An 842119-nucleotide genomic window follows, 5' to 3' on the forward strand; every position below is an offset into this window, starting at 1 on the left:
ACCAGCGCGAGATTGGCGTTGGTGCTGTTGATTTCAGTCTGCAGCGTAGCGGCCGATGCGCTGATCGCGCTTTCGATGCCTGCCCACAGGCCGGTGGCCGCGCCGCTGCCGTTGGTGGGGTGGCCGAGGGCGGCGGTGATCTGCCCGGCGACCGAGTTAGCGCCTGCGCCGTTCAGCACATTGATCGCGGCCATCAGGCCCGCGATGGAATTAAGCGTCGGAGTCCCGCCATGGGTGCTGGAATCGTCGATGACCAGCGCGAGATTGGCGTTGGTGCTGTTGATTTCAGTCTGCAGCGTAGCGGCCGATGCGCTGATCGCGCTTTCGATGCCTGCCCACAGGCCGGTGGCGGGGCCGCTGCCGTTGGTGGGGTGGCCGAGGGCGGCGGTGATCTGCCCTGCGACCGAATTGGCGCCCGCTCCGTTCAGCACGTTGATCGCGGCCATCAGGCCCGCGATGGAATTGAGTGTGGGCGTGCCGCCATGGGTGCTGGAATCATCGATGACCAGCGCAAGGTTGGCGTTCGTCCCGTTGATCTGCGTTTGCAGACCCGCCGTCGCCGTGCTGATCGCGCTTTCGATCGCGGCCCACAGGCCGGTGGCCGCGCCGCTGCCGTTGGTCGGGTGGCCGATGGCGGCGCTGATTTGGGAGGCGACGCTGCTCTGGCCCACCAGCGTTTGCAGGGCGGCGACCGCGCTGTTCAGCGCGTCGATCTGGGCGCTGAGCGAGGCGATGTCCTGATAGGTGGCGTTGGCGTAATTGGCGCCCTGCAGCGTGGCGATATCGTGCTGGAGCGTGGTCTGCAGCGCCGTAACGGTGGCGCTCAGGCTGTCATGGGCGGCCTGCAGCGCAGTGATCGCGGCGGCATTGTTGCTGTTGCCGGTCTGCAGCGCCGACACGGCGGTCTGCAGCGCGCCGATATTGGTCAAAATCCCGGCGATCTGCGTGGCCTGCGCGGCAATATTGCCGGTGTTGGCGGCAATCTGGGTCGCCTGGGTGTTCACCTGCGCGGTCAGCGCGGTCATCGCCGAGGACAGATTGCCCACCAGCGTCTGGAGCGAATCCAGATTATGCGCCGTAATGGCGTTGAGATCGAGCTGCTGCTGGTTCACCTGCGTCTGCAGCGCGGCGAGCGCAGCCTGAATGCCGGTGATCGAGGCGGTGGTTGCCGTGCCGCCATGGGCCGAGGCGTCATTGATCAGCAGGGCAATGGCCGAAGTGTTGCCGCTCACCGCCGTCTGCAGCGCGCTGATCGCGCCGCTGATCTGGGGGATCGAGGGGTAATTCAGCGCCGAAATCAGATTGGCCGCGGTGCTGTTGCTGATGACGGTGTTGTTGCTGCCATATTCGACGGTCACCGTGGTGCCCATCAGGAACAGATTGCCCGGACTTTGCAGGAAGGTGATGAGGTCGTTGATCTGGCTCTGCGTGTCGAGATGGATCGTCAGTTGCCCCAGACCCGACAGGCTGACCAGCGAGGACAGCGCCTCGAACTGGGCCAGCGTGAGGACCACGCCCGAGTTGATCTGGATATTGACGATTCCGGTCAGATTGACGCCCGACAGGTCAAGCGTGCCGTTGCGCACCTCGATCTGGTTAAAGCCCTGTACGCTGCTGGCCGAGGAAAGCACCACGCGATCCTGCGCCGAGGCGAAATCGAGGATCAGCAGGTTGGGCTGGCCCGGATTGGCGGCGGGCGAAACATTGGTGATCAGCGTCAGCGGATAGGTATCGACCGCGCCGGGGGTCTTGTCGGCGACGGTGACATCGACCGGGCTGCCGTTGGGATTGCCGGTGATGGTCAGCGATGTGGCGTTGGGCGCGTTGATTGTGATCGGCACATTGCCGTCAATGGCGTTGACCTGCACCGCGACATTGGTGGCGCTGGTGTTGACCACGCCCGAGCTGGACGAGACCAGCTGCAGGTTCTGCGAAGCCGTGGCGGTATTACCCGCCGCATCGGTGGCGGTCACGCCCACCGCGTTGATGCCATTGGCGTTGAGCGCCAGCGTGCCGCTGGTCGGCGTGGCGGTGGCGGTATTGACCGACCATGCGCCGCCGGTGGCCGTGGTGCGATAGGTGGCGCCCGCGATGGTGACGACCACCGTGTCGCCCGTTTCGGCCGTGCCCGAGAGCACCGGTGCGCCGCCTACCAGGATGGGCTGGCTGGTGATGCCAACGGCGGTCACAGTGTCGAGCGTATAGGACAGGGTGCCCGCCGAACCGGCATTGCCCGCCGCATCCGTGGCGACCGCCGAAACACTGACCGCGCCATCGCCAAGGGTGGCCATATCGCCCGAGGACAGGGTGACGGTCTGGGCGCTGCCCGTGCCGGTCACGGATTTGGTCACCGTGTGGCTGCCATTGGTGAAGGTCAGCGCGACCGTGCTGCCGTTTTCCGCCGTGACGCTGACCGAACCGTTGCTGGTCACGCGGTCGGTGGCCGAGGCGCCGGTGTCGGTGGAGAGCGCCAGCGTGGGTGCGGCGGGCCCGGTGGTGTCCAGCGTGAAGCTGTTGGTGGCCGCGCTGCTGGACAGACCATTGGCCTTGGCCACGGCGCTGACCGAAATCGCGCCATCGCCCAGCGTGGTCAGATCCGCCGAAGTCAGCACCACGGCAACCGCCGAACCGGTGCCGGTTACAGTCTTGGTCAGCGTATGCGTGCCATTGGTGAAGGTGACGTCGATGGTCGTGCCCGAAGCGGCATTGACGGTGACAACGCCGCTGGCCTGGGTGGCTTCGGCGGCATTGGCGCCATTGGTGCCCACGCCATTGCCCAGCGTGACGATCGGGGCGGTGGGCGGCGTGGCCGGTGCGGCCGCCGATCCGCCGCCGCCGGCCAGCGCCCCGGCGAGGCCGCCCGCCGCGCCAAGGCCCAGCAGGAGCAGCAGTGTGCCCGACAGGCCATGATGGCGGTCATCGGAATTGTCGCTTCCGCCCGCGCCTTGCGCGTCGGCTTCGGCATTGCCCCAATCTGCGGCGGCCCATGCGCCTTCGCCCGGATTCGCATTGTCAAAGGCGGTGTTGATAGCGCTCAGATCCAGCGGCCCCTTGCTGTCCAGCCCGTCGATCGCCTCGCCCGCGATTCGCAGCTGGATGGCGTCATCGCCCTGATTGTAATCGAGGATCAGCTTGCCGTGGGCAAACTCGGCCTTGGCCGGGCGCAGGGCATTGTGGTTCTGGGAATCGACCACTTCGACATGCGCGCCGGCGGGCAGCGTGATGTCGTTCATTCCCTTTCGCAGCTTCTTTGTGACGTGGCGTCCAGTTTCATGCGAGGCGATACGCAGGACGACGGTCATGTGTGGATCCTTATAAAAATGATGATGCAAAGAGTGCGAAAGGCGTCGAAATCGCGGTATATTGTCGGGTCGGTAATGATCGGATTAAAACTTGCAACTCGTACAAACACATAGCGATTTGCGAGTTAAGTATTCCAACCTATTCTCTCCCTTTAATGCCATTATGGCACGGTCTTGGTTTCTTTATTTTAATCGCCGACCTCGTAGTAATACAGAAATTACTATTTGGTGGATAAGCGGCAATAAGGCACTGCCTGCGCCTCCGCCCGCCCGGCGCCGGGCAAGGGGAAAATGTAAGCCATTGGCCCATCTTGGAGATTTTGCGCAGTGGGGCATGTTTGGCGCGCAGCAGGCGGGCGTGCGGCCGGTGGTTGGGGAAAGAGAGTTTGAGGCGAACCGAGTGCGATTTCGGCATTGCGGACCGGATCACGCAGGTTTTGCGCCTGTTGCGGCCGGAGGATCAGCCCTGTTGAAAACCCCGCCGCAAAGCGATGAACCGAGTCCGATTGATCGAGTGATGAAGCGGTGGGCCGTTTTATGGCGGAGGTGGCCACCGGCTGTGCCTGCCTTCCATCCGCTCATGCCCATTAGGGCGGATGTGTACAGCGCGGACAAGAGAAGCAGAGCCTGCCCCCGAATTGCCGGACGCGATAGGCTGCCGCTCTGTCCGATAGCGGCATGGCGGCGCATCCCACGCTGGTCGCCAATGCCTGCGACCGGTTCGAGCGGATGCATTCGAGAGCCTGCATACGAGGCACCGGGCCGTTCCCATGGAGCTTTAGCCTTGTAGGCAGGGACGAACGGGGTCTTTTATCGCAAGGGGCAGATAGGCGCCGGGAGCGCGCATTAGAACTCCGACGCCGCCGCGACAGTTGCCATACTGCCCGGCGGAGCCTGTGCGGTTACGGAACGGGCGCGGGGCCTGCCTGCCTTTCCAGAATCGCAGCCTTTTTTATCCCTGTACGATTTGCCTTAGGTTCAAAAAGGTGAATTTTATAGGCCCGATCGGCGCAATGCTGCGTTTGCGAAGGAATAAATGTTTTTATAATTCAATGCATTAAATTCAATCTTGCACCCCTTCACGGCAAATGGCGAAGGCGGAATTTATGGGTAGTCGACCTAGGTGAAAATTAACCAAATCTGACGTAATCGCCGGTTATATCGCAGGGTATAAGTCGTTCCGATGCGTCGGTGCGAACCGGATGGGGATCGCCTGCAGTTTACTGTGGGTGGGTTTGAATATTTTTTGGGGACAGTGGGCGACAATTCCATACAGTGATTGAGGCTGCCGGGCGGCATGCGCTTCCGTATTTGCGCAGTGCTTTGCCTGCCGGGCCAGTCTGTGGTTCTGACAACAAGGTTTTCCTTGGTGCGCGCCGGCTTGTGTCGGCGTGACTGGTTTTGTTGTGCCCTGTTCGTTTTGTTTTCTTATGAACAGGTGGATAGTGATGAAACAGCGTCGTGGATGGTTGCTCTCAAGCTCGATTCTGGCTCTTGGTGCCATGGCTTCGCTTCCGGCCACGGCTTTGGCCCAGAGCGCCCCGGTCAATGTCACCAACGGCAGCGGCGGCTCGGGCTTTGTCGTTTCGGGCGACACCTCGCTTCAGGCGGCCAACCCCACGAAGGTGGTCGGTTCGAACGTCTCGGTGGGCTCGAACAGCAGCCAGACGGTTTTCACCAACTATGCCACTGCGGGCGGCAATGGTTCGGGCGGCGGCGCGGGCCTTGGCGGTGTGTTCTTCGTGGACAATGGCGCCACGCTCACGCTCAACAACGTCAGCTTTGCCAATAACACGGTGACGGGCGGGCAGGGCGGCGGCATCGCCACCTCCTCGGTCGCTCCCATCGCCTTCACCGTCACGGGCGTCACGGCCGACGCCAGCGCGGCCCAGATCTATCGCCCCTCGCTGTCCAACGGTTCGAGCAGCCTGATTACCTATAACAACGGTCAGTACTACCTGACCGGCGTGGTCGCCACCGGCGACAACCAGTTGATCACCCAGGGCGCGGGCGTTGCCGTGGCCGGGCAGAACAATGGCGCCAGCGTGGCCGGGACCGTCGGCTCGACCATTTCCAGCATCACCAATGTGGGCGTCGATGCCAATGGCAATGCGCTCAACCTGATCACCTTTGCCGATGCGATTGCGCTGCCCACCTCGGATCTGGTCACCGGCACTGTGACCTTGGCCAGCACCACGGTGACGCTGGGCAATTCGGTCAATGTCTCGATGCTCCAGCGCGGCCAGAAGGTCTTCCTGTCCGACGGCACCACGGCCACCATCGCATCGATCACCTATGATTCGACCGATCCCAGCAACCCGGTCATCACCGGCTTCACGCTGGATCACGCGGTGGCCAATGTCACCGTCACCGCCGTTTCGGTGACCGAAGTGAACGTGGCGCGCTTTGCCACCGCCACCACCAGCACCTTGTCGAACACGATCACCCCGATCGCGGGCATGACCGGCTTCAAGGTGGGCATGGTCATCACCGGCAATGGCGTTCCGGCCAATACGGTCGTCACGGCGGTCAATGCCAATACCGGCGCGATCACCCTGTCGAATCAGGTCGATCTGAGCCAGGTCTATTCCTTCAAGGGAACCTTCAGCCCGCTGATCTCGAACACGGGCGGCAATGCGGTGGTTCAGGTCAATTCGCTCACCGGCCTTGCCGTGGGCGAAACGGTTTCGGGCACTGGCATTCCCAACGGGACGGTGATCACCGCGATCAACACCACCACCAATCAGATCACGCTGAGCAATGTCATCGCCTCGAACGGTGTGTCGGCGATCAATGCCAGCAAGGAAATCATGACCTTCAACCCGGTGCTGGCGGTCAACCAGACCGGCGGCAGCACGGGCACCGTGACGGTGGGCACCACCACCGGCCTGATGGTCGGCCATCTGCTGGTGGGCAGCAATGTGCCCGCCAATGCGGTCATCACCTCGATCAACACCGCCAACAACACCGTTTCCTACCGTATCGACGCCGCGGCGGGCAATCTCAACACCGGCGGCTCGATGAACAATCTGGCCTATATCGGTACCGTGGGCGGCAATGGCAGCGGCGGCGCGGATGGCAGCGCCTTCTCCGCGATCTTCGTCGATGGCGAAGGTTCGCCGGGCAATAACGGGCGCAATGCCTCGAACGGCGCCAATGCGCCGGGCGGACGCGGCGGCGTGGGCGGCAGCGGCAGCGCGGGCGTTCCCTTCAATGCCCAGCAGACGCTGGCGGTTGCCAATGATGCCCTCACTCTGGGCTTTGACATTTCCGAAGCGGCGGCGGCGCTGGCCCAGTTCACCCCCAATTTCGCCGAATCGGCAATCAAGGTGGCGCGCGCGGCGGTCGATGGCGTGACGCTGGCCGATGACATTCTGGCGCTGGTGACGTGGAACATCGCGCTGGCCAACGGCACGGTGGCCCATGGCGGCGCGGGCGGCCAGGGCGGCAATGGCGGCGCCGGTTCGACCTTCTATGGCGGCGGCGCTGGCGGCCAGGGCGGTTCGGGCGGCGCGGGCGCGCTTTCCCAGACCGACGGCGGCGCGGGCGGCGCGGGCGGTGCGGGCGGCGCGGGCGGCTTTGGCGCGGGCGGCGGTTCGGGCGGCCTTGGCGGCGCGGGAGGCTCGGGCGGCCAGAGCATCGCGGGCGCGGACGGCACGGGCGGCACGGCCGGTTTCGGCGGCGGCGTCGGTTCGACGGGCACGTCGGGCGGCGGCGGCGGCTCGGGCTTTGGCGGCGCGATCTTTGTGCGCAGCGGCGGCACGCTGGTGCTGCAGGGCAACGGCATTTTCCAGAACAACGCGGCCATCGCCGGGTCGAGCAACAATGGCGGCGCGGCAGGGCAAGCGGCGGGCGCGGACATGTTCATCATGACCGGCAGCAATGTGACCCTTCAGCCGGGCACGGGCAACACGATCACTTTCTACGATTCCATCGCGGATGACAGCGCATCGAGCATCGGCACGGCCTCGATCGCGGCGGGCAGCGGCGCGTCGCTCAAGATCGTGGGCGGCGGCACGGTGCAGTTCCTTGGCGCCAACACCTATTCGGGCACGACCGAGATTTCGGGCGCCACGCTCGAAGCGCAGGACGGCACCGGCATCAATGCCATGAGCCACATCCTGTTCGACGGTTCAGGCACGATCGGCGCGGGCCTTTCGACCAGCTCGGCCGGTGTGCTCCTCTCGGGCGGCACCTTCAGCCGCGCGGTGGGCAGCCAGCCCAACAACGTCTCTTGGGCAGGCAGCGGCGGCTTTGCGGCCACCTCGGGCGGGCTGACCGTCAATCTGGGCTCGATCAACGGTGGCGTCGGCCCCGCGCTCACCTGGAATTCGGGCGGTTTTGTCACCACGGGCAGCACGCTGGTGTTCGGCTCGGACGCGGTTGACGCCACCGGCTCGGTCAATTTCCTCAATGCGATCAACCTGAGCGGCCTTAACGGCAAGATCGCCGTGCTCCACAACAGCGGCGCCGCCACCAACGGCAGCACCAGCTTTGATGCGGTGATGCAGGGCGCGATCTCCGGCGGCACGCTGACGGTGAATGACGCCGCCAATGGCTATGCTGGCTCGCTGCTGCTGTCGGCGCAGAACAACCTGAGCGGCATTACCGTCAATGCGGGTCAGGTTTCGACCACCAATGGCACGACCAGCGGGCGCCTGATGAACGCCGTTTCGGGCGGTTCGGTGCAGGTCAACGGGGGCAGCCTCGTGCTGGGCGGCGCCGAGGCGCTGACCACGGTCAATGTCGCGGCGGGCGGCCTGCTGGTGGCCGCTGGCGCCACCACGGCGACCGCTATCAATAACGCGGGCACCACCACTTTCGGCAACACGCTGTCGGCCAACTCGATCACCAATTCGGGCGGGCTCTCGCTGCTGGGCTCGACCACGCTTACGGGCGGCGTGACCAACCAGTCGACCGGTACGCTGTGGCAACTGGCCAATGTCTCGGCGGCCAGCGCCGCCAACAATGCGAGCGGCATCTGGGATCTTTCGGGCAATCTGACCACCACCGGGACGGTCACCAATGACGGCCTGCTCAATGTGGTGGGCACGCTGTCGGGCGACATGTTGAGCGAGACGGCGGCCACGCGCACGATCAACACCTCCGGCTTTGGCGGCGCCTCGAGCGGCAATGTCAATCTGGGCGGCCTTTACAACACGGCCAACACGCTGGTCATCAACCAGTCGGGCACCTCGACCTACAGCGGCATTTTCTCGGGCGCGGGCGGCTTGACCAAGACCGGCGCGGGCCTGCTCAATCTGGCGGGGGCAAATACCTTCACCGGCCCGCTGGCCATCAACGGCGGCACGATCAACACCACCGCAGGCGGCACCTTTGCCGATACGCTGGACGTGACGGTGGGCGCGGCAGGCACCTATGTGGTCGGCACGAATGACACGATCCATTCGCTGAGCAACAGCGGCACCACCACGGTGAATGCCGGTCTCAATCTTGCCACGCTGACCAACAATGCCACCGGCAATGCCACGGTCAACGGCTCGCTGACCAGCTCGGGCGATGTGTCGAATGCAGGTACGCTGGGTTTTGCGTCGGGCTCGACCGGCTCGATCGGCGGCGCGCTGAACAACACGGGTGCGCTGACTTCGGCCGGGCAACTGACCGTTTCGGGCCTGTTCACCAATGCGCTGGGCGCAAACGCCACGCTGGGTTCGGCGGGCTGGACCCTGCTTGACAGCCTGACCAACAACGGCACGCTGACCGCCTCGTCTCCGTTGACCGTGACCCATGCCGTGACCAACAATGGCACGGGCACGCTGACCCTCAACGCCGGGTCGCAGGGCCAGTTCGGCAGCCTGACCAATGCGGGCACGGTCAATGTCAACGACTCGCTCAACGTGTCGGGCGCCTATACCCAGAATGCGGGCACGCTGACCGTCGCCGGCGGCAAGACGCTCACCACGGGCAGCTTCTCGGGCGCGGGCGGCACCGTCACGCTGAACGGCACGGGCAATGTCTTCACCATCAACCAGTCGGCCGACGGCACCTATGCGGGCGTGGTGACCGGCACGGGCGGCGTTTACAAGCAGGGCGCGGCCACGCTGACTCTGGCGGGCGCTGCGAACAGCTTTACGCCGGGCCAGCTGATCGTTCATGAGGGCGGCGTGACCGTTCAGAACGCGGGCATTCTGGGCGGCGCTCTGCCGGTGCGCACCGATGCGGCGGGAACGCTCACGCTGCTGGGCGACCAGTCGATCCTGGGCTTGCTCAACAATGGCACGACCAACCTTGTCGCCGATCTGACCACCAGCAGCACGGTGATCAACAACGGCCTGCTCAATGTGATCGGCACGGTTTCGGGCAATCCGGCCGTGGAAACGGCAGCCACGCGCACGATCAACACGGCAGGATTTAGCGGCGCCTCGACCGGCAATGTCAATCTGGGCGGCCTTCAGGGCGCGGCCAACACGCTGGTCATCAACCAGTCGGGCTATTCGCTCTATGCGGGCGTCTTCTCGGGCGCCGGCGCTCTCACCAAGACCGGCAACGGCGGGCTCAGCCTTGCCGGGGCCAGCACCTTTGCGGGGCCGCTCACGGTCAATGCGGGTTGGATCGACACCTCGGCGGGCGGCACTTTTGCCGACACGCTCGACGCCACGGTCGCGGCCAATGCGGGCCTCTATCTGGGCACGAATGACACGATCCACTCGGTCAACAACAGCGGCTATACCTATGTCGGCGCCACCATCGGTCTGACCACGCTGAACACGACCTCGACCGGCTATACGCAGGTCTATAACACCCTCAACGCATCGGGCGACGTCAGCAACGCAGGCACGACCCGCTTCAGCACCGGCTCGGTGGAGAACCTTGCGGGCAACCTCGTCAACACCGGCGATCTGCGCTCGCGCGGCACGCTGAGCGTGGCGGGCCTGTTCACCAATGACACCACCGGCACCGCCACGCTGGGTTCGGGCATCTATGCCAACAACGGCACCAGCCAGTTCGGCGCGATGCTCAACAATGGGCTGATCGACGCCTATACGCCGCTGACCGTGACCGGCAATGCCACCAACAGCGCCACCGGCACGCTCAACCTGCATCTGGGCTCGGCGCCCGCGTTCGGCAGCCTGAACAATTCGGGCACGATCAACGTTTCGGACAATCTGTCCGTCTCGGGCGCCTATGTGCAGGATGCCGGTACGCTCTCGCTGGCCGATCATCTGGTGATGAACACGGGCAGCTTCTCGGGCGCGGGCGGCTCGGTCTTGCTGGGCGACAGCACGGGCTGGGCCATCAACCAGACCACCGACGGCACCTATTACGGCGCCATCGGCTCGCTCAGCGGCAATGCCTCGACCGCCAGCATCTTTAAGTATGGCGCGGCGGCCCTGACGCTGAACGGCGGCCAGGGCAGCGTGATGGCCTCGCTTCTTGAAGTGGCCAACGGCTCGCTCAACGTTGCCAGCGCCAATGCGCTGAGCAGCAACATGGCGCTTTACGTCAATCCCCAGCAGAACGGCGCGGCGCCCGTGCTCAACCTGCTGACCAATCAGGGGATCACCTCGCTCTACACCAACGTGGGCGGCGTAACCAATCTGTCGGCGGATCTCTCCACCAGCGCCTATACGCAGGTCGATGGTCGCCTCAATGTGCTGGCGGACGGCAGCGGCGCCACCACGCGCACCATCAACACGCCCTATCTGCTGGGCGCGACGAGCGGTGTGGTCAATCTGGGCAGCAATGCCACGCTCAACCTCAACCAGTCGGGCAATTCGCTCTATCAGGGCATTTTCACCGGCGGCGGGGCGCTGACCAAGACCGGCAACGGCACGCTGCTGCTGAGCGGGGCCAGCACCTTCACGGGGCCGCTGACCATCAATGGCGGCACCGTCGATACCACGCCGGGCGCCACCTTTGCCGACAGTCTGGATGTGACCGTGGGCGCGGCGGGCACGTTGATTGCGGGCACGAACGACACGATCCATTCGTTGAGCAACAGCGGCACGACCACGGTCAACGCCGCCCTGTCGCTCGCCTCGCTGACCAACAATGCCGGGGGCACCACCAGCATCAACGGCGCGTTGACCAGCACCGGCGATGTGTCGAACGCAGGCACCCTCACTTTCGCTCAGGGCACCACCGGCACGATCGGCGGCGCGCTGAACAACACCGGTACGCTGACTTCACAAGGTGTGCTGCAGGTGGCGGGTCTGTTCACCAACGGGGCCTCGGCAACCGCCAATCTGGGCACCACGGGCGGCAGCAGCTTTGGCAGCCTGAGCAATGCGGGGATGCTCAACGTCAACTCCGTCCTGCTGGTCACCGGGGCTGCGGCCAACAGCGCGGGCGGCACGGTCAACCTCAATGCCGGGACGCTCTCGGAACTGGGCAGCCTGAACAATGCGGGCACTTTCACCGCCTCGTCCTCGCTGCTGGTTGACCACAATGTCACCAACAGCGGCACGCTGACGCTGAATGCGGGCAACACCTATCAGTTCGACAGCCTGACCAACAGCGGCGCAATTGCCGCCAAGGCCGACCTCTATGTGGCCAATGCCTATACCCAGAATGCGGGCAGCCTGGTCACCAGCAACAATGCCACGCTGACCACCGGCTCGCTCTCGGGCGCGGGCGGCACGATCACGCTCAACGGCACCAGCACCTTCAACATCAACCAGACCGCCAACGGCACCTATTCGGGCGTCATCAACGGCACGGGCACGGTGCAGAAATACGGCACCGGCGTTCTCACGCTGAACGGCGGAGTCGACAGCTTTGCTCCCAGCGCGCTCTCGATCCACTTTGGCGGCGTGACGGTGGCCACGGCCGACCTGCTCGATCATGCGCTCAATGTGCAGATCGACACGCCCGGCACGCTGACCCTGCAGGCCAACCAGACGATCCACAATCTGACCGGCAGCGGCGTGCTGAACATCGGCACCAACCTGCTGACGCTGGCCAATGGCGGTTCGTTCAGCGGCGCGGTGCAGGGCACGGGCAATGTGGCGGTGTCGAGCGGCACCTTCAACCTGAGCGGCCAGAGCAGCTCCACCTCTGGCACGTTCAGCACCAACACCGGAACCACGCTCAACATCACCCAGACCGGCAGCATCGTTGCCCCGACGGTGACGCTGGCCAATTCGACGGTGAACCTGTCGGGTGCCATCACCGGCACCACGGTCAATGTCGCAGGCACGCTGCTGCACATGGGCAATGGCATCGATCTGGGCCAGAGCGGTGCGACCTCGGGTCTGGTGACTTCCGCCAACACCTATGTCATCAACAGCGGCTCGATCACCGGTAACGGCTCGATCACCGGCAACACCTTCGTGGGCGGCACCACGGCGGGCACGATCGCGCCGGGCAACTCGCCGGGCGTGCTCACCTTCGGCAACCTGAATTTCGGCAACAATTCCAGCGCCGTGATGCAGATCGACGGCAATGCCGGGGCGGGCGCCACCGACGGGTATGACCAGATCATCGTGACCGGCAACCTTGCGCTGTCGGGCTCCTCGGTGCTCAATCTCACCAAGTCGCTGCCCGCGAACAACTATGCCATTGCGCTGGGCTCGGGCATCCAGATCTTCAAGGTCGCGCCGGGCAAGACCTCGGGCTTCTTCGGCTCGGTGGTCACGTCCAACTTTGCCCAGCCGGTGGCGCTCAACCTGTCGAACGGCACGGTCTATGGTCTGGGCAGCTATACGCCCGCCAGCTTCACGGCCGCGGTTGCCACGAGCGACAACCAGAAGGCGATCCTGAGCACGATGCTGGTCAATTCGACCGGCGGCACGCCGCAATATTACGGCGGCAATCTGCTGGGCGCGCTGACCTCGGCTCTGGCCGCAGGCGGGGCGAACACCGCCAGCGTCTTCCAGCGCTGGTCGCCGCAGGGCTATGGCTCGATCCTCGATCAGATGCAATTGGCTTCGCTGGACGGTCTGGCCGAGGTCGGGGGCTATCAGAAGCTGAACCCCGGCCACATCCGGGCCACCGGCTCGATCGAGCGCAGCGGCATGGACGGCGTCAAGGTTGCGGGCGACACCTGGAACAAGCATCGCGGCATGGCCTACAACATCGGCTTCTCGGGCGATCTCAAGTTTGCCCAGCTCAATGTGACCTACAGCCACACCAACGGAAACTACTCGAACGACTATCTGACGGGTTCGATGCCGGGCGACCAGTTCGCCGCGGGCTTCTCGGCTCCGTTGACCCGCGATCAGGCGCTGCGTCTGTTCGGTCGCTTTGCCTATGGCACCTATTCGGCGCACGGCAAGCGCGTCATGCTGACCGGCGTGGCCGATTATACGGCCAATGGTGCCAGCACGACGACCTATGGCGGCGGGCTTGAATATCTCAAGAGCCATGGCGCGCTCACGCTCGACCTGACTGCGGAATATATGGGCATGACGCAGAAGACCAAGGCCTTCACCGAAAGCAGCGTCACGGCCAGCCCGCTCGACCTGTTCACCATCGGTGCGATGAACCGCAACCAGCAACTGGGCCGTCTGCGCGCCAAGTTCGACTATGGCTTCTCCAAAGTGGTGGGCGGCTATGTCGATCTGGGCTACACCCATGCCTTCGGCAAGGGGCAGACCCTGGTCGGCGCAACGCAGGTTGCCGATCCGATCGCCTTCTCGCTCAAGGGCAGCGGCCTGGCCGCCGATCGTATTCAGGCCAGCGCCGGTCTGCGCTTCACGATCAGCCAGTCGGTGCAGATCAACGCCGACGGCGGCGTGGGCAACAATGGGCTGTTCCGCTTTGGCGGCGGGGCGCGCATCGTCTTCTGATCGCGCTTCGGGTCTTTCTGACAAGAGCAAGGGGTTGGCTTTCGGGCCGGCCCCTTTTTCTTTGTGCGGAAGGGGGCTTTCGGGCCGGGCGCCTTGCCCTGATCCCTGAGAGGCACACTGGCTATGATGAGAACCACCGACGATCAGGTCGGCGCGGGCGGGAATCCTGCGGACTTCCGCTTGTTCATCAACAGGTTGCCGGAGGCGGGGCCTGATCCCTGAGCACCTTTCCTTCGGCGATTACCTGTGACCGATCCACCATAGGGCCGGGTCATCCTTGCCACAGTTGGGCGGGCTTTCGTCCGGGATCGTCTGCTTATGGTGTCTGCATTCTTGACAGCCCCATACGTATGACCTTATTTATAAGATAAATGAGATTCCAAAACGATTAACGCCAGGCCTTAAGGGAGGGTATTCGTGATTCGCAAAACATATGGCGCCGCAATGGTGAGCGCTCTGGCATTGGCTGTGGCCGCAAGCCCGGTTTGGGCGGCCGATGAGGCCCCGGCGCCGCAGGATATTGTCGTTACCGGCCTGCGCGCCTCGCTGCGCGACGCCATCTCGGCCAAGCGCGCCTCGGCCGTCGTGACCGAGACGATTTCCTCCAAGGATATCGGCGTCTTGCCCGATGTGACCATCGCCGATGCGCTGGCCCGCCTGCCGGGCGTGACGGCCACGCGCGACCGCGGCAATGCCAGCCAGGCTTCGGTGCGTGGCCTCGGCCCCCGTCTGGTGCTGGGTCTGGTCAACGGGCGCGAAGTGGCTTCCTCCGAGCCGGACCGCAATGTCCGCTGGGAAATCTATCCTTCCGAAGCCGTGTCGGGCGTGACCGTTTATAAATCGCAGGGCGCCGATCTGATCGCGGGCGGTGTGGCCGCCACGATCGACATCCGCACGATCCGCCCGCTCGATTATGTCGGGCCGCACTTCATCATGCGCGCCGGGGCCCAGATGAACGATCCCGGCTTCCGCATTCCCAATTATGACAATGTGGGCACGCGCGGCAGTGTGCAATATATCACGCGCCTGACCGACACGCTGGGCCTCTCGCTGGGCGGGACCTATCAGAAACAGAAGAACGGCTATTCCTCGTTCCAGGGCTGGGGCTATAACAATGCCGACGCCGGCAACAGCCCGCCCACCTATAACGGCCAGTCCGTCAACGCCCCGTGGGGCGCGCAGGCCGAGGTCAAGGCGCTGATCGAGGAGCGCTGGAGCACCAGCGCGGGCCTGCAGTGGAAGCCGGACGATCACTGGGACGTGAACGCCGATTTCCTCTATTCCAATGTGAAGATCAACGAGAACCAGTTCCAGCAATGGCATGGCGGCTGGGGCGATTGGGGCGGCACCTTGCCCGATGACACCTATGGCGCGGGCCAGTTCACTCTGGCGGGCAACGATATCGTTGGCGCCACGGTGGGCAATTACAAGACCACCGTCACCAATGTGATCGCCAAATATACCGAGGACAAGAACCTGCTGGCGACGGGCCTGAATGCCCGTTACCGCGCCGATGATGTCACGGTGAAGTTTGACGCTTCCTATTCGCAGGCGCGCCGCAACAACGCATGGGCCGCGCAGGAATGGAACGTCTGGCCCCAGAGCGTGACCTTCAACACCGCCGCAGGCGTCGTCCCTTCGATCTCGACGGCCACCGATGTGACCGCCGCCTCGGCCCAGTCCTATGCGGGCACAGGCCTGACCGGGCCGCAAAGGCTGGTCGATGCGCTGGGCGCCATGGCGCTGGATTTCAATTACAAACTGCATGGCGGCATCGTCACCGCGCTCAATGCCGGTCTGCGCTATTCCAACCGCATCAAGAGCTTCAACTCGCTGACCGGCGGCACGGTTAATCTGACAACCACGCCCAATTTCTCGTCTTTCAATATCACTGGCGGCGGCTTCAGCTTCCCCAACATGCTCTATGCCAATTATGACGCGATTTCCTCGCTCAACCTGAACACCGCGACGCAGGACAAGACCCAGTACTGGCGCGTGCGCGAGGATGATTTCGAGGCCTATGCGATGGCCGAACTGGCGGGTAGTCTGGGCGCTGTGCCTTATTACGGCAATCTGGGCGTGCGCATGGTCGATGTGTCGACCGGATCGAGCGCCTATCAGGGCGTGACATCGTGGAACGGCAGCGCCAATGTCACGACCTACAATCCGGTCTATGCGCCCAACCATTATTTCCGCGTGCTGCCCAGCCTCAACCTCAATTTCGACCTGAACGATCACCTCAAGCTGCGCGCGGGTGTGGCGCGGGTGCTCAGCCGCCCGCCGCTCGACGAATTGCGCGCCAGTCAGAACCTGTCCTACTATCCGCCCTCCTACCTTTCGGGAAGCGCGGGCAATCCCAACCTCAAGCCCTTCATGGCGACGCAGGGTGATCTCAGCCTTGAATATTACTTCCACAAGGATGCGGTGATCGCGCTGGCGGGCTATTACAAGGATGTCGACAGCAATGTCGGCTATACCCAATATCCGGCCAATGTCGGGGGCACGACCTATACGATCACCGGCCCTGCCAATGGCAAGGGCGGCTATCTTGCGGGCACAGAGCTGTCGGTCTCCACCCCCTTCTGGTTTGTGCCGGGCCTGTCGAACTTCGGGGTCTATGCCAATGCCGCGCTGGTGGATTCGAACCTGAAGGAAATGACGCCCACCTATAATCCGTTGCCCGCCGTGGGCATGGCCAAATTTACCAGCCAGTTCGACCTGTGGTATTCGGGCCATGGCGTGGATGCGCGCATCGGCATCAAGCATCACAGCCCCCAGACTGTGATCTTCGGTTGGGACGCCTCGAAGCTGACGCGGATGGAAAGCGAGACGATTGTGGGCGCCAGCGTGTCCTATGCGATCACCAAGGCGATCTCCCTGCGCGTTCAGGCCAACAACCTGACCAATCAGGCCGCGCGCTTCTATTACGCCAACGATCCCAATCAGATCGCCCGTTATGAAAAGTATGGCCCCAGCTATCTGGCCGATGTGACCGTCAAGTTCTGATGGAAAGGGCCTCCGGGGGACCATCCTTCTCCCGGCGGCCCTTCCGCCCTCTCTCACAGCAAAAGGGCCGCGAGGATTAATCCCTCGCGGCCCTTTTCGGTTGCGCCGGTTTTGGCTTATTTCCGCGTCATTTCCATAAAGCGCATGACGGGCAGCGCCTCATGCCGCTTAATGTCGAACCATGCGGCATTTTCCCAATCCGATCCCACGCCCCAGCGCGTCTTGCATCCGGTCGAAACCCGGTCGGGCGCCCAATAGACCACGCCATTGCCGCCATTGGCCACCACCAGTTTCGTCAGGTCCTCCATATAGCGGGCCTGCCCCTCGCGGGTGACGGGATATTCGGGCAGGGCCGAATCCGAACCCAGCAGGTTGGGCGTGGTGTCGCCATAGTCATTGGTAAAGGGATAGGCCGTTTCCACCACCCAGACATCGGCGCCATAGCGCTTGTGGGCGGCATCGATCACCTTGCCCAGGCCCGCGAGGTTGTATTTCGACCATTTGGAATAATAGCTGATGCCGATGATGTCATAATCCATCACGCCTGCCGCCGTCGCATCGTCGAACCAGCCGATGACATTTTCCGGCTGGGCTATATGCGGCATGACTTTCATCGGATGGGCATGGGCCTTGGCCGCCTCGCGCACGGCGGCAACGCCTGCGTTGATCAATCGCGCATTGCGTTCCCAGTTGATTTTGCCGTCCTTGGTGCCGCCCAGCATTTCCGGGTTTGTTTCATTGCCCACCTGAACAAAGGCGGGCAATTGCCCCTCGGCGGCCAGACGGTCGAGGATTTCGCGCGTGTAATTATGCAGCGCCTTGACCTGATCGTCGGTGGAAAGTTTGGCCCATGCGGCGGGCGCGATCTGCTTTTCACCATCGGCCCAATCGTCGGAATAATGGAAATCGAGCAGCACCTCCAGGCCTGCCGCATGGGCGCGGCGGATCGTCTTGAGCGCATCCTCATAGGTGCTGTATCTGGTCCAGCCCGGCGCGTTCCAGATGCGCACGCGCATGATATTGCCGCCATGCGCCTTCATCAGCGCAAAGGGATCGACGGGCTTGCCGCCCTCGCGAAAGACCGCGCCGCAATCCTCCATTTCATTGGTGAAGGACAGATCGGCGCCCAGATAGAGTTTGGGCGCGGCCGGTGTCGCGGCCGAAGCCAGCAGCGCGGCGGCAAGAAGTCCAAGGGCCATGGGTTTTGCTCTTTCAGATCGTATGCGCAAACAGGTCGAGGCGGGCCGGGGCCAGCCCTTCGCCCTGCGCGGTCAGGGTTATTTGTCCGGCGCTCCTGTCCGCCTGAACCAGAACCTGCGCCAGCCCGTTGAAGGTGCGGCGCTCGAGGCTGTGGTCGGGCGTGGTGTCGGTGGGATCGCCATTGCCGGTGCCCAGCACGCGCCCCGGCCCCGAAAGGGCAAAGCGGATGGGAACGGCGGCGGTGGGCACGGGACGGCCCGCCCGGTCGAACACTTCGGCGCGGATGATGGCCATATCGGCACCATCGGCGCGCAAACGCGCCGCATTGGCCGACAGGCGAAGCGTGGACGGAGCGCCCGCCGTCACGCGCCTGTCGCGCGCGGTGATCCGCCCCTGCGCGTCATAGCCCACCGCCTCCAGCACGCCCGGCGCATAAGGAACCGACCATGTCAGATGGCCATTGCGCGGCATCTCCCTGCGCCCAAACCCGCGCCCGTTCAGCCGCAATTCCACCTGCGCGCAATTGCCATGCGCCCATACCTCGATGGGCTGGCCTTCGCGCCCGGCCCAGTTCCAGTGGGGCAACAGATGGACCTGCGGCAATTCGGGCCGCCACCATGCGCGATAATAATAGTAATTGTCCTTGGGAAAGCCGCAGATGTCGGCCACCCCGAAATAGGAGGAAACCGATGGCCATGCCGCATAGGGCGTGGGCTCGCCGCGATAGTCAAAGCCGGTCCAGATGAAGCCGCCCGCAATGCCGGGGTCCCTGGCCACGATGCTCCACCACGCCTCGCCGGTGCTGGCCCACCATGGCGCCTCGGTGTCATAGGCGCGCACGATATGGCGCGCGGCATCATTGGCATATTCGCCGCGCGTGGCGACAGTGCTGGCGGTTTCCGTGCCGATCACCGGCGTGTCGGGATATTTGGCCTTGAAACCGGCGATCTTGTCGGTGCGATAGTTGAAACCCACCACATCGACCGCGCGCGCCGCGCCATCCTCGTACCAGCCATTGTCCATGGCCTGCGTGGTCTGGCGCGTGGGGTCCAGTTCCTTGCAGCGCGCAGCCAGTTTTGCCGAGATATTGCGCCCGCGCGGGGCGCCCTGATGCCCTTCCTCATTGCCCACCGACCACAGGATGATCGAGGGATGGTTGCGGCTGGAAAGGATCATCCGGTCCAGCTCGTCCATCGCCTCGGGGCTGGTGTTGTTGAGGCGGGTTTCCGCGATCATCATCATCCCCATCTCGTCGCACAGGTCGAGCAGGGCCTGTGAGGGCGGATTATGCGCGCTGCGCCAGGCATTGGCGCCCATCTCCTGCATCTGCGCCACGCGCCAGCGGTGCAGCGCATCGGGGATCGCCGTGCCCACGCCCGCGTGATCCTGATGGTTGCATACGCCCAGCAATTTGACCGGCGTACCATTGAGGAAGAACCCCTGATGCCCGTCAAAACGCAAGCTCCGCACGCCAAAGCGTGTTTCGACCCGGTCCACCACTTCGCCGCCCACGATCACTTCGCTGATCAGGCGATAGAGCGCGGGGTCCTTCACCGACCACAGCCGCGCGCGGGGGATGGTGATTGAGCGGTTTACCACTGCCTTGCCGGCAACAGCGACGGCAGGACCATCTCCCGCCGCCGCCACGCCGCCATCGGGGGCCATCACCCGGTGGCGAAGCTGAACTGCCGTCTGCGCGCCCAGATTGACCAGATCGGTGGAAACCGAGACAATGGCGCCTTGCCCGCGCGGCTCGGCCCGCACGCAGATGCCCCACTGCGGGATATGCTGCGCCGCGGCCGAAACCAGCCGGACATGGCGATAGATGCCCGCGCCCTCGTAAAACCAGCCTTCGCCAAGGCTGGCATCGACGCGGATGACCAGCAGATTGGGCTTGTCGTCATAATTGAGGTAGTCGGCGATATCGACACGGAACGGGGCATAGCCGCCCGCATTCTCATGCGCGATATAGCCGTTGACGATCACCACCGCATTGCGAAACACCCCGTCAAATTCCAGCCAGACCGCGCGGCCCTTGTCCTGCGCGCCCACAGGCAGGGTGCGGCGATACCAGCCCACGCTGTTCTGCGGAAAATCGCGGCCGATGGCGCGGAAACCATGGCCCGCGATGAAATCCTCGCGCCCCTTTTCCATCGTGGCGGGCGGGGCATAGGGCAGCGCGCTGGCCCAGTCATGCGGCACGCGCACCGCTTCCCAGCCGCTGTCGTCGAAATCGGGTTTGACCGTTTCGGCCACATCAAAGCCTGGCTTGGCATAGGTGCGCCCCCAATTGCCGAAACCGAAATCGCGCGCCGGATCGGCGGCATGGCCAAGGTGAAAGCGCCAGCCATCGTCGAGCACCACTTCGCGGCGTGGCGATGGGGTGGGGGTGGGCGGGGGCGTCTGGACGGCGGCCTTGGCCAGCGCCTGATCGGCGCAGGCAAGGCCCGAGGCCGCCGCCAGCGAGGCGGCAAGGACACGGCGGCGGTCTAGCGGGGGAAAAGAGCTGGTCATGGCGTCAGAACTCGAAAGGGGGGAGAGAATGGTGGCTGCCCAGCATCATCGCATCGGCCACCAGCGTCAGGGGCCGGGCATCGACATCGCTCTGCCCCGCATCGATCAGCCGGGCAAAGCGGGCATAGAGCCGCGGATATTCGGCATCGGGCGCCACCTCCTGCGCCTTGCCGTCAATGGTCATCCGCTGGCCGCCCTGCGTCAGTTGCAGCAGGCCCGCGTCCGTGTCGACGGCAATATCCCATTGCGGCGCGCCAGGGTGCAGGATCGACAGGTCGCAGGCCACCTCGGCCCCGGCATGGCGCATGGTCAGGCGGGCGGTCATCGGCGCCTGACGGTTGGCGGGGATGCCCAGATCCGCGCTTTCCAGCGCCAGCGGTTGCGGCAGGATATGCGTCAGAATCGAAAAGGCGTTGATCGCTGTGTCGAACACGCCAAAGCCGCCCGCCGCCAGCAGCCAGTCCTGACCCGGATGCCAGACGCGCACATCCTCACGCCAGTTGAGGCGGACGGCCTTGATCTGTCGCGCGGCCAGCCATGCGGCGGCGGCATCGACAGCGGCGCTTTCGCGGCTGTGCCATGTGGCCAGCATGGTGCGGCCCGCGCTCGCCCGGACCAGTGCATCGACCTGCGAGAGACCGGCGGCGGGCGGCTTTTCCAGCATCACATGCAGCCCGGCCTCCAGCACGCGCTGCGCCAGCCCCGCGCGCACCGAGGGCGGCGTGCACAGCACGACAGCATCCAGCGCGAGCCGCGCATCGAGCAGCGCATCAAGCGTGGGATAGGAGGCAATGCCCTCCAGAGCGCCCTGCGGATCGGCCGTGGCGGTCAGGGCAAAGCGTGGATTTTCGGCAATGGCGGGCAGATGCTGATCGCGGGCGATTTTGCCCAGCCCAACCAAACCCAATCGAATCAGGGAATTACTCATGAATGCATCCTCGCGCTTTACTTTTGTATGATATATATGCTTATAGACGTCAACAGCAAGCTGGCGCGGCGCGGGAATCGCATGGGGCCACCAGACACGCTGCCAGACACAAGGAGACTGAAACGCGATGTCCGATGCCCAAAAGCCAACGCTGCGTAGCCGCGCATGGTTCGACAATCCGGCCTCGCCCGACATGACCGCGCTCTATCTTGAACGCTATCTCAACTATGGCCTCTCGATGGAGGAACTGCAGTCCAACCGCCCGATCATCGGCATTGCCCAGACCGGCAGCGACCTTTCGCCCTGCAACCGCCATCATATCGTGCTGGCCGAGCGCGTGCGCGACGGCATCCGTGAGGCGGGCGGCATTCCCATCGAATTCCCCTGCCACCCCATTCAGGAAACCGGCAAGCGGCCCACTGCCGGGCTTGATCGCAATCTGGCCTATCTCAGCCTGGTCGAAACGCTGTTCGGCTATCCGCTTGACGGCGTTGTGCTGACCATCGGCTGCGACAAGACGACGCCTGCCTGTCTGATGGCGGCGGCAACGGTCAATATTCCCGCGATTGCCCTGTCGGTCGGCCCGATGCTGAACGGCAATTTCAAGGGCGAGCGCACCGGCAGCGGCACCATCGTGTGGAAGGCGCGCCAGATGCTGGCGGCGGGCGAGATCGACTATAAGGGCTTCATCAAGCTGGTGGCCTCCAGCGCGCCTAGCACGGGCTTTTGCAACACGATGGGCACGGCCACCACGATGAACAGCCTGACCGAGGCGCTGGGCATGAGCCTGCCGGGCAACGCGGCCATCCCCGCGCCCCACCGCGACCGCGCGGAAAGCGCTTATCACACCGGCCGCCAGATCGTGGAAATGGTGCGCGCCGACCGCAAGCCTTCGGACATTCTCACCCGTTCAGCCTTCCTCAACGCCATCCGCGTCAATTCGGCCATCGGCGGCAGCACCAATGCGCCGATCCACCTGAACGCCATCGCGCGCCATGTCGGCGTCGAACTTTCGCTGGCCGATTGGGAAAGCCATGGAGCCGACATTCCGCTGCTGGTCAATCTGCAGCCGGCGGGCGAATATCTGGGCGAGGACTATTACCGTGCGGGCGGCGTTCCGGCGGTGATGGGCGAACTCTATCGCGCGGGCCTGCTCGATGGCGAAGCGTTGACGGTCAATGGTTGCACCGTGGCGCAGAATATTGCCGAGGCGGTGATCGAGGATGAGGATGTGATCCGTCCGCTCTCCGCGCCTTTGAAGCCTGCGGCGGGACTGACCGTGCTGTCGGGCAATCTGTTTGACGCGGCGGTGATGAAAAAGAGCGTGATTTCCGATGCTTTTCGCGCGCGCTATCTGGCCGACCCGGATGATCTGGAGGCGTTCGAGGGCAATGTCGTGGTGTTCGACGGGCCGGAGGATTATCATGCGCGCATCGACGATCTCGCCCTTGGCATCACCGACCGCTCGATTCTGGTGATCCGCGGCGCCGGGCCGGTGGGCTATCCGGGCGGGGCCGAGGTGGTCAACATGCGTCCGCCCGCCGCCCTCATCCGCGCCGGGATCGACGCTTTGCCCTGCATCGGCGATGGGCGCCAGTCGGGCACCAGCGGCAGCCCTTCGATCCTGAACGCCAGCCCCGAGGCGGCGGCGGGCGGCGGTCTGGCGCTGCTGCGCACGGGCGATATTGTCCGCATCGACCTGAAGACCCGCAGCGTGAATGTGCTGGTGAGCGACGAGGAACTGGATCGACGCCGCGCTGAAAACGCGAAAAATCCCTTTTCCGGCCCGGAAAGCCAGACGCCTTGGCACGAAATAGCCCGGCGCGAGACGGGGCAATTCGCGGGCGGCGCGGTGATCGAAAGCGCGGTCAAATATCAGCGCATTGCCCAGACCAAGGGCCTGCCCCGCGATAGTCACTAAGGGGGGCACCATGGGCGACTGGACCATTATCGAACGGGCGCGGCGCGACATTCTGGGCGAGGGAATCACCTATGTTGCCCGCGAGGATGCGCTCTACTGGGTGGATATCATTGGCCAGCGGGTGAACCGTTATGGCCTGGGCGATGGGCAATATCGCGAATGGGCGATGCCCGAAATGACGGGCTGGCTGATCGAGCGCAGCGCGGGCGGGGGCGGGGGCTTTGTTGCCGGGCTGAAATCGGGATTTCACCATCTCAGCCTCGATCCCTTCGCGCTTGAACCCATCGCCGCGCCCGAGCCGGATCTGCCCTTCAACCGCATGAATGATGCCTGCGCCGATGCCCATGGGCGCATCTGGGCGGGTACGATGAGTATGGATGGCAGTCGGGCCGAGGGCGGTCTCTACCGGCTCGATCCGGACCTGTCATGGCATCGCATGGACGCGCCCTACGCAATCGCCAATGGCCCGGCGATCAGCCCGGATGGCGCCACGCTTTACCATACCGACAGCGCGAAGGGGCTGGTCTACCGCTTTGCCCTGCATGACGACGGCAGCCTTGGTCCGCGCGAGATTTTTCTTGAATTTCCCGATGCATGGGGCTCGCCCGACGGCATGACGGTGGACGCGCAGGGCGGGATCTGGATCGCCCACTGGGGCGCGGGCTGCGTCAGCCGGTTTGATCCCGACGGCGGGCGCGAGCGCTGGATCGACCTGCCCGCCAGCCAGATCACGCGGCCCTGTTTTGCCGGGGCCGACTACAGCCGCCTGTTCCTGACCAGCGCCGCCGATGGGGTGGACGAGGAACTGGCCGGATCGGTGTTCGAGGTGGAGGCGGGCGTGTTCGGCCTGCCGCCCCGCATGTTCGGCGCCTAGGCGATGCGCCTAATGCGCCGCATGGCTGTGCCGGGCGATCAGGTCCATGACATCGCCGATGATCGCGCGCATGGCGTCCTGGGCCGCGCGCGGATCGCGGGCCATGATCGCATCGCGCACCGCGCCATGCGCGGCCAGATCGGCCGTGCGCCCGACAATGCGGTTGGTCAGCCGGATCGAGGTGCGCAGGGCCGTGGCGACCACATCGCGGAACTGGGCGAAGAAGGGATTGCCGCTGGCACGCAGGATGGCCAGATGGAACGCGATGTCGGCGTCGAGCACATCGTCCTCGCCCATTTCGGCGGCCTCCATCCGCGCAAACCCGGCTTCGATCAGCGCGCGCCCCTTGTCATCGGCCGAACCGGCGGCCAGCGCGGCGGCGGCCGGTTCGATGGCCGCGCGCAACTGGTTGAATTGCGAAAGCAGCTCGACCGAGAATTTGCGTTCGAGCAGCCAGCGCAGCACATCGGCGTCAAACAGGTTCCAGCTCGCCACCGGCTGAATGCTGGTGCCCTGTCTTGGCCTTGCGGTCAGCAAGCCCTTGGCCGTCAGCATTTTGACCGCCTCACGCGTGACCGATCGGCTGACGCCGTGCTGGCTCGAAAGCTCGGCTTCTGTGGGAAAGGGGCGGTTTTCAAAGGCGCCCGTCACGATCTGGCGCCCCAGCAGATCGAGCAGCCCGTAGGTCAGATTGCGCCCAAGGCCGGAGATATCGTCATTGTCGGTCATCGTCTGGCCCCCTCTAGCATGTGTTTTTATCATATAAATAGACATAATCGTCCTTTGGCAAGGGATTCGAGAGGAAACACCATCCCATGACGCTCTCAACCATCGATACGGCCATGGTGGTGGCCTATGCGATCTTCATCTTTGGCCTTGCCCAATGGGTCAGCCGCCGCAAGGGCGATGCGCAGGAGGATAGCGCGGGCTATTTCCTGGCCAGTCGCGCGCTGCCGTGGTGGGCCATCGGCGCCTCGTTGATCGCGGCCAATATTTCGGCCGAACAGATCGTGGGCATGGCAGGCTCGGGCTATGCGATCGGCCTTGCGATCTCCTCCTATGAATGGATGGCCGCGCTCACGCTGCTGATTGTCGGCAAATTCTTCCTGCCGGTGTTCCTCAAGAACAACATCACCACCATGCCGGAATTTCTCGAGGCCCGTTTCGGCCCGACAATCCGTACGGTGATGGCGGTGTTCTGGCTGGTGCTCTATGTGTTTGTGAACCTGACCTCGATTCTGTGGCTGGGCTCCATCGCGGTGCGTCAGGTGGCGGGCGTGGATCAGGATGTCGCGCTGGCGGTGCTGGGTGTCTTTGCGCTGGCCTATCAGATCCGGGGCGGACTGAAAGCGGTGGCGCTGACCGATATTGTGCAGGTGGCGCTGCTGGTGATGGGCGGCCTGATCGTTTCGGGCATTGCGCTGGGCCAATTGGGCGAAGGGGCAGGCGCGCTCCATGGCTTTGAGCGGCTGGTGCGCGCGGTGCCCGATCATTTCCATATGATCCTTTCGCCCGACAGCCCGCATTACAAGGACCTGCCCGGCCTTGGGGTGCTGATTGGGGGCCTGTGGATCGCCAACCTGTCTTATTGGGGGTTCAACCAATATATCATCCAGCGCACGCTGGCCGCCAAATCGCTCGGCGAGGCGCAGCGGGGCATTGTGTTCGCCGCTTTTCTCAAGCTGTTGATGCCGGTAATCATTGTGCTGCCGGGGATCGCCGCAGTGCTGCTGGCGCCCGATCTGATCAAGCCCGACCAGGCCTATCCGGCGATGATGCATCTTTTGCCCAACGGCTTGCTGGGGCTGGTTTTTGCCGCGCTGACGGCGGCGATCATCGCGTCCACGGCCAGCAAGATCAACTCCATCGCCACGATCTTCACGCTCGACCTCTATGCCCGCAAGATCGCGCCGGGCGCCGGCGAGGTGCAACTGGTCCGCGTGGGCCGCATCACCGCCTGCGTGGCCACGGTCATCGGCATTGTCGCGGCGCGGCCCCTGCTGGGCGGCATGGATCAGGCGTTTCAATATATTCAGGAATTCTCCGGCTTTGTGACGCCGGGCATCACGGTGATCTTCCTGACCGGCCTGTTCTGGCCCCGCGCTACCGAGGCGGGCGCTCTGGCGGGCGCGTTGGCCAGTGTGGTGCTCTCTGCGCTGTTCCGCTTTGGCGGGGTGACGGCTCTGACGGAAATTCCCTTCATGCATCGCATGGCCATGGTGTTTTTCGCCTCGCTGGCCCTGACGGTGGTGGTTTCGCTGCTGGGTAAAGCACCGGTGCGGGAGGGCAAGGGCATCATGGAAGGCGTTTCCTTTGCCACTTCGCGCGGTTTTGTCATCGCTTCGGCGCTGGTCAGCGCGATCCTTGTGGCGCTTTATACGGTGTGGTGGTGATATGACGGGTGACATGATCGCGGTGGATTGGGGCACGACCAACCGCCGCGCCTATCTGATCGATGCGGCGGGACAGGTGCTGCATACCGAGCGCGACGGCATGGGCCTGCTGGCCGTGCCGCCGGGGGGCTTTGCCGACCAGATTGCCGCGATCCGTGCGAAAATGGGCGATCTGCCGGTGCTTTTGGCGGGCATGGTGGGGTCGGCGCGGGGCTGGGTCAATGTGCCTTACCTGTCCTGTCCGGCGGGGCTGGAGGATCTGGGCGGGGCGCTGCACTGGGTCGAGCCGGGGCGGACGGCCATTGTGCCGGGCCTGTGCGATCCGGCGGGCGATGTGATGCGCGGCGAGGAGGTGCAGTTGCTGGGTGCGGCGGCGGCGGGACTGGCGCCGGGCGACGCGCTGTTGTGTCAGCCCGGCACCCATTGCAAATGGGCGCGCATGGCGGGCGGGCGCGTGGCCTCTTTCGCCACGGCCATGACCGGCGAGATCTTTGCCCTGCTGAAAAACCATAGCCTGCTGGCCGATTTTCTGGGCGGCGATGTGGATGATGATGAAGCCTTCCGCGCCGGGGTGCGCGATGGGCTGAACGGCCGCCTGACCACGCGCCTGTTTCGCGTGCGCGCCGCCGCCCTGCTGGGCCATCGCCGCGTCGAGGACAGCGCGGCCTATACATCGGGCCTGATGATCGGCCATGATGTGGGCGGCGAGGCCCTGCGCGAGGGCGATCCGGTCCATATCCTTGCCGACCCTCATCTGGGCCGGTTATATGCCGCTGCCGTGCATATTGCCGGAGGCCAGCCCATTCTGATCGACAGTCACGCGGCCTTTGTGGCCGGTATCTTCCGCCTGTGGAAAGCGAGCCAAGTATGATGACGCCTCTTGAACAACTGAACGCCGCCCTTGCCATTTGCCCGCTGGTGGCGATCCTGCGCGGAGTGCGCCCCGATGAGGTCGAGGCCGTTGGCGATGCGATCATCGAGGCGGGCTTTTCCATGATCGAGGTGCCGCTCAATTCGCCCGATCCGCTGGCCTCGATCGCGCTGCTGGCAAAGCGTTACGGGCCGGACGTGCTGGTCGGGGCGGGGACGGTGCTGACCACAGCGGATGTCGCCAATGTCAAGGCGGCGGGGGGCACTCTCATCATCTCGCCCAACGTGAACACCGATGTGATCCGCGCCAGCGTGGCGGAGGGCATGATCTCGCTGCCCGGCTTTTATACGCCCACCGAGGCTTTTGCCGCGTTGGAGGCAGGCGCCACGGGGCTCAAGCTGTTCCCCGCGGAAGGGGCCAGTCCCGCCTATATGAAAGCCCAGCGCGCGGTTCTGCCCAAGGATCTGCCCTTGCTGGCCGTGGGTGGGGTGACGCCGGAAAACCTGTCGCAATGGGTGGCCGCCGGTGCGCAGGGGGCGGGGCTTGGCTCGGCGCTCTACAAGGCTGGCCTCTCGGCGGCGCAGGTGGGCGAGCGGGCGCGGGCCTTTGTCGCGGCGGCGCGGGGGTAAGCACGTCGAGGCCATTTGTCGTCTGGTGTTAACATGGCGCGGGCAGTAAGGCGCCTCTTGCCCGCGCAACAGGACACCAGCCCGATGAACACCCCCAACCCGGCCCAGATCGCCGCCCTGTTCGATGTCGACCTGATCGGCCTGATCACCAGTTTCATCTGCCTGCTCACCGCCTTTGTGCTGGGCACGCTGATCGGGCTGGAGCTGCAATGGCGCCAGCGCACGGCGGGCCTGCGCACCAATGTGCTGGTGGCGGTGGGGGCGGCGGCCTTTGCCGATCTGGGCTTGCGCGTGGCAGGCGTCGACGGCGGGGTCCGGGTGATCTCCTATGTCGTCTCAGGGATAGGCTTTCTGGGCGCGGGCGTGATCATGAAGGAGGGCACCCATGTGCGCGGCCTCAACACGGCGGCCACGCTCTGGGCCAGCGCGGCGGTGGGCAGCTTTGCCGGGGCGCGCAAACCGGCCGAGGCGGTGCTGGTGGCGATCTTCGTCTTGGCGGGCAACACGCTGCTGCGCCCGCTGGTTGATGCGGTCAACCGCCGCCCGATGGATCCGGGCGAGACCGAGGCGCTTTATCGTGTCCATGTGGTCTGCCACTCGGGGGGCGTGTCGCAGGCGCGCGATCTGTTGTTCGAGGAACTGGAAACCCACCACTATCCCATCCGCGAGATGGAAACGCTGGCCGACAGCGAGGTGCATGTCGAACTGGCCGCGATATTGGTGCCCACCACGGCCAATCCGGTCGATCTGGACGCGATCACCGCCCATATCGCCCGCCATGAGGGCATCATCAGCGCGACCTGGACCGTCAGCGCCACCAACTGATGTGGCCTTTGGCGGCGGGGCGGCCTAGGATGCACCCATGCCTTTTGCTCTCCCCACCCGCAATCGCCTCGCTCTGGCCCAGACCGTGCGCGTCATGGCCGCCTGCCTTGCCACCTACGGGCTGACCGGACTGCTCGGGCTGAAGCAGGGCTATTGGGCGATTTTCACCGTGCTGATCGTCATGCAGGGCTCGCTGGGCGCGACGGCGACGGCGGCCTTCGACCGGCTGCTTGCGACGATTGCCGGGGCGGTGCTGGGCGGGGCGGTGGTGATGGTCACGCCGCGCGATCCTGTGGCGGTGGGGGCCTCGCTGATCGTCATGTCGGGGGTGCTGACCTTTGCCGCCGTGCGCCAGCCCCGGCTGCGCGGTGCGGCGCTGACCTCGGCCATCGTGCTGTTGACGCGCTCGCCCGATATTCCCGTGGGGATCTTCGTCATTGATCGGATCATCGAGATCACGCTGGGCGGGGCGATCGGCGTGATGGCAAGCCGGTTCATCCTGCCGGTGCGTTCACGCGGGGCGATGATCGCGCGTTTTTGCGAGATCCTGACCACGATGGCGCAATTGCTGAACGCGCAGGCCGATGCGGTGGCGCGGGGCGAGGCGCTGGTGTCGGCCGAGGCCAACATCGCCTTGCGCCAGTCGCTGGTGGCGACCGAGGCGGTTTTGAACGACGCGCGGCGCGAAAGGGCGATGGGGCTGGTGCGTGAGGATGTGTCCGACGGCATCCCGCGCACGCTCTGGCGCATCCGCAACGGCATTGCCCAGATCAGCCAGATTCTGCGCACGCCTTTTCCGCCCACCGCGATGGCGATTGTCGGCCCGGCGGTGGAGGGGATGCTGCGCGCTCATGCGCAATCGGCGCAGGATGCGGCATCGGCCCTGTCGGATGGCGCCGCGCCGGTGCAAGATTCCGAGGCGTCCGAGGCTTTTGAGCGGGCCTTTGTCACGCTGCAGCATTCGGACGAGGCGCGGGCGATTCCGTTTGATGAAATGGGGCGGGTGTTCGGCATGGCCTTTACCCTGCGGCGGATGCAGCAGGATTTCCACGATCTGGGCGAGCGGATCGCGGAGTGCCGATAGTATCTGGGTTGGCTGAAGCCCTGATGGACAAATTTCGCTTGGGGGTGGGCAAAGAGGAATAGCTGGCGCGTCGGTCATACTCTACTTTATAAATAGACATTATCCCCATGCGCGGAGTCCATCATGTCCTCCCATCCTGAATTTCCTTTGGTGCTGACTGTGCCGGGCCTGGGCAATTCCGGCCCCGACCATTGGCAGACCCGCTGGGAAGCGATCCATCCGCATTGCCGACGGGTAGAGCTGGGCCTGTGGGATCGGCCCCATCGCAATACATGGATCAATCAGCTCAACCTGGCCCTGCGCCGCGCGCCGGGTCCGGTCCTGCTGGCCGCGCACAGCCTGGGCTGTCATGCGGTGACGGCCTGGGCCGCGATGGAGCCGGATGCGGCCTCGCTGGTGGCGGGGGCCTTGCTGGTCGCGCCGCCGGAGGTCGATTTCTTCCCTCTGGATCCCCGTGTCAGCGCCTTTTCGCCAACGGCTTCCGGGCCTCTGCCCTTTCCCTCGCTGCTGCTGGCCAGTCGCAATGATCCCTATTGCGGGCAACCGGCGGCGCGGGTTCTGGCGCGCATGTGGGGGGCGCGGTTCCTCGATGCGGGCGCGCTGGGGCATATCAATGCCGAAAGCGGGCTTGGCGATTGGGAGGAGGGCTGGCGGCTGTTGGCGCAATTGGTCGATGGCGGCGCAGGGCCGGAAACAGGCGTGCAGGCGGGGGCGCCTGCACGCTGAAGTCCTATTTTGCGCAGGCGGGATCGGGTTTGCCCGCCCATTCCACCGCCTGCGTCAGCATCCGGCGGTAATTGGCATCGGCAAAGCTGGAGGGCGGATGGCCGATGGCGGAATAAAAGGCGCGGCCCCGGCCCACGCAATGTTTCCACGCGATGGGATGGTCGGCTCCCATCCGCAGATTGGCGGGCGGATCATAGCTTGCCTCGTCCAGTGTCGCCAGCACGCGCACGTCCTTCAGGCGGGGATTGGCGCGGAAGGAATACCATTCGTCGGTCATCGTGAATTGCGCCGGAATGCCGCGCGTCACCGGATCCTGCCCTTCGATATGCAGCGTTGCCGGGCGGAATTGCGGATTGGCCGGATGGCCGAGGAATGCCGCGCCCACCAGATGGTCGGTGTACCAGTCCCAGAACGTGGCCGGATCGCCCGCCGCGCCATGCACGCCGACAAAGCCCCCGCCATGCTCTATCCAGTCCTTGAGCGCGCGGCGCTGGGTCAGGGTCAGCGCATCGCCGCTGATATTGTTCCACACGACGAGGTCATAGCGGGCCAGCACCTCGGGCTGGATCGCGCCGCCCTTGTCGGTCACCTGCATCGACCAGCCGTTTTCCTGCGCCAGCCCCTGCAGCGCCTCACGCGCGGCGCCCACCGATTTGGCGTCGAGGAAGCCGTTGATCTTTTCAAACACCAGCACATGCAGCCCCTTGCCCGAGGGGCGCGGGTCGGCGGGCTCGTTGTCATAGCGCGCGCACCGGGCCAACTGGTCGGCGCGCGTGACAGGCAATTTATGCAACCGCGCGTCCAGCCTGGCCAGCAGGGCAGGGTCCTTGGGAGGCCCGGCCTGACCGCTGGAAAGCACGCCGCGCAGGGTGACGATGGCGCTGAAGGTGGGGGCCTTGGTGCCGGTCAGAAAGGGGGTGAGTCCGGTAAAGCTCTCGCCCAGTTCGGCCGCCGCGGCTGCCTTGGCCTCCGGATTGATCAGCACATCGATAAGAGGACTGTCGATTGAATAGGGCGCGCGGGCCATCGGGCAATCAGTAACGGCATTGGCGGTGACGGCATCGGCCGCCAAGGCGGGCGTCGTCAGCGCGGGTAGGGCGAAACCCGCGCCAACCACCCCGATCAGCAGCTTTGCCATTCTTATCATGCTCATATTCGGGCCCTCTCATTATGGCTTTGGCCTCATCATGCTCTGATTGCGCTACCATTGCCACAGGAGATTGCACGGCCCCGGCCGACGGGCCGCCATGCATGAAAAAGAAACATTGGAAGAGCGCCCCGCCCCGCTGGACATTGCCGGGGATAGGGCGATATAGCGCTCGCCAATTCCCGATTGGCAGGAGCATAAGAGATCATGCTGTTGCGCAAGCATTAAGACCGCCGGACACCAAGCTTTCATGCCCACTATCAGCCTGATTATCCCTGCCTTCAACGAAGAAGATTATCTGCCCGCATGCCTTGATGCGGTCATGCGGAATGTGGCGGGCAAGGCGTTCGAGATCATCGTCGTCGACAATAACAGCACCGATGGCACGAAACAGGTGGTCGAACGTTATCCGGGCGTGACCTATGTGTTCGAGGCGGAAAAGGGCATCACCCGCGCCCGCCAATGCGGTTTCAAGGCGGCAAAGGGCGATATTCTGGCCTATGTCGATGCCGATACGCTGCCGCCAGCGGGCTGGGTCGAACAGATCATCGAACAGTTCGACAAGGACCCCAAGCTGGCCTGCCTGTCCGGCCCCTACAGCTTTTATGATGTCAGCGGGTTGCGCAACGCGATCTCGAACGCTTGGTTCGTGGCCGCGCGTCCGCTTTACAATTTCACCGGCTATATGCTGGTGGGCGGCAATTTCGCCATCCGGCGCGAGGCGCTGACCAAAATGGGCGGATTTGACGCCACGATCGAATTTTACGGCGAGGACGTGGACATCGCCAAGCGCGCCAAGAAGCAGGGCAAGGTCCTCTTCTCGCCCCGCTTTGTCATGCCCACCTCGGGCCGCCGCATGGCGCGTCAGGGTTTTGCCAAAACCGCCGCGATCTATTTCATCAATTATTTCTCGATCGCCTTTCGCGGCAAGCCCGCCACAAAGAGCTATCTGGACATTCGCTGAGGCGATAGTCCATCCCCCGGAATGCTGACCGCCGCCCCTGCCGGTGGGCGGCCCTTTATGATGACAGGAAATCCCGTGACCAAGGCAATCAAACTGACGCTGACCGAGGACGAGGCCGAAATCATCGTCGATGCACTGGAAGCCGACATGGAAGGCTATCTGGAATCGGCCAAGGAAGCGCGCGGCAATGCCAACCGCGAAGACGTCAAGACCTTCAGCGAGGCGGCCGAGCGCATCGGCGCGCTGATCAACAAGGTCCGCGCGCTGCTGGATTGAGCGTGATGCGGGCCCCTGCGCCATGCGGGGGCCAATTCCATGAAAAGGACCGGCGCCCGCGATGAACCGCGCAGGCAAGACTGACGCGCCCGATGGCACCGCGCTGGCCGCGCTGTGCATGGCGGGGGCGCAGGTGTCGGTCAATGTCGGCGCGGCGCTCGGCAAGACGCTGTTTGTCAGCGTCGGCCCCGAGGGCGTGGCGGCGTTGCGCACCTCGATTGCGGCCATCCTGCTGCTGGCGATTGCCCGGCCATGGCGAGCCATGCCTGCGCGCAGGCACATGGGCTGGCTGGTGGTCTATGGGCTGACGCTGGGCAGCATGAACCTGCTTATCTATGCTGCTTTTGCCCGAATCCCTATCGGTGTTGCGGTGGCCATCGAGATTTGCGGGCCGCTGGGTCTGGTACTGGCCACCAGTCGCTCGCTGCGTGATTTCCTTTGGTTGGGGCTGGCGATCGGCGGCTTGCTGCTGCTGGCGCCATGGCCGGGTGCCGGGGGGCGGCTCGATCCTGCGGGCATCGGTTTTGCGCTGGCCGCCGCGCTGGCATGGGCGCTCTACATCCTGTTCGGCAAGCGCGCCGCGCAGGTGAAGGGCACGACGGCGGTGGCGCTGGGCATGACGATCGCCTGCTGCGTGACGTTGCCCTTTGGCCTGTCGGCGGCGGGCGGCCGCCTGCTTGATCCTTCGGTGCTGGGGCTGGGGATCGGGGTGGCGCTGCTCTCCAGCGCCTTGCCTTATGTGCTGGAAATGAAGGCGCTGGGTCATTTGAGCGCGCGGGTCTTTGGCGTTTTGACCAGTGCGGCCCCTGCTGTTGCGGCTCTGGTCGGTTTCCTCATTCTGGGCGAGCGGTTGACCCTTGCCCAATGGCTGGCCATCGCGCTGATGATCGCGGCCAGCGCGGGGGGATCGCTGACGGGCCGGCGCACCTGATTTCCTTGGGGAAACAGACATTTTCTCAGGGGGAACGGGCAAGGCGCCGTCACCGGAATTTTTCGGAACTATCCGCCTGTCGGATAAACCTCGCTTGCAGGGCGGGGGCGATGTCCGCAATCTGAACCCATGACGGATCGCAATCAACCTCTCACCGCGCGCCAGGAACTGGCGCGTCACTGGCCCATTGTGCTGGCCGCCGCGCTGGGCGTGGGTTTTGGCACGATGGGCATCGGCTTTTATTCGCTGGGCCTGTTTGTCAAACCGCTTCAGGCCGAATTCGGCTGGAGCCGGGCGGCGGTTTCGGGCGCGGCCACGTTTCAGCAATTGGGCATTTTCCTCTCCGCCCCGCTGGTCGGGCGGCTGGCGGACCGGATCGGGCTGCGGCCGCTGGCGGTCGCCTCCTATGTCGCCATGCCGCTGGCGCTGGTGGCGCTTTCGATGGCGGGGCCTTCGGTGTGGGGCTGGTATGGGCTGTGGCTGCTGGTCTCGCTGGCCGGATGCGGGACGACCCCTGCGGCATGGGCGCGGATGGTGTCGATGCGTTTCGATGCGGCGCGTGGGCTGGCGCTGGGGTTGATGCTGGTGGGCACGGGGCTGGCCGCCGCGCTGGTGCCTGCGCTGCTGGGGCCGATCTTTGCCCATGATGGCTGGCGCACGGCCACGCTGGTGATGGCCGGGGCCGCCGCGCTGGTGGGCATCCCGCTGGGCCTGATGCAAAGCCGCGAAGCGCCCGCGCCTGCCGCGCGCGAGAAGGACGGCCACTTTGCCAACCGCGAAGGCGGACATTTTGCCAACCGCGAAGGCGGACATTTTGCCAACCGCGAAGGCGGACACTTTGAACGCAATCGGCCCGTATTCATGCTGCTGGCCATCGCCTTTCTGGTGGGGGTGATTGTGGCGGGGCTGATCATCCATCTGGTGCCTATGCTGGTCGATCGGGGGATGGATGCGGCGTTGGCGGCGAAAATGGCGGCCAGCATCGGCCTTGCCGTGATTGCGGCGCGGGTAATCGTGGGTTGGCTGTTTGACCGGTTCCATGCGCCCTATGTGGCGGCGGTGTTTCTGGCCATGCCGGTGGGGTCGTGCGTGCTGTTGGGGCTGGGCGGGCCGGTGCTGCCTGCCGCGCTGATGCTGGGGCTGGCGGCGGGGGCCGAGGTCGATATGCTGGCCTTTTTCACCAGCCGCTATGCCGCGATGAAGAATTACGGCGCGACCTATGGCGTGATCCTTGGCACGTTCAGCCTTGGCGCGGCGCTGGGGCCGATGATGGTGGGGGCCAGTGTGGACGCGACGGGCGGCTATGGCGCGGCTCTGGCCGGATCGGGGCTGGGACTGGGGCTGGTCGTGGTGTTGATCGCCTGCCTTGGGCCTTATCGCGCTCAGGAATAATCCGGCTCTCTCCGCCTGTCGGATGCCGCTTTTGCGCTGACGCAATGGGGCGGGCGCCGCGCTGCCCCAGTCTGGGCTCCTGTTTCAAGGGAGGAGCCCATGCTGGAGCGCGAACATATCGAATTTGTCCAGGCCCAGATGCTGCCATGGCTGCGCATCGGCCACGGCCTTGCGCGGCCCGATGCCGAGATCAAACTGCTCAGCCGCGATGAGGGCGACGGGGCCTGCTCGGTCCTGCTGCGCTTTCCGCCGGGCTGGAGCAGGGAAGGGCCGGAACATCTGTTGGCCGATGAGGAATTCTATGTCCTCGAAGGCCAGATCGAGCTGAACGGACAGAATTACGCGCAGGACACCTATGCCTTCCTGCCCGCAGGATGGACGCGCAACACCACCTCGACGCGGACGGGCTGTGTGCTGATCGCCTTTTACAGCGCCGATCCCAAACTGATGCCCCATGCGGGCGATGGCCGTGCCGAACAATCGGCTCGCGCGGTGCCCTGGCTGGATGTGGCGGCCATGCCATGGGACATGACCCTCAATGATCCCAAGCTCAAACATCTGGGCATCAGCCGCAAGGACCTGCGCCGCGATCCCGAAACCGGCGAGCGCACCTTCCTCTCGCTGATCCTGCCGCAGGCGATCCCACAGGGCAACAAAGGGCCGCAGGAGATGCATCCGGTGGTCGAGGAAAGCTATCTTATCGCCGGATCGCTGACCGGGCCGCAGGGGACGATGTATCCCGGCGCCTATTTCTGGCGCCCGCCTCATATCGCCCATGGCCCCTATGGCGCTCGTTGGGGCAGCGTTTGCCTGATGCGCTTTGTGGGCGGCGCCCATGTCAACATCTGGACCGAGGCGGAGGCGGGCTTTGATTTTGCCGCGCCCTATCGGCCGGACCTGCCGCCGCGTCTGGCGCATCTGGCCGCCATGCCTTTCACCCCGCCCGCGCCTTATTGATCAAACCGGCGATATTTGCCCAGCAGCAGAAAGCTGGCGGCGCAAATCACCAGCGCCACGGAAGAAGCCGAAAGGATCGCATGGAAATTGCCGGTGGTGTCATGGTTATGGCCAAACACCATCGGCGAGAACCCGGCCCCGGCCGCGAAGCAGACATAGAGCAGCCCATAGATCGCGCCATAGCGCCGCAGCCCGAAATAGCGCGCCACAAAGAAGGCCACCATATCGTATTCGATCCCCAGCGCGAAACCCAGCGTGAAGGTGGCAAGGCGTGCATGGCCGACATCGAGCAGCCCGCTGCCCACATACCACAGGCTGAACGCGGGCAGCGAGAGGATGACAAAGCCCACCAGCGGCGCCCAGATGCGATCCAGCAGCCAGCCCCCCACCAGCCGCCCGATGATGGCCGCCAGCCCGATCAGCGGGGTCACGGTCAGCGCCTGTTCGGGCGAGAGGCCGCCGTCTTTCAGGATCAGTTCCAGATTGGGCACAGGCCCGCCCATGGCAAATGAGGTGGGAACCAGCGCCGCCGCAATCAGCCAGAAGCGCCAGTCGCGCAGCGCCTCGGGCGTGGTCATGCCGGGGCGTTCGACCGGGGCGTGATGGCCGTCGGGGGTACTGCGCTCCTCCTCGCGAAAGAGGAAAAAGGCGGCGGGAAAGGCGATCAGCACAGGCAGCAGCCCCACCGCCACAAAACCCATCCGCCAGCCATAGGCCGCCAGCACCGCGCCCAGAAAGGGCTTGCCGAAAATGCCGAACAGGCCGGTGCCCGTCATGGCCAGCCCCAGCGCCAGCCCCTTGGCCCGGTCAAACCCGCGATTGACCGCGCGGGTAAAAGTGATCGGCAAAGTGGCCGCGCCCACAAGGCCGATGGCCAGCCATGTCAGATAGAATTGCACCAATGACCCGGTGAGCAGCGAGAGCGAGACAAAGCCCAACCCCCACAAGGGGATCGCCACCAGGATGATTCGCCGCGCCCCGATCCTTTCGGCCCATGCGCCATAGGACGGCCCGGCCCACAGCGACATCAGCGTGATGATCGACATCGAGGCCATGATCTGGCCCACCGACCATCCGAATTCGCGCACCAGATAGGGCGCGAACAGGCCCATCGAATAGGTTGGCACCGCCGCCATGCCCAGACCTATGCCCAGCGTGGAGGCCAGAATGACGCCCCACCCGCGCGAGAATTCCTCGCGGGCGGTAAGGGGGTGTTGGGGCATGTCGCTCATAGGGCCTCGGTGCTTGTGGGTCAGGGAGCGATTTGGCGCAGCAGCGCGGCCCGGCGGCAACGATGGGGCGCCCCGCACTCCGCTGTGCGGATAATCCACGCCGGGGCCAAGGCTTTGGCGCGGCCCATGGGCAGTCTGCCCGCCGACCAAGCAGGAGGAATTGATGCGCCGCGCCTATGCCGACGGGCCTTTTGGCCAGATCCATTACCAATATGCATCGGGCAATCTGGCCGGGGGCGCCCGCCCGCTGGTGCTCCTGCATCAGGCGATCATGGCGAGCGGGCAGTTCGACCATGTGTTTGCCCCGCTGATCGCGCATGGTTTTGCGCCGATCGCTATCGACATGCCGGGCTTTGGCCTGTCGGATGCGCCCCCGGCCGCGCCCGCCATTGCCGATTATGCGCGCTGCGTGGTCCCGGTGCTGGACGCGCTGGGCGTCGGCCGGGCGGCGGTGGCGGGGCATCACACCGGGGCGCTGGTGGGTACCGAATTTGCCCTTGCCGCGCCCGACAGGATCGAGGCCTTGGTGATCCACGGGCCGATGATCCTGCCCGACGAGGAGCGCAAGGCGTTCACGGACGATATTTGCGCGCGCGAAATCGCCTTTGCCGCGCGGGCCGAGGGCGCGCATTTTGTGGAGGTGGCGCGGATCCGTGAAAGGCTGTCACAGGGGCGGATCGCGCCCGACCGCATCACCGACTATGTGGTCCAGGCGATGCAGGCCTATCGCATGGGGGCCTATGCCTATGGCCATGGCGCGGCCTTTGCCTATGACCATACCGCTCCGCTGCAAAGGCTGGCGCTGCCGGTGCTGATCCTGTCGAACACGGGGGATATGACCCATCCATGGGCGCAGGCCGCCCGCGCCCTGCGCCCCGATTTCGCCTATGCCGAGATTGCGGGCGGCGGCATCGACATTTGCGATGAAGATCCGCAGGGCTGGGCCGATGCCATTGCCGTTTTCCTGAAATCGCTATGATCAAAAGCGGGCGGATCGCCTATCGCGACGCGGCGGGGCGGGAGACGGGGTATGAAACCTTTGATCTCATCGCCGCGCAGGGCCGCCGTCTGCTGCGCGCGCTTTGCGTGATGAAGGACATCGGCCTGATCCGCGAAGTCTCGATCGGCATGGGCGATGATTTTCGCCCGCATGACGGGCAATGTCGTATCTGGCAGGGCGGGGCCGAAAGCCTGATGCGTTTTGCCATCGGGCCGGATCAGGCGGTTTGCGGGGGCCACGTTCTGCCCTTGGGCGCCCCCTTGCCCTATCTGGGCCTGCATCCGCTTTCGGGCGATGCGCTGATTATCCATCAGCGCGGGACGGATGCTCCCGGCGAATATCGCCCCATCGCCGCCATCACCAATTCCATCTCGCCCAATGGTGAGGAGGATCTGCATATGCAGGCGATGGAGATCGCGGTCGCCTATATAGGGCCGGGCGAGATCGACGTGGCGGCGGGGCGCTTCGCGGCCTGGCATTACCGGCTGCGCTGGCGCAATGACTGGCCGCCGGCGGATCTGTGGGTGCGCGCGGGCGATGGCTTGTTCCTGATGATGCGCTGGGCCATGGTTCCGGCATGGTACGAATTGACCGATTGGTGCGATGGCCCGGCCCCCTGTCCGCAGAGCGGATAAGTCTGGGGCGGGGCGCGCCATGGCCCCCGCTTGCGCAAGAATGCGGATGGGCGGGTCGGAGCAATCCGGCCACCCCCTTGATCCCCCAGAGCCACAGGACTGCCTGCAATGACATCCCCCGCCATGACCCTTCAGGCTGATCTTCACGACAAGGTGCCCACCGGCGTCGTGCTGCGCTATGGCATCGGCCAATTGGGCGCGCAGGTGTTTCGCGATACGCCCGCCGTGCTGCTGCCTTTGTTCATGACCACGATGCTGGGTGTTCCGGCGTGGCTGGCGGGGCTGGTGGTGCTGGGGCCGAAATTGTGGCTCATCCTGTGCGATCCCTTGGTGGGTGCATGGTCGGATCGGGTCAAGGCGCTTTATGGCCGCACGCCTTTCCTGATCGGCGGGGCGCTGGGTACGGCGGCCTCGTTTGTCGCGCTGTTCGCCGCGACCAGCTTTTCCAGCCCTTATTGGGCTGCGGCGACGGTCTGCGCGCTGTTCTTCGTCGGGTCGACGGCCTTCAGCATCTATTCGGTGCCCTATCTGGCGATTGCCGCCGAATTGTCGGGCGATCCGCATCAGCGCAACCGGATCATGGTGCTGCGCATGTTTTTCGCCACGTTCGGCGTGCTGATCGGGGTGGGCGTGGCCCAGCCGATCATCGAGCATTTCGGCGGCGGCGCGGCGGGCTGGCACATGATGAGCTATGTGCTGGGCGCGATCTGTCTGGTTTCCATGCTGACCACGGCCAGCGGGCTGCGCCGGGTGCCTCTCATCATGGCGGGCGATGTGCCGGGCAATCTGTGGCAGCAACTGGCGCTGGTGCGTCAGAACAAGCCCTTTCTCGTGCTGCTCGCCACCAGTTTTGTCTCGAATGTGGGTCAGGCGGCTTCCTATACGGTCATCGGCTTTGTGTTCCTTTATGCGCTGGAGGCGATCTGGCTGATCCCGATCTTCATCCTGTGCATGTCGGCGGCCAGCCTCGCCGCCCAGCCGCTCTGGCTCTGGCTGCCGCGCCGGATCGGCAAGCCGCGGGCCTATGTGACGGCGGCGCTGGTCTGGGTCGCGGTGACGGTGACATGGCTGTGGGCCGGGCCTGCCGATGATGTGGTGCTGCATCTGGGCGCGCAGGCGCTGGGCACGCAGCATGTGCTGGTATTGGCCCGCGCGGTGGTGATCGGCATGGTCAATGGCGGGTTCATCCTGCTGGCGCTTTCGATGATGACCGATACGGTCGATTATCAGCGCCGGTTGATGGGCGTGGCCAATGAGGGCGTGTTTGCCGGGCTGTTTTCCGCCTTTGAAAAGCTGGCTTTTGCGATGGGGCCGGTGATTGCCGGGCTGGTGATGAGCGCCTTTGGCTTCGTTTCCTCGACCGGCGGCGCGGCGAGCCAGACTCCCCATGCGATCACCGGGATCATCCTGCTCTACAGCGTGATTCCCGCCGTGATGCAGGGCCTCGCACTGCTGGTGTTCAGCCGCTATCGCCTGCCTGAAATTGGCGGATAAGTCCTTGTCCGGCCGTGGCATTTCACCACGATGGCTCGCGTGTCCGCAGGGCGGCCAAAATCTGCCCGCCCTGCGGAGAAAGCCCGGTCCGGCGATGGCCCGCTCGGCCCGCTGCCGCAAAATTTCCCCGCATAGGCATGGGATCAACCATGCCAGGGGAGTGAAGCGAGTATGAGGAATTTTCACCGGTTTTACGCGGGCGCGGCGCTGCTGGCGCTGGGCATCGGCGGCGCGGCGCAGGCGCAGCAGGTGCCCGCAACCACCGACAATGCCGACATCACCGTGACCGCCACCCGCACCGCCTCGACGGTGCAAAAGGTCGCCGTGGCGGTGACGGCGCTGGGCGCGGACACGATCGTCAAGCAGGGCATCACCAACGTCAAGGACATCAGCCAGATTGCCCCCAATGTTCAGATCCGCACCGTTTCGGGCGGCTCGGCGGGGATCACGCCCTATATCCGCGGCGGCGGGGTGACGGACGGCGCGAATGTGACGTCCGAACCCGAAGTCGGCATCTATATCGACGATGTCTATCAACCGCGCGCGGCGGCTTCCTTCATCGACCTGCTGGATATCGAACGGATCGAGGTGCTGCGCGGGCCGCAAGGTACGCTTTATGGCCGCAATTCCAGCGCGGGCGCGCTCAAGATCGTCAGCCGCACACCGGGCGCCACGCCGGGGCTGAAGCTGGAATTCGGCACGGGCAGCTGGGACGGGCGCAGCATCAAACTGGTGGGCAACACGCCGCTGTCGTCCGATGGCGCATGGCGCGCGGGGATCTCGGCGCTCTATCGCGGCCAGGACGGCGGGCGTCAGTACAATGCCACGCTGGGCAAGAAGGTGGGCGCGGAGAATTATTACGGCGTAAAGGGCGATCTGGCCTATGTCGGCGCGGGCCTGACCGCTCGCCTGTCGGGCTATTATTCTACGCTGGATGGCGACGGGCTTTACCCTTCCGCGCTTTCGCCCACCTATGCGGGCAATGACTATCTGGCGGTCGCGCCGACAAGCGGCAGCTATCAGACTGTCCTCAGCCCGTCGAAGAGCTTTACCAAGGTGGTGCAATATGGCGCCAATCTCAACATCGAGGCCGATGTGGGCAGCGCCAAGCTGACCTCGATCACCGGCTGGAGCCATCTGCGCGACAATTGGGCGCAGGATTTTTCGGGCGGCGTGCCATGGTCGGCGCTGGGCGTGTCGCTCTCGGGTTATACCTCGCTGTTCGACCGCACCTCCTCGCTGCATGACACCTCCTTCAGCCAGGAATTGCAGCTTAACGGCGATGTGCTGGGCGGCAAGGTCAGCTATGTCGGCGGGCTCTATTTCTTCCGCGAAACGGGCGCGCAGACGCTGCTCTCCAGCATCTTCTTCACGCCCTCGACCACGGTCTTCAACATCGAGACCAATTCCTATGCCGCCTTTGGCCAGATCGGCATCCATTTCACGCCCGAGCTGACGCTCTCGCTGGGCGGGCGCTATACGCAGGATGACAAAATCCTCAATGCCGTGATCAGCGGCGCCTCCGTCAACCGCAAGGACAGTTGGGGCACGTTCCTGCCCAAGGCGGCGCTGGAATATCAGATTACGCCGCGCGTGATGGCCTATGCCAGCTTCTCCGAAGGGTTTAAGGCGGGAGGCTATAACGGCCTGGCCAGCGATGCGGTGGCGCTCAATTCGCCCTTTGCGCCGCAAAAGATGAAGGCCTACGAGCTGGGCCTGAAAACCGAGTTTCTTGACCGCAAGGGCAAGCTCAACATCTCGGCCTTCTTCAACGATTATTCCAGCCTGCAGCAGCAGGGCGTGACCGGCACCGGCGCCTTCATCACCCAGAATTACGCCGCCGATCACAAGGGCGTGGAGGCTGAATTCTCGCTTCGGCCGATCACTGGCCTGACGCTCTGGGCTAATGGCACGTATAATGACGGCAAGTACAAGGCGTCGGCCGCCACGGTTGCGGGCGTTGCCTCCTATGTCGGCAATGCGATGACCAATGTGTTCAAATATCAGGCTTCCTTCGGCGCGGACGCCGCTGTTCCAGCCCATGGCGGCGAAGTGACCATGGGCATCAACACCACGGCTCGTTCGGATTATTATTCGACGCCCGACAATCTCTACATCGGCCATGTGCCCTCGACCACGATCGCCAATGCCTATCTCGGCTTTGGCAAGGACAACTGGTCGCTGCGCGCCAATGTGAAGAACCTGACCAACCAGATCGTGTGGACCACCGGCTTCGGCTTCTCGGTGGTGCGCCCGCGTTACATGAGCGATCCGCGCACATGGCAGCTGACATTCACCTATAAGATGTAAAATACGGGCGGGCGGGGCCATCGGGTGCCGCCCGCCGCGCGCAATGGAGAAAGAGGGATGAAGGTTTCGCGTTTCATGGGTCTGGCCGTCATGGCTATGGGTCTGGCAACGGCGGGCGCCGCGCAGGCGCAGGGCGCCGATCCGGCGGTGCGGGGCAAGCTGTTGTTTCTGCAATGCGGGGCATGTCATGCGGTGGTGCCGGGCGCCCCGGCCAAGGTGGGGCCGAACCTGTCGGGCGTGTTCGGGCGCAAGGCAGGCGCGGCGGCCGGTTTCAAATATTCGCCTGCGCTGGCCAAGGCCGGTCTGACCTGGGATGAGGGCAATCTGGACAAGTGGCTGACCTCGCCCGCCAAGCTGGTGCCGGGTACGATCATGCTGTTCCCCGGTCTGCCCAAGCCGGAGGATCGCAAGGCGGTGATCGCCTATCTCAAGACGTTGAAGTGAGCGGGGAAATGAGCAGGGAAGTGAGCGGCGCGTCGCTTTCCCGCCGCGCCCTGATCGCGTCGGGAGCGGCGCTTGGGATGGGGGCTGCGATGCCCGCGCTGGCCGCATCGGTGTCCACTGTGTTCGAGATCGAGGCGGCGGGCGGGCGCAAGGTATCCATCACGCAATGGCGCCCGGCCCATCCGGTGGGCACGATCCTCTTCAGCCATGGGGCGGCTTCCTCGCCGCGCTTTTACGAGGCGATGATCGGCCCGATGGTCGCGGCGGGTTGGCATGTGCTGGCCCCGCTGCATGTGGATTCGCGCGAGCATCCCGATACGGCCAAATTCACCGGGCTGGCCAGTTGGCGCGCGCGGCTGGAGGATCTTGCGGCCCTTACCGCCCATATCGGGCATCGGCCCTATGTGGCGGTGGGCCATTCCTATGGCGGGCTGACGGCTCTGGTGCTGGGCGGGGCGCAGAGTGTTGCGCCGCAGGGTTGGAGCGGCCCGCAGAGCGACGGCAAGGCCAAGGCCGTCATCGCCTTTTCTCCGCCCGCCGCGATTCCCGTGCTCATCACGCGCGAGGGCTATGGCAAGCTGTCCGTGCCCGCGCTGGTGCAGACCGGCACGCTCGATCTGGTGCCGGGGATGACGGCTGCCGATCCCGATGGATGGAAGGTGCATCTTGACGCCTATGAGGCCGCCGTGCCGGGGGGGCATCGCTATGGCCTGGTCCTGTCGGATGTCAGTCATTATTTCGGCGGGCTGATCTGCGATTATGCGCAGAAGGGGCCGCCTGCGGTGCAGGGGCTGAGGGATGCGAACCGGATCGCGGGCCTGTTCCTCGGCGCCTATGGGCGGGGGGATGCGAAGGCGCTTGCCGCGCTGGACCGGGCTGTCTCGCCCGATCTGCAGGTGCGCCTGATGAAAAAATAAGCGCCGCAGGTTTGGGCCTGCGACGCTGCATTTCATACCCAAGGAAAAGGGTGCGAGAGCCAAACTCCTCGCACCCTTTTTCTTACTGCTCGGCAATTTCCTCAATCACCTTGGCAAACCCGACCTCGGTTTCGGCATCGCGGGCTTCCTGTGCGTCCTTGCGGGCCAGATAGAACAGGCGGCCGAGGAAATCCTGACGCCGCGCCTCGCGCTCTTCCAGCGCTTCCTGATCCAGCACCAGCGCCTCGATTCCCGCGGCAAGGTCGATCCCCTGCGCCTTGGCCGCGCGTTCGGCGCTGTCCAGCCGGTCGCGCAGGGTCGAGATCTCGCTGGCCAGCACCATGATCATCGACATGGCTGTGTCCAGCCCGTCGGTGTCATAGAATTGCGGGCGCTTGCCCTTGGCGTCGCGGATGACGTGGGGGCGTTCGGTTGTTTCGGTCATCGTCAATCCTCTCAGGCAGCCAGAGCGGCCACGTCGGCCTTGCGGGCGATCAGCACTTCCCAGCCGCCGCCGGGGGCAAATTCGCCGGCGGTAAATTCGCGCTCCGCCACGTCCTCGGCGGCCTGCTGGCTGTAGCCGTCGGCGGCGGCGGCAAATTCCATCACGGCCATCGGCGCGGTGTCGAATTTGACGGCGGCGCGCTCGAAGCCGACCTTTTCGGCCAGGGCGATCTGGTCCATGTCGCGCATCGCGCCCCAGAAGGGCTCGTTATTGTACCAGGTCTCGTTGTCGAGGATGAACTGGGTGAACGGGTCCATCAGGTCAAACGGCGGCAGGTCGGCATGGATCATCATCCCGCCCGGCGCCAGCACGCGGTGCGCCTCGGCAAACACGCGGGGCATGGCCTTGCCGCTGGTTTCATGCAGCAGGATATGGCTGACCACGAGGTCGAAATAGCCGTCCTCGAAAGTGGTTTCTTCCGCATTCATCGCGGCGAAATTGACCTCCAGCCCCATCCCGGCGGCGCGGGCATGGGCATAACGCACGCAGGGCACGCCCACATCGATGCCCCAGACCTCTGCCTCGGGGAAATATTCCTTATAGGGCAGGGTCGAATGGCCCACTGTGCAGCCCATATCCAGAATGCGGCGCGGTTTGAAATCGGGCGCATGGCGGCGCAGGTAATTGCAAACGCTGCGGCCCATGTCGTCATTGTCCGGGCCGGTATAGCCCATCGCATAGAGGAACACGCCCCGGTCATAGAGCGCGCCCACCGAGACGTCATCCTTGGCCACTTCGCTGCAATAGCCGCCCGGCATGCAGTGGATGTCGAAAGCCGTGACATAACGCGGCGGCACGAAACCTTCGGGGATGCGCAGTTCCGCCTTGGTCCCGGCCGACAATTCGCGCGCCCGTTCGATCAGTTCGGGCAACTGGCGGTCGACCGAGACATTGACCGATTCCCACAGCAATTCCTGCGCGATGCGGTTGGTGGCGGCATAATGCTGAAAATACGCGTCTTTTACCATGCCGTTGCGAATGTCGCGGCGGTTCTGCGGCTTGCGGCCATGCTCTTTTTCAAAGGCCTGCGAAACGCGCGTGTTGTAAACCGGCGTCAGGCCGGGGAGCAGGGTGCTCTGGACAAAGCCCTTGAGGCTCTTGGCAAATTCCTGCCGCGCGGCTTCATCGGCCGTCGCGGTGGGGAGCATCTTGTGGCTCGCTTGCTGAAACGTGTTGAGCATCTCGACTCCATCGGGAAGGTGACACCGGGGGATTGTTGATCTGTGACCAGAAATGGGTGGTTGCGGGCCGGATGGCAAGGCGGAGCGCCATGCGCTATCCGTCTGGTGGACAGCGTCAGCCTGCCGCCGTGTGGCGGGCGCGGGAATACGGAAAACTGCGCCCAAGATTATCCCCCGCTTGGGCGTATCAGGAGTCGGATGAAGATGGATGAGATGAAGGTAAGTCGGCGCGGCGCGCTGGGCATCGCGGGGGCTGCGGCGGGCGCCGCGCTGGTTCCCGCGGCGGCCGAGGCGGCAGCGAAGAAAGCGGCCCCCAAGGGCAAGCCGCCGATCGATTTCGTGACCAAGATCGACTTCAAGGACCCTAAGTGGACCCGCGACACCTATGCCCGTTTGGATGGCGATGTGGCGCCGGGCAAGGAGAAGGTGGGCTGGCTGCGCGGCAAGATCTTTGGCGTGCGTGACAACGAACCGGTACGCGCTCTGATGAACGTCGAGGGCTTTTCGGTGGTGCGCATCAATCGCCTGCCCGATGGTTCGTGGCGCCGCCTGCTGCGCGAAATCGTGTTCTATCGCGATCTGGCCACCAACAAGATCCTGACCGAATGGGACAATCCCTATACCGGCGAGCGGGTGAAGGTTGTGCCGATCGCCAACGATCCGTTCAATTTCACCATCGCCGACACCGTGCCTGAATTCCCCAGCTATGGCGGCATTCAGACGATGAAGCGCGAACCCAAGCCCTTCCTGCAGGATTGGCAGTTTGCCCCCGATGGCAAGATGGTGCTGAACACCGGCGTCGACATGATTTATCCCAACGCCTTGCAGCCCGACAAGTGGCCGCGTGAAAGCTCGGGTGTCATGAATCGCGTGTCGGAACAGTTCATCTATGTCTGCGACCGCGCCGATGTGGAAAACCCCAACGTCACCCACATTCCGCACACCGGTTCGTGGAGCCGCGTAACCCCCTGGCTGCCCTGGATGCTCATGGGTCAAGCGCCGGGCCATATGAATTATTTCACCCATTTCTCGACCAGCCCCAAGGGCATTGCCGGTCTGCCCGCCGATCTGGTGGCGGCCGCGCGGGCGATGGGTGAAAAGTGGCTGCACGCGCCCGAAACGGATTACGGCCCGTCACTTTCCAGCCTCGAGAATTATGCCCGCGAGCAGAAGCCCGCGCCGGTTCCCGCCGGTTGGGCTCCGCCCCAGCCGCCCGCGCCGCGCAATCCCTTTGCGAAGTAAGGGATAAACAAAAAGGGGGCGGGAAGGATCAACCTTCCCGCCCCCTTTTTGTCAGGCGTATCAAACGCCCTTTATCAAAAACCTAGCGCGCCGGGGTTCATCACGCCCTTGGGGTCAAGCTGATCTTTCAGCGCGCGCACCAGCACCGAGGCCTGCGGCGTCAGGCGCGAGACATAGGGATAAGCGCGGCCGATCTGGAAATGGCCCGCGCCGTAATCCTGCATCAGCGCGACAATCGCTTCCTTCAGCTCATTGGCATAGGCCTTGGCCTCCGGGTTGGCCGGATAGTCCTTCAGCCCCGCGATCCATTCCTTGCCCAGCGTTTCGAGATGATAGGGCGTGCGCGCATCGGGCCAGTAGAGCGCGATCTCATAAAGGAACCCGGCCGAATTGACCGGCGAGGCCATCGTGCCGGTCCAGATGCCCAGCCGGTCCATATCCGCCTTGCGCGCGGCCAGCATGGCCTTGAACGTGCTGTGAAACGGCACGGTTTTTTCGTGGGCCAGCACGCCATGGATCGGCACCCAGCGTTCGCCATTGGGGCCAAGGATATTGCCCAGCGGCGCAAAAGGCATGGTGCGCACAAAGGCCGGGATCGTATTGGCGATCTCGCGCCCGTCATCGCCGATGATGCGGCGCAGACGCTCGGCCCGATGCGCCGCATCGGCAGGGTCAAAGCCCTCAACGATGAAATGGCACATATACTGGCCCGAACGCATCGGGTCCTCGCCCGCCAGCGCCATTTTCAGCACCTGCGTCAGACCCTTGAGCTTGTTGGGCGCCTTGCTCAGCACGCTCCATGCGATCTGCATCCGCGCGCCCATGCTTTGCTGGCGCCCGATCTGGCCCTGCGAGAGAGCAAGGTCGATCATGAAATGACTGTCGTCGATCCGGGCGATCTGGGCGCGGCGCACGGCGGCGTGATAGGCTTCGAAACTGTCAAAGGCAAAGGACAGCGCCTCGGCATGGGGCAGGGCGGCGATCAGCGGCAGGCGGATGCGCGCCTTGACCCCCAGCGTGCCGCAATCGCCGGTGAACAGGCCGGTGATGTCGGGGCCATAAAACCGCATCGATTCGGCCGCATTGGTGGTCAGCAGCTCGCCATTGGCCAGCACCACATCCAGCCCCAGCACGCTTTGCGCCGAAATGCCGTGGGCGGCGGTGCCGTGGCTGACGCTGTTCTGGCTGACCGATCCGCCGACAGTGGCGGCGATGCCCGAAAACGGCCCCCAGAAGGGCGTGCGCAGGCCCCGCGCATCCAGCGCCTCTTTCAGCGCGGCCCAGGTCACGCCCGCCTCGACGGTGACGATGGCGTTGCGCTCGTCAATCTCCATCGCGGTCAGAGCGCCGGTGTCAATCAGCACATGGCCGCCCGCCGGAAACAGATAGCCATCGGTATAGGAGGCCCCGCCCCCGCGCGGCACAATCGCCACGCCCGCCTCGGCGCAAAGGCGCACGGCGGTCTGCAGCGCCGCCACGCTGGCCGGGCGAAGGATGCACAAAGGCGCGCCGCCGGTGCGGTAAACGTCATTGGAGACATAGGCGAGGCGGTCGGCATCATCCACCATCGCCCCGGCGCCCAGAGCCTGAACCAGCCGCGCCTTCAGCGTGTCATCCTGCATTGTTGCGCTCATCGGTTCGGGCCTTTCATCTGTCGGGGGCATATTCAGCCTCTATCGCTGGCGCAAGCAAGGGGGCCGGGCGAGGCATGGGGGTGATTTATCCGGCCTGCGGGCAAATCGGGCGAGGGGCAGTGGGAAGGACGTCATCACAGGCATCCTCCCGCCAAAGCCGCAGATCATATGCGGCGGGAGAAAGAGTCGCCCATGGGAGTATCCGCCATAACCGGCTGGAACCGTATCGCCCGCGCCCTGCATTGGGGCACGGCGCTGGCCGTGCTGGTCGAGGTGCCGGCCGGTTTCATCATGAGCTGGACCTATGCCGCCCGCGATCCGGGGGGCAAGGCCAGCCATGTTCTTTCCAGCCAGATCCACCATACGCTGGGCATGATCGTGCTGATGGCGGTGGTGTTTCGCATTGTGTGGCGCCTGACCCATGACAGGCCGCCGCCGCCCGCCACGTCCAGCCGCTTCGAGGTCCTGCTGGCCGCCGCGGTGCAGGGACTGCTCTATCTGCTGCTGCTGGCGCTGCCGCTTTCGGGCTGGGCGGCGCTTTCCTCGATGGCGGCGGGGGCGGGCTATCCGGCGCCCGAGATGTGGTTCTTTGGCACGGATGGATTTGGCCCGGACGGGTTCATCCCGCATATCGTGCCGCCGGTGGCGTGGAATGCGCCGGTCCTGTTCAAATATGGCTTCTTTGCCCGGATGCATGTCTGGGGCCTGTGGCTGGGCGGGGGTTTGCTGGCGCTGCATATTGCCGGTGCGCTCAAACAGCATTTCATCGCGCGCAGCGATGTCCTGATCCGTATGTGGCGGGGGCAGGCATGAGCGAGATCATCACCCTGATTCCGCAACCCGCCACGGCCGAGGCGCTGGCCCCCTTTGGCGCGATCATCGGCGCGGCCAGCGGGGCCAAGAGCGTGGCGGTGGATTTCTACAAGGGCGCGGTGCGGATGAGCTATCCCGCCCCCTTTGAATGCGACCATCCGGTTGAGATCACCCTTGCCGACATGGACCCGCGCCCCGGCGAGGTGCGCTATATGGAGCGCCATGCCCAGCATACGCAGGCTTTCATCCCGCTGGGCGGCAAGCCTTTCGTGGCGGTGATGGCTCCGCCCTGCGAGGGCGACCTGCCCGATCTTTCGGCCGTGCGCGCCTTCTATTTCGACGGCAGCGCAGGCTTTGCCATGCATCGCGGCACATGGCATGAATTCCCCTTCGCCGTGCTGCCCGATACGCAGATCGCCGTCTTGCTTTCCAGCCAGACGGGGTATGATCTCAAGGCCAAGGATGAAGTGACCGAGGAGGCCCATGGGCCCGACCTCGACAAGAAGGACATTCGCGCCCGCACCGGGCGCCTGTTTCGATTCAGTTTGGAGCAAGATCTTGGTTGAACGCAAAAATCTGGACCGGACGGCCCGTTCCAAAGGCAGCCAGCCCGTGGTGCTGGAAAGCGCGACTCAGGATGCGCTGGCGGGCATGGTGCTGGCGCTGCTGGGCGAGGTGATGGTGCTGAAGGACCGGCTCGACGCCAATGAGCGGCTGCTTAAAGCCGCCGGGCTGCATGGGCCGGAGGATATTGACGCCTATCATCCCGATGCCGAGGCGCGCGCCTGTCGCGGCGCCTATAAGCAAAAGGCCTATGAGCGTGTTCTGGGCGTGGCCCGCGACCGGCTGCTGCCCGAGGCGCTGGCCGATCAGAACGCCTATGAAAACGAACTGGCGCGTGTCGCCGCCGACGCTAACTGAGGAGGTTCCCCCCATGGCCACTCTTGCTGAATCCGCCCGCCCCAATTCCACCCATTACGGCCATGCCGTGATGCCCCAGGCCACCCATGACGAACAGGCGCTGGAGGATCACTTCCTGGCCATGCGCATGTGGACCAACCAGAAGATGGACCCGCTCGACCGGCGCCTGCTGGACGAGGTGATCGTGCCCGAAGTGACGGCCAGAACCGGCAAGGCCCCCACCCGCAGCACCGAGGTGCGCAATGCGCTGGAAAACCATCCGCTGCACCAATATTGGCTGACGCTCTCGCTGTTCTATCAGGACCGCATCTGGCAGGCGCTCGATGGCGCGATTGACCGGCAATATGATGAACTGGCGGGCAAGGTGGCCGAGCAGGCGGCTAATCCTAAGGGCTCGTTGCGGCTGAACCCCGATCTGGTCATGCCGCGCTATATCAGTTCGATCGACCATCACCGCATGGCGGGCGGCTATATCACCGACACGTCGGATGCCGATTTCCGCGCGGGCGCTCTTTATGACCGCTTTGCCTCGACCTATTTGCGCAATCTGAACGGCGGGTGGAAGAATGACGGGCGCGGCCATACGCTGGCCAGCCATGTTCAGGGCTTCTTCCCCGATTTCAAGCCCAAGCGGATCCTCGATCTGGGCTGCGCGGTGGGCCATTCGACCGTCGCCATCGCCCAGGCCTTTCCCGATGCCGAGGTCTATGCGCTGGACGTGGGCGCACCGATGCTGCGCTATGGCCATGCCCGCGCCGAAAGCATGGGCGTGGCCATCCATTTCAGCCAGCAGGACGCCGAACATACCGATTTCAAGGACGGCTGTTTCGATCTCGTCTGCTCCTCGGCCCTGCTGCATGAAACCTCGGCCAAGGGGATGCGCCAGATCTTCAAGGAGAGCCACCGTCTGCTGCGTTCGGGCGGGATCATGTGCCATGTCGATGTGCCGCCGCGCCACGAACATCTGAGCCTGTGGGACCAGATGCGCTGCGATTTTGAATCGCATTACAACAACGAACCCTTCATGACCTCGCTGGCCCGCACGGACTGGATGAAAGTGGCCACCGATGCCGGTTTTGCGGCGGACAAGGTGGCGGTCGGCTATCGCAAGGGCAGCTATTTCCTCAATCCGAACACCGAGGACTTCTTTACCGAGGGCCACCCCGAAGGGCGCACCCTGATGGGCAGCTGGTATGCCTGCGCGGCGGTGAAGGACTGATCCTGTCCGCCAGTCGGCTAGAGTTTCGAGCGCAAGACCGGCCGCCATTTTGCCCTGCATGATCCGGGCATGATGGCGGCCGTTTTGGTGGGTAAAGGGTCTGGAATGCGTAAAGCGATTGTTGGGATGTTGCTTGCTGTTGCGGTGACGGGGCCGGTCAGGGCGCAGGATGGGGCGGCGGCCGTGGCCGCCAAGGCTCCGCCCGCTCCTGATTACGCCATGCGCGCCAATTGGTCGGTGTTCGCCTCCAGAGGCTGGGCCTCGCCCCTGCCTGAGGGTGCGGCCAAACCGGCCCGCGCGCCAAAGGTTGCGGTCTTTTTCCTTCACCCCACCACGCTGCGCAGCGAGACGGGCGAGTTGAACCAGAACACGGCCGACGCCAAGGCCAGCCACTGGACCGATGAAAGCAGCATCGCTCGACAGGCCAGCGTCTTTGCCGCCTGTTGCGATGTCTATGCCCCGCGCTATCGCGCCGCCACCTATAACAGCTTCGCCAGCGGTCCGGTGCGCGAGGCGGCCTTTGCCTTGGCCTTTGGCGATGTCGAGCGTGCCTTTGACGCATTCCTCAAACAGATCGGCGACCGTCCCTTCATCATCGCGGGCCATTCGCAAGGGGCCTTCCATTCCGCCACCCTGCTGGAGCGACGGATCGACGGCGCGGCGCTGCAAAAGCGGCTGGTGGCGGCCTATATCATCGGCATCAATCTGGCGCAGGGCGATTTCGGCAAACGGTTCAAAAGCGTGACGCCCTGCGCTGCGCCGGACCAGACCGGATGCGTGGTGCAATGGAACGCCTATCTCGATGGTGCGGCCGATGTGGCGAAAATGGCGGGCTACTCGCAATCGACCTATGTGCAGAAATATGGCGATGATGCGGGCAAGGTTACGCTTTGCGTCAATCCATTGACCTTTGATGCAAAGCTGAAGGAGGCGCCATCGGCGGCGGCCAAGGGCGCGGTGCCGGGCAGCCCCGGTTTCGGGCCTTTGCAACCGCTGAAAGCGGGGGCGGTTTCGGCGCGTTGCGATTTCGGCCTGCTGCTCGTCCGGCCCGACAAGGCGCTGGGGCTGGAGCCGCTGGCAGGCGGCGTTATGCATTATCATGATCTGGGCCTGTTCTGGGCCGATACCAGCGCCAATGCCGTGCTGCGCGCCCGCGCCTATCTGGCAGGTGGCAAGTGAGGGTGTGGCGCTGGGCGGGGGCTGCGCTGATCGCGGCGGTTTTGGGGGCCGGGGCCTATGTGGGCGCGGCACGGGCCGGATGGCTGCGCCCGGATGAGGGCGAGATGCGCGCGCGCTATGCCACGCCTGCCTCGCGCTTTATCACCGTGGACGGACAGGCGCTGCATGTGGTGGATGAAGGCCCCGGCCGAGCCGATGCGCCGGTGGTCATGCTGGTGCATGGTTCCTTTGCCTCGGTGCATATGTGGGATGATTGGGCGGCGGGGTTGAAGGGCCGCTATCGCGTGATCCGTTTCGACCGCCCCGGCATGGGCCTTTCCGGGCCGCAGCCGCAGGGTCTGTACAATGGCGATGCCGAGGCGGCGTTGATCGCGGCGCTGGCCGCGCAGATGAAACTGCCGCCTTTCGTGCTGGTGGGCACCAGCAGCGCGGGCGAGGGCGTGGCCCATTATGCTGCGCAGCATCCGCAGGCGCTGCGCGGTCTGGTGCTGGCCAATATCGCCGCCGGGCCGCTGAAACCGGCGCCGCATTTCACGCCATGGTTCAAGGCGGTGCTGGCCTTTGACGGTCTGTTGGGCGGTCATCACATACCGGCGATGTGGGGCGGGATCCTGCGGATGAATTATGCCGATCCGGCCCGTGTGACGCCCGAACTGGCGCGCGAATGGACCGAACTGAACAATCGCGCACAGGGCTGGCCGCGTCATTTCGGCAAGGCGCCGCCCTTTGCGGGCACGCCCGCCGATCTGGCCGCGATCACCACGCCCACGCTGGTGCTGTGGTCGGATCGCGATCCCGAGGTGCCTTTGGCCAAAGATGGGCGCCAAACGCTGGAAAGGCTGGGGGCAAAGGACAAGGTGCTGTCTGTCGTTAAGGATTGCGGCCATATGATGCCGCTGGAATGTCCGCAGGCGTCATTGGCGCCTGTGCAGGCCTTTTTGGGCCGGATTTCCCACTAAACCGCGTCGTCAATTACGGATTCCTGCGAATTTCGCGCCGCCCGCGCCGTGCCTAGCACGCTTTTGTGACTGTTTGGTCGAGCCTCTGCATCCGACAGGCGAATAGGCCGCATTTCCTGCGCCACGCGGGGCAGGGGCAAGGCACTCTCTCTTCAGCCGAAAGGGATAAGCGGAATCGGCCAGATAGGGGAGTTCAAGTCAAACGGCTCGTTTTGGGGCCGGGGTGTTTTACGCGAAGCGTAATTCGCCACATTCCCTGCTGGATGGATCGCGCCAATTGGCGCCGCGTGAACAACAGGCGGATAGAATTTCATAAGAACAGATAGCAGCGGGAACTAGAACAAATTCTGGATCGGTTTTTGCCGACATAACAATTATCCAGTGAGGGAAAAATGGAAACTCGCTTTTTGAAAGCCTCTGTGGCGACAACGACCTCGGCTCTTGCGATTTTTGTGGCACTTGGGGTTGCCACTCCTGCGCTGGCCGCTGAACCGGCCGCTGCCGCGCCCGTCGAGGATGCAGGCACCATCACCGTCACCGCGCGTAAACGCAGCGAAGACATTCTCAAGGTTCCCGTGACAGTCACCGCGCTGACGGCTGAAACGCTGGCGCAAAAGGGTGTTGTCTCGATGAGCGGGCTGGCCCAGTCGACGCCGGGCATCAACATCAACGACAACTCTTCGGGCCACGCCGACCGCTCGTTCCAGCAGATCGTGATCCGCGGCTTCACGCCCTCGACCACGCTGGCCACCACCACCTCGATGTTCATCGACGGCGTGGCGGTTGCCTCGCCCTCGGCGATCATGTCGGTTTCCGATCCCAAGCAGGTCGAAGTCGTCAAGGGTCCGCAGAGCGCCTATTACGGCCGCAACACCTTCGCCGGCGCGATCAACATTTCCACCAAGGATCCCACCTCGGAATGGCACGGCAACCTGCTTGGCATGGTGGGCACGCGCGACAATTACCGTCTGCAGGGCGCGATCGAAGGGCCGATCTTCGGTGATGTCCTGACCTTCCGCATCACCGGCGACCGTTGGGCCAAGAGCGGTTCGTGGAACAATGCGGCCCCCGGCGGCGGCACGCTGGGCGACCAGAAGAGCACGATCGGCACCGCCACGCTGCTGTTCAAGCCTGCGCATAACTTCTCGATCAAGCTGTTCGGCCTGATGAGCGAAGACCGCGACGGCGCCCCGGCGCAGGCCCGCCTCTATGCCTATGACATCAAGTCGAGCTCGGGCGCCGTTATCGCGCCCAGCCAGTCGAACTGCTCGTTCCAAGGCAACAGCCGCGGTGTGGCCGGTCAGGGCACCGCCGTCACCAATGCCTATATCTGCGGTGTTACGCCCAAGCTGGCCTATCCGGTTTCGGCCAATGTGGCCAATACCGATGCGATCCGTTCGTGGCTGTCCAGCCCGACCAACCGTATCGTCAGCCCCAGCGAGGGCGTCGATGGTTATGGCCTGCGCCGCATCAGTCACCACGCTCATGCCAATGCCGAATGGGTGATCAACCCCAACATCACCGCCGCCGTGCTGGCCGGTTACAACCGCGAAGTGTGGTCGACGCTGATTGATCTGGATGGCCTGGACACCAGCAGCATCGCCTATCCGGCCAACCCCAAGGGCTATTGGGATTTCCCCTATCTGATCGAACGCAAGACCAATGACTGGTCGATGGAAGGCCGCGTCAATTACAAGTTCGGCCGCCTGCGCGGTGTGGCGGGTGTTTCCTACCTCAAGGCGCAGCAGTTCCAGGGCGGCGGCGGCGGCTTCACCGCTCTTACCTCCGCGCTGCTGTCTCCGGGCGGCAAGGCGGAAAGCCGCACCACGGGCCTGTTCTTCGGGGCGACCTATGACTTCACCGACAAATTGTCGGCCAGCGTTGAAGGCCGTTACCAGATCGACTGGCTGGGCGCGTTTACCCGTCCCTCGGGTCAGACGCTTCAGGCCGGTTATCTGCCCGCGGGTACCTACGCGGGCGGCAGCCTGCTGGCCTCGGCCAAGTATAACAATTTCACCCCGCGTGCGATCATCAACTATCAGTTCAACCCCAGCTTCATGGCTTATGCCTCGTGGGCCAAGGGTGTGAACCCGGCGCAGTTCAACACCGCCATTTTGTCCACCAGCACGGCCATCCAGAATGCAGCGATTGCCGCCGGCGGCGAACTGTCGATCAAGCCGGAAAAGATCACCAACTATGAAGTGGGTGTGAAGGGCAAGGTGCTGAACGGCGCGCTGCGCTACACCGCCGCAGCCTATTACGCCCAGTGGCGCGATCAGATCAACGCGATCTCGATCATCGTGAACGACCCCACCTCGGCCACCGGCACGAGCTTCCAGAACGTGTCGGCCAATACCGGCAATGTCGATCTTTATGGTATCGAGGGTGATTTCTCGTTCAAGGTCAATGACCTGATCACGCTGGACGGTGCAGGCGCGATCAACGCTTCGGACATCAAGCAGTTCCGCAGCACCACCGTCAGCCAGTTGACCGGCATTTTCGACTTCTCCGGCAAGGAGATGAAGAACACGTCGAAATATTCGGCCAACCTGGGCGCGCTGCTGCATGGCGACCTGCCCTCGGTTGATGACGGCAAGTGGTTTGCCCGTCTCGATTGGAGCTACAAGTCGGGCCAGTGGTCGAACGAGGCCAATATCCTGCGCACGCCTGATCGCCATATCTTCAACCTGCGCGGCGGTGTGTCGAAGGGCAATGTCGCGGTTGAGGCTTTCGTCAACAACCTGTTCAACAACCACACCTACACCTCGATCGGCGACAACTATGCCATCGACAACACGCTGGCCCACTTCGGCTTCTATTCTGCGGCTGTGATGGGTCTTCCCGAACTGCGTACCGTCGGTGTGCAGGTCAAGGTCAAGATGTAATGGCCCGACGGGGCGGCGGCGCAATCCGCAGCCCCGGACGGACGGACGGTTTCAGGCTGGCTCTGCGCAGGCGGGGCCAGCCTTTTTTGCCAGAGGAGAGCGGCATATGACAGCCTATATCTGGGCCACGGTAAAAAGCGGCGAGCCGGAGGCATTCATCGCCTATGCGCGCGCGGCGGCGCAGGTCGCGGCGGATTTTGGCGGGGAATATCTGGTGCGCGGCCTGATCGAGCAGGTGTTTGAGGGCGAATGCGAGGATGCGGGCCGAGCGGTGCTGATCCGCTTTCCCGATGCCGATGCCGCGCGGGCCTATATGAACAGCGAGGGCTACAAGGCCGCCAAGGCCCTGCGCGAGGGCGCGGGCGGTTCGGTCAATTCGCGCCTTGTGGTGGCGTCATGACGGGCGTGTCGCGGCGTGGCGTACTGGGCGGAGCGGGCCTGATGCTGGCCGCGCCTGCGCTGGCGGCGGTGCGGGGGCTGGATCTGGCCGCGCCTGCGGACCGGCTCATGGCCTTCGTCAAAATGCGCGGCAGTCTGGATGACCGGCTGATCGCTAGCTGGGTTTCGGCCCGCTACTACGGCATAACCGGGGATGAGATGCGGCCGCTGTTCAATGTGCGCTCGGCGGTCTTTGCGCGCTATCGTCCCGCCGCCGACGGCGGCTATGAGGCCATCAATGCCGAAATCGCCTGGTTCACCGATCCCGACACGGGCGCGGTGCTGACCCAATGGCGCAATCCCTATACGGGGCGCGATGTGAAAGTGCCGATGGGGGGTTATGCACCATCCAAGGTGTTCATCCGCCCCGATCTGGGCTTTGCGCTGGCCAAACCGGTGCCGGGGCTGGAGATCGAGCACGAGGTGCTGCCCTTCGAGGTGCGCGGCGATGATCTCTATATCACCGAGCGTTCGCGCACCTCGATGCGCTTTGCCCCCGGTGCCAAACCTTTCCGCTATTCGGAGAGCAACACGTTCCATGCCCGGCTGTCGGACGTGCTGTCCGGCGCCCCCCATGTGCCCAGCGATGTGAGCTTCACCAATGTGTGCAGTTGGCGTCCGTGGATGGAGATGGGCGACACACCGGGCCATATGTCGGCCATCGGCATCGGCAAGCAGGGCGCGGCGATGGACAGCATCCCGGCGGAATGGCAGGCCGCGACCCGCCAGTTCCGCCCGGAGGTGCTGAAAGACCCCGCAGCTTTGCTCACGCCCCTATGGAACGCGCCCTAATCAGACACCCAGCAGGGCGGCGGTCTCGTCGCCCTGCTTTGCCGCGCGGCGCATGGCGACGCGGCCCATGTTGAACAGGCCCGCAGCCAGCACCACCGCAGGCCCCGCCACCAGCGCAATCGCCCAGCCCACCTTGGCCGGATCATGCAGCACCGCGCCATTGACGCTGGCCACCAGCAGCGGCCCGCTGGCCGCGCCCAGCAAGGTGTTGAGCACCAGCGTCAGCGCGATCGAGGTGCCCCGCATCCGCGCCGGAACAATCGCCTGCAAGGTGGCGAACATCAGCGTGCCGCACACCGCATAGATCGCATTGCCCGTGGCCACGACAAAGGCCGCCGTCCGCGCATCGCCCGCCAGCACCGCCAGCGTCGAGGGCAGCGCCAGCAGCGGCATGAAGGAGAGCAGGCGGAAGCGCAGCATGGGCTTGCCCGCCTTCATCGAGCGATCCAGCAGCCACCCGCCCACCAGCGGCCCCGTGGCCGAGAACAGCATCGAGAGCGGCCCCAGCCAGGCGCCCACAAATTGTGGCGAAACGCCAAAGCCGCGCATCAGCATCGTGGGTTGCCATGCCGCGCCGCCATAGGCCGCGATAAAGCACACCCCAAAGCCCAGATAGAGCGGCGCCAGCACCGCGCGGTTGCGCCAGAACCATGCCACGCTCTCGCCGATGCCGGGATGGGCGGCCAAGGGCGATTGCCCGCGCCGCGCCGGTTCGCGCGTGGTGAGCATACCCAGCACGACGATGAGGCCCAGCGAGCCGGAAATGACGAAAACCGTCCGCCATGGGGCAAGACCGGCCAGCACCGGCCATGTTGCAAAGGCCCCCTTGGCCGCCGCGCTCAGTACGATGCCGGTGAAGGCAATGCCCAGCCCCTGCGCCAGCGACTGGCCCATCATATAGATGCTGATCGGGCGGCCGCGTTTGTCGGGCGGAAAGAGGTCGGAAATCAGCGAGATCGCGCAAGGCCCCAGCGCCGCCTCGCCAAGGCCCACCAGCAGGCGGGCGGCAAACAATTGCCCGAACCCCGCCGCCAGCCCGCTGCCGATGGTGGCCAGCGACCAGAGCGCGATGCCCCCGGTCAACAGGTTGCGGCGCGACACGCGGTCGGCCGCAACCCCCATCGGCATGCCCATAAAGGCATAGAACAGGCCGAAGGCCAGCCCCTGCAGCAATCCGATCGCGCCATCGCCGATGCCCAGGTCATGGCGCACCGGATCGACCACCATGTTCAGGATCGCCCGGTCGATGACCGAACAGATCCCGGCAAGGAACAGCAGCGCGACCATCCACCATGCGGTGGCGGCGCGGGGCCAGCTTTCGGCCGGGGCCCGCATCAGAGCAGACCGCAGGCGCGGGCGCGCGTCTTGATGTAATCGCCCAGCCAGTCGAGGTTGCGGAAGCGCAAAGTGCCGCGTCCGACCGCCGTGCTGGAATGGGCCATGCCCGCCACCAGACGCAGCGCCTTGCCCATCAGGAAGAGTTCCTTGTTGGCGATTTCCTCGGCGGTGAAAGGGCGGACCGACTGATAGCCGTCCTCAAACGCCGTGCCATAGCTTTCCGAAAAGCCGTAGAACAGATTGCCCCAGACGAAGTTCTGCACGTCCTGCATCAGGAAATCCTCGCCCGCCGCGTCGAAATCGAGCAGCGTGATCGTGCCCGCATCATCGACATGGACGTTGGAGGGGTGGAAATCGCGGTGGCACACGCCCAGCGGCACACCGGCGGCGGCCAGTTCATCGAGGCGCTTGTCCATATTGGCGGCAATGATCGGATAATCGCGCAGGTCGTCCGGGCGATCATACACAAAGTCGATCAGCGCGGGCATGCAGATGTTGTAATCCTTGGCCGTGTCGGTGGTGAACTTGTGATCCTTGCCCGCCCATTCATAGCCCAGCAGATGCATGTTGGCGAAAGCCGCGCCGATGCGGAACGAGGTTTCCTCGCTCAGCATATCGCCGAATTTGCGCCCCGGCGCCCAGTCATACATGGCAATCGCGCGCGCGCCCTCGGGCGTGGCGGCCTTCCAGTAGAGCGTACCGTCATGCTGGGGCACGGCGACGCTGGCGGGGAAGGACTTGTCCTTCAGGAAGGCCAGGAAATCGAGTTCATAGGCAACATCATCGACATCGCGGTATGTCTTGCGCCACACGCGCAGCGCATATTTCGTCTGCTCGTCCTGAACCAGATAGACATCGTTCATGCCGCGATAGAGCAGCCACACGTCCAGCTTGCCCACCACCGGATAGCGCGCCTTGACCTCGCGCGCGATAAAGTCGGGGTGCAACACCGAATGCGAAATATCAGCAATCGGCAGGCCGGATTCAACCAAGGAAGAGACGTAATTCACGGGCAAGCACCTCTGGAGCAATGTCGAAAATATCGCGATCCAATTGGGGCAGATCGCGGATGGAAATATCCGGTATCAGCGCCGCCGCCGCCAGCGCAGGCTCGCGCAGGGCTTCATGCGGTTGCAGCAAAAGTACCGGACAGGTGATCTGGCCAAGGCGAGCATAGTCATAGGACCATACGCCGCGATAGGCCCAAGTGAAGCGGTCGAGGATAAAGGCCTTGTCCGCAAAATGACGGATCGCGCGGGGCAGCGACTGGCGCGGATCGCGCGCCTTGACGACATAGGCCCACAGGCGCGTCAGCAGGTCGAGGATGACCGCGCCATCCTCGTCGGGCGTTGGGAATTCCTCGGCCTCGCGCAATTTGGCGGCGCGGATGTCGGCCGGATACATGGGAATGCCGGTCAGGCCCATCCGCCGCACCTGCCCCGGCAAGGCCAGCGCCAGCTCCACCGCCAGCAGCGATCCGGTGTGATAGCCGTAAAGGTCAATCGGCCCATCCACCCCTAGCGCGGCCAGACCATCGGCAAAGGCGGCGGCATAACCGGCCATGCCGGGAGGGGCGGGCGGCGCATCGCTCATGCCATGGCCGGGCGTGTCAAAGGCGATCACGCGGCGGTCCTGCGCCATGGCGGCGATCAGCGGTTCATATTCCCAGCCCGAGGACGGGTTCTGATGCAGCATCACCAGCGGCGGATGCGCGCCATCAACGCCCGCCTGCCGGTAATGCAGTTGGCCATAGCGGCAGGTGGTATAGGCGCGCGACAGGGTCATGATCGGATCGGGGGTGTCCGTATAATTATCGCATCAACATGATCCCGCGCGGATTACGCAACAGGGAGTCACGGCGGACTCTCCGCAGGGCGGAGATTTGGGCTATCGGCGCGTGGCATTGCGGCCGGTCGCGCCATCCTGATGGCTTGCCGCAACAGGAGAATGGCAGATGGAGAACCCGCTGGGTTTGGCATTGGTGGGATGCGGGCGGATTTCTGGCGCACATCTGGGCGCGGTCGGGCAACTGGCGGACCGGGTCCGTCTGGTGGCGGCGGTGGACCGCGATCCGGCCGCCGCGCAGGCTGCGGCCCGCCCCTTTGGCGCTGTGGCCAGTGATGATCTGGCGCAGGTGCTGGCCATGCCCGAGGTTGAGGCGGTGCTGATCGCCAGCCCCAATGACCTGCATGCCGAACAGGCGATGGCGGCCATTGCGGCGGGCAAGCATGTGCTGGTGGAAAAGCCGCTGGCGCCAACGGGCGAGGAAGCCCTTGCGCTGGCGCAGGCCGCAGCGGACAAGGGCGTGGTGCTGGCCGCCGGCCATACCTATCGTCAGGGCCCCGCGTTCCATTATCTGCTCGACCACTGGCAGGATTTTGGCAAGCTGATGGCGGTGGAGGTCACCTCCTGCGTCCGCTGGAACGGCCCGCAGGCGCCATGGTGGGCCACGCGCAAGCCCGAGGAAGGGCTGATCCTCTCGCTCTTTGCGCCCCATTCGCTCGATTTCGTGCAGATGTGCATGGGGGCGGATGATCCGGTCCGGGTCCATGCCGAGGCCGCCCGCTGGCAGACCGGATGGCAGGGCGAGGATCAGGCGATGATCCTGCTCGCCTATCCGGGGAGGCGCATGGCCAGCGTCCATATCAGCTATAACCAGCCCAGCATCATTGACCGCAAGGTTTTGCATTTCAGCAAGGGCGTGGTGGAAATCGAGGACGGTGAATTCCTGCGCTTCAACCGCGAATTGCTGGTGGAGCCTGCGCCCGGCGTGGTGCGCGATGCCCGCGTGATGGGCGGGCGCGATCTGGGCCATTATTTCCGCATCCAGATGGAGGAATTCGTCGCCGCCGCGCGCGGCCGCCCGCATCGCAGCGTCAGCGGCTTTGACGCGGCGCGCACCATCGCGCTCATCGACCGCATTCTGGCCGATGCGCGGCGCAATGGGGCCGATGCCATTGATCCGCCGCCCCCGCCCGAACTGGCGCTGGACATCACCGCGCAGGTTAAGGCCGATGCCTTCAGCGATCGCAGGGAGGGTTAAGATGCGCGATGCCCTATCTCGATGGATGCGCGGCGCGGCCATGATGGCGATGGCTGCGGCGGTGATGGGCGCGGCTCCGCCCCCGTCAACGCCCAAGCCGGAACTGGGCCCGGACGGTACGCCGATCATCCGGGCCGCGCCTGCGCCGTCCTTTCCCTCGCTGCGCCCCGGATCTGCCTTTGCCGATGGGGCCGACCTGCCCGAAATGGTGGTCGTGCCCGCCGGGCGCTTCATGATGGGCACCACGCCCAAGGACAACCGCTCGGTGGGCGTATGGCCGATGTTCGATGCGATGGAGGGGCCGGTGCATCCCGTCACCATCGCGCGGCCCTTTGCCGTGGGGCGCTATGCCGTCACCTTCGCTCAATGGGATGCCTGCGTGACCGACGGCGGTTGCGGCGCCTATCGACCGGCGGATGAAGGCTGGGGGCGCGGGCGGCGGCCGGTCATCAACGTGAATTACGACGATGCGTTGGCCTATGTCGCCTGGCTTCGCCGCAAAACCGGCCAGCCCTATCGCCTGCTGTCCGAGGCGGAATGGGAATATGCCGCGCGCGCGGGCACGGTGACGCCCTTTTATTTCGGCACGCGCATCACCCACGAGGATGCCAATTACGGCAATTTCTATGACCGCACGACGCCGGTGGGATCCTATCCGCCCAACCGGTTCGGCCTATATGATATGGCGGGCAACACTGCGCAATGGGTGGCCGATTGCCATCACCCCGATTTCAAGGGGGCGCCCGGCGATGGATCGGCGTGGATCGCGGGCGGCGATTGCACCAAGCGCAATGTGCGCGGCGGTGGGTGGAGCCTGCTCGACTGGACCTTGCATGTGGCCCAGCGCATCGGTGATCCCCCGCAACAGCGCAACAACCATCTGGGCTTTCGCGTGGCGCGCGATTTGCCGTGATTGACGGGGGCCTAGCGCCCCCCCGCCACGTCCAGCGTGGTGCCGGTGATATAGCTGGCCTCGTCGCCGGCCAGGAACAGGATGGCGTCGGCCACCTCGCGCGCGGTGCCCAGCCGGTGCAGCGGCACCATCCGGCTGGGGGCATATTCAAGGCCCTGTTCGTCCATCGCGCGCAAGTATGGTCCGGCCAGTTCGGTATCGATGGGGCCGGGGGCCACAGCGTTGATCGTGATCCCGCTGTCGCCCAATTCGATGGCCAGCGCGCGGACAAAGCCGATCACCCCGGCCTTGGCGGTCGAATAGGGAGCGGCGCCGGTATAGAAGGCGTTCCACACCGTTCCGTTGCGCGCGCCTGAGGACAGACACACGATCCGCCCATAGCCGCGCGCCGTCATGCCCGGCACAGCGGCGCGGGTGCACAGGAACATGCTGCGCAGGGAGAGCGCCATCGTGTGTTCCCAATCATCAAGCGAAAGATCGGCAATCCGCCCCGAACGCCCGCCGCCCACATTGTTGACCAGAATGTCGAGCGGGCGCCATGCCAGCGCAGCAGCGAACAGATCGGCTACCTGAGCCTCATCGGTGACATCGCAGGGGATGATCCGATGCGGCGCCTCGCCCAGCAGGGCGGCGGTTTCGCGTAACCGTTCCTCGTCGCGGTCGGCAAGGATGAGTGCCGCGCCCTCTTCGGCAAGGCGCAGCGCGGCGGCGCGGCCGATGCCAAGACCCGCGCCGGTGATAAGGGCGGTTCTGCCGCCCAGTCGTGATTGGCTCATGGCGTGCAGGCTATGGAACGTGCGGCCCTATGGGCGCGCTTTGCGCGGTCTATCCGATGGGCGGAATTGTGGGAAACGGTCATTGCGGAGCGGGCAGGGCGCGGCGCAGCCTTGGTCCATGATCGCACTGGACAATGGTTTCGAGGAAGTGGTGGCCATCGTGGCCGATGCCGGGGCAAGCGCGGCAAGGCTCTGCGCGGCCACGGGGTTTGTGCCTGTGGCACAGGGGCCGGTCGATGACGGGGCCATGGTGCTGATGGGCCTGACGGGCGCGGCGCGGGAGGTGCTGATCGGGCATCCCGGCGTGGCGCGCGGTCGCATCCGGTTGATCCAGATCGACGGCCCGGTGGCGGACCTTAACCGCGAGGGCGGGCAGGCGTGGGATCCGGGCGGGATTTTTGACATCAATCTGCGCGCCCTGCCCGATATCGAGGCTTTGCAGCGGGCGCTGGTGGCGCAGGGTTTTGTCGCCCATGCGCCGATTACCGATTGGGATTTCGGTCCGCTGGCCGTGCGCGAGGTGGTGAGCAGCGATGCCGACGGCCTGTGCGTCGCGCTGATGGAGCGGGTGCGGCCCCCGCTTCAGGGCTATGACGGCGTGTCCGGCCCGGCCAGTTTCGTGTTCAATTCAACCCAGGTCGTGCCTGATTTCGAGGCGGCGCGGCATCTCTATCGCGATTGCTTCGGATGGTTGCCGGTGCAGGAAACGCAAGGCATGGCGGCGCAGGACAGCGGGGCCAACTGCATGGGCCTGCCCGAGGGGATCGCCGCGCAGATCCCGATGCGGATCGGCATCTATCACCCCGAAGGGCGGATGGAGGGTTCGGTCGAGATCATCGAATATGGCGTGCGCGGCCATGATTTCTCGGACCGCGAACCGCCCCTGCGCGGCTGGACCTCGCTGCGCTTTCCGGTGACGGATCTGGAGGAATTCATCGAGCGGGCGGCGCAGGGCGGGTGCCGGATCATCGGTCCGGTGGCGGCGCAATGGGCGCCCCACCCGGCCGGAATGGCCGCCGCCGCGATCACCCCATGGGGCGCGCGGCTGGAGGCTTTTCAATCGGGGGTCAAAGACCGCTGAGATAGGCGATGGCTTCGGCCTCGTTGATGACATCGGCGTACTTGGCGTTCATGTCGAACAGGTTGGCATCATGCGGGCCGGAATGCCGGTCGCCGCAGCCGTCCGCGATGACGGCGGTCTTGAACCCGTGGCTCATTGCATCGACGCAGGAGGCGCGCACGCAGCCGCTGGTCGAAAGGCCGGTGAGCAGAACGCTGTCCACGCCCATCGCCGTCAGCGTGCTGGCCAGCGAGGTGCCGAAAAAGGCGCTGGGATATTGCTTGGGGATGACCAGTTCGTCCTCAAAAGGTTCGAGCCCCGGACCCCATGCCGCCATCGGATGGCCCTTGACGAAATAGCGCAAGGGGGCGGCTTTCTCGAAAAAGCGCCCGCCGTCCACGCCGCTGGCATGATATTGCACGCAGGTCAGGATCACCGGAACCCCGGCCTTGCGGGCGACCTCGCGCACGCGCAGCGCGCTTTCGATGGCGTCAAACACGGGCTGGCCGCAATAGAGGTCACAGTCCGGTTCGAAATAGGCGCGGCAAAAGTCGATCATCACCAGCGCGGGCTTTTTCCCGAAGCCCACGCGGGTGTTATAGGCGCGCTTGTAGTTTTCGAGCAGATCGTCGCTCATGATGCATCATCCTCGGCATAGAGCCACGGCGCGCTGGCCTTTTGGCGTGTTTCAAATTCGGCGATCGCGCCGGAATATTGGTGCAGCAGGACGGCAGTCTCGTCCCAGCCGTTGAGCAGGGCCAGCTTGCGTTCGGGTGCGATGTCAAAGGCAAAGGCGCGGTTGCCCACGGTCAGGCTCTGCGTCTCCAGATCGACGGCGAAACTCTGCTCGGTCTGGGCCGCTACCATCAGTTCGGCCACCGTGTCGGCGGGCAGGGTGATGGGCAGGATGCCGTTGCGCTGGCAATTGGAATGAAAGATCTCGCCAAAGCCCGCCGCGATGATGCAGCGCACGCCAAGCCCCGCAATCGCCCAGACCGCCTGTTCGCGGCTGGAGCCCGATCCGAAATTGGCCCCCGCGACGATGAAAGGCGCGGCGTTGAAGGGCGCGCGGTTGAGCACGTAGTCGGGGATTTCCGCGCCATCGGCATCAAACCGGCGATCATGAAACGCATAGCGGCCCAACCCCGCCTTGGCGGTGATCAGCAGAAAGCGCGCGGGGAAGATGATATCGGTGTCGATATTTTCTTCGGGCATCGGCGCGGCCTTGCCCGACAGGGTGGTGAAAGGCTGGCTCATGCCGCAAACTCCCTTATATCGGCGATATGGCCCGCGATGGCGGCGGCGGCGGCCATGGCCGGGCTCATCAGATGGGTGCGCCCGCCCGGACCCTGACGGCCCTCGAAATTGCGGTTGCTGGTGCTGGCGCAGCGTTCGCCCGGCTTGAGGCGGTCATCGTTCATCGCCACGCACATTGAGCAGCCCGCCAGCCGCCATTCAAAGCCCGCCTCGATCAGGATGCGGTCCAGCCCCTCGGCCTCGGCGGCGGCGCGGGTGGCCGCAGAGCCCGGCACGACGATGGCCTTGATGCCCGGCGCCACCTTGCGGCCCTTGGCCACGGCGGCGGCGGCGCGGATATCTTCGATCCGGCCGTTGGTGCACGATCCGATGAAGGCATGGGTGATGGCAATGTCGGTCAGGCTCTGGCCAGGCGTCAGGCCCATATAGGCCAGCGCCTTTTCCGCCTGTCGCCGCTCGGGCCCTTCGGCCAATTGCGCGGGATCGGGCAGGGCAGCATCGACGGGCAGCGTCTGGTCCGGGGTCGTGCCCCAGCTCACCTGCGGCACCAGCGAGGCCACATCGACCTCGATCACGCGGTCATAGACGGCATCGGGATCGCTGGCCAGATCGCGCCATGCGGCCGCGGCCTGATCCCACAGCGCGCCTTTGGGTGCCAGACGGCGGCCCTTGAGGAAGGCAAAGGTCACATCATCGGGCGCCACCAGACCCACGCGGCTGCCCGCCTCGATCATCATGTTGCACAAGGTCATGCGCTCGGCCATGCTCATGGCGCGCACGGCCGGGCCGGTAAATTCCACCGCATGGCCGGCCGCGCCATCCGCGCCGATCCGGGCGATGATGGCCAACGCAATGTCCTTGGCAAAGACCAGCGGATGGCGCGTGCCGCTCAGCTCGATCCGCATCGTCCTGGCCCGCTTCTGACGCAGGCATTGCGCGGCCATCACCGTGCCCTGTTCCGATGCGCCAATGCCAAAGGCCAGCGCGCCAAAGGCGCCATGCGTGGTCGTGTGGCTGTCGCCGCAGACGATGGTGGTGCCGGGCAGGGTGAAGCCGCTTTCCGGGCCGATCACATGGACGATGCCCTGTTCGGCTCCGTCGAGATCCGCATAGGGCACGGCAAAATCGCGGACATTGGTTTCCAGCTCGGCAATCTGGGATGCGGCCTGCGCGTCCTCGATCGTGCCATGGCGGATGCCGTCGGCGCGCGGGCTTCGCGTGGGCACGGCATGGTCGGCCACGGCGATATGCGTTTGCGGGCGGCGCAATTGGCGGCCCGCCTCGCGCATGGCGACAAAGGCCTGCGGGCTGGACACCTCATGCAGGATCTGGCGGTCGATATAGAGCAGCGTCTCGCCGCCGGGCAATTCGGCCACGGCATGGGCGTTCCACAGCTTTTCATAAAGCGTGTAGGCGGTCATGGATGAAAACTCAAAGTTTGGGGGTGCCAGCCTCGACATAGGCGGCGATCAGTTGGGCAAAGCGGTCGCCCACCTCAAGCGGGGGATAATGGCCGACATCGGGCATCAGCACGCGGCTGATCGTGGCGTTGGAAAGATATCGCGCGATATGGTTGGCTGCGATTTCCGGCAAGAGCGGATCGGCCGCGCCCCAGATCAGGAACGTGGGCGCCTTGACCTTGGCCATTTCGACCGTGGCCTGCTTGCCATCACCAATGCGCGCGACCAGCGCGATAGGGTATTTTTCCGGCGTGCGGCGGTTGAAATCGTAATATTCATCGCGGGTTTTCTTGCTGATCCGCTTGGCGTCGCCCGCGAAAAAGCCCAGATAATCGTCCCAGTAGGGGCGGTCGTTATAGCCACCATTGGCCTTGGCGCGGGCGATTCCGTCAACGAAGCTCTTGGGCATCACCAGATGGCTCGTATCGACCGGATCGCTGGGTGTGTTCGACAGGATCAGCCGCTCGACCAGTTCGGGGCGTTTGGCGGCCAGATACATGCCCATCGTGCCGCCGCTCGACACGCCGACGAAGGTGACCTTTTTCACATGCAGCGCATCGAGCAGCCCTTCGGCAATCTCGACCGGCTGGACATTCTGGGCAACCTCATCGGAAATCCGGCCCGACAGGCCATAGCCTGGAATGTCGAAACGGATGATGCGATAGCGCGATTTCAGCCGCGCGGTGACCACATCCCATGTGCGCAGCGTCGAAACCGAGCCATGGACCATATAGAGGACGGGCGCATTGCGCGGGCCTTCATCCTTGTAATGGACCTCGACGCCCTTGATCGTCATGAAGCGACTGGCCGGATCGCGGTATTTGGCGCGCAATTGTTCGACCGAGAGATAGGGATGGGCCGCCACCGCCGCAGGAGCAGGGGCGCTCTGCGCATGGGCGAGCGGCGAAACCATAGCGGCCGCCAGCATTGAGCCGACCAACAGAACCGGGCGCAGGCACTTCATCGCTTTCTCCACCATTTATAACAGCCGCGCGCCTTATCAGCGCGCGCAGGCTTTGCCACAAGGCGGCAGATACCCGACGGCACAGGCCCCCCTTTTGCATGGGCTATGATGATGGCAATCCGCGAGGATTTCCGAAACGGAAAGTGCGCTATCCGACAGGTGGTGACGGGCCGGGGGTGGATCGACAGGGCGGTGGCCAGAGTGTGCATTGCGGGCAGGCAGTTCTTGGAGTTTGAAGATGGGCGTTGACCGGCGCGGATTTACCTTTGGCCTTGGCATGGCGGGCCTGATGGCGGCCTCGCCCGCGATGGCGCGCGCGGCGGCCAAGGCGGCCAAGCCCGCAGCCCCGCGCGGCACCGATGTGATCGTGCTGGGCGCGGGGATTTCCGGCCTGAACACGGCATGGCTGCTCGAACAGCAGGGGCTGAAAGTCACCGTGCTGGAGGGCCGCCAACGCGTGGGCGGGCGGATCATGACGCTGATGGATCAGCCCGGCTATCCCGAAATGGGCTTTAATTCCATGGCCGAAGGCTATGGGCGCGGCATTGACGCGGCGGCGCGTGCGGGCGTGGCGCTGGAGGAAGTGGGTGCGCGCTATCGCATCGGCGGGGCGCCGGGGCTGTATATCAACGGCAAGCTCTTGAGCCGCGAGGAATGGGCCAGGCATCCGGGCAACCCTTTCCCCGATGCGATGAAGACTTTCATGCCTGCCGAACTGGTCAATGTTCTGATCGCCAAGAACACGCGGCTCAAAGACTGGAGCCAGTGGGCGGATGCGGCCAATGCCCCGCTCGATATCTCGCTTTACGAATGGCTCAAGGCGCAGGGCCTGTCGGATCAGGCGATCCATCTGGCCAATGACGTTTCGCCCTACTACGGCACCAACGCCTATGACGTTTCGGCGCTGATGCTGGAATATAACGACGGCTTTGTGAAGGCGCAGATCGCGGCGGGGATCAAGTCGCTGGCGGTCAAGGGCGGCAATCTCAACCTGCCCATCGCCATGGCCAAGATGCTTAAAGGTGACCTGTTGCTGGGCAAGGAAGTGGTGGCGATCGAGACCACCGCGACCAATGCCACCGTCACCTGCGCCGATGGTTCGGTGCATACGGCGGCAAGGGTGATCTCCTCGCTGCCTTTCTCGACCCTGCGCCATGTGCATGTGATGCCGGGCCTTTCGGGGGGGCAGGCGCGGGCCGTGGCCACCATGCCCTATCAGCCTTTGTCGATTGCTTTCCTGACCGCCACCGCGCCGTTCTGGGAAGAGGATAAGCAGGCGCCCGGCATGTGGACCGACGGCGTGACCGGCGTGGTGACGCCCCAGCGTTTCGGCGCGACGCCTGAGGAAATCACCGGCTTTACCGTGCAGGCGCGCGGGGCGATGGCCCATTATTGGGACGCGATGGGCAAGGACGCCGCGATGGCCACGATCATCGCCGGGATCGAGGCGATCCGCCCCTCGACCAAGGGCAAATTGCGCGGCGCGGCCTATTTCAGCTGGATCGGCGAACGGTTCAACCAGGGCGACTGGGCCTATTTCAGCCCCGGACAGGTGGCGGGCGTGATGGGTGAGATCGGCAAGCCGGCCGGCCGCCTGCATTTCTGCGGCGAGCATACCGCGACCGGCGCGCGCGGATTGGAAGGCGCGCTGGAATCCTCCGAACGCGTCGCGCTGGAGGTCTTGTCGGCCTGATGCGCATTTGTTCGCATTGCGGAGACTCGGTGCTTGCCGATGGGCGCGGAGGCTCAATAATGTTTGTGTCGCACCATATTTTGCCAAGCGAGTAACGTCTCATGGACTATGATTACATTCCCCTTCCCGCCCGCCAGCCTCTGAAGTGGCCGAATGGCGCGCGGGTGGCGCTGATCCTGACCTTCAACCTTGAGACGTGGGATCTGACCAAGGACAGCGACAAGCCCTATTACGCGGGCGGCCCGGCGATCCTGCCGGATTCGCTGCCTGCCAACACGCCCGACTTTCCCAATTTCACCTGGCGCGAATATGGTCAGCGGGTTGGCATCTGGCGTCTCTATGATCTGTTCGACGAACTGGGCGTCAAGGCGAGCTGCACCACCAATGCCGTGACGTTTGAGCGGCGCAAGGCGATGACCGATGCTTGCCTTGAGCGCGGTTGGGAATTGCTGACGCACAATTGGGAGCAGGGCGAATTGCTGACCTCCTTTGCGCATCAGCCGGAAAAGGAGCGCGACATCATCCTGCGTTCTTTGGACCAGTTCGAGAAATACACCGGCCGCAAGTCGAAGGGTTGGCTGTCGTCCTCGCTGCGCGGCACGATGCAGACGGCCGATATTCTGGCCGAATATGGCTGCAAATTCTACTGCGACATCATGAATGACGATCAGCCCTATCTGCTGAAGACGCCGCATGGTCCGATCGTCTCAGTGCCATATTCTAACGAAATCAACGATTTCACCTTCATTACGCGCAAGAATTTTACCACCGACCAGTTCCGCGACGCGCTGATCGAGGAACTCGACGTGCTTTATGCTGAGGGCGCCAAGACCGGGCGGATCATGAATGTGGGCCTCCACCCGCACGTCTCGGGCCGCGCCCATCGCGTCCGCGCGCTGCGCGAATTTATCGAACATGCCAAGAGCCTGCCCGGCGTATGGTGGGCAACCCGCGAGGAAATCGCGGAGTGGTATCTGGAGAACCATGAATCGCACATCCCCGGCCAGCTTGAAGGCGGTGCAAAGTGAGCAAGCCGCAGACCATTCTGATTGTTGGCGGCGGCGTGGCGGGCATGACCGCCTCGGCCGCGCTGGCCCAGCAGGGTTTCAAGGTGACGCTGCTCGAATCCGCGCCCCAATTCGGCGAAATCGGCGCGGGTCTGACGCTGACGCCTAACGCGATGAAGGGGCTGGATTTCATCGGCATCTGCGAGGAAGCCGCCGCCGTTGCCGTCGAACCCACCCGCCAGCGCATCCAGCACTGGCAGGACGGGCGCACGCTGGTGGCGTTTGACCGTTCGACCCAGCGTGAGAAATATGGCGCGCCCTATATCACCGTTCACCGCGCCGATCTGCATGGCGTGATGACCCGTGCGGCGGAGCGCGCCGGGGTGGAGATGATCGCCGGGGCTGCTGTCGTGTCCAGCGAGGGAACCACCGTGACGCTGGCCGATGGGCGGCAATTCAGCGCCGATGTGCTGGTCGGTGCCGATGGCGTGAAAAGCGTCATCCGTCAGCGCTTTGGCGACGATGCCCCGCATTTCACCGGCCATGTCGCATGGCGCTGCCTTGTGCCGGTGACGCCGGAAATTCAGGATCTTTCCGACTTCCCCGGCATCATCATCGGCCCCGGTGCGATGATGAACCGCTATAATGTGCGCGGTTCGAAGGTGATGAATTTCGTCTTCTTCGCCCGGCAGGAGGGCTGGAATCAGGAAGGCTGGACCACGCCTGCCGATCCGGATGAATTGCAGGCGATCTATGGCCATTGGTGCGAGGATGCGCAGCGTCTGCTGAAGGCCGCAATTGCCCAGCCGCTGTTCAAATGGGCGATCAACGCGCGCAAGCCGATGCCGAGCTGGGTGCTGGACGGCAATGTCACGCTGATCGGCGATGCGGCCCATGCGATGACGCCGTTCCTCGGCCATGGCGCGGCTTGCGGGATCGAGGATGCGGTGGTGCTGGCCCGCGCGCTGGCCGCCTCGGATTCCGCTGCCGAGGGCCTTGCCCGCTATGAGAAGGCGCGCCACGAACGCGCGACCTTCATCCAGCAGGAATCGAATGCCAATGCCGACCGGATGCAGGGGCAGAACACCGATTTCTTCGGCCTTGAAGGCATGAAGGACGAGGAATCGCTCGGCCTGTTTCTTTATGACCCGCGCACGGTGGAAGTATGAACGTGTTGCCCTTTGATGGCCACGCCATCGCCCCCGAAACCGCCGCCTTTCTGGGCCAGCAGCATCGGTTGCTGATCGACGGCGCATGGGTTGACGGCAGCGGTGAACATATTACCCGCGACCCGGCCACCGGCCTTGAACTGGCCCGCTTCGCCACCGGCGGCGCGGCCGAGGTGGACGCCGCCGTGGCCGCCGCCCGCCGCGCCTTTCATGGCGCATGGGGGCGGATGACGGTTTCGGACCGCACCGCAATCCTGTTCCGCCTTGCCCGGATCATGGAGGCCAATGCGCAGCTTTTGACTGAGCTGGACATTGTCGACAATGGCATGCCCGGTTTCATCGCCGGGCTGACCACGGCGAATTGCGTCGAAATGGTCGATTATTACGCGGGCGCGGTGATGCGGATCGAGGGCACCACCACCGCCCCGCCGCGCCATATTGCCGCCGAGACCGAGGCGCTGACCTATACGCTGCGCGAGCCGGTGGGCGTGGCGGGGTTGATCGTGCCGTGGAATGTGCCGCTTTCCACGGCCATCCTGAAGCTGGCGCCTGCGCTGGCGGCGGGCTGCACCGTGGTGATGAAGCCCAGCGAGGAAACCCCGCTCTCGGTGCTGGCGCTGGGGCAGATGATTCTGGATGCCGGGTTCCCGGCGGGCGTGGTCAATATCGTCAATGGTTTTGGCGGGGATTGCGGCGCGGCGCTGGCCGAGCATCCGGGCGTGGACAAGATCAGCTTCACCGGATCGACCGTGACCGGCAAGAAGATCGTGCAGGCCGCCTTGGGCAACCTCAAAAAGGTCAGTCTTGAACTGGGCGGCAAATCGCCGGTGGTGGTGATGCCGGACGCCGATCTGGCGCTGGCTGTCCCTGGGGTGGCGCTGGCGACCTTCTTTCTTCAGGGCCAGAACTGCATGGCGGGCACGCGCATCTTTGCGCATGAGGCGATCCATGACGCGCTGGTCGAGGGCGTGGCGGCCTTTGCGGCGGGCATGAAGCTGGGCCACGGGCTGGACCCGGCCACGATGCAGGGGCCGATGATCTCGGACGCGCATAGCGCCAAGGTGATGGGTTACATCGAGGCGGGCAAGGCGGCGGGGGCCACGCTGGTCTGCGGCGGGGACAAGCTGGACCGCCCCGGCAATTTCATTCCGCCGACGATCTTTGCCGATTGTCGGCCCGATATGTCGATCGTGCGCGATGAGATCTTTGGCCCGGTGATGGCGGTGCAGAAATTCGCCACCACCGATCTGGACGAGATTGCCGAGCTTGCCAATGACACGCCCTTCGGCCTGTCGGGCAGCGTGTGGACGCGCGATCTGTCGACCGCGCATCGCATGGTCAAGCGGATCCGCGCGGGCCATGTCTCGATCAATTGCCACGGCGCGGTGGGCACCAACATCCCGTTCGGCGGCTTTGGCCAGTCGGGATGGGGCCGCGAATTTGGCCGGGAAGGGCTGGACGCCTATCTCGAAACCAAGGCCGTAACAGCCCGGCTGTAACACGAAAGGGGCGGGGAAATTCCCGCCCCTTTTTTTATGCGCTGCCTACGGGTGCGCCATTCGACAGATCGTGGCTGATCGCCGCAGCAGTGGCCTTCAGATCATCGAGATAGCGTTCGAGCGCGGTCGAAAGCTTCATCGCGGCCACGAAAAAGGCCAGCGTGATCGCCGCCTCGAAATGGCCGTTGCGGAACACCGGCACCGCGATGGACGAGGTCTTGCCCGGCGTCAGATTGTGGTGATTGCGCCCCTGCACCGCATAGCCGTCGGCGCGGATGCGTTCGACATCAAGGCCAACCTCAGCGGTCGCCAGATAGTTGAGGTCGATATCCTGCGACACGCGCATGAAGCGCAGGATCATCTCGCGATCCTCGTCATCGGCAAAGGCCATCGACACCTTGCCCGAGGCGCTGTCCAGAATGGGCAGCGTAAAGCCGGGATAGTAGTGCTCGAAAGTCAGCGAGGAATTGGCATGGGTGGAATCGCGCAGCATCATGTCGCGCCCCACCCGGATCGCCACCGACACCGGCCAGCCCACCCGCCGCGTCAGCGCCACGATATGCGGCCGCGCGATACGCACCAGTTCATCGTCATGCTGAAAACCGGTGGCCAGCGTCTGGACCAGCGCGGTGGCGCGGTAACGCTTGCGCGCCGGCTCCTGCTCGATCAGGCCCTCATACAGCAGCGTCTGCACGATGCGGCAGGCGGTGGGATAGGGGACCTGGCTCGCCTTCGCGATTTCCATCATCGAAAGCGAGCCGTGACGATTGATGGCTTTCAGCGCGGCGATTGACCGCGTGATCGACCGAATGGGAACACCCTTTTCCATGACCGTTTCTCCCGTGAAACTCTATTGTCGTGAGAGTGTCAGGAGATTGTCATTTTTCCGAAAAGGACGCCAGTTTATCCGACAGGCGGATACGCATTCTGGCGTATATCCATTTAGCCGCCGGGAATGACCACCTGCCGGATGGCTGCGCCGCTGGCCAATTTGTCCATCAAAGCGTTGATTTCCGACAGCGGGCTGATCGAGGTGAGCAGCTTTTCCACCGGCAGGCGACCTGCGCGCCACAAGGCGATGTAGCGCGGAATATCGCGCGAAGGGATCGAGGAACCCATGTAGCTGCCCATTAATGTCTTGCCGTCGGCGACCAACGAAAGCGCGTTGATCGACAGCGACTCGGACGGATTGGGCAGGCCGACTGTCACGATCCGCCCCCCACGCCGCGCCGCCTGATAGGCCGTCGCCAGCACGGCGGCCTTGCCCACGGTTTCGACGACCACATCGGCGCCGCGCGCGGCTTCTTCCTCACCCGGGGCAAAGGCGCCCGCCGCGCCCAGTTCGAGCGCCAGCGCGCGCTTTTCCGCGCTAGGGTCGACCGCATAGACCGGCTGCGCACCGCTGGCCAAGGCGCCGAGCAGGGCGGCAAGGCCCACCCCGCCAAGGCCATAGATCAGCACGCTTTCGCCGGGGCGGACGGCGGCGGTGTTCATCACCGCGCCAACCCCCGTCAACACCGCGCAGCCGAACAGCGCGGCGGTTTCGGCCGGAATGTCGGCGTCCACCTTCACCACGCTGCGCCGGTCGACCACGGCGTGGCTGGCAAAGGCCGAGACGCCGAGGTGATGATGGACATGCGCGCCATCACACGACAGGCGATGCCCGCCGCGCATCAATTCGCCGCGCCCATTGGCCGCCGCGCCATTCGGGCAGAGGTAGCCCTCGCCCGATTGGCACGCGACGCATTGGCCGCAGGAGGGCAGGAACACCAGCACCACCCGGTCGCCCACGGCAATGTCGCGTTCGGCCGGATCGCCGATGGCCAGCACCGTCGCCGCCGCCTCATGCCCCAGCGCCATCGGCATCGGGCGGGGGCGATCCCCGTTGATGACCGACAGGTCCGAATGGCACAGGCCCGCCGCATCAATCCGCACCAGCAATTCGCCGGGCAAAGGATCGGCCAGTTCCACCGATTTCACATCCAGTGGCCTGTTCGCGCCATAAGGGGCGGGGTTGTTGCCGCTCTGGGTCAGCACGGCGGCGGTGATGGTCTGGCTCATGGTCTTACTTTGCCCACTTCTTTTCAAAATCCCAGACTTCGTTGAACCCGATCAGGCCGCAGAATTCCTTGAAGTTGAAAATGCCTTCGGGCTCGCCAATGCCGTGATCCTTCAGGTCGCGCAGGCACTTTTCCATGGCCGTGGCCGCCACCAGCGAGGTCAGCGAGGGATAGATGGCGTAGGCATAGCCGATCTCTTCCAGAACGCTGGCGTTGGGGATGGGGGTCGAGCCGCCATTGGCCATATTGGCCATCACCGGCTTTTCAAACAGCGAGCAGGCCTTGGCCATTTCCTCTTCGCTTTCCAGCGCTTCGGGGAAGATGACATGGGCGCCGGCCTTGTCATAGGCTTCCATGCGGCGCATCAGGGCGTCGAAACCTTCGCTCTGGCGCGCGTCGCTACGGGCGATGATGAGGAAGTCCTCGCTCTCGCGTGCGGCGACGGCGACCTTGATCTTGTCGACCATATCCTCGACCGGGATGCAGCGGCGGAAGGGCGTGTGGCCGCACTTCTTGGGGAATTCCTGATCTTCAAGCTGGATGCAGGTGACGCCCGCCGCCTCATAGCCCTTGACCGTGTGATGCACATTGAGCAGCCCGCCATAGCCGGTGTCGCCATCGGCAATCACCGCGCTGTTGCTGGTGCGCACCAGCGTGGTCATGCGGTTGAGCATTTCGGTATAGGTGGCGATGCCTGCGTCGGGCAGGCCCCATGCGCTGGCCGTCAGCCAGTAGCCGGTGCCATAGACGATGTCGAAGCCCACCTTGTTGGCGATGGCCGCCGTGATCATGTCCTGAATGCCGGGCACGACAAAGAATTTGCCGCTTTCCAGCTTTTGGCGAAGGATGGGATTGGCCATGATGTTCTTCCTGCGATTGTTGCGGCCCCGAAAGCGGACGCCTTCGGGGCCGGATAGGTTTTAGGCGACGGTGGCCCATTTGGGCGCCTGCGGCGCGGGCAGGCCGGTTTCGGCCAGGCAATTGGCGCGCAGCGTTTCGAGGTCCGGGCCAAAGTTGAAGGTTTCGATGGGGCCGCGCTCGGCGCGCATTTTGGCGCGCAGAGCCTCGGTGGCGGCGGCATCCACCGCACCATCGACCAGCACCACGCCATAACGCAGCGCGCCCTTCTCGGTCACCAGCCCCTGCGCCAGTTCCTTGGCGAGCAGCGCGGGATCGCGCTCCAGCGGGTCACCCCAGCCGCCGCCGCCCCAGGTGATGAAGTGCAGGCGATCGCCCGCCTCGACCGGATAATCCTCCAGCTTGTTGCCGACGACGATCTCGGTGCCGTCCTTCTTGACCAGAACCTTGCGCGCGCGAGCGCCCGGTTCGCCGCCGTTCACGCCCCATGGCGGCACGAACCAGCGGTCGTCATGGATGGCGATCACGCCGTCCTCGAGGAAGCGATAGACCATGTCGATGCCGTTGCCGCCGCGATGCAGACCTGCGCCGCCCGAATCCGCCACCGTTTCATACCGTTCGATGATCAGCGGGAAGTAGCGTTCGAGAAACTCATTGGGCACGTTGGTGAAGCCGGGGAAGAGCGAATGCCCGTCGGGCCCGTCGCCCATCGGGCGGCCCGGAATGCCGCCAAAGCCGATCTGGAACAATTGGAACCACTTGCCCGCCTTGTCCGTGCCCGCATAGAAGAGGTGAGGCGACGACGAGAAGCCCGCAGCATTGAGGAATTCCGGCGTCTTTTGCCCCAGCAGACCGCCAAGGATGTCGAACAGGCGGCCCAGCACGTGGGTGCGGCCCGACAGCGCGGCGGGGAACTTGGGCTTGAGCAACGATCCTTCGGGGATGCGCACGTCAATGAGGTCATAATAACCGTCGTTGAACAGGATCTGCGGATCGAAGACCATGATCATGTAGATGCCGAAGAACATGCGCATCATGTTCTCGTTGAGCAGCATGTTGATCGAGGCCTGGGACTGGGGATCGGTGCCGTCAAAGTCCAGCACGACCCTGGTGCCATTCGGGCCGTTTTCGCGCCACATCGTGCATTTGATCTTGTAAGGGCCAAAGCCCATACCATCGTCGCAGATGTAGTCCTCGAAGCTGACCTTTTCCTCGCCGATCGAGGTTTCAATGAGGTGCTTCATCGCGCGGTAATTGCGATCCAGCAGCAGGTCGGTGGCCGAGGTGAACATGTCGTCGCCAAAGCGCTCAGCCATTTCCACCACGCGGGCGGCGGCCACGCGGCACGAGGCGATCAGCGCGTTGAGGTCCGCCTTGCACCAGTCGGCCGTGCGGCTCTGATGCATGACCAGCTTGATCAGGTCTTCGTTATAGACGCCCTTCTTCCAGATCTTGACGGGCGGGATGCGTACGCCTTCCTGAAAGATCGACGTGGCGTGGATCGGCATCGACCCGGGCACCATGCCGCCGATGTCGCTCTGATGGCCGAACATCGAGGTATAGGCGATCAGGCGCCCGTCCTTGAACACGGGCAGCAGCACCAGCCAGTCGTTGCAGTGCGAGATCGCCCCGCCCACCGAATAGGGGTCAGACAGGAAGATCAGGTCGCCGTCCTCAACCGTGCCGTCATAGCCTTCGAGGAAGGGGCCGATGTACGAACCGAACTGGCCCACGATCATGCGGCCCTGATAGTCGGCGATCAGCGGGAAGGCGTCGCCCTGTTCGCGGATGCCGGGCGACATGGCGGTGCGCACCAGCGTGGCGTCCATTTCGATGCGGGCGTTGCGCAGGGCGTTTTCGATGATGTCCAGCGTGACCGGATCTACGGCCACGGTGGCAAAAGGCGTTTCATTGGCCTGAATGATCTGTGCGGGCATGGGTCTTGCCTCCTTCTCAGGCTTGCTTGATGAGGTCGGGGTTGATGAGGATGTTGCCGACGTGATCGACGGTGCCGTTGCAGCCCGCCTCGATCAGCGTGGTGGAGTCCATTTCGACGACGATGGCCGGGCCGGGGATGACATCGCCCGATTGCAGCAGCGCGCGGTCATAGATCGCGGCGGGCATCATTGCGCCATCGGCCCAGAGTTCATGGTCGCGGATCTTGGCGCGGTCCAGATTGCCGTCGGACTTGGGCAATTCGGGCGCGGGCAGATCGAGCGCAGGCCCCATGGCCACCGCGCGCAGGTTCACCAGTTCATGGGCCGAATCCATGTTGAAGGTGAAGAGACGCAGATGCTCGGCGTCGAAACGGTCGGTGACGGCCTTCAGGCCATCGCGGCGCAGCGTTTCCGGGTCGATCGAGAGCGGCACTTCAAAGGCCTGCCCTTCATAGCGCACGTCCAGTTCGAACAGGCTGGTGATGTCGGCCTCGTTGATCCCTTCGGCCAGCAGTTCGGCGCGGGTCTGGCGGGCCATGTCGTCGAGCACGGCGATGACGTCCTCCTCGGCGGTGTCGGCCACGCGCTTGGAGAAGCTGCGCGCCGTTTCCGTGCGCATCCGCGTGGTGGCATCGCCCAGAGCGCAAAGCACGCCCGGCGAAACCGGCGAGACCGCAGGCCACGAACCCATCAGTCGCGCCACGGCGTTGACATGGAGCGGACCCGCCCCGCCAAAGCCCATCAGCGCGAAATCACGCGGGTCATAGCCCTGCTGCACCGAGATCATGCGCAGCGCGCCAAACATGTTCTCGTTGACGATATCGATGATGCCGCGCGCGGCCTCCATCAACCCGATGCCCAGCGCGTCGGCAATGGTCTGCACCGCCTTTTTCGCGCCCTCGCGGTCCAACTGGAACGTGCCGCCCAGCAGGTTTTCGGGCAGATAGCCCAGCACCACATTGGCGTCGGTCACGGTCGGCAGCGTGCCGCCCTTCTGATAGGCTACCGGACCCGGCACCGCGCCCGCCGATTGCGGGCCGACACGCAGGGCTTTGGTCAGTTCCGGCACATAGGCGATCGAGCCGCCGCCCGCGCCCACGGTCTTGACGTCCAGCGCCGAGGCGCGGACCTTCAAATGGCCCACTTCGGTGTCGCGCTGGCGGCGGGCCTCAAGCCCTTCGATCAGCGCCACGTCGGTGCTGGTGCCGCCCACGTCGAGCGTCAGAATATTCCTGATGCCTGAATTCTTGCCGACCCAGATCGCGCCGGTGACGCCGCCCGCCGGACCCGACATCAGCAGCGAAACGGGATGCTCTTCCGACTTTTCCGAAGACATCAACCCGCCATCCGAACGCAGCAGCGAAAGCGAACCGGCCATGCCCGCCCCGCGCAGCTTGTCGCGCAGGTTGCGGACATAGCGGCGCATCACCGGGCGTACGCTGGCATTGGCAACGGTGGTCAGCGTGCGCTCATATTCCTGCATTTCGGGCAGGACTTCGTGGGAAAGCGAGACGGGCACATCGGGCATGATCTCTGCGGCCAGTTCGCCCACGCGCTTTTCATGCGCGCCGTTGAGATAGGCGTTGACGAGGGAAACCGTCAGCGCCTGAACGCCCGCATCGCGCAATTGCGTCAGCGCCGCGCGGATTTCGGCATCGTCAATCGGGCTGATTTCCTTGCCGTCGGCATCCATGCGCCCGGCGATTTCCAGCGTATCCTGCAGCGCGGCCAGCGGCTCGGGCTTGGGCCATACGATCCATCCCGCCAGACCGCCCGGCACAAAGGACCGCGCGATCTGCATCACCTGGCGATAGCCCTGCGTGGTGATCAGGCCCACCCGCGCGCCCTTGCCTTCCAGCACGGCATTGGTGGCAACCGTCGTGCCGTGCAGGAAGAATTCCACATCCGAAGGGCTGATCCCGGCCTTTTCGCAAATCGCGCTCACGCCGTTCAGGATGCCTTCCGAACTGTCATGCGGCGTCGAAGGCGTCTTGTGGCGCCAGAATTTGCCGCTGGTCTGGTCGAAAAGCAGGAGGTCGGTGAAGGTCCCTCCAACGTCTACACCCAATCGGTAGGTCATATTTTCCCCGGCTTCCTTTGGTTTCATGTGCCGGCGGCTGTTGGCCTGGGGCCTTGGCCTGCCGGTTCCAGATGCTCTAAGGCTGTGACGTGATCGTCAGCGCCAATGGGGTGAAGGCGTAACGCAATCGCCGCGCTTGGCCCGGCTTTGGGCGCGGACTATCCGCCAAGCGAATTTTTGCCCTCGCGCAGTGGTCATTCCCCCGGCCCATGGGCAGGTTCACAGCCAAGGCGGACGCGCCAATCATGGAGAAAGTACCGATGGCCCTTGATCTGAACACGCTGCGCAGCGATTCGCGCGAATTTCTGGCCCGGCGCGGTGCGGGCGAGGGCCTGTTTATCGCAGGGCGCTGGCGCAAGGCCGAAGGTGGGCGCACGCTGCCCACGCTCGACCCCGCCACCGGCGCGCGGACCGCCGAGATTGCCGCGGCCGGCACCGGTGATGTCGAGGCCGCCGTCGAGGCCGCCCGCGCGGCCCTGCCGCTCTGGCGCGCCACGGTGCCGGTTGAGCGCGCGCGCATCCTCTGGAAGATCGCCGATCTGATCGAGGCGCATATTGACGAGCTGGCCGAGCTGGAAACGCTCGATCAGGGCAAGCCGCTCTATGTCGGGCGCTGGGCCGAAATTCCGGGCGCGGTCAATCAGTTCCGCTTCTTTGCCGGACAGGCGATGACCATCGAGGGCAATACGATCGAAAGCTCGATCAATTATCAGCCCGCCGGAAAGCAGATGCGGTCCTGGACCTTGCGCGAGGCGGTGGGCGTGGTGGCGGCCATCGTGCCGTGGAATTCGCCGCTGGTGCTGACCGCGATGAAGCTGGCCCCGGCGCTGGCGGCGGGCTGCACCATCGTGCTGAAACCTGCCGAGGACACCAGCCTGACCGCGCTGCGTCTGGCCGAACTGATGGCGGAGGCGGGCGTGCCTGCGGGCGTGCTGAACGTGGTGACCGGGCTGGGCAGCGAGACGGGCGCGGCGCTGGCCAATCATCCGGGCGTGGACAAGGTGGCCTTTACCGGCTCCACCGCCACGGGCCGGGCGATTCTGGATGCGGCCAAGACCAATTTCAAGCGCGTGACGCTGGAACTGGGCGGCAAGTCGCCCTCGATCGTGATGCCCGATGCTGATCTTGATCTGGCGATTCCGGGCGTGGCCAATGCGATCTTCTTCAATGCAGGGCAAGTCTGCATCGCGGGCAGCCGCCTCTATGTCCACCGCTCCATCCACGATCAGGTGGTCGAAGGCGTGGCCAATTATGCGCGGAGCATCAAGCTGGGCCACGGCCTATTGCCCGACACCCAGATGGGCCCGGTGGTTTCGGCCCGCCATGCCGAGCGCGTCGAAGGTTTCCTGACGCGGGCCAAGGCGCAGGGCGCGACCATGCTGGCGGGCGGCGAACGCACCGGCGAGGCGGGCACCTTCATCACCCCGACCGTGGTGGTGGACGTAAAGCCCGATTTCGAAATCGTGCGCGAGGAGGTTTTCGGTCCGGTTCTGGTGGCGCAGCCCTATGACGACATTGAGGAAGTGGTCGCGGCGGCCAATGCCAGCGAATATGGCCTTGCCGCCAGCGTCTGGACCGAAAGCCTGAGCCACGCCCACCGCATGAGCAGCGACATTCGCGCCGGGACGGTGTGGATCAATTGCCACGCGATGTATGACGCCTCGCTGGCCATCGGCGGGGTCAAGGCATCGGGCTGGGGCCGCGATTCGGGGCGGCAGGCGATGGACAATTATCTGGAATGGAAGACTGTCTGCGCGGTCGTGTGACGGGGGCGTATGAGATGATCTGCCCGATGGGCGGATAGGCGGGGGCGGGGCGTTGTGAAGTGGCCCCGCCGCGCCAGCTTTCCCTTTCCAGTCGAAAGGGAGACAATCCATGCGGGGCCGAAAAGCCAAACCGTTCAGCCGCCTGTTACCTATCCTGCTGTGCGCCGGGGCCGCGATGGCCGCCCCCGCCATGGCCCAGAACGCCTCCTGTCAAAAGCCGTGGTTCACCCCGCAGGCCCCGCCGGTGCAATCCTTCGAGGTGCTGCCCGATGGCCGCGTGACTTTCCGGCTTTGCGCCCCGCTGGCCCATGAAGTGCTGGCCACCAGTTCGGATGCGGGCGAGGTGATCCCCATGGGCTTTCCGGTGGGCACGCCGCAAGGGCTGACCCTGACCCGCGATGACACCGGATTGTGGAGCGGGACGACCGCCAAGCCCTTCAAACCCGGCCCTTATCGCTATGCCTTCCGCGTCGATGGGGTCCGCACCGCCGATCCCTATGCGCAGGCTTTTTCGCGCACCCGCTATGGCATAGAAGCAGTGCTTGAAGTGCCCGGCAGCCGGTTTCAGGCATGGGACGCGAGCCTGCCCCATGGCGCGGTGGCCAGCGTGGATTACTGGTCGGCTTCGCTGAAAAGCCGCCGGCGGGCGCATGTCTATACCCCTCCCGGCTATGAAAAGGGCGGCAATCAGCGCTATCCGGTGCTCTATCTGGTCCATGGCGCGGGCGACAATGATGAGAGCTGGACCGGGATCGGCCATGCGAACCAGATCCTCGACCGGATGATCGCAGAGGGCAAGGTCAAGCCGATGATCGTGGTCATGCCCGATGGCCATACGCCCGATGCGGCCCGCGCGATTGATTTCCACGCCCATGATTTTGGCGATGATCTGACCCGCGACCTGATCCCCCTGATCGACCGGACATATCGCACCGTGGCCACCGCCGATGCGCGGGCCATGGCGGGCCTGTCGATGGGCGGTTCGCACACGATCCGTGAAGGGCTGACGCGCCCCGGCACTTTCCACTGGATCGGCATCTTCTCAATGGGCGTGGGCATCGGCAGCCAGACCGGCGTCGATCCCAAGCGGATCGAGGAATTCGCCACGGAGAACGCCGCCGCGCTCAAACAGGCGGGGCGCGATATGCATCTGGTCTATTTCGCAATGGGCAAGGAGGATTTCCTTTATGCCTCGGTCAAGCCCACCCGCGAGGTATTCGACCGTTTCGGCATTGCCCATGTCTATCATGAGAGCGAGGGCGGGCACACCTGGATGAACTGGCGCGATTATCTGGCCGATTTCGCGCCCCGCCTGTTCAAATAGGCCTGTTCAAATAGGCCTTCAGGCCGCCGCGCCCTTGCGCGCGGCGGCCATCTTGCCCTCGTCCAGATCATAGAGATAGAGAAACACCCCGTTTACCACGAACATGGCCGCCGGGATCACCGCATAGCCCATGGTCAGCGCCAGAATCGCGCTGGGCGGCTGCGTCACCAGCTTGCCGCCCATGGTCGGGATATAATGGGCCGCGCGCAAAAACACGCCCAGCACCGCCACGCCCAGCGCGAAACTGGCCTTTTCCAGCACGGCGGCGGTGGAGGAAAGCAGGCCCTCGCGCCCCATGCCGGTGATCGCGCGGTCATAGACCATCGTGTCGCCCAGCATCGAGATCGACATCAGGATCAGCGCCCCCGAACCAAAGCCCGAAGTGATGCCGCGCACAATCAACTCACCGTTGCCCGGCGCATGGGGCGCGGCCAGCCAGCTCAGGGCCGTGGCGCAGAAGATGAAGACGCCGATGAGATAGGTGCCCCGCTTGCCGATCTTCTTGCCGCTCCACACCCAGAGCGGCATGGAAAGCGCCGTGACGATATTCTGCACCGAGGTCAGCAGGATCTGTCCGCCATAGCCCACGCCCAGCACATTGAGCAGGAAGAGCAGCCCGCAGGAGCCGATGCTGGCAAAGGCGAGGAACTGAAACACTTTGGCGCCCAGCAAGAGCATATAGGGCCGGTTGCGCGTCATCAGCGCGATCTGGCGGGGCAGGGAAAGGGGCGGCGGGGCATCCGCATGGGCCTCCTCGGCATGGGTGGCCGGAACCGAGAGCACCGTGGCCGTCATCGCGCCAAAGATCACCAGCGCCATCACCAGCCCCATCGTGGCATAGGCCGGACCGCCCGCGCCGCCCGCCTTGATGATCGCCGCCGTGCCCGCTGTCGCCAGCATTTGCCCGATGGACACAAACACCGTGCGGAAGGAAAGCAGGCGGGTCCGCTCGGCAAAGCCTTCGGTCAATTCGGCGGGCAGCGCCATATAGGGCACGGCAAAGAGCGAATAGGCGGTGGAATAGATCACCTGCGCCGCGATCATATAGGCGATCAGCGCGCCTTGCCCCAGCGCGGGCGGGGCAAACAGCATCAGGAACGAGGCCGCCGACAGGATCGCACCCGCCAGCATGAACGGGCGGCGGCGGCCCCATTTGCTGCGGCTCTTGTCGCTCATCGAACCGATGATCATATCGACCACCGCATCATAGAGCTTGGCCCCCATCATCAGATAGCCCGCGATTTCGGGCGATTGGCCCAGCACCGTGGTCATGAAGGCGGGATAATAGGCCGTGACCGCATTGAGCATGATCGACACGCCCACCGTGCCGATGCCAAAGCCGAGGCAGGTCTTCATGGGAAGGCGCGCGTTCATGCCTCTTCTCCTTTCAGGAAGGCGAGGATCGCGGCGGCCTTGGCCGCATCTCCGGGGGGCAGGGCCGCTGCGCGCCCATCAGACAGGATCTCCAGCGCGCGCGCCACCGAGGCATTGAGCAGCGCCAGTTCGGTTTCCGGCTTGAGCAGGAGCGTTGGCGCGGCGACCAAGGCCATCCGGTCAAAGGCGCGATATTCAAAGGCCGCGATATAGGGCAATGAATAGGTGTCCCATGACTTGAGCACGTCCAGCGTGATGCGGTGCAGGATCTCAGGCGGCGGCATGGGCACGGACAGACGGTGTCCTGCGTCCTGCATGAAATGGGGAAAGAACAGCGCCTGATCGCGGCAGAAGTTGAAGGCCCAGATCAGATGGCGGCCATAGGCGTCGGGTTCGACGCGCGGCGCGTAATTCTCGATCACGGCTGCGCGCAATTCGTCGTCATATTCGGTGATGCCGTCCAGCACCAGCCGCCGTACCCGATCGCCATGCGCCGCCGCCATTTCGCAGGCGATGCGCGCGCCGGTGTGGGTGCCGTAAACATCAACCTTGTCGATGCCCAGCGCGTCCAGCATCCGCACCATCGAGCCTGCGAAATAGGCGATATCGGGATGGTCGGGCGCGGGGGCGGCGCTGTCGCCATTGCCCAGCGTGTCGGGCGCCAGAATCGGCCCCTCATGCCCCGCCGCGCGCAACGCCTGCATCAAAGGCTGGCTGAACCATCCCGAGGCGGGCGAGGCATGGAGCAGCAGCAGCGGCGTGCCGCTTCCCTCCATCCGGCGCAGGTGGATCTGTCCTTCATCGATGGTGACGAAGGCTCTGGTGATAATGGGGTGGGTTATGACGGGGGGATCGATCAGGCTCATGGACAGCGAAGCTAACCCGGCGTGGCGCGCGCACTTGTCGCATCCTGACCTTATCCAGCAGGCGGATAGAAGCCTTTTGTCGGGGGGCGCAAGCGGCCCCGGCATGGTCAATTCGCCTTCATGTTACACAGCAACGCCTCCGATGATGCCCTGCTGGACGGATTGAACGCCGCCGGGCCGATCCATCTGGCCGAAGCCTATGCCGTGATGGAGCGGTGGGGGCTGGATGCGTTGGTCTGCGCCCAGCCGGTCAATGTGTTTCACGCGCTGGGCCATTGGCCCCAGATCGCGCGGACCCGGATCGGCCAGCCCGCAGGAACCTTCGCCATCCTTTCGCGGCGGCAGATCGACAGGCCGGTGCTGGTCACCAGCCGTTTCCTGCATTTCTATACCTATGCCGACGGGCGCGGCCCGGTTGAGGCCTTCCTCTATGACGATCTGAGCGATGGCGAGGATCTGGGGCAGAATGGCGATTTTCCGCTTTGCCCGGATCGGGGACTCGCGCCGCTCTCCGCGATGGAGCTGCACCGCTTTGCCATCAGCGCGGCGGCCTTGCGGCACCGGGCGGCCTATCGCCATGCGGGCGGGGCGCTGGTGGCGGCGCTGCGCGAGATGGGCGCGTGGGGTGGGCGGATCGGCTGGGATGATCCCTTGATCGCGGGCGTTCTGGCGCGCCATGGGCATGAGGGGCCAAGCATTGCGGCGGACAATGCCATGCGCGAGATCCGCCTGATCAAATCGCCGTTGGAAATCGCGCTGATGCGCCGCGCCGCCCGCGCCAATGTCGAGGCATTGCAGGCTGTTGCGCAGGGTGTGCGGGCCGGGGCCTCCTACCGCGATCTCCACGCCGTGTTTCGCGCCGAGGCGGCCGCGCGGGGCAATACGGCGGTGTTCCTCAATGTCGACCGCTCCTCGTCCGAAACCAGCCCGCATCGCATTGCCGATGGGCAGGCGCTGTTCCTCGATGCGGTCAGCCATTTTCAGAATTATCACGGCGATTTCGCGCGCACGGTCTTTGTGGGCGAACCCACGCGCGCGGCGGCCCGCGCGGCCGATGCCGCCGCCTTTGCCTGGCAGGCCGTGCGCGAGGAGATCAGGCCCGGCCTGCGCTTTTCCGACATCGTGCGGATTGGACAGGATGCGCTCAAACGCGGCGAATTTGATGTTCAGGTCGGCTTTGGCCCGCATTCCTGTGGCCTCGCCCATACGGACGAGCCGGGCGAGGATGCGGGCGGCTTCTGGCGCAAGCCGGATATCGAACTGCGCCCCGGCATGGTGATTTCGGTTGATTGCCCGGTGCTCGATTCGGGCCTTGGCGGCTCGGCCCATTGCGAAGATCTCGTTCTCATCACGGCCGATGGCTGTGAAACCATCCATTCCTCTCCTCCAGCGGTGATTGTCGTATGACCAGAAGCTTTATCCTTTCCGCCGGCATTGGCGATCCGGCGCTGGCCGATCCGGCCATGGCCGCGCAATTCGTGACCGCCGCCGAGGCGGCGGGCGTCGATCTGCTGATGCTGGGCCGCCATGACAGCCTGCCCTTTGATCCGCAGGTGATTGCCGCATGGGCCGCGCCGCGCGTGTCGCGGCTGGGGCTGGTGCCGCTGGTTTCCAGCCGGATCGCGCATCCCTTTCACGTGGCGCGCGCGCTTTCGGCGGTCGATTACCTTTCGGGCGGGCTGCTCGGCTGGTGCCCGGTGGCGCAGGGGGGCAGCGCGGCGCAACTGGCCGATCTGGTGCGGGCGACGCGCGCCCTCTGGGATGGCTGGGATGATGATTGCCTGATCATCGACAAGGCAAGCGGGCGCTATCTGGATACGACCAAGGTGCGGCCGAGCAACTATGTCGGCACCCATTATGCGGTGCGCGGCCCGGTCAATGCGATGCGCCCGAAACAGGGGCATCCCGTGCTGGTCTGCGATGCGGCCTCGCCCTTTGCGGTGCCCGGCCTTGATGTGGTGATTGCCGCCGAGGGGCAGGCTTTCCCAGCCGCCGCGCGCCGCCTGCTGCGGGTCGATGCGGGCGCGGACCTTGCCGCCATGGCTGCAAGGTTCGAGGCGGGTGAGATCGACGGCCTGCATATCGACCTGACCAATCCTGCCGCCGAACTGGCCCGCATCGGCAAGGCTCTGGCCCCGCTGACCCAGGGGCGCCCTTCGGCAGGCACTTTGCGCGAGAGGCTGGGCCTCCCCCTGTCTTTGCGCAACATTCATGAGGAGATTGCCTGATGCCCCGTCCGATCCATCTCTGGGCCTTTCTTCAGGGCATCGGCCATTATCCCAGCGGTTGGCGCCATCCCGGCGCCGAGCCGGAGGGCGTTTTCACCATGGATTATTACGCCCGTGTCGGGCGTCTTGTGGAAAAGGGCCGGTTTGACGCCATTGTCTTTGGCGACCAGTTGCAGTCGCGCGGGGTGCGCGGGCGCACGCCCGAACATCTGGCCATGCCGACGCTCGACCCGATGGCGCTGCTCACGGCCATCGCCTCGGTTACGCAGCATGTCGGGCTGGTGAACACGCTCTCCACCACCTATTGGTCGCCCGAAGGTCTGGCCGAGCGTTTCGCCACGATGGACCGGATGAGCGGCGGGCGCGCCGGGTGGAACATCGTCACCACCGCGCATCCCGACACCGCGCCCAATTTCGGCGATGAGGAGCTGCCCGAAAAGTCGCAGCGCTATAAGATGGCGGCGCAGACCGTGGCGCAGGCGCAGGCGATCTGGCGCGAGCGCAACGCCGCGCTGGGGCCTTCGCCTCAGGCGCGCCCGGTTTTCGTTCAGGCCGGGCAATCGGGCGACGGGCGCGACTTTGCCGCCAGCATCGCCGAGGCGATCTTCTGTTCGGCCCCGACCATCGAGGAAGGCATCGCCTTTCGCAATGACATGCGCGCCCGCGTGGCGGCGGCGGGGCGCGATCCCGATGCGGTGCGGATCATGCCGGGCCTGTCCTTCATTCTGGCCGAAACCGAGGCCGCCGCGATTGCCAAGGATCAGGCCATCCTCGATCTGGCTGACGAGGCGCTGTGCATCGAATATCTCTCGGAATCGCTCAATTGCGATCTGACCGGGTTTGATCCGGCCGGGCCGATCCCGGTCGATCACATTTTGAGCCAGACCTGTTTCCCCAAGGCCGACATCGGCCGCGCGCTGGAAAAGCCCGCTGCAATTGGCCTGCCTTTGGGCAAATTCGCCTCGGGCTATGTGCGCACACCGCGCGGGCATAATGTGTTTCGCGGCACGGCCTCGCAACTGGCTAATATGATGATCCAGTGGGTCGAGGCGGGGGCCTGCGACGGTTTCACGCTGCAACCGGCCTATATGCCGGGCGAACTGGAAATCTTTGTCGAGGAAGTGGTGCCGATTCTGCAGGCGGCGGGCGCGCTGCGCACCGAATATCCGGGCAGCACGCTGCGTGAAACGATGGGTCTGCCGCGCTGGCCTGCGGATATGGCGGCGTGATCGGGGGGCTGGCGGCGCTGATGCTGATGGCGGGCGCCGCGCCCGCCGTCGAAACGCCCAATGTCCATACCGACCGCGCCGCCGTTGTCGCGCGCTGGGCCAAGGCGCCCTCGCGCTTCGTCACGGTCGATGGCGTGCCCATCCATGTGCGAGAGGAAGGGCGCAAGGGCGCGCCGGTGGTGGTCCTGCTGCATGGCTCGATTGTGAACCTGCATGAATGGGATCTGGTCGTGCCCTTGCTGGCGCGCGATTATCGCGTGGTGCGCTTTGACTGGCCGCCTTATGGCCTGTCGGGGCCGGATCCCAAGGGCGTTTACACGACCCCGCGCGCCGCCGAACTGATGGACGGGCTGATGCGGGCGCTGGGCCATGACCGTTTCGCGCTGGTCTCCACCAGCAATGGGGCCAATGTCGCGCTGGAATATAACCGGGCCTATCCGGGGCACGCCACGGCGATGGCCTTTTCCATCCTCCCGCTCGAACGGCCCAGCCAGACGCGCAAGATCGGCGCGCGGATGATGGAGTTGATTAACGAGCAGAAGGCCAGAACGCCGCAATGGCGTAGCCATGCCTTTTTCCGCGAGGTGTTGAAGGACACCACCCCGCCCGGTTTCGAACCGAAGGACTGGATGGTGGACAGCATTTTCGATGCCGACAATCTGCCCGGCGCTTACGTCAATCAAGCCGCGCTGCTGGCCGCCAATGTCGAATTGTTCAAGACCGATATCGTCAAGCGCGAAACCGAGGCCGTCACCGTGCCGGTGCTGCTGCAATGGTGCACCTATGACACGGTGATCAGCCAGAGCGCGGCGCAATCCAAGGGGCGTTTTCCCAATGCGCGGGTGGATTATATCGAATATCCCACGCTTGGGCATTTCCCCATGTGGGAAAACCCCAAGCTGTTCACCCGCGATCTGAAGGCTTTTCTGGACCGCCAGCGCAAACCGGCGGCCCCTCGCAGGAATTAGCGTTTGATCGCCTGGATCAAAAGGTTGGGCAGATAGGCATTATCCCATTCCGCCTGTGTTGATGAGGGCGCAGGCGGGGTGGCGCCGATGCGCAGCACGATCAGGTCATATTTGGGCGAGATATAGACCACCTGATTGGAATTGCCGTCGAACAGGTAAAGCTCGGGGTCGAGATAAGGCTCGCTGTGCAGCACTTGCGGTCCCAGCGTGCCGGGTGCGCCAAACCCGCGCCTTTGGTGATAGGGCTCGCCGATCCACAGGCCCAAACCGAAATTGGGATTCTGCGGCGTGCCCTTGCGCATTTGCGCCGTATAGCCTTTGGGCAACAGGCGTTTGCCGCCCCATACGCCATCGGCATGGATCAGCATGGCCATGCGCAGATAAGTCTCGGCGGGCAGATAGGTGCAGCAGCCCGAATGGGCCAGGCCCCCTTCGCGGTCGACCCAGATGGTGCCCCCCGGCGCGCCGATTTTCGCCAGCACCTCAGCCCCGACAAATTCACCATAGCGCCGCCCGGTGGCCCGCTCGATCACCAGCGCCACCATGTCGGACGGGGCATTGGCATAGGCATAGCGCGTACCCGGCTCGGCGATCATCGGGTAATGGTTGATGATCTCGCGCCCATGGTCGGTGGACAGATAGGCGGTGTTGAGCGGATGCGCCGGATCAGGGCTGAACCCCTGATCCAGCATCCCCGAACGCATATCGAGCAAATGACGCACCAGAATGCGGCCCTTCTGCGTGCCCTTCAATTCGGGAATGATCTCGGACAACGGCTGGTCCAGCCCCTTGATCCGCCCCAGCGCGATGGCGCGGCCCACGGCCAGCGCGGTGATCGGCTTGGACAAAGATTTGGACAGCATCGGCACCTGCGCATCCATGCCCGGCCCATACCAACTGTGGACCAGCGCGCCCTTGTGCCAGACCAGAAAGGCACTTGACCGCATCGCGGCGGCATAGGCATCGCCCTTGGCCAGAGCGGCGGGGTCAATGGCGGCATCGGCGCGCGCCGTCATCACTCGCCATACCTTGGCCCCGGACAGTTTTTCCATCGGCGCATAGGGAAAATTGCCGGGATCTTTCAGGAATTGCGCGAATCGCTGCTGATAGACCGCCTTGTCCCCGGCAACCTCGCCCGCAACGCTCTGGGCCATTACCCCGGCGGCCGGCAGCGCGGCCAGAAATGCGGCAATGGTGGCCGTTACGAGTGTCTTTGCCCTTTGCATGTCAACAATTCCCCGCATTCCTGATGGTCTCGAAGTTTTTGCAATCTGCCCATTGGGGCGGTGCATGCCTGTGCAGAGCGCGCCAATCCCCACTGTGCGGATAATTCCACCACATGCCGCATCACCGGGGGGCCAAGCGTCCATATCCCGTGCAAGTCCGAGGTTTGGAGTGCATGAGCTATGACAGGGGTAGAACGGTGCCAGGTGGGGATTGTGGGTGCAGGCCCCGTTGGCACAGTAATGGCCACCCTGCTGGCCAAGGCCGGCTATGACGTGGTGGTTTTCGAGGCGGGACTCGATTGCGCGCAGGATCTGCGCGCGTCCACGTTCCACCCTTCGACGCTGGAAATGCTGGATGATATCGGCATCACGCAATTGCTGCTCGATCGCGGGCTGAAGGCGCCGGTCTATCATTGGCGCGACCGCGCCTCGGGCGAGGTGGTCGATTTCGACCTGTCCGAAATCGCGGATGTCACACGCTATCCCTATCGCATTCAATGCGAGCAATATCACCTCTCGCGCGGGCTGGCCGAAGGGTTGGACCAATATTCCAATGCCAAGGTGCTGTTCGGCCATCGCCTGCTGACGCTGGAGCAGGACGATACCGGCGTGAACCTGTGCGTCGAAACGATGACCGATATCGTGCGCTATCGCTGCGATTATCTGATCGGGGCGGACGGGGCCAATTCGGTGGTGCGCAAATGGCTGGGCATCGAATTCGACGGTTTCACCTATCCCGAACGTTTCCTCACCTTGTCCACCAAGCTGGAGCTGGCCGATTATCTGCCCAATCTGGCCTATGTGAACTATGTGTCGGATCCGTCGGAATGGCTGGTGCTGCTGCGCGTGCCTTCGGTGTGGCGCGTGCTGGTGCCGACCGATGCTTCGCTGGGCGACGATTATCTGAAGTCCGACGAGATCAAGGACGGTATTTTCCAGCGCCTGCTGGGCACCGACCTGCATGTCGAGACCGGCCACCGCACGCTCTATCGCGTGCATCAGCGCGTAGCCAAGAGCTTTGGCAACGGGCGCGTCTATCTGGCCGGGGATGCGGCACATCTCAACAATCCGCTGGGCGGGTTCGGCATGAATTCGGGCGTGCATGACGCTTTCAACCTGTTTGAAAAGCTTGATCCGGTGCTCAAGGGCACCAAGACCAACCAGAGCCTTGCGCTCTATGATCGCCAGCGCCGCACGGTAACGCACAGCTTTACCCAGCAGCAGACGATCGAAAACATGGCCTTTATCAAGGGCGGCGCCGATGAAGCGCACAAGCGCCGCCGCCAGGCGATGCTCGACCTGAAAGCCGATGACGACAAGCGCCGCGCCTATCTGATGCGACAGGCGATGTATGAAAGCCTCTCGCAGGCCGCCGCGGTCGAGTGAATTTTCGGGCGGGGCGGTCAAACGTCCCGCCCTTCTTCCATCCAATCTGGGCACGGTCCCCCGTCCTGCCTGTAACAAGGAGTATATTCGCATGGGTGACGTTCTGGGCTGGCGCAAGCTGATGGGGGTGATCGCGCCTTCGACCAACACCACGGTGCAGCCCGATATGGAGCGGATGCGCCCGGTGGGCGTGACCAACCATTTCAGCCGGATCTATGTCGAGGACCCGCTGGCGCTGTCCAACGAGGATTTCCTGGTCGGCACACAGGCGATTTCGGACGCCACCCATGATGCGGTGCGCTCGGTCATGACGGCCAAGGTCGATTATCTCGTACTGGGCATGTCGGCGGTGACGTTTTACGGCGGCGTTGAAGGCAGCCGCAAGTGGAAGGCCGATGTCGAAGCCGTCGCGGGCGTGGGCGCCAGCACGGGGGCCGAATCGGTGGCCGCCGCGCTCAAAGCCTATGGCGGAGTCAAGACCGTCAGCTTCGTTTCGCCCTATTACCCGGTGGCCAACACCCAAGTGCGCCGTTTCCTTGAGGAATCAGGCTTTGAGGTAAAGCGCGACAAGCCGCTTGAATGCAAGCGCTGGACCGACATCGCCAAGGTGACGCCGGACGATTTGCGCCCGGTGCTGGACTATCTGGACGGCGATGATGTCGACGCCATTGTTCAGGTCGGCACCAATCTTTCGATGGTCGATCTGGCCGTGGAATATGAGCAGAAGCTCTCCAAGCCGGTGATCGCCATCAACACGGCCACCTATTGGCATGGCCTGCGCGCCTGCGGGATTGAGGACAAGATCGAGGGCGTTGGCCGGTTGCTGGCCGAGTTTTAACCGAAATGCGCGCCCGCCTGACCGACAGGCGGGCGTATCGCGGGGGATGCCTACCCGCGCGCGCCCCGCCCATGCGATGCATCAGCCACAGCAGGACGTCGGCGCCATCAACCGCCCGACGACAGGGCCGCGCATGATCGCAGCGCCGGTCCCAACTCAGGGAGAAAACCGTGATACAGGAAGTTCTCGTACTGCGCTGGGTACACATCATCTGCATGGTCTATTGGCTGGGCGGCGAATGGGGTGTGTTTCAGACCAGCTATAATATCCTCAACCGCAATCTTTCGATGGAAGAGCGCAAGCGGCACATGGAAACCGCCTATCGCATCGACATTCTGGCGCGCACCGGCATCATCACGCTGCTGCCGCTTGGTCTGCATATGGGCAATATCTATGGGCTTCAGCCCTATGGCGGCAATTTCCTGACCTTCATGTGGATCTTTGTCGCTGGCTGGCTGGCGCTGTGCTGGGGCGCGTTCATCAAGCGCGAGACCGATATCGGCATCCGTCTGACCAAGATCGACGAATCGGTGCGCTATATCCTGATCCCCACGATTTTCTTCGTCGGCATTTCCTCGCTGCTGGGCCATGGTCCGTTCGAGGCGGGCGAGGGCCAGCGCTGGTACGCCACCAAGTTCACGCTTTACGGCTTCACGCTGTGCATCGGGCTGGGTCTGCGCTGGATCATGCGCCGCTGGACCACCGCGTTCCGCATTCTGGCCCAAGGCCCCAACCCCAAGATCGAGGCCGTGCTGGAGCGCGACTTCTTCCTCGGGCGCTGCATGGCCTATGTCTATTGGATCACGATTGCCAGCATCTGTTTCCTCGGCACGGTCAAGCCGATCTGAGGACGCCTTCTCAAAGGGGCACAGGAGCGCGGCGGGCCAAAACCCGCCGCGTTTTTTATGCGCGCATAAAAAGACCCCGGCGCCTTCTTTCAAAAGCGCCGGGGCCAAGTGCGGGTTCGTGTAGACGGATCAGTTGCGATAGGTGGTGGCCGCGCGGGTCAGCACGCCCATCGGATCGGCCGCCATCGCCGGATCGGCCTTGGCCACCATCGCGCGCCAGTCTTCGGGCATATCGGCATAGCGGGCCACTTTCATCCCCGCGCTGCGCAGCGTCTGGGTGCCCAAGCCTGCGGGCATTTTCCACCAGCGCGCATAATCGGTGACATCCGTGCCATAGGCGGTCGCGCTGACAAAGGCGCGCTTGGGATCAAGGGCCTCAGCAGCAGGGCTGCAAATCATGCTCATATCGTTGAGCACGCGATCGTTTTGCCCGGCCGTTTCCGCGCGGGCGCGGCTGTGGGTCTGGAAACAGACGGTGTCACCAATACGGAAGAAAAGCTCGGGCACGTGCTCGACCGAGAACTTCGACCCACCAATGGTCGGGGGCAATTGCAGGACGTTATCCGCGTTATAGACGACCTTGGTCGGGCCGACGGGAGCGAACGGCACATCGACCATCGTACCGGTGATCGGATTAAGCAGCTTTTCCGCGCGCACGCCCGAATCCAGTGCGGTGCGGAAGGCCAGCTCATACTGGCTGATCACCAGCCCGCCATCGGCGGTGGGACGCACGTCCATCAGCGCGCCAAAGATCATGTCGCACATCGGGATCAGATTGGCGCCCTGCTGGGCATAATTGCGCCCGCGAAACCACCAGAACACCGGCCCCGCATCGGTGCGCATCCGCATCCGCCGGGTGATGGCGATGCGGGCGGCGGCATCGGTGGGGATGCCCTCTTCGCGGGCGATCGGGGCCGCCGCCGCCATTTCGGGCATGGCCATGGCCGCGCCCAACATCATGCCCCCCGCCATCAGCATTCGACGGCTCAGCAGCAGGCTTTCATCGCAATTATCGCTCATTGCTTTCCCCCCAACTGTCGTGATTACAGGGCGCCAACCGCCCCGGACCCGATCAGTTGTTCAATTTTTTCATCATCATAGCCCAACGCCCCCAGAACCTCGCGCGCGTCGCGCCCCGGCAGAGGCAGATGGTTTTCGGCCCCTGTCCGTCGCCCCGCCATCTCCAGCGGGACGGTCGGCAATTTCGTCTCGCGCCCATCGTCAAGGAACACCGTCTCCAGCCCGCCTGCGGCCAACTGGGGGTCCTCGAACAATTCCTCGGGCTTACTGACCGGGGCGAAGGGGATGCCGGTGCCTTCGAGCCGCGCGATGATTTCGGCGCGGGTAAACCCGGCGACCTTCTCGCGTACGATGGGCAGGATACGGTCGCGGGCCAGCACGCGCTGGTTGTTGGCGCGGATGCTCTCATCGGCCCACAATTCGTCAAAGCCGAGCAGCGCGCAGAATTTTTCCCACAGGCTGTCGGAGACCACGCCGATGAACACCGGCAGGTCCTGCGTTTCAAACACGTCATAGATTGCCCATGCCGAAATGCGCGCGGGCATCGGCGCGGCGGGCTTTCCGGTCACGGCAAACTGCGCCATATGCTGGCCCACCAGATAGGCGGTGGTTTCAAACAGGCTGGCCACGACCTTTTGGCCCAGCCCGGTGCGATGGCGCTCCTCCAGCGCGGCAAGGATGCCGATCACGCCGAACATCGCGCCCGTCACGTCGATCACGCTTGACCCGGCGCGCAAGGGGCGCCCCGGAGGCCCGGTCATATAGGCAAGGCCCCCCATCATCTGCGCCACTTCATCGAGCGCGGTGCGGTTTTCATAGGGGCCGGGCAAAAAGCCCTTCTCGCTGCAATAGATGAGGCGCGGATTGGCATCCGCCATCGCCTCATAGGACAGGCCCATGCGGTCGAGCGCGCCGGGGCGGAAATTCTCGACCAGAATATCGGCGCCCAGCACCAGATCGCGCGCGACGGCCACGCCCTCGGCGCTTTTCAGGTCAAGGCAGATCGACTGCTTGCCGCGATTATACATCGGGAAATAGCCCGAGCCGGAACCGAGCAGTCGCCGCGTGGCATCGCCGCCGATAGGCTCGATGCGGATGACCTCGGCGCCAAGGCTGGCCAGGATATGGCCCACCGCCGGACCCATCACCATATGGGTGAACTCGATCACGCGGATGCCCGCCAGAGGTGTGGGGTTCTGGCTCATTGGGCGATCCTTTCCTGATAATCCATCATCACGCCCGCATCGGGGGTGAAACCATACAGTGGCTCTTCCGGCAGGGCCTCGGCCAGAATGGCGCGCACTTTCAACAGCTTTTCCAGATCGATGCCGGTTTTGTAGCCCATCGCGTTGAGCATCAGCACCAGATCCTCGGTGACCAGATTGCCCGAGGCCCCCGGCGCATAGGGACAGCCGCCAAGGCCACCCAGCGAGGCATCCAATGTGGTGATCCCTTCATCCAGCCCTGCCAGCGCATTGGCCAGCCCCAGCCCGCGCGTATTGTGCAGGTGGAGCGTGGTCAGCGCTTCGCCCACCTCGGCGCGCACGGCGCGCACCAGGCGGCGAACCTGCGCCGGATCGGCATAGCCGGTGGTGTCGGACAGGCTCAGCTCCTTGGCCCCGGCCTCGATGCTGGCCGCCGCCAGACGAACCACGGTGGCCTGCGGCACGGCGCCCTCGATGGTGCAGCCAAAGGCGGTGGAAAGGCCCACCGCGAAATGGACACCCGCTTCGGCCGCGATCCGGCCCATCGCGCGGATTTCCTCGATCATCTGCGCGTGGTCCTTGCGGACATTGCGGATCGAATGGGTCTCGCTCATCGAAAAGGGGGCGGAAAAGCCATGCACACCCGCCTCGACCGCGCGCGCCGCGCCCTTGGCATTGGGCACCAGCGCGACGACGTTCAGGCCCGGAATGCCGCGCGCAAAGCGCACCAGTTCGGCGGTGTCGGCCATTTGCGGCAAGAGGCTGGGGGGCACGAAACTGCCCACCTCGATCTCGGGCACGCCGCAGGCGGCCTCGGACGCGATCCACGCCTTTTTGGCCTCCAGCGGCATGACGGGCTTGATCGATTGCAACCCGTCGCGCGGGCCGACTTCGGAGATGGTGATGAAAGTCATAGATAGATCCACGGGCGCGCCACGCGGTCGGCATCGGTCCATGCGGCGATGGCGGGGCGCGATTTCAGAGTGAGGTCGATGGCGTCCAGCCCTTCAAGGAGCATGTCCCGGGCCTCGGCCTCGATGGGGAAAGAATAGGTTTGCTTCCCGCAGGTCAGCGTCTGGGCGGCAAGGTCGATATGGACCTCGCGCCCGGCGATGCTTTCCACCACATCACCCGGCAGGACCAGCGGGAGCAGCCCGTTGCGGATGCAATTGGCGGCAAAAATCGGCGCAAAACCGGGCGCAATGATGCAGCGCACGCCATATTCGGCCAGCGCCCAGACGGCATGTTCCCGGCTGGACCCGCAGCCGAAATTAGCGCCCCCCGCGATAATCCGCGCGCCCGCATATTCGGGCCGGTTCAGCACGAAATCGGGATTGGGCACGCGCCCCTCGACATAGCGCCATCCCGCAAACAGGCCCTCGGCCAGACCGGTGCGTCCGGTCGATTTCATCTCGCGGCTGGGGATGATCGCGTCGGTATCGACATTGTCGAACATCAGCGGCGCGGCGATGGCAGACAGGGTGGTAAAGGGGGTCATGCCTGCACCTCCAGATCACGCGGATCGGCAATCGCGCCCGCGATCGCGCTGGCCACGACGACTTCGGGGCTGGCGATATGGGTGCGGATGCCGGGGCCCTGGCGGCTTTCGAAATTGCGGTTGGTGCTGCTGATGCTGCGGCTGCCTGCGGGAAAGCTCTCGCCGCCGGCAAAGAAGCAGAGCGAGCAGCCGCTCATCCGCCATTCGAAACCGGCGGCCTCGAAGATCTTGTCCAGCCCTTCGGCCTCGGCGGCGCGTTTGACCGCGCTGCTGCCCGGCACGACCAGAGCTTTTTGGATCGAGGGGGCGATATGGCGCCCTTTCGCCAAGGCTGCGGCCCGGCGCAGGTCGGACAGGCGCGCATTGGTGCAGGAGCCGAGGAAGGCCACATCAATCGGCGTGCCCATGATTGGCGCGCCGGGGGCGAGGCCGATATAGTCATGCGCGCGGGCAGGACCGCTGGGCACCACGCCGTCGATGGGGATCGCATGTTCGGGGCTGGTGCCCCATGTGATCATCGGGGCAATCGCGGAGGCGTCGATCACGATGGTGCGGTCGAACTCCGCGCCTTCGTCGGAATGCAGGCCCGCCCAATAAGGCGCATCAAACGCGGCGGGCGCATAGCGGCGGCCCGTCAGATAGGCATAGGTCTTTTCATCGGGCGCGATGATCGCGGCCATGGCGGCAAATTCGGTGGCCATGTTGCACAGGGTCATGCGCGCCTCGATGTCGAGCGCGAGCACCGCAGAGCCTGCAAATTCGACCACATGGCCCGCGCCGCCGCCTGCGCCATGCGCCGCGATCAGCGCCAGCGCCATATCCTTGGCCGTCACGCCGGGGCGCAGCGCGCCGTCAAAGCGCACCAGCATCGTTTTGGGCCGGGGCAGGCGCAGCACGCCGGTCGCCATCGCATGTTCGGCCTCCGACGATCCGATGCCCCATGCCAGCGCGCCCAGCGCCCCCTGCGTGCAGGTGTGGCTGTCGGGCGCGACAAGCGTGCAGCCGGGCAGCACGATGCCCAGTTCGGGCGAGATGACATGGGTGATGCCCTGATCCGGGTCGGTCACATCGAACAGGGTGATGCCTGCCGCCATCGCCGCCGCGCGGGTTTCGGTGATGAAGGCCTGTCCGCCCTGCATCAAGGTCTGGTCGCCGCGGCCGGGGCGGGTGTCGACAATATGGTCCATCACCGCAAAGACGCGGGCCGGATCAACCACCGGCCGCCCCGCCGCCGCCATGCTCTTGAGCGCCGAGGCCCCGGTGCGTTCATGCAAAAACACCCGGTCTATCGCCACCAGATCCGAACCGGCAGGCGTGGTGGCGGTGACATGCGCGTCCCAGATCTTGTCGGCTAGAGTTCGCGCCATCACGCGCCGCCCCCCAAATCGACGATGACCTTGCCGCTCGACGCGCCCGAGAGCAGGCGTTCGACCGCATCGTAAATGCCTTCAAGGCCGGTAAAGCGCGGCGTGTCGAAATGGACCTTCACCTTGCCCTCGGCATAAAGGGCGAAGAGTTTCTCGCGCGCCTCGGGCCAATGCGGGGTCAGCAGGCCGTTCATGAAGCCGCGCACCGAGGCGCCCTTGTAATAGATGGCATTGGCGATGCGCGGGCCGCTGATGATCTCGGGAACGCCGTTCAGGTCCGCCGCCGCGCCGCCCACCACCAGCCGCCCGTGATTGGCCAGATTGGCGAGGAACGCATCGAAGATCGTCCCCGACACCGTATCGACCGCCACGTCGATGGCATTGCGATATTCGGCATTCAGCACGGCGTCGACATCCTCGGCGCGATAGTCGATCACCCGCGCCGCGCCCAGCGAGCGCACGAAAGCGGCCTTTTGCGCGCCGCCGCAGACCGCCACGACATGGCATCCGCGCGCGGCCGCGATCTGGACGAGGAAATGGCCCAGACCCCCCGCCGCCGCCGAGATCGCCACCGTTTCGCCCGGCCGCAATTGCCCGATGACGTCGAGCGCGACCATCGCCGAAACCCCGGTGCTGCACAGCGCCAGCCAGTCGGGATCGGCCGAGGGCACCTTGAGGAAATTGGCGGCGGGGGCGATATTGGCCTCGCGGTATCCGCCGGTAAAGCGCGTGGTGACCACGGCATCGCCCGGCGCGAAATCCGCCACGCCCGCGCCCACCGCCTCGACCACGCCCAGTGCCTCGACCCCGGTATAGGTCGGCAGGGCGATCTTGACGTAATCGACGGCATCGCGCGCAATCTGCGTGTCGAAAATGCCGTTGATCCCGCAATAAAGGTTGCGCACGCGCAATTCCCCCGGCGCGGGATCGCTCAGAGGCAGTTCACGTATCACGCAACCCTCGCGGAACGAGGGCGCGATGGTTTCAAGCCGGATTGCGCGGTAGGTGTTCAAGCCGGAGGTGTTCACGCGGGAAACCCCAGACAGCCGGGATTCAATTGCCCCTTGGGATCGACCACCGATTTGACCGCATCCAGCACGCGCAGGAAGGCTTCATCGCGGCTCTCGCGGTATTTGTACGAACGCCCGATCTGGAAATGGGCGCAGCCATAGCTCTCGGCGATCCGCTTCACCTTCTCGCGCGCGGCGGCGACCACGGCGCTCGCCTCGGGCGCATCGCCCAATTGCTTGAGGCGCGCCAGATGGGCCGGTTCGACCATGCTTTCATGCACCGGGCGATAGCCCTGCGGCCAGAAGAAGACCGGTTCCATGCAGATGGCATTGTTGTGCAGCGTGGAGAAGAGGAAGCCGGTGTGGATGCCCAGCCGGTCGAATTCGCCCGCCATCTCGTCGAAATAGGCCTTGATGTCGGCAAACATCCTGGGCGCGTTCGACAGTGAGACCTGACCATGGACCGGGATCCAGCTTTCGCCTTCCGGCCCCAGGATCGAGTTGGGCGGCGGGAAAGGCATGGCCCGGATCACCTTGGCAATCGTGTTGGCGATTTCGACACCGTCATATTGCGCGGCAATCGCGCGCGCTGTGGCGATATCGGCGGCCACGGCCTCCTTGCAGCGGCCCTCGGCGGTGATGTGGAGGGGATATTCCTCCTCCTCGATAAAGCTGCGCCCGGCGGTGGCGATTTTCAGGCCCGCCTTGAGCGCGCCAAACACCGACTTTTCCTTGGCCATCACCGCGCCCAGCGCTTTGACGTCGTTGGTCATGCCCATGCGGCGCATGCGCACCTTGGTCAGGCCCGGATCAAAGCCGCAGGTTTCCGAGGCAATTCCGGCGCGCGCCATTTCGGCCAGCGCCTCCAGCATGATCGGCCCGGTCTTGAAACTGAAGCTGACCGAATCCTCAAATTGCGGGCGGCGCATCAGGCGGAAAGTGACCTCGGCCTTGATGCCCAGCGTTCCGGCATCGCCCATGAACAGGCCCGCCAGATCGGGGCCATAGTGGCGATAGAAAGGCGTTTCGCCATCCGGCCCGCGCGCGCCCGTTTTCAGCACCGACCCATCGGCCAGCACCATCGTGATCGCGATCACGCTCTCGGTCGAGGTGCCATATTGGCCACAGCCGAACATGGCATTATGGTTCGACAGGCCGCCGCCGATGGTCGAATATATCCCGCTCATCGGCCCCCAGAACGGCAGGCGCAGGCCCAAAGGCTGCAGCGCATCGTCGATGGCCTTCCACGAGATGCCCGCCTCGACGGTGATCGTCATGTCCTCTTCGCGGATCGACAGGATGCGGTTCATCCGCAAGGTGTCGATCGAAATCGTCATGCCCGTCGCCGGGATATAGCCGCTGGTATAGCTCATGCCCGCGCCGCGCGGGGCAAGGTCGACGCCCGCCTCGACCGCGGCCTTGACCACGGCGGCCAGCTCGGCGGTATTGCCCGGCGCGACGATCAGCATCACCGTATGGTCCGATGCGCTCCAGATGTCCTCGCTGAACAGGCGGCGGCTCGCTTCATCCTCGCGCAGATTGGCTTCGCCCACGATGGACGCAAGGCGCGAACGCAGATCGGCGGGGCAGGGGGCGGAAATTGTTGCGGTTTCCTGAGACATGATGGCCTTTCGGATCGAATGGGTTTTAAAATAGGCAAAGTGGTCGGGCGGCGGGGGGCAGGCGGGGGATCTATCCTCCTGTCGGATGAAGCGATCAGGCCACCAGGGCCGCCGCCGACAGGCCCGCGAGCCGCCCCAGCGTGACCGCCGTGCACAGCCCCATCGCGGGCAGATAGCCCCAATGGGCGGGCCCCGAGACGCTGCGCGCCGCACCGCCCCCGGCAAACAGATTGGGCAATGGTGAACCATCCTCGCGCAGCACGCGGGCCGCGCCGTCGATCTGGAGCCCGCCCTGCGTGTGATAGATCGCGCCCACCACCTTGAAGGCGCTAAGCGCGCCCTGCGGCGGGACGGCATCGCTCCAGCATCGACCCATGATGTCGGGGCGACCCTGCGCCTTGGCCTGCGCGGCCTCGGCCAGAGCGGCAGCCAGCGCCTCGGCAGGCACGCCGATGGATTGCGCCAGAGAGGCCGCATCCGCGCCGCGCCGCGCGGCATTCAGCCCGGTCAGCGTTTTCATTTCTGGCGTGTAGGCCTGCGCCGCCTCGATGCGCTCATCCAGCACCACCCAGCACGGGCCGCCTTGCGCCATCACCGGATGCACCATCCCGGCAATGTCCTCGCTCTCGTCGCAGAACCGTTCGCCCTGCGCGTTCACGATGATCCCGCCATCGACAATCACGCCGGGCACCACCGAAATCCCCTGCGGGTCGGTCAGCATGGCATAGCCCTGATAGGCCCCCATATCGCCCAACGCGGCACCCAGTTTTTGCCCCAGCAGGACGGCGGTGCCGTCGCTGCCTTCATGGCCATTGTTGCGGGCATCGGCCATCGAGGGGATATATTGCGCCAGCAGATCGTGGTTCGCCGCATAGCCCCCGCTGGCCAGGATGAGGCTTTCGCAGCCCACCTGCTCCACCGAACCATCCGGGCGGCGCAGGCTGACGCCCAGCACGCGGCCTGCATCATCGGCATGGATCTCCACCAGCTGCGCACCCAGCATCACCATCACGCCCTCATCCTCAAGGCGCTGGTGCAGCAGGTCCACCATGTCCTGCCCGTCATGGCCGTGCCAGCCATGCATGCGATAGGTGGACAGACCATAGGAGGGACGGAAACCCATATCGAGCTCCCACGGCATCGACAGCCGCTCGCCCATCCAGTCGAGCGTGGGGCCGGAATGGTCGGCAATCGCGCGGGCGATGACCGGATCGGTCTCCCCGCGCGTCTTGGCGATGATGTCTTCGTAATAGGCGTCGGCGCTGTCGCTGATGCCCTTGGCGGCCTGCGCGCGCGTGCCCGCCGCGCAGATCAGGCCCATCGACATGCCGGTCGTGCCCATCGGCCGCTCGTCGGCCTCGACCAGCAGCACCTCGGCCCCGGCATCGCGGGCGGAGAGCGCCGCGATGCAACCGCAGGCGCCCCCTCCAACCACCAGAACGGGAATGGAAAATTCGAATTCCATCAATCCGCGTCCCGCACCATGTCATCGGCCATTTCGCCGCTGGCCACATCATCGGACAGGGCGGCGGCCTCGTTCTCCTGCTGGATGATGCGCAGGATGCGGGCGATATATTCCTGATTCCACATCTGGCGCTCGGCGCTGGCCGAGGCATCGGGGGCAAAGGCGTCGATCTCGCCCTCCACCAGCACGCCCTTGGCCTTCAGCAGGCGCTCCAGCGTATCGGCGCGCTGATGCGCCACGGCCAGTTCCTGCGCGAGGCTCATGGTGATGGCCAGCACGCGCTCGACCTGGGGCTCAAGGAAATAGGGGCGCTTGCCGGCGGGCTTGGCACCGGCTTCGTTCAAGGCGTCGTTAAAGCTCATGCCACGGCTCCGATCACATGCCACGCGGCCTTGCGGCCATAATCCTCGGTGTTGTCCTCGGCCGCGTCGGGGAAAATTTCGCGGTCCACCACGCCATAGACGCCGCCATGGATGATCTTGGCCCGGTCAAACCCGGCGCGCTCCATTTCCGCGTCCAGATCCATCTCGTGCATCCGGCTCCAGAAGGGCTCGTTGTTATAAAACGCGTCCCAGTCGCGCATGGCCTGTTCGAACAGGGGCATGTCGGGGGCATATTGCGGCTGTTCGACATGCAGCACGATGCCGCCGGGCCGCAGCAGGCGGTGGCTTTCGGCAAAGATGTTGCGCAGCGCGCGCGTCGACAATTCGTGCAGGAACATGGTCGTCTGCACCCAGTCGAAACTGCCGTCCTCGAAAATGCCGGTCAGATCCTCGGCGCTGGCCTGAACGAAGCGGACATTGTTGATGCCCAGCGATTTCGCCCGCGCCAGACCATAGCGCAGCACCGGCGCGCCCAGATCGACAATCGTCAGTTCCGCATCGGGGAACGCCTGCGCCAGAGGCAGGCTGGAATGGCCCACCGTACCGCCGAATTCCAAAATCTTCTTCGGCGCGAAATCAGGCAGGTTCTTCTTCACCCATTGCACCACGGCATGGCCGCCGCCATCGGAATATTTGCCCAGCAGACCGCCCGTGGTGACAAAACCGGCATGGTCGTAATTGGCGCCATTGGTGAAATCGTCGGGTGCATATTCGCGGTGATAGCTGCCCGGCATGCAATGGTGATCGACCGCGGAAACATAGCGCGGGATCTCCAGCGCGGGGTTCAGCACCAGCCGGTCATCGCCCTCGATCAACGCCTTGCCGCGCGCGTTCAAGTCCTCGCGCTGGCGGATCACGGTCCAGCGGCCTGCCTGCTGGCGCTGCTCCATCGTCATGCGGCGCAGGGCCGACCATGTGCAGAACGCAGGGTCCTCGAGCATCGCCTTGCGCGCCTCGTGGCGGGTGGCGATGGGGCGGCCATGGGCGGCGGCGAAGGCGGGCGCGACCCGCGCGTCATAGGCGGCCTTGACGCCGGGCACGACGCGCGCGGCCAGATGGCGGTTCATCTGGGCCAGAAAATTGATCCGCTCGATCTCGTCATGGCTGGTTTGCGGAAAGACGCCATGGCGGCCGATCACCCGGTAATCGGGCGGGCCATCATAGGATGCGGCTGGGCTGTTCGGGCGCTTGGTTTCGGCCACGGGGCTTGTCCTTGATAGTGTTTGCCGGGATGGGGGATTGCCTGTCGCGGGGTGCAAACTAGCCCGGCGCGACGCTTCATCCGAAAACCACCCCGGACCTGACCGACAGGCGGTCAGACAGGCCCGCGCCCCTGCATCGCGCGCCCATTCCGGCTCAATTTCTCCACCACACCCAGATGCGGAGAAGTGAGATGCGGATTTTCGCCCTGTTCAACCTGAAGCCCGGCGTGGACGAGGCGGTCTATACCGAATGGGCCAGGACGGTTGACCTGCCTACGGCCAATGGGCTGCCCTCGATTGACTCGTTCCGCCTGTTCAAGACCACCGGCCTGCTGGGCAGCGACGCGAAGCTGCCCTACAGCCATATCGAAGTGCTCGACATTGCCGACATGGATCAGTTCGGCCGCGATGTGGCCACCGAGGCGATGCAGGCCGTGGCCGCGGCGTTTCAGGGCATGGTGGACGTGACCTTCATCACCACGGAAGAGATCGTCGCATGAGCAGGCGTTTTGCGGGCAAGGTGGCGGTGGTCACCGGTTCGGGCCGCCGGGGCGGTCTGGGCGAAGCGATTGCGCGGCGGTTGAGCGAGGAGGGGGCGATCCTCGTCATCTCCGACATCGGCACCAGCCGCGATGCGGCCACGCCCGAAGGCATGATCGGCGGCACGGATGAGATGAAGGCCATCGCCGCGGGCCTGCCGTCGCCCGCCAGCACCTGCGTCTGCGATGTGCGCGATCCCGACAGCGTTCGCGCGCTGGCCGACCATGCCGTGGCCGCGCATGGCGGGCTGGATATCTGGGTCAACAATGCGGGCATCGGCTATATCATGAAGCCGCTGGCTGAAGTCTCGCCGCAGGACTGGCGCGCGGTGATCGACGTCAACCTGACCGGCGCATGGTTTGGCCTGCAGGCCGCCGCCGAGGTCATGGTGCGCCAAGGGCGCGGCGGACGCATCATCAACATCGCCAGCCAGGCTGCCAAATCGGGCTTTCCCCATGCGCAGGCCTATACCGCCTCCAAGCATGGGCTGGTGGGCCTGACCCGTTCGGCCGCCATCGAACTGGGCGAGCATGGAATTACCGTCAACAATGTCTGCCCCAACCATGTGACCACCGGGCTTGGCGCCTGGCAGAACGAGCATTTTGCCGAATTGCAGGGCATCAGCGTCGAGGAATACCTGAAGCGCATGGCCGCGCGCATTCCGCTGGGCCGCCCGGGTCTGCCGGGCGATACGGCGGGCGCGGTGGCTTTCCTGTGCAGCGATGACGGCGCCTATATCACCGGCGAGAGCATGAACGTCTCGGGCGGCGAGGAGCCGCATTGATGGCCCAAAATCCCGCCGAAACCCTTGTCGATCATGCGCTGAACCTGCGCTGGGCCAATGTGCCGGATGCCGCGCGCGAAAGGGCGCTGGCTTTCCTGTATGACACGCTGGCGGTGGGCGTGGCGGGGGTGGGCGCGGCTCATGCCGATGCGGTGCTGACCATGGCGCAGGGCTGGGGCGCGGGGCGCGTGGCGGGCGTGCTGGGGCGGCCCGGCCTGCGCCTGCCTGCGGCTTCGGCGGCCTTTGTGAATGCCTATCAGATCCACGGGCAGGAATTCGACTGCGTCCATGAACCCGCCGTGCTGCATCCGATGGCCACGCTGCTGGCCGCGCTGCTGGCCGAGGCGGCGCGGGGCAAACCGGTCAGCGGCCAGCAATTCCTGACCGCGATGGTGGCCGGTGTGGATGTTTCGGTCACGCTGGGTCTTGCCGCGCCCGGCGCGCTCAAATTCTTTCGCCCGGCAACGGCGGGGATCTTTGGCTGCGTGGCCGGGATCGCCGCCATGCGGGGTATGGGGCGCGAGATGGCGCTCGATGCCTTTGGCCATGCCCTCGCGCTCGTCTCGGGCACGATGCAGGCGCATCTGGAGGGCAAGCCCGCGCTGCCGGTGCAGGTGGCCGCCGCCGCGCGTAATGCGCTGTTGGCAGTCGATCTGGCGCGGGGCGGGATGCCGGGGGTGCGCGATCCCTTGACCGGGCCTTTTGGCTATTTCCCGCTGCTCGAAGTGCGCGAGGAACTGGATGCGGCCATCGCGCTGCTGGCGCAGGGCCACCGGATTGCCGAGGTAAGCTGGAAGCCTTTCCCCACCGGCCGCGCGGGCCATGGCGGGATCGTGGCGGTCCAGCGACTGATGGCGCGCGGGCTGATCGCGGACAATCTGACGGCGCTGGAATATCGCGCGCCGCCGCTGATCCATCGCCTTGTGGGCCGTCCGGCCAAGCCGGGGATGGAGGTGGCCTATGCGCGCCTGTGCCTGCCCTATCTGGCGGCCAGTGTGCTCGTACGCGGGGGCATCGGGCTGGGCGATTTCACGCGTGAGGCGCTGGATGATCCGGCGGTGCTGGCCATGGCGCGGCGGATTGCCGTGGTGGCCGATGACAATCCCGATGCGGCGGCCTTTGTGCCCGCCCGCGCCATGGCGATCCTGAGCAATGGCACGCAGATGATCGAGGATGTTGCGGCCCAGCTCGGCTCGCCCGCATGGCCTTTATCGGCCCTTGAACAACAGGCCAAGGCGCAGGCCTGCCTGGATTTTGCCGGTCTTGGCGCGCAGGCTGCGCCGCTGGCCGATGCCATTGCCGGGTTCGCGGCCGCGCCCGATGCGCTGGCGGCAATCCGCGCCACGGGAGTGATGGGATGACCTTGCTGAAATGTGCCACGCATGTTGTGGCCGATCTGGATGATGCGGTGGCGCGCTATGGCGCATGGATGGATTATGCCGTGGTGGAAAGCGGCGTGGTGGATGACGGGCTGGCTGCGTTGTGGATGGCGCCCGGCGGCGCAGGACGGCGCTATGCGCTGATGCAGCCTGCCTCGGGCGCGCAGACTTTCCTGCGCTTTGTCGAGGGCGATGTGGTGGCGGATTATACCCCCATCCGTTCCTATGGCTGGGCCGCGATTGAGCTTTGCGTTACCGATGTCGAAGCGGTGAATGCGCGGATGATGGCCTCTCCTTTCGAGATCATCGGCCCGCCCCGGCCTCTGGACGGTTTCGCCATCGTCAAACCGATGCAGGTGAAGGGCGCGGACAAGGAAGTGGTCTATCTGACCCAGATCCTTGCGCCCGGCGCCGAACATGGCCTGCCCGCGCCGCAATCGCTGGTGGACCGGCCCTTTATCATGGTGCTGGCCTGCCCCGATTTGCGCGCGGCGATGGATTGGGCGCGCGATGTGCTGGGGCTGGAGGTGATCGATCCGGTGGCGATCCGTTATTCGATGATCGCCAAGAGCTTTGACCTGCCCGAGGGTCAAAAGACCGAGATTTCGACCGGACGCTGGGGCGATCACGTCTTTCTGGAATTCGACCAATATCCGCAAGGCGCATGTCCGCGCCCTCGTATCGAGGGCCAATTGCCGCCTGGCGTTGCCATCACCACGATGGAGCATCCCGATTTCGCGCGCCTTGCGCCCCACTGGGCCGTGCCGCCCGCCGTGCGCGAGGGCGCACTCTATCAGGGCCGCCGCACCGGCATGTTGCTGACGCCCGAAGGCGCGCTGCTTGAGGTGATCGAGGCGTGATCATTCGCCGCGCCTTTGCCGATCTGGCCCATGGCCAGATGCATTATCGCCATGCGGGCGAGGGGGCCTTTGCGGGCGGGGTTGACGCTTTGCTGGTGCTCCATCCCTCGCCTGTGTCCTCGCGGCAAATGGTGCGGATGGTCGAGGGGCTGGCCCCGCTGGGCCGCGTGATCGCACCCGATACGGCCGGTTGCGGCGACAGCGATCCCCTGCCGCAGGACGCGCCCGCCATCACCGACTATGCCGCCGCCCTGCGTGATCTGATGGATGCGCTCGGGCTCGGGCGCGTGCTGGTTTACGGGATGCATACCGGGGCGGCGATTGCGGCGGAGCTGGCCATTCTGGCTCCCGATCGCGTGGCGGGCGTGGTGATCGACGGCCTGTCCGATTTCCATGGGGAGGGGCTGGAGGAAGTCCTCACCCATTACGCGCCGCCTTTTCCGGCTGATCTCGACGGGGCCGGTCTTGCCCGCCTGTTTCAGTTTTGCCGCGACCAGTTCCTGTTCTTCCCATGGTATGCGCGCAGCGGGGCCGCCCGCCGCGATACCGGCCTGCCGCCGCCCGATGATCTCTACGGCTGGGTGGGCGAGGTGTTGAAGGCGCGCGGTTCCTATGCCCGCGCCTATCACGCCGCCTTTCGCTGGCGCGGGCGTGAAAGGCTGCCGCTGGTGGCCTGTCCGATGGCGATCACCTGCGGGGCCAATGACCCGCTCTATGCCGCAACCGATAGCGTGGCGCGCGATGCGGAGATGGGCCTGCGCCCGCTGCCCCGGTTTGATGCGCCAGATTATGCCGCCGCGCGCCGCGATCTGATCCTGTCGCTGGTCCCGCCCGATTCCGGGGCCTGATTCCGGGCCAGCCTGACATTCACGGAGAAACCCTCATGCAGCAACATCGCACCATCACCGGCAAGATCCTCTACACCTCGCGCAAGCCGGGGCGTGAGGGCGAGGAGCGGGGGCGCGAATTTTTCACCTGGACCCATCACAGCGACGGCAAGAAAACCCTGCGCGCGCGCTGCGAGATCGACGAACCGGCCCCCACCGTTCACCGCGATATCACCTACAGTATGGACGAAAATGACATGCCGATGGACTGTTTCGTCCGGCTGGTGATCGGCGACAAGTTCATGGGTTCGGGCTGGTTCCGCTTCACGCCCGATACGGTCGAATGCGAAAGCTATGGTCCCAGCATCGGCCGCCTGTCGCAGCGTATGCCGATCGAGGGAGAGTTCGACGGTTTCGGCACGCATCCCATTGTGGCCGATGCCTATATCACCCGCAAGATCGACCGCGCCACCACCGAGCCGCGCAATTTCCGCTGCTTCCTGCCTTCGCCCGACCATCGCGGGGCCACGCCCCCGGTGATCGCCGAAAGCGTGATGCGGCTGGGCTATCTGGGGCAGGAAACGATCACCGTTCCGGCCGGAACCTTTGATTGCCACAAGTATGAATTTACCGATCCGCATGGCGCGATGGTCTCTGGCGGCCAGCCCCATCCGCCCTATGAACTGTGGGTCACGGCCGATGAGGATGCGATCTTTGTTCAGGGCGGCGTGGGCGGCTATATGCAGACCTGGTACGAACTGGTCGAGCTGTCACGCTGATGGGCGCGCCGTTGGACAGCAGCCCGGTCGACAGCGCCAAGGGCTGGAGCGTCGTTCTGGCCGGGATGGTGGGCATTGCGCTGGGGCTCAGCCCGGTGCCTTTCTACACCATCGGCATGTTCGCGCCCGAACTGGCGCGGGCCTATGGCTGGAGCTTTACCCAGCTCATGACCTGTCTGACGGTGCAGACTACGGTGGTGGTGCTGTCGGGGCCGCTGTCGGGCTTTGCGCTCGACCGGTTCGGGGCGCGGGTGGTGGCGCTCTGGTCGGTGCCGCTGTTTGCGCTGTCCTTCATGAGCCTGGCGCTGAACAATGGTTCGCTGCCTTTGTTCTATGCGCAATGGGCGATCATGGGGCTGGTCGGGGCGGGCACGCTCAACGCCACATGGACGCGGCTGGCCAATGCGTGGTTTTTTCGGCATCGCGGGCTGGCCATCGGGCTGGTCAGCGCGGGGACGGGGATCACCGGCTTTGCGATCAAGCCCTTTGCGGCATGGCTGATCGGCTATTATGGCTGGCGGATGGGCTTTGCGGTGATCGGGGCGCTGCCGCTGGTGGTGGCGTGGCCTCTGGTCTTTGCGCTGTTTCGCGCGCCGCCGGGAGATGCCCTGCGCAGGCCGGACAGGGTTGGGGCCGAACCCACGGTATGGGCGGTGATGGGCACACGGCCGTTCTGGCTGATGGCGGCGGCGTTTCTGTTGCTGCCCTTTGCCTTGACCGCGCCGATCCCCAATCTGGAAAATATCCTCAAAACGCAGGGTTTCACTCTGCCGCAGATCGGCGCGGTGGCCTCGGCCTTCGGGTTGGCGGTGGTGGCCGGGCGCGTGGGCGGAGGCTGGGTGCTCGACCGGGTCTGGGCGCCGGGGGCGGCGTTTGGCGTGCTGCTGCTGCCGATGGCGGGCAACTGGCTGCTGGCCGGGCATGGGCTTTCGCCGGGCATGGCCACGCTGGCGATCATCGGCATGGGGCTGGGGTCGGGGTTTGAATTCGACCTGCTGGCCTATCTGGTTGCGCGCTATTTCGGGGCGCGGCACTATGGCGCGATCTATGGCTTTTTCTATGTGATGATCGCGATTGGCGCCGGGATCGGCCCTGTGGCCTATGGGCGGGTGTTTGACATGACCGGCGCCTATGGAGCGGCGCTGATGGGCGGGATCGGGTGCCTTGTGCTGGCGGCGGTGCTGCTGCTCGCGCTTGGCCCCTATCCGCAGGAGAAGGCGGGCGATTAGGCCCGCCTTCGCGCTGCTTTACTGCGAAATGCGGATCAGGATCTTGCCGACATGGCCGCCTGATTTGAGGCGGGCATAGGCCGCCGGGGCCTCGTCAAAGGCAAAGGTGCTGTCGATCACGGGCTGGATATTCTGCTGCTCGATGGTGCGGACCAGGCGAGCCAGCATCGCGCGGCTGCCCTCGGCAATGCCCTTCAGGACAAGGTTCTTGTAGATCACCAGGCCGACATTGATCGCCGGGGCGCCCTCGCGCGGGGCCACGCTGATAAAGCTGATGCGCGCATTGGCCGCAGCGGCAAGGATCGATTTGGCATGGGTGTCATAGCCGCCGGTTTCGACGATAATTTCCGCGCCCGCGCCGCCTGTGGCCTTCATCACTTCGGCTTCCCAATCGGGATTTGTGCGATAGTTGATGGTGATATCCGCGCCCAGCTTGCGCGCCAGTTCGAGCTTTTCATCGCTGGAACTGGTGATGATGACCCGCGCGCCATGCGCCTTGGCGATTTGCAGCGCCCAGATCGCCACGCCCCCGGTGCCCAGCGCCAGCACGGTATCGCTGGCCTTTATCTGGCCGACTTCAACGACCGCATGCCATGCCGTCAGGGCCGAGGAGGCGAGCGGGGCGACCTGTTCATCGGACAGGCTTTCTGGCACCTTGACCAGCGCGGCGGCTGGAACGCGGATATATTCGGCCAGCCAGCCATCATGGGTGATGCCGTAATCGGTGCCGAAATGCGAAAGCGCAAAGGCCCCGTCGATCCAGTTGACGAAATGGGCAAAGACCGCCCGGTCGCCCAAGGCCAGACCGGAAACGCCTTCGCCCAGCTCGACCACTTCGCCTACGCCTTCGGAGGCGGGGATGCGGTTTTCCGCCTTCTTCGCGCCATACCGGCCTTCGAGCACCTGAATGTCGCGATTGTTGAGCGCAACAAGGCGGGTTTTCAGCAATACCTCGCCAAAGCCCGGCTTGGGTATTTCGCGGGTCACGGGGTGCAGGCTGTCCAGCCCGGTCTGCGGGCCGATTTCATAGGCTTTCATGTCGAATTATCCCTGGTTTGCCGCAAAGGCATCGAAAATGTCGCCGCCGCGCGCGAACCATGTGTCGGGGCGGGCGGCCAGATCGACCAACAGCCCTTCGAACGCATCCATCCGATAGGGCAGGCCGATGATATAGGGCGTGAGATGGAGCGGCAGCATCCGCCCGCCGCCCTGCGCCTGCGCCTCGGCGCTCAGCCAGTCATGCGCGTCGAGCACCTGCTGCGCATAGGAATCGACCGACTGCTGCTGAACATTGATGATCTGGCGGTCGGACAATTCGTGGTTGAGCGGGATGTTGACGAGCCCGTTGTTGAAGGCAAAGGGCATTTCGTCATTCACCCAATCGACGCAGTAATCGACGCCCGCTTCCTTCAGCAGATCAAGCGTGGCGAAACTTTGCGAACGGGCGATGGAATGCCATCCGCGCGGGCGCTGGCCGGTGGCAGCTTCCAGCGTGGCAAGGCTCTGGGCGATCAGCGCGCGCTCCTGCTCCACCGGCAGAGTGGAGGCGATGGTGCCGTTCATGTCGGTGCTGTGGGCGATGATTTCGTGGCCCGCGTCCACAATATCCGCGATGATCTGGGGATAGCGGGTGGCGATCGCGGCATTGACCGCGACGCTGACCCGCGCGCCCACTTTCGCAAAGGCATCGAGCAGGCGGTAAAAGCCCACCCGCGTGCCATATTCGCGCGAGGTGTAGTGGCGATAGTCGGGATAGGCGGTCTGCATATGGCCCGGCGCGCGGAAGGGCGTGTCGGAGGGGGTAATCGGAAACCATTCAAGGCTGACCGTGAACCACACCGCCACCCGCTGCCCGCCCGGCCATGCCAGAGGCGCGCGCTTGGGCAGGGGCGCGTAAGGGTAAAGCGCGTGGTCATAGCCCAATCCGCGCTTGCCATATTCCAGATAGGTCGGGTCGAGGCTCATCGGGCGTCCTCCTGAACGGCGTACCACGCATCGGCAATATCGCCCGCCCGCGTGATCCACGCGCGGTCATCTGCTGCAATATGGCGCAACACTTCCTCAAACGGCCCGATGCGATGGGGCTGGCCGATCAGATAGGAATGGAGCGGGATGCACATCACGGTGCCGCTTTCCTCCGCCGCCAGTCGCTCATATTGCCGGATCAAGGTCTGGGCATATTCGCGCGGGCTCATATTGTAGATGAAGAAGCCGTAGTGGTCGTTGACCTCAAGGCTGTAGGGCATCGAGATCAGGCGGCCTTTTGATACTTTGACCGGAAAGGGCTGATCGTCGTGATAAAGGTCGCAGGTGTAATCCATGCCGTACTCGGCAATCAGATCCAGCGTGCGCGGCGTATGCGTCAGCGCGGGCGCCAGCCAGCCCCGGATCGCTTGCCCTGTGGCCTCGCGCACGGTGCGGATCGAATCCTCGATGATCGCGCGCTCTTGGCGCTCGTCCATGCCATAGGAATAGCGCGTGTTGTAAATGCCGTGGGAAAAGAACTCCCACCCGCGCGCATTGGCATCGGCCACCACATCGGGGTGATGCTGGCACAGTGCCACCGACAGGCTGACCGAGCCGGGAAAGCCATGCTTGCTCATCACATCGGCCATGCGCCAATGGCCCACGCGGTTGGCATGGTCGCGGTGGCTGTATCCCACGACATCGGGGTGCGGCTTGGCCCATGATTTGCGATGCGGATTGGCTGGCGGGTCGATCTCGTAATATTCCAGATTGGGCGAGATCCACACCGCCACCTTCTTGCCGCCCGGCCAGGCGAAAGGCTTGCGACCGCGATAGCGCTGAAACTCGTAGAGTTCGGGATCGGGGCTGCCTTCACGCATCGGGGCGGCCCTCCAGCCAGTCGATCACGCTCTGCACCGGTTCGACATCAGCATATTTGAGCTGAAGATCGGTCAGATTGGCGAAGTGATAGGACTCATGCTTGTCCGCGCAGGTCTCGATGGGAACGATGGTGCGATAACCGCGCGATAGCGAATCCACCGCGCCTGCACGAACGCAGCCCGAGGTGGAGCCTCCGGTGATCACCACCGTATCGACCTTGTGCCACACCAGCAGACTTTGCAGCGGCGTTTCAAAGAAAGGCGAGGGCATGCGTTTGGTATAGACCGTATCGCCCGGCGCAATCTCGCAGCGATCGTCAAAGGCGTGGCGGTCGCTGTCATACTTGATGTTTTGCAGGCTGTCGGGCGTGTTGGTCCGCGTACCCCAGACGCCCGCATCGCTGGCATCCTCGGCATAGGCCACATGGGTCCAGATCACCGGCATGCCCTTTTGGCGGGCCAGCGCCGAGATCGTGTTTACATATTCGATCTGGCGCGGATCGGTTTCATAGGCGGTTTTGTAGCGGTCGATGCGGGTGTAGGCATTCTGGAAATCGACATTCACGATGGCCAGCTTTTCGCCAAAGCCGAATTTGGAGCGGGCCGGATTGGCCATCACCTCTTCGAAGATCTGGCGGGCGGTCTTGCCGTCGCTCACCATTTTCGTGCCGATTATGTCCATGGAGGGCCTCTTGCTGGAATTGGGATTGCGCCGCAGGCTGGCCCCTTGTGGGCGGTTTTGGCCACTGCTGCCCCGATTTTGTCCGCCCACCGGAAAAAGCGGCCAAGCCGCCTTGTCCGGCCGGGGATGGGCGGCGCACCTGTCGGCGGGCAAGTGGCGCAGGGAGAACGGGGCGTGACGAGAAAACGCAGGTTTATGGCCGGTCTGCTGGCGCTGGGTCTGGCCGCGGGGATGGCGCCCGCGCGGGCCGCCGCCACCTTTATGCGCGCGGCGGCCCTGGCTTCGGCATGAAGGGAACAGGCACGAGCGCCGATCATTGGATCGAGGAATTCGACTGGTGGATGCAGCAGGTGCTGGCCGACAAGACTGAGAAGAGGACGAAATGATGGATCTGAGACTGGCCGAGCCTGCGCTGCTGCGCGATGCGGCTTTTGTGGGGGGCGTTTGGGCGCGGGGGGCGGCAAGTATTGCCGTGACCAATCCGGCCGATGGCGCGCTGATCGGCCATGTGCCCGATCTGGGCGAGGCCGAGACGCTGAGCGCGGTGGAAGCCGCTGTGCCCGCGCAGGCCGCATGGGCGCGCGTGACGGGCAAGGGGCGCGGGGCGGTGCTGCGCCGCTGGGGTGAACTGATGATGGAGCATCAGGAAGACCTGGCCCGCATCATGACCGCCGAACAGGGCAAGCCATTGGCCGAGGCACGCGGCGAGGTGGCCTATGCCGCCAGTTTCCTCGAATGGTTTGCCGACGAGGCGCGGCGCATCACCGGCGACGTGCTGACCCCGCATCAGGCCGACCGCCGCATCCTTGTCCGCAAGGAGCCGGTGGGCATCGTGGCCGCCGTGACGCCGTGGAATTTCCCGCTGGCGATGATCACGCGCAAGGCCGGCCCTGCGCTGGCGGCGGGCTGTGCGATCATCATCAAGCCATCGGAATTGACGCCCCTTTCGGCGCTGGCGCTGGCCTATCTGGGTGAGCAGGCGGGGGTTCCGGCAGGTGTGCTCTCGGTCATCACCGGGCAGGCCGCGCCCATCGGCAATGTGCTGACCGGCGACAAAAGGATCGCCAAATTCACCTTCACCGGATCGACCGGCGTGGGCAAGAAGCTGGCCGCGCGCTGCATGGAAACGGTCAAGCGTGTGAGCCTCGAACTGGGCGGCAATGCGCCGTTTATCGTGTTTGATGATGCCGATCTGGACGCCGCGGTCGAAGGCGCGATTGCCAGCAAGTTTCGCAATGCCGGGCAGACCTGCGTCTGCGCCAATCGCCTCATCGTGCAATCGGGCATTTACGATGCCTTTGCCGAGGCGCTGGCCGCGCGCGTGGCGGGATTGAAGGTCGGGCCGGGGCTTGCCGGACCCTCGGATCAGGGGCCGCTGATCGACGCGCGCGCCGTGGACAAGGCCAAGGCCCATGTCGCCGATGCCGTGGCGCGCGGGGGGCAGGTGCTGACCGGGGGGGCGCCCTTGCCGGGCGAGGGCACCTTCTTTGCCCCCACCGTCATCACCGGGGTTCCGGCCGATGCCTTGCTCTGCCGCGAGGAAACTTTCGGTCCGGTGGCGGGTCTGGTGCGGTTTGAAACCGAGGAAGAGGCCATCGCCATCGCCAATGACACCGATGCGGGTCTGGCCTCCTATCTCTTCACCCGCGATTACGAGCGCGTGTGGCGCGTGCCCGAGGCGCTGCGCTATGGCATGGTGGGGGTCAACACCGGCCTGATTTCCACCGAGGTCGCGCCCTTTGGCGGGGTCAAGGAATCAGGTATGGGCCGCGAAGGATCGCATTACGGCATGGACGATTATCTGAATTTGAAGATGGTCTGTCTGGCCGTGGCGGGCTGACGGGTTGCTGCCCCGGCGCGCGCCGGGGCAGCCCTGTGTTCAGGCCCAGAGGTCGGGCTCATCCCCCATTCGCGCATGGGCGGGGCGGGGAATGCCCAGATTGTCGCGCAGGGTCGCGCCCTGATAGTCGGTGCGGAACAGGCCGCGCTTTTGCAGGATCGGCACCACCTGATCGACGAAATCCTCAAGGCCCCCCGGCAGGTAATTGGGCGAGAGCGAGAAACCATCGGCGGCGCCCGCGCGGAACCAGTCCTCCATCATGTCGGCCACCTGTTCGGGCGTGCCCGCCAGTGAGAAACTCGCCCGGCTGACCGTTGCGCGCTTGGCCAATTGGCCCAGCGTCAGATCCTCGGCCCGCGCCATGCGGACCAGTTCCTGCTGCACCCATTGCCCGCCATTGGTCAGCGGAATGTCGGGCATTTTATCATCGGGGCCATAATCGGACAGGTCGAACCCGATCTGCATCTGCAGCGTGGCCCATGCCAAAGCATCAGGGATCAGGTTGAGCAATTCCTCCTGCGCCGCGCGCGCCTCGGCCTCGGTCGAGCGGATCAGCAATTGCACCGAGGGCAGCACCGCCATATGCGCCGGATTGCGGCCAAAGGCGGCGGCGCGCGCCTTCATGTCATCATAAAAGGCGATGGCCTTGTCCTTGCTGCTTTGCGCGGTAAAGACCAGATCGGCGGTGCGGGCCGAGAGCGCGCGCCCCGGCCCCGATCCGCCCGCCTGCACGATGACGGGATGGCCCTGCGGCGGGCGGCCGACATTGAGCGGCCCGGCCACGTTGAAAAACCGCCCCTTGTGGTTCAATTGCCGCAATTTGGCCGGATCGAAGTAGCGCCCCGCCGCCTTGTTGCGCAAAACGGCATCGTCCTCCCAACTGTCCCACAGGGACTTGACCACATCGACGAATTCCTCCGCGCGTTCATAGCGCAGATCGTGGTCCATCAGCCTGTCATGGCCGAAATTGCGCGCCTCGCTGTTGCCCGCGCTGGTCACCACGTTCCAGCCAGCGCGGCCCTTGGTGATATGGTCCAAGGACGCCATCCGGCGCGCCACGGCATAGGGTTCGTTATAGGTGGTCGATACCGTGCCGATCAGGCCGATGTCGCTGGTCACCATCGCCAGCGCCGCCAGCAGGGTGGTCGGCTCCAGCTTGCCCGCGTAATCGGTGGCGGCATAGGCGTCGCGCCCCTTGATACAGGGCAGGCCCTGCTGATCGCCGGAGAAATAGCAATGCAGCTTGCCTCGCTCGGCGGTTTTGGCAAGGCGGACGTAATGGTCGATGTCATGCTGATCCGCATCGGCGCCATAGCGCCATCCGCCTGGATGCGCGCCGCTGTTGTGAATAAAGGTGGCCAGCACCATCTGGCGGCTGTTCATGGGTTTTCGTCCTTTTGAGCAGAAGTGATCGCCGCGCGCCAGGCGGCGGCAAAGCAAAGCGAGGAAAGCAGCAGAAAGGGCAGGCCCACGCGCATAAAGGCCAGGCCAAGGTCGCCCGATGATCCACCTGCCCCACCACCCGCCAGCGCCATGACCCAAGGTCCGCCCGCGCCCGCGATGACCGCGCTGCACAGGCCCAGCATAGCCATGCCAAAGCCGCGCATCGTGTTGGGCAGTATGTCCTGAAGCGTGGTGTTCATCGCGACATTGATCATCGGCATGGCGATGCCGATCGTCCCCAGCATGGCCAGTGAGAGGCGGTAATCGGGCGCGAAACCGGCAAAGGCGGCGGGCAGGCCCAGCAAAGGCAGCGCGCAGAGCAGCGGAATGCGCCCCGCCCGGCCGCCCGACAGGCGCGAATCCGCCAGCAACCCGCTGATCAGATAGCCCGATACCCCCGTCACCAGCAGCATCAGCCCCAGCGCCCCGCTGAAAGCGGTGATCGGCAGGCCATAATGGCGGGTGAGGAAAGGCGCGGTCCACATGGTGATGCCCAGCAGCGCGACATAGAACAGGCAGAAGCCCAGATAGAGCGGCACGACCAGCGCCCGCCTTGCCCACAGATCGCCCAGCTTGGCGGCCATATGCGCGCTGTCGGCCTCACGCGCGGCGGCGTGGCGCACCGGCTCACGCGCGGTCAGCAGCAGGAGCGAGACCACAGGCCCGCCCAGACCGCACAGGACAAAACACGTCCGCCATGCCTCCAGCGCCCCGATATGGGGCAGGGTGATGGCGATGCCATGGCGCAGGATCATGCCCGGAATGACCGAGGACAGGCCCGAGCCGATGCTGGCCCCGATGAAATAGACCGCCATCGCCCGCCCGCGCCGAGCCGGGGCAAACAGATCCGCGATCAGCGAGAGCGCGGCAGGCGCAATCGCCGCCTCTCCCAATCCCACCACCATGCGCGCGGCAAAGAAGCCGGCGAAGCTGGGCGCAAGGCCGCAGGCGATGGTCGCCACGCTCCAAAGCGCGATGGCGCCCGCCACCAGCCGCCGCCGGTCGCGGTGGTCAACCAGCCAGCCCAGCCCAAGTCCCAGCACCGCCGAAAGCAGGCTGTAGGCCATGCCCATCAACAGACCCATCTGCGCATCGCCAATGGCGAAACTCTTGCGGATCGGTTCGGCCAGCACGCCGACAATCGCGCGGTCTATGCTGTAGAGATTGGCGCCCAGAAACAAGAGCAGCATGGGCCAGATCACCTGTCGCGCCGGGGGATATTCGCGCATGGGTCGCTTCACTCCATCGGCACAGTGCGGCCGTCGATACAGGCCAGCAAGCGGCCGTCGGGGTTGTTGAGGATCTCGACCGCGCCATCCTTGAGGTAGATGATATCCTCGAAATGGAATTTGCCGATATCCGGCCCGATCCATGGCAGATCGCAGGAGATCACCATGCCATCGACCAGTTCGAATGTGTGCATGCCCCCATTGGGATGGGGGTGGTCAGTATGTTCCAGCCCGACCGAATGCAGGCCGCAGCCGCGAAATTCAGGATTGCCCGCCGCCTGGATGCAGCCGGTAACGGCCTTTTCGACATCGGTGGAAAGCGCGCCCGCGCGGAAATGGGGCAAGGCCGCCCGCCAGCCAAGCCGCGTCGCGTTGAACACGCGCAATTGCTCCGCATTGGGCATGCCGATGACAGCGGTGCGGCCAATGTCACTGGTATAATGGGCAAATTCGCAGGTGGCGTCGAAGGTGATGGTATCGCCGGGCAGCAGCGGCGCGGTTTTATCCAGTCGGCCAAAGCCGGGGCGATAGGGGGTGATGAGCAGAAACACCGGCCTCGCCCCGCTCAAGGCGGCGGCGGACCAGAACACGCGCTCGGCCTCGGCGCATGTGGCGCCCGCCGCGATCGCCTCGGCGCTGATCTGCAGGGCCAGTTCGGTCTTGCGACTGGCCGCGCGCATATGGCCCATTTCCTCGGGCGTCTTGACCATGCGAATGTCGCGCAGGAAATCGCGCGCGCCCACCGCCTCGATCGCCCCATCCAGCATTTCGGCCACATCCAGCCCCAGCCCGCGATCCTCAAAGGCGATGCGCGAGCCGCGGTCCAATCCGATCTCGCGCAGGTAATCGGCCACCGCCTCCGGGTGGTTCTGGGGCAATCCCTCGCTGGTCAGCGCGCCCTGCGTGCCGCCCGCGCCAATGCCGGGTTTGCGGGCATAGCCGCGCACGATCCGCATCCATGTGCCGCCGCGCTGCTGGGGCTGGCCTGTATCGACCTCGACGGTCAACACGGCGGCTTCCTTGCCATGGTCGCGCGGCAGCAGGGCCAGCGCCAGATCGCCAAAGCCCCAACTGGCATCCGTGGCCCAGCTTGACAGGTAATAGGTGTTGATCGGGGTGGAGGCGACGATGGCGTCAAGACGATCACGGTCCATCAAGGCATCGGCGCGGGGGCGGTTGAGCAGCATGGGAAACCTTTAATGGGCGCGGCGCAGCAGGCGGCCGGGCAGCGCGCCGGTGGGCTTGTCTTCGCGGTGGGTGATGATGCCGGACAGGATCGTGGCGGTATAGCCCCGCGCCTCCTGCGTCAGGCGGCGGCCCCCTGCGGGCAGGTCGAAAGAGGCGCGCGGCGGGTAAAGATGCAGCCGGTCATGGTCGATGACATTGATGTCGGCCTTCATGCCGGGCGCCAGAACGCCGCGATCCGTCAGGCCCATCACGCCCGCCGTATGGCCGGTCATGCGATGCACGACATGGGGGATGGAAAGCCTCTCGCCCACCCGGTCGCGCGCCCAATAGGTGAGCAGATAGGTCTGCATCGAGCCGTCGCAGATCGCCCCGCAATGCGCGCCGCCGTCGCCAAGGCCCAGCACGGTGTCATCCCGCGTCAGCATGTCGCGCACCACATCCAGGTTGAACCGAGTGAAATTGCGCGCAGGGAAATAGAGGATCGCCTGGCCCTCTTCCTCAAGCAGCAGATCATAGGCAAGTTCCGGCAAGGACACCCCGCGCGCGGCGGCCAGATTGTCGAGGCGGCGGCTTTCGGGCGGGGAATAGTCCGGCTCTGCGCCCATCGGATAGCACAGGTGGATATAGCGCATGAAGGCGGGATATTTCGCCGGGTCCAGCCGCCCGCCATATTCGGACAGGATTGCCGCGCGCGTGTGCGGATCACGCATCGCCGCCACCCGCTGGGCCAAGGGCAGAGCATCAATCGCATCATAGCTGGGGCAACCGCGAAACGGATGCAGCGTCAGTTGCAGGCCCATCAGCACGCCCACCGGACGGCCCACGACTTGCCCCAGCATATCGGCTCCTGCCGCGCGCGCGTTGGCGCAGGCCTCGGCGATTTCCAGCCAGCGGTCGGGCGCCTCGTCATATTGCAGCAGGGGGAAGGTGACGGTGTGGCCCGATTCCTGCGCGATGCGTTGCAAGAGGCGGAACTCGCTGGAAAAGCCATTGGCCGTGTCGAACTCGGATGCCGACATGAACAGCGCTTTGCCATGCGGGCGCATGGCCAGCGCGATGGTCATCAGCTCATCCTCGCTGGCGGTGGTGACGGGCAATTGCTCGCCGCCCGCCGTGCGATGGCCGATCACGCGGGTGGTGGAAAAGCCGAAGGCGCCCGCCGCCATGCCCTCGGCCACAAGGGCTGCCATACGCTGCATATCGCGGGTGGTGGCCGGTTCGCGCTTGATCGCCCGCTGGCCCATCACCCAGACGCGGATCGGGATATGCGGCACGGCAACGCCGAAATCGGCATCCATCCGCCGCTGTTCCAGCGCGTTCAGGAAATCGGGAAAGGTCGTCCAGTTCCACGGCAGCCCTTCGGTCATGACAATGCCGGGGATGTCCTCGACGCCTTCCATCACATCGATCATCTGCTCGCGCATTTCGGGCTTGCAGGGGGCAAAGCCCACCCCGCAATTGCCCATCAGCAGGCTGGTCACGCCATGGTTGGTGGAGGGCGAGAAATGGCTGTCCCACGTGACCTGCGCGTCATAATGGGTGTGGATGTCGACAAAACCGGGGGTGACGAGTTGCCCGCGCGCGTCGATTTCCTCCGCCCCCGATCCGGCGATCTGCCCGATGGCGGCGATGCGGCCATCGGCAATGGCCAGATCCGCGTCGTAAAGATCGCCCCCCGTGCCATCGGCCAGCGTGCCGCCCCGGATCACCAGATCATAATCGGCCATCTCACGCATCTCCCTTGGCGGGCCAGATTTCGGGCTGAACATGGGCATATTCGCCCGTTTCATACCCATTGGCGGGCCGCGCCAGCCCCAGCCGGTCGCGCAGCGTTGTGCCCTCATATTCCTTGCGGAACAGGCCGCGCCGCTGCAATTCGGGCACGACGCCCTCGACGAAAGCCTCCAGCCCCGCAGGCAGATAGGCGGGCGTAATCACAAAGCCATCCGCCGCCCTGCTCTCATACCAATGCTGCAATTCGTCCGCGATGTCGGCGGCGGTGCCTGCGATGGAGCGGCTGGTGCGCCCCGCCGCCACGCGCCGCGCCAATTCGGCAATCGAGAGATTCTCGCGCCGCGCAAGGCCGACCACCTGCTCCCATGTCGATTGTGACATCGTGCTTTGCGGCACATCGGGCAGGGGGCCATCGGGATCATGGCCCGAGAGATCAAAATTGCCCAGCAGCCCTTCCAGCTTGCCGATGGCGACGGGTGTGGGGATCAGCGCGTCCAGCTCGCGCTGGATGGCCTGCGCTTCCTCACGCGTGGGGGCAACAATGGGCGTGATCGCGGCCATGATCTTCAGGCTTTCCGGCGCGCGCCCGATTTCGGCCAGCAGATCATGCATTTCGGCCCGAAAGGCGCGGGCCGTGTCGGGGCTGGGGTGGGATGTGAAGATCACCTCGGCATGGCGTGCGGCAAAGCGTTTGCCCGTGTCCGAGGCTCCGGCCTGCACTAGAACGGGGTGTCCCTGCGGCCCGCGCGGCACGTTGAGCGGCCCGGCCACGGCGAAATGCTCGCCGCGATAATCGACCCCATGCAGGCGCGCAGGATCGACATAGCGCCCGCTCGCCTTGTCAGCCACCATCGCGCCATCTTCCCAACTGTCCCACAGGCGCTTGGCGGCCTGCACAAACTCCTCGGCGCGTTCATAGCGCTCGGTATGGCCGTAATGGGCGGCGCGGCCGAAATTATGCGCCTCATTCTCCATGGTCGAGGCCACCATGTTCCAGCCGATGCGCCCGCCCGAAATATGGTCCATGCTGCTCAGGCGGCGGGCCAGTTCATAGGGCTGGCTGTAACTGGTCGAGGCAGTGCAGATGAAGCCGATCCGGCTGGTGGTGGCGCAGAGATGGGCGATGATGCTGGCCGGGTCCAGCTTGGGCGTTTCCAGACAGGCGAAGGTCTCGGCGCTCTTGGCGGGCGGATATCCCACCGAATCGGCGATGAACACCGCATCGAACAGGCCCCTTTCCGCCGCCGCCGCGCATTGCCGGAAATAGGCGATATCGGTCAGCGCATGGCTTTGCGCATCGGGGTGGCGCCACCCGGCGATATGGCCGCCGGTCTGCATCAGGAAAGCAAGAAGTTTCATAGGGAGTGATTATGTTGTGCATTTTTGTGCATGCGATAAATCCCCATGAAATGTCCGACTATCGGAATTTTTCAGCGCGACGCCTTGATAAGATGTGCAAGAAATTGTGCAAGTGAGTGAATGGCGTATCGCCTGATCTCCTGCCGGATGGAGTGCAGGGGAAAAGGCGATGCGGCGTGCAAGGGCTGCACATGGGTGCATCTGCCATGCGCGCGGTTGGAAAGGGCGGATTCTATGCCGGATAAAAGAGTGCTGATCACCGGGGCGGGCGGCGCTCTGGGCATGGCCACGATGGCGCGCTTGACCGCGCAGGGCTGGCGGGTGGCGCCGGTGGCGGGGCGTCATGGCGCGCCCGATGCGCCCGGTTGGTTCGGCCCGGTCGATCTGGCCGATCGCGATGCCGCCGCGCAGGTGGTGGCACAGGCGGCGCGCGCGCTGGGCGGGCTGGACGGCGTGGTGCATCTGGCCGGGGGCTTTGCCATGCAGCGCCTGCTGGAATGCACGCCGCAGGACTGGCGCGCGATGCAGGCGGGCAATGTCGAAAGCCTGATCGCGGTGGTGCAGGCCGCCGTGCCGCATATGGCCGAGGGCGGGGCGATTGTCGCGGTGGGCGGCATGGCGGCGGCGCGCGCGGGGGCGGGGATGGCGGCCTATGCCTCGGCCAAATCCGCCGTTTTGCGCGTGGTCGAGGCGCTTGGCGTCGAACTGGCCCCGCGTGGCATTCGCGCCAATGCGGTGCTGCCGGGCGTAATCGACACGCCCGCCAACCGTCGCGACATGCCCCGCGCCGATCCGGCCAGATGGACCCATCCCAACGCGATTGCCGATGTCATCGCCTTTCTGCTCAGCCCGCAATCGCGCGCGATCAATGGCGCGGGCGTTCCGGTCAACAATCCCGCCGGATCTGCGGCATGAAGCCTTGGCGCGCGTGGAGCGCGGTGCTGATCCTGTGCATCGCGCAGGTGGTTTCGACGGTGGATCGCGGGATGCTGGCGCTGGTGGTCGATCCGGTGCGGCGCGATCTGGCGATTGGCGAGGTGGATATTGCCCTGTTGCAAGGCTTTGCCTTTGCGGTCTTTTATGTTTCGGTGGGGCTGCCGCTCGGCTATGTCGCGGATCGGGTCAACCGGCGGCGTCTGCTGTTCGGCGGCATTCTGGTGTGGAGCGCGGGCACCATCGCCTGCGGTTTGGCGCAGACATTTGCGCAGATGTTCCTCGCCCGGCTGGTGATCGGCGTGGGCGAGGCGGTGCTGGGCCCCTGCGCGGTGGGCATGATCGGCGAGATGTTTGCCCCCGACCGGCGCGGGCGGCCCATGGCGCTCTATGTGCTGGGCAGCATGGTGGCCTATGGCCTTGGTTCGATGGCCGCCGGCGCGGTGCTTCAGGCAGGCGCGGCGGGCGGTTTTGCCGGATGGCCTGGGATCGCGGATCTGGCGCCGTGGCGGATCGCCTTTGTGCTGATGGGGCTGGCGGGGCTGCCGGTGGCGCTGCTGCTGCTTTCCATTGCCCAGACGCGGCGCGCGAATAGCGCGCAGCCGCTCAGCCTGCCCTTTGCCGACATGGCGGCGCGGCGCGGGGTGCTGCTGCCGCTCTATGGCGCGGTGGCGCTGTTTGCGATGGGAGCGGCGGCGGCCTCGGGCTGGGGCGCGGCTTTGCTGAGCCGGGCCTATCATTATACCCCCGCCGATGTGGGCAAGCAATTGGGCGTGGCGCAGTTGGTCTGTTCGCTGATCGGGGCGGGATTGGCGGCGGTGATCGTCGACCGGGTGGCGCGCCGGGGCGGTACGGTCGCCAAGCTGCGGATGAGCGCTCTGCTGGCGCTGCTGACCATCCCGGCCTGCATGGGCTTTGTCAGCCAGAGCGGCGCGGGCGCCTTGGCGATCACCGCCACGGTCATGGCGACGAGCGCGATCTATGGCACGACGATGCTCTCCATTCTGGCCGAGGCGGTGCCGGTGGAGGCGCGCGGGCTGGCGGTTGCGCTTTATGCCTTTGTGATGACGATGATCGGCGGCTCGCTGGGGCCGTTGGCCGTGGCGACGCTGACCGAGCGGGTGTTTGCCGATCCGGCCCGTGTGGGCTGGTCGATGGCGCTGGTGGGCGGGGTTGCCCTGTCCCTTTCGGCCTTGCTGGCGGCGGTGGCCGCGCGGGCGCAGGAGAAATTGGATGCTTGTTGAAAAAGCCTATGCGCCCAGCCGTTTCGGCCAGTTGCATTACCGGATTGTTTGCCCGGATGGACCGGTGACACAGCCGCCCTTGCTGGTGCTGCATCAAACGCCCAGCAATTCCTATGAATGGATGCCGATCCTGCCGCTGCTGGCGCGGGGGCGGGTGGTGATTGCGCCCGACACGCCCGGTTATGGCATGAGCGATGCGCCGCCCGAGCCTGCCTCGATCCCCGATTTTGCGGGGGTGATGGTCGATCTGATCGACCATCTGGCCGCGCGCGGAGAGATCGCGGGCGGGAATTTTGATGTGATGGGCGCGCATACCGGCTCGATCATCGCGACCGAACTGGCGGTCCGCCTGCCTGATCGTGTGCGGCGCTTGGTGCTGTTCGGTCTGGCCGCCTATCCCGAGCATGAGCGCGAGCGGCGACTGGCGCTGCTTTTGGAGAAATTCCCGCGTCCCGGCGCTGATCTTGCCCATGTCGAACAGCTCTGGGCGATCTTTGGCGAGTTGGGCGATGCGCGCATGACCAGCGAACAGCGCCATATGGCGATGGCGGAATGTCTGCGGCTGGGTGCGCGGATGCCGTGGGGCTATATTGGCGTCTATCGCTATGATTTCCTTGGGGCGCTGGCGCGGGTGGAGCAACAGGCGCTGGTCATCAACGCGCAGGATGATCTCTGGGAGGTGACGCAGCAGGTGGCCCCGGTGCTGCGCCATGGGCGGCTGTGGCCTTTGCCGGGGCGGGCGCATGGGTTTCTGGCCTTTGACGCGGCCGAAATTGCGCCCGATATCCTCGGCTTTCTCAACTGATCGCAGCGGCCTCCTGCCTCAACCTTGCCTCGGTTGGCGCGTCAAAGGCGATGCCGATCACCGCGCAGGGCTGCTCCAGCGGATAGGAGCGATGGCCGCGCCCCACCGTGTCCAGCATGACCAGCATATCACCGGGGCGCAGCACGCGCCGCGCCCCATCGCCCGCCTCGATCGCCCATGATCCGCGCAGCACGATCGACAGGCCCGCCATGGCCGAATTGTGCCACTCGCCATAGCCCTCGCCGGTCCCTTGCGTGATGCCCCATCCGGTGGCGCCCGAGATGCCTTCCCAAAGACCGGCCTGTGTTTTGCGGCAGAGCGCCAGCGGCAGGTCGAGCAGGCGCGATCCGCCGTCGGCTGTGGGCATGATCGCGACGGCCTGATAGGCGCTCATCGAAACCACAGCCTGTCGCGCTCGCTGCTGTCGATTGCGGGGCATAGCGCCTTGGGCATCTGCACCGAGGCCATGAACGAACCCTGCGGCCCGGCGCGCGAGATATGGCCCTTGCCGCTGCAATCCTCGGCCATGGCGATGTCGCCATGGCGCAATTCGTGGAATGATCCGTCCTCCATCCCGATCAGCATCGTGCCGAAAATCGGGATCAACAGGGTCGGCTGGTTGGCGACATGAAAGCTGAAACCGGCGTTGGGCGCGGTGCCGCCGATGGAGACGCGCTCGGCCTCGCGGCGCAGGAACAGCGCGATTTCGCCCATGGCGGGGGCGTTGACGGGCAGGCTCTCGATCCGGCTCTTGCCGTCCGGTGCGGTGTAGAGGTGGAAGGCGCGGGCAAACCACGGGATCGGCCCTGTGCCATGGAAATCGAGGGGGAAGGGCGGCGGGCTTGGCGCCGGGGCCTGCGCGGCGAGCGGGGCGGCAAGGGGAGTGGCCATTCCGGCCAGAATCAGATGGCGCATCAGGGCGCGGCGCGGGGGGCTGGGTGGCGGGCTGAGCGGGGTGCTGGGCGGTGAATTATCGGGCATGCGGGCATCCTTTCTTGCAAGAGGAATGCATTGATGTGCATCATCCTTGCGGTTCCAAGATGCGGGTCGGACCCATCCGACAGGCGGATTTATGGCCGAGAAATGACGGAAATAGCGCGCTTCATGACCGGGCGATCCGCCGCTATGCCCATCGTCTTGGGCGATTTTGCACAGATCCGGCGCACTGATCCATCATCCGACAGGCGAATAGGCCCCACATCGTGCATCGGGAAAACGGATGGTGGTGCAAGTTTTGCCCATCCAAGGCGCAGGCATGTGCACATTCGTTCATGATGCCCACCTGCGCCGGGATGCCAACGGGCGAGCATAACGCCCGGCCAAACAGCACCAATGCCGGGGCGAAACGCAGGACCGCCCCACACAATTTTCCGGGATGAAAGCTGCCGCCCTGCATAGGGTGGCTTGAAATGAGGGGTTATCACCATGATGCGTTACCCACGACCGATCCGTTCTCTCTCCATCTACCATCTGGCCGCCTCCGCGCTGGCGATGGGCGCCACACTGGCCGCCGCAGGCCCGGCCCGGGCTGCTGAACCGGCCGCCGCCGATGCCGCCAATGATCTGGGCGCCATCACCGTGACCGCGCGCAAGCGGTCCGAGGATATTCTGAAAGTTCCCGTCACCGTGACGGCCCTGACCGCTGCGGCACTGGAACAGCGCGGCATCGTTTCGATCACCGATTTGGCCAGTTCGACGCCGGGGGTCAATGTCAACAACAACTCGTCGGGCCATGCCGACCGTTCGTTCCAGCAGATCGTGCTGCGCGGCTTCACACCCTCGACCACGCTGGCCACGACCACCTCGATGTTCATCGACGGCGTGCCGGTGTCCTCGCCTTCGCAGGTGACCTCGGTGTCCGATCCGGCGCAGGTTGATGTGGTGAAAGGTCCGCAAAGCGCCTATTACGGCCGCAACACCTTTGCCGGCGCGATCAACGTAACCACCAAGGAGCCGAAGGGCGAATGGGCGGGCTCAATGACCGGCATGGTCGGCACCCGCGCCAATTACCGGCTGCAAGGTACGGTCGAAGGGCCGATTATCGGCGACATGCTGACCTTTCGGGTGACGGGCGAACGGTTTTCCAAGAACGGTTCGTGGCGCAATGCCTATGACGGCAGCACGCTGGGCGACCAGAAGACCACCACCGGCACCGCGCTGATCGTGTTCAAGCCGAGCCCCAAGCTGACCATGAAACTGTTCGGCATGATGAGCGAGGACCGCGATGGCGCGCCTGCCCAGACGCGCCTCTATGGCTATGACATCAAGACGGCTTCCGGCGCGCTGGTGGCGGCCAATCAGTCCAACTGCACGCTCAATGGCAATTCGCGCGGGGTGCAGGGTTTTGGCAGCACGGTGTCCAACGCCTATATCTGCGGCACGGTGCCGGGCCTGATCAATCCGATCTCGGCCAATACGGTCAACACCGACGCCATCAAGCAGTTCCTCGCGCTGACCTCGAACCGGGTCATTCCGACCAGCGACAGCGTCGATGGCTATGGCCTGCTGCGCAAGAGCCAGCACGCGCATACGGCGGTCAATTACAAGATTTCCAGCGACCTGACCGCCGATTTCCTGGCCGGGTATAACCGCGAGGTCTGGTCGACGCTGATCGATCTGGACGGGTTCGATTCCTCCGGTTTCCCCTCGACGACCAATCCCAAGGGATATTACGATTTTCCCTATCTGGTCGAACGCCGCAACATGGACTGGTCGATGGAAGGGCGCCTGGCCTATAATCACGGTCCGCTGCGCGCGGTGGCCGGGGTCAGCTATCTGAAGGCCGACACATGGTCGGGCGGCGGCGGCGGCACGGGCGCGTTGACGGCATCGCTGCTGGTGCCGGGCGGCAAGAGCGAGAATCGCACCACGGGCATGTTCTTCGGCCTGACCTATGATGTCCTGCCCAACCTCTCGGCCAGCATCGAGGGGCGCTATCAGATTGATACTTTGGGCGCCTATGCGCGTTCGGGCGGTCAGACCATCGCGTCGAGCGCCTTTATCCCGGCGGGCACCTATGCGGGCAATGCGTTGCTGGTGCAGCAGACCTACAAGAATTTCACCCCGCGCGCGATCGTCAACTGGCAGATCAATCCGCGCACCATGGTCTATGCTTCATGGGCCAAGGGCGTGAATCCGGCGCAGTTCAACACCACCATTCTGGCCCAGTCCGCCTCGGTTCAGGCCGCTGCTCTGGCCGCGGGGGGGCAATTGACCATCGCGCCAGAAAAGATCACCAATTACGAAATCGGCATGAAGGGCAAGGCGCTGGACGGTCGCCTGCGCTATACGGCGGCGGCCTATTATGCCCAGTGGCGCAATCAGATCAACGCGATCACCATCGTGGCCGCCGATCCCACCACCTCCACTGGCTTCACCTTCATCAACACCTCGGCCAATTCGGGTTCGGTCGATCTTTACGGTGTCGAGCTGGACACCAACTGGAAGGTCAGCGACCTGTTGAGCATCGAAGCCAGCGGTGCGATGAACGGAAGCGATATCAAATACTTCCGCAGCACGACCATCAGCCAGTTGACCGGCATCTATGACTTTTCCGGCAAGGAAATGAAATATACGTCGAAATATTCGGCCAATATCGGCGTCATTCTGGGCGGTGACCTGAAGAATGTGGCCGATGGCAAGTGGTTCACCCGTCTCGACTGGAATTTCAAGTCGGGCATGTGGTCGAACGAGGCCAATATCGCCAAGACGCCGGACGCGCATAAGTTCAATCTGCACGCGGGCGTGTCCAAGGGACGGGTGGCTGTCGATGTTTTCGTCAACAACCTGCTCAACGACAAGACCTACAACTCGCTCACCGACAATTATGTGCTGGACCCCAGCTTTGCCCATTCGGCCTATTTCTCGGCCCTTTTGGTGGGTCTGCCGGATCTGCGCACCTTCGGGCTTCAGGTGAAGGTCAAGATGTAAACCTGTTCGGGGCGGGCCTTCGGGTTCGCCCCATTCCAGAGGAGGGCTTATGCCTGCCTATATTGTCGCCACGGTCCGCGTGCATGATCGGGAAAAATTCGCCGAATATCTGAAGGCTGTGGCAGGCGTTGCCGAGACATTCGGCGGCGAATATGTGCTGCGCGGCAAGGTGGCCGAGGTGCTCGAAGGCGATGTCGATCCTGCCGAACTGGTGGTGGTCCTGCGTTTTGCCGATGCGGAGCGCGCCCGCGCTTATGTCAATTCCCCGCAATATCTGGCGGGCAAGGCGCATCGCATCAACGGCGGCGGCGTGGTGGAATCGCGCCTCATCGCCTAATCGGCATATTGCGGGATGGCGGCGGGGTTGTTGGCAAAACTCAGCCCCAGCGTCGTCTCGCGCTCGATCACATCGCAGGCCAGCCAGATGCGCGGCGGCGGCGCCACATTCGGCCCCAGCCGCCCCGCCATGGTCGACACCGCCGTCTGCACCAACGAGAGCAGCGGCAGGTGGATCGAGGAGGTGGCATGGGAAAGCCAGCGCGATTGCGACGTGTCGCCAAAGCCGACCACCGAGACATCCTCGGGCACGCGCAGGCCGAATTCCTTGCGCGCCACATCGACAATGCCCACCGCCAGATAGTCCGAGGCGGCAAAGATCGCGTCGGGCCGATCCTCGCCTGCAAACAGGACGCGCGCGGCAGTGATGCCGTTTTCATAGGTCCAGCCCGTATCCACCCAGCGACACGGCGCGCTGCCGCCCGTTTCCATGGCATGGGCAAAGGCCTGCAATTCGGTCAGGCGGCGCGGATTGGCGGCAATCGCGGCGGGGCGGCTGCGCCCTTCCTTTTGCATCAACTGTGCAATGCTGCGCCCGATTTCCGGCCCGTCGATCCACACCAGAGCGGCGCCTTCGACCACATCCTGCCGATCGAGCACCACCAGCGAAATGCTGGCCGCGACGACCTTTTTGCGCACCGCCGCGCCCGGCACGGCCGAGAGCACGATGATGCCGTCAACCTGTTCATCGACCATGTCCGACACGGTCACGTCCAGCAACGCCAGATCGCTGACAATCCGCCACACCACCTCGAAGCCGCGCTGGCGCAATTCGTCCTCGAACATCGCGTACATATGGCAAAAATAGGGCGAAAACAGGTTGGCCATGATCACGGCGGCGCGCTTGGGGCGGCCGTGATTCTGCTGGCTGCTGGCCGATTGCAGGCGATAGCCCAGCGCCTGCGCGGCGGCCAGTACCTTGGCGCGGGTCTGGGGGGCGACGCTGGCTCCCGGCGTAAAGGTGCGCGACACCGCCGAGCGCGAAACCTGCGCCATGCGCGCCACATCGTCGGCGCTGACCTTGCGCCCGATGGCCTTGGGGGCGGTGGTTCGGACGGCGGGTTTGGAGGGGCCTTTGGGCTTCATGCGATCGGTTGCTGGTCCGTGAAGGGGTGAAGGTCTGTGCATCAGGCTTACGAGTGTTGCACGAATTGTCAAACCCGGCGGCGGTGATGCCCTGCGGCCGATCAGCCTTGCGCGGCTTCGGCCCGCAATTTGGCAGGCGCGCGCGGAGTGTCCGCCTGTCGGACAGGGGTAGGAAGGTGGCAGAATTGCACAAATTATCGCAATATTGTGCATCATGAATTGAACGGAATTGCGCAAAATTCACAATTCGCGCCCTACCTTTGCGGCAAAGGGCGCCAAGGAACCGGGCAAAGACGGCAAAAGGGCCGCCGCGCCTGCAACGACCCTCACTGGCCCGGGCCGCGTTGGCCCGGGTTCTTTTTGCTTGCGTTATACCGCGTCCAGAAAACGCGCCAGCAAGGGCGCGGTGGCCTGCGGATTGTCCTGAATCACCCATGCGCCGCTCTCGGGCACCACCACCGTTTCGCCCCGGCGCAGCACCGCCTCGGCAAAGGGGCGGAAACGCTGATAGGCCTTGTCGAACTGACCATAGACCAGCAGGGTGGGGCATTCGACCCGGCGCAGCGCTGCCTTCAGATCGGTCACGCCCACGCCGCGCTCGCTCGGCTGCAGCCAGAGATCGGCGGCCTGACGGCTCTGGATCCCCTCGCCGTTGATCGCATCGGCATGGACCATGCCAAAAGTGTTCACCAGCAATTCCGGCCCTGTGGGCATCGGATGGCCGCCCGCATCAAAGATCGGCTTCAATTTCACATCCACCGCCTGGCGCACTTCCTCCAGCGTTTTGCGCCCGCCCAGCGCGCTGGAAATCACCCCCAGTCGCCGTACGCGGTCAGGACTGGCCGCCGCCATGACCACGCCAAGGCAGCCCCCCAGCGAGGTGCCCATCACATCGACCACCGGGATCTCCATCTCGTCCAGCGCGCCAAACAGCATGGCCGCCGTCTCGCCCAACGTGTGGATATAGGGCGGCGGCCCCTCCATCCGCGATGCGCCATGGCCGGGGAGATCAAAGGCGATCACCTGACGCCCCTGCGCAAGGGCCGGGGCGACCTGCCGCCAGTCGGCCAGCCATCCGCCCAGCTTGTGGAGCAGGATGACGGGCGGAACTCCGGCCCGCGCTTCGCCCAAAATGGCGTAATGCAGCACGCCCCCGCCGCGCCGGATCTCGCCCTGTCGCGTCCATGGTCCGGCGGGGGGAACAATCGGCCCCGGTCCCTTCGGCGCAGCCCCCCTTGGCGCTGCGGCGGCCCCGCCTGCCATCATTGCGGCGCCCATTCCGATCATCTTGGCCATATCGCGGCGGTTCATCATCGCATTGCTCCTTATGCGCCCAAGCGCAGATCATCACGGCGCCACAGGATCGGCAAGACATCCTGCGCCCCATCGACCAATTCGCCCTCGGGCATCGCCTCCACGCCGGGGATCGCCGCCTTGTAGGGCGCATTGCGCCAGCGCACGTCATGCCCGAACAGGCGCACCGCCAATCCGGTGCGGGCCAGAGCGGGGCTGTCATTACCCTTGGAAAAATGGGGTGTATGCGGATGGAAGATCACCGCATCGCCCGGCTCCATATCAAAAGTCACAAAGCGGAAGGCGAAATCGGGATTGTCGCGCTCGGTCTCGAAATTAGGGCACAGGCCATCGGCCTGATCGGGGCGAAAGCCAAAGGTCAAACCCTTCTCCACGCAATGCCGGTGCCACCCGGCGACATATTCGATCCGGCCGTTTTCCTTGTTCACCGGGGTAAAGGCTGTCCAGATATTGGGCGCCATTTCTCCGCTGACCGGCCATGCCGTTTCGTCGCAATGCCATGGCATGATCGAGAGGCTGAGCGGGGGCTTCGAAAACAGATGATCGTGATACATGCGGATATGATCCGCCCCGATCACCCGGCCGGTGGCCTCGGCAATCGGGCTGTCCATCACAAAGGCTCGGAAATCGGGATCATTGCGCCACAGATAGCAGACCGAGAGCATCGCCCCGTTCGACGGCCCCAGCGTGCCGTAGCGCCCCGGATCGGCGGCAACGCGGGCAATGGCCGCCTGCATCCGCGCGATCCAATCCGCATCCAGCAATCCGCGCAGCACCACCACGCCGTCGCGCGCATAGGTGTCGATATGGTCCTGGGTAATCGCATAGGGCTTGGTCATCGAACGGCTCCTTGATTGGCGGCATCATGGGCCAGCGCGGCGGCGCGCAGGCGGGGGAAGAGTTTTTCGCCATATTCGGCCACGTCCTGATCGGGGCGGAAACCGCGGATCAGAAAGCGCGTGATGCCCATGGCGTAATAATCCATCAGCGCGGCGCAGACCTGATCGGGCGTGCCGACCAGCGCGGCCTGATTGCCAAAGCGCCCCTGCGCCAGATGGGTCACGCCCAGCCAGAGGCAGCGGTCATGGCGATGGGCGCTATCGGCGCTGGAAAGGATGGCATCGCCCGCATGGCTGGCCTTGGCGAAATTGCTGGGGCCTTGGGGCGCGGGCAGGCGCGCCATCATCGCGCGGAAATCGCGCAGGACGGCATCGGCCTTTTCCCATGCCTGCGCCTCGGTATCGCCAAGGATCACCAGCACGGTCATCATGAAGCCTATCGGGCGGCCATGGGCGGCGTCCAGCACGCGGTCGCGATGGCCCGCGATATGGGCCAACGTGTCGCCGCTCATGGCAAAGAGATCGGCGTGGCGGCCGCAGGCGGCGATGGACTCAGGCGATGTTCCGGCCCAACTGATGGGAATCGCGCCGGGCTTTACCGGGCTGAAGGCTTGATTGAAGCGATAGAAGCGCCCTTCGTGGTCGATGGGCACGGGGCTTTCCCAGATCCGGCGCATAATGCCGACATATTCATCGGCGCGGGCATAGCGGTCGGGCTTGGCGGTGAAATCGCCGTCGGCCTCCAGCTCCTTGTCGCTGGGTCCGGCGATGATGTGGACGGCCATGCGACCGGGCGCCAACCTGTCGATCGTGGTCAGTATCCGCGCCGCCATGGTGGGGGCGATGAAGCCGGGCCGGTGGGCCAGCAGGACTTTCAATCGCTGCGTCCCGGCCAGAACATGGGTCGCGATGGCGTGGCTGTCGGGCATCAGGGCATTGTTGGCGATCAGCACCCGGTCATAGCCTGCCGCTTCCTGCGCTCTGGCGCTTTCCAGCAGGGCGGCGGGGTCGAACTGGTCAGGCGGCGCGTGGTGGAGCGGTGTGCCCCGGTTATGGGAAACAAGGCCGGTGATTTCGACAGGCATGGATTGTCCTCTCAGGGCTTGGGCACGGGTTGAGGATTGTGTTGAATGTTCAGATGGTTGGCCACGCAATCGCTTGGCGCCACGCCATCGGGGCAGGAAGATGCGCGCGGTTTCAATGGCTCTTCGCGGGGCAGTCGGATGGTCATGGCCATCACCGGCGCGGTGCCGATGGCGCGGCTGGTATGGCCGCGCCCCGTAGTGTCGGCGGCCAGAACGATGTCGCCCGCGTGCAATTGCCGGATCGCGCCATCGCCAAGGCCCACCTCCAGCGTGCCGCTCAGCACCACCAGCAGGCGCGGGCTGGAGACCCGATGCCAGTCGATGAAGGTGCCGGGAGGGCTGACCCCGATTTCCGTGTCGGTGGTATTCAGACGCGCGTTGACCAGCAGCGGATCGGTGCCGGGCGCGCGGGGCAGGGTGATGGTGGAAAGATACGAGACACCGCCCGCATCGGCGGTGATCTGGGGAATGGTGATGCCCGATCCCTGCGCGCGGGCGGGCGAGGGGGCGGTGCCGATCACCATCACCATGGCCAGCGCGCCGATCGCCATGGTCGCGGGCAGACCCTCGCGCGGCACTCCGGCCATTTCATCGCCCGATGGTCGGCGCAGGAAAAGACAGGCCAAGATCGCGGCCAGCGCAGGCAGGATCGACATGGACAGGACGATGCCCAGCACCACGCCCGCGCCTTGGGCGCTGCCCGCATCGCGGGCCGAAACGAAGCCCGCATGGCTCATGATAGTGCTGAAAATAAACGTGCCAAAGGCGGCGGTGGCCTTTTCGACCATGACGAAAACCCCGGCCAGCGCGCCCTCGCTGTCGGCCATGGCGGGATGGGCGCGGGCGTGGTCCATCGTGTCGGTCAGCACGGTGTAGAGGCCGAAGAACAGGCCGCCGAAACACAGGCCCTCGGCTCCGCCCAGCATCAGCACCCATGGCATGGGATGGCCCGCGGGCACCAGATACCACAGCAGCATCGCGCAGGTTTGCGCGCCTGCGGCCATCATCAGCGCGCGGCGGCGGCCAAACCGGCCCGCAATCCGCACCCATCCGGGCTGGCTGACCATCATGCCCAGCGTCTGGAGCAGGAAGATCGAGGCGAGGCTCTTGTCCGAGGCATGCAGGACGTGGCGCGTATAATAGGGCAGCGCCGCGCCATGCAGCGTCAGCCCGGCAAACATCGTCACTTTAAAGGCAATCAGGCGGCAGAAAGGTCGATTGGCGCGTATCGCGGACAGGCCCTGTCGCCAGCTCAGGCGCTTTCTTTCGGGCGCGGCCTCCTCGCCCTCCAGCCCGTCGATCAGCAGGAAAGTGCCGATCCCGCCCGCCGCCACCAGCGCGGCCAGCACCAGCGCCAGCAACCCATGCGCCGCCCTGTCTCCCCCGAGCGCGGCCAGCATCCATGGCGCGGCCGATGTTGCCGCCAATCCGCCGAAGGAGGAGCCGTAGACGCTGAAAGTCATCAGGCGCGAACGTTGATGGAAATCCTGCGTGATCTGGCGCCCGATGGCCAGATAGGGGATGCGATAGAGCGTATAGGCGGTCGAAAAGACCAGCAGCGAGGCGCCCGACCAGAGCTGAAGCCCCGCGCCTTCCAACCCGCGCGGCACATTGAACAGCATCACCAGCGAGAGCGCCGCCAGCAGCCCGCCGCCCGCCAGATGGGGGCGATAGCGGCCCCAGCGCGTGCTGGTGGCGTCGCACAGCAGGCCGACCAGCGGATCGATGGCGGCATCATAGATCTTGGAGAGCACCACCAGCAGCCCGGCCGCGCCCATCGCCATGCCCAGCGAATCGGTCATGAAGCGCAGGTGGAGCAGCCCGACCGCCCCCACCAGCGCCGCCGAGGTGAAGGAGCCGAGGCCCCAGCCGATCAAGGCTTTGCGTTGCATGATAATTCCCCGGCATGGTGTGGTGGCGCCGGTGCGCCGCCTTATGTGCAATATGAATGCAAACATTGGCGGCGATTTTGCACAAAGAGCATCCTATCCGCGTGGCGGATTAAACCGGTGTGCCCACCCCCAGCACGCAGGCGATCAGCACCAGTACCCAGATGCATTGTACCGTGGGCCGCGTCTGGCCCAACACCTTGCGGATGGCGGCGTCGCTCTGGGGTGTGGCCCCCTGCGCCTTCATGGCGGCAATGGCGGGAAACAGCGGCACAAGTTGAAAGCGCACGATCACGCCCGTGGTCACACAGGCCGCCAGCACCAGCAGTTTGCAGGCGATGAAGAAGGGCATGGCCAGATGACCGGTCAATCCCGCCACACCCGATCCGGCCAGCAGCGCGATCATCGCATAGCGGATCTTGATGTCGATGCCGCGCGCCAAGGCCCCGCGCGGGCCATGGATCAGATGCACCGCCCAGGCCAGCGTCAGCCAGATCAGGCCGAACACCCAAAGTCCCGCCAGCGCCCATGGCGCGATGGCCAGCCAGCCCTTGGCCGCCGCCAGCGACAGGCCGGTCGGCAGCGTCAGGATCAGCACCGTGCGCGGGGCCATATCGATCCCGTTCATGATTTTCAGCGCCAGCAGGCGTTCGCCTACCGGCCTTTTTTCGTCCATCATAAAGCCCGCGCTGTAGAATGTGCCCAGATCCCCGCCCAGCCAATAAATCGGCACCAGCAGATGGAGCAGGGTGAGCAAGGCAAGCGACCAGTTCATGCAGATCTCCGAAATGGGCGGCGGGGGCGATCAACGGATTTCGTGCAAAACCCCGCCGCAATGTGCATGGCCATGCAATGCCGCCGATCCGCAGGGCAGCGCTTCAGCGTGGTTTTGGCCGTGTGTCGGTTAAATCCGACGCTGATGGCCGTAGTATTGCCGGTTGTGATGCAATAATTTGCAAGCAACGCTGCCCAATGCGCGGAGAGGCTCAGCCGCCGCGAAAGGCCTTACAGGAAGAATGGTGGAAAAGAGCATGTTCGACAGACGCGACTTTCTGATGAATGCCGGGTTGATCGGCGCCGGGGCAATGCTGCCGGCGGCGGGTCTGGCCAAGGGCGTGCTGGCGGCGGAAAAGGCCGATGTGGTGATCATCGGCGGCGGCCTTTCGGGGCTCAATTCGGCGCTGATGCTGGGCGATCTGGGGTTCAAGGTCGTGGTGCTGGAGGCCGGCGCGATGGTCGGCGGGCGGGTGAAAACGCTCGACACCAGCGAGGGCAAGCTGGATGTGGGCGCCAGCCAGATCGGGCGCGGCTATGCGCGGATCATCGATGCCTGCATGAAATTCGGGCTGAAACTGACGCCGGAGGACCGCGACCTGCTGCCCTTTGGCTTCCGTTACAAGGACCAGTGGATCGACCTGAAAACCTGGGCCGACAATCCGCTTAACAAGACCGTGGGCGAGGAGCGCAAGATTTCGCCGATGCTGATGGGTCAGGCGGTGACGAGCAAGTGGAACCCGTGCAAGGAATTGTCGGACTGGCTCGATCCGGCGCTGGCCTCGCAGGATATTTCGCTGCGGCAATTGATGGTGCAGAAGGGCTATTCGCCCGCCGCCATCGAATTGGCCTCCTATTCGGCGCCCGGCATCGGCATCGATGAAACCTCGATGCTGCGCATGTGGCAGGAGGAGACGCGCGGGGCGGCGGACCGGCGCATCGGCGGGCGCGAGCATGAACAGCGTGATCATCCCTTTGGCGAAACCAACGATCACAATGCCATCGACGGGCTTTCCTCGATCAACAATATCGTGGGCGGCACCCAGCAATTGCCCTTCGCCATGGCGGCCAAACTGGGCGATGTGGTGCGCTTGAACAAACGCGTTGGCCGGATCGCGATGAGCGACAAGGGCGCGACCGTGACCTGCATCGACGGCACCGCCTATCAGGCGCGCTTTGTGATCTCCAGTCTGCCTTTCTCGATGCTGCGCGATGTGGAGATCACCGGCGGCCCCAATCCGATCGCGCGTGATGCCATTGCCCATATGCCCTATGCCAACACCGCGCGACTCTATCTCAGCGTGGAAAAGCCTTTCTGGAAGGCGGACGGCCTGCCCGCCAGTTTCTCGACCGACGGGCCGATCGGCATGTTCTGGGGCATCGACAACCACACCGGCGAGGGCAAGCATCGCGCGATGGTGGTGATGGTGGGCAAGGTGGCGCAGGCTATTTCGCAGCGCGCCGATGCCGTGCCTTTCGTCCTGTCCGAACTGGAACGGCTGCGCCCCGCGTCCAAGGGGCTGCTCAAGGTGGTGGCCTATAAGGACTGGCTGCGCGATCCCTTGCAAAAGGGCTGCGGCTTCAGTCTGGCGCCCGGACAGGTCAACGCCTTTGGCCGCGATTTCATCAAGCCGTGGCAGGTGCTCCATTTCTGCGGCGAGCATACGCGGCGCAGCGATTACGGCATGGAAAGCGCGATGGAAAGCTCCGAACGCGTGGTGCTGGAGGTGGCCGAAAGGGCTGGCTGACCGGCTCTATCCGCTCGCCGGACAATGGTGACAACAGCGACTGCCCCGCGCCCGGCGCAGGGCAGTCTTTGCCCCCAAGAGCGCCGCGCAGGCGCAAAGGCATTGGGGAGACAATCATGACATATCGATGGTTTCTGGCCGGATTGGCGCTGGCTGTTTCCCCGCCTGCCATGGCCGCGCCGAAGGCGATCCGCGATTGCAAGGATGCATGTCCGGCGATGGTGGTGGTCCCGGCGGGCCATTTCATCATGGGCGCCGATGCGGGCGAGGCCGACCGGCCCGAAGGCGCGCCCCATCCCGTCACCATCGCCTACGCCTTTGCGCTGGCCACGCGCGAGGTGACCAATGGCGATTATGCCGCCTTTGTCGCGGCCACCGGCTATGCCTCCTCGCGCGGGTGCCGCAGCCTTATCCGCGCCACGGGCAAGGTCGAGGCGATCCCCGATGCCGATTTCCGCCATCCGGGCGAGGGCGCAGGCGATGGTGCGCCCGACCGTCCGGTGGTCTGCGTGTCATGGCGCGATGCCAAGGCCTATACCGCATGGTTGAGCCAAAAGACCGGCAAGCCCTATCGCCTGCCCAGCGAGGCGGAATGGGAATATGCCGCGCGCGCAGGCACGAGCGAGGAATTCCCGTGGGCAGGCGGCGCGGCCAAGGCCTGCGTCCATGCCAATGTGCTGGACGGCGATGGGATGGCCGATGGCGCGCTGGCGGTGTTTGGCGGGGCGGGGGGCATGGCGGCGGCTGTGCCTTGCCGCGATGGTTTTGCCGGGGCGGCGCCGGTGGGGTCCTATCCGCCTAATGCCTTTGGCCTGTACGATATGATCGGCAATGTCTGGGAATGGACGCAGGATTGCTATGTCGCGCCCTATCCCGCCGAGACCCCGCGCGATGGCCGCGCCTATGAGGTTTCGGGCGCCTGTCCGCGCCGCGCGGTGCGGGGCGGGAGCTGGATTTCGGCGGCTTTCCGCAACCGGGTGACATGGCGCGGGCGCGATCCGGAGGATCAGGTGAGCTGGATTTTTGGTTTCCGCGTCGCGCGCGATCTGGTGGACGGCAAATGAGCCGCGTGCTCAATCTCAGCCGCCGCGAAATGCTGCATGGGCTGGGCGCGGGTGTGCTGGCGCTGGGCTTTGGCTTTCCCGCGCGGGCGCAGGGCGTGGCGGGCTTTGGCGCGATGATCGCGATTGCGCCCGATGGCGCGGTGCATTTCACCTGCCCCTCGTCCGAAATGGGGCAGGGGACGCAGGAGACTCTGGCCCGCCTCGTGGCCGAGGAGCTGGATTGCGACTGGGCGCGGATGCAGGTGCTGCTGCCATGGGCCGACCGGGCCTTCATCAACCCCGGCATGGGCAAGCAGATGACGGCCAACAGCGCAACCACGGTGGGCTATTTCCTGCCCTTGCGCCGGGCCGGGGCGGCGGCGCGCGCGATGCTGATACAGGCTGGCGCGGCGCGCTGGGGTGTGGCGGTGGACCAGATTTCGACGCAGGCGGGCGAGGTGGTTCATGCGGCCAGCGGGCGGCGGCTGACCTATGGCGCGCTGGCGGCGGAGGCGGCGCGTCTGCCGGTGCCGGGCGATGTGGCTCTGAAATCCCCTGCCGATTTCCGCCTGATCGGGGGCAAAAGCCCGCGCAAGGATCTGCTGCCCAAGGTGACGGGCCGGGCCGAGTTCGGCGTCGATGTGATGCGCCCCGATATGCTGGTGGGCGCGCTGGCGCTGGCCCCGCATCCGCGTGCAAAGGTCGAGGCGGCCAATCTGGCGCAGGTGAAGGCCATGCCGGGCGTCGTGGCGGTGGTGCCGGTCGATGGCGGCTATGCGGTGCTGGCCCCGCGTTTCTGGACCGCGAAAAAGGCGGCGGAGGCGTTGAAACTGACCGTCCTTTCCTCGCCCGCGGCGGGGGTGGATGACAAGGCGATTGATGCCGCGCTGACCCGCGCCTTTGCGGAAAAGGCGCCGCTACCTTTTCCCGATTTTGATTTTTCCACCATGCGGCCGCGTGCGGGCGGGGGCGACAAGGCCGCCGTTCTCGCCGCCATCGCCGCCGCCCCGCGCCGGGTGGAGGCCGACTATGACGTGCCCTATCTGGCCCATGCCGCGATGGAGCCGTTGAATTGCAGCGCGATTCTGGCCGATGGACAATTGACCCTGCGCGGGCCGATGCAATCGCCAGAGGACGTGCGCGCGCTGGCGGCCAAAATGGCGGGCTTGCCGCTCGACAAGGTGCGGGTGGAGGTGACGTTTCTGGGCGGCGGGTTTGGCCGCAAATGGGCGACCGATTTCCCGATCCCCGCGATGCAGGCCGCGATGGCCGTGCCGGGGCGCTGGGTCAAACTGATCTGGACGCGGGAAAATGATCTGGCGATGGACCAGTTCCGCCCGGCCTATCGCGTGAAGAGCGTGGCCGGGATCGGCGCGGATGGGGCCTTGGTCGCGGTCCACAGCCGGATCGCGGGGCAATCGATCAACACCTATCACGGACGTCGCGGTTTTCCCGGCATGGCCGATCCCACGGCGGCGGGGCTGCTGATCTATGGCTGCTATGCCGCGCCGATGAAGCTGATGGAGTTTCACGAGGCCGATCTGGCGATCCCGGTCGGCTTCTGGCGGTCCGTCACGATGAGCCAGAACACGTTCTTTGCCGAAAGCTTCATCGACGAAGTGGCGCGGGCGGCGGGCCGCGATCCCTATGCCTATCGCCGTGATCTGCTTGCCGGTGAGCCGCGCATCCAGCGCGCGCTGGACAAGGCCGCCGCGATGATCGGTTGGGATCGGCCCAAGGCGAAGGGCGTGGGGCGCGGCATCGCGTTCACCTATAATGAGGGCCATGTCTGCGCGCAGGCGGTCGAGGTGCGGGTGAGCGCCGACAAGGGCAAGCGCAAGCTGGCGATCCGGCGGATCGTGGCGGCGTTTGATTGCGGGGTGATGGTCGATCCGGCGGGGGTGGAAAGCCAGATCAGCGGCGGCATCATCTTTGGCCTTCAGGCCGCGCTGTGGGGCGGGGTCTCCTTTGCCGACGGGCGGCCCCAGATCAGCAATTTCAACGATGTGCGCCTGCCGGGCCTTGCCGATGTGCCGCCCATCGAGGTCGCGCTGATCCCCAGCGGGGCCAAACCGGGCAATGCGGGCGAGGCAGGGACGCCGCCGATTGCCCCGGCCCTTGCCAATGCCATAGCGGACGCGGGCGCGGGCCGGGTGCGCCGCCTGCCTCTGTCGCTTCGTTTTGAACTGGAAAAAGCATGATCACGATCACGGTCAATGGACAGGAACGCAAGTTCGAGGCCGACGAGGAAACGCCCCTGCTCTGGGCCCTGCGCGAGGATCTGGGGCTGACGGGCACCAAATTCGGCTGCGGGGCGGGGCTGTGCGGCGCCTGCACCGTGCATGTCGATGGCGAGCCGATGCGCGCCTGCCAGATCCCGGTGAACATGGCGCAGGGGCGCAGCATCACCACCATTGAGGGGCTGACCCCGGCGCAGGGCATTCATGCGGTGCAGGCGGCATGGGTGGCGGCCCAGGTGCCGCAATGCGGTTATTGCCAGCCCGGCATGATCATGGCGGTGGCCGGACTGCTCAAATCCAATCCGCGCCCGGATGCCGCCGCTGTCCGTGCCGGGGTGACGAACCTGTGCCGCTGCGGCACCTATCCCCGGATCGTGGCCGCCATTGCGCAGCTCAGCTCAGGCTGATCCTGCGCCCCTGCTCGGCGCTGGCCATGCCTGCTTCCAGCACTTCCATCACGGCGATCGCCTGTTCGGCCGGGACGGGGTTTTCGCCCTTGCCGTGCAGCGCATCGGCCAGAGCCTGCCAGAACAGGCGATAGTCGCCGCGTTCATTGGGCACGGGGGCGGATCGCGACGGATCGGCGCCATCGGTGAAAGATCCGATGGCCGGGTCCAGCCCCCAATCCGGCCCGCCCGGCGCGGCGCCGCCCAAAATGGCCGGTTCCTGCGGGTCGATGCCCGGTTTGATCCAACTGCCCCCGGTCCCATGCACGGCAAAGCGCAAGGCATGGTCGGCGGCCAGTTTGCTGGAGCGCAGGACCGCGCGGCGGCCGGGATAATGCAGAACCACATGAAACCAGTCGGGCGCGGGCGCACCGGGGCGCAGCGCGGCCAGATCGGCGGTGACGGCATCGGGGCGGCCAAACAGGCACAGCGCCTGATCGACCAGATGCGGCCCCAGGTCGAGCCATGATCCGCCCGCGCGCGCCTCTTTCCACACCGCCGCGGGAACTGGACGCCAGCGGTCGAAATGGCTTTCGAAATGGACGATCTCGCCCAGACGCCCTTCGCCGATCAGCCGACGCAGGGTGAGGAAATCGGCGTCCCAGCGGCGGTTCTGAAAGGCGGTCAGCATCTTGCCGCTGATCCGGGCGGTATGGGCCATGGCGCGGGCATCGGCGGCGGTGGTGGCAAAGGGCTTGTCCACCACGACATGCTTGCTCGCCCGCAGCGCGGCGATGGCGTGCTGGGCGTGATAGTCATCGGGGCTGGCGACAATGACCAGATCCACATCGGGCCGCGCCAGCAGGGCGTCGACATCGGGCACGACCGTCATGCCCGGCAGGCCCGCATGGACCTTGGCCGGATCGCGCGAGACCACGGCGCGCAACGCCAGCCCCGGCGTCAGCGCGACAAAGGGGGCATGGAACACGCGCCCGGCAAGGCCATAGCCGATCAGGCCGACGCCAATTTCGCGCATCATTCATGCTCCTTTCGCTGTATCCTCTGCCCGGCCTCTAATCGCTTTGCCCGCCCGTGCCCAGAGCGTTGTGAGCCCGCATCGCCATCGGCCAAAGGGCGTTCGGGCACCGCTATTCCAGCCCCAATTGCCCGCGATCCACCAGCGAGGCGGCCAGTTCCGCGCGCGAGGCCGAGACGCGATATTCGGCATCGACCTGGCGCAGGCGGGCATCGGCGGCGGCTTCCTCGCGCAGGTTGACCAACAGGAAATCGCTGGCGCCAAGGCTGAAGCGCCGCCTTTCGGCCTCGGCCATGCGGGCGGCAAGGCCTGCCTCATCATGGGCCAGATGCGCCAGCTTGTCGGACCCTGTCACCTGCGTTTTCAGATTGGCGATCTCGACCGACAATTGCTGTTCCAGCAGGCGGCGGCGCTGGACCAGCGCGTCGGTCTCGGCGGCGGCTTCGGCGATCTTGCCGCGCGCCTGCCGCTGTTCCAGCGGCATGGTGAAGCGCAGGCCGACAATGGCTTCTGCCGGGCGGCGAACATAGCCCATGGGGCCGCCATCGCCGATATCCTTCGACCCTTCGACGCGCAGGTCGAGCCGGGGGCGCAGTTCATTCCGGGCCATCGCGCTGCGGGCCGAAGCCTGCGCCAGCCTCGTCATCAGCATCTGCATATCGGGCCGCGCCTTGATCGCTTCCTCCTCGCTCTGACCCAGCGGCGGGGCAAGGCGGGGCAGGGCGGCGGGCAAATCCTCGGCCCCGGGTACGATGGGCTGGCCCTCTTCGTTGCGCCAGAACAGCGAGAGCGCGTTGGCCTGTATCGCCAGATCCTGTTGAGCGCGCACCAGCAGGGATTGGCGGCGCACGATATTCTGCTGATTTTCCACCACCAGCATGGCCTGACGCGCGCCCGCTTTCACTTGCTTTTCAATCGAGGCCTGCCGCGCGGAGGCCAGTTCGAGCAGGTCCTGATAGATGCGCAGGCGCTGTCCGGCCGCCACCCATTGCTGATAGGCCTCGATGGCTCGCCTCTGCACGCCGACCGCCACCATCTCGCGCTCCATCTCGGCCAGATCGGTGTCCAGCCCGGCGATCTGCATCCGCCCCCGCCGCTCGTCAATCAGCCGGTCGCGCAGCAGCGAGAAGACCGCGCCCACCTTCACCTCGCCCAGCGAATTGGTGACGGATTTGCCGTCATAGGAGGGAAACGGCCCCATCGAGAGGCGATAGCCCGCGTAATAATTGCCGCCGTTGGATGTCAGCGGGCGGGTGGCCTTGGCCTCGGCGGCGGCATTGTCATAATAGCCCAGCGCCCGCCATTGCACATCGCCATCGAACACCAGATCATACAGGCCCTGCGTCGAGAGCAGCCGCGCATCGGCCTGTTTCTGGCGCGCCACGGCCTCAAGGATCTGCGGCGCATGGGCGGCCGAGGAGGCCAGCACCTGTTTCAGCGTCAATTCCGCCGCCCCGGCCGCGGGCGCCGCCAAAGCCAGCGCCATGCCCATAAAAGCGCGGATCACTTGCCCTCCTCCTCATAGGAATCCTTGGCCTTGGATTTGCTCTTGGCCTTGTCGCCCTTGTCGGACAGCGCCTTGCCCAGACCCTTGCGCGGGCCGGGATTTTCGGGCGGCGTCATTTCCAGCGGGAAGTCATTGAGCTGACGCCACAATTCATAGCCGACGCTGACCGTGTTCATCTGGATCCAGCCTCGCACCTTCGATCCCAGCCGGACGAAATTGCTGTCCGGCCAAGCCCGCGCGCCCGGCATCGGTTCGACCAGCACACGGAACAGGCCATTGTCCAGCGCCGAAGGGTCGATCGAACGCACCCGCCCGTCAAACATGCCCTGCGCCACCGAGGGCCAGCCGCTGAACTGGATCGCGGGCCAGCCTTCGAAATTCAGCCGCACCCGCTGGCCGCGCCGCACCATGGCGACATCGCGCCCGTCGATCTGCAATTCGACCACGCGCCGGGAATTTTCAGGCGCCAGAGTGGCCAGCCAGTCGCCCGCGCTGACCAGAGCCGCGCCTACGCTGGTGTTGATCGCCTGAATGCGCCCGTCGCGCGGGGCGCGCACCACCTGTGCCGACTGACGATTGAGGGCGATGTCCACCCGGCTCAGCTTGGCCTTGGCCTCGGCCAGTTTGGCGGCATGTTCGGCCACCTTGATCTGGGTGTTTTCATAATCGCGCCGCGCCGCCAAACCGTCGGCATAGAGCGAACGGGTGCGTTCCACATCCAGCTTGGCCACGGCCATGGCCTGAGCGACGGAATCGATCTGGGCCAGAACCTGCGCGCGCTCGGCACCCATGCGGGTCAGGACATCGGGGTCATTGTCGACGATGCGCGCGATGGGTGCGCCTGCCTTCACCTCCTGCCCGTCATTCACATACCATTGCTCCACCCGGCCCGGCACAAGCGCTGTGACCTGCTGCACCCGGTCATGCGGGTCGAGCGCGGTCACGCTGCCCCGGCCCGGCGCGGTCTGCACCCATGGCACCAGCAGCAGGAAGGCGACAATGGCGGGGATGGACAGGGCGATCATCCATGCCACCACCCGCATCACGCGCGGCGGGCGCATGGCGCTCAGCGTGGCGAAACGCTCGAACCGGCTCATGCCCGCGCCTCCGCGCCAAGACCGGAGGCCCTTTGGGCAACAGGGCGTATGTCATCCCATTGCCCGCCCCGGATCTGTTCGCGATTGCCCAGCCACAGCCAGCCGTCGCGCCGCAGCCCTTCGGGCCGCCCGGTGAATTGCAAAACGCTGGTTTCCGTCTGGCGCAGATGATCCAGCACGCGGTCCAGCCGGTCGGGGGGCAGCAGGTCATAGAGGGGCGAGAGCACCAGCACCTTGGGCCGCGCCAAAAGCGCGCCCGCCAGTTTGAGCCCCATCGTCTCGCCCACCGCCAGCGGCCAGCCCAGCGGCGAGAGCATCGTGTCCATCCCTTGCGGCAATTGCCCCACACGGTCGGCCAGCCCGACCAGATCAAGCGCGGCCATGATCGCCTCATGGCGATCCCCGCTGGCCAATGAGAGATAGTCGCGCAGGGAAAGATCGACGATTGTGGGGCGATCAAGCACCACCACATCGGAGCGCAGGCGCAGCATGTCATAGGTGCCGATATCGGCACCGCCCACGGTGATCAGGCCGCGTGTGGGCGTGTCCAGACGCTTGAGCAGGACCGAGACGGCGCGGTCCACCCCCGGCGCGGCCAGAATGGCGAGCTGCTCGCCGCTGGCCACGGTGAAGTTCAGGTGATGATCGCCCAATTCGACATGGCGAAAGGCAATCGCGCCATTGGGCAGCGCAGGCGCATCGACCTTGGGCGGGCTTTCCTGCGGCACATCCCAGAACAGCGAGAGTTCCTCCAGCCCGCCGACCAGATCATAGAAAGTTTCCAGATAATTGCCCATCTGCGCAATGCCATAGAACACGCCCGACAGGATCAGCTCGGCGGCCACCAACTGGCCGATGGAAAGCTCGCCCGCGATGATCAGCATCCCGCCCATCGTCAACAGACCCGCGCTGGCGCAGGCATAGAGCAGCAGCAGGCAGATGGTCTGGGTAAAGGTATAGCGGAAATGGGCGCGATGCTTGGCCACGTAATCGGCGGTCAGGGCTTCGGACTGGTCGATGGCGAAATGCATGTGGCGGCTGGATTTGTAAAAGCCGTTCGATCCGCCCACGCCGTCCAGCCAATGGGCGGCGGCATGTTTGGAATGGCTGACGGCAATGGCCGTGGTGAAGGCCCCGCGCGCCCAGACCATCAGGATCAGCGCGATCAGCGTGACCAGCAGCACATTGAAGGCCAGAAAGAAGGGATGGTAAAAACTGGTGACGACCAGACCCACCACGCCTTGCAGCACGATGGCGAAGCCGCCCACCAGCAGGCTGGTCAGCGCCTTTTGCACGGTGGCCATGTCAAAGAAGCGGTTGAAGAGATCGCCGTGGCGCGCGTCATGAAAGAAGGGATTGCGGGCATGAACCGCGCGCAGCGTGATTTCCGCCATCATCCGCGCGAAAAACCGCCGCTCGAACAGCGCCATGACATGCACGCGCAGCGCGCTGAGCAGTCCAGCCAGCAGCAGCAGGCCAAACAGAATGGCCGAGAGCGTGAAGAGCGGCGCGGGCAGCGCGATATTGGCCACCGCATTGATCAGCAATTGCACCGAAATGGGCGTGGCCAGCGAGAGCAGGGAAATGGCGGCCCCATAAAGCAGCGCCATACGCAAATAAGGTCCATCCGGGCCCAGAATCAGCGCAATCCACCGCGCCACCTGTCTCATCCCCACATTCTGTTTGGCCATGCTTACCCCGTTTACTGCACCTGCGAAGGAAATAGCGGGGCGGCATGGCACTTCAAGATCAGGAAAATGGGGAAACAAAATAGAACATTTCAGCAATAAGGGCGATGACCAAGAAAAAGGCCAAAACCATCGGATCTATTGGGAAAATCTCAGCATCGGTTCGCCTGTGCGGGGGTTGGATAGTGTTACATTTTCTATCGCCTGAAACCGCCAATTGTCATTCCGCCGGGAAAGGACGGCCAGGATCAGCGTGTCGACACAATGCGGTCCCGCCGGGTGAGCTTCGCCGGTGGTGAGCCGGCTCCAGAAATGGACGATGGCGGTGTTGGCATCGATCAGGGCGGCGTCGATCAATTCGTTCTCGAGAGCGGAATCGCGATAGATTGTTTCGTGAAGGGGCTGATGCATGGCGATGATCGCATCGATGCCGCGCACATAATGGGCAAACCTGTTCACGAAGGTGGCTTCATCGTGAAACAGGGCGGCAAAATCCCCCATATCATGCGCATTCCACGCTGCCTGAAAGGCTGCCGGGGCATCTTCGGGCCGAATCATCTGCGGGTTCCTTCGTCTGACGGGCGACCCGCATGGAATAGACGCCGCGCGGGCCTTGGCCAAACATCCCTGTTCAGCGCTTGGGTTTGCCCGATCCTATGTCGGGCATGGAGGTCAGATGGCCCTTGTTTCCTGCCCCGACATTGCGCGCGCCCACATCCCTGTCGGCGGTGCGTTCGCCGGGGGCGGGCTTTTGCGCGCCCACCGCGCCTGTTCCGCCCGCTTCCAGACCGGGATTGTCCCGCTGCTCGGTCAGGGTGGAGGGGGCGGGCGGGGTCTTGCCCATCTGGTCGCCTTGCTTGTCCTTGCGAATGTTCTGCGTCATCGGGGGCTCCTTTTCCCGGCTCGTCATCACCTTGAAAGGGATGGCGGGGGCAAAGGATGCACAGGATCGCCGCGCCGGGACAAAATAGGCGGAACTCTACGAGCGCTCACCCCTTCCGTGAGATGGGGTGCCGACACCCCGGCAAAAGGATATGAGCCATGACTTCGCAAAACCGCAAAGGCCCCCTTGGGGATGTGATACCAAGCAAGGCCGCCCCCGATCGGGAAACCAGCGGCGGCCAGAAGCCGGAAAAGGTCGAGGATCGCCCCAATGTCGGCCAGGTTTCGCCCGAGGACTATCCCGAGGCGGATCGCGGCAGAATCAAACCCTGAGCGCCTTTTGTCACCGGCCCGGAAGGCGCCGGTTCAGCGGGAATTGGGCTTTGGATCGCGATGTTCGGCCACGCGCAGGGCGATCTTGCTCAGCGCTTCGTTGAGCAGGTCGCGCTCCGCCTCCGTGATGTCCTGAAGGATGGCCGCGAAATAGTCGCCGCGCATCTTGCGGGCGCGTTCGAACAGCGCCTGCCCCTCGGGCAGGACCGAAATGATCTGGCGTTTGCGATTGTGCTCGTTGCTGTTGCGCTCGATCAGCCCGGCCTCGATCAGGCGTTTGACCGCGCGGCTGACCTCGGCCCGGTCTGAGTCGAAGGCCGCGCCTATGTCGGCCGCGCTGGCCGGACCCGCCGAGCAGATGAAGGCCAGCACCCGCCATTCGGCCAGAGTGAGCGCGAAATTTTCCTGCAATTGCTGCATCGTGGCGCGATCCATCATGCGGGCAAGCAGCAGCAGGCGATGCGGCAAACGGGTGCCGCCAAACAGATCCCAGGTCCGAGGCAAAGTCATCTGTTGATCGCTGCCAAAGCGGGCGGACAAATGCAACGGGAATCATGTTGACTAATCAACATGTGCGGCGCATGACATGGGCATGACCCAAATCCATCCTTTTTTGCCCCGGCTGGAACATGCCTTCACCATCTCGATCGACCTGTCGCGGCCTTACTGGATCACTCCTGGGGCGCGGGGCGATACGCGCGCGGCGATTTTCGCGGCGCAGGGCGTGATCGAGGGGCCTCGTCTGCAGGGGCGAGTGGTGCCCATGTCGGGCGGGGACTATCCGCTTTCTCGCCCCAACGGCGTGATCGACTTTGATGCGCGCTATTTGCTGGAAGCCGAGGATGGGGCGATCATCTATCTGGAAAACCGGGGCTTTCGTTGGGCGCGTAGCCCCGAAATCGCCGAAAAAATGCGCCGCAACGAGCCCGTTGGCTTTGAGGATTACTATATGCGCGTAACCCCGCGTTTCGATGCGCCCGCCGGGCCGCATGAATGGCTCAGCCAGCATGTCTTTGTGGGCGTTGCTGAAAAAGTGCCCAATGCCAACCGCATCCATTATTTCGTGGTGATGTGAGATGGCGGGCGGGGGTTTGGCGCCGTCCTATCCGGTGCGGATGCGCCCCGGTGTTGACCCGTACAGCGCCACGCACAAGCCGCCTTTGCCGCCCACCAATTTTGCCCGATGGAACGAGCGCGGGCTGACCATCGAGCGCAACCATCGCATTCGCCTGCGCGACGGGGTGGAGATCTTTGCCGACATCTATCGGCCCGAAGGCGCGCAGCAGGGTGTGCCGATCCTGCTGGCATGGGGGCCTTACGGCAAACATGCGCTGACCAATCGCGTGTTCTGGCCGCGATCCGGGGTGGACCCGGATTGGCTGTCCGATCTTACCGCTTTCGAGGCGCCCGATCCTGTGTTCTGGGCCGGGCATGGCGTGGGCGTGGCGGTGGTCGATCCGCGTGGGGCTTGGCTTTCGGGCGGGGATTTCCATCATAACGGCGCGCAGGAGGCGCTGGACTGCGCCGATACCATCGAGTGGCTGGCCGGTTTGCCATGGTGCAACGGGCGGGTGGGGATGACGGGCGTGTCTTATCTGGCCGCGATCCAGTATCTGGTCGCGCCCCTGCATCCGCCCGCGCTGGCCGCGATCAATCCATGGGAAGGCTTTTCCGACTGGTATCGCGAATTTGCCTACCATGGCGGCATTCCCGAAACCGGCTTCCTGCCGCGCGCCTCGGACAATATCCGTTTCTCGCTGGGGCGGACCGAGGATACGCTGGAAAATGTCCGCGCCCATCCGCTGATCGACGATTACTGGCTGTCCAAATCCTATGATCTGGTCGCGATCACCCAGCCCGCCTATGTCGTGGCCAGTTGGTCGGATCAGGGGCTGCATCTGCGCGGCACGATCGAGGCGTGGCGCCAAATGCGCAGCCCGCAAAAGTGGCTGGACATCCATGGTCAGAAGAAGTGGGCGCATTACTATTGCCCCGAAAGCCGCGCCCGGCAGATCGCCTTTTTCGAGCATTTCCTGTTTGATCGCCCTACCGCTGTGGCCGCATGGCCCCCGGTGCGGATCGAGATCCGCGAGCAACATGGGGTCCAGCACGAGCGGGCCGAGCGGGAATGGCCGCCCGCGCGCACGGCCTATCGTGAACTCTTTCTCGATCCGGCGCGGGGCGCCTTGTGCGATGACGCGCCCCCACCATCCAGCCTGCGGCAGGACGCCGCCCACGGCGAGGCCCATTTCACGATTCGTTTTGACCGCCCTACAGAAATCACCGGCCATGCTGCCCTCCGCCTCTGGGTGGAGGCCGAGGGCAGTGATGATGCCGACCTGTTCATTGCGCTGCAGAAGCTGGATGCCGCAGGGCAGGAGGTGGGCTTCACCTTCTACGCCTTTTATGAAAACGGCCCCATCGCGCTGGGCTGGCAAAGGGCCAGCCATCGCGAATTGGACGAGGCGCTTTCCACGCCCGAACGCCCCGTGCATTGCCACCGCTGCGAGGAAAGGCTGAAGCCGGGCGAAATAATTCCGGTCGAGATCGAACTGTGGCCCTTCTCGGTCCGCTTTGAAGCGGGTGAGAGCCTGCGGCTGGTGATTTCCGGCCACGACATTTATCGGCCCGAACCGGGTGTCATGCTGCCTTTCCCCCAGCATCAGGATACGCGCAATGCGGGCCATCACGTCTTTTACGGCGGCGGGGCCATGGCCTCGCGGCTGATCCTGCCCTTCCTTCCCGCATCGGAGCATCCATGACTTTGCAGCCTACCCTTGCCGATTGCCGCCTTGAGCATGTGTTCGACATCGAGGTGCTGTTTGGGGCGGATCGCACGCTGTTTGGTCCTTTGCCCGGCGGCGGGCATCAGGGTTATACGCCTGCCATCGGCGGCACAATCACCGGGCCGCGCCTGACGGGCAGCGTTGTGCCCCATTCGGGCGCCGATTATGCAACAGCGCGTGAGGATGGCACGATCGAGCTGCGCGCCCATTACCTGCTGCGCGCCGATGACGGCACGATGATCTATATCCAGAACCAGGGTTATCTGGTCCGCCCGCGCCCGGGTGAGGACCAGCCTTCCTATTTCAAGCTGACGCCCTATTTCCGCGTGCCCGTCGGGCCGCATGACTGGCTCAACCGCACGGTGATCGTGGGCGGCGGAGAGCGGCGGTCCGACCCGGACCGCACGCTCTTTCGCTATTACGCCCTCGTCTGAGCGATCCGGCGCAACCCCGGCGCGGCGGCCAGAAAACACAGCGCCGCCGCAAAGAACACCAGCACCGCCAACGACAGCGCGCTTTGCAGCCCCTGCGCCGACGCCTGCCGACAGGCGGCGGCCACGGCCTTGCCGGCGCCATGGGCGGGCATGCCTGCCGGGCAATCCACGCCATATTGCCCGGCATAAGCGGCCCGTGCCGCCCGGTCGGAAACAAAACCGACAAAGACCGGCCCCAGACCCGAACCGATCAGCGTATAGAGCAGCGTGTAGAGCGCCACGCCGCTGGCGCGCATGCGCGTGGGCAGGAGGTTCTGGATCATGCCTGTGGTCGGCCCGTAAAACAGCAGGAGGAACGCGCCCGCCGCCAGCAGCAGCGCAAAGGCCGCGCCCAGCGAGGCGGCATGAAAGGCCAGCCAGTAGATCGGCGGCGCCAGCGTCAGCCCGAAGGCCGCGCCCCATGCGGGCCAGCGCGCATCGCGCCGGGCCAGCCAGTCGGTGCCGAAACTGCCCACGATCAGGCCGAAGGTGATGGCAAGGCCCGAAATCAGGCCGAAATTGGCCGCCGCCTCGCGCACGCCCAGATGGTGAGTGCGCGCCAGAAACACCGCCAGAAATTGCGAGATCGAGGTCATGCCAAAGCCCGCCAGACTGCCCCCCGCGATCACGCAGAGCAGGGTGGGATTGCCCGCCACCTCGCGCAGGAATTCGCCGACCGGGGGCGCCTTGCCGCCCTTGGTGCCGGCGTCATAGCGCCCCCGCTCCGGCTCGGGCGCCAGCAGCAGAAGCAGGCCCGCCACCACAAAGCCGGGCAGGGCAAAGAGCAGAAAGGCCGTGCGCCAATGCCAGAGCAAGGCAATATGCCCGGCCAGCATCGCGCCGAGCAGCGTGCCGATGGGCGTGCCCAGCATCACCAGCGCAAAGGTGGAGGCGCGCTTTTCACGCGGGGCGATATCGGCCACCAGCGAGGCGGTGGGGGGCACAAAGCCGGCCTCGCCCATACCCACGCCAAGGCGGCTGGCGGCCAGCGCGGCAAAGCTGCCCGCCATGCCGGTGGCCGCCGTGGCCAGCGACCAGATGATGGTGCAGGAGGCAATGATCCGCTTGCGCGAGAACCGCTCGGCCAGCAGGCCGATCGGCAATCCGGCCAGCGCATAGAGCGCGGCAAAGACCAGCCCCTGCAACAGGCCCAATTGCAGATCGGTGAGCAGAAGATCGGCCTTGATGGTCTGGGCCAAGGCGGAAAACACCGCCCGGTCGGCGAAATTGAGCGTGCAGGTGAGCAGCAGCAGCACCAGCAGGACCCGGCGGCGCGGGGCCGCGGGCGCGCTCATGCCGGTTCTCCCGCCGCGCGATGGCGGCGCGACAGGGTGACGGCCTCGATCCTGCGGAACAGGCCATCCTGCATTTGATAGAGAGCCATGCTTTCAATGGCATAGGTATCGCCTGCCTGCATTGTCCGGCCGGAGAGCTCGACACCGTCGCGCCTTGCTGTGAACACCGAGGCCAGCGCGGCGGCAATGGCGCCATCCCCGCCCAGAGCGGCGCGCAGCGTCATCATCCGATGGAAGTCCTCCCGCGCCTTGCGATAATAGGCCACAATCGCCTCCGCGCCGCGCAGGATGATGCCGGTTCCATTGCGCAACTCGACATCGGGCGCGTAGAATCGGCCATAGGCGGCCTCATCGCCCCGGTTGAAGGCGGCTAAATAGTTCTCCATGATGGCATGTGGCTGCATGGCGATCTGCTCTCCCATCGTATTCTTGTCGAACCATCTTTGACCGCTTAAGTTGATAGATCAACATAATTCTCGGAGGCATGATGCGCGAGGTTCCATCCGGCGGTGCAGACAGGCTGGCATATCTGCTCAAACTGGTGGCCCATGGGCCGGACCGCTTCAGCCTGGGCGATCTGGCCGCGCGCGCGCGCCTGCCCGCCAGCACGGTCCACCGTCTGTTGCAGGTTATGGTGAGGGCGGGCCTCGTCGAACGCGGGGCGCATCAGACCTATCGGCCGGGCCGTGAATTCTATGCGATGGCCTCGCAACTGGTGGCGCGTTTCGATGTCATCCGCTCCGCCCGGCCTTTGCTCGAAGGGCTGGTCGAGCGCTGGCACGAGACAGCGGTGCTGTGCACCTATAACCCTACCGACCGCCGCGCGACCATTGCCGATGTGGTCATGACGCCGCATCCGCTGCGCTTTGCGGTGGAAAGGGGTGGCGAGATTCTCCTGCCCTGGGGCTCGCTGGGGCGGGCGATTCTGGCTTTCCTTTCCGGCGGAGAGATGGAGGCGATTATCCGCGAAACGCGCTTTGGCCCCTTGACCGGGCGCCCGCGCGATCCGCGCAGCGAGCTCGAAAAAGGCCTGCGCGAGGTGCGCGAAGAGGGCGTTTCGCGCTTTTACGACCCCGATATCGAGATCGCGGGCATTGCCGCCCCGGTGTTCGGCGCCGAAGGGCTGGTGCTGGGCTGTATCGGCGTGACCATGCCGTCCAAACGCTATCTGCTCCATGCCGAGGATGATCTGGTGCTGGCCGTGCGCGAGGCGGGGCAGAACCTGAGCGCGGCCGCATCGATGGGGCAGGGCGGGGCGGACCAAGAATTCCAAAATACGGAATAGTGGTTCTGCAAGATGGAAGATGCTTGAAAGTTGATTGCTCAACATTATCGTCACTCCCCGTAACCCGGCGCAAAAAAAAGCCGGGAAAAATGGGAGAGGGCAATGAACTACCGCAAGGGGAAGGTGCTCGTTTACGCTTCGTCGGCTGCTCTGGCCATGGCGCTGTTTGGCGGCGAGGCCCATGCCAAAGAGCAGGCCGCCAAGAACAATGCGCCTGAAATCGTCGTTACCGCGCAATTCCGCAGCCAGAAGCTGCAGGATGTGCCGATCGCCATCACCGCCGTCAACTCGGCCATGCTGGAGCAGCGCGGCGCCACCAATATCGCCGACATCGGGTCCAGCGCGCCCAACGTGACGCTGCGCCCTGCGGCGGCCAGTTTCGGCCCTTCGGTCGTTGCCTATATCCGCGGCGTGGGCCAGCGCGACACCAATTTCGCGCTGGAGCCGGGGGTCGGCCTCTATATTGACGATGTCTATCTGCCCACGATGCATGGCTCGCTGCTCAATCTGGTCGATCTGGACCGGGTGGAGATCCTGCGCGGGCCGCAGGGCACGCTGGCGGGGCAGAATTCGATCGGCGGGGCGATCAAGCTCTATTCCAAAAAGCCCGACAGCAACCCGGACGCCTATCTCTCGGCCACCTATGGCGCCTATAATCGCGTCGAAATCCGGGGCGGTTCCAATTTCACCATCGCGCCGGACAAGCTCTATATGCGCCTGACCGGGGTGGGCGTGCACAAGGACGGCTATGTCACCCGCTATGACTATGCCTGCACCCATCCGGGCAGCACCGTGCCCAGTTCGGTCACCGGATCGAGCTGCAAACTGGGCACCGAAGGGGGCAAGGATTATGTCGCGGGCCGCGCGGCCTTTCGCTGGACGCCGACCAGTTTCCTGACCGCCGACATTGCCGTGGACATCACCCGCGACAACAGCGAGCCTACGCCATCGACCCTGCTCTATGTGGGCCGCAATGCCAATCCGGGCTCGACCCTGACCGGCATCGCCAGCCCGCCTGCGGCCGCCTATGTGCTCAACGGCAATGTCTATGGCAATGCTACCGGATCGCCCTTCATCAGCTATTCGCCCTTTGGCGCCTATGCGCAGGACACGTTCAGCCGCAGCCCTTATATTAATTACGAGAATTACACCGACACCGCCCCGCGCGACGGTTCGGCCCCCTGGCAGGCCCCGCTCAAGGCTGCGCTCAACACATGGGGCATTTCGGGCACGCTCAGCGCCACGCTGACGCCCAATCTGAAGCTGACCTCGATCACCGCCTATCGCCAGTTCGACGGCACCTATTCCACCGGCGACGGTTCGCCGCTCAACCCCTCGCTTCAGGCGAACAACATCTACAACAAGCAGTTCAGCGAGGAATTGCGCCTGTCGGCCAAATTCGGCGATCTGGCCAATCTGACGGTGGGCGGCTTCTATTTCTACAAGCGCAGCCGGTATCAGGCGCGGATCGAGCTGACCACGCTCAACTTCATCGAGGACGATTCGATCCCCGCCACCACCAAGGCGGTCTTTGCCAATGCCGATATCAGCCCGATCAGGAACCTGACCGTGATCGGCGGCATCCGTTATACGGATCAGTCCAAGACCTTCTATTATGGCCGTTTTGGTGTGCCGGGATCATCGACGGGTGGTGCTGTGCCGCCTTCGCTGGCGGCGCTCAACGGGCTGGTCGGGGGTTTCAACGGCGGCCGGTTCGACTATCGCGCGGCGCTGCAATATCGCTTCAACGATGATGTGATGGGCTATGCCCAGTTCTCCACCGGCTTTCGCGGCGGCGGCATCAACCCTCGCCCCTTCTTTCCGGCGCAGGCTTTGCCGCACAGCCCGGAAAAGCTCAACGCCTATGAAGTGGGCCTGAAAACCGACCTGTTCGACCGCCGCCTGCGGATGAATTTCTCCGGTTTCATCAACAAATACACCGATATTCTGGTGACGGTTGCCAGTTGCCCGCTGCCCGGCGTTCCGGCCGCGCCCTGTTCGTTGCCGCTCAATGCGGGCAATGCCACGATCAAGGGGCTGGAGGCCGAAATGCGGCTGCAACCCGTGCCCGGCCTGACGCTGGAAGCTTCGCTCGCCTATCTCGATTTCAAATATGACTCCGTCAGCGCCGCCGCCGTCACCTCCGGCATCGGCACCGAGGACAAGGGCCAGTATATCTCGCCATGGCAATGGAGCTTTGCCGTGCAATATGACTGGAGCCTTGGCAGCATGGGGACCATCACCCCGCGCGTCGATGTCAACCATATCGACAGCTTCAACCGCAACGCCAACAATGTCGACGCCGCCACCGGGGGCCAGGACATTTTTGGCCAGGTGCCGGGCTATACGCTGGTCAACGCCCGCATCGCCTATCAGACGGCGGGCAAGGAATGGGAACTGGCCGTCGAAGGGCGCAACCTGACCGACAAGCTCTATTACACCGATATTTTCGACAATCGCGGATCGACCAATTCGATCCAGGGCACGCCTGCCGAACCGCGCACATGGGCGGTGACGGTCAAGCGCCGCTTCTGAAAATCGGGGCGCCCCGGTGGCGCCCCACCATCCAATGCCACCGTCCCTTTATCCCATTTTGCGGGAGGTTTTCTCATGGCCACTTCCTTTTCCAGTCCAACGGCATCTGGCGCGGCCTCCGGCGTGCCCATTGTCGCCGGGCTGCCCATGCCCGAATTTCGCCATATCACGGTTGAACCGATCAGCGGCGCCTGCGGCTGCGAGATCGGCGGGGTCGATCTGCGCCAGCCCCTGCGGCCCGAGGTGCTCGACGAGATCATGCTGGCCTTTCAGCATTTCCTCGTCATCGTCTTTCGCGATCAGGACCTGACGCCTGAGCAGCACAAGGCTTTCTCGCGCCATTTCGGCGAACTGACCGAATTGCCCCAGGCGCCCACCTATAATGGCGACAATCTGATGCAGGAGGTGCGCCGCGAGGCGTGGGAGCCGGTCAATGTCGTGCCCAGCTTTGAGCATTTCCACACTGACAGCCCCTTTTTGCCCCAACCGCCCAAATGCATTGTGATGCGCGCGCTCGATTGTCCGCAGTGGGGCGGCGATACCGCCTTTTCCAACGCCTATCTGGTCTATGAACATCTCTCGGACGGGATGAAGGCGCTGCTCGATGGGCTTCAGGTGCTCTATTCGGCCAAGGATGTGTGGAGCAAGAACGAGAAACTGCCCCCGGAAAAGCGGCTGCGCCTGCGCGAGAGTCATGGGTTTACCGAGGACCAACTGGAAAACATCCAGCCTGCGGTGCGCGTCCACCCCGAAACCGGCCGCCGCGCGCTTTTCGCCACCACCGCCTATTTCCGCCATTTCGTGGGGTGGAGCGAGGAGGAGAGCCGCGCCCTGCTCAACTATCTGCAAAGCCTTGCCCAGCATCTGCATTACCATTGCCGCGTCAAATGGCGCAAAGACACGCTGATCGTGTGGGACAACCGCTTTACGCTTCATCGCGGCGTGCATGATTTCAAGCATGAGCGGCGCCATCTGATCCGCACCACCGTGATCGGCGAGCGGCCCATGGGCATTGCTGATCTGGCCGCGCCGGCAGGGGAAGGGGCATGAAGGTTGGCGCCGCGATTGCGCGTATCCTGAAGATCGAGGGCGTCGATGTCCTCTTCGGCTATCCGCGCAATGCGGTGCTGGAGGCCGCCGCCAAGGAGGATATTCGCACCATCATCGTGCGGCAGGAACGCACCGGGCTGCATATGGCCGATGCCTATTCGCGCATGACGCGGGGGGCCAAGATGGGCGTCTTTGCCATGCAGCACGGGCCGGGCACGGAAAACGCCTATGGCGGCGTGGCGCAGGCTTTTTCCGAAAGTGTGCCGGTGCTGGTGCTGCCGCAAGGCTATGCGCGGGCGCTGGCCCATGTGCCCGACAATTACAACGCCTGCCGATCCATGCGCGACATTACCAAGACCGCCGAGCCGATCCTGCGCGCGCAGGATACGCCCGCCATCCTGCGCCGCGCCTTTACCGCGCTGCGCAACGGGCGGCGGCGGCCCGCTCTGGTGGAAATGCCGTGGGATGTGCTGGCCGAGGATGTAGGCGAGGCGCTGGATTATGCGCCGGTGGTTTCCACCCGCTATGGCCCCGATCCCGCGCAGGTGGCCGCCGTTGCGAAAAGGCTGGTGGCAGCGCCCCGCCTGGTGATCCACGCCGGGCAGGGGGTGCATTGGGCCAATGCTTACGGCGAATTGCGCGAACTGGCCGAACTGCTGGCCGCGCCCGTTTCCACCAGCCTTGAGGGCAAGAGCGCCTTTGACGAGACGCATCCCCTTGCGCTGGGTTCGGGCGGGGCGGCGATACCGGGGCAATTGCGCCATTTCCTCGACCATGCCGATCTGATCTTCGGCATCGGTTGCAGCTTTGCCCAGACCGCCTTTGGCGTCGCCATGCCCGGCCATGTGCCGATCATCCATGCAACGCTCGACCCGGCCGACATCAACAAGGGCGTGCCTTGCGAGGCCGCACTGATCGGGGATGCGCAACTGACGCTGGCCATGCTGGTCGAGGCGGTGCGCGCGCTGCTGCCCGCCCCGCGCGACATGGCCCCTGTGGCCGAGGAAATCGCCAAATTGGAGCAGGCCTGGCTGGCCCAATGGCTGCCTTTGCTGGAAAGTGATGATGCGCCGATCAGCCCCTATCGCGTCTTGTGGGAATTGCAGCGCACGGTGGATGTGGCGGGTACGATCATCACCCATGACGCCGGATCGCCCCGCGATCAGCTTACGCCTTTCTGGAAATCGATCACCCCGCTCAGCTATATCGGTTGGGGCAAATCCACCCAGCTTGGCTATGGGCTGGGGCTGGCGATGGGGGCAAAACTGGCCTGCCCGGACCGGCTGTGCATCAATGTCTGGGGCGATGCGGCGATTGGTTTCACCGGCATGGATTTTGAAACCGCCGTGCGCGAACGCCTGCCTATCCTCTCGATCCTGCTTAACAATTCGGCCATGGCGATCGAGCTCGACCAGATGCCGGTGGCCACCGAGCGCTATCACGCCACCGCCATCTCCGGCCATTATGCCGATTTTGCGCGGGCGCTGGGCGGCTATGGCGAAAGGATCACCGACCCCGCGCAGATCGGCGATGCCATCCGGCGAGGGATCGCCGCCACGCAGGCGGGCCAGCCCGCGTTGCTGGAATTCATGACCGCCAAGGAAACAAGAGCTTCGCGGCTGTGACAGAGCTTCTGTCCCCGCAGGCGGAGCGCCCGCCCATCCGACCATTGACCACCGGGGAGGTGCAGGCTTTGCTGGATGGGCGGGAGGAGGCTCTGGCCGATCTGCGCGATGATATGACCGCCAATTTTGCGCGCGGTCCGGGGGCGATTATGCTGCGCGGGCCGGACTCTGCCGCGTTTGGCGAGGCGCGCTTTGCCTCGGTCCTTGCGCGGATCGGCAGCTGGCTGGGCACGCCCGCGATCCAGTCTCCGCAGGGCGAGATGGTGGCCCGTGTGGAGCGCCGGGGCGATGATCCGGCCGCGCGCGGAACCCATTCCGACCTTGAACTGCGGCCCCATACCGATCTGCATGATATTCTGGCGCTGGGCTGTTTTCGCAGCGCATCGGCGGGCGGGGAAAGTCTGCTGCTGTCGGCCCGCGATCTTTATGACGCGATGCTGGATGAGGCGCCGCAGCATCTTCCCGCCTTGGCCAAGGGTTATCCTTGGGGCACCAACCCGGCTCTGGCCTCGCGGCACAGGCTTCGCCCCCGCCTGCCGATCCTGTTCATGCCCCAGGGCGGACGCGGGGCGCAGGTGGCCTTCAACGGCTATTTTCTGCGTCAGGCGGCCCATGAACGGGGCGAGGATCTGCCGCCCGCTCTGGCCGCCGCGATCGAGCGTATGGAGGCGGTCGCCGGTCGGCTGGCCGCACGCGGCCTGTTTGACCTGATGCCGGGCGACATGCTGTTCTGGCATAACTGGAGCTGGCTGCATGGTCGCATGCCCTTTGCCGACCGGGCCGGACATACCCGCCTGCTCTTCCGCCTGTGGATACGCTCCGCGCTGGCCCCGCGCGCCGATCCGGGCCTGCTTGAACTGGGGCTGCGCATGGATGAAGATCACCGACTGACGGCTCAAATGGGGAGAGAGAAGCCATGAGCGAAGCCATTGCTCAGGATAAAGAGGCAGGCTGGCCGTGGAAAGCGAGCTGGCCGCTGGCGCTGCTGACGCTGATCGCGGTGTTCAACTATCTCGACCGGGCCTTGCTCGGGCTGGCGCTGCCGCTGGTCAAGCGCGAATTCGGCGCGTCCGATACGGTGCTGGGGCTGGTGACGGGCGTGGCCTTTGTTCTGCTCTATTCGGTGCTGGGCGTGCCGATCGCCTGGCTGGCGGATCGCTATAACCGGCGCAACATCATCACCTTCGGCCTGGCCTTCTGGAGCCTGATGACCGCGCTGACCGGCTTTGTCGGTTCGGTCTGGCAATTGGCGATGGCGCGTTTTCTGATGGGCGCGGGCGAGGCCTGCGCGATGCCGCCGTCCAATTCGATCATCGCCGATCTGGTCCCGCCCCGCCGTCGTCCGCTGGCCATGGCCATATTCGGCACGGCCAATTCGCTGGCCTTCATCATCTTCTTTCCCATCGCCGGGTGGGTGGCCCAGCATTATGGCTGGCGGGCGATGTTTCTGGCCATGGGGGCGCCCGGTCTGATGGTGGCCTTGCTCTTCATCGCCACGGTGCGCGAACCTGCGCGGCAGAGCCATGGGGGCGATGCGGCCCGTCCGCGCGGCGGAGAGATGACGGGCGGGGCGATGACAGGCGGCGCGATCCTTGGCGATGTGGCGGACCTGTTCCGCAACCGCTGGTTTGGCTGGGTGTTTCTGGGCGTGACGCTGATGGGGGCCAATGTCTGGGCGGCGGGGGCGTGGACGCCCACTTTCTTTGCCCGCGTGCATCATATGGGCCTTGCCGAGGTGGCCGGGACGGTGGGACCGGTGCGCGGCTTTGTCGGTGCGGCGGGTGTGCTGGCGGGGGGATTCCTGATTGATCGGCTGCCCGCTCATCGCGACAGTTGGCGTATGGCCATTCCCGCCATCGCCTGCATTCTGGCCGGGCCCGCCGAGGCGCTGTTCCTGCTGGGCGATGCGCGCGCCCTCTGGCTTTCCGGCTTTGTCGCCACCAGTTTTCTTTCGCTGATCCATCAGGGGCCGATCTATGCCGCGACGATGAATGTCGTCCGGCCGGGCCAGCGCGCGCTGGCGATTTCGGTGATCCTGTTCGGGGCCAGCTTTCTGGGCAATGTCGTGGGGCCTAGCGCTGTCGGCCTGCTCAATGACAGGCTGGCGGCGGAATATGGCCCTCTGGCGGTGCGCTATTCGATGCTCATCATCGCGGTCACGCCGGTTCTGGCGGGCCTGTGTTTCCTGCGCGCCGCCTTTCTGCCGTCAGAGGCCGCCCGGCCCCGCGCCATGCCCTATCCCAGCCGCCAATAGGTCGCATAGCGTTCATGCGCGATGCGGTAATAGGGGATCAGGCGCAGGGGCTGCTGCCGGGTTGACGCAATCGTGAACTCCAGCGGCCCGGCGCCGGGGCTGATCCTGCGCGGCAGGGTCTCTGCAGGGCCGCTGATGGCGGGCGCCGCAAAGGCGGTGTCATTATATTCGCCATACTTCCTTTCGTTGACAATGATATCGGCGCCGGGAGCAAGCCCCTCGCCCCCCAAAGCCCCTGCCAGCACCAGCGGACCATAGGTAAAGGCCACGATATCGGGCGCGGTGGGCGCGCTCTGTGTCCCATGCTCCATGATCAGGCGCAGTTCGACCTCATCGCCATCGCGCCACGTGCGGGCTATTTCGACATAGCGGCCCGGCGTGGCCGAGAGCGCCACCTGTTTGCCATTGACCAGCACGGCGGCGGTTCGGCTCCAGCCGGGATGGCGCAAGTTGAGGGTCAGGTCTGCGGGGCGCGTCAGTTTCCAGCGCAGATGGGTCACCGAACTTTCGGGGAAATTCGTGGTCTGAACCAGTTGCGCATCCTGCTCGCGCCAATGCAGGGCGGATGGGATGAACAGGTTGACGTAAAGCGTGCGGCCATCGTGGAAATAGATGGAATCGCGATATTTGACATGGTTCTCCATGCCTGTGCCCGTACAGCACCAGAAGGAATCCTCCGGGCTGTGGTATAGTTTCATATAGCCCGGCCGGGCGCCCTGAAAATAGGTGACCATGCCGCTGTCGGGGTCTTGCGAGGCAAGGATGCCGTTATAGAGCGTGCGCTCGTAGAAATCGGCATAATCGACCGAGGGATCGTTCAGGAACAAGGCCCGTGTCAGCTTGAGCATATTATGCTGGCCGCAGGTTTCCGACCCCTTGGCGGAAAAGACATGTTTGTCGAATTGGGCCATCGGAAAGAAATGCTCATTATCGCCATGGCCGCCGGTGGCAAAGGAGCGGTTATTGACCACTGTTTTCCAGAAAAATTGGGCGGCATCGCGATAGGTTTCATCGCCGGTTGCCTCGTAAACTCTTTCAAAGCCGACGATTTTGGGGATCTGCGTATTGGCGTGCAGCCCGTCGAGCTGATCGTGCCCGGCGGCCAGCGGGGTCAGGATCGCCTTGTGCGAAAAGCGCCGGGCCAGCAGGCGATAATCCTCTTTGCCGGTCATGAAATAGAGATCGGCCAAAACCTCGTTCATGCCGCCATGTTCGGTATCGAGCATCGCCTCGAACTGCGCATCGGACAAGGGGCGCGTCGCGATCACCGCCCAGTCGGCCAGACGGATCAGCACATCGCGCGAAAGGGTGCTGTCGGCCAGCAGCGCGGCGTCGCGCAATCCGGCAAAGACCTTGTGCAGCGTGTACCACGGAACGCCGGTGATCTTTTCCCCGCGCAGATGCGCCGCGACCAGCCCGGCCCCTTCCGGAAAGGCGCAGACGAGGCCCGTGCCGGATGCTTTCTGGCATTCGGCCAGTTCGGCGGCGATATGGTCCACCCTTTGCCGGAAACGGACATCGCGGGTGGAGCGCCATGCCAGCGAACAGGCGGACAGATAATGGCCCAGCGTATGGCCCTGACAATGGATGTCCTGCCACATCGGCTCGGATTCCCATCCGCCATAGGCGGGCGCCTTGGGCGGCAATCCGGCATTGACGCGGAAATTGTGGAGCATCCGGTCGGGCTGGAGCCTCAGGAGATAGGCCTCGGTCATCCTCTGGGCATGCAGAAAGGGGCTTTCGCCCAGTTCGACATCGGCCAGATCAAAGGGGCGCAGCCGGGCCTTGCCGAATGCGGGCAGGGCAGATTTGGTCACCGCGCCCGCCCCCGTTGGCAGGAGGCCGAGGGCAATGGCCGATGTGGCGGCCGAGGTCAGTATCTCTCGCCGGGAATGTCCGGTGCAGCAGGTCGGATAGGTCAAGGCTCTCCCCCTTGTTTCTTGATTATGCAAAGTTAGCGTTATCCTATCAGGGAAAATCCATGGCTCCAAGGCCCTGATTGCCAATGGGCGCCAAGCCTGAAAATGATTGCTTTCTCTCTTGCTGTTCGCCGGGGACCTTATTAAGATAGCGTTATCAAAAAATGGTGGAACGGATGTCTGATACGCCCGCGGCTTGCCGGAAGGCCGGTTTTTGCCGAAGTTTGGCGGGACAGTGGTGAGTGGTGCTGATGGTGGCTGTTTCCGCCCGACCTCGCCCCGGCAGCCTTTCCTCCCTGACGGAGATGATGCGATGAATTTGGCGAGCTATGGGCGGCTGACTGTGATCCTTGGGGCGGCGCTGACGGGCGGCGCGGCGCAGGCGGCCTCGCTCGACCTGTCGCCGGTGTGGGGCGATCATGGCGTGATCCAACGCGAGGCCCCGGTTGTGGTCGGAGGCACCGCCATGCCGGGCGCGACGGTCAAGGCATCGCTCGGCGCCGCGCAGGCGCAGGCCCGCGCCGACAGGACCGGCCATTTCGCCCTGACCTTTCCCGCGCGTGAGGCATCGGAGATGCCGGTCGATCTGACGGTGGAGGCGGGCGGCGAAAGGATCGTTCGCCACGATCTGCTGGTGGGCGATGTCTGGCTGTGTTCGGGCCAATCGAACATGGAATTTCCCGTGGCGCGGGCGCTGAACGGCGGTTTCGAGGCTGCCATGTCCAGTGATCCGCAATTGCGCCTGCTGACCATTCCGCAGGCCATTTCCTTTTCCCCGCAGGAGGCCTTTGCCCGGCCAGTGGTTTGGCAATCTGCCGCGCGTGAGAGCGTCACGAGCTTTTCGGCGGCCTGTTATTTCATGCTGCACGATCTGCGCAAGGCGTTGAAGATTCCCATGGGGGCGATCCATTCCAGTTGGGGCGGTTCGCAAATCCGCCCATGGCTCAGCCCGGAGGCCGGGCTGGCGCTTTACGGCAGCGCGGAGATGGCCTCCATCAAGCGCTTTGAGAACGATCCGCTGGCCGCCGTCACCGCCTTTTCGCCGCGCTGGGAGGCATGGTATCGCGCCGCCACCGGAGGCGGCCAGCCATGGCTGCAGCCCGACACGCTGAGCTGGCAGCCGGTGCCCTCGATCCAGGGCTGGCTGGCATGGGAAGGCACACCGCTGGCTGCCAAGCCGCTGGGTACGGTCTGGCTGCGCCGTCAGGTGACGCTGAGCCGCGAGCAGGCCGCTGCCGGGGCCGTGCTGGCGCTGGGCGTGCTGGATGACATGGATGTGACCTATGTGAACGGGCGCGTTGTTGGCAACAGTTTCGGCTGGGATTATCAGCGCGAATATCGCCTGCCGCCCGCCTATCTGCACGAAGGCGTCAACGAGATCATGGTGGCCGTGACCAACACCTATGGCAATGGCGGCTTTGCCAGCAGCGCGGACAAGCTGGCGCTGCGTATCGCGGGCGGGGAAACCATGCCGCTGGGCGATGGCTGGCGCTTCAGTATTTCGGGCGCGGGGGCCAATCCGCCGCGCACCCCATGGGATGCCAACGCGGGCATCGGCGTGATGCACAACCGGATGATCGCCCCGCTTGGCGCCTTCGCGCTGAAAGGGGCGGTGTGGTATCAGGGGGAAAGCGATGTCGATACGCCCGGCTATGCTGATCGCCTGAAGGCGTTGATCGCGGGATGGCGGCGGCAATTTGGCGCGAAACTGGCGGTCGAGATCGTGCAATTGGCCGATTACGGCCCGGTGCATACCGCACCCGGCGCATCCACATGGGCCGCTCTGCGCGATGACCAGCGCCGCGTGGCTGCTGGCGATCCGCAGGCCGCTCTGGTCAGCGCCATCGACATTGGCGAGCGCACCGATATTCACCCCGCCAACAAGCCCTTGCTGGGCAAGCGCCTGGCTTTGGCCGCGCGCGGGGTGGCGATGCCCATGCCCTTGGAGGCCTGGCGCGAGGCGGGCGGCGTGCGCATCCGCTTTTCCGGCATCGAGGGCGGGTTGCAGGCATGGAGCGCGCCCGGCCCGATTGGTTTTGAACTGTGCGATGGTGCAGGGCAATGCCGCTATGCCGCCGCGCGGGTCGATGGCGACAGCGTGGTGCTGACCGATGATGGCAAGCCGGTGGCGCAGGTGCGCTATGCCTGGGCCGACAGTCCGGTGGTCAACCTGTTTGACGCGCGCCAGATCCCTGTGCCGGGCTTTGCCCTGCCTGTTGCGCCGTAAAGGGCGCGTCAGGCGGGGGGAGGGCCATCGGATTCGCGCTGGATAAACGTATAGTCCAGCGAGACATGGCGCGGCTTGCGCGGTTGTTTCTGGCGTTCCAGCCGTATGTCCTGCACCAGCAGGTCGATGGCGTTTTCGGCCATTTCGCGGATAGGCTGGCGGATGGTGGTCAGCTCGGGCCAGATGGTGGAGGCCAGCGCCGTATCGTCAAAGCCGCAGACGGTGAGATCGCCCGGCACATCCAGCCTCATGCGATGGGCCGCCGCCACGCAACCGGCGGCCATATCGTCGTTCGAGGCAAAGATCGCAGTGGGCCTCTCCTTCATTGCCAGCAGCTTGGCCGCCGCGTCCATGCCCGAACGATAGGTGAATTCCCCTTGCTGGATCAGCGCTTCATCCACCGGCACCCCGGCATTGAGCATACTGTCGCGGAAACCGGCCAGACGCAGCGCGCTGACCGATTGCGCCGGATTGCCGATGATAAAGCCGATGCGCCTATGGCCCAGCGCCAGAATATATTTCGTCATGTCCAGCGCGGCCTGATAATCGTCGATCATCACCGCGCCGTGATGGGCGGCGGCCTGGCCGGGGCCGATCAGCATGGCATGGGCCCGCAGCCGCCGCAGCAGCGCCAGCAGTTCGGCATCATCGCTGAGCGGCGGAGGCAGGATGAAACCGTCAATGCCGCTGGCGGTCAGCTTGTTGATCAGCCTTTCCTTGTCCTCGCCCACATCGCAGCGTTCGATCACCAGATGCGCGTCGAGGCGGCTGGCCGCGTCCATTCCCCCGATCAGCAATTCGGTCAGATAGGCCGCCGAAGGGTTCACATAAAGCAGCGCGAGCCGGATCTGCGATACACCGGCCAGACTGCGCGCGGCCTTGTTGGGCGCATAATCCAGTTCCTTGATCGCGGCCTCGACGGCCACCCGCGTGTCCTCGCGCACGCCGCTGCTGCCGTTGATGACGCGGCTGACGGTCATCGGCGAACATTGGGCCAGACGGGCAACGTCATTGACAGTGGGGCGGCCAGACTGGCGGCGGCGCAGGCGAGGTTCTTTCATGGCGTCCTTATCCTTTCGGGATATTTGGCGCGAGCCCTCGCGCAATGCAACATGAGATGCGCGACCGACGCGATTGGGGCTTGCGCAGGCGGACGGTTTTGTTAAAGTTAGCGCTATCAATAGTCGGACGAAACGACGCAGGCCGACATCGGCAAATACTGAGAGGCATAGCTGCGCAGCAGCATGGGCAGATGAGCATGGCGTTTTGCGAAAGAGAGCGATCCTTGATCGCATGATGCTTTGTCGGCCTGTGCCTATTGGGCGCCGAGCCAAACAATCAAAAGTCCTTTTGGGGAGAATGCTTGTGGAAAAGACCATGATGCGCGCCGCTTTGCGCTCAGCCTTTCTGGCCGGGGCGGGCGCGGCCCTGATGGCAGGGGGCCCGGCCATGGCGGGCGCGCCGGTGGAGGTGACCGTGGAGGCCGCCAAGCCGGGCGATGTGATCGACCGCAATATTTTCGGCCAGTTTGCCGAACATCTCGGTTCGGGCATCTATGGCGGCATCTGGGTGGGCAAGGATTCGCCCATTCCCAATGTGCGCGGGATCCGCTCCGACGTGGTGGCCGCGCTCAAGGCGATCAAGGTGCCCAACGTGCGCTGGCCCGGTGGTTGCTTTGCCGACGAATACCACTGGCGCGACGGGATCGGCGCGGCCGACAAGCGCCGGGTTCAGGTCAATACCAATTGGGGCAGCGTGCCCGAATCCAATGCCTTTGGCACGCATGAATTCATGGATTTTGCCGAGCAGATCGGCGCCGACCCCTATGTTTCGGTCAATCTCGGATCGGGCAGCCCCGCCGAGGCTTCGGCCTGGGTGGAATATATGACCGCCGAAAAGGACACCACGCTGGCTAAGGAGCGCGCCGCCAATGGCCATGCTGCGCCGTGGAAAGTGCCGTTGCTGGGCATCGGCAATGAAAACTGGGGCTGCGGCGGGGCCATGTCGGCCGACCACTATGTCGAGGAGATGAAGCGATTCACCAACTTCATCCGCAATTTCAACCCGGCCCAGCGCGAGAAAGACAAGATGAAGCGCATCGCCGTGGGCTGGGATGGCGGCAAGCTGGATTATACCGAACAGGTGATGAAGGCGTGGAAGGACCACGTTTATAGCTGGGACATCGAGGGCATCTCGCTGCACAGCTACACCATCGGCGGGGCATGGCCGCCGCATCGGGTGGCCACGGGTTTCGGGCTGGATGATTATGCCGCCGTCATCAAGGACACGCTGCGGATGGATCAGTTGATCAATACGCAGACCGCCATCATGGACAAATATGATCCGGCCAAGAAAGTGTTTCTGGCCGTGGACGAATGGGGCGCGTGGCTGACGCCCACGCCGGGCACCAATCCCGGTTTCCTGATGCAGCAGAACAGTTTGCGCGACGGCATTCTGGCCGCGATCAATCTCAATATCTTTGCCCGCCATGCCGACCGGGTAAAGGTGGCCAATATCGCCCAGATGATCAATGTGCTTCAGGCGATGATCTTCACCGATGGCGCCAAGATGGTGCTGACGCCTACCTATCACGTCTATCGCATGTATGTGCCGTTTCAGGATGCGCGCTTTGTGCCGGTGAAATTTGCCGCGGGCGAATATGTGCGCGGCGCGGTTTCCATGCCGAAACTGGACGCGATGGCGGCGCGCGATGCGCAGGGGCATCTCTGGCTCTCGCTGGTCAATATCGATCCCGAAGCGCCCGCCAGTATTCATTTGTCCGGCTATAAGTCGGCCACCGGCGATGTCCTGACCGCGCCCAAGGTGGACAGTGTGAACACGTTCGACGCGCCCGCTGTCGTCGCGCCCAAGCCGGTTTCGGTGAAAGGCAAGGCGGGCGGTCTGACGCTGGATCTGCCCGCGCGTTCGGTGACGGTGGTGCGGCTGGATTGAGGACGGAAAAGGCGTGGATCTGGGGTCCACGCCTGCGGCGGCTGCGCTTCCCTCACCTGTGGCCGCCGCAATAACAGGAAAGGCCCGATGCGTGATCCGCGCATCGGGCCTTTTTCGGGTTGGGCGAAAGGATCAGCGGTCGAGCGCCGCCGCCCCCCATGTTACCGTTACATTCTGCAGATCGCCGCGATCTCCCCGCGCCACCAGCTCGATGATGCGCGCGCCTTCGACCGGCGCGTTCAGCGCCACCGGTTGATCGCCGCGTTTCATCCAGCCGCTGCGCGCCACGCTGCGGCCATCGGCAAAGACTTCGAACCGGACACGCGCATCGGGCGACAGGGCGGAATCGTCGATGCCGACTCTGGCGGCAAAGTTGCGATAGCCGGCATTGCGCACCTCCAGCCGCGAATTGGCCAAAGCGCCGATCCCGCTGGAGAAATTGACCCCGCCGATGCGCAGGCTCATGCCATAGGGCGTGGCATCGGCCCGCGCGCCGCCCCATCCGCCATAGATCGGATGTTCGCCATCGCCGCGCGTGTTGCGCCATGGCAGCAGGCCGCGATGCACCATCGGGTCGGCCATCGGTTCGACAATGCCGTCCACCGCCGGGTTCACACTGCCCGGCATTTCAGAGAGATAGAGGCCGCCTGGATGCGCCCTCGCGCCCGCAACGCGGAACACCAGCGTTTGATGCGCGGCCAGATGGAGGTTGACCTCCTTGGTGAAACGGCTCTGCGCCCCGGTCCACAGGTCGGTCAGGTCGATCCCGCTGTCCTCGCGCAATTTGAGATGGGCGGCGGTGAGTTTGACGTCAATCGGCCCGCCTGTGCGATTGAGCAGTGCCACCGCCTTGCCGCCATCGGCCAGTGTTTTCACGAAAATCTGCGCGGTGTCGCCGTCATAGGCCAGCACCGCCTGATTGCCGCCCGCATCCTGATTGAGCGCGATCAGCGCGTTGTTGCCCAGAATGGACAACAGTTCGGGGGTGGCCTTGCGCATGTCATAGCCGATGATCAGCGGCGCGTTGAGCATCGCCCAGAGCGCCATATGCGAGCGGGCCTCCTGAACATGCGCAGTGTCGAATTCGCCCGTGCCGACATAGAGCATGTCGGGATCGTTCCAACTGTTGGGATGGGCGTAAAGCTCGCGCCGGGACGCGGAATCGAGATTGTGCAGCATCCGCTCCCAATTGGGCGAGATGTCCTCGCTGGTGCGCGACATATTGCCCAGTTCCTTGGCCCAACTGCGCACATCGGCCGCGCCCCACAGACAGATGGAGAGCACATAATCATTGGCAGGCCGCGTGCGCGCCAGCGCCAGACCCACCCGCCGATACAGATCGCGCACGGCCGGAATGTCGGTGCGCGAAAGGTTTTCATAATCCACCAGCGGCCCCAACGCGCGATATTGGCCCGAGGAAACCAGTTTGTTTTCCGGTGACATGGCGCGGATGCCGCATCCGTCGATCTTGATGAGATCAAAGCCCCATTCGCCCATCATCAGGCCGATGTCCTGATCGATATGATCGTAAAGGCCCACTTCGCGCTCGGCCACATTGCCCTCGGGCTGGCCCTTGAAATCGGCGGTATAGGCCTGACCGCAGGAATTGCGGCCAATGTCGGAATAGATGCCCGCCTTCAGTCCCATTCCATGCAGCCGGTCGGTCAGCGGGCGAAAACTGGTGTTGCCATCGCCCGTCTGCGCCGAGGGAAAGGCGGCGGTGCGGATCAGCAGGCGCCCGTCGTTCTGCCGCCGTTTCAGCCACCAGCCATCGTCAATATCGACATAGCGATAGCCCTTGGCGGCCAGCCCGGTATCGACCAGCGCCTTGGCCGCCGCCATCAGCTTTTCCTCGTCAATATCGCTGTTGAAGGCGTTCCAACTGTTCCAGCCCATCGGGGGCAGGGGGGCCTGACCGCGCGCGGTGACGCTCCATTGCCCGGTTGGCGTCAAAGGGTCGGGCGCAGCATGCAGTTCGGTTGTGATCAGGCCGGTTGCCGCAAAGCTGGCGGCCAGCAGCAGGCCCGTTCTGAGGGCGCGGCTCACGGGCGTTTTCCGGACACGAGATGTTGGCTGAAGAAGGGCACGACCTGCTCCTGAAACCGGAAGGCGACGCGGTTGGTGTGATCGCCTTCATAGATGGTGAAACTGTTGGCGATGCCATAGCTGTCCAGCACATCATGCAGCCGGGCGGTGTCGGCCTTCAGACCGTCCTTGTCGCCCACATCCATCGCGATGGCGCTATAGCGGCGTAATTGACCTATATATTGATCCACAAAGGACAGCGGCGCATTGGCCGCCCATTTGGCCAACACATCCTCACGCGGTTTGTAGTCGCCCGAAGGACCGGCCGCCATGGGCAGGTCGAGATAGAGCGGCGGGTTCTTGGGATTGGGCGACCAAGCGGCTGCGGCGGCCAATGTGCCGCGCTGGGCCCAGGGCAGGGATGCGGAGTCCGACGGGCCTTTCATCGCCGCATAGGCCTGCATCGCCTCGGGCGTGACGCCGAACAGCCCGCGCGCCGAAAGACAGCAGGGGCTCATCAGATAAAGCGCGCCAAACACATCGGCATGTTTCATCCCGATCCTGCTGGCGCCATAGCCGCCCATCGAATGACCGATCAGGCCGCGGCTCTCACGCCGGGCGATGGTGCGGTAATGCGCGTCGATATAGGCGACCAGATCGCGCGAGATGAAGGTTTCGAAATCGCCCGTGGTGGCCGAACTGGAATACATCGAGCCATTATGCGCGGTCTTGCTGTCGGGAAAGACGAAAATCATTTCCTGCGCGCCCTGCGCATAGGCGTTTTCGATGACCTGGGGCACATGGATCTCGCCAGTCCATTGGCGCGCGCCGATGGAATAGCCATGCAGCGCATAGACCACCGGATAGCGCCGGTTTCTGTCGCGGCCATAGCTGGGCGGCAGTACGACCAGCACTTCGCGGTCGGCGCTGTCGCCTTCCAGCGCATGTTCGAGCGCGGCGCCGTGGACCGTGATGGTCTGCACGGTGGTGGCAGGGGCGCCGGCGATGGCCGCCGGGGCGGCGGTATTGACCTGTGCCTGCACGGGCGCCGTCATCAGCGCGAGCGTGCACAGCAGGGCGGAGCGTTTCATGGGCTTCTCCCAATTTGTCTGTTTAGTATTTCCGTGCCCCGCCCGACGTTATCCCATAGGAATAATGAGAATAAAGGCGAGGGTGGTGCGAATCATCGCGGTATTGGCATCGGCAAAGGCGAATACGGATGATTTATAATCAGACTAAATAACGGCGCGCTTCTGTCAAGCGGATGCTTACTGTCCGCGCAGCGCGCGCATGATCATCGCCCGGATCTGGCCATAGCCGCCCCCGGCCAGATCGCGCAGCACGCCCCGTTTTTCCTCCGGCAAATGGGCCAGCGGATGGCCATTGGGCCGAAACACGAAATGGTCGAAATAGGCGCGAAAGGCCTCCCGGTCCGCCTGCGGCCTTTCGCCCAGCGTTATCATGGCAAACAGCATGGCCAGCATCGGCGCATCCGGCCCTATGGCAAAGGCATCCCACCAGAAATTGGCCATGATGTTGAAAGGCGCGGTGGCCTCGACCTGGTGCCACCATAATTTGGGCAGATAAAGCGCATCGCCCGGCTCCAGATCGACCACCCGTTTGCGCGATTCGGCGCGGGCAAAGCGGGGATAGCGTTCGGGGTGATCGCGATCGCCGGCCGCCATGCTGACCGGTTGGCCCGCCAGCGTGAAATCAATCGGTCCGACATAGAGATCGCCGATCGCGTCGGGCGGATAAAGCGTGAACCGGCGCCTCCCCGCCAGCACGCAGGCAAAATTTTCATAAGCATCATAATGACATGCGACATACGAGGCATTGCCGATCCAAAGCCGCATGGCCACGCCCTGCGGCACCAGTGCGGGCTGATGCTGGGCGACCATGCCGGGCAAATAGGCCGGGGCCACGAGCGAGCCCAGATAGGCCGAGGGCAGGGCCGGATCGGCCACACGGTCCAGCATGCGCTGCAAGGCTTCGCCGATGCCCATCTCGACTCGCTCGAAATTGAACCCGTCGAGGCCGTCGCGATAGAAATAGCGCCCATCGATGGCCGGATCGCCCAGCATCACCTGCGGCCGCTTTCCGCTGTCATGGCGGCGCAGATAGTCGCAGGCGGCCAGGTCGGAAATTTGCGCCGCCCGCCCCAGCGGCCAGTCCTGCGCATAGCCGCGAATCACCACCGGCTCTCCGGCCATCGCCACCGTTTCGCGAAACCGCGCGGGGTCGGACAGGGCGGGATCCTGGGCGGACCATTCGCGCAGGCCTTGGGTCATGGTCAGGCGCCGACCAGTCGTTCGTTGCGGCGGCGCGCCAGCACGGCCACCTGTTGCAGCGAGCCGCGAATGGTCAAGGCGGCCTGCAGCCAGCCCTTGCGGAATAGTCCGAGGATATCTTCATCCGCCAGCGCATTGAGAGCATCGCCGCTGATCGTATAGAGCCCTTCAAGCGACACCTTGGCCCCATCGTCGAAATTGAGCGTGATATCGACCGGTTCGATGACGCGCAGCCGCAGCATTTCCTCGATAAAGGCTTGCGTCGGCGGGGTATGCTGCACCATCACGCCCACCGCGCGCTGGATCAGGCGCATCTCGTCGCTGGGGTTGCCGTCGGCGTCGAACAGCGGGATCGTGCCGCCCGGCGCAAAGCGGGGGTCTGCCAAATCCACCACAATATCAGTACCATCGGCAAAAAAGCCCTGACGCTGGATATTGCAGGGCAGAAACGCGGCATTGGCTTCATTGGCGCCTTCGACCAGCACTTCCCCCGCGGCAAAGCCAAACAGGGCGCCCAGTCCGAACCGGCCGGTTTCAGGGCTTTTGGCAAAGAAGAGCGGACAGCATGAGGCCGCTTTTTCTGCTTCAATCAGTGTGATCTGGACAAAATGAGGGTGGATTCCCGCCATTGGATGAATACGCAGATCGCGATGCGCCACACTGTTGAGCGCTTCCAGTTTTTCCGCCAATTTCCTCTCCCTTCGTTTACGCTAACTATGCGGGAAAGCGGTGCAAGCGGGCAAGCAGACTTTGCAGTTACGCCCATTTTGCTCGCTTTATGTGTGTATAATTCGCAACACCATTCAGCCTCGACGATTACCCAGACTAATTGGGCTTGATAGCGCTACCTAACTTCGCTAGAGGCAGAGTGCAAGGTGACGATACAGCACCGGCTGGAGAGTGAATTGCCAGGCAAGCAGGCCGTGTCGAACGGCTGTGCCCATGATTCAGCAGGAATCCGCAGACAATCCGGCAAGAAGGTCGGCGGGAAAAGCGCAGGTGTCATCGCCCCGGGCGGGGGAGCCGCCAGAACAGACTTCAAGGGGAGAGGATATGGCAAAAACATTAGTTTCAAAGTGGTTGATCGCCGGCGGAATGGGTGCGCTGGTGGTTGCCATGGCCGGGCCGGCCTATGCGGCCGAGCCCAACGCGGCGCCCAATGCGTCGGATCCCGAAATTATCGTTACCGGTATTCGCGGCTCGCTTCAGCGCAATATGGATATCAAACGCGCCGCATCGGGCGTGGTGGACGCGATTTCGGCCGAAGATATCGGTAAATTCCCCGATTCGAACGTGGCGGATTCGCTCCAGCGCCTGCCCGGCATCTCGATCCAGCGCACCGGCCAGCGCGGTGAAGCCAACGGCGTGACCGTGCGCGGCTTTGGCGGCGACTTCAACGATACCCAGTTCGACGGGCGCCACCTGTCCACCGCATCGGGCAACCGCGCGGTCGATTTCACCACCATCGGCTCTGATTTCGTCAGCCGCATGAGCGTGTACAAGACGCCCGACGTGACGCTGGGCTCCAGCGCCATTGGCGCTACGCTTGATGTCAATCTGCCCAAGCCCTTTGACCGCAAGGGTTTCCAGATGGCGGCCAAGGCGGCGGGCACCGTGCAGGACCGCAACGGCAAGGTTGTGCCCTCGGGCGGCTTGTTGCTGAGCAACACCTTTGCCGATGATACGGTGGGCCTGCTCGGCTATGTGACCTATCGCCGGGCGGACACGACCTCCAACCAGGTCTTTATCCCCGGCTGGATCGGCAAGCAGTTCAACACGTGCCAGGTCAATGCCGCCTGTACTGACGCGCAGCTTTCCAATGCGGCCAACTGGAACAAGGTGGGCTGGTTCCCGCAGCAGATCGGCGCCAATCAGGTGACCACGGAAGATGCGCGCATCGATGGCCGCATCGCCTTCCAGTGGCAGGCCAATGACAAGCTGCTGCTGACCCTTGACGACAATTTTAGCCGTCAGGTCCTCCATCAACAAAGCTATGGCTATGGCGCGTGGTTCAATGGCGACGATCTGCGCAATGTGAAGTTTGATTCCAACGGCACCGTGACCGATTTCAATCAGTTCGGCACGCCGATGGACTTCAACGCGGGCATCCAGCGGACGATCAACCAGACCAACATGTTCGGCGCCAACCTGAAGTGGGAAGCGACCGACAATCTGAAGTTCGATTTTGACGCCGCCCTGTCGCGCTCGGTGCTGAACCCGGGCAACAACGGCTATAATGACAACATGGACATCGGTTATGGCGGCAGCAATGTCGATCCGAACGGGTCCTTCGTGTCCACGCCGTGCACCAATGGCGTCTGCACCCGCTATTCGACCATTCTGGGCGCCAACACCGGCGCGACCATGCTGGGCAACAGCGCCAACTATCTGCCCAGCATCCATGATGTCGGCCCGGCCGGCAATGCGGCGGCCTTCACCAACCAGGCCGTTATCGGCAACCACGTGATCGTGCGCGGCGCCAACTATTACACCGATCTGGTCAAGCAGTTCAAAGCCGCGGGCCGGTGGGAACAGGAAAACCTGAAGATCGACTTTGGCGTCCGCTATTCGGAAGACAAGTTCCATCAGGAAAGCCAGAACACCTTCGTCAACGGCACCTTTGCCCGCTATGCCGGTTATGGCGCGCCCTCGGGCCGCACCGGTTCGATCGCCCCGCTGCCCGCCAGCATTTATCAGGGCATCATCAGCACTTCGGGCTTCATGCCCGGCTATTCGGGCAATGTGGCCCCCGCGCTCATCAAGTATGACCCCTATGCGGTCTATAAGCTGCTTGATCCCACGGGCGTGGGCACGGCGCCCGCCTTTGACCCCAGCACCGTGCTGGGCGTGAAGGAGCAGACCTATGCCGGTTGGCTCAAGGTGGCGATGGATGCCGATCTGGCGGGCATGCCGTTCCACTTCTCGGCGGGTCTGCGCGATGAATTCACTCATCTTGAGGCTTCGGCCATCGGCACGCTGCCGGTCAACCTGATTACGGTAACGACCGACCCGACGCTGATCACGGTGGGTTCGTACACGCCGCAGCAGGCGATCATCAAGACCACCAACTACAACTACCTCCTGCCCAGCTTTGATGCCAAGCTGGAGGTGACCTCCAAGCTGACGCTGCGCGCGGACGCTTCGCGCACGCTCACGCGCCCCGCGCTCAGCTATCTCAAGCCGAACATCACGCTGGGCACGATGCGCAAGGGCAGCCTTGCCGCCTCGGGCGGCAATGCCAGCCTCAAGCCCTATCTGTCGGATAACTTCGACGTTGCGGCCGAGTATTACTACAAGAAGAACTCGTACTTTGCGGTCAACGGCTTCCTCAAGTATATCTCGAACTTCATCGTCGGCGGTGTCAGCACCCAGTCGATCAATGGCGTGACCGATCCCTTCACCGGCCAGGTCGCCCAGTTCCAGGTCAACGGCAAGATCAACGGGCCGGACGGCGTGGTCAAGGGCGTGGAAATCGCCTGGCAGCACGTGTTTGGCGATACCGGCTTCGGCTTCAATGCCAATGCCACGCTGGTCAAGACCAATCGCAATTTCGATACATCCGACATTTCGGGTGCTGCCTTTGCGATCACCGGCCTTGCCAATTCGGCCAACTTTGTCGGTTTCTATGACAAGCACGGCCTTCAGGCCCGCGTTGCCGTCAACTGGCGCGACAGCTATCTGCTGACGCTGGGCCAGACGCAGGGCGGCACCTTTGGCGCGGAACCTGTCAATGTGAACCAGCAGGTCCAGGTCGATGCCAGCGCCAGCTATGACATCACCAAGCAGGTGACGGTCTTTGTCGAGGGCACCAACCTCAACAATTCGACCTACAGCACCTATGGCCGCTGGTCGAACCAGCCGCTTGATACGTGGTCCTATGGTCGTCGGTTTGTTTTCGGCGCCCGCTTCCACTATTAATCGGACATAAGGCGGGGGCGGCGCCGGGATCTCCGGCGCCGCCCACCATCATGACAAGCATCGGAGCAGGGGAATGGTTCACGCGGTGCGCAATGTGGTGATCGTGGGCGGCGGCACGGCCGGTTGGCTGACCGCCGCGATCATCGCTGCCCGGCATCAGGGGCGTATGCCCAGGGATTTCACCGTGACGCTGGTGGAATCGCCCGATGTCCCGATCATCGGCGTGGGCGAGGGCACATGGCCGACCATGCGCCAGACCCTGAAAAAGGTCGGTGTTTCGGAAACCGATTTCTTCCGCGAATGCGATGCCGCCTTCAAACAGGGTGCGCTTTTCGCCAAATGGACCACCGGCGCGCCGGATGACGCCTATTACCACCCGCTCGTCCTGCCCCAGCGCTTTGGTCAGATGAATCTGGTGCCGCACTGGCTGGCCGCGGAGAGCAACGAGAGCTTTTGCGATGCGGTCTGTCCGCAGGGGCAGGTGTGCGATCACGGCCTTGCGCCCAAGACCGTCAGCACAGCCGAATATGAAGCGCTGACCAATTACGCCTATCATCTGGACGCGGGCAAATTCGCCCCCTTCATGCAGCGGCACTGCACGGAAAAGCTGGGCGTGCGCTATGTGCCCGCCGATGTCCATGATGTGATCCAGCATGAAAACGGCGACATCAAATCCATCGTGACGATGCAGGCGGGCGAGATCGAGGGCGATCTTTTCATCGACTGCACCGGCACGCATGGCCTGTTGCTGGATCGCACGCTGGGTGTGGGTTTCCGCGATTGCAGCCATATCCTGTTCTGCGACACGGCGCTGGCGGTGCAGGTGCCCTATCCCGCGCCCGACACGCCCATTGCCACCCACACGATTTCCACCGCCCAATCGGCGGGCTGGATCTGGGATATCGGCTTGCCCACGCGGCGCGGGGTGGGCCATGTTTTTTCCAGCCGCCATATCAGCGATGATGAGGCCGAGGCCGAATTGCGCGCTTATCTGGGGCCGCAGGGCAAGGATCTGCCCGCGCGCAAGATCAGGATCCGCGCGGGCCACCGCGAGACCTTCTGGAAGCGCAATTGCGTGGCCGTGGGCATGGCGGCGGGTTTCCTTGAGCCGCTGGAGGCTTCGGCCATCATGCTGATCGAGCTTTCGGCCAAGCTGATCGCCGAACAGATGCCCGCCAACCGCGAGGTGATGGACATTGTGGCCGATAGGTTCAATGAAAAGACCCATTACCGCTGGGGCCGGATCATCGATTTCCTGAAACTGCATTATGTGTTGAGCCGGCGGCGCGACACTGCTTTCTGGCGCGACAATATGGATCCGGCCGGCATCCCCCAGCGGTTGCAGGATCTGCTGCACCTCTGGCGTTATCAGCCGCCATGGTTCCATGATGAGTTTGACCGGGTGGACGAGGTGTTCCCGCCCGCCTCCTATCAATATGTGCTCTATGGCATGGGTTTCCGCAGCGAGGTCGAGCGCGACCATCTGCGCCCCGAAGCGCAGGAGGCGCAGCGCGCGCTGCGCGAAAACCGCGAGATGACGCAGAAGCTGATCTCGCGCCTGCCGCGCCATCGCGATCTGATTGAAAAGATAGCCCAATATGGACTTCAGCCGGTGTGATCGCCCGGGCGCCATGTCGGCGCCCCGCCATTCGATCACACCTCAGGGGAGAATTGTGTGTCCCATTTTCTGAATGCTTCGCGCGTGCCCGTTTCGCGCGCCACTCTTGCCGCCGCCCTGCTGCTGGCGCTGCCGCAGACGTCTTTGGCCCAGAGCGCGAGTCCGGTGGCGCAGGCCGACAAGATGGCCGCCGATCTGGTGGGCAAGCTGACCACCGAGGAAAAGGTGGCGCAGCTTGTCAATGTCGCCCCCGCGATCCCGCGCCTGAATATCCCGGCCTATAACTGGTGGACGGAAAGCCTGCATGGCGCGATCGGCGCGGTGCCCACCACCAATTTCCCCGAGCCCGTAGGCCTTGCCGCCACGTTCAACACGCCGCTCATCCATGACGTGGCCCGCACCATCAGCGTCGAGGTGCGCGCATTGCACACGCTGGGCCGCGTAACGGGCCATCTGGGCAAGATCGGCACCGGGCTGGATACCTGGTCGCCCAACATCAACATCTATCGCGATCCGCGCTGGGGCCGGGGCCAGGAGACCTATGGCGAGGACCCGTTCCTGACCGCGCATATGGGCGTCGCCTTTGTCACCGGCATGCAGGGCGACAATCCCGACCTGCCCGATGTGGTGGCCACGCCCAAGCATTTTGCCGTGCATTCCGGCCCGGAATCAACGCGCCACGCAGCCAATGTCTTTGTCTCGCGCCACGATCTTGAGGACACCTATCTGCCCGCCTTCCGCGCCGCTATTGTCGAGGGCAAGGCGGGCTCGATCATGTGCGCCTATAACCGCATCGACGGCCAGCCCGCCTGCGCCAGCAATGATCTTTTGAAGGATCACTTGCGCGCGGCATGGGGTTTCAAGGGCTATGTCGTCTCCGACTGCGATGCGGTGGTCGATATTGCCGACCATCACAAATATGCCACCGATCCGGCCGCAGGCGTGGCGGCGGCTTTCCGCACGGGCGTCGACAATGAATGCCACACCGGCACGATCGGCGAAGCCAAGGGGCTGGGTGATCGGTATATGGCCGCGCTCAAGCGGGGCTTGCTGACCGATGCCGATCTCGACCGCGCCTTGGTCCGGCTGTTCTCGGCCCGCTATCGCAATGGCGACCTGCCCGGCCTTGCCGCGCGCCAGCTCTCGATGGTGCCCGTCAACGCCATCGGCACGCCGCAGAATGGCGCGCTGGCGCTGAAGACGGCGACGCAGAGCATGGTGCTGCTCAAGAATGACGGGCTGCTGCCGCTGCGGCCCAATTCGAAGATCGTCGTGGTCGGGCCGCTGGCCGATGCCACGCGCGTGCTGCGCGGCAACTATTCCTCGGCGGCCAGCGCCCCGCCGGTCTCGGTGCTCGACGGCCTCCATCGCGCCTTTCCCAAGGCGACCATCGTCCATGTGCCTTTCTCGTCCTCGATCACCGATGGCGATCTGGTGCCCGATGGCCATTTCGTCACGCCCGATGGCAAGCCCGGCCTGCGCGCGGCCTATTACAACGCGATTGACCCCAACGCCCCGCGCGGCGAGCGTAAATTCGCCGCCAAGCCGGTGGTGACCCGCACCGAGACCAACCTTTCAACCAAGGCTTTGGAACTGAAGCAGGTGGCCGACACCTACAAGGTGGTATGGGACGGCTATTTCGTCGCGCCGGACACCGGCACCTACCGCCTTGCCGTGACGGCGGTGAAGGGCGCCATCGAGATCGACGGCAAGCCGATGGTCAAATCCGACCGCTACTCGCTCTGGGGCGAGCGGCCCGAATTTGTCGATGTCGATCTGAAAAAGGGCCAGCGTTACAAGATGCATTTCGACATGGAGGGCGGCGGCGCGGCTTCGCCCGGCATGTTCTGGAAACGGATTTCGCATGACACCTATGGCGAAATGGCGCGCGCGGTGAAGGATGCCGATGTCGTGCTGGCCGTGGTGGGGCTGACCGCCGAGCTGGAAGGCGAGGAAATGCCGATCAAGATCGAGGGCTTTGACGGGGGCGACAAGACCTCGCTCGAACTGCCTGCCGATCAGCGCGAATTGCTGGCCAAGGCGAAGGCTTCGGGCAAGCCGCTGGCCGTGGTGACGATGAACGGCAGCCCGATCAATCTGGGCTGGGCCAAGGACAATGCCAATGCCATTCTCGAGGCCTGGTATCCGGGCCAGTCGGGCGGGCTGGCGGTGGCCGATGTGCTGTCGGGCGCGGCCAATCCGGCGGGGCGTCTGCCTTTGACCTTCTATCGCGATGTCAAGGATCTGCCGCCCTTTGACGATTATTCGATGCAGGGCCGCACCTATCGCTATTTCACGGGCACCCCGGTCTATGGCTTCGGCTACGGGCTCAGCTATACCAGCTTTGCCTATTCCGCGCCCCAGATCGCGCCGGTGGAGGGCGACGCCGCCAAGGGCATCCGCGTGACCGCGCAGGTGCGCAACACCGGCGCGCGCGATGGCGACGAGGTGGTGCAGCTTTATCTCAAGGTTCCGCAATTGCCCGGCGCGCCGCGCATCGCCCTGCGCGGGTTCCAGCGCGTGTCGTTGAAGGCCGGCGAAAGCCGCCAGATCACGCTCGACCTCTCGCCCCGCGATTTGTCGGCGGTGACGGCCGACGGGCGGCGCCAGGTGTTTGCCGGGCATTACCAGCTCACCCTTGGCGGCGGCCAGCCCGACAGCGGCCTGCCCGGCGTTGCGGGCGAGTTCGATGTGGCCAAATCCGCCGATCTTCCGCTCTGATCCCCCCGCTCAATCCCCCAGCGACCCAGGGGGACGACTGAAGGGCCGGCAGCACCATGCTGCCGGCCTCCTTTTTCAGGCAGGCGTCAGATGAGAGCCTTTGAGCCGCAGCACCCGCCCCGGCGTCAGCCGGATCCCGCGCGACACTTCGCCCAGCCGAATCGTGCAGTCCTGCGCCCGTGCGCTGGTCAGGATCGCCTCGGCCAGCATCCCCTGCCGCCAGACCAGATCCACCCGCACCCCGCCGCGCGCGACGAGCCCCCTGACCGCGCCCTCGCGCCAGGCCGAGGGCAGGGCGGGCAGCAGATGGATCATCCCTTCGCGGCTGTTGATCAGCATTTCGGCCATGGCCGCACAGCCGCCGAAATTGCCGTCGATCTGAAACGGTGGGTGGGCGTCGAACAGGTTGGGATAGGTCCGCCCACGGCCCAGCAGAAAGCGCAGGATACGATGCGCCCGCTCGCCGTCGCCCAGCCGGGCCCAGAGCGCGATGCGCCATGCCGTGGCCCAGCCGGTCGATTCATCCCCGCGCTTTTCCAGCGAGACACGGGCTGCGCGGGCCAGATCGGGCGTCGTGTCGGGCGCAATCTGCTGGCTGGGATAAAGCGCATAGAGATGCGAGACATGGCGATGGTTGGGTTCGGGGGCGGCATCGTCCCAATCCTCCAGCCATTCCTGCAATTGCCCGCTTTTGCCGATGCGGTCCGGCGCCAGCGCGGCGCGGGCCTTGGCCAGTTGCGCGGCGAAATCGGCATCCTTGCCCAGTTCCCCTGCCGCCATGGCCGTGCGCGCAAACAGATCGCGCAGGATCTGGCGGTCCATGGCCGGTCCGGCGCAGACCGAGGCGCCAAAGGGATGCTGGTTTTCCGGCGAGATCGAGGGCGATGTCACCAACCCTTGGGCCGAGGGCTGCAACGTGTCGAGAAAGAACAGGCAGGCCCCGTGCAGCAGCGGATAGATCGCTTCCAGATAGGCCCGGTCCCGCCCGTAATCCCAGCGATCCCACAGCATGTTGCACAGCCATGCGCCGCCCATCGGCCACAGGCCCCATGCCGCGCCGTCGATGGGTGCGGTCGCGCGCCACAGGTCGGTATTGTGATGGGCCACCCAGCCGCGCGCGCCATACATGCGCCGCGCCGTTTCCTGGCCGGTTTGCGCCAGTTCCCGCGTCAGGCGCAGCAAAGGCTCGAAACATTCGGCCAGACCCACCGGATCGGCGGGCCAGTAATTCATCTGGGTGTTGATATTGATCGTATATTTCGATCCCCACGGCGGGTTGGTCTTGTCGTTCCATATGCCCTGCAGATTGGCCGGTTGGCATCCGGGGCGCGAGGAGCAGATCAGCAGATAGCGTGCATAATGGAAATAGAGCGCGGCCAGCGCGGGGTCGTCCTCGCTCTCATTGGCCGCGATGCGCTGGTCGGTGGGGAGAGCCGCGCTCTTGCCCCGCGTCAGTTGCAGCGAGGCGCTGCGATAGAGGCGGCGATGCTGGGCCAGATGGCGTTGACGCAGGGCGGCAAAGGGCAGGGCCGATGCGGCGGCCATCTGATGCGCGGTGATAGCCTGGGGATTGCCCGATACGTCTTTGGGCCCGCGATAGCTGGTGGCCATGGCCACCAGCAGGATGACCTCGCGGGCGGGATCGACATGAAGGGCATCGCCCTGCGCCCGCCATGTGCCGCCCGGAGCGATGACGCGAAGGCGGGCGGCAAAGCGCAGCGCGCCGGGAATGCCCTCGGCCGCTCCGCCTTGGCCGGAGAGCAGGATGCTGTCGCCTTGCGCCTCGACCTTGGCCACCTGCGGGCTTTGCAGACGGAGCGTGATCGGGGGCAGCAGGCCGTCCTTGGCAGAGAGGCGCAGGGCGATGACCTGATCGGCGGGCGAGGCGAAGACCTCGCGCTGGACAGCGACGCCGCCTGCGGCAAAGCGGGTGGTGGCGATGGCGGCGTCAAGGTCGAGTTCGCGGCGATAGGCATCAGCCGGGCCGTCAAAGGGCATGTCGATCAACAGGTCGCCCAGCGTCTGATAGGCCATCTGGTGCAGCGGGCGGCCCAACATCGCGGCATTGGCCAGCGCCTGCGCGGCGGCATAATCGCCTTTCGCGATCAGCGCGCGCACCTGCGGCACGGCTTCGGCGGCCTGTGGGTTGATCGGATCATAGGGGCCGCCGCTCCACAGCGTATCTTCGTTGAGCTGCAGGCGTTCCTGCCGCGTTCCGCCAAAGACCATGGCGCCGATACGGCCATTGCCGACCGGCAACGCCTCCGTCCAGACCCTGGCCGGATCGGTATACCACAGGCGGTGCTCTTCGGGGATGGGCGCGGGCGCAGCTTTGCGGGGCAGGGCGCTCATGGCGGGCTGGCTCAGCAACGAAGCGCTGGCGGCCAGATATTCGCGGCGGCTGAAGGTCATCCTCGGGTCCTGTTGTTGTAATAAGTCAGATTATATAGCGCCGATCCGGAATGCCATCCAGCGCAAATTGATCGAATAAATACATATAAAAACATAATATTATGGGATAAATGAAATTTTATCGGCTCTTGTTGAGATTCGATATAGTATGATTATAAGTTGGGCAAAAGAGCCATGGAGAGTATGCGATGAATTGGAAACATTGGGCCGGATCGGCCATGGTGGCGGCAACTCTGTCGGGCGCGGCGCAGGCCGCCACGGCCCGGCGCGAGGATGGCGGCAGGCTGGCCGACGGGCGCGCGGTCGAGGCGGTCACGCTGGCCAATGGTCATGGGGTTTCGGCGCGTATTCTGGCCTATGGCGCCGCATTGCAGAAATTCATGGCGCCCGACCGTCATGGCAAATCGGCGGATATCGTCATCGGCCTGCCCGACGCCGGGGCCTATGAGGCGCGCCAGTCCTTTTTCGGCGTGACGGTGGGCCGCTATGCCAACCGGATCGCGGGCGGCAAATTCACGCTGGACGGGCAGACCTACCAACTCCCGCTCAATGACAGGGTGAACAGCCTGCACGGCGGCGGCAAGGGGTTCGACCGGCAATTGTGGAAAGTGGAAAGCGTGACGTCGGGCAAGGTCGCCTCGGTGGTGCTGCGCCACATCAGCCCCGATGGCGACAGCGGCTATCCCGGCACGCTGGATGTGACGGTCACCTATTCGCTGGATGAAACGGGCAATCTGACCATCGCCTTTGCCGCCAAAACCGACAAGCCGACCATTGTGAACATGACCAATCACGCCCTGTTCAATCTGGCGGGCGAGGGCGGGGCGCGTGATGCCATGGACGAGGTGCTGACCATCCCGGCAGCCCGTTACACGCCGGTCAATGCCGCCTTGATCCCCACCGGCGAATTGCGCGCCGTAGCGGGCACACCGTTTGATTTCCGCAAGGGGCGCGTGGTGGGCCAATCCCTGCGCGACGGGCATGACGAGCAATTGGCGATCGCGCGCGGCTACGACCACAATTTTGCCATCGACGCAGGGCTGACCAAGACGCCCAAGCTGCTCGCGCGTCTGGCCGACCGGACTTCGGGCCGGGTACTGGAAGTGCTTTCCACCGAGCCGGGCGTGCAATTCTATACCGGCAATTTCATCGACGGCACGATGCTGGGCAAGAACCGCCACATCTATCGCATGGGCGACGGCATCGCGCTGGAGCCGCAGAAATTCCCCGATACGCCCAATCAGCCCGCCTTTGGTTCGACGCGCATCGATGCGCAGCACCCCTATGCCCACACGATGGTCTATCGCGTATCGGTGGCGAAATGAACGACAGATGGCGGTGCCGGGCGGGTGCCGCCATCTCAACCTATGGCGAAAGACCGATGTCCTCCAGCGCCAGTTCGATCAGCCGCACCATGGCGGCGCGTGCCGCCGCCGGATCGGCATCGGCAATCGCATCGAAGAGCACGCGATGGTCGGGCACAGGGTCGCGCGGCAATTTGCGCTTGCGCTGCTTGTAGATCGTGGTCCAGCGCACCGCCGCGCCAATCGAACTGGCCAGCGAGATCAGCGAGGCATTGCGCGTGGCGCTCAGCAAGGTGCTGTGAAAGCTCTGGTCGGCGGCCTGTCCGGCCGCAGTGGCCAGACCGTGGCGCGCCATTTCCTCCAGCGCATGGCCCATTTGCGCCAGTTGCTGACCATTGCGGCGCCGGGCGGCCAGTTCGGCGGCGGCCGGTTCGATCACCATGCGCAATTCGAACAGATCGTCGATAAAGCTTTGCGTCGGCTCGCCTTCAAAGGTCCAGGCCAGCACATCGGGGTCCAGCATATGCCAGCGCGAGGGATCGGTGATGCGCGTGCCCGTCTTGGGCTTGCTTTCGACCAGCCCCTTGGCGGCCAGAATGCGGATCGCCTCGCGATAGGCGGTGCGCGAGATGTTGTTTTTCTGGGCAAAATCCACTTCGCTGGACAGGACATGGCCGGGCGGATAATGGCCGGTGACAATGGCAATGCCCAGATCGCGGGCAATGGAGCCATGAATCCGCAGCGATTTATCCACCCGTTCCGTTGCCTGATACTCCTGCACTGGCTTTTGCTTCACCGCCAAGGTCCCTCCCGCAGGGCGCAGCCTATGGCGGTTTTCGCGCCTTTGTCCAGTCGCGCCCCATTTGGCGTCAGGTCAGGAGGAGGCGGCGCACCGCGCCTTCGGGGTCGTTTTCCATCCGGCATCGGGTGTCAAACACCATGGTCTGGCAATGCACCGGATCGCTGGGTCCCCATGCCAGCCCCGGCTGATCGGGCTTGCCGGTATGGGCAAAGGCGGCCCATGCCCCGGCCATTTTGCGGGCGATGGCCTGGGCCTCGGGCGTGTTGCCGGTGGCCTGATCGCAGATTTTGGTGTTGTCGAAGCAAAAGGCCAGTTCGGCGGTATGCCATGCGCCCGGAATGCCGTCGAGGATCGGCGTCTGCCATTGGAACAGATATTGATAGGCCGGCGCCCCGCCCGCATCATGGCGCAGCTTGACCATGCGGTTCACATTGTTGCGCCCCGACAGGCCGCCCACCCCATAGGAGAGGGTGCGTATCGCCTTTTCCGGATGCGCCTTTTTCATTGCCGCGATCAACGCATCGGCCTTGGCCCCGCCCAGCGCCTCGGCCAGTTGCGCGCGCCATTCGGGCTCGCTGGGGTTGCGGCCCAGGCTGGTGCCTTCCTCGCTGACATTGCCGATAATGACGGGGATGTCGCGCGCGGCGGGCGGGGCCACATCGTGAAACGACCGGCAGGTGATATTGCGCATATCCATTGTCGGCGCCCAACCCACGCGCGGGGTCGGGCTGGCGCTGCCCCCCGGTTGGAGGACGGAGGGACGCATCGGCCCATTGATCTGCGTCGCAACGCTATTTCCCGCCTCGAACAGCCTTTGCCATTCCATCTTCTGCAGGGCCGCCATGTCTCCCTGCGCCACGCCCAGTTCGCGCAAAACCTGACGCGAGAAATCGCGCGACTGCTCGGCGGACGGGATATTGCCCCCGCCGCCCGATTGCACGATGGCGCGGTGAAACAGCCCCTTGGCCGCAGGCATGCCCATCAGTGTGGTCACTTTCGATCCGCCGCCAGACTGGCCATAGATCGTCACCCGGTCCGGGTCGCCGCCAAAGGCGCGGATATTGTCGCGCACCCATTCCAGCGCAAAGACCAGATCGAGCATGCTGACATTGACGGAATCGGCATAAGCCTCGCCGCCAAATTCGGCCAGATCGAGGAAGCCCAGCACATTGAGCCGGTGGTTGACCGACACCTGCACCACATCATGATGCCGCGCCATCTGCGCCCCATCATGCGAGGCCAGTTCATAGGAGGAGCCGAAGGAAAATCCCCCGCCGTGCAGATAGACCATTACCGGTTTCGACCCCGACAGCGATCCGGTCCAGATGTTGAGCTTGAGCATGTCCTCGCCCAGGAAGCCGTCGGTCCATTGCTGGATGAACGTATGCTCGATGGCGCGGAAACTGTGCAGCGTCTGCGGGCAATTGGCGCCATAGGCAAGGGCGGGATATTCCCCTTCCCATGCCTTGGGCGGCTGGGGCCGCAGCCAGCGGTTGGCCCCGGCGGTGGTGTCGCCATAGGGCACGCCCTTGAAGGTGAACACGCCGTCGCTGACATAGCCGCGCACCTTGCCATAGCGGGTGGGAACAATGGCGGAATGCGGGGTGGAACAATCGCTTGTGTGAACGGCGGGGGCTTTAGCCGCCGGTTTGGCCCCCGGTTTGGCCAGAGCCGGCGAGGCGGCAAGGCTGATCCCAATCCCGGCTGCGGCGAGCGCGCCGCGCCGGTCCGTGATGATGCTGTCTGATGCGGTTTTGGTCATGACATCCTCTCTGGTCGGGCTCTCTGGTCGGGCCATTCTGTCTCGCGGCCTCTTGCGGATTTCAGGGCAGGCGGAAGGTCCAGCGCGCCGCATCGCTCTCGGGCGAAAATCGCACCAGACGGGCAGTGCTGCGCCCCACGGCGGCCAGCGCCAGCGGCGCACGCGGATCGGGCGTGTTTCGCGGAATGATGCGATAGGTGCCGTCGGAAAGCTGGTCGATGCGCCAGAGCTGTTCGGGCGCGCCGGTGAAAGCGGGCACGGTGACGACCTCTCCCGCAGGCGTCGCGGCAAGCGCGCGCTCGGTCCCGGCAATCGTTATCTTCACATAGGGCGCGCCCATATAGCCGCCCGCGCCGGGGGCCGGGCTGATGGTCCAATGCTGATGCGGGCGGACCATGTAATCGCCCATATCCACCGCGATTTGGCCCTTGGGCCAGACCTTGCTGTTTTCCTCCAGCGTCTGGTCGGGCAGCGGCTTGTCCGGCCCGTCGGCGGGGTTGCGGAACCAGCTTTTGCGGAAATCGAAGGGCAGGCGCACCTCGTCCACCGCCAGTTCCAGCGCGCCGCCGCGTTCGGACTGGATCTCATAAGTGCCGGGGCGCAGGTTTTCCTGACCCACCGGCCAGCCATTCCTCCAGGTCAGCGGCAGGATGGCCAGCACGCTGCGCCCTGAACGGTCCATGTCGGCTTCCCAATGGAAGGAGAATTTCTCCACCCCGTCGCCCAGATCGACCAGACCGAAATGGCCCGCGCCAAGGCCCCGCCCATGCGCCCCCCACACCAGCTTGCCCCCGCCCTTCAGCATGGGCACGCCGAAATTGTCGACATAGGGACCCAGCGGATTGCGCGAGCGGCCCACGCGGATGTTATAGGTCGAATTCGGCCCGTCGCAGCAGGTGCCCTGCGTGCCCAGCAGATAATACCAGCCGTCGCGATGCATCAGCGCGGTGGCTTCAAGATCGATGGCAATGTCCACCGGCTGGTTGCCCGCGACGCGCTGGCCGGTGGCGGGGTCGAGTTCGACCATGCGGATATAGCCGAAATAGGTGCCGTAGCTGAGCCAGAGATGGCCGTCGGCATAGAGGAAGGCCGGGTCGATGGCATCGCACGGTTCCTTGCCGTCGCTGGAGGCGACGATGCCCACGTCGTGATAGGCAAAATCGGGCGATTTGGGATCGAGCGATTTGGTCCACATCACTTTGACGTTGCTGGCATGGCCGCCGTTCATGCCGCCGCCGCCCACGGCATAGGCGACGTAATAGCGGTCCCCGATTTTGATCGTGTCGGGCGCAACGCCGCCGCCGGGGCGCACGCCGCCCTTGTGCCATGTCCAGCCATCGGCCGACACCAGCCCGCCTTCGCCCGTGCCGAAGGTGTAATACTGGCCGTCCGAAAAGGCGATGGTCGAAGGGTCGTGGATAAAGGGTTCGCCCTCAAGCTGGGCCTTGGCGCCGCCTGCGGCCAAGGCGGCAAGGCAGAGCGCGGGGATCAGGTGTTTCTTCATGACGATCATTCCGTGAGAAAAGGGGGCGATCAGCGGTTGAAGCTTCAGCGCGTCGTGATACGCAGATCAGTGATCGGGCGACCCGCATCATCAACAAAGCGGGCGCAGAAATCGCTGAGCCCCGGCCCGTTGATGATCGCGCCGCGCAGGATATTGCGCCCTTTATGCAGGGTGATGCGCGGCGATACGGCATCATCCATCACCATCCGCCGGTCGCCGAACAGAGCGGTGGTTTCCGCGCCGTTCAGCCACCACATTGAGGCCGAATTCGACCCTACCGCCAGATGCGCGTCGGCGATCTCGCGGTCGCTTTCGATGATGGTGGTGACCCAGAAGATCACGCCGTAGGTCGGTTTGCCCAGCCCCTGGGCCAGATAGAACAGTTTGGCGTCAAACAGGCCGGCATCCAGCGCATGCCATTGCAGGCTTTGCCCATCCACGCGCACCGTTTGCCCATCGCGGGGGAAGGCGGTCGCGCCGCCGGGCAGGGCGGCCTTGGCAAAGGCGTCGCGGACATAGGCGCTGGTAAAGCCCTGATTGCTGCGGTTGGGCTTGGCAATCGGCTCCAGCACCAGCCAGCGGCGCAGGAAACCGTCCTGATCGGGGCTGACCGAGGGGGTGGTGACGGGTGCGAAATAGGGGGCAAGCGAGGCTGCATCCGGGGCGGCGCAGGCGCAGAGCGGGGCAAGCAGCAGCGAGGCCGCAAATGCGGCGGCGCAGGATATTCGTTTCATGGCAATCCTCTGGGAAAGGCTCTTTTATTGGTCTGATTAAATGCCAGAGAATCGATGTTTGCGCTATCATTTTATGCGTTCAAAAGTGGAATTCTGATGGCTATTGAAAGATTGTGGCTTGAAATATGGGATATTCAGTCGCGATAGGCGACAGTCCAGAGTATTTAAATAGTCTGATGATATCTGAGTGGATCGTCCGGATCATGGTCGGGGGAAAGGAAGCGGCAGGCCCCCTTTCCCCCGGAGATGACAAACAGCCCGATCAGAAGCGGTTGATCAGGTTTTCCAGCCATTCCTGCCGCCCGGAAACAGGTTGGGGCGCCAGATTGTTCACCACGGCCATATCGGCAATCGAGGCCAGGTCACCCCCCTTGATATTCTTGCCCAGATCGCTGCTCCAACCGGCATAGCGTTCATCGCGGAAGGCATCGAGGCGGCCGTCCCTGATGATCGCCTCGGCGCGCAGCAGCGAGCGGGCGATGACATCCACCCCGCCGACATGGCCATGCAGCAGGTCCGCCGCATCCACCGACTGGCGGCGCACCTTGGCGTCGAAATTGAAGCCGCCGGTGGTGAAGCCGCCCGCACGCTCGATCTCGATACAGGCCAGTGTCAGTTCCTCGACCGAATTGGGGAACTGGTCCGTGTCCCAGCCGTTCTGCGGATCGCCGCGATTGGCGTCGATCGAGCCAAGAATGCCCAGCGCGCCCGCCATGGCGATTTCATGCTCGAACGTGTGACCTGAAAGCGTGGCGTGGTTGGCCTCGATATTGACCTTCACCTCGCCTTCAAGACCAAAGCGCTTGAGGAAGCCGTACACGGTCTGGGTGTCGAAATCATACTGGTGCTTGGTCGGCTCATGCGGCTTGGGCTCGATCAGGATCGTGCCGGTGAAGCCGATCTTGTGCTTGTGTTCGACCACCAATTGCAGGAAGCGGCCGAAATTCTCCTGCTCCACCGCCAGATTGGTGTTGAGGATCGTGTCATAGCCTTCGCGCCCGCCCCACAGCACGTAATTCGCCCCGCCCAGGCGATGGGTGGCTTCCAGCGCATCGCGGACCTGGCTGGCGGCCCAGGCATAGACTTCGGGGCGCGGGGAAGTGGCGGCGCCCGCCAGATAGCGCGGGTGGCTGAACAGATTGGCCGTGCCCCACAGCAGCTTGCGGCCATGCTTGGCCTGAAGTTCCTCCAGATGGTCGACGGCCAGAGCGAAGCTCTTGCGGAAATCCCCGATGCTTTCGGCGGGCGCCATCACGTCGACATCGTGGAAGCAGTAAAACGGCAGGTCGAGCTTTTCGACAAAGGCGAGTGCGGCTTCACGCTTGGCGCGGGCGGCGGCCTCATCCTGCGGACCCTGCAACCATGGGCGATTGAACGTGCCCGCGCCGAACACATCGCTGCCCGGCCAGCAGAACGTGTGCCAGAAACAGACCGCAAAGCGCAGATAGTCTTCCATCCGCTTGCCAAAGACCATGCGGTCCTTGTCATACCAACGGTAGGCCAGATCGCTGGCGGCATCGGGGCCTTCATAGCGGACCGTGTCAAATTCGGCGAAATAGGCGGCAGACATCAAAATCTCTCCTGAAGTTGGCGCAGCGCCCATGTGGCGCGCTGAAAGCTTTCGCGTTGTGGGGCAAGGCGGGCGGCCAGATCGAGGTCCGGCTCGATGGTGGCACGGATCGGGGGGCGGGTGCAGATGGCGGCCGGATCGCCGCCCATTCCCAGTTGGGCCAGACGCGCCGCGCCCAGCGCCGGGCCGACTTCGCCGCCTTCGAGATAGAGCAGGCGCACGCCCAGCACACTGGCCAGAATATGGCCCCAATAGAGCGAGCGCGAACCGCCGCCGATCACGGCCAGTTCCTCGATATGCGTGCCCGCCTCGCGCAGGGCGTCGATGCCGTCGGCATGGGCAAAAGCCACGCCCTCCAGCACGGCGGCGGCAAGGCGGGCGGTGGTGGTCTCATGGCTCAGCCCGACAAAGCCCGCGCGCAGATACGGGTCATTATGCGGCGTGCGTTCGCCGGAAAGATAGGGCAGGAACAGTTCCGGCCCTGCGCATGGCCCCGCGCTTTCGGCCAGGGCGAAGAATTCCGCCGGGCCGGGCACCTGACAGGCCGATGCCGCCCAATCGATGCAGGAGGCGGCCGAAAGATGCACACTCATCTGATGCCACACGCCGGGCAGGGCATGGCAAAATGCATGAACCGCGCGCGCCGGATTGGGGCGGAACGCATCGCCCGCCACAAAGATCACGCCCGATGTGCCCAGCGAGAGCATGCCTTGCCCTTCGCCCGTCACGCCCACGCCCAGGGCGCCTGCGGCATTGTCGCCCGCGCCCGCCACCACGGGCACGGCCTCCATGCCCCATTGCGCGGCCACTTCGGCGCGAAGGTGGCCGGTGATCTGCGGCCCTTCATACAGGCGGGGCATATGGTCGAGCGTCAGCCCGGTGGCGCCCAGCATCGCCTCGGACCATGCGCGGCGAGCGACATCGACCCACAGCGTTCCTGCCGCATCCGACATGTCGCTGGCCTTTTCGCCGGTCAGGGCAAGGCGGACATAATCCTTGGGCAGCAGCACCGTTTTGGTGGCGGCAAACACTTCCGGCTCATGATCGCGGACCCAGAGCAGCTTGGGCGCGGTAAAGCCGGGCATGGCGATATTGCCGGTGATCGCGCGGCTTTGCGGCTCGGCGGCCTCCAGCGCGGCGCATTGCGCATGGCTGCGCCCATCGTTCCACAGGATCGCGGGGCGCAAGGGGCGGTCATCCGCGCCCAGCAGGGTGGCGCCATGCATTTGCCCTGCAAGGCCGATGGCCGCCACCGCCCGGCGCAGGTCCGCGTCCAGACCCAGCACGGCGCGATGGGTTGCATCCACCCAGTCATCGGGCGTTTGCTCCGACCACAATTCCTGCGGCCGGGAAACCGAGAGCGCCGCGCTGCATTGCGAAAGGACGCGCCCGTCGCTGGCGGTCACCACGGCCTTAACGCCGCTGGTGCCGATATCTATGCCCATAAACATGGGATCAGCGCGCCTGCAGCGGATCGATGGTCTGGATCGTGCCATCGGGGTTGAAGGTCAGCTCCGTCACTTTCACATTGCGCAGGTGGTTTTTGTTCGAAAGCTGGGTGTCGGCATAGAACAGCCACCATTTGCCATCGGCCTGAAGGATCGAATGATGGGTGGTCCAGCCCTGAACCGGCTTCAGGATATGGCCGGTATATTTGAACGGGCCATAAGGGTTGTCGCCGATCGCATAGTTCAGGAAATGCGTGTCGCCGGTCGAATAGGTATAGTAATATTTGCCGCCGCGCTTGAACATCCATGATGCTTCAAAGAAGCGCCGCTCATGGTCGCCGGTCAGGACCGGCTTGCCGTTTTCGTCCAGGATCACCGCATCGCGCGGCTTTTCGGCAAAGCTTTTCATGTCTGCATTCAGGCGCGCTACCTTGCCCGACAGGGCGGGCTGGTCATTCCGGCCAAGGTCGGTGTCCGAACCGTTGGGGTCGAACTTGCCGCCGGCCCAGCGCTGAAGCTGGCCGCCCCAGATGCCGCCGAAATACATATAGCTCTTGCCGTCAGTGTCGGTGAAAACGGCAGGGTCCATCGAATAGCTGCCCGCAATCGGCTTGGGCTCGGCCTTGAACGGCCCCATCGGGCTTTTTGATGTGGCCACGCCGATGCGGAACGTGCCAAGGCCGTTCTTGTCCTTGGCCTTGTCGCGCGCGGGGAAGTAGAGATAGTAGGTGCCGTTCTTATAGGCCGCATCGGGCGCCCACATCTGCTGGCTGGCCCAGGGCACATTCTTTACGTCCAGCGCCACCGGGCCGATCGTTACCTTGCCGCCGATATGGTCCATGCGCAGCACGCGATAGTCGCGCATCGCATATTGGTTGCCCAGATCATCGTCGGGAATGGGCGTGGGAATGTCATGCGAGGGATAGACATAGATCTTGCCGCCAAAGACATGGGCCGAAGGATCGGCGGTATAGATGCTGGTCACCAGCGGCTGGTCGCGAAAGGCGGCGGCCGGGGCGGTGGCCTCGCCAAAGGCGTGGGCAGGCAGAAGCGCGGCCAGCACGGCAGCAGCGCCAAGGGTGGAGATCTTTCCCTTCACGTTCGACATCCTCATTTGCTGTGGCCCTCTTGAGGCGGGCCATCACGATGAATCTTTGATAGCGCTATCGCTCGGTCTCATCAATCGCAAATCGCCATTCGACGCAGACTAATTTGCGGGGAGAGGCGGTGGACTGCGCGATTTTCCTTTGATAAATGATAGCGCAAACATTGGAGAGAGCCATGCCCGGAAAGTCCAGATTGCTGTTTTGCCTTGGTCTGTTGGCCGCCGGCGCCCCGGCATGGGCGCAAAATGCGCCCGATGCCCTGACCTTGGGCGGGAAAGGCTATTACGAGGCGGCGGGGGTCAATGTGCTGGCCTTTTCCAATTGGTATGACGGGCTGTTTGCCGATTCCAAGATCAGCGGCATCGAGATCATCCAGCAGGGCCTGCGCAATGCCACCAACGGCGATGTGCGCCTGTCGGCAACGCCCGGCCAGTGGGACCCGATCGGCGCCATGGTCACGCGCAAGGTGGACCGCGCGGCGGGCGTGATCGAAACGCGCCTGCGCTATGCCGATTACGATTGGGCCTATACGATCCGCGCGCAGCAGCAGGGCGACGGCGTGGTGGTCAGCATCCTGCTCGACCGTCCGGTTCCCGATGCTCTGGTGGGCAAGGCCGGGTTCAATCTGGAATTCCTGCCCTCGGCCTATTTCCACCATGCCTTTATGGCCGATGGTGTGGCGGGCAGTTTTCCGCTGCATCCCGTCGGCGCCATGGTGCGCACCGACCAACGCAATGCCGCCAGCGGGCGCAGCGAAGGGCCGGGGGCCGAGCCCCTGCCTATGGCCGGTGGGCATGATTTTGTCCTTGCGCCCGAAGATCCGGCGCGGCGGGTGAGGATCACGGGCGATGCGCCCATCATGCTCTATGACGGCCGCAATCAGGCGCAGAACGGCTGGTTCGTGCTGCGCTCGCTGCTGCCTGCGGGCAAGAGCGGGGCGGTGCTGACATGGACCATCCGGCCCCAGACCAGCCCCGGATGGCTGCGCCGCCCGGTGATTGCCCATTCGCAATTGGGCTATGCGCCTGCGGCCTCCAAACTGGCCACGGTGGAATTGGATGCCAATGACAAACGCCGCCTGCCGCTGCGCCTGCTGCGTATTGGCGCGGATGGCGCACCAACCACCGTTCGGTCCGAGCAGCCGCGCGAATGGGGCGATTATCTGCGCTATCACTATCTGCAGATGGACTTCAGCGATGTGAAGCAGCCGGGCCTTTATCAACTCGAATATGGCGATGTGCGCACCGCGCCTTTCCGTATTGCCGATGATGTCTATGCCGATGCCTGGCATGCCACCAATGATGTCTATTTCCCGGTGGCGATGGATCACGTCTCGGTGAACGAGGCCTATCGCGTGTGGCATGGCGATTCCCACCGCGATGATGCGCGGCAGGCCCCCGTCAATCACGAGCATATCGACCTTTACCGACAGGGGCCGACCACCGACACGCCTTTTCAGCCGGGCCAGCCCATTCCGGGTCTGAATGTGGGCGGATGGTTCGATGCGGGCGATTTCGACATCCGCACCCAGTCGCAATATCAGGTGGTGCGCTCGCTGGCCGCCGCGCGCGAGCGTTTCGGGCTGGATCGCGATACGGTCAGCGTGGACGAGACGCGGCGCCATGTCGAGATCCATGTGCCCGACGGCATGCCCGATGTGGTGCAGCAGGTGGCCCATGGCACGCTGCAATTGCTGGCCCAGTTCGATGCGGTGGGCCATGCGATCCACGGCATTGTCGAGCCCGATGTGGCGCAATACACGCATCTGGGCGATGCGGTGAACAAGACCGATGGTCTGCCCTATGATCCGGCCCTCAAACCCGGCGAAATCCGCGACGGGCGCAGCGGAACGCCCGATGACCGCTGGGCGTTTACCAGCAAGGTTTCGGCGCTCAACTATGGTTCGATTGCCGCGCTGGCGGCGGCCGGCAGGGTGCTCAAGGGGCAGGATGATGCGCTATCGGCCAAGGCTTTGGCCACGGCCCAGCGCGTCTGGCAGGAGGAGCAGTCCCACGCGCCCGATCTCTTCTCGCATGGCAACACCACGGGCGGCCCGCTGGATTGGGAAAAATTTGCCGCCGCGGTCGAATTGCTCAAGACCACGCGCGCGAAAGCCTATGCCGATGCCGTGATGGAACTGTGGCCCAAGGTGGCCAAGGCCTTTTCCCCCAATGCGCAGACGGCGGTGGCGGCGCTGCCCTATATGCCCGCAGCCTATCGACGGGCGATGATCCCTGCCGTGCGCCAATGGAAAGAGGAGAGCGACCGCATCGCCCGCGCCAATCCCTTTGGTGTGCCGATCACCACCGGGGGATGGGCCGGGTCCAGCACGGTCATGGCCTATGCGCTGGTGGCCGATGCGCTGCATGGAGCTTTTCCCGAAATCGTCGGGCGCGATGCGGTCTGGCGGGGCGTGGCCTTCATCACCGGCCATCATCCCGGCTCGGACATCTCCTTCGTTTCGGGCGTAGGCACGGTGTCCAAGGAGGTGGCCTATGGCAACAACCGGGCCGACTTTTCCTATATCGCGGGGGGCGTGGTGCCGGGCGTGCTGATCATCAAGCCTGACTTTCCCGAAAACCACGAGGATTGGCCGTTTTTCTGGGGAGAGAATGAATATGTCGTGCCCGAAGGGGCGGCGTGGATCGAACTGGTCAATGCCGCCGACCGCCTGCGCGCGAAGGAATAGGATGGGGCGCTCAAGATGGCTTTCAAAAAGGCTGAACCTTACTTAAAGGATCCTGTCAGATAGCGGGTAGAAAGGGTTGGCATGGCAAGGTCTGATCGCTCCGGTGCAGGCGCCACGATCATTGACGTTGCCCGCCTTGCCGGTGTTTCGGCGATGACGGTTTCGCGTGTCATCAATGGCCGGGAAGGGGTGCGGCCCGAAACGCGCGAGGCGGTGGAAAAGGCGATCCGGGAATTGTCCTATACGCCCAATGTCGCCGCGCGCAGTCTGGTCACCTCGACCGAGCTGCAAGTGGGGGTGATCTATTCCAACCCCAGCGCCGCCTTCATGAGCGAGTTTCTGACCGGTATTTTCGAGGAGGCGTCCATTCGCGGCGCCCGCCTCTCGCTGCTCAAGGGCGAGGCGGGCAAGGCCCCGGGGCCTGAGGCGCTCGAACAATTCGCTGCGGCGGGGCTTTCGGGCTTTATCCTTGCCCCGCCGCTGGGCGAATCGCGCAGGATTCTCTCGGTGCTCGAACCGTTGGGGCGGCCCATTGCGGCGGTGGGGGCCTACAAGATTTCGGATGCGCTCTGTGTTCGGATCGACAATCACCGCGCCGCCTATGAAATGACGCGCCACCTGCTCGATCTGGGCCACCGCCGGCTGGGCTTTATTCTGGGCAACCCCGATCAGGCCGCCAGTGCCGAGCGCATGGCCGGATTCTATGCCGCCGTGCGCGAAATCGGCGGGGTCGATGTGCGGGTGGCGCAGGGTGATTTCAGCTATACTTCGGGCCTTGCCGCAGGGGAACTGCTGCTCGACGCGCCATCGCCGCCCACGGCCATATTCGCCAGCAATGACGATATGGCCGCCGCTGTGGTGTCGGTGGCGCATCGCCGCCAGATTGATGTTCCCGGCGCGCTGACGGTGGTGGGCTTTGACGATACGGCCGCCGCCGTCACCCTGTGGCCGACCTTGACCACGGTGCATCAGCCGCTGCGCCGTCTGGCCGCCGAGGCGCTGGCCTATGTGGCGCAGGAGGCCGGCCCGGCCCTGCTCCGGCCGGGCGCGGTCAGCGACTGTGTGCTCGATCATTCCATCGTCTATCGTGATTCCACCGCGCGCATTTCGGTGGCGGAGCCGGACTGATCGGGCGCGTCATCCTGTGCCTCATAGCGGAACCAGGCGAAATCGGCATGACGCCCCGCGCCCGAGAGATCCTGACACGCCATGGCGACAAAGGCACCGGTGAAATTGGGATAGCCGGGCAGCGAGACCTCATCGGAAAGCACGCTGACATCCAGCTTTTGCGGCGCCCATTCCCATGTCTCCGCCCCTTTGGCCCGCCAGCCAAAGCGCAGCCATTGGTGGTCCACTTCGGCGCATAATTCGATCGGCCCTGCGGGCAACTCGGCCGCGACCAGAACATCATGAGCGCCCATGCCGGGAATGGCCGACATGATCCGCAATTCGCGTGCGCCCGTATCGCGGGTCAGATGGAGATAATGGAATTTCGTGCTGTTGTAATAGCATACCAGTCCGGCATTCTGCTGGAAATGGGCGGGATCGAAATCGATGCAGGTCGTGGCCGTAAAGCGGAAATGCTGAAAGCGGCGTGCGACAAGCGCCTGCTCGAAATGGCTCTTGATCGATTCCCGGCCATACAGCCGCAGCCAGTTCGGACGCGCATCGAGGCTCCACAAGCGCCCGCTGTCGGGGCTGCGCAGCCATTGCAGATCGTCGGGCAGGGGGCCGGGCGCGAATTGGCCATTCCATGGCTGTTCCGGCCAGGGACATGACGGTAGGGGGGGGAGCGGCGGATTGGGGTCCGGCTGCGCGCCGGGCGTCAGGCTGCGCAGCCAGCCATCCTCGCCCCAGCGCATCGGCTGGATTGCTGTTTCGCGCCCCAGCGGACAACGCGCCAGTCCGGGCAGCGGCCGTCCGCAGAGATAGGCCAGCCATGGGCTGCCATCCTCCAGTTCGACCAGATCGCCATGGCCCGCTCGGGTGATCGCGCCTTCCTGCCGCCCCGCCGCCGTCAGCACCGCGCCGTCGGGGTGGGTTTCATAAGGCCCGCCGATCGAGCGGCTGCGCGCCATGACCACCGCGTGGTTCCATCCCGTGCCGCCCTCGGCCACCAGCAGGTGATACCAGCCATCGCGTTTGTAGAGATGCGGCCCCTCGGTAAAGCCGCGCTCTGTGCCGCGATAGATCAGCCGCCGCTCGCCCTTCAGGCGCAGGGTTTCCTTGTCCACTTCCTGCAGCACGATGCCGCCGAAACGGCCCCGGTCGGGCCGGTGGTCCCACAGCATGTTGAGCAGCCAGCAGCGTCCGTCATCGTCATGGAACAGCGCCGGATCAAAGCCGCTGCTGTTGAGATGGACCGGATCGGACCATGGCCCATCGATGCTGGGCGCGACGACCAGATAATTGTGAAAATCGCGCATCGAGGCACCATGCGCCCCGTTCACCGTGGTCAGCCCGTAGCGCTTCACATCGGTATAGACCAGCCAGAAGCGCCCGTCGGCATAGGTCAGATCAGGCGCCCATACGCCGCAGGAATCGGGATTGCCGCGCATGTCGAGCTGGCTGGCGCGGGAAAGCGGGCGGCTGGCCAGGCGCCAGTGGACCAGATCGCGGCTGTGGTGGATTTGAACGCCGGGAAACCATTCGAAGGTGGAGGTGGCGATATAGAAATCCTGATCCACGCGCAGGATGGACGGATCGGGGTTGAAACCGCGCAAAATGGGATTGGCGAAACTGTTCATGATGGCTTGCGTACCAAGGTCCAGAGCAGCCCGGCGCCAATCAGATCGAGGCAGCCAAGCAGCACGAAAAACGGGGAATAGCCGAGCCGGTCAACCAGACTGCCCAGCAGGAGCGAAAAGATCAGCACACCCAGATTGGCCGACAGACCGGCAAAACCGGCCACCGTGCCAACCTCGTTGCGGGGAAAGAGGTCAGAGGCCATGGTGATGATGGTGACCGACAGCGTCTGATGCGCGAAACCGGCAAGGCACAGCAGCGCCACGGCCGCATAGGGATTGGCGACAAGGCCGACAAAACCGATGCCCGTCATCATCAGCGCGCCCAGCGTAAAGGTGAGGCGGCGCGCATCAATCAGGGTTATGCCGCGCCGCTGCAACTGGCCGGCCACCGCCGGGCCGAAAAGACAGCCCAGATCTGCCGCCAGAAAGGGCAACCAGCCGAACAGCGCCAGATGGGCCATGTCAAACCCGCGCTCGCGCGCCAGATAAAGCGGCAGCCACAGCGAGAGCATACCCCACACCGGGTCGGCCAGCAGACGGGGCAGAGCGATGCCCCACAGATTGCGGCGCGTCAGAAGAACGCGAATGGGGGCGGACGGTGCGTCGGATTGCAGATGCTCTTCCTGCCCCTCGGCAATGGTGGCGCGTTCCTGCGCGCTGACGCCGCGATGGCAGGCAAGCGGCGCATACCAGCGCAGCCAGAGCAGCGACCATACCAGCCCCAGCGCCCCCGCCACCGCGAAGGCGAGACGCCAGCTCCCCGCATAGACCGCCCAGGCCACCAGCGGAGGCGCCAGCACCGCGCCGAGTGAGGCGCCGATATTGTAGATGCCGCCCGCAAGGCCGCGTTCGCGCGCGGGAAACCATTCGGCCACCAGCTTTTGCCCGGCAGGCTGGGCGGAACCTTCGGCAAAGCCCAGAACGAGACGCAGCGCGGCAAAACTGAACCAGCCGCGCGCCAGCATATGGCCCAGCGTGATGACCGACCAGCCGATGGCAAACAGCGCAAAGCCCAGTTTCAGCCCCAGCCGGTCCAGCACAAAGCCCGCGATCGGTTGCAGCATGACGCCCAATTGCATGGCGCCGGTGATCCATCCGTATTGGGCATTGGATATGCCCTGCTGCGCCAGCACGACAGGGGCGGCCACGCCCATGACCGAACGCGCGAGATAGTTGATGATCATCGCGCCCACAAACAGGGCGAGCACCAGCCAGCGCGTTTTGCGCCATGCCGATTGGCGGGGCGGGGCGGGAATCACGGCCTTCACCGCCCGGTTGTCGATGGAGGGGGCAAGTCGATTGATAACGTAAACATAAAATTCCTCAATTCCCCTCGCTTCCGCCTTTTATCCGGCGATATCGCTTTCCCTTATCGAGAGATTTTTCCAAAATACAACGCAAAATTCGCCCGGTTGACAGCCATAAATTTGCGCGGTACGAATGATGTTAACGTTAACTAGCTCAGAGTGTCAAGAGAGGGTGGAATATCCATCCTCGCGGCGCCGCGCAAAAACGTTCGTCCAATATCCATCAGCAAAAAATAAATGACTTGGAGGGGTACATGAGCCTGAAAAGAGCGAAGCGTCACAATACACTCTTGTGCGGCACGGCCTTGCGCATGGCCGCGCTGACCATCGGCCTGTCGCCGGTTGCGGCCTTGGCCCAACAGCAGGCGGCTCCGGCTGCGTCTGCTGATTCGGCGCCCGAGGCGGCCAAAGGCGACCGCGAGATCATCGTCACCGGCACCCGCATCACCGCCAGCGGTTTCAAGGCGCCCACGCCCACCACGATCCTCGATGCCGCCAGTCTGAACGCCAATGCCCAGCCCAATGTCTTTACCACCATTGCGCAATTGCCCTCGCTTCAGGGCTCGACCGGCACGCAGGTCAACACGTTCAGCACCTCGAGCGGTCAGCAAGGGCTCAGTTCCTTCTCGCTGCGCGGCGTAGGCGCCATCCGTACGCTGACCCTGCTGGACGGACAGCGCGTGGTGGGCGCCAATGTCACCGGCGTTCCCGATATCAGCCTGTTTCCGCAATTGCTGATCCAGCGTGTCGATGTGGTCAATGGCGGCGCATCGGCCTCCTATGGTTCGGATGCGGTCGGCGGGGTGGTCAATTTCATCACCGACGCGCATTTCAAGGGCCTGAAGGGCAATGTGCTGGGCGGCATCACCACCTATGGCGATGATGCGCAATATCAGGTGCAACTGGCCGGAGGCACCAGCTTCCTGCAGGACCGCCTGCATGTGGTCGGCAGCGTGGAATACAGCAACGAGGCCGGCATCGGCGGCGGTGATTTCGGCATCGGGTTGGCCAATGGCCGCAACTGGTTTGCCCAGACGACGCAGATCAACCGGGGCGTGCTGAATGACGGATCGCCGCAATATATCGTGCGCGATCTGGCCCAATCGATCTCTTTCACCAAATATGGCCTGATCACGGCGGGGCCGCTGCAGGGTATCGCCTTTGACGCGCGCGGCAATCCGTTCCAGTTCCAATACGGTTCGGGCGGTGTGCCTCAGCATGACAAGGCGGGCACGGTGGCGGGCTGCTATCCTGGCTACTGTCTGGGCGGCGATCTTTCGGGCAATGTCGATACGGGCCGTTCGCTGCAATCCAGCATCGAGCGCCTGAACACCTATGGCCGGGTGGGCTTTGAACTCGACAATCGCAACGAGATCTATTTCACCGTCAATATTGGCAAGGTGAACACCCATAACCAGCCGGTCAACGGGATGAACAAGCCGGGCCTGACCATCCAGTGCGCCAACCCCTTTGTGCCCGCCCTGGTGCAAAATGCCTGCACCAATGCCGGGATCACCAGCTTCGCCTTCGGCACCAGCAATGCCGCGTTGGGCAATTCGCAGGTCTATACCGAGCGGCGCCAGTACCGTTTCGTGCTGGGCGGCAAGGGGACCTTTACGCTGGCGGGCAAGGACTGGAAATACGACATCTATGGCGAGCACGGCACCAATTACAGCGATGTCGATGTGCGCAACATTCTGCTCACCCAGCGCTTCAATCAGGCGATTGACGCGATCACGCTCAATGGCGCGATTGTCTGCCGCGATCCGGTGGCGCGGGCCAATGGGTGCCAACCGCTCAACATTCTGGGCGGACAGCCCTCGGCGGCGGCTCTGGCCTATGTCGTGCCGCAATATGGCCCCTATCAGCGCACCCGTCAGACGCAGGACGTGGCCAGCATCAGCTTCTCCGGCTCGCCGGTGGAACTGTGGGCCGGGCCGCTTTCCATCGCCTTTGGCGGCGAATTCCGCCATGAATTCTATCGCGTGGTGGCCGACCCCTATGGCGCGGGCTTTGCCAATACGCCCGGCGGGGGCAATTATCCGACCGACCCCGTTCTGATCGCCGGAGGCAACAACTGGTATGCGGGCAATTACAAGAATGGCGGAGGGGCCTACAGCGTCAAGGAAGGCTTTTTCGAGGCCAATCTGCCGGTCATCAACTCCGACGCCATGGGCCATGCCAATTTGAACGGCGCGGTGCGCGTCACCAATTACAGCACATCGGGCACAGTCACGGCGTGGAAAGTGGGCGGCACATGGGATCTGCCCATTGATGGCCTGCGGCTGCGCGGGGTGACATCGCGCGATGTGCGCGCCCCTAACCTGTCGGAAATGTTTGCCGCGCCCGTCACCACCACGCTGCCCAATTTCTTCGACCCCTTCCACAATACGACCACGCTGGTGATCCAGAGCGTGGTGGGCAATCCCAACCTGAAGCCGGAAATCGCGCGCAACACCACCTTTGGCGTGGCTTTGGCCAATCCGTCATGGATGCCGGGGCTCAACATCTCGTTCGACTATTACAAGCTCAAGCTCAACGGCGTCATTTCCTCGATCAGCGCCAATGACATGGTGCAATATTGCTATCAGAACGTGCTGCCCCAGACCTGCAACTCCTTCAACCTGAACAATCCGGCGGGCGGCAATTACATCAATGTCCAGCCCTTCAACCTGGCCTCGATCCGCACCGAGGGCTTTGACATCGAGGCCAGCTATCGCTGGCGCAATCCGCTGGGCCTGCCGGGCAATTTCACGCTGCGCGCGCTGGCCACTCATGTGATCAATTATATCACCGACACCGGCCTGCCGGGCACCATCCCCATCGACAGCGCCGGGTCCAATCTGGGCAACACGCCGCATTGGAAATGGCTGGCGGTGCAGAGCTATGACAATGAGAAATTCTCGCTGATGGTGCAGGAACGCTGGTTCAGCGACGGTACCTTTGCCAACAATTACGTGGTGTGCAGCCCCGGCAGCTGCCCTGTTTCGACCGCCAACAACCCAACCATCGACCAGAATTTCATGGCCGGGGCCTTCTATCTGGATCTGGGCGGATCGGTGAATATCACCAAGGCGATCACCGCCTATTTCAAGGTGGACAATGTGACCGACCATTCGCCCGCGCGCAATTACATCTTCAACAATCCCGCGCTCTATGACCAGATCGGGCGGGTGTTCCGCGCGGGCGTGCGTTTCAAATACTGACGATCCGATATCCGGCCTGCCCCTCCTCCCTTCGGGCCGGATCACGCGGCGGGCGAAGCCGGTTTTCGCCCGCCCAAAGGCGCCATGGCGTAAAGGTTTGCCGTCCTTTGCGTCATGGCGTCCTTTGGGGCTTCATGGATTGCCCGGAGCATAGGGAAAGGTCAGCGCCTTGTACCAGTCCAGATCATGCGCGGGCGGCGCGCTGCCCGCGGGCAGGGGCAGGTGGTTGAGCGATTGCCAATAGGCGATCGATGCATCGCGCCACAATTGCGCGTCGCGGCGCTGGATGGTCAGAAACACGCGAGTCTTTTCAAAACGTTCCGCGTCGATTGCGGGTTTCAGCGCCTGCCATTGGGCCTGCATGGTTTCCACCCCGGCGACGCCCCGATCATAATGGCGCACCAGATCATCCCACAGCGTGGCCCCATCCTTCATGCGATAGGTCCATGGCAGATGATGAAACCAGAGCAGATCCTTGTCATTGGTGGTTTCGGGCCGGGCCAGTCGGGTCGCGATGGCGGGGGCATATTGCGCGATGGCGTTGCTGCCGTTGGCGGTGCGGTCGAAGCCGATGCCCTGCGCGTCGGCGCGGTTGTAATAGGCCGGGTTCCATTCCGGACGGCTGAGCGTGTTCACCCACGGGCCGGGGCCGTAATGGCCATAGACGCTCATCTGATGGGCAAGGCCCAGCGGGGTCATGTAATCCACCGCCGCTTCGCGTGAGGGCATCATGATCGCGGTGACGGCATCCACCACCTTGGGCGCGGGCGAGAAGGTCTGCGCCGCCCATTCGCGCGCGATGGTTTCGGGCGCAAGATCGGGGTTCCACGCCAGACGGCCAAAGGCATACCAGTCCGCCTGATTGAAGATCGAGCCTGACCAGTCGCGGTTCGCGCCGATATTGGCCACGCCCGCAATACCCGTCAGCCGGTGTCCGTCCAGCGAGCCATCCACCACATGCGCCACGGTGGAGCCTTTGCCCTGCGCCAGCGTATCGGCCTGCAAGGCTTCGGAAAACAGCGGGCCGAGATAGGTCAGATGCGTCGATTGGCCCAGATATTCCTTGGTGATCTGGAACTCCATCATCAGATTGGTGCGCGGCATGGCGCCAAACAGCGGATGGAACGGTTCGCGCGGCTGGAAATCGATGGCGCCGTTCTTGACCTGCACCAGCACGTTGTCGGCAAACTGGCCGTCCAACGGCTTGAAATCATTATAGGCCTGTTTGGCGCGATCCTCCGGATTGTCATGGGCATAGACAAAGGCGCGCCACATCACCACCCCGCCATGGGGCCGCAGCGCATCGGCCAGCATATTGGCCCCCTGCGCATGGGTGCGGTGGTAATCGGCGGGGCCAGGCTGCCCTTCGCTGTTGGCCTTGACCAGAAAGCCGCCGAAATCGGGAATGGCGCGATAGATTTCATCAGCCTTGGCCCGCCACCATGCGGCCACCGCCGGATCAAGCGGATCGGCCGTCTTCAGCCCGCCCAGTTCGATGGGCGCGGACCAGCGCGCCGAGAGATAAACCTTGATCCCCCATGGCCGGAACACATCGGCCAGCGCCGCCGCCTTGGCAATATAGGGCGCGGTCAGGCTGTCGGCTTTAGCGTTAACATTGTTGAGCACCGCACCATTGATGCCGACCGAGGCATTGGCCCGCGCATAGTCGGTATAGATCGGATCGCGCCAATCGGGCAGGCGCCACCAGTCCCAGATCGATGCCCCGGCATAGCCGCGCTCGACCGTGCCATCCAGATTGTCCCAATGATCGAGCACGCGCAGGGCAATCCGGGGCGAGGAAACCACATCCAGCCGGGCCAGATCCGCCCCGCTGTGAGCAAGTCGCAAGTAATGAAACACGCCATAGAGCAGGCCCAGATCGGTTTTGGCCGCTATCTGCGTGTCGATATGGCCGTTCACCTTGCGGCTGGTGAGGGCAAAACCCTCGGCGCCCAGGCGGTCATAGCGGGCGGGCCATGAACCGTCGGCGGGCGTCGTCAGGCGGATCGGACCTTGATCGGCCCGCGGCGCAAGGCCGCGCTTCAACTCGGCAATGGCCAGTTTGAGCTGCGGCCTGTCTTGTGCATCGGGCGCGGCAATTGTGATTGCGCGGTCGGACGCGCTGATTGCCGGGGGATAGCGCAGCCAAAGCTGATGGCCGTCTTCGGCGTGGACGATGGTGGGCAGAGCCATGGCCGACAGCATCATGGCGGACAGGGCGGTGCTCAGGCCGAGGGTCATACGAGGGATCATGAAAGAGCCTGCATGTTTGAACAAGAAAGATGAGCAAAATAGCGCCGCATGGCCTTGGCCATGCTGTCAGGCTTTGCTCTCCCTGCCGATAGATAGCGCTATCATGACGAGCTTGCCAGCATCTTCTTTTCCCCGTTTGGATCGGGTCCCGCAAGGGCCGAAGACAACAAGGCCCGCCACAGGCTGATGAAAACGCTATGTCTTCATCGTCCGGTGGCGGGCCATGGGGTTCCTTTCAACCGCCTTGGGCGGGACGATCAGAAGCGTTTGGTCACCGTGACGGACCATTCGCGCGGGCGGCCAGGCATTCCGGAAACCGAACCTTGACCAATGGTCTGGTCAAACAGGGTAAGCAGATAATATTTGTCGAACAGATTGGTCACGGCCAGCGAAACGTCGAAATCCCTCTCGGTGTTGCGCCAGGTCAGCCGGGCATTGGAAATCGTGTAGCCCGCCACAAAGGCCGTGGGATCATTGCGCGCCGCAGTGTAGAAACCGGACTGATAGGCAATGTCGAAGCGCGGTGTGATGCTGTTGTGCTCGTTGATGCCGAATTCGTATTGCGCGCCGACGCTCCATTTCCACTTGCTGGTAAAGGGGGTGACATCGGTTAGCCGCACGCCGCTGACACCGGCCGCCGCCGGGGCGATGCGCGTATATTGGAAATCGATATAGCTGAGCGTGCCGTCAATCAGCAGACCCTTGACCGGGCGCAGCGTGGTTTCGAACTCGATGCCTTTCACATTGGCGTCGCCCGCATTGGCCGTCATCGCGCAGGGGGCAAGCGCATTGCCCGGCGTGAATTGCGGGCAGGAGGTAAGGACGAGCTGGATATCCTTGTATTTATTGTAATAGGCTGAAATATTGGTGCGCAATTTCCGGTCAAACCAGTCCGCCTTCAGGCCCAGTTCCCATGCTTCCAACTGTTCCGGGCCGAAGGGCTGGACCTGCGAGGGGAAGAAGGGGCGCGGGTTGATCCCTCCGCCCTTGTAGCCGGTGGAGAACTGGGCATAGGTCATCAGATCCCGCGTCCAGGCATATTGCAGGTTCGCACGATAGTCCCAGCGATCAATCTTGTACGACCCGACCGAACCGTCGAGCGAGCCTACGCGGGGCTGGCCTGTCGAACCATCGGCAAAACGCCGCGAGAATTTGTAGTCCTTCTCCTCATGCGTGTTGCGGATACCCGCATTCAGCGTCAGCCCCTTGAGGATCTCGAAAGAGGCATTGGCAAAACCGGCCAGCGAGGATGCCGGCACCTCATCGCCAAGGCTGGCGAACTGGAGGTTCGAGTAACGGATGTCCAGGACATTGGCCAGAACGGTCTTCATGTCGCTGTAATAGCCGCCGACCGTGTAATTGAGGCGGCCGTCCAGCCCTGTGCCGTTCAGGCGCAGTTCCTGGCTGAAGAAATGAGCCTTGTAATTGTTTTCCGAGAAATTGACCGGCAGCGGCGAAAGATCGGCGTCCGAGGCATAGCGCGACTGGAACGAGCGATAGCCGGTGATCGAAGTCAGCTTGAGCTGGCGGCTCAGCGTCACATCGATATGGCCCGAAACGCCATAGCCCGAATAGCGCGATGTCAGCGGGCGCGTGGTTTCGTTGGGCATCAGCGGAGAAGTCGTTGCGGGTTGCACGCCGGTGGCGTAATTGCAGTAGGGTCCGCAGATGAAGCGGCTGTCATAGGCCACATTGGTATAGGGCCCGCGGATGAAACCGGTGGCGGGATTATTCGCACTCAAAAGAACAGCGGGCGACTGGGCGCGATCATCGGTGACGTAATCGGCCGAGATCATCGCATCGACCGGTCCGCGCTCATAGCGCAACTGGGCGCGCACCGCCTGATAGTTCACATCGCCCTGTTTGCCCACCACGCAATCGCCCGCCGGGCGCAGGGCGGGAATGCCGCCGACGGTGGGATTGTTGGCCGAACCTTGCGGATTGGCGCAGCCAAAGTCGATCACATTGACATAGCCGCCCTGGGTTTTCGACGCGGCGGCAAGGCGGAAAGACAGGCCATCGGCAATGCCCAGATCGATGCTGGCGCGCAGATCCTGCCTGTTGCGGCTGCCATAGGCGCCCTGCACAAGGCCGGTGTTGGTGCCGCGCGGGCGCTTGGAATAGAGCTTGAGCGCGCCGCCGATCGAATTGCGTCCCGCCAGAGTGCCCTGCGGGCCGCGCAAAACCTCGACCCGATCCAGATCGAGCAGGTCAAACAGCGCGCCTGTCAACGAAGGATAATAGACATCGTCAATATAAAGCCCCACGCCGGGTTCGACCGCAGGGCTGGGGTCACTCTGGCCCACGCCGCGGATCGAGGCCGCCATGGAGGGGCCGAAATTGGCGTTGTTGGGCTGAAGATTGAGACCGGGCGCTTGCGCTGCGATTTCCTGCACATTGGTCTGGCTGCGCGCCTGCATCATTTCGGCGGAAACGGCGGTGATGGCGATGGGCGTATCCTGCAGGTTCTGGGCGCGGAACTGGGCCGTCACGACGATTTCCTCGGCGGTAGCGGGTTTCGCCTCCTTGGCTTCTTCGGCCTGGGCCGTCGAAACCGCGCCAAGAGCCAGCGCCAGCCCGGTCGTGGCGAGCAGATGGCGGCTGCTGAACTTTTTCATGATCTCTCCCTTTCTTTTTATCGTCGCCCAAGGGTCTGCAACCTCTTGCGAAGGCGCCCGGACAAGCGTCAGGCTGGCGATTCCCGCGAATGATCTACCGGCCCGTCATCGGCATTTCATGGATGGGTGTGCACGGACCGCTCTGATTGCGCCCGCTTGTTTCGCGCCTTGGTTACAGGCCCGGTTTCAGGCCCGGCGGTGCCTTGCGGCAAAGACCAGATGGCACCCCGCCCAGATGTAGCAGCCGCCGAAACAGGCGATGGCAAAGCGCACTCCCATGGCCCCGGCATGGGCGCAGGCCCCGGCCAGAGGCCCCGTCACGACGCCTGAACAGGCTTGGGCAAAATCGGCCGAGCCAAAGGTCCAAGCTGCGAAACGATCGCTGATAAATCCGGCCACCGGGGGACCAAAACCTTGCCCGGCCAGATACATGATCGTCAGAAAAATGGCCGAGCCCGTGGCCCTGCTGCGCGAATCAAGCAACCCGTGCAAGGCCGCGATCGCAGGGCCCATGGCCAGATAGAAAAATGTCGAACCCAGCAGCATCAGCCCAAAGGCCACCGGCAGGCTGGATTGAAACAGGCCGATAATGAAAATCGGCGCTCCGATCATTGCCCCCATTCCGGGCAGCGCCACCAGATAGCGCGGATCGCGCCGCGCGGCCCATTCGCTGCCATATCCGCCCAGCAAGGTGCCCAGCGCCGAGGCCGCCCCGCTGAGCACACCGAAGGCCATCCCGGTTTGGCCCATGTCCAGCGCGAAATTGCGGGCGAAATAGGACGGCATGAAGGTGTTGATGCCAAAGGCGCCCAGGCTGATGATCGACACGCCCAGCAGGATGTGGCGCAAACAGCGGTCCGTCAGCAACACCCGCAGCACGGCGCCGGCAGGCCTGTGTCCTTCGCCATCGGCATCGTGATCGGCGCGGCGCGGTTCGCGCATCATCAACAGCGCGGCCAGTGCCACAAGGGCGCCCATCGCCCCGGTAACGTAAAAGGTCGCGCGCCAGCCATGGCTGGCCGCCACCGCGCCGCCGATCGCCGATCCGGCAAAGGCCGCGACCGGCACGCCCAGCATGAAAAGCGAAATGGCCGAGGCCCGCTTTTCAGGCGGATACATGTCGGAAATCATTGAATGAGGCGGCGCCTCGGTGCCCGCGCTGCCGCCCGCCATGCCGATGCGCGCCAGCACCATATGCAGGAAGCTGGCGCTGACCCCGCAGGCCATTGTGAAAAGAGACCCGACCAGCAGCGAGCAGGCCGCGACCCATTTGCGCGAATAGCGCTCGGCAAGCCGGGCCAGCGGCAGCGAGGCGGCCACATTGATCACGGCAAAGGCCGTGCCGCCCAAGAGGCCGATCTGGAAATCGCTGATGCGGAAATCGGCCTTGATCTGTTCGGCCACCAGCGCGATCACGATACGGTCGATAAACCCAAAACCATAGATCGCCGTCAGCAGGAACAGCGTGGTGCGGCGGGCGGCGGGGGTCATTCCTGTTTCTCCGAATTGATGGGCGGCGGCGGATCAGGTGTGAAGCGGGGCGCCGCGATAGTCGCGCGGCGAACGCCCAAAGCGCGCCTTGAAGGACCGGCTGAAATGCTGGGAATCGTTGAAACCCCAGGCGAAGGCGATCTCGGTGATCGAGCGTTTGGCCTGCGCCGGATCCAGCAGTTCGCGGCGGCAATGTTCCAGCCGCCTTTGCCAGATGATGCGGCTCAGCGTCTCGCCCTCGGCGGAAAACAGCTTGTGCAGCGTGCGCTTGGCATAGCCCAGTTCGACGGCGATGCGCCCGACATCGAGTTCCGGATCGGTCAGATTGCGTTCGATGAAATCGATCACCGCCGCCCGGCGGGCGTGGGGACTGCTGTGCGAATGACAGACCGGATCGGCATGCCATGCCACATTGATAAGCCCTGACAGCGCATGGGCCAGCAAGCCCCGGTCGCGGCGCCCCATGCCCGCCGTGGCGCGGATCGTATGGTGCAAACTGTTGTGCAGCACGCTGGCCGCGCCTTCAAGAAAGCTGCGCGGGCCGGCCAGATGCTGGCCCAGCCCTTCGCCCTGATGGATCAGGCGGCGGGGCAGGGCGATGGCAAGCTGGTTGGTCTGGCCCTGGGAGGCCATGCGAAAAGGCAGGGTCTTGTCCAATGCGCACCATTGGCCCGCAATCAGGCGGGCATGCCGCCCGGCCTGATGGACATCGCACGAGCCGGTTTCGACAAACAGCAGCTTGATCGCATCCTCGCCGCTTTCGCCATGGCGCCGCGATTCGTGATTTGCCAGCGTGTGTTCCCCGATGGAAACCGCGCAGATACGAAGCTCTCCCAAATCGCAGCCGCGAATGGATGCCTCGCGGTCGTCGCCCAGCACGACATCGTTGGCGCGGGTAATATCGCGCCATTGCATCGTGCGTTCCTTGCGGTTGGCCGCGCGCGTCGCGAAGTTGAGATAGTCTCTCGACATCCTGCTCTCCCAATCATCCTCTGGCGCCGCGTTTTCACGGCTGCTCGAAAACCGCTATAATCACGTTTTGGAAAAATAGAAACACTCGTTAATGTATCATTGGCATACATTTTTTGAATCGCGTTCCGTTGCTATTCCCTGTGCTCTCTCGCACGGCACGATGCGCGTCAGAACAAGCCTTTAGCTCCTTGCCTGCGCTAGCTGGCACCGATGCTTCCGCAGCAAGGGTGGAAAAAGATGCTGTCCGAGAGGATGAGAGAAATTCAGGGCCGCATTTTCATCGGCGGCGAATGGCGCGAAAGCGCGCAGGGTCGTGACCTGCCCGTGGTCGATCCGGCCAGCGGACAGGAATTCGCCCGCATCGCGGCGGCCGGCGCCGATGATATGGCCCTGGCCGTGGATGCGGCCGTCGGCGCGATGGCCAAGGCTCGCCATGGCGGATGGAGCCCCGCCGACCGCCAGAACGCCTTGCTCCGGCTGGCCGATGCCATTGCCGCCCGTTCCGAGGAATTCGCCCGGATCGAAATGCATGATACCGGCAAGCCGATCAGCAATATCCGCCATCTGGATGTTCCGCAATCGGCGGCGGGCTTGCGCTATTTCGCGGGCTGGGCGGCCCATCTGACGGGGGAGACGATGAACCTGTCGGTGCCCGGAAACTGGCATGCCGCCACCCTGCGCGAGCCGGTGGGCGTGGCGGGGCAGATCATCCCCTGGAACTATCCGCTGATGGGGGCGGCGATGAAGATCGGCCCGGCGATTGCCGCCGGTTGTGCGGTCGTGCTGAAACCGGCCGAACAAACCAGTCTCTCGGCGCTCCTGCTGGCGGACCTGCTGGCCGATTGCGGCTTTCCGGCGGGCATGGTCAATATCGTTACGGGCACAGGGGCCGAGGCGGGCGCGGCGCTGGTGCGTCATGAGGGCGTGGCCAAGATTGCCTTTACCGGATCGACCGCCACCGGCCGCGAGATTCTGCGTGTGGCCGGCCCGATGATGAAACGGGTGACGGTGGAGCTGGGCGGCAAATCGCCCGTGGTGGTGATGCCCGATGCCGATCTGGACAAGGCCGCGGCGGCCATCTCAATGGGTATCTTCTTCAATTCGGGCCAGACCTGTTCGGCCGGATCGCGGCTCTTGGTCCATGCCGATGTGGCGCGCGATCTGGTGCCCCGCGTGGCGCAGATCGCAGCAGGCATGAGGATAGGCGCGCCCGATGATCCGGCCACGCAACTGGGGCCGGTGATTTCGCAGGCCCAGTGCGATCGGATCATGGGATTTGTCACCCGCGCCCGCGCCGATGGCGCGCGGATCGTGACGGGAGGAGAGCGCCGGGGGCAGGCGGGCTATTTCATCGCCCCCACCGTGCTGGACGATGTGCAGGCCGCGATGGAAATCGCGCGCGAGGAGGTGTTCGGCCCGGTGCTGGCGGTGCAGACTTTCGACACGCTCGATCTGGACGAGATTGCGGCGCTGGCCAATGCTGGCACCTATGGCCTTGCCGCCTATGTCTGGACCAGCAGCATGAGCAGCGCCTTTGGCCTTGTCCGGCGGATCAGGGCGGGGACGGTCCGGGTCAATACGGCAGGCGGCAATGATTTCTGCATGCCTGCGGGCGGGGTCAAGCAATCGGGCAACGGCCGCGAGAACGGCCGCGCCGGGGTCGAGGCCTATACAGAACTCAAGGCGATGACGATCGCGGTCTGATACGGGGAATGCGTGATGAGCCAAGATGAAGATATGCCGACCCCGTCGCTGGACCCTGCCTTTGAACTGGAGGTGGATCATGGCGCTGAATGGGGCATAGGCGATCTGGCCACGGGGGGGCAAAGATGGGTGCGCCAGCTTGCCTCGGGCCGCCTGTCCGGCCGGGGGCTGGCCGCAGGGCTGGAAACCGGCACCGAAACCTGGCTGAGCCGCCGCGACGGGGTGAGCGTGGTGGAAATGGCGTTGGTGATCCAGACCGCGCATGGCGGGCCGATCAGGATGACCGGCACCGGCGTTTCCGGTCTGAACAGGCTGGGCGCGTTGCGGCTGAACGTGGTGTTCGAGGTGGCCGAAGGATCGCCCCATGACTGGCTGGCAACCCGCGTGTTCATCGCGGAAAGACGCGATGGCGAAACGCACCTGTCCATCTTCGAGGTTTTGTGAAAGGCCGATGATGAAGCTCGAATTCGCGCTGGAAATGCGCATCTCGCTGGGCGAGCGCATGCATATCAAGGTGGCAGAGGATTATACGCGCGGGGCGGTGCTGATCCGGAGCGGAACGTTCAGCGGACCGGGCCTGTCGGGCCAGATCGTGCCGATGAGCGGGGGCGATTTCCCGATGGTGCGCGCCGATGGCGGCGGGCGGTTTGAATCGCAATATCTGCTGCGCACCGATGATGGCGCGGTGATCCTGAAACGCAGCACCGGCCTGCGCCATGCCCCGCCCGATGTGGTGGCGCGGCTGCTGGCGGGCGAACCGGTCGATCCCCGCAGCTATTACATGCGCATGACCCCCCGCTTCGAGGCGCCCGAGGGGCCTTATGACTGGCTCAACCGTTCGATTTTTGTCGGGGCCGGGCGGCGCAATCCCACCGGCTCGGTGTTCCGGTTCTGGAAGGTTGTGTGATGCAGGCGCAGGAGGAATTCGACTATATCATTGTCGGCGCCGGATCGGCCGGTTGTGTGCTGGCCAATCGTCTGAGCGCAAGCGGCAAACATCGCGTATTGCTGCTGGAGGCGGGCGGCGATGGGCGGCGGCTCGATGTGGCGCTGCCGCTGGCGGTGTCCAGGCTCTGGCCCAATCCGGACATCACCTGGGGCTTTATGTCCGAGCCGGAGGCTGAGTTGAAAGGCCGCCGCCTGCCCGTGGCGCGCGGCAGGATGCTGGGGGGCACATCTTCGATCAACGGCATGATGGCCATTCGCGGCCATGCCAGCGATTATGACCACTGGCGGGCGCAGGGATTGCCCGGATGGGGATGGGATGACGTCCTGCCCTATTTCCGCAAGTTGGAAAGCCATTGGCGCGGCAGTTCCGACCTGCATGGCGGCGACGGGCCGGTCAGTGTGATGCCCCATCCGTCGCCCAGCCCGCTTTTCCCGCTGGCGCAGCAGGCGGCGGTCAGCCTGGGCTTTCCTTTGACCGATGATTTCAACGGCCCGCGCACCGATGGTTTCGGCATGCCCGATTTCACCATCACCGCGCAATCGCGGCGGGCCAGCGCCGCTCAGGCCTATCTCTTCCCGGCGATGCGCCGAGGCAATCTGGCCGTGATGACCGGCGCCGAGGTCCGGCGCATCGTCATCGAGCAGGGCGAGGCCCGAGGTGTTGCCTATCGCAGCGACGGACAGGACCGGGTGGCCATGGCCCGCGCCGAGGTTGTACTGTGCGGCGGGGCGATCAATTCGCCGCAATTGCTGATGGCATCGGGGATTGGTCCGGGGGCTGACCTCAAGGCGTTGGGCATTGCCGTTGCGCAGGACCGGGCCGAGGTCGGCGCCAATCTTCAGGACCATCCCGGCGCGGCGATGGAGTTTGAACTGGACCCGGCGTGGGCCTTTGAACGCGAAGTGCGGTTTGACCGGGTGGCGCGTTCGTTCCTGCGCTGGCTGACCACGGGCAAGGGCATCATGGGGGCGCCCCCGCTGGCCATTTCGGCCAATGTGGCAACCCGGCCGTCCAGCCCCGAGATCGACCTGCATTTCCTGCTGATCCCGCTGGCGATGGAAACGCGGGTCTGGTTTCCCGGCTTTGCCGCCCCCCATGGGGCGCGGATAGGGGCGCTCTGGTCGCTCAATTATCCCAAGAGCCGGGGCCGCCTGTCGCTGGCCAGTGCCGATCCGGCGGTGGCGCCGTTGATCCGTTTCAATCTGCTGTCGGATGAACGCGATCGCGCCGCGATGATCCATGGCTATCGCGTGCTTCGCGAACTGGTCCGCCAGCCAGCGCTGGCCGGGGTGACGGGGGCGATGACGCGCCCGGCGCTTGAGCCGGAAAGCGATGAGGCCATTCTTGATCATGTGCGCGAAACGGCCATGACCGCCTATCATCCATCGGGAACGTGCCGCATGGGCGGCGATGACGGGGCGGTGCTGGATGGTCGGTTGCGTGTGCGCGGCATTGGGCGCCTGCGCGTGGCGGACGCCTCGGTCTTTCCGCTGCTGCCGGGCGGCAACACCAATCTGCCGGTGATGATGGTGGCCGAAAAATGCGCCGACATGGTGTTGGGGGGATAGGCGATATCCCCCTAGAGCCGCTTCTCGTTCGGGTCGATCCGGCGCATCTCGGCGCTGCGCAGGGCAGGATCCCAATGTTCGACGATCAACCCGTCGGCAAGGCGGAATGTGTCGAACCAGCTGGTGTAATAAACGTCGCCATCCTTGGGGCTTTCCTTGCGTACAAAGACGAAGGTGACCATGTCGCGTTCGGCGATGATCGAGACGAGCGGCAATTGCAAAACCTGTTCGATGGGCCGTTCCGGGCGGGAATTGCGGATGAACTCTTCCAGTGCGGCAGCGCCGCTGGCGGCGTTGGGATTGTGCTGAATGTAATCCTTCGCGATGAAATCGCGCACTCTGGCGGCATGGCCCGCCTGAAGCACGGTGCGATACATTTCATAGCAAAAGCGTTTGTTGCTTTCGAGCGCGGGATCGGGGCTGCGCAGCAGGGCTTCGTGATCGGTGGCAATCACCGGCGGGGTTTCGCCCTCGGCCACGGCGGCGGCCGGTTGCAGGCCGGCGGGCCATTGGAATCGGTCGGTCATCGGCATTTCCTTTCATGCGCTTTTTCCGGTGCCAGACCATGATGCGGGCGTGCCGTCTTGACTTGTCGCGCCGCCAACAGCTTATGAGTGTCCGATGGCGAAAGAATGCGCAATGAACAACGAAACCGTGTCTGCGGAGCCGCAGGATGGCCGCGATCCCTTTGATGATACGCTCCATCGGGTCTTGCGGCTGGCCAACCATCTTAATGCGCCTTTTGCCACCTATCTTGCGCATGGCTATGACATTTCGATCAATGAATTCCGCCTGCTGATGCTGATCGGGCGCCACCCGCGCTGTGCCAGCCATGAATTGGCCGAGATCACCGGGGTGAACCCGATGAGCATCTCACGCGCGGTGGCCGCCTTGCAAAAGCATGGGCGCGTGACGGCCGCGCGCGATCCGGCCAACAAGAAGCGCAAGCCCCTGGTGCTGACGCCCGAGGGCGAGAGGCTGTATCATGCCATGCGTCCGCAGGTGGACAAGGTTGCCACCTATCTTGTCTCGCGCCTTGGCGCCGAGGAAGTCGAAACGCTCAACCGCTATCTCGATGTGCTGGTCGATACGCTGCAGGCCACTGATGAGGAGGGACAGTCGCTCTTCCTGAGCTTTACCCGCCCGGAATAGAACAGGTTAAAAGGCACCCGCAAACAAGACATGCGCGTTCTGGAGGAGTCTGCCGGTCGGGCTGCTTGACAAGACTATCCCGCAAAATGCTAACGATCGTTAGAAATAAAGCGGGAGAGTTTTTGCAATGCAGGGCGACATGCCGGATCTTGTCGTGGTCGGTGGCGGTTCGGCGGGCGCCGCGCTGACCGGGCGCCTGTGCGCGGCCGGGGTCAAGGTGGTGCTGGTGGAAGCGGGCGGCAGCGACAGAAAGCTGCGCTCGCGCGTGCCTGCGCTCACCAGCGCCTTGGTGCAGAACCCCCGCTTCGACTGGTGCTTCGATGTGGAGCCCGACCCGTCACGCGGGGGGCGGCGCGATGTCTGGCCCGCCGGAAAGATGCTGGGCGGCGGCAGCGCCATCAACGGCATGATGTTCATCCGGGGCCACCGCTGGGATTATGACCGATGGGCCGAGTTGGGCGCCGCAGGTTGGGATTACGCATCGGTGCTGCCCTACTTTCGCCGGATGGAGCGCAATGAGCGCGGCGCCGATGCATGGCGCGGCGGGCAGGGCCCGCAATCGGTGGCCGAAAGCCGCGCGCGTTATGATGTCGTCGAACGCTGGATCGAGGCTGCGCAAAATGCGGGTGTGCCCCGATCGGCGGATCTGAACGGCGCTCTGGCCGAAGGCGTCGATCATGTGCAGGTTTCGCAGCGCGACGGGCTGCGCTGTTCCAGCGCGAGGGCCTATCTGGAGGGTCTGCCCGCCCATCAGGCGCCGCAATTGCTGCTGGACGCACAGGTCCTGCGGGTGCTGGTGGAAAACGGCCGCGCCGTCGGGATCGAGTTTCAGCGCGAGGGCCGCCGCCGGATATTGCGCAGCAGGCACGGCGTGGCGATCTGCGCAGGCGCGCTCAATACGCCCAGGCTGCTTATGCTCAGCGGGATTGGCGACGGTGCGGCTCTTGCCGATCTGGGCCTGCCCGTGGTGGCCGATCTGCCGGGGGTAGGGGCCAATCTTCAGGACCATGTCGGCGTCCATATCGTCAATGATGTGGCCGCCCACACGCTCAACGCCGATGCGCGCGGGTGGCGCGGGGCCTGGCAGGTGCTGCAGATGATGCTGGCGCGCAAGGGCGCGCTGACCACCGCCATCGGCCATGCCCAGGCCTTTGTCAGCAGCCGCCCAGGCCCGGCGCCTAATCTGCAATTGTCGTTTTCCGCCTTCGCCTTCGATCTGGACGGACGGGGAAGGTTGGCGCTGCGTCGCAACAATTCGGTATCCACCATGGTGGGATTGATGCGCCCGGATCAAAGGGGAACGGTCAGGCTGCGCTCGCCCGATCCGCTGGCGCCGCCCATTATTACCTATCACCAGCTTGGCTGCGCCGATGATGTCGAACAATTGATCGAAGGCATCGAACTGGGTCGCCGCATCCTGTCAAGCGCGCCTATGGCCGGTCTGGTCACCGCAGAATTGCGCCCCGGCCCGGCCGCAGTCGAACGCGAAGCTTTGCGCGATTATGTGCGCGCCGCCTCGACCCCGATGTATCACCCCTGCGGCACCGCCCGTATGGGCCATGCCGCCGACCGCCGCGCCGTGCTGGACGAAAATCTTCGCGTCCGGGGCCTGGGCGGCCTGTGGGTGGCCGATGCCTCGGTCATGCCGACCCTGCCTGCGGGCAACACCAATGCCACCGCCATCATGATCGGCGACAAGGGCGCCGACCATGTGCTGGCCGCCATGGCCGCCGGCTGACATCCATACCCCTACGGAAGGAGGAAAACATGCTTCCCCATAATATCAGGATTGCCCATCCCGACAGGATTTTCATTGGCGGCTCATGGGTCGCCTCGACCGGCGACCTCATGCTCGACATCGTTTCGCCCGACAGCGAGGAGATTGTGGCGCAGGTGGTCGATGGCACCAAGGCCGATATGGACCGCGCCGTGGCCGCCGCGCGCAAGGCATTCGATGAAGGGCCATGGCCGACGATGCCGCCCGCACAGCGCGGCGCGATGCTGCGCCGGATGGGCGAGGAACTGGAAAAGCGCCACCCCGAATTGGCCGCCGCATGGACATGGCAGGTGGGCGGACTGGCCAGCTTTGCGCCGATCATGACCGGCGGTTCCACTGCGCAATTGATGGCCATCGCGGGCTATGCCGACACCTTTCCCTTTGTCGAACAGCGCAAGGGAACGCAGGTGGACACGGTGGTCATCGCCCATGAACCGGCGGGCGTTTGCGCGGCCATTGCGCCGTGGAACGCGCCTTATGGCATCCTTGCCTCCAAAACCGCCTATGCGCTGGTGGCCGGTTGCACCGTCATCATGAAACCCGCGCCGGAAACGCCGCTTGAAGCCTATATCATGGCCGAGGCGGCGGAGGCGGCCGGACTGCCTGCGGGCGTGGTCAACATGGTGGCCGCGGGCCGAGAGGCCTCCGACCATCTGGTCTGCAATCCCGGCGTCGACAAGGTGACCTTCACCGGATCGACCGGCGCGGGCAAGCGCATCGGCGAGGTTTGCGCCGGCCGCATTGCCCGTTGCACGCTGGAACTGGGCGGGAAATCGGCGGCCATTGTCCGCGACGATTTCCCGATCGAGGCGGCCGCAGCCATTTTGGGCAATACGATCAGCGTCATGAGCGGACAGGTCTGCGCCATGCTGAGCCGTGCGATTGTCCCGCGCCATCGCCATGACGAACTGGCCGATGCCATTGCCAGGGTGATGCAGGGCATCCGCGTGGGCCACAGCCATGATATGGAAACCCAGATGGGGCCGCTGGCCATGCAGCGCCAGTTGCACCGGGTGGAGGAATATATCGCCCTTGGCCGCCAAAGCGCCGATCTGGTCACGGGCGGATCGCGGCCCTCGCATCTCAACAAGGGCTATTTCCTTGAGCCCACGCTGTTTGCCAATGTCGACAATGCCAGCCGCATCGCGCAGGAGGAGATCTTCGGCCCGGTGCTCTGCCTGATCCCGGCCGACAGCGAGGAACACGCCATCGCCATCGCCAATGACAGCCATTACGGCCTCAATGGCTCCGTGCTGACCCAGGATGCCGAGGCGGCCTATCGCATCGCCCGCCGGATCCGCAGCGGCGGGGTGGGCCAGAACGGAATGCGCATGGAGTTTGGCCAGCCCTTTGGCGGTTTCAAGCAATCGGGCATCGGCCGCGAGGGCGGCCCCGAGGCGCTGGGCGCTTTTCTGGAAACCAAGACGATCCTGCTGGACGCGGCGCCGGCCGTTTTGTGATGAGGCGCTGAAGGAAGACAAAAAGAACCCCGCCGATCATAGGGTCGGCGGGGTTTCAATCGGACTGGCGGCTCGGGGGCTTACCGGCCGCCTTGTCCTTACTTGCTGTCGATGCGGACCGATTTCACCTCGCAATCGCACAGGCGCGGGCCCTTGCGGTCATCGATGGCAGGGCGCCCGATGATGGCATCGCCGGTCACGATCTTGATGACGCGCGGGATCGGCGCGGCGGCGGCCTGTCGGCCGTCCACCAGCAGGGCAATCTGCTGCCCCTTGTCCAGCGGCGAGATGCGCACCGTGATTTCATGATTGCCCGGACCCAGAGCCTCGGCGGCGCGCAGCACACGGCGTTCCCGTTCACGGCCCGAAGGATCATAGGTGAAGACCGGCACGCCCTGATCCAGCGCCAGCCCATAACCGGCAAAGCGCGAACCCTGAACCAGAATCGGCCCGCTGTCCTTGCCGCCTCTGGTCGCGATGCTGGCCACGGTGGTCCAATTGGCGCTGAGTTCGGGGAAGGTCACCGCCGGATAGCGCGTGTCGCCCGGATAGAAGACATGCGAGGTGCCCCCGGTCAGGCCCGCCGGGCGGTATTTCTGGCTGATCCTGGTGAAGAAATCGGAGGACAGCGGATAGACGTTGAACCTTTTGGCCGCCCCGTCGAAATCGGCCTTCAATTCGGCCAGCTTGGCCGGATATTTCGCGGCCACATTCTCGGTCTGCGACGGATCCTTGTTCAGGTCATAGAGTTCCCAGTTCAACGTGTTGGGGTTGGTCTTGTTCGCCCCCCACGGATCCCACGGGACATCGGTGCTCGCCATCCAGCCGTCCTTGTAATAGGCGCGGCTGCCCAGCATCTCGAAATATTGCTCGCGGTGCCGGCCGGGGGCCTTGGGCTGATCGAACGTATAGGCCATCGAACTGCCGTCCAGCGGCAATTGCGGCACGCCGTCCACCTCGGCGGGGGGCTGAATGCCGATGGCCTCGTAGATGGTTGGGGCGATATCGATGACATGGCCGAACTGCGTGCGCATCCCGCCCTTGTCCTTGATCCGCGCGGGCCATGAAATGACCATGCCGTTGCGTGTGCCGCCCAGATGCGAGGCCACCGTCTTGCCCCATGGATAGGGGGTGTTGGTGGCATAGGCCCAGCCGACAGGATAATTGCCGAAACTGTCCTCGGTGCCCAGCTTGTCGATCTGTTTGACGAGATTTTCGGCCGTTTCATGAATTCCGGCAAAAGCCGAATAGGCATTGATCGATCCATCCATGTTGTGCAGCGCGCCGCCATTGTCGCCTTGGATGAAGACGATCATCGTATTGTCCAATTGCCCCGTTTCGCGCAGCCGCTCGAGGATGCGGCCAAACTGGAAATCGAAATAGGCTAGTTGCGCGGCGGCAATTTCCATCATCCGCGCATAGAGCCGCTTTTGATCGGCGCTGAGCGTGCTCCATGCGGGCACATCGCGCAGCGGCGGGGCCAGTTTGGCATTGGCGGGGATCACGCCCATCGCCTTCTGGCGGGCAAAGATCAGGCGGCGCGCCTCGTCCCAGCCCATGTCGAACTGGCCCTTGAACTTGTCTACCCATTCCTTGGGCGCCTGTTGGGGGCCGTGCATCGCACCTGTGGCCAGATACATGAAAAAGGGCTTGTCGCTTTGCTGACCATGGGTGGATGAGAGCCATTCCAGCGCATGGTTGGTCATATCCTTGTCGAACCAGTAATTCTCGTCCCTTGGATCGCGGCGTATCGAATTGCGGTTTTCGATCAGCGTGGGATTGACCTGATCCACACCTGCGCCGTTGAAGCCGTAGAAATAGTCAAAACCCATGCCGTTGGGCCACCGGGCATAGGGGCCATTGGGGCCGGTTTCCCAGTCGGGCGTATTATGGTTCTTGCCATACCACGAGGTGACATAGCCGTTGTCCTGCAGGATCCGCCCCATCGTGGCGGCGGTGGCCGGGATCACCGAAGTGTAGCCGGGCGCGTCTACCGAAACATTCGAGATCGAACCATTGCCCACCGTATGGTGGTTGCGCCCCGTCAGCAGCGAGGCGCGGGTGGAGGAGCACATGGCGGTGGTATGAAATTGCGTGTATTTCAGGCCATTGGCGGCAACGGCATCCAGATTGGGCGTGGGGATCAGCCCGCCGAACGTGCTTGAGGCGCCAAAGCCGACATCATCGGTCATCACCAGAAGCACATTGGGCGCATTGGCAGGCGCGCGCTTGGGGCTGGGATAATAGCGCCAATTGCCATGGGCATCGGCCACGGGGATCTGCTCTTGCTGTGCCATTGCCTGGGGCGCGGCGAGCGGCAGGCCGCCCGCCAGCGCGAGGGCCACCCCCGCCTTGCAGGCATGGCCCATGATGCGGCGCAAACGCTGCCGCATGCGAATATTCCTGTCGCCTGACATCCAATTCTCCCATTGTCCTTGTTCTTTGCCTTGCCCGGATCGCAGCAAGGGCGTTGCAAAGCAACGGATCATGAGGCTATAAGTTATAGCAGAAAGGCTATAATTGATGCGCTTCACCTTCCGCCAGCTTGAGATCTTTGTCGAAGTGGCCAAGGATGAGAACTTCCGCCTTTCCGCCGACCGGCTGGGCATCAGCCAGCCCACGATCAGCAACCACATCCGGGCTTTGGAAGAACGCGCCGGGGGCAAGCTGTTTGACCGGCGGCGCGGGTCTGCCGCCCGTCTGCTGCCGCTGGGCCGCGAATTGCTGGTCGAGGCGCGCAAATTGCTGAACAGCGCCGACAAGGTGGCGCGGGCAGGGCAGAACAGCGGCCCGCCGATACAGACGTTGAAGGTCGCCGCGGGCGATTTCATCCTCGATTATGTGCTGAGACCCGCGCTCAAGGATTATCACCGCCTGGAAGGCGTGCCCGACATTGAATTGATCGCGGCCACGCCGGGGCGGACCATGACAGCCATGCTGGATGAAGGCATGGCCGATATCTGCTTTTTCACCGGCGCGGCGCCCGATGAGCCGGGGATGCGGGCGGAACGGCTCTGTGCGGTATCCGTCGGACTCTATGCCTCGCCCGCTCTGGCGCAGACTGTGGCCGCCGCCGAGCGGCTGGATGATGCGCCGTTCATTCTGGCCGCGCAGAATTCGCCCACGGACCGCTGGTTCATGACGGTTCTGGGCGGGCTGGGCATTGCCCCGCGCCATGTTGCGGCGCGATCACAATATCCCGATGTCATCCTCGAACTGGTCTGCGCGGGCAAGGGCATCGGCCTGCTGTTCGATGACATGGCCAGGCCGCGCGCGGCGGCAGGGCAATTGCTGCGCCTGCCGCTGCGTGTGCCATCCAGCCACCGCTATATGGTCTTTGCCCGAAACTTCACCGATCCGGGCGTTCTGCGGTCCATTGCCTTTCTGCGCAAGACCGTCAGAACGCTCGGCGGCTGATCCCTGCGCGTCAGTCGAGCGCCAGTTCGACCGCGTTGATGATATGGGCCTGCGTGTATTCATGCAGCCCCGCCTGACCCAGTTCGGCGCCAAGGCCGGATTTCTTCGATCCGCGGAAGGGCAGCGTGGCGTCGATGGCCAGATGCTGGTTCACCCAGACCGTGCCCGCATCGACGCGGCGGGCAATGTCCATCGCGGCCTGCGTGTCGCGGCTCCACACCGTGCCTGCAAGGCCATATTCGGAATCGTTGGCGCGGGCGACCACATCGTCCACTTCGGAGAATTTGAGCACGGGCAGCACCGGCCCGAACTGTTCCTCGCGCACCAGCGGCGCATCATCGGGCAGATCGGCAATGATCGTGGGCGGAATGAAATAGCCCGGACGGTCGGGCAACTGGCCGCCCGCCAGCACCCGGCCCTGCGCCACGGCATCCTCCAGCAGGCCCTTGACCTTTTCATACTGCATGCGGTTCTGCACCGGGCCGATGGTCACGCCCTGCTTGCTGCCGTCATCCACCACGGCGGCTTCGGCCAGCTTGGCGATCGAGGCGCAGAATTCCTCATAGATCGATTCATGGACATAGGCCCGCTTGATCGCCACGCAGATCTGGCCCGCGTTCATCATCGCGCCCTGAAACACCTTGGCGGCGGCCACATCGGGCGGCACATCGCCCATCACGATGGCCGCGTCATTGCCGCCCAGCTCGAGCGTCACGCGCTTGATGCCATCGGCGGCCGAAGCCATCACCTTGCTGCCGGTGCCAGTCGATCCGGTAAAGGCGATCTTGGCGATATCGGGATGCGAGGTCAGCGCGCCGCCCAGCTCGTTCTGGTCGCAGATCACGTTGAACACACCGGCGGGCAGGATTTCGGCGGCCAGTTCGGCAAAGAGCAGCGTGGTCAGCGGCGTGGTGGGCGCGGGCTTGGCCACCATGCAATTGCCTGTGACCAGACAGGGGCCCAGCTTGTTCATCAGCAGGATGACCGGGAAATTCCAGGGCGTGATCGCCGCCACCACGCCCAGCGGGGTGCGATGCTCGATCACGGTGTTGCCGCCATCCTGACGCATGATCTTTTCGGGCGCGCGCATTTCGGCAAAGGCACGCAGGACAAAGGTCGAGCCGATGATCTCATATTCGGCCTGATGCAGCGGCTTGCCCTGTTCGGCGGTCAACAGGCGGGCGAATTCGTCCTTGCGCTCCATCAGCGCATCGGCAAGCCGCAGGACATAGGCCGCACGATCCTCATAGCTGCGCGCCGACCACGCCGGAAAGGCCGCCTTGGCCGCGGCGATCGCCTGATCGAGCTGGGCGCGGTCGGCCTTGGGGCAGGCGGCAACCACTTCCTCGCTGGCGGGGTTGAGCACATCGAAACTGGTGGCGCCCTCGACCTGTCGGCCGTTGATCAGAAGCTTGAAGGTTTTGTCCATGAGGTCTCTCCATTGCCCGCTTTTTGATTCCGCCTTTTGCGCGGGACGATTGTGCGGTTGATGGGGTTTATGTATGCTAAGGATACAATCTCTGCAATGGTTGATCTGGTCCAAATCATAATGCGAGGGGGGAGGAGAGGGGAGACAGGATGCAGGATCTTGAGAAATCATTCGGCTATCAGCTCCGCCTGCTGCATCTGGAGGCCGATCGCCGCGCCCGTCAGGCGCTGGACGCCTTTGGCATGACGCCCGCGCGTGTCACGGCGCTGCTGGTGATTGCCGCGCATACGGGGTGCACGCAAACGGCGCTGGGCGAAGCGCTCTCGATCAACCGGGCCAGCGCCATGAAGATGGTCAATGCGCTGGAAACATTGGGCTTGGTCTCGCGCGAGCCTGCCGCCGATCCGCGCGCCCATGCCCTGACCTTGACGGCGGCCGGGGGGAAAGCGCTGGATGCCATGCTTGACGCGTTGCGCAAGGCCGATGAGGAGATGCTGGCCCCGCTCAGCCCCGAGGCGCGGCAGGATCTGCTTGCGACGATTCGCCTGCTGGCGGTTCAGGCAGGCAGGGGGGCGGGCTGATTTTCCTCCCGCCGATGGCCGAAATGCGCAATGGCCAGAACCCACAGCAGGCACAGGCCCAGCCCCAGCATTGTGCCGGTCAGAAACGAGCCGACGCCGCTGTCCACGGCGAGCAGCCATCCCCCGGCCAAAGGCCCGGCAATCGCCCCGATGCGGGTCACCGCGATCGACACTCCGATATAGCTGGAAAGCAGGCGCTGCGGATAGAAGATCACCCCGAAAAGCGTGATGGCCACATGCGCGCCTGATACGCCCATGCCCAGAGCCAGAACCGTGGCCGCCCATACCGGCGCCGAAAGACCCGGCACAAACATGATGCCCAAGGTCATCAGCGCCAGCCCATAGCCGCAGAGAAAAGCGCGAACCGGCCGGTTCTTGTCGATCAGATAGGCAAAGACAAACCCGCCAAAAATGCCGCCCAACTGGAACAGCCCGCTCATTCGCGCCGCCGCATCCAGCGAAACCCCCGCACGCGGCAGCAGCGTGGGCAGCCAGTTGATGAGCAGGTAGAGCAGGAAAGTGTTGGCGGTGCCCAGTCCGATCAGCAGCACGGTTTTGAACAGATGTTCCCGCGAAAGCAATTCGCGCAGCGGCAGACCCGCCCCGCCTTGCTGCGCCTGTTCGGCCGTCTGACCATTGGTGGCGGGCAGCAGCAGGCGCAAGGCCAGACTGCAAAACACTGTCAGCGCGGCCACCGCCAGAAACAGCGCCTGCCAATGGCCGATCCGCACCAGCGGGGCCATCAGGAAACCGGCGAGCACCCCGCCCACGGGAATGGCCGTATTGACCGCCGCCAGAATGCGCGACCGCCCGGCCACCGGCGCGATCTGCACCACGCAGGCCGTGACATTGGGCAGGCAGGCGCCCAGCCCGAGGCCGGTCATGAACCGCCAGAAAATCAGAACCCCCATTGAGCCCGAAAAGGCCGTGGCCCCGCTTGCCAGCGCCGCCACCAGACCTGCGATCCATATCATCCGCCGCCGCCCGACCTTTTCGCCCAGCGGCGCCAGCGCCACCGCCGCCAGCCCCACGCCGATCACGATGGCCGACAGGCTGAGCGCGAAGGCGGACGCAGGCATCCCCCAGGCCGCGCTGATACGCGGCACGGCCAGTGGCATGGAGGCCAGATCAAGCCCTTCGATCAGCATGAAAAGGGCGCAGAATATCAGCGTGACGAGGATGCGCCCGGTTAAGGGCGGCGTTTGGCTTTGTGCGGCGGTCATATTGTCTCTCCCGCCCGCAGACTAGGGCCTGGACGGCAAGGAGACAACGGGGCGCCCCCACGAGAGATCGAGGCACTATGTGATCGTGTTTTCACTATCACATAGTGCTGATTTTTTCCCTATCCACCCCGTTCAATTGCGCACAGACTGGCATGAAAGAATAAGCCCCGGCGGGGCCAAATGATGGAGAGACTGGCTGTGTCCCTGAAAGCTGCGCTTGCATTGCCCCTGCTGGGCTTGCTGGCGGCCTATGCGCCCGCGCAAGGGGGCAACAAGATGTCGGGCGCGCAGGCGGAATGGCCGCTGGCGGGCGGCGGCCCCATGGCCCAGCGTTTCAGCCCGCTCTCCGCCATCACCCCGGCCAATGCCGCGCAGCTTGGCCTGGCCTGGTCGCTCGATCTGGAAACAAGGGCCGGGCAGGAGGCAACCCCGGTTTTCGTCGGCGGCATCCTCTATACGGTCAGTGCCTATGACATTGTGCGCGCCATCGATGCCCGCAATGGCAAGGTCCTGTGGACTTTCGACCCCGGGGTAATGGAGGCGGCGGCGCGATCCTGCTGCGGCCCGGTCTCGCGCGGGGTGGCGGTTCAGGATGGACGGGTCTATCTGGGGGTGCTGGACGGCCGGTTGATCGCGCTGGACGCCAAAAGCGGCAAACGCCTGTGGCAGGTGGACACACTGGACCACAACGGCCCTCCGGCGGTCAATTACACCATCACCGGCACGCCGCGCGTGGTCAAGGGCATGGTGATCATCGGCAATGGCGGTGCGGAATTTGGCGCGCGCGGCTTCATCACGGCCTATGACGCTGCGACAGGCCGCAAGAAATGGCGTTTCTACACTGTTCCGGGGCGGCCGGGCCAGAGCGACGGCGAGATCTCCGATGCTCCGCTGGCCCGCGTGGCCGACACATGGCATGGGCGATGGTGGCAATGGGGCGGCGGCGGCACGGTGTGGGACGCCATCGAATATGATCCCGAACTCGACCTGCTCTACATCGGGACCGGCAATGGCAGCCCGACCAACCACGGATTGCGCAGCGACGGACAGGGCGACAATCTGTTCCTGTCCTCGATTGTCGCGCTGCGGCCCGACAATGGCGCCTATGTCTGGCATTATCAGGAAACACCGGGGGAGGCATGGGACTACACCGCGACCCAGCCGATCATCATGGCAGACCTGAAGCTGGACGGGCGCCTGCGCAAAGTGTTGATGCAGGCGCCCAAGAACGGCTTTTTCTACATGCTGGACCGGGCGACGGGCGAACTGCTCTCGGCCCATCCCTTTGCGAAAACCAATTGGGCCAGCCATGTCGACATGGACACCGGACGGCCGGTCGAAAATCCCGATGCGCGCTATTACAAAACGGGCAAGAGCTTTCTGCAATGGCCCAGTTCGGGCGGGGCGCATAATTGGCAGCCGATGGCCTTCAGCCCGCAGACGGGGCTGGTCTATCTGCCGGTGATGGAAATGGCGATCCCCTTTGCCCCTGGCGGGGCGGACCATATGGTGCCGGGCGTTTATAACACCGGCACCGCGATGCAGGGCGGCGCCAGTTTCTCACGCGGGCAATTGGCCGCCATGGCCAGGGACAATCGCGGCTATCTGGTGGCGTGGGATCCGGTGGCGGGCAAGGCCTCGTGGAAAGTGCCCTTGGCCGCGCCTTTCAACGGCGGCGTGCTGGCCACGGCGGGCGGCCTGGTGTTTCAGGGCAACGGCAGCCGCCAGTTTGCCGCCTATGACGCGCGAAGCGGCCGCCGCCTGTGGTCCTATGCCGCCCAGACCGGCATTGTCGCCGCGCCGATGACCTATGCGGTGGGCGGGGTGCAATATGTCGCGGTCATGGCGGGTTGGGGCGGGGCATGGCCCATGCTGGGCGGGCAATTGGCCGAGCAGCCGGTCAATGGCGTGGGGCCAAACCGCCTGCTGGTGTTCCGCCTAGGCGGCAAGAGCCGCCTGCCCGCCCCGGAAAAGGCGTCGCGTTCGCCGCTCTCGCCCCCGCCCGCGACGTTCAGCCTTGCACAAATCACGCTGGGCGACCGGCTCTATGGCGAAAACTGCCTGCGTTGCCACGGGATTGCGGCGGTCAGCGCCAGCATGGTGCCCGATCTGCGCCATTCCGGGGCGATCGGCGATGCCGATGTGCTGAAGCAGGTGGTGCTGGAAGGAGCGCTGCGTTCGCGCGGGATGCCCTCCTTCGCAGGCGTTCTGTCCGCCGCCGATGCCGAGGCCATCCGCGCCTATCTGATCCACCGCGCCAATGCCGACAGGAATGCCGAGCGGCAGGCGCAGAAATAACCCTTTTCATCAGCAAGGAATTCCGACCGTGACCATCGAAGAGCAACTCGACGACCTGCGCCAGCGCCTTGCGCGCGCCGAAGCCCGCGCCGACCGCGCGCAGGACTGGATCGATGTCCAGAATCTTCAGCGCACCTATGGCTATTATGTTGACAAGTTTCAGTGGGATCAGGTGGCCGACCTGTTTGCCCGCGACGCCACGCTGGAAATCAACGCACGCGGCAAGTTCTTCGGGCAGGATCGCATCCGGGAGTATATGCTTCACTTTGGTCCGCCGCAGGAAGGCATGTTGATGAACCATATCCAGCTTCAGCCGGTGATCCATGTGGCGCCCGACGGCATGAGCGCACAGGGCCGGTTCCGCGCGCTGATGCAGGTGGGCCAGTTGGGCCGCGAGGCGCTGTGGGGCGATGCCATTTATGAAAACACCTATATCAAGGAGGACGGCGTGTGGAAGATTGCTTCCCTGCGCGCCTATCAGGTGTTCTACACGCCCTTCGACAAGGGCTGGGGCAAGGAGGTGATGCCCCTGGCCACCGATTTCGCCGATTTCCCGCCCGATGAATTCACCCAGGCCTATCCGATCTTTCCCGAAATCTTTGTTCCGCCCTATCATTACGCCAATCCGGTCAGCGGCCGGAAATGAAAATATAGAGAGAAAAGTCGGCCATGGTGACCTTGCGGCAGATTCACATCTTCACCGAAGTTGTCCGCCATGGCAGCTTTCGCGCCTGCGCCGGCCAGACCGGCCTTTCCCAGGCGGTGGTGAGCAATCATATCCGCGAACTGGAAGCCGGGCTGGGGGTCACCCTGTTCGAGCGCCGCGCCGGGCAGGCCACCGTGTTGACCACGCAGGGCCGCCATGCCTTCGACCGGCTTTCCGCGATCCTCTCGGATCTGGCCGATCTGCGACAGGAACTGGCCGGAGAGACGGCGCGGCGCACCATCCGCTTTTCCACCTTCAGCTATATCGTGCTGCGGTTTCAGGACGCGATCGAACGTTTCCAGCAAGACCATGCGCATGTCGATCTGCGCTTTCTGCTGGATCCGCTCGATAATCAGACCTTGGCGATGCAGGTGCGGCGGGGGGATATCGACATGGCCGCCTTCTTCACGCTGGACCCTCAGGAAGTGCCCGACAGCAAGCCTGCGGGCGAGGCGCGTCTGGCGGTCTATATCGGCCGCGATCATCCGCTGGCGGCGCGCAGACAGGTGTCGGGAGCCGAATTGTCCGAGCATCCCGCCATCGTGCTGGCGCGCGCCAATGCCCAGCGCGGGCTTTGCGATCAGGCGCTGGAGGTGATCGGCGCGCGGGCGGAAAAGATATTGATGGAGACCGATGCCCTGCCGTTGCTGTTCAACAATGTGCGGCGCGGGCTGGCGTGGGTATGCCTGTTTGAAGACACGGTGGATGAGGCGGCGCAGGGCCTGGTCAAGCTGGACCTGCTTTGTCCCATTCCACCTATCGGCATCCGCGTGCTGACCCGGCCATCGGCGCGCCATGATCGCAATATCCTGGCCTTGTGCGAAAGCATCCTCTGATCCGGAGCGGGTCTGGCGGCCAAAGTCGTTCTGCGCCACCCGGTTGAGGCATGTCCCGATCAGCCCTTCGATCCTGCGACAGGCCATCGACGTTCCGAAAAATCGCTCGCGGCTCCATTTGGCTTGCCATGCATTACACCGATGCACCCTGAATTCTGCCGCATCGCGAGGAATGACAAAACACCATGACAGCGCCCATGGGCATGACGGCCGGATCCGGCCTTTTCCGTCTGCGTTATCTGGCCGTCGTGCTGGGCCTGCTGGTTTTGGCCGGTCTTGTCGGACTGGCGGCTTTCCCTTGGGGAGTGCTGAAAGGCACGGTCGAACGCCGCCTGAGCCAAAGCATCGGCCGCACGGTCAGCATCGGTGCGATGGAGCGGCTCGACACTATGTCGTTTCATCCGCGCATCCGCCTGCGCGCGGTGCGGATTCCCCAACCGGCATGGGTGGAGCCCCATTTGGCCGATCTGGCGCAAATTGCCCAAGTGGATCTGTCCTTTTCGGTTTGGGCGCTGCTGGCCGGGCGCGCAACGGTTGAGCGGGTCGAAATGCGGGGCGCCAATCTGCAATTCTATCGCACGGCGCAGGGCCGCAAGAACTGGAGTCAGGACGAGAGCGGGGAGCGGAGCGGTTCGGGCGGGCATTTGCTGATGCTGCGCGTGGCCGACAGCCGCCTGCGCTATCTTGACAGAAAGCGGGATCGCTCGCTGGATGTGGCGGTGGTCTCCGATAGCACGGGGCTCAGGATCGATGGCGGCGGGCTGATCCTTGGCCATCGCGTGCGCATCACCGGGCGGGGAGCCGCCATTGCCGAGTGGCGGGCCGCGGCTCCATGGCCTTTCAGCGTTGCCATCGAGGGCCCTGCGGTGGGTTTCGCGCTGGAGGGCACCATGCCCTCGCCGCTGGATCTGGGCCATCTTCAGGGCCGCGCGCGCGCCCATGCCGAGGATCTGAGGCTGCTGGACGCGATCATCGAGGCCGGTTTGCCCGGCACACAACCCGTCAGACTGGCCGCCGGCATCCGGCGCAGCATTCCCGACTGGACGATCGATGACCTGCGCGGCACGATCGGCCGATCAGACATTGCGGGCCACGCCACCATCGTCAAACGCGATGGCCGCAGCCGGATCACGGGCGCGCTGCGGTCCGATCATTTCGACTTTGACGATCTCTCCTCGAACGAAGGAAAAAGGCGCGCGGCGGCGATCAAGGCGCGTTTGGGCCCCCGCATCCTGCCCGGATCGGCCATAGATCTCACCCATGTGCGCCGCACCGATGGGGCGCTCGATCTGCGGGTGGATCACCTCCTCTGGTCCGGCCAGAGCCCGTTTCGCAGCATGACCGCCCATCTGTCGCTGGAGCGCAGCCGACTGGAGATCAGCGCGCTGCGCGTGGGCATGACGCATGGCAGCATGGAGGGCACCATGCGGATCGACCAGACCGACACAGGCAGGCCCGACCCCAGGCTCGACCTGCGCCTGACCTTGCGCGGCGCGCGGCTGCTGGACTTTTTCCCCCGCGCACAGATCGACGGCAGCCTGATCGGGCGTCTGGCGGTCACCGGTTATGGCCATACGCTGGCCGATGCCTTTGGCGCGGGCGGTGGCGTGCTCGCGCTTGTCGGGCGCGACGGGCAGATTCCCGCGCGCACCGCCGCCTTGCTGGGGCAGGATGTCGGGCGCGGCCTGACCATGGGCAAGGATGAGACGGACAATCTGCGCTGTGTGGTGGCGCGGCTCGAGATCAAAGGCGGCATGGCCCGGCCCGCGCCGGTCCTCATCGATTCCTCGCGCGCGCAGACACAGGTCCGGGGCACCATCGATCTGCGCAATGAAAGGCTGATGCTGACGCTCAAAGGCGCGCCGAAAAAGCCCTCGCTGCTGCGTCTGCCGGGTCAGGTGATCCTTGGCGGCACGGTCAAGGCGCCCGATATTGATGTGCCGCCAAGGACCAAAACGGTGGGCGGGGTGATCAACATGCTGGCCTCGGCCATTGCCGGTCGTCAGGAGCCGTTGGCCCGGGATGCCGATTGCAACGCGCTGGAACGTCAGGTCATGCGTTAGGCGTATCGGGCCAATGACTGACGCGCGGCTTGCGTAATTACAGCATATTGGCGCACACTCGCGGTCTGTGGGATTGTTTGAAGGGCCCGGTCAATGCCTCAAAGCGCCATTGCCTCCCCGCCGCCCGCCAAGGCGGCGACTTCCTCCGTCAGCGGCCTGACGCAGGCGCAGGCGGACGCCTTGCTCGAACGCGACGGGCCCAATGAATTGCCGCGCGCAGGGCGTCGGACGCCGTGGCGGATTGCATGGGAAGTGCTGCGCGAGCCCATGCTGGCGATGCTGCTGGCGGCGGGCCTCATCTATCTTGCTCTGGGCGACAGGACAGAGGCAATTATCCTGCTGTTATTCGCGCTGCTTTCCATTGCCATCACCATCATTCAGGAATCCCGCACGGAAAATGTGCTTGAGGCTCTGCGCGACCTTTCCGCGCCGCGCGCGCTGGTGATCCGCGACGGGCGGACAACCCGGATCGCCGGGCGCGACGTTGTCGCAGGCGACATACTTGTCCTCGAACAGGGGGACAGGATGGCGGCAGACGCCGGTCTGCTGGAAGCGCGCGAGTTGGAGGCCGACGAAGCCCTGCTTACCGGCGAATCCGTGGCTGTGCGCAAGCGGGCGATCCGGCCCGATGACCGCTATGATGCCGAACCTGGCGGTGATGATCTGCCGCTGGTCTTTTCCGGCTCGATCATCACGCGGGGCCGGGGGGTGGCGCGGGCGACGGCAACCGGGCCGCGCAGCCGGATCGGCCAGATCGGTCAATCGCTGGCCACGCTGGAAACCGAAGCGCCGCGCCTGCAGCAGGAAACCTCGCGGGTCGTCACGCTGTGCGCCATCGGCGGGCTGGCCATCGCGGCGCTGGTCGTGCTGCTCTATGGCCTGTTGCGCGGGTCATGGCTTGATGCGCTGCTGGCCGGGATCGCCACGGCCATGTCGCTCTTGCCGGAGGAATTTCCGGTGGTGCTGACGATCTTTCTGGCCATGGGCGCCTGGCGCATCGCGCAGGTGGGCGTGCTGACCCGGCGCACCTCGGCCATTGAAACGATGGGCGCGGCCACGGTCCTGTGCACGGACAAGACCGGCACTTTGACGCAGAACCGGATGAGCGTGGCCGAACTGTGGTTTCCGGGCGGCGCGCCATGGCCCCTTGCGGAGCAAAGCGAGGATCCCCGCACGTCGGCCCTTTTGAATATCGCTGCTCTGGCCAGCGCGCCGGTGCCGGTGGATCCGATGGAGGTGGCCTTTCACGCGGCTGCGGACGAGGCGGGGGGCGGCATAGGCAACGGCATGGCGCTGGTTCGCGCCCATGGGCTGACGCCGGAACTGCTGGCCATGGCGAATGTCTGGCGCGATGGCGATGATCCGTCGCTCGTCGTTGCGGCAAAGGGCGCCCCGGAGGCCATCGGCCGTCTTTGCGGTCTTGGCGCGCAGGATCTGGCGGGGTTGGAAGCCGCGGCGCAGGCCATGGCCGAACGGGGGATGCGCGTGCTGGCCGTCGCCATGGCCAGGATCGGGGGTAACGATCCGGCTATGGCGATTGCCGATTATCCTTTTGCGCTGCTGGGTCTGGCCGGGCTGGCCGATCCGCTGCGGGAGAGCGTTCCGGCGGCGGTGGCGCAGTGCCGCAAGGCCGGGATCCGCGTGGTGATGATTACCGGCGACCATGCCGCAACCGCCCGGTCCATCGCCATGCAGGCGGGAATTGGCGATGGAAAGATCATGCTGGGCACCGAGATTGCGAGGCTGAGCGACGAGGCATTGATGGCGTGCGTGCCCGATGTTCTGGTGTTTGCCCGCACCATGCCGGATCAGAAGCTGCGCATCGTCAATGCGCTCAAATCCGCAGGCGAAGTGGTGGCCATGACCGGCGACGGGGTCAATGATGCCCCCGCCCTCAAGGCCGCCCATATCGGCATCGCCATGGGCAAGAGGGGAACCGATGTCGCCCGCGAGGCCGCCTCCATCGTGCTGGTGGAGGATGATTTCGGCGCGATTGTCGAGGCGATCCGCGTCGGGCGGCGCATCTATGACAATATCCGCAAGGCGCTGGCCTTCATCTTTGGTGTCCATGTGCCCATCGCGGGTCTTGCCATTTTGCCGCTCCTGTTCGGCTTGCCGATCATTCTGGCGCCGCTTCAGATCGCTCTTCTCGAAATGGTGATCGATCCGGTCTGCGCACTGGTTTTCGAGGCCGAGCGCGAGGAAAGCCGGACCATGGAGCGTCCGCCGCGCCCGACCGATGAGCGTCTGTTCTCCCTGCCGCTGGTGCGCAGGGCCGTTTTGCAGGGCCTGCTGGCGCTTGGCGCTGTGGGCGGCATTGCGCTGGGCGCGGACCATTATGGACTGGCGCCGGATCGGGCGCGGACCTTGTCCTTCTTCGCGCTGCTGTCGGCGATTCTGGCGCTGATCTTTGCCAATCGCTCGTTCAGCGCGCAGCTCAGCCACGCCCTTTTGCGGCACAATATCACGTTCCGCTTTGTGCTGGCCTTTATCGCCATCGGTGCGGCGCTGATCCTGACACTTGCGCCGATCCAGCATATTCTCCGCTTTGCCCCTTTGCACGCGCCCGATTTCGCGGCTGTTGCCCTTTGTGGTTTCGGCCTGCTGATTGCCTATGAGTTTGAGAAGCGGTTGGGGCGATCATGATGCATTATCCGGGCAGGGCGAATGCCTGCCCGGAGCATTTACGAACAATTACCTAGCTTGGCGTGGGTCCGCATCTGGCATCATCCTCGAATACAGTTTGGGGGCGGAAGAGTCGGGCGCGATGTGTCATTTCAACCATCCGATGCAAAAGGCCGGGCAAAGGGATGGTCGCCTGCTGATCGTCGAGGCGCTGGGCAAATCCTGTGACGGCCGGACTGTGTTGCGCAATCTGACGCTGAGCGTGGATACGGGCGAAATCGTGGGGCTGCTCGGGCGCGACGGCGCCGGAAAGACGGTGTGTTTCAACCTGATCATGGGGCTGATGAAGGCCGATTCCGGGCGGATCATGCTGGGCGGGGCCGATGTCACGGGCTGGACGGCGGATCGGCGGGGGCGCCTTGGTCTCAATTGCCTGCCGCAGGAGCCTTCGATCTTTTCCGGCATGACGGTTGAGCAGAATATCGGATCGGTGCTGGAATTTCGCGAACCGGACCGGGCCGCCCAGGCGGCGCGGCTTGAGCTGATATTGCGGGAGTTTCAACTGGAACATCTGCGCAAACTGGCCGCCCTCCAGCTTTCGGGCGGAGAGCGGCGGCGCTGTGAAATTGCCCGCGCGATGGCCTCCGATCCGGCGATCATGCTGCTTGACGAACCCTTTGCGGGCATTGATCCGCTGGCGATCATCGAGATCAAGCGGGCCATACAATTGCTGAAGGTTCAGGGCGTGGGCATACTTATCAGCGACCATAATCTCAAAGACATGCTTGAACTGGTCGAGCGGACGTATGTCCTCCACGAGGGACGGCTGATCTTCTCCGGCTCTCCCGCGCAGATGCTGTCGGATGCCGAGGTCTGTCGGTTGTATCTGGGCACCGAGGCCGAGCAATTGCGCCGCCTGCTGCCCAACATCCGCGCCGTGGCGGCGTGAGGCTGGCCTTATTGATTGGCAACGACTTTACTGGTTGGCGGGGGGAAAGGGGCGCCGGGTAAAATCGATGAAGGCGCGCAGCGGCGGCGGCACCTGTCGGCGGCCGGAGTAATAGAGCATCGGCCCGGAAAAGGGCGGACTCCAGTCCTCGAGCAGGGTCACCAGCGCGCCGCTGTCCAGATGGGGGCGGAGCCAGTCCTCGAACAGGGCTATGATGCCAAGGCCCGCCAGCGCCGTTTCGATCAACAGATCACAGGCCAGTCCGGGCTGGATGAGCAGTCGGGTGGGCGGATCGACGCGCACCACTTCGCTCGCTTTCTCAAACTCCCAGATCGCCAGCGCGCCGCTCGAAAAACGCAGGCCAAGGCAATCATGATCCAGCAGGTCGCGCGGATGGGCCGGGCGACCGCGCGCGGCAAGGTAGGCCGGGGCGGCGACCGTCAGAATACGCTGAACCCGCGGCCCGATCGGCACCGCAATCATGTCCTGTTCCAGCCGTTCCTCATAGCGGATCCCGGCATCGGCCCGCGATGCGAGGATGTCGACAAAGCTGTCCTCGACGGTCACTTCGACACGGATATGGGGATGGGCCTGCAAAAAGGGCGCGAGGATGCCGGGCAGCACCGTCCGCGCGACATTGGCGGGCACATTGAGGCGCAGCGTCCCTGCCGGTTGGTCGGTCTGCGCTTGAGCCCCTTCCAGCGCCGCGCCGATTTCGGCCAGCGCGGGCGAAAGACGCTCATACAACCGCGCCCCGGCCTCGGTCAGGGAGATGCTGCGCGTGCTGCGATGGAGCAGGCGCAGGCCCAGCCGGGTTTCCAGCCTGCGCAGGGCCTCGCTGAGCCCGGAGGGGGAAACGCCCGAAAGGCGCGCCGCCTCGCGAAAGCCACCGGCGCGGGCCACCGCGACAAAGGCGGACAGGTCATCGAGATCCATGGGCATTGTGCGAAATTCCGTACGGCCTGTTTGGAATAGGGTGGCTTATCGATCATCGCCGCAAAGTCCATAAGCTTGCGACAGCTTGAGGAGATTTGTCATGAACATTGCAGCCAAAGCCGGAACCTTCTCAATGGGCGACCGGATCGTAAACAGGATGGGCTATGGCGCGATGCAGCTAGCCGGTCCGGGCGTGTTTGGCCCCCCGCGCGATCGCGGAGAAGCGATTGCTGTGCTGCGCGCGGCGGTCGAGGCCGGCGTCAACCATATCGACACCAGCGACTTTTACGGCCCGCATATCACCAACCAGATCCTGCGCGAGGCGCTCCATCCCTATGCGGCCGACCTTGTGATCGCCACCAAAGTGGGGGCTATGCGGGGCCAGGACGGCTCGTGGCTGCCCGCGCAGAGCCCCGCAGAGCTGACGGCGGCGGTGCATGACAATCTGCGCAATCTGGGGCTGGAGCGGCTCGATGTGGTCAATCTGCGCCTGATGGGCGATGTTCATGCGCCCAGCGAAGGGCCCTTGGAAGAGCAGTTCTCCACGCTGGCCGCCTTGCGCGAACAGGGCCTCATCGCGCATCTGGGGCTCAGCAATGCCACGCCCGCACAGGTGGCGCAGGCGCAGGCCATCGCGCCGGTTGTATGCCTGCAAAACCACTTCAACCTTGTCCATCGCGGCGATGACCGGCTTATTGACGAGCTGGCGGCGCAGGGCATCGCCTATGTTCCCTTCTTTCCGTTGGGAGGGTTCAGCCCGATCCAGTCCGAGGCGCTGTCCATGATCGCGGCCGAAGTCGGCGCGAGCGCGATGCAGGTGGCGCTGGCCTGGCTGCTGGCCCGCTCGCCCAATCTGCTGCTCATTCCGGGCACGTCGCGCCGCGCGCATCTTCACCAAAATCTGGCGGTGGCCGAAATGGTTCTTCCCGCCGCCATCCGGGCGCGTCTGGACGATCTCAGCGGCCCGATTGGATGATGCGCGGCACGATCTGCATCAGCTTGTCAACCGGCACGGCAAAGCCGATCCCGGCCGAAGCGCCCGATGGGCTGTAGATCATCGTGTTCATGCCGATCAGGCGCCCGCTCGAATCCAGCAGCGGGCCGCCTGAATTGCCCGGATTGATCGCCGCATCGGTCTGGATCAGATGCTCGACCGCGCCGCCCTGTTCATCGGGCAATGTCCGGTCCAGCGCGGAGACGATGCCCGTGGTCAGCGTCCAGTCGAGACCGAAGGGATTGCCGATGGCGAAGACCCGCTGTCCCACTTTAAGGTCGTTGCTGGTGCCGACGGGGATGGGCGGCGGGGCCTTGAAGCTCACGCCGATCTTCAACACGGCAATGTCGTTTTCCGGGCTGGCCCCCACGAGGGCGGCCCGGAATTTGCGGCCATCGGCAAGGCGGATGGTGGCCTCGGACGCCCCGCGGATGACGTGATAATTGGTCACGACATGGCCCGCGCCGTCCCAGATCATGCCCGACCCGGTGCCCTGCGGCACGGAAAACACATTGCGGGTCCAGACATCCTCCACCCATTGCCTTGTGGCGATGGAAACGACAGAGCCGCGCGACTGTTCGAACAGGGCGATGGTCGATTTCTCGTCGGCGACCAGATCGCCGCGCGGGGTGATGGCGCGCCGCCCTGTGCTGTCGGCCGAGCTGTCGGCTCCGGTGTTCAGCCCATGCCACAGAAGCATGAGCGCGGCGATGCAACCGCTCAGAAACAGCCAGCGCAGAACAAATCCAAGGTTACGGTTCGGGGGGCGGTGGGGCGTGATATTCGACATGGCCGCGAAATGGGCATGACCATGCGGATTTTTCAAGCCACATGAACAACAAGCCTATTGCAGCGTGATGATCCCCCCTTTGGGATGCCACACGCGCGGCCCCAGTAGCCGGTCATGCACGAACCGGACCGAGTGCAGCACGGCCTCGATATCGCGCCGCCATGCGTCGAGAAACCGGCGCAACTCGGGGAAATGGGGCGCCTCATCATAAAATTGCCAGACGAAAATCTGGAGCAGCGAGGGATAGTCGGGCATGAAATAGCTGATTTCCGCGGTGGAGAGCCCATAGCCTTGCAGTTGCCTTGCAAACTCGTCATGTCCGCTCATATCCCTATCTCCTATGCTGATCTGGTCATCCCTGTTGGTTTGGCTGGGTGGGTTCAGGATTTGTAATTCCGGGTCCGCTGTCAAGCCGAAAATGGCGCGGGAAATCGGGTTAAGCTCATTGTTTATATAGAAATTCTGGCACTCTCATCGGCCAGGTGCCAGAACCGGATCGATGGCTGCAAAGCCCGGTTCCGAAAGGTCTGGAACATTCCGCGATTTCATCAAGGATGTTTTTTGCCATCTCGGGCGAGCGCTTGCGTGGAATGCCCACCTATGGTCCCGGAGGCGACGTCTGGGCCAGATCGACCGGATAGATCACCGCTTCCTTCATTTTGTCGCCATCGAAATTGGTATAGGCGACATAGGATTCCAGAATTGTCCTGAGCTGCCGCAAGCCCTGGAATTCATGCTTGGCGACAATAATGCCCTGTCCATCATCCTCGACTTCGATCATCGCCTCGGCGCCCTGCCGGTCGACACGCAGGATACTGCTGCCATCCTGTTTCCCATACTGGATCGCATTGTCGAGCAGATTGGCCTCTATTTCGGCCAGAGACAGGGGATTGACCGGGGCAAAGACCGCAACCTTGCCATCGAGATGGTTTCCAATTCCCCCCTTCATCGCCTGTGGGGGCCAAATCCCGCGCGGTTTTCAGCAAGATCGGACCAATCAGCATCCGCCGCTCCAGCGTCACCGTTTCGGAAACCGCGCTGGCCGAGGTGCGCGGCAGTGGAAACAGGCGCAGGCGCGTCGCTGGCCTGACGATGGGGCGGGCCCGGTCTTTCAGCGCGTATAGCGCCGGATCCGGGCCCGCCGCAATATGCGGTCCTCCAGCGAGTAATAGAGCCAGATGTCCTCCCCGCTGACCACGCAGGACGCGGCAAAGGCAATGTCGGTGTCGGCCCGGTCGCGGGCGGGGGGCGGCACCAGCAGGGGCTCCATTCCGCGCGCCGTCACCCGGCTGAAATCGGGCGCAAAGTTGATCCAGCCGATACGCCAGCGCGCGTCCATCGTCGCGCCATTATAGAACATCACCGGGTCGCACCCCGGCATTTCCACGATCGGCCCGGTCGAAAGATGCCAGTTGTCCCAGGCGCTGTCGCGGATGGAGAAAGGATCATCCACCACACTCCACGGCCCTTCCGTCCCCGGCCCCACGGCCATCCCGATGCGTGAGGCATTGTCCTTGGCATATTCATAGAACAGGCGAAACTGGCCATCGCTGCCCTGAGCCAGCGTCGCCTCCTTGATGTTGCCTTCGCCCGGCGGGGCCTTGAGCATCACGCGCTGCCATGTAAGGTCAATGAGGTCCTTGCCCTTGGCCAGCAGCAGCGCGCCTTGCGAACGGGAGGCGTCCACCCCGGTGTAATAGATGAGATAGTTGCTATCCGCCTGCACCAGCGTGGGGTCCTCGCAGCCCCCCGCATCATCCTCCATGCTGCCGGGTGAGAGGGTCGGCGTCTGCGCCATCTGAAAACACAGGCCATCCTGCGAGGAGCCTGACCAGATCACACCGGTCGGGTCCTGCGGGCCAAGCGGGCGGGGCAGTACCCGCACCAGCAGCCGATAAAGATCGCCCTCCTGCCAGACAAAGGGGCTCATCAGATCGTAATGGGCAAGGCGTCCCTCCGGCCCGGCAATATCGAGCGTAACGTCCTGCAGTTCCTCCACCACATAGGCCGCCATCGCCTCAGGCCCCCAGCGCCACGGTGAGCGAGAGCGCGCCGTCAATGGTGACGGTTGCCCCGGTGATATAGTCGGCGGCGGGCGAGAGCAGAAAGAGGATCAGATTGGCCACATCCTCGGGCGTGCCGGCGCGGCCCCATGGAATGGCCGCCTCTTTCGCCTTCAACTCGGCGGGATGGTCCATCGCGCTCTGGTTCATGGGCGTAAGGATCATGCCGGGGGCCACGCCGTTGACCGCAATATGCCGGGGCGCCAGTTCCAGCGCCAGCGTTGCCGTCAGTTGCGCAAGGCCGCCCTTGGCCACATCATAATCCACGCCGCCCGGCCGCGGCGCGCGCTCGTGGATCGAGGAAATGTTGACGATGCGGCCCGCCCGTTCCAGCCTTGTCAGCACGCGGACAAAGCGGCGGCAGGTGAGAAAGGGGCCATAGAGATCGGCCTTCAGCAAATGATCGAACTGGGCCAGCGCCATATCGCGCAGCAGGATGCCCGACATGTTCAGGCCCGCCGCATTGACCAGCAGGTCAACCACGCCCAGTTCCCGCTCCGCCGCGTCAAACAGCGCTTCGACATCCTCTTCCTTGCCGACATCGGTGCGGACCGCCAAAGCCCGCCCGCCCTCCGCGACAATCTGCGCTGCCACCGCATCCGCAGCCGTCTGATCGCGCAGATAGGTGAAGGCGACCGGAACGCCCGCCCGCGCCAGTTTGAGCGCCGCCATTCGGCCGATGCCGGATTCGCCGCCGGTGACGATGGCGATGGAATGGTCGGGAAACGGGATCTGGAAATCGGGCATGCCTGCGAAACGCCCGGCTGGGTAGATGGTGCCATGGGGCGGGCTTTGCGGCGGGAAATAATAATTCCGCTAAACTGCGTTAGCCTGTCCTGCTCTGCAAGGAACGGCGGTCCTCTTCCGCCATTTCCTGCTGCAAGCGCATCCGCCTTCAGGACGAGGAATGCCCCATGCTCATGCGTAACAAGCGCCCGCACCATGCCTTGCGCCCTGGCGAAGGCGGCCCCGCGCCGACATTCCGGTTGGCGAAAACCAGGCCGAACTATGAGAGGTCAATGCCGTGACGGACAAGGTGAAAACCCCTATCTCGATGCGAACCTATGGTCTGGCCGCTCTGGGTCTGGCCGGTCTTGCCTATCTGGTCGGCAGGCGCGGGCGGCCGGACAGTGATGGGCCGCCCTCGGCCCGCGACATTCACGTCACGCCCGAACCTCTGCCTTCCTATGGCCACTGATCGGCCCGATCTCCCGTGAGGCGGAGTCTCCTGTGAGGCGGAGCGCTAACCGCTCCGCCCCGGCGGATGTCATCAAGGCTTGCGGGTAATGGTCGGCAGATGGTCGATGGGCTGGAGGGTGATGTTGCGGAAATAGGTTTCCGCGCCTTCCGATTGCAACTGGATGCGCCCGGCCGTCAGCGGGATCACCTTGCCGGTCTTTTCATCCTTGTCGGTCAGCTCGGAAGCGGCCATCACCGGCACCCCATTGACCACATGGATCGACTTGTCGCCGTAAACATAGAGGTCGAGCGTGTTCCATTCGCCCAGCGGCTTTTCGGCATCGGTGCCCGCATCCACATTGTAGGCGGGGAACTGTACCGGCGCCAGCCTGCCCCCCGGCATATAGCGGCGGCCGGGATAGATAATGGCGGGATCATGGGCCACCTCCACCTTGGCCCCCACGCGCCAGTCCACCGTGGTGAAGGAATGCGTGCCCTTGGCATCGCCCACCGTCAGCAACATGCCCACCGAATGGGGCACGATCTCGAATTCCACGCCGGACATCCATGTGCCGAAGAACGCGCCATAGTTGCCATGCGAATGATAAACCACGCCATTGTTGCGCGGCATGGGCATCCAATGGCCAGGGCCCCATTTGAACTGAAGGTGCAGATGGTAATTGCGATAGGGCTGCTTGGTGATCAGGCCGCCGAACAGCTTGCCGCTGGAATAGATCGCCGGGGCGCCATCCTCCTTCACGACCTTGAAGATGCCATAGGTATCATGGTTGAGGCCGATGGGCTCGCTGCTGGGCGTGCCATAGGTCGTGGCGGGCACGGTATAGCCCAGCCAACTGTCCCAGCCCGACAGATCGCGCCCGTTGAACAAGGGAACGGCCTTACCGGCCTTGGGCAGGTTGGTCAGCGTCAGGTGGAGGGGCCGATAGGCCGGATCAGCGGCAATCGCGGCCTTCTCTTCGGGGGTGGAACCATCGGGTGGGCCTTGCCGGGCATCGGCGGCGGCAAGAGGGGAGGTGAGCAGGGCGCAGGCCAGCAGCGTTTTGCGAAGAAGCATGGAATATCTCCGGTTGTGCGAAGGGAGGGGCGATTACGAGGCTGTGGCGTCGATCGGCGTCAGAGGTGGCTCGGTATGCGGCCGGGCATCGGCCGGATCGAAAGGCGATGGCGTCAGCGCGATCAGATCGGCATCGGCCACCGGGTCAATCAGGTCCGGGCGACGGCACCGGGTCTGCATGGCGATGGATTGGCCGCTGCGGGCCGATTGCGCGATGGCTTCCATCACTTCTACCGCGTGGACGATGAAGTCGGGCGCGGTGCGGTGTTGGCGGCCATGGCGCAGCGCAAGGGCCAAATCCGTCAGGCCCACGCCGCGATAATCGGCCACGGGTTGCCCTGCGTGGTCCAGACGGTTGGGCTGGGAAAAGGGCAGATCATGGCCGGGCAGGGCGGTGCGCCCTTCGCCGGGGCGCAGCAGCGATGGATCGCCGCTGAAAAAGATCGGGTCGGCCAGCGACAGGATGCCCTGCGCGCCATAGAGTTCGCCCGGCCGCTGGATCGGCGCCACCACATCGAGCGACATGGTCAGATTGACAAAGCCGGTCTCAAATTCCAGCGTCGCATTGAAGGTGGTGTCGACCTCGACGGCAAAGGAGGTTCCCTGCAACCGCCCGCGCCGGATGGTGCGCTGCGCCTGTCCGCTGCCCGATGCGGCAAACACACGGCGCACCGGCCCCAGCAGATGCAGCCACATCGTGATATAGTAGGGGCCGACATCGAAGGGCGGCTCGCCGCCGGGTTGATAGAAGGCGGCCGGGTTGGGATGGAAATGTTCGAGCCCCGGCAGGCCCAGCAGCGATGTGCCGAACACCGGGCGGCCAATCGCCCCGCCATCCAGCGCATGGCGGGCGGCCTGATGCGCGCCGCCGTAAAATGTGTCGGGCGCCGATCCGATCAGCACGCCGCGCGCCTCGGCCCGTTCGGCCAGCGTCTCGGCCATTTTGCGCGAGAGGGCGAAGGGCTTTTCGGAATAGACGTGTTTGCCCGCCTCGATGGCCGCGCGGTTGATCTCTTCATGCGCGCGGCCGGGCGTCAGGTTCACGACCATTTCGATGGCATCGTCGGCCAGCAGTTCCGCCACGCTTGACCCGGTTGCGCCATAGGGCGCGGCAATGGCTTGGGCCTTGTCGCGGCTGCGCGTGGCGATCCTGTGCAGTGTGAAGGCGAATGAGCGCGTGATGGCGCCAAGATACACCTGGCTTATATCGCCCGCGCCGATCACGCCGATGCGGACCGGATCAATAGCCATGTCTGTCTCCCGAATTTTCTAATTAAACGTTGTTTAGATTATGCGGGCGCGCTGTCAACGGCGAAGTTGCGGGACCTGTGTCCGCAGGCTGCACCGGCCATTGCGGCGGGCCGTCAAATCTGGCTGGCCCCGCTCCGTTTTGGTGCTAGGGGGAGGCATCTTTTGGCATGGAAAGCGTCATGACGGAAAAGAAGCCCTATCACCGTGAAAACCTCAAACGCGATCTGTTTGAGGCGGGGCGGGATTTCGTGCAGAAGCACGGCCATCATGACCTTTCCATGCGCACCCTGGCGCAACTGGTGGGGGTGTCGCCCGGCGCCTCCTATCATCATTTCGCAGACCGGCGCGCGATCCTGCTGGCCGTGGCCATCGACGGTTTCGAGAGGCTGCTGCAGGCCCCCGCCGGGAAAGAAAACGAGGTGCTTTCCCCCACCGAAACCATCAAGGCGGGGGCCTCCCATTTTGTCCGCTTCGCGCTGGCAAATCCCCATCTGATCGAACTGATGTATGAAAGCGAGCTGACGCGGCCGCAAATCGATCCCGCATTGCATCACTATCAGGAAATCAGCCACGCCAGAGGGGTGGCCGTTATCCGGCAATTCCTGCCCGATATCAGCGACAAGGAAGCCGATCTGCGCAACATCACCTTGTGGACTTCCATCTATGGCCTGGTATCGATGATCAACAAGGGCATCATCAGGCCGTTCGAGAATGGCAAGGCCACCATTGATGACATTTCCGATTGGGTGCTCGAACGCGCCGCGCGCAGCACGATCGGCGATTGAGCCTGTTGCGTTACGTGGCTGCCCTCACTGGGCATAGGGCCATGCGGCGCGGGTGAAGACCCCGCCATCGACCCACAGCGTCTGTCCGGCGGCGAAGCGCGCGCCCACCGGATATGGCCCGATGCCGGTGCTGCCCCCGGTCAGGATGGCAAGGGGCCCTGAAACAGGCCCTGAAACATGCTGAGTCACAGGCTCATCCCTCCATCAATCACCAGATTGCTGCCGGTCATGAAGCGTGCTTCGTCACTGGCCAGCAGCACGGCGGTGGCGGCGATCTCTTCGGCCTGACCCATGCGCCCCATCGGTTGCCGCGCGATGAAGGCGGCCCTTGCGGCCTCGGCATCGCCCGTGGCCGCGAAGCGCTGGCGCAGGGAAGGGGTTTCGACCGTGCCGGGGCTGATCGCATTGCAGCGGATGCCCCGGTCGATGAAGTCGCGCGCCACCGACATGGTCAGGCCGATCACCGCCGCCTTGCTGGTGCCATAGGCGAAGCGGTTGGGGGCCGCCATCACGCTGGAGACAACCGAGGCGACATTGACGATCGAGCCATCGCCGCGCGCCAGCATCGCGGGCAGGAAAGCGCGGATCATCAACGCCATCGAACGCACATTGACGCTCATGCTGCGGTCGAAATCTTCCATCGCGCCATCCAGAATGGTGCCATGGGCCACCAGTCCCACGCAATTGACCAGCACGCCCACATCGCCCAGCGCGGCCGCCGCCCCGGCCACGGCGGCTTCGTCCGTCACGTTCAGCACCAGCGTTTCAATCCGCGGCCCGGCTGGCGGAGCGCTGTCGAAACGCAGGTCTGCGGCGATCACGCGGGCGCCTTCGGCGGCAAAGCGCTCCACAATGGCGCGGCCGATCCCCTGCGCCCCGCCGGTGACCAGACAGGTCTTGCCCCTCAGTCGCCCCTCCATGGCCATCAGACCCCGTCATTCCATGCGCGCACGGTGTGGCGCTGGCTGCCCAGTTTCTCGATGCCCAATTCCACCACATCGCCTTCCTTCAGGAACACCGGCGGCTTCATGCCCATGCCCACGCCCGGCGGTGTACCGGTGGTGATGAGGTCGCCGGGCAACAGGACCATGAACTGGCTGACATAGCTGACGATGGTGGCGCAATCGAAGATCATGGTGCGGGTGTTGCCGGTCTGCATGCGCTGACCATTCACATCGAGCCACATGGCAAGGTTCTGGACATCACCCACCTCGTCCCGCGTGACCAGCCAGGGGCCTATGGGGCCAAAGGTGTCGCAGCCCTTGCCCTTGTCCCATGTGCCTGCGCGCTCAAGCTGAAAGCTGCGTTCGGACAGGTCGTCGCACACCACATAGCCCGCCACATGGTCCAGCGCCTTGTCCTTGTCGACATAGGCGGTGCGGGCGCCGATCACGATGCCCAGTTCGACTTCCCAGTCCATCTTGTCCGACCCGCGAGGGCGGCGGACATCATCGTTGGGCCCCTGGATGCAGGAGACGCCCTTGGTGAACATGATCGGTTCGGGCGGGATGGCCATGCCTGCCTCCTCGGCATGGTCGGAATAGTTGAGGCCGATGGCGATGAATTGCCGTGTGCCGGTAAACGGCGCGCCCATGCGCATAGGGCCTTCGACAAGGGGAAGGATGCCTGTGTCGATCGTCCGCAATGCGGCCAGTCGGTCGGTGCCAAGCCAGTCCGGCGTGATGTCGGCCAGATGGCCCGACAGGTCGCGCAGGTTTCCCTGCGCATCAATCAGGCCCGGCTTTTCCGCGCCTACCGCCCCAAAACGCACCAGTTTCATAAACTTCTCCGAATGTCATGTGTGTGGCGATGGTTTTGCCTGCTCACGGTGACCTGCAGGTTCGTGGTGTAGACCGCAGATAGTCGGGGGCAGGCATCGGCCAGTTTGCCGGGCTTTCAAAGGGTGAGGGATCTGCGCCCCGGCGTGGGGGAGATCCGGCTGCGATCCGTGTGAGGCCCTTTCGGACACAGGGGCGGATCGGCAAGGAAGCGGTGGGCCGGATTCATAGTCTCTCCCCATGCGGCGCTGGCCGCTTTCTTTTAACTAAACGATGTTTAAGTGATCGCCCGGCGGGCAGGCAAGCGATTTTTTGCCCTGCATGGATGCTGCGAAATCCACCTTGACGGGCTGCGGCCGGGAAACTAAACATCGTTTACATGTAGGGCGCCGGTCCGTTCCGGATAGCTGCCTTGATTGGCGTTGCCCGATTGGCCAGCCCCTCATCTCGCACGGTCATTCCGTCGAATTCCTGCGGCTGCCCGGATCTGTTTGGAGAATTGGTAGGGATATGGCCTACGAAATTTCAGTCAATCTTGAGTATGCCTTTCAAGATGCCGGTGAGAGCATTGAACAGAGAATTGACGCGGCCGCCGCTGCCGGGTTCCGTTATGTTGAATTGTTCCTGTTGAAGGGCCGTGATCTTCCCGCCATCCGCGAGGCGCTGGAGCGCAATGCGGTAAAGCTTGTCAGCACAGTCGCGGATTATGCGACCCAACTGGTTGATCCGCAAACGCATGAGGACTTTTGCGCCATCTTTCGCAAGGCGGCTCAGGACGCGCTTTTTTTGGGCTGCTCCAATGTGGTGGTGACATCCGGGCGGGCGGTTCCCTGGCTGACGCGGCCGGTGCAGCTACGCATCTTTGCCGATGCCTTGACGCGGCTGCTCCCGATTGCCGAGGAACTGGGCGTCACGATCTATCTGGAATCGGCCAATACACGCCATGACCATCCCGGCGTGCTGTGTTCAACGACGCAGGACAGCGTCTGTGTGGTGGAGATGCTCTCCTCGCCGCATGTCAGGCTGATCTACGATCTCTATCATTCCGTTGTGGAGGGTGAAGATCCGGCCGAAGTGATGCCGCGCGTCATGCATCTTACGGACCATGTTCAGATCGGCGATGTGCCGGGCCGTGGCGAGCCGGGCTCGGGAACCATCGATTGGCCCGCCCAGCTCGCCTTGTTGAAGGCGTTGGGCTACAAGGGGCTGATCGGGCTTGAGCTGAAGCCCACGCGAGCCCCCACTGCCGATGCGCTGTCCTATATTCAGCAGCTTTGCGCCGTCGCCTGAAGCGCATAGGCACGCGGAACGAAAACATCGCGCCCGCGTGTGGCGGGCATCCACTTGCCCATCCCATGACAGATTGGTGAAAGCGAATATCGTGTAGAAGGGCCGAACGGATATTCGGGAGAGCCAGTTTGAAAAATCCAGGGAAGGCCATCATCGTGGCCGGGCTGTCGCTGTTGGCCGCCATGCCGATGACGGCGCGCGCCGCCGACGAGGAAATTCAGGTCTATATCGACGATATGGGCGCGCCCGGCTCTTTCGGTCTGGATGTGCACAACAATTATGTTTTCAGCGGCAGAAGCACGCGGATGGACGACCCGCTGGCGCAGGACAGCCTGCACCGGTTTCGCGTCACGCCCGAATTCTCCTATGGCATTTCCGATAATCTGGAGGCGGGCCTCTACCTGCCGCTCGGTTCGGTTGACCGCGATGGCCATGTCAGCGTCGATGGGGTCAAAGCCCGCCTGAAATATATCGCCCATCCATCGGGCAATCCCGACGTCTGGTATGGCGTCAATTTCGAACTGGGGCGTGTCGGGCGGGTCTATGACGTCAACCCATGGAATGCCGAGTTGAAGGGCATGATCGGAACGCGGCGCGGGCGCTGGCTGCTGGCGGGCAATGTGAATGTCGATTTCGTGGTTTCCGGCCCGCAACCCTCGCCCGCCACGGTCGAGATCGCGACCAAGATCGCCTATTCCCTCACTTCCAAAGTCTCGCTCGGGGTGGAAGGATACAATGGCATCGGCACATTCCGCCAGCCATTCCAGATGGGCCAGAGCGACCAGACCGTGATGGGCGCGCTCGATGTGCAATTGGGTGAATGGGATCTCAATCTGGGCGTTGGCGAGGGATTTGGCACCAACCCCGACCATCTGATCGTCAAGGCCATCGTAGGTGTGCCGATCGACCGCCTGTTCCACCACGCCCACCGTTGATCAAGGCACCGCTGATCAAGGCCCCGCCAGCGTCCTTTGCCAGCGTTTGATAAGCAAATCATGCGTCAGCCGGTCCTGCCCCGCCAGCAGCGGCGGCCCCACTTCAATGGCCAGAGTGGGGCGCCCTGCCGTGTCCAGCCCGGCAGGCGGCGCCACATCGGCGCGCACCGGCGCCATGCCCATGGCCTTGATCTGCTGCTGACCGCGCGGGCTGAGCAGATAGTCCAGAAACAGCCGCGCGCCATTGGGATGGGCCGCTGCCTTGGGGATCATCACGATGCGCGACATGATCAGCGTGTAATCCGAGGGAAGAATGACCCCGATGTCGGGATCATGCAGCGATTCTTCGAGCGCATAGGAGCCGATGATATTATAGCCCACCAGCGCATGGCCCGCGGCCACATCGCGCAGGATTTCCTCGGCCGTTGCAAAGCCGCGCAGGTGATTGGCACCCATGGCGCGTATCAATTGCCAGACGGCGGGCGATGCCTGACGGTCCTGTGTGAAATAGAGATAGCCGACCGCCGAGCGGGTGACGTCATAGCTGGCGATGCGGCCGTCGAGCCGGGCCGGTTTGGCCTCCAGCATTTCGGTCAACTGGGCATGATTGCGCGGCGCCTGCGCATCGGGCAGCAGGCGGCGGTTGTAGATCATGACGATGGGTTCGGCGGTGATGCCCCATGCCTCATCCTTCCAGTTTGCCCAATCGGGCACGGCAGGCTTTTCGGGCGAAGTGTAGCGCGCCGAATAGCCGTCATTGACCAGTTTGATCTGGAGATCCATGGCCGAGGACCAGAGGATGTCGGCGCTTTGCTGATGATGGTCGGCGGCGGCGTGGAATTGGCGGTCAAGCTCCTGCGCCGGCAGTTCCTTGTAGGTCAGCCGGACAAGCGGATACATCGAGCGGAAATCTGCCAGCAGCCGCGCCGCCTTGTCATGATCGACCGAGGACCAGACAACAACCCCGCCTTCCTTTTCGGCGGCGGCAACAATCGCGCCATAGCTGTCGGGATAGCCGGGAGGAACAGGCTCGGCCGAGCGCGGCGAACATCCGCCCACCAGCGCCAAAGCCGCAAGCGCACAGATCCACACCCTGCATGGTGCCGATGGATGTCGTGGCGCGCCCCGCCCGTTCATGTCGATGGTCCTCTGGCCCATGATTGTTCTTTGGTCTGGCGCCTTTCTTGGGGCATAGAAGGGGCCAGCGTCAATGAAGGGAGAACATAATGACGCGCATTCTGCTGGTTGAGGATGATGAAGCCCTGAGCCGCGGCCTTGGCGCCACGCTGCGCAGCATCGGCTATGCGGTGGATGTGGCGCGCGATGGCGAAACGGCGCTGCTTTGCGCGCGCGATGAGCCATATACGCTGATCACGCTGGATCTGGGCCTGCCCGATATGTCGGGACTGGCTGTGCTGGAACAGTTGCGGCGCGAGGGCAACCGCACGCCCGTGCTGATCCTGAGCGCGCGCGATGCGATCGAGGATCGCGTGAAGGGGCTGGATCTGGGCGCGGATGACTATCTGCTCAAACCCTTCGACCCCAGCGAATTGACCGCGCGCATCCGCGCCCTGCTGCGCCGCAGTCAAGGCGTGGCCAGTTCGGTGGTCCGGATCGGCGCGCTGACGGTGGATCATACCAGCACCCGCGTCATGCTGGGCGAAACCGATATTCCGCTGCGTCGGCGCGAATGGGCGGTGCTCGAACGGCTGGTCGCCCATGTCGGCAAGGTCGTGTCCAAGGACCGGCTGACCGCCGAGGTGTTTGGCTATGACGAACCGGTCGCCACCAATGCGGTCGAGGTCTATGTGGGGCGCCTGCGCCGCAAATTTGAACCCGATGGCCCGGAAATCCGCACTATTCGCGGGTTGGGCTACATGCTTGTGGCGCGATGATCCGTTTGGGCCTGCATCATGCCGAAAAGTCGCTGACCCGGCGGTTTCTGGGCGGGATTGTGGCGCCCATGGCGGTGCTGGCGCTGTTGCTGGCGGTGGGGGGGACATGGGTCATCAAGGCGGCGGTCGAAACGGTCAATGACCGTATCCTGAGCGCGGCGGCCCACGCCATTGCCGAATCTCTGGGCGTGGAAAACGGCCAGATCACACTGGACCTCTCGCCCGCCATTTTCGGGATGCTGGAGGACAATGCCCGCGACAATGTCTATTACAGCGTCCGGCGCGGCGCCGAGGTCGTCACCGGCTATACCGGCCTGCCCGAGATTGCGCCCCATGGCGTGCCGGACAAGCAGGTGGTTTTTGGCCAGGGCGTCTATCGCGGCATGCCGGTGCGCATCATCGCAGAGGGCCACCGTCTGCCCCATATTGCCGATCCGGTGGTGGTGGTGGTGGCCGAAACGCTGGGCGCCCGCGAACATGTTACGCAGCGTCTGCAGCGCGGTCTTGTCATGCTCGAAGTTATTCTGGTTGGCTGCGCGGCGGTGCTGTTGCCCATGGTGGTGCGCTGGGGGATGAAGCCCATTGTGGCGCTGGGGCGCGAGATGGACAATCGCGCGACGCTGGACATGACCCCTTTGCCGGTCAGTGATCTGCCGCAGGAAATGCGCGATCTGGGGCGCGCCTTCAACCGGATGCTCGAAAGGCTGGACGCATCGTTTCAGAACATGCGCCGCTTTACCGCCGATGCCTCGCATCAGATGCGCACGCCGCTGTCCATTTTGCGCACGCATATCGCACTGCTGCGCGATGGCGATGCCAACGCGCCCGATACGCGCCGCTCGATCGAGGATATTGCCGATGCGGGCGAGCGGCTCGAACGGCTGCTGGTGCAATTGCTGGCGCTGGCGCGCGCGGACAATGCCCAATCGGTCCCCATCGCCCGCGAGGCGGTAGGCATCAACCGGCTGGTGGCCGATATTTTTGCGCAACTGGCCCCGCGCGCGGTGAATGCCGATATGGATCTCGATTTTCTCGGCGCCGATGGCGATCCGCAGGTCATGACCAATCCCGTTCTGGCGGGTGAATTGCTGGCCAATCTGATCGACAATGCCATACGTTACAATCGCCCGCGCGGCGCCATCACCGTTTCGGTCGAGCCCGATCACGAGTTGGTCTGGGTCTCGATCGAGGATCAGGGGCCGGGCATTCCCGAGGCCGACCGGGCCAAGGTCTTTACCCGTTTTGCCCGTCTGGACCGCGACGCTGACAAGCCGGGCAGCGGGCTGGGCCTGCCGATTGCGGCCCGGCTTTCGGCCGTGCTGGATGCTCGAATCGCGCTGGATTCGGGCCGGGGTGGCGTGGGCTTGCGCGCCAGAATCGGCTTTCCACCCGCTTGACAGGGTGATGTCAGCAATTTGCGCTAGGGTGGCCACAAGATAGCCGGTCCGTCCAAGGGCCGCTTGTGGCGAATGGCGCATTTGTGTTCCCCCCGTTTTCCGAACGCTTCTGCGCCTTTCCATCACGCCTGTGTGGAGAGATTGAATGACCAACGCCATGCCGCAAGTTCTGGAGCCACCCAGCCTGCCTGATGGAAAGGCGGCGCAGGGGGGGGGGCTGCGCGAATTGTGGTGGCGGGCCATGGATTGGCGGATCGGCATCGTCCCGGTTCCGGTCGGCTTGATGCTGCTGGGCTGCGTGGCGGCCTTTGTCGCCTTGGGCAAGGTACCCACCGACATTACCATGATGATCCCGGTTCTGGCGGCGGGGGGCTTTGCCTGCGCCGAAATCGGCAGGCGCCTGCCGCTGCTGCGCCGTGTCGGGGCGGCGGCCATTCTGGCCACTTTCGTGCCCTCGCTGCTGGTGCGTCTGGGGGTTTTGCCCGCTTCCCTGACCGGCGCGATAACCACCTTCACCGATCAGAGCAACTTTCTCTATCTCTTCATCGGCTCGATCATTGTGGGCAGTATTCTGGGCATGGATCGGGTGATGCTGATCCGGGGTTTTCTCAAGATTCTCGCGCCTATTCTGGCCGGATCACTGGCCGCTTTTGCCGTGGGCACGATGACCGGCACGATGCTGGGGCTGGGCCTGCGGCATACGATCTTCATGGTGGTTTTCCCGGTGCTGGCGGGCGGCGTGGGCGAGGGCGCGATCCCGCTGTCCATCGGCTATTCGGCCTTTTCCAGCCATCCGCAGGGCGAATATCTGGCTGAAATCCTGCCCGCCGTGATGTTTGGCAGCCTGACGGCGATCGTGCTGGCGGGCGGACTGAACCTGATCGGCAAGCGTCGGCCCCATCTGACGGGGCGCGGCATTCTGCAACCGGGCGCGCATGATATGGGCGAGGCGGGCAAGCCGCTTCCGGTGGCCGATTTGCAGGGGATCGGCGGGGCGCTGGTGCTGGCAATGACGCTCTATCTGGTGGGCGAGCTGATTCAGGATGTCACGCGCTTTCCCGGCCCGGTCACGATGCTTGGCCTCGCGGTGCTGATCAAGCTGCTGCGTTTGGCCACGCCCATGATGGAGGCCGCCGCCTATCGCAATTACCAGTTCTTTGCCCAGATCGTCACCTATCCGCTGCTGTTTGCCATTGGCGTTGCCAAAACGCCCTGGGACAAACTGGTCAGCGCCTTCAACCTGCCCACGATCACCACCATTGTCGTCACGGTCGTGACGCTGACGGCGACCGGATTTTTCACCGGGCGCATGGTCGGCCTGTTTCCCGTCGAGGCCGGGATCATCACCGCCTGTCGCGCCAGTCAGGGCGGTACGGGCGATGTGGCGATCCTTTCGGCCTGCGACCGGATGGTGCTGATGCCCTTTGCCCAGGTGGCCACCAGAATTGGCGGCGCGCTGACGGTGACCGTGGCGCTTGCGCTGTTTGTGTGGTGGCATGTTTGATGAGCGCAGTTAAAGATATTTTATGCAGCGCCCTGATTGACAGGACCATGTCAGCAAAAATGCATATACTTTGCTCATAGTCCGGCAAATGACTGAAAAAGCTATTTGAAACAAAAGTCATGCCGGGAATGAAACCGACCGGGGCAGCGCAGGCGGGGTGCGCTCAAAAGAGTCGGTTCCTATAAAAACAAGCAAAAATTTATGGAGGGGAATTATGAAATCAGCACTTCGCGGCTTGCTTCTGGGCGCATCCCTGTTGCCCGTGACAGCATTTCTCATGCCGTCTGCGGCCATGGCTCAGACCGCGCCCGACAGCGGCAAGCCGACCGCCCCGGAAATCATCGTCACCGGCCGTTTCATCGCCAGCGGCGCGGCCAGCGCGACCAAGCAGAATGTCTCGACGCTGGAAACGCCTTTTTCGGTCTCGGCCTACACCGGCGATTTCATGAAGGCCGTTCAGACCACGCAGGTCGCTGATCTCTATCGCTATATGACCGGTCTGCAAAAGGCGGGTTCGACCGGCTATGACATCACCCTGCGCGGATTTTCCACCACGGCCAATGACCGCAACACGGTGATGGTCGACGGCCTGCCCGGCCTGTCGGTGCGTTTTGGCTCGCCGCCCACGGTGGGCACCGAACATGTCGAGGTGGTCAAGGGTGCGGCCTCGCTGCTCTATGGCTCGGTGCAGCCGGGCGGCTTTGTCAACATGATCACCAAGAAGCCCTCGGCCATCGCCTCCACCGAAATTTCGGCGCGCGGCACGGTGGGCGGTTCCTCGCGGGCCTCGCGGGTGCAGGGCGGCGATTTGGCGCTTGACAGCACCGGCGCGCTGAGCGGCGATGGTGCCTTGCTCTATCGCTTTGTGGCGCAGGGCAGCACCGACAATTATTTCCGCGACCGCCAGTATGAGCGCGGCCTCTATCTGGCGCCCAGCCTGACATGGCATATCGGCGCTTCCTCATCGCTGATGCTTCAGGTCGAATATCGCAAGGTCAAGACCAGCTATGCCAATGTCTATCTGCTGGCCCCCTCGCTGGCGGGCGGGACCAGTGTGGGCTGGCTGGCGCCGTATAACACCAATTACAGCTCGCCCACCGACAATCTGCGCGAGGAAGGGCTGACGGAATCGCTCACTTTTACCCATAATTTCGGTCAGGCGGTGAAATGGACTGTGGCGCTGCGCAATGTGGACCATATCGACACGGCCAGCGCCTTTGACGTCACCGGCTATAACAAGAAGGACACCACCTTCTCGACGCTGGACCTGCGGGCGCGCGGCCAGCACAATTACCGCAGCTATGCCTTTGCCGACACCTATCTGACGATCAAGGGCGATACCGGGCCGATCAATCACCGCCTGATCGTGGGCGCCAGTATCGGCAAGGAGGTGGATGATTTCACCCGCCTGCAATATTGCCAGATCAATTCGCCCGACAAGCCCAATGCCGATGCGACCTGCAACCCGACGAGCGCGCAATATACGATCTCGGTCCAGCACCCCGATTTTTCGGGTATCCCGCCGCTGTCCTATTTCGGCGCCGGCGCGCTCAGCCCCAAGAACCGCAGCCGCAGCTATGGCATCAATGTGGACAAGGGGGCCTATATTTCGGACCTCATCACCTGGCTGCCCCAGTTGAAAACCACGCTGGGCCTGCGTTATGCCACGGCCAATCAGACGCAATATGCCAACCTGCTCCAGGCCCCGCCGGTTCCGGGCGACACGCAGGTCAGCAATTCGGCCGTTCTGCCGCAGGCCGGTCTGATCTATCAGCCGACGAAGCATCTCTCGTTCTATGCCAGCTACAGCACCTCCTTCTCGCCGGTGCCGGGCGGGACGCAGGACGTGAACGGCAATTTCAACTTCAAGCCCACCCGCGGCACCGGCTATGAAGTGGGCGCCAAGACCGAACTGGGCCATGGCCTGTTGACGGCCACACTGGCCTTGTTCCGCATCGACCAGACCAACATCATCGTGCCTTCGACATCGACGGCCTGCTCGACCGGTTCGTGTTCGCAACAGATCGGCGCGGCCCGTTCGCGCGGCATCGAGCTGGAATTCACCGCAAGGCCGCTGCCGGGCTGGTCGCTGATCGGGGGCTGGGCGCATACGCTGGCTCGGGTGACGCAGAACAATGATCCTGCCAGCGGCCCGATCCCTGGCGGCGCCATGCCCAATGCGCCCGAAGACGCGGTGCATCTGTGGTCGCGCTATGATTTCAGCGCGGGCGCGCTCAAGAATCTGGGGCTGGGTATCGGCTATTCCTATACCGGCGCGCGCATCGCCTATACGCCCACGGCCGCCTTGCCCACGCCCTTTACCGTGCCGTCCTATACGGTGGTCGATCTGGGCGTCTATTACACGTTCAATGAGCATCTGCAGGGCACGCTCAAGGTCAACAACCTGTTCGATCAATATTATTACGCCAGCGGCAATGTCGTTTCGGGCATGGTCAATGTCATTCCCGGCACGCCGCGCACGATCATGGCCAATCTGAGCTTCAAGCTCTGAATGCGCCGCAACATTCGGGAGAATTGGCTGTGAAACTGACACGACGCACATGGATCCCCGTGCACCGCTGGAGCGGTTTGACGCTGGGCCTGATTCTGATCTTTTCCGCCTTTACCGGGCTGGGGCTTGCCTTTCGCACCCAGTTGGAAGGGATGGTCTATCCCGGCATGGGCGCGGGGCAGAATTGCGCAGCCCCGGTCGCGCTCAGCCGGATGGCGCAGACCGCCCAACAGGCCCATCCCCAGTCCAAGGTCGATTACCTGCGCGTGAAGCTGGGCAGCGGCCTGCCCACGGCGGTCCGCTTCTTTGACAAGGAAACCTATTATTTCAACGCCTGCAACGGCTCGATCGTGGCGCAGCAAAGCCGATATGACGGCTTTTTCGGCTTCACCGAATGGCTGCACAAGGGCGCATGGATCAAGGAGATCGGCGGCATCATCATGGGCATCGGCGCGCTGACCTGCGTGTTGATGCTGGCGGGGCTGGGCATCTATCTGTGGTGGCCGCGCGGGCCGCGCACGTTCAAACAGGCGCTGACCATCGACAATCGCGCCAAGGGCAAGGCCTATACGCTGGGCCTGCACCGCACGGTGGGCGCATGGGCGGTGGCGCCGCTGTTCCTCAGCGCGATCACCGGCATTCCGATCGCCTTTGAGCCCTTGCAGAAAGCGATGATCGGCAAGGAGCATGTCCGCCTGCCCGGCGCCCCGAAAACGGCCGCGCCCAAAATGGCGGCGGGCGAGGGCAAGGCGAAATGGATTCCGGCCAGCGATGCGGTGATTGACGCCACATGGGCCGGGATCATGGCCAAGACCCATCAGCCCAGCGAAGTGCTGTTCCATGTGGCCCACAAACCGGGCGAACCGCTGGAAATCTACGCGATCGACGGCAATGCCCCCCATGCGCAGGCCCGCAGCATGATCTATGCCGACCCTGCCGACGGCGCGATCATCAAGACCCGCCCCTATGACAGCGCCGCCTTCACCTATCGGCTCTATTACTGGATGCTGGCGCTGCACAACGGGCTGGTGGGCGGATTGCCGGGCCAGATCATCCTGTTCCTTGGCTGCGCCGGGGCGGTGTTCATGGGCGTGACCGGCGTGATGTCCTATTTGCAAACCCCGGCCAAGAAGGCTCGCAAACCCGCTGTCGCCCGGTCCGAGCGGATGGCCTGAACGGGAGGTGCAGGGGGCTTGCGTCCGATCTTTGGCGCAACCCCCACCTTCGCTTGGCTTTTTCCGCTCACCGGCTATGACGATGCCATGGATATGTTTGCAGCCCTGCGCGCCTTCGTGGCTGTGGTGGAGGAGGGCGGTTTTGCGCCCGCTGCGCGGCGGGCCGGACAGGCGCCGTCCTCCTTCACCCGCCATGTCGATGCGCTGGAATCCTCTCTCGGGGTCAGCCTGCTCAACCGCTCCACGCGCAATGTCTCGCTGACCGCGGCAGGGGAGAGCTATTACCCGCGCGCCACCCGCCTGCTGGCCGAACTGGACGAGGCCAACAGCCGCATCCGCGAGCGAGAAGGCCCGCCGCGCGGCCGTTTGCGGGTCAGCCTGCCGGCCTCCTTTGCCCGGATGCACATCACGCCCTTTCTGCCGCGCTTCATGGCGGAATATCCGCTGATCGAGCTGGATCTGGTGATGAGCGATGCTTTGGTCAATCTGGTGGAGCAGCGGATCGACGTTGCGGTGCGGCTGGGCGCGCTGGATTCCTCCAGCCTGATCGCGCGGCGATTGGCGCCCCACCGCCGCATCGTCTGCGCCAGCCCGGCCTATCTGGCGCAGCATGGCGCTCCCGCCGCGCCGCAGGATATCGGCACCCATGCCTGCCTGACATTCGCCTTTGCCGATGGCGAAAGGCTCTGGCGGTTCAGTCAGGGCCAGCGCGCCGAACAGGTCCGGGTCAAAGGCCCGCTGCGCGCCAATCAGGCCGAGGCCCTGAAAGAGGCCGCGCTGGCCGGTTTCGGGCTGGTCATGCTGCCCACATGGCTGGTGGGCGAAGAGATTGCGCAAGGCATGTTGCAGCCGGTGCTGACAGACTGGCAGGCGGATATCAGTCGACCGGGCGCGACCGCTCTGCCCGATGGCGGCATCCACGCCCTTTATCTGCCCGATCGCAAGGAATCGCCCAAGGTTCGCGCCTTCGTCGATTTTCTGGCCGAACGCTTTGGTGCGCCGCCCTATTGGGACCGGGCGCTTTGATCTTTGCGTCCTGTGCAAAGATGTTCGCCGAAATGGCCTGATTATCAAAGTCTGCGAACAGGTGCACATCACAGGCACCAACCCCGGACGCGACCCCAACGGCCCCGTCCCAACGGAAAGCCCTGTTGATGAACGATCTGCTCTTTACCCCCACCCGTATTGGCGCGCTCGATCTGCCCAGCCGGATCGTCATGGCGCCGCTCACCCGCTCGCGCGCGGCGCCGGGCAATGTGCCTTCGCCGTTGGCCATTGACTATTACCGCCAGCGCGCCTCGGCCGCGCTGATTATCACCGAAGGCACCCAGATTTCCCAGCAGGGCCAGGGCTATGCCTGGACCCCCGGCATTCACACGCCCGCCCAGATCGAAGGCTGGGCCAAGGTGGCCGAGGCCGTGCATCAGGAGGGCGGGCGCATCGTGATGCAGCTTTGGCATGTCGGACGCATATCGCATGGCGTGTTTCAGCCGGGCGGGGCGCGCCCTGTTGCCCCCACGATCATGCCGGTGCCGGCCAAGGCCTTCATTCCCGGCCCGGACGGCAAGGGTACTTTCGTCGATGTGCCCGAACCGCAGGAATTGAGCATCGCGGGCATTCAGATGATCATCGCCGATTATGTTCAGGCCGCCCGCAACGCGATGGCCGCCGGGCTGGATGGCGTGGAACTGCACGCGGCCAACGGCTATCTGCTCGACCAGTTCCTCAACAGCGCGAGCAACTGGCGCACCGACCGCTATGGCGGCTCGCCGGAAAACCGGGCAAGGCTGCTGCTCGAAGTGGTCGATGCGGTTTCCGCCGCCATCGGCAGCGAGCGGGTAGGGGTGCGTCTGGCGCCCATGGGCAAAGCTTTCGGCATGGACGAGGCCAATCCCGAGGCGCTGTTTCAGCATGTGGTCGGCGAACTGGATCAGCGCCATCTTGCCTATCTCCATCTGGTGGAGCCGGTGGTGAACGGGCGCGAAATTGCCGCCGAGCCCGATCCGCGCGCGCAGGCCCTGATGCGGGACATCCGCGCTCGTTTTTCAGGCCCGATCATTCTGGCGGGCGGCTATACAAGGTGGAACGCGGAAAAGGCGCTTTCCGATGGGCGCGGCGATCTGATCGCCTTTGGCCGCTCGTTTATTGCCAATCCCGACCTTCCCGCGCGGTTGCTGGCCGATGCCCCGCTTAACGAGGCCGACCCGGCAACCTTTTATGGCGGCGACGCCCGTGGCTACACCGATTATCCCACTTTGGCCGAACTGGCCGCACAAGAGGTGGTGTCATGACCGCCACGCCCCCTCGGGCCATGCCTCCCGGCCTGACCTTCAGCATGGCCGCCGCCACGGGTCTGGCCGTGGCCAACATCTACTATAATCAGCCGATGCTGGGCCTGATCCAGCGCGCCCTGCCGGGGGCCGCCGCCGGTTTTGTGCCCACGGTGACGCAGCTTGGCTATGCTCTGGGCCTGTTTCTGCTGGTGCCGCTTGGCGATCTGCTGGAGCGCAGGCGGTTGATCGTGGGTCAGTTCGTGGTCCTTTCGGTGGCGCTGGGCCTTGCGGCTCTCGCCCCGACGGGGGCGGCGCTGTTGCTGGGGTCGCTGCTGGTGGGGGCCTTTGCCACGGTGGCGCAGCAGATTGTGCCGATGGCCGCCCATGTGGCCCCGCCCGCCCAGCGCGGCGCTGTGATCGGCAAGGTGATGGCCGGGCTGCTGCTGGGCATTTTGCTCAGCCGCACGCTGGCCGGTTTTGTGGCGCAGCAATCCGGGTGGCGCAGCATGTTCTGGCTGGGCGTGCCTTTGGCCCTGTTTGCCGCCGGGCTGTCGCGGGTCAAATTGCCTGTGTCCCAGCCGGACCGGGGCCTCTCCTATCCCGGTCTGATCGCCTCCTTGTGGCATCTTTGGCGTGACCTGCCGGTCCTGCGTCGCGCAACGCTCACCCAGGGGCTGCTTTTCGCCGCCTTCAGCGCCTTTTGGAGCACGCTGGCCTTGCAGGTTCAGCAGATGGGCTATGGTCCGTCGGTGGCGGGGCTGTTCGGTATCGTGGGCGCCGCAGGGGTGCTGGCCGCGCCTCTGGCGGGCCACTTGGCCGACAGGCGCGGGCCGGGTGCGGCCATTGTTGCGGGTACTTTGCTGACCATCGTCGGACTGGCGATCGCCGGTCTGCCCCTTGGCATCGCCGGATTGGCGCTGGGCTGCATCGTGCTCGACCTTGCCGTGCAGGGGGCGCTGATTTCTCACCAACATATCATCTATGCGCTCCGGCCAGATGCCCGCGCCCGGCTCAACACACTGTTCATGGGCGGCATGTTTCTGGGCGGTGCCGGGGGATCGGCTCTGGCCATCACCGCATGGCAGATGATGGCGTGGCAGGCCGTTTGTCTGCTGGGCAGCGCCCTGGCCGCCGTGGCCTTCTTTCTCCATATGGTGGCTTCAAGGCGTTCCCCCGCTGGCGCGCGCCTGTCCCGCTAAAGGCGGCCGGGGGGAGACCCGGCCACGCCTGAAGGCATATATGGAATGATCACCGCTTTTCGAATTGGGGCATGACATAATAGGGCGGTGTTTCGCGCCCGTCCCGTTCGATCGGCGGCACGCCGGTGGTCGAGATGTAATGGCCCATCAGATTGTCGGCCATGGCGTTGCGGACCTTGGCCAGTTTGGGATCATCGATCAGGTTGCGCAGTTCAAGCGGGTCGCGCTTGCGGTCATAGAGTTCGTACTGCCCGCCCGGACGCGCCACGAATTTGTGGGTCTGGGTGGTTACGGCGGCGGCGCGACGGACGGTGGCGGGCTGGCCCACCTGCAGGTCGTGCTTGGCGGTATAGAGATTGGCGGGCCCTTCCATCGCCGGTTCAAAGGCCTGCGGCTCGAACGTGTCATAGCCCGCCTCGGTATAGGCGGCGCGGGTGGGGTCGCCCGCCGCGCCCATGATCTGGGGCATCAGGCTGCGGGCGAAATGGGTATGCCGGGCCTGCACATGGCCTGCTTCCAGCATCGTGGCCATCACGTCATAGAGTTCGACCATTTCGGGCACCACATGGCCCTGCGCTCCGCCGGGCATGCGGATCATCAACGGGACATGGGTCAGATTGCCCTCCAGTCCGCCCGGCCATTTTTCGACCATGCCGTAATCGCCCGCATAATCGCCATGATCCGAGGCGGCGATGACCATCGTGTCCTTTGCCCGTCCGGTGCGCTCCATCGCCTCCATCAATTGGCCGAACAGCCAGTCGGCATAGCTGACCTGACCATAATAGGTGGCGCGGATCTGGCGGAAATCGGCATCGGTGGCCTGATCGAGGTGATAGGCCTTGCGCACCGCCTCATGAAACATCGGCTTTTGGGCCAATCCGGGCGGGGCCAGCGGCGGCAGGCTTTCCGGCTTGTAGAGATCGTGGAAGCCCTGTGGCGCCAGATAGGGCGGATGCGGCTGATTGAGGGCGATGAACAGGCAGAAGGGTTTGTCCTGCTCGCCCCGCTCAAGGATGCGGATCGCCTGCTGGATCAGCAGATAGTCCGAAGTGGCCTTGGGATCGACCTTGGCGTTGATCAGCATCAGGTTGGGCTTGCCCATATCGAAGGCAGGACCACGCCCTCCCGCACGCGCCCATGTGTTCACCTCGCCATGCCATTCGGTCAGGCTGAGCGGAAAGCTCTCGGGCGCCAGCGCGTCATTCTTGCCCAGCCAGAACGTGTCATAGCCGCTATCCTTGAGATAGCGGAACAGATTGGGTTCGTCGCGGCGCAGGAAGTAATAGAGGCTGCGATGGCCGGTGTTCGACACCGGCAGGCCCGTCAGCAGGCTGCACCGTGACGCGCCGCATACCGGATGCTGGACATGGCAATCGGCAAAGCGCGTGCCCTGCCGGGCAAAGGCATCCAGATTGGGCGTTTTGCACACAGGATTGCCATAGGAGCCCAGCGCGTCGGCGCGGCATTCATCCATGAAGAACAGGATCATGTTGGGCCGCCGCGCGCCGTCCCTTGGCGCGGCCAGCGCCGGGCCGAACATCGCCCCGGCCAGCCCCCCGGCCACGCCGCCCAGCACATCCCTGCGCCCCAGATGGATGGATTTGCGTATTGGGTCAGACATGACTTTCTCCTCAATCCCTGAGAGCGCCGCCGGTTGGCCGGGGCTGGTTTTCCTTGCGAAAGAATTCGAACTTTGCGCGGTCGGGCCATGGCGCGGGCTTTGCCGAGGCGCCAAGTTGCAGCAGAATCGGCGAGGCCGCCACATAGGGCCGCCAGTGCAGGGCGGGCGTATCGGGATTGCCGGTCCGGGCAAAGGCAATCAGCGATTGCGTCATCGCCTTGCTGAAGGCGACATCATCGGCCGTCCATGCGCGGGTCTTGCGATAGAGGTTGAAGCTTTCCAGTGTGCCCAGCCAGAAGGGAACCTCGGACGTGTGATAGGCCCCCGCCGTGGCCGGATCGAGGTCGGGAAAAGCGGCCCCGGCCGCATAGGTGTGGGGGCGGGCGAATTCATAGGAATAGACCCGAGCATGGCCATGGGCGGTCATGGCATCGGCCCACAGGCCCATCGAGGAGGCCATCGTGCTGTCGCGGTCGGCGGCGCGGGCAGAATCGCGCGCTTCGCCATCATTTCCGGCCGGATAGAGCGCCAGGAACTCTGCCGCGCGGGCTCCGTATCGCGCCTCGACCTTGGCGCGATAATCGGCCAGATCGCGCACCGGGCCCAGCCCGCCAAAGGATTCATCATGGGTAAAGCCGATCAGGGCGGGCACGTCATGATGCGCGCCGCGGGCCAATGTCTGCTCGATGCTCTGGGGCAGGACATAGCCATCCTGCGAAGGCCCGATCTTGGGCCCGTCGGGCGTGCGGGGAACCACGATCCTGTCGGCGGGCATCGCGCGCAATTCGGCAAGGCTCTTGGCGCGCAGGACCGATTGCAGCTTTACCCCCTCGCGCTCCGCCTCGGCCAGCGGCGGGGTGGCGCTGGGGCCGCCTGCAATGGCACCGCTCATGCCCACCACCCGGTGAAACAGATGCGCGGTCAGCAGACTGGCCTGAAGCGCCTGCACCGACATCGAGCCTGCCGATTGGCCCATGATCGTGACATTGGACGGGTCGCCGCCGAAGCGGGCGATGTTGCGCGCCACCCATTTCAGCGCCGCGATCTGGTCCATAAAGGCATAATTGCCCGAGGTCCGGTGCGGCGATTCAGCCGAGAGTTCGGGATGGGCCATGAAGCCCAGCGCCCCCAGCCGATAGTTGAAACTGACGAAAACAGCGCCCTGACGGGCCACCGCCTCGCCGCCATAGATCGGCATGGCCGAGGAGCCGATATAAAAGCCGCCGCCGTGGATATAGACGATCACCGGCGCCTTTTGCAGTCCGGGCCGGGTCCAGACGTTGAGATAGAGGCAATCCTCGCTGGTGATTTCGGCGCCGGAATATTGGTTCGCCCGCAGGTTGCGCTGGGGCTGCATGCATTGCGGCGCGTGGCGGTCGGCGTGATAGATGCCCTGCCAGGCGGCCACCGGCTGGGGATCTTTCCAGCGCAGATCGCGCACCGGCGGGGCGGCATAGGGGATGCCCAGAAAGGCCTGCACACCCGAGGCCAGATGGACCCCCTCGACCCGGCCGCCCTCGGTCATGGCCGCAGGCGGGGGGACGGAGGCGGCAGAAGCGGCGGAAACCGGGGCAAGCAGCAAACAGGCAAGAGCAAGCCGGAACGTCATGGCGGTGGCACCTTTGACCAGAATGGAAGCATAGGCCGTTGGCGCCAGCCCCGCCCCCCAGCGGTGCCGGCGCCTGCCGGGCGAAATGGCCGCCCGGCCCGAGATCAGAACCGGAAGCGCACGCCGCCCTTGTAGGTGCGCCCCATCAGGTCATAGTAGGCGCTGCCGTTGGCGGGCAGCGGCGGGTCCTTGTCCAGCAGGTTGGCCACGTTGAAATAGACCATATAGCGGCCATCCGGGCCAAAGCTGTAGCGCAGGCCAAGGTCGACATAGGCCACCGCCGGGATGTTGTTGTTGCTGATGCTGGTGCTCAGCGCGGGGTTGTATCCGGCCTGATCGGGCCCGAACAGGCCATTGTTCTGGTGCGAGGGCGAGACGTAGCGGATATTGCCGTTGATGCCAAAACCGCCCACTTCGTAATCCAGCGTGGTGTTGACCAGCCATTTGGGCAGGCCCGCCGGACCGCCAAAGGCCGCCCCCGTTTGCCCCGCGCGGTCGATGCCGTTGGGGAAGAGGGTGGAAATATCGGTCGAGGACCAGAACGACATGACATGCGTTGCCAGCATGTTGACCGTCAGGCGGCCCTTCAGCCCGAATTCCTCCATGGGCTGGCGATAGGTGGCCTGGAAATCCAGACCCTTGGTGCGAAACACCGCCACATTGGCTGTCACGCCCTGCACGCCCGTCATCTGCCCGGCCACGGGGTCATTGTTGGCAAAGCTGATGAGCGAGCACCACGAATTGCCGGTATAGGACCCGCCGATGAAGCAGTTGTTGACCACGCCCTGCGTGCTGGTCGAGGTGATCGCGCCTTCGATGCGGATGTTGTAGTAATCCGCCGACAGGTTGAGCTTGTGGAAGAACGAGGGCCGCCAGGTCACACCCACGGTCTGGGTGGTGGAGGTTTCGGGTTTCAGATTGGGATTGCCGCCCACGATGAAACCGGCATTGTTGGTGGGCCGCGCCACGCCGCTGCGCGGATCGGTGGGCAGGGGCAGAGACTGGGTCTGGGGCGTGTAAAGCTCGATCAGGTTGGGCGCGCGGATATCGCGCGAACGCGTCGCGCGGAACATCAGCCCGTCCACCACTTCCCAGGTCAGGCCCGCCTTCCATGTCGTCACGCTGCCCGATGTGCTGTAATCGGTGATGCGGGCCGCGCCGTTGAACTCGATCTTTTTGGCAAAGGGCATGTCGCGCGCCAGCGGCACGATGGTTTCGACATAGGCTTCCTTCACGTTCTGGCTGACCGTGGGCAGCGACGAACCGGTGCCCGAGAGCCACCCGGAAGCCTGCGAAAGCGCATCGGTCACCAGACGCACCGATTCCTTGCGATATTCCGCGCCCACGCCCACCGAAACCGGCCCGGCCCAGGTCGAGAAAGGCTCGCCCTGAAGATTGGCGGCAACGTCATGCAACACGGTCTTGCCCGAACCGGTGGCGGTGCCAAGGATATAGCCTGCCGCCGCCGCAGAGACGTTCGGGCTGCCCAGAATATTGATCGGCGCGCATCCCGCCGCCACCGCCGCCGCGTTGCGGCAAACGATCTGGCCGCCCACATTGACCGCATCCAGCGCATTGCGGAAATTGGCACTGTTGAACGTGTTGGCGATGGTGACATGCGATGTGTTCTGGCCGAACAGATAGGACACGTCCCATTTCCAGTTCGTTCCAAACCGGCCCTTCAGCCCGGTCTGCACGCGTACCAGTTCATTCTGGATGGTGCGGACGCTGGGGCCGAAACCCTGGCCCGAATAGCCGATCGACAGGCCGCCTGCCGGGACCAGCGCCAGTTGCGCCGGTGTCAGCGCCTGCGCCAGATAGGCATTGTCCTTTGCAATGGTCAGCCCCGGCCCCGCGCCCGCGCCATCGCGACGGATGATGAGAATGCCGGTCGTCTTCACATTGGAATAGAGCGGCTCGACATAGGCCGTCAGATTGTCGTTCACATCGAACGAAACCTTGCCCATTGCGTTGTAGCGCGTCTGGGCCGGGCGCAATTGCTGGGTGTTCAGGTTGTTGATGCCCGCGGCCGCATTGGCGGCAAGGCTGCTGGGGGTGAAGAAATCGAGGCTGGCGGTCATGTTGCTCAGGCCGCGATTGAAGGTCGTGGTGGTGACCCCGCCATTGGCGCCCGGCACAAAGGCCAGCCCCTGCAGAGCGCCCGGCGTCAGGATCAGGCCACCGCTGGTGGCGGTGCCGAAATAATTGCCATAGGGGGCAAGGATCGTATTGGGCGTGCCGGTCGGGCGGTTGGTGATGGTGGCGTTGTTCCACGCATCGCGGCCCCATGCGCGGGCGGTGTTATAGGCCGCCGTGCCGCCATCGTCATTATATTCGCCGCCCACCACGATATGACCCCGGCCATCGGCGAATTTCGCGCCATAAGCCAGCGTGGCGAACTTGTTTTTGGCATCGCCATAGCGGGTTTCGCCATATTGGGCCGAACCCTTGAGGCCGACAAAGCGGTCATCGATCTGGAAATTGATGACGCCCGCGATCGCGTCCGAACCATAAGCCGCCGAAGCGCCGCCCGTCACCACATCGGAATTCTTGATGAGGACGGTGGGGATGGTGTTAAGGTCTGTCGTGCCCGCCGTGGTGGTGACACCGGGCACCATGGTTTGCGGCATGCGCCCGCGATCCAGCAGGACCAGCGTGCGGATCGGGCCCAGACCGCGCAGGTCCGCCAGAAACGCGCCCGTATTGCCCAGGCCGCCCGCATTGGGCGAAACCGCCGCGCGGAAGGCGGGCACGGCGTTCAGCGCGTCGCCGATATTGACGGTCGCGCGCTGCTGGATAAACTCCTGCCCGATCACGGTGGTGGGCGTGGGGGCGGTATAACCGTCGCGGGCAATGCGCGTGGCGGTTACCACGATGTCGGATGCGGAGGGCGTGTTGTCCTGTCCGGCTGTTCCAGACGCGGGCGCGGTTTGCGCCAAGGCAGCCACAGGCAGGGAAACCGCAGCGGCTCCGATCAGCCAGGCAAGGCGCCGGGCCGAAGCCCGTTGCGCCATGGTGCGCGCCGGCAAGCGGGATGAAAGCTCGTGATAGCTCATTTCAAGTCCTCCCATGCTGGCTTCTCCAAAAGCCATTTATTGGTTTGACCTGTTTTTAGCTTTCTGGTTTGATTGACGATAACGCTAATTCTTTGTGTATGATGATCGATAAAAGTGATGGATGGGTCGGCCCCGGTTCGAGGTGAATCGCGAGATTATTAATTAAGCATATGTTTTTAAATGATAAATATATGATTCGGGCGGGAGCGGGCAGCGGACGATTCATATTTTTAACGCTGATGACCGATGAAGATGAGAAGGGGGAAATCGACAGGATGGCGATCTTTGTCTATCCAATTTCCCCTTATTGCTCAGCCATGCACGATTGAACGCCGGGTGTTCGCCTTGCTTTTGCAGGCGGCGCAATCCGGAGATAAAACAAAGCGGCCGGAAAGGAATGGATCCTATCCGATCAAGGCGGCAGAGGGCAAACCATGCGACTAGACCAATTTGACCTGAATCTCCTGATCGCCTTCGATGTGCTGCTTCGCGAACGCAGCGTCACAAAAGCGGCCAACAGCCTGCATATGACGCAGTCGGCCATGAGCGCGGCGCTCAAACGGCTGAGGGAATCCTTCAACGACGATATTCTGGTGCAGCATGGCAAGAAAATGATACCCACCGCGCGCGCCATCGCACTGGCCCCGGAAATCAGTGCGACCATTCAAAGCCTGCGCAACCTGATTGCATCCGCCACCGGGTTTGACCCTGCCGTCTCGGCCCGCCGTTTCCGTATTGCGGCATCCGATTATATCACGACCGTGCTGATCACCCCGCTGTTGACGAGATTGCAGCAGAGCGCCCCGTTGATCGAATTCGAACTGCTGTTGCCCGGCCTTCATTCCAGCCGCGCGATGGACGATGGAGAACTTGATCTGCTGCTCACGCCGCAGCAATTTCTGGCCCCGGATCACCCCAGCGATTTCCTGTTCAGCGAGCGCCATGTGGTGGTGGGATGCCAAAGCAATCCGGTCCTGCAAAAGCCGCTGACGCTGGAGGCTTTTGAGGGGTGCGGCCATGTCGCCGTGGAAATTCAGGGCCATCCTGTCTTTATCGAGGCGGCCGTCAAGGCAGCCGGTGAATGTCGGAAGATCGAGGTGGTGGCCTCATCTTTCCTTCAGGTGCCGTGGCTGCTGCGAGGCACGAACCGGTTGGCGCTGGTCCACGAACGCCTGGCCGTGCTGCTTGAAGGTCCCTTTTCGCTCGCCATTGCGGATTGCCCGATCAATCTGCCCGCCATGAACGAAATGATGCAGTATCATTCGGCCAGAGCGGGCGATCACGGCCTGCTCTGGCTGCGCGAGCGTCTGCGCGAGGCGGCGCGCGACAGTATTCCTTTGCGGCCCTCTCATCCCGCAACAGCATGAGAGGACTCACCCTCTCTTAGATCAGCCGCGCCAGCCATTTTGGGGCCAGCACACTCCATTGCCCCGCAGACCCATTGGCCGGGCCGATGCCGAAACCGTGCTTTCCTTCGGCAAACAGGTGCATTTCGGGCGCATGGCCTGCCTTGGTCAGAGCATCGGCCATCATCAGGCTGTTCTGATAAGGCACCGCGTCATCATCGAGCGCATGGACCAGAAACACCGGCGGCGTCTGGGCCGTAACATGCGGAACGGGCGAGCGGCGCGCAATCAGCGCCGCATCGGGTGCCGGGCCAAGCAGCGTCTGCGCCGACCAGACATGGGTATAGGGCGCCACCATGCTGATCACCGGATAGACCAGGATCACGGCATGGGGCCGCGCCTCCAGCCTGTCGATCGCGTCGACCGGCGGGGCCAGTTTTTCATCAAATCCGGTCAACAGCGAGGCGGCCAGATGGCCCCCGGCGGAAAAGCCGATGACGGCGATGTTCGGGTCTGAAACTCCATCCTGCGCCGAGCGTGAACGGATCATCCGCATCGCGCGCTGGGCATCCATCAGCGGCACGTCGGCGCGATCGGCCCAGCCTTCGCCGGGCAGGCGATAGACCAGAACATAGACATGGTAGCCCGCCGCATTGAACACGCGGGCTACATCGACGCCTTCATTGCGGATCGAGACGAAATTATACGCCCCGCCCGGAATCACCAGCAGGGCCTTGCCATTGGGCTGGGGCGAGCGAAACAGGCGCAATTCCGGTTCGGCAATATTGCTCAGAAAAGTTTGCGGCCAGTCGGCGCGGCGTTCGCGGGGGGCAAAACCTTTGCCCGGAACGCCCGCTGGCCACAAAGGCACGCGCTGCGCCTCGATCCATGGACGGGGCAGGGGGCCGCCGCCTTCGGGGATCAGCAAAGGTGCGGCGGCTTGGGCGGGCTTGGTCATGACGGCTCCGGCAAGGGCGGCAAATCCGGCCTGAATTGTGCGGCGTCGGTTCCAGAACAGGGGGCTTTCCTTTCGTCACACATCGGGGCGCGGCAAGAGGCCGCCGACCGAACATGGTCGAGCGGCCCCCAATTGCCAAGATGGTTTCAGTATTTGAAGCCGATCCGCACGCCATAGGTGCGCGGCGGGGCATAGCTGGCCGTGGTCGAACTCCACACCGGGACCACGGTGGTGGCGATGCGGCGATCCTCCACATTGTTCATGAACAGGTTGATATAGGCATGGCCGCTCGGCTCGTCATAGCGCAGGTTGAGATCGGTTTTGGTATAGCCCGCTATGCGACCCTGCACGGCATTGTCGCTGCTGGCAAAGGTTTTGGACTGGGCATAGAAATCGACCGACGGCGTGATCTTGCCGCCCGATGCCAGATCAAACGCGTGGGCATAGCTGAAGCGGGCGGAAAATTGCGGCGCATTGGTCAAACGCTTGCCCGAATAATCCGCCGAGGCCGAGGGGATCGCCGCATAGCCAAGGATCGGTGCAAAGATGTTGTACATCGTATCGGCCGAATGCAGATTGTCCGAGGCGCCGGGGAAGCTGCGATATTCGGCCACCATATAGGCCACATAGCCCGAGAACGTGTCATTGCGGGTGGGGCGATACGAGGTTTCCAGATCGACGCCGCGAATGCGCGCCTTGGCCGCATTGGTGGTGACGGCAATCGGCCCCTGCACCGGATCGACCACGATGGAGGAAACCTGAAGGTTCCGGTAATCCATCTGATAGCCGGTCAGCCCGATGAACAGACGATCACCCAGCAATTTGGCGCGCAGGCCCGCTTCATAATTGGTGACGGTTTCGGGCGCATATTGGCGGTAGGCGACCGGATTGCCGCTGGATTGCAGACCCCCGCCACGATAGCCCGTCGACACCGTGGCATAGGCCAGAATGCCCGGCGTCAGGTCGTAATCGAGGCCCGCCTTCCAGCTCACCTTGCTGAAACTGGCGGCGGCGCGGCCCCGATCATCGGTATAGGCGATGGCAAAGCCGCCGGGGCATGAGAAGGCGTTGATATTGGCCCGCGTGACCGTGGCGCCAGGGCAGACCAATTGCTGTTCGCGGCCATTCACATCATCCCATGTGGCGCGCACGCCCGCCGTGGCGCGCAGGCGGCCGGTCAGCGAGAAGGTGCCTTGCCCGAACAGGGCGCGCGATTCGCTGCCCTCGCCGGAATAGGTGTTGACCACGTCCACGGCGTTGATCGTGCCGATCTGATTGCCGGTGCTGGCCACCAGCGGGCCGAAGATGTTGTAGACGGATGCGAAAGGCGCGGGCGCGGTGTTGCCCGCATGCAGCAGACGCTGGCCCGAGGGGATTTCGTCCTGATAGATATAGGCGCCCGCCACCAGCTTGACCGGCCCGCGCTGGAAATTGACATCCAGTTCGTGCGACCAGCTATTGGTCTTGTGGTTGATATATTCCTGCGAAAACACGCCAGAGGCCGCCGCCACGCCATTGTTCACCAGCGAGGAGTAACCCGCCAACCAGGTCAGGCTCAGGCTGTCGGTCGCCTGCCACATCAGCTTGGAGCGCACATCATAGCTTTTGACATTGATACGGTTGTTGCGGACCTGATCCAGCCCCGGGTTGATCGTGTCAAAGCTGGTGGGGATGATCGTGACCGGGCCGAACGTGCCGGTGGTCAGATTGGCCTGCGGATAGTAATTGTAATTGCGCAGATAGACGGCGGGCACCGTGCCGTTGTTTTCGGCATAGGAGCCCGACACGCGCCATGTCAGGCGGGGGGTGATGGCCCATTTGGCGGTCAGTCGCACGCCGCCCAGATCGGTCTGGTCAAAACGCGCGGTGCCCAGTTGCGGGCCATAGCCGTCATTGATCTGGCGGAAGGCGGCGATGCGCAGGCCGAACGTATCGCTGACCGGCAGGTCGATGGCGGCCTGGGCGCGGATCTCGTTGAAGCGGCCATATTGCAGGCTGGCGCTGCCGCCCAGATGCTTGCCCGGATCGGCGGTGTTGATGTTGACCACGCCCGCCGTGGCGTTGCGGCCATAAACGGTGCCCTGCGGCCCGCGCAGCACCTCGACCGAGCCGATGTCGAACATGGCCAGACCCAGCGCCACCGAGGAGGGATTGTAGATCCCGTCAAACTGGGTCGCGACGGTCGAATAGCCGGAAAAGCCGTTGTTGCTGCCGATGCCGCGGATGGCAAAGCCGTTCTGGCTGAGCTGCAGCGAAGGCACGGTGGAGACCAGCCGGTCCGCGCTGGTGATCGATTGGCGGTCGAGCGCGGCCTGAGAAACCACGCTGACGGCGATCGGCGCCTTGGAGATCTTTTCGCTGCTCTTTTGCGCCGTCACCACGATTTCGGTGGTGAGCTGGTCATTGGCGGCGGCCGCATCCTGCGCAAGGGCAGGGGTGGCCAAAGGAAATAGTGCGGCGCTGGCAAGCAAGATGGCGGAATATTTCATGGCGTCCTCCCGGGATCATACCTGTGTTTTTCCGGCGCCGGGGGCGGCGCCACTCTCCTTACGGCTGCTGCAACGAGTCGCTGCTATTGCACAACCGATTGCGCATCTGTTACAATCGATAGCATTCGTTGCCTAGAGGGAATTTTCTGCGGATGATTCCAGTGCTTGGTCGCGGAAATATCGGTCTAAATAACTGATAGTATGCATCTATTTTTGATCCGCCGTTGTGGGGGAGGGATTTTTATGAACAAACGTTTGCAACATGTGGCTGATTCGCCTCACCCCTTGGCCTTTTGCTGGACCGCCGCCCATATGTCCGCGCTGCGTCCGAACGGCGCCAACACCATCCCCGGCTTTACCCGCGAGGAATGTGCGTCGCGCCTTCCCGGCCTGGATATTTGGGACATGTGGCCCGTCGAAAATCTGGAGGGCGATGCACACACCTTTGCGCAAGGCTGGCTCTGGCTGGCGCTCGCCGCGCCGGCTTTGCCCGACCCAGAGGACCGCCATGCCATCGCCCGCATCCATCTTTTGCTGCAGATGATCGACGGCTCCGGCTGGGTCGATTGCGGCCCGGCCTTTCCCGATGGCCACACGCCGGGCAGCCGCGAGTGGTCGGGCAGCGCGCTTTATGATGCAGCGGACCGGCGCGTCCTGTGCTGGTTCACCGCCGCCGGGCGCCGCGACGAGACAATACCCACGTTCGAGCAGCGCCTGTTCCTGACGGAAGGCGTCCTCCATTGGCTCGGCGATAGGCCCGTCATTGAAAACTGGACCCGGCCCGAAGAAGCCGTCGCCGCCGATGGCGATATCTATCTGCGGGTCCGGGGCAGCGAGGGTGGTGCTGGCACAATCAAGGCTTTCCGCGACCCCTGCTATTTTCAGGACCCCCGCAGCGGGGAGCATTTCCTCTTCTTCACCGCGTCAAAAGCCGCCTCAGCATCGCAGTGGAATGGGGTGATCGGCGTGGCGCATTCGCTTGCCGGACCGCATGGGCCGTGGCGCCTTCTGCCCCCGGTGGTGGATGGCGATGGGCTGAACAACGAGCTGGAGCGGCCGCATATGCGCTATATCGGCGGCCTGTATTACCTGTTCTGGTCCACCCAGCGCAAAGTCTTTGCCGCAGATGGGCCGCAGGGGCCGACGGGCCTCTATGGCGTGGTGGGCGAAGGTCCGCTGGGGCCGTTTCACCCGATCAATGGCGACACCCTGGTGGCGGGCAACCCGGAGGAAACCCCCTGGCAGGCCTATAGCTGGTGGGTTTTGGGCGACGGGCGTGTCACCAGCTTTGCCGACTTGCCCGGCATTGCGCCGGATGCCGCGCCTGCCGATGCATCGGGCCGCCGCCGTGCCTTTGGCGGCAGCCCCGCGCCGTGGTTCACGCTGCGTCTAGCGGGCGATACCAGCCGGATTCAGGTCGATTCACGCTGAATGAGCTGCGGGTCGATCAGCACGCTGCCGGTCGGCTCGCCCGCCATGCGTTTGAGCAGGAGATCGACCATTACCCGCGCGCCATGGCGCAATTGCTGGTCAATCGTGGTCAGCGGCGGCGAAACCAGCTCGCCCAGCGGCAGGCCGTCATAGCCGATCACTTTCACTTCATCCGGGACACGAAGGCCCATCGTGCCCAGCGCGCGGATCACGCTGATCGCCGTAACATCCGAGGCCGCCACAATGCCATCGGGCATGACCGGCAGCCCACGCAGCAGGCCCAGCGCATCGTCATAGGCCGCCGCCGGTTCACAATGCGATGGCATGACCTGCAATTCCTCGCCCCGCCCGGCAATCGCCAGCGCCTGACGCACGCCATCCAGCCTTGCGCCGAATTCCGGCCCCTCGACCGGGCCCAGATAGGCGATGCGTCGGCATCCCCGCTCCATCAAATGGCGTACGGCCAGCATCCCGCCGGCACGATTGTCCGACCCCACCGAGCAGTGATGCTGACCTGACACCTGGCCGCCCCACACCACCATCGGATGATAGGCCAGCGAGGTGGCTTCGATCACCGCCAGCTGGTTGGACTGGCCGATGATCAGCACGCCATCGACCCGGCCCGAGCGCGCATAATTCTCGATCCAGCGCTCATCCGAAGGGATCACGCGCGAAAGCAGCAGGTCATAGCCCTGATCGGCCAGCGCATCGGCCAGATAGCCGCTCATCGTGTTGAAAAAAGGGTCGGACAGATGCTGGAGATCATCATGGCCCAGCGGCACCAGCATGCCCACCGTGCTGGTCTTGCGCATCCGCATGTTGCGCGCCAGCAGATTGGGCTGATAGCCCAGCTTTTGCGCCAGCGTGATGATCCGCTCGCGCGTTTTAGGGCTGACCCGGCCCGAACCGGAAAGCGCGCGTGACACTGTGCCCGCCGATACCCCCGCCAGCTCGGCCAGTTGCTTGATATTGGTCGGGCTGTTCAATCCATCGGCTCCCTGTTCATCATCGTCGTTCTATCGCCGCGCCCCATTGGGGCAAGCAAAACCGGGATCAAAGCCCGAATGCGCGCCGATAGGCGGCCGAGCGCGCGGCCAGCACTTGCCGCGATACCCATGCGCCGGGCATCACCTTGTCAAACCCGTGGAATGCGCCGGGCAGTACCAGCAGTTCGGCGGGCACGCCGCTGGCTGTCAGGCGCTGGGCATAGGCGATGTCCTCGCGGGCGAAGAGGTCGATCGAGCCCACTGCGATAAAGGCGGGCGGCAGGCCGGCCAGACTGGCGGCGCGGGCGGGCACGGCGCGGTGGGGCACATGCGCCTGACCCGGCCTTTGCCCCAAAAAGGCGCGCCAGCCATAGCGGTTGGCATCCCCATCCCACCCGATACAGCCCAGCCCCGGCGCGGGATTCCATGTCGATCCGGTCCGGTCGTCCAGCATCGGATAGATCAGGCATTGGAACGCCACCGGCACCTCGCCGCGATCACGCGCGGTCCGGGCCAACAGCGCGGCATGGCCGCCGCCCGCGCTTTCGCCCGCCACCGCGATCCGCGCCCGGTCCACGCCCAACGCGGCGGCCTGACGATACAGCCAGAGCAGGCCCGCATAGGTCTGCTCCATCGAAACCGACCATGGCGCTTCGGGCGCGAGGGAATATTCGACCGAGACGATGACGCAATCGAGTTCACGCGCGAGATCGATCAGCCCGCCGATTTCCAGCAAAGCCGAGCCCGTGATGAAGCCGCCGCCATGCGTGTGCAAGATAGCGGGGCGCGCCGCGCCGTCGGGCTTTTCATTCAGGACATAAAGTTTCACCTCACCCAGTCCCTTGCCTACAGGCGCCATGACGGTGCGGACCGGCACGGCGGGATGATCGGGCATTTGCGCCTTGGCAATGGCGGCGCGCAGCATGGGCAATTTGGACGGGCCCATCGGATAAAAGCCGCTGGTCATGGCGATGATCTGTTTGGCTGCCTCGCGCAGTTCCGGATCGACAAAGGGGAGGCCCGCAGCCGCGCCCGTTTCCTTGGCGCTCAGCGATCCGCCCGGCAGCATGGCGGCCCCGGCGCATGTCATCCAGCGCAGGGCGGTCCGCCGGTCCGGGGCGAAAATGTTCTTGTCCATCTCAGTCATCCTTGGAATGCACAAACGTTTGCCTTACCATAGCTGACAATCACAACTGATGGGAGACTCTATCGTGCCTGTTCTGAAAATCGCCGCTTTGGCCCTGTCGCTGGCGCCGGTGGCTGTGGCGGCGCAAAGCGCGCCGCCCGCGCCGCAACTGGAATTCATGTTCGAGGCCGAGGTGTTGCTCGCCGCGCGTGTCGAGGTCGGCGGCACCGCCTTTGGTCAGCGCGGCTATATCCCTATCATCGGCGGCACATTTTCCGGCCCCGCCATCAAGGGCAAGGTGGTGCCCGGCGGATGGGACTGGCAATTGCAGACCTCGGCGGGATGCAGCAGCCTGCATGCCGATTATTTCCTGCAGACCGATGATGGCGTGATGTTCAACGTGGTCAACCATGGCCAGTTCTGCCTTGAAAAGGGCCAGCCTTTCACGCCCGCCTTCACCCAGCCCCGCTTCGAGGCGCCGATGGGGCGCTATGGCTGGCTCAACCATGGCGCCTGGATCAGCCGGTTGGAAGGGGGCAAGGATCCTACGCATCCCTCGGTGGTGATCCGTTTCTATCGGGCGCGCTGATCCTCAACTGCAGACAAAGCTTTCCGCCTTTTCCGGGTCGCCATGGCCGCGATAGCGGGCGATCTTGGGAAAGGCGCAAAGCGGTCGCTCACGCCCCGGAAAGGGCGACGCAGGGCCAGCGCGGGCGATGATCCTTTCGGGCGCGTGTTGTTGCTCAACCCATGCGACCATGGCGTCAAAGGCCGCATATTGATCGGTGGCGGGGCCGCCGGTGCAATGGTTCATGCCCGGCACGACGAAAAAGCGCGTATTGGCCCGCGCCGCATCGCCGCCCCGCGCCAGCATCGCGCGATACCAGTCCAGCGTGTCGGCGATGGAGAAGACCGGGTCCGACCCGCCATGCAGCACCATCAGCCGCCCGCCATGGCCCAGAAAGCCCGAAAGGTCGGTCGAGCGGGCCGAAATATCCTCCCATCCTGATGTCGCGAAATCGCCGCCGCGCGCCAGAATGCCCTGTTCGGCCCGGTCCAGATCGAGCGCCATCTGAAAGGCCAGACCACCCTCGGCGCCCGGCGCCAAAGCCTGCGGCGGCACCGAGAAGATCGAGGCCAGCGCGCCCGCCCCCATCAGCATGTTGAGCGAGGGAACGCGCCCGTCCGCCGTCCCCAATTGCCAGATGCGCCAGTCCGCAGCGCCCCATCCGGCATCCCAGGGGAAGCCGGGATAGATGCTTTGTCCCCGGCTGTTGCGCGGGCCGCTGTTGACGCGCTGCAGGGCGGTGATCTGCTCGCCGGTCAGGCAGGTGTCGGTCTTGGCGCCCTTGCACCGGATGGCGTTGAAGGCGGGCAGGACCCGCGCCGAAGTGCATTGGCCCACGGCCAGAATCATGCCGTCGGCCAGCCCGTCCAGCCGGTCGCAGGCGCGCAGCAAGGCCCGCCGCGCAAGGGCAAAATCGGCATCGGAAAAGCCCTGCGCGATATTGAGCGGGGTGAGCGGGCCATGGCCATTGACGGCCGAGAAGCTGAAGCTCTTGGTGTTCCACGCCTCGCCGATCGCAGCGCGGGGCAGGGACAGGCCCGGCGCCGTCACCACCACGCCGTCAAACAGGGTGGGGTATCGCTGCACCAGCGCCAACCCTTCCTGACCGCCTTTGGAGCAGCCGACGAAATAGCTGCGGCGGGGCGCTTTACCATAGCGGGCGGCGATCACCTTGCGCGCAGCCAGCACCGATTTTTGCAGTGAGGCATGGCCGTAATTGGTGCGGGCCAAGGGGTCGAAGCCAAAGGCCAAGGTGCCGCCGCGTTTGGGGTCGAAATTGGCCTTGTTATCGTGGCCCGAATCCTGCGACAGCACCGCATAGCCCCGCGCCAGCGCCGGAGGCGAGATGCCCATGGCCCCCACCGCATCGCCCAGATCACCGTCGCTGCCGCCGCCGCCCTGAAAGAAAAAGCCGCCGTTCCATGCCTCTGGCAGGCGCAGGTGAAAGCGGATGGCATAGTTCTGACCATCGCGGCCCACGCGCTGTTCGGTATGGCCGATCACTTCGCAATGGGCGGGCAGAATCGGAGCGGGGGGCGTGGTCATGCCGGGCGGTACGAGCGCGGCAGGGCCGGGGCCGGCGGGATGGGCCTGCGCCGTTTCGATCACAAGATCGGGCAGGGCACCCTGCTCCAGTCCTTTGCACAATTGCTCGGCCCCGGTCGATGCCCTGGCCGAGGGGGCGCCCAAGACAAGGAGGGGCAGGATCGGGGCGAGAGACCGGAGGCGGATGTTGCGTTTCGGGGGCGATTTCATGCGGCGCAGGCTATCATGCGCAAAGGATTGCGCAAGGTCATTTTTGTATAGGCGCGCTGCCGTTCAGGCGTTTGGGGCCGGACCGCTCAATTTCTGCGCCGCCTTGGTGAAAAAACCGCGCAGGGCCTCGGCATGGTCGTGTGCCAATTGCGGGGAAAGGTAGAGCCTTGTCTGCCACACGCCCAGTTTCTGCACCTCTTCCAGAATGCCCGAGGGATCGAGCGAAGTCACGATGCTCGAGAGCACAACCAAAGCGCCCACGCCCTCGCTGGCCATGCGGATGGCCACGTCGTGAAAGGGATAATGGCCTGCGATGCGGAAGTGGACCCCGGCATGGCGCAAGTAGCGGATCTGCGATGCGGCATCAGGCTGATCGCTGTTGGGCAGGATCAGGTCGATCGGCTGTGCCGGGTTGGCCCTGATCCGCGCGGCAATCGCGGCGCAGGCATAGATGCCCATGTCGGTTTGTGCCAGCACCTGCGATTGCGGTAATTCCTCTGCTGAACTCACATTCAGCAGGGCGCCCTGAACCTTGCCGGCCACAATCGCCTGTTTGAGCCATTTGCGCGTTTTGGGCATCACCAGATTGAGGTTGATATCGGGATGCAGACGCAGAAATTCGGGCAGCGCCGGACGCAAGGCGTCCTCCAGCAGATGCGGCCCGGTGTGGATCGTGATGCAGGTGGGCTGGGCGGGCGAGGGCGCCAGCCTTTGCCCCAGCGCCAGTCCTTGCCGGACGAACTGGATGGCCGCATCGCGAAATTCCTCGCCTTCGGGCAGCAACTGGATGGCCGCGCCCCGGCGGCGGCGGAACAGGGGGCCGCCCAATTGCTCCTCCAGCAGGCAGATCTGGTGGCTGATTGCGGCTTCGGAAATGCCCAGCGCTTCGGAGGCGCGGCGGAAGCCTTCCGCTTCGCAGACCTTCAGGAATATCTCGATCTGGCGGATGGTGAAGCGGAACATGCAGGCAGGATAACCGATAAGTCCAGCCTTGTCACTTATGACAAGGCCAGCCCCCTTTGCATGGGTGCGCCCGCCTTCCCTAGGCTGGCCATCAATCACCGACGGCAAGTTCGGGATCAGGGGAGAGGAACATGTCGAAATTTGCTGGAATGCGCTATGTCCTGTTGGCATCGGGGGCGCTGTTGCTGGCCCAGGGCGCGATGGCGCAGGAGGCCAAAAAGCCCGACACCGGGGTTGCTGAAATTGTCGTCACGGCGCAATTCCAGTCGCAGAAATTGCAGGACACTCCGCTGGCCATCACGGCCATCAATGCCTCCGGGCTGGAGGCGCGTTCGATCAACCAGATTGCCGATATCAGCAACAGCGCGCCCGGCGTCCTGCTCAAACCATCGGCCGCCGCCTTTGGCCCGGCGGTTACGGTCTTCGTGCGCGGCCTGGGGCAGAGCGACAGCAGCATCGCCATGGAACCGGGCGTGGGCATGTATGTCGATGATGTCTATTACGGTTCGCTGTTCGGCGCCAATTTCGACCTGCTCGATCTGGAGCGGGTGGAGATTCTGCGCGGGCCGCAAGGAACGCTGGCGGGCAAGAATTCCATCGGCGGGGCGGTCAAACTCTACAGCCGCAAGCCCGACGGGCGCGGCGCGAATTACCTTGAGGCCAGCTATGGTTCGCGCAATCTGCTCAGCTTTCGCGGCGGGGGCGATTTCACCATCGTGCCGGACAAGCTCTATGCCCGCGCCTCGGGCGTCTATACGCGGCAGGACGGTTATGTGACGCGGCTCGATTATGGCTGCCTCCATCCGTCATCGGGGGTTCCGGCGGCGGGCATTTCCGGCAATTGCGTGCTGGGCCATGAAGGAGGCAAGAATTACGGGGGTGGGCGGCTTGCCCTGCGCTACACGCCCAATCCGCAATGGACGGTCGATCTGTCGGCCACGGTGATCAAGGACAATTCCGAGGTCGCGCCCACGGTCCTGCTGGCCGCGAACAGCACTTCGGCGGCCTATTTTGCGCCGTTTGATCCCGCGCTCTTTGTCGTGCCCACCGGGGCCAATTACAATTACGCCACCTATGCCACGCCTGCCTTCACCGACCCGGCCATCTATAATGGCAAGGTAGGTGCGGGCAGCCATCCCGCGATCAGCGTGCCGAGCCATAATGACCTGCTGCAAAGCACGTTCAACGGCACGATCACATGGCGGCCGGGCGAGAACCTGACGCTGACCTCGATCACCGGCTACAGCCGCACCAATGTCAGCTATGGCATTGACGGCGATGCCAGCCCGATCACCACCCAGACCGCGCTGTATCAGGCCCGCAGCCGCCAATTCAGCCAGGAATTGCGCCTCAATGGTCGGGCACTGGGCACTTTGCTCGACTGGACCGTGGGCGGCTATTATTACCGGGCGGACAATAATTTTGCCGGGTCGAACATCCTTTATCCCGGCAAGCCGTTCGAAAACCTCAACGCGCCCGACGATGACGCGATTTCCACCAACAAGAGCGTGTTTGGTCAGGCGATCCTGCATCCGCTTTCGGGCCTGAACCTGACGGGCGGTATCCGGTATACCGACGACACCAAGGACTACACCTATCGCCGTTACAACCCGTTCCTGCCCGGTGTGCCCACCTTTACCGCTGCGGGCGTGCTGACCGGGGTGCAGAGCCATTATCAGGCGAACAAGGTCGATTACCGGGTCAATCTGGACTATCGCTGGAATGATCAGTTGATGACCTATGCGCAGGTATCGACCGGATTTCGCGGCGGCGGCACCAATCCCCGGCCTTTCGTGCCCGAACAGGCGGTGCCTTTCTATCCCGAAACGATTACCGCTTATGAGATTGGTTTTAAAAGCGATCTATGGTCGCGGCGGGTGCGGGTGAATGGCTCGCTGTTCCTCAATGATTATTCGAACATCATCTTCACCAACACCGCGCCCACGGCCAACAGCGCGCTCAACGCCACGCCCACCAATGTCGGCTCCGCGCGTTACAAGGGCGCCGAACTGGAGGTGACCGCGCGGCCCGTGGGCGGGATGCTGATCGACGCCAGCGTCAGCTATCTGCATTTTCAACTGACCTCGATCAGCGCGGCGGGCGTGGTCATTCAGGGCGTGACGCTGGCCAATGCCGCGCCCTTTGCCCCGGCATGGAAGGCGGCGCTTGGCGCGCAATATGGGGTGGAAACCAGGATCGGCACTTTCACCCCGCGCGTGGATTACAGCTATCAATCGTCCTATTTCACCACAATTGCCAATAATCCCGAAGGGCAGGTGGGCGCCTATGGCGTCACCAATGCGCGGTTGACCTTCGATTCCCCGAACAAGGACTGGCGCCTGTCGCTGGCCGTGCGCAACCTGTTCGACACGACCTATTACAACAACAAATTCTTCAATCTGGGCATGACCCTTGCCCAGCCTGCGCCGCCGCGTGAAGTGTCCGTGACGCTGCGCCGCAATTTCTGATCATTCGCTCAAGGACAAATGCCATGGCTTCTTTATCGCGACGTTCGCTTATTGCCCGGTCAACGGCTCTGATCGGGGCGGGTCTGGTGCCCGAACTTGCCAGAGCAGCGACGGACAAGGGGCAACGCCGACCCAATATCCTGTTCATTCTGGCCGATGATATGGGTTTCGCGGATCTCAGTTGCTATGGTCGGCGCGATTATGCCACGCCCGCGCTCGATGCTCTGGCGGCCGGGGGACTGCGCTTTACTCAGGCCTATGCCAATTCGGCGGTCTGTTCGGCCACGCGCACGGCGCTGATCACCGGGCGCTATCAGAACCGGCTGCCCGTCGGGCTTGAGGAGCCGCTGGGCCAGCGTCCGGTCGGCCTGCCGCCCAGCCACCCCACGCTGCCCTCGCTGCTGCGCAAGGCGGGCTATGGCACGATGCTGATCGGCAAATGGCATCTGGGGGCGCTGCCCGATTATGGGCCGCAGCAAAGCGGGTATGATCATTTCTGGGGCTTTCGCGGCGGCGGTCTGGACTATTTCACCCACAAGGCTTTCGGCAAGGCGGACCTGTGGGATGATGCGCGCCAGATCGACCAGCAGGGCTATCTGACCGACCTGCTGGGCGCCAAGGCGCGCGAGGTGATCACGGACCATGCGCGGCAGGACAAACCCTTCTTCCTATCGCTGCATTTCAACGCGCCGCATTGGCCTTGGGAAGGGCCAGAGGATGTGGCCGAAGCGCGCCGTTTGGACGAAAGCGGCAAGCCCATGGCCATGTTCCATTTCGACGGGGGCAGTGCGAAGATCTATGCGCAGATGGTCACGCGGATGGATTACCAGATCGGCCTGATCCTCAAACGCCTTGAGGAACTGGGCATGGCCGAGAACACGATCGTGGTCTTTACCAGCGACAATGGCGGCGAGCGCTTTTCCGACACCGGCCCGTTCACCGGGCGCAAGACCGAACTGCTCGAAGGAGGGCTGCGCGTGCCTGCTATCATCCGCTGGCCCGGCGTGACCAAAGCGGGCAGCGTGAGCGAGCAGACCATCATGACGATGGACTGGTTGCCCACCTTGCTGGCCGCCGCCGGGACCACACCCGATCCGGCCTTTCCCTCTGATGGCGAAAACCTGCTGCCCGTTCTGCGCCGCCCGGATCAGGCGCATGAGCGCAGTTTTTCGTGGCGCTATCTCAACCTCAATCAGGAGGCCTGTCGCAAGGGCGACTGGAAATATTTGAAAATCCTGAACAACACTTTCCTGTTCAACGTGATCGATGATCCGCAGGAGCGGGCGAACCTGAAGGACCGGATGCCGGAAAAATTCCGCGAAATGCAGGCCGAGTGGCAGAAGTGGAACGCCCAGATGCTCCCCCTCGATTATGACGCAGGGACCAGCGGTTTTACCGGCGCGCAATTGCCCGATCATTTCGGCATAGAAAAGGCTCAGACATTCGTGCGGCCCAAGTGAGGCGCGGCGCGCGCTCTCGGGCGCCAGGCTGAGCCGGAGGGGGCGCCGGTTCCCTCATTGCAGGAGCCACATCGGGGGCAAGGGCAAAAATTTTTTGCCCCGGATGATTTTGACCGCAACTTTTTGCTGAGCGCCGACGAAACCGTTTGTGAGGGGCAAGGGAAAGCCCATCCCCTTCAACCGATTTCGTATTGGAGCAGAGCAGATGAAATTCCGTAAGAACCTTGCCGTTTCGCTGGCGCTCGGGCTGCTGGCCGTCTCGCTTCCGACCCCGGGCTTTGCCGCCCTGCCGCAGGGCGCCGCCGCGCCCAATTTCACGCTGGATGCGGCAAAGGGCGGAAAGACGTTCAATTTCACGCTCAACCAATCTTTGCGCAAGGGGCCGGTCGTCCTCTATTTCTTCCCGGCGGCCTTTACGCCCGGCTGTACGGTCGAAGCGCATCTCTTTGCCGAAGCCACCGACACATTCCGCAAGATGGGCGCCACGGTCGTGGGCGTGACGGCGGGCAATGTTGAGCGCGTGGCCGAATTTTCCAAGGTGGAATGCCGCGATAAATTTGCCGTGGCCGCCGATCCGGGCGCCAAGATCGCCGCTGAATACAAGACCACGATGACGTTCAAGGACCGCCTTCTGTCGGAACGCACCTCCTTTGTGATCGCGCCCGACGGCAAGATCCTGCTGAGCTATACCGACGGCAATCCGCAGGCCCATATCGAAAAGACCATGGCCGCCGTGCGCGAATGGAAAGCCAAGCACGGCTGATCGCTGATCGGGTCCCCCTCTGTCGTTACGAGGCTTTTGATGCTTGTTGCCATTCTCTCCGCCTTTTTGGGCGGGCTGATCCTCAATTGCATGCCCTGCGTCTTTCCGATCATCTCGTTAAAGGCGTTCGGCCTCGTGCGGCAGGGGGGCGATCCGGCCCTGCTGCGCCGCGAAGGTCTGGCTTTCATGGCCGGTTCTGTGCTGGCGATGTTGGCGCTGGCGGGCGTGCTGCTGGCGCTGCGGGCCGGGGGCGAGGCGGTGGGCTGGGGGTTCCAGCTGCAATCGCCGATGATTGTCGCGCTGTTGGCGCTGGTGATGATCGGTTCGGCGCTCAATCTGATGGGCCTGTTTGAAATCGGCCTTGGCCTGCAGCGGGCCGGGCAAAGCGTCAGCGGGCGCGAGGGCCTGGCCGGGGCTGCCCTGACGGGCGCGCTGGCGGTGGTGGTGGCCACGCCTTGCGCGGGGCCGTTCATGGCCGGGGCGCTGGGCTTTGCCCTGGTTCAGCCTCCGATCGTGGGCCTTGCGATCTTTGCCGCGCTGGCGGTGGGTGTGGCCGCGCCGTTTACCGCGCTGTGCTTTTCGCCCGCGCTGGCCCGGCGTTTGCCGCGTCCGGGGCCGTGGATGGCCACGCTCAAACATGCGCTGGCTTTTCCGATGCTGGCCGCCGCCGCCTGGCTGGTCTGGGTGCTCGATGCCCAGACGGCCTCGGCAGGCCTGCCCTTCATTCTGGGCTGCGCGCTGCTGCTGGCATTCAGCGCGTGGATCTATGGCCTGGCCCAGCGCCGCGCCATGTCGGGCAAACCGGCACGCACTCTGACGCTGACGGCGCTTACGGGGCTGGCGGTGATTGGCGGGGCCTTTGCCATGCCGGGAGCCGCGTTTGAAACACAGGCGCGCAAACCGGCCGTTACGCCCGCCTGCGATGATCGCCCGATCCGCTGGTCGCCCCAACAGGTCGCGCTTCAGACCGCCGCAGGCAGGCCGGTTTTCGTCGATTTTTCGGCCGCATGGTGCCTGACCTGCAAGGTCAATGAAAAGGCCGTGCTTTCGACGCCCGCCTTCAAGGAAGCGATGGCGCGGACCGATACAGCCTTTATGATTGCCGACTCCACCAATTATGATGCGGGAATCGAAAAAGCGATGAGCGATCTTGGCCGAACGGGTCTGCCGCTTTACCTCGTCTATCCGGCGGGCGGGGGCAAACCAGTGATCCTGCCTCAGGTACTGACCAAGGATCTGGCGATCAAGGCGCTGGAAGCCGCCGCGCGCGCAAAGGGCTGATCCTATGCCTTACCTAAGGATGTGATAGGCCCAGCGTGCCCGGCGACCTTCCCCCCGAAAGCGAGTGGCCCGCATGGATGCGGCGGGCGCAGGACGGCGACCATGGGGCCTATCGCATGGTACTGCGCGCGATTTTGCCTGCCATCCGCCGCATCGCCGCGCGCCGCATTTTCGATGAGGATCTGGTGGAGGACGCGGTGCAGGACACGTTGATGACGATCCATCGCCTGCGCCACACCTATGACCCGGCGCGGCCGCTGATGCCATGGGTGGGGGCGATCGCCGTGTCGCGCGCGATAGATGTCCTGCGCCGGTCGGGCCGGACGCGGCGGTTTGAGATCATGGATGACGAAGCGATGGATGCCGCCGCCGACCATGCCTCTGCCGATCCGGGCGAGGCATGGGGCAATGAACGCGAAGTGGCCCGTTTGCTGGGCCGTTTGCCGCAAAGGCAAAGGATGATGGTGGAAATGGTCAAGCTGAAAGAGATGAGTCTGGATGATGCGGCGGGCGCAAGCCGGATGTCCGTTTCGGCGGTCAAATCCCTGCTCCACCGCGCCCTTGCCCGGCTGCGCGAGGATGGAAATGCCTGATATGCGCGATTCTGAAGCCCTGATTGAGGCGCTGACCCACGACCTGCGGCCCGTTGCCCGGGTGGCGCCGGTGTGGCGGCGGGTGATGGTTTGGGCGCCGGTGGCGCTGGGGCTGGGCTTTCTGGCCACGCGCATGCTGCATCGTTTCGCCACCGACTGGTCATCCGCCCATGCGGTGATTTCGGTGGCCAATGTGGCTTTGTCGCTGACGCTGGGGCTGGCGATCTTCGCCGCTTCCCTCTCGATCAGCGTGGCCGACGGGCGGGTCCGGGGCAGGGGCTGGATCGTGGGCGGATTGGCCGCATGGCTGGTGCTGGCCATGGTCAGCATGGCCCTGTCGCCCCGGCTGATCAGTTTTCAAAGAGGCGTGGGCAGTTACTGCTTCACCTTTGTGCTGACCGCGGGCGCGCCGATGATCCTTGTTGCCATTGCCGCCCTGCGGCGCACCCGATCCCTGAATCCCGGGCGGTCCTTGACCGTGGCGGGGGCGGGGATTGCCTTCATGGCCTTTGGCCTGCTGGGTTTTTGTCATCCGGCGGAAATGTCGATGACGGATTTTGTCGCCCATCTGCTGGCGGCTTTGGTTTTGGGAGGGATTACGGTTCTGGCGGGCCGCCCGTTGATCCGGGCCTGAAAAACGGGCGCCCGTTGCCGCTATCCTGACGCCTGTTCGGCCAATTCGCGGCCCAGCATCCGCGCAAGGATGCGCCTTGCCCGGATCGCGCCTTCGTCAAAGGGCAGGATGGCCGGTTTATGCGCCATGAGATCATTGGATCGCATCCGGCTGCGCACGGCCGCGATCATCGGCTCATCCTCAAATTCAAAGGCGTTTTGCGTGCCTTGGTGCAGCATGGCCGAAACCTGCTCGCTGTCTTTGGCGCTGTTCCTGCCCGCCGCCCAGAAATAGCGCGTGGCATTCTCGCCCTGCGGGACCAGCAGATGCATGACCACCAGTTGCGGATCATTCCCAGCTGCGCTTTCCCCGCGTCCCATGCTGGTTTTCAGCGAGAGGCGGGCGGGCGCCTGCCAGACAATATCGGCCACCATATTCGCCCGCTCCGGGGTGTCGGGCCACAGCAATTGGAACAGGCCCGTCACCGGCTCGTCCCTGATCGTATAGACCGAGCGAACCTCATCGCCCATCTGTTCGCAGCGATAATGCGTGCGGGCCGCATTGCCCGGCGAGGCGAGGAAGGGATGGAGAAACTCAACATGGGTCAGGTCGAGCAGATTGTCCGTAACCAGCTCGTAATGGACCCGCACATCAAGCTGTCCATGGACCCATGTCAGGCCGGGATCGTCGAAAAGCGGCAGGTCGGGCAGGGGGTGACTTTCCTCGCCCCCTTCTGCGCCCATCCAGATCCATAGCATGCCATAGCGCTCGGCCACCGGAAAGGCGCGGACGCGTAGCGCCGAAACGGTGGCGCCATGGCCATGCGGATTGTGGACGCATCGCCCCGCCCCATCGAATTCCAGCCCGTGATAGCCGCAGACGATACGGCCATTGCGCGACTTGCCCCGGCTTAAAGGGGCAAAGCGGTGGGGGCAGGCATCATGAAGCGCCTTGGGCTGCCCGCCTTCGCCGCGGAAAAGGACGATGAACTGATCCAGCATGGTCAGTTCCATCGGCGCATCGCCCAGATCGGCGGACCATGCGGCCGGATACCATGCGTTGCGCAGGAATGTCATGCTTTCCTCTCCCGATTGGCCCGTCGCCGGGCGATTATGGCATCAAGGCTCCACGCGCCGCCCCCGGCCAGCGCCAGATAAAGGAACACAAAGCAGAACAGGATGGCCAGATCCCCCTGATTGACCACCGGCATCCAGCCATCCTTCATGGCCAATCCGGCGGGGAAATGGATCATCCAGTAGGCGACCGCCATCTCCCCGCTCAAAACAAAGGCGACGGGGCGCGTGGCAAGGCCCAGCACGATGGCCAGACCGCCGAAAAATTCAAGACAACCCGCCAGCCCGGCAAGGCTGAAGATCACCAGCGGGCCGGGGTGATGTACACTGGCGGGCCACAGGAACAGCTTTTGCACCCCATGCTGCATGAAGATCAGACCGGAGACGATGCGCAGCAGGCCAAGGCCGATCCGGACCGGCGGGTTCATATCACCACTCCGTGATAAAGGGGCCATAGGTGGGGCTGCGCCCGCCCGTTTCCTCGGCCACAATGCGGTTGGTCTGGCGGCCCAGACCGGTGATCTCGCTTTCCATCACATCGCCCGGTTTCAGCCATGCATTGCCCCACATCGCCCCATTGCCCGGCGGCGAACCGGTGATCAGCAGATCGCCCGGAACCAGTCGGATGCGTTCGGAGGCATAGGACAGGATCTGTTCGGGCTGAAAGATCATGTCGGAAATCGGCCAGTCCTGACGGATCTCGCCATTCACCTTCAGGCGGATCTGGACCTTGTTGCGGTCGACAAATTCCTTGGGCACGGCAAAGGGGCCGAAGGGTTTGAAATTGGGCTGATGCTTGCTGACCCAATCATACATGAAGCGGACATCGGCGCGGCGGAACTCGTCCACGGTGCCTATGTCATTGACCATGACATAGGCCGCGATCAGATCGCCCGCCTCGTCCGGGCGGATATAGCGGCCCGTCCGCCCGACGATGGCGCCGAATTCGAGCTCCCAGTCGGGATGCTGCCCGATCAGCGGCAAAGGCACATCCTCATTGGCGCCGCAGAGCGAGGAATGCAGGCCGGTCCAGAAATAGGGCATGCCTTCGCGCGCGCGCCGGTCGATTTCGCCCAGGTTACGCTCAAAGAACGCCTCGTCGCTCTCGCCCGCGATGCGCTTGTCCTGATTGAACTTGTTGAAGGTCATCATCTCGGCGACATGCTGGCGGTAATTGGACCCGGCGCACAGCAGGTTGGGATGGGCCAGCACCGGCAGGATGGTGAGCGCCCGATAGTCATGGGCATGGCGATCCTGACGCGCGGCCACATCATTGGCCAGGTTGGAGGCGCGCGTCCAATCCTCGAAGACGGCATGGGTGTCGCGGTATTCCTCGGCCAGACTGTACACCCCGCCGCCGGGCACCACCACGCCGGGGAAGGCCGCGCCATCGCCATCGCGGAACGTGCCGATGCCAAAGGAGCCGGCCACCAGCCCGGTGATATCGTCAATGCCCTCAGGCTCGGGCGCTGCGGGAAGGGGTTTGAGAAAGCTGTGGTCTGTCATGGTATGACCTCGCGTAAGGGGTTGGAAAGGTTGATGTTCAGGAAAAATAGCGGTCGGGCGGGTCCGAGCTCCACACATCCATTTCGACGTCATGGACATCGTGAATGCGGCTGCCGTCGGATTTGCGCAGGCGGTCGGTGTCGGTGAAGGTTTCGAAGCGGTTGCGGTCCGGGTCGCGCCAGACATCGAAAACATGGCTGCCGTGGGGATGGCGTCCGACGCCCCAGACCAGATCATAGCCGCGCGATTCCAGATAGCGGTGCGACATGAACTGGGCTTCGAAATCCTGCGCTTCAAAGCTGATGTGGTGGCAGTCGGTGCGCCCATCCATGCTCTGCATCAGCGCGATGCAATGGTGATCGACCAATTCCTCGCCATGGTCGAGGCGCAGGAAGCCGATGATCTGGACATGGGGCAGGCCCGGCACGTGATAGATATCACTGGGGATCAGGCCCAGCACGTCCCTGTACCACGGCAGGCTGGCGAGGAAATTGGGGACGAACAGGCCGATATGGCCCAGCCGGAACAGTTTGGCCGGGGCCATCGGGCGTTTGGGTTCAAAGCGCCCCTCGCGCGGATAGGCGAGCGGTGAGTTGATCTGCCACGCGGGATAGGCGGGCAGGGCCTGTTTCGCGCCGACGCCATGGACCAGATCCACGCGAAAACCGTTGGGATCGCTCAGCGTCACGCAGCGCCCACCGCCCGGCAGATCAAGTTCGGCGATGCCTTGCGCGCCCTGCGCCGCGATGGCCTCCTCCAGATCGGCCGGGCTGGCCACTTCAAAGGCCAATCCGATGAATTTGGGCTCCTCGGCGCGATAGGCGACATAGGCAAAGGCGTCGCCGCCCTGCGTGGCCATGACCAGACGCTCGGCCGTATGCTCGACGGTGATCAGGCCGAAGTCCTGCGCGAATTGTTCGGTTTGCGCCAGATCGCGCACATGGAATGTAACATGGTGCAGCTTGCGCAGCATCACGGCCTCTCTCCCCGGTTCCTGTTTCGCGGCGCTGCCAGACTGCGCCTGCGGTGTCCCCGCATTCATCGGCCAGTGGGCAGAAAGCGTCCAATCGAATATTGGAGTTGTTTGGTATAACTAAGGCTGATACAAAGCCCCATGCGATTTGACGGGCTTGACCTTAACCTGCTGGTGGCTTTCGAAGCCTTGATTGAGGAGCGCAATGTTTCGGCGGCGGCGCGGCGGCTGAATCTGACGCAACCGGCTGTCACCGGCGCGCTCAACCGGTTGAGGGATTATTTCCGCGACGATCTGCTGGTGCTGCATGGGCGCAAGATGCAGCCCACCCCCAAGGCCGAGGACCTGTCGGGCCCGGTGCGCCGCGCCCTGCTGCAAATCCGGGGCGAGATCACGCGGGCGGGCGATTTCACCCCGGCCACGTCCAGCCGCCATTTCCGCATCATCGCTTCGGATTATGCCTATACGATCGGGCTGGCCGATCTGTTCGTGCGCGCCTCGGCGCTGGCGCCCAAGGTGACGTTTGAGGTGATCCCGCCCAGCAGTCAGGCCTCGGAACGGCTGGAGCGGGCCGAAGTGGATGTGGCGATCACCGTGCATCCCTATGTGAACGCCAAATATCCCTCGATGGAATTATGGCGCGACAGCGACGTCATCATCAGCTGGCGCGATGCGGGCTATACGACCATCACCGAGGATATATTCTTCGAGGTGGGCCACGCCGTTTCCACCTTTGGCCCTGATCGCCGCCCATCGGTAACCGACGAATATATCGCGAAAATGGACCGTGAACGCCGAGTCGAGGTCTTGTTGCCCAGTTTTGGCGATCTGTGTCGCGGTGTTGTGGGCACGCGGCGACTGGCGACCATGCACCGCCGCTATGCCGAATATTTCGCGCGGGTCTATCCCATCGCCATTCACGAAACGTGGCAACCCTTCCCGGAGATCATCCAAATCGCGCAATGGCACAAGGTGCGCGACAGCGATCCGGGCCTGCATTGGATCCTGCGCCTGTTGAGCGAAATTCAGGCATAAGGAAGAGGGGGAAGGGCATCGCCTTCCCCCGCCGTATCATCAGAATTTATAGGACACGCGGCCACCAAAAGTGCGCGGTGGGCGCAGGGTGGTGGCGTAGAAGCTGGTCCCGGGCGTCGGGAAAGCCTGAGAGAGCAGCGTCTTGTCAAAAATATTGTTCATATACAGGCCCAGCGACAGGCCCGAAGAGCGCAGGCGGAAATTGATCTGTGCATCGGCCAGCCAATAGGCGCCCTGTGTTTCGACCGGCGCGAATTCCATGCCGATCACCGTGGTGGTCTGGTAATGCGCCTTGGCATTCAGCGTGAATTCGCCAAAAGACACCGGAATATGCTGTTCCAGCCCCAAATTGAGCGTCCATTCCGGGGCATTGACGGGCCGCCTGCCGCTGCAATCAATGATATAGGCGCCCGAACCGGCAAAGCTCGCCGTGGGGCATGAGGTGCCGTTAAACACTCCGCCGTTCGAATTGGGGCTTTGAAAGGTGAACTGGTCATAGCTGGCGTCGAGATATTGCAGGTCGGCCGACAGGGTGGTCTGTGCCGTGGCGGCAAAGCGCGCCTCCAGTTCGAAGCCCTGAAACGTTGCGCGGCCCACATTTTCGGTCACGAAGGTCGGCACGCCCGCCACGGTCAGCAGGTGGCTGATCTGTTGATTGCGGTATTTCCAGCGAAAGAGTTCAAGGTTCAACTGGACCCGATTACCCCAGAAACGGTTCTTCGAACCCAGCGTGACGGCCTGAAGCGTCTCGGGATCGAAGGAACCGCCCGCGCCGTTCGGGCTGTAATAGAAGCCGCCAGCCTTGAACCCGGTCTCAAACGAGGCATAGACCAGATTGCGCGGCGTAATGTCCCAGTCCGCGCCCGCGCGCCATGTGAATTTGCCAAAGCTTCGGGCCTGATTGTTGGTAAAGACGGTGGCCGACTGGATGACATTGGGGGCATTGACCACATCGGGCAGCCCGCCATAGGGCGCCGCCCCCAGCGTGGGAACCAGCACCGAGGGGAAGGCGCCCAGGGCGGCCGGTGTCGGGCCATAGGGCAGCGAGGGCGCGGTGGGGCAGGATGCGGCCGTGCAGATGCGCGTCAGCGACACACGGCTGCCGGTAAAATCCTTGTCTTCCCATGTCTGCCTGCCGCCGATGGTCAGCCGGATGTCGGGCGTCACGGCATAGGTCAACCGTCCGAACAGCGCCTTGCTGGTGGTGTTGAGCAGCATATCCTTGTCATATTGCGCGTTCCAGTTGGACGCATAATCGCCATAGGGGCCATAGGTGTGATCGTGATAATAGAAGGCGCCCAGCAGCGCGCGCAGCGGCTTTGACTCGGGCGTGGCAAAGCGCGCCTCCACGCTGGTCTGGGCGTTGCGTTCGACCGCGTTGACCTGAAAGCCCGGCGTGAAACTGTTATAATTCAAATGGCCTTCGCGATAGGACGGCAGAATGGTCAGCGTGCCAAAGTCGCTGACCCATTCAGCCGATCCCGCGATCCCGAAAAAATTATTGCGCAAATAGGGCTGGAAGCCAGACGGGAAGGGCTGAAACGGTCGGCCCAGCAGGCCCGCGCGCTGGCTGGTGTAAAAAGCCTGTCCCTGGGGCGAGAAGATGCCGATGCGGCTGTCAGGCGATATGGTTGCCGCCGTGGCAACGCCTTGCGGGGCCAGCAGCGGGGTCATGCCCACGCCCCGTCCGCCCTGATCGAAATAGTCGGCGATCAGATTGAGGTGGACCGCGCTGCTCGGTTCAAAGCGCAAGGATCCGCGCAGGCCGACATCGTCCTGATCGTCGGTGCCGTCATTCATATAGCCGTCGTGCTTGACGCGCATGGCCGCGATCCGCGCGGCTGCCCTTTCGCCGATCGGGACATTGAGGGCGGCGTCCAATCGCAGCGCCGCGTAATTGCCGACATCCACCCCGGCAAAACCGCCCCAAGCCCCCAGTTGCGGCTTTTGCGGCAAGACATTGATCGCACCCCCGGTGGCGTTGCGACCATAAAGCGTGCCTTGCGGCCCTTTGACCACCTCGACCCGTTCGAGGTCATAGAAAAAGCCCGACGTGGCCGAAGGACGGCCAAGATAGACGCCCGCGAAGTTGAACGCGATGGCGGAATCGGAAAAGGCATTGCCGTTGAAATTGCCCACCCCGCGAAGATAGAACAGGTTATAAGGCCCCGCCGCAGGCGCCACCTGCAACGAAGGAACCACATTGCCCAGCGCCGTGGGCTGGGTGATGCCGGTGTTTCTCAATTCATCGCCGCCGATGGCCGAAACGGCAATGGCGGCCTTTTGCAGGCTCTCGCTGCGCCGCTGGGCGGTGACGACAATGTCCTGAATGGCCGGCCCGCTGTCGGTCTCCGCCGCGCGGGCCAGATCGGGCATGACCAGCGCCAGCAGGCTGGACGCGATGAAATAGGCTGATTTCATGTCTCTCTCCCCATTTTGGTTTTTGCTCTTGTGGCAGGCGATGAAATCATGCGATCCGACCATTCGTCCAATCATCAGTTGGGCAATCAGAAATCATTTTTATTGATAGTTTGACGCAGGCTCATTCCCGCCCGCATGAGTCGCATAGGGGGCTCAGACCCAGCAATTGCGCCGCATTCAGTCCCAGCAGGCGGGCCTTGACCGGATCGGGCAAATGCGCGTGAAAACCCACCGGATCGGGCTCGCCCATGTCGAAGGGGTAATCCGTGCCCAGACACAATTTGTCAGCGCCATGGGTGCGCACCAGCGCGTCGAGCTGATCCCGGTCGAACACCAGCGTGTCGAGCCAGACCTGGCGCAGATAGGAGGACGGCTCACGCGTGATGAACCGGCGGCAATCATCGCGCGCGCGATAGGCATGATCCATCCGCCCCCAATAGGCGGGCAGATAGCCGCCTCCATGGGCCACGCATAATTTCAGCCGCGAATGCTGTTCCAGCACACCGCCGAAAATCAGATGGCTGAGCGCGATGGAGGATTCGAGCGGATTGCCGATGATATTGTCGAGATAATGTTCGGCCAGACGCGCGCCATGGGTAAAGCCCAGCGGGTGCAGAAACAGCAGCACGCCCAGTTCCTCGGCCGCCGCGAAGAAGGGCCGGAACGCATCCTCGGCCAACTCGCGCCCCGCCACATTGGTGCCGATCTCGATCCCGCGCAGCCCCAGATCACCCACACAGCGGCGCATCTCCCGCACCGCCATCTCGACATTCTGCAGCGGCACCGTGCCCATGCCCACCAGCCGGTCGGGATGCTGCGCCACCGCTGCCGCGATCCCGTCATTGACCATCCGTGCGGCATCGCGGCCCAGTTCATCGGGAGCGAAATAGTAATATTGGCCGGGCGAGGGACTGATGGCCTGCACATCGACGCCAAGCCGGTCCATATCGGCCAGCCTTTCGTCAATGCCGTTCAATTTGCGCCCAATGGCGGCGAAAAGCTTGGCATTGGTGGCCATCGAGGCCGCAGACATGAAGGCCAGCGGATTGGGCGGATTTTCGACCTCGGCGCGGATCAGCGCTTCGGCGGCGGCAATGTTCATGTGGCAATGCAGGTCCACCACCAGATGCCTGCCCCGCTGCGCCACAGGGATCGGCGCGCGCTCAGGCCCGCAGGCGCAGAGGTGATCGCCGCTCATGCCTCGGCCTCCAGCATGGCGGCGATGCGGCGGCGGACCTTGACCGCGGGGCCATCGGATTTGACCAGCAACTCGCGCTGGATCTGCGATGCGGCATCGACATGGGGTTCGACGGCCTCGATCGCGTCAATGTCCTGCTGGCGGATCTTCTTGTCCGATTCCAGTTGGAAGGCATCGAGCACCTCGTCATCAAGGCGGAAATTGCGATTGGCAAAGCCGAAATAATGCGAACTCGTTGCCGTTTCCGGAGTGATGCCATGCAGGATATGCAGGTGGCCCAGTGCGGATGGCACATGATCTTGCCCCGGCACGCTGGTGAACAGCGGCATATTGGTGCGGATCAGTTCGGGGCCATAGAAATCGGTGATGGATTCCCAGTCGGCCAGCCCTTCGTACCTATGATCGGCGCCCCATAACAGATCGTGGAATCCGCCCCATGGCAGTTTGCCGCTGCGGATCAGGCGATAGCTGCGCTCGCGCTCTTCCTCACGCATGGGCATGGCCTTCATCGCCTCGCCCCCCGCGATATGGTGGTGCAGATAGGGCAGGTGGGTAAGGTCCATCAGATTGTCGATCAGCAATTGTGCCCGCGCCCGGATGGTGAAATGGTTGGGCGAACTGTAGCGCCACCCCTCGACCCCCAGCCCGAAATCGGCATAGGGCGGAATCAGATCCGGGTCGCACCGATCCGCATCCCCCATCCAGATCCAGCAGAGCGGGCCGCGTTCCTCGACCCGATAAGTGGGCTGGCAAAAGCCCGCGCCCGTGCCCTGTGAAGGGATGGCGCTGCATTTGCCATCGGCCTCAAACACAAAGCCGTGATAGCCGCAGACCAGCGCATCGCCCTCCACCCGGCCCTTGGCCAGCGGGAAATAGCGGTGCGGACACAGACCATACATGGCCACCGCCTCGCCCGCCTGCGTGCGATAGAAGGCCAGCGGCTTGCCGAGGATGGTGCGGCCAAAGGGTGTGCGCGTGATTTCTTCGGAAAAAGCCGCGATATACCAGCGGTTCATCACAAAGGGCTGCGCCTTGCCAAACGGGTACATGCCTCTTCCTTTTTGTGGTTTTATGGGATTTTCGTCAGTTTAGCGGCGGGGCTTTTGAAATTAAAATCAATCTTGGATGATGAAGATATCACCATAATCTATGGAGTGGCCGCGCCCGCGCCATTGACCGGGCATGTCATCGCGTGACGGATCTCGCCTTGACGCCAAAATCGGAGTAGCTTGACCCTTAAGCGGGCCGGAGAGCACCGTGACGGGCAGAGAGGAGCGGCAGCCGCCGGTGGATGACAACCAACTCATCGCCACGATGTATGGCGCGGTCGGCGAGGAATTGCGCTGGACCGCCGTTCTTGATGCGATAAAAATGCGGCTGGGCGTGGCCAGCGCCGTGTTTCAGAGCCTGGTTGCCGATAAGGACGACCTTGTCCCCTTCCTTTGTCGGCGCGACACATGGTCGACGCAGGAGGCCGAACGCCACGATGCCTGGGCCAATTCGCCGCTCAACCCTCGCTTTCGCCGCGATACCGAACCGCAGGGGCAGGACGAGATCGAGAGCGACCAGCGCAGCCTTGCCTTCACCGCCGCCGACCGAGAGGCGTTACGTCTCGGTCTGGCCACCTGCGGTCTGGGGCCGGGGTTCTGGCTGGGGTGCAAGACCGCGCCGGGCGAACATACGACGATGATTTTTCATCGCCATGTCGGCGACGGGCGCGACATGACCGAGGCCGACCTGTATTTTCTGCAACAACTCCTGCCCCATTTCCAGCAGGTTTCGCTCCTGCTTGCCAAAACGGCCGGATATGACGCCCGTCTCGCCATGACCGAGGCTTTCATGGATTCTACCAGCCTTGCGCTGGTGGCCTGTGACCGGGATCTGGGCCTGCAATGGATGAATGCCGCCGCCGAAAGGCTGATCGACACATTGCCGCAGATCGCGCGCTCGGCCGGAAAGTTGCGCCTTCGCGCGATGGAGGCCGACCAGATGGTCCGGGAAACCATCCGGGGGCAGAAAGGGGATACCTGCCGCCTTGTAGGGGATGAGCCTGCGCAAGTGCTGCATCTGCGCGTGCTGCGCCGTGATGCTGTCGACCGCCGCCGTCCGGGCAACAACCTCGCGCTTGTTGCGCTCTGCTCGCCCGGCACGGCGCCCAGCATCAATGCGGCCGAGGTGGCCGATCTGTTCGGGCTGACCATGGCCGAGGCGATGCTGACCGCGCATCTGGTGGGCGGCATGACGGTCAAGGATTTCGCCGCCCATCGCGGCATTGCCGAGGGCACGGCAAGGATGCAGCTCAAAAGCGCGCTGGCCAAGACCGGGGTTGGTCGTCAGGCTGATCTGGTCCGGCAGGTCTGCCAGTCGCTCGCGCGGCTCTAGGGCGGCCGGGGCGGCCGAGGCGGAATGCAGCCGCCCCGACCGCTCCCATCAGAAGGTCACGTTCAGCTTGACACCAAACTCACGCGGCGCGCCATAGAACTCGTTCGAGTTCAGTTGCCCGGTGATATATTGCTTGTTCGTCAGGTTCGTGCCCCAAGCCTCGACCTTCAGCCTGTCGTTGAGCTTGAGCGTGACAATCGCGGAAAGCAGCCCGCGCGCATTGAGCCGGTCCGACAGCGGCGAATAGCCGATATAGGTGAATTGCTCACCCACATAGGCATAGTTCACCCGCGGCGTCAGCGTCACCTCGCCGCCCAGCGACAGTTCATATTCGATGCCGCCCCCCCACGTCAGGCGCGGCGCATAGAGGTTGGGGCCGCCGCCCGTGGTCTGGATAAAGGGGCGATAGTCAAAGCAGAGCGGGGGCGAGGAGGGCTGACCGGCCGGGCATTGCGGGCCGAGATTGGCCCCGCCCAGTTGCCGCGTATTGACGAAGGTCACGCTGGCCAGATGCGAATCCACAAAGGCAACATTGGCGTCAAAGCCCAAGCCGCCAAAGCGCCCCTGCACCTGCGCCTCGACGCCCTTGATCTTGACGGTGGAGATGTTCTCCACGCCAGAAAAGCCGGTGCTGGGTTCGACCACGTTGAACTGGAAATTGGAGTATTGGTTGTAGAAAGCGCTGAGCTGGGTGCGGATGCGGTTGTGCAGGAAGGCCGATTTCCAGCCCGCCTCATAGCTGATCACGCGTTCGGGGTCGAAATTGGACGTAGGCGAATTGAAGCCGCCCGGCTTGTAGCCGCGCGCGACCAGCGCATAGAGGAGGTTGTCGCGATCCATTTTCCAGTTGAGCGCGAATTTGCCGGTTGCCAGCGAATCCTTATGCTCGCCCGCCAGCGAGGCCACGGCAAGGCCGCCCGTCGGAAAGCCCGGAATGCCGCGCCCGATCGTGACATCGCCATAGCCGGTCGCCTTATAGGTCGAATAGCGCGCGCCCAATTGCGCCTCAAGGCCCGGAACGATCTCGTAATTGCCTTGCGCGAACAGGCCGGTGGTCGTGCGCTGGTTGCCGCCGATGATGTCGGTGGGAAAGCCGCCTTGGTCCTGAAGGATGCGGATGCGGATGTCGTTGCGCTGGAAATAGCCGCCCAGAATCCAGTCGAACCGCCCCGCCGTGGGCGAGATGATGTTGATTTCCTGCGTATAGACCTTTTCGCCCGCGAAATAGTTTTCCGCCACGCCGCCCGGCCCGGCCGAAGCATCGACATCGTTGAGCGCATTGATCCGCTTGTTCTGATAACCCGTGACCGAGCGCAGCACGATCCCGTTGGCCAATTCCTGTTTCAGCTCAAGGCTGGCCTGAAAGGCGCGTTCGCGGTTGGCAACGGGTGTATCGAAGCTGAGTGTGCGGATATCGCCCACGCGGTAGGCATCAAAGGGCGTGCCAAGGATCGGGCGATAGGCATAGCCGCCTGTGTTGCGATCATTGAAGGACACTTTGGCGATGGCCTGAAACGATCCGGGCTTCCACATGGCGGTCAGGCGGCCGCCGCCTTCCTGCAGCTTGCCCGCGTCCGTGGGCACCGGGCCGACGCTGGTGTAATAGCTGCGGTGGCTGCGATAGAAACCGGCCGCGCGCAGCCCGAATGTGTCGGAAACAGGCAGGTTTACCGCGCCTTCGGACTGGAACGAATTGTAATTGCCGACGCCCACCGTCGCATAGCCGCCCAGCCCCTTGTTGAGCTGCGGGTTCTGCGTGTTGATGAAGATCGCCCCGCCGGTGGAATTCGACCCCACCAGCGTCCCCTGCGGCCCGCGCAGCACTTCGACGCTGGCCAGATCGTAAAAGCTGTTCCCTTGCACGATCGGCGGCTGGAACAGGCCATCGACATAGGTGGCGACACCGGCCGTCACGCTGGGCGAATTGCTGGCAAGGCCGATGCCGCGAATGTTGATCGACTGGGTAATGCCGCCATCGGAGATCGAAAGGGCCGGGCTGGCATTTTGCAGATCGGACAGGTTGGTCACCGCCTTGGCGGCCAGCGAGCCGGAATCGAAGGCTGTTGCCGAGACGGCCAGATCCTGCAGCTTTTCCTTGCGCCGCTGGGCCGTGACGATGATGTCGCCAACGCCTTGACTGGCGCCCTCGGTTGCGGGGGCTGCTTGCTGCGCCAGACCGGCATCCGGTTGGAAAGCAAGGGCGAGCGCAAGAGCGCCCCCCAGCATAGAGTGAAGTTTCATATTTCCCTCCCTTTGTTTTATGTTGTTAGGATTGGGGCTTCCACGCCGAGGCGGCGGCCAGAAATGCCAGCGTCTCCTGGCTCACTTCGCCGTCCTGCGGCGGGAAATAGCTCAGCTTGACCACGACGGTCCGGCTTGCCGGATCGATGTAGACATATTGTCCCTGCAGCCCGATGGCCGAATAGGCGGGCGAATTGGCCATGGTCCACCATTGATAGCCATAGCCGCCTTCAGGGCCGTCTTCCGGTCCGGCGGGGGCTTGCGCCGCCTTGACCCAATCGGCGCCGACCACGCGCTTGCCGTTAATCACGCCCTCGTCGAGCATCATCTGGCCAAAGCGTGCCCAGTCGCGCAAGGTGGCGTTGAAACCGGCGCCGCTGAACTCGCGCCCGGTGCCCGGTTCGCCATCCATGATGTAGAACCCGTCCGCCTCGGTGCCCAGCGGTTCCCACAGCTTGCGCGCGGTGTAGGCCGCCACCGATCCGCCGCTGACCCTCTCGATCATCCAGCCCAGAACGGCGGTGTCGATGGTCTTATAGGCAAAGACCTCGCCCGGCTTGGACTTGCGCTTGATCGTGCGGGCCACATCGGCAAAACGCGCGACATTCTTGACCAGCGCGTTGATATGGTTGCTGGCCGCGATGCCGGGGTTGGCAAAATCATAGCGCTCTTCATAATCGACGCCCGAGCGCATCTGGAGGATCTGGCGGATGGTCACGCCATCATAGCCGCCGCCCTTCAATTCGGGCAGATAGCGGGTGATCGGATCATCGAGCGAGGCGATCAGGCCGTCCGCCAGCGCCGCTCCGACCAGCGTCGAGGTGATCGACTTGGTCATCGACCAGCCCATGAAGCGCGTGCGCTCGTTCGATCCGTTGCGATAGATCTCGGTGACGATCCGCCCGTCCTTCATGATGAGCAGCGCGTTGGTATAGGTCCGCTCCAGCGCCTGCTGGGCGGTCCAGGTCTTGCCCGCGAAGGAATAGGTGAAATCCATCGGCCGCTCGACCTTGGGCAGGGGCGAGGGCGCCCCCGAATGGCCGACAAGGCGCGTGGTGAACAGTTGATCCATGTTGCGGAAGGCGAAAGAGTTCACATCCGCATCGTTCATGTGCCAACGCATGACCTGCGTGGCCACCGGCACGTCGGAGCGGACCTCTCCCTTCAATTGGGCCGGAAGTTGCTGCTGGGCGCAGACCGTCGTCGGCCCCGCCAGCAAACCAGCCATCGCGCCCACGGCTAGACGAAATGCAAAAGTCATGTTGATCCATCTCCCTGCGACCCGGCTTTCATGAGCCGCCGCTGAGCCCATATTGGCGCGCGCTGGGGAGGGGCGCATGAACCATTTGGTATATGCCATATCAATTTTTATGGATGGCGGATGCGGGCGCGATGATGGCGCAGCGCTTTTATGCTTGCTTGCCCGGCCTCGCTCCGCCGGGCGCCCCCTGAAAGCTTATGCGCTCTCAGGGGGCTCCTCGATCAACCTTCCTTCTGCGTCACAAGGACCGACCGGTCCGCTTCACCGGCGCTCAGCAGATCCTGACCCTTCTGGCTGAGCAACATGCCGATCAGCGCGGCCAGCGGCCCGCCGCCGGTCCCTTCGCCATGGTCCTGGCCCGTGTTGATCTGGATCCGCGGCACGATGTCCACGCCCGATTTCTCCAGCGCCTCGGCCAGTCGCTCGACGATCTGGCGGGTCAACTGGTTATGCGCGCCGCCTGAGGCTTCGGCCTGCCGCGCGATGGTTTCGGCGGTGGCAAGGCCGGTCTTGGTGATGCGTTCGGCGTCGGCTGCGGCCAGAGCGATCATCTTGGCCGCCTCGCCCTCGCCGATCAGGCGGACGCGGTCGGACTCGGCCTTGGCCTGCATACGGGTCTGCTCGGCCTGCTGCGTGGCCTGACGCAGGGCCGCCTTGCCCTCGTTCTCCTTCACGATGATCGAGAGTTCGGACTGGGTGATCGCCGTCTGCTGGTTGGCCTTGGCCTCGGCCTCGCGCAGGGCCTTTTCGCTTTCGGCGGCAATGCGCTGCTTTTCATAGGTCGCCACGCGCTCCTCGGCCACCTGCCGCTCGCGCAATTGCTGCAGCACCTTCTCGATCTGGTCATTGCCCCGGCCCGCGCGCGGCGTGCCGATCAGCACCTCCTGAAGCTCAAGGTTATAGGCGCCGAACTTGGTGCGCATTTCCTCGCCCGCCTGCTGCTGAATGTCGCTGCGTTCCTGAAGCAGCTCGATCAGCGTCTTCTTCTGGGCGATATTCTTGAAATAGGCTGACACCATCGGGTCCAGCGTCTGTTCGACCAGCTTCTTGATGTCGCCGAAACGCTGCACCACCAGCGGCGCCTTGCGATAGTCGATATGCACGACGACCGAGAGCGGCAGCGTGGGTTCAAAGGCATCGCGCGTGATCAGCGAGACTTCGGACAGGTTCTCGTCGAACTTGTGCTGGCCGACGGTGTCCTCTTCCCATTTCAGGATGAAATTGGTGGTGGGCACGATCAGGATCTTGCCCGCATAGGTGTTGAACGCATATTTGCCGGGCAGCAAAGGCTCGCTCCACACGCCGCGCGATCCGCGCGCGACCAGCTCGCCATGGCGGTAATCCTCGCCCGATGTGTCGCCCGTGTCATTGCCGGTATAGCTGATGACGACGCCTACATGGCCGACCTCGATCACCGTCTTGGCCACCATTTCGACCGTGGCGAACAGGCGGTTGATGTAATAGCTGCCCTCGACCAGAACCTGAAGCTGTCGCCCGCGACGGCCACCCGCCGCGATGAACTTTTCCGGGTCCTGAAAGCTGTTGTGGAAATGGGCCGCTTCGCTCTGCTGCGTGCCCACCTCGGGCGCGATGATATGATCCGCGTTCAGCGCCGGGCCGTCATGCACGGTCACAATGCCGATCTGGTCGGAACTGTCCTTGATGACCACGGCTTCGAAGCCGCCTCGCCCGGCGATGACGGTCTGCATCTGGCCAAACAATTCGCCGTCATTGACGTTGAGCATCAGGCCATAGATCTGATCGCGGGTGATGATGACGAATTGCGCGGTGTTGATGGCATAGGTGCCCTCGCGCAGGATGGTGCGTTGGGGGCCTTTCTGGCCGTCCTTCGAAAGGAACGCGCGCACGTCAAGAAAATCGGCCGTGGCGGCATTGCTGGCCAAAGTCTGCGTCGGGGCCAGCGGCGCGCCGTCGCGGGCAAAGACATAGCCGATCTGGCCCTGCGGAATGGTCACCAGCGACTGGCTGTGGACGCGATATTGAAAGGGAAAGAAGAAGTGGTAGCCGCCGCGCAATACTTCGGGTTGAAAACCGGCCTCTTCGCGCAGGGCTATCAGGCCATCATTGATCGAACCGGCGCCGCTCCACAGTTTTTCAACAATGGCGACACGGTTATTGCCGACATAGCGCACACAACGCGAGGCGGCAAAGAGTGCAAGAACAAACACAAAAAGCCCGGCGCCAGCGCCGAGCACGATCATATTCTGCATGGAGGGTGACATCCTGTGGTGTCTTTTTAAGAAGCCGCGCAGTTGCGGCCGCCGCCGTATTTACGCCCAAACAGAATGCTGCGCTAGCGAAATCGGAACGTGATAAAGTATCCTTCAGTCGAATTTTTCACCATACTTGAGTTCGACATAATTGGCCAAAGTACGCGCCTTGTCATGAGCGAGGATCCCGGATTCCCTTGATCGGGCCTCCAGCGCCTGTTTCAGTGTGGTCAGCGCCGCGGCGGTCTGGCGGCGCAGGGGCGCCTGCGCCCCATCGGCCCGGTCGATCGCGGCGCCTGATGCGTCGAGCAGACGTTTCAGATCCTGAACCACTTCGCGGGTCTGCGAGTCGTGGTGGTCGAGCTGCATGGCGGCGATCTGTTCGAGCAGCGCCTCGACATCGCCGTCAAAGCGGCCCCGCGCCCCGGCAAGGCTTTGGCTCAGGTCCGACCTGCTCTTGGCGGCCGGATCGCTCGCCTCACCGTGGGTGTCGGCGCGTGCGCCGCCGATGCGGTCGCTCATCGCGGCCAGAGCGATCAGCGCCATGCAGGCCCCGCCATAGATGACCAGAAACGCCCCGCCCAGCCCGAGCGCATGGGGCAGCCATCCCGCCCATGTCTCCGGCGCATGGCCCATGGCCGCATCGGCAATCAGCAAGAGCAGGTAAGCGGGGGCCAGAAAATGAATCGCCATACCGGCCATGAAGCGGCTGCGCGAAATGCGCTTCACTTTGCCGGTGGCAGGCATCGGAGCAGGGGCCATGCGCGTTCTTTCAGAATTGCACGAGGCCCAAGTTGCCGATTGCCGGAAATTTATACAAGCATGGCGAGCATGAAGCCCACCGCTTAGTGCCCGGGGCAGCAACCCCCTATCGGCTTCAGCGGTCGCCCCATAATGCCCGCTCCTTTCCGTCGGGATCGTTGAGCAGCGCGGGCGATCTGTTGAGGTCCATCGTGGCCCGCTGATCCGGCTTGTAGGTGGGCCACGCGGGTAGGCCATGGGCCGCAGGCGCACCTCCCGCCACGAAATGCACCATGGCGCCATGCAGGGCGTCAGCCAATGGCTGATCAACGGCGGAAAGGCCAAAGAGGTTGGCGATGCCCTTTGTCTGCAGATGGTTGAAGGTGAAAGGCACGTCGAGCACATGGGGCGAGAGGCCCTTGAAAGGCCCGCCCGGCGCCGGATAGGTCAGGCGATAGCGCCAGACCGGGGCGCCGTTGCGGGCATGGGCCTCGGCCATGCGCAGGCAAGGCATCCCATATTCCTCGGCCGTCAGCAGCCGCCAATGGCGTTCGGCCTCCGACAGATCGGGGAAGGCCTGTGCATAGGCATGGTCGAGGGCGGCCATCCGCTCCATGCTTTCATTCGCCACCGACTGCGAGGACAGCGGCCCGCCGGCTGTTCCGGCGGGCAGGAACAGGCGGCTTTCATCGGCGTTGCTGCCGATCAGCATGGGGACGCGGGGCGCTTTGCCCGCGCGGATGCGGTCGAGCGGGACCATGGGCAGCGCGGCGCCATCGACCATCGGGCGAAAGGGGAAATTGCGCGGCCATGCCGCTTTCGCCGCCCCCTGCGCGGTCAGGATCTGATCGACGCTCGCGCCGAGCAGGCGATCGGCCCCGCCCAGCTTTTCCGCAAAGAGGCGTGCAAATTCCTGGGTTTGCCCCTTGGTATGGACGGTTTGCCCGCCTCCGCTGAATACCGCCGCACGGGCATAGAGACCATCGGCCGCGGGCATGCCGATCAGCGTGCCGACATTTTTGCCGCCCGCTGATTCTCCGGCAATTGTGATGCGGCGCGGGTCGCCGCCAAAGGCGGCTATATTGGCCCGTACCCAACGCAGCGCCAGAATAAGATCGCGCACCCCATGGTTGGCGCTGCCCTCATAATCGGGGCCGAGCAGGCCGCCCAATTCCATGAAGCCGAGAGCGCCCAGCCGGTAATTGGCGGTGACGCAGACAACACCATCAGCGGCAAACCTGTCGCCCGCAATCAGGGGTTCGCCGCTCCATCCGGTCTCATTGGCGCCGCCGTGGATATAGAACAGCACCGGATGAGGCCCCGATGTGGCGGGCGCCCAGATGTTGAGATGGAGGCAATCCTCGCCCATGCGGCCCGCAAAGGGGGCCATGCCCGGCAATTGCGGGGCCACGGCGGCGGGGCCAGTGGCATCCAGAACGCCCGGCCAGTTGCGGGCCTCAAGGGCGGGACGAAAGCGGGCGGCGCGGCCATAGGGGATGCCGGTAAAGACACGGATGCCGTCCTCCATGCGGCCGAGCACCATGCCGTGCCCCGTGGCGAGGGTCAGTTTGGCGGCACCGGCGGCCTGCAATCGGCCCGCCACAGGGACGGCGGCCAGCAGGCCCAGCATTGCCCTTCGGTCAAGCGCATAGACCATATCCGATTTCCTTTCCTCTGCCCGATGATTCTCTGATTTTGTATACACAAAGGTTCTTTTGGGTTGAAAGATTGGAAGGGATCAAGGATAAATCTCCGAGGATCGGAATCTTTGTGCGCAAAATGGTTGGAAAATCGATTTCCTGCATACATTGCAGCGATTCCGGTTTGACAGCGCTGTAAACCTGAAATACCTCTCCGCAAAGGAGGCGCTGAACTGCATGCGTTGATCGAGGTTTCGGCCTTGATTGCATACATTAAGGCAGGCGGCGGGGGATGAGTAACTTCTGAACAGGGATATCCAGGCCGGCCTGGCGATGCGCCGGTGGGCATGGCGATATCCTCTTTTAATGCATTGAAAACAAAAAATATTGGGAGACGGATTATGAAAACCAAACTCGCCATGTCGATTCCGCTCGCCAGCCTGATGCTGGGTCTGTCGGGCTTGGCCCATGCCGCCACTGCGCCCGCCAAAGGCGATCAGAGCGCAGGCGTGGTCGACATCGTGGTGACCGCGCAAAAGCGCAGCGAGCGCCTGCAGGACGTGCCCGTCGCGGTCAGTTCGGTGAGCGGCGAAGTGCTCAAGGCCGCCAATCTGAGCAATATCACCGACATCCGCTTTCTTGCTCCCAGCGTCCAGTTTGCCGAATCGAACAGCGTGCGCGGCGAAGGTTTCGCCATTCGCGGCGTGGGCACTTTCGCCTTTGCCGATGGCACCGAACAGAGCGTGAGCGTGGTGGTTGACGGCGTGGTGCTGGGCCGTCCGGGCATGGGCACGGGCGATCTGGCCGATATTGCGCAGGTCGATATTCTGCGCGGGCCGCAGGGCATGTTGTTCGGCAAGGGCGGTTCGGCGGGCGTGGTGTCGATCACCACCAAGAACCCGGTCCAGAAATTTGAAGCCAGCGCCCGCGCTTCCTATGGCACGGACAATGAGACCAAGCTGGAAGCGATGGTCAACCTGCCGGTCAATGACAAGCTGGCCTGGCGCGTGAACGGCTATTTCAACCACCGCGACGGCTTTATCCAGAACGTGTATACCGGCAAGACGCTGGGCGGCCAGTCCGAGGGCGGTTTCCGCACCAAGCTGCTCTACAAGCCGAGCGATGATCTCTCGGTCCTGCTGGCACTGGATTGGGGACAGCACAATTCGGATTGCTGCCAATCGGTGATTGTCGGCACGACGGGCGCCTCGCCGACCAATTATGTGGTCCAGCGCATGAACGCCTATAACATCGTGCCCAGCCTCGACAACCGCAAGACCAATGTCGGCGGGCCGGTCTATCTCAACATGGTGCAATGGGGCGGTTCGGCGGAAATCAACAAATCGATCGGCGATTACACGCTGACCTCGATCACGGCCTTCCGCCGCTGGATCATCCATGACAACACCGACACCGGCTTTACCGACACGCCTTTCTTCCCGATCAACGGCGCCGATGAGGCCCAGCAGCAATTGACGCAGGAATTGCGCTTCGCCTCGCCCAAGCGGGGGTTGGTCGATTATGTGGTGGGCCTCTATTACTTCAACCAGAACCTGAAGGCGGCCTATCCGCAGCAGGGCCAGCTTGGCCTGCCCGCATCGAGCGCGATTTACAGCCGCAAGGCCCAGCCCGATATTCAAACGCTCAATTATGCGCTGTTTGGTCAGGGCAACATCAATCTGACCGGCAATTGGAAAGTGATCGTGGGCGGGCGCTATACCCATGACGATCTGACCATGATCAACTACAATCGCACGCTGGTCAGCCCGACCGACAATCCTTTCCCCGGCGCAGCCCCGCTGGCCTTTGACCAGACCAATTATCCCAGCAACCGCAAGGCCGACAATTTCAGCTACAAGCTGGGCACCGAATACAAGATCACGCCCGATGTGATGGCCTATGCCACCTATTCGCGCGGCTATAAGGGGCCGGGCATCGGTCTGGTCAGCGGCTATGCGCTGGGGCAGCCGCTGTTTTCGAACCCGGAAATTCCCACCAACTATGAAATCGGCCTGAAGAGCTCGTGGTTCAACCGCAAGCTGGTGTTCAACATCGACGCCTTCCATACCGACATTCAGGATTTCCAGACCCAGGTGGCCACGCCCTTCATCTTCAACGGCACCAATCTGGCCATTCTCCAGATCGCCAATGCGGGCAAGGTGCGCACCCAGGGCGTGGAAATGGACTTTACCGCCCGCCCGACCCAGCGCCTGACCATCGGCGGCAACATGGCCTTTATCGACGCCATCTTTGCCTATTTCCCCAATGGCACCTGCAACTATTCCGCCCAGCCCGGATGCTTTGTCAGCACCACCATTCCGGGTACATCGACCACCGTTCCGGCCACCAGCTTCATGAACAACACCGGACGCACATTGCCCAACAGCCCGAAGTTCACCTTCTCGGTCAATGCCAGCTATGATGTCCCCGTCAGCGCCTCCATGACCGGCTTTATCAGGGCCAATTACAACTATCGCAGCTCGGTCAATTTCAGCGCCAATGGCGATCCGCTGACGGCCCAGCGCGGTTATGGCATTGCCGGGGGGCAGATCGGCATCCGCGACGCCGACGGGCGGTGGAGCGCGGCGGTCTTTGCCCGCAACCTGTTCAACACCAAATTTGTCACCGCGATCAGCAACAATGGCAGCTATCAGACCGCATGGCTGACCTCGCAGGGGATGCGCACGGTGGGCGTGACCGTGGACGCCAAGTTCTAAGGTCCAAACAAGATCAGGCCCCCCGGATCGGGATCCGGGGGGCCTGATTGCTCCATCAGAAGCGCATCGAAGCGCGCACTCCAAAGGTGCGGGGCGGGCGCAATTGATTATAAAGCACGCCATTCTTGACCGGGCTCTGGAAGCTGGCGGCAAAGATGGTGGTGTTTTCAAGATTATTGACGAAGGCCGTGAGCGAGTAGCGACCGCCCGCCGGTTCGAACTGCAACCTTGCGTTGCTGGCCATATAGGCGCCCTGTCGTCCACCGGCCAGATAGTCGATCGAGACATAGCTGGCGCTCTGCACCCGCGTGTCCGCGCCCAGCGTGATGTTGGCCCCGCTTTTCAGCGCGAACTTGTGTTCATAGGCCAGATTGACCGTCCAGTCCGGCGCATTGACCACCGGGCGGCCGGAACAGTCCACGCTGAAAATGGCCGCGCCCGCCGTGGCGGCAAGGCGCGAGGTGGGCGTGACCGCACAGCCCACCGCCGGTGTGGCGCCCGATGAGGAATAGGCAAGATAGCCAAAGCTCTTGTAGCGAGCATGGAGCCACTGGATGTCGGCGGTGAACAGGTCATCGCTGGTAGGCTTGAACAGCACCTCGGCCTCGATGCCATAGAGCTTGGCCGCGCCCGCATTTTCGGTCAGGAACACCGGCGCATAGATCGCCCCGCCCGGCGTGGAGGCCACCTGCACCGGACCCAGATGCGACACCTGCTGGTTGCGGTAATCCCACCAGAAGGCCTCGACATTCAACTGCAGCCGGTTGTCGAGAAAGCGGTTCTTGGACCCGATCGTATAGGCGGTGAGATTTTCCGGCGCGGAATAATTCTGGCCCGCAGCGGCATAGAGCGCCCCCGACTTGAAACCTGTCGCCACCGAAGCATAGAGCAAGCTGCGCGGCGCGACATCATATTCCACGCCAGCCTTCCACGTCGCCTTGCGGAAATGCACGTCGGATGTGGCGACGGCCGGGATATTGGCGAAGATCGGCGTGAAATTGCCGGTGGCCGGGCTGACAAAGCCGACAAAGGGCATGGTGGTGAAATTGGTCAACTGCTGCTTGTGGTCGTCGGTATAGCGCAGGCCGCCCGTTACCCGGAAGGAGGGCGCGACGGTCACGGTCGCCTGACCAAAGGCGGCAAGGCTCCTGGTATCGAGCAGGGAGTTGATCTGCAGCCCGTTGCTGCCCTGATCATAGCGCTGCCGGGCATCGACATGTTCGTCGAACCAATAGACGCCCGCCACCCAGTTGACCGGGCCGGAGCGGTTGGCAAGCCGCGCCTCAACTGAACCCTGACGCGATTTCTCGATGTCGCGGATCAGGAAGGCGGAGGCATAGGATTGGAAATCGAGATCGGTCTTGCGCCATGCCGGGATCACCGTCAGCGTGGCAAAGCCCAGATCGGCATTGGCGGTCAGCGCCGCGCCATAATAATTGTTGTTCTGAAAACCATCGCTTTTGGCGATGATCTGCGGAACCGGGGCGGTGGGGCTTTGCGCCAGATAGGCGGCCACCACCGCCGGATCGCTGGCGCCAAGGCGGCCATTGCCGATCAGGGGCATGATCGTGCCGCCCGAACCCTTGCCCCCCACATGGCCGTAATCCAGCATCAGCGTGGCGTTGATCCCGGCGCGGTTGTCGAACTTCAACTGGCCGCGCAGGGCGCCGGTGTTCTCGTCATCATAGCCATCGCTCATATAGCCGTCATGGCGGGCATATTGGCCCGAAAGGCGCGCGGCCCATTGTTCGCCCAGCGGCAGGTTGATCGCGGCGGAGGTTTTGAACGCATTGTAATTGCCATATTCGGCATTCACAAAACCGCTCGTTTCGCCCAGCTTGGGCTTGGCCGTGATGACATTGAGCGCGCCGCCGCTGGCATTGCGGCCATAGAGCGTGCCCTGCGGGCCTTTGAGCGCCTCGATCCGTTCGAGATCATAGAACAGCGCGGCCGGGGCGGCCGGGCGCGACAGGTAAATGCCGTCAAGGTTGAAGGCCACGCCCTGTTCGGCAAAGGCATTGGCGCCGAAACTGCCGATGCCGCGCATATAAATCTGTGTGAAGGAGGCCGCCGGGGCCACCTGCAGCGCGGGCACCAGACGCGAAAGGTCGGTGGCCTGCGTCACCGATTGCTTGACCAGCGTGTCACCACCCACGGCGCTGACGGCCAGAGCTGCCTTCTGCAGGTTTTCCTCACGCCGCTGGGCGGTCACGACAATGTCCTGCAAACCGGCGCTCTGGCCCTCATCCGGCGCCGGATTTTGGCCCTGCGCCAGCGCGGGACCGGCAATCAAGGCAGAGGCCATCAGCATATATTTCAGGTGCATAACCTGTCTCCCCATGTGTTTTATGTGAAGAGAGGATGGCAAAGGCTTTTGTATAAAGGAAATATTTTGTATTTATCGAATGGATAACGAAAGCAAATCAACCGATGCGATTCAAGGGTCTCGATCTCAACCTGCTTCAGGTCCTCGACATGCTGATCGATCAGCGCAGCGTCACCCGCGCGGCCCAATTGCTGCATGTCAGCCAGCCCGCGATCAGCGCCGCGCTGGCACGGCTGCGGCTGCATTTCGAAGATCCGCTGCTGGTGCAGCATGGCAAGCGGATGATCCCGACGGCCTTTGCCCTGCGGCTGCAACCGGGCGTCAAATCGGTGCTGGGCGATCTGGAAGCGCTGGTCAACACGCCCGCCCATTTCGATCCGGCCACTTCCACGCGCCGGTTTCGGGTGATGGCCTCGGATTTCATTTTGGTCGCGGTGCTGGGCGATTTGTTGCCGCAAATCGAGCAGGAGGCGCCCGATGTGCGCCTGGACATCGTTTCGCCCCATGACAATGCGATTGCCATGCTGGAGGGCGGCGATGTCGACCTGCTGATCACCCCGCGCGATTATGTCAGCGACCGCCACCCTGCGGTCAATTTCTTTCAGGAGCGGCATGTGGTGGCCGGTTGGGCTGAAAACCCGTTGGTCCAGCGTGCGCCCGGTCTGGAGGATCTGCAGGCCGCGCGGTTCATATCGGTGCTGATCGGGCGCTCCGTCACTTCGTCCTTTGCCAATCACCAGCTTGCGCTTCAGGGCGTCACCATCAAAAACGCGCTGACGACCACCACTTTTGGCGTGGTGCCCCAATTGCTGGTGGGGACAGGGCGACTGGCGATCCTGCATGAATCGCTGGCGCGCAAGGCTGCCCAGCATCTGCCCATCCGTTACTGGCCGCTGCCCGTGGCCATTCCCGACATGCATGAGGCGATCCAATGCCATCGCGCGCGGGCCAATGATCCCGCGATGGTCTGGCTGATCGACCGCCTGACGCAATGGTCGGCCGCCGTGATGGCGGAAAGGATGCCCGCTCTGCCGGCAGATATTGCAGTGTCTCCGGGCGCATGATTGTTAGATCGCAGGATGAGCGAAAGGGTGCTTCGCCTCGCGCGGAACGATCAGGCATCCTTGCGCCGAGCCAATCTCGCGCTGCTTTCAATGTGTCGTTCGCATCAGGAACACGACATAACCAAGAAACGCCCGCTCCCGAGCCAAATCGGTTGGCGGATTCCATGCGCCGCCTTGCACCAGCGCAACGCGGAACGGGATCGGAAATCCGCGCATCTTGCGGAAATAGGCCTCGTAACCGGGAATGGTCTGGCGGCCCTGATAGGTCTGGATCACAACCTCGTCGATCACCGAACGCAGAGCGCGCAATTCCTGCGGATCGCCATGCGCGCTCCAGTCCATAAGACCGGTTATTGACAGGCGCCATTGCGCGGGCAACCGTGCGCGCAGATTGGTCAGAAACTGACGATAGCGGCCGATCCCATGGGTGGCTGCATCAAAGTCCACCTGAAGCCCGACCACATTGTTGCCTGCCACGCGCCAGCGGTCGAGGTCGGCAATCAAAGCCGCTTCGACACTTTCATTCCAATCCAGCCGCTCCACCCGTACCACAAGCCATAGCGGCGTGGGAGAGAGCTTCGGGACCCCCGGGCGGAGCCGCAGGAACCGGGGAGGTCCGCCGCGCCGCACCTCGCCGTCGAGCAGATACAGCAATTTCGGCCGGAGATCGGCCGATGGGCTCACCCCCGGCCACAGATAGAACGAAGCATAATGGCGCGGATCGACCGTCTGCCCTGATGCGGGCGGCGGCGGGGCCTGGTGGCACCCCGCCAACAGCATCGACACCATCAGGGCAAGGGCGCGCCTCACCAGTAGTAACGCAGCGTCTTGGCCCATGGGCTGTCGGGATAGCGTCGCTTCAGTTCGAGGAACCACGCCTGCCGCTGCGATTTGGCGACCGATGCCTTGTTCATCGCGTCCGCGCTCAGGAACACGCCCGCGCATTCATTGTAGCCGCCCGGCGCATAGCACATCACCGACCGATAGAGCGCATAGGCGCGCTCGTCCGGGGTGGCCTGCGGATCGGCCAGGATGGCGGCATAGATCGCATCGCGGCGCAGCGGCGCGCCCGGAAATCGATCAGGCGCATTGCCCAAAGTCTCAGGGCCGACAGAGATGCCCCATACCATCCTCGCGGTGCTGAGAGGCGCGAAAGTATCGAACCCGTTGAGGCGCCAGAAATCGCCCAGACACAGCCGGGCGGGCCGATCGAGCGGCGAGCGGGCCAGCGTCGCCCCAGTTTGAGCCAGCGGCGGGCAGGCAAAGCCATCGGACCATTTGCCATGGGCGAACAGCCCGACCGCGACCGGATTCTCGCCTGCGAAATCGTAGAGTGTCCCCGGCGGCGCCCCCGTGGGAACCAAGGCCACATCACGCACGAAATCGGCATAGGCACCGCGCGACAGGCTCTTATAGAGCAGGATGAAACGGGCGATGTCGCGCTCGTGCTCCGGCCGGCCGGTGTTGGCGGCCTCGGCGCGCAGGATCGACGGCGGTGCGATGGTCTGGAGCAGGATCTCGCGCGTCATCTGGTCCTCAATCGGCGATCCGGGCGCGAATATCAGGTCCAGCCGGTCCTGACGCTGCCAGTGGACTGCAAGGCCCAATTCGGCAAAGGGACGCTGATAGAGCGGCCGGCCCGCCGCGATCAGCCCGGCCCAGAAACCCGCCTCACCCGCATCGCGGCTGTCGGCCAGCGCCATGCCGCGCAGGACCTGTCGGCTGAAGGCCAGCGGAGTTGCGCCGGGCGTATGCGTGTCTGCGGGAATGGCGGCCAGAATGCTGGCGGAAGGTTCGCCCGAATAATAGGCATGTGTCGCCTGAAGGAAAGCAAACAGGTCGGGGCGGCCGCCGAATACGGCTTTCTGGGCTGCAAGTTCATTGGCGCTGAGCGGCAGCTTGGCGGGCCCGGCTGGATCTGTCGATGGCGCGGTCTCGCTGTATGAACGGGCCTTGCGCATCTGTCGCATGTCGGTGACGGCCAGCAGCAGCGGCATGTCGCCCGCCCGGCGAATGACGTCATCGGCCTTGCCTTCGGCCAGCAGCTTGCCGTCAATTTCCTCGGCAAGATCGGCGGCCGCTTCGCTGTCCGGGGGCGTGGTGGCGGCCAGATGCTCATATGAGTGGGCCAGTTCCGCCATATCGCCCCGCAGCCACAGCACCCGCCGTGTCAGGCCCTGCGCGGAGGCGGTATAACGGCCATGCGGCCATGCCTTGAGATAAGCGGCAATGGCGCGTCCAGCCTCCACGGCGGCGGCGACATCGACTTTACCGCCATCGAAATTGCCATATTGGTCGGTTGCCCCCGCCACCGCATGTTGAAGGGCAATGCGGATCGGCATGTAGACAGAGGTTTCGGCCACCCACGGATCCCGAGCCCGCGTCAATGTGGTAAAACCATCGCGCGCGGCCTGCCAGTCGGCGGCATGGAAAGCCGCAGCTGCCTTGAGATAGGCGAGATATTCTCTGCCTTGCGCACTGTTCACCGTCACCGCCCAGTCCACGGGGCCGCAGCCGACCTTGGTACGCAGAGCCAGCAGGGTGCTCCTTTCGCTGACCGGCACGGCGGCATTGGCCGCCAGCGCCGCTGCGAATTCCGCCTGCCCCGGGGCCGCGCAAGCCGGGTCGCCTCTTGCCGATGTATCATCCGTCGGCTGCGGATGGGGCCAAAGGGCGGCGCGCATGGATGACCATGTCAGGAAACTGTGGCCGAGCTGCTCCGTGGCCCAATCCGGTTCGGGATAGGCCGCGCCCGTGTCGCCCACCGGATGCAGGCTGCGCATCAGCCAGAGCAGGTTGATCCGGGTGTCGTTGCCCGGCGCGATGGCCGGACGACCGACCTCGTCATACTCCGGCGCCGCCAGACGCCAGACCGGGTAACTGGTGACATCCGCGCAGGCCCATGCGAGACCGGCAAAACCGAGCAACGCTGCGCCCGTCATCGCCGCATGGAAGGCCTTTCGAGAGGATAAGGGACCGGTTTTCCTGACCTTTCGGAAAAACACCATGCTTCGCCCCCTGCCGTTCATGATGGGACAGTAGCGGCCAAGGGACATGCTGACAATGCATCGGACCGGGCAATTTCCGGCATGGCGCAGCGCCGGATCACACGCCGTGGATGGGGCGAACAGCAAGCCCGGCAATCGGCTGCTTTCTTCCATCGCTGTTCTGATGGTATGGAAAGCCTATGCCTCGTAGTCGCTATCATCACTTCGCCTGGTATCACGGCACGGAACTGTTCGAAGCCGCCTTCAGCAACCAGACATTTGCCCGCCACGCGCATGAGGGTTTTGCCATCGGCGCGATTGTCGATGGCGCAGGGGGCTATGTCTGCCGGGGAGAGAGCATGGTGCTCCCGACCGGATCGCTTTCGCTGATGAACCCCCAGGAGCCGCATACCGGCCATGCCGCCGCAGGTCAGGTGCGATACAGTATGCTTTATGCCGACGAAGACGCCGTAAGGGCGATACTGGGGCTGCGGGTGCTGAGGGGTTTTCCAGAGATAGCCACGCCTGACCGCGACCTGAAGGTGTCACGGGCCTTGGCGCGGTTGACCAACTGCCTCCGTGTGCCGGGCGCTCCGGACTACCGACTGGTTGTCGAGGAGGCGGTCCATGACGTTTTGGCGCTGACTTTCGCCCATTATGCCCGGGCCGAACTGCGCCAGCCCGGCCGAGAACCTGTCGCCATTCAAAGAATGATGGACCGCATCCGATCCGGAGTCGAAACCGGCGAGGCCCTGACGCTGGCTGACCTTGCCGTCGACACCGGCTGGACCCCGTCCTATCTTATCCGCGCAACCGTGCGGGCTACAGGCATGACGCCGCACGGCCATGTGCTGCGCGCGCGCGTCGATTTTGCCCGGCATCTGCTGCTGGCGGGGATCCCTTCGGCGCAAGCGGCGCTTGCCGCTGGTTTCAGCGATCAGGCGCATATGATCCGCCACTTCCGCCGCTATCTGGGCGTCACGCCGGGCGCGCTGATCCGCCACTGAGCAGGTCGATTTCGTTCAATCCCTGCGTTCCTTTTGCTGCGAGCAAGGCGGCGAAAGGAACTGTCCCCATGTCTTCATGCCCCGCCCCCGATCACCCCGCCAACCGATCGGGAAGGTCCTGATGCTGCCGCCTGTCGAAACGCTGTTGGCAATGAGCAGCTTTGCGCTGGCAGGCTCGGCAACACCGGGGCCTGTCAATGTCATCGGCGCCATGACGGGTACGCGGTACGGCACCGTCCGGGCTCTCCCTTTCGTGACCGGCGCGACGGTCAGCTTCCTCGGGCTGCTGTTGATCTGCGGCACGGGCATGCTGGCGCAGGCCGGATCGATCCTGACGGTTGCGCGGCCGATGACGCTGCTCGGCTCGGCCTATCTGCTATGGATGGCATGGGGGCTGGCGCGCAGCGACGGCGCGATCGGAGCGGCGCGGGCGCGCTCCATTCCGGGCTTCTGGTCCGGCGTGATGGTGCAGGGGCTCAATCCCAAGGCATGGCTGGTCGTGCTCTCGGCCCTCTCCACCTTCATTCTGCCGCTCAGAGATCCGCGCGGAGGGTTGATGGCTTTCGTGATCCTGTCTGGCGTGATCTGCTGGCCATCGCTGGCGCTCTGGGCCTGGGGAGGTTCGCGCGTCCCCCAGGGATCGATGCGCCTGTTCAATCGCACCATGGCCTTGGCCCTGCTCATCTCCGTCGGCTATATCCTATGGCATGGGTTGTGATGAACCGCCGGCGCGCCGCCCCGTTTGGCTCGGGCTGTGGCGCCCAGCCTCTGATCGCACCGGCCTCGGGGGATAGTGTTTACAGCAGCGCCGCTCTCTTCATCGCCAATTGGGCAATCATATCGCCCAGCAGATAGGTTGCCCTGTCCCGCGTCCATGCCTGGCCCGATTGCATGTCATATTCGACCGGCAAGGATATGCCGCTGATCGCTGCCGCTCTCAGGCCGACGGATTGCGACATCAGGATACAGCGTTTGACGTGATCGCGATGGCCGACAATGCCCACGCGGCCCAATGCCTGGGCACCGCCCGCAAGGCGCAGGACGGCTTTGGCGACGCCTTCGGTGCTCAGATAGATGATTTTTCCATCCGGGCCTCGCTCCGGGTAAATCGGAATGACGCGCTCCATGTGAAAGGTCTCTTGCAGGATCGTCGCGATTTCCCATTGCGCGTAAACCGGCACGTCCTTGATCGCGCGAATTTCACCTACGGCTTGGGCAAGTCGGGCGTTGATCGGGCCGGGCACCGATCCGTCCGGCCCTGGACTTTGGCCCTTGGCGCCGGTTTCCGGAATGCGGTTGCCGAAGCTGTAGGCGATGAGCGCGTCGGCATCCCCTGCGGGCATTTGGGGATAGGTCCAAAGCATCGTCGCCTCGAACACAAGCGGCGCCAGCTTTCGTGCCACGCTTTCGCTGCCCAGTTCCTGGGCCATGTGCGTGACCATCAGCTCTTCCAGACCTGCTTTCGGGCCGACACCGGCCAGCGCCTCGGCGGTGGTGGCTGTGGCGCCTATGATGGCCGCCGTCGCGCCTTTGATGAGAGTACGGCGTGTCGTCATGGTTCCATCCCCGAAATTGGCAAAATCCTGATCATGGCGCCGAAAGACCCGGAGCCGGATCACGGCGCGCCGGCCAGACGATAGGCGCCGCTTGTGCCGCGGCCCGATCCTTCCTCCCTGTCACCTCCACGGGCAGGCCGCCGCAGCGGTTGCCGGTCCGCATCGTGTTGCACAGGCTGGCCGCATGTCCGGGCAGACCGACGCTGAAGCCGCCGGAAAAGCGCGGATCGGCCCAGAGATAGTCGGTGGAAACCACCTGCGCGCCGGAATGCAGGGCTGTGTCGCGATGGGCGGTGTCATTGTTGCGGGCCTGCCATGTGCCTTCGTCGGCGCGGGTGCGCACCAGAAAACCGGCCTTCACATCGCGGGCGATGCGCTCTGCGTCCTCCACCGGGCGGTTCAGGGTCAGATAGGCGGCGGCGGGCGATTGCTCGTCGGTGTTGATAAACATCACGCGCCCTTCCAGCGACGAGCGATGCCCGCGATAGAGGGCCACCTTCTCGGGCGTTTCGTCCAGCGCGAAAAGGATGCGCCCGCGCGCCGCGCCCAGCCGGGGCCAGTTGTTGTGCAGGACCGCCTCGCGCAAGGTGGGATAATGGCCCTGCACATCGTCAGGCGTCAGCAATTGCGCGGCGGGCAGGACCGCGCGCACTTCGGCGTCCAGCGCGTCGAAGGCTGCCTCGTCGAAGGAAAGCAGCGGTGTGCGCCCCGGTGCTGTCCTGCCGTCCTTGGCGTTGATGAGGACAGTGATGGGGGCATGGCGGGGATGCGCGCGCGACCAGTCGCGCAAGAGGCCAAGACAGTCCTTGAACGTGATGCAGCTGGAGCGGAAATCGACATCGGGCACATGCTGCACCTTGAAGCCGGGCTGCTGCATGGCCTGCACCCAGCCCGGATCCAGCGCCGTTTGTGTCCGCGCGGCGATTTGAGGATGGGCATAGCGGCCACCCTGCGGATCATAGACCACATCGATCTCGATCTCGCGCGCGCCGAAATCGAGCTGGGCGGCAAGGGACTTGTGGGCATAGTCCAGTTCCTGCGCCGCCTTGGGATCAACACCGGCGATCAGCCGGTAATCGGCGGGAGGAATGGCGCGTTTGTAGCTGTTGTGCGTCCCCACCGTCAGCAGATCGTTGACCCGCAGATTGGTATCCATCCAGCGCTCTGCGCAGCCGCGCCCGGCATGGGCCACGTCCGGCGAGTCCAGACGGCAGGCGCCGGGGCGGGCTGCCGCCGCCGGGGCCGCAGCGGCCGCCACCATGGCCAAGGCCATGGCGACGCCGCCGCGCAAAAATTTGCCTTTCATCGCAAGGGCGCCTTTCAGAACTTGACCTGGGCAAAGGCGCCGACCGTGCGATAGGCATCGGGCGAGGTGTAATGCAGCAGGCCCAGCGCGCCATAGATCTGCCATCCGGTCGAGAAATACTGGTTGAACAGGTTGCGGGCATAGATGCCCAGTTCCACCTTGTCATTGGCGCGGGCCAGTGTGATCCGCCCGTTCACCAGACCATAGCCCGGCACATAGGAATAACTGGCATTGGGCGTTTTGGTGCCGTCGGGATTGGTGACGGCGGGCGCGGTGATATTGCCCAGCATCGCGCCGGTCACAGTCTGCAGATCGGAACGATAGACATATTCCACATGCGCCTTGATGTCGAATTTGTCATTGATCGGCGCGTTGTAATCGGCGGCGATCGTCGACATCCAGCGCGGCGCGTTGGTCAGGCGCGTGCCGGTGTAATTGGCATTGGCGCCGGCCACATAATCGGTGAATTTGGCATCGGTATAGGTCAGGGCGCCCGACAGCGACAGGCTGTGCGTAGGCTTGACCGCCACCTGCGCCTCAAAGCCCCGGCTGCGCAGGCCCGGCGCATTGCCGATGGCCGAAGCCAGAATGAACCCGCCCACGCCCGTTGAAACCGGGGTCAGGATCGTTGCCTGGAAATTGGTGTATTTCGAGGAGAAGACATCGAAATTGACGCGCAGGCGGTGGTTGAAGAATTCCCCTTTTTCGCCGATTTCCCAGCTCTTTACCGATTCCGGATTATAGGGGTCATACTTGTTGCCGACAAAGGCCACGCCGCCCGGCTTGTAGCCGGTCGAATAGGTGGCATAGAACATCACATTCCGGTTGAGCTGGAAGGTGGGCGCGATGCGATAGGTGAAGCGCTGCGAGGATTTCACACCATAGCGGAAATCGGCCGTCGGCGCCGTGCCGGTGGCGATGAAATTGACCGGGCTGCCCAGAATCGCCACCGGGTCGAAATTGGGATAGCTGATCGCCTGGTCGTTGCGGTCATAGTTATAGCGCCCGCCCAGCGTCAGGCTGAGCCGCGAGGTGGGGTTGAACTTGACCTGACCAAAGGCGGCCAGCGTTTCGTTATGCGCGTTGAACTGCACCGCATTGCCCAGCAACTTACCGGTCACGGGATCATTGGCGCCGGTATTGGCGTAAAGCGTGCTGATCATCTGGCCGTTGACGATCAGCGGACTGGTGCCCAGCGGCCCCCATTGCACCTGCGTCTGGTTGGCGTGCAGGCGGTTGTAAAAGCCGCCGATCAGATATTCGACAAAACCGCCGGTGGGTGAGGCCAGATGCACTTCCTCGCTGAATTTGTCGGTCTTCAACCGGCCCGAATTGTACGAAATATAGGAATAGACGTCATTGGGCAGCAGGTCGGCGGGCGTATCATTGCCATAGGCGGTTTCGCGATAGGCGGTGATCGAGGTCAGCGTATGATCGCCCAGTTTGTAGGCGACATGCAGCGAGCCGCCCTGATTGGTGGTGCTGATCGAGCCGAGAAAGCCATCGGCCGTATCGACATTGCGCGGCCCCGGCGTCACGCCCAGCGCGATTTGCGCGGCGGTGACGGCGGCAGTGGGGGCAAAGCTGGTGCCCGCCGGACCGCCCACGGCGGTGCGCACGGATGTGTCGAAGTGATGAGTATATTCGCCCGCCAGAATGACTTCCAGATCCGGCGCAGGTTGCCACAGCAATTTGCCGCGCACGCCGAATTCATCGACACGCCCCAAATTGCGGTTGAGCGTGACATAGCGCCCCTTGCCGTCCTGTCCGACATCGAAAGCGCTGATGCGCAGCGCGGCTTTCTGGCCCAGCGGAATGTTGATCGTGCCGTTGATCGTGCGGTCATTGCGCTCGCCATAGCTGGCATAGACCTTGCCCGAAAAATCGTTCAGCTTGGGCTTGACGGTGGTGATGGCAATCACGCCCGAGGTGGAGTTCTTGCCGAACAGCGTGCCCTGCGGCCCCATCAGCACATCGACGCGCTCGATATCGACAAGGCCGGTGATGCCCAGATCGCGCTGGGCGTCCATCACCACATCATCGACCACCACATTGACCGATTTGGCATTTGAAAAGTCAAACGAGGTCGAACCCACGCCGCGGATCTGGAACGCCGCGCCCTGCGTCGGATCATAGGTCAGTCCTGGCGTGGTGTATTGCAGATCGGTCAGCGACTGATAACCGCTGCTCTGCAAGGCGTCCCCGCTCAGCGAGATGATCGAGATGGGAACATTCTGCATCTTTTCCTGGCGCCGCTCGGCCGTAACGAGGATCTGATCGAGCGCGGGCGCGGCACCGGCAGCAGGGGCATCGGCCGCGCGGGCCGCGACGGGAACGACGGTCATGGCCGTGGCGGCAAGCAGCAAGGCAGGCGTGAGAGAAGCCGGGCGGCGGAAACTGGTCATGATTCGAAACCCCAAGTTGCGTTGGGGGGCGATTAGACGCTGGAGATGACAATTAAGAGACGATTGTTCAGCTTAAAAAACAGATTTTACCTTTTTAAGAATACGAGTGTTCAGCTCAATGGACGGCGTGGCCTCGCTCGTTTCGACACAGAGCGCCCGGCGTAGCAGGAAAGTGCAGCCGATGGCCGCCACCAGAATGACAGCTGCCAGCGCGCCGGTCAGCCAGGCGAAGCCAAGCCCCCTGTCGCCCATCGCCGCCATCGCGTGAAACAACAGGGCTGTGCCGATCATCGCGCCAAGATTGAAGGGCAGATGAAAACCGGCATAGAAAGCGGCCGCGGGAGCATCGCCGCCGCGCTGCCGATCCCGATCCAGCCTTTGCCCCAACAACACGCGCAGCAGCATGAAATCCACTGCCATCGTGGCCCCTGTGCCGCAGGACCAAAGGATCAAAGGCAGGATTTGCCCCGGCGGCAGCCATGGCAGAACAAGTGCCAGCCCGAGATTGAGCACAAACACAACTATCAGCATACGCAGCGGGGCGACGGCGCGAAGCAGGCCCGGCGCGATGCCAGTTCCGATCATCGCCGCCAGCGCCTGCGCCAGAATGCCCGGCGTGCCCCATTCGGCCAAATCGAGGCGCTGGCGGGCGATGAAGAGAAAGCTGCTGCCGATAACGGCCATATGCGCGCCCACCAGCAGGAACAGCGCGGCCAGCCAACAGTCTGCCGCAGAAGCCATAAGGACGCGAAACGGTTTGAGCGCGCTCCCCCAATCCGGTCTGGAGGGCACCATGGTCGGCCTCTCCTTCACACGCCAGATCAGCCAGCCATGGACCAGAGGCGATCCGGCCAGCGTCAGCCAGAGGAGGACATGGAAATCGTCCATGCCATGATGATCGTGGCGGCTCCACAGCAGCGCGGCGGCAAACAGGATGGAGCCCGCCATACCCGCCTGCGCGCGGGCGCCGAAAATCCGTCCGCGCGCCGGTACGCCGCTGGACCGTTCCAGCGCCCATGCACCATGGGCGAGGTTGGAAAGGACCCAGCCGCTGGCCCAAGGCAGGAGGCCGAGCAACCAGCCAAGGACCGTGCGATTTTGCGGCATGAGCCAAAGTATCAGGCCGCCGACACCTTGCAGCGCCATGCCTGTCATCACCCAGAAGCTGCGCCGCCGATGGGGATCGGGGGCCAGATCGCAAACCATCCCGAAGAGCACCTCGACAACAATGCCCCAGCCGCCCACAATGGTCAGGATCAGCCCGGCTTTGGCCACATTCAGCCCCGCCGCTCCCACCAGAAGCACCGGCAGATAGGTTTTGCGCGCCAGTTCATAACCGGAGAAGACGAAACTGGGCAGCGACAGCGCCAGCATTTCGGCATGGTCAGCGACCCGGCTGGAGGCCTGATCCTCCTGCATCACAGGCATGAGGCCCTCTCAGCGGCATACCTCGGCCAGACGGGTAAAGGCCGCATGAAGAACCTCATCCTCATCAAGCCCGCGCGCCATGGCCACCATGCGCATACCGAACAGGGCCACGGAAACCACCTGAGACGTGGTGCGATCCGCAATCCGCCCATGGGGCAGGCCCATGTCCCACAGCACCGAGGTGACGATATTTTCGCCGCGACGGCGCCGCATGTCGAGCGCATGAGGCCCCAGTCCGGGATGCCGGGCGGCGGCGATGGCAATGATCGAGGTTGCCCTGACCAGATCGCGGGAGGAGGCGTAATTGGCATGAAAGGGATGCGGCCGACCAAAGTTTTCGGCCAGATTGTGCCGGAAATTCGTGACAACCGCATGAAGGGCGGCCACCATCAGTTCATCGCGCGTGCCAAAATGATAGACCACGGTGGAGGCGGGCGTTCCGGCTGCCGCTGCGGCGGATCGATGGGTCAGCGCTTCCAGCCCGCAGGTGACGATCAGCCGCCCGGCCTGTGCCGCAATCAGACCCCTCTTGCTGCGGTCGGGCGTATCGGGATAGGTTTGATCGGGTTCAAGCGCGGCGATCCACTGCTCCAGATGGCGGCCTTTTCCAATATCCTCGTCGGGATCGGGATAGATGCCGCCGGTGAAACGGTGCAGGCACAGGGCGCGCAACATGCGATAGGCCGGATTGGCATGGGCAAACAGCGAAAAACCGCCCTCGTCAAGGATATAGCCCAGCGCCGCATCGGCCTGACGCGGATCGCCAAACAGCACGTCGGCCCAGAACAGCCCCACCGCGTCCAGCCATGCGCCCAGAGCGGGGGGGCACTCTGCCCGTCGCCCGGCATCCTGCACCATATCAATCAGCAGGCAGGCGAGGGCGCGATGCCCGACTACCCAGTCGTCAAGCATGGTTTCGGCCAGCACGGCGCGCAGGCCGGGTCCTACCGGCGCCATCGCCTCAAGACGCCTCAGCCAGCTTTCGCGAAACAGGCGGTCCTGCTCCATCGCATGGTCGATGACCTGCGTCAGCAACTGCTCTTTCGACCCCATGGTCTGGGTCAGGGCATTCAGGCTCATACCGACCTTTTCGGCCAGCGGGCGCAGGGTCAATTCGGCAAGGCCATGAGAAGCGATCAGTTCCAGCGCCGAGGCGATGACGGATTGCGCGCCATGTGTTTCATCGACAGAAGTCATCAGCGTCCCGGGCGTTTGCAGGAATGTTTCCTCTAGTGGGAGCCTGTGGATTTGTCACCGGGCATGATGCCCGCTACATCGCGCTTTCCTGCGCTGTGGCCAAAGGCGAACGCACTGGCCACGCCGTATCCGGCGTCGGAAAAGGGGGATGGAACAATGAGCCGCAAACGGATCTTCGTCAGTCTGGCCGTCACTACATGGGCCAATGTCCTTTCCGGGACAGCCGTTCATGCCGCTGCGCCGCCCGACGAAAGCCCCGCCGGTGTCTGCGCGGGGCTGGCGGGCATGTCGATCCCCGCTTCGAAAATCGGACTGCCGACCACGGGTGCGGTGGTCAGCACCGCGCAGCTTGTTCTGCCGGACTCATCGAACCCCAATGGCGAATTCTGCGAGGTGAGGGGCTTCATTCTGCCCGCGTCCCCGGATGCGCCCAAGATGGAGTTTGAGGTCAACCTCCCAACCGCCTGGAACCGCAAAGCCGTCCAGTTCGGCGGCGGCGGTTTCGACGGTGTGCTGGTCACGGGCCTGGGCCATGCGGCGCTGCAGCCGGATTCGGTCCGCAATCCTCTGGCGCAAGGGTATGTTACTCTGGGCAGCGACGGCGGACACAAGGGAACAGCCGGTTTTGACGGCAGTTTTGCCCTCAATGACGAAGCCTTGCTGAATTTCGGCCGGCAATCGGTCAAAAAAGCCCATGATGCGGCCATGGCCATCATCACCGCGCGATACGGCCGCGCCCCCAAGCGCTTCTACTTCATCGGCGCGTCGCAAGGCGGCCACGAGGCGCTTGATGCCGCAGCGCGTTATCCCGCCGATTATGACGGCGTGGTGGCTAATTATCCGGCCTATAATGTGACCATGCTGCACCTGGGATCATGGAATGTCGGCATGGCTCTCTATGAAAATGGCGGAGCAGGATGGCTGAACCCTGCCAAAACCAAGCTGCTTACCGATGCTGTCTATGCCGCTTGCGACAGTCTTGATGGGGCCAAAGACGGGATCATCAGCAATGTGAAGGGCTGCAACAAGCGGTTCAGCATCGCCACCGTTCGGGCCACTTTGCGCTGCGCCGATGGCAAAGACACTGGGGATGCATGCCTTTCGGACGCTCAGATTGCGGCGGTGGAGAAGATTACCTCCCCGTTCCGCCCCGGCTTCCCGATTGCCGGTTCCGAGGTGTTTGCGCGCTGGGCGCTGCTGGAAGGTGCCCTGTTCCACGGGCCTTCGATGCTGGGCTCGCGGCCCGTTCCCGCCAATCCCCCGACTGCGGCCGATCCGCTGCTCTACAACGCCGGTTCGGGCACCATAAAATATGTGATTACACGTCAGCCGGGGTTCGACCCGCTCACCTTCAGGCCCGATGAGTGGAAAGCGCGTGTGCAACAGTCGGGACAGATCATGGACGTGACCGATGTCGACCTGACGCCATTTCGGCGCAAGGGCGGCAAGATCATTTTGACCCATGGCACCATTGATGACTTCATCACCCCGCACAACAGCGAGGCCTATTATGAGCGACAGCTCGCTCGCCATGGCAAGGCCAATCTTCCATCCTTCATGCGCTTCTATGTGATTCCCGGCTTTGGTCACGGATTTGGCCTGTTCAGCGCCCGGTTTGATGGGCTCGCCGCGATTGACCGCTGGGTGGAAACGGGCCGCGCGCCGGAACGGCCGATTGCGGTTGATGCCAACAAGGACCAGCATCGTACGCGGCCCATGTGCGAATTTGGCTCCTGGCCGCGCTATCGCGGAACCGGTTCGGTGGACAGCGCCGCCAGCTTCACTTGCGTGAAGAATTAGTGGAACTTTCCAGGCGTCTCGTCGGTGATTTCCGGCTAATCCATGGCGCGGCCTTCCAAGGCGGCGCCATGGTGCCGCTCAATCGACCAGGGCCGCCTTCACAGCCTGGGCCAGCACGCCGCTGTCCACTGCCTGCACCGAAAGATCAGAGGGCTCAAAGGGCTTGAGCATCAGTTTGGAACGCAGCATGGCATAGCCATAGATCGCCGACCAGAAGGCCATCACCCGCACAGAAATCTCCACCGGCGCATGGGCGGGCAAAGCGGCCTGCATCACATTGAGCAAGGTGCGATAAGCGCGATCCTGACAGGCGAGCAGCGCGGGATCGATCTCGGGCGAGGTCAATTCGCTTTCGTACATCAGCTCGACAAGGCGGGGCTGGCGCGCAGCAAAATCCAGAAAGGCCTCACCCAGCGCCAGCAGTTGATCGGCCACCGGGGCGGGACTGTCGGCGATGGCGCTCGCGTCTGTGTTGAGTTCTGCGAAACCTTCGATGGCCACGGCCAGCAACAAGGCCCGCCGGTCGGCAAAATGGTAATAGGGCGCGGCCGTGCTGACCCCCACCTGCTGGGCCAGAGAGCGCAGCGACAAGGACAGGTGGCCATGTTCGGCCACGTGCGCCCGCGCAGCGGCCAGCAGATCGCGACGCAGGTCTTCCTTGTGATATGTTTTCGCCTTGGCCACTGCGCGCTCCTGTTACCGGCCTTTCCCTACCAAGACTGGCGCTGGCTGCAAGGCCTGAGGAAGCGCTCTTGCCATCTATTTTAGCATCGCTTAGATAGCTCAATCTTAGCAATGCTAGATTCGATGCCAACGGCATGTGAGGAGAGAGAAGATGGCACAATCGAAAGGGCGCATCGCGATTGTCGGTGCGGGGCCGGGCGGCATGGCCGCCGCGCTGGCCTGCCTGCGGCTGGGCTTTGAGGTCACGCTGTTTGAACGCGCAGGCGAGATCAAGGCGGCGGGCAACATCCTGAACCTGTGGCCCCCGCCGCAAAAGGTGCTCAAGCTGATCGGCGTTGATACCGAGGATCTGGGCGCGCCATGCCACACCTATTTCGAAAGCCGCACGGGCAAACGCCGCGCCGATGTCCTGCTGCCGCCTGAAGTCGAGGCGGAATATGGCGGCGGCTTCATCGGCCTGTTGCGCTGGGGCCTCTATCAGCGGATGATCGACGCCATTCCGCCCGAGGTGCTCAAGCTGGGCCATGAACTGGTCAGGATCGACGATTACGGCGCGGGCGTGCGCCTGACCTTTGCCAATGGCGCGACCCATGAGGCCGATGTGCTGATCGGCGCGGATGGCATCAACTCCTTCGTGCGCGGCCATCTGTGGGGGGGAAAGCCGATCCGGCATCAGCGCCTGCATCTGGTGGGCGGCTATCTGTTTCTGGATCAGGAACCCGAGGGCGTCGGCATCATCGCCCATAATCGCACCACGCAGGTCAGCTACACGCCGATCCGTCATGAGGGCAAATGGGGCTATGAATGGTGGGTGCTGGAGGCCTGCGATCCGGCGGCCCCGGCGCCCGGCGACCTGATCGGTTTCTGCAAGGCGCGGGTGGAGGGATTTTCCAAGACGGTGCGCGATCTGATCGATGCCACGCCGGTCGAGCATATGCAGCGCTGGGAAATCCGCGACCGTCCGCCGCTGAAGCAATGGTCCAAGGGGCGCATCACGCTGGTGGGCGATGCCGCGCATCCTACCTCTCCCTATGCCGCCTATGGCGCGGGCATGTCGATCGAGGATGGCTATTTCCTCGCCCGCGAACTGGCTGCGGTTGATATGGCCGATACGGCAGCGGTGCGGGCTGCGCTGCTTTGCTTTGAACAGCGGCGCATTCCCCATACGATACAGGTGACGCAAGGCGCCTATTACACCGGCAAGATCTTTCATCACTGCCCGGCGTTCCTGCGCCCGATCCGCGACTGGATTTTCGACCACACGCCCTTTCTGCAAAAGATGGTGGGCGATGAAATGCCCAAACACATCCTCTCGCAATTGGCCGAGATCGAGGATGGCCAACCCTATATTCCCACCCACAAACGAAAGGCTGCGGCATGAGCGGCTTCCAATATGGCGTATCGCTCTACAGCTATACCGATGACATCGGCACGGTGATGGGGCTGGATGAGGCGCTCGAACATGTGGCCGACACCGGCGCCACCGGCATCGAGATCCTGAGCGAGAGCCACATTCCCGCCTATCCCCGGCCCGACACGGCATGGATAGACCACTGGTTCGCCCGGTTGGAGAGGCTTAAGCTGGTTCCCACCAATATGGCGTGCTGGGTCGATACCAGCATCACCCTCAACCATAACCGTACCGAGGAGGAAGGAGCAGCCCAACTGGCGCAGGATCTGCGTCTGGCCCATCTGCTCGGCTTCCGCTTCATCCGCCCCAAGTTCGGGGTGATAGACGAGGAACTGACCCCGCATCCGATCTGGCGGGGGGCGGTGGAGCGTGTGCTGGATCTGGCCGATGAACTGGACATCACCATCATCCCCGAAATCCACGCGCCCACCCCGATCCGCCATCCAGTGACCGAAGCCTATGTCGATTTCATCCAGAAGACCGGCACCCGGCACTTCGGCCTGCTGATCGACACCGGCATCTTTCAGGACCGCCCGCTGCCCTATTGGCCGGGGGAAACGCCGGAAATCCGCAAGGCCGCGCTCAGCTTTCTCGACGGTATCAAGGTGCCGGTCGAACATCTGGCCGAGGTGATCGACTATGTGCCCTTCATCCAGGCCAAGTTTCACCACATCGACGAGAAGCTGCACGATCACCATATCCCGTGGGATCGGATCGTGCCGATGCTCAAGAAGCTGAATTACAACGGCTATCTCTCCAGCGAGTATGAAGGCGTGCGCGACCCATGGGTGGCCATTGAGCAGGTGCGCCGCCAGCATTGCCTTATCCGCCGCCTCGAACGCGAAACGGAGCTTTCCCATGCCTGAGCGCAGCATCATCCAGTCCAGCGGCTTTGCCAATACCGAGGCAGGCTTTACCCTGCGGCTGCGCCAGCCCAACTATCGCGGCCTGCGCCTCAGCCTGATCGAGGGGATCGACATCACCGTCGATGGCCAAACCTATCCGGCCGAGGCCAACAGCATCCTGCTGCGCGGCGAGGTTTATTCCCATGCCGCCATGGCCGAGGCGACCGAGACGTGGTGGAATGTGGGCGAAACCATAGCGGTGCAGGTGGCAAAGCCGGACGGTCTGTCGGCGGGAGTGCATGAAGTAGGCTGCACCCTGCGGCTGCGGCATCCCTATTTCCCGCCGCAGTTCCAGCCCGCCTTTGTGCGCGAAACCCGCCACATCACCATCATCCAACCATAACATACCAAAAGGGAGGGGCCGCGATGGCCACCGCATTTACCAAGCCGGCGCCTGTTGCGGGACCGGCGCAGGGGGTTCTCGTCATTCTGGCGGGGTTTCTGCCCATTCTGGCCATCGTTGCCCTTACCCCCGCCGTGCCCAATATGGTGGGGCATTTCGCAGGCTTGGCCGGTGCTACCACGCTGGTGCCCTTGGGCGTGACCGCGCCGGGGCTGATGATCGCGCTGTTCTCGCCCGTGATGGGCTGGCTCGCGGATCGTTATGGCAGGCGCGTCCTGCTGATCTGGGCGACATTCATCTATGGCTTTGTCGGCGTGGCGCCCTATTTTCTGGAAAGCTTGGCCGCGATCTTTGCCACCCGCCTTGCGCTTGGCCTGTGCGAGGCGGCGATCCTGACGATCACCAACACGCTGATTGCCGATTATTACCCCGAAGCGGGCCGCCGCAACTGGCTGATGGCGCAGGCCGCCTTTGGCCCGATCTTCGGCGTAACGGTGCTGATCGGATCGGGCCAGTTGGCGGCGTTTGACTGGCACCTGCCGTTCCTGATCTATGCGGTGGCGCTGCCGATTGCCGGGGCCATGGCGATCTGGCTGTTCGAACCGGCGCACGCACGGATCAGCAGCACTGCCAGCAGCGAAACCTTCCCCACTCGTCACATTGCGGTTTGCGGCGGCGTGACGCTGTTCGGGGCCTCGCTCTATTACGTTTATATCGTTCAGATCGGGCTGGCCTTTGAGGGCATCGGCCTCCACGCGGCGGACAAGGTCGGCATGCTGGTCGGCCTTGCCAATATCGGCGTGTTTCTGGGTGGGTTGGCGTTCAAACCTTTGTCCATCCGGCTTGGCGTTGCGGGACAGATCGCCGCGTTCCTCGGCTTTATGGGGGCGGGAATGCTGGGCATCGGTTTTGCCGCCGATATCGCCACGATGACGGGTTTTGCCATGATCGAACAATTCGGCGCGGGCATCCTGATTCCGGCGCTGGTGCTGTGGGCGATGCAGGGCGTCGCGCCCCAGCATCGCGGGCGCGCCATGGGCATCTGGAGCGCCTGCTTCTTCCTCGGTCAGTTCACCAGCCCGCTGGCGGTCTCCCTCGTGCGGCTGAGCGGGGCCGGCATCGGCGGCGCCTTTGCCTGGTTGGGAGGGCTGGCGGTCATCTGCGCCGGTGTCGCGGTTTTGCGGGCAAGGTAGCAATGGCCGAAAAGGGGCGATCATGCCTCCTGAATCGGCGACGCCCCGCCGACCCCGAGTTTTTCAAGAAACAATTCGGCCGCCCGCGAAAGATAGCCATTGCTGCGCCGATAGATGCAGAAATGGCGCGGCAAAGTCAGGGCGGGAATGTTGAGCGCCACCAGGGAATCGGCCGCGATCTGGTCGCGGACCACCGGCCATGGCAGCCAGCCCAGCAGTCCGGTGGTTTGCAGCAGGGCGATCTGGGCGGCGATGGAATTGGTTTCAATCGCGATTTCCGGCATGGCGGCGCCCGCTTGGGCGATCAGGCCGTCAAAATAATGGCGCGGCGTCCGGCCCTTGTTGAGCATGACCCAGCGCTGTTGCAGGACATCGGCAAGCTGCGGTTTTTCCGGTAGCAGGCGGGCTGTGGCGCGGTTGCAGCAGACGGTGAAATGATCGCCCTCGCCGCAAGGCCCAAGCGGCCTGATGCCTTCGTAGACCAGACCTTCGCTGCCGATCATCAGGTCGATCCGGCGCTCGGCAAGTGCTTCGGTCAGTTCGCCATCGGCTGCTTCGAACACTTCGACGCTGACTTGCGGGGCCGCGATCAGAAGCGCGCTGATCGCCTCGGCCACCGTGGCATAGATGGCCGAGGCGATCGCTCCAACGCGCACGCGGCTGCCCCGCAAGCCGTCGAGTTCGACCAGCGCCTCGCGGGCCTGCTGCATGTCGAAGGTCAGTTGCCTTGCAAAACGGAGCAGGATGTCGCCCGCGATGGTGGGCGTCATGCCCTTGCTGTGCCGTTCGAACAACTGGCGGCCCAGGCGCAGTTCCATGTCATGGATCATCCGGCTCAGCGCGGGTTGGCTCATATTGACCTGATCGGCGGCGCGGCCAAGGCTGCCGCTGTCGGCAATCGCCACGATGGCGCGCAGGCGCTGTTCATCGAAAGTCATGCGGATTTAGTATGCCTTCCATCCATAATTGCAATGGATGATATGGACCGGTCCTCTTATCGTCGCGCCAAAGAGACGGTGAAGGGCAGGGAAGGATACCGGCTATGGCCACAGTCAGGGATGTCACCACGGATCTGCTGCGCAAACTGGGCATGACCCATGTTTTCGGTAATCCCGGTTCGACCGAATTGCCGATGTTCCGCGATTTTCCAGCCGATTTCCGTTATATACTCGGGCTTCAGGAATCGGTGGCGGTGGCCATGGCCGATGGCCATGCGCAGGCCACGCGCAATGCCGCGCTGGTCAATCTGCACAGTTCGGCCGGGACCGGCCATGCGCTGGGCAATCTGTTCACCGCGTTCAAAAATCAGGCTCCGCTGGTGGTGACCGCAGGCCAGCAGGCGCGTTCGATCCTGCCGTTCGAGCCTTTTCTTTTTGCTGAAAGACCCTGTGAATTTCCCCGGCCCTTTGTGAAATGGTCCTGCGAACCGGCCCGCGCCGCCGATGTGCCGCGCGCGATCCTGCGCGGATACCGGATTGCCATGACCCCGCCTTGCGGGCCGGTGTTCATCTCGGTGCCGGTGGATGACTGGGATCAACCATGCGACCCGCTCGATTTCGGCACCCTTGCCGCCGGCAATCCCGGCGATCCGGGCGAATTGGTGCAATTGGCCCAAGCGCTGACGAAAGCGCATGCCCCGGCGCTGGTGCTGGGCGCGGGATGCGCGCGGCAACAGGCGTGGCGCGCGGCCATCGATCTGGCCGAGGCGCAGGGTATGGCGGCCTATGTCGCCCCCTTTGCCAGCCGGAATGTGTTTCCCGAAGACCATCGCCTGTTCCGGGGCTTTCTGGCGGCCTCGCGGGAATCCATTGTCGAGACGCTGCGACAGCACGATCTGGTGATCGCGGTGGGCGGACCGCTCAACCTCTATCACACCGAAGGCGATGGCCCGCATCTGCCGCAAGGCACCAGCGTCTGGCTGATCGCCGAGGACCCCAATCTGCTGTCATTCGCGCCGTCGGACCGGGCCATTCTGGCCGATCCGCGCCTTGCGCTGGAAACGGTGGGGCGGCTGGTCGCGCCGCCCGCATCGCGCGCCGGTGTCCTGCCGCGTCCTCCGGCGCCGCTTGTTGCGCGGGACGGTCCCGGTTTGAATGATGCCTGCGTGATGGAGGCGATTGCCCGCCTGCGCCCCGCCGGATCGGTCGTGGTCGAGGAGGCGCCCTCCAGTCGGCCGGTCATGCAGCGCCATCTGCCCATGCTCGAACCGGACACATTCTACACCACGGCGGGCGGCGGGCTCGGCTATGCCCTGCCGGCCTCGGTCGGCATCGCGCTGGCGCGCAAGGAAGACAAGGTGATCGCGCTGCTGGGCGATGGTTCGGCGATGTATGCGATCCAGGGCCTGTTTGCGGCCGCGCGTGAGGAAACGCCTGTCAGTTTCCTCATCCTCAACAACCGGTCCTATGCCGCGCTGCGACAGTTTGGCAGCCATTTCGGATTGGAACGGGTCGAAGGCACGGATCTGGAAGGGCTGGATTTTTGCGCCCTTGCCCAAGGGCACGGGGTGGCCGCAAGGCGCGCGGCGACCTCGGCCGAGCTTGACGAGGCCTTGCAGTGGTCCTTTACCTGTCCCTTGCCCACTCTTGTCGAAACCATGGTGGCGTGATGCAGAGCGACGCGACGGGCCATCAGCGCTTCCGCCTTGCCGCCCTGATCGACGACAGACCGGAGGAGGGCATATTCCGCGTCAACCGCGCGCTGTTTCGTGATGCGGCGCTGTTCGATCTGGAAATGCGATATGTCTTTGAAGGGGGGTGGGTGTTTGTCGGCATGGCGACGCAAGCCGAAAACCCGCATGACTTTTTCACCGCCAACATCGGCCGGGTGCCGGTCATCGTCAGCCGCGACGGCGAAGGCCAGTTGCATTGTTTCATCAATGCCTGTCCGCATAAGGGCGTGCGGCTGGTCCAGCGTCAGTGCGGACAGGCGCGGCGCCATGTCTGCCCCTATCACAGCTGGACCTTTGACAGCGCGGGGGCCAATCGCGGCATCAAATGGGAAAAGCGCGGCTGTTATGGTCAAGGTTTCGCGGGTGAGGACCACAATCTGGCCCGTGTGGCGCGCTTTGGCGAATATCGCAGTTTTCTCTTTGCCAGCCTGAATGCGGACGTACCCTCGCTCGACGATCATTTGGGCGAGGCGCGCAAGCTGATTGATCTGGTGGTCGACAAGAGCCCGGAAGGGGTGGAACTCGTGCCGGGCCGCGTGCGCTTCACCTATGCTGCCAATTGGAAGATGCAGCTTGAGAACTGCTCGGACCAGTATCATTTCACCTCGACCCATCCCAGCTATATCCGCATCCTGAGCGAACGCGCGCTTGAAGAAACCTCGCAGGTGGTGACCGCCAGTCTGAGCAATGCCGATTTCTGGAAGGAGGATGCCGACGGCGTGACCGGCGGCACCTATTCGTTCGAGCATGGCCATGTGCTTAACTGGGGGCTGATGGGCGTCAGCGCAGCTTTGCCCGAGTATGAAAGGGCCGATGCGCTGGCTGAAGAGCTGGGCGTGGCCCGGCGCAACTGGATTTTCAACATGCGCAACCTGACCCTGTTTCCCAATCTCCAGATCGCCGAAAACGCCTCCAGCCAGTTGCGGATGATCCGGCCTATCGCGCCCGATCTGACCGAAATGCAGACATGGTGCATCGCCCCGCGCGGCGAGAGCGCCCGCGCGCGGGCGCTGCGGATCCGGCAATATGAGGACTTCTTCAATCCCACCGGCATGGCAACGCCTGATGATACGGTATGCTATGAAGAGGCCCAGACCGGTATGGCGCAGCAGGCCAACGGGTGGCTGCAAGGCCATGCGCGCGGGCTGGCCGCGAGTGTGGAAGGCGGCAATGACTTTTCCGACGCCTTGGACATGAAGCCTGCCCGCAGCGTTCTGGCCGACGCGCAATTGTGCGATGAAAGCCTGTTCCGCACCTACTATCGCGCCTGGGCACAGCGCATGGCGGCCGTGCTGTCATGAGCGGGCAGGCGGCCGAATTTGCCGAACTTCTCGCACGTGAGGCTTTGCTGCTGGATCGCGGCGCGTTTCAGGAATGGTTGGAGCTTTATACCCCCGATTGCCTGTTCTGGATGCCCGCATGGCGCGATGACGGTACACAGACCGATGATCCGGATCGTGAGCTTTCGCTGATCTATTATCGGGGCCGCCGCAACCTGGAGGACCGGATCAGGCGCGTGCAATCGGGCCTGTCGGTGGCCTCGTCGGTCATGCCGCGCGTCTCGCATATGATCGGCAATGTGCTGGTGGAGGAGGCGGATGCGGCAAGGGCGCGCATCGCCTCGGTGTTCAACGTCCATGTTCATGACGTGCGCACCGGTCGCGCCCATGTGTTCTTTGGGCGTTACGAGCATGAGTTCGTCCGCATCGAGGGGCGCTGGATGATTGCGGGCAAGATTATCCGCCTGATGAATGACACCATTCCCACCCTGCTCGATATTTACAGTATCTGAGGACGCCGACATGACTTCATTTCCCGATATGGTGGCGATCATTGGCGCCGGCGCCATGGGATGCCTGTTTGCCGCGCGCATGGCCGAGGCGGGCGCGCAGGTGACCCTTGTCGATGTCGACAAGGCGCGCATCGACGCCATTGCGCGCGATGGCATTCGCCTGACCGATGATCGCGGGACGCGCGACATTCGCGTGGACGCCGCTTTGGCAGGCGCGATCCCGGAGGCGCCGCAACTCGTCCTGCTGTTTACCAAGAGCTATCACAGCGCCGCGGCCATTGCCTCGATCCGTCACTGGCAGGCGCAAGGGCCGTTGGTGATGAGTTTGCAGAACGGGATCGGCAATGCGGAAAAGCTGGCCGATATGTTCGGCGCGGACAGGGTGCTTCAGGGGACGGCGCATATTCCCGCCGACCTTTCGCCGCCCAACGGGGTGGCCACCCATGGCTTTGGCCATATCCATTTCGGGGGCTTTACCGCCAAGGCCCACCGCGCGGGCCCGGATGTGCGCGATTTGCTGGAGCGCGCCGGTTTCGATGCCGTGCTGAGTGACGATGTGGAACGGGCGGTGTGGGAAAAGGTGGCTTTCAACGCCGCGCTCAACGCCACCTCGATGATCTGTCGGGCCACCAATGGCCAGATCAATACCCCGGCGGGCCGCCGTATCGCCCAAGGCGTGGTGCAGGAAACTGTCGCGGTTGCGCAGGCGCGCGGCCTGAGCTTGGATGCACAGAGCATTATCGGCACGGTCCATGCCGCGTTGGTCGAGCATGGCCATCACAAGCCCTCCATGCTGCAGGACCGCGAACATGGCCGGATGACCGAGATCGAGGCCATCAACGGCGCCATCGTGCGTGAAGGGGAAAGGCTAGGCATTGCAACGCCTGTTTGCGCGACGCTGGCCGATCTGGTGCGGGTGATCGAGGGGGTGGAGCATACGAGTTGCTGAATGATCGGGCGGGCGCCGCCGGCCTCGACATGATTGAGGATGACATGACGGCCGCAGACTTTGTCGGAAAGGACATGGCGGGCTTTATGGCATGAATTCGTTCCGCAAGATCACGGTGCCGCGCGTGCTCCTCTATCTTTGGGCGCGCGCGACATCATTGGCCCGAAGTAGTCGATAGGCCGCAAAACCCAGCACCAGCACCCCGCCGATCAACGCGGACCACAGCGCGATGATGCGCGGCGCAAACCCTTTGCGGCCATCGCCGGGGGCCACATCGATTTCGACAATCCGCCCATCGTCCTTCACCCGCGCCTGCGGGAAGGGCTCCGGCCGCGTGGCCAGTTCGGCCATGTCGAAAAAGGCGGGTGGGGCCTTTGCCTGCCCCACGGCCAGGCGATAGGGGGCCGCGCCATTCAAGGCGGCCAGCACTTCGACCGGAGCCAATTGCAGATCTAGCCTGGGCGCCTGCGAAAATCCGGCGCTGCGAGCATCCGCTTCGATCGTGAATTCGCGCGGCCCGACATCGCCCCATTCCAGAGATGCGCCCTTTTCCCCCTGCTTCACACTGCCCAAAGCGAGCGGCGTCCATGGCTGGTCTGGCGATGCACGGCCCAGCAGGCGGATCGGCACCACGCCATCCCGGCCAGTCATCGTGACCGTCAGGGCCGACGGCACCGCCCCTTCGGGCAGGGTCAAAAGCACATGATGCGGATCTTTCATCACCGCGCCCTTGGTGGCCACGGTGATGCGATGCGGCGCGGGCGTGGGCGAGGTGACAAGGTTTGCTCCGGTCACCATCGTGGCCGACGCGCCGCTCCATCTCACCCGCAGATAGCGCCCGCCCAGCACAGCGCCGCCCAGATCGATCCTGTCCGGCCCCAGCAGGCGCTTGCCCTGATCGGGCCGAAACAGCACCTTCTGCGTCAGGCTCTGCCAATGGCTGAGGTCGCTGCCCACGTCGAGCGAGACCGTCACCGGGTTTTGCACGGGCACGTCGGCTTCGAGCGTGATCGACATTGCCGGTTGGTCCAATTGGCGTGTGTCGAGCAGAACAGCGTGTTCCGATGCGGCGGGGGAGGGTTCATCGGTCTTGATGCTGACGGCCTGCGCTGCGCGATCCACCCGAACGGAAACGGAGGGGCCATGATGCGCGAGTGAGGGTGAACCAAACGGGATCGCCTTGACCCGGACGGCCGAAAATTCGCCGGGGCTCATCGGCAGCAAGGCCAGAGACAGCGTCCTGCCCTGCGCGTCGAACAGGCGAATGTCGCCCTTGTCCGCCCGCCGGATTGCCACCAGCGCGGCCGGAGGCAGCGCGACACGCTGAATTGGCTCCGCACCGGTCTCCACCGGCAGGGTCAGCGCAAAATCTTGCGGACCCAGCGGTTTGCCCTCATCCGCCCGGTCGCAAGAGACCAGCAGCAGGAGTGTCAGGGCGGCAAGGCGCCTCATGCGTCCAACCCCGCGCGATCATCCGCGCGCGGCGGCAGCGGCACGAAATAACCGATCAACAGCATCAGCAGGCCCACCCCGATAAAGGCGACGATGCGCGCCACGCCTTCGACCTTGGACATATCGACGATCACCAGTTTGACAACGACCACCCCCAACAGGACCGCGCCGGTCAGCCACGGCAAGCGCTGGCGCCGCCGATGGGCAAACAGCATCAGGCCCATCGCGACCAGCGTCCAGAGCAGTGAGCAGCCCGACTGGACAATCTGGCTCTCGATCAATTCCTCGCTGCTCCACCCCACGCCCAGATAATGGTGAGCGGTGCGCAGCCATAGGGTATTGACGATGGCAAAGGCCAGAACGGCACCTGCGCCCATCCCCGTTTCGCCGATTATCCATCCGGCGCCGTCGGGCCGGGGCTGGGCGCCGCACAGCATTTGGCGCCACAGGCCCAGCGTAGCCAGAGCCAGCAGGGCCGTCAAATCCACCGGATTGAGCAGCGGCACATAGGGCAGGGGATCGGTGACGCCTTCGGCCATCAGTGTGGTGGCCAGCGCCCCGCCATAGACCAGCACGGCCAGCACCCGCGCCCCATGCCACCAATAGGCCCGCGCGGCCGGATCGAGCGGCCAGCCAAGCCCGGTCATATCGGCGCGCGATGCCGCCTTGCCCGCCCAGCGCGTGAGCGCGAAAAGCATGGCGGTGGCGCTGATGAGAAACACCACGCCCGCCCATGATGTGTCCCACAGCGCGCCGCGATCAATCCCCAGCCACAGCCCGTCCGCCACCATGGCCGTGCCCAGCAGCACGCCGCCGCCATGCATGGCGAGCGTCCAGCGATCCACGGGCAGATGCCGCAGCAGCCACAGGTGCAGGCCAACCGCCAGCGCCCAGCAGAACAGGTCGGGCAGATAGAGGATGTTGCGCCCATCCATCAACGCGGCCAGAAGGCAGAGCGTCAACAGCGGCAGGGAAAGCCGCGCGGGCCAGCCTGCGACCGGCCAGTCTTTGCTGCGGCCAAAGGCCTGCGCGAGGGCCATGGCGCCAAGGATCGCCAGCATGGCGGTGTAAAGCTGCATATAGGGCGACAGCGCCGCCGCGGACAGCGAGGGTGCGGCAGCAGGAGCAGGCAGATAACGATCTGTTTCACGCAGGATGGCAAGGCAGACCAGCGCAAAGCCGCCCAGAAACCATGCCTTGCGCAAACTGTATTCCCACGGCGCATAGGCCTGCGCCAGAGACGACCCGCTGTGCGCCAGAGGCGCGCGCAGCAGCCATGCGGTGAACAGCACCGGCAGGGCCACCAGCATCGGCACCATAAACCCATTGTTGGCCAGCGGGAGCGCGGCAATGTTGGGTTCGAGAGACACCGCCACCATCAGCGCGGCGGCGGTCTGCAACAGCAAACCGAAAGCGCGCGGCATCCAGCGTGCCTGTCGCGCGCCCACCCAGAAGGCCCCCGCGCCTTCGAGCGCCCATGTGGCGGCGGTCCATTTTGCCTCCAGCGCCAAAGGCACGGCCAGCGTGACGAAGCCAACACCTATGGCCAGCAGACATTCGTTGAGCAGGCGCATCTCGGTCCGGCGCCTGCGCAGCGTCAGCGCGGCCATGCCGAGATAGGACGCGCCAAAGCCCAGCGCGGAAAAGGCCTCGGCAAAGGGGCGGCCATGGACCAGACCCGCCTGAAGCCCGAAACCGGCCAGCGCCGTCCCGAACAGCAGGGTGGAATCGGCGTAATTGCCGAGCGGACCCGGCGTGTTGTGCGCATAGAGCATGGCCGTCGCGAGATAGATCGCGATCGAGGCGATGAGAAAGATCTCGCAGAGCAGGAAATGCCGCGTTTCATAAGCGGAAAAGCCCCACAGACCGGCCAAAAGAAAGGTCGCGACAAAGCCCAGCAGATTGAGCGGCCGCCAGCTCTTTTTCCATGCGATCACCAGGATCGCCACATTCAGGATAGTGAGATAGGTGAACAGGCCGAGCGGCGTCTCGCTCTTGCCGCCCAGCAGCACCGGCACCGCAAACCCGCCCAGAAACGAGGCCAGCGCCATGGTCAGCGAATCCTGCATCAGCGCCAGCCCGCAGCCCAGCGCGGCAAACAGGATCATGAAGGCAAAGGCGGCCGCAGGCGGCAGCACCCCATAGGCCTTGGCCGCAGCGAACACCACGAGGTAGAGCACGGCCACGCCCGCTCCCTGAAGAGAGAGGCCAAAGGAGGGCCGCTCGATCCGCTTGTTGAGGCCCACCTGCAGCAGGGCCGCCCCGATCAGGGCAATCAGTGTCAGGCGCATTTCGATCGGAAACAGCCCGGCATTCGCCGCGAAACGCGCCAGAAAAACCAGGCCGACAAACAGCACTGCCAGACCGGCCCGCACAATCGTGTTGCCGCCCAGCAGCCACGCGCGCGCCTTGGCAATGGCCTCCTCGACAGGGTCGGTGCGGGCGGGATGGTAGGTTTCGGCGGGCGGTGGAGCGACCCACATTGCAGGTTCCGGTTCCGGCGCGGGCTCGTGCTCTTGGGGCGTTGCTTTTGCAGCGGGCGCGGCCTTCAACTCTTCCTCGATCAAGGTGGGGATTTCGATCGGCCGGGCCGCCTGCGCCGAGTGGTCGGCCCGTTCTGCCTCGGCCAAAGCGGCCTGCACGGCGGACTGGATTTCCTGCTGCACCAAAGAGCGCAGCCATAGCCCCATCAGGGCGCCAAGGACCCCGCCGATAAAGACGCCCGTTAGATTATATCCCCCGGAAAAGCCCCCCAAAAGCGCGCCGACAATGGCGGCCCAGCCAATAATTCCCATCCCCGCCTCATCATCTCGTCTGAAGCGGCAGCTTCGCAGATTTGATGAAAATGGAAAGGCTTGTGTAATCCTCCTTAAACGGACTGGTCACGCTGGTCCTGTATGGAGCGTGCAGGCCTAACGCGCCTGCTCCACGATGCCGCGACAGGGGCCAAAGCCGATGGCGCGATAGCCTTCGCGCATCGCGCGGGCGTGGAGCGTCAGTTCGTCGCCATCCTCAAGGAAACAGCGCTGCTCTCCGCTGGGCAGGAGGACAGGATGCTGGCCGCCTTGGGAAATTTCCATCAGGCTGCCCTCGCTCCCGGGGGCGGGGCCGGAGAGCGTGCCGGTGCCCAGCAGGTCGCCGGTATGCAGATCGCAGCCGTTTGAGGCGTGATGGGTGACGATCTGGGCGGGGGTCCAGTACATCGCCTCATGCGCCGTGCCCCGGCTCAGTTCCAGTGCGGCCATGCCGTTCCCGCGCATTGCCGCACTGGCTAGCGTGGCCGAGAGGGCGATGGACAGCGTCCCCTGCGCCTGATCCTGCGCATCCCACAGATGGGGCAGGGGCGCAGGATCGCCCTCGGGCCGCGCGGGTTGCGCCACGCGGAAGGGGGCCAGCGCCTGCGCGGTGATGACCCATGGCGAGATCGTGGTAAGGAAGCTCTTGGACAGGAACGGGCCGAGGGGTTGATATTCCCACGCCTGAATATCGCGCGCGGACCAGTCGTTGAGCAGACAGACCCCGGCGATCCGGTCCCATGCATCGGCAATCGGGATGGTTTCGCCAAGAGCATGATCCCCGGCGATCCAGATGCCCAGTTCGAGTTCGTAATCGAGACGGCGGCAGGGGGCATAGGTCGGATGATCGGCATTCTGCGGCTTGATCTGGCCCTTGGGGCGGATCACCGGTGCGCCCGATACGCGGATCGAACTGGCCCGCCCGTGATAGCCGATGGGGACGTGCTTGTAATTGGGCAGCAGCGGATTGTCGGGGCGAAACAGCTTGCCGATATTGGTGGCGTGGTGGATGCCGACATAGAAATCGCTGTAATCGCCAATGGCAAAGGGCAGATGCAATTCAACACTTTGCGCAGGGTAAAGCCACGGGACCACAGCGCGTTGCCGCGCCGGATCGGTCAGCACGGCGAAAAGCGCATGGCGCAGCGCGCGCCGCGTGGCTGCATCAAGGCGAAACAGGGCGTTGAGCGTTTGTTCGCTCAAAGCCGGGCACAGGGCATCGGGCAGCAGGCCAGCCTCCGCCAGCCCTGTCAGATCGACGACATAATCGCCGATCGCCGAGCCAATCCGCCGCGTTTCACCCTCGCGCGAAAAGACTCCCAGCGGCAGGTTCTGGACCGGAAAATCCGGGTGCTCATCGACGCCCTCAACCCAGCTTGAGGCGGCGGCATCATGAGTGTGGTCGATCACGCGTGATCTCCATCCCCGGCGGGCTCGTGATGCAGCCATTGCGCATGGCGCGGTGCGCGCTTGGTCCTGCTCCATTCCTCCAGCATCACCGGGGCCAGTTCGCGCAGTTCGCGATATTGCTCGTCCGTACCTATGTTACAGGCCAGTTCGAGCCGGTGGCCATTTGGATCGAAGAAATAGATCGAGCGGAAAATACCGTGATAGGTCGGCCCCAGCACGTCGATCCCCTGCGCCTCGATATGCGCCTTGGCGGAGAGCAGGGCGGCCTCGTCGGCGACTTCAAAGGCCAGATGCTGAACCCATGCGGGCGTGTTGGGGTCGCGGCCCATCTCGGGCTGGCCCGGCAATTCGAAAAAGGCCAGCACATTGCCCCCGCCTGCATCGAGGAACACATGCATATAGGGATCGAAGGCCCCGGTAGAGGGCACATGATCCTCGGCAAAGGCGGTGGTATAGGTCATGCCCAGCACGCGGCCATACCATTCCACCGTCTCTTTCGCGTCGCGGCAGCGATAGGCGACATGGTGGATGCGTTGCAGCTCTGGAACCTGTGTCATCATGCCTTCTCCGTCACGTTCAGCGCGCCGCGGCGCAACTGGTCGCGCTCGATGCTTTGGAACAGCGCGGTGAAATTGCCCTCGCCAAAGCCTTCGTCCTTCTTGCGCTGGATGAATTCGAAAAAGACCGGGCCGATCATCGTTTCGGAAAAGATCTGGAGCAGCAGGCGCGGATCGCCCTCTTCGGTGCTGCCATCAAGCAGGATGCCGCGCCTTTGCAGTTCCGCCACCGGTTCGCCATGGCCGGGCAGGCGTTCGGCCAGCATTTCGTAATAGGTCGCGGGCGGGGCGGTCATGAAGGGCGTGCCGCTGGCCTTGAGCGCGTCCCAGCCCGCGATCAGGTCGTCGCAGCGGAACGCGACATGCTGGATCCCCTCGCCATTATAGGCGCGCAGGAATTCGTCGATCTGGCCGCCGCCCGCCTTGCCTTCCTCGTTTAACGGGATGCGGATCTTGCCATCGGGCGCGGTCATCGCGCGGCTGGTCAGGCCCGTATATTCGCCCTTGATGTCGAAATAGCGGATCTCGCGAAAGCCGAAGACGCGTTCGTAGAAATGCGCCCAATGGGCCATCCGCCCGCCATAGACATTATGCGTCAAGTGGTCGATCGTGTGGAAACCGGCGCCGACCGGGTGGCGATCGACACCGGGCAGATAGGTGAAATCAATGTCATAGATTGACAGTTCATCGCCATAGCGGTCGATCAGATAGATGATCGAGCCGCCGATCCCTCTAATCGCGGGCAGGTGCAATTCCATCGGCCCGGTTTTCAGTTCCACCGGTTCGGCCCCGCGCTCGATGGCCGCAGCATAGCCATGGGCCGCATTGCGCACCCGCCAGCCCATGCCGCAGACGGATGGCCCATGCTCGGCGGCGAAATAGGCGGCGGGGCTGTGCGCCTCGTAATTGGCGATCAGGTTGATCCCGCCTTGGCGCCACAATTGCACATCCTTGCTGCGATGGTTGGCGATATGGGCAAAACCCATGGCGGCAAAGACCGGTTCGAGCAGGCCCTTTTCCGGCGCGGCAAATTCGATGAATTCAAAACCGTCCAGGCCCAGAGGGTTGGGGAACAGGTCGGCGGTGGGGGCGCTGTCGGCCATGGCTTTCTCTCCGCGATCAAAGGGCCGCGTTTTGCCGCAGCCGTTGGAGAAGGTTCTATCGCAAAACCCATGCGCGGTCCGCGCGAAGTTGGGGTGTGAACGGCTCCGCCGCGCGCTACTCTTGCGCTCATTTATCCTTTCATGCAAAAATGGCGCATGGATCAACTCGACCGCAAAATCCTGACCCAGCTTCAGGCCGACGCCTCGCTGTCCCACGCCGACATTGGCGAGATCGTCCACCTGTCCGCTTCACAGGTCTCGCGCCGGATTGCCCGGCTGCAACAGGATGGCATTATCCGCAAACAGGTCGCCCTGCTGGATGAGGAAAATCTGGGCCTGCATGTCGAGGCCTTTGTCGCCGTGACGATGACCTCCTATGCCCCCGAAACCATCGCCCGTTTTCACGAGCGGATGCAGGCCATCGAAGGCGTGCTGGACTGCTGCGCCACCACGGGGGATTCGGACTATCTGCTGCGCATTCTGGCGCGCGATCTGCGCGGCCTGTCCGAACTCATCAATCGTGGGCTGCTGGGCCATGGCGATGTGGCCAGCGTCCGTTCCAGCGTTGTGCTGGACCGCATCAAGCGCACCACCGAACTGCCGCTGGGGGATTGAAGGCGGCGCGGCATCTTCACCATGGCGTGCCGACAGGCTAAGGCCATGGTGATGACCGAACTTCCTCTGACGCCGCTCGAACGCGCCGCCCGCGCCATGTATGACAATGTTCAGCCCGATTGGGACTGGAGCGATCCCGATGCCGAGCCGATGCGCAAGCTGTATCGGGATAATGTCCGCGTCGCCTTCATGGCGGTGATGGAGCCCAGCGCGGCCATGATCGGCAAAGGCAACGCCAGACTGGAAGGCGGCGATTGCCTTGCAGTCTGGCAAACCATGGTCGCGGCCATGCTGCAGGGGCATTGACCGCGCTATCCCCGCAATCCCGCGCTCTCGCGGCTTTCCCTTGTCCGACAATAGGATTATCACGCCCCGGCAAGGGAAGGGTGAGGGCAGATGGGATCGATGAAAAGCACGCTGTCGGACCGGCACGTATGGGCCTTTGTCGCAGGCTGCATTGCCGTGACATTGGGCGTTTGCGCGCATTTGCCGATGTTTGCGATGGCGCGTGCCATGAATTATCAACTGGTCGGCATGCCCATGGACAACATGATGCTCTTTGGCATGGTGCTGATCGTTCTGGGCACGATGCTGGCCGCCTATGGCCTGTTGCCGCGCAATGTGACCGCGCAAAGGGAGAATGCCGCCCGGATCGAGGTGGCCGCGCCCGAGGATGCGCATCTTGGCCCGGCGCATTGGAGCCTGATGGCGGTGCTGACGCTGGCCCTTGTCATTGATGTCATGAAACCGGCCTCGCTGGGCTTCACCGTGCCGGGCATGATCAGCGAATATGGCGTGCCCAAGAAGACCGTCTCGCTGGTGCCGTTTTTCGCATTGGCCGGGACGGTGACGGGATCGGTGCTGTGGGGCTGGATTGCCGATGTCTATGGGCGCAAGGCCTCGATCCTGCTCTCGGCGGTGATGTTTGTTGGTACCTCGATCTGCGGGGCGATGCCCAGTCTGGAATGGAACATTGCCATGTGTTTCATGATGGGCGCGGCGGCGGGGGGAATGCTGCCGGTGACCTATGCGCTGCTGGCCGAGATGATGCCGAACCGGCATCGCGGCTGGAGCCTGGTGCTGGTCGGCGGATTGGGCGCGGTGGGCGGCTATTTCGCGGCCAGCGGCATGTCGGCCCTGCTGCAGCCGATCTTTGGCTGGCGCATCCTGTGGCTCGCGAATTTGCCCACCGGGTTGACGCTGGTGCTGCTGGGCGTGTTCATCCCCGAATCCGCGAAATTTCTGCTGGCGCGGGGCCGGGTGGAGGAGGCCGAGGCGGTCATGCGCCGGTTCGGAGCCAAGGCGCGGCGTACACAGGGCCCTGCCGATGGCGCGGCGCGTGAATCCCATGCGCTTGTCGGCTTTCAGCTCTACGGCAAACTGGCCGCGCTCAGCATCTGCGCGCTGTCATGGGGCCTGATCAACTTTGGCCTGCTGCTCTGGCTGCCCGCCGATCTTGTGGCCAAGGGCTATTCCGTGGGCGTATCAAGCCGCCTGCTGGCGGAAAGCGCGCTGATCGCCTTTCCCACCGTATTCGTGGCCGCCCTGCTCTACAGTCGATGGAGCACCAAATGGGCGCTGACCTCGATGATTGTGCTGACCTTGCTGGGCCTGCTTCTGGTCTTGCGGCTGGAACTGGCGGGCGGCGGCAGTCCGGTTCTGCCGGTCGCCTTGTTGATTGTGGGAACGAATGGCATCATCGCCATCGTGCTGCCCTATACGGCCGAGAGTTTCCCGTTGAAGGTGCGGGGGCGGGCCACGGGCTGGGTGGCGGCCTGGACAAAGGGCGGCGGATTGCTGGCGCAGGGCTTGACGATCAGCGGGATCGCACTGTCGATGGGGGCGTCCTCGCTGCTGGTGATGGTGCCGACCGCGCTTTCGCTCTTTCTGGTGGCATGGTTCGGCAAGGAAACGCGCGGGCGCGATCTGCGCGATCTGGATGAGGATGGAGGGCGGGCAAGCCCCGTTCCGCTCTAGATTTTGTTTTACCCCGTTTTCCAAGCCATCAGATGATTCCATCTGCTTCGAAAACGCTGCGGGATCGTGGTCGCCGCCGCCCGCGATCCCGGTTTCGGCACTCAGGTCCGGTGCGGCCTGTGGGTGTCATAGCCGAAATAGGCGATGACCGCATAGCAAATGGCGGGCAGGGCCAGCGCCAGTGACAGGCTGCCGGTCAGATCCGCCAGTGCGCCGGTCAGGATCGGCACGACGGCCCCGCCGAAAATGGCGATGTTGATGATGCCCGATCCGTCGGCCGCTCTGCGCCCCAGCCCTTTGCAGGCGAGGCTGAAGATGGTGGGAAACATGATTGAGTTCATCAGCCCGATCAGCAGCAGGCTGGCGGCGGCCAGATGGCCCGAGGCGTTGGCCGCGATCAGGATCAGCGCAATCGCGCCCATCGCATTGCAGGCCAGCACCTTGCCCGGAGAGACCGCCCGCAGCACCGCCGAGCCGACAAACCGCCCAACCAGCGTCCCGCCCCAATACCAGGGAATGTAAAGGCCCGCCGCCGCTTCATTAAGGCCCAGCACCCTGGGCTGTTTGAGATAATTGACGATCAGCGAGCCGATCGACACCTCCGCCCCGACATAGAGAAAGATGCAGAGCGCCCCCAGACCGAACCTCTTGTCGCGAAGCAGCGCAAAGCTTGCCACCAGCGAGGAGCTTTCGTGATGCTCATCTTTGAGCCGATGCCGGTTGGCCCAGACCACCCCCGCCACCACCAGCAGCGCCAGAGCCAGCGCGGTGTAGGTATGCACCACGGTCTGGGTTTCGGCCATGCGATGGGCCGCCAGCGCCGGCCCGGTCAGGGCGTCGCTCTTCCCTTCCCCTAGATTGCCAAGGATCAGTCCGGCGCCCACGGCGGGAAAGATCACCGTGCCCAGAGAGTTGAAGCCTTGCGCAAAGGACAGGCGGCTATGCGCCGTCCGCGCCGGGCCCAGCAGCGAGATCAGCGGATTGGTCACGACCTGCACCACCACAACCCCGCTGGCCAGTACGAAGAGCGCGAGGAGAAACAGGGCGTATGTGGCGCTTTGCGAGGCGGGGATGAAAAGCAGGCAACCCGCCATCATCGCCAGCAGCCCCACCACCGCCCCGCGCATATAGCCGATCCGCTTGACCAGCGCCGCGCCGGGCAGGCCCATCACGGCATAGGCGGTGAAGAAGCAGAACTGCACCAGCATCGCCTGCGTATAGCTGAGCGTGAAGAGGTCTTTCAGCTTGGGGATGATGACATCGTTGAGGCTGGTGATGCCGCCAAAGATGAAGAACAGCGCCAAGACGAAAACCTGCAGTTCGGGGGCGTCAAGATGGGTGCCTTCCGCGTCCGGTGAATTCAGATCGCGCTCGGCGGACAGATTGGGGGCCAGTGCCATGGGGATCCTGCGTTATGGCTTGGGTTCAAGGATAAAGACCTGCGCATCGCGCGGCGCCACATGCAGGGGCAGAGGGTCCTGCGTGTCGCCGATGCGCTTGCCGGTCCAGGCGTCGATCAGGTTGAAATGATGCTCCCCGATCTTGGCAAAGGTCTGGGTCAGATCATCGCCCAGTGGTTCCTTGGTCCAGTCCAGCACATGGTTCTGCACAGAGGAGGAACGGTTGAGCGCGGCAATGGCCCAGCGCTGGCCCGAGAGCGGCCGCGCCCAGATTTCCAGTTCGGAGCCGCGCTGCCATGCGAAACCCTGAATACCCAGCGTGTCCTGATCGATGGCGACAAGGCGCGGGTTGGTCAGGATGCGCGTGATTTCAGGCTTCAGGCCCGCAATATCGGCCCCCACGATCAGGGGCGCGGCCAGCATCGCCCACATCGCGAAATGCGAGCGGTTTTCGTTGAGATCAGTCAGATTGCCGACCTCGAGCATATCCGGGTCATTCCAATGCCCCGGCCCGGCATAGCGGCGCAGGCCCTCCTGCTTGTCGAGGATCTCCATCACGCCCAGACTGTTCCAACTGCCATGGCCCAGTTTGCAGGACCAGCAATTGGCGATGTCGCCCGTGGTGCGCCACAGGTTGCCGATGCCTGCGGCCCATTCCCAAGGCTTGCTGTCGCCCCATTCGCAGATGGAAAAGACGATTGCGCGGCCCGCCTGATCCAGCGCGGCGCGCATCGTGGCATAGGCCTCGCGCGGGTTGCGCTGCGCCGCGCCGGTGCCGGTGTTGCACCAATCATATTTCAGGTAATCCACGCCCCAGCGGGCATATTGCGTCGCGTCCTGAAATTCATGGCCCTGACTGCCCGCGCGGCCGCCGCAGGTTTTGGCCCCCGCGTCGGAATAGATGCCCAGTTTCAGCCCGCGTACATGGACATAATCGGCGAGCGCCTTGATCCCTGAGGGGAAGCGCGCCGGATCGGCCTGAATGAAGCCATCCTTGTCGCGCTCGCCTTGCCAGCAATCGTCGATATTGACGTAGGTGTAGCCCGCGTCACGCATCCCGTTGGCCACCATCGCGTCGGCCACGCCCCGGATCAGGCTTTCATCAATGCGGCAGCCATAGCGGTTCCAGCTGTTCCACCCCATCGGAGGGGTCTGGGCCAGAGGGGCGGCGCCCTGCGCAACGGCAGGCGACGCGGCGCAAACGAGGAACGCCATCAGCGCGGCGAGTATTTGGCGGAAGGAAAGGGATCTCACAAGACATCTCCCGAAAGGATAGGTTGCGCGATGAGGAACCGTGTGTGGGGGCTGATGCTCAGGGCGCTCAGGTCGGAAACAAGGGCGCAGTCGCCGGGGGCGGCGATGGCATCATCGGCATGAAGGGGGGCATTGAGGGGAATGACCAGCTTTGGCCTCTGGCCGTGATCAGCCAGTATGGCGGGCGGCACCGGACCTTCGCACAGATCGAGCCGGAACAGCGGCCCATCGACCAGTGACAGGCTCCCGCTTTCGGGTAGCACCTTGTGCATCCGCGCCTTGTCATAGGTTTCGGGCAGGGCGACGGCCATCCCCTCGTCCAGATGCAGCGGCCTTGGGCGGCCATAGTCATAGAGGCGATAGGTGATGTCGCTGTTCTGCTGGATTTCCAGCACGGTCACGCCCGCGCCGATGGCATGGATGGTGCCCGCCGGAATATAGAAGAAATCGCCGGGCCGCACCGGATGCCAGGCCATCATCGCCTCGATCGAGCCATCAAGCGCGGCCCCGCGCAGGGTCTGGGAGTCGGTCGCTTCCCGCAGGCCGATGCCCAGTTTCGCGCCGGGCTGGGCCTCGATGACCAGCCAGCATTCCTCCTTGCCTTGCGCGCCCAGCCCTTTGGCGAGGGTTTGCGCATCGCTGGGATGGACCTGAACCGAGAGGTTTTCGCTGGTGAAAATGTATTTCACCAGCAATTCGCGCAGGGACAGCGGCGGATCGAACCAGATCTCGCCGGTCTTTCCCTGCGCGGGCGAGGGAAAGGGCGCGGGCAGATCGGCCCGGCCCCATGGCTTGTCCACCGCGATGCGCGGCAGAAGGTGAAGCAGGCTCATGCAAGATCCAGCCTGGCAAGGATGGGAAGCAGCACGCCGTTCATCGCCGCATAACCGGCAGGCGTGGGGTGAACACCATCGACGGCCAGCCCTTCGCGCATCGCGCCATCGGGCCCGGCAAGGACCGGGTGATAATCGACCCACACATGGCCATGGGCCCGTGCATAATCGCGCAGCCAGATATTATGTGCGGCAATCGGACCTTTGGTTTCAAGGCCGGGGCGCCACGGGAAATTACCCGCCGGCGGGATCGAGGCCAGCAGCACGTGGATATGATGCGCCCGCGCCAGCGTGGCCATCGCGTCCAGATTGTCGCGGGTCATCTGGGCCGTCATCGGGCCGGTGTTGCCCGCAATGTCATTGGTGCCCGCCATGATATGCACCGCGCGCGGGCGCAGCGCGATCACATCCTGCATCATGCGCAGCAGCATTTGCGGCGTGGTCTGGCCGCCTATGCCGCGATTGACGCGCCCGGCGGGGAAAAACTCCGGGTTCTTGTCGCGCCAGCCCTGCGTGATGCTGTCGCCCATAAAGACGATGCGGGTTGGCGGCCCTTCGGCCAGCAGGCGGCGGTTGTCCTCGCCATAGCGGGCCAGCCAGGCGAAATCGGTATGGGCGCGGGCGGCTTCGGGGCTTTCGGCGGGGCCGGATTGCGCCCATGCCGGGGCGGCAAGGCCAAGGGGGGTGAGCGCACCCAAACCTTTGAGTATGGCGCGGCGGTGGGTGGGGATCATGGCTGGATCATCCATTGGCAGGGGGAGGCCTCTTGCGCCTGCGTTTGGGCGCCGGAGGCCGAGAACAGGAGTTGCTCTTTGTTCGCGCCGAACGCAGGCCATGGCGGGCGGGCGTCGTCATTGGGATCGCCGCGTCCGGCAAAACTCAGCCAGTAATCGGCCAGCGAGAGCGAGCCGAAACGCGCGTCACCCAAGACATAGGGAATGTCCGATCCGTGGAAGGACAGGCCCCCATTGGCGGCCAGATCGAACTCATAGCGCCAGACCTTGCTCCCCGCGCGGGAAAGGAGATCAGCCCATTGTCCGGCGGGACAGCGAAACAAAATGTCGGTGGCGATGCGCAGGTCGCGATTGCCCAGACGCGGATCGGCGGGGGGATCGCCTTGGTCGAGGTGATAATAGGCGCGGGCCTTATCGGCATTGGGGCCAAAGGCTGCGTCAACGCCTGCATCGCGATGAGCGCGCCCGCCCGGCAGGCCGAATTCGGCGCGGTTCGATCCGATGATCACCGGCCGGGGCGGAGCATGGGCCAGCAGCACAGCAGGCGTGTCAGGCAGCACCGCGCCGTCAATGGTCGTGCGCAGCCACAGGAAATCATCGCTCTCCAGCGCCGGATCATGCAGCGCCCTGTCCGCCTCCAGCAGCGCATGGGCCGATGCGGCGCGCAGGGGTTCCACGCTGCCGTCCGTGCCCAGCATCGCGTCGAGTTGGTCGCCGAGCCGCAGGGCCTCGGGCAGAGGCCGCCATGAAAGGCCGAAGGATGGCGTGCCGCTTTGCATAATGGCGCGGGCGAACAGCCCCTTTGCCCCCTGCGCGGCCAGCAGCAGGCCGACATCCTGCGCCCCTGCGGATTCGCCAAAGATCGTTACATTGGCCGGATCGCCGCCAAAGCGGGCAATATTGGCCTGCACCCAGCGCAGCGCGGCTATCTGGTCCATCAGACCATAATTGCCCGCATGGCCGCCCTGTTCGGAGGCCAGCGCGCGATGGGGCAAATTGCCAAAGATCCCCAGGCGGTACTGGATCGCCACCAGCACAAACCCGCGCCGGGCCAGAGGCGAAAGCACCGTATCGCCCGCAGAGCCAGCCCGGTTGCTGCCGCCGTGGATCCACACCATGACCGGGCGCTTGCCCGTCAGGGCGGGGGTGGCGACATCCAGCGTCAGGCAGTCCTCGGAGGCGCGGACATAATCGGCGTGGTTCCAGCCATAGTCATTTTGCAGGCAGGAGGGGCCGGATTTCGCCCCATTGCGCCATCCTTTCCACGGTTCGACCGGGCCGGGCGGTCGCCAGCGCAGCGCGCCCAGCGGCGGCGCGGCATAGGGAATGGTGCGGAAGATCCGCGTGCCATGGGCATCGGTAGTGCCCTGAACCGCGCCGCCGGTAATCGCCACCGGCGGCGGGGAGGCTTGCGCGGCCCCCGCGCCTAGCAGCGCCGCCAGCCATAGGGCGCGCCATCTCATGGCAGGCGCGCCTCGGCCTCAACCACATTCCATCCGCGCAGCGCCACATGCGGCGCGGGGCCTTTGCGCGCGGGATAGCGGATGGTGATGGTCTGGCTCTGCCCACCGGTCAGCGAGACATAATTGTCGCTGTAATAGGCGGGCAGGATGCGCTCGCCCTTGGCGTCAAGCAGGGTCAGCTTGGCGGCAAGCGCGGGCGTGGCGGCAGGATTGGTGATGGTGACGCGCAATTCCTGCTCGCCGCTGACGGTTATGGGCGCGGCCAATTTGGCGCGCAGGGCCACCTTGGGCATGGCGTTCAGCGCGCGATAGCTGGCCTCATCGCGCCCGCGCCAGTAGAAATTGGATGAGACAAGACGGCCCGAAGCATCGCTCAGGTTCTGCGTCACCAGCACCATCGGATAATCGGCCAGCACTTTGTCCAGTGGCAGCGGGGCCAGCATCGTATCGGCATTGGCCGAGGCATCGAGACGGTCGGTGCGGCCGAAAAGCTCCTTGCCGTCCAGCCCCAGAATACGGCTGGTGGCGACAAGGCCGGGGGCGGGCTCGCGCGTGGTGTTGATCACCACGACTTCATTGCCGGGCAGGTTCAATTGCACATGGACCGGCTCAGACGCCTTGGCGATGCCGTAATAGGCGGCATGGGTGTCGTAATCCGAACTGTAGATCTGCCATGCATTCGAGGTCCATGCCGGATGGGTCATCCACAGCAGGCGGCCCGAATTCTTGGTCCAGAGATGGCCAAGAAAGCCCTCGAACATCGCCTTATGGCCTTCGAGGTTCATCATCTGGGCCTTGCGCTCGAAATCGGCAAAGCTGGTGGCGGGGCCGAAACGGGTGTTCAGGCTGGCCATGAAGGTCTTGGTGTCGCCATTGCCGGAAAAATGCCAGTCATGATAGGCCAGCGTGTCGCTGAGCGGCCATTGGTCCGCCTTGGGCACATAGGCCGCAATCGCCTCGCGCGTGGCCAGAGAAGGCGTGCCGGTTTCCACCGAAAAGCCGGTGGCCAGATCGGTGAAATAGGCTTCGGGCTGGCGGTAATTATAGGGGCCGGAGCCTTGCAGGTTTACCGTGTTCGAGCCGCCCGTGAACCAGCGCGTGCCGTCGAGGCGGAAGAGCAGATCGTCCAGCCCTTCATTCAGCATCGGATAGGGCACGCCCTCGTTCCGCCCGAACCACACCACGATCGACGGATGGTTGCGATAGCGCTTCACCGTATCCTCGGCATTGGCGAGGAACAGGGCGGGGTCCTGCGGCTCAACCTGAAAATTCTGGGTCGATTGCCAGAAGTCGTTGAGCACCATCATGCCATATTCGTCGGCCAGATCGTAGAACTCATCCTCGGTGTTGTTGCCCATCCAGTTGCGGATGATGTTGAGATGGGCATCCTTGTGCAGGCGGAAATAGGGCTCCAGTCGGGCGCGGTCATGGCGTTTCAGGGCATCGTCCATGCCCCAGCTTCCGCCCCGCGCGGCGATCTTCACGCCATTGACGCGGATGGTCAGATGCGGCTCGGGCAGCGTATCCTCCCGCGCACCGCCGGGGATGCCTCACCCGCCGCTGTCAGCGATTCCACCCAGCCCTTGGGGCTTTGCTTGATCGCCTCGTGGCGCACATCGATCAGCTTGATGCCCGCCTGCCGCCCATCGGTGGGCTGCACATTGACGCGGCGCAGATGGCCCGCCCTGTCCATCAGCGAGAGGTCATAGGACACTTCGCGAATGCCGAAGCGTGTGGTGCTGGTGTCGGCGCTCTGCCCATCCACGACGGCCTCGATGCGCAGCGTGTGGAGCGCCGGATCGCCATAGCCGTTGGGCCACCACAGGCGCGGGTTCTTGACATGCAACGCGGCAAATTCGGCAGGCGCAAAGCGGGCCTCGCTCTCGCCGGGTGGGGCGGTGATTTCGCGGCTGATGCGAACATCGTCGAAACTGGCGGTGATGGTGACGCGGCGGGGTTGCGCGCCGTCATTGATGACCGGCACGGCGATGGAGATGTCGGCCGCATCCGTGCGCGGCAGAGGCAGGTCGGTGATGACCTGCGGATCGCCCAGACGCACCGCGCCGGTGGCCTGAATTTCCACATCCTGCCACAGGCCGGTGTCGCGGTCGCGGATGCCGGGGATCCAGTCCCAGCCCTCGGTGGCGATGAAGGTTGGACCGTCGATGGCCAATTGCCCGCCGTTTTCGCCCACGCCCGCGCTGATGGATTGTTCATGCGGTGTGCCGGGATGCGGGGGCGGCGATACGCGGATGGCCACGACATTTTCGCCCGCCATCGCGTTGAAGGCAAAGCGGCCCCGCGTGAAGGCGCCTTTCGTGCCCCCTGCATGCGCGCCGTTGATATAGACCTCACTGGCGTAATTCACGCCATTGAGAACCAGCGCGAGACGCTTGCCTGCTGCCGAGGCGGGCAGGGTGAAAGCGGCGCGATACCAGTAATCCTGCCGGGCAAGGCTTTCGGGGATTTTCAGATTGTTGAGGCCGAAATAGGGATCGGGATAGACACCGCGATCAATCAGCGTGGTCAGCACCGTGCCCGGAACGGTCGCCGCGCGCCAGATGCCTGCGGGCTTGCCGGGCAGCGAGAGGGCCGCGCCATCCTGCGCCACATCGGGCGCGGCGGCCAGTTGCCAGCCATGGAGGCGCCAGCGGTCGGGGGTAATCATCTCCAAGGCGGCGCGTGGCGTCACAGGCTTGGCAACAGGCGCTGTGGTTTCGCCCTTGCCCACGGGCAGGGTCCAGGGGTCTTGCGGGCGCCAATAGCCGGTGTTGGCGGTTTTCTGGAATTCCCAGCCCACGCCGACCTGCCACATATGGACAAGCTCGAAGGCAGGGCGGGCGCCAGCCCTGGCGGCAATGGTTTTGGCGTTGGCCGCTTCGGGCGCGATCTGCGCAGCAACGAGCGAGCCGTTGAAATGGGCCTGCCCATCCTGCGCCGGGGCGATATGGATCTGTCCGGCAACCGGCTGCACCGGCAACGATCCCGATGCCACCATCTGACCATCGACATAGATCTGGGCGCCATCGGCGCTCAACGTGGCGGCGATATGGACCCATTGGGTTTTGACGAGCGGTTTGGGGGCAATCAGCCGATACGACGCATCGCCCGATTGCAGCGCGGGCCGCCCGTCGATCAGCATCAGGCTTCGGTTCGGCCCTGACACATCGCCCAGTGTGATCAGACCAACCGAACCTTGCGCTATTTCTGCGGGATTGATCCAGGTCGATATCGTCATGCCCGATCCGCCGGACAGCAGATCCGAGGGCGGCAGTTCGCGGTCAATCCCGATGCCGCCTTGCAGGAATATCGCATTATAGGGGCCAAGCGCTTCTGCCGATGCGGCCACCGGCGCGTCGGCCAAGGCGGGCTGGACAAGCGCGGGCAGGCAGGAAACAATCGCGCAAAGAGCAACGCTGCCGGCCATTTTTCGGCCGAATTTAGGCAAAACCATATAACTCTCCCATGTCCCCGCGCCGAGCGCGGCGATCCGGACGCCATCTGTTCCGATGGGCATCATGCTTGCAAGCCTAGCGAATTTATTTATTAATGCAAATTGAAATAATAAAAGGATGCCTGCCATATGCCCCCTTCTTCCCTCCCCCGATCCGGGCCTTCGATGGCCGCGCGTTGCGCGGTGCTGGCCAGCATGGCCGGGCTGCTGTTCGGCATTGATACAGCGGTCATTTCGGGCGTCACCCAAGCATTACAGAAAGTCTTTGCCCTTAGCCCGCAGGATCTGGGGCTGGCGGTTTCCGCAGCCCTGTGGGGGACTTTGGCGGGCGCGGCCGTCGCGGGGCGGGCGGGCGACGTCTTGGGCAGCCGCCGTCTGCTGCTGTGGGTCGGATGGCTCTATGTCGTTTCGGCTCTGGGGACGGCGCTGGCCAATGGGCTGGTGAGTTTTTGCCTGTTCCGGCTGCTGGGCGGTCTGGCCATCGGCGCTTCCTCGGTCGTGGCGCCGGTCTATATTTCGGAAATCAGCGCCCCTGCCGAGCGCGGACGGCGGGTCGGCATGTTTCAATGCGCGATCGTTTCGGGGATTTTGCTGGCCTATCTCTCCAACGCACTGGTGGCACGGGGCGGTTTCGGGGCGATGGAATGGCGGGTGAAACTGGGGCTGGCCTGCGTGCCGGCGCTGGGCTTTGCGCTGTTGGCGCCATGGTTGCCCGACAGTCCGCGCTGGCTGCAGGCGCGGGGGCGCGATGCGCGGGCGGCGGCGGATCGGCTGGGCCTGATGCTGGAAACGGTCGCTCCGACGGTGAAGGACGAGCGCCTGTCATGGCGCCTGCATCGCAAGCCGATCCTGCTGGCCTTGGCGATCGGCGCGTTCAATCAGCTCTCGGGGATCAATGCGATCCTCTATTATCTCAATGACATATTTGCCGCCGCCGGTTTTTCGGGTTTTTCCGCCGACACCCAGGCCGTGGCCGTTGGGCTGGCCAATCTGCTGGCGACGCTGGCGGGCATGGCGATGATTGATCGGTTGGGGCGGCGTCCGCTGCTGCTGGCGGGGGCGCTGGGCACTTTTGCCGCGCTGGTCGGGGTGACGATGATCTTTGCCCTTGGTCAGGGCCGGGCATGGCTGTTGCCGCTGCTGGTAATGTTCATCGGCTTTTTCGCCGTGTCGCAAGGGGCGGTGATCTGGGTCTATCTTTCCGAACTTTTCCCCACCGCCGTTCGCGCGCGTGGTCAGGCGCTGGGCAGCAGCACGCATTGGGTGCTCAACGGCGCGATCAGTTTTGCCTTTCCGGTGCTGGCCGCGCATGGCCCGGCGCTGCCCTTTGCGGGTTTTGCGCTGGCCATGGCGGTGCAGGTCTTTGTGGTCTGGCGCTGGTTTCCCGAAACGCGGGGCGCCTCGCTCGACGATCTGGCAAGGCGCCTTGCCGGATAGGCCGCATGGTCCTTCGCGCAGGCAAACGTCGTGTCGGCCTCTATCTCAGCCTTACCCCGGCAAGGTCTGACTTAAGGCGGAACATGAAGGATCTCCTATAAAGAAAAATGTTTGAATTAATATTTTGTGGCTGGCCTTTGCCTGTGGCAAAGCGAAGAAGGTGAATGTGGGGCGCATGGGCGAAGTGATCGCGCTGCCTTGAAAGGATTTTTGGATGATGGCTCGGCGCGTTCTTGTCTTTTCAAACGGATGGCCTGCCTGATGACGCATAGTCCGATCCGCCTTTCGGGCACCAATCTGGAACGCGCCGCCGACCATAATCAGCGTGTGACGCTGCATGCGATCCGGGTCAACGGACCGATCACGCGGGTGGATCTGGCGCGGATCACCGGGCTGACGGCGCCCTCCATCGCCAATATTACCAAGCGTCTGGCCGCCGAAGGGCTGATCGAGGAGGCCGGGCAGATCCGTGGCGGGCGCGGCCAACCGGCCACCAAGCTGGTGGTCAACAAGGCGGCCTGCTATTCGCTGGGCGTCAATATCGACCGCGATCATATCACCATCGTACTGGTCGATTTCGCTGGCGAGGTGATGGCGCAGGCCACGCGCGACATCGCCTTCCCCAAACCCGAGGACGTGCGCGATCACTACCGGGTGTCCGCCGCCGAACTGGTGGCGAAGGCCGGGGTCGATCCGGGCTTGCTGGTGGGGGTAGGGGTGGCCATGCCCGATGATTTCGGGCTGATCGACCTGCCCGGACGGCCCGAGGATTTCGCGCTCTGGGAAAGCACCAATATTGCCGCACTGCTGTCCGATCCCTTTGGTCTGCCGGTGTTTGTCGAGAATGACGCCGCCGCCGCCGCCATGGGCGAACAGCAGTTGGGTCACGGCCTGAAAGCGGCCAGCTTTTTCTATTTGCTGATATCGTCCGGCCTTGGCGGAGGGCTGGTGATCGACGGCAATTATATCCGGGGCGCGCAGGGCCGCAGCGGCGAAATCGGCTTCCTTTTGGCGCGGGGCACGGGTGAGCAGATCCAGAATCTCGTCTCGTTGTCGGGCGTCTATCGGCTGATGGCCGGGGAAGGGCTGACGCCTGCCGATCTGCGCGGCGACGGGGCTGCTTTGGAGCAGGTGCGCCGCCGCTGGATCGATCTGGCCAGCGATCAGTTGGTCGAGCCGCTGGTGGCGGTCAGTTGCCTGATCAACCCGGCGGCGGTGATTATCGGCGGGCGCCTGCCGGGGGGATGGATCGAGGATCTGGTCCATGCGCTCAATACAAGGCTGGAAAGCCATCGCCACCATGTCCCCGTGCTGGCTCCGGTGATGAAGGCCCGACTGGCCGAGGAGGCGCCTTCGGTCGGCGCCGCTGTTCTGCCCTTCAGCCATTTCCTGCTGCCCAAGGCGACGGCCTTGTGGAAGGGGCCGGCCGAGGGCTGAGCCATCAGCGCGCCTGTTCCTCCAACGCATTCAGGCCCAGAGCGATGGCGCCCAACGGCCCCGCCTGATCGCCAAGGCCCGGGGGCAGAATGAAGGTTTCCTCCGGCAGGGGAATATAGCCTGCAACACTGTCGCGCACATGGCGCTCGATCATCGCGCGCAGATGGGGCTGGCCATTGGCGACGCCGCCGCCGATCAGGATGCGGCGCGGGCCGGTGGCCATCAGCATGGTGTGGCACATCTGCGCCAGCGCATGGGCCACGCTGTCCCATAAGGGATGATCTGCGGGAATGTCATGCACATGATCCTGCCCCAGCCGCGCCTTGATGGCAGGCCCGGCGGTCAGCCCTTCGACGCAATCGCCATGATAGGGGCAATGGCCCGGCCAATTGTCACCGGCCAGACGGGGCACGCGGATATGGCCCATCTCGCAATGGCCCAGCCCGCGCGTGGCATGGCCATTCACGATCAGCCCGACCCCGACCCCGGTGCCCACCGTGACATAGGCGAAATCCTGCAGGCCCTGCGCCGCGCCCCAGCGCTGTTCGGCCAACGCGGCGGCATTCACATCCGTGTCGAAATGGCAGGGCACGGCGTAAGGCGCGCAAAGCGTATGAAGCACATCGGTGTCGCGCCAGCCCGGCTTGGCCGTGGCGGTGATATGGCCGAAATCGGGTGTGCCCGGCGTCAGGCCCACCGGGCCGAAAGAGCCGATCCCCAGCGCGTCAAACGGCGCCTTTGCGGCCCAATCGGCCAGAATGGCCGAGAGCGCGGGTAAGGTGATGTCGGGCTGCGTGGTGGGCACAGTGGTCTGTTCCAGCACATGCCCCTCGCCATCGCCGAGGGTGGCGACGCATTTCGTGCCGCCCAGTTCAATGCCGGCAATGCGAAGTGTCATAGATAGTCTCCAGGGGAATAAGGGTGGTCAGCCCACGCCGACGGGCGCGGCGGCGCGGCTCGCCTGTGGGGCAAGCCGGGCCAGAAAATCGCGGGCGGGGCGGGCATGGGCGGCAGCCGCCCTGATCGCCTCGCGCATATGGTCGAGCGCTTCGACCACCTGCGCATCGGTGAAATAATCGGCCATGGGATCATGCGCTGCGGGCATGATGCCGAAACCGGCATACATGCTCAGCCAGCTCGGATCGAAAAAGGCTTCCCATTCATACCGAACCAGCTTGCCCCGCGCGCGCCAGAGCGACAATTTATGGGCCAGCTTTTCGGGCAGAGGCGCGGCGCGCATCTGGTCCCACAGCGGCTCGCCATGGCGGCGGTTGGCGTGATAATGCAGGATGAGAAAATCGCGGATGCGCTCATATTCCAGCGTGGTGGCCCGGTTGAATTCATCCGCCAGCGCCGGATCGCAGGCGCGGTCAGGAAAGAGATCGACCAGTTTTTCCAGCGCGGTCTGAATGAGCGTGATCGAGGTGGATTCGAGCGGTTCAAGAAAACCTGCCGCCAGCCCGACGCCAATGCAATTGCTCCGCCAGAATTCCCTCCTGTGTCCCGCGCCGAAGCGGATCAGGTTGGGTTCGGCCAAAGCCTCGCCTTCGAGATGGGCGCGCAAGGTGGCCGCCGCTTCATCGTCGCTGATATGCGTTGAGGCATAAACATAGCCATTGCCCACGCGATGCTGCAGCGGGATCCGCCATTGCCAGCCCGCCTTGCGCGCGGTGCTGGTCGTATAGGGCCGGTCAAAGCCGCCCGAGGCCGCGCAGGGCATGGCCACGGCCCGGTCGCAGGGGAGCAGGTCGGTCCAGTCCACCCATGAGCTGCCCATCGCCTCGCCCAGCAGGAGCGCGCGAAATCCGGTGCAGTCGATGAACAGATCGCCCGCGATGGAGAGCCCGCCGCGCGTTTCGAGCGATGTGATATGGCCTGTTTCGCCATCGGTGACGGTGCGCGTGATCACATCGTCGATCAGCCGCACTCCGCGCCGCTGCCCCAGATCACGCAGCATGGCGGCAAAGCGCGAGGCGTCGAAATGGACGGCCCAGTCGAACACGGCCAGATCATTGACCGGATTGTCCACCGGCAGCATGAAGGCGCCGTTACGGGCCATTTCGGTGCAAAGGCTGTAATCGCCCAGATCGCGGCCCAGCCCGGCTTGTGCGAGTTTCAGCCAATATTGATGAAAAGGCACCCCGCGCGAGGAAAGGCCGTAAAGCCCGAAGGGGTGAAAGAAGCGCGTGTCTTCGCCTGCCCATCCGGCAAAGTCTATGCCCAGTTTGGGCGTGCCGCCCGTGGCGCGCAGCACATCGAAGTCATGCAGGCCGATCATTCTGAAGAAATCGCGGATAGCGGGAACGGTTGCCTCGCCAACGCCGATTGTGCCGATTCCGTGCGATTCAACGAGGGTGATGGCGATCCCTCGCCCTTCGAACCGCGCGGCCAGATAAGTGGCCGCCATCCAGCCCGCCGTGCCGCCGCCCGCCACCACCACTGAGCGGATCGCGCCGGGAGAGGCGTTTTGCTGATCGAAGTCTGGCATTGCGACGCTCCTGAAAAAACAGGCCTCAAAAAATCGGGCGGCGTTGCAGGCCGTTACGGCGCTGCAAGGCCGCCCGAAGGGGGAGGGACGGTGGGGAGGAGAGCGTTTAGAACCTCGCGCGGGCGCCGATCTGGAAGCGGCGCTCATAGAGGTTGTTGAAGGCCTTCAGATCGGGCCAGACGAGGAAGTAATGTTCCGACTCCTTGGTCAGGTTCGACCCCTGCGCAAAGATCGTCACCTGCTTGTTCACATCATAGGACACCGAAGCATCGACGTAATTGGTGGGCGCCTGATACAGCGTCATGCCCGCGATACCGGCGAAATCGGACTGTTCGGCGCGCTTGGAGCGATAGTTCCACGCCACACGCGCCTGAAGGCCGTATTTTTCATACCAGAGCGCGGCGTTGATCTGATGCTTGGAATTGTCGTGGAACGGTTCCTTGGCGCCCGACAGGTCGTAATTGCCCGAGGAGGAGTCCGAATAGGTGTAATTGGCGTCAATGCCAAAACCGCCCAGCCAGCCCGGCAGGAAGTCAAAGCCATATTTGCCGCCCACTTCGACGCCCTGCAGCTTGCCGCCATTGCCCTGCACATTGGTCGTGATGGGCACGGTGGAGCGCACCACCCCGTCAAGGTCGGGGATGTTGCTGCGCATCACCGTGGCGCTCTGGATAAAGCTCTTCACATCGATGCGGAACAGCGCAAGGCTGATCATGCTGGTGCGGCCGAGGTAATATTCCAGCGACACGTCATAATTGGTCGAGCGCCACGGATCGAGCTGCGGGTTGCCGTTCGAGCTGCCCCCCGCCACGTGGAAGACCGGCGGATTGGTGGTCGTGTCGATCGCATAGTTGAGGTTAAGCCCGCCGCCCCACTGGTCGAGGTTGAGCGGAGTCATGTTCTTGGCCACCGCCGCGCGCACCCGCAGCTTGCTCGTCACATCGAGCGAGGCGTTGAAGGCGGGCAGGAAATCGGTGAAGGAACGGTCCGTGACCAGCGTGCCCGCGTCTGTGTTGGGCAGGCCATAGGGCTGGGGCGAACCGGCCAGATGCTGGATCACATGCAGGCTGGTGTTGATGATGCGCAGGCCGCCATTGGCGTGGAAGGCCATCGAGCCGATTTCGCCGGCATAATTGAGCTGGGCAAAGCCGGACCACTGCTTGAAGCCGACCGAGAAGGTCTGGCCCGGCTGCACGAATTCCTTGTTGCCCGGATAGAAGCTGTTCTGGAACGCCAGCGGATCGCGCATCGCCATCGGGTTGATCGTATAGATCGAACCGACCCCGCCCACCGGCAGGCTGGATTGCGTAAGCAGGCCCGACAGGGTGGGATCGGTGGCAAGGCGGGTCAGCCCGGCGGTCAGATACTGGCCCGAACCATTGGTGGCATTGCAGGAAGGATCGTTCATCTGAACGTCAAAGGCCTTCCACTTGACATAGCAACCGGCCGGGTTTGACGCGCCATTGCCGCCATAGAGCGGGGCCGCGCGGTCGAATACGGCCTGCTGGGCGCTGCGGTCGCCATAGCGCAGGCCGAATTCGACGTTGAAGCTGTTGTTGAATTCATAGGCGCCGTCCAGACGCAGGACCTTCATATCCGCGTTCGAACGCTGATTGCCTTCGGAGGAAACTGTCTTGAGCGCATAGGCGCTCTTGTTGCCCAATTCATTGGTCAACTGGCTGGGCAGGGCGAAATTGACGGAAGAGCCGGTGTAATCGACCGTCGCGGGCAGCGTGTTGTAAGTATAGCCCAGTGGGTTAAACGTGCGATTACCGCCCAGTGAGGCCGGATAGGTGCCAATGCCGTTGAACCATTGCGTACCGTCCGACAGCGAGAATTGGGCATAGCTGTTGTCGAGCCTGTAATTGGCCTTTCCATAGACGCCGCGCAGCGTCAGCCTCAGCTTGTCGCCCTTATAACGCAATTCGGCGTTGAGATTGGTCGAGTCCGAAATCGCGCGGTTGAGCTCGGAATAGCTGTCGAAATTCTGCAGCGTGTAATTGTACTTTTGCGTCGTGTTGAAATGGAAGCCGTTGATCAGCGATCCGGTGTCGCGGCTCTGCCCCGGCACGAAATCGGCGGCCTGCCAGTTGACGCCCTGCATCTGGAAGCCCGAGGTGCCGGTGTACTGGTTCTGCTTGGTGTAGAAACCGTCGGCCACGAATTCGAGCGTGTCGCTCAGATGGGCCTGAAACGATCCGTTGACGCCGATCCGCTCGCGCTCGGTCATACGGTTCCAGCCGGTATGGGCCTGGGGCGAGAAGAAGGAGTCGGTGGCGGTGCCATTGCCGTTGACGTCGATGCCGCCCGGCACATTGGTGCCGCGATTGGGATTGTCGAAGCGGAAGCCGCCATAGCCGGTGGCATTGGCCAAAGATTCATCGGCCAGACGCCCGCCATAGTCACGCTGGATGCCCGAATAGGAATTGCCCAGATGGTCCTTGGAATAGGCCGCCGAGATCAGGAAGCCGACATTGTCATTGCGCCACGAGACAAGCCCGTTGAAATGGGGATCGAATTTCTTGGTGCTCGAACCCGATCCGCCATCGGCCGAAAATGCACCGTGCACGCCGGATTTCAGATCAAAGGGACGGCGCGTCTTAAGGTCGATCGTGCCCGAAATACCCGCCGAGAGCATCGTGCCGGTCGCGCTCTTGATGACGCTGGCGCCGGAGAAAAGCTGCGAGGGAATGTCGGTGAAATTGGGCTGGACCGAGGTGATGGAGCCCGCACCAAGGAAGGACTCGCCGTTCATCAGCGTGACCACCTGCGGCAGGCCGCGCACGTTGACCGTGCTGCCTTCGCCCGCGTCGCGGCGGATCTGGACGCCCGGAATGCGCTGGAGCGAGTCCGAGATCGTGGCGTCGGGCAGTTTGCCGATATCCTGCGCCGAGATCGCATCGACGATGCTGGCCGCATTGCGCTTGATGCTGACCGCGCGTTCGATGGAGGCGCGGATGCCGGTGACGATGATGCCCGGAGCATCCGCGTCAGGGGCCGCCGTTTGCGGGGCCGGAGCATCGGCGGCAAGCGCAACGCCGGGCATGAAGGTGGGCAGGGCAATGGCAAGCGCGGAAACGGCGCAGGACAACACACCAGACCGATTGGCCTTTGATCGCATGGGGATTCCTCTCCTGGGGTTGAGGCTCTTGGGAGACTCATTAAAGCAATTTGTTTTATCTATTTGCCCGAGGAGAGCAGGGGCGTCAAAGGAATTTTTAAAGATGATTAATATAATTATATATCAATGCTATGGGGTGTAGAAAGTTGAACGACGCCAGCCCGGCAGGGCGTACCCAGGATGCCCAAACATCTCGTTACACCCTGCTTCGTTTCCTCGCCTCGGCCCCCTTGTCGGCCAATGCCGCGCCGCGACGCCCCATAGGAAGGTCCGGGCCAACGGTGGTGTCCACCATCGTCTGCCGCTCGATCTCGCAATTGACCGCCGCCCCGATCAGCGCCGCATAGGCCGACAGATAGAGCCACACCTGAAACACCACCACCGTGGCCAGCGACCCGTAGACCGCATTGTATCGGGCGATATGGTCGACATAGACGCCAAAGCCCAATGTCAGCCCCATCCAGATCACCGTGGACAGAAAAGCCCCCAGCGCCAGCCAGCGCCATTTGGCCGGTTGCCGGTCCGGCACCATGCGATAAAACACCGCAAAGCACAGGCTGACCACCACCACCGCCACGCTCCACACGGTGATGCGCGCCAATATCAGCACCTGTTCGCCCCACCATACCATCATCAGCGGCCCGGCCCAGGAAACCAGCGCGATGGCCGCCGTTGCCAGCACGCCGATCGCCACCATTCCGGCCGTTACCGCCACGGCCAGCAGAAAGGTGCGCCAGAAGGATCGTTTGGCCGGTTCCTCATAAATGAGATTCATCGCTGAAAGCAGCGAAAAGGCCGCATTCATCGCCCCATACAGCGCCACGCCCAGCGCCATCACCAGCCCCAGTCCCTTGGCGGGCGTTTCGGCATTGATCGCGGCCAACAGCGGCGGACGCGCCACCCGCATCACATCATCGGGCAGGAATCCGCGCAATCCGTCCAGCCCGGAGGCCACCGCATTGGGATCTCCGACCAGCCCATAGACCAGCACCACCGAGGCGATCATCGGCACAAAGGCCAGAAATGTGTAGAAAGACACGCCTGCCGCCAACAGGTTGAGCTGATGCTCGCCCATCGTCGCCCAGACCCGCCCGGCGATCTGGCGCCATGCCGCCCACGGCATTTCCAGCGGGCTGGTGGCGTCGCAGCCGGGGGCCGATGGGGGAACCTGCGCGTTCATGGTCCGGTGGAGGCGGTTTCGGCCGCGCTGGGCAGTCCCTGCCCGGCCTCCTCGGCAATATGCAGGCGGGCCTGCATGTCACGCTCCATCGCGCTGGCGGTCTGGTCGGCTTCCTTGCTCCTGCGCTGCCATTGGTCATCAAAGCTTTCGCGGCGGCATCCCCCCGCCATCAGCGCCAGCATGGCAAGGAGGCCCAATCCGATCCCGCGGCCTGTTTGCGCGCCATGCCCCATCGTCGCCTCTTCTCAATACCGCTTGCGATAGCGCGCCGTGACGCCGGTGCCGCCGAACTGGCCTGCCTGACTCAGGACCGAAAACGCCTTGGTCAGCGCGATTTCCAGCTGGGTGGCCATATAGCCGCGCGTGTCGGTCACCACCTCAACATAGATGTTGTTGGTGATATATTTGCCCGCCGCCAGCGCGGTCTGCCGCCCGGTGGCGGCATCGGCGCCCAGCACGCGCAGGCGGCTGATCGCGGTGGCCGATTGCAGCGCGCCCAGCGGATTAAGCCCGCCCTTGGCCCCGCGCAGCGTGTTGAGCGAGGAGGCAAGCTGGACCGCCTGAAGCGTCGAGAGGCTGCCCACCGGCCCGCCGAACAGAATGCGCGCCATCAATTCATCCTGCGGCAGCGCCGGGTCGGATGTCAGCGCGATTTCCGGGTTCGAGCCCGTGCCGGTGATGACGATGCTGATCGTCACATCCGAAATCGTGCCCGAGGCGCGGATATTGAGCGCCGGATCGGTCAGATCGCCGCCATTGAGCGTGATCGTCCCGCTGTCGATGGTAAAACTGTGCCCGGCAAAATCCAGCGTGCCGCGCACCGCGCGCACCGTGCCGGTGATCGCTGGCTGGGTGGTCGATCCGCCGATGCGCAGGTTGCTCGACCATTCGCTGTCCAGCCCCATGCCCGTCACGAAGATCTGATTGTCGGCCCGCACCCGCATGTCGAGGTTCCAGTTGACGGGCAGTGAATGCACCGGTTCGGCATCGCCGCTGATGCGCTCCGGCCCGATGGCGGGCTTGTGGCGCACGCCGCTCAGGGTGGGCACCGCCGCCGAACCCTGCCGCACGATGCGGTAATGCGTTTCGGGCAGATCGAGCGTGCCGCTGACCGTGGGCGGTTGGCCCGGCGCATTGACCAGCTTGATATCGCCGCTGGCCCGCGCCGAGAGGTCCGCCCCGCTGGCCAGTTGGGCGTTGGCCATGTTGATGCCCAACTGGATCGGATAACCTTCCTGCGCGCTGAGCGAGATGAAGCCGCTGGCCTTGACCGTGCCGTCGCCCGCCTTCGCGGTGAGGCTCTGCACCTCCAGCCGGTCATTGGCGAACCGGCCCTGCAAGGCCATGTCGCTCAGGCGCGTACCATAGGTGGCGTTGTCATAGACCAGCTTTTGCGCGCGCACGGTGCCGGTGATGCTGGGCGCATGGGCCGATCCGCCGAAATCGGCGGCGATGCCGATCGGTCCCTTCAGGCTTTGATCGGAAAGCGCCGCCAGCGAGGCCAGCACATCGGCCGGACCATTGTAGCGCACCCCGCCGGACAGCGGCGCTGCCATCAGGCGATTGCCCCATGTGCCGGTTTCCGCCGCACCCATCGTGGCATTCACCTGCATTTGCCCGATCTGCGCATCCCCGCGCCGCACCAGCGCCTGAGCATGGGCGGCCCGGTTGTCCAGTTGCGCGGCCATGGTGATATCCACCGGGGTCGAGACCGCCGAAAGACCCGTGCGGGTCAGCCCCGCCACCTGAAGATGGGCATCGACCCTGGGCATGGCCTCGGCGCCCGCCTGATCGAGATCGAGGCTGCCCGACATCCGCCCGCCCAGCCCGAGATCCGGCACAAAGCCGTTGACCAGCGCCAGATCGACGCCGTCAAGCCGCGCGCGCAGGGTGCTGGCCGCGCCATAGCGACCCTCGATCCGCAGGCTGCCGTTATTGACCGAAAGCGTGGCGGGGCGCAGGAGATAGCCCGGTTTTTCCGGCACGATCTCGACCGCCCCGTGTGAGGCGATGTTGACGCCATTGATCCGCCCATTGACCGCCACCCGCCACAGATCGGGCGACAGCCTGCCTTGCGCGGCCAGACGGAACGGATAGCGGTTGCGCCCTTCGGTCAGCAGCTTCACGTCTCCCGCTCCATCGCGATAGGCAATGTTGGCCCGCGTCTGTGCCAGATAGAAATCGCCCTGCCGCGCGCCCGCCAGTTGCACATCGGCGTTCACCTGCGGCTGGTCGGCCATCACGGCATCGGCCTTGACCACCAGCCGCGCGATGCTCAACCCTGCCTTGCCCGGCAGGCCGACATTCTGGCCGTTGATCGCGGCCACCGCCCGCTGATGCGCGCCCATGGCGGACAGATCGACCCGCCCCATCACCCCGGCCCCGGCCAGAGCAAGCGCGCCCGCAAAAGGCCCTGCGGCCTGCTGTTGCACATGGCCGGTGAGGGCGATCCCGGCAAGGCTGGTGCCGGGCCGCAGATCGACTGCCAGCGGCCCCTTGGCGGTGGAGACGAGCAGATCGGCGCCGATGGGGCCGTAATCGCTGGTGGCTTTGGCTTTCACCTGATAGGCGCCGCCCGCCCCGCGCACATCGGCCACCAGCGCGGCCAGCCCGACGCCCATGCCGGGGCGTGGCGCCTCCAGATGCAGCACCGGCTGCGCCACGCTGCCCTTTGCGCTCAACCGGATCGGACCATAGTGGTCGGAAGAGGCATCGGCGGCAAAGGCGATCTGGCCCTTGGCGTCATAGCGGCCCCGGCCATTGGCAAGGCGAAAGGCGGGCGCGGCAACGGTTAATCCATCCACCGTTGCCACCCCGTCGCTGCCATAGCCCACCCGCGCGGTAATCAGTGCATTGCCGCCCAGAAAGCCCGCTATCCCATCGCTGAGCAGACGGGTGGAGCGCGCGCTCACGCGGCCTTCCAGCCGGAAGCCCCCATTGGCCTGCGTCTTGAGCCCGATATTGGAGGCGAGGTTGAAAATGCCTACGCTTTCAACGCGATAGCCGTTGATCGTGCCATTGAGCGTGCCGGTGTAGAGCGCGCGCGGCAGATCGGCGATCACCACGGCGCGCGCGTCGATCCGGCTTGATTGCAGGCGGATATTGTCGGACAACAGCCGCCCGTCGGCATAGCCGAAATCGCCGCCAAAGCGGACATGGTCGAGCAAGGGCGCCACGCTGGCCGAGACGCCGGTAATGGCCCGGGCCGTGCCGTTTATGGGAATGCGCCAGTGGTCCTTGTCGAGCGCGGCGCTGCCCGATGCGGCAAGGCCGTCGATGCGGGTGGCGCCAAAGCCGATGGAGGCGGCCTTGACCGTATAGGCGATGCGCGGCGCGGCAAAACTGCCGTCTATGGTGGCCTCGGCGGCAATGCCATTGCCCGACAGGTTCGTGGCCAGCACCCGCGGCTGCATCACCGTCAGGGCAAGGTGCATCTGATGCATCGTGTTGTTGCCCATATCGGCCATGCCCTGAACGCCCAGAGCGAAATTGGCGTTGCCGATCTGGGCCTTGACCTGCATCTGCCGTTTGTCGAAGGCGGCGGTGGCGTCCACTTTCGTCTCGGGCTGGAACAGGGCGCTGTTCTGGCCCTTGAGCCAAACGTCGGGGTGGGCGAGGCCCGCGACATGAATGGTGCCCGAGCGCGCATTGATCACCAGATCGGCCAGAGATTTGCCGCCCGCGCTGGCCGCCAGCGAACCGTTCCACGCCTTCCAGTCGCCCCGCCCGGCCAGCCGGAGATGGCGCGCTTCGGCCTGCCCTGTCAGCGCCGCAAGCAGGCCGTCGGCGGGCGTATCCAGCGCGAAATCCATGTTCAGCCGGTTGATCTGCGGCATAGCATCCAGCTTGAGCGCAAGCCGGTCTCCGCCCGCCACGCCGGGGGCGACCAGCGCCGCGGCCCGCGCGTTGATACGGGCGCGCCGATCGGCGATATGAGCTTGCCCCTGAAGGCTGACGATATGGCGCCGGCCAGTGATGGCAGGGGCGATCTCCAGCCGATCCACCGCCAACTGGCCCACATCAATATCCAGGTCGGGCAGCAGCGGCTCATTGCTGGGCGGCGTAGGTTTGAAGCGGGGCGCACGCTCAAGCCGCGCAGCGGGAATATGCAGGCGTCGAATATCCAGATGCCCGCCGACATAGGCCAGGGGCCGATAATCCAGCGCCACATTTTCGGCATGGAAAAACCGCCCATCCGGATCGCCAATGTCCAGATTGCGGATGGTCAGCGCGCCCAGCAGCGAGCCTTCGATCCGGTCGACATGGACACTCATGCCATTGGCAAAGGACAGGCGCGAGATCTGCGCGGCCACCATGTCGCGCCCGCTTTGCGTTGAAAGCCAGATCCACAGCGCCGCGACCAGCACGACAAGGACGGCCACCGCGATCCCGGCATAACGCAACGCCCTGCCCAGCAGGGGTTGGCGGGCCTGAACCTGCGGATTTTCCACCTGCTCCATCAGAATGCCTGCCCGATTGAGACATAGACCGCCACGCGCGATTCCCCGATCTGCCGGTTGATCGGCGTGGCGATGTCAAAGCGCATCGGCCCGAAGTTGGTGTAATACCTCACGCCCACACCCGCGCCAAAGCGCCAGGAATTGAAAGTGGGCACCTCGCTGGTGAAGACCTGTCCGCTGTCGACAAAGCCCACCACGCCGAAATTGCCAAACCGATAGCGCAGTTCCACGCTGGTCTCGGCCTGACTGCGCCCGCCGATGGGATGGCCGTCGGGGTCTTTTGGGCCAAGCTCCTGATAGCCGAAGCCGCGCACCGATCCGCCACCGCCCGAATAGAAGCGCCGCGATGGCGCAATGGATTCGCGCGAGGCCCCGCCGATCATACCGACCCGCGCCCGCCCGGCCAGCACCAGCTTTCCGGCGATGGGATAATAGCCGGTCGCTTCAAAGATCGAGCGGGCATAGGTTTGTATGTTGCTGCCCAAGGATGCCTCGGGCGAGAGCGTGGCCGAGAGGCGATAGCCGCGTGTGGGGTCGAGCAGCGAGTTCGACCGGTCATAGGTGATCTGTCCCGGCAGCGCGAGGATGTAGAAGGTGCGCCGCCGTTCGCCCGCCTGCTCAAAGGCATAGTCCTGCTCGTTCGAACCGATCAGTTCAAAACCATAGCTGTAGGTCCAGCGCTTTTGCCAGATGGCCGTGCTGGCGCGCGAGATGCGCCCTTTGAGCGCGCCGGTGAAGGCCTCATAGGCATCAAGGTTGGTGTGGTTGGCGCTGAGCGACACTTCGACCGTGCGGTCGCGCAGCCCTGCGTTGGACCGGCGAAACGTGCCCGAAACGCCCTGTTCGCTGGTGCCTGCGGTGGCGCTGGCGATGATCGCGCCTTCGGGGGGAAAGAGGTTGGCATGGCTCCAGCTGCCGACCGCCTTGATGCCTTCGCCGGTGGAATAGCCCGCCTGCGCCGAGAGGGACCGGGGCGGTCCGGCCCGCTGGTTGACGACCAGATCGGCATATTCGGTGTTGTCGCCCGCGCTGATGCCGGTTTGGGCGGGGTCCACCGTGACCGTGGCAAACAGGTTGGTGGCCACCAGCGCCTTGCGCAGATCGTCGATCTGGCGGCTGTCGTAAAGCTCGCCCTTGCGGAAGCGGGCGATGGTGGCGATGTGGCGGGCGTCGAACACCGGGCGGCGGCCCTTGATTTTGATGTCGCCAAAGCGGCTGCGCGGGCCGGGCGTCACGGGCAGCGTATAATCCCCGATCCCGGTGGCGGCGTCCAGTTCGATGTCGCGCTGGCCGATCTTGGCAAAGGGATAGGCCGATTGCGGCAACAGCACGCCAAGCGCCGCCTCGGCCGAAAGCACGCGCTCGGCCACGATCGGTTCGCCCGAATGGACGCCGAAATGGCGGGTGAGCAGATCGGGCGGGACCAGCGCGGGCGCATCAAAGCGGATCGCGCCCAGCCGATAGCGCGGCCCCGCCGTCACCGCCATGGACACGACAATATCCCCCGGCTTGCCCTGCTCGGGCATGGCGACCGAGGATTGCACGCCGGCATCGAAATAGCCCTGCGAGGCCATCACATCGGAGAGCGCCTGCCGGTCCTGCTCGATGCGGGCGGCGATGGCGGCGGCATTCGTCGCCTTGCCCTTGCCCTGTTTCAGCGCGGAAACGGCCTCGAAACTGTCCACCAGCGCACCACCCTCGATGGGGGCCTCCCGGTCGGCATCGCGCAGGTTTTCCAGCCCGGCCACATGCCAGCGATAGGACAGGCTGGGCGAGGTCTCGGTTTTCCCGCTGCCATTGTCATCGCGCAGGGCTTCCTTGTTGAAGTCATCCAACGGGACCAGCGGTTTGGTCAGATCAGGGTCGGTGGCGGTGGTGGGCTGGGCCGAGGAGGCGACCGGGTTGGCGGGGGCTTCAACGGGTGCCTCAACGGGGGGCAGCGCGGCCTCGAAATCACGGTCGGTGATGATGGGGGAGGGCGGCGTGGAGGAGGTCGGCTGCTGTGTGGTCGGGGCGGGAGAGGGCTGCGCCGACGCAGCTCCGGCCATCAGCGCCCCGCCGATCGCCATGGCGGCCAAGGAGATTTCACAGCCGAAGATCCGTGCAACAGCACATTCGCGCGCAGAAAAACCAGCGCCCCCCACTGAGCATTTCGCGCCTTTCCCTGGCGCAGCTTGAAAAACATTCCGCAAAAATGGCCCCCTTTTGCCGTCATGCGCCAACCTGTCGCATGCCATAACACGCCAGAACTCATAATGATCCGCCGCCATGACAATTTGCCTTGTCCAAAGGGATATTAGCGCCAGATCGGGCGGAGGATGGGGCCTTGGGAAAGCATCAAAATTGTGTGGCGGACATGCCATCGGGGTCATGGATCAGGTTTTAAACGACGGGGCGCTCCTGTAAGGCGAGTATCGCGGGTTGCCTGTCTGGACTGAAGCCCGCCCGTCCTGTCAAGGATTGGCGCATTTTCAGGAAAGTCACGCCGGTGGACCTTGCCAAAGCCAATGATCTCATGCTCGGCAAGCTTGGGTTGGGCCTGTTGCCTCGCGATATCCGGTCGGGTGCCGTGGCGGTGGTGTCGGCGGTTCTGGGGGTGACCGGCTTTATCGCGATGCTCGATCTCTTGATTTTTCGCGACCGGCTCCCGGCGGATTATGTCGCCTTTTTTACCAGTCCGCTGGGCGACCGGATGCTGGTGATGTGTATCAGGGCGCTGGGCGAGGAGGTGATCTATCGGCTGTTGTATATGACGGCGATTGTCGCGGCGATAAAACTGGTCCGGGGCCGGGTGGGGCCTGTGGGCTATGGGCTGGCGGCGGTTGCGGCCCAGATGATCGGCGTATGGCCATCGCTGGTGCAGGAGCCGTTCCATGCGTCTCTGCGCTATCTTGCCGTCGGGGCGGTATGGGGATGGCTCTACTGGCGGCAAGGCTGGTTCGCGGCAGCGGCCGGGCATGGGCTGTCGCATCTGCTGATCGATCCGATGCTGCTGATCGGGCTGACGCATACCCGTTGACGGCTCAAACGGACAATGCGTCCATCAGCCATATTGCGGCTGATGCTGCGCGACGGCTCTGACCGGCCCTCCGCCCCAATAATGCCGGATGGCTCGGCGCCCCGGCACTTCGATCCAGCGAAAGGCGATCTCGGCTGCCATCAGGGTGAGCAGCACGATTGCGGCCTGCTCGATGATAAAACCTGCGCCCTTCAGCTCATCCGGCGGCCAAATCCCGTCTATGGCGTGGATGAAGAGCATATGCACCATATACAGCCCAAAAGAGCGCTGCCCCAGCCAGTGCATCACCGCGCTTTCCATGACCGGCATGCGCAGCGCCAGCAGGACCGCCGCAGGCCATGTCAGCAGGCCCAGCGGGACTAGCGGGCTGATATGGCCATTATCCAGCCAGAACCCCGCGCCCGCCATCGCGCACAGCAGCACGGTCGGCACGCGTGTGCCCAACGCACGGTTGCGCCACACCAATTGGCCGATAAAGAAGCCGAAGATGCCGCGCGGGATGGTTTCGCCAAACCACGGCCCGCCCGGATGGCCCAGCACCGCCAGCCACCATCCGCAACCCACCACCGCCAGCACGGTGATCCATAACAGCACCCTTTCGCCAAGCCATGCTCCGGCGGCAAACAGGGCGTAACACAGGATCTCGATGCTCAGCGACCAGCTTGCCGAATTGAAGGCCCGGGCGGTCATCAGGTCGAATCCCTGAAGCATCAGGGCATGGGCGAGAAAATGCTGTCCATCATTGCCGCCGCCCCACGAAAACACGGCGAACAGGCACAGGATGAAAAAATGCAAAGGCCACAAACGGGCGAGACGCGCCACGGCAAAGGCCCGCATCGCGTGGGCCTGCCGCAACTGGCCCGGCGCGCCATAGACATGGGCAAATACAAAGCCGGACAGGACGAAAAACAGATCGACGAGCGTCCAGCCCTTCAGGAACACCCAGCCGGTTATCCTGTCCAGATGGACGGGCAGATTGGGCCAGTTGGCCATGTGATAGAGTACGACTCCGGCTGCGGCAAAACCGCGCAGACCGTCCAGCCTTGTCCATCTCTCGCCGCCGTCGCGCTCTTGCATGTCTGCTCCCCGAAGGGATTTCTGATACGCTTCGATGCGTTAAGAACTGGTTCGGTCGGGTATAATCTGCCGGGTGATGCCCACGGCATCGCGAAATGCCGCGTCATGGCTGACGAGCAGCAGTGCGCCGTCGTAGCCGCGCAGCGCATATTCGATCACCTCGAGGGATTCGACATCAAGGTGGTTCGTCGGTTCATCCAGCATCAGCAGTTGGGGCATGGGCAGGGCCGAGAGCACACAGGCGATCCCCGCCCGCAGACATTCCCCGCCGCTCAGATTCCCCACCAGCCTGTCCCCTTGGGTGTTGCGGAAGGCGAAACGGGCCAGAGCGGCGCGCAGGCTGTTGTCATCCAGCGCCGGATTGAGCCGCCGCATATTCTCCACCAAGGTCGATCCGCGATCCAGCAGGCTGACTGTCTGGTCGAGCAGGGCGTAGGGAACCGGGCGCTCGATCCTGCCGCCGGCGGGCGCGGCAAGGCCCGCCGCCAGCCTGAGAACGGTGGTCTTGCCCGCCCCGTTCCGGCCGGTCAGCGCCACCCGTTCCGGTCCGCGCAAAGTGAAGGATAAGCCGTTGATGACGCGGCGCTCTCCGGCAAACCAACTGACATCCTCAAAGGCCAGCACAAGGCGGCCCGAGGGCAGGTAACAGGGCGGGATTTCGAGTTTGAGCGGGGTTGCCACCTCGACGCGCGCGCGCGCCGCCTCGCGCGCGTCCGCTGTGGCTCCAATCCGCTCCTCGGTCTGGGAGTGGACGCGACCGGCGCTGTTTTCCGCGCTTTCGCGCCGCCGACCCAGCAGGATCCTGGGCGCGCTGCCGCTGGCGGCATAGGTGCGCCCGGCGCGATCACGCCGGGCCTGCCGTTCGCGGGCGGTCTGCGCCTCGCGCTTGGCCGCGCGGATCTGCCGCTCCGCCTCCTCAAGGTCCGCTTCCGCCCGTTGCCTTGCCGCATCGCGCTCGGCAACCCATGATGACCACCCGCCGCCGTGGATCGCGACGCCGACGGGCGAAAGTGCGACGATCCGGTCCATGCCTTCGAGCAGCGCGCGGTCGTGGCTGACCACCAAGGCCCCGCCGCGCCAGTTTGCCAACAGTCCGGCGATCGCCGCCCGGCCATCGTCATCCAGATTGTTGGTCGGTTCATCCATCAGCAGCAGATCGGGTTGCGCGATCAGCAGGCGTGCGATGGCCAGTCGCGTCCGTTCCCCGCCGCTGAAACTGGCCAGCGGGCGTTCGAGATCGAGCACCGGCAGACCGGCGCTGGCCAGTGCTCCTTCGAGCCGATGGGGAAGGGCCCAATCCGCTTCGGCGAAATCCTGCTCGGTTCCCGTGCCGGCCTCTATGCGATCAAGCCTGCTCAGCGCCGCACAGATGCCAAGCGCCTCGGATGCCGTTTCATCGCCGGGCGTGACGATCTGCTCCAGCAGGCCGACGGTGCCGCCCAGGACCACTGTGCCCGATTGCACCGGCGCCTGGCCAAGGATCGCGCGCAGCAGGGTGGATTTGCCAGAGCCATTGCGGCCCACCACGCCGATGCGCTCGCGCCCGACATGAAGCGACAGACCGGAAAACAGGGGCCGACCGGCGGGCGTGGCCAAAGCCACGGAATCGAGAGTAAGAAATGAGGGCATGACAGTACCGGAAACAAATAAGGGACGGGCGATTTCAGCGCGTCTTCCGGTCCATTTCATGCTCCTTTTGCACTCCGGCCGATTACCGGGTGGCGGCCATTTAGCACAGCACGGCCGAAGCTGCAAATAATGGGGCGTTCCGGCATCCTCTTTTCCGTCACGCCCCTTGCCTGCCTAGGGTTTCAGCCGCCATCCGGTGCGGAAAATCCACGCCAGAGCGATAAGGCACAGCGCCATGAAACCTGCCGTGAACCCAAGACTGGCGCCGACGCCGACATCGCCCAGACCATAGAAGCTCCAGCGAAAACCGCTGACCAGATAGACCACCGGGTTGAACAGGCTGACCGTGCGCCACGGCTGGGGCAGCATGTCGATGGAGTAGAACGCGCCGCCAAGGAAGGTCAGCGGCGTGATGACCAGCGAGGGAATGATCGCCAGTTGCTCGAAATTCTTGGCCCAGATGCCGATAAGAAAGCCGAACAGGCTGAAGGTGAGCGAAGTCAGCAGCAGAAAGGCGACCATCCACACCGGATGCAGGATGCGCACATCGGTAAAGAAAGTGGCCGTGGCAAGGATGATGAGGCCGATCACCACCGATTTGGTGGCCGCCGCGCCGACATAGCCGATCACCGCCTCGACCGCGTTGAGCGGTGCGGAGAGGATTTCAAACATCGTGCCGGTGAATTTGGGGAAGTAGATGCCGATGGAGGCGTTCGAGATGCTTTGCGTCAAAAGGCTGAGCATGATGAGGCCGGGCACGATAAAGGCGCCATAGCCCACCCCGCCGACATGGCTCATCCGCGAGCCGATGGCGCCGCCAAAGACGATGAAATAGAGCGCAGTGGTGATGACCGGCGTTGCCACGCTTTGCCATATGGTGCGCAATGTGCGGGCCATTTCGGTGCGGTAAATTGCCCAGATGCCGTGGAGGTTCACCCCGCTCATGCCGCTTTCTCCACCAGATTGACGAAAATATCTTCCAGCGTGCTGCGGCTGGTGTCGAGATCGCGATAGGCAATGCCCAATTCGCTCAGGCGATGGAGCAGCGCGGGCATGCCGGTGTCCTCGGCCTGTGCATCGAAACTGTAGATCAGGCGCAACCCATCTTCGGCCAGCACCAGCGACCATTCGGCAAGCTCGGCGGGAATGGCGGGCAGAGGCGTCTGAAGGGTCAGCGTCAATTGCCGCTTGCCCATCTTGCGCATCAGGGCGTCCTTGTCCTCGACCAGCAGCAGCCGACCGCCGTTGATCACGCCTACGCGGTCGGCCATTTCCTCGGCCTCCTCGATATAATGGGTGGTCAGGATGATCGTCATGCCCCGTTCGCGCAGCTTGCGCACCAGTGCCCACATGTCGCGGCGCAGATTGACATCCACGCCCGCCGTCGGCTCGTCAAGGAACAGCAATTCGGGCTCGTGGCTCAGCGCCTTGGCGATCATCACGCGGCGTTTCATGCCGCCCGACAATTCCATGGTGCGCGCATGGCGCTTGTCCCACAGTGAAAGGTCGCGCAGGATTTCCTCGATATAGGCCGGATCGGGCGCCTTGCCGAACAGGCCCCGGCTGAACCGCACCGTATTGAGCACGGTTGAGAACATATCCAGCGCAATTTCCTGCGGCACCAGCCCGATGCGCTGGCGCGCTTCGCGGCGGGCATGATCGATGTCGTGGCCTGCGACGGTGATCGTGCCCGCGCTGCGCGTCACCGTTCCGCAGACGATGCTGATCAAGGTCGTCTTGCCCGCGCCGTTGGGGCCGAGCAGCGCGAAGATCTCGCCGCGTTCAATGGACAGATCGACGCCTTCGAGCGCCTTGTGGCCGGATTTATACTGTTTGCCGAGAGCTTCGATCGAAAGGATCGCAGGCATGAAGCCTCCATGTGGGGGATGGAACCGGCAGGATGTGCCGCCGCGCCCAAGATGGCGTGGTCGCCGCCGATGTCCAGACCCGCTCGTCAAATATATATTATATATACGCCTCTGTGGGGTGGCGCGCTGCCCTATCCGGCGATGTCCGCGCGCCACGGCACCCGACCCAGCGCCGCGCGCAGGCTGTGCAGAAAGGCGCTGGCCCGTCCGCTGCGGCCATGGCGGGCATGAAGCAGCGCCACCACATCGGCATCGGGCAGCGTCCATCCCGGCAGGACCTCCTGCAGCCGCCCGGCCGCCATCTCGGCCGCCACATCCCATTCGCTGCGCACCATGATGCCAAGACCCGCCAGCGCCCAGTCGCGCACGATTTCACCGTCATTGCTCGACATGGCGGGCTTGACCCGCACGGTCATGCGCCCTTCGACTTCATGGGCAAGGCGCCAGAGGGTAACGTCCTCGTTGTTTTCCCGCAGCGCCAGACAACGGTGCGCGATCAGATCATCGGGCGTCACAATCCCCGGACTCTGCGCCAGATAAGCAGGCGAAGCGCAAAGCAGGCGGCGGTTGGGGGCCAGCGTCGTGACCAATCGGTCGCTTTCGGGCAGGGCGCCGATATGCACCACGATGTCCCAGCTCTCGCTGACCTGTCGGATGGGGCTGTCGGAGAGTTCGAGGGTGACGATCGTGGCCGGATGGGCCTTGGCAAAACTTTCGACAACCGGGCTGACATAGCGCCGGCCAAAGCCATAGGGGGCCGCCACCCGCAAATGCCCTCGGATCTGGCTGGTGCGCGAGGCCAGCCTTTCGGCCAGATCCTCAATCGCGCCGATGATCTCCAGCCCTTCCGAGGCGATCAGTTCCCCTTCATCGGTCAAACTCAGCCCGCGTGAATTGCGATCGACCAGCTTCACCCCGACGCGGGCCTCCAGCGCGCGCAGCCGCTGGGTGACCGCCGGGGCGGTGACATTCAGGCTGCGCGCCGCCTCGGCCAGCGAGGGGGAACGGGCCAGAACCTGAAAGAAGGTGAGATCTTCGGTTGTGATCATTAGGTTTCAGCTTAATGAAGAATATAGATCGCGTTAATTGCGATATTCATGACTTGCCATATCATCGTCCCACAAGCAACCCAACCCTGATGCGCGAAAGCCCGGCTGATGATGTCTTTGCCCTCCTGTGATCTCATCTATGTCCATGGCGAATGGAAAGCCCCCATTGCCGCGGCCGCACCGATACCGGTGTTCAGCCCGGTGACCGAGGAGGTGATCGGTATGGTGGCCGCCTGCGGCCCGCAGGATGTGGATGCCGCCGTTGCCGCCGCCCGCGCCGCTTTCCCGGCCTTTTCGACCAGTTTGCGTGAGGAGCGCCTTGCCCTGCTGGGCCGCATTCTGGCGCTGATGGAGGAGCGGGCGGAGATGCTGGCGCAGGTGATCAGTCAGGAGATCGGCTGCGCCATCACCTTTGCCCGCGCCGCCCATGTGCCCTTTGGGCTGGCCCATGTGCGCGCGGCCATCGAGGTTCTGCGCGACTTCAGCTTTCTGAGCCAGCAAGGCACCACCGCCATTGCCCGTGAGGCCATCGGCGTTTGCGGGTTGATTACGCCGTGGAACTGGCCGCTTTATCAGATCACCGCCAAGCTGGCCCCGGCTCTGGCCGCCGGTTGCACCGTGGTGCTCAAACCCAGCGAATTGTCGCCCTTCAGCGCCCAGATGCTGGCCCGGATCATCGAGGATGCCGGAACGCCCCCCGGTGTGTTCAACATGGTGACGGGCACGGGCGAAGTGGTGGGCGCCGCGATGGCGGCCCATCCCGACATTGACATGATTTCGATCACCGGATCGACCCGCGCGGGCGTTCTGGTCGCCCAGGCCGCCGCGCCCACCGTCAAGCGCGTGACGCAGGAACTGGGGGGCAAATCGCCCAACATCCTGCTCGACGATGCCGATTTCGCCCGCGTGGTGCCGCTGGGCGTGGCGGCGGGCATGCGCAATGTCGGCCAGTCATGCAGCGCCCCCACGCGGATGCTGGTGCCGCAAAGCCGTCTGGCCGAAGTTGAGCAACTGGCCACCGATGCCGCCAACGCGCTGGTGGTGGGCGATCCGGCGCAGGATGCGACCGATCTTGGCCCCGTGGCCAACCGCAACCAGTTCGACAAGGTGCAGCAGATGATCGGCATCGGCCTTGCCGAGGGCGCGCGCCTGATCTGCGGCGGGCCGGGCAAGCCGGAAGGGCTGGAGCGCGGCCTCTATTGTCGGCCCACGATCTTTTCCTGCCCCGACCATACCATGCGGATCGCACAGGAGGAGATTTTCGGCCCGGTTCTCTGCATCATCCCCTATGCCGATGAAGAAGAGGCGGTGCGGATCGCCAATGACACGGTCTATGGGCTGGGCGCGCATGTGCAGTCGGGCGATCTTGATCGGGCGCGGCGCGTGGCGGGCCGGATCCGTTCGGGTCAGGTCCATATCAACCATCCCGCTTGGGACGGCTTTGCCGCTTTCGGCGGCTACAAGCAATCGGGCAATGGCCGCGAATATGGCCGCTTCGGTCTGGAGGAATATCTCGAAACCAAGGCCATTCTGGGCTTTTATCCGCAGTGACCGGGGGGGCGATCAACCGGCGTGTGGTGCTGGGCGGCGTTGCCGGGCTGGGGGCGGCGGTCATGGCCGGGCGGCTGCTGGACAGGCCGCATGTGGCCCCGGTCGCGCTCCACGGCGACGGCCCGCCCCGGCAGGGCGGGCGCATCCGCGTGGCCAGCACATCGACATCGATCGGCGACACGCTGGATCCCGCGCGTGGCGCGCTCAACACCGATTATGTCCGGCATTTCATGCTCTACAGCGGGCTGACCGAGTTAGACCGGCATTTGAATGCCCAGCCCGCTCTGGCCGAAAGCCTGACCAGCGACGATCAGCAGGTGTGGCATGCGGCCCTGCGCCGGGGCGTGACTTTTCACAACGGCAAGAGCCTGAGTGCCAAGGATGTCGTCCATTCGCTGCTGCGCCACAAGGACCCGCGCATCGGCTCGAAAATGGCCGATATCGCGCGCCAGTTTGCCGATGTGCGCGCCACCGGCCCGCGTGAGGTCCGCATCACGCTGACCGGCCCGAATGCGGATTTGCCGGTCATTCTGGCCCAGTCGCATTTCCTCATTGTCGACGCCGATCATGACGATCCGCAAACGGCCAATGGCACCGGTCCCTTTCTGCTGGCCGAATTTCGGCCCGGCATCCGCACGGTGGTGCGGCGCAACCCCAATTTCTGGAAAGCGGGCAGGCCCTATCTCGACGAGATCGAACTGATCGCCATTCCCGATGAGGTCAGCCGCGTCAGCGCCTTGCTGGCGGGCGATGTGCAATTGATCAATGCGGTCAATCCGCGCTCGACGCGGCGCATTCTGGCCTCGCCCGGGCATGGGGTCATCGAGACGAAATCGGGCCTCTACACCAATCTGGTTGCGCGTCAGGACCAATTGCCCACCGGCAACCCCGATTTCACCGCCGCGATCCGCCACCTGCTGGACCGGCCGCTGATCAACCGCGCGCTTTTCCGCAATTACGGCACCATCGCCAATGACCAGCCGATCCCGCCCGGCCATCCCTATTTCCGCGACGATCTGCCCCAGACCAACCTCGATCTGGACCGCGCGAAATGGCATGTCCAGCGCTCGGGCCTGAGCGGCATACGCCTGCCGGTCTATGCCTCGCCCGCCGCCGAAGGGTCGGTGGACATGGCCTCGATCCTTCAGGAATATGGTGCCCGCGTGGGGCTGGATCTGGCGGTCAACCGGGTGCCTGCCGATGGCTATTGGTCCACCCATTGGATGAAGCACCCGCTGTTTTTCGGCAACAACAACCCGCGCCCCACGGCCGACATGGTCTTCAGCCTGTTTTACAAATCGGACGCCAATTGGAATGAAACCGGGTGGCAAAATCCGCGCTTTGACAAGCTGTTGATCGAGGCGCGCGGCGAGACCGACCACCAGCGCCGCAAGCAGCTCTATGGCGAGATGCAGGGGCTGGTCCACCAGCAGTGCGGCAGCGTGATCCCGGTGTTCATCAGCCTGCTCGATGGCCATGACCGTCGGTTGCGGGGCTTCTATCCGGTCCCGCTGGGCGGGTTCATGGGCTACACTTTTGCCGAACATGTGTGGTGGGATGGGTGAAGGGGTTAACCTCAAGCTTAATCTATCCTGCAAAAACCATTAATTGTATCCACCACCCGGGACCGACACAATGGCCCGACAAGATCAGCAAGGAACATCTGTGGTGACTGAGCCGACACTTCTTGAGCAGGCCCGCGAGAGCGACGCTTCGCTGCGCCTTGGCGCATTGGAAACCCCCTGTCTCGTCCTCGATGCCGAGCGGATGGAGCGCAACATCGCCCGGCTGCGCGCCCGGTTGGCGCCTCATGGCGTGACCTTGCGCCCGCATCTCAAGACGGCCAAATCGGTTGAGGTCGCCCGGCAGGTGATGGAAAGCCCGCAGGGGCCCGCCACTGTTTCGACCCTGAAGGAGGCGGAATTCTTTGCCGATGCCGGGGTGCGCGACATCATCTATGCCGTGGGTATTGCGCCGTGGAAACTGGCCAAGGTGATCGAACTGCGGCGCCGGGGCGTCGATCTGGCGGTGGTGCTGGACACGGTGGAGCAGGCGCAGGCGGTGGCCAAGGCCTCACGCGAAAGCGGGGAAATCATTCCGGCGCTGATCGAGATCGACTGCGATGGCCATCGTTCGGGCGTGCTGCCCGATGATGCGGCGCGGCTGGTGGAAATCGGACGGACGCTGTGTGATGGCGGTGAACTGCGCGGCGTCCTCACCCATGCCGGGGGCAGCTATGCCGCGCGTGGGACGCAGGCGCTGCAACAGGCCGCCGAACAGGAAAGGCGCAGCGTGGTCGATGCGGCCACCATCCTGCGCGACGCGGGCCTGCCTTGCCCGGTGGTCAGCATCGGTTCGACGCCCACAGCCCATCACGCGCTCGACCTGACCGGCGTGACTGAGGTGCGGGCCGGGGTCTTCGTATTCTTCGATCTGGTGATGGCGGGCATCGGCATTTGTAATGTCGATGATATCGCCATTTCGGTGATGGGCACGGTGATCGGTCATCAGCGCGACAAGGGCTGGATCCTGATCGATGCCGGATGGATGGCCATGTCGCAGGATCGCGGCACCTCCAAACAGGCCGTCAATCAGGGCTATGGCGTGGTCTGCGATCTGGTGGGCAATCCCTATCCCGATCTCATTCTGGCCGATGCCAATCAGGAACATGGCATCATCACCGTCCGCCCCGGTTCGGACGGGAAACTGCCCGATCTGGCGATCGGCGATCGCGTGCGGGTTCTGCCCAATCACGCCTGCGCCACCGGGGCGCAGCATCGCACTTATAATGTCGTGCATGGCAGCAGCGATCTCGTGACTGGCCAGTGGCAACGTTTCGGAGGCTGGTGATGAACAAGGCGCTCTCTCCCATCCTGACCGATCAGGCGCCCGCGCCGGCGGGCCATTATGCGCAGGCGATCCGCGCGGGCGACATGCTCTATGTCTCGGGCCAATTGCCGATCCGGGCCGACAAGGCCCCTCTGGATGACATGAGCTTTGCCGCACAGGCCCGGCAGGCCATCGCCAATATGCTGGCCATCCTGGAGGCGGCGGGCGGGACCCCTGAGGATCTGTGCCGCGTCACGGCCTATATCGTGGGCGTGGAAAACTGGCCCGAATTCAACCGCGTCTATGCCGACATGCTGGGCGATGCGCGGCCCGCGCGCACGGTCGTGCCGGTGCCTGAACTGCATTACGGTTATCTGGTTGAAATCGACGCGGTGGCTGCGTTGCGCGGCTGATCCCCTTTTTGTCAGGAGGCCATTATGGCTGCTATTGCATGGAATCAGACTGATACTCCGCCTGCAAAAACTGACAGGGCCGCAACGGCCACGAGATTGCAAAGCATTGATGCGTTGCGCGGGCTGGTGATGCTCTTCATGCTGCTCGACCATGTGCGTGAGACATGGTTTCTCTATGTGCCGGTGGGCGATCCGGTCGATGCGCGCACGGCAATCCCTGCGCTGTTCTTTACCCGGATCACCAGCACGCTTTGCGCCCCCATCTTCGTCGCGCTGACCGGCCTTTCGGCCTATCTCTACAGCCAGCGGCATACTCTGGCCGAAACCAGCGATTTTCTGCTGCGGCGCGGGGCCTTTCTGGTCCTGCTCGAACTCACGCTGGTCAATTTTTCATGGCGGGCCGAATTTCCCTTCCATTTCGTGTTTCTTCAGGTGATCTGGGCCATCGGCCTTTGCATGATCGTGCTGGCGGGCCTGATCCATCTGCCGGCGCGCGCAGTGCTGCTGCTGGGGCTGGCCATTGTGGGCGGGCACAATCTGTTTGACGGGGTGTCTTTAGCCCCTGACAGCCCGATGTTCATCCCTTGGGCCATCCTGCACAAGCGTTCGCAGATCGAACTGGCGGGCATGGTGGTCAAGTTCAACTATCCGGTGGTGCCGTGGATCGGGGTGATCTGCCTTGGCTGGTCGGCGGGCTCGTGGTTTTCCCGGCTTGCGCCTGATGCACGGATGGCCCGGCTGACGGCTGTCGGCGCGGCGATGATTGCGGGCTTTGTCATCCTGCGCGCGATCAACATCTATGGCGACGCCCCGTGGTTCACGGTCGAAGGCAGCACCATCCGCACCGTCATGAGCTTTCTGGCCCTGACCAAATATCCGCCCTCGCTGCTTTTCCTCCTGCCCACGCTGGGCACCGGGCTGATCTTGCTGGCCCTGTTCGAACGCGTCAATCACGCGCGCATTACCCACTGGCTCTCGGTGCTGGGCAGCGCGCCGATGTTCTTCTATCTCTTTCATCTCTATCTGCTGCGCATTTTCTATCTGACCGCGCGCGCCGTGTTCGGCACCAACCATGGCGACATCTTCGGTTTTGACTCGCTGGGCTGGGTATGGGTGTTCTACCTTGCCATTATTGTGCCGCTTTATTTTCCCACCCGCTGGTTTTCCAATTTCAAGAAGGCCCGCAAGGACATTTGGTGGCTCAAATATCTGTGATGGATAAATATTTGTGATGGAGGGTCCGCCATCGCTTGATGAGAGGTGAGGAAATGCATCCTGTTGTTCAACCGGTCGCGAGCGACGAGCATCTGCCCGATGCGGTCGATGTCGCCGTGATCGGGGGTGGTATCGTCGGCACGGCATCGGCCTATTATCTGGCGCGGCGCGGTTTGCGCGTGGCGCTGGTCGAAAAGGGCTATGTCGGCTGTGAACAATCGAGCCGCACGTGGGGCTGGTGCCGCCAGCAGAACCGCGACCGGCGAGAGATGCCGCTTTCGCTGCTCTCGATGCGGCTGTGGGATGAGATGCGCGGCGACATCGGCATGGATCCGGGCTTTCGCCGTACGGGCCTGGTCTATGCCACCGATGATGCCGCGACGCTGGCCGCTTGGGAGGGCTGGCGCCCGGTGGCCAAGGAGTTCGGGGTCGAAACCCACATGCTGACCGGCGCGCAGGCCGCAGAGCGCATCCCCCAGAACCGGCGGCAATGGGTGGGTGGGCTGCATTCGGTCCATGACGGCAAGGCCGAACCGGCGCTGGCCGCGCCCGTTCTGGCCGAAGGGGCAAGGCAGCTTGGCGCGACCATCCACCAGAACTGCGCCGCACGCGGACTGGATCTGACCAATGGACGGGTTTCGGGCCTGCATACCGAACTCGGCACGATCCGCGCCGATGCCGTGGTCTGCGCGGGCGGGGCATGGGCATCGGCCTTCATGCGCCGCCATGGTGTAACCTTTCCGCAGGCCAGCGTGCGCCAGACAGCCCTGCGCACCAAACCCACCGTCAATCTTGGCGAGGTGGTCTATTGCCCCGATCTGGCGATGACGCGGCGGCTTGACGGCAGCTACACCCTTGCCATCAGCGGCCGCGCGACACTGGAACTGACCCCGCAGGGCATCCGCTTCGCCCGCGAATTCATGCCGCAATTCATCCAGCGTCTCAAGGCGGTGCAGTTGGGCGTCAGCGGTTCTTTCTTTACGGGGCCGGAATCGCTCTCGGCCGTGCTGGGCCATGATCCGTCCATCTTTGAGGCCACGCGCGTGCTGTCGCCCAAGCCCAACCCCAAGCTGGTCGCGGCGATCAAGGCCAATCTTGTCGGCACATTTCCGCAACTGGCCAATCTGGAACTGGATGGCGCGTGGGGTGCCTATGTCGACTGCACGCCAGATGCGGTGCCGGTGGTATCGGCGGTGGATCGGATTGGCGGGCTGTATCTGGCCGCCGGTTGTTCGGGGCATGGTTTCGGTCTGGGGCCGGGCATCGGCAAGCTGATGTCAGAACTGGTGGCCAATGATGCGACGAGTGTCGATCCGGCCCATTTCCGCCTCAACCGTCTTGTTGACGGTTCGGCAATCAACGTGGGGTCCCTCTAGGTTCGGGCCCCTGTCGGGCGGGGTGTTCCGGCTGGTTCCGGCATCCCGGCCCGCCCGCAAAGGGGCGTAACAGCATAAGTCGCGAATACCAGCCCCACCCATCCGCTCTTTACGGCGGCGCCGGAAAGGGGGGCGGGCCTTTGAAATGGCGCCGGCCCGCCCCCCTTTCCGGCTTCCTAGATCCGCCAGCGCAGCCCCGCCGTCACGCTCTCACGCTTGCCGCTTTGGCCCAGTTCGCCAGAGGCATTGAGAAACAGCACGGCACCGGGCGAGAGGCGATATTCGCCGCCGACGGCCGCCGTGGCGCTGACCGGATCGCGGCCGAAGCCATAGGCCATCAGACCATAGCCACCGCCCGCCATTCCCGCGATGGCCGAAACCGCATCGCTTTTCAGGCGATAGCGCATGCCCAGCGTCAGGAACGAACGCCAAGGCCCCTTGGCGTCGGGCGCATTTTCAAAGCCCAGCCCGGCATCGAGAAAGCCCTGCCTGCGCGTGGCCTCATCGATATTCAGCGCGAAAGGATGAGCGCTTGCCTCCTTCAGCGCGCCGTGATGCGTGCGGACCCAGGTGGCGCCCAGATGCGGGCGAAGCTGCCAGCCCTGAGACAGATCAAAAACATGGCTGATCGAAGCGTCCAGCGAGAAGCTGGGCAGGGTGTAACCGGCCGAAACCTGTCCGGCATCGGGAACGTTGCGCCGGGTGGTTGCCCGCGCCGCGTCATAGGATGCCGACAGGGTCACGCTGGTGTTGCTGCCGCCCAGGCGCAAGGCCATGCCGCCCACGACCCCGCGCGCGCTGGTCGAAGCCCCGATGGCGCCGACCGACTGGTTCTGATCAACCCAGCCGACATAGGCCGAGAGCGCATAGCCTTCGCCCCCAAAGCCCAATCCGCCCAGCACGCCGTAGCCATTGATCGTCGCGCGGCTGATCCCCTGCGTTTCATGACCTGCAAACTGGCGCAGGCTGCCCAGCGTCTGGCCAAAGGCAAAGACGTGATTGCCTCCGCGATCTTCGCCCAGGCCCATCGTGCGCCCGGCTGCTGCCAGCGACAGAGCGGTTTCCGCGCCGATTTCCATCGCATCGGCATAGGGTTCAGGCGTGATCCGCGCAAAAGCAGAGGTGACAGGCGCGCCGTTGCCATCCTGCAGCGCCATCAGCGCCGGGAACAACGCGGCGGGCGCGTTGCTGGCCGCCATCGCATTGTTCACATAGCTGATCGCGCGTTGCACCTGCGGATTATAGGCGGCGGAATTGGCAAATTGCACCAGCAGGCCCAGATCGCCGTTAGACTGCGTTCTCACGACGCCGGGCAGGCCGGTTACCTTGTCATAGGTGCCGGTAATCCCGCCCGAGGCGCTGATAAGGTTCAGCGTGCTGCCCACCTTGATCGGGGTGGTGGCCGCGATCTGCAACGTGCTGCCCGAGGCGATGACCAGCTTGCCGTTGACGATCAGCTTGTCCTGCGCGTTGGGCGCGATTTCGAACAGTGAGGTCGAGCCGCTGTTCAGCGTCACATTGCCATTGACCGTCATCGTGCCGGGCGACGCGCCGGGGCTCAGGATGCCGCTGACCGAGATATTGCCGTTGACCGTACCGGCCGAGCCGAAGGTCGCCCCGCTGCCCACGGCAATCGAGTTGGCATTGATCACCGATCCGGCCAGACCCACCAACCGCCCGCCCGTCAGCCCGATCGAGCCCAGAGCAGCCGTACCCGAGACCGTGGCGAAGCCGCCGCTCTGCGTCAGGGCGGCGATGTTGCTGATCGAGGAAAAGCTCTGATTGCCGCCGGTGATGGCCAGCGTATTGGTGCCCGCCCCGCCATCGAGCGCGCCGGTGAACATGCCGCCAAAGGCAAAGGCGTCATTGCCGGTGCCGGTAAGGATCCGGCCCGTCATCGTGCCCGTGTTGGTCAAGACCACCGGGGCGCCTGTCAGCACGACATCGCCGGTGATCGTGCCGCTGTTGTTCAGGCTCAGGTTCTGGCTGCCGGTGATCGACGCGTTGATGGCATAATTGATGGTGAGGACGGCATAATAGGGCGGCGTCGGAGAATAGGTATAATAGCTTTGCGTGTAGCCGGTGATCGTTCCGGAATTGGTGATGCTGGCCGTTGTGCCTGCCCCGCCGATGAGCGAAACGATCATTCCGCCATTGATTGTCCCGCTGTTGGCAATCGTGCTGTTGGCATTGGGCGATGAGCCATAAAGCGCGACGGCAGGGTTGCTGCCCGCGTTGAGGATCGTGCCGCTGTTGCTGAAATTGAGCCCTATCCCGGTCCACAGGGTGACGGCATTGCCAGACAGGCGGACCGAGCCAACAGTGGCCGAATTGTCAAACAGGGCTGCATTGACATAGATGCTGCCGACATTGGCCCGGTTGACCAAGCCGGCCAGTTCGGTGTTGAGATAGGATGTGTAATTGAGCGAATAGATGCTGCCGCTGCTGGCCAGTTGGTTGATGATCGTGCCATCGCCGCCGACGTAGATCGTGCCGGTATAGGACGATGGGCCGGTGAGGGTGATGCGCGAGGCCGCCCCTGCCGCAATGGCGAATTCCCGCATGAAATTGGCGGGCAAGGCGCCGCCCAGCGCCACCGTGGTCGTGCCGCTGCGCTGATGGCCAAGGCTGATGGTGTCTCCGGTCGTGCTGATCGTGCCGGTCACGCCATAGCCTTGACCCGTTTCGATCAGCATGTTGTCGCCATAGCCGAAGGCCAGATTGCCGTTCAGCATGCCGCCATTGGCAACATAGGTTCCGCTGCTGTAACCGAAATTGATGTCGCCGTTGATCGTCCCGGCATTGCTGACCATTCCGCCGGCCATTTGGATGGCGGTTGCCGCGCCGGAAATGGTTGCCCCGGCCAGATTGGTGATGGTCGAATTAAAGCCGGAATATTGGGCGATCGCGGTGGTCGTGCGGCTGGTGATCGAGCCCGAATTGGTGATGTCGACCTTTCCGTACTGTATAATGGCGGCACCATCGGCGGTAATCTGGCCGCTGTTGAACAGGGTGGTATCGGGATTGGTGTTGGCGGTGTTCCAGGTGCTGCCGATGGAAATGCCTTGCGCCCCGGCGACCGAAATTGTGCCGGTGTTGACCAAGGGCCCATAGAGGCTGATGGCCGAAGCGCCGGAAACGGCATTGCCCGCAGTGTTGGTTACGACAATCGACCCGTTGTTCACCAGGCTTGACCCGGAGCCCATGGCCATAACGACGGGCGTAAAGATGGAACTGCCGGCCCGGGCAACGGTGAGGCTGCCATTATTGGTGACCGCCAGCGCCGTTGACGCAGGATTGCCGCCGCCACCGGAGGGTGCCTGAACCGAAGTGGTATATATGAGAGGGCCGCTGCTGGAACTGAGCGAGCCGTTCAGATTGACCGAGCCAATGCCTGCGAGCGTGAGGGGCGAGGTGAGCGCGCTCTGCCCGGTCAGCGAAAGGGTCGCATTGTTGGACAACTGATAACCCAGCGAGGAAAAGCCGGAAGGCGGGCCGGGCGTCGCGCTGGCATTGGCGTTGACATTGTAGATCAGGCTGGAGTTGCTGGCGCTGACCGTGCCGTTGATGCCGGCAAAGGCGCCTCTGCCCGTGTTGACCAGATCGGTGATCAGCGTATCGCCTTGCCCGATCGTCAGATTGCCGTTCAGCACGCCGCCGGTTACCGCATAATAGAGGTTGCCGCTGGCATAGCCGGTGCTGGCAAGATTGACATTGCCATTGATCGTCCCGGCGTTGATGACGCGGTTGTTGAAACCATACCCAATCCCGCCGACCGCGGCGAGGCCGCCTGTCACCACCCCGCCGGCGCGGTTGTCCAGTGTGGAATAGGAACTGGTCTGAAACGCGGTGCCGTTCGACTGGATCGTGCCGGTGTTGACCAGAGTGCCCCCGCCACTCGCCACGCCGATCGACGCGCCGCTGATCGTGCCGCTGTTGGTGATATTGCTGTTTGACGTCACGGCGGTGCCGCCGGCCGTGATTGTGCCGCTGTTGGTTATGGTGCCGCTCGTTGCGGAAACGGCGTTGCCGCCGGCCGAAATGATGCCCGTGTTGTTCAGGCTGACAAAGCCGGTCAGGGTCACGGCCGCGCTCCCACCGGCATTGCTGCTGGTGATTGTGCCGCTGTTCCTGAACGTGCCGCCTAAGCCGTAGTTTGCCCCGGTGACGATCGTGCCGGTGCCGCTCAGGCTGGTCTGGTTGTCAAGCGTGCCCGATCCGGTGAAATTGATTGCTCCGCTGTTCGCAAAACCATTGGCCAGCGTCAGCGTCGTGCCCGAAGCGGGGACAAAGCCCACCGACGAGAACCCCGTCGGCAGCGTCAGCGCCGAAGACAGGGTGACGTCGCTGTTGGTCTGCAGGCTGACCGTATTGGTGCCGCCCCCGCCATCGATTGTGCCGGTGATCCCGGTATAGAGGCTGCCGTTCCTGAGCGTGGCGACCAGTATGTCATCGCCATTGCCCAGCGTCAGATTGCCGTTGATCGTACCGGCAGTGGAATCGATGGTGTTGCCCAGATTATAGGAATAGGCAGGCAGGAAACCGGCGGTGACATTGCCGTTGATCGTGCCCGCATTGGTCAGGTTCAGCGAGGTCCCCGCATAGATCGCGGTCCCGCCCGCGCCGGTGCCGATTGTGGCTCCGGCATTGTTGGTGACGATGATCTGGCCGCCATAAAGCGTCATGCCCGTGCCGGTGTTGATGATCGAACCGGAATTGGTCAGGTTTATGGCGTTGGAGGGGGTGCTGGTAAGATTGGAACTTACCACGCTGCTGCCAGAGCCGGTGATCGAACCGCCCGCCTGATTGGTCAGCCACACATAAAGCGAGTTGATGGCAGAGCCGGTGCCGGTATTCGTGATGGTGCCGCTGTTGCTGATCGTGCCCGAAAAGTTGGCGATCGTGCCCGAGCCGCTGGAGGAACTGATGGTCCCCGTGTTCGTGATATTGGAATAGAGATTGTAGCTGTTGTAGATCGCGCTCAGCCCGCCACCGGCAATTGTGCCATCGTTCGTGACCGAGGTGACAGACCCTTGGATCGCGCCGATGGTTCCGCTTGCCCGGTTGGTGATGCCTGAAAAATAGGATGCATATCCTGAACCGGCCAGCAGGGCCACGCCGCCGGACCCGCTGATCGTGCCCGCATTGTCGAGGCTGACATAGACCGAGCCGTAGGGATAGCCCGAAACCTGCTCAAGCGCGATGCCATAGGTACCGCCAATCGAGGCTCCCGCCCCGACGGTGATGATCCCGGACATGCCGTAATAGTCAACGCCGACAGAGCCGGAAAGCACACTGATTCCGGCAGCGCCGGTGGCCGAAACCGATCCGTTGACCGTGATATTGGCGGTGCGAAAATAGGAGGAGGCCGAGGCGGGCACGGATACCGTAATGGCCGACGCGCCCGAATTGTTGACACTGGCCCCGGAATTAACGGTCAGGGGTGAGGAACTGGTCGTGATCGTGATGCCATCGCTATCCGTGCCGGAACAGGTGACGGCGGTGTTGGCCTGCGTGGGATCGGGGCTGCATTGCGCCAGAGCGTGGGTGGGGATCGCGGCGATCAAGGCAAGAGTGCTGCCATGCACAAAAAAGCGCGCCACCTGAAACCGGCGGCGGTTCGTATTCTTATTGATCACTCAAATGCCCCCGCATTCATGGAATTTCTTTTTGGCTATACCTGATGCAGGGGTAAGTCGCGGGAAATAATTGACATAAAATATTCATAATGCATGTTTTTGAACATATCGCTCCATTATGATGATTTTTGCCCTGATCGCCGTTCTGGTCTATCTTTGTCAGCTGCAGATCCGGATTGATGCCCAATCGCTTGCGAAAGCATTTCCGTCAGAACACTGCTCGGCGCCATGCCCAACCGCGCCGGGGGCGACAGTTTGCCCATCAAGCACCCCCAATGAGGGGAGCGCTATCAGCCCCCGATAAGCCCCGCCAGCTTCGTCCCCGACAGCCACGCTAGTTCGATCCTCGGGCCCAGCAGCCAGTCTCCGCAGGCGCCAAGCCGCAGATTGGCGTTCCACAGGGCGCCCTTTGGCGAGCGCTGCGCAACGGCATAGCGCCAACGGTGGGCCGACAGGTGAAGCCGGACGGGCAGGGGCAGGGGCGCGCCACCGGCCTGCCCCGCCAGCCAGTCGGCCAGAAATTCTGCCACCTGCGCCGCGTCATCTTCCAGATGCTCGGTGGACCAGGCAGGGCTGGCCTGCACCACCCATGCCTCGGTTGCCGAGCGGCCCGGCTTGGCGCTGTTGCGCGCGGCCCAGCCGACCGGCCCGGACGGGCGCAGAACATCGGCCGCAATCGGCAATCTTTCCGCAAAGGCCATCATCGCGGTCCAGCAGGGCTGTGAGCGCGCGGCAATGGCGCAGGCCGCCATGGTCAGGTCATAGGTGCCGAGAAAGGCCGCCGCCTGTTCGGCGGGCAGCGCCAGCACCGCCGCATCATAGGGACCATGGCGGCTGCCGTCATGCAGCAGCACGCGCCAGTCGGCCCCCTCGCGCACCAGCCCCATGGCATGGCTGGCAAATCGGGCATTATGGACGCTGGCCATGTGGGCGATGGGCGCATTCATACCGGGCGTTCCCACCCAAGCATCATCGCGCGCGGCGGGCCAGCAGGCTACCAGTCCGTCCTTGCGCCACTGTTCCACCTGCGCGCGGAATGCCTCCTCGCGGGCGGTGAAGAACTGCGCGCCATGGTCGAATGAAATTTGCGCCTCGTCCAGAGCCACGCGCCGTGTCGACATGCGCCCGCCCGGCCCCCGCCCCTTGTCGAACAGGGCAACCTCATGGCCCATCTGTTCGAGAGCCTGGGCGCAGGCCAGACCCGACATGCCCGCACCGATTATGACAATCCGCATCGCTGCCACCCGCTCAATATCCCATCAGCGCGAGCACTTCCTTGCGGCTGCGAGGATCTTCGAGGAAGGTGCCCATCATCCGGCTGGTCACCATGCCGACGCCCGGGGTGCGCACGCCGCGCCCGGTCATGCATCCGTGCTGCGCCTCGATGGTCACCGCCACGCCCAGCGGCTGAAGATTGTCCCAGATGCATTGGGCGACCTGCGCCGTCAGCCGTTCCTGAATCTGCAGGCGGCGGGCATAGCCGTGGAGCACGCGGGCCAGTTTGGAAATGCCCACCACCCGGTTGCGCGGCAGATAGGCGATGCTGGCCTTGCCGGTGATCGGCGCCATGTGGTGTTCGCAATGCGACTGGAAAGGGATATCCTTCAGCAGGACGATCTCGTTATAGCCGCCCACTTCCTCAAATTGGCGGACCAGATGCACTGCCGGATCTTCGCCATAGCCGCCGCAATATTCGCGCCATGCGCGCGCCACGCGGGCAGGCGTGTCGATCAGCCCTTCGCGCGCGGGATCATCGCCAGCCCAGCGCAGCAGCGTGCGGATGGCCTCCTGCACCGGCTCGGGCACAACCGGCTTGGTGTTGGCCACGACGGCGGGGGCCGAAGGGGCCGCCTCATCATGCCCGTCATCAAGCACGGCATCGCAGGAATGAAGCGAGGTGAGGAAATTCATGGGCTGCCTCCCGGCGACGCGACAGGGTTCGCGTCATGGCTGAACATCTTTGCCTCTCTAGACAGGGGGCCGTCGGCGGCAACATGGCTTAAAGGGTATGCCGCAACGAGGGCGATGCTGATGGTGGCAATTGCCGAATGGGAAGCGTTTGGGCCTATGGCTATTTCCGATATGATCAAGGGCAGCCTGGTGGCGGCCGTCATCAGCAATCCCAGACTGCCCGACAATCCGATCATCGAATGCAATGCCGCTTTCGAGGCGCTGACCGGCTATGGTCGCGACGAGGTAATCGGGCGCAATTGCCGCTTTCTCACCGGGCCGGGGTCGGAGCCGGACCTGATCGAGGCCCTGCGCGAGGGTATCCGCGAGCAGCGGCCGGTGATGGTCGAGATCCTGAACTATCGAAAGAACGGCCAGCCTTTTCGCAATGCCGTGATGGTGGCGCCCATTTTCGACAATGAGGGCGTGCTGGAATATTTCCTCGGCTCGCAGGTCGAAATTGCCGACGAGGCCGAATTGGGCCGGGCCAATGCGGCCCGCACCAAGGTCGAGCAATTGTCGCCGCGCCAGCGGGCTGTGCTGCTGGCCATGGCGCGGGGGCGGCTCAACAAGCAGATCGCCTATGAGCTGGGCCTCTCGGAGCGGACGATCAAGATGCACCGCGCGGCAATGTTTCAGGCGCTGGGCGTGCATACCGCCGCCGATGCGGTCCGTCTGGCGATAGAGGCGGGATTTTGATCGGGGCTTGCCGCAAAAATTGCCCCCAACAATTGCCCCAAAAAACAGGCATCGCACCGCGCAGGCGCAGGTTAGCCGTGATGCATGACGCGCATCATTCTGGTTCTGGGCGATCAACTCAGCCTTTCCCTCTCCGCCCTTCAGGCGGCCGACCGGGCAACCGACATCGTTCTGATGGCCGAGGTGGCCGCCGAGGCGACCTATGTGCGCCATCACAAGAAGAAGATCGCGCTGGTCCTGTCGGCGATGCGGCACTTCGCCGAGGAACTGCGCGGCGCGGGCTGGCGGGTGGATTATGTCCGGCTTGATGATCCGGCCAACACGGGCAGTTTGCGCGGCGAGGCCGAGCGCGCCCGCACGCGATGGGGCGCACAGGAAATAATCGCCACCGAGCCCGGCGAATGGCGGCTGATGCAGGATATGTGCGTCTGGGCAAAGCTCCTGCCCGACGATCGCTTTCTGGCCGACCGTGAGGGTTTCGCGCAATGGGCCGAGGGTCGCCTCCGGCCGGGGGGAGGCACGCGCATGGAGCATTTCTATCGCCTGATGCGCCGCAAGACGGGCCTGTTGATGGAAGGCGACAAGCCCGCCGGAGGCCAATGGAATTTCGACCATGACAACCGCGCTCCGCCCCCCGGCGCTTTGGGCCTGCCCCAGCCGATGCGTTTCCAGCCCAACGCCATCACGCGCGAGGTGCTGGATATGGTGGAGCGGCGCTTTTCAGACCATTTTGGCGATCTGGAGCCTTTCTGGTTTGCCGTCACGCGCGAACAGGCCGAAGCCGCCTTTGCGCATTTCCTGCGCGTGGCGCTGCCCGAATTCGGGCGCAATCAGGATGCGATGCTGACCGAGCACCGCTTTTTGCATCATGCGGTTGTGTCGCCCTATCTCAACCTTGGCCTGCTCGATCCCTTGGCCATGTGCCGCGCGGTGGAGGAGGAATGGCGCGCAGGCCGGGTGCCGATCAACAGCGCCGAAGGGTTTATCCGCCAGATCATCGGGTGGCGCGAATATGTGCGCGGCATCTATTGGTGGCAGGGCCCCGATTACGCCAAAACCAACGCGCTGGAGGCCAATCATTCGCTGCCTTGGTTCTACTGGAGCGGCGATACCTCGATGGCCTGTATGCGCGCCTGTATCACCCAGACCCGCGAGGAAGCCTATGCCCACCACATCCAGCGGCTGATGGTGACCGGCAATTTCGCATTGCTGGCCGGGATCGATCCCCATGCGCTGCATGAATGGTATCTGGCGGTCTATGCCGATGCCTTTGAATGGGTCGAATTGCCCAACACGATCGGGATGAGCCAGTTTGCTGATGGCGGTCTGCTGGCCAGTAAGCCCTATGTTGCCAGCGGCGCCTATATCCATCGCATGAGCGATTATTGCAGCGGCTGCACCTATGATGTGAAGGTCAAAGAGGGGGAGCGCGCCTGCCCGTTGAACCTGCTCTATTGGCATTTCATCGCGCGCCATGTCGAGCGTCTGCGCGGCAATCCGCGCATGGCCCAGATGGTACGCACATGGGCCAATTTCGCGCCCGAAAAGCAGGATCAGCTATGGCGTGACGCCGAGGCCTTTCTGGCCACCCTTGGATGAACGGCAACGGTCCGAACAATAACGGACCGTATCCCAGTCGCGCGCCCATTTCTTGCGCCACATAAAAGGGCGCTGACAGACCGCGCACAGCTTGGTCGGCAGATCGCCTTTTTTGCGCATTTTCATGATCGCGGCTCGTTGTTCCGGCCGTGCAGGCCGCATCCGGGCAATGAGGCGATCATCGCAACCATCTCTGCAAAATGGGGCGTATTTTGAGAAACCAGGCATAGGCCGCCTCCAAACCCCATAACACCAGTCGGTATCGGGCCAGTTCGCCCAGCAGGCGCAGGCGAGGAATTGCCCGCCACATGGCCGCAAAGGCCGCCGCGCCATCGAGCATCACGCCATCCTCCTGCGCATGAAAACGCGCCAGCATCAGCTGCCGGTCGAGCGGACACGCCTGCGCCTGATCGCCCAGGTCGATGAAAGCAATGTTTCCGGCGCGGTCCCATCGCCGCATCAGCGCGATCTCGCGCAGGCACAGCGGGCAGCCGCCATCATACCACACCGTCAGCCTGTTGCGGCGGGACGGGGCTTGAGTTTGCTGGGGCGGACGGGGCATAGGGTGGAAAATACCGTCTCGCCTGCCGGGGGCCAGCTGATCCTTCGGGAAGTGCGCCTTGCCCGAAGAGCCACCTTGCCGGTTCGGTGGTCTGTCGTTCATGCCAACAGTGGTCTTTGGATAGGAATGGGCAAGGGCCGCAATCGGTGCGTCAGGATGATCAGCGGTCCAATCCCACAAGTCGTATGGTTCAAACGCGATCTGCGGCTGGAGGATCACGCCGCGCTTCACCGCGCCGCTTTGGCCGGGCCGGTCGTCGCCCTTGTCATCGTCGAGCCTGCCTATTGGCAAGGCTCTGACACATCCGGGCGGCAGTGGCGTTTCTGGCGGGCCTGCATGGCCGATCTGGCCGAGGCCATTGCCCGGCTTGGCGGACGCCTTTGCCTGCGCGTGGGCGATGCCGTGGCCGAGCTGGAGGCATTGCGCGGGCAGATCGGGCCTTTTGCGCTGTGGGCGCATGAGGAAACGGGCAATGGCTTCACCTTTGCGCGGGACCGGGCGGTGCGCCAATGGGCGCGGGCGCAGGGCGTTCCCTTTGTCGAGCTGCGCCAGTTCGGCGTGATCCGGGGGCGTGGCCTCAACCGCGACCATTGGGCCGCCGCATGGGATGCGATGATGGAGCAGCCCTTGCTGCCGGTCCCTCCGGTTGTCTGGCAATCCGCGCCCGGCCGCGACACTTTGCCCGGCGCGGCGGCCTTGGGTGTGTCGCCCGATGAAGCAGGCGCTTCGGTGCTCGCCGGACGCGCCGCCGCACTGGCCACGCTGGAGAGCTTCCTTTTCGAACGCGGCGAACATTACACGCGCGCCATGTCCTCGCCGCTCAGCGCGCCCGATGCCTGCTCTCGACTGTCGTGGCATCTGGCCTATGGGTCGGTTTCGATGCGCGAAGTTTGGCAGGCCACCCGCAGTCGCTATGCCGCCCTGCCGACCGAGGCGCGGGACTGGCGACAGGCCTTGCGCAGCTTCATGGCCCGGCTGCACTGGCATTGCCATTTCATCCAGAAGCTGGAGAGCGAGCCGGAGGCGGAATTTCGCCCCTTCGCCCGCCGCTATGAGGGTCTGCGTCCGCCCGCCGATCCCGCCCGTCTGGCGGCATGGGCGCAGGGGCGCACCGGCTATCCGTTTCTGGATGCGGTGATGCGCGCCTTGCAGGCCACGGGCTGGACCACCTTTCGGATGCGCGCCATGCTGATGAGCTTTGCCGCCTATGACCTCTGGCTGCCGTGGCAGGAGGCCGAGCTGGTGCTGGCGCGGGCCTTTATCGATTACGAGCCGGGCATCCACTGGCCCCAGTGTCAGATGCAGGCCGGGGAAACCGGGATCAACACGGTGCGGATCTATTCGCCCGCCAAGCAGGGGATGGATCAGGACCCGCAGGGCCGCTTCATCCGGGCGTGGGTCCCCGAACTCGCGCAGGTTCCGGGCGCATGGCTTCATGCTCTGGACAAGCTGGACAGCGGCCAGCGTCAGGCCCTGTGCCCGGATTACCCTTTGCCCATCGTCGACCATGGCGCGGCGGCGCGGGCCGCGCATCAGGCCATCGCCGCCCTGCGACGCACGCGCGAGGCGCGCGCCGAGGCCGACAGCGTTCAGCAGCGGCACGGCAGCCGCAAGCGATCAACCGCGCGCAGGGGGGAGGGGCGATCCTCCGCCCGTCGGATCACGCAAGACGCGATGCCCCAGATGCAGCTTGACCTCTAGGACCAGCATCAGCTTTGGGCCAAACCCGCCTTTTCCACCGGGCTTGCCACCGGCTGATCGCGCTCGACCCTCTCGGAATAACGATCCACCAACTGATCGGTATGAGGGCGCAGCAGCACGGTAAAACGCACCAGTTCCTCGCACACATCGACGATGCGGTCATAATAGGACGAGGGCTTCATCCGGCCCGCTTCGTCAAATTCCTCATAGGCTTTGGCCACAGAGGACTGGTTGGGGATGGTGAACATCCGCATCCAGCGCCCCAGCAGGCGCAGGGTATTGACCGAATTGAACGATTGCGACCCGGCGCTGACCTGCATCACCGCCAGCGTGCGGCCCTGCGTAGGGCGCATCCCCTTCATGGCCAGCGGCAGGTGGTCGATCTGGGTCTTCATGATGCCGGTGATCTGGCCATGGCGTTCCGGGCTGCACCACACCTGTCCTTCGGACCAGAGCGAGAGTTCGCGCAATTCATGCACCGCCGGGTGGTCATCGCCGGGCACCTGATCGGGCAGGGGCAGGTCGGCGGGATCAAAGATCCTCACCTCGCAGCCGAAATGGAGCAGCAGGCGCGCGGCTTCCTCGACCACCAGCCGGGAATAGGAACGCGCGCGCAGCGAGCCATAGAGCAGCAGGATGCGCGGCGGCGGATCGAGCGCGCCAAGGCCCAGCGCCGGACGGGCATGGACATATTCACGCTTGAGCGCGGGCAGGTAATCGGGATCGGAAAGTTCACGCAAACGGTTCATGCGGCATCCTTATCGGGATCAGGCTCATCAGGAAACAGGGTAATGGCGGCGAGTTTGGCGGCCAGCGCGCCCAGGATCTGGGCGATGACAAAGCCCGGCACATGGGCGGGCGCTATGCCGGCAAAGGTGTTGCTCATCGCGCGGGCGATGGCCTCGCTGACCCATTGGCCCATGCCGGTGCGCGCCTTGGTCGAAAATTCCAGAACCGGCAGGCCGAACATGACATGCGCGGCCCAAACACCCAGAATGCCGCCCGCCAGCTGGGCCGCGACATAGGCTCATGCCTGCGGCGTGGTGATTTCTCCGCGCAGCCGCATGACGAGCGAGACGGCCGGGTTGAAATGCGCCCCCGACACCGGGCCCAGCATGGTGATCAGCACAAAGAGCATGGCGCCCGTGGCCAATGTATTGCCCAGCAGCGCCACGGCCACATTCCCGCCCGCCAGACTTTCGGCCATGATCCCCGATCCGATCACGGTGGCGAACAGCATGAAGCTGCCGATGGCCTCCGCGGCCAGTTTCTGTCTCACGCCGCGCCCTCCATCCGGCCGATTTCGGCCAGAGCGGCGGCCAGCTCCTCGCGCCCCATCGTTTCAAACGGCAGGGCCAGCAAAGCTTGCGCCCGCATCGTTAGCCAGCGCCATGTGTCCTCAAAGGCGGCATCTTCGGCGGCCTCGCCCACGGCGTCTGCCGGGGCGGTCAGGCCCCAATGGGCGCGCAGCACAGGCCATGGTCCGTACAGGGCAGGCCGCCGCAGCAGTTCTCGGTGAGATAGCCCATCAGCCCGTCAATGCATTCAGCGCGAGGCCGGTTGACAGGCGTCAATGCGCTCATGCGTTTCGGCGCATAGATTGCCGGGATGCACAGGCCCATCGATCACTTGCTTGCCGCTCTTGCCGAACCCACGCGGTTGCGCGCCCTGCATATTCTTTGGGATGGCGACGAGCATTGCGTCTGCGAATTGATGGACCGGCTTGGCGCCACCCAATCGCGCATGTCGCGCCATATGGCGCGGTTGAAGTCGGTTGGGCTGTTGACCGACCGACGCGATGCGCAATGGACGCGCTATCGCCGCAATCCCGATATGCCCGCCGCCTGGGTCGCGGTGATCGAGGCCATTCTGGCCGCATTGCCCCCATCTGCCAATCAAAAGGCCGCGTGATATGACCAAAGGGCCCGCAAACCCCTATAGAACCCCGCAAGCATGGTTCGCCGGCATCGCCATCGGCGTGGCCATATGGTTTGCCCTTTACGACAGTTGCAGCCGGTTTCGCGCTGGCTTGTGGCGCAATTGCCGATCCCGGCGGGCAGCCATCTGGCCGCCTCGGTCGAATTCTTCTTCTATGACACGCCCAAAGTGCTGATGCTGCTGACGCTTGTGGTCTTTGCCATGGGCGTTGTGCGCAGCTTCTTCTCGCCGGAGCGGACGCGCGCACTGCTGGCGGGCAAACGCGAGGGCGTGGGCAATATCGCCGCTGCCATGCTGGGCATTGTCACGCCCTTTTGTTCCTGCTCGGCGGTGCCGCTGTTTGTGGGCTTTGTCTCGGCGGGCGTGCCGCTGGGGGTGACGTTTTCCTTTCTGATTTCGGCCCCGATGGTCAATGAAGTGGCGCTGGGCCTGTTGTTCGCGCTGCTAGGCTGGAAGGTTGCCCTGACCTATCTTGCCTTTGGCCTGTCGATTGCCATCCTTTCGGGCTGGATCATCGGCCGTCTGCATCTCGAAGACTGGCTTGAAACCTGGGTGCGCGAAGTCCGTGCCGAGCAAGACCTGCCGGATGAAGAGCATCGCGACTGGGTCAACCGCTTCGAGGCGGGCTGGGATGCGGTCAAAGAGATCGTCGGCAAAGTGTGGTACTGGATCATTGCAGGCATCGCGGCGGGCGCCTTTATCCATGGCTATGTTCCGGCGGGCCTGCTGGCGCGGATCATGGGGGCGGGGGCTTGGTGGTCGGTGCCTGCGGCGGTGCTGGTGGGTGTGCCGATGTATTCCAATGCGGCCGGTATCATTCCCGTTGTCGACGCGCTGCTGGGCAAGGGGGCAGCGCTGGGCACGGTGCTGGCCTTCATGATGTCGGTCACCGCCCTGTCGCTGCCCGAAATGATCATCCTGCGTAAAGTGCTTAGCCTGAAACTGATCGTCGTTTTTGCCGGGGTGGTGGCGCTGGGCATTCTGGCGGTCGGCTATCTCTTCAATGTCCTCTTTGTCTGAAAGGATTTCCGATGAAAGATGTCAAAGTGCTGGGCCCCGGCTGCAAGCGTTGCCAAACGGTCGAGGCCATGGTCAAGGCGGCGGCGGAGTCTCTGGGCGTCCCTGTCGCTTTGGAAAAGGTGACGGATTATGCTGACATAGCCAGGTTCGGCGTCCTCTCGACGCCGGGGATCGTTATTGACAACAAGGTCGTCCATGCGGGCGGCATTCCCCGAGAAGAGGATCTCCGGCGCTGGCTGCAAGGCTGAGCGCGACCGTTTGATCGCCCGGTTGATCGAGAGCCGCAGACATCTGCGGCTCTCGCAAAACAGTGATATCCGCTGGTCAGCTTAGCGGCACGTCACGCTGCCCCGGTCGATTTCGCGCCCGAGCAGGCCGCCCCCGGCAGCGCCCAGAATGGTGCCCAGCGTCCGGTCGCCACGGCCCGCGATCTGGTTGCCCAGCACGCCGCCCAGCGCCGCGCCGACCACCAGTCCGGTGGTGCCATTGCTGCGGCGGCAGTAATAGCGCCCGTCATTGCCTCGCCAGATCCGATCGTCGCGGCCAAGGCGTCGATATTCGACATGGCGCCCATGATCGCGATAATCCCGATACTCGTCATGACCGCGGCGGCCATAGGCGGGCGCCCAAGGCGGCGGATCGGCAAGGGCGGGGGTGGCGATCGGCAGCATGATGGCCGCCAGCGCGGCCGAAATGACAATTTTGCGCATAAGGTTTCGTATCCCTTTGTCCGTTGTCTGATCTCTTGCTTGCCCTCTTTTTGGCATGGGCATCAGCAACCGGACATGAACAAAGAGTTCCTGCATTCGAGGCGGATCGGCAGGGCCGACGTGCCAGCGGAAAACGCGCCGCGAAGCCCGCAGAGGCGCGATTTTCTGCGGCCCTAGCGCATGGCAACAGGAATTTCATCGGCCAACCGAATCGATGCCCTGGCGATTTTGCCATTCATCAGCCGCTTTCGCTTCGTCGCTCTTATTGCACCAATGATCCCGATGCCCCTGCGATCGAAACACCCTCCAGTTCGGCATGGCCCGCCAGCAGGCCGACATATTGCGCCATGGCCCGCCGCCAGCTGGCTTCCTCGAGATATTCGATAATCTGGCGCGAGACGGCCTCGAACGGAAGGTCGCGCGCTTCCTGGCGCCGCCCGGCGCGGATGACATGCAGGCCAAAGCGAGTTTTGACCGGAACGGGGTGGAGCGCCCCGGCCTCCAGCGCGAAGAGCACCTCTTCGAATTCGGGCACAAGCGCACCGGGCGTGATCTGCCCCAGCTTGCCGCCCTGATCGCGGGAGGGGCAGGCCGAATGGCGCCGGGCCAGCTCGGCAAAGGTTTCCGGCCTGTCCTGCAAATGGCGGATCGCCCCGCGTGCATCGCTGGTGGCCAGTCCATAGGCCATGGCATCAGCCGGATCGGCCGCGAAGAGGATATGTTCGGCCTCGACCATCGGGGGCGAGCGGAAGCGGGCGCGATGGGTTTGGTAATAGCGTCTGGCGGTGGCCTCGTCGGCCTGCGGCGTTTTGACCTCGCAGGCCAGCAGGGCCTCGATTCTGGCCTCCTCCTCCGACAGCGGGCGCCCTTCGGCATCGACAAGGCCATTCGCCACAATGTTCAACCTGTCGGCCTCATCGAGCAGCAACTGGCGGATGACCAGGGCTTCCGCCGCCGCCCTGCGGGCCTCATGGGCGGTGGCGGCGGGATGATGCTGCGTTTCGGCGGCAATAGTTGCAGGCGCGATTTCCCTGCCGTTCACCGCCACACGCGGATACTCGGGCGCGTCAGCCATGATGAGCCGCCAGTTTGCGCGAGCGCACCACCTGATAACCCGACCGCCAGACATAGCGGACCGGCATGCTCAGCATATGCACGAGGCGCGTGAAGGGAAAGATCAGCAGGATGGTCAGCCCAAGCATCAGATGCAGTTTGAACACCACCGCCACATCGCGGATTGACGCTGCGGCATCGGCGCGGAAGGTGAAAATGCCCTGTGCCCATGCCATGAACTTGACCATTTCGTGGCCATCGAGATGCTGCGCCGAAACCGGGATGGTGGACAGACCCAGCGCCAGTTGCGTCCAGAGCAGCAGGATCACCAGATTGTCGCTGAAACTGGAGGCGGCGCGCACACGCGAGTCGAAAAAGCGCCGGTGGATCAGCAGGCTGGCGCCCGCGATAGCCATGCATCCCGCAACCCCGCCCGCGCTCATGGCCAGCAATTGCTTGGCGCCATGCGACACGCCCAGCGCATCCCAGATGGCAATGGGGGTGAGCAGGCCGACCAGATGCCCGGCAAAGATCATCAGCACGCCCGCATGAAACAGCACCGAGCCGACGATCAACTGCTTGCGGCGCAACAACTGGCTGGACCCCGCGCGCCAGGAATAGGGTTCACGATCATAACGGATCACCGAACCCACCGCCAAAACGGCCAGCGCGATATAGGGATAGATGCCAAAGAGCAGGTGGTGCATGAAATCAGCCATGGTTCCGGTTCCTCTCAAGCGCGGGAGAGTGCAGGCGGGCGACCATGGCGGCCGCTTTCGGGCATTCGCCTTCGCCTGCGGCAGGTGTCGGCGTGTCAAAGCGGACCTGCTGCTCTTCCCAGATGGCGTCGAGAGCGCTCAGATCCTCGGGATCATCGGCCGGCGCGAGGGAGGCCGATGATCCCGTTGCCCCGGCCAGCCCGGACAGGATCCGCATCGGCGCGGCATAGAGCGCATCGCGTTCGGCCAGCCTTTCTGCCAGAGCCTCGATGATCAGTCCGGGCTGGGCAAGTTCCTCGAGCACCTGCGGCAAGGGAAGACACGAGAGATACTCAAGGAACATCGGCAAATAGTCGGGCAATTCATTGGCCGTGATTTCAAGGCCCTGCGCCATATAGCGGCTGCGCAATTCGACCATCGCCTGTCCGCGGTCCCGGCTTTCGCCGTGGACATGTTCGAACAGATGCAGCGAAATGGCGCGGCCGCGATCGAACAGGCCGACATAGCGCTCCTGAAGATCGAGCAGTTCCTCATCGACGATGGCCGCGATCAGCGGTTCGAGCTGCCCGATCTGGCCGCTTTCCAGCACGCCGTCCAGTTCGAGCGTGGCCAGCAGTTCGGGCGCGGCCTGTTGCAGGCCTTCGGTGGGATAGCGCAGCAGGTGCGAGAGGATGAGCAGAGTGTGACGCATCAGAACACCTCCGAGGGCGTTTGCAGTTTCTTGCGGGCAGGGGCGCCAAACAGGTTGGTTTGCGAGGATCCGCCGGAGCAGCCGTTGCCGAAGGAAAAACCGCCGCCGCCGCGCTCGTCATACATGTCCTCGGCATCCTCGCGGTGGCCGCTGGGGATCACGAACCGATCCTCATAATTGGCGATGGCCATGATCCGGTACATCTCTTCGATCTGCGCGGCCGACAGGCCCACACCCGTCGCGATCGGTTCCTCGATCACACCCTTGACCGTTTTGGCGCGCATATAGGCGCGCATGGCCAGCATCCGCTCCAGCGCGTCGATCACCGGCGCCTCCTTGCCCGCCGTCAGCAGATTGGCGAGATATCTGACCGGAATGCGCAGGCTGCGAACGTCGGGCATCCCGTTATGGGACGAAATCTTGCCCGCGCTGGCCGCCGCATTGATGGGCGAGAGGGGCGGCACATACCAGACCATCGGCAGGGTGCGATATTCCGGGTGCAGTGGGAAGGCGACTTTCCATTCCATCGCCATTTTCCAGACCGGCGAATGGCGTGCCGCCTCCAGCCATGCTTCGGGAACGCCATCGGCGCGGGCCTGCCGGATGACGTCGGGATCGTGGGGGTCCAGAAAGATATCCAGTTGGGCCTGATAAAGATCCTCGACATTTTCCGCGCTGGCCGCTTCCTCGATCCGGTCCGCATCATAAAGCATCACGCCAAGATAGCGGATGCGCCCCACGCAGGTTTCCGAACAGACCGTAGGCTGGCCCGCCTCGATCCGGGGATAGCAGAAGATGCATTTCTCGCTCTTGCCGCTTTTCCAGTTGAAGTAGATCTTTTTATAGGGACAGCCCGAGACGCACATGCGCCAGCCCCGGCATTTTTCCTGATCGATCAGGACGATGCCGTCCTCCTCGCGCTTGTAGATCGAGCCGGAGGGACAGGCGGCCACGCAGGTGGGATTGAGGCAATGTTCGCATAGGCGCGGCAGGTACATCAGGAACGTGTTTTCGAACTCGCCATAGATTTCCTTCTGCACGCCTTCAAAGTTGTAATCGGCCGAACGCTTGGCAAATTCGCCGCCAAGGATCTCTTCCCAATTGGGACCGCCCTCGATCTTTTCCATCCGCTGCCCCGAAATCAGGCTGCGCGGGCGGGCGGTGGGAAAGGCCTTGCTTTCACCCGCCTGTTGCAGATGGGCATAATCATAGGTGAAAGGCTCGTAGTAATCGTCGATTTCAGGCAGGTCGGGATTGGCGAAAATCTTGGCCAGCAGCCGCCATTTGCCCCCCATGCGCGGTTGCAGCCGCCCGTGGCGCAATTCCCAGCCGCCGTTCCAGCGCTTCTGGTTCTCCCAATCCTTGGGAAAGCCGACGCCCGGCTTGCTTTCCACATTGTTGAACCAAGCATATTCCAGCCCTTCGCGGCTGGTCCACACATTCTTGCAGGTGACCGAGCAGGTATGGCAGCCGATGCATTTGTCGAGGTTGAGCACTTTGCCCATTTGCGCGCGAACTTTCATGCTGCATGCTCCCCTTCGGCCAGCGGTCCTTCAAGCCAGTCCACCTTTTCCAGCTTGCGCACGATCACGAATTCATCGCGGTTCGACCCCACCGTGCCGTAATAGTTGAAGCCATAGGCCTGCTGGACATAGCCGCCGATCATATGGGTGGGTTTCAGGATCGCGCGGGTCACGGAATTGTGGATGCCGCCGCGCTGTCCGGTCAGGGGCGATCCGGGCATGTTCACATGCTTTTCCTGCGCATGATACATGAACAGTGTGCCTTCCTTCATGCGTTGCGAGACGACCACGCGGGCGACCAGTGCGCCATTGGCGTTGAACGTTTCCACCCAGTCATTGTCGACCAGCCCGGCCTTGGCGGCATCGATCTCGCTCATCCAGACGATGGGGCCGCCGCGCGAGAGGGTCAGCATCAGCTGATTGTCGGTATAGGTGGAATGGATGCCCCATTTCTGATGCGGGGTGATGAAGTTGAGCACGACATGTTTCTGGCCCTCGGCCCGGTCGAGCATGGGCTTGACCGCCTTCGTGTCAATCGGCGGGCGATAGACGCACAGCGCCTCGCCAAAGGCCAGCATCCATTTGTGATCCTGATACAATTGCTGGCGACCGGTCAGCGTGCGCCAGGGGATCAGTTCGTGGACATTGGTATAGCCGGCGTTGTAGCAGACATGCTCGCTTTCCAGCCCCGACCATGTGGGCGAAGAGATGATCTTGCGCGGCTGGGCCTGAATGTCGCGAAAGCGGATTTTCTCCTCCTGCTTGGGCCGCGCCAGATGGGTGTGGTCCTTGCCGGTGTTTTCCGACAGCGCCGCCCATGCCCGGACGGCCACTTCACCATTGGTTTCGGGCGCCAGCATCAGCAACACTTCGGCGGCATCGATTGCGGTGTCGATGCGCGGCATGCCCTTGGTCGGCCCTTCCTCCTGCACAGTGCCGTTCAACTGGCGCAGGTTTTCGACTTCCTGCGCCGTGGGCCATGCGATGCCCTTCCCGCCATTGCCCAGCTTGTCCATCAGCGGGCCAAGCGCGGTGAAACGCTTGTAGAGATTGGGATAGTCCCGCTCGATCACCGCTACCGTGGCCATGGTCTTGCCCGGAACCGGCTCGCACTGGCGCGCGCCCCAATCGGCCACGTCAAAGGGCTGGGCCAGTTCATGGGCGCTGTCATGCTGGATGGGGGTAAGCACGACATCCTGCTCCACCCCCAGCACTTCGGGGGCGACTTCGGAGAATTTCCTGGCCAGCCCTTTGTAGATGTCCCAGTCGCTGCGCGATTCCCACACCGGATCGACCGCCGCCGAAAGCGGATGGATGAAAGGATGCATGTCCGAGGTGTTGAGATCGTCCTTTTCATACCAACTGGCCGTGGGCAGCACGATGTCGGAATAGACGCAGGTGGTGGACATGCGAAAATCGAGCGTGACCAGCAGATCGAGCTTACCCTTGGGCGCTTCGTCATGCCATGTGACCTCGCGCGGTTTTTGCCGCCCGGCCTCGCCCAGATCCTTGCCCTGAACGCCATGGGCGGTGCCCAGCAGGTGTTTGAGGAAGTACTCGTGCCCCTTTCCCGATGAGCCGAGCAGGTTGGAGCGCCAGACGAACATGTTGCGGGGCCAGTTGGCCGGATCATCGGGATCAAGGCAGGACATTTCCAGCCTTCCCGATTTCAGAGCGCCCGCAACATAATCCTTGGCCTCCATGCCGCTGGCCGCCGCTGCCTTGCCGACCTCCAGCGGATTGGTCTTGAGCTGCGGCGCGCTGGGTAGCCAGCCCATCCTTTCGGCGCGGATATTGTAATCGATCAGGCTGCCGTCCCAATCGCCTTTGGGCGCGGTGGGCGAGAGAATTTCGCCGACATCGAGCGTTTCATAGCGCCATTGGTCGGTATGCGCGTAAAAGAAGCTGGTCCCGTTCATGTGGCGCGGCGGGCGCGCCCAATCGAGCCCGAAGGCCAGCGGCGCCCAGCCGGTTTGCGGGCGCAGCTTTTCCTGCCCCACATAATGCGCCCATCCGCCCCCCGATTGCCCCACACAGCCGCACATCACCAGAAGGTTGATGATCCCCCGGTAATTCATGTCCATATGATACCAGTGATTGAGGCCGGCCCCCAGAATCACCATGGATTTGCCCTTGGTCGCCTCGGCATTGGCGGCAAATTCGCGGGCGGTGGTGATGATGTGATCGGCCGGAATGCCGGTGATCTTTTCCGCCCAAGCCGGGGTATAGGGCGTCATTTCGCCATAATCGCGCGCGACGAAATCGCCGCCCAGACCGCGATCCAGCCCGTAATTGGCGCAGAGCAGATCGAACACCGTCGCCACATAGGCTCGGCCCCCGACCAGCTCCATCCGGCGCACCGGGACGCGCCGGGGCAGAATGTCGGGATGGTCGGTCCCGGCGAAATGGTCATGCTCGCGGTTGCCGAAATAGGGAAAGGCCACATCGACGACTTCGTCGTGATCCTTGTCCAGAATGGCGGTCAACCGCAGCTTGACCTCTCGGCCCTTGCCGTCCTTTTCCTCAAGGTTCCATTTGCCCTTCTCGCCCCAGCGAAAACCGGCGGTGCCGGACGGGGCGACCACATCGTCGCTGTCCTCGTCGATGGCGACGCATTTCCACTCCGGATTGTTGCTCTCGCCAAGACCATCGGCAAAATCGCTAGCGCGCAGCAGGCGTTCGGGCACCAGACGGCCATCCTGTTGGACCAGCCGCACCAGCATCGGCATGTCCGAATATCGGCGGCAATAATCCTCAAAATAGGGCGCCTGCCGGTCGAGGTGGAATTCGCGCAGGATGACATGGCCCATCGCCAGCGCCAGCGCCGCATCCGTCCCCTGCTTGGGATTGAGCCAGAGGTCGGCGAATTTGGTGGCTTCGGCATAATCGGGGCTGACCACGGCCACCTTGGCGCCGCGATAACGCGCCTCGGTCATGAAATGGGCGTCGGGCGTGCGGGTCTGCGGCACATTGCTGCCCCACAGCATCAGGAAGCCCGCGTTGTACCAATCCGCGCTTTCGCAAACATCGGTCTGTTCGCCCCATGTCATCGGGCTGGAGGGCGGCAGATCGCAATACCAGTCATAGAAGGACAGGCAGGTGCCGCCCAGCAGCGACAGGTAGCGCGCCCCCGCGGCATAGGAGACCATCGACATGGCCGGGATGGGCGAAAAGCCGACCACCCGGTCCGGCCCATAGGTTCGCGCCGTATAGGCATTGGCCGCCGCGATGATCTCATTCACCTCGTCCCATGTGGAGCGCACGAAGCCGCCATGACCGCGAATGGCGGTATAGCTCTTGCGCTTGACCGGATCGTTCTGGATCGCGGCCCATGCGGCCACGGGCGGCAGATGGCGCCGCGCCTCGCGCCACAGGCGGACAAGGCGCTTGCGGATCATCGGATATTTCAGCCGCTGGGCCGAATAGATATACCACGAATAGCTGGCTCCGCGCGGGCAACCGCGCGGCTCATGATTGGGCAGTTCGGGGCGTGTGCGCGGATAATCGGTCTGCTGGGTTTCCCAGGTGATGATCCCGCCCTTGACGTAGATCTTCCAGCTGCATGACCCGGTGCAGTTCACCCCATGGGTGCTGCGCACGATCTTGTCATGTTGCCAGCGTCGGCGATAGCTGTCCTCCCAGTCGCGGGCCTCGCCAGTGGTCACGCCATGCCCGCCCGAGAACGGTTCTTTCTTCTGGCGAAAGAAGGTCAGGCGATCGAGCAAATGGCTCATGCGGGGGCTCCTTGGGTCTGTGAAAGGGGGGAGGGCAGGCCATGCTCGGCGGCGTGGAGCAGGCCGCTGCGGCGCGCATAGGCCCACCAGGTCAATCCGGCGCAGCTGATGTAAAAGAGCAGGAATCCCCACAGGGCGGGCTGGGGGCTGCCGGTCAAGGTGATCGAGGTGCCAAAGGCCTTGGGAATGTAGAAGGCGCCATAGGCGGCAATGGCCGAGGTAAAGCCAACGATTGCGGCGGCTTCCTTGCCCGCCTGTTTCTCCGCCTCGACCGGGCCGAGTTCGGGCATCAGGCGCGGTGTTTCGAGGCGCATGATGTTGGGGATCATCTGAAACGTCGAGGCATTGCCGATGCCGGTGACGAAGAACATGAAGATGAACATGGCAAGGAAGCCGCCAAAGTCCTTGGCATCGAGGGAATACATGACCCCGAAAGTGCACGCGATCATGGCCATGAAGACCCATAGCGTGACCCTTGCCCCGCCCCATCGGTCGGCCACCCAGCCGGTGGCGGCCCGGCTGATTGCACCCACCAGCGGCGCGATCCACACATATTTGAGCGCGTCGACGTCGGGAAATTCCTTTTTGGCCAGCAAGGGCAGGCTGGCGGAAAAGCCGATGAAGGACCCGAAAGTGCCGGTGTAGAGCCAGCACATCAGCCAAGTGTGCCTGCGCTGAAAGATCACCGCCTGTTCGGCAAAGGTGGCCTTGGCATCGGCGATATCATTCATGCCGAACCATGCCAGCAGGCTGGAGGCGATGATGAAGGGAACCCAGACAAATCCGGCGTTTTGCAGCCAGAGACGGGCGCCCGTGCCGGTCAGTTGCGGTTCGCCGCCAAGAGTGCCGAACACGCCGCCCGTGATGACCACCGGCACCAGAAACTGCATCGCCGAAACGCCCAGATTGCCCAGCCCGCCATTGAGCGCCAGCGCGCTGCCTTTGCGCGATGTGGGAAAGAAAAAGCCGATATTGGCCATGGAGGAGGCAAAATTGCCGCCGCCAAACCCGCAAAGCAGCGCCAGAACGAGAAAGATGAAATAGGGCGTGCCGGGATTTTGCACAGCATAGCCGATGCCAAAGGCCGGGATCAGCAATGAGGCCGTGCTGAGCGTTGTCCACAGGCGGCCGCCGAAAACCGGCACCATAAAGCTGTAGAAAATCCGCAAGGTCGCGCCCGACAGTCCGGGCAGCGCGGCAAGCCAGAACAACTGGTCCGTGGTGTAGTCAAACCCGATGAGGGGGAGTTTGGCCACGACCACGGACCAGACCATCCACACCGCAAAGGCAAGAAGCAGGGCGGGGATGGAAAGGAAAAGATTGCGCCGGGCGATGCCTTCGCCCTTGGCCGCCCAGAAGGCGGGGTCTTCGGGACGCCAGTCGGCCAGCACCCTGCCGGTGGTGGGCGGTGCATGACGGACAGGATCGTGCAGGCCGATCATCTCGGGCAATTGCGGCAGGGCCTGCGGGTCGATCCGGTTGGCCTTGCGCTCCATCTGGCGGATCGCGCCATGCATCCAGGCAAGAGCCACGCCCACAAGAAGGAACAGCACGGCAAAGCAACTGGTCCAGATCCCGGTAAGATCGCTGACCACGCCAAAGACGATGGGCAGCACGAACCCGCCCAGCCCGCCCACCATGCCCACCAGCCCGCCCACCGGGCCGACATGGTCGGGATAATAGACCGGGATATGCTTGAAGACGGCGGCCATGCCCAGCGCCATGAAGAAACCAAGCACAAAGACCGTTAGGACGAAGGGAACCAGCCCCATCGAGGTGGAAAAGCGGATGTCGCCCTTGATGCCGTGGATGACGTAATCGGTGGTCGGATAGGACAGCATGAAGAGCAGCAGCAGCGAGACGCCAAAGGTGGCATACATGATGCGGCGGGCGCCATAGCGGTCGGACAGGATGCCGCCATAGGCCCGGAACAGGCTGGCCGAGAGGCTGAAGGTAGCGGCCAGCACGCCAGCGGCTTTGACATCGAGGCCATAGACGCCGATCAGATATTTGGGCAGCCACAAGGCGAGGGCCACAAAGGCGCCGAACACAAAGAAGTAATAGAGCGAAAAACGCCAGACCTGCTCGTTTCCGAGCGGCTGCAACTGTTCCGCCAGTCCTTTGGCGCGCGCGCCGGTTTTGTGCCGGGCGGCCAGTTCGGGATCATCCTTGGCCAGAAGAAAGAACAGAACAGCCGTGGCGGCCAAGGCCAGCGCCCAGATCCGCGCCACCGCCTGCCAGCCAAACGCCACCATGACGAAGGGCGCGGCGCTCTGGGTAATGAAGGCCCCCACATTGCCCATGCCGAAAAAGCCCAAGGCGGCGCCTTGGCGCGATGGCGGATACCATTTCGACACATAGGCAACGCCAATCGCAAAACCGCCACCGGCCAGCCCAAGCCCGAGGGCTGCCAGCAGCATTGCCGGATAGCTGACGGCATAGGTGAGCAGCATGGTCGAGACCGCCGATGCCAGCATGGTAACGGCAAAGACCGCCCGCCCGCCATATCGGTCGGTCCAGACGCCCAGCAGCAGCCGCAGCAGCGAACCGGTCAGGATCGGGGTTCCGACCAGCAGGCCAAATTGTGTGTCGTTGAGCCCCAATTCGGATTTGATCCGGATGCCGATGATTCCAAAGATCGTCCACACAGCGAAACAGACGGCAAAGGCAAGGGTGCTCAGCCCCAAGGCTCTTTGGGGGTCATTGCCCAGCGATCTCACGTGCGAGGACATGATGGTCTGCTCCGTCCCTGAATCGAATTTCACGGATAGGCCTTGCCGACTTGCCCCACTGCTTAGTTGATGCATATCAATTTTTATTGGGAGGGCGCGACTAAATCAAAACCAGTTAATATTGGTGATTTTATGGATGAATTTGGATCAGAAGAGCGCTTGATAATTATCAAGAAAGACTGTATGATCCGGGCCTTCCCCTAAGGAGAGGCTTGAGGAATGCGCGCTGCCGAAAGACCTGAAATTGCCCAATTGCCACTGTTTCGGGAAATGGCGGAAAGCGAACGCGAACGGATTTTTTCCGGCTCGTTCCTGCAGGTATTTCCCCCTCAGCTCACCCTGTTCGAGCTGGGGCAGAGGGCCGATTTCCTACATGTCCTGATCGACGGCATGGCCGAGCTTTATACCAGCGGCGCGGGCCGCGACACGACGATGCGCATCGTTGAGCCGGTGTCCAGCTTCATCCTTGCCGCTGTTGTCACAGACATGCCCTATCTGATGTCGGCGCGCACATTGGTGTCCTCGCGCATTCTTCTGGTGCCTGCCGCGCTGATCCGCGAAGTTGTCCGCAAGGATCACAATCTGATGGAGGCCACCATGCGGGAACTGGCGCTGGCCTATCGGGATCTGGTGCGGGCGCTGACCGATATCAAGCTGCGCCAGTCGGCCGAACGGTTGGGCAATCTCGTGCTTCAGCAGGAACGGCGTCAGGGCGGGCATGGGCGGGTCGTGCTGCGCGCTGAAAAGCGGTTGCTGGCCTCGCTGCTGGGCATGACACCTGAGAACCTCTCACGTGGCTTTGGCGTGCTGGCCAAACATGGCGCCCTCACCGATGGGGCGCAGATCACGATCACCGACCGCGCTGCGCTGGAGGCATTTTCGCGGCCGGATGCGGTCAGCGATTGAGCGGGCCCCGGTCCTCCCGCCGGTTTGTCAGCATCGGTCCGTAGCGCAGGCAGAACCCGGCAAAACCCGCAATCCATGCGATCCCGGCAAGGTCATGCAGCGCCGAGCCCCATTGCGGGATCATGCCGGAGGCAAAGCGCAGCATAACGGCCGCAAACAAGGCCAGATAAAGCGCCGTGGTGGCGCGGTCGGCGGCCAGTTCATGGCCGATATGCCCGCGCGTGGCCCGCGTCATGACAGCCATCGTCATCATGGCGATGCAACCGGCCATCCACAAATGCTGCCCCGCCGCATTGGTGGCAAGGGCAGGAGCAACCGCCGAAACCGCCATAACCAGCGCACCAGCCGGCAGGAAGGCATAGGCAAGATGCAGCACCCAGACCAGCGGCTCGCTAAGCGTGCGATCCCCGGCCCATCGGGCAAGGCGCAGCAGATGCAGCACGCCCGCCGCGGCCAGCGCCAGAGCCGTCAGGTGGGATGAGGGCGCCGCGATCCACGCCAGCACGGCCGCCAACAGCACTGCCAGCGCGATTCTGTCGAAACCCTGTTCGGGAGGGGTGGGCATGCGGCCGGGCCGGTTGCGGATCAGCCAGTTTTTGGTGAAGGCGGGAATGATCCTGCCGCCAATGAGGGCGATCAGCATGATGACTGCCGCCACACCGGTCCGCAGGCCTTGTCCCTGAGCGGCAAATTCGTGGCGGGCCGCCTCGCAATGGAACATCGCATTGCCCAGCGTGAAAATGCCCAGAAGCACCAGCACGCCCAGATTGCGCCAATTGCGCCCGGCAATGATTTCCCGCGCGATGACGAGGGACAAGACCACCGGCAGCGCCAGATCCGCCGCCGCCACCCAAATCGGAGACAACATCTGCGACACGGCAATGGCGATACGGCCCAGCATCCAGAGCGAAAACAACCCGACCAGCGGCCAGCCCATAATCGGTGGCCTGCCGGTCCAGTTGGGAACGGCGGTCAGCAGAAAACCGGCGATGACCGCGCCCAGATAGCCATAGAGAAATTCATGGGCGTGCCAACTGATCGGATCAAAACCGGTGGGCAGGGCAAACAGGTCCGTCAGCATGCCGATCCATACCGCCATCGCCAGCCCCGCCCATAGGCCAGCGCCCAGAAAGAAGGGGCGGAAACCATAGCTGAAGAGCGCGGGGCCTTGCCACGGGCGAGTCTGATCGGCGGTGTTGCTCACGTTGCTGCCCCTTGGATATGCGGGATATGGCAATCGGGCTTAATGCTCGAACAGCGGAAAGAGCGTCTCATTCTCGGTCCGCACATGATCACCAAAATCGGACAGGAATTGGCCAAGGTCTTCATAGAGCATGGTCCATGTGCGGCAGGCACCTTCGGGCAGGATGAGATCGCCCGCCAGCCTGCGGATGGTCTGAGCCTCCTCGATATGCCCGGCGTGATCGGCGCGCATGACATGGATCGGATGTTCGATGCCCGGCATCCCGCCCTGCCGCATGGCTGGAAAGAGGATAAGCTCTTCCTTGCGCATATGCTCGTCCAGCTCACCGAAGAAGCGGCGCAGGGCGGCGGCAAGGCCATGGGGAGCCTGGCTCTGATCGGCATGAACGGCTTCGACTTTTTCGGCCCACGCAATGAGTTGCGGGAATTGTTCGCGATGGCGCGCGTGAAAATGCTGTTCGATGTGATGAGTCAGCGCCACCGGGTCGATCATGAGGGTGTCGGTCACGATTTGTTGCTCCAATTCATTGGGAGACAATGAGCCGTTTGGCTGGAATCGAGCCTGTCCGGCCTTGCAAGGGATGGCTACGCCTGTTAATAGGTATTGTAAATACCAATTCATCAGTCGAAAGATTTGGCCATGCGCCTGACCTCTTTTACCGATTACGGACTGCGGATGCTGATGCGCATGGCGCGCGCGCCCGAGCGGGTATTTTCCACGGGCGAAATGGCCGAGGAACTGGGCCTGCCGCGCAATCATCTGGCCAAGATCATTCAGAAGCTGGCGCAGATGGGCATTGTCGAAACGCGGCGTGGGGGCGGGGGCGGGGCCATTCTGGCGCGCTCGCCCGATCAGATTTCGCTGGGAGACATCATTCGCCGGCTTGAGGACGGACAAGCGCTGGTGGACTGTCTGGCCACGGGGGGCGAGCGGGATTGTTCGCTCGACGGCAAATGCCGGTTGAAGTTTCGCCTGATTGCCGCCGAGCGAGCCTTTTACGCCGACCTCGACAAGCATAGTCTGGCCAGCATAGCCCTATGATCTGGCGTCACGCGGCGTTTCAGGCCGCTATCAGGACAGGAGTGCAGGCATGACAAAAGACCGCCACGATCACCCACTGCACAGGGAAACCATCGCGGCCAGCCATGGTGTCGCGACGGACCCGGCCTTTGGCGCGGTTGCCCCGCCGCTGTATCTTTCGACCACTTATGAATTTGCCGGTTTTGATCAGGCCCGCCGATATGACTATGGCCGCGCGGGCAATCCGACGCGCGACCTCTTGTGCGATGCCTTGGCCCGGTTGGAAGGCGGGGCCGGGGCGGTGGTGACCTCCAGCGGCATGGCGGCCATCGATCTGGTGCTGGGGCAATTGTCGGGCGATGATCTGGTGATTGCGCCTCACGATTGTTATGGCGGGACGATGCGGCTGTTGAAGGCCAGAGCGGCGCGGCGGCATTTTCAGCTCGCCTTTGTGGATCAGTCCGATCTCGATGCCGTATCGGATGCCCTTGGGCGGGGCGCGGCCCTGCTGTTTGTCGAGACGCCCAGCAATCCCTTGATGCGCATTGTCGACATTGCCGCCTTGTGCCGGATGGCGCATGCCGTTGGCGCGCAGGTCGTGGTGGACAACACTTTTCTGTCCCCGGCGGTTCAGCGCCCCCTTTCGCTGGGTGCGGATTATGTTGTTCACTCGACAACGAAATTTCTCAACGGCCATTCGGACGTCATCGGCGGCGCGGTCATTGCGGCGCAGGAGCAGGCGGCGGCTTCCCTCAAGCAATGGTGCAATGTGATCGGCACCGCCGGATCGCCTTTCGATGCCTGGCTGACATTGAGGGGGCTACGCAGCCTGTTTGCCCGGATGCGGCAACAGCAGGCCACCGCCATGGCAATTGCCAAATTTCTGCACAGTCACCCTGCTGTTGCCAAGGTGCATTACCCCGGTCTGGCGTCCCATGCCGGGCATAAACTGGCCGGATCGCAGCAAACGGGTTTTGGCGCGATGCTGAGCTTTGAACTGGCCGGGGGCGAGGCAGCGGTCCGCCGCTTCGTGGCCCATATTTCGGTGCTGACTTTGGCCGAGTCCCTTGGCGGCGTTGAAAGCCTGATCGCGCATCCGGCCACCATGACCCATGCCGATATGGGCAAGGAAGCGCGTCAGGCGGCAGGGATAAAGGACAGTCTGCTGCGCCTTTCGGTCGGATTGGAGCATGGCGACGACCTGCTGGCCGACCTTGGGCGCGCCTTGGAGGCGAGCGCTGATGCGACGATCCCGCTTTGCCGCCATGAAGAACTGGCCAGGGCGGAAAATGCGCGGAGAAGCGAGCGGTAGCGCCCGGCGGGTTTCAAGGTACCGGGCCGTGCTGGCCGCTTTTCAGGAATATCTGCGCAATATCGCCTATGCTTCGTGCTGCGCAATCCGTGGAGCGGAGTGTTGGGCGCGATGGTTCCGCTGTCCGCGCCTTTGTGCTTTCTCTTGTGCCAACCTTTTTGGTTTGTGTTTCGCAATAGGTTTCAAGGCAACGAAAATCGTCAACTCCGATCACGCAAAGAAAATAATGGGTCCGTATCGGCGTTTTCATAACTGAAAACTTGTCAGTCGCGCGATTGGGTCATAGCAGGAATGCACTGCCCAAGGGGATCATTCGACTGTATCATGCAAAAGTCTTCAATGCCTTATCTGGCCTTGGCCGCCCTGCTTGCCGGTTCGGTGATGGCGGCGCCGGCTCTGGGTTCCCCTGACACGTCCATGGTGGCGCAGGATAGCGCCGACAAATCGGCGCTTGACCATGCCCTGACGCGCGAAGCGGTTCCCGACTGGGTGAAAATGCGAAGCATTCAGGACGTGACGGCCAAGCAAATGGGCAATGCCGAAAGTGGCATTTACTACGTCCTGACCGATTTTCAGGTCCGCACCACGGGCCAGGGCCATGATGACTGGCGGCGCGTTGCCAAGCGTGTGGTGAACAGGGCGGGGCTGGAGGCGGCGGGCCAGCTTTCCTTCAGCGTGGACCCGCATTTCGAAACGCTTGCTCTTCATTTTGTCCATATCATCCGCGACGGCAAGGTGATCGACCGCACTGGCGAGGCGAAATTCCGGCTGGTGGCGCAGGAGGATGATCTGGACGACGGGATCGTCAGCGGCGCGATGAAGGCCATCACCAACCTGCGCGACGTGCGGGTGGGCGATGTGGTCGATTATGCGGTGACGACCCATGCGCGCAGCAGTCTTTGGCCCGGCCATGGGTTTCAATATACCACCCAGCGCTTTTCCGATCCTCAGGGGTTGCAGGCCCTGCGCTATCTGTGGCCCGATGGGATGCAGCCCCAGTTTCGCGCTTTGAACAGCACCATTGCCTTCAAACAGACCAGGCTGGGCAATATGACGGAATGGGAGTGGACCCAGACTGACGCACCCGCCACCGATGCCGAAAAATGGGTGCCCCAAACCGCGTATCAATGGGGCATGGTCGAATGGTCGACGATGAGTCAGTGGTCACAGGTCGTCCAATGGGCCATGCCGCTTTATGCTGGCGATGAAAGCCTGACGGATGAGTTTGCGGCAAAGCTGGACGCCATTGCCAAGGCCTATCCGGCCCCCGCCGACCGCCTGACCGAGGTTTCGCGCTATCTTCAGGACAATATCCGCTATGTGGGCGAGGAAATCGGGGAGGGCTCTTATGTCCCTCGCCGCCCCCGGCTGGTCCTTGAACGCGGCTATGGCGATTGCAAGGATAAGGCGCTGCTGCTGACGGTGGCCTTGCGGCGGTTGGGGATAGAAGCGGCGCCTGCGCTGGTTTCCACCAGTTCGGGCTTTGCGCTCAAGCAGGAATTGCCCTCGCCGCTGGCGTTTGACCATGTGATTGTGCGCGTGGTGCTGGATGGCAAGGTGACATGGATCGACGCAACGGGCGCCCATCGCGGCGGACGCGGTCTGAATATCGTGCCCTCGGATCTTGGCTATGCCCTGCCGCTGCGGGCCGGACAGACCGATCTTGAACGCATGACGAATTTTCCCGAACATGCCGGGAAGGTCACCGTTGCGGAGCACTATGCCATCGACCCTGACGCGGCTGTTGCGCTCAGGTTTGATGTGGAAACGGTGTACACGGACGAGCGGGCCGATGATTTCCGGGCCAGCGTCGCCTCGCGCGGGGCGACGCGGATCGCCAAGAACAATCTCAATTTCTACAGCAAACGCTATGCCGGTTTGAAAGAAAGCCGGACGCTGGACATCCGGGATGATCGCGATGCCAATGTCCTGACGATGGTGGAGCATTACGAACTGTCCAAGGCGGACTGGGACAAGGACGGCCTGTTTTCAAAATTGGTGACGCAGGCCTACAATGTCGATGATATTTTGCCCGAAAAGCAGGTCACTCCCCGGCGCAACCCCTTGGGTCTGCCTTCTTCCGCCTTGCGCGAGCATGTGATCGAGCTGAACGTCAAAGGCAAAAAGCTCGCGATGCCCGATGATATCGACAAGGTGGTGGGCGCGATCCATTTCCGCCGCAACAGTACGCAGGTGAATAATGGCCTGCGCATGGTCTACACGCTGGATACCGGTTTGGAAGACGAAGTGCCCGCCGGCAAGGCCAGGGAGATTTATGATCTCTCGACGCTGATTGACGATGAAGCCGGTCTTGCATTCCATTTCGACCAATCGGCCAATACCGCCGACGAACCCAAATCCGCCGTCGGCGCTGAGCTGGGCGCCTATCAGGCGGATTTGAAGAAGATTGTCGAGCTTTCGACCAAAGGCGACGATCAAAGCGCTGGCGCGGCGCTGGCGCTGGCCAACACCATCCTTGCCAAGCTGCCCCAGGCCTCGGTCGGCGCGGGGATTATGGAAGGGATCAAGGGTGGCCTGCTTGCCCAGCTTCGGCGGCCGGTGGCGGCGCTGGCTTCGCTGCGTGCGGCGACGGCCCAGTATGACGGTAATCCGGCGGTCTACCATCTGTGGCTGGCGTTCGAGCTGGATCAGCTGGACGCCCCGACTTTCAACAAAGTTCTGCAGCGCACGCTGGCTGTTCAGCCCGATGTGGTGAAGGATATGCCGCTGGCCTGGGTGAAACAGGCGATGCGGACCATTCAAAAACTGCCGCCCGCCCAGCGCGACAGTGTGAAGCAGGATTTCTGCATCGCCATGGTGTCTGCGGACTGGCAATTAACCCCGCGCAGCCTGATGGGCGACCAGATCCTGGGTTGCGCCATCGCCGCGCAAACCAAGCGCGGGCAATTGGCCGCAGCGCGCGCGCTGCTGGACAAATCGCCTCCGGCATCCACCTTGGCCTCCATGTCCTCCAACCGGACCTATCAGGCATTGTGGCCCGATCTGGACAGGCAGGCAGGCGATGGTTTCCAAAAAGCGCTGGAGCGCGATCTGGCGCGCACTGTGCTGGCCCTGAAGGCAACGCCCGACGCCATGGACAAGATCCAGAGCCAGATGCAGGCGCTGGGCGCGCTGGGTCGGTATGAGGCCGCCGCCGAACTGGCCCGGCCCGTCGTGGCCGATATGAACAAGATCGAAGCGGCCGAGGAAGAGGGTTTCTGGCTGGTCAACAGCTATTCCAATGCGCTGATGCATATGGGCAAATTTGATGAATCCGTCGCCGCTCTCGACAAGGTTCTCGCGCTTGGTGTCGATCGCTATCCCTCGCTGGTCTCCATGGCGATCAATCGGCTCGAAGTGCTCTATGACGCAGAACGGTTTCAGGCCATTCTCGATGACGGTGCCGCGCTGGAAAAAGGATCGGGCGACAGGATCAGCGATTTCGGTCGGATGTGGATCTGGGCTTATCAGGCTTGCGCCCGCTACGCTTTGAACCAGACGGCCGAAGGGCGCGCGATCGAAGAGAAAATGGCCGCCAAGTCGAGCACCAATCAGCACGCGATGGCCATGGCTTTGGCCTGTCGCGGCGACGAGGCGGCGCTGGCCGATCAGATCCTCGCCCGTTTGGAGGATGAGGATCAGAGGGATTCCACCCTGGACCTTCTCCTTGTGTTCAAAGGCAAGGATATGCTCTCGCCCCGGCGTCAGCGCATCCTTCAAACCGTGGCGCGCGCGCTCCAGACACCCAAGGTGCAGGCTGCCGTGAAAAGGCTGGGGCGGCCCGTGAACTATGCAGGAACGCGGCAGGGCTGGCCGGACACCTGAGGTTGAACGGGTTGCGCTGTGCTCTTGCCCGATCAGCCATCTGGCAAACCGACCGGGGCAACCCCATGTCTGGCATATGGAAAAGGACGCTTTGACAAATTCGCCGCTCCGGCCCGGTGTCGCACCATGAGCCGGTCGCGTGCTGTGCCCAGCGGCAGACTGGCGCGTCTGGCCGGTCTGGGCCAACTGGCGGGCGGCGTTGTCGGCGGCGCCCTGGCCGAGGGCGTGCGTCGTCTGGCGCAGGGTCAGCGGCCTTCACTGGCCGATGTTCTGTTGACCCCGGCCAATGCCTTGCGCACTGCCGATCAGCTTGCCCGGCTGCGCGGCGCGGCGATGAAGCTGGGGCAGATGCTTTCGCTGGACGCCGGTGATCTGTTGCCGCCGGAACTGGCCTCCATTCTGGCCCGCCTGCGCGAGGCCGGCGACACGATGCCGCCAGGCCAACTTAACCGGGTGCTCACCGCCGAATGGGGCCGCGATTGGCGGCAGCGCTTCGCCCGCTTTGATCCGCGACCGCTGGCGGCGGCCTCCATTGGCCAGGTGCATCGGGCGGCCTTGCACGATGGGCGCGAGGTGGCGGTCAAGGCGCAATATCCCGGCGTGGCCACCAGCATCAATGCCGATATCGACAATGTCGCCACCCTGCTGCGCCTGTCGGGACTGCTGCCCGATGCGCTCGACATCGCGCCTTTGCTGGCCGAGGCCAAATTGCAGTTGCATGAGGAAGCCGACTATCTGCGCGAGGCCGAGCAGATGCGCCGTTATGGGGTACGGCTTGCCGGCGACGCGCGTTTCATCGTCCCGTCGCCGGTTTCCGAGCTTTCCGGCAAGCATGTGCTGGTCATGGACTATATGGCCGGGGCGCCGATCGAAACTTTGGCTCAGGCTTCACAGGCGGAGCGCAATGCCGCCATGGCGGCGCTGTTCGATCTGGTGCTGAAGGAAATCTTTGTCTTTGATGCGATGCAGACCGACCCGAATTTCGCCAATTATCGCTGGCAGGCCGAGACCGGGCGCATCGTTCTGCTCGATTTCGGCGCAGCGCGGGCTGTTTTGCCGGAAACCCGGTCTGCCTATCGGCGGATGTTCGCGGCGGGGCTGGCGGGGGATCGCGATGCGCTGATCGACGCGCTGGTTGAAGGCGGCTTTGTCGGTCAGGCGATGAGCCGGAAGCATCGCCCGGCGCTGGCCGCGATGGTCGATTTCATGATCGGCCACCTCAACCGGCCGGGCCTGTTCGACTTTGCCGACCGCAGCTTTGTGGGCCACATGCGCGATCTGGGCGATGGCATCGCGCGCGACCGCGCCACATGGCATGTGCCCCCCGCGCCCACTCTGTTCGTTCAGCGCAAGGTGAGCGGAACCGCGCTGCTGGCGGTCAGGCTGAAGGCGCAATTGCCGCTGCGCGATATGGTTGAGGCCGCGCTGGGCTCGGTTGCATCCGGGGCAGGGGCGGCAAGCCCGGAGCTCTCGCTGTCACCGGGCAACTGAAAGGCGCGCGTCGTCGCCTTTCCAAAAGCCGCCGGTGCCGCTATGCATGGCAAGCATCAAATGCGCCGGTCAGAGCGCATCGGGTAACGGGGGGAGAGCGCGATGCTGATCAAGCACGCTACGGGCTCGGTTTGCGCCAATGAGAGGCTGGATTACTGGAACGATCTGATCGCGGCGATGTTTCCGGGCATGACCGTCGATGGCGCGCGCGATATTGATGCCAGCTGGACCGGGTGCCGACTGGGCGATTTCGGGCTCAGTCTTGCGCTTTCGCAGCGTTCCTCGGTGCGGCGATGGGCGGGCAGCGCGCCGCAAAGCGTAGGGGAGCGCGGGCTGATCCATTTCCAGTCACAGGGTTTCAGCGCCACCGAGCAATGCGGCCGCCATGCCGCGCTTTTCTCCGGCGATCTGACCTTTTGCGCGCCCGAAGAGCCCTATGGCATCGAAATTTCCGACCGCAACGCAATGTTCGTGATCGATTTCCCATGGGAAGCCTTGCGCGAATTCGGCGCAAGGCCCGGCATGATCCTGCGGCACAGGACGCCTTCTCTGGGGGTGCTGCGCGGTTTCATCGCCTCGATTTTCGCCCAGAGCTGGAGCGACACCCATACGCCTGCGGAAAGCGAGGCCTTGGGCGAAGTGTTGATGCGTCTGCTGGCCAATGCCATGCGGACGCGCGAAAGCAGGCCGGAGGCGGGGGCTGACCTGCGCGAAAGGGTGCTGGCTTTTGTAGAGGACAATCTGGCCAATGGCGCGCTGCGCACCGGGTCCATCGCGCAAAGTCTGGGCGTACCCGCGCGCGAGGTGCAGATGGTCTTTGCCGAAATGGCGACAACGGCCAGCGATTATATCAACACGCGCCGTCTGGCGCTGGCGGCAGACCGTTTGCGCAAGGGAACGCGCGGTGCTTCGCTCAGCGATCTGGCCTATGAGCTGGGCTTTTCCGATGCGGCCCATTTCAGCCGCCGTTTCCGCGAACGCTTTGGCGAAACGCCCAGTTTCTATGCCACCCGGTTCCGGGGATAGGGCGTCCCATTTCCGTTCGTTCAAGCAAAGAGCGGCTGGGCGTTCAAGACAGTCAATGCTATAAGGGATAACGTTTCCTCCATCAGGGCGGCCAAGCCGCCTGAACGGGAGAGGAAACATCATGCGACACCATCTTTGCGTCAGCAGCGCCCTTGTGGCCGCGCTGGCCTCCGCCCCGGCCATGGCGCAGCAGGCCACTTCCGAGCCTGCCATCGGCGAAATCGTCGTTACCGCGCAGAAGCGTTCGGAAAATGTCCAGAACGTGCCGATTGCCATCAGCGCCTTCACCGCCTCGGCGCTCAAGGAGCGTTCGGTGACCTCGGTCTCATCGCTTTCGGCGCTGGCGCCCAATGTCAATCTGGATGGCGGCACGCCGTTTTCGGGGTCCTCGGCGGTGCTTTCGGCCACGATCCGTGGGATCGGCTCGGATGATTTTGCCTTCAACATCGATCCGGGCGTCGGCATCTATCTCGACGGCGTCTATCTGGCGCGCACGGTGGGCGCCAATCAGGATCTGCCCGATGTAGAGCGGGTCGAGGTGCTGAAAGGGCCGCAAGGCACGCTGTTTGGCCGCAACACCATCGGCGGCGCCATCAGCATCGTCACTCATGATCCCGGCAAGGAGTTCAAGGGCAGTTTCGATGCCACCACGGGCAGTTTCAACATGGTCAAACTGCGCGCCACGGTTGATATTCCGCTGACCGACAGCCTGTTTTCCTCGCTCACCGTATCGGGCATCAACCGTCAGGGCTTTTTGAAGCGCATTCCCTATCCCGACCAGCGCGCGGGCAATTCGGATTCCTATACCAAGTTTGCCAATGCCGATTATGCCAATGGTTCGCGCGAGGGTGGCGACAACAGTGTGAGCCTGCGCGGCAAGCTGAAGTGGGACAATGGCGGGGCGATCACCGCGACCCTGACCGGCGATTACACAAGGCAGGATAGCCCGGCGCAGGCAACCAAGCTGCTGGGCGTGTTCCCCGATGTGCCCGGCCCCTTTGCGGGGGCAAACCATCTGCCCGGCACTGCTTTCGATCCCACATCGACCACGGGTTATCTGTTTGCCGGTCTCTATAATTTCTGCATCGCCAGCACGCCCGGTCAGATCGCCGCGCGCAATGCGCAGGCCCTGTGCGGCCCGCGCGGCACGCAGTATAACCCGCAATATCAACTGGCCGGCCTTGGCAGCGTCAATGTCGACGGCAATCCGCTCAATGACCGGCTGCCGTGGGATTCGCGCTTCCTGATCGCCAATCCCGATCTCAGCTATGCCAATGGCCCCAGCTTCACCAAGCTGACCGCATGGGGTCTGGGCGGCACGGTGCAGGCCGAGGTCAGCCCCAATCTGACCGTCAAATCCATCACCGCCTATCGCCAGACCAACTGGAAAGGCGGGGTGGATGCCGATGGCTCGCCGCTTTCCTTCCTCGAACTCAGCTTTACCCAGAACCAGTGGCAATTCAGCCAGGAACTGCAATTGCTGGGCCGGGCGTTCGACAAGAAATTGAACTATGTGCTAGGCGCCTATTATTTCAAGGAAAAGGGCGATCTGCACGACTATGTGAACTTTGCCGAGGGTCTGCTGCAAGTGGACGGCCCCAACAAGTTCAACACCGAGAACTGGGCGCTGTTTGGTCAGGTTGATTTCCGTCCCGGCGATCTGCTCGGTTTCACCGCCGGTGGCCGCTACACGCAGGAGCGCAAGCTGTTTGAGGGCGGGCAGCAGGATCTGAACGGCGGCAATTACAAGCTGTTCGGCTGCGCGGCGGGCGATGGCACAATCGCGCCCTATGGCAATTTCCCGCTGGCGCCTCCTGTGGCTGCGGGCGGACCGCCCTGTTATGCGGCGCTGTCCTATCCCAATCCCGCCAATCCGGTGCAGGTCTATGTGCCGGGCGTAAACCGCAAGAGCTTTTCCAATTTCTCGCCCAAGCTGGGGGTGCAATTGCATCCCTCGCGCGACATCATGGTCTATGGCTCATGGTCCAAGGGCTACAAGACCGGCGGCTGGACCACGCGCCTGACCAACCCGCAGGGCAATGTCGCGCCCGATTTCAACGAGGAAAAGGCCACCACCATCGAGGCGGGCATCAAATCCAGCCTGCTCGACCGACACCTCCAAGTGAACATGGCTGCCTTCACCACCGCCTATAAGGGCGTGCAGCTCAATATCCAGATCGGCACCTCGCCCACCATCGCCAATGCGGGCGATGCGCGGATCAAGGGGCTTGAGCTGGAAGTGGTGGCCGCTCCGGTCAGGGGGCTGACCATCAATGGCGCGGTGGGCTATATCGATGCGCATTACACTTCGTTGCTGCCCGCCGCGCTGGTCAATGCCAGCCCCATTCCGGGCATTCAGGCGGGCATCTATGTCGGCGCGCCTTTGCCCAAAACGGCGAACTGGAAGATCAATGTCTCGCCCCGCTATGAGATGAAGCTGGGCAATGGCGGCTCCTTCGTGGTGCTGGGCGACTGGACACACACCACCGAGGTGTGGAACGACATCGCCCGCGCCCTGCTGCTTCGTCGCCCCACCAATGACATGTTCAACGCCAGCCTGACCTACAACGCCCCCGATGCCAAATGGTCGCTCACGCTGGGCGGGACCAATCTGACCGATACCCGCTATATCACCAGCGGCGGACTGAACATCGCGGCGGGCACGGCCTTTGGCACGTATAACCGGCCGCGCGAATGGTATCTGCGCTATGGGATGAAGTTCTGATGGGCACGCAAGCGACAGCCGCCGTTTCAAGAGTGGCGGGCGAGGCGCCCCGGCTGGAAAGCATCATCATCGACGACCCCCGCCCCGGCGAGGTTCTGGTCAGGCTGGTGGCCACCGGCGTTTGCCATACCGATATGGTGATGCGCGATGGCCATCTGCCGGTGCCCTTGCCGGTGGTGCTGGGGCATGAGGGCGCGGGCCATGTGGTGGCCGTGGGGGATGGGGTTTCCCATGTCGCGCCCGGCGATGCGGTGGTGCTCTCCTTTGCCAGTTGCGGGGCCTGCCCCTCCTGCGATCATGATGCGCCGGCCTATTGCCACGGCTTCTTTCCGCGCAATTTCCTGGCCATGCGCGAGGATGGCTCCACGGCAATCCACGATGGGCAGGGGCCGGTGCACAGCCACATCTTCGGCCAGTCCTCCTTCGCCACCCATGCCATTGCCCACGGGCGCAACGCGGTGAAAGTGGACAGCGATCTGCCGCTCGAACTGATGGGGCCGCTGGGCTGCGGTTTTCTGACCGGGGCGGGGGCGGTGCTCAACGCGCTGGATGTGCGGGCGGGGCAGAGCATTGCCGTGCTGGGCGCGGGGGCGGTGGGCATGGCCGCGATCATGGCGGCAAGGATTCGTGGCGCGGGGCGCATTATCGCAGTGGACAGATCGGCTCAGCGTGTGGCGCTGGCCCTCTCGCTGGGCGCGACACAGGGTGTGGTGGCCGATGGGCAAAGCCTTGCTGACCATGGGCTGACCGGTCTGGATCATGTGCTGGACACCACCGGACATGTGCCTTTGATTGAGGAAGCGATCATGGCGCTGGGGCCGCAGGGGCAGGCGGGCCTGCTGGCAGCCTTTGCGCCGGGGGCGCAGGTGAAGCTGGATGCGGCTTTTGTCATGAGCGGGGGGCGCGTGGTGCGCGGCATTGTCGAAGGCTCGGCCGATCCGCAAAACCTGATCCCGCAACTGATTGCTTATTGGCGCGAAGGACTTTTTCCGATCGAACGCCTTGTCCAGTTCTATCCCTTCGCCGATATCGCAAAGGCCATCGCGGCCGGTGAAAGCGGCGCGGTGATCAAACCGATTGTGAGAATGTGATATGGAACAAGCGTTTCGTCTGTTGATTGATGGCGCTCTGGTGGATGGAGCGGGAGAGATGCCGGTCATCAATCCTGCCACCGGGCGCGCCTTTGCAACCGTCCCGCGCGCGGATGCGGCGCAGTTGGACGCGGCGGTGGCGGCCGGGCGCGGTGCCTTTCCGGGCTGGGCTGCGCTTTCCTATGCCGAGCGCCGGGTCTTTCTCGAACGCTTTGCCGCCGGCGTGGAGGCGCGGTTTGAGGAATTGGCCCGCCTCATGACGATGGAGCAGGGCAAGCCGCTGGATCAGGCGCGGTTTGAAGTGGGCGGCACGATTGCCGGGCTGCGCTGGTTCGCGGCGCAGGAGATCGGCCCCCATGTCATCCGCGACACGCCAACCGAGCGTATCACCGAGCATCGCAGCCCGCTGGGCGTTGTGGCGGCGATCACGCCCTGGAATTTTCCGCTGATCCTGCTGGTGGTCAAACTGGCGCCCGCGCTGATCACCGGCAATGTGGTGATCGCCAAGCCCGCGCCGACCACCCCGCTCACCACGCTTCTGCTGGGCGAAGTGGCCGCCGACATCCTGCCGCCCGGTGTGTTCCAGACGCTGGTCGACGCCAATGATCTGGGCGGGGCGCTGACCAGCCATCCGGGCATTGCCCATGTCAGCTTCACCGGATCGACCGCCACGGGCAAGAAGGTGCTTTCCAGTACAGCGGACACACTCAAGCGCTTCACGCTTGAACTGGGCGGTAATGATGCGGCGCTGGTGCTGGACGATGCCGATGTGGGCAAGGTGGCCCCCGCTATCTTCGGCGCGGCGATGGTCAATGCCGGGCAGGTGTGTCTGGCAGCCAAGCGCGTCTATGCCCCGCGCGCGATATATGATGAACTGTGCGATGCGCTCGGCGCTCTGGCGCGCGCGGCGGCGGTGGGCGACGGGCTGGATCAGGGCAGCCAGATCGGCCCGGTCCAGAATGCGGCGCAATATGCCAAGCTGATCGACTATCTGGCCGAGGCGCGTGAACAGGGCAAGATCGTGGCCGGAGGCGCCCCGCTGGAGCGGGAGGGCTATTTCATCGCCCCCACCATCGTGCGCGATCTGCCCGATGACGCGCGGCTGGTGCGCGAGGAGCAGTTTGGGCCGGTGCTTCCTGTGCTGCCCTATGACGATCTGGGGCAGGCCATCGCGGCCATCAACGCCAGCGAATATGGGCTGGGCGGCACGATCTGGACCGGCAATCCCGAACGCGGCGAACAGGTGGCGATGTTGATCGACAGCGGCACGGTCTGGGTCAACCGCCATCTCGATCTGCCCTTTGATGTGGCCTTTGGCGGGGCCAAGCAATCGGGCCTTGGGCGGCAACAGGGCATCGAGGGATTGCAGGAATTCACCCAGGCCAAGATCATCAACATCGCCAAGGGCTGAAACGGCCCCCAAATCCCGCTAAATTGAGAGGATCATCCATGACAAAGCCCTATGTTCGGCCCGATGTCGCTGCCTTTCTTGACGCCGGCCAGGAAAGCGGCGCTCCGCCGATCAACGAATTGCCGGTGCCCGAGGCGCGCGCGGCCATTCGCACCATGGGGCAGGCGCTGGATCTGCCCCCGGAACCGCTGGCGGTGGTGCGGGATCTGGCTTGCGGTTCGATCCCGCTGCGGCTTTACGATGCGCGCGAGACACGCGATCCCGGTCCGCTGATCCTGTTCTTTCACGGCGGCGGTTTCGTGTTTGGCGATCTCGACAGCCATGATTCCTTTTGCCGCTTTGTGGCGCAGCGCTGCGATCTGCCGGTGCTGGCGGTGGATTATCGCCTTGCCCCGGAACATCCCTTTCCCGCTTTTGCGCAGGATGCCGAAGAGGTCGCCCGCTGGGCTGCCGCCGGGCCGCAAGCGCTGGGCTTCGCGCCGACGGGCCTTGTGACCTGCGGCGACAGTGCGGGCGGGCATATGGCGATCCTGGTCGCCCAGCGTCTTGGGGCAAGGCCCGCCGATCGGCCGGTGCTGGCGCAATGGGCGATTTATCCCTTTCTGGGCGCGGGTCATGACTGGGCGTCGGCCCGGGATTTTGGCGAGGGCTATATGCTGACCCGCGCCGCGATGGACTGGTTCGATGGGCTTTGCGGCAAGCCGGAAGGGGACGAGCGGTACAATCTGTTGCTGGGCCCCGTTCCGCCCACACCGCTGCTGATTCAGACGGCCGCGCTTGATCCGTTGCGCGATCCGGCGCGCCATTATGCGGACATGGCGCGGGCGGCGGGCGCCAAAGTGGTGCAGCTTGAGGCCGAGGGCATGATCCACGGCTATGTCAACATGCGCGCCGCCTTGCCCTCCGCGCAGCAGGATGTGGAGAGCCTGCTTGCCGCCGGGCTGGCGCTCCTCTCCGTCTGAACGGTGAGGCGGGCGAGGTTCAATGTACCCGGCGCAGCTTGTCGGGATTGCGCGTCACATAGATCGCCCGGATGCGCCCATCCTCGACCAGCAGCGCGGTGGTCTGCAGCAAGCCATCGGGCTCGCGCGTGATGAGACCGGGCAGGCCGTTGATCGTGGCCACGCGCACAAGCTCTGAGGGAGCGCGGCGCAGCCGGGCCAGCGCCGCCTGTGCCCGCAGGAATTCGTCCGCGCCATGCAGGATGCGCGCGACCGCTGGCCGTTTCCCGCCGCCATCGGAATGGAACTGCACATCCTGCGCCAGAAGTGCGCTCAATTGCGCCATATCGCCATTTTGTGACGCTTCGAAAAAGGCGTTGGCTATGGCCTTGCCCTGATGGTGATTGACGGGAAAGCGCGGCCTTGCATCGCGCACATGGGTGCGGGCGCGCAGGACCAGTTGGCGGCAGGCCGCCTCCTTGCGATCAAGCACGAGGGCGACTTCCTCAAAGCTCTCGCCAAACACATCATGCAGCAGAAAGGCCGCCCGCTCCAGCGGCGACAGGCGCTCCAGAGCCAGCAGCAGGGGCAGGGTCACATCCTCGCACAGATCTTCCTCGACCGCCGGTTCGGGCAGCCACGGGCCGATATAGCTTTCACGCTGAACCCGGGCGGACTTGAGATGATCGAGACACAGCCGCGTAACGATCCGGCGCAGAAAGGCGGCGGGCACGCCGACCTGCGCATGATCCACGCCGCGCCAGCGCAGAAAGGCTTCCTGCACAATGTCCTCGGCATCGGCCATCGAGCCAAGCATCCGGTAGGCGACGCGCAGCAGACCCGTCCGCTGCGCGTCAAAGATCAGGCAGGCCGCCCGGTTCATTTCCAGCCCAGTTCCGGCGCATAGAAATTGAAGCCCACCGCCAGTCGGTTCCAGCCGTTGATGACATTGATGGCCAGCGTCAACTGCACCTGCTCGGCCGGGGTGAATTGGGCCGCCAGGGCATCATGCACGGCATCGGGCGCCCGGCTGGTGGCGATCTGGGTCATATGTTCGGTCCAATCCAACGCGGCGCGTTCGCGTGGGCTATAGCACGGGGCTTCGCGCCATACAGCCAGCAGATGGATGCGCTGCTCGCTCTCGCCTGCCTTGCGCGCGTCGAATGTATGCATGTTCAGGCAATTGGCGCAGCCGTTTATCTGCGAGGCGCGGATCTTCACCAGTTCCAGCAACGGCTTTTCCAGCCCGCATTCCGCCACCTTCTGCGAATAGGCATACCATGCCTTGAAGATGTCGGGCGAAGCATTGTGGAGATTGAGGCGGGGGGTCATGTAACACATCCTTTTGACAGAGATGCCCCTATGACGAGCCGGAATGCCGCCCTGTGACATGACCGGCAGATTTTTTCCAAAATGCCTCGCATAGGCCAACGTATGATTGTGCCGAACGGTGCTGACATTTGGGCTTGGGCGCGCTAAAGCCATGGGATGATCCGCCAAGGCCTCTTCCTGCTGTGCATGCTGATCGCCAGTCTCACGACGGCATCGGTGACGCATGCGCAGGAGTTTGCGGGCAATGCGGTGATCGAATGCTCGGGCTATGTCCATAGCGCGGGCGATGCGGATCAAAGCGATGGCGATGCCGACAAGGCCGCCCCCCATCATCACAGGGCCTGTCATGGCAGCGGGGTTTTCCTTGCGGGCGGCGCCCATGGTTTTGCTTCGGCCTATCGTCTCGCCGCCGCCGTCGTGCCGCAGGCCGAGGCGGAATTGACCGGAAAGAGCATCGGTCCGGCTCTCCGCCCGCCCAGCATCTGATCGGGATTGCGAGGGGACAGGCGCATGTGACGCACGTCCCTTGTCATCATCTCGACAGGATTTTCATCATGAACAGGATCATCGCGGCCATTCTGGTCGCCAGCGCCTGCGTGGGCTGCGCCCATGCGCAGGCGCAAGCCGAGGCTCCGGCCCGCCGGCTTTCCCTTGCCGACGCGCTCGATCTGGCCAACGGCAAGGCCCCCGCCACCGATGCCGCGCAGGCCGGTGTCGAGGCCGCCCGCGCCGGGCGGACGACAGCCGGGCTGCGCCCCAATCCCACCGTGCAGACACAGGTGGAAAATGTCGCGGGCAGCAACAGCTATGGCGGTTTCCGACAGGCCGAAACCACGCTTATGCTCAACCTGCCGATCGAACTGGGGGGCAAACGTTCGGCCCGTATCGCGCAGGCTGACGCCCGCACCGATCGGGCGCTGATTGAGGCCGCCGTGCAGCAGGCCGAACTGCGCTATCAGGTGACGCAGCTCTATGTCGATGCGGTGGCGGCGCTGCGCCGAGCGGCAGTGGCCCGCGATCAGTTGCGCATTGCCCGCGAAGCGCTGGGCGCCGCGCAGGTGAGGGTGCGTTCGGGGCGCGCCTCGCCGCTGGAGGAACAGCGCGCCGATGTTGCGCGGATCAATGCTCAGGCCGGGGTGGAACAGGCGGAAAGGCTGGCGAGAGCTGCGCGGGACAATCTGGCGCGGCGGATCGGTCGATCGGTCGACGGCGCGCTGGACGAGGGCATGATCGACGCCATGCCTGCGGCCGTGACAGGCCCGGCTCTGCCCATGGCCACCGAGGGTACGTTGGCTATGGCGGCGGCCCGCGCCGATGTGGCGATTTCAACCGCCGGGGTGCAGATCGCCCGTTCGCAGCGCGTGCCCGATCTGGCCGTGGGGCCGGGGCTGCGGCGGTTGAGCGCGACCAATGACACCGCGCTGGTCTTTTCGGTTTCGGTGCCATTGCCGCTGTTCAATGGCGGCCGCGCCGCCGTGGCGCAGGCCGCTGCCGAACAGAGCCGGGCAGAAGCGCTGCAACGCCTGACCGAGCAGGACGTCGCGCAGGCCATCACCAGCGCACAGGCCGAGGCCGACAATGCCGCCACCGCAGCCAGAGCCGCCAGCGGCCCCGCGCTGGAGGCCGCGCAGGAAGCCGCCCGCATCGCCCGCATCGGCTATCGCGAGGGCAAGTTCGGCCAGCTCGACCTGCTCGATGCCGAACGGACGCTGGCTCAGACCCGTGTGGCCGCCATCGACGCCCTTGCTGCCTATCACATCGCCCGCGCCCGCCTTGAGCGCCTGACCGCTCGCGCGCCGGAATAAGGATTTCCCATGAAACTTCATCGCAATTTCGTTTTCGTGCTGCCTCTTGCCATCGCGCTGGCCGCCTGCGGAGAAAACAAGCCGCAGGAACCCGCCAAGGAGGAAGCACCCAAGACGGATTCCAGCCTTGTCCACCTTAGCGCCGAACAGATCAGCGCGGCCGGTATTGAGTTGACCCATCCCACGGTGGGCGGCGCGGGAAAGCTCGATCTGCCCGCTCTGATCGAGGGAGATCCGCAAGGCACACAGGTCGTTTCCGCCGCCATCGGCGGGCGGGTGGTCTCGCTCTCGCGCAATCTTGGCCAAAGCGTACAGCGCGGCGCGGTGCTGGCGGTCATTGAAAGCCGGGAAGCAGCCCAGCTTAATGGCGAGGTACAGGCCAGTCGCGCCCGCCTTGCGCTGGCGCAGAGCAATCTTGCCCGTGAGGAGCGGCTTTTTGCCCAGCGCGTGTCGCCCGAACAGGACGTGATTGCCGCGCGCACCGCTGCCGCTGAAGCGCGCATCGCCTACTCCCAAGCTGCCCAGCAGGTTGCCGCGACCGGCGGTGGCGGCGGCGGGCTCAACCGTCTGAGCATCCTTGCTCCCGCCTCGGGCCAAGTCATCGCGCGCAGCGTGGTGCTGGGTCAGACGGTGGCCGCCGATGCCGAACTCTACCGCGTCGCCAATCTGGCGCAGGTGTCGCTCTCGCTCAGCCTGCAACCGGGCGATGCCGGGCGCATCCGCCCCGGCGCCGAAGTCGCCGTGCGCGCGGCCGGACGCGAGGCACTGGGCAGGATCAGCTTTATCTCCCCGGCGCTGGACGAAAAGACCCGCCTTGTCCCCGTGATCGCCACGTTGGACAACCGAGACGGCCGCTGGCGCGTCGGTGAACCTGTGACGGCCTCGATCACGCTGGCCGGAACGGGGGCGGGGACCGGAATGACCGTACCGACCACCGCGATTCAGACTGTCGATGGCAAGCCCACCGTCTTTGTGCGGACCGGCGGCGGATTTCGCGCGGTGCCGGTTGAGCTGGGCGATGCGGCGGGGCCGATGATTGTCGTGCGCCGCGGCCTGTCGGCCCGCGATCAGATCGCCACCACCAATTCCTTCACGCTCAAGGCCGAAATGGGCAAGGGCGAAGCGGGCGAGGAGGATTGAGTCATGATCGCCAAAATCGTCAATCGCGCGGTGGACAGGCGCTGGCTTGTCCTGCTGCTGACTGGTCTTGCGGCGCTGGTGGGGGCATGGGCGCTCTGGCGCCTGCCCATCGATGCCGTGCCCGACATCACCAACAATCAGGTGCAGATCAACATCCGCGCCCCCGCTCTGTCGCCCGAACTGGTGGAAAAACAGGTCGCTTTTCCCATCGAGACGGCGCTGGCGGGCATTCCCGGCCTTGAATATACCCGCTCGCTCAGCCGCAATGGCTTTGCGCAGGTCACGGCGGTCTTTACCGACAGTTCCGACATCTATTTCGCGCGCCAGCAGGTGGGCGAGCGGCTGACCGGTGTGAAAGAGAATCTGCCGTCCGGCGTGAACCCGGAAATGGGGCCGATCGCCACCGGTCTGGGCGAGGTCTATATGTGGACCATCCGTCTGGAGCATCGCGGGGATGACAAGCATCTGCCGGGCGAACCGGGGATGCAGCCTGACGGCAGCTATATCACCCCCGAGGGCGAAAGACTGACCAGCGAGGCGGACAAGGCGACCTATCTGCGCACCGCGCAGGACTGGATCGTTGCGCCTTTGCTGAAAAACACGCCGGGACTGGCGGGCGTTGATTCCATCGGCGGCTATGCCAAGCAGTTTCTCGTTGTGCCCGATGTGCAGAAATTGGCCTCGATGGGGCTGACGCTGGGCGATCTGGCCGATGCGCTGGAAAAGAACAACACCAGTGTGGGCGGCGGTTTTGTCGAGCGCAATGGCGAAGGTCTGGCGGTGCGCTCCGATGCTTTGGTACGCAATGCGGCGGAATTGGCCCGCGTGGTCGTGTCTTTGCGCAATGGCGTGCCGATCACGCTGGATCAGGTGGCCGTCATCCGCAACGGACAGGCGATCCGCATGGGTTCGGCCTCGGAAAACGGAACCGAAGTGGTGGTGGGCACCGCCGTCATGCGTATCGGCGAGAACAGCCGCACGGTGGCCACGGCGGTGGCCAAAAGGCTGGCGGCGATCAATGCTTCGCTGCCGCCCGATGTGGTGGTCCAGCCGGTGCTGGACCGCACGGCGCTGGTCAATTCGACGATCCGCACGGTGGCGAAGAATCTGGCGGAGGGCGCGCTGCTGGTGATCGTCGTGCTGTTTGCCTTGCTGGGTAATGTGCGGGCGGCGTTGATCGCGGCGGCCGTCATCCCCGTCACCATGCTGCTGACCGGCTTTGGTATGCTCAAGGCCGGGGTTTCGGCCAATCTGATGAGTCTTGGTGCGCTGGATTTCGGGCTGATCGTCGATGGCGCGGTCATTATCGTGGAAAATGCCTTGCGCCATATGGCCGAGCTTCACCATGAGGCGCAGCGGCCTTTGTCGCTGCGCGAGAGGCTGCGTACCGTGGCGCTTTCCGCGCGGGAGATGATCCGACCCTCGGTCTATGGGCAGGCGATCATCATTCTGGTCTATGTTCCGCTGCTCACCCTGACGGGGGTGGAGGGCAAGACTTTCGTGCCCATGGCGATGACGGTCATCATTGCGCTGGTCTTTGCCTTCATTCTCTCGCTTACCTTTGTGCCGGCGGCCATTGCCATCTGGCTCTCGCAGCGGATTGAGGAGAAGGAGGGGCGCATCATGGGCTGGCTCAAGGCGCGCTATGCGCCGGGGCTGGAGCGCGCCATGGGACGTCCCGGTCTGACGCTGGGCGCCGGAATCGGCAGCGTGGCGGTGGCCCTGGCCGCCTTCACCGCTCTGGGGCAAGTGTTCCTGCCGCAGCTCGACGAGGGGGATATGCTGGTGCAGGCCCTGCGCATTCCGGCCACCTCGGTTCAGCAGAGTCAGGCAATGCAGGTGCCCATCGAACAGGCTCTCTCGAAAATGCCCGAGGTGCGGTTCGTTTTCTCCAAGACCGGCACGGCCGAACTGGCGTCCGACCCGATGCCGCCCAATGCGACCGACAATTTCGTGATTCTGAAAGACCGCAAACTGTGGCCCGACCCCAGCCTTTCCAAGGAGGCGCTGGTCGAGAAGATCGAGAAGACCTTGGCCCGTTTTCCGGGCAATGCCTATGAAATCACCCAGCCCATCCAGATGCGCTTCAACGAGTTGATCGCGGGGGTGCGCGGCGATGTGGCGGTCAAGGTCTTTGGCGATGATTTTGCGGCCATGAACGCCACCGCCGAGAAGATCGCCGATATTCTGCGCCGCACGCCGGGCGCGGTGGATGTGAAGGTCGAGCAGACCAGCGGCCTGCCCATCTTGGACATTCGGGTCAATCGCGATGCGATGGCGCGCCTTGGCGTCAGCGCGCAGGACGTGCAGGACACCGTGACCGCGACGCTGGGCGGGCGGCAGGCGGGCATGATCTTTGAAGGCGACCGCCGCTTTCCCGTGGTCATCCGCCTGTCCGAGGCACAGCGGGCTGATCTGGCCATGCTGGGCCAATTGCAGGTGTCCGCGCCCGGGGGCCGGTTCGTGCCGCTCGCCAGTGTGGCCGACATCCGCGTCACCGAAGGCCCCAACCAGATCAGCCGCGAAAACGGCAAGCGCCGCGTCGTGGTGCAGGCCAATGTGCGCGGACGCGATGTGGCCGGGGTGGTGGGCGATGCGCAGGCGGCCATTGCCAGGGAAATCCGCCTGCCTGCGGGCAGCTACCTCGAATGGGGCGGCCAGTTCGAGAATCTGGCCTCGGCGCGCGAAAGGCTGCAACTGGTGATCCCGGCCTGTTTCGCGCTGATCCTGCTGTTGCTCTATGGCGCGCTGGGATCGGTGCGTGATGCCGCGCTTGTCTTTACCGGGGTGCCGATGGCGCTGGTCGGCGGGGTTCTGGCGCTGTTTGTGCGGGGCATGGACTTTTCCATCTCGGCGGCGGTCGGCTTTATCGCGCTGTCCGGGATTGCGGTGCTCAATGGGCTGGTGATGGTGTCCTCGATCCATGATCTGATGCGCGGCGGCATGGCGCGCGCGGCGGCCGCCCGCATGGGGGCGCTTCGGCGCCTGCGCCCCGTCATCATGACCGCACTTGTGGCCAGCCTCGGCTTCGTGCCTATGGCTTTGGGATCGGGCGCGGGGGCAGAGGTGCAGAAACCCCTGGCCACCGTGGTGATCGGCGGGCTGGTTTCGGCCACTTTGCTCACGCTTTTCCTGCTGCCGACTCTTTACGCCCAGTATGGGCATGGACCGGCGGCGGGCAAACAGGAGGAGGATGTCGCGCCATAGGACGCCTTCCGGGCAGGCGAGCCTTTTGCGCGGCGCTCTGCGCATCGAAGGGGGGCAGGGGCGGGCGGCTCATGACATCACCTCCAGACGGGCGGCGGCCTCGCGCGCTTCGGCCTCGCGGGCGGGGATCGTTGCGGCCATCCGGGTCTGATAGCCGGCCAGGATCTCGGCCGGCGCGGTTTCGGGCGAGCCTGCGTCAAAGGGCGGCGCGGGCGCATATTCCAGCCCCAGTTGCAGGGTCTGCGCCAGGGTTTTACCGCCCAGTTCCGCCAGCAGGGTCAGGGCAAAGTCGATGCCCGCCGTCACCCCGCCGCCGGTGATGACATGGCCATCGCGCACCACGCGCCCCGTATCGGGCAGGGCGCCAAACAGCGGCAGCAGGTGACGATAGGCCCAGTGACAGGCCGCGCGCCTGCCCTGCAGCAGTCCCGCCGCGCCAAGGATCAGCGAGCCGGTGCAGACCGAGGTGATATAGCGGGCACCCTCTCCCAATCGGCGGATCTGGGCGATGAAATCCTCGTCCAGCGCCACCTGTGTCGCCGCCACGCCGCCCGGCACGCAAAGCAGATCGCAGGCGGCAATGTCGGTCAGGCGTTGCGTATGGGCAAAGGTCAGCCCTTCGGCGGGAACATCGCCGCCATCCCGGCTCGCCACGATGCTCCGGCTGTCGGGCAGGCGCGAGAGGAATTGATAAGGACCGGTGAAATCGAGCTGGGTCATGCCCGGAAAGACGGCAAAGACGATGCGAAACGGTGGGTGATTCATGACAGCCTCCTCTGGATGCGGGGCCATGATGCCGGTCGGGACGGCTTGACGAAATGACAATGATCCCTCATTTTATGCCATGTCTCAAAGTATCGGCATCTATCTTTATCCCGACTTTCAGCTCCTTGACGCCTGCGGCCCGATCACCAGCTTTGAAATCGCGGGTCGCATGGCGGGCAGGCCCTATCGGCTGGTGCCGATTTCGGCGGCGGGCGGGCCGGTGCGCAGTTCTTCGGGCATCGCGCTCGATACGGTGGCGGCCCAGGGCGCGGGCCCGTTCGACACGCTGGTCGTGGTGGGCGGCAATGGCAGCCGCGATGCCATGCGCGAGCCTGCCAACACCGATTTCCTGCGCACGGCTGCCAGGGATGTGCGGCGCCTGTGCAGCGTGTGTTCGGGGGCATTTCTGCTGGCCGGGGCGGGGCTGCTCGACGGGCGGCGGGCCACCACCCACTGGCGCCGGGCGAAATTGCTGGCGCGGCTGTTTCCGGCGGTCAAGGTTGATCCCGACCGCATCCATATCCGCGATGGGCATATCTGGACCTCGGCGGGGATTACGGCCGGGATCGATCTGGCGCTGGCGCTGATCGCGCAGGATCTGGGCGACGCGCTGGCGCAGCGGGTGGCGCAGGACATGGTGGTCTATTACCGGCGGCCGGGCGGGCAGTCGCAATTTTCGGCGCTGGCCGAACTGGGCGGCGATGAGAGTGAATTTTCCGCCCTGCTCGAATGGATCCGCAGCCATCTGCACGAGCGGTTGACCGTCGAGCGACTGGCGGAGCAGGCGGCAATGAGCCCGCGCAATTTCTCACGCGCCTTTTCGCGCAGCATGGGGATCGGCCCGGCGCGGGTGGTCGAACGCCTGCGCCTTGAGGTGGCGCGCGAAAGGGTCGAGCACAGCAACATGCCGGTCGAGCAGGTCGCACGGGCCACCGGATTCCATGACCCGGAGCGGATGCGGCGCGCCTTTCTGCGCGCTTTTGGCCAGCCCCCGCAGGCCATGCGCCGCATCGCCCAGAGCGCTCAGACTGCGGCTGAGTGATCCACCGGAGGCGTCTCCTGTCCGCGACTGGCGGGCAGCGCAAGGCCCAAACGCTGGATCTTACCAGCCCACCATCACCGATTTGGTTTCGGTGAAGGCTTCCACCCCATGCCGCCCATGTTCGCGGCCCAGCCCCGATTGCCTGAAACCGCCAAAAGGCAGGGCGAATTCCATGCCCGACCCATTGATCTTGACCGAGCCCGAACGCAGCTTTTTCGCCATTGCATGGGCATGGCCCAGATGGGCGGTCCACACATAGGCCGACAGCCCGTAAATGCTGTCATTGGCCCGCGCCGCCAGATCGTCGAGATCGTCATCGCCAAATTTCATGACCGACAGGACAGGGCCGAAAATTTCCTCGCGCACGATCGACATGGACGGATCGGCATCGACAAAGATCGTGGGGTTGACGAAATAGCCCGGCCCCGAAGGTGCATCGCCGCCCGCGATCAGTGTGGCGCCTTCGGCTTTGCCCGCCTCGATATAGGCCATCACCTTATCGCGCTGCGGTCCGGAAATCAGCGGACCAAGCGCGATCCCCTCCTCGGTCCCCGGCCCGACGCGCAGCTTTTGCGTGAAGGCGACCAGACCCTCGATGAAACGGTCAAAGATCGCCTCATGCAGGAACAGGCGCGATCCGGCCGCGCAGACCTGTCCGCTGTTGCCGAAGATGCCCATGGCCACGGCGGGAATGGCGCGCCCGAGATCGGCATCGGGAAAGACGATGCTGGCCGATTTGCCGCCCAGTTCGAGGCTGACGCGCTTAAGGTCGCCCACGCTCTGATGCAGGATCGCCTTGCCGGTGGCGGTCGATCCGGTAAAGCTGATCTTGTCGATGCCGGGATGGCCGACCAGAGCCGCGCCCGCCTCCACGCCGGTTCCCGTCACCACATTGACCACGCCGCCCGGAAAGCCCGCCTGCGCCACCAGTTCGGCCAGACGCAGCCCTGACATGGGCGCCAGTTCGGCGGGCTTGAGCACCACCGTGCAGCCCGCCGCCAGCGCCGCCGAGACCTTGGTGCAGGTGATGGCAAAGGGCGCGTTCCACGGCACGATCAGGGCCGCCACGCCCAGCGCTTCATGCGTGGTATAGCCATGCCAGTTGCCCGGCACCGACATGGGCACGGTTTCGCCTGTCAACCGCCGGGGCCAGCCTGCGTGATAGCGGATCGCGCTGATCGCGCTGCCCACGGCCATCATCCGCGAAACGCCGTAGGGCATGCCATTGTCGATGGTTTCCATCGCCGCCAGTTCGTCGCGGTTCTCCTCGACCAGATCGGCAAGGCGCAGCAGGAGCCTTTCGCGCTCGGCGGCGGGCATGGCCGACCATGATGGGGCGTCAAAGGCGCGGCGCGCGGCGCGAACGGCCTGATCGACCTCCTCCGCCCCGCCTGCGGCAATCGCGCCGATGGCGGTTTCGCGCGCCGGATCAAGGACCGGGATCGTCGCCCCGGAGCCTTTGCGCCAGGCGCCGTCGATGAAATGGCCCGACAGGGCGGCCATGCGCCCGCGTGCGGTGTCGAAAATCGGGTTCATGCTTGTTGCTCCTGACGCGCGGATTGCAGAATGAGGTCGCTGGCTTTTTCGCCGATCATCACGGCGGCGGCATTGGTGTTGGCGCCCACCAGCAGCGGCATGATCGAGGCATCGGCCACGCGCAGGCCCCCAATGCCATGCACCCGCAATTGCGGATCGACCACTGCATCGGCCCCCAGGCCCATCGCGCAGGTGCCGACCGGATGATGCACCACGCCCGACAATTGCGCCTTCATCGCGTCGAGCGCCTCGTCGCTGGTGATATGGGCGCCGGGCAAGGTTTCTTCGATGACATAATCGGCAATCGGACCATTGGCGAAAATCCGCCGTGAAATCGTCAGGCCCTTTTTCAGCACATCCCAGTCGCGCTCATCGCCCAGCAGGTTGAGATGGATGCGTGGGGCCGAGCGGAAATCGCTGTCCTGCAGGGACACGCTGCCCCGGCTTTTCGGACGCAGCAGGCAGATCGAATTGTAGAAGCAGTCCTGCTTGGGGCGAGCGAAGCCGGGGAACCAGATATTGGCGTCCACCCGCACCGGGCTGGACATGATCTGAAGATCGGGTCGGTCGAGCCCGTCCTGCGAACGGGCCAGGATGCAGGCCGCCGCGATCTGATTGGCAAAGGGGCCGGAGCGCAGGAAATACCAGCGCAAAAAGGCCAAAGCAGCCCGGTCAAAACGCAATTGCTGGGCAAAGCTGTGGGGCGGGGCGGCGTCATATTGATGAGCAAGGCGCACATGCTCCTGCAGGTTTTGCCCGACGCCCGGCAATTCATGGACAGTGCCGATGCCGTGCCGCGCCAGATCCGGCGCCCGGCCAATGCCCGACAGCATCAGCAATTGCGGCGAACCATAGGCCCCGCCGCAAAGCACGATCTCGCGCCGGGCCGTGGCGGTCTGCTCGACGCCTTCCCTTTCAAAGGCGATGCCGGTGGCGCGCTTGCCGGAAAACAGGATGCGGCTGACCTGCGCATGGATGAGGATGCGCAGGTTGGAGCGGTCGCGGATCGGCTCCAGATAGGCCTTGGCCCCGCCGCAGCGCTCGCCGTCTTTCAGCGCGACCTGCACATCGGCGCAGCCCTCATTGCCGATGCCGTCATAATCGGGATTATAGGCATAGCCCTGCAAGGCGGCCGAAGCGCGCAATTCCTCGGCCATCAGGCGCGAAACATTGACCGGGCGCACGCCGATCGGCCCGCCCTTGCCTCGCCATGGGTTGCCGCCGGTCCAATGGTCCTCGCTGCGCTTGAAATAGGGCAGCACGCTTTTGTAATCCCAGCCCGTGCAGCCCAGAGCGGCCCAATCGTCGAAATCGAAAGGATGGCCCCGGAAATGCACGGTGCCATTGATCGAGGATGAGCCGCCCAGCACCCGTCCCCGGGGCAAGGGAAAGACCTTGCCGTCCAGATGCAGTTCCGGCTCGGAGGCGAATTGCCAAGTCAACGCCGGATTGCGCAGGGCCTGAAGAAAACCCAGCGGCATACGGATATAGGGGTGGTTGGCCTTGCCTCCCGCTTCGAGCAGGAGGACGCGGTTTTGCGGGTCGGCGCTCAGCCGGTTGGCTAGCACGCTGCCCGCCGATCCGGCGCCCACGATGATATAGTCGAATTCCAGCTTGGACACGTTGATATTCCTTGGGGCAGCGGCCGTTCAGGCCAGCCAGAGGAAGGAGGAGGCCCGCGAGGCGCAGCGGCGCGCGCAGGCATCGCGCAGGGAGGCCAGCAGGGGATCGCCGTCCTCGCCGCCGGGCAGGCCATGGGGAAGGGCATGGGGGGCGCGGATCCGGCGGCCCCGCATCCGCAGCATGTCGCGGGCCAGCACGTAATCGCTGTAGGTTGTCAGGCCGATGATCGTGCCCGCCATTTGGTGGCCTTCTTCGCTCAGCAAAAGGCGGATGATCTCGCCCGCAGGATCGGCGCAGGGGTGGCCTGCGGCATCGGCCCTTGCCCGGATCGCGACGGCTTCGGGCAGGCGCGCGTCGAGGATGAAATGAAACCCGGCGGCGGCCTGCGCGCGCGGCGCCATGGCCAGACCCGGCAACACAGCCATGGCCCCCAGCACGGCGCGGCGGTTGACAGCCACCCCGCTCACTTGCGGCCCTTTCGCGCTAGCCAGTCGGCCACTTGCGCCAATTCCCGGTCGGTCAGCTCCACGCGGGTAAAAGTGGGCATGTTGACCAGACCGTTGCGCACCACGGCCTTGACATAATCGGCGGTCAGATCGCGCCGGTCGGGCAATTCGGCCTGTCCCTTGGGCACGCGGCGGGCCAGCATGAATTTGCCTGTGCTGGGGCCGATATGGCAAAAGGCGCATTTCTGGCCGAACAGTTTTTCGCCCGGATTGGCCGATTGCGCGCCGTAAGTGATCGCCCCCAGCGCGGTGGTGGCGATGGGCGTGGCGTTTGCCGATTTAGTCGGCGCTGCAGGACCTTGCGCGTCGGCGGGCATGGCGATCAGCGCCAGGGCAAGTACAAGCCCGAGGATAAAGGCAAGGATGCGGATCATGGCCTGTCTCCCCCATGGGCGCGGCTGCCGATACCGTTGCGGCCCGGCGCGATGATGTTGTTGGGGTCCAGCGCGGATTTGACGCGGTTGTTGAGCCGCGCCAGCGCGCCATCGGCAAAGTCATAGGTGGCGGCCACCTCGTCCATATAGGAAATATGGCCGCGATATTCGCCAAAGCCGCTGGCGGCGGCTTCCTTGAGCAGGTGTCGATAGAGCTTGTCCACGCGCGCGATGGCTTCCGGCTCATCGCGGTTGTAAAGGATCAGGCTGACATTGTTGATATGGCGGCGGCCGATGGTGAAGCTGGCGTAATAATCCTGCCCGACCTCTTCATAATAGGCCTTGATCTTCTTGGCATAGGCCAGCGCCATCGCACCATCCTGCGGCAGGACCGGGGCAAAGCTGAGATGCCCGCCGCGCCCGCCATACCAGTTGACCGATTGCAGCCCCATCGTGGTGGGGATGCCGGTGGCCGATTTTTCCAGCGGATCGCCGCGTTTCCAGATCTCGAACTGCAGCGCGCTGCCCAGACGCGGTTCGAACAGGCGGCGGATCAGCGCGACCTGCGCCATCACGCTGCCCTCATCGCCAAACAGGCTGATCTTGGCGTTCCACCAGCCAAGGCCCAGCTTGGCCATCATCTTTTCCGAAACGCTGTCGGGCAGGGCGCCGGGGCCATCATACCAATCGGCGCGCTGCGACATGGTCGAGGCTGCGCGCACGGGCGAACCGAACACGATATTATGCTGGATGATGTCGCGGCGGCGCAGGTCGCACAGGATATCGAGCGCCCATTCCGCATCATCGAACCGGGGCAGGGCCAGCGTGATCTTGGCCGTCATTTCCGGTTCCGGTTGCAGCCAGACACCCGCCTTGACCACCACGCCAAGGTTCGATTGCATGAACATCTGGTCCCAGCCGGGGCCATAGCCGTATTTATAGCTCTGCCAGCCCTTGGCCCCCTGCATCGCCCCCATGCCGGTGCGCAGCAGCGAGCCATCGGGCATCACCACCTCCAGTCCGCACAGCGTTTCGCAATGGTCGCCAAAGGGGGTGTAGCCGATGCCGCGATCGAGCGCATTGCCGATCACGCTGCCCCATGAATTGCCCGGCACGCTCATCCACAGCGAGGGGGCATGTTGGCGCAGATGGCGGAACAGGTCGAAATAGCCCACGCCCGGTTCGATCAGACAGGATGCCTGTTTCTCGTTCACATCCAGAATGCGGTTCATCCGCGAAAGGTCGAGGATGAGGTCGCCTTTCTCCTTGGGCGAAGAGGCGCCATAGCCCAGATTCTTGCCCCGGCTGACCGGCCAGAGCGGGGTCTTGTGCTGATTGGCGATGCGGATGATGGCCTGCACCTCCTCCACCGTCGAAGGGGCAAGGATCGCGCTGCAATCATGGTCCAGCCCGTCCCCCATCGCATAGGGGTCGATATAGGTCTGGCGGTCCTCTTCGCCCGAGAGCACCCATTGATCGCCAAGCGCGCGGCGGAAATCGGCCAGCGCCTTGTCAAAGGCTGCGGCATTCATGCCATGGGGCAACTGGATCGACATGGTGTCTCCTTTCACGCCTTGGCGGCGGCCTGTTGGCCGGCCCAGTGGCGCGGATGGAATTGCCAGCCGATGCCCGCCGCCACAAAGGCCACGGCCGCCACCACGATGAAGGGAACGGTAAAGCCGCCGGTCTTGTCCACGCCCGCGCCGATGGCCACGATCCCGGCCGCCGCGCCCAGATGGAAGGCCGCCGTCAGCAGTGAGATGACCTGTGGCAGCGCCCGCACCCCATAGATATGGCGCGCCAGCACCGGCGCCTGAACGATCACCCCGCCATGCGAAACGCCGCGCAGGATGGTGAAGGCAAGGAAAGTGGCATAACCGGCCAGCGGGAAGGTGGCCAGCGCCGCCACGCCGCACAGCGCCCAGCACAGCGCCACACCCTTGGTCGAGAGCCGGTCGAACACCCAGCCGAACAGGATCTTGCCCAGCCCGGAAATCAGCATGACGATGGTAAAGCCCAGCGCCGCCACCGTCGCGCCCAGCGTGGTGTGCTTTTCAATGAAGAGCGGGATATATTCATTGATGCCGTTGCTGATCACGCCCGAGAGCGCGGTGGCCAGAATCAGCATCCAGAATTGCGGCGTCTTGCGGAACGAGGCGAAATCCTCGCCCAGATCGGGCACGCCGCCGCTCGGGCGCCCCTTGCCGGGGTCCAGTTCATCGGCGGTATAGCCATAGGCCTCGGGCGTTTCATGCACCAGCAGCGAGATCGACAGGCCCACCAGAACCAGCACGATCAGACCCGCCGCGCCCGCCGTGGCGTGCCATCCGAAATGGGTGACGCCCATGCGCGTGCTCATCGGCACGATAAATCCGGCCAGCGCCCCGCCCAGCATGGCAAAGCCGGTGTTGCGGCCAAGGCTGGCCGAATACCAGCGGGCCAGCGTTACCTGAATGGCGATCACGCTCCACACCGAACAGACCCCCGATACGGCGGCCAAGGCATAGTAAAACGGCAGCGAATGGGCGAAATAGAGCAGGCTGGTGGCAATCCCGATAACAAAGACCGAGGGCAACAGCACTTTCTTGGCGCCCACACGCACCAGCAGCGGCCCCGCCACCAAGCCGCCCATCGCCGATGTGGCCGATTTGATGGCCATGAAGCGCGTGGTTTCGCCAATGGTCCAATGCATCGATTCCAGAATGGAGTTGTACATCACGGGCATCATCATCGACACGCCCGCCAAGGCGATGCCCCACACGAGGAATCCGGCGATGATATTCATGCGCGCCAGACGGTGCGCCTGGGCAACGGAGATACGCTCTCCACTCATGGTCTTTCTCCTCGGGGGGGGAACATGCTTGCTGCCCATCCCATATGTTTTTATAATCGAATGATTTTTCTATTTGGCCTTTGGTCATGACGCCCCGCGCTGGCCACCGGCCCAGATGCCGTGGTTGCCCGGCGCCAACAGGCCCGCCGGGTCCAGCGCATCCTTGAGCGTGGTGTAGAAACGGGCCATCGCGTTTTGGCCAAAGGCGAATTTGTCCTGCACATGGTCGACCAGCGCGACATGGGCGCGATAGGGCGCGCAGCCCCATGTCGCCACTTCATCGCACAGATGGCGCACCGCCACGCGGGCGGCATCGACTCGGGCCTGATCGGCCGCATCAAACATCACCAGGCTGGCGCTGACCATGCTGCGGGGAAAGCAGAGCAGGCCGAAGGCGCCGATCAGGCCATGGCGCGCCATGGTCTCGCCCAGCAGGGTTTCCGCGCGGCGGGCGTAATCGGCATCAATGGGCAGAACCGGCGAAAAATCCATATGGCCGAAACTGTCGCCAAACACGCCTTTCAGCCGGTCGAGCAGCACCTGATTGGGGATTCCGGCGGCGATCAGGTCGCGCGGTTCGACATCCTCGGGACCGGCATCGCCCGCATATTGGCGCAGCTCCATCACCGCGCCGGGGATGGCGGCCACTTCGCGCTCCAGCACAGCGCGGCGGGCGGAAACCAGCGCTTCATGGCCATAAAGGCCAAAGCGCAAATTCCAGCGACCGGGCCGCAGCACTTGGCGCAGGTTTTCGGCGGTAAAGCGCCCTTCGCCCGATCCTGTGGCCATCGGCGGCGAGGAAACCAGCATCGGCACGCCCTGAAGCACGCCCGATTGCAGCAGGCGGCGCACCATGGCGATCAGGGGCACGATGTCCCCCTCGGCCTCGCAGCGGATCGTGCCGGTGGCCATCACTTCGGGGCGGGGCATCAGATGCAGCCCGGCCTTGGTGACGATGCCCAGATTCGACTGTTTGAACAGATCATCGACCGCCGGGCCAAAGCCCCGCCTGTGCCGATGCCACAGCGGGCTGTCGGGCAGGGCGCCTTGGCCTGTGCGCAGCAGCGAGCCATCGGGCAGCACCACCTCCATCCCGCACAGGGCCGAGGCATGATCGCCCATCACGTTATAGCCGATGCCATGCTCCAGCGCATTGCCGATGATGCTGCCCCAGCCCAGATCGGGCACGGACATCATCAGGGGAATATCGTCCCTGCGCAGCGCGGCATAGAGATCGGCAAAGCTGACGCCTGGTTCGATCACAGCGGTGCCATGGGTGGCGTCAATGTCGAGAATCCGGTTCATCCGCGAGAGGTTGATCACCACCGCGCCATCGGCAACCGGCGCCGAACCGCCATAGCCGTAATTGCGCCCCTTGGACGATGTCCAGACGTGGAGGCCCCTTTCGGCGGCTACGCGCAGGGCGGCTTGAACCTGCTCGACATTGGCCGGTTGGACAACCAGCGCGGGCTGATGGCCATGGGCTGAGGGGCCTTCAAACGGATCGTGGAAGGCGCGCTGGCGGCCGCCATTCTCCACCACGCCCTCGGCCCCGAGCAAGGCGGCAAAGCATTCGCGCGCCGAGGACAGCGCGGCAAGATCCGGCACAGCGGGCGCAATCGCGGCTGACATGAAACGCTTCTCCCAAGTGTTTGCACCTCTCATGATCGGAGGTGTTGAAAATAGAACATCATTCTATGAACGGCGCCACCTGTCGTCAATGCCCAAAGTTCCACTTGACAGAATGGTGTTTCATTGAGCATTTGACGATTCGTGAATACACTTGTTTCCACGTCTTGGGAGAAGATGCAATGGCTGCTCGCACAGGGGCCGAATATAAGGCTGGGCTGAAGGATAACCGGGTAGTTTATCTGGGCGATGGCAAGGTTGATGTGGCGAATGATCCGCGCCTTGCCGGGTCGGTCGACGGCATGGCCGGCTATTTCGATTGGCAGCACACCTATGCCGAGGATTGCTTGATTCCCGACCCGGAACGGTCGGGCGAAAAGATGAGCGTCAGCCTGATGCTGCCCAAAAGCGCCGAGGATCTGGCGATCCGCCATCGCGGCCTGGAGCGTCTGGCGCGTTATTCCAACGGTATGTTGGGCCGCACGCCCGACTATGTGAACGTGGTGCTCTCGGGCCATACCGCGCGCGCCGACATCTGGGCGCGGGGCAAGCCGGAGGGCTATGAACGCCTGAAGAAATTCCACCGCGAGGTGATCGAGGGCGACCTTTCGATGACCCACACCATCGTCCACGCCAATATCGACAAGAGCGTGGGCGATCTGGCGGGAATGAACACCGATCTGACGCTGCGCGTGGTGGGCCGCAATGAAAACGGCATCATCGTGCGCGGCGGCAAGGTTCTCGCCACGCTGGGGCCGCTTGCCGATGAACTCTATGTTTATTCCTCGTCGCCGATCCCGTCGGGCGGTGAAGATTATGCGCTGATCTTCTCGATTCCGGTCAACACCAAGGGCGTGATCCAGATCTGCCGCGACCATTACGGCACCAATGCCAGCATTCAGGACGCGCCTTTCTCCTCGCGCTTTGACGAACAGGACGCCTTTGTCATCTTTGACGATGTAGAAGTGCCCTATGAGCGCGTGTTCTGCGAAGGCGATCTCAACGTTTACAACAACCTCAACCAGGGCGTTTCGCCGGGCAACACGCTGCAGCAGACGGCGATCCGCGCGATGGTGAAGCTGGAATTCGCCTATGACCTGTGTTCGAGCATCCTGAAGGTGTCGAACAGCATCGCCCGCCCCGATGCGGCCGAAATGCTGGGCGAGATCCACGCCTATCTCTCGCTGACGCGTTCGGCCATCGTGGCGGCCGAGGCGCGGGCGCATGACTGGGGCGCGGGTGCCTTCTTCCCGCATCGCGACCTCTCGGTGCTGCGCTGCGTGATGCCTGGCTGGATGACGCGCGTGAACCAGATCATCCGGGCCATCGGTTCGCACAACCTGCTTTGCACGCCCTCGCTGGCGCTGTTCGAAAACCCGGAGATCGGCGACATGCTGCGCAAATATCTGCCCGGCTCGGCAGGCATGAGCGCCGAGCAGCGCGCCAGCATCATGCGCACGGCATGGGACTTTGCCGGTTCGGCGCTGGGCAGCCGCATTGAACTCTACGAAATGTTCTATCTGACCAGTCAGGGCCGCGCGCGCATCGGCGACCACATGTACGCCCAGCGCGACGGTGAATGGGGTCAGGTGCGCGAATTTCTGGCCAAGTCGGGCGCGATGCCCAATGTGGACTGGAAATGAGCGGGCCGACAATAGACGGCGAGGTGATCGCGGCGCTGGAAGGAGACTTCCGCGCCGCCATGCGCCTGCTGGCCAGCGGGGTGGCTCTGGTCACCACGCTGGACGGCGCGGGCGCGCCCTGCGGCATCGCGATGACGGCCTTCATGTCGCTGAGCATGGAGCCGCCCTCGCTGCTGCTGGCGATCAACCGTACCGCCTCCCTGCTCCCGCCTTTGGAGGGCAATGGGCGGTTCGTGGTCAATATTCTGGCCGCCGATCAGGCCGCCGCCTGCAACGCCTTCGTCTCCACGCCGCCCGACCGCCGCTTTGATACGCTGGACTGGCGGATCGAGGGCGGGCTGCCGCTTGTGGAATCCTGCGTTGCCACTATCCTGTGCCGCGTTGAACAGACAGCGGATTTCGGGAGCCATAGGGTGGTGACGGGTTTGGTGGAAAGAGTGATCGTGGACGGCGGCGAACCGCTGGTCTATGTCGATGGGCGCTATGGCCGGGTCAGCGTGGATGGCTGAAACGCCTGAAGGCAGCAGCCGCGATCGGTTTCTGATCGCGGCCGACGATCAATTTATCGAAAGCGGTTATGACCGCTGCACCATCCGCGCCATTGCCGCGCGGGCGGGCACCAGCCTTGCCTCGCTCAGCCGCAACTGGAGCGGCAAGCAGGAATTGTTCACCGAGGTTTTCCGGCGCCATTTTGATCCGATCCACGTCGCGCAAAACGCCGGCTTCGATGCGCTCGAAGCCTCGGGCGAGATCTCGGCCCGCGCCGTGATCGCCACCTTCTTCGGTTCGGCCATGCTGGGCGAGGGCGCCGATGTGCAAAAAAGCCACCGAATCTACAGCCTTGCGCTGGTCGACCCGTCCGATGAGGCCCGCGTCATTACCCGCCAACTGGCTGAGCCGGTCCGGCGACGGGTGATCGGCCTGCTGCGCCAATGTCTGCCCGACCTCAACGAGGCGCGCTTCTTCCTGGCCATGAATGTGGTGCTGGGCGTCTATATCTACCCCCTCGCGCGCGGTGAGCGTCTGGCCGGGGTGATGGGTTTCGATCTGGCCTCGCTCGACTGGAATGAGGCGGTGGGGATGCTGGCCGATATGGTTTGCCGGGGGATTGAGGGGTAAGGATATTAAAGGGGCCTCCGGCGGGCAAAGGGACTTGTCCCTTTGCAATCCCGTTACTGTCTGCGTTGCGCCAAGATTGCAGCCAAAGCTGATGCCTCAACCTTATAAACTTTAAAGCCTGCGGCGCAGACAAGCCTAAGTTTGCCGCGCCGCAGGCTTTAACTATTTCGCATCACCCGGCCAACCAAGCACCACCCCATTCATGGGATTGCAAAGGGTCGAGACCCTTTGCCCGCCGGAGGCATCCTTCCCCAAGAAAAAGAGCGAGAGCCAAGCCCCCGCTCTTCCCCATAATTCAAGCTTCTTCCAAAGCCTTCACCGCGCCGGCCTCTGCCCAATTGCCATGCAGGCCGAAGCGCAGACGCACCGGGATGGCGATGGTGGCGATGGGCCCTGCCGCGATATTGGTGGCCTCGAAGATCAGCAGGTCGCTGCTGCGGTTTTCCAGGCGGTTGCACACCATGACGATCCAGCCGTCGCCTTCGCGCTCAGAGCCGGGGCGGGGGACAAAACAGGGCTCCTGGATCGAGGAGACCGGGCCGCACCACCATTTCTGTTCGGTGCCGCTTTCCAGATCGACGAAGCCCAGCGTGTTCATCACCCAGCCGCCCGCGCTGCCGCCTTTGAGTTCGACCGGCTGCGAAGGGTCGATCACGACCATCCAGCCATAGCGGTTCTTTTGCCCGGTAAAGCGATCATCGATGCGGGGAAATTCACCGATCATGTCGGAGAGGCGCTCGGATCGGTATTCCTCCTCGTTCTGGGCCAGATCGACACTCCAGCGCGTCAGATAGGTTGCGCCTGCCACCGGATCGAAGGGCGCGTCGTTGATGTCCGGGAAGAAGGGCATCATGTTATTGGCCGCCACGGGCAGATCGAGATGCAGCTTTGTCCCGTCCTGATGCGCGTTCATCACATGGGCGGTGAAGCAATTGCCGCCCTTGAACCAGCGAATGTCCTGCGCGGTAGTGCCCGCCTTGCGCGGCATGACGGCCAGATAGGTGGGCTGCGAGGTATCAAAACCGAAATGGGGCTTGCCTGCCTTCAGGCGCTCCCAACTGCTGGTCATCGGCATCACCGAAAACAGCGCATAATCGGGCGTGATCGCGAAATCATGCATCATGCAGTAATAGGGCACCTCGAACCACACATCATAAAGCAGCTCGCCCTCGGGGCTGATTTCGTAATAGGTCATGTCGCGGGTCAGCAGGCCCTTGGAGGCATAGCCAAAGCCGCACATATTGCCCGTGGCCGGGTCGGTCTTGGGATGGGCGGTGAATGTCTCGCCCTTCATCCGCCCGTCAAAATCGGTGTAGCCCTGCGTCTCAAGGCTGACCGGGTCCATCACCAGCGCGGGGCTGTCCTCTTTCAGCGCATAGAGCCGCCCGCCGTGGATATAGGCATTGGTGTTGGCCGTGCCGCGGATCTTGCCCTTGACGCTTTCATCATCGGTCAACGGATTGCGATAGGCGCCGAACAGCGCGCGTCCGGCCTCATTCTCCAGCTTCCACTTGTCGGTCTTGGCCCAGCGCTGGGTGAAATCGACGCGGCCGTTCTTAAAGCGGAACATCGAGATCATGCCGTCGCCGTTAAACGCGATGTCATTGCCCAGCAGGGGCGGAAACTGATGCTCGGGCTGAACGCGATAGAAGCAGCCGTCCATTTCGGGCGGGATCGTGCCGCGCACATCAAGGTCATGGACGTTCGCCTCGACCCGCGAGGGGGTGTTGAAGCCGGTGAAGGCCGGAACGTCGGGGAATGTTGTCATGTCATCGTCTCCCAAAGGCGCGTTGGGGGAGTCGCGCTGAAAATAGAATGCTGTTCTATCGTGACTCGGGCAGGCTGTCCAGATAGGGCGTGAAAAGGATAAAATTGCTGTGAATCAGCGGATTGCGAGTGAATACACGTGTAATCATCTTTGATTGACAGGGCGTGAATCGCATTTTATAAGAATGGCATTCCATCAGAAAGAACGCGACTAAAGCCGCTCCTTCTGGTGAAGCCGAATTGTGATAACCATGAAATGATTGGGGAGGATTGAGATGAAACGTTGCGATCGCGCGGCGATGTTCCTGCTGGGCGTTGCGGCCAGCGCCTTGTTGCCCGCCATGGCCCAGGCCGCCGAAGCGCCGCCGGCTCCGTCCAATGACGAAATCGTTGTAACGGCCCAATTCCGCAAGGAAAGCGCGCAAAAGACCGCCGTTTCCATCGACGTGCTGTCCGCTGAAACGCTGAACCGCGCGGGCGTGGCGCAGGCCACCGACCTGGCCCGCCTTTCGCCCGGCGTTCAGATCACGCAGGGCGGCAGCGCGATTCAGGTCTATATCCGCGGCGCGGGCGATTTTTCGACCACCGGCTATTCCAATCCTGCCGTGGCGCAGGCCTATGACGGCGTGTTCGCCGCGCGCAGCCAGTTTGTCGCCGCCACTTTCTATGATCTTGAGCGCGTCGAAGTGCTGAAAGGTCCGCAAGGCACGCTCTATGGCCGCAACGCCACGGGCGGCGCGCTCAACATCATCCCCGTTCAGCCCAAGCTGGGTCAGTTCGAGGGCTATGTCAGCGCCGGTTTCCAGAATTACAACGGCTACAATGCCGAAGGCGCGGTCAACATCCCGTTGGGCGAGAAGGTGGCCGTGCGTGCCTCGTTCCAGGGTGTGTCGCGCGATGGTTATATCACCGACGGCACCGATGATGACAAGCATCACGCGCTGCGCCTTCAGGTGAAGGCCCAGCCGACCGAGGCGCTGACCCTGCGTCTGGGCGTAAATTATCAGCATCTGGGCGGTCGCGGTCCGGGCAAGGTGGTTTATGAACCGACCGCCCCCAACGCGCCGGGCATCACCAATCCCCAGCCGATCATCCCGGCCAATCGCTGGACCTCGATCAACCAGTCGCTCAACACCCTGATCGGCAGCGTGACCGCGCCTCCGGGCATCTATCCGCTCGATACCAGCAAGGTCTATCAGAACGTCGATGTGCTGGGCATCAACGGCCATATTGACTGGAACCTTGGCCCGGCCGTGCTGACCGTGATCCCGGCCTATCAGCGCGTGACGCAGGACTCGCTGGTCATGCCCGCGCTCTATTTCGGCACGAACAATTATTTCACCGGCGCGCCGTCCGTCTCGGAAGGCCAGACGCTGGAAGTGCGCCTTGGCCATGCCGACAATCGCGTCAAATGGGTGATCGGCGGCTATTATTTCAACGAGGATCAGGACAGCTACAATGCCGTCCGCCTCGGCCGCGCCTCTGACACCGCCTTTATCGCCAAGCTGAACACCCGCGCCTATGCCGCCTTTGGCGAGGCGACCTATTCGCTGACCAGCCGTTTCCGCGCCACGGCGGGCCTGCGCTATACCGACGAAACCAAGTCTGTGGACGGCCATCGCTATGCCATCGCGGGCAGCCTTGCCTGTCCCACGGGCGGCACGGCCATCGGCGGCTCCTGCGAGATCCTGACCTCGTCGGGTACATGGGTGAAGGGCACCTATTCGGCCAAGCGACTGAATTACAAGGCAGGCGTCGAATTCGACGTGGCGCCCCAGAATATGCTCTATGCCAGCGTCGTCACCGGCTTCAAATCGGGCGGCCAGTCGAACGCCGACATCGACCCGTATAAGCCCGAGGATGTGACCGCCTATACGATCGGTTCGAAGAACCGCTTCTTTGGCCGCCTGCTGCTGATCAACGCCGAATTGTTCTATATGGACTACAAGAACCGGCAGGAGAATTTCTCGCAGCTCGATCGCGGCGGCGCGCAGGTTTCCTCGCTGTTCAACGCGGGCAAGGCTGTGGCCAAGGGCATCACGCTGGAGGCCACGCTGCGTCCGACGATGAATGACTCTTTCCATGTCGGCGTCGAATATACCGAGAGCAAGTACAAGGACTTCTCCTATCAGGTCTATCGCGCGGCCAGCCCCGATCCGACGACCACCTGCGGCGTGAGCGCCATTCCGGGCGGCAATGCGCGGATCGGCTATTGGACGGTCAATTGCAACGGCTTCCAATTGCCGCGCACGCCCAAGTTCTCGGGCAATGTCAATTACACCCACACGTTTGACCTAAAGGATGGCGCGCGGGTGGAATTCACGCCGGATATGAGCTTTGCCTCCTCGCGCTGGCTCTCGGCCGAATTTGTCGAGAATGCGCGGGCCGATGCCTATGCCCTGTTCAACGCCAGCCTGACCTATTACGCGCCGGGCGACCGTTTCTCGGTTCAGGCCTTTGTCCGCAACATCGGCAATACCGCTGTTTACACCGGCACCCAGCAATATCCCTTCATCGCCAATTACAATGGCCATGACATTGCGCCGCCGCGCACGTGGGGCGCCCGTGCGCGCGCCAAATTCTAACGGCTGATACCCCGGCAAAGGGGTGACGGGAAAGGGCGCGCGATCCGCTTTCGCGCGCCCTTTTGCTTGGCCGCGCCCGATGGGGCGAGCGGAGAAAATCACCTTTTTGTGATCGTGAATACAGTTGATTTCATCATCGACTCGTTTATAAAAAGAACATCGTTCTTTTAGGCAGAACTAGGAATTGCCAATGCGTCTCGCAAGATTTGATGGTGGCCGGATCGGGGTCTGTATGGGCGATGAAATCGCCGATGTGACAGAGGTTTGCGGGGTTGATCCCGCACAATGGCCCCCGGTAGGCCCGCTGGTGCTGATCCGCGATTTCGCCATCCTGCGCCCCCGCATCGAGGCCGCGCTGGCCACTGCTCCGCGCAAAGCTCTGGCCGATGTGCGGCTGGAAACCCCGGTGCCATGGCCCAACAAGGTCATCGCCTATCCGGTGAACTATCACGCCCATGGCCGCGAAATGCAGGCCACCTATCGCGCCACCAATCAGGGCTTTTTCCTCAAGCCTTCCTCTTCGGTTTCGGGTCCGAACGATCCGGTTGTCCTGCCCCATGTACCGGGGCGCGAGGTGCATCATGAGGCAGAACTGGGCATCATCATCGGCAAGACCTGCCGCTCGGTCCCGCGTGAAAACTGGCGCGAGGCGGTGTTCGGCTATGCCTGCCTGATGGACATGGTGGTGCGTGGTCGCGAAGAGCGCGTGTTCCGCAAGGCCTATGACACATTCTGCCCGGTCGGCCCGTGGATCACCACGGCGGATGAAGTGCCCGATCCCGACAATCTCGAAATGAACCTCTGGGTCAATGACGAACTGCGCCAGCATGCCAATACGCGCGATCTGGTGCTCGACATTCCCGGCATGATCGAGACGGCTTCGGCGGTGATGACGCTGCAGCCGGGCGACATCATCGCCACCGGCACGCCACAGGGCGTCGCTCCCATCGTCGATGGCGACAAGGTGCGCATCTCCATCACCCGCCTTGGCGAAATGACCGTGGACGTGGTGCAGGGCACTGAAGGGGCGAGCGAGGTTTTCGCGGCGGCCTATGTTCCCCCCATCATCAAGCAGAATTGAGGGCATCATGGCCGACATTGCCACGCTCGATGACCTTTACGCCGCCTTCACCGCGCTCAACATGGAAGGGGGATGGCATCGCCGTTTCCCCGCGCTGTGGAGCGAGCCGCGCGCCAATTTTCAGCCCTTCCAATGGCGCTATGAGGATGTGAAGCCGATCCTAGCCCGCGCGGGCGAGCTGATTGGCACCGACAAGGCCGAGCGGCGCAATCTGACCATGTTCAATCCGGTGGAGGGCAATGTCTATGCGACGCTGCGCTCGATGGTGGCCGCCTATCAGATGATCCGCCCCGGCGAGACCGCCCGCGCCCATCGCCACACGCCCAACGCTCTGCGCCTGATCCTTGAAGGGCGGGGGACCTATACGGTGGTCGATGGGCATCGGGTGGAGATGCGGCCGGGTGATGTGCTGCTGACGCCTTCATGGGCGTGGCATTCGCATGACAATGTCGGGCCGGACGATTGCTACTGGATGGATTTTCTCGACGTTCCGCTGCTCCATCTGCTCGAACCGATGTTCTATCAGCCGCATCCCGATGGGGTCGAGCCTGATCCCGTGCCGGTGGACAGCTCGCCGTTGGCCTTTCGGCGCGAGGATACGCTGGCGCGGCTCGAAACGGCGCTGGCGTCGGATGATGCCCATGCCTCGGTGCAATTGGGCGATCCGGCGCTCAAGACGATCCGGCTGGATATGCAAAGGCTGATCGCCGGGCGCGAAACCGCGCGATGCCGCACCACGGCCAACATCATCTACGCCGTGGTCGAAGGCCATGGCCGGACCGAAATCGACGGCCAGACCTTCAATTGGAGCTTTGGCGACACGATCGCGATCCCCGCATGGCGACCCTATCGCCATCGCGCGCAAAGCGACGCGCTGCTGCTCAAGGTTTCGGATGCGCCGGTGATGGCCGCCTTCGACTGGCTGCGCTGCGAGGCCGATTGATCCGCACCATTCCTTTCAAGAATTCATAAGTTTGGGGAGCATATATGACACAATCTCTCAAAGTGCTGATTGCGGGCGGCGGTATCGGGGGCATGGCAGCGGCCCTGTCGCTGCTACGCCGGGGCTATGATGTCGAGGTCTATGAACAGGCCCCCGAACTGGGCGAAGTGGGCGCAGGCGTCCAGATCAGCCCCAATGGTTCGCGCGCCCTGGATGCGCTGGGTGTGTTCGAAACGCTCAAGGCCGCCTCTTGCGCGCCGCACCGCAAGGAATTCCGCCTGTGGAACACGGGCCGCGCATGGCCGATGTTCGACCTTGGCCCCCAGGCGGTCGAGAAATACGGCTATCCCTATCTGACGGTCTATCGCCCCGATCTGCTCGCCACGCTGATCGACGCGGTGCGCGCGATCAAGCCCGACGCGGTCCATCTGGCCAAGGCGGTCAGCAATATTGACGTGCGCGAGGACGGCGTGACCCTGCATTTTGCCGATGGCACAAATGCGCAGGGCGACCTGTTGGTGGGTGCCGACGGGGTGAAATCCACCGTGCGCCGCTGCCTGTTTGGTGATGATGAGGCGCAGTTCACCGGCATGATCGCCTGGCGCGCGGTTATCCCCATGGAGCGCCTGCCCGAACGGTTGCGCGACATGCTGGGCTGGACCTGGATCGGGCCGGGCGGCCATCTGGTCAACTATCCCCTGCGCGGCGGCAAGCTGATGAACATGATCGGCACCATCGAGCGCAACGACTGGCAGGTGGAAAGCTGGTACACGCAAGGCTCGAACGAGGAATGCGCCCGCGATTTTGCCGGATGGCACGAGGATGTGCAGACGCTGATTCAGGCCGCGCCCTCGGTGATGAAATGGGCGTTCATGGAACGCGCCCCGCGCCAGACGTGGAGCGTCGGTCGCGCCACTTTGCTGGGCGATGCCTGCCACGCCACGTTGCCATTCCTTGCCCAAGGCGCCGTCATGTCGATCGAGGACGGCGTCGTGCTGGGCCGCTGCCTCGACAAATATGCCGATCCGGTCGAGGCGCTGCGCCGCTATGAACAGGCCCGCGTCGAGCGGACCAGCGCCATGGTGCGCGGGGCCAAGGAAAACACCGCCCGCTTCCATGAATCGGCGCTGGCCACCGAAGAGGGCGCGGTTGCCTATATGGAGAGCGAATGGAGCCGCGATCCGATCCGCGACCGCTATGACTGGCTCTATCGCTATGATGTGAACACGGCGGAGATCTGAGCGGTGAGCCAATCCTCGCAGCGGCCCCCCGCCGATCTGCTGTCGGGCATCCGGGTTCTCGATCTGACCAATATTCTCTCCGGCCCCTATGCCACATATCAAATGGCATTGCTGGGGGCCGAGGTCATCAAGGTCGAGAACCCGAAGGACGGCGATCTGGCGCGCAAGCTGGGCGCCTCGCCCGCGCTCAACGGGCAATTGATGGGCACCAGTTTCCTCGCGCAGAACGCGGGGAAACTGTCGGTGACCGTTGATCTGAAACACCCCGAGGGCAAGGCGCTGTTCCGCGATCTGGTGGCCAGCGCCGATGTACTGGTCGAAAATTTCCGCCCCGGCGTGATGGATCGGCTGGGCTTTGGCCATGAAGCGTTGCGCGCGGTCAATCCGGGGCTGATCTACTGCGCGATTTCCGGCTTTGGCCAGAACGGGCCGTTGGCGGGCAATCCGGCCTATGACCAGATCGTGCAGGGCATGTCAGGCGTCATGAGCATCACCGGGGACGCCGATACTGCGCCTTTGCGCGTGGGCTATCCGCTGTGCGATACGCTGGGCGGGATGGCAGCGGGTTTTGCGGTGGTCAGCGCGCTGGTCAAGCGCGGGCGGACGGGCGAGGGGGCCTTTATCGACCTGTCGATGCTGGACGCCACGCTGTCGGCCATGGGCTGGGCCGTGTCCAATTACCTGATCGCCGGGGTCGAGGCGCGGCCCATCGGCAATCAGAACATGACCGCCGCGCCATCGGGCGCCTTCCGCTGCGCCGACGGGCCGATCAACATTGCCGCCAACAAGCAGGAGCAGTTCGAGAAACTGTGCGAACTGGTCGGGCGGCCGGAATTGGCCACCGACCCGCGCTTTGCCGAGCGCGAGACGCGCAAGGCCAACCGCGCCGCGATCAATGCCGAACTGGAACAGGCGCTGGCCGCGAAAACGGCGCAGGAGTGGGAAAGCCTGTTCAACGCTTATGGCATTCCGGCGGGGCGCATCCTGACCGTGCCGGAAATTCTGGCCCATCCGCAGATCGCCGCGCGCGATCTGGTGCAGGATATCGCCATGCCGGAGGCCGATTTCGGCGGCGTGCGCGTGGTGCGTGCAGGTTTTGATCTTGCCGACAGTCAGCCCGCTGCGCGCTGCCCCCCGCCTTGGCTGGGGCAGCATAACGCGCGGATCTATGGCGAACTGGGCCGCGATCAGGCCGCGCTGGACCACCTTAGGGCCAGCGGGGCGATCTGAGCCATGGCGGCTTTATTCGGCGGTCAGAGGGGGCAGCAGGCCCGGCGTTGCCCCCAGCCGCAGCGACAGGCCAATCGCCGCCTCTACCGCCACGGGGGCGAGCCGCGCGACATGCTCCTGCGTAAAGCGCAGGCTGGGGCCGGACAGGGTGATTGCTCCCTGCAGAACGCCATTGGCGCCGAACACCGGCACGCCGATCGCCGCCATGTCCAGATCGACATTGCCCACCGAGACGACCACCATCGCCTCGCGCGTGATGGGCGCGCGCAATCCCGCGTCGAATTGCAGCAGGGTCACGCTGGCCGCGCCCTTGTTCAATTCGCGGCGCGAACCGGGGCGCACGCTGTAATCGCGCACCACATTGCTGCCATCGGCGCGGAACAGGCAGACCAGATCCTCGCCGTCGCGGATGTAAAACGTCGCGCTTTCCGAGGTATCTGTCACCAGTTGTTCGAGCACCGGTTCAACAAACTGGCGCAGGTCGAAGGAATCCTGAAACACCGAGGCAAAGGAGAGCAGGCTGGCGCCCAGTTGATAGGTGCCGTCCGGGCGCTGCCAGACAAAGCCATAGCGTTCAAGGCTGCCCAGCAGGCGCAGGATCGTGCTTTTGTAAAGCCCGGTGATCCGCGCGATCTCGGCCAGTGTCAGCACCGGTTTGCCCGCGCGGAAGGCTTCGAGAATATCCAGCGCGCGATCAACCGCCGCCACCCCAGGCTTTGAATTCATGTTTCGGTCCCGCCTTGCACTCGTTTGTACTCATGTTCTGTATAGCAGAACAAAGGTGCGAAATGTCAATGGCCCCGCTCGCTTTTGCTCCATTTCCGTTTCGGGAGAACAAAAATGACCAACCTGCCCCCCCGCGTTTTCATCAAGGAGGAAGGCCCGCGCGAAGGCTTTCAGATCGAGCGCGCCCCGATCCCCACCGCCGACAAGATCAGGCTGGTCGATGCGCTTTCCGATACAGGCGTTGGTCTTATTCAGGTGACCTCCTTTGTCCATCCGCAAAAGGTGCCGGGCATGGCCGACGCCGAGGCCGTGGTGGCGGGCATGACGCCGCGCGCGGGGGTGCGCTACAGCGGGTTGTGGCTGAACCAGCGCGGGCTGGAGCGGGCGATTGCCACCGGGCGGCTCGATCTGGAAGGCAAGCTGACGCTCTACGCCTCCAACGTCTTTCTCCAGCGCAACCAGAACCGCACGCCCGAACAGCAGCGTGAGGCCCAGCCTGCGCTGATCGCCATGTATCAGGCCCATGGCATTCCGGTGCGCACCGGTTTTGTCACCGCCGCCTTTGGCTGCAATTTCGAGGGCGATGTCGATCCGGCCCGCGTGGTGGGGCTGGTGGGCGATATGCTATCCATCGCGGCCGATCATGGCGAGAACCTGAGCCTGATGGGTCTTGGCGACACGATGGCATGGGCCACGCCCGAGCGTATCCGCCGCGTGGTGGGAGCGGTGCGTGAACGCTGGCCTGATCTCGAACTCTCGCTCCATCTGCATGACACGCGCGGGCTGGGCATTGCCAATGCGATGGCCGGATTGGAGATGGGCGTGCGCCATTATGATGCGGCGGTGGGCGGGCTGGGGGGATGCCCCTTTGCCGCGCATGGCGGGGCGGCGGGCAATATCGCCACCGAGGATTTCGTGTTCCTGTGCGAGGAACTGGGCATCGAAACCGGCATAGACCTTGAAAAACTGGCCGAATGCGCGCGTCTGGCCGAAAGCATCGTGGGCCATCCGCTGCCCGGCAAGATCAAGACCGGGGGCAGTCTGCGCGCGCTGCGCGCCAAAATCGCGGCGGCCTGATCCCATGCTTTCGCGTCTCCATGATGCCGACCGGGCGGCGTTGGCTGCTCTGCCGCGCTCGCTGGTCATCCTGCTGGAAAACATTCTGGCCCATGAGGCCGATCCCGCGCCCTATGTCACCCCTTTCCGGCATTGGCTCGACCATGGCGCGGTGGAGGCGGAGATCCCCTTTCGCCCCTCGCGCATCCTGATGCAGGATACAGCAGGCGTTGCCGCGCTGGCGGATCTGGCGGCGCTGCGCGACCATGCCGCCGCGCGTGGGTTTGCGCCGGAAGCGGTCGATGCGGCCATCCCCATCGATCTGGTGATCGACCATTCGGTCCATGTCGATCACAGCGGCTCGTCCGATGCCGCCGCGCGCAATCTGGCGCTGGAATATGCCCGCAACGGCGAACGCTACCGCTTCTTCAAATGGGCCGAGCGCGCCTTTGATCGCCTGGCCATCGTGCCGCCCGGACAGGGCATCTGTCACCAGATCAATCTTGAGCGGCTGACCAGCGGATGCGTCCGCCATGAAAGCCGATGGATGGCCGAAACAGTGATCGGCACCGACAGCCACACCACGATGGTCAATGCGCTGGGCGTGCTGGGCTGGGGCGTGGGCGGGATCGAGGCGGAACTGGCCGCGCTGGGCGCGCCGGTGCCGATTGCCCTGCCGCGCGTGGTCGAGGTGCGGTTGGAGGGGCGATTGGCCCAAGGCGTGACCGCCACAGATGCCGCGCTCTTCATCACCGCGCGCCTGCGCGAGGCCGATGTGGTGGACCAGATCGTCGAGTTTTCCGGCCCCGCGCTCGATCATCTGGCATTGCCCGACCGGGCGGCGGTGGCCAATATGTGCCCCGAATATGGCGCGACGGCCGCGCTGTTTCCGGTGGATGGGGCAACGTTGGCCTATATGGCCGCAATGGGCCGCCCGGTGGAGGATTACGAAGCCTATGCGCGCGCAACCGGCCTGTGGCGCGATGCCGGGCCGACACGACGCTATTCGCGGTGCCTGACCCTCGATCTAAATGAGGTGGAACCGGTGATGGCCGGGCCCAGCAGGCCCCAGCAGATCGTGCCCCTCGCGGCGGTTCCGGCATCCTTGCGCGAACATTTCCCGCAGGAGGAGGACGCTCTCATCGCCGTGGCCGCGATCACCAGTTGCACCAACACGGCCAATCCCGCGCTGATGGTGGCTGCGGGTCTGGTCGCGCAAAAGGCGGTGGCGCGCGGCCTGTCCGTTCCGCCCTGGGTCAAGACCTCGCTGGCCCCCGGATCGCCGCGCATTGCGGCCATGCTGGAGCAGGCCGGATTGCAGGAAAGCCTTGATGCGCTGGGTTTTCATGTGGTCGGCTTTGGCTGCACCACCTGCGTCGGCAATTCGGGCGATCTCAAGCCGGAGGCGGGAGAGGGGCGTCTGCTGGCGGCGGTCCTGTCGGGCAATCGTAATTTTGAAAACCGCATCCATCCCGCCATTCGGGCCAATTATCTCGCCTCGCCGCCGCTGGTGGTGGCCGCCGCGCTGGCGGGGCGGATGGGCGCCAATCTGGCGCAGGATGCTTTGGGCACGGATCGCGACGGCGCGCCGGTGTTTCTGCGCGATCTCTGGCCCGACGCGGCCGAGGTGGCAGCGGTTTTGCAAACTCTGCCCGATAGGGTGGAGATGCCATCAGTGGACCGGACATGGGCGGATCTTGAGGCCCCCGATGGCGCGCAATTCCCGTGGGACCCGGCCTCGACCATGGTGCTGCCCCCGCCCTTTTTCAGCAGCGCGAACGGTGGTCTGACCGGCGACCTGCATGGCGCGCGGACGTTGCTGGTGCTGGGCGACAACGTGACCACCGATCATATCTCACCCATCGGCAGGATTACCGCCGCATCGCCCGCTGCCGCATGGCTGCGCGCGCATGGACAGGACAATCCGGGCAGCTATGGCGAAAGGCGTGCCAATGACCGCGTGATGCTGCGCGGGACTTTCGACAATGCCCGGTTGATCAACTATCTGGCGGATGCACCGGGCAATCGGGCGCCGGGGCCGGACGGCGTGGAAAGCTCCGTGTTCGAGGCGGCGCAGGCCTATGTCGAGCAGGGCGCGCCGCTGCTGGTCTTTGCCGGGGAGCGTTACGGCACCGGATCGGCGCGCGACTGGGCGGCCAAAGGGACCGCGCTGCTGGGCATCCGGGCGGTGATCGCGCGCAGCTTTGAAAGGATCCACCGCGCCAATCTGGTGGCGATGGGCGTGCTGCCGATTGTGTGGGATCAGGATGCGGTGGCGCTGGTTCGCGCCAATAGCCGGATCGCGATCCTTGGCATCGAAAGGCTGAGCCCGGACCAGCGCGACCTGATCATCGAGATCGACACGCCGGGCGAAGGGGCGCGCCGCTTTCCCTCGCGGGCCGATGTCGGTTCGGCGGGACAGATAGCGCTGCTGCGCGACGGCGGCCTGTTCGCCCGTTTCGCGCGGCGCTTCGACCGACGGGTTCGGCGCCGGAAGGGATGATCCCTCCGGCGCCGATTTGCCTCATCCCTCGTGGATGGTCTTGGTGACAAGGCAAGCCTGCAAGCCTTCCGGGCCGTCTTCATGGCCGTGACCCGACCATTTTACCCCGCCAAAGGGCGCATCGGCCGCACCGATCGTGGTCGTGTTGATCGCCAACATCCCGGTTTCCAGTTCGGCGGCCAGACGGCGATGGCGACGATAGTCCTGAGTCCAGGCATAGGCGGCAAGGCCATAGGGCAGGCGGTTGGCCTCGGCGATCATCGCGGCTTCATCGGCGTATCGGTTGATCAGCGCGACCGGGCCAAAGGGCTCCTCCTGCATGATCTCGGCATCCAGCGGCGTATCGGCCAGCACGGTGGGGGCAAAGAAACAGCCCTGATTGCCGATCCTTGCCCCGCCTGTGACCAACCGGCCCCCGCGCGAGACCGCATCACCCACCAGCTTTTCCATCGCTTCGGGACGGCGCGGATTGGCCATCGGCCCCATCTGCACGCCATCGTGCCAGCCCGGACCGACGCGGATGGCCGCCGCCCTTTGCGCGAAACCGGCGACGAAGCGGTCATAGATTGCATCCTCGACGATAAAGCGCGTGGGCGCGACGCAAACTTGCCCGGTATTGCGGAATTTATGCGGCACGACCTTGTCGAGAACCTCTTCCAGATCGACATCGCCGAACACCAGCACCGGCCCATGTCCGCCCAGCTCCATCGTCGTGCGCTTCAGATCATTGGCGGCCAGTTTCATCAAATGCTTACCGATGGCGGTCGATCCGGTGAAGCTGAGCTTGCGGATGACGGGCGAGGCGAGGAGATAGTCCGACACCTGCGCCGGATCGCCAAACACCGCCTGCGCCACATCGCCGGGCAGGCCCGCATCATACAGGCATTGCAGCACGCCCAGCGCCGAGGCGGGCGTTTCTTCGGCAGCTTTCAGGATGACGCTGCACCCCGCCGCAATCGGCGCGGCCAGTTTGCGCCCCGGATTGCCCAGCGGAAAATTCCACGGCGCAAAGGCGGCCACCGGCCCCACCGGCTCATGCACCACGGTCGAACGCATCCCGGCGGGGCGCACCAGTTGGCGGCCATAGAGGCGATGAACCTCTCCCGCATAAAAGCGGAAGAGTTCGACATTCATCATCACTTCGACCCGCGCCTCGGCCAAGGTCTTGCCCTGTTCCTGCGTCGCGACCCATGCCAATTCCTCCTTGCGCTCCAGCATGAGGGCGGCGGCGCCTTGCAGCACTTCGGCTCTTTGCGCTGCGCTTGCATGGCGCCACAGGGCAAACCCGCGCGCGGCGGCTTCGAGCGCGCGATCAAGATCGGCGGTATCGGCAAGGGGCAAATGCCCCAGCGCATCGCCGGTGGCCGGGTTGCGGACGGTGAAGGTGGTGCGATGGTCGATGCCGATGCGCTCTCCGGCAATTACCATGGCGAGTTCGGGATAATGGGGCATGAAATCCTCTGATTGTATATGAATTTTTGGTCAGTCGTGGATCAGATGGGGAAATGCCCGTCTTGGGTTTCGACGGTGATCCAGCGCGTTTCGGTGAAGCTGTCGATGCCCTGACAGCCGCCGAAGCGGCCATAGCCCGAGGCGCCGACGCCGCCGAAGGGCATCTGCGCCTCGTCATGGACGGTCGGGCCGTTGACGTGGCAGATGCCGCTCTTGATCTGCTTGGCAAGGCGCAGACCCTTGGCGATGTCCTTGGTGAAGACGGCGGCGGACAGGCCATATTCGGTGTCATTGGCCAACTCGATCGCGTGCGCTTCGTCACGCGCGCGGATGATGCCGACCACTGGGCCGAAGCTTTCGTCGCGGAACAGCTTCATGTCCGGCGTCACCTTGTCCACCAGATGCGCGGGCATCACGACATTCAGCGTGGTTTCCCCGCCCGTCAGCAACACCGCGCCCTTGGCCACCGCATCGTCAACCAGCGAAAGGCAATGCGCCACCGTTTTGGCATCAACCACCCCGCCCAGCGGCGTGTTGCCCAGACGCGGATCGCCCGCGGTCAGGGTCTTGACCTTGGCGGCGAATTTCTCGGCAAATTCATCGGCCACGGCGTCCACCACGATGATCCGCTCGGTGCTCATGCAGATCTGGCCCTGGTTCATATAGGCCCCGAAAGCGGCTGCCTTGACCGCCTCGTCAAGGTCCGCGTCCGCGCAGATCACCAAAGGCGCCTTGCCGCCCAATTCGAGCAGGCAGGGCTTGAGATGTTCGGCCGCGCGCTTGGCGATGATGCGACCCACGGCCGTGCTGCCGGTGAAATTGATGCGCTTGACCTCGGGCGCGTCGATCAGCGCGCCCACGACATCGGCGGCGTCCGCAGGCGCATTGGTGACGACATTGACCACGCCTTCGGGGAAACCGGCCTCGGCAAAGGCTTCGATAATCAGCGCATGGGTGCGCGGGCATTGCTCACTGGCCTTCAAAATCACCGCATTGCCGCAGGCAAGCGGCGTGGCAATCGCGCGCACGCCAAGGATGATCGGCGCATTCCACGGCGCAATGCCCAGGATCACGCCGACTGGCTCACGCAGCGCCATGGCAAGGCAGCCGGGCTTGTCGGAGGGGATGACTTCGCCCGAAATCTGGGTGGTCAGGCTGGCGGCTTCGCGCACCATGCTGACGGCAAGGCCAAGGTTGAACATCGCCCAACCGGCGGTTGCGCCGATCTCGCCCATCATCGCGGCGACGAACTCATCCTTCTTGGCCGCCAGAGCATCGGCCGCCTTTTGCAGCACCGCACGGCGGGCATTTGGCCCCATGGCGCCCCAGGCAGGCTGGGCCGCAGCGGCACGCGCCGCGATTCCTGCCATCTCGCCCGCCTGCATCGCCACCGCCGACGAGGCAACTTCGCCCGTCACTGGGTTCAATCTCGTGAATTCCATCATTTACTTCCTAACCGGTGCGGAATGGTCGGTCAGGTACCGCCACCCTGTTCCATCAATGCCGATGGCTGCAGGGTGGCAAAAATTTGTCCGCCTGTCCATTAAAAGAACAATGTTCTGACAGATGGAATTTTGGATATAGTGGGCCTATAGGAGGCAGATGGCTGAATCGGGAAGGAAATGCCTTTGAAACGCGCCGATTGCTTCGACAAAGGTGGGCCAGAAAGAACCTCGCGATCACCGAAAGGGCCGCGGGGGTCTCGGGCACGCGGATTTCTCGGAAAACGGTAAGATGCCTGCCGTCCCATCAGGCTGGGTTAGGGACAGCCATTAGAACATATAGTGGAGCGTGCAGGGTCAGAGGCCCATGCGCGGAGAGAGCCACGAATCTCTTTTTACATAATATAGAATATCGGTAATTTGGATCGCAGGGTCTCGGTGGGGGCCAAGCCCCATCAGACCCGGCAATACTTCCGCTCAGCTCTTTTGGCGATCACGATCCTTCGCATCGATCAATTCGCCAATATCGGCGCTTTCCATACCATGCTCGATCAGAAATGGTCCCAGATCCCCGGCGCGTGCTGTGTTTCCGTCATCCTTCATCACGGCGCAAATCACCGCCGCATCGCCGACACCAGCCATCCGGCACAATTCCACCGCCGCTTCGGTTGCCGACGGACGCGCGGCAACCCCGCCGCTGCTGGCGATAAGCGGAAAGACGTGGCCCGGCGAGACAATGTCCTGCGCGCTGGCCGTGGCCGACGTGGCCACCTGGATCGTCATGGCCCGATCAGCGGCGGAAATGCCCGTGGTAATGCCCTCCCGCGCTTCGATGGAGGGCGCAAAAGGCCGCCCGGTGCGCGCCAATGTTCCGGTATCCAGCAGTGTCAGCCCAAGGCGCACCGCCCGGTCCGGCGTAATGGCCAGACAGATCAGGCCCCGCGCATAACGCGCCATGAAGTTGATCGTTTCGGGGCGCACCAGACTGGCCGCCGCGACCAGATCGACATCGCCCCCGCGCAATCGGTCCCCGGTCAACAGGATGATCTCTCCACGGGCCAAAGCCGCCAGCGCCGGTTCCAGCCCGCTCATGCCGCCGCTCCAGCAAGGCTGCGCGCGCCCATCACGACCTGGCCGCCCACCGTGGCCAGTTGCGTCGCGATCCTTGCGTCGGTGCAGGCCCCCTGCGCATCGAACAAACCTTGCGATGTGCGCACCGTCGCGCCCAGCGGCGTGGGCCAGCCACGCAGCGCATGGGTGATCGCGCGCAGCGTCATCATGGTGCTCATTGTCGCCTGATCGCCATAGGCCGTGGCGATCAGGCCAACGGCGCGGCCGTCCAGATAGGGCCGCGCGTCCCGGGCCAGATCTTCCAGATAATCCAACGCATTCTTGACCAAACCTGAGACGGTTCCATGATAGCCGGGCGCGGCGATGATGATGCCGTCGGCCTGTCGAACGGCTTCGACCAGTTCGGCGCCCACCCCGGCCTGATGCCCTGCTCCGCGATAATGGGGCAGGACGCTGAGATAGGCCCCGCCGAAATGGCTGACATCCGCGCCCGCCTCCCGTGCGGCCTGTCCGGCCAGCAACAGGGCGCTTTCCGTGGTGCTGCCGTTTGTGACAGTGCCGCCAATGCAAACTACTTTCATGGTCACGCTCTCCTCTCCGCCATATATTTTTCCAGCCGCGCGGTCTGGTTCCCGTCAAAGCGCAGCCCCAGTTTGGTGCGCCGCCACAGGATGTCGGCGGCTTCCACCGCCCATTCCTCGCGCATCATCCAATCCACCTCGCGGGCGCAAAGGCTGTGGCCGAAATCCTCGCCATCCTGCGCGGCGGAGGCCCCCACCGGCCCATCCTGCGCCAGCACATAGGTTCCATGACACCGCACCAGCCGCCGGATCGCCCGCTCCGGCAAATCGGGGCGCCGCGCGCGCAGGGCGGCGATGTGACCCTGCTGCCCTTCCTTGGGGAAATCGCCGCCCGGCAAGGCCGCCTCATGCGTCCAAGGCGTGCCGGTGATCGCCGGAACCAGCAGCGCCAGACGATCGACCGCGCTCGCGGCCAGATGGCGGTAAGTGGTGATCTTGCCTCCGAAAACCGAGAGCAGAGGCGCATCACTTCCCTCACCATCGGCGCCCCCGTCCACCTCGAAGCGATAGCCGCGCGTGGCCGCCTCCGGCCGCCCTGAACCATCGGAAACCAGTGGGCGGACCCCGGAATAGGTCCAGACCACGTCATCCGGGGTGATCTGGTGCTGGAAATATTCATTCACCCCGGCGCAGAGATAGGCGATCTCCTCCTCGCTGGCGCGCACATCGGACAGCGGCCCGGTATGATCGCGGTCGGTCGTGCCGATCAGCGTGAAATCCTCTTCATAGGGGATGGCGAAAAAGATGCGGCCATCGGGAAGCTGGAAGAAATAGGCTTTCTCGTGGTCGAACAGGCGGGGGACGACGATATGCGATCCGCGCACCAGCCGCATTTGCTGCTGCGTCGCTTGCCCCGCCCGGCCGAGCAGATCCAGTACGGCGGGGCCGGCGGCATTAACCACGGCTCCAGCAGTGAAGGAGCCCTGCGGTGTCTTTATATGCCAAAACCCCTCGCCCCGGTGCAGCCCTTCGACCTTGCAGCGGGTACGGATGTCCGAACCGCGCTGCGCCGCATCGCGGGCATTGAGCACGACCAGCCTGGCATCATCCACCCAGCCGTCGGAATAGACGAAGCCCTTGGTATAAGTGGGTTTCAGCACCTGCCCCTCGGGGTTGCGGGTCAGGTCGATGGTCTGTGTGGCGGGCAGCGCTCGCCGCCCGCCGATATGGTCATAAAGAAACAGGCCAAGCCGCAGCAGCCAGCGCGGACGCAGCCCCACCCGATGCGGCAGGACAAAACGTAGCGGCCAGATGATATGGGGCGCGATGCTCCACAAAACCTCGCGTTCGCTCAAAGCCTCACGCACCAGCGCGAATTCGTAATGTTCCAGATAGCGCAGCCCGCCATGGATCAGCTTGGTGCTGGCCGAGGACGTGCCCTGCGCCAGATCGCCCTGTTCGAGCAACAGGACGCGCGCGCCGCGCCCGGCGGCATCGCGGGCGATCCCCGCCCCGTTGATGCCCCCACCGATGATGGCCAGATCATAGTCCGGTTTCATGGGATCACCCCCTTCATTGAATAACCCAAAGGGCAAAGCCGAAAGCGACAAGGAACGAGGTGGCGGTCGCCGCCAGCACCGGCAGCACCGAGTTCCACCCCAGTTGGAGAATGAGGTCCGTCCGGGTCCGCATCGCCGTGGCCGTCACCGCCAGCAGCAGCAACCCTTTGGACAGCAAAAGCGCATTGGCCGAAATCAGCGCGGGAACGGCCACCAGCGAATGGCCTACCACCAGCGCCAGAAAGGCCAGAATGAAGGGCGGCAGTGCCAGCGCCTTCCATGGCGAAACATCATCGCCGCGCGCATCGAAACGCTGAATGACCACTGCGGCCAGCGCCACCAGCGGCCCCAGCAGGGCGACGCGGGTGAGCTTGACCACCGTGGCCGCCGCGCCTGCGGCATTGGACACGGCATAGCCGCCGCCAATCGACTGCGCGACATCATGAATGGCCGCGCCGGTCAGGAAACCGGCCTGACGCGCGTCGAAATGGGCCACGCGGGCCAGTTCGGGATAGATCGTCATGGCCAGCGCGCTGGCAATCGAGACGACCACCAGCGTCAGGGTAAATTGCGCCTGGCTGACCCTTTCGCGCCCGACCACGCCATAAAGCGCCAGCGCCGCTGAGGCCCCGCAAATGGCCGTGGCGCCCCCGGCCAGAATGCCGATCGCCAGACCCTGCCCCGCCATCCGCGCGCCCAGCAGCGCCGCCACGATCGCCGCCGTCATCACCACCAGCAGCGCGACAAAGGGCACCAGCCCCAGCGCTCCGATTTCCGAAAGCGTGACCTGAAAGCCAAGCAGTACGATGCCCCAGCGCAAACAGGTGCGCCCCACGAATTCCAGCCCCGGCGAAGTGCGCGGATCGGCCGAAACAAATTGCATCGCCAGCCCGAGGATCAGGCCCATCAGGATGATCGGCATACCGTAATGATCGGAAAACCACGCGCCCGCCGCGCTGACAATCGCGCTGATGGCGACGCCGGGCATGAGTTGGCGCCATTTGGCCGGAGGAGCGGGCGGCGCGGGGGCCAAATGGGTTTCGCCAAACAGATCCCCTGCCCATAGCGGGGTGTTATCCTTGGCATCGGAGGGTGCCGGCATAGGTTGCATCTTCCCCAAATGTTTTGTGCTTATGCTGCCTCGACCGAGAATCTGTCCCACGGTGTCACAACGCGCTTTCCTTATCCTCCAAAAGCGCTACTGTGCAAGAGCAAAGCGCCACGAATGCGCTCGGATTAGGGGAGAGATGGACCATGGAACCTGCCGCCAAGCGGGCTTCTTCCGGCGCGACCATGGCATTGGTCGCGCTGCTGTTTGCGGGCAATGCGCTCAATTATGTCGACAGGCAGGTGGTGGCCCTGCTCAAACCCACGCTTCAGGCCACATTCCATTGGAATGACGGGGATTTTGCTCATCTTGGTTCGGCTTTTCAATTTGCTGCGGCCGGTGCGCTGGTATTCGTGGGCTGGTTTATCGACCGTCTCGGCGTGCGGGTCGCCTATGGTGCGGCGGTCACCGTCTGGAGCCTGGCGGGGATGGCCCATGCCCTTGCCGCCAACGTTCAGCAATTCGTTACCGCCCGAGTCGTGCTGGCCATCGGCGAGACGGTCAGCACCCCCGCAGGCGTCAAATCGGCCACGCTCTATCTGACGCCTGAGCGCCGGAATCAGGCGTTGGGCATCATCAATACGGCTCCCAACATCGGCGCCATTCTGACACCGTTGATCATACCGCCCTTTGCCATGGCATTTGGTTGGAAAGCGGCCTTTTTCGTGACCGGCGGGCTGGGTCTGGTCTGGCTCGCGGCATGGTGGTGGGGCACGCGTTCGCTCGAACCTGTGACCGAGGTGGCCGAACGTGCCCCCGTGAACTGGCGCGAATTGTTGGGCGCCCGCAGCAGTTGGGTGGTCATCGGCGCCAAATTCCTGACCGACGGGGTGTGGTGGTTCGTGCTGTTCTGGATGCCGGACTTCTTCAACCGGGTTTTCGGGATGAGTCAGGCACGGTTGGGCCTGCCGGTGGCCATTATCTTTTCTCTGGCGGCGGCGGGCGCGTTGACGGCGGGCGGCCTGTTTCCGCGCCTGCGCCGCAATGGGCACAGCATCAACGCGGCGCGCAAGCGTTCGATGCTGTTTTTTGCGCTGGTGGTGCTGGCCATGCCGATGGCCTTGCTGACGCATAACGTGTGGCTGGCGGCGCTGTTGATCGGGCTGGGCCTGTTCGCGCATCAGGGTTTTTCGACCAATATCTTTGGCATGAGCACCGATATTGTCCCAGCCCAGCGCGTGGCCAGTGTGATCGCGCTGGGCGCGGTGGCGGGCAATCTGGCGGGCATGGGGGTGATCGAACTGGCGGGCTGGTCGCTTTCCAGCGGCTATGGCTATACGCCGATGTTTATCCTGTGCGGCGGGGCCTATCTGCTGGCGCTGGGCTGGATCCATCTGGTGATGCCGCGGTTGGAAGCCGACTGAGCCATTGCGGCCCACAACAAAAAGGGGGCGCTCCGGTCTGGAGCGCCCCCTCTCTTTGTGCCTTGATTTTCAATCAGAAGTTATAGCGGGCGCTGATCCCGAAATAGCGCATCGCGTCGCGCGGGATTTGATAGCGATAGCTGCCCCCCGGCCCGCCGTTGATGATCGAGGCGGCATAGGCTTGATCGAACAGGTTGCGCACCTGCGCCACGATCCGCCACTTGTCGGTGGGCGAAACCAGACCGGCCTGAATATTGACCAGACCATAGGCCGGGATCGTGCCGAACTGGCGCTGCACATCATTGGGTGTGAAGAGCGACAACTGGCTCGACTGGAAATTGCCCGATGCGCCAAACACCAGATCGGCCCAGCCTTCGGTGCGCACGCGATGGTCGAGGCTGAGCGAACCTTTCCACTTGGGCGCATAGGCCAGCGGTGTGCCGGGCTGGATGATCGACGTGGCGGCCGCGCCGGGCGCCGCATAGAAGTTCACCACATGCGCATCCGTATAGGCCAGGCCGCCGCTCAGCGTCGTATCCGGGCCAAGGCGCCAGGACATGTCGGCCTCGATGCCCTTGGTCGAAACCTCGCCCGCGTTGGTAAAGCGGGTGACGACCACGCCCGCCACCAGATCCGGGTTATTCGCCTGGAAATTGTGATACTTGGCATAGAAACCGGCGAGGTTCAGCGTCAGCTTCCCGCCAAACAGCGTGTTCTTGAGACCCACTTCAAAGGCATCGGACGTTTCAGGCGCAATCACATTGGTGCCCGAGGGCGTCAGGTTGAAGAAGATGTTATAGGCCGGGCCCTTATAACCGCGCGCATAGCTGGCATAGGCCATCACATCGCGGCTGAGATCGGCCTGAACCACCGCCTTGCCCGAGAGATTGTCCTTCGAGGTGCCGGTGCGGAAGGGCACGCCGTTGGACACGCCCGTGTCATAGACGCCCTGATCGAAATTGCCGTTGATGCCCGGCCCGGCCAGCGTGGTGCGGCGGATGTGGAATACATCCAGCTTATCATGCGTATAGCGCAGCCCGCCGATCAACCGGACATGATCGGCCAGCTTGAACGTGGCCTGTCCAAAAACCGCCACGTTGTTGAAGGTCGAGCCGAAATCGGCCGTCGCGCTGGGGAAGGTCGAGGCATTGGCATTCGCGCTGCCGCAGGGGATCAGCACGCCCGTGGGCGCGGTTGCCGTGGCGGTGCAGACTTCATCATTGCGAGTGAAGATGCGCTCGGAAAAGGCGCGCGAATAATAGGCGCCCAAGACATAGGACAGCCGGTTGCCCGCAGGCGAGGTCAGGCGCAGTTCCTGACTGAACGTATTGGACTTTTGCGGACCGGTGTCGTGCAACTGGTTAAACCCGACATAGGCGCGGTCCAGCCAGTCGCCGTCGCGGATTTCGGTGTTGTTCCATTCGCGATAGGCGGTGATGCTGGTCAGCGTGTGGGTGCCGATGTCAATGTCGGCCTGCCCCGAAATGCCCCAGCCGTCTTCCTTGGTGCTGGTCACAAGGTTTTGATTGATAAAACGGGTTTTGGCGCCCAGCGGCGTGGGCAGCACATTGAAGGCGAGGCTGGTCGTTGGCGCGCCCGCACCAGTGAGCGCTCCGGTGGCAATGATGTCGGCGCAGCAATTGTCATTGTTGCGGTGATAATCGGCCGCCACATAGATCTTTACGCCGGTGCCGGGATTGTAAAGGAACTGTGCCCGGCCGCCGACATGGTCATAGCCGTTGACCATCGACTGGGTGGCCAGATTGCGAATATTGCCGTCATAACCGCTGGCAAAGCCGGTGAAACGCGCCGCCAGATCCTTGCCCAGAGGGACGTTCAGCGCGCCCTTGACGCGCCATTCATTGCCTTCGAAATAATTGGCCTCGATGCTGCCGGAAAATTCGTTCTTGGGCATTTGGCTGGTGATGTTGATGACGCCCGCGCTGGCATTCTTGCCGAACAACGTTCCCTGCGGCCCGCGCAGCACTTCCATCTGGGCGATGTCGACCAGATCGCTGAACGCCTCGCCCGAGCGGGCATAGACCACGCCGTCCACCACGGTCGACACCGAAGGCTCGCCCGCGATCGAGAAAGTGGCCGTGCCGACGCCGCGCAGATAGATGGTCTGGTTGAGCGTGGTGCCCGATTTCTGGAAGTTGAGCGCCGGGACAAGCTGGGTCGCGCTTTCAATGCTCGGGCGGGCTGCGGCGGCCAGAGCCGCTCCGGTCAGGACCGAAACGGCCACCGGTACGCTGTGCAGCGACTCCGAGCGCTTCTGCGCGGTGACGACGATTTCTCCGGCAGAAGCCGAATCTGCTGCCTGCTGCGCCAGAGCGGGCGCGCTGCCCACAGCCAGAAGCGGCAGGCATAGCAAGGATGATAGTTTTGATTTCATGATAAAATCCTCCCCAATTGCGGGGGCTTGGGCAATCTTGCCTCTTCCCGCGATGGCTTCCCTCTCGCATTTTTTGACACTGCGATTGGTGGTTGATTTGCCTGCCGCGTGGCGATATGTCAAGCGGTGTCACATCGATCCAATGACGGATTGCCACGACCAAAACCAACGTTTGGATGAGCGATGCAGGTGCAATTTTCTCCGTTCAAAGACGGTTTTCAGCTGGATTTCGCCGGGCGGACTGTGCTTCGCCACGACTCGCAATGTCCTGCGCTGGTCATAGCGCGGGGCGATCCGTCGGTTGAGATGTATCGTGGCAATTTCCGTATCGAGGATGCGCCTTGCGGCACCATTACCCCGACCGACTGGCGGTTCGATGATGGCGCGGTCCTGCTGCTGCACGATGGCGCGCCGGTCGTCCGCATCGATCTGGATCAGGCCGCGCTGACTTTTCAGGCGCTCGACCCCGCTTTCGACCGCCTCTGGGTGCATTTCCATGCCGAACCGGGCGAAACCGTCTGGGGCGGCGGCGAGCAGATGAGCTACCTTGCGCTCAATGGCCGCCGTTTCCCGATGTGGACGAGCGAGCCGGGCGTGGGCCGTGACAAGACCACCGAGCTGACCCGGATCATGGATGAGACCGGGATGGCGGGCGGTGATTACTGGAACACCAACTATCCCCAGCCGACTATCCTCACTTCGCGCTGGCTGGCTCTCCATCTCGACGCCAGCGTTTACAGCGTGATCGACGCCAGTGTTCCGGGGAGAACCGCCTTTGAGGTCTGGGCCGCATCGGCGCGTTTTGAACTTTTCGCCGCCGAGGGGCCGCGGGAACTGGTGGGCGATCTTTCAACCCGGTTCGGTCGTCCGCGCGCCTTGCCCGACTGGGCGATTGGCGGGGCGATTGTCGGGCTGAAGCAGGGCGAAAAGAGCTTCGAGCGGCTCGAAGCCTTCATCGATGCAGGCGCCGCCGTCTCCGGCCTGTGGTGCGAGGATTGGGCGGGCATCCGCGAGACCAGCTTTGGCCGCCGCCTGTTCTGGGATTGGCAGCGCAGCGAGAAGCGCTATCCCGATCTGCCCGCGCGGATTAAGGCGCTGAATGAGCGCGGCATCCGCTTCCTGGCTTATGCCAACCCCTATCTGGCCGTGGATGGCGCGCTCTATCAGGAGGCGCTGAGCGGCGGCCATCTTTGCCGCAGGCTGGACAGCGACGAGCCCTATCTGGTCGATTTCGGCGAATTTGACTGCGGCGTCCTCGATTTCACCCGCGAGGAAAGCTGCGCCTGGTTTGCCGAGCGTATCCTGTGCCGCGAAATGCTGGACATTGGCATTGATGGCTGGATGGCCGACTTCGGCGAATATCTGCCCACCGATGTGCGTCTGGCGGGCGGCATGGACGCGATGGAGGCGCATAATCTCTGGCCAGTGCTTTGGGCGCAGGTCAATGACCGGGCGCTGGCCATGCGGGGCCGGCAAGGCGATGCGGTCTTCTTCATGCGCGCCGGGTTCAGCGGCGTTTCGGGCCATTGCCCGCTGCTCTGGGCCGGGGATCAGTCGGTCGATTTCACCCGCCATGACGGCATCGGCACGGTCATCACGGCGGCGTTGTCCGCAGGGCTGGTCGGCAATGCCTACAGCCATTCCGATTGCGGCGGCTATACCTCGCTGCATGGCAATATCCGCAGCGTCGAATTGATGCAGCGCTGGTGCGAACTGGCGGCCTTTGCCCCCGTCATGCGCAGCCATGAGGGCAACCGGCCCGACGACAATCTGCAATATGATTCAAGCCCGGAACTGCTGGCCAATTTCGCGCGATGGAGCAGGGTTCATGCCCATCTGGCCCCCTATGTCCGCCATCTGTGCGACGAGGCGGTGGCCACCGGCCTGCCCGCCCAGCGCCCTCTGTTCCTGCATTACCCGCAGGATATATCGCTCTACGCCCTTCAGGACCAGTTCCTCTATGGCGCCGACCTGCTGGTCGCCCCTGTGGTCGAAGAAGGCGCGGCCCATCGCCGCGTGACGCTGCCGGGTGATCGGCCGTGGCGCCATGTGTGGTCGGGCGTGGATTATGCGCCCGGAACACATGACATTGCCGCGGCCATCGGCCATCCTCCTGTATTCTATCGGACAGAGAGCGCTTTTGCCGATCTGTTCGCCCAGATGGGGGGAATCGTGACGCAATGAGCGAGAGGTCCAATATTCGCGATGTGGCCGCATTGGCGGGGGTGGCGGTCAAAACGGTCAGCCGGGTGCTGAACGGCCATCCCTATGTCAGCGCCGCCATGCGCGAAAAGGTGGAGAAGGCGATGAAGGAGCTGGAATTCCGGCCCTCCATTGCCGCGCGCATCCTGACCGGATCGAAATCGAACCAGATCGCGCTGATCTATGACAACCACAGCCCCTATTACATGTTTCAGATCCAGAGCGGATGCTGGGATTATTGCAAGGCCTACGGCATCCGCCTGATCGCCCAGCCGGTCGATGTGGCCGATCCCGATGTGGGCGATTCTGTGCGCGGGCTGGTCAGCGAAACGCATGTGGACGGGATCATCCTCTCCTCGCCGGTGACCGATTGCGTGGGCGTGCTTCAGGCGTTGGACGCGCTGGACGTGCCCTTTGTCCGCATTTCGCCCGGCACCAATCATGCGCTGACATCCTCGGTGTTCATGGATGATGCGCAGGCCGCCGATGACATGACCACGCATCTCATCAACATGGGCCATCGGCGGATCGGTTTCATCAAGGGCCACCCCAACCATATGTCGAGCGATGATCGCCTGTTCGGTTATCGCCGCGCGCTGGACCGGGCGGGCATCGCCTTTGAGCCGCAACTGGTGATGCCGGGCGAATTTGATTTTGAAAGCGGATTTGCGGCGGGCGGCATGTTGCTGGACATAGCCCATCCGCCCACCGCTATCTTTGCCGCCAATGATGATATGGCCGCAGGCGTTCTGGCCATGGCGCATGGGCGAGGAATGGCACTGCCCGAACAGCTTTCCGTGGTCGGGTTTGACGATACCACTCTGGCGCGCACCGTCTGGCCTGCCTTGACCACCATTCATCAACCGATGGTCGAATTGGCCCGCACGGCCACCGAAATCCTCATCGCCGGGGGCGATATCACCCATCGCCGCCTGCCCCATACCCTTGTCGAACGCGCCTCGGTTGCGGCGCCTTTCAGGAAGAACCCATGAGCCTTTTGCCCCTCCCCCCCGCTGAGCGCCCTTTGGGGGCGTCCGGTTTGAATGTCGCTCCCATCGCGTGGGGCATGTGGCGCCTTGCCGAAGGCGGGCGCACGGCGGCCGATGCGGGGCGGCTGGTCCATGCCGCGCTGGACGCCGGGATCAACCTGCTCGACACTGCCGATATCTATGGTTTTGACGGCAAGGGCGGTTTTGGCGATGCGGAAAGCCTGCTGGGCGAGGTGATCGCCGCCGATCCGGGGCTGCGTAATCGCTTTGTGCTGGCCACCAAGGGCGGCATCATGCCCCCCCTGCCCTATGACCAGTCGCCCGCCTATCTCTCGGCGGCCATTGATGCCTCGCTGCGGCGGCTCAAGGTCGAGACCATCGACCTCTATCAGGTCCACCGCCCCGACATTCTGGCCCATCCTGCCGAAGTTGCCCGCGTGCTGGACGACGCCGTGGTGGCCGGCAAAATTCGCAGCATCGGCGTGTCCAATTTCACCCAGGCGCAAGTCGCCGCGCTCAACCATTTCCTGACCAACAAGCTGGTGGTGACCCAGCCCGAAATCAGCCCGTTGCGCATCACCGCTCTTGAAAACGGCGAGATGGATCAGGCGATGATGCTGGGCCTGACGCCGCTGGCATGGTCGCCGCTGGGTGGGGGCCGTCTGGCCGCGCCCGAAACCGCGCGCGATCTGGCCGTGGCCGAGGCGCTTGATGTTGTTGCGGCGGACCGGGGCGTGTCGCGCACCGTGGCGGCCTACAGTTGGCTGATGGCCCACCCCGCCGGGATTATCCCCATCATCGGTTCACAAAACCCCGCCCGTATCGCCGAAGGGGCCGCCGCCCTTTCGGTCCAGTGGAGCCGGGAAGAATGGTACGGCGTACTGGTCGCCGCACGAGGAGAGAGGTTGCCATGAGCGAAGAACAACAGTGCGAAATCGCATGGTTTTCGGCCCTGTGTGACGATGACTATGAATTTCTGGGCGTGCATGACCCCTATCTGAAATCCAGTTGGGAGCATTGCCGCAACATCGTGATGCGCGCCGAAGAGGGCGGGTTCGACAATATCCTGCTCCCCTCGGGCTACAGCCTGGGGCTGGACACCACCGCCTTTGCCGCCGCCGTGGCGACGCAGGTGCGCCGGATCAAGCTGCTCTGGGCCACGCGCATCGGCGAGGACTGGCCGCCGCAACTGGCGCGTCGCATCGCCACGCTGGACCGCATCCTTGGTCCCAATGCCGATGGCACCGGGGGGCGCCTCAATGTGAACATCATTTCTTCGGACATGCCGGGTGAACAGATGGCCTCTGGCCCTCGCTATGCCCGCGCGACCGAAGTGATGAAGATCGTGCGTACGCTGCTCAACGGGCAATCGCTCGATCATGAGGGCGAGTTCTACAAGCTCAAGCTCGACCCGCCGCGCATCACCACGATTTCGGGCAAGGCCCCTGCCTTCTACTTCGGCGGTCTGAGCCATGAGGCCCGCGAATGCGCGGCCGAGGGCTGCGATGTCTATCTGATGTGGCCCGACACGATGGACAAGGTGCGCGAAACGATTACCGACATGAAAAGCCGCGCCGCCCGTTTCGGCCGCAGCCTGAAATTCGGCTATCGCGCCCATGTCATCGTGCGCGAAACCGAGGATGAGGCCCGCGCCTATGCCACCCGCCTTTTGTCCAAGCTGGACGACGAGGCAGGCCGCGCCATCCGCGAACAATCGCTCGACGCCAAGAATTTCGGGGTCCAGCGTCAGGCAGAATTGCGGCAGGCGGCGGGCAATGACGGCTATGTCGAGGATTATCTGTGGACCGGCATCGGGCGCGCGCGCTCGGGCTGCGGCGCGGCAATCATCGGCACGCCCGATCAGGTGCTCTCCAAACTGCGCGCCTATCAGGCCGAGGGGATCGAGGCCTTCATCCTCTCGGGCTATCCCCATGCGCAGGAAGCCGACCTGTTTGCCCGCCATGTCCTGCCGCATATCAAGCATGGCCCGCTGAATATCTGAAACCGACAAGAGGGGGCGGCATGGATCGCCCCCACCTCCATGCGGAGAGAGAAACCCATGCGCAGCGAGAATGCGAGCGATTTCCTGCTGGTGCTGGATGAGGGGACCACCTCGACCCGCGCCATTCTCTATGCGCCCGACGGCACGATTATCGGCGCAGCCCAGCGCGAGCTGACCCAGCATTATCCCGCGCCGGGCCTTGTCGAACACGATGCCGGTGAAATCTGGACCCAGACTCTCGCCTGTGCGCGGATGATGGTGGAACAGGCGGGCGGGCCATCGCGCATTGCCGCCATCGGCATCACCAATCAGCGCGAAACGGTTCTGGCATGGGACCGGCGCAGCGGGCAACCTCTGGGCCGCGCCATCGTCTGGCAGGACCGCCGGACAGCCGAAATCTGCGAAGCCCTGCGCGCGGCGGGGCATGAGGCGATGGTGCGCGACAAGACGGGCCTCCTGCTCGATCCCTATTTCTCGGCCACCAAGATGCGCTGGATGCTCGACCATTGGCCGGTCGTGACGGCGGCGGGCGATGCTCTGGCCTTTGGCACGGTGGAAAGCTGGCTGGTCTGGAAACTGACCGGCGGGCTGCATATCACCGATGCCAGCAATGCGAGCCGGACCATGCTGATGGCGCTGGACGGGGCGGATTGGGATGATGATCTGCTGGCGCTGCATGGGCTTACCCGCTCGGCGCTGCCCGAGATTGTCGATACGGCGGGCGTGTTTGGGCATACCTCGCCCGATCTGTTTGGCGCGCCCATCCCGATCTGCGGCCTTGCCGGGGATCAGCAGGCCGCCACCATCGGCCAGCAATGTCTGCGCGCTGGGCAGGTCAAGGCGACGCTGGGCACCGGCGCCTTTGTTCTGGCCAGCACCGGCACGGCAATCCCGCGATCAAGCCATCGCCTGCTGGGCACGGTTCTGGCGCAGATGGGTGGTCGGCGGACCTATGCGCTCGAAGGTTCGGTGTTTGTCGCGGGCTCTTTGGTCAAATGGCTGCGCGATCAATTGTGCATGGTGGTGGCCGCCGCCGAAACCGAGACGCTGGCGCGCAGCGTGGCGGATAATGGCGGGGTCTGCATCCTGCCCGCGCTTTCCGGGCTGGGCGCGCCGCATTGGCGGGCCGAGGTGCGCGGCCATATTGCGGGCCTGTCGCACAGCACGGGCCGGGCGCATATCGTGCGCGCGGCGCTGGAAACCATTGCCCATCAGATGCATGACCTGCAAACCGCCTTTGCCGCCGACGGCGCGCCGTGGCATGATCTGCGCATTGACGGCGGCATGAGTGCGAACGACTGGATTGCGCAGGACCTGGCCGATATGCTCGATATCCGGGTCGAGCGACCCTCAGGCGTGGAAACCACCGCGCTGGGCGCGGCGATGCTGGCCGGGGTGGGATGCGGTTTCTATGACGGGCTGGAGGAAGCGGCGGTTATGCGCAAGGGAGCCAAGACCTTCACCCCCGCCATGGCTGAAGGCGAGCGCAGCGCCCGTCTCGCGCTGTGGCATGATCTGTTGGCCACCGAACTGGCGAAGCACGCGTAAGGAGCGCTTCTTGGGATGACACTTTTCAATCCGACTCTTTCGCGCCGAAATCTGCTGAGCGGTGTGGCGCTGAGCGGCCTTGGTATGGTCACTCAGCCGCTTTGGGCGCAAACGGGGGCGCAGGGCATGGTGGATCTGCACCTGCCGGGCAAACCGTCCAAGCGCCCGTTGACCAAGGCCTTTCCGCAAAAGGGTGAGATGATCCTGCAAAGGGTCCGCCCGCCCCTGCTGGAAACGCCGATGCAGGTGTTTGACCAGCATATTTTGACCCCCAATGACCAGTTCTATGTCCGCTGGCATTGGGCCAATATTCCCGAAAGCGTGGATGCCAAGGCCTTCCGCCTGACGGTGCGGGGCCATGTCGAGCGCAAGGTGGAATTGCGGCTCGACGATCTGCTGCACGGGTTTGAGCGGATCGAATATGTCGCGGTCAACCAATGTTCGGGCAATTCGCGCGGGCTGTTCTCGCCATCGGTGGCAGGCGCCGAATGGGGCCATGGCGCGATGGGCAATGCGCGCTGGACCGGGGTGCGGCTGCGCGATGTGCTGGACCGGGCGGGCGTGAAAGCGGGTGCGGTCGATGTCCGTTTCGGCGGGCTGGACGAGGCGTTGGTGAGCGAGGGGCCAAAGTTCCTCAAGTCGCTGGCCATCGATCATGCGCGCGATGGCGAGGTGATGATCGCCTATGCGATGAACGGTGAGCCTTTGCCGCTGCTCAACGGCTATCCTTTGCGGCTGATCGTGCCGGGCTGGTACTCGACCTATTGGGTCAAGATGCTCTCGGACATTGAGGTTTTGCCGCAAAAGGATGACAATTTCTGGATGGCCAAGGCCTATCAGGTGCCCAAGACGCCTTTCGGCCATGTTCCGCCCGGCACCGCCGATTTCCCCAAGGAGCCGATCAGCCGGATGGTGCCGCGCTCGCTCATTACCAATCTGGCCGAGGGACAGGTGGTGAAGGCGGGCGCCCCGTTGGCGATTTCGGGCATTGCGATGGGCGGCGATTGCGGCGTGGCCAAGGTCGAGATTTCCACCGATGGCGGTGCCACATGGCAGACCGCCGCACTGGGCGAGGATCTGGGGCCATATAGCCTGCGTCGGTTCACCCACCGCATCACCATGCCCGCAGGGCGCTTCACGCTTGCCTGTCGCTGCACTAACACCAAGGGTGTCAGCCAGCCTCTGACGATGAATTGGAATCCAGGCGGTTACATGCGCGCGGGCGTCGAGACGCTGACGCTGGTGGCGGGAGAAAAGGCATGAAGGGCAAGCTGATGGTAGGGCTGGCGCTGGCCGCCTCGGTCTGGTCTGTCACGGTGGGGGCGACACCGGCCAGGCACGCCCCGCGCAAAGCCGCCGCGAAACCCGCAACGCCCTTTGCCTTTCGCAGCGTCCGGGTGAGCCTGCCGCAGGATTTCGACGTGGAATATCCGGCGGGTGCCGGGGCCGATGCGGTCAATGCCAATTGCCGTGCCTGTCATTCGCCTTCGATGGTGCTGTCCCAGCCTCCCCTCTCGGCGGAAGAATGGCACAAGGAAGTGCGCAAGATGATCGATGTCTATAAGGCGCCCATCGCGGAAGATCAGGTTGGTGCGATCACCGGTTATCTCACGGCGCTGTCGGCGTTAGCTGCGAAATAGAAGGCGGCGGGCCGGGGGCAAATCCATTCTCAAAGCGCCTATAGGGTTCTGTATAGGCGGCGTTTGACGCGGGCGGAAACCGGCCGTTGCGGGGGATTGCCCACCGCTTCGGGCCGGAATTGCAGGTCTGCAATCTGTCATAAACCGAGCGGGGGGCTACCTCTCTACTTGCACGGAAATGCATAAAATAAATTTTATAACAGATAGATAGAACGAAATCTTTAACTGCCTTCTCCTGATCCGTCATGGGGAACGCCTCTCGGCTGCTGTCATCAAAGTTTCCCGGAATCGCTCTAGTCGCCCCCTGCAACGGCACGGGGCTGCCGCTCATTTATTTAATTAAATTGGCGTATTAAAAGGGGCGATATCAGATGCGTATTTCCGATCGGGTTTCCATGCTTGCCATGGGGCTGATGCTGGGCCTTTCCACACAGGCGCGGGCCGAGGATGCACCCGCGGCGCCCGCTCAGGCGCAGGACGCGCCCACCGATATCATCGTGACCGGTGCCGCCCGCGCCGAACGCCGTTTTGACGTGTCCTATGCGATCAACTCGTTGGGCCAGAACGACATTGCCAAAATCGCTCCCAAGAATTTCGCCGACCTGCTCGGCACCGTGCCCGGCATCCATGTCGAGGCCACCGGCGGCGAGGTTCAGAACATCACCCGCGTGCGCGGCATTCCCACTGATCGCGGCTATCTGATCTTTCAACAGGATGGCCTGCCGCTCTATCACGAAATCGACGGCGTGTTCTTCAACTCGGGCGAGGGCATGAACCGCTATGACCTGATGAGCGAGCGCGTGGAAATCGTGCGCGGCGGCCCCGCGCCGATCTATGCCAGCAGCGCCGCCGCCATCGCCAACACGATCACCGTCACCGGCAAGACGCAATCGGCAGGCAAGGCGCAGGTCACGCTGGGCGACACCGGCCTCTATCGCCTTGATGCGATGCAGTCCGGCCCGCTGGGAGATCGGACCTATTACGCCATCGGCGGCTTTCTGCGCCAGCATGACGGCTATCGCGACAGCGGCTTTCCCAGCGATCGCGGCTGCCAGATCCGCGCCAATATCAAGCATGACCTCGACAACGGCTATATCAAGGCCTCGGTCATGTATGTGAATGACCATAACCTGTTCTATCTGCCGATCCCGGTGGCCGATCCGCGCAATCCTGCCGTCTCGCTTGACCCCTATATCAACTATTTCAGCGGAACGATGAACTCGCCCTCGCTGCGCAATGTGGTGATCAAATATCGCGATGGCGCGGGCCAGACGCAGAGCCTGACGCGCGATCTGGCCAATGGGCGCCATATGCGCTTTTTCAACGCAGGGCTTGATTATCAGGGCGATTTCGGGGGCTGGCTGATCTCGGCCAAATTCGGCGCGACCCAGGGCAAGAGCAGCTTTGACGCTTTTTACTCCACCACCAACCCGGCCGATGCCACCACCTTTGCCAACAGCTATCTGACCGCCGCGCAAACCGCCTTTGGCGCGGTCACCCGCATGGGCTATGCGATTGCGGGCACCAATGGCCAAAGTGTCTATAACCCTGCCGCCGCCTCGGGCCTTGTCATGTCGGGCCAGTATCGCGCGGTGGAATCGAAATTCTACTCGGTTCAGGGCGACCTGAGCGTTACGCGCAAATTCGAGACTCCGCTGGGCAGCCATGACCTGCGCGCCGGGCTCTACAGCTCGTTCTACGGCAACACCAATTTCACCGTCTATCAGGACATGCTGATCGAGGTGGCCGGTCAGCCGCGCACGCTCGATCTGGTCGCCTATTCGGCAGGCGGCGCGGTGCTGGGCTATGTTACGCAAAATGGCGTGCTGCGCTATGGCACTACGCTGGCCAATGCCAAGGCCGATGCGCGCATGATCGCCCTTTACGCCAATGACACCTGGGACATTACCGATGGCCTGCGCGTCGATGCGGGCATCCGGCGCGAATGGTATGGCTACACCGGCTTTGCCACCAACACGACCGCCGCCGATCTGGGCGATCCCACCACGCTGGCCGACAATGCGGTGCGCGCGCTCAACGCCACCACCGTCAATCAGCGGCTGAACCCTTCGGCCACCAATTGGACCGTGGGCGTCAATTATGACTTTACCCGCCATCTGGGCGCCTATGCCCGCGTGTCCAATCTGGAAGTGCCGCCGCAGGCCAATGTCGTGGCCAGCATCAACCCGACCATCGTCCAGACCAAGGCGCGCCAGTACGAATTGGGCATAAAGGCCAGCTTTGGCCAGAACTACCTTTATGTGACAGGCTTTTACACTAAGTTTAACCCGTTCAACGCCTCTTTCGTCGCCTATAATCCCACCACGGGCCGCAACGATCAATCGGTGCCCTTCATCGGTGAGGCTGTGGCCAAGGGGATCGAAATGGACGGTCGCGTCGTGCCCGTCTCATGGTTTGCCCTCAATGGTTCTATGACGCTGGCCGATCCGCAATATCGCAATCTGGCCAACAGCGCGGGCGCCGACCCCAGCGCGGTCAACGGCAAGCAGATCATCCGCGAGCCGAAATTCTTTGGCAACATCCGCCCCGCGGTGAACCTCAAACTCGGCAAGGGCGATCTGGAGCTTTACGGCCGCTATGAATGGGTGGGCCGCCGCTATGTCGACCTGTTCAACCTGACCGCCCTGCCCGCCTATGAAACCTTCGGCGCGGGCGCCACGCTCAACTGGGGCGCTTGGCGGGTGCAGGTGGTCGGCGACAATCTGACCAATGCCAAGGGTCTGACCGAGGGCAATCCCCGCACCGACCAGTTGGCCGGGCAAGGCGCGAGCGATGCCATTTACGGTCGCCCGCTGTTCGGGCGCAATGTGCGCCTGATCGTCGGCCTGTCGTGGTAATCCTCGCCTGAAAGGCACCCATCGGGCCTCGCCGCGCCGGTCGCAGCGAGGCCCTTGGGCTTTCCGGCCAAGTGGAAGTGATAAGGATATGATTGGCAAAAATCCGATGCGCTGCCTCGCGTTGCTTTGCGCTGCCCTGATGTGGACCCCACATGTCGCGCTGGCCGCGAGCAGCCCTGTTGCGCCCGTCGTCCTGCCTGCGGCCGACCAGCCTCTGGCGCGGCGCATCGTGCCGCTGATGCATGATCTGGCGCAGGAGCCGGGGTGGCGCGCAGCCTTGCGCCGCGATGCCGATATGCAGGCGCTGGCCGCCGAGCGCGCGGCGCGGGTGACTGCGGCCGGGGAATGTACGCCGCAACCGGCCTGTCTGGCGCAAGCATGGCTGTGGAGCGAGGCGGATCGTGACCGTGTATCGGCGGCGCTGGTCCGGATTGGCGCGGAACGGGCGCGGTTGACGGCTCTCGTCGGAGAGCGGATGCGCCCCTCGCGGCGTTATGCGCGCCATGCGGAATTGGGCGATGCCGCGCTGCTCGATGCGGCATGGCGCGAGGCGGCTGCCGGGCTGAACCATATTATCGCTGTTTATGCCCTGGGCGAAAAGCCGCGCTATCCGGTGATCGACAGCATGATTTTCGAAATACGCGATGCCGCCTACCCTGCCCTGCTCAAATCCCATGCCGCTGTCACTCTGGCCGAGGGGCGCGGGGATGATACGGTTTTTGATTCCGCATTGCGCTATGCGATGGGCCTGCTGGCGGCCAATGAGCGCGCCAATGCGATCGAATATCTGCCGCTTCCCTCAGGCCTTAACGCGCCCGCTTTTGCTGCCCTGCGTGCGACGAAGCAGACCGCTTATCCCTATTCGGCGGTGCTGGTGTTCGGCCATGGACCGGAAGATCCCGTCTCGCACACCGGCGTGCTGGGTCATTTGCGGCTGCGCCTTGCCGCCGCGCAACTGGCCAAGGGCGCGGCGCCGGTCATCATCCTGTCGGGCGGTCGGGTCCATCCCAACCGCACCGCCTATAATGAAGCGGTCGAGATGCGGCAGGAACTGATCTCGCTCTATGGCGTCTCGCCCGCACAAATCGTGATCGAGCCCCATGCCCGCCACACCACGACGAACATGCGCAATTGCGCCCGCCTGCTGCTGGCCGCGCCCTTTGCGCAGGGCAAACCGGCGCTGCTCGTCACCGATCCGGCGACCCATGCCTATATCGGCGGCGAAGGCTTTGCCGCACGCAACCGCGCCGAACTGGGCTATGAACCGGGGCGCGTGACGGCGGGGCCGGATGTTCTTTCGCTGCGCTTTGTGCCGGACGCCCATTCCTTTCATGTCGATCCTCAGGACCCGCTGGACCCATGAACAGGTTCCGCCTCGCCCTTGTCGCGTGTCTTATGACCGCAGCCCCCTTGCGGGCGGCGGAGCCGAAACCCTTGGTCGATCTGGTCAATCCTTTCGTCGGCACGCTGGAGGATTACGGGCAATTGACCCCGGCCGCCGTGGCTCCGTTCGGCATGGTGCAATTGGGGCCGGACACCGCGCCCGCCAACCATAATGGCTATGATTATGCCGCTCGAACCTTGCGCGGATTTTCCCATACCAGAGCGGTGGGCGTGGGCTGCGCAGGGGCGGGTGGCGATCTGCTGGTCGGGCTGGATTATGTGGGCGCCCCGGAACTGGCGCGAATGGATAAAGCCAGCGAGCGTGCCGCGCCGGGCTTTTACCATTTGCGCTATGGCGGCGGGATTGTGGCCGATCTGGTGGCGACGCGCGGGGGCGGTGTTGCGCGCTTTACCCTGCCGCGCGCCGGGCGGGTGCGGCTGCGCCTCGATCCGGACCATGCCTATGCCAAGCGGATCAGCGCGACGTGGCTGACCAATACAACACAGGATCTGCGCGCCGAACTGGTGGCGGGGACGGTGTGCAATGCGGGGCGTTATCACCTGTTTACGGCCTCTGCCCTGTGGCGCAACGGGCGGCGATTGGCCATGCCGATAGAGATCGGCCCGGACCGGCGCGCTTTTGTGGAGCTGAATGTGCGCCGGGGCGATGTGATCGAATGGCGCACGGGCCTCTCCTCGGTCGATGGCGATGGCGCCGCCCTTGTACGTGATATAGAGCTGGGCGCGCGCCGCTTTGCCATGCTGCAGGCGCAGACCAGGCGGCGCTGGCAGTCCTTGCTGGACCATTGGCGGCCCAGCGGGCCAACGCCGCGCCGAGCCCTGTTTGCCACTTCCCTGTTTCGCGCGCTGCAAACGCCGGTGGCGATTGCCGACAGCGATGGCCGCTATCGCGGCGCGGACGGGGCGATCCGCCATGCGCCCACCGGGCATCAGCGCTATGCCAGTTGGGCGATGTGGGACAATTACCGCACCTTGATGCCCTTGCTCGCGCTGTCCTACCCGCAACAGGCGCAGGATATTGCCGCCTCACTGGTCGAACTCTATCAGGCGGGCAAACAGCGCTGGGCCACCCGGCAGGAGCCTTTCCTGACCGTGCGGACCGAGCATAGCGGGGTGGCGCTGCTCGATTTTTATCGCAAGGGGATCACATTTGACGCCAAAGCCGCGCTGACCGGTATGGCGGCGGAAAGCGCCACCCTCGCCCGCGCCACGCCCGACGAACAGATTGAGGCGGCCTATGATGACTGGGCAACCGGGCAACTGGCACAGGACCTGGGCGATGGCGCGATGGCTGAGCACTATGGCGAAAAGGCGCTGGCCTATCGCGCGATGTGGCTCGATGTGTTTCAGAACCTTGGCGCGGATGCCGATGTGGTCAAGGCACGGGGGCTCTATCAGGGGACGCTCTGGCAATATCGCTGGGCGCCGGTGTTCGATCTGCCCTGGCTGGTCGGGCAATTGGGGGCGGCGCGTTTCGACGCTGAACTGGCGCGTTTCTTTGCTGACGATCTCTACAACATGACCAACCAGCCCGACATTCAGACGCCCTTTCTCTTTGCCTGGCGCGGGCATCGGGCGCAAAGCGACACGCTCCTCCATCGCCTGCTCACGCAGCCGGTCAATCACCCCTACACCAATGCAGCCAAGCGCCCCACCCCATGGCGCGGGCTCAGTTTCGCTCTGGCGCCGCAGGGGTTTGCCGATGGGATGGATGATGATGCGGGCGGCATGACGAGTTGGCATGTCTGGGCCTCGCTGGGCCTCTATCCGCTGGTGCCGGGGCGCCCGGATTATGTGGTGATCTGCCCGGCCTTTGACCGTATGCAGGTGCGGGTGGTCGGCGGCTGGGCGGATATTCGGCGGGAATTGGGCGCGCATTCAACGGCCCGCTGGACCGGCAGGGGTGAATTGTCGCGGGCTTTGGGGACGGTGCTGCCCCATGCCGATCTGGCCAAGGGCGGTGTGTTGAATGTGAATTGCGAGCGGGGGCTGTGACCGCCCGAAAGAATGCCATATCCAATTTCCATTATTGATCTGGCTTTTTGTTAAAATTGGCCCTACCAATGATTCCGCCCGACAGAGAAAACATAGTGGGAGTGGACAGGCATGGCACGGAAATGGAACAGCCGATGGGCCTATGGCGCGGCGCTGATGGTGATCGCAGCGGCGGGGGCATCGGGCGCACAATCGGCGCAGGCGCAGACCGCAAACCCCTGGATGACGGCAACCATTGTGGCCGAGCAGCAGAGCGCGCCGGATGACGCAGCCCGCGAAGCGGTGGCGCGGCGGCGCGCGAAACTGCTGATTTCGGCGATGACGCTGGATCAGAAATTGCAGCAATTGACCGGGGCCAAGCCCGAAATTCTGCCTGATCTGCCCGCCTGCCTCGGCGGACGCCATGTTACCGGCATTGCCTCGCTGGACATCCCCACCTTCCGCGTCACCAACGGCCCGGTCGGTTTGGGTCAGAACGACTGCGTCTCGCCCGAGGTCGCCAAGACCGTGCTGCATATGCCCGGTTTTGGGGATATTTCCGCCGCCTATGGACATCCCAGCTCGGCCAAGGCAACTGCCTTGCCTTCGGCCATTGGCGCGGCAGCCTCCTTCGATCCGGCCGTGGCGGGCATGTATGGCGAGGTGATCGCTGCCGAAATGCTCGATCTGGGGCTGCATGTGTTTGAGGCGCCCGGCGTCAACCTTGCCCGCCTGCCGATCCTTGGCCGCAACATGGAATATTTCGGCGAGGACCCCTATTTGAGCGGCTCGATGGCCGTGGCCGAAGCCAAGGCGATCCAGTCGCGCGGGTTGATCGCCATGGTCAAGCATTTCGCCGCCAATGAGCAGGAAACCAATCGTCAGACCATTCAGGAGACAGTGGACAGACAGACCCTGCGCGAGCTGTATCTGTTGCCCTTCGAAATGGCGGTCAAGGATGGCAAGGTTGCGGCGGTGATGTGCGCCTATAATTACGTCAACGGCCAGTCCTCCTGCGAAAATCGCACGATGCTCGACGATGTGCTGCGCAAGGATTGGGGCTTTACCGGCTATGTCCAATCCGACTTTTTCGCGATGAAGAGCACGGTCGCCACGCTGCTCAATGGCGCCGATCATGAAATGCCGCTGCCGCTGCACTGGGCCCCCGCCAAGATCCGCGCGGCGCTGGACAAGGGCGAATTGACGCAGGCGCGGATCGATGAGGCGCTGGAGCGCCGCTATACCCAGACCTTCAAATTGGGCATTTTCGACCGTAAGCTGGAGCGTCGCCCGATTGACTTTGCCGCAGGCGGCAAAAAGGCGCGCGAGATCGGCGGTCGTGCTACCGTGCTGTTGCAAAACAATGGCGCGCTGCCGCTGCGCAAGGATCTGCGCAAACTGGTGCTGATCGGCAAGGCCAGTCAGGTCTATGCCCAGCAGGCCGTGGCAGGCGGCGCTGTGGTGGGCGAACCGATGGGCGCGGGCGGCGGCAGTTCGGACGTTGTGCCCGAATATACAGTCACCCCGCTGGCGGGCCTGCGCGCGGCGCTGGCGGATCTGGGCAATGGCGGCGCTTCGGTCCGACTGATCCTTGTCGATGACGCCAACACTTCGGCCACCATCGACGGCCAGAGCGCCACTTTCGCGCAGGTTCAGGCCGAAGCCGCCACCGCCGATGCCGTGGTGATGATGGCGGGCACGATTTCGGAGGAAGGCGCCGACCGCGCCACCTTCACCGACCAGACGGGCCACCAACTCGCCGCCTCGGCAGCGGCGGGCAGCAGCCTTGACTGGTATACGGGCCGCTCGAACAAGATCGCCACGAGCGATGGCGAGAACCGCGCGAAGAACAGCGGCACCGTGGCGATGATCGAGGCGCTGGTTGCCAATCCCAAGGTCGCGGCCAAATCGGTGCTGGTGCTGAAAGACAATGCGGGCGTTGCCCTGCCCGCTTCGCTGGTGGGCGCCAAGGGGCCCGCGATTGTCGAGGCTTGGTTCCCGGGGCAGGAGGATGGCAATATCGTGGCCGATGTCCTGTTCGGGCGGATCAATCCCTCGGGCAAATTGCCGGTCAGCCTGCCTTTCACCGGCAAGGGCTTCCTCGATCACGTCAATGCCACGCAGTTCCCCGGCACGATGTCGGCGGACGGTAAGTTGCAGACCGTGACCTACAGCGAGCAATTGGCGATCGGCTATCGCTGGTACGATGCCAATATCGGCGGGGCCTGTCCGGTCAGCAACGGGGCCAACACCTGCCTTGCTTTCCCCTTCGGCCATGGCCTGTCCTATACCAGCTTTGCCGTGGGCAAGCCGGAATTGACCCGCACGGGCGGCGCATGGCGGGCCACGGCCAGCGTCACCAACACCGGCAAGCGCGAGGGCGCGCAGGTGCTTCAGGTCTATCTTGGCCTGCCCGCCAGCGCCGACAAGGTGGGGGCGAAGCAACCGCCGCGCCGTATGATCGGCTATCAGCGTGTCACTCTGGCGCCGGGCGAGACGAAGCAGGTGTCGATCACCATCGACCCGGCGGCCAGCCATCATCCGATGGGCGTCTGGGATGAAAAGGCCCATGGCTGGGTGATCCCCAAGGGCGACTTCACGGTATGGATCGGGGCGTCCTCTGCGCCGGGTGATCTGAAAAAGGCAGGAATTATCGTGCCTTGACGCGATAGGGGGCAGGCGGCCTTGATGGCTGGCCGCCTGCCCTTCCCTTTTACTGCGCCGCGCCCTTGCCCGCGCCGCGATAGCGTTGCAGCCAATAGCCATAGGGATCGGGCAGCAGCGAGGCAGGTTTTTCCTCACCCAGCGCGATGGCCAGTTCATAGGGATAGTGCGGATTGGCCAGCAGCGCCCGGCCCATCATCACCACATCCATCTGCCCCTTGGCCACGGCCTGTTCGGCATCATGGGGCGCATCGATGCACCATGCCGAACCCACCGGCATGGCCAAGGCGGAACGTACCTGCTCGACCACGGGAACAAAGAAGGCCGGGCCCCATGGAACCTTGGCCTCGATCGTGGAAAAGCCCATGGAAACATTGAGGAAATCCAGTCCGCCATCGCGCATTTTTGCCGACAGGTCGATGGCCTGCGCCAGCGTTTCCTCGTCATGGCCGTCATATTCCACCACGCCGAAACGCGCCGTCAGCGGCAGGTTTTCCGGCCAGACGGCCCGCACCGCCGCCAACGTTTCCAGCATGAAGCGTCCCCGCCCCGCCGCATCGCCGCCATAGGCATCCTTGCGTTGGTTGGCATGGCGCGAGAAGAAGCTTTGCGCCAAATAGCCATGGGCGAAATGCAATTCGAGCCATTCGAAACCGGCGGCGCGGGCGCGGCGGGCAGCGGCGGCGAAATCACCCTGAACACGGGCAATATCGGCCAGCGTCATTTCACGCGGTACGCGGGGCAGCACCCCGCCAAAGGCGATGGCGGAGGGCGAGATGGTTTCCCAATAGCGCGGATCTTCGGGCGCGATATGATCATCGCCATCCCATGGGCGGTTGGCATTGGCCTTGCGCCCGGCATGGGCGATCTGAATGCCGGGCACGGCGCCTGCGGCCTTGATGGCGGCGGCGATCCGGGCAAGGCCCGCGATGTGATCGTCGCTCCACAGGCCAAGGCAATCGGGGCTGATGCGGCCATCGGGCGAAACACCGGTGGCCTCGACAATCACCAACCCCGCGCCGCCGCGCGCAAGGCCGGTGTAATGGGCAAGATGCCAATCAGACACGAAGCCGTCTTTCGCGCTGTATTGGCACATGGGCGGCACCGCGATGCGGTTGCGCAGGGTAACATCCTTCAGGCTGAAGGGAGTGAAAAGTGCAGACATGGAGGGGTTCCTTATGCGGGGATATCGCGGTTTTGGCGGGCGGGGATCTGCCCGGCGGGGATCATTGCGTTTTCAGAGAAATTGTCTCTAAAATTAGTGACATAGCCTGAAGGCCAAGGGACGGAATTCTGCATTCGAAAGGGTCTGCCCTGTTCAGAAGTGGACAGGGCGCGATGTGAGGCCTATGCCCTTATAAGGCAAATCGTGGTTTGAAATACGGCCCATCAGCATGAATGATATCAGACAGCTCGACTTCAATCTTCTCAAGGCTTTCGATGCGTTGCTGGTCGAACGCAGCGTCACCCGCGCGGCCCATCGGCTCAGCCTGACCCAGCCGGCGGTGAGCGGGATGCTGGGGCGGCTGCGCGTGGCGCTGGATGATCCGCTGTTCGTGCGCTCCAGCCATGGCATCGTGCCCACGCCGCGCGCGCTGGCATTGGCGCAGCCGTTGCGGCGGATGATGAGCGAGGTGGAATGCATGCTCACCCGCCCGCAATTCGATCCGGCGAGCAGCACCGCCAGTTTCTCCATCGCGGCCAATGATTATGCGCAACTGGCCGTGCTGGTGCCGTGGCTGGAAGGGCTGCGGCGCGAGGCGCCGGGCATCCGCATCGCCATTCATTCCCTCGATGATGCGCGGCTGATGGCGGGCTTTGAACAGGGGCAAGTCGATCTGGCTCTGGTCACGCCCGAGGCCGCGCTGCCCGATCTCCATGCCGTGCGGCTCTATGAGGAAACTTACTCGCTGGCCCTGCGCGAGGGGCATCCGGCGGCGGAACGCGACATCACGCTCGATGATTTCTGCGCGCTAGATCATGGGCTGGTGTCCCTGCGCGGCGAGGCGTTCATGGGCGTGGTGGACCGTGCGCTGGCCGCCAATGGGCGCGAGCGGCGCGTCAGTTTCTCGGCCAGTTGCTTTCTCGTGCTGGTGCAGGTTCTGGCGCGTTCCGATCTGGTGGCGACAGTGCCGACGCGCCTGCTTGATGGCGTGGCCGGACTGATACGGCGGCCGCTGCCGCTGGCGGTGCCGGGCTTTACCAAACTGGCCGTATGGCATGAACGCAGCCATCGCGACCCGGCGCATCAATGGCTGCGCGCCAGCCTGATTGCCAGCGCACGGACCGGCCATCACGAGGCATAGGCCCGGTTTCAGGCCGGGACAGGCAGGATCGCTGTCCAAAATTGCGCTTCCTGACCGACCGGCGTGTCGATCTTGCGCAGGAAGGCCAATGTGCCGTCGGGCAGGATGCGGAACAGGCTGAGCCCTGCCGGGGTCATCCCGCCCTCGCGCAGCTGCATATCAACCATGCTGGCCGCCGCCAGCATCCGTCCGTCGGGCGAAATGGCAAAGCTGCGGATATGAAAACCTCGCGGATCAATGCGCTGGACCAGCGTGGGCAGGCCGGTACGCGGGTGAAGCGCAAAGACCGCGATGGAATTGTCGCCCCCGGCAAAGACCTTGCGCCCGTCCACCTCGACCGTCGAACTGGCGCGGTTGGACACATAGAGCGCATGGCCGCGCGGATGGACATGGATCGCGCCGACAAGGGTTGTGGCGCTCTTGGCATCCTGGGGCGGCTGGTCGGTGGTCGACAGGATCCGTTCCGGTTCGGGCGCCAGATGCGCGCCCAGGATGCGATGGGTATGCAACTGGTTCTGTCGCTCGACGGCGACATAGGCGAGCGGCAGATGCGGGTGGAAATCGACATGGCGCGGGCCATAGCCCAGCCCGCCCCGGCCCCCGACAGCGATGCTTTGCGCGTTGCGCAGATGGCCGCGGTTGAAATCGAACACCTTAAGCGCGCCCGGGTCTTCGGGCTTCTTGGCCGAGGCATCATTGCCCCGCGTCACCAGCACCACCGATCGGCCCCCCGGCATCATGCGGATCTGATGCGCATAAATGCCAAGGTCGAGCGTCTCACCCTGCACCACCATCTCACCCACCGTGCCATCGGGGCGGATCATGTGGACTGACAGATTGGCGGGCGCATTATAGGCGCAGAGCGCATAGCGGCCGCTGGGGTCCACGCTCATATGCACCGGGCGCTGGCGCAGCACCGCCGGTTCGCCATGAAACGAAAGCGCCCCGCCCCGCCCGATTTTCAGTGCCACCAGTCGGTGGATCGATCCGCCGCCCACCGATCCGCCCGGCGCATCCGATGTCGCCACATAAAGGAACCGCCCATCCGGGCCCGGCCAAGCATATTGGATCGGCGAAGGCAGGGTGATCGCGCTGACCTTGCCGCTGGCGCCGGTCATCGTATCGAGGCTGCGCCATGCCATGACGCTGCCCGTTGCGGCGTAGAGCGTATTGGCCCGGCGCGGGGCGGCCGCGAAGGCGGGCCTGCCGGTCAGAGCGGCGGCGGCCAGCCCTTTGGAAAAATCGCGGCGTTGGATGGTCATTCTCTCTTCCCGAATTGGCCCTTGTATCCGGGCCGGTATTTTTCTTTGCACGTGCCGATAGGGGCAGGCGTTTGTTCCTGAACTACCGCTCAAACAGGCGGTCGGCCAGCGGTTCGCGCGCCTGCCAGCCCTTTTGCTCGAGTTCGGGCGTTTCGGAAGGCTCCAGCGGGTAGCCGATGCACAAAAGCGCGATCAGCGACCAGTTATCGGGCACATCGAGCATCACGCCCACCGCATGGGGATCGAGGATGGAGACCCAGCCCAGCCCGATCCCGCGTATCCGCGCCGCCAGCCACAAGGTCTGGATTGCCCCGACACAGGAATAGCGCAGCATTTCGGGCATGGTGGCAATGCCCAGCCCATGGCCCGCGCTGGCCTGTTCATCACAGAACACGGCGAGCAATTCGGGCGCCTCGCGGATGCCGTGCAGCTTGAGCGCGAGATAGTCGTCATGGCGCGCCTCGCCCGCATAGCGCTGGGCCGCGCGCAGGTTTTCCTCGTCGACATGGTGGGCCAGCGTGTCGCGCAATTGCGGCGAGCGCAGACGCACGAAGCGCCAAGGCTGGGAATGGCCGACCGAGGGCGAGAGCGCGGCCTGTTCGAGCAATTCGGCCATATCCCCTTCGGCCAAAGGATCGGGCGCGAAATGGCGCACATCGCGCCGCCAGCGCAGCAGCGTGTTGAATTTCTGCGCGAAATCGGCGTCGAACCGGGGCTGCGTCACGAGGTAAAGCCCTCCTTTCGCATCAGCTATATGTCGATGATCGGCCCCTGTCTTGCGGATAATGCCCCGCTCAGTCCTGATCCTCTTCGCCTACCACCCAGTCGTGCAGGTCGGGAGCATTGCCGATGAGAGCCAGACCATGGGCGATCGAGGTCAGCTCATTGCCGCTGGCAAGGCGCCCATCGCCAAAACGGCGTTCGAACAAGCGCCGCACCGCCGGGATCAGCGAGGAGCCGCCCGTCAGGAAGACATGATCGACCTGATCCACGCCCAGCCCCGCGCGCGCCAGCACCGTATCGACCGTCTCCCCGATCCGCTGCAGGTCCGGCTCGATCCACGCCTCGAATTCCGCGCGCGAAACATCGGCCTCGATGGTCAGATCCGCATCGGCAAAGCGGAAATTGGCATGGGTCTGGCTGGAAAGCGCCCGCTTGAGCTGGCCCACCGCTTCATAGAGGGCATAGCCCAATTCCTGCTCGACAATGGTGATCATGCGCCCGATGGCGGCCGGATCACTGGCGCTGCGCTTCAGCCGCGCCAATTGCTCCAGCGTGCGCCGGTTGCGCATCAGCGCCAGACGTGACCAGTCGCCAAAATCGGTGAAATGACCGGCGGGGATCTCCAGCACCTTGTCAAACGAACGATAGGTGCCGCCCTTGCCCAGCAACGGGAGCACCAGATGATCCATGATGCGATAGTCGAACCGGTCGCCCGCAATGCCGATACCCGCCGAAGCCAGCGGAATGCAGCGCCGCGCGGCCCCCGGCGCCTCGACCCGGACGAGCGAGAAGTCACTGGTGCCCCCGCCGAAATCGGCCACCAGCAAGGTTGCCGGATCGCTGAGCCGCGAGGCAAAGCTGTAGGCCGCGCCCAGCGGTTCATAGACATAATGGACCGGCCGCCCCAGCATGGCGAACATCGCGTCATAGCGCCTGCGCGCCAGCGCCACATCGGGCCGCGACCCCACATAGCGCACCGGCCGCCCCACCACGACGCATTCGGGCGCATCCTTCATCGGATCGCCGCCATGCTGCATCAGATGGGTCAGGAAAATCTGCCCCAGCTCCTCAAACTTCAGCCGCTTTTCAAACAGATTGGCATGTTCGAAGGAAGCGCTGGCCGCCACCGATTTGAAGGATTGGAGAAACCGGCTGCCCTGGGGAAAATCGAGATATTCGGCAATCGCCCAAGGCCCAGCCTCATGCGCCAGCCCGCCGCGAAACGCCTCGTCCTGCCAGAAACACAGGGCCGAGCGGAACACCGAGGTGGGGCCATCGGGGGCGGCATATTCGATCATTTCGGCATGGGCCCAATCCGAGGCGCGGGCGATGACCGAATTGGTGGTGCCGAAATCGATCCCGATGGCGCGCGCCCCGCCCATGCCAACGCCCATATCAGCGAGGCTTTTTCGCAATGGTCGCGGTGAAATCGGGATCCTTGTTGGCCACCCAATCGACGAATTTGCGCACCGCCGGATTGGCCAGCAAGCCTTCGACATCCATGCCGTAGCGCTGCAATTCCGAATTGGTGAAATTGGTGATCAGCATCTGCTGGCAAATGCCGTGCATGGGCACGACATCGCGCCCGCCCCGGCTCTTGGGCACGGGATGGTGCCAGACGATCGTCGATCCGGTGGGCCGCCCGCAAAGCCAGCAAGGGACGGCCGGAGCGGGGGCCTCCTCTTCCTGATGCATATCGCCATAGGGGTCACGTTTCGAATGTTTGCGGGCCATGTCTGCTTCCAACTGGTTTGCCCCCCCTATACCGGCCCGGTCCGGCAAGGCAATCATCTCGACCGGCACATCAACCGGGCGGCATACAGGAACCCAGCGCCCCGCCCTCGCACAGCACGCACATCGCATGGATGACGCCCGAGATCACCGGATCCTTCAGCCGATACCAGCGCGTCTGCGCCTCGATGCGGACATGAACGACATCCTCGGCGCGCAGCATGGCCAGATGCTGCGACACCCCCGATTGCGACAGGCCGGTGATCGCCACCAGTTCGTTGACGCTCACTTCGCCCTCATCCATTCGGCACAGCATGAGCAGGCGTTCAGGATGGCTCATCACCTTGAGACGCCCGGCCATATGCGCGGCATGGAGTTTAAGTTCCGAAAGGTCGGATGGTTTCATACAGTCTCCTCGGAAAGAGGAACGCCATCATCGCGCAGCACCACATAGATCGCCGGGATCACCAGCAGCGTCAGCAGTGTCGAGGATGCCAGACCAAACAGCAGCGAGATCGCCAGCCCCTGAAAGATCGGATCGGTCAGGATCACGCTGGCCCCGATCATCGCCGCGGCCGCCGTCAGCGCGATGGGTTTGACGCGGATGCGCCCGGCCTCGATAAGCACCTGACGCAGGCTCTTGCCGGGCGTGGCGGTATGGCGGATGAAATCGACCAGCAGGATCGAATTGCGCACGATGATCCCGGCCAGCGCGATAAAGCCGATCATCGAGGTGGCCGTAAAGGGCGCGCCAAACAGCATATGCCCCGCCACGATCCCGATCAGCGTCAGCGGCACGGGCGTCAGGATGACCAGCGGCAGTTTGAAGCTGCCGAACTGACCCACCACCAGCACATAGATCGCCAGCAACGCCACCATAAAGGCTCCGCCCATGTCGCGGAACGTCACCCAGGTGATCTCCCATTCGCCGTCCCACAGGATCGAGGGGCGGCTTTCATCCTCGGGCTGGCCATGCATCAGGATCGCGGGCTTGACCATGCCGTGCCCGGCCCAGTCATAAGCCTCCACCGCCCGGTCCACCGCGAGCAGGCCATAGATCGGCGCTTCATAGCGTCCCGCCAGATCGGCCATCACCATCGTCGCGCCCCGGCCATCGCGGCGGAAGATCGCCTGCCCGCCCGTTTCGCGCCGCGCATCGACCACCTCGCCAAGGCTGAGCAATTGGCCCGAGGGCGTTGCGGCCACCGGCGTTGCCGCCAGCATGCCAGACCATTGGCGCTGGGCCTGATCCAGCCCGATTTCCACCGGCAAGGGATCGCGATCCGCCCCGCGCGGCAGATAGGCGAATGTCTGTCCGCCCATCAGCGCGCCGATGGAATCCAGCACCTGACCGCTGGACACCCCGTAATGGTCGATCCGGTCGCGGTCGGGCACCAGCCGCAAGGTGGGCCGCGCCTCGCCAAAGCTGTTATCCGTATCGACGATGAAGGGCACCGAGCGGAAGATCTGTTCCAGCACCACGGCGGTCTTTTGCCGCGTAGCTTCATCCGGCCCGTAAACCTCGGCCAGCAAGGTAGCCAGCACCGGCGGTCCGGGCGGCGTTTCGACCACCTTGATGACGCCGCCCCTGGGCAGGGTCACCGCGCGCAGCCGCTCGCGCAGGTCCACGGCAATGGCATGGCTCGACCGGCTGCGCTCGCCCTTGGGGGCCAGCGTGACCATCACATCGCCCATTTCGGGCCGCGCGCGCAGGAAATAATGGCGCACCAATCCGTTGAAATTGAAAGGCGCGGCGGTCCCGGCATAGACTTCCATGGCGGAAACCTCGGGGATCTGGCGGGCGACGGCGGCGGCCTGTTCGGCGATGCGCCCGGTGGCTTCCAGCGACGTGCCTTCGGGCAGGTCGAGGACCATCTGCACCTCGCTCTTATTGTCAAAGGGCAGCAGCTTGACCGTCACCGCCTTGAAATAGAACATCGAGCAGGCCACCAGCGTTGCCACGCCAACGCCCCACAGAAAGCGCTTGGCGCTGCCCCGTGTGGCGATGACGCGCGTGGCATAGCGGGCATAGATCGCCCCCAGACGGCCGCCGCTTTCGTGCTCATGTCCGTGGGCCCGCGCCCCGCGCGCAAAGCGGATCATCAGCCATGGTGCGATCACCACCGCGACAAAGAAGGAGAACACCATCGCCGCGCTGGCATTGATCGGAATGGGCGCCATATAAGGCCCCATCAGCCCCGACACGAACAGCATCGGCAACAGCGCGGCCACCACCGTCAGCGTGGCGATGATCGTCGGATTGCCGACCTCGGCCACGGCGTCAATGGCGGCCTGTTGGCGCGACCGGCCATCGTTCATCCCCCAATGGCGCGCGATATTCTCGATCATCACAATCGCGTCATCGACCAGAATGCCGATGGAAAAGATCAGTGCGAAGAGCGAAACCCGGTTGATCGAAAAACCCATGATGCGCGAGGCAAACATGGTCAGCATGATCGTGGTGGGAATGACAATCGCCGTCACCCCCGCCTCGCGCCAGCCAATGGCAAAGCCGATCAGGATAACGATGGACACCGTGGCAAGCGCCAGATGGAAAATCAGCTCATTGGCCTTTTCATCCGCGCTCTCGCCATAGTTGCGGGTGACATGGACGCTCACGCCCGCCGGGATCAGCCCGCCTTTCAGCGCTTCGACCCGCGCGACCACGGCCTGCGAGACATTGACCGCGTTGGCGCCGTTGCGCTTGGCAATGGCGATCGAAACCGCAGGCGCCATCGACCAGTCCGCGCCCTCGCGCGCCCAGCGCCAGCCATGCGCCTGATCCTGCGCCGCTCCCTGCTCGACCCGCGCCACATCGCCCAGCAGCACCGGCGCACCGCCCGCCGAACGGACCGTCAACCGGCGCAGCTCATCGGCGCTGGTCAGAGGCGCGCCGGCGGTGACGGCCAGCGCCGCACCATCCTCGCGCACATTGCCTGCCGGGAACGACCGCCCGCCCTGCCGCACCGCCTCCATGACCGAGGACAAAGGCACATGCGCCGCCGAAAGCCTCGCCGGATCGGGGATCACGCGGATCGCCTCACGCTGCCCCCCGGTGATGAAGGTCAACCCCACATCGTCCACCTTGGCCACTTCGGTCCGCAGCTTGGTCGCCAGTGTATAGAGGCTGCGCTCATCCCATCCCGCGCCCTTGGGCGTCAGGGTCAGCACAAGGATCGGCACGTCCGAAATGCCGCGCACCGTGATCTGCGGCGGCAACACGCCTGCCGGGATCTTGTCGATATTCGCCTTGATCTTTTCATCCACACGGGTGGCCGCCGCCTCGGGGTCCTGCCCCACAGCGAAGCGGGCCGTGACCATCACGCCGTGATCCTCGGCCTGCGTGTAGACATGCTCGACGCCGTCGATGCTCTTGACGATCTGCTCCAGCGGCTTGCCCGCCAGTTCCACCCCGTCCGCCGCCGAGAGCCCCGGCGCGGCGACGCGAATATCGACCATCGGCACCTTGATCTGCGGCTCTTCCTCACGCGGGATCGTCACCGTGGCGATCAGACCGACAAGGATTGCGGCCAGCAGGAACAGCGGGGTCAGGGGCGAGGCGATGGTGGCCCGCGTGATGCGACCCGAAAGGCCCGGATTCATCGCCCCGCTCCCTGATCGACGCCGGCCAGCACATCGCCATCCCGGACGCCGGATAGAATTTCCACCATGCCGTTGGCGGCGGGTGCGATCTGCACCGGCACCTGCGATGGCGCGCCTTTGGCGCCGATCACGGTGGCGTAATCCAGCCCGTAGCGTGTGGAAATGAAGCTGCGCGGCACGATGATCGCGCGATGGGTTCCCGCTTCCACCTGGGCGGCCACGCGCCGCCCTATCAGTGCGGCGTCAAGGCCCTGCATCGCCACATCGGCGCTGACCTGTCCCGCCTGCACCGCCGGATAAATGCGCGTGACGGTGCCGTTCATGCCATCGGCGCGCACCTTGGCGCCGGGGCGGATCTTGGCCGCCAGCGCCTCGGGCATGTCCAGTCGCAGGACCACCGGGCCGGACGTGACCACCGCCACCACCATGCCCGGCGCGACCGGCGCGCCCGCAGGCACATCGGCGCGCAGCACGCGGCCATTGGCGGGTGCGATCACGGCGCCATTGCCCGCCATCGCGCGGATGCTGGCCTGCTGGGCGCGGGCGGCCTGGGTCTGGGCGCTGGCGGCCTGTGCGCCCGCCTCAGCCTGTTCCAGCCGTGCCTTGGCATAGACGCCATTGGCGGCCAGGAACTGCACCCTTTCCAGTTCCGCGCGCGCCTGCACGGCCTGCGCCTGCGCGGCGGCGGCCTGTGCGCCATAGGCGGCGGATTGATAGGAGAGCTGATTGTCGGTGATGCGGCCGATCACCTGTCCTTTATGCACACTGTCGCCCGCCCGCACCGAAAGGGTGGAGAGGACGCCGGGAATGCGCGCCAGCACCTGCGCCTGATCCTGACTGGTCACCTCGGCCGAGACGCTTTGCCAGTCGGGCGCATCGGCGGCCTTCACCGTCATGCGCGGCTCGGCCGGAGCCTTGGCCGCCTCGGGCGCCGCCTGATCCGAACCGCCGCATCCTGCCAGAGCCGCCGCCATCGGCAATGCCATTGCCAGCCATCCACGCATCCGCCCTCTCCCTTGCTCGTTGGTTGTCTTCAGCGCTCGATCGGCAGGCCGGCCTTGGCCCAGGCGCCAAAGCCGCCCGCCAGATGGGTGTCGACGCTGGCCTGCGCGGCGGCGCATTTGTCCAGCGCCATGCCCGAACGCTTGCCGCCCAGACAGGTTAGCACCAGTTGCCGCCCCTCGGGCGCGGGCAGGCGGCTGGGCTGAAACGCGGAAAGCGGCATGTTGATCGAGCCGGGGATATGCCCGCCGGCAAATTCGTCCGGTTCGCGCACATCGACCACCATCGCCTGATTCGCGGCCAGCATGTTGGCCAGTTCATGAGCGTTGATTTCGCGGTGCCGGGCCGAATTTCCAAAGCCGAAGATCATGACATTGCATCCTTATGCCTCGGGCGGGATGGCCCGTTAAAAACATGCCTTGCTTATATGCTGCAAATATAATATTAGTCAAGCAGGATTGGAAGCGACGCCATGCAGGAGCCGCCCGAACCATCCGCAGATCACTGGGTCCGTATCGCATTGGGAGAGCCAAACCATGTCCTTGCCCGGAAACGCCATGCCCGGAAATTCCCTGCCGCGAATCGTCGTGCTGGGCGCGGGCCTCGGCGGCACGATCGCTGCCTATGAAATCCGCGACGCGACCAAGGGACGCGCCGAAGTCACCGTTATTTCCGACAGCGAGGACTACTGGTTCGTGCCGTCCAACCCATGGGTGGCGGTGCGCTGGCGCGAGCCTGAGGCGATCCGGGTGCCGCTGGCGCCGGTGATGGCGAAAAAGGGCATTGGCTTTACCAGCGTGGGCGCGCTGCGCGTCCATCCGCAGGATCAGCGCATCGACCTGCGCGACGGCACCAGCATCACCTATGACTGGCTGGTGATCGCCACCGGGCCGGAACTGGCCTTTGACGAAATTCCGGGTTTCGGGCCGCAAGGCTATACTGTTTCGGTATGCCGGACCGATCATGCGGCCCATGCCGCCGACGCTTTCGACGCCTTTTGCGCCGATCCCAAGCCCATCGTTGTGGGCGCGGCGCAGGGGGCATCCTGTTTCGGCCCGGCCTATGAATTCGCGCTGATCCTCGACACCGAACTGCGCCGCCGCAAGATCCGCGACCGCGTGCCGATGACCTTTGTCACCAGCGAGCCCTATATCGGCCACCTCGGCCTTGACGGCGTGGGCGACACCAAGGGCCTGCTGGAAAGCGAGATGCGCGAGCGGCACATCAAATGGATTACCAATGCGCGCGTCGCCAGCATCGAACCGGGCATGATGCATGTCGAGGAAGTGGGCGAGGACGGCGCGGTCAAAAAGGCGCATGACCTGCCCTTTGGCTATTCGATGCTGCTGCCCGCGTTTCGGGGCGTCAAGGCGGTCCATGGCATCGAGGGTCTGACCAATCCGCGCGGCTTCATTCTGGCCGACCGGCATCAGCGCAACCCGACCTTCAAGAACATCTATTCGCTGGGCGTCTGCGTGGCGATCCCGCCGATCGGACCGACCCCGGTGCCGGTGGGCGTGCCCAAGACCGGCTTTATGATTGAAAGCATGGTGACGGCGGTGGCCCATAATATCGCGTCCGAACTGGATGGGCGCGAGCCGGACGAGGTGCCAAGCTGGAACGCGGTCTGTCTGGCCGATTTCGGCGATGGCGGCGTGGCCTTTGTCGCCCAGCCCCAGATCCCGCCGCGCAATGTCAACTGGTCCTCGCATGGCAAATGGGTCCATCTGGCCAAGGTCGGCTTTGAGAAGTACTTTCTCCACAAAGTCCGCTCCGGCACCAGCGAGCCGCTTTATGAAAAGCTTGCGCTCAACGTGCTGGGGATCAGCAAATTAAAAGAAACAACCAAGGAGAGCGTGCGATGACACTTGATACTGCTGTGATGCGTTTTGCCGGGACGGTCGTTCTGGCCAGCGCGCTGGCCGCCCATTTCATCCATCCGGCATGGATTTACCTGACCATGTTTGCCGGGGCCAACATGCTTCAGGCCAGCGTGACCGGATTTTGCCCGGCCGCAGTCCTGTTCCGGGCCATGGGCGTCAAGCCGGGCACGACGTTCAAGTAAGAGGGATCGGGCATGCGCCGCTTACTCATACTGCTGCCGCTGCTGGCGGCGGCTCCGGCATGGGCCAATGCGGCGCAGGCCAATGATCTGAACGCGGCCATCGCTGATGCCCTGGCCCATGCCCCCGCCCTGGCCGAGGCGCAGGCGGGGCAGGCCGAGGCCAAGGCAAGGCTGGACGGGGCGCGGGCGCAGGGCAATCCGATGCTCAGTGTCGAAGGACAGATTGGCGCCGGACGCATCGACAATGGCGGCTTCTTTGGCTTTACTGCGCGCAATGTGACGCCTCTGGCGCTGCGGGCGGGGGCGGAAATGCCGCTTTATGCCGGGGGCCGCGTGGCCGCCGCCATCGATCAGGCGAAGGGCGGCAAGGCGATGGCCGATCTGGCTCTGGCCGATGCGCGCTCGCGGGTGGTGGTGGGCGCGGTGGCCGCCTATGCCGAAGTACTGACGGCCCGCCGGATCGAGGCGCGGTTTCAGCAATTGTCGGCCGAGCTGGCCGAGGTTGAACGGCAGGCCAAATTGCGTTTTCGAGCGGGCGAGATCCCGGCCTCCGACCTTGCCGCCGCCACCGCGCGCCGGGCCGAGGGCGAGGCAGGCCTTGCCGCCACACAGGGCCGCCGCATCACCGCCGAGGCGCAATATGCACGCGCCACCGGGCATGAGGCGGGCGATCTGGCCCCTCTCCCGCCCCTGCCTGCCACGCCGCCCACGCTGGACGAGGCCATGGAGAGCGCACACCGCGCCAATCCGGCCCTGGCGCAGGCGGAAAAGGGCATCGACATCGCGCGGGCCGGTGTGCGCGGCGCGCGGGCGGAAAGCCTGCCCACCATCGGCGCCTTTGCCGAGGCCACGCGCACCCGCGACCAGTTCTTTCCCGATTACCGCGCCGATGCGATGGCGGTGGGTGTCCGGGGCCGCTGGACCCTTTGGGCGGGCGGGCGCACGGCGGCCAAGATCCATGAGGCCGATGCCGGGCTGGACGCCAGCGAGGCCCGCGCCCGCGAGGCGCGCGAACAGATCGATACCGCCGTCATTTCGGCATGGACCGGCCTGAAAACCGCCCAGCGCATGGTCGATGCCAGTACGCTGCGCGCCACCGCCGCCGCCGAGGCGCTGCGCAGCGTGCAACTGGAGGCCAAGGTTGGTGCGAAACCCACGCTGGCCGTGCTGGATGCCGAGCGCGAGGCGACCGCCGCCGATGCCGGAAGGATTGAAGCCGAGGGGCAACGTCTGCTCGCGGCATGGCAGCTTAACGCACTGGCTGGCGCGCTGGCGCCGTAAAGGAGGTTTACCATGAACAAGGACTGGCCGCAGATGGCCAAGGATCTGTCGGGGGCGATCAAGGAAGTGCGCATCGGCGCGCCCGATGTGATGAAAAACTTCTCCGCCATGGCCAGCGCCGCCACCGCCAATGGCGCGTTGGACAGCAAGACCAAGGAGCTGATCGCGCTGGGCATTGCCGTGGCGATCCGCTGCGACGGCTGCGTAGCCTTTCATGCGCAGGCCGCGCTCAAGCATGGCGCCACCCGCGAAGAGGTGATGGATGCCATGGGCCTTGCCGTCTATATGGGCGCGGGGCCAAGCCTGATGTATGCGGCGCAAGCCGTGGAGGCCTATGACCAGTTTGCGGCGGCCGCGAAATAGATCAGGCGCGCACGACCTCATCGGCGCGGGCGGCTTGGCGCGCTTTTAACAGATCGTGGCGCGTGACCATGCCGACCACCCGGCCATCGGCGGGGGACAGCACGGGAATGCGCCCCTTGCCCGTTTCCAGAATGAGGTCGGCCAGCGCGCCAATCGGCGTCTGCGGCCAGACATAGGGCGATGACGCATCCGAAAGGACATCGCGCAGGGACAGGTCTGGCTCCATTCCGCCGCTTTGCCAGTTCAGCGCATCCTCACGCGAGACCATGCCGACAAGGCCGCCTGCGGCATTGACCACCGGATAGCTGCGATGCCACGCTCCGTCGGCAAAGAAGGCCAGGGCCTCGGAGACCAGCGTGGTGTCGGGCATGGTCTGGGGTGCGGGGGTCATGATCCGTTCGACCTGAAACAGTTCGAGCGGATCGACACTGTATTCCTGACGGATATGGCGGCCGCGCCGCGCAATCTTTTCGGTCAGGATCGAGCGGTGCATCACCAGCACGCTGACCCCATAGGCGCCGATGGCGCAGGCCATCGTTAGGGGCAACGCCTCGAAATGCCCGGTCAGTTCGGCGGCGAACAGGGCGCCCGTCAGCGGTGCGCGCATCGCCCCGCTCATGATCCCGGCCATGCCGATCATCGCCCAGACGCCCTCGTCCCCCGGCAGCCACAGGCCCGCCAGCGCGCCCAACGCCCCGCCCAGCATCAGCAAGGGCGCGAGCACCCCGCCCGATGTGCCCGATCCCAGCGCCACCAGCCAGACGGCGGCCTTGACCGCCAGCAGCAGCGCAATCGCCCGCGCCCCCATCGCGCCATCGAGCAGCGCCTGAATATTGGCATAGCCCGCCCCCAGCACGCGCGGGTCAATCAGCGCGCCCAGCCCGACCACCAGACCGCCAATCGCGGGCCACCACATCCAATGCGCCGGCAGGCGGTGAAATCCATCCTCCACCCGGTAGAGCGCGCTGGAAAGCACCCCTGCCATCGCCCCCAGCAACAGGCCCAGTCCCAGCGCCGCCGCCAGCGCCCAGACCCCGATGGGCATCGCCAGACTGGCCGGGAACATCGGCCCCGCCCCCAGCCACACCCCGCGCAGCACATGGGCGACCAGACAGGCCAGCACCACCGGCACAAAACTGCGCGGCTTCCATTCGAACAGCAGAACCTCGACCGCCAACAGGATCGCGGCCAGCGGCGTGCCGAAAATCGCCGTCATCCCCGCCGCCGCGCCCGAGACCAGCAGCGTCTTGCGCTCGGCAGCGGTCAGGTGAAAGCGTTGGGCAAAGAGCGAGCCGATAGCCCCGCCGGTCATGATGATCGGCCCTTCCGCGCCAAAGGGGCCGCCGCTGCCGATGGAAATGGCCGAGGACAGGGGCTTGAGAATGGCCACTTTCAGCGACAATCGGCTCTCGCCATAGAGGATGGTTTCGATGGCCTCGGGGATGCCATGGCCGCGGATCTTTTCCGAACCATAGCGCGCCATCAGCCCGACGATCAGGCTGCCCAGCACCGGCATCAGCACGATCATCGCCGGATTGGCTCCCGCCGCCATGGTCGCAGGATCAACCGAAAGGCGGCCATACCAGAACAGATTGGTGGCCAGCGCGATCAGCCGCAGCAGCACCCACGCCCCCGCCGCGCCCCCTGCGCCCACCACCAGCGCGGCAAGGGCCAGCACGACCATGCGATGATCGGCGGTATGGTCGCGCAGATTTGGCAAATCAGGGGCGAAATGGGATGGTGGCAAAGGGGCAACGGACATAGATGGCTCCGGATTGTGCCCGGCGCAAATATATCGTATTACGATATAAATCAAGATGAGGAAACGCCATGTCTGAACTGGAGGAAGCCGATTACGCCCTGTTGGCGCAATTCCGGCATACGCTGCGCCAGTTTCTGGTGTTCAGCGAGGACAAGGCAGCCGGTTTCGGCCTGACGCCGCAACAGCATCAGGCGCTGCTGGCGATTCGCGCCGCGCCCGAAAGCGGGGCGACCGTCGGCTATGTGGCCGAAAGGCTGATCCTGAAGCCGCACAGCGCCAGCGGGCTGGTTGATCGGCTGGAAACGCAAGGCTGGCTGACGCGCGCGCCCTCGCCGCAGGATCGGCGTCAGGCCATGCTGGTCCTGACCGACAGGGCGCGCGAGGCGCTCGAGGGGTTGAGCGCGACCCATCGCGAGGAAATCCGCCGCCTGCGCCCGATGCTGACCGATCTGCTGGATCGTCTGGGATAAGCCGTGCTGCAATGGCCCCAAGATGAATATTTTACGACAATTGTATTCAGATTGTCGGAAGTCAGCCTCCGCTAAAACCGCCCCATCGGCACATCGCCGTTACGGGAGAAGTGACATGCGGCATTGGATCGGAGCCATGGCCATCGGGGCGGCGGGCCTGATGATGGCGGGGAGCGCGCAGGCGCAGAGCTGGGGCGTCTATGTCGGCAGCGGCGCACCGCCCTACGCGACAGGCTGGCGCGACGAAGGCGCGGACCGGATGATGAGTTTCATCTGTTCGGGTCAGCGCGCCCATGGGCTGGAAAACCGGCTGGATCACGAGGTGGACGAAGGCGATATCGACCCCGGCACCGCCAATCGCATCCACGCCGCCATCGACGGCCTTGAAGACCGCCAGCGCCATGAATGCGCCGAGGGTGATGTCCGCTCGGTCCGCGAGATCGGATGGCGCTATGACCGGATCGGGCAATGGATGGAGAGTGCGGCCCATGGCGATGACGGGCCGGGCTGGCGTCCTCGTTGGTAAAAGGGCTCGTTGGTAAACTTCAGAGATACTTGGCCAGTTCGGACAGCTGCGCCAGTTTCTCGCGCAGTTCCGGCGTGAGTTCGCCCAGCGTATCGGTCAGGTGATGTTCGATATGATGGGCCACCAGCCGCGTCTTGGCCTTGTCCAGAGCCGCCACCACGGCGGCCAGTTGCTGGGCCACATCAAGCGCGCTGCGGTTATCCTCAATCATCGCGATGATGCTGGCGAGGTGACCGTTGGCGCGCTTGAGGCGGTTGGTCAGGTCCTTGTCGGTGGCGTGGCTCATCGCGCCGGTTCAGAGCAGATGGCGCGCGCCGTCAAGCGCAATCACCGCGCCGACGATCAGGATCACCGCGCCTGAGAGCAGCGGCGCCTTGCGCACCGCATCGCCAAACCCGCTCCAGCGCTTTTCCAGATGGCGCAGCGAAAGCGCGGCCAGCACGCCCGAGGCCACCATTGTCAACGCCAGCCCTACCGAGAACCCCGTCACCAGCACCGCGCCCAGCGCCACCCTGTGCAATTGCAGGCAGAGCATCAGCACCGTGATCGCGCCGGGGCAAGGCACCAGCCCGCCCGTCAGGCCAAAGACCACGATCTGGCCCGTGGTGACCGAGCGGCCCGCAAAGCGGCGGCGGATGTCCTCGGCATGGGCCGCCTCATGGGCATCGACATAGCCGCCGGTCGCCAGTTCCAGTTCGTGGATCTCTTCTTCGGTCGGTTCGTGATGATGGTGGTGCCCGTGGTGGTGATCATGGTCATGGTGGTGATGGTCATGGCTGTGGCCATGATGATGCTCATGGGCATGGGCCGCGTGCAGATCGGCCCGCGCGCGCCGGATCATCCAGATCGCCATGGCCACGATCACCGCGCCTGAGGCAAGCTGGAAATAGGGTTCGGTGTCCTCGGCCCGAAATGAGCCAAACGCCCACATGCCCCCCATCGCCACCAGCCACACCACCAGTGTATGCGACAGCGTGGCCGCCAGCCCCAGCAGCACCGCCTGACGCACTGTGCCTTTCACCGCGATGATGAAGGCGGCCATCATGGTCTTGGAATGGCCCGGCTCCAGCCCGTGCAGCGCGCCCAGCAGGATGGCGCTGGGGATGAAGAGCCAGCCATGGGCGGCGTCCTGGGCGATAAGGGCGGTGAGATCGGTCATGGCGCCTGCACGTATCCCCCCTGGGGGGATATAGCAAGCGTGATATTGTCGCCCCTTGCCCATCGCCTCGGTTGACATGCAGGGCCCGAAGCGCCAAAGGGCGGCCATCCCCTGGGGAGTAGCCATCCGCATTTTCAGCGGAGCGCATGTCAACAAACTTGGTTTCGGCCATGGCATGTGCGGCCTTTACGGTTAGGCGAGACCATGGATCGGCATGCACTCGGGGCCGGGCGCGTGCCCGGTTCATGTATCCTATGCCCGGCCCTGTGGAATCTGTTCATGTCTTCTTTGACGATCACCATCGCACTGCTGCTCGGATCGGCAGTCGTGATCTATCTGGCCTGCGAATATTTCGTGAATGGCGTTGAATGGGTCGGCGAAAAAATGGACGTCGGCCAGAAGGCGACCGGCACGATTCTCGCCGCATTCGGCACGGCCCTGCCCGAAAGCGTGGTTACGCTGGTGGCGGTGGCCTTTGGCACGGGGGCTGCGGCCAAGGAACTGGGTGTGGGGGCGGCGCTGGGCGGTCCGTTGGCGCTGTCGACCATTGCCTATGCCACGGTGGGCGTGGTGCTGTTGCTGACGGGGCGGCGGTTGGCGGCATCAAGCGATATGGCGCATACTTTCCGCCATCTCAGCAAGGATCAGGGCTGGTTCCTCGCCATCTTTGCGGCCAAGATCACGCTGGGCCTGCTGGCCTTCGCGTGGAAACCTTGGCTCGGTGTGCTGTTTCTGGCGGCCTACGCGCTCTATGTCCGTCAGGAGCTGGGCGGCGAAGGCGATGATGCCGAAGAAGGTATCGAGCCGCTGAAATTCCAGCCCGGGCGGGCGGTTCCTGCCACGGCCATGGCTGTTTTTCAGGTGCTGGTGGCGCTGGTGGTGATCTTTGTCGCCTCGCAGACTTTTGTGCGGCAATTGGAAGCGCTTGGCCCCGCGCTGGGCCTGCGCCCGCAATTGCTGGCCCTGTTGTTCAGCCCGATCGCCACCGAATTGCCCGAAACGATGAATGCCATAATCTGGGTACGCCAGGGCAAATACAAGCTGGCGCTGGCCAATATTTCGGGCGCGATGATGATTCAGGCGACGATCCCGACCGCGCTGGGCCTGTTCTTCACGCCCTGGCTGCTGACGCCCCCGCTGCTGGTGGCGGCGGGCGCGACGATGGCGGCGATCCTCATCATGTTCCTTGTGTTTCGGCGCGGCATGGCCTCGCGCGGGCTGCTGGCGGGGATGGGGCTGCTCTATCTGGTGTTTGCGGGCGTCATTGCCGCGCTCCATCTGGGTTAAGCGGCGAGGGATCGCGCCCCAGAAACAGGCGCGCGATCAGCGAGCGCAGCCAGACCACACCCGGATCGTCCTGCACCCGCAAATGCCAATATTGCGCGATGCCGATCAGCGGCGCGGCAAAGGGCGGATCGATCAGACGCAGCGGGGCCATACTGGCAAAAATGGCCCCCACCGCCTTGGGCACGGTGCTTATCAGATCCGAGCCGGCCACCAGCAGCGGTACGCTCATGAAATGGGGCGATTGCAGCGCGACACGGCGACGCAGGCCCATGTGTTCAAGCTGCATCTCGAACAATTCCTGACTGCGCCCGCTGGACGAGACGACGATATGACCCAGCGCCAGAAAGGCTTCCTGCGTCCAAGGCGCATCCAGCGCCGGGTGCCCTTCGCGCATGATGCAGGTGAAGGGATGGTCGAACAGCTTTTGCGTCATGAAAGGCCCCTGCCCCAGATCGGGGAAATAGCCGAGCGCCAGATCGACCGCGCCCTCCCCCATCGCCTGCACCAGATCGGCCGGACGCAGCGACCGACATTCGAGCGTCACCTGCGGCGCGGCGCGCTCCAGTTCCTGCATCAGGCGGGGCAGGAACACCAGCTCGCCAATGTCCGAAGTGGAGAGCACGAAATGGCGCGCGGCGCTGGCCGGGTCGAAATGGCGGCCCGCCAGAATGTCATGCTCCACCCCATGCAGCAGGCGACGCAACGGGTCGCGCAGGCTTTCACCCAGCGCAGTCGGGCGCATCCCCGCCCCATCGCGCACCAGCAGTTGATCCCCCATCGCCCGGCGCAATTTGCTCAGGGCAAAGCTGACATTGGGCTGGCTCATGCCCAGACGGCGGGCGGTGGCATGGACGCCGCGCTCCTCCAGCAAGGCGTCGAGCACCACCAACAGGTTGAGGTCAAAGCGGCGATAGTCCATGCGTCTTAATCCGTCTAGCTGATTATGATGATTATATCAAACAGCCTGACGGATTATGCCAGATGCTTCTAATCTCCCCGCAACCGCAGGGAGAGAGAAGCCACATGACCACCAAGCCATTTCTTCGCAACATCTGGTATGTCGCGGGATGGGCCGCCGATCTGGCGCCGGGCGCGCGGGTGGCGCGGACGTTTTTGAACCGCCCCGTCGTCCTGTGGCGCAGCGAAGCGGGCAAGGTCTTTGCGCTGGACGACCGCTGCGCCCATCGCGCCATGGCGCTTTCGAGCGGTCCGGTGGTGGGCGAGGCGATCCGCTGCGCTTATCACGGCATGGAATTCGGCGGCGACGGACGCTGCACCCGCATTCCGGCGCAGGACAAGATCCCCGACATCGCCCGCGTGCGCGCCTATCCTCTGGTCGAGCGGCAGGGGTTGCTGTGGATCTGGATGGCCGATGCGGAGAGGGCCGATCCGGCGCTGATCCCCGATTATCCGGTGCATGAGGATCCGAAACTGGCCTGGCGCAGTTCCTATTTCCATGTGGGCGGCAATTGGCAATTGCTGGTCGATAATCTGATGGATCTCTCGCACCTGCCCTATATCCACGCCCACACGATCGGCGGCGACCCGGAACTGCATTTCCGCACGAAAACCCAGTCGGAAAAACTGCCCAACGGCGTGCGCGTGATGCGCCATATGCTCGATTCCGATCCCCCGCCCACCTATGTCGCGGCTGCGGGCTTTACCGGCAAGGTGGACCGCTGGCAGGAAATCGAGTTCGAACCGATGACGATCCGCATCCATACCGGCGCCTGCAATCCGGGCACCGGGGCCTATGACGGGCGGCGCGAGCATGGCTTCTCGATGTTTGGCTTTCACGGCATCACGCCGGAAACCGAGACAACCACGCATTACTTCTGGTCGATGGCCACGAATATCCTGACCGACGGCATCCCCGACGAGGTGTTTGAACAGACCGCCCGCACCTTTGCCGAGGATATGGAAGTGCTGGAATTGCAGCAGGCGCGGATATTGGGCATGCCCGATTTGCCGATGATCGACATTGCCAGTGATGTGGGCGGGCGCCACACGCGCCAGTTCATCGCCCGATGTCTGGCGCGCGAGGAGGAGGTTTAGGCTCTAACCATGGGGGCGCAACGCCCAGGCCGAACCCTTAGCGGTGGCGATGGCCGCCCCCGCCTCCTCCGCCGTTGAAATGCGGCATGCTGGTTCGGGGGCCGGGCGTCATGGAGCCATGGAAGGGCTGATAATTATGCGGCCCGCGCGGCGCCTCGCGCATGAAATGGCCCCGGTCGCCCCGGATATAGACCCGGTCGCCCATGCCGCGGCGATAATAGAAATAGCCGTCATTGCCCCAATAGCCGTCATAGATCGTGCCGTAATAGCCGTCATACCAGCCGTTATAGGCATAGGGGCCGGGACCATAGGCCATCCGTCCGCCATAGGCATAATCATCCGCGCAGCCCGCTAGCGGCAGCGCGCCAAGGCCGAGAAGCAGCAGGGAGAGGGTCTTTTTCATCATCATGATCGCCTCCGTGATCAGGGTATCATCCTGTCGGCGCCCTTTTCTCTTGTGCGGCGGCGCAGGCATGACCAAAGCAGGGCAGGCCATCAGGAATGGCCACCCGTTAACTCCTTATCCGACCCGGACTGTGACTTATGCCTGAATAAGACGCGCGCAAATGAGTAATTTCATCATTTCACCCGATCATCGCGTCAGGAATTTGATATCGGATGCCTGATCGATGCTCAGCGTCTGGATCTCTTCCTTGACCGCGCCGCTGGCGGGATCGCGGCGGAACACCTTGATCCCATGACTGCGCTGATTAGCGATCAGGACAAAGCGGCCGTCAGGGGAAAAGGCGAACTCGCGCGGCTCATTGCCTTCGACAGAGCGGCGGTCGGCCAGTTGCAGCGATCCATCCTCGGACGACACTTCAAAGCTGAGCAGGTGATTGTCGCTTCCCCGATCGGTGATCGAGAGGAAACGGCCATCGGGCGAGAAATGCAGCGCCGCCGCGCTGACCTTGCCCGCAAACCCTTCGGGCGCCAACGCGATCGTCTGGCGCAGCGTCAGGCGGCCTTCGGCATGATCGAGCACCGCCACCTGCCCGGCCATTTCCAGCGTGACATAGGCATGGCGGCCATCGGGCGAAAAGATCAGGTGGCGCGGCCCCGATCCTTTGGGCATTTCGGTAAAAGGCTGGTCCCGCAGGGCCGACAGGGGCGTTTCGCGCCGCGCCGGGTCATAGCGATAGGCATGGATCCGGTCGCCCCCCAGATCCTGCACAAAGACAAAGCGGCCATCGGGCGAAGATACGACCGAATGGATATGGGGCGAGGTCTGACGGTCGAGGTTGACCATGCTGGCGCGATAGGTCTTGATCTGCGTGACCGGCCCCAGCGCTCCGCCCTTGCCCACCGGCAGCACCGACAAAGTGCCGCCCGGATCGGCCGAGACCGCGTAATTGGCTACGAACAGATAGCGCCCATCCTTGCTCAGACTGGCATAGGTGGGTTCGGCGCCCAGCGAGGACATGCGGTTGATGAAGGTCAGCCGCCCGCTTGCCGGGTCCATCCGATAGGCCGATGCGCGGCCCACCGGATCGCGCCCGCCCTCGCCATTTTCATCCACCGCATAGAGCAGCCGATGATCGGCCGAAGGCACCAGCCATGACGGGTTGTCCGCCGCCGTTACCTGCACCGGGCGCGGGTCGATATGGCCGGTGCGGTCATCGAAATTATAAAGATAGATCCCCTTGCTCTGCCCGCCCGTATAGGTGCCGATCAGCAAGGGCGTGGCCATAGCGGATGAAGCGCCCAACACCAGACCGAGCGAGCCGAGCAAAACTTTGAAAACCATGACCTGTATCCTGCCAAAAGCGGCGATACAGGTGACCGCTTCGCGCTTCATCGTCAAGTGCGTCGCACTCCTCATTCAGGTGCATCGCATTTCATCGCCAAGGCGCTTGAATGCGCCCCGGTTCAGGCCGATTCCCGAATGATCAGTTCATGATCCAGAATAACCGTGTGCTGCTCGATGGCTTCGCCGTGAAAGATTGCCTGCATCATCCGCACCGCCGCCTCGCCCAATTGCGCGGCAGGCTGGCGGATGGTGGTGAGAGGCGGCGAGGCATAGGCGGCAAAGCGCATGTCGTCGAAACCGATCAGCGCGATGTCATCGGGCATACGCAGCCCCTTTTCGCGGATGGCGGCCTGCGCACCGATCGCCATCTCATCGCTGGCGCAAAACACCCCGTCGGGCCATTCCGGGCGTTCGAGCAAACTTGCCATCGCCTCATAGCCCGATTCCATCGAGAAATTGCCCACCACGACCCAATCGGCCCGCTGCTCCATCCCCGCCTCGCTCAAGGCGCGCTGATAGCCTTCCAGCCGGTCCGTACTGACCGTATAGCGCAGCGGCCCCGAAATCATCGCGATCCGTTTGCGGCCGGAGGCGAGCAGATGGCGCACTGCCATTTCCCCGCTGCGGATATTGTCGATTTTCACCCTCGGGCAATTGGGTCCGTAAACGCTGCCCTCGGCCAGAACCAGCGGAAAAGGCAAAGGCGAACCGGCATCGAAACTGTCGTGCAGCACGCTGGGCCAAAGCGAGCCGAACAGGATCAGCCCGTCGGCCACGCGCGAAGTGACCAGTTCGACATAGTGGTCGAGCCGCTCCTGTTTGCGCTGTGTCTCTCCGATCAGAACGCGGCAGCCCAGTTGATGGGCCACATTCTCGATATTCTTGAGCGCTTCGGCAAAGAAGAGATTGGAGATTTCCGGGATGATGACCAGAATGGTGCGAAACCCCGGCCGTCGCAATTGCTGGGCCATGGCATTGGGAACATAGTTGAAATGGGCGATCGCTTCGCGCACCCGGCTGCGCCGGGCGGGCGTCACCTTTTCAGGCTCGCGCAGCACGCGTGATACGGTGGCCAGCGACACACCCGCGAATTTGGCGATGTCATGGATGGTGGGCGTATCGGACACGGGTCCATCCTGTCTGAGGCGAAGGGGTAAAGTGAAATATTAGAATGAAGAATTTATTTTTCAATCGCCATCTGCCGCCAAAGCCTCACATCTTATGCTCCTGCCCCATATCTTATGTTGCTTCAACACGGTCTTAACATCGCCTTTGCACCAAAGAAAACGGTGAACTGCGGGGCATGGGCGACGAAAGTGCGAATGCCGGGTGGTCCTCCGCATGGAATGGGTTTATCGGCCCGGTCATCAGGTCCGGCATGATGGCTTTGCGTTCAACGCGGCCGGGCGATTTGCACCGATGCTCTAAAAGGGGCGACCCGCATCATGATGGATCTCAACGATTTTGCCTTCTTTGCCGCCGTGGTCGAACATGGTGGCTTTTCGGCCGCATCGCGCGCCACCGGCGTCGACAAGGCCCGCCTTAGCCGCCATGTCGCAGCATTGGAGCAGCGGCTGCATGTGCGCCTGCTCCAGCGCTCCACCCGCAGCGTTGTGCTGACGCAGGCGGGCAAGAGTTTCTATGAAGGCTGCATGCTGGTCATCGACGGGGCGCGGGTGGCCTGCGAAAGCGTGCTGGAATTTCAGCGCGAGCCTTCGGGCACCATCCGCATCGGCAGCCCGGTCATCATTTCGCAGAATTTCCTCGCCCCCATCCTTCCACGCTATCTGGAGGCCCATCCCAAAGTGTCGGTCGTGATCGAATCCACCGACCGGCAGCTCCATCCTCTGGAGGACCGCTTCGACGTGATCCTCTCGGCGCAGGCGCAATTTCCCGATTCCAGCAGCCTTGTCGCGCGTGAAATCGGGCGGATCCGGCGCATTCTGGTGGCACAGCCGGGCTTTCTTGAGCGGCACCCGGCCCTGCGCGATCCGGCCGATCTGATCGATCTGCCCATCATCGCGCGCCATACCGATATGGTGGATGAAAGCGCCCGCTGGACCATGCTCAATGAAGAGGATGTGGCCTTCAAGCTGGATTTTCAGCCGCGTCTGGTGACGGGCGATCTTCAGATCCAGATCGAGGCGGCCTGTTCGGGGCTTGGCCTTGCGCTGCTGCCCGAACCGCTGGTCGATGCGCGTTTGGCCGATGGCGATCTGGTGCGGGTGCTGCCCGATTGGTTCACGCCGGAATACAGCCTGTTTATCGTCTATCCCACCCCGCGCGGCATCCTGCCTTCGGTGCGCAGTTTCATTGATTTCGCGATGGCCAATATCACGGTCGGGCCGAAAAAAGCCCGCGGACCAGCGGACGGGGCTGGTCCGCGGTGATGGCGGCCAAGGGCATTGGGGGGTGGATGGAGCGATGGCCCGGAGGGGGGAACCGGGCCATACACACCCTTGGCCGAAACTTATGCCTTAGAAGCGATAGGCGACGCCTGCGAAGATCTGGTGACGGTCAAACCGGCCATTGCCTTCGCTGAAATCGCTGTAACGGTATTCGACGCGTGCCGAGACCTTGTCGGTCAGCTTGCGTTCCACACCGCCGCCCAGCAGCCAGCCATCGCGGTCATCCGAACCATGGATGTTGCCGATATTCGCACCGGTCAGCGCGTTGGAATAGCCGCCGCGGACATAGGCGAGCGTCTTGGGCGTCACCAGATAGCCGGCGCGCAGCGAGAGATCGACCGAACGCTTGGGCGAGATCGAGGCCAGCCCGTTGCCAAAGCGCGAGCTGATCGGAAAGTTCACTTCGGCCTGCGCGCCCACCACGATACGGGGATAGACTTCCTGGTCATAGCCCATGAACACGCCCAGCGTGCCGGTGTCGCTGGTCTGGGCCAGAGGGGTGACGCCAAGGGCCGTGCCGGGGTTGCGCACGTCATTTTCTTCCCAGCCGCCCTGAACACCGACGAAGGGGCCGGTGAAACCCTGGGCATTGGCGGCGGCAGCGGGGGTGGCAACAGCGGCACCGGCCAGAGCAAAAGCAGCAGCGGCAGTATAGATGACAGACTTCATGATATTCCTCCTGCGCCCGCGGTCTCTTCTTGTCCTTTGGCCCGGCTTCCGATCCTGCGGAAAACCGTTGAACCATCGGGGGTTGGCAGCGGGTGTGAGCGCCAAATGGGCCTGTCGCGGCCCGATGATAAGACGGCAATTGCGTGAAGGATTGTTGTTGGAATGATGCTAATCCGCGCCGGGCCGGTTGGGCTGGCTCTGGCCATGGCGCGGGGGCGGCCAGAGCCCTGCGCAAGGGTATCGGGCGCGGCGAAAAGGGCGTTGGTCTTACGCCTGCGGGCTTGCGTCGTACTTCGGCCGCGCGGTTCATATTCGGCTAATCTGGCGGAGGCTCCTCCCGGTTTTTTTGAAAACTGAGCGGTGACATGTCCATATTTGACCGGATTTCTTATGCCTCATCCGATTTGGCGATCGATCTCGGCACGGCCAATACGGTGGTCTATGTGCGCAACAGGGGCGTGGTCATCGCCGAGCCTTCGGTGGTCGCCCTGCAGACCATCCAGGGGGTTCACAGCGTGCTGGCGGTGGGCGATGACGCCAAGCTGATGATGGGCCGCACGCCCGAGAATATCAGGACCGTCCGCCCGCTGCGCAGCGGGGTCATTTCCGATATTGATGTGGCCGAACAGATGCTCAAACATTTCATCCGCAAGGCGCAGGGACAGCGGGGCCGAATGCGCGGCAGTCCCGAGATCATCGTGTGTGTCCCCTCGGGCTCCACTTCGGTGGAGCGGCGCGCGATCCGCGATGCCGCCTCCAATGCGGGCGCGCGCAAGGTCTGGCTGATCGAGGAAACCATGGCCGCCGCCATTGGCGCCGATCTGCCCGTCACGCATCCGATCGGCTCGATGGTGGTCGATATCGGCGGCGGCACGACCGAGGTGGGCGTGATCGCCACGGGCGGCATCAGCATGTCGATGTCGGTGCGCGTGGGCGGCGACAGGATGGACGATGCCATCATCTCCTATGTCCGGCGCAGCCACAATCTGATGATCGGCGAGTCGACGGCCGAGCGCGTCAAGCTGCAACTGGGCGCCGCCCAGCTTTCCGATGGGCCAGTGCCCACAACAATCGTCAAAGGGCGCGATCTGGTCAGGGGTGTGCCGCTCGAAATCACGATCTCGCAGGCCGAAATCGTCGAGGCGCTGGCCGAACCGGTGGGGCAGATCGTGGCGGCGGTGCGCAGCGCGCTGGAAAACACCCCGCCTGAAATCGCCGCCGACATCATCGACGGCGGGATCATCATGACCGGCGGCGGGGCGCTGCTGGCCAATCTCGACCGTCTGATCGCATCGGAAACCGGCCTGCCGGTCAAGGTGGCCGACAATCCGCTCGATTGCGTGGCGCTGGGCGCCGGGCATGTGCTGGAGGACCCTTCGTATCGCGGCGTGCTCCATGCCACCTAGGTTCAAAGGTCGGCGCGGGGCGGGCGCAAGATTCTTTTAATAAAAATTCCATACAAACACCTAGGGTCGCATAAAGCATCGGGACGGTTGTATTGGAATCTGGTCACGCCTTGGGCGGGGCATGGGTGCGCGGGCGCTCTGCCCGTCGCTTTTGCCGACGCTTGCGCCGCGATGCCTCGGGCGGGCCGACGATGGAATTCGCCCTTGTCGCCCCGGCCGTCATCGCCCTGCTGCTGGCCATCCTGCATATCGCATTGATCTATCTGGCGCAGGAAGGGCTGGAAACGGCGGTTGAGGCTTCCTCGCGCCTGATCCTGACCGGCTCGGCCCAGACGCTGCAACTGGGCAGCGGGACGGGCGCCTATACGGGCATGAAGGCCGCTGATTTCAAGACCGCCGTATGCAGCGGCATTTCGGGCAAGGATTCGAGCGGCGCGGCAGTGACCTATCCTGCCTCGCTGCCGCCCTTTCTGACCTGCAACCGGCTCTATGTGAATGTTCAGGTCGTGCCTGCCACCTGCACCACGCCTACCATCACGACGCCCAACTTCACCTATGCCAACGGCACGCTGGCCAGCACGGGCACCGGCTATGGCCAATCCAATTGCGCGGGCACGACCAACACCAACGGCGGGATCAGCGGCACCCAGAAATCGCTGGTGATCGTTCAGCTCATCTATCTGTGGCCCACGGTGTCGGCCCCGCTGGGGCTGAATTTCGTTAACCAGGCCAATGGCAACCGGATGCTGGTGGCCACCTCGGTGGTGACGGTCGAGGGCTATCTCTGCGCCTCGGGGGTGACCTCATGCTAGACCGTCTGGCGCGCAGCCGCGACGGGGCGGCGCTGATCGAATTTGCCTTTGTCCTGCCGGTGCTGCTGATCCTGTTCATCGGCGGCTATGTGGTGGCCGACATGATCGCCTGTTCGCGCAAGGTCACGGTGGCCACGCGCGCGCTTTCCGATCTGGTGGGGCGCAATGTGTCGCCCTCCAGCACCGTCACCTCGGCCACACTGACCACCTATATGAACTCGGCCCAATTGGTCATGACGCCGATGCCCGCCGCCCAGACCACGCTGCAGATCACCAATTTGCGCGTGTGCGACGCCACCCATGCCTATGTCGTGTGGAGCCAGGCCCAGACCAACGGCGTCACCGTTAACTCCTCGCTGACCGCCGGGACCGTGGTGTCCATTCCGGCCAATCTGGTCACGGCGCCCATGGTGCCCACCTCGCCCGATGGCTCGAATGTCTGTCAGAACACCACCAGCGGGGCCAACAAGGTGATGGTCGGCACCGCCGGCGGCTATCTCTTTCTGGGCCAGATCAGCTTTACCTATACCCCGCCCATCGGTCTTGGAACGCTCGCCACCACGAAGCTGAGCGATCAGGACTATATGATTCCCCGCCTGCCATAGGTTGCGCGCCATGAGCCTTCGTTTCGCCCCCCTGACCCGTTCCCTGCGTCTGATTCTTGGCCCGTTGCGCCGCGACGGGCGGGGCAATGTGATGGCGATGACGGCGCTGGCCATCATTCCGCTGGTCTTTGCCACCGGCTTTGGCGTGGATTACAGCCGGGCGCAGAGGTTGCAGACCAAGCTGAACGCGGCGGCGGACGCGGCGGTGCTGGCCGCGGTGGTTCCGCAAATGCTGAACCAAACCGATGCGGCAGCCCAATCGGCCGCACAGAACATGTTCGATCAGCAGGTCAACGGGCTGAGCGGGCTGAGCAGCATCAGCCGCACCGTCACCATCAGCAGCACCCAATCGGGCAGCCTTGGCACATTACGGGTGGCCAAGATCACCTATACGGCCAGTTCCAGCAATATTTTCAGCAGCATCCTGCATGTCCCCACCCTGCCCATCGGCGGCAGCGCCAGCGCCAGCGCGTCCCAACCGCCCAGCATCAATTTCTACATCGCGCTCGACACTTCGCCCTCGATGCTGCTGCCCACCACCACCACCGGGATCACCAATCTGACGGCAGGCGCGCGCTGGAATGGCGAGCAATATTATTACGGCCGCGTCGATGGCTGCGACTTTGCCTGTCATTCGAACAATATGCACCAATGGAACGCGGGCACCTATGTGGTGGATTCCAGCTCGCGCCCGATCTATCTCAACAACAACACGTCCAGCAGCATCACCTTTTACCGGGTGGCCTGCGACGGCACCGTCTATGACAACAACGGCACGAAACTGGGGACTGGCGGGTCGATCAGCGGGTCGGCAACCTATTGTTCGGGGTATAATCCGGCGGCCAATCCGGTCAATCTGACTTACCTGCCCACAGGCGCCTCGAAAACCACCACGGTCAGCGTCAATTTCCCCGACACATGGTGGCTGGCGCGCAATTACAGCACGGTCAATCCCGGCCAGTCGGCCATTACCCTGCGCACCGATGCCGAAGGCGATGCCGCCGCCAGCGTCATCCAATATGCCTATCGCGTCGAACAGCAATATGCGACCGCCAGCGTGCCGCCGATCTACAAGATGCAGTTTTTCACCTTCAACGTGGGCAATCCGGCGCCGCTCTCCACCTCGCCCTTTGGCACGATGACCGATGTGGCCACGCTGCAGGGCCAGACCTTTCCGAACATGGGCGCGCAGGCTCCCCTGCTGGCGGCCAATTCCTATTGGACCAACCTGAGCACCTATACCGGCAACGCCGACACCAATTTCACTTCGATGTTCACCTGGATGCAATCGACCATGCCCAGCACATCGGGCAGCGGCACGCAGGCATCGCCGCAAAACGTGCTGATTCTGGTGACCGACGGGTTGGAGGATGACAATACGGGCGACGGCATAACCCAGCTCAACGCCAACAACATCTCACAATGCAACGCGATCAAGGCGACCGGCACGCGCATTGCGATTCTTTACACGCAATACCTGCCCGCCACGATCAACTACACGCTGCATCCCACGTTCAACAGCACGGCTGCCAATAACGTACCCTATATTCAGCAGCAGTTGCAGGCCTGCGCCAGCCAGAATGCCGATGGCACCTATCTGTTCCAGACCGTTTCCACCGACGGCAGCGTGTCGACCGCGCTCAACACGCTGTTTGCCATGGTCGTGCAATCGGCAAGGCTGGTGAAATAAAGCGCAAAGGCGGCTCCGGCGGGAAGGGCCGGGGCCGCCTCGCAGGGTCTGACAGGGGAAATCAGACCGCAGGGTCAGAGAGTTGGGTCAGACCGCAGGATCATCGTCAATGGGCGAGTTGAATTCGTGCCACAGCCCGTTGATGATGCCAAAGCCCACCGCAAGGCCCAGACCCAGCACCCACGTAAAATACCACATGGCGTGTTCCTTTTTAGTAGAAATCAGGGTTCGAGCGCACATCGCCCAGAGTGATCCGCCCGCCCAGCATCTTCATCACCCATGCCGTATAGCCCAGCACCACCGGCAGGAAGATGACCGTGACGATCAGCATGATGAACAGCGTCATATGGCTGGACGAGGCATTCCACACCGTCAGGCTGGAGCGCGGATCGATCGAGGACGGCAGGATGAAGGGAAACATCGAGCAGCCCACCGTGGCGATAATCCCCGTGGTGGCCAGTGCCGTGCCCGCCAGATTGAGCCAGCCCCGCCGCGCCGTGATGCCCGCCAGCGCGACCAGCGGCCCGACAAGGCCCAGAACCGGCGCCAGCACCATCCATGGATGCGCGCGATAATTGCCCAGCCATGCGCCGGGCGCGGCCACGCTGGCCGAGAGCAGCGGGTTGGACGGACCTTGCGTGTCAACCGCGCCGTTGATCGCCATGCCCATGCCCCCGCGCGCCACCATCAGCCCGCCGACCAGGAACAGTGCGATCGTCACCACCGCCGCAATCCGGGCGATGGCGCGGGCGCGGACCAGCACCGGCCCCTCCTCGATCTTGACCGCGAGCCATCCCGCGCCATGCAGCGCCAGCATGGCCACCGAGAGCAGGCCCGTCAGCAGGGTGAAGGGCGTGAACAGGCCAAGCAGCGAGCCTTCATAGGTCATGCGCAGATCGCTATCGAGCCGGAAGGGCGCGCCGATCAACACATTGCCCACCGCCACGCCAAACACCAGCGCAGGCACAAACCCGCCCACGAACAGCGCCCAGTCCCAGCGGTTGCGCCAGCCTGCATCGGCATGTTTCGAGCGATATTTGAACGACACCGGCCGCAGGATCAGCGCCGCCAGCACGAGGAACATGGCAAGGTAGAAGCCGGAGAAGCTGACCGCATAGACAAAGGGCCATGCGGCAAAGATCGCCCCGCCGCCAAGGATGAACCATACCTGATGGCCCTCCCAATGGGGCGCGATGGCGTTGATGACCAGACGGCGCTCCTCATCGCTGCGCCCGACAAAGGGCAGCAGCGCGCCCACCCCCAGATCGTAACCATCGGTGAGAGCAAAGCCGATCAGCAAAACGCCCAGCAGCGCCCACCAGATGACCCGCAGCGTTTCATAATCAAGCGGAATATGCATGGATCTTCCCCCTTATTCGGCGGGCAGCGGGGCAAAGCCCTGCGCGGCGGCCATGGGTTCGTGATGTTCCTCCGGCCCTTTGCGGATCGCGGCGATCATCAGGCGGATCTCGATCACGGCCAGCGTGCCGTAGAGCGCGGTAAAGCCGATGATCGTTGCCCAGATCTGCGGCACGGTCAGCGAGGAGGCGCCAAGGAAGGTCGGCAGCACGCCATCGACCGCCCACGGTTGCCGCCCGATTTCAGCCAGCACCCAGCCCCCCTCGATCGCGAGCCACGGCAGCGGGATCATGAACACCGCTATCTTCAGGAACCAGCGCTTGGAAAACCGGCAGGCCGAGGCGCAATAAAAGGCCATGGCAAAGAAGGCGATAAAGCCAAAGCCGAGCGCCGCCATCCCGCGAAACAGGAAGAACATCACCGGCACGTTGGGCACCGTGTCCCATGCCGCCTTCAGGATCTGCTTGTCGTCGGCCTGGCGCGGATCGGGCATATAGCGCTTGAGCAGCAAGGCAAAGCCGATGTCGCGCTTATGCGCCTCAAAGGCGGCGCGGGCGGCGATATTGCCGCGATCCTGTTTCAGCTTCTCCACCGCATCATAGGCGATGATCCCGCTGTGAATGCGCTCATCGGCGCGCAACACCAGTTCCTCGATCCCGTCGATCTTGCCCGACAGGCTGCGCGTGCCGATGATCCCCATCACATAGGGCAGCTTGATCGCGCCATGGGTGGTGCGCCCCGCCACATCGGGCAGGCCGATCAGCGTGATCGCCGCGGGCGCGGGTTCGGTTTCCCACATGGCCTCGATGGAGGCCAGCTTCATCTTCTGGTTGTCGGTCAGCGCATAACCGCTCTCGTCGCCCAGCACGACCACCGAGAGCGCCGAGGCCAGACCAAAGGCCGACGCCACCATCATCGAGCGGCGCGCCACATTGGTCCATTTGCCGCGCAGCAGATAGATTGCCGAAACGCCCATCACGAATGTGGCGGCGCAGACATAGCCCGCGCTGACCGTATGGACGAATTTGGCCTGCGCAACGGGGTTGAACAGCACTTCTTTAAAGCTGGTCACTTCCATCCGCATGGTTTCGGGATTAAAGGCCGCCCCCACCGGATTTTGCATCCAGCCATTGGCGATCAGGATCCACAATGCCGAAAGATTGGTGCCCAGCGCCACCAGCAAGGTGACAAAAAGATGCTGAACTCGGCTGAGCCGATCCCAGCCGAAGAACATCACGCCCACCATCGTGGCTTCGAGGAAAAAGGCCATCAGCCCCTCGATCGCCAGCGGGGCGCCGAAAATGTCGCCCACATAATGCGCGTAATAGGCCCAGTTGGTGCCGAATTCGAACTCCATGGTCAGGCCCGTGGCCACGCCCAGCACGAAGTTGATACCGAAAAGCCGCCCCCAGAAGCGGGTGATCACCCGCCAGATCGGCCGCTTGGTTATGACATAGACACTCTCCATAATGACCAGCATGAAGGAGAGGCCAAGTGTCAAAGGAACGAAAAGAAAGTGGTACATGGCTGTCAAAGCAAATTGCAGCCGCGATAGTTCGATAACCGCCATATCCATCGGACATGTCCCCGTTGGGGCCGCGCAACAGGCGCAGCCATTGACCAGCGCATCAGGCGCAAGGCAGGCAAATGGCAGGCGGGCGTATCAGACAGACTCGCTTGCTAATTGCAGGCGATGCTAATATGAGAATTTTGTAATATGGTCAACCCCCTTTCCCTCGCCCGGCCCCGCCCTGATCCCGCCTCAAGCCTTTGGTGGATCACGGATACTGTCGGCGCGATAGTCGCGGCGGTGGGGTTGGCATGGGTGATTGCGGGCGCGACGGCGGGCCATATAACAGGTTTTGCGCCCTTTGTCCTGCTTGCGGGCGGGATCATCCGGGCGCTGGCCCAATCACAGGCGCATCACAGCGGCATCACTGCCGCCATCCGTGCCCAAACCCGCTGGCAGGCGATCCTGCTGCCCGCCTTGCTGCCGACCCGGTTGATGCGGGGCAAGCTGGTGGGTGAGGATATGCATCTGGCCATTGAGGCGCCCGTTGCCACGCGCGGTTATGTCGCGCGCTATCTGCCGCTGCGTCTGGCCTCGGGCGTCTCGCCGCTGCTGGTGATGCTGGCCGCATGGCCCGCCAGCCATGTCGCCGCCGCGATCATGCTGGCGACGCTGGCGCCCTTCATTCTGGGCATGGTGCTGGCCGGGACCGCCGCCGCCCGCCGGGCGCAGGCCCAGCATCAGGCGCTGACGCGGCTGTCGGGCCTGTTCATCGACCGCCTGCGCGCGCTGCCCACAATCCTAGCCTTTGGCGCAGAGGAACGGATGACCCGCCATTTGGGCATCAGCGCCAGGGATGCGGCGCAGCGGACACTCTCGGTGCTGGCGGTCGCCTTTGCCTCGGGGGCGATCCTGGAATTCTTTGCCGCGCTCAGCGTGGCGCTGGTGGCGGTCTATTGCGGCTTTTCGTTGCTGGGCCTGCTGCCCTTCCCCGCACCCGAAAGGCTCGATCTGGGGCGGGCTTTCTTTGTGCTGGCGCTGGCGCCCGAATTCTATCTGGGCCTGCGCCGCCTTGCCGCCGCCTATCATGAAAAGCAGACCGGCGAGGCCGCGCTGGCCGCGATGGATGAAGCGTTGGGCATCCTGCCCCCGCCGCTTCCCGCGATTGCCCCGCCCCGGCAATGGACGGGCTGCGGCGTGGTCCTGACGCATCGCGAAGGCGCGCGGATCGGCCCGCTCGACTGGGATTGGCGGGGGCCGGGGCTGCATGTGGTGACCGGCCCCACGGGCAGCGGCAAATCCTCGCTGCTGCTGGCACTGATCGGTCAGGTTGCGGTGAGTGAGGGGCAGATCTTGGCCGATGACGGCACTTTCCTGCCCGGATCGGCCAATCCCTCCATCGGCTGGGCCGGTCAGGCGGTGGCCCTGCTGCCCGGCACGCTGCGCGACAATCTGGCGATGGGAAAAGCCGATGACGGGGCGATGCTGGCGATCCTGAACAGGATGGGGCTGGACGCAATGCTGGCCGCCCGCGGAGGGCTGGATATGGTCATCGACCATCGCGGCTCGGGCCTTTCGGGCGGAGAGCGGCGACGGATCGGTCTTGCCCGCGCCATTTTGTCGGGCCGCTCGATCCTGCTGCTCGACGAACCCACCGCCGATCTCGACCCGGCCACGGCCGAAACCATCCGCAACCTGCTGGCCGAAATCGCGCAGAGCCGCATGGTGATCGCCGCGACCCATGACGCCGACCTCATCGCGCAGGCCGCGACCCAATGCCCCATCGACCGGGAGATCGCCCGATGAGCGGCCTGCTTGACGCCCCGCTGGCCGGACAGAAGCGCGCGCTGCGCTGGGGCATGGTATGCGCGGGCGGTGCGGCCTTGGCGGCGATCGGCCTGCTGGGGGTGGCGGGCTGGTTTCTGGTTGGCGCGGGCGTGGCGGGGCTGGCCGGGCCGCTGGCGGTCGCGGGCTTCAACTATCTGCTGCCCAGCGCGGCCATTCGCGCCGCCGCCATCACCCGCACTGCGGGCCGCTATGGTGAGCGTATGCTGGGCCACCGCGCCGCGCTTTTTGCTCTGGCCGAACTGCGGGCCCAATTGTTCGCCCGCGTGGCGCAAGGGGCGCTGAACGGCCGCGATCCGGGGCGCAGCGGCGCGATGGCCGCCCGGTTCGGCCGCGATGTCGATCTGCTGGAGGATGCCGCGATCCGGCGAGTCGCTCGTGTCGGCGGCTGGACTGGGGGATTGGCCGGGCTGGCGATGGTCGGTCTGCTGGGCTGGGGCGCGGCTATGGTCATGGCGCTGGGCATGGCCGCGATGCGCCTTGTCTCCCATTGGCTGGCGGCCAGACTGCCCGCCTTGCAGGCGCAGGTGGCGCAGGCCCATGCCGCCGCGCAGGCCGATTATGCCGATATGGCCGGGCCCGCCGCCGATATTGCGGTTTACGATCTGGCTCCGCAACTGGCCGCCGCGCTGGAAAGCAGCGATATGGCGCGGGCCGAGCACGCGCTCGCCCGCGCCGAGGCGGTGATCACCGCCTCACAGACCATTCTCGCCAGCGTCATTGTGGCGCTGATCGCGTGGAGCGCGCAAGGTGGCGCGCCCATGCTCGCGCTCGGCCTGTTGGCGGCGATGGCGGCGCTGGAGATTTGGGCCGGGCTGGCCGCCCATGATGCCCGCGCGCGCCAAGTGCGTCAGGCCGAGGCGCGGTTGCAGGCCATGGAATCCGCGCAGACGCCTCATCCGCCTGCCCTAACCTCGAATCCCGCGTTGCATATCGCGGGACGGGATTTCGCCCCCGGCGCGCGCATTCTCCTCTCCGGCCCCTCGGGCATCGGCAAGACGCGGCTGCTTGAAACGCTGGCGGGTTTGCGCGAGGACGCGCCGCAGGTCTTGCGGGTGGATGGGATCGATCCCCGGACCTTGGGCCTCGCGGGTTTGCGTGGGACTTTTGCCGTCATGACACAGGATGCGCCGCTGATCGCGGGCAGTCTGGCCGACAATCTGGCTCTCGCCCGCCCCGGCATCGACCGGGCGGCGATGGAGCGGGCGCTCTGGGTCGCCTGCGCGCAGGATATTGTCCCGCTTGACCAATGGCTGGGCGGGGACGGGGCGCGGCTGTCGGGCGGCCAGAGGCGGCGGGTCGCTCTGGCGCGAGTCCTGCTGGCAGGGCGGCCTTGGCTCTTGCTCGACGAGCCGAGCGAAGGGCTGGACCGCGAGACTGAAGCTCTGTTGTGTCAGCGCCTGAAGCAATGGCTGGATCAGACCGGCACCGGACTGGTCCTTGTCAGCCATCGTCCGGCCATGGCGCAACTGGCCGCCGAGACGGTCAATTCCGCGTTTCGCCCAGATGCTGCAAATAGGCAATGATATCCGCCCGATCGAGCCTGTCCTCAATCCCGTCAAACTGCATCGAAGTGCCCGGAATCATCTTCTTGGGGTTGCTGATCCAGCGATCGAGGGTTGCCGCATCCCACTTTCCGCCCTTGTCGCGCATGGCCGCCGTATAGCCGAACCTGACGCTGTTCGTGCCCAACGGCTTCCCGTAAACGCCGATGAGATTTGGCCCGCCGCGGTCCGTGGCTCCATCCATATAGGAATGGCAGGCGGCGCATTGCCGAAATTTCGATGCGCCGATTTCAGCATCGGCAACGCGCATAAGATCGTCCAACGTGGGATCTGCGCCCGCAGCACGCAGACGCTCCTCGCGGCGATCATCCTTGCATCCACCGGTTGCCGCCAAAGCGCCCAAGAGCAAACCATGCATCAGTTTCGTGGCGAGGCGCCCGAGAATGGGTTTGCGCAATGTCTGCATGGATTGGACTGAGGCGGATTTTGTGAGGCGATTCATGCCATTCGCGATGCTCTCCCGAACGCAGATTGTCCAGTCCGCGCCGGAATATAGGAGGCGCCAAGCCCATGCAGCAGCCTTTGTCCGATCGAATTGGACGGGCTGGATTGTTGAAACGGCATATTGATCACAGCAATCGCGCCCTATGATTTGACGCTGCCCCGTTCGCTGGCCATCATGCCCCGCATGACCAGTTTTCCACTTTCGCGCCGGTATGCGCTCATCGGAACGGCAGCCATGCTGGCTGGCGCGGCTCGCCCTTTTCCCGCCCTTGCGGCGCAGAATGGAGGCGGGCCGATTGGTACAGGCTCCCCCGCAGCAACGCTGCTGGACAGGCTGGCGTGGGAATTGCTGGAACGGACCCCCACCGGGGCAACCTCGCTGGGCGTGGATACGGGCGCGCATGCGGGTCTGCGCGGCAAGCTGGATGACCGTTCGCCCGAGGGCGTGGCCGCCACCCGCGCCTTCCTTGAGGATGCTCTGACGCAGCTCGACCGGGTGGAGCGCAGCGGGCTGGACGCGGGCACGCTGACCAGCCTGATGGTCACGCAAACCGCATTTCGCACCGCGCGCGAAGGCATGACGCTGCCCTATGGCGATGCCACCATCGGCGGATGGCGCAACACGCCTTATTGCGTGATCCAGAATGTGGGCGGCTGGATCGATGTGCCTCAGGTGCTGGATGGGGATCAGCCGGTGCGCGATGCCGCCGATGCGGACTGGTACCTGCAAAGGTTGGCCGCTATGCCCGCCTTGCTGGACGGGGAAACGGCGCGGATCGCTCATGCGCGCGGCATCGGGCTGGTGCCGCCGGACTTTCTGCTGGACAAGACGATCGCCGGGATGACCCGCGCCATGGCTGAGGCCGCACGCGGCGACGGCCCGCTGGCAGGGCCGTTGATGCGCAAGGCGGCGACCGTGCCCGGGCTTGATGCTGCGGCGCTGGGTGCGCGGGCGCAGCGGATCATCACCCAAGGCGTGATCCCCGCGCTGGAGCGGCAATTGGCCGAAATCCGGGCCCAACGCGCCATTGCCACCGGCGCGGCCGGCATGGGCGCCCGCCCGCATGGCGACGAATGGTATGCCTGGGGCTTGCGCGCCAGCACCACCACGCGGCACACGCCGGAGGAGATCCACGCCATCGGCCGGGCCCGTCTGGCGGAACTGGGCGCACAGATGGACACGATCTTGCGCAGCCTTGGCCTGACGCAGGGTTCGGTCGCCGATCGCATGAAGGCGCTGCAACTGCGGAGCGACATCACCTTTGGCACGGACGATGCGGCGCGGGCCAAAATCGTGGCCTATATGAATGGCAAGCTGACCGCGATGCGCGAACAATTGCCCCGCGCCTTTCGCAAACTGGCGCGCGGCAATCTGGAAATCCGCCGCATGCCGCTGGCCGAGGAACCCGGCGCCCCGGCCGCCTATGGCGGGCCGGGCTCGATTGACGGGCGGATTCCGGGCAAGATCTGGGTCAATCTGGGCGATCCGGCGATCCACAACCGGGTCAGCATTCCCGATCTTGTGTTTCACGAAGGCATCCCCGGCCATGTGTGGCAGGGTGAATATGCGCAGGCGCTGCCGCTGATCCGCTCGATCCTCGCCTTCAACGCCTATTCCGAAGGCTGGGCGCTCTACAGCGAGCAACTGGCGGACGAACTGGGCCTCTATGACGATGATCCGGCGGGGCGGCTGGGCTATCTGATGGGCCTGTCATGGCGCGCGGCGCGGTTGGTGGTGGACACGGGCATCCACGCGCAAGGCTGGAGCCGCGAGCGGGCGCTGACCGAATTTGTCGCCGCGACCGGCCTGTCGTCCAGCAACGCGGTGAGCGAGGTGGAGCGCTATTGCGCCTGGCCGGGTCAGGCCTGCGGCTATATGCTGGGCCAGATCGAGATCAACGCCCAGCGCGAGCGCGCCCGCACGGCTTTGGGCGGGCGGTTTGATTTGCGCGATTTCAACCAGACGGTGGTGGATGGGGGGAATGTTCCGCTCGACGTGCTGGCCCAGAATGTGTCGCGCTATATTGCAACCGGCAGCGGTTGAACGGGAGGCCCCCATCTCCGATCTTTCCGCCCACACGGGCTTTCTGATGCGCATGGTTTCGAACGTGGTGTCGAAGGAGTTTGCGCGCAAGCTGGCCTGTGAAGATGTGACCGTGGCCGAATGGGTGATGCTGCGCGCGCTTTATGGCCGCGATGCGCTTGCCCCCAGCATGCCGGCGCGCCAAATGGGGATGACCAAGGGCGCTGTCAGCAAACTGGCCCAGCGGTTGCTGGACAAGGGCCTGATCGCCCGGATCGACAATCCCGAGGACAAGCGCGGCCACAGCTTGTCGCTCACACCCGCAGGCATCGCCAAAGTGCCGGATGCGGAGCATGAGGCGCTCAAGCGGCTGCTTCAGACGCTGATCGATGGCCGTGCATTGACCGCCGCGCCGGTGGACTGACCTGAAAGGACGATAATGGACGCCGCCCTGGCCGCCGTTGCGCAACAATGTCTTGCCGCTACCCATGCTGGCTCGCTCGGCTTTGCCGCCATTGTCGGAATGCTGATCGAGGCCGGTTTTGAAGGCTATGCCGTCGATTACCGTCGCGGCGCCCAGACCTTTTACCTGCCCGATGGCCAATGGCTCGATTTCCCCCTGCCCGATCAGGCGGGGCTGGCGGCGGCGGCTTTTGATGCGGCCGCCGTGGAGGCCCAAATCCGCTGGGCTCAGTCGGGCGATCCGGCCTACAGCTATCAGGCCTTCAGCCGCCATGCGACGGCGGCGGGCTGTGCGGGTTATCTCGTTTCCTTCCCTGGCCGCCGTGTGGTCTATTACGGCCGCACGAGCGAGGTGCATATCGAGCTTTTTCCGCAATGATTTTTCGCTGCGGCGCGGGCGATCCATTGCCCGCGGCATCAACGCCTAGACGCGAATGACCACCTTGCCCAACTTGGCACCTTTGGCGGCATAATCCAGCGCTTCATTGGCTTCCTCGAAGGAGAAACGGCGGTCGATGACAGGGCGGACATTGTGCTCGACCATCTTGTCCATCATGTCCTTGAACATGGCGCGGCTGCCCACGACGATGCCCTTCATCGTCAGGTCGCGCATGATCAGCAGCCCCAGACGGCGCGGGGCGGCGGCGTTGACCCAGACCCGGTCCTTGTTCACCGGGCTGGAGTCGACCGACATGATCCGTCCGCCTGAGGCGCAGGATTGCAGACAGCCGTCCAACTCGGCCATGCCCACCGTGTTGACGACCAGATTGGCGCCCTTGCCGTCGGTCAGGTCCATGACCGCATCATGCCAATCGGGATGCGTCCTGTAATTGATGCCCGCATCGGCGCCGATGTCCTTCATGCGGGCGATCTTTTCATCGCTGGACGAGGTGATGATGACCCGCGCGCCCATCATCTTGCCCCATTGCGCGGCAAACACCGAAACGCCGCCGGTGCCGATGGTCACCATCGTCTCGCCGGGCTGGATCTTGCCGGTTGCCATCACGGCCTGCCACGCGGTCAGCCCGGCGCTGGGCAAGGTGCCCGCGTCTTCATGACTGAGCGCATCGGGGATCTTGATCAGCGCCTCGGCCGGCACGACCGCCTGTTCACGCAAAAAGCCGTCGAGCGTCTGGCCATGGTCCACCAGTTTCATGCTCTCGTGCCACGGGCCATCGAGCCACAGCCGATAATGCGGCATCGTCACCCGGTCGCCGATCTGAACCTGCGTCACGCCCTCGCCCAGCGCCATTACATCGCCTGCCATGTCGCAAAGGGGAATATGTTGCGGCGCGGAGGCCGAGCGCTCCATCATCCCGGTCGACATGATATGGAAATCGCGCGCGTTCGGACCGGTCGAACGAATGCGCACCAGCGCCTCGCCGGGGCGGGGGGTGGGATCGGGGCGTTCAACCAGACGAAGCCGCCGCGTTTGGGCAAAATCGCCGACTTCATAAGCTCTCACGGATCAAACCTCCTGCTTCGCCGCCGCCCCACGGCCTTGTGCATCAGAGGTAGAGGGGCCAATTTCATCCTTACCGCGCCATATTCCTCATGCTCGCTGTTCGGATGCTGTCTATGCGCCATCGCCACCAAACGGATATACCCCGCCCAACGACAAGGGGCCCCGGCGATCCATCAATCGCCAAGGCCCCAGGCATGGCCCGTCATCCTCCGCCGGAGACGGGCCCAAGCGCTGTCCTGCGGGTATTTAGACCCCGTCAACCGCCTTGCTGACCAGCACGTTGACCGAAACGCGGCGGTTCTGTGCCTTGCCTTCGGGCGTGTCATTGCTGGCCAGAGGATCGGCCTTGGCCATGCCGGTCGGGGTCAGCATGCGATAGGGCTTCCAGTGGCAGGCCTGCTGGAGATAGTTGATCACGCTGCTGGCGCGCTTCTCGCTCAATGTCTGGTTGAAATCGTCGCTGCCGGTCGCATCGGTATAGCCTACCACCAGCAGAAGCGCGTTGCTCACGCCCTCGGCCTGACTGGCCGCATTGCAAAGCTCGGCCTTGTCCTGCGGCGAGAGAGTTGCCTTGCCGGTGTCGAAATGGACATTGGTCGTGCTCTTGACGTTGTAATTGTCAATGTCTGCCATACGCCCGCGCAACGCCTCAGTGGCCGCCTCGTTGGAGGCAAAGCGCTGGTCGGTGCCGTGGCGGACCATGTTCGCCATCTTCAGATCGCCCTGACGCAGCGTGATCTGGCTGGCCAGCAACCCGCCGGGAAACTGCATCGTGCGCACCGTCACCGGCAGACCGTTGAGCAAGGCCCCGCCGTCCATCTTGTTGCTGCCGAACAGGCCCTTGCTGGCCTTGATCACGGTGGCTTCATTATAGGCAATCACCGATTTGGTGCCATCAGGGCCGGTAACCTGCACCCGGTTGCCCCCGCGCGCCGAGATAAAGCCCTTGATCTCGGGCCCGGGCGTCATTTGCGAGGCATCGGGGATGGGGGTGCCGTTGACGGTGATATCAGCCTTGGCGGCCTCGGGCGATTGGGCCGAAACGGCGGCCGCCATGGTCATCGCACTGGTGGCCAGCAGAACCAGAATTCCCGACTTTTTGGACATGACACGCATCACACAACTCCTTTTCGAATTCCACCAGAGCGGCGTGTCAGTTCGATCATTTCTGGTGGATGAAGGTTGCATTCAAGCATTAGTCAGGGAGGACAGAACGGTTACAACTTGCGACGAATTGTGTCTGGACGGACGTTTTTGGAGCGATTTCGACTCATTCGACAGCCGCTGATCCACCATGCCAGGGCACGCAAAGCCGCCCGCGCAGGCCCGACAGGACCAGCAGAATCGCCGCCCAGCGCCGCGCCCAGCGTGATCGCCGTCTGGATCACCGCCACGATCAGCTTGGACACCGGGACGCCCAGACGATTGCCCGCGATATCGAGCAGCGCCGTTTCCACCGCGTATTTGGCGAAATGGTTGCCGCGCCAGTTCATCGGCCATTTCCTCAAAAATTGATGAGGCGCGGCATCAGTACGGCGCCCCCGGGGCGCTCAGACGCAACGCGTCATGCAGCGTTGAGCCATTTTCATGATGGCGCGCCCGACACCTGCAGGCCCGCCGGAACGCCATAGCCCCATTCCTGATACATGCGCGCGATCACCGCCCCCATCAGTTCCAGTTCGGGCGATGTGTCTCCTGCACGGTGGCTCAGGATAATCGGTGAGGTCGCCGGTTCGGCCAGCTCGCGAAAGGCGACATCGTGGCTGCGCGCGCGGCGTACCGATTCCGGCACGATCGCCATCCCTTCCTCGGCGGCGACCAGCCCGATGGCGATCTGCAATTCGCGTGCCTCATGGACGATGCGCGGTTCGACGGCATGATCGCGGAACAGCGAGATGACCTGATCGGCATAGCTGGGGCGCGGCGAGCGGGGATAAAGGATCTGCGGCTCGTCGGCCAGTTCCTTGAGCGAGACCGGCCCTTCCTGTCGGGCCAGAGGATGATCCATCGGAAAGGCTGCGATCAGCCTTTCGTGGCGCAGGATGATGCGGCGCACCGCCGGATCCTCGAAACGGATGCGACCAAATCCGATGTCGATCCGCCCGTCCTTGAGCGCGGCGATCTGATCCAGCGTCGTGCTTTCCACCAGCACCAGTTCGACATCGCGCGCCGCCTTGCGAAATTCACGGATCAGTTCGGGCAGCCGCGCATAAATGGTCGAGGCGACAAAGCCCAGCACCAGCCGCCGCCGCTTGCTGGTGGCCGCCGCGCGCACCATGGTCTGCAGATCCTCCATCCGGGCCAGCATCTGCAAGGCCTGCGAATAGAGCAGCTTACCCACCGGCGTCAGCCGCAGAGGCCGGGTGGTACGGTCCAGCAAGGGAGAGCCGACATCGACCTCAAGCTGTTGTATCGCCCGCGACAGGGGCGGCTGGGCGATATGCAGCCTTTCGGCGGCGCGGTGGAAATTGCCCTCCTCGGTCACGGCGACGAAGTAGCGCAGGAGTCGCAAATCGATCATTCCATACCTCACAGGTATCAAGGTGACACCGCATTGATCTTTGTTGAGGGGCGCCGAAACCCTTAATCAGATCCCAAGCCAACTAACCCTTACGGAGAGTCGCCGCAATGGCCAGCCTGGATCTTTCCGATACCTATATCGTCGATGTGCCGACCATTCGCCCGCATGTGCTGGCCATGGCCACCATGCATTATCAATCGATGGTCATCGTCCGCCTGATCGATTCCGATGGGGTCGAAGGCATTGGCGAAGGCACCACCATCGGGGGTCTGAGCTATGGCGAGGAAAGCCCCGAGAGCATCAAGTCGGCCATCGACACCTATATCATCCCGGTCCTGCAGACCTGCGACATTGCGCAGGTGGGCGCGACCATGGCCAAGGTGGCCAAATGCGTGCGCGGCAACCATTTCGCCAAATGCGCGGTGGAAACGGCCCTGCTCGATATGGCGGGCAAGCGTCTGGGCGTGCCTGTGTCCGAGCTGATCGGCGGCGGACGGCGGCGCGAGAGCCTGCCTGTCGCATGGACGCTGGCCAGCGGCGATACGGCCCGCGACATTGCCGAGGGCGAGGAGATGCTCGACCGCCGCCGCCATCGCATTTTCAAGCTGAAGATCGGCAAGCGGGAAGTGCGCGAGGATGTCGCCCATGTCGGCGCGATCTGCAAGGCGCTGGGCAACCGGGCCAGCGTGCGCGTCGATGTCAACCAGAACTGGAGCGAGGCGCAGGCCAAGCTGGGCATGGCGATGCTGCATGATGTGGGCTGCGAGCTGGTAGAACAGCCGATCGCGGGCGACGATATTGCTGCCATGGCGCGCCTCTCGCAATCGCAGCCCGTCGCGCTGATGGCCGACGAGGCGCTGCATGGCCCGCGCAGCGCGATGCGCATAGCCTCGGCCCATGCGGCGGGGGTCTTTGCGCTGAAGATCGCGCAATCGGGCGGGCTTTTCGCCACGGCGGAAGTCGCCGCCATCGGCGCGGCCTCGGGCATCGGCCTCTATGGCGGCACGATGCTGGAAGGCGGGATCGGCACCATCGCCTCGGCCCATGTCTTTGCCACCTTGCCCGAATTGGCGTGGGGGACGGAATTGTTCGGTCCCCTGCTGCAAACTGAGGAAATCCTGTCCGAGCCGCTGGCCTATGGCGATTTCTCGCTGAGCCTGCCGCAAGGCCCCGGTCTGGGCGTCACGCTCGACCTCGACAAGCTGGCGCACTTCCGCCGTGATCGCACCGCCCCCACCCTTCACCCCATCGGCGCAGGAGCCTGAACCCCATGTTGTTCATGGTCGAAATGGACGTCAACATCCCTCACGATCTCGATACGGCCACAGCCGACCGGATCAAGGCCGAGGAAAAGGCCTATTCCCAGACGCTTCAGGCATCGGGCGTGTGGCGCCACATCTGGCGCAAGGCCGGGCTTTATTCGAATGTCTCGATCTTTGACGTCGAGAGCAATGCCGCCCTCCACGATCTGCTGATCGCGCTGCCGCTTTACCCCTTCATGACGATGAAGGTGACGCCGCTGTGCCGCCACCCCTCCGCCATCCATGAGGATGACCGTTAAACACTTTGCCGGGAGAGTATAAAATGGACGTAAGCTTCGTAAAAACCCCCGAAATCCAGCAGTTGCTCGACCGCGCCGCGGGCGTCAACGAGAGCGGCGGCAATCCCCGCTTCAAGGCCATCATGCGCGATCTGTTTCAGTCGGTGATGGAACTGATCGTGCGCCATGATATTTCGGAAAGCGAATTCTGGCTGGCGATGAAGTTTCTGGCCGATGGCGCGGGTGAGATCGGCCTGATCGTGCCGGGCACCGGCATCGAGCATTTCCTCGACCTCTATATGGACGCCAAGGATGCCGAGGCGGGCCTGACCGGCGGCACGCCGCGCACCATCGAAGGCCCGCTCTATGTCGCGGGCGCGCCACTGGTCGAGGGCAATGTCAACCTGAGCACCGATCCTGACGAAGGCACGCAGGTGCTGCACATGACCGGCGCGGTGACTGGCCCCGATGGCGAGCCGGTCCAGAATGCGATCCTGCATGTCTGGCACGCCAATTCGCAAGGCTGGTATTCACATTTCGATCCCACCGGCGAACAGACCCCGTTCAACAACCGCCGCCGGATCAAGCTGGGCGCGGATGGCAAATATGCGTTCCATTCGAAAATGCCCAGCGGCTATTCCGTGCCCCCGCAGGGCGCGACCGATCAGTTGATGCAGGCGCTGGGCCGTCATGGCAATCGCCCCGCCCATGTGCATTTCTTCATCGAGGCGCCCGGCTATCGCACGCTGACCACGCAGATCAATTTCGGTGACGATCCCTTTGCTGCCGACGATTTCGCCTTTGGCACCCGTGAGGGCCTGCTGCCGGTGCCCAACCGTCAGGGTGACGCTGCCTATATCGCCTTCGATTTTCAGCTTCAGCGCGCCCATGACGCCGCTGACGAAGGCTTCTCCTCGCGCAGCCGGGCCCAGGCCCAGCCTGCGGTCGAAAACGCCTGAACGGAGAGGGACAATGGACGAAGGGCTGATCGGGCGCATTGCCGGCGCCGTGGTGGATGATCCGGCAACCGGGATCTTCCGTTGCCGCCGCGATGTTTTCACCGACCCTGAATTGTTCGAACTGGAGATGAAATATATCTTCGAGAGCAATTGGGTCTATCTGGCCCATGAAAGCCAGATCGAGAACAAGAACGACTATCTGACCGCCTGGATCGGGCGCACCCCGGTGATCCTGAACCGGGCCAAGGATGGCGCTCTGAACTGCGTGGTCAATGCCTGCGCGCATCGCGGGGCGAAACTGTGCCGCCGCAAGCGGGGCAATCAGCCGCTCTTCGTCTGTCCCTTCCACGGCTGGAGCTTCAAGACCGACGGCAAGCTGCTGCGCGCCAAGGACGCCAGCAGCGGGGCCTATCCGGAAAGCTTTGACCACGAAGGCTCGCATGACCTGACCCGCGTTCGGGTGGAAAGCTATCGCGGCTTCATCTTCGGCTCGCTCAACCACGATGTCCTGCCGCTGGCCGATCATCTGGGCGAGGCCAGGGTCATCATCGACCAGATGGTCGATCAGGCGCCCGAGGGGCTGGAGGTGCTGACCGGCAATTCCACCTATACGTTCGACGGCAACTGGAAGATGCAGATGGAGAATGGCTGTGACGGCTATCACGTCAGCTCGGTCCATGAAAACTATCAGTCCACCATGGGCCGCCGCGCCGAAGGCGGCACCAAGGCGGTCGATGCCAACGGCTGGTCCAAGGCTCCGGCCAGCGGGGTCTATGGCTTTGAACATGGCCATATCCTGCTCTGGACCCAGGTGCTGAACCCCGAGGTGCGCCCGGTGTGGAACCTGAAGCCGCAGCTTGAGGAACGTCTGGGCGCGGACAAGGCGCGGTTCATTCTGGAGCAGACGCGCAATCTGGCGCTCTATCCCAATGTGTTCCTGATGGATCAGTTCTCCACCCAGATCCGCGTGGTGCGCCCGATCGACGTCCACACCACCGAAGTCACGATCTATTGCTATGCCCCGCGCGGCGAAAGCCCCGAAGATCGCGCCCATCGCATCCGCCAGTATGAGGATTTCTTCAACGTGTCCGGCATGGGCACACCCGACGATCTGGAGGAATTCCGCTCCTGCCAATCGGCCTATGAGGGTGCAGGCGGCCTGTGGAACGACCTGAGCCGCGGGGCCAGGCGCTGGATCGCCGGGCCGGACGCCAATGCCGTCGCAATGGGCATGAACCCCCTGCTGTCAAGCGAGCGCAGCGAGGACGAGGGCCTGTTTGTGCGCCAGCATGAATATTGGGCGCAGGTCATGATGGAGGGCCTGACCCGCGATGGCCATGGACTAATGGAGGCGGCACAATGACCATCGCTCTCGAACAATCCCTGTCCCATGCCGACATCTGCGCCTTCCTCTACCGCGAGGCGCGCCTGCTGGATGATCGCGATTTTGACGCATGGCTGGAATGCTATGCGGACAATGTCGAATATTGGATGCCGGCATGGACCGATGATGACGCGCTGACCACCGACCCGCAGCGCGAGATCTCGCTGATCTATTACGCCAATCGCAAGGGGCTGGAGGACCGGGTCTATCGGCTCAACACCGAACGCTCCTCGGCCAGCACGCCCGAGGCGCGCACCGCCCATTTCATCGCCAATGTCGAGGTTTTGGCGGTTGCCGATGGCGCGCTCGATCTGCGCTACAACTGGCATACGCTCAGCCACCGCTATCAGCAGACCGCGCAGTTTTTCGGGACGACCTTCCTGACGCTGGACACGCGCGGGGATGAGCCCAAAATCCTGAAGAAGAAGATCGTTTTGAAAGACGATTACATTCATCAGGTCATCGACATCTACCACGTCTGAGGAGCAAGCGCTGTGATCTTTCAGGGACGTTTCGCGGGTAAGGTGATGGTCGTTACCGGCGCGGCGCAGGGCATCGGCGCGGGCGTGGCAACCCGCGCGGCGGCCGAAGGGGCCAGCCTCGTTCTGGTTGACCGTGCGCCCTTTGTCACCGAGGTCGAAGAGGCCATCATCGCGGCAGGCGGCAAGGCGATCTCGGTCCAATGCGACCTTGAAACCTATGAAGGCGCGGTCCATGCCATGGCAGCGGCCATCAAGGCGTTTGGCCGGATCGATATCCTCGTCAACAATGTCGGCGGAGCGATCCGCATGCGGCCCTATGCCGAGTTTGCGCCCGAGCAGATCGACGCGGAAATCCGCCGCTCGCTGATGCCCACGCTCTATGGCTGCCATGCCGCGCTGCCCGCCATGCTGGCGCAGAGGGCAGGCGTGATCGTCAATGTCTCCTCCAACGCCACGCGTGGCATCCGCCGTGTGCCCTATTCGGCGGCCAAGGGCGGGATCAATGGGATGACACAGGCGCTGGCCATGGAATATGCCGAAGCGGGCATACGCGTTGTCGCGACCGCGCCGGGGGGTACAAAGGCGCCCCCACGCCGCACCCCGCGCAATGCCGAAGGCGACAATGCGCAGGAGCAGGCATGGATGGCGCAGGCCGTCGAACAGGTCACGCAATCGGCCTTCATGAAGCGCTATGGCACGCTGGAGGAGCAGATCGCCCCGATCCTCTTCCTCGCCTCGGACGAGGCCAGCTATATCACCGGATCGGTGCTGCCCGTGGCGGGCGGCGATCTGGGCTGAGGGAGTTCATCATGCCTTTTACCGATGTGCCGGGCGCACGGATCTATTGGAAGCGCGATGGCCGCGATGATGCGCCCGCGCTGGTGCTGCTCAATTCCATCGGCACGGATATGGATCTGTGGGATGGGGTTTTGCCCCTGCTGCGCGAGCATTTCGCCCTGCTGCGTATCGATGCGCGGGGGCATGGGGCGTCCGGCGCCGAACCGGGGGATATGTCGCTGGCGATGCTGGCGGACGATGTGCTGGCGGTGGCCGATGCGGCGGGGATCGGGCATTTCGCGCTGGCGGGCGTCTCGCTTGGCGGGATGATCGGTATGGAACTGGCCCTGCGCGCGCCTGAAAGGATCAGCGATCTGGCGCTGATCTGCACCTCGGCAACGATGGATGCGGCGTCATGGAACGACCGCATCGCCAAGGTCCGGGCCGAGGGTATGGCGGCGATTGCCGATCTGGCCATGGGGCGCTTCCTGTCCGATGCTGCCCCGCCCGCGATCAGGGAAAGCGTGCGCCGACAATTGCTGACGATGGAGGCCGAGGGCTATGCCGGATGCGGCGCGGCGATTCGCGACATGGATCTGGCCCAGCGCATCGCGGGCATCGCCTGCCCCACGCTCGTCATCACCGGCACGCGCGACACATCCACGCCTTTGACCGGGCATGGCGAGCATCTGCTGGCCCATATTCCGGGGGCTGTGCATCGCTCGCTCGATGCCGCCCATCTCGCCCCGCTGGAGGCGCCCGAGGCGCTGGCCGGGGCCTTGCTCTCATTTCTGCAGGTTCAGACCCATGGGTAAAGCCGATATTGTCATCGTGGGCGCCGGACATGGCGGGGCGCAATGCGCGATCGCCCTGCGGCAAAACGGCTTTACCGGTACGATCACCGTGATCGGGCGCGAGCCGGAATATCCCTATGAACGCCCGCCGCTGTCCAAGGAATATTTCGCGCGGGAAAAGACATTCGAGCGCCTCTACATCCGCCCGCCCGCATTCTGGGCGGAAAAAGATGTGGCCTTTATGCTGGGCCGCGAAGTGGTGGCGGTGGACGCGGCAGCCAAGGTGCTGACGCTCGATGATGGCGCGAGCTATGGCTATGGCCGCCTTGTCTGGGCCACCGGGGGAGATCCGCGCCGCCTTGGCTGTGCCGGGGCCGATCTGGCCGGGGTGCACGCCGTGCGCACCCGCGCCGACTGCGACCGGTTGATGGCGCAGGTGGACGAAGGCATCCGCAACATCGTGGTGATCGGCGGCGGCTATATCGGGCTGGAGGCGGCGGCGGTTCTGTCCAAATCGGGCTTGCACGTTACCCTGCTTGAAGCTCTGCCCCGCGTGCTGGCCCGTGTGGCGGGCGATGAGCTCTCTGCCTTTTATCAGGCCGAACATCGCGCCCATGGCGTCGATCTGCGGCTTGACGCGGTGGTCGAAGGGCTTGAAGGCGAGAGCCATGTCACCGGCGTCAGGCTGGCCGATGGCGAGGTCATTCCAGCCGATGCGGTGATCGTGGGCATCGGCATCGTACCTGCGGTCGGTTCGCTGATCGCGGCGGGCGCACACGGCGGTCCGGGCGTGGTGGTGGACGAATATTGCCGCACCAGCCTGCTCGACATCTATGCCATAGGCGATTGCGCCTCCTTTGCCTGCGCCTATGCCGGGGGCGCGGAAATGCGGGTGGAATCGGTGCAGAACGCCAATGACATGGCGACCTGTGTGGCCAAGGCGATCTGCGGCGATCCCCAACCCTACAAGGCTTTCCCGTGGTTCTGGTCGAACCAGTATGACCTGCGCCTGCAAACCGCCGGGATCAGCCGTGATTTCGATCAGACGGTCCTGCGCGGCGATCCTGCCAACCGGGCTTTTTCCGTGATCTATCTGAAGGATGGCCGAGTCATCGCCCTCGATTGCGTCAATATGGTCAAGGATTATGTTCAGGGGCGCAAGCTGGTGGAAGCAGGCGCGAGGCCAGATCCCGAAAGCCTTGCTGATGTCTTGCAGGCTTTGAAGGATCTGGCGCCGACGGCCTGAGGCTTACAAAACCGCTTCGCGCGCGGATTGCAGCCCCGCCGCGTCATCCAGCCCCAGCGCGCGGATGGCGGCGGGGCGGTTGCGGCAGCGCTCGACATAGGCGTCGATCAATTCGCTGGCCGGGAAAGCCTTGCGGCCGAAGTTCAACGCGCTGGCGATCAGGAGGTCGGCAATGGTGAATTCCTCGCCCAGCACATAATCGCGATGCGCCAGCGTGGTTTCCAGACGGCGCACCACCGCGTCATAATCGCGCTGCTTGTTGGGCGAAGCGGCCAGCGCGCCCGACATGGCCGCAAACATCGCCGGCTCCATCTCGCAAGCATACCATGCCAGCCATGTGCAATAGGCTCCGCGCCAGGCGCTGCCCACCGCCGGGGCCAGATCGGCGCCCGGCAGGGCATCGCCAAGGTAAAGCGCGATCCCGACCGATTCCGTAATCAGCGCATCATCATGCTCGATGGCGGGCACGCGCTGGTCCGGGTGGGGGTTGGCCGGGTCGGGATGGCCCTGCCCGGTCATCGGGCGATAGATCGACACGGGCGCAATCGTATAGGTCGCGCCCAATTCCTCCAGCAGCCAGATGATGCGCGAGGAACGCGATTGCGGGGCGTGATAGAGCGTGATCATGAAAACCTCCTGTTGATCGGATGCCCCCTTGTGCGCCGCCCCTGCTGACAGCATTATGTCAGCAGGGAGAAGCCTGATGCGCCGCGCCGACCGATTGTTTCAGATTATCCAGATCCTGCGCCGTTCCTCGCGCGCCACCACCGCGCAGGATATTGCCCAGGAATTGGAAGTTTCGCCCCGCACGGTCTATCGCGACATTGCCGATCTGATCGGCCAGCGGGTTCCCGTGCGCGGAGAGGCCGGTTTCGGCTATATTCTCGACGACAGTTTCGACATGCCCCCGCTGATGCTGACGCCGGAGGAGATCGAGGCGGCGGTGCTGGGCGCGCAATGGGTGGCGGGGCGCGGCGATCCGGCGCTGGCGGCGGCCGCGCGCGATCTCATCGCCAAGATCACCTCGGTGGTGCCCGAAAAACTGCGCCCCTTCATCGCCCATCCATCCACTGGCGTGCCCTCATGGACCGATACGCCGCCCGACGGCATCGACCTTGCCCGCACCCGGCTGTGGATTCGTGAGGGGCGCAAGATCGCCCTGTCCTATCGCGATGAGAAGGGGGCGGTCAGCCAGCGCGTGGTCTGGCCGGTGATCCTTGGCTATTTCGAAACAGCCCGGATGCTGGCCGCATGGTGCGAGATGCGGCAGGATTTCCGCCATTTCCGCGCCGACCGCATCGTTTCGGCGCAATTTCTGGACGAGGCCCATGGCCTGCGCCCCGGTGAATTGAAGCAAAGGTGGAAGCGCCAGATGGAGCAGCAGCGAAAACCCTAAAGCAATTGCAGATCGCTGATCCCCGCGCCGGGAAAGACGATGCCCAATTGCCGCGCCGACAGCCCATATTGCCGCGCCAGCAAGCCCCCGATCAGCCCCCGGTAATCTGTCAGCACCGGCAGGTCGCGCCCCTGATTGAGCGTGTCGGGGCTGAGCTTGACCTGTGGCCCCGCCATCCGCCCGCCTGCCACCGATCCGCCCAGCACCCAATAGATGCTGCCATGGCCATGGTCGGTGCCCTTGTCGCCATTTTCGCGGAAAGTGCGGCCAAATTCGGACATGACCACCACTGTCGTGTTGCGCCAGTCCTCCGGCCCGATTGCCTCGACAAACCCGGCCAGAGCGCGGCCCAGTTCCCCGATGCGATTGGCCAGATTGCCCTGCGCCCCGCCCTGATTGACATGGGTGTCCCATCCGCCGACATCGACAAAGGCGAGGTTGTACTGATCGCGCATCAGGCGGCCGATGCGGCGGGCGGACAGTTCAAAACCCTTGGCGGTGATCGCGCCGCGCCCGGCGGCCTCCATCTCGCCCCGGATGGATTGAAACACCGTGTCGCGCACGGCAAAGCCCTGTCCGATGGCAGTTTCCAGATCGACGCCCGCCTCGTGCTGGCCGCGATACATGGCTTTGATAAGCTCGGTCTGGCGCGCGTCGATGGAGGGCCGCGATGCCGCATTGCCCAGCGCGATATTGGGCACCACCGGCCCCCCGCGAAAACAGAGCGGCAGTTGGTCGGTAAAGGAAATCGGCTTATCCGCCCCCAGAACGGCGGCCAGACGGCCCATAAAGCCGGACTGGAAATCGCGGCGCGCGGCGATGTTCTGGCCCAATTCGATGCTGTCCTGCGTCTCGAAATGGCTGCGGCTCATGTCATCCGTGCCGGCAAAAGGCACAAAGGCGATCTGCCGCGCCTGCCAGAGGGGCAGGATGCTCTCGCGCAGCGCAGGGTGCAGATTCCAATCGGCGTCCAGCGGCAAAGGCGCATCGGGATTGGCCGGATCAGGGCGGGGCAAGGCAATCGTGGGCCGCGCCTCGTGATAGAAATCGCCGGCCCCCGGCACGATGACATTCACCGCATCATAGGCCCCGCGCAAAAACACCACCAGCAGTCGGTTATTGGCGGCCCCCGGCGCGGCAAAGGCCCGGCCTCCCGCCATCATCAAAGGCAGGCCAAGCGCGGCGGAACGGATCAGATCGCGGCGGTCAAACAGGGTCATCGTCTGTCTCCGATTGTCCATTATCGGCGCATGAAATCGGGCGAGGCAAGGAAGAGCATGTTCCATTCCTGCGGGCTTGCGGCCTGATCCAGCACGGCGCGGGTCTGGCCGGTGGTGGCGCGGTCCACCCCGCCCGACCACAGGGCATTGCGCAGATCGGGCGCGCTGGGCTGATAGGCCACCGCCGGATCGCGCGGGCGCAGCAGGCCCGCCGAACCATTGCCGATGGATTTGGCGATTTCAAAGCGCACCTCCATCTGCCCCGGTCCGGTCCATGCCGAGGCGCCCAGCGGATAGCCATCGGGCGTCTGATGATCGTAAAGCCCCTCGCCCATGCGTTTGAGCCAGTTGATCATCGGATCGACATTGACCACCACATTGCCGTCGCGCCCCGATCCATAGGCATAGCGCACCGCTGAGACGACATAATGCACCGGGTCCTTGAACGCATGGCCCAGCGAAGCGGCATAGGCGGGCGTTGCAGTCATCGCGTCCAGCACGGTGGCAATATCCCCGCCGGACTGGCGCCAGGCGGCGGTCATCCGGTCGACAACGGAGGCAGGCGGGCGGTCGCCCATGAAATAGGTGGCGATCCGGGTGGAAAGGCGGCGCGCGGTGGCCGGATTGCCCGCGATCAGGTCCAGCGCCTGCTCGACCTCGGCATAGCCCGAGCCATGGATCGTGTGACCCATGAATTGTTTGGTGCCGAAATCATGGCGCGCGGGATTGAATTCGAACAGGCCGTCGCGCAGATAAAGCCCCTGCCACTCCGGCTTCAGCCGCGGCGTGTCCGGGTTCAACCGCACCCCCACCCCGGTCAGGATGCGCGCCAGTTCCTGCACATCCTTCTGGCTATAGCCGGAACCCACGCCCATCGTGTGCAGTTCCATGATCTCGCGGGCATAATTCTCGTTGATATGGCCCGCCGCGTTCTGGTCATTGTCCAGATAGCGCAGCATGGCCGGATGGCGCAGCGTAGCCTCCAGCAGATCGCGGAAGCGGCCCAGCGAACGGGTGCGGATGACATCCTCATAATCGCCCACCATCGCGCGGATGTCCCGCTTTTGCCCATGAACGTTGAACTGGTTGAACCAGAACCATGTCATCTGTTCGCGCATCTGATCGGGCGAATAGAGGTCGCGCAGCAGGGATCGGGTTTGCGCCTCGCGCTCAAGCGCGTTCATCGACTGCTGCCATTGCTTTTTGGCGGCCTCGCGCTGGGTGGGGTCGGGCGTCTGGTTGGCGGCGCGGTTTTGCGTGTCCATGTCGGCCACCAATTGCACCATGGACTCGCGGCTGATCCGCATCTCGTCGATCCGCGCCTGCACGGCGGGGGGCAGCGCGGCATCGGACGATGATGCGCCAACCGGCCATTCGGCAAGGCCCCATGTGGCCCGGTTCACCCCGGCCAGCCCGCCGTCCTTCTCCCCCGCCTGTGCGGGGACCGCGCCGATCAGCAGCGGCACCAATATATGCAAACCCAGCAAGCGGCTCATCGCGGCAGCCCTCGGTTAACCTATCCCGCCCCCTTTTGCCGCAAGTTTTATGACCTGTCGATGAACCTGACCTCTAGCGCATCATTCCCATCAGGGTGGGAGCATCGACCGTAAATTTCAGCCCGAAAACGAAAGCATTGCCGATGTCGCGGGGGCGGAACGGGGCGCCGGTCTGGTCCGGGTGAACAATATATTGAATATTGGGCGAAATCCGTATGGCCGGATTTACCTGCGCGCCATAGGCCAGCTCCATCATATATTGGTGGCGATGGATGTTGCCGTCGCCACCCCCGGCCACCCGCGCCGCGCGCATCCGCTCGACCGCCAAGGTGCTGAACTGCTGATCATTGATCAAAAAGCCCAGCGTGTCGGAGTCGCGCCCCTTGAAGGTGCCGGTCTGCAACAGGCCCAATTCAAGGTAATGGCTTTCCTCGACCCGCCCCGACAGATTGGTCATGGCCACGCCGAACAGGGTCAGCCCCCGCTTTGTCGCCGGATCGGGCCGGGTCAACATCTGGTCAAAGCGGAAATAGAGGCCCGAGCGGCCATGCAAAGTCGCCGCATTTTGCCCTGTCAGGATCGCGATCCCGCCACTGGCGTCGCGCAAAGGATCGGCATAATCGCCCCGGTCGAACCAGCCGCCCAGGATGTAATGACCCGGCAGGCGCGTCCTGCCCGCATCGTCGGCATAGCCCGCCTCCCACGGTACGATCACGCCGGTGGCGTTGCGCGTGGAAAAGCTGAAGCCATTGTCATCGGCCTGTTTGCGGTCGGGGTTCACCTCATAGGCCCCGACATGCAGGAACCATTGCGGGGTGAAATTCGCGCGGGCATGGATCATCCAGCTTGAGGCGGGGAAATAGGTGAAATTGCTGTTTTTGAAAACGAAAGTCGGGTTGCCGCAGGCGGAATTGGTCTGAAAATTACAGTAAAGCGGCGAGTTGAGGAAATGGATATTGGCCTGACTGCGCCCCGCCTCGATATTCACCCGGCCATCAAACAGCTTCTGCTCCCATGTCAGGATCGCGAGATGGGTGTTCTGCGTGCCCCACACTTCCTGAACCGAGGTGTTGTTGCCGATGGCGATGCCCGACAGACTCTTGCCGTGGCGGTTGGTAACGGCGAAATGCAAGGTGCCGCCGCCGATCCCGGCGATGCGGTCCATGTCGAGATCCGCGCCCATATAGACCTGTCCGGTATAGGCGCTCGCCCGGCGCAGCCCGCCGCTGACATTGCCCGCCGCCTCGCCGGTATAGTTGAGCGCTAGGGTGATCCCATCATCGGCCAGCGGTTGAAAGGGCTTGACCGGCGCTTCCCGCGCCATGGCATTGGACAAGGAGAGGGCGATGACGCCTGCGGTGCAGGCGCCCTTGAGCATTGTGCGATACATGGGATGATCCTTGCGCGCCCGATCCGTGGGCGCAGGTCAGAGTATAACCGTCAGGCCGCTTCGGGCGCCCGCTTGAGCAGGCCCACCAGCAGAGCCGTCACAACCGTCCCGGCGACAATCGCCAGCGCATAGGCGGCCAGATGGGTCACGGCCCCCGGAATGGGCAGCACGAAAATGCCGCCATGGGGAACCTTGAGCTCCACCCCAAAGGCCATCGAAATGGCCCCGGCCACGGCCGAACCCGCCATCAGCGAGGGGATGATGCGAAACGGATCGCGCGCGGCAAAGGGGATCGCGCCCTCGGTGATGAAGGCAAGACCCAACACACCCGCCGCGCCGCCCGCCTCGCGCTCCTCGGCGCTGAAACGGTTGCGGAACAGGAATGTGGCCAGCGCGATGCCCAGCGGCGGCACCATGCCCGCCGCCATGGTCGCGGCCATCGGCGTATAGACCTGGCTGGACACCAGACCGACCGAGAAGGCATAGCCCGCCTTGTTGACCGGCCCGCCCATGTCAAAGGCCGACATCGCGCCCAGAATGACGCCCAGCAGGATCGCGCTCGACCCTTGCATCGAGCGCAGCCATTCGGTCAGAAAAGCCAGCGCGGCGGCCACCGGCGCGCCCACGGCATAGATCATCACCAGCCCCGTCAGCAGCGAGCCGAGCAAAGGCAGGATCAAAACCGGCTTCAACCCCGACAGGTTTTTGGGCAGGAGGATCAGCCGGTTAAGCCCATCGACGCCATAGCCCGCAATAAACCCCGCCACGATCCCGCCCAGAAAGCCCGCGCCCAGACTCGACGCGATCATGCCGCCGATCATGCCCGGCGCAATGCCGGGGCGGTCGGCCACGGAATAGGCGATATAGCCCGCCAGCGCAGGCACCATCAGAGCAAAGCCCGCCTTGGCACCGATTTCGAACAGGGCATGGGCCAGCGTCCCGGCGGCCGCATCATCATTGGCGTGAATGCCGCCCAGCGCGAAGGCCAGCGCGATCAGCAGGCCCCCCGCCACCACAAAGGGCAGCATGAAGGACACGCCCGTCATCAGATGCTTGTAAGGCCCCGCCCGCTCCTTGACGGCGGCAGGCGCGGTGCTGGACGGCTCGCCGCCCTGCACCTGCGCCTCTGCCAAGGCGCGTTCGATCAGACCCGCGCCGCCGGTGATCGCGGGCTTGGTGTTGCTGATAAACACCCGCTTGCCCGCAAAGCGCGAACGGTCCACCTCGCGGTCGGCGGCGATCAGCACCACGTCGGCCTCGGCAATTTCCTGTGCGGTCAAGGGATTGCCAGCGCCGACCGAACCCTGCGTCTCAATGCGGATCGGATAGCCGAGTTGCCTTGCCCCCTCGGCCAGACCTTCGGCGGCCATAAAGGTATGGGCGATCCCGGTGGGGCAGGAGGTGATGGCAACGATCTTCGGCCTGCTTGCCGCCGCGCCGCCATCCGGCTCGCGGATCGCGCCCTGCGGGTCGGAGAGCACATTGTCGAGGCTGAGCCGCCAATCCGCCCGCGCGGCCAGAGGGTCATCCTCGCCGCCTACAAAGAGCAGCGCCAGATCCTCCCCCAAAGCCTCAAAACTCTGGGCGTCAGTCGGGCGACGCACCGATACCTCGATGGGGCGGCCCTGCGTGCGCGCGGCCTTGCGCAGGGCCTCGGCGGCCAGCAGGGCCTGCACGTCACTGCCCCCGGCGTCGATCACGGCAAAGAGTTTTCTCATTGAATCCTCGTCCCTTTATAATCCATCAGGCCATGGTCATGGCGGAGAGCGAAACCTCCTGCGCCAAGGCTCGCACAGCGCCCAGTTCCGGCAGATTAGGGCCAGCCATGCCCAGCTTACCCACGGCAAAAGCGGTGGCGAGCCGCGCCAGACGCTCCAACGGCAGGCCATCGGCCAACCCAGCAGCAAGCCCGGCCACCATCGCATCGCCCGCGCCCACCGTGCTGGCCACGCCAGCCAGAGCGAGATGGGCGCGAACCGCCCCCTGCGCCGAGACGAACAAGGCCCCTTCTTCGCCCATCGAAATCACCACCAGTTCGACGCCCCGGCGGCACAGATCCGCCGCCACCGCCAGCAGGCCTGCCCGGTCCATCGCCGCCTGCCCGGTCCATGCGGCCAGTTCGCTGCGATTGGGCTTGATGACATGGGGCAGGACAGGCGCGTCCAAAGCATGTTTGAGCGGCAGCCCGCTGGTGTCGAGCAGGACGCGGCATCCACGCTCGCGCAATTGCGCCACCATCGCGGCGTAAACATCATAGGGGCAACCGGGCGGCAGGCTGCCCGAGAGCGCGACCAGATCGCCCGAGCGAACCGCCACGTTCAATTGGCTCACCACCTTGGCGACCAGCGCCTCGTCCACCGCCATGCCGTCGAGGTTGATGTCCGTGGTCCCGGCATCATCGACCAGCTTGAGATTGACGCGGGTGGAACCGGCCACGCGGATGAAACGGTCCTCGATCCCCTTGGCGGCGAACAGCGCGTCAAAGGGAGCGGCATTATCGCTGCCCAGCAGCCCGTGAACCACCACATCGGCGCCCCAGTCGGCCAGGCAACTGGCGACATTGACGCCCTTGCCCCCGGCATTCCGGCGGACGGCGCGGGCGCGGTGGACCTCGCCGGGGATCAGCCGATCGAGCGTGATCGTATGGTCGATGGCCGGGTTAAAGGTGACGGTATGGATACGCATCACGCGGCCTCCCCATCGAGGGCGCGCACTTGGGCGGCGCCTTCCATGTCCAATGCGCGCCGGGCTAGAGCCTCCAAAGCGGGTTTGTTGCTGGCGCGGATGCGGGCCTTGACGGCGGGAATGTCGCGCGGGGTCATCGAGAGTTCGGACACGCCAAGCCCCACAAGCAACGCCGCGCCGAACGGATCACCCGCAATGCCTCCGCATACGCCCACCCAGCGGCCATGGGCCTTCGCCCCTTCCACCGTCATGGCAATCAGGCGCAGAACGGCGGGATGCAGACTGTCGGCCTCGCTGGCCAGATCGGGGTTCTGCCGGTCGATGGCCAGCGCATATTGGGTCAAGTCATTGGTGCCGATGGAAAAGAAATCGGCATGGGGGGCCAGAGCCTTCGCCTGAACGGCGGCGGCGGGCACCTCGATCATGATGCCAATGGGCACGACGGGCGCGCCCAATTCGATGCGGATCGCCTCGCAGGCCTCGCGCAGGCGGATCAATTCCCAGGCCGAGGTGATCATCGGGAACATGATCGAAAGATCGCCTCCCGCCCGCGCGGCACGATACAGCGCGCGCAATTGCGGTTCGAGCAGATCAGGCCGCCGCAGCAACAGCCGCGCCCCGCGCACGCCGAGGAAGGGGTTTTCCTCGCGCGGCAGGTCCAGATGCGGCACCTGCTTGTCCCCGCCGATGTCGAGCGCGCGAACGATCAGCGGGCGCGGCCCAAGAGCCTCGATCATCGCGCGATAGATCGCCTCCTGCTCATCCTCGGATGGGCTTTCGCCGCGTTCGAGAAAGAGGAATTCGGTGCGCATCAGGCCCACACCCTCGCCGCCCTGCACCAGCGCGAATTCGACCTGATCGGGGCGGTTCACATTGGCGGCAACGGCGATTTCATGGCCATCGGTGGTGATGGCGGGACGGCTGCGCTCGGCGGCCTCGGCGGCGCGCTTTTGGGCGATGTCCGCGATCCACTGGCGGGCCGATTCCAGATCCTGCGGCGTGGGGTCGAGCCAGACCCGCCCGCTGTCGCCATCGACGATCACGCAGGCGCCCGGCTCCAGCCCCAGCAAGGACGCCCCGCCCGCCACAATCGAGGGCAGGCCCAGCGTACGCGCCAGAATGGCGCTGTGCGAGGTCGGCCCGCCAAGGGCGGTCGCCACCCCCGCCACGCGCGCAATATCAAGCGTTGCCGTATCGGAAGGAGAAAGGTCGGAAGCGATCAGCACGCAAGGCTCATCGGGCAGATCAGCGAGCGATCCGGCCGCCAGCGAAGGGTCCATCGCGGCCAAAACACGGCGCCCCACATCATGCAGATCCGCCGCCCGCGCCGCCAGCACCGGATTTCCCAGCGCCGACAATTGCCCCGCAATGCGCCCCACGGCCTGATCCCACGACCATGCCACGCCATGCCCTTCGACCATCAACTGACAGGTCAGCGTGATAAGGTCGGTATCGTCGAGCAGATCGGCCTGCGCTTTGAAAATCGCCGCCTCGCCCGCGCCAAGGCGGCGCGTGGTATCGTCGATCAGCACCTTCATCTGAGCCCGCGTCCGGGTCAGCGCGTCCTCAAGCGCGGCGCCCCCGGCCACCAGATCGACCGGTTCATCGGGCACGACCAGTTCGGCGGGGGCGAGGATATGCACCCGGCCGATGGCAAGGCCGGGGCTGGCCGCGACGCCCGCAATGGCCTTGGCTTCGCCCGAGGGTTTCCACCCGCGTACCGGGGCGCTGGCCTTGGCGGCGGCGCGGGCGGCATCTTCCTTTTCGCGCGCGGTCAGGCGGCGGATGGCCTTGACGAATGTGTCCAGCGCCTCGGCGTGATCGGCAGAAATGGCGATCGTATCGCCTGCCTTCAGGCCAAGCTGGAGCAGGGAAACGAGGCTGCGCGGATCGGCGGTTTCAGCGCCATGGCGCACCCGCAGGCGCGCCGAAAGGCCACGCGCCGCTTCCACCCATGCCGAGGCGGGGCGGGCGTGCAGGCCCGAGGGGTAATCGACAGTCCAGCGCTCAACCTCGGCATAATCCTCGGCGGGGACGGTTTCGGCGGTGGGGGCGCCATCCTCGTGCAGGGCGCGGGCGATGGCGTCGGCATCATCCGTGGCGATCAGATGGGCAATGCGCGCCTCATCCTGAATAAGACGGGTCAGGCGGCGCAGGATGGCGATATGGCTGTCCGAATTGGCGGCGATACCCACGACCAGATGGGCGATCTGGCCCGAATTCCACTCGACGCCCTGGCGCAGTTGCAGGATGGCGATGCCGTCGTGCCGAACCAGCCCCTTGTCCTCGCCGAGGCCGTGGGGGATGGCGACGCCCGCGCCAAGGAAAGTGTTGGCCACCGCTTCGCGGCGCACCATGCTTTCCTCATAACCGGGTGCAACGCAGCCTGCGGCCACCAGCAACTGGCCCACCTGACGAATCGCGTCCTCCTTGTCGGCGGCCTTTGCGGCGATACGCACAAGTTCGAGCGAACCAGACACGACTGGGCCGGAAAGGGCGGCGCGGGGCATGATGGCGGAAGGAGCGGGCATGTTCAGAATCTCTCCACGTTCTGTCATTAACGCTAGAAAACGTTTTCTCACCGCTTTTGTCAAGAGCCCTTGCATTTTGTGCGTGATTGCAGGCATGATGCAATGCAGGAGAGGCCATCAGGCCGTTTGATAAGTGAGAACGTTTTCTGATGTCCGTTGAGATCAAACCCGTCGGAATTAAGGATGTCGCCAAAGTCGCCAATGTCTCGCCCGCCACCGTCTCGCGGGTGCTCAGCGGGCGACCGGTCGATCCGGCGATGCAGGAGCGAGTCCAGGCCGCCGTCATCTCGACCGGCTATCGCCCCAATTTGGCTGCGCGCCGCCTGCGTTCGCAGCATACCAATACCATCGGCCTTATCCTTGCCGACATCCGCAACCCCTTCTTCACCGCCGTTTCGCGCACCATCGAAAGCCTCGCGGCGGCGCGAGGCCTGCGCGTCATCCTGTGCAACACCGACGAGGACCCGGCCAAGGAGGCCATGTATCTCGAACTGATGCAGCAAGAGCGCGTGACCGGCATCATCCTTGCCCCATCGCGCCAGAGGGTGACGCGCGCGGGAGAACTGGCGATGGATTGCCCGGTGGTGCTGATCGACCGCGCTATCCCCGGCGCGCGCGAGGATTGCGTGCTGCTCGACAATGAGGCGATGGCGGGCCTGCTGCTCGAACATCTTTATGATCAGGGCCACCGCCGCATCGCGGGCCTGTTCGGCGCCAGCAGCAGCACCGGGATCGAGCGCCGCAACGGTTTTGAACGGGCCGCCGCGCGCCTTGGCATCACGGTCGATACGCTGGCCATTCCCCATGCCCCGGGCGAGGCGGAAAAGGCGGCCATTGCGTTGCTTTCGCGGCCCGACCGCCCCGATGCGCTGATGGCCAGCAACGGCGTCATGCTGATCTCGGTGCTGCGCGCGCTGCGCTCGCTCTCGCTGGAAGTGCCGCGCGACATTGCGCTGGCCGGCTTCGACAACAGCGACTGGATGGAACTGATCGGCAATGGTTTAACCGTGATCGAACAGCCGGTCGAGGAAATCGGGCGGACGGCCATGACCATGCTGCTCGACCGGCTGAAGCACCCCGATGCCGCGATGCGCAAAACCGTCCTTTCCGGCAAACTCATCGCGCGCGGGTCCAGCGCGCGCAACCAAGCAACAGGAAGCTGACATGCCCACCAAGCCCCCCATCGCCAAGCCCCCTATCGGACGCGACACACAGCTTTGCATGTCGCTCTCGGGCCGCCCCGGCAATGCCGGGTCGCGGCTGCATAACCGGCTCTATGAGTTGCTGGGTCTGGATTATGTCTATAAATCCTTTTCCACCCGCGATCTGCCTGCGGCCATCGGCGGCATTCGCGCGCTGGGCATTCGCGGCTGCGCGATCTCTATGCCGTTCAAGGAGGATGTCATTCCCCTGCTCGACACGATCGATGCCTCGGCAGCGGCCATCGACAGCGTCAACACGATCGTCAATGACGATGGCGTTCTGAGCGGGCATAACACCGATTACACCGCCGTGCGCGATCTGGCGGCGGCGCGAGGCCTCGACCCGGCGATGCCCTTCCTGCTGCGCGGCAGTGGGGGCATGGCCAAGGCGGTGGTCGCCGCGTTGCGTGACAGCGGTTTTGCCGATGGCACGATCATCGCCCGCAATGCGCAGGCGGGGCAGGCTCTGGCTGTGCAATATGGCTATGGCTGGCGGGCAGATCTGCCTGAGGCCGGGGCGGCGATGCTGGTCAATGTCACGCCGCTGGGCATGGAGGGCGCGGATGCTGAAGCACTCGCCTATCCGCTGGACTTTATCGCGGATTGCCAGGTCGCCTTTGACGTCGTGGCCCAGCCCGCCCGCACACCCTTTATCCGCGCCGCCGAGACCGCAGGCAAAACAGTCATTTCCGGAGCGGAGGTAATCGTGCTTCAGGCGGTCGAGCAATTCGTGCTCTATACCGGCATCCGGCCCGATGCGGCGGCCATCGCCGATGCCGCCAGTTTTGCCCATGGGCCGCAGGTGGGCGCATTGATGAGCGCGATGGCGCAGGGAAAGGCACAATAATGGCAGGCGATCATGTTCAACCCATCACGCTTTCACGCTTTCTGATCGAGCAGCAGCGCCTGCCCGAACACCCGTGTCCCGCCGAATTGCGCCTGTTGATCGAAACGGTGGCGCGGGCCTGCAAGGCGGTGGGCCACGCCATTTCCCGAGGCGCGCTGGGCGATGTGCTGGGCGCGCTGGGCAGCGAAAATGTGCAGGGCGAGGTGCAGAAGAAGCTGGACGTGATCGCCAATGATCTGCTGCTCGATGCCAATGAATGGGGTGGGCATCTGGCCGCGATGGCGTCGGAGGAGATGGAGACGATCCATCGCATCCCCAACCGCTATCCCAAGGGCGAATATCTGCTGCTGTTCGATCCGATTGACGGGTCGAGCAATATTGATGTCGATCTCTCGGTGGGCACGATCTTTTCCGTCCTGCGCGCGCCCGAAGGCTGCGCCGGGCGCGATGTGACAGAGGAAGATTTCCTGCAGCCGGGCCGCGATCAGGTGGCCGCGGGCTATGCGCTTTATGGCCCGCAAACGCTGCTGGTGCTGACCATCGGCACGGGGGTCTATGAATTCATGCTCGACCGCGAGGTGGGTTCATGGCGGATGACCGACGGGCCGATGCAGATCCCGGCGGGCAATAGGGAATTTGCCATCAACATGGCCCGCCGCCGCCAATGGTCGCCCGCTGTGGCCCGCTATGTCGAGGAACGCATCCTTGGCGCCGAAGGGCCGTGCGGGGTGGATTACAACATGCGCTGGACCGCCTCGATGGTGGCCGATGTGCATCGCATATTGAAGCGCGGCGGGGTGTTCCTCTATCCGTCCGACCACCGCGCCGCCGGCAAGGCGCGCCTGCGCCTGCTTTATGAAGCCAATCCGATGAGCTTCCTGATCGAGCAGGCCGGTGGCAGCGCCAGCGACGGCGCGGGGCGGATCATGGATGTGGCCCCCACCGGCCTGCATCAACGCATCGGCGTGCTGATGGGCGATCCGGATGAGGTGAAGGCCATCACGGGCTGAGCTTCAGCCCACCGCTTCCCGGCGCTCTATGGTCGCGGCATCGGCGAGCTTTTCCACCAGCCGGTTGAACAGCGTCACGCCGCGATCATGGGCGGTGGGCATCACATCCTGCGCCGGGGTGGTGTCGATCACTTTTTGCTGGGCCTCGATCATCGCCTTGTCCTCGGCAAAGGCCATGCTTGCGATGCCCATCATGTGATCGCGCATCGCCTCATCGCCGAATTTGCGATGCGGGCCCCATGAGAAGAAATAGCGCGAGGTCTTGTCGGTCAGCGGGGTCACCGCCTGGCTGGTGAAATTGAGGCCCGCAATGGCCTCCTCCATCGGCGGCGGGGCATAGTTCAAACGCTTTGCCGTACCCGCCGGATAATTCGCGCTCCACATCAGCAGTACGCCGGGCAGCAGGAAATCATAGCTGGACCAGCCGTCGATCAATTGCTCGGACTTGCGATTGCCGCTGCCATGGGTGTTTTCCAGCCAGCGTTCGACCCGCACGCCGCGCGCCAATGGGGTGACTTTGGGCTGCGAAGCGGCAAACTCCGGCCCCGCGCCAAAGCTGGCGGCGTGAACATAGGTCAAATGGCTGAAATCAAGCAGGTTGTCGTTGATGAGCCGCGCCTCGGCCTGATAATCGAGGAAACCGCATCCCAGAATATAGTCGGGATCATCAAAGCCCACCGCAGGCGGGATCAGCGCCGGGTCCGCTGCTTGCACATCGCCCATCCATACCCAGATCCAGCTATGGCGGACTACCACCGGATAGGCGCGCACACGGGCGCGGGCCGGGATCAGATCCTGGCCGGGAATTTGCGCCACCTTGCCCCCGGCATCGAACAGCAGGCCATGATACATGCAGCGCAGATGCTCGCCCTCGCACCGGCCCAGCGAGAGCGGGGCAAAGCGGTGGACGCATTTGTCCTCCAGCCCGTGGACCGCGCCCGAGGCTGAGCGCCAGATAACGAGGCGATCCCCAAGGATGGTCAGGGCAAAGGGCTTTTCAGGGGCAAGATCCTGCTCCCATCCGGCGACATACCAGGCATTGCGAACATAGGTCATGGTGGCCTCTTGGCTATTCTCTCCGAGCGGCAACTTGACTTAACACTGTTAAGTGGTCAACAAAAACCTATGGCACGCCCCGCTCCCGCCCTTCTCGACCGCGACCGATTGATCGCTGCCGCCTTTGCGCAGCTTGAGGAGGACGGGCTTGAGGGCCTGAGCATGCGCCGCCTTGCCACGCGGGTGGGGGTGCAGGCCCCGGCGCTCTACTGGCATTTCAGCGACAAGGCCGAACTGCTGGGCCTGATGGCGGGCGCTATCTATGCCGCCGCCTATGCCGCCGTGCCGCAGGTGGATGACTGGCAGACATGGCTGGGCCAGTTCGGCCGCGCCCTGCGGCGCAGTTTCGCCGCTCATCGCGATGGCGCGCGGCTCTGCGCGGCGGCCAGCCCGGCGCTGTCCGGCGAACCCGCCAGCCATGCTGAGGGCATTGCCGCGCCGCTCGTCGCGCTGGGTCTGGACCAAAAGCGCGCCCTTGCCTGTCAGGCCGTGGTGATTTCCTTCACACTGGGCTGGGAATCCTTTGAGGCCAACGGCCCGATGCGCGAATTCCTGCGCCAGATGATGGATTTCGACGCCACCTTTGAAACCGGCCTCGATGCTCTGGTGCGCGGTCTAGCCTAGCCCGCCTTGCGCGCCGCGATCCGAAAGCGGGCCAGCATGTCGCGGAAAGTCAACCCGGCGTCGATCTGGGTATAGACGCGCATCGGCCTTGCCCCTGCCCTTTCGGCATAGGCGCCATTGTCCAGCAGGCGCGGCGTGGGCATCATGACATAGCGGCAGGAGGTCGTATCCGGCTGCATCGGCGGAACCAGCGCGGTCAGTGTGACCAGCGGACTGTCGCCCAGCACATAGGCATCCGAGGCGGGGACCGGAGGCACGCCGGGAATTTTCGCAAACATTTCCGGGATGGCGTCCACTCTGGCCTTCAAATAGGCGCCCAGCCGCCCGCTCGCGCCCAGTTCTTCCAGTTCGGCATTGGAAAACAGCATCTGACTATAGGCGTCAGAGGGCACCTGCCAGATCTCGATGTCGGATTCGTTGAAGATGACCTGTGCGGCCACGGGATCGATCGAGAAATTGAACTCCGGCTCGTCGGGTTTAGCGCCGGGATTACCAAAGCCCTTGTGCATGTTGCCGCCGATCCAGATCAGCCTGATCCGCCGCCCGATCCTCGGCTCGCTCAGCCACGCCAGCGCCAGTTCGGTCAGCCCGGCCCCGGCGGCATAGAGCAGCGGCTCCTTTGCATCCTCGCGCATGGCCTCGCGCACGATGGCCTCGCTGGCCTTGCTCGGCTTCCATGAGGCGCGCGAGGCGATGGGCGTTTCGGACCCGGCGATGGGAGAATGCACCTTGTCCAGCCCCATGATCGCCAGCACCTCGCGCGCACGATCCGCAGCATCGCGCGCATCATGGCCGCTGGAAAAATGTCCGGGCAAATGCGATCCGATGATCAGCGGGATGGTGACAGCGCGGCACAGCACATGATGCGCCAATTGAAACAGCCCGTCGGGATCGCCGGCAAAATCATTGTCCAGAATGACCCGCGCCAGCATCGGCTGCCCGGCCTGCAGCGCGCGCGCACCCGCCAGACTTGCCAGCCCGGCGATGGCCGATGCGGCAAACGACCTGCGATCCATGGCCAAAGACACGTTCCCTTCTCCCTGCTTTCTGTCTCGCCCATCCCTGTGGGTACAAGCCGTTTTCGCCAATCGGTGCATCATGTAAAATAGGGATTTTTGAAGCATCCATAGGTCTTGCCTATGGAATGCGGCAGCCTTGCACAAGGCTCCCTATCTTTGGCTTTGTGTCTTGAGGATTTCGCTTTTATTCTGGTCTTTCGCATCGCCCATGCGGCCGCCAGGCGCGCCGCAACAACCGGGAGAGCCTGAGGATGACCCATGTTCTGAGAGCCGCCAGCGAGAGCGATCTGTCGGCGATCTATGAAATGGCCAAGAGCACCGGCGGGGGCTTTACCAACCTGCCTGCCGACAGGGCAAAGCTGGCCAGCAAGCTGGAAATTGCCGCGGCCTCCTTTGCCCGCATGTCCGATGCTCTGGCCGATGATCGCTATATGTTCGTGCTGGAAAACGCGCAAACCGGCAAGGTCCGCGGCACATGCCAGATCTTCTCCTGCATCGGCGCGGACCGGCCCCATTACAGCTATCGCATCGACGCCTTCACCCATTACAGCAGCGAATTCGGCCGGGCCATGCGCTGCGAAATGCTGACCATGGTGACAGACCACAATGGCAGCAGCGAGGTCGGCGGCCTGTTCCTGCACCCCACTGAAAGATCCGCCGGGGCCGGATCGCTGCTGGCGCGCAGCCGCTATCTGTTCATGGCGATGCACCGCCCGCGCTTTGCTGACCGCACTCTGGCCGAATTGCGCGGGGTGATCGACGATTTCGGCATATCGCCCTTTTGGGACGGAGTGACGGGCCGCTTCTTCGGCATGTCCTTCCGCGAGGCCGATGAGTTCAAGGCCCTGCACGGCGCGCAATTCATTGCCGATCTGATGCCCAAACATCCGATCTATACCGCGATGATGCCCGAAAGCGCGATTGCCGTGATGGGCGTGGCGCATCCTTCGGGCCGCGCGGCGCAGCGGATGCTGGAAAAGGAAGGCTTTGCCTATCGCAACTATATCGACGTGTTCGACGGCGGCCCCACGATGATCTGCGCCACTGATGATATCGCCACGATCCGCTATGCAAGACAGGATGCTCTGATCGCCATTGCGGACAATGATGGCCAGCAAAGCCTTGTGGCGCGCGGCAGGCTGGGCGGTTTCCGCGCCGCCTTTGGCCGGGTGGCGATGACCGAGGGCGGCATCATCCTCGATACTGCGGCAGCCGAGGCCATTCGCGCCACGCCGGGCGAAAGGCTCACCCACATTCCCCATTGATGAGGCAGGAGGCAGGCGATGCTGGAGGTGAATTTCGACGGGCTGGTCGGCCCCAGCCACAATTACGCGGGGCTGTCGCTGGGCAATATCGCCTCGGCCACCCATGCGGGCGCCACCTCCAGCCCGCGCGAGGCTGCGCTGCAGGGCCTTGCCAAGATGCGGCGGATGATGGCGCTGGGCTTTGCGCAAGGGCTGCTGCTGCCCCATGACCGCCCCGATGCGAACTGGCTGCGGCAACTGGGCTTTGCGGGCGATGACATGGCGGTCTGCCGCGCCGCGTGGGAGGCCCAGCCTGCTCTCTTGCGCAATGCCTTTTCCGCCTCGGCCATGTGGACGGCCAATGCCGCCACCGTCTCACCCCGGCCCGACACCGCCGATGGGTGCACCCATATTTCCATCGCCAATCTCTCCTCCATGCCCCATCGCAGCATCGAGGCGGAGCAGACCGCCCGCCAGTTGCGCCTGCTTTTCGCAGGCCTGCCCGAGGTTGCTTTGCATGATCCTCTCCCCGCCTGTTTCGGCGACGAGGGCGCGGCCAATCACATGCGCCTGTGCCCCCGTCATGGCGAGGCGGGGCTGGAAATCTTCGTCCATGGCGCCGGGCCCGTCAACGGCTTTCCCGCGCGCCAGCATCGCATGGCATCGCAGGCTCTGGTCCGGCGGCACGCTCTGGCGCCCGGCCGCGCCATCCTCGCGCGGCAAAGCGATGCGGCCATTGCGGCGGGGGCGTTTCACAATGATGTGGTCGCCGTGGCCAATGAAACTGTCCTGCTGACCCACGAACAGGCCTTTGCTGAACGGCAAAGCCTTTATGCCCAAATCCGCAAAGCCCTCCCCGAGGCGGAGATCATCGAGGTGCCCGCCGATCTGGTGTCGCTGGACGATGCGATCCGTTCCTATCTCTTCAACTCGCAACTGGTGACGCTGCATGATGGCGGGATGCTGCTGCTCCTGCCGGAGGAAGCGCGTGACGTACCGCCTGTGGCGCGCTGGCTGGAGCATCTGATGGAGGCGAACGGGCCGATTAGCCAAGCGGAATTCATGCCTCTGCGCGAATCCATGCGCAATGGCGGCGGCCCGGCTTGCCTGCGGCTGCGCATCGTGTTGACGCAGGAGGAACTGGCCGCGCTCGATCAACGCTTCCTGCTCGATCCGGCCAAATGCGACGCGCTGGCCGCGCTGATCGCCCACCATTGGCCCGAACGCATCGCGCCCGAGGATATCGGCAGCCCCGATCTCTGGCGGCAATGCCAAATCGCACGCGCGGCGCTGCTCGACCTGCTCGGCTTTGGCCCGGAGGAGCTGCGATGATCTCTCCCCGCCCAAACCAGCCCTTCATCCGCGTGGCCCGCATGTCGGATCTTGACGCCCTGTTCGCGCTGGCGGGCCTGTCGGGCGGGGGCATGACCAATCTGCCGCAGGACCGTGAAGCGCTGGCGGAACGTCTGGCATGGAGCGAGCGATCCATCGCGGCCGACATCACCGCGCCGCAGGATGAATTCTACATGCTGGTGCTGGAGGATGGCGCGGGCCGCGTGATCGGCACGGCCAGCATCTTTTCCCGCGTCGGCGCGCAATGGCCGTTCTACAGCTACAAGGTCGCCCGCGTCACCCATGTCTCGCGCGGGCTGGACCGGATGTTTTCCACCCATGTCCTCCATCTCGTGAATGATTTTGACGGGGCGAGCGAGGTGGCGGGCCTGCTGCTGCATCCCGATGCCCGCGCGCATGGGCTGGGCGCGATGCTGGCGCGCAGCCGCTTCCTCTTCATTGCCCAGCACCGCGAGCGTTTCGGCGATCAGGTGGTGGCCGAATTGCGCGGCTGGATGGAGGGGCGCACCAGCCCGTTCTGGGACGCGGTGGCGGGACCTTTCTTCGGCGGCGACATGCTGGAAGCGGATCTGTTTAACGCCATGCATGGCAATCAGTTCATCGCCGATCTGATGCCGCGCTATCCGATCTACACCTCGATGCTGCCCGCCGAGGCGCGCGCGGTGATCGGCCGTCCGCATGAAGGTTCCGCGCCCGCCTATCGCCTGCTGCTGGCCGAGGATTTCCTCGACGACGGCTATTGCGATATTTTCGATGCTGGCCCCACCGTTCATGCCCGCACCGACCATATACGCACCATCCGCGAATGCGAACTGATCGACCCGGACGTGCCGATACGCGCCACGAAAGACACCCACCGCCTGATCGCGGCGGGCCGGTTGCGCGATTTCCGCGTGTGGAAGGAGGACTGAGATGACCCTGCAATCCTATGATCCGGCAAGCGGAGAGGTCATCTGGCAAGGCCCCGTGGACGGCCCCGCGCAATGCCGCGCCGCGCTGGACCGCGCCCGTGCCGCCGCGCCGCGCTGGGCGCGCGTCCCGCTGGAGGAGCGTCTGGCCATCGCCCGCCGCTTTGCCGCCCTGCTCAAGGAAGGGATGGAACCTTTCGCCCGCCTGATCTCGCGCGAGACGGGCAAGCAATTATGGGAGAACCGGGGCGAGGTCAGCGCCATGATCGGCAAGGTCGAAATCTCCATCGCCGCGCAGGCGGAAAGGGCTGGCACGCGCGAACAGGCTATGCCCTTTGGCCGGTCTGTCCTGCGCCACAGGCCGCATGGGGTGATGGCGGTGCTGGGGCCGTATAATTTCCCCGGCCATTTGCCCAACGGCCATATCGTGCCCGCGCTGATCGCGGGCAATGCGGTGGTGTTCAAGCCATCGGAGGAAACCCCGGCGGTGGGCGCGCATATGGCCGCGCTCTGGACGGAGGCGGGCCTGCCCGATGGCGTGTTCCAGATCGTGCAGGGCAGGCGCGAGACCGGCGCGGCGCTGATCGCGGGCGACATTGACGGCCTGCTCTTCACCGGTTCGGCGCAGGCGGGGCGCGCCTTCCGCCATGCCTTTGCCGACCGGCCGCATGTCATTCTGGCGCTGGAACTGGGCGGCAACAATCCGCTGGTGGCATGGGACGGCGATCCCGAGGCGGTCGCCTCGCTGGTCAGCCATTCCGCCTTTATCACCACGGGCCAGCGCTGCTCCTGCGCGCGCCGCCTGATCCTGCCGATCGGGGCCGAGGGGGACCGGATGCTCGACGCCGTGCTGGCGCAGGCGGCAATCCTGCCCGTGGGCGCGTGGGACGAGGGCGAGGGTTTTATGGGGCCATTGATTTCGGCTCAGGCGGCGGACCGGGCGCGGGGGGGGGTGGAGGCTCTGAGCGCAGCAGGCGCGCGCATATTGCTGCCCCCGGCCTTGCCGCGCGGGGATAATGGGGCCTTCATGGGCGCCGCCGTACTAGACGTGACCGGCATCGCCGCCCCGGATGAGGAGATATTTGCGCCCGTTTTGCAGGTCATCCGGGTAGGCGATTTCGACGCCGCCATGGCCGCGGCCAATAACACCGCCTTTGGCCTGTCGGCCGGGCTGATCGCGCAGGATCCCGCGCTATGGGACCGGTTCAGCGCCGAAATCCGCGCAGGCGTGGTCAATTGGAACCGCCCGACCACCGGGGCGGCCTCGGCCATGCCCTTTGGCGGATTGGGCGAATCGGGCAATCATCGCCCCAGCGCCGCCTATGCCGCCGACTATTGCGCTTTTCCCGCCGCCAGTTTCGAGGCGCCGCGCATCGAGGGTCTGCCCATTCCGGGCATGACGCCATGACGCCGACCGAACGGGCCGTTGTTGAACAGGCCATGGCTGCCCCCATGCTCGATCAGGTCCTGCGCTGGGCCGCGATCAACAGCGGCAGCGGCAATCTGGCGGGCCTTGCCGCGATGGGGGGCGAGTTGGCCGATGCCTGCGCCCCGCTGCCCGGACAGATCGCCTTGCTCGACCCCGCGCCCGTCACAAGGATCGACGCGCAGGGGCATGAACGCGAGGTGGCGCATGGCCGCAACCTGCTGCTGACCGTGCGCCCGCAGGCCCCGGTCCAGATCCTGCTGACCGGTCATATGGACACGGTGTTCGATGCGGATCATCCGTTTCAGACCTGCCGGTGGCTCTCGCCTGACGTGCTCAACGGGCCGGGCGTGGCGGATATGAAGGGGGGGCTGGCCGTAATGATCGCCGCCTTGCATGCCTTTGAAACCTCGCCCGAACGCGAGAAGCTTGGCTATCAGGTCGTGTTCAACAGCGATGAGGAGGTCGGCTCGCCCGGATCGGCACCGCTGCTGACACGGGCGGCGGCGGGCAAGCTGGCGGCCTTGACCTATGAGCCATCCGCCTTGCCCGATGGCACTTTGACCGGTGCGCGGCCGGGCAGCGGGAATTTTTCGATCATCGTAGCCGGACGCAGCGCCCATGCCGGACGCAATCCGCAGGATGGGCGCAATGCCGTGGTGGCGGCGGCCGATCTGGCGCTGCGCCTGACGGCGCTGGGGCGGCCGGGCCTGTCGGTCAATTGCGCGCGGATCGAGGGCGGCGGGCCGAACAATGTCGTGCCCGATCACGCCGTGCTGCGCGTCAATATCCGTCCGCAAACGCCGCAGGACGAGGCCCTTGCCGCCGAAGCGCTCGACCGCATCATCGCGCAGGTGGCCGCCGCGCATGATCTGCATATCCACCGCCATGGCGCCTTTGCCCGTCCGCCCAAGCCCATTGATGCACGGGGGCAAAACCTGCTCGAACTGGTGCGCGCCTGCGGCCTGCTGCTGGGGCAGGAGATTGGGTGGAAGGACAGCGGCGGGGTCTGCGATGGCAACAATATCGCTGCCTGCGGGGTGCCCGTGGTGGACACGATGGGCGTGCGCGGAGGGGCGATCCATTCGGCGGAGGAATATCTGATTGTCGAGAGTCTGGCCGAGCGGGCCGCCCTGAGCGCGCTTGTGCTGTGCCGCCTTTCCCGTGGTGGCCTCTAGGGCCGGTCCGCCATGGCGGCATAGAGCGCGAAAGGATCGAGCACCGGCCGCCCCAGCGCCGCCTCGAAGGCCGCCTGCGCGCCCTGCTCGCCATAGGCCTCATGCTGCTGCGCGCCCAGATTGGATTGGAATATGCCCGCCGCGCTAACCGGCAGGAAATCCTCATAAGTCAGCGGCTCCAGCGTCACCGAGCCATCAGGAGCCGCCACGCGGCGGGCATAGATCAATGCCTGATCGACCAAGGCTTCCATATCATCGGGAAAATCCGCAAAAGCCCGTGCCAGCCTTAGCTCATAAGGCATGTCTGCCGGGCCGTCCTGCGCCTGCGCCAGCAAGCGGTCATAGAGCGCGCGGCCCTTGGGGGTGAGCGCCGCGCCGCGTTGCTCGATCTCGCCAAAGCGCGCGGTATGGCGGCCGGGCGCGCCCTCGGCCCCGGCAAAGCGCACACTTTCGGTCAGCGCCTTGAAACTGGTCTGGCGCAGGAGGATGGGGATGGCGCGCGGCGGCGGCCCCTCGATCACATCCTTGATGTCCAGCCCCCGCGCCTTCATCGCAGCCTGCGCGGCGTCAATATCCAGCGTGCGCGGGGTCAGATGGTTGATATGCGGCCCGCGAAAAGCCACCACATCGGCCACCAGACGATGGCTGGCCACCAGCCGGTCATAGGTGGCGCGATCAACCAGCGTATCCTCATGCCAGCGGAAGGTTTCGAGCAGGCCCGCGACAAAGGCGTCGGCCTGAGCCTCATCCAAGCCGCCCTGTTCTTCATGGCGCGCAATCAGCGCCAGTGTTTCGGGGCGGAAGATCTGCCGCGCCGCCAGCAAGGCCGCTGCCTCATCCCGCAATGCGGGATCGGCGATCAGTTCAAGCCGCAGCAGCGAGCAGAACACGCGGAACGGATTGCGCTCCAGCGCATCCTCGGCAACCGGGCGAAAGGCGGTCGAATGCACCGGCACCCCGGCGGGGGCCAGATCGTAATAGCCCACCGGCTCCATGCCCATGACGGCAAACGCCCGCCCCATCATCGCCAATTCGGCGGCGGTGCCGACGCGGATCGCGCCATGCCTTTCGATTTCCACCCGCGCGGGCGCCGCCGCGCCTGCCTGCGCATTGACCTGCGCCACGATAGCCAGAAGATCGCCATAGAGCGGGACCTCGGCGCGATACATGGCGGAAAGCGCCGCGCAGAAGCGGTCGCGAATGGCGCTGGCATCGACAAAGCCGGTGGACATATGGGTTTCTCTCCCTTTTCCCGGCCTCTATATCAGGCTTGCACAGGCTTGGCACCCACCCCGATCTCGGCCTGCAGCCATTCTCGGAACCGGCGGATTTTGGGCGTTCGGCGGCGATGTTCGGGATAGACGAGCCAATAGGCCGCGCCCAGACTGGACACCTGCGGAAAAAGTTTCACCAACCGGCGGTCCGACATGTCCTGATGCCAGAAAAATGGGGTCAGCATGGCCACGCCCTGTCCGGCCATCGCGGCATGGCCCTCATTCGCCTGCGAATCCATGCGCACGCCCTGCAGGGCGGGTTCGCCCACCTGCATCAGCCCGGCCTGCTGAAGCCAGCAGGTCCATGACGGATCATGCGGGCTGATTAGCGGCAGGCGCAGCAGATCCTCGGGGCGGATATGGCCGCCCTGATCGGCCAGAAAGCCGGGGCTGCACATGGGCGTAAAGTCCTGTTCGATCAGGCGGTGCGCGGCAAGATCAGGCCATGAGCCGTGCCCCAGCCGCACCGCCACATCCACCCCGTCGCCCGACAGATCGGCCAGCCCTTCCTGCATCAGCAGGCGGACGGCCATATCGGGATAGCGCATCTGAAACCGCCCGATCCGCCATGCCAGCCACGCATTGGCAAAGGTGGGCGTCGTCGAAATCGTCAGCGTGCTGTCATCATCGACGCGCATTTCGGCAAAACCGGCCTCGATCATGTCCAGCCCCTTGCCGATCCGCGAGGCGACGCGCCGCGCCGCATCGGTCAGGACCACGCGCTGGCGCTCGCGCCGAAACACCTGCTGGCCCAGATAGGTTTCTATCAGGCGGATCTGATGGCTGACGGCGGCCTGCGTCATGCCCAGTTCGCGCGCGGCGGCGGTGAAATTTTCGTGCCGCGCGGCCGCTTCAAACACGCGGACGGCGGCGAGAGGGGGGATCTTGCGCATGGGCGCATCATAAGCACAGCTAATGATGTCTGTCGATCATTTGGTTGGCCTGAAAGCGCCACGAATGGCACATCGGCATCACATTCTCCAAGGACACACGCCCATGCAACCTGCATCCCTCCCCTGCTCAGACCGGGGAAATTCCTTCTCCTTGCTCCCTTTGCAGAGCCTGTGGCTGGCTATGCTGCGCGTGTCCTCCGTCCATGTCCGCATCGCCTATGCCAGCCCATGGGACAGCCCGCGCCCATAGATCAGACTTATAGGCTGCGCCGCAGCAGCGCGGGCACTGCCAGACCAAGCGCCAGCGCCCGATAGGCATAACTGGCCAGAAGCGCGAGCCATATCCCCGCATCACCCAGCGGCTTTAAGGCAAAATCGGTGAGCAGATAGAGGCCAAGGGCGACCACCGCCGCATTGCGCAAGGTCGCCCCGGCAATCGCGCCGATAAAAATGCCGTCCAGCAGCCAACTGGCCACGCCCACCAGAGGAACCGCCGCGCAATAGGGCAGCATGGCATTGGCCAGCGCCCGGATCGAAGCATCATGGGTGAGGAAGGCGATGGCATCGCCGCCCACCAGAAGAATGGCGAGCGAAAACAACAGCCCTCCGCCCAGAGAAAACTCCCCGGTCAGACGGATCGCGCGCAGCAGCGTGGCGCGCGAACGCGCCCCGATGGCCGCTCCCACCCGAGCCTCGGCGGTAAAGGCGAAACCGTCGAGGACGAAGGCGCTGATGCTGACCATCTGCATCAACACATGATTGGCCGCCAGCGGCACCGGCCCCAGCGCGGCGGCCGATCGGGTGAACCATGTAAAGATCGCCAGCAGGGCCAGTGTGCGCACCATAATATCGGCATTGACCACGACCAGCCGCCGCACCGCCGCCATATCAAGCAGCCGCGCTCGCCCGATCGCCCGCAATTGCCCGCGCCAGTCCGGCCCCAGCACGAGGGCGATGGCCACGATGCCGCCCGCCAAGGCGCTCCACTCGGCCAGCGTCGTGCCCAGCCCCACGCCACGCGCGCCCATGCCCAGTGCGCCGACAAAGAGCAGATCGAGGCCGATGTTCACCCCGTTCATCACCGCCTGCACGCCCAGCGCCAGTCGCGTCCGGCCGAGGCCCAGCAGCCAGCCATTGATCGCATAGAAACCCAGCGCCGCCGGGGCGCCCCAAAACCGCATGGTCAGAAAATCATGCGCCGCATCGCCCACGCCTGCCGGGGCGGACATCAACCTCAGACCGACCGGCACGATCACCGGCGAAAGCACCAACAGCATTATCCCCAACCCGAGCCCGAGCGCCAGAGAACGCAGGATGGTGGCGCAGACTTCCTGATCGTCCCGCGCCCCTTTGGCCTGCGCGGTGATGCCGGTCACGCCCATGCGCAGAAAGCCGAAGCTCCAGAAAACAAGATTGAGGATCGTCGCGCCCAGCGCCACCCCGCCCAGATTGCGCCCGTCGCTGAGCCGACCGATGACCGCGACATCGACCACGCTGACCAGCGGGACCAGCGCCTGCCCCAGAATGATCGGCCAGGCCTGCGCGAAAATGGCGCGTCTGGTGATGTCCATCCCGTCAGCCAAGGGGCAGCGCCGTCGTATATTTCGTCATCGAGAGCGCGAAATGCGAGGATGCCGCCCCCACGGCGGGATGTTCGAGCAAGGTATGCATCAGAAAACTCTCGTAATCGGCCACATCGGCCACGACAATGCGCAGCAGATAATCCCACTCGCCCGACATGGAGAAACATTCGACCACCTCGGGCCGAACGCGCACGAACTCCTCGAAGGGTCTGCGCCCTTCCTGCGCATGATGGCGCACGCGGATGTTGCAGAACACATTGACCCCGCGCCCGATCTTGTGCGGATCGACCAGCCGTACCGTCGCGGTCAGGATGCCCGCCGCCTCCAGCGCCTTGATCCGGCGCCAGCATGAGGCCGCCGAGGTGCCGACGCGCTCGCCCAGTTCGGCATGGCTGAGCGCGCCATCCTGTTGCAGCGCGTTGACGATTCGCAGGTCGATGGGATCAAGGCGATATTCCTGTTTCACGAATAATCGCTCCATAGGATTTCTGTTTCAGAATTTTGGCAAAATGCCGGGATTTTGAAACACAATCAAGCCAGGTTCGTGAGATAGTCTCACCATGACGCATTATACCACCGTCAGGCCCCCGGAGGCCGCCCCGGACTGGACCATTCCGCAGGATTGGGAAAGGTACAGCGCGGACGAACATGCCATGTGGGACCACCTGTTCGAGCGCCAGACGCGGCTGCTGCCGGGGCGGGTGGCGCCGGCCTTTCTCGAAGGGCTGGACATTCTGCGCCTGTCGAAGCCGGGTATTCCCGATTTTGCCGAACTCAACGCCCGGTTGATGGATGCAACCGGATGGCAGGTGGTCGCGGTGCCGGGGCTGGTGCCCGATGCGGTGTTTTTCGACCATCTGGCCAATCGGCGTTTCGTGGCCGGGCGCTTTATCCGCACGCCCGAACAGATCGACTATCTGGAAGAACCCGATATTTTCCACGATGTCTTTGGCCATGTCCCCCTGCTCGCCAACCCGGTCTTTGCCGATTACATGGAGGCCTATGGCCGGGGCGGGCAAAGGGCCGGAGAACTCGGCGCGATTGAGAGGTTGGCGCGGCTCTATTGGTACACGGTGGAATTCGGGCTGCTGCGCGGGGCCGACGGGCTGCAGATCTATGGCGCGGGCATTGTTTCTTCTTTCAGCGAATCGATCTTCGCTCTCGATGATCCCTCGCCCAATCGGATTGCTTTCGACCTGCGGCGCGTGATGCGCACGCTTTACCGCATCGATGATTTCCAGCAGACCTATTTCGTGATCGACAGTTTCGAGGACCTGTTGCGCCAGACGGTCGAAAATGATTTCGCCCCGCTCTACCGCGCCTTGCAGGGGGCGAATGATATTGGCGCGGCCGATGTTCTGGACAGCGACCGGGTCGACCATCGCGGCACGCAGGATTATGCCCATGCCAAAGCCCTTTCAGCCGGAAAGCACAACGCATGATGATGACCGAGCAAGCCATTCTTGACGCCCTGACAGATCTGCCGGGCTGGAGCTATGATGCGGCGCGCAAGGCGATCCACCGCCGCATCATCCTCAAGGATTTCCCGCAGGCTCTGGCGCTGATGGTGCGGATCGGGGTTGAGGCGGAAAAGCGCGACCACCATCCCGAATGGACCAATGTCTATAACCGGCTCGACATCTGGCTGACCACGCATGATGCGGGCGGGGTTTCCCGCCGCGATGTGGATCTGGCCGGGTGGATCAACGGCGTGATCTGAACGGCAAGGCGCGCGCCCGGCGCAGGGGGCATCCGGGCGCACGCCATATCGCCGTCACTCGCCGTGGGGCTGGAACAGATCCTTGTAAAAGCCCTCGGTCCTGACCGTGATCTTGACCGGAACCTCGCCCTTGTTGCGGAAATACCAGCCATGGCGGCCTTCAAAGGGGGCGGTGAAATCGCCCTGCCCGCCGGTGCTGGCCAGTTCCTTCCAGTAATCGGTGAACTGCCCTTCTGCGGCATGTTCGACCTCACCATGCATTTCGGCCTTTACCGGGCCGCCGGTTGCGGTCCAGCGAAAGACGAAACTGTCGCCCTTGGCCATATGGGCCTTGATTTCCTGCCCGCTGTGCGGGGGCAGGGTGATGGTCATTTCATCCTGCCGCCATGGGGTGGCTCGCTCGATGGTCTGGCGGGTGGGCGTGGCCGATACCGCCGCATCGGCAGGCGCAGATGCGGGCTTTTCCGGAGCGCCGGCCACCATGCCCTTCAGCCCCAGCGCCGCCCCCGCCCCGGTCGGATCGATATTATATTCGGCGGGCAGCACGAACAGCGTAAGAATGGCCGCCGCCGCGATGCCCGCGCCCAGTGTGGCCTTGGCAAGACCCGAGGGCGAAGGGCGGATGGCGGCAGGTTCGATCATCGTCGTCATCATCAGGCCCCTTTTGCGAAATAGCCGGTCAACTGGTAACCGATCAGAACAAAGCCCGCCGTCATCAGCGCGGCATTGGCGAGAATAGCGCTCCGCCGGAAACTGTCGCTCAAGCGCCAGAGATTCATCAGCAGCAGGATGACGGTCAGCGCCATGAACTGGCCCATTTCCACCCCGATGTTGAAACTGACCAGATTGGCGAACATGCCGTCGCGCGCCAGAGTCAGCTCCTGAAGCTTTGTGGCCAAACCAAAGCCGTGAAAGAAGCCGAAGATCAGCACCGCCGCCTTGGGATTGGGGGCAAAGCCGAACCATGTGCGGAAACCGTTGAGATTGTCGATGGCCTTGTACACCACCGACAATCCGATGATCGCATCGATCAGGAACGGATTGGCGCGAATATCCAGCATCACGCCCAGCAGCAGCGTCGTGCTGTGCCCCAGCGCAAACAGCGTGACATAGGCCGCCACATCCTTCAGCCGATAGAGAAAGAAGATCACCCCGGCCAAAAACAGCAGATGGTCATAGCCAGTCACCATATGTTTGGCGCCCAGATACATGTAAGGAATGATGTTGACGCCCGAGGCCCCCTCGATAAACGCCTTGTCATTCTCGTTGACGCCATGGGCCATCGCGGACGAAGCCAGGGCGGCCAGCATCAGCCCGGTGAGCGGGAGCGTGACCCGTCTCACCGGTGAGGAATGGATCACGCTTTTCATGATGCCCCGCCTTTAATTCGCCTGAAAACTGGCGAAAATCTTGGCCCCCGATTTGTCGACCAGGGCGACGACCAGCTTGGCGCCTTTCGCGGGCTTGAAACCTGCGGCGCTCAGCTTGTTGGCGCCTGCCGGAACCAGCTTGGCCTCGGTCTTGGCCGTGCCTGCGGTCTGGGTCAGTTTGGCGGTGTAATTGGCCGCCATCACCGGCTCATCCTCCTCGGTCAGGTAAACGTCGACGCCCTTGGGCGTGGAAACCAGCTCGACCAGCGTTTCGCCCTGCATCTGCACCTGCCCGCCATGCTGGGGCTTCATGCTGCCATGGGCGATGGCGATGCCGGGGATGGCGATACCGGGGATGGCGATACCGGGAAGGGCGGCAAGAGCAAAAGCAGCGGCAAAGAATTTCTTCGTCATGATGAAAACTCCTGACTGAAAGGGATTATTCCGGCGCGTGGGGCAGGACGAAAGAGAGCGAGGAGCGATATTCGCTGTGATCGGCCTTCTTCGCATCATCGGCCGGGCCGACATAGATCGCCATGATCACATTGATACCCTGATTGCGTAAGCGTATCGTGGCCGTGCCGTCGGGGCCGGTCTTGACGCCCGCCTCATCGGGATCGTTGACGTAATCGGACATGATCGTCGCGCCCGCTATCGGCTTGCCCTTATACATGGCCCGCACGGTGAAAGGTTCGCCCATCTTCTGCGGGATGGTGGTGGTCGCGGGGACGAGCTGCAACGTATGCCCCTCGATCAGCGGCACGGGCTTGGTCGGCATCTGCGTCAGATGGACGGCATATTTCCAATTATGCTCGGCCAGCGTGGCATTGGGCACTTCGTCGCGGCCCTTGTTGTGCCATTCGCCATCGGGCGTCTTGGTCCACAGGCCATAGTCCATGGCGGCGGCCACAATGGCGACGGGTTCGTCACTGTCGACCACCGGCACAATGCCCGCGGTGCGCAAGGAAACCTTGACCGGCAGACCCTGCGCATCAAACCCCTTGACCGCATTGATCAGCGGCAGACGCTTGACCGCATCCAGATCATCGGCCCCCACCCCATAGACCAGCGCCAGTTGCCGCGCGCGTTGCGCAAACCAGATGCCATGGGCATCGGCCACCGGGGCCAGCGCGGTCAATCCCACCATCAGCCCCACCCCGAACAGGAGCTTGCGACCCGGCATTTTGCGAGAGGTAATCATTGTCACGAACTCCCCGTTTTGCGGCAGTTTCGGGCCCTTTTCGCCCGTTGGTATGGACAGCTTATGGACAGTTTTGCGGGCCGGCTGCCGAATTTGCGCGCGCCACGGAATGCGGTCACAAATTTGCCATGCGGCGCGGCATATATAGCCGACGCCAAACCGCCCCGAATCCGGCCCGCGAAAGGCGGATGAAAGCGCGGTTGCGGACGGCCCGGCATCATGCTGTTTCAACCCCTTTCCGACGCATTTTTCTCGCGCCGCAGCAACCATCCGCACAGCGCGGGCAGCACGAAAAGCGTCAGCACTGTGGCCGTCAGCAATCCGCCCACCACCACCGTGGCCAGCGGCTTTTGCACCTCGGCCCCCGTGCCCGTGGCAATCGCCATCGGCATGAAACCAAGGCTGGCCACCAGCGCCGTCATCAGCACCGGGCGCACCCGCTCCATTGCGCCTGCGATCACGGCGGCATCGCTGTCCTGCCCCTCGGCCATCCGCTTGCGGATCGCGGAAATTAGCACCAGCCCATTGAGAACCGCCACACCCGACACCGCGATAAAGCCCACCGAGGCCGAGATCGAAAACGGAATGCCACGCAGCGCAATGGCAAATACCCCGCCTGCCAGCGCCATGGGCACCGCCGTCAAGACCGTGGCGGTCAGCGTCAGGCTGCCGATGGCCATGTAAAGCGCGGCCGCGATCAGGATGAAGCACAAAGGCACGATGATCATCAGGCGCTGCGTTGCGGCCTGAAGGTTCTGGAACTGGCCGCCCCATTCGATATATTCGCCCGGCGCCAGGCGGATCTTTTCGCCGATCCGCTGCTGGGCCTCATCGACAAAACCGCCCAGATCGCGGCCCGAAACATTGGCCTCGACATAGATGCGGCGCTTGCCATTGTCGCGGCTGACCTCGTTCAGCCCCTCGGTAAAGCGGAATTGCGCCAGTTCGCGCAAAGGCACCGAAGCGCCCCCCGAAGCCAGCGGGATCGGCAGCGCGCCCAGCAGATCGAGATTGTCGCGCTGATCCGCAGGAAGACGGACGACGATATCGAAACGCCGGTCGCCCTCAAAAATCTGCCCCGCGCTGCGCCCGCCCAGCGCCGCCGAGACGGTATTGGCCACGCCCTCCATCGTCAGGCCGTAACGCGCAATCGCCGCCCGGTCGAAGGCGATGTCAAAGGTCGGGAAACCGCCGGTCTGCGCCACGCGCACGTCCACCGCGCCTGGCACTTTTTTCAAAACCGCCGCGATCTCCTTGGCATTGCGCGCCATGACGTCCAGATCGTCGCCATAAAGCTTGACCGCGACATCGCTGCGCACACCGCCGATCAATTCGTTGAAACGCATCTCGATGGGCTGGGTCGCGTCATAGGCATTGCCGACCATCGCCTCCATCTTCTTGCGGATGCGGGCGATCACCTGATCCTTGGTGGTCACACCTTCGGGCCACTCGCTCTTGGGCTTCAAAATCACATAATTGTCCGAGGCATTGGGCGGCATCGGATCGGCAGCCAGACTGGCCGTGCCCGCCTTGGAATAGACGGTCTTCACCTCCGGCAGGGTCAGCAAAGCGCGCTCGATGGGCAGGTCCATCTCGACCGATTTCTCAATCGTGGTCGAAGGAATGCGCACCGAGGACAGGTTGAGGTTCTGCTCGTCCAGCGTGGGCATGAATTCGCGCCCGACAAACAGGAACGTCACCACGCCCAGCAGCAGAATGCCCGCCCCCGCACCGATGAACGGTCCCGGCCGCGCCACCGCCCGCCTCAGCCAAGGCTCATAGCGATGCTTGGCCGCGACAATTGCGCGCACTTCCCTGTCCTCGACCGAACCGGTGAACATCACCGCGATCAGCGCCGGCACAAAGGTGAGCGAGAGCACAAAGGCCGAGGCCAGCGCCAGCATCAGCGTAAGGACCATGGGCGAGAACATCTTGCCCTCCACCCCCTGAAAGGTCAGGCAGGGCAGGAAGACGAGGAAGATCACGATCTGGCCATAGACCGTGGGGCGCACCATTTCCTTTGAGGAAGCAATGACTTCCTCCAGCCTTTCGTGCAGGCTGAGCAAGCGCCCTTCATGCGCCTGCCGCTCGCCCAGACGGCGCAGGCTGTTTTCGACAATGATGACCGCGCCGTCGATGATGAGGCCGAAATCCAGCGCCCCCAAGCTCATCAGATTACCCGAAATATGCAGCCCGTTCATGCCAATCGCGCTGATCAGCAAGGACAGCGGAATGACCAGCGTGGCGATCAGCGCCGCGCGCCAGTTGCCCAGCAGCACGAAGAGGATGATGATGACGAGCCCAGCCCCTTCGGCCAGATTCTTCGCAACCGTCGTGATCGTGGCCAGCACCAGTTGCGAACGATCCAGCGTGGGCACAATGCGGATGCCGGGGGGCAGAGTCCGCGCGATCTCCTGCAATTTGGCGCCCACCGCGCCCGCCACCGTCCGGCTGTTCGCGCCCACCAGCATCAGCGCCGATCCGATCACCGTCTCATGCCCATCGCGACTGGCCGCGCCGCGCCGCAATTCGCCGCCGATTTCCACGCGGGCCACCTGCCCCACGGTGATCGGCACCCCGCCGCGCGTGGCGACAACGGCGCGGGCGATCTCGTCAATCGAATGGACCCGCGCATCGGCCCGTACCAGATAGGCCTCGCCCGAACGCTGAATATAATTGGCGCCCACCGAGACATTGGCCTTTTCCAGCGCCTGCACCAAATCGTCATAGGACAGGCCAAAGGCCGCTGTCTTGGCCGGATCCGGCTCGACCAGATATTCCTTCACATAACCGCCCAGCGAATCCACATCGGCCACGCCGGGAACGGTGCGCAATTGCGGCCGCACGATCCAGTCCTGCACCGTGCGCAGATAGGCCAGTTGCGCCACCCGGTCGGTCAGGCGCTCGCCCTGATCGGTCAGGAAACTGCCGTCACTTTGCCATCCCGGTTTACCGTCAGCGCGGGGCGCGCCCTTGCCATCGGGATGTTCAAATTCAACGCTGTAGTGGAAAATCTCGCCCAGACCGGTGGAAACCGGCCCCATCTGCGGCTGCGCGCCTGTGGGCAGGCTGGCGCGCGCCTGATCCAGCCTTTCGCGCACCTGCTGGCGCATGAAATAGAGGTCGGCGCTTTCCTTGAAGATCACCGTGACCTGGCTGAACCCGTTACGCGAAAAGGAGCGCGTGCTTTCCACGCCATCAAGGCCGGACAGCGCCGTCTCGATGGGAAAGGTCACGCGCTTTTCCACCTCGACCGGGGAAAGCGTCTCGATGATCGTGTTGATCTGCACCTGCTTGTTGGTGATATCAGGCGTCACGTCGATGGGCAGCAGGTTGAGCTGCCACGCACCGATGGCGGCCACCACCGCCGTGATGAACAGCACCAGCCATCGCCCATGGACCGATGCGGCAAGGATGCGCGCCATCATTCCTCTTCCCCGGCGCCCTTGGTGGCTTCGGCCTTGAGCAAAAAGGCGTTGCGCGTGGCAATCGCCGCTCCGGCCCCGATGCCCGACAGGATCTGCGCCATGCCCCCGCTGCGTGCTCCCACCAGCACCGGCTGGGCGCGAAAACCGCTCTTGGTGCGGACAAACACCACATCGCGGCCATCGAGCACCTGCACCGCCTCCTCCGGCACGGAAAGGCTGGATTTGCCGCCCCCCGCGCTGGCGCGAATACGGACCTGAAGCCCCTGCCCGATCAGCAGCGAGGAACCTGCATCGGGCGTGATCACCACGGTTGCGGCCTGACTGGCGCCATTGAGGGTCGGGGTGATCGAGCGGACCTTGCCCGCCACCGTCGCGCCCGAAGTCAGCACGATGCTGACCGGATCGCCCGGCGCGATGCGGCGCGCGTCCTGCGCGCCCACAGAGGCCTCGACCTGCATCGCGCCATCGGCGGCGACACGGAACAATTCGGCCTGCGGCTCGACATAGGCGCCAAGCGTTGCATCCTGCGCGGTGATCCGGCCCGCAATGGGGCTGACGATGGCCACGGTTCCGCCCGGCCCGCTGACATGGGCGGCGCGGACCACGGCGGCGGCCCGGCGCGCCTCGGCCTGCGCCACGGCCAGCGCCGATTGCGCGGCCTCCATATCCTGACGTGGGGTAACGCCCTGTTTGAACAGACTCAATTCACGCTCATAGACGCGGCGCGCCTGTTCAGCCTTGGATGCGGCCACGCTGCGGTCGGCGGAAAACCCGGCGGCATCGAGGCTCTCGACCAGCGCCAATGTTTCTCCGGCCCGCACGCTGTCGCCCAGCCGTTTGGTGATCCGCGCGATCGCGCCCGAGGCTCGCGCCACCACGATGGCCTCGCCCTGCGGGCTGGCGGCAACATGGGCAGGGGCAAGGATCTCGCCGCCCGCGCCGCCGGCCTCAACCTTGCCGATGACGATATTGGCCGTCTGCAGATAGGCATCGGGCAATGCCAAGTCGACCGGCCCGGCTTTGACGGCGGGTTTGGCCTCCACCGGCGCAGGCGCGGCGGGCGCGGTCCAGCGGGCGATGCCGAAACTGGCCAGAGCGGCGGCGGCGGCGATCCCGCCGATCATCGGCCAGTTTTGCTGGCGGGGGGCATCCATCACAAATCTCCGAAAGCAAGGCGGCCATCGATGCGGGCCAGCGTGGCCAGCGCACCGATCCGGGCAAGGCGGGCATCAATCGTCAGCGCGCGGGCATCGCCCAAGGCGCGGCGCAGGGTGAGCAGGTCAAGCAGCGCGGTCTTGCCCGATTCATAGCCGATACGGGCAAGGCGGTAGGCCTCGGCGGCGGCCTCCTCGCTTTCGGCGGCGGCCTTGAGCCGGGCCGACGACGCGGCGACCTGTGCCAGCGCCTTGCCCCGCAAGGCTTCGCTGGCCAGTTTGGTGGCGGCAAGGCGCTGCTCTGCGGCCTCGGTGCGGGCCTGCGCGGCGGCGATACCGCCCCGGTTCTGGTTGAAGATCGGGATCGTGGTGGTCACGCCCAGCACGAAACCGGTCTCGCGGCTGCCGCCAAAACGGCGCAGGCCGCCGGTCAGGCCGATGTCGGGGATCGCCTTGCTGCGCTCGACCCGGACCTGCGCAGCCACAGCATCACGCTCGGCCTGCGCGGTGGCCAGTGCGGGGGAGACGCCCTCGCCCGGCCCCATCGGCGCGCGCCTGTCGTCCAGCAAAGAGGCCGGAACGCCGCTGTAGCTTTGCTCCACCCCCGCCAGCACAGAAAGATCGGCCAGCGCGCCGCTCAGGCTGGCATCGGCGGCGGCGCGGGCGGCAATGGCTCCCGACAGGCTGGCCTGCGCCTGCGCGGCGCGCAGCCTTGCCTCCTTGCCCGCGACCACCAGAGCCTGCGCGGCCCTCAAATCCTCCTGCGCCCGCGCCACATCGTCCTGCGCCAGTTGCAGGCGCTGCTGCATCGCCTCGGCCTGCGCATAGGCGATGGCGAGCTGGGCGGCATAATCGACCTGCACCTGCGCCCCGCGCGCCTGGGCCGCACGCAATTCGGCATCACTGGCGGCGATGCGCGGCCCCCGCTGGGCCAGTTCCAGCGGCTGGGTGATGGCCAGCGTGGTTTGCGGCGTGCTGGGGCTGTTGTTGACTGAACTGCCGCCGATATTTTCAAATTCCACGCCCACGGCGGGGTTGGCCCATGCGCGGGCCTGACGGGCATCGGAACGCGCCGCGCGCAGATTGGCGTCCTGTTCGAGCAGGACCGGCGCCCGCTCTATCGAGCGGCGCAGCAATTCGCGATAGGGCGGCGCCATTTCCGCGCGCGCCGCCATCGGAACGGTCAGCAGCGACAGAAGCGCGCAGGCGGCAAGGCGTGATGACGAAATGACGAAAACTCCCCACAAAAGCCGGTTTTATCGGCTCTCACGGGGATCTACGCGCCGCGCGCTGCCTTCCCCTCGGCCTGCTGCATTTTTTCCTGATCGAGCAGCGCGGCAAGTTTGATGCGCGCCCGCGCCACTCGCCCCTCAATACTCTTGATGCTGATCCCCAGCGCCAGAGCGGCCTCGGGCTGGCTCATGCCGACAATCGCGGTCAGCACCAGCGCCTCGCCAAGGCCGCCTTCAAGGCTGCCCAGCCGGGCGCGGATATGGGCAAGCTCACTGGCGGCCATGGCAAGGCGTTCCTGATCGGGCGCATCGTCGGCCATGTCGGGGCGCTCATCCAGCCTTTGCGCGCCGAACAGAAAGGCGCGCACCCGGCGGCGGCGGCGCATATCGCGCATCTTGTTGATCGCAATGCGAAACAGCCAACCGCGAAAGGGCCGCGCCGGATCATATTGCGCCAGATTGCGCCATGCCGCGATAAAACTTTCCTGCACCACATCATCGACATCGGTTTCGGGCATGCCAAAAGCGCGCGCCGCCTGCGCCAGCGATCCGCCATGGCGCGTCATCAGGATGGTATAGGCGCGCCGGTCCCCCTCCACCGCCCGCAAGGCCAGCACGCAATCGGCATCGGCCGAATTCACCGGGGGCCGCGCCGCAGCGCTTCGATCAGGACCGCATCATAGGCGGCGCGATGCTCGGGCTTTAACCCGGCGCGCATTTCAAACACATGGACCAGCGTGGCGCGTTGCAGATCGGCGGCGGCCTTTTCCACATCGCGCGTGGCCGCCTCCACCTGCGGCGACCAGCTGGGCGTGCGGGCAATCGCATCGGCAAGGCGACCATTGGCCATTTGCAGATCGCCTTCAATGGCCGCCCGCCTTTCGGCAAAGGCCTTTTCCTTGGCGTCCAGCGTGACCTGTTCCTGCGCGTCGAGCGGCACGGCGTGGTGCAGTCGCTGGTGCAGATCGGAATCGCGATGCCCGGCCGCATCCCACGCCATGGCCAGCGCTGTTGCCACGACCACACCGATCAGCGCCCCGGCAACGGTGGAGAGCATCAGGCGGCTGGAGGATGAAATCATCTCAATGACCGATCAGCAGGCTGTAGGGAGAAGATTGCGAAGGCGCCGCGATCCATGTCGGCTGGGTCTTGGCCTGCGCGATTTGGTCGGCGCCGCCGATCGCCCAAAATCCCGCGATGGCGGCAAAACAGGCACAGAGCATCGCCCGCCGCGCATCGCGGCGGCCCGCCATGGCCATGGGTGTCGGCTCGTCGCCCAGCCTTTGCTCCAGCGCCGCAAAGGTCGCCTCCAGCCCGTCGCCGGGGATATTGCCGGCCGCGCGGGCCAGCCAATCGTCAATCTGTGCCACCCATTTCTCCTTCGCTCCACAGGCACTACGCATGTCGGCCCGGCTTCCCCTCAAGGGTAGGATCGAAAGAATGTCATGCAAGCCCGGCCCGCCCTATTTCGCCGCCGGAAAAACCGGTCATGTCGTCACCGGCTATTACCAACAGGCGAGCGCGAGGGCCTACAGATTGGCGCCATCCCGTCATGCCAACACAGGACATTGCCCATGGCCGCCAAACGCATCCTCCTCCTTGCCGGTGATTTCGTCGAAGATTATGAAATCATGGTGCCCTTTCAGATGCTGCTGATGGTAGGCCACACGGTTCACGCCGTTTCGCCCGGCAAGGCGGCGGGCGACCAGATTGCCACTGCGATCCACGATTTCGAGGGCCATCAGACCTACAGCGAAAAGCGCGGCCATAATTTCACGCTCAACGCCGCCTATGCCGATGTGAAGGAGGGCGATTACGATGCCCTGCTGATCCCCGGCGGCCGCGCGCCCGAGCAATTGGGCACTGACGAAAGCGTCCTTGATCTGGTGCGCGCCTTTGCCGCCGCGGGCAAGCCGATTGCGGCCGTATGCCATGGGCCGCAATTGCTGGCCGCAGCGGGCGTGATTGCCGGGCGCCGGATTTCGGCCTATCCTGCCTGCCGCGCCGAGGTCATGCTGGCGGGCGCGGATTATCAGGCGCTGCCCATGGACGGGGCGATCACCGATGGCCCCTTTGTCACCGGCCCCGCCTGGCCCGCCCATCCGGCATGGATCGCCCAGTTCCTGAAGGTGTTGGGCACAACAATCGAGGCATAAGCGAAAGGCGGCTTTCATGTGCGAACTCTATGTGCGGGCAGACCCGATCCTCTATGAAAGCCGCACCCGCTCTCTGCGCATCCATGGCGTGGTCACCACCATCCGACTGGAAAACCTGTTCTGGGATGTGCTGAGCCAGATTGCCGCCGAGGATGGGATGACGACCAACCAGCTCATCACCAAATTGTGGGATGAAATTCTGGAATGGCGCGGCGAGGTGCCCAACATGGCCTCGTTCCTGCGCGTCTCCTGCCTGCGCTATCTGGACAGCAAGCGGGCGGGCGAGCTTCCCCGTCCTGTGGCGCTGCGCTCGGTCTGACGCCGGGGCGGGGCAGGTTTTTCTGCCCTTGGACATTTCGACAAATTGCCCCCCCGATGGTCCCGGCCTATGCACGCGCCACCATGGAAGCAATGCGCATCCTGATTCGCGACAAGCGCTGGCTGGCGATCACCCTGATCGTGCTGGCTCTGGCCCTGCGCGCCATGGTTCCGCAAGGTTATATGCCGGTCGCCCATGGGCGGGTGCTGAGGGTGCAGATCTGCGCCGATGCCACCGGCATTCCCCATCAGCGCCAGATTATCGTGCCGGGACGGCCCGCCGCGCCCGCCGATGATCGCACGGATCATCCGGCCTGCGCCTTTGCCGGCCATGCCATGCCGATGCTGGGCGGGGCCGATCCGGTTCTGCTGGCGGCGGCTCTGGTGTTTATCCTGCTGGTCGGGGTTGCTCCGGTTGCCCCCGCGCCGCGCGCACGCCCGCAAAGGCTGCGCCCTCCCCTGCGCGCGCCGCCGATCCATCCCTGATTCATGACACATACCGGCCCCGGGCGTTGGTCCCGCGGGCTGCGCTTCTCATGCGGCTGCCGCGCAAGCAGCGGGCAGGCCGCGCCAATTGAACAGGGATATTCATGAAGACCACTCCTCTGGTGCTGGCGTTGATCGCCGGTGCCTCCTCGCCTGCGCTTGCCCAACATAGCGCCCCGAAGCAGCCCTACGTACTGCCCCCCGTCGATGTGGAAACCGAGGGCGCCAGCAATGCGCCCCAGACCACCACCATGACCATCACCAGCCAGACCCTGCGCCATCTGGCCCCGGCAAGCAGCGATGTGGGGGCGATCCTGACCCGCCTGCCCGGCCTTGCGGGCAATACAGGCGGCGGCTTTTCCACCATGCCCACGATCCGGGGCCTGAGCGAACAGCGCCTGATCGTTCTGGTCGACGGACACCCCATCGACAGCGCCTGCCCCAACGACATGAACCCGCCGCTCAGCTATACCGACCCCCAGACGGCGGGCGCGATCGATGTCATCACCGGCGTCTCTCCGGTCAGCGCGGGCGGGGATGCGATCGGGGGCGTCATCTCGGTCAAGAGCGCCGCGCCCCGTTTCTCAACCGATGGCCGCCTGCTGATCACCGGCGAGGGGCAGACCTATTATCGCAGCAATGACGGCGGCTTCGGCTCGGGCCTGACGCTGACCGTGGCGGGCAAGCAGATTTCAGCGACCTACAGCGGCAGCTATGCCAAGGCGCAGAACTATCACGCCGGGGGCGATCTGGGCGTGGTCCATGCCACGCAATATGCCAAGACCGACCACAAGCTGGCGCTGGCCTATCAGGGCGCCATCGGGCTGATCGAGCTGGCGGGCGGCTACCACCATTCGGCCTATGAAGGTTTCCCCAATCAGTTCATGGACATGACCGGGAACAACTCATGGTTCCTCAACACCCACTATCTGGGCAGCTTCGACTGGGGCACGGTAGACCTGAAGGCGGATTACCGCGCCACCGATCATCAGATGAACTTCCTGACCGACAAGGGCGGCGCGGCCGATGGCGGCATGCCGATGAACACGCGGGTGCGCTCGGGCGGCTATACGCTGGCGGTGGATCTGCCCTTGGCGCCGGGCACGACGCTGCGCATGGGCAGCGAATATCGCCACCAGCGCCTCAATGACTGGTGGCCCCCGGTGGCGGGCAGCATGATGATGGGGCCCAACACCTATCTCAACGTCAATAACGGGCGGCGCGAACGCATCGCCGCTTATGTCGAGGCGCAAAAGCGCTGGGGTGAGGCATTTTCCCTGACCGCAGGGGGCCGCTATGACCGGGTCAATATGAACACCGGCACGGTGGCCCCCTATTCCACAGGCATGATGAGCATGGCTGATGCCATGGCCGCCACCGCCTTTAACGCCGCCGATCATCAGCGGCATTTCAACGACTGGAGCGCCTCGCTGATCGGGCATTACACGCCGGTACAGGGCCTCGCATTAGACCTTGGCTATGCCCACAAGACCCGCGCGCCCAACATCTATGAACTCTACACATGGGGCCAGGGGGCGATGTCGAGCCAGATGATCGGCTGGTATGGTGACGGCAACGGCTATTTCGGCAATCTTGCCCTGAGGCCCGAGCGGGCCGACACGATCAGCGGATCGGCCACCGTTTCGGGCGGCGGCAAACAGGGCTGGTTCGTCAAGGTGGCGCCCTATTACACCCATGTGAACGATTATATCGACGCGCGCCGGATCAAGGTCTTGAGCAATATGATGGGGATGCCCGGCCCCTTTGTGCAATTGCAATTCGCCAACACAGAGGCCGAGTTCTACGGGATCGACCTGTCGGGCGCGGCCACACTGTGGCAGGGCGGCCGCTATGGTCAGACCCGCCTGTCGGGCACGCTGTCATGGGTGCATGGCCAGAACCTGAGCGCCCAAACACCACTCTATCATCAGATGCCGCTCAACATTCTGGCCAGTGTCGAACACCGGATCGGCGGCCTGAGCGCGGCCGTCGAGGTCAATTGGGTGGACCGCAAGACGCGCATTGATCCGGCCCGCAACGAGCCGGTGACGCGGGCCTATGCGCTGGTTCATCTGCGCAGCGCCTATGAATGGCGCCAATGGCGGCTGAGCGTGGATGTCGAGAACCTCTTCGACAGGGCCTATGACCTGCCGCTGGGCGGGATGGCGCTGGGCGATTACAGCGCGAGCGGTGGAGCGGTGCTGCGCCCTGTGGCCGGTCGCGGGCGGTCGGTCAATGTCGGCCTCTCACGGCGGTTCTGAAGGCATGGTGATGGGGGCGCCCTGTCGCTATGGCGTCGCCGGGCGCCCCTTGCGCGAAAGGCTGGCCGGGGCTGGCGCTGCGGCGCTGGTCCATGGCTTGGCGCTGGGGGCCGCGCTGGCCTTCAGCGGCGACCCTAGCCCGCCTCAGCAGCAGGATCGGGCCGCCATCACCGCCATCACCTTCGCCGCGCCCGCGCCCCGGCCATCAGGGCGCGGGTCCGCAGCAAGGCCTACCGCCGCCATACACCAGTCGCAGGACCCGATACCGACTGAGGTTTCGACGGGGATCTCCATCGCTGCTCCTCCGGCGCTGTCGCCCACCGTCGCGGCCATTGTCGCATCCGTTTCTCCTGCCCCGCCGGCGGCTCTCCCCGCCGCCCCGCCGGTCAAAGCGGATCTCTCCGCGCAAAGGAGCGCCTATCTGCATCGTCTCTGGCTGCGGATCATGGTCTGCCGCCCGGCCGGTCTGGGGCTGAACGGGACGGTGAGGCTGGCCTTCAGGCTGGATGAGACGGGCGCGCTCACCCACGCGCAAGTGGTCGGCCCCAGCGGGACGGCCCTGCTCGACCGCGCCGCGTTGCAGGCCTTGCGCCGGGCCGCACCTTTTCCGGCGCCACCCGAGGATATGCGCCCCGGCATTGAGGATTTCGAGGTGGAGATCCGGTTTGGCTGATTGGTCACGAGCGCTTAGGGGCTTGACCTTGGGCCGCTGGGCCACAACCATGGCGCGATGAAGTGGTTCCCCTCCCATCCGTTGCTGCGCGCGGCGGTGATCTTGCGCCAATGGCTGCGAGGCAGCGAACTTGCCTTCATCCTGCTGGCCGTGGCGGTGGGGGCGATGGCGGGGCTGACCACGGCGGCGCAGAGCTGGCTGGCGCATGGGATGCAGGGGCTGATCTATGGCGTCGCGGCCAACCGGCTGAGCGCGCTGGGTGCCATTCACCATCCGTGGAAGCTGCTGGCGCTGCCGCTGGGCGGGGTGGCGCTGGTCGCGCTGGCGCGGCTGTTGGCGCGCCGCCCCGGCCCCACTAGCGCCAGGCCGCCCATTGACGTTGTGGAGGCCAACGCGCTGCATGGCGGGCGGATCCCCGCGCTCGACAATCTGATCATCGGGGTGCAGACGATTCTGTCCAACGGCTGCGGCGCCTCGGTGGGGCTGGAGGCGACCTATGCCCAGATGGGCGGCGGGATGGCCTCGTTGCTGGGGCAATGGTTGCGGCTGCGGCGGGCCGATCTGCGCAATCTGGTGGGCGCGGGCGCGGGCGCGGCGGTCGGGGCGGCCTTTGGCGCGCCGCTGACGGGAGCCTTCTATGCCTTTGAGATCGTGATCGGGGCCTATAGCACGGGGGCCGTTGCCCCGGTGATCGCGGCGGCGCTGGCGGCGGCGCTGGTGCTGCGCGGGATGCATAACGAGCCCTATCTGATCGCAACGACGGTTTCGCGCGCGATCACCATCGTCGATTATGGCGCCTATGCTGTGCTGGGGGCCTTGTGCGCGCTGATGGGGATCGGCGTGATGCGTCTGGTCACGCTGGCCGAGCGGGGGTTTCAGGCATGGCCCGTGCTGGCGCGTTGGCGGCCGGTGGCGGGCGGAGTGTTGCTGGCGGGGCTGGCGCTGCTTTCGCCCCAAACGCTCTCGTCGGGGCATGGCGCGCTGCATCTCGATCTGCTGCTTGCGCCGCCGGTCTCGCTGCTGCTGTTCGTGATGGCGCTCAAGATCGCCGCCTCGGTGATCTCGCTGGCCAGCGGGTTTCGCGGCGGGCTGTTCTTTGCTTCGCTTTTCCTCGGCTCGCTGCTGGGTCAGGTGTTTGGGCAGGTGTTCAATCTCAACCCTTGGGGGCTGGTGCTCTCGCCTATTGATGCCGCGCTGGTGGGCATGGCGGGGCTGAGCGTGTCCATCGTGGGCGGACCGATGACGCTGGCGCTGCTGATGCTGGAAACCACGCATGATTTTGCGCTGATGGGCGTGGTGCTGACCGCCGCGCTGGTTTCGGCCAGCATCACGCGCGAGGTTTTCGGCTATTCCTTCTCGACATGGCGGCTGCATGTGCGCGGCACCGACATACGCAGCCCGCGCGACATCGGCTGGATGCTGACGCTGACTGCCGGGCGGATGATGCGGCGCGACTGGACCAGCGTGCGGGGCGACATGCCCATCGCGCAATTTCGCGACACCGTGCCGCTGGGCGCGACCAGCAAGGCGATCGTGACCGATGCGGACGGCCATTATTGCGGCATCGTGGCCACCGCCGCGGCCCATGCGCCCCATGCCGACCCGCTGGCGCCGGTCGGTTCACTGGCGATGCTGGCCGACGCCACGCTGATGCCCGCGATGGGGATCAAGGCGGTGCTGGCCAGTTTCGACAGCGCGATGGCCGACGAACTGGCCGTGGTGGATGCGCAGGGGCAGGTCGTCGGCGTGGTCAGCGAGCGCCACGCGCGGCGGCGCTATCTGGAAGAAATCGAGGCGGCCCAGAGGCAGATGTTCGGCGAAACCTCACGCTGATCCGATAGATCAGACCTTGCCCGCATAGCGGTCGGTCGCGTGGATCAACCGGTCCAGAATGCCCGGCTCCGAATAGGCATGGCCGGCTCCCTCGATCAGATGGAAATCCGCCTCGGGCCATGCCTTGTGCAGCGCCCAAGCGTAATGCGCCGGGCAAGGCATGTCATAGCGGCCATGGACGATGGTGCCGGGAATGTGGCGCAACCTGTCGGCATCGCGCAGCAATTGCCCCGGCTCCAGCCAGCAGTCATGCACGAAATAATGCGTTTCCAGCCGGGCGAAGGCCAGCGCGAAATGGCCATCGTCATGCTGGGCCGACATGGCCGGATCGGGCAGCAAGGTGATCGTCTCGCCCTCATATAGGCTCCATGCCCGCGCCGCCTCGATCTGCTCCTCGCGCGTGCCGGTGGTCAGGCGGCGATGATAGGAGCGCAGGACATTGCCGCGCTCTTCCTCGGAAAGAGGGGCGATAAGGCGTTCGTATTTGTCGGGAAACATTTGCGACACGCCAAACTGATAGAACCAGTCCAGCTCCGGACGCGAACACATGTAGATGCCGCGCAGGATCAATTCGCTCACCCGCTGCGGATGCTTCTGGGCATAGGCCAGCGCCAGCGTCGAGCCCCATGATCCCCCGAACACCAGCCATTGCTCGGCCCCGACCAATGCCCGCAAGCGCTCGATATCGGCCACCAGATGCCATGTCGTATTCGCCTCCAGCCCGGCATGGGGCGTCGAGCGCCCGCAGCCGCGCTGGTCAAACAGGATCACGTCATACAGCGCCGGATCGAACAATTGCCGATGCGCTGGCCCAACGCCTCCGCCCGGCCCGCCATGCAGGAACACCGCCGGTTTGGCCCCCGGCGTGCCGCAGCGCTCGTAATAGATGGCATGGCCCTCGCCGGTGTCGAGCATACCGGAGGCATAGGGTTCGATCGGGGGATAAAGTGTCCGCAACATCAGGCCATTGTGCGGGATGACGGGTGGAATGGAAAGGGGTGAATGGCCCCTCGCCCGCCCCCTAAAAAACTTGCGCCTTTCTCAGTCCTCCTCGACCGGCCGGGCAAGATAAAGCACATGTTCGCGCACATCGGCCGGCCATGCCGCCATCGCCAAGGTCAACGCGGCCATGTCATCGGCAAATAAAGCGCGGCTCACCGTTTCGAAATCGGGGAAATTGCCTGCCAGCGCCGCCATGAAGCGATAGGTCCGCTCATGGGCCAGGCGCGTTGCGGTGCGGCCTTTGTCCTCCTTGCGCGCCTGATCGACCAGACGCCGCAGCGCCTGAGAGGCCCCACCGGGCTGTTGGGCCAGCCAGTCCCAGTGGCGCGGCAGGAGCGTCACCTCCCGCGCGATCACGCCCAGTTTGGGGCGGCCGCGTTTGCGCGTCTCCGGTTGCGCCCCCTGATAGGCGGCCAGTCGGGAGATAATCTGTGCCGTGGTCCCGCGCAGGTCGATGTCGATCTGCGCCCCGGTGGCATCGTCAAAGATCAGGACCGGGTCCGGAGCATCATCCATCCGCGCATTCGCGGCCAGCGCGACATCCGCCAGATCACCTGCGGCCAGCTTTTGAGCACCGACAAAGGCGGTGCAGGGCGTCGAGAGAGGGTTTTCATTCATTTTGCCCAGATGAATTATTTCCCCTTGTGAGTCAATATATCCGGGTAATATAAGCAAAGGCGACCAAGGAAAGGAAGCACAATGACCCAGCAAAGCAGACGCGAAGCCGTGGCGGCCTATAAGGAACGCAAGGTCGAGGCGGGCATCTACGCCCTGCGCTGCCTCGCTTCCGGCCAGTTGTGGATCGGCAAGGCCGCCGACCTCTCCACCATCCGGAACCGCCTGTGGTTCACCCTGCGGCTGGGCGGCAATCCCCATCGCAGCCTGCAGGAGGCATGGACGCTTCACGGGGCGGACGCCTTCACCTTCGAGGTGGTGGAATGCGTGAAGGAGGAGGATCTGCGCTTTGGCCGCGAACGCGCGCTCAAAAAGCGCCTCGATCACTGGCTGGCGGAATGGGGCGGCACAGGGATTTGAGCGGCGGGCGTCAGCCCCCGATGGCCCGCGCTTTGCCCTTGCCCGCGCCCTTCGCGATGTTGCTGGCGAAATAGATGTCGCGTGCCTCGTTGATGAAGCCGATCATCAGATCGTGGACGCGCAGGCCGTCGCGCCGCTCAAAGGCATGGAGCAGTTCCAGCGTCAATTCGACCACCAGACGCTGCGCCTCCGGGTCGATCACCGTGCGGCGGCGAACGATCAGCACCTGATCGACAAAGCGCTGGATCGAGGCGGCCATCCGCTTGTTGGGCACCAGATCCAGCCAGACCTGACGAAACTGGTTGTTGGCGTCCATCAGCCCTTCGGTATCCCCCGCAACCTGCGCGCCCTCGGCCAGTTCATAGGCCCTGCGCAAGGCGGCCAGATGCCCGGCCTCCAGCAGCGGACAGGCCGATGCGGCCGCTCTGGGCTCGAGTTGCAGGCGGACCTCGAAAATCTCGGCCACATCCTGATCGGACAATTGCGGCAAGGCAAAGCCGCGCGTCGTGCCCACCAGATAACCTTCGTGAACCAGCAGCAGCAAAGCCTGACGGGCGGGCATACGCGAGACGCCGAATTCGGCCGCGATGGCCGTGTCGACGATCCTTTCGCCATCCTTGATCTGGCCGCGCTGGATGCGTTTCAGGACTGCCTGATAGATGTCCGGGCTGCCGGATGAAGCGTTCGCAGGAACAATTTTGTCAGACGTGCTCATGTGCTTCACCCTCAAAACTGAATTCGGATTGCACCTCTGACCCGCGCTGTCCAGCCCATTTTCAAAGCCGTCATGCGCCCGTCTCCAGCGCGCCCGCATACCACAGGGCCGCGCCATCGCGGCCAGCCTCCTGGCGCAGGCGAACCGGCGCGCCATCGGCCAGCCCCGCATCGACAAAGGCGATGATGCGCAAACCGCATGCCAGATGCACCGTGCCGATCCGCAGCGGCAGATCACCGGCAAAATCCGGTTCCAGACTGCGATGGACGATGGCGCTGACGATCAGCCGCCCCTCGCCCGTTTCCTCCACCGACCCCAAGGCATCGGCCAGACAGACACGGCACAGATCGCGCGGAGGATATTGCCGCGCCCCGCATTGGGCGCAGGCCTGCAGGGTGATGCTCATACCCGCCCCTCCAGCACCGCCGCCGCCGTGGCCAGACAGCGATCATAAGTCACCATGCCATAGCCGCTGGCCAGCGCCAGACGCGCGCCCGGCACCCGACGCCCCAGCGTTTGGCCGGTTATCTGCCGCAGCGCCTCGACCACCGGCAGAAAGCCGCCCGCCGCCCCGGCCTGGCCGCAGGAAAGCTGACCGCCCGACGTGTTGACCGGCAAGGCGCCGTCGATAGTCAGCGAGTTATGCCGCAAAAACTTGGCCGCCTCACCCTTGGCGCAAAAGCCCAGATCTTCGAGCTGCATCGCCACGATGACCGGATAATCATCATAGACCTCCAGACAATCCATCGCCTCCGGGCCGACACCGGCCTGCGCATAAAGACTGTCACGGTCCATCGCCCAGCCCGCCCGCACCGCCACCGGCTCGTCGAAATAGGCGTTGTGCCGCTCGATGCTGCCCCGGATCACGGCATGGGGCAGGCCCAGCGCGCGGGCCCTTTCCTCGCTCATCACAAGAAAAGCCTCGGCCCCCGCGCAGGGCATCACGCAATCGAACAGATGCAGCGGCTCGACAATGGCGGGCGCGGCGAGATATTGTTCAAGGCTCAAAGGCTTGCCCCCCAGCAAGGCATTGGGATTGCCCTCGGCATTGGCCCGCTGCGCCATGGCGATGGCCCCGAAATCGGCGCGGGTTGCGCCAAAACGCGCCATGTAATTCGCGGTGATCAGCGCGAACATGCCATTAGGCCCCGGCGCGCCATAGGGTCGCACGGCGGTATCGGAAAACCGGCTGAAATTGCGGACAAGCTCGGCAAAGCTGGCCGGATTGGCGGTATCGGCGCCGATACAGGCGACAATTGAGGCATCGCCCGCCTGCACCGCCCGCGCCGCGCGGCGCAGCGCCATCACCCCGCTGGCCCCGCCCGTGGGCAGCCATTCGATCCAGCGCGGGGCCATATCGAAATGTTCGGTCATGGCGATGGTCGTATCCGGCCCCATGGTGAAGGAGGACAGCGCCAGTCCGTCCACCTCCTGCTTGGTTATGCCCGCCGCCGCGATAACGTCATGCAGCGCCCGCCCGACCCACCAATGGGCGGGCTTGTCGCTGTGGCGGGCATAGCGCACCGTGGTGGGCGCCACGACGGCCACTCCATCGAAGGGCTGCACCGCCATCAGCCCGCCGCCGCCCGGACAGCACGCGCCACCTTATAGCCTGCTGCTTCACGGTCCCAGGTGTCGGGCGTGATGCCCATTTCGCGCAGACGGAACTTCTGGACCTTGCCATTTTCCGTGGTCGGCAGCGCATCGGCAAAGCGCAGATAGCGCGGCACCGAAAAATAGGTCATGCGCGGCTGACAGAAATCGAGAACCGCCTCGGGCAAGAGCGCCGCCCCGTCGCGCAGGACGAGCGAGGCCATCACCTCATCCTCGCCATGTTCGCTGGGCACCGGATAGACCGCCGCGATGGCGATGTCGGGATGGGACAGCAGGACCTGTTCGACCTCGAAGGCGGAAATATTCTCGCCGCGACGGCGGATCGCGTCCTTGATCCGGTCCATGAAATAGAAACGCCCCTCCGCATCGCGCCACACACGGTCGCCGGTATGCAGCCACAGATTGCGCCAGGAGGCCGCCGTTTGCGCGGGCATCTCATGATAACCGGCGGCAAAGGCATGGGGGTGTTTGGCGCGCAGCAGCAATTCGCCCGGCGTCCCATCAGGCAGCGGATTGTCATCCTCATCGGCCACGATGGCCTCATAGCCGGGGCGCACCTTGCCCATGCAGCCGGGCAGAGGGTCGCCCCCGCCGATCACGAAATTGCTCTCCGTCGCGCCGTATCCGTCGATCAGCGCTATGCCGTAGCGCCGGGCAAAGGCGGCATGAAACTGGGCCGGGACACCGGGGGCCAGGGCGCGGCGCACCCTGTCGGCGGCATCATCGGGCTGATCCGGGGTGGCCAGCAGGATCGACACCATCGCACCCAGCAGATAGGTCACCGTGGCGCCATGCCGGGCCAGGGCGGCGCTGAAACCGCTGGCCGAAAAGCGGTCCATCACCACCAATTGCGAGCCCGACAGCAACGCCTGAAAGAAGGCCCCCAGCGCGTTGACGTGAAACAACGGCAGCGTGGTGAGCAGCACATCCTCGGCCTCAATCTCCAGCACGTCGATGCTGTTGAGGCCCCACCAGAAGAACTGCGCCTGAGGGCAGCAGACGCCTTTGGAGGGGCCGGTCGTGCCCGAAGTATAGATGATCATCGCGGTATCGGCCGGGCCGGTGGGTGCGGGCTCACGCGGCGCGCCCGGCTGGGGCACGGGGCACAGCGCCCATTCTCCGGCGGTGTCGGGCAAGGCATCTTCGCCCCGCGCGGGCAGCACCCAGATCGCGTCGAGCGCCAGATCGCTGCGCGGAACATAGGCCATGGCCTGCACCACATCGGCCTCCGCCACGAGCAGGCGCGCGCCGCTATTGGCGAGGATATGCTGCAATTGCGCCCCACGCGCGGCGCGGTTGATCGGCACCGCAATCGCGCCCATCCAGATTGTGCCCAACAGCATATCGAAAAATTCCAGCCGGTTGCCGCAAAGCAAGGCCAATCGGTCGCCCGCTTCGATCCCCGCCCGCGCCAGCCTTGCCGCGCTGCGTCCGGCGCGTTCGGCAAGATCGCGCGCGGAAAACACCGCCCCGTCGATCAGCAGCAGCGGCGTATCGCCCGCCGTTTCGCAGCGACGTTGGAGCATGGAGACAATGGAACGCTGATCCGGCGCAAAGGCATCGATCAATCGCGACGCCCGTGGAGAGAATTGCGCGGGAAATTCTGGCATAGACATGGGGACTTCCTGAAAAATCGGGAGAGACGGACCGCCATCGCGGCCCTTTCAAAGAATGGTGAGAATGTCGCCCAGCGGACCCTCGGCGCCCGGCAGATCGCCCCGATTGTGGCGGATCGGCAGGCGCCCGCCGTCGAGAGACAGGACATGGGTGACGCGGGCGTGAAAGGTCGTCCGGGCCGAGGATGTCCTTTGCCCCACCATCAGACAGGAGCGGACGATGTGGGTGGCGTCATAGTCTCCAGAGCCGGCAGCCCGAGATTCATCGCCGGCAAAGATCCACGCGCGGCCAAAATGCGCCGCATTTCCAGCTGGAAGACATCCGGATCGACATAGACCGATCTGTGAACGCGCATAGACTGTATTCTATTTTTCAGATCCACTGGCGGCACCATCTTTCCTGTCCGACATCGAGTCGCGCCTTGCGGCGCTCTGCCGGAGCAGCCGGGGCGTTTTCCCGATTGGGTCGAATTTGCGATTATATACCTTTAATAATCATGTGTTTTTTGGAATTTCCAATGCGGATTTTACCGGCATATCCATCTTGAGCACCCCTTTGAAAGAGCTTCATTCGCCTTTCTGATATTTCAAGCTTGATAGATCGCGCGGTTTGATGCAAGCTCAAACTGCATTCAGTTTTATCCCTACATATTTCCGGCGGACCCATGCGGTGAGGCGGCGCGCAATCTCTGGTATGCACCTTTGTGCAAACCATCCGCATGGCGCCTGCACCGCCCCTTCCCCGACCAGACCCGCACCCCCCGCGAGGTGCCAAGGAGGATGTTCGTGACGATGCCTTTTCCGCCCGATCCCCGCCTGCGTTCTGGCCACCCATGGTATTACCGCCCGCGTTTGATCATCTGGATCTGCTGGTTCGGCCTCTTTTCCGAAGGCTATGACATGGGCGTGCTGGGCGCGGTCCTGCCCGGCCTGCTGCATGATCGGGCTTGGCACCTTGGCCCCACCTCGGCCAGCCTTTTAGCCAGTGCGGCCATGGTGGGCATGTTCTTTGGCGGATATGGCTTTGGCGTATTGAGCGACCGGTTTGGCCGCAAAGCGTGCTTCGTCGCCTGTCTCGCGCTTTTTTCAATCACCAGCGCGGCAGCGGCGGCGGCGCCAACGCCGCTGTTCTTTGCCGCCATGCGCTTTCTGGCCGGGATCGGCATTGGCGGGATCGTTCCGGTCGCCGCCGCCTTTGCCTGCGAATTCGCGCCAAAGGGCAAGGTCAATCGCGAATTCGCCATCATGTATTCCGGCTATTCGCTGGGGATCTTTGCCGCCGCGCTGGCTTCCTTCCTGCTGCTTGAGGGTGCGGGTTGGCGCCCGATCGTGGCGCTGGGGGCCGCGCCGCTCGTCCTGTTGCCCGCGATCCTTTGGCTTTTGCCGGAATCGGCGGCCTATCTGATGGGCAAGGGGCAGTATGAGAGGGCAGGCGTCATCGCGCGCCGCTATGGCCTCGATCCTGCCGATTTGGCCTCACCTTCGGCCGATGGCGCGGTCAAACCCGGCATGCGGGCGCTGTTTGCCGATGGTCATGCCCGCGCGACACTCGGCTTTTGGCTGACCACCTTTACCGGCATGATCCTCGTCTATGGGCTGAACACATGGTTGCCCCAGATCATGCGGGCTTCGGGCTATGATCTTGGCCCCAGCATCATGTTTCTGGGCGTCTTTGCTCTGGCATCGTCGGTCGGCGGCGTCATGCTGGGCCGGTTGGCCGACCGCCATGGCCGGCCACCCATCATCGTGGCAGCCTTTTGCGGCGGGGCAGTGTCGATCCTGCTGCTCTCGCACAAATGGCCGCTGGCGATGACCTATGGCATCGTGGCGCTGGCCGGGGTTGGCACGGTGTCGGCCGCCGTGATGGTGACCAGCTATCTCTCGCAATATTTCCGCCCGGCCCTGCGCGCCACTGCCGTGGGCAGTTGCCTTAGTTTCTCGCGCATGGGGTCGATCTGCGGCCCGTTGCTGGGCGGGATGATCGCGACCTATCAACTGGATATGGCGTGGAATTTCATCGGATTTGCCGCCGTCGCCGCCCTATCGGCATTGACGATAGCACTGGTGCCCAAGCCGGAGGAGACATCCGGCGCGGTGGCCGCCTGCAGCGCATAAATGACAAAGGCGCCGCCCGGTGGGAGCGGCGCCTTTCGCGGCCTCAGACCAGCCCTGTCACGCCAGAGCCGCGCGAACATAATCCTTCATCCGGCGCAGTTCCGTCACCGAATCCGCCCCGGCATATTCATATTCCAGCATCGCGGGAATAGCCCAGCCATGGCGCGCGATCATCCGCACCACATCGCGGATCGGCGTATCGCCCTCGCCAAAAACGGTGTTGGGGCCTTCATGCGTTTTGCGGTCCTTGAGATGGATGCTGACGATCTTTTCGTGATGTTTTTCCAGGAAAGCGGGCGCATCGAAACCAGCCGCGACAAAATGGCCGATGTCGAAATTGATCCGATAGAAGGGCGACATAGTCAGCCCCTTCTCGAAACTTTCGGGCGTGGCGAACTGATTGGGATCATGCAGGTTGGAATGGCCGTGCAGACCCAGAATGACGCGATGGCGCGCCGCGAAAGGCACGGTACGTTCGGCCATTTTCAGCGTGGTCGAGGCCGTCATGATCTGCGTTCCCAAGGCGCGGGTCATGGCGAAACCACGCTCGACCTCGGCATCGGTGCAATCTTCCTTCAGGCCGAAGTTGAATGCCTGCACCGTAATGCCCGCCGCGCGCAAACGCGCACCGATCGCCGCGAAATGCGACATGGGCGTCTTGAGCCGCCACTCGCGCACCTGTTCGCGCACCTGCTCGGTCGAGGCAGGCTTGGGCCCTTCGGGCGGGCGGCCATAGAGCGAGGCCTCGGTCGGCTTACCCGCCACGGAGGCCCATGGCGCATCGCGCGAGAAGGCGGGAGGCTGAATCGTCGGCTCGAATAATTCCACGCTGGACAGGCCCACCGCGCGGCAGCCCGCGATCATCTTGTCCACCATATCGCCCGGAGTCTGCAGCATGTCCCGAAAGCTGTAGGTCTGCACGCCCAGTTGCAGGCGCGCGGCCGAACGGCGCGGCGCCGCAAAGGCCGGAGCACCCATGCCCAGCACAGCGGCGCCAAAACCGAATTCACGTCGCGACATCTTCATGCACAAACTCCCAAACAGGCTTTTCCTTAGGGGCAAACTGTATCCCGTTTTGCCGGAATGGCGCAAGTCGGATTTCATCGCCCTGCCAGATCATTTTTCTCGGCAAGCCTATCGAAAAGCATTCGGGAATTGAACGTAAATTACAATTTTATAGGCTTTTTATGAAATGGGCCGCGCGGCATATAACCGACACCCTCGCCCTGCGCGCAACCTTCATTGACTTGGCTGTGAGCCAAATGGCGTATAAGTGAATTCACTTTAGCCTTGAAATTTCTAAGCCTGAAAAATATGAAAGCCCCATTGCCGAGACGAATCGGTCGCCGTGACCATCGCCGGCAAAGCCATCCCAGGGAGGGACAGCCCCACATGAAAAAGAACTGGCTTGCTGCAATCTCATCCAATCTGACCATCGCAATCTGCCTTCATGCCGCGCCCGCGATAGCCCAGAATGATGCCACCCAAACTGCGGCGCCCCCACCCGCCGGCCTTGGCGAAATCGTCGTCACCGCCGAAAAACGCAAAAGCACCGAGCAGAAAACCGCCATCGCCATGTCGGTGCTGACGTCCGAGGCGCTTTCACGCAACGGCGTGGGCAATGTTGCGGACCTGACCGCTGTGGCACCCAGCGTCAGCTTTGCGCAGGCAGGCCCCGCCACGATCATCAGCGTGCGCGGCGTTTCCAGCCGCGACACTTCCGAAATCGGGGACCCGGCCGTCTCGATCAGCATCGACGGTTTCAACCTGCAGCGCGCATTGGGCCTCAACGCCTCGATGTTCGATCTGGAGCGCGTCGAAGTGCTGCGCGGGCCGCAGGGCACTTTGCTGGGCCGCAATGCCACGGGCGGCGCGATCAACATCGTCACGGCCAAGCCCAAACCGGGCGATCTGTCGGCCTATCTGGGCGTCGAGGCCGGCAATTACCGGATGCATAATGTGAAGGGCATGATCAACGTGCCCGTCAATGACTGGATCACGCTGCGCGCCGCCTTTCAACTTCGCGACCATGACGGCTATCGCAACAATGCGCCTTCGGCCAATGCCGATGATGAACACAGCCGTTCGGCCCGCCTCCATCTGCTGATGAAGCCGACCGATCGCTTCTCGCTGCTGCTGACCGGGGAATATTCGGACTTTGACGGCGTGGGCACGGCGACGCAGGCCATTCCATGGGTGCTGTACACCGCCGCCAATGTGCCTGCCGGTTATGCGGTGGGCGATGTCGATCTGGGCGTGCCGCCGCGCGGCAATGCCAAGGATTTTCCGATGCCCGCCGGGTCCTATCTGCGCACCAAGGCATGGAATTACCGCGCGCAGGCCGATTATGACTTCACTTTTGCCACGTTGACCTATCAGGGCGGTTACCGCCGTTTCAAGATCGACCGGCGCACCACGCTGGGCGGCGCCTATGGCACGAATCGCCAGAATTTCACCTTTGGCCAGCGCGAAAACCTGCCCTCTTGGAACCACGAATTGCGCCTGTCCTCGAACAGCAAGGGGCCGTTGAAATGGCAGTTCGGCGGGTTCTACTTCAAGGAAAGCAACAATCTGACCACCCAGTTTCAGGATTTTCCGGGGCAGGATTCGATTTCGGGCACGCCTTTCCTGATACAGAACTATGTCTATCCCGATATCGTGGCGCAGGCCAAGGCGCTGTTCGGCCAGGCTTCCTATGAACTCATCCCCGGCCTGACGGTGGAAGCGGGCGCGCGCTATTCCAAGGATGACAAGCACCGGATCGGCTATAACACCGTCACCAATGTCACCACCTATCTCAACACCAAATGCTATCTCACCAATTCCTGCGTGATGGTGACGACGCCCCAGAACTCCACGGCGTCCAGCAGCAAGACCACCTGGCACGCCGCGCTCAACTATCAGGCCACCCCGCGCAACCTGCTCTATGCCAAGTTCGACACCGGCTATAAGGCGGGCGGCTTCACCGATCTGGCGGCCTATAATCCGGAAAGCATCACCGCCTATGAAATCGGGTCAAAGAACCGCTTTCTGGACAACCGACTTCAACTCAACCTGTCGGCCTATCTCTACAACTACACCGATCAGCAAGTGTCGCAAATCGTCACCAATTCAAACGGCGCGGTGGCCACGCTGGTGCTGAACGCGGGCGCCTCGCGCTATAAGGGGGTGGAACTTGACGCCCTGTTCGACCCCACGCCCGATGATCATTTCAACGCCTATGTCGCCTATCAGGACGCGCGTTTCACCAATTTCGCCGCTGCGGTCAGCGGTCAATTGGCCCGCTCCGCCGCCGCCGAGGGCAAGCTGGTGGGTGCCAACTGGCAGCTTGACGGCAAGCGGCCCCCGCAGGCCCCGGTGTGGACGGTCAATTTCGGATATGAGCATGATTTCCATGTCTTCGGCGGGCGCCTGACTCCGCGTTTCCAGACCCATTTTGAGTCGGAATCCTACTTTACCTTCTACAATTTCGCCTCCGACCGTCAGGACGCCTATCATCGCAGCGACATCATCGTGACCTACAGGCACGAACCCGCCAACTGGACGCTTTCGGCCTTTGTACGCAATCTGGAGGACACTGTTGTGCTCTCCTCGGCCTCGGCCCCGACCAGCGCGACCTATCAGACCTATCGTGAGCAATATCAGGCCCCACGCACCTATGGGGCGAGCTTTACCTACAACTGGTAATGTAAACGATATCAGATAGCGTGGATCACCAAGCTGAGCCATGGGATGGGTCCCTCCCCCGTTCCATGGCTCACTTGCCTTGCGCGCCTGCTTGGCATCGCCCGCCATTTGCAGTAACGCTGCCCCCGGCGGCCGATCCGGCCGTCAAACTGATCGCGCCGGTGCCCGCCAAACGGGCTTAATCGGGAATGCGGTGCGGGGGGCTGGCCCTTCCAAATCCGCGGCTGTCCCTGCAACTGTAAGCGGATAGCGCGATGCACATGCGCCCTTGCAAAGGGCCAGCCACTGGGCCGGACGCTAAATCCTGCGAGGTCTGGGAAGGCGTGCATCAAGCTGTGACCCGCAAGCCAGGAGACCTGCCGGCGTCTGGTCGCTCTTGCCATGGTCCAGGGGATGGCCGCGGCACGGTGTGCTCCGTCTGAGCGACGCATGGGCGGCCGGGGCCGCAACGGATACGTGCGCGGGTCGCTCTTGGCGTCCGGCCTGTTCGCGTGCCGCCCGTTTGCGCGGGTCTGCCCCGGCCCTGTCGCAAGGCGCCGGAGGATGTCCATACCGTGTTTTCCTATTCCAAATCATCGCTGCGCCGCCGGATCGGCGCGCTGCTGGTCGCACTGGCCATCGCCAATATCGCCATCTGGGGCTGGGCTTTCGGCCTGTTTCATCATCAACCGCTGATGCTGGGAACAGCCCTGCTGGCGTGGGGGCTGGGCCTGCGCCATGCGGTCGATGCCGATCATATCGCAGCCATCGACAATGTGACGCGCAAGCTGATGCAGGATGGCCAACGCCCGATCACGGTGGGCTTCTGGTTCGCGCTAGGCCATTCCGGGATCATCGCCATCGCCTCGGTCGGCATCGCCCTGACAACCAGCGCTCTGGCCCGCTTCGGTGCGTTCAAGGAGATCGGCGGGGTGATAGCTACTGTGATCTCGGCGCTGTTCCTTTTCACCATCGCGGGCATGAACCTTGCCATCCTGCGCTCGGTCTGGCGCAGCTTCGCCCATGTCCGCGCGGGCGGTGCTTATACGGAAAGCGACCTCGACCTGCTGACCGGATCGCGCGGGCCGCTTTCGCGCCTGTTCGCCCCCATGTTCCGGCTGGTCGGCAAGAGCTGGCATATGGCCCCGCTCGGCTTCCTCTTCGGCCTTGGTTTTGACACAGCCACCGAGGTCGCCATTCTGGGCATGTCGGCCAATCAGGCGGCCAATGGCCTCTCGCTGGCCACGGTTCTGGTGTTGCCCGCGCTGTTTGCCGCCGGGATGGCGTTGATCGACACGGCCGATGGGGTGGTGATGCTTGGCGCCTATGAATGGGCCTTTGTAAAGCCGATCCGCAAACTCTATTACAACATCACCATCACGCTGGTCTCGGCCCTTGTCGCCATCGTCATCGGCGGGATCGAAACGCTCGCGCTGATCGGCGGCAAGCTGGGCCTGACGGGCTGGCCTTGGGCCATGGCGGCGCAATTGGGCGAAAATTTCAACAGTCTGGGCTTTGGCATCATCGCCCTGTTCGTCCTGTGCTGGCTTATGAGTTTTGCCATTTATCGCTGGAAACGCTTTGACGAGATCGAGGTTTCGTAAATACGCCAATTGCTTTTCGCGCCATGTGGTTTAGAACCAAGCGCGAAAGTTCGGGGCAACCCGGTTTTCAATGATCGCGCCGGCGCCCGTAAATGGGCTTAATCGGGAATGCGGTGCGGGGGCCTGCCCCCCAAATCCGCGGCTGTCCCTGCAACTGTGAGCGGATAGCGCGATGCACATGTCCCCCTCCATCCGGGGGCGGCCACTGGGTTTAACGGTCTGGGAAGGCGTGCATCAAGCTGTGACCCGCAAGCCAGGAGACCTGCCGGCGCACCGGTCGCTCTTGCCTTGATCCAGGGAGTGGTCACGGCACGGTAACTCTCCGTCTGAGCGGCGAACTGTGTGGCTGGGGCCGCACGGGTTGCGTGGTCACGGGCGCCTCGTCGCGCCCGCCCGTTGTCGCGCGCCGGCCGGATTGTTCCGGTATGCCCCGCCCTGCCCTGCTCCGGCGCGCGGGAGAAGTACCAGTGCCTGATCTGTCCAAGGTTCCCGTCACCATCGTCACCGGCTTTCTGGGCGCGGGAAAAACCACGCTGATCAGCCATTTGATCCGCAACGCGGGCGGGCGCAGGCTGGCCGTGGTGGTCAATGAATTCGGCACGCTGGGGGTGGATGGCGACATTCTGCAATCTTGCGCCATTCCCGATTGCCCGGCGGAAAATATCGTCGAACTGGCCAATGGCTGCATCTGCTGCACGGTGGCCGATGATTTCATTCCCACGGTGGAGCGCCTGCTCGCGCTAAATCCGCGCCCCGATCACATCCTGATCGAGACCTCGGGCCTTGCCCTGCCCAAGCCGCTGCTCAAAGCCTTCGACTGGCCCGCGATCCGCAGCCGGATCACGGTCGATGGCGTGCTGACGCTGGCCGACGCCGAGGCGGTGGCGGCAGGCCGCTTCGCCCCCGATCCTGCCGCCATCGAGGCCCAGCGCGCCGCCGATCCGGGCGTGGACCATGAAACCCCGCTGTCCGAAGTCTTCGAGGACCAACTGGCCTGCGCCGACATGGTGCTGCTGACCAAGGTGGACCTTGCTGGCCCAACAGCCATTGCCGAAGCCCGCGCGGTCATCGCGGCGGAGACCCCGCGCCCCATCCTCGAACTGGCCGAGGGCGTCATCGACCCGCGCGTTATCCTTGGCCTTGGCGCGGCGGCCGAGGACGATATTGCCGCTCGCCCCTCGCATCACGATGGCGAGGATGACCACGAGCATGACGATTTCGACAGCACAGTCGTCACCCTGCCCGAAATCACCGACCCGTCGGATCTGGCCGCGCGCATCGGCCTGCTGGCGGATGAGCATCAGATCCTGCGCATCAAAGGCTATGCCGCTGTGGCGGGCAAGCCGATGCGTCTGCTGGTTCAGGCCGTGGGCGGGCGCGTGCGCCACCATTACGACCGCCCATGGCGCGCGGGCGAGACCCGCCAGACCACGCTGGTCGCCATTGCAGAGCGCGGAAATATAGATGCCGCCGCCATCCGGGCCACGCTGGCGGGCTAAACCCGATGCATGTCATCTTTCGCGAAACGCACGGGATGGAGGAAACGGCCATTCCGCAGGATCTGGGGCAGGCGCCTGCGGATCTGGTCATGCTGTCCTTTTCCGACAGCGATCTGGGCGCCTTTGCGGCGGCATGGCATCGTGCGCGCAGCGATGATCCGGCCTTCCCCTCGCTGCGCCTCGCCAATCTGTCGGCGTTGGCCCATCCGCTCTCGGTCGATACCTATATCGAACGGACATTATCGGGGGCAAAGGCCATCCTGATCCGCCTGATCGGGGGCCATGCCTATTGGCCCTATGGGTTGCAACAGGTCGAGATAATGGCCCGGTCGCGGGACATCGCGCTGGCGGTGCTTCCCGCCGATGGGCGAGCGGACATTCGGCTGGATTCGGCCTCGACCGTGGCGCCCGCCTTGCTGGCCGATTTGCGCCGCCTGTGCGATGGCGGCGGAGCCGAGGCGGCGCGCGCGGCGCTGAATTTATTAGCCGGGGCGGCGGGATTCTCGCTGGCGCCGGGTGCGGCAAGGGCGGGATTGCCGATGGCCGGGGGATGGCATCCGGAGCGCGGGGTGTGCGATCCTTTGACATTTGCCGCCACCCGCCCGCTCGTGCTGATCATCTTTTACCGCTCCTATCTGGCCGCCGATGATCTCGACCCCTTTGCCCAATTGCATCAGGCGTTTGAGGCGGAAGGCTATGATACGCTCTCGCTCTTCGTCCCCTCGCTGAAAGAACCGCAGGCGCGGGCGCAAGTCGAGCGCTGGGTCCGAGAACTGGCCCCTGCGGCAATCCTCAACGCCACCGCCTTTTCCGCCCGCAACGAGGGGGGCCAGTCGCCGCTCGATGTCGCCAATGTGCCGGTGTTTCAACTGGCGCTGGCGACCACTTCGCACGAAGCATGGTCCAACACCGCGCGCGGCCTATCGCCCGCCGATCTGGCGATGCATGTGGTGCTGCCCGAGATCGACGGGCGAGTGTTTGCCGGGGTGGTCAGTTTCAAGGAAGCTGCCGCCCATGATCCGGCGCTGGGCTTTGCCCGCCATCTGCACCGCGGCGATCCCGCGCGCATCGCCGCCATCGTCGCGCGCGTTTCGGGCTGGATCGCTCTGGCCCGCAAGCCTGCGCAGGATCGCCGCCTCGCCCTGATCCTCTCCACCTATCCCGGCAAGGCGCATCAGATGGCCCATGCCGTCGGTCTCGACGCGCTGGCCTCCGCGCAGGCGATGCTGAGCGATCTGGGCGAGCCTGATGTGCCTGATCTGGCCGCCGCCCTGGCGCGGCAAAGCATAGGCTGGCCGCTTGCTGCCTACCGCAAGGCGCTCGAAACCCTGCCCGCCCCTTTGCGCGATGCGCTGGAGCAAAACTGGGGGCCGCCGGAAAATGATCCCGCGCTCGTCGAGGGCGAGTTCCGCTTTACCGCGCTTCTCACCGGCCTAACGCTGATCGCGCTCCAGCCCGAGCGCGGCGTTACAGCCTCGCGCGATGGCGATTATCACGATCTCTCGCATTGCCCGCACCATGCCTATGTCGCCTTCTATCTCTGGCTGCGCGCGCGCGGTATCGACGCGCTGGTGCATATGGGCGCGCATGGCACGCTCGAATGGCTGCCGGGCAAGGCGGTGGCCCTGTCTGACGCCTGCTGGCCCGAGGCGCTGACCATGGGCCTACCGGTCATCTATCCCTTCATCGTCAACGATCCGGGCGAGGCCGCGCAGGCCAAGCGCCGCATCGCCGCCGTCACCATCGGCCACGCACCGCCCCCGCTTGCGCCCACCGCTCATGGCGCGGGCCTCGCCACGCTCGAAACCTTGCTGGACGAGTTTTCCAACGCGGGGGGCCTTGATCCCGCCCGGCGCGACCGGTTGCAAACCGCCATCCGCAACGAGGCGCAAGCCTTGGGCCTTGAGGCCGAACTGAGGCTGGACGCCGCCGCCACGCCCGCCGAGGCCATCACCCGCATCGACCGCTTCGTCTGCGACATCAAAGAGAGCCAGTATGGCGATGGCCTCCACATCTTTGGCCGTGGCGACCATGGCGGGGCCGAGCGCGCCGGATTGCAGGCCGCGCTGGCGGGACGCTTCGTGCCGCCCGGCCCGTCGGGCTCACCCCATCGCGGGCGGGGCGATGTGCTGCCCACGGGGCGCAATCTTTACACGATCGACCCGCGCGCCGTACCCTCGCGCGCGGCCCATGCCCAAGGTGTCGTGCTGGCGCAGGAGCTGATCCGGCGGCATTTGCAGGATCATGGCGATTATCCGCGCGCTTTGGTGGTGGACCTGTGGGGTTCGGCCACGATGCGCACGGCGGGCGAGGAATTTGCGATGGCGCTGCACCTGCTGGGCGCGAAACCGCTGTGGGATCTGACATCGGATCGGGTGACGGGGGTCGAAATCCTGCCGCTGGCCATGCTCGACCATCCGCGTATCGATGTGACCCTGCGCGTCTCGGGCCTGTTTCGCGATGCGTTCCCCACGCTGCCCATCCTGTTTGGTCAGGCGGTGCGGGCGCTGTGCGGGCGCGATGAACCGGCGGACTGGAGCCCCTTTGCCGGGACCGCGCACGCCCCGCGCGTCTATGGTCCCGCGCCGGGCCGCTATGGGCTGGGCATATCCGGCGATACCTATGGCGAGGACGCCCGGCGCAAGGCAGGCGAGGCATGGCTGGCGGCCTCCGATCACGCGCTGGATGCGCCCCGGCCCGACGCCGATCCCGATGGCTTGCGGCGGCGGGTGGCGGGCGCTGACGCTTTTGTCCATCTTCAGGACCTGCCCGAAAGTGACCTCTTGCTGGCCGCCGATTATGCCGCGCATGAGGCCGGTTTTGCCGCCGCCCAATCCGTGGCCGGGGGCTCCGTTGCCGGGGGCAAGGCTGCGCTCTATCATCTCGACCACCGCGATCCGGCCCGCCCGATCGCGCGGCCGCTGACCGAGGAAATCGCCCGCGTGGTGCGCGCCCGCGCCGCCCATCCGGGCTGGATCGCGGGCATGATGCGCCATGGCTTTCGCGGAGCCGCCGAGATTGCCGCCACGCTCGATCATCTGGGCACCTTCGCCCATCTGGCGGACAGCGTGCCATCGCATCTCTTCGACCTCTATCACGACGCCACGCTGGGCCAAGGCGAAGTCCGCAGCTTTCTGACGCGCGAAAACCCCGGCGCTCTGGCTGCGATGGAGGCGCGCTTTGCCGCGCTCCACGCCGCCGGATTATGGACAACGCGGCGCAATTCGATCCTTGCCGCCCTGCCTCTGGACCCAGGCGCATGAGCGGCTTTGCGATCAAGGGCTGGTGCCCCGATGCATGGCGCCCGATGGAAACGGGCGATGGCTTGCTGGTGCGCGTCAAGCCGCGCCTTGGCCGCCTTTCTCGCGATCAGGCGCTGGCGCTATGCGCTCTGGCGCAGACTTATGGCAATGGCATGATCGACATCACCCGCCGCGCCAATCTCCAGATCCGGGGCGTGAACGAAGCCGGATGGCCCGCGCTGATCGCGGAACTGGTCGCGCATGGGTTGGCCGATCCCGATGCCGGGCGGGAAGGCGCGCGCAATATCCTGATCGCCCCCGATTGGGCGCAGGGCGATGACAGCCACCGCATCGCCTGCGCCCTGATGGCGCGGATGGGCGAATGGCCCGCCCTGCCCGGCAAGGTCGGCTTTGTTATCGACGCCGGGCCCGCGCCGATCCTGAGCGCCGAACCGGGCGATTTCCGCATCGAACGGGGGGCAAGCGGCCACCTGATCCTGCGCGCCGATGGTCGGCCAACCGGCAGCCCCGTACCGTTTGGAAGGGAGGCGGACCACCTCATCGCGCTGGCCCATTGGTTTGCGCGAAGCGGCGCGCGCCGAATGGCGCGCCACCACGCCCCCTTGCCGGACTGGGCCGATGGAACGCAATCCCCGGCCCTCGCACGCCCCGCCATCGCGCCGGGCGGCTCGGCTCTGGGGGTCTCCTTTGGCCAGATCGAGGCCGGCCTGCTTGCCCGCGCCGCCACTTCGTCCCTGCGGATTACGCCATGGCGGGTGCTGCTCCTCGAAGACTCCAGCCCCGCCCCCATCCCCGGTTTGATTACCGATCCCACCAGCTCGTTGCTTCGCGTCGATGCCTGCCCCGGCGCGCCCTATTGCCCGCAGGCCAGCGTCGAAACGCGCGACCTAGCCCGCCGCCTTGCGCCTGTGGTGGAGGGCCGCCTGCATGTGTCGGGCTGCGCCAAGGGCTGCGCGCGATCGGGACCTGCCGACATTACCCTGACCGGCCGCGATGGCCGCTTCGACCTTGCCTTCAACGCCCGCGCGGGCGCGCCGCCGGTGCGGACCGATATGGACCCCGCCATGGTTCTTGCCCATTTTGGAGTTGCCTGATGCCCCACGTCTATGAAACCAATGGCGCGGCCATCTATAAACAATCCTTCGCCACGATCCGCGCCGAGGCCGATCTGGCCCGCTTTTCGGCGCAGGAAGAACCTGTGGTCGTCCGCATGATCCACGCGGCGGGCATGATCGATCTGGCCCGCCATATCCGCTTTTCTCCCGGCTTTGCGAGTGGTGCGCGGGCCGCGCTGGCCGCCGGCGGGCCGATCCTGTGCGATGCGCGGATGGTGTCCGAGGGGATCACGCGGGCGCGCCTCTCGGCGGGCAATGCGGTGATCTGCACGCTGCATGACCGCCAAGTGCCGGATCTGGCCAAGGCGATGGGCAACACGCGCTCGGCTGCCGCGCTGGAATTGTGGCGGCCGCATCTGTCGGGCGCGGTGGCGGCCATCGGCAATGCGCCCACCGCGCTGTTTCATCTGCTCAACATGCTGGAGGACCCGGAATGTCCGCGCCCGGCGGCGATCATCGGATGCCCGGTCGGCTTTGTCGGCGCGGTGGAATCCAAGGCGGCGCTGTGGGAGGCCGCTCCCGTCCCCTGCTGCATCGTCGAGGGCCGCCTTGGCGGCAGCGCAATCGCCGTGGCCGCGATCAACGCCTTGGCGAGCGACGCGGAATGAGCGGGACGATCCATGGTGTCGGCCTCGGCCCCGGCGCGGCCGATCTGCTCAGTGTGCGCGCGGACCGATTGGTGCGCGGCACCCGCCATATCGCCTATTTCCGCAAGGCTGGCCGCCCGGGACAGGCGCGGCGCATCGCGGAGGGGATGCTGCGCGAGGATGCCGTGGAAATCGCGATGGAATATCCGGTGACGACCGAAATCCCACTGAGTGATCCGCGCTATAATGAATGTTTGTCAGCCTTTTATGCGCAATGCACGCAAAGGCTGATCGACCTGTCGAGCGCGGGCCATGACATTGTGGTGCTGTGCGAGGGCGACCCGTTTTTCTACGGCTCGTTCATGCATCTCCATTCGCGGCTGACGGGCGTGGTGCCGGTCGCGGTTGTGCCCGGCATCACCGGCATGGCGGGCGCATGGCACGCCACCGCCATGCCGATCACATGGGGCGATGATGTGCTGACCGTGGCCATGGCCACGTTGCCCGAAGAGGAATTGACCCGCCGCATCCGCGATACCGACGCGCTGGTGGTGATGAAGATCGGGCGCAATATCGCCAAGCTGCGCCGCGCGGTGGCGGCGGCGGGGCGCGAGGATGAAGCATGGCTGGTCGAATATGCCGCCATGCCGGGGCAGCGCGTGACGCCTCTGGCCGAGGCCAAGGAGGTGACGCCCTATTTCTCGATCCTGCTGATCCATGGACAGGGGCGGCGGCCATGAGCGGCATCCTCTCCATCGCGGGCCTTGGACCGGGCGACGAGGCGCTGATTACGCCCGAGGTCACGGCCGCGCTGGCCGATGCCACGGATGTGATCGGCTATGTTCCCTATGTCGCGCGGGTGGCGCCGCGCGAGGGGCTCACGCTGCACCCATCCGACAACCGGGTCGAACTCGACCGGGCTGGTCTGGCCCTGCGCCTTGCCACAGAGGGGCGGCGGGTCTTGGTGGTTTCCTCGGGCGATCCGGGGGTCTTTGCCATGGCCGCCGCCGTGTTTGAGGCGCTGGAGGCCGGGCCACCCCATTGGCGCGATCTGGACATTCGCGTGCTGCCCGGCATCACGGCCATGCTGGCGGCCAGCGCGCGCGCCGGAGCGCCGCTGGGCCATGATTTCTGCGCGATCAACCTGTCGGACAATCTCAAGCCATGGGCGTTGATCGAGAAACGCCTGCGTCTGGCGGTCCAGGCCGATTTCGCCATGGCCTTTTACAACCCGCGCTCGAAATCCCGGCCCGAGGGTTTCGCCCGCGCTTTGGCCCTGCTGCAGGAGGCCTGCGGCGATGCGCGCCCGATGCTCTTCGCCCGCGCCGTCTCGACGCCTCAGGAGGAATTGCGCATCGTTCCCCTGGACCGCGCCACGCCCGACATGGCCGATATGCGCACGATGGTCATCTTAGGCTCCAGCCAGACACGGATCATCGAGCGCCCCGGCGGAGCGCTGCTTTACACCCCCCGCTCGGTGGCGGGCGTATGAGCGATCCAGTCCAGCACCTCTTCGGGGCGGAACAACTCGCGCCTATCCGGCATCGCGGGCCGCTCGATCATCAGCACCGGCAGGCCCAGTTCGCGCGCGGCGATCAGCTTGGCCTGCGCGCCGGTGCCGCCCGCATTCTTGCTGACCACAAGGTCGATGGCATGATCGCACAGCAAGGCCCGATCACCCGCCACCGAGAACGGCCCCCGATCCACGACCAGATGATGATCGGGCAAGAGCGGCGGCGCGTCCGGCGCATCAACAAAGCGCAGCAGGTAATGATGCTGTGGCTGGGCCGCGAAAGCATCGACATGCATCCGCCCCAGCGCCAGCAGCACCCGGCGCGGCGGCCCCGCCAGAGCGGCAACCGCCTCCTCGATACCGGCCACGCCGGTCCAATTATCGCCCTGTTCCATCCGCCATGCCGGGCGGGTCAGCGCAACGAAGGGCACCCCCGCAATCCGCGCCGCCGCCGCCGCATGGGCGCTCATCCGGGCGGCAAAGGGATGGGTCGCATCCACCAGATGCGTAACGCGATGTTCGCGCAGATAGGCCACCAGCCCCTCCACCCCGCCAAAGCCGCCGATGCGGCAGGGCACCGGCTGAGGGCGCGGATTTTCGGTCCGCCCGGCATAGCTGAGCGTGGCGCTTATCCCCTGAGCGCCAAGCAGGCGGGCCAGAGCGCTCGCTTCGGTGGTGCCGCCCAGCAGGAGGATATGGTGCATGTCTGACCCCTGGTTGACGATCATCGGGTTGGGTGAGGACGGGGCGCAAGGCCTGTCAACGGCGGCGCGCGAGGCGCTGGAGCAAGCCGAAGTGGTGATCGGAGCGCCGCGCCATCTTGCGCTGCTGCCCGCTCTTACGGCGCAGTGCCTTGAATGGCCAGTGCCTTTTGCCGATGGCATCGCTCGCCTGATAGAGCATCGCGGGCGGCGGGTGGTGATGCTGGCCTCCGGCGATCCGTTCTGGTTCGGCGCGGGGGCCATTGTGGCGCGTCATCTTGATCCAGGCGAATGGGTGGCTCATCCCGCGCCATCGACATTTACGTTGGCGGCGGCGCGGCTGGGCTGGGCGTTGCAGGATACGGTCTGTCTTGGGCTTCACGCCGCGCCGCTGGCCCGGTTGCGCCCCCATCTGGCGCCCAGGCGCTCGATTATCGCTCTGATGCGCGACGGGGCGCAGGTGGAGGCGCTGCGGCGCTATCTGGTTGAGCTGGGCTTTGGCGCATCGCTGATCCATGTGATGGAGGCGCTGGGCGGCCCGCGTGAACGCATCCGCTGTGTGCCAGCGCAGGCGCTGGATTTTCAGGACATTACCCATCCGGTCGCGGTGGGCATCGCCACGGGTGCAGGCCCCGCTATACCGGTCATCTCCGGGCTGCCCGATGATCTTTTCGCCTCCGATGGCCAGATCACCAAGCGCCCGATCCGCGCCCTCACCCTTTCAGCGCTGGCCCCGCGCGCGGGGGAAACCTTGTGGGACATCGGCGCGGGGTCCGGCTCAATCGGCATCGAATGGCTGCTGGCGCATCCGGCCAATCGCGCGCTGGCCATCGAGGCCGATCCGGTTCGCGCCGCCCGCGCCCGCGCCAATGCGGCCGATCTGGGCGTGGACCATTTGCAGGTGATCGAGGGCCGCGCGCCTGAAACATGGCCCGATGGCCCGCCGCCCGATGCGGTGTTTATCGGCGGCGGTCTGTCGGAGGATTTGCTGTCGGCGCTCTGGTCCCGCCTGCCCGCTGGAACGCGCCTTGTCGCCAATGCGGTGACGCTGGAATCCGAAAGCCTGCTGGCGCGCTGGCATGGGCGGAAAGGCGGGGCTTTGCTGCGCGTCGAACTGGCCGATGCCGCGCCCATCGGGACGCGGCATGGCTGGAAGGCGCGCTATCCGCTGGTGCAATGGAGCGTCACGCTGTGATCGTCGCCGGTTTCGGTTTTCGCAGCCGCGCCACGCTGGCTTCCGTGCGCGCGGCATTGACGGCGGCGCAGGACGGGCTGCCCCCCGTCACCCATCTGGCCACAGCGGCGGACAAGGCCCCTGCCCTGACCCCGCTGGCCGAGGCCTTGGGCCTGCCTCTGGTCGCCTTGGACGCCGAGGCGATCCGGGCGGCCCCCACGCGGACCGCTTCCGCCGCATCACGCCGGGCGCGGGGCACGGGCAGCCTCGCCGAGGCCGCCGCCATGGCCGCCATCGGCCCCGGCGCGCGCCTGATCCGCCCGCGCTGCATTTCGCCCGACCGTTTGGCCACCTGCGCCATTGCCCAAGGAACCCCAGAATGACCGTGCATTTCATCGGCGCCGGACCCGGCGCGCCTCACCTTCTCACGCTGCGCGGGCGCGATCTGATCGCGGCCAGTCCGGTCTGTCTCTATGCCGGTTCGCTGGTGCCTGCGGCATTGCTCGACCATTGCCCGCCCGGCGCGCGCATCGTCAACACCGCGCCGCTCTCGCTGGACGCGATCATTGCCGAAATCGCCAAGGCCCACGCGGCGGGCCATGATGTGGCGCGGCTGCATTCGGGCGATCTGTCGGTCTGGTCGGCGATGGGCGAACAATTGCGGCGGCTGCGCGCGCTGGACATCCCGGTGTCGATCACACCAGGCGTGCCCGCCTTTGCCGCCGCCGCCGCCGCGCTGGAGGCCGAACTGACGCTGCCCGAACTGGGCCAGTCGCTGGTGCTGACCCGCACGCCGGGGCGCGCCAGCACGATGCCGCCTGCCGAGAGCCTGACCAATTTTGCCGTGACGGGGGCCACGCTGGCCATTCACCTTTCGATCCATAATCTGGCGCAGGTGGTGCGTGATCTGGCCCCGGCCTATGGCGCGGATTGCCCGGTGGCGGTGGTCTGGCGCGCCAGTTGGCCCGATCAGCGGATCATCCGCGCCACGCTCTCCACGCTCGAGCAGGCGGTGGCCGGGACGATGGAACGCACCGCGATCATCCTTGTCGGGCGGGTTCTGGATGCACAGGGCTTTGCCGAAAGCAGCCTCTATGCCCCCGATTACGACCGCCGTTTCCGCCCGCTGGGGGCCAGCTCGCGCTTTGAAGGCGTAACCGAATGACACCGGGCTTGCTGATCGCGGCCCCGGCGTCGGGCACGGGCAAGACGACAGTGATGCTGGGCCTGCTGCGCGCGCTGGCGCAGGATGGGCTGGCGGTTCAGCCCTTCAAGAGCGGGCCGGATTATATCGACCCGGCCTTTCACCGCGCGGCCTGCGGGCGCCCCTCGTTCAATCTGGACAGTTGGGCGATGGAGCCGGACCTGATCGACGCGATCTCTGCGCAGGCGGCGGGGGCCGACCTGATCCTTGCCGAAGGGTCGATGGGCCTGTTCGATGGGGTGGCGCGGGTGGGCGCGTTCGGAAACGGCGCCAGCGCCGATCTGGCGCGGCGGCTGGGTTGGCCGGTGGTGCTGGTGCTGGATGCCTCGGGGCAGGCGCAATCGGCGGCGGCCACGGCGCTTGGGTTTCGGGCCTATGATCCGGCGCTGCCTTTTGCGGGCGTCATCCTCAACCGCGTGGCCAGCGCGCGCCATGAGAGCCTGATCCGCAAGGGGATGGAGGCGATGGGTATTGCGGTGCTGGGTGCGCTGCCCCGGCGCGGCGATCTGGTGCTGCCCGAACGCCACCTTGGGCTGGTGCAGGCGATGGAGCATCCCGATCTTGAGCGCGCGGTGACCGATTATGCGGCATTCATTCGCCGGCATGTCGATCTGGCCGCGATCCGCGCCAGCGCGCGCGGGGCGGCGATCCATGGCACAGGTCGCCTGCCCGATCCTCCGGCGCAGACCATTGCCATGGCCAGCGATGCGGCTTTCTCCTTCATCTATCCTCATCTGCTTGAGGGCTGGCGGCAGGCCGGGGCGCTTGTGCTGCCTTTCTCGCCGCTGGCCGATGAGGCGCCGTTGCCGGAGGCCGATCTGGTGTGGTTGCCGGGGGGCTATCCCGAACTGCACGCCGGGGCGATTGCGGGGGCGGGCACATTCCTTTCCGGCCTTGCGCGTCACGCGCAAACCCGCCCCGTGCATGGCGAATGCGGGGGCTATATGGTTCTGGGGCAAAGCCTGATCGACAAGAACGGGCATAGCCATCGCATGGCGGGCCTGCTGGGCCTGGAAACCAGCTATGCGCGGCGCAAAATGCATCTGGGCTATCGCCATGCCGAATTGCTGGCGCCGGTTGCGGGCATGGCGGGCGGCACTTGCCTGCGCGGGCATGAATTCCATTATTCCACCATCATCGCGCTGAATGACGAACCCTTGGCGCGCGTTGCCGATGCCAATGGCGATGAAGTGGCCGAAACCGGGTCGCGGCGAGGCATGGTCAGCGGCAGCTTCTTTCATATGATTGCGCAGGTGTCATGATCGAGCTTACCCTGATCGGCATCGGCACCGGTAATCCGGACCATATCACCATGCAGGCCGCCCGCGCGATGAATGCGGCCGACCTGATCCTGATCCCGCGCAAGGGGGAGGCCAAATCCGATCTGGTCGATCTGCGCCGCGATATCTGTGCGCAGGTTGTGAATGCTCCGGTGCGGATCGTCGAATTCGACATGCCCGTGCGCGATGCGGGGGGCGATTATGCGCGGGGCGTGCATGAATGGCATGACGCCATCGCGGCGGTCTGGCGCGAGCAAATCGCGCTTCATCTGTCCGAAGGCGGCGGGCTGGCGCTGCTCGTCTGGGGCGATCCCTCGCTTTATGACAGCACCCTGCGCATTGCCGAGAGGCTGACGGGCGTGACGGTGCGGGTTGTGGCCGGGATCACCAGCATTCAGGCGCTGACGGCGGCCCATGCGATCCCGCTCAACCCTCTGGCCGGATCGGTGACGATCACGACCGGGCGGCTGCTGCGCGCGCATGGTTGGCCGGAGGGGGCCGATACGGTGGTGGTCATGCTGGATGGCGGCTGCGCGTTTGAGACGCTGGACCCGGCCGGGATTGCGATCTGGTGGGGGGCCTATCTCGGCATGGAGCATCAGGCGCTGGAAGCCGGGCTGCTGGTCCATGCCGCGCCCGTCATTGCCGCCCGCCGCGCCGAACTGCGCGCCCGCCATGGCTGGATCATGGATGTTTACCTGATGCGAAAGGAGCAAAATGATGGATGAAGCCGACGAGGCCCGCCATGCCGACAAAATGCGCAAAAAACAGGCCGCGCGCGAAACCATCATGGCCACCAAGACCCGCGAAAAGGGCCTGCTGATCGTCCACACCGGCAAGGGCAAGGGCAAGACCAGCGCCGCTCTGGGCATGGTCGTGCGCGCGATCGGTCATGGGATGAAGGTGGGCGTGGTCCAGTTCGTCAAGGGCGCCATGACCACGGGCGAGAAGGCGGTGTTTGACGCCTTTCCCGACAATGTGGAATTCAAACCTATGGGCGAAGGCTTTACATGGAACACACAGGACCGCAGCCGCGACATCGCCACCACCCGCACCGCATGGGACGAGGTCAAGCGCATGATCGCGGACCCGGCCTATGACATGGTGCTGGCCGATGAACTCAACATCGTGCTGCGCTATGACTACCTGCCGCTGGACGAGGTGCTGGAGGTGCTGGCCGCCAAGCCGGAGATGCAGCATGTGATCGTCACGGGGCGCAACGCTCCCGACGCGCTGATCGAGGCGGCCGATCTGGTCACCGACATGACCATGGTCAAACATCCGTTCCGATCAGGGGTGAAGGCGCAGGCGGGTATCGAGTTCTGAACGCCTCGCGCGGGGCATTGCACAGCCCGCGTTTGATGATTATCATTCATGACATTATGCCAACTTTAGCACGTAGCGAAGAAAAGCATGATGCCCTAGGTTCATAACAGGACTTGATGGGAGCCTGCGCCGCCGCCATGGCGCGGGCCTTGGCCCTATGCGCCCCTTGCGGCCAGTTGGAGACTTTTGGATGAATGCGATCGTTCGCCTGGCCCTGGCGCGCCCCTACACTTTTGTCGTCATGGCCATGCTTATCACGATTGCAGGTGTTCTGGCCGGTCTGCGCACGCCAACCGACATTTTCCCCAATATCCGCATTCCCGTGATCGCGGTGGCCTGGACCTATAACGGCCTCTCGCCCGAGGATATGTCGGGCCGCATCAACCTGCCGTTTCAGCGCGCGCTGACCACAACTGTAAACGATATCGAGCATATCGAGGGCCAGTCGCTGACCGGGATCGGCATCACCAAGATCTATTTCCAGCCCGGCGTCGATATCCGCACCGCCAATGCGCAGGTGACGGCCATCTCGCAGACGATCCTTCGCCAGATGCCGCCCGGCGTCAATCCGCCGCTGATCCTGAACTATAACGCCTCGACCGTGCCCATCGTCCAGATCGCGCTGGCCGGGCATGGGCTCAACGAGCAACAGCTTTACGACTTCGGCTTCAACTCGATCCGGTCGCGGCTGATCACCGTTCCGGGCGCGGCCATCCCCTTCCCCTTTGGCGGCAAGGTGCGCCAGATCCAGGTCGATCTTGACCCACGCGCCATGCAGTCGCGCGGCATCACTGCGCAGGACGTGGGCGCGGCGCTGGCCAGCCAGACGCAGATCACGCCCGCAGGCTTCGTCAAGATGGGCGAGTTTCAGTATAATTTCCGGCTGAACAACGCGCCTTCCTCGATCGAACAGCTCAACGATCTGCCCATCCGCACGATCAATGGCGCGGTGATCCGCATGCGCGATGTGGCCCATGTGCGCGACGGTTCGGCGCCCCAGCAGAACGTGGTCCATGTCAACGGCCAGCGTTCGGCCCTGCTAACCGTGCTGAAATCGGGCGCGACTTCGACCATTTCGGTGGTCGAGGGCATCAAGGCCATGCTGCCTCAGGTGATGACCGGCCTGCCCCCCGCACTCACGGCCACGCCGGTCAACGACCAGTCGATCTTTGTGAAGGCCGCCGTGACGGGCGTGATGCACGAGGGCCTGATCGCGGCCGTGCTGACCAGCCTGATGATCCTGCTGTTTCTTGGTTCATGGCGCTCGACGCTGATCGTGGCCACCTCGATTCCGCTTTCGGTGCTGGGCGCGCTGGCCGCGCTCTCTATGTTTGACCAGACGCTCAATGTGATGACGCTGGGCGGGCTGGCGCTGGCGGTGGGCATTCTGGTCGATATGGCCACGGTGACCATCGAAAATATCGAATCCCATCTCGAAATGGGCAAGAGCGTGCGCGGCGCCATTCTGGACGGTTCGCGCCAGATCATCATGCCTGCGTTCCTGTCGCTGGTCTGCATCTGCATCGTGTTCGTGCCGATGTTCTATCTGCCGGGCGTGTCGGGCTATCTGTTTGTGCCGATGGCGCTTTCGGTCATCTTTGCGATGATCATGTCCTATATTCTCTCCTTCACGCTGGTGCCGACCATGGCCATGTCGCTGCTGCGCCAGCATGATCAGGATGACCATGCGCCCAAGACTCCGCCGCGCCTGCTGGCGCCGCTGGTCGCGCTTCAGGCCGGGTTTGAGCGCCGCTTTGCCGCCTTCCGCGACCGCTATGGCCGGGCGCTGACCGCCATTCTCGACCATCGCCGGATGTTTGCCACGGGTTTTCTGTGTTTTGCCGTGGCCAGCCTTTTGCTGATCCCCTTCCTTGGCCGCAATTTCTTCCCCTTGGTCGACGGCGGCTCGATCACGCTGCATGTCCGCGGGCCGTCCGGCATGCGGATCGAGGAAACCTCGGCCCTGTTCCAGCAGGTTGCCAAGGCGATCCGTCAGGAAATCCCGGCCGACGAACTGGAGGCCATCGCGGACAATATCGGCCTGCCAACCAGCTCGATCAACACCGTCTATAATGCCACCGGCACAATCGGGCCGCAGGATGGCGATATCATCGTCAATCTGAAGCCGGGGCATCGACCGACGCAAGACTATATCCGCGCCTTGCGCGCCAAGCTGCCTCGCCTGTTCCCTCAGGCCAGCTTTGCGTTTCTGCCTTCCGACATCACCAGCCAAATCCTCAATTTCGGCGCGCCCGCCCCGCTCGACATTCAGGTCTCCGGCCGCAAACCGGCCGAAGTACGCGCCTATGCCGAACGCATCCTACGTGCGATCCACGGGATCGACGGGCTGGTCGATGCGCGCATTCAGCAGCCCGCCTCCTATCCCGAATTGCGCTTTGATGTGGACCGCACCCGGATCAACCAGCTTGGCATGACCGAGGCCGATATCACTTCCAGCGTGGCCACCTCGATCGCCGGTTCGTCTCAGGCGGCACCGGTGTTCTGGCTGAACCCGGAAAACCGCGTGACCTATCCGGTGGCGATCCAGATGCCCGAATATCGCGTCAATTCGCTTCAGGATATCGCGGGCCTGCCGATCCGGACGCGCACGAGCACCCCGCAGGTGCTGGGCGCGCTGGGCACGATCAGCCGGGGGACCACCACGGCGGTCGAGAGCCAGTATGACATCCTGCCGCTGATTAACGTCTATGCCGGGGCCGACGGGCGCGATCTGGGCGCGGTGGCGGGCGATGTGCAAAAGGCGCTGGCGGGTCTGGAAAAGGACAAGCCCAAGACTGTCACCGTCACCCTGCGCGGCCAGTATCAGTCGATGAACACCGCTTTTACCGGCATGGGCTTTGGCCTGTTGGCGGCGGTGGTGCTGATCTATCTGCTCATCGTCATCAATTTCCAGAGCTGGGTTGATCCTTTCATCATCGTCTCGGCGTTGCCCGCCGCATTGGCGGGGATCTGCTGGATGCTGTTTGCCAGCGCCACGCCGCTTTCGGTGCCTGCGTTAACAGGCGCGATCATGTGCATGGGCGTGGCCACGGCCAATTCCATTCTGGTGGTCAGCTTTGCCCGAGAGCGGCTGGAGGAGCATGGCGATGCGATCCGGGCCGCGATGGAGGCGGGCGTGTCGCGCCTGCGCCCGGTGCTGATGACGGCGCTGGCTATGATCATCGGCATGGCGCCCATGGCGCTGGGCCTTGGCGAAGGCGGCGAACAGAATGCGCCGCTGGGCCGCGCGGTGGTGGGCGGGCTGGCCTTTGCCACCTGCGCCTCGCTGCTTTTTGTCCCCACTCTGTTTGCCATCATCCACGGAGCGCGCGCGCATCGCCGCGATGCTTCGAAGGGAGTGCCTGCTCATGTCTGATTTCGCGTCCAGCTCCCCTTCCTTTCGCAAGCCCCTGCTTGCCGGGGCTGCCGTGTTTGCCCTGATCCTTGCGGCGGGCGCCGCCTATCGGATCCAGCAGCGTTCGGGCCTGCATGAGCAAGGCGAGGCCGCCGCGATCCCCTCGGTCGATGTGATCCATCCGGGCGGCGAGGCCAGCAATACGCTGGTCCTGCCGGGGCGGTTGCAGGCATGGTTTCAGGCGCCGGTCTATGCTCGCACGAATGGCTATCTGCGCCGCTGGTATGTCGATATCGGACAGCCGGTGAAGGCAGGACAGGTTCTGGCCGAAATCGACACGCCCGATGTCGATCAACAGCTTTCGGCCGCCCGCGCCGCGCTGGCCACCGCCAATGCCCAGCGCAGTCTGGCCCAGACCACATCGAACCGCTGGGACCGGCTGGTCGCGCAAAATGCCGTGTCGCAGCAGGACGCCGATGAAAGGCGCGGCAATTTCGCCGCCCGTGAGGCGATGCGCAACGAGGCATCGGCCAATGTTCAGCGGTTGCAGACGGTTTCGGGGTTCAAGCGGATCGTGGCGCCCTTCGACGGCATCGTCACCAGCCGTTCAACCGACATCGGCGCGCTGATCGTGGCGGGCACATCGACCACGCAGCCCCTGTTCACCGTGTCTGACGTCACACGCCTGCGCATCTATGTCAGCGTGCCGCAGGCCTATGTCGCCCGGCTGCGCGAAAATACGACCGCGCAATTCACCGTGCCCGATCAGCCGGGCAAGACCTTCAGCGCGCAACTGGCCCGCTCGTCCGGTTCGGTCGACCCGGAATCGGGCGCGATGCTGGTGCAGCTTGTCTATGACAATCACGCGGGCCTGCTCAAACCGGGCGCCTATGCCCAGGTTACCTTCGATTTCGGCAAAGGCCAGCCTACGGCGGCGGGCGCGGCGCGCATTCCGGTCAGCGCCCTGCTTTTCCGCCATGAAGGTTCGGCGGTCGCGCTGGTCGATGCGCAGGGGCGCGTGCGCATCAAACCTGTCTCCATCACCACCGATTTCGGCAATGAGCTGGAAGTGATCGGCCTGCAGCCGAACGATCAGGTGATCGACAATCCCGCCGACGATATTCGCACCGGCGACAGGGTGAAGGCTACGCTCCAGCGGAACAATGCCCATGCGTAAGGGCCGGATTATGGCGGCAATGCTGCCGCTGCTGGCGTCCGGCTGCTCGATGGCTCCGTCCTATACAGCGCCTCCTGTTGCGCCTGCTCCGGCCGCGTTTAAGGAAACGGGCATGTGGACTCCGGCCACGCCCGCCGACGCCATGCCGCGCGGGGCATGGTGGCGCATCCTGCCCGACCCGGTGCTGGACGGGCTGGAGCAGCGGATCGAGAAGGACAACCCCCGTCTGGCCGTCGCGCTTGCCCGCTATGATCAGGCCCGCGCGCTGACCCGTCAGGCGCGCGCCGATCTGCTGCCCCGCGTGGACGCCACCGGCCGGGCCGTCCGCGCGCGTGCCATGTCCCCGGTAACTGGGGGGTATTACGAATATAATGATTATGCCGTGGGCGGATCGACGGCCTATGAGGTCGATCTGTGGGGCCACATCCGCAATCAGGTGTCGGCCACGCAGGCCGAGACACAGGCCAGCGCCGCCGATCTTGCCGGTGCGCGCCTGAGCCTGCAGGCCGAATTGGCCGATGATTATATCCAGTTGCGCAAGCTCGATGCCCAGCTTGAACTGCTGAGCCAGACCAAGACCGCCTATGCCGCGGCGGTCGATCTGACCACCAAGCGCTTTGCGGGCGGCGCGGCCAATGAGGCCGATGTGACGCGCGCGCGCACCCAGTTCAAATCGGTGCAATCCGAAATGGCGCAGCGCAAGGCCGATCGCGCGCTGCTCGAACATGCCATCGCCACGCTGGTGGGCGAACAGGCCTCGGGCTTTGCGATTGCGCCTGTGGCCGTCATGCTGACCCCGCCGCAGGTCCCCGTTTCCGCGCCTGCGATGCTGTTGCAGCGCCGCCCGGATGTGGCCGCGGCCGAAAGACGGGTGGCTGCGGCCAATGCGAGAATCGGCGTGGCAAGGGCGGCGTTCTTTCCGCAGATCACGTTGGGCGCATCGGGCGGGTTTGAAACAACGGCGGCCTCGCTGCTCACCGCCGGCAGCAGCGTCTGGGCGCTGGGGCCCGCGCTGGCGGCCATGCCGATCTTTGACGGCGGGCGCCGCCGGGCGGGCGTCGCCTATGCCCGCGCCCAATTTGCCGAGGCTTCGGCCAATTACCGACAGACCACGCTCAACGCCTTTCGTGAGGTTGAGGACCAGCTTGCTCTGGTCAACCGTCTGGCCGAAGCTTCGGCCCAGCAGAGCGAGGCTGTGGTGGCCGCCGCGCGCACCAATCAACTGGCCAATATCCAATATCGCGAAGGGGCCGTCGATTACCTTCAGGTCGTCACTGCGCAGGCCGCCGAATTGCAGGCCCGCGAGGATCAGCTCGCACTCGAAAGCCGCCGCCTGATTGCCAGCATCGGCCTGATCCGGGCGATGGGGGGTGATTGGAGCAACAGGGGATCATAAATACTGATGGCGCCGGTATGGCGCTCAGACCTGAGAACCGCCGTGTCACCATCGCGGATAATCAGCGACATGATTTTTGCGAAGGAAACCCTCCGCCTCGGTCCATTCGACATCGGGCGACAGTAAGCCCGCCGTCCCATTCTGAATACCCTTCATAGGTCCTCCGGATCATTTCGCGATTGCCGGTCATCTCAGGCCCACTGCATTTCGCCGGTGGCGACCTTGGCGCCGATGTCGAGCGCGACGCCCATGCCGAGGTCCGGGAAGCGCGCTTCCATCGCGGCCTTGAGCGCGGTGGAATCCTTGGCCGCGCCCAGCGCTTCCTCAAAGGCGAGGAGATAGGATTTTGTGTGTTCGATCGCGGGCAGACCGAGGGCGGCGTCGCTCTCCATATGCCCGGGCACGACGATCGCCGGATTGCGGGCGGCGATCTCATCAAGGTTCCTGATCCAGACAGCGCGCTGTTCCTTGGCCTGAGTGTCGGCGGTCCAGACATGGACGCCCGAGAAGATCAGCACGCCGCCGAACACGGCCTGCAGCGACGGCACCCAGAGGTAGCGGCGATTGGCGAGGCCTTCAGCCGCCACGATCTCAACGGTCTCGCCATCGACCGACAGCGCGGGGCCGTCAAACGCTTCCGGAAAGACAATGTCGTCGAGCGTTTGCGGGCCGTTTTCCTTAAGCTGCGGGGCCCAGGCGGCGAGCTTCTTTTCGACATTGCCCTTGATCGCGGCGATTGTCTCCGATGCGGCGATGACCCTGGCATCCGGAAAGGCCTCGCGCACCGGTTTTATGCTGAAATAATAATCGGGGTCCGACTGGCTGATGTAGATGGTCGTCAGCACCTTGCCGGTAGCCTTGATCGCATCGGCCAGCGCTTTGCCATCGGGATAGGTGAAACCGCCATCGATCAGCAGCGCTTCACTCGGGCCGGTCAGCAGCACCGGCGCGCGGAAGAAGCCATTCTGGCCGGCGGGGAAATGTTGCCAGGTCAGGGCGGTTTGAGGTGCGGTGGTCATCGAATGTCTCCTTTGCGGCGGTGGCGTTCAGGCTGGGTCACGCCGCCTGCAATTGCTGAGCCAAAGCATCGAGGTCGCCGAACAGGATGTTGCCCGGCACCGGGCGGCGGCCACGCGCATCCTCAAGGATCAAGGCCGGCACGCCCTGCAGGCCAAACTGCGCCATATCGGCGCGAGCCGCGTCGATGCGGTCGCGATAGGCGGCAAGCAGTTCGGCATCGGGCGTAAGGACAAGGCGGGCCGCGTCGGCAAAGCCTGCACCGGCCAGCGTATCGGCCACCACGGCAAGATCGGCATTGTTGCGGCCATCCACATAGCGGACGTGTTGCAGCAGCTTCAGGGCCTCGATCTCGCGATCAGGCGCGGTCCGGGCGACGGCCACCACGCCTAGGGTGGCGGGCGCGGAGTCAAACAGGCCATTGACCGCGCCCAGCACCTGGGTGCGATAGGCGTCGGAAAATACCTGTCCGGTGAGGCGCGCGATGCGCTGGTCATTCTGCCAGGCATAGGCGGCGAAGGAGGCGTCCATAGGGCGGGCGTTCTGTCCGGCAAACAGGCCGGTGGGTGCAAGCTGCAAGGTGACGCCGTCGAGGCGCGAAAGCCGTTCCAACGCCGGGGCGGCACCATAGCACCAGCCGCAAAGAGGATCGAAGAGATAAGTGATTCGCATGGTTGAAACCTCGAGTTCGTCTGGATGCAGGATAGCGCCCGGGAACATGTGGATAAATCCGCCCAAACATGACACTCTGTATGCTATTGGCTTACAATCGATGGAGGCACGGTGGAGGCCGTCAATCTCAACAGGCTCGCCTATTTCGCGGCGGTGGTCGATACCGGATCGTTCACCCGCGCGGCCGAGCGGCTGGGCATCACTAAGACCGTTGTCAGCCAGCAGGTCGCCAAACTGGAGGATGAGCTCAAGACCGCGCTGCTCATGCGCACGACGCGGCGGGTCGAACCGACCGAAGCGGGGCGGCTTCTCCATGCCCGCAGCATCTTCATCTTGCGCGAGGCCGAAGATGCGATCGGCGAAATCACCCGCGCCAATGTCGAGCCCGGCGGGGTCCTGCGCGTCGCCGCGCCGAACGATTACGGCACCTCGCGGATCGCGCCGCTCGCCGCCGCCTTTTCGCGGCGCTATCCGGCCTGCCGGGTGGAACTGGTCCTGTCCGACGCGCGGATCGACCCGGTTGCCAACCAGATCGATCTGTCCATCCGGGTCGGCTGGCTGGATGATTCCAGCCTGCATGCACGGCGCGTGGGGGGCTTCCGCCAGCTTCTGGTCGCGGCCCCGCAATTTGCCGAAACAATGGATATTCACGACCCCGATCAGGTTTCGCACGCACCCTTCGTTGCCAACGCGGCGCTCAAGGAGCCACTGATCTGGCATTTCAACAAGGGCGATTTCGAACGCCGCACGATACGCATGCGCCAGGTGCTGTCGATCAACACCACGCCCGCAGTGCTCGCGGCCACGCTGGCGGGGGGCGGCCTGTCGGTGCTGCCGGACTATCTGGTGGCGGACCTCCTCAGCGAAAAGCGGCTGATCGCCGTTCTGCCGGAATGGTCGTTGCCGATCGGCGGCGTTCACGTCGTTTACCCGACCGCGAAATTCCGTCCGTCGAAAGTCTCATCCTTCGTAAAGATGCTGATGGCAGCCGAATCCGGTCAGACGAACAACGAAATCACAATATCTCCCCTGTCCCATGGGCGATCAGGAACAGGTTGATCGCCACGGCTCCAAACCATCGTCCCACCAGGCCTTTCGTTCATACGAAAGGCTCGGTTCCCTTTGCCAACTCTCCCTTCAGCGCGCTGCTTGATAATGGCCAGAATATTGCTCTGAATGTCGCCCAGCAGGATTTCCCCCCAAAGCTGCGCGTATGGATTGACGTGGGTCTTGGCGATGTAATTGGTACGCAAGGTCAGCAGCGTCCTGTCCGCATCCAAAGGGGTCAGCGTGTAGTCGCCCGTATCGATCTTCAGGAATGGCCCATCAGGTGCGATATGCCGGTCGGTATAATCCTGAAGCGAGCTGTTGGTGAAGGCAAAGGCCCAGCCAAGCCGCCGCCCCGGCTGCCATTGGGTAATCCTCTCCTCGAAGTTGATATGATCGCCCCAATAGGCGGTGCGGATGGCGCCCACGCCCTGCCCCTGCAATGTGGTTGCGCGCGGGCGGGGGAGGCGCAGGATGCTTTGCGTGAAATTCCACTGCCCTTCGTCGGGGCCAATATGGGCGTTGGCCACCGCATAGGGCCAGATTTGCTCGGGCGTTGCCCCAATCACGATGGAGCGGGTGAGCGTGACAGGCTTGTCGATGACAGGGATCTGGCTTTCCATCCCCCCGCACAGCAAAGGCAGAAAGAGCAGCGAGGCCCGAAACCGCGCAGGATCATCCCTCCCCTTGCGCCAGCGCCGCAGGATGTAAACACCAAGCCAGCCAAAGCTCAGCCAGATCGGCGCCAGCATGACGAGGCAAATCACGCCTTCACGCAAAAATACCGCCGATCCCAGACAGACAAGGGCGCCAAAGACGGGCGGCACGGAGAGGTAAAAAGAGCGCGGCCTTTCAAACCCAGGATCAGCGACATAGCAGATCAAGGCGCACAGATAGGCAGGCAGAATGGCCAGAAACCACAGGCTGGCAAAACCCACGCTATCCGCCTTGGCGGCATTGATGAGGATATAGGCACTGAGCGCGATGGCCAGTGCCAGCGTAAACCCGGCAAGAATACGCCCGCGATTGGATGGAGTCTGAGTCATAGTGCAAACTCCGGCTTGGCGACCATCAGCCAGAAGATGGCGATGACGCCGATAAAGGCCGGCCAGCCCAGCGCAAACCACCACCGGGCCAAGCGATGGTAGCAAGCGGGGAGAGTGCCCCCGTCAGGCGTGGCCTCGGCGATGCGCCGCATGGCGATCTGGATCGCGACCACCGGCAGCCAGCAGGCCCCGACCAGAATGTAGAGCGCGATGGCGACCATCAACCAAGGCGTCGTCAGCGCAAAACCGGCCAGATGGGCCAACCACACACCCGTCACCGGCTGCAAAAGGACGGCGGGCGCGGTGAACAGCCAATCGGCTAGTTCCACATTGCGGTTGACCACCCGCCGCGCCGCCAGCACGCCCGAACGATTGGCCATCCAGCCATGAAACGCCGTGCCCAGGCCTGTGCCGAACAGCAGGGTGGAACTGAGGATATGGACGGTTTTCAAGAGCAGATAATCAGCCATGGGGCTTCTCCATCGCATGGACGGCCAGAGACAGGCCTAGGACGGCGAGGTTCTTGACCAGGGCGCCAAAGGGATCGGCCCAGAGTTCGGGCGCGATGACTGAAAGGATCAGGCTGTAGACGCTCATCAGCGCCACGCCCGCCAGCGCCGCCCCGCGCCGGCGCAGGATCAAAGCGAGGCTCACCGCCATATCCGCCAGCGATCCAGCCCAGACGGTGCCGATGGCTGCCGTGCCCGTCAGGCCAAGGCGGGCCAGCAGGTGGGTATTGCTCGCCATCGGGGTAAGCTGCAGGGGCACCAGACCACCAGCCAGCCAGACCGCTGCCAATAGGCCACGCAGCAAAGGCTCCATCGGCAGCAGGCGTGCGGCCAGCACATCGCCCTGCGTTGCCGGATGGTTGGCGAGGAATTGCGGAACGGTCTGCGGCACGAAGCCCAGCGCCGCGACCAATGGCTCAACCGCTGCGACATTGCCTGCCTCCAGCATTGTCAGGCTGTCGCGCGTCATCGGTCCGATACCCAGCAAGGCAACCGCGCGCAGCATCCAGCGCGGCACCGGCAGGCTGCTCGCCGTACCAAGGCCCAGCCAGCGCCGCAGCATAATCATCAGATCCATAATCCGCATCCTATCCGGCCCCACCGCATTCACCACCAAGCCCATCGGCAAGGGCCGCTGCAAAAGGCGCCAGATCACCTCCACCAGGTCGTCGATGGCGATGGGCTGCACCAAGCCGCCGCCAATGTCGGGCATCAGCGGCAGAACTGCTAGGGCGCTGAACAGCCCGGTGCTGCCCCCGCCGCGCCCCACCACCAGCGAGGGACGGACAATGGCCCAGTTCAGCCCCAGCATGGTCAGGTGCTCGTCGGCCGCGCGTTTGCTGCGGTGATAGGCGGTGATGCCGTCGGCGGCACCCAGCGAGGAAATTTGGACCACCCGCGCCACCCCGGCCTGCACCGCGCCATCGAACAGGGCAATGGGGCCGCGGGTATGGACGCCATCATAGTCCGCCCCGGCAGCCAAGACACCCGCACAGTTCACCAGCGCATCATAGTTCCGCAACCGCTCGGTCCAGACGGCGGCATCGTCGCAGGCAAGATCACAGACAATGTCCGCACCGCATCTTCCTGCAACCGTCACGCTGTATCCCTCGGCCCGCAGCCGCCCGGCAAGATGGCCGCCGATAAAGCCGCCGCCCACGATCATCACGCGCATCGCGGCCTCCTCAGTCAATTTGGGGCTGCGGCACTCGGCGCCACACGGCCAGCCCCATGCCGGCCATCGCCATCAGGATGCCCGTCAGAGTAGCCGCCACTGTGCCCTGGATCAGCTCGGTGGGATCGGTGGCAATCCGCGCCATCGATACAAACAGCAGCGGAAGCGCCATCATCATCACCATCGACCACACCGTCCAGAAAGAGGAGCGCTCCTCGGTTCCGCACAATTCGGACAGAAGGATCGACAGCGGGCGTCGCAGCACAAAGGCCGCCAGCCCGGCCAGCGCCAGTGTGACGGCATAAGTGAGCAGCAAGGCGGCAATCGGGATCAACATGGGTTAGCTCCTTTCACGCGGGGCGGTCGGGATGACCGCGCATCTCCTGCATCGCAACTGGCATGCCAATTGCGATGATCGTCGGAAAACCGGGGTTCTTGGCCGCAAAGTCACCCTCTGAATGTTAACGACGTGAACGGAAACGCCTGCTATGCTGTCAACGATGGATACAGCTCTGGGCATCATGGCCTATATCGGCGCGCTGGGCCTGACCGCGCTGGCCAGCTTTTTGCTGGCGGGCTTTGTCGCAGCCAGAGCGCGAGGTCTGCCGGGGGCATGGACGCTGTCGGTCTTCCTGTGCGGTGTGGCGCTGTGGAGTCTGGCCATGGCCGCCCCTGCGATGCTGGGCGTTGGGGCCGCGCCTTTTACGCTATTGGTGATCGCTCTCTCGCCTTTGCCGGCGGCGGCCTTTGTCCATCTGGTCTTCGCCTTTGCGCTGTGCGGCGCTCTGCGTCCCGTGGCCTGGGCCAGCTATGGCGTGGCGGGCGCGGCGGTTGTTGCGGGCCTGACGCTTGGCGTGGGGCGAATTGCTCCCTGGCATGGTTTTGCGGGGGCCTTCGTGCCCTCGCTGACGGGATGGGGCGTATTGGGGGTGACAGCGGCGTTGTCGGTGGTGGGGCATCTCCGTCTGTTCCAGACATGGCGGCAGCAAAGCGGATTGCACCGCGATCAGGCGGGCGCCGTGTTCGTCTCCAGCGGCATCGGCCTGCTCGCGCTCACCGGCTTTGCCTTTCCGGCGCTGGGGATCGATGCCTATCCCTGGCCGGTGCTGGCGCTGCCGCTTTATTCGGTGGCGCTGGTCTATGCCGTGCTGCGCCATCGTTTCATGGCGGCGGATGTGTGGGCACGGCGAGGTCTGGTGTGGATCCTGCTGCTGGCGGGTGCGGGAGGCGCAGCCGCGCTGATCGCCACTTTGCCTTTGGCCTTGGCGGGGCGGCCAGAGGGCTTTTTGGCAACATGGGCCGCGCTGGCGGGAGCGATGGCGCTGGGCCTCGTCGTGATGGCTCCCTTGAAGCGGCTGACCGACCGGCTGGTCTTCCCCGGCGAACGGCTGGATGTGGAACCTTGGCGCGATGCTCTCGCCCAGGCAGAGGACGAGCAGGCTTTGGCCGATCTCGCCAATGCTATGCTGCGTCGGCATCTGGGTCTGGACGCCGAAGCGCCGGGCTTGATAATCACCGGTGAGGCCGTAACGCTGACGGGCTGGGACGATGCGCCCGCAGCTTTGCATCGCACCGCTGCACGTGTCGCCGGACTGGTGGAAGAGGCCGCCCGCCGCCTTGCCGCGGCCCGCCGCATGGTGGAGGCCGAACGCGAGGCAAGACTGGCCGAATTGGGCGCGCTGGCCGCGACGATCGCGCATGATCTGCGCAACCCTTTGGGCATTGTACAGATGGCGGCCACCGGCGCTCCCGCCGACGTGCGTGTCGAAATTGGTGAGCAGATCGGGCGCATGAACGCGCTGGTCACCGACATTCTGGATTATGCGCGGGCATGGACGGTGGCGCCGCGCACCATGGAGTTGGCCCCCTTCCTGACCGGATTTGGCGTGCCGGTGGAGGCGTCCGAAGAGTTGGTGCTGCACGCCGATCCTGCGGCTCTGCGCCGTGCGCTGGCCAATCTGGTGGACAATGCCAAGGCCATGGGCGGTGATTGCATGATCCTTGCCGAGGGCAACAGCATCGATGTGTGCGACAATGGCCCCGGCATCGCGCTCGAAATTGCCGAGAGCCTGTTCAAGCCCTTCGTTTCACGCCGCGCGGGCGGCACGGGGCTGGGATTGGCCATCGCGGCCCGCATCATGGACGCGCATGGCGGCACTGTCACGCTGGCCCGACGCGAGGGCTGGGCGACCTGTTTCCGCCTGACATTCAAGGATAGCCCATGATCCTGCTGGCCGATGATGAACCCGCCTTTCAGCGCCTTACCGCAGGCTGGTTGCGTGCGCAGGGGCATGAGGTAATCACCGTGGGCGATGGTGATGGCGCGCGCGACGCCTTTTCCCGGCACCGGCCCGATGTGGTCCTGCTCGATCTGGCCATGCCGCCGCATCTCGATCCGCTAGGTGGCATTGCGCTGATCCCCGCCTTTGCCCCTGCGCCGGTAGTGGTGATGACAGGCCATGCCGATCAAGCTTTGGCAATGCAGGCGATTGAGGCCGGGGCGTGGGATTTTCTCGCCAAGCCGGTCGATCCTGATCTGCTGAAAGTGGTGGTGGCCCGGGCGGTGGAGCGGGCAAGACTGGCGCAGGAAATTGCCACCTTGCGCGCGCGCGGCGAGGCGGGCGAAGATATGGGGCTGATCGGCCAGTCTCCTCCGATGGTTGCCTTGCGCGCGCTGATCCGCCGCGTGGCACCCACCAACCTGCCGGTGATGGTGCTGGGGCCGAGCGGGACGGGCAAGGAATTGGTGGCCCGCGCCATCCACAATGCCTCGCCCCGCGCCAAGGAACCGCTGGTGCCGGTTCATTGCGGGGCAGTGCCTGCTGACTTATTGGAAAGCGAATTGTTTGGCCATCTGAAGGGCAGCTTCACCGGCGCCCACGCTGACCGCGCAGGATTGGTAGAGGCGGCGCATGGCGGCACGCTGTTTCTCGACGAGATTGGCGAAATGCCGCCGGCGATGCAGGTCAAGCTGCTGCGGTTTCTGGCCGATGGCACCTATCAGCCGGTCGGAGCGCGGGACATCCGCAAGTCCGATGTGCGCATCGTGGCTGCCACGCATCGTGATCTGGCCGCAGCCGTGGCCGACGGGTCGTTCCGCGAGGATCTCTATTATCGACTCAAAGGCGTGGTGCTCACCACACCAAGACTGGACGAGCGCGGGGCGGACAAGGCGTTGCTGGCGCAAATATTTCTGCGCCGCGCGGCGCCTGAAGCCCGCTTTGCCTCCGCCGCGTTGGAATGGATCGTCCAGCGTGCGTGGCCTGGCAATGTGCGTGAATTGCGTGCTGCGGTGGAATGCGCGGCGGCCCTGGCGCAAGGCACCGCGATCGGCGTCGATGATCTGGCCTTTGCCACTGGAGAAACCATACCCGTCACCTCGCCCCCCGCGAATTTAACGCTCGAAGAGGAAGTCGCAGCGTTGGAGCGACGTCGGATCGTCGAGGCGCTCGAACGCACTGGTCACAACCATACTCATACCGCCCGTGATCTTGGTCTTTCGCGTGTCGGATTGCTCAAGAAAATGGACCGGATGGGATTGCGGTAGAGCACAGCCATAGTCGACCTTCTCCGGCTGAAACACTTCCGACCGAAACCGCCAGCCAGTCACCATCAAGTCGGCGGCAGATGCCGCGCCATGCGTACCTTGAGCAATTCCACCAGTTCCGTTTGCATGAAGGCATAGTCGTCCGGGATATCCAGGCAAATGATACGTTGTCCGCGCAGGGCCGCCCGGAACCGCCGTTGCAATTTGGCGCGATGCTGCTTTTCCATCACCACGATAGTGTCGGCCCATGACACCAGTTCTGCGGTCAGCGGGTTTTCGGCATCATGGTTGGTGCCGGCTGAGGACACCTCAAGGTCGGGATAGTCGGTGAACATCTGCTCGGCCGTTGGGCTGCGCAGGCGGCTCTGGCTGCAAATGAACAGGATGGCTTTCAAGTAATGCCTTTGACAAAAATTCTCGGCCGATTTTGGGCGACATGCAGGAAATGTTGATCTGAATTATCTGCCCATTTAGCCAATATCGGCCTGTTCTTAAAGCACGGAAAGAAGAAGATCATGCGCGCAGCATTCGCCCGCAACCAAAAACACTTCTTATTTCCCTGTGTTCATGAACAGACTGCATGGGCAATTCTTTCACGGGCAACGTCTCTCGCCTGATTGCCTTTCGTGACCCTTGTTCCGCTGATTTTTCCAAACAATTTGCCCTCGCCGCCCCTCTCTTTGGGGCGATTCATCATGCGTGATTACATGTTCAAGGTGATTGTCGAACGCCCCCGCTCGGGCGCCGGCTACGCCGCGTCTCCCGAACTGAAAGGGATGCCTGACGCCGACACGAAACATATCGGGCTCACCGGCGGCAGAGGAGGCGCGCAGTGAACGTCTCTCTGATTGCAAGCGGTCCCCATAACCCAGCCACAGCGTTGTGTATTCGCAAAGAAAGCTTCACGTCAGGTGGCAAGAACTGCAGAGTTGTTCCGTGGGTGGGGCGTTATAGCCCGGAAATGGGATGCGCAGGATATCATGATCATCACAGGTTTTGCTTCAATCATCCAAAGCTCAAGGATTGAGCCTCTTGGGAGGAATATGCGATTCATCGCTGCGGCGGCACACATTCCCTGTCAGGCTTGTGCAATGCACCAAATGCTGCCATAAATGTCGCGGGTGTTTTCATTCGCATGCGAATGAGCAGGTTGGTACACCGGTCGGGCCGCCGGTGAGGAAAACCATACTTGGAGACTTGCGCCTATGGCTCGCCCCCATGGCCTGATCCGCCCGTGGCTTGCCAATGCGGATGCGGGCATTGACCATCCCGTCGTTGTACATCGCGTTCTTAATGAAAGCGGATGGAGTCCGCGCTTTATCTCCAAGGTCATTATGGCATTGGGCCTTGCTGAACTCGGCTTGCCTCAATCATGGCCGCCGATGGGGATCGAGGCGATGCCAATCTCGCCTTTATCAGGTCCGATCATCGGGTTGGGCGTTGGGCTGGCACTCTTTGGTTTGACCGGTTGGTCAGCTTTCTCAGCAGCGCCTCCTTTCGCACTGCGAATTGAATGTATGTCGAAAGGTTACCTTGCGGCCAAATCAGACATAGTCCGCGCTGACAGAGGATCCCACCAAGCCGGCTTCATGCAACTGGCCCCGCTCGGACCGAAAACGGTGGCGAAGGGGGCATAGCATCATGCATGGAATGGACAGTCTGGCCCTTGGCCTTTTGCTGCTGACGGCTTGTTTGGTGGCTATCATCAGCCGCCGTTTCGGCCTGCCTTATGCCATCGGCCTTGTCGCGGCTGGCATAGGGCTCAGCATTTCTGATTACAAAAGCGGCATCACCCTGACCCCCGAACTCGTGTTCAGTGTGCTGTTGCCTCCGCTGGTGTTTGAGGCCGCGCTGCATCTGGGCTGGAAGCAGTTCCGGCGGGAAGGCGCGCTGGTGCTCAGTCTTGCCTTTGGTGGAACAATGCTCTCGGCCGGAGTGGTGGCGGGCGGCATGCATTGGCTCGCAGGCTGGGGCTGGCCTGCCGCGCTGTTGTTTGGAGCACTGATCGCAGCCACTGACCCGGTCTCGGTCATCGCCATGATGAAGGAGCAGAAGGCGAACAAGCGGCTGCGCTTTTTGATGGAGGCCGAGAGCCTGATCAACGATGGCGCCGCTGCGGTGCTCTTTGCGCTGGTGGCCGCATGGATCGCAGGAACGGCCTCCGGGCCGGGCGGTATCGCGCTGACCCTGATCACAACTGTGGGCGGAGGCGTCGTGCTGGGGCTGGCTGTGGCGGCGGCGTTGATGATGATCGCGGGGCGTTCCGAAGATCATCTGGTAGAAATCACGCTCACCATGCTGGCCGCCTATGGTTCGTTTCTGTTGGCCGAGGAACTGCATGCTTCGGGGGTCCTGGCCACCTTGTCGGCCGGCATGCTGGTGGGCAATTGGGGCAAGGATCGAACGCTGAGCAAAACGGGGGGAGAGGCCGTCATCAGGTTTTGGGAATTCGCCGCCTTTCTTGCCAATTCGGTGGTCTTTCTGTTGATCGGCAGTCGTGAAGCCACCCAACCTATCGCGAGTTTCTGGTTTCCGGCACTGGTCGGCACCGTCGCGGTATTGGCGGGCCGCGCTGTGGCCATCTATCCGATCACGTCCCTCTTCCGCAAAACCGTCATGGCCACTGATATGCTTACACGCCATATCCTGTTCTGGGGCGGCTTGCGCGGGGCTTTGGCTTTGGCTCTTGCCCTGGGGGCGCCCCGCAGCCTGCCCGAACATGATGCATTGGTCAGTGTTGCCTTTGCCGTGGTCGCCTTCTCGATCTTTGTGCAAGGGCTGACGGTACCTCTTCTGCTTCGCAAAGCGAGCGGCCGCTGAGATCGAGCGATGTTTGTGATGTGCACACCGGCATCCTTCGCCTTTATACTAAAAATCGATGAGAGGATGAATTTTCCTGATGCGGCCCTGCCCTTCAACAGACATATTTGCAGAAATAAAAATGGCGGAAATTTTTGCCGGCATTCCCGAACCAGCCGTGACGTTATAAGATTTAAAAGAGGTTCATCGGATGATTGATTTTCATCTTTTCCTGACAGTAGTTCAGCGCCATGATGGTCAATAATCTATGCTAGCGCCTTTTCTTACTCCGCCCTATCTGCCGTTTGTGATCGCATTTTTGGTGATGATCGGGATCGGCCTGATTGAGGCAATCGGCCTGGGTTTTGGCAGCCTCGATCTGCATGGAGACGTTGCGCCAAGCGGCTCGGCGGGTCTGCTCGACTGGCTGGGCCTTGGCCGCGACATTCCGATTTTGATCTGGCTGACTTCGCTGCTGGCCTGCTTCACATTGACCGGGGTTGCGCTTCAGAACATCGCTGTGGCGGTGGTCGGGGGCCCACTGGCTTGGTGGCTGGCCTGTGGCGTCGCCCTGTTGCTGGGCGGGCTGCTCAACACGCTGGCGGCCAATGGGCTTATGCGGATCATGCCCTCTTTCGAGACCACCGCCATTTCCACCGATGATCTGTTGGCGCGGCGCGGCGTCATATTGGAAGGCACAGCCCGTCGCGGAGCGCCTGCACGCGCCAAAGTGGTCGATCAATACGGACAGGCGCATTTTATCATGGTCGAGCCGCACAATGATAAGGATGAGATCACCTCGGGCCAAAGCGCGCTGATCGTGCGGCGCGAGGGGCCCATCTTCTTCGTGCTGCCCGACGAAAACACACAACTAAAACCAATTTGAACCAATGATTCCACGCCTCACTCTGGAGAAGGCATCATGCCGCAGTCACTCATTGAAATTCTGATCTATGCGGGGATCATCCTTGCAGCACTGGTCGTTATCGGCATCATTCTCACGCGTCTCTATCGCCGGGCGACCAAGGACATAGCGCTGATCCGAACCGGCTTTGGCGGTGAAAAGGTCGTACTCAACGGCGGCATCATGGTCATTCCCGTGCTGCATGAATTGATGCAGGTGCGTCTCACCACAGTGAAGCTGGAAGTATCGCGTCTCAACAAGGATGCGTTGATCACGCTCGACAAACTGCGTGTTGATGTGATCGGGCTGTTCCACATCAAGGTGAAGCCGGATGCCGGCTCGATTGCCGCTGCCGCGCAGACTCTGGGCGCGGCGGTCAACAGTCCGGAGGCGGTGAAATCGCTGCTCGACGGCAAGCTGGTGTCGGCGCTGCGTTCGGTTGCCGCGACGATGACGATGGAGCATCTTCACGCCAACCGCGCCGATTTCATCCAGAAGGTTCAGGAAGCGCTGATGACGGATCTGGATATGAACGGTTTCCAGCTGGAATCGGTCAGCATCACCCATTTCGACCAGACGGCTTTTGAGCATTTTAATGAAAACAATGCTTTCGATGCGGAAGGCCTGACAGTTCTCACGCGCACCATCGAAGAGCGCAAGAAGATCAGAAATGATATTGTCGCGACCAATCGGGTGGAGATTGAGCAGCGCAACCTTGAGGCCAACAACCAATCGCTGGAAATTGCACAAGCGGCCGAGCAGGCAAGGCTGACGCAAGAGCAGACGCTGGCTGCGCTCCGCGCCGAACAGGCAACCGCCATAGCAACAGCAGAGGCGGAACAGACCCGCTTGGCCGAGATCGCGCGTATCACCGCCAATCAGGCCAAGATCGTTGCGCAGACCGAAGCCGATAAAATCATCCAAAGCGCCAATATCGCCCGTGACGGGGCCATCCAGACCGCTACTATCGAGCGTGACCGCACCATCGAAATCGCGCGTATCACCACGGCGGTGCAGACAGCGCAAAAGTCGGAGGAAGAATCGACCGCGACGGCTGCTGCGAATGAGGCGCGCGCCCTTGCCGTCAGGGCCGAGGAAAGCGTTGCCACAGCCAAGGCGACCGAAATCGCCAATCGTAACAAGAATGTCGCGGTGATTGCGGCCACACAGCGCGCTCAGGAAGAAGCGGTGGGCATTACCGTTGCCGCCGAGGCGGAAAAGGAAGCGGCCGAGGCGCGCGCGATGGCTCTGCGTACGGAGGCAACCGCCGAGGCCGATGCCGAAAAGGCGCGCGCCGAGGGCCGTGCAGCCGCGTTCAAGGTCGATGCCGCAGGCCAAGCCTCGCTTAACGAAGCCACCAACATTCTGAGCGAAGCCCAGACGGCCCTGCTGTTGCGCAAAGCGATGCTGGAGGCGCTTCCCGCTATTATCGCGGCCGCCAGCAAGCCCATGGAGAATATCGACAAAATAAGCATTGTCGATGCACGCGGGCTGCATGGCAACGGATCGGATACCGCGCAGAGCGAAAGCCATCCAAACCTTGCCGATGCCGCTGTGGCAGCTGCGATGCGTTATCGTGTGGGCGGACCGCTGATCGATGGCTTGATGGCGGAATTGGGTATGACTGGCGGAACACTGAACGGCATGCTGGCCGGTACAGGTGCAACTCCATCTCTGAGCGAGGCCGCCGCGAGTTCAGCAGCATCAAATCAGGCGTAAGAGCTATCACGGCGGGTCGATATCGGCCCGCCAGACGTTAGAGTTCAACGGATCTGCAAGCAGCCAAATGGTGACGGCGGCCGGTGGACGATACTCGTCGTTTTAGGCCCGCGATCGTTTGCTGACGCCGCCATTCCTAACGTTCGCGGGCCCTGAGAACGGCCGTTTCCCTCAGAACCCGGCATTCAAATTAAACCATGCAGCAATATGAGTAATGGGGCGCCCCCTCGGGCGCGCCGGGCCGCCAATGCACTGGCTACTTCGAAGCCTATGCCCGTATTGGCCCCGGTGACAATGAGGCATTTGCCTGACTGATCGGGCACATCGACCGTTGTAAATCCCTCGGATGGCATGGATTTCTTCTCCTCGACGCGACCTGCTCCTGAAAGCCGTTACGGACTAAACCGCCTGCTCGCCGGCGGCTTGTCGAATGGCCAATGCGATCTCGTCTTCGCTGCGGCCTCCGTTGATGGCGATGCGCCCGCCGAAGATGAAGTGAGGGACCGATCTTACTCCGGCGGCCATTGATCGGGCTGCCTCCTGTTCGACACGCCGATGCTGCGCTGGGTCGAGCGCGATTGCGCGGGCTTCATCGCGTTCGAAGCCATAAGCCACGGCGATATCGGCAAGGACATCGGCATCCGAGATGTTTTTGGCCTGCAGAAAATGGGCATCGGTGATGGCAACCGCGAGCTGATGCTGCGTCTCTCGCTCGCGCGCGGCAAGGATGAGACCGTGCGCCGCCTGCGTCCGATAGGTCCAGGGCTGGCGGCTCAGATCGAGATCAAGGCCGGAGGCGCGGGCTTCCGCCTCGGGACGGGCAAACGATGCTTTCGGGTCGGTAATGCCATAGCGCGAGCGCAGAAGATCCGGGATGTAAAGACCTTCCACCGGAGCATCGGGCAGCAAAAGCACCGGATGCTGACGGATATCCACCTCGAGTCCCGCGAAGCGCTCCGCCAGGACCTTATCGAGACGGTGGTGCCCGATGATGCACCATGGACAGGTGATCTCGGTATAAAGATCGATTTGCAACATCATGTCATCCTTCTGATCCCGGCGCGCTCGGCACGTCTGGATGGCCTCAGGCTGCTTTGTCCAAGACCGCGCGCACGTGAGCCTCGGCGGCGGCGATGGCGGCCTTGGCCGCATCAGGCCCGAAAACGGTGCCCTCTACGCGGATGACTTCAACATCGGTCAGGCCGATGAAGCCCAGCAGGTGGCGCAGATAGTCGGTCTGGAAATCGAAGGGGGCCCATTGGCCTTCGGAGAAGACACCGCCTGTGGCCGTGACGAGATAGACCTTCTTGCCGGTCAGCAATCCTCGTGGTTTGCCGTCCTCACCATAGCCGAAGGTCACCCCCGGCCAGGTGATATGATCGAACCAGGCCTTAAGCTGGGTTGGCGGACCGAAATTGATCATGCCCGACCCCAGAACGATCACATCGGCGGCCTTCACTTCGTCGATAAGGATCTGGGCAAGGCCGACCGCCTCTGCCTGCTCGCTCGTGCGCGCCTCTGGCGCCGCAACGCGGCCCTGGATGTAAGCCTGCGCGATATGGGGCAGCGGATTGGCGGCAAGGTCGCGGGAGACAATCGCGCCGCCCGAGTGAGCTTTCAGACCATCGGCGATCTCACTCGCAAAGCGGGTGGACAGGCTCTGGGCGCCGCGCGGGCTCGATGTGACGAGGAGGATGTTGGTCATGACTGCTCCGGCCTAAAGGGTGGTAATTTCTTGTTACCAACCCTATTATGGTAACCGTCCAAATCCTCGCAAGAAGGCACTTTCATGACACCTGGTCACATTGATTTTCCTACCCCCGGCGAAGGGGAGGATTGCCGGATGGTTCGGGAAATCCTTGATCTTATTGGCGATAAATGGACCCTGTACATCATCGCAACGCTCAAGGACGGGCCGGTTCGGTTCAATGAGTTGCGGCGCCGGATCGATGGAATCTCGCAGCGAATGCTGACGATCAACCTGCGCGGACTGGAACGTGACGGGTTGGTGAAGCGGACGTTGTTTCCGACTATTCCGCCGCGCGTGGATTACGAACTGACGAGTGTGGGCAAAACGCTTCTTGCGCCGGTGATGGGCCTCGTTACCTGGGCGAACGGCAATCAAGAGAGCATCCGGCACGCGCGCGATCGATATGACGCAATCCAAGGCGCTGATCTGTCCGAACTGTAACAACTCAGAACTGTTGAGCTTAGCGCGCCTTGCTGCAGGCCTGGGTTCTTCAGCGGAAGGAGGATGGGATTATCCATAATGGCTCCCCCTTCAGGGAGCGACACAGACCTGCTGTTGCTCGCCCAGTTTTTCGATGCCCAATTTCATCACATCGCCCACCTGCAAATAGCGCGGCTCAGGCTTTTGCCCCATGCCCACGCCGGGCGGCGTGCCGGTGGTGATGATATCGCCCGGCAGCAAGGCGACGAAGCGCGAGATATAGGCCACCAGATGCGCGACGCCGAAAATCATCGTGCCCGAATGGCCGTTCTGCATCCGCTGGCCATTCACATCCAGCCACATTGAGAGATTCTGCGGGTCGCCCACCTCATCACCTGTCACCAGCCAGGGGCCGACCGGGCCGAATGTGGGAAAGCCCTTGCCCTTGTCCCAGGTTCCGCCCTTTTCCAATTGCCACGCGCGTTCGGAAATATCGTTGATGACGCAATAGCCCGCCACATAATCCAGCGCGTCGGCCTCATCCACCTCATAGGCCGGAGAGCCGATCACCACACCCAATTCGACCTCCCAGTCGGTCTTTTCGGAGCCGCGCGGGATAATCACCGGATCGTTGGGTCCTTGCAGGCAACTGACCCATTTGTTGAACACCACCGGTTCGGGGGGCAGCGGCAGATTGGCTTCGGCGGCATGATCGGCATAATTGAGCCCGACCGCCAGAAATTGCCGCGTGCCGGACACCGGCGCGCCATAGCGAAATTCACCCTCGACCATCGGCAGCGAGGCCGGATCGAGCGCGGCCAGTCGGGCCAGCGCGGCGGGCGCCAGCACATCGGGCGTGATATCGGCAACATGACCCGACAGATCACGCAGCGATCCATCGGGCGCGATCATGCCGGGGCGCTCCTGCCCCGCTTCCCCAAAGCGACAAAGCCTCATCGACGCATCCTTCCTCTTGTAAAACTGATCATTGCCCGCAGCATCCATGGCGCGGCGCCACCGCCTCGCGCGCGGTGCCGCCAATGCCGGGGTTGAACGTGTTGCACGGGTCCAGCGCGCGATAATGATCGCGCAGCGCCGGTTTGGCCTCATAGAGATGGCCGACATTATGCTCGGCCGGATATTCCGCCCCCCGCGCATCCAGCAGCGGCAGCATCGCATGTTCGAGCGCCATGCCGTCCACGCCCTTGGCCACGATATAGTCCTGATGAAACACATGGCACAGGAAATGGCCGTAATAGAGCCGGTGGAGGATCTTGCCATCGATTTCGGGCGGCAGATGCTCGACCCAATCCAGACAATTGCGCGGCAGGGCGATGTCGAGCGCGACAATGTCCTCCACGCTGTCGGCATGGACCTGACGATAGCGCACCGCCGCACCGGCCGCGACAAAGCGATGCAGAAAGGCCGCCGCGCCTTCCTCCGGGGTGCATTCGATCGCCTCTCCGACCGCCGAAGGGAAATGGGCGGCCAGCCAGTCACGCGCCTCGCCATAACCCTCGCCGGTGACGCGCAGCATCAGGTGATGTTCAAAACGGTTGCGGAAATCGATCAGGCGCGGCGGCAGATGGTCGGGCAGGCAATCGGCCAGCCATTGCAGCGCCCGGTCCGACCAGCCGCCCGGCAGAATCCCGTCCGCCCATGCCTTGGCCGCAAAAAGGCGCGGCAAACGGTCCGTCCCCAGCTTGCGGATGGCCAGAAACGTGTCCTTGCCATAGCGCGCCGCCAGATCGAAACAGGTGCGGTGCATATATTCGCCCGCCACCGGCAGATGCGCAAAGTCGCCCAGGATCGCCCGGCGCAAGGCGGTCAACTCCGCCGGATCATTGGTGCCGATATAAAAGACATGGCTCTGCGCCTCACGCGGGAATGTATCGAGCCGGACGGCAAAGACCGCCACCTTGCCCGCGCTGCCCGATGCTTCATACAGGCGCGTCGCGTCGGCGTTGAAGCGCGCAGGCGTCGGCGCCTCGATATCGCGCAGCTTTTGGGCATAGGTGCCGTCGCTGGCCGCACTGGCAAGGGCCGGATCGATGGCCGCCTCGGGCAGGTCCCCTGCATCCAGCCGTGCCAGCATCGCCTCGGGGTCCGCCCCCAGATCAATGCCCAGATGATTGACCAGCACCAGTTGGCCCGCCTCATCTACCCGCGCATAAAGCGCCAGTTCGGTATAGGCCGGACCGCGCCGCACCAGCGCGCCGCCCGAATTGTTGCATACCCCGCCGATCACGCTGGCGCCGATGCAGGAAGAGCCGATTTCGGAATGCGGCGCCCGGCCCAGTGGGCGCAGCCGCCGTTCGAGTTCATAAAGCGTGGCGCCGGGCAGGCATACCACCTGCGCGCCGTCGCGGATCACATGGATGCGGTCCATCCGCCGCGTGGAAATCACCACCACCGGCCGGTCATAATCGCCATGCGGGGTCGAACCGCCCGTCAGCCCGGTGTTCGACGCCTGACACAGGATGATGGCGCCGGCCTCGACGCAGGCCGCCACCGCCCGCCATTGCTCGACCAGCGAGCCGGGGCAGACTACCGCCAGCGCCTGCCCCTTGCCAAAACGATAGCCTTGGACAAAGCGCCGCGTGGCCTTGGCCCCCACCCGCAGATGAGCGCGTCCGACAATGGCGCGCAAACGCGCCAACAGGGCCTCCTTGCGCTGCTCGTTCCAGTCAGGGGCGGGATAGGGCAAATGCGGTATGGTCATGCCTCGACTTTACACCGGCGGCTCTGCGCCGCGATGCATAAAATCTCGGAATACGTGGATAAACTGGCCTGCAAGGGTCTGTATCCGCAATCGGGCATCGGCCGGCATCCGGGTAAAAATCTGAAGCTTTATGGTTAGACGCCGACTGCGCAAAGGCAGCAGCCGACGCCTAACCAACAGCCGCCGTGTCAAACTCCAGGGCCGGGCGAGCGGCCTGATGGCCCATTGTCACCTCGGTGTCAGAAATCGGGGGGATTCTGACAGGTCCGGTCCCTTGTCCGGTTCGACTTGCGGCATTCAACTCCTCTCCCGCACTTGGCCTTGCCAAAATCTTCGGCAAGGCGGAGGCAGAAAGCTGAAATTGCGTCATGCGCAGGGCTGCTTTTGCGCTTTCGTCATCCGAAAGCAAACGGATATTATTGATCGTTTACGGCAATATTTTTGATATTATTTGAACCCATCACATAATGATCTGCGCGGCGGCGCTCAACCCTGCCCTGACGCGATCCATGACGCCCGCATCGGCCCGCGATGAATGAACAGCATAGGCGGAGTGGGAAAATTCCGGGCTTCCCGGCACCAGTATCAGGCGCCCCTCCTCCAGATAGGGCCGGATGAAACCCTTGCGGAAATACCCGCTGCCCCCCGCCGCAAGGATATATTCCAAAGCCAGCGGACCATAGCTGATCGACATCACCGCATTGGGCTGATCGGGGAAAGCGGCCTGATAACTGGCCGCAAATTCCTCGCCCCAATCGATCTGCACATGATCCTCGGGCTTCAGTTCAACCGAGGTCGGCGTGGTCCTGACCAGCACCAGCTTTTCCTCAAACAGCAGTTCGGCGACGATACCGGGACGGCTGGGCGCCGCATAGAGCACGGCCACATCCAGCGTGCCATCCTGCACCTGCTCCATCAGACGATCCGCCGTGTCGATCTGGGTGCTGACGGCAATATCGGGGCATTCCCGGCGCATCCAGATCAGCCAATGCCGCAGCAAGGGGCTCCACAGGCTAAGCTCCGCGCCGATGGTCACCACCGTCTGACGCCCCGGCGGCAGCGCCACCGCGCGCTGGGCGCGGGCCCAGACCTGCACCAGCGTGGTGGCAAACCGCTGGAACTGCTCGCCCGCAGGCGTCAGCTTCGCCCCGGCCTTGTTGCGGATGAACACCGGCCGCTCGAGTTGCTCCTCCAACACCCTGATCCGCGCGCTGACGGCGGTCTGGGTCAGATTGAGATTGTTGGCCGCCCCCACAAAGCTGCCGGTCTTGACCACTTCGAGGAAAGTGCGGGCGATGCCTATATCCATCCCATCATCATCCTTGTGTTAAATTCGATCAATGCAATTTTCCGATTGTCATTAACATGAGAAGCTGTCCTCCCAAAGCGCCGCAATGGGCCACCCTTTCCGCCCGCACTTGGCCCCGAAACCCGGAGAAGGCGCAAAAATTCGATGGATGAACCGCAAATATTGGCATTGGATAGCAGAAAGCAGAGCGGCTAAATCCTGCCTCAAAAGGGTAAGATCACGATGGCTCGGATGAAGATATACAGCCGCATATGCAATGGTTTGGGCGTATCCTCCCGCGCCATGATGGCCACGGCCCTACTCGCGCTGGCCACGGCCGTCCTGTTGCTGATCCAGCGATATTTCGCCTTCGCTGATTCCTCGCTCTACATTTTTGTCATTCTCGCGATGTCAGTGGCGATCTCGATCATGGCCCGGCGCGACGACGAGGCCTGATAAAACCCTTTACGCCCCTGCCGAAAACAGATTTAGCTTTAAAATCAATTTAATGCATTTTATTTGTTTATTCCATTCAAAATTTTGCTTTTGTGTAGCCCCCGCCCTGCCCGCTAGTGGCCCGCCTCGATCCAGAGGGCGGCCGGGCATGCGGTCTGTTTGCCCATCGGGAAGAGTGCAAGCCCAAGCGAAACATCATCCCATGTGGCCGCCCCAGCCTTTGCCCCCTAGGCCTTTGACCATCGACCGCCGCAAACTGCTGTTTTCCATCAGCAGCTTCTTGGCCGCTGCGATCACTCTGGCGATAGCCTTTGCCGCCAGCCTGCCACGCCCATGGTGGGCCCTGCTGACGGTCTATGTCACAGCCCAGCCCATGGCGAGCGCCTTTCGCCCCAAGGTCATCCATCGCCTGTTGGGCATTGCGGTTGGGGCGATCACCGCGCTGGCGGTCGTGCCCAATCTTCAGAATTCGCCCGCCTTGCTGGTCCTGGTGATGGCGACATGGACCGGATTGTGCATTGTCCTTGCCGTGCTGGACCGCAGCCCGCGCGCCTTTCTGTTTCAGATGGCCGCCTTTTCCAGCGCCGTCATCAGCTTTCCCTATCTCGATGATCCGGCCAATATTTTCGACACAACCATCGCGCGGGTCGAGGAAATGGCGGTGGCCATTCTCTGCGTCACGGCGGTCCACGCCTTACTTCAACCATGGCGCGCCATCGATCCAATCCGGGAACGGGCCGCCAAATTTCTGGAGGACGCGGCAGCATGGTGCGCCGATGCCGTCGCCATGGGCAGCATCCGGGCCGAACCGCTCCATCGGCGCAAGCTGGCCACCGATGTCACCGAAATCGGCATGATCGCGCTGCATCTGCCCTTTGACGATCCGGCCGCCCCCGCCACCCGCAGCACGATCAGGGCGCTGCAACATGAATTGACCGAGATCCTCCCGCTGGCCTCGGCGGCGGCAAACCGGCTCGCGCTGCTCGATGTCGGGGGCGGTTGCGGCTCGCCGCTGATGGCTCTGCGCGAGAGGATTGCGCAATGGCTGGGCGAGGCCCGCGCCGGGGATGAGGCATGGATTGCCCAAGGCGAAGCCCTCGCGCGCCTCGCGGGCCAAAGCCCAGAACCGGGCGCGCATCCATGGACCCACCTGCTGCGCGAAAGCGCGGCGATGCGCATGGGCGGGATGGTGACCGCGCTGGTGCGCGCCCATCGCCTCGCCGCCACCTTGGGGGCAAAGGCGCCAGACCTGTCGGATTATCGCACCGACCGCTTTCCGCTGGCCCGCGATTACGGCATCGCGGCCATGGCCGGATTGGCCACGGCGGCCGCGATCATGCTCTATTGCGCGGTCTGGGTGCTGCTGGCCTGGCCCGCCGATTCGGCCACGGCGGCCTTTGCCGCGCTGATCACCTGCTCCTTTGCCGCGCAGGACGATCCAGCCCCGGTCATCGGGCGCTATCTCATGGCCACCTTGCGCACCTTTCCGCTGGCCGCGCTTTATCTCTTCGTAATCCTGCCCCGGGTCGACGGGTGGTTCATGCTGGTGCTGACGCTCGCGCCCGCCCTGATCCGCATGGGCTATATTCAGGCCGATCCGGCACGTTCCGCCCAGGCCTTGCCGATGTTTTCCTGCTTCATCGTGGCGATGGGCTTTCTGGCCCGGTTTCAGGGCGATTTTGCCGCCTTTATCAACACCGGCCTGGCCCAGATCGGCGGTATTGTCACCACGCTGGCCATCACGCGCCTGTTCCGCTCGGTCGAGGCGCAATGGAGCCTGCGGCGGGTGTTGTCGGCCAACTGGTCCGAAATGGCCCGGCTTGCCGATATTCGCCGCCCTTTCCGCGCAGGTGACTGGAACGCGAGGGCAACCGACCGCATGGGCCAGATCGCCGCGCGCATGGCCCTGTCCTCCTCAGCCGGGCCGGTCGATGCCGCCGATGCGCTGGCCGATCTGCGGATCGGGCGCAATCTCCTGCCGATACGGGGCGCCCTGCCCCATGTGCCCCATGCCGCCCGCCACCGTTTGGGGGAAGTTCTGGCCATGCTGGTCGAATTGTTTCGACGGCGCGGGATGGCGGGGCAGGAATTGCGACCGGCCAACACGCTGTGTTCGGCCATTGACGGCGCTCTGGCGGCGCTGCTGGCGCTGGGCCCGGACGGGCCCACGGATGGGCCCACCGACTGGCATCGTCACGCCGCGCTGGCCGCGCTGGTGGGTATGCGCTGCAACCTGTTTCCCGATGCCGCGCCCCCCCAGCTGGAGGCAGCCCCATGATCGAGGAAGTGGTCCTGCTGGGCATCTATGCCCCTGCCGCGCTGGTCTGGGCGGTGCTGGCGGTCGTGATGGTCTGGCTGATCCGCCCCGCTTTGCTGCGCCTGCCGCTGGCCCGCCTCGTGTGGCAGCCTGCACTGGTCGAAATCGCCCTGTTCATTGCCGTCTGGTGGGGGCTGTCCGCTCTTGCCGACGCGTTCCTCCCAGCGTGGATTGCGCATCACTCATGATACATCGAACCAATCTCCTCCGCTCGATCGGTACGCTTGCGCTGATTTCGGCCATTCTTTTCGGCATTTATGCGCTGTGGATGCGCTATCAGGTCGAACCGGTGACGCGCGACGGCAAGGTGCGCTCGGACCTAGTGCCGGTGGCGCCCGATGTTTCGGGGCTGGTGACGCAGGTGGCGATTGCCGACAATCAGAGCGTGCGCAAAGGACAGGTCCTGTTCGTCATCGATCCGCCGCGATACCGGCTTGCCCTGGCGCAGGCCGATGCGGCGCTGGCCGATCAGCGCGCCGCGCTGGCTCAGGCCATCCGCGAGGATCAGCGCAACCGCGCGATGCCCGATGTGGTCGCCGCCGAAACCATCGAGGAAGGCCGCACCAAGGTCGAGACCCTGCGCGCGGGGCTGGCTCGCGCTGCGGCGGCCCGCGATCTGGCGCGGCTCAACCTTGAACGCACCGCCGTGCGCGCGCCGGTCGATGGCACTGTCACCAATGTCTCGATGCAGCCAGGGATCTATCTGGCGGCGGGCAAACCGGCGCTGGCGCTGGTGCATGGCGCATCCTTGCGCGTTGAGGGCTATTTCGAGGAAACCAAGCTGCCGATCATCCATCCCGGCGATCCGGCCAGCATCTGGCTGATGGGCGTGCGCGACGAGATCCGCGGCCATGTCGAGAGCATCGCGGGCGGGGTCGAGGATCGCGAACGCAGCGGCGGCGAGGCGCAACTGGCCAATGTCAATCCCGCCTTCACCTGGGTCCGCCTTGCCCAGCGCATTCCGGTGCGCATCGCCATCGACAAAGTCCCTGCGGGCGTGCGCCTGATCCCCGGCCAGACCGCAACGGTCGAGGTCCATCCGCGCGCCGATGGACGCGTCGTGCATAGGAGCCTGCCGTGGTGAGGCGCGCGCTTTGCGTTCTTGCGCCTATCCTGCTGGCCGCCTGCGCGCCGGTGGGGCCCAATTATCATGGGCCGCAGAGCGCGCTCGTCACTCGCCCGGCGGTCAGCGGGCCTTTCGTGTCGGGCAGGAATGCTGTCGATCCGGCCATGCCTTTGCCCGATCGCTGGTGGCGGCTCTATGATGACCCGGTGCTGGACGGGCTGATCGAACAGGCTTTTGCCGCCAACACCGATCTGCGCGTGGCCGATGCCCATCTGGCGCGCAGCATGGCCCTGCTGGGCGAGGCCCACGCCCGGCGGCAGGTGCAGGGCGGGTTCAGCAGCGAGGTGAGTGAGCAGCAACGCTCGGCCGAGCAGGTGTTGAGCCATGTGCAGCCGCATGAGCGCCCACTCTATGACATGGGCATCACGGTCGGCTATGACCTCGACCTGTTCGGCGGGATCCGGCGCGGGATCGAGGCGGCCTCGGCCGACAGCGAAGCGGCGCAGGCCGCGCGCGATCTGGTGCGGGTGGCCGTGGCCGCCGAAACCGCCCGCGCATGGTCCGACATCTGCAACGGCGGAAGCCAGATGGCCGCCATGGAGCAGATCATCGCCACGCAGCGCGGCGATCTGGCGCTGAACCGGCAGATCGTGGCCAAGGGGCGCTTGCCCGCTTTCGAGGCCGAAAAACGTCAGGGGGCGGTCGAGGCAAGCCGCGCCCGCCTGCCGCAAATTCAGGCCCGCCGACGCAATGCCGCCTTCCGCCTGGCAACGCTGATTGGTCGCCCGCCCGAAGAATTCGATCCGGGCTGGCTGGGGTGCAACCGGCCCTTGGCGCTCAGACAGCCGCTGCCGGTGGGCGATGGCGCGGCGCTGCTCCGGCGGCGGCCCGATATCCGCATGGCAGAGCGCCGTATCGCCGCCGACACGGCGCGGGTGGGCGTGGCCATGAGCGCGCTTTATCCCGACATCCGTCTGGGCGCCTCGATCGGATCGACCGGGGCGGTGGTGGACCGGTTCTCGCCGCTGACCAACCGTTTCGCGCTGGGGCCGCAGATAAGCTGGACCATCAATCGCAGCGCGGTGCGCGCAAGCATCGCGGGCGCAAGCGCGGGTGTCGATGCCGATCTGGCCGGTTTTGACGGGGCCGTGCTCAAGGCGCTGCGCGAGGTGGAAACCACGCTCAGCACCTATGCGGCGGATCTCGACCGGCTGGGCGAATTGGAACAGGCGCAAAAGGCAGCGGCGCTGGTGGCGGAAAAGGCGCGTAAACTGCGCGCGGGAGGGCGCATCGGCGCCTTGCCCGTGCTGGCCGCCGACCGCGATCTGGCGCTGGCCGATCAGGCGATGGCCGATGCGCGCGCCGACATCAATGCGGATCAGATCGCGACCTTTCTCGCGCTGGGCGGCGGATGGGAGGGCAGGCCGTAAGCGCCCCCTGTCGCGGAAATGACATGACCGCTCACTATCGGGTGGCACCTCCACCCTTGAGCAAGAGTGATCGTGCCCGTCATCCGCCCCATAGACCGCTGGTTCATTGATGAGGTTCTGCCTCATGAACGCGCCTTGCTGCTCAAGGCGCAGCGGCTTTGCGGCAATTCCGAAGATGCGCGCGACATGGTGCAGGATGTGTTTGCCCGAATGCTGGCCACCGAGGGCTGGGCAGCGATCACCCATCCGCAAGCCTTTATGATGCGGACCCTGCGCAATCTGGCGATTGAGCGGATGCGGCGTTCAAAAATCGTCGATTTTCGCCAGATCGTGGATGCCGATCATCTGGGGCTGGCCGATGACGCGCCCGATCCGCAACAGATCGCCGAGGGGCGCGAGGCGCTGGAGGATTTTCAGCAGGCGCTGGACCAATTGCCCGAACGGTGCCGTGCGGTCTTTGTCCGCCGCCGGATCGAGGAGCAGCCGCCCCGCCAGATTGCGGCCGAGCTGAACCTGAGCCTTTCGACGCTGGAAAAGCGACTGGCGCGGGCCATCGAATTGATCACCCGCGCGCTGGAGCCAAGGCGGCGGTCCGATTACGCAGAGGCAGATGAGGCGGGCGAGACCGCGATGGTCGAATAAATTTTCCGATCCGCTGCGAAATATCTGGCGGTTTTGCCCCGCCCGCTCGTCTTACTGCCATGATCCTGATCGAAAGCACCGCCCGATGACGCCGGAAGCCGCAGCTGCGCAATGGGTCGCGCGGTACGCTCTCGATACGATTGATGAGGCCGATTTCGAAGCCTGGCGCAATGCCGATCCGGCCCATGCGATTGCCTTCAACCGGGCGCTGGCGGCTTATGAAGCCTTCGAAGGGCAAGGTGATCTTGCCTCAGCTCCGGCACCATCACGCCGGGGATTCCTGCGGGCGGCGGGCGGCGGCGCGCTGGCCCTGGTGCTGGCGGGCGGAGGGCTGGCGACGCGGGCCTATGCTTGGAGCAGCGCTTCGGCCCCCATCGGCGGCCATCGCCTGTTGCGCCTCCCCGATGGCAGTATCGCCGCGCTCAACACCGATTCCTGCCTTGCATGGCGCTTTTCCGACCATGAGCGCACGCTGTGGGTAGAACGGGGCGAGGTCGCCATTGATCTTTGCCCCGGCGCCCGGGCAATCCTGCATGGCCGCGATCAGCAGGTGGCACTTTCGCCGGGCCGCTTCAATGCGCGGCTGCGCGGCGATACGCTCGACCTGCTGGTGCTGCGCGGACGGGCGCAGGCAGGCAGACAGCCGATAGGGGCGTTTCAGAGCCTGCTTCTCTCGCCCGATCAGCCGCCCCTGCGCCATCTCAGCGCCGCGCAGGTCGAGGCGGTCATCGCATGGCAGCAGGGCGAAATCCTGTTTGATGAAGCCACGCTGGGTTTGGCGGTTGAGGAATATAACCGTTTCCTGACGCGCAAGATCATCATCGTCGATCCCGAACTGGCCGCCATTCCGGTGGGTGGGCGTTTCACCTCCAACGATCCGGCGGCCTTTCTTCGCGCTGTATCGATGGGGCTGGGCGTGCATGTTTCGGTCTCGGGCACTGCCTATCTGCTGACGCGATAATTTTTTTGCCGCGACTTGGCGGTGGGCGCGCGCCCAATCGTCTTGAAGATCGAGAACGACGCAAACGTTCCTTCCCCAAGAGGTTCCATTCATGTCCCGTGATTTCCGCAAGCCGCTTTTCGCGGCCCTTCTTGCTGCGCCCGCGATCCATGCCGCCCCGGCCTATGCCGCCGGAGAACAGAATTTCGACATTCCGGCCCAGCCTCTGGCCAAGGCGCTCAATGAATTCGGGCGGCAGGCCGGGCGGCAGATCTTCTTTCCGCGCGGCGCCATCGCCACGATGCGGTCCGAGCCGATCAAGGGCCATATGTCGCGCCAGGCCGCGCTGGCCCGATTGCTCGCGGGCAGCGCGCTGACGGTCAGGAATGATGATGGCAAGACGGTAGTTCTGGGCCTACAGGAGGCCCCGCGCGACGCGCTTGCGCAGGCGGTTCCGGCCGAAGATATCATCGTGACCGGCACGCGCGAGACCGGCCAGACCCGCTTTACCGCGCTGGCCCCAATCGACACATTCAGCGGCAAGACTGTCAATTTCACCGTCAGCAGCACGCTGCATGAAAAGCTGGCGCAACTGGTGCCCGCCTTTACGGTCAAGCGCCTGCCCGCCTCGGACGGTCCGCAATTCGTGCGCCCGGCCTCGCTCGATGGCCTCTCGCCGGACATGACGCTGGTGATGATCAACGGCAAGCGTTTCCACCGCTCCTCCTTCATCAACAGCGGGTCGCAGGCCCCCGATCTGGCCCAGATCCCGACCTTTGGCATCGGGCGGCTCGAGGTGTTACGCGATGGCGCATCGGCGCAATATGGGTCGGACGCCATCGCGGGCGTCATCAATATCATGCTGGACACCAGGCCCGGCTTTTCCGCCTTTGTTCAAGGTTCGCAATATTACATGGGCGATGGCGCCTCGGTGCAGGCGGGCGGGCGCGCCGGTTTTGCGCTGCCCAACGGCGGCCATTTGGTGGTGACGGGCGAATATGCCCGCAACGAGGCCACATCGCGCTCGCACCAGCGCGACGACGCCATCGCCTTTGCCGCCGCCAACCCCACCATCGTGGTGCCCTCGCTGGTCCAGCGCTGGGGCAATCCGGAGGGGCGCTCTTTCCGTATGGCGGTGGATGCGGCCGAAAACATCGGCGCCAATGTCGAAGCCTATGCCTTTGGCACGTTCAGCACAGGCAAGGGCTGGTCCGACATCAACTGGCGCAATCCGGCCACCAACAGCAACCTTTACAAGACCACCACGGTCTACCCCGGCTTCAATCTGAACACGATCTATCCCGCCGGTTTCACCCCCAGCGAGCGGGTGCGCTATGACGATATCCAGATGGTGGGGGGCCTGCGCGGCGGCAAGGGCAGCGATCTGAGCTGGGATATCAGCGGTTCCTATGGCTCGAACGCCACGAATTTCTATCTCGATAATTCGATCAACGCCTCGCTCGGCCCCAACAGCCCGCTCAATTTCTATCTGGGCCGCAATGTGCAGCAGGAATTCAATCTGAATGCCGACGGCGTCTATCGTCTGGCCATGCCCTTCCTCGATCGCCCGCTCAACATCGCCTTTGGCGCCGAGCGGCGGGTGGAAAGCTACAAGATCCGGCCCGGCGAATATGCCTCCTATGCGGTGGGGCCGGGGGCGGCGGCGGGCCTTGCCGCCGGGGCCAGCGGCTTTCCCGGTTTCACCCCGCAGCAGGCGGGCGCGTGGAGCCAGACCAGCTATGCCGGCTATCTGGACGTGACCGCGCCGATTACGGAAAAATGGAGCGCGACCGCCGTCATTCGTGACGAGCATTTCTCCAGCTTTGGCAATACGTTCAATTACAAATTTGCCACGCGCTATGAAGTTGTGCCGATGCTGGCGGTGCGAGCCTCCTATTCCACCGGCTTCAAGGCGCCCACCCCCGCCCAGCTCAATTCGACCAGCACCAGTCAGGGTCTCGATACCAACACTTTGCTGGTTTACACCACCGGCCGCCTCTCGCCCACCAACCCCATCGCCCAGTTCTTTGGCGGCAAGGCCCTGCAACCGGCCACCTCGCGCACGATCACGGCAGGCGGCGTGTGGAAGACGCCATGGGGCCTGTCGGGTTCGGTCGATCTTTATCAGATTCGCGTCGACAAGCGCTTCAGCACCTCGCCCACCTATACGCTGACCCCGGCGCTCAAGGCCCAGCTTCTGGCGATGGGCCTATCGCAGGCGACCGATTACAGCACGATTTCCTTCTACACCAATGACTATAACACCCGGACGCGGGGCATCGACATCGTGGTGTCCTATAATCATCAGGTCGGCCCCGGCCGCCTCGATGCCACCGTCGCCTACAGCTATACCCAGACCAAGGTGACGTCAGGCGTTCTCGCGGGCAACACCACGCAAAAGACCCTGTTCGAGCAGGGCCTGCCCCAGCATAACGCCACGGGCAGCATCACCTATACGCTGGGCAAGGTTTCGCTGCTGGGCCGGGGGCGCTATTACGGGGCCTATACCGATTCCAGCGGAAATTCGACCGGCGACATTTTCCAGCGCTTTGGCGGGATCGCCTTCTTCGATGCCTCGCTTTCCTATGCGATGAATCGCAATGTCACCTTGCGCATCGGAGCCGAGAACATCTTCGACACCTATCCGCAAAAGGCCTTATTCCAATACAGCCGGGGCCTGAACTATTCGCGCAACACGCCCTATGACACCAATGGCGGCAATTATTATGCTCGTGTGGATGTGAAGTTCTGATGCGTATTACCCGCCGCTCCGTTCTGCCTGTTGCCGCCGGGGGCCTGCTGGCTCCCGGCCTGCTGGCCGCTGCCCCTGTGTCGCAACCCGAACATAGCGGAAATGCCAAGGCGCGCCTTGGCGTGACCGAAAACCCTTTCGGCCCCAGCCCGGCGGCGCGGCGGGCGATCATCGCCTCGGTGGCCGAGGCACCCTATTATCCGCACAACGAGGCGGCCCTGCGGCAAAAGATCGCCGCGCAGGAAGGGCTGACGCAGGATCAGGTCACGCTCTCGAGCGGGTCGCTCGATGCGCTCACGCTGCTGACGGTGGCGATTGCGGCGGGCGGGCGCGTGCTGGCGCCCCGGCCCACCTATTCCACCCATCTGGCCTATGCCGCGCGGCAGGGGATCGAGACCGACTGGATCAACCTGCGCCCCGACCATCACATCGACCTTGACGCCATGCTGGCCGCCATCGGCCCGCAGACACGGATGGTCTATCTGTGCAATCCGAACAACCCGACCGGCCTGCGTCCCGATCCCGAACAACTGCGGACCTTTTGCATCGCGGCCGCGCGCAAGGTGCCGGTGCTGGTGGATGAGGCCTATTTCGAACTGGCGCCTGATCCGCATCGTCAGTCCATGGGCTCTCTGGTGCGCGAGGGGCATGATGTCATCGTCACGCGCACCTTCTCCAAAGTCTATGGCCTTGCGGGCCTGCGCATCGCCTATACGCTGGCCCAGCCCCAACGCATCCGCCAGCTCAATGCACGCATCACCACCTCGCGCAATCAGGCCGGGCTGGCCGCCGCGCAGGCCTGCCTTGGCGATGCAGCCTATCTGTCGGGCGCGATTGCCTATCTGAAGCAATGCCGCGAGATGATCTATCGGATCTGCGAGGCCAACGGGCTGCGCTATCTGAAATCGGACGGCACCTTTGTCTATATCGATTGCGGGATGCCCGCCGCCGATCTCCAGGCCCGCCTGGCCGCGCTCAGCGTCGAGGTGCGACTGTTCGAGGGCGATGCCTATCGCAACTGGATGCGCGTGGGCACCGCCACGCCGGACGAACTGGCCTATTTCGGCAAGGTCCTGCCCACCGCACTGGGCGCATAGGACCGGGGGCCGGGTTTCAGCACTCGGCCTCGATCATTTGCTTAAGACGGCGGCGGGCCAGCACCGGCCCTTTATCGATCGGCAGCAACGCGGGGCGCAGGTCCTCGAATTCCTCCTCGCCGATTTCGGCGGCCTGCGCGTCGATCATCGGCTTGTCCTCAGTGGTAAACACAAGCTCAAGGGCGGCGAAAAAGCCATCCGCAGCCTCCTCCCCGGCCTTGTCGCGGGCCAGACTGGCAACGTAGAAATAGTGGGTCGTGCCCGAGGTTTCGGGAGTGAAGATGTGCAGCGTCTGCGACCCGCTTTGCCAATCGGGACCTCCGTCGCTGGTTGCCACCGACACGGTAAGGACCATGCTGGCGGGCGGATGCCAGACGACTTCGAGCATGCGATCCACGGCGCGCGCTCCCGTACGATAGACCTGCGCCAGACCGGCGGGCAGCACCTCGCCGCGCATATGCCGCCGCACGATAACCTGCCCCTCCTCCTGCCGCACCTCGACCTTGGCCTGACTGACCTCCGGCGTGCCCAGCAGGGGATGCAGAAATTCGATATGGCTGAGGTCAAGGATATTGTCGCTCATCAATTCGTAAGGGGCCTGTCCGTGCAGATAGCCCGAGCGGACATGAAACTGTTGCGGATCGAGCCTGCCGAAATCGGGGATGGTGGCCCGGTCCGCCTGATCGGGCGTCCCCATCCATATCCACAACAGGCCGTCCTGCTCGACGATGGGATAGGCGCGCACCGAAAGGGCGCCCTTGGGCCCATGCGGATTATGGCTGCATGAGCCGCTGCCGTCGAAGGCCAGACCATGATAGGCGCAGCGCACCGCATCCCCTTCCAGCCTGCCCATGCTGAGCGGAGCGAAGCGATGCGGACAACGGTTGCGAAGCGCGCATAAACGGCCATCGCCGGTGCGAAAGATGAAAATCGCCTCCCCCAGCAAGCGCCGCGTCAGTCGGTTGTTCTCATCCAGTTCACGAGCATATCCCGCCACATACCAGATATTGCGAAGGAATTTTGCTTCCTTGCCGGTTGCCTTACGATCCTCGCGGACGCGCTGTTCGAGCATAGTTTCTCTCCCCAGTCTTGCGCGATTTTGCCCGCTTGGGTTATGCCAGTCTAATAGAGATTAGCACTTGGGATATTCCTTATGGTTATAAAAGCAGAAGTGCGGCAGCTTGAAGCGGTTCAGGCCATCATCGACCATGGATCTTTCAACAAGGCCGCGCAGAGCCTCGGCATTACCCAACCCGCCCTGTCCAAGCTGGTGGCGCTTTTGGAGCGGCAGTTGGGTGTCCGCCTTTTCGAACGGTCGGCGCGCGGGGCCGAGCCGACCGGTGCAGCCAGAATTGTCCAGCGCGCGGCGAGCAATGTCGGGCGGATCGTCGATGAAATTGCCGCCGAACTGGCCAGTCATGCATCCGGCGCCCTGGGGCCGCTGGCGATAGGCGTGACGCCCAGCGTGATGCAGGGCATTGTGCCTGCGGCAATCGCGGCGCTGCCGGGCGGCGCGGCCCTGTCCCTGCGCGTGATCGAGGATCTCGATGACCGCCTCACCCCTCTGCTGGATCGCGGCGAGATCGATCTTATCGTCGGCCCGGTCGGCGGCCTTGAACCGCCACCCCCCCGCTTTGCCGAACATGTCTTGATGGAGGACCGCTTCTTTCTGGGCGTGCCGCAGGATTTTGCGGTGGGGGAAGATCAAGCCCTCTCGCTCGGGGATCTGACCGATGCGCCATGGATCCTTCCCGCGCAGGGCAGCAGTATTCACCGCATGATCCAGGCCTTCTTCATCGCATCGGATGCCCCATGGCCCCATGACCGCATAGAGACCAACAGCATCACCTTGCAGGAACATCTGATCCGCCACGCCGGACGGATCGGCCTGTTGACCAGCGCGCAGATGTTTCGGCGCCCGCCGCCCTTTCGTCTGATGCGCTTGGCAGACGTTCCCGCGCGGCGGATCGGGATCAGGAAATTGCGCAGCCGCATGCTTAACCCTTTGGCCGGGATTTTCGAAGAAACCATAGTCGGTCTGATCACCGGAAGCCCAGCTCGCGGCACCGCCCCCGGCCCTTCCCTTTAGCCGCCCCACCCTCCGGCGCTTGACAAGCTCGGGCATATTCTACATTTGTAGATGCCAGATGAAGAATCAAAGGCGAGCCACAATCGCCAGCGAAATTGGAGGGAGAGAAATCATGAGATTCGCCACATTACGCGTGGGCCTTATGCTGGGATGCGGTCTGGCGGGCATTTCGGCCGCCCATGCCCAGTCCGCCCCGGAAGGCGCGGCGCAGGCCGGTTTGCAGGACATCGTCGTGACCGCCCAGCGCCGCACCGAAAGCGTGCAGAAGGCGGCCGTGGCCATTACGGCGGTGTCGGGCACCGAGCTGATTCGGGCGGGCATTTCGGACACAACCAACCTGCAAAGGCTGGCCCCGGCTCTCGCGGTTCAGCCCTCGGGCGGCACCACCAGCATCTATGTGCGCGGCGTGGGCACGCAGGCGGGCAATTCCTATGCCGAAAACGCGGTGGGCTTCAATTTCAACGGCGTGTTCATTGCCCGCCCCACCGCGCCTTCGGGCGTCTATTATGACCTTCAGCGCGTCGAAGTGGTCAAGGGGCCCCAGGGCACGCTTTACGGCCGCAATGCCACGGGCGGCGCGATCAACGTTCTGCCCAACCGCCCCAAGCTGGGCGAAGTGAGCGGCGATGTGAATGTGGAAGTGGGCAATTATCAGGCCCGCAAGGCGTCGGCGGCCATCAATCTGCCGCTTGGTCCGATCATGGCGCTGCGCATTGCGGGGCAGGTGGTTGATCGCAACGGCTATCTCTCCGACGGCTATGACGATGACAAGGGCGAGGCAGGCCGCGCCTCGCTGCTGATCAAGCCCTCGTCCAACTGGTCGATGACTTTGGTGGCCGATTATTATCATCAGCATGGCAAGGGCTCGGGCAATGTGCTGCTGCCCAGTTCGGTGGCCGGGGCTCCGGCCCTGTCGGCGCGCATCGGCGGGTCTGATCCGCGTTCGGTGGCCGCGCTGCAATCCTATGCCGCCACGGTCGCGGCGCCGCCCTTCTGCGGCGGGATGGGGCAACTGATCACCAGCGGCTGTGTGATGACACCGCGCGGCGACGGCTATATGAACGGCGACTTCTGGGGCATCAGCGCCCAGACCGAAGGCGATCTGGGCTTTGCCACGCTGACCGTCATTCCGGCCTATCGCAGCAGCTCGTCGAACTATCGCTCCTATCTCCCCGGCTTCATGCTTCAGGTCAGCGACAAGTCACAGCAGATGTCGCTGGAGACGCGCCTTGCCTCGAAGGATGAAGGCTCGCTGCGCTATGTCCTTGGCGGCTTTTATTTCTCCGAGGACCAGAGCGCGGTCAATTACTTCTCGCAGGGCAATCTTGCGACCACCCTGTTCAACCCGCAATTGCGCACCCAGAGCATCGCCGGTTTCGGACAGTTGACCTATCTCGTCTCGCCGCGCCTGCGCCTCGTTGCCGGTGGCCGCTATACGCATGAGACCAAGAGCCAGACCACCTCGCTGGCCGCCGGCGGCCTGCCCAATGCGGTCAATCCGCCGCTGGGCGCGCCCTTTACCGGCAACCTGTCGTTCAGCAAGGCAACGTGGAAGGCGGGCGTCGAATTTGACGCCGGGCCGCGCTCGCTGCTCTATGCCAATGTGTCGACCGGCTTCAAGGCAGGCGGCTTCTTTGTGGCCGCCCCGCCCAACAACACTTTTGCCCCGGAAATGCTGACGGCCTATACGCTGGGCAGCAAGAACCGCTTCCTGAGCAATAGGTTGCAGGTCAATCTTGAAGCATTTTACTGGGACTACAAGGACCAGCAGATTTCCTTCGTCGGCGGCGTGCCTGCGTCCAACGGCCTTTACACCCAGGGCGGCGTGACGGTGAACGCGGGCAAATCGCGTATCTACGGCACGGAAATCGAGCTGCGCTTTGCTCCGAGCAAGAGCGATCAGTTCGGCGCCACGTTGCAATATCTCAACGGTCGCTACAACAGCCTCAAAACCGCGATATTCTCCAATACCGGCGCTCCCGTCCCGACCGGATGCACCGTGACGAGCAGCCGTCTGGCCAACCCCGGCGTCAATGCCGCACGTTTCTATGATACCGACTGTTCGGGCAAGCCCACCGTCTATTCGCCCAAATGGACGCTCAATCTGGATTATGCCCATACATTCGCGTTGAAGAACGGGATGAAGCTGGTGGCGGGCGCGCGCACCGCGATCAAGTCGGACTTCTATCTGAACGTCAATTTTCAGGAGAACGAGAAGCAGGGTGCCTATCGCATGTCCGATGCCTATCTGACGCTGGAAGGCGTGGACCGGCGTTGGGAACTGACCGGCTTCATCAACAATATCGAGGATCGTGCGGTTCTGGTCCGCGCGGGCAATCGCCCCATTCTCAACGTGTCCTATGGTACGCTGGCCCCGCCGCGCACCTATGGCGTGCGCTTTGGCTACCACTTCTAAAGCGACGCCGGGCTGAAATCGCGGCAGGAGAAATGCCATCTCCTGCCGCGAATTGGCGCTGTCAACGCGCCACGGCGACTTTGAGCGGCAAATTGGGCCGCAATACGATGGCGATCCGCGCCATCACCAGACAGAGCAGCGCCATAAGCCACCAGACCGGAGCGAGGTCGGCCAAATTCTGGCGCAGAAATCCGGCCAGCAACGGCAGCAAGGCCGCCAGAACATAGCCTCCGCCTTGCACAAAACCGGCAATGGCGCCCGCTTCCTCCGGGGTTTCGCCATGATCCATCGCCACGATGAGCGAGAGCGGAAACAGCGCCCCAATCCCCAGCCCCGCCAGCACCGCCCCTGGCCACGCCATCACCAGCGGCGCCAGCGCCAGACAGAGCATCCCCAGCAACAGCGCGGCAATCGCAGTCAGCAGCGCGGGACGGCGATCCTGCGCCCGGTCGATCCATAAGGAAACGGCCAAACCGGCGATCACCTCGGCAAAGGTGACCGCGCCCAGCAATCCGCCCGCCCCTTGCGCCGACCATCCCAGTTGCGTGTAAAACGGCGGCAACCATGCCAGCACCAGCGTATAGGCCCCCGTTCCCAGCCCGAAAAAGGCCAAAAGCAACCATGCTCGCCGCGAACGATGCAGGGGGAAATGGTCCTTGGTCGCCATCGGCACCGCCACAATCAAACCTGCCGCCCCGCGCCACATCAGCAAGCCCGCCAGAGCAGGCACCGCCCACAGGCCAAGCGCCATCGGCCACCCCCAGGCCTGCGCCAACCACGGCCCCGCCATGCCCGAGATCAACGCCCCGCCCATGATCGCGGTTGAATAGAGGCCCATCAATCCGGCGGTCCGCCTCCCGGCCTGCAGGCGGATGACGGCGGGCATCAGCGCCTGCACCATGGCAATGCCGATGCCGCCCGAAATGGCCGTAGCCAGCAAGGTGCCCGCGCCGGGCCACGAGCCGCGCAAGCCATCGCTGATCAGAATGAGGATCAGGCCCAAGGCAATCCCCCAACGGTCGCCCAAAACATCCCGCATCCGCCCCGCACCCAGCAGGAGCACGCCCATCAGGGCCACGGGCAGCGTGGTCAACAGGCTGGCCCCGGTGTCCGTCAGGCCGGTATCCTGCTGCAGCCTGTCGAGCAGCGGGCCGATCACCGCGATGGAGGGGCGCAGATTGATCCCGACAAGCAGGATCGCGGCCGGAAACATCCAGCCGTAACGGGAAGGGTTCATGACGGTCTCCTTTGCGTCGGCCTTGCAAGGCGCGCTTGGGTTCGATATATCTCGATGTAGAGATATTTATCTTGACGTCAAGACAGGTGATTACCATGGACCGTGCCAGTAAAGCCGCCGACCAATGGGCCAACGAAAGGCCCGATCTCGATACGCAGGCCATGGTATTGCTGGGCCGCCTGAGCGAGGCCGCCTTGGTGATCGCCCGCGACCGGCTCAACCCCACCTTTGTCGATTTTGGCCTGCAACCGGGCGAATTCGATGTGCTGGCCACCCTGCGGCGCAGTGGGGAACCCTATGCGCTCACCCCCACCGACCTGTATGAGGCGGCGATGATCTCATCGGGCAGCATGACCAACCGGATCGACCGACTGGAAAAGGCGGGCCTTGTCGCACGCCGCCCCAACCCGGCCGACAAGCGCGGCACGCTGGTGGCGCTGACCCCGGCGGGGCTGGCGTTGATTGATCAGGCGGTGAGCGCGCATGTCGCCAACCAACAGGCGGCAGTGGCATCCTTGGATGCACGGGAAAGAGAGCAACTGTCATCCCTGCTGGAAAAGCTGCTGGCCGGGCAGCAGGGTTGAAGCGGCAAGTCCCCCGTTTGATGTATCCGGGGGCCTATCGCTCCTGCTGCCAGCGGCGATAGCCCAGCACCGCCAGCACCACCATCGCTCCATAGAGCCCCGCCGTCAGCCACAGGGCCTTGAAGGCGAACATGCCAACATAGAGCACATCCACCACGATCCACAGCAACCAGTTGGCCGCCTGTCGCCGGGCGGTCCAATATTGCGCGACAAGGCTGAAACTGCTGAGCGCGGCGTCCATCCATGGCAAAGCGGCATCGGTATAATGGCTGGTGAACCAGCCGATGGCCACCGCGCCCAAGGCGCCCGCCGTCAACCCCGCCGCCGCTTCCCATGCAGGCAGAGGCCGTACCGTGACGCGGCCGTCATCGCGCCGCCCACGACTCCACGCGAGCCAGCCATAGGCGATGGCCAGACCGAACAGGGCCTGCAACACCATATCGGCATAGAGGCGCACATCGAGGAACAGTTTGAAATAAAGCGCGCAGGCCAAAAGGTTGACGGGCCAGCACAACATAGCGCGCCGCGCCGTCAACCAGATGCCGAGGAAGCTGACTGCCACCGCGATGATTTCGAGCGGCGACATCAGCCCCCCGCCCCCCGGCGCACATCCGCCAGAAACGCCTGCCCCGCCGCCGAGGCGAACCAATGCGCATGGCCGATCAGATAGCCATCCCAGGCCAGCCCCGCCTGCGCCGGATCATTGAGCAGCCCGGCAAAATAATCGACCTCGGACAGGGCAAATTCGATGTGGACCAGCGGCAGCAGGGCAAGCAGCGTGTTCATATCCTCGGGGCTCAGCGGCCGCACCTCGCCATAGCCTTGGATCAGCCCAATCGCCGCGCCCACATCGCCCTTTATCGGCGCATTATCGGCCATATCCAGCCATGGGATGGCACTGCGCTCAATCGCGGTGGCCAGATCGTGAAGCGCGCAGGTCTGCGTGGCCAGACCGAAGTCGAAGACCGTCGCCACCTCGCCCGCCGGGGTCCAGAGGAGGTTCGACGGGTGCCAGTCATTATGAGTCCACAGCGGCGGCTGGGCGGCCAGATCCGGTGAAACCGCGCCAAGCAGAGCGGCCAGTTCCTCCTGCCACGGGCGCCCATGCAGGAATTCCGCCAGCCCGGGCCTTGCCGCGACATAGGCCCGCGCCGCCGCCATCGGATCACGCGCGGGCAGGATCGTCCAGCCAGCGATGAGCGGATCGACGCCACGCGGCGGGGCGGCAAAATCCTGCGCGGCCCGGTGCAGGCCCGCCAGGGCGCGCCCCGCCGCATGGGCATGATCGGGCGCAAGAAAACCCGTCCACGACGGGCGCTCACGATAGAGGTCCAAGCCGGGCGAGAGGCGGTGCAGCTCATAGGTCCATTCGCCCTGCGCGATGGCGGTTCGGCCCCCGGCCTCCATCAATTCGGGCACAGGCATACCGGCAGCCCGCAGATGGGCGATAAAGCCATGTTCCTGCGCCAAAACCTCAAGCGAGCGGAGCCTGTGATGGTGCCGCTTGAGGATAAACCGCCCCCCCTCGGCCTCCACCAGTGTGGCCGCCGAAAAGGGGCGCGGCGAATGCCATTGCAGCGCGGTCAGGCGCCCCGCCTGGGCGAAATGCGTCAGCACCGCCCCGGCCTCGTCCGGGGTGATGGCGGGCCAGACGGGGGCCTCCAGCTCGGTCCCCATCCCGTGGACAAGATGATGCGCCGCGCCGCTCATACCATCAGAACGCGCGGGCCAGCGTCACCACGAAAGCGCGCCCGCTGCCGATGTAATAGGACGGGGCAGCGCCGGAAATCACCGTGCCATTGCGCCCGATCGTATCCTGCGCATTCAGGCCGACACTCTGCACGCCCGAGAGCACGCGCGGATTGGTGATGTTGATCGCATTGACCCGCAGATCGGTGCGCTTGCCATCGATCCATTCGGCCAGATGCACACCCACCGACAGGTCGAGCGTGGCATAGGCGGGGATGCTCTCGTCATTCATGAAAGTCGAATATTGGCGGCCCACATATTTCAGCGCGGTGCTGCCGAACAAACGCCCGTCGTCATAGGTGCTGCCCACGCCGAACTGGAAGCTGGGGCTGGACACCGCCTGCTTGCCCCTGGTCGGCAGCCAGTCATTGCCCACGGCCAGATCGCTGTCGATCTGCGTATGCAGATATTCGCCCGAGACGTAGAGGCTCACCCCCTTGGCCGGGCGCCAGTCGATCTCGCCGTCAACGCCATAGGATGTCTGGCTGCCCGCATTGATCGTCGAATAGACGAGCGCGCCGCCGCTGTCGATCACGGTGGACAGTTGACGGTTGCGGAAATGGTAATGGAAACCTGTCAGCGAGAAGGACAGGTTCGGCCCGATGTAGCGATAGCCCAGTTCCTCCGAAACCGAATATTCGTTTTTCAGCGCGGTTGTGCCCTGCGTGCTGATCTCGCCATAATCATAGGTGTTGTAGAGCGTATATTCATTGGGTGCGCGGAAATTGGTGGTGATATTGGCGAAAACCTGCTGACGATCGTCAATCCGGTAATGCAGCGCGGCGCGGGGCAGCGCGGCGAAACTGTCGAAATGCACCCCCGATTGCGGGCCGGGCAGGAAATTGCGCCCGCTGTGCAGCACATCGACGCCCTTGAAGCCCAGATCCGCCGTCAACCGATCCGTGATCGCGATGCTGTCGGCAAGAAAGAAAGCCTTGGAAATGGTCAGCGTCCGCGCATTCTCATAGGCCAGCAGGCGCCCATCGGCGGTGCGGATAGCCTTGTCCTGATAGCCCCATTCGTCCGCCACCTGTCCATCAGCGCCGACCGAAGTATAGGACTGGATCACACGGTCATTGCCGTAATCGAACCACACCCCGGCGGTCAGGCGGTGCGCGCCCGCCTGAAACACCAGCTTGGTCACATTGCCGCCGCGAAACTGGTTGCCGGTCCAATTGCCCAGCACCGTGGCCACGCCATTGGCATCCGCGCCGGGCAGCGTGATCGGCTGGGTCAGCGCCTCGGTGCCCAGATAATTGCCGGTGGTGGCCAATTGCGTGCCATAGGGCGAGTTGCCATAGCCCCATTGCAGATAGGTGGTCGTGTCGAGGCTGAGCCGGTCATTGAAGCGCAGATGCACCGGGGCCGAGAGATAGATGTTGCGGAACGGCGCGCGATAGAAGCGCCAGTAATTGGTGTCGCCGGTCGTATAGGTCTTGTCGAAATTATACCCGCGCCCATAGGTCTGCCAATCGCCCAGCGTCGGGCCGGGATAGGTCGCGGTCTTGGCCGAATTGAACGAAATGGCAAGGCTGGCACGATTACCCTCGCCCCATTCCTTGAGCAGCTTGCCGTCAATATGGTTGCGCAGGTCATAGCCCGCCCCGCGCCAATTGTCGGCCCGATTGTTCGAATAAGAGAGGAACGCCCGCACCCCGCTGTTGCCGATCAGGCCGGTGTCGAAGCGGAAAAAGGCGCGCCGTTCATTGTAAGACCCCAGCGAAAGATCGACCAGCGCCCCGCGCTTCTTCGCCGGATCATCCAGGCTGAGCGAGAGCAGTCCGCCCGCCGTGCCCAGCACCGGCGAATCCAGATCAACCGAACCCTGCGCCAATGCCACCTGACGCACATTCTCGGCATCGGCAAATTGCGAGGGATAGGCATAGTAATATCCGATGTCATTCTGCGGCGCGCCTTCCATCAGCACGCCGATCTCATCCTGCCCCAGACCGCGCATGGTCAGGCTGGAACTGGTCGAGAGACCATAGGGATCGCTGGAAGAGACATTCGCGCCGGGCAGCAGGTTGACCAGTTGAAAGGCGTTGAGCGTGGGGGCCTGCTTGATGATGAAATCGGCGGAAATGGCGCTGATCGCCTTGGGCGCGCTCTGTTCGGGCAGCAGGCCTTCGGGATCAGGATGGCCGATGACGCGGATGGTGTCTGCGGCATTGTCGGCATCGGCGGCATGGGCCTGCACGGGGGCATGCACCGCAAAACCGGCCAGCACCAGCGCGCTGCAACCCATCAAACGCATACGGATCATATTGGCCATAATCGTCTCTCGCACTCAAAAGGGAGAGACAACGGACCGGCCGCCAACCCTCCCTACGCCGGTATCAACCGGATCAGGTTCAGCGGGTCGTGGTCTGCTGACCACCTCTCAGCCGCGCATCAGCGGCCCCCCGGGGATGGGCGCTCTCTAGGCGTTCTTTGCGCCGGTGGGAAGTCCTAAAGCCGCGACCGGGGCCACTGGCGGGTCGGACGGACAGGCCATATAGGTCGGGCATGACAAAGACACCCCGCTTTCATCGCATCGGCATTGTGGGCACAGGCCGCGTGGCGCGCGCACTGGCTCTGGGGCTGGCGGACTGGTCCGACCTGCCGCTGCTGGTCTGGGGACGATCACGCGAGCAGGCCGAGCAGTTGGGGGGCGAGGCGGCGAAGACCATGGCGCAACTGGCCCAAGCCTGCGATGTGATCGCACTGGCCGTGTCGGATAATGCATTGAATAGCGTTGCGGGCGAACTGGCCGCTGTGTGGCCGGAGCATGGCGCAGGCTTCGTCTTTCATGTCAGCGGGCGCTCCGGTCTGGCCTCGCTCGAAGTACTGGCCTTGCGCGGCGCGAAGACGGCCGCGATTCATCCGGCGATGACCTTTACCGGCGATCCCGCAGCCGAGTTGCGCCGCATGGCGGGCGCCCGCTTTGCCGTCACCGCCGCGCAGGCCGAGACCGCCGCCATCGCCCATCGGCTGGTTGCCGCGCTGGGCGGCGTGGCGGTCGATATTGCCGAGGCGCAGCGGCCCCTCTACCACGCCGCCCTATGCCATGCGGCCAATCATCTGGTCACGCTGATGGCCGGGTCGATGGAGGCGCTGGCCAACGCCGGGGTGGCCGATGGAGCGGCGCTGCTGGCGCCGCTGGTGCGGGCCGCGCTGGAGAACAGCCTGACGATGGGTTTCGGCGCGCTCTCCGGCCCTTTGCTGCGCGGAGACAGCGAAACGATCAACGGCCATCTGACGGCGCTGGAGCGCGATTGTCCCGGCCTGCTCGGGGCCTATCGCGCGATGGGAAGCGCCACGCTCGACGCGCTGGAACATGGCGGAAGGGAAGTGGCCGCTGACATGCGCGCCATGCTGCGCCAAAGTCCTTCGGAATAAGTGGGAAGATTGGCGCGCCGCTGCGGATAGAAAGGGTATTTACACTTAATGATTGTTAAACCAACAATTATTGCCATGGCCGCGTGGCTTTTCAAAGCCCTTCCGATTGTCGAACCCCGAAAAATTTGATAGAACCGCCCCATAAGTTCTGAGGAGAGGCGTATGTCGGTTACGTTTTTTGATCCCGGGGCAGGCAATTACTTCGGATACAAACATCTCTACGTCGTCGACACGCCGATGACGGTTTCCGAACTGATCGATGAAGGCATTCGGGTTCTTGCCGAACGGCGAACCGCCTCCAACCAGCGCAAACGAGGCAAGCTGAACGATCTTGTGGCCTATTATGGCGGCAGCACGAAGCCGGATCAAAACACGCTGATCGTCATGTCCCAAGGCGGACTCCTTGCCCTGGAAGTGGCCGCAACGCAGGCGGCGGCGGGTCTGACCCCCGGACAGACTCGGCAGTTCTGGTTCACGATCAGCAATGCCGCCGTGATACAGGGACGGTTAAACGCCTCCACTCTGGCGGCATCGACCGGCGACGTGAAATTGCGTGTCGGCGTCGATGGAACCGGAGTCTATGTCGATCACTTCGATGACACGCGCAACATGCGCTGGCTGCCCGTTGGCCGAAACGCCACCGACCAGTTGCAGACGATGGCATTCCGGACCACCGATAGCGAATTGCAAAACGCCATCACCCGGCTGCGCCATGTGCCGCCGCCGGGCGTCAAGCTGCCGCCTGCCATCGTCTATGGCGTGCCGGGGCTCGATCTGGGCTTTCTGGACGAATAGCGATGCCTGACCGGGCGGCTTTCTAGGCCGCCTGCTCCGCGCGGATTTGCGCCTCCAGTCGACGGCGGACCTTGAGCGCGCCATTGTCCACCCTTGCGCTGATTTCGGCAGGCAAGGTCACGCCGGATTGAAACACCCGCTCGATGGCCGCGATCGCGGCGCTGTCCTCGGGCTGAATGCGGGTACCCATGCCCAGATTGATCTGGCCCAGCGCCGGATTGTCGAGCCCGAAATCGCGCGCGGTGATGACGAAATAGCGCAGGGTCGTCGGACTGGCGGGTGTAATCATGTGGAGGAAATTGCTGGTCCCCAACCGCCGCCCGCTGGCCGCATCATGCACCGCGCCGCCGGTGCGGATCATCGCCGGTCCCAGATATTCGGCATCAAAATGCTGATGCACCGGCCCGTCCTGATCGGGAAACTGCATTTTCAGCAGGGGGTTGAGAGGCAGGTTCTCGCCTTTGCGCTGGACCGTCAGACTGTGATCCGTCTCGATCACGGCCACTGGGATCTGCGCGACCTTTTCGCCGCCGGGGATGGTCGCGGCATGGATGAAGGTGACGTGGCTGAGGTCCAGCAGGTTCTCGATCAGCAAAGTGTAGCGCGCGGCCACTTCACAGACCGGATGCTGTTCCGATGCCCAATCCGGCCGCCCCAGCCCCACCGCGCCCAAATCGGGAAGCAGCGCCGGATCGGCCAGATCGGCCTGCCCGGTCCAGATCCACACCAGATCGCCCTGTTCAGCCACAGGATAGCGCCGCAACGAGGATTTCTGCGGCACGCCGCTCTGGCTGGGCACCAGCACGCAGCCGCCATCGGCGCCAAAGGTGAAACCATGATAGCCGCATTGCACATGGTCGCCCACCAGCCGCCCCATTTCCAGCGGAAAGGCGCGATGCGGGCAAATGCCTGACAGGGCCACCGCCTCGCCCGCCTCGGTGCGATAGAGCAGCACCCGTTCGCCCAGAATATCGCGGGCCAGCAGGTCGCGCCCCACCTCGGCGGCATAGGCCGCGACCCACCATTGGTTGCGCGGATAGGGTTGCTCGACGGTCAGCGGATAGGTTGGCGAGGTCATGGCATTCTCCCGTATGGTGCCCTTTGGGCTGGCCTTTGTTTGTCATATGACAAAGATATTTGTCAATCGACAAACTTACCCCCTCTTGCGCGCCGCAGACCGCCAAGGCATGAGGGCGCAATGCCCCGCGCCAAAGCCGCCAACGCCCGCTATGCCAAAACCCGCTATGACGGAGCGGAAAACCGCCGCCTCGTGCTGGAGGCGGCGCTGAGCGTCTTTTCCGATCTGGGCTTTGCCGGAGCCAGCACGCGCGCCATTGCTTCGCGCGCCGGGATCGAACAGGGTCATCTGGCCTATTATTTCCCGTCCAAGCTGGCGCTGTGGCAACAGGTGATCGAGGCTTTTGCCCGCGAGGGAGAGCTTTATCTGGCCGGGCACCTCACGCCCGACATGCTCCGCGATCCCCGACAGGCGGCGCGGCAAGTGCTGCCCGGCTATCTGCGCAGCTATGCTGAAAATCCGCGCCTGACGCGCCTGATGCTGCAGGAGTTTTCCGTTCTTTCCGAGCGCCACGCATGGGTGGTCGAAACCATCGGCAAGCCGGTGTGGGACAGGCTGCGCCCGTTGTTTCAGGCTCTGGCCGAGGTGGGCGCGCTGGGCCACGCCACACCGGAAATCGCCTATTTCAGCATGATCGGCTCAGCGCTCATCACCTTTGGCAATCCCGACCTGATCGCCGCCATGACCGGGGCCGATCCGCGCGCGCCAAGCTGGATCGAGCGCGCCATTGACCATATGATCGGGCAGATCCTGATCCCGGCCTAAAGCCATTTGCGCCATTTGAACCACAGATAGGGGATAAGCGTCGTCACCAGACACAGGCCCAAAGCCATGGGATAGCCCCAGGCCCATGACAATTCGGGCATGTTGTGAAAATTCATCCCATAGATCCCGACCACCAGCACCGGCGGAATGCCCGCCACCGAGGCCACCGTCAGCACCTTGACCACATCGTTCTGCTCGATGCTGATCAGGCTGTTGGCAGCGTCCTGAAGAAACTGGGTGCGGGACGACAGGCTCATCTCGAATTCATCGAGCGAGGCTATGTCGTGGATCAGCGACTGAAGCCGGGTGGCCAGATCGTCATCGAGATGGTCCTGGCACCGATCCGCGACAAAGGAGGCCATGCGGCCGATGCTCAAAAACATATAGCGCACCCGCGAGGCCCGGTCATAGGCCCGCCCCAGCTTGATGATCGAATGGCGCAGGATTGCGGTTTCCCGGCTCAATCCGCGCGCATCAAGATCGGTGTAGAAGATCGTGCGCGAAACCGAGGCGATCATTTCGGAGACATGCTCAAGCTGATCGGCGGCGCGGTCCACCAGCTCTTCCAGCACCCGCACCAGCACGCCCGCAGGCGTTGGCTCGGGACGCGATTTCAAGGCTTCGGCCGCGATGTCAAAAGCCTTGATATGCGCAAAATGGGTGGTCACCAGCACATCGCCGGTGAGGATGAAGCCGGCCGGCGCCATCACCCACCTTTCCCCTTCCGATGGCGTCATCAGGGGCGCGCTCATGTTCAGCACACCATCGTGGATGCGCAACCGGCTCGAACTCTCGATCTCCTGCAGGGCTTCCAGCGTCGGCACACGAATGCCGTAAAGCTTCTCAATCTCCTGACATTCGGCCTCGTCGGGTTCGCAAAGATCAATCCATACCCCGCCGATCCCTTCAACCGCTTCGCTCATGATGGTCTTCATCGGGGGCCTTCATCCTGCCATGGCTTTGCGAAAACAACGCCCTAAGTGCCGTATGGCTCCGCGCATCGCAACAATCATGTCAGATCGGGCGCGCGGCCCCCAACAGACCTAGGGCGTCAGCCATCCGCGCGGATTGCTTTGCGCCTGTTGCTGCATGGCCGCCAGCGCCTGCTGCAAGGCTTTGGCGCGGTCGGGATACAGGCCGATGACATTCTGCGATTCATTATCCGCGGCCAGATCATACAAGGCCGGACCAATCGGATGCGCCCGCCCGGCTGCCCCGCCCATGGGACCATTGTCATCAAACGGCTCGATGAATTTGAAGCGATTGTCCCGCACCGCCACCAGTTTTCCAGTCCATGTGGTCGTGTAGAACAGCGTGTCGCGCACATTGGCCGCCTGCCCCGCCAGCATCGGGCGCAGGTCCTTGCCGTCCATCGCCCGGTCGGTGGGCATGGGAATGCCGTTCATACCCAGAATGGTGGGGAACAGATCGACATTCATCGCCATCCCGTCCACCACCGCGCCGGGCCGCGTCACATGGGGCCAGATCACAAAGGCGGGCACGCGCATGCCCCCTTCCCACACTTCGCCCTTGCGCCCGCGCAGATTGCCTACCGAGCCGTCATAATCGCCGCCATTGTCGCTGGTGACGACCAGAAGCGTGTTTTCCGAAAGGTGCATCTCATCCAGCGCCTTGACGATGCGCCCCACCTGATGGTCCAGATCCTCCACCACATCGCCGTAAAGGCCGCCGCGTGACTGGCCGCTGTGCGCCGGATTGGCCACATGGGGCCAATGGGGGGCGGTAAACGGCACATAGGCGAAGAAGGGGCGATCCCGGTTCTGGCCGATGAAGGAAATGGCCTCGTCGGCAAAGCGCTCGTTCAGCGTTTCCTGCCGGGTCTGCGCGCTGGCCGTATCCACCGTCTGGTTGCGATAGATGGCCAGCGGCTTCATGTCATTGCTGTAATGCACGCCGAAATAGGTCTGGAAACCCAGATCGTTGGGCCTGCTGCCCGCCACATCGCCCAGATGCCATTTGCCAAAGGCGCCCGTGGCATAGCCCGCCTTGCCCATCACCTCGGCCAGCGTAATTTCATCGCGCGGCAAAGCATTGGCCCAGCCCAGCGAGCGGCGCAGCGTGGCCATGGGATGATCGCTGGGGAAGAACACATGATGTGCCGCGCCCGAACGATGCGGCAACCGCCCGGTCAGCAGCGCCGCGCGCGAGGGCGTGCATACCGGAGAGCCGGAATAGGCCTGCGTCAACCGCGCCCCGCGCGTGGCCAGCGCGTCAATATTGGGCGTGCGGATCAGCGTGTTGCCATAGGAGGAGAGATCGCCATAGCCCAGATCGTCGAACAGCAGGACGACGACATTCATCTTCCGGCCATGGGCGGCGGCCTTGGCCACCTGATCGAGATAGGCCTGCTTTTGCGCGGCATGTTCGACCGCCGGTTCGCCCCGCATCGCCGCCGCGCCCGCCAGCAGGCGATTGGGCGCCATGGTCAGATTGGCGCTGACCTGTCCAGTGGCGGGCACATCGACCGTTTGGTGCACCGGCGCCAGAAAGGGCACCGAGGCGCTGACCGACATCGCGCCTGCGGGCAGCGTGTCAAAGCGGTAATGCCCCTCGCTGTCGGTCGTGGTTTCGCGCATCAGTTCCGGGATGGTCAGCCGCAGCCCTGCCATCGGTTTGCCATCCGGCCCGGTCACGCTGCCGGCCACCTCGCCCGCCATGGCCGGGGCGGCCCAGAGCAGGGTGAGCGCGAGCGCGAGGCGGTTTGCTTTGCACTTCATCGACATGTCCTTCCTGTTGGGCCGGGCTTAATTGCCTGCAACGTTGACGGGCGTCCGGTCGAACAGATCCCGCCCGGCGCAGGTGAACGACATGGGCTGGGACAAAGCGACGCCCACATGGCGCTTCCACTCCTCATCCCAGAGCGCCTTGAGCCGGGCGACCTGTTCGGGATATTGCGCGGCCAGATCATGGGCCTCGGAAAAATCCTTGCCCAGATCGAACAATTGCCAATGGTCCTGACCATAGGGCGTGTTGCAGCCATGGATGGTGATCGCGCGCCAGTTGCCGTCGGTGATCGCCCGGTTGCCGCGCAGTTCGAAATATTGCGTCCGGCGGCCCGGCGCATCGGGATGGGTCATCGTGGCCAGCACCGAGCGGCCCGCCACCGGCATCTGGCGCACGCCATCGACGATCGCTTCGAAACCGGTGCCCGCCGCGTCCAGCAGCGTGGGGGCAATATCGATGACATCGACGAATTGCCGCCGGACCGCCCCCGGATCGGGCACTTGCGCGGCGGGCCAATGCATGATCATCGGCGTGCGCGTGCCGCCCGAATAGGGCCACAGCTTATAACGCCGCAGCGGCGTGGTTCCGGCAAAGGCCCATGGTCGGGGATAGGCGGCCTGCGTCTTGACCGTGCCCAGTTCGTCCAACCGCGCGCGCTGTTCGGCAATGGGTATGTGGTTGGGCATGTAAAGACCGTCAAACTCGCCGTCCTGCCCGGCCTCGGCCGCCGCGCCATTGTCGGAGAGCAGCACGATCAGCGTGTTTTCCATCAGCCCAAGCCGGCGCAATGTGTCCAGCACCCGGCCGATCTGATGGTCGCAATGTTCGATGAAACCGGCATAGACCGCCATATAGCGGGCAAAGACGACCTTCTCGTCCTCGGACAGGTCTTTCCACGCCCGGTCGGCCGCCTCGCGTCCGGGCAGCAGCGTTTCGGGCGGGATGATGTCCATCTGCTTCATGCGGGCGAAACGTTCCTCGCGGATGGCGTCCCAGCCCTTTTCATAGACCGCATCATAGGGCCGCGACCATTCGCGCGGCACCTGAATGGGCGCATGAGCGGTGCCAAAGGCCAGGTTGAGGTAGAAAGGCTTGTCTTTGCCCTCGCCGCCCGCATGACGCTGGATCAGGTCGATCGCATGGTCGGCCAAATCGACCGAAAGATGGTAATCGGCGGGCAAATCGCGTTGCACATAGCCGTTGTTTTCGACCAGTTGCGGCTTGTACTGATCGGTCCAGCCCTTTGGAAAACCATAGAAATAGTCAAAACCGCGCTGAAGCGGCCAGTTTTCACGCGAGCGGTTGGGGCCAAGGTGGTCCAGCGGGATCAGATGCCATTTGCCCACCGCCCAGGTGGCATAGCCTTGTCGCTGCAACACCTGCGCCATGGTCTGGGCATTGGCGGGCAGGCGGAACATGGCAGGGATGCGCGGATCATCATGCATCGGTCCGGCCACATCGGGTACGTCAGGCATGTTGACCGAATGACTGTTGCGCCCCGTCATCAACGCCGCGCGGGTTGATGCACATACTGCCTTGGTATCAAACCTTGCATAGCGTAATCCGCCCGCGGCCAGACTGTCCATCGCCGGGGTGCGGATTTCGGCGCCAAAGCAGCCAAGATCGGAATAGCCCACATCGTCGAGCACAATGGTCACGATGTTGGGGCGCGTGCGCCCGCTGGCGGCCTGAATACGCGATGCGCCCGCAAGGGCCGTGGCTGCCAGCAGGGTGGCAGCAAAACGCCGACGAGTGAGGTTCATAAAACGGGGATTTCCATATGACGCCGGAAGGGGGCCATGAAGAGGGGTGGCCCCCTTCCGACAAGGGAAGGGATCAGAAGCGGACAGCAGCCTCCACCCCGACGGTGCGGAACGCGTCGGTGGTCAGCAACTGGGTATAGCCAGCGCCGGTGGAGGAGGTGTCGAGATATCCGGTCCCCATACTGGTGACGAAATGCTGGTTGCCCAGATTCTTGCCCCAAACCGTCAGGCGATAGCGGCGATCCTGCGTCTCAAGGCTGAGCGAGCCGTTGAGCAGGCCATAGCCGCCCTGAACCGTGTTCGGGTCGGAATAGGCAAAGAACACCGACGAACGATAGGTGTAGCCCAGATTGGCCTTGGCGCGCAGATTATCGCCAATGTCGCGCGTGTAGTCGGCGCCCAGCGTGAAGGCCCATTTGGGCGCATTGGCCAGCGATTGACCCGACACATTCTGCTGGCCGCCGGTACAGCCCAGCGCTGCCGTCTGGCCCGGATAGCAAGAGATGATGAAGCCATCGACCTTGGTTTCGGTATAGGCCACATTGCTCGACAGGTTGAGGCCGGGCGCCGCACGCACCGAGGCTTCAAGCTCCACGCCGTTCGAGGTCAGCTTGCCCGCATTCGACAGGGTGAAGGTGGACAGCAGCGCGTTGAAGGTCTGGGCCTGAAAGTTCTCAAATGTCTCGTGAAAACCCGTGACGTTGAAAGTCAGCTTGCGGTCAAACATCTGCGTGCGCAGACCCACTTCCAGATTGCGGGCGATTTCCGGCTTCAGGATCGCCTGACCCGAATTCACGACGGCTGCGTTCAGGTTGTTGAGCATGTTGATGGCCGGGCCCTTGTACCCGCGGGTATAGGTGACATAGGCCATGAGATCGCGCGAGATCTTGTAATCCGCGCCCAGCTTGTAGCTGAAATCGCGGTTGGCAAAATGCAGCGGCGGCGACAGATAGGCCGCCCCGCTCTGCCCCGGACCGGCGGCGCCGGGCATGTTGTAGCGGTTGAAATTGGCGGTGGCGTCTTCAGCCGTATAGCGGAAGCCGCCGATCAGCGAGAGCGCGTCGGTGGCATGGAAGGTCAACTGGCCAAAGGCGGCGCCATTGTTGCTCTTGATGCCGCGATCAACCTGCGCGCCCAGAAACTGGCCCGGGGGCAGAGCCGTCGGGCCGTTGCCCGCAACCTGCGTGGTGGTCTTGAGATCCTGCCAGAAATAATAGAGGCCCAGCACATATTCCAGACGCTGGTGCGCAGGCGAGGTCAGGCGCAATTCCTGCGTGAACTGCTTCTGGTTCTGAAGCGCGTTGTTGAGGTCATAGATGTTGATCTGCGTGCCATCGAGGTCATTGTTGTCAAAGCTCTTGAAGGTGCGATAGGCCGAAATGGCCGTCAGCGTCTGACCCAGCACCTTGGTGTTGAATTCGGCCGAAACGCCATTCGCGCTCTGGTTGCCGAACGTGTCACCGTTGATGTTCACCGTGCGGTTGATGGGGCCAAGCTGTTGCCCGGCGGTCAACTGGGTGCGGGTCTGGCCGGTGTAATAGGTGGTGGTGGGCAGGATCGAGCGGATGGTCGAGACGCAGCAGCGTCGGTCATTCTTCGAATAGTCGCCGATGATATAGAGCGAGGTGTCGCTGTCCGGCTCCCACAGCAACTTGCCGCGCAGGCCCCAGCCGTTGGTGTTGTTCAGGTTCTGGCCGTTGTAGAGATTGGTGATGACGCCATCGGCGGTCGAACGAAAGCCCGACACACGCATCGCCAACCGGCCCTGGTCCAGCACAACGGACGCCGAACCCTTGATGCGCAGGTCATTGTACGAGCCATAGCTGACGGCGGCATCGAGAGTGTTCTTGGTCAGATTGGGCTTTTCGGTGACCAGATTGATTGCGCCCGCGCTGGCATTCTTGCCAAACAGCGTGCCCTGCGGCCCGCGCAGCACTTCGACCCGGTTGATGTCGCTGAAATCGAAGAAAGAGGCGGCCGAGCGGCCGATCACCACCCCGTCGATCACGGTCGAAACCGAAGGCTCGACGCCATCGGAGAAGTTGAGCGTGCCGATACCGCGCACCGAAACGCCCTGCCCGCGCGTGTTGGCGCTGTTGGTGAAATTCACCGAAGGGGCGATCTGGGCAAGCTGGTCGATGCCGGCCACGCGGTTGTTGATCAGCGCGGCCGAGGAAAGCACCGAGACCGAGACAGGAACATCCTGAAGGTTCTGTTCGCGCTTTTGCGCGGTCACGATGATTTCGCCATTGTCGGCGGGCGCCTGGGCGGTTTGCGCCTGTGCGGCGCAACCGATGGTCAGCGCGATGGCGCTGGTAAAGACGCAAAGCGCCTTGCTGTGGCGTTGCATATATCCCCTCCTGTTGCGTCGGTCCTTTGCAGACCGACTGCTTGTGTAATTCGTTTCGCGCGTTGCCCCCGGTGTCCGGGAAGAGACTCATGACAAGGTTGTCTTGCGCTGAGACAACATTGTCTCAGACCGATGGCAAGTCAAGTCAGAGCGCTCCAAAAACACGTCCGGAGACTTTTGCCGGCGGTCCGACGCTGGATTCAAACGCTGGAAACGCACCTGATCCAAAGATGGGCAGCGGAAGTATTTCCAATGTTTTTCAGATTTTTGATGGATGCCTCAGCCCCCTCTCCGGGCCCATCCATCCATTCGTATGCGACCATGCCCTTGGAGAAAAGCAGAGCCATTAATAAAGCGCCGTTCCTGGCAGGCCCGCAAAGCAGGCGTCGGACGGTGCCGAAAGGGGGGGGCTTCGCCCGACAAGGGGCGCCGGAAGGGAAATCATCCCCTCCGGCCGATATGGATCAGAAGCGGGCGCCGAAGGTGGCGCCGAAGTAACGATTGGCGTCCTTGTTGACAAAGGCGGTCAGATCGTTGGCATTGGTGGCGCTGGCCAGCAGGCTGGTATGCGCCATCGACGAATAATAGTTCTGATTAAGCAGGTTACGCACAAAGACCGTGAAGGTGTAGTGCTTGTCCGGCCCCTGCACGCCGATGCTGGCATCGACCATCGCATAGGGCTTTTGCGTCAGCATCGGGTCCTGCGAAATGTCGAAGATCTGGCGGCTTTGATAATTGACGCTGAACTGGCCGAAACCGGTCAGATTGGTGCCCGGGATATCGGCCTCATAGCGGGGCGAGACCATGATACGCCATTCGGGCGCATAGGGCAGACGGCCATTGACGATATTCTGCTGGCCCGTGCCCGAACCATAGCAGGTGTTGGCGGGCGGCGTGCCGCCGATGGGAACCACATAGAGGTTCGCCTGATTTTGCAGAGCGCAGCTCAATCCGTCGGCCGTGATCGTCGATTTGGCATAGGTCACGCCAAAGCCCACCGAGAACTGGTTCGAGGGGCGCAGCGTGCCTTCGATTTCAAAGCCTTTGGTGGTCGACTTGCCCGCATTGGTCTGGGCAAAGGCGGGTGCCGAGGGCGTGCCGACATTGGCCAGAACCTGAAGGTTGGTGTAATTCGACAGGAAGGCGGCGAAAGTGACGCTCAGCAGATTGTCGCGCGTGCGGCCCTTGAAGCCCACTTCAAACGCATTGACATATTCGGGCAGCACCGGGGTCTGGGTGGCGAAATTGGTCGCCGGTTCGGTGTTGAAGCCATAGCCCTTATAGCCGCGGGTGAAGCTGGCATAGGTCTGGGCATTGCGGCTGAATTCGTACTTGGCGCCGACCTTGCCCGTAAGCGCGGTGTCGGATGCCGAGCGATAACCCGAAATTGCGCCAAAGCCCGGGATCGCCGCATCGGTGGGATATTGCGGCGCGGGACCATAGCGTACGCCGTCAACCGAGGTCTTCTCACGCTGGAGACGGGCGCCGCCCAGCAGTTTCAGATTGCCGACCACGCGATATTCAAGCTGACCGAAGGCCGAAACGCTCTCCGACTTGTTATAGGCGTGCGAGAAGACCGAACGATAGGTCGGCGCAGCGCAGACATCGCCCAGCGTACCAGTGCTGCAAAGCGCCTGGCGACGCAGGAAATCGCGCGTTACCGAAGTATTGGCATAGAACACACCGGCCACATAGGTCAGATCACTCTTGCCGTTCGAGCCAATGCGCAATTCCTGCGAAAAGCTGCTCAGACCGATGGTGCCGCCATTCTGGTTGAACTGGGCAATGCCGCCCGTATAGACCGGCAGTGGATTGTTGATACGATCGACGACGTTGTTCGCATCATTCTCATAATGCTGATAGGCCGTGATCGAAGTGACCGTCGCGCCGCCCAGGTCAAGATTGCCTTCAAGCGAAAGCGTGTACTGGCTTTCATTGTTGAAGGAATCGGAATCGTCGATGATGCGGCGGTTCGTGGGCGATGCCGTGATGCCTGGCGAAAGCGCGATAACTGCGGGCGTCACCGTCTGCACCGCCACCGACTGACAGCACAGCGCATTGCTCTTGCGATAGTCGGCGCTGGCCAGGAAGTTCAGGTTTTCCGTGGCATCCCACAACAGTTTGCCGCGCACGCCCCAAGACTTGCTGCCATTGACATTGCGCTTGGTGGCCACGTTATAGATATAGCCGTCGACATCATTGTAATAGGCGCTGATGCGGGCGGCGACCGTCTCGGACAAGGGACCGGAAACCGTGCCCTTCACGCGGTATTCGCCCTTTTCGGCGATGGTGGCTTCCATCGAGGCGGTGGGCTTGCGGCTGGGCTTGGCGGTGATCACGCTGACCACGCCGGCGGTGGCGTTCTTGCCGAACAGCGTGCCCTGCGGGCCGCGCAGCACTTCGATGCGCTCAATATCGGCGAAATCGGAAAATCCCTGCGTCGCGCGGGCCGCAACGACCCCGTCGACAACGGTGGAGACCGAAGCCTCGACGCCAAGGCTGAAGAGCTGCGAACCGACGCCGCGAATGCGGAAACCATTGGACTGCGAGCCCTGCCCTTGCTGGAATGTCAGCGAGGGGACCGCGCGGGACAGCGAGGCGGTATCATTGATCTGCGCCCGGGCCAGACTGTCGGCGGTGACGGCAGACACGGCGACCGGCACATCCTGCAGGCGTTCGGCGCGTTTCTGCGCGGTGACGACGATTTCGCCCGGCGCCGTCGGGACCGCTCCGTCGGCCGTCTGGGCGATGGCAGGTGCGCAAATGGCCATGGTGGCAACGCCCGTCATCAGGGCGCAAAGAGGCCTCAACATTACAACTCCCCCTTGTGGTTATGGCCGGATGCATAGCGAAGGCGGATCGGGAGTCAAATAAATACCAACGATTTCCCTTTACGAATACGATTGAAGGAATTCCGATGCAGGTCAGAACAATATTTCCCATTATATGGATTTATATATATGTTTTTAAAATATTAAGTTGACATTCGGAAATCGATTCCATCGCTAGAATCCTAGAAAATTGCCCAACCCCTCACCCCGCTCCCCCACCACGACCCCAGCCGCGCCCTTCAAGGGCAAAGCAACCGAAATCAACGGATAGGATCAAAGAATCCCGCTATATCAGCACTGCAACAACACCCCGCCATCAGGAGCGACAAAATCGCAATCGCTTGCATGAATGTATAATACAAACGATAGCATTTTATTGACACGCCGCCCTCATTGTTTAATCTCGTTAAAAAAATTGGAGAGAACTCGGGGGAAGGGCGCCGCATCAATCGCCCGGCCTCCCCAACAGGGATCATCGCGCGATGACGCTTATCAGACAGGTGCTTTTGAACACCGCCGCAACCCTTGCGTCGATTTCCATGCTGGCCCAGATACCTGCCGCCCAGGCACAGACAGTCGCCAAGCCGACGGCCGCCGCGCCCGGGGAGCAAACCGCCCCGACCCAACAACCGCGCAACATCATTTTCGTTCTGGTGGATGATCTGCGCTATGACATGATGGGTTTTCTCAACCCCGGCCTCAAAACGCCGAATATCGACTTTCTGGCGCGAAACGGCGTCTATTTCAAAAACGCCGCCGTCACCTCATCGCTCTGTTCGCCCAGCCGCGCGACGATCCTGACCGGGGAATCCGTCCGCAATCATCGCGTTGTGGACAATAACGACTCCTCCGAGGACGGCCTGACCTTCTTCCCGTCCTATTTGCAGAAGGCCGGGTACAACACCGCCTTTTTCGGCAAATGGCATATGGGGTGGGACAATGACAAACCCCGCCCCGGCTTCGATCACTGGGTCGCCTTCAAGGGGCAAGGCACCTATTTTCCCACCGAGCAACTCTCACCTGCCGCCATCGCCGCCGGGGAGCGCCAGACACTGAATGTCGATGGCCGGTCCGTGCCTCGCAAGGGCTATATCACCGATGAGCTGACCGATTATGCGATGGATTGGCTTGAGCATGGGCGGGATCCCAAGAAGCCCTTCTTCCTCTATCTGAGCCACAAGGCGGTCCATTCCGAGGCCACGCCACCCGAACGCTATGCCCATCAATATGACGGGATGAAGATCGACCTGCCCGACACCATGGCCAATACGCCCGAGAACAACAAGGGCAAGCCGATGTGGGTTCAGGACCAGCGCAACAGTTGGCACGGCGCGGATTTTCCCTTTGCCACAAACCAGTCCCTGTCGGACATGACGCGCAGCATCTATCGCACGCTGAGCCCGATTGATGACAGTCTGGGCCGGATCATAGCGTATCTGAAACGGGCCAAGCTGGATCGGAATACCATGATCGTGTTCTACAGCGACAATGGCTATCTGATCGGCGACCATGGGCTGACCGACAAGCGCAATGCCTATGAACCTTCGGTGCGGGTGCCCATGGTCGTCTATGCGCCCAACCTTGCCCCCAAGGGTGCGGTGAATGAAGCGCGCGTGCGCAATCTGGATCTGGCCCCGACTTTCCTCGACATGGCCGGTCTTGCCAAACCGGCGCAGATGGAGGGCGACAGCTGGCTTTCCCTGATCCAGGGCAGGCAATCGTCCAGAGACTGGAACGCCACCCATGATTTCATTTATGAATATTACTGGGAATGGACCGTGCCCTTCACCCCCACGACCTTTGCCATCGAACGCAACCGCGTGAAATACATCCAGTATTACGGCGTTTGGGATACAGAGGAAGTCTATGATCTGAACAAGGATCCCGACGAGCGGGTCAATCTGGTCAACGATCCGGCCTATAAGGATATCAAGATCACGCTGCGTTCAACACTGTATCAGAAACTGGCCAATGCGTCGGGGCGGCACGACATTCCTTTTACGGCCAAACTCGGCCCCGGCGTGCTGCAAAGGGACAGGAACGGCACCCATCGGGCCGATTTCCCGGCCTCATGGTATGTCCAGCCCGACCTGCCCACCCGGTTTGACGGATACCGCCCGGAAAAATGATCCGCCCTCGGGCCTGAGGGGGGCTTAGCCCCCCTTGAACGAAACCAACCGCACGCCGAAAGGCTCGAGCGCCGGATGCTCCCCGTCCACCGTCGCGCCCGGCTTGGTGGTCATCAGCGTGCGGCTCAAAGTCGGCCGATGGCCCGGCCAACCGCTGATCGCAAGCGTCTGCGGCTGAGCGCTCATGTTGAGCAGAACCAGCACGCCGTTGCCGCCCGCATCGCGCCGGGCATAGGCGAGCACTTCGGAATTGCCGGATTCCAGAGGGACATAGGCCCCGCTGCGCATGGCGGCGTTCGTCTTGCGCAGTTGCAGCAGGCGGGCATACCAATGATAGAGCGATCCCGCATCGGCCCGCTGGCGGGCGACATTGACCGTCGCGGCCGAGCGCCCAACCGGTAGCCAAGGATCGCCGGTGGTAAAGCCTGCTTCCTTGCCCGCGCTCCATTGCATGGGCGAGCGTTCGGGGTCGCGGTTGTCGGCTACCTTGCGCTTGGGGCCAAGGGGAATGTCGCGCAGTTCATCGGGCGCCAGATCGGGCATGCCGATCTCTTCGCCATAATACATCAGCGCCGTGCCGCGCAGGGTCAACGTCATGGCCGAAGTGATCCGGGCGATCCGGTCATTATGCAGGCCATCGCCAAAACGGGACCATTGGCGCGGGGTATCATGGTTGCTGAAATGGAAAACCGGGGGAAAGCCATCGAGCTTCAGCTCCGCCTCGTCAATCCGCGCCTTGAAGGTCGATGCGTTGAGACTGGTCACATCCTTGTACAGGAAATCCATCGGCAGATTGATCTCGTCGCCCTTTGCGCCATAAACCCGGCGCAGATCGGCAATCGAGGAAATCGCATTTTCGCCCAGCAGCACCCGATCGCCGGGGAAACTGTCCACCACCTTGCGCAGGCCCCGCAAGGCCGCGCGCGTGGCGGGCAGATTGCTGTTATACGGCTTGAGGCCGACCGGGGCCCCCGATTTCACATCGGGATCCTGAGGCCAATTGGTATCCTCGAACAGATAGGGCGTCGCATCGAGGCGGAAGCCGCTGGCCCCGTGTCGCAGCCAGAAGCGGGCCACATCATACATCGCCTTTTGCAGCTCCGGATTGGCCCAGTTGAGATCGGGCTGTTCCTTCAAAAAGACGTGATAATAATATTGGCCGGTCGGCTTGTCATATTCCCATGTCGATCCGCCAAAGATCGACTCCCAATTGGTGGGCGGGCCGCCATTGGGCGCGGGATCATGCCAGACATACCAGTCGCGCTTGGGATTGCTGCGCGATGATCGCGATTCCTTGAACCACGGATTCTGGTCCGAGGAATGGTTGAGCACCAGATCGACCATCACGCGAATGCCGCGCTTGCGCGCCTCGCGGGTCAGCCGGTCCCAGTCAGCCATCGTGCCATATTCGGGCGCCACGGCGGTGTAATCGGACACGTCATAGCCGAAATCGGCATTGGGCGAGGGGAAGAAAGGCGTCAGCCAAATGGCGTCAACCCCAAGCTCCTTGAGATAATCGAGCCGCTGCGTCACGCCATTGAGATCGCCGATCCCGTCGCCATTGCTGTCCTGAAAGCTGCGGGGATAGATTTCATAAATGACGGCATGGGTCCACCATGGCTCGGCCTTTACGGCCGCCTTCTCCGTCTGCGCGGCAGGGGCCGGTTGGGCGGCCTGGGCCGGAAAGGCGCTCAGGGCCAGCACGGTGCCCAGCGCCGCGGTGAGTGCAAATTTGCCGATTTTCGGGGTTCTCATGCTGCCACCTTCTTCATTTGGGCAAGGGCATCGCCATGCGACGGGAAATTGAGACTGCATCCATCCAGAAACCGCGCCAGATCGCGGGACCGGTAAAAATCGACATCCTCGCGCTGCATCTCGGCCAGCGGCGGGAACGCGCCATAACCGGCCAGCAGGCAATGCCATGAAGCGCTGTTGAAATGGCTCAGGCCCGGCGGCCGGGCGAGCAGCGCTGCCAGATCGCCCCGGCGAAACCATGTATCGAGGATCTGGAGCAGCGGATCGGACAGATCATCATTGTTGCGATTGGCGCGCCAATAGTCGCTGTCATCGCGCGTATTCAGCTTGTAATGGGCGACAATATAGTCGCGCACCCGCTCCACGCGGTCGGTGATGACGGCGTTGAAGACATCGCGATATTGCGGCGTGAAACTGCCCCGCTCCATATGATCCATGAACAGATCGACGGTGTTGAGCACCAGATGCAGTGCGGTGGCCTCGAGCGGCTCGACAAATCCCTGCGCCAGGCCGACGGCAAGGCAGTTCTGCTCCCAGTGCCGGGCAAGCTGGCCGGTGTGAAAACTGAGGTGGCGCGCCTCAACCGGGCTGTCGAGCATCCCGGTTGAGGCGCGCAATTCCTGCTCTGCGGCATCGGCAGACAGGAAATCCCTGCTGTAAACATAGCCGTTGCCGTTGCGGTTGGTCAGCGGGATCGACCATGCCCAGCCATGGGAAAGCGCGGTCGCCGTGGTTTCTACCGGGATCAACGCAGCGGAGGGCGTGGGCAGCACCACAGCGGCATCGTTGAACAGATTGGAGCGAAAGCTGACAAACGGCACATCGAGCACGCCGCGCATCAGCAAGGCGGCAAAGCCTGTGCAATCGACGAAATAATCCGCCTCAATCCGCCCGGCCCGGTCGGTCATCACCGCCGCAATCGCGCCGCGATCATCGCGGATAATGTCCTGCACCTGCGCCTGATGATGCGTCACCCCGCGCGCCGTGGCGCAATCGCGCAGAAACCGGCCCAACAATCCTGCGTCGAAATGATAGCCATATTCCATGCGGAACGGGAAATGGGCGGGCGCGAGCGGCGCCTTGCCCTGCGCGGCCAACACCCCGCCCAGCAGGAAATCGTCCGGCGCGGTCGGCACATCCAGCCCCAGCCTGCGATTGCCGCAATTGAGGGTAAAGGCTTCCTCGGTATGCAGATCGAGCTGGGTCAGGAAAGGGTGGCTGTATTGCGCCACGCCCGAGGCCGGGCTCCAGCCCCGAAAGCGGATGCTGGCCTTATAGGTCGCACAGCAGGCGGGCATCCATTCGTCCTCGGCAATACCCAGAACCTCAAAAAACCGCTTGAGCGTGGGGGTCGATCCCTCGCCCACGCCGATGGTGGCGATCTCGGGCGCTTCGACCAGCGTGATCTGCGCCTTGCCTGCGCCCCAGCGATGGGCCAGCAGATTGGCGGTCATCCAGCCTGCCGTACCCCCGCCGATGATCGCGATGCGCAAGCTCATGCCGGTTGGCCCAGAAAGCGTTGCAGATAGTCGTCATGGCTGGGCAACTGATCGAGCGGGCGGGCTTTCAATTGCGCCAACTGGGCCAATTGCCGGCGCAATTGCTCCTCGGACGGGCCATCGGCCAGCGGGTGATAATCGGCGGGCAAAATGCCCTGCCCCATCAACACCTGCACCCAGGACGGCTCCATGAAAATGTCATACTGATCCTGAACCAGCGTGCCATTGGCCGAAAACAGAGCGATCTTGCGCGCCAGCCTTTCGGGCACCTCCATCTGGCGAAGGTCGCGCCAGAAAGCGGAATCGCGGCGTTGATTGGCATGGTAATGCAGGATGATGAAGTCGCGGATCAGCTCCATCTCGATCTGCGATTGCCGGTTATATTCCCCGATCAGATCGGCTGTAATCCCGTCATGCGGAAACAGGTGCAGCAGGCGCGTGATCGCCGACTGGATCAGATAGATGCTGGTGGATTCAAGCGGTTCGAGAAAGCCGCTGGACAAGCCGATGGCCACGACATTGCGGTTCCATTGGCGGCGCGCGCGACCGGTGCGGAAATGGATGATGCGAGGTTCATCCAGCGCGGGCGTTTCCAGATGGCCCAGCAACACCTGCGCGGCCTCATCGTCGCTGCAAAAGCGGCTGGAATAGACCAGCCCGTTGCCGTTGCGATGTTGCAGCGGGATCTGCCATTGCCAGCCCGCGCCATGGGCGATCGAGCGGGTGAAAGGCGCGGTTTGCGCATGACGCTGAGACGGCACCGCCATCGCGCGATCACAGGGCAGCCAGTGGCTCCAATCCTCATAGCCGGTGCCCAATTGCTGCTGGATGAGCACGCCCCGGCTGCCCGAGCAGTCGATGAACAGATCCCCCGCCACCTGTCGCCCGTCGTCCAGCACCAGCGCCATGATGTCGCCCACCCCGGCGGCGCGCTGAACATCGCGGACCTTGCCTTCGGTGCGCACCACGCCAAGCTTTTCGGAATAGCGGCGCAGGAATTGACCATAGAGGCCGGAATCGAAGTGATAGGCATAGGGCATGTCCCAGATGGGATCATTGCCGGTGGTGGGCGCGAATTTGCCGCCTCGCGCGCTCAGATAATTGAGGTCGAAATCCCAATAGCTGCCCTCGATCCCCAATTGGCGGGCGCGGGTCCAGAAATGGTGAAACGAGCAGAAGGGCAGGTTGCGCCCTGCCGCGCCAAAGGTGTGATAATAGCTCTCGCCAATCGCGCCCCAGTTTTCAAACCGGATCGCCAGCTTGATCGTCGCCTTGGTTTCGCGCAGAAATTCCGCCTCGTCTATGCCCAGCACGGCATTGACCTGCTGGATCGGCGGGATGGTCGCCTCACCAACGCCGATAATGCCGATGTCATCGGATTCGACCAGTTCGATGGCGATCTTGCGCTCTTGTGTGGTTACCCCCAGGACCTTGGCCAACAAGGCGGCCGTCATCCAGCCGGCTGTGCCGCCTCCCAGAATGACCACCTTGCGGATCGGTCGGGTCACGTTTGCATCCTCTTGTGTTTTGGTGATGGGCGCCCTCCCCGCCCGTTGGGGCGAGCGGGGAGAACTATCATGAACAAGGCCCGGTACGAACAAGGCCCTGTCAGAACGGCCTCGTTCAGAAGAACGAGTAGGTCAGGTTGAGCAGGAAGTTGCGCCCGAAGGTTTCCACCCGCGTGACCAGCCCGCTGGCCGTGTCGGTATAGGTATCCTTCTGGTCGGTCAGATTCTGCGCCTGAACCGAGACTCGCAGTCCCTTGAGATAGGCAATGTTGGTCTGTTTGAAATCAAAGCCGATCTGGGCATCAACCAGCGTTTGCCCCGCCCGGTTGACCGGCGAGATCGTGTTCGAACCGCCACGGTCCTCCGACAGCCATTTCGAGCGATTGTTGATCGAGGCGCGGGCCGAGAAGCCGCCCTTTTCAAAGAAGCCGGTAAGCTGGAACACCCGCTTGGACAGGCCCGGCACATCGGTGCCATCCTTCAGGCCGCCGTCAGTGAAGGCCGCTCCGCCCACGATGCCGAAGCCGTCAAGCGCATGGATGAACCGGCCAAAGGGCAGGCTGGCCTGAATTTCGATGCCTTTGACCTCGCCCTTCAATCCGCCGGTATAGGTGGTGTTCAGCCCCTTGAACGTGGCGGGCGTATAGATGGTCGAGCCATTGCTGCTGACCGCCTGATGATAGCCGGGGATATAGAACTGGGTGAAATCGCGCACCGTGGTGGTGGCCACGTTCCAGTTGACCAGATCCTTGTAGAAGGCCGAGATCGAGATGAACCCGTCGCGGGCAAAGTAATATTCATAGGAGGCGTCGAACTGGTTGGCCTCATAGGGGCGCAGTTGCGCATTGCCCGATGTCGACACCCATGGGCCAAGCCCCGGATCGGTGTTGGTCACATTGGCCACATTGTTGCGGAATTTCACCGAGGAGCCGGGGTTCAGATAGTCGATGCGCGGGCGGCTGATGACCTTGGAGGCGGCAAAGCGGAGCGTATGCCCGCTGCCCAGATCAAAGTTCAGGTTCAGGCTGGGCAGGACGCGGGCGTAATTGGCCCCATCGTTGATCGGCGTGGCGATATCGAGCTGGTTCGAGCCGATCACCGAGTTGAAGCCCGAGGCGCGCTGGCTGGTGATAACGCCTTGCAGGCCGACATTGCCGAACATACGGACGCCGCCGAACTCCTTCTCGAAATCGGCCTTGATGAAGGGCTGCCACACCTTTTCGCGGATCGTATAGGTATCGCCCATACGGTCGGGTTCAAGGCTGGCCGCGTCATAGCGGGTGTAGAAATTGCTGTTGATCAGCCCCAGCGCATCATAGGCCACGACATTACCCAGACCCGCCCAGTTCACATCGGCCACACCGCGCCGCGCCGAAGAGGGAATGGCGCCATCCAGCGGATAGGTGCTGGCGGTCAGGAAGTAGCCCTGATTGACCTTCGACTTCTTGTGGTCGGAATAGCGTACGCCCAGATTGACATGCTTGATGAAGGAATCCTCATAATCCTTCTGCACCGCAAAGCGCAGGGAATCGAGGTTTTCATCAAAGATCGCGGTGTTGAGGAAGCCGTCCTGCGCCTGGGCAAAGCCGATCGGCTGACCGCCCGCACCGATCACAGCGGTCTGGTTCAGCGCCGCGATGGGCGACAGGCTGCCGCCCCATGATTGCGGCCCGGCCAGGCGCACGGTGTTGTAATTGTCATAGGTCTGCGAATTGTTCGAGAAGGTCAGGCCATTGTCGCCATAATTGTAGGTGCGGATATTGTTCGGCCCCTGGGTGGTCAGGCCCGCGCGGCCAAGGCCCGAATAGCTCTCGGCCCGCGTGTCGCGCTTGGTGCTCTCGGAATGGGCCACATCAAGCGAGAGATGCAGATCGGACGCCGGATCATATTTCAGATTGCCGCCAAAGCTCTTGAGCTTGCCCCGCTTGTCCAGCGGATCGGTGCGCAGGACCGAATTGAAACCGGTGGTGCGCGCCGAGGTGATGGCGGTGGCGTTCGAGGAAATCACCGTGCTGCCGTCCGGGGCAATCGGCAGGGCTTCGATAAAGCCGCGCGAAATGCCCTGGTCGGCAAAGTTGATGTAGAGCGCGTCAACCATCGCGGTGAAATTTTCGGCAGGCTTGAATTCGATCACGCCCGCCAGCGTGTCGCGCTTGAGCACGCGCGAGCGCGAGGAGATGTCGATCCCGGCCGGGGCATATTTGCCCGCATTGGCGCCCGAGGTAATCGCCCCCTTGTCATAGCCCCAAACGCTGAAATACTGATCCTGCGTGGGCGAGGAGGTGGTGGCCGCCGTCAGCGCAACGCCGATCGTGTCATTGGCAAATTTGTCGCTGAACGACAAGGCGACGCGATAGCCCTGATCCTTGAAATCGGGGTTCTTCGACTTCTGGCCATTCTGTTCAAACGTGCCGTTCACCACCAGCGTGCGCTTGTGCTCAAGCGGATGGATCGTGCGCATGTCCACCGTGCCGCCCACGCCCATCGCCGTCAGGTCGGCATTGGGGGTCTTGTACACCACGGCGGTGTCGATGATTTCGGACGGATAGAGGTCATATTCCACGCCGCGATTGTCGCCTATGCCGATCAATTCGCGCCCGTTCATCGTGGTGCCCACGAAATCCTCGCGGAAGCCGCGCACCGAAATGCCGCTGACGCGCCCGGCGCGGCGTTCACCGGCCAAACCTGCAAGGCGGCCCAGCGAATCCGCCACGCTCGATTGCGGCAATTTGCCGATGTCTTCGGACGAAAGCGCCTCGATCACCCCGGCGCTCTTCTGCTTGACGGCCTGGGCGCGTTCAAGGCTGGCGCGCATCCCGGTGACGACGATATCGGCAGTGGCGGCGGCCGGCTGGGGCGCGGCCTGAGGAGCGGTTTGCGCCAATGCGGGGCCATGGCTCATCAGCGCGATGATCGCGGTGGAGCAGGCAAGACTCTTCTGTAACTTCATGAGTTTGGTTCCCTCCCTGGACGTGTCTGGCAGATCGCAATCTGGCCGCCAGCCTTCGTTCGACGACAATCTTGAGACTTTACGCAATCGGTTGCAATGGGTAGGCGTTCCGTTTGCATATGCAAATTTTACGCACTCTGTCCGCCCCGCCAACATCGAGGCATAAGCACGCGATGAACAAAGTTTCCGTCCTCGCTGCCTCTGATCGCCAACAATCGCTTCAAGCGGTTGCCCTGATGGTATTTCTGGTCATGGGCCTGTCGGGAGCGATGGGGCCAACGCTGATTCCGGCGATTCGCATCGTCTTTGGTCTTGGCCTTTCCGCCGCCATGACGGTGCAATGGATCCCGCTGGTGGTCAGCGGGCTGTCCTCGCTGATTCTGGCGCAATTGCTGCACCGTTTTGGGGCAAAGGCGATGGTGCTGGGCGGATTGGGTCTGATGACGCTGGGCTGTCTTCAGGTGCGGCTGTTCATCCTTGCCCCCTTGGGCGTTGATGCGCGCTACGGGCTGATGCTGGCCTCGCTGGCGGTCATTGCCCTGGGCACATCGGTGCTGCAGGTGGCGGCCAATCTGCTGGTGGTGCAACTGGGCCATGTCCGCAAGGCCTCCTCGCGCCTGACGCTGGCGCAAAGTTTCAATTCGCTGGGCGTGCTGGTGGGCGTGTCGCTGGGCACCAATCTCGCGCTGGGCGCCAAGGCGACGGGCGCCCCCGCGATGGCCTTGGGCATTGGTCAGGCCTATGGCTGGTCTGCGGCGATCAACGGGCTTGTACTGATCGCGGCGGTCGTGGTCGGAGCGACCGCATGGGCCGGTTCGCGCCCCGCCGCTCCGGCAGGGGGGATGCCATCGAGAGGTGCAGCCATCCGCGCGGCGCTGGGCTCCGGCTGGGCCTTGGCCGGGGCCGGAGGGATTGCGCTTTACGTCGGCGCCGAAGGCTCCATCGGCAGCATCCTCATTCCCTATCTGCACCAGAAATCGGTGCTCAATCTGACCTTGGAGGAGGCGGGGCACTATCTGGGCTGGTTCTATTGGGGCGGTGCGCTGGCGGGGCGTCTGGCGGGCACATGGCTGCTCCACCGCTGGCCTGCGGCGCGGATGCTGGGCATGGCGGCGGGCGGGGCCGTGATCGCCAGCGCGCTTGCCGCACTGGGTTCGGGAGCGCTGGCCGGCTATGCCGCGCTCAGCATCGGCCTGTTCAACGCAATCATGTTTCCGGTCATCTTTTCCATCACGGTCGAGCGATCGACGGCGCCCTCGGCGGCTGTGTCGGGATTGTTGAGCACCGCGATTGCCGGGGGCGCGATCCTTTCTGCGCTGGTCGGATGGACCGGAGAGCATTTCGGCTTTGCTCTCTGCTTTGTGATCCCGATGCTGGCCTATGGGTTGATCGCCTTGTTTGCCGCCTGCGGGGCGGTCCTTCCCTCGGCGGACAAGGCCCCGCAGGATTCGCGGACAACCAGTTCGGTGGGCAATCTTTCGGAACGCACCTGATAACCCGCCATCAAGCGCAGCAGTTTCGAGACCAGCAGATGGCCCGCGAGGATCGTGTCCTGACGGATCGTGGTCAATTGGGGATGGGCCAGACGGGCGGCCTCGCTGTCATCATAGCCGACAATGGCCACATCCTCGGGCACGCGCCGTCCGCGTTCATGCAGCGCGCGCATGGCCCCCACCGCGACCAGATCCGATGAGGCGACAATCGCGTCAAAGGCGACCTGCTGATCGAGCAACGCCTGTACCGCCTCCATGCCCGCCTGCATCCCCGAGGGCGCGGGGCGCGGCATGGTGAGATCGGCCGGAAGCCCCACCCCGGCCAACGCGCTGCGAAAGCCCGAGAGCCTTTCCGACAATTGCGCCTGCCGGGTCTGGGCGGTGGTGATGGGCGCCGCCTGCCCGATAAAGGCGATCCGCTTTCGCCCCAGTTTCACCAGATGGCTGGTCGCCTGCCACCCGCCTTCGGCATTGTTGCTGCCCACCGAACAATAGAGCTGATCCGGCGTTTCCACGCCCCAGACGACAAAGGGCCGATTGCCCTGCGCCATCCGGTTCAGGCCGGAGTGAAACTGCGACTGGCCCAGAAAGATGATGCCGTCATAGGGATGGCTGGCCATGAAACGGGTCAGCGAGGCGTCATCATAAGGCGCCTGAGACGATATCGAAAAATCCAGCCCATGGTCGCGCATCGCCGCCCCGATCCCCCCCAGCAGGTTAAGCTCAAAGGAATTGGCAAGGCGGCTCCCGCTGGGCAAGGCGACAGGCATGACCGCGCAGATTGAGCCGCTGCGTTTGGGCTTTCGCGCGCGGCTTTGGTTCTTGTCCCTGCCCCCTTCGCGCAAGGGATAGCCCAGTTCCCGCGCGATGGCGACAACCCGCGCCTTGGTTTCGGGCGTTATGGCGGGGTGATCGTCCAGCACGCGCGACACCGTGGCGACAGAAACTTCTGCGGCCTGCGCAACATCAATCAGGCGCGGCCTGCGCCCGACAGCCGCCCGATCATTCGCCATCGCAGCAAGGACCCGGCGCCCGCATCAGGGCGTTACGGCGAATCACCGGGCCGGACCGACAGCAGTTCATGGCATTCCCCCCTGTTTTGCGGAAGGTTTTAGCATCGGACCGCCGCCGTTTCCACACGCGTCCGGTCCGCCTCCACAGGCTTATCCCTGATCCGATTGCAGGGGCCGCGCCACATGGCCGCGCGGACAGTTTGACGCTGCCCGCCGCTCCCGCTAACGCGGCGGCGATGATTGCACTGCTCTCCCCGGCCAAGACGCTCGATTTCGAGCGCGCCCTGCCCCCGCTTGCCGTTTCGACCCCGCATTTCGCCCAGGAGGCCCTCGACCTCGCGCATTCGGCCGCCGATCTGTCCGCCGAGCAATTGGGCAAGCTGATGCATATCTCGCCCAAGCTGGCGCAATTGAACGTCGAGCGTTTCAACAGCTTTGCCGAGCAGCCGGAAAGGCAGGCGCTCTTTGCCTTTGTCGGCGATGTCTATACCGGCTTTGAGGTGCATACGCTCGATGAGGCAGGGGTAGCCTTCGCGCAGGATCATGTGCGGATGCTCTCGGGGCTCTATGGGCTGCTGCGGCCGCTCGATGCCATCCGGCCCTATCGGCTGGAAATGGGCACGCGCTGGGCGCCGGGCCACAAAAAGCTGACTGACTGGTGGGGCGACCGGATCGCCAACCATCTGCGCGCGCAGGTGGCGGAGGAAGGCTCGGGCGTGGTGCTCAACCTTGCCAGTCAGGAATATTTCGCCGCCGTGGCGGGGCAATTGCCCGGGCTGCGCGTGGTCGAGGTGGAGTTTCGCGAGGCAGGCCCCGATGGCCCGCGCTTCGTCAGCTTTCACGCCAAGCGGGCGCGGGGCATGATGGCGCGCTGGATGTGCGAAAACCACATTGCCGACATTGACGCGATGCGCGGCTTTGACAGCGACGGCTATCGCTTCGACGCCGCCGAGAGCGACGCCGACCGCTGGCGGTTCACCCGCGCATGAGCGGCAACAGCGCCGTCATCATCGGGGCGTCGGGCGGGATCGGCCATGCCTTTGAGGCGGCGCTGATTGAGGAAGGCGGGTTTGAAACCGTCCATGGCTTTGCCCGCTCGCGCCCCGGGGCGCAGCATATCGACCTGCTCGACGAGGCCAGCATTGCCGCGGCCGCCGCGCATGTGGCCAAGGGGCCACCGCCCACTCTGATCATTGTCGCGACCGGATTGCTGCATGATGGCGACCTCGGGCCGGAAAAGGCGCTGCGCGATCTTGATCCGGCGTGGCTGGCCAAGGTCCATGCCGTCAATGCCATCGGTCCGGTGCTGGTGGCCAAACATTTCCTGCCGCTCATGCCCCGGACCGGGCGGGCGGTCTTTGCCGCGCTCTCGGCGCGGGTGGGGTCGATCACGGACAATCGGCTGGGCGGATGGCATGGCTATCGCGCCTCCAAGGCGGCCTTGAACATGCTCGTGCGCAATCTTGCCATCGAGGAGCGCCGCCGCAATGATCGCTCGATTGTCGTCGCGCTGCATCCCGGAACGGTCGATACGGCGCTTTCGCGCCCGTTTCAGGGCAATGTCGCAGCCGGAAAGCTGTTTGATGCCGAGCGGGCGGCCCTGCAACTGCTCGATGTGATCGAGGGGCTCAAGCCGCATGACAGCGGCAAACTCTTCGATTTCGAAGGCATCGAGATCCCCTTTTAATTGAACCTCCGCCCATCCCGTGGCAAATGCCGGACAAGAAAATACAGTCGGGATGTAGCCATGACAGAGCAGGAAACACCATCCGCCCGGATCGATGCCAAGCTGGCCAGTCTGGGCGACTGGCGGGGCGAAAGCCTGGCGCGTTTGCGCTCCATGATCCTGCAGGCCGATCCCGATGTGGTGGAAAGTGTGAAATGGGTCAAACCATCCAATCCATTGGGCGTGCCGACCTGGGAACATGCGGGCATACTGTGTACGGGCGAGGTCTATAAGGCCTATGTCAAACTCACCTTTGCCCATGGCGCGGCGCTGGATGATCCGGCCGGACTGTTCAATGCCGGATTTGGCGGCGGCACGCGGCGGGCAATCGACCTGCGCGAAGGAGAGATGGTCGATGCGGCGGCTTTCGATGCGCTGATCAAGGCGGCGGTTGCCTTCAACCTCGGCAAACAGACCATCCGGAAAGCCTGAACGATGAGCGCGACCATTCCCGGCCCCGACGGGCATCATCGCTGTCGCTGGTGCGCCGCAACGGCCGATTATATGGCCTATCATGACACCGAATGGGGCTTTCCGGTATCCGATGACCGCCGCCTGTTCGAAAAGTTGACGCTGGAAGGGTTTCAGTCGGGGCTGAGCTGGCGCACCATTCTGGCCAAGCGCGACAATTTCCGAGCCGCCTTTGACGGTTTCGATTTCCACCGCATCGCCCTCTATGACGAGGCCGATGTCAAGCGTCTGTTGCATGACGAGGGCATCGTGCGCCATCGCGGCAAGATCGAGGCCACGATTAGGAATGCCGGGCGCGCGGTGGAAATGGTCCGGCAGGAAGGCTCGCTGGCCGCCTATTTCTGGCGCTATGAGGAAAAGGTCGAACCGGGCGCCGCGTTGCAGGCCGTCTCAACCACCCCAACCTCGGTGGCCCTGTCCAAAGATCTCAAAAAGCGCGGCTGGGCCTTTGTCGGACCGACCACCGCCTATGCCTTCATGCAGGCAATGGGGCTCGTCAACGATCACGCCATCGGATGCGTAGCAAGAGCACGCGTGGCGCAGGCCCGCGCCGCCTTCACCCCGCCGCAATAATCGCCGGTCCCCAGGTAAGGCAGGGGAGACAAGGCAGGGCAGCAGCGCCATATGGCGGGCCAATCGCTGCGCGATGTCAAGCTGGGCGCCCGCACCATCCTTTGCCGATGGGCAGATGCTCAATCCCAGTAAGGCGGATCGCCAAAACTGGCGCGCAGATGCTCGATCAGGCGGCGCAGCTTGGCCGAAGGCTCGCGCCCCTGAGCATGGGCCATGTAGAGAAAATCGGGCGCGGGGACGGCCTCCAACGGCACCTCGATCAGATCGCCCGCCTTGATCGCCGGTCCGGCAATAAAGGCAGGCAGCATGGCCAGCCCCAGCCCGGCGATGGCCGCATCGCGCATCATGTCGCCATTGTTGACGCCCAGAGACAGGCGCGCGCGGATCGTAACAGGCCCTTCCTCCGTCTCGAAACGCCAATCGCCCGCGCCGCGATTGGTATAATAGATCCCCCTGTGCCCCTGCAGATCCTCCAGCGTCCGGGGCGTGCCATGCACGGCCAGATAGGCCGCAGAGGCGGTGAGCAAACGGCGGCTCTGCGCCAGTTTCCAGACGATCAGGCGCGTGTCATCAATCGGTCCGTTGCGGATGATGGCGTCATGGCCGCTGGAGGCGACATCGATCCGCCGGTCGTCCAGATCGAGCGTCAATTGGATATCGGGATGGGCCTTGAGGAAAGGGTAGAGCGCCGGGCCGAGATGCAGCCGCCCAAAAGTGACCGGCGCGGCGATGCGCAGCGGTCCGCTCAAAGTGCCGCGTCGCTCGGCAATATCGGCGGCGGCGGTGGCGATCTCGCGGGTGATGCGCGCCGCGCGGGGCAGAAAGGCGCTGCCATCCTCGGTCAGCGCCAGTTTGCGCGTGCTGCGATGGAGCAGCCGCGCGCCCAGCGACCGCTCCAGCTCGGCCAGCCTTTCGCTGACCACGGATTTGGAGAGCCGCAATTGCCGGGCGGCCGCGCTGATTGAGCCATGTTCGGCGGTGGCGACGAAAGCCTCTATTCCCTCAATACGGATCATCGTTCGGCCACTCCGAATTATAGAACTCACATTTAGCCACTGATCCGAACGATCCTGCAAGCGCATCTTCACCTCATCAAACGGGGTCTGCCCCAAAAAGCCAAGGAGAAGCATCATGGATCGTTTGCAGGATAAGGTCGCCATCATCACCGGGGCCAGCGCCGGGATCGGCCGGGCCACCGCCCGCCTCTTTGCCGCCGAAGGCGCGCGGCTGGTTGTCGGCGCCCGCCGTCAGGCCGAACTCGACAGTCTGGTCGCGGAAATCAGGGCGGCGGGCGGCGAGGCTGTTGCCGTGGCCGGAGATGTCCGGGACGAGGCGTTTCACGAAGCGCTGGTGCGCGCGGCGGTGGAGAATTTCGGCCGCCTCGACATCGCCTTCAACAATGCCGGAATCATGGGCGAGGCCGGCCCCAGCACGCAGGTTTCGGCCGAAGGCTTTGCCGAAACGGTGAACACCAACCTCACCGCCTCCTTCCTTGCCGCCAAGCATCAGATCGCGCAGATGGTTCAGCATGGCGGCGGCTCGGTGATCTTCACTTCGACCTTTGTCGGCTACAGCTTTTCCTTCCCAGGCGTTGCCGCCTATGCGGCCAGCAAATCGGGCCTGATCGGCCTGACGCAGGCGCTGGCCGCCGAATTCGGGCCGCAACAGGTTCGGGTCAATGCCATCCTGCCCGGCGCGGTGGATACCGACATGTATCGCGGCATGAATGACAATGCCGAGAAGCAGGCTTTCATCACCGGCCTCCATGCGCTCAAGCGCGTGGCCAAGCCCGAAGAGATCGCGCGCTCGGTGCTGTATCTGGCCTCCGATGACGCCAGTTTCGTCACCGGCACCGCTTCGCTGCTCGACGGGGGGATCTCGATCACCCGAACCTGATGATCCCATCGACAATCAGCCCCCGGCGCGCTGCCCTTAAACAGCCCGCCGGGGGTCGGGGCCGGACGCAAAATCACGCCACAAGAATGATCCGAATATCATTCACATTGGTCAGCGTCGGGCCGGTGATCAGCAGATCGCCCAGCGGAGCAAAGAAGCTGTAGCTGTCGTGAGAGGCAAGGAAGCCTCTAGCGTCCAACCGCTGTTTTGCCGCGCGGATCAGCGTGTCCGGGGCGACGACGGCCCCCGCCGCATCATCGCTGCCGTCTATGCCGTCGCTGTCGGCGGCCAGCGCCCAGATGCCCGGCGCGCCCTGCAGAGCCAGCGCCAGCGACAGGGCAAATTCGGTGTTGCGCCCGCCCTTGCCAAAGGAGGCGCCCGCCAAGGTCACGCTTGCCTCGCCGCCCGACAGGAGGATGGCGGGTGCCGTGGCCGGGTGGCCCCACTGGCGCGCGGAAAGCGCGATGCCCGCCATGACCCGCCCCAATTCGCGCGCCTCACCCTCGATGGCGTCGCCCAGCATCAACGGCGCGAAGCCCAGTTCGCGCGCCTTGTCCGCCGCCGCCATCAGCGCCTGCTGCGGCGAGGCGATCATCCGATATTCGCCCGCCACCGTGCAGGCCGGGGCCGCCATCATCCTGCGCCGCACCGCCTCGGGCACTGGCAGGCCATAGCGCTCAATGATGGCCAGGGCATCACGCGGCGTTGTGCCATCGGCCAGCGTCGGCCCTGAGGCGATCGCGGCCGGATCGTCGCCGGGAATATCGCTGATCAACAGGGTATAGACCCGCGCGGGCCCTGCTGCGGCCGCCAGCCTGCCGCCCTTCACGCGCGAGAGATGGCGGCGCACCGTGTTCATCTCGCCGATCCCCGCGCCGGAGGCCAGCAAAGCGCGGCCCAGCGTCTGGAGATCCTCCAGCCCCATGCCCTCGACCGGCCATTCCATACAGGCCGACCCGCCGCCCGATACAAGCGCAATCACCAGATCATCCGGCCCCAGCCCCGCAACCGCGGCCAGCAGGCGCTGCGCCGCCATCACGCTGTTGGCATCGGGCACGGGATGGCCCGCCTCGACGATCTCGATCCGCCCCGCCGCAACCCCATGGCCATAGCGCGTGGCCACCACGCCGGAAACGGACACCTGCGGCCCCCATGCCTCCTGCAAGGCCTGATCGAGCGCGGCCGCCATCGCCGCCGAAGCCTTGCCCGCGCCTACCACCACACAGCGGCCGCGCGGCGGGGGCGGCAGATGCCCGCGCATCGCCGGGCCGGGCAGCGCGGCCTCAATCGCCGCACCATGCACCGCGCGCAGGATGGCCCGGGCCTCGGCATCGCTCAGGGAAAGATTCTCAGACATTGCCGCCGATGATGGCAGCAATCATCGCGTCCGTCACCTCGCGCATGACCTCGGCTCGCCTAAAGGTGCTGTTTCGACCGCTTGTTTGAGGGGGCAGGCGCGATCCGCCTCCCTTTGGCAACCTCACTTCACGCGATAAAAGCGTATCCGCACCGAACGAACCCCGCCCGGCTGTGTTTCAGGCACCAGAATGCCGACAAACGCCTCCTTGGCCAGCCAGCCATATTTGCCCATCGGCACCTCGAACACCGGGAACGTCCGGACACCGGGCGCCCGGCCCGGCTCGGGCGGGCATGACACGCCCTGATTGAGAACGTTGATGATCGTGCCATCGTCGGTCTGCAGCATATAGTCGGCCTTGATCTGCAAACAGCCATCGGCGCGCCGCAATTGCCAGTCCCACCCGCCGGGCATGACCTTGCCCGCGATGCCGGGGCCGCTGAACGTGCCTCCGGTGATCGGCACGATATTGCGCGCGCCCAGCGCGGTTGTGCCCACCGGCACATTGGCCGCCAGCGTGACCACCTCTTCAAAGGCGAATTCCAGTTGCGGCTCTGCCGCCTGCGCCTGTCCGGCGATCAACAGCGCCAGCACAGCCGGAACGTAGGATTTCATGCCCTTCCCTCTCCTTTTTTAAAGCCGGTGTGCCTTCAGGCTGAACGACAGGCCCACCTCGGCGCCGATCTGGTCGGTCGCGCTCCATTGCCCGGTGCCGACATGCAGCGCGATCCGGTCCAGCTTTGCGCTACCTTTGACGGTGGCCTTATCCTCGGCAACCTTCAGATCGAAGAGCAGCGTGACCGGCACCTTGACTCCGTTGATCGCCAGCGCGCCATCGGCGGAAAATTTGTCGCCGCCCAGAGGCTTGAACCCGGAGGCCGTGAACACCGCCCGGCCCATCGGCGAGGAGCCAAAGAATTCCGGCCCCTGCAGCATCGAATCGCGCGTTTGGTCGCCGCTCGACGCGCTGGCCAGTTGCACTGTCACGGCCAGTTTTGCCGTCTGCGGATGATCGGGGTCATAGGTTACCTTGCCGGTCCATTTGCCGAACCGGCCCTCGATCGGCCCGCCATTGACCGTGGCGGAAAAACCCAGTCGCCCGCCCGGCTCGATGGCCCAGTCATGGGTCAGGGGCTTGTCCGGCTCGGCCGAAGCGGCGGCAACCGGGGTTTCCTCGACCGGCGGCGCTTCAGAAGCGACAGGCACAGGCGCAACAGGTGCGACAGGTGTCGCCGCCACAGGCCCTGCCCGATAGATCACCAAAGGCAGCGCGAAACTGACCCCCAGAGCGCCCAGCGCCAGCACCACCGCGCCCCATACAGAGCGGACATGCGCGGGCATCATGCGCGGCACCACCCAATCCTCGCGCCGCGCCGCCAACTGATGCTTGAGCGCCCCGCCAATATGCAAAGCGATCAGTCCCGCGCCCAGCCAGGCGAGCAGCGAATGCCCCGCCTCAATCCCGTCATGCCAGCCATGGCTGATCGGCAGATGCGGCAAGGGAATGGTGTGAAACAGCAAGGTCGGCACCGCCACCGACGCCGTCGACACCAGCGCCCATCCCGTCAAAGGCCCGCCGATCATGAAGAGATAGAGCAGCCCATGCACCCCCGAGGCCAGCAGGGTCTGCCATCGCGGCCCCTCCACCGGCGCAGGCCGGGGCGAGACCACCCGCACCGCCACCCGCAGCAGCGAGAGCAGCAGAATGGCCATGCCGATGCTCTTGTGGAACTGAAACGCCGCAAACATCACCGCCGAACGCGGCATGTCGGCCATATGCCAGCCCAGCCCAAGCTGGAACATCAGCAGCGCGGCAATCGCCCAGTGCAGGATGATGGCCATGGGGCGATAGCGGAGGGGCGTATTGCTCATAGTTTACTTCTTCTTTGAAAATTCGGCGTCAATGTCGATGCTCACATCGTCACCGACAAAGGGCAGGAAGGTCTTCATACCAAAATCCGACCGCTTGAACTGCATATGGCCGGTCAACCCGATCCGCTTGTCATTGGCAAGGCCCGTGCCCACCCCGATCAGCGTCACGTCCATCGGCACATCGCGCGTCACGCCCAGCAGGGTCAGCCGACCATTGACCCGCGCATGGGTGGCATCCACCCGCACCAGTCCGCCCGCAACATAATGCGCGGCGGGGAAAGCCGCGACATTGAAGAAACCGGCGCCGCGCAATTCCTTGTCGCGCGCCTCGTTGTCGGTGCTCAGCGATGCGGCGTCGACCGAAACGTCCAGCGTGGCCGCCTCCGGCTTTGCCGGATCAAAGGTCAATTCCCCGCCCGCTTTGGCAAAACGCAGGGTGGTCTTGGAAAAGCCGAGATGATCGACCCGCGCGGCAACGGCGGTATGGGTAGGATCGGCGGCATAGGTGCCCGCCTCGATCCGGGCGACATCGGTCCCCTGGCTGGCAGCCAGCGCAGGGGCGGCGAGAACGGCAAAGGGGGCAAAAAGCAGCAGCGGGATAAGGCGTTTCATGGAAGGAGACTCCAAAGGTACTTAACCATAGCAAAAATCAGCGCGTGTCGCGCGAAATCAGACGCACCGGCCCAATCAGCCGCGATGGCCTCGACGGCGCATCGGCGCGACAGGTTTTCGCCTTCGTCCATGCGCCACGCTGGCTGGCGCGATCGCGAAGTCAGGCCTCATTTTATGAAAACTTCACGCCGCCTGCCCCAGCCTCACATGGCAATTTAGCGCGCATATGAAGCATCGCTGGTCCGTGCCGCATCGGGGGCCGCCCCTTTGCGACATCCTTTAATCCGCAAAGGATGCCCATGCGATGAATGACCTTGTCTGGCTCTGTATGCTCGCCGGCCTCGTGCTGGCCAGCCTTGCCTTTCTGCGCCTGGTCGAGCGCGCCTGAACTTTAAGGAAACCGGCAATGACCCTTTCGCTCTGGCTGGCCGCGCTGACCGCGCTGGGCCTGCTCGCTTATCTGGTGGTCGCGCTGCTGCGGCCCGAAAAGTTCTAGAAAGGAAGCGCCCGTGACAAATGGCATGACCATGTCCGGCTGGGGCCTGATCCTCATTTTCACCGCGCTGGTGGCGCTGCTGGCCAAGCCGGTCGGCCAATGGCTGTTTGCGCTTTATGAAGGGCACGACACGCCGCTGCACCGCCTGTTGGGCCCGGTGGAACGCGGGTTTTACCGCGCATCGGGCCTGGATCCGGCCCGCGAACAGGGCTGGCTGGCCTATGGGCTGCATATGCTGGCCTTTCAGGTGGTGCTCACGCTTTTTACCTATGCGATCCTGCGGCTTCAGGGTGTCTTGCCGATGAACCCGCGCGGATTGGCCGGGATCGGCGCGGATGGCGCGATAAACACCGCCATTGCCTTTGTCACCAACACCAACTGGCAATGGTATGCGGGCGAGAGTGTGCTCTCGAACTTCAGCCAGATGGTGGGCCTCACGATCCATAACTTTCTCTCGGCCGCCACGGGCATCGCCATTGCCTTTGCCCTGTTTCGCGGCTTTGCCCGCCATGAGGCCAAGACGGTCGGCAATTTCTGGGCCGATTGCACCCGCGTGACGCTTTATCTGCTGCTGCCGCTCTGTGTGGTTTACGCGCTGTTTCTGGTGGCCTGCGGCGTGCCACAGACCTTCGCCAGTCTGGTCGAGGCCCATACGCTGGAGGGCGCAAAGCAAGCCATCGTGCTTGGCCCCGTCGCCAGTCAGGAAGCGATCAAGATGCTGGGCACCAATGGCGGCGGTTTCTACAATGCCAATTCGGCCCATCCCTTCGAAAACCCCAGCGCGCTGACCAATTTCGTCCAGATGCTCTCGATCTTTGCCATCGGGTCGGGCCTGACATGGTGCTTTGGCCGGGCGGTGGGCAACACGCGTCAGGGCTGGGCGATCCTTTGCGCGATGCTGATCCTGTTCGTGGCGGGCGCCGGCATCGCCTATTGGCAGGAGGCCGATGGCGCCACTCTGGCCATGGCGGGCGGCCATATGGAGGGCAAGGAAGTGCGCTTCGGCATCGCCGTCAGCGCCCTGTTCTCTGCCGTCACCACCGCGGCCAGTTGCGGCGCGGTCAACGCCATGCACGACAGTTTCACCGCGATCGGCGGCCTGATCCCGATCTTCAACATGCAGCTTGGCGAGATCGTCATCGGCGGCGTGGGCTCGGGGATCTACGGCTTTCTGCTCTTTGCGCTGCTGGCGGTGTTCGTAGCCGGGCTGATGGTGGGGCGCACGCCCGAATATGTCGGCAAGAAGATCGAGGCGCGCGAGGTCAAACTGGCCGTACTGGCGATTGCCGTGCTGCCGCTCTCGATCCTTGGGTTTACCGCGCTGGCCGCCGTGCTGCCTGCGGGGCTGGCAGGGCCGCTCAACAAAGGCCCGCATGGGTTCAGCGAAATCCTCTACGCCTTCTCATCGGCCACGGCCAACAATGGTTCGGCCTTTGCGGGGCTGAGCGCGGGCACGCCCTTCTATAACGGCCTGCTGGGCGTGGCGATGTGGGTCGGGCGCTTCTTTGTCATCATCCCAGTGCTGGCCATCGCGGGCAGCCTTGCCGCCAAGCGGCATACGCCCGCCACCGCCGGTTCGTTCCCCACCACCGGAGTGCTGTGGGTTGGCCTGCTGATCGGGGTGATCCTGATCCTTGGCGGCCTGACCTTCCTGCCCAGCCTCGCGCTTGGCCCGATTGCCGATCAGGTGTCGGTGCTGGCCCATACCGCTTTCTAAAGGACGATAGAGATGTCCACCCCCCAATCGATGTTTGCGCCCGAACTGGTGCTGCCCGCGATGCGCGATGCCTTGCGCAAGCTGGCCCCGCGCGAGCTTATCGGCAATCCGGTGCTGTTCACCACGGCGGTTGTCGCCACGCTGCTGACGATCCTGCTGGTCATTGGCGATGGCGGCCTGTCGCTGGGCTTTCAACTGCAACTGATCGTCTGGCTCTGGCTAACCGTGCTGTTCGGCACCTTTGCCGAGGCGCTGGCCGAAGGGCGGGGCCGGGCGCAGGCGGCATCCCTGCGCGCCACCAAATCCGATCTTGTCGCCCGCCTGCTCGATGGCCGCATGGTCCCGGCCAGCCAGTTGCAGCGCGGCGACGAGGTGATCGTGGAAACCGGCGACCTGATCCCGGCCGATGGCGAAGTGATCAAGGGCGTGGCCAGCGTCAACGAGGCCGCCATCACCGGCGAGAGCGCCCCCGTGATCCGCGAGGCCGGCGGCGACCGCAGCGCCGTCACCGCCGGCACGCGCGTCATTTCCGACCATATCCGCGTGCGCGTAACGCAGGAGCCGGGCCAAGGCTTTCTCGACCGCATGATCGCGCTGGTCGAAGGCGCGCAGCGGCAAAAGACCCCCAATGAGATCGCGTTGACGATCCTGCTGGTGGGGCTGACCATCATCTTCCTGATCGCGGTATCGACCATTCCCGCCTTTGCCCATTATGCGGGGGGCGGCGTGCCGGTGGCGGTGCTGGCGGCGCTGCTCATCACGCTCATTCCCACCACGATTGCCGCGCTGCTCTCGGCCATCGGCATTGCGGGGATGGACCGGTTGGTGCGCTTCAACGTGCTGGCCAAATCGGGGCGCGCAGTCGAGGCGGCGGGCGACATTGACGTGCTGCTGCTGGACAAGACCGGGACGATCACCGTGGGCGACCGGGCGGCCTGCGAATTCCGCCCCCTGACCGGCGTGGCGATGGAACGTTTGGCGCAGGCCGCGCTGATGGCCAGCCTGGCCGATGAAACGCCCGAGGGGCGCAGCATCGTGGTGCTGGCCCGCGCCGCCTATCTGGCGCAGGGCGCGTTGCCCGAGGATGCGCAGATCATCCCCTTTACCGCCCAGACCCGCCTGTCGGGCATCCGCACCGGCCAGAGCCTTATCCAGAAAGGCGCGGTGGATTCGCTGCTGCGCGCCCATCCCGATGCCGCGCAAGGCGCCTCCGCCGAACTGCGCCGCATCGCCGATGACATCGCCCGCCTTGGCCAGACCCCGCTGGGCGTGGCGGAAAATGGTCGGTTGCTGGGGGTCGTTGCTCTCAAGGACGTCATCAAATCGGGCGTGCGCGACCGTTTTGCCCAATTGCGCCATATGGGCATCCGCACGGTGATGATCACCGGCGACAATCCCCTGACCGCCGCCGCCATTGCCGCCGAGGCAGGCGTCGATGATTTCCTTGCCGAGGCGACACCCGAGGACAAGCTGGCGCTGATCCGGCAGGAGCAGCAGGGCGGGCGTCTGGTGGCCATGTGCGGCGATGGGACGAATGACGCGCCCGCGCTAGCGCAGGCCGATGTGGGCGTGGCGATGAACACCGGCACGCAGGCCGCGCGCGAGGCGGGCAATATGGTCGATCTGGACTCTGACCCGACCAAGCTGATCGAGATCGTGGGTCTGGGCAAACAATTGCTGATGACGCGCGGGGCGCTGACCACCTTCAGCGTGGCCAATGATGTGGCCAAATATTTCGCCATCATCCCGGCCATGTTTGTCGTGCTTTATCCCGGCCTTGGCGCGCTCAATGTGATGGGGTTGACCAGCCCACAAAGCGCGATCCTGTCGGCCATCATCTTCAACGCACTGATCATTCCGGCGCTGGTGCCGCTGGCGCTGAGAGGCGTAACCTATCGCCCGATGGGGGCCGGGCCGATGCTGGCGCGCAATCTGGCGATCTATGGGCTGGGCGGTCTGATCGCGCCCTTTGTCGGCATCAAGGCGATCGATCTTGCCGTTGCCGCGCTCAATCTGGCCTGAGGGAGAGTACCCATGCTCAAGACTTTTGTTTCCGCCCTGCGCCCTTCGCTGGTGATGACCGCCGGTTTTGCCCTGCTGCTGGGCGGGGCCTATCCTCTGGCCATCACCGCCGCCGCGCAGGCCCTTTTCCCGCATCAGGCCAATGGCAGCCTGATCGAGCGCAACGGGCGGGTGATCGGTTCGGACCTGCTGGCGCAGGGTTTTACCGCGCCCGGCTATTTCCACCCCCGCCCCTCGGCCGCCAATTATGATGCCAGCGCATCGGCCGGGTCCAACCTTGGCCCCGCCTCGGCGGCGCTGGCCCAGCGGATCGCCAAGGATGCCACCGCCCTGCGCGCCCAAGGCTATCCCGACGTCCCACCTGCCATGGTGACCACCTCCGCCTCGGGGCTCGACCCCCATATCAGCCCCGAGGCGGCCCTTTTGCAGGCGCCCCGCGTGGCGCAGGCACGCCATATGCCCGTGGAGCGCGTCGAGGCACTGGTGCGCGCGGCCATTGAAACCCCGCTGGCGGGCGTGCTGGGCGAAAACCGGATCAATGTGCTGCGGCTCAATCTGGCCCTCGACGGAGCGGGGCATGCGGGAGCATGATGGCCCGGTGAACACGATCCGCCCCGATCCCGACGCCCTGCTCCGCACGATAGGTCGACAGGATGGCGTCCGGGGCCGCCTCAAGCTCTTTCTTGGGGCGGCCCCGGGCGTGGGCAAGACCTATGAAATGCTGATGCAGGCCGCGCGCCGCCGCGATGCGGGCGAGGATGTGGTAATCGGCGTGATCGAAACCCATGGCCGCGCCGAGACCGAGCAGCGCGCGGCCGGATTTGAGATCATCCCCCGCCGCGCCATCGACCATCGCGGCCAGAGCCTGCATGAGATGGACCTCGACGCCATCATCGCGCGCTGCCCCGCGCTCGTGCTGATTGACGAACTGGCCCATACCAACGCCCCCGGTTGCCGCCATGACAAGCGCTGGCAGGATGTCGAGGAAGTGCTGAACGCGGGGATCGACGTTTACTCGACCCTCAATGTCCAGCACCTGGAAAGCCTCAACGATGTGGTGGCCTCCTTTGCCCGGCTGCGGGTGCGCGAGACGCTGCCCGACCGGGTGCTGGACCACGCCGAGATCGAAGTGGTCGACATTCCCCCCGGCGAGCTGATCGAGCGGCTGAAGGCGGGCAAGGTCTATGTGCCGCAGGAGGCGAGCCGGGCGCTGGCCCATTTCTTTTCCCATTCCAATCTGACAGCCCTACGCGAACTGGCGCTGCGCCGCGCGGCGCAGGCGGTCGATGCGCAGATGCTCGATTATCTTCGCGCCCATGCTCTGGAGGGCACGTGGGCGGCGGGCGAACGTCTGCTGGTGGCCGTGGGCGCGGATGCCGGGGCACAGGAGGTGGTGCGCGCGGGCAAAAGGCTGGCGGATTCTCTTTCGGCGCCATGGACGGCGGTGCATATCGAAACCGGCCCCGCCTCGCCCAACTCCGCCCTGCCCAACTCCGGCTCGCGCGAGGAGCTTGCCGCCGCGCTCCACCTCGCCTCGCAATTGGGCGCGCAGGTGGCGACAGTCCCGGCGGCGGGGCTGGCCGAAGGGCTGGCCCATATGGCGGCGGATCTGCGCGCCACGATCCTCGTGCTGGGTCAGGGCGCGCGCCGGGGCCTGTTTCGGCGGGATGCCCTGTCGGCGCAACTGGCGGCTTTGGGGCTTGGTGCGGCCTTGCATATCGTGCCGCGGGCCGCACCGCGCCGCCGCACCGCGCCCCCGCGCGATGCGCCGTTCGATCCGGCCGCATGGCTGCTTCCGCCCGGCCTGCTGATCTCGGGGGCGCTGATCGCCTGCGTCACTCTGGCGGGCGTCATGTTTGCCGCGCTGGGCAGCGTCACCAATATCGCGCTGCTCTATCTGCTGCCGGTGATGCTGGCGGCCACGCGCTATGGGTTGTGGACGGGGATTGTGACCGGGCTGCTCTCCTCGCTGGCCTATAATTTCTTCTTCATCCCGCCGGTCCACACTTTCACCATCGCCGATCCGCAAAATCTGATCACGGTGGTGGTGCTGCTGGCGGTGGCCGTGGTGGTCAGCCATATGGCGGGGCGGCTGCGCGATACGGCCATGCTGTCGCGGGCGAGCGCGGTGCGGTCCAGCGCGCTGGCCGGATTTGCGCGGCAATTGACGGGGATCGGCGCGGCGGGCGATCTGGGCCGTGTACTGTGCGAGGAAGGTGCGGGGCTGCTGGGGTGCTATACGGTGCTGTTGATGCCGCAGGATGGCGCTCTCGCCCAGATCGCCGCCAGTCCGCCCGACACCGCCTTGCAGGCGTTGGACCGGGTGGTGGCGCAATGGGCCTTTGACAATCGCAGACCGGCCGGGCGCGGATCAGATACGCTCTCGGCGGCCGAATGGCTGTTTCTGCCGGTTGAGGCGGGGGGCAAGGCGCTGGCGGTACTGGGCGTGGCGCATCCCGATGCGGCGCAGCCGGTGCGGGCAGACCTGCTGCCGATGCTGACCAGCTTTCTCGATCAGGCGGGCCTTGCGCTCGACCGCATCCGGCTGGAGGCCGAACGCGGACAGATGCGGCGTTTGGAGGAGCGCGATGCCTTGCGCGCCGCCCTCCTCTCCTCGGTCAGCCATGATCTGCGCACGCCGCTCACCGCTGTCATCGGTCTGCTGGGCAATGTGACGCCCGCCGACCCCGAACAGGAGCGCGTGCTGGCGCTCGCCCGCGCCGAGGGTGAGCGGTTGCAGCGCTTTGTCGCCAATCTGCTCGATATGGTGCGGATCGAGACCGGGGCGGTGGAATGGCGGCCCGAACCCGTCGATCTGGCCGAGGCCGTGAGCAGCGCGGTGCATGACCTGCGCTATTTGCTGGGGGCGCGGCCGCTCCTCATCGGCATTGCCCCCGATCTGCCCCTTGTCCGGCTTGATCCCAGGCTGCTGCATCATTGCCTGATCAATCTGATCGAGAATGCCGCCCATTACAGCCCCGCCGAGACCCCCATCCGCATAGAGGCCCGGCCCGATGCCGACGGACTGGATCTTGCGGTGATCGACGCAGGCCCCGGATTGCCGCCCGGCGCCGAGGCGCGCGTGTTTGAAACCTTCACCCGTCTGGAAGGATCGGACCGCAAGGGCGGGACAGGGCTTGGCCTTGCCATTGTCAAAGGCTTTGCCGAAGCGATGGGATTGCAGGCGCGCGCGGCCAACCGCACGGACGGCAGCGGGGCCTGCTTTACGCTGCACATGCCCGGCGCGTTATTATGGAAGGAAAGTGATCAGCCATGACGGGCAAGATATGACAGGTGGGGCGAAAATTCTGGTGGTGGACGATGAAATGGCGATCCGCCGCCTGCTGCGCGGCAGCCTGTCGCGGACGGGCATGGATGTTGTCGAGGCGGCCAATGCGCGCGAGGCGCTGGCCGCGCTCAACATCGACAAGCCGGATCTGGTTCTGCTCGATCTGGGCCTGCCCGACCGCGATGGGATGGAGCTGATCGGCCCCATCAAGGCGGGCAAGGCCGCGCTGCTGGTCGTTTCGGCGCGCGATGCGACGGGGGAAAAGGTGGCCGCGCTTGATCTGGGCGCCGATGATTATGTGACCAAGCCCTTCGATACAGAGGAGGTGCTTGCCCGCGTGCGGGTCGCGCTGCGCAACCGGCTGCTGGCCGAGAATGCCGCGCCGCTGGTGCGGCTGGGGGCGGTGGAGATCGATCTGGCCGCCCGCATCGTGCGGCGGGAGGGGGCGGAGGTGCATCTCAGCCCGAAGGAATATGGCTTTCTGGCCGAGCTGGTGCGCTATCCCGGCCGGGTCGTCTCGCATGCGGCGATCCTGCGCGCCGTATGGGGGCCGGGGCAGGAGCAGGCGGTGGAATATCTGCGCGTGGCGGCGCGCGGATTGCGCCGCAAACTGGAGGATGTGCCGGTCGAACAGAGCATGATCCGCAACGAGCCGGGGATCGGCTATCGCCTGATCGTCTGAGGACAGATACTTGGCATGGTGGCTTTGCCGCGCCATGATGAGCCTATGCCATTGCGATTCCAGCCCCACAGCAGCAAGCAGCCCGCACTATGAGCGAGCGCGAGGAAGTGACCTTTACCGGCAAGGTCTGGATATGGCAGGCGCGCAGCGGCGAAAAACCCATGCGCTGGTTCTTCGTCAGCATCACGGGCGCACCGGCCGCCGAGCTCAAGCTGGCATCGCTGGGGCTGACGGCCGGTTTCGGCTCGCTGGCCGTGCGCGCCACGATCGGCACGACCACATGGCGCACCTCGATTTTCCCGCAGCGTGAAACCGGCGGCTGGCTGCTGCCGCTCAAGGCGCAGGTGCGCAAACGCGAAAAGATCGAGGAAGGCAGCCAGATCAACGTGTCGCTGGAGATCTGACGCCGGGCGATAACCAGCGGGTTTGGTCACGCCCCCCTGAAATCCGCCCACCCCAGCCCGAAACGCGCCAGATATTTGCGCAGCCGATCGGCGTCATTGGTGCTGGCCCGTTTCTCGCGCGAGGCAGCGAAGAGCCGGCGCCCCGCCTCGGAAAGCGAGCGGGCAGAGGCGCAGGTCTGCACGACATAGGCCAGTTGCACGCGGTCAAACGGATCAAGATCGGCAAGCGTTTCAAAAGAGAGCCAGCGCTCCAGCCCATCGCCATCCATCGCGCCTTCGCCCCACAGGCGCTTGAGCCGTTCGATCTCCTTGGCCACGGCGTGAACGTCGATCCGCCCCTTTGGCGAAAATGTGGCCATGCGCGTGACACTGGCGCCCAGATCACGGAAATTTCCGGGCCAGCGCGCGGCCGACGACATGGCAAAGGCCAGATAATCGGCGCGCGCCTCCTTGTTGAAGGTCACCTGTACGCCCTCACGCTCGGCATGGCGGTCGAGTTCATAGTCGAGGTTGGGCGCAATATCCTCGCGCCGCTCGGCAAGGCCCGGCAGCGAGAAGGTCCAGAGGTTGAGCCGCGCATAGAGATCCTCACGGAAAGTTCCCTGTGCGATACAGGCGGCCAGATTGCAATTGGTGCCCGCAATCAGCTGGAAATCGCTCTGCACCTCCTTGTCGGCGCCCACCGGCAGAAAGCGCTTGTCCTCTATCGCGCGCAGGATCATCGCCTGCTCGTCAAGCCCCAATTCCCCGATTTCATCAAGAAACAGCAGGCCCCCATCCGCCGCCCGCAGCAGTCCGGGGCGATCCGCCGCCGCGCCGGTAAAGGCCCCTTTCCTGTGGCCGAACAGGGCCGACATGGCGCTGTCACCGCGCAGGGTGGCGCAGTTCACCTCAACGAAATCGCCCCCAACCTGACGTTTCAGCTTCTTGAGCTCGAAAATCCGGCGAGCGAGCTGGCTCTTGCCCGCCCCCGTCGGCCCCATCAGCAGGATCGGCGCGCGGGTGCGACTGGCCACCTGCTCGATCTCGTCGATCATTGTGTTGAAGGCGGGATTGAGGGTTTCGATCCCCGATTTCAGGAAGGATGAACTTTGCGCACTCTCACTGGCAAAGCGGGTGGCGATACTGTCATAGCGCGAGAGATCGAGGTCGATCACGCTCCATGTGCCCGCCGCCTCGCTCGTCCCGCGCTTGGGCTGGGTCTGAAGCAGGCGGCCGGGCAGGTAATGCGCCTCGGTCAGCAAAAACAGACAGATCTGCGCCACATGCGTGCCGGTGGTGATATGGACCAGCACATCCTCTGCGTCCGGGTCCAAGGCCAGCCCCCGCGCAAAGTCGAGCAGCTTGCCATAGACTTCCTCGAAGTCCCAGGCGTCCCGGAAGTCAAGGATATGCCGTTCGACCCGCGTTTCGGGGGAAACAGAGGCAATATCCTGCGCCACATATTCGGCCAGACGACCATGCAGATTGCCATGGATCATCACAAAGCGATCCACCCGCAGATCTTCATGCATGCACAGGCCCACCGATGGCCGCCACTTCATCCAGCGCGAGGGGCCAAATTTGGAGGCATCCAGCGTGGAGCCGAGAAAGCTGATGACGGTGGTGGACTTCATGATCCAAATTTATACATATTTATATTGTAAGATACAAATTATACCACGCGCGACGATATACCTGCACCCGCCACACAGCGAAAGGATGTTTTATTAATTAATTATATCAGTGTCTTGATAAAAATCTTCCGGTCATGCCGCGAAACTGGCACAGGACCTGCTTTATTCTTTGCGCCGGGTCCGTCGAACAGCCCGGCATACAGGCGATGAGGGGGCGACCGGAATGGGCCGGCCGCCCCCGAAGGCCGACAAAATCAGTGGTCATTTTTGCTGAAAATGCGCCAGAATGGAAAGCAGGGGGTCAGCCATGACCGAGACTTACGAATTCCAGAATGTTGAAGGCGGCGTGCCCGTGAAAATGTGGACACGTGGCGTGCCGGTGGACGACAAGGCCCGCGAACAATTGACCCGCGCGGCCAGGATGCCTTTCATCTTCAGGCATGTCGCCGCGATGCCCGACGTTCATGTCGGCATCGGCGCAACGGTCGGCTCGGTCATCCCCACACGTGGCGCGGTCATCCCAGCCGCGGTGGGCGTGGACATCGGCTGCGGCATGATGGCGGCGCGCACCTCGCTGATGGCGCATGACCTGCCCGACAATCTGGAAGGCATCCGCAGCGCCATCGAACAGGCCGTGCCCCACGGGCGCAGCGTGGGCCGGGGCAAGCGCGACCATGGTTCATGGGGCAACCCGCCAGCCGCGATCATCGAGGCATGGGCGGGCCTGGCGGTGCGTTTCGAGCGGATTTGCGACAAGCATCCCCGCTTGAAGAACACCAATAACCTGACGCATCTGGGCACACTGGGCACGGGCAATCACTTCATTGAACTGTGCCTCGATCAGGAAGCGCGGGTGTGGGTAATGCTGCATTCCGGATCGCGTGGAGTAGGCAATGCGATTGGCTCGTTCTTCATCGAATTGGCCAAGCAGGACATGCGCAAATGGCATATCAACCTGCCCGACGAGGATCTCGCTTACTTCCCCGAAGGCACCGACCATTTCGACGATTATGTCGAGGCGGTGGGCTGGGCGCAGGATTTTGCCGCGCTCAACCGGCGGATGATGATGGCCAATGTGATCGCCGCCCTGCGAGGGCAGATTGCCAAGCCGTTTGAGGCCGAATTGGAAGCGGTGAATTGCCATCACAATTATGTGACGCGCGAAAACCACTTTGGCGAAAACGTGCTGATCACCCGCAAGGGTGCCGTGCGCGCGGCCAAGGGCGTGCTGGGCATCATCCCCGGATCGATGGGGGCCAAAAGCTTCATCGTGCGCGGGCTGGGCAATGCGGAGAGCTTTCATAGCTGTTCGCATGGTGCGGGTCGTGTGATGAGCCGCAACGAGGCCAAGCGGCAGGTCAGCCTGGCCGATCACATCGCCGATACCCAGGGCGTGGCATGCCGCAAGGATGTGGGCGTGATCGATGAAACGCCCCGCGCCTACAAGCCGATCGAGGCCGTGATGGCGGCGCAGGCTGATCTGGTGGAGATCGTCCACACATTGAAACAGGTAGTCTGCGTCAAGGGGTAATGCCCTTGACGCAGACCGCCCAAAGAGGTTCTTATGACTGATCCCATCCCCTCCCCTGTTCGCGCCGATATCGAACGGCGCCTTGCCGCCATCGCGGCGCATGAGGGCATCCGTTATCTGCTGGCCGTTGAATCCGGCTCGCGGGCGTGGGGTTTTCCTTCGCCTGACAGCGATTATGACATCCGCTTCGTCTATGTCCGCCCGCGTGACTGGTATCTCGACCTGTCTATCGGACGCGGTGTGATCGAAACGCCGATCGAGGATGACATTGACCTCAACGGATGGGATATCCGCAAGCTGCTGGGTCTGATGCTGAAATCCAATGCGGTGGCCAGCGAATGGCTGGCCTCGCCGATCCGCTATCTTGCCGATCATCCGATGGTGGCGCGTATCGCCGCACTGGCCGATGCTATCTTTGACCCGCGCGGCATGGCGCACCATTATGCCCGCCTTGGGCATGGCGCCCTTGATCGGCGGCTGGAAACGCCGGAGCCACTTCCGGTCAAGCACTATTTCTATGGCCTGCGCCCGGCCCTGGCGATCCGCGCCATGCGCATCGATCCCGCAAGGCGGCCACCCATGGACCTGCAAGGCCTGATGCTTTGCAGCGAACTGTCACCGGCCATCTGGGCGATGATCCAAGAACTGGTCGAGGCCAAGGCCCAAACCCGCGAATTGGGCAATGCCAGACGCTATCCCGAACTCGACACGCTGATCCGTGACGAACTGGGCCGCGCCGACCAATTGCCGCAGCGCAAGCCCGGGCCTGATGCCCGGATGCGCGCCAATCAAATCTTTCTGGACCTTGTAAACTCATGATGATGATCGACGGATCGGAAGGCGAAGGCGGGGGCCAGATGGTGCGCAATTCCTGCGCCCTCTCGCTGGCGACAGGCACGCCTTTTCGCATCACCCATATCCGCGCCAAACGTTCAAAGCCGGGCCTGATGCGCCAGCATGTGACGGCGGTTGAGGCCGCCCTCGCCATTTCCGGCGGCGAATGCAGCGGGCTGGCGGTGGGCTCATCGGACCTCACCTTCCACCCCGGCAAGGCGCAGGCGGGGGAATATCACTTTGCTGTGGGCACCGCCGGCAGCACGGGACTGGTGCTGCAGACGGTGCTGATGCCGCTGCTGCTGGCCGATGGCCCCTCGCGGCTGGTGCTGGAGGGCGGTACGCACAATATACTGGCCCCGCCTTTTGACTTTATAGAACGGTGCTTCCTGCCGGTCATCAACCGCATGGGGCCGCAAGTTTCGGCCCGTCTGATGCGGCATGGGTTTTACCCGCGCGGCGGCGGACGGATCGAGGTGGACATCATCCCCGCCCCGCTCTCGCCTATCACCTGCGCCGGGCGGGGAGAGCTTGTGGAGGTGAGCGCGCGGGCTCCCTACAGCGGCCTGCCTCACGATATTGCCGAGCGTATGCTGGCCCGCGCGCGCAAGGAGCTGTCCCAGTGGCCGGAGGAAACGTTTGCGGTCCGCAAATTGCCCGATGACCAAGGCCCCGGCGTGATCCTGATGCTGGAGGCCCGCTATGCGCATGCTGTCGAGATCGTCAGCGCCTTTGGCCAGTTGGGCGTGTCGGCCGAAAGACTGGGCAAGACGGCGGCGGCGCGGATGCGTGGCTTTCAGGAATGCGATGCCTTTGCCGGGCCCTATCTGGCCGACCAACTGATCCTGCCATTCGCATTGGCGGGCGGGGGTGTGTTCACCACCGTCAAGCCGAGCCAGCACCTGGTAACCGCCATCGACATTGCGCAAAGGTTCACCGGGAAACCGATCAGGCTGACCCAGCAAAGCGACGGCAGCCATCTGGTTTCGATGGGATGATGGAGGACCGGTCAGGGGCAATCGCCGCCAGACCGGCCCGCTCCACCACCGCTCAGGCAAGATCGACCGAGGCAACGGGCGGCTGTCAGTATGGACTGCCGCCCGCCCCGTCATGGCAGAATGATCGTCGCCAACCTCTCGCCATTGACCGGCAGGGGCTGAAGATGCGGCGGGAAATAGGGCGAGCGCACCCGCGCGGCCACTTTCAGGTGATGGATGCCCGGCGCCAGACCGCCCGCCTTGGGAACAAAAACCGAGCCGAAGTCGCCCATCGCCCAACTGACCGCGGTGGCCTTGCGCATGTCCTCAAGGTCATAGGTTTTGCCATGCAGGATGAGGCTGTTGACCTCGTGGCCGAAGAATTCGCCATCGACAGTCACGTCAATGCCATCCAGCAGCGAGAGCCGCATCCCGCGATAATTGGGCAGGCGCAGGCGCAGTTCAAAGCCATCGCGTGCGCCCTGCGGGCCATGGTTGCGAAAGCCAGTGCTTTGGATCAATTGAAATTCGTACATCATAGACCTCTATGCTGAAGGACCTCTGGCTCAGGCCGCGACCGGCGCGGCGTCATAGGCCTGTTCAAGCTGTCGCAGCAGCAGTTGCTGGCGGCGGACCTGATCAATGGCGACCCACGGTTCACGCGCACCTTCATATTCGGAGGATAGGTAGCCCGCATATCCTGCCCGCTTGAGCACCGGGATGACTTTGTCCCACGGGATGTTCTCATCATGCAGGTCATCATTGATGTAATGAAATTTGGCCTGAATGAAGGAGACATATTGGGCAATGCCCAGGAATTCCTCGGGGTCGACATGGATGCCGTTGATAATTTTGGCCGCCTCGCTGTCGCCTTCGGGCAATTCATGCTGCCACCCGCGCAGCGGGCGGTCCTGAAAAATGCCGGTGTCGATCAACAGGGCGAAATTCTTCGTGCCCGTGCGCTCGATGAAATGGATATATTCATGCACCACAGGATGATTGATCGGCGTGGGCGAATGGATTTCCGGGTTCATCACGATATCCAGCTTGTGCGCCAAATCGAGCACGCGTTCCACCGCAGGGGCCCAGATCGGATCGGGAGTCAGATCCTGATCGATGACGCCGAATTTGGGACGCAGAAACTTGAAGCCCAGCCTGTGCGCCAGACGCAGATCGCGCTCCAGTTCGGCCGCGCCCTCCTCGATGGTCATCGAGCAGCCGAGGCGCAATTTGGTATCCACCCAAGAACACATGTTGGTCGGCTCAAGCCTGTGCCAGTCCAAAAGGTCGAACCAGCGGTCAAGCCATGCTTTCGGCGGCTCGGGATAGCCTGTCACATGCGTGGCGCCCAGGATTTCGATCCCCGTGGCGCCGGTGTCGGCAATATGGTCAAAGCCCTCCTCAAGGCCCATCACGCTGCCGAAATCCTCGGTGAAACTGTATAGCGACACCCCGTACTTGAATTGCCCTGCCATCTTGAACTCCCGTCCATCCTGAAATTCTGCGGTGGTCGCGAGATTGTCCACCTGTGCCCTGTGAGAGCCGCCCCGATGGCGGCACCCGCAACAGCGCTTGCCCAGACCATCTAAACGATGATTAGATTAATCGCAAGCCGCGCCCGCCAGAAAACTGATCGTCGTTTAAATTGGGCACATCGGCCGTATCCCTCAGTAGGCACGCCGCTGCATCCGGCCGTCCGATTGCCTACGAAAAGCTGAAGTAACGCTCTTTGAACAGCGCAAACCTCAGCCCATCGGCATGTAGCGCCGGCGGTCAGGTTTCGCGGGAAAAGTGCCCGGCACCCTGCCCTCGCAACAACAAGCGCCATTCCCGCCCATCGCGCTTCTTCCATCGGCGGCGCAGCGCGAAATTTCTTCTCTCTGTTTTCGGATCATTTTTGCCGGGGGCCATCTTGATCATGCCCCCCATCTCGGCCACTCTCGAAGGATATCATGCGATTCCGTTCTGGTTCCGCAGGCATCATTCAGGGATTTCCATGCGCAAAAGATGGCTCCTCGCCACCGCCTCTGCTGCAATCTTGCACACATGCCCCGCCCTTGCCGCCGACCAGCCGCTGTACCAGCCCGCGCCCGCATGGGTGGTGGAAAGCAGCCTGCCCAAGGAACTGGTCACGCCCGGCGGAACCCCGCCCAGCGCCTTCGATTTTCAAGAGCGTTTCAACCGCGGCCAGTTGTGGAATTATGCCGACATCGCCAACCGGATCGCCTCGCCCGAACAACTGGCGCAAAATTCGATGATCGCCCTGCCCTGGTTTCCGGACAAGGGCGATCTCATCATCCATGAACTGAGCATCCTGCGCGGGGCCGAAAAGATCGACCTGTTGGCGCAGGGCCAGAAATTCACCGTGCTGCGCCGCGAACAGAGCCTCGAACAGCAGGAACTGACCGGCCTGCTGACCGCGACGCTGGCGGTCGAAGGGCTGCGGATAGGTGATACGCTTCGGCTGCGCGCATCCACCACCATGCGCGATCCGGCGCTGAACGGGCATGTGCAATGGGTCAGCCCGCTGCTCTCGCTGCCCGCCCGCACGAGCAAGGCCACCATGCGGGTGCTGTGGCCGACGGGCGAGCCGCTGCACTGGAAATTGCTGGCCGCCAATGTCGTGACCAACACCGCCAGCCTTGGTGGCGACACGGTGCTCAACATCACATTGCCCGCCCCCAAGGCGCCCGATATGCCGCAGGATGCGCCGGGCCGCTTCCGACACCCTGCGCTGATCGAGGCATCCACTTTCGCCTCATGGGCAGAAGTTTCGCAGACCGTGGCCTCGCTCTACAAGACCGAGGGCGCCATTGCTCATGACAGCGCGCTGGACAAGGCCGTGGCCCAGATCGCGGCCCAGACCACCGATCCCCTTCAGCGCATCGCCCGCGCGCTGCGCATCGTGCAGGATGATGTCCGCTATCTCGCTTTGTCGATGGACGGGGGCAATTACATTCCCCAGTCTGCGGAAAAGACGTGGGCTGTGCGCTATGGCGATTGCAAGGCCAAGACGCTGCTGCTGCTCTCGATGCTCCATGCGATGAAGATCGAGGCCGAACCGGTGCTGGCCAATGTCGGGCTGGATGATCTGGTGAAAGACCGTCTGCCCGCGCTGTCGGCTTTCAACCATGTGTTTGTCCGCGCCCGGGTGGATGGCCAGAGCATCTGGCTGGATGGCACCGCGGCGGGCACCCGACCGGTGGACCTGCAGGATACGCCTCCCTTCCGCTATATCCTGCCCGTTCGCAGCGTGGGGGCCGCCATTGAAGAGGTTTCGCGCAAGGCTCCGGCTCGGCCGACCACCGATCTCGATCTGGTGGTGGATGAAAGCTCCAGCCTCGACCTGCCCAGCGTTGTCGATGCGCGCCTGACCCTGCGCGGCCAGAACGCCATGGCCCTCTCGCTGATGGCCAACCAGATCGGCGAGAAGGAAAAGCTGCAATTGCTCCATGGCGTCATGAGCAATGTGGTCGGCAGCGGACAGTTCACCAAGCTGGCGCTGGTTGAAAACAAGGAAGAGGCCACCGTGACCATCTCCGGGCGCGGACTGGTTTCAACCCCTTGGCAACAGGAAGACAATCGCCGCAAGCGCAGTCTTTCGCGCGTGACCGACAAGGTTTCGTTCGCGCCCGACCGGGCCAGACCGGCCTGGGCCGACATACCGGTCGCCACCGGGATGCCCGACAAGGCGCATATCCACATGCGCCTGCGCCTGCCCGACGCCGGACGAGGCTATACGATGGAGGGCACGCCCTCGTTCTCCGGCGAGGTGGCGGGCTATATGCTGACCCGGCAGACCACCTTTTCCGGCGATGAGGTGGTGCTTGACGAAAGCCTGAGCAGCCGCGCGGCGGAAATCCTGCCCTCGCGCATTCCGGCGGAAAGAGCATTGGCCGCGCAGACTCTTTCGGCCGGGCCGCGCCTGCTGGCCCCGCAGGATGCCTTGCGGCGCTGGAACCTGCCCCTTGCTGGCAAGGGGCCCGGCACCCAGCTTGCCGCCGTCACCGCCGTGTTCGAGGCAGCCGTCAGCGAGAGCGAACCGGAAGACACATCGGCCCTTGCCGGGCAGGCCAGTTTCCTTAAGGGCATCGGCGATTATCCCGGCGCCATCGCCAGTTGGACCAAGGTCATTGCCAAGGAGCCATCGGCCGAAAACTACGTCAACCGCGCCAATCTGGAGGTGCAGACCGGCGATTTGGCCGCTGCGGCCAAGGATGCCGAAGCGGCCAGAGCGGTTGATCCCTCCGATGTGGCCGCGCTCACTCTTGCCGCCGACATCGCCGCCCGCCGTGGCGATCTGACCAGCGGGGTGGCCATGCTGGACGAGCGTATCTCGGTGGCCGGCAAGGAAAAGGACAGTATCCTGCTGGATAAGGCGGTGCTGATCGCTTCCTATGGCGATGTGCAGGAGGGGCTGGCGCAGATGGACGCGCTGATCGCGAAAAAGCCGGGCCGCCCCGATCTGCTCAACGCGCGCTGCTGGGCCAAGGCCTTGCGGCAGGTGCAGATCGAGACGGCGCTCAAGGATTGCACCAGCGCCATCGAAATGACCGACGATTCAGCGCCGATCCTCGACAGTCGCGCGGTGGTCTGGCTGCGCATGGGCCGGTTGGATGCGGCGCTGAGCGATCTGGACGCGGCCCTGCTGCAAAATCCCTCGCAGGGGCAGACCCGGCTGGTGCGGGCCATAGTGCTCAAAAAACTGGGCCGCGCGGCCGAGGCGCAAAAGGAATTGGCCAGCGCGCGCCGCCTCCTGCCCAATGCCGAGAATGAATACAAGCGCTATGGACTGACCTATTGATCGGGCGCCCCCGGCGGCCTGCACAATCGCAACGCCGGGAGGGGCACAGACAGACAAAGGCGATGGACGGTCACGAGGACAAGTTGTTGAGTGGCGATGAGAATTGACCAGGCATTATCGCCGAGATGTGGCTCTGAATCGCTTTTGCTGCTGATGATGATATCCTTCCACCGCTTTATCGGGGTCTGGAGCGCCGCAAGCCAGTCACCCTCTTGCCAGATCGGCCACTGGAAACGTCACGGGTCTGGCTAGCCAAACGTTCCTCCATATCCATCGTCGCCCGGGATCGCGGCGGCGGTTATCCACCAATTGCTCCATAAGCGATCCGCTCAATCTGCCATTGAGCGAGCCGGTCTATCAGTTCCTTGTGATTGGAGAACCGCCGCTCACAGCTTGCGGGATAGGCAAACACATCCAAGGCTACTTTGGAGATGCTGATGCCCTCCGTCTGTGGCAAAGTGCCTTCCATCTTTTCCGCCGCTCTATTCTTGTCATCCTGGCCCGAAGCCCTAGCTTCCGCCCAACCTGTTAAGAAAAAGGGTGATCACACTGATCGACAGTCCTTCATGACCGGGACAACTTCGATCCATCCCCTTCCGCCTGATCCGGAACGGCGCCTCCGGATTACTGCGTCTTGCCGATCAGCCCCTCGGCCTCGCCGATAATCCAGTTCATCACTATGCGCGTGCGCGCAGGCAGCGTCTGGCGCGCCGGATAGGTCACGTAAAAAGGCACCGGCTCGATCTTGGCGTTGGGAAGCAGCCGCACCAACCGGCCCGCCCGCACGTCTTCCTCCACTTGGAAATAGGCGAACAGGCTGATGCCCGCCCCGTTTCTTACCGCCTCATGCTGCGCCAGGCTGCTGTTGGTGCGATAGGTGCCCGATACACGGATCGGCTCTCCATCAATCGTCCACACCTGCCGCGTGGTACCATAGCTGAACAGCACGCAATTGTGGAATTGCAGATCGTTGATGGAAAGCGGCGTGCCGCATCGTTCAAGATAGGCGGGCGAGGCGACGAGATAGCGCGGCACATCACCCAGATGCCGTGCCACTACGGTAGTTTCATTCACCTGCCCGGTGCGCATGGCCAGGTCCAGCCCGTCCTCCACCAGATGCACAAAGCCGTCGCCCAACAGCATCTCGACCGTAATGCCGGGGTGGTGAAGGTGGAATTCCGGCAGCTTGCGGGCAAGGTGGCAACCGAAGGTGTTGGTGGTGCCGATACGCACGTGGCCGGAATAGCCGCGCTCGCCACTGTGGAGATCAGCCTCCATCGCCTCAAATTCGCGCACGATGCGGCGGGCGTGAGCCAGAAAGGCAACCCCGTCCTCAGTCAGGGCAAGGCTGCGGGTAGAACGACGCAGCAGCGCGACGCGAAAATGAGCCTCCAGCATGCTGATCCGCCTGCCCACCATCACCTGACTTGTCATGGCCTCGCGTGCAACAGCAGAGAACGAGCCGCATTCCGCCACGCGGATGAACCATTGGAGAGCTTCGACCAGAGGAGCCATTTATTCAGATTATGTATAAGTCTTGTTATGTCAAGGCGATTGCCCGCTCTCCCTCAAAGGACTAGCCCGCCGCGTGGAGAAACGGAAAGGACAGGCTCACCCCGATCCTTCCGCCGGACAACAGAGATAAATTCTATGAAACCATCATCTTACCCCCAGGATGACGGAAACTGGCCGCGCCTTGAAAGGGCCGCTTCCCGATGCCGATGCCTGGATGGCCTCCACACTTTGACGACACGTGATTCCACCGCCGATCTGTCTTCGGATGGAACTGTCGCCCCCATTTTCCTCGCTGCAATCGGATCAAATTAAATGAGCGAGCCGCTTCCTCAACGCGAAACGATGGAATTCGACGTCGTGATCGTGGGCGCAGGCCCTGCTGGCCTGGCCGCTGCGATCAGGATCCGCCAGGCCGCCGCCAAAAACGAACGGGACATCTCGGTTGTGGTGGTGGAAAAGGGCTCTGAAGTGGGCGCCCACATCCTTTCCGGCGTAGTTGTCGACCCGATCGGGCTGGACAGCCTGCTGCCGGAGTGGCGCAATCACCCCGATTGTCCGTTGACCACCAGCGTGCGGGAAGACCGGTTTCTTTACCTCACCCAAACCGGCGCGCACCGGCTGCCAACCGCCATGATGCCGAAACTGATCGATAATCATGGCAATTTCATCGGCTCGCTGGGCAATGTCACCCGCTTTCTGGCCGCCCGCGCAGAAGAGTTGGGCGTGGAAATCTTCCCCGGTTTTGCCGCTTCTGAATTGCTGATCGAGGACGGCAAGGTGGTAGGTGTGGCTACCGGCGACATGGGGCTTGACCGGCAAGGCAATCCCCGGGGCGATTTTGTGCGCGGCATGGAACTGCGCGCCACCTACACGCTGCTGGGCGAAGGCGCGCGCGGCTCGCTCAGCAAGCAGGCCATCGCCCGCTTCGGATTGGACAAAGGTCGCGATTTCCAGAAATTTGGCATCGGCATCAAGGAATTGTGGCAGGTTGATCCTGCTCGCTTTCAGGAAGGGCTGGTGCAGCACAGCTTCGGCTGGCCGCTGGACCGGCACACCGGCGGCGGCTCGTTCCTCTATCATTTCGATGAAAATCTGGTGGCGGTCGGCTTTGTCGTCCACCTCAACTACGCCAATCCCACGCTCTCGCCTTTCGAGGAATTCCAGCGTTTCAAGACCCATCCGGCCATCCGTGACACGTTCGAGGGCGGCAAGCGCCTCGCCTATGGTGCACGCGCGCTGACGGAGGGGGGCTGGCAATCGGTCCCGCGCCTGACCTTCCCGGGCGGCGCGCTGCTGGGCTGCTCGGCGGGCTTCGTCAACGTGCCGCGCATCAAGGGATCGCACAACGCCATCCTCTCGGGCATCCAGGCCGCCGATGCCGTGGTGGGCGAACTGGTCAGCGGCAGGCCTTCCAGCGAACCGCGCGCCTATGAGGAAGGCTGGCGTCAGTCCGCGATCGGCCGCGACCTGCAGCCGGTGCGCAATGTGAAGCCGCTTTGGGCCAGATACGGCATTCCGCTGGGCATCATGCTGGGCGGCGCTGATATGTGGTGTAACCAACTGCTGGGCAAATCACCCTTCGGCACCCTGTCGCATGGCAAGCCGGACAGCGCCTGCCTCAAGCCCATCGCCGAAGTCACCCCCATCACTTATCCCAAACCTGATGGAGTGCTCACCTTCGACCGCCTCTCTTCCGTGTTCCTGTCCAGCACCAACCACGCCGAGGACCAGCCCTGCCACCTGCGGTTGGCCAACCCGGCGCTTCCCATCGAAATGAACCTGCCTGTCTACGGTGAACCGGCGCGGCTTTATTGCCCGGCGGGCGTGTACGAGGTTGTGTATGACGACGAGGTGGCCAAGTCCAAGCCCCGCTTCGTGATCAATGCGCAGAACTGCGTCCACTGCAAAACCTGCGACATCAAGGACCCGGCCCAGAACATCACCTGGGTGCCCCCCGAGGGCGGCGGCGGTCCCAATTATCCGAACATGTAATTCCACGCAGAAAGGATCGTCAACGTGAGTGACGTCATCATTCGTAAAGCCGCGGTTATTGGCGCGGGCACAATGGGTTCGGGCATTGCGGCCCACTTGGCAAATGCCGGGCTGGAGGTCGTGCTGCTGGATCTGGATACGGCCTTTGCCCAAGGTGGCGTGGAGCGTCAGCTCAAGGCCGGCGGCTTCATGATGCCCGAGTTTGCCCAGCGCATCACCACCGGCTCGACCGGCGCCGACATCGGCCTGCTCTCTGATTGCGATTGGATCATCGAGGCGGTCGCCGAGCGGCTGGATATCAAGCACGCGCTGTTTGCCGCCATTGACAAGGTACGCAAGCCCACCGCGATCGTGTCCTCCAACACCTCCACCATCCCGCTGCACGATCTGCTGCAACCTTTCTCCGACGAGTTTGCCGGGCATTTCCTGATCGCCCATTTCTTCAACCCGCCGCGCCACATGCGTCTGCTGGAACTGGTGAGCGGCCCGCGCACGCTGGCGTCCACCACGACCACCATCCGCGATTTCTGCGACGAGCGACTGGGCAAGGGCGTGGTGCCCTGCAAGGATACGCCCGGTTTCATCGGCAACCGCATCGGCTGCTATTGGCTGGCCGTGGGGCTGGATGAAGCGATCAAGGCGGGCATCGCGGTGGAAGTGGCCGATGCGGTTATCGGCAAAGTGTTCGGCTTCCCCAAGACCGGCATCTTCGGACTTTACGATCTGATCGGCAACGATCTGATGCCCAACCTCATCCGTTCACTGCAGCATACGCTGCCCGCCACCGATGCAGTGCAGGCCACCCCGGCCGAACCGCCGCTTCTGGGCGATATGCTGGCGCGCGGCCTGACGGGCCGCAAGGGCGGCGGCGGCTTCTATCGCCGCTCGAAAGACCGCAAGAGCAGCGAGACGCTGGATCTGGCGTCCGGCGAGTTCCGTCCCACCGCGCCCCCCGCGTGCGAAAGCCTGGCCCAAGCCAAGGGTGATGCACGCGCGCTGCTGGCGCATCCGGCGGCCGGTGGCCGCTATGCCTGGGCGGTGCTGTCGCGCACGCTGACCTATGCCGCCGCGCTGGTGCCTGAAATTGCCGACAGCCCCGATCTGGTGGATGAGGCCATGCGCCTGGGCTATGGCTGGAAATACGGCCCCTTTGAACTGATCGACCGGATCGGCGCCGCCTGGTTTGCGCAAACGCTGGAAGAGAACGGCGCTGTCGTGCCCCCGCTGCTGGCCGCCGCGGCTGCCAAGGGCGGCTTCTACCGCACACACGAAGGCCGCCGCGAAGTTCTGGTCCCCGGGCAAGGTGCGACAGATTATGCGCCGATAGCCGACCCTGCGGGCGTGATCTCGATCGAGACGCTGCGCCTGGCCGGTAAGCCGGTGGAAGAAACCTCCGCCGCCAGTTTGTGGGATATTGGCGACGGCGTTGGTCTGCTGGAATTCCACAGCAAGATGAACAGCTTCAGCGCGGAGCTGATCGCTTCGGTCGGCCAGCTGGTGGCGCTGGCGCAAACGCATTTCAAGGCGCTGGTGATCGGCAATGAAGGCCCCGTGTTCAGCGCAGGCGCCGATCTGGCCGGGGTGCTGCGCATGGCGCAGGCAGGCGATCGGGATGGGCTTGCCGCCTTTATTCAGGCGGGCCTCACCGCGTTCAACACCTTGCGCGATGCCAGCATTCCGGTGGTGGGCGCGGGCTTTGGCGCGGCTCTGGGCGGCGGCTGCGAAGTATTGCTGCACTGCCATGCCATAGTGGCCCATGCCGAAATCGGCATCGGCCTGGTGGAGCCGCGCGTGGGGCTGCTGCCGGGCTGGGCCGGGCTGACGCAGCTTCTCGTGCGGCTTCAGGAACGCGATGGCGATGCGCAGAGGAGCGCCTTGGCCGCGCTGCGCATCGTGCTGCCCGCCCAAACCTCGACCAGCGCGTTTGACGCCAGGGCCAAGGGCTTCTTGCGCGAAAGCGACGGCATCACCATGAACCGGGAGCGGCTGATCGCCGATGCCAAGGCCCGGGCCCTGGCCATGGTGCCTGACTTCACCACGCCGCCGCGCGCCATGGTAAACCTGCCCGAGCCTGCCGCCTTGCAGACAGAGGCGACCGCTTTGGCGGCCACGCTGGCGCCGCATGATGCGGTGATCGGCATGGCCATTGCCGGCGTGTTGGCGGGGCCGGCAACCCTGACCGAAGAGGAGGTGACCGCGCGTGCTCTGGACGCCTTTGTGGCGCTGGCGCTTCACCCCGCCAGTCAGGCGCGCATCGATGCGCTTCTTCGCACCGGCAAACCCCTTCGCAACTGATTTTCGCGCCGCACACAAGGCGCGGCAAAACAAGGAGCATGAAATGCCCGCTTATACCCCTCCCGTCGCAGACATGAGTTTCCTGCTGAAGGACGTGTTCCAGGCCGAAAAGGTCCTCACGGGCCTGCCCGGCTACGAAGAAGTGTCGGACGATCTGGTTTCTACCATTCTGGAAGAGGCCGGCAAATTCTGCGCCGGCGTGCTGCGCCCAATCAACCAGAGCGGCGATGAAGAAGGCAGCCGTCTGGAGGGCGGGCTGGTCTTCACGCCCAAGGGCTTCAAAGAAGCCTTCAAGGCCTTTGTCGACGGCGGCTGGTCCAGCCTGTCGGCCCCCACCGAGTTTGAAGGCCAGGGCTTGCCGCGCACCGTGCAGATCCTGGTGGACGAAATGCTCTCGGCCTCAAACCTTTCGTTCGGCCTGTTTCCGGGCCTGACGCGCGGCGCCTGTGAGGCAATCGAGGCCCACGCAAACCAGGAACTGAAGGAAACCTACCTGCCCAAGATGATCTCGGGCCAGTGGACGGGCGCGATGGGGCTTACCGAAGGCACCTCCGGCTCGGATCTGGGTCTGCTGAAGACCACCGCCAAGCCGCGCGGCGACGGGTCCTATACGGTATCCGGCTCGAAGATCTTCATCTCCTCGGGCGACCATGACATGGCCGAGAACGTCATCCACCTGGTGCTGGCCCGCCTGCCCGATGCACCTGCCGGCACCAAGGGCATCAGCCTGTTCCTGTGCCCCAAGTTCCTGGTGAACGAGGATGGCTCGCTGGGTGCGCGCAATGCGGTGAATGTCGGCTCGCTGGAGCACAAGATGGGCATTCACGCTCAGCCCACTTGCGTGATGAACTATGACGATTGCCAGGGTTGGCTGGTGGGCGAGGCCAATCGAGGCCTCAATGCCATGTTCACCATGATGAACGCCGAACGCCTGTTTGTGGGTGTGCAGGGTCTGGGGCTGGCCGATGCCTCTTACCAGACCGCCGCGACCTATGCCAAGGAGCGCAAGCAGGGCCGCGCGCCGGGCGCCAAGGAATCGGGGATGATCATCGAGCATCCCGATGTGCGCAAGATGCTGATGACAATGTTGTCCTTCGTTGAAGCCGCGCGCGCGCTGACCATCTTCACCGCGCTGGAAATGGACAAGGAATCGAAATCCACCGATGCCGGCGTACGCAAGCAGGCCACCGGCCTTGTTGCGCTGCTGACCCCGGTGATCAAGGCGGCCTTCACCGATTTCGGATTTGAGGCCACGGTGCTGGGACAGCAGGTGCTGGGCGGCCACGGCTACATCAGGGAATGGGGCCAGGAACAGTTCGTGCGCGATGCCCGTATCGCGCAGATCTATGAAGGTACCAACGGCATCCAGGCGCAGGATCTGGTGGTTCGCAAACTTTCGCTCGACGGCGGTGCGCCGGTGCGCGCCTTCTTCAGCGACATTGCTGCCACGTTGGCTGACGGCGCCAAGGTGCCCGCCGTGGCGCAAACCGCCGAGGCGGTGGCCAAGGCGCTCGCCGCGCTGGAGGATGTGACCGCCTGGCTGACCACCGGCGAGGGCGCCAACGCGCTGGAGCAGAACGGTGCCGCCACCGACTATCTGCGCATGTTCGCACTGGTTGCCTTTGGCTGGCTGTGGGTGCGCATGGGGCTGGCCGTGGTGGCCAAGGGCGCTGAGGCGAGCCCGCAAGAAACGCGCAAGCTGGCTGTCGGCCAGTTCTTCGCCACGCGCATCCTGCCCCAGGCCCACGCGCTGGCGGTGCAGATCAAGGCCGGTTCGGCCCCGCTCATGGCGGTCGCTTCCACCGAGTTCTGACCATCCCCCCCGGTTGCGCCGGGCCGTCTCGCGTCCCCCCACGGCCCGGCGCAACATTGCTGAGAGACAGTTTCCGATGAAAATTCTCGTTCCGGTCAAGCTGGCAATCGATTCCAATGCGAAGCCCCGGCTGAAGGCCGACCGCAGCGGCATCGATCTTGCCAACGTCAAGCTTTCGATCAATCCCTTCTGCGAAATCGCGGTGGAAGAGGCGGTGCGCCTGCGCGAAGCGGGCAAGGCGACCGAAGTGGTGGTCGTCTCGGTGGGCGTTGGCAAGGCCACCGACGCCATCCGTTCTGCGCTGGCCATTGGCGCGGATCGCGGCATCCTGATCGAGGCCGAGGGCCGCGTCGAACCGCTGACCATCGCCAAGCTGCTGGCCAAGGTGGTGGAGGAAGAAAAGCCTGATCTGGTGCTGACCGGCAAGCAGGCCATCGACGATGACAGCAACCAGACCGGCCAGATGCTGGCCGCATTGCTGGACTGGCCGCAGGCCACCTTCGCCTCGCAGGTGGAACTGGATGGGGCCGAGCTGGTCGTTACCCGCGAAGTGGATGGCGGGCACCAGACGCTTCGCCTTTCGCTGCCTGCGCTTGTTACAACCGACCTGCGCCTGAACGAACCTCGCTATCCTTCGCTGCCCAACATTATGAAGGCCAAAAAGAAGCCCGTCGAAACAAAGTCGGCGGAAACCTACGGCGTGGATCTGACCCCGCGCCTCAGCGTGGTGGAAGTGCGCGAGCCCGCCGCCCGCAAGGCCGGCATCAAGGTGGCCGATGCGCAGGAGCTTGTGAGCAAGCTCAAGGCCGTCGGCGTTCTGTAAGCGCAGCGCGCCTTGGGCGTTTTGGCGAACGCCGGCGCATATTGCCCCCACGCTTCATTCAGGACAAGATCCATGAAAACCCTTCTCATTGCAGATCATGACAACCAGACCGTCGCCGATGCGACAACCAAGGCGCTGACCGCGGCCCGCGCGCTGGGCGGCGAGGTGGATATCCTCGTGGCCGGCCAGGGCGCGCAGAGCGCCGCCGAGGCATCGGCCAAATTGCAGGGCGTGGCCAAGGTGCTGCTGGCCGATGCCGAAGCCTATGCCCACCGTCTGGCCGAGCCGCTGGCCGCGCTCGTGCTGTCCATCGCTCCGGGCTATGACGCGATCGTCGCCCCCGCCAGCAGCGCAGGCAAGAACCTGCTGCCGCGCATCGCCGCCAGGCTGGATGTGATGCAGGTCTCCGATGTCACCAAGGTCGCCGGGCCCGACACTTTCGAACACCCCATCTATGCCGGCAACGCCATCGAGGTGGTGAAAAACCCTGAGCGGGTGAAAGTGTTCACCGTGCGCACCGCCGCCTTTGCCGCCACTCCGGCCGATGGCGCGAGCACCCCGGTGGAAGCGGTGGCCGTCCCGGTCGCCGAAAGCCGCGCCACTTTCGTGCGCGAGGAAATGGCCAAGAGCGAGCGCCCGGAGCTGGGTTCGGCCAAGGTCATCGTTTCGGGCGGTCGTGCGCTCGGTTCGGCAGAAAAGTTCAACGAGGTGCTGCTGCCGCTGGCCGACATGCTGGGCGCGGCCGTGGGCGCGAGCCGCGCGGCGGTGGATGCCGGCTATGCCCCCAACGATTTCCAGGTGGGCCAGACCGGCAAGATCGTGGCGCCTGAACTGTACATCGCGCTCGGCATTTCCGGTGCCATCCAGCACCTGGCCGGCATGAAGGACAGCAAGGTGATCGTGGCTGTCAACAAGGACGAAGAGGCCCCGATCTTCCAGGTGGCCGATTTTGGCCTGGTGGCCGACCTGTTCCAGGCCGTGCCGCAGATCGAGGCCGCGCTGGGCTGACCCTCCCCCTCGCCGCACCGGCGACGGCACCATACAGACGGAAAAACGAGATTGCCATGAAACACCCAATTTCCCCCGAGGAGGCCGTTGCCGGCATTCCCGATGGCGCTTCCATCATGATCGGCGGCTTTTTGCGCTGTGGTCGCCCACAGCGGCTGATCGAGGCCCTGCTGGCCTCGGGCAAGAAGAACCTCACCATTATCTCGAATGACACCGGCTTTGCCGGTGAAGGCATCGGCGCGCTGATCAGTTCGGGCCAGGTGGCGCGCGTTGTCGCCTCGCATATCGGAACCAATCCTGATACGCAAAAAGGCCTGATCGAAAAGACGATGCAGGTTGATCTGGTGCCGCAGGGCACGCTGGTCGAACAGATCCGCGCCAAGGGCCACGGACTGGGCGGCGTGCTGACCAAGACCGGGCTGGGCACTATCGTGGCCGACGAGGCCGAGGTGCTGACGCTGAACGGCGAGCAGTGGCTCTATGCCCCGCCGCTCACCGCCGATTTCGGCTTCGTCTATGCCGACCGCGCCGACATGGTGGGCAACCTTGCCTACACGCTGACCGAACTGAACTTTAACCCGGCGATCGCGATGGCGGCCGACACCGTCTTTGCCGAAGCCCGCGTTATCGTGCCGGTGGGCGCAATAACGCCCGACGATGTGCGCACGCCCGGCATCGTTATCGACCATCTGATCGCGAGGGCCTGAGCCATGAGCAAGGACATCATTCTGCGCCGCACCGCCAAGGAGCTGGAACCCGACAGCTTCGTCAATCTCGGCATCGGACTGCCGACCGGGGTGGCAGCCTATGTTTCGCCCGAAAACGGGATCTTTTTCCATTCCGAAAACGGCCTGGTAGGCTTGGGCGCCAAACCCGCCCCGGGGCTGGAAGATCCCTCGCTGACCGATGCAGGCGGAGGCTTTGCAAGTGCGGTTCCGGGGGCCATGTCGATCGACAGCAACCTCTCCTTCGGACTGGTGCGTGGCGGCCATCTTGCCGTCACGGTGCTGGGGGGGCTTCAGGTCGACGAGACGGGCCGCCTGGCCAACTGGATCGTGCCGGGCAAAATGGTGCCGGGCATGGGCGGCGCGATGGATCTGGTTGCCTGCGCAAACCGGGTGATCGTGGCGATGCAGCACACTGCTAAGGGCGCGCCCAAGATCGTGCCCAAGTGCACCCTACCGCTCACCGCAGACCGCCGGGTGGACCTGATCATCACCGACATGGCCGTGATCCGCCCCACCGATGCCGGCCTTGTGCTGGAAGAGCGCGCGCCAGGCGTAACCGTGGACCAAATCGTGGAAGCCACTGCGGCAACGCTGATCATCAAGGGTGTCGTTCCCGAGATGGATCTGGCTGCCTGACCTGCGTGCGAGGACACCTGACTCATGAAAATCAATGATGTAAAGAACAAAGCTTTCGCCATTCCCTTTGCTAACCCTTCCTATCCGCGCGGGCCGTTCCGTTTCTACAACCGCGAATTTGTCATCATCACCTACCGCACAGATATTGAAGCGCTGCGCGCCGTAGTGCCCGAACCGCTGGAAATCGTCGAACCGGTAGTGAAGTATGAATTCATCCGGATGCCGGATTCGGTTGGCTTTGGCGACTATACCGAAACGGGCCAGGTCATCCCGGTGCGTTTCGAAGGCCGCGAGGGCAATTACACCCACGCCATGTACCTGGATGCCGCGGCGCCTATCGTTGGCGGGCGCGAGATCTGGGGCTTTCCCAAGAAGCTGGCCAAGCCTAACTTGCGCGTGGAAGGCGAGGTACTGGTAGGTACACTCGATTGCGGCTCGATTCGCTGCGTGAACATGACAATGGGCTACAAGCACGAAATCCTTGAGCACACGCCCATCACCAAGGCGCTGGAACTGCCCAACTTCCTGCTGAAAAGCATTCCGCATGTGGATGGCACTCCGCGCATCTGCGAGCTGGTGGAATACCACCTTGAGGATTACGTGGTGAAGGGCGCCTGGTCGGGGCCCGCCAGCCTTCAGTTCTTTGACCATGTTCGCGCCGATGTCAGCCGCCTACCAGTGCGTGAAGTGCTTTCGGCCGTGCATTTCGTAACGGACGTGACGTTGGGGATGGGCAAGGTTGTCCACGATTACATGTGTCCCTGATGCAGGCGAGAATCTTCAGCGCTTAACACCGCTGATCCGTGCCCGCGAAAAGGCCCGCGCGCTATATGGCGCGCAGGTCTTTTCGTAATATAGTCATTACCCTGCCAGCGGCCTCCTGGTAGGATGATTGAACGGCGTCGCCGGTGAGGCTGCGCCAAGCATCTTGGGAGACCGCCATGAGGTGCTATACCGGCATCGATGTTCCGCTGGAAGTCTCGTATTTCTGAGCTGTGGATCCAGCGGGTAAAATCGTGAAGGAGGCGCATGTTGCGAGCGAGCCGGAAGGAATTATTGCCTGGTTTGGTGTGCCTAGCCTTGAGATGACGGCAATCGGTCTGGAAGCGGTATCGCCGGGTTCATTGCAAACCCCAGGTGGCGTAGAAGAACCGAACCCTGCTCGCCGGGCGCAAGATGCTCCAGACGCGCTGCATCAATCTTGAGATGTGTCTGCGGGGTTATGGCTTGAAGGTTGGGCCGATGGGCCATTTAGGGCACAGGGCTGATCCTACTGTGGCGTCGGCGACATTTTGCCAATTTGCGGCCAAAGCTCTTTGGCCCGGATCAGAGGCCGCAATAAGGCGCCCCCACCATCTCCTCTCGTCGCTCAGAAGCGGAAGCTGATCCAGCCGGCAAAGAAATCGGAGCTTTTGAAACCGGCATTGGTCAGCGCCGGGCCGGCGTGCAGATGCTCATACCGACCGGTCACGGAAACATGGGGTGACACGGTCCAGACGGCCTGCGCGCGGGCGGTTTCGGCAATCTTGCGCCCCGCCGCGTTCTGGGTTCCGGCAAAGGCTGTGCCATTGGCGCGATACACCGCATCATGGACCGTTTCGCGCCATGAAAACTGATATTCCAGCGAAACGCGCAGGTTCGATGCGGGCTGGAAACTGAAATTGGGCGCGATGGCGATCAGATTGGTCGGCGTGGCGTAAAGCTGATAGCTGTAATAGATATTGTTGCCCAAGGGCGCGAGCGCGGTCTTCAGCTTGCCCGTGCCATAGGCCCCGCCGCCGGTGGCATAATCGGCATGAAAGCCCACGCGCGGCGCCGAGTGGTTGCGCCCAAGCCGATAGGATTGCGCCATCAGCACCTCCCAGGCCGCGATCGGGCGATTGTCATAATGCCCGCCCTGATAATTGACGGTCCAGTCAAGGTTGACCGGCCCGGCATCGCCCCACAGATGCAGGCCGTAGAATTCGCGCACTTCATGGGCGGTTGTCGCCCCCCATACGGCCGCCGTGTTGCGCAGGCGCCAGTAAAAGGGATCGAGATAGAGTTTCGATCCGCCCAGCCAGTCATTGGGAATGCGCAAGCCCCCCGAAATACCCGAAAATCGGCGCGTGTCCTTGTTCAGATCGTCGCCCGTGCCCTGTTGTCCGGGGCGGGTGGGGGTAAAATCAAACATGTCGATCCGCATATGCCGCGCCTTCGCCCAGCCCCGGAAACCGTTATAGGACAGAAAGATCGTGTTATTGTCGCGCGGCACCAGCAGCAGGTTCGGCCCGTCGGAAAAGGTCTGGCGGCCATAGCGCACGCCCAGCTTGACCCCGGCCACCTTGGCGGTGACATCGGCAAAGGACTGCTGAACAATGACGGTATTGTCCAGATAACCCGATGGCGTACCGATATTGCGCCCCGAAATGCCCGCATGGGCCAGTTCGGCATAAACGCGGACATGCGGACCGATATGCAGGTCTGCTCCGCCCACGATACGGGCGATATCCTGTCTTTGGGCCTGTGCATCTTTCAGATCCGGGTTGGTGGTCTCATTCACGCGCAGCCGCAATTCGCCCGACAGCGTGACATAGATGTCGCCTGCCGCATCGAGCGGGATGAATTTGAGGTGGTCGATGGCGCTGCGCCGTTTGGCCGGATCGCGCAGCTTGCTCCAATCCTCGACCCAGCGCGACTGGTTATAGCCTGCACTGGTCACGCCGTCGCCCGCGCCATCGGCCGGATAGGCTTCGGACAGGGGCGCGGCCAGCGCCTGACTGACGCGATCGGGCGGGCCGATCACCTGCGCATGGGCCGCAGCACCGGAAAAAAGGGCGAGCAAAAGGGCAGCGCCGCCGCCGGGGCGTCGCGAAAAACTGGTCATGGGGGAGCTCTCCGGTCAGTCGGGGCGGTCTTGGCGCCGCCCCTTTTGTCTGGTTATTCTGCGGCCTGAGGCGCCTGCGCGGGGGCGAAGGGCGCGCTGGCGGTGGCCCCGCCATTCAGGGCAAGCGCCAGTTGCGCCGTGTCCAGCTTGCCTTCCCAGCGTGAAACGACGACCGTGGCCACTGCATTGCCGATGAAATTGGTCAGGCTGCGGCATTCGCTCATAAAGCGGTCGATGCCCAAAATCAGCGCCATGCCCGCCACCGGCACACTGGGCACGATGGACAAGGTGGCCGCCAGCGTGATGAAGCCCGCGCCCGTTACCCCCGCTGCGCCCTTGGACGAGAGCATCGCGACCGCCAGCAGCGACAATTGCTGGCCAAGGGACAGATCCACATTGCAGGCCTGCGCGATGAAGAGCGCGGCCAGCGTCATATAGATATTGGTGCCGTCCAGATTGAAGGAATAGCCCGTCGGCACGACAAGGCCGACAATCGACTTGGGGCAGCCGGCCCGCTCCATCTTTTCGATCAGACTGGGCAGCGCGCTTTCGGACGAGGATGTGCCCAGCACGAGCAGCAGTTCATCCTTGAGATAGGCCACCAGCTTGAAGATCGAAAAACCGCAGGCCCAGCCCACCAGACCCAGCACCACGATCACGAACAGCAGCGAGGTGAGATAGAAAGTGGCCACCAGCCCGGCCAGATGGACCAGTGCCCCGGTACCATATTTGCCGATGGTGAAGGCCATGGCCCCGAAGGCCCCGAAAGGCGCGGCGCGCATCAGGATCGACACCACCTTGAAGATCGCCAGCGACACCTCCTCCAGCGCCGCCACAAGACGCTCGGTGCGTTCGCCCAGCAAGGCAAGGCTGGTGCCGAACAGGATCGCCACGAACAGCGTTTGCAGGATGCTGCCCTCGGACAGCGCGCCGACGAAGGTTTCCGGGATGATGCCCACCAGAAAGCCGGTGACCGTGGTTTCATGGGCCTTTTCGGCATAATCGGCCACTTTGCTGGCATCCAGCGTGGCCGGGTCGATATTCAGCCCCGCGCCGGGATGGACGACATTGGCCACGATCAGCCCGACAAACAGCGCCAGCGTGGAAAAGGTCAGGAAATAGGCAAAGGCCTTGCCCGCCACTCGCCCCACCGAGGCCAGATCGCGCATGCCCGCAATCCCTGTGGCAATGGTCAGGAAGATGACCGGGGCAATGATCATCTTGACCAGCTTGATGAAAGCATCGCCGATCGGCTTCATCGCCTCGCCCAGATGGGGGGAGAAATGGCCGAGCAGCACGCCTGCGGCAATGGCCGCCAGCACCTGAACATAGAGATGTCTGTACCAGGGGCGACGAATATCGGAATGGGGCACGCCGGTGCCTGCAAGGGCGAGATGGTCCATGGTCTTGGCTTTCAGTCCTTTCCACATGGCCATGGCGAACCTTCTTGTGGATCCGTGGCCATAGGGGGCAGGATATGGGCGGCGGACATGCGGGCAAAACGGGATTGGAAAATCCATATTTTCCTTTTTATGTCATACTCTTAAATAAAAACTGTCAGATATATGCGGGCAAGTTTTGACATTCCTCCCAAATACCGATGTGCAAATATTGGCACATCGCGCATGCCGGACTAAAACAGGCGCATGTTGCCCACGAATCATCCTTTGCGCCTGCGCTGGGCCATCACCGGCCTGATCGCCGCGATGGCAGCGGCGGCGCTGGCCTATGTCGTGGTCGAAAGGCGGAGGCTGGCGCTGGAAATGGACACCGCCCGCACCGACATGCTGATGCGAAAGGCGCTGATCACCAGCGAGATGGCGCGCTTTCGCCTGCTGCCCATCGCGCTTGCCGATGATCGGGACGTGGTTCTCGCCTTGCAGGGCAGCGCCAGCGCGCGCTCCGCGCTCAACCACAAGCTGGAAGGTCTGGTGACGGCGACCGGCGCCCCCATCATCTATGTCATCGGCGCAGATGGCAAAGCCATTGCCGCCAGCAACTGGCGATCACCCAAAAGCTTTGTCGGATCCGATTACAGCCGACGCCGCTATTTCCGCGACGCGCTGGCCCATGGCGGCGCCAGCCATTTCGCGATGGGCACGGTCAGCCGCCGACCGGGCCTCTATATCGCCCAGCGCACCGCGCAGGGCGGCGTGGTCACCATCAAGCTCGAATTTGACCGGATCGAGGCGGACTGGGCCAAAGGGGACGGCACCACTTTTGTCACCGACGAAAATGGTATTGTCCTTGTGTCCAGCCGTCCAGGATGGCGCTTTTACCTGACCAGGCCGGTGCCGGGGGCCGCGCTGGCCGCCTTTGACGCCGATGCGATGGTGTCGCCCCTTGCCGCAAGGTTCATTCCCGCCAGCCTGCGCGCGCAACACGCGACGCTGGAAGGGCGCCCCGTGATCCTGTTGCAGGAAGCGCTGGCCCAGCCGGGCTGGTCGATCACCCTTTTGCGTCCGGTGGATGGGGCGATCCTGTTTGCCCGCATCGCTGCGGCGGTGGCCGCCGCGCTGGTGCTGGGCATGGTGGTTATCGGCTGGATGTGGCTGGAACGCGGCCGTGAGCGGCGGGCCCGAACCGACGAGCTGGAACAGGCCGTGGCCGACCGCACCGCCGATCTGCGCCGGGAAATGGACGAGCGCGCCGCCTTGGAAGCGCGCGCGGCGGACCTTCGTGAGGGGCTGCGTCAGGCCAACCGGCTGGCCTCGCTGGGCCAGATCACCGCCAGCGTGGCCCATGAAACCGCCCAGCCCGTCGCCGCCATCCGCACCTATGCCGATACCAGCCGCCTGCTGCTGGAGCGCGGCGACAGCGAGACGGTTCATAAAAACCTCAACACCATCGCCCGCCTTGCCGATCGCATTGGCTCGGTGACCGCCGAGCTGCGCGGCTTTTCGCGCCGGGGCGCAACGGATCAGGCCCCTGTTGCGGTCAGCGAGGTGATCGAGGGCGCGCTGCTGATCCTGAAAGAGCAGTTGAAAGGCATCGCGGTGGACCTGCCCGATGATGACGCCATGGTGGAAGGGGGCAAGGTCAGGCTGGAGCAGGTTCTGGTCAATCTGCTGCAAAACGCCGCGCAGGCGCTGCGCGGCACGCCCACCCCCGCCATCACGCTGCGGCTGTACAGGAAGGATCAGGCCATCACGCTTGCCATTTCCGACAATGGCCCCGGCATTGCCGAGGATCTGAAAGCCCGCCTGTTCACCCCCTTTGTCACCAGCCGCCCGGATGGGCTGGGCCTTGGCCTGGTCATCTCTCAGGATATCATGACCGATGCGGGCGGCACACTGCGCTATGTCGATCAACCGGAGGGCGCCTGCTTTGAAATGACGATGAGGCCCGCGACATGACCGCCGCCCTGCCCCTTGTGGCGCTTATCGATGACGACGATGACCTGCGCGAGGCCGCCACGCAATTGCTCGGTCTGGCCGGTTATCAGGTTCTGGGTTTTTCGGGCGGGGTCGAGGCCGCACAGGCGATTGGCGCGGATTTTGCCGGGATCGTCATTTCCGATGTGCGTATGCCGCAAATGTCGGGGGTGGAATTGTTTCGCCTCCTGCAGGAGCGCGACCGGGATCTTCCCGTGCTGCTGATTTCGGGCCATGCCGATGTCCAGATGGCGGTGGACGCGCTCAAGGCGGGCGCGTGGGATTTCATTGAAAAGCCTTTTGCGCCCGATGCCTTGCTGGCGGCGGCGGGGCGGGCCACCAAGGCCCGGCGGTTGGTGCTGGAAAATCGCGCGCTTCGCCGTGCGGCCCAGGGCGGCGCGGAACAGGCCCTTCTGGGCGAAACCTCGATGATCCGGCGCTTGCGGGCGATGATTCCGGTGCTGGGCCAAAGCGACATTGACCTTGCCATCGAAGGCCAGACCGGCACCGGCAAGGAATTGTTCGCGCGCTGTGTCCACCGGGCGGGAGCCCGATCCCGGCACCGCTTTGTGACCGTGGACTGCGCTGTAATCCCGCCCGCGATAGTCGAAAAGGAAATGTTTGCCCGGGGCGGCACCATCTCCTCCAGCCATCGCGGCACGCTGTTTCTGGACAATCTGGATCAGGCCGGGGAAGATCTGCAAAGGCGACTGGCCCAATTTGCCGAGAAACGCGCCATCGCGCTGGACACGCGCGACCCTGAAGCCATCGACACACGCATCATCGCCAGCATGGCCGAGGGCAGACGCGGGCATGTGTCCGACGCGCTTTATCACCGCGTCGCGGGCGTACCGCTGCGTATGCCGCCTCTGGCCGAAAGGCGGGCGGATATCCGGCTGCTGTTTGCCCATTTCCTGCAAAAGGCGGCCGAGCGGCTGGACCGCCCGGTACCGCCCATCGACGACAGCATCCATCATCTCGACACCCGGGACTGGCCCGGCAATCTGCGCGAATTGGAGAATTTCGCCGAACGCTATTGTCTGGGGCTGGAAAGCCATGGCGAAGCCGCATCGACCGGCCACAAGGCCACGCTGCCCGAACGGTTGGATGCGTTTGAAAGCGCGGCCATTCTTCAGGCAGTGCAGGAGGCCAAAGGCGAGATGGCGCGCGCCATCGGCCTGCTGGGCATTCCGCGCAAGACCTTCTATTATCGCGCCAAAAGGCTGGGACTGGATCTGCGGTCCATGCGGGCCGATATCATGGACGAGAGATGATGCGCGCAAGGCGTCTCAGGGCGTCAGTTCGATCACGCTTTCCGCATTGGCCTTGACCGCCGCCTCGCTGAACAGGAAGGGGACATATTGTCCCGCTGCCCAGCGCGGAAACAGATCGCGGTAATGCGGGCTTTGCGGATCGCCCGACTGGCCCGGCGTGTTGATGATACGCGAATTGTCCCACGCGCCCACGTCCAGCACCATCCGCACCGAGGCGCCCGCCATCACGCCAAAGCCCGCGCCACGATAGGTGGCCGCCGCCGGTGTCGAGCCCGACCCGGCAATCTGCAGGGGGCCGACCGACCATTGCGGCTTTTCCAGCGCGGGCGCGACGCGCGCCGCTGCGGGCGCCCAATCGGCACGGTGCAGATCGCCCCAGCGCCACGCCTTGGGATCGGGCCCCAGCAATTTGGTCGCCTCGGCCCATGCCCCGGCCAGCGAGAGGCCGACCACCTTGTCCCTTACCGCCGCCGGATCGGACCCCAGACGCGGATCGAGCGCCGCCAGCCAGTCGATCACACCGGGAATCGAGGCATCGGCAAAGAAGGGCTGAAGATCAGGCGACACCACCGCCTCGGCCAGAGCCTTGCGCAAATGGCGCGCGATCCAGATTTCGTAAAGCGCGGCCTGGGCGCTGTCGACGCCTTCATAGCCGTTCCAGCCACGCAGCAGCGCGGCCGCCCGTGCCGCATCCCCCGACAGGCCGCCCACATTCCCGACCAGCGCCGCGCTGCGCGCCGCCAGCGGGCTGGTCACGTCGGTCTGGATCGCCTCCATATCGGCAAGGCTTAATTTCGGTTTGGCCGAGAGCAAGGTCTCGATCCGGTCAATGCGCGAGCGGTCCACCCATTCATAGCCGATGGGCTGTTTGTTCGAATCATAACCCTTGTCCAGATTCATCTGATTGGCGGTCGCCACCCAGCCGCGCGCGGGGTTCTTGATCATCGGCAGATCATCGGGCTTCACCATGCCCTGCCATTCATAGCGCCCATCGCCCGGCACCGGCATCAGGCCGTCCCACCCCTTGCGCCGGGGCACAAAGGCCGAGGCGCGCCAGCCGATGTCGCCATGCGTATCGGCATAGACCAGATTGAGCGGCGGCGCCCCCCAGCGCTGATGCGCGATCTCGAAATCATTCCATTGCGTGGCGCCGAACATCCATGCCGCGTTGAAATAGCCCGAAGCGCCCGGCTCGCTCCATACCGTACGCATGGCGAAGGCGAGGCCTTTTTCCGCATCCTCATAGATCACCGGGCCGTGACGGGTGAATTTCAATTCGATCTGGCGCGCGCCCTCGCCTTTGACCGCCAACGGCTGGCGGTCCACTTCAAAGGGCGTCCATGCGCCCTTGTAGAAATAGGCGCCGGGATGATCCTTGCTGATCTTGTAGACATAGAGGTCTTCCTGATCGGCGTAGAAGATCGTGATCCCCCATGCCGCAACCTCATTATGGCCAAAGGTCAGACCGGGCAGCGCAGGCTCCCCCGCCCCGGCGATATGCAGGCCGGGCGCGTTGATATCGACCACATAGCGCAGCGACGGCACGCCATGCCCGCGATGGGGATCATTGGCCAGAATGGGGCGGCCCGTCTGCGAATGGGCGGCATCCACCACCCAATTGTTCGACCCTTCGCCCTGTTCATTGATGTTGCGCAGGGCCAATGTCACATTGCCCTCCGCCGAGGCCAGCTTCACCCCGTCGAAGGAGACATCGCCGGTGGCCAGCACATAATCGCGCATCAGCTTTTCCGGCACGGCGCAGGGGTCCAGCCCCTTGGGCACCACCGGTTCATGCGCGGGCGAGAGGAAGCGGCGCAGGTTTTCCCATTTCAGGCTGCCCTTGCAAATGGCGCGGGCGCGGGTGGCCTCCGATGCGGCATTGCTGACCAGCGTATGGCTGCGGATACGGACGATATCCTCGGCGGTGAAACGTTCCGGCTTCGTCCCGGTCAGGGTGAATTCGCGCGGCAGGGGCGCCTTGCCCGCCTCGACCTGCGCGATATAGGCGTTGACGCCATCGGCAAAGGCCTGCGTCATTGCCTGCGCTCCGGCGGGATAGGCGGCCCATTCCCGGCCCATACCGCCGCGATAAAGGAACAGCCGCGCGGCACGGTCCTTTTCCGCAAAACCGGGGCCGAAACTTTCCGCCAGACGCCCCAGCCCACGCTTGCGCCACAGGTCGATCTGCCACAGCCGGTCGCGCGCGGCATTATAGCCCTGGACGAAGAAGGCATCATGCGTGCTGGCGGCATAGATATGCGCAATGCCCCAGTGATCGACCACGATCCTTGCCGGGGCGGCAAGACCTTCGAGCCTGCGCGCTTCCTGCGCCATGGCATGAGGCGCGGCAGCAAGCAGCGGCAGCGCCGCAAGCAGGCGAATGGCGGATGGCTTGAGCATAATAAAACTCCCCCTGTGGGTATCATCATGCCACAGCGGTCCTGCGCGGCAAGTGGGGGCAATGGCCGCATTTAGGCGTATTAGCAGGGGGTGGCAGGCCTGTGCGTGAGGTCTTTCGACAGCGTCGGCGCAAGAGTCATACCCGCAGGCGGACCGCATTGCGCCCCTGCGCCTTGACCTCGTAAAGGGCTTCATCGGCGGTTCGGAACAATTGGGCTTTGCTCCAGCCCGGCATCATCTGCGCAATGCCGCAGCTCAGCGTCACATATTCGGGATAGCCGCCCTCGATCGAGCCTGTCAGCCCACGGCATCTTTCAAGAATGCGGCCACAGACCTTGGCTGCCGTGGTGGCATCGGCACGGAACAGGATGGCGAATTCATCCCCTCCGATGCGGCCCACAAGGTCGGTCATACGGGTTTCCGTTCTCAGGCATTGGCCGATTCGGGAAAGGACTTCATCGCCCTTGCCATGGCCATATCGGTCATTGATTTCCTTGAAATGGTCGACATCAATCAGGGCCAGCGAACAGGTCACGCCTTCCTTGAGCACTTCATGCACACCCTGATGGAATCCGGCCCGGTTGAGAACCTGTGTCAGATCATCGGTAAAAACCTTTTTGGCCAATTCGCGTTCGCGCAGCGCGCGGGCGGTGATATTGTGGAATGTGATCACGGCCCCCGATCCGGCAGCAATCGGGTCCAGCAGGGCAAAGGACGCCTCGACACAAAAGCCCTGATTTGACTGGAGTTCGACGACTGTCTCCCTGCCATCGAGAAAACCGTCGAGTTCGGGCCATTTTTGGGCCAGTTGCGGCAAGGAAAGGCCCACCAGATCCTGAGACGGGGTGTCGAGCAAGGCCTCTGTCGGCCCGCCCGCAAAGATGCAGCAGCCATGGGCATCGAAACCCAGCACCGCGTCCGGGCTGTTGGCCAGAATCATCCGGATGGATTTGTCTCGATCATCCAGTTTGGCCGAAAATTCGGCCCGCGAGGTGATGATGGCCACCACGGTCAGACAGGTGGCCAGCGTCATGATCAGATAGAATTGGAAAAAGATCGATTTCGCGAGCAGGTCGCCATGCATCAGCGCAATCGGCCCCCGGTTCGCGATGGTGGCCAATGTGCCGATGACGGCCGTCATCAATATGCCGACCTTGATGCCATGGCGCCCCAGCGGAAAGGTCAGCAGGACAAGCGCGCTGACGGGCAGGAACAGCAGCGGCATGTCGGCCTGCCGGAAAACCAGATCGACCAGAGCGGCGTAGCCGACAAGCAGAACGAGCATCTTCCAACGCTGGAGAGCGCTCTTGCCGCGATAGAATTCGGCATAGGAACCATCCCAGATCGAGTTGAAAAAGGGCGTCGCCACCACGATGCCCAGACCGTTGCTGAAAAACCAGCGCGCGAAGGAGGGCAGGAAAGGCTGCTGATAGATCGCCATCGAGGTGAGCGAACCGAATAGGCCGCCGATGGCGGGCGTAATCAGCCCGGCCCACAATACGAAAAGGCCCAGAGTCCGCATGTCCGAAAGGATGCTGGAGGTGGCAAGCCTGCGTTTGAGAGAAACGGCCGCCACCCAGACCTGCGCGATATTGATTGCGGCATAGAGTATATGCCCCCATGCAAAGCCGCGCACCACATCATTGGCCAGATGATTGGCAATCAGCCCCGCGACCAGCACCGGGCGCCATTGCGCGCGCGGCAATTGCAGCAGCAGGCCGAGAATGACGGCATCGGCAATCCAGATCGTGGCATGGTTGCGCCCGTCGCTGGTCAGACGCAGGGTCAGCGCCGCCAGGCAAAAATAGGCCACGCCCGCCCAAAGCGCACGCATGTAGCTGGGAGCCCGTTCGGGTGAAGGGGAGCAATCAGCATCCATGGGTAAAAAGTGGTAAATCAGACGAATTAATAATACTATAAGCATCGGATAAGTTATATCCGAAGTGGATGCATTTATCGCCGTTTCGCATATAGATTACGGTCGACCATTTCAGTCTTCCCTAATTCTTTCTTCCTAACATATAAGGCCATTCACTTATCAAAATTTGAGCCTCCTGCTCCACAAACCTCGCGGCGCGGAAACTTTGGCGGGTTTGGGGATGGCCGACGCGCGGGTCGGTCGGCAGAACCGTGGAGATGACGCTTGGCGCAATGGGTGCGCCGCCTCGGTCAGAACGGACACGCACAACATCGCTGTTTGAGAATCCGTTATACAGCAATCCCCGCTCCCGCATTCTCGGGAGTAGGACCGGGCTGTTTCGGCGAAATTTCGCGAATGTTTCAGAAGGCGGCAAGGCCGCGCTGAGATAATCAGCGCGGCCAGATGCGGCATCAGAAGTGATAGCCGACCGAAACGCCGTAGAGGCGCGGCTCGCCCGAGAAACCGACCGAGGACCCATTGGGCAGATAGAGGATCGTGCGGCGATAGGCCTTGTCCGCCAGATTGGTGACATAGGCCGACACGCGCACTGCGCCGATATCCACCCCCGCGCGAAGGTTGAGCAGGCCATAGGCGGCCTCCTCGGTCAGCGGCATGCCCGCGCCATAGGCGATATTGCCCTGGCCCGGCTCGTGGAAGAAGCGGGTCATATAGCTGTATTCGGCCCGCAGCGTCAGTTCGCGGCCTGCGCCCAGCGCGATGCGCTGCTCGGCATTCAGGCTGAGCGAATGTTTGGGCGCGCGCACCATCGTGGTGTTCGAGAAATCGGTGGTCGCATTATAGATGAACTGGTCATACTTGGCATCCAGATAGCCATAGGCCAGCCCCAGCGTGGTGCGCGCGGTGGGATGCGCGGTGATTTCCAGCTCCAGTCCCTTGATCGTCGAACTGGCCGCATTGGCAATCAGGGGCGTGGCCGAACTGACCGAACCGATGATGCGGGCGACCTGCAGGTTCTTGTAATCATACCAGAAGAAGGCGCCGTTGACGCGCAGCGCGCGATTCAGCCAGTCGGTCTTGAACCCGGCCTCATAGGCGGTCAGATATTCGGGCTGAAACGTGCTGTTGGCCACGGCCAGCGTGAAGGGAATATACTGAAACCCGCCGCCCTTATAGCCGGTGGAATAGCTGGCATAGACCTTGGCGTCGCGGCTCAGCTTGTAATCGACCACCACGCGCGGATCGGCGCTGGAGGAGGACAGGTGGTTGGTGGTGGCAAAGGGCGCCACGATCAGCGGCAGACCGGGGTTGGTGTTGGTGCCCGATTGGTTGGCCCATTTCGTATCGTTCGAATAGCGCCCGCCCAGCGTCACCGTCAGCCGGTCATTGATATGCACCGCCGCCTGGCCGAACACCGCCCAGGCATTGGCGCCATAGGTCGAGGCCGAGACGTCCACCGCGCTGGTGGTGACGGTGTAAAAAGCCCAGTTCTTGCCCATCGGGAATGTGTCGATGCGGCTGGAACCGTCGTGATAGTAATAGGCTCCCAAAATCCAGTCCACCTTGCCGCCAAAGGACAGGCCGCCCCCCGGCGCCGAGGTCAGGCGCAATTCCTGCGTGAACTGATTCGAGCGTTCATTGGTCAATTGCTGGAGCACGTCCAGCGAGGAGCCTTCCAGCTCGCGCCCGTCATAGCTGTCGAGATGGCGCAGCGCGGTGATCGAGGTGATCGAAAGATCATTCAGCGCATAGTCGATCTTGGCCGAATAGGTCTGGGCATGGCGGCTGAGCACCGGGTCATGGACCAGATAGCCTTCGTAGAGCGACTTGGGCGGGGTGGCCGTAAAACCGGCCCCGGCAAAGAACACCGCGTTCGGGTTGGTCGAGGTGCCCTGATTGAACCCGGCAAAAGCGGCCTTGTTGCCATCGACCATGAAATCGGTGCCAAGGTCGATCTTGAGGCCATCAACGGGCTTGAGCGTCACGCGGATCCGCCCGCCGGTATTGTCCAGCCCCTGAAAACGGTTGCCCGTGGTCAGATTGGTCGAGTAACCGTCACGCTGGGTGGTCCAGAGCGCCACGCGGGCCATCACCTTGTCGCCCGAAATCGGGCCGCCCACCGCGCCGAACAGGTTCCACCCGTTGTAATTCGACACGCCCGCCTCGAAATCGCCGGTCAGGTGATCGGTGGGCGCCTTGGTGATGACATTGATCGCGCCGCCGATGGTGTTGCGGCCATAGAGCGTGCCCTGCGGGCCGCGCAGCACTTCGATACGCTCCACATCCTTCATGGCGCCGAAACTGCCCGAAGAGCGCCCATAATAGACGTCATCGGCAAACACGCCCACCGAGCTTTCCGAGCCCGGATCGAAGGAGCGGGTGCCGATGCCGCGAATATAAAGCTGGGGCCGCACCGCGCCAAAGCTGCCGAAATAGAAATTGGGCACTTGCGTGGCGATATTGCCGAGGTTGACGATGCCGGTCTTGGCGATCTGATCGCCGCCAAGGGCGGTCAGGGCCACGGGAATGGATTGCGCGGTTTCCTTGCGGCGCTGCGCGGTGACCACAATGTCGGCGGATTCCACCTTCGGCCCGGCCTCCTGCGCCGCGGCGGGCGCGGCATGGGCCATCATCACCAGCGCAAGGCTGGTCGCGGATTTCATCGTTAGCGTCTTCATGATGCTCTCCCCTGTTGGCGGTCCGGCCCTTTTCATGCCCTGATGCAACAGGGCGGCCGGACGCGATCGGCCCCGGCACCGCATCCGGCGCCGACCGTTTTGCATGTAAAACTGTATGAAGCCGGGGCCTTGCGCATGATCGGCACGGCCCGGCACAGGCCGCAGTCATCGCCTCGATAGGCCCGCTGCGGCTTCTTTCTCCCTGATTATATTATCTTGTTCCTCCCCCTCATGTTTGTTCAAACCATATGTGCGGCATGGCCAATCTTGCGCACCGCCACGGACGGATCGGCCAGAACCGCAGGATCGGGACGCAGGCCCTGTTCGATCATCCTGCGCGCGGCTCGCATGTCCGCGCCCGCATCAATGCCCACCGCCCCCGTCAGAACACCGTCCTCAAGCCCGAAGATCAGCCTTGGCCTGCCGTCCTCGCCACGGCGGGTGATCCAGTGGCGGGCGCTGGTGCGGCCCGCGACCTGATAATTGACGCCGAACTGATCGGTCCAATACCACGGCACTTCCTGCGCGCCGGTTTGCCCCGTCACCATCGCGCGCCCGGCCAAACCGCCCTGATGCAGGGCATTGGCCCAGGTTTCCTGACGCACCATGCCGCAGATGAAGGCGTGGTCCTGACGGGCAATATCGCCTGCGGCATAGATGGCGGGGTGGCTGGTGCGGCCTTGTGCATCGACCAGAATGCCGTCATCCATCGCCAGTCCGGCAGCGGCGGCCAGCTCATCATTAAGCGTCACGCCAATGCCGTAGACCACCAGATCGCCGGTAAAATCACCACCCTTCGCGCAGGTCAGACGGACCTTTCCGCCATCCCGCAAGGCATCGGCCAGTTCCACCCCGCAATGCAGCACCACATCATGGTCGCGATGCGCCTGCGCCAGCAGATCGGCCAGCGGCTCGGGCGCCCCGCGCGCCAGCAGGCGGGGCGCCCGCTCGATGACCTCAACCGACAGGCCAAGTGCCGAAGCGGTCGCGGCCACCTCCAGCCCGATGACCCCGCCGCCCACCACCAGCAGACGGCGCCCCGGCACCAGCTCCGCACGCAGGCGCCGCGCATCATCGGCGCTGCGGAGTACATGCGCCGCCTCGCCCAGCGCGTCGAGCAAGGGATAGCGCCGCGCCCGCGCCCCTGTGGCGATCAGCAGCTTGTCAAAGCCGATGCGTTCACCGTCGGCCAGTGTGACGACCTGCGCGCCCGGATCAATGGCGGTCGCACCCTGCCCCAGTTTCAGCTCTATGGCGCGGTCGGCGTAGAAATTGGCCGGATAGATCGGCGGGGCGGCCCCATCGGCGCCGCGCAGCGCTTCCTTCGACAGCGGCGGGCGTTCATAGGGCAGATGAGGATCATCGCCGATCATCACGATCCGGCCCGCAAAACCGGCCGCGCGCATGGCCGATGCCGCGGCCGTTCCGGCATGGCCCGCACCGAGAATGAGGAAGCAGGGCGCCGTCATACCGTCTCCGCCATGCTGCGCGCCGAAACCATGCCCATGCCCGCAATCCATTCGTCGATCGGGTGGTAATAGTGGCGCGTGGCGGCATAGGGTCCAATCGCCTGCATCGCGGCAAATGCGGCGACCCAGGCCCGGATCTCATGCCCGCCGCGCCCGCCGCGCGCGGAAATTTCCGCATCGCTCATGGTTTCAAAGCGGCCAAGGCACCCGGCCAGAAAGTCCTCGATCAGCCCTTCATCCCATGCGGCATCAAGCGGCAGCGTCTCGCCCTTGGCCTCGCCACGCGCCAGAGCCTCGCCCTTGGCCAGCACATTGGCCTGACGGCGCGCGCGCGCCTCGGGGGCGGGATTGCGCCCGGCGATCAGGAATTCCTCGACCTCGGGCCCCACATGCCCCATCTGCGGTGTGGGCGGATCATGGCTGAGCCCGCCCGAACCGATGATCAGCACCCGTTCGGAACGCCCGGCCAGAAAGCGCCCCACCGAAGCCCCCAGCGCCAGCGCGCGATGCACCGGCGGCAGCGGATGGGCCGCGCCATTGATGAAAATGGGCAGCACCGGATAGCGCGTCACATCGCGGGTCAGCAGCGCCAGCGGCTGGGTAAAGCCATGGTCGGCCTGCATCCGATAGGAATAGGCCAGATCCACGCCTTCATTCTGGACATGACGGACCAGATCGAGCGCCGGCGCTTCGGGCACGGGCAGGGCATCGGCCCAGTAATCCCAGTCCCCCGCCCCGCGCGCCCGCACGCCAAGGCAGAAGGGCGGCATCAGGTCATAGAAGAAACCGTTGAAATGATCGGGCGCAAACATCACGATCAGTTGCGGATCAAAGGCTTCGACCTCACGCGCCAGATCGGCAAAGGCGGCGCGGGCGCCCGCCTCGACCTCTGGGGCGGGATGGATGAATTCCATCATCGGTGTGTGCGAGGCACAGATCAGGCGGATGTTGCTCACAGATCCAGCCCTCCGGCCACATGGCGGATGCCGCGGATGCCCAGCCCGCAATCGGCGTTGATGAAAACCCCGCTCAGCGTGCGATTGTCGGCCCGGCTGGCCAGCATGACATAGGGGCCGACGAAATCATCGGGATCGGGAAAGAATTGCAGCGGCAGGATCGCGCTGATCGCCTCGGGGCTGCGGCTGTCCATGATGCGCTGGTCTTGCTGGCCCAGTGCGGCCGCGCCGCGCAAATCGCTGGCCATGCCGCTGGGGGCAACGGCATTGACGCGCACTTTGGGCGCCAGTTCATAGGCCAGTTGGCGCACAAGGCCCACGCCCGCATGTTTGGAGGCGGTATAAAGCGGGCCGCCGCCGCCGGGATAGAAGGCCGAATTGGACAGGGTGAAGATGATCGACCCCTCGCTTTCAATCAGCGCCTGCGCCGCCGCCTTCGCGCCCAGCAGATAGCCTTTCACGTTGATGGCGAAGAGCTCATCAAAGCCGCGCTCCAGTTCCTCCCCGCTGCGCCCCACCAGCGTGGCGCCATGGTCCCAGATGGCCGCATTGCCGATGAAGCAATCGAGCCGCCCGAACCGCGCCAGGACCGCCTCCACCGCGCGGGCATTGTCGGCAAAGGAGCGCACATCGCCCTCCACCGCCAGCACCGCATCGGGATATTGCGCATTGAGCATCCCCACGCGCCCCGCATCGCGCTCCAGCACGCCCACGCGCGCGCCCTCGGCCACGAAGCGGCGCAGGATCGCCAGCCCCAGCCCCGACCCGCCCCCGGTGATCAGCGCGACCTGTCCGGCAAGGCGGCTCACGCGGCGCTCTCCACCGTCACATAGATCTCACCGTCCTCGATGCTCACCGGATAGGTGGCCAGATCGATATAGGCGGGCTGGCTCAAGGCCTTGCCGGTGCGCAGGCAGAAGCGCGCGGCATGGAGCGGGCATTCGACCGTGCAGTCATCCTCGATATAGCCATCGGCCATCGAGGCATCGCCATGGGTGCAAAGATCGGCCAGCGCGAAATATTCGCCGCCGACGTGAAACACCGAAACGGCAGGCTCGCTCTCGATGCGCTTTGCTTCGCCGGAGGGAAGGTCGGCGGCGGCGCAAACGTGGAATTTGGTCATGATGGGGACTCGGATAATCAGAGGATAATCGACACATTCGCCGACATCAGCGTGAACTCGTCGAGTTCGAGGCGGCGGCGGGCGATGGTGAAGGTTTCGCCGCCATCGGCCGCGGCAATGCGCCGCAAAGTGTCGCGGCGGGTGCCGATAAAGCTGTGGTGGTCATGCGCCTTGGACGCGCGATGGACCAGATAGTTGCAGCCCACCACCAGCTCATCATCGGCCTGCGCCAGAACGCGCACATTGGTGACGAAATGGCGGGTGCGGCTGGCCGGTTCCTCGGCCCATGCCTGACCGGTTTCGACGCGGGCGACGCGGCGTTCGAGCTGATATTTGTCCTCGTGGAAAATATAGGTCGTGGGCGGGGCCCAGCCCCGGCGGCGATCGCGGAACTGCGCCAGCGAATTGGTGTCGAGCGTATATTCGATGTCATCGGCCAAAAGGTCGAGCCATTCGCGCAGCCGCCGTTCGTCGAGCAGTGCGGCCTCCAGATAGAGGAATTGCTCGACCTCATGCTGAAGATCGGCCGAAACGCGCAGCGGACGGGTCAGTTCATCAAGCATCGATCACCTCCTGCTCCCATGCGGCGCCCGCCGCCTCGATCTCGTTCCAGCTTTTGCCCGTCATCAGATCGACCCAGCGCTGGTAAAAACCGCGCGCGGCGGTCTCGGCGAAAGTGCCGTTGGTGATGCCCGGAATGCCGTCCTCGCGGCGCTCCTCGAAACCAAGGCCCATCTGCATGCAGAAGTCGGTCTGGCGTGCCTTGTGGCCGCGCAGCACCTTTTGCACCTCGATCCAGTTTTCCGAATCGTCCTGTTCCAGAAAGCCCGCCGGGCCAAAGGCGCGCGCATGGCTCTTTTTCAGCGCCTCCTTCACCTCGGGCGGCGCGGCCTTGTCGGCGATGCAGAAGACCCAGACCTCGATCCGTCCCGGCCCGCGCGGATGCCATACGCGCAGCGTCTGGGTGCCGTTGAGCCAGGAGAGCGTCGGAAACATCGTGTTATGCCCGGCCAGACGCAGCGCCCGCACCTTGCCAAGGCGCGCCTCGGCCTCGGGATAGGTTTCGCGGAAATAGGCCGAAACCTCGCCGCCCACCCAGACATTGGCATCGGCATTTTCGGTGAAGAAAAAGGCGCTGCCATGGCCCTTTCCGGCAAATTGCACGCCGCCAAGGCCGTTGGCCCATGCCGGGCGCTCGGTCTGGCCATCGCCCAGCGGGCTGCCGTCGGGCTTGTTCTGGGGCGTGGGCGCCAAAACCTGAATGGCCGAGGCATGGGTATAGGGGGCGTGATACTGATCGGAGCAGAATTGCTCGGCGGCGAATTTCCAGTTGCAGTCGATCATCCATTTATGGACGCCGCCCACCACCTCGGTGCCGCCCTCGCGCCGGTCGAGAAAGCCGTCGAGATACCACGCCATATCGCCCAGATAGGTGACCAGATCAGGCGCGCTTTCATCCCAATTGGCGAAAATCAGACCCTTGTAGCTCTCGACGCGCGGCGCCTTGATCAGCCCCCATTTCGACTTGTCGAGTTTGCCACGATAGGCTTCCTTTTCCAGCGGCACCGATTGCAGCGCGCCATCCACCTGATAGGCCCAGCCGTGATAGGGGCAGGTGAAAGCCTTGGTGTTGCCGCTGTCGGCATGGCACAGCTTCATGCCGCGATGGCGGCACTGGTTCATCATGACCTGAACCGAGCCATCCTTTTGCCGGACCACCAGCACCGGGTCTTCGCCCATGAAAGTATTGAAGAAATCGCCCGGATTGGGGATCTGGCTTTCATGCGCCAGGAACAGCCATGTACGGCCGAACACGCGCTCCAGTTCCAGTTCATACAATTGGGCATCGCTGTAAATGGCGGGTTTGACGGTGCCATTGCGCGAATCCACCAGCGATCGGATCTGATCGTCGTCCATGCTGCAACTCTCCCCGAAAATGGGGCCGGACGGGCCGGCTCTCTGCGCATGGAATTAACGGAGGGAGGCGCACCGCTGAAATACTTAATTCTTGCCAACTTATAGGCCATACCTATAAGTGCCGGATATGGAACTGCGCCATCTCCGCTATTTCGTCGCCGTGGCCGAAGCGCTCAGCTTTACCCGCGCGGCCCAGACGCTGCGCACCGCGCAACCCTCGCTCAGCCAGCAAATCCGTGATCTTGAATATGAAATCGGCACGCCCTTGCTCTATCGCGACAAGCGCAATGTCGCGCTGACCCCGGCGGGCAAGGTGTTTCTGGACGAGGCCAAGCTGGTGCTGGCCCAGGCCGAGCGGGCCAAGCTGCTGGCGCGCCGCGCGGGCGAGGATATGGGCAACACGCTTACCATCGGCTTTGTCCCGGCCGCCGAGGTCAAGATTTTTCCCCAGACGCTGACCATGCTGCGCGCGGAATTTCCCGCCACGCGAATCGTCATGCAATCGCTGACCACCTTCGAACAGCACGAGGCGCTGTCATCGGGGGCCATCGACTTTGGATTTCTGCGCCCGCCGGTCGATGATCCGTCCATTGACAGCATGGTGATCCTGCGCGAATCGCTGGTGCTGCTGATGCCCGCCGATCATCCCTCCTGCTGGAGCAGCGAGGTATCGCTGAGCGCGATGGCCGACACGCCGTTTCTGCGCATTGCCAGTCGCCACGCGGGCAATCTGGGGCAGGTGATCGACGATCTGGCGCGGCGCGAAGGCGTCACACTCAATGCCGTGCAGGAGGTCGAGAATGTGCTGACCCTGCTCACCCTGGTCAGCCTTGGCGTGGGTTTCAGCATCATGCCCGATTATGTGGCCCAGCTCAGCTTTCGCAATATCGTCACCCGCCCGCTGGCCGGGCCGACGGTCAGGGCCGAATTGATGGCGGCATGGCGGCGCGACAATGCCAAGCCTGAAGTGAAAGCGCTGGTGCGCAGGCTGCAGGAAATGCAGGATCACGAACTATAGGTTTTGCATCTTAATTGATCGCAAATTCGTATTGGAACCGCCCCGGCCTTTGACGGATGCCAGCGCCCACGGGCGATCCCTTGCGGACAGCCGTGACGGGAGAGAGAACCAGCACGGAAAAAACCATGGGATGCCCTTGAGCAAAGGAACATCCAGACATGACCCCCGCCTATAGCGAAACTTCCACCAGCCAGTTTGTTGACGTGAGCGTGGATGGTGCGCCCTATCGCATTCACTACAATGACATCGGCGCCGGCCAGCGCGCTGTTGTGATGCTGCACGGATCAGGCCCCGGCGCGACGGGCTGGGCCAATTTCAACCGCAACATCGATCCTTTTGTCGCCGCAGGCTATCGCGTGCTGCTGATCAACTGTCCCGGCTGGGGCCAGAGCGATCCGGTCGTTTGCACCGGATCGCGCTCGGAACTCAACGCCGAGGCGGTCAAGGGCGTGCTCGATGCGCTGGGGATCGAAAAGGCCGATCTGGTCGGCAATTCGATGGGCGGACACAGCGCGGTCGCCTTTGCGCTGGCCAATCCTGCGCGCGCGGGCAAACTGGTGCTGATGGGCGGCGGCACGGGCGGCCCCAGCCTTTACGCACCGATGCCCACCGAGGGCATCAAGCTGCTGCAGGGGCTTTACCGCGACCCGACCATCGAAAAGCTCAAGGCGATGATGAATGTCTTTGTCTATGACGCCAGCGCGTTGACCGAGGCGCAGATGCAGATGCGGCTCGACAATATGCGCTCGCGCCTCGACCATCTGGAAAATTTCGTGAAAAGTCTGGCCGCCAATCCGCGCCAGTTCCCCGATCAAAACGCGCGCCTGCATGAAATTGCCGCGCCCACGCTGATCGTCTGGGGCCGTGATGATCGCTTTGTGCCGATGGATGTGGGGCTGCGCCTGCTGGCGGGCATTCCCAATTCCCAGCTTCACGTCTTTGCCCGCTGCGGCCATTGGGCGCAGTGGGAACATGCCGATGTGTTCAATGAAATGGTGCTGAACTTTCTCAGCCGCTGAATGAAAAAGGCTGGCCTTTCCGGGGAAAGGCCAGCCTTTTTATTTACCTTGCTCCCGCCAGATCGAGCGCGATATCGACGATCATGTCCTCCTGGCCGCCCACCATCTTGCGGCGGCCCACTTCGGCCAGGATGCTGCGCGTATCGACGCCGTAATCCTTCGCGGCCTTTTCGGCATGGCGCAGGAAGCTGGAATAGACCCCTGCATAACCCAACGTCAGCGTCTCGCGGTCCACCTGAACCGGGCGGTCCTGCAGCGGGCGCACCAGCTCATCGGCCGCATCCATCAGCGCATAGAGATCGCAGCCATGGTTCCAGCCATAGCGATCGGCCGCCGCGATAAAGACCTCGAGCGGCGCATTGCCCGCTCCGGCCCCCATGCCCGCCAGCGACGCATCAACCCGCACCGCGCCGTTCTGCACCGCAATCAGCGAATTGGCCACGCCCAGCGAGAGGTTGTGATGGGCATGGACTCCGCGCTGAGTCTCGGGCTTCAGCACGCGATCATAGGCCTGAAGGCGCGCGGCATAATCATCCATGTTCATCGCGCCGCCGCTGTCGGTCACGTAAACGCAATGCGCGCCGTAATCTTCCATCATTTTCGCCTGAACCGCCAGCGCTTCCGGGCTGGTCATATGGCTCATCATGAGGAAGCCGGAAACATCCATGCCCAGCCCCCGCGCCGCCTCGATATGCTGGCGGCTGACATCGGCCTCGGTGCAATGGGTGGCGATGCGCACGCTGCGCACGCCCATCTCATAGGCATGCTTCAGATCATGCACCGTGCCGATGCCGGGCAGCAGCAGCGTGGTCAGCACGCTATGCTCCAGCACCTCGGCCACCGCGCCGATCCAGTCCCAGTCGGTATAGGCGCCAAAGCCATAGTTGAAGCTGGAACCCTGCAACCCGTCGCCATGGGCCACCTCGATGGCGTCGACCTTGGCGCGGTCCAGCGCGCGGGCGATGGCCCGCACATGGTCGAGGCCATATTGGTGGCGCACAGCATGCATCCCGTCGCGCAGGGTGACATCCTGAATATAGAGCTTTTGGCTCTTGGGATCGAAGCTCATGCCGGTTCTCCCGCGAAATGCCGAAGGGCGATTTTCTCGGCGGTTTTCAGCGCCGCCGAGGTCATGATGTCGAGATTGCCCGCATAGGCAGGCAGATAATGGGCCGCGCCCTCAACCTCGAGAAACACCGTGACCTTGAGGCCGGTGAATTCGGTCTGGCCAGTGCCCGCCATTTCGGGAATGCGCAGCGGCGCGTTAGATCCGATATGTTCAAACTGCACCTGCTGCTTCATGCGATAGCCCGGCACATAGGCCTGTACATCGGCCACCATGTCGTGAATGCTCTGGCGGATGGCCTCGGGATCGGCCTCTTCGCACAGGCAATAGACCGTGTCGCGCATGATCAGCGGCGGCTCGGCGGGGTTGAGAATGATGATCGCCTTGCCCCGCGTGGCGCCGCCCACCTTGACGATGGCCTCGCTGGTGGTTTCGGTGAATTCGTCGATATTGGCGCGCGTACCCGGCCCTGCCGATTTCGAGGAAATCGAGGCGACGATCTCGCCGTAATGCACCCGCGCCACGCGGTTGACCGCCGCGACGATGGGAATGGTCGCCTGACCGCCGCAGGTCACCATGTTGACATTGGGCGCGTCCAGATTGGACTCGCCGTTGACCGGCGGGATCGTATAGGGGCCGATGGCCGCAGGCGTCAGGTCGATCACCCGCTTGCCATGGGCCTGCAGGATTTCGTTGTTGCGCTTGTGCGCGCCCGCGCTGGTGGCGTCGAACACGATGCCGATCTCGGCAAATTCGGGCATGGCGATCAGGCCGTCAATGCCTTCATGCGTTACCGCCGCGCCCATCCGTTTGGCTCGGGCCAGACCGTCGCTGGCCGGGTCGATGCCCACCATCACGCCCATTTCCAGCACCTTCGACAGGCGCATGATCTTGATCATCAGATCGGTGCCTATGTTTCCCGATCCGATGATGGCCACTTTCGTCTTTGCCATGAGTTCTATTCCTTTGAATAGGTAAAGCTGCAGGCGCCGATGCCGCCCACACGGGCCACGACATGATCGCCGGGGTTAAGCGCCACCATCGGCCCCAGCGCGCCCGCCAGCACGATGTCGCCCGCACGCAAGGGGGCGCCCCGCGCCGCCAGCGTCCGCGCCAGCCATGCCGCCGCGTTCAGCGGATGACCCAGCGCCGCCGCACCCACGCCCACCGAGGCGATGGCGCCGTTCACTTCCATCACCATGCCCGCGGTATAAAGGTCGGTGCCTTCCAGCCCCCGCCCCTCGCCGGCCAGTACGAAGAAGGCCGAGGAGCCATTGTCGGCCACCGTATCGGAAAAGGTGATCTTCCAATCGGCAATGCGGGAATCGACGATCTCGATCGCGGCATGGACGCCCGATACGGCGGCGGCCACATCATCGGCCGTGGCCTCGGGCGAGAGCAGATCGGCCCCCAGCACGAAGGCGATTTCCGCCTCGGCTTTGGGCTGAAGGCAACGCGCCGGATCGAGGAAGCCGCCATCGGCCACCTGCATATCGTCGAACAGCGCGCCGAAATCGGGCTGGTCCACGCCCAGTTGCTTTTGCACCGCCCTGGCCGTCAATCCGGCCTTGCGCCCCACGATGCGGCGGCCCTGCTCCTGCCAGAAACGCGTGTTGATCTCCTGAACCGCATAGGCCCCGGCAATGTCCACCGGTTCGAGATAATCGCGCAGCGGAGGCACCGCTCCGCCGCTGTAGGCTTCGCGCAACAGGCGCGCCGCAGCTTGATGATTGTCGCTCATATCGTCCTCTTCCAGACCGTGTTTTCGCAGATAGGCCGCATGAGGTCTTGGCACCAGAGCGGGTCGGAGCTATCTTCTCACCATATGAGAAATGGAACGCCAACCCTTTCCGCCACCAGCCGCGCGCTGGCCATGCTGGAGGCCGTGATTGCCGATGGCGGCCTTTCCACGGTCTCCGCGCTGGCCCGCGCGCAGGCCATGCCTACGGCCACGGCCCATCGCCAGATCGCGACGCTGGTGGCCGAAGGTTTTCTGGCCCCGATGGGCGGGGGCAGGCATCGCGCCGGGCCGCGCCTGCGGGCGATGCTGGCCAAGGTCGATGACCGCCAGATGATGGCCCATGCCGCCGCGCCGCTGCTCCATCGTCTGGCGGTCCGCTTTGGCGGCGTGGCCCAGATGGGTACGCTGGAGAACGATATGGTGACTTATCGCGTCAAAACCGGCGAGAATGCGGGCGACTTGTTCACGCGGGTCGAGATGCAGCTTGAAGCCTATTGCTCGGGCATGGGCAAGGTGCTGCTTGCCCATCTGCCGGTCCGCGAGCGTGAGGCCTATCTGGCGGGCGGACCATTTGTGGCGTTGACGCCGAACACGATCACCGATCCGGCCGATCTGGCGCGCGAATTGGCCTGTGTTGCCAATCAGGGCTATGCGCTAGATCGCGGCGAGATCGTGGCGGATCTTTCCTGCATGGCCGTGCCCGTGCATCAGGCGGACGGATCGGTGGTGGCCGCGATCTCGCTCTCGCGCCATGGCCCCGGGGGCGCTGATCCGCGCATCCTCAAGGCCCTGCGCGATACGGCCCGCGCGGTCGAGCGGGCCTGCCATTCCCCCTCGGCCTGAAGGCGGGCAACGCAGGACCGATATGCGCGTATCCGACGGCTCCCGGCCTCCTAACCTGCGTTAGGAGGCGCGGAACCTTCCTTCGCCCCTGCTTTTCCCGCCATAGGCAGCAAGCAAGGGGATCAGTGATGCAGCAGGATATGGCGAGCAGCCCCTATATCATCGGCCTGCGCGAAAACCTGCGGGGCGCGGCCCTGTCTTCATGCGGAAGCCTGCAACTGGGCGATCTGGATATGGAGATCCTCGCGGATGACAATGGCGTCTGGGGCGTGGCGCGGCGAGAGGGCGCGGGCGGCCTGGCCATACGTATGGTCTATGCCCCCGGCGCAAAGGTCCGCTGCCGCAAGCTGCACAGCGAGGGCGCCGACCACCGGATTGATGTGAAAAGCGCGCTGGGCCGACACAGGATCACGCTGCATACCGACGGCGGCGATCCGCACCGGCTGCGCGTCACGGTGTCGCTGCGGGCCGCCGAGCCGCTGCTCATCCCCTTCATGCCGCGCGATCTGGTGCCGCTGGATGCCCAGGGTGATCCTCTCGGCGCGCGGGGCAATGTCGAGGCGGCGCAGCGCGGACTCAACGCCGGTCTCGTCTATTTCCATATCGACGAGCCGCCCTTCGGCAATGTGCTCTATCTTCAGAACCTGACCGCGCTTAACGCCTATTTCGACGCCACGCAGACCAAACCCGATGGGGCCGTGGGCGGCCTGTGGCCCGAACTGGGCTATCTGTTGCCCACGCCCGCGCAGAGCGGGACACCGCCCTCATCGCCCCTGCCCGCCGATCAGGAGATCACGATCAGCGATGCGATCCTGGTCTTTCACGATGACATACCGGGCGAACATCACCAGTCGGCCCGGCAATTCATCCGGATGCTGGGCGCGGCTTATCCCTGGCTGCAAGCCCCGGCGCCGCAATGCCATGACTGGATATGGCGCGCGGAAAAGACGCTGGCCGATCTGGAAAGCTCGCCCAAGGCCCTGATACGCCACTACGATCATCTCTATGCCCATCCCTACACCGCCGTGGAATATCCCGACAGCATGGTGCAACTCTCGCTGCTGGCCGCGATGCGCGATTACACAAAATGGCGCGGACGTCCTGCGGCCATCGAGGATGACTTCACCGCAGGGCTGGAGCAGTTTTTCGACACCAAACTGGGAGCGCTGCGGCGCTATCTGCCCGATGTGGGGGCGGACAAGGATGCCGATGCGGTCGACAGCTGGTATCTCTATCATCCGCTGATGAACCTTGCCCGGCTTGCGCTGGGCGGCGATGAACGGGCGCGGGACCTGTTCCTGCGCTCCATCGACTTTGCCATCAAGGCGGCGCATCATTTCGATTATTGCTGGCCGGTGCAATTCAACATCACCAATTTTGCCGTGATCCTGCGCAATGCCCCTGCCGATGGGCGCGGGCAAACCGATGTGGGCGGCCTTTACGCCTGGGTGATGCTGCAGGCTTTCGAGCTGACCGAGGAGGACCGCTTTCTGGCCGAAGCCAAGGCCGCGCTCGATGCCTGCGCGGATCTGCGCTTCAACATCAATTATCAGGCCAATCTGACCGCATGGGGCGCGGCGGCCTGTTTGCGGCTGTGGCGGATGACCGGGCTGGATTGCTATGGCGATCAGGCCCATGTCTTTCTGGCCAGCTTTTTTCACAACAGCGTCCTGTGGGAATCCGAGATCGACCGGGCCAGCGCGCATAATGTGTTCCTGGGCGTCACCTGCCTTCAGGATGCGCCCTATATGGCGGTCTATGAGTGTTTCGACAGTTTCACCGCCTTTGAACATTGCCTGCGCGAGAGCGGCGAGGAACTGGATCCGGCCGCGCGCCTGCTGATGGGCGAATATTGCCGCTATGCGCTGGACCGGGCGTGGTTCTATTATCCCGATGCCTTGCCGCCGGGTCTGCTGGCCACATCCAGCCGCAACGGGCATATTGATCCTTCGCTCTCCTTTCCGCTGGAGGATCTCTATGTCGATGGCCAGCCCGCCGGACAGGTGGGGCAGGAAATCTATGGCGCAGGGGCCGCTTTCATCTTTGCCAGCCGCATGTTTCATCGCGTTGAAGGCGCCCCCTTCCACCTGTTCTGCGACCAGTTCCTGCAGCACTATGCGTGCGGATCGAACGGGGCGGGCGGATCGGATGGGCAGATCAGCTTTGCCCCGTCCAGCCATGGCGATGCCGAGGCGCATCTCGCCCTGATCCGCCATGCGCGTGAGCCGATGCCGCAGATAAGTCTGGAAACGGAGGAGGGAGAGCGCATCGGACCAGCGGCCATGACCGATGATCGCATCAACTATCGCCTTGCCGCCAACGGCCGTTTGACGTTGCGCTGGGAAAGGCAGGCGGGATGACCATCGTCCCCGCTCTCTGCCCGCGCGCTTGGGAGAGGTGAATGGACTGGCTGCCTGCGCTGATCGGTCCTGACGATGGAAACCTGACTGTTTCGCAGGCCTGCGCGCGGGCCGCCGTGCTGTTTTTCTTCGGCATCCTGTGCATGCGCATTACCGGGCGACGGAGTTTTTCCGGCCTCACCCCTCTGGATGTCTTTGTCGCCATCGTCATCGGATCAAACATCAGCCGGGTGATGATCGGCAAGGTGCCCGTCGTGCCATCGCTCTGCGCCACTGCGCTGATCGCTCTGCTGCACCGGCTGCTGGCGCTGGCCACGGTGCGGTCCTCGACTCTTGGGCTTTTCCTGAAAGGGCGCCCCCAGATTCTGGTCCGCAATGGCGCTGTTATCCCGGCGGCCCTGCGGCGGCATAATGTCAGCAAGGAGGATCTCGATGAAGCCCTGCGGCTGGGCGGACTGGAGCATGTGGAGCAGGCAAAACTGGTCACATTCGAGCGCGGCGGCAGGATCAGCGTGATTGCCCGCGATGGATAGGGTCCTGCTTTCAAGGCCCCCGTTGTACAGGCAGATCCACGATGCGAAAGACCGCCCCCGATCCGGCATCGCGAACAAGATCGACGCGGCTGCCATCCCAATGATAGTCAAGATGCCGCCCCTGCACGGGGTCCGAGGCGCCGTCCGGATAGAACAGGGCAACGCATTGCCCGCCGGCATGACGGATGCTGGGATAGGCGATGCCGTCCGATCCTGCCGCCCTGAGGCCCGCCGCCAAGGCCTGGGATGCCGCATAGCTGTCCGGGTCCAGAACCGCCCAATAGGCGTGCGCTTGCGATCTCAGATCATGCAGATCGGCCGCGACGGTCAAGGTGATCTCGCGGAACTGCGATGTCCAGCCGGGCTTTTCGCCGGTTCGCGCCATAAAGCGGGCGTGATGATGGATCGTCTCGAACAGCGCGGTCTCGAAACGGTCCGCCACATACAGCACCCCATAGCGGCCATCGGCAAAGCGGCTGGGGCGATCCGGGCTGATATGGGTGAAAGGCGCCATCAGGAAAGAGGCGCCATGCCCGCCGATCCGGCGCTCGACAGGGACAAGATCCAGATTGCCGATTGTCGCCATGATGCGCGGGTTGGTCTTCTGCTCGGCCGAAATGAGGAGCGGCCAGTCGGCCGGATCCGCAATATCCTCGAACAGATCGATCGGCGGAAAGGCGCTGCGGATAATCCGGACGGCCCCCGCCCACTCCACCCGCGAAACCGGCATGCCATCCGTCTGGATCACCAGCCGCCACGCTCGGCATCAAGGTAGCGGCGCACACGCATGATGTCGGTCAGTTCCCCTCCCAGCATCACCTCAAGCGCGCTGGCCCCGCCAAAGGCCGCGTTGGCTGCCCTGATCCAGGCATAGCCGCGCGCGCTTTCCAGAAAGATGATCCGAAGCGCCTTGTGGATACCCATCAGGTTGGAAAGGCGGGCCCGCCCGTCGCGCGAAAAGCGCCCGGCCCCTTCCGCCTTCCAACGCCGATAGGACCGGACCGGCATGTCGAGCAGGGTGGCCGCCTGTTCGTCGGTCAGTTCCCATTTGCCGAACAGGTTGAGGGCCGCCCTGAACATGGCCGCGGCTTCATCCTGCGTGATCGGATCGGGGCGAAAGGCGGGAACGGCGGTATCAACGGGTTGCAAAGCCAGCATGGCAAATCTCCATATGGCCCCATATAGGCCAAAGGATGCCATTTGGCAATCTCCGTTCCGGCGCGTTCAGGCCTTCATCTTGGGCAGGGTGAAACAGGCCAGACAGCCGCCCGAGGGCACATGATCGAGCCAGACCTGTCCTCCATGCGATTCAATGATGGTCCGACAGATCGACAGGCCCAATCCCTGATCCGGCGCGCTCGGCCTGCTGCCGAAACCTGCCAGCGCATGACGGCCATCGACATGCGGCGCCGGACCATTGTCCATGACCACCGCGCGCAGGAAATGGTCATCATGGTCCTTGATAAAGACATCGACATAGGCCGAACTGCGGCCCGATACGGCATGGACCGCATTGCTGATCAGATTGACCAGAACCTGCGCGATCTGGATCGGATCGACCAGCACGCGCGCCTCGCCCTCATAAGGCGCCGCGCCGACCAGCACCTCATGCTCCCTGGCATGGGGCTCGGCCAGCGCCAGCGCCTCCTGCACGATGGCATCAAGGCGGGCGGGCACTTTCTCGATCTCGCCATGGCGGATGAAGGAGCGCATCTTGCGGATGATATCGCCCGCCCGCGCGGCCAGATGGGCCACCTCGTCAAGCGAGGCGATCACATCCTCGCGCGTTTCTCCGGGCAACAGCGCCCGTGCCGTCTGGCTGTTGAGCAGGATCGCGGCGAGGGGCTGGTTCAATTCATGCGCCAGCGTGCTGGCCATGGTTTCCATGGCATTGACGCGCGAAAGATGCGTAACCTGCGCCTGTAATCGCTCCATCGTCGCCTGCGCGGCCAGATGCTCCGTGATGTCCTCGACATAGATCGTGTAGATGGCCCCGCCATCGTAATAGAGCCGTGAAAAGCGGGTGCGCCCGGTGAAGGTCGATCCATCCTTGCGCAGAAATTCCAGCGCGCCGACCTCGATCGTGCCTTCAAAGGCTGTGCCGCGCAGATGGCCGTAGCGCTGCCTGACCAGCACCCGCGACAGTTCGGTCAGCAGGAGCAGACCCGATTGCCCGATCAGATCCTGCGCATCCCATCCAAACAGCACCTCGGTCTTGCGGCTGACCGCCGTGACGATCCAGTCATCATCGACCAGCGTCGTGGCAAAGGGCACGCTTTCCAGGATCGAGGTGTGATAACGCATGTTAACCGTCAGCCGGTCGATCAGCGCATGTTCCGCCGTCACGTCGCGCCCGACGGCAAAGGCGCCTATGATTGCCCCATCGCCATCGCGCACCGGCCCGATCGTATAGCGGCCCAGCCATTGCTCGCCCGTATCGAGGCGACGCATCCGATAATCGGCGCCGCGCGTGGTTTCCCCCGCCAGCGCCCTTTTCACCAGTTCATAGCTGTCATCGGGCATACCCTCGCTCAGCGCGACGCGCTCGATCGGCCCCCACCCTTCCTTCAGCGCAAGTTTCCATTCCGCCTTGTTGGGAAAGCGATTGAATTGGGCGCAGGCCGAATTGCAGTCCACCGCCACGCCATGCACATCGAACACCATCAGGGCCTCGTCGATATGCTCGATGGCCTCTTCCATCAGCCTGTGGCGCATGATCTTGTCATCGCCCAAGGCAATCGGATCACTCATGTGGTTCATCGGCGTGCCATGCCGCTAAAATACATCATGACAATTATCCGTGCAGACCCGTTCTTGTTCTCAGCCCGCCCCGAGCGGTGATTCACGCCCGAGACCGGCCTGCCCAACCTGTTGACAACGCCGGGACTCCGGGCGCCATTCGTAACATTCCCAATAGGGGGCTTGCGTAAAGCGGGAAAAAGCCTGTCAAGACCGCGTTCAGCGGTCATGAAAGACCTCGGAAGCCGCCGCCCGAACCGGGCCAAGCCCCCGTTTTGTGGCGATGCGATAAGTCCTTTGCCAGACATCATCCGACCCCAGACCCGCGGCAAAGGCAATCCGCAGCGTATCGGCGAAATTGGTCAGGTCCAGCTTGCTCATGAGATTGGCGCGGTAAACCTCGACCGTCCTGACGCTGATGCCCAGATCAAAGGCGATGGTCTTGTTCGGATAGCCGCAGGCAAGACCGTCCAGCACCTGCCGCTCGCGATCGGTCAGGCCGGCAATCCGTGTTTTGGCCAAAAGCTGCTGTTCCGCCCGTGTTTCGCAATCATGCATATAGCTGAAGCCGGTGCGGATCGCCTGAAGCAGCTTTTCGCGGTCGCACGGCTTTTCCAGAAAGTCGACCGCCCCGGCCTTCATCGCCCGCACCGACAAGGGCACATCGCCATGGCCGGTCAGCATGATGACCGGGAAATCCAGCCCCTCGCGGGCCATGCGCGCCTGAACCTCCAGCCCGTCGATCCCGACCATGCGAATGTCGAGCAGAACGCAGCCGCGCGCCTCACGCGATACGCCCTTGAGAAAACTCTCGCCATCGGGCCAGCGCTCGACGGCATAACCGGCGTTGCGCAAGAGAAAATCAAGCGATCGCCGCATGGAATCTTCATCATCTACAACATGAACGATCTGCCTCTCAGTCATTGTTGAACTCCTCCGGACCCCGTATCACCATCGGAACTGTGAAATGAAACGCGGTTCCCCCTTCCGGCACGGTCTCGTGCCAGAGGATGCCGCCATGGGCTTCGACAATCGCGCGGCAAATCGACAGGCCAAGCCCCATGCCCGTCGATTTGGTCGTGGAGAATGGATCGAACAGGGCGCTGGCAATGTCGGGGGCAATGCCGGGGCCGTTGTCGATCACGGAAATTCGCATCATGTCCCACTGCTCGGTGGCGGTGATGGTGATGGTGCCATTGGCCCCCACCGCCTCGATCGCATTGCGCAGCAGGTTGACCAGCACCTGCTGGATCTGAACCCGGTCGATCAGCACCGGATTGACATCATCGGGCATGACCACCCGACAGACGACATTGGGCTGCGCGCTGCCGGGCATGACCAACGCGCAGGACTGTCTGGCCAGCAGATCGGGCTGTTCGCGGCTCAGCGCCAGTTCGCCCCGCGCAATGAATTCGCGCAGCCGCTGGACGATGGCGCCCGCACGCAGCGCCTCCTGTCCGGCCGCGGCCAGAGCATCGCACATCGCGTCTGCGGATTCGCTGTCGCCCTGTTTCGCCATCTGGGCGCAGGCCTGAACATAATTGGTGATCGCGGCCAGCGGCTGGTTGAGATCATGGGCCAGCGCCGTCGCCATCGTGCCCACCGCCCAGATGCGCGAGAGCCGCGCCAACTCATTCTGCAATTCACGCAGTTGCGCATCGGCCCGCTCGCGCCTTGTCAGATCGCGCATGAAGCCGGTGAACACCCGCCGGTCGCCCAGCCGGGCCTCGCCCACGGCCAGTTCGAGCGGCAGGGTCGAGCCATCCTTGCGCCGCCCGATGACCCGGCGCGAATGGCCCACCACATTCCCATGGCCCGACGCGCCGTAACAGGCCATTTCATCGCCATGGCGCATTGCATCGGCCTCCACCATCAACAGGCCGACATCATGGCCCAGCACCTCGGGCACGCTGTAGCCGAACAGTTTCTCGGCCGCAGCGCTGAAGGACTGGATCGCGCCCGTCTCGTCAATCACCACCATCGCATCGGGAATGGTTTCCAGGATCAGGCGCATCTGCGTTTCATTGGCCGCGATCATCCGCCGCCATTCGTCCTCATCGGTGATGTCATGCACCACCCGACCAAAACCGATCAGCACGCCATGTTCATCGCGGATGCGGCTGAGCGTGGCGTCGGCCAGAAAGTGGCTGCCATCCTTGCGCAATTGCAGCGAGCGATCCCGAAACGAACCATCGCGCGCGGCCTTGGCCAGTTGGAGGCGCGGCCGCCCGGCGGCATTGTCGAGCGCGTCGAACAGGCGCTCGTAATGGCGGCCGAGCATTTCCTCCTCATGCCAGCCAAACAGGCGCCGCGCCCCGTCATTCCACATCGACACCCGCCCTTCCGGGTCGAGCATGTAGATCGCATAATCCTGCACATTGTCGATCAGCAGATCGAGCTGCCGCTTGACGGCGCACGCGCGCTCATCCTTCTGCACAATGCCCGTCAGCTTTTGTGTAAAGAGCATCACGCCGCCGATCCCGCCCTCGGGCAGCCGCCAAGGGACGATCTCCCACTGGATCCAATCGCTCGAGCCGTCGCTGCGCCTGAAACGCTCCAGATCGCAATGCAGCGTTTCACCGGCCAGCGCACGGCGATGGATCTCGCGCCATTGCTCGTCGATTTCGGGGAAAACCGCGTAACAGGAACGCCCTATGACCGACTGTCCTTCGAGGTCATAATCGGCCAGCCAGCGCTGGCTGCAGGCGATATAGCACATGTCGCGGTCGAACATTGCCACGGCGGCGGGAACATGTTCCAGAAACAACGCCCACGTAGGTCTCGCAATCTCAAGGTTTCCCAAAACCATCCGCTGCCCCCCCGCTATTTCTTCGAGGCCCGTTCGTCCGGGCTTTTCGAGCAATCTCCACCTTCATTTTCAAAGACGCCGCCCCAGCCGAACGATCGTGGCCTCCTCAAGCGCGGATCGTCCGAATGCGGATGTAACCGGTGAAACGCGGAGGGGCGTGTGGCTATCCGTATTAATGCTAGGTTCAACCAATAGTAGCATTAACCATCAAGGTCCAGAGTCATCATGGAGCCTATCCTTTGAGGCGCGTTATAGGGCGCGCCTTTAGGCAACCTTTGCGCGATGCCATCAAGTTAATGGCAAACAGAATCTTATTTTTTATCCATTTTTCATCTTTGCGCCCGACACCCTACCCCTTAATTCAAGTCACCGGGTCTATCCGTCTGGCGGATATTAACTCTACTGCACGCTCGCAGGCCTGTGGTCAAAGTGGGACAGTGCGACAAAAATTTCCGCCGTTGATGCCACCCCTCGGCCTGCCTTTGCGCCCCTCGTATGTTTGCGGATCGCTGCGCGTGATGGGGCCGGGCACATTGTGTGCGGCAGGTAATTCGTATCGCCCCCACCCCCGCCGCCATGCGGATTGCCTGCTACCGTTCGACCGCCAACGGCTTTCCTCCCCCGAAGCCGCCCCCCGACCGGGCCCCGTCGTCAGACGGGTCCTTAAGGATAAATCGGCTGTTATTTGAAAGGCATGTGCAGGCGCGACACTACGAGACGGCTGCCCCGTTCCCGAGATTGCGAAACCACCGATGAAAAACGTCCCCGTCGAGATCGAGATCAAACTATGCGCGACGCCTGCCATGCTGGCGGAACTGCAAAGCCACCCTCGCCTCGCGGGAAAAGAGCGCAACGCGCATTTCACCAGCACCTATTTCGACAGCAAGGATCGCTTGCTGGAACAGGCGGGCATCAGCCTGCGCATCCGCTCCGGATCATGCAAAAGCGAGCAGACGGCCAAGGCGATGTCCCTGCCCTGCGGCACGGTGCATCGCGAGGAATGGACCACGCCGCTCTCCGGAAAATTGCCGCAGATTGAACGCTTTCCCGATCCGATCCGCGCGCGGCTGAATCACATTCTGGGGCTGGAGGCCATCGCCCCCACCTCGATCAGCCAGATCAAGCGGCTGCGACGCTCGGTCGTGGCGGGCGACTCGGTGCTGGAGGCCGATTTCGACACCGGCACGCTGCGCGCCGGGGATCAGGTCGAAACGCTGTGCGAACTCGAACTGGAGCTTATCGAAGGACGCCTGCGCGATCTGTTGCTGCTCGCGCTCGACCTGCCGCTTCGCCCCGATCTGCAATGGTCGGTGGTCAGCAAATCGAAGCGATGCGCGTGGCGCCGCGCCGCGGCCGATCATATGGAAAGGGCCGCGCAGGCCCCCGTCCTGTCCAAGGCGATGAATGTGGCCGCAGGGTTTCGCGCAATAGGCTGGAATTGCCTGTATCAATTGCTGGCCAATTATCCGCTGGTGATCGCCACCGGCCATCCCGAAGCGGTCCACCAATGCCGTATCGCCATACGCAGGATGCGGATTGCCTTCGAGATTTTCAGCCTATGCCTGCCGGAAAGGCAAAGGCCGCGCCTGAATGCGGGCATCAAGGCGGCGGGCCGCATACTGGGCCGCGCGCGCGATCTGCATGTCCTGCATCTGCGGCTCAAAGATGCCGCCGATGATGCCGGATCGCGCTCCGTGCTGGGCGCCATCGAACGCGCGCTGGCCCAGGCCACGCAGCAGGCGGGCGACATGCTGGCGTCAACCGCCTTCCAGCGCCTGCTCTTTGAAGCGGCGCATGCAATCGAGGTCGGCCATGCACAGGATCCGACGGGCGACGGGCCGCTGCGCCCCTTTGCGGCCCAGATCCTCTCGCGCAGCCGCCGCCGGTTGCTGTCGGCCGATCAGCGACTCGACACGATGAGCAAGCGCGACACCCACCGCCTGCGCATCCATGCCAAGGAATTGCGCTATGCCTGCGCCTTTTTCCGTTCCCTATGGCCCTGCTCGGGCGGCAAGAACTTCTCCGCCCGCCTCGAACTTGTGCAGGACAGGTTGGGCAAGCTGCATGATCTGACGGTCGCGTCGAAGGCCGCCGCCCTGCTGGGTCCCGAGTCGGACCCAATTTCGAGTGCGCAAATCGCGGCAGAACTCGAACATATGCTGTCCGGGGCTGGCAGGAATCGCAAAAAGCTATTGCGGGATGCTGAAGAGGCTTTGGCCGATTGGCGCGACGCCCGGCGATGGTGGATGACATGATGCCGCGTCGCAAAAATGAAAAGCCAAGGCTTTCAAACCACATACCGGCAGCGTCCCCGCCCCGCACCTCAATCGGGGCGAAAAACGGGGCTTTTCCGGCTTAAAGGATCGACTTCTAAATACTTAACAACACTTAACAATTGCATATGCAATCGAATGCATATATGGCGATACGGGCATATACGTGGTATATCGTATAAGATCGAAAGCCCCTCCCCAGAAGGAACGGCGCGCAGGATGAGACGAGGAGTTGGGTGATGCGACCACCAACGGTTGCGATGGACGAAAACGAGCGCCTGCTGGCGCTGGCCGAATATCATGTGGATCCGGCCGAAGGCATGCAAAGCCTGCAACCCATCGTTGATATGGCCGCACGGCTGTTCAATTGCGCCGGTTCCGGGGTGAACATGGTTGGGCGCAACAATGTGACCCATGCCGCCAGTTTCGGCATCTGCCCCACCCGTCTGGCCCGCGAAACCAGCTTTTGCGGCCATGCCATCAATCAGGATGGCATTATGCTGGTGCCTGATGCCGCCAAGGACGAGCGTTTTCATGACAATCCGCTGGTCAAGGCGGGCCTGCTGCGCTTTTACGCGGGGATCGCGCTGCGTTCGCCTTCGGGCCATGCGCTGGGCGCGCTGTGCCTGCTCGACCCCAAACCGCGCGCGGCGGACGCCTTTGACGCGCAGGATCGCGAAAGGCTGCTGCAACTGGCCGAAATGGTCTCGGACCGCCTTGAATTGCGCCGGATCGCCACCAGCGCCAGCGACGGGTCGGGCCTGCTGCTGCCCTCCAGCCGTGTCACCGCGCCCAGCGCCGTATTAAGCTGCGATCAGGAAGGCTTTCTGACCGCCTGCAACCCGGAGGCCGCCCTGATGTTCGGCTGGTCGCAGGAAGACATGATCGGCGCACCCTTCGATCACCTGCTGACCGAAGAGCACCGCCGCGTGACCCGTGCGGGCATGCGTCGGGCCTTGCAGGGCGATATGCCCGAGGCCGACACCACCATGCTGATCGCCAGGCGCAAGGACGGCAGCCAGTTTCCCGTCGAACTGCACTGGTCGCACTGGCGCGAAGGCAGCCAGATCGCCTTTGGCATCATCGTGCGCGACCTTTCCCAGGCCTCTACCGATCGCACCGCGCTCAACCGTATGGTGCATTACGACAACGTCACCGGCCTGCCCGACCGCAGCCTGCTTTTTCGCCATATCGACGAGTCGCTGGCGCAGGGAAAAAACCTGTCCCTGATCATCACTGATCTGTCGGGCATGGGCGATGTCAACAACACGCTGGGCCATGCGCTGGGCGATCAGGTGCTGCGTCAGGTGGGTGAGCGGATCCGCGCCTGTGTGCCCGAGGCCGCGCTGGTCGCGCGCAAGACCGGCAACAAATTCGCCACCGTGCTGGACACGCGCGACCCGATTGCCCTGGGCCAATCGGCCCGCAGGATCAACGCCGCCCTGGCCGAACCTTTTGTGCTTGCCGGACAGGAAATCCTGATCGGCAGCTATTGCGGCATGGCCTTCACCCCGGATCCCGAAGGCGCCTCCGCCCAGCGCGACGCCACCTCCGAAGAACTGGTGGGCGATGCCGAACTGGCCCTGCATCAGGCCTATGGGCTGGGGCGCGGCCATGTCTGCCTTTTCATGCCCCAGATGCGGGCTCAGGCCGTCAGCCGGCGGCAATTCCAGATGGAGCTGCGCCATGCCCTGCTCGACGGGCAATTCGCGCTGTTCTATCAGCCGCAGGTCGATCTGAACGATGTGCGCGTCACCAGCGCCGAAGCGCTGATCCGCTGGTATCATCCGGTGCGCGGCCTGCTGCCTCCGGGCGCCTTTCTCGAAGCGCTTGAGGCCGGGTCGTTGGCGGGCGAAGTCGGCAACTGGGTGCTTGACACGGCCTGTGCGCAAGCGGCCCGCTGGCGCCGACAGCATCCCGGCTTCGGGATCAGCGTCAACCTCTCTGCGGCCCAGTTCAAGCAAGGCGATCTGCCCGCCGTGGTGGCCGCCGCGCTGCAGCGCCACGCCCTGCCCGCCGATGCGCTCGAACTGGAGATCACCGAGAATATCATCCTCAATGACCAGAGCGACATTCTGGATCAATTACGCGCGATCCGCGCCAGCGGGGTGCGGCTGTCCTTCGACGATTTCGGCACCGGCTTTGCATCGCTCAACCTGCTCAGCTCCTATCCGATCAGTGCGATCAAGATCGACAAGGGCTTTACCCGGCTGGGTCAGGCCTCACCGCGCGATCAGGTGGTGGTCGAAGGCCTGATCGGCATCGCGGCGGGGCTGGGGCTTGAGGTGATCGCCGAAGGTATCGAGGACGAAGACACCATGCGCTTCCTGCAGCAGCGCCAATGCCACAAGGGACAGGGCTATTATTTCGGTCGCCCCTGCCCTGCCGATGAATTTGCCCGCCTGCACCTGTGCCCTCCGGCCAGACAGGCCAACGGCTGAAACGACGGGGCGGCGGTGATCCCGCCGCCCCGTCTTCGCACCGTAAAACCGGCCGCCATCGGCTGATTTTGCAAAACCATGCCGCCGCCGGTTGGGAGCCGGACGGCGGAAAAAGGCGTTCTGTCCTGTTTCGATCCGCCCCACCTGCAGGCGGCATTGATACAATTCCGAAACGGAGGTAAATTTCACCGAAATGGACGGAAACGCTGCGCCCTGTTCACCGCATGGCCCGGCCCATCGGGGGACGATGCTGTCGCAATGGGAGGATGGGACAACTCAGTCCGGTTTCGCTATGGCATAGCCGTCATCGGCGTGCTCTTCGCGGCTGCCCTGCGCGCGATCATGGATCCGTTCATCGGCGAGCGGGCCGCCTACACGCCCTTTACGCTGGTGGTGCTGATTACCGTGCTTTGGTGCGGGCCGGGCGCCGCCATCATGGCCAGCATTCTCTCGCTCGGCTTCGGCTTTCTTTTTGCGCAAAGTGAAAGCGTGGGCATCGGCGACTTTGCCCAATCGGTGGTCTTTCTGGTCACGGCAGGGGGGATCATTACGGTCGGCGAAATTGCCAATACGCTGCGCCGCGAACTCATGCGCAGCCATCAGGAGGCGCAAAGGCGCGCGGCGCAATTCGCGCTGGCCGCTGAAGAGCTCAACCTGCTGATCGACGGAACACCGGGTCTGGCAATCTATATGCTCGACCCCTACGGGCGCATCATGATCTGGAACAAAGGCGCCGAACGGCTCAGCGGCTGGAAGGAGGAGGAGGTTCTAGGCACGGATGCCTCGATCCTCTACCCCGCCACGGACAAGTGTCAGGTCGATCTGTCGCTGGCGCGCAGCGAAGGGCGGATCGAGGGCGAAGGCCTGCGCCGGCGCAAGGACGGCACCACCTTTCTGGCCTCCTTTTCGATCACCACGCTTTACGACGAACAGGGCAAACTGCGCGGATTTGCCAAGATCGTGTCCGACATCACCCGGCGGCGGGCCGATGAAAAGGCCCTGTTGGCGCGCGAAAGCCTGCTGACCTCGATCCTGTCGACCGTCCCCGACGCGATGGTGGTGATCGATGCCCACGGAGTGGTCCTTTCCTTCAGCGACGCGGCGCAGACGCTGTTCGGTTATGATGCCTGCGAAGTCATCGGGCACAACATCAGCATGTTGATGCCCGCCCCCGATTCCCACCGCCATGACCTTTATCTGCGCCGTTATCTGGAAACCGGCGAAAAGCGCATCATCGGCAAGGGCCGCGTGGTCTTCGCCCAGCGCAAGGACGGCACCACTTTCCCCGTCACCTTGTCCATCGGCGAGGCGCGCGATGGTGAACAGCATATTTTCACCGGCTTCCTCCAGGATCTGACCGAGCGGCATCAGGTGCAGGAACGGCTCGAAACGCTGCAATCCGAACTGATTCATGTGGCAAGGATCAGCGCCATGGGGGCGATGGCCTCCACACTGGCCCATGAGCTCAATCAGCCCATCGCCGCCGTGGTCAATTATGTTCAGGCCGCGCATAATCTGATGGGCGGGCCGCAGGATTGGGATCTGGTCGCAATGCGCGAGGCGCTCGACGATGCGGCGCGAAACGCTTTGCGCGCGGGCCAGATCGTGCGGCGCCTGCGCGCCTTTGTCACGCTGGGCACGATCGAGCGCACCGTGGAAGCGCTGCCCGCGCTGATCAACGAGGCCTGCGTGCTGGCCCTGATGGGCGCACGCGAACAGGGCATCCACACCTATTTCGAACTGGGGCCCGAGGCGCTGGCGGTGCTGGTCGACCGCATCCAGATCCAGCAGGTGATGGTCAATCTCATCCGCAATGCCTGCGAGGCCATGACCGACAGCCCCGAAAGGCGCCTGAGGATCGAGACGCATCCCTATGGCACCGATTTCGTCCGGGTCACGATCAGCGACTCGGGCACCGGGGTTCCCACCGCGACCCACGATCAACTGTTCAAGGCCTTTTACAGCACCAAGCAGGAAGGCATGGGGCTGGGCCTCTCGATCTGCCGCACGATCATCGAGGCGCATGAGGGCAAGATCTGGCTGGAAACCCGCGAAGGGCGCGGCACCAGCTTTCATTTCACGCTGCCCCGCGCCAAATAAAAGCGCCGGTTTTCCCGCCGCCTATCGGGGACATTCCCAATATCCCCCACCCCCGCCCTTGGGCAGTCTGATGCGACGCCATGTTTGTGGACGCTCCTGCCCGATGGGCCAACCCGATAGGAATGCCTGCGATGAAACAGCCTTTATCCATCATCATGTCCGGGCCGGAGCGCGATCTGCGGCCGGAAGGGGTTTCGCTTTATTCCCTCGCGCTGGCCTTGGGGCTGATGTTGTTTTCCGGCCCGCTCTGGGCGCAGCCGCCGCGCGGCGAGACCTATCGTCCGGCCATCCCCGCGCCGCCCCCGCCGCCATCCACGGTTGAGCCGAACCGCCCGGCGCCGCAAAGAAACAATGAGGCCTGTTGTCATCAGACGATGACACCGCCAATTACTTCGGAAACCCATGCCGGGATCTCGCCGCGCACGACCTATACTTCACAATCTCCATCCACTTCGGCCACGAGTTCGACCTACAGCCCGCCACCCGGATTTCATTATCAGCTCTGGGCGGTGGGCAATGTCCTGCCCCGGGCCTATTGGGCGCGCGGTTATTGGGTCGAAAATTACTGGATGTTCGCGCTAAGAACGCCGCCATGGGAATGTGTCTGGGTGCGCTACGGCAATGATGCGCTGCTGGTGAACCGGCGCAATGGGGCCATTGTCCAGATCCTGCGCCACACGTTCCGCTGAGCCATCAGGACCTTGAGGCCGGTCACAGCTTCTCCCCAAGGTGATGGCGGAACCAGATGCTGGCCAGCGTCACCACCTGTTCAAGCGTGTCGGTCTCATCAAGGCAATAGCCAGCCCGGGGAATGATCTGGATGTCCCGCTTGCAGCGCATCCTGTTGAAGGCAAAAAGGTTGAGATCGGTCACTGCCTCGTCATCCCCGCCCACGATCAGCAGGCTGGGCGCCGTCACACGCGAAAGGGCGCGCGCTCCGGCAAGATCGGGGCGCCCCCCGCGCGATACGATGGCGGCGATGCGCCCGTCCTCGGCCCCGGCGCGAAAAGCGGCCGCCGCACCCGTGCTGGCGCCGAAATAGCAGGGCAGAAGATGGCACGTATCGGGCTGAAGCGCGGCCCAGTCGGTGGCAAGGCGCAGGCGATAGGCCAGCAGGTCAATGTTGAAGACTCGCCTGCGGTCTTCTTCCTCCTCAATCGTCAACAGATCGAGCAGAAGCGTGGCCAGCCCATCGGCGCGCAGGCGGGCGGCCACATGATTGTTGCGCAGGCTGAAACGCGCGCTGCCCCCGCCATGGGCAAAAATGACAAGGCCGCGCGCCAGAACAGGCACCTGCAGCGTCGCCTCCAGAACAAGCCCGGCGCCGGCGCTGACATAGCGGGGAATGGCCGAAAGCATCAGCCGATCACCATCCGGCCGGCCATGGATACGACCCACAGGCGGGATATCTGCCGCCGCATTTGCCTTGACTGTTCATGCGAAAACTCCTCGCCCCCGCAGGTTGTCAATTCCATGACAGGCATGAACCACCGGCCGGATCAGGCAGTATTGGCCAGTTCCACCGCCGCTTCGATTTCGTTGAGCAAAAAGGGGCCCTCCAGCGCTTCCTGCTGTTCGAGCCGCTCTCTGGCCCGCGTATAATCGCCCGTCACCATCAGCACCGGCACCGCATGGTGATCGGTGATCCGGCGCGCCGCCTCGACCGCGCATCCGGTTTCGACATCATCGCCAATGACGATCAGATCCGGCATGTGGCGCCCGGCCGCAGCCAGAGCCTGTTGCCGGGTCCAGACAAGGTCGAAGGATTCAAAGCCCAGCATCTCGAGCCTGCGCTGAATGGCGCGGCTGATGAGCATGTTTTCGTCGATGATGAGTGCGTGGCTCATGGCGAGTCCTTTTTCTTTCAGATCGCGATCCATGTGCCAGCAGTGAAGTGCGGCCCGCTCTCCGCAATGTTGCGGATCACCCGATGGACGGGCGGATTAGCCAGTAAAAGGCGCAACCGTTCTTGCCGAGAGCGACTAACGGCAAAGCCCGGCGACTCCGATTTTGGGAGCAAGGCAGGGCCCATTTCGCCCCCGCAAACCTAGAGCCCAGGAAGCGAGCCGGACGCGCCCCGCCGACTTTCCAAGCCGATGTGAATATTTAGCCCACGATACACGGGGCGGACCGGTCATCGGGCGATCACGGTTAACTACGTACTATCCCTTAGGATGAAAAACTTATTACTTCGCTTCGAGAAACGCCTATTTTCCAGACATCGATCGAAAAATAAACAAATCGATCACGATCAGAAAAAAATCTCAAATTTCAGAAATTCCCAACAGGGGATGAAGCGGTAAGCACGCCATCCGCAATAATGGCATGCAAATATGGAGAATACCTCATGCGTATTTACTATGTCCTTGCTGTGGGCGCAAGCCTTGCCTTTGTCGCTCCCGCCATGGCCCAGTCGGGCGTCGGTGCGGGCAGCGTGTCGGTGACCTCCGTGGGCGCCGGCAGCTCGACCTCCTGCGGCGGCTCGCATTGCGGGGCCATGGCCGGAGGGGCTGTGCTGGCGGGTGGCGAAGCGGGATCGTCGGCCTCGCTGTCCAACCACCATGGCACCACCACGACCACCACCTCGTCGGGCAGCATGGGCGGCGCGGTCCAGGGCGGCGGCTCTTCGACCAGCGGCCATGGCGGTTCGGCCAGTCAGACCAGCGGCGCGGTGGGCCTCTATGGTGCCGGCGCCATCGCCTACAGCGGCAGCCACCACTAAGCCTGAACAATGCAGCGGGGGAGGATTTGGCTCCTCCCCCGCTGTGCGGTTGTTCGCTCGAGCAGGGGGGCAAGCAGCCTGCCCGATCATCGTCGGCTTGCTTTCATGGGGGATCCGGCGGCGCCAGGCGCTCGGAGCCACAGTCAGGAGGATCACTATGCATAGGCTCTGGACAGCAATCAGCACCGTCGCACTGATCAGCGGTGCTATCCATCCAACCATGGCGCTGGCGCAGACCAGCACCTCGACATCGGGTTCGAACGCCGGGGCGGTTTCGGGTTCGGATGCGGCCGCCAATGCCAATCCCGTTCAGAACACCACCACCACATCGGGTTCGGTGTCGGGATCTACCTCTGGCGCCAATTCCAATTCCAATTCGGTGTCCAATCCGATCAACATCACCAACACCAAGGCGGATTCGACATCCGGGTCCAGCTCCACCGCCACCACAAGTTCGAGTTCCTCGAACCAGTCGACCAACCAGTCGACGCAGGGCAACAGCCAGACCATCAACAACAATTCGGTCTATCCGGCCAATCAGACGATCAAGACCGCACCGGCCGTCATGGCCCCCGCGCTGACCACCACGCTGACGGAAACCTGCATGGGTTCCAGCTCGCTGGGGGTTTCGGTGCTGGGCTTTGGCGCATCGGGCGGCACGACATGGCAGGACCACCACTGCGTTCGTCGCTTGAACGCCCGCGAACTGGCCCAGACGATCGGCGACCGCGATGCCGCGCGCGAATTGATGTGCTCGGATGAGGAAGTCTTCAAGGTTTACAACGCCCTTGGGCGGCCCTGCCGCCTGCGCCCGGATGGCTCGGTCAACCCTGCCTATGTCGCGCCCCCGCCTCCTCCGCCGCCCAGCATGGCCTATTCGCCGGTAGCGGCGGTTGAAAATCCCGGCCCCTATCTGGTCTTCTTCGACTGGAACCGCGCCGATATCACCAGCGAGGCCGCAGCAACGCTGGACAAGGCCACCAGTTCCTATCAGCAGACCGGCTATGCCAGCCTGCAACTGGCCGGCCATACCGACAGCAGCGGCTCGGAGGCCTATAACAAGGAACTCTCGCTGCGCCGGGCTGAATCGGTGAAGGCCTATCTGAGCGGCCATGGCATCCCGCGCGAGGTCATGAGCGTTCAGGGCTTCGGCGCCAGCTCGCCGCGCGTGGCCACGGCGCCGGGGGTGCGCGAAGCGCAGAACCGCCGGGTCGAGATCACCTTTGTGGGCGCTCCTGCGGCGCGTCCGGAAAAGCCCGCCTCGGCGCCCACAGAAAATCACTGAGGCATTGGGCCGAAACTGTCGGCATTCGGGGGGAGGAGTCCATCACGCGATGGGCTGCTCCCCCCGAGCCATAAGGGGGCCCGCGGGGCTTACGGCTCCAGCGCGCCCAGAACCTCGCCAAGCGGGCAAAGGCCGCCCCTCACCGGATGGCGGCAGGCCCCGATGGCCATGGGCTGGCGCAGCGATGCGCCCTTGCCGCTCCGCATCGCCTCCAGCGATTGCGAGCGATAGCTGGCCCGGACCAGACGACGGCCCGAAGGCATTCGCAGCACTTCCAGCACGATGGCGCCGCCCGGCGCGGGATCATCGGCGGCCAGCCCATCGACCCGCCAGTGCAGGCCCAGCACCCCCGCCAGATTGGCAATATTCGTATCATGCCCAAGGATCAGCGCCAGCCCGACACGCCCTTGCAGACCCTCGCGCAGCACCGGCGTCAGCCCCGCCAGATTGGGCACGGCTATGGGCCGGGGGCGTGCAAGCAGCCGGAATTCCTCGGCATGGAAGGTGGAAAGCGCGGCAATATCGCCCGCGCTGGCCCGGCCCCAACCGACCTCGCCCCTAGGCTTGCCATCGGCATATTCAAGCAAGAGGATTTGGGCTGCGGTCGATGCCCGGTCGAGCATTCCCGACAATTTGGGGCGGGCCTGCGCGGTGGCGGGGCGGATCTGCGTGGGCTCGGCGCCAAGGCCGCAGGGCGCCGCCGCCCCGCCGCACAGGATCGCGTTCAAACGGGCATAGAGCGGGGCCAGCCTGCGGTCGATCCCGGCCAGACCTTCCGGGCCAACCGCCTGCTCGATGGCGCCTGCCGCCGCGACCGGATCAATCCGCGCCAGCCCGGCCGAAAGCGGGCCAAAGCGCGGATCGCCCTGATCCTGCGGCAGATGGTCGATGACGGGCGCACATTTGGCCAGCGCGCCCTTGGCCCAATGCTGGGCGGTGGCGATGGTGCGCTGGTCGCTGTCGGCCAGAATATGCACCCGCCCCGCATCGGGGCAGCGCGCAGCAGGCAGCACACCAATCCGCCGCAGCCATGCGCCATCGTCCACCCCAAGGCGCTCAACCGCTTCTCCGCCGCGCACGGTCAGCCAGCCCGGCGGCACATCCCAAAGCGGCCATGCGGCGGCGGCGATCCCGGCGGGCATGGCCGGGTCCTTGGTGGGCGGGCGAATGCCATGGCGCATCAGCACCGCAACGCTTTCCACCACCGGGCCGGCTGTCTTGGCCTGAACCGGCCCGGCGCAGGCCAGCGCCGCCGCGATCATCATCATCTTGCGCATCAAATAAGCCCTTCTGCTCAGAAATGCATCTGGACGCCGCCGCGCAGCAGCGTGCCGTAACGTTCGCGTTCAATCAGATAGGCCCGGTTCGCCCCCAGATAGCGCCGCCAGCCCGCATCGGTCAGATTGACCGCATCGCCAAACACGGTGATCGCCTTGCGGATCTGATAGGAGACATGCAGGTCAAGCTGACCATTGGCGTCGGTGTACTGATCCAGCGCAGCGCTGGCGCCAAGCGTATCGAGATAGGCCGAGCGATAGGAAAAGGCGAGGCGCGCGCCAAAGCCATATTTCTCGTAAAAGACCTGCGCCGAGGCGACATTCTTGGACTGATAGGCCAAGGGCAGGCTGGCCCTGGCGCGGACCAGCGGCGCGCGGGCATGGCCCCAGACGTGGCTGAAATTGGCAGAAAGACCAAGGCCCGAGAGTGCGCCGGGCAGATTGGTGAACTGATGCTGGGCGTTGAATTCGACACCGGTGATCTGCTCATCCTGCGCATTGATCGGCTGGGTCACAGTGGCGTTGGTATAGGCGACATTGGCGAATGTGCCGTTCACCCCGGTCTGGCCATAGGTGTAGATCGGGTTGTCGATGGATTTGTAAAAGATGCCCGCCGACAGGAGGCTGCCCTTGGCCGGGTAATATTCGACCGCCGCGTCCAGATTGACCGCGCGATAGGGCTTGAGATCGGGGTTGCCCATGCTGATCGCGGGGGTGGAGGGCGAAGATGTGTCGACGATCACATAGGGCGCCAGATTGGGATAATTGGGCCGCCCGATCGAGGTCGTCACCGCCCCGCGCAGCAGCAGGTCGCGGCTGACAGCATATTTGACGTTCAGGCCCGGAAAGACATCGGTATAGCTCACCTTGCCAAAACTGTTGAACCCGTCGCTCAGTGTCGAGGAGGCCGTCACCAGCTTGGCCTTTGTGCTGTCATGGGTGGTTTCCACGCGCAGGCCGGGGATCACCGTCAGGCCGCCGAATTTCAGCTTGGCCATCACATAGGCCGCGCCAATCGTCTCGCGCACGTCATAGTCGCTGGAGAGCGAATCCGAGATCGTGCTGCTGGTGCTGACGGCGGCATAATTGGCCATATTGGCGTTGAGATAATCGCGCGCGGCGGCATAGTTGATGCGCGTGCCCATCGCGAACATACCGTCATAGAAACTGCTGCCCCCGGTATAGCCGACATCGGAGAGCAGCCATCCGGTGGCCAGCGTGGCCTTGGTCGCGCTCCATGTGGTCTTGTCGTGGTCATCGGCCTTGTGGCGGTCCATCAGCTTGACACCCGCCTTGATTTCCGAACCGTCGCCCCACGCTATGGGATGCGTGTAATCGACCTTGCCCTGCCAGATTTCCTCGAAAGCATAGCGATGTTCGAGGTTATATTTCGAGAAGTAGAATTTGGACGGATCGTTGAACAGACCCGCAAAGCTGCCCGAAGGGGCCAGCGTATAGGGATAGGTCGAGCCGTCATAGGCCAGCGAGGTGACGCCGCCCTTGGCCGTGGTGAAGGTGAATTCGCTGCGCACCGGATCGACCTTGACCGCGCGCGAATAGCCGCCCGACACCTCCAGCGTGCCGCCCGCCAGATCGGCAAATTCCCCGCCCAGCGTCAGACCGGTCGTATGGTCGTTTTCTTCGCGGCGGCGCACGAGGATAGTGGCCGTGGCTTTTGAGGGCGCGCCGGTGGTGGCGTCATAGGCGGTGACGGCCAGACGGTTCTGGTCGCGGGTTTCATGGTCCTGAAATTCGGAATAGGTGGCGCGCAGATAGAGCTTGGTCCGCTCATTGGGATGCCAATCGAAATTGCCCACCAGACCAAGGCGGGTGCGCGTCAGATTATAGTCGCGCAAGCCATTGCCATCGGGAACGCCGGTGGTGGCATAGGTCGCCGCGCTCGATCCCTGATAGTTCTGGCTTTCAATCGGGCGGCGTGAGTAATTGACGCTCAGCACCGCGCCGAATTGCTGCGTGCCGCCGAAACGCCCGCCCAGCGTGCCGTCCAGCTCATAGGGCGCCTTTTTGTTGATCTGATACTGGCCCGCCGCCCCGCGCAGATCGAGGAAGAAGGGCTTCTTGCTGTCGAAAGCGGTCTTGGTCTTGATCGAGACTTCGCCCGCAATCGCATTGGCGTCCTGACTGGCCAGCAGCGATTTGGAGACGCTGATCGACTGGATCATCGCGCTGGGGATATCGTCCAGCTTGACCTGACGGCCATCGGGCTCGGGTGCGGGCTGGGTCATGCCGTTCATCGTGACATTGGCCAGCGCCGGGTCGATGCCGCGGATGATCGCATAGCGGCCCTCGCCCTGATCGTTGGCGGCGGTCAGGCCGGGCAGGCGCTTGATCGCCTCGGCCACGTTCTGATCGGGCAATTTGCCCACGTCATTGGCGCGCAGCGTTTCCACCACATTGTCGGCCCCGCGCTTTTCGGCCACCGCCTCGCGCTGGGCCGCCAGAGCGCCGGTGACGACAATGGCACCCGCCATATCACCCGCATCGGCCGTCGGGTTGGCGGTGATGACATAGGATGTCTCGCCCGCCTTGCGCACCGACAGGCCCGTGCCGCGCAGCATCCGGGCCAGCGCTTCGTCGATGCTCATCGCGCCCGTAATAGCGTTGGTGCGGCGGCCCTCGGCGGCGCTGCCGGTGATGATGATCTGGACATTGGCCTGCCGCGCAAACAGGCGCACCGCGCCCGCGACATCCTGTGCCGGAACGTCAAACGTGGCGGCATGGGCTGCAAAAGGCAGTGCAACGCTGGTCAGCATGGTGCCAATGGCGAGATGGCGAAGAAACCCGGTCATGAAACCCTCACATGGACGGCGGGCCGGCTATTCGGCCCCATCACCTGCTCGACGAGGCGGGGCCGGGTTTCCTTTGGGGCGACAGCAAATTTATTTTGCGGCTTGGGCCAAGGGCGGTCCTATTTGCCGCCAATCACCCAACCGCCTTCCTCGGCGCGCATCGGCGCGTTCAAACTCAGCGCGGCGGCACGGGCAAAGCCTTCGGGATCATCCAGACGAAAAGCGCCATAGAGCTTTTCGCGCCCCAGCGCCGGATTGGCCAGCCGGATCGTCGCGCGATTATGCTGGTTGAATTCGGCCAGCGCGTTCTCCAGCGTTTCCCCATCCAACTCGATCCGCCCGCTGGTCCATGCCAGCGCGCGCTCCATCGCGGGCGCGGCCAGCCCCAAACGCACCGGCGCGCCATCCTTGCCCAGCCGCACCTCCTGCCCCGCCGTCAGGCGCAGGGCAAAAATCCCCCGCCGCACCTCGACCTCGCCCTCGCTGACCAGCACATTGACCGTGTCGCCCTGCGCGCTGACGCTAAAGACCGTGCCGATGTCGGTAATGGTCACATCGCCCGCCTGAACCCGAAACGGGCGCGCGGCATTATGCGCCACGCGAAACAGCGCCCGCCCCTGCGAGAGGCTGACCTTGCGCTCGCCCCGGTCCAGATCGACGCGCAGCCTGCTCGCCGCATCCAGCGTCAGCGCGCTCCCATCGGCCAGCGCGAGGCGGCGCAATTCGCCCTGCGTGGTGGCATAGGTCTGCGCCCCCGGATCCATCGCCAGCCACGCCACCAGCGAGGCCGCCAGCAGACCCAAGGCCCCCGCCGCCAACCGCCAGCGACGCAGCGGCGGCGCCTCCTGCACCGCCGGCGCAGCCGCCGTGGCCAGATGCAGCACAGCCTGCGCGCGCAGCAAGGCCCCGCCATGACGCGGATGCTCCCCAAGCCACGCCTCGAACTGGGCACGCTGTGCCAAGGGTAGATCCTCAGCCCCCGCAGCATCCAGCCGCGCGGCCCAAGCGGCCGCTTCGGCCTCAAGCACAGCGGCGGATTTTTGTCCCTCTTGCGGCAATGTCTTTCCTGTCTTCGCCCGAAGGTAGCGGGCCGTCCATTTCTGCGCAACGCAACCCCGCCTGCAACAGGCGAAGCGCCTTTTGTATATCGTTTTCCACCACACTTTCGCTGACGCCCAGCTTTTGCGCGATGTCTCTTTGCGACAGGCCCTCGATCCGCTTCATCGTAAAGATCATGCGGCACCGCTCGGGCAGAGCGGCCAGCAAGCCCTCGACGATCCGCCATTGTTCGCGCGCCGCCAGCACGCTTTCGATGCCCGCCGCTTCATCTATGACGAAGTTCTGCGCGCTTTCCGTAAGGTCCTCGAAACGAATGATCGCGGCGCGGCGTAACTGGTCGCGCCACAGGTTGCGCGCGGTCTGCATGAAATAGGCGCCGGGGCGCGTGATATGATCGACGCAGGACAGCGCGGCAAAGCGGCAATAGGCGTCCTGCACAATGTCATCAATATCGCCCGGCGCCACGCCCAGACGGCGCAGCGCGGCCCGCACCGCAGGCTCTTCAGGCACGATATGGCGGGCAACCCAACCGATGATGGCGGACGAGGCAAAGGGCATGGCGCAATCTCCTGCCCAAGGCCGCTAGGGAGCGATTGCGAAAACCTCGTGACAATGCGCCCTCCGCGCTAATCCCAATAGCCGGAGAGGACGGGCAGCGGATATAAATCCACACCGACCAAACGGAACTGTTATATTCCGGCCCTATCCTCGCGCCAGTTTTTCGCAAATCCCGACGGGAAAACAGCATGATCGCCAGCGCCGACGAGTTTCCGACCTCCTCCTCCGGCTATCTGGGCCATCCCGATTTCGTGATGCTGGGCGCGCTGCCCACGTTCGGGCGGCTGGTGGCGGGCGCAAGAGTGCTGGCCGGACGCATCGACACGCGCGCGCTGGTCGAGGACAATCGCCGCCTGCCCCCATGGGCGGGCGAGGGGCTGACCTTTGTGTTCCGCTATGGCGCGGTGGTGTCCATCACCGGGCCGGATGAGACACCGGGCCGGATCGATGCCGCGCTGGCCCGTTATCTGCGCGATCCGGCGGGCATGATCGAGGTGGAAACCGCCGAGATCAGCCTGACCCGCCACGGCACCGACCGGATCGGCGAGGAAGGCCAGATCCTGCTCGCCGATGGTGATGAGGCGCGCCTCACGCTGGTGGCCATCGTGCTGGCGCGCAGCGTGGTGCTCTCGCGCGATGAAGTGCTGGTTTCGCAGGCTTTCGACCGCATCGCCCCTTTGGTGTCCGACCTGCGCGAAACCGGGCGGACGCGCGCGCCGGTGCGTCAGGCGATGCAACTGGTGGGCGAGGTTCTGGCCGCGCGCCACCGGGTCATGGCGAAGGTTCAGGCCGACGAGCGCCCCGATGTCCTATGGGACAATCCCGAGCTGGACCGGCTCTATGCCAGGCTGGAGGCCGAACACGAGCTGGACGACCGCGCCGAGGTGCTGGAGCGCAAATTCGTGGCGCTGGGCGATTTTGCCGAAGTGCTGCTCAACATCATTCAGGACAAGCGGGCCTTTCGGCTCGAACTGGCGATCATCGCGCTGATTGCCTTTGAAATCGTACTGGCGCTGTTTAACATGCATTGGCGATAGCACGCACCGCCAACTGTTGCATCGGTGTTGGCCGATCGAGGGCTGCGGCTGTCCTGTACGGTGGGGCGATAGAGGGCGGTCTGCATAGGACTGCATATGCTGCGATGCAGCATTTTGGGGCCTGATAAAAGGCATAGCCCGCCCTATATAGGGATTTGCCTTTGCCGCACTGCATTGCGGTTCCCCCCATGACGAAAGGCCCCACCCATGAGCGCCCCTGCGCTGGACCCCGCCGCTATTGCCTTTACCCCTGCGGATGACACCGCCCGTTCCTCGCCGGTTGCCCTGGTGCATCTGGCGCTGGCGATGGGCGGGTTTGCCATCGGCACCACCGAATTCGCCACGATGAGCCTGCTGCCCTATATGGCCGACGGGCTGCATGTCGACGCGCCCACGGCGGGTCATGTGATCAGCGCTTATGCGCTGGGCGTGGTGGTGGGGGCGCCGCTGCTGGCGGTGCTGGGCGCCAATCTGGCGCGGCGGACGCTGCTGATCCTGCTGATGGGCCTGTTCGGCCTGTGCAATGCGCTCTCGGCGCTGGCGCCCGATTATCACTGGATGCTGCTGTTCCGCTTTCTCTCGGGCCTGCCGCATGGGGCCTATTTCGGCGTGGCCGCGCTGATGGCGGCCAGCCTTGTACCGCCTGAAAAGCGCACGCAGGCGGTGGGCTATGTGATGCTGGGCCTGACGGTGGCCACGATCATCGGCGTGCCCACGGCCAGTATCCTGGGCCAGTCAGTCAACTGGCGCTGGGGCTTTGGCGTGGTGGCGGTGCTGGCGCTGCTCTGCGCGGCGATGGTGGCGCGCTTTGCCCCGCATGATCGCCCGGCGGCGGGGGCCAGTCCGATGCGCGAGTTGGGCGCGCTGGCGCGGGGTCAAGTGTGGCTGACGCTGAGCATTGGCGCGATCGGCTTTGGCGGCATGTTCTGCGTCTATACCTATATCGCCTCGACGCTGATCGAGGTCACTCATGCCTCCAAAGCGGCGATCCCGCTGATTTTCGCGATCTTTGGCGTGGGGATGACGCTGGGCAACATCATCGCCCCGCGCTTTGCCGACCGGGCGCTGATGCCCACGGCGGGCGGCCTGCTGGTGTGGAGCGCGGCGTGGTTGGCGATCTATCCCTTTGCGGTGGGGCATGTCTGGGCGGTGGCGGTGGTGGTCTTTGCCATCGGCATCGGCGGGGCGCTTGGCTCCGTGCTTCAAACCCGCCTGATGGATGTGGCGGGCGAGGCGCAGACGCTGGCCGCCGCGCTCAACCATTCGGCCTTCAACATCGCCAATGCGCTGGGACCGTGGATGGGCGGGATGGCGATTGCGGCGGGCTATGGCTGGGCCTCGACCGGCTTTGTCGGGGCGGGATTGGCGCTGGCGGGGCTGGGCATCTGGGCCGTGGCCGCGCGGGTGGCGCGCCGCCACGGCTAGGGTTCAGAGCGTTTTGATGATGGCGGAAAAATCCATACCGCCATTCCCGGCCGCGTCAAAGGCGGCGTAGAGTTCCTCGGCGCGGTGGCCCATCGGCACGGGCGCGCCCGCATCCTGCGCGGCCGCCATGGCCAGTTTCAGGTCTTTGAGCATCAGTGCGGTGGCAAAGCCGCCCTGATAGTCATGATCCGCAGGCGTCTCCGGCCCTACCCCCGGCACCGGGCAATAGGAGGTCATCGACCAGCACTGGCCCGAGGCCTTGGACGAGATATCATAGAAGGTCTGGAGATCCAGCCCCAGCCTTTCGGCCAGTTTGAACGCCTCGCACGTGGCCACCATCGAGGCACCAAGCAGCATGTTGTTGCAGATCTTGGCCGCCTGCCCCGCGCCGCTTTCGCCCGCATGGATCACCGCCTTGCCCATGGCGGCAAGGATCGGCTGGGCTTCGGCAAAATCCTGCTCCGTGCCGCCCACCATAAAGGTCAGCGTGCCTGCATTGGCCGCCGCGATCCCGCCCGAAACGGGGGCGTCCACCATACGATAGCCCCCCGCCTGTGCCAGAACGGTCACTTCACGCGCGCTGGCCACATCGATGGTCGAACAATCGAGCAGCAGCGCGCCCGTCGGGGCATGGCCGATCACATCGCCGGAATAGACCGCTTTGACGATGGCCCCATTGGGCAGCATCGAGACAACGGCATCCACATCCGCCACCCCATCGCGCATATTGGCGAAAGGTACGCAGCCATTGGCCACTGCCCGATCCAGCGCGGCCTGCGCCAGATCGAAAGCATGGACCTGATGGCCCGCCTTCACCAGATTGGCCGCCATACCGCCGCCCATGTTGCCCAGTCCGATGAAGGCGATTTTCATGATAACCTCTCCTTGAATATTATGGTTTTATCGACCCTGCCATTGGGCAGTGCGTTTTTCGACAAAGGCCGCCATGCCCTCGGCCTTGTCGGCGCTGGCGGTCAGGATCTGGAACAGGCGGCGCTCGTGGAGCAGGCCCTGATCCAGCGTGGTTTCAAAGGCGGCATTGACCATTTCCTTGTTGGCGATGGCCGCCATGCGGGGCATCTCGGCAATGGTCTGCGCGGTTTTCAGCGCATCGTCGAGCAGATCGGCCAGCGGCACGATGCGCGCGACCAACCCCGCGCTCTCGGCCTCAACCGCGCCCATCATCCGCCCGGTCAGGCACATTTCCATCGCCTTGGCCTTGCCCACCGCGCGGGTCAGGCGCTGTGATCCGCCCATGCCGGGGGCTACGCCCAGCTTGATCTCGGGCTGGCCGAATTTGGCGGTGTCGGCGGCCAGAATGAAATCGGCCATCATCGCCAGTTCGCAGCCGCCGCCCAGCGCAAAGCCATTGACCGCCGCGATCCACGGCTTGCGCGTGGCCTTGACCAGCTTGGCGTGCCAATCTGCAAAGAAATCTTGAAGAAAGAAGTCGGCGGCGGGCTTTTCGGCCATTTCCTTAATGTCGGCCCCGGCGGCAAAGGCCTTCTCGCCGCTGCCCGTCAGCACCGCGCAGCCCTGCGTAGCGTCGGCCTCAAAGGCGGCAAAGGCGGCGACCAGTTCGGCGCAGACCTGCGAATTGAGCGCATTGAGCGCCTTGGGCCGGTTGAGCGTGATGAGCGTCACCGCTCCGCGCTGTTCGACCAGAATTGTTTCATAATTCATAGCGGTTTCCATTCCTCATGCGCTGGCAAGGGGGCGAAGATAGCGTCCAGCATCGCCTCGGTCACCTGCTCGGGACGGGGCGGATTCCATGCGGGGGCATTATCCTTGTCGACGATCACCGCGCGCACCCCTTCGGCAAAATCGGGAAGCATCAAAACGCGGGATCCGATCCGGTATTCCATGGCCATATTGGCCGCGAAATCGGGCAGGGTCAGGCTGGTGGCCAATTGGCGCAACGCAACCTTGCAGGTGGTCGGGCTTTTGGTGCGGATCGTGGCCAGGGTGCGGGCGGCGAAGGAGCCGCCATCCTCCTCCAGCGCGGCCAGAATATCCTCCAACCGATCACCGGCAAACAGGCGGGCGATGTCGGCGGCATGGTCGGCCAGCGCAGGCGCAGGCGGCACTATGGACAGCGCATTGAGCACCGCTTCGGGCGCCTCCCCAGCGATGATCCGCGCCTTGGCCTTGGGCAGGCTCTGCGCGGGCAGATAATGCGTGGCCAATCCGGCCCACACGCATTCCGCTCCATCCAGCCGCGCCCCGGTCAGCGCCAGATATTGCCCCAGCCTGCCGCTAAGGCGCGAAAGATACCATCCCCCGCCCACATCGGGAAACAGGCCGATACCGCTTTCAGGCATGGCAAGTTTCGTATTTTCCGTGGCAACGCGCCAACGCGCCGGGCCGCTGATGCCCACGCCGCCGCCCATGGTGATGCCGTCCATAAAGGCCACTACCGGCTTGCCATAGGCAAAGATCAGGTGGTTGAGCTGATATTCCTCATAGAAAAACCGCCGCCCGGCTGCGCCGCTATCGCTCAGCGCCGATTGGCGCAACAGGTTGATATCGCCCCCGGCGCAAAAGCCGCGCGACAATTTGGGGTCGCCCGCAGGGTCAACCGCATGGTCGATCATCACCGCGCCCACCGCCGGGTCATCACGCCATGCCAGCAACGCGGCCGTCATCGCCCGCACCATGTCCAGCGTCAGCGCATGGATCGCGCGCGGGCGGTTGAGCGAGAGCACCCCCGCGCGCGCCTCGACCCTGACCAGAACCTCGCTCATTTCAGCAGGTCCCGCGCGATAATCAGGCGCATGATTTCGTTGGTCCCTTCCAGAATGCGATGAACGCGCAAGTCGCGCCAGAAACGCTCGATGGGGTAATCACGCAGATAGCCGTAGCCGCCAAACATCTGCAACGCGCGATCCACCACGCTCGACCCGGTATCGGTGGCGAAACGCTTGGCCATGGCGGCAAAGGCGGTCTTGTCGGCATCGCCGCGCGTCACCTTTCCCGCGGCGGTATAGAGCAGCGCGCGCGCCGCCTCCAGCTCGGTGGCCATATCGGCCAGCACGAATTGGGTATTCTGGAAATCAGCGATCGCCTTGCCGAATTGCTTGCGCTCCTTGGTATAGCGCACCGCCTCGTCAATACAGCGCTGCGCCCCGCCCAGCGAGCAGGCGCCGATATTGACCCGCCCGCCGTCGATCCCGGCCATGGCGATTTTGAACCCGTCGCCCTCCTCCCCCAGCCGGTTTTCCACCGGCACGCGCACATCCTCAAGGATCACCTGCGCGGTGGGCGAGGCGTTCCAGCCCAGTTTGCGCTCCGGCGCGCCAAAACTCAGGCCCGGCGCGCCCTTTTCCACCAGCAGGCAGGAGATGCCTTTCGCTCCGGCCTCGCCGGTGCGGACCATGATGAGATAGATGTCATTCACCCCCGCGCCCGAGATGAACTGCTTGGTGCCATTCAGCACATAGTGATCGCCATCACGCCGCGCCGTGGTACGCAACGCCGCCGCATCCGATCCGCTGCCCGGCTCGGTCAGGCAATAGGAGGCCAGTTTGTCCATCCCCACCAGTTCGGGCAGATAGCGCGCCTTTAAAGCATCACCGCCAAACCGGTCGATCATCCATGCGGCCATATTGTGGATCGAAACGAAAGCCGCCGTGGCTGGGCAGCCATAGGCCATCGCCTCGATCACCAGCGCCGCCTCCAACCGCCCCAGACCGATGCCGCCGCTCTCCTCGCCCACATAGATCGCGCCAAAGCCCATGTCGCCCGCCGCGCTCATGACCTCGCGGGGGAAATGGTGCTCCTCGTCCCACCCGGCGGCATGGGGCGTGATCGAGGAGGCGGTGAACCGGGCGGCGGCCTCCTGTATCGAGCGCTGGTCCTCGTTAAGCGTAAAGGCGTCGGTCATGGCATCCTATGTCCTGTTTCAGCCCATCGTGGGGATGATGAAGGCATTGCCGCCATCGGGCGTGCTGTCGGGCCATCTGGCGGTGATCGTCTTGATTTTGGTCCAGAACTTGACGCCCTCCATACCATGCTGATTGGTATCGCCAAAGGCGCTGCGTTTCCATCCGCCAAACGTGTGATAGGCCACCGGCACCGGGATCGGCACATTGATGCCCACCATGCCGACATTGACCCGCGCGGCAAACTCGCGCGCGGCATGGCCGTTGCGGGTAAAGATCGCCACGCCATTGCCATATTGATGGCGGCTGGGCAGGGACAGCGCGGTTTCGAAATCGGGCGCGCGCACGATCTGCAGCACCGGGCCGAAGATCTCGTTGTGATAGCTGCTCATGTCGGGCGTCACATGGTCGATCAGCGTGGGCCCGACATAGAAACCGCCCTCCAGCGCCTGCGGCGTGAAATTGCGGCCGTCTACAAGGATCTGGCCGCCTTCTGCCTCGCAGGTGGCGATCCAATCCTCGATGCGGGCCTTGTGCTGGGCAGTGACGACGGGGCCGTAATGGGCCGAGGCATCAAGGCTGGCCCCCACATTGAGCCCGGCAATTTCGGGCAGCAGTTTCTCGATCAGCCGCTCTGCCGTCCCCTCGCCCACCGGCACCACCACCGGCAGCGCCATGCAGCGTTCGCCCGCCGAGCCAAAGGCCGCGCCCACCAGATCGCCCACCGCCCGGTCGATATCGGCATCGGGCATGATGATACCGTGGTTCTTGGCCCCGCCCATCGCCTGCACCCGCTTGCCCTTGGCCGCGCCGCGCTGGTAAACATAATTGGCGATGTCGGACGACCCGACAAAGCTGATCGCGCCGATGGCAGGGTGGTCGAGGATCGCGTCCACCATCTCCTTGTCGCCATGCACGCATTGCAGGATGCCCTCGGGCGCGCCAGCCTCCAGCATCAATTCGCACAGGCGCACCGACACCGAAGGATCGCGCTCGCTGGGCTTGAGGATAAAAGCATTGCCGCAGGCGATGGCCACGCCGAACATCCACATCGGGATCATCGCGGGAAAGTTGAAAGGCGTGATGCCCGCGCCGATGCCGATGGGCTGGCGCATGGAATAGACGTCGATGCCCGGCCCGGCGCCATTGGTATATTCACCCTTGAGCGCATGGGGAATGCCGCAGGCAAATTCGACCACCTCCAGCCCGCGCTGAATATCACCCTTGGCGTCGGCCACCACCTTGCCATGCTCGCTGGCCAGGAGTTCGGCCAGATCCTGCATATTGGCCTCAACGAGCCGTTTGAATTCAAACATCACGCGGGCGCGGCGCTGGGGGTTGGTGGCGGCCCATGCCGGCTGGGCGGCCTGCGCGGCGGCCACGGCGCGGTCGAGCAGGGCGGCATCGCCCAGCGCCACCTCGGCCTGCACCGCGCCTGTCGAAGGGTTGAAAACCGGAGCCTTGCGCGCCGGAGCGCCACCAGAACCGCCAACAATCAGATGGTCGATAAAGCGCATTTTCGCATCCTTCCCGTTTCTCGATTTCCTTCACTTGTATTGGCTCAAAAATGACTGGCAACAGACATTAATGCCCGTTAGACCTGCAAAAATGCAGGCAACCGACTGGAGCGATTTTCAGGCCTTTCTGGCCGTGGCGCGCACGGGGCAACTGGCGCGGGCAGGGCGCATGATGGGGATGGACGCCACCACCATCGGCCGCCGCCTGCGCCGTCTGGAAAGCCAGATGGGCGCCACCCTGTTCGAACAGACGCGCGAGGGACAGATCCTGACCCCGGCGGGCGAGAGGCTGCTGGCAGTGGTCGAACAGATGGCCATGGCGAGCAGCGAACTGGAAAGCGCCAATTCCCCCTCCGGCCCCACCGGCAGCGTGCGGATCAGCGTTTCGGAAGGCTTTGGCAGTTGGATCGTCGCGCGGCATCTGGGGGATTTTGCCGCGCGCTATCCGGGGCTGAGCGTCGATCTGGTCGCCTCGAACGGGTTTCTCAGCCCCTCACGGCGCGAGGCCGATATTGCCGTGCTGCTTTCGCGCCCCAAGACCGGGCCGCTGATCGCGCGCAAATTGTCCAATTACACGCTGCGCATGTATGCCAGCCCGACCTATCTGGCGGGGCGCAAATCCATTCTGGCGCCCGCCGATCTGCGACAGGGGCATCAGTTGATCGGCTATGTGCCCGAACTGATCTATGCCCCCGAACTCAATTATCTCAGCGATATCGATCCCAGTCTGGCCGCAACCCTGCGATCGACCTCGATCCTGGCCCAGCACATCATGCTGACCGCCCACGCCGGGGTCGGGGTGCTGCCCTGCTTTATCGGCGATGCCGATCCCTCGTTGGTGCGCGTCCTGCCCGATCACAGCATCACCCGCAGCTTCTGGCTGGTGACGCATAAGGACACGCATGGGCTTCAGCGCATCCGCGTCACCATCGACTGGCTCAGCGAGATCGTGAAGCTGGATGCGCGGCTGTTTGCCGGGGTTTAATCCGCCCGCCAGAACGCATCATAGCGCCGACTCACCGCGATTTCAGATGTGACGACCAGCAGCCGCCACAGGTGACGCAGGGCGCTCATGCCGCCAACCTCCCGACCAGAGTGACGGCCAGCGTCAGCATCGTCACCCCCACGATGCCATCCAGCACGCGCCACGCCGCAGGCCGGGCAAACAGCGGGGTCAGCACCCGCGCGCCATAGCCAAGGCCGACGAACCAGAGGATGCTGGCGCTGGCAGCCCCGGCGACGAACACCGGACGCAAAGCGGGCGCCTGGGCCGAACCCGCCGCCCCCATCAACAGCACCGTGTCGAGATAGACATGCGGATTGAGAAAGGTGAACGCCGCCGTCGTCGTCAGCGCCCGCCCCAGCGAGACGCCGTCTTGCGCGGTCACGGCCATGGCCTCAGGCGTCATCATCCGCGCAAACGCCTTTATCGCATACCAGCCCAGAAACAGCGCACCGCCGATGGTCAGCGCCATGGTCCATTGCGGCATCGCGCCCAGCAAGGCCCCCACCCCGCCTACGCCTGCGGCAATCAGCAGCGCATCGGCGCCTGCGCAAAACAGCACGATCGACCCGACATGCTCGCGCTTGAGCCCTTGTCGCAAGACGAACATGTTTTGCGCGCCAATCGCCATGATGAGCGCCGCCGACATGGCAAATCCGGTGAGGAAGATGGGAAGGATGTTTGTCATGGGCGTCCTATGACGCAGCGTTGCAATTCAGGAAAACTTGTTCTGCTAATCTGGATGAAGTAAAACTTCATCATGCTGGATTACCCCGCCCTTGCCGCCGTCGCCTGCGTTGCCCGCGAAGGCAGTTTCGAACGCGCCGCCGAAAGGCTGGGCATCACGCCATCGGCGGTCTCGCAAAGGGTTCGGGCGCTGGAGGAGCGGCTGGGCAGCATCCTGATCGTGCGGGGCCAGCCTTGCGTGGCGACCGAGCTGGGCCATCGCCTGTGCGCCCATGTCGATCAGGTGCAATTGCTGGAGGCTGAACTGGCCCCTGCGCTGGCCCTGCCCACGAACGCGCCGGTCACGCTGCGCATCGCGGTCAATTCCGACAGTATCGCCTCATGGTTTCCGCAGGCAGCCGCCGATTTCGCCCGCGCCACCGGCCATCTGCTCGACTTCATGATCGAGGATGAGGAGGTCACCGCCAACCGCCTGCGCTCGGGCGAGGTGTTGGCGGCGGTATCGGCCGATCCGGGCGCGGTGCAGGGCTGCAAGACAGTGGAACTGGGCAGTCTTGAATATCAGGCCTGTTGCAACCCCGATTTCGCCGCACGCTATTTCCCCAATGGCGTGACCGGGGAAAGCCTGTCGCGCGCACCATGCCTGCGTTTCGAGCGGCGCGATGGATTGCAGGCGCGATGGGCCCGCGAAAGCCATGGGCTGGCCCTGAACGCGCCGATGCATTGGGTGCCATCGACCTATGGTTTTCTCAACTTTGCGCTGGCGGGGATGGCATGGGGCATGCACCCGGCGATGATCTCGCGTCCGCTCGTCGAACAGGGCCTGCTGGTCGAACTGACGCCCGACACGCCGCTTCGGGTCAAACTCTACTGGACCGTGACGCGGCTCCACGCTTCCGCGCTCAAGACGCTGACCGATGCGGTCCGGCGGGTGGCGGCGGCGAAATTGCTGCAATAGGGGAGGGTCTTGACAGGCACTGCAATTCCATATCATGTTATATAACGTGATATGGAGAATGCGATGCGCGATGTAATTGCCGATATGGGGCCCGCCTTTCTGGGCAGCAGGCTCAAGCGTCTGGCCGAACGAATGCAGGCGGGCGCGATGAGCACGATTGCCGACGCCGGAATGCCGCTGCAGCCGGGCCATATGGCGGTGCTGGCGGCGCTGCGCGCGGGGCCGATGACGATTGGCCAACTGGCCGAGACCATCGGCATCAGCCAGCCCGGCGTTACGCGCAGCGTGGGCCAGTTGGGCAATCTGGGCATCCTTGCCGATGCGCCCGCCGCTGATCAGCGCACCCGATTGGTCGAATTGACCGAGGCGGGACGCGCCGCCGCGCATCAGGCCGCCAGCGATCTGTGGCCCCGCATCGGCATGGCGGCGCAGGAATTGCTGGATGGATTTGAGGACCGCTTCATGGCCCAGATCGCCGCCATCGAGCGCGCGCTGGACGAAGCCTCAATTGCCGAGCGCGCCGCCCGCGCCCGCCCCGGCGGCTTGCGCCTGCGCGAATTCAGCGACGATCTGGCCCGCGATTTCCACGATATCAACGCGCAATGGATCACCGCGATGTTCTCATTGGAGGCCACCGACCGCGAAGTGCTGGAAAACCCGCGCGCGCGGATCATCGAGCCAGGCGGCGCGATCCTGTTTGTCGAGGCGCCCGGCCTTGGCGTGGTGGGGGCCTGCGCGCTGCAAAAAACCGGCGCGTCGAGCTTTGAGCTGACCAAGATGGGGGTGCGCGAGAGTGCGCGGGGCCTGAAAGCCGGGGAATTCCTGCTGGATGCCATGATTGCGCGCGCGGGCGAGATGGGGGCCGAACCGCTCTATCTGCTGACCAATCGCAAATGCGCGGCCGCGATCCATCTCTATGAAAAGCTGGGCTTTACTCATGATGCCGACATCATGGCCAGCTATGGCGCCCGCTATGCGCGCTGCGATGTCGCCATGCGCTATACGGCGGGCGGGGCCTAACGCCCGCCCGTGGCCAGATCCAGATCGTTGCGGGCCGACCAGTAGCGGGCAAGATTGTCGGCATAGGCCGAGCGAGCCTCCTGCACATTGGCCTGCGCGATCAGCACGGGATGCAGAATCGCGGTGCCTGCCTGCAATCCTGCGCGGGCCAGCGCCAGCGCGCTCTGGCTGGCCACCAGCCTTTCGCGGGCCAGCGGAATCGCCTTTTGCGCCGCGATCATCTCCTGCCGCGCCGAGGCAACCTCCTTGCGCAAATCCTCCAGCCGTCGCCGTACCGCGATCCGGGCCAGCGCGCGCGAGGCCGCCGCGCTCTGCGCCTTGCCGATCAAGCTGGCCGAAAGAGTCAGTGACAGGCTGGCATTGGCGCTGGGCAGGCGGAACATCGTGTCGCTGGCCTTGGCGGTTGGGATGGGGTCGGCGGTGATCGCGCTGGCCGAAACCTGCGGCCCCACGGCAGCCAGTATCGCTGCCGCGCCCGCGGCATCGCTCACCCCCACCTGCTGCCGGATCGCGGCCAGATCGGCGCGACGGGCCAGCGCGGTGGCGATCAGCGCGTCCAGCGGAGGCTCCGCAGCCGATGCCGGTTCGGGCAAGGCCCCCTGCGCGGGGACCAGCAGCACCGCCGGATCGAGATCAAGCAGCCCGGCCAGACGCAGCGAGGCGGCATAATAGGCATTGAGCGCCGTAATCTGATCCATCGCCGCGCGGGCCGCGCTTTCACGCGCCATTTGCGTGTCCAGCGCAAGGCCCAGCCCCGATGCCTCGCGCGCCGCGCTCAGGCGCAACAGCTCGCGGCTTTCCTCGACCCGGTCGGTGCTGGCGGCAATATGCGCCTGCGCCAGAGCCAGCGCGTAAAAGGCCTGCGCAATATCGTGATCGACCCGCCGGCCGGTGAATTCGGCATCATGGCGCAGCGCGGACAGATTGCGCCGCGCGGCCAGAATATCGAACACCACCTGTCCGGGCCGCATGATCCAGCTGGCCAGCGCAAAGGGGCTGACGCGCTCAAACCGGCCTACCTGATAGGCGCCGCCCGCGCCCGGCAAGGCCCCGTCCAACCGCATCGCATCGACCCCCACCGCGATCCCCGGCAGGGCCGCGCCCAAGGCCCCGCTGACCACGCCGCTGCCCTGCTTCACCCGCACCTTGGCCTCCTCCAGATCGAGGTTGCGCGCATGGGCCAGTTGCAGCGCATGGGGCAGATCGAGGCTGACCACATCGCGCGCCAGCTTTGCCAGTTCGCCGGAAGCAGGCTCCTGCGCCATGGCGGGCGCGGCGATCAGCATCAGCGCCAGCGCGGCCCGCTTCATGGCGCCACCTTGACCGTCGCGGCATTGCCCACCGGCGGCGCGGATTTGGCATTGGCCAGAATGACATCGCCCGCGCCCACCCCATCGGTGATCTCGGTCAGCTTGCCATCGGTGATCCCGGTGGTGATCGCTCGGCGCGCGACCTTGCCGCCGATGACGGCCATCGCGAAACTGCCCTTGTCATCCTTGCCGATGGCCGCATTGGGCAGGCCCAGCACACCGGTATGGCGCGCCGTCTCAATCCGGGCGCGGGTAAAACCGCCCGCCAGCAAGCGACCGCCCGGAACGTCGATTTCGGCCATCATCGTGCGCGTGGCCTGATCCAGGCTGCCTGCGGTGCGGGTGACACTGGCCTTGACCGGATCGTCGCTCCCCGTGCTCAGCGTCGCGCTCTGCCCCTTGCGCACTGCGGCGGCCTGCGCGGCGGGCACGGCCACCATCACGCGCAACCGGTCCACCTGCTGCACCGTGAACAAAGGCGAGGACAGGCCATTGGTGGCCGCCTGAATGAAGGCGCCATTGTTGACCATGCGCCGCGTCACCACCCCGGCAAAGGGCGCGACAATCCGCGTATAGGCCGAAACCGCCTGCGCCTTGGCCAGCGTGGCGGCGGCCAGATCGGCCTGCGCATGGGCGATGCTGGTGTGCGCTTTTGCCTCGTCCATCGCCTGATCGGTGATGCCCTTGGCGCGATAGAGTTCCTCCTGCCGCTTCTGCGTGATCTGTTGCAGCGACAGTTCGGCCCGGCGCGCGGCCAAAGTCGCCCGGTCCTCGGCCAGTTCATGCGCGACCTCAGGCAGGCGGATTGTCGCCAGCACCTGTCCGGCGGTCACCTTGTCGCCAATATCGACCCGCATATCGGCCACATAGCCCGAAACCTTGGCGAAGAGGTCGGCGCTCTGCCATGGCTCGATGCTGGCGTCTGCCTCGAAACTGGCGGCAATATCGGCGCGGGCGGGATGGACGGCATCCAGCGCCGAGGCCGCCGCAGGCGCGCTGGTTGCCGCTGGCGCGCTTTGCCCATGCCACCACAGGCCCCCGGCGATCAGCACGCCCGCGCCCATGGCCATCGACAGAGCCTTGGATGAAGTCATCGTCATGACGGCAAACCTTTACGCATGAGAAGAAGCCGCCGGATCATCGGGATCGAGCGAAGGGGAATGGCGCGAGGCCGAGGCGCGCAGCAGGCCAAAGATCACCGGCAGGACGAACAGCGTGGCCAGCGTGGCAGTGATCACTCCGCCCGCCACCGCCCGGCCCAGCGGCGCGGTCTGCGCCCCGCTCTCGCCAAGGCCCAGCGCCATCGGGGCCATGCCCGCCACCATCGCCATGCTGGTCATCACGATGGGACGCAGGCGGGTCGATGCGCCATGCCATCCGGCCTCCATCGCGCCCATGCCTTCGATCCGCGCCTTTTCGGCGAAACTTACCAAGAGGATGGCATTGGCCACCGCCACGCCGGTTGCCGTGATCGCGCCCATATAGCTTTCCAGATTGAGCGTCGTGCCCGTCAGCCCCAGCATCAGCACCACCCCCACCAGCGCGGCAGGCACGCTGGCCAGCGCGCAGAGCGCCAGACCGGGCGACTGGAAATAGGCCAGCAGCATCAGGAAGATCGCCAGAACCGCCACCAGCAGGCCGGTCTGCAGATTGCCCAGAATATCGCGCAAAGGCTCGACCTGACCGCGCAGCATCACGGTGATGCCCTTTGGGGGCGGGCCAAGGCTGTCAACGGCGGCCTGCACCTGCCCCGCCACGGTTCCCAGCGCGGCATGTTCGTAATTGGCGGTCACGCTGACCACCCGCTGGCCGTTATAGCGGTCGAACTGGCCCGGAACGGTGCCCGGCGCCACCTGCGCCACATTGCGCAAAAGCATGGGATGGCCGCTGGCCGAACTGACCGGCAGATTGCGCAGATCCTCCATCGTCGCCGGTTTTGCGGGCGCGCCCTGCACCTGCACCTGATAGGAAACGCCAGTGTTGGCCGCCCAATAGACCGGCTGGGTAAAGCGGCTCGACGAGGTGAAAGGCGTGAGCGAGCGGGTAAGATTGTCCGCCGACACCCCGGCCAGCCCGGCAAGGCCCCGGTCCAGCGTCACCTTGACCGCCGGATAATCCAGCGTCTGGGCGATCTGGACATCGCGCAGGGCCTCAATCCGGCCCATGGCGGCGCGGATCTTTTCGGCATAGGCGCGATTGTCCTCCAGCGATTTGCCCAGCACGGCCAACTCGATGGGGGTCTGCGCGCCAAAGCTCATCACGCGGCTGACGATATCGGCCGGTTCGAAGGACACGCGCAACTGCGGCAATTCCTTCGCCAGATCACCGCGCAGCCGGTCGCGCAGCGCGGCCATATCGCCATGGTCCTTGAGCTGAACCTGAAGCACCGCCTCATGTGTGCCGCCGTTCCATTGGTGGATGAAATTGATCGGATAGGCCGACCCATGCATCCCCACCAGCGCCAGACTGGCCGCCACGCCATCGCCCGTATCGCGCGCGATGATGGCCAGCGCCCGCTTGGTCAGATCCTCGGTCAGATCGAGTTTTGTCCCCGCCGGTGCGCGCAAGCGCAATTGCAATTGCCCCGCCGACCCCTGCGGGAAAATATCGGCGCCAAGATAAGCCCCTCCCAGCCCCACCACCAGCGCCGCCACAGCCAGATAGGCCCCGGCCACCAGCCCGGCGGGCAGGCCCGCAACCCGCTCCTTAGCCCCCTGATAGCGCCGCCGCAGCCCTTCCTCCGGCCCGTCATGGCCAATCGCCTCGGGCTTCAGCCACCAAACCGCCAGCACCGGCACCAGCGTGCGGTCGAGCAGCCATGAGGCGATCATCGCAAAGCCCACCGCCAGCGTCATCGGCAGGAACAGCGCCCGCGCCGCGCCCTGCATGAACAGCGCCGGCACGAAAACGCACAGCACGCAGAGCAGCGCTATCAGCAGAGGCCCGGCCACCTCGCGCCCGGAATCGGCCACCGCGCGCGGCAGCGCCTTGCCCTGCGCCAGTTGCACATGGATATTTTCCATCGTCACGGTGGACATATCCACCAGAATGCCCACCGCCAGCGCCAGCCCGCCAAGGCTCATCAGATTGATCGTCGCCCCGGTCAGCCACAGCGCCAGACTGGCCGCCAGCAGCGCCAGCGGGATATTGACCACCACCACCAGCGCCGCGCGCCCATCGCGCAGAAACAGCAGCACCATCACGCCCGTCAGCAAGGCCCCCAGCGCCGCCTCCAGCGTCAGGCTGGCCATCGCGCGGGTGACGAAGCCCGACTGGTCGAATTCATAGCTGACCGTCACATCCTCGGGCAGCGCGGCCTGAAACTTGCCCAGATTGGCCTTGACCGCATCGACCACCGCCAGCGTCGAAGCGTCGGCCCGCTTGGTGACGGGAATATAGACCGTGCGCCGCCCGTTCGAGAGCGCATAGCTGGTGACGATATCCGATCCATCGACCACCTTGGCCACATCGCCCACATGCACGGCCGGGAAGGAACCGGGGCGCAGCGGCACGCTTTCCAGCTCCTTGGCATCCGTCACCATCGCATTGGTCGGCACGATGGGATATTTGCCGTCCAGCGCGATATTGCCCGATGGGCTGACCACCTGCGAGCGGGCCACGGCATTGACCACATCGTCGAGCGAAAGATTATACGAGGCCAGCTTGGCCGGATCGGTGTTGAGCACAATCGTGCGCGGCGCCCCGCCAAAGGGCGGCGGCGCGGACACGCCCGGCAACGTGGCAAACATCGGCCGGATCGTGTTGAGCGCCAGATCCTGCATCTGTCCCACGGGCCGCGCCGCGCTGGAAAACACCAGATTGCCCACCGGCACGCTGCCCGCGTCAAAGCGCATGGCAAAGGGCGGCACGGTCCCGGGCGGCATAAAGGCGCGGGCGCGGTTCACATAGGAGATCGTCTCGGACATGGCCTGCGACATGTCGGTGCCGGGATGGAATTGCAGCTTGAGCACCGTGGCGCCCTGAATCGATTTCGATTCAACATGTTCAAGACCAGTGATGTAAAGAAAGTGATATTCGTAATAATAGGTGACCAGCCCTTCCATCTGGGCGGGGTCCAGCCCGCCATAGGGCTGGGCGACATAGATGGTCGGCACGTTGAGGTTGGGGAACACATCGCGCGGCATACGCGACAGGCCGAAAAAGGCCGACAGCGCCATGGCCAGAACCAGGACCACCACCGTCCATGGACGGCGCAGCGATTGATGGACCAGATTCATCGGCGCCTTGGACCTTTCCCCCCGCCCCGCCGCATGGTGCGGGCGCATCCCCTTATGGCCGCCGAAACAGCCTCTTATCGACGTTCGTAGCAGAGGGGGCCGTTCTTTCGGCGTTAAGACTTGTGGGGAAAGGTCAAGAAATGTGAAGGTCATCGCCCAAGGGTGACAAGACCGGGCCGCGCGGCTAGGCAGAGCGGCAACAAAGCCCATGGGAGAGGCGCAGGCATGAACTGCCCGGTGCTGATCATTGATGATGACGCCGAACTGACGGATATGCTGGGCGAATATCTGGGCGCCGAGGGTTTTGCCGTGAGCGCGGTGCATGATGGGCTCGAGGCTCTGCGCGTGGCGGGGCAAGGGCAATATGCGCTGGCGGTGCTGGACATCATGCTGCCCGGCCTTGGCGGGCTGGAGGTGCTGCGCCAGCTCCGCCAGACCTCGATGATGCCGGTGCTGATGCTGACCGCGCGGGGCAGCGATCTGGACCGCATTGTCGGGCTGGAACTGGGCGCGGATGATTACATGCCCAAGCCTTTCAACCCGCGCGAGCTGGTGGCGCGGATGCGGGCGATCCTGCGACGGTTCGAGGCGCGCGAACCGGCGCGCCCGGCATTTTCCGGCTTTGCCGGGCTGGAGGTGGATTCCACGCGCTTTGTCGCCCGTCTGGCGGGCGTACCGCTGGGCCTGACGGGCACGGAGTTCCGCATCCTGGAAACCCTGGCGGGCGAGGCGCAGCAGATCCACCGCCGCGATGCGCTGACGCAGGCCGTGCTGGGGCGGCGGCTGCTCAATCAGGATCGCAGCATCGACACCCATATCAGCAATATCCGCCGCAAATTGTCCGCCGCCGCGCCGGGCATGGTCGATATCAAGGCCATCCGCGGCCAGGGTTATGTGCTGGTGGCGCTGGGCGGCAAGGGCGCGGTGTGAGGTCGATTTTCTCGCGTATTTTCCTCAGCTTCTGGCTGGCCATGGCGTTGATCGCCGCTTCGGCGGTGGGGGTGACGGTGGCCGTGGCATGGGCGCGGGCCGAGGCGCTGGAGGCCTTCGATCCGGGCGCCTTGCTGCGCGGCGCATCGCGGGCGTGGCGCGCGGGCGGCGATGCGGGTCTGCGCCAATGGCTGGCGCGCGAGGCGCGCAGGGACGACAATATCATGGTCTTTGTGCTGGATGCACAGGGGCGCGACATGCTCGGCCGCGCAGTTCCGCTGCGGCTGCGCCCGGATCAGGCGGCCGCCGACAACCCGCCGGCCCCTCCGACCACCCCCGGCTTTATGCGGCGGCGCAGCCATGTGCTGCTGTTTTCGCCCTTGCCCGGCGGGCGCTGGCGGCTGGTGGCGGGATGGTCGGGGGCCACCGTTTTCGATGTGCTGGGCTCTTATGATGTCTGGGTGGCGATGGGCCTGCTGGCACTGGGGGTCAGCGGGGCGATGGCGTGGTGGCTGGCGCGCCAGATCAGCCATCCGGTGGTCGCGCTGCAGGCCAGCGCGCGCAGGCTGGCCGAAGGCGATCTGGGCGCGCGGCCCGAAGACTGGCTGATGGCGCGGCGCGATGAACTGGGCAGTCTGGCGGCCGAATTCACCACGATGGCGCAAAAGTTGCAGCAGCAGCTCGACAGCAAGGACGAGTTGCTGCGCGATATCAGCCATGAATTGCGCTCGCCCCTGACGCGGCTGCGGGTGGCCGCGGCGCTGGCGCGGCAGAATGCGGGGGATCTGGAAACCCATCTGGCGCGGGTCGAGCGCGACATTGACCGGCTGGACCGGATCATCGGCGACACCTTGCGTTTTTCGGCCATGAACACGCCGGGGCGGCAACTGGACAGGCAATTGGTCGATCTGGCCGAATTGCTGGGCGAGGCAGTCGACGATGCGCGGATCGAGGCCGAGCAGCGCCGGATCGCGCTGCGCCTGAGCGCGCCCGACGGGATTGCGATGCCTTGCGATCCCGATCTGCTGCGCCGGGCCTTTGACAATGTTTTGCGCAATGCGATCCGCCATTCCGGCGAGGGCGAGGCGATTGCCATTACGCTCGAGACCGGCCCCGACCGGATCTGCATTGCGATGGCCGATCGCGGCGAAGGCGTGCCCGAGGAGGCACTGGAGCGGATCTTTGAAGCCTTCTATCGGGTGGACAAGGCGCGCGGCGCGCAAAGCGGCGGGGCCGGATTGGGGCTGGCGATCACGGCGCGCATCGCGGCCCTGCATGGCGGCACCGTGGCGGCCGACAACCGGGCCGGGGGCGGCCTGATCATCCGCTTCGTTTTCCCCATATAAGCCTTGTCAGGCGGGGTTTTGACGGGCGTCGGGGCGGTTTTCCATACGATTCGTCCAGAACAGCTTATCGCGCCCAAGCAATATTTTATCGCATTTGAATAGATATCTCGACCCATCGACAATAAATGGAATGGCACCGGGAGGAAACCGGAGATTATGCCATGAAACAACTTAAATTCATCCTCGCTGCAACCTTTATTGCTGCAGCGCCCTATGCAATTCATGCCCAGAACGTTCCGCAGACTTCACAGGCTCCTACTGATTCTGCCGCAGCGGACACGACCAGTCATGCTGTTACGCCTAATATTGGCGACAATATCTATGACAAGATCGGCGAACAGGTCGGCACAATTTCGGAAGAGAACGACAAGAATGTCGTTGTCACCACCACACAGGGCAAGGTCACCATTCCCATCGCCTCGCTGGCGCCGGGCGAAAAGGGATTGATGATCAACATGACCAAGGACGAATTTCACGCCGCCATTCAGGCAGCACGCGGTGGGCAGGCCGCCCGCTAAGGGCGCTTGATGGGCCGGTTGGGAGGAGGCATGGTCGCCCCCCCTCTCAACCGGCCTTAGGCGTGCCGACGATCAGATCCACTCAAAAAATTCGACGCAATAACCGCCCGGATCGCGCACCTTGAATTCCAGCGTGCGCCCGTCGACTCCGGTCTGCAGCCCTTCGCCCGCGCCCGCCACGCCCATGCGGAACAGGCGCGCGTGCCAGCCTTCCAGATCCTCGGTTTCCAGCGAGAGGATCACGCCCTTGTTCGCCTCGCGCACCGGCATCTGGCTGCCATGGCCCGCGCCCACCAGCGCGACGCAGGACGATCCGCCCAGGCGAAAAATCTCCAGCCCCGGCGCCGACAGCATCCGCGTCAGGCCCAGCACATTGGCATACCAATCCGCCGCCGCACCCAGATCATCATAATAAAAGATCGTATAGGCCCCGCCGATATGGGGATGCGGCTCGCGAGAATCGGTTGCGCTGTCAGCCATCGTCAAACCTCGCTGATATTCGCCTCGATCTGCGACAGGGCGCGGCGCAGCGCGGCAATGTCGGCCTTGCTGACCCCGTCCAGCGCAATCTTCTGATGCCGCACCGCCGAAACCGCGATCTCGTCAAACAATGCTCGCCCCCGTTCGCTGAGCGACACCAGCGCCACGCGCGAATCCTCGGGCGAAATCTCGCGTTCGACCATGCCGTCATTGTGCAACTGGCTGATAACGCGGCTGATCGTGGGCTGCTCCATCAAGGTGCGATCGACAATCTGCGACATCGACATCTGCCCCTGTGATCGCAAAACCGACAGCACGCGCCATTGCGAGAGGTTGATCCCGCTGGCCTTCAGCCGCCCGCTCAGGCGGATGTTCATCAGGCTGCTGACGCGATAGATCTGATATGGCAGGAAATCTCCCAGCCATCCATTGCCATCGGCCTGTGTCTCATCGGTCATATCAGGGTTCATAGATAAGGCTCCCCCTGGCTCCTTTACGCAATTTGGCGAGGATTTCCATCCGGTGACTCCATATTGCACAATTCATTTCAGAATGTATATGATTATGAATATGAATGGCGCCGCCCCCGCAAAGCGCCATGGGGACAATGATGAGCAGCCAAAATAACAAGGACCTGTGGACCTCCAACCTCGGCTTTGTGCTGGCAACGGCGGCGGCCGCCATCGGGCTGGGCAGCCTCTGGCGCTTTCCCTATGTGGCCGGGGCCAATGGCGGCGGGGCTTTTGTGCTGGTCTATATGCTGTTCATCGCGGCGCTCTGCGTGCCTTTGATGATCGCCGAAATGAGCCTTGGCAAAGCGGGCATGGGCAGCGTGATCGGATCAGTCCGTCGGCTGGTGGCCGAAGAAAACGCCTCACCCTTCTGGCGCGTGGTGGGCTGGCTCAGTCTGGCCGTCCCCTTCTTTGGCCTGAGCTATTACAGCGTGGTGGCTGGCTGGTCGCTCGATTACACGCGCGTGGCCGTCGCGCAGGGTTTTGCCGGGACCGATGCCGGGGCCTCGCGCCATCTGTTCGAAACGCTGATCGGATCGCCATGGCGACAGGGGGCGATGCAATTCACCTTCATCATGGGCACGGCCACGGTGGTGGCTCTCGGCGTTCAGCGCGGGATCGAAATCGTCTCGCGCATCAAGATGGTGGCGATGTTCACCGTGCTGATCGGGCTGGTGCTGTATAATGCGATCACGGTGGGTCTGGGGCCTGCGGTCGATTTCCTGATCGCGCCCGATTTCGCGCGCCTGACCCCCGCCAGCCTGCTGACCGCCATGGGGCAGGCGCTGTTTTCCACCGCCATCGGCGCGGGCGTGCTGATGACCTATGCCGCCTATCTGCCCGCTGGGGTTTCGGTGCCCAAATCGGCGGGCGTGGTGGCCGGATCGGTGGTGGCGGTGTCGCTGCTGGCGGGGCTGGCGATCTTTCCTATCGTGCTGGCCCACGGCCTGACGCCTGCGGAGGGGCCGAACCTGATTTTCGTGACGTTGCCGGTGGCCTTTGGCGCAATGCCGGGCGGGCAATTCATCGCCGCGCTGTTCTTTGCGCTCATCACGCTGGGGGCTTTTACCACGGCGGTGGGCATGCTCGAACCGGTCGCGGCCTATTGGCTGGAGCGCAAGCAATGGCCGCGCCCGCTGGTGGCCTATGGCACGGGTCTGGCGATCTGGATGGTGGGCCTGCCCTCGCTGCTGTCTTTCAGCACGCTTAAAGATGTCCATCCCCTCGCCTTCATCCCCGGCTTTGGCGGCAAGACTTTCTTCGATGCGCTCGACCATGGGATCAGCGAGTTTCTCCTGCCGATCAACGCGCTGCTGATCGCGCTCTTTGCCGGATACGCGCTGCGCCGCCGCCTCAGCGCGTCCGAAACCACCCTCCCCCCGGCGCTGCACAAAGTGTGGCGGCTGTTCACCGCGGTCATCGTGCCGCTGTCCATTCTGGTGCTGATGATCTCGCAGCTCAGCCGCTGATCCGCCCTTTATTCGGAGACTATCGCGTGACCCCTTCCTTTGATCTTGACGCCCTGCGCAGCCAGTTCCCCTCGCTGCCGCGCCTCGCCTATTTCAATTCCGGCTCTTATAGCCTGCTGGCGCGCGGGGTGCGGGCGGCTTTCGATTCCTATCTCGACCGGCGCGAAGAGGTCGGCGCCGACTGGGGCGGATGGGTGATGGCCAATGAAGGATTGCGCGAGGCCATGGCCGCAATGCTGGGCGTGGCGGGCGATGAGGTGGCGATCACGGCCTCGGCCTCGGCGGGGATCAATGCGGTGGCCTCCTCGCTCGATTATACGGCGCGGCCCAAGATCGTGGTGACCAATTTCGATTTTCCCACCAGCGCCCAGATCTGGCACGCGCAGGCCAAAGCGGGCGCGCAGGTCGTCCATGTCGCCGAAGCGGAAGACGGCCTGATCCCGCTCGACGCGCTGTTGAGCGCGATTGACGAGCAGACCGCTATCGTGGCGCTCTCACATGTCTGCTATCGCCATGGCGGGCGCATTCCCGACGCGGATATTCGCGCCGTGGTGGCGCGCGCGCATGAATTGGGCGCGCTGGTCATCCTCGATGGCTATCAGATCATCGGCACGCAACAGATCCGCCCCGCCGATCTCGGCGTCGATTTCTATGTCGGCGGCTTCCTCAAATATCTGCTGGGCACGGCAGGCGCAGGCTTTCTCTATGCCAGCGCCAGTTCCACCGCCCATCTGACCCCGCGCACCAGCGGTTGGTTCGCGCAGGCAGACATCAACGCGATGGACATTTTCGCCAACACCCCCAGCCCCACCGCCCGCCGCTTCGAAGCAGGCACGCCCCCTGTCCCCAGCGCGATTGCCTGCGCGGCGGGGCTGAAGGTTCTGGGCGAGGTCGGCTTGCCCGCCGTGGGCGACTGGATCGGGCAATTGACCGCGCTCGCCATCACCCGTCTGGCGCAGGAGGGCATCGCCACGAACTCGCCCACCGATCCGGCGCGACGCGGGCCTTTGCTGACCGTGGTGGCGCAAGATGACAATGCTCTGGTGGCCGCTCTGGCCGAGCGGGATGTCATCACCTCATGCCGCGATGGGCGGCTGCGCGCGGGGTTCCATTTCTACAATACGCTTGCCGATGTGGATCGCTTTGTGGATGCTCTGCTGGCCAACCGCGCCCTGTTGGCTTGAAGGCTGGCTTGAGGAAATTGCTGGAAATGATCAAATTTCATCGCTCGCTTCTTGCCATCCCACTGACCCTGATGGCGGGCGGCGCCTTGGCCGGGCCGATCACGCCCGCCGAAACCAAGGCCACCGCCGCCACGCTTGGCGAATTGGTGGAATTTCTGCGCCTGCCCAATGTCACGCCCAAATCCAGCGCCGATATTCGCGCCAATGCCGCGTGGCTGGAGGCCAAATTGAAGGCCCATGGCTGGAAGGCGCGGCAATTGCCCGATGGCGAAACGCCGATGGTGTGGGGCGAATGGGCAGGCGCCGGACCAAAGGCGCCCACGGTGCTGTTCTATGCCCATATGGACGGGCAGCCGGTCAATCCCAAGGAGTGGAAACAGGCCGATCCCTTTACGCCCGTTTTGCGCGCCTGCGCCAATATGGACACTTGCGCCACGCTGCCGCTCGACCAACTGAGCGCGCAGGCCGGACCGCAATCGGACGCGCGCCTGTTTGCCCGCTCCGCCGCCGATGACAAGGCGCCGATCATGATGCTGATCGCGGCGGTGGACGCAATGAAGGCGTCGGGCCGCAAGCCTGCCGTCAACATCCGTTTCATCGCGGATTCGCATGAGGAAGGCGGCCCGCCCACTCTGGCCAAGGTGGTGGCCGACAATCGCGCCGATCTGGCAGGCGATGTCGTGGTGATGCTGGACGGGCCGATGCATGCCAGCAACAAGCCCACGGTGGTCTTTGGCCATCGCGGCGGCGGCGGCTTGACCATCAAGGTCTATGGCCCGTCCGAGGCGATGCATTCGGGCCATTACGGCAATGTCGTGCCCAATCCGGCGCAGAACCTGACCCGCCTGATCGCCAGTTTCAAGGATGCCGACGGCAAGGTGACGCTGCCGGGATATTACGATGGCATCGACCCAGCGTTTAAGGCGGCGGTCAAAGCCTATCCGGTCGAGGATGATGAAGCGGGCCTGTTGAAGCGCGCGGGCGTGGCCAAGGCGGAAGGCTTTGTGCCCAATTACCGCGAGGCGATGGCGGTGCCCACACTCAATGTCGTGGGCCTGTTTGCGGGTTCGGGCGGCGTGCTAGACCGCTCGATCATCCCGGCAGACGCCAGCGCCGCGCTCGATCTGCGCACGGTGCCCGGCGTCAGCTTTGACCATGAATTCGCCCTCATCCGCTCGCAAGCCGAGGCCATGGGCTTTCACCTGATCGACGGCGCGCCAACGCCTGAGGATCGCGCCCGCTATCCCCTGCTGGCGACGATCAAGGGCGGCAGTTTTTCCAAAGCCCTGTTCACCGATCCGGCACAGCCGATGGGGCGCTGGCTGATCGGGGGGTTGAAGGACAGTTTCGGCGGCGATCCGGTGGTGATCCCGCTGATGGGCGGTGGCGTGCCGACCGAGCCTCTGGTGCGCGAATTGAAGGCCCCGGTGGTGATCCTGCCGCTGGTCAATCTGGACGACAACCAACATGCGGCCAACGAAAACCTGCGGCTGGGCAATTATGCGCAAGGCGTTCACAGCCTCGTTTCGCTGATTTCGCGCAAGCCGTAATCGCGCCGGAGCGACAAAAAGGGCGAGCGGGATATGTCCCTCTCACCCTTTTTTGTTGCCTGCCTTTCACGGCCGGAAAGGAAGGAGGCGAAACGCCCCCTTCCCCTTATCCTTACCAGCGATAGGTGAAATTGGCGCCAATGGTGCGCGGCGCCAGCGTCGAGGTCATCAGGAAGATATTGGCCGCACCCGACTGCGAGCTCTTGTACAGCGTAGGATAGGCATTGGTCAGGTTCTTGGCAAAGACCGAGAAGGTCCATGCGTCCTTCGCCACACCCGCGCGCAGATTGACCAGTTCATAGGCATCGCCCTGAAAATTGATGGCATTATACAGGGTCGAACCCAGCGCCGGGGTGCGCGTATATTGGCCCGCATACTGATAATCGACACGCAGCGAGCCGTTGAGCCCATACCACGGCAGCGGATGGTTGAGATCGAGCGCCACATCCGCCGTCCAGTCCGGCACGAAGGACAAAGCGCTGCCCTTGGTGGCCAGAACCGGGGCGACGCCCGTGCCGGCATTGGCGGTGCCGGTGACGTTCTGGTCCAGCGTGGCCTTGGTATAGCCGACATTGCCGCTGATCGTGGCCCATGTGGTCGGGCGCGCGGAAACCGACAGGTCAAAGCCCTTGCTGGTCGCGTCCCCGAAATTGCCGACATAGCTGAACGAGCAGTTCGAAAGCGACAGGTTCTGCTGAACATTGTGCCACTTAAGATAGAAGCCGCTGCCCGAAACCGACAGTTTGCCGCCCATGAAGCGGCCCTTCATGCCGCCTTCAAAGCTCCACACGCTGTCATCGCCATAGGTCTGCGGGATCGAGCCGTTCTGGGCAATATCGGCGGCGCAGCGCGCGGCCGGGATCGGACGGTTGGCCCCGCCCGCGCGGTTGCCCTTGGCTGCGGTCGCATAGAGCAGCAGGTTGGGATTGGTCTGCCACGAGATGTTGAACTTGGGATTGATCGGCGTCGATTTGGTCGAGGTCAGCGGCAGGATCTGCACCCCGCCCTGGAAATAGCCGTTGCCGATATATTGGAACGAATAGCTTTGCCGGGCCACGCGAACGCCCGCATTGATCTTCAGCTTGCTCGTCACGTTCCATGTCGCATCGGCAAAGGCCGAGGCCTGACGGTCGATTTCCACCTGATACTTGCTGGCCAGAATGCCGCCCGCCGAATAGGGGCCGCTGTTCACATTGTAATTGAACGCATTGCCCGGCACCAAGGCGCCGCCCTGCAGGAAATAGACCGCCGCGGGATAGGACGCATTGGCATCGCCCCATTCGACCTGAAGCAGCGATTGCTTCGAGGTGGAAAGGAACACGCCCACCGTGCCATAGATCGGCGCGGTCTGGTCATTGGTGGTCAGGCGGATTTCCTGTGTGAACAGGGTCTGCTTGGTGGCGGTCGATTGGGGCGAGCCGAAATTGGGATTGGCCGCCATGAAGGCCGCCGTCTTGCTGGCGCCAAAGATATTGTAAGCGGCCACCTGCGTGTAATCATCCACGCGCGACAGATCGCGCCAGTTGCCCGAGGTGATCGACGTCAGCGTGGCCCCGCCGAAATTGTAGGCCATCTTCAGGCTGCCGATCTTGATCTCGTCCGTATAGGGCGTGCCGATCTGTTCAAAGCTCTGGTACTTGCCCGAGGTGGGCCAGACGCCCGACCAGATCAACCCGTTGTCATTGCCGTGGAGGCGCTGATAATTGAAGAAGGGCGTGATGGTCAGCTTGTCATTGGGCGCATAGGTCAGCGCCACACGCAGCGAGGTATTGTCGGTGCTGTTGATGTTGCTGTTCAAAACCTTGCCGGTCTGGGTGCGCGACATCTGGTCGACGAAACCGCCGTCGCGGCGATTATCGACCGAAACCCGGATGCCCAATTTGTCGGCGATCAGCGGGCCGCCCATCGCAACGCCGGTCTCATAGCCGATGCCGCCATTGGCGTTGAAGTTGACCTCGCCAACCGCCTTGCCGCTCCATTGGCTAAGGCTGGGCGCGGTGGTGATGAAACGGACCGTGCCGCCTTCCGAGCTGGCGCCGTAAAGCGTGCCCTGCGGGCCGCGCAGCACTTCGACGCGTTCAAGGTCGAACAGGCTGGGGCTGACCGGCTGGGTCCAGTTGTTGGCGCGGCTTTGGGTGGGCACGTCGTCAATATAGATGCCGACCGTGGCCGCGCCTTGCGTGGTGGAAACGCCGCGGATCGAGATATTATTGCCGCCGCCGATCGTCGCGCCGGGGCTGACGTGGAAGCCGGGGGTCGCTTTCGACAGTTCCGACACGTCGGTGATGCCGGTCTTTTCCAGATCCTTGCCGCTGAAGGCCGCGATGCTGATGGGAACCTTGGAGAGCGATTCATTGCGGCGCTGGGCGCTGACCACGATTTCGCCGGGGGCCGAGGCAGCCTCAGCGCTTTGCGCATGGGCGCTCATCGGGGCAAGCGCCAGAAGGCTGGCGGAGGTGCAGAGCAGAGCGGTCAGACGCGAGAAAGTGGCAGGTCTCATGTTCCCCCCTTGATGGGTTATGGATTGGTCTGGCCCGGCCCTTTTGGCTGATGGTTTGTGCTGTTGGTCGGCCAATCGGGGTCTTGCCGGGATGTGACGTCATCATTGAATGCAAAATCATATGAAATCAACTGGCGCATGACGCAGCATTTTACCAGCTTGGCAAATTGCCCGGTTTTGCAGGATTGGCGGGGCCGACAAAGGCGCGCAATTCCGCCATTTAACTTGCATATGACACTATTTTGCATCGCCTACGCAATTTTGCCCCTTGCCATGATTTTGGCGGTTTCGCTGCGCCGCAGCATCGAAAAATGGCGGAAAGCCGGGGGTACTAGCGATTCGGACTTGCCGCAAATTGCATCAGGATATATATCCGTTTTCATGTTTTAGGCGGAACAACCCCCGACCCGCATCAATCAAGGAAGTCTGCTGTGACCGAGTGCAAAGCCGCTGACACCTGCCCCGCCCGCAAGGCCCATATCGCCAGTCGCAAGCCCTATTACCGCGAATTGCGCGCCGGGCAGAAGATCAAATGGTGCGCCTGCGGCCTCTCCAAGCGCCAGCCTTTCTGCGACAGCGTTTCGCACGAGGGCACCGGGTTTGAGCCCATCGAATATGTGGCCAAGGAAGCCGAGGAAGTGCTGCTGTGCGGATGCAAGCAGACCAGGACCGGCCCGTTCTGCGATGGCGAGCATTCGAACCTGCCCGGCGGATATAAGGACGAGGAAGAGCCGCAGAACACCACGCTGGTTGAGGCTGATGCGGATGGTTTCGCCCGCCTCAACACGCCCTGCTATTTGGTTTCGCCGCCTGCGATGGGCGATGTTTATGCGCTGGCCCGGCTGGTCGCGCCCGACACCGGGGCGCAATATCAGTCGCAATTCTATCTGACGCTGCCCTCCGGTTCCTCGCCGGTGCTCGCCTCGGATGTGGGCGATGTGGTGCTGTGGGTGCGGCATGGCGCGGGCGTGGTCGAAATCGAGGGGCGCAGCTTTCCCCTCGATGGCCCCTGCGGCGTCTATATCCGCCGCGGCGAGGGCTTCCGTCTGACCGCCTCCAGCCCACTGGCCGTCTATGTCTCGGAATGCCCCGGCGGCAACAGCCTGTCCGAGCGGGCGGCCATGGGCGACGCCTTTGACGAAACCTGTCCCGAACGCATCGCGCTGATCGACGAAGCCGCGCGGCAGGCCATGGGCCCGCGCTATTTCCAGGTGCTGCTCGACGATCGCCACGGATTGCGCAACACCGCGCAATTCATCGGCCATATCCCGCGCTCCAAGGCCGAAATGCACCGCCACCTTTACGAGGAGGCGCTTATCATCATCTCGGGCACCGGGGTCATCTGGAATGATGATTTCCGCGCCCCGGTCAAGGGCGGCGATGTCATCTTCTTCCCGCGCAAGATCCGTCATTCGCTGCAATGCACATGCGATGAAGGGCTCGACGTGCTGGGCCTGATCCATCCCGGCACCAATCCGGGCATCAATTACGAATAACCCGCAAAGGGCGTTCGCAGGAGGAGCAAGGGGAGCCTCACCGCTCCCCTTCTCTTTACGCGCCGATGGCGGCGCGGAGACGCGCCATATCCTCATGCCTGCTGGCAATATCGCCGCGCGGCGCGGCCATGCGCAGATCGCGCAGGATTTCGAGCGAGCGCAGCAAAGCCTCCAGCGGCGGCCCGCTGGCGGTGATGCCCTGCATATGGCCCGGCGCCATTGTCTGCGCAGGACCGGCCACGAAACGGCTGACCAACTGATCGTGATGCTGGGCCGCAATCGCGCCAAACGCATCGCACACCCCCAGAAAGGCCCGCACATTGGCCACAAACCACGGCGCATCGCGGTCGCTCTCCACATGATCGAGCAATTGATCGAGGATCGAGCGGCGGCTCATACACTCGCGCAGGCGCAATTGTTCGGCCGGCAGCATATAGGGCAGCTTTTCATGCAGCAATTGCGCGTAATAGGGATCGCTGGCCCGGCACAGACCCAGCATCAGGTCGATCTCGTTGATCCCGGCAAAATCGCCCGCATTGGCCCCGCGATAGACCTGCCGCCCCACGCGATAAGGTTTGTAATAGGGCCGCACGCAATAGAAAAAGCGATCAATGTCAAGCGTTTCAAATAAGCGCGCATTGCACGCCGCCACGCCTTTCAGCGCTCCTTCTGCCTCGGCAAACAGCACATCGGCCACCGGGCTGCTCGCGCCCAGCGGCACCAGACGGGTCAGCGCATAGGCGGCGCTTTGCAGGCCGAAAATGCCTCGCGTGTTCTCATCGATGAACAGGAATTCGTCGTGCAAAGTGGTGAAACTGCGCCGCAACCCGCCCACCGCGCGATTATGCGTGGCCAGATGCGCGGTGGCGAAACGCGGCGCCATACCGATCGACACGCCCACATGCAGCGCCAGCGCGCTGGCCGTGGCAAAGGGCGAGGTGGTCTCGCGGTCCGGGTTGGTCAGTTCGTGGCGGCGCAGCGCCCCCAGATACATGCCCACATCGCCCAGCAATTCGAGCGCGCCGTCAAACCCGTCATGCGTGCGCCCCTCGGCCAGCAGGGGGGCCAGCAATTCCTCGCCCCGGCGCACCAGTTCCTCTTTCAGCTCGCCGCCTATGCCCTCGACCTGCGCGCGGTCGCCTTGCGCGAAATAGAGTTCCTCCAGCGCGGTGTTGATCGCGGCGAAATCGTGGCGGATCCATTGGTTGAGAGCGACATCAGGGGACATGGCGGGGGGCATGGCGCAAAGCTCCGGCAAGGTGTGAATCGCAACATCCTATTCCAGCATATCCGGAAAAGGGTTCCTGATTTCCCGCCACATCGCCCTTGCGCAGAATAGATCACAACGCCAAAGGACCAGCAAGGAACTCTATTCCGCCGCTGCCATCACCGCGCCCGCCCGCTTGATCCGCTTCATGCCGATGGTGGTGTTGAACCGCTCCACCCCCGGCATCCGGCGCAATTGCCCGCGCAACAATCCGTCCAGATGGGCCACGTCGCGCGCCATCACATGCAGCAGATAATCCGCATCGCCCGCCGTGGTATAACAGGCAATCACACTGGGATGCGCGCAGGCCGCCGCCTCGAACGCGGCATGGTCGGCAAAGCTGACCGACACCTGCACAAAGGCGTCCAGCGTCAGCCCCACCGCTTCCGGCTCGACCATCGCGCGATAACCAAGGATCGCGCCCGACGCCTCCAGCCCCTGCACCCGGTTCCAGCAGGGCGTCTTGGACATGCCCACCTCCTCGGCCAGATCAGCGAAGGACTGGCGGGCATCGCGCTCCAGCGCGCCCAGAATGGCGCGGTCGAACCTGTCCATTTACAGCGTGCTCTTGCCCGATTGCTTCACCACGGCACCGCCCTTCATGACGAAGGAAACCTTCTCCAGCCGCCGCACATCCTGCAACGGATCGCCATCAACCGCCACCAGATCGGCAAAACGCCCCGCCTCAACGCGGCCCACATCCTTGCTGCCCAGCAATTCGGCGGCAACCCCGGTGGCGGCGCGGATCGCGTCCATCGGCTTCATCCCGGCCTCGACCATCAGCGCAAATTCCTGCGCATTCTCGCCATGGACCGACATGCCGAAAGTGTCGGTGCCAAAGGCTATCTTCACCCCCGCCAGATAGGCGTCATGCAGGTTCTTGCGCAGCACCGGGGCCACATGCAAAGCCTTGTCGGCGGTCGAGGGATTGAGCTGTTCAGGGTGGGTCTTGGCCCGCTGATAGACCTTGTCGCCCACCAGCATCGTGGGCACCAGATAGGTGCCATATTGCTTGTAGAGCTTATAGCTGCCCGCATCGCCAAACGATCCATGCTCGATCGAATCGACGCCCAGCGTGATGGCATGGTCGATCGCCTGCTTGCCATGGGCATGGGCCGCCACCTTCATCCCCAGCGCATGGGCGGTTTCCACCACCGCCTTGATTTCATCGTCGCTCATCAATTGCCAGTCGGGATTGTCGCCAATCGACATCACCCCGCCCGAAGGCATGATCTTGATCAGATCCACCCCTTCGCGATGCAACCGGCGCACGGTGCGGCGCGCATCATCGGCCCCATCGACCAGATTGTCGGCAATATGCGGAATTTCCGCGATTTCCGGGTTCAGCCCATTGGCCCCGTCGCCATGCCCGCCCGTCGGCCCCAGCGCTGAACCGGCCACCCACAGGCGCGGCCCCGGCACCGCCCCTTCGGCAATCTCACGCTTGAGCGCCACGACCACCGCCGTCTCGCCCCCGCAATCGCGCACCGAGGTAAAGCCTGCCAGCAAGGTGGCGCGGGCATAGGCGGTCGCGTCGATGGCGCGCTGGAAATCGCTGCGCGTCACGGCGTTGCGGATCGGGTCGCCGGGGTGGAAACCATGGGTGATATGGTCATGCGTGTCGATCAGTCCGGGCAGCACCGTCTTGTCCGACAGATCGAGCACCGCCGCGCCGGGACGGGTAATGAAACCCGCCTCAATCCCGGTGATGCGATCATCATGGATCAGGATCGAGACTTTCTCGCGCACCGCATCGCCAGCGCCATCGATCAGCCGCCCGGCATGGACCACCACATCGCCCGCATGGGCCGGAACCGAGGCCAACATCGTTGCGGCCAGAGCCAGACATGCCAGTTTACGCATAAATTCCCTTTCCCCCGGCGGCGATGGCCCGCCTTCATCGCGATGATAGCGCAATTTTGATCGAACGCTATCGCTGAAACTTGCGTCAGCATGAATTATATCATATGATTTTGCATACGTTAAAGAGCGAATTGCTCCAGGCTGCTTTCCGCCCTTCCATCCGCCCACTCCCACCTTATGAGGTCAATCATGCCAAACCTGCTTCGATGGGCTATGCTGTCCGGCCTGCTCTGCGGCGCGGCGATGGCGCCCTATGCGCTGGCCCAAAGCGCCCTGTCGCCCGCCGCGCAGGCCGCTCTGGCCACGCCGGGCGCCCCGGCCCAACCCGAAGCCGAACATAGCCGCCTGCGCCTGCTGCGCGCCGGAGCCTTACTGGCCGTGCCGGGCGAGGCGGTGCGGGGGCAAAGCACGCTGGTGATAGGCGCGGATGGACGGATTACCGCTATCCACCCCGGAGGGCCCGAGGCCGCCACGCTTGGCCTGCCCTCCGACACCGAGGTGATTGATCTCAAGAATCAATTCGTGATGCCCGGCTTCATGGATGTCCATGTCCATCTGACCAGCGGCGGCATCGCCGGGCATATGCCCGATGCTGCCCTGCGTGAAGAGGATGGGTTCTTTGCCCTCAACGGCGCGCGCAATGCGCGGGCAACGCTGATGGCGGGCTTTACCACGGTGCGCGATCTGGGCGCGGCGGATGGGGCGATCTATCCCTTGCGCGATGCGGTGCGGGCCGGGATCGTGGCCGGGCCGCATATCCTGGCCGCAGGCGCCGGAATCAGCCCCACGAACGGCCATGCCGATGTCCATGGCCTGCGCAAGGCTTTGTTGGCGGCGGCCGATCGCGGCAACACCTGCAACGGCGCCGATGATTGCATGCGCGCTACCCGCGAGGCGATCCGCGCGGGGGCCGATGTCATCAAGGTCCATGTGACCGGCGGCGTCACCGACAGTTCGGACACCGGCACCGGCCAGCAGTTTACCGACGCCGAATTGCAGGCCATCGCCTGGACCGCGCATTCGATGGGCCGCAAAGTGACCACCCATGCCCATGGCAAGGAAGGCATCGATGCCGCCGTGCGCGCAGGCTATGACAGTATCGAACATGCGATGTGGGCGGATGAGGAAAGCCTCAAGGCGATGAAGGCGCGGGGCACATGGCTGGTGCCCACGGTCTGGCCCATCGACTGGGTGGGCGATACGCCGGAAAAAGTGCGCAAAGGCCCCTTCCGCAATCTCAACGAAAACTCGATGGCCAAGATGCTGCTGCTGGGCGATCAGCCGAAGAAGCTGGCGCGCATGGCGGTGCGGCTGGGGGTTCCCATCGCGCTGGGCACGGATTCGGGCATTTCGCCCCATGGCACCAACGGGCGCGAGATGATCGAATATGTCGCCGCCGGGATGAGCCCGATGGAGGCACTGAAAACCGGCACGGTCAATGCCGCCGCCGCCATGGGCCTGAAGGATCGCGGGCGGATTGCGCCGGGGATGCTGGCCGATGTGATCGCGCTGGGCGGCGATCCGATCCGCGACATTGCGCAGGTTCTCAATGTCCGTTTCGTGATGCGCGACGGCATTATTTTCAAACAATCAGGCATCGCGCAGGGAGAGTGAATATGCGTGCGTTTCTATCCGTCCTGGCCATGGCCGCCGCGCTGGCATCGGCTCCGGCGCGGGCCGAGGATCTGATTATCGACCATGTGACCCTGCTGGACGGCACGGGCGCGCCTGCCCGCGCCGATATGAGCGTGGGGATCGACAAGGGCCGCTTTACCTTCATCGCCCCCACTGCCTCGGCCTCGCGCGCATCGGGTCGGCATATGGATGCCAAGGGGCAATTCCTGATCCCCGGCCTGATCGAAACGCATGCCCATATCCGTCTGCCCTCGAACGCCAATCCGGCGGCCGAGGCGCCGCTTGATGAAAACGACCTGCCTATCCAGCCGACCTATTCCGCCGCCGAGCTGGAAAAGGCCCATGAGATGGGCGTGGGCGTGCTGGCGGGCTATCTCTATTCGGGCGTGACGACGCTGTTCGATGCGGGCAATTATGCGCCCTATATCCTGCGCCTGCGCGCCGAGGAACGCGCGGGCAAGATCGCCGCGCCGCATATCATGGCCACCGGCAATCTGGTGACCTATCCGGGCAGCCATGCCGATGCGGTGGCGGTGCGGATCGCCGACTGGCCTGCGGATCGGCCCAAATTCCTCGCCTATCTGCGCGAGCAAAAGCCCGATATCGTCAAGATCACCTATGAGGAGCATGGCTGGGGCACGCGCCCGATGGTGTCCCTGATGCCGCTGCCGTTGATGCAGCAGATCATTGTGGAGGCCAATCGCCACGGAGTACGCACGGTGATCCACACCTCCAACGAAATCCGCTCGGTCGAGGCGCTTTCGGTGGGGGCCGATGCCCTGGCCCATCCCGTCATTCAGGCGCCGATCAGCGATGGTTTTGCCCGAGAAATGGGCGCGAAAAAGACGCCCTTTGCCACCACGCTGACAATTGGCGATGGCTACAGCCGGTTGGTCGAACATCCCGAATATCTCGATCAGCCGCTTTATAAAGCCGCACTTTCGCCGCAGGAAATCGAGACCTTGCGCAAGGAAACCCTGCCCGCGTGGAAGGCGCGGGGTTGGACATGGTGGATGAAGCTGATGACGCCGGTGGCCGCCGAGAACATCCGCAAGGTCTATGAGGCAGGCGGCGTGGTGGCGATCGGCACCGACCAGTCGCTGGGCCCGGCAGTGCATCGGGAAATGGAATTGTTGCAGCAGCAAGGCATCGCGCCCGCCGCGATCCTGCGCATGGCCACACTCAATGGCGCGATGCTGCTGGGCCGAGCAGCGGATCTGGGCAGTATCGAGTGCGGGAAACTGGCCGATGCGGTGTTGCTCTCGGCCGATCCGGCGCGGGACATCAACAATGCCAAGGCCATCGTCGCGGTGATCAAACAGGGCGTGCTGGTCGATGAGGACAAGCTGCCCCTGCCCGGCGGCCGGCGGGCGCTGCGGCGCCCCTTGCGGTAAAAAGCGTCAAAGGCGAGCGCCGCCCCGTCGGGCGGCCTCACCGGCGATTACGACGGCTCCTTGCCAAGACGGCACAGGGCGCCGCTGTTCGCCTTGATGGTGCAGACCAGACCCTCGGCCGCGTAATCGAGATCGACATCGGCCTCCAGATCACCCGCCAATGCCCGCTCCAGCATTCTGGTGCCGAACCCATATTTCTCGGGCGGAGAAACCTGTGGACCGCCCGCCTCTGTCCAGACGAAATGCAATTGGCCTCCAATCCATTCCCAGGCGATGGTCACGCTGCCGTTCGGGCGGGAAAGCGCGCCATATTTGATCGCGTTGGTGCAGAGTTCATGCAGGGCCAGAGCAAAAGTGACCGCCGCCCTCGGGTCCAGCAAGACCTGTGGACCGCTGGCCTGCACCTGATCGGAAACGCCGCAGGATTCGACAGATCCCGCAATGACATCGGGCAGCGTAGCATGTTCCCAATGGGTCTGCGTCAGGGAATCATGCGCGCGGGCCAGCGCGACAAGGCGGCGGCTGAACGTCTCATGCTGGGCGGCTGATGCAGCCTCAAGCCCAAAGGTCTGGCGCGCCAGAGCCTGCACGACCGCCAGCGTGTTTTTCACGCGGTGGTTCAGTTCCTCAATCAGCAATTGCTGGCGGCGCGCACTGTCGGCCAGAGCGCGCTGCGCGGCGCGAAGTTCGGTTGAATCATAATAATAGCAAATCACGCCCAACTGATCATCCGGCAGGCGCACCCGGTGCAATTCCCACTCATAGCCTTCCACATCATCCACATCGTTCCTGTTCCGCACGAAATTGCGCGAAAGATAGGGTTCGCCCGTTTCCAGCGTATGGCGAAACCGGCCGATGATTTCCTCCGCCGTTTCGGGGGGCCACAGAATATGCATGGCTTCGCGAAAGGGGCGGCCGATCACGGGTCGGACATTGCGGAAGGCGCCGTCTTGCGAACGCTCGTTCATGGCAAGGATGCACATGTTCTCATCAATTACATAGATGCCAAAGGGGCATCGGTTGATGAGTTCGATGAAAATATCGTCCTGGCGGTCGGTATGCTGGATGATCTGCTCTAGCCATTCATCGGGATTGTTGCTCGTAGAAATACGGAGCAATAAGCTGCTACGATTAGACAAGCGGCCCGAAATATTTTCAACTTCAAAGCCGGAACGATGCCCCATGACTTTTTCCTTAAGGGGTTTTACATTGGCATGATAACCTAAACATCTTCAGAGAACATGCGATTTTTTGCAAACATATCGCAGCAAATTCATTGCCCGCCCCGCTATTGGCATCAGGATGATTTTCGGCAATACTCAAGGGCAGTCATGGGCGGTGTTGAGAAGAAATCAGCCAGGGCCAAAGTTGCTTGCGCCCAACTCCCACCCGATATTGCGCTCCAGCATTTTGGCCTCTGCCACGGTCAGTTGGCGGCTCTGAAGCAGATCATCGCCAAGCCCGGTCAATATTTTCGCCCGCGCCGCGCGGAACGGATCCTCGGGCACGAAGGCATATTCCTGGCGGACGCCCGCCGCATACCATGCATAGACAGCAGGATCGGAATGCCACAGGATGCTCAGATCGGCCTTGAGGAGAAGATTGACCGCTTCATCCTCGACCTTGCGTTCCTGCCGGAAATGGTGGCTCTTGGTTGCCATGATCATCGCTGAGACCAATGATCTGTCGAGCGGCGGCGGTGCGCATTTGTCTGCAACGGACTCGAACAGGGCCAGTGATCTTTCCTCATTGTCGGAGCGGGTCGGGTCATAAATGATGTCATGAAACAGCGCCGCCGCCGCCATTTCGGACGCGAAAGGATGCTCGGCCGGAATCTGGCGCAGCATAAGATCGATATGGCGAAGCGTATGGTAGTAACGATGCGGTTCGCTATGATGGTCGATGATGAGCGCGCGGATATCGCCGGGAATATTCAACCGGTCGAAAGCGGCAATCAGCCAAGGATGGTCGGACATGCTCGGGCCTCCGGAGCCCAGACTAGATGGACGGGAATGACAGTGCAACCGCCGGTGATGCCATGAGTGTCTATGTCGACAGCGCCATTCACACCCTGCGCGGGCGGTTGATGTGCCATATGTTCTCGCCGGATCTGGATCAGTTGCACGCCATGGCCGAAAGGATCGGCATCGAGCAACGGTGGTTTCAGGACCCTTTGACCATGCGCGTATCCTGGCCCCATTACGATCTGGATCAGGCGCGCCGCGCCATTGCGATAGATATGGGCGCGGTCATTTGCGACAGGTATCAGACTGTTGCCATGGCAGCGATCATTCAGGGCAGGCCCGACAAGTTGCGGCGCATCCGGGCCCTTGCCGATCCGGGCCGTGGCTTTGCCCCGGCGGTCCACGTTCCGACATGGCTGGCCGAGCAGGGTTTCCCGCAGGTCTGGGATTGGTAAGCGGGATCTGGGGACACAATGACCCTTATGCGCCAAGACATCGCACGAGCGGGTCGCACGATGCCTTGGCATGGCCGAAAAAACGGCGGAACATTCAGATTGCGGGGAAATCGACCTGCGTTCCGGCCACATTGTTGATCAGGTTGGTGAAGAAATTCTCCGCCACCGTGGCTACGATTTCGATAATCTGCGCCTCGGTGAAACCGGCCGCGCGCAACGGTTCGAGATCGGCCTGCGTCACCTTGCCGCGCGTGTGGGCCACCTGCCGGGCGAAGGCTACCACGGCGGCATCCCTGGCTTCCGGCGCATCACCCTGCTTGGCCATGGCGATTTCTTCATGGCTCAGCTTGGCGAAGGTGAAGGCGGTAAAGCTGTGCGCGGCATCGCAATATTCGCAGCCATTGACCGCCGCCACGGCCAGAGCAATCCGCTCGCGCGTCTTGAGATCAAGCGCCTTGCCGAGATTTTGGCTGAGGGCGGCATGGGCAGTGATGACGGCCGGGCTGTTCGACAGGACGCGGAAGAAGTTGGGCACCTGACCCAGCCTGGCCTTGATCGCCTGCAGGGTGGCCTGTGATCCCTCGGGGGCGGCCTCCATGGCCGGGGCGCCGATACGTGACATGGGATTATCCTTTCAAATTCAGGGTGTAACTTGCAATGGCGCGGCTCATGCGCCGGTGGGGATGGGATTTTCGGCAAGGCTCTGGTTGAAGGCTTCGAACAGCGTGTGTTCACCCGCCCCCGGATTGTCGCGCAGCGGGCGAACGGCATCGACAATCACTTCGGGATCATCCTTGGCCAATTCGACCAGCGTCTGTTCGATGAAATCGGCCAACGGCATCGCGCGCGGATCGCCGCTCTTGTAGATCAGGTCCGTATCCACCCAAGGCGGCGCGATTTCCTGCACCCGCACACTGGTGTTCCGCAATTGAAAGCGCTGCGACAGGGCGAAAGAATGGATCGCGGCCTTGGTGGCCGAGTAGATCGCGTTGCCCGCCAGCGGCACGAAGGCTAGAACGCTGCTGGTATAGAGCACGGTGGCCTCGGGCCTGCTCTTGAGATGCTCGATCAGCGCCGCCGTCACCCGGACAGGGCCGAGCAGGTTGGTGGCAACCAGTTCCTGCGCCACCGCATCGTCGATCGGGCCGGACACATCGTCAAAGGGCATGAAACCGGCATTGTTGAACACGACATTGAGGTCGGGATATTTGGCGATCAATTCTTGCGCGGCGGCCTGGATGCTGTCCAGCCGGGTGACGTCAAGCGTGATGCCCTCCATGCCGGGGTTGGCCGCGGTCACTTCATCGAGCAGCGCGGCGCGCCGACCCGAAATGATGACCTTGTTGCCAAGCCTGTGGAGCGCCTCGGCCAGACCGCGACCGATGCCGCTGGTGCCGCCGGTGATGAAAATGGTGTTGCCGGTAAGTTTCATGGGATCGGTCCTTTGATCGGGAGACTGGGTTGGCGGGATCAGGCCGCCTGTCCAAAGCGCGGGGCGGAGCGGGTGGCGGAAAGTTGGGGCCCGAGCGCATGGCGGGCCGCTTCAAAAGCTTGCCAGAGCTCCACATCGCGCAAGGCGGGGATGGTCGTGGTCTCGCCCTGATCCAATCCGGCCAGCGCCGCATCGACCATATCGGCCGCGTCCATCACGACCTCGCTGGGCAAATGTTCAACCGGCAGGCCGCCCAGCGCCCAGAAATCGGTGCGCGTGGCGCCCGGCAGCACGGCCTGCGCCCGGATGCCCTTGTCGGCCATTTCGTGGTTCAGCGAAGCGGTGAAGGCGTGAACGAAAGCCTTGGTGCCGCCATAGACGCCGTTGAGCAATTCGGGCGCCAGCGCCACGATCGAGGCGATGTTGATCACCACGCCCCCGCCGCGCGCCACAAAGCCGGGGACGGCGGCATAGGTCAGCCGCATCAGCGCGGTGACATTGAGCTGCACCATGGCATCCATCCGCTCGACATCACTTTCCAGCAGCGGGCTGTGGGTGCCGATCCCCGCATTGTTGACCAGCGCGGTAATGCTGGCATCTTCGCGCAGCACTTTTTCGACGCGGGCAAGATCCGCCCTGTCACCCAGATCGGCGGCAAGCACTTCGACCGCGCGGCCGGTTCTGTCCGAAATCCGGGCGGCCAGATCCTGTAGCTTGTCCTTGTTGCGGGCCACAAGGATGAGGTCATGGCCGCGGGCCGCAAGGCGGTCGGCATAGATGGCGCCGATACCCGTGGAAGCGCCGGTGATCAGCGCGGTGCCTTGGTGGGATGAGGTGGTGGTCATGGGCCGGATCCTTTCTGGGGGAGAGCGCCGTCGCTCTCGACAAGGGCCTTATGGACGTGATCCGCTATGTCTGATATGACGTATAAACTACGTTTTTCAGACATTGGTTTTGGAGGCCTCGATGCCGCATGTTTCCATGGTCCTCACTCCCGGCTTCCAGTTTCTGGCGCTGGGCGTGCAGGCAGGCTTTGAACTGGCCAATGCCCAGAAGGGTGAGGAATATTATACGCTTTCCATGGCATCGGTGGAGGGCGGGCCGGTCATATCCTCCAGCGGCTTTGCCGTGCCGACCGTCAGGCTGGACGAGGTGGGGCCGATCGACACTTTGCTGATGATGGCCGGGCTGGAGCCGCCGCCGCAACAGGATGAGGCCACGCTGGACAGGCTGCGCGCAATGGCGCGGGAATCGCGGCGGATCGCGGGCCTGTGCACCGGCGCCTTCCTGCTCGGACAGATGGGGTTGCTCGACGGGCGGCGGGCCACCACCCATTGGGCCTATGCCCGACAGATGCGCGACACTTTTCCCAACGTGCGGGTGGAGGATGACCGCATTTTCATCAACGAAGGCACGGTGTGGACCTCGGCCGGTCTGACTGCCGGTCTCGATCTTGCCGTGGCCCTCATCGAGAAGGACCTTGGGCGCGACCTCGCTTCCTCCGTCGCGCGGCGGCTGGTCATGCATCATCGCCGCGCGGGCGGACAATCCCAGCATTCCGAGCTGCTCGACCTGGCGCCCAGCAGCGACCGAATCCAGAAAGCCCTGATCCATGCCCGCGCCCATCTGGCCAACCCACTGACCGTGGACGAACTTGCCGAGGTGGCCGCACTCTCGCCCCGCCAGTTTGCCCGCGCCTTTCGCGCGGAAACCGGCCAGACGCCCGCCAAGGCGGTGGAGCAGATCCGCCTTGAAGCGGCCCGCCTGATGATCGAGGAAACCCGCCACCCGATGGACCGGATCGCCCGCGAGTCAGGCTTTGTGGATCTGCGCCGGATGCGCGAGGCCTTCATGCGCCAATACGGCCAGCCACCCCAGACCCTGCGCCGATTGGCAAGGGTCGATTAGAGGCGGCCGATCACGGACGGCCGATTTGCCGCCTTTGCGCCCCGCCCCGGACGTTTCGATTTGGCTAGGGGAAACTCCTAAGCGCCGGAATTGGACTATATTATTCCGCCTGGGCCAGAAGATGGGGCATCGTGATCAATGGTCGAGATCCCATGTTCAGAAAATCATCCAAGCCATCACTGGAAACGCGCCTGGCCGAAGCCATGTTTGAACAGTCTCCTGATGGTATGCTGCTGATTCAGAATGGCGTGTTCACCGCTTGCAATGCCGCGTCCGAAAAGATCTACGGCTATCCGCGCAGCCGAATCATCGGCGGCACGCCGGTCGACTTTTCCGCGCCGATCCAGACGGATGGCCGCCCGGTTGCCGAATGCGTGAACGAAAGGCTGCATGAAGCCTTCTCCAACGGATCGGCCCGGTTTGAATGGATCAATCTGGACAATACCGGCGCAACCAAGCGCATTCTGGTGACCCTGCTGCCCACGCGGATCGAGGGCGATCAGGAAGTTCTGGTGATCGTGCAAAGCCTTGCCGAAACAGCGCAGGTCGTCGACCAGCTGCGCGAAGGGCTGGAACAGCTCTCGCGGGGCAATCTGACCTATCAGATCACCACGCCCTTCCGTTCGGATTACGAAGGGCTGCGCACCAGTTTCAACGCGGCGGTCGATGCCATCGGCTCCTCGATGGGGCGGGTCGTAAAAACCGCGCAGATGGTGGCCGCCGGCTCCAGCGAAATCGGCGGGGCGGCGCAGGACCTCTCCTCTCGCACCGAGCAGCAGGCGGTCAAGGTCGAGGCCACCGTCAACGCCTTGCATGAAATTGGCAACACGATGGCGCAGGCCGCACGTTCGGCCCAGACGGCCAATGCCATGGTGGAGCAAACGCGCAAAAGCGCCGAGCAATCGGGCGATGTCGTGGCGCGCGCGGTCGAAGCGATGGGGGCGCTAGAAGCATCCTCGCGCGAGATTTCGGACATCATCAGCGTGATCGACGCCATTGCGTTTCAGACCAACCTCCTGGCGCTAAACGCCGGGGTGGAGGCCGCGCGCGCGGGCGATGCGGGGCGCGGTTTTGCCGTGGTCGCATCCGAAGTGCGCGCCTTGGCCCAGCGCAGCGCCGATGCCGCCAAGGACATCAAATCGCGCATTCAGGGTTCGGCCGTTCAGGTGGAAAACGGCGTCCGTCTGGTGATGGAAACGGGCAATGCCCTCTCGCGCATTGCATCGGGCGTGGGCGAGATCAGCGGCATGGTCAACGCCATTGCCGCCGACACGAATGAGCAGGCAGGCAAGCTGCAAAGGGCCAATCAGACCGTGGCGGAAATGGGCACCATCGCCCAGAGCAATGCGGCCATGTCGGAAGAGACGTCGGCCGCCGCGCGCGGGCTGAGCGAACAATCCGACACGCTGATCCGCGAGTTGCAGCAGTTCCGGACCGGCGGCCCCGCCCATGCCGAAGCGCAGCGCCAAAGGCGGTGGGCGGCCTGATCGCCTGCAGGGATCAAAGCATGGCCTAATTGACGCTGCGGCTTTGTCCCTGCCAGAACTCGGCGCGCATGGCCTTCTTGTCGAATTTGCCCACCGGGGTGCGCGGCAGGTTTTCACGAAAGAACACGTGTTTGGGCGCCTTGATGCTGCCCAGCCGCGCCTTGCAATGGGCCATGATGGCGGCGGCATCGGGCGCCTTCGCCGGATCGGCCACCACCAGCACGCTGACCGCCTCGCCCCATTTTTCGTGCGGGATGCCGATGGCGGCGCATTCATGGACACCCGGCATTTCAGACACTACAGCCTCAACCTCGCTGCAAAAGACGTTGAAACCGCCGGTGACGATCATGTCCTTCTTGCGGTCGACGATATAGAAAAAGCCGTGCTCGTCGCGGCGGCCAATGTCGCCGGTGTGATGCCAGCCATGGGTGCGCACCTCGGCGGTGGCCTGCTCCATCTCGAAATAGCCGTCGCAAACGATGCCCCCGCGCCCGACGATCTCGCCCACCTCGCCTACAGGCAATAACGCGCCATCGTCATTCATCAATTCGACGCGCACAGACATCGTGGCCCGCCCGCAACTGGCCAACCGCTCGGAATGATCGCCGGCAGCGGCGGCTGCCACGATTTCGGGCGGCAGCCATGTGGCGATAAGATGGAATTCGCTCTGTCCATAGGATTGGCACAGGCAAGGGCCAAACACCTCCACCGCCTGCCGCAGCTTTTCCGGGCTGCAGGCCGAGCCCGCCAGCAGAAAATAGCGCATGCTGGAATAGTCATAGTGGCGCACATCAGGGTGGGCCAGCATCGAATAGAGCGCCGTGGACGGCAGAAACATATGGGTGACGCGATGAGTCTGGATCGCCTCCATCACCGCGTGGGCGTCAAAGGCGGGCAGCATCACAATCGTCGCCCCCATGGCGATCCCCGCCAGCGCGAAAGGTCCTGCCGCATGGGACAAGGGCGCGGTGGCAAGGAACACCGGTATCTCTTCAACCGCCATCAACATGGCGATGCTTTCCAGCATCGTGCCCCAACTGCGGTTCAGCGCGCGCACCCCTTTGGCCGGACCCGTAGTGCCGCCTGTGGCGATGATCGCGCAGAGTTCGCGGTCGCCCCCATCCGGGCTGCCCAAATCGGGCATATCCGGCGCATCGGCGGGCAGCATGAAGCCATCGAGGCAAGGATTGCCTGCATCGGGCGCATCAAGGCAGATCAGATGCCGGATCGATGGCACTTGCCGCGCGGCCTCATGCGCCTCGGCAGACAAGCTGGAATGATAAAACAGCCATCCCGCGCGCACATAGCGCAGATAGGCAATCGTATCAGGCAGCGCATTGCGGGTGTTGACCGGGATCCACACCGCCCCTGCGCGCCACAGCGAGAGCATCGCCGTCAGCACGCCCGGATGGTTGGGCGACATGATCGCCACGGCCTCCTGCGGCTGCAGGCCCGCCGCCGCCATGGCGCCCGCCAGACGGTGCGTCATCCGCTGCATCGCGGCATAGGTGATCGCGCCCTGCGCGGTTTTTAGTACAGCACGGTCGGGATAAAGCCCGGCGGATTTGTCGAAATAGTCGATGTTGCGCATGGGCCTGCTATCCAAACGGGTTGATCAGCACCTTGCAGTCATGGGTGCGCCGCCGCAGCGCCTCGAAACGCTCCGGCGTGGCGGACAGCGTAATCGTGTCGGACACGAGATGGCGCGGCTCGGGCGCCCCGCTGCACAAGGCGTCGAGGGCGGCCTCATATTCCTGCGTGTGGAAGAAGGCCGAGGTGACCAGCCGCACTTCCTTCGACAGCATGGCAAAGGAATTGAACGTGTCGGGCTGGGTGCAAAGGCCCAGCAGCAGGATCGTGCCGCGCGGGCGGATCTGCTGCACCGCCTGCGCGATCAGGCCCGGACGGCCCACGCATTCGATCACCACATCGGCCTTACCGCCCAGAGCGCGCTCTGCTGCGCCGACGGGATCGTCGGGTTCGGCGACAAAGCCGGTCGCCCCCATCGCCAGCGCGCGCTCGGCCTGAAACAGGGCCACATCCTGCACCACCACCGCGCCCGCCCCGCGTCGCCGCGCCCAGAAGGCGGCGGCAAGCCCGATCGGCCCGCCGCCCAGCACCAGCACTTTGTCGCCGGTTTTCATGCCCGACAGATTGATGCCATGCAGCGCCACGGCCAATGGCTCGATGATCGCGCCATCGGCAAGACTGGCGCTCTTGGGCAGGCGCACGCACTGGTTGGGCCGCGTGACGGCATATTCGGCATAGCCGCCGCCCTGCAGCCCGAAATGCTCGCACCAAGCCACCTCACCCGCCACGCAGGCGGGGCAATGGCCGCAGCTTTTAAGCGGGCTGACCGCGACGAGGTCACCCGTGGCAAAACCCTCGACATCCTTGCCCAGCGCCACGACTTCGCCCGCGAATTCATGGCCCAGAACGCTGCCCGCAGCCATGCCATAGGCCGGGTCCTCCGTCATATGCAGATCCGACCCGCAAATGCCGCAGCGCCCGACCTTGACCACAATCTCGCCAGCGTCCGGCGTGGGATCGGGCAAGGTTTCGAGCGCCAGCGGCCTGTGCAGCCCCTGCATCACGACTGCACGCATCAGCCCAGCCCTTTACACGTAGAGCTTGGGATTGATGGCGATGCCATTGTCCCGGCAATAGGTCTCATAGTGGTTGATGAACCACCACACATCAGCGGTATCGACCAGATTGGCCTGATCGTCGAAGAAGTCGATCGGCCCCTGCATCCAGCCAAACAGCTTGCACCCTTCGGGATGCTCGGTCACCAGCGTATGGCTTTCGCCCGGCACTTCAAGGATGAGGCCGCCCGGCGTGGCCGTCCAGTCATATTCCAGATAGCGCACACTGCCTTCGAGACAGACCATGGTGATCGTGCCGCGATGCAGATGGGTGCCGATCACCCCCGGCCCCTTGACCCACAGGATGTTCGAAAACAGGTTCTGCCGCACGTCAAAGGCCAGATGCTTGATCGCGGCATGTTCGCCAAAGGGCACCCATGGGCTGTCCACATCGGTCTGCGCATCGATATAGCGCCCGCCGGGGCTGAGGCGATCAACCAGGGCCTTGTGCGGGAATTTCACATCGACAATGGCGGCCTTGTTCGAAGGCGGCGCGGTCATAACGGCCATGGCAATTCTCTCCTTTATAATTTTGTCTGTGATACATACTAATGCGCCGTCTGGCCGCCGTCGATCACAAATGTGGCGCCATTGATGAAACTGGCCCCATCGCTGCACAGATGCAGGACGGTGGGGGCGATTTCCTCGGGTTGCGCGGCGCGGCCGGAAATGTTCTGTGCGAAGAACATGTCGGTAAAGGCGTTGCTTTCGGCCCAATGGCGGGTCATCGGCGTGACGACAAAGCCGGGGGCGATGCAATTGGTGCGGATGCCGACCCGCGCATATTCCACCGCCGCCGCCTTGGTCAGGCCCGCCACGGCATGTTTCATCGCGCAATAGGCGCTCATATTAGGGTCCGCGATCAAGGCCCCCACGCTGGCCGTATTGACAATCGCCCCGCCGCCCACGGTCAGAAAGTGCCGGATTTCCGCTTGCATGGCATAGAACACGCCCTTGAAATCAACATCAATGGCCAGATCCAGCTCCTCGGGCGTCACCTCATGGATCGGGCGCTGGGGCGGCAAAACGCCCGCATTGTTGAACGCGCAATCCATCCGCCCGAAATGCGACAGGCACGCCTTGACCAAAGCCTCAACCGCCGCCGGATCGCGCACATCGGTATGGCAAAACTCCGCCTTGCCGCCCGCCGCCGCGATCATTGCGCGGGTTTCCTGCGCGCGCGGGTCGATGTCGCCGATCATCACGCCGGCCCCCTCGGCGGCAAAGGCAAGGGCGGTGGCACGCCCGATGCCCGTTGCCGCGCCCGTAATCAGCACAGCCTTGCCGTCAAACCGCGCGCCCATCATGCGATCCCCGATTTGCCGGGGGCAAGGATATGGTTGGGGTCAAGCGCCTGTTTGATGGCGGCATTCACTGCGCGATTGGTTTCGCCATATTGCGCCGCGACCAGGTCCATCGCGTGAACCCCGGTGCGATAGGAGCACCAGCCGCGATCGCCAAAGCCGGTGACGAGTTCGCGATAGCAATCATCGGCGCGCTTTTCCTCGGCCGGGTCGCTCTTGTCATACAGCAGCGCGATGATGTGGTGCAATTCGCGCATGCCCACGGCAAAGGCGGCGGTATAATCAAAGCCGTGCCGCGCAAGGATCTGTTTGGCCAGATCGATCTGCCCCTGCGTCTCGCTGCCCTTGGCCGGGGCTACGGGCGCAAACCAGGCAAGGCCCCCGCCCGCGCCCTTCCACCGCGCAAGGCCCACTTCCTCAAGGCTGAGGCCGCCGCGCATCAGCGTGGCGTGGTGGTGGAACCACGGGTTGTCCTTCATCTGCTCCTGCGTCATCACATCGCCGTCGATGGCGGCAAAGGCGCCCCGGATGATGCGCTCGCTTTCGGCCACCTGCGCGGGCGTTCCGTAAAGCGCGATATAGGTGTTCCACATGCCCAGATCATGCTTTGCGGCGAATTGGGCGATTTCCTCATCACTGACCTGTGCGGGTTTGGTGGTGACTTCGCCGCGCCGATGGAACATGGCCAATTGATAGGCCGCCCCCATCATCAGCACCACATTGGGCACAATTCCGGCTATGCGCAAAGGCCGCATGGCATCGGTGATGCGCGCCACATCCTCCATCTTCTTGTGGCGCACCACCAGCGGTTTATAGACCGGCGGCGCGGGCATCAGCCACAGGCCCATTTTCGTCACCACGCCAAAATTCGACTGGGTGAAAATGCCGTCCAGATAAGGGCCATAGCCCCATTTGAACGCCTGCCATGCGCTGGGGTTCTTGGTGCTGCCCATGCCGGTTTTCAAAATGTCGCCATTGGCCATGACGACCTCCATACCGCATTGCACCATGAAATGCTCGCCATAGGGCGTATAACCCACGCCGCGATCGAGCGTGTTGCCGACCGGGCCGACAATCGGGCCAACGGTGGGCACATCGATCCACAACGGGATATTGTGCTCGTCCAGATAGTCGCGCAGCTGCTGATAGGTGACACCCGGTTCGACCAGCGCGGTGCACAGCTCGGTATCGACCGAGAGGATGCGGTTCATGCGTTTGAGATCGAGGACGATCTGGCCCGGCGCGGCGGTGGTGGTGCTGCCATAGCCCATATTCTTGCCGGTGCTGACCGGCCAGAGGGGCTGGCGATATTGGTTGGCGATTTTGAGGATCGCCTGCACCTGCTCGACATTTTCCGGCGCCACCGCGCCCACCGGCGCATGGCGCCCCGTGGGGTCGGGCGTATAGCTTTTCGACCATGGCCGCAGGCTCTCGGCATCGCCCGCCACCCATGCATCGCCCACCACGGCGCGCATGGCCTTGAGCGCGGCGGCCAGATCGGCCTTGCTGACGCCCGGTGCCAGAACGGCGCCCTGCGCCATCGCCTGTCCGGCAATACCAATGGTCGCCGCCACGCCCGCGCCCAGCAATCCGCGTCTGTCGATGGTCGCCCCGCTCATTGGCCGTGCTCCTTGATGTCTTTGGGGGCCTTGGAAATCCATACGGCCAGTGCGTCGAGTTCGGCGGGCGAGATTTCGGTAGGGCGCATCGCGGGCATCCCGTTGCGGCCCGCGCGCACCATCGCCTGAATATATTCAACCGGCAGTTTGCGGCCCAAAATGATCGGCCCCACATTGTGGCCGTGGCAATAGGCGCAAATGCTGGCATAGGTCTTGGCCGGGGGCCGCTGCGCCAGCGTTTGGCCCAATGCCTGCCCCGTTTGCGCCGAGGCGGGGGCCGCCAGCAGCATCAGCGGCAACAATGCCCAGCGCCTCATTTAAACCTCCCCAGCATCATGCCGCCGTCGATCACCACATGGGCGCCGGTCATGTAATCGGAGGCATCGCTGGCCAGCAGCAGCGCCAGCGGCTTCATCTGCTCGGTTTCGGCCACGCTGCCCAAGGGCACGATGGCGTCCCATGCCGCGCGCACGGTGGGATCTTTCTTCAGCCAACCACCACCGATGTTGGTGACGAAAGGCCCCGGCGCGATGGCGTTGATGCGGATGCCGAATTCGGCAAGCTCCAGCCCCAGCGCGCGCACCATATGCAAAATGCCCGCCTTGGCAGGCATATAGGGCAGGCCGACAATCGGTTCGGTGACGAGGCCCGCATTGGACGCGGTGGCGATGATCGCGCCGCCGGTGCGGCCATTGGCGCGACCCGGCTGCTTCATGATCCGCACGGCATTGCTGATCGTATAGAACATGCCGGACAGATTGACCGCGATCGATTTGTCCCAGCGTTTGGGATCATAGGTATCGACCTGCCCATCGGGGTTGCGATGGCCTTCGGGGTTCCAAAAGCCCGCCCCGGTGTCGATCCCGGCATTGGCAAAGCAGATGTCCAGCCCGCCGAACACCTTGGCGTGATCGTCGAACACGCGGGCCACGGCATCGCTGTCGGACACATCGAGCGCAACGGCCCGCACATCATAGCCCGCATCGCGCAGACGCTGCGCCTCGCGCTCGGCGCCGGCCAAGTCAATGTCGCTCAGCGTCACCGCCGCGCCGCCTTCGGCCATCGCCTCGACATAGGCAAGGCCGAGGCCCGAGGCGCCCCCTGTGACCAGAGCGCTGCGGCCCGCGACCGAAAATCTGTCCAGAATTGCCACTGTGCCTGATCCTTTAAAGATAGAGCGCGGGGTTGATGGGAATGTTGTTTTCGCGGCAATAAGTCTCGTAGTGGTTCATGAACCACCACACATCGAGCGTTTCGACATGCTTGCCATCGGCATCGTAAAACTCGTTGGCGCCCTGCATCCAGAACAGGGCCTTCATGCCGTCGGGATCATCGGTGACGAGCGTATGGGCCGTGCCGGGCGTTTCGGTGATGAAATCGCCGGGGCGGCACACCCAGCCATATTCGAGATAGCGGAACGAGCCTTCCAGTCCGATGGCCCAGACCGGCCCGCGATGCTTGTGGGTGCCGATCACGCCGGGCCCCTTGATCCACAGGATGTTGCAATAGATGTTTTGCCGGACGTCAAAGGCCAGATGGCGGATCGCCGCGCCCTCGCCAAAAGGCACCCACGGGCTTTCGCTCTCTTCGCGGCCGACATAGGTGCCTTCCACGCCCTTGTTCTTGATAAGATCGGCGTAGAGCTCCTCGACCTGCACGATCTTATAGGCCGAGGACGGCGGTGCTTTCATAGTGCCCATGGGCTGTTCCTCTTGTGGAGATTTATCGGATGAGCGTGTCGACATAGTCCGCGCCGATGCCATTACTGGCGTAATGGGCGCGGGCCGCCGCGATGTAGTCGAAGACATCATAGTGGCCGGTGGTGTTGCCCGCTTCGTCCAGCCACATCAGCGGGCCGGAGACGACGAAGAACACTTTCATCGGATCGGCATGTTCATAGCAGACCAGCGTGTGGCTCTCGCCGGGGGTTTCATAGACGAAATCGCCTGCGGTGGCCGTCCACTCATGCTCCAGATAGGCCCATTTGCCGCTGATCGTGTAGGCCCAGATCGGGTGCGGATGGTAATGGCGGTTCACCAGCCCCGCCTGTTTGCTCATCAGTACATCGGCCCACATGTTCTTGGACGGGCTGATCCACACCGGTTTGGACGAGACGGTCTCGCTGATCGGCACCCAGTAGCGTTCGTCGCCCTCGGCGATCTTGGGCAGATAGACTTCGGGCAGGCCGCCCTCGCGAAAGACCTTTTCGACCGGCTTGATGTCTTTCCAGAATTCGCTGTGCGCTGTTTCGGGCATGGAGGCCTCCTTCAAGGGAAAGGGCGCCGGACGGACGAGGCCCGCCCGGCGCAAGGCAGGGTCTCGATTAGAACTTGATGCCAAGCCGCGCGTACCATTCGGCCGGGCGGCTGTAGGTGCCGTAGATCTGGCCACCGGCATATTGCGCCTGACCCGTGGTCAGATAGCGCTCGTTGGTCAGATTGGTGCCGCCCACAGTCAGGTCCCAGAACCCGCTGAGCGGCCTGTAGGTGGCGCTGGCGTTGATGACGGTGGTGGCGGGGCGGTCGAGCAGGAAGGTGCCTTCGGTGTCATTCTTCATCTTGTCGGTGAAGGTGACATCGCCCAGCAGCACCAGCTTGCCATGCTTGCCCAGATCGGCCTCGTAACGGGGGCTGATGTTGATCTTGTATTTCGGGGTCTTGGGCAGGCTGGCCCCCGCGAACACACCCGCCTGCGAGGCAGAGGCGGCCACCTGCGCCGGGCCGTCGACCGAGGTATAGACGGCATCGGTATAGCCCAGCGATCCGGTCAGCGTCAGGCCCTGGGCAGGCGCGGCGGTGACTTCCAGTTCAAAGCCGCGAATGCGCGCAACGCCCGCGTTCTGGATGGTGGGCGAGACGCCCTGCTGGAAATTGAGCTGGATGCCGGCGTAATCGGTCTGGAACACCGCGCCGTTGATCTGAAGGTGGCGATCAAAGAACTGGGTCTTGGCGCCCACTTCATAGGTCGTGGCCTTTTCGGGGCCAAAGCCGGGGGCATAGGGCAGCGGATTGGACAGGCGCGTGGTCCAGCCGCCGGTCTTGTAGCCCTTGGACCAGCTGGCATAGAGCATGATCGCATCGCTGGGGTGATATTGCAGGCCCACCTTGGGCGAGAAATTGTTGAAGCTCTTGTGCTGCTCGCCCGCAATGTAATAGCGCAGGGGCTGGCCCGGATTGGGGAAGTTGTTGTCGATGCGGCACTGGTTCGAGATCGGCGTCAGCGAGGCGCAATTGGGATCGCCGAAGAACTGGGCCAGCTTGTAATTCAAGCCATTATTGTCCGACTGGAACCCCTCGAACGTCTTGCTTTCATGGGTATAACGCCCGCCAAGGGTGATGCCCAGTTGCTCTGTGATCTTATAGTCGGCCTGACCATAGAAAGCATAGTTCTTGGTGGAGAGGTTGTTGGGCCCGTCCACCTGCAGCAGGCCTTCGGCAAAGGTCACGTAATCATGCAGATTGCCGCTTTCGGTGAAGTAATAGGCGCCCAGCACATAGTTGAGCTTCTTGTCCATCGCCTTGCCGGTCAGTTGCAGCTCCTCGCTGAACTGCTTCTGGTTCATTTCAAAACTGGTGTGCAGGAAATCGAGCGGCGAACCGTCCAGATCCATGCCCGCCTTCCAATGCAGTTCGCGATAGGCGGTCACCGACTTGATCGTCATGTTTTCGGCCAGATCGTAATCGATGGTGGCCGCCCCGCCATAGGACTTCATTTTCGAGAAATTGTTGCCATTGGCATAGCTGGTGTCGATGCTGTTGGTCACAAAACGGTTGTCATAGGGCAGCCGGTTGTTGTTCGGATTGGCATCGGCATTGACGCCGTAAATCGAGGGCAGATCGACCACCGAATTGAGCCCGCCGCGATTGCCCACAAAGGCGCCCGAAGGAGGCCCGCCGATAAAGCTGTCGCAAGGGCCGGTCACGCCGCCCACGGTCTGGGTGGGATTGCCCGCGATGGCGCAATTATAGGTGCCCGCAAACACCGCCGGAAAGGTGGCGATGAGCTTGTTGGCGATCTGGGATGTGTCGATATTGCTGTAATCGCCGCTCAACGTCACGCGCAGGGCGCCGCCGTCATTGTAACGCAATTTGCCGCGCAGATTGTAATTGTTGTCACCCCCTTCGGTGCCGTAACCGCTGTTGTAATATCCGGCAGCCTTGAACGAGGTGATCGGGTCCTCGGCATAGTTCGAAGCGCCGGGGAACGGGATGCGGTGCATATAGCCGTCGCGATGCGTCGTTGAAAAGCTGAGCGAGGAGGACAGGCTTTCGGTGATCGGCAGATCAACCGTGCCCTTGGCGGAAAACATCCGGAAGCTGCCGGTGGTCACGCTGCCGGTAAAGCGGAATTCCTTGCCCGGATCATGGGTGACGATGCTGATCGCGCCGCCGATCGTGTTGCGGCCAAACAGCGTGCCTTGCGGCCCTTTCAGCACCTCGACCCGCTCCACATCGGGCAGATCCTGGTTGGCGCCCACCGAACGGGCCAGATAGACCCCGTCCAGATAGATGCCCACGCCCGGATCGATGTTGAAGGCAAAGTCATTGGCGCCAATGCCGCGGATATAGGCCGAGAGCACGGCCGAGCTGCCCGAAAAGGGCGTGCCGGCGTCAAGCGTCACGTTGGGCGCAATGGCCGAGAGCGAGGCCACGCTGGTGACCGCGCGCTCCTGCAACGCATTGGCGGTAAAGGCGCTGATGGCAATCGGCACGTTCTGGACGTTTTCCGACCGCTTTTGCGCGGTGACGACGATGGCCTCAATGCCGCCGTTATCCTTGGCCTTGGCCTCCTCATCGGCGGCAGATGCGGGGGCGGCAAAAGCGGGGGAGGCTGTGATCAGCCCGCACAGCGCCACACCCACGAGCAAAATGCTACGCATAGTTTCGGTTCCTCTCCTGACTGCCGGTCTTTTTACCGGTTCGTCGTTGTGTGAATTTAGCGACTGAAAAACCCTTGGCTTGCACTGGGACGCAAGGGATTGGGACAGAGACGCAAAATCAGGGCCGCAAACCTATTGCATGCCCCGCCATTGCGAGGGTGTGGCGCCATAGGCGGCGCGAAAGCAGCGGGCGAAATAGCCGCTGTCGGAAAAACCAAGGTCGAAAGCGATGGCGGTCACACTCATCGTCGGATTGACGATCAACAATTCACAGGCGCGCGCCAGACGCCGCGAAAGAATATAGGCCGAAGGGGTCGTGCCCATCGCGGCAAAGGCGTTCTGCACCGTACGCACGCTGACGCCCAGCTCCGCCGCGATTTCGATCGACCCGAATTGCGCGCAGCCCAGATTGGCATCCACCAGCGTCTTGATCTTCTCGCGCAGGGGCCGGCAGGATTGAACAGGATGGTCCGCATCACGCACCGCAAGGCTGAGCAGATCGAGGAAGACGTTGGACACGCCCTGCTCCCATGCCGCATCGCCCCGCCCCTGATCGCCATACCCCTGATCGCCCTGTTGCCAGAGCGAGAGGATGAAATTGTGCAGCAGGCGGCTGCCCGGCGTGGCCCCCGAAATGCGGCGCGAGAGGGCGGCATCAAGATCGGGCAGGCGCGCCTCCAATCCGGCGCGCGGCATTTCCACCACCAGAAATTCGTGCTGGCGCAGATCGATGCGATAGGGTTCGTTGGCGCTGGACAGCACGAAATCGCCCACGCCCAGCTCGGCCACCCGCCCGCATTGTTCATGGCGCGACCGGCCCGAATGCTGGACATGCAGCACCACCGCCTCTGGCGCCGATCCGGTCGGGCGACGCTGCACCAGGCTGCCGCAGGATCGGGGGCGGATCATCACCAGATCGCCCAGACTCCACCGCCGCATTTCCGCTTCAAAAGCATCCTTGCGCTGATCGACCAAGGTGCCGGGATAGGTCTCATTGGTCAGCCGGTTCCAGAAATCGAGACGCTCATTGGCGGCGATCCGGGCGGTGGAGAAATGTTCGATCGTGCTCATGTTGCCTACCTTTGCAAGATCAACGTACGCGCCGGGCCAGGACGGCAGGCGCGGATTCCAAAAGCCCCAGCGCCAGCACCGTGGCCGCCAGAGCAAGACCGAGCATGATCCACAGCGGCGCGCCCAGCCCCCAGACATCGGCCGCAGCCCCGGCCACAAAGGGGCTGAGCACACCGCCCAACACCTCGCCCGCGCCCATCACCATGCCGGTCAGTGTGGCGGCCAGACGCGGATCGACCGATTCCGAAGGGATCGTGGCCATGAACATGGGGAACAGGCCATTAAGCCCCCAGCCGAAGAAGAAAATCGCCGCCAGCCCCCAGCTTCCGCCTGTGTAATAGAGCGCGCCCAGCGGCAGCAGCATCCCCAGCGCCGAAAAGCCGATCATCACCGGCTTGCGCCCGATGGCATCGGATATGGCGGGCACCAGAAAGCTGCCCAGCCCCGCCGAAATGCCCAGCACCGCCATCATCCAGCTCATCGTTTCGGGCGCCATGGCGCGCACCTTGGTCAGATAAAGCGGCATGAAAGCCCAGCACACCACCAGATAGCTGACCAGCAGCACGGCAATCGCGGCGCACAGGATGACATTGCGATTGGCAAAGGCCTCGCGCATCGTCACCTTGGGGCGCTCGGCATGTTCATGGGCTTCCCGGGGCGGTTCGCGCAGGGTGAAAGCGATCAGGGCGGCCGTGGCGATGCCCGGCAGCGCAGCCAGATAAAAGCCCTCGCGCCAGCCCCAAGTGTTGGCGATCCACACCAGCACCAGCGGCGCCACAAAGGAACCCAGCAGGTTCGACCCCAGATTTTGCCCGATGCCCATCGCCATGCCGCGCCGCGCGGGCGCCACTTCCTCGACGATCATCGCATGGCTGACCGGCATGATCCCGCCTTCGGCCACGCCCATCAGCAGGCGTGCGGCAAACAGCACCATAAAACTGCCCGCCGCGCCCGATACGAAGGAACACAGGCAAAAGGCAAGGCTGGCCCAAACGACGACGATTTTCTGCTTGCCCATCCGGTCCGACAGGCCGCCCACCACAAATCCGGCAATCGCCCATGTCAAAGACAGCGCGCTGGAAAGCAGGCCGACGGCCTTGTTGCTGAAGCCCAGATCGTGCTGGATAAAAGGCATCAGGAAATTGGGAGCGTTCCGGTCGAAAAAGACGATGCCGAAATTGAGGCTGAGCAGCCCCACCACCCAGATCTGATAGGCCGCGCCGCGCCTTGTGGCGGCATTGGGATCGGGCGCGCTCATGCAAAAGGCCTGACGCGATCAGAGCCATCCCAATTCCGGGCCGCCGCTTGAAAACGGGTAAACGCCTCATCCATGCCCGATGTGGCGGGGATCAGTTCGAGCATCCCTGGATCATGGCGCCCATCGTCCAGATAGGCCACCGCGCCGCCGGTCGGCACCTGCGCCCGATAGGCCACCGTATAGCCGCGCGCCTCATAGGCGGGGATTTCGGCATCAACATCGCTCACCGCCACGCCGATATGATGAAAACCATAGCCGCGCCTGTCGATCAGATCCTTGTAAACCGAAGGATTGTCATCCAGCGGCTGGATCAATTCGATGCACATGGATCCGGCAAAAGCCATGGCGATGGCGACATCGCCGGCGGCCTGCGCCCCGCGATAGACATGATCAGGCGCCAGAAAATGGTCGAGCAGGAACCACGGCCCCACCCGCGCCTCGTCCACCCACCAGTCGATCGCCTGATGAATATCGCGCACCACATAGGCCGTCTGAATCGTCTGGCCCACGCGGGCGCCAAAGCCCATCGCATGCCCTTTCGGCAATTGCATCGCTCTCTCCTTTACCGGCGCGAGGTCCATGCCCCGCGCTCTGGTTCTTGCGTTTCGCGGCTTAGGTCACAGGCGTATCACCACTTTGCCGAACAGATCGGGCGAGGCCTGATAGGCATAGGCGGCCTTGGCCTCCTCCAGCGTAAACACCTTGTCGATCACCGGCTTGATGCCATGGGCGTCGATAAAAGCGTTGAGCCTCTCGGCCATGCCGCGCGATCCGACGAAAATGCCGCGCAGATTGGCCCCCTTGAACATCAGCCCATGGGGCGAAGTATTGCCCTCACGCGTCAACACCCCGATCAGCGCGATTTCGCCCGCAAAGCCCACCGCCGCGATGGATTGCGCCAGAGTTCCGGCGCCGCCCACCTCGACCACATGCTCGACGCCTGCCTTTCCCGACAGGGCGGCCGCCTTGGCGCCCCAGTCGGGCGTGGTGCGATATTGGATCGTTTCATCCGCGCCCAGCGCTGCCACCCGCGCCAGCTTGTCGTCCGAACCGCTGGTGGCGATCACCTGCGCGCCCGCCGCCTTGGCGATCTGCAACGCCAGCAGCGACACGCCCCCGGTGCCCAGCACCAGAACATGCTCGCCCGCCGACACCGGATGCGCTCCTTCCATCAAGGCGTTCCATGCCGTTACCCCGGCGCAGGGCAGGCAGGCCGCCTCCTCAAAACTCAGGCTTTGCGCGATCCTGACCACACCGTTTTCGGGCAAGGCGACATATTGCGCCAACATGCCCCTGGCCCCCGCCGCGCCCAGCGCAGGCCCCATCGCGGGATTGGGCGGCCCATCCATCCAGTTCTGGAAAAAGGTCCCCGCCACCCGGTCGCCCACGGCAAAGCGGGTCACGCCCTCGCCAACAGCCACAACCTCGCCCGCGCCATCGGAGAGCGGCACGATATCGTGCGTCACCGGCCCGCCCATATACAGGCCGAGCGGGATCATCTGATCGCGGTAATTGAGCGAACAGGCGCGCACCCGGATCAGCACTTCTCCGGCACCGGCCACCGGCGCATCCTGTTCCACAAGCTGCATGGCGTCGAGGCTCGTCGCCCCCTTGCGCAAGATCCAGGCTTTCATCCTATCCCCCGATGGGGCGCTTTGCCGCCCTCTGAAGGCCCGCTTCGTCTTCCGGCGGCCTCTGGTTGCTATAGGTCATCCAATCGGCGCCGCTCCGCAAGCGCTGAAAATTTCATCTGGTGAAACTTCATCCATCAACCAGCCGACCGATGCGCGCCGCAATGCCCTGAAGGCTGGATAAATGGCGCAAGGCCACTTCCTCGACCACGGCGCGACGGGCAGGCCATGTGATGTTGATGGCCGCAATCGGGCCATTCTCGCCATTGACCGCCACGGCGATCGAATTCTTGCCGTCGCGCAGCACCGTTTGCCGGTCACGGTCCGACCATGGATGATGCGGCAGGCGCGTGGACCATCCCCGCTGCCGGGTCTGGGCAATGATCGCATCGATCTGTTCGCGCTGTTCGCTCGTGGCGCCGGGCGGGGTCAGGCGGGCAATGATCGCGTCGCGCTCGGCATCGGCGCAGGCGGAAAGATAGGCCCGCCCCGTGGCCGTATGCAGATAGGACAGTTTGGCCCCCACCGGCCCCAACGCGGCAAAGTCAAAACGGGCGACCTGACCATTGGTTTCGATGATTTCCATATGGTCGAACCGGGGAATGGCGATCACGCTGGGCCAGACCACCTGCGCCGACAATTCGACCAGCAGCGGCGAGGCGATTTCGGCCATGCGGCACACACGATCAGGCGCCGCCGCACCCGCCGCACCCGGCAACCACAGGCCATCGGCCAGACGCCGCCACACCAGCCGCCGACTGGCCAGCGTTTGCAACAGGCGCAGGAGAGTCGCCTTCGACAGGCCCAGTTGCTGGTGCAGCGCGTTGAGGCTCAGCCCCCCGCCCCCCGCCGCCCTGATGGCCAGCAGCACATCAAGCCCGCGTTCCAGCGCGCGGATTGATTTGACGCCCGATTGCCGGGCCATGTTGTCTTCACCCAAAGCCATGCCGCCCCCGTTTCACGCTGTGAAATTTACCGCGCGAAATGCATTAGGCAATCCGTGTCGGCCATGAAAATATCGGCATCAGAAAAAGCCTGCGGCCAATGGACCAGCAAGGCATGAGAGAGGATCCGAACACTATGGGCGATGCGTCGCGCAAGAATGTGATGCTGATCATCACGCAGGATACCAAACAGGAAGAGGCCCGTTTCGTGCGCGAGCATCTCGAAGGCGCCGGGGTCAATGTCGTGCATCTCGACCCCAGCGTCCGGCGTGATCTGGGGGGCGCCGAGATCGGGCCGGATGCGGTGGCTGCGGCTGCCGGATCGACCATTGCCGACATTCTGGCGCTGGGCCATGAAGGCCAGATCCATGAAATGATGATTGCAGGCTCGATCCGCGCCGCGCATGAATTTGCCGCGCATACGCCGATCCATGGCATCCTGTCGGTGGGCGGGTCGATGGGCACGGCGCTGGCGGGGGCCTTGATGCAGAGCTTTCCCTATGGCCTGCCCAAGCTGATCGTTTCGACCATGGCGTCGGGTTTCACAAAGCCCTATGTAGGCGTGCGCGACATCGCCATGATGAATGCCGTTACCGATATCGCCGGGATCAACACGATCAGCCGCGATGTCTATCGCAATGCCGCGCTGGCTATTGCGGGCATGGCCAAAGGCTATGACGGTATGCCCGTTTCCGAGCGCCCGCTGGTGTTGATGACCACGCTTGGCACGACCGAGCCGACCACCCGCGCGATCCGCCAGGCGCTGGAGAGCGATGGTTGCGAGGTCATGGTGTTTCACTCCTCGGGCGTGGGCGGGCCGACGCTGGACGCGATTGCCGCCGAGCGCGATGTGGCGCTGGTGCTGGATCTTTCGGTGACAGAGATCATCGACCATATGTTTGGCGGTCTGGCCGATGGCGGCCCCGCGCGCGGCACGGTGGGCATGGCGCGCGGCATTCCCACGATCTGGGCGCCGGGCAATGCCGATTTCATCATAGGCGGGCCGATTGATGCGGCGCAGGCGCAATTCCCCGGCAAGCGTTATCACAAACACAATCCGCATCTGACCGCCGTGCGCACCGATCTGGCGGATCTGGAACGGATTGGCGATAAGCTGGCCGGGATGATGAGCGAGGCCAAGGGGCCGGTAGCCTTCTTCACCCCGCTGGGCGGTTTTTCCAGCCATGACAGCACGCAGGGCCACCTCTACGACCCTGGCCTGCCACCGCCCTTTGCCGAGCATATGCGCCGATCCATGCCGCAAAACGCAAAGTTCCATGCCATCGACGCCCATTTCAACGATCCCGCCTTTGCTCAGGCGATCATTGCCCATGCCCGAAGCCTGCTGGGCCAGCCCGCGATGGTGGCGGCATGAGCGCGCCCTTTCTCAGCCCGGAGGATGTCGGCGATATTGTCGCCATCCTTGACGGCAGCGATTACCGCGAACTCGACATTGCCACCGCGCGCTTTCGCCTGAAAGTCCGGCGTGATGGGGATGGCGGCGGATGGTCGCAGGAATGGCAATGGGCGGCCCAGCACGCGCCCACCCAGACCACCAGCACCGCCGCGCCCGATACGCCCGAGGGCCTTGTCGCCATTCGCGCGCCTCTACCCGGCACATTCTATCGCGCCCCCGCGCCCGGCGCCGCGCCCTTTGTCGAACTGGGCAGTCAGGTGCAGGCCGACACAGTGGTGGGCATTGTCGAAACGATGAAACTGATGAACCCGGTCCATGCCGGGGTGAGCGGCGAGGTGGTCGCCTTTGTTGCGGGCAATGCCGAAGCGATCGGCCATGGCGCCGCGCTGATCCACATCCGGCCTGCCGCCTAAAAGGAAAAATCATGATCCGAAGGCTGTTTATCGCCAATCGCGGCGAGATCGCCCTGCGCGTTGCGCGCACGGCGCAAAGACTGGGGATGACCGCAATTCTGGGCGCCTCGCAGGGCGATGTGGCAAGCCTGCCCGCCATGCTGGCCGACGAGGTGGCGCTGGTTGGCCCCGCCCCTTCGGCGCAGAGCTATCTGGATGTGGACGCGGTGATCGCGGCGGCCATTGCCGCGCGGGCCGATGCCATACATCCCGGCTATGGCTTCCTGTCGGAAAATGCCCGATTTGCGAAAGCTGCAATCGACGCCGGCATCATCTTTGTCGGGCCGGACATCTCCAGCCTTCAGGCGATGGGCGACAAGCTGATGGCGCGCGCGGTAGGGCAGGCGGCCGGACTGCCGGTGGTGCCGGGCGGCGAAGCCGCAACCCCGGAAGAAGCCCTGACCCGCGCTCGTGAAACCGGCTTTCCGGTCCTGCTCAAAGCCGTGGCGGGCGGTGGGGGCAAGGGCATGAAGCGGGTGGAGCGCGAGGAAGACCTGATCCCGATGATCGCCATGGCCATGGCCGAGGCGCAGGCATCCTTTGGCGACCCGCGCGTCTATGTCGAACGTTTCATCGCCAGCGGCCGCCATGTCGAGGTGCAGGTGCTGGGTGATGGCGAAAGCGCGATCCATCTGGGCACGCGTGATTGCTCGATCCAGCGGCGGTTTCAAAAGCTGGTGGAGGAAGCGCCTGCCCCGATGCTGCCTGATGCCACGCGCAGCGGGCTGGAACGGGCCGCCGTCGCGTTGGCCAAGAGCCTGCATTACAAGGGCGCGGGCACAGTGGAGTTTCTGGTCGATGCCAAGACGGGCGATTTCTACTTCCTTGAAATGAACGCCCGCATTCAGGTCGAACATCCCGTGACCGAGGCGATCACCGGCGTCGATCTGGTCGAGCAGCAATTGCTGGTGGCGGGCGGCGCGCGGCTCAGCCTGGATCAGGACGCCATCCGCCCGCGCGGCCATGCCATCGAAGTACGCATCAATGCAGAGGACCCCGAGGCCGATTTCCGTCCCTCCCCCGGCACGGTGACGCGCGCGGCATGGCCCGCAGGCCCCGGCATCCGCGTGGACAGCCATATCGCAAGCGGCGGCATGATCCCGCCCTATTACGACTCGCTGATGGGCAAGCTGATCGTCTGGGGCGAGGATCGCCCCGCCGCCGTCACGCGACTCGCCCGCGCGCTCGATACGCTGAGCATAGAGGGCGTGGCCAGCACCACCCCGCTCCACCGCCGCATTGCCGCCGATCCGCGCTTTGTCGCGGGCGGGGTCGACACGCGCTTTCTGGAAGGGCTTTAAACCATGGCCGAAATTTCGCTCGTCGATGTCTCGATCCGCGATGGCAACCAATCCCTGTGGGGCGCGACCGGGCTGAACACGGCCCAGATCCTGCCGATTGCGGGCGCGATGGACCGGGTGGGCTTCAGCGCGATCGACTTCACCTCCTCGACCACCATGGCCGTGGCGGTGCGCTATTTCCGCAATGATCCGTGGGAACGCATCCGCCGGATGCATGCGGCCATGCCCAACACGCCGCTGCAATTCATCACCACCGGCCTGCGCTTTATCGCATGGCAACAGGCCGATCCCGATTTCATGGCGCTGGCGTATCGCCTGTTGCAAAGGGCGGGGATAGGCAAATTCATCATCCTTGATCCGATGCATGACGCCGATGCGGTGATCGAGGCGGCGCGATTGGTCAAACGCGAAGGCGGAGCGCAGGTGATGGGCGCGCTGACCTTCACGCTCTCGGCCATCCACACTGATCAATTCTATGCCGATTTCGCCCGGAGGCTGGCAGCCTGCCCCGATATTGACTGCTTCTATCTCAAAGACCCCGGCGGGTTGATGAGCCCCGAAAGGGTGCGCAGCCTTGCGCCTCTGGTCAAGGCCGCCATCGGCGATAAACCTTTGGAAATCCACGCCCATTGCACCATCGGCTTTGGCGGGTTGACCAGCCTTGCCGCAGCCGATCTGGGCATTATCGATGCCGTGCATGTGGGCATTGGGCCTTTGGGCGATGGCTCGTCGTTACCCGAAGCGGGGCGGATGCTGGCCAATCTGCGGGCGGCGGGGCATACTGTGCGCGCCGACGAGGCGATGCTGGCCAAGGTTTCGGACTATTGGTGGCGGCTCGCCCGCGCGCAGGGCCTGCCGGTCGGTACGCCGCAGAGTTTCGACGCCAGTTTCCTGCGCCACCAGATCGCGGGCGGGGTGATGACCACCACCCGCCGCCAATTGGCCGAACTGGGGCTGGAGCATCGCTTTGACGAGGTGGTGCTGGAAACAGAGCGGGTGCGCGCCGAACTGGGCTATCCGATCATGGTCACGCCTTTTCCGCAAATGGTGATGAGCCAGGCGCTGTATAATGTCATCGGCGCGCGCCGTTATGCGCAGGTGTCGGATGAAATCCTGCGCTATGTCATGGGCAAATTCGGCCGCCCGACCAGCCCGCTTGATCCAGCGGTGGAAGCCGCGATCCTCGACCGCCCTCGCGCCGCCGAAATCGCCGCCGAGCCGCCTTTTCCCACGCTGGCCGATTTGCGCCGCAAATGGGGCCATGCCATGCCTGACGAGGAGTTTCTGCTGCGCGCCGTGATGCCGTCGGACCAGATCGACGCAATGATCGGCACCGGGCCATCGCCTGCGCATTACAACCCCGATGCCGCCGGAATCCTGCGGCTGCTCAAGGAACTGGCCGCCCGCCCCGCCGCGCGCGACATTGTGATCGAGAGCGGCTCCACCCGCCTCGCCCTGCATGGAGGCGCGCATGTTGCCGGATGATTTGGCCGAGAAAATCACCGGGGCGCGCGGGTTCATCTTCGACATGGACGGCACCATCGCCTTGGGCAATGCGGCCAGCGGCCAGCATGAGGCCCTGCCCGGAGCGGTCGAACTGCTGGCCCGCCTGCGGCGGCGCGGCACCCCGTTTCGCGTCTTTACCAATGGCACGGCCAAGCCGCCCGCCGCCTATGCCAGGGGCCTGCGCGCAGCCGGGTTCGATCTGGCCGATGAGGAGATGATGACCCCATCGACCAGCGCGGCGATCTGGCTGGAGCAACGGGGCCTGCGCCGCGTGCGGATGCTGGGCGATCCGGGGACGCAGGTGCCGCTGGTCGAACGCGGGATCGAGGTGATCGGGCCATCGGACAAGGCGCAGGTGGACGCCGTCTATACCTGCTGGTTTCGCGGCTTTGCCTTTCCCGATCTGGAGGCCGCCTGCCAAAGCGTGTGGGACGGCGCGCGCCTGACCACGGCCAGCCATGTGCCATTTTTCGCCACCGCCACGGGGCGCGGCATCGGGTCCAGCTTTGCCATCAATCAGATGATCGCCTCGCTGACGGGCAAGCGGGCGCGGGTGCTGGGCAAGCCATCGCGGGTTGCCCTTGATGTGGCCATGGGCGCGATGGGCCTGCCGCGCAGCGCGGCGGCGCAGATGGTGGTGGTGGGCGACGATCCGGCGCTGGAAATGGCAATGGCGCGCAAGGCGGGCGCCATCGGCATCGGCATGACTACCGGATTGATGCGGCCCGACACGATCCACGCGCTGCCCCCCGGCCAGCAGCCCCATGCCGTGATCGACCGATTGAGCCTGATCACGCAGGCCCTATCGGGCTAGAGGATCTGGCGCCGCCTCGGCTCCTGAAGCCGATCGGCCAGCAAGGCGAGGGTTGCCTCGTCTTCCCGGCCATCGAACCACCGCGCCAGCGCGGAACGAAAGGCGCCTCCGCCCCCGGCTGCGAGGAAGAGCGTCAGGCAGGAGCGCAGCTTCATCGCGTCCACAGGGCCAAAGACCATTTCGGGCGCAGACAGATCCAGCCCATCAAGCGCCGCCACGCAAGCCCGCAACCTTGGCCCCAGCACCGGATGAGCAAGATAGGCCCGCGCCTCATCCAAAGAGCGGATGGCATAATGCCGGGCCATCGCGCTGCCTCCCAAACCGGCCATTTGCGGAAAGATGAACCACATCCAGTGGCCCGATTTGGCCCCGGCGCTGATCTCTGCAAGCGCGCCGTCAAAGGTGTCGGCCTGAGCGGAGACAAAGCGCTGGAGGTCAAAGGGGTCGGTCATGGTTCAGCCCTTCCGGGCCTGCGCCATAAGCGCTTCCTTGCGCGCCGCCATTTGGACGCCCAGATCCTTGAGGTCGACCTTCGTGTCGCGCGCTTCGGGAAACATCTCGGTCTCTTCCTCCTCAACGTGATGGTTCACATATTCGCCCAGAACCGTTACCTTCGCGTCAAACAGGCGGTCGCCGGCCTTCATGGCCTGAATTTCGGCAATCAAATGCTTGGCGCCGGCATGTTCCACCTCCGCTTCGTCCAGTAGGTCATCATCATCGATGGCCTCGCGGATGGCGGGATAGAAAATTTCTTCCTCAATCTGGGTATGCACGGTCAGCGCCAGACAGATCTGATCGGCCAAAGCCTGCTTCTCGCTGTCTTCCTCCAGCGCTTCAAACTGCTTGAACCAGGCCTTGACCTCCTTGTGGTCATCCTTGAGCAGTTTGATCGCGTCGGCCGGTTTTGCAGCGGCGCGTGCGCTTTTGCGCGCGGTTTTGGATCCGGACCTGGTCTTTACTGATGCTTTTGCCGTCTTTGTGCTGGTCATCAATCTCTCCATCCTATCGCCCGCATGATTGCTGAGCCTAGACGGACGAAAGAATTGGGCGGGAGCAAGGTGCCGCCGCCGGGAAAATTTTATGACGGGGGGTGTCGAGGCGGGCTGTGATTTTCATTGAAAGGGCCTGGCCAATCTCTCAACCTTCAGGACCCGTCCACTCGAAGGAAACGAACGGTCATGACGGTCAATCTTCTGCGGATCGGGGCACCGATCGATGGCAACGAAACCGAAACCTTCGAAGACCTGCTCAGCCGCCCCGGCCTGCGGATCGAGCGCATCGTCTCGCGCGGGCATGTGACGCCTGCCGAACGGCCTTACGTGCAGAATTGGGATGAATGGGTGCTGGTCCTGCATGGGCAGGCCCGGCTGTTGATGGAGGAGGGCAGCGAGCATGTGCTGGAAACCGGCGCCTGCCTGCTGATCCCCGCCGGTACGCCTCACTGGGTCACCTATACCGCCGATCCGACCATCTGGCTCGCGATCCATATTGGGCAGGGTTGAAGGCGGAAGATCTTGGAGCCGGGGGGGCGCTTCTTTTTGCCTCCGGCGGGCAAAGGGCGGGGGCCCTTTGCAATCCCGATATGGGGGTGGTGGGAGGTTGGCTGGGGGTGGTTTGAGGTTCGAGGGTTTGAAGGCCTGCGGCGCGGCGAGCTTATGCCTGTCCGCGCCGCAGGCTTTTCAATTGTTAAGACTGCGTGGCGGGCGCTTTGGCCGAGGCTGTGCACCACGCAGACAGTAACGGGAGGGCGAGGGCCAACCGATTTGTCTGGACAAATCGGCCTTTTAAACGCGTCCCTCGCATCTATCCTTTTCTACATATTGGGATAATTGGGCCCGCCGCCACCTTCCGGCGCGACCCATGTGATGTTGCCGGTGGGGTCCTTGATGTCGCAGGTCTTGCAGTGGACGCAGTTCTGGGCGTTGATCTGGAGGCGTTTGGCATCGCCCTCGCCGCCCGGAACATCGACGAACTCATAGACCCCGGCGGGGCAATAGCGCGCCTCCGGTCCGGCATAGCGCGGCAGGTTGATCCGGGTCGGCACCGAGGGATCGGTGAGTTTCAAGTGGCAGGGCTGATCCTCCTCATGGTTGGTGAAGGAGAAGGAGACGCTCGTCAGCCGGTCGAAGGAGATGATCCCATCCGGTTTGGGATAGGCGATGGGTTGGTAGAGATCGGCCCTTCCCGTTGCCTCGGCGTCGGTGTGGTGGGCCATCGCGCCAAACGGGTTCACCTTGAGATACCGCGCCCACATATCCGCCCCGGCCAGCACCGTCCCCAGCGCCCCGCCGAACTTCGCCACCAGGGGCTGGGCGTTCTGCACCAGCTTGAGTTCGTCCGCGATCCAGCTCTCGCGCAGATTGGCCTCGTAGCCATCCAGCTGCGCGCCTTCCTCGCCTTGGGCGATGGCCGCCACGATGGCCTCGGCGGCCAGCATCCCGCTCTTCATCGCGGTATGGCTGCCCTTGATGCGCGGCACGTTGACAAAGCCCGCGCTGCACCCGGCCAGCACACCGCCGGGGAAGGCCAGATGCGGCACGCTCTGCCACCCGCCCTCGTTGATCACCCGCGCGCCATAGCTGACCCTTTTGCCGCCTTCGAGGATGGCGCGGATCGCCGGATGCTGCTTCCAGCGCTGAAACTCCTCGTAAGGCGACACATGCGGGTTCTTGTAATCCAGCGCCGTGACAAACCCCAAGGCGACCTGCCCGCCCGCCTGATGATAAAGGAAACCCCCGCCCCAGCTCTCGCTCTCACTGAGCGGCCAGCCCTGCGTGTGCAGCACGCGCCCCGGCACGTGTTTGGCGGGGTCGATGTCCCA

Annotated in this window: 688 protein-coding genes, 3 pseudogenes and 4 riboswitches; of the genes and pseudogenes, 342 read left to right on the top strand and 349 right to left on the bottom strand. The window is 64.0% G+C overall.

Going from position 1 to position 842119, the window contains the following annotated elements:
* The coding region (locus FHW92_RS01420) for an Ig-like domain-containing protein (RefSeq protein ID WP_168601435.1) at nucleotides 1-3302 on the bottom strand (3302 nt) is incomplete at its 3' end.
* Nucleotides 3303-4750: 1448 nt separating this feature from the next.
* On the opposite strand from FHW92_RS01420, the gene FHW92_RS01425 reads away from it, so the two are divergent.
* Together FHW92_RS01425 and FHW92_RS01430 are read left to right on the top strand one after the other, a co-directional pair.
* Nucleotides 4751-14053 carry an autotransporter-associated beta strand repeat-containing protein gene (locus FHW92_RS01425; protein WP_168601436.1) on the top strand — a complete coding sequence of 3101 codons (9303 nt, stop codon included), beginning with the start codon at nucleotides 4751-4753 and terminating at the stop codon, nucleotides 14051-14053.
* Between the two features lie 417 nt (nucleotides 14054-14470).
* A complete protein-coding gene (locus tag FHW92_RS01430) occupies nucleotides 14471-17059 on the top strand; it encodes a TonB-dependent receptor (protein ID WP_168601437.1) in 2589 nt (862 codons plus the stop codon).
* Between the two features lie 116 nt (nucleotides 17060-17175).
* Here the strand turns inward: FHW92_RS01430 and FHW92_RS01435 are convergent, their stop codons facing one another.
* The 3 genes from FHW92_RS01435 to FHW92_RS01445 are packed head-to-tail and all read right to left on the bottom strand — an operon-like array spanning nucleotide 17176 to nucleotide 21701.
* Nucleotides 17176-18258, bottom strand: coding sequence for a glycosyl hydrolase 53 family protein (locus FHW92_RS01435; protein WP_168601438.1), 1083 nt, complete (start codon nucleotides 18256-18258; stop codon nucleotides 17176-17178).
* A gap of 13 nt (nucleotides 18259-18271) precedes the next feature.
* A complete protein-coding gene (gene galA, locus FHW92_RS01440) occupies nucleotides 18272-20773 on the bottom strand; it encodes a beta-galactosidase GalA (protein WP_168601439.1) in 2502 nt (833 codons plus the stop codon).
* 4 nt (nucleotides 20774-20777) lie between these two features.
* A complete protein-coding gene (locus FHW92_RS01445) occupies nucleotides 20778-21701 on the bottom strand; it encodes a Gfo/Idh/MocA family oxidoreductase (RefSeq protein ID WP_168601440.1) in 924 nt (307 codons plus the stop codon).
* Between the two features lie 127 nt (nucleotides 21702-21828).
* On the opposite strand from FHW92_RS01445, the gene FHW92_RS01450 reads away from it, so the two are divergent.
* Together FHW92_RS01450 and FHW92_RS01455 are read left to right on the top strand one after the other, a co-directional pair.
* Nucleotides 21829-23622 (top strand): IlvD/Edd family dehydratase, encoded by a 1794-nt coding sequence (locus FHW92_RS01450; RefSeq protein WP_168601441.1) that lies wholly within the window; start codon nucleotides 21829-21831, stop codon nucleotides 23620-23622.
* Between the two features lie 10 nt (nucleotides 23623-23632).
* Complete coding sequence (locus FHW92_RS01455; protein ID WP_168601442.1) at nucleotides 23633-24496, top strand: SMP-30/gluconolactonase/LRE family protein; 864 nt, start codon at nucleotides 23633-23635, stop codon at nucleotides 24494-24496.
* Between the two features lie 9 nt (nucleotides 24497-24505).
* On the opposite strand, the gene FHW92_RS01460 is transcribed toward FHW92_RS01455, so the two are convergent.
* Entirely contained in the window at nucleotides 24506-25225 is a 720-nt protein-coding gene (locus FHW92_RS01460) for an FCD domain-containing protein (protein ID WP_168601443.1), read from the bottom strand.
* An 86-nt stretch (nucleotides 25226-25311) separates the two neighbouring features.
* Here FHW92_RS01460 and FHW92_RS01465 point away from each other — a divergent pair, with 86 nt between their 5' ends.
* The 6 genes from FHW92_RS01465 (at nucleotide 25312) to FHW92_RS01490 (ending at nucleotide 31024) form a co-directional block, all read left to right on the top strand.
* Nucleotides 25312-26889, top strand: coding sequence for a sodium/sugar symporter (locus FHW92_RS01465; protein WP_168601444.1), 1578 nt, complete (start codon nucleotides 25312-25314; stop codon nucleotides 26887-26889).
* A gap of 1 nt (nucleotide 26890) precedes the next feature.
* Nucleotides 26891-27760: a 2-dehydro-3-deoxygalactonokinase gene (locus FHW92_RS01470; RefSeq protein ID WP_168601445.1), complete on the top strand. Its 870-nt coding sequence runs from the start codon at nucleotides 26891-26893 to the stop codon at nucleotides 27758-27760.
* On the top strand, nucleotides 27760-28389 hold the full coding sequence (locus FHW92_RS01475) for a 2-dehydro-3-deoxy-6-phosphogalactonate aldolase (RefSeq protein WP_168602083.1): 630 nt from the start codon (nucleotides 27760-27762) through the stop codon (nucleotides 28387-28389). The genes FHW92_RS01470 and FHW92_RS01475 overlap by 1 nt, the downstream gene beginning before the upstream one ends.
* Nucleotides 28390-28473: 84 nt before the next feature.
* Entirely contained in the window at nucleotides 28474-29214 is a 741-nt protein-coding gene (locus FHW92_RS01480; protein ID WP_168601446.1) for an MgtC/SapB family protein, read from the top strand.
* 37 nt (nucleotides 29215-29251) lie between these two features.
* Nucleotides 29252-30298 carry an FUSC family protein gene (locus FHW92_RS01485; protein ID WP_168601447.1) on the top strand — a complete coding sequence of 349 codons (1047 nt, stop codon included), beginning with the start codon at nucleotides 29252-29254 and terminating at the stop codon, nucleotides 30296-30298.
* A 123-nt stretch (nucleotides 30299-30421) separates the two neighbouring features.
* Nucleotides 30422-31024, top strand: a complete 603-nt coding sequence (locus FHW92_RS01490) for an alpha/beta hydrolase (protein ID WP_168601448.1) — start codon at nucleotides 30422-30424, stop codon at nucleotides 31022-31024.
* Between the two features lie 4 nt (nucleotides 31025-31028).
* Here FHW92_RS01490 and FHW92_RS01495 read toward each other — a convergent pair whose 3' ends face one another.
* Nucleotides 31029-32177: a ThuA domain-containing protein gene (locus FHW92_RS01495; RefSeq protein WP_246869854.1), complete on the bottom strand. Its 1149-nt coding sequence runs from the start codon at nucleotides 32175-32177 to the stop codon at nucleotides 31029-31031.
* 244 nt (nucleotides 32178-32421) lie between these two features.
* Between FHW92_RS01495 and FHW92_RS01500 the strand changes: the two genes are divergently transcribed.
* The 5 genes from FHW92_RS01500 (at nucleotide 32422) to FHW92_RS01520 (ending at nucleotide 36691) form a co-directional block, all read left to right on the top strand.
* Entirely contained in the window at nucleotides 32422-33135 is a 714-nt protein-coding gene (locus FHW92_RS01500) for a glycosyltransferase (RefSeq protein WP_168601449.1), read from the top strand.
* A gap of 75 nt (nucleotides 33136-33210) precedes the next feature.
* Complete coding sequence (locus FHW92_RS01505) at nucleotides 33211-33411, top strand: hypothetical protein (RefSeq protein ID WP_168601450.1); 201 nt, start codon at nucleotides 33211-33213, stop codon at nucleotides 33409-33411.
* Between the two features lie 61 nt (nucleotides 33412-33472).
* Nucleotides 33473-34342, top strand: coding sequence for an EamA family transporter (locus FHW92_RS01510; RefSeq protein ID WP_168601451.1), 870 nt, complete (start codon nucleotides 33473-33475; stop codon nucleotides 34340-34342).
* A gap of 129 nt (nucleotides 34343-34471) precedes the next feature.
* Nucleotides 34472-35734 carry an MFS transporter gene (locus tag FHW92_RS01515; protein ID WP_168601452.1) on the top strand — a complete coding sequence of 421 codons (1263 nt, stop codon included), beginning with the start codon at nucleotides 34472-34474 and terminating at the stop codon, nucleotides 35732-35734.
* Between the two features lie 99 nt (nucleotides 35735-35833).
* The gene (locus FHW92_RS01520) at nucleotides 35834-36691 is read left to right on the top strand and encodes a DUF4437 domain-containing protein (protein ID WP_168601453.1); all 858 of its coding nucleotides are present in this window, start codon (nucleotides 35834-35836) and stop codon (nucleotides 36689-36691) included.
* On the opposite strand, the gene FHW92_RS01525 is transcribed toward FHW92_RS01520, so the two are convergent.
* Nucleotides 36685-37914 (bottom strand): MFS transporter, encoded by a 1230-nt coding sequence (locus FHW92_RS01525; RefSeq protein WP_168601454.1) that lies wholly within the window; start codon nucleotides 37912-37914, stop codon nucleotides 36685-36687. The genes FHW92_RS01520 and FHW92_RS01525 overlap by 7 nt on opposite strands.
* A gap of 172 nt (nucleotides 37915-38086) precedes the next feature.
* On the opposite strand from FHW92_RS01525, the gene FHW92_RS01530 reads away from it, so the two are divergent.
* The 6 genes from FHW92_RS01530 to FHW92_RS01555 all read left to right on the top strand — a co-directional run bounded on the left by FHW92_RS01530 (nucleotide 38087) and on the right by FHW92_RS01555 (nucleotide 44723).
* Nucleotides 38087-38902, top strand: a complete 816-nt coding sequence (locus FHW92_RS01530; protein WP_168601455.1) for an alpha/beta hydrolase — start codon at nucleotides 38087-38089, stop codon at nucleotides 38900-38902.
* Nucleotides 38899-39558, top strand: coding sequence for a hypothetical protein (locus tag FHW92_RS01535; RefSeq protein ID WP_168601456.1), 660 nt, complete (start codon nucleotides 38899-38901; stop codon nucleotides 39556-39558). The genes FHW92_RS01530 and FHW92_RS01535 overlap by 4 nt, the downstream gene beginning before the upstream one ends.
* Nucleotides 39559-39681: 123 nt before the next feature.
* On the top strand, nucleotides 39682-41052 hold the full coding sequence (locus FHW92_RS01540; RefSeq protein ID WP_246869855.1) for an MFS transporter: 1371 nt from the start codon (nucleotides 39682-39684) through the stop codon (nucleotides 41050-41052).
* Between the two features lie 171 nt (nucleotides 41053-41223).
* Nucleotides 41224-43362 carry a TonB-dependent receptor gene (locus FHW92_RS01545; protein WP_168601458.1) on the top strand — a complete coding sequence of 713 codons (2139 nt, stop codon included), beginning with the start codon at nucleotides 41224-41226 and terminating at the stop codon, nucleotides 43360-43362.
* Between the two features lie 57 nt (nucleotides 43363-43419).
* Nucleotides 43420-43806, top strand: coding sequence for a cytochrome c family protein (locus tag FHW92_RS01550; protein ID WP_168601459.1), 387 nt, complete (start codon nucleotides 43420-43422; stop codon nucleotides 43804-43806).
* A gap of 8 nt (nucleotides 43807-43814) precedes the next feature.
* Complete coding sequence (locus FHW92_RS01555) at nucleotides 43815-44723, top strand: alpha/beta fold hydrolase (protein ID WP_168601460.1); 909 nt, start codon at nucleotides 43815-43817, stop codon at nucleotides 44721-44723.
* Between the two features lie 82 nt (nucleotides 44724-44805).
* On the opposite strand, the gene FHW92_RS01560 is transcribed toward FHW92_RS01555, so the two are convergent.
* On the bottom strand, nucleotides 44806-45168 hold the full coding sequence (locus tag FHW92_RS01560) for a hypothetical protein (protein WP_168601461.1): 363 nt from the start codon (nucleotides 45166-45168) through the stop codon (nucleotides 44806-44808).
* 11 nt (nucleotides 45169-45179) lie between these two features.
* Complete coding sequence (locus FHW92_RS01565) at nucleotides 45180-46409, bottom strand: methyltransferase domain-containing protein (RefSeq protein WP_168601462.1); 1230 nt, start codon at nucleotides 46407-46409, stop codon at nucleotides 45180-45182.
* Nucleotides 46410-46613: 204 nt separating this feature from the next.
* Between FHW92_RS01565 and FHW92_RS01570 the strand changes: the two genes are divergently transcribed.
* Nucleotides 46614-47651: a DUF1838 family protein gene (locus FHW92_RS01570; RefSeq protein WP_168601463.1), complete on the top strand. Its 1038-nt coding sequence runs from the start codon at nucleotides 46614-46616 to the stop codon at nucleotides 47649-47651.
* Nucleotides 47652-47725: 74 nt separating this feature from the next.
* Here the strand turns inward: FHW92_RS01570 and FHW92_RS01575 are convergent, their stop codons facing one another.
* Complete coding sequence (locus FHW92_RS01575) at nucleotides 47726-49285, bottom strand: FAD-binding oxidoreductase (protein ID WP_168601464.1); 1560 nt, start codon at nucleotides 49283-49285, stop codon at nucleotides 47726-47728.
* Nucleotides 49286-49477: 192 nt separating this feature from the next.
* Between FHW92_RS01575 and FHW92_RS01580 the strand changes: the two genes are divergently transcribed.
* The 9 genes from FHW92_RS01580 to FHW92_RS01620 all read left to right on the top strand — a co-directional run bounded on the left by FHW92_RS01580 (nucleotide 49478) and on the right by FHW92_RS01620 (nucleotide 58491).
* Nucleotides 49478-50098, top strand: coding sequence for a cytochrome b/b6 domain-containing protein (locus tag FHW92_RS01580; RefSeq protein WP_168601465.1), 621 nt, complete (start codon nucleotides 49478-49480; stop codon nucleotides 50096-50098).
* On the top strand, nucleotides 50095-50664 hold the full coding sequence (locus FHW92_RS01585) for an ureidoglycolate lyase (protein WP_168601466.1): 570 nt from the start codon (nucleotides 50095-50097) through the stop codon (nucleotides 50662-50664). Before FHW92_RS01580 ends, FHW92_RS01585 begins: the two co-directional genes overlap by 4 nt.
* Nucleotides 50657-51019, top strand: a complete 363-nt coding sequence (locus FHW92_RS01590; protein WP_168601467.1) for a hypothetical protein — start codon at nucleotides 50657-50659, stop codon at nucleotides 51017-51019. The genes FHW92_RS01585 and FHW92_RS01590 overlap by 8 nt, the downstream gene beginning before the upstream one ends.
* A gap of 13 nt (nucleotides 51020-51032) precedes the next feature.
* On the top strand, nucleotides 51033-52238 hold the full coding sequence (locus FHW92_RS01595; protein ID WP_168601468.1) for a class I SAM-dependent methyltransferase: 1206 nt from the start codon (nucleotides 51033-51035) through the stop codon (nucleotides 52236-52238).
* A 126-nt stretch (nucleotides 52239-52364) separates the two neighbouring features.
* Entirely contained in the window at nucleotides 52365-53417 is a 1053-nt protein-coding gene (locus FHW92_RS01600) for a DUF3089 domain-containing protein (protein ID WP_168601469.1), read from the top strand.
* Nucleotides 53414-54376 (top strand): alpha/beta hydrolase, encoded by a 963-nt coding sequence (locus tag FHW92_RS01605; protein ID WP_168601470.1) that lies wholly within the window; start codon nucleotides 53414-53416, stop codon nucleotides 54374-54376. The genes FHW92_RS01600 and FHW92_RS01605 overlap by 4 nt, the downstream gene beginning before the upstream one ends.
* Before the next feature lie 452 nt (nucleotides 54377-54828).
* Nucleotides 54829-57261 (top strand): TonB-dependent receptor, encoded by a 2433-nt coding sequence (locus FHW92_RS01610; RefSeq protein WP_349237623.1) that lies wholly within the window; start codon nucleotides 54829-54831, stop codon nucleotides 57259-57261.
* Between the two features lie 106 nt (nucleotides 57262-57367).
* A complete protein-coding gene (locus tag FHW92_RS01615; protein ID WP_168601472.1) occupies nucleotides 57368-57661 on the top strand; it encodes a DUF1330 domain-containing protein in 294 nt (97 codons plus the stop codon).
* A complete protein-coding gene (locus FHW92_RS01620; protein WP_168601473.1) occupies nucleotides 57658-58491 on the top strand; it encodes a DUF1838 family protein in 834 nt (277 codons plus the stop codon). Before FHW92_RS01615 ends, FHW92_RS01620 begins: the two co-directional genes overlap by 4 nt.
* Here FHW92_RS01620 and FHW92_RS01625 read toward each other — a convergent pair whose 3' ends face one another.
* Genes FHW92_RS01625 through FHW92_RS01635 form a run of 3 tightly spaced genes read right to left on the bottom strand, consistent with a single transcriptional unit; the run spans nucleotide 58492 to nucleotide 61614 of the window.
* Nucleotides 58492-59826 (bottom strand): MFS transporter, encoded by a 1335-nt coding sequence (locus FHW92_RS01625; protein WP_168601474.1) that lies wholly within the window; start codon nucleotides 59824-59826, stop codon nucleotides 58492-58494.
* Nucleotides 59826-60839 (bottom strand): phosphotransferase, encoded by a 1014-nt coding sequence (locus FHW92_RS01630; protein WP_168601475.1) that lies wholly within the window; start codon nucleotides 60837-60839, stop codon nucleotides 59826-59828. Before FHW92_RS01630 ends, FHW92_RS01625 begins: the two co-directional genes overlap by 1 nt.
* Entirely contained in the window at nucleotides 60814-61614 is an 801-nt protein-coding gene (locus tag FHW92_RS01635) for an alpha/beta fold hydrolase (protein ID WP_168601476.1), read from the bottom strand. Before FHW92_RS01635 ends, FHW92_RS01630 begins: the two co-directional genes overlap by 26 nt.
* Nucleotides 61615-61783: 169 nt before the next feature.
* Here FHW92_RS01635 and FHW92_RS01640 point away from each other — a divergent pair, with 169 nt between their 5' ends.
* Both FHW92_RS01640 and FHW92_RS01645 read left to right on the top strand, forming a co-directional pair.
* Entirely contained in the window at nucleotides 61784-62872 is a 1089-nt protein-coding gene (locus tag FHW92_RS01640; protein ID WP_168601477.1) for a Gfo/Idh/MocA family oxidoreductase, read from the top strand.
* A 1-nt stretch (nucleotide 62873) separates the two neighbouring features.
* Nucleotides 62874-63785 (top strand): formylglycine-generating enzyme family protein, encoded by a 912-nt coding sequence (locus tag FHW92_RS01645; RefSeq protein WP_168601478.1) that lies wholly within the window; start codon nucleotides 62874-62876, stop codon nucleotides 63783-63785.
* Between the two features lie 11 nt (nucleotides 63786-63796).
* On the opposite strand, the gene FHW92_RS01650 is transcribed toward FHW92_RS01645, so the two are convergent.
* Entirely contained in the window at nucleotides 63797-64561 is a 765-nt protein-coding gene (locus FHW92_RS01650) for an SDR family NAD(P)-dependent oxidoreductase (RefSeq protein ID WP_168601479.1), read from the bottom strand.
* Between the two features lie 118 nt (nucleotides 64562-64679).
* Here FHW92_RS01650 and FHW92_RS01655 point away from each other — a divergent pair, with 118 nt between their 5' ends.
* Nucleotides 64680-65642 (top strand): hypothetical protein, encoded by a 963-nt coding sequence (locus tag FHW92_RS01655; protein ID WP_168601480.1) that lies wholly within the window; start codon nucleotides 64680-64682, stop codon nucleotides 65640-65642.
* Here the strand turns inward: FHW92_RS01655 and FHW92_RS01660 are convergent.
* Genes FHW92_RS01660 through FHW92_RS01675 form a run of 4 tightly spaced genes read right to left on the bottom strand, consistent with a single transcriptional unit; the run spans nucleotide 65629 to nucleotide 69302 of the window.
* Nucleotides 65629-66258, bottom strand: a complete 630-nt coding sequence (locus FHW92_RS01660; RefSeq protein WP_168601481.1) for an isochorismatase family protein — start codon at nucleotides 66256-66258, stop codon at nucleotides 65629-65631. The two genes, FHW92_RS01655 and FHW92_RS01660, sit on opposite strands and share 14 nt — an antisense overlap.
* The gene (gene leuD / locus FHW92_RS01665) at nucleotides 66255-66878 is read right to left on the bottom strand and encodes a 3-isopropylmalate dehydratase small subunit (RefSeq protein WP_168601482.1); all 624 of its coding nucleotides are present in this window, start codon (nucleotides 66876-66878) and stop codon (nucleotides 66255-66257) included. Before leuD (FHW92_RS01665) ends, FHW92_RS01660 begins: the two co-directional genes overlap by 4 nt.
* Nucleotides 66875-68299: a 3-isopropylmalate dehydratase large subunit gene (gene leuC / locus FHW92_RS01670; RefSeq protein ID WP_168601483.1), complete on the bottom strand. Its 1425-nt coding sequence runs from the start codon at nucleotides 68297-68299 to the stop codon at nucleotides 66875-66877. The genes leuD (FHW92_RS01665) and leuC overlap by 4 nt, the downstream gene beginning before the upstream one ends.
* Before the next feature lie 10 nt (nucleotides 68300-68309).
* Complete coding sequence (locus FHW92_RS01675; RefSeq protein ID WP_168601484.1) at nucleotides 68310-69302, bottom strand: alpha/beta hydrolase; 993 nt, start codon at nucleotides 69300-69302, stop codon at nucleotides 68310-68312.
* A gap of 238 nt (nucleotides 69303-69540) precedes the next feature.
* Here FHW92_RS01675 and FHW92_RS01680 point away from each other — a divergent pair, with 238 nt between their 5' ends.
* The 4 genes from FHW92_RS01680 to FHW92_RS01695 all read left to right on the top strand — a co-directional run bounded on the left by FHW92_RS01680 (nucleotide 69541) and on the right by FHW92_RS01695 (nucleotide 74670).
* Nucleotides 69541-70995 carry an NAD(P)/FAD-dependent oxidoreductase gene (locus tag FHW92_RS01680; RefSeq protein WP_168601485.1) on the top strand — a complete coding sequence of 485 codons (1455 nt, stop codon included), beginning with the start codon at nucleotides 69541-69543 and terminating at the stop codon, nucleotides 70993-70995.
* A 101-nt stretch (nucleotides 70996-71096) separates the two neighbouring features.
* Nucleotides 71097-72023: a polysaccharide deacetylase family protein gene (locus tag FHW92_RS01685; protein WP_168601486.1), complete on the top strand. Its 927-nt coding sequence runs from the start codon at nucleotides 71097-71099 to the stop codon at nucleotides 72021-72023.
* Entirely contained in the window at nucleotides 72020-73171 is a 1152-nt protein-coding gene (locus tag FHW92_RS01690; protein WP_168601487.1) for an FAD-dependent monooxygenase, read from the top strand. Before FHW92_RS01685 ends, FHW92_RS01690 begins: the two co-directional genes overlap by 4 nt.
* On the top strand, nucleotides 73168-74670 hold the full coding sequence (locus tag FHW92_RS01695) for an aldehyde dehydrogenase family protein (RefSeq protein ID WP_172249123.1): 1503 nt from the start codon (nucleotides 73168-73170) through the stop codon (nucleotides 74668-74670). The genes FHW92_RS01690 and FHW92_RS01695 overlap by 4 nt, the downstream gene beginning before the upstream one ends.
* Before the next feature lie 34 nt (nucleotides 74671-74704).
* On the opposite strand, the gene FHW92_RS01700 is transcribed toward FHW92_RS01695, so the two are convergent.
* From FHW92_RS01700 to FHW92_RS01720, 5 genes are all read right to left on the bottom strand, one after another.
* Nucleotides 74705-75499: an IclR family transcriptional regulator C-terminal domain-containing protein gene (locus FHW92_RS01700; protein WP_168601488.1), complete on the bottom strand. Its 795-nt coding sequence runs from the start codon at nucleotides 75497-75499 to the stop codon at nucleotides 74705-74707.
* Nucleotides 75500-75612: 113 nt separating this feature from the next.
* A complete protein-coding gene (locus FHW92_RS01705; protein WP_168601489.1) occupies nucleotides 75613-76731 on the bottom strand; it encodes a zinc-binding dehydrogenase in 1119 nt (372 codons plus the stop codon).
* 4 nt (nucleotides 76732-76735) lie between these two features.
* Nucleotides 76736-77590: an isocitrate lyase/PEP mutase family protein gene (locus FHW92_RS01710; RefSeq protein ID WP_168601490.1), complete on the bottom strand. Its 855-nt coding sequence runs from the start codon at nucleotides 77588-77590 to the stop codon at nucleotides 76736-76738.
* 60 nt (nucleotides 77591-77650) lie between these two features.
* The gene (locus tag FHW92_RS01715) at nucleotides 77651-79525 is read right to left on the bottom strand and encodes a hydantoinase B/oxoprolinase family protein (protein ID WP_168601491.1); all 1875 of its coding nucleotides are present in this window, start codon (nucleotides 79523-79525) and stop codon (nucleotides 77651-77653) included.
* A 16-nt stretch (nucleotides 79526-79541) separates the two neighbouring features.
* The gene (locus FHW92_RS01720) at nucleotides 79542-81605 is read right to left on the bottom strand and encodes a hydantoinase/oxoprolinase family protein (protein ID WP_168601492.1); all 2064 of its coding nucleotides are present in this window, start codon (nucleotides 81603-81605) and stop codon (nucleotides 79542-79544) included.
* A gap of 260 nt (nucleotides 81606-81865) precedes the next feature.
* Between FHW92_RS01720 and FHW92_RS01725 the strand changes: the two genes are divergently transcribed.
* Nucleotides 81866-83371: an aldehyde dehydrogenase family protein gene (locus FHW92_RS01725; protein WP_168601493.1), complete on the top strand. Its 1506-nt coding sequence runs from the start codon at nucleotides 81866-81868 to the stop codon at nucleotides 83369-83371.
* Nucleotides 83372-83480: 109 nt separating this feature from the next.
* Complete coding sequence (locus FHW92_RS01730) at nucleotides 83481-84695, top strand: alpha/beta hydrolase-fold protein (protein ID WP_168601494.1); 1215 nt, start codon at nucleotides 83481-83483, stop codon at nucleotides 84693-84695.
* 18 nt (nucleotides 84696-84713) lie between these two features.
* Here FHW92_RS01730 and FHW92_RS01735 read toward each other — a convergent pair whose 3' ends face one another.
* The gene (locus FHW92_RS01735) at nucleotides 84714-86069 is read right to left on the bottom strand and encodes an MFS transporter (RefSeq protein WP_168601495.1); all 1356 of its coding nucleotides are present in this window, start codon (nucleotides 86067-86069) and stop codon (nucleotides 84714-84716) included.
* Nucleotides 86066-86935 (bottom strand): alpha/beta fold hydrolase, encoded by an 870-nt coding sequence (locus tag FHW92_RS01740; protein ID WP_168601496.1) that lies wholly within the window; start codon nucleotides 86933-86935, stop codon nucleotides 86066-86068. Before FHW92_RS01740 ends, FHW92_RS01735 begins: the two co-directional genes overlap by 4 nt.
* Before the next feature lie 120 nt (nucleotides 86936-87055).
* Between FHW92_RS01740 and FHW92_RS01745 the strand changes: the two genes are divergently transcribed.
* Genes FHW92_RS01745 through FHW92_RS01760 form a run of 4 tightly spaced genes read left to right on the top strand, consistent with a single transcriptional unit; the run spans nucleotide 87056 to nucleotide 91360 of the window.
* On the top strand, nucleotides 87056-88342 hold the full coding sequence (locus tag FHW92_RS01745) for a M24 family metallopeptidase (RefSeq protein ID WP_168601497.1): 1287 nt from the start codon (nucleotides 87056-87058) through the stop codon (nucleotides 88340-88342).
* Nucleotides 88339-89163 (top strand): LLM class flavin-dependent oxidoreductase, encoded by an 825-nt coding sequence (locus tag FHW92_RS01750; protein ID WP_168601498.1) that lies wholly within the window; start codon nucleotides 88339-88341, stop codon nucleotides 89161-89163. The genes FHW92_RS01745 and FHW92_RS01750 overlap by 4 nt, the downstream gene beginning before the upstream one ends.
* On the top strand, nucleotides 89163-90392 hold the full coding sequence (locus FHW92_RS01755) for an LLM class flavin-dependent oxidoreductase (protein ID WP_246869856.1): 1230 nt from the start codon (nucleotides 89163-89165) through the stop codon (nucleotides 90390-90392). Before FHW92_RS01750 ends, FHW92_RS01755 begins: the two co-directional genes overlap by 1 nt.
* Nucleotides 90389-91360, top strand: coding sequence for an alpha/beta hydrolase (locus FHW92_RS01760; RefSeq protein ID WP_349237624.1), 972 nt, complete (start codon nucleotides 90389-90391; stop codon nucleotides 91358-91360). The genes FHW92_RS01755 and FHW92_RS01760 overlap by 4 nt, the downstream gene beginning before the upstream one ends.
* Here FHW92_RS01760 and FHW92_RS01765 read toward each other — a convergent pair.
* Nucleotides 91357-92586, bottom strand: a complete 1230-nt coding sequence (locus tag FHW92_RS01765) for a serine hydrolase domain-containing protein (protein ID WP_168601499.1) — start codon at nucleotides 92584-92586, stop codon at nucleotides 91357-91359. The genes FHW92_RS01760 and FHW92_RS01765 overlap by 4 nt on opposite strands.
* A gap of 180 nt (nucleotides 92587-92766) precedes the next feature.
* Between FHW92_RS01765 and FHW92_RS01770 the strand changes: the two genes are divergently transcribed.
* The 3 genes from FHW92_RS01770 to FHW92_RS01780 all read left to right on the top strand — a co-directional run bounded on the left by FHW92_RS01770 (nucleotide 92767) and on the right by FHW92_RS01780 (nucleotide 95658).
* Complete coding sequence (locus FHW92_RS01770; RefSeq protein ID WP_168601500.1) at nucleotides 92767-93972, top strand: FAD-dependent monooxygenase; 1206 nt, start codon at nucleotides 92767-92769, stop codon at nucleotides 93970-93972.
* Nucleotides 93973-94063: 91 nt separating this feature from the next.
* Complete coding sequence (locus FHW92_RS01775) at nucleotides 94064-94810, top strand: arylmalonate decarboxylase (RefSeq protein ID WP_168601501.1); 747 nt, start codon at nucleotides 94064-94066, stop codon at nucleotides 94808-94810.
* Between the two features lie 170 nt (nucleotides 94811-94980).
* Entirely contained in the window at nucleotides 94981-95658 is a 678-nt protein-coding gene (locus FHW92_RS01780) for a hypothetical protein (RefSeq protein WP_292921866.1), read from the top strand.
* Nucleotides 95659-95787: 129 nt separating this feature from the next.
* Here FHW92_RS01780 and FHW92_RS01785 read toward each other — a convergent pair whose 3' ends face one another.
* From FHW92_RS01785 to FHW92_RS26180, 10 genes are all read right to left on the bottom strand, one after another.
* Nucleotides 95788-96678 carry a hypothetical protein gene (locus FHW92_RS01785; protein ID WP_168601502.1) on the bottom strand — a complete coding sequence of 297 codons (891 nt, stop codon included), beginning with the start codon at nucleotides 96676-96678 and terminating at the stop codon, nucleotides 95788-95790.
* A 23-nt stretch (nucleotides 96679-96701) separates the two neighbouring features.
* Nucleotides 96702-97883: a CaiB/BaiF CoA-transferase family protein gene (locus FHW92_RS01790; protein WP_168601503.1), complete on the bottom strand. Its 1182-nt coding sequence runs from the start codon at nucleotides 97881-97883 to the stop codon at nucleotides 96702-96704.
* Complete coding sequence (locus FHW92_RS01795; protein WP_168601504.1) at nucleotides 97880-98797, bottom strand: hydroxymethylglutaryl-CoA lyase; 918 nt, start codon at nucleotides 98795-98797, stop codon at nucleotides 97880-97882. The genes FHW92_RS01790 and FHW92_RS01795 overlap by 4 nt, the downstream gene beginning before the upstream one ends.
* A complete protein-coding gene (gene leuD, locus FHW92_RS01800) occupies nucleotides 98794-99381 on the bottom strand; it encodes a 3-isopropylmalate dehydratase small subunit (RefSeq protein ID WP_168601505.1) in 588 nt (195 codons plus the stop codon). Before leuD (FHW92_RS01800) ends, FHW92_RS01795 begins: the two co-directional genes overlap by 4 nt.
* Entirely contained in the window at nucleotides 99378-100748 is a 1371-nt protein-coding gene (locus tag FHW92_RS01805; RefSeq protein WP_168601506.1) for a 3-isopropylmalate dehydratase large subunit, read from the bottom strand. Before FHW92_RS01805 ends, leuD (FHW92_RS01800) begins: the two co-directional genes overlap by 4 nt.
* Nucleotides 100748-101776: a zinc-binding dehydrogenase gene (locus FHW92_RS01810; protein ID WP_349237625.1), complete on the bottom strand. Its 1029-nt coding sequence runs from the start codon at nucleotides 101774-101776 to the stop codon at nucleotides 100748-100750. Before FHW92_RS01810 ends, FHW92_RS01805 begins: the two co-directional genes overlap by 1 nt.
* Nucleotides 101773-103380, bottom strand: a complete 1608-nt coding sequence (locus tag FHW92_RS01815) for an FAD-binding oxidoreductase (protein WP_210428330.1) — start codon at nucleotides 103378-103380, stop codon at nucleotides 101773-101775. Before FHW92_RS01815 ends, FHW92_RS01810 begins: the two co-directional genes overlap by 4 nt.
* A gap of 94 nt (nucleotides 103381-103474) precedes the next feature.
* Nucleotides 103475-104845 carry an FAD-dependent oxidoreductase gene (locus tag FHW92_RS01820; RefSeq protein ID WP_168601507.1) on the bottom strand — a complete coding sequence of 457 codons (1371 nt, stop codon included), beginning with the start codon at nucleotides 104843-104845 and terminating at the stop codon, nucleotides 103475-103477.
* Nucleotides 104845-105207: a hypothetical protein gene (locus FHW92_RS01825; protein WP_168601508.1), complete on the bottom strand. Its 363-nt coding sequence runs from the start codon at nucleotides 105205-105207 to the stop codon at nucleotides 104845-104847. Before FHW92_RS01825 ends, FHW92_RS01820 begins: the two co-directional genes overlap by 1 nt.
* The gene (locus FHW92_RS26180; protein ID WP_168601509.1) at nucleotides 105204-106430 is read right to left on the bottom strand and encodes a class I SAM-dependent methyltransferase; all 1227 of its coding nucleotides are present in this window, start codon (nucleotides 106428-106430) and stop codon (nucleotides 105204-105206) included. Before FHW92_RS26180 ends, FHW92_RS01825 begins: the two co-directional genes overlap by 4 nt.
* Before the next feature lie 191 nt (nucleotides 106431-106621).
* Between FHW92_RS26180 and FHW92_RS01835 the strand changes: the two genes are divergently transcribed.
* The 7 genes from FHW92_RS01835 to FHW92_RS01865 are packed head-to-tail and all read left to right on the top strand — an operon-like array spanning nucleotide 106622 to nucleotide 112828.
* Nucleotides 106622-106930: an REDY-like protein HapK gene (locus tag FHW92_RS01835; protein WP_168601510.1), complete on the top strand. Its 309-nt coding sequence runs from the start codon at nucleotides 106622-106624 to the stop codon at nucleotides 106928-106930.
* The gene (locus tag FHW92_RS01840; protein WP_168601511.1) at nucleotides 106927-107754 is read left to right on the top strand and encodes an SDR family NAD(P)-dependent oxidoreductase; all 828 of its coding nucleotides are present in this window, start codon (nucleotides 106927-106929) and stop codon (nucleotides 107752-107754) included. Before FHW92_RS01835 ends, FHW92_RS01840 begins: the two co-directional genes overlap by 4 nt.
* Nucleotides 107754-109115, top strand: a complete 1362-nt coding sequence (locus tag FHW92_RS01845; RefSeq protein ID WP_168601512.1) for an MmgE/PrpD family protein — start codon at nucleotides 107754-107756, stop codon at nucleotides 109113-109115. Before FHW92_RS01840 ends, FHW92_RS01845 begins: the two co-directional genes overlap by 1 nt.
* Complete coding sequence (locus FHW92_RS01850) at nucleotides 109112-109993, top strand: VOC family protein (RefSeq protein ID WP_168601513.1); 882 nt, start codon at nucleotides 109112-109114, stop codon at nucleotides 109991-109993. Before FHW92_RS01845 ends, FHW92_RS01850 begins: the two co-directional genes overlap by 4 nt.
* Nucleotides 109990-110841 carry an alpha/beta hydrolase gene (locus FHW92_RS01855; RefSeq protein WP_349237626.1) on the top strand — a complete coding sequence of 284 codons (852 nt, stop codon included), beginning with the start codon at nucleotides 109990-109992 and terminating at the stop codon, nucleotides 110839-110841. The genes FHW92_RS01850 and FHW92_RS01855 overlap by 4 nt, the downstream gene beginning before the upstream one ends.
* A gap of 35 nt (nucleotides 110842-110876) precedes the next feature.
* The gene (locus FHW92_RS01860; protein ID WP_168601514.1) at nucleotides 110877-111599 is read left to right on the top strand and encodes a DUF3108 domain-containing protein; all 723 of its coding nucleotides are present in this window, start codon (nucleotides 110877-110879) and stop codon (nucleotides 111597-111599) included.
* Nucleotides 111599-112828 carry an MFS transporter gene (locus FHW92_RS01865; protein WP_168601515.1) on the top strand — a complete coding sequence of 410 codons (1230 nt, stop codon included), beginning with the start codon at nucleotides 111599-111601 and terminating at the stop codon, nucleotides 112826-112828. Before FHW92_RS01860 ends, FHW92_RS01865 begins: the two co-directional genes overlap by 1 nt.
* A gap of 18 nt (nucleotides 112829-112846) precedes the next feature.
* Here the strand turns inward: FHW92_RS01865 and FHW92_RS01870 are convergent, their stop codons facing one another.
* Genes FHW92_RS01870 through FHW92_RS01885 form a run of 4 tightly spaced genes read right to left on the bottom strand, consistent with a single transcriptional unit; the run spans nucleotide 112847 to nucleotide 116356 of the window.
* Nucleotides 112847-113866 carry an NAD(P)-dependent alcohol dehydrogenase gene (locus FHW92_RS01870; protein ID WP_168601516.1) on the bottom strand — a complete coding sequence of 340 codons (1020 nt, stop codon included), beginning with the start codon at nucleotides 113864-113866 and terminating at the stop codon, nucleotides 112847-112849.
* A 6-nt stretch (nucleotides 113867-113872) separates the two neighbouring features.
* Nucleotides 113873-114793, bottom strand: coding sequence for a polysaccharide deacetylase family protein (locus FHW92_RS01875; RefSeq protein WP_168601517.1), 921 nt, complete (start codon nucleotides 114791-114793; stop codon nucleotides 113873-113875).
* Nucleotides 114790-115674 (bottom strand): polysaccharide deacetylase family protein, encoded by an 885-nt coding sequence (locus FHW92_RS01880; RefSeq protein WP_168601518.1) that lies wholly within the window; start codon nucleotides 115672-115674, stop codon nucleotides 114790-114792. Before FHW92_RS01880 ends, FHW92_RS01875 begins: the two co-directional genes overlap by 4 nt.
* Nucleotides 115667-116356 carry an isochorismatase family protein gene (locus tag FHW92_RS01885; protein WP_168601519.1) on the bottom strand — a complete coding sequence of 230 codons (690 nt, stop codon included), beginning with the start codon at nucleotides 116354-116356 and terminating at the stop codon, nucleotides 115667-115669. Before FHW92_RS01885 ends, FHW92_RS01880 begins: the two co-directional genes overlap by 8 nt.
* A 385-nt stretch (nucleotides 116357-116741) precedes the next feature.
* On the opposite strand from FHW92_RS01885, the gene FHW92_RS01890 reads away from it, so the two are divergent.
* Nucleotides 116742-118196 carry an NAD-dependent succinate-semialdehyde dehydrogenase gene (locus FHW92_RS01890; protein ID WP_210428367.1) on the top strand — a complete coding sequence of 485 codons (1455 nt, stop codon included), beginning with the start codon at nucleotides 116742-116744 and terminating at the stop codon, nucleotides 118194-118196.
* A 39-nt stretch (nucleotides 118197-118235) separates the two neighbouring features.
* Here the strand turns inward: FHW92_RS01890 and FHW92_RS01895 are convergent, their stop codons facing one another.
* From FHW92_RS01895 to FHW92_RS01915, 5 genes are read right to left on the bottom strand one after another with little or no spacing between them, the layout of a single operon-like run.
* A complete protein-coding gene (locus FHW92_RS01895) occupies nucleotides 118236-119579 on the bottom strand; it encodes an LLM class flavin-dependent oxidoreductase (RefSeq protein WP_168601520.1) in 1344 nt (447 codons plus the stop codon).
* Complete coding sequence (locus FHW92_RS01900) at nucleotides 119576-120868, bottom strand: MFS transporter (protein ID WP_168601521.1); 1293 nt, start codon at nucleotides 120866-120868, stop codon at nucleotides 119576-119578. Before FHW92_RS01900 ends, FHW92_RS01895 begins: the two co-directional genes overlap by 4 nt.
* Nucleotides 120869-120876: 8 nt before the next feature.
* Complete coding sequence (locus FHW92_RS01905; RefSeq protein WP_168601522.1) at nucleotides 120877-122055, bottom strand: M24 family metallopeptidase; 1179 nt, start codon at nucleotides 122053-122055, stop codon at nucleotides 120877-120879.
* 9 nt (nucleotides 122056-122064) lie between these two features.
* Nucleotides 122065-123783, bottom strand: a complete 1719-nt coding sequence (locus tag FHW92_RS01910) for an amidohydrolase family protein (RefSeq protein WP_168601523.1) — start codon at nucleotides 123781-123783, stop codon at nucleotides 122065-122067.
* Between the two features lies 1 nt (nucleotide 123784).
* Nucleotides 123785-125149 (bottom strand): LLM class flavin-dependent oxidoreductase, encoded by a 1365-nt coding sequence (locus tag FHW92_RS01915; RefSeq protein WP_168601524.1) that lies wholly within the window; start codon nucleotides 125147-125149, stop codon nucleotides 123785-123787.
* A gap of 234 nt (nucleotides 125150-125383) precedes the next feature.
* On the opposite strand from FHW92_RS01915, the gene FHW92_RS01920 reads away from it, so the two are divergent.
* Genes FHW92_RS01920 through FHW92_RS01930 form a run of 3 tightly spaced genes read left to right on the top strand, consistent with a single transcriptional unit; the run spans nucleotide 125384 to nucleotide 128131 of the window.
* Complete coding sequence (locus FHW92_RS01920; RefSeq protein WP_168601525.1) at nucleotides 125384-126064, top strand: SDR family oxidoreductase; 681 nt, start codon at nucleotides 125384-125386, stop codon at nucleotides 126062-126064.
* Nucleotides 126061-127326, top strand: a complete 1266-nt coding sequence (locus FHW92_RS01925; RefSeq protein WP_168601526.1) for an MFS transporter — start codon at nucleotides 126061-126063, stop codon at nucleotides 127324-127326. Before FHW92_RS01920 ends, FHW92_RS01925 begins: the two co-directional genes overlap by 4 nt.
* Nucleotides 127316-128131 (top strand): alpha/beta hydrolase, encoded by an 816-nt coding sequence (locus tag FHW92_RS01930; RefSeq protein WP_168601527.1) that lies wholly within the window; start codon nucleotides 127316-127318, stop codon nucleotides 128129-128131. Before FHW92_RS01925 ends, FHW92_RS01930 begins: the two co-directional genes overlap by 11 nt.
* Here FHW92_RS01930 and FHW92_RS01935 read toward each other — a convergent pair.
* Together FHW92_RS01935 and FHW92_RS01940 are read right to left on the bottom strand one after the other, a co-directional pair.
* Nucleotides 128124-128525, bottom strand: coding sequence for a hypothetical protein (locus FHW92_RS01935; RefSeq protein WP_168601528.1), 402 nt, complete (start codon nucleotides 128523-128525; stop codon nucleotides 128124-128126). The two genes, FHW92_RS01930 and FHW92_RS01935, sit on opposite strands and share 8 nt — an antisense overlap.
* Nucleotides 128522-129112 (bottom strand): hypothetical protein, encoded by a 591-nt coding sequence (locus FHW92_RS01940; RefSeq protein WP_168601529.1) that lies wholly within the window; start codon nucleotides 129110-129112, stop codon nucleotides 128522-128524. The genes FHW92_RS01935 and FHW92_RS01940 overlap by 4 nt, the downstream gene beginning before the upstream one ends.
* A 444-nt stretch (nucleotides 129113-129556) precedes the next feature.
* Here FHW92_RS01940 and FHW92_RS01945 point away from each other — a divergent pair, with 444 nt between their 5' ends.
* Together FHW92_RS01945 and FHW92_RS01950 are read left to right on the top strand one after the other, a co-directional pair.
* A complete protein-coding gene (locus FHW92_RS01945; RefSeq protein ID WP_246869857.1) occupies nucleotides 129557-132061 on the top strand; it encodes a TonB-dependent receptor in 2505 nt (834 codons plus the stop codon).
* A gap of 49 nt (nucleotides 132062-132110) precedes the next feature.
* Complete coding sequence (locus FHW92_RS01950; protein ID WP_168601530.1) at nucleotides 132111-132398, top strand: DUF1330 domain-containing protein; 288 nt, start codon at nucleotides 132111-132113, stop codon at nucleotides 132396-132398.
* Here FHW92_RS01950 and FHW92_RS01955 read toward each other — a convergent pair.
* From FHW92_RS01955 to FHW92_RS01980, 6 genes are all read right to left on the bottom strand, one after another.
* Complete coding sequence (locus FHW92_RS01955; RefSeq protein WP_168601531.1) at nucleotides 132395-133483, bottom strand: LacI family DNA-binding transcriptional regulator; 1089 nt, start codon at nucleotides 133481-133483, stop codon at nucleotides 132395-132397. The two genes, FHW92_RS01950 and FHW92_RS01955, sit on opposite strands and share 4 nt — an antisense overlap.
* A gap of 369 nt (nucleotides 133484-133852) precedes the next feature.
* Nucleotides 133853-134797 carry an alpha/beta fold hydrolase gene (locus tag FHW92_RS01960; protein ID WP_168601532.1) on the bottom strand — a complete coding sequence of 315 codons (945 nt, stop codon included), beginning with the start codon at nucleotides 134795-134797 and terminating at the stop codon, nucleotides 133853-133855.
* A gap of 11 nt (nucleotides 134798-134808) precedes the next feature.
* Nucleotides 134809-135636, bottom strand: a complete 828-nt coding sequence (locus FHW92_RS01965) for a phytanoyl-CoA dioxygenase family protein (protein ID WP_168601533.1) — start codon at nucleotides 135634-135636, stop codon at nucleotides 134809-134811.
* Nucleotides 135633-136721, bottom strand: coding sequence for an LLM class flavin-dependent oxidoreductase (locus FHW92_RS01970; RefSeq protein WP_168601534.1), 1089 nt, complete (start codon nucleotides 136719-136721; stop codon nucleotides 135633-135635). The genes FHW92_RS01965 and FHW92_RS01970 overlap by 4 nt, the downstream gene beginning before the upstream one ends.
* An 11-nt stretch (nucleotides 136722-136732) precedes the next feature.
* Nucleotides 136733-138613: an MFS transporter gene (locus tag FHW92_RS01975; RefSeq protein ID WP_168601535.1), complete on the bottom strand. Its 1881-nt coding sequence runs from the start codon at nucleotides 138611-138613 to the stop codon at nucleotides 136733-136735.
* Between the two features lie 109 nt (nucleotides 138614-138722).
* Complete coding sequence (locus FHW92_RS01980; RefSeq protein WP_168601536.1) at nucleotides 138723-139385, bottom strand: hypothetical protein; 663 nt, start codon at nucleotides 139383-139385, stop codon at nucleotides 138723-138725.
* Nucleotides 139386-139641: 256 nt separating this feature from the next.
* On the opposite strand from FHW92_RS01980, the gene FHW92_RS01985 reads away from it, so the two are divergent.
* The 4 genes from FHW92_RS01985 (at nucleotide 139642) to FHW92_RS02000 (ending at nucleotide 144822) form a co-directional block, all read left to right on the top strand.
* Entirely contained in the window at nucleotides 139642-141132 is a 1491-nt protein-coding gene (locus FHW92_RS01985) for an FAD-dependent oxidoreductase (protein ID WP_168601537.1), read from the top strand.
* 116 nt (nucleotides 141133-141248) lie between these two features.
* Entirely contained in the window at nucleotides 141249-142196 is a 948-nt protein-coding gene (locus FHW92_RS01990) for a formylglycine-generating enzyme family protein (RefSeq protein ID WP_168601538.1), read from the top strand.
* Nucleotides 142193-144376 carry a molybdopterin cofactor-binding domain-containing protein gene (locus FHW92_RS01995; RefSeq protein WP_168601539.1) on the top strand — a complete coding sequence of 728 codons (2184 nt, stop codon included), beginning with the start codon at nucleotides 142193-142195 and terminating at the stop codon, nucleotides 144374-144376. Before FHW92_RS01990 ends, FHW92_RS01995 begins: the two co-directional genes overlap by 4 nt.
* Complete coding sequence (locus FHW92_RS02000; protein WP_168601540.1) at nucleotides 144373-144822, top strand: (2Fe-2S)-binding protein; 450 nt, start codon at nucleotides 144373-144375, stop codon at nucleotides 144820-144822. Before FHW92_RS01995 ends, FHW92_RS02000 begins: the two co-directional genes overlap by 4 nt.
* Here FHW92_RS02000 and FHW92_RS02005 read toward each other — a convergent pair.
* From FHW92_RS02005 to FHW92_RS02030, 6 genes are all read right to left on the bottom strand, one after another.
* Nucleotides 144809-145840: an oxidoreductase gene (locus tag FHW92_RS02005; RefSeq protein WP_168601541.1), complete on the bottom strand. Its 1032-nt coding sequence runs from the start codon at nucleotides 145838-145840 to the stop codon at nucleotides 144809-144811. The genes FHW92_RS02000 and FHW92_RS02005 overlap by 14 nt on opposite strands.
* A 109-nt stretch (nucleotides 145841-145949) precedes the next feature.
* On the bottom strand, nucleotides 145950-147344 hold the full coding sequence (locus FHW92_RS02010; RefSeq protein WP_168601542.1) for a TolC family protein: 1395 nt from the start codon (nucleotides 147342-147344) through the stop codon (nucleotides 145950-145952).
* Nucleotides 147341-148441 carry an HlyD family efflux transporter periplasmic adaptor subunit gene (locus FHW92_RS02015; protein ID WP_246869858.1) on the bottom strand — a complete coding sequence of 367 codons (1101 nt, stop codon included), beginning with the start codon at nucleotides 148439-148441 and terminating at the stop codon, nucleotides 147341-147343. Before FHW92_RS02015 ends, FHW92_RS02010 begins: the two co-directional genes overlap by 4 nt.
* Entirely contained in the window at nucleotides 148438-150132 is a 1695-nt protein-coding gene (locus FHW92_RS02020; protein ID WP_168601543.1) for an ABC transporter ATP-binding protein, read from the bottom strand. The genes FHW92_RS02015 and FHW92_RS02020 overlap by 4 nt, the downstream gene beginning before the upstream one ends.
* 135 nt (nucleotides 150133-150267) lie before the next feature.
* A complete protein-coding gene (locus FHW92_RS02025) occupies nucleotides 150268-150750 on the bottom strand; it encodes an SgcJ/EcaC family oxidoreductase (protein ID WP_246869859.1) in 483 nt (160 codons plus the stop codon).
* A gap of 10 nt (nucleotides 150751-150760) precedes the next feature.
* Nucleotides 150761-151012 (bottom strand): hypothetical protein, encoded by a 252-nt coding sequence (locus FHW92_RS02030; RefSeq protein WP_168601544.1) that lies wholly within the window; start codon nucleotides 151010-151012, stop codon nucleotides 150761-150763.
* Between the two features lie 158 nt (nucleotides 151013-151170).
* Between FHW92_RS02030 and FHW92_RS02035 the strand changes: the two genes are divergently transcribed.
* A complete protein-coding gene (locus tag FHW92_RS02035) occupies nucleotides 151171-151344 on the top strand; it encodes a hypothetical protein (RefSeq protein ID WP_168601545.1) in 174 nt (57 codons plus the stop codon).
* A gap of 33 nt (nucleotides 151345-151377) precedes the next feature.
* Here the strand turns inward: FHW92_RS02035 and FHW92_RS02040 are convergent, their stop codons facing one another.
* The gene (locus tag FHW92_RS02040) at nucleotides 151378-151854 is read right to left on the bottom strand and encodes a MarR family transcriptional regulator (protein ID WP_168601546.1); all 477 of its coding nucleotides are present in this window, start codon (nucleotides 151852-151854) and stop codon (nucleotides 151378-151380) included.
* Between the two features lie 82 nt (nucleotides 151855-151936).
* Here FHW92_RS02040 and FHW92_RS02045 point away from each other — a divergent pair, with 82 nt between their 5' ends.
* The 3 genes from FHW92_RS02045 to FHW92_RS02055 are packed head-to-tail and all read left to right on the top strand — an operon-like array spanning nucleotide 151937 to nucleotide 154564.
* Nucleotides 151937-152419, top strand: coding sequence for a DUF3237 family protein (locus FHW92_RS02045; RefSeq protein ID WP_168601547.1), 483 nt, complete (start codon nucleotides 151937-151939; stop codon nucleotides 152417-152419).
* Between the two features lies 1 nt (nucleotide 152420).
* Nucleotides 152421-154106, top strand: a complete 1686-nt coding sequence (locus tag FHW92_RS02050; protein ID WP_168601548.1) for a CocE/NonD family hydrolase — start codon at nucleotides 152421-152423, stop codon at nucleotides 154104-154106.
* Nucleotides 154103-154564: a DUF3237 domain-containing protein gene (locus FHW92_RS02055; protein WP_168601549.1), complete on the top strand. Its 462-nt coding sequence runs from the start codon at nucleotides 154103-154105 to the stop codon at nucleotides 154562-154564. Before FHW92_RS02050 ends, FHW92_RS02055 begins: the two co-directional genes overlap by 4 nt.
* Here the strand turns inward: FHW92_RS02055 and FHW92_RS02060 are convergent.
* Together FHW92_RS02060 and FHW92_RS02065 are read right to left on the bottom strand one after the other, a co-directional pair.
* Nucleotides 154549-155898: an MFS transporter gene (locus tag FHW92_RS02060; RefSeq protein ID WP_168601550.1), complete on the bottom strand. Its 1350-nt coding sequence runs from the start codon at nucleotides 155896-155898 to the stop codon at nucleotides 154549-154551. The two genes, FHW92_RS02055 and FHW92_RS02060, sit on opposite strands and share 16 nt — an antisense overlap.
* Nucleotides 155895-156284 carry a nuclear transport factor 2 family protein gene (locus FHW92_RS02065; RefSeq protein ID WP_168601551.1) on the bottom strand — a complete coding sequence of 130 codons (390 nt, stop codon included), beginning with the start codon at nucleotides 156282-156284 and terminating at the stop codon, nucleotides 155895-155897. Before FHW92_RS02065 ends, FHW92_RS02060 begins: the two co-directional genes overlap by 4 nt.
* A 98-nt stretch (nucleotides 156285-156382) precedes the next feature.
* Here FHW92_RS02065 and FHW92_RS02070 point away from each other — a divergent pair, with 98 nt between their 5' ends.
* The 6 genes from FHW92_RS02070 to FHW92_RS02095 all read left to right on the top strand — a co-directional run bounded on the left by FHW92_RS02070 (nucleotide 156383) and on the right by FHW92_RS02095 (nucleotide 164647).
* Entirely contained in the window at nucleotides 156383-157183 is an 801-nt protein-coding gene (locus tag FHW92_RS02070; RefSeq protein WP_210428332.1) for an IclR family transcriptional regulator, read from the top strand.
* Between the two features lie 102 nt (nucleotides 157184-157285).
* Complete coding sequence (locus FHW92_RS02075) at nucleotides 157286-159718, top strand: TonB-dependent receptor (protein ID WP_168601553.1); 2433 nt, start codon at nucleotides 157286-157288, stop codon at nucleotides 159716-159718.
* Between the two features lie 75 nt (nucleotides 159719-159793).
* On the top strand, nucleotides 159794-160768 hold the full coding sequence (locus FHW92_RS02080) for a TauD/TfdA family dioxygenase (RefSeq protein ID WP_168601554.1): 975 nt from the start codon (nucleotides 159794-159796) through the stop codon (nucleotides 160766-160768).
* Nucleotides 160765-162393: a thiamine pyrophosphate-requiring protein gene (locus FHW92_RS02085; RefSeq protein WP_168601555.1), complete on the top strand. Its 1629-nt coding sequence runs from the start codon at nucleotides 160765-160767 to the stop codon at nucleotides 162391-162393. The genes FHW92_RS02080 and FHW92_RS02085 overlap by 4 nt, the downstream gene beginning before the upstream one ends.
* A complete protein-coding gene (locus FHW92_RS02090) occupies nucleotides 162390-163313 on the top strand; it encodes a TauD/TfdA family dioxygenase (protein WP_168601556.1) in 924 nt (307 codons plus the stop codon). Before FHW92_RS02085 ends, FHW92_RS02090 begins: the two co-directional genes overlap by 4 nt.
* Nucleotides 163310-164647 carry an MFS transporter gene (locus FHW92_RS02095; RefSeq protein ID WP_168601557.1) on the top strand — a complete coding sequence of 446 codons (1338 nt, stop codon included), beginning with the start codon at nucleotides 163310-163312 and terminating at the stop codon, nucleotides 164645-164647. Before FHW92_RS02090 ends, FHW92_RS02095 begins: the two co-directional genes overlap by 4 nt.
* Here the strand turns inward: FHW92_RS02095 and FHW92_RS02100 are convergent.
* Nucleotides 164629-166464 (bottom strand): beta-L-arabinofuranosidase domain-containing protein, encoded by a 1836-nt coding sequence (locus tag FHW92_RS02100; protein WP_349237627.1) that lies wholly within the window; start codon nucleotides 166462-166464, stop codon nucleotides 164629-164631. The genes FHW92_RS02095 and FHW92_RS02100 overlap by 19 nt on opposite strands.
* Before the next feature lie 415 nt (nucleotides 166465-166879).
* Between FHW92_RS02100 and FHW92_RS02105 the strand changes: the two genes are divergently transcribed.
* Complete coding sequence (locus FHW92_RS02105; protein WP_168601559.1) at nucleotides 166880-168793, top strand: sialate O-acetylesterase; 1914 nt, start codon at nucleotides 166880-166882, stop codon at nucleotides 168791-168793.
* 8 nt (nucleotides 168794-168801) lie between these two features.
* On the opposite strand, the gene FHW92_RS02110 is transcribed toward FHW92_RS02105, so the two are convergent.
* A complete protein-coding gene (locus tag FHW92_RS02110; RefSeq protein WP_168601560.1) occupies nucleotides 168802-169854 on the bottom strand; it encodes a LacI family DNA-binding transcriptional regulator in 1053 nt (350 codons plus the stop codon).
* A gap of 304 nt (nucleotides 169855-170158) precedes the next feature.
* Here FHW92_RS02110 and FHW92_RS02115 point away from each other — a divergent pair, with 304 nt between their 5' ends.
* Nucleotides 170159-171745 (top strand): alpha-L-arabinofuranosidase C-terminal domain-containing protein, encoded by a 1587-nt coding sequence (locus tag FHW92_RS02115; RefSeq protein ID WP_349237628.1) that lies wholly within the window; start codon nucleotides 170159-170161, stop codon nucleotides 171743-171745.
* Nucleotides 171746-171877: 132 nt separating this feature from the next.
* Here FHW92_RS02115 and FHW92_RS02120 read toward each other — a convergent pair whose 3' ends face one another.
* From FHW92_RS02120 to FHW92_RS02135, 4 genes are all read right to left on the bottom strand, one after another.
* Nucleotides 171878-173791, bottom strand: coding sequence for an NPCBM/NEW2 domain-containing protein (locus FHW92_RS02120; RefSeq protein WP_349237629.1), 1914 nt, complete (start codon nucleotides 173789-173791; stop codon nucleotides 171878-171880).
* Nucleotides 173788-174861 (bottom strand): alpha/beta fold hydrolase, encoded by a 1074-nt coding sequence (locus tag FHW92_RS02125; RefSeq protein WP_168601561.1) that lies wholly within the window; start codon nucleotides 174859-174861, stop codon nucleotides 173788-173790. The genes FHW92_RS02120 and FHW92_RS02125 overlap by 4 nt, the downstream gene beginning before the upstream one ends.
* A gap of 177 nt (nucleotides 174862-175038) precedes the next feature.
* Nucleotides 175039-176061 carry a cupin-like domain-containing protein gene (locus FHW92_RS02130; RefSeq protein WP_168601562.1) on the bottom strand — a complete coding sequence of 341 codons (1023 nt, stop codon included), beginning with the start codon at nucleotides 176059-176061 and terminating at the stop codon, nucleotides 175039-175041.
* 2 nt (nucleotides 176062-176063) lie between these two features.
* Nucleotides 176064-176750 (bottom strand): SapC family protein, encoded by a 687-nt coding sequence (locus tag FHW92_RS02135; protein ID WP_168601563.1) that lies wholly within the window; start codon nucleotides 176748-176750, stop codon nucleotides 176064-176066.
* A gap of 364 nt (nucleotides 176751-177114) precedes the next feature.
* Between FHW92_RS02135 and FHW92_RS02140 the strand changes: the two genes are divergently transcribed.
* The 3 genes from FHW92_RS02140 to FHW92_RS02150 all read left to right on the top strand — a co-directional run bounded on the left by FHW92_RS02140 (nucleotide 177115) and on the right by FHW92_RS02150 (nucleotide 184318).
* Complete coding sequence (locus tag FHW92_RS02140) at nucleotides 177115-179979, top strand: TonB-dependent receptor (RefSeq protein WP_168601564.1); 2865 nt, start codon at nucleotides 177115-177117, stop codon at nucleotides 179977-179979.
* A 73-nt stretch (nucleotides 179980-180052) separates the two neighbouring features.
* The gene (locus FHW92_RS02145) at nucleotides 180053-181597 is read left to right on the top strand and encodes a tryptophan halogenase family protein (RefSeq protein WP_168601565.1); all 1545 of its coding nucleotides are present in this window, start codon (nucleotides 180053-180055) and stop codon (nucleotides 181595-181597) included.
* A gap of 117 nt (nucleotides 181598-181714) precedes the next feature.
* On the top strand, nucleotides 181715-184318 hold the full coding sequence (locus FHW92_RS02150; protein ID WP_246869934.1) for a glycoside hydrolase family 3 C-terminal domain-containing protein: 2604 nt from the start codon (nucleotides 181715-181717) through the stop codon (nucleotides 184316-184318).
* Nucleotides 184319-184393: 75 nt separating this feature from the next.
* Here the strand turns inward: FHW92_RS02150 and FHW92_RS02155 are convergent, their stop codons facing one another.
* Nucleotides 184394-186730: a glycoside hydrolase family 95 protein gene (locus FHW92_RS02155; RefSeq protein ID WP_168601566.1), complete on the bottom strand. Its 2337-nt coding sequence runs from the start codon at nucleotides 186728-186730 to the stop codon at nucleotides 184394-184396.
* A 188-nt stretch (nucleotides 186731-186918) separates the two neighbouring features.
* Between FHW92_RS02155 and FHW92_RS02160 the strand changes: the two genes are divergently transcribed.
* Nucleotides 186919-188055 (top strand): aldose epimerase family protein, encoded by a 1137-nt coding sequence (locus FHW92_RS02160; protein WP_168601567.1) that lies wholly within the window; start codon nucleotides 186919-186921, stop codon nucleotides 188053-188055.
* A gap of 40 nt (nucleotides 188056-188095) precedes the next feature.
* Here FHW92_RS02160 and FHW92_RS02165 read toward each other — a convergent pair whose 3' ends face one another.
* From FHW92_RS02165 to FHW92_RS02195, 7 genes are all read right to left on the bottom strand, one after another.
* Entirely contained in the window at nucleotides 188096-188836 is a 741-nt protein-coding gene (locus FHW92_RS02165) for an FCD domain-containing protein (protein ID WP_168601568.1), read from the bottom strand.
* A gap of 67 nt (nucleotides 188837-188903) precedes the next feature.
* Nucleotides 188904-190598 carry a carboxylesterase family protein gene (locus FHW92_RS02170; protein WP_168601569.1) on the bottom strand — a complete coding sequence of 565 codons (1695 nt, stop codon included), beginning with the start codon at nucleotides 190596-190598 and terminating at the stop codon, nucleotides 188904-188906.
* Between the two features lie 61 nt (nucleotides 190599-190659).
* The gene (locus FHW92_RS02175; RefSeq protein ID WP_210428333.1) at nucleotides 190660-192102 is read right to left on the bottom strand and encodes a family 43 glycosylhydrolase; all 1443 of its coding nucleotides are present in this window, start codon (nucleotides 192100-192102) and stop codon (nucleotides 190660-190662) included.
* Between the two features lie 44 nt (nucleotides 192103-192146).
* On the bottom strand, nucleotides 192147-192836 hold the full coding sequence (locus FHW92_RS02180; RefSeq protein WP_168601571.1) for an acetylxylan esterase: 690 nt from the start codon (nucleotides 192834-192836) through the stop codon (nucleotides 192147-192149).
* 262 nt (nucleotides 192837-193098) lie between these two features.
* Nucleotides 193099-194406 carry a xylose isomerase gene (gene xylA, locus FHW92_RS02185; RefSeq protein WP_168601572.1) on the bottom strand — a complete coding sequence of 436 codons (1308 nt, stop codon included), beginning with the start codon at nucleotides 194404-194406 and terminating at the stop codon, nucleotides 193099-193101.
* A complete protein-coding gene (gene xylB / locus FHW92_RS02190) occupies nucleotides 194406-195857 on the bottom strand; it encodes a xylulokinase (protein ID WP_168601573.1) in 1452 nt (483 codons plus the stop codon). Before xylB ends, xylA begins: the two co-directional genes overlap by 1 nt.
* A 4-nt stretch (nucleotides 195858-195861) precedes the next feature.
* Entirely contained in the window at nucleotides 195862-196962 is a 1101-nt protein-coding gene (locus tag FHW92_RS02195) for a glycoside hydrolase family 43 protein (RefSeq protein WP_246869935.1), read from the bottom strand.
* Nucleotides 196963-197135: 173 nt separating this feature from the next.
* Between FHW92_RS02195 and FHW92_RS02200 the strand changes: the two genes are divergently transcribed.
* The gene (locus FHW92_RS02200) at nucleotides 197136-199649 is read left to right on the top strand and encodes a glycoside hydrolase family 9 protein (protein ID WP_210428334.1); all 2514 of its coding nucleotides are present in this window, start codon (nucleotides 197136-197138) and stop codon (nucleotides 199647-199649) included.
* Nucleotides 199650-199730: 81 nt separating this feature from the next.
* Nucleotides 199731-200777 (top strand): LacI family DNA-binding transcriptional regulator, encoded by a 1047-nt coding sequence (locus FHW92_RS02205; protein WP_168601576.1) that lies wholly within the window; start codon nucleotides 199731-199733, stop codon nucleotides 200775-200777.
* Here FHW92_RS02205 and FHW92_RS02210 read toward each other — a convergent pair.
* Together FHW92_RS02210 and FHW92_RS02215 are read right to left on the bottom strand one after the other, a co-directional pair.
* On the bottom strand, nucleotides 200732-202396 hold the full coding sequence (locus FHW92_RS02210; protein ID WP_168601577.1) for a glycoside hydrolase family 43 protein: 1665 nt from the start codon (nucleotides 202394-202396) through the stop codon (nucleotides 200732-200734). The genes FHW92_RS02205 and FHW92_RS02210 overlap by 46 nt on opposite strands.
* On the bottom strand, nucleotides 202393-203655 hold the full coding sequence (locus FHW92_RS02215; RefSeq protein ID WP_349237630.1) for an MFS transporter: 1263 nt from the start codon (nucleotides 203653-203655) through the stop codon (nucleotides 202393-202395). The genes FHW92_RS02210 and FHW92_RS02215 overlap by 4 nt, the downstream gene beginning before the upstream one ends.
* 302 nt (nucleotides 203656-203957) lie before the next feature.
* Here FHW92_RS02215 and FHW92_RS02220 point away from each other — a divergent pair, with 302 nt between their 5' ends.
* Nucleotides 203958-206909 (top strand): TonB-dependent receptor, encoded by a 2952-nt coding sequence (locus FHW92_RS02220; RefSeq protein WP_246869860.1) that lies wholly within the window; start codon nucleotides 203958-203960, stop codon nucleotides 206907-206909.
* A 132-nt stretch (nucleotides 206910-207041) separates the two neighbouring features.
* On the opposite strand, the gene FHW92_RS02225 is transcribed toward FHW92_RS02220, so the two are convergent.
* The 4 genes from FHW92_RS02225 to FHW92_RS02240 form a co-directional block, all read right to left on the bottom strand.
* Nucleotides 207042-209117: an alpha-glucuronidase family glycosyl hydrolase gene (locus FHW92_RS02225; RefSeq protein WP_246869936.1), complete on the bottom strand. Its 2076-nt coding sequence runs from the start codon at nucleotides 209115-209117 to the stop codon at nucleotides 207042-207044.
* A gap of 302 nt (nucleotides 209118-209419) precedes the next feature.
* Nucleotides 209420-211780 (bottom strand): TonB-dependent receptor, encoded by a 2361-nt coding sequence (locus FHW92_RS02230; RefSeq protein ID WP_168601579.1) that lies wholly within the window; start codon nucleotides 211778-211780, stop codon nucleotides 209420-209422.
* 186 nt (nucleotides 211781-211966) lie between these two features.
* Nucleotides 211967-213271: an MFS transporter gene (locus FHW92_RS02235; RefSeq protein WP_168601580.1), complete on the bottom strand. Its 1305-nt coding sequence runs from the start codon at nucleotides 213269-213271 to the stop codon at nucleotides 211967-211969.
* 33 nt (nucleotides 213272-213304) lie between these two features.
* Nucleotides 213305-214243 carry a helix-turn-helix domain-containing protein gene (locus FHW92_RS02240; protein ID WP_168601581.1) on the bottom strand — a complete coding sequence of 313 codons (939 nt, stop codon included), beginning with the start codon at nucleotides 214241-214243 and terminating at the stop codon, nucleotides 213305-213307.
* Nucleotides 214244-214495: 252 nt separating this feature from the next.
* On the opposite strand from FHW92_RS02240, the gene FHW92_RS02245 reads away from it, so the two are divergent.
* From FHW92_RS02245 to FHW92_RS02260, 4 genes are read left to right on the top strand one after another with little or no spacing between them, the layout of a single operon-like run.
* The gene (locus FHW92_RS02245; protein WP_210428335.1) at nucleotides 214496-215947 is read left to right on the top strand and encodes an aldehyde dehydrogenase family protein; all 1452 of its coding nucleotides are present in this window, start codon (nucleotides 214496-214498) and stop codon (nucleotides 215945-215947) included.
* Nucleotides 215948-215962: 15 nt separating this feature from the next.
* Entirely contained in the window at nucleotides 215963-216391 is a 429-nt protein-coding gene (locus FHW92_RS02250; protein WP_168601582.1) for a DUF3237 family protein, read from the top strand.
* Nucleotides 216392-216398: 7 nt separating this feature from the next.
* Nucleotides 216399-216854 (top strand): DUF3237 domain-containing protein, encoded by a 456-nt coding sequence (locus FHW92_RS02255; protein WP_246869861.1) that lies wholly within the window; start codon nucleotides 216399-216401, stop codon nucleotides 216852-216854.
* Nucleotides 216854-218464: a GMC family oxidoreductase N-terminal domain-containing protein gene (locus FHW92_RS02260; RefSeq protein WP_168602102.1), complete on the top strand. Its 1611-nt coding sequence runs from the start codon at nucleotides 216854-216856 to the stop codon at nucleotides 218462-218464. Before FHW92_RS02255 ends, FHW92_RS02260 begins: the two co-directional genes overlap by 1 nt.
* Nucleotides 218465-218475: 11 nt before the next feature.
* On the opposite strand, the gene FHW92_RS02265 is transcribed toward FHW92_RS02260, so the two are convergent.
* Nucleotides 218476-218991 carry a nuclear transport factor 2 family protein gene (locus FHW92_RS02265; RefSeq protein WP_168601584.1) on the bottom strand — a complete coding sequence of 172 codons (516 nt, stop codon included), beginning with the start codon at nucleotides 218989-218991 and terminating at the stop codon, nucleotides 218476-218478.
* A 112-nt stretch (nucleotides 218992-219103) separates the two neighbouring features.
* Between FHW92_RS02265 and FHW92_RS02270 the strand changes: the two genes are divergently transcribed.
* The 3 genes from FHW92_RS02270 (at nucleotide 219104) to FHW92_RS02280 (ending at nucleotide 222853) form a co-directional block, all read left to right on the top strand.
* Nucleotides 219104-219616 carry a MarR family transcriptional regulator gene (locus FHW92_RS02270; protein ID WP_246869862.1) on the top strand — a complete coding sequence of 171 codons (513 nt, stop codon included), beginning with the start codon at nucleotides 219104-219106 and terminating at the stop codon, nucleotides 219614-219616.
* A 139-nt stretch (nucleotides 219617-219755) separates the two neighbouring features.
* Entirely contained in the window at nucleotides 219756-221354 is a 1599-nt protein-coding gene (locus FHW92_RS02275) for a GMC family oxidoreductase N-terminal domain-containing protein (RefSeq protein ID WP_246869863.1), read from the top strand.
* Between the two features lie 29 nt (nucleotides 221355-221383).
* A complete protein-coding gene (locus FHW92_RS02280; RefSeq protein WP_168601587.1) occupies nucleotides 221384-222853 on the top strand; it encodes an aldehyde dehydrogenase in 1470 nt (489 codons plus the stop codon).
* A gap of 98 nt (nucleotides 222854-222951) precedes the next feature.
* Here FHW92_RS02280 and FHW92_RS02285 read toward each other — a convergent pair whose 3' ends face one another.
* The gene (locus tag FHW92_RS02285; RefSeq protein ID WP_246869864.1) at nucleotides 222952-225246 is read right to left on the bottom strand and encodes an arylsulfatase; all 2295 of its coding nucleotides are present in this window, start codon (nucleotides 225244-225246) and stop codon (nucleotides 222952-222954) included.
* A gap of 130 nt (nucleotides 225247-225376) precedes the next feature.
* On the opposite strand from FHW92_RS02285, the gene FHW92_RS02290 reads away from it, so the two are divergent.
* Nucleotides 225377-226270, top strand: coding sequence for a LysR family transcriptional regulator (locus tag FHW92_RS02290; protein WP_168601589.1), 894 nt, complete (start codon nucleotides 225377-225379; stop codon nucleotides 226268-226270).
* Between the two features lie 10 nt (nucleotides 226271-226280).
* Here FHW92_RS02290 and FHW92_RS02295 read toward each other — a convergent pair whose 3' ends face one another.
* Nucleotides 226281-227699: an aldehyde dehydrogenase family protein gene (locus FHW92_RS02295; RefSeq protein ID WP_168601590.1), complete on the bottom strand. Its 1419-nt coding sequence runs from the start codon at nucleotides 227697-227699 to the stop codon at nucleotides 226281-226283.
* A gap of 149 nt (nucleotides 227700-227848) precedes the next feature.
* On the opposite strand from FHW92_RS02295, the gene FHW92_RS02300 reads away from it, so the two are divergent.
* On the top strand, nucleotides 227849-228280 hold the full coding sequence (locus tag FHW92_RS02300; RefSeq protein ID WP_168601591.1) for a MarR family winged helix-turn-helix transcriptional regulator: 432 nt from the start codon (nucleotides 227849-227851) through the stop codon (nucleotides 228278-228280).
* Here FHW92_RS02300 and FHW92_RS02305 read toward each other — a convergent pair.
* Nucleotides 228256-229503 (bottom strand): MFS transporter, encoded by a 1248-nt coding sequence (locus FHW92_RS02305; RefSeq protein ID WP_168601592.1) that lies wholly within the window; start codon nucleotides 229501-229503, stop codon nucleotides 228256-228258. The genes FHW92_RS02300 and FHW92_RS02305 overlap by 25 nt on opposite strands.
* 198 nt (nucleotides 229504-229701) lie before the next feature.
* Between FHW92_RS02305 and FHW92_RS02310 the strand changes: the two genes are divergently transcribed.
* From FHW92_RS02310 to lptB, 6 genes are all read left to right on the top strand, one after another.
* Nucleotides 229702-231801, top strand: a complete 2100-nt coding sequence (locus tag FHW92_RS02310; RefSeq protein WP_349237631.1) for a PQQ-dependent dehydrogenase, methanol/ethanol family — start codon at nucleotides 229702-229704, stop codon at nucleotides 231799-231801.
* 28 nt (nucleotides 231802-231829) lie between these two features.
* Nucleotides 231830-232447, top strand: coding sequence for a nuclear transport factor 2 family protein (locus FHW92_RS02315; protein ID WP_168601593.1), 618 nt, complete (start codon nucleotides 231830-231832; stop codon nucleotides 232445-232447).
* Between the two features lie 23 nt (nucleotides 232448-232470).
* Nucleotides 232471-233343 (top strand): LysR family transcriptional regulator, encoded by an 873-nt coding sequence (locus FHW92_RS02320; RefSeq protein WP_168601594.1) that lies wholly within the window; start codon nucleotides 232471-232473, stop codon nucleotides 233341-233343.
* A gap of 185 nt (nucleotides 233344-233528) precedes the next feature.
* Nucleotides 233529-235406 (top strand): AsmA family protein, encoded by a 1878-nt coding sequence (locus FHW92_RS02325; protein ID WP_246869865.1) that lies wholly within the window; start codon nucleotides 233529-233531, stop codon nucleotides 235404-235406.
* A gap of 93 nt (nucleotides 235407-235499) precedes the next feature.
* Entirely contained in the window at nucleotides 235500-238052 is a 2553-nt protein-coding gene (locus tag FHW92_RS02330; RefSeq protein WP_168601595.1) for a cation-translocating P-type ATPase, read from the top strand.
* Between the two features lie 97 nt (nucleotides 238053-238149).
* Entirely contained in the window at nucleotides 238150-238980 is an 831-nt protein-coding gene (lptB, locus tag FHW92_RS02335; protein WP_246869866.1) for an LPS export ABC transporter ATP-binding protein, read from the top strand.
* A 27-nt stretch (nucleotides 238981-239007) separates the two neighbouring features.
* Here the strand turns inward: lptB and FHW92_RS02340 are convergent, their stop codons facing one another.
* Nucleotides 239008-239916: a LysR substrate-binding domain-containing protein gene (locus FHW92_RS02340; protein ID WP_349237632.1), complete on the bottom strand. Its 909-nt coding sequence runs from the start codon at nucleotides 239914-239916 to the stop codon at nucleotides 239008-239010.
* 100 nt (nucleotides 239917-240016) lie between these two features.
* Here FHW92_RS02340 and FHW92_RS02345 point away from each other — a divergent pair, with 100 nt between their 5' ends.
* Complete coding sequence (locus FHW92_RS02345) at nucleotides 240017-240892, top strand: oxidoreductase (protein WP_168601598.1); 876 nt, start codon at nucleotides 240017-240019, stop codon at nucleotides 240890-240892.
* Here the strand turns inward: FHW92_RS02345 and FHW92_RS02350 are convergent.
* The 5 genes and pseudogenes from FHW92_RS02350 to FHW92_RS02370 form a co-directional block, all read right to left on the bottom strand.
* A pseudogene (locus FHW92_RS02350) lies at nucleotides 240876-241700 on the bottom strand (trypsin-like peptidase domain-containing protein); the annotation flags it as partial. The gene FHW92_RS02345 and the pseudogene FHW92_RS02350 overlap by 17 nt on opposite strands.
* A gap of 54 nt (nucleotides 241701-241754) precedes the next feature.
* A complete protein-coding gene (locus FHW92_RS02355) occupies nucleotides 241755-242027 on the bottom strand; it encodes a protein usg (protein ID WP_168601600.1) in 273 nt (90 codons plus the stop codon).
* Between the two features lie 271 nt (nucleotides 242028-242298).
* Nucleotides 242299-242649 carry a sensor histidine kinase gene (locus FHW92_RS02360; protein ID WP_168601601.1) on the bottom strand — a complete coding sequence of 117 codons (351 nt, stop codon included), beginning with the start codon at nucleotides 242647-242649 and terminating at the stop codon, nucleotides 242299-242301.
* 162 nt (nucleotides 242650-242811) lie between these two features.
* A complete protein-coding gene (locus FHW92_RS02365; protein ID WP_168601602.1) occupies nucleotides 242812-243714 on the bottom strand; it encodes a glycosidase in 903 nt (300 codons plus the stop codon).
* A gap of 4 nt (nucleotides 243715-243718) precedes the next feature.
* Nucleotides 243719-244510, bottom strand: a complete 792-nt coding sequence (locus FHW92_RS02370) for an SDR family oxidoreductase (protein WP_168601603.1) — start codon at nucleotides 244508-244510, stop codon at nucleotides 243719-243721.
* 277 nt (nucleotides 244511-244787) lie between these two features.
* Here FHW92_RS02370 and FHW92_RS02375 point away from each other — a divergent pair, with 277 nt between their 5' ends.
* Complete coding sequence (locus FHW92_RS02375; protein ID WP_210428337.1) at nucleotides 244788-244961, top strand: hypothetical protein; 174 nt, start codon at nucleotides 244788-244790, stop codon at nucleotides 244959-244961.
* A gap of 72 nt (nucleotides 244962-245033) precedes the next feature.
* Here the strand turns inward: FHW92_RS02375 and FHW92_RS02380 are convergent, their stop codons facing one another.
* Entirely contained in the window at nucleotides 245034-246017 is a 984-nt protein-coding gene (locus tag FHW92_RS02380; RefSeq protein WP_168601605.1) for a DUF1080 domain-containing protein, read from the bottom strand.
* Between the two features lie 33 nt (nucleotides 246018-246050).
* Entirely contained in the window at nucleotides 246051-247268 is a 1218-nt protein-coding gene (locus FHW92_RS02385) for a Gfo/Idh/MocA family oxidoreductase (RefSeq protein ID WP_168601606.1), read from the bottom strand.
* 179 nt (nucleotides 247269-247447) lie between these two features.
* Between FHW92_RS02385 and FHW92_RS02390 the strand changes: the two genes are divergently transcribed.
* Entirely contained in the window at nucleotides 247448-248053 is a 606-nt protein-coding gene (locus FHW92_RS02390; protein WP_168601607.1) for a TetR/AcrR family transcriptional regulator, read from the top strand.
* 24 nt (nucleotides 248054-248077) lie between these two features.
* Here FHW92_RS02390 and FHW92_RS02395 read toward each other — a convergent pair whose 3' ends face one another.
* From FHW92_RS02395 to FHW92_RS02405, 3 genes are read right to left on the bottom strand one after another with little or no spacing between them, the layout of a single operon-like run.
* The gene (locus tag FHW92_RS02395; RefSeq protein ID WP_168601608.1) at nucleotides 248078-248242 is read right to left on the bottom strand and encodes a hypothetical protein; all 165 of its coding nucleotides are present in this window, start codon (nucleotides 248240-248242) and stop codon (nucleotides 248078-248080) included.
* On the bottom strand, nucleotides 248239-248973 hold the full coding sequence (locus FHW92_RS02400) for an SDR family oxidoreductase (RefSeq protein ID WP_168602105.1): 735 nt from the start codon (nucleotides 248971-248973) through the stop codon (nucleotides 248239-248241). The genes FHW92_RS02395 and FHW92_RS02400 overlap by 4 nt, the downstream gene beginning before the upstream one ends.
* A gap of 5 nt (nucleotides 248974-248978) precedes the next feature.
* Complete coding sequence (locus FHW92_RS02405; protein WP_168601609.1) at nucleotides 248979-249833, bottom strand: fumarylacetoacetate hydrolase family protein; 855 nt, start codon at nucleotides 249831-249833, stop codon at nucleotides 248979-248981.
* A gap of 319 nt (nucleotides 249834-250152) precedes the next feature.
* On the opposite strand from FHW92_RS02405, the gene FHW92_RS02410 reads away from it, so the two are divergent.
* On the top strand, nucleotides 250153-251121 hold the full coding sequence (locus FHW92_RS02410) for a TIM barrel protein (RefSeq protein ID WP_246869867.1): 969 nt from the start codon (nucleotides 250153-250155) through the stop codon (nucleotides 251119-251121).
* A gap of 128 nt (nucleotides 251122-251249) precedes the next feature.
* Nucleotides 251250-252056 (top strand): hypothetical protein, encoded by an 807-nt coding sequence (locus FHW92_RS02415; RefSeq protein ID WP_168601610.1) that lies wholly within the window; start codon nucleotides 251250-251252, stop codon nucleotides 252054-252056.
* A 15-nt stretch (nucleotides 252057-252071) separates the two neighbouring features.
* Here the strand turns inward: FHW92_RS02415 and FHW92_RS02420 are convergent, their stop codons facing one another.
* Nucleotides 252072-253214: an ABC transporter substrate-binding protein gene (locus FHW92_RS02420; RefSeq protein ID WP_168601611.1), complete on the bottom strand. Its 1143-nt coding sequence runs from the start codon at nucleotides 253212-253214 to the stop codon at nucleotides 252072-252074.
* 68 nt (nucleotides 253215-253282) lie between these two features.
* Here FHW92_RS02420 and FHW92_RS02425 point away from each other — a divergent pair, with 68 nt between their 5' ends.
* From FHW92_RS02425 to FHW92_RS02460, 8 genes are all read left to right on the top strand, one after another.
* Nucleotides 253283-253951, top strand: coding sequence for a response regulator transcription factor (locus FHW92_RS02425; protein ID WP_168601612.1), 669 nt, complete (start codon nucleotides 253283-253285; stop codon nucleotides 253949-253951).
* Complete coding sequence (locus FHW92_RS02430) at nucleotides 253948-255348, top strand: sensor histidine kinase (protein WP_168601613.1); 1401 nt, start codon at nucleotides 253948-253950, stop codon at nucleotides 255346-255348. The genes FHW92_RS02425 and FHW92_RS02430 overlap by 4 nt, the downstream gene beginning before the upstream one ends.
* Before the next feature lie 145 nt (nucleotides 255349-255493).
* Nucleotides 255494-256852: a 2-hydroxycarboxylate transporter family protein gene (locus FHW92_RS02435; protein ID WP_210428338.1), complete on the top strand. Its 1359-nt coding sequence runs from the start codon at nucleotides 255494-255496 to the stop codon at nucleotides 256850-256852.
* Nucleotides 256853-257144: 292 nt separating this feature from the next.
* Nucleotides 257145-259364, top strand: coding sequence for a TonB-dependent receptor (locus tag FHW92_RS02440; protein ID WP_168601614.1), 2220 nt, complete (start codon nucleotides 257145-257147; stop codon nucleotides 259362-259364).
* 29 nt (nucleotides 259365-259393) lie between these two features.
* Nucleotides 259394-260539 (top strand): PepSY-associated TM helix domain-containing protein, encoded by a 1146-nt coding sequence (locus FHW92_RS02445; protein WP_168601615.1) that lies wholly within the window; start codon nucleotides 259394-259396, stop codon nucleotides 260537-260539.
* 18 nt (nucleotides 260540-260557) lie between these two features.
* Nucleotides 260558-261565: a LysR family transcriptional regulator gene (locus FHW92_RS02450; protein WP_246869868.1), complete on the top strand. Its 1008-nt coding sequence runs from the start codon at nucleotides 260558-260560 to the stop codon at nucleotides 261563-261565.
* Between the two features lie 128 nt (nucleotides 261566-261693).
* A complete protein-coding gene (locus FHW92_RS02455; protein WP_168601616.1) occupies nucleotides 261694-262830 on the top strand; it encodes an alkene reductase in 1137 nt (378 codons plus the stop codon).
* A complete protein-coding gene (locus FHW92_RS02460; RefSeq protein WP_246869869.1) occupies nucleotides 262827-264011 on the top strand; it encodes an MFS transporter in 1185 nt (394 codons plus the stop codon). The genes FHW92_RS02455 and FHW92_RS02460 overlap by 4 nt, the downstream gene beginning before the upstream one ends.
* Nucleotides 264012-264060: 49 nt before the next feature.
* Here the strand turns inward: FHW92_RS02460 and FHW92_RS02465 are convergent, their stop codons facing one another.
* From FHW92_RS02465 to FHW92_RS02475, 3 genes are all read right to left on the bottom strand, one after another.
* On the bottom strand, nucleotides 264061-265632 hold the full coding sequence (locus tag FHW92_RS02465) for a sulfatase-like hydrolase/transferase (RefSeq protein ID WP_246869870.1): 1572 nt from the start codon (nucleotides 265630-265632) through the stop codon (nucleotides 264061-264063).
* Between the two features lie 10 nt (nucleotides 265633-265642).
* Nucleotides 265643-267241, bottom strand: a complete 1599-nt coding sequence (locus FHW92_RS02470; protein ID WP_168601617.1) for a carboxylesterase family protein — start codon at nucleotides 267239-267241, stop codon at nucleotides 265643-265645.
* A 104-nt stretch (nucleotides 267242-267345) separates the two neighbouring features.
* Complete coding sequence (locus FHW92_RS02475; protein WP_168601618.1) at nucleotides 267346-270255, bottom strand: TonB-dependent receptor; 2910 nt, start codon at nucleotides 270253-270255, stop codon at nucleotides 267346-267348.
* Between the two features lie 476 nt (nucleotides 270256-270731).
* On the opposite strand from FHW92_RS02475, the gene FHW92_RS02480 reads away from it, so the two are divergent.
* Entirely contained in the window at nucleotides 270732-271664 is a 933-nt protein-coding gene (locus tag FHW92_RS02480) for a LysR family transcriptional regulator (protein ID WP_168601619.1), read from the top strand.
* A 16-nt stretch (nucleotides 271665-271680) separates the two neighbouring features.
* Here the strand turns inward: FHW92_RS02480 and FHW92_RS02485 are convergent, their stop codons facing one another.
* Complete coding sequence (locus FHW92_RS02485; protein WP_168601620.1) at nucleotides 271681-272601, bottom strand: alpha/beta hydrolase; 921 nt, start codon at nucleotides 272599-272601, stop codon at nucleotides 271681-271683.
* A gap of 146 nt (nucleotides 272602-272747) precedes the next feature.
* Nucleotides 272748-275090: a TonB-dependent receptor gene (locus tag FHW92_RS02490; protein ID WP_168601621.1), complete on the bottom strand. Its 2343-nt coding sequence runs from the start codon at nucleotides 275088-275090 to the stop codon at nucleotides 272748-272750.
* Between the two features lie 243 nt (nucleotides 275091-275333).
* Here FHW92_RS02490 and FHW92_RS02495 point away from each other — a divergent pair, with 243 nt between their 5' ends.
* On the top strand, nucleotides 275334-276521 hold the full coding sequence (locus FHW92_RS02495; protein WP_246869871.1) for a glycoside hydrolase family 68 protein: 1188 nt from the start codon (nucleotides 275334-275336) through the stop codon (nucleotides 276519-276521).
* Here FHW92_RS02495 and FHW92_RS02500 read toward each other — a convergent pair.
* Both FHW92_RS02500 and FHW92_RS02505 read right to left on the bottom strand, forming a co-directional pair.
* Nucleotides 276503-277507, bottom strand: coding sequence for a LacI family DNA-binding transcriptional regulator (locus FHW92_RS02500; protein WP_168601622.1), 1005 nt, complete (start codon nucleotides 277505-277507; stop codon nucleotides 276503-276505). The two genes, FHW92_RS02495 and FHW92_RS02500, sit on opposite strands and share 19 nt — an antisense overlap.
* Nucleotides 277508-277574: 67 nt before the next feature.
* Nucleotides 277575-278645, bottom strand: coding sequence for an alpha/beta hydrolase (locus tag FHW92_RS02505; protein WP_168601623.1), 1071 nt, complete (start codon nucleotides 278643-278645; stop codon nucleotides 277575-277577).
* A 73-nt stretch (nucleotides 278646-278718) separates the two neighbouring features.
* Here FHW92_RS02505 and FHW92_RS02510 point away from each other — a divergent pair, with 73 nt between their 5' ends.
* Nucleotides 278719-279222, top strand: a complete 504-nt coding sequence (locus FHW92_RS02510; protein WP_349237633.1) for a DUF3237 domain-containing protein — start codon at nucleotides 278719-278721, stop codon at nucleotides 279220-279222.
* A gap of 3 nt (nucleotides 279223-279225) precedes the next feature.
* Here the strand turns inward: FHW92_RS02510 and FHW92_RS02515 are convergent, their stop codons facing one another.
* Both FHW92_RS02515 and FHW92_RS02520 read right to left on the bottom strand, forming a co-directional pair.
* Entirely contained in the window at nucleotides 279226-280956 is a 1731-nt protein-coding gene (locus FHW92_RS02515) for a tannase/feruloyl esterase family alpha/beta hydrolase (protein ID WP_168601625.1), read from the bottom strand.
* Nucleotides 280957-281019: 63 nt separating this feature from the next.
* Nucleotides 281020-281919: a LysR family transcriptional regulator gene (locus tag FHW92_RS02520; protein ID WP_168601626.1), complete on the bottom strand. Its 900-nt coding sequence runs from the start codon at nucleotides 281917-281919 to the stop codon at nucleotides 281020-281022.
* A gap of 131 nt (nucleotides 281920-282050) precedes the next feature.
* Here FHW92_RS02520 and FHW92_RS02525 point away from each other — a divergent pair, with 131 nt between their 5' ends.
* The 6 genes from FHW92_RS02525 (at nucleotide 282051) to FHW92_RS02550 (ending at nucleotide 289118) form a co-directional block, all read left to right on the top strand.
* Nucleotides 282051-284387, top strand: coding sequence for a TonB-dependent receptor (locus tag FHW92_RS02525; protein ID WP_168601627.1), 2337 nt, complete (start codon nucleotides 282051-282053; stop codon nucleotides 284385-284387).
* A 23-nt stretch (nucleotides 284388-284410) separates the two neighbouring features.
* Nucleotides 284411-285847, top strand: a complete 1437-nt coding sequence (locus tag FHW92_RS02530; protein WP_168601628.1) for a sulfatase-like hydrolase/transferase — start codon at nucleotides 284411-284413, stop codon at nucleotides 285845-285847.
* 205 nt (nucleotides 285848-286052) lie between these two features.
* Complete coding sequence (locus tag FHW92_RS02535) at nucleotides 286053-286610, top strand: peroxiredoxin (protein WP_168601629.1); 558 nt, start codon at nucleotides 286053-286055, stop codon at nucleotides 286608-286610.
* Nucleotides 286611-286649: 39 nt separating this feature from the next.
* Nucleotides 286650-287891 carry a thioredoxin family protein gene (locus tag FHW92_RS02540; RefSeq protein ID WP_168601630.1) on the top strand — a complete coding sequence of 414 codons (1242 nt, stop codon included), beginning with the start codon at nucleotides 286650-286652 and terminating at the stop codon, nucleotides 287889-287891.
* Between the two features lie 35 nt (nucleotides 287892-287926).
* Nucleotides 287927-288484 (top strand): sigma-70 family RNA polymerase sigma factor, encoded by a 558-nt coding sequence (locus tag FHW92_RS02545; protein ID WP_210428339.1) that lies wholly within the window; start codon nucleotides 287927-287929, stop codon nucleotides 288482-288484.
* A 1-nt stretch (nucleotide 288485) separates the two neighbouring features.
* Nucleotides 288486-289118, top strand: coding sequence for an NrsF family protein (locus FHW92_RS02550; RefSeq protein WP_168601631.1), 633 nt, complete (start codon nucleotides 288486-288488; stop codon nucleotides 289116-289118).
* A gap of 20 nt (nucleotides 289119-289138) precedes the next feature.
* On the opposite strand, the gene FHW92_RS02555 is transcribed toward FHW92_RS02550, so the two are convergent.
* From FHW92_RS02555 to FHW92_RS02570, 4 genes are read right to left on the bottom strand one after another with little or no spacing between them, the layout of a single operon-like run.
* Nucleotides 289139-290173, bottom strand: a complete 1035-nt coding sequence (locus FHW92_RS02555; RefSeq protein WP_168601632.1) for an aromatic ring-hydroxylating dioxygenase subunit alpha — start codon at nucleotides 290171-290173, stop codon at nucleotides 289139-289141.
* The gene (locus FHW92_RS02560; RefSeq protein ID WP_168601633.1) at nucleotides 290170-290598 is read right to left on the bottom strand and encodes a DoxX family protein; all 429 of its coding nucleotides are present in this window, start codon (nucleotides 290596-290598) and stop codon (nucleotides 290170-290172) included. The genes FHW92_RS02555 and FHW92_RS02560 overlap by 4 nt, the downstream gene beginning before the upstream one ends.
* A 1-nt stretch (nucleotide 290599) precedes the next feature.
* Nucleotides 290600-291676 (bottom strand): fumarylacetoacetate hydrolase family protein, encoded by a 1077-nt coding sequence (locus FHW92_RS02565; protein ID WP_168601634.1) that lies wholly within the window; start codon nucleotides 291674-291676, stop codon nucleotides 290600-290602.
* A gap of 37 nt (nucleotides 291677-291713) precedes the next feature.
* Nucleotides 291714-292649 carry a VOC family protein gene (locus tag FHW92_RS02570; RefSeq protein ID WP_246869940.1) on the bottom strand — a complete coding sequence of 312 codons (936 nt, stop codon included), beginning with the start codon at nucleotides 292647-292649 and terminating at the stop codon, nucleotides 291714-291716.
* Nucleotides 292650-292823: 174 nt separating this feature from the next.
* Here FHW92_RS02570 and FHW92_RS02575 point away from each other — a divergent pair, with 174 nt between their 5' ends.
* Nucleotides 292824-293684, top strand: a complete 861-nt coding sequence (locus tag FHW92_RS02575; protein WP_210428340.1) for a LysR family transcriptional regulator — start codon at nucleotides 292824-292826, stop codon at nucleotides 293682-293684.
* Between the two features lie 39 nt (nucleotides 293685-293723).
* Here FHW92_RS02575 and FHW92_RS02580 read toward each other — a convergent pair whose 3' ends face one another.
* From FHW92_RS02580 to FHW92_RS02590, 3 genes are all read right to left on the bottom strand, one after another.
* Complete coding sequence (locus tag FHW92_RS02580; protein WP_168601637.1) at nucleotides 293724-296105, bottom strand: TonB-dependent receptor; 2382 nt, start codon at nucleotides 296103-296105, stop codon at nucleotides 293724-293726.
* Between the two features lie 121 nt (nucleotides 296106-296226).
* Nucleotides 296227-297303 carry an amidohydrolase family protein gene (locus FHW92_RS02585; protein ID WP_168601638.1) on the bottom strand — a complete coding sequence of 359 codons (1077 nt, stop codon included), beginning with the start codon at nucleotides 297301-297303 and terminating at the stop codon, nucleotides 296227-296229.
* Nucleotides 297300-298352, bottom strand: a complete 1053-nt coding sequence (locus FHW92_RS02590; RefSeq protein WP_168601639.1) for an aromatic ring-hydroxylating dioxygenase subunit alpha — start codon at nucleotides 298350-298352, stop codon at nucleotides 297300-297302. The genes FHW92_RS02585 and FHW92_RS02590 overlap by 4 nt, the downstream gene beginning before the upstream one ends.
* A gap of 208 nt (nucleotides 298353-298560) precedes the next feature.
* Here FHW92_RS02590 and FHW92_RS02595 point away from each other — a divergent pair, with 208 nt between their 5' ends.
* Complete coding sequence (locus FHW92_RS02595) at nucleotides 298561-299685, top strand: hypothetical protein (RefSeq protein ID WP_168601640.1); 1125 nt, start codon at nucleotides 298561-298563, stop codon at nucleotides 299683-299685.
* A gap of 48 nt (nucleotides 299686-299733) precedes the next feature.
* Here the strand turns inward: FHW92_RS02595 and FHW92_RS02600 are convergent, their stop codons facing one another.
* The 5 genes from FHW92_RS02600 to FHW92_RS02620 form a co-directional block, all read right to left on the bottom strand.
* Nucleotides 299734-301926, bottom strand: a complete 2193-nt coding sequence (locus FHW92_RS02600; protein ID WP_168601641.1) for a TonB-dependent receptor — start codon at nucleotides 301924-301926, stop codon at nucleotides 299734-299736.
* Between the two features lie 25 nt (nucleotides 301927-301951).
* Complete coding sequence (locus FHW92_RS02605) at nucleotides 301952-303187, bottom strand: serine hydrolase (protein ID WP_168601642.1); 1236 nt, start codon at nucleotides 303185-303187, stop codon at nucleotides 301952-301954.
* Between the two features lie 221 nt (nucleotides 303188-303408).
* Complete coding sequence (locus FHW92_RS02610; protein ID WP_168601643.1) at nucleotides 303409-305418, bottom strand: SPFH domain-containing protein; 2010 nt, start codon at nucleotides 305416-305418, stop codon at nucleotides 303409-303411.
* A 114-nt stretch (nucleotides 305419-305532) separates the two neighbouring features.
* Nucleotides 305533-306180 (bottom strand): hypothetical protein, encoded by a 648-nt coding sequence (locus FHW92_RS02615; protein WP_168601644.1) that lies wholly within the window; start codon nucleotides 306178-306180, stop codon nucleotides 305533-305535.
* Between the two features lie 115 nt (nucleotides 306181-306295).
* Complete coding sequence (locus tag FHW92_RS02620) at nucleotides 306296-307816, bottom strand: carboxylesterase family protein (protein WP_168601645.1); 1521 nt, start codon at nucleotides 307814-307816, stop codon at nucleotides 306296-306298.
* Between the two features lie 384 nt (nucleotides 307817-308200).
* On the opposite strand from FHW92_RS02620, the gene FHW92_RS02625 reads away from it, so the two are divergent.
* Entirely contained in the window at nucleotides 308201-310516 is a 2316-nt protein-coding gene (locus FHW92_RS02625; RefSeq protein WP_168601646.1) for a TonB-dependent receptor, read from the top strand.
* Nucleotides 310517-310571: 55 nt separating this feature from the next.
* Here FHW92_RS02625 and FHW92_RS02630 read toward each other — a convergent pair whose 3' ends face one another.
* Nucleotides 310572-312842: a TonB-dependent receptor gene (locus FHW92_RS02630; protein WP_168601647.1), complete on the bottom strand. Its 2271-nt coding sequence runs from the start codon at nucleotides 312840-312842 to the stop codon at nucleotides 310572-310574.
* A gap of 104 nt (nucleotides 312843-312946) precedes the next feature.
* Here FHW92_RS02630 and FHW92_RS02635 point away from each other — a divergent pair, with 104 nt between their 5' ends.
* Entirely contained in the window at nucleotides 312947-313906 is a 960-nt protein-coding gene (locus tag FHW92_RS02635; RefSeq protein ID WP_168601648.1) for a LysR family transcriptional regulator, read from the top strand.
* Nucleotides 313907-313993: 87 nt separating this feature from the next.
* On the opposite strand, the gene FHW92_RS02640 is transcribed toward FHW92_RS02635, so the two are convergent.
* Complete coding sequence (locus FHW92_RS02640) at nucleotides 313994-314716, bottom strand: DUF3142 domain-containing protein (RefSeq protein WP_349237634.1); 723 nt, start codon at nucleotides 314714-314716, stop codon at nucleotides 313994-313996.
* Nucleotides 314713-316848, bottom strand: a complete 2136-nt coding sequence (locus tag FHW92_RS02645; RefSeq protein ID WP_246869872.1) for a hypothetical protein — start codon at nucleotides 316846-316848, stop codon at nucleotides 314713-314715. Before FHW92_RS02645 ends, FHW92_RS02640 begins: the two co-directional genes overlap by 4 nt.
* Nucleotides 316849-317093: 245 nt before the next feature.
* Here FHW92_RS02645 and FHW92_RS02655 point away from each other — a divergent pair, with 245 nt between their 5' ends.
* Both FHW92_RS02655 and FHW92_RS02660 read left to right on the top strand, forming a co-directional pair.
* Nucleotides 317094-317900, top strand: coding sequence for an AraC family transcriptional regulator (locus FHW92_RS02655; RefSeq protein ID WP_168601652.1), 807 nt, complete (start codon nucleotides 317094-317096; stop codon nucleotides 317898-317900).
* Between the two features lie 121 nt (nucleotides 317901-318021).
* Nucleotides 318022-318618 carry a LysE family translocator gene (locus FHW92_RS02660; RefSeq protein WP_168601653.1) on the top strand — a complete coding sequence of 199 codons (597 nt, stop codon included), beginning with the start codon at nucleotides 318022-318024 and terminating at the stop codon, nucleotides 318616-318618.
* 79 nt (nucleotides 318619-318697) lie between these two features.
* On the opposite strand, the gene FHW92_RS02665 is transcribed toward FHW92_RS02660, so the two are convergent.
* From FHW92_RS02665 to FHW92_RS02685, 5 genes are all read right to left on the bottom strand, one after another.
* Nucleotides 318698-319456, bottom strand: a complete 759-nt coding sequence (locus FHW92_RS02665) for a hypothetical protein (protein WP_168601654.1) — start codon at nucleotides 319454-319456, stop codon at nucleotides 318698-318700.
* Between the two features lie 31 nt (nucleotides 319457-319487).
* The gene (locus tag FHW92_RS02670; protein WP_210428341.1) at nucleotides 319488-320762 is read right to left on the bottom strand and encodes a phosphatidylinositol-specific phospholipase C1-like protein; all 1275 of its coding nucleotides are present in this window, start codon (nucleotides 320760-320762) and stop codon (nucleotides 319488-319490) included.
* A gap of 14 nt (nucleotides 320763-320776) precedes the next feature.
* Entirely contained in the window at nucleotides 320777-323167 is a 2391-nt protein-coding gene (locus FHW92_RS02675) for a TonB-dependent receptor (protein ID WP_168601655.1), read from the bottom strand.
* A 72-nt stretch (nucleotides 323168-323239) separates the two neighbouring features.
* Nucleotides 323240-324595 (bottom strand): MFS transporter, encoded by a 1356-nt coding sequence (locus tag FHW92_RS02680; RefSeq protein ID WP_168601656.1) that lies wholly within the window; start codon nucleotides 324593-324595, stop codon nucleotides 323240-323242.
* Nucleotides 324596-324604: 9 nt separating this feature from the next.
* Nucleotides 324605-325792: a TetR family transcriptional regulator gene (locus FHW92_RS02685; protein WP_168601657.1), complete on the bottom strand. Its 1188-nt coding sequence runs from the start codon at nucleotides 325790-325792 to the stop codon at nucleotides 324605-324607.
* 156 nt (nucleotides 325793-325948) lie between these two features.
* Here FHW92_RS02685 and FHW92_RS02690 point away from each other — a divergent pair, with 156 nt between their 5' ends.
* Nucleotides 325949-327592, top strand: coding sequence for a tannase/feruloyl esterase family alpha/beta hydrolase (locus tag FHW92_RS02690; protein WP_168601658.1), 1644 nt, complete (start codon nucleotides 325949-325951; stop codon nucleotides 327590-327592).
* A 78-nt stretch (nucleotides 327593-327670) separates the two neighbouring features.
* On the opposite strand, the gene FHW92_RS02695 is transcribed toward FHW92_RS02690, so the two are convergent.
* Entirely contained in the window at nucleotides 327671-328276 is a 606-nt protein-coding gene (locus tag FHW92_RS02695; protein ID WP_168601659.1) for a TetR/AcrR family transcriptional regulator, read from the bottom strand.
* 151 nt (nucleotides 328277-328427) lie between these two features.
* On the opposite strand from FHW92_RS02695, the gene FHW92_RS02700 reads away from it, so the two are divergent.
* Genes FHW92_RS02700 through FHW92_RS02715 form a run of 4 tightly spaced genes read left to right on the top strand, consistent with a single transcriptional unit; the run spans nucleotide 328428 to nucleotide 332128 of the window.
* Complete coding sequence (locus tag FHW92_RS02700) at nucleotides 328428-329657, top strand: NAD(P)/FAD-dependent oxidoreductase (protein WP_168601660.1); 1230 nt, start codon at nucleotides 328428-328430, stop codon at nucleotides 329655-329657.
* Nucleotides 329654-330553, top strand: coding sequence for a TIM barrel protein (locus FHW92_RS02705; protein WP_168601661.1), 900 nt, complete (start codon nucleotides 329654-329656; stop codon nucleotides 330551-330553). The genes FHW92_RS02700 and FHW92_RS02705 overlap by 4 nt, the downstream gene beginning before the upstream one ends.
* Complete coding sequence (locus tag FHW92_RS02710) at nucleotides 330546-330935, top strand: DUF6379 domain-containing protein (protein WP_168601662.1); 390 nt, start codon at nucleotides 330546-330548, stop codon at nucleotides 330933-330935. Before FHW92_RS02705 ends, FHW92_RS02710 begins: the two co-directional genes overlap by 8 nt.
* A gap of 23 nt (nucleotides 330936-330958) precedes the next feature.
* Nucleotides 330959-332128 carry an MFS transporter gene (locus tag FHW92_RS02715; RefSeq protein WP_168601663.1) on the top strand — a complete coding sequence of 390 codons (1170 nt, stop codon included), beginning with the start codon at nucleotides 330959-330961 and terminating at the stop codon, nucleotides 332126-332128.
* Nucleotides 332129-332148: 20 nt separating this feature from the next.
* Here FHW92_RS02715 and FHW92_RS02720 read toward each other — a convergent pair whose 3' ends face one another.
* Nucleotides 332149-333066, bottom strand: coding sequence for a LysR family transcriptional regulator (locus FHW92_RS02720; RefSeq protein ID WP_168601664.1), 918 nt, complete (start codon nucleotides 333064-333066; stop codon nucleotides 332149-332151).
* A gap of 104 nt (nucleotides 333067-333170) precedes the next feature.
* Between FHW92_RS02720 and mdlC the strand changes: the two genes are divergently transcribed.
* From mdlC to FHW92_RS02740, 4 genes are read left to right on the top strand one after another with little or no spacing between them, the layout of a single operon-like run.
* Nucleotides 333171-334736 carry a benzoylformate decarboxylase gene (gene mdlC / locus FHW92_RS02725; RefSeq protein ID WP_168601665.1) on the top strand — a complete coding sequence of 522 codons (1566 nt, stop codon included), beginning with the start codon at nucleotides 333171-333173 and terminating at the stop codon, nucleotides 334734-334736.
* Nucleotides 334736-336100, top strand: coding sequence for an aromatic ring-hydroxylating dioxygenase subunit alpha (locus FHW92_RS02730; protein WP_168602114.1), 1365 nt, complete (start codon nucleotides 334736-334738; stop codon nucleotides 336098-336100). The genes mdlC and FHW92_RS02730 overlap by 1 nt, the downstream gene beginning before the upstream one ends.
* Nucleotides 336097-336591, top strand: a complete 495-nt coding sequence (locus FHW92_RS02735) for an aromatic-ring-hydroxylating dioxygenase subunit beta (RefSeq protein WP_168601666.1) — start codon at nucleotides 336097-336099, stop codon at nucleotides 336589-336591. The genes FHW92_RS02730 and FHW92_RS02735 overlap by 4 nt, the downstream gene beginning before the upstream one ends.
* Nucleotides 336592-336601: 10 nt before the next feature.
* Nucleotides 336602-337540, top strand: a complete 939-nt coding sequence (locus tag FHW92_RS02740; protein WP_168601667.1) for a ketopantoate reductase family protein — start codon at nucleotides 336602-336604, stop codon at nucleotides 337538-337540.
* A gap of 132 nt (nucleotides 337541-337672) precedes the next feature.
* Here FHW92_RS02740 and FHW92_RS02745 read toward each other — a convergent pair whose 3' ends face one another.
* The 5 genes from FHW92_RS02745 to hppD all read right to left on the bottom strand — a co-directional run bounded on the left by FHW92_RS02745 (nucleotide 337673) and on the right by hppD (nucleotide 344857).
* Nucleotides 337673-338992, bottom strand: a complete 1320-nt coding sequence (locus tag FHW92_RS02745; protein ID WP_168601668.1) for a DUF3999 family protein — start codon at nucleotides 338990-338992, stop codon at nucleotides 337673-337675.
* The gene (locus FHW92_RS02750) at nucleotides 338989-341787 is read right to left on the bottom strand and encodes a DUF2339 domain-containing protein (RefSeq protein WP_210428342.1); all 2799 of its coding nucleotides are present in this window, start codon (nucleotides 341785-341787) and stop codon (nucleotides 338989-338991) included. The genes FHW92_RS02745 and FHW92_RS02750 overlap by 4 nt, the downstream gene beginning before the upstream one ends.
* Before the next feature lie 117 nt (nucleotides 341788-341904).
* On the bottom strand, nucleotides 341905-343236 hold the full coding sequence (gene fahA, locus FHW92_RS02755; protein WP_168601669.1) for a fumarylacetoacetase: 1332 nt from the start codon (nucleotides 343234-343236) through the stop codon (nucleotides 341905-341907).
* Nucleotides 343194-343754 (bottom strand): VOC family protein, encoded by a 561-nt coding sequence (locus FHW92_RS02760; protein ID WP_168601670.1) that lies wholly within the window; start codon nucleotides 343752-343754, stop codon nucleotides 343194-343196. Before FHW92_RS02760 ends, fahA begins: the two co-directional genes overlap by 43 nt.
* Nucleotides 343754-344857 carry a 4-hydroxyphenylpyruvate dioxygenase gene (gene hppD / locus FHW92_RS02765; RefSeq protein ID WP_168601671.1) on the bottom strand — a complete coding sequence of 368 codons (1104 nt, stop codon included), beginning with the start codon at nucleotides 344855-344857 and terminating at the stop codon, nucleotides 343754-343756. Before hppD ends, FHW92_RS02760 begins: the two co-directional genes overlap by 1 nt.
* Before the next feature lie 156 nt (nucleotides 344858-345013).
* Between hppD and FHW92_RS02770 the strand changes: the two genes are divergently transcribed.
* The 3 genes from FHW92_RS02770 (at nucleotide 345014) to FHW92_RS02780 (ending at nucleotide 347449) form a co-directional block, all read left to right on the top strand.
* Complete coding sequence (locus tag FHW92_RS02770) at nucleotides 345014-345472, top strand: Lrp/AsnC family transcriptional regulator (protein WP_168601672.1); 459 nt, start codon at nucleotides 345014-345016, stop codon at nucleotides 345470-345472.
* Nucleotides 345473-345523: 51 nt separating this feature from the next.
* On the top strand, nucleotides 345524-345778 hold the full coding sequence (locus tag FHW92_RS02775) for a hypothetical protein (protein ID WP_168601673.1): 255 nt from the start codon (nucleotides 345524-345526) through the stop codon (nucleotides 345776-345778).
* A 90-nt stretch (nucleotides 345779-345868) separates the two neighbouring features.
* The gene (locus FHW92_RS02780; protein WP_168601674.1) at nucleotides 345869-347449 is read left to right on the top strand and encodes an MFS transporter; all 1581 of its coding nucleotides are present in this window, start codon (nucleotides 345869-345871) and stop codon (nucleotides 347447-347449) included.
* Nucleotides 347450-347550: 101 nt separating this feature from the next.
* Here the strand turns inward: FHW92_RS02780 and FHW92_RS02785 are convergent, their stop codons facing one another.
* From FHW92_RS02785 to FHW92_RS25645, 7 genes are read right to left on the bottom strand one after another with little or no spacing between them, the layout of a single operon-like run.
* Complete coding sequence (locus FHW92_RS02785; RefSeq protein ID WP_168601675.1) at nucleotides 347551-348849, bottom strand: sugar MFS transporter; 1299 nt, start codon at nucleotides 348847-348849, stop codon at nucleotides 347551-347553.
* Nucleotides 348850-348861: 12 nt separating this feature from the next.
* Entirely contained in the window at nucleotides 348862-350103 is a 1242-nt protein-coding gene (locus FHW92_RS02790) for a glycoside hydrolase family 27 protein (RefSeq protein ID WP_349237636.1), read from the bottom strand.
* On the bottom strand, nucleotides 350100-350936 hold the full coding sequence (locus FHW92_RS02795) for a class I mannose-6-phosphate isomerase (protein ID WP_168601676.1): 837 nt from the start codon (nucleotides 350934-350936) through the stop codon (nucleotides 350100-350102). The genes FHW92_RS02790 and FHW92_RS02795 overlap by 4 nt, the downstream gene beginning before the upstream one ends.
* The gene (locus FHW92_RS02800; RefSeq protein WP_168601677.1) at nucleotides 350933-351670 is read right to left on the bottom strand and encodes a GDSL-type esterase/lipase family protein; all 738 of its coding nucleotides are present in this window, start codon (nucleotides 351668-351670) and stop codon (nucleotides 350933-350935) included. The genes FHW92_RS02795 and FHW92_RS02800 overlap by 4 nt, the downstream gene beginning before the upstream one ends.
* A complete protein-coding gene (locus tag FHW92_RS02805) occupies nucleotides 351667-353133 on the bottom strand; it encodes a carboxylesterase family protein (protein ID WP_168601678.1) in 1467 nt (488 codons plus the stop codon). The genes FHW92_RS02800 and FHW92_RS02805 overlap by 4 nt, the downstream gene beginning before the upstream one ends.
* A complete protein-coding gene (locus tag FHW92_RS25640) occupies nucleotides 353130-354617 on the bottom strand; it encodes a glycoside hydrolase family 2 TIM barrel-domain containing protein (RefSeq protein WP_349237637.1) in 1488 nt (495 codons plus the stop codon). Before FHW92_RS25640 ends, FHW92_RS02805 begins: the two co-directional genes overlap by 4 nt.
* Before the next feature lie 17 nt (nucleotides 354618-354634).
* The gene (locus tag FHW92_RS25645) at nucleotides 354635-356560 is read right to left on the bottom strand and encodes a LamG-like jellyroll fold domain-containing protein (RefSeq protein ID WP_246869873.1); all 1926 of its coding nucleotides are present in this window, start codon (nucleotides 356558-356560) and stop codon (nucleotides 354635-354637) included.
* Between the two features lie 192 nt (nucleotides 356561-356752).
* On the opposite strand from FHW92_RS25645, the gene FHW92_RS02815 reads away from it, so the two are divergent.
* Nucleotides 356753-358024, top strand: a complete 1272-nt coding sequence (locus FHW92_RS02815) for a sugar porter family MFS transporter (RefSeq protein WP_168601679.1) — start codon at nucleotides 356753-356755, stop codon at nucleotides 358022-358024.
* 51 nt (nucleotides 358025-358075) lie between these two features.
* Here the strand turns inward: FHW92_RS02815 and FHW92_RS02820 are convergent, their stop codons facing one another.
* Nucleotides 358076-358294, bottom strand: a complete 219-nt coding sequence (locus tag FHW92_RS02820) for a hypothetical protein (RefSeq protein ID WP_168601680.1) — start codon at nucleotides 358292-358294, stop codon at nucleotides 358076-358078.
* Between FHW92_RS02820 and FHW92_RS02825 the strand changes: the two genes are divergently transcribed.
* Nucleotides 358286-359461: an ROK family transcriptional regulator gene (locus FHW92_RS02825; protein WP_168601681.1), complete on the top strand. Its 1176-nt coding sequence runs from the start codon at nucleotides 358286-358288 to the stop codon at nucleotides 359459-359461. The genes FHW92_RS02820 and FHW92_RS02825 overlap by 9 nt on opposite strands.
* Nucleotides 359462-359465: 4 nt before the next feature.
* Here the strand turns inward: FHW92_RS02825 and FHW92_RS02830 are convergent, their stop codons facing one another.
* The 7 genes from FHW92_RS02830 to FHW92_RS02860 form a co-directional block, all read right to left on the bottom strand.
* Nucleotides 359466-360359 (bottom strand): ROK family protein, encoded by an 894-nt coding sequence (locus tag FHW92_RS02830; RefSeq protein ID WP_168601682.1) that lies wholly within the window; start codon nucleotides 360357-360359, stop codon nucleotides 359466-359468.
* Nucleotides 360360-360386: 27 nt separating this feature from the next.
* The gene (locus tag FHW92_RS02835) at nucleotides 360387-361949 is read right to left on the bottom strand and encodes a tryptophan halogenase family protein (protein ID WP_168601683.1); all 1563 of its coding nucleotides are present in this window, start codon (nucleotides 361947-361949) and stop codon (nucleotides 360387-360389) included.
* Between the two features lie 106 nt (nucleotides 361950-362055).
* Nucleotides 362056-365070, bottom strand: coding sequence for a TonB-dependent receptor (locus tag FHW92_RS02840; protein ID WP_168601684.1), 3015 nt, complete (start codon nucleotides 365068-365070; stop codon nucleotides 362056-362058).
* A gap of 196 nt (nucleotides 365071-365266) precedes the next feature.
* Nucleotides 365267-366250: a YihY/virulence factor BrkB family protein gene (locus FHW92_RS02845; protein WP_168601685.1), complete on the bottom strand. Its 984-nt coding sequence runs from the start codon at nucleotides 366248-366250 to the stop codon at nucleotides 365267-365269.
* Entirely contained in the window at nucleotides 366247-366447 is a 201-nt protein-coding gene (locus tag FHW92_RS02850; protein ID WP_168601686.1) for a hypothetical protein, read from the bottom strand. Before FHW92_RS02850 ends, FHW92_RS02845 begins: the two co-directional genes overlap by 4 nt.
* Nucleotides 366448-366495: 48 nt before the next feature.
* A complete protein-coding gene (locus FHW92_RS02855) occupies nucleotides 366496-370710 on the bottom strand; it encodes a translocation/assembly module TamB domain-containing protein (RefSeq protein WP_168601687.1) in 4215 nt (1404 codons plus the stop codon).
* On the bottom strand, nucleotides 370710-372779 hold the full coding sequence (locus tag FHW92_RS02860) for a BamA/TamA family outer membrane protein (RefSeq protein WP_168601688.1): 2070 nt from the start codon (nucleotides 372777-372779) through the stop codon (nucleotides 370710-370712). The genes FHW92_RS02855 and FHW92_RS02860 overlap by 1 nt, the downstream gene beginning before the upstream one ends.
* 446 nt (nucleotides 372780-373225) lie before the next feature.
* On the opposite strand from FHW92_RS02860, the gene FHW92_RS02865 reads away from it, so the two are divergent.
* Entirely contained in the window at nucleotides 373226-373729 is a 504-nt protein-coding gene (locus FHW92_RS02865) for a hypothetical protein (protein WP_168601689.1), read from the top strand.
* Nucleotides 373730-373753: 24 nt separating this feature from the next.
* Here FHW92_RS02865 and FHW92_RS02870 read toward each other — a convergent pair whose 3' ends face one another.
* From FHW92_RS02870 to FHW92_RS02890, 5 genes are all read right to left on the bottom strand, one after another.
* A complete protein-coding gene (locus FHW92_RS02870) occupies nucleotides 373754-374806 on the bottom strand; it encodes an acyltransferase (protein WP_168601690.1) in 1053 nt (350 codons plus the stop codon).
* Nucleotides 374807-374845: 39 nt separating this feature from the next.
* Nucleotides 374846-376435, bottom strand: coding sequence for an ABC-F family ATP-binding cassette domain-containing protein (locus FHW92_RS02875; protein WP_168601691.1), 1590 nt, complete (start codon nucleotides 376433-376435; stop codon nucleotides 374846-374848).
* Nucleotides 376436-376609: 174 nt separating this feature from the next.
* A complete protein-coding gene (locus tag FHW92_RS02880) occupies nucleotides 376610-377380 on the bottom strand; it encodes an ABC transporter permease (RefSeq protein WP_168601692.1) in 771 nt (256 codons plus the stop codon).
* Nucleotides 377377-378303 carry an ABC transporter ATP-binding protein gene (locus tag FHW92_RS02885; protein ID WP_168601693.1) on the bottom strand — a complete coding sequence of 309 codons (927 nt, stop codon included), beginning with the start codon at nucleotides 378301-378303 and terminating at the stop codon, nucleotides 377377-377379. Before FHW92_RS02885 ends, FHW92_RS02880 begins: the two co-directional genes overlap by 4 nt.
* Before the next feature lie 131 nt (nucleotides 378304-378434).
* Nucleotides 378435-379352, bottom strand: coding sequence for a LysR family transcriptional regulator (locus tag FHW92_RS02890; protein ID WP_168601694.1), 918 nt, complete (start codon nucleotides 379350-379352; stop codon nucleotides 378435-378437).
* A 111-nt stretch (nucleotides 379353-379463) separates the two neighbouring features.
* Between FHW92_RS02890 and FHW92_RS02895 the strand changes: the two genes are divergently transcribed.
* The 6 genes from FHW92_RS02895 (at nucleotide 379464) to FHW92_RS02920 (ending at nucleotide 386736) form a co-directional block, all read left to right on the top strand.
* Entirely contained in the window at nucleotides 379464-380903 is a 1440-nt protein-coding gene (locus FHW92_RS02895) for an aldehyde dehydrogenase family protein (protein WP_168602117.1), read from the top strand.
* Nucleotides 380900-382468 (top strand): ABC transporter substrate-binding protein, encoded by a 1569-nt coding sequence (locus tag FHW92_RS02900; RefSeq protein ID WP_349237638.1) that lies wholly within the window; start codon nucleotides 380900-380902, stop codon nucleotides 382466-382468. The genes FHW92_RS02895 and FHW92_RS02900 overlap by 4 nt, the downstream gene beginning before the upstream one ends.
* A 202-nt stretch (nucleotides 382469-382670) precedes the next feature.
* Nucleotides 382671-383753: a DSD1 family PLP-dependent enzyme gene (locus FHW92_RS02905; protein ID WP_246869943.1), complete on the top strand. Its 1083-nt coding sequence runs from the start codon at nucleotides 382671-382673 to the stop codon at nucleotides 383751-383753.
* A complete protein-coding gene (locus FHW92_RS02910; protein WP_168601696.1) occupies nucleotides 383753-384145 on the top strand; it encodes a RidA family protein in 393 nt (130 codons plus the stop codon). The genes FHW92_RS02905 and FHW92_RS02910 overlap by 1 nt, the downstream gene beginning before the upstream one ends.
* Before the next feature lie 96 nt (nucleotides 384146-384241).
* Nucleotides 384242-385360, top strand: a complete 1119-nt coding sequence (locus FHW92_RS02915) for a heparan-alpha-glucosaminide N-acetyltransferase domain-containing protein (RefSeq protein ID WP_246869874.1) — start codon at nucleotides 384242-384244, stop codon at nucleotides 385358-385360.
* Nucleotides 385361-385413: 53 nt separating this feature from the next.
* Nucleotides 385414-386736: an FAD-binding oxidoreductase gene (locus tag FHW92_RS02920; RefSeq protein WP_168601698.1), complete on the top strand. Its 1323-nt coding sequence runs from the start codon at nucleotides 385414-385416 to the stop codon at nucleotides 386734-386736.
* Between the two features lie 176 nt (nucleotides 386737-386912).
* On the opposite strand, the gene FHW92_RS02925 is transcribed toward FHW92_RS02920, so the two are convergent.
* The 3 genes from FHW92_RS02925 to folE form a co-directional block, all read right to left on the bottom strand.
* The gene (locus FHW92_RS02925; RefSeq protein ID WP_168601699.1) at nucleotides 386913-392375 is read right to left on the bottom strand and encodes a hypothetical protein; all 5463 of its coding nucleotides are present in this window, start codon (nucleotides 392373-392375) and stop codon (nucleotides 386913-386915) included.
* A 290-nt stretch (nucleotides 392376-392665) separates the two neighbouring features.
* Nucleotides 392666-393610: an FAD-dependent oxidoreductase gene (locus FHW92_RS02930; protein ID WP_168601700.1), complete on the bottom strand. Its 945-nt coding sequence runs from the start codon at nucleotides 393608-393610 to the stop codon at nucleotides 392666-392668.
* Between the two features lie 13 nt (nucleotides 393611-393623).
* Complete coding sequence (gene folE / locus FHW92_RS02935; RefSeq protein ID WP_168601701.1) at nucleotides 393624-394286, bottom strand: GTP cyclohydrolase I FolE; 663 nt, start codon at nucleotides 394284-394286, stop codon at nucleotides 393624-393626.
* A gap of 156 nt (nucleotides 394287-394442) precedes the next feature.
* Between folE and FHW92_RS02940 the strand changes: the two genes are divergently transcribed.
* Both FHW92_RS02940 and FHW92_RS02945 read left to right on the top strand, forming a co-directional pair.
* Entirely contained in the window at nucleotides 394443-395024 is a 582-nt protein-coding gene (locus FHW92_RS02940; RefSeq protein ID WP_168601702.1) for a PAS domain-containing protein, read from the top strand.
* An 84-nt stretch (nucleotides 395025-395108) separates the two neighbouring features.
* A complete protein-coding gene (locus FHW92_RS02945) occupies nucleotides 395109-396623 on the top strand; it encodes a cryptochrome/photolyase family protein (protein ID WP_168601703.1) in 1515 nt (504 codons plus the stop codon).
* Here the strand turns inward: FHW92_RS02945 and FHW92_RS02950 are convergent.
* Complete coding sequence (locus tag FHW92_RS02950) at nucleotides 396582-396752, bottom strand: DUF2256 domain-containing protein (protein ID WP_349237645.1); 171 nt, start codon at nucleotides 396750-396752, stop codon at nucleotides 396582-396584. The genes FHW92_RS02945 and FHW92_RS02950 overlap by 42 nt on opposite strands.
* Nucleotides 396753-396801: 49 nt before the next feature.
* Nucleotides 396802-397185 (bottom strand): DUF393 domain-containing protein, encoded by a 384-nt coding sequence (locus FHW92_RS02955; RefSeq protein ID WP_168601705.1) that lies wholly within the window; start codon nucleotides 397183-397185, stop codon nucleotides 396802-396804.
* A 156-nt stretch (nucleotides 397186-397341) separates the two neighbouring features.
* On the opposite strand from FHW92_RS02955, the gene FHW92_RS02960 reads away from it, so the two are divergent.
* Nucleotides 397342-398886: an FAD-binding domain-containing protein gene (locus FHW92_RS02960; protein WP_168601706.1), complete on the top strand. Its 1545-nt coding sequence runs from the start codon at nucleotides 397342-397344 to the stop codon at nucleotides 398884-398886.
* Between the two features lie 8 nt (nucleotides 398887-398894).
* On the opposite strand, the gene arsH is transcribed toward FHW92_RS02960, so the two are convergent.
* The 3 genes and pseudogenes from arsH to FHW92_RS02975 all read right to left on the bottom strand — a co-directional run bounded on the left by arsH (nucleotide 398895) and on the right by FHW92_RS02975 (nucleotide 400359).
* Complete coding sequence (gene arsH, locus FHW92_RS02965) at nucleotides 398895-399635, bottom strand: arsenical resistance protein ArsH (RefSeq protein ID WP_168601707.1); 741 nt, start codon at nucleotides 399633-399635, stop codon at nucleotides 398895-398897.
* Nucleotides 399632-400165, bottom strand: a pseudogene (locus FHW92_RS02970) (aquaporin). The gene arsH and the pseudogene FHW92_RS02970 overlap by 4 nt, the downstream one beginning before the upstream one ends.
* Entirely contained in the window at nucleotides 400162-400359 is a 198-nt protein-coding gene (locus tag FHW92_RS02975; RefSeq protein ID WP_210428343.1) for a hypothetical protein, read from the bottom strand. Before FHW92_RS02975 ends, FHW92_RS02970 begins: the two are co-directional and overlap by 4 nt.
* Before the next feature lie 135 nt (nucleotides 400360-400494).
* On the opposite strand from FHW92_RS02975, the gene FHW92_RS02980 reads away from it, so the two are divergent.
* The 3 genes from FHW92_RS02980 to FHW92_RS02990 all read left to right on the top strand — a co-directional run bounded on the left by FHW92_RS02980 (nucleotide 400495) and on the right by FHW92_RS02990 (nucleotide 402092).
* Nucleotides 400495-400797: a metalloregulator ArsR/SmtB family transcription factor gene (locus FHW92_RS02980; protein ID WP_168601708.1), complete on the top strand. Its 303-nt coding sequence runs from the start codon at nucleotides 400495-400497 to the stop codon at nucleotides 400795-400797.
* 96 nt (nucleotides 400798-400893) lie between these two features.
* Entirely contained in the window at nucleotides 400894-401844 is a 951-nt protein-coding gene (locus FHW92_RS02985) for a permease (RefSeq protein ID WP_246869875.1), read from the top strand.
* Nucleotides 401845-401855: 11 nt separating this feature from the next.
* Nucleotides 401856-402092 carry a thioredoxin family protein gene (locus FHW92_RS02990; RefSeq protein ID WP_168601709.1) on the top strand — a complete coding sequence of 79 codons (237 nt, stop codon included), beginning with the start codon at nucleotides 401856-401858 and terminating at the stop codon, nucleotides 402090-402092.
* Nucleotides 402093-402173: 81 nt separating this feature from the next.
* Here FHW92_RS02990 and FHW92_RS02995 read toward each other — a convergent pair whose 3' ends face one another.
* The 7 genes from FHW92_RS02995 to FHW92_RS03025 all read right to left on the bottom strand — a co-directional run bounded on the left by FHW92_RS02995 (nucleotide 402174) and on the right by FHW92_RS03025 (nucleotide 413006).
* The gene (locus FHW92_RS02995; protein WP_168601710.1) at nucleotides 402174-402554 is read right to left on the bottom strand and encodes a glycine zipper 2TM domain-containing protein; all 381 of its coding nucleotides are present in this window, start codon (nucleotides 402552-402554) and stop codon (nucleotides 402174-402176) included.
* A gap of 262 nt (nucleotides 402555-402816) precedes the next feature.
* On the bottom strand, nucleotides 402817-403629 hold the full coding sequence (locus tag FHW92_RS03000) for a peptidylprolyl isomerase (protein ID WP_168601711.1): 813 nt from the start codon (nucleotides 403627-403629) through the stop codon (nucleotides 402817-402819).
* Nucleotides 403622-404326: a respiratory nitrate reductase subunit gamma gene (gene narI / locus FHW92_RS03005; protein ID WP_168601712.1), complete on the bottom strand. Its 705-nt coding sequence runs from the start codon at nucleotides 404324-404326 to the stop codon at nucleotides 403622-403624. The genes FHW92_RS03000 and narI overlap by 8 nt, the downstream gene beginning before the upstream one ends.
* Nucleotides 404319-405017 (bottom strand): nitrate reductase molybdenum cofactor assembly chaperone, encoded by a 699-nt coding sequence (gene narJ / locus FHW92_RS03010; RefSeq protein WP_168601713.1) that lies wholly within the window; start codon nucleotides 405015-405017, stop codon nucleotides 404319-404321. The genes narI and narJ overlap by 8 nt, the downstream gene beginning before the upstream one ends.
* On the bottom strand, nucleotides 405017-406540 hold the full coding sequence (gene narH / locus FHW92_RS03015) for a nitrate reductase subunit beta (RefSeq protein WP_168601714.1): 1524 nt from the start codon (nucleotides 406538-406540) through the stop codon (nucleotides 405017-405019). Before narH ends, narJ begins: the two co-directional genes overlap by 1 nt.
* Nucleotides 406537-410274, bottom strand: coding sequence for a nitrate reductase subunit alpha (locus tag FHW92_RS03020; protein ID WP_168601715.1), 3738 nt, complete (start codon nucleotides 410272-410274; stop codon nucleotides 406537-406539). The genes narH and FHW92_RS03020 overlap by 4 nt, the downstream gene beginning before the upstream one ends.
* A complete protein-coding gene (locus tag FHW92_RS03025) occupies nucleotides 410271-413006 on the bottom strand; it encodes an MFS transporter (RefSeq protein WP_168601716.1) in 2736 nt (911 codons plus the stop codon). The genes FHW92_RS03020 and FHW92_RS03025 overlap by 4 nt, the downstream gene beginning before the upstream one ends.
* A 219-nt stretch (nucleotides 413007-413225) precedes the next feature.
* Here FHW92_RS03025 and FHW92_RS03030 point away from each other — a divergent pair, with 219 nt between their 5' ends.
* Nucleotides 413226-413912 (top strand): helix-turn-helix domain-containing protein, encoded by a 687-nt coding sequence (locus tag FHW92_RS03030; protein ID WP_168601717.1) that lies wholly within the window; start codon nucleotides 413226-413228, stop codon nucleotides 413910-413912.
* Here FHW92_RS03030 and FHW92_RS03035 read toward each other — a convergent pair.
* Nucleotides 413902-415116: an NnrS family protein gene (locus FHW92_RS03035; RefSeq protein WP_168601718.1), complete on the bottom strand. Its 1215-nt coding sequence runs from the start codon at nucleotides 415114-415116 to the stop codon at nucleotides 413902-413904. The two genes, FHW92_RS03030 and FHW92_RS03035, sit on opposite strands and share 11 nt — an antisense overlap.
* Before the next feature lie 39 nt (nucleotides 415117-415155).
* The gene (locus tag FHW92_RS03040) at nucleotides 415156-415623 is read right to left on the bottom strand and encodes a hemerythrin domain-containing protein (RefSeq protein WP_210428344.1); all 468 of its coding nucleotides are present in this window, start codon (nucleotides 415621-415623) and stop codon (nucleotides 415156-415158) included.
* 132 nt (nucleotides 415624-415755) lie between these two features.
* Between FHW92_RS03040 and FHW92_RS03045 the strand changes: the two genes are divergently transcribed.
* From FHW92_RS03045 to FHW92_RS03085, 9 genes are all read left to right on the top strand, one after another.
* Nucleotides 415756-416157 carry an Rrf2 family transcriptional regulator gene (locus tag FHW92_RS03045; RefSeq protein ID WP_168601719.1) on the top strand — a complete coding sequence of 134 codons (402 nt, stop codon included), beginning with the start codon at nucleotides 415756-415758 and terminating at the stop codon, nucleotides 416155-416157.
* A 49-nt stretch (nucleotides 416158-416206) separates the two neighbouring features.
* Entirely contained in the window at nucleotides 416207-417448 is a 1242-nt protein-coding gene (metB, locus tag FHW92_RS03050; protein WP_168601720.1) for a cystathionine gamma-synthase, read from the top strand.
* A 339-nt stretch (nucleotides 417449-417787) separates the two neighbouring features.
* Entirely contained in the window at nucleotides 417788-421273 is a 3486-nt protein-coding gene (locus FHW92_RS03055; protein ID WP_168601721.1) for a DUF3857 domain-containing protein, read from the top strand.
* 126 nt (nucleotides 421274-421399) lie between these two features.
* Nucleotides 421400-422764 carry an AarF/ABC1/UbiB kinase family protein gene (locus FHW92_RS03060; RefSeq protein WP_168601722.1) on the top strand — a complete coding sequence of 455 codons (1365 nt, stop codon included), beginning with the start codon at nucleotides 421400-421402 and terminating at the stop codon, nucleotides 422762-422764.
* Nucleotides 422765-422866: 102 nt separating this feature from the next.
* The gene (locus tag FHW92_RS03065) at nucleotides 422867-423790 is read left to right on the top strand and encodes a helix-turn-helix domain-containing protein (RefSeq protein WP_168601723.1); all 924 of its coding nucleotides are present in this window, start codon (nucleotides 422867-422869) and stop codon (nucleotides 423788-423790) included.
* Nucleotides 423791-423911: 121 nt separating this feature from the next.
* On the top strand, nucleotides 423912-426515 hold the full coding sequence (locus FHW92_RS03070; RefSeq protein ID WP_168601724.1) for a TonB-dependent receptor: 2604 nt from the start codon (nucleotides 423912-423914) through the stop codon (nucleotides 426513-426515).
* The gene (locus FHW92_RS03075; RefSeq protein ID WP_168601725.1) at nucleotides 426515-427606 is read left to right on the top strand and encodes an NAD(P)-dependent alcohol dehydrogenase; all 1092 of its coding nucleotides are present in this window, start codon (nucleotides 426515-426517) and stop codon (nucleotides 427604-427606) included. Before FHW92_RS03070 ends, FHW92_RS03075 begins: the two co-directional genes overlap by 1 nt.
* A gap of 1 nt (nucleotide 427607) precedes the next feature.
* Nucleotides 427608-429017 carry an aldehyde dehydrogenase family protein gene (locus FHW92_RS03080; protein WP_168601726.1) on the top strand — a complete coding sequence of 470 codons (1410 nt, stop codon included), beginning with the start codon at nucleotides 427608-427610 and terminating at the stop codon, nucleotides 429015-429017.
* A 38-nt stretch (nucleotides 429018-429055) separates the two neighbouring features.
* Nucleotides 429056-429979 (top strand): alpha/beta hydrolase, encoded by a 924-nt coding sequence (locus tag FHW92_RS03085; RefSeq protein ID WP_168601727.1) that lies wholly within the window; start codon nucleotides 429056-429058, stop codon nucleotides 429977-429979.
* Between the two features lie 19 nt (nucleotides 429980-429998).
* Here FHW92_RS03085 and FHW92_RS03090 read toward each other — a convergent pair whose 3' ends face one another.
* Together FHW92_RS03090 and FHW92_RS03095 are read right to left on the bottom strand one after the other, a co-directional pair.
* Nucleotides 429999-430841, bottom strand: a complete 843-nt coding sequence (locus FHW92_RS03090) for a sigma-70 family RNA polymerase sigma factor (protein ID WP_168601728.1) — start codon at nucleotides 430839-430841, stop codon at nucleotides 429999-430001.
* Nucleotides 430838-431290 (bottom strand): carboxymuconolactone decarboxylase family protein, encoded by a 453-nt coding sequence (locus FHW92_RS03095; RefSeq protein WP_168601729.1) that lies wholly within the window; start codon nucleotides 431288-431290, stop codon nucleotides 430838-430840. The genes FHW92_RS03090 and FHW92_RS03095 overlap by 4 nt, the downstream gene beginning before the upstream one ends.
* A 156-nt stretch (nucleotides 431291-431446) precedes the next feature.
* On the opposite strand from FHW92_RS03095, the gene FHW92_RS03100 reads away from it, so the two are divergent.
* From FHW92_RS03100 to FHW92_RS03115, 4 genes are all read left to right on the top strand, one after another.
* Nucleotides 431447-431776: a hypothetical protein gene (locus FHW92_RS03100; protein ID WP_168601730.1), complete on the top strand. Its 330-nt coding sequence runs from the start codon at nucleotides 431447-431449 to the stop codon at nucleotides 431774-431776.
* Nucleotides 431777-431844: 68 nt separating this feature from the next.
* The gene (locus FHW92_RS03105; protein WP_168601731.1) at nucleotides 431845-433095 is read left to right on the top strand and encodes a TolC family protein; all 1251 of its coding nucleotides are present in this window, start codon (nucleotides 431845-431847) and stop codon (nucleotides 433093-433095) included.
* Nucleotides 433096-433104: 9 nt separating this feature from the next.
* Nucleotides 433105-434235 carry an efflux RND transporter periplasmic adaptor subunit gene (locus tag FHW92_RS03110; RefSeq protein ID WP_168601732.1) on the top strand — a complete coding sequence of 377 codons (1131 nt, stop codon included), beginning with the start codon at nucleotides 433105-433107 and terminating at the stop codon, nucleotides 434233-434235.
* Nucleotides 434236-434238: 3 nt separating this feature from the next.
* On the top strand, nucleotides 434239-437442 hold the full coding sequence (locus tag FHW92_RS03115; protein WP_168601733.1) for a CusA/CzcA family heavy metal efflux RND transporter: 3204 nt from the start codon (nucleotides 434239-434241) through the stop codon (nucleotides 437440-437442).
* Nucleotides 437443-437511: 69 nt separating this feature from the next.
* Here the strand turns inward: FHW92_RS03115 and FHW92_RS03120 are convergent, their stop codons facing one another.
* Entirely contained in the window at nucleotides 437512-438207 is a 696-nt protein-coding gene (locus FHW92_RS03120) for a DJ-1/PfpI family protein (protein ID WP_168601734.1), read from the bottom strand.
* A gap of 79 nt (nucleotides 438208-438286) precedes the next feature.
* Between FHW92_RS03120 and FHW92_RS03125 the strand changes: the two genes are divergently transcribed.
* Nucleotides 438287-439249: a GlxA family transcriptional regulator gene (locus tag FHW92_RS03125; protein ID WP_168601735.1), complete on the top strand. Its 963-nt coding sequence runs from the start codon at nucleotides 438287-438289 to the stop codon at nucleotides 439247-439249.
* Between the two features lie 60 nt (nucleotides 439250-439309).
* Here FHW92_RS03125 and FHW92_RS03130 read toward each other — a convergent pair whose 3' ends face one another.
* The 7 genes from FHW92_RS03130 to FHW92_RS03160 all read right to left on the bottom strand — a co-directional run bounded on the left by FHW92_RS03130 (nucleotide 439310) and on the right by FHW92_RS03160 (nucleotide 447753).
* The gene (locus FHW92_RS03130) at nucleotides 439310-440785 is read right to left on the bottom strand and encodes an aldehyde dehydrogenase family protein (RefSeq protein ID WP_168601736.1); all 1476 of its coding nucleotides are present in this window, start codon (nucleotides 440783-440785) and stop codon (nucleotides 439310-439312) included.
* The gene (locus FHW92_RS03135; protein WP_168601737.1) at nucleotides 440782-442407 is read right to left on the bottom strand and encodes a GMC family oxidoreductase N-terminal domain-containing protein; all 1626 of its coding nucleotides are present in this window, start codon (nucleotides 442405-442407) and stop codon (nucleotides 440782-440784) included. The genes FHW92_RS03130 and FHW92_RS03135 overlap by 4 nt, the downstream gene beginning before the upstream one ends.
* Nucleotides 442408-442434: 27 nt before the next feature.
* A complete protein-coding gene (locus FHW92_RS03140; protein ID WP_168601738.1) occupies nucleotides 442435-442875 on the bottom strand; it encodes a hypothetical protein in 441 nt (146 codons plus the stop codon).
* The gene (locus FHW92_RS03145; RefSeq protein WP_168601739.1) at nucleotides 442872-443288 is read right to left on the bottom strand and encodes a cytochrome c; all 417 of its coding nucleotides are present in this window, start codon (nucleotides 443286-443288) and stop codon (nucleotides 442872-442874) included. The genes FHW92_RS03140 and FHW92_RS03145 overlap by 4 nt, the downstream gene beginning before the upstream one ends.
* The gene (locus FHW92_RS03150; protein ID WP_168601740.1) at nucleotides 443285-444844 is read right to left on the bottom strand and encodes an FAD-binding oxidoreductase; all 1560 of its coding nucleotides are present in this window, start codon (nucleotides 444842-444844) and stop codon (nucleotides 443285-443287) included. The genes FHW92_RS03145 and FHW92_RS03150 overlap by 4 nt, the downstream gene beginning before the upstream one ends.
* 11 nt (nucleotides 444845-444855) lie before the next feature.
* Nucleotides 444856-446121, bottom strand: a complete 1266-nt coding sequence (locus FHW92_RS03155; protein ID WP_168601741.1) for an MFS transporter — start codon at nucleotides 446119-446121, stop codon at nucleotides 444856-444858.
* A gap of 84 nt (nucleotides 446122-446205) precedes the next feature.
* Nucleotides 446206-447753 carry an FAD-dependent oxidoreductase gene (locus FHW92_RS03160; protein ID WP_168601742.1) on the bottom strand — a complete coding sequence of 516 codons (1548 nt, stop codon included), beginning with the start codon at nucleotides 447751-447753 and terminating at the stop codon, nucleotides 446206-446208.
* 179 nt (nucleotides 447754-447932) lie between these two features.
* Here FHW92_RS03160 and FHW92_RS03165 point away from each other — a divergent pair, with 179 nt between their 5' ends.
* Genes FHW92_RS03165 through FHW92_RS03175 form a run of 3 tightly spaced genes read left to right on the top strand, consistent with a single transcriptional unit; the run spans nucleotide 447933 to nucleotide 450512 of the window.
* The gene (locus FHW92_RS03165; protein WP_168601743.1) at nucleotides 447933-449393 is read left to right on the top strand and encodes a 4-hydroxyphenylacetate 3-hydroxylase N-terminal domain-containing protein; all 1461 of its coding nucleotides are present in this window, start codon (nucleotides 447933-447935) and stop codon (nucleotides 449391-449393) included.
* Complete coding sequence (locus FHW92_RS03170; RefSeq protein WP_168601744.1) at nucleotides 449390-449902, top strand: flavin reductase family protein; 513 nt, start codon at nucleotides 449390-449392, stop codon at nucleotides 449900-449902. The genes FHW92_RS03165 and FHW92_RS03170 overlap by 4 nt, the downstream gene beginning before the upstream one ends.
* Complete coding sequence (locus FHW92_RS03175) at nucleotides 449895-450512, top strand: TetR/AcrR family transcriptional regulator (RefSeq protein WP_168601745.1); 618 nt, start codon at nucleotides 449895-449897, stop codon at nucleotides 450510-450512. The genes FHW92_RS03170 and FHW92_RS03175 overlap by 8 nt, the downstream gene beginning before the upstream one ends.
* Nucleotides 450513-450807: 295 nt before the next feature.
* On the opposite strand, the gene FHW92_RS03180 is transcribed toward FHW92_RS03175, so the two are convergent.
* On the bottom strand, nucleotides 450808-452280 hold the full coding sequence (locus FHW92_RS03180; RefSeq protein WP_168601746.1) for a carotenoid oxygenase family protein: 1473 nt from the start codon (nucleotides 452278-452280) through the stop codon (nucleotides 450808-450810).
* 274 nt (nucleotides 452281-452554) lie between these two features.
* On the opposite strand from FHW92_RS03180, the gene FHW92_RS03185 reads away from it, so the two are divergent.
* The 5 genes from FHW92_RS03185 (at nucleotide 452555) to FHW92_RS03205 (ending at nucleotide 459359) form a co-directional block, all read left to right on the top strand.
* Entirely contained in the window at nucleotides 452555-454864 is a 2310-nt protein-coding gene (locus FHW92_RS03185; RefSeq protein ID WP_168601747.1) for a TonB-dependent receptor, read from the top strand.
* A gap of 190 nt (nucleotides 454865-455054) precedes the next feature.
* Nucleotides 455055-455945 carry a fumarylacetoacetate hydrolase family protein gene (locus tag FHW92_RS03190; RefSeq protein WP_168601748.1) on the top strand — a complete coding sequence of 297 codons (891 nt, stop codon included), beginning with the start codon at nucleotides 455055-455057 and terminating at the stop codon, nucleotides 455943-455945.
* Between the two features lie 7 nt (nucleotides 455946-455952).
* On the top strand, nucleotides 455953-456888 hold the full coding sequence (locus FHW92_RS03195; protein ID WP_168601749.1) for a cupin domain-containing protein: 936 nt from the start codon (nucleotides 455953-455955) through the stop codon (nucleotides 456886-456888).
* A 44-nt stretch (nucleotides 456889-456932) separates the two neighbouring features.
* Nucleotides 456933-458129: an FAD-dependent monooxygenase gene (locus FHW92_RS03200; RefSeq protein WP_168601750.1), complete on the top strand. Its 1197-nt coding sequence runs from the start codon at nucleotides 456933-456935 to the stop codon at nucleotides 458127-458129.
* A 3-nt stretch (nucleotides 458130-458132) separates the two neighbouring features.
* A complete protein-coding gene (locus FHW92_RS03205) occupies nucleotides 458133-459359 on the top strand; it encodes a CoA transferase (RefSeq protein ID WP_172249131.1) in 1227 nt (408 codons plus the stop codon).
* A 12-nt stretch (nucleotides 459360-459371) separates the two neighbouring features.
* Here FHW92_RS03205 and FHW92_RS03210 read toward each other — a convergent pair whose 3' ends face one another.
* Nucleotides 459372-460085 carry an IclR family transcriptional regulator gene (locus FHW92_RS03210; RefSeq protein ID WP_168601751.1) on the bottom strand — a complete coding sequence of 238 codons (714 nt, stop codon included), beginning with the start codon at nucleotides 460083-460085 and terminating at the stop codon, nucleotides 459372-459374.
* A gap of 114 nt (nucleotides 460086-460199) precedes the next feature.
* Between FHW92_RS03210 and FHW92_RS03215 the strand changes: the two genes are divergently transcribed.
* The gene (locus FHW92_RS03215; RefSeq protein WP_168601752.1) at nucleotides 460200-461162 is read left to right on the top strand and encodes a hydroxymethylglutaryl-CoA lyase; all 963 of its coding nucleotides are present in this window, start codon (nucleotides 460200-460202) and stop codon (nucleotides 461160-461162) included.
* Nucleotides 461163-461166: 4 nt separating this feature from the next.
* A complete protein-coding gene (gene acnA, locus FHW92_RS03220; protein WP_168601753.1) occupies nucleotides 461167-463644 on the top strand; it encodes an aconitate hydratase AcnA in 2478 nt (825 codons plus the stop codon).
* A 21-nt stretch (nucleotides 463645-463665) separates the two neighbouring features.
* On the opposite strand, the gene FHW92_RS03225 is transcribed toward acnA, so the two are convergent.
* The 6 genes from FHW92_RS03225 to FHW92_RS03250 form a co-directional block, all read right to left on the bottom strand.
* A complete protein-coding gene (locus FHW92_RS03225; RefSeq protein WP_168601754.1) occupies nucleotides 463666-465096 on the bottom strand; it encodes an NAD-dependent succinate-semialdehyde dehydrogenase in 1431 nt (476 codons plus the stop codon).
* Between the two features lie 41 nt (nucleotides 465097-465137).
* Nucleotides 465138-466538 carry an aldehyde dehydrogenase gene (locus tag FHW92_RS03230; protein WP_168601755.1) on the bottom strand — a complete coding sequence of 467 codons (1401 nt, stop codon included), beginning with the start codon at nucleotides 466536-466538 and terminating at the stop codon, nucleotides 465138-465140.
* A 477-nt stretch (nucleotides 466539-467015) separates the two neighbouring features.
* The gene (locus tag FHW92_RS03235; protein ID WP_168601756.1) at nucleotides 467016-467630 is read right to left on the bottom strand and encodes a 3,4-dihydroxy-2-butanone-4-phosphate synthase; all 615 of its coding nucleotides are present in this window, start codon (nucleotides 467628-467630) and stop codon (nucleotides 467016-467018) included.
* Nucleotides 467627-468190, bottom strand: coding sequence for an NADPH-dependent FMN reductase (locus FHW92_RS03240; RefSeq protein WP_168601757.1), 564 nt, complete (start codon nucleotides 468188-468190; stop codon nucleotides 467627-467629). The genes FHW92_RS03235 and FHW92_RS03240 overlap by 4 nt, the downstream gene beginning before the upstream one ends.
* A gap of 2 nt (nucleotides 468191-468192) precedes the next feature.
* Nucleotides 468193-469689: a glycerol-3-phosphate dehydrogenase gene (locus FHW92_RS03245; RefSeq protein WP_168601758.1), complete on the bottom strand. Its 1497-nt coding sequence runs from the start codon at nucleotides 469687-469689 to the stop codon at nucleotides 468193-468195.
* Nucleotides 469690-469702: 13 nt separating this feature from the next.
* A complete protein-coding gene (locus FHW92_RS03250; protein ID WP_168601759.1) occupies nucleotides 469703-470791 on the bottom strand; it encodes a putative sulfate exporter family transporter in 1089 nt (362 codons plus the stop codon).
* 152 nt (nucleotides 470792-470943) lie between these two features.
* Between FHW92_RS03250 and FHW92_RS03255 the strand changes: the two genes are divergently transcribed.
* Nucleotides 470944-472161: an MFS transporter gene (locus tag FHW92_RS03255; protein ID WP_168601760.1), complete on the top strand. Its 1218-nt coding sequence runs from the start codon at nucleotides 470944-470946 to the stop codon at nucleotides 472159-472161.
* 73 nt (nucleotides 472162-472234) lie between these two features.
* Here FHW92_RS03255 and FHW92_RS03260 read toward each other — a convergent pair whose 3' ends face one another.
* Nucleotides 472235-474556 carry a TonB-dependent receptor gene (locus FHW92_RS03260; protein WP_168601761.1) on the bottom strand — a complete coding sequence of 774 codons (2322 nt, stop codon included), beginning with the start codon at nucleotides 474554-474556 and terminating at the stop codon, nucleotides 472235-472237.
* 183 nt (nucleotides 474557-474739) lie between these two features.
* Here FHW92_RS03260 and FHW92_RS03265 point away from each other — a divergent pair, with 183 nt between their 5' ends.
* The 11 genes from FHW92_RS03265 to FHW92_RS03315 all read left to right on the top strand — a co-directional run bounded on the left by FHW92_RS03265 (nucleotide 474740) and on the right by FHW92_RS03315 (nucleotide 491837).
* Nucleotides 474740-476740: an alpha-glucosidase gene (locus FHW92_RS03265; RefSeq protein WP_168601762.1), complete on the top strand. Its 2001-nt coding sequence runs from the start codon at nucleotides 474740-474742 to the stop codon at nucleotides 476738-476740.
* Complete coding sequence (locus FHW92_RS03270; protein WP_168601763.1) at nucleotides 476737-477750, top strand: LacI family DNA-binding transcriptional regulator; 1014 nt, start codon at nucleotides 476737-476739, stop codon at nucleotides 477748-477750. Before FHW92_RS03265 ends, FHW92_RS03270 begins: the two co-directional genes overlap by 4 nt.
* The gene (locus FHW92_RS03275; RefSeq protein ID WP_168601764.1) at nucleotides 477747-478661 is read left to right on the top strand and encodes an aldo/keto reductase; all 915 of its coding nucleotides are present in this window, start codon (nucleotides 477747-477749) and stop codon (nucleotides 478659-478661) included. The genes FHW92_RS03270 and FHW92_RS03275 overlap by 4 nt, the downstream gene beginning before the upstream one ends.
* The gene (locus tag FHW92_RS03280; protein WP_168601765.1) at nucleotides 478658-479749 is read left to right on the top strand and encodes an LLM class flavin-dependent oxidoreductase; all 1092 of its coding nucleotides are present in this window, start codon (nucleotides 478658-478660) and stop codon (nucleotides 479747-479749) included. Before FHW92_RS03275 ends, FHW92_RS03280 begins: the two co-directional genes overlap by 4 nt.
* Before the next feature lie 57 nt (nucleotides 479750-479806).
* Entirely contained in the window at nucleotides 479807-481297 is a 1491-nt protein-coding gene (locus tag FHW92_RS03285; RefSeq protein ID WP_168601766.1) for a glycerol kinase, read from the top strand.
* A 15-nt stretch (nucleotides 481298-481312) separates the two neighbouring features.
* Nucleotides 481313-482560 (top strand): molybdopterin-dependent oxidoreductase, encoded by a 1248-nt coding sequence (locus FHW92_RS03290; protein WP_168601767.1) that lies wholly within the window; start codon nucleotides 481313-481315, stop codon nucleotides 482558-482560.
* Nucleotides 482557-482937 carry a cytochrome c gene (locus FHW92_RS03295; protein ID WP_168601768.1) on the top strand — a complete coding sequence of 127 codons (381 nt, stop codon included), beginning with the start codon at nucleotides 482557-482559 and terminating at the stop codon, nucleotides 482935-482937. Before FHW92_RS03290 ends, FHW92_RS03295 begins: the two co-directional genes overlap by 4 nt.
* A 371-nt stretch (nucleotides 482938-483308) precedes the next feature.
* Nucleotides 483309-485795 carry a TonB-dependent receptor gene (locus FHW92_RS03300; RefSeq protein ID WP_168601769.1) on the top strand — a complete coding sequence of 829 codons (2487 nt, stop codon included), beginning with the start codon at nucleotides 483309-483311 and terminating at the stop codon, nucleotides 485793-485795.
* A 139-nt stretch (nucleotides 485796-485934) separates the two neighbouring features.
* Nucleotides 485935-487158: a YdcF family protein gene (locus tag FHW92_RS03305; protein WP_168601770.1), complete on the top strand. Its 1224-nt coding sequence runs from the start codon at nucleotides 485935-485937 to the stop codon at nucleotides 487156-487158.
* Between the two features lie 32 nt (nucleotides 487159-487190).
* Nucleotides 487191-489194: a glycoside hydrolase domain-containing protein gene (locus FHW92_RS03310; protein WP_246869878.1), complete on the top strand. Its 2004-nt coding sequence runs from the start codon at nucleotides 487191-487193 to the stop codon at nucleotides 489192-489194.
* Between the two features lie 111 nt (nucleotides 489195-489305).
* Nucleotides 489306-491837 carry a glycoside hydrolase family 3 N-terminal domain-containing protein gene (locus FHW92_RS03315; protein WP_168601772.1) on the top strand — a complete coding sequence of 844 codons (2532 nt, stop codon included), beginning with the start codon at nucleotides 489306-489308 and terminating at the stop codon, nucleotides 491835-491837.
* Nucleotides 491838-491886: 49 nt separating this feature from the next.
* On the opposite strand, the gene FHW92_RS03320 is transcribed toward FHW92_RS03315, so the two are convergent.
* Nucleotides 491887-493002, bottom strand: coding sequence for an NADH:flavin oxidoreductase/NADH oxidase (locus FHW92_RS03320; RefSeq protein WP_168601773.1), 1116 nt, complete (start codon nucleotides 493000-493002; stop codon nucleotides 491887-491889).
* A 229-nt stretch (nucleotides 493003-493231) separates the two neighbouring features.
* Here FHW92_RS03320 and FHW92_RS03325 point away from each other — a divergent pair, with 229 nt between their 5' ends.
* Nucleotides 493232-494143 (top strand): LysR family transcriptional regulator, encoded by a 912-nt coding sequence (locus FHW92_RS03325; RefSeq protein WP_168601774.1) that lies wholly within the window; start codon nucleotides 493232-493234, stop codon nucleotides 494141-494143.
* Nucleotides 494144-494151: 8 nt separating this feature from the next.
* On the opposite strand, the gene FHW92_RS03330 is transcribed toward FHW92_RS03325, so the two are convergent.
* The 8 genes from FHW92_RS03330 to FHW92_RS03365 all read right to left on the bottom strand — a co-directional run bounded on the left by FHW92_RS03330 (nucleotide 494152) and on the right by FHW92_RS03365 (nucleotide 502834).
* Nucleotides 494152-495405 (bottom strand): beta-propeller fold lactonase family protein, encoded by a 1254-nt coding sequence (locus FHW92_RS03330; protein WP_168601775.1) that lies wholly within the window; start codon nucleotides 495403-495405, stop codon nucleotides 494152-494154.
* Nucleotides 495406-495487: 82 nt separating this feature from the next.
* A complete protein-coding gene (bluB, locus tag FHW92_RS03335; protein ID WP_168601776.1) occupies nucleotides 495488-496129 on the bottom strand; it encodes a 5,6-dimethylbenzimidazole synthase in 642 nt (213 codons plus the stop codon).
* 70 nt (nucleotides 496130-496199) lie between these two features.
* The gene (locus tag FHW92_RS03340; RefSeq protein ID WP_168601777.1) at nucleotides 496200-497522 is read right to left on the bottom strand and encodes an Hsp70 family protein; all 1323 of its coding nucleotides are present in this window, start codon (nucleotides 497520-497522) and stop codon (nucleotides 496200-496202) included.
* A 1-nt stretch (nucleotide 497523) separates the two neighbouring features.
* Nucleotides 497524-497862, bottom strand: a complete 339-nt coding sequence (locus FHW92_RS03345) for a hypothetical protein (RefSeq protein WP_168601778.1) — start codon at nucleotides 497860-497862, stop codon at nucleotides 497524-497526.
* Nucleotides 497863-497932: 70 nt separating this feature from the next.
* Complete coding sequence (locus FHW92_RS03350) at nucleotides 497933-498265, bottom strand: metalloregulator ArsR/SmtB family transcription factor (RefSeq protein WP_168601779.1); 333 nt, start codon at nucleotides 498263-498265, stop codon at nucleotides 497933-497935.
* Nucleotides 498262-501462 carry an efflux RND transporter permease subunit gene (locus FHW92_RS03355; RefSeq protein ID WP_168601780.1) on the bottom strand — a complete coding sequence of 1067 codons (3201 nt, stop codon included), beginning with the start codon at nucleotides 501460-501462 and terminating at the stop codon, nucleotides 498262-498264. Before FHW92_RS03355 ends, FHW92_RS03350 begins: the two co-directional genes overlap by 4 nt.
* The gene (locus FHW92_RS03360; RefSeq protein WP_168601781.1) at nucleotides 501459-502466 is read right to left on the bottom strand and encodes an efflux RND transporter periplasmic adaptor subunit; all 1008 of its coding nucleotides are present in this window, start codon (nucleotides 502464-502466) and stop codon (nucleotides 501459-501461) included. The genes FHW92_RS03355 and FHW92_RS03360 overlap by 4 nt, the downstream gene beginning before the upstream one ends.
* A 29-nt stretch (nucleotides 502467-502495) precedes the next feature.
* Complete coding sequence (locus FHW92_RS03365; RefSeq protein ID WP_168601782.1) at nucleotides 502496-502834, bottom strand: rhodanese-like domain-containing protein; 339 nt, start codon at nucleotides 502832-502834, stop codon at nucleotides 502496-502498.
* A 187-nt stretch (nucleotides 502835-503021) separates the two neighbouring features.
* Between FHW92_RS03365 and FHW92_RS03370 the strand changes: the two genes are divergently transcribed.
* The 4 genes from FHW92_RS03370 to FHW92_RS03385 are packed head-to-tail and all read left to right on the top strand — an operon-like array spanning nucleotide 503022 to nucleotide 506173.
* Nucleotides 503022-504329 carry an FAD/NAD(P)-binding oxidoreductase gene (locus FHW92_RS03370; protein WP_168601783.1) on the top strand — a complete coding sequence of 436 codons (1308 nt, stop codon included), beginning with the start codon at nucleotides 503022-503024 and terminating at the stop codon, nucleotides 504327-504329.
* On the top strand, nucleotides 504326-504529 hold the full coding sequence (locus tag FHW92_RS03375) for a DUF2892 domain-containing protein (RefSeq protein ID WP_168601784.1): 204 nt from the start codon (nucleotides 504326-504328) through the stop codon (nucleotides 504527-504529). Before FHW92_RS03370 ends, FHW92_RS03375 begins: the two co-directional genes overlap by 4 nt.
* A gap of 12 nt (nucleotides 504530-504541) precedes the next feature.
* The gene (locus tag FHW92_RS03380; RefSeq protein ID WP_168601785.1) at nucleotides 504542-505810 is read left to right on the top strand and encodes a TolC family protein; all 1269 of its coding nucleotides are present in this window, start codon (nucleotides 504542-504544) and stop codon (nucleotides 505808-505810) included.
* Nucleotides 505811-505822: 12 nt separating this feature from the next.
* Nucleotides 505823-506173 carry a carboxymuconolactone decarboxylase family protein gene (locus tag FHW92_RS03385; protein WP_168601786.1) on the top strand — a complete coding sequence of 117 codons (351 nt, stop codon included), beginning with the start codon at nucleotides 505823-505825 and terminating at the stop codon, nucleotides 506171-506173.
* 1 nt (nucleotide 506174) lies between these two features.
* On the opposite strand, the gene FHW92_RS03390 is transcribed toward FHW92_RS03385, so the two are convergent.
* Nucleotides 506175-507935 (bottom strand): chloride channel protein, encoded by a 1761-nt coding sequence (locus tag FHW92_RS03390; RefSeq protein WP_168601787.1) that lies wholly within the window; start codon nucleotides 507933-507935, stop codon nucleotides 506175-506177.
* Nucleotides 507936-508003: 68 nt separating this feature from the next.
* Between FHW92_RS03390 and FHW92_RS03395 the strand changes: the two genes are divergently transcribed.
* Both FHW92_RS03395 and FHW92_RS03400 read left to right on the top strand, forming a co-directional pair.
* Nucleotides 508004-508405 carry a MarR family transcriptional regulator gene (locus FHW92_RS03395; RefSeq protein WP_168601788.1) on the top strand — a complete coding sequence of 134 codons (402 nt, stop codon included), beginning with the start codon at nucleotides 508004-508006 and terminating at the stop codon, nucleotides 508403-508405.
* 115 nt (nucleotides 508406-508520) lie between these two features.
* Nucleotides 508521-508931, top strand: coding sequence for a histidine kinase (locus FHW92_RS03400; RefSeq protein ID WP_168601789.1), 411 nt, complete (start codon nucleotides 508521-508523; stop codon nucleotides 508929-508931).
* A gap of 19 nt (nucleotides 508932-508950) precedes the next feature.
* Here the strand turns inward: FHW92_RS03400 and FHW92_RS03405 are convergent, their stop codons facing one another.
* Nucleotides 508951-509217, bottom strand: a complete 267-nt coding sequence (locus FHW92_RS03405; RefSeq protein WP_168601790.1) for a metal-sensing transcriptional repressor — start codon at nucleotides 509215-509217, stop codon at nucleotides 508951-508953.
* A gap of 9 nt (nucleotides 509218-509226) precedes the next feature.
* Nucleotides 509227-510090 carry a nickel/cobalt efflux transporter gene (locus FHW92_RS03410; protein WP_168601791.1) on the bottom strand — a complete coding sequence of 288 codons (864 nt, stop codon included), beginning with the start codon at nucleotides 510088-510090 and terminating at the stop codon, nucleotides 509227-509229.
* 108 nt (nucleotides 510091-510198) lie between these two features.
* Nucleotides 510199-510355: riboswitch (yybP-ykoY riboswitch) on the top strand.
* Between the two features lie 14 nt (nucleotides 510356-510369).
* Between FHW92_RS03410 and FHW92_RS03415 the strand changes: the two genes are divergently transcribed.
* Nucleotides 510370-511377, top strand: a complete 1008-nt coding sequence (locus FHW92_RS03415; protein ID WP_168601792.1) for a sodium:calcium antiporter — start codon at nucleotides 510370-510372, stop codon at nucleotides 511375-511377.
* Here FHW92_RS03415 and FHW92_RS03420 read toward each other — a convergent pair.
* Nucleotides 511352-512296, bottom strand: a complete 945-nt coding sequence (locus FHW92_RS03420; protein WP_168601793.1) for a LysR family transcriptional regulator — start codon at nucleotides 512294-512296, stop codon at nucleotides 511352-511354. The two genes, FHW92_RS03415 and FHW92_RS03420, sit on opposite strands and share 26 nt — an antisense overlap.
* 104 nt (nucleotides 512297-512400) lie before the next feature.
* Between FHW92_RS03420 and FHW92_RS03425 the strand changes: the two genes are divergently transcribed.
* Nucleotides 512401-513432, top strand: coding sequence for an aromatic ring-hydroxylating dioxygenase subunit alpha (locus FHW92_RS03425; RefSeq protein WP_168601794.1), 1032 nt, complete (start codon nucleotides 512401-512403; stop codon nucleotides 513430-513432).
* Between the two features lie 37 nt (nucleotides 513433-513469).
* On the opposite strand, the gene FHW92_RS03430 is transcribed toward FHW92_RS03425, so the two are convergent.
* The 3 genes from FHW92_RS03430 to FHW92_RS03440 form a co-directional block, all read right to left on the bottom strand.
* Entirely contained in the window at nucleotides 513470-513841 is a 372-nt protein-coding gene (locus tag FHW92_RS03430) for a hypothetical protein (RefSeq protein WP_246869879.1), read from the bottom strand.
* A gap of 183 nt (nucleotides 513842-514024) precedes the next feature.
* Complete coding sequence (locus FHW92_RS03435; protein ID WP_168601795.1) at nucleotides 514025-515179, bottom strand: lactonase family protein; 1155 nt, start codon at nucleotides 515177-515179, stop codon at nucleotides 514025-514027.
* Nucleotides 515180-515301: 122 nt separating this feature from the next.
* The gene (locus FHW92_RS03440; protein WP_168601796.1) at nucleotides 515302-516309 is read right to left on the bottom strand and encodes a LacI family DNA-binding transcriptional regulator; all 1008 of its coding nucleotides are present in this window, start codon (nucleotides 516307-516309) and stop codon (nucleotides 515302-515304) included.
* 318 nt (nucleotides 516310-516627) lie between these two features.
* On the opposite strand from FHW92_RS03440, the gene FHW92_RS03445 reads away from it, so the two are divergent.
* Entirely contained in the window at nucleotides 516628-517572 is a 945-nt protein-coding gene (locus FHW92_RS03445) for a LysR substrate-binding domain-containing protein (RefSeq protein WP_246869880.1), read from the top strand.
* A gap of 87 nt (nucleotides 517573-517659) precedes the next feature.
* On the opposite strand, the gene FHW92_RS03450 is transcribed toward FHW92_RS03445, so the two are convergent.
* Nucleotides 517660-518259, bottom strand: coding sequence for an outer membrane beta-barrel protein (locus FHW92_RS03450; RefSeq protein ID WP_168601797.1), 600 nt, complete (start codon nucleotides 518257-518259; stop codon nucleotides 517660-517662).
* A 365-nt stretch (nucleotides 518260-518624) separates the two neighbouring features.
* Here FHW92_RS03450 and FHW92_RS03455 point away from each other — a divergent pair, with 365 nt between their 5' ends.
* From FHW92_RS03455 to FHW92_RS03470, 4 genes are all read left to right on the top strand, one after another.
* Entirely contained in the window at nucleotides 518625-519665 is a 1041-nt protein-coding gene (locus tag FHW92_RS03455) for a rod shape-determining protein (protein WP_168601798.1), read from the top strand.
* Nucleotides 519666-519757: 92 nt separating this feature from the next.
* A complete protein-coding gene (locus FHW92_RS03460) occupies nucleotides 519758-520477 on the top strand; it encodes a TadE/TadG family type IV pilus assembly protein (protein ID WP_168601799.1) in 720 nt (239 codons plus the stop codon).
* Entirely contained in the window at nucleotides 520471-521082 is a 612-nt protein-coding gene (locus tag FHW92_RS03465) for a pilus assembly protein (RefSeq protein ID WP_168601800.1), read from the top strand. Before FHW92_RS03460 ends, FHW92_RS03465 begins: the two co-directional genes overlap by 7 nt.
* A gap of 10 nt (nucleotides 521083-521092) precedes the next feature.
* Nucleotides 521093-522772, top strand: coding sequence for a pilus assembly protein TadG-related protein (locus FHW92_RS03470; RefSeq protein ID WP_168601801.1), 1680 nt, complete (start codon nucleotides 521093-521095; stop codon nucleotides 522770-522772).
* An 87-nt stretch (nucleotides 522773-522859) separates the two neighbouring features.
* Here FHW92_RS03470 and cydX read toward each other — a convergent pair whose 3' ends face one another.
* The 3 genes from cydX to FHW92_RS03485 are packed head-to-tail and all read right to left on the bottom strand — an operon-like array spanning nucleotide 522860 to nucleotide 525707.
* Nucleotides 522860-522970 carry a cytochrome bd-I oxidase subunit CydX gene (gene cydX / locus FHW92_RS03475; protein WP_084391181.1) on the bottom strand — a complete coding sequence of 37 codons (111 nt, stop codon included), beginning with the start codon at nucleotides 522968-522970 and terminating at the stop codon, nucleotides 522860-522862.
* Between the two features lie 13 nt (nucleotides 522971-522983).
* Nucleotides 522984-524132 (bottom strand): cytochrome d ubiquinol oxidase subunit II, encoded by a 1149-nt coding sequence (gene cydB / locus FHW92_RS03480; RefSeq protein ID WP_168601802.1) that lies wholly within the window; start codon nucleotides 524130-524132, stop codon nucleotides 522984-522986.
* 12 nt (nucleotides 524133-524144) lie between these two features.
* The gene (locus FHW92_RS03485; protein ID WP_168601803.1) at nucleotides 524145-525707 is read right to left on the bottom strand and encodes a cytochrome ubiquinol oxidase subunit I; all 1563 of its coding nucleotides are present in this window, start codon (nucleotides 525705-525707) and stop codon (nucleotides 524145-524147) included.
* 141 nt (nucleotides 525708-525848) lie between these two features.
* On the opposite strand from FHW92_RS03485, the gene FHW92_RS03490 reads away from it, so the two are divergent.
* Both FHW92_RS03490 and FHW92_RS03495 read left to right on the top strand, forming a co-directional pair.
* The gene (locus tag FHW92_RS03490) at nucleotides 525849-527447 is read left to right on the top strand and encodes an ATP-binding cassette domain-containing protein (RefSeq protein ID WP_168601804.1); all 1599 of its coding nucleotides are present in this window, start codon (nucleotides 525849-525851) and stop codon (nucleotides 527445-527447) included.
* Nucleotides 527444-529012, top strand: a complete 1569-nt coding sequence (locus tag FHW92_RS03495; RefSeq protein ID WP_168601805.1) for an ATP-binding cassette domain-containing protein — start codon at nucleotides 527444-527446, stop codon at nucleotides 529010-529012. Before FHW92_RS03490 ends, FHW92_RS03495 begins: the two co-directional genes overlap by 4 nt.
* Here the strand turns inward: FHW92_RS03495 and FHW92_RS03500 are convergent.
* The gene (locus FHW92_RS03500; protein ID WP_168601806.1) at nucleotides 528972-529409 is read right to left on the bottom strand and encodes a c-type cytochrome; all 438 of its coding nucleotides are present in this window, start codon (nucleotides 529407-529409) and stop codon (nucleotides 528972-528974) included. The two genes, FHW92_RS03495 and FHW92_RS03500, sit on opposite strands and share 41 nt — an antisense overlap.
* Nucleotides 529410-529679: 270 nt before the next feature.
* Between FHW92_RS03500 and FHW92_RS03505 the strand changes: the two genes are divergently transcribed.
* Genes FHW92_RS03505 through FHW92_RS03515 form a run of 3 tightly spaced genes read left to right on the top strand, consistent with a single transcriptional unit; the run spans nucleotide 529680 to nucleotide 532359 of the window.
* Nucleotides 529680-531539 (top strand): DUF885 domain-containing protein, encoded by a 1860-nt coding sequence (locus FHW92_RS03505; protein WP_168601807.1) that lies wholly within the window; start codon nucleotides 529680-529682, stop codon nucleotides 531537-531539.
* A gap of 46 nt (nucleotides 531540-531585) precedes the next feature.
* Complete coding sequence (locus FHW92_RS03510) at nucleotides 531586-531942, top strand: MarR family transcriptional regulator (protein WP_168601808.1); 357 nt, start codon at nucleotides 531586-531588, stop codon at nucleotides 531940-531942.
* A gap of 15 nt (nucleotides 531943-531957) precedes the next feature.
* Nucleotides 531958-532359, top strand: coding sequence for a DUF1398 domain-containing protein (locus tag FHW92_RS03515; protein WP_168601809.1), 402 nt, complete (start codon nucleotides 531958-531960; stop codon nucleotides 532357-532359).
* 45 nt (nucleotides 532360-532404) lie between these two features.
* On the opposite strand, the gene FHW92_RS03520 is transcribed toward FHW92_RS03515, so the two are convergent.
* The 4 genes and pseudogenes from FHW92_RS03520 to FHW92_RS03535 all read right to left on the bottom strand — a co-directional run bounded on the left by FHW92_RS03520 (nucleotide 532405) and on the right by FHW92_RS03535 (nucleotide 535963).
* Nucleotides 532405-533445: an NAD(P)-dependent alcohol dehydrogenase gene (locus tag FHW92_RS03520; RefSeq protein WP_168601810.1), complete on the bottom strand. Its 1041-nt coding sequence runs from the start codon at nucleotides 533443-533445 to the stop codon at nucleotides 532405-532407.
* Between the two features lie 246 nt (nucleotides 533446-533691).
* Complete coding sequence (locus FHW92_RS03525; RefSeq protein WP_168601811.1) at nucleotides 533692-534561, bottom strand: OmpA family protein; 870 nt, start codon at nucleotides 534559-534561, stop codon at nucleotides 533692-533694.
* A 278-nt stretch (nucleotides 534562-534839) separates the two neighbouring features.
* Nucleotides 534840-534929: pseudogene (locus FHW92_RS26185) on the bottom strand (hypothetical protein); the annotation flags it as partial.
* A gap of 101 nt (nucleotides 534930-535030) precedes the next feature.
* Nucleotides 535031-535963: a LysR family transcriptional regulator gene (locus FHW92_RS03535; protein ID WP_168602123.1), complete on the bottom strand. Its 933-nt coding sequence runs from the start codon at nucleotides 535961-535963 to the stop codon at nucleotides 535031-535033.
* Between the two features lie 110 nt (nucleotides 535964-536073).
* Here FHW92_RS03535 and FHW92_RS03540 point away from each other — a divergent pair, with 110 nt between their 5' ends.
* The 8 genes from FHW92_RS03540 to FHW92_RS03575 are packed head-to-tail and all read left to right on the top strand — an operon-like array spanning nucleotide 536074 to nucleotide 543148.
* The gene (locus FHW92_RS03540; RefSeq protein ID WP_168601812.1) at nucleotides 536074-537231 is read left to right on the top strand and encodes a muconate/chloromuconate family cycloisomerase; all 1158 of its coding nucleotides are present in this window, start codon (nucleotides 536074-536076) and stop codon (nucleotides 537229-537231) included.
* 5 nt (nucleotides 537232-537236) lie between these two features.
* Nucleotides 537237-537527: a muconolactone Delta-isomerase gene (catC, locus tag FHW92_RS03545; RefSeq protein ID WP_168601813.1), complete on the top strand. Its 291-nt coding sequence runs from the start codon at nucleotides 537237-537239 to the stop codon at nucleotides 537525-537527.
* A gap of 23 nt (nucleotides 537528-537550) precedes the next feature.
* Nucleotides 537551-538465, top strand: coding sequence for a dioxygenase (locus FHW92_RS03550; RefSeq protein WP_168601814.1), 915 nt, complete (start codon nucleotides 537551-537553; stop codon nucleotides 538463-538465).
* A gap of 13 nt (nucleotides 538466-538478) precedes the next feature.
* Complete coding sequence (locus tag FHW92_RS03555; protein WP_168601815.1) at nucleotides 538479-539828, top strand: Rieske 2Fe-2S domain-containing protein; 1350 nt, start codon at nucleotides 538479-538481, stop codon at nucleotides 539826-539828.
* Complete coding sequence (gene benB / locus FHW92_RS03560; protein ID WP_168601816.1) at nucleotides 539825-540331, top strand: benzoate 1,2-dioxygenase small subunit; 507 nt, start codon at nucleotides 539825-539827, stop codon at nucleotides 540329-540331. Before FHW92_RS03555 ends, benB begins: the two co-directional genes overlap by 4 nt.
* 12 nt (nucleotides 540332-540343) lie before the next feature.
* Complete coding sequence (gene benD / locus FHW92_RS03565; RefSeq protein WP_168601817.1) at nucleotides 540344-541129, top strand: benzoate diol dehydrogenase BenD; 786 nt, start codon at nucleotides 540344-540346, stop codon at nucleotides 541127-541129.
* 11 nt (nucleotides 541130-541140) lie between these two features.
* Nucleotides 541141-541923: a 3-oxoadipate enol-lactonase gene (gene pcaD / locus FHW92_RS03570; RefSeq protein WP_168601818.1), complete on the top strand. Its 783-nt coding sequence runs from the start codon at nucleotides 541141-541143 to the stop codon at nucleotides 541921-541923.
* Nucleotides 541916-543148, top strand: coding sequence for an FAD-dependent oxidoreductase (locus tag FHW92_RS03575; protein WP_168601819.1), 1233 nt, complete (start codon nucleotides 541916-541918; stop codon nucleotides 543146-543148). The genes pcaD and FHW92_RS03575 overlap by 8 nt, the downstream gene beginning before the upstream one ends.
* Nucleotides 543149-543151: 3 nt before the next feature.
* Here the strand turns inward: FHW92_RS03575 and FHW92_RS03580 are convergent, their stop codons facing one another.
* The gene (locus FHW92_RS03580) at nucleotides 543152-543775 is read right to left on the bottom strand and encodes a glutathione S-transferase family protein (protein WP_168601820.1); all 624 of its coding nucleotides are present in this window, start codon (nucleotides 543773-543775) and stop codon (nucleotides 543152-543154) included.
* Nucleotides 543776-543851: 76 nt separating this feature from the next.
* Between FHW92_RS03580 and FHW92_RS03585 the strand changes: the two genes are divergently transcribed.
* The gene (locus tag FHW92_RS03585; RefSeq protein ID WP_168601821.1) at nucleotides 543852-544544 is read left to right on the top strand and encodes a YafY family protein; all 693 of its coding nucleotides are present in this window, start codon (nucleotides 543852-543854) and stop codon (nucleotides 544542-544544) included.
* Here the strand turns inward: FHW92_RS03585 and FHW92_RS03590 are convergent.
* From FHW92_RS03590 to ptsP, 6 genes are all read right to left on the bottom strand, one after another.
* Nucleotides 544541-545764 (bottom strand): DUF1501 domain-containing protein, encoded by a 1224-nt coding sequence (locus FHW92_RS03590; protein WP_168601822.1) that lies wholly within the window; start codon nucleotides 545762-545764, stop codon nucleotides 544541-544543. The genes FHW92_RS03585 and FHW92_RS03590 overlap by 4 nt on opposite strands.
* Before the next feature lie 20 nt (nucleotides 545765-545784).
* Nucleotides 545785-547260 (bottom strand): DUF1800 domain-containing protein, encoded by a 1476-nt coding sequence (locus FHW92_RS03595; RefSeq protein ID WP_168601823.1) that lies wholly within the window; start codon nucleotides 547258-547260, stop codon nucleotides 545785-545787.
* A gap of 73 nt (nucleotides 547261-547333) precedes the next feature.
* Nucleotides 547334-548650 (bottom strand): carbohydrate porin, encoded by a 1317-nt coding sequence (locus FHW92_RS03600; protein ID WP_168601824.1) that lies wholly within the window; start codon nucleotides 548648-548650, stop codon nucleotides 547334-547336.
* 50 nt (nucleotides 548651-548700) lie between these two features.
* On the bottom strand, nucleotides 548701-550368 hold the full coding sequence (locus tag FHW92_RS03605) for a fructose-specific PTS transporter subunit EIIC (RefSeq protein ID WP_168601825.1): 1668 nt from the start codon (nucleotides 550366-550368) through the stop codon (nucleotides 548701-548703).
* A 25-nt stretch (nucleotides 550369-550393) separates the two neighbouring features.
* Nucleotides 550394-551335 (bottom strand): 1-phosphofructokinase, encoded by a 942-nt coding sequence (gene pfkB, locus FHW92_RS03610; RefSeq protein ID WP_168601826.1) that lies wholly within the window; start codon nucleotides 551333-551335, stop codon nucleotides 550394-550396.
* Entirely contained in the window at nucleotides 551335-553845 is a 2511-nt protein-coding gene (ptsP, locus tag FHW92_RS03615; protein ID WP_172249151.1) for a phosphoenolpyruvate--protein phosphotransferase, read from the bottom strand. Before ptsP ends, pfkB begins: the two co-directional genes overlap by 1 nt.
* 170 nt (nucleotides 553846-554015) lie before the next feature.
* Between ptsP and FHW92_RS03620 the strand changes: the two genes are divergently transcribed.
* From FHW92_RS03620 to FHW92_RS03630, 3 genes are read left to right on the top strand one after another with little or no spacing between them, the layout of a single operon-like run.
* Nucleotides 554016-555029, top strand: coding sequence for a LacI family DNA-binding transcriptional regulator (locus FHW92_RS03620; RefSeq protein WP_168601827.1), 1014 nt, complete (start codon nucleotides 554016-554018; stop codon nucleotides 555027-555029).
* A gap of 1 nt (nucleotide 555030) precedes the next feature.
* Nucleotides 555031-555915, top strand: a complete 885-nt coding sequence (locus FHW92_RS03625) for a shikimate 5-dehydrogenase (RefSeq protein ID WP_168601828.1) — start codon at nucleotides 555031-555033, stop codon at nucleotides 555913-555915.
* Nucleotides 555915-556925, top strand: a complete 1011-nt coding sequence (locus FHW92_RS03630; protein WP_168601829.1) for a class 1 fructose-bisphosphatase — start codon at nucleotides 555915-555917, stop codon at nucleotides 556923-556925. Before FHW92_RS03625 ends, FHW92_RS03630 begins: the two co-directional genes overlap by 1 nt.
* Before the next feature lie 3 nt (nucleotides 556926-556928).
* Here FHW92_RS03630 and FHW92_RS03635 read toward each other — a convergent pair whose 3' ends face one another.
* A complete protein-coding gene (locus FHW92_RS03635; protein WP_168601830.1) occupies nucleotides 556929-557981 on the bottom strand; it encodes an aromatic ring-hydroxylating dioxygenase subunit alpha in 1053 nt (350 codons plus the stop codon).
* Nucleotides 557982-558050: 69 nt separating this feature from the next.
* On the opposite strand from FHW92_RS03635, the gene FHW92_RS03640 reads away from it, so the two are divergent.
* A complete protein-coding gene (locus tag FHW92_RS03640) occupies nucleotides 558051-558605 on the top strand; it encodes a TetR family transcriptional regulator (RefSeq protein ID WP_168601831.1) in 555 nt (184 codons plus the stop codon).
* Here FHW92_RS03640 and FHW92_RS03645 read toward each other — a convergent pair.
* Nucleotides 558602-559633, bottom strand: coding sequence for a nucleoside hydrolase (locus FHW92_RS03645; protein ID WP_349237639.1), 1032 nt, complete (start codon nucleotides 559631-559633; stop codon nucleotides 558602-558604). The two genes, FHW92_RS03640 and FHW92_RS03645, sit on opposite strands and share 4 nt — an antisense overlap.
* Nucleotides 559634-559875: 242 nt before the next feature.
* On the opposite strand from FHW92_RS03645, the gene FHW92_RS03650 reads away from it, so the two are divergent.
* The 5 genes from FHW92_RS03650 to FHW92_RS03670 are packed head-to-tail and all read left to right on the top strand — an operon-like array spanning nucleotide 559876 to nucleotide 565733.
* The gene (locus FHW92_RS03650; RefSeq protein WP_168601832.1) at nucleotides 559876-560889 is read left to right on the top strand and encodes an arginine N-succinyltransferase; all 1014 of its coding nucleotides are present in this window, start codon (nucleotides 559876-559878) and stop codon (nucleotides 560887-560889) included.
* Nucleotides 560890-560907: 18 nt separating this feature from the next.
* Nucleotides 560908-562200, top strand: coding sequence for an N-succinylarginine dihydrolase (locus FHW92_RS03655; protein ID WP_168601833.1), 1293 nt, complete (start codon nucleotides 560908-560910; stop codon nucleotides 562198-562200).
* On the top strand, nucleotides 562197-563132 hold the full coding sequence (locus FHW92_RS03660; RefSeq protein WP_168601834.1) for an arginine N-succinyltransferase: 936 nt from the start codon (nucleotides 562197-562199) through the stop codon (nucleotides 563130-563132). Before FHW92_RS03655 ends, FHW92_RS03660 begins: the two co-directional genes overlap by 4 nt.
* 1 nt (nucleotide 563133) lies before the next feature.
* Nucleotides 563134-564537: a succinylglutamate-semialdehyde dehydrogenase gene (gene astD / locus FHW92_RS03665; RefSeq protein WP_168601835.1), complete on the top strand. Its 1404-nt coding sequence runs from the start codon at nucleotides 563134-563136 to the stop codon at nucleotides 564535-564537.
* Complete coding sequence (locus FHW92_RS03670) at nucleotides 564534-565733, top strand: hydrolase (RefSeq protein ID WP_168601836.1); 1200 nt, start codon at nucleotides 564534-564536, stop codon at nucleotides 565731-565733. The genes astD and FHW92_RS03670 overlap by 4 nt, the downstream gene beginning before the upstream one ends.
* Here FHW92_RS03670 and FHW92_RS03675 read toward each other — a convergent pair.
* Entirely contained in the window at nucleotides 565730-566965 is a 1236-nt protein-coding gene (locus tag FHW92_RS03675; protein WP_168601837.1) for a VOC family protein, read from the bottom strand. The two genes, FHW92_RS03670 and FHW92_RS03675, sit on opposite strands and share 4 nt — an antisense overlap.
* Nucleotides 566966-566997: 32 nt before the next feature.
* A complete protein-coding gene (locus FHW92_RS03680) occupies nucleotides 566998-567900 on the bottom strand; it encodes a LysR substrate-binding domain-containing protein (protein WP_168601838.1) in 903 nt (300 codons plus the stop codon).
* 103 nt (nucleotides 567901-568003) lie between these two features.
* Here FHW92_RS03680 and FHW92_RS03685 point away from each other — a divergent pair, with 103 nt between their 5' ends.
* A complete protein-coding gene (locus FHW92_RS03685; RefSeq protein ID WP_168601839.1) occupies nucleotides 568004-568150 on the top strand; it encodes a hypothetical protein in 147 nt (48 codons plus the stop codon).
* A 7-nt stretch (nucleotides 568151-568157) separates the two neighbouring features.
* On the opposite strand, the gene FHW92_RS03690 is transcribed toward FHW92_RS03685, so the two are convergent.
* Complete coding sequence (locus FHW92_RS03690) at nucleotides 568158-569471, bottom strand: MATE family efflux transporter (protein WP_168602126.1); 1314 nt, start codon at nucleotides 569469-569471, stop codon at nucleotides 568158-568160.
* A gap of 4 nt (nucleotides 569472-569475) precedes the next feature.
* Nucleotides 569476-569964: an Lrp/AsnC family transcriptional regulator gene (locus tag FHW92_RS03695; protein WP_168601840.1), complete on the bottom strand. Its 489-nt coding sequence runs from the start codon at nucleotides 569962-569964 to the stop codon at nucleotides 569476-569478.
* A 79-nt stretch (nucleotides 569965-570043) separates the two neighbouring features.
* Between FHW92_RS03695 and phhA the strand changes: the two genes are divergently transcribed.
* Both phhA and FHW92_RS03705 read left to right on the top strand, forming a co-directional pair.
* Complete coding sequence (gene phhA, locus FHW92_RS03700) at nucleotides 570044-570925, top strand: phenylalanine 4-monooxygenase (protein ID WP_168601841.1); 882 nt, start codon at nucleotides 570044-570046, stop codon at nucleotides 570923-570925.
* Nucleotides 570925-571203 (top strand): 4a-hydroxytetrahydrobiopterin dehydratase, encoded by a 279-nt coding sequence (locus tag FHW92_RS03705; RefSeq protein ID WP_168601842.1) that lies wholly within the window; start codon nucleotides 570925-570927, stop codon nucleotides 571201-571203. The genes phhA and FHW92_RS03705 overlap by 1 nt, the downstream gene beginning before the upstream one ends.
* A gap of 54 nt (nucleotides 571204-571257) precedes the next feature.
* Here the strand turns inward: FHW92_RS03705 and FHW92_RS03710 are convergent, their stop codons facing one another.
* The 10 genes from FHW92_RS03710 to FHW92_RS03755 form a co-directional block, all read right to left on the bottom strand.
* Nucleotides 571258-571857, bottom strand: a complete 600-nt coding sequence (locus tag FHW92_RS03710) for a hypothetical protein (RefSeq protein WP_246869881.1) — start codon at nucleotides 571855-571857, stop codon at nucleotides 571258-571260.
* A complete protein-coding gene (locus FHW92_RS03715; RefSeq protein ID WP_168601844.1) occupies nucleotides 571857-572573 on the bottom strand; it encodes a HupE/UreJ family protein in 717 nt (238 codons plus the stop codon). The genes FHW92_RS03710 and FHW92_RS03715 overlap by 1 nt, the downstream gene beginning before the upstream one ends.
* A gap of 12 nt (nucleotides 572574-572585) precedes the next feature.
* Nucleotides 572586-572987 carry a hypothetical protein gene (locus FHW92_RS03720; RefSeq protein ID WP_210428346.1) on the bottom strand — a complete coding sequence of 134 codons (402 nt, stop codon included), beginning with the start codon at nucleotides 572985-572987 and terminating at the stop codon, nucleotides 572586-572588.
* Between the two features lie 25 nt (nucleotides 572988-573012).
* Nucleotides 573013-573774 carry a DUF4198 domain-containing protein gene (locus FHW92_RS03725; protein WP_246869882.1) on the bottom strand — a complete coding sequence of 254 codons (762 nt, stop codon included), beginning with the start codon at nucleotides 573772-573774 and terminating at the stop codon, nucleotides 573013-573015.
* Nucleotides 573775-574001: 227 nt separating this feature from the next.
* Nucleotides 574002-577202: a CusA/CzcA family heavy metal efflux RND transporter gene (locus FHW92_RS03730; protein ID WP_168601845.1), complete on the bottom strand. Its 3201-nt coding sequence runs from the start codon at nucleotides 577200-577202 to the stop codon at nucleotides 574002-574004.
* The gene (locus tag FHW92_RS03735; RefSeq protein WP_168601846.1) at nucleotides 577199-578356 is read right to left on the bottom strand and encodes an efflux RND transporter periplasmic adaptor subunit; all 1158 of its coding nucleotides are present in this window, start codon (nucleotides 578354-578356) and stop codon (nucleotides 577199-577201) included. The genes FHW92_RS03730 and FHW92_RS03735 overlap by 4 nt, the downstream gene beginning before the upstream one ends.
* Nucleotides 578356-579531, bottom strand: coding sequence for a TolC family protein (locus FHW92_RS03740; protein WP_168601847.1), 1176 nt, complete (start codon nucleotides 579529-579531; stop codon nucleotides 578356-578358). The genes FHW92_RS03735 and FHW92_RS03740 overlap by 1 nt, the downstream gene beginning before the upstream one ends.
* Nucleotides 579532-579632: 101 nt before the next feature.
* On the bottom strand, nucleotides 579633-580229 hold the full coding sequence (locus FHW92_RS03745; protein ID WP_168601848.1) for an RNA polymerase sigma factor: 597 nt from the start codon (nucleotides 580227-580229) through the stop codon (nucleotides 579633-579635).
* On the bottom strand, nucleotides 580226-580669 hold the full coding sequence (locus FHW92_RS03750) for a periplasmic heavy metal sensor (protein WP_168601849.1): 444 nt from the start codon (nucleotides 580667-580669) through the stop codon (nucleotides 580226-580228). Before FHW92_RS03750 ends, FHW92_RS03745 begins: the two co-directional genes overlap by 4 nt.
* A gap of 1 nt (nucleotide 580670) precedes the next feature.
* Entirely contained in the window at nucleotides 580671-580958 is a 288-nt protein-coding gene (locus tag FHW92_RS03755) for a CnrY/NccY family anti-sigma factor (protein ID WP_168601850.1), read from the bottom strand.
* Between the two features lie 204 nt (nucleotides 580959-581162).
* Here FHW92_RS03755 and FHW92_RS03760 point away from each other — a divergent pair, with 204 nt between their 5' ends.
* From FHW92_RS03760 to FHW92_RS03785, 6 genes are all read left to right on the top strand, one after another.
* Entirely contained in the window at nucleotides 581163-581744 is a 582-nt protein-coding gene (locus FHW92_RS03760; RefSeq protein WP_168601851.1) for a DJ-1/PfpI family protein, read from the top strand.
* Nucleotides 581745-581760: 16 nt separating this feature from the next.
* Nucleotides 581761-582063, top strand: coding sequence for a ribbon-helix-helix domain-containing protein (locus FHW92_RS03765; RefSeq protein WP_168601852.1), 303 nt, complete (start codon nucleotides 581761-581763; stop codon nucleotides 582061-582063).
* A gap of 56 nt (nucleotides 582064-582119) precedes the next feature.
* Nucleotides 582120-582548 (top strand): hypothetical protein, encoded by a 429-nt coding sequence (locus tag FHW92_RS03770; RefSeq protein WP_210428347.1) that lies wholly within the window; start codon nucleotides 582120-582122, stop codon nucleotides 582546-582548.
* Between the two features lie 104 nt (nucleotides 582549-582652).
* The gene (locus FHW92_RS03775) at nucleotides 582653-584809 is read left to right on the top strand and encodes a TonB-dependent receptor (RefSeq protein ID WP_168601854.1); all 2157 of its coding nucleotides are present in this window, start codon (nucleotides 582653-582655) and stop codon (nucleotides 584807-584809) included.
* Complete coding sequence (locus tag FHW92_RS25650) at nucleotides 584784-585482, top strand: energy transducer TonB (RefSeq protein WP_246869885.1); 699 nt, start codon at nucleotides 584784-584786, stop codon at nucleotides 585480-585482. Before FHW92_RS03775 ends, FHW92_RS25650 begins: the two co-directional genes overlap by 26 nt.
* Before the next feature lie 57 nt (nucleotides 585483-585539).
* Nucleotides 585540-587315: a chloride channel protein gene (locus FHW92_RS03785; protein ID WP_168601855.1), complete on the top strand. Its 1776-nt coding sequence runs from the start codon at nucleotides 585540-585542 to the stop codon at nucleotides 587313-587315.
* A gap of 9 nt (nucleotides 587316-587324) precedes the next feature.
* Here the strand turns inward: FHW92_RS03785 and pip are convergent, their stop codons facing one another.
* Both pip and FHW92_RS03795 read right to left on the bottom strand, forming a co-directional pair.
* Nucleotides 587325-588275, bottom strand: coding sequence for a prolyl aminopeptidase (pip, locus tag FHW92_RS03790; RefSeq protein WP_168601856.1), 951 nt, complete (start codon nucleotides 588273-588275; stop codon nucleotides 587325-587327).
* An 81-nt stretch (nucleotides 588276-588356) separates the two neighbouring features.
* A complete protein-coding gene (locus FHW92_RS03795; RefSeq protein WP_168601857.1) occupies nucleotides 588357-588935 on the bottom strand; it encodes a DUF2239 family protein in 579 nt (192 codons plus the stop codon).
* Nucleotides 588936-589016: 81 nt separating this feature from the next.
* On the opposite strand from FHW92_RS03795, the gene FHW92_RS03800 reads away from it, so the two are divergent.
* Complete coding sequence (locus tag FHW92_RS03800) at nucleotides 589017-589352, top strand: GIY-YIG nuclease family protein (RefSeq protein WP_168601858.1); 336 nt, start codon at nucleotides 589017-589019, stop codon at nucleotides 589350-589352.
* Between the two features lie 10 nt (nucleotides 589353-589362).
* On the opposite strand, the gene FHW92_RS03805 is transcribed toward FHW92_RS03800, so the two are convergent.
* The 5 genes from FHW92_RS03805 to FHW92_RS03825 form a co-directional block, all read right to left on the bottom strand.
* Complete coding sequence (locus FHW92_RS03805) at nucleotides 589363-590067, bottom strand: GntR family transcriptional regulator (protein ID WP_168601859.1); 705 nt, start codon at nucleotides 590065-590067, stop codon at nucleotides 589363-589365.
* 70 nt (nucleotides 590068-590137) lie between these two features.
* A complete protein-coding gene (locus tag FHW92_RS03810) occupies nucleotides 590138-590473 on the bottom strand; it encodes a zinc ribbon domain-containing protein (protein WP_168601860.1) in 336 nt (111 codons plus the stop codon).
* On the bottom strand, nucleotides 590470-591639 hold the full coding sequence (locus FHW92_RS03815; RefSeq protein ID WP_168601861.1) for a thiolase family protein: 1170 nt from the start codon (nucleotides 591637-591639) through the stop codon (nucleotides 590470-590472). Before FHW92_RS03815 ends, FHW92_RS03810 begins: the two co-directional genes overlap by 4 nt.
* On the bottom strand, nucleotides 591639-593297 hold the full coding sequence (locus tag FHW92_RS03820) for an ATP-dependent acyl-CoA ligase (RefSeq protein WP_349237640.1): 1659 nt from the start codon (nucleotides 593295-593297) through the stop codon (nucleotides 591639-591641). Before FHW92_RS03820 ends, FHW92_RS03815 begins: the two co-directional genes overlap by 1 nt.
* Nucleotides 593298-593345: 48 nt before the next feature.
* Nucleotides 593346-593501: a hypothetical protein gene (locus FHW92_RS03825; protein WP_210428348.1), complete on the bottom strand. Its 156-nt coding sequence runs from the start codon at nucleotides 593499-593501 to the stop codon at nucleotides 593346-593348.
* A 588-nt stretch (nucleotides 593502-594089) separates the two neighbouring features.
* On the opposite strand from FHW92_RS03825, the gene FHW92_RS03830 reads away from it, so the two are divergent.
* On the top strand, nucleotides 594090-595412 hold the full coding sequence (locus FHW92_RS03830; RefSeq protein WP_246869950.1) for an MFS transporter: 1323 nt from the start codon (nucleotides 594090-594092) through the stop codon (nucleotides 595410-595412).
* A 57-nt stretch (nucleotides 595413-595469) separates the two neighbouring features.
* Here FHW92_RS03830 and FHW92_RS03835 read toward each other — a convergent pair whose 3' ends face one another.
* Nucleotides 595470-596438, bottom strand: a complete 969-nt coding sequence (locus tag FHW92_RS03835; RefSeq protein ID WP_168601864.1) for a TIM barrel protein — start codon at nucleotides 596436-596438, stop codon at nucleotides 595470-595472.
* Nucleotides 596439-596804: 366 nt separating this feature from the next.
* On the opposite strand from FHW92_RS03835, the gene FHW92_RS03840 reads away from it, so the two are divergent.
* From FHW92_RS03840 to cobJ, 8 genes are all read left to right on the top strand, one after another.
* Nucleotides 596805-599099, top strand: a complete 2295-nt coding sequence (locus FHW92_RS03840; protein WP_168601865.1) for a TonB-dependent receptor — start codon at nucleotides 596805-596807, stop codon at nucleotides 599097-599099.
* Nucleotides 599100-599241: 142 nt separating this feature from the next.
* A riboswitch (cobalamin riboswitch) is annotated at nucleotides 599242-599478 on the top strand.
* Between the two features lie 220 nt (nucleotides 599479-599698).
* Nucleotides 599699-600682 (top strand): HoxN/HupN/NixA family nickel/cobalt transporter, encoded by a 984-nt coding sequence (locus FHW92_RS03845; RefSeq protein ID WP_246869951.1) that lies wholly within the window; start codon nucleotides 599699-599701, stop codon nucleotides 600680-600682.
* Between the two features lie 63 nt (nucleotides 600683-600745).
* Nucleotides 600746-600967: riboswitch (cobalamin riboswitch) on the top strand.
* Nucleotides 600968-601149: 182 nt separating this feature from the next.
* Nucleotides 601150-602181, top strand: a complete 1032-nt coding sequence (cobW, locus tag FHW92_RS03850) for a cobalamin biosynthesis protein CobW (RefSeq protein ID WP_168601866.1) — start codon at nucleotides 601150-601152, stop codon at nucleotides 602179-602181.
* Between the two features lie 5 nt (nucleotides 602182-602186).
* Nucleotides 602187-605444, top strand: a complete 3258-nt coding sequence (cobN, locus tag FHW92_RS03855) for a cobaltochelatase subunit CobN (RefSeq protein WP_168601867.1) — start codon at nucleotides 602187-602189, stop codon at nucleotides 605442-605444.
* The gene (locus FHW92_RS03860; protein WP_168601868.1) at nucleotides 605441-606538 is read left to right on the top strand and encodes a cobalamin biosynthesis protein CobG; all 1098 of its coding nucleotides are present in this window, start codon (nucleotides 605441-605443) and stop codon (nucleotides 606536-606538) included. The genes cobN and FHW92_RS03860 overlap by 4 nt, the downstream gene beginning before the upstream one ends.
* Complete coding sequence (locus FHW92_RS03865; protein ID WP_168601869.1) at nucleotides 606538-607167, top strand: precorrin-8X methylmutase; 630 nt, start codon at nucleotides 606538-606540, stop codon at nucleotides 607165-607167. The genes FHW92_RS03860 and FHW92_RS03865 overlap by 1 nt, the downstream gene beginning before the upstream one ends.
* Nucleotides 607164-607886 carry a precorrin-2 C(20)-methyltransferase gene (gene cobI, locus FHW92_RS03870; protein ID WP_168601870.1) on the top strand — a complete coding sequence of 241 codons (723 nt, stop codon included), beginning with the start codon at nucleotides 607164-607166 and terminating at the stop codon, nucleotides 607884-607886. The genes FHW92_RS03865 and cobI overlap by 4 nt, the downstream gene beginning before the upstream one ends.
* Nucleotides 607883-608638 carry a precorrin-3B C(17)-methyltransferase gene (gene cobJ / locus FHW92_RS03875; protein WP_168601871.1) on the top strand — a complete coding sequence of 252 codons (756 nt, stop codon included), beginning with the start codon at nucleotides 607883-607885 and terminating at the stop codon, nucleotides 608636-608638. Before cobI ends, cobJ begins: the two co-directional genes overlap by 4 nt.
* Here the strand turns inward: cobJ and FHW92_RS03880 are convergent.
* Complete coding sequence (locus FHW92_RS03880) at nucleotides 608608-609363, bottom strand: cobalt-precorrin-6A reductase (protein WP_168601872.1); 756 nt, start codon at nucleotides 609361-609363, stop codon at nucleotides 608608-608610. The genes cobJ and FHW92_RS03880 overlap by 31 nt on opposite strands.
* Between FHW92_RS03880 and cbiE the strand changes: the two genes are divergently transcribed.
* The 9 genes from cbiE to FHW92_RS03925 all read left to right on the top strand — a co-directional run bounded on the left by cbiE (nucleotide 609362) and on the right by FHW92_RS03925 (nucleotide 620272).
* Nucleotides 609362-610555: a precorrin-6y C5,15-methyltransferase (decarboxylating) subunit CbiE gene (gene cbiE, locus FHW92_RS03885; protein WP_168601873.1), complete on the top strand. Its 1194-nt coding sequence runs from the start codon at nucleotides 609362-609364 to the stop codon at nucleotides 610553-610555. The two genes, FHW92_RS03880 and cbiE, sit on opposite strands and share 2 nt — an antisense overlap.
* The gene (locus tag FHW92_RS03890; protein WP_210428350.1) at nucleotides 610537-610917 is read left to right on the top strand and encodes a cobalamin biosynthesis protein; all 381 of its coding nucleotides are present in this window, start codon (nucleotides 610537-610539) and stop codon (nucleotides 610915-610917) included. The genes cbiE and FHW92_RS03890 overlap by 19 nt, the downstream gene beginning before the upstream one ends.
* The gene (gene cobM, locus FHW92_RS03895; protein WP_168601875.1) at nucleotides 610914-611699 is read left to right on the top strand and encodes a precorrin-4 C(11)-methyltransferase; all 786 of its coding nucleotides are present in this window, start codon (nucleotides 610914-610916) and stop codon (nucleotides 611697-611699) included. The genes FHW92_RS03890 and cobM overlap by 4 nt, the downstream gene beginning before the upstream one ends.
* On the top strand, nucleotides 611696-613000 hold the full coding sequence (locus FHW92_RS03900) for a cobyrinate a,c-diamide synthase (RefSeq protein ID WP_168601876.1): 1305 nt from the start codon (nucleotides 611696-611698) through the stop codon (nucleotides 612998-613000). Before cobM ends, FHW92_RS03900 begins: the two co-directional genes overlap by 4 nt.
* A complete protein-coding gene (cobF, locus tag FHW92_RS03905) occupies nucleotides 612997-613746 on the top strand; it encodes a precorrin-6A synthase (deacetylating) (protein WP_168601877.1) in 750 nt (249 codons plus the stop codon). Before FHW92_RS03900 ends, cobF begins: the two co-directional genes overlap by 4 nt.
* Nucleotides 613736-614344, top strand: coding sequence for a cob(I)yrinic acid a,c-diamide adenosyltransferase (cobO, locus tag FHW92_RS03910; RefSeq protein ID WP_168601878.1), 609 nt, complete (start codon nucleotides 613736-613738; stop codon nucleotides 614342-614344). Before cobF ends, cobO begins: the two co-directional genes overlap by 11 nt.
* Nucleotides 614345-614534: 190 nt before the next feature.
* Nucleotides 614535-617720, top strand: a complete 3186-nt coding sequence (locus FHW92_RS03915) for an efflux RND transporter permease subunit (RefSeq protein WP_168601879.1) — start codon at nucleotides 614535-614537, stop codon at nucleotides 617718-617720.
* Nucleotides 617713-618876, top strand: a complete 1164-nt coding sequence (locus FHW92_RS03920) for an efflux RND transporter periplasmic adaptor subunit (protein ID WP_168601880.1) — start codon at nucleotides 617713-617715, stop codon at nucleotides 618874-618876. Before FHW92_RS03915 ends, FHW92_RS03920 begins: the two co-directional genes overlap by 8 nt.
* Nucleotides 618869-620272, top strand: a complete 1404-nt coding sequence (locus tag FHW92_RS03925; RefSeq protein ID WP_210428351.1) for an efflux transporter outer membrane subunit — start codon at nucleotides 618869-618871, stop codon at nucleotides 620270-620272. Before FHW92_RS03920 ends, FHW92_RS03925 begins: the two co-directional genes overlap by 8 nt.
* A gap of 191 nt (nucleotides 620273-620463) precedes the next feature.
* Here FHW92_RS03925 and FHW92_RS03930 read toward each other — a convergent pair whose 3' ends face one another.
* Together FHW92_RS03930 and FHW92_RS03935 are read right to left on the bottom strand one after the other, a co-directional pair.
* Nucleotides 620464-621291, bottom strand: a complete 828-nt coding sequence (locus FHW92_RS03930) for an MBL fold metallo-hydrolase (protein WP_210428352.1) — start codon at nucleotides 621289-621291, stop codon at nucleotides 620464-620466.
* A gap of 37 nt (nucleotides 621292-621328) precedes the next feature.
* On the bottom strand, nucleotides 621329-621961 hold the full coding sequence (locus FHW92_RS03935) for a DsbA family protein (protein WP_168601882.1): 633 nt from the start codon (nucleotides 621959-621961) through the stop codon (nucleotides 621329-621331).
* Between the two features lie 111 nt (nucleotides 621962-622072).
* On the opposite strand from FHW92_RS03935, the gene FHW92_RS03940 reads away from it, so the two are divergent.
* Nucleotides 622073-623020, top strand: a complete 948-nt coding sequence (locus FHW92_RS03940) for a LysR family transcriptional regulator (RefSeq protein WP_168601883.1) — start codon at nucleotides 622073-622075, stop codon at nucleotides 623018-623020.
* Here the strand turns inward: FHW92_RS03940 and FHW92_RS03945 are convergent.
* The 4 genes from FHW92_RS03945 to FHW92_RS03960 are packed head-to-tail and all read right to left on the bottom strand — an operon-like array spanning nucleotide 622960 to nucleotide 626074.
* On the bottom strand, nucleotides 622960-624054 hold the full coding sequence (locus FHW92_RS03945; protein ID WP_246869887.1) for a hypothetical protein: 1095 nt from the start codon (nucleotides 624052-624054) through the stop codon (nucleotides 622960-622962). The two genes, FHW92_RS03940 and FHW92_RS03945, sit on opposite strands and share 61 nt — an antisense overlap.
* On the bottom strand, nucleotides 624051-624524 hold the full coding sequence (locus FHW92_RS03950; RefSeq protein WP_168601884.1) for a DUF2269 domain-containing protein: 474 nt from the start codon (nucleotides 624522-624524) through the stop codon (nucleotides 624051-624053). The genes FHW92_RS03945 and FHW92_RS03950 overlap by 4 nt, the downstream gene beginning before the upstream one ends.
* Nucleotides 624517-625737 carry an SDR family oxidoreductase gene (locus tag FHW92_RS03955; RefSeq protein ID WP_168601885.1) on the bottom strand — a complete coding sequence of 407 codons (1221 nt, stop codon included), beginning with the start codon at nucleotides 625735-625737 and terminating at the stop codon, nucleotides 624517-624519. The genes FHW92_RS03950 and FHW92_RS03955 overlap by 8 nt, the downstream gene beginning before the upstream one ends.
* 10 nt (nucleotides 625738-625747) lie before the next feature.
* A complete protein-coding gene (locus FHW92_RS03960) occupies nucleotides 625748-626074 on the bottom strand; it encodes a hypothetical protein (protein WP_168601886.1) in 327 nt (108 codons plus the stop codon).
* A 151-nt stretch (nucleotides 626075-626225) separates the two neighbouring features.
* Here FHW92_RS03960 and FHW92_RS03965 point away from each other — a divergent pair, with 151 nt between their 5' ends.
* On the top strand, nucleotides 626226-627962 hold the full coding sequence (locus FHW92_RS03965) for a sensor histidine kinase (protein WP_246869888.1): 1737 nt from the start codon (nucleotides 626226-626228) through the stop codon (nucleotides 627960-627962).
* On the top strand, nucleotides 627959-629284 hold the full coding sequence (locus FHW92_RS03970; RefSeq protein ID WP_168601887.1) for a sigma-54 dependent transcriptional regulator: 1326 nt from the start codon (nucleotides 627959-627961) through the stop codon (nucleotides 629282-629284). Before FHW92_RS03965 ends, FHW92_RS03970 begins: the two co-directional genes overlap by 4 nt.
* Before the next feature lie 65 nt (nucleotides 629285-629349).
* On the opposite strand, the gene FHW92_RS03975 is transcribed toward FHW92_RS03970, so the two are convergent.
* Complete coding sequence (locus FHW92_RS03975; RefSeq protein WP_168601888.1) at nucleotides 629350-629679, bottom strand: low molecular weight protein tyrosine phosphatase family protein; 330 nt, start codon at nucleotides 629677-629679, stop codon at nucleotides 629350-629352.
* Nucleotides 629680-629979: 300 nt separating this feature from the next.
* Between FHW92_RS03975 and FHW92_RS03980 the strand changes: the two genes are divergently transcribed.
* From FHW92_RS03980 to FHW92_RS04000, 5 genes are all read left to right on the top strand, one after another.
* Nucleotides 629980-630120, top strand: coding sequence for a hypothetical protein (locus FHW92_RS03980; RefSeq protein ID WP_168601194.1), 141 nt, complete (start codon nucleotides 629980-629982; stop codon nucleotides 630118-630120).
* Nucleotides 630121-630489: 369 nt separating this feature from the next.
* Nucleotides 630490-630921: a hypothetical protein gene (locus FHW92_RS03985; RefSeq protein WP_168601889.1), complete on the top strand. Its 432-nt coding sequence runs from the start codon at nucleotides 630490-630492 to the stop codon at nucleotides 630919-630921.
* Between the two features lie 13 nt (nucleotides 630922-630934).
* A complete protein-coding gene (locus FHW92_RS03990; RefSeq protein ID WP_246869889.1) occupies nucleotides 630935-632104 on the top strand; it encodes a sodium:proton antiporter in 1170 nt (389 codons plus the stop codon).
* A 286-nt stretch (nucleotides 632105-632390) separates the two neighbouring features.
* Complete coding sequence (locus FHW92_RS03995) at nucleotides 632391-632969, top strand: OB-fold-containig protein (protein ID WP_349237641.1); 579 nt, start codon at nucleotides 632391-632393, stop codon at nucleotides 632967-632969.
* Between the two features lie 36 nt (nucleotides 632970-633005).
* Nucleotides 633006-634706, top strand: coding sequence for a flotillin domain-containing protein (locus tag FHW92_RS04000; RefSeq protein WP_168601892.1), 1701 nt, complete (start codon nucleotides 633006-633008; stop codon nucleotides 634704-634706).
* A gap of 399 nt (nucleotides 634707-635105) precedes the next feature.
* Here the strand turns inward: FHW92_RS04000 and FHW92_RS04010 are convergent, their stop codons facing one another.
* Together FHW92_RS04010 and FHW92_RS04015 are read right to left on the bottom strand one after the other, a co-directional pair.
* A complete protein-coding gene (locus FHW92_RS04010) occupies nucleotides 635106-635747 on the bottom strand; it encodes a DsbA family protein (protein WP_168601893.1) in 642 nt (213 codons plus the stop codon).
* A gap of 43 nt (nucleotides 635748-635790) precedes the next feature.
* Nucleotides 635791-636411, bottom strand: a complete 621-nt coding sequence (locus tag FHW92_RS04015) for an NAD(P)H-dependent oxidoreductase (RefSeq protein ID WP_168601894.1) — start codon at nucleotides 636409-636411, stop codon at nucleotides 635791-635793.
* A gap of 84 nt (nucleotides 636412-636495) precedes the next feature.
* On the opposite strand from FHW92_RS04015, the gene FHW92_RS04020 reads away from it, so the two are divergent.
* The gene (locus FHW92_RS04020) at nucleotides 636496-636897 is read left to right on the top strand and encodes a helix-turn-helix domain-containing protein (protein WP_168601895.1); all 402 of its coding nucleotides are present in this window, start codon (nucleotides 636496-636498) and stop codon (nucleotides 636895-636897) included.
* Between the two features lie 90 nt (nucleotides 636898-636987).
* On the opposite strand, the gene FHW92_RS04025 is transcribed toward FHW92_RS04020, so the two are convergent.
* The 3 genes from FHW92_RS04025 to FHW92_RS04035 form a co-directional block, all read right to left on the bottom strand.
* A complete protein-coding gene (locus tag FHW92_RS04025) occupies nucleotides 636988-637833 on the bottom strand; it encodes a fumarylacetoacetate hydrolase family protein (RefSeq protein ID WP_168601896.1) in 846 nt (281 codons plus the stop codon).
* 28 nt (nucleotides 637834-637861) lie between these two features.
* The gene (gene dld, locus FHW92_RS04030; RefSeq protein ID WP_168601897.1) at nucleotides 637862-639598 is read right to left on the bottom strand and encodes a D-lactate dehydrogenase; all 1737 of its coding nucleotides are present in this window, start codon (nucleotides 639596-639598) and stop codon (nucleotides 637862-637864) included.
* 460 nt (nucleotides 639599-640058) lie between these two features.
* On the bottom strand, nucleotides 640059-640907 hold the full coding sequence (locus FHW92_RS04035) for a LysR family transcriptional regulator (protein ID WP_168601898.1): 849 nt from the start codon (nucleotides 640905-640907) through the stop codon (nucleotides 640059-640061).
* 282 nt (nucleotides 640908-641189) lie between these two features.
* Between FHW92_RS04035 and FHW92_RS04040 the strand changes: the two genes are divergently transcribed.
* From FHW92_RS04040 to FHW92_RS04080, 9 genes are all read left to right on the top strand, one after another.
* Nucleotides 641190-641342, top strand: a complete 153-nt coding sequence (locus FHW92_RS04040) for a hypothetical protein (protein ID WP_168601899.1) — start codon at nucleotides 641190-641192, stop codon at nucleotides 641340-641342.
* 202 nt (nucleotides 641343-641544) lie between these two features.
* The gene (locus FHW92_RS04045) at nucleotides 641545-643620 is read left to right on the top strand and encodes an FUSC family protein (protein ID WP_168601900.1); all 2076 of its coding nucleotides are present in this window, start codon (nucleotides 641545-641547) and stop codon (nucleotides 643618-643620) included.
* Nucleotides 643617-643847, top strand: coding sequence for a DUF1656 domain-containing protein (locus FHW92_RS04050; RefSeq protein ID WP_168601901.1), 231 nt, complete (start codon nucleotides 643617-643619; stop codon nucleotides 643845-643847). The genes FHW92_RS04045 and FHW92_RS04050 overlap by 4 nt, the downstream gene beginning before the upstream one ends.
* Nucleotides 643844-644743: an efflux RND transporter periplasmic adaptor subunit gene (locus tag FHW92_RS04055; RefSeq protein ID WP_168601902.1), complete on the top strand. Its 900-nt coding sequence runs from the start codon at nucleotides 643844-643846 to the stop codon at nucleotides 644741-644743. The genes FHW92_RS04050 and FHW92_RS04055 overlap by 4 nt, the downstream gene beginning before the upstream one ends.
* Nucleotides 644740-646155, top strand: a complete 1416-nt coding sequence (locus FHW92_RS04060) for an efflux transporter outer membrane subunit (RefSeq protein WP_349237642.1) — start codon at nucleotides 644740-644742, stop codon at nucleotides 646153-646155. The genes FHW92_RS04055 and FHW92_RS04060 overlap by 4 nt, the downstream gene beginning before the upstream one ends.
* A 72-nt stretch (nucleotides 646156-646227) precedes the next feature.
* Entirely contained in the window at nucleotides 646228-646797 is a 570-nt protein-coding gene (locus tag FHW92_RS04065; protein WP_168601904.1) for an RNA polymerase sigma factor, read from the top strand.
* A gap of 85 nt (nucleotides 646798-646882) precedes the next feature.
* Nucleotides 646883-647758, top strand: coding sequence for a FecR domain-containing protein (locus FHW92_RS04070; RefSeq protein ID WP_168601905.1), 876 nt, complete (start codon nucleotides 646883-646885; stop codon nucleotides 647756-647758).
* A 91-nt stretch (nucleotides 647759-647849) separates the two neighbouring features.
* Nucleotides 647850-650489: a TonB-dependent receptor gene (locus FHW92_RS04075; RefSeq protein ID WP_210428353.1), complete on the top strand. Its 2640-nt coding sequence runs from the start codon at nucleotides 647850-647852 to the stop codon at nucleotides 650487-650489.
* A complete protein-coding gene (locus FHW92_RS04080) occupies nucleotides 650489-651586 on the top strand; it encodes a histidinol-phosphate transaminase (protein WP_168601906.1) in 1098 nt (365 codons plus the stop codon). The genes FHW92_RS04075 and FHW92_RS04080 overlap by 1 nt, the downstream gene beginning before the upstream one ends.
* A gap of 16 nt (nucleotides 651587-651602) precedes the next feature.
* Here FHW92_RS04080 and FHW92_RS04085 read toward each other — a convergent pair whose 3' ends face one another.
* The gene (locus FHW92_RS04085) at nucleotides 651603-652658 is read right to left on the bottom strand and encodes an aromatic ring-hydroxylating dioxygenase subunit alpha (protein WP_168601907.1); all 1056 of its coding nucleotides are present in this window, start codon (nucleotides 652656-652658) and stop codon (nucleotides 651603-651605) included.
* Between the two features lie 81 nt (nucleotides 652659-652739).
* Here FHW92_RS04085 and FHW92_RS04090 point away from each other — a divergent pair, with 81 nt between their 5' ends.
* Both FHW92_RS04090 and FHW92_RS04095 read left to right on the top strand, forming a co-directional pair.
* Entirely contained in the window at nucleotides 652740-653675 is a 936-nt protein-coding gene (locus tag FHW92_RS04090; protein ID WP_168601908.1) for a LysR family transcriptional regulator, read from the top strand.
* A gap of 112 nt (nucleotides 653676-653787) precedes the next feature.
* Nucleotides 653788-656091, top strand: a complete 2304-nt coding sequence (locus FHW92_RS04095) for a TonB-dependent receptor (RefSeq protein WP_168601909.1) — start codon at nucleotides 653788-653790, stop codon at nucleotides 656089-656091.
* 61 nt (nucleotides 656092-656152) lie between these two features.
* On the opposite strand, the gene FHW92_RS04100 is transcribed toward FHW92_RS04095, so the two are convergent.
* The gene (locus FHW92_RS04100; RefSeq protein ID WP_168601910.1) at nucleotides 656153-657328 is read right to left on the bottom strand and encodes an MFS transporter; all 1176 of its coding nucleotides are present in this window, start codon (nucleotides 657326-657328) and stop codon (nucleotides 656153-656155) included.
* Nucleotides 657329-657423: 95 nt separating this feature from the next.
* Between FHW92_RS04100 and FHW92_RS04105 the strand changes: the two genes are divergently transcribed.
* Nucleotides 657424-657912 carry a MarR family transcriptional regulator gene (locus FHW92_RS04105; RefSeq protein ID WP_168601911.1) on the top strand — a complete coding sequence of 163 codons (489 nt, stop codon included), beginning with the start codon at nucleotides 657424-657426 and terminating at the stop codon, nucleotides 657910-657912.
* Nucleotides 657913-657946: 34 nt separating this feature from the next.
* On the opposite strand, the gene pnuC is transcribed toward FHW92_RS04105, so the two are convergent.
* From pnuC to FHW92_RS04120, 3 genes are read right to left on the bottom strand one after another with little or no spacing between them, the layout of a single operon-like run.
* On the bottom strand, nucleotides 657947-658498 hold the full coding sequence (gene pnuC, locus FHW92_RS04110; protein WP_168601912.1) for a nicotinamide riboside transporter PnuC: 552 nt from the start codon (nucleotides 658496-658498) through the stop codon (nucleotides 657947-657949).
* Nucleotides 658498-659622, bottom strand: coding sequence for a phosphotransferase (locus FHW92_RS04115; RefSeq protein WP_168601913.1), 1125 nt, complete (start codon nucleotides 659620-659622; stop codon nucleotides 658498-658500). Before FHW92_RS04115 ends, pnuC begins: the two co-directional genes overlap by 1 nt.
* Before the next feature lie 4 nt (nucleotides 659623-659626).
* The gene (locus FHW92_RS04120) at nucleotides 659627-661933 is read right to left on the bottom strand and encodes a TonB-dependent receptor (RefSeq protein WP_246869890.1); all 2307 of its coding nucleotides are present in this window, start codon (nucleotides 661931-661933) and stop codon (nucleotides 659627-659629) included.
* Nucleotides 661934-661966: 33 nt separating this feature from the next.
* Nucleotides 661967-662076: riboswitch (TPP riboswitch) on the bottom strand.
* A 90-nt stretch (nucleotides 662077-662166) separates the two neighbouring features.
* On the opposite strand from FHW92_RS04120, the gene FHW92_RS04125 reads away from it, so the two are divergent.
* Together FHW92_RS04125 and FHW92_RS04130 are read left to right on the top strand one after the other, a co-directional pair.
* Complete coding sequence (locus FHW92_RS04125) at nucleotides 662167-663039, top strand: Rossmann-like and DUF2520 domain-containing protein (protein ID WP_168601914.1); 873 nt, start codon at nucleotides 662167-662169, stop codon at nucleotides 663037-663039.
* A gap of 162 nt (nucleotides 663040-663201) precedes the next feature.
* Complete coding sequence (locus FHW92_RS04130) at nucleotides 663202-663834, top strand: hypothetical protein (RefSeq protein ID WP_168601915.1); 633 nt, start codon at nucleotides 663202-663204, stop codon at nucleotides 663832-663834.
* A gap of 22 nt (nucleotides 663835-663856) precedes the next feature.
* Here FHW92_RS04130 and FHW92_RS04135 read toward each other — a convergent pair whose 3' ends face one another.
* Entirely contained in the window at nucleotides 663857-664912 is a 1056-nt protein-coding gene (locus FHW92_RS04135; protein WP_168601916.1) for an aromatic ring-hydroxylating dioxygenase subunit alpha, read from the bottom strand.
* Between the two features lie 120 nt (nucleotides 664913-665032).
* Between FHW92_RS04135 and FHW92_RS04140 the strand changes: the two genes are divergently transcribed.
* Nucleotides 665033-665677, top strand: coding sequence for a TetR/AcrR family transcriptional regulator (locus FHW92_RS04140; RefSeq protein WP_168601917.1), 645 nt, complete (start codon nucleotides 665033-665035; stop codon nucleotides 665675-665677).
* On the opposite strand, the gene FHW92_RS04145 is transcribed toward FHW92_RS04140, so the two are convergent.
* From FHW92_RS04145 to FHW92_RS04165, 5 genes are all read right to left on the bottom strand, one after another.
* Nucleotides 665674-666600, bottom strand: a complete 927-nt coding sequence (locus FHW92_RS04145; RefSeq protein ID WP_246869891.1) for a magnesium transporter CorA family protein — start codon at nucleotides 666598-666600, stop codon at nucleotides 665674-665676. The genes FHW92_RS04140 and FHW92_RS04145 overlap by 4 nt on opposite strands.
* A 120-nt stretch (nucleotides 666601-666720) precedes the next feature.
* On the bottom strand, nucleotides 666721-668415 hold the full coding sequence (locus FHW92_RS04150; RefSeq protein ID WP_168601919.1) for a sulfatase-like hydrolase/transferase: 1695 nt from the start codon (nucleotides 668413-668415) through the stop codon (nucleotides 666721-666723).
* Nucleotides 668416-668442: 27 nt separating this feature from the next.
* The gene (locus FHW92_RS04155) at nucleotides 668443-670185 is read right to left on the bottom strand and encodes an arylsulfatase (RefSeq protein ID WP_168601920.1); all 1743 of its coding nucleotides are present in this window, start codon (nucleotides 670183-670185) and stop codon (nucleotides 668443-668445) included.
* Nucleotides 670186-670258: 73 nt separating this feature from the next.
* Nucleotides 670259-672535 (bottom strand): TonB-dependent receptor, encoded by a 2277-nt coding sequence (locus tag FHW92_RS04160; protein ID WP_168601921.1) that lies wholly within the window; start codon nucleotides 672533-672535, stop codon nucleotides 670259-670261.
* A gap of 464 nt (nucleotides 672536-672999) precedes the next feature.
* On the bottom strand, nucleotides 673000-675348 hold the full coding sequence (locus FHW92_RS04165; protein ID WP_246869892.1) for a TonB-dependent receptor: 2349 nt from the start codon (nucleotides 675346-675348) through the stop codon (nucleotides 673000-673002).
* A gap of 500 nt (nucleotides 675349-675848) precedes the next feature.
* Between FHW92_RS04165 and FHW92_RS04170 the strand changes: the two genes are divergently transcribed.
* Entirely contained in the window at nucleotides 675849-677495 is a 1647-nt protein-coding gene (locus tag FHW92_RS04170; protein WP_246869893.1) for a sulfatase, read from the top strand.
* A gap of 24 nt (nucleotides 677496-677519) precedes the next feature.
* Here FHW92_RS04170 and FHW92_RS04175 read toward each other — a convergent pair whose 3' ends face one another.
* The 4 genes from FHW92_RS04175 to FHW92_RS04190 form a co-directional block, all read right to left on the bottom strand.
* A complete protein-coding gene (locus tag FHW92_RS04175) occupies nucleotides 677520-679250 on the bottom strand; it encodes an alpha-glucosidase (protein WP_168601922.1) in 1731 nt (576 codons plus the stop codon).
* Nucleotides 679247-680749 carry a tryptophan halogenase family protein gene (locus tag FHW92_RS04180; RefSeq protein ID WP_168601923.1) on the bottom strand — a complete coding sequence of 501 codons (1503 nt, stop codon included), beginning with the start codon at nucleotides 680747-680749 and terminating at the stop codon, nucleotides 679247-679249. The genes FHW92_RS04175 and FHW92_RS04180 overlap by 4 nt, the downstream gene beginning before the upstream one ends.
* A complete protein-coding gene (locus FHW92_RS04185) occupies nucleotides 680746-682257 on the bottom strand; it encodes a tryptophan halogenase family protein (RefSeq protein ID WP_168601924.1) in 1512 nt (503 codons plus the stop codon). The genes FHW92_RS04180 and FHW92_RS04185 overlap by 4 nt, the downstream gene beginning before the upstream one ends.
* A 115-nt stretch (nucleotides 682258-682372) precedes the next feature.
* Nucleotides 682373-685207 carry a TonB-dependent receptor gene (locus FHW92_RS04190; protein WP_168601925.1) on the bottom strand — a complete coding sequence of 945 codons (2835 nt, stop codon included), beginning with the start codon at nucleotides 685205-685207 and terminating at the stop codon, nucleotides 682373-682375.
* A 236-nt stretch (nucleotides 685208-685443) separates the two neighbouring features.
* Here FHW92_RS04190 and FHW92_RS04195 point away from each other — a divergent pair, with 236 nt between their 5' ends.
* Nucleotides 685444-686700: a sugar MFS transporter gene (locus FHW92_RS04195; protein WP_168601926.1), complete on the top strand. Its 1257-nt coding sequence runs from the start codon at nucleotides 685444-685446 to the stop codon at nucleotides 686698-686700.
* Here the strand turns inward: FHW92_RS04195 and FHW92_RS04200 are convergent.
* A complete protein-coding gene (locus FHW92_RS04200; RefSeq protein WP_168601927.1) occupies nucleotides 686586-687713 on the bottom strand; it encodes a LacI family DNA-binding transcriptional regulator in 1128 nt (375 codons plus the stop codon). The two genes, FHW92_RS04195 and FHW92_RS04200, sit on opposite strands and share 115 nt — an antisense overlap.
* A 236-nt stretch (nucleotides 687714-687949) precedes the next feature.
* Between FHW92_RS04200 and yaaA the strand changes: the two genes are divergently transcribed.
* The 4 genes from yaaA to FHW92_RS04220 are packed head-to-tail and all read left to right on the top strand — an operon-like array spanning nucleotide 687950 to nucleotide 690483.
* On the top strand, nucleotides 687950-688702 hold the full coding sequence (yaaA, locus tag FHW92_RS04205) for a peroxide stress protein YaaA (RefSeq protein ID WP_168601928.1): 753 nt from the start codon (nucleotides 687950-687952) through the stop codon (nucleotides 688700-688702).
* Nucleotides 688699-689400 (top strand): SDR family NAD(P)-dependent oxidoreductase, encoded by a 702-nt coding sequence (locus FHW92_RS04210; protein ID WP_168601929.1) that lies wholly within the window; start codon nucleotides 688699-688701, stop codon nucleotides 689398-689400. Before yaaA ends, FHW92_RS04210 begins: the two co-directional genes overlap by 4 nt.
* Nucleotides 689401-689460: 60 nt before the next feature.
* Complete coding sequence (locus tag FHW92_RS04215; RefSeq protein WP_168601930.1) at nucleotides 689461-689871, top strand: DUF1801 domain-containing protein; 411 nt, start codon at nucleotides 689461-689463, stop codon at nucleotides 689869-689871.
* Between the two features lie 3 nt (nucleotides 689872-689874).
* Nucleotides 689875-690483 (top strand): DNA-3-methyladenine glycosylase I, encoded by a 609-nt coding sequence (locus FHW92_RS04220; protein ID WP_168601931.1) that lies wholly within the window; start codon nucleotides 689875-689877, stop codon nucleotides 690481-690483.
* A gap of 119 nt (nucleotides 690484-690602) precedes the next feature.
* On the opposite strand, the gene FHW92_RS04225 is transcribed toward FHW92_RS04220, so the two are convergent.
* On the bottom strand, nucleotides 690603-691499 hold the full coding sequence (locus tag FHW92_RS04225; RefSeq protein WP_168601932.1) for a LysR family transcriptional regulator: 897 nt from the start codon (nucleotides 691497-691499) through the stop codon (nucleotides 690603-690605).
* 115 nt (nucleotides 691500-691614) lie between these two features.
* Between FHW92_RS04225 and FHW92_RS04230 the strand changes: the two genes are divergently transcribed.
* The gene (locus FHW92_RS04230; protein ID WP_168601933.1) at nucleotides 691615-692379 is read left to right on the top strand and encodes an SDR family oxidoreductase; all 765 of its coding nucleotides are present in this window, start codon (nucleotides 691615-691617) and stop codon (nucleotides 692377-692379) included.
* A gap of 73 nt (nucleotides 692380-692452) precedes the next feature.
* Here FHW92_RS04230 and FHW92_RS04235 read toward each other — a convergent pair whose 3' ends face one another.
* The 4 genes from FHW92_RS04235 to FHW92_RS04250 form a co-directional block, all read right to left on the bottom strand.
* Nucleotides 692453-693736: a glycerate kinase gene (locus FHW92_RS04235; RefSeq protein ID WP_168601934.1), complete on the bottom strand. Its 1284-nt coding sequence runs from the start codon at nucleotides 693734-693736 to the stop codon at nucleotides 692453-692455.
* Between the two features lie 123 nt (nucleotides 693737-693859).
* On the bottom strand, nucleotides 693860-694351 hold the full coding sequence (locus tag FHW92_RS04240; RefSeq protein WP_168601935.1) for a DUF3237 domain-containing protein: 492 nt from the start codon (nucleotides 694349-694351) through the stop codon (nucleotides 693860-693862).
* 18 nt (nucleotides 694352-694369) lie between these two features.
* Nucleotides 694370-695608 carry a cytochrome b/b6 domain-containing protein gene (locus FHW92_RS04245; protein WP_246869894.1) on the bottom strand — a complete coding sequence of 413 codons (1239 nt, stop codon included), beginning with the start codon at nucleotides 695606-695608 and terminating at the stop codon, nucleotides 694370-694372.
* A 3-nt stretch (nucleotides 695609-695611) separates the two neighbouring features.
* A complete protein-coding gene (locus FHW92_RS04250; RefSeq protein WP_168601936.1) occupies nucleotides 695612-696220 on the bottom strand; it encodes a YceI family protein in 609 nt (202 codons plus the stop codon).
* Between the two features lie 406 nt (nucleotides 696221-696626).
* Here FHW92_RS04250 and kdpF point away from each other — a divergent pair, with 406 nt between their 5' ends.
* From kdpF to FHW92_RS04285, 7 genes are all read left to right on the top strand, one after another.
* Nucleotides 696627-696716: a K(+)-transporting ATPase subunit F gene (gene kdpF, locus FHW92_RS04255; protein ID WP_168601937.1), complete on the top strand. Its 90-nt coding sequence runs from the start codon at nucleotides 696627-696629 to the stop codon at nucleotides 696714-696716.
* A gap of 25 nt (nucleotides 696717-696741) precedes the next feature.
* On the top strand, nucleotides 696742-698433 hold the full coding sequence (kdpA, locus tag FHW92_RS04260; protein ID WP_168602138.1) for a potassium-transporting ATPase subunit KdpA: 1692 nt from the start codon (nucleotides 696742-696744) through the stop codon (nucleotides 698431-698433).
* 12 nt (nucleotides 698434-698445) lie between these two features.
* Nucleotides 698446-700455, top strand: coding sequence for a potassium-transporting ATPase subunit KdpB (gene kdpB / locus FHW92_RS04265; protein ID WP_168601938.1), 2010 nt, complete (start codon nucleotides 698446-698448; stop codon nucleotides 700453-700455).
* A gap of 12 nt (nucleotides 700456-700467) precedes the next feature.
* Nucleotides 700468-701046 (top strand): potassium-transporting ATPase subunit KdpC, encoded by a 579-nt coding sequence (gene kdpC / locus FHW92_RS04270; protein WP_168601939.1) that lies wholly within the window; start codon nucleotides 700468-700470, stop codon nucleotides 701044-701046.
* Nucleotides 701033-703732 (top strand): sensor histidine kinase KdpD, encoded by a 2700-nt coding sequence (locus FHW92_RS04275; protein WP_168601940.1) that lies wholly within the window; start codon nucleotides 701033-701035, stop codon nucleotides 703730-703732. The genes kdpC and FHW92_RS04275 overlap by 14 nt, the downstream gene beginning before the upstream one ends.
* 10 nt (nucleotides 703733-703742) lie before the next feature.
* Entirely contained in the window at nucleotides 703743-704426 is a 684-nt protein-coding gene (locus FHW92_RS04280; protein ID WP_168602139.1) for a response regulator, read from the top strand.
* Between the two features lie 89 nt (nucleotides 704427-704515).
* The gene (locus tag FHW92_RS04285; RefSeq protein WP_168601941.1) at nucleotides 704516-704830 is read left to right on the top strand and encodes a DUF1905 domain-containing protein; all 315 of its coding nucleotides are present in this window, start codon (nucleotides 704516-704518) and stop codon (nucleotides 704828-704830) included.
* Nucleotides 704831-704856: 26 nt separating this feature from the next.
* On the opposite strand, the gene rtcR is transcribed toward FHW92_RS04285, so the two are convergent.
* A complete protein-coding gene (rtcR, locus tag FHW92_RS04290) occupies nucleotides 704857-706446 on the bottom strand; it encodes an RNA repair transcriptional activator RtcR (protein WP_168601942.1) in 1590 nt (529 codons plus the stop codon).
* A 307-nt stretch (nucleotides 706447-706753) separates the two neighbouring features.
* On the opposite strand from rtcR, the gene FHW92_RS04295 reads away from it, so the two are divergent.
* Genes FHW92_RS04295 through rtcA form a run of 3 tightly spaced genes read left to right on the top strand, consistent with a single transcriptional unit; the run spans nucleotide 706754 to nucleotide 709809 of the window.
* Entirely contained in the window at nucleotides 706754-707977 is a 1224-nt protein-coding gene (locus FHW92_RS04295) for an RtcB family protein (protein ID WP_168601943.1), read from the top strand.
* A 33-nt stretch (nucleotides 707978-708010) separates the two neighbouring features.
* Nucleotides 708011-708796: a nucleotidyltransferase domain-containing protein gene (locus FHW92_RS04300; protein ID WP_168601944.1), complete on the top strand. Its 786-nt coding sequence runs from the start codon at nucleotides 708011-708013 to the stop codon at nucleotides 708794-708796.
* Nucleotides 708793-709809: an RNA 3'-terminal phosphate cyclase gene (gene rtcA, locus FHW92_RS04305; RefSeq protein WP_168601945.1), complete on the top strand. Its 1017-nt coding sequence runs from the start codon at nucleotides 708793-708795 to the stop codon at nucleotides 709807-709809. Before FHW92_RS04300 ends, rtcA begins: the two co-directional genes overlap by 4 nt.
* A gap of 110 nt (nucleotides 709810-709919) precedes the next feature.
* Here the strand turns inward: rtcA and FHW92_RS04310 are convergent, their stop codons facing one another.
* The 3 genes from FHW92_RS04310 to FHW92_RS04320 form a co-directional block, all read right to left on the bottom strand.
* Nucleotides 709920-710309, bottom strand: a complete 390-nt coding sequence (locus FHW92_RS04310; protein ID WP_246869895.1) for a DUF6379 domain-containing protein — start codon at nucleotides 710307-710309, stop codon at nucleotides 709920-709922.
* Nucleotides 710310-710354: 45 nt separating this feature from the next.
* Complete coding sequence (locus tag FHW92_RS04315; RefSeq protein ID WP_168601946.1) at nucleotides 710355-711263, bottom strand: TIM barrel protein; 909 nt, start codon at nucleotides 711261-711263, stop codon at nucleotides 710355-710357.
* Between the two features lie 298 nt (nucleotides 711264-711561).
* The gene (locus FHW92_RS04320) at nucleotides 711562-711708 is read right to left on the bottom strand and encodes a hypothetical protein (RefSeq protein ID WP_168601947.1); all 147 of its coding nucleotides are present in this window, start codon (nucleotides 711706-711708) and stop codon (nucleotides 711562-711564) included.
* A gap of 76 nt (nucleotides 711709-711784) precedes the next feature.
* Between FHW92_RS04320 and FHW92_RS04325 the strand changes: the two genes are divergently transcribed.
* Nucleotides 711785-714592, top strand: a complete 2808-nt coding sequence (locus FHW92_RS04325; RefSeq protein WP_168601948.1) for a DUF3857 domain-containing transglutaminase family protein — start codon at nucleotides 711785-711787, stop codon at nucleotides 714590-714592.
* A gap of 298 nt (nucleotides 714593-714890) precedes the next feature.
* Here FHW92_RS04325 and FHW92_RS04330 read toward each other — a convergent pair whose 3' ends face one another.
* Nucleotides 714891-715061 carry a hypothetical protein gene (locus tag FHW92_RS04330; RefSeq protein ID WP_168601949.1) on the bottom strand — a complete coding sequence of 57 codons (171 nt, stop codon included), beginning with the start codon at nucleotides 715059-715061 and terminating at the stop codon, nucleotides 714891-714893.
* A gap of 155 nt (nucleotides 715062-715216) precedes the next feature.
* Nucleotides 715217-716107, bottom strand: a complete 891-nt coding sequence (locus FHW92_RS04335; RefSeq protein WP_168601950.1) for a LysR family transcriptional regulator — start codon at nucleotides 716105-716107, stop codon at nucleotides 715217-715219.
* A gap of 312 nt (nucleotides 716108-716419) precedes the next feature.
* Between FHW92_RS04335 and FHW92_RS04340 the strand changes: the two genes are divergently transcribed.
* From FHW92_RS04340 to FHW92_RS04375, 8 genes are all read left to right on the top strand, one after another.
* Complete coding sequence (locus tag FHW92_RS04340) at nucleotides 716420-718099, top strand: electron transfer flavoprotein-ubiquinone oxidoreductase (RefSeq protein WP_168601951.1); 1680 nt, start codon at nucleotides 716420-716422, stop codon at nucleotides 718097-718099.
* A gap of 24 nt (nucleotides 718100-718123) precedes the next feature.
* Nucleotides 718124-720394 carry a 3-hydroxyacyl-CoA dehydrogenase/enoyl-CoA hydratase family protein gene (locus tag FHW92_RS26190; protein WP_168601952.1) on the top strand — a complete coding sequence of 757 codons (2271 nt, stop codon included), beginning with the start codon at nucleotides 718124-718126 and terminating at the stop codon, nucleotides 720392-720394.
* 43 nt (nucleotides 720395-720437) lie between these two features.
* Nucleotides 720438-722207, top strand: a complete 1770-nt coding sequence (locus tag FHW92_RS04350) for an acyl-CoA dehydrogenase C-terminal domain-containing protein (protein ID WP_168601953.1) — start codon at nucleotides 720438-720440, stop codon at nucleotides 722205-722207.
* A 76-nt stretch (nucleotides 722208-722283) separates the two neighbouring features.
* Nucleotides 722284-723030 (top strand): electron transfer flavoprotein subunit beta/FixA family protein, encoded by a 747-nt coding sequence (locus tag FHW92_RS04355; protein WP_168601954.1) that lies wholly within the window; start codon nucleotides 722284-722286, stop codon nucleotides 723028-723030.
* Nucleotides 723031-723102: 72 nt separating this feature from the next.
* The gene (locus FHW92_RS04360) at nucleotides 723103-724038 is read left to right on the top strand and encodes an FAD-binding protein (RefSeq protein WP_168601955.1); all 936 of its coding nucleotides are present in this window, start codon (nucleotides 723103-723105) and stop codon (nucleotides 724036-724038) included.
* A gap of 56 nt (nucleotides 724039-724094) precedes the next feature.
* Nucleotides 724095-724745, top strand: coding sequence for a 3-oxoacid CoA-transferase subunit A (locus FHW92_RS04365; protein ID WP_168601956.1), 651 nt, complete (start codon nucleotides 724095-724097; stop codon nucleotides 724743-724745).
* A 3-nt stretch (nucleotides 724746-724748) separates the two neighbouring features.
* Nucleotides 724749-725402, top strand: coding sequence for a 3-oxoacid CoA-transferase subunit B (locus FHW92_RS04370; RefSeq protein ID WP_168601957.1), 654 nt, complete (start codon nucleotides 724749-724751; stop codon nucleotides 725400-725402).
* A gap of 24 nt (nucleotides 725403-725426) precedes the next feature.
* The gene (locus FHW92_RS04375) at nucleotides 725427-726167 is read left to right on the top strand and encodes an acetoacetate decarboxylase (RefSeq protein WP_168601958.1); all 741 of its coding nucleotides are present in this window, start codon (nucleotides 725427-725429) and stop codon (nucleotides 726165-726167) included.
* Between the two features lie 604 nt (nucleotides 726168-726771).
* Here FHW92_RS04375 and FHW92_RS04380 read toward each other — a convergent pair.
* Both FHW92_RS04380 and FHW92_RS04385 read right to left on the bottom strand, forming a co-directional pair.
* Nucleotides 726772-728268: an alginate export family protein gene (locus tag FHW92_RS04380; protein WP_168601959.1), complete on the bottom strand. Its 1497-nt coding sequence runs from the start codon at nucleotides 728266-728268 to the stop codon at nucleotides 726772-726774.
* Between the two features lie 53 nt (nucleotides 728269-728321).
* Complete coding sequence (locus FHW92_RS04385; RefSeq protein ID WP_168602141.1) at nucleotides 728322-729671, bottom strand: dicarboxylate/amino acid:cation symporter; 1350 nt, start codon at nucleotides 729669-729671, stop codon at nucleotides 728322-728324.
* A gap of 243 nt (nucleotides 729672-729914) precedes the next feature.
* Here FHW92_RS04385 and FHW92_RS04390 point away from each other — a divergent pair, with 243 nt between their 5' ends.
* The gene (locus FHW92_RS04390; protein WP_168601960.1) at nucleotides 729915-731624 is read left to right on the top strand and encodes an ATP-binding protein; all 1710 of its coding nucleotides are present in this window, start codon (nucleotides 729915-729917) and stop codon (nucleotides 731622-731624) included.
* Nucleotides 731621-732916 (top strand): sigma-54 dependent transcriptional regulator, encoded by a 1296-nt coding sequence (locus FHW92_RS04395; RefSeq protein WP_168601961.1) that lies wholly within the window; start codon nucleotides 731621-731623, stop codon nucleotides 732914-732916. The genes FHW92_RS04390 and FHW92_RS04395 overlap by 4 nt, the downstream gene beginning before the upstream one ends.
* A gap of 15 nt (nucleotides 732917-732931) precedes the next feature.
* Here FHW92_RS04395 and FHW92_RS04400 read toward each other — a convergent pair whose 3' ends face one another.
* The 9 genes from FHW92_RS04400 to hcaE all read right to left on the bottom strand — a co-directional run bounded on the left by FHW92_RS04400 (nucleotide 732932) and on the right by hcaE (nucleotide 745338).
* Nucleotides 732932-735316, bottom strand: a complete 2385-nt coding sequence (locus tag FHW92_RS04400; RefSeq protein ID WP_168601962.1) for a penicillin acylase family protein — start codon at nucleotides 735314-735316, stop codon at nucleotides 732932-732934.
* 136 nt (nucleotides 735317-735452) lie between these two features.
* Nucleotides 735453-737150 carry a GGDEF domain-containing protein gene (locus tag FHW92_RS04405; RefSeq protein ID WP_168601963.1) on the bottom strand — a complete coding sequence of 566 codons (1698 nt, stop codon included), beginning with the start codon at nucleotides 737148-737150 and terminating at the stop codon, nucleotides 735453-735455.
* 497 nt (nucleotides 737151-737647) lie between these two features.
* A complete protein-coding gene (locus FHW92_RS04410; RefSeq protein WP_168601964.1) occupies nucleotides 737648-739873 on the bottom strand; it encodes a TonB-dependent receptor in 2226 nt (741 codons plus the stop codon).
* A 239-nt stretch (nucleotides 739874-740112) separates the two neighbouring features.
* Nucleotides 740113-741342, bottom strand: coding sequence for an FAD-dependent oxidoreductase (locus tag FHW92_RS04415; RefSeq protein ID WP_168601965.1), 1230 nt, complete (start codon nucleotides 741340-741342; stop codon nucleotides 740113-740115).
* Complete coding sequence (locus tag FHW92_RS04420) at nucleotides 741339-742298, bottom strand: 3-carboxyethylcatechol 2,3-dioxygenase (protein ID WP_349237643.1); 960 nt, start codon at nucleotides 742296-742298, stop codon at nucleotides 741339-741341. Before FHW92_RS04420 ends, FHW92_RS04415 begins: the two co-directional genes overlap by 4 nt.
* A complete protein-coding gene (hcaB, locus tag FHW92_RS04425) occupies nucleotides 742295-743107 on the bottom strand; it encodes a 3-phenylpropionate-dihydrodiol/cinnamic acid-dihydrodiol dehydrogenase (RefSeq protein ID WP_168601966.1) in 813 nt (270 codons plus the stop codon). Before hcaB ends, FHW92_RS04420 begins: the two co-directional genes overlap by 4 nt.
* Complete coding sequence (gene hcaC / locus FHW92_RS04430) at nucleotides 743104-743421, bottom strand: 3-phenylpropionate/cinnamic acid dioxygenase ferredoxin subunit (RefSeq protein ID WP_168601967.1); 318 nt, start codon at nucleotides 743419-743421, stop codon at nucleotides 743104-743106. The genes hcaB and hcaC overlap by 4 nt, the downstream gene beginning before the upstream one ends.
* Nucleotides 743422-743438: 17 nt before the next feature.
* The gene (hcaF, locus tag FHW92_RS04435) at nucleotides 743439-743984 is read right to left on the bottom strand and encodes a 3-phenylpropionate/cinnamic acid dioxygenase subunit beta (RefSeq protein ID WP_168601968.1); all 546 of its coding nucleotides are present in this window, start codon (nucleotides 743982-743984) and stop codon (nucleotides 743439-743441) included.
* The gene (gene hcaE, locus FHW92_RS04440; RefSeq protein ID WP_168601969.1) at nucleotides 743977-745338 is read right to left on the bottom strand and encodes a 3-phenylpropionate/cinnamic acid dioxygenase subunit alpha; all 1362 of its coding nucleotides are present in this window, start codon (nucleotides 745336-745338) and stop codon (nucleotides 743977-743979) included. Before hcaE ends, hcaF begins: the two co-directional genes overlap by 8 nt.
* A 127-nt stretch (nucleotides 745339-745465) precedes the next feature.
* On the opposite strand from hcaE, the gene FHW92_RS04445 reads away from it, so the two are divergent.
* Complete coding sequence (locus tag FHW92_RS04445) at nucleotides 745466-746356, top strand: LysR substrate-binding domain-containing protein (protein ID WP_168601970.1); 891 nt, start codon at nucleotides 745466-745468, stop codon at nucleotides 746354-746356.
* 158 nt (nucleotides 746357-746514) lie between these two features.
* A complete protein-coding gene (locus FHW92_RS04450) occupies nucleotides 746515-747375 on the top strand; it encodes an alpha/beta fold hydrolase (RefSeq protein ID WP_168601971.1) in 861 nt (286 codons plus the stop codon).
* Between the two features lie 43 nt (nucleotides 747376-747418).
* Here the strand turns inward: FHW92_RS04450 and dmpG are convergent, their stop codons facing one another.
* Genes dmpG through FHW92_RS04465 form a run of 3 tightly spaced genes read right to left on the bottom strand, consistent with a single transcriptional unit; the run spans nucleotide 747419 to nucleotide 750182 of the window.
* Complete coding sequence (gene dmpG / locus FHW92_RS04455) at nucleotides 747419-748444, bottom strand: 4-hydroxy-2-oxovalerate aldolase (protein ID WP_168601972.1); 1026 nt, start codon at nucleotides 748442-748444, stop codon at nucleotides 747419-747421.
* Nucleotides 748441-749394 (bottom strand): acetaldehyde dehydrogenase (acetylating), encoded by a 954-nt coding sequence (locus FHW92_RS04460; protein ID WP_168601973.1) that lies wholly within the window; start codon nucleotides 749392-749394, stop codon nucleotides 748441-748443. Before FHW92_RS04460 ends, dmpG begins: the two co-directional genes overlap by 4 nt.
* Before the next feature lie 5 nt (nucleotides 749395-749399).
* Complete coding sequence (locus FHW92_RS04465; protein ID WP_168601974.1) at nucleotides 749400-750182, bottom strand: fumarylacetoacetate hydrolase family protein; 783 nt, start codon at nucleotides 750180-750182, stop codon at nucleotides 749400-749402.
* Nucleotides 750183-750266: 84 nt separating this feature from the next.
* On the opposite strand from FHW92_RS04465, the gene FHW92_RS04470 reads away from it, so the two are divergent.
* The 3 genes from FHW92_RS04470 (at nucleotide 750267) to FHW92_RS04480 (ending at nucleotide 753918) form a co-directional block, all read left to right on the top strand.
* A complete protein-coding gene (locus FHW92_RS04470; RefSeq protein WP_168601975.1) occupies nucleotides 750267-751025 on the top strand; it encodes an IclR family transcriptional regulator in 759 nt (252 codons plus the stop codon).
* Between the two features lie 128 nt (nucleotides 751026-751153).
* Nucleotides 751154-753385 carry a hypothetical protein gene (locus FHW92_RS04475; RefSeq protein ID WP_246869896.1) on the top strand — a complete coding sequence of 744 codons (2232 nt, stop codon included), beginning with the start codon at nucleotides 751154-751156 and terminating at the stop codon, nucleotides 753383-753385.
* Nucleotides 753386-753426: 41 nt separating this feature from the next.
* Nucleotides 753427-753918, top strand: a complete 492-nt coding sequence (locus tag FHW92_RS04480; RefSeq protein WP_168601976.1) for a YetF domain-containing protein — start codon at nucleotides 753427-753429, stop codon at nucleotides 753916-753918.
* A 10-nt stretch (nucleotides 753919-753928) separates the two neighbouring features.
* On the opposite strand, the gene FHW92_RS04485 is transcribed toward FHW92_RS04480, so the two are convergent.
* The 5 genes from FHW92_RS04485 to FHW92_RS04505 form a co-directional block, all read right to left on the bottom strand.
* Entirely contained in the window at nucleotides 753929-754648 is a 720-nt protein-coding gene (locus tag FHW92_RS04485) for an RES family NAD+ phosphorylase (protein WP_168602144.1), read from the bottom strand.
* A 14-nt stretch (nucleotides 754649-754662) separates the two neighbouring features.
* Nucleotides 754663-755076: an MbcA/ParS/Xre antitoxin family protein gene (locus FHW92_RS04490; RefSeq protein ID WP_168601977.1), complete on the bottom strand. Its 414-nt coding sequence runs from the start codon at nucleotides 755074-755076 to the stop codon at nucleotides 754663-754665.
* 66 nt (nucleotides 755077-755142) lie between these two features.
* Nucleotides 755143-756669, bottom strand: coding sequence for a PAS domain S-box protein (locus FHW92_RS04495; RefSeq protein WP_168601978.1), 1527 nt, complete (start codon nucleotides 756667-756669; stop codon nucleotides 755143-755145).
* Nucleotides 756670-756876: 207 nt separating this feature from the next.
* Nucleotides 756877-757581: a response regulator gene (locus FHW92_RS04500; protein ID WP_168601979.1), complete on the bottom strand. Its 705-nt coding sequence runs from the start codon at nucleotides 757579-757581 to the stop codon at nucleotides 756877-756879.
* Nucleotides 757574-759424, bottom strand: a complete 1851-nt coding sequence (locus FHW92_RS04505; protein WP_168601980.1) for a PAS domain S-box protein — start codon at nucleotides 759422-759424, stop codon at nucleotides 757574-757576. The genes FHW92_RS04500 and FHW92_RS04505 overlap by 8 nt, the downstream gene beginning before the upstream one ends.
* A gap of 794 nt (nucleotides 759425-760218) precedes the next feature.
* Between FHW92_RS04505 and FHW92_RS04510 the strand changes: the two genes are divergently transcribed.
* The 4 genes from FHW92_RS04510 (at nucleotide 760219) to FHW92_RS04525 (ending at nucleotide 766969) form a co-directional block, all read left to right on the top strand.
* Nucleotides 760219-761721 (top strand): CHAD domain-containing protein, encoded by a 1503-nt coding sequence (locus FHW92_RS04510; RefSeq protein WP_168601981.1) that lies wholly within the window; start codon nucleotides 760219-760221, stop codon nucleotides 761719-761721.
* Between the two features lie 257 nt (nucleotides 761722-761978).
* Nucleotides 761979-764180 (top strand): EAL domain-containing protein, encoded by a 2202-nt coding sequence (locus FHW92_RS04515; protein WP_168601982.1) that lies wholly within the window; start codon nucleotides 761979-761981, stop codon nucleotides 764178-764180.
* Nucleotides 764181-764492: 312 nt separating this feature from the next.
* The gene (locus tag FHW92_RS04520) at nucleotides 764493-766280 is read left to right on the top strand and encodes a PAS domain S-box protein (RefSeq protein WP_349237644.1); all 1788 of its coding nucleotides are present in this window, start codon (nucleotides 764493-764495) and stop codon (nucleotides 766278-766280) included.
* Between the two features lie 131 nt (nucleotides 766281-766411).
* Nucleotides 766412-766969 (top strand): RcnB family protein, encoded by a 558-nt coding sequence (locus FHW92_RS04525; RefSeq protein WP_168601983.1) that lies wholly within the window; start codon nucleotides 766412-766414, stop codon nucleotides 766967-766969.
* A gap of 22 nt (nucleotides 766970-766991) precedes the next feature.
* Here the strand turns inward: FHW92_RS04525 and FHW92_RS04530 are convergent, their stop codons facing one another.
* Both FHW92_RS04530 and FHW92_RS04535 read right to left on the bottom strand, forming a co-directional pair.
* Nucleotides 766992-767639 carry an alpha/beta hydrolase gene (locus FHW92_RS04530; protein ID WP_168601984.1) on the bottom strand — a complete coding sequence of 216 codons (648 nt, stop codon included), beginning with the start codon at nucleotides 767637-767639 and terminating at the stop codon, nucleotides 766992-766994.
* Between the two features lie 140 nt (nucleotides 767640-767779).
* Complete coding sequence (locus FHW92_RS04535; protein ID WP_168601985.1) at nucleotides 767780-768127, bottom strand: response regulator; 348 nt, start codon at nucleotides 768125-768127, stop codon at nucleotides 767780-767782.
* A 500-nt stretch (nucleotides 768128-768627) separates the two neighbouring features.
* Between FHW92_RS04535 and FHW92_RS04540 the strand changes: the two genes are divergently transcribed.
* The gene (locus FHW92_RS04540) at nucleotides 768628-769002 is read left to right on the top strand and encodes a hypothetical protein (RefSeq protein ID WP_168601986.1); all 375 of its coding nucleotides are present in this window, start codon (nucleotides 768628-768630) and stop codon (nucleotides 769000-769002) included.
* Nucleotides 769003-769159: 157 nt separating this feature from the next.
* Nucleotides 769160-770287 (top strand): OmpA family protein, encoded by a 1128-nt coding sequence (locus FHW92_RS04545; protein WP_246869897.1) that lies wholly within the window; start codon nucleotides 769160-769162, stop codon nucleotides 770285-770287.
* Nucleotides 770288-770376: 89 nt separating this feature from the next.
* Here the strand turns inward: FHW92_RS04545 and FHW92_RS04550 are convergent, their stop codons facing one another.
* The 4 genes from FHW92_RS04550 to FHW92_RS04565 all read right to left on the bottom strand — a co-directional run bounded on the left by FHW92_RS04550 (nucleotide 770377) and on the right by FHW92_RS04565 (nucleotide 775991).
* Entirely contained in the window at nucleotides 770377-771564 is a 1188-nt protein-coding gene (locus tag FHW92_RS04550) for a histidine-type phosphatase (RefSeq protein WP_168601987.1), read from the bottom strand.
* Nucleotides 771565-771581: 17 nt separating this feature from the next.
* Nucleotides 771582-774374, bottom strand: a complete 2793-nt coding sequence (locus tag FHW92_RS04555; RefSeq protein ID WP_168601988.1) for a TonB-dependent receptor — start codon at nucleotides 774372-774374, stop codon at nucleotides 771582-771584.
* A gap of 119 nt (nucleotides 774375-774493) precedes the next feature.
* Nucleotides 774494-775336 (bottom strand): FecR domain-containing protein, encoded by an 843-nt coding sequence (locus tag FHW92_RS04560; protein WP_246869898.1) that lies wholly within the window; start codon nucleotides 775334-775336, stop codon nucleotides 774494-774496.
* A 58-nt stretch (nucleotides 775337-775394) separates the two neighbouring features.
* Nucleotides 775395-775991, bottom strand: coding sequence for a sigma-70 family RNA polymerase sigma factor (locus FHW92_RS04565; RefSeq protein WP_168601990.1), 597 nt, complete (start codon nucleotides 775989-775991; stop codon nucleotides 775395-775397).
* 188 nt (nucleotides 775992-776179) lie between these two features.
* Here FHW92_RS04565 and FHW92_RS04570 point away from each other — a divergent pair, with 188 nt between their 5' ends.
* Together FHW92_RS04570 and FHW92_RS04575 are read left to right on the top strand one after the other, a co-directional pair.
* Nucleotides 776180-777028 carry an RMD1 family protein gene (locus tag FHW92_RS04570; RefSeq protein WP_168601991.1) on the top strand — a complete coding sequence of 283 codons (849 nt, stop codon included), beginning with the start codon at nucleotides 776180-776182 and terminating at the stop codon, nucleotides 777026-777028.
* A gap of 306 nt (nucleotides 777029-777334) precedes the next feature.
* Nucleotides 777335-778453, top strand: coding sequence for an MFS transporter (locus FHW92_RS04575; RefSeq protein ID WP_210428380.1), 1119 nt, complete (start codon nucleotides 777335-777337; stop codon nucleotides 778451-778453).
* Nucleotides 778454-778456: 3 nt separating this feature from the next.
* On the opposite strand, the gene mmsB is transcribed toward FHW92_RS04575, so the two are convergent.
* From mmsB to FHW92_RS04600, 5 genes are read right to left on the bottom strand one after another with little or no spacing between them, the layout of a single operon-like run.
* Entirely contained in the window at nucleotides 778457-779326 is an 870-nt protein-coding gene (gene mmsB, locus FHW92_RS04580) for a 3-hydroxyisobutyrate dehydrogenase (RefSeq protein WP_168601993.1), read from the bottom strand.
* Between the two features lie 27 nt (nucleotides 779327-779353).
* Nucleotides 779354-780136 carry an enoyl-CoA hydratase-related protein gene (locus FHW92_RS04585; protein ID WP_168601994.1) on the bottom strand — a complete coding sequence of 261 codons (783 nt, stop codon included), beginning with the start codon at nucleotides 780134-780136 and terminating at the stop codon, nucleotides 779354-779356.
* A complete protein-coding gene (locus tag FHW92_RS04590) occupies nucleotides 780133-781197 on the bottom strand; it encodes an enoyl-CoA hydratase/isomerase family protein (protein ID WP_168601995.1) in 1065 nt (354 codons plus the stop codon). The genes FHW92_RS04585 and FHW92_RS04590 overlap by 4 nt, the downstream gene beginning before the upstream one ends.
* Entirely contained in the window at nucleotides 781194-782336 is a 1143-nt protein-coding gene (locus tag FHW92_RS04595; protein WP_168601996.1) for an acyl-CoA dehydrogenase family protein, read from the bottom strand. The genes FHW92_RS04590 and FHW92_RS04595 overlap by 4 nt, the downstream gene beginning before the upstream one ends.
* 18 nt (nucleotides 782337-782354) lie before the next feature.
* Nucleotides 782355-783851, bottom strand: a complete 1497-nt coding sequence (locus tag FHW92_RS04600) for a CoA-acylating methylmalonate-semialdehyde dehydrogenase (protein WP_168601997.1) — start codon at nucleotides 783849-783851, stop codon at nucleotides 782355-782357.
* 91 nt (nucleotides 783852-783942) lie between these two features.
* On the opposite strand from FHW92_RS04600, the gene FHW92_RS04605 reads away from it, so the two are divergent.
* Nucleotides 783943-784836 (top strand): LysR family transcriptional regulator, encoded by an 894-nt coding sequence (locus FHW92_RS04605; protein ID WP_168601998.1) that lies wholly within the window; start codon nucleotides 783943-783945, stop codon nucleotides 784834-784836.
* 85 nt (nucleotides 784837-784921) lie between these two features.
* Here the strand turns inward: FHW92_RS04605 and FHW92_RS04610 are convergent, their stop codons facing one another.
* Entirely contained in the window at nucleotides 784922-785542 is a 621-nt protein-coding gene (locus FHW92_RS04610; protein ID WP_168601999.1) for a LysE family transporter, read from the bottom strand.
* Nucleotides 785543-785614: 72 nt separating this feature from the next.
* Between FHW92_RS04610 and FHW92_RS04615 the strand changes: the two genes are divergently transcribed.
* Together FHW92_RS04615 and FHW92_RS04620 are read left to right on the top strand one after the other, a co-directional pair.
* Nucleotides 785615-786499 carry a LysR family transcriptional regulator ArgP gene (locus tag FHW92_RS04615; protein WP_168602000.1) on the top strand — a complete coding sequence of 295 codons (885 nt, stop codon included), beginning with the start codon at nucleotides 785615-785617 and terminating at the stop codon, nucleotides 786497-786499.
* Between the two features lie 63 nt (nucleotides 786500-786562).
* Entirely contained in the window at nucleotides 786563-787519 is a 957-nt protein-coding gene (locus tag FHW92_RS04620) for a GNAT family N-acetyltransferase (RefSeq protein WP_168602001.1), read from the top strand.
* Here FHW92_RS04620 and FHW92_RS04625 read toward each other — a convergent pair.
* From FHW92_RS04625 to FHW92_RS04635, 3 genes are read right to left on the bottom strand one after another with little or no spacing between them, the layout of a single operon-like run.
* Entirely contained in the window at nucleotides 787516-788829 is a 1314-nt protein-coding gene (locus tag FHW92_RS04625; RefSeq protein ID WP_168602002.1) for a TolC family protein, read from the bottom strand. The two genes, FHW92_RS04620 and FHW92_RS04625, sit on opposite strands and share 4 nt — an antisense overlap.
* On the bottom strand, nucleotides 788826-789929 hold the full coding sequence (locus FHW92_RS04630; RefSeq protein WP_168602003.1) for an efflux RND transporter periplasmic adaptor subunit: 1104 nt from the start codon (nucleotides 789927-789929) through the stop codon (nucleotides 788826-788828). Before FHW92_RS04630 ends, FHW92_RS04625 begins: the two co-directional genes overlap by 4 nt.
* A 12-nt stretch (nucleotides 789930-789941) precedes the next feature.
* Nucleotides 789942-793067, bottom strand: a complete 3126-nt coding sequence (locus tag FHW92_RS04635) for an efflux RND transporter permease subunit (RefSeq protein ID WP_168602004.1) — start codon at nucleotides 793065-793067, stop codon at nucleotides 789942-789944.
* Nucleotides 793068-793292: 225 nt separating this feature from the next.
* Here FHW92_RS04635 and FHW92_RS04640 point away from each other — a divergent pair, with 225 nt between their 5' ends.
* The 3 genes from FHW92_RS04640 (at nucleotide 793293) to FHW92_RS04650 (ending at nucleotide 795861) form a co-directional block, all read left to right on the top strand.
* Nucleotides 793293-793997 carry a response regulator transcription factor gene (locus FHW92_RS04640; RefSeq protein ID WP_168602005.1) on the top strand — a complete coding sequence of 235 codons (705 nt, stop codon included), beginning with the start codon at nucleotides 793293-793295 and terminating at the stop codon, nucleotides 793995-793997.
* A complete protein-coding gene (locus tag FHW92_RS26195; protein WP_168602006.1) occupies nucleotides 793994-795343 on the top strand; it encodes an ATP-binding protein in 1350 nt (449 codons plus the stop codon). Before FHW92_RS04640 ends, FHW92_RS26195 begins: the two co-directional genes overlap by 4 nt.
* Nucleotides 795344-795504: 161 nt before the next feature.
* On the top strand, nucleotides 795505-795861 hold the full coding sequence (locus FHW92_RS04650; RefSeq protein ID WP_168602007.1) for a hypothetical protein: 357 nt from the start codon (nucleotides 795505-795507) through the stop codon (nucleotides 795859-795861).
* Between the two features lie 72 nt (nucleotides 795862-795933).
* Here the strand turns inward: FHW92_RS04650 and FHW92_RS04655 are convergent, their stop codons facing one another.
* Together FHW92_RS04655 and FHW92_RS04660 are read right to left on the bottom strand one after the other, a co-directional pair.
* Complete coding sequence (locus FHW92_RS04655) at nucleotides 795934-796341, bottom strand: VOC family protein (protein WP_168602008.1); 408 nt, start codon at nucleotides 796339-796341, stop codon at nucleotides 795934-795936.
* 2 nt (nucleotides 796342-796343) lie between these two features.
* Nucleotides 796344-796811 (bottom strand): MarR family winged helix-turn-helix transcriptional regulator, encoded by a 468-nt coding sequence (locus FHW92_RS04660; RefSeq protein ID WP_168602009.1) that lies wholly within the window; start codon nucleotides 796809-796811, stop codon nucleotides 796344-796346.
* A gap of 137 nt (nucleotides 796812-796948) precedes the next feature.
* Between FHW92_RS04660 and FHW92_RS04665 the strand changes: the two genes are divergently transcribed.
* From FHW92_RS04665 to FHW92_RS04675, 3 genes are read left to right on the top strand one after another with little or no spacing between them, the layout of a single operon-like run.
* On the top strand, nucleotides 796949-798322 hold the full coding sequence (locus tag FHW92_RS04665; RefSeq protein WP_246869899.1) for a sodium-dependent transporter: 1374 nt from the start codon (nucleotides 796949-796951) through the stop codon (nucleotides 798320-798322).
* A gap of 26 nt (nucleotides 798323-798348) precedes the next feature.
* The gene (locus FHW92_RS04670) at nucleotides 798349-799506 is read left to right on the top strand and encodes an aminotransferase class V-fold PLP-dependent enzyme (RefSeq protein WP_168602010.1); all 1158 of its coding nucleotides are present in this window, start codon (nucleotides 798349-798351) and stop codon (nucleotides 799504-799506) included.
* Nucleotides 799507-799532: 26 nt separating this feature from the next.
* The gene (locus FHW92_RS04675; RefSeq protein WP_168602011.1) at nucleotides 799533-801056 is read left to right on the top strand and encodes a M20/M25/M40 family metallo-hydrolase; all 1524 of its coding nucleotides are present in this window, start codon (nucleotides 799533-799535) and stop codon (nucleotides 801054-801056) included.
* A 112-nt stretch (nucleotides 801057-801168) separates the two neighbouring features.
* Here FHW92_RS04675 and FHW92_RS04680 read toward each other — a convergent pair whose 3' ends face one another.
* The gene (locus FHW92_RS04680; RefSeq protein ID WP_168602012.1) at nucleotides 801169-803556 is read right to left on the bottom strand and encodes a TonB-dependent receptor; all 2388 of its coding nucleotides are present in this window, start codon (nucleotides 803554-803556) and stop codon (nucleotides 801169-801171) included.
* 138 nt (nucleotides 803557-803694) lie between these two features.
* Between FHW92_RS04680 and FHW92_RS04685 the strand changes: the two genes are divergently transcribed.
* Nucleotides 803695-803946: a hypothetical protein gene (locus FHW92_RS04685; protein WP_168602013.1), complete on the top strand. Its 252-nt coding sequence runs from the start codon at nucleotides 803695-803697 to the stop codon at nucleotides 803944-803946.
* 41 nt (nucleotides 803947-803987) lie between these two features.
* Complete coding sequence (locus tag FHW92_RS04690) at nucleotides 803988-805052, top strand: cupin domain-containing protein (protein WP_168602014.1); 1065 nt, start codon at nucleotides 803988-803990, stop codon at nucleotides 805050-805052.
* 55 nt (nucleotides 805053-805107) lie between these two features.
* Here the strand turns inward: FHW92_RS04690 and FHW92_RS04695 are convergent, their stop codons facing one another.
* The 3 genes from FHW92_RS04695 to FHW92_RS04705 form a co-directional block, all read right to left on the bottom strand.
* A complete protein-coding gene (locus FHW92_RS04695) occupies nucleotides 805108-806280 on the bottom strand; it encodes a monodechloroaminopyrrolnitrin synthase PrnB family protein (protein ID WP_168602015.1) in 1173 nt (390 codons plus the stop codon).
* A gap of 141 nt (nucleotides 806281-806421) precedes the next feature.
* Nucleotides 806422-806874, bottom strand: coding sequence for an Lrp/AsnC family transcriptional regulator (locus FHW92_RS04700; protein ID WP_168602016.1), 453 nt, complete (start codon nucleotides 806872-806874; stop codon nucleotides 806422-806424).
* Nucleotides 806875-808182 carry an amidohydrolase family protein gene (locus FHW92_RS04705; RefSeq protein ID WP_168602017.1) on the bottom strand — a complete coding sequence of 436 codons (1308 nt, stop codon included), beginning with the start codon at nucleotides 808180-808182 and terminating at the stop codon, nucleotides 806875-806877. It lies immediately after the preceding gene.
* A 189-nt stretch (nucleotides 808183-808371) separates the two neighbouring features.
* On the opposite strand from FHW92_RS04705, the gene FHW92_RS04710 reads away from it, so the two are divergent.
* The gene (locus FHW92_RS04710) at nucleotides 808372-809796 is read left to right on the top strand and encodes an amidohydrolase family protein (protein WP_168602018.1); all 1425 of its coding nucleotides are present in this window, start codon (nucleotides 808372-808374) and stop codon (nucleotides 809794-809796) included.
* A gap of 2 nt (nucleotides 809797-809798) precedes the next feature.
* Entirely contained in the window at nucleotides 809799-811211 is a 1413-nt protein-coding gene (locus tag FHW92_RS04715) for an amidohydrolase family protein (protein WP_168602019.1), read from the top strand.
* A gap of 47 nt (nucleotides 811212-811258) precedes the next feature.
* Here FHW92_RS04715 and FHW92_RS04720 read toward each other — a convergent pair whose 3' ends face one another.
* A complete protein-coding gene (locus FHW92_RS04720; RefSeq protein ID WP_246869900.1) occupies nucleotides 811259-812329 on the bottom strand; it encodes an HWE histidine kinase domain-containing protein in 1071 nt (356 codons plus the stop codon).
* Between the two features lie 234 nt (nucleotides 812330-812563).
* Entirely contained in the window at nucleotides 812564-813187 is a 624-nt protein-coding gene (locus FHW92_RS04725; RefSeq protein ID WP_168602021.1) for a metal-dependent phosphohydrolase, read from the bottom strand.
* 62 nt (nucleotides 813188-813249) lie between these two features.
* On the opposite strand from FHW92_RS04725, the gene FHW92_RS04730 reads away from it, so the two are divergent.
* Complete coding sequence (locus FHW92_RS04730; protein WP_210428354.1) at nucleotides 813250-813630, top strand: DUF4031 domain-containing protein; 381 nt, start codon at nucleotides 813250-813252, stop codon at nucleotides 813628-813630.
* A 94-nt stretch (nucleotides 813631-813724) separates the two neighbouring features.
* Here FHW92_RS04730 and FHW92_RS04735 read toward each other — a convergent pair whose 3' ends face one another.
* The 3 genes from FHW92_RS04735 to FHW92_RS04745 are packed head-to-tail and all read right to left on the bottom strand — an operon-like array spanning nucleotide 813725 to nucleotide 815907.
* On the bottom strand, nucleotides 813725-814252 hold the full coding sequence (locus FHW92_RS04735) for a peroxidase-related enzyme (RefSeq protein WP_168602023.1): 528 nt from the start codon (nucleotides 814250-814252) through the stop codon (nucleotides 813725-813727).
* A 45-nt stretch (nucleotides 814253-814297) separates the two neighbouring features.
* On the bottom strand, nucleotides 814298-815062 hold the full coding sequence (locus FHW92_RS04740; RefSeq protein ID WP_168602024.1) for an SDR family NAD(P)-dependent oxidoreductase: 765 nt from the start codon (nucleotides 815060-815062) through the stop codon (nucleotides 814298-814300).
* Between the two features lie 38 nt (nucleotides 815063-815100).
* A complete protein-coding gene (locus tag FHW92_RS04745; RefSeq protein WP_168602025.1) occupies nucleotides 815101-815907 on the bottom strand; it encodes an SDR family oxidoreductase in 807 nt (268 codons plus the stop codon).
* Nucleotides 815908-816043: 136 nt separating this feature from the next.
* Between FHW92_RS04745 and FHW92_RS04750 the strand changes: the two genes are divergently transcribed.
* Both FHW92_RS04750 and FHW92_RS04755 read left to right on the top strand, forming a co-directional pair.
* Nucleotides 816044-816970, top strand: a complete 927-nt coding sequence (locus FHW92_RS04750; RefSeq protein WP_172249138.1) for a GlxA family transcriptional regulator — start codon at nucleotides 816044-816046, stop codon at nucleotides 816968-816970.
* A gap of 203 nt (nucleotides 816971-817173) precedes the next feature.
* Nucleotides 817174-818457, top strand: a complete 1284-nt coding sequence (locus tag FHW92_RS04755; RefSeq protein WP_282599655.1) for a methyl-accepting chemotaxis protein — start codon at nucleotides 817174-817176, stop codon at nucleotides 818455-818457.
* Between the two features lie 25 nt (nucleotides 818458-818482).
* Here the strand turns inward: FHW92_RS04755 and FHW92_RS04760 are convergent, their stop codons facing one another.
* The 15 genes from FHW92_RS04760 to FHW92_RS04830 form a co-directional block, all read right to left on the bottom strand.
* A complete protein-coding gene (locus tag FHW92_RS04760; RefSeq protein ID WP_168602028.1) occupies nucleotides 818483-820048 on the bottom strand; it encodes an AMP-binding protein in 1566 nt (521 codons plus the stop codon).
* Nucleotides 820049-820055: 7 nt separating this feature from the next.
* The gene (locus FHW92_RS04765; RefSeq protein ID WP_168602029.1) at nucleotides 820056-821063 is read right to left on the bottom strand and encodes an alcohol dehydrogenase catalytic domain-containing protein; all 1008 of its coding nucleotides are present in this window, start codon (nucleotides 821061-821063) and stop codon (nucleotides 820056-820058) included.
* Between the two features lie 12 nt (nucleotides 821064-821075).
* Entirely contained in the window at nucleotides 821076-821612 is a 537-nt protein-coding gene (locus FHW92_RS04770; RefSeq protein WP_168602030.1) for a 2,4'-dihydroxyacetophenone dioxygenase family protein, read from the bottom strand.
* 38 nt (nucleotides 821613-821650) lie between these two features.
* The gene (locus tag FHW92_RS04775) at nucleotides 821651-822409 is read right to left on the bottom strand and encodes a glucose 1-dehydrogenase (protein ID WP_168602031.1); all 759 of its coding nucleotides are present in this window, start codon (nucleotides 822407-822409) and stop codon (nucleotides 821651-821653) included.
* On the bottom strand, nucleotides 822406-824025 hold the full coding sequence (locus tag FHW92_RS04780) for an FAD-binding oxidoreductase (protein WP_168602032.1): 1620 nt from the start codon (nucleotides 824023-824025) through the stop codon (nucleotides 822406-822408). The genes FHW92_RS04775 and FHW92_RS04780 overlap by 4 nt, the downstream gene beginning before the upstream one ends.
* Nucleotides 824022-824342 (bottom strand): cytochrome c, encoded by a 321-nt coding sequence (locus FHW92_RS04785; protein ID WP_210428355.1) that lies wholly within the window; start codon nucleotides 824340-824342, stop codon nucleotides 824022-824024. The genes FHW92_RS04780 and FHW92_RS04785 overlap by 4 nt, the downstream gene beginning before the upstream one ends.
* Nucleotides 824339-825178 (bottom strand): SDR family NAD(P)-dependent oxidoreductase, encoded by an 840-nt coding sequence (locus FHW92_RS04790; RefSeq protein ID WP_168602033.1) that lies wholly within the window; start codon nucleotides 825176-825178, stop codon nucleotides 824339-824341. The genes FHW92_RS04785 and FHW92_RS04790 overlap by 4 nt, the downstream gene beginning before the upstream one ends.
* Nucleotides 825179-825191: 13 nt before the next feature.
* Entirely contained in the window at nucleotides 825192-825725 is a 534-nt protein-coding gene (locus tag FHW92_RS04795) for a 2,4'-dihydroxyacetophenone dioxygenase family protein (RefSeq protein WP_168602034.1), read from the bottom strand.
* Between the two features lie 22 nt (nucleotides 825726-825747).
* Nucleotides 825748-826281 (bottom strand): 2,4'-dihydroxyacetophenone dioxygenase family protein, encoded by a 534-nt coding sequence (locus tag FHW92_RS04800; RefSeq protein ID WP_168602035.1) that lies wholly within the window; start codon nucleotides 826279-826281, stop codon nucleotides 825748-825750.
* Nucleotides 826282-826348: 67 nt separating this feature from the next.
* Entirely contained in the window at nucleotides 826349-828904 is a 2556-nt protein-coding gene (locus FHW92_RS04805; protein WP_168602036.1) for a TonB-dependent receptor, read from the bottom strand.
* 132 nt (nucleotides 828905-829036) lie between these two features.
* Complete coding sequence (locus tag FHW92_RS04810) at nucleotides 829037-829975, bottom strand: helix-turn-helix domain-containing protein (RefSeq protein WP_168602037.1); 939 nt, start codon at nucleotides 829973-829975, stop codon at nucleotides 829037-829039.
* A gap of 19 nt (nucleotides 829976-829994) precedes the next feature.
* On the bottom strand, nucleotides 829995-831233 hold the full coding sequence (locus FHW92_RS04815) for an MFS transporter (protein ID WP_168602038.1): 1239 nt from the start codon (nucleotides 831231-831233) through the stop codon (nucleotides 829995-829997).
* On the bottom strand, nucleotides 831230-831784 hold the full coding sequence (locus FHW92_RS04820; protein ID WP_246869901.1) for a VOC family protein: 555 nt from the start codon (nucleotides 831782-831784) through the stop codon (nucleotides 831230-831232). Before FHW92_RS04820 ends, FHW92_RS04815 begins: the two co-directional genes overlap by 4 nt.
* A 66-nt stretch (nucleotides 831785-831850) precedes the next feature.
* Entirely contained in the window at nucleotides 831851-832867 is a 1017-nt protein-coding gene (locus FHW92_RS04825; RefSeq protein WP_168602039.1) for an NAD(P)-dependent alcohol dehydrogenase, read from the bottom strand.
* Nucleotides 832868-832994: 127 nt separating this feature from the next.
* A complete protein-coding gene (locus FHW92_RS04830) occupies nucleotides 832995-833810 on the bottom strand; it encodes a helix-turn-helix domain-containing protein (RefSeq protein ID WP_246869902.1) in 816 nt (271 codons plus the stop codon).
* 113 nt (nucleotides 833811-833923) lie between these two features.
* Here FHW92_RS04830 and FHW92_RS04835 point away from each other — a divergent pair, with 113 nt between their 5' ends.
* Genes FHW92_RS04835 through FHW92_RS04855 form a run of 5 tightly spaced genes read left to right on the top strand, consistent with a single transcriptional unit; the run spans nucleotide 833924 to nucleotide 839298 of the window.
* A complete protein-coding gene (locus FHW92_RS04835; protein ID WP_246869903.1) occupies nucleotides 833924-835183 on the top strand; it encodes a Tm-1-like ATP-binding domain-containing protein in 1260 nt (419 codons plus the stop codon).
* Nucleotides 835180-835638 carry a biotin/lipoyl-containing protein gene (locus FHW92_RS04840; protein WP_168602040.1) on the top strand — a complete coding sequence of 153 codons (459 nt, stop codon included), beginning with the start codon at nucleotides 835180-835182 and terminating at the stop codon, nucleotides 835636-835638. Before FHW92_RS04835 ends, FHW92_RS04840 begins: the two co-directional genes overlap by 4 nt.
* A gap of 11 nt (nucleotides 835639-835649) precedes the next feature.
* Complete coding sequence (locus tag FHW92_RS04845; RefSeq protein ID WP_210428356.1) at nucleotides 835650-836978, top strand: biotin carboxylase N-terminal domain-containing protein; 1329 nt, start codon at nucleotides 835650-835652, stop codon at nucleotides 836976-836978.
* A 3-nt stretch (nucleotides 836979-836981) separates the two neighbouring features.
* Nucleotides 836982-838463: a biotin carboxyl carrier protein gene (locus FHW92_RS04850; protein ID WP_168602041.1), complete on the top strand. Its 1482-nt coding sequence runs from the start codon at nucleotides 836982-836984 to the stop codon at nucleotides 838461-838463.
* Complete coding sequence (locus FHW92_RS04855; RefSeq protein ID WP_168602042.1) at nucleotides 838450-839298, top strand: HAD hydrolase-like protein; 849 nt, start codon at nucleotides 838450-838452, stop codon at nucleotides 839296-839298. Before FHW92_RS04850 ends, FHW92_RS04855 begins: the two co-directional genes overlap by 14 nt.
* Here the strand turns inward: FHW92_RS04855 and FHW92_RS04860 are convergent.
* Both FHW92_RS04860 and FHW92_RS04865 read right to left on the bottom strand, forming a co-directional pair.
* Nucleotides 839295-839750 (bottom strand): DUF1810 domain-containing protein, encoded by a 456-nt coding sequence (locus FHW92_RS04860; protein WP_168602043.1) that lies wholly within the window; start codon nucleotides 839748-839750, stop codon nucleotides 839295-839297. The two genes, FHW92_RS04855 and FHW92_RS04860, sit on opposite strands and share 4 nt — an antisense overlap.
* A gap of 3 nt (nucleotides 839751-839753) precedes the next feature.
* Nucleotides 839754-840287, bottom strand: a complete 534-nt coding sequence (locus FHW92_RS04865; protein WP_168602044.1) for a hemerythrin domain-containing protein — start codon at nucleotides 840285-840287, stop codon at nucleotides 839754-839756.
* A gap of 189 nt (nucleotides 840288-840476) precedes the next feature.
* On the opposite strand from FHW92_RS04865, the gene FHW92_RS04870 reads away from it, so the two are divergent.
* Entirely contained in the window at nucleotides 840477-840800 is a 324-nt protein-coding gene (locus FHW92_RS04870) for a cupin domain-containing protein (RefSeq protein WP_168602045.1), read from the top strand.
* A 311-nt stretch (nucleotides 840801-841111) separates the two neighbouring features.
* Here FHW92_RS04870 and FHW92_RS04875 read toward each other — a convergent pair.
* Nucleotides 841112-842119: electron transfer flavoprotein-ubiquinone oxidoreductase (locus tag FHW92_RS04875; protein WP_168602046.1), on the bottom strand; the 1008-nt coding region annotated here is incomplete at its 5' end.

It is taken from the genome of Novosphingobium sp. SG707 (assembly GCF_012275515.1).
GTDB lineage: Bacteria > Pseudomonadota > Alphaproteobacteria > Sphingomonadales > Sphingomonadaceae > Novosphingobium.

Bases quoted from the DNA above. Each gene is read 5' to 3' on its own strand.
- FHW92_RS01425 (WP_168601436.1), top strand. From the start codon at position 4,751: ATGAAACAGCGTCGTGGATGGTTGCTCTCAAGCTCGATTCTGGCTCTT.
- FHW92_RS01435 (WP_168601438.1), bottom strand. From the start codon at position 18,258: ATGGCCCTTGGACTTCTTGCCGCCGCGCTGCTGGCTTCGGCCGCGACA.
- galA (WP_168601439.1), bottom strand. From the start codon at position 20,773: ATGACCAGCTCTTTTCCCCCGCTAGACCGCCGCCGTGTCCTTGCCGCC.
- FHW92_RS01445 (WP_168601440.1), bottom strand. From the start codon at position 21,701: ATGAGTAATTCCCTGATTCGATTGGGTTTGGTTGGGCTGGGCAAAATC.
- FHW92_RS01450 (WP_168601441.1), top strand. From the start codon at position 21,829: ATGTCCGATGCCCAAAAGCCAACGCTGCGTAGCCGCGCATGGTTCGAC.
- FHW92_RS01455 (WP_168601442.1), top strand. From the start codon at position 23,633: ATGGGCGACTGGACCATTATCGAACGGGCGCGGCGCGACATTCTGGGC.
- FHW92_RS01460 (WP_168601443.1), bottom strand. From the start codon at position 25,225: ATGACCGACAATGACGATATCTCCGGCCTTGGGCGCAATCTGACCTAC.
- FHW92_RS01465 (WP_168601444.1), top strand. From the start codon at position 25,312: ATGACGCTCTCAACCATCGATACGGCCATGGTGGTGGCCTATGCGATC.
- FHW92_RS01470 (WP_168601445.1), top strand. From the start codon at position 26,891: ATGACGGGTGACATGATCGCGGTGGATTGGGGCACGACCAACCGCCGC.
- FHW92_RS01475 (WP_168602083.1), top strand. From the start codon at position 27,760: ATGACGCCTCTTGAACAACTGAACGCCGCCCTTGCCATTTGCCCGCTG.
- FHW92_RS01480 (WP_168601446.1), top strand. From the start codon at position 28,474: ATGAACACCCCCAACCCGGCCCAGATCGCCGCCCTGTTCGATGTCGAC.
- FHW92_RS01485 (WP_168601447.1), top strand. From the start codon at position 29,252: ATGCCTTTTGCTCTCCCCACCCGCAATCGCCTCGCTCTGGCCCAGACC.
- FHW92_RS01490 (WP_168601448.1), top strand. From the start codon at position 30,422: ATGTCCTCCCATCCTGAATTTCCTTTGGTGCTGACTGTGCCGGGCCTG.
- FHW92_RS01495 (WP_246869854.1), bottom strand. From the start codon at position 32,177: ATGAGCATGATAAGAATGGCAAAGCTGCTGATCGGGGTGGTTGGCGCG.
- FHW92_RS01500 (WP_168601449.1), top strand. From the start codon at position 32,422: ATGCCCACTATCAGCCTGATTATCCCTGCCTTCAACGAAGAAGATTAT.
- FHW92_RS01510 (WP_168601451.1), top strand. From the start codon at position 33,473: ATGAACCGCGCAGGCAAGACTGACGCGCCCGATGGCACCGCGCTGGCC.
- FHW92_RS01515 (WP_168601452.1), top strand. From the start codon at position 34,472: ATGACGGATCGCAATCAACCTCTCACCGCGCGCCAGGAACTGGCGCGT.
- FHW92_RS01520 (WP_168601453.1), top strand. From the start codon at position 35,834: ATGCTGGAGCGCGAACATATCGAATTTGTCCAGGCCCAGATGCTGCCA.
- FHW92_RS01525 (WP_168601454.1), bottom strand. From the start codon at position 37,914: ATGCCCCAACACCCCCTTACCGCCCGCGAGGAATTCTCGCGCGGGTGG.
- FHW92_RS01530 (WP_168601455.1), top strand. From the start codon at position 38,087: ATGCGCCGCGCCTATGCCGACGGGCCTTTTGGCCAGATCCATTACCAA.
- FHW92_RS01535 (WP_168601456.1), top strand. From the start codon at position 38,899: ATGATCAAAAGCGGGCGGATCGCCTATCGCGACGCGGCGGGGCGGGAG.
- FHW92_RS01540 (WP_246869855.1), top strand. From the start codon at position 39,682: ATGACCCTTCAGGCTGATCTTCACGACAAGGTGCCCACCGGCGTCGTG.
- FHW92_RS01545 (WP_168601458.1), top strand. From the start codon at position 41,224: ATGAGGAATTTTCACCGGTTTTACGCGGGCGCGGCGCTGCTGGCGCTG.
- FHW92_RS01550 (WP_168601459.1), top strand. From the start codon at position 43,420: ATGAAGGTTTCGCGTTTCATGGGTCTGGCCGTCATGGCTATGGGTCTG.
- FHW92_RS01555 (WP_168601460.1), top strand. From the start codon at position 43,815: ATGAGCAGGGAAGTGAGCGGCGCGTCGCTTTCCCGCCGCGCCCTGATC.
- FHW92_RS01560 (WP_168601461.1), bottom strand. From the start codon at position 45,168: ATGACCGAAACAACCGAACGCCCCCACGTCATCCGCGACGCCAAGGGC.
- FHW92_RS01565 (WP_168601462.1), bottom strand. From the start codon at position 46,409: ATGCTCAACACGTTTCAGCAAGCGAGCCACAAGATGCTCCCCACCGCG.
- FHW92_RS01570 (WP_168601463.1), top strand. From the start codon at position 46,614: ATGGATGAGATGAAGGTAAGTCGGCGCGGCGCGCTGGGCATCGCGGGG.
- FHW92_RS01575 (WP_168601464.1), bottom strand. From the start codon at position 49,285: ATGAGCGCAACAATGCAGGATGACACGCTGAAGGCGCGGCTGGTTCAG.
- FHW92_RS01580 (WP_168601465.1), top strand. From the start codon at position 49,478: ATGGGAGTATCCGCCATAACCGGCTGGAACCGTATCGCCCGCGCCCTG.
- FHW92_RS01585 (WP_168601466.1), top strand. From the start codon at position 50,095: ATGAGCGAGATCATCACCCTGATTCCGCAACCCGCCACGGCCGAGGCG.
- FHW92_RS01595 (WP_168601468.1), top strand. From the start codon at position 51,033: ATGGCCACTCTTGCTGAATCCGCCCGCCCCAATTCCACCCATTACGGC.
- FHW92_RS01600 (WP_168601469.1), top strand. From the start codon at position 52,365: ATGTTGCTTGCTGTTGCGGTGACGGGGCCGGTCAGGGCGCAGGATGGG.
- FHW92_RS01615 (WP_168601472.1), top strand. From the start codon at position 57,368: ATGACAGCCTATATCTGGGCCACGGTAAAAAGCGGCGAGCCGGAGGCA.
- FHW92_RS01620 (WP_168601473.1), top strand. From the start codon at position 57,658: ATGACGGGCGTGTCGCGGCGTGGCGTACTGGGCGGAGCGGGCCTGATG.
- FHW92_RS01625 (WP_168601474.1), bottom strand. From the start codon at position 59,826: ATGCGGGCCCCGGCCGAAAGCTGGCCCCGCGCCGCCACCGCATGGTGG.
- FHW92_RS01635 (WP_168601476.1), bottom strand. From the start codon at position 61,614: ATGACCCTGTCGCGCGCCTATACCACCTGCCGCTATGGCCAACTGCAT.
- FHW92_RS01640 (WP_168601477.1), top strand. From the start codon at position 61,784: ATGGAGAACCCGCTGGGTTTGGCATTGGTGGGATGCGGGCGGATTTCT.
- FHW92_RS01645 (WP_168601478.1), top strand. From the start codon at position 62,874: ATGCGCGATGCCCTATCTCGATGGATGCGCGGCGCGGCCATGATGGCG.
- FHW92_RS01650 (WP_168601479.1), bottom strand. From the start codon at position 64,561: ATGAGCCAATCACGACTGGGCGGCAGAACCGCCCTTATCACCGGCGCG.
- FHW92_RS01655 (WP_168601480.1), top strand. From the start codon at position 64,680: ATGATCGCACTGGACAATGGTTTCGAGGAAGTGGTGGCCATCGTGGCC.
- FHW92_RS01660 (WP_168601481.1), bottom strand. From the start codon at position 66,258: ATGAGCGACGATCTGCTCGAAAACTACAAGCGCGCCTATAACACCCGC.
- leuD (WP_168601482.1), bottom strand. From the start codon at position 66,878: ATGAGCCAGCCTTTCACCACCCTGTCGGGCAAGGCCGCGCCGATGCCC.
- leuC (WP_168601483.1), bottom strand. From the start codon at position 68,299: ATGACCGCCTACACGCTTTATGAAAAGCTGTGGAACGCCCATGCCGTG.
- FHW92_RS01675 (WP_168601484.1), bottom strand. From the start codon at position 69,302: ATGAAGTGCCTGCGCCCGGTTCTGTTGGTCGGCTCAATGCTGGCGGCC.
- FHW92_RS01680 (WP_168601485.1), top strand. From the start codon at position 69,541: ATGGGCGTTGACCGGCGCGGATTTACCTTTGGCCTTGGCATGGCGGGC.
- FHW92_RS01685 (WP_168601486.1), top strand. From the start codon at position 71,097: ATGGACTATGATTACATTCCCCTTCCCGCCCGCCAGCCTCTGAAGTGG.
- FHW92_RS01695 (WP_172249123.1), top strand. From the start codon at position 73,168: ATGAACGTGTTGCCCTTTGATGGCCACGCCATCGCCCCCGAAACCGCC.
- FHW92_RS01700 (WP_168601488.1), bottom strand. From the start codon at position 75,499: ATGGAAAAGGGTGTTCCCATTCGGTCGATCACGCGGTCAATCGCCGCG.
- FHW92_RS01705 (WP_168601489.1), bottom strand. From the start codon at position 76,731: ATGAGCCAGACCATCACCGCCGCCGTGCTGACCCAGAGCGGCAACAAC.
- FHW92_RS01710 (WP_168601490.1), bottom strand. From the start codon at position 77,590: ATGGCCAATCCCATCCTTCGCCAAAAGCTGGAAAGCGGCAAATTCTTT.
- FHW92_RS01715 (WP_168601491.1), bottom strand. From the start codon at position 79,525: ATGCCCGCACAGATCATTCAGGCCAATGAAACGCCTTTTGCCACCGTG.
- FHW92_RS01720 (WP_168601492.1), bottom strand. From the start codon at position 81,605: ATGACCTACCGATTGGGTGTAGACGTTGGAGGGACCTTCACCGACCTC.
- FHW92_RS01725 (WP_168601493.1), top strand. From the start codon at position 81,866: ATGGCCCTTGATCTGAACACGCTGCGCAGCGATTCGCGCGAATTTCTG.
- FHW92_RS01730 (WP_168601494.1), top strand. From the start codon at position 83,481: ATGCGGGGCCGAAAAGCCAAACCGTTCAGCCGCCTGTTACCTATCCTG.
- FHW92_RS01735 (WP_168601495.1), bottom strand. From the start codon at position 86,069: ATGAACGCGCGCCTTCCCATGAAGACCTGCCTCGGCTTTGGCATCGGC.
- FHW92_RS01740 (WP_168601496.1), bottom strand. From the start codon at position 86,935: ATGAGCCTGATCGATCCCCCCGTCATAACCCACCCCATTATCACCAGA.
- FHW92_RS01745 (WP_168601497.1), top strand. From the start codon at position 87,056: ATGTTACACAGCAACGCCTCCGATGATGCCCTGCTGGACGGATTGAAC.
- FHW92_RS01750 (WP_168601498.1), top strand. From the start codon at position 88,339: ATGACCAGAAGCTTTATCCTTTCCGCCGGCATTGGCGATCCGGCGCTG.
- FHW92_RS01755 (WP_246869856.1), top strand. From the start codon at position 89,163: ATGCCCCGTCCGATCCATCTCTGGGCCTTTCTTCAGGGCATCGGCCAT.
- FHW92_RS01765 (WP_168601499.1), bottom strand. From the start codon at position 92,586: ATGCAAAGGGCAAAGACACTCGTAACGGCCACCATTGCCGCATTTCTG.
- FHW92_RS01770 (WP_168601500.1), top strand. From the start codon at position 92,767: ATGACAGGGGTAGAACGGTGCCAGGTGGGGATTGTGGGTGCAGGCCCC.
- FHW92_RS01775 (WP_168601501.1), top strand. From the start codon at position 94,064: ATGGGTGACGTTCTGGGCTGGCGCAAGCTGATGGGGGTGATCGCGCCT.
- FHW92_RS01785 (WP_168601502.1), bottom strand. From the start codon at position 96,678: ATGAGCGATAATTGCGATGAAAGCCTGCTGCTGAGCCGTCGAATGCTG.
- FHW92_RS01790 (WP_168601503.1), bottom strand. From the start codon at position 97,883: ATGAGCCAGAACCCCACACCTCTGGCGGGCATCCGCGTGATCGAGTTC.
- FHW92_RS01795 (WP_168601504.1), bottom strand. From the start codon at position 98,797: ATGACTTTCATCACCATCTCCGAAGTCGGCCCGCGCGACGGGTTGCAA.
- leuD (WP_168601505.1), bottom strand. From the start codon at position 99,381: ATGACCCCCTTTACCACCCTGTCTGCCATCGCCGCGCCGCTGATGTTC.
- FHW92_RS01805 (WP_168601506.1), bottom strand. From the start codon at position 100,748: ATGGCGCGAACTCTAGCCGACAAGATCTGGGACGCGCATGTCACCGCC.
- FHW92_RS01815 (WP_210428330.1), bottom strand. From the start codon at position 103,380: ATGTCTCAGGAAACCGCAACAATTTCCGCCCCCTGCCCCGCCGATCTG.
- FHW92_RS01820 (WP_168601507.1), bottom strand. From the start codon at position 104,845: ATGGAATTCGAATTTTCCATTCCCGTTCTGGTGGTTGGAGGGGGCGCC.
- FHW92_RS01825 (WP_168601508.1), bottom strand. From the start codon at position 105,207: ATGAGCTTTAACGACGCCTTGAACGAAGCCGGTGCCAAGCCCGCCGGC.
- FHW92_RS01835 (WP_168601510.1), top strand. From the start codon at position 106,622: ATGCGGATTTTCGCCCTGTTCAACCTGAAGCCCGGCGTGGACGAGGCG.
- FHW92_RS01840 (WP_168601511.1), top strand. From the start codon at position 106,927: ATGAGCAGGCGTTTTGCGGGCAAGGTGGCGGTGGTCACCGGTTCGGGC.
- FHW92_RS01845 (WP_168601512.1), top strand. From the start codon at position 107,754: ATGGCCCAAAATCCCGCCGAAACCCTTGTCGATCATGCGCTGAACCTG.
- FHW92_RS01850 (WP_168601513.1), top strand. From the start codon at position 109,112: ATGACCTTGCTGAAATGTGCCACGCATGTTGTGGCCGATCTGGATGAT.
- FHW92_RS01860 (WP_168601514.1), top strand. From the start codon at position 110,877: ATGCAGCAACATCGCACCATCACCGGCAAGATCCTCTACACCTCGCGC.
- FHW92_RS01865 (WP_168601515.1), top strand. From the start codon at position 111,599: ATGGGCGCGCCGTTGGACAGCAGCCCGGTCGACAGCGCCAAGGGCTGG.
- FHW92_RS01870 (WP_168601516.1), bottom strand. From the start codon at position 113,866: ATGAAAGCCTATGAAATCGGCCCGCAGACCGGGCTGGACAGCCTGCAC.
- FHW92_RS01875 (WP_168601517.1), bottom strand. From the start codon at position 114,793: ATGAGCCTCGACCCGACCTATCTGGAATATGGCAAGCGCGGATTGGGC.
- FHW92_RS01880 (WP_168601518.1), bottom strand. From the start codon at position 115,674: ATGCGTGAAGGCAGCCCCGATCCCGAACTCTACGAGTTTCAGCGCTAT.
- FHW92_RS01885 (WP_168601519.1), bottom strand. From the start codon at position 116,356: ATGGACATAATCGGCACGAAAATGGTGAGCGACGGCAAGACCGCCCGC.
- FHW92_RS01890 (WP_210428367.1), top strand. From the start codon at position 116,742: ATGGATCTGAGACTGGCCGAGCCTGCGCTGCTGCGCGATGCGGCTTTT.
- FHW92_RS01895 (WP_168601520.1), bottom strand. From the start codon at position 119,579: ATGAACAGCCGCCAGATGGTGCTGGCCACCTTTATTCACAACAGCGGC.
- FHW92_RS01900 (WP_168601521.1), bottom strand. From the start codon at position 120,868: ATGCGCGAATATCCCCCGGCGCGACAGGTGATCTGGCCCATGCTGCTC.
- FHW92_RS01905 (WP_168601522.1), bottom strand. From the start codon at position 122,055: ATGCTGCTCAACCGCCCCCGCGCCGATGCCTTGATGGACCGTGATCGT.
- FHW92_RS01910 (WP_168601523.1), bottom strand. From the start codon at position 123,783: ATGGCCGATTATGATCTGGTGATCCGGGGCGGCACGCTGGCCGATGGC.
- FHW92_RS01915 (WP_168601524.1), bottom strand. From the start codon at position 125,149: ATGAAACTTCTTGCTTTCCTGATGCAGACCGGCGGCCATATCGCCGGG.
- FHW92_RS01920 (WP_168601525.1), top strand. From the start codon at position 125,384: ATGCCGGATAAAAGAGTGCTGATCACCGGGGCGGGCGGCGCTCTGGGC.
- FHW92_RS01925 (WP_168601526.1), top strand. From the start codon at position 126,061: ATGAAGCCTTGGCGCGCGTGGAGCGCGGTGCTGATCCTGTGCATCGCG.
- FHW92_RS01930 (WP_168601527.1), top strand. From the start codon at position 127,316: ATGCTTGTTGAAAAAGCCTATGCGCCCAGCCGTTTCGGCCAGTTGCAT.
- FHW92_RS01935 (WP_168601528.1), bottom strand. From the start codon at position 128,525: ATGAGCGCCTATCAGGCCGTCGCGATCATGCCCACAGCCGACGGCGGA.
- FHW92_RS01940 (WP_168601529.1), bottom strand. From the start codon at position 129,112: ATGCCCGATAATTCACCGCCCAGCACCCCGCTCAGCCCGCCACCCAGC.
- FHW92_RS01945 (WP_246869857.1), top strand. From the start codon at position 129,557: ATGATGCGTTACCCACGACCGATCCGTTCTCTCTCCATCTACCATCTG.
- FHW92_RS01950 (WP_168601530.1), top strand. From the start codon at position 132,111: ATGCCTGCCTATATTGTCGCCACGGTCCGCGTGCATGATCGGGAAAAA.
- FHW92_RS01955 (WP_168601531.1), bottom strand. From the start codon at position 133,483: ATGAAGCCCAAAGGCCCCTCCAAACCCGCCGTCCGAACCACCGCCCCC.
- FHW92_RS01960 (WP_168601532.1), bottom strand. From the start codon at position 134,797: ATGATGAACCGCCGCGATATGGCCAAGATGATCGGAATGGGCGCCGCA.
- FHW92_RS01965 (WP_168601533.1), bottom strand. From the start codon at position 135,636: ATGACCAAGCCCTATGCGATTACCCAGGACCATATCGACACCTATGCG.
- FHW92_RS01970 (WP_168601534.1), bottom strand. From the start codon at position 136,721: ATGCCTGTCGAAATCACCGGCCTTGTTTCCCATAACCGGGGCACACCG.
- FHW92_RS01975 (WP_168601535.1), bottom strand. From the start codon at position 138,613: ATGCAACGCAAAGCCTTGATCGGCTGGGGCCTCGGCTCCTTCACCTCG.
- FHW92_RS01980 (WP_168601536.1), bottom strand. From the start codon at position 139,385: ATGAACTGGTCGCTTGCCTTGCTCACCCTGCTCCATCTGCTGGTGCCG.
- FHW92_RS01985 (WP_168601537.1), top strand. From the start codon at position 139,642: ATGTTCGACAGACGCGACTTTCTGATGAATGCCGGGTTGATCGGCGCC.
- FHW92_RS01990 (WP_168601538.1), top strand. From the start codon at position 141,249: ATGACATATCGATGGTTTCTGGCCGGATTGGCGCTGGCTGTTTCCCCG.
- FHW92_RS01995 (WP_168601539.1), top strand. From the start codon at position 142,193: ATGAGCCGCGTGCTCAATCTCAGCCGCCGCGAAATGCTGCATGGGCTG.
- FHW92_RS02000 (WP_168601540.1), top strand. From the start codon at position 144,373: ATGATCACGATCACGGTCAATGGACAGGAACGCAAGTTCGAGGCCGAC.
- FHW92_RS02005 (WP_168601541.1), bottom strand. From the start codon at position 145,840: ATGATGCGCGAAATTGGCGTCGGCCTGATCGGCTATGGCCTTGCCGGG.
- FHW92_RS02015 (WP_246869858.1), bottom strand. From the start codon at position 148,441: ATGAGCCGGTTCGAGCGTTTCGCCACGCTGAGCGCCATGCGCCCGCCG.
- FHW92_RS02020 (WP_168601543.1), bottom strand. From the start codon at position 150,132: ATGGCCAAACAGAATGTGGGGATGAGACAGGTGGCGCGGTGGATTGCG.
- FHW92_RS02030 (WP_168601544.1), bottom strand. From the start codon at position 151,012: ATGACGCAGAACATTCGCAAGGACAAGCAAGGCGACCAGATGGGCAAG.
- FHW92_RS02035 (WP_168601545.1), top strand. From the start codon at position 151,171: ATGACTTCGCAAAACCGCAAAGGCCCCCTTGGGGATGTGATACCAAGC.
- FHW92_RS02040 (WP_168601546.1), bottom strand. From the start codon at position 151,854: ATGACTTTGCCTCGGACCTGGGATCTGTTTGGCGGCACCCGTTTGCCG.
- FHW92_RS02045 (WP_168601547.1), top strand. From the start codon at position 151,937: ATGACCCAAATCCATCCTTTTTTGCCCCGGCTGGAACATGCCTTCACC.
- FHW92_RS02050 (WP_168601548.1), top strand. From the start codon at position 152,421: ATGGCGGGCGGGGGTTTGGCGCCGTCCTATCCGGTGCGGATGCGCCCC.
- FHW92_RS02055 (WP_168601549.1), top strand. From the start codon at position 154,103: ATGACTTTGCAGCCTACCCTTGCCGATTGCCGCCTTGAGCATGTGTTC.
- FHW92_RS02060 (WP_168601550.1), bottom strand. From the start codon at position 155,898: ATGAGCGCGCCCGCGGCCCCGCGCCGCCGGGTCCTGCTGGTGCTGCTG.
- FHW92_RS02065 (WP_168601551.1), bottom strand. From the start codon at position 156,284: ATGGAGAACTATTTAGCCGCCTTCAACCGGGGCGATGAGGCCGCCTAT.
- FHW92_RS02070 (WP_210428332.1), top strand. From the start codon at position 156,383: ATGATGCGCGAGGTTCCATCCGGCGGTGCAGACAGGCTGGCATATCTG.
- FHW92_RS02075 (WP_168601553.1), top strand. From the start codon at position 157,286: ATGAACTACCGCAAGGGGAAGGTGCTCGTTTACGCTTCGTCGGCTGCT.
- FHW92_RS02080 (WP_168601554.1), top strand. From the start codon at position 159,794: ATGGCCACTTCCTTTTCCAGTCCAACGGCATCTGGCGCGGCCTCCGGC.
- FHW92_RS02085 (WP_168601555.1), top strand. From the start codon at position 160,765: ATGAAGGTTGGCGCCGCGATTGCGCGTATCCTGAAGATCGAGGGCGTC.
- FHW92_RS02095 (WP_168601557.1), top strand. From the start codon at position 163,310: ATGAGCGAAGCCATTGCTCAGGATAAAGAGGCAGGCTGGCCGTGGAAA.
- FHW92_RS02105 (WP_168601559.1), top strand. From the start codon at position 166,880: ATGAATTTGGCGAGCTATGGGCGGCTGACTGTGATCCTTGGGGCGGCG.
- FHW92_RS02110 (WP_168601560.1), bottom strand. From the start codon at position 169,854: ATGAAAGAACCTCGCCTGCGCCGCCGCCAGTCTGGCCGCCCCACTGTC.
- FHW92_RS02125 (WP_168601561.1), bottom strand. From the start codon at position 174,861: ATGAAACGCTCCGCCCTGCTGTGCACGCTCGCGCTGATGACGGCGCCC.
- FHW92_RS02130 (WP_168601562.1), bottom strand. From the start codon at position 176,061: ATGACCCAAGGCCTGCGCGAATGGTCCGCCCAGGATCCCGCCCTGTCC.
- FHW92_RS02140 (WP_168601564.1), top strand. From the start codon at position 177,115: ATGGCAAAAACATTAGTTTCAAAGTGGTTGATCGCCGGCGGAATGGGT.
- FHW92_RS02145 (WP_168601565.1), top strand. From the start codon at position 180,053: ATGGTTCACGCGGTGCGCAATGTGGTGATCGTGGGCGGCGGCACGGCC.
- FHW92_RS02155 (WP_168601566.1), bottom strand. From the start codon at position 186,730: ATGACCTTCAGCCGCCGCGAATATCTGGCCGCCAGCGCTTCGTTGCTG.
- FHW92_RS02160 (WP_168601567.1), top strand. From the start codon at position 186,919: ATGAATTGGAAACATTGGGCCGGATCGGCCATGGTGGCGGCAACTCTG.
- FHW92_RS02170 (WP_168601569.1), bottom strand. From the start codon at position 190,598: ATGACCAAAACCGCATCAGACAGCATCATCACGGACCGGCGCGGCGCG.
- FHW92_RS02175 (WP_210428333.1), bottom strand. From the start codon at position 192,102: ATGAAGAAACACCTGATCCCCGCGCTCTGCCTTGCCGCCTTGGCCGCA.
- FHW92_RS02180 (WP_168601571.1), bottom strand. From the start codon at position 192,836: ATGAAACGAATATCCTGCGCCGCCGCATTTGCGGCCTCGCTGCTGCTT.
- xylA (WP_168601572.1), bottom strand. From the start codon at position 194,406: ATGTCTGCCGCCTATTTCGCCGAATTTGACACGGTCCGCTATGAAGGC.
- xylB (WP_168601573.1), bottom strand. From the start codon at position 195,857: ATGTTTATGGGCATAGATATCGGCACCAGCGGCGTTAAGGCCGTGGTG.
- FHW92_RS02195 (WP_246869935.1), bottom strand. From the start codon at position 196,962: ATGTCGAACGTGAAGGGAAAGATCTCCACCCTTGGCGCTGCTGCCGTG.
- FHW92_RS02200 (WP_210428334.1), top strand. From the start codon at position 197,136: ATGCCCGGAAAGTCCAGATTGCTGTTTTGCCTTGGTCTGTTGGCCGCC.
- FHW92_RS02205 (WP_168601576.1), top strand. From the start codon at position 199,731: ATGGCAAGGTCTGATCGCTCCGGTGCAGGCGCCACGATCATTGACGTT.
- FHW92_RS02210 (WP_168601577.1), bottom strand. From the start codon at position 202,396: ATGAACAGTTTCGCCAATCCCATTTTGCGCGGTTTCAACCCCGATCCG.
- FHW92_RS02220 (WP_246869860.1), top strand. From the start codon at position 203,958: ATGAGCCTGAAAAGAGCGAAGCGTCACAATACACTCTTGTGCGGCACG.
- FHW92_RS02225 (WP_246869936.1), bottom strand. From the start codon at position 209,117: ATGATGCTGTCGGCCATGGCTCTGCCCACCATCGTCCACGCCGAAGAC.
- FHW92_RS02230 (WP_168601579.1), bottom strand. From the start codon at position 211,780: ATGAAAAAGTTCAGCAGCCGCCATCTGCTCGCCACGACCGGGCTGGCG.
- FHW92_RS02235 (WP_168601580.1), bottom strand. From the start codon at position 213,271: ATGACCCCCGCCGCCCGCCGCACCACGCTGTTCCTGCTGACGGCGATC.
- FHW92_RS02240 (WP_168601581.1), bottom strand. From the start codon at position 214,243: ATGTCGAGAGACTATCTCAACTTCGCGACGCGCGCGGCCAACCGCAAG.
- FHW92_RS02245 (WP_210428335.1), top strand. From the start codon at position 214,496: ATGAGAGAAATTCAGGGCCGCATTTTCATCGGCGGCGAATGGCGCGAA.
- FHW92_RS02250 (WP_168601582.1), top strand. From the start codon at position 215,963: ATGAGCCAAGATGAAGATATGCCGACCCCGTCGCTGGACCCTGCCTTT.
- FHW92_RS02255 (WP_246869861.1), top strand. From the start codon at position 216,399: ATGATGAAGCTCGAATTCGCGCTGGAAATGCGCATCTCGCTGGGCGAG.
- FHW92_RS02260 (WP_168602102.1), top strand. From the start codon at position 216,854: ATGCAGGCGCAGGAGGAATTCGACTATATCATTGTCGGCGCCGGATCG.
- FHW92_RS02265 (WP_168601584.1), bottom strand. From the start codon at position 218,991: ATGACCGACCGATTCCAATGGCCCGCCGGCCTGCAACCGGCCGCCGCC.
- FHW92_RS02270 (WP_246869862.1), top strand. From the start codon at position 219,104: ATGAACAACGAAACCGTGTCTGCGGAGCCGCAGGATGGCCGCGATCCC.
- FHW92_RS02275 (WP_246869863.1), top strand. From the start codon at position 219,756: ATGCCGGATCTTGTCGTGGTCGGTGGCGGTTCGGCGGGCGCCGCGCTG.
- FHW92_RS02280 (WP_168601587.1), top strand. From the start codon at position 221,384: ATGCTTCCCCATAATATCAGGATTGCCCATCCCGACAGGATTTTCATT.
- FHW92_RS02285 (WP_246869864.1), bottom strand. From the start codon at position 225,246: ATGCGGCAGCGTTTGCGCCGCATCATGGGCCATGCCTGCAAGGCGGGG.
- FHW92_RS02290 (WP_168601589.1), top strand. From the start codon at position 225,377: ATGCGCTTCACCTTCCGCCAGCTTGAGATCTTTGTCGAAGTGGCCAAG.
- FHW92_RS02295 (WP_168601590.1), bottom strand. From the start codon at position 227,699: ATGGACAAAACCTTCAAGCTTCTGATCAACGGCCGACAGGTCGAGGGC.
- FHW92_RS02300 (WP_168601591.1), top strand. From the start codon at position 227,849: ATGCAGGATCTTGAGAAATCATTCGGCTATCAGCTCCGCCTGCTGCAT.
- FHW92_RS02305 (WP_168601592.1), bottom strand. From the start codon at position 229,503: ATGACCGCCGCACAAAGCCAAACGCCGCCCTTAACCGGGCGCATCCTC.
- FHW92_RS02320 (WP_168601594.1), top strand. From the start codon at position 232,471: ATGGTGACCTTGCGGCAGATTCACATCTTCACCGAAGTTGTCCGCCAT.
- FHW92_RS02325 (WP_246869865.1), top strand. From the start codon at position 233,529: ATGACAGCGCCCATGGGCATGACGGCCGGATCCGGCCTTTTCCGTCTG.
- FHW92_RS02330 (WP_168601595.1), top strand. From the start codon at position 235,500: ATGCCTCAAAGCGCCATTGCCTCCCCGCCGCCCGCCAAGGCGGCGACT.
- FHW92_RS02340 (WP_349237632.1), bottom strand. From the start codon at position 239,916: ATGGATCTCGATGACCTGTCCGCCTTTGTCGCGGTGGCCCGCGCCGGT.
- FHW92_RS02345 (WP_168601598.1), top strand. From the start codon at position 240,017: ATGAACATTGCAGCCAAAGCCGGAACCTTCTCAATGGGCGACCGGATC.
- FHW92_RS02355 (WP_168601600.1), bottom strand. From the start codon at position 242,027: ATGAGCGGACATGACGAGTTTGCAAGGCAACTGCAAGGCTATGGGCTC.
- FHW92_RS02360 (WP_168601601.1), bottom strand. From the start codon at position 242,649: ATGAAGGGGGGAATTGGAAACCATCTCGATGGCAAGGTTGCGGTCTTT.
- FHW92_RS02365 (WP_168601602.1), bottom strand. From the start codon at position 243,714: ATGGCGGCCTATGTGGTGGAGGAACTGCAGGACGTTACGCTCGATATT.
- FHW92_RS02370 (WP_168601603.1), bottom strand. From the start codon at position 244,510: ATGCCCGATTTCCAGATCCCGTTTCCCGACCATTCCATCGCCATCGTC.
- FHW92_RS02380 (WP_168601605.1), bottom strand. From the start codon at position 246,017: ATGCTTCTTCGCAAAACGCTGCTGGCCTGCGCCCTGCTCACCTCCCCT.
- FHW92_RS02385 (WP_168601606.1), bottom strand. From the start codon at position 247,268: ATGGCTATTGATCCGGTCCGCATCGGCGTGATCGGCGCGGGCGATATA.
- FHW92_RS02390 (WP_168601607.1), top strand. From the start codon at position 247,448: ATGACGGAAAAGAAGCCCTATCACCGTGAAAACCTCAAACGCGATCTG.
- FHW92_RS02400 (WP_168602105.1), bottom strand. From the start codon at position 248,973: ATGGAGGGGCGACTGAGGGGCAAGACCTGTCTGGTCACCGGCGGGGCG.
- FHW92_RS02405 (WP_168601609.1), bottom strand. From the start codon at position 249,833: ATGAAACTGGTGCGTTTTGGGGCGGTAGGCGCGGAAAAGCCGGGCCTG.
- FHW92_RS02410 (WP_246869867.1), top strand. From the start codon at position 250,153: ATGGATGCTGCGAAATCCACCTTGACGGGCTGCGGCCGGGAAACTAAA.
- FHW92_RS02420 (WP_168601611.1), bottom strand. From the start codon at position 253,214: ATGGGCCAGAGGACCATCGACATGAACGGGCGGGGCGCGCCACGACAT.
- FHW92_RS02425 (WP_168601612.1), top strand. From the start codon at position 253,283: ATGACGCGCATTCTGCTGGTTGAGGATGATGAAGCCCTGAGCCGCGGC.
- FHW92_RS02430 (WP_168601613.1), top strand. From the start codon at position 253,948: ATGATCCGTTTGGGCCTGCATCATGCCGAAAAGTCGCTGACCCGGCGG.
- FHW92_RS02435 (WP_210428338.1), top strand. From the start codon at position 255,494: ATGACCAACGCCATGCCGCAAGTTCTGGAGCCACCCAGCCTGCCTGAT.
- FHW92_RS02440 (WP_168601614.1), top strand. From the start codon at position 257,145: ATGGCTCAGACCGCGCCCGACAGCGGCAAGCCGACCGCCCCGGAAATC.
- FHW92_RS02455 (WP_168601616.1), top strand. From the start codon at position 261,694: ATGAACGATCTGCTCTTTACCCCCACCCGTATTGGCGCGCTCGATCTG.
- FHW92_RS02460 (WP_246869869.1), top strand. From the start codon at position 262,827: ATGACCGCCACGCCCCCTCGGGCCATGCCTCCCGGCCTGACCTTCAGC.
- FHW92_RS02465 (WP_246869870.1), bottom strand. From the start codon at position 265,632: ATGTCTGACCCAATACGCAAATCCATCCATCTGGGGCGCAGGGATGTG.
- FHW92_RS02470 (WP_168601617.1), bottom strand. From the start codon at position 267,241: ATGACGTTCCGGCTTGCTCTTGCCTGTTTGCTGCTTGCCCCGGTTTCC.
- FHW92_RS02475 (WP_168601618.1), bottom strand. From the start codon at position 270,255: ATGGCGCAACGGGCTTCGGCCCGGCGCCTTGCCTGGCTGATCGGAGCC.
- FHW92_RS02480 (WP_168601619.1), top strand. From the start codon at position 270,732: ATGCGACTAGACCAATTTGACCTGAATCTCCTGATCGCCTTCGATGTG.
- FHW92_RS02485 (WP_168601620.1), bottom strand. From the start codon at position 272,601: ATGACCAAGCCCGCCCAAGCCGCCGCACCTTTGCTGATCCCCGAAGGC.
- FHW92_RS02490 (WP_168601621.1), bottom strand. From the start codon at position 275,090: ATGAAATATTCCGCCATCTTGCTTGCCAGCGCCGCACTATTTCCTTTG.
- FHW92_RS02495 (WP_246869871.1), top strand. From the start codon at position 275,334: ATGAACAAACGTTTGCAACATGTGGCTGATTCGCCTCACCCCTTGGCC.
- FHW92_RS02505 (WP_168601623.1), bottom strand. From the start codon at position 278,645: ATGGACAAGAACATTTTCGCCCCGGACCGGCGGACCGCCCTGCGCTGG.
- FHW92_RS02515 (WP_168601625.1), bottom strand. From the start codon at position 280,956: ATGAAATCGCCCCCGAAACGCAACATCCGCCTCCGGTCTCTCGCCCCG.
- FHW92_RS02520 (WP_168601626.1), bottom strand. From the start codon at position 281,919: ATGTTCCGCTTCACCATCCGCCAGATCGAGATATTCCTGAAGGTCTGC.
- FHW92_RS02525 (WP_168601627.1), top strand. From the start codon at position 282,051: ATGTCGAAATTTGCTGGAATGCGCTATGTCCTGTTGGCATCGGGGGCG.
- FHW92_RS02530 (WP_168601628.1), top strand. From the start codon at position 284,411: ATGGCTTCTTTATCGCGACGTTCGCTTATTGCCCGGTCAACGGCTCTG.
- FHW92_RS02535 (WP_168601629.1), top strand. From the start codon at position 286,053: ATGAAATTCCGTAAGAACCTTGCCGTTTCGCTGGCGCTCGGGCTGCTG.
- FHW92_RS02540 (WP_168601630.1), top strand. From the start codon at position 286,650: ATGCTTGTTGCCATTCTCTCCGCCTTTTTGGGCGGGCTGATCCTCAAT.
- FHW92_RS02550 (WP_168601631.1), top strand. From the start codon at position 288,486: ATGCGCGATTCTGAAGCCCTGATTGAGGCGCTGACCCACGACCTGCGG.
- FHW92_RS02555 (WP_168601632.1), bottom strand. From the start codon at position 290,173: ATGACATTCCTGCGCAACGCATGGTATCCGGCCGCATGGTCCGCCGAT.
- FHW92_RS02560 (WP_168601633.1), bottom strand. From the start codon at position 290,598: ATGAACCCGCCGGTCCGGATCGGCCTTGGCCTGCTGCGCATCGTCTCC.
- FHW92_RS02565 (WP_168601634.1), bottom strand. From the start codon at position 291,676: ATGACAGACCACAGCTTTCTCAAACCCCTTCCCGCAGCGCCCGAGCCT.
- FHW92_RS02570 (WP_246869940.1), bottom strand. From the start codon at position 292,649: ATGCTGCGCAAGCTGCACCATGTTACATTCCATGTGCGCGATCTGGCG.
- FHW92_RS02580 (WP_168601637.1), bottom strand. From the start codon at position 296,105: ATGAAATCAGCCTATTTCATCGCGTCCAGCCTGCTGGCGCTGGTCATG.
- FHW92_RS02585 (WP_168601638.1), bottom strand. From the start codon at position 297,303: ATGAGCGGCGATCACCTCTGCGCCTGCGGGCCTGAGCGCGCGCCGATC.
- FHW92_RS02590 (WP_168601639.1), bottom strand. From the start codon at position 298,352: ATGTACCCGTTTGGCAAGGCGCAGCCCTTTGTGATGAACCGCTGGTAT.
- FHW92_RS02600 (WP_168601641.1), bottom strand. From the start codon at position 301,926: ATGAAACTTCACTCTATGCTGGGGGGCGCTCTTGCGCTCGCCCTTGCT.
- FHW92_RS02605 (WP_168601642.1), bottom strand. From the start codon at position 303,187: ATGACTTTTGCATTTCGTCTAGCCGTGGGCGCGATGGCTGGTTTGCTG.
- FHW92_RS02610 (WP_168601643.1), bottom strand. From the start codon at position 305,418: ATGCAGAATATGATCGTGCTCGGCGCTGGCGCCGGGCTTTTTGTGTTT.
- FHW92_RS02615 (WP_168601644.1), bottom strand. From the start codon at position 306,180: ATGGCCCCTGCTCCGATGCCTGCCACCGGCAAAGTGAAGCGCATTTCG.
- FHW92_RS02620 (WP_168601645.1), bottom strand. From the start codon at position 307,816: ATGGTCTATGCGCTTGACCGAAGGGCAATGCTGGGCCTGCTGGCCGCC.
- FHW92_RS02625 (WP_168601646.1), top strand. From the start codon at position 308,201: ATGAAAACCAAACTCGCCATGTCGATTCCGCTCGCCAGCCTGATGCTG.
- FHW92_RS02630 (WP_168601647.1), bottom strand. From the start codon at position 312,842: ATGCACCTGAAATATATGCTGATGGCCTCTGCCTTGATTGCCGGTCCC.
- FHW92_RS02635 (WP_168601648.1), top strand. From the start codon at position 312,947: ATGCGATTCAAGGGTCTCGATCTCAACCTGCTTCAGGTCCTCGACATG.
- FHW92_RS02645 (WP_246869872.1), bottom strand. From the start codon at position 316,848: ATGACGGGCGCAGCGTTGCTCGGTTTTGCCGGTCTCGCATGGGCCTGC.
- FHW92_RS02655 (WP_168601652.1), top strand. From the start codon at position 317,094: ATGCCTCGTAGTCGCTATCATCACTTCGCCTGGTATCACGGCACGGAA.
- FHW92_RS02660 (WP_168601653.1), top strand. From the start codon at position 318,022: ATGCTGCCGCCTGTCGAAACGCTGTTGGCAATGAGCAGCTTTGCGCTG.
- FHW92_RS02665 (WP_168601654.1), bottom strand. From the start codon at position 319,456: ATGACGACACGCCGTACTCTCATCAAAGGCGCGACGGCGGCCATCATA.
- FHW92_RS02670 (WP_210428341.1), bottom strand. From the start codon at position 320,762: ATGAAAGGCAAATTTTTGCGCGGCGGCGTCGCCATGGCCTTGGCCATG.
- FHW92_RS02675 (WP_168601655.1), bottom strand. From the start codon at position 323,167: ATGACCAGTTTCCGCCGCCCGGCTTCTCTCACGCCTGCCTTGCTGCTT.
- FHW92_RS02680 (WP_168601656.1), bottom strand. From the start codon at position 324,595: ATGCCTGTGATGCAGGAGGATCAGGCCTCCAGCCGGGTCGCTGACCAT.
- FHW92_RS02685 (WP_168601657.1), bottom strand. From the start codon at position 325,792: ATGACTTCTGTCGATGAAACACATGGCGCGCAATCCGTCATCGCCTCG.
- FHW92_RS02690 (WP_168601658.1), top strand. From the start codon at position 325,949: ATGAGCCGCAAACGGATCTTCGTCAGTCTGGCCGTCACTACATGGGCC.
- FHW92_RS02700 (WP_168601660.1), top strand. From the start codon at position 328,428: ATGGCACAATCGAAAGGGCGCATCGCGATTGTCGGTGCGGGGCCGGGC.
- FHW92_RS02705 (WP_168601661.1), top strand. From the start codon at position 329,654: ATGAGCGGCTTCCAATATGGCGTATCGCTCTACAGCTATACCGATGAC.
- FHW92_RS02710 (WP_168601662.1), top strand. From the start codon at position 330,546: ATGCCTGAGCGCAGCATCATCCAGTCCAGCGGCTTTGCCAATACCGAG.
- FHW92_RS02715 (WP_168601663.1), top strand. From the start codon at position 330,959: ATGGCCACCGCATTTACCAAGCCGGCGCCTGTTGCGGGACCGGCGCAG.
- FHW92_RS02720 (WP_168601664.1), bottom strand. From the start codon at position 333,066: ATGACTTTCGATGAACAGCGCCTGCGCGCCATCGTGGCGATTGCCGAC.
- mdlC (WP_168601665.1), top strand. From the start codon at position 333,171: ATGGCCACAGTCAGGGATGTCACCACGGATCTGCTGCGCAAACTGGGC.
- FHW92_RS02730 (WP_168602114.1), top strand. From the start codon at position 334,736: ATGCAGAGCGACGCGACGGGCCATCAGCGCTTCCGCCTTGCCGCCCTG.
- FHW92_RS02735 (WP_168601666.1), top strand. From the start codon at position 336,097: ATGAGCGGGCAGGCGGCCGAATTTGCCGAACTTCTCGCACGTGAGGCT.
- FHW92_RS02740 (WP_168601667.1), top strand. From the start codon at position 336,602: ATGACTTCATTTCCCGATATGGTGGCGATCATTGGCGCCGGCGCCATG.
- FHW92_RS02745 (WP_168601668.1), bottom strand. From the start codon at position 338,992: ATGAGGCGCCTTGCCGCCCTGACACTCCTGCTGCTGGTCTCTTGCGAC.
- FHW92_RS02750 (WP_210428342.1), bottom strand. From the start codon at position 341,787: ATGGGAATTATTGGCTGGGCCGCCATTGTCGGCGCGCTTTTGGGGGGC.
- fahA (WP_168601669.1), bottom strand. From the start codon at position 343,236: ATGGCTGCATCACGAGCCCGCCGGGGATGGAGATCACGCGTGATCGAC.
- FHW92_RS02760 (WP_168601670.1), bottom strand. From the start codon at position 343,754: ATGACACAGGTTCCAGAGCTGCAACGCATCCACCATGTCGCCTATCGC.
- hppD (WP_168601671.1), bottom strand. From the start codon at position 344,857: ATGGCCGACAGCGCCCCCACCGCCGACCTGTTCCCCAACCCTCTGGGC.
- FHW92_RS02770 (WP_168601672.1), top strand. From the start codon at position 345,014: ATGGATCAACTCGACCGCAAAATCCTGACCCAGCTTCAGGCCGACGCC.
- FHW92_RS02775 (WP_168601673.1), top strand. From the start codon at position 345,524: ATGACCGAACTTCCTCTGACGCCGCTCGAACGCGCCGCCCGCGCCATG.
- FHW92_RS02780 (WP_168601674.1), top strand. From the start codon at position 345,869: ATGGGATCGATGAAAAGCACGCTGTCGGACCGGCACGTATGGGCCTTT.
- FHW92_RS02785 (WP_168601675.1), bottom strand. From the start codon at position 348,849: ATGGCACTGGCCCCCAATCTGTCCGCCGAGCGCGATCTGAATTCACCG.
- FHW92_RS02795 (WP_168601676.1), bottom strand. From the start codon at position 350,936: ATGAGCCTGCTTCACCTTCTGCCGCGCATCGCGGTGGACAAGCCATGG.
- FHW92_RS02800 (WP_168601677.1), bottom strand. From the start codon at position 351,670: ATGATCCCCACCCACCGCCGCGCCATACTCAAAGGTTTGGGTGCGCTC.
- FHW92_RS02805 (WP_168601678.1), bottom strand. From the start codon at position 353,133: ATGAGATGGCGCGCCCTATGGCTGGCGGCGCTGCTAGGCGCGGGGGCC.
- FHW92_RS25645 (WP_246869873.1), bottom strand. From the start codon at position 356,560: ATGGCCGGCAGCGTTGCTCTTTGCGCGATTGTTTCCTGCCTGCCCGCG.
- FHW92_RS02815 (WP_168601679.1), top strand. From the start codon at position 356,753: ATGGCCGCGCGTTGCGCGGTGCTGGCCAGCATGGCCGGGCTGCTGTTC.
- FHW92_RS02825 (WP_168601681.1), top strand. From the start codon at position 358,286: ATGACGCATAGTCCGATCCGCCTTTCGGGCACCAATCTGGAACGCGCC.
- FHW92_RS02820 (WP_168601680.1), bottom strand. From the start codon at position 358,294: ATGCGTCATCAGGCAGGCCATCCGTTTGAAAAGACAAGAACGCGCCGA.
- FHW92_RS02830 (WP_168601682.1), bottom strand. From the start codon at position 360,359: ATGACACTTCGCATTGCCGGCATTGAACTGGGCGGCACGAAATGCGTC.
- FHW92_RS02835 (WP_168601683.1), bottom strand. From the start codon at position 361,949: ATGCCAGACTTCGATCAGCAAAACGCCTCTCCCGGCGCGATCCGCTCA.
- FHW92_RS02840 (WP_168601684.1), bottom strand. From the start codon at position 365,070: ATGCGATCAAAGGCCAATCGGTCTGGTGTGTTGTCCTGCGCCGTTTCC.
- FHW92_RS02845 (WP_168601685.1), bottom strand. From the start codon at position 366,250: ATGAACGCGCAGGTTCCCCCATCGGCCCCCGGCTGCGACGCCACCAGC.
- FHW92_RS02855 (WP_168601687.1), bottom strand. From the start codon at position 370,710: ATGGAGCAGGTGGAAAATCCGCAGGTTCAGGCCCGCCAACCCCTGCTG.
- FHW92_RS02860 (WP_168601688.1), bottom strand. From the start codon at position 372,779: ATGGCGATCGGCGGGGCGCTGATGGCCGGAGCTGCGTCGGCGCAGCCC.
- FHW92_RS02865 (WP_168601689.1), top strand. From the start codon at position 373,226: ATGCTCGGCAAGCTTGGGTTGGGCCTGTTGCCTCGCGATATCCGGTCG.
- FHW92_RS02870 (WP_168601690.1), bottom strand. From the start codon at position 374,806: ATGCAAGAGCGCGACGGCGGCGAGAGATGGACAAGGCTGGACGGTCTG.
- FHW92_RS02875 (WP_168601691.1), bottom strand. From the start codon at position 376,435: ATGCCCTCATTTCTTACTCTCGATTCCGTGGCTTTGGCCACGCCCGCC.
- FHW92_RS02880 (WP_168601692.1), bottom strand. From the start codon at position 377,380: ATGAGCGGGGTGAACCTCCACGGCATCTGGGCAATTTACCGCACCGAA.
- FHW92_RS02885 (WP_168601693.1), bottom strand. From the start codon at position 378,303: ATGCCTGCGATCCTTTCGATCGAAGCTCTCGGCAAACAGTATAAATCC.
- FHW92_RS02890 (WP_168601694.1), bottom strand. From the start codon at position 379,352: ATGATCACAACCGAAGATCTCACCTTCTTTCAGGTTCTGGCCCGTTCC.
- FHW92_RS02895 (WP_168602117.1), top strand. From the start codon at position 379,464: ATGTCTTTGCCCTCCTGTGATCTCATCTATGTCCATGGCGAATGGAAA.
- FHW92_RS02905 (WP_246869943.1), top strand. From the start codon at position 382,671: ATGGAGCGCAACATCGCCCGGCTGCGCGCCCGGTTGGCGCCTCATGGC.
- FHW92_RS02910 (WP_168601696.1), top strand. From the start codon at position 383,753: ATGAACAAGGCGCTCTCTCCCATCCTGACCGATCAGGCGCCCGCGCCG.
- FHW92_RS02920 (WP_168601698.1), top strand. From the start codon at position 385,414: ATGCATCCTGTTGTTCAACCGGTCGCGAGCGACGAGCATCTGCCCGAT.
- FHW92_RS02930 (WP_168601700.1), bottom strand. From the start codon at position 393,610: ATGCGGATTGTCATAATCGGTGCGGGCATGTCGGGTCTGGCCTGCGCC.
- folE (WP_168601701.1), bottom strand. From the start codon at position 394,286: ATGAATTTCCTCACCTCGCTTCATTCCTGCGATGCCGTGCTTGATGAC.
- FHW92_RS02940 (WP_168601702.1), top strand. From the start codon at position 394,443: ATGGCTATTTCCGATATGATCAAGGGCAGCCTGGTGGCGGCCGTCATC.
- FHW92_RS02945 (WP_168601703.1), top strand. From the start codon at position 395,109: ATGACGCGCATCATTCTGGTTCTGGGCGATCAACTCAGCCTTTCCCTC.
- FHW92_RS02955 (WP_168601705.1), bottom strand. From the start codon at position 397,185: ATGCCCCGTCCGCCCCAGCAAACTCAAGCCCCGTCCCGCCGCAACAGG.
- FHW92_RS02960 (WP_168601706.1), top strand. From the start codon at position 397,342: ATGATCAGCGGTCCAATCCCACAAGTCGTATGGTTCAAACGCGATCTG.
- arsH (WP_168601707.1), bottom strand. From the start codon at position 399,635: ATGAACCGTTTGCGTGAACTTTCCGATCCCGATTACCTGCCCGCGCTC.
- FHW92_RS02980 (WP_168601708.1), top strand. From the start codon at position 400,495: ATGCACAGGCCCATCGATCACTTGCTTGCCGCTCTTGCCGAACCCACG.
- FHW92_RS02990 (WP_168601709.1), top strand. From the start codon at position 401,856: ATGAAAGATGTCAAAGTGCTGGGCCCCGGCTGCAAGCGTTGCCAAACG.
- FHW92_RS02995 (WP_168601710.1), bottom strand. From the start codon at position 402,554: ATGCGCAAAATTGTCATTTCGGCCGCGCTGGCGGCCATCATGCTGCCG.
- FHW92_RS03000 (WP_168601711.1), bottom strand. From the start codon at position 403,629: ATGGCTGACGCGCCCGAGTATCCGCGTGTGGCGGTGAACGGCAGGGAA.
- narI (WP_168601712.1), bottom strand. From the start codon at position 404,326: ATGGCTGATTTCATGCACCACCTGCTCTTTGGCATCTATCCCTATATC.
- narJ (WP_168601713.1), bottom strand. From the start codon at position 405,017: ATGCGTCACACTCTGCTCATCCTCTCGCACCTGCTGCGCTATCCCACC.
- narH (WP_168601714.1), bottom strand. From the start codon at position 406,540: ATGAAAGTTCGCGCGCAAATGGGCAAAGTGCTCAACCTCGACAAATGC.
- FHW92_RS03020 (WP_168601715.1), bottom strand. From the start codon at position 410,274: ATGAGCCATTTGCTCGATCGCCTGACCTTCTTTCGCCAGAAGAAAGAA.
- FHW92_RS03025 (WP_168601716.1), bottom strand. From the start codon at position 413,006: ATGTCCTCGCACGTGAGATCGCTGGGCAATGACCCCCAAAGAGCCTTG.
- FHW92_RS03030 (WP_168601717.1), top strand. From the start codon at position 413,226: ATGCGCGCTGCCGAAAGACCTGAAATTGCCCAATTGCCACTGTTTCGG.
- FHW92_RS03045 (WP_168601719.1), top strand. From the start codon at position 415,756: ATGCGCCTGACCTCTTTTACCGATTACGGACTGCGGATGCTGATGCGC.
- metB (WP_168601720.1), top strand. From the start codon at position 416,207: ATGACAAAAGACCGCCACGATCACCCACTGCACAGGGAAACCATCGCG.
- FHW92_RS03055 (WP_168601721.1), top strand. From the start codon at position 417,788: ATGCCTTATCTGGCCTTGGCCGCCCTGCTTGCCGGTTCGGTGATGGCG.
- FHW92_RS03060 (WP_168601722.1), top strand. From the start codon at position 421,400: ATGAGCCGGTCGCGTGCTGTGCCCAGCGGCAGACTGGCGCGTCTGGCC.
- FHW92_RS03065 (WP_168601723.1), top strand. From the start codon at position 422,867: ATGCTGATCAAGCACGCTACGGGCTCGGTTTGCGCCAATGAGAGGCTG.
- FHW92_RS03070 (WP_168601724.1), top strand. From the start codon at position 423,912: ATGCGACACCATCTTTGCGTCAGCAGCGCCCTTGTGGCCGCGCTGGCC.
- FHW92_RS03075 (WP_168601725.1), top strand. From the start codon at position 426,515: ATGGGCACGCAAGCGACAGCCGCCGTTTCAAGAGTGGCGGGCGAGGCG.
- FHW92_RS03080 (WP_168601726.1), top strand. From the start codon at position 427,608: ATGGAACAAGCGTTTCGTCTGTTGATTGATGGCGCTCTGGTGGATGGA.
- FHW92_RS03085 (WP_168601727.1), top strand. From the start codon at position 429,056: ATGACAAAGCCCTATGTTCGGCCCGATGTCGCTGCCTTTCTTGACGCC.
- FHW92_RS03090 (WP_168601728.1), bottom strand. From the start codon at position 430,841: ATGAACCGGGCGGCCTGCCTGATCTTTGACGCGCAGCGGACGGGTCTG.
- FHW92_RS03095 (WP_168601729.1), bottom strand. From the start codon at position 431,290: ATGACCCCCCGCCTCAATCTCCACAATGCTTCGCCCGACATCTTCAAG.
- FHW92_RS03100 (WP_168601730.1), top strand. From the start codon at position 431,447: ATGATCCGCCAAGGCCTCTTCCTGCTGTGCATGCTGATCGCCAGTCTC.
- FHW92_RS03105 (WP_168601731.1), top strand. From the start codon at position 431,845: ATGAACAGGATCATCGCGGCCATTCTGGTCGCCAGCGCCTGCGTGGGC.
- FHW92_RS03110 (WP_168601732.1), top strand. From the start codon at position 433,105: ATGAAACTTCATCGCAATTTCGTTTTCGTGCTGCCTCTTGCCATCGCG.
- FHW92_RS03115 (WP_168601733.1), top strand. From the start codon at position 434,239: ATGATCGCCAAAATCGTCAATCGCGCGGTGGACAGGCGCTGGCTTGTC.
- FHW92_RS03120 (WP_168601734.1), bottom strand. From the start codon at position 438,207: ATGAATCACCCACCGTTTCGCATCGTCTTTGCCGTCTTTCCGGGCATG.
- FHW92_RS03125 (WP_168601735.1), top strand. From the start codon at position 438,287: ATGTCTCAAAGTATCGGCATCTATCTTTATCCCGACTTTCAGCTCCTT.
- FHW92_RS03130 (WP_168601736.1), bottom strand. From the start codon at position 440,785: ATGAACCCGATTTTCGACACCGCACGCGGGCGCATGGCCGCCCTGTCG.
- FHW92_RS03145 (WP_168601739.1), bottom strand. From the start codon at position 443,288: ATGATCCGCATCCTTGCCTTTATCCTCGGGCTTGTACTTGCCCTGGCG.
- FHW92_RS03150 (WP_168601740.1), bottom strand. From the start codon at position 444,844: ATGTCGATCCAGTTGCCCCATGGCATGAATGCCGCAGCCTTTGACAAG.
- FHW92_RS03155 (WP_168601741.1), bottom strand. From the start codon at position 446,121: ATGAGTGGAGAGCGTATCTCCGTTGCCCAGGCGCACCGTCTGGCGCGC.
- FHW92_RS03160 (WP_168601742.1), bottom strand. From the start codon at position 447,753: ATGTCAGCCGCGATTGCGCCCGCTGTGCCGGATCTTGCCGCGCTGTCC.
- FHW92_RS03165 (WP_168601743.1), top strand. From the start codon at position 447,933: ATGGCTGCTCGCACAGGGGCCGAATATAAGGCTGGGCTGAAGGATAAC.
- FHW92_RS03170 (WP_168601744.1), top strand. From the start codon at position 449,390: ATGAGCGGGCCGACAATAGACGGCGAGGTGATCGCGGCGCTGGAAGGA.
- FHW92_RS03175 (WP_168601745.1), top strand. From the start codon at position 449,895: ATGGCTGAAACGCCTGAAGGCAGCAGCCGCGATCGGTTTCTGATCGCG.
- FHW92_RS03180 (WP_168601746.1), bottom strand. From the start codon at position 452,280: ATGACAACATTCCCCGACGTTCCGGCCTTCACCGGCTTCAACACCCCC.
- FHW92_RS03185 (WP_168601747.1), top strand. From the start codon at position 452,555: ATGAAACGTTGCGATCGCGCGGCGATGTTCCTGCTGGGCGTTGCGGCC.
- FHW92_RS03190 (WP_168601748.1), top strand. From the start codon at position 455,055: ATGCGTCTCGCAAGATTTGATGGTGGCCGGATCGGGGTCTGTATGGGC.
- FHW92_RS03195 (WP_168601749.1), top strand. From the start codon at position 455,953: ATGGCCGACATTGCCACGCTCGATGACCTTTACGCCGCCTTCACCGCG.
- FHW92_RS03200 (WP_168601750.1), top strand. From the start codon at position 456,933: ATGACACAATCTCTCAAAGTGCTGATTGCGGGCGGCGGTATCGGGGGC.
- FHW92_RS03210 (WP_168601751.1), bottom strand. From the start codon at position 460,085: ATGAATTCAAAGCCTGGGGTGGCGGCGGTTGATCGCGCGCTGGATATT.
- FHW92_RS03215 (WP_168601752.1), top strand. From the start codon at position 460,200: ATGACCAACCTGCCCCCCCGCGTTTTCATCAAGGAGGAAGGCCCGCGC.
- acnA (WP_168601753.1), top strand. From the start codon at position 461,167: ATGCTTTCGCGTCTCCATGATGCCGACCGGGCGGCGTTGGCTGCTCTG.
- FHW92_RS03225 (WP_168601754.1), bottom strand. From the start codon at position 465,096: ATGCCCCATTATCCCGAACTCGCCATGGTAATTGCCGGAGAGCGCATC.
- FHW92_RS03230 (WP_168601755.1), bottom strand. From the start codon at position 466,538: ATGGAATTCACGAGATTGAACCCAGTGACGGGCGAAGTTGCCTCGTCG.
- FHW92_RS03235 (WP_168601756.1), bottom strand. From the start codon at position 467,630: ATGAGCGGGCTGGAACCGGCGCTGGCGGCTTTGGCCCGTGGAGAGATC.
- FHW92_RS03240 (WP_168601757.1), bottom strand. From the start codon at position 468,190: ATGAAAGTAGTTTGCATTGGCGGCACTGTCACAAACGGCAGCACCACG.
- FHW92_RS03245 (WP_168601758.1), bottom strand. From the start codon at position 469,689: ATGAAACCGGACTATGATCTGGCCATCATCGGTGGGGGCATCAACGGG.
- FHW92_RS03250 (WP_168601759.1), bottom strand. From the start codon at position 470,791: ATGCCGGCACCCTCCGATGCCAAGGATAACACCCCGCTATGGGCAGGG.
- FHW92_RS03255 (WP_168601760.1), top strand. From the start codon at position 470,944: ATGGAACCTGCCGCCAAGCGGGCTTCTTCCGGCGCGACCATGGCATTG.
- FHW92_RS03260 (WP_168601761.1), bottom strand. From the start codon at position 474,556: ATGAAATCAAAACTATCATCCTTGCTATGCCTGCCGCTTCTGGCTGTG.
- FHW92_RS03265 (WP_168601762.1), top strand. From the start codon at position 474,740: ATGCAGGTGCAATTTTCTCCGTTCAAAGACGGTTTTCAGCTGGATTTC.
- FHW92_RS03270 (WP_168601763.1), top strand. From the start codon at position 476,737: ATGAGCGAGAGGTCCAATATTCGCGATGTGGCCGCATTGGCGGGGGTG.
- FHW92_RS03275 (WP_168601764.1), top strand. From the start codon at position 477,747: ATGAGCCTTTTGCCCCTCCCCCCCGCTGAGCGCCCTTTGGGGGCGTCC.
- FHW92_RS03280 (WP_168601765.1), top strand. From the start codon at position 478,658: ATGAGCGAAGAACAACAGTGCGAAATCGCATGGTTTTCGGCCCTGTGT.
- FHW92_RS03285 (WP_168601766.1), top strand. From the start codon at position 479,807: ATGCGCAGCGAGAATGCGAGCGATTTCCTGCTGGTGCTGGATGAGGGG.
- FHW92_RS03290 (WP_168601767.1), top strand. From the start codon at position 481,313: ATGACACTTTTCAATCCGACTCTTTCGCGCCGAAATCTGCTGAGCGGT.
- FHW92_RS03295 (WP_168601768.1), top strand. From the start codon at position 482,557: ATGAAGGGCAAGCTGATGGTAGGGCTGGCGCTGGCCGCCTCGGTCTGG.
- FHW92_RS03300 (WP_168601769.1), top strand. From the start codon at position 483,309: ATGCGTATTTCCGATCGGGTTTCCATGCTTGCCATGGGGCTGATGCTG.
- FHW92_RS03305 (WP_168601770.1), top strand. From the start codon at position 485,935: ATGTGGACCCCACATGTCGCGCTGGCCGCGAGCAGCCCTGTTGCGCCC.
- FHW92_RS03310 (WP_246869878.1), top strand. From the start codon at position 487,191: ATGACCGCAGCCCCCTTGCGGGCGGCGGAGCCGAAACCCTTGGTCGAT.
- FHW92_RS03315 (WP_168601772.1), top strand. From the start codon at position 489,306: ATGGCACGGAAATGGAACAGCCGATGGGCCTATGGCGCGGCGCTGATG.
- FHW92_RS03320 (WP_168601773.1), bottom strand. From the start codon at position 493,002: ATGTCTGCACTTTTCACTCCCTTCAGCCTGAAGGATGTTACCCTGCGC.
- FHW92_RS03325 (WP_168601774.1), top strand. From the start codon at position 493,232: ATGAATGATATCAGACAGCTCGACTTCAATCTTCTCAAGGCTTTCGAT.
- FHW92_RS03330 (WP_168601775.1), bottom strand. From the start codon at position 495,405: ATGACCATCCAACGCCGCGATTTTTCCAAAGGGCTGGCCGCCGCCGCT.
- FHW92_RS03340 (WP_168601777.1), bottom strand. From the start codon at position 497,522: ATGGGCGTTGGCATGGGCGGGGCGCGCGCCATCGGGATCGATTTCGGC.
- FHW92_RS03345 (WP_168601778.1), bottom strand. From the start codon at position 497,862: ATGGCCCGCAAACATTCGAAACGTGACCCCTATGGCGATATGCATCAG.
- FHW92_RS03350 (WP_168601779.1), bottom strand. From the start codon at position 498,265: ATGAAACCATCCGACCTTTCGGAACTTAAACTCCATGCCGCGCATATG.
- FHW92_RS03355 (WP_168601780.1), bottom strand. From the start codon at position 501,462: ATGAATCCGGGCCTTTCGGGTCGCATCACGCGGGCCACCATCGCCTCG.
- FHW92_RS03360 (WP_168601781.1), bottom strand. From the start codon at position 502,466: ATGCGTGGATGGCTGGCAATGGCATTGCCGATGGCGGCGGCTCTGGCA.
- FHW92_RS03365 (WP_168601782.1), bottom strand. From the start codon at position 502,834: ATGATCTTCGGCTTTGGAAATTCGGCCCGGCACCGCGAAATCAACGCT.
- FHW92_RS03370 (WP_168601783.1), top strand. From the start codon at position 503,022: ATGCCCGGAAATTCCCTGCCGCGAATCGTCGTGCTGGGCGCGGGCCTC.
- FHW92_RS03375 (WP_168601784.1), top strand. From the start codon at position 504,326: ATGACACTTGATACTGCTGTGATGCGTTTTGCCGGGACGGTCGTTCTG.
- FHW92_RS03380 (WP_168601785.1), top strand. From the start codon at position 504,542: ATGCGCCGCTTACTCATACTGCTGCCGCTGCTGGCGGCGGCTCCGGCA.
- FHW92_RS03385 (WP_168601786.1), top strand. From the start codon at position 505,823: ATGAACAAGGACTGGCCGCAGATGGCCAAGGATCTGTCGGGGGCGATC.
- FHW92_RS03390 (WP_168601787.1), bottom strand. From the start codon at position 507,935: ATGTCCGTTGCCCCTTTGCCACCATCCCATTTCGCCCCTGATTTGCCA.
- FHW92_RS03395 (WP_168601788.1), top strand. From the start codon at position 508,004: ATGTCTGAACTGGAGGAAGCCGATTACGCCCTGTTGGCGCAATTCCGG.
- FHW92_RS03400 (WP_168601789.1), top strand. From the start codon at position 508,521: ATGCGGCATTGGATCGGAGCCATGGCCATCGGGGCGGCGGGCCTGATG.
- FHW92_RS03405 (WP_168601790.1), bottom strand. From the start codon at position 509,217: ATGAGCCACGCCACCGACAAGGACCTGACCAACCGCCTCAAGCGCGCC.
- FHW92_RS03410 (WP_168601791.1), bottom strand. From the start codon at position 510,090: ATGACCGATCTCACCGCCCTTATCGCCCAGGACGCCGCCCATGGCTGG.
- FHW92_RS03415 (WP_168601792.1), top strand. From the start codon at position 510,370: ATGTCTTCTTTGACGATCACCATCGCACTGCTGCTCGGATCGGCAGTC.
- FHW92_RS03420 (WP_168601793.1), bottom strand. From the start codon at position 512,296: ATGGACTATCGCCGCTTTGACCTCAACCTGTTGGTGGTGCTCGACGCC.
- FHW92_RS03425 (WP_168601794.1), top strand. From the start codon at position 512,401: ATGACCACCAAGCCATTTCTTCGCAACATCTGGTATGTCGCGGGATGG.
- FHW92_RS03430 (WP_246869879.1), bottom strand. From the start codon at position 513,841: ATGATGATGAAAAAGACCCTCTCCCTGCTGCTTCTCGGCCTTGGCGCG.
- FHW92_RS03435 (WP_168601795.1), bottom strand. From the start codon at position 515,179: ATGGTTTTCAAAGTTTTGCTCGGCTCGCTCGGTCTGGTGTTGGGCGCT.
- FHW92_RS03445 (WP_246869880.1), top strand. From the start codon at position 516,628: ATGATGGATCTCAACGATTTTGCCTTCTTTGCCGCCGTGGTCGAACAT.
- FHW92_RS03450 (WP_168601797.1), bottom strand. From the start codon at position 518,259: ATGAAGTCTGTCATCTATACTGCCGCTGCTGCTTTTGCTCTGGCCGGT.
- FHW92_RS03455 (WP_168601798.1), top strand. From the start codon at position 518,625: ATGTCCATATTTGACCGGATTTCTTATGCCTCATCCGATTTGGCGATC.
- FHW92_RS03465 (WP_168601800.1), top strand. From the start codon at position 520,471: ATGCTAGACCGTCTGGCGCGCAGCCGCGACGGGGCGGCGCTGATCGAA.
- FHW92_RS03470 (WP_168601801.1), top strand. From the start codon at position 521,093: ATGAGCCTTCGTTTCGCCCCCCTGACCCGTTCCCTGCGTCTGATTCTT.
- cydX (WP_084391181.1), bottom strand. From the start codon at position 522,970: ATGTGGTATTTTACGTGGGTGCTGGGTCTGGGCCTTGCGGTGGGCTTT.
- cydB (WP_168601802.1), bottom strand. From the start codon at position 524,132: ATGCATATTCCGCTTGATTATGAAACGCTGCGGGTCATCTGGTGGGCG.
- FHW92_RS03485 (WP_168601803.1), bottom strand. From the start codon at position 525,707: ATGGATATGGCGGTTATCGAACTATCGCGGCTGCAATTTGCTTTGACA.
- FHW92_RS03490 (WP_168601804.1), top strand. From the start codon at position 525,849: ATGGTCAACCCCCTTTCCCTCGCCCGGCCCCGCCCTGATCCCGCCTCA.
- FHW92_RS03495 (WP_168601805.1), top strand. From the start codon at position 527,444: ATGAGCGGCCTGCTTGACGCCCCGCTGGCCGGACAGAAGCGCGCGCTG.
- FHW92_RS03500 (WP_168601806.1), bottom strand. From the start codon at position 529,409: ATGCATGGTTTGCTCTTGGGCGCTTTGGCGGCAACCGGTGGATGCAAG.
- FHW92_RS03505 (WP_168601807.1), top strand. From the start codon at position 529,680: ATGACCAGTTTTCCACTTTCGCGCCGGTATGCGCTCATCGGAACGGCA.
- FHW92_RS03510 (WP_168601808.1), top strand. From the start codon at position 531,586: ATGCGCATGGTTTCGAACGTGGTGTCGAAGGAGTTTGCGCGCAAGCTG.
- FHW92_RS03515 (WP_168601809.1), top strand. From the start codon at position 531,958: ATGGACGCCGCCCTGGCCGCCGTTGCGCAACAATGTCTTGCCGCTACC.
- FHW92_RS03525 (WP_168601811.1), bottom strand. From the start codon at position 534,561: ATGCGTGTCATGTCCAAAAAGTCGGGAATTCTGGTTCTGCTGGCCACC.
- FHW92_RS03540 (WP_168601812.1), top strand. From the start codon at position 536,074: ATGGCCAGCCTGGATCTTTCCGATACCTATATCGTCGATGTGCCGACC.
- catC (WP_168601813.1), top strand. From the start codon at position 537,237: ATGTTGTTCATGGTCGAAATGGACGTCAACATCCCTCACGATCTCGAT.
- FHW92_RS03550 (WP_168601814.1), top strand. From the start codon at position 537,551: ATGGACGTAAGCTTCGTAAAAACCCCCGAAATCCAGCAGTTGCTCGAC.
- FHW92_RS03555 (WP_168601815.1), top strand. From the start codon at position 538,479: ATGGACGAAGGGCTGATCGGGCGCATTGCCGGCGCCGTGGTGGATGAT.
- benB (WP_168601816.1), top strand. From the start codon at position 539,825: ATGACCATCGCTCTCGAACAATCCCTGTCCCATGCCGACATCTGCGCC.
- pcaD (WP_168601818.1), top strand. From the start codon at position 541,141: ATGCCTTTTACCGATGTGCCGGGCGCACGGATCTATTGGAAGCGCGAT.
- FHW92_RS03575 (WP_168601819.1), top strand. From the start codon at position 541,916: ATGGGTAAAGCCGATATTGTCATCGTGGGCGCCGGACATGGCGGGGCG.
- FHW92_RS03580 (WP_168601820.1), bottom strand. From the start codon at position 543,775: ATGATCACGCTCTATCACGCCCCGCAATCGCGTTCCTCGCGCATCATC.
- FHW92_RS03585 (WP_168601821.1), top strand. From the start codon at position 543,852: ATGCGCCGCGCCGACCGATTGTTTCAGATTATCCAGATCCTGCGCCGT.
- FHW92_RS03590 (WP_168601822.1), bottom strand. From the start codon at position 545,764: ATGACCCTGTTTGACCGCCGCGATCTGATCCGTTCCGCCGCGCTTGGC.
- FHW92_RS03595 (WP_168601823.1), bottom strand. From the start codon at position 547,260: ATGAGCCGCTTGCTGGGTTTGCATATATTGGTGCCGCTGCTGATCGGC.
- FHW92_RS03600 (WP_168601824.1), bottom strand. From the start codon at position 548,650: ATGTATCGCACAATGCTCAAGGGCGCCTGCACCGCAGGCGTCATCGCC.
- FHW92_RS03605 (WP_168601825.1), bottom strand. From the start codon at position 550,368: ATGAGAAAACTCTTTGCCGTGATCGACGCCGGGGGCAGTGACGTGCAG.
- pfkB (WP_168601826.1), bottom strand. From the start codon at position 551,335: ATGCGTATCCATACCGTCACCTTTAACCCGGCCATCGACCATACGATC.
- ptsP (WP_172249151.1), bottom strand. From the start codon at position 553,845: ATGCCCCGCGCCGCCCTTTCCGGCCCAGTCGTGTCTGGTTCGCTCGAA.
- FHW92_RS03620 (WP_168601827.1), top strand. From the start codon at position 554,016: ATGTCCGTTGAGATCAAACCCGTCGGAATTAAGGATGTCGCCAAAGTC.
- FHW92_RS03625 (WP_168601828.1), top strand. From the start codon at position 555,031: ATGCCCACCAAGCCCCCCATCGCCAAGCCCCCTATCGGACGCGACACA.
- FHW92_RS03630 (WP_168601829.1), top strand. From the start codon at position 555,915: ATGGCAGGCGATCATGTTCAACCCATCACGCTTTCACGCTTTCTGATC.
- FHW92_RS03635 (WP_168601830.1), bottom strand. From the start codon at position 557,981: ATGACCTATGTTCGCAATGCCTGGTATGTCGCCGGATGGGAGCAGGAT.
- FHW92_RS03640 (WP_168601831.1), top strand. From the start codon at position 558,051: ATGGCACGCCCCGCTCCCGCCCTTCTCGACCGCGACCGATTGATCGCT.
- FHW92_RS03650 (WP_168601832.1), top strand. From the start codon at position 559,876: ATGACCCATGTTCTGAGAGCCGCCAGCGAGAGCGATCTGTCGGCGATC.
- FHW92_RS03655 (WP_168601833.1), top strand. From the start codon at position 560,908: ATGCTGGAGGTGAATTTCGACGGGCTGGTCGGCCCCAGCCACAATTAC.
- FHW92_RS03660 (WP_168601834.1), top strand. From the start codon at position 562,197: ATGATCTCTCCCCGCCCAAACCAGCCCTTCATCCGCGTGGCCCGCATG.
- astD (WP_168601835.1), top strand. From the start codon at position 563,134: ATGACCCTGCAATCCTATGATCCGGCAAGCGGAGAGGTCATCTGGCAA.
- FHW92_RS03670 (WP_168601836.1), top strand. From the start codon at position 564,534: ATGACGCCGACCGAACGGGCCGTTGTTGAACAGGCCATGGCTGCCCCC.
- FHW92_RS03675 (WP_168601837.1), bottom strand. From the start codon at position 566,965: ATGTCCACCGGCTTTGTCGATGCCAGCGCCATTCGCGACCGCTTCTGC.
- FHW92_RS03680 (WP_168601838.1), bottom strand. From the start codon at position 567,900: ATGCGCAAGATCCCCCCTCTCGCCGCCGTCCGCGTGTTTGAAGCGGCC.
- FHW92_RS03685 (WP_168601839.1), top strand. From the start codon at position 568,004: ATGCAACCTGCATCCCTCCCCTGCTCAGACCGGGGAAATTCCTTCTCC.
- FHW92_RS03690 (WP_168602126.1), bottom strand. From the start codon at position 569,471: ATGGACATCACCAGACGCGCCATTTTCGCGCAGGCCTGGCCGATCATT.
- FHW92_RS03695 (WP_168601840.1), bottom strand. From the start codon at position 569,964: ATGGAGCGATTATTCGTGAAACAGGAATATCGCCTTGATCCCATCGAC.
- phhA (WP_168601841.1), top strand. From the start codon at position 570,044: ATGACGCATTATACCACCGTCAGGCCCCCGGAGGCCGCCCCGGACTGG.
- FHW92_RS03705 (WP_168601842.1), top strand. From the start codon at position 570,925: ATGATGACCGAGCAAGCCATTCTTGACGCCCTGACAGATCTGCCGGGC.
- FHW92_RS03710 (WP_246869881.1), bottom strand. From the start codon at position 571,857: ATGATGACGACGATGATCGAACCTGCCGCCATCCGCCCTTCGCCCTCG.
- FHW92_RS03715 (WP_168601844.1), bottom strand. From the start codon at position 572,573: ATGAAAAGCGTGATCCATTCCTCACCGGTGAGACGGGTCACGCTCCCG.
- FHW92_RS03720 (WP_210428346.1), bottom strand. From the start codon at position 572,987: ATGACGAAGAAATTCTTTGCCGCTGCTTTTGCTCTTGCCGCCCTTCCC.
- FHW92_RS03725 (WP_246869882.1), bottom strand. From the start codon at position 573,774: ATGATTACCTCTCGCAAAATGCCGGGTCGCAAGCTCCTGTTCGGGGTG.
- FHW92_RS03730 (WP_168601845.1), bottom strand. From the start codon at position 577,202: ATGATGGCGCGCATCCTTGCCGCATCGGTCCATGGGCGATGGCTGGTG.
- FHW92_RS03735 (WP_168601846.1), bottom strand. From the start codon at position 578,356: ATGGATGCCCCCCGCCAGCAAAACTGGCCGATGATCGGCGGGATCGCC.
- FHW92_RS03740 (WP_168601847.1), bottom strand. From the start codon at position 579,531: ATGGCGGCGCGCGCGGAAATGGCGCCGCCCTATCGCGAATTGCTGCGC.
- FHW92_RS03750 (WP_168601849.1), bottom strand. From the start codon at position 580,669: ATGATTTCATCCTCCAGCCGCCTGATGCTCTCCACCGTTGCCGGGGCG.
- FHW92_RS03760 (WP_168601851.1), top strand. From the start codon at position 581,163: ATGGCCGCCAAACGCATCCTCCTCCTTGCCGGTGATTTCGTCGAAGAT.
- FHW92_RS03765 (WP_168601852.1), top strand. From the start codon at position 581,761: ATGTGCGAACTCTATGTGCGGGCAGACCCGATCCTCTATGAAAGCCGC.
- FHW92_RS03770 (WP_210428347.1), top strand. From the start codon at position 582,120: ATGGTCCCGGCCTATGCACGCGCCACCATGGAAGCAATGCGCATCCTG.
- FHW92_RS03775 (WP_168601854.1), top strand. From the start codon at position 582,653: ATGAAGACCACTCCTCTGGTGCTGGCGTTGATCGCCGGTGCCTCCTCG.
- FHW92_RS25650 (WP_246869885.1), top strand. From the start codon at position 584,784: ATGTCGGCCTCTCACGGCGGTTCTGAAGGCATGGTGATGGGGGCGCCC.
- FHW92_RS03785 (WP_168601855.1), top strand. From the start codon at position 585,540: ATGAAGTGGTTCCCCTCCCATCCGTTGCTGCGCGCGGCGGTGATCTTG.
- pip (WP_168601856.1), bottom strand. From the start codon at position 588,275: ATGTTGCGGACACTTTATCCCCCGATCGAACCCTATGCCTCCGGTATG.
- FHW92_RS03795 (WP_168601857.1), bottom strand. From the start codon at position 588,935: ATGAATGAAAACCCTCTCTCGACGCCCTGCACCGCCTTTGTCGGTGCT.
- FHW92_RS03800 (WP_168601858.1), top strand. From the start codon at position 589,017: ATGACCCAGCAAAGCAGACGCGAAGCCGTGGCGGCCTATAAGGAACGC.
- FHW92_RS03805 (WP_168601859.1), bottom strand. From the start codon at position 590,067: ATGAGCACGTCTGACAAAATTGTTCCTGCGAACGCTTCATCCGGCAGC.
- FHW92_RS03810 (WP_168601860.1), bottom strand. From the start codon at position 590,473: ATGAGCATCACCCTGCAGGCCTGCGCCCAATGCGGGGCGCGGCAATAT.
- FHW92_RS03815 (WP_168601861.1), bottom strand. From the start codon at position 591,639: ATGGCGGTGCAGCCCTTCGATGGAGTGGCCGTCGTGGCGCCCACCACG.
- FHW92_RS03820 (WP_349237640.1), bottom strand. From the start codon at position 593,297: ATGTCTATGCCAGAATTTCCCGCGCAATTCTCTCCACGGGCGTCGCGA.
- FHW92_RS03825 (WP_210428348.1), bottom strand. From the start codon at position 593,501: ATGGTGGGGCAAAGGACATCCTCGGCCCGGACGACCTTTCACGCCCGC.
- FHW92_RS03830 (WP_246869950.1), top strand. From the start codon at position 594,090: ATGCCTTTTCCGCCCGATCCCCGCCTGCGTTCTGGCCACCCATGGTAT.
- FHW92_RS03835 (WP_168601864.1), bottom strand. From the start codon at position 596,438: ATGAAGATGTCGCGACGTGAATTCGGTTTTGGCGCCGCTGTGCTGGGC.
- FHW92_RS03840 (WP_168601865.1), top strand. From the start codon at position 596,805: ATGAAAAAGAACTGGCTTGCTGCAATCTCATCCAATCTGACCATCGCA.
- cobN (WP_168601867.1), top strand. From the start codon at position 602,187: ATGCATGTCATCTTTCGCGAAACGCACGGGATGGAGGAAACGGCCATT.
- FHW92_RS03860 (WP_168601868.1), top strand. From the start codon at position 605,441: ATGAGCGGCTTTGCGATCAAGGGCTGGTGCCCCGATGCATGGCGCCCG.
- FHW92_RS03865 (WP_168601869.1), top strand. From the start codon at position 606,538: ATGCCCCACGTCTATGAAACCAATGGCGCGGCCATCTATAAACAATCC.
- cobI (WP_168601870.1), top strand. From the start codon at position 607,164: ATGAGCGGGACGATCCATGGTGTCGGCCTCGGCCCCGGCGCGGCCGAT.
- cobJ (WP_168601871.1), top strand. From the start codon at position 607,883: ATGAGCGGCATCCTCTCCATCGCGGGCCTTGGACCGGGCGACGAGGCG.
- cbiE (WP_168601873.1), top strand. From the start codon at position 609,362: ATGTCTGACCCCTGGTTGACGATCATCGGGTTGGGTGAGGACGGGGCG.
- FHW92_RS03880 (WP_168601872.1), bottom strand. From the start codon at position 609,363: ATGCACCATATCCTCCTGCTGGGCGGCACCACCGAAGCGAGCGCTCTG.
- FHW92_RS03890 (WP_210428350.1), top strand. From the start codon at position 610,537: ATGGAGCGTCACGCTGTGATCGTCGCCGGTTTCGGTTTTCGCAGCCGC.
- cobM (WP_168601875.1), top strand. From the start codon at position 610,914: ATGACCGTGCATTTCATCGGCGCCGGACCCGGCGCGCCTCACCTTCTC.
- FHW92_RS03900 (WP_168601876.1), top strand. From the start codon at position 611,696: ATGACACCGGGCTTGCTGATCGCGGCCCCGGCGTCGGGCACGGGCAAG.
- cobF (WP_168601877.1), top strand. From the start codon at position 612,997: ATGATCGAGCTTACCCTGATCGGCATCGGCACCGGTAATCCGGACCAT.
- cobO (WP_168601878.1), top strand. From the start codon at position 613,736: ATGATGGATGAAGCCGACGAGGCCCGCCATGCCGACAAAATGCGCAAA.
- FHW92_RS03915 (WP_168601879.1), top strand. From the start codon at position 614,535: ATGAATGCGATCGTTCGCCTGGCCCTGGCGCGCCCCTACACTTTTGTC.
- FHW92_RS03920 (WP_168601880.1), top strand. From the start codon at position 617,713: ATGTCTGATTTCGCGTCCAGCTCCCCTTCCTTTCGCAAGCCCCTGCTT.
- FHW92_RS03925 (WP_210428351.1), top strand. From the start codon at position 618,869: ATGCGTAAGGGCCGGATTATGGCGGCAATGCTGCCGCTGCTGGCGTCC.
- FHW92_RS03930 (WP_210428352.1), bottom strand. From the start codon at position 621,291: ATGACCACCGCACCTCAAACCGCCCTGACCTGGCAACATTTCCCCGCC.
- FHW92_RS03935 (WP_168601882.1), bottom strand. From the start codon at position 621,961: ATGCGAATCACTTATCTCTTCGATCCTCTTTGCGGCTGGTGCTATGGT.
- FHW92_RS03945 (WP_246869887.1), bottom strand. From the start codon at position 624,054: ATGACTCAGACTCCATCCAATCGCGGGCGTATTCTTGCCGGGTTTACG.
- FHW92_RS03950 (WP_168601884.1), bottom strand. From the start codon at position 624,524: ATGGCTGATTATCTGCTCTTGAAAACCGTCCATATCCTCAGTTCCACC.
- FHW92_RS03955 (WP_168601885.1), bottom strand. From the start codon at position 625,737: ATGCGCGTGATGATCGTGGGCGGCGGCTTTATCGGCGGCCATCTTGCC.
- FHW92_RS03960 (WP_168601886.1), bottom strand. From the start codon at position 626,074: ATGTTGATCCCGATTGCCGCCTTGCTGCTCACTTATGCCGTCACACTG.
- FHW92_RS03965 (WP_246869888.1), top strand. From the start codon at position 626,226: ATGCTGTCAACGATGGATACAGCTCTGGGCATCATGGCCTATATCGGC.
- FHW92_RS03970 (WP_168601887.1), top strand. From the start codon at position 627,959: ATGATCCTGCTGGCCGATGATGAACCCGCCTTTCAGCGCCTTACCGCA.
- FHW92_RS03980 (WP_168601194.1), top strand. From the start codon at position 629,980: ATGCGTGATTACATGTTCAAGGTGATTGTCGAACGCCCCCGCTCGGGC.
- FHW92_RS03985 (WP_168601889.1), top strand. From the start codon at position 630,490: ATGGCTCGCCCCCATGGCCTGATCCGCCCGTGGCTTGCCAATGCGGAT.
- FHW92_RS03990 (WP_246869889.1), top strand. From the start codon at position 630,935: ATGGACAGTCTGGCCCTTGGCCTTTTGCTGCTGACGGCTTGTTTGGTG.
- FHW92_RS04000 (WP_168601892.1), top strand. From the start codon at position 633,006: ATGCCGCAGTCACTCATTGAAATTCTGATCTATGCGGGGATCATCCTT.
- FHW92_RS04010 (WP_168601893.1), bottom strand. From the start codon at position 635,747: ATGATGTTGCAAATCGATCTTTATACCGAGATCACCTGTCCATGGTGC.
- FHW92_RS04015 (WP_168601894.1), bottom strand. From the start codon at position 636,411: ATGACCAACATCCTCCTCGTCACATCGAGCCCGCGCGGCGCCCAGAGC.
- FHW92_RS04020 (WP_168601895.1), top strand. From the start codon at position 636,496: ATGACACCTGGTCACATTGATTTTCCTACCCCCGGCGAAGGGGAGGAT.
- FHW92_RS04025 (WP_168601896.1), bottom strand. From the start codon at position 637,833: ATGAGGCTTTGTCGCTTTGGGGAAGCGGGGCAGGAGCGCCCCGGCATG.
- dld (WP_168601897.1), bottom strand. From the start codon at position 639,598: ATGACCATACCGCATTTGCCCTATCCCGCCCCTGACTGGAACGAGCAG.
- FHW92_RS04035 (WP_168601898.1), bottom strand. From the start codon at position 640,907: ATGGATATAGGCATCGCCCGCACTTTCCTCGAAGTGGTCAAGACCGGC.
- FHW92_RS04040 (WP_168601899.1), top strand. From the start codon at position 641,190: ATGATGGCCACGGCCCTACTCGCGCTGGCCACGGCCGTCCTGTTGCTG.
- FHW92_RS04045 (WP_168601900.1), top strand. From the start codon at position 641,545: ATGTGGCCGCCCCAGCCTTTGCCCCCTAGGCCTTTGACCATCGACCGC.
- FHW92_RS04050 (WP_168601901.1), top strand. From the start codon at position 643,617: ATGATCGAGGAAGTGGTCCTGCTGGGCATCTATGCCCCTGCCGCGCTG.
- FHW92_RS04055 (WP_168601902.1), top strand. From the start codon at position 643,844: ATGATACATCGAACCAATCTCCTCCGCTCGATCGGTACGCTTGCGCTG.
- FHW92_RS04070 (WP_168601905.1), top strand. From the start codon at position 646,883: ATGACGCCGGAAGCCGCAGCTGCGCAATGGGTCGCGCGGTACGCTCTC.
- FHW92_RS04075 (WP_210428353.1), top strand. From the start codon at position 647,850: ATGTCCCGTGATTTCCGCAAGCCGCTTTTCGCGGCCCTTCTTGCTGCG.
- FHW92_RS04080 (WP_168601906.1), top strand. From the start codon at position 650,489: ATGCGTATTACCCGCCGCTCCGTTCTGCCTGTTGCCGCCGGGGGCCTG.
- FHW92_RS04085 (WP_168601907.1), bottom strand. From the start codon at position 652,658: ATGCTCGAACAGCGCGTCCGCGAGGATCGTAAGGCAACCGGCAAGGAA.
- FHW92_RS04090 (WP_168601908.1), top strand. From the start codon at position 652,740: ATGGTTATAAAAGCAGAAGTGCGGCAGCTTGAAGCGGTTCAGGCCATC.
- FHW92_RS04095 (WP_168601909.1), top strand. From the start codon at position 653,788: ATGAGATTCGCCACATTACGCGTGGGCCTTATGCTGGGATGCGGTCTG.
- FHW92_RS04100 (WP_168601910.1), bottom strand. From the start codon at position 657,328: ATGAACCCTTCCCGTTACGGCTGGATGTTTCCGGCCGCGATCCTGCTT.
- FHW92_RS04105 (WP_168601911.1), top strand. From the start codon at position 657,424: ATGGACCGTGCCAGTAAAGCCGCCGACCAATGGGCCAACGAAAGGCCC.
- pnuC (WP_168601912.1), bottom strand. From the start codon at position 658,498: ATGTCGCCGCTCGAAATCATCGCGGTGGCAGTCAGCTTCCTCGGCATC.
- FHW92_RS04115 (WP_168601913.1), bottom strand. From the start codon at position 659,622: ATGAGCGGCGCGGCGCATCATCTTGTCCACGGGATGGGGACCGAGCTG.
- FHW92_RS04120 (WP_246869890.1), bottom strand. From the start codon at position 661,933: ATGGCCAATATGATCCGTATGCGTTTGATGGGTTGCAGCGCGCTGGTG.
- FHW92_RS04125 (WP_168601914.1), top strand. From the start codon at position 662,167: ATGACAAAGACACCCCGCTTTCATCGCATCGGCATTGTGGGCACAGGC.
- FHW92_RS04130 (WP_168601915.1), top strand. From the start codon at position 663,202: ATGTCGGTTACGTTTTTTGATCCCGGGGCAGGCAATTACTTCGGATAC.
- FHW92_RS04135 (WP_168601916.1), bottom strand. From the start codon at position 664,912: ATGACCTCGCCAACCTATCCGCTGACCGTCGAGCAACCCTATCCGCGC.
- FHW92_RS04140 (WP_168601917.1), top strand. From the start codon at position 665,033: ATGCCCCGCGCCAAAGCCGCCAACGCCCGCTATGCCAAAACCCGCTAT.
- FHW92_RS04145 (WP_246869891.1), bottom strand. From the start codon at position 666,600: ATGAGCGAAGCGGTTGAAGGGATCGGCGGGGTATGGATTGATCTTTGC.
- FHW92_RS04150 (WP_168601919.1), bottom strand. From the start codon at position 668,415: ATGAAGTGCAAAGCAAACCGCCTCGCGCTCGCGCTCACCCTGCTCTGG.
- FHW92_RS04155 (WP_168601920.1), bottom strand. From the start codon at position 670,185: ATGAACCTCACTCGTCGGCGTTTTGCTGCCACCCTGCTGGCAGCCACG.
- FHW92_RS04160 (WP_168601921.1), bottom strand. From the start codon at position 672,535: ATGCAACGCCACAGCAAGGCGCTTTGCGTCTTTACCAGCGCCATCGCG.
- FHW92_RS04165 (WP_246869892.1), bottom strand. From the start codon at position 675,348: ATGTTGAGGCCTCTTTGCGCCCTGATGACGGGCGTTGCCACCATGGCC.
- FHW92_RS04170 (WP_246869893.1), top strand. From the start codon at position 675,849: ATGACGCTTATCAGACAGGTGCTTTTGAACACCGCCGCAACCCTTGCG.
- FHW92_RS04175 (WP_168601922.1), bottom strand. From the start codon at position 679,250: ATGAGAACCCCGAAAATCGGCAAATTTGCACTCACCGCGGCGCTGGGC.
- FHW92_RS04180 (WP_168601923.1), bottom strand. From the start codon at position 680,749: ATGAGCTTGCGCATCGCGATCATCGGCGGGGGTACGGCAGGCTGGATG.
- FHW92_RS04190 (WP_168601925.1), bottom strand. From the start codon at position 685,207: ATGAAGTTACAGAAGAGTCTTGCCTGCTCCACCGCGATCATCGCGCTG.
- FHW92_RS04195 (WP_168601926.1), top strand. From the start codon at position 685,444: ATGGTATTTCTGGTCATGGGCCTGTCGGGAGCGATGGGGCCAACGCTG.
- FHW92_RS04200 (WP_168601927.1), bottom strand. From the start codon at position 687,713: ATGGCGAATGATCGGGCGGCTGTCGGGCGCAGGCCGCGCCTGATTGAT.
- yaaA (WP_168601928.1), top strand. From the start codon at position 687,950: ATGATTGCACTGCTCTCCCCGGCCAAGACGCTCGATTTCGAGCGCGCC.
- FHW92_RS04210 (WP_168601929.1), top strand. From the start codon at position 688,699: ATGAGCGGCAACAGCGCCGTCATCATCGGGGCGTCGGGCGGGATCGGC.
- FHW92_RS04215 (WP_168601930.1), top strand. From the start codon at position 689,461: ATGACAGAGCAGGAAACACCATCCGCCCGGATCGATGCCAAGCTGGCC.
- FHW92_RS04220 (WP_168601931.1), top strand. From the start codon at position 689,875: ATGAGCGCGACCATTCCCGGCCCCGACGGGCATCATCGCTGTCGCTGG.
- FHW92_RS04225 (WP_168601932.1), bottom strand. From the start codon at position 691,499: ATGATCCGTATTGAGGGAATAGAGGCTTTCGTCGCCACCGCCGAACAT.
- FHW92_RS04230 (WP_168601933.1), top strand. From the start codon at position 691,615: ATGGATCGTTTGCAGGATAAGGTCGCCATCATCACCGGGGCCAGCGCC.
- FHW92_RS04235 (WP_168601934.1), bottom strand. From the start codon at position 693,736: ATGTCTGAGAATCTTTCCCTGAGCGATGCCGAGGCCCGGGCCATCCTG.
- FHW92_RS04240 (WP_168601935.1), bottom strand. From the start codon at position 694,351: ATGAAATCCTACGTTCCGGCTGTGCTGGCGCTGTTGATCGCCGGACAG.
- FHW92_RS04245 (WP_246869894.1), bottom strand. From the start codon at position 695,608: ATGAGCAATACGCCCCTCCGCTATCGCCCCATGGCCATCATCCTGCAC.
- FHW92_RS04250 (WP_168601936.1), bottom strand. From the start codon at position 696,220: ATGAAACGCCTTATCCCGCTGCTGCTTTTTGCCCCCTTTGCCGTTCTC.
- kdpF (WP_168601937.1), top strand. From the start codon at position 696,627: ATGACCCTTTCGCTCTGGCTGGCCGCGCTGACCGCGCTGGGCCTGCTC.
- kdpA (WP_168602138.1), top strand. From the start codon at position 696,742: ATGACCATGTCCGGCTGGGGCCTGATCCTCATTTTCACCGCGCTGGTG.
- kdpB (WP_168601938.1), top strand. From the start codon at position 698,446: ATGTCCACCCCCCAATCGATGTTTGCGCCCGAACTGGTGCTGCCCGCG.
- kdpC (WP_168601939.1), top strand. From the start codon at position 700,468: ATGCTCAAGACTTTTGTTTCCGCCCTGCGCCCTTCGCTGGTGATGACC.
- FHW92_RS04275 (WP_168601940.1), top strand. From the start codon at position 701,033: ATGCGGGAGCATGATGGCCCGGTGAACACGATCCGCCCCGATCCCGAC.
- FHW92_RS04280 (WP_168602139.1), top strand. From the start codon at position 703,743: ATGACAGGTGGGGCGAAAATTCTGGTGGTGGACGATGAAATGGCGATC.
- FHW92_RS04285 (WP_168601941.1), top strand. From the start codon at position 704,516: ATGAGCGAGCGCGAGGAAGTGACCTTTACCGGCAAGGTCTGGATATGG.
- rtcR (WP_168601942.1), bottom strand. From the start codon at position 706,446: ATGAAGTCCACCACCGTCATCAGCTTTCTCGGCTCCACGCTGGATGCC.
- FHW92_RS04295 (WP_168601943.1), top strand. From the start codon at position 706,754: ATGACCGAGACTTACGAATTCCAGAATGTTGAAGGCGGCGTGCCCGTG.
- FHW92_RS04300 (WP_168601944.1), top strand. From the start codon at position 708,011: ATGACTGATCCCATCCCCTCCCCTGTTCGCGCCGATATCGAACGGCGC.
- rtcA (WP_168601945.1), top strand. From the start codon at position 708,793: ATGATGATGATCGACGGATCGGAAGGCGAAGGCGGGGGCCAGATGGTG.
- FHW92_RS04315 (WP_168601946.1), bottom strand. From the start codon at position 711,263: ATGGCAGGGCAATTCAAGTACGGGGTGTCGCTATACAGTTTCACCGAG.
- FHW92_RS04320 (WP_168601947.1), bottom strand. From the start codon at position 711,708: ATGATCAAGATGGCCCCCGGCAAAAATGATCCGAAAACAGAGAGAAGA.
- FHW92_RS04325 (WP_168601948.1), top strand. From the start codon at position 711,785: ATGCGCAAAAGATGGCTCCTCGCCACCGCCTCTGCTGCAATCTTGCAC.
- FHW92_RS04330 (WP_168601949.1), bottom strand. From the start codon at position 715,061: ATGGAAGGCACTTTGCCACAGACGGAGGGCATCAGCATCTCCAAAGTA.
- FHW92_RS04335 (WP_168601950.1), bottom strand. From the start codon at position 716,107: ATGGCTCCTCTGGTCGAAGCTCTCCAATGGTTCATCCGCGTGGCGGAA.
- FHW92_RS04340 (WP_168601951.1), top strand. From the start codon at position 716,420: ATGAGCGAGCCGCTTCCTCAACGCGAAACGATGGAATTCGACGTCGTG.
- FHW92_RS04350 (WP_168601953.1), top strand. From the start codon at position 720,438: ATGCCCGCTTATACCCCTCCCGTCGCAGACATGAGTTTCCTGCTGAAG.
- FHW92_RS04355 (WP_168601954.1), top strand. From the start codon at position 722,284: ATGAAAATTCTCGTTCCGGTCAAGCTGGCAATCGATTCCAATGCGAAG.
- FHW92_RS04360 (WP_168601955.1), top strand. From the start codon at position 723,103: ATGAAAACCCTTCTCATTGCAGATCATGACAACCAGACCGTCGCCGAT.
- FHW92_RS04365 (WP_168601956.1), top strand. From the start codon at position 724,095: ATGAAACACCCAATTTCCCCCGAGGAGGCCGTTGCCGGCATTCCCGAT.
- FHW92_RS04370 (WP_168601957.1), top strand. From the start codon at position 724,749: ATGAGCAAGGACATCATTCTGCGCCGCACCGCCAAGGAGCTGGAACCC.
- FHW92_RS04375 (WP_168601958.1), top strand. From the start codon at position 725,427: ATGAAAATCAATGATGTAAAGAACAAAGCTTTCGCCATTCCCTTTGCT.
- FHW92_RS04380 (WP_168601959.1), bottom strand. From the start codon at position 728,268: ATGACCAGTTTTTCGCGACGCCCCGGCGGCGGCGCTGCCCTTTTGCTC.
- FHW92_RS04385 (WP_168602141.1), bottom strand. From the start codon at position 729,671: ATGGACCATCTCGCCCTTGCAGGCACCGGCGTGCCCCATTCCGATATT.
- FHW92_RS04390 (WP_168601960.1), top strand. From the start codon at position 729,915: ATGTTGCCCACGAATCATCCTTTGCGCCTGCGCTGGGCCATCACCGGC.
- FHW92_RS04395 (WP_168601961.1), top strand. From the start codon at position 731,621: ATGACCGCCGCCCTGCCCCTTGTGGCGCTTATCGATGACGACGATGAC.
- FHW92_RS04400 (WP_168601962.1), bottom strand. From the start codon at position 735,316: ATGCTCAAGCCATCCGCCATTCGCCTGCTTGCGGCGCTGCCGCTGCTT.
- FHW92_RS04405 (WP_168601963.1), bottom strand. From the start codon at position 737,150: ATGCGTGCGCTTTGGGCGGGCGTGGCCTATTTTTGCCTGGCGGCGCTG.
- FHW92_RS04410 (WP_168601964.1), bottom strand. From the start codon at position 739,873: ATGAAGACGCTAACGATGAAATCCGCGACCAGCCTTGCGCTGGTGATG.
- FHW92_RS04415 (WP_168601965.1), bottom strand. From the start codon at position 741,342: ATGACGGCGCCCTGCTTCCTCATTCTCGGTGCGGGCCATGCCGGAACG.
- hcaC (WP_168601967.1), bottom strand. From the start codon at position 743,421: ATGACCAAATTCCACGTTTGCGCCGCCGCCGACCTTCCCTCCGGCGAA.
- hcaF (WP_168601968.1), bottom strand. From the start codon at position 743,984: ATGCTTGATGAACTGACCCGTCCGCTGCGCGTTTCGGCCGATCTTCAG.
- hcaE (WP_168601969.1), bottom strand. From the start codon at position 745,338: ATGGACGACGATCAGATCCGATCGCTGGTGGATTCGCGCAATGGCACC.
- FHW92_RS04445 (WP_168601970.1), top strand. From the start codon at position 745,466: ATGGAACTGCGCCATCTCCGCTATTTCGTCGCCGTGGCCGAAGCGCTC.
- FHW92_RS04450 (WP_168601971.1), top strand. From the start codon at position 746,515: ATGACCCCCGCCTATAGCGAAACTTCCACCAGCCAGTTTGTTGACGTG.
- dmpG (WP_168601972.1), bottom strand. From the start codon at position 748,444: ATGAGCTTCGATCCCAAGAGCCAAAAGCTCTATATTCAGGATGTCACC.
- FHW92_RS04460 (WP_168601973.1), bottom strand. From the start codon at position 749,394: ATGGCAAAGACGAAAGTGGCCATCATCGGATCGGGAAACATAGGCACC.
- FHW92_RS04465 (WP_168601974.1), bottom strand. From the start codon at position 750,182: ATGAGCGACAATCATCAAGCTGCGGCGCGCCTGTTGCGCGAAGCCTAC.
- FHW92_RS04470 (WP_168601975.1), top strand. From the start codon at position 750,267: ATGAGAAATGGAACGCCAACCCTTTCCGCCACCAGCCGCGCGCTGGCC.
- FHW92_RS04475 (WP_246869896.1), top strand. From the start codon at position 751,154: ATGCAGCAGGATATGGCGAGCAGCCCCTATATCATCGGCCTGCGCGAA.
- FHW92_RS04480 (WP_168601976.1), top strand. From the start codon at position 753,427: ATGGACTGGCTGCCTGCGCTGATCGGTCCTGACGATGGAAACCTGACT.
- FHW92_RS04485 (WP_168602144.1), bottom strand. From the start codon at position 754,648: ATGCCGGTTTCGCGGGTGGAGTGGGCGGGGGCCGTCCGGATTATCCGC.
- FHW92_RS04490 (WP_168601977.1), bottom strand. From the start codon at position 755,076: ATGCTGGCTTTGCAACCCGTTGATACCGCCGTTCCCGCCTTTCGCCCC.
- FHW92_RS04495 (WP_168601978.1), bottom strand. From the start codon at position 756,669: ATGAGTGATCCGATTGCCTTGGGCGATGACAAGATCATGCGCCACAGG.
- FHW92_RS04500 (WP_168601979.1), bottom strand. From the start codon at position 757,581: ATGACTGAGAGGCAGATCGTTCATGTTGTAGATGATGAAGATTCCATG.
- FHW92_RS04510 (WP_168601981.1), top strand. From the start codon at position 760,219: ATGAAAAACGTCCCCGTCGAGATCGAGATCAAACTATGCGCGACGCCT.
- FHW92_RS04515 (WP_168601982.1), top strand. From the start codon at position 761,979: ATGCGACCACCAACGGTTGCGATGGACGAAAACGAGCGCCTGCTGGCG.
- FHW92_RS04525 (WP_168601983.1), top strand. From the start codon at position 766,412: ATGAAACAGCCTTTATCCATCATCATGTCCGGGCCGGAGCGCGATCTG.
- FHW92_RS04530 (WP_168601984.1), bottom strand. From the start codon at position 767,639: ATGCTTTCGGCCATTCCCCGCTATGTCAGCGCCGGCGCCGGGCTTGTT.
- FHW92_RS04535 (WP_168601985.1), bottom strand. From the start codon at position 768,127: ATGAGCCACGCACTCATCATCGACGAAAACATGCTCATCAGCCGCGCC.
- FHW92_RS04540 (WP_168601986.1), top strand. From the start codon at position 768,628: ATGCGTATTTACTATGTCCTTGCTGTGGGCGCAAGCCTTGCCTTTGTC.
- FHW92_RS04545 (WP_246869897.1), top strand. From the start codon at position 769,160: ATGCATAGGCTCTGGACAGCAATCAGCACCGTCGCACTGATCAGCGGT.
- FHW92_RS04550 (WP_168601987.1), bottom strand. From the start codon at position 771,564: ATGCGCAAGATGATGATGATCGCGGCGGCGCTGGCCTGCGCCGGGCCG.
- FHW92_RS04555 (WP_168601988.1), bottom strand. From the start codon at position 774,374: ATGACCGGGTTTCTTCGCCATCTCGCCATTGGCACCATGCTGACCAGC.
- FHW92_RS04565 (WP_168601990.1), bottom strand. From the start codon at position 775,991: ATGCCCTTTGCCTCGTCCGCCATCATCGGTTGGGTTGCCCGCCATATC.
- FHW92_RS04570 (WP_168601991.1), top strand. From the start codon at position 776,180: ATGATCGCCAGCGCCGACGAGTTTCCGACCTCCTCCTCCGGCTATCTG.
- FHW92_RS04575 (WP_210428380.1), top strand. From the start codon at position 777,335: ATGGGCGGGTTTGCCATCGGCACCACCGAATTCGCCACGATGAGCCTG.
- mmsB (WP_168601993.1), bottom strand. From the start codon at position 779,326: ATGAAAATCGCCTTCATCGGACTGGGCAACATGGGCGGCGGTATGGCG.
- FHW92_RS04585 (WP_168601994.1), bottom strand. From the start codon at position 780,136: ATGAATTATGAAACAATTCTGGTCGAACAGCGCGGAGCGGTGACGCTC.
- FHW92_RS04590 (WP_168601995.1), bottom strand. From the start codon at position 781,197: ATGAGCGAGGTTCTGGTCAGGGTCGAGGCGCGCGCGGGGGTGCTCTCG.
- FHW92_RS04595 (WP_168601996.1), bottom strand. From the start codon at position 782,336: ATGACCGACGCCTTTACGCTTAACGAGGACCAGCGCTCGATACAGGAG.
- FHW92_RS04600 (WP_168601997.1), bottom strand. From the start codon at position 783,851: ATGCGCTTTATCGACCATCTGATTGTTGGCGGTTCTGGTGGCGCTCCG.
- FHW92_RS04605 (WP_168601998.1), top strand. From the start codon at position 783,943: ATGCAGGCAACCGACTGGAGCGATTTTCAGGCCTTTCTGGCCGTGGCG.
- FHW92_RS04610 (WP_168601999.1), bottom strand. From the start codon at position 785,542: ATGACAAACATCCTTCCCATCTTCCTCACCGGATTTGCCATGTCGGCG.
- FHW92_RS04615 (WP_168602000.1), top strand. From the start codon at position 785,615: ATGCTGGATTACCCCGCCCTTGCCGCCGTCGCCTGCGTTGCCCGCGAA.
- FHW92_RS04620 (WP_168602001.1), top strand. From the start codon at position 786,563: ATGCGCGATGTAATTGCCGATATGGGGCCCGCCTTTCTGGGCAGCAGG.
- FHW92_RS04625 (WP_168602002.1), bottom strand. From the start codon at position 788,829: ATGAAGCGGGCCGCGCTGGCGCTGATGCTGATCGCCGCGCCCGCCATG.
- FHW92_RS04630 (WP_168602003.1), bottom strand. From the start codon at position 789,929: ATGACGATGACTTCATCCAAGGCTCTGTCGATGGCCATGGGCGCGGGC.
- FHW92_RS04635 (WP_168602004.1), bottom strand. From the start codon at position 793,067: ATGAATCTGGTCCATCAATCGCTGCGCCGTCCATGGACGGTGGTGGTC.
- FHW92_RS04640 (WP_168602005.1), top strand. From the start codon at position 793,293: ATGAACTGCCCGGTGCTGATCATTGATGATGACGCCGAACTGACGGAT.
- FHW92_RS04650 (WP_168602007.1), top strand. From the start codon at position 795,505: ATGAAACAACTTAAATTCATCCTCGCTGCAACCTTTATTGCTGCAGCG.
- FHW92_RS04655 (WP_168602008.1), bottom strand. From the start codon at position 796,341: ATGGCTGACAGCGCAACCGATTCTCGCGAGCCGCATCCCCATATCGGC.
- FHW92_RS04660 (WP_168602009.1), bottom strand. From the start codon at position 796,811: ATGAACCCTGATATGACCGATGAGACACAGGCCGATGGCAATGGATGG.
- FHW92_RS04665 (WP_246869899.1), top strand. From the start codon at position 796,949: ATGATGAGCAGCCAAAATAACAAGGACCTGTGGACCTCCAACCTCGGC.
- FHW92_RS04675 (WP_168602011.1), top strand. From the start codon at position 799,533: ATGATCAAATTTCATCGCTCGCTTCTTGCCATCCCACTGACCCTGATG.
- FHW92_RS04680 (WP_168602012.1), bottom strand. From the start codon at position 803,556: ATGAGACCTGCCACTTTCTCGCGTCTGACCGCTCTGCTCTGCACCTCC.
- FHW92_RS04685 (WP_168602013.1), top strand. From the start codon at position 803,695: ATGACGCAGCATTTTACCAGCTTGGCAAATTGCCCGGTTTTGCAGGAT.
- FHW92_RS04695 (WP_168602015.1), bottom strand. From the start codon at position 806,280: ATGTCCCCTGATGTCGCTCTCAACCAATGGATCCGCCACGATTTCGCC.
- FHW92_RS04700 (WP_168602016.1), bottom strand. From the start codon at position 806,874: ATGGACAGGTTCGACCGCGCCATTCTGGGCGCGCTGGAGCGCGATGCC.
- FHW92_RS04705 (WP_168602017.1), bottom strand. From the start codon at position 808,182: ATGCGTAAACTGGCATGTCTGGCTCTGGCCGCAACGATGTTGGCCTCG.
- FHW92_RS04710 (WP_168602018.1), top strand. From the start codon at position 808,372: ATGCCAAACCTGCTTCGATGGGCTATGCTGTCCGGCCTGCTCTGCGGC.
- FHW92_RS04715 (WP_168602019.1), top strand. From the start codon at position 809,799: ATGCGTGCGTTTCTATCCGTCCTGGCCATGGCCGCCGCGCTGGCATCG.
- FHW92_RS04725 (WP_168602021.1), bottom strand. From the start codon at position 813,187: ATGTCCGACCATCCTTGGCTGATTGCCGCTTTCGACCGGTTGAATATT.
- FHW92_RS04730 (WP_210428354.1), top strand. From the start codon at position 813,250: ATGAGTGTCTATGTCGACAGCGCCATTCACACCCTGCGCGGGCGGTTG.
- FHW92_RS04735 (WP_168602023.1), bottom strand. From the start codon at position 814,252: ATGTCACGTATCGGCGCCCCGGCCATGGAGGCCGCCCCCGAGGGATCA.
- FHW92_RS04740 (WP_168602024.1), bottom strand. From the start codon at position 815,062: ATGAAACTTACCGGCAACACCATTTTCATCACCGGCGGCACCAGCGGC.
- FHW92_RS04745 (WP_168602025.1), bottom strand. From the start codon at position 815,907: ATGACCACCACCTCATCCCACCAAGGCACCGCGCTGATCACCGGCGCT.
- FHW92_RS04750 (WP_172249138.1), top strand. From the start codon at position 816,044: ATGGTCCTCACTCCCGGCTTCCAGTTTCTGGCGCTGGGCGTGCAGGCA.
- FHW92_RS04755 (WP_282599655.1), top strand. From the start codon at position 817,174: ATGTTTGAACAGTCTCCTGATGGTATGCTGCTGATTCAGAATGGCGTG.
- FHW92_RS04760 (WP_168602028.1), bottom strand. From the start codon at position 820,048: ATGCGCAACATCGACTATTTCGACAAATCCGCCGGGCTTTATCCCGAC.
- FHW92_RS04765 (WP_168602029.1), bottom strand. From the start codon at position 821,063: ATGCGTGCAGTCGTGATGCAGGGGCTGCACAGGCCGCTGGCGCTCGAA.
- FHW92_RS04770 (WP_168602030.1), bottom strand. From the start codon at position 821,612: ATGGCCGTTATGACCGCGCCGCCTTCGAACAAGGCCGCCATTGTCGAT.
- FHW92_RS04775 (WP_168602031.1), bottom strand. From the start codon at position 822,409: ATGATGGGCGCGCGGTTTGACGGCAAGGCTGTGCTGATTACGGGCGCG.
- FHW92_RS04780 (WP_168602032.1), bottom strand. From the start codon at position 824,025: ATGAGCGGGGCGACCATCGACAGACGCGGATTGCTGGGCGCGGGCGTG.
- FHW92_RS04785 (WP_210428355.1), bottom strand. From the start codon at position 824,342: ATGAGGCGCTGGGCATTGTTGCCGCTGATGCTGCTGGCGGCCCCCGCC.
- FHW92_RS04795 (WP_168602034.1), bottom strand. From the start codon at position 825,725: ATGGGCACTATGAAAGCACCGCCGTCCTCGGCCTATAAGATCGTGCAG.
- FHW92_RS04800 (WP_168602035.1), bottom strand. From the start codon at position 826,281: ATGCCCGAAACAGCGCACAGCGAATTCTGGAAAGACATCAAGCCGGTC.
- FHW92_RS04805 (WP_168602036.1), bottom strand. From the start codon at position 828,904: ATGCGTAGCATTTTGCTCGTGGGTGTGGCGCTGTGCGGGCTGATCACA.
- FHW92_RS04810 (WP_168602037.1), bottom strand. From the start codon at position 829,975: ATGAGCACGATCGAACATTTCTCCACCGCCCGGATCGCCGCCAATGAG.
- FHW92_RS04815 (WP_168602038.1), bottom strand. From the start codon at position 831,233: ATGAGCGCGCCCGATCCCAATGCCGCCACAAGGCGCGGCGCGGCCTAT.
- FHW92_RS04820 (WP_246869901.1), bottom strand. From the start codon at position 831,784: ATGCAATTGCCGAAAGGGCATGCGATGGGCTTTGGCGCCCGCGTGGGC.
- FHW92_RS04825 (WP_168602039.1), bottom strand. From the start codon at position 832,867: ATGAAAGCCTGGATCTTGCGCAAGGGGGCGACGAGCCTCGACGCCATG.
- FHW92_RS04830 (WP_246869902.1), bottom strand. From the start codon at position 833,810: ATGGCTTTGGGTGAAGACAACATGGCCCGGCAATCGGGCGTCAAATCA.
- FHW92_RS04835 (WP_246869903.1), top strand. From the start codon at position 833,924: ATGAGAGAGGATCCGAACACTATGGGCGATGCGTCGCGCAAGAATGTG.
- FHW92_RS04840 (WP_168602040.1), top strand. From the start codon at position 835,180: ATGAGCGCGCCCTTTCTCAGCCCGGAGGATGTCGGCGATATTGTCGCC.
- FHW92_RS04845 (WP_210428356.1), top strand. From the start codon at position 835,650: ATGATCCGAAGGCTGTTTATCGCCAATCGCGGCGAGATCGCCCTGCGC.
- FHW92_RS04850 (WP_168602041.1), top strand. From the start codon at position 836,982: ATGGCCGAAATTTCGCTCGTCGATGTCTCGATCCGCGATGGCAACCAA.
- FHW92_RS04855 (WP_168602042.1), top strand. From the start codon at position 838,450: ATGTTGCCGGATGATTTGGCCGAGAAAATCACCGGGGCGCGCGGGTTC.
- FHW92_RS04860 (WP_168602043.1), bottom strand. From the start codon at position 839,750: ATGACCGACCCCTTTGACCTCCAGCGCTTTGTCTCCGCTCAGGCCGAC.
- FHW92_RS04865 (WP_168602044.1), bottom strand. From the start codon at position 840,287: ATGACCAGCACAAAGACGGCAAAAGCATCAGTAAAGACCAGGTCCGGA.
- FHW92_RS04870 (WP_168602045.1), top strand. From the start codon at position 840,477: ATGACGGTCAATCTTCTGCGGATCGGGGCACCGATCGATGGCAACGAA.